The following is an 899,065-nucleotide window of genomic DNA, read 5'->3' on the forward strand; positions in this document are numbered from 1 at the left end:
CCACCGCTGACCGGCGGCAGCAACGCGACCTCGTCCCCGTCCTCGGCCAGCAGTGCGGTCTTCTCGGCTAGCACGCGGCCCTTGCAGGCGACATTGACGCGCTCTTGCCTCAGCTGCTCGGCCACCTCGTTCCCGACGACGGCCAGCAGCCCGTTCCAGTCAAGCGGGCCGGCAACCTCGGCGGCCTGCTTTCCGGCGAGGTCCTGCAACGGTCCGAGGAAGAGGATGCGGACGCTCACGCTGCCGCTTCGAGATATTGGCCGGTCACGCCCGGCGCGCTGGCAAGATAGGCCTCCAGCGCGTCGACATTGCCGCCCTCGCCCGAAACCACATTGATCCGGCGCGGAGCGTGCTTGCGCGCCAGCATCGCGGCCGCCGCGCTGCGCCATTCGCCATGTTCGTAGGACGCGGGCTCCAGCACCACGAGCACGTCCTGCCCGCCAGCCAATGCGCGCTCTATCGGGTCGAGCCAGTTCTGGTGGAAGAGCCCCGCTGCGGCGAGCGGTTCCTCCGGCATGCCGTCGACCTCGATCCGCTTCATCCCCGCCGTTCCCGGTGGAGCGTGATGCCGATCTTCTCGCCCGCTTCGGCAATCGCCAGCTTGACGATCTTCACCGTCACCGCCTCGACCCGATTGTCCTGCAGGAACAGCGTTTCGCATACATGGTCGGCGACCGCCTCGATCAGCTTGAAATGCACGCCTTCGGGCAGCGCCTCGGACGCGGCGAACTTCAAATCCATGTAGTTCTTCGAATGGTCGAGCGAGGTATCGGGCCCGTAATGTGCCAGCGGCTTCATCCGCGCGGTGATGGTGAAGCGCAGCGGCTGCGGCTTGCCCGTCTCTTCGGAATAGATGCCCGTCAGTACGTCATGTTCGAAGTCGGCGACTTCGAGGATCAGCGAATCGTTCATCTGCGTTCCCTAGCGCGGATTGGACCAGCGCGCGAAGATCGCGGTGGGAAGGTGGCGGTCACGCTCGCCCGTCTCGCGCACGGCAAGGTCGCCGTGCTCGATCTTGCCGGGCAGGCCTTCGAACACCTCGTCGAGCAGGCCGGCCAGCGCGAGGCTGCTCATGCGCACGGCATAGACCGTCAGGAAGAGGAAACGGCTGTTTGCGTCCAGCAGCTGGCGGCAATCGGCGATGAGGCCGGGCAGGCTCTCTTCCAGCCGCCAGGTTTCGTTCTTCGGCCCGCGCCCGAACTTGGGCGGGTCGAGGATGATGCCGTCATAGCGGTTGGCACGTCGCACCTCGCGCGCGGCGAACTTGCTGGCATCGTCGACCAGCCAGCGGATCGGGCGGTCTTCCATGCCCGACAGCGCGGCATTCTCGCGCGCCTGGGCGACCGACTTCTTGCTCGCATCGACATGGGTCACGCGGCCGTGGCGGGACAGCGCCAGCGAGCCGACGCCGGTGTAGCCGAACAGATTGAGCGTTTCGGCGTCCTCGCGCCCGGCCAGTTGCTCGCGCATCCAGTCCCACACCGGCGCCATGTCGGGGAAGAACTGGAGGTGGCGGAAAGGCGTGGGCTGGGCGGTGAAGCGCACCTCGTCATAGCCCAGCGTCCAACCGTCTTCGGGCAGCTCGCGTTCGAGGTGCCAACGTCCGCCGCCATCCTCGTCCGCGCCGGGAATGAATTCGCCATGCGCGTTCCACTCGGCCATGCGCGGCGACCACATCGCCTGCGGTTCGGGGCGGATGAAGCTGTAGTCGCCGAAGGCCTCGAGCTTGCGGCCATGGCCGCTGTCGAGCAGGCGATAGGCATCCCAGCCCTCGCCCACCATCAGCACCGGATCGCGAACCAGCTCGGCCATCAGGCGGCGTTCTCGAGGATGTGGGTGCGCACGGCGTCATAGGTGCCGGGAAGCTCGACGTAGTGCTCCTCGCGCGAGAACAAATCGCCCACGCGCACCGGCAGGTTCGGGCGCAGGCCCGTGGCGCGCTCGACCGCGTCGGGGAACTTGGCCGGATGCGCGGTGGCAAGCGTCACGACCGGCACGTCCGCAGCAATACCGGCCGCGCGCGCGGCGTGGAGGCCGATGGCGGTATGCGGGTCGAGCATCTCGCCGCACTCCTCGAAGGCCCAGCGCATGGCCTGCGCCATGTCGGCTGCATCGGCGCGGGCGCTGGTAAAGAGCGCTGCCGCCCCTTCGCGCTGCGCATTGGTGAGACGCATGGCCTTCTCGGCCTCGAAACCGCGCATCTGCTCCGCCATGGCAGCACCGTCGCGCCCGCCCACGTCGAACAGCAGGCGCTCGAAATTGGAGCTGACCTGGATGTCCATGCTGGGCGCAGCGGTCGGGGTGACGCTGCCGGTCGAATAGTCACCATCGCTCAGCGCGCGGTGGAGGATGTCGTTCACATTGGTGGCGACGATCAGCTGCTCGATCGGCAGGCCCATGCGCGCTGCGACGTGCCCTGCGAAGACGTCGCCGAAATTGCCGGTCGGCACGCTGAAGGCGATCTTGCGCTCCGGCCCGCCAAGCTGGAGCGCGGCGGCGAAGTAATAGACCACCTGCGCCATCAGCCGCGCCCAGTTGATCGAATTGACCGCCCCGATCCGGTGCTTCGATGTGACATCGGCATCGGCGAAGATCCGCTTCACCATCGCTTGCGCATCGTCGAAGCTGCCCTCGATGGCGAGGTTGTGGACATTGGGCGCGCGCACCGTGGTCATCTGGCGGCGCTGCACATCGCTCACCCGGCCCTTGGGGTGGAGCATGAAGATCTCGACATTTTCCAGCCCCGCCACCGCATCGATGGCCGCGCTGCCGGTATCGCCGCTGGTCGCCCCGACAATCGTCAGGCTGCCCTCTTCGCGCGAAAGGAATTCCTCGAACAGCAATCCGAGCAATTGCAGCGCCACATCCTTGAATGCCAGCGTCGGGCCATGGAAGAGTTCGAGCACCCAGTGCTGTTCATCCAATTGTACCAGCGGTGTAACCGCCTTGTGCGCGAAGCGGCCATAGGCACGCGCGGTAAGTTCGCGGAGGCGTTCCGGCGTCAGGCTACCCTCGACGAAAGGCTCCATCACCCGCGCCGCCAGTTCGGCGTAAGGCAGACCGCGCATCGCAGCGATCTCGTCATGGCTGAACCGCGGCCATTCCTCGGGCACATAGAGCCCGCCATCGGAGGCGAGGCCGGCCAGCGTGACGCCGGCGAAATCGAGCGTCGGTGCGCTGCCGCGGGTAGAGACGTATTTCATCGTGGAAAGGCGGTTAGCGATGCCGCCGCAAACGGGCAAGCAAGCCGGTCTTTAATCGCCCCTAGTCCGCGTGGACCTGCGGCGCAGCGCGAGGAAATAGATCACCAGCGCGGTCAGGGCGAAAAAGAACCACTGCCCGGCATAGGCGAGATGGTTGTTCGGCAGGCTGCGGGGATCGGGACGGGCGAGCGGCTGGAGGCCGGCCAGCCCTTCTTCCGCGACGACCCGACCACCCGGAGCGATCGTTCCGGAAACCTCGCCCCCGCTCCATTCGACCGGCTGGGGATCGCGCGAATAGCCGATGTCGACCGTCACGCTCGTGCCATCGTCGAGCGCACAGGACACGCGCTGGGCCACGCCCTTTTCGCCGGTTGTGCTGGTGCCTGCCACCGTGGTCGCACCCGACACGGAGGCGCAGGCAATGCTGGTGCGGCGGTAGAGCAGTTCCTCCACCATGGCCGGATCGCGCGGGTAATCCACCGTTTCGGTCATCGAGAGCGATTGTTCCGCACGCGCGATCAACGCCTCCTTTTCACCCATGCGCCCCAGCTGCCAGATGCCGAGGGCGATCATCACGGCAACCGCACCGGCGACGATGATGGTGGGGATGACGGGAAGGCGCATGACTATCCTTGCGGTTCAAAAGAAAAGGGCAGCCGCGGCGTGGCCGGGCTGCCCTTTCTCATTGTCCGGCGAACCGGACGATATCAATGGAATTCGGCACCCCAGCCGCCCCAGACGTAGACGACGGCGAAGAGGAACAGCCACACCACGTCGACGAAGTGCCAGTACCACGCAGCCGCTTCGAAGCCGAAGTGCTGGCGCGGGGTGAAGTGGCCCTTGTAGGTGCGCACGAGGCAGACGATCAGGAAGATCGTGCCGACCAGCACGTGGAAGCCGTGGAAGCCGGTCGCCATGTAGAAGGCCGAGCTGTAGGTGTTGCCACCGAAAGCGAAGGGCGCAGCGCCGTATTCGTAGGCCTGGATGCAGGTGAAGACCGCGCCGAGCAGGATGGTCAGCCACAGGCCCTTCTTCAGGCCTTCACGGTCGCCGTGGATCAGCGCGTGGTGCGCCCAGGTGACGGTGGTGCCCGAGCACAGCAGGATCAGCGTGTTGAGCAGCGGCAGCGAGAACGGGTTGATGACCGCCTCGATCGCTGCGGGCGGGAACTGGCCGCCGATCACCTCGGAGATTTCCGAGGGGAACAGGGCGAAATCGAACCAGCTCCAGAACCAGCCGACGAAGAACATCACTTCCGAGGCGATAAACAGGATCATGCCGTAGCGCATGTGCAGCTGCACCACCGGAGTGTGGTCGCCGCGCTGCGCTTCCTTCACGATGTTCGAGAACCAGGCGAAGAAAGTCGCGATCAGACCGGCAATGCCGAGGCCGAGCACGAGGTGCGCGCTGGCCATCTCGTGCATGAACAGCACCATGCCGCTGGTGAAGGTCAGCGCCGAAATCGAGCCGATCAGCGGCCAGATATCGGGTTCGAGGATGTGATATTCGTGATTGACGTTACCAGCCATTGTACTCGTGTCCTGGGTTTCGCTTTGCGGAGGCCCTTAATGCGCCAGACGGCGCTGGTCTAGGGGTCAGTCCGAGGATTCTACCGCGCGGTGGAAAGTGTATGAGAGTGTGATCTGCTCGACACCCTCCATATTGGGATCTTCCAGCGCCGCAGGATCGACGAAATAGAGCACCGGCATCCGGACTTCCTGGCCCGGCTGCAGCGTCTGTTCGGTGAAGCAGAAACACTGGATCTTGTTGAAATATGCACCCGCCTGGACCGGCATGACGTTGAAGGTTGCCGTGCCCGTGATCGGCTCCGTCCCGTTGTTCTTCGCGACATAGATCGCCATGTCGCGCTGCCCGATGGTGACCGTGTCGGTCGGCTGTTCGGGCCGGAAGCTCCAGCCAAGGCCCGGCGCGACCGAGCCGTCGAAGCGGATCGAAATCTGCTTGCCGCCCGCAGCCTTGCCCATGCGTTCGGCGAGATTCGCCTCGCTTTCGGTGGCGCGCTGCGTGGTTCCGCCGAAACCGGTGACCTGGCAGAACAGTTCGTAGAGCGGCACGGCGGCATAACCGAGGCCGAGCATCGCGGCTGCGCCCAGCAGGGCCAGCAGCGCGGTACGGGTCTTGCGTTGCTCCAGCGCGGCGGCAGTCATGGCAATCCTCACATCCTGACGATGGTGATCATGTAGAACAGCAGTGCGGCACCCAGGAGGATCCCGCCGAGCACGAGGTTACGGCTCTTCTGGCGGCGACGGTATTCCTGTTCTTCCTCGGGGGTCATGCGACAATTCCTTGGTAGTGAAGCACCCGGTCGACGACCAGGGCGCCGAACAGGGCAAAGAGATAGGCGATCGAAAACAGGAACAGGCGCTTTTCCGGCCTCATCGTGTCCCCTTCGACCGGGGTGCGGGTTGCAACCGGGATGGCAAGCGCAATGAAGGCCAGCGTCAGTACGAGCGCGGAAACGCCGTAGATCCAGCCCGTCCCGCCGATGTACCAGGGAGCGAGCACCGTCGGCAGCATGAGCAGCGAATAGACCAGCACCTGGCGGCGGGTGGAGCGGTGTCCCTTGACCACCGGCATCATCGGGATGCCGGCCTTGGCGTAATCGGTTTCCACGAACAGGGCGAGCGCCCAGAAATGCGGCGGTGTCCACATGAAGATGATCAGGAACAGCAGCACCGGCATCAGCGTGATGTCGCCCGTCACAGCTACCCAGCCGATCAGCGGCGGGAACGCGCCTGCGCCGCCGCCGATGACGATGTTCTGCGGCGTGCGGGGTTTCAGCCAGATCGTATAGATGACCGAATAGTAGAAGATCGAGAAGGCGAGGATCGCGGCCGACAGCCAGTTGATCGCCAGCCCCATGATCACGATCGAGGCACCCGACAGGAAAAAGCCGAAGTCGCGCGCGTCGGTGCGCGCCATGCGGCCCGACGGCAGCGGGCGGGCACTGGTGCGCTTCATGATCGCGTCGATATCGCTTTCCCACCACTGGTTGAGCGCAGCCGCACCGCCTGCCCCCATCGCGATGCACAGGATCGCGGTGAAGCCGAGAATGGGATGGATGTTACCCGGAGCTGCCAGCAAACCGCACAGGCCGGTGAAGATCACCAGGCGCATGACGCCCGGCTTGGTCAGCGCGAAGAAATCGCGCCACTCCGCGGGCAATTGGGTGGGGACAGTCTGGGTCATGGGAATCGGGTGCGCATATAGGGGCAAAAACCGCGGCAATAAAGGCTTTCAGAGCCTCCCCAGCCAGTCGAGCAGGAGGCGGTTGACCTCTTCGGGCCGTTCCTGCTGCGTCCAGTGGCCTACACCTTCGAGGATGTGGCCTTCGACCTTGGGCGCGAACATCTTCATCAGCGCAACGGGATCGGTGACCGCTCCGAAAAGGTAGGTCGCCGGATCACGGGTGCCGCCGATGAACAGGACCGGTTGTTCGATCCGCATGCCCGTCCAGCCTTGCAGCCATTCGTAATCGCGCTCGTGATTGCGGTAGCGGTTGAGGGGGCCGCGAAAGCCCGAGGCTTTGAACTCGCCTTCGTAGAAGTCCATGTCCTCCTCGGTCAGCCAGCCTACCGGCTGCGGATCGGGCAGGCCTTGCAGGAAGGTCGCGCCATAGGGCTTGTCCCAATAGGCGCCCGGCGGCACGTCGCCGCTGATCGAATACATCATCCGCTGGACCCAGTCGCGCGGATCCTTCTCGGCCTCCGCCTCGGCCACACCCTCTGCCTGGAAATACTCCTGGTAGAAGAACCTGCCTTGCGAAATGAAGTGTTCGTGGAACACCTCGGTGAAGGGGCGGCTGGGCACACCTGCGAAGGGGACGGACAGGCCTGCCACGGCCGAGAAATGCTCCGGCTGCGTCAGCGCGGTGTTCCACACGATCGGCGCGCCCCAGTCGTGACCGACCAGGATTGCCGGGCTGTCGGGCTGGAGCGCGTGCTTCAGACCGACGAGATCGCCCACGATGCGTTCCATCGCATAGGCTTCGACCGGATGCGGCTTGTCCGAGCCGCCATAGCCGCGAACGTCGATCGCGCAGGCCGTGTAGCCTGCGTCGGCGACAGGGCCGATCTGGTGGCGCCAGCTGTACCAGCTTTCGGGAAAGCCGTGGACCATGATAACCAGCGGCCCCTCGCCCTCGACAGCGCAGCGCAGGCTCAGTTCGCCTACCTCGATGGTCCGCATTTCGGGCATGGTCATTCCTCGTCTCGCGCAAAAGAAAACGGCCGGCCCCTCATGGGACCGGCCGCTTTGTCATGTCCAGCTATAGCTACGCTCAGGCCGTTGCAGGCTTGCCGTCGCCAATGTGGTCGTGGTGGTCGTGGTGGTCCTCGATCACCGGCAGTTCGCTGAACTGGTGGAACGGCGGCGGGCTCGACAGGCTCCACTCGAGCGTGGTCGCACCCTCGCCCCAGTAGTTGTCTTCGGCCTTCTTGCCGGCGACGAAGGCATACAGGATGTTCACGAAGAACAGGACCATCGAAGCGGCCATGATCATGTAGCCGAGCGTGCTGATCTCGTTCCAGTAGGTGTATGCATCCGCATAGTCTGGATAGCGACGCGGCATGCCCTGCCAGCCCAGGAAGTGCTGGGGGAAGAAGATCACGTTCACGCCGATGAAGAAGCCCCAGAAGTGGAGGTGCGACAGGAGCTCGGAATGCATCCGGCCGCTCATCTTCGGGAACCAGTAGTAGAAGCCGGCGAACATCGAGAACACCGCACCCATCGACAGAACGTAGTGGAAGTGCGCCACCACGAAGTAGGTGTCGTGCACTACGTCGTCCACGCCGCCGTTGGCGAGGTAGACGCCGGTCACGCCGCCGACGGTGAAGAGGAAGATGAAGCCCAGGGCCCAGACCATGGGCGACTTGAACTCGATCGAGCCGCCCCACATCGTGGCGATCCAGCTGAAGATCTTCACGCCGGTCGGAACCGCGATGACCATGGTGGCCGCGGTGAAGTACATCTTCGTGTTCACGTCGAGGCCGACGGTGTACATGTGGTGGGCCCACACAACGAAGCCGACGACGCCGATCGCGACCATGGCGTAGGCCATGCCGAGGTAGCCGAAGACCGGCTTGCGGCTGAAGGTGGCGACGATCTGCGAGATCATGCCGAAGCCCGGCAGGATCATGATGTAGACTTCGGGGTGGCCGAAGAACCAGAACAGGTGCTGGTAAAGGATCGGGTCACCACCGCCTGCGGGGTCGAAGAAGGTCGTGCCGAAGTTACGGTCCGTCAGCAGCATGGTGATGGCGGCGGCAAGCACCGGCAGGGCCAGCAGCAGGAGGAATGCGGTAACCAGCACCGACCACACGAACAGCGGCATCTTGTGCAGGGTCATGCCCGGCGCGCGCATGTTGAAGATGGTGGTGATGAAGTTGGTCGCACCGAGGATGGAGCCTGCGCCCGCAAGGTGCAGCGAGAAGATCGCGAAGTCCACGGCAGGGCCGGTCGAACCGGTGGTCGACAGCGGCGCATAGACGGTCCAGCCCACGCCGGCGCCCGGCCCGATACCGCCGGGCACGAACAGCGAGAACAGCAGCGAGAAGAAGCCCGCCACGGTCAGCCAGAACGAGATGTTGTTCATACGCGGGAACGCCATGTCCGGCGCACCGATCATCAGCGGGACGAACCAGTTGCCGAAGCCACCGATCATCGCCGGCATGACCATGAAGAAGACCATGATCAGGCCGTGCGCGGTGATAAACACGTTCCACATGTGGAGCGCTGCATCGATGTCGGTCGAACCGCCCATGAGCTGCGCCCAGTACTGGAGGTACTGGATGCCGGGTTCGGCCAGTTCCACGCGCATGATGCCCGAAATCGCGCCACCCACGATACCCGCGATAATCGCGAAGATCAGGTAGAGCGTACCGATGTCCTTGTGGTTGGTGGACATGAACCAGCGCGCGAAGAAGCCGGGCTTGTGGTCGGCATCGTGCGCGTGGTCGTCGTGGTGGGCCTGGAAGCTGTCGGCGGTAGTGGCCATCTTGCTATACTCTCGAATGCGTGTTCGTCGGTCGGACTAGTTCTAAACGTCGATCAGGTGGTCGGGTTCTCGACCGGGAGTTCCCCGGCACCGGCCGCACCTTCGACTGCGCTTTCCGGCTGCTGGACCGGGGCTGCTGCGGGAGCGGCTTCGACACCCTCCTCTTCGGCACCGGCGATCTTGCCGCCCTGCGCCAGGACCCATGCGTTGTACTGATCAAGCGGAAGAGCTTCGACCGCGATTGGCATGTAGGCGTGGCGTGCACCGCACAGTTCGGAGCACTGGCCGTAGTAAACGCCCGGCTTCTCGATGATCAGGATCTTCTCGTTGAGGCGACCCGGCACCGCGTCAAGCTTGAACCACAGGCTCGGCACGGCGAACGAGTGGATCACGTCGGCAGCGGTAATCTGCATGCGGATCGGCACGCCCACCGGAACGACCATGCGGTTGTCGACGGCCAGCTGGTGCGGCTCGCCGCGGGCTTCTGCCTCGGCATCGTCGAGCATGTTCGAGATGATTTCGAAGTCGCCGTTGTCGGGATAGGTATAGCCCCAGTACCACTGGTAGCCGGTCACCTTGACCGTGATCGCATCCTTCGGGATCGGCTCGTACTGCTTGGCAATCAGCGTGATCGAGGGGATCGCGATCGCGAGCAGGATGAGTGCGGGGACGACAGTCCAGATGACTTCGATCAGCGTGTTGTGGCTGGTCTTCGACGGAACCGGGTTCGCCTTACGACGGTAACGGAACACCGTGTAAAGCAGCAGCACGAGAACGAAGACGCTGATGCCAACCATCACCCAGATGAGACCCACGTGGAGGCCATAGGCGAATTCGCCGGTTTCCGAGAACTGCGGCTGGATGTCGAAACCGCGATCCACCGGCATCCCGATTCCCTCGGTCGGCTTCATCGGCGTGTAGGCGGCTGCGCCTTCAGCGACCGCATCGGCATCGGCAACGTCGGCGGCTTCGGCCGGATCGACAGATTCGAGCTGGGTGGTCGCCGTGGTTTCGGCAGCTTCCTGCGCGAGGGCAGGCTGCACGCCGACTACCAGTGCAAAGGCCATTGCAAGGCTGGCGACAATCCGGTGGAAACCGAGAATTTTCATCGTCTTGGCACTCTTTCGTGTCATGTCATCTTCCGGACCACCCCGACGGTCGACCATCCTTAAGGACGCATTCGGCACAGGGGCATGCGACCCTGCAAGCAGGGCCCGGTTGGGCCGCCCTATAGGCAGGACTGGCGCGCTCCTCAAGCGGTTGACCGATAAAAATGTGCATGCCGCTTTGCCTCTTGCGCAATCGGCCGCAAGGCGCTTTGAGCCTTTGCCATATGACCGAAGACGACATCCTCCAGGAATTCCGTGCCAGCGAAGCCTTGCTCGAAGGCCATTTCAAGCTCTCCAGCGGGCGCCATAGCGGGCATTACCTGCAATGCGCACGCGTGCTGATGAACCCCGACCGGGCCGGCCGGCTGGCGCTGGCGCTGGCTCAGAAGATCCCGCGCGAAATCCGCAGCCAGATCGATGTCGTGATCAGCCCGGCCATGGGCGGCATCATCATCGGCCAGGAAATGGGCCGCGCACTGGGCAAGGACGCGATGTTCCTTGAACGCCCCGACGGCGTGTTCCACCTGCGCCGCGGCTTCCGCATCGATGAAGGCGCAAAGGTGCTGATGGTCGAAGACGTCGTCACCACCGGTCTTTCCAGCCGCGAGGCGATCGACGCCGTCGCGCGCGAAGGAGGTGAAGTAATCGCAGAGGTGGCGCTGGTCGACCGCAGCAACGGCACGGCCGATCTCGGCGTTCCGTTCTTCCCGCTTATCGACATCAACTTCCCGACCTATGCCGAGGATGAACTGCCCGCGGAACTCGCAGCCGTGCCGGTGACCAAGCCGGGGAGCCGCGCCGCTTGACCCGCCCCTTGCGCCTCGGGGTCAACATCGACCACGTCGCGACCATCCGCAACGCGCGCGGAGGGGACCATCCCGATCCGGTGCGCGCTGCCGAAATCGTTGCCCGGGTCGGCGGTGACGGCATTACCGCGCATCTGCGCGAAGACCGCCGCCACATCCGCGATGCGGACCTGCGCCGCATCCAGGAAGCGACCGATTTGCCGCTCAACCTGGAAATGGCCGCGACCGAGGAAATGCTCGAAATCGCGCTTTCGCACCGGCCGCACGCCGCCTGCATCGTCCCGGAAAAACGGGAAGAGCGCACGACCGAAGGCGGGCTGGACGCGGCCGGCCAGCACAACACGCTCGCCCCGATCGTGTGGAAACTGAAGGACAACGGCATCCGCGTCTCGCTCTTCATCGAGGCGGACGAACGGCAGCTCGACGCGGCACTCAAGCTCGGCGTCCCCGTGGTCGAGTTCCACACCGGCGAGTATGCCCACGCGCACCTTGCCGGCGACAGCGAGAAAACGGCGCGCGAGTTGAAGCGCATTGCCGACATGGCCGCGCTTGCCGCCAAGAACGGGATCGAGCCGCACGCCGGCCACGGCCTCACTTACGAAAACGTGCAGCCCATCGCCGCCATCCCGCAGATCGCGGAGCTCAACATCGGCCACTACCTTGTCGGTGAGGCGGTGTTCGTCGGGCTGGAACAGGCCGTGCGGCACATGCGCGAGCTGATGGACGAGGCCCGGTGAACGAGTCCGGCCTGACCCGCGCGGAGAAATTCTGGGCGGCGGCTGCCGTCATTCCCTTCCTGCTGAGCATCGCGCTTCTCGGCATCGCGATATCGCGCCAGACCTTCCTTGCCTTCGCCATCGGCTGGCCGATTATCCAGGTCATCGGATACGCCGGCTCGTTCAAGCGTTCGGGAGGGCAGATCGACCACCCGCTGGTGAAGACCCAGGTGTGGCTGCACTGGATGATGATTGCCATGCTGGGCCTTATTCTCATGAGAGTTCTATGATCATCGGAATGGGTTCCGACCTCTGCAATATCGAGCGTATCCAGAATTCGCTCGACCGGTTCGGCGACCGCTTCGAGCAGCGCGTCTTCACCGAAATCGAGATCGCCAAGGCGCGGCGGCGGCCCTTCACCATTGCCGGAACCTACGCCAAGCGGTTCGCCGCCAAGGAGGCCTTTTCCAAGGCCGTGGGCACGGGCTTTCGCCGCGGCGTCTTCATGAAGCATATCGGCGTCGTCAACGCGCCCTCGGGCGCCCCGACGCTGGCGCTCGAAGGCGGCGCTGCGCAAAGGCTTGCCGAAATGGTGCCGCACGGCCATGAGCCGCGCATTCATCTCACCCTCACCGACGATCATCCATGGGCGCAGGCCTTCGTCATCATCGAGGCCTATCCCCTTTGAGTACCGATACCCCCGCCGTGACCGAACCCAAGACCACCGAGAAGACCGACGAGAAAGTCGACTGGCTCGCCGAACTGCGCGGCCTGTTCCTGATGCTGCTGGCAGTCTTCGCCTTTCACAGCTTCGTGGCGAAGCCGTTCTACATCCCGTCGGAATCGATGCTGCCCAACCTGCTGGTCGGGGACCGGCTGGTGGTCAGCAAGTATCCCTATGGCTGGAACTGGTCCTCGGTCAGCTTCCACCTTGCCCCGCGCGGCGACTGGCGTCTGATGGGGTCCACGCCCGAATATGGCGACATCGTGATCCCCGTGCACCCCGAACGGGACGAGGATTACATCAAGCGCGTGGTCGCCCTGCCCGGCGACAAGATCGAGGTCCGCCGCGGACGCATCATCCTCAACGGGAACCCTGTGCCTCAGGCCGTCGAACCCGCGCGCGACCTTCCAGTCGACGCGAACTCTACCTGCTACGGCTTCGGCGACCCGACCTTCCTCGTTACCGACGACAGCGGCAAGGATGTCTGCCGCGTTCCCGTCCTGCGCGAAACGCTGCCCAATGGCGCCAACTATCTCGTGATCGATCACGCCAATACCGAACTCGACAATTTCGACGAGATGACCATTCCCGAAGGCCACGTATTCGTGATGGGCGACAACCGCGACCATTCGTCCGACAGCCGCGAACTGAATTCCTCGCGCGGGCTCCTGGGCCCGGTTCCGCTGGAAAACATCGGCGGCCGTGCCGAATTCATCACCTTCTCGCTCGACGGGACGACCTCGCTCAACCCGGTGACCTGGTTTACGAGCTTGCGCGAAGGGCGCGCGTGGACCACCCTGCGTCCGGCAGTCGCGCAGGAGAATCAGCGGTAAATGTCTGAAAAAGGGCCTTCCTACGAACCCGACCGGACAATCGCAGCGGCCCAAGACCACCCGGGCAAGAGCCCCGCATACATCGGCGATCCACGCCTGCGTTTCGAAGCGGGGCGCGCGCTGGTCTGGGGCCTCGTCATCGGCCTGATCGCGCTGGCGGTCCACATTTCCCAGTCCCTGCTGGTCATTTTCGGAGCCATGGTATTCGGCTGCATGGTCGACGGCGGCGCGCGTCTGCTGGGCAAGTTCTTGCCCATCGGGCGCAGTTGGCGCGTCGCCATCGTGCTCTTGCTTGCCACCGCATTCCTGCTCTGGCTGGGCTATTTCGCAGGCTCGCAGATCTCGCAGCAGGCTGCGCAATTCCCCGCGATCATCAACGAACAGCTGGGCAAGCTGATCGCCTATATGCGCGACCAGGGCTTTGCCATCCACACCGAGAATATCGAGAATTTCGCCAGCAGCATGGCCAGCGGCGTCGGCACCGTCACCAAGGCGATCGGCGGCATCTTCGGCGGGCTGACGACGGTCCTGCTGATCGTTATCATCGGCATCTACTTCGCCATCGACCCGCGCATCTACGAGCGCGGCGTTGCCTGGATGGTGCCTTCGCACCGGCGCGAGGCTTTTTACGATACGCTGAGCTACCAGGCCTATACGCTGCGCCGCCTGCTGGCCGGGCGCCTCGTCGGCATGGTGGCGGAAGGCATATTCACCTGGGCCCTGCTCGCGATCTACGGCGTACCCATGGCTGCCCTGCTGGGCCTGCTGACCGGCCTGCTTGCCTTCATCCCGAATATCGGCGCCATCATCTCGGGCGTGCTGATGGTCCTCGTCGGGTTCTCGGGCGGGGTCGACATGGGACTCTACACGATCTTCGTCTATTTCCTCGTCCAGAACTTCGACGGCTACGTCCTTGTGCCCATGATCGCGAAGAAGACGGTGGACCTGGCACCCGGGCTCGTCCTTTCCGCGCAGCTGATTTTCGGCGTCCTGTTCGGCATCCTCGGCCTCGCGCTGGCCGATCCGATGCTCGCCATGATCAAGGTCGCGCTGGAGCGCCGGTCCGCGCGGCTCGATGCAGAAGGCGAGACAGAACCGCAGGAGGCGACGGCCTGAGATGGCGCGCAAGTTTCTCTACCTCATCGCCATCATCATCACGGTCGTCGTCGTCGGCGCGATCGGCCTTGCGATCTATGGCCGCGAGCTGACCGACATGGCCTTCGTCCCGCGCGGCGAGTTCGTTGAGCAGGAGGCCTTGGCTGCCAACGCCTATGAAGATCCGGCGATGTGGTATTCGCGTCCCGGCATCGGGACCGACGATCCGGCGCGCTACCAGCCAGCCGTGGCAGAGACGCCGCCCGATCCCGCCACCCGCACCCCTTCGCCCGAAGCGCCCGCCGCCGAGCAGAGCGTGGGTAGCCCCGACTATCTCGAGACGGTCGGTTCGCGCCGCGGCGATCCGGCGCGCGCCAGCGAGGTGCCCGGCTTCGCGGTCTTCTTCGTGCCGCCGACCAGCTACACCAAGGGCGCGCTGGGTGACTGGAACGCGCCGCTGGATGATCAGGAAACCGACACGCTGGCCCGCACATTCCTGCGCGGACTGGCCAGCCCTTTCAACCGGGCGGACGAAATCTGGGCGCCCAAGTACCGGCAGGCCTCGGTCGGCGCTTTCCTAAGCGACAAGCCCGATGCCGAAATGGCCATCGACGCGGCCTATGCCGATGTGGCGCAGGCCTTCGATTACTTCCTCGAAAGCGTCGATGACGAGAAACCCATCGTCCTTGCCGGCCACAGCCAGGGTTCGGTGCATGTGCTGCGCCTGCTCCGCGAAAAGCTGGCCGGCACTCCGGCAGAAGCGCGCATCGCCGCCGTCTATGCTCCGGGTTGGCCCATCTCGGTCGAACACGATCTGCCCGCCCTGCCGATTCCCGCCTGCGCGGCTCCGGGACAGGCAGGTTGCCTGATTTCCTTCGCCAGCTTCGCCGATGATGGCGATCCCGGCCAATTGTTGCAGCGCTACAGTGCTCTGCCCGGCCTCGATGGCGAGCCGCGCGGCCCCGAAGACCCGATCCTGTGCGTCAATCCGCTCACCGGCATGACTGGCGGCTCGGCCCCCGCAAGCGACAATCTCGGCACGCTGAAGCCCGACGCGACGATGGGCTCGGCAGAGCTGGTGCCGGGTGCGATCGGGGCCCGCTGCGATGCCTCTGGCATCCTACGGATCGGGGACGCCCCCGATCTCGGCCCGGGTGTTCTGCCGGGCGGCAATTACCACGTGTACGATATCCCGCTGTTCTGGAAGAACCTGCAGGAAGACGTGATCAGGCGGGTCAAGGCGTGGTCGACGGCCCGATCGTAACCGACAACCGGCTCGATTTCGGCGATGCGCTGGCCGATGGCGGCGCGCTGCTGGGGCTCGATGTGGGCACCAAGACGGTGGGCGTCGCCACCTGCGATGCCGGCTGGCGCTACGCAACGGCCGGCAAGACGCTCCAGCGGGGCAAGTTCACGCAGGACAGCGGCAAGCTGCGCGAACTGGTGCGCGAACGCTCGATCAAGGGCGTCGTCATCGGCCTGCCGCGCAACATGGACGGCAGCGAGGGCCCGCGTGCGCAGGCCAGCCGCGCCTATGCCCGAAATATCGCAGCAGCGCTGGACTTGCCCGTGCTGCTGTGGGACGAACGCTGGTCGACCGCGAGTGCGGAGGCAGCGATGATCGGCCAGGACATGAGCCGGTCCAAGCGGGCCGAACGCATCGATGCCCATGCGGCAGCGGTCATCCTGCAGGGCGCCATAGACGCGCTCGCAGGGGGAGGTTTTTGAAAGGGGGAAGGGTCGCAAATGCTGGGATTGTTCGACGTGTTCGACGTCTACGTCGGCGAGGGGGGAATTCGCCGCACCAGAATACAAAGGGCAGCGAGGCTGATCGGCCTCGCCTTCATCGCCTTCCTGTTCATCGTCACATTGCTGGTGCTCTGGTAGCTTCTTCGAGAGCCGCACGCCTGCGCGCGGCCTCTTTCGCCACCATAGCGCTGCCCGCGCCTTCCGCTTCGCGCCACAGCGCGTCGCGTCCGGCCACGCCCAGCAGTCCCGCGCGCGCTTCGTAGCTGGCAAGCCGCATCCGGTCGCTCGGATGCGCGCGGCCGGTCCAATCGGCAAAGTCGAGCGCGTCCTCTCCACCCAGCCCCACCGCGCAGCGCATGAAGCATTCGGTCGAGGTCGGATTGAGGATGCCCGTGACCGCATTGCTGTCGAGGTCGAAGCCGTATTGATCATACCACCCCTGCGCAGGGTCGATATGCATGACGTTGAGCGAGACCGAGAGGCTCTCGGGCGGCAATTGCGCGTGGACGTCGAGGTGGGCGCGATACAGCATCAGCTTGCCCGTCTCCAGCGCGGACCGTTCGACGAACCGCAGCCCCGCATTCTCGCCGCAATATCCCGCCACGGCCTCGTAGTCGTACTCGTAGTAATCGCTAAGATAGCCCGGCCCGAAATAGCCGGCGGTAAGGAAGCTGAAATTGTGGTCGTGCGGGATGCCGTAGACGAAAGTCTTCGCTCCGCTCGCCCGGAAGCACGCCTCGTCCTCGCTGGGCCAGATATTCGCGCGCAGGAAATGGCCGCCGCGATTGGGCGACAGGACAATCGACTGCGGACCATAGCCGCTGTCGCCTCCTCCCTCGCGGTGACGATTCCTGAGCTGGGCAATCAGCAGGTCGCCGAGGAAATCTCTGTCGTTGGCGAGCCTCTTCAAGGCGCTGGCGGCGTTGGCGAGACTGTCCTCGTCGCCGGGCTCGAAGTCGCGGCCCAGCTGGTCGAGGCAGGCCTCAAGGCCATGAGACATCGTGTCTTCGTTTACGATCAAGCGGGGCATGGCAGATCCTCGACATGCGCAAGGGAGGGATAGGTTTCGACAAGCTGGGCGCGCAGCGCGCCTGCCGGAGCCGAGAGCGGATCGGCAGGATCGCGGGCAAGCGCGCCGAGGGTCGAGAAGCCGGCTGCGGTATCGAGCGCAAGGCATTCGCGCAGCGCCTGCCAGCGGATATGCTCGCTTCCTTCACGGGTCATCGCAGCCATGACCGCAGCAGCATCGCTGCGCCCCATCCGGCCCAGCAGGGCGAGCATCATTTCGTGGCGGCTTTCGCTACGCGAACCGCTGGCGCGATGGACGAGGCGGCCATCGTCGAGCGCGTATTCGCGCGCCTCGCACGGCACCGCATCGCTCCGGGCAAGGCGAAGGACGACCAGCCAACCGTGCACCCTGCGAACCGATTTCGTCCGGGCGGGACCGGCGAATTGCAGCACGTCGCCGGCGGCAATGCACCGCGCGCTGCAATCGATCGCCGCTTTCCCGTCCCGCTCCTCCAGCAGTTCGAGCAAGAGGACGTCGGCTGCCCCGGCCAGTATCGCCTCATGCCGCTCCCCGCCCGCAAAGCAGGCCGATGCGGGTGGCTCGGCGCCGGTGTCGGCGTAGGCCAGCAAGGTCAGCGTGGCGCTCCCCGATTGGGCAAGCTGCAGCACGCTCATCCCGTCGGAGTGCTGGTGCCGCAAGGGAACCTGGCCGAGCGGATGCTCGCGAAGCGCTGCCAGCAGGTCGTCGACCAGCGAGCCAAGAAACTCGGTCGCATCGGCACACCCATCGAACAGCGCGCCCAGCGCCGGGCAATCGTCCAGGGCAGCGCCATCGCCATATCGCGCGAGCTCCCCGAGCACCTCGGCCGCAGTGCCGTGGCGCCAGCTATCGCGCGCTGCCTCCAGCGCTTCCTGCGCCTTGCGCTGCGAGGCGGTGTCACCTCGCAGCGCGCGCAATTCCGGACTGATCCGCATTGCGTTGTCCCGGCCCTAGACCAGCGCTTCCGGCGGGACGAGTTCGTAGAGATAGACCATGATGACGACGATCCGGTCGTCCACGCTCGGTCCGCTGCCTGCCGACAGGCTGCCGAACAGGCCGGTTGCTGTCTCGAGGCCAGGCAGGCTGGCGATGTCGATCTTGGGTAGTTCCATTGTTGTGACCCCTTGCGCGCGGGCCGGCAGAATTGCCCTTCCCTCCATTCGCGCCCCCCACGGCTGGAGGTGCGGAGGCAAAGGATCGAATTAAAAGATTGTAATGGGCGGGAACCGGTGGCTATCGCGCGCCCCACCATGAGCGACACGCCGCGTTTCGATCCCAAGGCTGCAACGCCTTTCCTGACCAGCCGGGGCCATTCCGGATGGCTGGGCCTGAAGTATTCCTCCCATGGTGAAGACTGGGTGGAACTGGAGCTCCCGTGGCGTACGGACCTTTTGGGCGAGGAAGGGCAGCACGTGCTGGCTTCCGGCCCGATCCTCAGCCTGATGGACATGGCCAGCGGGCTCGCGATCTGGAAGGCGATGGACCGGTTCGAGCCAATCGCCACGCTGGACCTACGGGTCGATTACGTGCGTCCGGCGCGCGAAGGCGCGGCGGTTTTCGGGCGGTCCCAATGCTACCGCGTAACCCGCAGCGCCGCTTTCGTGCGCGGGCTTGCCCATGACGGGGATGCGGACGATCCGGTGGCGCACATCCAGGCGGTTTTCATGAAGATCGGCGGCAAGGACACGCGGGGGGTCCCCAATGGCCAATGAGCCCGGCGATCTCGGCGTGCTGACGCCCTATGCCCGCTCGCTCGGCATCGAGCTGGCGCATTGGGACGACGGTATGCCCGTGATGCGCGTCGCCTTCGACGAAGCGGTCGAAGGCCGACCCGAGCATTATCATGGCGGGGCCACCGGGGGCCTGCTGGAAACGGCAGGCTATGCCGCGCTACGCGCCGAACTCGCTCGCAGCGGGCGCGAGGCCATGCTCAAGCCGATCAACATCACGGTGCAGTACCTGTCCGCAGGCAAGAGCCGCGAGAGCTTTGCGCGTGGCCGCATCACCAAGCTCGGGCGCCGCAGCGCGAATATCACTGTGGAAGCCTGGCAGGACGACCCCGCCCGGCCCATCGCCACGGCAGTCATGAACGTGCTGATGGCGGATAGCGAAGGCTAGTTCGCCGGTTCAAGCTGGCCCTGGCGCTCCAGTTCGCGCCGGACCGCTTCGTTGCGCTGTTCCTCTGCCCTGCGCCGCGCTTCCTCAATCGCCTCTTCGGAGATCGCGACACCTTCCTCGCCAAGCCGGATATCGACGGGGACGCCATCGATCTCGGTCGAGAACACGGCCTCGCCATCGCGGATGCGCAGGCGCGAATTGCCGTCGCCCAGCGGAATATCGTCGAGATTTGGCACGTCGAGCGGCTCGACCGGGCCACCGGGATCTTCGCTGGCACGGGGTCCCGGCCTGTCGCCGCCCGCACCCGAGCCTAGCGCCTGCGTCATGAAATCGCGCCAGATGCGCGCGGGCAGGCCGCCGCCCGAAATGCCGTTGAGCGGCGAATTGTCATCATTGCCGATCCACACGCCGACTACCAGGTCGCCCGCATAGCCCACGAACAGGGCATCGCGGTTGTCCTGCGTGGTGCCGGTCTTGCCGAAATTCGCGACCGACAGCATCGCCGCAGAGCCGGTACCGCGATTGATCGCCGCGCGCAGCAGCCGCTGCATGTCCTCGTGCACCCTGCTCGGCAAGGTGGACGGGCCATCGACCAGCCATTCGAACCAGCTCTGCTCCGGCGCGGCGAATGCGCGCGGCTCGACCGGATAGGCATTGGCGGCGACGCCCGCATAGGCAGCGGTGAGTTCGAGCAGGGTCATGGTCGAGGTGCCCAGCGCCATGCTGGGATCGCCCTCTGTCAGCGGCGCGGTGATGCCGAAATCGCGCGCTGTCTCGATGACCTTGTCGCTGCCGACCTCGCCCAGCAAGCGGACAGCTGCGACGTTGCTCGACTGGGCAAAGGCATCTTCCAGCGTCAGGCTTTCCGAATAGCGACCGCGCGAATTCTTGGGGCGATAACTGCCTTGCGTAATCTCGGTATTGTCGATCCGGTCGCCCGGTTCCCACCCGTCGCGCAGGGCGGCGAGATAGACGAACAGCTTGAACGTCGACCCTGGCTGGCGCTTGGCCTGCGTCGCGCGGTTGAACGGCGATTTCTCGTAATCCTTGCCGCCGATCATCGCCACGACCTCGCCATTGGGACGCATCGCGACGAGCGCCACCTGCGCCCCGCCTAGCGGAGCGCGCGAGGTCACGCGGCGGGCGATGTTCTGGAGGCGGCTGTCGAGCGTGGTCGTCAGCGTCTGGCGGGAATAGCCGGTTTCCGACAGCTTGCGCGCCTCGGGCAGCGCCCAGTCGGCGAAATAGGTCCCGGTGGGAAGGTCGCTCTTCATACGGACGTCGAGCGCGGGCGGCCGCATGGCGCGCGCCTCGCCCTCGGTGATGTAGCCCGCGGCGACCATCGACTGGACGACCAGCCCCATGCGCTTGGCTGCGCGGTCGTAGTGCTTGGTCGGGGCATAGGCGCTGGGGGCCTGCAGCAGGCCGGCGAGCATGGCTGCCTGGTTGGGCCGCAGATTCTCCGGCTGGCGATAGAAGTAGTGCAGGCTTGCCGCCCGCAAGCCATACACATTGTCGCCGAAATAGGCGTTCGAGAGGTAGCGTTCGAGAATCTCGTCCTTGGTCAGCCAGGCCTCCAGCCAGAAGGCGATCATCGCCTCGCGCGCCTTGCGGGTCAGCGTGCGTTCGGGAGTAAGGAAGGTGAACTTGGCGAGCTGCTGGGTGATCGTGCTGCCGCCGCCGGTGCCGGTAAAGGCAGCGCGGGCGATGCCGCGCGGGTCGATGCCCCAGTGATCGAAGAAGCGCCGGTCCTCGATCGCGAGGAAGGCCTCGACCACGTGCGGCGGCAATTGCGAGACATCGACCGGCTCGTCCGTGATCGCGCCATTGCGGGCAATCGGCGTTCCATCGGCGGCCAGAAGCGTGATTTGCGGCGGCGCAATTGGTTCAAGCGATTTCGACAGCGGCGCCGTGATGGCAAGCCAGCCGACCAGCAGGATGAACAGCCCGATCAGGCCGGCGACTATCCGGACGGCCCACCAGCGTTTCCGGCGGTCGCGCCAGTAATCGCGCTGCCAAGGGCGCAGCCGTTCCTTTTCCTTGCGGGCGACCGCGCTGTCGAGATCGTCCCAGCGCGCTTCCCAGGCATCGTCGTCGAAACCGTCGTGAAGCGAATAGAAACCGCGGTGCCCCTGCACCTCGGGTTCTGCCCGTCGCCTGCGAAAGATGGAATCGAGAACGCCCATTGCCTACTGTGTTATCAGGTCAACACAGCTATTCATAGTGGCTTGAAGATTAACTCTTCCCGACCACGCTTTCGGGCAGGTCTTCGCCGAACACGCGCTGGTAGTATTCGGCCACCAGCATGCGCTCTTCCTCGTCGCATTTGTTGAGGAAGGAAAGGCGGAAGGCAAAACCCACATCCTTGAAGATGGCGTAGTTCTGCGCCCAGGTGATCACCGTGCGCGGGCTCATCACGGTCGAGATATCGCCGTTGATGAAGCCCTGCCGCGACAGGTCGGCGACCTTGATCATGTCGGCGAGGATCTTGGGATCGATGTCGGGGTTCTTCGCCTCGACGATCTTCTGCTCGGTCTCGGCGGGCAGGTAGTTGAGGCCGACCACGATGTTCCAGCGGTCCATCTGTCCCTGGTTGATCGCCTGCGTGCCGTGGTAAAGCCCGCTCGTATCGCCGAGGCCGACCGTGTTGGCAGTGGCGAAGAGGCGGAAGTTCGGGTCAGGGCGGATCACGCGGTTCTGGTCGAGCAGGGTCAGCTTGCCCTGCTGTTCGAGGACGCGCTGGATCACGAACATCACGTCCGGACGGCCTGCGTCATATTCGTCGAACACCAGCGCGACCGGGTGCTGCAGCGCCCAGGGCAGCAGGCCTTCGCGGAATTCGGTCACCTGCAAGCCGTCGCGCAGCACGATGGCATCGCGGCCGACGAGGTCGATACGGCTGATATGCGCATCGAGGTTGATGCGGATGCACGGCCAGTTGAGACGCGCGGCGACCTGTTCGATGTGGGTCGACTTGCCGGTGCCGTGATAGCCCTGCACCATCACGCGGCGGTCGTGCGCGAAGCCGGCGAGGATGGCGAGCGTGGTGTCCGGATCGAACACGTAGCTTTCGTCGAGATCGGGCGTGCGTTCGTCCGGCTTTGAAAAGGCGGGGACTTTCCAGTCGATGTCGATGCCGAACGTCTCGCGGACGTCGACTTCGGTATCGGGTGCGGGAAGGACGGTCCTGGCGGCCGCGTCGAAGGTCTTGTCGGTCATCTCGTTCATCGCATGGGCGAGGTAGGGATTTATCTCGGCCGAGCCAAGCCTATATTGGGTCGCGATGCCGCAAGAACCTCTATCCGAGCGCATTCGCCTGAAACTGGTCGATCGCGTGCGCGGCGTGTTCAACGATATCGAGGGCGGCGAACAGCCGGTGCCGGTGTCGGACGATGCCCTGTTCGACAAGCATTCGCCCATCCGCATGGTCCATGCCGATATCGTGGCGATGATGGTCGGCGGGATCAGGAGCCTGCTGCTGCAGATGCTCCATCCCCATGCGCTTCAGGGCGTGCTCGACCATTCCAACTTCCGCGAGGACATGCACGGGCGCCTGCGCCGCACGGCAAGGTTCATCGCGGTCACGACTTTCGGCCACCGCGACGATGCGCAGGCGGCGATCGAGCGGGTCAACCGCATCCACGCAGCGGTCGGCGGAACCCTGCCCGACGGCACGCGCTACGAAGCGTCCGATCCGCGCACATTGGCCTGGGTCCACGTGGCCGAGGCGACCAGCTTCCTTGCCGCATACCTGCGCCATGTGCGCCCCGACATGCCCGGACACGAACAGGACGAATATTACCGCCAGTTCGCCGTCATCGCCCGCGCGCTGGGGGCCGATCCCGTCCCGATGGACCGGCGCGAGGCGGAGGTGCTGTTCCGCGAGCTGCGCGGCGACTTGCGCGCCTCTCCGCAGGCACGCGAGGTGGCGCAGCTGGTCCTGACGCAAAAGCCCGAAGGCTCGCCGCCCGCAGTCCAGGCCCTGCTCGGCGCGGAGGCGGTCGCCCTGCTGCCCCCCTTTGCCCGCTCGATGCTGGGGCTCGAGCGCCCGGGCCTTGCCGCGATCCCCGCGCGTGCGGCGACCTGGGGCATGGGCAAGACGCTGCGATGGGCCTTCCGGCAGAATTGATGCCGCATTCCAGAATGTTGCTGCTACGCTGCCGGCGAGAGGAGAGTGCCGGTGTATGTGAACGGATTTGTACTCGCCGTCCCAGCTGACAAGAAGGATGCCTATCGCGAGGTCGCCGAGAAGTTCTGGGACATCGCCAAGGACTACGGCGCAAGGTCGCAGGTCGAATGCTGGGAGGTCGACGTGCCCGACGGGCACACCACCGATTTTCGCCGCGCGGTCAAATGCGAAGAAGGCGAGAAGATCGTGTTCTCATGGGTCACCTGGGACGACAAGGAAACCGCCGACGCCAGCCACGACAAGATGATGGCCGACCCGCGCATGGCGGAGAATTTCGGCGCGGCCGACGGCAGCGACATGCCCTTCGACGGCAAGCGCATGATCTACGGCGGGTTCGAACCGCTGGTGTGGAAGGAGGCCTGAGCCATGGCGCAATACACCTTCTTCACCAATCCGATGAGTCGGGGCCAGATCGCGCGCTGGGCGCTGCACGAGGTCGGCGCGGACTATGCCACCGAGCTGGTCGACTGGATGAACAAGCCGGCCGGCCTGACTGAGGCCAATCCGCTCGGCAAGGTGCCGACGCTCGTCCACCATCACGGGGGCGACCATATCCACGTCGTCACCGAAACCGCGGCGATCTGCCACTACCTTGCCGAAATGCACCCCGAGCGGGGCCTGCTTCCCCTGCCCGACGAGAAGGCGGATTACTTCCGCTATTTCTTCTTCGCTGCCGGCCCCGTCGAACAGGCCGTGGTGTCGCGCGCGATGGGCTGGTCGGTCGACGATCCGCAAAAGCAGGGCATGCTCGGCTACGGCAGTTACGAGCGGGCGATGGACACCTTCGACACGCTGCTGACGGGCCGAGATTTCGTCTGCGGCGACCGCTTCACCATGGCCGATGTCTATGTCGGCAGCCAGGTCGACTGGGGGCTCAATTTCGGCTCCATCCCCAAGCGCGCCGTGTTCGAGGATTATGCAGCGCGGCTGCGCGAACGCACGGCCTACAAGGAGGCCAAGGCCATCGACATGGCCCTTATCGAGGAGCAGCAAAATGGGTGAAATTTCCAAATTCACCACTGTCCTGTGGTTCGATGGCGACGCCGAAGAGGCTGCGCGCTTCTATGCCGAGACGTTTCCGGACAGTTCGGTCGGCCACGTCTTCCGCGCGCCGTCCGACTTTCCCGGCGGCAAGAAGGGCGATGCGCTGACGGTCGATTTTACCGTGCTCGGCCGCGCCTTCTCGGGCCTCAACGGCGGCGACATGTTCAAGCCGAACGAAAGCGTCAGCTTCATGGTGTTGACCGAGAACCAGGCCGAGACTGACCGCTACTGGAACGCCATCACCGGCAACGGCGGGAAGGAAAGCGCTTGCGGTTGGTGCAAGGACAAATGGGGCTTCAACTGGCAGATAACGCCGCGCACCCTGCTCGAAGCGAACCAGGCGGGCGGCGACGAAGCCAAACGCGCCTTCGAAGCGATGATGACGATGGGCAAGATCGATGTCGCTGCGATCGATGCGGCCAGAAAAGGCAATTGACGTGAACGAAATCACCGTCACCCGCTTCATCGCGGCCCCGCCGGAAAAGGTCTGGGACGTGATGGCCAACCGGCAGGAAGAATGGTGGTGCCCCCGCCCCTGGTCGATCGAGATGATCGCGCAGGAACGCCGCCCGGGCGGTCGCAGCGCCATGATCATGCGCGGACCCGAGGGCGAGGAAATGCCGCAGGAAGGTATCTTCCTCGCGTGGGAGGAAGGCCGCCGTTTCGTCACCACCGATGCGGTCACCAGCGACTTCCGACCGGCCGGTCCCTTCATGGTCGGGATCTGGGAAATCGAGCCCGAGGGCGGCGGCACGCGCTACACCGCCAGCGCCCGTCACTGGAGCGAGGAAACCATGCGGCAGCATGCCGAGATGGGTTTCGAGGAAGGGTGGAGCGCCTGCGCCGCCCAGCTCGCGGAGCTGTGCGAAGGCGGCTGATCAGGCGATCGCGCGGCTCTTGCGCAGGGTCTGGTAAGCTTCGACCACCTTGCCCAGCCGCGCCTCGTGGGTGCGGTCGCCGCCATTGCGGTCGGGGTGGTAGCGGCGCACCAGTTCGGAATAGCGCCGCCTCAGCCTGGTGCGGTCAACGTCCAGCCCGAGGCCCATCGTGTCGAGCGCCTCTGCCTCTTCCCGGCTAAAGCGTCCGTCCATCGCCATCTCGGCCTGCCTACGCGCACGGCTCTTGATGCCGTTGGCGCGCGCCGAGATCGCTTCCAGCGGGTCGTCGTAATCGGCCCAGCGCGGCATTCCGTCGACGCCGGCAGTGGGACGGAAGCTCGGGCTTTCGGTGCGCCAGCCGCTCGCCGGGGCCTGCGCCTCGAGGATTTCCTCTGCCGTCATGCCTTCGAACCAGTCGTATCCGGCATTGAATTCCCGCACGTGCTCCAGGCACATCCAGCGCCAGCTGCCCGGCCCGTCGAAGCCGTGCCCGGCCGTGCCCGGAGCGCGGAATTCGCCTGCCTCGGTGCAGGCGGGATGATCGCAGGTTCTTCCTTCGGCTTCGTGCCGTCCGTGAAACTTTGTCTGGCGCATTCGTTCTAGGATGGGGAGCGAAACGCTGTATGGGAAGAGGCAGCAAGGAGAAGCGAACGCATGGCAGGACCGGTTCAGCAGGAGATGGAACGGCTTTTGACCGCGGCTTTCGCGCCTACGCGCCTCGAAGTGATCAACGACAGCGCGAAGCACCACGGCCATGCCGGCGACGACGGCAGCGGCGAATCGCATTTCACCGTCGTGATCGAGGCACCCGCCTTTGCCGGAAAGAGCCGCCTCGAGCGCCAGCGCATGGTCAACCGCGCGCTGGGCGACATTCCGGGCGAGCGCGTCCACGCCCTCTCCATCCAGGCATCCGCACCGACACCATAAGGGAACCGAAATGAGCCAGATCGACCTGACGCTTACGCCGACAACCCACGACCTCGGCCAGTTCGAGGTCCGACGGGTTCTCCCGGCCAAGAAGCGGACGATGGTCGGTCCCTTCATCTTCGTCGACCAGTTCGGGCCTGCGCAGCTCGACCTCGGCACGGGCATGGACGTGCGCCCGCATCCGCACATCAATCTCGCCACCGTGACCTGGCTGTTCGAGGGCGCGATCGAGCACCGCGACAGTATCGGCAGCGTCTCGACCATCCGTCCGGGGCAGGTCAACCTGATGACCGCCGGGCGCGGCATCGTGCATTCCGAACGCTCGCCCGCGGCAGAGCGCAAGGCGGGGCCCAAGCTCTACGGCATGCAGACCTGGCTCGCCCTGCCCGACGGGCGCGAGGAAATCGACCCGGCCTTCGAGGCGGTGACCGAACTTCCCATCGTCGAGGACGGGCGCGCCCGGGCCATCGTCATCATGGGCGAGCTGTGGGGCGAACGCGCGCCGACCACCACCTATGCCGACACCATCTATGCCGAGATCATGCTGGAAGCGGGCGGCGCCATCCCGATCGAGGAAGACGCTGACGAACGCGCGCTGATGCTGGTCGGCGGCGAGGCGAGCGTCGACGGGCACGAGCTGGAGCAATACACGCTCAACATCCTCCAGCCCGGCCGCGACATGACGCTGGAAAGCAGGACCGGTGCGCGCGTCATGCTGCTGGGCGGCGAGGCGTTCGAGACCAAGCGTCATGCCTGGTGGAACTTCGTCAGCTCGCGCCGCGAGCGCATCCAGCAAGCCAAGGAAGACTGGCGCAACCACCGCTTCCCGGAAATCCCGGGCGATAGCGACGAGCGCATCGAACTGCCGGAAGGCGAGCCGAAGACCGTTACCTATCCTTGAGGGGGACCACATGAGTTTCGAGGGAAAGACCGCCTGGATCACCGGCGCATCGAGCGGGATCGGGGCCGCGCTGGCGAAGGAATGGGCCGCGCGCGGTGCAGCAATCATCCTGTCGGGCCGCGACGAGGCGCGCCTTGCCGAAGTCGCCGCCAGCCTGCCCACCGAAACGCTCCTCCTGCCCTTCGACGTGCGCGACGAAGCCGCAATGCAGGCCGCGACGGACAAGGCCACCGGCTGGAAGGGCCATGTCGATATCTTCGTTGCCAATGCCGGAATTTCGCAGCGCAGCCCGGCGGTCGACACCGCGATGCAGGTCTACCGCGACATCATCGAGGTCGACCTCACCGCGCAGATCGCCGCGACGCAGGCCTTGCTGCCGCATTTCACCGCGCGCGGCAGCGGGCATTTGATGTTCATCTCCTCCATCGCGGGCAAGGTCGGCGTGCCCATGCGCACGGCCTATTGCGCAGCCAAACACGGCCTCATCGGCTATGCCGACGCGCTGCGCGGCGAATTGTCGCAGAGCGGCGTCGCCGTCCACGTCGTGTGCCCCGGATCGGTCGCGACCGATGTCAGCCGGAACGCACTGACTGCCGACGGCAGCAAGCGCGGACGCAGCGACAAGGTCATCGACAACGGCATCCCCCCGCAAGAGGCCGCCCGCCGTATCATCGACGCAGTCGAAGCGGGCGAGCGCGAGATCATCGTGGCCGAAGGCATGGAGCAGGCGATGGGCGAAAGCCGCCGCACGCCCGATGCCATGTTCGACCAGGTCGCCGCCATGGTGGCCGCGGGCTACATGGAAAAGATGCAGGCGGAAGACTGATGGACTGGCCTCAGACCCGCGTCACGCTCGCCAACGGCATCGAGCTCGACACCGTCGACACCGGCCCGCGCGATGCGCCGGTGCTCATTTTCTTGCACGGCTTTCCCGAAAGCCACCGGACCTGGCGCCACCAGATCGCCCATTTCGAGGACCGCTACCGCTGCATCGCCGCCGACCAGCGGGGTTATCGCGGCTCGTCCAAGCCCGAAGGCGTGGACAGCTACACGCCCGACAAGATCGTGGGCGACGTCTTCCTGCTGGCGGACGCGCTGGGCGTCGACACCTTCACCATCGTCGGCCACGACTGGGGCGGCGCGATCGCCTGGGGCGTGGCGATGGCAGGCCAGATGACCGGCAAGGTCACGCGCGCGGTCGTCGCCAACGCACCGCACCACGCGGTCTTCCAGAAGCTGCTCTACACCTCCCCCGTCCAGCGCGAGGCGAGCCAGTACATGCGCGGTTTCCGCGATCCGGCGAAGGAGGCGCTGGTGCAGGAGAAAGGCCTCTTCGGTATCCTCGAGGATCAGATCCGCTGGGACGCGCCCGACAAGATGGAACCGGCAGAGCGCATGCGCCTGCTGGAGGACTGGCAGGACCGCGACGCGGCCATCGCCATGCTCAACTGGTACCGCGCCAGCCCGATCGACATCCCGCCGCTCGATGCGCCCTATGAAGTGCCCGAAGGCTGGGCGCCCGCGCCCTTCCCGCCGATTACCATCCCGACGCTGGTAATCTGGGCACAGGACGACCTCGCCCTGCCGCCAGAGAATACCGACGAGCTGGACCGGCACGTGTCCGACCTGACGCTGGTGAAGGTGCCCGATTGCGGCCACTTCGTGCCGTGGGAAGCGCCCGATGCGGTCAATTCCGCGATGGAGGAATTCTTCGCGCGTACCGGTTAGCCGCCGAGCCACTCCACCCACGCGCCGTGGGGATGTGCATTGGCGAGATGCACCAGGCTCTCCCCGCCGGGCCAGTAACGCACCTTGAGTTCGTGGGCGAAAGTCTCGCGATTGGTTTCGAGGCTGACATGGGCGAAGGGGTGATCCGCATCCGCACGCGCGCCAGCTTCCTGCATCGCCGCCTCGATCCGCGCCTGTGTCGCATCAGGCAGGTACTGCCACATGATCGAATGGGCGAGCACGCGGGTGACGCCTGCCTCCTGCTCGCGCGCCAGTTCCTGCTCGACCCAGTCGCCTGCATCCATGCGCTCGATGTCTGGCGGCATCTGCCTGGCGAGCGCAATCGCGGCATCGATCCGCGCCATGCGGCCGGTCGCCTCGGGCCAGACGTAGCTCTTGAGGCGCAGCGCCTCGGCCTCGTCGGTCAGGTCGACCGGCGCGATGTCGCTACCGCGCGCATCGGCGAACTCGATGGCAGTGGCAGGCGGCGGATTGCCGCGCCATTCGGGGGCAATCCGCATCCGGCTGGCCGACGGGCCCGTCTCGACCCCGCCGAGATCGTAGTGATAGCGGCCCATCATCGTGTTGATGCCCGCGCTCGCCCCGATTTCGAGGAATTCGAAGCGCGGCGTCGTCCGCCCGTCCGCCAGCCACAACAGTGCCGCGGCAAAGCTGGCCGAGCGGCCCGCCTCGTTGGTCTGCGGCGGCCCGTCGAGCCACGGCATCAGGCGCGCGTCATGCGCCTCCACGATCTCCAGCAGCAGCGCATCGACATCGGCCTGCGAGGCGACGCGTCCGGCATAGACGTCCGCCAGCCGCGGCTCCTCTCCCGTCAGCAGCAAGTTATGGATGCCGCCCGCTATACGCAGCGGCATGGCATCGCGCAGCGACAGTCCCTGCCAGGCGAAAATTCGCCGCGCGGTGGCCGCATCGCTCCCCTCCAGCGCCAGCAGTGCGCGGACCACCATCGCCGTTCCGGGAGCGCCGGCATTCTCGGCATGGCGGGCCTGCCATTCGATGGCTTCCGGCACCGATACGATTTCCATTACCGCGCCGTCAGCCATATGCGTTGCCCTTTCTGCCTCGTGTCACTATCTGCCGCCACGCAATGACCAACAGCCTGACCTTTGCCATTCCCAAGGGGCGCATCCTCGACGAGGCGCTGCCCGTGATGGCGCGTGCCGGGGTGGTGCCCGAGGATGGCTTTCACGACAAGGCCAACCGCTCGCTCACCTTCGCCACGACGCGCGACGACATGCGGCTGATCCGCGTGCGCGCCTTCGACGTAGCGACTTTCGTGGCGCATGGCGCAGCGCAACTGGGCATCGTCGGGTCCGACGTGATCGAGGAGTTCGACTATGCCGAACTCTACGCGCCGGTCGATCTCGACATCGGCCACTGCCATCTCGCCGTGGCGGAGCCGAAGGGCGCGCAAGACACCGGCAGCGCCAGCCACCTGCGCGTTGCGACCAAGTATCCCAACATCACCCGCCGCCATTTCGAGCGGATGGGCATCCAGGCCGAGTGCGTGAAGCTGAACGGGGCGATGGAAATCGCGCCGGAACTGGGACTTGCAGGCCGCATCGTCGACCTCGTCTCGACTGGCACGACGCTGCGCGAGAACGGGCTCGTCGAAACCAGCCGCATCATGGACATTTCCGCGCGCCTGATCGTCAACCGCGCCGCGCTGAAGACCGATCCGCGCGTCGCCGCACTGGTCGAAACCTTCCGCGCCATCAGCGAAGAGCGGAGCGCCGCCTGATGCTGCTGCTGAAGACGAGCGACGAAAGCTTCGAGGCGAAGTTCACCAAGGTCGTGCGCGACCGCCGCGAAAGTGACACGCAGGTCGGCCGCGACGTGTCCGCCATCCTCCACGAGGTGCGCGAACGCGGCGACAAGGCCTTGGTGGAGTACACCACGCGCTTCGACGGCCACAATCTCTCCACCGAGGACGACTGGTCGATCTCGAAGGAAACCTGCGAGGAAGCCTACAAGGCGCTCGACGCGGACCTGCGCGAGGCGCTGGAAACCGCTGCCGAGCGCATCCGCGCCTATCATGAAGGCCAGCTGCCCGAAGACCGCGACTATACCGATGCCATCGGCATGCGGCTCGGCGCGCGCTGGACCGCGGTCGATGCGGCGGGCCTCTACGTCCCCGGCGGGCGCGCGGCTTATCCGTCCTCGCTGCTGATGAACGCCATTCCCGCCAAGGTCGCAGGCGTCGGGCGCCTCGTCGTCACGACCCCCACGCCCAAGGGCGAGGTGAACCCGCTGGTGCTGGCCGCCGCGCATATCGCCGGGGTGGACGAGATCTACCGCGTCGGAGGGGCGCAGGCCGTGGCCGCGCTCGCCTATGGCACGCAGCGCATCAAGCGTGTCGATGTCGTGACCGGCCCCGGCAATGCCTGGGTCGCGGAAGCCAAGCGCCAGCTTTACGGCGTGGTCGGCATCGACATGGTTGCAGGGCCGAGCGAAATCCTCGTGATCGCGGACGGGAAGAACAATCCCGAATGGATTGCCGCCGACCTCCTGAGCCAGGCCGAACACGACCCGACCAGCCAGTCGATCCTGATCACCGACGATGCGCGTTTTGCTGCGCAGGTCGAAGATGCGGTCGACCTTGCCCTGATGAAGCTGCCGACCGCCAAGACGGCACGGGCCAGCTGGGACGCGCATGGCCTGATCGTCGTGGTCGACAGCCTCGATGACGCGATACCGCTCGCCGACCGGCTGGCCGCCGAACACGTCGAGATCGCCGTGGACGATCCCGAGCCGCTGTTCGCGAAGCTGCGTCATGCAGGCAGCGTCTTCCTCGGCCGAAATACGCCCGAAGCCGTCGGCGACTACATTGCCGGGCCCAACCACGTCCTTCCCACCGGCCGCCGCGCGCGTTTTGCGAGCGGGTTGTCGGTACTCGACTTCATGAAGCGCACCAGCTTCATCGGTGCCAGCCAGGGCGCGCTCGAAGCCATCGGGCCCGCCGCCGTGCGCCTTGCCGAGGCGGAAGGCCTCCCAGCGCACGCCCTTTCGATTTCCAAGAGACTGTCATGAGCAACAACCCCCGTTCGCAAGCCCGCAGCGCCGCCCGCCTTGGCGCCGTCCAGGCGCTTTACCAGCAGCAGATGGAAGGCACGGCCACCGCCCGCCTCCTCGACGAATTCCACCAGCATCGCCTCGGCAAGGTGATCGAGGACGAGGAATATGCCGAGGCCGATGTCGAGTTCTTCGACGATATCGTGAAGGGCGTCGATGCCCGCCGCGGCGAGATCGACGATTTGATCGCCGCGCGCCTCGCCTCTGGCTGGACGCTCGCCCGTCTCGACAAGACCATGCTGCAGATCCTGCGCGCCGGCAGCTACGAACTGCTCGCCCGCGCCGACGTGCCCATGGCCGCCGCGATCAGCGAATATGTCGATGTCGCCAAGGCCTTCTTCGACGACCGCGAGGCGAAGTTCGTCAACGGCATCCTCGACGCGGTCGCTAAAGAGATCGGACGCTGAACGAAGGCGCCTTCATCGAGGCGCTGAAGGCGCTGGCCACCTCTCCCGCCGCGCGCGGGCTCGAAGACGATGCCGCCGTGCTGCAACTGGGCAGCGAGACGCTGGTCCTCACCCACGACACCATGGTCGAGGGCGTGCACACGCTCGACGGGCAGGACCCCGCCGACGTGGCGTGGAAGCTGGTCGCGGTGAACCTGTCCGACCTTGCCGCCAAGGGCGCTCAGCCGCTCGGCCTGCTGGTGTCACACATGCTTGGCGATGACGACCACCGTTTCGTCGAAGGGCTTCGTGCCGTCTGCACCGAATACGGCGTGCCCCTGCTAGGCGGCGACACCGTGCGCAACGAAGGCACGCGCGCCTGGGGCTGCACCGCCATCGGCCGGGCGACCCACGTACCCGTCCCCTCGCGCAGCGGCGCACGGGCCGGCGATGCAGTCTATCTGGGCGGCCCGATCGGTCAGGCCCTGCTGGGCTTCGAGGCGCTGCGCGACGGGACCGGCGGGGACGAGAGCGCCTATTGCCGCCCGCGCCCGCAGCTGGAACTCGGGCAGGCGCTCGCCCCCCGCGTAAGGGCCATGATGGACGTGTCGGATGGCCTCCTGCTCGATGCCTCGCGCATCGCGCGGGCGAGCGGAGTGACGCTCCACCTCGACAGCGATTCCATCGCGTCCATGGCGCCCGATGGCAGGCTCGATGAGGCCATGCGCTGGGGTGACGACTACGTCCTGCTCGCCACCGGACCGGAGGGACTTGACGCCCACCATCCGGTCACGCGCATCGGCACGGTGCTGGCGCAGGGCGACGAGCCCTTGCTGCTCGACGGATCGCCGCCCGAAGGCAAACTCGGCTACACGCACTGATATTGCCCGATAGCCGGGCAAAAACCCCGCAAAGCCGCCTTTTCGGGCCTTGTCAGGCAAGGTTTGGCCCTTATACCCCTCGGCAACGTGCTCCGACGTCTCCCATGTCGGGTTGCATAATCAAAAAACGGGAGGGGACATTTTCGTGGACTTAGTTCTCATAGCCATCGTGCTGGGACTGCTTGCCGTCGTGTACGGCATCTTCACCAGCCGCCAGGTGCTCAATTCGGGTGCCGGTAATGAAAAGATGCAGGAAATCGCCGGCGCCATCCAGGAGGGTGCGCAGGCCTATCTGAAGCGCCAGTACACCACCATCGCCTTCGTCGGCGTGGTCGTGGCCGTGCTCGTATTCGTCTTCCTCGGGATGATTCCCGCGGTCGGCTTCGTCATCGGCGCGATCCTGTCGGGCGTCGCGGGCTTCATCGGGATGAACATCTCGGTGCGCTCGAACGTGCGTACCGCAGCCGCGGCGCAGAGCGGATTGCAGCAGGGCCTGACCCTCGCCTTCCGCGCCGGTGCCATCACCGGCCTGCTTGTCGCCGGCCTCGCGCTGCTCGCGATCGCGGTGTTCTTCTGGTACCTGACCGGCCCCGCTGGCCTCGCTGCCAATGACCGCCACGTGATCGACGGCCTCGTCGGCCTTGCCTTCGGCGCTTCGCTGATTTCGATCTTCGCGCGTCTGGGTGGCGGTATCTTCACCAAGGCCGCAGACGTCGGCGCCGACCTCGTCGGCAAGGTCGAGGCAGGTATCCCCGAAGACGATCCGCGCAACCCCGCCGTGATCGCCGACAACGTTGGCGACAACGTGGGCGACTGCGCCGGCATGGCTGCCGACCTGTTCGAAACCTATGTCGTGACCGTCGGCGCCACCATGGTGCTGACCGCGCTGCTGCTGGCCGGCCTCGGCGACCTGCTGATGCCGATGATGGCCCTGCCCCTGCTGATCGGCGGTGCCTGCATCCTGACCAGCATCATCGGGACCTATTTCGTGCGCCTCGGCAACGGGACGAATGTGATGGGCGCGATGTACAAGGGCTTCGGCGTCACCGCCGTCCTGTCGATCCCGCTGATCTACTTCGTGATGCAGTTCGCCCTCGGCGGCGACATGACGAGCGTGATCAACGGCGGCACCGACATGGTTCCGTTCAACGGCATGGACCTGTTCTGGTGCTCGGTCATCGGCCTTGCCATCACGGGTCTCATCATCTGGATCACCGAGTACTACACCGGCACGAACTTCCGTCCGGTCCGCTCGATCGCCAAGGCTTCGGAAACGGGCCACGGCACCAACGTGATCCAGGGCCTTGCCATCAGCCTTGAATCGACCGCGCTGCCGACGATCCTGATCGTTGCCGGCATCATCGTCACCTACCAGCTCGCAGGGCTCATGGGCATCGCCTATGCCGCCACCGCAATGCTGGCGCTGGCGGGCATGGTCGTGGCGCTCGACGCCTATGGCCCCGTCACCGACAATGCCGGCGGCATCGCCGAAATGGCCGGTCTCGACGACAGCGTTCGCGAGAAGACCGACCTGCTCGACGCCGTGGGCAACACCACCAAGGCCGTGACCAAGGGTTATGCCATCGGCTCGGCCGGCCTTGCCGCGCTGGTGCTGTTTGCTGCCTACACCACCGACCTTCGGGAATTCTTCCCGGATGCCGAGGTGAACTTCAGCCTCGAGAACCCCTACGTCATCGTGGGCCTGCTGCTCGGCGCGCTGCTCCCGTACCTGTTCGGTGCGATGGGCATGACCGCCGTGGGCCGTGCAGCGGGCGACGTGGTGGTCGACGTGCGCGACCAGTTCGCCAACAACCCGGGCATCATGACCTACGAATCCAAGCCGGACTATGCCCGGACCGTGGACCTCGTGACCAAGGCCGCGATCAAGGAAATGATCATTCCTTCGATGCTGCCGGTGCTCGCACCGATCGTAGTCTACTACGTGATCACCCTGATCGCGGGCCAGGACAACGGCTTTGCGGCGCTGGGCGCACTGCTGCTCGGCGTGATCGTCGGCGGTCTGTTCGTGGCGCTTTCCATGACCGCCGGTGGCGGCGCATGGGACAATGCCAAGAAGTACATCGAAGACGGCAATCACGGCGGCAAGGGCTCGGAAGCCCACAAGGCTGCCGTGACCGGCGATACCGTGGGCGATCCCTACAAGGATACCGCAGGTCCGGCCGTGAACCCGATGATCAAGATCACCAACATCGTTGCCTTGCTGCTGCTCGCAGCGCTTGCAGCCGGCTGATCTTAACCTCTGAAAACAAAGGGGGCGGCGGCATCCACGGGTGCCGCCGCCCTTTTTCATGGGTCGGTGTTAACCGCTTTTGTGTGTTCCCGTGGTACACATATTCCTGAAGGAAGGGCGCAGCCTGCGACCCTCAACAGGATTGGACGATGAGCCGGCATCCGCTGCCCGTTCAGGATGATCAGCGGCGTGCCAGTGGCGCGTGCCCGCTGGCGGACGGCTTCCATCTGCGGTCCTGGCGCGATCCGGAAGTGGGATTGCTGGCGGACAGCTGGGATGACCTGGCTGCACATGCCAGCACGCCGAACCCCTTCTACGAACGCTGGTATCTCATGCCCTCGCTGACCGCTTTCGACCCCGATGGGCAGACAGGTCTCGGCCTATTCGTAGCCGACGGAAAGCTGCGCGGCCTGATCCCGATCGCGCGCAGCACGTCTTACCACGGGCGGCGATTGCCGCATCTTGCCGGGTGGCTCCATCCCAACATCTTCAGCGGCAACCCGCTCATTGCAACGGGCGAGGAGCAGCGCTTCTGGTCCGCCTGTCTCGACTGGCTCGACGCGGCTGCCGGCGATGCCCTGTTCTTCCACCTACGCAGTGCCTCTGTGGGCGAGCCGCTGGTCGAAGCTCTCGCGCAGGAGTGCCGGAAGCGCGGCCGATCGATGCGCAAGGTCTATGGGGGTGAGCGTGCAGAGCTGCGCAGCCCGCTCGACCCCGCGACATACCTCGCCCGCGCCATGACCGCCAAGGCCCGCAAGGAACTGCGCCGCCAGCGCAAGCGCCTTGCCGAACTGGGCCGGATCGAATGGCGGCAGGATCGCGGCGAGACGGGTCTCGACGACTGGACCGCAGACTTTCTCGCGCTCGAACAGCGGGGCTGGAAAGGCTCGGCCGGCTCCGCGCTGGCCGACGACCAGCGCACGGCGGAGCTTTTCCGGCAGGCGCTTGCCGGTGCCGCTGCCACGGGCCGCCTCGAACGGCTGGCGCTGACCTGCGATGACCGTCCGATCGCCATGCTTGCGACCTTCCTGTCCCCGCCCGGTGCCTTCGCCTTCAAGACCGCCTTCGACGAGGATTTCGCCCGCTTTTCGCCGGGCCTGCAGTTGCAGGTCGAGAATTTGGCCCTGCTCGGGGACGGGGCAATCGACTGGTGCGACAGCTGTGCCGAGCCCGGCCATTCGATGATCGAGCGCATCTGGATGGAGCGCCGCCCCTTCGCCTATTACACCATCCCCATCGGCAGCGGCATCCGGCGCAAGGTCGGCGGGGCGCTCGCCTGGCTGGAAGAGCGCAAGCAGGAGAAACGGGCATGAGCGTGTTCCCGCCCGAGACACTGGCCCGCTTTGCATCGGCCTATCCAGAGCGCCCCCATACGCTGGCCCATGCGCTGGGCGAGGACGAGCGGCTGACGCTGGACGCGCTGGCCACCCTCGCCTCCCGGCTTCCCGCCGCCAGTCTCGAATACAACCGCGGCAATTTGCCCATCGGCGTCGACGGAAAGCCCGCCCCGAACGGGCTCTCGATCGAGGACACGATCCGCCATATCGCCAGCAGCGACAGCTGGGCCGTGCTCAAGAACATCGAACAGGTCCCGGCCTATCGCGACCTGCTGCTCGACCTGCTGGAGGAGCTGCGCCCCGCGATCGAGGCGAAGACGGGCGAGATGCTGACTCCGCAAGGCTTCATCTTCATCTCCAGCCCCGACGCCATGACGCCGTACCATTTCGACCCGGAGCACAATATCCTGCTGCAGCTGGTCGGTTCGAAGACGATGACGCAATTTCCCGCAGGCGATGCGCGCTTCGCCCCCGACACGGTGCACGAGAGCTATCACCTTGGCGGACCGCGCGAACTGCCGTGGTCGAATACGCTGCTGGAGGGCGGCACGCCCTTCGCCATCGGGCCCGGTGAAGCCGTCTACGTGCCGGTCATGGCGCCGCATTTCGTGCGCAACGGGCCAGCCAGTTCGATCTCGCTCTCGATCACCTGGCGCAGCGAATGGAGCTATGCCGAAAGCGCGGCGCGCTGCTTCAACGGGACGCTGCGCCGCTTCGGGTTGAGCCCGCGCCCCCCCGGGCGCTGGCCGCAGGGCAACACCGGCAAGTCGCTTGCATGGAGGGCCCTGCGCCGCCTGCGCAAGACAGGCTGAACGCGCCTGCTTGACGGTTATCGCGCAGCATCCCAAAGCGCCTGCGTGACCGACACCAAGACTCCCGAACAGCTCGTCGCCGGCCTCGTCCGGCTGCTTACCGTGGCCACTGCGGGCCAGGACCGCTTTACCGGCCGACAGCAGCCGGGCGGCATCGGCCGCGTGTTCGGTGGGCAAGTGGTCGCGCAGGCCCTGCAAGCCGCACAGGCAACCGCGCCGGAAGGGATGGAGGCGCATTCGCTCCACGCCTATTTCCTGCGTGGCGGGCGCGAAGGGGTGGACATCGACTACAAGGTCGCGTCCGACTTCGACGGCCGCAGCTTCGCCAACCGGCGGGTCGTCGCACGCCAGCAGGTCGGCGAAGGCGAGGCGTCCGCGATCCTCAACCTCACGGCCAGCTTCCAGAAGCCGGAAGAGGGGCTGGAGCACGCCGACAGCCCCATGCCCGATGTCGCGCCGCCCGAGGACCTCGTCCCCGACACAGAGCTGCGCCGCCGTTTCCTCGAACAGATGGGCGAGGTTTCCGAGGTGCAGCGCACCCTGATGCTGCGCCCCCGCCCGATCGAGATGCGCACCTCCGACAAGCTGCACTGGATGAACGCAGAGCCCAAGCCGCCGGCCGCCCACAGCTGGTTCAGGGCCGTGGCCCCGCTGCCGCCGATCGAGGACGACCCGGCGATCCACCGCGCAGTCATCGCCTATGCCAGCGACTTCACGCTGCTCGGCACCAGCGCCCTGCCCCACGGCCTTTCCTGGGCCCGCGGCGAGCTGAAGGGCGCCAGCCTCGACCACGCCATCTGGTTCCACCGCCCGGCCCGCGCCGACGAATGGCTGCTCTATGCCACCGACAGCCCGTGGAGCGGCGGCGGGCGCGGCTTCAACCGCGGGCGCATCTTCAACCGCGAAGGCCAGCTCGTCGCCAGCGTGGCGCAGGAAGGCGTCATCCGCCGCGCGAAATAGGCCGGCAGCGGCACCTCGCCGCGCCCTTCATTTCGCACCTGCAAAAAACTTGCAGCCAAACGCTGCGCTTTGCGCTATAGGGCTCGCTTTGCAGCGCCCGTGACAGGCACAATGCCGCCCTGCGCTCCCCCCGTTGAAACGAGTATCCATGTCTTTCGAACACCTTCCCGCGCCCATCGGCGATGCTCTCGCCGCGCGCGGATATGCCGCGCTTACCCCCGTCCAGGCCGCCGTCGTCGAGCCGGAAGCGCAGGGCCGCGACCTCATCGTGTCCGCCCAGACCGGCAGCGGCAAGACCGTCGCTTTCGGCCTCGCGCTGGCTGACGCCCTGCTGGCCGAAACCGCGACCCTGCCGCTGGTCGAGCGCCCGCTCGCCCTCGTCGTTGCACCGACGCGCGAACTGGCGCTGCAGGTCAGCCGCGAACTCGGCTGGCTCTATGCCGAAGCCGGCCTGCGCATCGCCACCTGCGTGGGCGGGATGGATGCGAGCAAGGAACGCCGCAACCTGCGCGCGGGCCCGGCCATCGTCGTCGGCACGCCCGGCCGCCTGCGCGACCATCTCGAACGCGGTTCGCTCGACCTCACCGGCCTGCTCGGCGTGGTGCTCGACGAAGCGGACGAGATGCTCGACATGGGCTTCCGCGAAGACCTCGAAGAACTGCTCGACGCAGCGCCCGAAACGCGCCGCACGCTGCTGTTCTCCGCCACCATGCCCAAGCCAATCGAACGGCTGGCCGAACGCTACCAGACCGATGCCCTGCGCCTGACGCTGCGCGGCGAGGATCGCGGCCACGGCGACATCGCCTACCAGTGCATTACCGTCGGCCCGGCCGAGATCGAGAACGCGGTGGTCAACCTGCTGCGCTTCCACGAGGCGGAAACGGCCATCCTGTTCTGCGCCACGCGCGACAATGTGCGCCGCATGCACGCGACCCTGCAGGAACGCGGCTTCGGCGTCGTGGCGCTGTCGGGCGAGCATTCGCAGAGCGAGCGCAACCAGGCGCTGCAGGCCCTGCGCGACCGCCGCGCACGCGTCTGCGTGGCGACCGACGTCGCTGCACGCGGCATCGACCTGCCCACGCTCAGCCTCGTCATCCATGTCGAGATCCCGCGCGATGCGGAAACGCTGCAGCACCGCTCGGGCCGTACCGGCCGCGCCGGCAAGAAGGGCACCGCCGCCATCGTGGTCCCCTACAACCGCCGCCGCCGCGTCGAAGGCATGCTGCGCGGCGCGAATATCGCTGCCGAATGGATGGACGCGCCCACGCCCGAGGCGATCCGCGCCAAGGACAAGACGCGCCTGATGGAACGCCTGACCGAACCGCGCGACGTGTCGGACGATGACCGCGAACTGGCCGCCGACCTCCTCGGCCGGATGCCGCCGGAAGACATCGCCGCCGCGCTCGTCCACTCGCTGCGCGCCAGCTTGCCGGAACCCGAAGAGCTCGCCTCGAACACGCCGGAAGGCCGCGAAAAGGCCAAGCAGGACCGCCACCGCCCCGGCTTCGAGGACGTGGTCTGGTTCAAGATCGGCGTCGGTCGCCGCCAGAATGCAGAGCCGCGCTGGATCCTGCCGCTGCTCTGCCGCCGCGGCCACATCACCCGCAACGAAATCGGCGCGATCCGCATCGGCCAGCACGAAAGCTGGTTCCAGGTGCCCAGCACCATCGCGCCCAAGTTTGCGCAGGCCGTCGCTCGCACTGCCTCTGCCGAGGACGAGCAGGACGCGATCCCGATCGAGGAAGCACCCGAAGGCCCTCGCATCGAAGCGCGCCAGAACCGCAAGTTCGGCAATCGCGACAATGCCGACGGCCCGCGCGTGCGGCCCAAGCCCTTCGGCAAAGGCCCCGGAAAAGGCCCCGGCAAGGGTCCGGGCCACAAACCCGGCGCACCGTTCCGCAAGGGTCCCGGCAAGGGGCCGGCCAAGGGCAAGAAGTTTGCCGGCAAGTTCAAGGGCGGCAAGCCCGCCCGCGACTGACGCTTAACAGGTATTGCCGCTTCCTGCTGCTCAGTGCTTGAGCAGCAGGGGGATCTTCACATCGGTCAGCATTTCGCGCGTTACGCCGCCGAACAGGCGTTCGGCGAGGCGCATGCGGCCATAGGCACCCATCACGATCAGCCCCGCGCCGCGCGTGTCGGCCGCGCTCTGGATGGCATGGGCGACGCCCTTGTCGTCGGGGGCCAGCTGGACCAGTTCGCAGGCGATGCCGTGGCGCGAGAGGTAGTCGGCCCCGCGCAGCGGCGGCAGGTCGAACTCCTTCTTCTCCTTCTTCCCCTCGCCGACCATGACGAGGTAGACGTTGGACATCTTCGCCAGCAGCGGCACGGCCGAACGCAGCGCGTGCGAGGCTTCGGGCGAACCGTCCCAGGCGACGATTGCGGGCTTGTCGAAATCGATCCGCTCGCATTCGTCGGGCAGGACCAGCACCGGGCAATCGGTGCCCAGCGCGACCTCGCCCGCGGTGAAGGACGGCGCCTTGCCGCCGCCGCGCGGCTCACGCTCGCCGATGACGACGAGATCCGCCAGCGCCGAGAACCGCAACAGCGAGAGCGAGACCGGCCCCGCCGTCTCGACGAATTCCCACGGCACGCCTTCATTGGCGAGATCGGCCTCGGTCTTCTCGCGCAGCTTCTTCGCCTCGTCGCGCCAGATCGGGACCATGGCCGCAAAGGCAGCGCCATAGGGATCGATCGTGCCCGCGGCCTCGTAGGGAACGGCATTGAGCAACGTCAGGTGCCCGTCGAACACCCGCGCCAGGTCGAGCGCGAGATCGAGCCGGCGGGCATGGCCCTTGTCGGCATAGGCATTGAACAGGATCGATTTCATGGCGCGTCTCCCAATGCGGTGCATCGTCCCGGAAAGGGGGGATATCCGGGCCTGATGACGCTATTGTAGCATGGAGCGTCGCAGCCTCATTGACCTGCATCAATCTGACGCCGCACCAGACGTACCACGCCATAGGCAGCGAGCGACAACAGCGGAATGCCGAGTGTCGCCACGGTAAGCAGCCGCTCGGGGTCCGCATCGGCCAGAAGGACGGGTAGGCCCGCGTAGAGCGGTGCCAGCAGCGCATTGGCAAGTCCGACGGACAGCAGGAACCGGAGAAACGGAAAGCGGGCGATACCCGCCGCGACCAGCACGACTTCGCCGATCACCGGCACGGGCCGCGTTCCGAACAGGATCAGGCCGGACAGGCTGCCGGCGCGGGCCTCTGCTGCGGCAAGGTCGGCCTCGCCCACCACCCGGCGGGCCAGCGGCCGACCGGCAAGGCGGCCGATGGCGTAGTTGATGCAGCTTGCCAGCATGATGCCGCACCATGTCGCGAAGGCTGCGAGCGGCCACGACAGCGCCGTGCCTGCCAGTGCGCCGATAAGCCCGTGCGGGATCATCGCGACGGCATCGAGGCCCAGTAAACCGACGACGAGGGCAAAGGCAGCCGCAGGGCTGACCGAACCGAGTTCGGCGGCCTGTTCGACGAGGAAGCTCGCCAGCGGCCAGACCAGCAGCATCGGCAGGACGAACAGCACGAAGGCGAGCCCGACCAGCCGCAACCAGCGGCGCAGCGTGCCCGTGCCCCCGTCCCTATCCGCCGGCATGGTAGAAGTCGTAGATCTGCCGCGCGACGCTGTCGGAGATGCCGGGCGCGCGCTTCAGATCGTCTAGCGCGGCGGCACGGACCTTGCCCGCCGTGCCGAAGTGCAACAGCAGCGCGCGCTTGCGCGAAGGGCCGATGCCCGGGATCTCGTCCAGCGGGGACGCGGTAATCGCGCGGCTGCGCTTGGCGCGGTGGGCGCCGATGGCATAGCGGTGGACCTCGTCGCGCAGGGTCTGGAGGTAGAACAGCAGCTGCGAATTGACCGGCAGCGTCTTTTCGCGCCCGTCGGGGAAATGGAACACCTCGCGCCCTTCGCGGCCATGGTGCGGGCCCTTGGCGATGGCGATCAGCGGCACGTTCTCGATCCCCATCTCTTCCAGCGTGTCGCGCACGGAGGACATCTGCCCCTTGCCCCCGTCGATCAGGACGAGGTCGGGCCAGACCGTCTCATGGCTGTTCTTCTTGCCCGCATCGCCGTCGGGGTTCTCTGCAAGGTTGCGGAACCGGCGCGCCATGACTTCGCGCATCATGCCGAAATCGTCATTGGTCTGCGCGGTCTTGATGTTGAACTTGCGGTACTGGCCCTTCTCGAAGCCTTCGGGGCTGGCAACGACCATCGCGCCCAGTGCCTTGTCGCCCTGGATGTGGCTGTTGTCGTAAACCTCGATGCGCTGCGGCACCTCGTCCAGCTCGAGGAATTCGGCGAGTTCGCGCAGGATCTTCGCCTTGGTGCCGCTTTCGGCCAGCCGCCGGTCGAGCGCTTCCACCGCATTGCGCTGCGCCTGCTGCATCAGCTTGCGGCGGTCGCCGCGCTGCGGGATCGAGATGGCGACCACGTGGCCGGCCTTTTCCGCCAGCGCCTCGGCGATCAGTTCCTGCTCGGCCAGTTCGCGGTCGACGAGGATCGTGCGCGGCGGCGGCACTTCTTCGTAGAATTGCAGCAGGACGTCGGCCAGCACCTCCTCGTGATCGAGGTCGCCGGTGTTGCGCGGGAAGAAGGCGCGGTGCCCCCAGTTCTGCCCGCCGCGGATGAAGAAGGCCTGCACGCCGATCTGCCCGCCCTTGGCAGCCAGTGCGAAGACATCGGCATCGCCGACGCCGCTGGCATTGATCGCCTGTGACCCTTGGATAAAGGTCGCCGCGCGCAGCCGGTCGCGCAGGATGGCGGCAGTCTCGAAATCAAGATCTTCTGCCGCCTTCGCCATCTGCTTTTCGATATTGGCCTGTACTGCGCCCGATTTTCCCGACAGGAAGTCCTTCGCTTCCTGCACGAGGGCGTCATAGCCCTTCTCGTCGATCCGCCCGACGCAGGGGGCCGAACACCGCTTGATCTGGTAAAGCAGGCAGGGCCGGTCGCGATTGTTGAAGAAGCTGTCGGTGCAGCTCCTCAGCAGGAACAGTTTCTGCAGCGCGTTCAATGTTTTGTTGACCGATCCGGCGCTGGCGAAGGGGCCGTAGTAATTGCCCTTTGCCCGCCGCGCGCCGCGATGCTTCTGGATGCGCGGGAAGGCATGGTCGGCGCGCAGCAGGATGAAGGGGAAGCTCTTGTCGTCGCGCAGCAGCACGTTGAACGGCGGGCGGTAGCGCTTGATCAGCTGCGCTTCGAGGAGCAGCGCCTCGGCTTCCGAATTGGTGACGACGATTTCCATCGCGCGGCACTGGCTGACCATGCGCTGGAGCCGGTTCGAAAGCCCTTTCACCTGAGTGTAATTGGCCACGCGCGCCTTCAGGCTGCGGGCCTTGCCGACGTACAGCACGTCGCCGCGCGTATCGAGCATGCGGTAGACGCCCGGCCGCGGCTTGAGCGTCTTCACCGTTTCGCGGATCGCCGTGATGCCCGCTTCGAGGTCGGGCTGGGCGCTGGCCACGACCTTGGTCGCGCGTTCCTCGTGGAACCGCTCCTTGCCTCTCGGGTCGTTGGGGGATCCGGCCTTGCTGCGCGACATGGGGCCTTCAGATAGTGCGCCATTGCGGCTTAGGCAAAGGCCTGCTTGTGCAAAGCCGCGTTTCGCGCCATCCCCCCGGCATGAACGGACAGAAAATCGCGCCGCCGCGCACGGTGGGCTTCTGGGGCACTTCACTGTTTCCCCTCAATGGCATGATCGGGGCGGGCATCTTCGCCCTGCCCGCAGTGCTGGTCGCCGCGGTCGGCAATTTCGCGCCGTGGATGATGCTGATCGGCGGGATCCTCTTCCTGCCGCTGGCCCTGTGCTACGCCTGGATGGCGAGCCGGTTCGAACACAGCGGCGGTTCGGTGCTTTATGGCGAGGCGGCGTTCGGGCGCTTCGTCGGCTTCCAGGCCGGCTGGGCGCGCTATGCCAGCGCGATCGTGACCGCCGCAGCCAACATGCACGTCATGGTGGCCTATCTCGCCGCGCTCTTCCCCGGCCTCGACGATCCGGTGATCGCACCGCTGGCGGTGGCGTTGGGCCTTGCGATCATCACCATCATCAACCTCTACGGCATGCGCGCGTCGGTCGGGACGCTGGGCGTGATGACCGCGATAAAGCTGCTGCCGCTGGGCGCGCTTGTCGTGTCCGCATTCTTCGCCGGTGGCGAGCTGGGTGCGGTGACCCTGCCCGAATTCAGCGCGGTGGAAAGTGTCATCCTGCTCACCTTCTACGCCTTCATCGGCTTCGAAGGCGTGGTAGAGGCGGCGGGCGAGTTCAAGGATCCCAAGCGCGACGTGCCGCGCTCGATCATCTTCATGGTCTCGGGCGTGACGCTGATCTACATGGCGGTCATCTGGGCCTTCATCCTGATCGGCCCGGAATTCGCGGGCGAGAACAATGCGCTGGCCGGTTCCGCCGGAGCGTCGATGGGGCAAGCCGGATCGCTCGCCATCGTGATTGCCGCCAGCTTCAGCATCGGTGCCAACAATTTCGCCAGCGGGGTCGCGCAGCCGCGCCTGATGTACGGCATGGCCGAGCGGGGCATGCTGCCGCGCTGGTTCGAATATGTGCACCCGCGCTTCCTCACCCCCTCCAACGCGATCCTGTTCTACGGCGTGCTGGCCGTGCTGTTCGGCCTGTGGGAAGGGTTCGAGGTGCTGGCCGTGGCCGGCACGCTGGTGCGCCTCATCACCTATATCGTGACCAGCCTCGCCCTTCCGGTGCTCGAACATCGCGAGGGGCGGATCGTGCCTTTCCACCTGTTCTGCGTCATCGTCGCGGTGGGCAGTTCGCTGTTCATCGCCTCTCAGGCGCAGGCGCAGTCGTGGATGGTGCTGGGAGGCTTCTTCGCTGCTGGGACGCTGCTCTACTTCATCGCCGCGCGCCAGAAGCCGGAATATCCGCTCGACGAGGCCTGAGTGTCCGAAAGCTACGATGCGATAATCCTCGGCGCGGGCGCGGCCGGGCTGATGTGCGCCGCGCGTGCAGGGCAGCGCGGGCGCCGCGTGCTCGTGCTCGAGAAGGCGGAGAAGCCCGGCAAGAAGATCCTGATTTCGGGCGGCGGCCGGTGCAATTTCACCAATATCGGCGCGGGGCCGGCGAACTACCTGTCCTCCAATCCGCATTTCGCCAAGTCGGCGCTAGCCCGCTACACGCCGCGCGACTTCCTCGAACTGGTCGAAAGCTACGGCATCGCCTGGCACGAGAAGACGCTCGGCCAGCTGTTCTGCGACGGCTCGTCGAAGCAGATCGTCGAGATGCTGCTGGAGGAATGCGCCAAGGGAGGCGTCGATATACGCTGCAATGCCGAAGTCACCGCGGTCGAGCATGACGGGGACCGGTTCGCCGTCATGGCCAGCGGGCAAGTGGCTATCGCGCCGAGCCTCGTCATCGCGACGGGTGGCCCCTCCATTCCGAAAATGGGCGCGACCGGCTTCGCCTATGACCTCGCCCGCCAGTTCGGCCTCAAGGTGGTGGAACCACGCCCTGCCCTCGTCCCGCTGACGCTGGGCGGCGAGGAAGTGCTGTTCCGCGAGATTTCGGGCGTATCCGCGCCGGTCGTCGCCACTGCGGGCAAGGCCAGTTTTCCCGAAGCCGCTCTGTTCACGCATCGCGGCCTGTCCGGCCCGGCGATCCTGCAGGCTTCGTCCTACTGGAAGCCGGGCGAACCGGTGGTCATCGATTTCCTGCCCGACCGGCAGGGCGACTGGCTGCTCGATGCGAAGCGCGATGCGCCGCGCGCGACCCTGCGTTCGCTGTTGCGGGATGCATTGCCGGACCGTCTGGCCGACATCCTTGCAGAAAAGCTGGGGATCGAAACCGAACTCGGCAATGCGAGCGACAAGGCGCTGAGGGCAGCGCAGGAGCGGCTGAAGCGCTGGACTTTCCACCCCAACGGGACCGAAGGCTTCGCCAAGGCAGAAGTGACCGTGGGCGGTATCTCGACTGCCGAACTGTCCTCCAAGACCATGGAAACAAAACGCATTCCCGGCCTCTTCGCGATCGGCGAGGCGGTCGATGTGACGGGCTGGCTGGGCGGCTACAACTTCCAGTGGGCTTGGGCGAGCGGCGTGGCCGCAGCCGAAGCATTGTGACACTCCTGCCCTAGCGGAAAGGATTGACCGAGGCGGCAAGTTGACCGGCCCCTGCATTGTGATAGCTTCCTCTCTTCGCACCCGCAAAAAGCGGGGCGATCGTGGGAGATGCTGTCCTTCGCCCAATTGGCGGAGCGGTAGCGCGGAAAGGACCCTATGCAGCAATTGCAGGGCATGGATGCCAGTTTCGTTGCGCTGGAAACGCGCAATTCGCCGATGCACATCGGCTCGATCCTGATTTACGATCCCAGCACCGCGCCCGGCGGTTTCGTGCGCTTCAAGGATATCCTCGGCTTCATCGAAAGCCGCCTGCAACTGTCCAAGACGATGCGCCAGCGCCTCGTGCGCGTGCCTTTCGACCTCGACTATCCCTACTGGATCGAGGATCCCGATTTCGACCTCGAATATCACGTGCGGCATATTGCCCTGCCCAAGCCGGGCGATTGGCGGCAGCTGTGCATCCAGGCGGCGCGCGTCTTCTCCCGCCCGCTCGACCTCAGCCGCCCGCCGTGGGAATTCACCGTGGTCGAAGGGCTCGACGGGATCGAGGGGCTGGCCAAGGGCAGCTATGCCTACATCACCAAGGTCCATCATGCCGCCATCGACGGGATGAGCGGGATCGACCTGATGGAAGCGACGCATACGCTGCGCCCCGACGAACCGCCGCCGTCCACGCCCGACACATGGAAGCCGGAAAAGCTGCCCAACCCGGTCGAACTGCTCGGTCGCAGCTACATGAATGCGATCACCAACCCGCTGAAGCAGATCGAGGTCGCTGCCAAGGCCGCGCCCGGGCTCGCCAAGGCGCTGAAAGGGCTGGCGGCCAAGGAATTCGACGTCTCGACCGAGATGATCGCGCCCAAGACCCGCTTCAACCGCAAAATCTCGCCCCACCGTGTGGTCGAGGGCATCAGCGTCCCGCTGGCAGAGGTTAAGGCGATCCGCACGCTGGTCGAAGGCGCCAAGGTCAACGACGTGTTCCTCGCCATCATCGGCGGCGCGATGCGGCGCTACCTCGAAGACAAGAAGGAACTGCCTAAGAAGACGCTGACGGCCATGGCGCCGATCTCGGTCCGCTCCAAGGGCGAGAAGGACACCATGGGCAACCAGGTGGCCGCAATGATCGCGCCGCTCGGCACGCATATCGCCGACCCGGTCGAGCGGCTGCAGTTCTGCCATGACCGCACGGTCAATTCCAAGGCCATGACCGACGCCATGGGCGCGCGCAACATGACCGAGATGAGCAAGGCCAGCCCCGCGCTGTTCATGGCGCTCGGCGCGCAGCTTTATAGCCGCCTCAGCCTTGCCAACCGCGGTGTCGGGCCGATCTTCTCGACCGTGGTAACCAATGTCCCCGGACCGCCGATCCCGATCTATTCGGCCGGCGCGAAGATGCAGAGCATGATGGGCCTCCTGTGCCTGACCGATGGCCTGGGCCTTGGCCATGTCGTGCAATCCTATACCGACGAAGCGACGATCGCCTTTACCGCGGACCGGGAAATGATGCCCGACCCCGAATTCTACGTCGAATGCATCCGCGCATCCTACGAGGAACTGCGCGATGCGGCGAAGAACCCCGCCCCGAAGAAGGCGGAAGCGAAGAAGCCCGCCGCCAAGAAGCGGGCGCCGGCCAAAAAGGCCACAGCAACGAAGAAAGCGCCCGCTTCGAAAGCGAAGACGGGCACAAAGGGGGTCGCCAGCCGTAAGAAGGCTGCCCCTAAGGGGAAAGGAACAACCAAATCGTGACCACTGCAACCGCCGCGCAGATCGATGCGCGTCCGCCCAGCCGCCTGCTGACGCTGGCCGAACCCGGCCGCGCGATGAGCGAGCTGGCCAGCTTCTATGCCCTGCGGCCGCTGATGAACGCGCTGCCCCGCGGCGACGGTCACGGCGTGCTGGTACTGCCGGGCTTCATGGCGTCCGACTATTCGACCGCGCCGCTGCGCCGGCTGCTGTGCGATCTCGGTTACGACTGCGCGGGCTGGAACCTGGGCCGCAATGTCCGCGTGGACCAGGCCCGCATTGAGGCGATGATGGCCTGCGTCGACGAAGTACATGACCGGACCGGCCGTCCGATCAGCATCGTCGGCTGGAGCCTTGGCGGCGTTTTCGCCCGGGAACTTGCGAAGCTGTCGCCCGACAAGGTGCGGCTCGTCATCAGCCTCGGCAGCCCGATTTCAGACGATCGCAACCACACCAATGCCCGCCGCCTGTTCGAATACCTGAACGGGCGCGAGCCCGAAGTGATGAGGGGCGGCAATTTCCAGAAACTGGCAGAAGCCCCGCCCGTCCCCACGACCTCGATCCTCACGCGAAGCGACGGCGTGGTGCACTGGCGCGGTTCGGTCCAGCGCTGCGGACGCGAGGATTGCGAGAACATCGAAGTGCTTGCCAGCCATTGCGGTCTCGGGGTGAACCCGGCCGCAGTCTACGCCATTGCCGACCGGCTGGCGCAGGCGGAAGGGGAATGGAAACCCTTCTCCGCCCCGCTCTGGGCCCGACTGCTGTTCCCGCAGCGCGCCCTGCACTGAGGCAGGACGCGCCCGCGAGTCAGAAGGCCTTGCGGATATCCACGCCGAGGTAGCGGCCGACAGGGTCGATCCGCAGCGGGTCGTAAGCGCGCGGCGTATCGCCGTTCTCGTCGGTCACGGTGCGGCGCGCGTCGAACACGTTGTCGGCCAGCACAGACACGCGCAGGCCCTTCATCCAGCCGTCCTCTTTCTTGAAGACTTCGCCGAGGTCGGCAAACAGGCGGATATCGAAGGTCGCCAGGTCCGAGAAGAACAGGTCGCTCGACCCGGGCAGATCACCGCCGAGCAGTTCCGCCTCGCCGATATAGCGACCGGTGAGGCGCAGGCCGTAGCCCTGCCAGAACAGGCCGCCCTCGAGACGCGAGGAGTGCTGCGAAATCGCGCTGCCGCCAAGGACATCGCCCGCCAGCTGGTCGAACAGCGGGCCGTTCTCTGCCAGCAGGACCTCGTTCTCGAGCACGATATTGTGATTGAGGCTGAGGAAATAGCGCGGGCGCGTGTCCGACGGATCGCCGCCGAAGCGGCCGAAGCCGCCACCCCCGCCGCGGCGCGGACCGCCCTGCTGCGGCTGGCCTTCGCCCTGCGCGGCCTGTGCGGAACACATCCTCTCGCGCATCGCCTTGACCTTTTCGGGGTCGATCTCGCCATTCTCGTCCTTCAGGCGGGCGAGAACCTCTTCGGGCAGGCCGTCGAGCTTGGGCGGTTCGGCGCAGATCGCCTCGCGCATGGCAGTAAACTGCTGGCTGCGCTGGTCGGCCTCCGCCCCGCAGAAGCGGGCACGAGCCGCGGCGATCTTTTCCGGGTCCGGATTGCCGTTGGCGTCGAGCAGGCGCGAGCGGAACATTTCCGGGATGGCCGACAGGTCGGGCGTTTCACCTTCGGGCGCCTTGCAGAAGGTCTCGCGCATCGCCTCCATGCGAGCGGGATCGAAGCCCATGCCGGGTCCGCCACCCGGGCCGCCCGGGCGACCCTGCGGCGGACCGCCATTGCCCTGGGCGCCGCGGTCGGGACGTTCGGGCGCCTTGCCGATCTCGCCGCGCGTGTTGAGCCCGAAGGACAGCACCCGGCTGCGGGTCTCGTAGAGCGTCAGCGGACGACGATCGATGGCAAGCAGTTCGCCCGCGGTGCCGCGCGTCACGCGGTCGGGGAAGGCTTCTTCGAATGCCGCGCTGAAGCCCGGTGACGCCGTCACGTCGCGCGAGCGGTTGATGCCGTAATCGGCCTGCAGGCGCGCGTTCTCCCAGAAAGGCAGTTCCCAGTTGGCGCTGAACTTCCAGTCGGCCTGGGTCTCGGCACGAAGGTCCGGATTCCCGCCCGTTACCAGCGTCGCCAGCACCGTGTCGCCAGTCGCGTAGTCGAACACCGGCACGTTGAATTCGTCGATCCGGGGGCTGCCGAGCGAAGTCAGGCTGGGCGCCACTTCACGCCAGATGCGCGTGGCGCTGAAGCCCAGCGTATCGGTCGGCTGCCAGTTGATGCCCGCGCTCCAGTTTGCCAGCGTGCCGAAGTCCGACAGGTCCTCGATGCCCGAGCTCAGGCTCAGGCTGACGCCGCCGATCGCACCCCATGCGCCGCCACGTTCCGCGATGGGAACGGACAGCGTGGTGTTCGCGTCGAACCGGCGGCGGGTCAGTTCGATATCGGTCGCCGAGCGGGTGTCCTCGCTGGCGATCTGGCGCCAGTCGACGCCGGTCTTGAAGGTGACGCTGATATCGCCCGCCGGCAGCGCGATCGGATAGCCGGTCAGCGTAAGGTCGTTGGCGATGGTCCAGGTCCGGCTTTCCGCGACATCGAAGCCGCTGCCGTCGAAGCGGTCGATTTCCGTCGTGGAGAGCGAACGCACCGTGTCGTTGGTGAAGACCGCGTTCCAGTCGCCGATGGGTCGCGAGAGCGTGCCGCCGACCGAGATCGTGTCGACATCGCCGCGACGCTCAAGCGGGATGGTCCCGTCATTCGACAGGCCCGACAGGCTGAGGCTTTCGGAATGGTTGTAAGTGCCGTTGAGGCTCAGCGACAGTCCGCTCTCTACGAAAGCGCGGGCGTAATTGATCGTGCCTTCGCCGCTCATCGTGTCGGCGCGCAGGCTGCGGAACTGTTCCTCGCCCGGGAAACCGCCCTCGACGGTCAGGCCGCGCTCGTCCTCGGTCAGGAGCGTGGTGTCCTCGAAATCGAGGTTGAAGTTGAGGCGCCCCTTCTCGCCGATGCGCAGATAGGTCAGTTCCTGCTCGTTGCGGGTGAACCCGCCGCGGTCGGGCCCTTCGTATTCGACTTCCGCGCTCACGCTCTGGAAATTGGGCTTGAGGATGATGTTCACCACGCGCTGGTCGGCGGAATAGCCGAAGCGCTGCGCCGTCTCCTCGGGGAATACCTCGACCTTCTGCACCGCTTCGGGCGGATAGCTGCGGAATTCGCGGAAGCTGGACACGCGGATACCGTTGATGAGGAACACCGGCTGGCCGCCGCCGCGGCTGCTGCGCGCCCCGCTGCCGGTGGCCGGCTCGATGGCAGCGATCACGTCGGCGATGGAACTGGCACCGAATGCAGCGATGTCCTGCTCGCTGAATTCCGCGATCGGTTTCTCTTCGACGAACAGCTGGCCGCGGATTCGCGTGCCTTCCACGACGATGGTGTCCGAAGCCGAAGGCGGCACGGCCATCTCTTCCATGTCCGGCTGCGGCTGGGCCCGCGGGTCCTGTTCTTCCGCCATGGCGGGAACGCCGCTCAGCGAGAGGGCAAGCGCAAGAGCCGGCAGCGAAGTACGTGCGCGAAGTGTTTTCAAGGGTTTATCCAGTATGCAGTCCAAGCCAACCCCCCTACGGCACCTACCCGAAGAGGGCGGACGCGCAAGCGGCCACCCTGTATCGGTTTGTCGCAGGAGTGCGATGCTTGGCTCAATGCCTAAAGCTTCCCTTTTATCCCGCCTGACGCTATGGGCGCGCGACACAACTCGACGAACTGCATCAGCTAAGGATAGTAATGGCCAAGGAAGAACTTCTCGAAATGCGCGGCAAGGTGGTCGAACTGCTGCCCAACGCCATGTTCCGCGTCGAACTCGAGAACGGCCACGAAGTGCTCGGCCACACCGCCGGCAAGATGCGCAAGAACCGTATTCGCGTGCTCGTCGGTGACGAGGTCCTGTGCGAACTAACGCCCTACGACCTGACCAAGGCTCGCATCACCTACCGCTTCATGCCCGGTCGCGGCGGCCCCGGCCCCCAGTAAGACCGCGTGGGCCAGCCCACTCTCATATTAGCCTCCGCCAGCCCGCGCCGCCGCGAACTGATCGCGCGGCTGGGCGTGACGCCGGATGCCATCGCTCCTGCCGATATCGACGAGACACCTGCCAAGGGCGAACTGCCGCGCGACTATGCCAAGCGCATGGCCCGCGAAAAGGCGGAAGCCGCCGCTTCGCCCGACGGCTTCGTACTTGCCGGCGACACGGTGGTCGCGGCCGGCCGGCGGATCCTGCCCAAGGCCGAGGACGAGGCAACGGCGCGCAAGTGCCTCGAACTGCTGTCCGGTCGCCGTCATCGTGTGCTGTCCGCGATCGCCCTGCGCGCGCCCGACGGAGCGGTTCGCGAGCGGCTGAGCGAGACTATCGTCCAATTCAAGCGCCTCTCCGCCGACGAGATCGACGCCTACATCGCCAGCGGCGAATGGGACGGCAAGGCGGGCGGCTATGCCATCCAGGGCATTGCAGAAGGCCTCATCAGCCGCATCCACGGCAGCCATTCCGGTGTCGTGGGCCTGCCGCTCTACGAAACGCGTGCGCTGCTGAAGGCCGCGGGGTTCCCCATTGCCTGAATGGCTGGTCGAGGACGGGATCGGCGAGACCCGCGCGATCCTCGTCGAAGGCGACCGGGTTCTGGCTGCAAAGCTACGCTGGGAGGGCGAACTTCACGCCGGCCAGCAGGTCACGGCAAAGCTCACCACGAAACGCGGCACCCGCGGGACCGGAACGCTGGCTGATGGCCGCGAAATCCTGCTCGACCGGCTGCCCCAGAGCGCAAGCGAAGGTGCGAGCCTTTCCGCCGTCATCACACGCGGCGCCATCGCCGAGCGCGGTCGGCTGAAGCTGCCAGCCGCGCGGCCGCCAGAAGCGGTCACAGCTACGGCCGATCATGCGTTCTCCACCGGCAAAGAGGTCCATCGTTTCCCCGCCGGCCTGTGGGAAGAAGTCTGGGACGAGGCTTCGCGCGGCGAAATCGACTTCGACGGCGGATCGCTGCTCTTTTCCGTCACACCTGCGATGAGTGTGGTCGACGTCGACGGCGACCTCCCACTTCGGGAACTGGCCTTGCGCGCCGCACGGGCGCTTGGCGGGGCCTTGCCGCGCTTCGACCTCGGCGGTTCCATCGGCATCGACTTCCCCACGCTCGAAGCGAAGACGGACCGCAAGGCGGTGGACAGCCTGCTCAAAGACGTGCTGGCGGACTGGCCGCACGAACGCACGGCGATGAACGGCTTCGGCTTCGTCCAGCTCGTCGCCCGGCTGGAAGGGCCCTCGCTGCTGCACCGCTTCGCCAGCTCGCGCACCGGCATGGCGGCACGCATGGCGCTGCGCCGTGCAGAGCGGGTCGAGGGGGCAGGCGTTACGCTGCTGACCGTGCATCCCGCGCTTAAAGCGAAAATCAGGGATGAATGGATCGCCGAACTGGAGCGCAGGACGGGCCGCCCGCTGCGGATAGAGGCCGATCCCGGCCTTGCCATCGAAGCAGGCGCTGCCCAGATCGTGGGTCATGACTAGAGCCGCCAAACCCTGCCCGATCTGCCGCAAGCCGCGGGTCGAGGAGCATGCACCCTTCTGTTCCAGCCGTTGCCGCGACCGCGACCTCGCGCAGTGGTTCGGCGATGGCTACGCGGTGCCCGGACGGCCTGCACTGCCCGAGGAAATCGCTGCCGAGGTCACGGGCGGCGAAAAGGACTGATTTAGGCCCTTGCCAAGCGCGCCTGCCTTCGCCATAGGCGCGCACTCCAACCGCTGGAGCGGCCCATGCGTGGCCCCGGCGAAAGGGAGCCCGGGTAGCTCAGTTGGTAGAGCATGCGACTGAAAATCGCAGTGTCGGCGGTTCGAATCCGTCCCCGGGCACCACACCTTCCCTATTCCAGCCAGAGCGCCTCGACCGCTTCGCAAACCGCGTCCAGCGCGGCGTAATCCTTCGGTCTGCGTAGTCGCCAGACCGGCACCTGCGCCACGATCTGTGCCGCCAGCGCCCCCTGCTCGGCCCAGCGTCCCATCGCCTCGAGCATTTCGGGCCGGTAGAGCGTCCCGCGCAGCACCTCGCGCAGCGCCGCACTGCCGACGAGGCGGTCCAGTGCAAAACTGTCCGCCCGTTCGAGGACGACGATTCCGCCAAGCGGAACGGCCTGTTCTCCCGCAAGGTGATTGGGCGCAGAACAATGGAACTTGTCGTCGCGCAGGTAATCGCGCTGTATCACGCGTTCCTGCCAGCCGAACCGCTCGATCGCCTCTCCCCACAGCTTGATACGCGCGCTGGACGGGTGGATGGCCCCCGGCTCGACCCGGCTGAGATCGTCGGCCACCAGCGCCGCGCCGCGTGCCAGCAACGCGCCTGCCATGGTGCTCTTGCCTGCCCCGGCCTCGCCGCAGAACAGGAACGCCCGTCCGCCGCGCGCAACCGCGCTGCCGTGCCACATGGCCAGACCGTGCTGGTAGCCGAGCGCGCCCCAAGCGCTGCCGAGCGTAAACAGCCGCAACTCGCGGGGATCGGCGGTCAGTCCCGGGTGCAGGCGCAAGGTGTGTCCGCCCTCGACCTGCCAGCCCCCGATGCCATCGATTGCGAAACGCATCGTGTCCCCCTCAATCGCGGTGCTACCGTCGGAGGGACAATCCGGACATGGTCCGTCGTCGATAACGATCTGCACGTCCGGCGCGTCGAACTCTGCCTGGAAGGCCGCCCATTCCGGCAACTCCAGCTGCGAGGCCACGGCGAGGCCCGAATGGCGATAGCGATAGGTCATGCCCGGACGAAGCTGCCCAAGTGCGTGATATCGCGCAAGCTTCACCTTCGCTTTGCGCCGCGCTATCCCCCCGGTCATGCATGAAACAGCCAGCGCCGCGCTCAACCCCTTCGAAATCGCCGCCCTCCTCGTGGTGGCGAGCGCCCTGCTGGGCTGGTTCAACCACCACTTCGTCCGCCTGCCGCACGTCATTGGACTGACCGTCATGGGGGCGCTTGCCGCGATAACGCTGATGGTCGCCAACGCCTTCATTCCAGGTATCACGCTGGACGACTGGGTGGCCGATACGCTGCGCCAGCTCAACTTCACCGATACGCTGCTGCAGGGAATGCTGAGCTTCCTGCTGTTCGCCGGCGCGCTTCACGTCGACCTTGCCCTATTGAAGGTTGCTTGGCTGCCGGTGCTGCTCCTGTCGACCGTGGGGGTCATCATCTCGACCGTGCTGGTCGGGCTTGCCATGTGGGGCGTGGGGACACTGCTCGTCCTGCCGATCGCGCCGATCTGGTACTTCGTCTTCGGCGCGCTGATTGCCCCCACCGATCCCGTCTCCGTCCTTGGCGTGCTCAAGGAGGAGAACGTCCCGCAATCGCTGCAAAGCGCGGTGGCAGGCGAGAGCCTTTTCAACGACGGCGTGGGTATCGTGGTCTTCATCATCCTGCTCGGCGCGGCGGTGACGGGCGCCGATTTCAGCATTGCGGAAGGCGCGCGGCTGTTCGCGATCGAGGCGGGCGGCGGCGTGCTGGTCGGGCTGGTTGCGGGCTTTGTCGGCTACCGCGCGCTGGCCGGAATGGACGAATACACGCTGGAAGTGCTGATCACGCTTGCCGTCGTCATGGGCAGCTATGCGCTGTGCAGCTATCTCCACATTTCCGGACCGCTGGCGATGGCCGTCGCCGGCCTGCTGATCGGCAACCAGGGCGTTACCTTCGCCATGAGCGATGTGACGCGCGACTATGTGCTCAAGTTCTGGGAGCTGGTGGACGAGCTGCTCAACTCCATCCTCTTCCTGCTGATCGGGCTGGAAATGATCGTGCTGGTCGCGGGCGCCGATGCAGTGGTCTTCGGCCTTGCCGCGATCCCGCTGACGCTGGCCGCGCGCGCGGTCGGCATCTTCGTCTCGACCAAGGCGATCCCGGCAGCACGCCTGCAAGACAAGGGCGCGGGACGCGTGCTGTGGTGGGGCGGTCTTCGCGGCGGTATTTCGATTGCACTGGCCCTGTCGCTACCCGCTGGCGAGACGCGCGACCTGATCCTTGCCGCGACCTTTGCCGCAGTCCTGTTCAGCGTGCTCGTCCAGCGCGCCACGCTCGGGCGCCTGATCGAGAAGCTGAAGGCCGACCACGCCCCCGCAGTAGAGGACGCGCCCGCCCCGACCCGCCACTAGAGCGCGGCCATCCAGAACTGCATCGTATGGGCGACCTCGCCCGCGCTGCCGGGCTCCTTCCAGTCGAAGCTGGTGGTGAGGCCTTCCAATTTCTCGTAACCGCGGGCCCGCCAGAACGGGTCGAGCGGCCTGTGGCCGGGCGGGCGACGGGCGTCGTTCTCGTTCCGAACCACTGCGCAAAAGGTCGCGTGCGTTGCGCCATGGGCGCGCGCTGCGGCTTCGCGGCGGTCGAAGAAGGCATGACCGATGCCCTTGCCGCGATAGGCGGGAAGCAGCACGCTTTCGCCGAAATAAAACAGGCTTGCGGTATCGTGCCCCAGCGCCTCGAACGGGCGGCGGAATTCGGGCTTCTGGCCGCTCATCGGAGAAGCGGTGGCCGCCCCGACGATGCGATCCCCGTCTATGGCCGAGACCAGGACCGAGCCTTCCTCGGCTGCGAATTCCACAAGGTATTCGCGTTCGTAGGCGGCATCGCCATCGTAGAGGTAGGGCCACTCCGCGAACACCGCGATCCGCAGGTCCGCCAATGCGTCCAGCGCTTCTGCCAGTTCCGGACCGGAAAGGGTTCTTATCCCGATCGTCATGTCTCGGGGGCTATCGGGGCCGGGGCGTCCCCGCAATTGCTTTCGCGCGCGCGCTTCTGTATGCGCCAAGCGAACGCCCCGGACCAAGCGGACGCACCCGATTCCGCTGCCGGGGCGACGGTTTTTTGAGCGCGAAGGAAATCGCCCATGTCACGTCGCCGCCAGATCTACGAAGGCAAGGCCAAGATCCTCTACGAAGGTCCGGAACCGGGCACGATCATCCAGTATTTCAAGGATGACGCCACCGCCTTCAACGCCCAGAAGAAGGGCACGATCAACGGCAAGGGCGTTATCAACAACCGCATCAGCGAGTATGTCTTCACGCGCCTGTCGCACATCGGCATCCCGACCCACTTCATCCGCCGCCTCAACATGCGCGAACAGCTGGTCCGCCAGGTGGAAATCATTCCGCTCGAAGTGGTCGTGCGCAATGTCGCCGCCGGCTCGCTCAGCCAGCGCCTCGGCATCGAGGAAGGCGAGCTGCTGCCGCACACGCTGATCGAATATTGCTACAAGGACGACGGCCTCGGCGATCCCAAGGTTTCCGAAGAGGAAATCGCCTGCTTCAACTGGTGCAGCCATGAAGAAATGCAGGACATGTCGTCGATGGCGATCCGCATCAACGACTTCCTGTGCGGCATGTTCAGCGCGATCGACATCCGCCTGATCGACTTCAAGCTGGAATTCGGCCGCATCTGGGACGGCGATTACAGCCGCGTCATCCTCGCCGACGAAATCAGCCCCGACGGCTGCCGCCTGTGGGACATCAACACCGGCGAAAAGCTCGACAAGGACCGCTTCCGCCGCGACCTTGGCGGCGAGAGCGAAGCCTACCAGGAAGTCGCGCGCCGTCTCGGCCTGCTGCAGAACGACGATGCCGGTCCGGGCGAAGTGCTCGACATGAACGCGCATCGCGGCCGCCTGCGCACGCCGCCGAAACCAGCCAAGAAGTAACCAGCTACACCACGTAGCGCAGCGTCATGCCGCTGGGCCCGATAGCGAAGGCGCAATCGGGCATGTGGTCCCCGTCGACTTGGACGGGGGTCACGCAGCGGTCGAAGGCGATGCGGCGGCAGGACCGGATTTCCGCAATGCCAAGCCGCGCGACCGGCAGGCGCAGCATGACCGCCAGGCTGAGAGCGATCGTCCCGAGCCGCGTGGAGCGGGTGAGCGTGATCAGCTCCACAGAATTCGCGGCCAGCGCCGCCTGCGGGCTCACCCTGAACGGACCGGCATAGAGCGCCGCATGGCTGACGATGGCGGCTTCCGCCTCGTATTCGAAGCTCTCCCCGCCCGCCAGTTCGCCGCTGATGGTCATGGTATCGCGCGGCCAGTCACGCATCTGCTGGGCCAGCGCGACGACATAGGCATAGCGCCCGATACGCTTCTTCAGCTTGCCGTCCACCCTCGCGACCGCATGGCTGTCGGGCCCGATGGAGAGGCAGGACACGATCGGCATCTCGCCAAGCGTGTAGAGCGGCGAATGGACCCAGCTGTCGCTCCCGCGGTCCCATGCCGCGCGCAGTTCGGCGGCAAATTTCGCGGGCTTGCGGGCATAGCCGAGCTCACGCGCGACGAGATTGATTGTGCCCGATGGCGCAACGCAGAGCGGCACATCCCCGGCCTTGTCGCCGAGCGCCTGCACCGTGTCACGCAAGGTCCCGTCACCGCCATGGACGCAAATCACTTCCGCGCTGCCCGACAGCTGGGCTCCCTGCGCGGTCGTCGGCATCGGCGTGACGCCGAAGCCCTCGGCCTCCAGTGCTGCCATCAGCGCATCGAGATGCGCCTGGCTGAAGCTGCCCGATACGGGATTGTAGACGAGGTCGAGCGCGGTCATCGGCGCTCGTGTCTAGGGCCGAAGTCGCTGGCCCGCCACGAAAAAGGGCCGGGAAGGTTTCCCCTCCCGGCCCCGTTCGTTTCGTGTGGCGCCGAACTTAGTGCTCGAAGCGCACCGACAGGCCGATCACGCGCGGATCGTTCACGAAGCCGGTGTTGTTGTTGAAGTCGATACCGCCCTTCACATTATCCGCGTCGGTGATGTTGCGGGCGAAGAGAGCGACTTCCAGCGTTCCGTCACGCTTGGCGTAACCGATGCGCAGACCGCCTTCGATCTGGTTGTCGGCAACGTATTCGGCGCTGTCGTAAAGGAAGAAGCTGGTTTCGCCCTGGTAGGTCCAGTCGGTGTAGGCGAAGATTTCGCCAACGCTGCCGACCGGCACGGCATAGCGTGCGGTGACGTCGGCAATCCATTCCGGGGCATTGGGGAACGGGTTGCCGTCCACCAGCGCGCGGTCGGTGCCGCCGATGTTCACGATCGGGTCGAGCACGGTGCACTGGGCGCAGATGCCGACGGCCAGGTTCTCGTCACGGATTTCGGTGTTGTTGTAGCTGGCACCGGCCGTGACGAGGAAATTCGGCGTGATCTGGAAGGCGCTGTCGAGCTCGAAGCCCCAGCCGCGACCGTCCGCCGCATTCACGAGCTGCACGAGGTTGCCGGCACCGCCGACGGCGGAGAACTGCGGGTCCTCGATGTTGTAGAAGTAGGCGGCACCGTTCAGGCGGACGCGGCGGTCGGCCAGTTCGGACTTGAAGCCGACTTCGTAGCTCATGATCTTCTCGCTCGTCGCGATCGACGGCGGCGCGAAGAAGGCCACGTCGCGGCCCTGGATCGTCGGGGCGCGGAAACCGCTGGCGACGCGAGCGAAGACGCTGGCATCGGCGCTCACGTCGACGAATGCGGCGAGATCCCAGCTGATGCGGTCATCCTGGACCGAACGCGGCTGCGGTGCGGCACCGTCGAGGACGACGAAGTCCTTCTGGTCGTCGGTGTAGCGCAGACCGCCGGTCAGCTTGATCGTGTCGGTCACCTGCGAGGAAACCTGGCCGAACACGGCCCAGCTCTCGTTCGTGTGGTTGACGGTGACGGACGGCGGGAAGTCGAAGCCGACCGTGGTCACGTCGAAATCGCTGTCGAAGTAGAAAGCGCCGACCTGCCACTCGAAAGCACCGCCGCCGTTGCTGGCAAGGCGGACTTCCTGGGTGAACTGGTCGAGCTCGATCGAATCGCGCGTGTCCGACGGGAACGGGATGAAGCCCGGGCCCATGACCGGAAGGAAGCTCGCACCGAAGCCGCCGTCGATGTCGCCGCGGCTCGAACCCTCGCTCGAAGCGAAGCTGGTGATCGAGGTAAAGGTGGCGAAATCGGCTTCGTAGTCGACCTTGCCGGTGATGATCTCGGCCTTGTATTCGGCCTGGTTGCCGCCGCCGGCGTCGAAGAAGACGGTGTCGCGGTCGTAATTGTCGTTCAGCTCGTTGTTGCCCGGGCCGAGGATGTTGGCGCGGAACAGCGTCGAGGTGCCGTCTAGATCGCGGATCGAGTAGCTGCCGAGGATCGACAGGCGATCGGTCGGGGTGATCAGCAGCTGGGCGCGCGCTGCGATGTCGGCATAGGCGCCATAGGCGTCTTCCTCACCGGTGAAGCCGTTGTCCACCCAGTCGTCGCGCTGCTGCCACATGCCCGAAAGGCGCAGCGAGGCGAGGCCCGGTGCGATCGGAATGGTGAGGCCGCCGTCGATCGAAACCGAACCGAAGCTGCCGACGCTGGCCGAACCGTTGACGGTGAATTCGTCGCCCGGCTTGACGGTGTCGATCTTGACGATGCCGGCCGGGGTATTGCGGCCGAACAGCGTGCCCTGCGGGCCGCGCAGCACTTCCACGCGCTCGACGTCGAAGATCGGGAAGCTCTTGAGCGTGACGTTTTCAAGGACGACGTCGTCCATGACGACCGAAACCGGCTGCGAGGCAGCAAGGTCGAAGTCGGTGTTGCCGAGGCCGCGGATGTAGAAGCGCGGAGCCGCACGGCCGTTCGAGCTTTCGACGAACAGGCCGGGGACGCGGCCGGCCAGCGCGGTGACGTCGGCGCCGGCGTCGAAGATGGTGCGGGTCGCGTCGGCCGACAGGATGGCTGCCGAAACGGCGACGTCCTGCAGGTTTTCCTCGCGGCGGTTGGCGGTCACGACGATCATGTCGAGCTGGCCGTTGTCGGCTTCTTCGGCACCGGTCACTTCGGTGTCGGAGCTGTCGACGTCCTGGGCCATCGCGGGCTGCGCAAGAGCGAGAGCCAGCGTGCTGGCGGAAAGGAGGCGGAGAGTAAGGGAGCGGTCAATCATGGGGATGATCCTTTTGGCCCGAAGCGTTCCTGCGCGCGGGTTGGTGGGATGGAGTGGGGGAATTGACCCGCGCCCTGTAGCGGAAATGTCGCGCTTTTCGAATCGGAAAGGCGCGGAATTGCGCGGTTCCGGAATGATGTTGCAATGCGGTGACACTCGGTTTTCAGGCTGATGGTGGGTAAGCTGCTGTCCCCGCTCGCCTTTCGCCTGCCGCTTGCCCTTCGCGCGCACTCGCGGCATAGGCGCGCGCAAGCTTCAACCCCAAGCTATCAAAGGCGCCGCCCATGAAAGTCCGTGTCCTCGTCAGCCTCAAGCCCGGCGTGCTCGACCCCCAGGGTCGCGCTGTCCACCACGCCCTTGAAGGGCTTGGCTTTTCCGGCGTCGAAGATGCGCGCGTGGGCCGCACGATCGACCTCGACCTGGCCGATGGCACCAGCGACGAAGCGCTGACCGAGATGTGCGAGAAGCTGCTCGCCAACACGGTGATCGAGAATTACCGCATCGAGAAGCTCGACTGATGGCCTTCCGCTCTGCCGTCATCACCTTTCCCGGTTCCAACTGCGACCGCGACATGGCGGTTGCGATCGAGCAGGTTTCAGGCACCGCCCCGCACCGCGTGTGGCACGGTGACGCCCAATTGCCCGACGGGCTGGACTTCATCGCCCTGCCCGGCGGCTTTTCCTATGGCGATTACCTCCGCTCGGGCGCCATGGCGGCCAACAGCCCGATCATGCGCGAAGTAATCCGTGCAGCCGAGCGCGGCGTGCCGGTCCTCGGCGTATGCAACGGCTTCCAGGTCCTGACCGAAGCACGGCTGCTGCCGGGCGCATTGATGCGCAACGCGGGCCAGAACTTCATCTGCCGCACTGTCGCGCTCAAGGTCGAGAACGCCCAGTCGCTGTTCACCAGCGGCTACGAGGCCGGGCAGGAAATCCGCATCCCGGTCGCCCACCACGACGGCAATTACTTTGCCGATGCGGAAACGCTCGACCGGCTCGAAGGCGAAGGCCGCGTGGCGTTCCGCTATGCCGAGGCGTGCAACGGTTCGCAGCGCGATATCGCGGGCGTTCTCAATGCTGCCGGCAATGTGCTGGGCATGATGCCTCACCCCGAACGCGCGATCGACCCGGCCCATGGCGGCACGGACGGACGCGCCCTGTTCGAAGCGGCAATCCGCTCGCTCGCAGACGCCTGATCAGGCGCTCTTGAGCGCACCGCGGGAGAAGATCTTGCGGGCATCGGCTGCCGGCATCGGACGGCCGAAGTGGTATCCCTGGATCTTGGTGCAGCCGAGGCGGCGGATGAGGTCCGCCTCTTCCTGGTTCTCGACGCCTTCTGCGGTCGTGGTCATGCCGAGACTGTCGGCCATGGCCACCACGGCGCGGATGATCGCGAGGCTTTCCGGGCTGTCCTGCGCCGCGCCCTGAACGAACATGCGGTCGACCTTGATGGTCGTGAATTCGAGCTTCCTGAGGTAGCCGAGCGAGGAATAGCCCGTCCCGAAATCGTCGAGCGCGACCGAACAACCCAGCGCAAGGCACTGTTCCAGCGCCTTTCGCACCACGCCGGCATCGCGCATGAAGATGCTCTCGGTCACCTCGATTTCCAGCCGGTTTGCCGACAGGCCGCTATGCGACAGCGCGCGCACCACTGTGCCAGCGAAATCGGGCTCTAGAAGCTGTTCCGGCGAGACGTTGACGTTCACCTTGACGTGTTCCGGCCAGTTCGTTGCCGCCTCGCGGCAAGCCTCGTTCATCACCCAGGTGCCGATGGGCACGATCAGGCGCGTGTCTTCGGCGATCGGAATGAACTTGGCCGGGCTGACGAAGCCGTGGACCTTGCTGTTCCAGCGCACGAGCGCTTCGAAACTGACGACCTCTTCGGTATTGGCATCCACGACGGGCTGGAAATGCAGCATCATCTCGTCGTTCTCGAGCGCGGTACGCAGCGAGAATTCCAGCTGGCGCTTTTCCTCTGCGGTGGCGTGCAGCGAGGGTTCGTATTCGCAGTGGACACCGCCGCCCTCGTCCTTGGCGCGGTAGAGCGCCAAGTCGGCGTTGCGGATGATCTCCTGCACCTTCGTCCCGTCACGCGGACCGATGGCAGAACCCACGCTGGCCCCAACGTAAAGGACCTGGTTCTCGATATGGTACGGCGCGGACAAGGCCGCGATTACCGTCTTCGCCAGCGTATCGATGCGCTTGCGGTCCGTCGCATCGCGCAACACGATCGCGAATTCATCGCCCCCCAGACGTCCGCAGACCTCGCCTTCGTCCACCAGCGGCTTGAGGCGCCGGGCAACCTCGCCAAGCATCTGGTCCCCGACGAGATGCCCGAGAGAATCGTTGACCGCCTTGAAGCGGTCGAGATCGATCATCAGGAATGCACAGCGGCTACGCCATTGCTGCGAGTATTCCAGTGCCTCGCCCAGTGCCTCGGTGAGCATCAGGCGGTTGGGCAACTGGGTCAGCGTGTCGTAGCGTGCAAGGTAAGCAATCTTCTCGCTGCTCTCGTGCTTCTCGGTCACGTCCGATCCAACACCGCGGAAACCGATGAATGAACCGTTGTCGTTGAGCATGGGGGTGCCTGAAAGCTCCCAGTACCGACGCTCGCCATTGATGACGGCCTTGACGGTGAGGTTGGAGAAGCTTTCCCGGCGCTTAAGCTTCTCGGCCAGTTCGTGAAGGCTCGGCGGAAACTGCCCGGTCTTCCAGCTATCGCCCGAAATGAGCTGGAGGAAGGGCTGCCCTTCGATCTCGGAAATCTGCTTACCGATGGCAAAGGCCAGGCGCGGGCTCACCGAGCGCATCTTGCGGTTCGGATCGACCTGCCACAGCCAGTCGGCCTCGCCTTCCTCGAATTCGCGTAGCAGCATGGAGACGACTTCGCTCTTCTCCTGCATCGCCAATTCGGACAGGCGACCGCCGACGCGCATGCGCGCCATCTCGAATGTTCCGAGCGAACCCAGGAGCATGGTAAGCGCGATCACCCCGGCCAGCAGAAAGGAACTGTGCATCAGGGCGACGATCAGCGGGCCGACCGATGCCGCAGCAAGGAAGGCGATGGTGCTGAGCGGCACGCTGTACCGGCTCGAAGTGCTGCACACCACAAGGAAGCACAGGATAATCCAGATGCTGGAAAGCTGTTCCTGCGCACCCAGCGCGGCCAGCGCTACGACGCCGAGCGACCAGACCGCCCCCTTGTTGGCCGAAGTCATGGCGTGGGCGCGCACGTCGTCCTGATTGAACCGGCGCATTTCCGCGTTGCGCAGGCGCTTGTCGAGGCTGAAGGCATGGATGACCGACAGGCCCAGCGCGCAGCCCCATGCCACGACGAGCAGCGGGTTGACCGTCGGAATGGCAACCGCAGCGACGAGAACGAAGGCAATCGCGTGAAGCACGGCGCGCACTACGGCGCGCTTGCTGACGAGCGAATACTGGTGGCCGTGAAGACGCGACCAGTCGACGCCTTCGACGCTCGCCAGGCCAAGCACCTGGCGGGCGGTCAAGGTCTCCGCATCGACAACCGTATTTGAACTCGTCTGGCTCACCCCCGCACGCTTACAAGCGAAAGGTTATGCGCACGTAAACGCTTCTGGCCTTTACGCTTTTTCCTGCTTGCCCGATCGAAGGGCCTGTAACGGCGCCTAGCCCTTGAAATTGCGGGCAAACGCGCCGACGCAATCTCAGTGAACTCTCGTCCTTACCGGGCCGGAAACCACCGGCCCTGCAGGATCACTCGACCGTTACCGACTTGGCCAGGTTACGCGGCTGGTCGACATCGGTGCCTTTCACGCAGGCCACGTGATAAGCGAGAAGCTGCACCGGCACGGCATAGACCAGCGGCGCGATCAGCGGGTGGACTTTCGGCATCTCGATGGTCGCCATGCAACCTTCGCTGGCCTGTTCGAGCCCTTCGGCATCCGAAATCAGCACGATCTGCCCGCCGCGCGCGCGCACTTCCTCCATGTTGGAGACGGTCTTTTCGAACAGCGGCCCGGAAGGTGCGAGCACGATTACCGGCACTTCGTTGTCGATCAGCGCGATGGGACCATGCTTCATCTCGCCGCTGGCATAGCCTTCGGCGTGGATATAGCTGATTTCTTTCAGCTTCAGCGCGCCTTCCAGCGCCAAAGGGAAGTCGGGGCCGCGGCCCAGGTACAGCACGTCGCGCGCAGGCGCGATGAGATGCGCCATGCTGGCGATGTCGTCGTCGTGGTCGAGCGCGGCGTTTAGGCAGGCGGGCGCTTCGAGCAGGTGGGCGACCACTTCCTGCTCTTCCTCGCGGCTCATCAGCCCTTTCTTGACCGCCATGTGGGCCGCAAGAGCCGCCAGCACGGCAAGCTGGCAGGTGAACGCCTTGGTCGAGGCGACGCCGATCTCGGGCCCGGCATGGGTAGGAAGCAGCAGGTCCGCTTCGCGCGCCATGGAACTGGTCGGCACGTTGACGATGACGCCGATGGTCTGGCCATTCTGCTTGCAGTGCCGGAGCGCCGCCAGCGTATCGGCCGTCTCGCCGCTCTGGGATATGAACAGCGCCAGGCCACCTTCCTCGAGGACGGGTTCACGGTAGCGGAACTCGCTCGCCACATCGATGTCGACCGGAACGCGGGCGAACTGTTCGAACCAGTATTTCGCCACCATGCCCGCATAGAAGGACGTACCGCAGGCTACGATGGTGATGCGGCGCACGCTCGACAGGTCGAAATCGAATTGCGGCAGCGCAACCGAGTTGTCCGAGCGGCGCAGGTAGGAGGCGAGCGTTTGCGCGACCACGGTCGGCTGCTCGAAAATCTCCTTTTGCATGAAGTGGCGGTAATTGCCCTTTTCGACCGCCGCGGCCGATGCGCCCGAAGCGCGCACCTCGCGTTCGACCTCGGTGTTCTCGGCATCGTAGATCGTCGCGCCCTCGCGTGTGACAACCACCCAGTCGCCTTCCTCGAGATAGCTGATCTGCTGCGTCAGCGGTGCGAGCGCCAGCGCGTCGGATCCGAGATAGGTCTCGCCCTCTCCGTAACCGACGACCAGCGGCGAACCGAGCCGCGCACCGATCAGCATGTCGGGATGGTCGCGAAAGGCAATCGCCAGCGAAAATGCACCTCGCAGGCGCGGCAGGATTTCAGCGACGGCTTCCTGCGGCGAGCGGCCTTCTTCCACCAGTTTGGAGATGTGATGCAGGACGACTTCGGTATCGGTATCGCTTTCCAGTTTACGTCCAGCCTCGCGCAGTTCGGCGCGCAACTCCTTGTAATTCTCGATGATCCCGTTGTGGACCAGCGCGACACGATCGGTTGCATGCGGGTGGGCGTTCGTGGCCGTGGGCGCACCGTGCGTTGCCCAACGCGTGTGGGCGATCCCGATTTCGCCCGGCGCCGGGTTACCTGCCAGTTCGGCGATCAGGTTGCCCAGCTTGCCTTGCGCCCGGCGGCGCACCAGCATGCCGTCAGCGATCGTGCAGATACCGGCGCTGTCGTACCCGCGGTATTCCATGCGCTTCAGGCCATCGACCAGCCTATCAGCAACCGGCTGGTTTCCGACGATCCCGATAATTCCGCACATGCAATACGCTCCTCGACTTTGGAATTGAGAACGTCACTTAGCGCTTATTGCCGCGCGATCAATCCGCCGCGGCGAGCGCCTTTCGAAGGCGTACTACACCAGAGCAGCAAGCCGGGCGGCAATGATGGCTGCCTGTCCCACTGGCGACCATTCTCCGCCCACCGGTCGGACGACCGCATCGACCACGTTCGTCAGCGAAACTACACAATGCGAGCGGGATCCCCCATCTCCCGGATTGCTGGATGCGAGGAACCGCCTCTGCGATTGAGGCGCTTGCGAGATTGCGGTGAGCGCCTTTGACAGTACAAGGCGTCTTTACCAACCATTTACCAAAGTCTTTCATGGCACGTTGGAATACGATTATTCGGCGAATGAGGGGGAGCTATCGTGAAATGACCAAAATGATCATTCAGATCCCGTGCCTGAACGAGGCGGACACGATTGGCGACACTATCGCGACATTGCCTTCAAGCATCGAAGGGGTCGACGTGATCGAAATCCTCATAGTCGACGATGGCAGTACGGACGACACAATAGAAAAAGCACGGTCGGCGGGCGCACATCACATCGTGCGTCACCGGCGAAACCGTGGGCTGGCCGCAGCCTTTCAGAGCGGCGTGCGCAAAGCACTTAATGAAGGTGCTGATATAGTCGTTAATACCGATGCAGATGGTCAATACGAAGGAGCGGACATCGGGAAGCTCGCCGCACCGATCATCAATGGGACTGCCGACATTGCGTTGGGCGACCGAGGCGTTTCCGACAATGTCCATTTCGGCGTTTTCAAACGACAATTGCAGCGGCTCGGTACCCTTGTCGTTAGAAAACTATCAAAGGCAGAGATCAACGATGCTGTAAGCGGATTCCGTGCCTTCAGTCGGGAAGCCGCCAAGCGGCTGACCATAACGACTGAATTCAGCTACACGACCGACATGTTAATCCAAGCGGGACGCAAGCGATTGGCAATCACCAGCGTTCCCATTCGCACGCACAAAACAAAACGGCCATCCCGGCTCTTCAAGTCAGTGCCGCGGTTCATAGTCAATCAGATGATCACCATTGCCCGTGCGTATACGACATACAATCCTCTACGAGTCTTCGTCACGGCCGGGTTGCTCCTAAGTTTCATCGGCCTATTGCCGATCTTGCGATTTTTCTGGTTTTTTATGCAAGGTGATGGAAACGGGCATCTACAATCCCTCGTCATCGGGAGCGCTATCTTAGTCGTAGGTGCGTTGTTCTGCATGCTTGGTATACTGGCCGACCTTCTTTCCGCAAATCGCAAGATGATCGAAACGACACTACTAGAGTTGCGGGACCTGCGCGAAGAATTTGCTGCTATTGTCGATTATAGGGATTCCAGTGAAGCGGAAAAAAATAAGGTGAATTCCACGTGAACAGCGCTGCTATAAAAGCACGCTCATCAACAGTGCATGAAGGATTGACCCGATGGTCTCACAGATTCAGTTCTGAGGCTTTCTGGCCCGGTCTCGGTCTGGTGTTGGTTCTTTGTTTGCATCTGCAACTCGCTCTGACCAGGTCGGTGAACTGGGACGAGTTCTTTTACTTGCATCAAGTCCACATATTTTCCCGCGGTGAGGCATTGCAGCCCCTGCAAACCATCCACGTCCGTCTTTTTTCATGGCTTGTCTCGGACATCCTGTTGGGCGTGGACCAAATCATTCGCGGTCGATTGATCATGCTTGCCGCCGAGTTCGTGACGTGCGCCTCCATTGCTGCGATTGCGTGTCGGTTTGCCGGACTTGCGACTGCGGTAATGTGTGCCTTGGCCTACGCATCGGTCGGTATAGTGATGCAGCACGCCTACGCGTTTCGCACAGACCCTCTTTCTATAGCGCTAGGTATGGGCGCTTTGGCCCTGATGGTTAGGGGCACACTAAGATGGCAACGGATCTTGGCCTGCGCCTTGCTTCTGGGAATGGCCTTTATGGTCACTATAAAGCTCGTGCTTCTCGTGCCGGTGTTTGCGTCGGTAGCATACCTGCGCTGGACGGACTTCGGCTTCTCGCGTTCGGGGGCAGTTCGTATTTTGGCTATTCCACTCTTGGGAATGGCTATCGCGGGCCTACTGTATTCTGTTCATGCCTATGACCTTTCGACCAATTCGGATGTCGGCGAGATGGTCGACAACTCCGGCAATGCGATGTTTTTCTTGGGCTGGCCTGAAAAATGGGGTTACGGTCTGCTCGCGATATCGAGCGGGTTTCCCTTTTTCGCAGCGCTGATTGTACTCTTTATTACTTTGCCAAGATCGAGCGGATGGAGCTGGGCAGAAAAGGTAGCGCTTGCAGGACTATGTCTCCCCCTTTCGCTGGTTTTCTTTTACGTGAACACCTACCCTTATTTCTATACCTTCATGCTAGCCCCTGTGGCCGCTAGCCTTGCAGGTTCCATGCAGATTTTCATCAGGAGATACGGCGCAAAAAGCGTGGTCTTGGCGTTCACGCTGAATGCGGTTGCCATGTGGGCAATTGATGGAGAAAGTCGCCTCCAAGAACAGCGCACCATCCAGACGGCGGTCGCCGAAATTTTCGAGGAACCGGTCAATTACTTCGATTTCCCCGGCTTCTTTCCCGAGCACCGTAAGGCCAACTTTTTCATGACGACTTGGGGCTTCAAGGACTACTGGAGGTCCGGAGAACCTCAGATGGCCAACACGATGGCAGAGGAGGTAGTGCCGATGCTAGCCGCTGTTGGTCCGCAGAACGGCGCACGGTTTTACGGTCTTATGGTCGATGGCGAGGATAACGGGGTATTCCATGCCGAAGATGTCATCGCACTGACGGAAAGCTACCGCCAGTTCTGGGGCCCGATCTTCCTCGCCGGAACAGAATTGGGCTCCAACGATAAAACAACGTGGAATGTGCGCGTGCCTGGCCCCTATACAGTCAGAGGCAACATGCTTGTCGATGGCGCGAAGTTGGATACGGGTGACGTGATTTCTTTGGAGCGCGGTCAGGTGACCCTAGTCGAGATCGGCAACAAGCCTGCATCGCTCACATGGGGCGATAATATTGCGAAGCCACCATACGACCCACCGGCTCGGCCCTATTGGACTGGATTTTAGTGACTGGCGAACGGAAAATGATCAACACGGTCCGCGTTTTGATCGCACCGCTGAGTATTTGGAGGGAGCGGAGGAGCCGTCCCGCAATTTGGCTGGCAATGGCGTTGTTCGCTTTTCGGACGTTATATTCGCTAACCCCTCTCGAGATAAACTGGACTTGGTCGGGTTTTGCCGCGATGGGCTTCCTCACGCTGGGTGCTGCTCCTCATGGCTTGGGCGTGTGGTAAGCGCATATCGTTTGGGGCGGCACTCCACGTGAGTTCGCATGCACAAATGGCCGAGGCTTTACCTTTGCCTGGCGCAGACGTGACCCCTAGCTTTCCTCCAGCTGGGATTAGAGCCGGGCGGTTGTTTTGCGCATCGGCGCGGTTGCAGCAATGGGCTGCGTAGCGGAGCCCGTAGGGCGTAGCGAAGCACGCCATGGCTTATCCAGTTCGGCGGCGAACGCCGCCGGGGTTAAGTAGCCAAGAAACTAGTGCGGTCGCTCCCGGTTGTAGTCATCGACTTATGCGGCGATCTCGACCCGGGCATGGACCAGGCTCAGGAACAGTGTCACGCTGAGCACGCGGAACCGGTGACCGGAGGCCATCTGGTCATGCACGAAGACCAGGCTCCAGCGCTGGTTCGGCAGCGCCAGCACCGGAGCAAGTGCTCTCGTGCCCACAGCACGCCTGCGGCTGCATCTCCGCCTGACCGCCTGCCTGTCCTCAGGGTAGAGCCTCTGGGTCTTCTCGCGGTTGATCATGACCCCCTCCCGGCGCAGCAGGATGTGCAGGCGGCGTTAGCCGAAACGGCGACGCTGGTTGGCCGGCTCGCGCAGCTTCTCACGCAGACCGGCATCATCGTCCCAGATGGAACGGTAGCGCACGCTCTTGCGATCTGCATCGATGACACGGCACGCCCGCCGTTCGCTCATCCCGTAGCAGGGCTGGAGATGAGCGACAGCTTCCCGCATGGCGGCGGGCGTCAGAATTTTTTGCCAGAAGATCCTTCAACGCAACATTGTCCAGCATCGTGTCGACCAGCAGTCGCTTGAGCTTCGCGTTCTCGCTCTCAAGCTCCCTCAGCCGACGGGCCTCGGAAACCTCCAGGCCGCCATGCGTCGATTTCCAGTTGTAGATTGTCGCTTCGGATACACCTTGCCGCCGAGCAAAGTCAGCCGTCTTCGTCCCCGCCTCCGCCCCCTTCAGCACGCCAATGATCTGCTCTTCGGTGAACCTCAGTCGCTTCATCGTCTGTCCTTCCTCCAAGCTAGACTCTAATAAAGCTTGGAGGAAAATCAGGGAGCAACTTGACCCCCGTGCTCTTACCTCCCATGCTGCGGCATTCCATTATGGCGCAAGGGATCAGTTTGCTTCTTGGCGGGGGCCAGTCGGCGTATGGAGCAGTATCTGGGAAAGCCATTCATCAGCTCCCTCACCGCCACCGCGTCCCGATAGATTGTGCCAAATTGCATAGGCGATGCAAGCAAGCGGCCCAATAGGTGGAAGAACGTCGATAGCCTCCGTTTGGGGCGAACCACTATGTTCATCTTGCTTTTAAGCGACTTGCCTGCAAGCAACACACATGGGGTCAAGCCCTGTTGAGGCGCAGGCAAAGCACGATCGATTGTACCACTGAGAGACTAATTAGGTTCGGAACACTCAGCGTGACCTTTATCGCGTAGCCCTTGTAAACAGTGGAGCTTGCAGTGAACGTTAAAGGTCCTGAATTCGACCAGATAAGCCGTTGCATCCCTAATGACCATGCTCGTCCAACTCAGGCTTTGGATCTTCTAGAGAAGGCAGGGTGCCTTGATCCAATTCGCTTCCTCGATTTAGGTTGCGGCGAAGGAGGTGCCGTAGACCAAGCACGTGCCTTCTTTCCCAATGTTGATTACACCGGTGTGGACATCGAAAGGTCTCCTGAGGTCGACGCGCGCAGCCGCAAAGATGCTAAATTCAAGACATACGATGGTATGAATCTGCCGTTCGAAACGGAAACCTTCGATATCATTTTTAGTAAGCAGGTTTTCGAGCACATTAGGTATCCTGATCGGGTGGCCGAAGAAGCACATCGCGTTCTAAAAACGGGCGGCAGCTTTATTGGATCGATGTCAAACCTTGAGCCTTACCACTCGTATTCGATCTTCAATTTTACGCCATACGGGGTCTTCCGCCTGCTGGAAGACAATGGCTTTCACATCCAAGTAATGCGCCCAGGCCCCGAGGGATTGGCAGTGATTACTCGTCAACTCACAATGCGCCGCTTGTCAATCGGGGCAGTCTACCCAGTGATTGAAATGGCAGCGCGATTGAAGGGGTGGGACGTGCAAATGCGGAATTATTTGAAGCTGCGCTTTTCTGGACAAATTACTTTTCGAGCAAACAAGTTGTAATCCGGTTTCAACCCGTCGCCGCATGAACGGAGAAAAACTCATGAAGCGATTGGCGCATATTACAGGAACTGCGATCTTCTTGGCCTGCCTTGGCTTCATCGGATATTACGTATTCACCAATTGGCCATCGCGGATCGACATTCGCATTAGCGTATTGTTAGCAGCCGCCTTAGTTTATTTTGCCGCTCATCTGACGAACGTTCTATCGTGGCTGGCAATCGTGCGAGCGCTCGGCTCGCGGCTTTCGCTCAAAGAGGGAGGCCGGATCGTTCTTATTTCCCAAGTCGGCAAGTACCTTCCAGGCAACGTCGCACATCATCTCGGTCGAGCGGCACTGGCCAAACGCATGAACGTTCCTTTGAAAGTGTCCGCCATCTCAACCGGAATTGAATTGTCTTCTGCCATCTTAGCATCAGCATTTGTTGGTGCTGCAGCACTCGTGATTCTACCTGAGATTCCAACCTCAGCGGTCGTCGCTTTCGTTTTGGTCCTTCTTGCAGGGATTGCTATCTATTTCTCGCCTTGGAAACCTGCTCTCTGGTCGCTGCCTTACCTTACTGTGAGTACAGCGCTCAATTGTTTGTCGTTCCAGCTCGTGGAAGGCAGCACTTGGGCTCTGCCTGCATTTGCTTTGGCATGGCTACTCGGTTTTCTAGTGCCCGGCGCACCCGGAGGCCTCGGGGTGCGAGAGGCTGCTTTGGTTGCAATGCTCGGACCCAATATGGCTCCAATCATTATTCACCGCCTTATGACCGTTGTCGTGGACGCTTTGGTTGCGGCCGTGGCTTACCTGACCTTGAAAACGAAGAAGTCTGCCGGGGAGGTCTCGTCGGGGTCGGATACACTAAATGGATAGGGGTTAGCGTCGTGTAACACGAGTTCGGCATCCGTGTTAGTGGCAACCCAATCGGTAAATTTTCTGTTCCGAACATGCGCTGACACTGATCGGTCATCAATGTTGCTTGAATAGATAATCACAAAGCTTTTTGCAGCGTCAAACAGTTGGCGCATGTGGGCCTCAAAAACTTTATCTTCGACCAAGTGATATATCACGTCGAGAGACATCGACAAATCCGCCTGTGATCCGTCGAAGTCCTGCAACAACATGAAGCGTTTGGACGTGTCGCCGGCAAACATTTTCGTCGTATGATCGAGAACCGTCAAAGACACATCGACCCCGATGTACTCTGGGAATTTCAGGAGCTGCAGTTGGGCCCCATCTCCACACCCGAATTCGATGACGCTCTGAATATCATGGCGCTCGACGAAATCGTTGAGAAACTCGGCTTTGTAAGCTGCAAGCCTGCTGTAAGATCCCGGTCCAGAATTCTTACCTTTGCGGTATCGCGATTCCCAATATCGACCGGAGTCAAAATTTTTCCGCCTTTGCTCGACCGTCATTGCCATGATCGCCCTAGCCAAGCTTCTGACGACCGGCGTCTTCTTGATGATTTCCTTGATCATGGGCAGAACTTGGCAGAAACGCATTAACATTCAATCCGCAATGGCGCTTAGCCTGAGAGCATTTAGCTACTCCGATACACTTGCAATACTTCTTCGGCGACACGGGACCAGCTGTAGCGCCGTTGCGCCTCTGCCATTGATGCCGCAATAAATTCGTGGCGTCTCTGATAATCCCACCCTGCAATTTCGCCTAGTTTTGACTCCCACTCTGCCGGTTCTCCTGGTTCCAACAGGAACCCCGTCACACCATCATGAACAGCCTCAACAAGTCCACCCGTTCGCGCTGCTAAGACAACTGCGCCGACCGCTGCTGCTTCCGGAGCAACCAATCCGAACCCCTCGAAATCTCCGTCTATCTCTATATTCGGGACGACAACGCACAAGGCGCGCCGATATTCCGACAACAACTTTTCCTGAGAAAGTGAACCTAGGAATTCGACCCGAGGATGTTTTAACACCTCGCTTTCTTCTTCGTCCCAGATCGTTCCAGCGATCTTAACCGGGATTTCAGTGCGTACATTTTCGACAAACCACCTGCACCCCTTTCTTGGGATTAGGCGACCAGCGTAAAGAATGTGTCCGTCACAGGAAGTCGGCGGATTGGCTGCCCGCAAGTTCGTTGCCAACGGGATGATCCTTTGCGTACACCATCCTGTCTCTGCGGCCGCATCCTTTGTAGCGGTCGAATTGGATATAAGCTTTGCACTTCGAAGCAATGTTGCTCCTGCCTTTAGGTAGGCTCGGTACAGCTTCCCCTTTAAGTGCTTTCGCTGGGCGTACCCCGCATCCGTGCCGTGAACCGAAATAACGATATTTGGCCGGGGTGATCGCAGCAACGTGACCAACGCCAAGGGCCACGAAGCCAGATCTCCGATGTGCAGAGTCCGAGGCGGCTTAGACCGAAGGTAGCGAAAAATGAATCGCGCAGCGAAACCAATCAGTGATGTCGGAGAGGGTGGGGAACCGTCTTCCTTTCCTGGCAAGACAACTTTGCGAAGCGCCGTGTGACTTTCGAGCTCATTTGTGAGTTCGACACAGTATGTTTCCATCCCACCGACAGCAGGTGGCCATTTGCGGGTTACGAATAGATCCATCCTAAGACAAATAGCGGAAACAGAGGCAGCGTAAAAGCGTCTGCTACCCAGCACTTGGCGAAGGCGTTGACTATGCGATTAACTCGGAAGTATGTCTCGCCGTGTAGGCTTCTCGGAGTTCGCTTGTCTTACCGTCAACAAGCTGCGCTAGTTAACCATTTAGAGGAGCACCGATTGATCGCCGCTGACGTGCTCCCCTGATTGTTACCATTCAGAGGTAGAGTCTCGCTCCTTCATGATTGATGTTTGATGGGATGGCAACGTGTCTGGGGGCATGCCCCCAGACACGTTCGCCGGCGATCTCGGCGTGGGTCTTCCCGCCCAGCTTCGAGTGTGGCCTGACTGTATTGTAGTCGTCTCGCCAGGCGGCCAGCACGAACCGCGCGTGGGCCAGCGAGGTGAACAGCGTCTCGTTGAGGCATTCGTCCCGCAGGCGGCCGTTGAAGCTCTCTACGAAGCCGTTCTGCATCGGCTTTCCCGGCGCGGTGTAATGCCACTCGACCCGCCGCTCCTGCGACCAGCACAGGATGGCCGACGAGGTCAGTTCGGTGCCATTGTCGCTGACCACCGTGTGTGGCTTGCCACGGACCCCGATCAGGCTGGTCAGTTCCCGGGCCACCCGAACACCGGAGAGCGACGTATCAGCCGCCAGCGCCAGGCACTCCCGCGAGAAGTCGTCAACCACGCACAGGATGCGGAAGCGCCGACGGCAGATCAGGCTGTCGGAGACGAAGTCGAGCGACCACCGCTGGTTCGGACCATCCGGCAGCTCCATTGGCCTGCGCGTGCCCAGTGCCCGCTTCCGTCCACTACGGCGACGCACGCGCCATCCCTCCTCGCGATAGATGCGTAGCAGCTTCTTGTGGTTGGGTGCGATGCCCTCCCGCGCCAGCAGGTAGCCCAGGCGGCGATATCCGAACTGGTGACGTTCCGCCGCCAACTCGCGCAGCCTTTGCCGCAGCGCCCCGTTATCCGGCCTCGTCGGCTCGTAACGGATCACCCTGCGGCTCACACCGACCAGACTGTACGCCCGACGCTCGCTCAGCCCGTGCTGCTCACGGGCGTGAGTGACGGCTTCCCGCTTCGCGCCGGGCGTTACCATTTTTTGATGCCAGATCCTTCAGCACAACATTGTCGAGCATTGCCTCGGCCAACAGCTTCTTCAGCCGGCTGTTCTCCTGCTCGAGCGTGCGTAGTCGCCGGGCATCGGACACTTCCAGCCCGCCGAACTTCGACTTCCACTTGTAGAACGTGGCGGAACTGATGCCGTGACGGCGGCACACATCCGCCGTCAGCATGCCAGCCTCCTGCTCCTTCAATACCGCGATGATCTGCTCTTCGCTGAACCTGCTTCGCTTCATCGTCTGTCCTTCCTCCAGGCTAGACTCTAACAAAGCTTGGAGGGGAATCAGGGGGTAACATCAGTTGGCGTCGGGAATTCATTGCCAGATTTTTGGTGGCACTGGATCGCCATTTCTTCGCTGAGAAGTCGTCGCGGATCAGACAATGGCGCTCTATGGCAAGCCCCCCCCTTCAGCCTTAGGAAAAAATCAAGGTTTCCAAATTATTCACCAAGCATGCAAAGGCGTGATTTGCCACTTTTCCGGCAGGTTGCGCACGTCACTTCGACTATGAGCTGCGGGGGTTTGGCATGAGTGCATTCGGACGCAAGAACGGGCCGGCAGGTATGGGTTCCGGCGCACGTCCGCAGTTCGGCGTCGCGCGTCCCATGCGCGGCGGTGCGCCTGCTCCGTCGGCCGACGACAAGATCGAAGGCGGTGATCAATTCCCGCCGCTGCCGGAAGACGCCCCTGCCCCCGGCGCAGGTGGCAAGGGTTCGAACGGCGACGCGATGGCCCGCCTTTCGGAACGCATGAATGCGGACCATTCGGGCAATAGCGAAGTCGGCGGCTTCGAAGCCAGCGTCCACAAGATCAAGGAACAGGTGCTCCCGCGCCTGCTCGAACGCGTCGACCCGGAAGCAGCCGCGACCCTTTCCAAGGACGAGCTTTCGGAAGAATTCCGTCCGATCATCATGGAAGTGCTGGCCGAACTGAAGGTCACGCTCAATCGCCGCGAACAGTTCGCGCTCGAGAAGGTGCTGGTCGACGAACTGCTCGGCTTCGGTCCGCTCGAAGAGCTGCTGAACGATCCTGACGTGTCCGATATCATGGTCAACGGTCCCGACCAGACCTACATCGAAAAGAAGGGCAAGCTCGTTCTCGCCCCGATCCGTTTCCGCGACGAAAGCCACCTCTTTCAGATCGCCCAGCGCATCGTGAACCAGGTCGGGCGCCGCGTCGACCAGACCACGCCGCTTGCCGACGCCCGTCTCAAGGACGGCAGCCGTGTGAACGTCATCGTGCCGCCGCTATCGCTGCGCGGCACCGCCATCTCGATCCGTAAGTTTTCCGAGAAGCCGATCACCATCGACATGCTCAAGGACTTCGGTTCGATGAGCGAGAAGATGGCGACCGCACTCAAGATCGCTGGCGCCTGCCGCATGAACATCGTCATTTCGGGCGGTACGGGTTCGGGTAAGACGACCATGCTCAATGCCCTGTCCAAGATGATCGACCCGGGCGAGCGCGTGCTCACCATCGAGGACGCGGCCGAACTTCGCCTGCAGCAGCCGCACTGGCTGCCGCTGGAAACGCGTCCGCCGAACCTCGAAGGCCAGGGTGCCATCACCATCGGCGACCTGGTGAAGAACGCCCTGCGTATGCGTCCTGACCGCATCATCCTGGGCGAAATCCGCGGCGCGGAGTGTTTCGACCTTCTCGCCGCCATGAACACCGGCCACGACGGTTCGATGTGTACGCTTCACGCCAACAGCCCGCGCGAATGCCTCGGCCGTATGGAAAACATGATCCTGATGGGCGACATCAAGATCCCGAAGGAAGCCATTTCGCGCCAGATCGCCGAATCCGTCGACCTGATCGTGCAGGTGAAGCGCCTTCGCGACGGTTCGCGCCGCACCACCAACATCACCGAGGTGATCGGGATGGAAGGCGACGTGATCGTGACGCAGGAACTGTTCAAGTTCGAGTACCTGGACGAAAGCGAGGACGGCAAGATCCTCGGCGAGTTCCGCAGCTCGGGCCTGCGCCCCTATACGCTTGAAAAGGCCCGCCAGTTCGGCTTCGACCAGGCCTATCTGGAAGCCTGCCTCTAAAGCAGCGAGCCTATCCCCGGATCACTCCGGGGATGGATACCACCAGCAGCGCCCCGCCCAGCACGGCGAAGGTCAGGAATAAGCCCGTCCATGGCATCCAGCCGACACGGTCGATGCTGGTGCGTTTCATCCGCCTGCGCTCCATCGCCAGCGCGGCAAGCGCAACGATCAGCGATGCGGCGCCCCATAGCGCGACGATTTCGGCTTCGCTTGCGAAGGTCAGGAAAGCTTTCATGGCGCGCATATGGGCGCGGTTTACCGCCTAGCCAAGGCGCTTGGTGGGAACCCGCTTGTCGAGTAGGGGTTTTCTTACCATTGCGCGGCCAACATGCCCTCGGGAAGGATGACACTATGATCAAGAAACTGCTTCTGGCTTTCGGCATCACCGCGATGTCGCTCACGGCATCGGCCTGCAACACTGTGCGCGGCGTCGGTGCGGACCTTGAATCGGCTGCCAACGCCGTCGACGAAGAAACCTGATTTCTCGCACAGAGAGAGCAAATGGAGGCCCGCCAAATGGCGGGCCTTTTTTTATTGCTTGCGGTAGACAAGCGTAAGGTTGTTCGCCGGCATTTCATGGCGTGCGGTCCGTCCCAGACCGTTCAGCTGGGCCAGTTCATCAAGCGCCTCGACCTCTCGCAAGCCCCATGCGGCATTCCGCGCCTTGAGATCGGCATCGAAGGCGAGGTTCGACGGGGCGGTTCCGACACCTGTCTCGATGAATGGGCCATAAAGAATGAGCGGCTGTCCCTTCGAAAGAAGCTTTCCCGATCCCGCGAACAGTCCTTCGGTGGCCGCATAGGGGCTGATGTGGATCATGTTCACGCAGACAACGGCATCGGCGTGCTGGACCGGCCATTCCGGCACAGTCGCATCGATGGCGATCGCCTGGCGGATGTTTCCCGCTCCGGCTTCCTGCGACCATGCATCGATCGAGGCGAGCGCATCGGTGTCGACATCGCTGGGCTGCCATTCGAGCGCAGGAAAGCGCCGCGCCATGAACACGGCGTGCTCGCCCGAGCCACTGGCGATTTCCAGCACCAGACCGGTTTGCGGCAATTCGCGCGCAAGCACATCGGCGAGCGGTGCCGAATTGCGCGCGGTGGCAGGCGCGTGGCGTTTCAGTTGACCTGCCGTTCGCGACCTTCCCAATAGGGCGCGCGCAAATCCTTGCGCAGGATCTTGCCGCTGGCATTGCGCGGCATCACCTCGATCACATCGACGCTCTTGGGGACCTTGAACCCGGCCAGCCGCTCCCGCGTCCAGGCGATGATATCCTGCGGGTCGACTTCAGTGCCCGGTTTGGGGACCACGCAGGCTTTCACCGCCTCGCCCCAAGTGTCGTCAGGCACGCCGATCACCGCGACCTCGCCCACGCTCGGATGGCCGTAGATCGCGCTTTCGACCTGCGCCGGGTAGACGTTCTCGCCGCCGGAAATAATCATGTCCTTGATGCGGTCCTGGATGAAGACATAGCCGTCCTCGTCCATGTAGGCGGCATCGCCGGTGTGCATCCAGCCGTCCCTAAGCGAACCTGCGGTTGCATCGGGCAGGTTCCAGTAACCGGCCATGTTCGAAGGGCTTTTGCAGACCAGTTCGCCCACTTCGCCGCGCGGCAGTTCCTGCCCGTCCTCGCCGATGACCCTGAGTTCGACCCCGGCCACAGCCTTGCCAGCTGATTTCATCCGCTGGTTGCCCTCGAGCGCGTGATCCTCAGGGGGCAGCGCCGCGATGGTGCCGGTCGTCTCGGTCATGCCGTAGCATTGCAGGAAGCCCGCTTCGGGAATCGTCCTCACCGCCTCGCGCAGCAGGTCGAGCGGGATCGGTGCGGCGCCGTAGAGGACGTATTTGATCGCCGACATGTCGGTATCTTTCGCGCGCGGGTGCTGCACCACCATCTGCAGGGCGGCGGGCACGATGAACAGGCGAGTGATGCCCTGCTCGAATGCATCGAGCACGCCGTCGGGCGTGAACTCGGCCTGCACGATCGAGCGGATGCCCGCCCCCATCGCCATGATGCCGAGGCCCGTCCCGCCGATATGCGCGCAAGGCATGCATACGAGGATCGCCTCGTCCTCGTCGAAATGCGACCACGGCTGGCCTTCCTCCTGGCTCGGCACCCGCAGCGAGAAGAGATTGCGGTTTGTCAGCACCGCGCCCTTCGGATTTCCGGTCGTGCCGGACGTGTAAAGCTGGAGGACTGCGTCGTCCGGCCCGGCCGGTGCGAAATCGACTGCAGGCGCGCCTGCGATTTCGGCAAGGGCCGCTTCCTGTCCGATGACTTCGGGCGGATTGTCGAGCGAGGCGCAGGCCTTCTGTGCCAGCTCTTCGAAGCCCGTGCCGAGAAACAGTATCTTCGCGCCCGTATCGCTGATGATATAGGCGATCTCGGGTCCGGCGAGCCGCCAGCCGATCGGGACCATGACCACGCCGACGCGCGCTGCGGCATAGAACAATTCAAAATAGTGCTTGTCGTTCTTGCCGAGCCAGGCAACGCGATCTCCCCGCCCGACACCGTGCTGCGCCAGCATCGCAACGATCTGGCGGGTACGCGTTTCAAGGTCGCGGAAACTTATCGTCTGCTCGCCCTGCTCCAGGACGATGTTGTCAGGACGCTCCTGCGCCCAGTGACGGATGAACTGGTCGAAGGTCAGCTTCGGTTGCTCTGCCGATTCCTGCATTGGCCTCTCTCTCCTCTGCGCGCATCATGCCACGAGAGGAGACGAGAGCAAGCGCGCTATTGCCAGCGGCCGAGTGCGCGGGCGCGTTTCTCGCGCAGCAGCAGCCACACGACAAGGCCAAGGGGGCCGGCAAGGAAAGTCGCCAGCAGCACCGGTGCTTGCACGATGCGCGAAAATCCCTTCGCGTCGGCATCGCGGGCGATCCACAGGCCGACGAAGAGATCGAACGCGAGATAGTGGATCCAACCGATCGTCACCCCTGCATCGCTGGCGAAGATGGCGCGCACGCCCTCGATGCTTCCGAAATCCATTCCGCCCTCGCCAGCGGGCACAACGCCCGACAGAACACCGATAAGCAGCAGGGCATACGTCGCGCAAAGCAGGCCGACGCCCAGGTACAGTATCGCCGCCAGCAGGGCAGGCCAGCGCGGCAGCAGTATCAGTGCGAGCCACATCACGAGCGCAAGGCCGTTGGCGATCCCGAAAACCGTGTCCCACATGCCTACTCGTCCACCAGTTGCGGCAGGCGTTTCGCTGCCCGGATAATGCCGTCATTGTCGTGCACGAAGCGCCCGCGCGCGGCGCTCTTGGCCAGGGCCAGCGCAGCCTGCGCGACAGTTTCGGCGTGGATCGCGCGATACTGGCGGTACTTGCCGTGCATCAGCATGTTGGCGAGCGGCGCTGCCGCAATGCCCAGCCGTTCCCCCACACGCCGGTCGTTCTCGCGCTTGCCGCGCAGCAGGCCCGGCCGCAGGATATCGAGACGAGGGAAACGGATCTTGGTCAGCTCGCGCTCTGTCTCGCCTTTCACGCGCAGGTAGAAGGTCTTGGACAGCGGATCCGCCCCTGCCGAGCTGACAGCAACGAAACGCTCGACCCCGTGCTCCTTCGCAGCGCGGGCGGTCGCGAGGACGAGATCATGGTCGACCGCACGGAATGCGGCCTCGTCCTGCCCGGCCTTCTTCCAGGTGGTCCCCAATGCGCAAATGACGGCCTTGGGTCGCATGGCTTCGAGCACTTCGCCCCATTTTTCCGGCTCCGCGACGAACAGCTCCATCCGGATACCCCGGGGCAGTTTAGCCTCGCGACGGGCGATCGCGGACAGGCGCACGTCCTCGCGGCCGATGCATTCCTCCATCACCTTGCCGCCGATCAGCCCGGTCGCGCCGATGAGGCAGATACGCGTCGCACCGTCAGACATTGGACAGCCCCTGCGGCGCGCGGCCGTAGATGCGGGTGCACTGGTCGATGGCAAAGCGGTCGGTCATGCCGGCGATGAAATCGGCGATGTGACGGCTCTTGCCCGGTTCGCTTTCCGGCAAGCGATCGAGCCAGTCGTCGGGCATAGTCGTCGGGTCCTGCTGGTAGGCGACGAACAGCCGCGCGATGACATCGCGGGCACGCTCTGCCGTCTGGATCTGCTCGGGATGGTAATAGAGCCGCTGGTACATGAATTTCTTCAGCGCGCGTTCCTCGTTCGCCATGCCGGGCGAGAAACCGGCCAGCTGCTTGCCCGCTTCGCGCACCTGCTCGGCGCTGTCGAGGCCCTTCACGGCCGTGCGCGTCTGTTCGAGCACGTCGTTGACCATCAGCCCGATCTGGCTGCGAACCAGTTCTCGCAGCTGGTGCTCGCGCGAGGCGCCGGGATGCTGCCGCTCGACTCGCCGGAACTGGTCGGCGAGGAAATCCACCTCCATCAGGTCGTCGAGCGAAAGGAAGCCCGCCCTTAAACCGTCGTCGATATCGTGATTGTCATAGGCGATATCGTCGGCAACCGCTGCCACCTGCGCCTCGAGCGAGGGCCACTGGCCGAGTTCCAGCGGGAAGGCCTTGTCGATATCCGCAAGCGCCCAATTGGCCGCGCCGACCGGGCCATTGTGCTTCGCCATGCCCTCCAGCGTTTCCCAGGTCAGGTTGAGGCCGGGATGGTCGGGGTAATTGCATTCCAGCCGCGCCAGCGTGCGGATGCCGTGCGCATTGTGGTCATAGCCGCCTGCATGGGTCATCGCCTCTTCCAGCGCCTTTTCGCCGGCGTGCCCGAAGGGCGGATGACCTATGTCGTGGGCAAGGCACAGCGCCTCGGTCAGGTCTTCGTCCAGCCCCAGTTCGCGGGCGATGACCCGGCCGATCTGGGCGACTTCGATGCTGTGCGTCATGCGCGTGCGATAGTGATCGCCGTCCGGAGCGACGAAGACTTGTGTCTTCGAGCGCAGGCGGCGGAAGGCGATCGAATGGACGATCCGGTCTCGGTCGCGCTGGAATTCGCTGCGCGGACCGCGCGCACCTTCTCGGTTCTCGGGAAATTCGCGCCCACGCGAGGCGGCGGGATCGGCGGCGTAAGGGGCTCTTTGCATCGAGCCGCTGGCTTAGGTCAGGCGATTCACCGCGACAACGTGAACGAAATGGGAACCCTGCCGCTTATCGGCGAAAACCACCGTCTCGGGCCGTCAGGGCTCCGATGTGGCTACCCTCCGGCGAGTATCCAGTCCGCAGCAGTGCGGCAGTGGATGTCGGTGGAATCGAACACCGGCAGCACGTTCGCATCGGTGTCGACCACCAGCTCCAGCTCGGTACAGGCCAGCACGATGGCCTTCGCGCCTTCCTTGTCCTTGTTGGTGATGACGGTCTTGAGCGCACGTTCGGCAGAACGCGTGACGCGGCCGAGCATCAACTCCTTGTAGATGATGCCGTCGACCAGTTCGACATCGCCCGGATCGGGCGGAAGCAGGTCGACGCCGTAGGACACCAGCCGCTGGCGGTAGAAGCCCTCGGTCATGATGAAGCGCGTGCCGAGCAGCGCCGCATTGTCGCAGCCTGCCGCACGCATGGCCTCGCCCACGCTGTCGGCGATGTGCAGGACAGGGATCGAGATGCCTTCCGCCACCCGGTCATAGACCTTGTGCATGGTGTTTGCGGCGATCACGAGGCCTTCGGCACCGGCACTTTCCAGCCGGCGCGCGCTATCGACCAGCAGCGCTGCGATCCGGTCCCAGTCGTCCGCCTGTTTCGCCTCGGCGATGAGCGAATAGTCGAGGCTTTCGATCAGCATCGGTGCGCTGGACATGGGGTGCCCCTTGCGCTGGATTTCGCGGTTGATGCGTTCGTAATAGGCGCGGGTAGAGATCCAGCTCATCCCCCCGATTAGACCCAGCTTGCGCAAGTGCGCTCCCTTCCTGATACCCTGTTGCGCCCCTGCGGGCAGACCCTCTTCAGGAATTGGGAACGGACTGCGCGCTCGGCGGTTCCGAAGCGCTTTCGCTTGCCGCAAGGGCGATGTCCGAAAGCCACACCATCAGGTCCGCCGCGCTGCGCTCCGCCGCCTCTTCCATCGGGATGTGCCCGATGCCGTCATAGGCTACCAAGGTGGAGTTCGGCAGGGCATCGTCATACCAGCCCGCCGCCGCGAAAGGGATGAGTGCATCTTCCTTGCCCCACATCACCAGTGTCGGCACTTCCACCTTGGCCACGTCTGCCTTGTCGAAAACCGTCCAGCCAAGGCCAAAGCGTTTCATCGTCGCATCGCGATTGCCCGGATAGCGCGCCAGTTCCCAGTAGCGGTCGACCGCCTCGGGGCTGACGATTTGCTGGTTCGAAACGCTTTGCGACAGGCTGCGCTCGACGATGGAACGCGGCATGAGCTGGAAGGCGAGGCTGTTGACGACGGGAATGCGCGCCAGCTTGAAGGCCAGATTGCCCCTACCCTCGCGCTGGATGTCCGCGCCGCCCGCATCGACCAGCACCAGTCCGTCGAGACGTTCGGGATGGGCCATGGCGTATCCCATGGCGATGCCGCCGCCCATCGAATTTCCGGCCAGCACGAAGCGTTCGAGACCCAGCGCATCGGCGACATTCCCGACGTCGGCGACGAAGGCGTCATGCGAATAATCGCCATCGGGCGCGGGTCCCGTCAAGCCGTGGCCGCGCTGGTCGAAGCGGATGACGCGGTAATCCTCGCGCAGCATCTCAGCCCAGGGCTGCCAAGTGTAGAGATCGGCGTTCGAGCCGTGCAGCAGCATGATCACAGGCGCATCGCGCGGCCCTTCGTCCCTCAAGTGGACCGTGCGTCCGTCGGCGAGTTCGACAGCCTGAGAAGGCGAGGCACCGTACTTGGCCCACATCTCCTCCGCATCAGTGTCCGGCACCCTGAAGGCGAGGAAAGCGAGACCGCCTGCCAGAAGTAGCAGGCCGATCGCGCGCACGATCCATTTCATTTCGGCATCTCCTCGATCCAGCGGCGCACCGCTTCGGTTCCTTCGCGATCGATACTCGACTTACCGAGCTCGGGCATGGCGACGCCGGGATCATTGCTCAGCATCCGGTGAAGCAGGATCGACTGATCGGGATCGCCTGGCACGACATCGAACAGCAAGCCACCAGCCCCGCGTCCGGCTGCGACCGGGCGCTTCATCACGCCGAGCGCGTGCGGATCGTCCTGTTCCCACCGCAAGTCGAGCCCGCTGTTCGAGGCAGTCGCGCCGGGGCGGTGGCAGTGAGCGCAGTTCACGTCGAGATATGCGCGGGCCACAGCCTCGGCACCGGAAGCGCCGCGCTTTTCCCAGACCACCAGCCGTTCTGCACCAGCCGGAACCTCGCCGAGATTGGCCGCGAGCCATTCGCCGGACAGATTTCGGGCCTTGGGACCTATCGGAATCACCGCATCGTCCAGCCCGTGGCATTCCTTGCACTGGTTCTTGTTCGGGACGCGGTAGCTGATCGCCTCGCCTGCCGGTGTGACGACCGACATGCGCGCTCCTGCAATCGCCAGCGCAGCATCGGTCTGCTCCGCGTTCCAGACATAGGGCAGAGCCACCCAGCCGCTTTCACGGTGGAGCAAGACGCGTGTTTCGATTAGCCGCCGCTCCCGCCCCTCGCCGAAGGCGAAGGTCTTGATCAGCGCAGTGCCGACCGGAAAATCGATCAGGCCATCGCCATTGGCTTCCATCCGCTTGCCTTCGGGCACGTAGACGAAGCGCAGCTTTTCCGCGCCGTCGGAATAGAGCGGGGTATTCAGGCGATAGGGCGTGACGCGTGCCGCCGGGGCCTGTCCTGCCCCGTCCGTGAAGAAGCCGAACTGCGACAACAGGCGCGGCATGCCTTGTACAACTGCATCGTCATTGACTGCGCCGACCGCCGCTACCGGCTGGAAGAAATCGGCGCGTGCCGCAACCGATCCGGCCAGCGCGAGGCTCGCTGCGGCAAGCAGGGCGGTGGCAGACTTCATCCTCCGAGCTGCGCCTCCAGCGCCGCAGGTGCACCGATGCCGCTGCGATCGAACGCGGACGCAGGCGCCGTGACGGCGAGAGGTCCGGGCTGCGCTGCGCCGAGGCCCTTTCCGGCCTCGGTCAGGTTGAGGCTCCACCCTGCGGTCCCTTCAACCGCTGCAAGCGATCCGAGCCCGTCCCACAGGACCGGCGGCAATTCACCGCCGAAGGCCGCGAGCAGCATCTCCGCCCCGTCGAGCTGCGGGTCGTAGCCGCCGCCGTCGTAGCTGTTCGGGCCCACCACCACCTCGCGCGGAAGCGGGTTGTAGCGCGCATCGTCATAGGGCTGGACATAGGCGATCACCATGACCGGCGCAGTCGGATTGCCGGAGAGGATGTTGTTTTCGATCAGCACCTTTTCGTTGGCCATGACCATGATGCCGGTGCCGCGCCGCACGCCGGCGACGATATTGCCGGGGGGCGCGAAATTGGGCGTGTCGTTGGCAACCACCAGGTTGTTCTCGATGATGACGTTGCCGCCGCCCATGACCGGCAGGCTGGGCAGGTCGAACACGAGGATCCCGCCCGTATTACGCGTGGCGACATTGTGCGCGACCAGCGCGTTGCGGCTGTTCTCGATCTCGATCCCGGCGACATTCGCCTCCGCGATCGAGTTGCGCACGGTGATCCGGTCGGACTGACCGACATAGATGCCCGCATCGCTCGCCCCGGTCACCTTGACGCCGTCGACAAGAATGCCCGTGCTTTCGACCGGATAGATGCCGTAGGCGCCATTTTCCGGATGCGGCCCGCGCGTCCAGGTCACGCGGATGCGGTGGTAGACGATATTGTCGGCGCCCTTGGACTTCACCCCGTCGCCCTTGGGGTTTTCCAGCGCGAAATCGCGCAGGGTGACATTGTCGCTGGTGACGAGCAGCCCTTCTCCCGCGCCCTGCTGGCCGGTGAAGTCGAGCACGGTCCCGTCCATTCCTGCGCCGCGCACGGTCACACCTTCGACATCGAGGCTGAGACCGTCGCTCATCGCGTAGCGGCCCGCTTCGAGCACGATCTCGTCGCCCGGCTGCGCCATGATGAGCGCCTCCTGCAGGCGCTCCTGCGCGCCGTCCCCGGGGGTCACGACATGGGTTTCGGCCAGCGCAGGCGCGGCAGTCGCGAGCAAGGCAGCGGCAATCGACAGTCTGAACATGAGTCTCTCCCTTGCAACCCATAGTGCCGCAAGGTCAGGCGATTGCAAGCGATGGGCTTCAGCGGGATGCGGCTTGTGCCCGGGCCAGCCCTTCCATCGACAGCCTGCGCCCGGGCGCGAAGGCCAGCGCCTCGCGATAGGCTTCTGCCGCTTCCTTGTGCCGGCCTGCTGCAGCAAGGCGCTCGGCAAGGATTTCCCAGCCCGGCTTGCCCACCGGTGGCGGGCCATAGACGACAGGCGTCGCGCTTTCCTGCTCGGCTGCGGCACGTAGCATGGCGAGCCCTTCATCCGTGCGGCCTTCGGAAAGGACCAATAGCGCCTCGCCCTGCGCGACCTGGCGCATCATCCACGGCCTGACCCACGTGTCGTAGGGCGATTCTTCCTTGAGCGCGGCATCGATTTCGACCGCCAGCGCTTTCATGCGGTCGAGCGCGGCGGCCACTTCCCGCCGGTCGCCCCCAGCCCGCATAAGGCGCGAATACGCCTGGTCGAAGCGCGTCAGGAGGAAGCCTTCATCCACGCCTTCGAGCGGAGGTGCCCACGTGCCGGTCGCAACGCCGTTCCACATGGCCATGCCGGAATAGCTGGAGGCCGGGCCGTAGCCGAGGCGGCCCTTGGGGCCTCCCGCGATCTGCGCCTCGGCCTGCGCGCGGCATTCGGCGATCAGCGGCCCCGCATCCTTGCCCTGCTGGAGCAGCGCATAGGCCAGCCATTCGTTGTAGTGGCCGCAGGAACTGGGATCGCGGCCCTGCGAGGCCCGCTGGCGGTCGACCACCGCATCTGCGTTCACATTGGCGCGCTCCACCGCCTGCCAGTCGGCCAGCGCATGGAAGATATGGCTCACCATGTGCTGCGCATGGCCCGCATCGGGCGCGACCACCGCGTAACGTTCGGCCATCCGCTTTCCGAGCGGGGCGTGGACCGGATCGTCATAGGAATGGATCAGGTAGTGGAGGATTCCGGGGTGCATCTCGTGCGTCATGAAGCCTTGCTCCAGCACGCCTGCCGCCTCCATGTAGACGGGCAATTGCCTGCCACCATGCGAGCTCGCCAGCACTGCAAGACCGGTGAAGGCGCGCGTGTCGATATCGTCGGGGTGCGCGGCGAGCATGGTCCGCATCTTTGCGAGGTATGCGAGGTCGCGTTCTTCCTTGGTGCCATCGCCGTAAAGGGTTTCGACCGCGTCGAGCCACTGGCGCTCGGTCGCATTCCGGGCCTTGGCAGCGCGCTCCGCCGGGGTGGCGCCCAGCTTTGCCAGTGCGGCAAGCGCAGCATCCCGGTCCTGATCGTCCCACAGCGAATGGTTGTAGGTCATCGCTTCGCCCCAATAGGCCATGACGAAGCCCGGATCAGCGGCCTGTGCGCGCTGGAATTCCTCCGCCGCGTAGCCGTATTCGAAATTGTGCAACAGGGCGAGGCCGCGCAGGAACAGCTGCTTCGCCGCTTCGTTCGCGCTGGTCTCCATGACCATGAATTCGGTCCCGACCTGCGCCAGCGTCGCATTCTCTTCAGCGCCGTGACCGGTATGCGCATTGGCCGTCGCCGCCATCAGCAGCGCGGCTGTCGTGAGTACCAGTTTCTTCATGAGTCCCTCCCCCTCGGCACAGATAATGCCGCGAGCGAGCGGGTTTGGGAAGCAGGGGCTATCCGGCCGAGAAGGAGCAGATCGCCGCCGAGGTGCCGACCACCTCGATCGCCTCGCGGTCGTCCACGCGGCGCAGGCGCTCGAGGAATTCCGCCATGGTCAGCGGAACCTCGCTTTCGCCTTCACGCGCCTGGAGGTTTTCGAGCTTGCGCAGCTGCATCAACGACAGGCGCTCTGCCATGCGCCCGCCCATGCAGGCAGCGACCGGCTGCGGGATGCCCTTGTCGACCAGCACGGCCTCGATCCGGCCGGCGGTCACGCGCTCGACGCCGCCGAACCAGCCCCACAGGCCGATGCCGACCAACGCCAGCACGGCGATTGCGATTACGGTCTTGCGCATTGGCCTAATCGAGAGCCTTCGCGATTTCCTCGACCATCTTCTTGGCGTCGGCCAGCAACATCATGGTCTGGTCCATGTAGAAGACGTCGTTATCGACGCCTGCATAGCCCACGCCGCCCATGCTGCGCTTGATGAAGAAGACCTGCTTGGCTTTGTCCACGTCGAACACGGGCATGCCGTATATCGGCGACGACTTGTCGGTCTTGGCCGCCGGGTTTACCACGTCGTTCGCACCGATGATGAAAGCCACATCGGCCTGCGCGAATTCGCTGTTGATGTCCTCCAGCTCGAAGACTTTGTCGTAGGACACGTTCGCTTCGGCCAGCAGCACGTTCATATGGCCCGGCATGCGTCCGGCGACGGGGTGGATGGCGAACTTCACCTCCACGCCCTTTTCCTCGAGGATATCGGTCATTTCCCGCAGCGCGTGCTGCGCCTGCGCCACCGCCATGCCGTAGCCCGGAATGACAATGACCTTTTCCGCCTGTTCGAGCATGAAGGCTGCGTCTTCCGCGCTGCCCTGTTTGTAGGGACGCTGCTCCTTCGCCTCGCCCCCGCCAGCAGTGGAATCGGCCCCAAAACCGCCCGCGATCACGGAGATGAAACTGCGGTTCATGGCGCGGCACATGATGTAGCTGAGGATCGCACCTGAAGACCCGACCAGCGCGCCGGTGATGATCATCGCCGTATTCCCGAGCGTGAACCCCATCGCCGCCGCCGCCCAGCCCGAATAACTGTTCAGCATCGAAACGACGACCGGCATGTCCGCCCCGCCGATGGGGATGATGAGCAGGAAGCCGATAAGGAAGGCGAGGACCGTCAGCGCAATGATCAGCGGCATGGTATCGGCAGGACCGGACATGGCGAAGAGCGCGGTCAGCACGATGATCGCCGCCAGCGAGCCGAGGTTGATGACGTGCCGCGCAGGCAGGAGGATGGGCGAACCGCTCATTCGGCCCGACAACTTGGCAAAGGCGATGACCGAGCCGGAGAAGGTAATTGCCCCGATGGCGATGCCGAGACCCATCTCGACCTTGGACACCGCGCCAATAGCCATCGCATTCGGCACTCCGCCGACGCTTATGGTGTCCGTCGGGACTAGCAGGCCGAAAGCACCCGGATTGAGATAGGCCGCCCAACCCACCAGCACAGCAGCGAGGCCGACGAGCGAATGGAAGGCCGCGACCAGTTCAGGCATCGCGGTCATGGCGATGCGGCGGGCGATGGTGATGCCGATGATTGCTCCGATGGCGATGGCGATGAGGATTTCGCCGAGGCCGAAAACGCTGATCACCTCGTAGTCACTCAGGCCTGAAGTCGGCACATGCGTCACCAGCGTCGTCACCACCGCGATCAGCATGCCGATCATGCCGAAGCGGTTGCCCGTCCGGCTCGTAGCGGGCGAGGACAGTCCGCGCAGCGCGAGGATGAAGAACACGCCCGACACGAGATAGGCGAGCGCCACCCACGGGTTCACCGCCTCACCGGTGGAGGCAGCAGCCGGGGTCGCAAGCAGCAGGAATGGCGCCGCAAGGAGAAGGCGGTGCATCACTTCTTCTCCTTCTTCTTGTACATGGCGAGCATGCGTGCCGTGACCGCGAACCCGCCGAAGATGTTCACGGATGCCAGCACGATACCGAGCAGCCCCAGCCACTTCGCCCCCGGCACATCCGCCGCCGCCGCCGCAATCAGCGCGCCTACGATAATCACCGAGGAAATCGCATTGGTTACCGCCATAAGCGGCGTGTGCAGCGCAGGCGTGACCGACCAGACCACGTAGTAGCCGACGAAACACGCCAGCACGAAGATTGAGAGGATCGAAATGAAGTCCAAGGTCAGGCGCTCCTCGATTGGAATGGCGCAGCGTGTCGGAGAGCCGAGTTCCGGTGGTGGCTCAATCTCCCAGATGGCGTCAGCGAACCCATTCTAATAGGGCCAGAAAAACACGCCTTGCGGCGAGAAGGTCAAGGCTATCGGTCGCTCGGGTAGCGTAACGGAAACCTGCCGCTCGCGCCGCTCTGCGGACGGATTGTCGACACGCACACCGAGGCCGGGAATACCGCAGTCGAACACCACCGGCCCTTTGCCTGGGCTCGATCCGCCGGGGATCGTGCAATGTTTCATGTAAGGCCCGCTGCCGACGAAAAACTCCATCCTGACCTTGTGGTCGATGGCAGCGGTTACCCACAGCCGACCCTTGATTTGCGGGGCCGCGGCTTCCTCGACGGCATCTGAAATCGCCAGTGGTTCGATCTGGATGGTCGACTGCGAAAAGACCGTGCGCTGATCCTTGCGGAACTTGCCGGTATAGGCGGTATCGAAAGAGCCATCCCCGTCGGTATCGGCAAGGCACACGCTGCCCTTTGACGACGCAGAGGCCCGGTCGCGCGATTTGGCGACAGTGCAGGCTCGCGTCCTCATTCCCCTCACCGCATGGAGCTCCTCGCCTCCGGACAGAAGCTTGGCTCCCGATGGCGCGGAGATGGAGTTCTTCGACCGGTAACTGGTCTTGGGAGAAGCCACGAAGTCCCAGCGAACCTGGTGCGGAAAGTCGTTTTTCTGGGTCGAATTTGCAATCGCTTCCTTGGAGATGACCCAGTCGATTACCATCGTTTCGGCCGCAGCCGGCATGGAGACGAACAGGCCGACGAAAGCTGCCGCACAAGCAAGTTGTCGCAGACCCCTCCCCCGGACCGTCACGCCTGCAACCTCTCGTTCACGACCTTCCCGCCCTGCGTCAGCCTCACGGCGCCGCCGATTTCATCGTCGAGCACGGGTTTGCCCTGCTCCTTGTCCCAGAAGGCGGAGAGGAAGTTGTAGAGGTTTCGCGCGAACAGAGCCGATGCATCCGCGGCGAGGTGGCCTGCGGTGTTCGAATAGCCGACGATCTTTACGCCGTGCTTCTCGACCGCCTGGTCGGGCTTCGATCCTTCCACGTTGCCGCCCTGCGACACCGCGAGGTCGAAGATCACGCTACCCGGCTTCATCGAGGCAATTTGCTCGTCGCTGACCAGCAGCGGAGCGGGACGGCCCGGGATGAGCGCGGTGGTGATGACGATGTCCTGCTTGGCGATGTGTTCGGACACGAGCTTGGCCTGCGCGGCCTTGTATTCGTCGCTCATCTCGGTGGCATAGCCGCCCGAGCCTTCTCCCTCGATACCGGCGACTTCCTCGACGAAGATCGGCTTGGCACCCAGCGACTGGATCTGTTCCTTGGTGGCACTGCGCACGTCTGTGGCGGACACCTGCGCGCCGAGCCGCTTGGCAGTCGCGATCGCCTGCAGGCCGGCAACGCCGACGCCCATGACGAAGACCTTGGCCGCCTGCACCGTGCCGGCGGCGGTCATCATCATCGGGAATGCGCGGCCATATTCGTTGGCGGAGGCGAGCACCGCCTTGTAGCCGGCAAGGTTCGACTGGCTGGAGAGCACGTCCATGCTCTGCGCGCGCGTGATGCGCGGCATGAATTCCATCGACAACGCTTCCAGCCCGGCCTTGGCATAGGCCTCGACCCGGTCGGTGTCGCGATAGGGATCGAAGGTCGCCGCGACCCACGCGCCGGGCTTCGCGCCGGACAGCAGCGCCACGTCGGGCGCCTGTACGCCGAGCACGATGTCCGCGCCCGCGACCACCTGGGCCGCGGGTACGACCTGCGCCCCTGCTTCGCGATAGGCCTCGTCGGTGATGGAGGCGCTTACCCCTGCGCCTTCCTCCACTGCGACTTCGGCCCCCAGTGCGATGAATTTCTTCGCCGTTTCCGGCGTGATGGCGACCCGGCTTTCGCCGTTCGCCCGCTCTGCCAGGACAGCGATGCGGATCAACGCGGCGCTCAGCCCGAAATCAAGATGACGACGATGGCCGTGATGATGACGATCACGGGGACCGCCCACTTCAGCATGCCGATGAAGGAGCCATAGGTCTTGCTATGGGCCTTCATGTCATTCCCGGATTCCATATTCAGTCCCTCGATTAGTTTTATGATTCAATCGTCCTCTAGAGTGCAAGAAAAGCAACGACAAGGGCTTGGACACCCCGTTCCACGCCGAAATTCACGCTTAATCGCCCATTTACTCCTCTTTGCTAAGACAGTGGGGAGCGATGTCGTATAGTACGGCGTGCCACGAGGGAGCGTTACGGGATTATGGCGACACAGGACGGCCGCCTCCTGCTGCTGATCGACGACGAACCGGCACAGAGCCGGCTCGTGACGGCGCTTGCTGCCCGCGAGGGATGGCGCACCATCGTGGTCGAAACCTGCGAGGAAGCGCATGAGGCGCTGACTTCGAAGGAAGGCGCGCAGATCGCCGCAGTCCTGCTCGACCAGTGGGTCCCGGGCGAGGATGCCTGCGATTTCATCCGCAACCTGAAGTCCGCCTGGCCCAACTTGCCGGTCATGATGCTGACCGCCAGCACCTCGCCTCTGCTCGCCGTGGAAGCTATGCGCGCGGGTGCGACCGATTACCTGATCAAGCCGATCGCGCCCGAACGCTTGCTCTCCGCCCTGCGCAGCGCCACCCGCCGCGAAGCGCCGAAGGATGAGCTGCAGCCGATGACGGAAAAGCTGTCGCAGGTCCTTGATTTCGACGCGATGGTCGGCACTGCCGCGCCTTTCCGCACTGCGCTGGCCAAGGCCGCAACCGCTGCGCGCGGCCACGGACATGTCCTCGTCGAGGGCGAGACGGGCACGGGCAAGGAAATGCTCCTGCGCGCGATGCACAATGGTTCGACGCGCGCAAAGGCTCCGATGCGGCTGGTCAATTGCGCCGGCCTGCCGGGCAATTCGCTCGAATCGCTGTTGTTCGGTCACGAGAAGGGCGCCTTCCCGGGCGCATTCGACAAGCAGGTCGGCCTGCTGCAGCATTGCGACGGCGGCACGCTCATGCTCGACGAGATCGACCGCATGGACCTCGCCATCCAGGAACGGCTGGCGGAGACGCTGGAAACCGGCATCGTGCGCCCCACCGGCGCCACCCACGGCTTCCGCATCGACGTGCGGGTCTTCGGGGCGAGCGACCTCGAACTGGACGAGCCGGTCGAGGCCGGCGAATTCTCCGCCGCGTTGCGTGACAAGCTTTCGGCCACCCGCATTTACCTTCCGCCGCTGCGCGAAAGGCTGGGCGATATCCCTGCCCTCACCCGCTATTTCCTTTCGCGCATCGCGGAACAGCCGGGCCTGAAGCACCATTCCATCGCCGACAGCGGCCTCTCGCTGCTCGAAGCCTATGACTGGCCGGGCAACGTTCGCCAGCTGCAGGCTGTCCTTTTCCGTGCCGCGGTCTTCTGCGACGGCGAAGCGCTGACTGCGGAAAGCTTCCCGCAGCTGTCCGAACTGCTCGGCGACAACCCCTTGCGCGGCGAGAGCCGGGCGCGCGGGGTCGGCGTGCTGCTCTACACCAACGACGGCAACCTGCGTCCGCTCGAGGAAATCGAGGCCGATATCATCCGCCTCGCCATCGGCCACTATCGCGGCCGGATGACCGAAGTCGCGCGCCGCCTCGGCATCGGCCGTTCGACGCTTTATCGCAAGCTGAGCGAACTCGGCATCGACAACGCGGCCTGACCTGCCCTACCCTTCGGGGTCATGGGAAAACTCAGCGGATTGAAATGCGTCGTTACCGGCGGCGCGCGAGGTATCGGCAGGGCTGTCTGCGCAGCTCTCGTGGCCGAGGGTGCGCATGTCGTGCTGACCGATATCGACGAGGAAGCCGGTAGGAAAGCTGCCGAAGAACTCGGCTGCGAGTGGCAGCATCTCGATGTTTCCGACGAAGCGGGCTGGCAGGCGCTGGCCGAACACTTCCCTGCCATCGACGTAATGGTCAACAACGCGGGCATCACCGGTTTCGAGGACGGCCCGCCCCGCCCCCACGATCCCGAGCACGCAACGCTAGAGGAATGGCGGCGCGTCAATGCCGTTAACATGGAAGGCACCTTCCTCGGCTGCCGCTATGCCATCGGAGCGATGAAGGCGAAGGGCACCGGCTCGATCATCAACATGTCCTCGCGCTCAGGCGTGGTCGGTATTCCCGGAGCCGCTGCCTATGCCGCATCCAAGGCGGGGATCCGCAATCATTCCAAGTCGGTCGCGCTCTATTGCGCGCAGCAGGGCTGGCAGATCCGCTGCAATTCGGTCCAGCCGGCCGCCGTCATGACCCCCATGTGGGAGGCACTGCTCGGCGACGGGCCCGGCCTGGAAGAGCGCAAGGCCGCCATGGTCAAGGACACGCCGCTGAAACGCTTCGGCACTGTCGAGGAGGTCGCCGCCCTATGCGTCTACCTCGCCTCGCCCGAAAGCGCCTACATGACCGGTGCGGAGCTCACGCTCGACGGCGGGTTGCTCGCCGGAAGCGCTGCATCGCCCGGAGACTAGCCCGGCAGGTCCGAGAAGTCGGTCAGCGCCGCATCGCGCAGGCCGCGCCAGACGTTGCGGGCCTGCACGGTTTCGGCGACGTCGTGCACCCGTACCATCTGCACCCCACAGCGCATGGCTTCCAGCGCCAGCGCGATACTGCCGCCCAACCGTTTATTGGCGGGTGCTTCCTTGCTGAGCGCGCCGATCATCCGCTTGCGGCTCGCCCCGAACAGCAGCGGGTGGCCGAGCGCGTGGAACAGCGGCAGCGCATTCACCAGCGCCAGGTTCTCGCCCAGCGACTTGCCGAAACCGATACCGACATCGAGCAGGATGTTGCGCGCCTCGATCCCCGCATCCAGCGCCGCATCGCGGCGGGTGCGCAAGGCATCGAACACGTCGAAGGCCACACGGTCGTAATCGCCGCCTTCATGGAGGTCCTCGCCAGCAGCGCCCGGCGCATGCATCAGCACGACCGGACAACCGGCACCCGCGACGACCTCGGCGCTGCGCGGATCGTGCGCGAGGCCGGAGACGTCGTTGACGAGGTGCGCTCCCGCTTCCAGCGCAGCTTCCATGACGGCCGCCTTCCGCGTGTCGACACTGACCGCCGCGCCCATGGCAACACAGTCCTCGATCGCAGGGACCACGCGCTCGATCTCGTCGCCTTCCCATAGCACCTTGGCACCCGGCCGCGTGCTTTCGCCGCCGACGTCGATGATGGCCGCTCCCGCTTCCACCATGGCAGCGGCATGTTCGCGCCCTGCTGCCCGGTCGTCGAGATAGCGCCCGCCGTCGCTGAAGCTGTCGGGCGTCACGTTGAGGATCCCCATGACCTGCGGCTGGTCGAGCGCGACGGAGCGCGGACCCAGTTGCAGCGGCGGATGCGCCAGCGTGAGGTTCGCCCATTGCGCTTCCGCATCGGCGCCCACCTCGTCCGGCAGGGCGCCGAGCACCTTTGCCATCGTATCGGGCGCGGCAAGCCAGCGTTCGACGATATCCCCGTCCCGCCGCAGGATGACTGCGAAACGGCTGGCATAGGCCATGGAACCGGCCAGCCGGATGGCATTGCCGTGTTCGCTCTGGGGACCGGGGACAAGGCCGATGGGCCGGATATAGACGTGTTGGGTCATGGTAGGGCCTGCCTAGCAGTCTCCCCACAGGATGGAACACTTGGAACACGGTCCTGGGGAAGAAAAGCGCAGGGACGCGGCCGGTATGTGTGTCCGGGAATTTGAAAGGCAGGCAAGCGGGTGGTCATCGCACCAGCCTACCCGCGCGGGTGACTGTAGGACAGCTGCCGGACGGCTCAGAATGCGCGAACCACGCCGAATTCACCCGACCACCGGTCGAAGCTGTAAACTTCGATCGGGCTCCAGTTCTTTTCGAAGGCAACCCTGACCAGCGGCGAGAAGCCCTGCCACTCGATCTTTCGATTGGTGATGCCGAGGGAAACGCGCGCAAAATCCTCGCGGCGCCGCTCGGGATAGATCGCCAATCTCTCGTCCGCCTCGAGATGCTGGTAGCTGGCCGAAGCGAACAGGGTGGTGCTGCCGAATTCGCGCCATCCGGTCGCCGACAATTGCAGGCTGGCGAGGGAATAGGCGGGGTCCTTGGCGAGCTGGCGCATACCGCCGATGGTAACGCTGACACCCGAACGCGTGCTCAGAGCCCGCTCGTAGCTGGCGAAAGCGGAAAACTCGTCTCCGTCCTGACTATCGTTCAGCCGGTTGTCGGTGCGTGCGTAGCCAAGCCCCGCACGGATTTGCGCGCGGGGCCCGGCAGCGCCTTGCCAGTCGAAATTCGCCGTGAGCGCATCGGCATAGGTTTCGCCGCCGAACCACCTGCGCCGCGCACCGAGCGAGAGGTTGGCCCGGCCGCGCCGGAACGGGAATTCCGGGCCGAGCGAAGCGAAACCCACCATGTCGTCGAACCGGCTCGCGCGGTAGAAGTTGCCCGAGAAACCGGCCCGGGCGAGCAATGAAGTCGCGGACGAAAGCGACAGGCGGTAATAGGCTTCCGTCTTCACCGACAGGCCGATGCCGGACGTCTCCTGTGCATCCTTGTCGAGGTCGAAATCGCCGATCACCGTGCCCAGCGTGTCGGAACGCGTGGCACGATTGACATTGCTGTCGGGGGCGATCGCCAGCTGCCAGGTGGCACCGACAGGCTTCCTGTCCCGTAAGGCGGCAGAAAACCGTTCGACGACGCGCGCAACATTGGGCGGCAATTCTCCCGCCTGCGCCTCGCGCAGGCTGCGTCGGGCCGCCTCGTGATCGCCCAGTTCGGCCTGCACCCGCGCCAATTCCACCCGGGCGCGCTGGGCGGTAGGCTCCTCGTCCAGGATTGCGCGCAGATATAGCCCGGCGCGCATCCAGTCCCTGTGCCGCATCGCCAGCATGGCCAGCCGGAACCGTGCCTCGTTGCGGATCGCCAGTTCGGGATCCCTGGTGAGAGCTTCCAGCATGGTGATCGCGAGATCTTCCTGCTGCGCCAACACCGCCCTCGTCGCCATGGCGAGCAATTCCCTGCTCGTTGCGGCGATCTCGATATCCTCACTGTTTCCCTGCACCGGCTGGTCCGGTGCAGGGGCAGCAGCGAGGGCGAGGACGAGCGCTTCGAGCACCGTCGCCGCTCAGTTCTTCCTGCCGATCCAGATGCCGCCAATCGTGCCGGAAAATTCGCGTCCTTCGATGGTAGTAACATAGGGCGCGCTGAACCGGGCCATCAGTTCGGCCGCTCCCGGTCCGTTGAAGTTGCCCTCGAACCAGGACGGCAGCGTGGTGCCGTCGCGGGCGAACTTGCCCGAGAATACAGTGCTTCCGCTGGCATAGACCGTCTCGACGAAGGTGTAGGTGCCGATCGGATAGCAGTCCCACGGGCACACCCACGGGTTCATCTCGCCCGCCAGCGTTCCCGCGCCGAAGTCGAACCGCAACTCCGCGGTACCTGTGACGTAGTCCACATAGAGGCTGTTGGGATCGTAATTGTAGTTGGCGGTACCTTTGATATCGGCGGAATAGGTTGCAGTGCCCGTCTTCGGGACATCCGAACCGGTGGTGGGAATGCCGTAGGCGAAATAGCCGTAGTTCCCGGTCCTGGCCTTTCCGTTCAAACCTCCGTCATCTTCCCAGTTGCCCCAGGAAGTATAGGTGAGTGTATCCTCGGTGCTGAGCGGGCCCTTCGGCCAGGCAAGGTACACGAACGCATCCTGCCGACCGCTTTCGCCATCAAGGAGCTGGTTGTACGTCCCGTAGATATTCTGCCAGGCCGACCCGTCGATGTAACTGCCGTGGTAGCCGGTGGTGTAGAGGGCACCCCTGTTGTAGCCGGGCAGAGTGATGAAATAGGCCCCGTCCGATGCGCGGTATTCCAGCGAGATATCGGCGCGTTCATGCGGCGATACCTGGATCACCCCGTCGGCGCCGGGCGCATAGTCGTTGACCACGCCCAGCACCGTTAAGGGCTCGCTCGACACCAGACCGATATCCCCCGACGGAGGCGGCGGCGGTCCGGGTGGCGGCGGAGGCGGCGGAGGTGGAGGCGGCGGAGGCGGCGGTGCTGCGATCGGTCCGGGCGCCGAATTGACGCCGTCTCCCCCGCAGGCCCCGAGCAGGCCGATGGCGCAAGCCAGAAATACGATGCGTACAGGTGCGTTTGACATGACCGATCCTTCCTTTCCCGGCTTGAAAGCCGGAATTGCTGGTCGTGAACGCCGCGTCTTGACGGTCCTGCGAAGACGAACCCTGCTCCGCATCACGAAACGAGTCTGCGTAATCATTCCAACAAGATGATGCGCCCGGTTGCGGTGGATTGGCCATGATCGCGACCTGATGATTTGCCGATGATTTCAAGTTTCGGCCCGTCAGCAATGGACGGACCGAAGAGGCGGCAGTAAATCTTGGACCAAGGCCGAAAGGCGTTGCTTCGAGTTGGGAATGGGCAGAGGATTATTCTTCACTGGCGGTTTGTTGCTGGCCATTCCCGGTACGCTTCAGGCGCAGGACGAGACGCGCCGCGACGCGGGTGATCGGGACGAAATCATCGTGACGGGCGAACGCGTTCCGCGTCCCGACCTGGAGACCGCCTCGAGCGTCGCTGTTTTCACCCCCGCCCAGATCGAAGCTACCGCTGCCGACCGGCTCGACCAGATCCTGGCGCTGGTCCCCAACATCCAGCCAGGTTCCGGAGAAGAAGGGCCGGCGATCCGCGGCCAGGACTCGACCGGGCAACTGCGTAACCTTTTCGCTTTCCTCGGCGGAGCGCGACCGCGGGTGACCCTGCAGGTCGATGGCAGGCCGGTGAGCTTCTACGAATTCATCTCCGGCACGCAGTCCGCCTGGGACCTCAAGCAGGTCGAGGTGTTTCGCAGCCCGCAGACCACGACACAGGGGCGCAACTCGATTGCCGGCGCGATCTTCGTCGACACCGCCGATCCGACGCGGGAGTGGGAAAGACGCGCGCGGGTCATGGCCGGCAATATCGGGATGCGGCAGGTTTCGGCCGCTGTGAGCGGACCGATCGCAGGAGAAGAACTGGCGTTCCGCATGTCGGGCGATTTGCATCTGGGCCGCGTAGCAAATGAGATGACCGACGGCATCGATGGCGCGGAGCTGGAACACGACGACTACGGCACCGCCCGGCTCAAGCTGCTCTACCAGCCCGCTTTCCTGCCGCGGACGAGGCTTGAGACGACCATCGCCTACTCGCAGTCCCAGTCACCGCAGTTCGAGGGGGCGAGCCCTGCGTTCAGCGAACGCCGCCTGCCCGTGCCGAACCAAATGATCGGCGTCATGAAAGTGCGCGCCACCTCGCTGACCACGCGCGCGGAATACGAGATCGAGCCGGGGCTGACCTCCTCCCTGACGCTCTCCTATGGCGATGCGCTGCTGCGGCGCTTCGGACTGCCCGGCCTCGGCCGCACGCGGGCGGAAGTGGACGACTTCACGATCGAGCCCACTCTGCTGTGGCAGCGGCCCGGCGAATTCACCCTGCTGCTCGGCGCCAACCGCTCGTCCATCGACCAGCAGCAGACGATCAACATTTCCGGCTTCGGCCTCGGCACCGGCACGTTCGACGACGATCAGGACAGCCTCGGCCTGTTCGGCGAAGCGAGCTGGTACCTCCTCCCCTCGCTGTCGCTCACCGGGGGCCTGCGCTACGAGACGGACCGGCAGGTCAGGGTCGGCGGCATCGGCGGCATCGTGCTCGACTACGACGAGACATTCTCTGCCTGGCTGCCCAAGCTGTCGGTCGCGTGGGAGCCGAGCGAGAACCTCACGCTCGGCCTCGTGGCACAGCGGGCATTCAATCCCGGCGGGACGACGATCAGCCTCGCAAGGCGAGCCGCAGACGATTTCGATGCCGAGAAGTTGTGGAACTACGAGGCGTTTTTCCGGGCAAGGTTCGCAGACGGAAAGGCGACCCTGGCGGCGAACCTGTTCTATGCCGATATCGAGAATGCGCAGCGACCGCAGCTGGTCCCGATCATCCTGCCGAACGGCGTGCCAACGCAAGCGACGGAATTCTCCAATGCCCCGAAAGCGCATAGCTACGGTCTGGAGGCGGAACTGGGCTGGAAGCTGCTGGCCAACCTTTCGGTCAGGACAGGAATCGGGCTCCTGGAGACCGAGGTGGACCGGACCGAGCAGCCCGTTGATCCGACGCTCGGCAAGTCATTCCAGCGCTCGCCCGGCCTCAGCCTGTCGGGTGCGATCGACTGGCGCCCGGTCGAGCCGCTGCAGCTGTCCGCGCAAGTCCGGCACCAGAGCGGCTATTTCAGCGACGATGCAAACACCGAAGCGCTGCGGATCGGTGCGAGCACAATAGTCGACACGCGCGCCTCCTATGATTTCGGGCGGGTGCAACTGGTCGCCTATGCGCGCAACCTGCTGGACCAGTTCACCGTCACCAATCTCTTCAATCCGAATTTCGCCAGCACGGGAAGGCCGCGAGAGATCGGGATCGGGGTGGAAGCAAGCTTCTAGCCGGAAGGGCCGGCAAGGAAGTCCGGCGCGATACCCCGCTTGTCCCAATAGGCGGCAAGACCGATGTCTTCCATCAACGGCATGAAGCGCGGATCCTGCTGCATTGCCCGCATGGACGGCACGAACAGCATGTTGGTCTTGCGGCGGCGCTGGTCGGGCACCACAGGCTGGCCCGGGCGCCATTGCATGGCGGCGATGATGGGCCCGCGTTCGAGGTAATAGGCATCGGCCAGCGCGAATGCATCGTCGATGGCCCCCATGATGTTCAGCAGCATCATCGCGTTGATCACCGCAGACACATTCTGGCCCACACTCATCATCACGCGCTGGGTCGCGGCGGCAATCGCTGCAGCTTGCCGGCTCTGGGCCGCCTCGAGCGCAAGGCGCATGGTATCGAACATGGGCGGTGGAAACGCCGGGCGTGTTGCTTGGTCGGAGACATGAGCCAGCGCGCGGTCGATCCGCCCGGTGTTGGCGAGCACCCAAAGCCTTGCGAACCAGAAACCCGGGTCGCGCGGCCACATGTCGAGGCCGCGCATGGCCGCGCGGTCCGCCTTGGCGATATCCCCCATGAACCAGTGCGCGTAGACCTCCTTGTAGCCCACTGCGGCATCGAAGGGCGCGCGCTTGACCAGATCGAACCGATCTTCGGCGGACTCCTTCATCCGGCCGACCGCGCCCAGGAAGAACAGCCGGGAATCCTGGGTGAAGATGTGATCGGGATGCTTGGCCAGGATTTGGTCGAACCGCTGCTCGGTTGCCAGCCAATCCCCGTAATAGGGGATGGAAATCGCCAGCGCGGCCATGGCATCGGCATTGCCGCTTTCGAGTTGCAGGGCGCGATTGGCCGACCTTTCGACTTCTTCAACGCTGATCGTGGCAGTGTCCAGCGCGTGCTCGTCGACCCGAGCCAAGGCCAGCGAGAGCAGTCCCCAGGCAGGGCCGCTTTCGGGGTACTTTGCCACCGCCTGCCGCAATAGCCCGATCGCGCGGCTCATCGCATCGGGCGAGCCTGCCCGCATCACGATCCGGGCTTCGTCGATCAGCTCCTGCGCCGGGTCGACCGGCCCGCCCCGGGTCCAGAACACGAGCGCCGCGCCAAGGCCGACAGCCGCGCCTCCGGCCACCAGCCAGCGCCTGGATATCCCGCCACTGCCGGCCAGCGGTATCGGATCATCCACGGCGACGGCATCGTCCTCGAGCATCTGCGGACCGTGCTCCGACACCAGCCGGTAGCCTGTCCTCGGAATGGTCTCGATGGTGAAACTGTCGTCGGCCAGGTGACTGGCGATGCGCCGCACGCCGGCGACGGCGCGGTTGAGGCTGTCGTCGCCAACGAATACTCCGCCCCAACAGCGTTCGAACAGCTCGTCGCGGGTCAGCACTTCATTGGCTGCCTGAGCAAGTGCGATCAGCACCTGCATCACCCGCGGCTCGACCTTTTCGCGCCGGTCACCTGCAGCAACAATGCGAATTGAGGGATAGACAGTGACACTGCCGATCCTGAAGTCGGCCTGTTCTGCCAGGCTGGCAGCTGTCAGCAGTGTTTGACGCGACACATCCATCGGCAATTCCGAACTGTCGTACAACTATACAGCGTATCGCCAAATATTCGGGAACGCCACAAAGATAAGGAGAGGGAGCCCGAACGGCAGTTTGCACCTCGACCGACCAGGGCGATCCCGCCGGCCTCCGATGAATGTTTACATGGGCTTGCCAATCCATCGGTGGACGATTGGACTCAGTGAGCACAGGAATGCTATGGTTCGGCATCATCAGCGCAGAATTCCTGCGGATATTGGCGGGTCGCACTTCCCGATAGAGAGTGCGAGGCCAGGACATGAAATACTACATATTTGGCGCGGCCGTATTGGCCGCCTGCGGAGCCGCTGCGCTGGTTGCTGCGCCCCCTGAAGGCAAAGGCGGCGGCAAGGGCGGCGGCGGAGGCGAAGATCCTCCGGCAGAGCCGTTCGTTCCGGCCATCGCCTATTTCGATTCCACCTCTACTGCCAAGCAATTGCGGCTGGCCAACCGTGCGGGGGATCAGGCGTGCATGGTCGTAGAAACGCCGGATGGCGGTCCGAAACTGCGCGGTTTCACCTATCATGCTGCCAGCAAGCAGCTCGCCTATTCGATCAGCGAGACAGGCATTTACGTGACCAGCTGGGGCAGCGATCCATGCAAGGTAGACGCCCCGACGCAAGTCAGGGCTTTGTCCGGCGGCGACCATCCCGAAGTCATGGATTTCTCGCCGGATGGCCGGTACGTCGTCTGGACCGAGCCAATCCACGAATACACCGGGTTCGGCTCTGCCTACCTGATCTACATCTACGACACGCAGGAAGCGACGGTCTTCGAAGTATCCCTGCTCCAGTGGGGCGGCGTACGTGAAGAATGGGGCGTCGACAGGGAATGGTCTGTCGCCGGCATCCGCTTCAGTCCGGATTTCGCGACGTCCAACGAACTGATCTTTGTCGGTGGTCCGCTAGACGGCTCCCAAGGGGCCTATACCAGCCTCTTCCGGTACGACATTTCGGGCAATTCCCCTCCGCTCAAAATTTATGACGGGGCAGGCATGTCCTTCGACCAATTCATCTCGGTCACGAACCCGGAAGGCGCAGGAAGTCACCGCGTGGCTTTCACCGACAATGAGACGAAGATACTGGTTCAGGTGACCCTGGCTGGCGATGAGGTGATACGCTTCGATGCACGTGAACCCGCCTATAGCTGCGACAATACCGAGATAATCTACCAAGCTTTCTTGCGAAAGAACCGCAACAGCTGGTTCATCGCCGATGTCGACGGCACCAATGCCGAGCGGTGGTCGAGCGCAGGACGCTGGTTCGACTGGTTCTGCCCGTGAGGCGCGCCAGCGGGATTGCCGCGCTCGCCATCGCCCTCGCCGGAGGCAGTGCGGCAGAGGCGCAGGATAGTCCCTCCCCGTCTCCACGCGTAGTCCTGTCGGCAGGCGACAGCGGAAAGGTAAAGGTCGGGCCGGAGTTTTCCGGGGCCGGCGAAACCCGCTTTCCGGACCGGTCCGCAGTTGGCGAACAGGGCCTCGTTGTTGCGTGGCGCAATAGCCCGGTTCCGGCGCGAAGCCTCGTCATCGACAGGCCGCCCGCGCCGCTGCTTGCGGACCTTATCGGCAGGCCCGACCGCCAGGCGGCGCTGGACCGGTCTGCACGGCCGGGCGACTGGGTTACTCCGCCTGCCGCCAAGCGCTGACCTTTCCCTCTTCAAGCTGGGCGATACCAGTGGCATCATGCGGTCACCGGGCAGCGACGGCGAAGGCATGCGTTGATTCACGTCAATGAAGCTTTCCGGAGGGGTCCTAGAAAAGCATCGGTGGGAATATTCGCGGGAGAGCAGGATGAACGCTGTTACAGCCATGACCAAACCGACGCATGTCGACGTGCTGATCGTCGGGGCGGGGATTTCCGGGATCGGGTCGGCCTACCACCTGCAGGACCAGTGCCCGGGTAAAAGCTATGCGATCCTCGAGATGAAGGACACGTTCGGCGGCACCTGGGACACGCATAAATATCCCGGCGTGCGCTCGGATAGCGACCTCTACACCTTCGGATACCGCTTCAAGCCGTGGATCGGCGCGCCGATCGCCAGTGCGGAAGAAATCCTCAAGTACATGGGCGAGGTCATCGAGGAGAACGGCATCGGCGAACACATCCGCTACGGCCACCGGATCGACCGGTGCAGTTTTTCGCGCGAAACCGACCTGTGGACCGTCGAGGCGACCCGCCTCTCGGACGGCGAAAGCCTCGTATTCACCTGCAACTTCCTCTGGATGTGCCAGGGCTATTACGACCACAAGACGCCCTACATTCCGCCGGAATGGCAAGATAAGGGACTGGCCGACTTCAAGGGCGATTTCGTCCATGCCCAGCAGTGGGACCCGGATTACGACTACACGGGCAAGCGCGTGCTTGTGATCGGATCGGGCGCAACAGCCGCGACGGTCGTCCCTGCGTTTGCCGAGAAGGCGGAGCATGTCACCATGCTCCAGCGGTCCCCGACCTACTTCTTCTGCAGCGAGAACAAGAACGAACTGGCCGACCGCCTGCGCGAGATCGGCGTCGACGAACCGACCGTCCACCGCGTGGTGCGCCAGCAGATCATGTTCGACCAGGACATGCTGACGAAGCGCTGTCTCGAGGAACCGGATGCGGTCTTCGAGGAGCTTAAGGAACTGGTCCGCGCCTTCACGGGCAAGCCCGATTTCGAGTTCGAACCGCATTTCACGCCGAAATACCGTGTGTGGCAGCAGCGCCTCGCCTTCTGTCCCGAAGGCGATGTCTTCCGATGCGCGGTCGAAGGCAAGCTGACCGTCGTGACCGATACGATCGACCGCTTCACCGAGAAAGGCGTCATGACGTCCTCCGGCGAGGAGATCGAAGCCGACCTGATCGTCGCGGCAACCGGATTCCAGCTGTCGGTGATGGGGGACATTCCGTTCTTCGTCGACGGGAAGCCGGTCGATTGGCACGACACGGTGACCTATCGCGGCATGATGTTCACCGGCGTGCCGAACATGGTCTGGGTCTTCGGCTATTTCCGCGCCAGCTGGACCTTGCGGGTCGATATGCTCGGCGATTTCGTCTGCTCGCTGCTCAACCACATGGACGTGAAAGGCGCGCGCCGCGTCGAGGTCCGGTTCCGGCCCGAGGACGAGGGCATGGAGCTCCTGCCGTGGATCGAGGCGGACAATTTCAATCCCGGCTACCTGATGCGCGGGCTCGACCAGATGCCCCGGCGCGGGGACAAGCCCGAGTGGCGGCACAACCAGGATTATTGGCGCGAGCGCGAGGAGATTCCCGCGATCAGCCTCGATGGTCCCGAGTTCGCCTACTCCAGTGGTGCAGGGGTGGCGGGCGCTGTCGAGGCCGAAGCCATCGGCTAGGCGTCAGCGCGCGGTTGCGTAGCTGCAGGACGGCAGTATCAAGTCTCCACGAGGGCACACATTCGTGCCGCGGGAACGAGGTCCGGTTTGCCTGGCTGGAGAGGAGAGGGAAAATGCATTCTGCCATGCGAGCGATCGGCTCGGCGCTTCTGCTGTGCGCTGCCGGAACTGGCGCGATGACTGCCGTGCACGCACAGCAGGCGGACGCTCCACAGGTCCGCGCGAGGGACCTCGGCGTCCCTTTCGACGGCACTCCCGGCCCCCTCAACGCCATCACCGATGTCGCCGGTATCGAGGTCGGCCATACCACGCTGATTTCCGGCGATGGCGACCTCGTCGTCGGTAAAGGACCGGTCCGCACCGGCGTCACGGCAATCCTGCCGCGCGGGAAGACCTATGACCCCGTGTTCGCAGGCTGGTACGCGCTCAACGGCAACGGCGAGCTGACCGGCACCACCTGGGTCGAGGAATCGGGCTGGCTGGAAGGTCCGGTGATGATCACCAATACCCACAGCGTCGGCACGGTCCGCGATGCGACGATCGAATGGGCGCACAAGCGCCGCTTCTTCGCCCCGCTTGCCGGCGAGCCCGATACCTTCTGGATGCTGCCCGTGGTCGGCGAGACCTATGACGGCGACCTCAGCGACATCAACGGCTTCCACGTAAAGAAGGACCACGTCTTCGCAGCGCTCGACAATGCGGCTGGCGGCCGCGTGGCCGAAGGCAATGTGGGCGGTGGCACCGGCATGATCACCCACGGGTTCAAGGGCGGTATCGGCACCTCATCCCGCGTGGTGAAGGCGGCAGGAGAGGACTACACCGTCGGCGTGCTGGTCCAGTCGAACTACGGGATCAGGGACACCTTCATGGTGGCAGGCGTGCCGGTGGGCCGCGAGATTACCGACCTCACCACGACCTATGGCGATCACAACCAGGAAACCGGGTCGATCATCATCGTCGTCGCCACAAATGCGCCGCTGCTGCCGCACCAATTGAAGCGCGTGGCCCAGCGCGCCACCATGGGTATCGCGCGCAACGGCTCCTTCGCCTCGAACGGTTCGGGCGACATCTTCATCGCCTTTTCCACCGGCAATCCCGGCAAGTGGGGCCGAGAAGGCAGCGCGGAACTGACCAGCCTGTCAAACGACGCGCTGAGCCCGATTTTCCGCGCCACGGTCGAAGCCACCGAGGAAGCGGTGATCAACGCATTGGTCGCCGCGCGCACCATGACCGGGATCAACGGCAACACCGCCCACGCCCTGCCGCACGAGCGGCTGCGTGAGGTGCTGCGCAAATACGGGCGACTGGTGGAAACGGACGCTCCGGCGGCCGAGTAGGCGCTAGTCCTCCACTGCCAGCAAATACAGCTGGCGCGCGGCGTCGATGGGCTTGATCTCGCCGCCGTTCTCGTAATGCCAGAAGGTCCAGCCGTTGCAGCTGGGCGCGCCCTGCAGTTCCTTGCCGAGGCCGTGGATGCTGCCGGTCTGCTTTTCATAGGCGAGCGAGCCGTCGGCGCGCACGGTGGCCACCCAGCGGCGCTTCTTGTCGAATACCTGGGTGCCGGGCGTGATGAAGCCGTTTTCGACCAGCGCGCCGAAGGCGACCTTGGGTGCCGAACGCTTCGACTGCATGGTGGTCAGCGCGCTTTCGTCGAGCGGCAATTCCTTCTCGATCCGCTTCAGCGCGGCATTGCGATAGACACCCTCGCGCTCGCAGCCGATCCACTGACGACCGAGGCGCTTGGCCACCGCCCCGGTCGTGCCGGTGCCGAAGAAGGGGTCGAGCACGACGTCGCCCTTTTCCGTGGTCGAGAGGAGCACGCGGTAGAGCAGGCTTTCGGGCTTCTGCGTCGGGTGAACCTTGGTCCCGCCTTCCTTCAGGCGTTCCGCGCCATTGCAGATCGGCAGCACCCAGTCGCTGCGCATCTGGAGCTCGTCATTTAGCGTCTTCATCGCGCGGTAGTTGAAGTGGTACTTCGCCTTTTCGCCCTGGCTCGCCCAGATCAGCGTTTCATGCGCATTGGTGAAACGCGTGCCCTTGAAATTGGGCATGGGGTTCGACTTGCGCCAGACGATGTCGTTGAGGATCCAGAAGCCCAGGTCCTGCAGGATCGCGCCGACGCGGTAGATATTGTGGTAGCTGCCGATCACCCACAATGCGCCGTCGGGCTTGAGGATGCGTTTCGCCTCGGTCAGCCAGGCAAGGGTGAACTCGTCATAGGCGGCAAAGGTGTCGAACTTGTCCCAGTCGTCGGTCACGGCATCGACATGGCTGCCGTCGGGCCGGGCGAGGTCGCCGCCCAGCTGCAGGTTGTAGGGCGGGTCGGCAAAGACGAGGTCGATCGAGGCGGTCGGGATCGAGCGCATGGCTTCCACGCAGTCCCCGTCGAGGATGCGGCCCACCGGCAGCTCGCCACGCGGCATTTCGAGCGGAAGTTCCGCTTCTTTCTCGATGCGCCGGGCGCGCGATTTCGTGGTCTCGATGACCCCCATGAAGGTTCCCCTGTCCGTAGTTATCCACAGGGTGAGTCCAAACGGAGTCCGCGTCAAGCATCTTCCGGGTTGCATATCCGCGGCAGGCACAAGAGCTGAGGGAGAACGAAAGGAGTCCCCCACAAGATGTTGAGTCTGGCCGGATTCACCGGACTCAAGATGGTGGGGTGTGGCCTCGAAGACTCGACTTTGCCGCGTTTTTTTGGAAACTGTGCCCTCCATTCGACCCGGGTCGCTCAACCGGGAGGAATACATGGCACTCAAGGTAATCGGCGCAGGTGTGGGGCGTACCGCAACCTTCACGATGAAGTTCGCGTTGGAGCACATCGGTTTCGGCCCCTGTTTCCACATGGCGGAACTGTTCGCCGATGCGCGGCGGCAGGTGCCGCTATGGCTCGACGCGATAAACGGTCGACCCGATTGGGACGAAATCTTCAAGGGCTTCCAGTCGACCGTCGATTATCCGTCCGCCTCCTACTGGCGCGAGCTTGCGGACCACTATCCGGATGCCAAGGTCATCCTGACCGTGCGCGATGCGGACAGCTGGTTCGAATCCGTCAGCGAAACGATCTTCTCGGACGAAATGCAGGCCCATCTCGTCGGGACGCCCACAGGCGACATGATGAAGGGCACAATCTTCGACCACTTCCACGGCGGCGACATCCGCGACCGGGCCTTCATGACCAAATGGTTCGAAGACCGGAATGAGCATATCAAGGCAAGCCTGCCGCCCGACCGGCTGCTGGTGTTCCATCCCAAGGAAGGATGGGAGCCGCTGTGCCGGTTCCTCGACGTGCCGGTCCCGCCCGAACCCTTCCCGCGCGTCAACAGCCGCGACGAGATCACGGCGGCGAACGAGCAGGAAGGCGGAATGGCAAAGGACGACGATTCTGCAGAAAGCTTCGGCAAGTCCTATATCGAGACGCTGCGCGCCAAGGCTTTCGCGCAATAGGGGCTAGAGCAGCACCATCTGGCTGACCGGCGCGAAGCTGCGGCGGTGGAGCGGCGTGGGACCGTGGACGCGCAGCGCTTCCATGTGCTGGACCGAACCGTAGCCCTTGTTGCGGTCCCAGCCGTATTCGGGATGCGCCTCTGCCGCCTCGCACATCAGCCGGTCGCGGTATTCCTTGGCGAGGATGGAGGCGGCCGAAATGCAAGGCTCGGAGCCGTCGCCGCCGACGATGGCGCGGGCAGGCCAGCGCCAGTCCGCGCAGCGCCCGTGCGGCGTCTGGTTGCCGTCGATCAGCACTGCCTCGGGCTCGCTCCCCATGGCCTTCACCAGCCGCGAAACGGCCAGCGTCATTGCCAGCATCGTCGCCTGGAAGATGTTGATCCGGTCGATCTCCTCGACATCGACCACGCCCAAACCCCATGCACAGTTATCGAGAATTTGCGGTTCCAGTGCGGAACGACGCGCTGCACTGAGCTTTTTGGAATCGTCGAGGCCTTGCGGACAGGGGTTGCAAAGCACCACCGCGGCAGCGACGACGGGACCAGCCAGTGGCCCGCGACCCGCCTCGTCGACCCCGACGACCAGCGGCGCGCAGCCAAGACCATGTTCGGGAGACGATGAAAACATGAAGCGCCTTACCTTGTTCGCCGCCACCCTACCCGGCGCCCTGCTGCTCGCAAGCTGCGGCAGCGGCTATTCCACCGATGGCGGAACGGAAGCGGCTTCGACGCCCGCACCGACCGACATCGAATTCGCAATCACCGAACACGGCAGCTTCAACGAACCATGGGCTTCGGCCTTCCTGCCCGGCACCGACCGCCTGTTCATCACCGAGAAGTCGGGCACGATGAAGTTCGTCAATACGAAGGACGGCACCGTCGGCACGGTCAGCGGTCTTCCGGATGTCGACTACGGCGGCCAGGGCGGCCTTGGCGATGTCGCCTTCCTGCCGCGCGAGGCGCGCCTGCGTTCTGCCATGCGCACGATCTACCTCAGCTGGGCCGAGGCCGGTGAAGGCGACACCCGTGGGGCGGTCGTCGGGCGCGGCAACATGATCTGCCCGACCACGAAAACCTGCGCGATTTCGGACCTCGAAGTGATCTGGCGCCAGATGCCCAAGGTGACCGGACGCGGGCACTATTCGCACCGCATCGCGGTCAGCCCTGACGGGCAGTATCTCTTCGTGACCAGCGGCGACCGCCAGAAGCAGGAGCCTGCACAGGACACCTCGAACACGCTGGGTTCGGTCGTGCGCCTGAACCTCGACGGCACGCCTGCCGCCGGCAATCCTCTCGCTGCGCAGGGCAGCCCGAGCGACGAGATCTGGTCGTGGGGCCATCGCAACCTGCTCGGCATCGATTTCGATTCCGAGGGCCGTCTCTGGGAAATCGAGCATGGTCCGGCGGGCGGTGACGAGCTGAACCTCGTCAAGAAGGGCCAGAACTACGGCTGGCCGGTCCGATCCAACGGCGACCAGTACAATGGCACCGAAATCCCCGATCACACGGCGGACGACGGGTTCACCAAGTTCGCGATCAACTGGACCCCGGTCATCGCGCCGGGCAACATGACCTTCTACCGCGGCGATCTCTTCCCCGGCCTGAAGGGCGACCTGCTCATCTCCGGCCTCAAGACCGAAGCGCTCGTCCGCGTCGCCATCGACGGCGAAAGCGCCCGCGAAGTCGCCCGCTATCCGATGGGCAAACGCATCCGTTCGGTAATCGAAGGACCCGACGGCGCGCTGTGGGCTCTGGAAGACGGCGAAGGCGGCCGCCTGCTGGAGCTTCGCCCCAAGTAAGGCGAAATTGATCGACTCATGGCGTGCGCGGCCCTAAGCGCCGCGCCGCCATGGCGACCATCGTCCCCCTATCCGCGATCGACCCTGCGCTGGTCGAAGAGCTGCTCGACGCAGCCTTCGGCGATCAGCGTCACGCCCGCACCGCCTACCGCATCCGCGAGGGCATGGAGGCACTCGACGCGCTCAGCTTCGCCGCGCTGGACGAGGATGACTATCTCGCCGGCACGATCCAGCTGTGGCCGGTGGCGCTGACCGACCCGGAAGGTCGCCCCCACCCGATGATCATGGTCGGCCCCGTCGCCGTCATGCCCGGACGGCAGGGCGAAGGTTTCGGCAAGGCCCTGATGGCCGCCAGCCTCGGCGCGGTGGAAAGCGGTTTCGAAACCGGCGCCGCTCCGCTGCCGCAGGTGATGATCGGCGATCCCGACTATTACGACCGCTGGGCTTTCACCGCCCAGCATACGGGCGGCTGGCACTGCCCCGGCCCCTATGAGCAGCACCGCCTGCTGGCCCGCACGAGCAATCCCGCAGTCCTGCCGCGCGAAGGCATGCTCGGGCCCTGGCCCGGTCAGCTCGCGGGATAGGTTGCACCGCAAGCCGCATCGCCCCAAGTAAGGCGGCGATGGTCTATACCCCGCCTCCCGAACTCGCCGGTCTCTCGCTCGCCCAGATTGCGGAGCAGGTCGCGGCACGCAAGCTGCCTCCGGTCGAGCAATGGACGCCCGAACAGGTGGGCGAGAGCCACATGCGCATCCTTGCCGACGGGACCTGGCTGCACGAGGGAAGCCCGATCTCCCGCCCCGCCATGGTGCGCGCCTTCGCCGGCCTGCTACGCCGCGAGGACGACGGCAGCTATTGGCTGGTAACGCCCTTCCAGAAGCTGGCGATCGAAGTGGAAGATGCCTGCTTCATCGCCACCGACGTTTCCGAGACCGAGGGCAATCTCGCCTTTCGCATCAATACCGACGAACTGGTCGTGGCCGGTCCCGACAACGCCATACGCGCCGCGGGCGATCCCGACGCGCCGGCGATCTACCTCCATGTCCGGCGCGGCTGCGAGGCGCGGCTGAACCGTTCGACCTACGAACAGCTTGCGCGCATCGCTCTGGAGCATGGCGACGATTGGACCGTGTCCAGCGGGGGCGAGGCTTTCTCGCTGGTACCTGCATGAGCGTGATGTTCGACCGCCTGACCCATCTGTTCCAGCGGGGCCACGCCGCGCCTTCGCCCGAACTTCTGACCGATGCGCGTTTCGCCGATCTCGATCGAACGGCCGATGCAGCTGTGCTGATCGCTGTGACCGAGCGGGAAGACCCGACTGTCCTGCTCACCCAACGCCCACGCACCATGCGCGACCACCCTGGGCAGGTCGCTTTTCCGGGCGGCAAGCTCGACCACGGCGAAGACCCGGTCGAGGCTGCGCTGCGTGAAGCGTGGGAGGAGCTGGGCATCGAGCGCGACCACGTGCGCATCATCGGCACGACCGACCGCTATCAGACCGGCACCGGCTTCGATATCACTCCGGTGCTTGCCACCGTGCCGCCCGACCTGCCCATCCGCCCCGACCCGCGCGAGGTGGAAAGCTGGTTCGAGGCACCGCTCTCGTTGCTGATGCAGCCCGAAAGCTGGCGCGAGAACGAGGTATTCTGGAAGGGCGCCATGCGCCGCTATTACGAACTCGATCACGAGGGCTACCGCATCTGGGGCGTGACCGCCGCGATCTGCATCAACCTGTCGCGGCGGCTGGCGTGGACGGACTGACCGCTCTAAAGGCACGCGCATGAACCGCCTGCCGCAAACCGCCTGGACCAAGCGCAAGGACCTCGCCGCCCTCGTGGCCGCGCTGGGGCCCGACAACGCGCGCTATGTCGGCGGGGCGGTGCGCGACACGCTGCTCGGCAAGGACATCCACGACATCGACCTTGCGACACCGCTGCTGCCGCACGCGGTGATCGACCGTTGCAAGGAAGCGGGCATCCGCACCGTGCCCACGGGCATCGATCACGGCACGGTGACCGCGATCCTCAAGGGCGGGCCGGTCGAAATCACCACCTTGCGCCACGACGTGTCGACCGACGGCCGCCGGGCTACCGTGGCCTTTGCGACCGAGTGGCAGGAAGATGCGGCGCGCCGTGATTTCACGATCAACGCGCTCTACGCACATCCAGAAACGCTGGAGATCAGCGATTATTTCGGCGGACTTGCCGATCTCGATGAGCGCCACGTCCGCTTCATCGGGGACCCGCACGAACGCATTCGCGAGGATCACCTGCGTATCCTCAGGTATTTCCGCTTCCAGGCGCGCTTCGGAGACGAGCCGAACGCGGAAGCGGTCGCGGCCTGCCAGGAACTGGCGCACACGCTGAAGGGCCTGAGCCGCGAACGCGTGGCGATGGAACTGCTGGGCATTCTCTCCCTGCCGGACCCGCGCGGCGCGGTAGCGCTGATGGCGCAGCTCGGAGTGCTTGCTGTCATCCTGCCCGAGGCGCGCGAGCGCGAGCAGGCGGTCTTCGCTGCGCTTGTCTCACACGAGGCTGCAACCGGCACGCCGGGCGATCCCGTCCGACGCCTTGCGGCCCTGCTGCCGCCAATCCCTTCGGTTGCCGAGGCAGTAGCGGCCCGCCTGCGCCTCTCGCGTGCCCAGCGCGCCCGCCTCGTCTGCGCGGCGGAACGCAAGGACACCGACGCCGGCGCACCGCGCGCGCTCGCATATGCCGAGGGCGTGGAAGGCGCGCGCGACCGGCTGCTGATCGCAGGCGGATCGACAAGCGAACTGGACGGCTGGGAGGTTCCCCAGCTTCCGCTCAAAGGCGGCGAAATCGTCCAAAGCGGCGTCAGTGCCGGACCCGATGTCGCGCGTATCCTGCGAGCGGTGGAAGCCCGATGGATTGCGGAGCAATTCCCGCCCCGCGAGCGTGTCATGCAGTTGCTCGACGAGGAACTGGCCGCCCGCTGACCCGTTGGAAAGGGTGCAGCGCAACACCCCTTTTGCCTGACCGCTTGCGCTTGCCCGACAAGCCCTTCAGCCCAGCTTAAGCTGCACTGCAGCATAAAAACCGGGCTAGCGGTTGCCCAATGGCAGCCATTTTGTCATAGAACGCCCCGCTTCTTGAGGGGGCATGCGGCATTTACGTGCCGGGCTTTCGTCCGCCGCCGCTCACATTTTTCGTCGATCCGCAGCGCGCCGCTTCGCGCCGAGGGGTCGATTAGTTTGAACAAGTCTAGGAGTACATTCATGAAATTCGTCAAGCTGGCTGCCGCTGCTGCCGTCCTTGCCGCCACCCCTGCCCTTGCCAACGAACAGGTCGTTGCCGGCGCTACCGTTACCGGTCCCGAAGGCAATGCCGTCGGCACCATCGTCTCGGTCGAAAACGGCCAGGCCGTGCTCGACACCGGCAAGCACAAGGTTCCGCTGGGCGTGGAAATGTACGGCCAGGGCGAAGCCGGCCCGACCATCACCGTCACCAAGGTCCAGCTCGACGGCATGATCGACGCACAGCTCGCCGAAGCCGCTGCCAAGCGTGACGCCGCCCTCGTCGTCGGTGCCGAAGCCATGGACGCCAAGCACGCACCGCTCGGCACCGTGCTCGAAATCGACGGTGACAACATCGTCCTTGCTCGCGGCGGTGACGAAACCAACAAGGTCACGCTGCTGCGCGAACACTTCGACGCCACCGACCACGGCCTGATGGCCCGCCTGACCAACGCGCAGATCGATGCCGCGATGGCCCAGGCTGCTTCGGCTGCCGGTAGCGCAGGCGAATAAGCCGACACCGGTTCCCTGAGTTCTTCAGGGTCGCATGAGGCCGGGAGCGCAGCCGCGTTCCCGGCCTCTTTTGATTCAGGTGAAGCGGTTGTCGCGCGGGAAGCCTTGCGGCGGCAGGCGCCCGGCCCCGCCACGCGCGACCTTCCACTGCCACATGTCGGTTTCGGTGCGCGTCCGGTCGCCCTTGCCGCCCATCGCCCAGCTCAGCCCTTCGGCCAGCGTGAAAGTGGTCGCATCGCTGAGGCCGCCGTCACGGTAGCCCTGCAGCTTGTTGCCCTGTCCCTTGGCCAGGCGCGGCAGCTCTTCGAGGTGGAAGACCACCAGCTTGCGATTGTCACCCACCACGGCGACATGATCGTGACCTGCAGGAATGGGCCGCGCGACCTTGAGCTTCGCATCGCCCGGCAGGTTCACAACCTGGCGACCCTTGCGGGTTTCGGCGAGCATGCTGTCCGTTGTCGCAGCAAAGCCCTTGCCCGTGCTCGCGGCCAGCAGGACTTCCTGACCTTCGCGGTGGACGATGACCGACACGATCTGCGCGCTCGCCTCGATGTCGAGCGTGTTGCGCACCGGTTCGCCGAAGCCGCGCGCGCCCGGCAGCTTGTCCGCCCCCAGCGTGAAGACGCGGCCATCGTCGCCGACCAGCAGCAGCTTGTCGGTGGTCTGTGCGTGCAGCACGAAGGCAGGCGCATCGCCCTCCTTGTACTTGAACTCTTGGTCCAGCGGCAGGTGACCCTTGGCCCCGCGGATCCAGCCCTTCTGCGAGAGGATGACCGTCACCGGTTCCTTCTCGATCATCGCGTCCATGCTGAATTCGACAGCCGGCGCGGCTTCCTCGATCGTGGTGCGGCGGCGACCCAGCGCGGTGTCCTCGCCATACTCCTTGCGCAAGGCATTGAGATCGCGCTTCAGGCGGGTGCGCTGGCGGGCCGGGCTGCCGAGCAGCTTTTCCAGTTCGTCCTGCTCTTTCAGCAGGTCGTCCTTTTCCTGCCGCAGCTGCATTTCCTCCAGCTTGCGCAAGCTGCGCAGGCGCATGTTGAGAATGGCCTCGGCCTGCCGGTCGGTGAGCTTGAACTCCTCCATCATCACCGCCTTGGGATCGTCCTCGTAGCGGATGATCTCGATCACGCGGTCGAGGTTGAGGAAGGCGATGATGTATCCTTCGACCAGTTCCAGCCGCCGCGCGATCTGGTCGAGCCGGTGCTGGCTGCGGCGCTGGAGGATGTCGATCTGGCTGGCAATCCAGTTGTTCAGCAGCTCCTTCAACCCCATGACCATCGGCGTGCGCGAGGCGTCGAGCACGTTGAGGTTGAGGCCGAAGCGCGTTTCCATGTCGGTGAGCTTGTAGATGCTCTCCTTCAGCAGTTCCGGATCGACATTGCGGCTGCGTGGAACGAGAACAATGCGGATCTGCTCGTCGCTCTCGTCGCGGACGTCTTCGAGGATGGGCAGCTTCTTGTCGGCGATCGCCTGCGCGATCTGCTCGATCAGCTTGCCCTTCTGCACCTGGTAGGGAATTTCGGAGATGACGAGCTGCCACTGGCCGCCGCCGAGGCGTTCGATCCCTGCCTCGCGATCCTCGGCCTTGTCGGCCTCGGCGGCATGGAAGCGGCCGCGCACCCTCAGCGAGCCACGCCCGGTCTCGTAGGCAGCGGCAATCGTTTCCGCACTTTCGGGCACGACCCCGCCCGTGGCGAAGTCCGGCCCCTTGAACAGCTCCATCAGTCGCGCGTGCTCGACATGCGGATTGTCGATCACCTCCAGCGTCGCATCGACGATCTCGGCGACGTTGTGCGAGGGGATATTGGTCGCCATGCCGACCGCGATGCCGCTTGCCCCGTTGGCCAGCAAATTGGGGAACAGGCCAGGGAAGATTTCCGGCTCCTGCTCCTCGCCATTATAGGTCGGGATGAAATCGACCGTGCCTTCGTCGAGGCCTTCCATCAGGCGCAGCGCGGTCTTGGTCAGGCGGGCTTCGGTGTAGCGGTAGGCCGCGGCGTTATCGCCGTCGATATTGCCGAAGTTTCCCTGCCCCTCGACCAGCGGGTAACGCAGCGCGAAATCCTGCGCGAGGCGGACCATCGCATCATAGACCGAGGCATCGCCATGCGGGTGGTACTTACCGATCACGTCGCCGACCACGCGGGCCGATTTCTTGAACGCGCTCGAGGGGTCGAGCTTCAGCTGGCGCATGGCCCACAGCAGGCGGCGGTGGACCGGCTTCAACCCGTCGCGCAGATCGGGCAGCGAGCGCGCGGTAATCGTGCTCAGCGCATAGACGAGGTAGCGCTCTGACAGCGCGGAATCGAAAGGTGCGTCGACGATGGCGTCGAAGGGATCGGCGCCTGAATCGTCCATCTCGGTAATGGCCATGGCACTCGCCCTACCAGAGCCACGGCTCGCCTGTCAGCACGGAACGGCCCGCTGTCCCCACACGTTCGACGGGTAACAGCAATTCAAGGAGTTACCCCATGGCACAGGCCACCAAACGTATCATGATCCTCGCCACCGACGGCTTCGAACAGTCCGAACTGATGAAGCCCAAGGCCAACCTCGAAGACGCCGGTTTCGAAACCACCGTAGTCAGCCTCGAAAAAGGCGAGATCAAGGGCTGGGACAACAAGGACTGGGGTGAGAGCGTCGGTGTCGACAAGACGGTCGAAGAGATCGACAGCTGCGAAGGCTATGACGCGCTGCTGCTCCCCGGCGGCCAGATGAACCCCGACATCCTGCGCATGAACGACAAGGCGATCGACATCGTGAAGATGTTCGCCAGCACCAACAAGCCGATCGCCGCGATCTGCCACGCGCCGTGGCTGCTTGCGGAAGCAGACCTCATCAAGGGCAAGACCGTTACCGCATGGCCCTCGATCCGCACCGACCTGAAGAATGCCGGAGCTAACGTCGTCGATCAGGAAGTGGCGACCGATGGCAACCTCATCACCAGCCGCAAGCCGGAAGACATTCCGGCCTTCAGCAAGGCACTAATCGAGATTCTGGGCGAAACCGTCGAGCAACGCGAGCTCGAGAACGCCTGAACAACATACTGTTTTAAATAGGCAGTCTTCCCCGCCGGAAAGGATTCCGGCGGGGTTTTTGCTGCGTCGGTCCAGATACGCAAATATACAATCTCCACCTCCCTCGAGCCTGTATGAACCTTGCCTAGCGGTCGCTGGTCCTCAAACCCGGGGAGGGGTTAAGATGGCGACAACGGCTCGGGGGGCACCGCTAGCCGGTGCGCAAACCGGCACACCCGACATGCTTCCGACGAAGGCGGACGACCGCATCGTCGCGCTCGATTTCGTGCGGGGGGCGGCGCTTTTCGGCATTCTGCTGATGAACATCACGGCATTCGGCCTGCCCGCTGCCTACAACAACCCGCTGAATGCGGGCGGCGCGGAAGGGGCGAACCTTGGCGTGTGGATGATGAACGCGATGCTGTTCGAAGGTACGCAGCGCGGGCTATTCTCCATGCTGTTCGGGGCAGGGATCATCCTGTTCACCTCGCGGCTGGAAGCCAAGGGACGCACCGACGTCGCCGACATCTACCTCAGGCGGAACATGTGGCTGACCGGCTTCGGCCTGCTCAACGGCTTCATCCTGCTGTGGTCGGGCGACATCCTCTATTACTACGGCCTCACCGCCGTGCTGCTGTTCGTTTTCCGCAATCTCGCCCCGCGCGCCCTGCTGGCGATCGGGGTCGCGGGCCTGCTGTTCAATGCGGGCTGGAACGCGCTCGACAACTCGCTCCTGATGCGCAGCCACGATGCCTATGCGGCAACGCAGATCGAGGGCGCGACACCGACAGCGGAGCAGAAGGCGCTGGCAGGCGAATGGGAAGGCGCGCTGGCCGAGCACACGATCACTCCGGAGAAGCGCGACGCGTTGATCGCCGAGCGCACGGCGGGATACTGGAGCGCGCTCAAGCAGACCGCCGCACTGACCGTCCGGTTCGAAAGCTGGTGGTTCTACCGCGATTTCTTCGACATCTTCAGCATGATGATCATCGGCATGGCGCTGTTCAAGCTGGGGGTCTTCACGCTCGAGAAATCGACAGGTTTCTACCTCGCAATGGTGGCGATCGGCTACGGCATCGGGCTGAGCGTGAATGCCTACGAGACGCGTATGATCGTGGCGGACAACTTCAGCCTGCTGGCCTTCAGCCAGGCGCATATAACCTACGATCTCGGACGATTGGCGATGACTGCCGGGCACCTTGGCCTGCTATTGCTGGTGGTGCGGTCGGGTATCGTGCCCGCCTTCCAGCGCGCGCTGGCAGCGGTGGGACGCATGGCCTTCACCAATTACCTCACCCATTCGGTCGTCTGCGCGATATTCTTCGTAGGCCTTGGCTATTACGGCCAGCTGCAGCGGCACGAGCTCTACTTCGTGGTGATCGCAATCTGGATCGCGCAGCTCATCATCAGCCCCATGTGGCTACGCGCCTATTCGATGGGGCCGATGGAATGGGTCTGGCGGTACCTGACCTATGGCAGCGCACCTGCTTTGCGGAAGACCGCCCCGGCAGTCGCCTAGGCTCGCCGGCCGATCCTGTCAGGCTGCGGCATGCAGGATCGGCTCGCGCATCCAAGGCCGCAAGGCACCCGGCTCGATCCGTTCGAGCAGTTCCAGCCTGCGTGCCTGCCGGATTTCGAGGCTGAGCGTTAGCAGGTTCGAGCGCGTGCGCTTGAAGGCACCGGGCGTCACTCCGAAGAAGGTCTGGAATTCCTTGATCTGGTGCGCCTGGTCGAAGAACCGGAGGAGAATTTCGTCTTCCTCTTCGTCGGCCACGCCGCAAATCCGCGCCGCAAGGTCGAGGATACGGGCGCGGCGGAAGACTTGCTTCGGCGTCATGCCGAAATCGCGCTGCGCCACGCGCTGGACCTGCTTGGGTGAAACCCCGACCCGTTCGGCAAAATCGTCTAGCCGGATGTTTGGGTCGGCGAAGGCCTGCAGTTCGATTGCCTGCGCCAGCGGATCGGGCGGGGCGACGGCCTTGCGGGCGATGAAATCCGCGAACCAGTCCTCGAGGCTTTGCAACCACTCGGCCGGTTCCATGCCCGCGCGATAGAGCCCGGTCACCTCGGCATCGGGGATGCCCGTTTCCTCGATCATCCGGATGCAATCGGCATTGGCCTTCTCGTCGAGACCGAAGAGCGATCGCAGCGCGCCCGGTCGCAGCATAAGACCCGCAACCTTGATGCCGCCGCGATATTCCAGTTTCCACGAGCGGGTGTGCTGGCCGCACAATATGGTCCGGTCGCGAACGGGGACCGGCCCTTCGCGGCTCATCGCTATCCAGTCCACGTCCACGGCGCTGCGCAGGTAGGACGCGTCGTTGCAGAGGTACCCCTCCAGCGTCACGTCTGCGGGCCCTTCGGCCACGGCGACCATGGAGCGGGATACCCAGTCCCTCAGCCGCGGGTCGGGTTCGCGGTTGAAGGCGAGCGGCACGCCTGTGGTGGTCGCCCCCGTGCGCGGCGCAAGACGATCCGCAGGAGAGGCGACCACACCGCGGTTCATCGGCTCATGTCATGGCTTTCGGCGGGGATCGCGACCGACAACCCGTCCATGTCTGCAGTGAGCAAGATCTGGCAAGACAAGCGACTGGTGCGCCGCACGCCGGCGGCGAGGTCGAGCATATCCTCTTCCTCCTCGCTAGCTTCTGGGAGACGGTCGAACCATTCGGCATCGACGACCACATGGCAGGTAGAACAGGCCATCTGCCCCTCGCAGGTCCCTTCCAGCGGCATGCCTACAGCCTGCGCCACGCGAAGGAGGTTATCGCCCGGCTCTGCCTCGGCATCCACGTGACTACCATCGGAGGTGGTGAAACGGACCTTCACAAATCCTGCTCCCGTGCCGCCGAATTGATCGCTTTCGCGGCCTGCTCGATCTCGTCCATCGTCGTGTAGCGGCCGAAGCCCAGCCGGATGGAGCTCTTCGCCTGCGCTTTCGACAGGCCGATCGCCTCGAGCACGTGGCTGGTGCGGCCCGACCCGCTGGCGCAGGCGCTTCCGGCCGAGAACATCACCTCGCGGCAATCGCTCATCAGGCGGTTCACGTCGAGCCCGTCGCGGCGGATATTGAGATTGCCGTGCCAGCGCGCCTCCGCGCTGCCATTGAGTTCCCAACCCTCGAACAGCTCGCGCGCCCGCTTCCATAGCATTTCGACATGGTCCCGGTCCTGCTCGAGCCGGTCCTTCGCTTCTGCCGCCGCAGCGCCCATACCTGCGATCAGCGCGGGGCTGAGCGTGCCCGAGCGCACGCCGAATTCCTGTCCGCCGCCCGTTTGCACTTCGTCGAGGTGGAGCCCCTCGCGTACCCACAAGGCGCCGACGCCCTTGGGGCCGTGGAACTTGTGCGCGCTGATCGCGATCATGTCCGCACCGGTAACCTCGATCTTGCCGTAGGCCTGCACCGCGTCGCACAAATAGAGCGCGTTGTTCTCTTTCGCCTTGCGGTGCCATTCGAGCGTGGGCTGGATCGTGCCGATCTCGTTGTTGACCTGCATGACGCAAACCAGCCGCGTATCGGCGGGCAGGTCCTGTTTCGTATTGCACTGGCCGTCGGCGGCCACGTTGAGGACATGACGCTTGCCCGCGTCCTGCGCGGTATCGAGCACGGCGGCGTGCTCGATGGCGGACACCGAGACCGTGCCGCCCTTCCCGCTGCCCCTTATGGCGAGATTGATCGCTTCCGTCGCGCCGGAGGTGAAGACGACCTTGCCGCCTGCCGGAAACAGCGCCGCGACCTGTTCGCGCGCCAGTTCGATGGCGGCTTTCGCCTGCCGTCCCATGCGGTGCGGGGAATGCGGATTGCCGAAGCCGGTGCCGCCCGGCCCGTCGAGCCAGCGCAACATGGCATCGCGCGCTTCGGGGGTAAGCGGGGTCGTGGCCTGGTAGTCGAGGTAGATCATGCCTTCGCCAACTCAAGCCATACCTCGCTGAAGCGTTCCACTTCCACTGCGGTCGTATTCCAGCCGAAGCTGGCACGGATGGTGCGATCGGCGACCTCGGGTTCGACCTGCATAGCCTGCAGGACGTGGCTGGTCTTCATCGTGCCGCTCGAACAGGCGCTGCCTTGCGAGACCGAGATGCCCGCCATGTCGAACCGCATGACCTGCGCGCTGCCGCTCATCTTCGGCATGGCGATAGCGCGGATGTAGGGCGTCAGGTCGGAGAGCCGGTCCGACAACCACGTCCCCCCAAGATCGCGGCAGTCCTGTGCGAGCTGGTCGAGCGGCGCGAGGATCGCGGGATCGAGATACGGGTCGCCACATGCCTCCAGCGCAGCCGCCATGCCCAGCGCGCCAGGCAGGTTTTCGGTCCCCCGCCGATAGCCGCGCTCCTGCCCGCCTGCAGGCTCTAGCATGGCGTAGTCCCTCACCAGCAGCGCGCCGATCCCGATGGGTCCGCCGAACTTGTGCGCCGAGACGATCGCCATGTCGCAGGGCGGCAGCGGCATCTTGCCCGCGCTCTGCGCACAATCCGCCAGCAGCAATCCGCCGGCCTCGTGGACGAGTCCGGCGACCGCAGCGAGGTCCTGCCGGTTGCCCGTTTCGGAATTGACCTGCTGCACTGCCACCAGCGGGCGTTCGCGTTGCACGGCTTCGGTCAGCAATTCGAGGTCGAGCGCGCCATTGGGTCGGACCGGTAGCCTTTCGGCATCGGGCGCAGCCTTGAGGATCGCATCGTGTTCGACCGCCGAAACCAGCCGCGCGCCTGCCTGTGCGTGGCCCAGCGCCAGCGCCGCCGCCTCGCTCGCGCCCGAGGTGAAGATGACTTCGCCCAGCCAGCCAAGCGCGCGTTTCACCCGCTCGCGCGCATCCTCCAACGCCGCCCTCGCCTTGCGTCCCTCGGCATGCGGGCTGCTGGGATTGGCCCAGAGCGCAAAGCCTTCTTCCAGCGCCGCCCGCGCTTCGGGGCGCAGGGGCGTGGTGGCGGCATGATCGAGGTAGATGCGTTCCGGAATGGGAGGATGCTCGAAATTATTGCGATTTGGACGCGAAACCCTATATAGCGCGCAACCTCGCGCAAGCCCCCAAAAGGCCTCGCGACCCGAAAATTTCCGACAGGGTAAACCTCCCCATGCCGACCGTGATCTTTCCCGGCCCCGAAGGCCGCCTCGAAGGCCGTTTCTCTCCCGCACCGCGTCCGCGCGCGCCCGTGGCGATGATCCTCCACCCGCATCCGCAGGGCGGCGGCACGATGAACGAGCAGATCACGCAGCGTCTCTACAAGACCTTCGTCAACCGCGGCTTCGCCACTCTGCGCTTCAATTTCCGCGGCGTCGGCCGCAGCCAGGGCAGCTTCGACAACGGCATCGGCGAACTGTCCGATGCCGCCGCAGCGCTCGACTGGGTGCAGCAGATCCACCCCGAAGCGCAGGTGACCTGGATCGCCGGCGTCAGCTTCGGTTCGCTCATCGGCATGCAGCTGCTCATGCGTCGCCCGGAAATCCGTGGCTGGATCAGCATCGGCGCACCGGCGAGCATGTACGACTTCTCCTTCCTCGCCCCCTGCCCGGCCAGCGGCATCTTCATCCACGGTGCGCAGGACACGGTCGTCCAGCCCGGCGCGGTGACCAAGCTGGTGGAAAAGCTGCGCACGCAGAAGCACATCACCGTGCACCACGAGGAAATCCCGCGCGCCAACCACTTCTTCGAGAACGAGCAGGAAGAGCTGATGAAGTCGGTCGACAATTATCTCGACTTCCGCCTCGATCCGGCCTGCCCGATCAAGTGACCTGACCAGGCCCGGGCGCGACCCACGTGCGCCCAGGATTGTCTTCCCAATCCTAGTTGCAACGCGCGATTCCGCGCCCTCGACCATGCGCGCTTGCAATTTTTGTGTTATGTTGTAACATTGCTCTCTAGAGTCGCAATGGAGAGGAAAGGCCTATGGCTTACGCAGACAACCGCAAGGCATCGCCCGCCGGCATGGCCGCCGCAATCGGCGTCCAGGCCACAATCGGCTTCGCTGTCATAACAGGCTTGAGCGTTACGGCAGGCATCATCGAGAAGCCGCCGATCATCGAAACCTGGGATATCAAGGACGAACCGCCGCCCCCGGCCCCGCCGCCGCCGGAACCGGACACGCGCACCACGCCCGAGGTCACTTCCTCGCCGCCGCTGACGGTGCCCAAGCCCGATATCAGCCTGAGCGATTCAAAACCGCTCTTCCCGACGACGGACCAGATCCTTCCGCCGGTCCCGATCCCGCAACCGGGCCCGACGAAGCTTGCCCCGCCGGCACCCGTCCCGACCGGCTTCGATCCGGTAGGCGCGAAACCGCGCAACGATCCGGGCGCATGGCTCAGTGACCGCGACTACAAACCCAGCTGGGCGCGCCGCGACCTGACCGGAACGGCGACCTTCAAGCTCGATATCGCCGCGACCGGCAAGGTCTCGGGTTGCCAGGTCATCCGTTCGACCGGGCATTCCGAACTGGACGATGCGACCTGCGTACTGGTCCAGAAGCGTGCGAAATTCGAACCGGCCCGGGGTCTCTCGGGCGAGCCGGTGGCAGGTAGCTATACCGGCTCGGTGCTCTGGCAGCTGCCGGACTGATCCTCCTGCAGGAAAGCAGCGTCAGCGCGTGCCCCGTTCGACCTTGTCGAGCGGGGCTTCGCCGTCAGCGCTGGGCACGGTCCAGATCATGACATTGACCACCGCAATTACCGCCAGCACCACCATGAGTGCCGCGTTCTTCATGTTCCCTGTGCGCTTCCACAGCATGTAGGCCCCGAACAGCAGCAGGGCGGCAGCAAGGACGACGAGCGAGAGGACGGTGTCGAGCATCCCGCCTACCTAGCCGCACCTGCGCGCGAGACAAGCCTGCGAGGAACGCCAACTCCCCGCGACAGTTGATCCGGAAAGGCCCTGCACAATGCAAGGCCATGTTTTTTCAGGAGTCGCACATGGGTATTTTCAGCAGCATCAGGGATGCAATCTTCGGCAAGACGAAAAGCGAGCAGAAGACACTGCCGCCTGTCACGGTCCCCGGTCAGGCCCCGGCCAAGCCCGAACCCAAGCCGATCGTCGACGTCGAGAACAGTCTCGACTCCATGCCCGGCGCGGACCGCCTGAACTGGCGGACAAGCATCGTCGACCTGATGAAGCTCATCGGGGTGGATTCCAGCTACGAGAACCGAAAGGCGCTGGCCCAGGAACTCGGCCGCGCGAACTACAGCGGTTCGGCCGACGACAATGTCTGGTTGCACAAGCGCACCATGCGCGAACTTTCGGCCAATGGCGGGAAGGTACCCGCAGAATTTCTCGATTGATTTGACAGCCATGCGCGCGGGCATCAAACCCGCGCGCATGACCCAGACAAGCTTCGAACTAACCCGTCGCCAGGCTCTTGCCGGACTTGGCGCGACGACCGCCCTTACCCTTGGTGGATGCACGCTTACGCCGCGCCCCGACGGCATCGCGCAGGCCCGCGTCATCGGCGCCGAGCGCCTGCTCGAAGTGGTTGCCTACAACCTCCTCGAACACGAGCCCGAACGCGCCACCGGACTTGGGGTCGACACTGGCCGCTATGCGCATCTGCGCGGCAAGATCGAGGACCAGTCCCCCGGCGGCCAGCAGGCGCTTGCTTCCACGCTGAAGCAGGATCTGGAGCGGGTGCGCGCCTACAGCCGCGAGGGGCTCGACAGCACGACGGTGACCAATCTCGATGTCGTGCAGAGCGCCTATGAACTGGCGACCGACGGCCTAGCCCTGCCCTATGGCGACACGCCTGTCGGCAGCTGGCGCACAGCCCCCTACGTGGTAATCCAGAACGTCGGCGAATATCTCGCCATGCCGCGCTTCATGCAATCGACCCACCAGGTGGCGAATGGCGATGATGCGGATGCATATATCGAACGGCTCGAAGCCTTTCCTGCCTCCCTCGATGGCGAACTCGCCCGCATCCAGAGCGCGCGAGCCATGGGCGTGGTGCCGCCCGACTTCCTGCTCGACAAGGCGATCCGCCAGATGGAGCAGACCCTGGCCAGCGCCGGCAAGGGAGAGCTGTTCGCCGACGATCTGCGCGCCAAGCTGAATGCCAAAGGCATGCCCGAAAGCCACGCGAACCGCGCGCTGACTTTGGAGACGGGCCCGATTGCGGAAGCCCTGTCACGCCAGCTGGAAGAACTGAAGGCCGAACGCCGCGTCGCCACCTCCGCGCCGGGCATCTCGGCACGGCCGCGCGGCGACGAATTCTACGCCTGGGCTCTGCGATCGAGCACGACCACACGGCTCAGCCCCGACGAGGTGCACCGCCAGGGCCTCGAAGAACTCGAGGCGCTGCACGCCCGCATGGACCCGATCCTGCGCAAGATCGGCTACACCGACGGCAGCGTCGGCGCGCGCATGACTGCGCTGTCCGAAGACTCGCGCTACAAGTTTGCCGAAGGCGATGCGGGCCGCGCGCAGATCATGGAATTCATCGCCGAGCGGATCGACTGGATCAAGGCGCAGATGCCGCGCGCCTTCAACACGCTGGTCGATCCGAACCTTGAAGTCGTGCGCATCCCGCCGGCAGAGGAAGTCGGCGCGCCCGGCGCCTATGGCGGGGCGGGCAGCAAGGACGGCAAGATCCCGGGCCGCTTCTGGATCAACCTGAGGTCGACCGACCTGCACCGCAAGTACGACCTTGCGGACCTTACCTATCACGAGACGATCCCGGGCCACGTGTGGGAGGGCGAATATTCCAACCGCCTGCCGCTGATCCGCTCAATCCTCGCCTTCAACCCCTTCAGCGAAGGCTGGGCGCTCTACGGCGAACAGCTGGCGGACGAACTGGGCGCCTACGAAGGTTTCGAAGTCGGCCAGCTCGGCTACCTCCAGTCGCTCGCCTTCCGCGCCTGCCGCATGGTCGTCGACACCGGCCTTCACGCCAAGGGCTGGAGCCGCGAACAGGCCAACCGCTTCTTCGTCGAACGCAACGGCTCCAAGCCCGACGAGGTGCAGAGCGAGGTGGACCGCTATTGCAGCTGGCCGGGCCAGGCGACGGGTTACAAGCTCGGTCACAGCCGCATCGTCGCCCAGCGCGCGCGGGCGCAGGCGGAACTGGGCAGCGCCTACGACCTCAAGGCCTTCAACGACGCAGTGGTGCTTGGCGGCAATGCACCGATGGATGTGATGGAGAAGAATGTCGGCCGTTACATCGCGGCGGCATCGGCCCGATAGCGCAACGAAAAACCCCCGGTCCGCGATTGCTCGCGGCCGGGGGCTCTCCTCTCCAAACTCTATGTAGCGGTCAGGCGGCCGCAGGTGCCGCGTCGCGCACGCCCTGGTCGACATGGGCCGCGAAGGGCTCGAAATTGTCGACGAAGAGCTGCACCAGCTTGTGGGCGGTGCGGTCGTATTCGTCCTTGTCGGCCCAGGTCGAACGCGGGTCGAGGATCTGGCTGTCGACGCCCGGAACCGCGATCGGCACTTCGAAGCCGAAGTTGGGGTCCTTGCGGAATTCCACCTCGTTCAGCGAACCGTCGAGCGCGGCGTTGAGCAGCGCGCGGGTGGCCTTGATCGGCATGCGGTTGCCGGTGCCGTACTTGCCGCCGGTCCAGCCGGTGTTGACCAGCCAGCACTGCGCGCCGCCTTCGGCGATGCGCTTCTTGAGCAGATTGCCATAGACCGAGGGGTGACGCGGCATGAAGGGCGCGCCGAAACAGGTCGAGAAAGTGGCTTCCGGCTCGGTCACGCCGATTTCGGTGCCTGCGACCTTGGCGGTGTAGCCCGACAGGAAGTGGTACATCGCCTGGTCCGGCGTGAGACGCGCGATCGGGGGCAGCACGCCGAAGGCGTCGGCGGTCAGCATGATCACGTTGGACGGCGGCGGCCCCATATTCTCGGCCGAGGTATTCGGGATCGAGGACAGCGGATAGGCACCGCGGGTATTTTCCGCGAGGCTGTTGTCGTCGAGGTCGATTTCGCCGTTTTCGTCCATCACCACGTTTTCGAGGACCGTGCCCTCCATGCGGGTGGTGGCGTAGATTTCGGGTTCCGCTTCAGGGTTGAGGCGGATCATCTTGGCGTAGCAGCCGCCTTCGAAGTTGAAGACCGCCGTGTCCGACCAGCCATGCTCGTCGTCGCCGATCAGCGTGCGGCTGGCGTCGGCCGACAGCGTCGTCTTGCCGGTGCCCGACAGGCCGAAGAAGACCGCGCTCTTGCCATCGGGGCCGATGTTGGCCGAGCAGTGCATCGGCATCACGCCCTTGGGCGGCAGCAGGTAGTTGAGGATGCCGAAGACGCTCTTCTTCATTTCGCCGGCATATTTCGTGCCGCCGATGAGGATCAGCTTCTCTTCGAGGTTGACCGCGATCACCGTCTCGCTGCGGCAGCCGTGGCGCTCGGGATCGGCCTTGAAGCTGGGCAGGTCGATGATCGTGTATTCGGGCACGAAACCGTCGAGTTCCGCTTCGGTCGGGCGCACCAGCAGGGTGCGGATGAACTGGTTGTGCCAGGCGAGCTCGTTGATGACGCGCACGTTGACGCGGTATTCCGGCTGCGAACCGCCGAACAAATCGGCCACGAACAGCTCGCCCTTGTCGGCGACGGCAGCCATGAAGTCAGCCTTGAGCGCGGCGAAATGGGCCGGCTGCATCGAGGCATTGTTGTCCCACCACACCGTATTTTCGGTCTCGGCATTGCGAACGATGAACTTGTCTTTCGCGCTGCGGCCGGTGTGCTTGCCCGTTTCCACCACCAGCGGGCCATGCTTCGCGCGGCGGCCTTCGCCGCGTTCGAGTGCCGCTGCAGTGAGTTCTTCCGACGTCAGGTTCGGATGGATCGTGGCAGAAGTCTCGATGCCCTGCGCGGCAAGCGAGTGGGAAAGCGGAAAGGTCACTGAAATCTCCAGCGCTGGTGAGCGTTTCATGTCCGGGAATCGCTGGCGCATACGAATGCGCCGCCCTTGGACCCGCCTTTAGTCCTGCCTTTCCGCAACGTCAAACCCGCCGAGCCCCATTTTCCCTTGGGACGGGCAGAGCCTGCGTTGTCTTGCCGCGCGAAAAGCGTTACCCGACAGGACGATGGAAAACGAACCTGCCACCGGACCTTCCCCACAGGCCGACGACCGCACCGTTATCGCGCTGGTCGACGACGACAGGAACATCCTGACCACCGTATCGATCGCGCTGCAGGCGGAAGGATTCGCCACCCGTGTCTATTCCGACGGGGAGGCTGCATTGTCGGCCCTCCTTCACAACCCGCCGGACCTTGCGATCTTCGACATCAAGATGCCCAAGATGGACGGCATGGAACTGCTGCGCCGCCTGCGCGAACGGTCCTCGCTGCCGGTCATCTTCCTCACCAGCAAGGACGACGAGCAGGACGAGGAAGCCGGCTTCCAGATGGGCGCCGACGATTACATCGCCAAGCCGTTCTCGCTCCGCCTGCTGCTGGCCCGCATTCGCGCGATCCTGCGCCGCAGCGACGCACGCCGGCCGCTTCCGCTGGAACCGGGCGAAAGCCCTGTCGAGATCATCGAGCGTGGTCGCCTGCGAATGGACCCTGCACGCCATCACGTGACCTGGGACGACAGGCCGGTTTCGCTTACCGTGACCGAGTTCCTCCTGCTCGAGGCGCTCGCGCTACATCCGGGTGTCATCAAGAGCCGCAACCAGCTGATGGACGCGGCCTATCCCGACGATGTCTTCGTCGACGACCGCACGGTGGACAGTCACATCAAGCGCATGCGGCGCAAGTTCCGCAGCGTCGATGGCACATTCTCCGCCATCGAGACGCTTTACGGCGCGGGCTACAGCTTCAGCGATGGCTGAACAGGGTAGCGTCCTCAGGGGCGACCCGAGGCTCGACAAGCTGCGCTGGTCGCGCCGCCTGTCGCTCACCAGCCGCATCCTCTTCGTCAACGTCCTGCCGCTGGTGCTGCTGGGCGGCGGGGTTCTCTATCTCGACAGCTACCGCAAGCAGCTGCTCGACGAGCGATTCAAGCTCGCGCTGGTCGAGGCGCAGATCACGGCAGAAGCGCTTGCAGGTGCAACTGTGCAGCGACAGGAAGCGCTGCTGATCCAGATCGGCAAGGAACAGCGCCTGCGCCTGAGGGTCTACGGACCCGACGGCAACCTCGAATCCGACAGTTTCGCCCTTGCCCCGCCCAGCTTCGATCTTCCCGAACCGGCCGAGGTCGACCAGCGCGAATTCGCGCTGCGCATGGACCGATGGTTCGACCGGATCGTCGGAGCGCCTGCCCTGCCCGACTATATCGAGCCGGGAGAGGACATGGCCTCCGCCTGGCCCGAACTGGTCCGCGCGCGGGAAGAAAGTCTGACGCAGATCGTGCTGCGCGATGCTCCCGACGGCACGCACGTGATCAATGCGGCGGCGCCCGTCGGCCTCGATGGCGATACGCTGCTGCTGACCCGCAACCCGGTGGACATCACCGAAAGCGTTCGCTCCGCGCGCACTTCGGTGGCGTTGATCGTGCTGCTGTTCCTCGCCGTGTCGACCATGCTGTCCTTCTTCCTAGCCCAGACCATTGTGCGGCCCTTGCGCGAGCTAGTGCAGGCGGCGGTCCGCGTGCGGCAGGGCCGCGACCGCGCAGTCGAAGTGCCGCGCCTGCCCGATCGCCGCGACGAGATCGGGATGCTGGCGCGCGCCATCTCGGACATGACCGGCGCACTGCGTCACCGCATCGACGCGGTCGAAAGCTTCGCAGCCGACGTGGCGCACGAGATCAAGAACCCGCTTGCCAGCTTGCGCAGCGCGACCGAATCCCTGAGCAAGGTCGAAGACCCGACCCTGCGTGCCCAATTGCTCGATATCGCGGTGCACGACGTGCGCCGGATCGACCGGCTGGTGACCGAGATTTCCGACGCCAGCCGTATCGATGCCGAACTCTCCCGCGCCGAGTTCGAGCGCGTGGAGCTCGACAGGCTGGTTGCCAATATCGTCGCCAGCCGCGAGGAGCGCGGCGAGAACGAGGGGCGCAAGGTCGCGGTTCTCAAGTCCGACGGGCCGTTCGTCGTAATGGGTGTCGGTATCCGCCTGGAACGCGTCATCGAAAACCTGCTCGATAATGCGGTATCCTTCTCGCCGCCCGAAGGGGTCATCGAAGTGTCGCTGTCGCGCCGCAATGGTTCGGTCGATCTCGCTGTGCTCGATTCCGGTCCGGGCATTCCGGAAGAGAAGCGCGAGAAAGTGTTCCACCGCTTCCATTCCGACCGGCCGGAGGAAGAGGACTTCGGCAACCACTCGGGCCTTGGCCTGGCGATCGGACGCACCATCGCGGAAGCGCATGACGGTTCGCTCCATGCAGAAGCACGCCCCGACGGTGCGCCCGGTGCCTGCATGGTGCTGACCCTTCCGGCAGCCCGGTGAGCACGACAATCGCCAACGTGACCTGCGTTGCCGTGAACGGCCGCGCGATCGTGATCGAAGGTGCGCCGGGAAGCGGCAAAAGCGAACTGGCCCTCGCCCTGATCGACCGCGGCGCCGTTCTGGTCGGCGACGACGGAATGACGGTCGAGGCCAGAGGTGATCAGGCCATCGCTTCCCCTCCGCCTAACATCGCGGGCAAGCTGGAGGTGCGCGGCGTGGGGATAATCGACCTCCCGACCACCTCGGCCCCGATCGCCCTCGTCCTGCGCCTCGTGGAAGACGCGCCACGCTATCCGCTCGAGATTGGGACGAGCGAGATTGCGGGCGTGGTCGTTCCCTGCCTGCCGTTCACCGCCGGCGATGCCATACAGGCCCTTCGTGCCGAATATGCGCTGGAAAAGCACGGCCAGCCTCTTCCGCATGAACGCGGCAGCAATGATATGCTCACACCATGAGCGACTCGTCCCGTCAGCGTATCCTGCTCGTCACCGGCCTGTCCGGCGCGGGCAAGACGACTGCGCTCCAGGTGCTGGAAGATCTCGGTTGGGAGGCGATCGACAACTTTCCGATCCGCTTGCTCTCGGGCCTCGTCGGCACCGACACGGACCAGCCCGCACCGCTGGCCATCGGCTTCGATTCCCGCACCCGCGGCTTTGTCCCGCGCGAGATTATCGACCAGTGCAGGGCGCTGTCGGAACGTCCCGACATCGAACTCGTCACCCTCTACATCGATTGTGCGACCGCCGAGATCGAGCGGCGCTATAACGAGACGCGCCGCCCGCACCCGATGGCGCGCGGTCGCCCGGTTGCAGGCGGCATCGTCGCCGAGCGCGAGCTGCTCGAACCGCTGCGGCGCTGGGCCGATATCGTCATCGACACGACCGGTTTTGCGACCAACCAGCTGCAACAGATCGTGCGCGAACGCTTCGCGGACAGCGAGGCGCGCGACATGACCGTGACCGTCTCCAGCTTCGGGTTTGCCCGCGGAATGCCGCCACTGGCCGACCTCGTCTTCGACATGCGCTTCCTCGACAATCCGCACTGGATCGATGGCTTGCGCGAACAGACCGGGCTCGATCCGGCTGTCGGCGCCCACATCGAGAACGATCCCGCCTTCGCTCCGTCTTTCGAGCGCATCGCCGATACGCTGCGCGACCTCCTCCCGCGCTACGCCGCACAAGGCCGCAGCTACCTGAACATCGCGTTCGGCTGTACCGGCGGGAGACACAGGTCGGTCTACAGTGCGGAACGTGCCGCTCAGGTCTTGCGCGAGGCGGGATTTTCGCCCACGGTCATACACCGAAATCTGGGAAGCCGCCCCGCCGATCCGCTCGAGCGCCGCTGATTCCCTAGCCGGACAATAGTCGACAGACATACCTAAGACCTTCGGAAAGCAGCGCACGGCCAACATCGCATGATCGGCATGATCCTCGTTACACACGGCAAGCTGGCCGAACATTTCATCGACGCGATGGAGCATGTCGTGGGCCGCCAGGAAGGCGTCGCCACCATCTGCATCGGTCCCAATGACGACATGGAACAGCGGCGCAAGGATATCGCCGATGCCATCGAAACCGTGGACGACGGCGATGGCGCGATCATCCTGACCGACCTGTTCGGCGGTACACCCTCGAACCTTGCCATCTCGCTGCTCGACACCGGCCGGATCGAGGTGATTGCAGGTATCAACCTGCCCATGCTCATCCGCCTTGCTGGCGCGCGCAAGTCGATGAACGTCGTCGATGCCGTTCACGCTGCACAGACCGCAGGTCGCAACTACATCACCGTGGCCAGCGAATTTCTCGGCCAGGAAATCGGCAACGCGCGGAAGGCAAGTTGAGCGAGTTCCGCAAGCAGCTCACCGTCGTCAACCAGCGTGGTCTCCACGCGCGGGCGAGCGCGAAATTCGTCGGCGCGGTCGCGGCGGCACCGGAGGGTTGTTCGGTTCGCGTCGCCAAGGGCAGCAACGAAGCTGCCGGCGGCTCCATCCTCGGGCTCATGATGCTCGGCGCGGCCAAGGGCGACACGATCGAGATCATCGTCGCGGGCGAGAATGCCGAAGGTGTGATGGCCGAACTCTCCGCCATGGTGGAGGACGGCTTCGGGGAGCCTTGAGATGCCCGACCATCGCCGGGTGATCACCGGTTTTTCCAACCCTACCGTCAAGGCGCTGCGCGCGCTGCGCGAAAAGAAGCACCGCAAGGCGGCAGGCAAGTTCCTCGCCGAGGGCCTGCGCCTGCTGACCGATGCGCGCGAATGCGGCCATGTGCCTGAGACGCTGGTCTTGGCGAGCACCCGCGATCCGCACCCGTTGCTCGCCGAACTGGAAGCGTCGGTGGAGGCTGCAGGCGGCGAGGTAATCGAAACCTCGCCCGACATTCTTTCCAAGATCACCGGCAAGGACAATCCGCAGGCCGTGGCCGGCGTGTTTGCCGAATTCGACACTTCGCTCGCATCGCTCGACCGCAGCGGTGCGGATATCTGGCTGGTGGCGCAGGCGCTGCGCGATCCGGGCAACCTCGGCACCATGCTGCGCACGGGCGATGCCATCGGCGCAGGCGGACTCATCCTGATCGACGACTGCGCGGACCCGTTCAGCGTGGAGGCGGTGCGGGCCAGCATGGGCGCGGTGTTCACCCAGAAGATCGCCCGGGCGGAATGGCCCGAGTTCGAGGCCTGGCTGCGCACCGGTCCGGGCCAGCTGGTCGCTGCCAGCCTGCGGGACGCGCAGCCCTTTCGCGGGGCGCCCTATGCAGCGCCATGCTTCGTCATGGTGGGCAATGAAAGCCGCGGCCTGCCCGAGGAATACGAGCTGGCCTGCGACCTGCGTGTCACCATGCCGATGAAGGGCCGCGCCGACAGCCTCAACGCGGCGGTCGCAGCGGCAGTGCTCGGCTACGAGGTGCTCGCCGCCCTCGATACCGCTTCCGCTTGATCTTGCGCACAAAACTTGCTGCCTAGTCGTCCGAGAGGCGTCGAGGGAGGAAGCGTGATGGGAAACAGGGGACGGCAGGCCATGGGCACTGCGTTGGCGGCTATTGCGGCGAGCGCTTTGCTTGTCGGTTGCGCGACCGGTCCCGCGATTGAGGACCCTGCCGATCTCATCCTCGTCAATGCCCGGGTCTATACGCTTGCCTGGGGCGATCCGGACGGAGAAGGCAAACCGGCAGCCGACGCCCCCTATCGCGGCGGGGAATGGCATCCCGATGCGGAGGCGGTGGCGATCGATGACGGGCACATCGTGTTTGCAGGCGACGTCCGTAATGCGCTGGCGCTGCGCGGAAGCGATACGCGGGTGGTGGACCTCGAAGGCGCGACTGTGCTGCCCGGCCTCGTCGATTCGCATACCCACGTGGTGGAATTCGGGGCAAAGCTCGACGCCGTCGACCTGACCGACGTTGCGACCGAAGCCCAGGCGGTCGCCCTGGTTGCTGAGCGCGCCAAATCGGTGCCCAAGGGCGAATGGATCTTCGGCGCAGGCTGGGACGAAGGTGCCTGGGCGAACGATTATCCGGACAAGGCCTTGCTGAGCGCGGCCGTTCCCGACCACCCGGTGGTGCTGCGCAGCCTTCACGGGTTCGCATTGTGGGCCAACCAGGCGGCGCTCGATGCCGGCGGCATTACGGCGGCCAGCGCCGTGCCTGAGGGTGGGGAAATGCGTCTTGATGCGGACGGCCGGCCCAATGGCCTGTTCCTCAACCGTGCGACCACCATGCTCGATGGGGCCATCCCGCCCACCCCGCTGGAAACCGCGAAGCGCCAGACGCGCGCAGGGCTGATGCAGATGGCGCGCGACGGCTTCGTGACCGTGCACGAGGCCGGGGCGGACACGCGCTCGATGGAGACTTTCGAGGCGCTGGAAGCCGAGAGCAAGCTGCCGATCAGGGTCTATGCGATGCTCTCGCTGCGCGACGAGCCCCTGATGCGGCGCTGGATTGCGCGCGGGCCGGATGCCGACGCCGACAGCATGCTCGTGACGCGTTCGGTAAAGGCCTATTACGATGGCGCGCTCGGTTCGCGCGGGGCGCGCCTGCTGGAGGATTATTCGGACAAGCCCGGCCACCGCGGGGTGAGCGGCAGCGGCTACGGTTTCGACCGCGCGCTTAACGATGCAGCCATGCGCGCAGGGTTCCAGACCGGCATCCACGCGATCGGCGATGCGGGCAACCGCGAGGCGCTGGACATACTCGAGGCGGAATTCCGCCAGCATCCGGCGACGCAGGCCAATCGCCACCGGATCGAGCACGCGCAGGTTGTGTCACCGCAGGACATGGGGCGCTTCGCCAAACTAGGCGTGATCGCGTCGATGGAGCCGCCGCATGCGGTGGAAGACAAGACCTGGGCCGAAGACCGTCTCGGGCCCGGGCGCATCCTCGGCGCATATGCCTGGCGGACCCTGCGGCGCAGCGGCGCGATGCTGACCTTCAATGCCGACAATCCGGGGTCGGATCACAGCATCTTCTATGGCCTCCACGCGGCCGTCACACGGCGCGACAAGGACAGGCAACCGGAAGGTGGCTGGTACGCGCAAGAGGCTGTGACCATCGAGGAAGCGATCCGCGCCTATACGATCTGGTCCGCCTATGCCGCTTTCCGCGAGAAAGAGACCGGCATTATCGCGCAGGGCCGCTGGGCCGATCTGACGGTGATGGACATCGATCCTTTCGCTCTCGCGAAGGACAGGCCAGGCGATATCCTGAATGGCCGCATCATGATGACCGTCGTGAACGGCGAAGTGGTCTACGAGCGGTAGGGTCTGGGCCTATTCGGCGGCCTCGCCCGTCCCGTCGGTCAGCAGGTCGTCATTATTGTAGCGCGGGGTCGCTTCCACCTTCGGCACTTCCTCGATCTCGCGCTTGCCGATCTCGATACCTTTTTCGGCAAGACGGCGTCCCGAGGACAGGACATTGCGCTCGAAACTGCCGACGAACTTGTTGTAATTGTTGACCGCGGTCTCGAGACCCCCGCCCACGCGCTTCATGTGCTCTGCCGCCACGGCAAGACGGTCATATAGTTCTGCGCCTGCCTTGCCGATCTCCATCGCTTCATTGGCGATCGTGTCCTGCCGCCAGACCTGCGCGACCGTCCGCGCGATGGCGACCAGGTTGGTGGGCGTCGCCAGAAGCACCTTGTTGCGGAAGGCGAAGTCCCACAGTTCGGGATCGTGTTCGAGTGCCGCAGCGACGAAATGTTCGCCGGGCACGAACATCACTACATAGTCAGGCGCGTCGTCGAACTGGCTCTGATAACCCTTTGACCCGAGGGTCTGGACGTGGCCGCGCATCGATTTCGCATGCAGGTCCATATGTCTTGCACGCTCGCCGTCATCATCGGCCTCGAACGCCGCCTGGTAGGCATTGAGCGAGACCTTCGCGTCGATAACCAGCTTCTTCTGGCCCGGCACGTTGACGATTGCATCGGGCCGCAGCCGCCCGCTTTCGGTATCGACCGACTGTTCGAGGATGAAGTCGGTGTGCTCCGACAACCCGCACTGCTCGAGCACGTTCTGCAGCGCCCTTTCCCCCCAGCGGCCGCGCGCCTTGGGAGCATTGGTAAGGCTATTGCCAAGGCGCTGTGCTTCCTTACGCACCTCTTCCTGCGAAAGACGCATACCTTCGATTTGCTGATGCAGCCGCGAGAAGGCATCGGCACGCTGGCGTTCGAGCGAGCCGACCTGCTCTTCGTATTTCTGCAGTCGCTCGGTCACCGGTTGCAGGAGCGAGGCGACCGCTTCCTTGTGCTTGGCCTCTGCCTCGCCAAGCCGCGTGGACGCTTCATTGCTGAACCGTTCCCGTGCCGCTTCGAGCACCTTTGCACCGGTATTCTCGAATTCCTTGAGCAGATTGGCGCGCGATTCTTCCAGCAGCCGCTTTTGCTCCTCAAAGGCAGCTCGCTCAGCCTTCAGCGCGGAGGCTTCTTCGCGCGCGGCGTCGAGCTTCAAGGCCAGATCGTCCGCTCGCGCTGCCCGTTCGGACATGGTCGCCAGTTCCGGCACCATGCGCGCGAGCTTTTCTTCAGCCGCCTTGGCCTCCCCCTCCGCTTTTCCGTGGCGCGCCTTCCAGTCGGCAACGGGGCGCGAGCCGATGAACCAGCCGAGCACACCCCCGATGGCGAGGGCAGCGAAAATCATAATGATAGCAGTCGTGTCCATCCCGCCACCTTATGCGGAACGGAGAGGGAACGCCAGTGGCGTTCGCGCAATTTCAACCGAATTGGAGGCTTACGCCGCTTCGCGCAGTTTCTTCAGCTTCTTCAGCGCCATGTTACGCTTGAGGCGCGAGAGGTGGTCGATGAAGAGGATGCCTTCGAGGTGGTCCATCTCGTGCTGGATGCAGGTGGCCATCAGGCCTTCCATCTCCTCCTCGTGCACGTTCCCGTCGAGGTCCTGATAGCGCACGCGGCAGGTCGCCGGGCGATCGACATCGGCGAAGATGTCGGGGACCGACAGGCAGCCTTCCTGGTAGGTCGTCAGCTCATCCGCCGGATCGAGGATTTCGGGGTTCACAAAAACCCGCGGTTCCTTCTTCGTCGGATAGTGGTGGTGGTGATGGCCGCCGTGGTTGCACTCTTCCGGCTCCGCATCGGTGTCTTCCGGCTGGAGATCTATGACAAGCAGGCGCTTCGGCACGCCGACCTGGATCGCGGCGAGGCCGATGCCGGGCGCGGCATACATGGTTTCGAACATGTCTTCGACAAGCGTCTTCAACTCGTCGTCGAACTCGGTGACGGGTTCGGACACGACCTTGAGCCGGGGATCCGGCACTTCGAGGATTTCACGGATAGCCATGCGGGTTCAGATAGGCGCGGCAAGCGCGGAATTCAATCCGACTCGCGCATGGTCCGGCGAGTGAACAGCTTCTTCGCAGTAGGGCCCCAGGTCAGCCACATTTCCGTAACCAGGATGGGGAGCAACAGCGTCAGCCATTCCTTGGTCGTTTCTTGCAAGTCCTCAGTCGGCATGAAAGCAAGAACGTCGTCCTGCACCTTGTTGATAATGCGTACCCAGACGAACGCTGCGCCGAGCGCGAAGGCTCGGATGGCGAACTTGCGGTGGTTGACAAAGTCACGCCTGCGGGCCGCCTGCCAGGCAACTGCCGCGAAGAAGATCCAGGTGCTAGCCAGCAAAGTCAGCGGGACACGCGAACCGGGCAAATAGAGGGTCGAACCGAGATATACCCCGAGCAAGCCCGCGATAATGCACCCGCCAAGAAAGACCCTGCCAAGCCACCGGTGTACTTGCGGCCGCGACTGGCGCAGGCCCGGCATGAACTGGAGCGGCGCGATCAGCAGGATGGGTGACGCGATGACAGCGTGGCCGACGTACCAAACGATGCGGTTCCAGGTCGTCGAGCCATCCTGCAGATCGGGCGACAGCACGTCTCCGACGGAATCGAGCAGGAAGTACACACTCGTTGCAAGGAACGCGGCCCAGAAGATGTACCAGAGCAGATGGACGGGCGTTACCCGCCGCGAAGCTGTCGCCAATCCCGTCACTCCCCAAGGGTCAAACCCCCGAGCGAGTTTTAGCCGAGAGGTCGCCGCGCGCGCAATGCCTGTGCAAGCGTGCCTTCATCGAGATAGTCGAGTTCGCCGCCAACCGGCAGGCCGTGGGCGAGTTGGGTGATGCGCACGGGGAAATCCTCCAGCCGCTCGGCGAGGTAGTGCGCGGTGGTCTGGCCTTCGAGCGTGGCGTTCATGGCCAGCACGACCTCGTCCACCCCGCCAGCCTCCACGCGGGCGAGCAGGCTGGCGATATTGAGGTCTTCGGGCCGCACGCCGTCGAGCGCGGAAAGCTTGCCGCCGAGCACGTGGTACTTGCCGGTGAAGAGTTTGGCGCGGTCGAGCGCCCAGAGATCGGCCACGTCTTCCACCACGCAGAGCGATTTCGTGTCGCGGCGCGGATCGGCGCAAATGCCGCAGGGGTTGCGGGTGTCGACATTGCCGCAGGTCTCGCACTCGACCAGCGCCTCGCCCACCGTGGCCAGCGCCTCAAGCAAAGCGGGCAGCGCGCTTTCGCGCCGCTTGACCAGCCACAGCACGGCACGCCGCGCGCTGCGCGGGCCGAGGCCGGGCAGGCGCGCCAGAGCGGAGGCCAGTGTCTCGATCTCTTGCGATGCCATGGAGTGACAGATAGGGGCGCGGGCATAGCAGAGAAAGACCACAAGGCCCGTCATGCGCATAATCTTTATGGGTAGCCCGGAATTCGCGGTGCCGACGCTGCAGGCGCTGGTCGATGCCGCGCACGAGGTGGTCTGCGTCTACACCCAGCCGCCGCGCCCGGGTGGCCGCCGCGGCAAGGAACTGACCAAGACCGCAGTGCACCAGCTGGCCGAACGGCTGGGCATCGAGGTGCGCCATCCCGTCTCGCTCAAATCGGCAGAGGAGCAGGAGAAATTCGCGGCGCTCGGTGCCGATGTGGCGGTTGTCGCCGCCTATGGCCTGATCCTGCCGCAAGCGGTGCTCGATGCGCCGAAGCACGGCTGCCTCAATGTCCACGCCTCGATCCTGCCGCACTGGCGCGGGGCGGCACCGATCCACCGTTCGATCATGGCGGGCGACGAGGTGACGGGCGTGACGATCATGCAGATGGAAGCGGGGCTCGATACCGGCCCGATGCTCGCGACGGTTCGCACGCCGGTCGAGGACAAGACCACGGGCGAACTGACCGAGGAACTGGCGGAACTCGGCGCGCAGCTGATGGTCGGCACGCTGATCGACCTCGAGGCGCTTCACCTGGTCGAACAGGACCATGATGCCGCGACTTACGCAAAGAAGATCGACAAGGCGGAAGCGCGGATCGATTTCGCGCGACCGGCCGCAGAAGTGGTCCGGCAGGTCCATGGCCTCTCGCCCTTCCCCGGCGCGTGGTTCGACCTCGACGGGATGCGCGTGAAGCTGCTGCGCGCGGAGGTGGCCGAAGGTTCGGGCAAGCCCGGCGAAGTGCTGGGCGAAAGCCTCACCATCGCCTGCACCGACGGCGCTATCCGCCCGGTCGAATTGCAGAAGGCCGGCAAGCCTCGAATGGACCTCGACACTTTCCTGCGCGGCAATCCGGTCGCGAAAGGCTCGATCCTTTCGTGACCCGCTTTGCCCTCACTCTCGAATTCGACGGCACGCCGTTCTTCGGCCTGCAGCGCCAGCCGCACGGGCCGAGCGTGCAGCAATCGGTCGAGGAGGCGGCACAGCGCATCACGGGCGAGGAAGTGACGCTGGCCAGCGCGGGGCGGACCGATACCGGCGTCCACGCGCTCGCCATGCGCAGCCATATCGACATCGAGAAGGACATCGAGCCCTTCCGCCTCATGGAGGCGCTGAACGCACAGCTGCGACCCGACCCGGTCGCCGTGACGCATTGCGAGGTAGTGCCCGACGACTGGCACGCGCGCTTTTCCTGCATCGGGCGCAGCTATGTCTACCGTATCACCAACCGCCGCGCGCCGCTGACGCTGGAGCGGGACCGCGCCTGGCAAGTGCCCCAGCCACTCGACGCTGCCGCCATGCATGAAGCGGCGCAGGCGCTGGTCGGCCATCACGATTTCACCACTTTCCGTTCGGTGCAGTGCCAGTCGGCCAGTCCGGTGAAAACGCTCGACCGGCTCGATGTGGAGCGCGATGGCGTACACGTGCTGATCCATGCATCGGCGCGCAGTTTCCTGCATCACCAAGTGCGCTCTATGGTCGGCTGCCTGGCGCTGGTCGGGATGGGCCGGTGGGAAGTCGGCCGCGTGAAGCAGGCACTGGAAGCGCGCGACCGGCAGGAACTGGGGCTCAACGCTCCGCCGGACGGGCTTTACTTCGTCGAGGCGATCTACCCCGACGAGACCTGACGTAACGTCACCCTAGCCAAGCCGCGACGAGGGGCCTAGCGATGGCCGCACACGGACGGGACAGGTTTGGGAGACATGACATGACCACCACCGGCAAGCAGCTTTTCACTACCCTTGCGGCAGACGGCACGCTGACCGTCGAAATCGCCGATGCGACCTTCCCCGACCCGACCGGCAACCAGGTCCTCGTGCGCATGGAAGCGGCGCCGATCAACCCGTCCGACCTCGCGATCCTGACCGGCGCGGCGGATTTCGAGAACGCCGACTATTCGCCCGGCAAGGTCGTCGCCAAGATGCCCGAACCCTTCAATTCGGGCCAGAAGGCGCGCCACGGCCAGCGCCTGCCCGCAGGCAATGAAGGTGCAGGCACCGTCATTGCGACGGGCGACAGCGACATGGCCAAGGCGCTGATGGGGCAGCGTGTTGCCTGCGTTCCCGGCAATGCCTTCAGCCAGTACGCAATTGCGGACGCCGCCATGTGCCTGCCGCTGGGCGATCACAGCTCGGAAGCGGGCGCGTCGAGCTTCGTCAATCCGATGACGGCACTGGGCTTCGTCGAGAATGCGAAGATGGATGGCGAGAAGGCGATCCTCCACACGGTGGGCGCATCGAACCTCGGCCAGATGCTCAACCGTATCTGCCTCGAGGACGGAATGGGCCTCGTGAATATCGTGCGCAAGGACGACCAGGCAGAACTGCTCAAGTCGCAGGGCGCCACGCACGTGGTCAATTCCTCCGACGACGACTTCATGGCCAAGCTCAAGGCGGCAATCGACGAAACCGACGCCTTCTATGGCTTCGACCCGATCGGCGGCGGCCAGATGGTCGACACCTGTTTCAAGGCGATGGAACAGGTCGCCGTGTCGAAGATGACCGAATATTCGCGCTACGGTTCGAACCAGGCGAAGCGCATGTTCATTTACGGCCGCCTCGACTTCGGACCGACCATCCTGACGCCTGCCTACGGGTTCGGCTGGACGCTTTCGGGCTGGCTGCTGACCCCGTTCCTGCAGACCGCGGGCATGGAAACGGTCATGCGGATGCGCAAGCGCGTGCTCGACAACCTGACGACCACCTTTGCCAGCAGCTACAAGACGAAGGTCGACCTCGAAGGTATGCTGACGAAGGACGCGATCCTCGACTACCGCCAGATGAAGACGGGCGAGAAGTACCTCGTCACGCCCAACGGCTGAGGCCTAGCGCCCGTCGAACGCCTGCTGGATGGCAGCGGGATCGCTGGTCCCGCTCGCCAGCAGGAGTTGGAGGAGAATCCGCGCCTTCTGCGGGTTCAGCGCGCGGGCGGCGACGAAGCGGTTGGCTTCGTCCTCGCCCTCGCGGTCGACCAGACCTTCGTCGACACGGCTCGACCGGACGACGGCAATGGCGCTGCCTGCCAGCCGAGCAAGTTCGCGCCTTACGGTCTCGGGCATGTTCCCCTCGCCAACCCCGGCTACCACGATGCCGCGCGTGGCCTCGCCCACTATCCGCAGCGCTTCGTCCGCGCGCATGCCGGCATGGACGAACAGGATCGGCACTTCGGGCAGGTCGCCGCACCAGGCGAAGGGCGCTTCGCCGCCCTGCCGCCATGGCGCGCCGAACCATTCGAGCGTCGCCGGGGTGACGAAACCGATGGATTCGCGCGGAAACCCGCGGAAGGCATCGGTGCCGCGCGTCCTCACTTTGCGCACGTCGCGCGCGGCGAAGACACGGTCGCCCATCACCACGAGCACGCCGCGACCCGACGCATCGCTATCGCTGGCAACGCGCACGGCATTGGCGAAATTGCGAAGGCCATCATAGCCGACCGCATCGGCAGGCCGCATTGCGCCCACCACCACGACCGGCTTGGTGGCGGGCAGGGTCAGGTCGAGCAGGAAGGCGGTTTCCTCGAGCGTGTCGGTGCCGTGCGTGACGACGACCCCGTCGCAATCGTCACGACCGAGCGCCTCCAGAATAGCCGCGTGCAGCGGGTTCCAGACCTCGGGGCCGATTTCGGCCGAATCGATATTGGCGATCTGGCGGCCGGACAGTTCCGCCGCGAGCCCCAGCCCACCTACCTTTTCGAGATAGTCCTCGATCCCGATCTCGCCTGCGCGATAGTCCTGCGCGATGGCGGAACCCGCGATCCCGGCGATTGTGCCCCCGGTGGCAAGCACGGTCAGTCTGATGGTCATGGGCGCGAGGGATAGCGCCAAGGCGTCACTCGGTCACGCCTTCATGAACGGGCGAAGAGGCCGAGGGCAGCAAGTTTTGCGATTATAACAAATGACAATGCGGGCTGTCTGCTTTGTGCGTATGAATTCCTGAAAAGAACAGAAAGCTAACATCCGTCAATAGACCGCAAACTTCCGACTTGGTTAATCAGCCCCGCAATGGACGCGATAAGAGGTGACATCAGGTCTTCCCCGTTCCCGCTGACCGGCGATTTCCTCGCCGGGCGCCTGTGGGACCAGCTCGACCGGGACGACCTGCAATATATCGAAGACCTGATCGAGACCGTGCAGGACCACGGCGATGGCGCGCGCCTGCTCGAAAGGGGCACGGTTACCGACCGCAGCACCATGCTGATCGAAGGCTTCGTCTTCCGCACGATCGAGAGCGGCGACCGCCGCTATATCGTCGGCGTGCAGGTGCCCGGCGACTTCGTCGATCTGCACGGCTTTGCGCTGAAGCGGCTGGACCATTCGATCGTCGCTGCCGGACCGGTCAAGGTGGGCACGGTCAGCCATGACAGCCTGCGCAAGGTCATGCACGAAAGGCCCAATGTCGCGCGCGCCATGTGGTTCGGAACGCTTCTCGACGCGGCCATCCATCGCAAGTGGATCCAGATTCTCGAACAGCTCGACGCGCCCAAGCGGATCGCCCATCTCTATGCCGAATTGCAGACCCGGCTCGAAATGGTTGGCCGCGATGCCCCGCGCGCATTGCGTACGCCGTTCACCCAGCTCGACCTTGCCGACATGTGCGGGGTCAGCGCGATCCACGCCAACCGCGCGGTCGGCAAGCTGCGAGATCTCGGCATTGCGGAAATCCGTCGCGGCGACCTGTTCTGCGAAGATTGGGACCGCCTGCGCCGCTATGCGCGCTTCGATCCCGACTATCTCTATGGCGACGGCTCGCTGAAGCTCGACAAGGGATGGTACTGATCGGCGCGCTTGACGCTGCCGCAAAGCGCGCTACATGCCCGCTTCTCCCGCAAGGGGGCGCTTAGCTCAGTTGGTAGAGCATCTCGTTTACACCGAGAGGGTCGGCGGTTCGAGCCCGTCAGCGCCCACCATCCCCCCTCAGGCAAGCCACAGGCGCAGGGCGTAGGCCACGGCCCCCAGCACCGTCACGCTTGCGATCCAGATCAGCACCATCCAGCCCAGCCGCTGCCACAGCGGGCGGGCTTGCGCGTCCTGCGAACCGGACAGCGGGTCGAAGGCCATCAGTGGTAGCCTTCCGTCCCGACCTTGCCGCGAAACACCCAGTAGGCCCAGGCCGTGTAGGCGAGGATCAGCGGCATGGTGATGGCGACGCCCACCAGCATGAAGGCCTGGCTTCTCTGCGGTGCTGCAGCATCCCAGATGGACACGTCGGGCGGCACGACATTGGGCCAGATCGTCAGGCCGAGGCCGGCCATGCCGAGCAGGAACAGCGCGATGCTGAGCCAGAAGGGCAGGCTCTGCCCCTCCCCGCCCAGCGAGCGCAGCAGCAGGACGGCCAGTCCCAGTGTGACCAGCGGCACCCACGCGGTGAGGTAGATTTCAGGGGCGGAGAGCCAGCGCGCCGCATATTCGGGATCGAGCGCGAGGTTGTAGGCGCTGACCGCCCCCATCAGGGCGAGCGTGCCGATCGCCGCGTGCTTGGCCAGTTGGCGCGCATGGGCCTGCGCCTTGCCCTCCAGCTTCCAAATCAGCCAGGTCGCGCCGAGCAGCGCATAACCGACCACGGTCCCGAAGCCGGTCAGCAACGTATAGGGCGTCAACCAGTCCCACCAGCTTCCGGCATAGGCGCGGTCCTGCACCTCTATCCCCTGAAGCAGCGCGCCCAGGATCATGCCCTGCGCCATGGCCGCGACGAAGGATCCGGCGGTGAAGCTGAAGTCCCAAAACCTCTCGTGCGCCTTGTCGCGCCAGCGAAATTCGAACGCGACCCCGCGAAAGACGAGGCCCAGCAACATGGCGATTACAAGCGGGTAAGTCGCAGGCAGGATGATGGCATAGGCCAGCGGGAATGCGGCAAACAGTCCGCCCCCGCCCAGCACCAGCCAGGTCTCGTTCCCGTCCCACACCGGCGCGATGGAATTCATCGCCTGGTCGCGCTCCTGTCCCGGCTCGAAAGTGGGGAACAGCACACCGATGCCGAGGTCGAAACCGTCCATCACGACATAGGCGAAGACCGCGAAGGCGATGATGAACGCCCAGATGACTGTTAGGTCGACATCAACGCCCATCGGTCGCCTCCTCCTTGCCTGCGGGGAGGGCATCCGGGTCGCGGCCCGGGTTCTGCGTTGGCCCCGGGGTTATGCCGGCGGTCCTGACCGGGCCCTTTTCGGTGCGCTTCACGCCCTTCTCGCCGGTGTGCGGGGACTGGCTCATCAGGCGCAATATGTACCACGTACCCACGCCGAAGACCGCGAAGTAGACGATCACGAAGGCGATCAGCGAGGTCGCGACGGCCGGCGCGTCCAGCGGGCTGGCGCTGTCGGCGGTGCGCAGCACGCCGTAGATCGTCCACGGCTGGCGGCCGACCTCGGTCGTTATCCAGCCCGCAATCACCGCGACGAAGCCAGAAGGTCCCATCGCAATCGCAGCGCGGTGTAGCCAGCGCCAGTCGTAAAGCCTGCCGCGCAGCCGGGCGAGCAGGCTCCACGCGCCGATCCCCAGCATCAGGAAACCGATCCCGACCATGACGCGGAAGGCCCAGAACACGGGGAAGACGGGCGGCTGGTCCTCGTCCGCAATCGTGTCGAGCCCGTCGAGCGGGGCGTCGAGTTCGTGCTTGAGGATCAGGCTCGAAAGCTTGGGAATGCCGAAAGCGTAGTCCAGCCGCTGCTCTTCGTCATTGGGTATGCCGAACAGGTATAGCGGGGCCCCGTCCGGGTGGCTTTCGTAATGCCCTTCCATCGCCATGACCTTGGCGGGCTGGTGCTCCAGCGTGTTGAGGCCGTGCATGTCTCCGGCAAAAATCTGCACCGGTGCGACCAGCGCGGCCATCCACATGGCCATCGAGAACATCTTGCGTGCGTGCCGGTTGGCGCTGTCCTTCAGCAGGTGCCACGCCCCCACCCCGCCGACCACGAAAGCGGTCGTGAGGTAGGCGGCAATCACCGTGTGGACGAGGCGGTAGGGGAAGCTGGGGTTGAAGACGATTTCGAACCAGCTTGCCTCGGGCAGGTACTGGCCGTTCGCGCCTTCGATGAAACCAACCGGCGTCTGCATCCAGCTGTTCACCGACAGGATCCAGAATGCCGAGATGAAGGTGCCCACGGCGACCATCAGTGTTGCGGTAAAGTGCAGCCCCTTGCCGACGCGGTTCATGCCGAACAGCATCACCCCGAGGAATCCCGCCTCGAGGAAGAAGGCGGTCAGCACCTCGTAGGCCATGAGCGGCCCGATCACCGGCCCTGCCTTGTCGGAGAATACCGACCAGTTGGTCCCGAACTGGTAGCTCATGACGATGCCCGACACGACGCCCATGGCAAAGGCGATGGCGAATATCTTGAGCCAGTACTTGAACAGGTCCTGGTAGACCTGCTTGCCGGTCTTCAGCCAGAGCCCTTCCAGCACCGCGAGGTAGCTCGCCAGCCCGATCGAGAATGCGGGAAAAATGAAGTGGAAGCTCACCGTGAAGGCGAACTGTATCCGGGCGAGCATCAGCGCATCGGCGTTCTCGAACATGGTCACCCTATACAGTCACGCCGGCGGCGGTGGGATGAAAGCAATGCACCCGATGGTGCGCGCGGTGCATCACGGCCCGGGCGCAATCAGCCCAGCTTGCCCGGCTTCACCAGCCATTCGCGGCCCTTGAGCATCGCCTCCCAATAGATCTTGGGCAGGATATCGGCCTTGAGCGTCCAGGCGCGCCGGGTCGGCTTGCGCCCGTCGAGCATCCAGTCGGGGAAGCTCGGCAGCAGTTTGCCGCCATAGCCGAATTCCGCGAGCACGATCTTGCCGTGCTCCACCGTGAGCGGGCAGCTTCCATAGCCGTCGTAGGCAGCAGGCAGGGACTTATCGAGAATGGCCGCGATCAGGTTCTCCGCCACGATCGGCGCCTGCTTGCGTGCAGCGGCGGCGGTCTTGGCATTGGGCGTATTGGTGCAATCGCCCAGCCCGAAGACGTTGTCGAATTTCGTGTGACGCAAGGTTGCCGGATCGACATCGACCCAGCCGCCCTCTCCTGCGAGCGGGCTGGCCTTGATGAAATCGGGCGCGGTCTGCGGCGGGACGACGTGGATCATGTCGAAATCGACCGTCTTGGTGCCGCCTTCGGTAGCAAAAGTGGCGGTCTTGGCGCTGCCATCGACAGCGGTCAGTCGCTCGTTGAGGTCGAGCGTGATGCCATAGCGTTCGACGTATTCCATCAGGGCGGGGACGTAGTCGGCCACGCCGAACAGTACGCCTCCGGCATTGTGGAAGTGCACGTCCATGTCCTTCAGGCAGCCCCGCCGCTCCCATTCGGAGCAGGACAGGTACATGGCCTTCTGCGGCGCGCCTGCGCATTTGATCGGCATCGGCGGCTGGGTGAACAGCGCCCTGCCCGACCGCGTGCGCTGGACGAGGTCCCAGGTGTAGGGCGCAAGGTCGTAGCGATAGTTCGAGGTAACGCCGTTGCGGCCGAGAGTATCGCTCAAGCCTTCGATGCCGTCCCAGTCGAGCTTCAGCCCAGCTGCTACCACGAGGAAGATGTAGCCGACCCGGCTTCCGTCCTCGAGCACGACCTCGTTCTTGTCCGGCTCGAACGCTGTTGCCGCCTGCGAGATCCACGAGACATAGTCGGGCATGACGGCCGCCATGTCGCGCACGGTCTGCGGCGCCTTGAAGACGCCGCCTCCAACCATGGTCCAGCCGGGCTGGTAGTAGTGCTTGGCCGCAGGTTCGATGATGGCGATGCGCAGGCTCGGCTCGCGCTTGTGCAGCGATGCTGCCGTGGCAATCCCCGAAGAACCGCCGCCCACGATGACGACCTCGAATTCGGCTTTGCTTCCTGCCACCGGCCTTCTCCCTGCTATATTAGATAATCCTTATGTATGGGGCCAAGCCTTTGTGCAAGAGGCAAATCAGGGCCCTGTGACTTCTTCGATCGCTGCCCGTGCCTCTTCGCTCGACCAGTCGTAATCGCCGCGCACGCGCCAGACTTCGACGCCAGATGCATCGTATAGCACAGTCGTGGGGAGCGGAGTGTTATCGTAATGGAAACCCAGCTCGGCGTCGGGGTCCATCCATGCCTCCAGATAGCCGAACTCGTTTTCCGCGAAGAAGGCGGCGACCTTTTCCTGGCCGTTCAGGTCCTGGCTGACCGTAATGACCTGCAACTGCTCGTCATAGTCGGCAGCCAGCTGGTCGAGCAGTGGCATCTCTTTCTTGCAGGGCGCGCACCAGGTGGCCCAGAGATTGAGCAGCACCGGCCTGCCCTGCAGGGCGCCGAGATTGAGTACACGGCCATCGAGATCGCGGACATTGGACGCAGGCATCAGCTCGCCTGCATTGCTGCGGTCGATTTCGCCCGTTGCCTGCGCCGAAGCACCGCTTTCTTGCGCCGGCTCCGGCTCGCTCCTATCGCAGGCGGAAACGGCAAGACCCAAGGTGACGAGCAGCGTGAGCGAAAAGCGGGACAATCAAGGCTCCAATTCGATGTGGGGCGGCAGGTTCGCCGAAGGACCTAGCGCGATCATGCGCGAAATCAACGCCTCCATTCCCTTCGACAAGGCGCTCTGGCGCGAAGATATCTCGGGCAGTCTCGCCCATGTGGCGATGCTGGCGAAGCAGGGCATCGTCAGCGAGGCGGATGCGGATGCCATCACGAAAGGCCTCAACCAGATCGCCGAGGAATACGCCCGCGACGGCGTGCCCGAGAACTGGGACCTCGAAGACATCCACATGACAGTGGAATCGCGCCTGACCGAAATCGTCGGCCCTGCTGCCGGCCGCCTCCACACAGCCCGCAGCCGCAATGACCAGGTGGCGACCGACTTCCGCATGTGGGTGCGCGAGGCGACACGGCGCGCGATCGGCGGGATCGACACGGTACTGGCCGCGCTGGTCGGGCGGGCGGACGAGCACGCCGGCAGCATCATGCCCGGCTTCACCCATCTCCAGACCGCACAGCCGGTCACGCTGGGCCATCATCTGCTCGCCTATTTCGAGATGCTGATGCGCGACCGATCGCGCTTTGCCGATGCGCTGGCCCGGATGGACGAATGCCCCCTCGGCTCGGCGGCGCTTGCAGGAACCGGTTTCGACCTCGACCGCGAAATGACTGCCAAGACGCTTGGCTTTGCACGGCCGACGCGCAACAGCCTCGATGCCGTGTCGGACCGCGATTTCGCGCTCGATTACCTGATGGCGGCCAGCCAGTGCTCGCTCCACCTTTCGCGCCTCGCGGAAGAATTCATTATCTGGGCAAGCCAGCCTTTCGGCTTCGTCAAACTGCCCGATACGCTGTCGACCGGCAGCAGCATCATGCCGCAAAAGCGCAATCCCGACGCCGCCGAACTGGTGCGCGGTCACGCAGGCCGCGTGATCGGGTGCGCGACCAGCCTGATGATCACCATGAAGGGTCTCCCGCTCGCCTATTCGAAGGACATGCAGGACGACAAGCCGCCGGTGTTCGAGGCGGCGGGCCTGCTCGATCTCAGCCTTGCCGCCATGGCCGGTATGGTCGCCGACAGCGGGTTCGACACTGCGCGGATGCGCAAAGCGGCAGAGGCCGGCCATGCGACCGCGACCGATCTTGCCGATTGGCTGGTCCGGCAGGCCGACATACCCTTCCGCGAGGCGCATCACATTACCGGTGCGGCCGTGAAGCTGGCCGACCAGAAGGGCGTTGCGCTCGACGGGCTGACGATCGCGGATCTCAAGGCCATCGACGAGCGGATCGACGAGCGGGTGTTCGATGCGCTCTCGGTCGACGCCTCGGTCGCAGCGCGCGCTTCCTATGGCGGGACCGCGCCGGTCAGGGTAAGGGAACAGGTCGAAGAGGCCCGCAGGCGGCTGGAGAATTTCTGATGCGCACCATTGCCCTCGTCGCTACCCTGCTCCTGCTCGGAGCCTGCGGCCAGAAGGCGCAGTTGAAGCCGCTCGAAGGCAATGCGCTCCCGCCCGCTCCGTTCGGGTCCGAAGTCCGTCCCGATGCAGACGATCTGCTAGAACTGAAGCCGCAGGCCGCCCCCGAACGCAGCGTGGAACTGCGCACCCGTTCGGAAGAGCGCGAGGACGATCCTTTCGACCTGCCTCCCGAATAGGTTGCGCCCCGGCAAGCAAGGCTTGCTCGACTCGGGCGCGCTGCTTGTGCAGAGGCGCTGACCATGGACCATTTCCAGCTTCGTGACGGCGTCCTGCACGCCGAAGACGTGCCGCTTCCGCTCATTGCCGAACAGGTCGGTACGCCCGTCTACGTCTATTCGCGCGCCACGCTCGAACGGCACGCGCGCGTGTTCCGCGATGCGCTGTCCGGTGTCGAGAACCCGCACATCGCCTTCGCGGTCAAATCCAATCCCAACCTCGCTGTCCTGCGCGTGCTCGCCAACATGGGTTACGGCGCCGATGTCGTGTCGGGCGGCGAACTGACGCGCGCGCTCAAGGCGGGGATGAAGCCGGACGACATCGTGTTCTCCGGCGTCGGCAAGACCCACGCCGAACTGCTCCAGGGCCTCGAAGAAGGCATCGGCCAGTTCAACATCGAGAGCGAAGAAGAAGGCTACGAACTCTCCGCCATCGCCGCACGACACGGCAAGCGCGCCGCCTGCGCCTTGCGGGTTAACCCGGACGTCGATGCGCGCACGCACGAGAAGATTTCGACCGGCAAACGCGAGAACAAATTCGGCGTCCCGCTTGACCGGGCAGCCGACATCTATGCCCGCCTGGCGCAGGAAGAAGGCCTCGATATGCGCGGCGTGGCCGTGCACATCGGCAGCCAGCTTGCCGACCTCGAGCCGCTGGAAACAGCATTCGGCAAGGTCGGCGCTCTTATCGCCGAATTGCGCGGCCAGGGTTGCACCGTGACCCATGCCGATCTCGGCGGAGGTCTCGGCGTGCCATACAAGGCGGGAGAGGAACTGCCCTCCCCGGCGGAATATGGCGAGATGGTCGCTCGCGTGACCAAGGGCTGGGGCGTCCAGCTGATGTTCGAACCGGGCCGCGTCATCGCGGGCAATGCCGGGATTCTGCTGACCCGCGTGATCCGTTCCAAGCGCAGCGGCAACGGCCCGCCCTTCGTGGTGGTCGATGCGGCGATGAACGACCTCGCACGCCCGGCGATGTATGGCGCGTGGCACGATTTCGACGCGGTGGAGCCGAGCGGCGACCGGATGACCGCGCATATCGTCGGCCCTATCTGCGAGACGGGCGACACATTCGCCATGGACCGTGAATGCGATGCGCTGGTCGCAGGCGACCTTGCAGTATTCCGCACCGCCGGCGCCTATGGCGCGACCATGGCCTCGTCCTACAATTCGCGCGGCTTCGTGGCCGAAGTGCTGGTCGACGGCGACAAATTCGCTGTCGTGGCCGATCGCATCGCCGCCAGCGCGATCATGGATGCCGAGCGCGTGCCGGAGTGGCTCGCCTGATGCTGCATTCGCTGCCCCTGTTCCACCGGATCGCGGGGCAGCGGGTGGTGGTGGTCGGCAGCGGCGACATGGCCGATGCCAAGGCGAGGCTCGTGGAACGGGCAGGCGGCATTCCTTGCGGGGAGACCGAGGCGCACCACGCCCGCCTCGCATTCGTCGCGCTGGAAGACGAACGCGCGGCCGAGGCAGCAGCCCTGCGGCTGAAGCGGGCGGGTCTGCTCGTGAACGTCGCCGACCGGCCGGACCTGTGCGATTTCACCCTGCCGAGCGTGCTGGAGCGCGGCGACGTGCTCGTGGCGGTCAGTACCGGTGGTGCATCTGCGGGTCTTGCCAAGCACTTGCGGCTGCGGCTCGAGCGCCTGTTGCCCCAGTCGCTGGGACCGCTTGCCGCAGCTCTCTCCACAGCACGCGAGCGCATCCGCGACCGGTTTCCCCGCAGCGACGACAGGCGCCGGGCAATCGACGCTGCGTTGTCGCAAGGCGGCCCGCTTGATCCGATGGTGGAAGGCAGCGATGGCAGGCTCGATGAATGGCTAGGTGGCCGGGAGACCCCGAATTCCCGTGCCGTTCTTGAAATCACGCTGGCGAGCGACGATCCGGAAGACCTCACCCTCCGACAGGCGCGCGCACTGGGGGAAGCCGACACGGTGATGCATGATCCGGGTGTCGCCGAAGCCATTCTCGTGCGGGCTCGTGCCGATGCGGCAAGAATGCTCTTGCCTGCAGATCCACCGCCAGAAGGGCGGACGGTCGTTCTGAGGAAAGGCTAAAGCGCGGCTGCCATGGGCACCGCAGCAGCGGCCCGGGTCTCCGCGAAATAGCGGGCCATCGCGTCCGCCGTGTCATCGGACAGCGCGATGTGGGCCCTGCGGCGATCGAGGGGGTCGGGAATGCGCAGCAAAAGCCCCATCTCCACCATCTGCGAAATCCAGCGCAGGGCGGTGGTCGCGGGGACGCCAGCCGCAATGCAGAGCGAAGTGACCGAAACCCGCTTTCGCTCCGCCCGGGCGGCAGCAAGGTCGAGCAGGATGTCCCAAGCAGGATCGGCAAAGAGTTCGGGATCGAAATACCGCGCCCGTGCCTGCCGGTTGCGGATCACCGCACGGATGACCGAGGCATCGGGCAAGGCCGGACGCGGCGATGCGCCGCCATGGGCGACATGTTCGTCTCCCGCTGCGCGCCACGCATCGGTTGCCGCTTCCAGTCGGAATGCCCCACCGCCTGCCCGCTGCCCGGGCGAAAGCCTTTCGAGCCGCTCGGCCATCTTGCCGACCTGCTCTGTCAACCTGAGCAGCATCAGGCGGTCTTCTTCGGCCAGTTCGCGAAGGCGCAGGTTCGGGACATGGGCGAGCACCCGGCCGATCGCAACGATGCGTTCCGCCCGGCCCGGGTCCACCAGGATTTGCGCGCCCGGCATGGCGAAGCAGCCGAACACGGTGTCGAGCGCGTCCATACCGGTCGAAACGACCAGTTGCGCACCGGACTTGCCCGCGCGCATGTCGAGTCGCGAAAGCAGCGCCATCACGCCGGCATCGGCCGCCACGCAGTCGACCAGCACCAGGTCGCCGAGCGATCCGACAGACCCGCTGGCGTATTCGTCGAGCCCGCAGCATTCCATTACGCGGAAACCGGCCGCCGCCGCATCTTCCCGCATCTGTTCGCGAAGGGCCTCACGGTCGGCAAGAATGGTCACACCCAGCTGGCATCCGGCGCCGTCGCACACCGGTTCGTAGGAAAAGTCCGCCTGCATGGAATCACCTTTCGATGGCCTGATTGGCGAACGTAGTGAGAACAAACAGTGTCCGTGTCAAGAATTTCAGCAATTTGCGGTTTTCGATTGAACCTTTTGGCGTCGCCCTGCGACTAAGGGGTCATGACAGGACGGGCGACAGGACAGGGTGATGCCGGAAGGCTGTATGACGAATTGCTCGTCACGCTGGTCCAGTCCGGCGACCGCGCGGCCGGAGAACGGCTGGCGCGACGCTGGCAGCCCCGTCTTGCCCGGTCGGCGAGGCGCGTTTTGCGGAACGACGAGATGGCGTTGGTGGCAGTGCAGGACACGAGGATTTCGATCCTGCGCGGTATCGGCGGATTGCGCGAGCCGTCACGCTTTGCCCCTTGGGCTTTCGGCATCCTGCGGCGGCGGTGCATCGACCGGATACGCAGCGCGCAAAACAGGCGGAGCTACGAGGCGACAGTCGAGCTGGAGCAGTCCCTTCCGGCGGTTGCCGACGAACGGGTTGCCATCGACCAGGCCTTTGCCGCGCTGTCGCCCGATCAGCGGCTCGCCGCACAACTTCACTTCGTCGAGGGCCTGACCCTCGCCGAGATCGCCGCCGTCCAGGACGTGCCCCTCGGCACGGCCAAGACCCGGCTGTTCCACGCCCGCCAGAAACTGAAGGCGGCTCTTGAAGGAGACGACACATGACCGACATCGACGACCGCATCCGCGGCGCGCTGGACGAGGACGACAGGGCCTTCCTTGCCTCGCTGGACGAAGGGCGGGGAATGTTCAGCCAGATCGGGGATGTCCTCACCGGCCCCTTGGGCGGATGGTCGAAGCTCATCTTCGCCGTCGCTTTTGTGCTCGGGATTGCGCTGGTCTACTTCGCCTACCGCTTCTTCACCGCCACCGCGTTCGAGGATTCGGTATGGTGGGGTATCGTCACTCTGGGCGCGCTGCTGATGCAGGGCTTCATCAAGGAATGGTTCTATTCGCGAATGAACATGCTGAGCGTGCTGCGCGAGGTGAAGCGCCTGCAGGTACAGGTAGCGATGCTCGGCGAAGGCGCCCCTAGGGCCTGATTTCTATCGGCGTGCCGTCGGGGACCAGCGACCACAGCTCTGCAATTTCGCTATTCGACAGCGCGATGCAGCCATCGGTCCAGTCCCCCGGCACGCGCGCGTCGAACGGCAGGCCGTTGGGCTGGCCGTGAAGGAAGATCAGCCCACCCGGCGACCGGCCGCGCGCCTTGGCATATGCGCGGTCGGCTTCGTTGGGATAATCGACGTAAAGGCTGAGGTAGTAGCTCGACTGCTCGTTGCCGTAAGTGATCGTATAGCGGCCTTCGGGCGTCTTCTCGTCGCCTTCGAAGCGCTTGTGACCGACCGGCTGGTCTCCGTATTGCAGGCCGCGATAGGTGCGGATCACCTTTCCGGCCTGATACACCCAGAGCGTGCGGTCCGACTTGTCGACCAGCAGGAAATCGGCCCGCTCCCCATCCTGCGCCTGCTGGGCACGCGCCTCGGGCACCACTTGCGAACAAGCGGCCAGCGACAGAGCGGCAAGAAGAGGCAGGAGACGCATCGCGCGCATCCTGCCACCCGCTGCCTGATCAGTCCATGAAGGGATCGCGCATCAGGATGGTATCGTCGCGTTCCGGGCTCGTGGAGACGAGCGACACCGGCGTTTCGATGAGTTCCTGGATGCGCTGGATGTACTTCACCGCATTGGCCGGCAGGTCCGCGAAGCTGCGCGCCTCGGCGGTCGATTCCTTCCAGCCGTCCATCGTTTCGTAGATCGGCTCGACTTCCGCCTGGTCGGCGGCATGGCTGGGCAGGTAGTCGTAGACATTGCCGCGCAGGCGATAGCCGGTGCAGATCTTCACCTCGTCGAGCCCGTCGAGCACGTCGATCTTGGTGAGCGCGATGCCGGTCACGCCGCTGATCGCGCAGCTCTGGCGTACGATTACCGCGTCGAACCAGCCGACCCGGCGCTGGCGGCCGGTGACAGTGCCGAATTCATGCCCGCGTTCGCCAATGCCCTTGCCGATGTCATCGGTCAGCTCGGTCGGGAACGGGCCGCTGCCGACGCGGGTGGTGTAGGCCTTGACGATGCCCAGCACGTAGCCGGTCGCATTGGGGCCGAGGCCGCTGCCGGCTGCCGCCGTACCGCTGACCGTGTTCGAGCTGGTCACGAAGGGATAGGTGCCGTGATCGATGTCGAGCAGGACGCCCTGCGCACCTTCGAACAGGATTTTCGCGCCCGCCTTGCGGACCTTCTTCAGGCGTTTCCACACCGGCTGGGCGAACTTCAGCACGAAGGGCGCGATTTCGCGCAGGTCGTTCAGCAGGCGCTCGCGGTCGACCGGGGGTTCGTTGAAACCGGCGCGCAGTGCGTCATGGTGCGCGCACAGGCGGTCGAGCTGCGGCTCGAGGCTGTCGAGATGCGCGAGGTCGCACACGCGAATCGCGCGGCGGCCGACCTTGTCCTCGTAGGCCGGGCCGATGCCGCGACCCGTGGTGCCGATCTTGCCCGAGCCGGCAGCGGTTTCGCGCAGGCCGTCGAGATCGCGGTGGATCGGCAGGATCAGCGGGCAATTGTCGGCGACGGCGAGATTGTCGGGATTGATGTCGACACCCTGGCCTTCGATCTTCTCGACTTCGGCCTTGAGTGCCCAGGGGTCCAGCACCACGCCATTGCCGATGATCGACAGCGTACCCGACACGATGCCCGAGGGCAGCAGCGACAGCTTGAAGACGTTCCCGTCGATGACCAGCGTATGGCCGGCATTGTGGCCGCCCTGGAAACGGACGACGGCGTCGGCGCGGCTGGCGAGCCAGTCGACGATCTTGCCCTTGCCCTCATCGCCCCACTGGGCGCCGATCACGGTTACGTTGGCCATATGCGGAAAAACCTGCTCGTCAGGGTGACACAAACGCGTGCGCGCCTAGGCCTTCGAAGGCGCGAGGGCAAGCAAACTGTCGCGACAATCGGCGACAATTCGCGACTGGAAAATTAACACCTTCTGGTGTTCCTTCCCGACTGCGATCCCGGTGAAAAGGAATTTCGCCATGAAGAAGCCAGTCGTTGCCGCCGTCCTTGCCACGGCGCTTGCAAGCGGAAGCGTGATTGCAAATTCCGCAGAGCGTCGCTCACCCCCACCTGTCGAGCTGTCGTTCGGCAGCGAAAAGTTGCAGCGCGTGGATGTCTGGGCGGGCCAATCCAAGAGCGCGCCACTGGTCGTCTTCGTCCATGGCGGCGGGTGGAAGCGAGGCGACAAGTCGATGATGAAGGGTTCGGCCAAGCTTTCCCACTGGCAGGAACAGGGCTATGCGGTCGCTTCCGTGAACTACCGGCTCGTGCCCGCTGCGACTGTCGAACAGCAGGCGCAGGACGTGGCCGATGCAGTCGCCCTGCTCAAGCGCGAGGCCGGCCGCCTCGGCTACGATGCAAGCCGCATCGTCCTCGTCGGACATAGCGCCGGGGCGCATCTCGTTGCCCTGGTCGGCACCGATCCGGCCTATTTGCGCAAGGCGGGCCTCGGGTACAGCGACATCGACGGCATTATCCCGCTGGACGGTGCAGCATACGACGTGCCGGCCCAGATGGACGAGAACGCGCGCCTGATGGGCGACACCTACGAACAAGCCTTCGGAACCGATCCCGAGCGGCAAAAAGCCCTTTCGCCTACCTTCCATGCGGCTGCGCCCAATGCGCCGTCCTTCCTCATCCTGCATGTCCAGCGCCGCGACGGGACGCAGCAATCCCGCGGACTGGCGCGGGCGCTCCAAGGGGCGGGGACGCAAGCGAGCGTGGAAGCGGTCGATGGGCGCGGCCTGCGGGGGCATGCCGAAATCAATCGCAAGCTGGGCGAGCCGGACTATCCCGCGACGGCCTTGGTCGATCGCTACCTGGCCGCCCGTTTCGGCACCTAGCCGCGCAAGGGAAGGACTGCTAACGGGCGCGCCGTGACCGACCACCCGCCCGTCCGCATCGCCGCACTCTACCATTTCACGCGGTTCGACGACCCTGCGTCGCTGCGCGCGCCGCTGCAGGCGCTTTGCGAGGAACAGGGCGTGCGCGGCACGCTGCTCTTGGCGGGCGAAGGGATCAACGGGACCATCGCAGGCAGCGACGAGGGCATCCAGGCGATGCTCGACCATATCCGCGCCCTGCCCGGCTGCGCCGACCTCGAAGTGAAGGAATCGCGGGCGGAGAAGATGCCCTTCTACCGCAGCAAGGTGCGGCTGAAGAAAGAGATCGTGACCATGGGCCAGCCGGACCTCGATCCGGTGGATGGCGTCGGAACCTACGTGGCGCCGGAGGACTGGAACGCGCTGATTTCGGACCCCGACACGATTCTGATCGACACGCGCAACGACTACGAGGTGCAGATCGGCACGTTCGAAGGCGCGATCGACCCTGAAACGAAGAGCTTCCGCGAATTTCCGGAGTGGTTCCGCGCCAAGCGCGCCGAATTCGAGGCAGAAGGCAAGACGCCGCGCATCGCCATGTTCTGCACCGGCGGCATCCGCTGCGAGAAGTCGACCGCCTTCGTGAAGGCCGAGGGACTGGACGAGGTCTATCACCTCAAGGGCGGCATCCTCAAATACCTCGAGGACATCCCCAAAGAAGAGAGCCTGTGGCGCGGCGAATGCTTCGTTTTCGACGAGCGCGTCAGCGTGAAGCACGGCCTCGAGGTGGGCGAGCACAGCCTGTGCCGGGCCTGCCGGATGCCCCTTTCGGAATCGGACAAGGCCCGCGACACCTTTGTCGAAGGCGTGTCCTGCCACCACTGCCATGCCGACCGAACCGACGAGCAGCGCGCCCGCTATGCGGAGCGGCACCGCCAGTCGAAGCTCGCCCGCCAGCGGGGCGAGGCCCATGTCGGGCGCAAGCTGGAGCCGCGCGGTGATGGCTGAGGCCGTCCTCTACAGCTTCCGCCGCTGCCCCTATGCGATGCGGGCGCGCATGGCGCTCAAGATCAGCGACGCAAAATACCAACACCGCGAGGTGGTGCTACGCGACAAGCCTGCGGCCATGCTTGAAGCTTCGCCCAAGGGCACTGTGCCGGTGCTGGTCCTGCCGGATGGATCGGTGTTCGAGGAAAGCCTCGAGATCATGCACTGGGCGCTCGCGCAGGACGACCCCGAAGGCTGGCTGGACCGCAAGGACGACGATCTCGTCGCGGCCAATGACGGGCCGTTCAAGCACGGCCTCGACCGTTACAAGTACCATACGCGCTACGAGGACGTGGATTCCGAAGCGCACCGCGAGCTTTGCATCGCCCACGTCGCCCGGCTGGAGGAGCGGCTGGCGGACCAGCCCTTCCTGTCAGGGCAGGCGCGTGGTTTTACCGATATCGCGATTTTCCCCTTCGTGCGGCAGTTCGCCAATCACGACGCTGGGCGGTTCGAGGTAGAGAACCTGCCCCGCACCCGCGCGTGGCTCGACGGCCTCACCGGATCGGAGCTGTTTGCAGCGATCATGGCCAAGTTCCCGAAGTGGGAGCCTGGCGAGGCCTAAAGCGGGGTCGCCTCGCCGCTGCGCAGGCTGTGCGTGCAGCCCAGCGCCTGCGGCTCTTCCTCGCCCGTCACCGCAGCGACCGTCCGCCAGCCGTCGGAACGAAGGCGGCGAGCTGCTGCACGGTCGTGATCGAGCGGCAGGAATACGGCCTTGCGCATATCGGTAGTTGGCGCGCCCAGCGCTTCGAGGATCGGCTCCATGTAGAGCGAGAAGCCCGTTGCCGCCTCCTCGCTGCCCTTGATGGCATAGGTGCCGCCGCGGCCTAGCGCGCCGCGTGCATTGTCGGCGTGCAGCGTGAAGCCGAACCAGCTCTGGTAGCCGAAGCCGTGGCGTTCAGAAGGATCGAGCGTCAGACGCACGCGATCGCCCAGTGTCGCGGCGACTTCGCGCAGCGCCGAGGTCCGGCTGGCGAGCACACCGCCGGCGTCCAGCGCAGACAGCTTGTCGAGCGCCTGCTCGAACGGACCCGCGGCATAGATCAGCGGCAGGTAAGCTTCGCCGCCTGCCGCTTTCAGTCCGGCTGCATCCTTCATGTCGAGTTCGCGGCGAACCGCTTCGCGCTGTTCGGGAGCGAGCGGGAGCGCCTCCTCGCTCAGCGTATCGACGAGGTCGGGCATGGTGAGATCGACCGACAGGCCGGTGACGCCAGCCGCCTCAAGCGCGTCGAGCGCAACGGCAACTGCCTCGGCCGCGGCCGCGACGCTATCGCTGCCCACGAGTTCCGCGCCCAGTTGCAGGCGCTGACGTGCAGGATCGAGCTGGTCTGCCTTGATCGTCGCGACCTCGCCCGCATAGCACAGGCGCAGCGGGCGCGGCGCTTCGCGCAGCGAGGTGGCCGCGATGCGACCGACCTGCACGGTCATGTCGCTGCGCAGGGCCAGCGTGCGCAGGCTTTCCGGGTCGGTGAAGCGCACCATCCGGCGTGTCGCCACGCCTTCCATCCGGCCTGCCAGCGAATGCTCGAACTCCACCAGCGGCGGGCGCACGCGGTCGTAACCATGGGCGTCCATCGCGCCGAGGATTTCGCGCATGGCGCGCGTTATCGCTGCGGCGCGCGCAGGCAGGGCGTCTTCGAGGCCGACTGGCAGGAGATCGTCTGGATGGGTCATCGCGCCGCCCCCTGCCCTATCGCGTCTCAGAATTCCAGCGGGATAACGGTCTTCACGCCTTCCAGCGCGCAAGCCGCCTTGACCACATCCTGCGGGATCGGCTGGTCGACACTGAGCAGCAGCACCGCTTCCCCGCCCGCTTCGCGGCGGCCGAGGTTGAAGGTGCCGATGTTGATGCCGCTTTCACCCAACAGCGAACCGATACGGCCGATGAAGCCCGGCGCGTCCTGGTTGACGATGTAGAGCATGTGCCCGTCGAGCTCGGCTTCGATGCGCACGCCGAAAATCTCGACGAGACGCGGCGCTTCCGCACCGAACAGCGTGCCTGCAACCGAACGGTCGCCCGCATCGGTTCCGACCGTCACGCGCAGGAGGGTGTTGTACGCGCCTTCCTTCTCGTGCCGGATCGAACGGATATCGAGGCCGCGTTCCTTCGCGAGGAAGGGCGCATTGACCATGTTCACCGTGTCCGAATACTGGCGCATCAGCCCTGCCAGCACCGCGCCTTCGATCGGCTTGCCCGACAGTTCTGCCGCCGCGCCTTCACGCTCGATGCTGATCTTGGTGAGGTTGCCATGCGCAAGCTGCCCGACGAGGCTGCCGAGGTTCTCGGCAAGGCCCATGTAGGGCTTGAGCTTGGGCGCTTCTTCCGCGCTGAGGCTCGGCATGTTGAGAGCGTTGGTGACGCCTCCGTTGACGAGGAAATCGGCCATCTGCTCTGCCACTTGCAGCGCGACATTGACCTGCGCTTCGGTCGTGCTGGCGCCGAGGTGCGGGGTGCAGATGAAGTTGGGCTTGCCGAACAGCGGGCTCTCGTTGGCCGGTTCGGTCTGGAACACGTCGAGCGCCGCACCTGCTACCTGGCCGCTGTCGAGTGCATCGGCGAGCGCGTCTTCGTCGATCAGGCCGCCGCGCGCGCAGTTGACGATGCGCACGCCTTTCTTCGTCTTGGCGAGGTTTTCACGGCTGAGGATGTTGCGCGTCTCGTCGGTCAGCGGCGTGTGCAGCGTAATGAAGTCGGCACGCGCCAGGAGCGTGTCGAGGTCGACCTTCTCGACCCCGATCTCGATGGCGCGTTCGGGCGTGAGGAAGGGGTCGAAAGCGACGACCTTCATCTTCAGGCCAAGCGCGCGGCTGGCGACGATCGAGCCGATGTTGCCGGCACCGATCAGGCCCAGCGTCTTGCCGGTCACCTCAACGCCCATGAAATCGTTCTTCGGCCATTCACCGGCCTGCGTGCGGCGGTCGGCAGCAGGGATCTGGCGGGCCAGCGCCATGATCATCGCGATGGCGTGTTCGGCCGTGGTGATCGAGTTACCGAAGGGCGTGTTCATCACGACCACGCCCTTGCCGCTGGCATAGGGAATATCGACGTTGTCGACGCCGATCCCGGCGCGGCCCACGACCTTGAGATTGGTCGCGGCATCGAGGATTTCGGGCGTGACCTTGGTCGCCGAACGGATGGCGAGGCCATCGTACTGGCCGATCACGGCCTTGAGTTCATCGGGCGTCATGCCCGGCTTCACGTCGACGTCGCAGCCACGCTCTTCGAAAATGCGGGCGGCATTCGGGTCCATCTTGTCGCTGATGAGGACTTTGGGTTTGCTCATGACGGAATATTCCTGTCGTTCTCCCGGCGATCGGCCGGGGCATTGATATTGTGAGGGGAGGCGGCGGCCCTCAGGGGGCCGCCAGCCGGATCAGCCGTTCTTGACCTGCTCGTAGGCCCATTCGATCCACGGCAGGAGACGCTTCAGGTCTTCCTGTTCGACCGTGCCGCCGCACCAGATGCGCAAGCTCGGCGGGGCATCGCGATAGCCGTTGAAGTCGTAACCGACGTCGCGATCTTCGAGCAACTTGACAATCTTCTTCGGAACGCCCGCCTTGTCCTCGTCGGACAGGCTTTCGTACCAGTCGCCCTGGAAGACGAAGCACACGCCGGTGTTGGTCTGCTTGGCAGGGTCCGAGACCATGTTGCGCAGCCACGGGGTCGCCTCGATCCAGTCCTTGACGATCTTGGCGTTGGCATCGGCGCGTTCGAACATGGCCTTGCGGCCGCCGAGCGCCTGCGCCCATTCGAGCGCGTCGATGTAGTCTTCGGTCGCCAGCATCGAGGGCGTGTTGATCGTCTCGCCGCGGAAGATGCCTTCGTTGATCTTGCCGCCCTTCTTGAGACGGAAGAGCTTGGGCAGCGGCCATTCCGGATCATATTCCTCGATCCGGTTTACTGCCTTGGGGCTGAGGATGAGCATGCCGTGCTGGGCTTCCGAGCCCATCACCTTCTGCCAGCTGTAGGTCGTGGCATCGAGCTTGGCCCAGTCCATCTCCATCGCGAAGACGGCGCTGGTGGCGTCGTTGATGGTCACGCCTTCGCGGCCTTCGGCCAGCCAGTCGGTGTTCGGGATCTTGGCGCCCGAGGTGGTGCCGTTCCAGGTGAAGACGACGTCATTGTCCTGCGGGATCGACGCGAGGTCGGGGATTTCGCCGTAATCGGCGTCGAGCGTGGTCAGCTTGGGCAGCTTGAGCTGCTTGACCGCATCCTGGATCCAGACATTGCCGAAGCTTTCCCATGCCGCGACCGTGGCCGGGCGGTCGGGACGCAGCATCGTCCACATGGCGCATTCCAGCGCGCCGGTGTCCGAGGCGGGCATGATGCCGACCAGGTAATCCTCGGGCACGCCGAGCATCTCCTTCGACAGGTCGATGGCATATTTCAGCCGCGACTTGCCGAGGGCGCTGCGATGCGAGCGACCGAGCGATTCGGTTTTGAGGTTGGAAGCCGACCAGCCGAGATGCTTGGCGGTCGGACCCGACGAAAAGAAAGGGCGCTCAGGCTTGAGCGTCGGTTCGGCAGTCATGTATTCTCTCCTTGCAGAGAGCACGCGCGGCGTTGGGACCGCGTGGCCCACTGTCGGCAATAATGTTGCGACGCAGCAAGTCAATGCGAAATAGGAATGCATCGACAGGCTGGTCGCCCTGCCGGATCAACGCCCTCTCGCCAAAAACGGTCCAGCGCCTTATGGGCGCAGGCAATGGACGTGACGGACCTTCGCATCGCCCTGTTCAGCGGGAACTACAATTACACCCGCGACGGCGCGAATCAGGCATTGAACCGGCTGGCGGATTACATCCTGCGGCAGGGGGCGAAGCTGCGCGTATATTCGCCGGTCGTCGAAGCGCCGGATTTCGAGGCGACTGGCGACCTCGTCGACATCCCCAACGTCCGGATGCCGGTGAAGGGGCGCGGCGAATACCGCCTGCCCCTGCGGCTCGGCAGTGCGGTTGAGGAAGACCTTGCCCGTTTCGCGCCCAACACCATGCACCTCTCCTCGCCCGACCCGGCGGCGCACGGGGCGCTGAAATGGGCCCGCAAGCGCGACCTGCCCGTACTGGCGAGCGTGCACACCCGCTTCGAAACCTATCCGCGCTATTACGGCCTTTCCTTCCTCGAACCGGTGGTCGAGGCAGGCCTGCGCCGCTTCTACAACCGCTGCGACGCGCTGGTCGCACCCTCCGACAGTCAGATCGCCGAGCTGAAGGCGCAGCGCATGCACGAGGACATCAGCATTTGGTCGCGCGGGGTCGACCGCGAGATTTTCGATCCCTCCAGCCGCGATATGGAATGGCGCCGCGCCAACGGGCTGGCAGACGATGACGTGGCAATCGTCTTCCTCGGCCGGCTGGTCATGGAAAAAGGGCTCGACGTGTTCGCCGACACGATCGTCGACCTCCGCAAGCGTCAGGTACCGCACAAGGTACTTGTCATCGGTGACGGCCCGGCTCGCGGGTGGTTCGAGAAAACGCTGCCCGGCGGCATTTTCGTCGGCTTCCAGACCGGCAAGGACCTGGGCCGCGCGCTGGCGAGCGGCGACATCTTCTTCAACCCGTCGATCACGGAGACCTTCGGCAACGTCACGCTGGAAGCGATGGCCTGCGGCCTGCCCGTGGTCGCCGCGGGTGCGACCGGCGCGGCGAGCCTCGTCAGCGACGGGGAGACGGGGCGCCTGGTCCCGCCGAGCAAGACCGATGCCTTCGCCAAGGCCTGCGCCGAAGCGCTGGCTGCCTATTGCACGGACGATGCGCTGCGCCTTGCGCATGGCGCGGCAGGCGAGCGTGCGGCCCGTGCCTACAGCTGGGATGCGATCAACCAAGCGGTGATCGATACCTACCTGCGGCTGCACACCGGTCGCGCAGCCGCAGGCCGGTAGGTTTCAGGTCAGGACAGGACGCCCGACGCGGTCATCCTGCGCGAATACCACAGCAGGAAGAGCGTGATCGCGAAGATTACCAGCGTGAAGATCATCGGCGTGGTCGTGTCGGTCATGCCCGGCATCGGGCTGGACCACTGGTGGAGCATTCCCAGCACAAGGCCGATCAGCGAGGCAACGAATGCGTGGAAGGCATGGCGCTTGCGCATGAGCAACAGGACCGAACCTGCCACCGCGCCCCACACGCCAAGGCCCCAGCCGATATTGGCCCACAGCGGCATGGCATTCATGTATTCGATAGCGGCATCGACCGTAACGCCGGTCGGCTCCATCATGCCGGCGAGATATTCGCGGTTCTCGGTCTTCGACATGAAGTAGTCGTAGGCACCGAAGCCATTCCACACCAAGGACAACAGGCCGACCACCCACAGGTGCACCGGCGCTTTCGCAGAAGCGTCCATTTCATTTCCCTCCCATTTGCGACCTCTCCGCCGCGCAGACTAGCGGCGCGGACGGGAGGCGCAAGCAGGAGCGTGTCAGAGCCGCTCGACCTTCTTTGCCAGATCGTCGACCAGATCCACGATTTCGCGGATCATGGCATCGTCGAGTTCGCCGCTCCGGGCCTTGTTCTTGAGAACGGTGGCGAGGTTTCCGACCGCTCTGAACATTTCGGGCGTGGCATAAGCCCGGCGGCGCTCGCCGTGGCCCGAAAGGCGTCCGATCAGCGCCTCGACCTCATCGGCACGGTCTTCCAGTTCCTTTAGGCCCGCTTCGGTCGCCTCGTAGGCCTTCTTCGCATCGTCGCTCGCAACCGGCGCGATGGCGCCTTCGTCCTCGAGAAGTGAAAGCGTGGGGTAAACCGTGCCGGGGCTCGGCGCATAGCTGCCCCCGGTGAGTTCCTCGATGGCCTTGATCAGTTCGTAGCCGTGGCGCGGTTCCTCGCCGAGCAGGTAGAGCAGGACCAACCGCAACTCGCCCGAACCGAACATCCGGCGGCGGCGGCGGCCACCCATGCGAGAACCGAAATCGAACTGCGTCGCCATGTCTTCGAAGGCTGCATTGTGCATGGCGAAATGGGCCGCGGCGTGAGACCACCCATCCAACCCGTGCAGCTTGCGCCACTTGTGACCTTTGAACATCAAACCGTATCCTTACATATCTTCGATAGCACTAAGATATATCTTAGAGGGCGACACACAAGAGGGCGCTGCAATTTGTCTGCCGACGTCCTATGTCAGCCGACGAATGACCGACCTGTTTCCCGATGATCTACCCCCGACGCCTGGAACGGATGCCGTCCGAGAGGACGCGCCGCTGGCCGACCGCTTGCGCCCTGCCTCGCTCGACGAGGTAATCGGGCAGGACCATCTGACCGGTCCCGAAGGCGCAATCGGGCGCATGGTCGCCGCAGGCCGCCTGTCGAGCATGATCCTGTGGGGTCCGCCCGGTACCGGCAAGACCACCATCGCCCGGCTGTTGGCCGACAGCGTGGGCATGCGCTTCGAAAGCGTCAGCGCCGTATTCAGCGGCGTCGCCGACTTGAAGAAGGCCTTCGCCGCCGCCGACAAGGCCGCCGAAGCCGGCCAGCGCACGCTGCTGTTCGTGGACGAAATCCACCGCTTCAACCGCGCGCAGCAGGACGGCTTCCTTCCGTTCGTCGAACGCGGCACGGTGACGCTGGTCGGCGCGACGACGGAAAACCCCAGCTTCGCCCTCAACGCGGCATTGCTCAGCCGTGCGCAGGTCCTGATCCTCCAGCGGCTAGACCATGCCGCGCTCGGCCAGTTGCTCGACCGGGCAGAAGAGCTCGAAGGCCCCCTGCCCCTCACCCCCGAGGCGCGCGACGCGCTGGTGGCGAGTGCCGATGGCGACGGGCGGTTTCTGCTCAACCAGGCCGAAACGCTCTACAATGCGAAGATCGACGACCCTCTCGATCCAGCGGCGCTGGGCAAATTCCTGCAGCGCCGCGTCGCGGTCTACGACAAGGACCGCGAAGGGCACTACAACCTCATTTCCGCGCTCCACAAGGCGGTGCGCGGCAGCGATGTACAGGCGAGCCTCTATTACCTCGCGCGCATGCTGACTGCGGGCGAAGAACCGCGTTTCCTTGCCCGCCGACTGGTGCGCATGGCGGTCGAGGATATCGGCATGGCCGACCCGCAGGCGTTGGTTCAGTGCATGGCGGCGAAGGACGCCTATGAATTCCTCGGCAGCCCCGAGGGCGAGCTCGCGCTGGTGCAGGCCTGCACCTACCTTGCCACCGCGCCCAAATCGAACGCGGTCTACAAGGCGCAGAAGGCCTCGTTCAAATCGGCGCGAGAAACCGGCAGCCTGATGCCGCCGCAGAACATCCTCAATGCGCCGACCAAGCTGATGAAGGATATCGGCTACGGCTCGGGCTACAGCTACGACCACGATGCCGAGGACGGTTTTTCGGGCGACAATTACTGGCCCGAAGAGATGGCGCCGCAGACCTACTACGAACCCGTCGAACGCGGCTTCGAGCGCGAGGTCAGGAAGCGACTCGACTACTGGGACAAACTGCGGCGTGAACGCACCTAGGTTCAGCCGCTTCCTCGCGATCGACTGGTCGGGCGCGAAGGGGCCGCGCCACAAGGGCATCGCCCTCGCCATCGCCGATGCCACTGGCGGTCCGCCCGTCCTCGTCGAGCGGGGTTCAGGCTGGGGCCGCGAGGACGTGCTTGCGGTACTTGCAGAGGACCTGCCCGGCGCTACGCTGGTCGGCGTCGATCTCGGCATTGCCTTGCCGCATGCGGATTGCGGCGCCTTCTTTCCGGGCCTTCGCGAGGACATTCCCGATGCGCCTGCGCTCTGGTCGGTGATCGACGACGTCTGCCGGGCGGAACCGCATCTCGGTGCACAGCCCTTCGTGGAGCACCCCGATTTCCGTCCCTATTTCCGCGACGGGATCGAAACTGGCCGCTTCTTCGGCTGCGATAATGCCGCACATGGTCGCGGACGTTTCCGCGCCACCGAGACGGCGCAGGCGAAGATGGGCTGCAAACCTTATTCCAATTTCAACCTCGTCGGCGCGGCGCAGGTCGGCAAGTCCAGCCTGACGGGAATGCGGATGTTGAACCGCCTGCGTGGGCGCCTGCCCGTCTGGCCCGTCGATCCGCTGCCGGAACACGGCTCTGCGCTGGTGGAGATTTACACCAGCCTCGCCGCTATCGAAGCGGGACGGAGCGCGGGGCGGGCCAAGATGCGCAGCTTCGAGGAACTGAACGCTGGGCTATCGGCGCTCGGCTCGCCGCCGGTGCGCGGAACGGGCCCGATCGACGACCACGCGTCCGATGCCCTTCTGACCGCCGCTTGGCTGCGCAAGATGGCGGGCGATCCTTCACGCTGGCAACCGGGCGACCTCACCAAAGGCATCGCCCGAACAGAAGGCTGGACTTTCGGGGCGCTTTGAACGAAAGGCGCACCCCGTCCTCAAGCAGCGAAGCGACAGGACGACAAGGAACGCCGGCTTAGCTCAGTTGGTAGAGCAGTTGATTTGTAATCATCAGGTCGCGGGTTCGACTCCTGCAGCCGGCACCATCCACCCTTTTAATCGCCCTCTTCCGCCGCCTCGCTCGCGGCGAGGAGATCCATGAAATTTCGTGCCGCCTCGCGGTCCTCCTCGCTCTTGAAGGCGACGTCGAGGTCGGGCGCGGCGCCGAGCATGAACAGCAGCGACCACAGGGCGAAGCGTCGGCCCCGGTCCTTTTCGAGGCCCAGGTCGACGCGGGCACGCTCGATCCCCGCCTCGAGAGCGGCGGGCGTGACTTCCCCGAGGTCGTCGGTGCCGAAATAGCGGCGCATCAGATCGTCGAACTGCATGGCAGGCGGCGTAGATGCGTTTGGCCGTGCCCGCAAAGACATTTGGCGTTCCGACGTGCGCCGATACTCGCCATTACCGACAAAACCGACTAGGGGCGCTCCCATGCATTTCCTCGACCAGGCCAAGATCTATCTGAAGAGCGGCGCGGGCGGCCCCGGTGCCGTCAGCTTCCGCCGCGAGAAGTATATCGAATACGGCGGACCCGACGGCGGCAACGGCGGCAAGGGCGGCGACATCGTGTTCGAAGCCGTGCAGGGCCTGAACACGCTGATCGACTTCCGCTATTCGCAGCACTTCAAGGCCAAGCGCGGCGGCCATGGCATGGGCCGCGACCGCACCGGCGCAGGCGCTGACGACCTTGTGATCCACGTGCCTGTCGGGACGCAGATCCTGTCGGAAGACAAGGAGGAAGTTCTCGCGGATTTCACCGAGGTCGGCCAGCGCGTCGTCTTCCTCGAAGGCGGCATGGGCGGCCGCGGCAATGCCAGTTACAAGAGCTCCACCAACCGCGCCCCGCGCCAGCACCAGCCGGGCGAACAGGGCGAGGAAATGTGGGTCTGGCTGCGGCTGAAGCTGCTCGCCGACGTGGGCCTGCTCGGCCTGCCCAATGCGGGCAAGTCGACCTTCATCAACCAGGTGACCAATACCAAGGCCAAGGTCGGCGCCTATGCCTTCACGACGCTGGTGCCCAAGCTCGGCGTGGTGCGCCACAAGGGCCGCGAATTCGTCCTTGCCGACATTCCGGGCCTGATCGAGGGCGCGGCCGATGGTGCAGGCATCGGCGACCGCTTCCTCGGCCATATCGAGCGCTGCCGCGTGCTCATCCACCTGATCGACATTGCCGGACAGGACCCGGCCGACGCCTACCAGACGGTGAACGCCGAGCTGGAAGCCTATGGCGAAGGCCTGATCAACAAGCCGCAGCTGGTCGCGCTGAACAAGCTCGACCTCGCCGACAGCGAGCTCGGCAAGGCCTTTGCGGACGAATTGCTGGCCGCGGGTGCGGACAAGGTGTTCTCCATTTCCGGCGCCACGGGCGAAGGCATCGACGAATTGCTCGACGCCGTGCTCGGCTATTTACCCGACCGCACTTCGACCGAAACCAAGGCCGCCGAGGTCGAGGACATGGACGCCGACGACGCGGCCGACTGGTCGCCCATCTGACACCCTCATGGCCATCGCGTCCCTCGCCGAGATCCGCAGCACCCGCCGCCTGATCGTCAAGATCGGCTCGGCCTTGCTGGTCGAGCGGGGACAGCCGCGCCGCAGCTGGCTCGCCACGCTGGCAGAAGAACTGGCGCAGCTTCGCGCCGGCGGGACGGAGATCATCGTCGTATCCTCGGGCGCGATCGCGCTGGGCGCGGCCAAGCTCGGCCTCGAAAGGGGCGGCCGGGCAAGCCTTGCCGATGCGCAAGCCGCCGCTTCTGTCGGACAGGTCGAACTTGCTCGCCTCTGGGCCGATGCGCTGGGCGCGCAGGGCCTCCTTGCCGCGCAGATGCTGGTGACGCTGGGCGACCTTGAAGACCGCAGGCGCTATCTCAATGCCGCCGCCACCTTGGGCCGCCTGGTCGAAACGGGCGCCATCCCGGTGGTGAACGAGAACGACAGCGTCGCAACCGAAGAAATCCGGTTCGGAGACAACGACCGGCTCGCTGCGCGCGTGGCGCAGGCAGCAGGTGCGGAAGCGGTCTTGCTGCTGTCCGACGTGGATGGCCTCTACGACCGCAATCCGAAGGAGCCGGATGCCGCGCTCATCCACCGTGTCGAAGGCGTGACGCCCGAAATCATCGAAATGGCGAGCGGGGATTCGGGATCGGGCCTCGGCTCGGGCGGAATGCTTGCCAAGCTGCAGGCCGCGCGGATCGCGGAGCGGGCTGGCATTGCGCTGGCGATCGTCAACGGGACCCACGACAGGCCTATCTCGCGGGCGCTCGACGCCGGTATCGGGACGCTGTTCGTCGCGCAGGGCGATGAAAGCGCGCGGAAGGCCTGGCTTTCGGGCCGCCTCGCGCCTGCGGGCGTGCTGACGGTCGATGCCGGCTGCACAAATGCGCTGGAGCGCGGCGCCAGCCTGCTGGCCGCCGGACTGACCGCGGTGGAAGGCGATTTCCGCCGCGGCGACCTTGTCGCGATTCACGGCGCGAAAGGCGAACGGCTTGGACAGGGCCTTGTCGAATACGATGCCGCCGAATGCCGCGCCATCCTCGGCCTGCGCGAAGACGAACAGGCGGCACGCCTCGGCTACGTGCCGCGCGCAGCCGTCGTCCACCGCGACCACATGGTGCGCGCATGACCATCGCATTGACCGGGGCCACGGGGTTCGTCGGGCAGGCCGTGCTCGACGTGGCGCAGCAGCGCGACATCACCGTGCGCGCGCTCACCCGCAAGCCGCAGCCGCCGCGAAAGGGCGTGGAATGGCTGCCGGGCACCCTTTCGGACGAGGCAGCGCTGGCGGCCCTGTGCGAAGGGACCGAGGCCATCGTGCACGTCGCGGGGCTGACCAACGCACCCGACCCTGCCGCCTTCCATGAGGCCAATGTCGCCGGGACCGAGAGGCTGATCGCCGCCGCCAAGGATGCGCGGGTGAAGCGCTTCGTCTTCGTATCCTCGCTCTCGGCGCGCGAGCCGGCCCTGTCCGCCTATGGCGCATCCAAGGCGGAGGCCGAGGCGCTGGTGGAAGCGAGCGGGCTCGACTGGACGATCATCCGCCCGCCTGGCGTCTATGGCCCGCGCGACGTCGACTATTTCGAGATGTTCCGCACTGCAGCCTGGGGCTTCGTTCCGCTGCCGCCGGGCGGCGCCAGCTCGATCATCCACGTCCATGACCTGGCGCGCCTGCTGCTCGACCTCGTCGACGCCCAGCCCGCGCTGGTCCGCCGCCGCACTTTCGAGCCCGATGACGGGCGCGAGGGCGGCTGGTCGCACAAGGAACTCGCCAAGGCCATCGGCGCGGCGGTGAACCGGCGGGTCTTCGCCCCGCACCTGCCCAAAACCGTGCTGGAACTGGCGGCCAGGGGCGACCGGATGCTGCGCGGCGACAAGGCCCGGCTCACTGCGGACCGGGTCGGCTACATGACCCATCCCAACTGGGTAGCCCGTTCCGACCGCAAGGTACCGCGCGCCGTGTGGGAGCCGGTCATCCCCGGCGAGGAAGGCCTGCGCGAGACTGCCGAGTGGTATCGACGCGAAGGCTGGCTGCGATAGGCTTGGCATAGGCCGCGCACAGGCATAGCGTGCGGCCAGGGATCGCGAGTCGCATTGGCGGGAACGGCCGCCTTAACGATCACGATTTGGGGAAAAAGCATGAAAAGACTTGTACTTGTCGCTGCACTGGCGGCCGTCTCCGCCTGTTCTGAGCCTGCCACCGAAGCAACCGACGAAGCCGCAGTCGAAGAGCCCGCTGCCGAGGAAGCGGCCGCAATGGCTGCCGATGGCGGCCCGCCCTATGGCGATTTCAAGGTGACGACCGCCGAAGGCGAAGTGTGGACCGAAGCGGTCAGCGAAGACGGCACTTACACCTCCACCTCGCCCACCGGCGAAACCGAAACCGGCCGCTGGGTCCAGCGCGGCAACCAGTATTGCACGACCAAGGACGAGGAAGGCGCGACCGAAGTCTGCCACACCGAATCCGTCGATGCGAACGGTGTCTGGACGGCTGTCGACCCGGAAGGAAACACGGTCACGGTCGAGCGCGTAGCCGCCGCCGAATAACACTCGGGCGGGCGTCGCCGAGCGGCGCCCGCCTGTTCCTTTACAGGAAGGGCTCCTCGCCCGGCTTATGGATGCCGCATTCCACCTTGTCCCAGCCCGACCAGCGCCCCGCGCGCGGGTCTTCGCCCGGGGCGACGGCGCGGGTGCAGGGTGAGCAGCCGATAGAGGGAAAGCCGCGTTCGACCAGCGGGTGGCGCGGCAGTTCGTGCACGCTCATGTAGGCGGCGATGTCTTCCGCTTTCCAGTCTATCAGCGGGTTCACCTTGAGACGCCCCTGCGCATCGGAGGTATCGACCTCGAAGCGCGGCAGGTTCGCCCTGGTGGAGGACTGGAACGCTTTGCGCCCGGTAAGGCTGGCATCGAACGGCGCCAGCGCCTTTTCCAGCGGCCGTACCTTGCGCAATTCGCAGCAGCCGTCGGGATCGTAGGACCAGCGAAGCCCCGTCTCGTCGCGGGACTGGAGATCGGCAAGGTCGGGATAGACATCCACCCGGTTAAGCCCGAGCAGGTCGGTAAGCTCGTCGCGATAGGCCAGCGTTTCGGGGAAATGCTTGCCCGTTTCCAGGAAGAGCACCGGGATCGAGCGGTCGATTTCCGACACGAGATGCAGCAGCACGGCGCTTTCCGCGCCGAAGCTGGAGACGATCGCCATGTCGCCCACCAGATTGCCCTCGATGACCGCGCGCAGCCATTCCTCGGTCTCGCTGCCGCGGAACATGCGGTTCAGCCGGACCGCGTCATGGTCCGTGAACCGCGGCCCGGTATCGAGCCGGTCGATAGGCCGCGTCTCGTTCATGCGTGGCGCACGCCCTCGTGTCGCTTGGCCCAGATCGGCTGCCGGGCATCGGCTGCAGGCTGGTAGACTTCGGGCCAGCGATTGAGCGCCGTTTCCAGATCGCCTTCGTCGAGTGCGGCATCGGGTTCGAACGCGTCGAAGCCGCAGCGCCGCATGTAGGCAACCTGGTCGACCAGCACGTCACCCACTGCCCTGAGCTCGCCTTCATATCCTGCTTCGCGCAGAATGCGGGCGGAGGAATAGCCGCGCCCGTCACCGAAGGCGGGGAAGTTCACCTCGACCAGCGACAGGCGTCCAAGGTGCGGGATGAGCGCACGTGCGTCGTCGCCCGGTTCCACGCGAACCGCGCTGGCATCCTGCTGGTCGAGGAAGGAATCGACCGTCACCGCCGCATCGTCGACCTGTTCGTCGTCGCGGAAGCGGATCAGCGTGTCAGTGTCGGAAACGAAATCAGCCATACAGGGCCTCCTTGAACGGGGTCATGCCGATACGGCGATAGGTGTCGAGGAAGCGTTCGCCGTCCTGGCGCTCGCGCAGGTAGACGTCGGCGGCCGTTTCCACCGCGTCGACGATGCCGGCCTCGTCGAAGCCGGGACCGGTGATCTTGGCGAGGCTCACGTCTTCCGCCTCGCTCCCGCCGAGCAGGAGCTGGTAGTTTTCGACGCCCTTCTTGTCGACGCCGAGGATGCCGATGTGGCCTGCATGGTGGTGCCCGCAGGCATTGATGCAGCCGGAAATCTTCAGCTTGAGTTGGCCCAGCGCCTCGGTCTTACCGTTGGCGGCGAAACGTTCGGAAATCTTCTGCGCGACCGGAATCGAACGCGCATTGGCAAGACTGCAATAATCGAGCCCCGGGCAGGCGATGATGTCCTCGATCGTGTCGAGATTGGGACTGCCCAGCCCTGCTGCCTCCAGCGCGGTCCACAGCGCGTGCAGGTCGGCCTTGCGGACATGGGGCAGGACGATGTTCTGCGTGTGCATGACGCGCAGCTCGTCGAAGCTGTAATCCCTGGCGAGATCGGCCATGAGATGCATCTGCTCGGCCGTGGCATCACCCGGAATGCCGCCGACCGGCTTCAGGCTGATCACCGCCGAAACATAGCCCGGTGCCTTGTGCGCGATCGTGTTGCGATCGACCCACAGTGCGAAATCGGGATCGCTCCGGTCGAGTTCGGCGGACAGGCCGTCCTCGAACAGCGGGTCCTCGAAATAGCCGCGGATACGCTCCAGCTCGGCGAAGGGCGGTTCGACGCCCTGCCCGAGCAGATGGGCGAACTCCTCCTCGACCTGGCGCGTATATTCCTCCGCGCCCAGCTCGTGGACGAGGATCTTGATGCGCGCCTTGTACTTGTTGTCGCGCCGTCCGTGGCGGTTGTAGACCCTGAGCGCGGCTTCGGCATAGGTCACCATCCGGTCTAGCGGGACGAAGGCATTGATGCAGGGCGCAATCATCGGCGTGCGGCCCATCCCGCCACCGACGTAGAACGCCGCGCCCAGCTCGTCCGCCTCGTTGCGCACGATCTGGATACCGATGTCGTGCAGCCGCATGGCCGCCCGGTCGGTATCGCTGGCGATGACCGCGATCTTGAACTTGCGCGGCAGGTAGCTGAATTCGGGATGGAAGCTCGACCACTGGCGCAGCAGCTCGGCATAGGGGCGCGGGTCGACGACCTCGTCCGCCGCAGCTCCGGCGAAGTGGTCCGAAGAGATATTGCGGATGCAATTGCCGCTGGTCTGGATGGCATGCATCTCGACGCTGGCGAGATCGGCGAGGATATCGCCCGCATCTTCCAGCTTGATCCAGTTGTACTGGATGTTCTGGCGCGTCGTGAAATGGCCGTAACCGCGGTCGTACTTGTCCGCGATGTCGGCCAGCATGTGCATCTGCCGGCTGTCGAGCGTGCCATAGGGGATGGCGACGCGCAGCATGTAGGCGTGCAATTGCAGGTAAAGGCCGTTCATCAGCCGCAATGGCTTGAACTGGTCTTCGGTCAGCCTGCCTTCGAGGCGGCGACGCGTCTGGTCGCGGAATTCCTCCACGCGGGCATCGACCATGGCCTGGTCGTATTGGTCGTAGCGATACATGTCAGATTACCCAGCTGCCGATATCGGGATCGGCCGGTTTGAGCGTCAGGTCGGGGCGCACGGTTGGGCCGAGCGCACGGACGCGGTCCTTGATGTGCGAAGGGCGCGGACGGCCCTGGTGCAAAGAAGCATCGATGGCATAGGGCGCGTTGACGCGGCGGGCCGCTTCCTCGCGCCGCGCGATCTCGTCCTCGGTGCCGGTCACATCGACCGCATCCTCCACGTGGAGCGACCAGTCATTGCCGGTCCACCAGGTCACGGCTCCGGTCCTGAGGTCGTTTCCGGTCAGCAGCCTCATCGCGCCGCCTCCTGTGCAAGCGTTGAAAGGGCGATGTCGTCGCGCGCGGTCACTTCGCCGATCACGATGAGCGCAGGGCTCACCACAGATTCAGCCTCGACAAGCTCGGGCAGCCCGGCAAGCGGTGCGCGCAGCACGCGCATTTGCGGGCGCGCGCCGTTTTCGATCACCGCAACCGGCATGTCGGGCGCAAGGCCGTCTTCCATCAGTTTCTCGGCGATCATCGGGGCCGTCTTGACTCCCATGTAGATCACGAGCGTGCGGCCCTTGCCGGCGAGGCCTGCCCAGTCCTGGTCCTTCAGCCCCTTGCACTGGCCGGCCACGAAGCTGACGATGGACGAAGCATCCCGGTGGGTAAGCGCAATCTGGGCGGCTGCTGCGGCGCCGTTGGCTGCGCTGATGCCGGGGACGACCTCGACGGGCACGCCGGCGGCGCGTGCAGCCTCCGCTTCCTCGCCGCCGCGACCGAAGATGAACGGATCGCCGCCCTTCAGGCGCACCACGTCGATGCCCGACAGCGCGATGCGCACCAGAAGGGCGTTGATTTCTTCCTGCGGCATGGTGTGACGCGCACGCTGCTTGGCCACGGAGACGAGCTCCGCATCGGGCCGTGCGAGCGCCAGGATGCTGGGATCGACCAGGCCGTCGTGCACGATGACCGCCGCCCGTTCGATCAGGCGGGCGGCGCGCAGCGTCAGGAGGTCGGGATCGCCCGGCCCCGCGCCGACGAGATGGATAGTTCCGGGTTTTGCCATTGCGCCAAGATGATCGGCACCGGCCTCCCGCGCCAAGCAGAATGAATGCGCATCAGGGAAGCGGAAATTTTGAAATCGGAAATGTCCGCCATGAAAGGCGAAATTTCAAAACCGGCGCTGCGCAGGCGAGAAGGCCAGCTATTCCAGCATCTTCTAATATCGCAGGCTGGCTATTCGCCCTTTTCCTTGGCCATGATCGCCAGCAGCTTGTCCAGCTGGTCGCTCGAACGGATGTGCAAGTCGCGCTGCGGGAAGGGAATTTCGATCCCGTTTTCCTTGAACAGCCACCACAGCTTCTTGAGCACGGCGCTGCGCACGTTCCCCACCCCGTCTTCGGGATCCATGATCCAGCAGTGGATGGTGAAATTGACCGAATTGTCGCCGTACTCGTTCATCCACACGGTCGGCGGCGGGGCCTTGAGCACGCGGTCGCAGCTCGCCGCGGCTTCCAGCATGAGCTTTTCGACGAGGTTCATGTCGGCTTCGTAGCTGACCCCGACCGGGACCTGCATCCGCACGTTCTTCGACGAATAGGACCAGTTTTCGACCTGGTTGATCATCAGGTTCTCGTTCGGGATCAGATATTCGCGCTGGTCGCGGGTCGTCACCGAAACCGCACGCACGCCAATCTTGCGGATCTGGCCGAAGCTTTCGTTGCCCGCCATGTCGGTGACTGCGATGACGTCGCCCGGCTTGATCGACTTGTCCATCAGCAGGATGATCCCGGCGATCAGGTTGCCGAAGGTTTTCTGGAGGCCGAAACCGATTGCCAGGCCGAACGCGCCCGAGAACACGGCCAGCGCGGTAAGATCGATGCCGAGCAGGTCGATCCCCATGAAGAACGCCGCCGCCCATATCGCGATGGTGATGATCTTCTCGACCAGCAATTGCTGCGTGTCGTCGAGGCGCTGGACCCTGCGGACCATGCGGCGGGCAACCCTGCTGGCGAACCATGCGAAGGCGATGACGCCGAAAACGATGGACGCGACGATGAGCACGTCGAACACCGACACGCGCATATGGCCGAGGCTGATCGCCAGCCCGTCGAGCGTGTCGACGATCGAGCCGACCGTCTCGCTCTTGCCGCTGACCGCTTCCTTGATGCCTTCCGACGCCGCAACCGCCGTTTCGGGCGGTGCGGGTTCTGCAAGGCTCCACGCCTGTTCGACCGGTGCTGCCGTTTCACTGCTTGCGGGTGGTGTTTCGCCCTGCACGTCTATCCCTTGTCCATCGCGGCAAATGCCTGATCCAGATCGGCAATCAGGTCGCTCGCATCCTCGAGACCGATCGATAGGCGAATGCCGCAGCTTTCGCCAACCCCCCAGCCATCCTTGGGCCAGGGCATGGTGCTGCGGATCGGAGGAATGTCGAAGGGGATCGCAAGGCTTTCGAACCCGCCCCAGCTGTAGCCGATGCCGAAGAGGTTGAGCGAGTCGACGAGACGGCAGCGCGCGGCATCGTCGCGGTCCTTCAGCACGAAGCTGAACAATCCGCACCCGCCAGCAAAATCGCGCTTCCACAGGTCATGGCCGGGTGCGCCCGGCAGCATCGGGCACAGGACATGCGCCACATCGTCGCGGGCATCGAGCCATTGGGCGAGTGCGAGCGCAGTGGCCGTCTCCCGCTCCAGCCGCACGCCCATGGTGCGCAGCCCCCGAAGCGCGAGCGCGGCATCGTCGGGCGAGACAACATGGCCGAGCTGCTGCGCGGTCATGCGCAGCTTGCGATACCACCGCTCGCCGGCACTGGCCGCGCCGAGCATGAGGTCCGAATGGCCGCCGACATGCTTGGTCAGGGCGGTGATCGCGATATCGCAGCCATGCGCGAGTGCGGTGAAGCCGAGCGAAGTGGCCCAGGTGTTGTCCACCAGGCTGACAGCGCCCTTCTCGCGGGCAATCCGGGCAAGCGCCGGCACGTCGCATACCTCCATCGACAGGCTGCCCGGGTTTTCCAGCATGACTGCCTTCGTGTTCTCGCAGAAGGCAGCGGCAAATCCGTCCACGTCGAGCGGGTCGAAGAAGCGGTGCTGCACGCCGTAGCGCTTCAGAATGCCCATCGCGGTATTGCGGGTCGGCTCGTAGGCATTGTCGGCCACCAGCAGCACGTCTCCGGGCTTCAGGACCGCCAACAGCGCGGCAACGATTGCTGCAAGGCCGCTCGGATAGAGCACGGTGCCGGCCGCCCCGGGCTCCAGTTCAGTGAGCGCATCGCTCAGCGCCCATTGAGTGGGCGCGCCTCGGCGGCCATAGAAGAAATGGCCGTCGTCATTCGATTTCTGGCCCTCGCGCAGCGAAGCGCAATCGGCATAGAGATGCGTGCTGGCGCGCCAGACGGGCGGATTGACGACATGGGCCGAGAAACTGCCCGAACGCCCCGTCGTGACCAGCCGCGTGCCCGCGCGAAGGTCCTTGTCCCGATTGCCTGCCATGGTCAGTTTCGCGCCCCGCTTTCCTTCGGTGTGTCGGGGTCTGCGCCCCATTCCATCCAGCTTCCGTCATACAGGACGGCATCGCCCTTGCCTGCCAGTTCGAGCCCGAACAGGAGTACGCAGGCGGTCATGCCGCTGTTGCAGCTGGTAATGACCGGCCTGTCGAGATCGACCCCCGCAGCCTCGAAGCGGGCGCGGATTTCATCTGGCGTGCGATAGGTGCCGTCTTCGTTCAGGAGCGAACCGAAGGGCACGTTGGCCGCGCCCGGGATATGGCCTTCCGACCCGCTCCCTTCCTCGCCGGCGAAACGCGCCGCGTCGCGTGCGTCGACCACCTGTGCCTCTCCGCTGTCGAGATTGGCCAGCACGTCCTCCTTGCCGGCAATGGCGCGCGTTTGCGGAGGTTCGGCGTAGTCGCGCGGCGCGTGGTCAGCGCAGCCTTGTTCCACCTCGCGCCCTTCGGCCAGCCACTTGCCCAGCCCGCCGTCGAGGATCGCCACATCAGGTTCGCCCGCATGGTCGAACAGGAACCACGCGCGTGCCGCACTGCGGATGGCGCTGTCGTCGTACAGGACGATCCGGCTGCCGTGGGCCACGCCCAGTTCGCGCATCCGTTCGGCGAATTGCGCCGTAGTAGGTACGGCCTTGGGCACGCTTGAGCCGGGGTCGATAAAGCTGGCGAGGTCGAGGAAACGCGCGCCGGGAATGTGGCGCTGCGCGAACTCGGCCTGCGCATCGCGCTCGCTGCCGGGCAGGTGCATGGTCGCGTCGAGGATGACGAGATCCTGCGCCCCCAGGCGGGCGGCGAGCCATTCAGTCGAGACGAGCTTATCCATCGAGCCGTGCTAGCGTGGCCGCACGGCAGTGTCGATGTCAGTCGAGAGCTCGGGCCGCGACCGGCGACCAGCTGCGCAGCCCCTTGTCCAGCCGGAAGGGAGCGACACGCCCGCCATCCTCGACGCCCTGGCCGATGACGAAGGTCTTCACCTGCGGCGCATCGCCTGCCCCGTCGACACGGACCCGCAGCAGCGGCACGAGCAGCGCCATCGGGCCCTGGTGGATGATCTTTGCCTGCGCCAGCGAGAGGATCAGCTTGCCCTCGTGCCGCACGCTCTGGCCCGGGGCGATCCGGTCGAAGGCGTGGCGCTGGTCGAGCATGGAGGCAGGCGTTGCCACCTGCTGTTCGGCAGGCAAATCGCCATGGGCCGAGATCAGGTCCGCCGACAGCTTCACGTTGGAAAGCGCGGAGGTCGACCGGTTGATCAGCGTGACGCGGTAATCGAGCGTCGCATTGGCGAAGGAACGCGTCAGCCTGATCGCCTCTGCCCTGATCTGGATGTCCGCCAGGGCGGGCGTGGCAGGAGCATTGACCGTCGGCTTCACGACGACCGGCCGCGCGATCTCGGGCGGTGCCGCGTTCGCAGTCCTGCGGCGCCAGAAGAAGAACAAGCCGCCAAGCAGGACGAGCAGACCCGCGCCGCCGCCGATCCATATCCACGGCAGGCCTGCTTCCTCCGCTACTACGTCACCATCGGCTTCGGCGGGCGGTGCGATAGGCTCGATCCCGGGGAATGGCGTAGAGGCTGCTGGCGTTTCCGGCTGGGCGTTATCTTCGGGCGACGGCGTAATTTCGCCGGGCACCGGTGCTGCCGTGGCTCCCACCGAAGGCGTGGGCGTGGGCCGCACGGCCTGCGCCGGACGCGGAGTGCTGCCGGTGAGGGGCTCGGGCGTGATCCGGGGCGCCGGGGATTGCGTTGCGGTCGGAGCCGGAGTCGGCGTCGTCGAGGGCCTCGCGGTCGGGATCGCTCGCGGGCGGCGCGGCACGCTGGCGCCTTCGGTATCGACCGGACCCTGCACATTGGGGCTGGGCGTCGGCGTCGGCGCTGGCGGAAGCTGGAAATCCTGCACGCCTTGCGAGGCCACGGGCACGGGCATGGCAAGGATGAGCGCGGCGAGAGGGTGGCAGAAACGCTTGGTCATGGGGTCGGTCGGTCTGATCGGGAAGCCGCGCTGAATAGGCCGTGAAGCGACCCTCTCCAAGCCTCGCCTTGCGCAAGCGCGCCATTCGCGGCAGATGCGCGGCATGAGCGACACACCGACCCCCAAGTTCCTGGGCGAAAACAGCCCGCTTCCGGCATCGCCCGAAGGAGCCGAACTCGATTACGTCCCCAACCCGCGCAAGGGGCAGCTTTACCTCGTGCGCTTTGCCGCGCCGGAGTTCACCTCGCTGTGCCCGGTCACCGGCCAGCCGGACTTCGCGCATCTCGTCATCGACTATGCACCGGGTGACACGATCGTCGAATCGAAGAGCCTGAAGCTGTTCCTCGGCTCGTTCCGCAACCACAACGGGTTCCACGAGGACGTGACGGTCGGCATCGGCCAGCGCCTGTTCGAGGAAATGAAGCCCCGCTGGCTGCGCATCGGCGGCTACTGGTACCCGCGCGGCGGCATCCCGATCGACGTCTTCTGGCAGAGCGGCGCGCCGCCCGAAGGACTATGGCTTCCCGATCAGGGCGTCTCGTCCTATCGTGGGCGCGGCTAACGAGTAAGGAGGTTGTCCGAATGATCGCAAAGCTACCCAGACTCGCCCTGTGGCTGGCTGTCCTGCTGACCCTGTGGTTCCTCGCAGCGGTATTCGGACCCAAGTTCGGGATAATCGACTGGCGCTTTGCCCTGGGCACGATGGTCCGCAGCGTCGGACCCATCCTTATCGGCATCACCGCATTGGTGGCACTGGTCGCCCTCGTCGCGATCCTGTGGAAGGGACCGCGCGGCGAATGGTGGAAAGCCGTGATCGCGCTGGCCATTCCCGCTGCGCTGATGGCCGGCCTCAATTCGGTCCGTACGACGGCCGAAAGCGTGCCGCCGATCCATGACGTGTCGACCGATGTCGACGACCCGCCGCAATTCTCGCAGCTGACGCTGGAAAAGCGCGCGCAGGTGCAGGCCAATCCGCTCAACGACTATTCGGTCCCGCTCGGCCAGCTCGACCCCTGGAAGGACGCCGAAGAGCCGGTCGCCTCCAGCACGCATGCGCAGCTTATCCGCGATGGCTATCCCGAGCTGGCGACCATTCCCTATTCCGTCGACCAGAGCGAGGCGATGGTGGTCGTCACGCTCGCGATGGAGGAGATCGGCCTGAAGGACGTCACCAGCGACGTTGTCGGCGGACGGGTGGAAGGCGTCGCGGAAACCTTCCTGTTCGGCTTCAAGGACGATGTCGTGGCCCGCGTTCGCGACGGCGAGATCGACCTGCGTTCGGTCAGCCGGGTCGGCCTGTCCGACCTGGGCTACAACGGCGCGCGCCTCAAGAAGCTGTCGGAAGAGATCAGGGCCCGCCTGGGCGAGTGAACCGCCGGATCCAGCGGCGGTCGAGCCAGTCCTTGAGCCGTCGCAACCAGCGGGTCCGCAAGGCGACTTTGCCATAACTCACGATCGCTTCGCCGCGGCCCGTGTTCAGCAGGTAGAAGTCCATCCCGCGCCCGCGGTAGGTGCCTGACGGCTCGCGTCCTGCGAGTGCTGCGCGCAAATTCTTCGCCAGTACAGGACCGGCGTATACGGCATGGACGCCCGAATGCGGCAGGTCGCGATCCGTGCGGCGGGCAATATCGCCGGCAGCGAAGATTTGCGGATGACCGCAAACCCGCTGGTGAGCGTCGACCTCGATAAAGCCCTCCTCGTCCACCGGCAGACCGCTCTGTCGCGGCCAGTCCGGCGCTCCGCTTCCCACGGCCGCGATGACAAGGTCGATGCGGCCCAGCGGTTCGGCCCCGGCGACGAGTTTGCCGTCACGGAATTGCGCCTCCTCGACGATTGTCCGGATGCCCTGCGATGCAAGCTCCTGTGCGACCGACCGGCGAACAGCCGCCGAATGGTCCGGCAGGAGACCCTTGTCGCCGGTCACCAGGATTACCCGCGCCGCATGCTGCAGCGGCGCATTGGCGGCCCCGAAGGCCAGTTCGATGCCGCCCGCCCCGCCGCCGACCACGACGATCCGCCGCGGCGGCGCGGGCGAATCGCGCATGGCCCGCCAACGCTCGACGAAGGCGTCGATCGGCCGGATATCGAGCAGGCGGGGATCATCACCCAGCAGCCTCGCCGCCTGTCCCGCTCCGCCGGTTGCGATGGAGCACACGTCGAATTCGAGTACGGTCCCATCGGCAAGGGTCGCCCTCCCGGCCTGCGCGTCGAGCGCGACCAGTTCGGCCTTGCGCCATTCGATGCCGGTTTCCTCGACCAGCGGCGCAAGCGGGATCATCGCCTCGCTGGCCCGGTATTCACCGGCCAGCCAGCCGGGCACCATGCCCGAATAATGCATCGCCTCGCGCGGCTCGACGAGGATCACGCGCGCGGATGGCGCGCCCTTCTTGCGGATGTCGTCGATGACCCCGAGATGCGCATGTCCTGCGCCGACCAGAAGGAGGGTCCTGCCATCCATCGGGCGGGTCTAGCGGGGATTTACCGGGCGGGGAACCTGGTGGAGCCGAGCGGGATCGAACCGCTGACCTCGTCATTGCGAACGACGCGCTCTCCCAACTGAGCTACGGCCCCGTTCCAGGCAAGGCGCACGCAATTAGCGAAAAGAAAAGCGCCCGAAAAGGGCAAAATCCTAACTGCGTATCTTCCAGCCGGACTTGAGCACGCGGTACACGAAATAGGCCAGAACGAGGTTGAACAGGCCGAGGCCGAGCGCGCTGGAAATGACCGCTTCGTTGGTGTCGCCGATGTCGCTTTCGCCGAGGAAGCCGAAGCGGAAACCGCTGATGACATAGAAGAACGGGTTGACCCGGCTGACCGCTTGGAAAGCCGGTGCAAGGTTGTCGATGACGTAGAAGGTGCCCGACAGCAGGCTGAGCGGCGCGATCACGAAATTGGTGACCGCTGCGTTGTGGTCGAACTTCTCCGCCCAGATCGACGCCAGCAGGCCGAGAATGGCGAGCATGGCCGCCCCCATCAGTCCGAACCAGGCGACTGACCAGGGATGGGCGAGCGACAGGTCGACGCCCGGATAGAAGGCCATCGCCAGCGCCACGGCCCCGCCCACCATAATCGCGCGCGTGATCGCGGCGGCCACGATGCCGCCCATCAGTTCGCCCACAGACAGGGGCGGCATGAGGAGGTCGATGATGGTCCCCTGGATCTTGCCCGACAGCAGCGAGAAGCTGGAATTGGCAAAGGCGTTCTGCATCATGCCCATGACAATGAGACCCGGCGCGACGAAGGTAGCGAAGTTCACGCCGAGGATTTCGCGGTCCGTGCGGCCCAGTGCCACGGTGAAGATTACGAGGAACAGCAGGGTCGTAACCGCAGGTGCCCAGATCGTCTGCGTCTGGACCTTGAGAAAACGGCGAACCTCCTTAATATAGAGGCTCCATAGACCCACGCGGTTGATCCCGGTGATGACCGGCTGACCGCGTTCGGGGAAACGACCCTTCCTCCCGGCATTCTCTTCGGTGAAAGAGGCATCGCCTTGTGGCATGTCCGGGGACGCGGGTTGGACTTGATCGGCCATGCGCGTGCGCCTAGGGCCAAGCTACCCGGCTGGCAAGCCGTGCCGGGCGCAGTGAAGGAATACGGAACGAGTATGAGCTGGACCGACGAACGGATCGCGACGCTGAAGAAGATGTGGGAAAGCGGGTCGACCGCCAGCCAGATCGCCGACGAGCTTGGCGGCGTCAGCCGTAACGCTGTCATCGGCAAGGCACATCGCCTCGGCCTGAAATCGCGCCCTTCCCCGGTCAAGGCCGGCGAAAAGAAGAAGGCTGCCAAGCCTGCCGCCGCCGCACCCAAGGCCGCGCCCAAGAAGGCCGCGCCGCGTCCGGTTGCAAAGCCGGCCAAGCCTGCCGCGGCGCCGGTTGCGAAGCCTGCCGCCCCGGCGACGAAGGCCGATGCCGTGCCCTCGCAGCCGCTGCCCAACAAGACGCCCGACCTGCCCAAGATCGTGTCGGTCGGCCCCGGCGGCTTCCTGCGCCAGGGTCCGGGCGACCAGCAACCCCCGATCCCGCCGGCACCGCCGCGCCGCCTCGTGCCGGCGAAGCCCGATCCCTCGATCGCCGACAAGACGAGCCTGCTCGACCTGTCGGACAAGGTCTGCCGCTGGCCAATGGGCCATCCGGGCGAGCCGGATTTCCACTTCTGCGGCGATGCCGTGAACCCCGGGTTCCCCTATTGCGTCCAGCATTGCGGCCGGGCCTACCAGGCACAGCTGCCGCGCGGTGCGCGCCGGCCCCCTCCGCCGCTGCCGTTCGGCGGTCCGCGCGTTCGCTAAGCCGGGTTTTCGTCAAAACCTAAACGGGCCATTTCATCGGAAAATGGGATATTTCCGCCATTTTGGGGGAAATATTTCATCCTTGGCAACCATATCGGTTGACCAGCTTGTCACGCTTACCTGCGACAAGAGAACCGGAGCGAGGCCCAACTACGGGCTGTCGATAACGGGACTTGTGCAATGGAATGGGCGAGCGCCGCGTTCGGTGCATTCTTGGGGATAGCGGGGGTCGTCGGGGCAGGTGCCCTGGCGCTCTATCCCCTCGTCCGTCGCAGCTATCTCGTCTGGGGTGCGCTGCGCATGGCCTTTTTCGCGGCCATGGCGCTGGCACTCCTGCTTACCAGCGCACCGCTCCTGCCCGATGTCGGCCTCGACGGGTTGCGGCTGAGTGAAATCGCGCTGTCGCTGGGCGTCGCCTGTACGGGACCGTTCCTGGCGACCTATATCGAAAAGCACATAAACCTCGGCCAGCACCGCCGCCACCTGTGGTACATCCTGCCGCTGGGCCTGTTCGCAGCCGTCGCTACCCCGCTGGGCGAACGCCTGCCGATCTTCCACCAGTTCCACGATTTCGCGCTGCTGCTGGCGACCTTCCTGCTGGCTTCCGGCCTCTGGGCGGCGGTCCGGCGGGGCAGCCGCGTGGCGCAGATCCAGGCGGTCGGCTGGGCACCGTTGATCCTGCTGGGCATCGGTGCCTTCAGCTACGAGTTCTTCGTGCGAGAAGACCTTCCCTACTGGCAGGTGGCCGTGCTCGCGGGCCTGACGCTCGACCTGCTCGTCACCTTTGCCGGCATCATCCGCAATTTCGGGCAAATCATGCTCGAACGCGACCGCGCCGTCGCCAATATCGAGGCGGCCGAGCAGATGATGCATATCGACCCGCTGACCAATATCGCCAACCGCCGCGGGCTGGAGCATCACTTCGTCCACGCCCCCGGCAAGCGCCCGGTCGGCCTTGCGCTGATCGATTGCGACCACTTCAAGCAGATCAACGACAATTTCGGCCATGACATGGGCGACCGCGTCCTTGCTGCCGTGGCGCAGGCGCTGAAAGGGCATGACCTGTTCGAGGCCCGTCTGGGTGGCGAGGAATTCGTCGTCCTGATCTACAGCGACGACTGGCAGAACCTGGCCGAAACCGCACGCCGCCGGATTACCCATGCGGTGCGCATGGCCGTGCCGGAAATGCCCAACGCCGTCACCGCGAGCGCCGGGCTTACGGCCATTGCCGCCAGCGACACGCTGGGCAGCGCTCTGAAGCGGGCCGACCGCGCGCTCTATGCAGCCAAGGAAGGCGGCCGCGACCGCAGCCTCGCGCTTACCGAGTTCCGCCCCGACAAGGCGCCGCTATTCGAGGTCGCCTGACGCCGGATTGCGCTTGCGGGCGAACCAGATGGTGTGGCGCGGCCCCTTGTTGTTGGGCCGGGCGCGCACGATCCGCTCCTCGACAGTAAAGCCTGCTTCCTTCAGCCGGCGGGTGAACTTGTGGTCGGGCGCCGCCGACCATACCGCCAGTATTCCGCCCGGGCGCAGCGCATCGCGCGCCTTGCCGAGGCCGGTGGAGGAATAGAGCCGCTGGTTGCCGTCGCGCACGATGCCGTCGGGGCCATTGTCGACGTCGAGCAGGATCGTATCCCACTTGTCGCAGGTGCCGTCATTGGCATCGTCGATCAGCGCCGCCACGTCGCACAGCACGACCTGTCCCCGCGGGTCGGCCAACGACTCGCCCGTCAGTTCGGCAAGCGGCCCTTCCGCCCATTCGAGGATTTCGGGGACCACTTCGGCGACCACCACCTCTGCCCCCTCGCCTGCCGCAGCCAGCGCCGCCCGGAAGGTGAAGCCCATGCCATATCCGCCGATCAGCACGCGCGGCCTGGCCCTGCCAAGCTCGGCGAGAGTCAGTTCGGCCAGCTGTTCCTCGCTGAACTGCATCCGCGTGCCCATCAGCTCTTCACGCCCCAGCATGATGATGAAATCGCGCCCGTGGCTGATCAGCGTCAGCGTGTCTCCGCCGGGGATCTGGGCGGTGGCAATGGTTTCGCGGGGGAGCATGGGCTGGCTTTCTCGGCAGGCTTGATGGGTACGGCGATGCAGTAGCGCCCCCTGCAAGAGTGCGCCACGCCTTAGTCTGGCCTCCAACCCGCGCAAGCTAGCCGGGGGGCAGGCATCAAAAAAGGGGCCACCGGAAAGCCGGCAGCCCCTTCTTGTCTGGTTCCGTGACGGATCAGTCCTTCAGGAAGTCCGGCACGTGGGCTTCGCCGCCCCCGTTGTCGCCGCCACGGTCGCCGCGATCGCGACGCGGGCCACGGTCACGGTCGCCGCCACGGCCGCCACGACCACCACGGCGGTCGCCGCCACGGTCGCCGCGCGGGCCACGGTCACCGCGCGGTTCGCGCGGCGGACGGGTGTCCTCCAGCTCTTCGCCGGTTTCCTGGTCGACGACGCGCATCGACAGGCGGACCTTGCCGCGGTTGTCGATCTCGAGGACCTTGACCTTAACTTCCTGGCCTTCCGACACGACGTCGGTCGGCTTCTCGACGCGCTCGTTCTTCATTTCGCTGACGTGGACGAGACCGTCCTTGCCGCCCATGAAGTTCACGAAAGCACCGAAGTCGACGATGTTGACGACCTTGCCGTTGTAGATCTTGCCGACTTCGGCTTCCTCGACGATGCCTTCGATCCACGCGCGTGCAGCGGCGATCTCATCGGCGTTCGACGAGCTGATCTTGATCACGCCTTCGTCGTCGATGTCGACCTTGGCGCCGGTTTCGGCGACGATCTCGCGGATCACCTTGCCGCCCGTGCCGATGACGTCGCGGATCTTCGACTTGTCGATCTGCATGGTCTCGATGCGCGGGGCATGGGCCGAAAGCTCGGTACGGGCCGAACCCAGGGCCTTCTGCATCTCGCCGAGGATGTGCTGGCGACCGGCCTTGGCCTGTTCCAGTGCCTTGGCCATGATTTCCTGCGTGATCCCGGCCACCTTGATGTCCATCTGCATGGTGGTGATGCCGTTCTCGGTGCCTGCAACCTTGAAGTCCATGTCGCCGAGGTGATCTTCGTCACCCAGGATGTCCGACAGGACGGCGAACTCGTCGCCTTCGAGGATGAGGCCCATCGCGATGCCCGAAACCGGGCGCTCGATCGGCACGCCGGCGTCCATCATGGACAGGCAGCCGCCGCAAACTGTCGCCATCGAGGACGAGCCGTTCGACTCGGTGATGTCCGACAGGATACGGATGGTGTACGGGAAATCGTCATGCGAGGGCAGGACGGGGTGCAGCGCACGCCACGCCAGCTTGCCATGGCCGATCTCGCGACGGCCCGGCGCGCCGAAGCGGCCTACTTCACCGACCGAGTACGGCGGGAAGTTATAGTGCAGCATGAAGTTAGAGTAGGAGAGACCCTCCAGCCCGTCGATCATCTGCTCGCTGTCCTTGGTGCCCAGCGTGGTGGTGCAGATCGCCTGCGTTTCACCGCGGGTGAACAGGGCCGAACCATGCGCGCGCGGCAGGAAGCCGACCATCGCCTCGATCGGGCGGACCTGGTCGAGCTTGCGACCGTCGATACGCTGGCCGTCCTTGAGGATGGCAGTGCGCACGATGTCCGCTTCCAGCTTCTTGACGAGCTTGGTGGCGACCATGGCGGTCTGGCCGTCGGCTTCGGCGTAATGCGCCTTGGCCTTGGCACGCGCTTCGTTGAGCGCATTGGCACGGGCCGACTTGTCGGTCAGCTTGTAGGCAGCGGCGATATCGTCGCCGATCAGGCTCATGAGTTCCGACTTCATCGCCGACTTGTCGTCCGACTGGTCGATTTCCCACGGGTCCTTGGCAGCCTGTTCGGCCAGGTCGATGATCGCACCGATGACCTTGCGGCTTTCGTCATGCGCGAACATCACGGCGCCGAGCATTTCCTCTTCGGTCAGCTCCTTGGCTTCGGATTCGACCATCATCACAGCGTCCTGGGTCGCAGCGACGACGAGGTCGAGGCGGCCGTCTTCCAGCGCCTTGTCCTGCTTCGGGTTGAGGACGTATTCGCCATCGATGAAGCCGACGCGGCAGGCGCCGATCGGGCCCATGAAGGGCACGCCCGAGATGGTCAGCGCAGCCGAAGCGGCGACCATGGCGACGATGTCGGCCTCGGTCTCGCCGTCGAACGACAGGACCTGGCAAATGACGTTGATTTCGTTGTAGAAACCTTCGGGGAACAGCGGACGGATCGGACGGTCGATCAGGCGGCTGGTCAGCGTTTCCTTTTCGGTCGCGCCGCGCTCACGCTTGAAGAAACCACCCGGGATACGGCCTGCTGCCGAGAATTTTTCCTGGTAGTGGACGGTGAGCGGGAAGAAGTCCTGGCCTTCCTTGACGCTCTTGGCGGCGGTCACGGCGCACAGCACCACGGTTTCGCCATAGGTGGCCAGAACGGCACCGTCAGCCTGACGGGCGATACGGCCGGTTTCCAGAGTGAGGGTCTTTCCGCCCCACTCCACCGATACGGTTTTCGTGTCGAACATTGATATTCCTTCTGAACCCGCGGGGCCACATTGCGCTCGCGGGGCCTACTGTGCCGGGTATTCCGTCCCGGTCCGGTGCGGGGCTGTCTGCGCCCCATTGTCCGCTCCCAGCCGGATTGCTCGGGAGCCGGATAAACGAAGGGCGGCCCGATGAGCCGCCCTCCGGAAACTCTTACTTGCGAAGACCCAGCTTCGCGATCAGCGCATTGTACCGCTCGACGTCTTTCTTCTTGAGATAGGCGAGCAGGTTGCGGCGCTTGTTGACCATCATGAGCAGGCCACGACGCGAATGGTTGTCCTTGTGGTGGTCCTTGAAGTGATCGGTCAGGTTGCGGATACGCTCGGTGAGGATCGCGACCTGTACTTCGGGGCTGCCCGTGTCGTTCGAACCCTGGGCGTTGTCCTTGATGATCTCTTGCTTCTTTTCGGCGGTAACCGACATTTCATTCACTCCGCGACATCCGGCAGGTTGAAACCCCGCACGACCTTGGCCGAGCCACCGGTGAGTTCCATCAGCGCTACGGGAGTATCCTCCAGCTTCGCGAGATAGAGCCCGTCGGTATGGGGCAGTTCCGACAATACCCGGCCCTGGCGGACCGCCTGCGCGCTGTCGGGATCGAGGGATAGAGCCGGGATGTCGTCCAGCCCCGCCTCTAGCGGCAGGAGTAGGTGTTCAAGAGGCGCGCCCTTAGCGATTTCCTCCAGCTTGTCCAGCGAAATCGCCTGTTCCTCGAGGAAAGGGCCCGCCTTGACGCGACGTAAATAGGTGACGTGTCCGCAGCTTCCAAGCGCCTGTGCGATATCCCGTGCAAGGGAGCGGATGTAGGTGCCCTTGGACACGTGTGCGCGCAGCGTTACCTCGCCCTCGCCGGCCCCGGCCAGGTCGAGCGCATGGATGGTCACGCCGCGCAGCTTCATCTCCACCTGCTCGCCGGCCCGGGCGAGGTCGTAAGCGCGCTTGCCGTCGACCTTGATCGCCGAATAGGCGGGCGGTGCCTGCTCAATCGGGCCGGTGAAGCGCGGGAGGATGGCGGACACCTCGGCGGCGGAAGGGATGACCTCGCTCCGCTCGACCACCTCGCCCTCGGTATCGAGCGTGTCGGTCTGTTCGCCGAAGCGGATCGTGAAATCGTAGATCTTGCTCGCATCGAGCATCCGGCCGGCCAGCTTGGTCGCCTCGCCCAACGCGATGGGCAGCACGCCTTCGGCCAGCGGGTCGAGCGTGCCGCCATGACCCACCTTGGTCTTTGCATGGCCACCCTGGCGCAGCACGCGCTTGACCATGCCGACCGCCTGGGTCGAGCCGAGGCCGCGCGGCTTGTCGAGGACGAGCCAGCCGTGCGGTGCAGGCTTGGTGCGTTCCGTCATCAGGCGAGGAAGCGGGCGATGGAATCGGCGACCGAGAAGAACAGTCCGCTCATCCACTCGACCGGCGGCCAGACGGTGTTCTCGATCCAGCGGGCATCGGGAAAGGCCCAGCTGGCCGCAATGATCACGACGAGCAACAGCATGCCGAAGGCCTGCAATTGCTGCCAGTGCCTCGCCCAGCGCCGCGGCAGGAGCCCGCCCAGGATGTGCGACCCGTCGAAGGGCGGGATCGGCAGCAGGTTGAAGAAGGCAAGGAAGGCGTTGATCAGGATGAAGGCACCGAAGGCGGTCATCGCGAATTCGGGAAGCTGCGTGCCCCAGTTCGTCGCCAGGCCCGAGGCAATGCCGACCAGCACCGCTCCGACGAAGGCCAGCAGGATATTGGTCCCCGGCCCTGCGGCCGCGACCGCCATCATGCCATAGCGCGGGTTGTTGAGCCGGTTCGCACTGACCGGCACGGGCTTGGCCCAGCCGAACACCGGCCCGCCGAACAGTGCCAGTGCGCCCGGCACCAGCAGCGTGCCGACGGGATCGACATGCTTGATCGGGTTGAGCGTCAGGCGCCCCATGTCGCGGGCAGTGGTGTCGCCCAGCGCCAGCGCGGTCCAGCCGTGAGCCACCTCGTGGAACACGATTGCGACAACGAGGCACGGGATCAGGATCGCCGCGAGGATGAGAGTATCTGTCATTGCCGGAATGTAGGAAGCCGGAACGCCGGCTTCACCCCTCGCCCGCCAGTGCCTGCGAGAAATGCCTGCGGCACATGGCGACGTAGCGGTCGTTGCCGCCGATTTCGGTCTGCGCGCCTTCACTGACCGCCCTGCCGCTTGCATCGACACGCAGGTTCATGGTCGCCTTGCGCCCGCAGTCGCACACGGCCTTCATCTCGACCAGCGCATCCGCAATGCCGAGTAGCGCGGCGGAGCCGGGAAACAGCTCGCCCTGGAAATCGGTGCGCAGGCCATAGCAAAGCACCGGGATCCCGTGCCTGTCGGCAAGCCTGGCCAGTTGCCACACCTGCTCCTTGGTCAGGAACTGCGCCTCGTCCACCAGTACGCAGGCGAGCGGCGTTTCGGCGTGCTGGGCAAGGACATTGCCAGCGATATCGGTACTGCTCTCGAACCGGTTCGCATCGCTGGAAAGACCGATACGGCTGGAAATTGCGCCGAAACCCGGGCGATCGTCGATCGCCGCGGTCCACAGCGAAACCTTCATCCCTCGCTCGCCATAGTTGAACGCGGTCTGGAGGAGCGTGGAGCTCTTCCCCGCGTTCATGCTGGCATAATAGAAATAAAGCTTGGCCATCGCTGGGTCCTAGCCTGCTGTGCCAAGCCTGTTAAGGAGACCGTCAGACAGGATTGGGGATGACAATCCCGCGCAAGGAAAGGCGAGGCAGGACAAAGATGGTAGAAGCGACGACCGCGACCAGCACGCAGACCGGAATTCTCGGATGGGTGGAAAGGACCGGCAACAAGCTGCCCGACCCCGTCTTCATCTTCTTCTACCTGATCCTTGCCCTTGTCGTCGTATCGATCATCGCTTCGATGGCGGGTGTTTCCGCCCTGCATCCCACTGCGATCGACGAGGCCACGGGCGCAGCGCTGCGCATCGATGCCGTCAGCCTGCTGGCGCCGGAAAATATCCAGCGCCTCTGGGTCGAAATGCCCAAGACCTTTACCCACTTCCACCCGCTCGGATACGTGCTGGTGGTGATGCTGGGCGCAGGCGTAGCCGAGCGGTCCGGCTTCTTCGCGGCAGGCATGTCCAAGGCCGTGGAAAGCGCTCCGAAGGCGCTGCTGACGCCAGTCGTTGCGCTGGTTGCCATGATCGGCAACCACGCGGCCGATGCGGGCTATGTCGTGCTGATCCCGCTTGCAGGCATCCTGTTCGCTGCCGCAGGCCGCCATCCGCTAGCCGGGATCGCTGCCGCATTTGCAGGCGTTTCGGGCGGCTTTTCTGCCAATATCTCCCCCGGCCAGCTGGACGCCTTGCTGTTCGGCATTACCGAGGAAGCGGTCGGCGCGAGCGCGCTCGATCCGACCTGGACCGCGAACATCGCGGGCAACTGGTACTTCATCACTGCCATGACGGTGCTGTTCCTGCCGATCATCTGGTACGTGACCGACAAGGTCATCGAGCCGCGGCTGGGCCCCTGGAAAGGCGGCGCGACCGCCGGCGCGGCCGACACTGCCGATGTCGCCATTCCCGGCGACGAACAGGCGAGCAAGGGCCTGCGCCATGCCGGTCTGGCCGCACTTTTCGTCATCGCCCTTTGGCTTGTGATGGTCTTCGCTCCGGGCACTCCCCTGATCGACGAAGCTGCCTGCGACGCGATCCCGGCCGAGAATTGCTCGATCCACACCCAGCTTGCCCCGCTCTACCAGTCGCTGGTCGCGGCCTTCTTCCTGCTCTTCCTGCTGACCGGCTGGGCCTATGGCCGCGCCGCGGGGACGATCAAGGACCACCGCGACCTGGTGAACATGATGGCCGAGAGCATGAAGGACATGGGCTATTACCTCGTCCTTGCTTTCGCCGCCGCGCATTTCGTGGCCATGTTCGGCTGGTCGAACCTCGGCCTGATCACAGCCGTGCACGGCGCTGCAGGGATCGAGAGCACGGGGCTGCCGCTGCCGCTGGTGCTCGGCCTGATGGTGCTGTTCGCTGCCCTGCTCAATCTCTTCGTCGGCTCGGCCAGCGCGAAATGGGCGCTGCTGGCTCCGATCCTGGTGCCCATGCTCATGCTGCTCGGGATCAGTCCGGAAGGCGCCACCGCAGCTTACCGCGTCGGCGACAGCGCGACCAACATCATCACGCCGCTGATGGTCTATTTCCCGCTGATCCTCGTCTTCGCGCAGCGCTGGCAGAAGGATTTCGGCCTCGGCAGCCTTACCGCGATGATGCTGCCGTACTCGCTATGGCTGCTCGTCTCGGGCACGCTGCTGATCGTCGGTTGGGTCTATCTCGGAATTCCGCTGGGGCCGGACGCACCGGTCGGTTACACGCTGCCCGAAATGGCGGCGCCGGCCATCGCGCAGTGATCGCCGGCTAGTCGCTCAGTCTTCGTCGAGGTCGCGGGCCACGCGCGGGTCGTCGAGCAGGCGCTCGATCCGGTCGGCCTCGTCGAAGCTCTCGTCCGGCTGGAAAGACAGCTTCGGCGCGAACTTGAGGCCGAGGCGCTTGGCCACTTCCTTCTGGAAGAAGGCGGTATTGGTACGCAGCGCCTTCAGCACCTTGTCCTCGTCCTGGCCGAGCAGCGGCTTCACATAGGCCTTCGCATTGCGCAGGTCCGGCGTCATGCGCACTTCGGTCACGGCGATGTTGGAGGCGGACAGCACCTCGTCATGCGCTTCGCCGCGGGCGAGCAGTTCGGACAGGATGTGCCGCACCCGCTCGCCCACCTTGAGCACGCGGACCGACTGCTGTTCGGGAGTGGACTGGTTGCGGGCCATCAGGCGGGTTCTTCCATCTTGGTCAGTATGCGTTTGAGCGAGGTCATGTTGCGCGCGGTGCCCTTGCACCCCAGCCGCCGCTCGAGGAACTTGTTCGACAGGCTCGATACACCTACGCTGTGCACATAGTCGAGGAAGAGCACGCGATTGCCCACGGCCAGCCGTTCGCTGCCCTTGGCGCTGTGCTCCTCGATCAGCGCCTCGACCGCGCCCCTGTCGGGCTGCTGGCTGAGGAAGATCGAATGGACCATCTTGTCCGAACCGTGTTCGGGTCCGGTGCCATGGAAGGGGTTGTCGTGGATGGCTGAGCGGATTTCCGCGGCCGAACGCACCATGGCGCAGGACTTGAAGCCAAACCGCTGCTGCACGACGCTTTCGAGCCGCATTTCCAGCATGGCAGGATCGTGCCCGCCGGACAGGATCACGTTCCCGCTGGCCGCCACGGTCGATACGCCTTCGTAGCCGGCCTCGCCCAGTGCCTCCACCAGGTCGACCATCCTGATCCGGTTACCGCCGACATTGATGCTGCCGAGGAATGCGACGACGCGCCCCATCAGCGCTGTCCGGCAACCGGCCTCGGTGTGGGAATGGCGGTGCTGGTCGACCGGGCGAGCAGCGTGCCCGCCTCGTCGAACAGCTCGCCTTCGAGGAAGATCACGCGGCGGCCGCGGCGCACCACGCGCCCCTTGCCGATGAGCGGGCCCGCCTGGACCGGGCGCAGCAGGGTCATGCTGATTTCGAGGTTCAGCGGGGCTTCTGCGTGGTCGGTCGCCCAGACGTGCGCCCAGCCCATCACCTCGTCGAGGAAGCCTGCCACGAGCCCGCCCTGCACGCTGCCGCGCGGGGTGATGAAACTGGCCGGGGCATTGAAGCGGAGCGTGATTTCCTCACGCTCCGCATCGAAGCTGTCGAAGGCGACGCCCATGAGGTCCGCATGTGCGGCGCCGAGGGCGTGCCGGGTCGGGTCTTCGCTCACAGCGTGCGTTCACGCTCCTCGACCTCGAACACCTCGAGCTGGTCGCCCGGCTTGATGTCGTTGGTGTCGGCAAGGACCACGCCGCATTCGAGACCGGCGCGGACTTCGTCCACGTCGTCCTTGAAGCGCCGCAGCGAGGCGATGGTGGTGGCCGAAACGATGACGTCCTCGCGCGTGAGACGGGCATGGAGGCCCTTGCGGATGACGCCTTCCTCGACCAGCAGGCCGGCGGCCTTGTCGCGCTTGCCCGAACGGAAGACTTCCTTGACGGCTGCACGGCCGACGACGTTCTCGATCCGCTCTGGACCCAGCTCGCCAGCCATCTCCTTCGCGATTTCCTCGGTCAGGTGGTAGATGACGTCGTAGTACTTCATCTCCACGCCGTCGCGCTTCACCAGTTCGCGCGCCTTGGCGTTCGGACGGACGTTGAAGCCGATGATCGGCGCGTTCGAGGCCGAAGCCAGCGTCACGTCGCTTTCGGTGATCGCACCCACGCCTGCATGCAGGACGCGGACCTTGATCTCGTCGTTCGACAGGTTGTGCAGCGCGGTCACGATCGCTTCGACCGAACCCTGCACGTCGGCCTTCACGACGACCGGGAATTCGATCACGTTCGAAGCGAGGTTGTTGAACATGGTGTCGAAGCTGGTCGGGGCGAGCGCGGTGCGCTTTTCGGTCGCCTTTTCCTGGCGATAGGCCGCGACTTCACGGGCACGCTGTTCGTTCTCGACCACGGTCAGGACATCGCCTGCACGCGGCACACCGCCGAGGCCGAGGACCTCGACCGGCATGGAGGGGCCGGCTTCCTTGATCTGCTTGCCCTGGTCGTTGACGATCGCGCGGACGCGGCCGCTTTCGGTACCCACGACGAAGGTATCGCCGCGCTTCAGCGTGCCGCGATTGACCAGCACGGTCGCAACCGGGCCGCGGCCCTTGTCGAGCTGCGCTTCGATGACGGTCGCTTCCGCCATGCGGTCGGGGTTCGCCTTCAGTTCGAGCAGTTCGGCCTGCAGCGCGATCTTTTCGAGCAGATCGTCGAGACCGGTCTTGGCCTTGGCCGAGATTTCCACGTCCTGCACGTCGCCCGACATGGCTTCCACGATGACCTCGTGTTCGAGCAGGCGGCTGCGGATGTTGTTCGGATCGGCTTCCGGCTTGTCCATCTTGTTGATCGCGACGATCATCGGGACGCCGGCGGCCTTGGTGTGATTGATGGCCTCGATCGTCTGCGGCATGATGCCGTCGTCGGCTGCCACGACCAGCACCACGATATCCGTCACGTTGGCGCCGCGCTGGCGCATTTCCGTGAACGCGGCGTGGCCCGGCGTGTCGAGGAAGGTGATCAGGTCGCCGCCCTTGGTCTTCACCTGGTAGCTACCGATGTGCTGCGTGATGCCGCCGGCTTCGCCCTTCACGACATTGGCGCCGCGAAGCGCGTCGAGCAGGCTGGTCTTGCCGTGGTCGACGTGGCCCATGATGGTGACCACCGGCGGACGCGGCTTCAGCGTGTCTTCCGGATCGACGTCCTCTTCGTTCTGGATGTCGACGTCGGCCTCGGACACCTTCTGGATATTGTGGCCGAACTGTTCGACGAGCAGTTCCGCCGTATCCTGGTCGATCGTCTGGTTGACGGTGACCATCATGTCGAGGTTGAAGAGTTCCTTCACCAGGTCGGCGCCCTTCTCGCCCATGCGCTTGGCCAGTTCGCCGACCGTGATCGCTTCGGGCACGACCACGTCGCGGACCTGCTTTTCACGCGGCTTGTTCGAACCGCCACCCTGCAGGCGGCGTTCCTTCTCGCGGGCACGCTTCAGCGCGGCGAGGCTGCGTGCACGGCGGCCTTCGTCGTCGTTGAGGGCCTTGTTGACCGTCAGCTTGCCCGATCGGCGCTTGTCCGGACGTTCTTCGGCGCGAACCGGCTTGTCGTCCTTCTTCTTGCGCTCGGGCTTCTTGATTTCGGGGCGCTTGACCGGCGTGAACTTGCGCGGGGCAGGCGTCGGCGTGCCGTCGTCGGAGGTTTCTTCCGCTTCGGCGGGCTGTTCGGCGGGAGCGGCCTTGGCAGCTTCCTTGGCCTGCTTTTCGGCGGCTTCTTCTGCCTTGCGATTGTCTTCGGCGCGCTTCTTCTCGTCCTCGGCGGCCTTCTTGGCGGCTTCCTCGTCGCGCTTGCGCGCTTCTTCGGCCAGCTTCAGGCGTTCTTCCTCGGCCTCGCGCTGGAGGCGGGCGACGCGTTCCTGCGGCGTTTCGGAAGGCGGCGCGGGCTTCTTGGGCGCAGGCTTCTTCGCGACCGGAGCCGGGGCCGGCGCAGGTGCCGATTCAGGGGCCGCGGGCGGCGGAGGCGGCGGCGCCTCGCCCGGTTTCACGAGCTTGCGGCGGCGCTTCACCTCGACCGCGACCTTGTTGGTGCGGCCGTGGCTGAAGGTCTGCTTGACCTCGCCCGGCTGAGCGCCCTTCAGGGTCAGCGGCTTGCGGGCAGGTTTCTTGTCGTCGTCGCTCATTCTTGCTCGTTTCTCTTCGTCTTATCGTTCGTATCGTCAGCGGCGCGCGCAACCGCGCGCCCATTGTCGGCCGGGATGTCTTGCCCCAGGTAATGCATCAGGCGCTCCAGGGGCCTCAGCACCCTTGCGACCGCAGCATCGTCGGCCAGCGCCATGTGGACGACATTGTCGCGGCCCAATGCCACAGACAATGCGTCACGGTCCAGTGGGAGTTCCCACCCGCGCATGCCCGAGCCTTCGGCTTCTTCGCCGACGCGCCAGGCCTGGTCGAGTTTCTTGCGCCCGTCTTCGCTCGCATCGCTGGCGTGCAGCAGCAGGGCCACGCCCCCGCCGCGCGCCGTTTCGGCGATGCGCTGTGTGCCCAAGATAAGGGCTCCGACGCGCATTTCGAGGCCCAGCCGGTCGAGAAAGACGCGCCGCAACGCATCCTCGATCTTTGCCGGCAGGTCCTGCGGGATTTCCAGCTCGCCCGTCATGAAGGCACGCGACAGCGCGCCCTTGAGCTTGCCGTTGGCCAGCGCCTCCTCGACCATCGTGCGCGAGGCACAGACCCATGCGCCCCGACCCGGTGCCTTTTCATGGGCATCGGGCAGGACGAGGCCGGAGGGCGAGACGGCGAGGCGGACCAGCGACGCGCGCGGTCCGCTCTCCCCTGTCAGGATGCAGCGGCGTTCCGGACGAGACTTGGCGGGCTCCGGTTTACGGGGCCGCAAGTCTTCAGCGATGTCTGGGCTCAGGCGCTCATTGGGTGGAGTCCGCATCGGCGGCCTCCTGCGTGTCGGTTGCCTCGGCCGGGGCCGCAGCGTCCTCTTCGTCTTCGAACCAGTGGGCACGGGCAGCCATGATGATCTCGTTGCCCTGCTCTTCGGTCAGGCCGTATTCGCCCAGCACGCCGCCCTTGTCCTGCTCGCGCATCGGACGGTCGCGGCGCATCGGCGGGCCGTCCGCATTGTTGCGGCGGCGCGGCGCTTCGCGCTTCTTGGCGATGAGTTCGTCGGTGGCGAGATCGGCCAGGTCGTCGAGCGTCTTGATGCCCGCCTTGCCCAGCGTCACCAGCATGGCTTCGCTGAGGTGCGGCAGTTCTGCCAAATCGTCCTCGACGCCCAGCTCGCGGCGCGTTTCGCGGTGCGCGGCTTCCTGGCGATCGAGCGCTTCCTGCGCACGGCTCTGGAGTTCCTCGGCCAGTTCCTCGTCGAAGCCTTCGATGCCGGCGAGTTCTTCCAGCTCGACATAGGCGACTTCCTCGAGGTCGGCGAAGCCTTCGGCGACGAGAAGCTGCGAAAGCGTTTCGTCGACGTCCAGTTCCTCTTCGAACATCTTCGAGCGCTCGGCGAATTCCTTCTGGCGCTTCTCCGAGGCTTCTTCCTCGGTCATGATGTCGATCTGGTTGCCGGTCAGCTGGCTGGCGAGGCGCACGTTCTGGCCGCGGCGGCCGATGGCCAGCGACAGCTGGTCGTCGGGCACGACGACTTCGATGCGGCCGTCTTCTTCATCGAGGACCACGCGGCTGACGGTGGCCGGCTGCAGCGCGTTCACGATGAAGGTCGCGCCGTCTTCCGACCAGGGGATGATGTCGATCTTTTCGCCCTGCAGTTCCTGCACGACGGCCTGGACGCGGCTACCCTTCATGCCGACGCAGGCGCCTACGGGATCGATGCTGCTGTCGTGGCTGATCACGCCGATCTTGGCACGGCTGCCCGGGTCGCGGGCGGCGGCCTTGATCTCGATGATGCCGTCGTAGATTTCGGGGACTTCCTGCGCGAACAGCTTCTTCATGAAGTCGGGGTGCGCGCGGGACAGGAAGATCTGCGGGCCGCGGTTGTTGCGTTCCACCTTGGTGATCAGCGCGCGGACACGCTCGCCGACGCGGGCGGCTTCGCGCGGGATCTGCTGGTCGCGGCGAATGACGCCTTCGGCACGGCCGAGGTTGACGATCACGTGGCCGAATTCGACGGACTTGATCACGCCGGTGATTACTTCGCCGGCGCGGTCCTGGAATTCGTTGAACTGGCGCTCACGCTCGGCATCGCGGACCTTCTGGAAGATCACCTGCTTGGCCGACTGCGCGTCGATACGGCCGAGGTCGACCGGGGGCAGCGGATCGACGATGAAGTCGCCGACCTTGGCATTGGCGTCGAGCTTGGCGGCCTGCTTGAGGTCGACCTGCTTGAAGTAGTCCTCGACCTCTTCGACGACCTCGACAACGCGCCACAAGCGCAGGTCGCCGGTCTGCGGGTCCAGCTTTGCACGGATGTCGTTTTCCGCGCCGTACCGGTTGCGGGCCGACTTCTGGATCGCTTCTTCCATCGCCTCGATGACGATGGACTTGTCGATCATCTTTTCCGAAGCAACCGCGTTCGCGATCGCGAGGAGTTCTGCCTTGTTGGCGGAAATGGCACTGGCCATCAGTCGTCTGCCTTTTCTTCTTCGATGTCTTCGGCACCGCTCGTGTCAAGCGGCTGGGTGGCGGCGATGAGCGCGTCGGTCAGGACGAGCTTCGCGGAATGGATTTCTTCGAGCGGGAGCGAGACTTCGCCCGCCTTGGTATCGACGATCGTCACGCGGCCGTTGTCGAGCCCCTTGAGGTCGCCCTTGTAGGTGCGCTGGCCGTCATAGCCCTTCACCATGGAGATCTTGGCTTCGTGCCCGGCCCAGTTGGCGTAATCCTTGGGACGGGTAAGCGGACGGTCGATGCCGGGCGAGCTGACTTCGAGGTGGTAGGCGCCTTCGATCAGCACCTCGCCCTGTTCTTCCAGCTCGTCGATCCGGTCGGACACGCGGCGCGACAGCGCGGCGCACTGGTCGATCACCAGCTGGCCGGTCGCCGGGTCTTCCGCCATGATCTGCAGGGCCTGCCCGCCATCACCGGCTTCGGACGGCATCATCTTCACGCGCACGAGATCGAAACCCAGCGCCTTGGCTTCGGGTTCGATGACTTCGTTCAAGCGTGCAAGATCGGCCATTCGGTCTCCGGTTACGGTTTCATTGCGACACTGGCGTTGCGGCAAAGGGTTTTCGGCCGGCCCCTTTCGGCGCCAGCCCCACTCTGTCATCGACAATGTCGGGATGAGGGGCAGATAGGCGATGACTCGGCGGATGGCAAGCCTTACTCGCCGGTCATCGCGCGGCAGGCGTCAGGGGCAGCCGATCGCCCAGGGGTTCGCCTTGCAATCAAGCTTTGCCACAGCCTCGACCGTTTCCTTCTGATGCCGTTCGGTTTCGGCGTCGAAGCTCTGCAGCGTCGTGGACAGGATGATGAAAAAGCCGACGACCGCTGCAATGCAGAGGAACCAGCGCACCGGCTTGGCGTCGACGAGCCGCGCATCGCGCTCTTCCCGGGTCTCGGTCAGGTCGCGGTAGGTCTCGTTGAATTCCTGAACCGTGCTGTTCAGCTCGCGCAATTGGGAGAGAAGGGAAAGCATAATGGTGTGGACCCCGGTGGAAGATTGATTTCAGCGTGAAGGCTTATTCGCTGCCCCAGCCGTCATGCGCCAGTTCCTGGGCACGGCGTTCCTCGATGGCAGCCTGCAGGGCCCGCTCGTCCGCACGCTCTGCACGTTCGGCCATCTTGTCGGCGACAACGGGGGCAGCCGAACTGATGCCGAACACTGCGATCGCCACGATCACTGCGCCGAGAAGCAGGATCAGGATGATCAGCTTCTGGATGCTCCCGACAATACTGCCAACCATATCGGCAAACGCCTGCATTCTTCGCCCCCACGTCTGTTTTCATTGGGGAATTTAGGCCAGCTAAACAAAGAATTGGTTAATGGGGCAAGCTGTCTCGCGCCTATTGATTCTGCAATAAACCGCGTTTCTTGATGTCGAGGGATGGGAACTTCGGTCGTGTCTGCCAAATGCTGACGACATTGCGAGGGCGGCAAAAGAAAAAGGGCCCGGCGTGAACCGGGCCCTTCTCGTTTTTCCGACTAGCGGTCGACCTTACTGGACGACGCCGATCACATCGGGGTTGCCGTCCGGATCGCCGTTGACGCGGCCGCCGTTGCCGACAGCGCCCTGCAGCAGGATGCCGGCGAGGTGCGGCGTCGCCATCGAGGTGCCGCTGATGGTGTTGTAGCCGCTGCCGGTCCAGGTCGACTTGATCGACGAACCCGGCTCCGCATAGTCGACCGGCGGGTTGCCGTAGTTCGAGAAGCTCGACCAGTTGTCACCGATCGCGAAGGACGAGACGGTGTAGACGTTCGGGCCGTTGGCACGGGCCGGCGAGTGGTTGTTCGCATCGTCACGCTCGTTACCCGCTGCCAGGGCAAAGCGGACACCGCCGGCGGCGGCTGCGATAACGGCATTGTCGAGCGTGGTGCTGACACCGCCGCCAAGGCTCATGTTGGCAACGTCGCCCGGACGGCCAAACTGCGCCACGTAGTCGATGCCGGCGACAACGCCCGAGGTCGAGCCCGAGCCGCGACGGTCGAGCACGCGGACCGAAACGACCGGTGCACCCGGTGCGACGCCGATGACGCCGTAAGCATTGTCGATGGCTGCGATCGTGCCGGCGACATGCGTGCCGTGGCCGTTCTCGTCATTGGCATCGCCGCGCGAGAGGAAGCTGGCCGAACGCGCGACGTCGACGTTGAGATCGGGATGGTCGAGCTGGATGCCGCTATCGATGACCCATGCGGTGGCGAAAGTGCCGGCACCGCCGCCGTTGACGCGGGCGATGCCCCAGGGCGTTTCCTGCGCAGGCTGCGAACCGCCGCCGCCGCCGGGCTTGCCGCGACCCTGGACGCCGATGGCCGTGACGACCTGGTCCTGCTCGCAATAGGCGATGTTGGCATTCTTGCGCTGCATGTTCTCGACAGCCTGCGGAGCTGCGTTCACGGCAAAACCCTTCACCGCGACCGAATAGACGTGCTTGACCTGGGCACCTTCGGCCTGGGCGGCACGCATGGCTTCGGCCTTCGCATTGCCGCGCGAGACGGTCTTGTCGAAGACGCAGATGTAGCTGTTGGCGATCTTGTCGCCGGCCTGCTGGGCCTGAGCCGGGGCAGCGAGCGCCAGCATGGGAAGAGCCGCGAGAGCGGCCAGAGTCTTGGCTTTCATGTAGTCCCTCCGAAATTCAGCAGCGCGCGACCCGCACTGAACTGATGGGGAAGTTCTAACCGGCAATTTCGACCTGTCGAGTCGAGCGCTGGGCGAAAACAAGACTAATTTTCAATTAAATATACATCTGTTGTGAATTTATCACAATTCAAGAATTTTTTACTCGCGCAGAAAACAGGCCGAGAACTAATGCTCAAAGCCTTGCAAGTAAAAAGCAATAGTAATTGATAACGTTCTCTTATTCGGGCTGCAATTCTCCGGGCAATTCCGTCTCATCTTCATTCGGTGGTCGGTTTTCGAACCGGCGATGCCGAACGATGCGCGGAGTTATGACGATGTAGAGTTCGGTGGTCGTGCTGGTCGACCTTTCGGTGCGGAACACATTGCCGATCAGCGGGATGTCGCCGAGCAGCGGGATCTTCGACTTGGTGGTCAGCACGTTTTCCTGCGTCAGCCCGCCGATCACGAAGGTTTCCCCGTCGCGCACCGAGGCGCTGGTTTCCGCCTCGCGCTGGCTGATGGTGGGATAGCCCTGACTGAAGCCCGTCACGCTGGAGACGACGCCGTATATCTTGGAGGTGATGTAACCGTCCGTGCTGACCCGCGGTGCGATCTGCAGGGTCACGCCGACATTCACGTACTGGACCTGCTGCGACACGCCGTTGACGCCCGACAGCTGGATCGAGGTCAGGATCGGCAAGGCGTCGCCGGTGATGATCTTCGCCGTCGACCCGCTCTGAGCCGCAATCCGCGGGCGCGAAACGATCCGCCCCTCCCCTTTCTGGATCTGGGCATAAATGGCGGCCTGGATCTGGCCCGACGGCAGGATGTCTTCCGGATCGACCCCGAAAGGCAGGAAGCCGCCGGTCGCGATATTGCCGACCGCGATCTGGCCGTTCGAGTTGGTGAAATCGATGCCGAGGTTGCGCGCGCCGGTTTCGGTCAGTTCAACGAATTGTGTTTCGAGAATGACGCTGTCGACGGGCACGTCGATCAGCTCGATCTGGCGCTTCACCCGCTCGATCCGCTCGGGCGTGCCGGTGATCCAGATCGCGTTGAGACGGCGATCGACCGCAAGCCCGCTGCCGACGTTCTGGCCCAGCGGCTTGGCCTCCTGCTCGACCGGACGGCTCTGCCCGATATAGGAGTTGCTCTGGGTGGCACCGGGCGACCCGAAGCCGGGTTCGCGGCGGATAAACACGTCATTGGGAGCGATTTCTGCGCCTTCGGCCAGGAGCCCGACGATTTCCGAGACGTCGGCGTACTTCAGGAACACCAGTTCGTAGGAATCGCCCGGCTGGTAACTGTCGACCGGCCCGCGCTGCAGTTCCTGCTGGGGCACAACGTCCTCGCCTTCGGAGCCGATGGGACGCGTCCCGATCGTCTCTTCATTGCTGACCTGTTCCACGCGGACCTGCACGGCGAGGTTGCCCATCTGCTCCGCGCGAATACGCGCGGGACGCGCGGTGTCGAACCGCATCACGAGGCTGCTTCCCTCGGTCACGAACTGGATCGAGCGTACGAGGCCGCGGTAGCTCTGGCGATTGGGCACGCGCCCCACCTTGAGCGTCGTTGCCATGACGAGTTCGGGACGGGTGGGGTTTTCATCGAGTGTCGCGATACGCGGCTCGGCAGGGGAAAAGCGCAGGAGAAAATCCGAACCGCCCGCGTCTTCCGAGACCAGGCGAACCTCTTCCAGCACCGAGGGCACCACCTGCGCGTGCAGCGGCGCGCCGACGAGCGCCGCAAATGCAGAAGCTGCCATCAGGCAATAAACAAGTAGGGTATGGCGCCCTGCGACCCGGGCCCTCACCAGTGCCATCGATTACGTATTCCCAGTCCCAGCCCCCTGCATACCGCACTCCTTACGCACGGCAACACTCTCGGGAAGAAATCCCCCGTGTCGTGGCAAGATTACGACAGTCCGACAATCGGTTGGCGACGATTTCTTGCACCTGAACCAAAAAGAGACTGCCCCGCCCCGGCATCGACCGGGACAGGGCAGTCACTTGGACCCGGCGCGACCTTCTCAATGGCCGTGGTCATGTTCGCCCTCGTCGGGCGCCCAGGTGACATGGGTGACGAATTTCATGCCGTTGCTTTCCTTCACGAAGACATGCGGCTTGTCGTTGGGCAGATAGGCCACGGGGCGTCCCCAGTTGGTCGGTGTGTTGCCGACATCGGGGAGGCTCATGCGGGTGTTCTTGCCCTTGCCGCCGCCCTTTCCGCCGCCGCCCTTGCCGCCGCCTTTGCCTCCGCCGCCGCCGCCGGTGTCACCCCCGCCACCGGTCGAACCGGTGTAGATGGCCACCAACTGCTCGTAATCGTGGAAGTCGGGATGTTCGTTATCCTGCGGCCAGCTGGTGTATTCCATGCAGGACGTCGTCTCGTCGGTGCTGAAATTCTCGTTCTGGTGGCCAAGGCCGTAGTCGTGGCCGATTTCCTGGCAGGTGACGAGCTGGCGCCAGCTATAGGTGTCGTAGGCTTCGCGGTTGAAGTAATTGTCGTTCAGCTTGGTCGTGCCGGCAACGATCTTGCCGCCCGACAGCGCTATGCTCGCAAGGCCGAGCCAGCCGTTCGCCCCGTAGTCGGCATTGCAGACCTGGATGGTGTTGGTCGTCATCGCGCAGGACGAGTTGTTGCCGTATTCCAGCGGAGCCTCGATCACTTCCGAGGCATTCCAGTCACCAACGGCTTCTTGGACGTAGGAGCGCCACTGGGCGCTGGTGTTGTCGACTACCGCCACGCTCACTGCGGTGCCGTCGAAGTTCCACGCATAGGTACTCCAGGCGTGATGCGCCGAAGCGCCGGTGGCTGCCAGTGTGGCACAGCCGAGTGCGGTGATCGTGCCGAAACGGCGCAGGCGAGTTGTGGTCATGGTGTCCCCCCGATGCATTTGCGTTCGAGCGGGGAGAATGAGCGCCAACGGCTAACCGCGGCATAAGGGGGATGGCTGAGAAAGAAGCCTAACGAAACGGGGCCCGGCGGTAACCCTCCTGCGGTTTTAGCCCTGCTCTTCCATCAGGCCGTGCTTCTTGATGGCATGGCGCAGCTGGTCGTAGCTGAGACCGAGGGCTTTCGCCGTCTGGCGCTGGTTCCATCGATGCTTGCCCAGCGCATGCTCGAGGATCAGGCGCTCGTGCGCATCGACCGCGGAACGCAAATCGTCGACATTGTCGAGCTCCGCAGCAGGCTCTGCGAGAGGAGCCGCAGGCGCGGCATCGGTGCGCGGCTTGACCGGAGTGGGCGAGAGTGGTTTCCACGGGCTGTCGAACGGGTCGAACTGGACGTGGCCGATCGGGTTGCTCCAGTCGTCCCAGCGATAGACCGCGCGTTCCACCACATTGCGTAGTTCACGCACATTGCCCGGCCAGGGATAGTTTTCGAGCTGTTCGCGCACGTGCTCGCTGAAGCCCGGCCAGGCTTCCCAGCCGAGTTCGGCACCCATGCGGCGCCCGAAATAGTCGGCCAGCACACCGATATCCCCTTCGCGTACGCGCAGGGGCGGAAGAGTGATGACCTCGAAACTGAGCCGGTCGAGCAGGTCGGCACGAAACTCGCCGCGCTCGGCCTTGGCGGGCAGGTCTTCGTTGGTGGCGGCGACAATGCGCACGTCGACGCGGATCGGCCGCGACGAACCGATGCGCGTCACCTCGCCATATTCCACGGCGCGCAGCAGGCGTTCTTGTGCGCCCATCGAAAGCGTGCCCAGTTCGTCGAGGAACAGCGTGCCTTTGTCGGCTTCCTCGAACCTGCCCGCGCGCGATCTGGTAGCGCCGGTGAACGCCCCAGCCTCGTGACCGAACAGTTCGGATTCGATCAGGGTCTCGGGCAGCGCGGCGCAGTTCATGGTGACGAGCGGTTCGTCCCAGCGTGTGGACAGGCGATGGAGGCGTTCGGCGATGAGTTCCTTGCCCGTACCGCGTTCGCCGATGACCAGCACCGGACGCCGCATCGGGGCAGCACGGCTGGTCCGCTCGACCGCATCGAGGAAGGCGCCGGACTGGCCGATGAACTGGTTTTCCCGCTCCATAGCCAATAGATAGTGAATTTCACCAAGGGTTGGCAACAGGCGCCAATATGTCGTTCGTCGAATAGCTACGGAAAGGACGGAAATCAGCGAAAAATCGAGTTTGGCACGGCCTTTGCTGAACACAGGACAACGAAGCAATCGATGTCCAGGGAGGACCACAATGTACAGCCGCCAATTCTTCCGCAGCCAGCTCGGACAGGCCGCACTCGCCAGCATTGCTGCGATGACCGCCTTCGTCGTGCTGAGTTCGCAGATCGCGGTGACTGCATCCGTGGCGACCCTGGCGTCCTACGAACAGGTAGAAATCGCGTGACCGACAATTCACCCCTTGGGCCGGAGCGCACAACTCCCGACAGTCCCCGCGCTCCGGCCCGCCCCCGCCACCCCAATGGTGTCCGTCTCGCACGGATCGACCGCGAGGCGCAGCGGGCACGCGAGTGGACCAATCCCGAAGCAGTGAATACGAAGATCAACGAGTTCTTTTCAACCGGAGCACCCTTGATGGGCATTTTCAGCCGAACCCGCGACATCATCGCCGCCAACTTCAACGACATGCTCGACAAGGCGGACGACCCCCAGAAGATGATCCGCATGATCATCCTCGAAATGGAGGAAACCCTGGTCGAAGTTCGCGCCAGCGCCGCGCGCACCATCGCCGACCAGAAGGAGATGCATCGCCACACGGTCAAGCTGGACAGGCTCCAGGCCGACTGGGCCGAGAAGGCGCAGCTGGCCCTGTCGAAGGACCGCGAAGACCTCGCCCGTGCGGCGCTGGTGGAAAAGAAGAAGGCTGCGGACATGTCCGACCAGCTCAAGCAGGAAATCGCGGTGCTCGACGATGCACTGCGCGCCTACGAGCAGGACATCCAGAAGCTGCAGAACCGCCTGCGCGAGGCACGCAGCCGCCAGACCGCCATCGCGGCCCGCCTCGAAAGCGCCGAGAACCGCGTCAAGCTGCGCAGCCTGATGACTGAAGAACGCGTGGACGATGCGCTCAGCCGCTTCGACCAGCTGGAACGCCGCGTCGACTATGCCGAAGGCCGCGCCGATGCGCTGTCGATCGCGGACAACAGCGGCAAGCCCAGCCTCGCCGACGAAATCGCCGCGCTGGAAGGCGCCGATGCGATCGACGACGAACTTGCAGAAATGAAAAAGGCGCTCGGCAAGGGCAGCGCCGACGAACAGGGGAACTAAGACATGGACTTCGAAGACATCCTGGCAATCATGGCGATCTTCGTCTTCCTGCCGTGGATCATCCTCCACTACGTAACCAAGTGGAAGACCGCGGCGACGATCACGACCGATGACGAGGCCCTGCTCGAAGAGCTCTACAACCTCGCCAAGCGTCTCGATGATCGCATGGACACGGTCGAGCGCCTGGTCGCTTCCGACAACCCCGATTTCCGTCCCGCCCGCCTCGTCCACGACAGCGAAAAGGACAACCAGCAGCTGCGCGAACTCGAACAGCTGATCGCCGAAAAGAAAGGAGCATCGCAGTGAACTCGCCCCGCACCACTCTCTACAGGGACAAGCAGAACGCGAAGCTCATGGGCGTGTGTTCGGGCATCGCGGACTACACCGGCGTCAACGTCTTCTGGATCCGTCTCGGTTTCCTGGGCCTGACCTTCATGACCGGCGGCTCGACCATCCCGTTCTACTTCATTGCCGGCATCCTGCTGAACAAGAAGCCCCCGCACCTCTACTCCGAGCCTGCCGAGCAGCGCTACTGGCAGGGCGTGCGCCAGAACCCCAAGCGAACCGCTCGCGAAATCCGTGCCCGGATGAAGGACATCGATCGCCGCCTGGCCGACGTCGAAACCTTCTACGTCAGCAGCAACCCGCGCCTCAACGCGGAAATCGAACGCCTGCGCTGAGCGCCTGGCTTAGGGGAGGGAGTTAGCAATGGAAAACGTCGGGGTATTCATTCCCATCATCGCCCTGATGATCCCGATCGTCGCGATCTGGACCAAGCACCAGCAGAAGCTGGCCGAGATGAACATCCAGTCGACCGCACAGGCCACGGCTGAACAGGCGGCCCAGTACGCCAGCAAGGTCCAGCAGCTCGAAGACCGCGTGAAGGTGCTCGAGCGGATCGTGACCGACAAGGGTTACGACGTCGCCACCCAGATCGAAGCGCTGCGTGACCAGCGCCGCGTCGATGAAACCGGCAGCGGCGTGCCGCTCGACATGACCAAGCGGGAGAACGTGTGATGGAATTCGGAGGACCTACCTTTGTCGTCGCCCTCGTCGCGCTCAGCTATGGTGCCTGGGTCATCAACAACTGGGTCCGCGCCAAGCACGGCTACGCCCTCGAAGACGAATTCGGCGGCAAGACCGAACGGGCCGACAGCGCGGAAGCAAGCAAGCTGCGGACCGAAAACGCGGAACTGCGTGCACTGCTGACCAAGGTCGAAAAGCGGATGCAGGTGCTCGAGCGGATCGTGACCGACAAGAGCTACAGCGTCGGTGCGGAAATCGAGGCTCTGCGCGACAATAGCAGCGCCGATGCCGGTGCGCCGCTCAAAATCACCGAAAGGGAGAATGTCTAATGGATTTCCCGATCACCGAAACCGCAGTGATCGCCGGCGTGGGTATGCTCACGGTAGGCTGGCTGATTACCACCTGGATGCGGATCAAGAACGGCTATCCGCTGGAAAGCAGCTGGGGTAAGCCGATCTACCCGAAGAACGATCAGGCGGTGGAGCGCGTGAAGCTGCTCACGCAGGAGAACGCCGAACTGCGCGCCGAACTTGGCTCGCTCAAGGACCGCCTCGGCAATGTCGAGCGCATCGTGACCGACAGCGGCTATCACCTCACCAGCGAGATCGACCGCCTGCGCGACCGTAAGGAAACCAACTGATGGACGCCAATCTGCTCGTCATTTTCGGCTTCGTACTGGTTATCTCGACCCTCGCTTTCGCGACCGGGATCGTGATCCACCGCAGCCAGGTCCGGCATGAAGAGCGCAAGCTCGAACTGCAGGCCCGCGCGGAAGAGGCGAAGGCGGAACAGGCCCGCTTCACCAAGGGCGACTACGGCACGCTTGAAGAGCGGGTCCGGGTCCTCGAGCGCATCGCGACTGACAGCAACCACGCTCTCGCCTCGCAGATCGACGAACTGCGCGACCTGCAGGCGATCGAGGACCGCACCGCACCGCGCGAGGCAGCACGATGAATTTCTGGACCGCAGTCTTCCTGATCGCCGTCGTCTTCGCGGTCGCCGAGGTCTTCAAGGCCCGGTACCGCTCGGAAAAAGGCATCACCCGCGACTTCATGGGCAACGAGACCTTCGGCAGCCCGCAGGTCGACGAAGCGGCCCAGCGCGAACTGGAAGACCTGCGCGAACGCATCAAGGTGCTCGAACGGATCGCCACCGACGGCAATTCGCTCGACACGACCGAAACGAAAAGGATCGCTGCCGAAATCGAGGCCCTGCGCGACAAGCAGGCTCCGACCGGCAGCAAGGAATAACACGGTCAAGGAGGACATGGGGAAATGTTCGAACCGACTATCGTCGTCGCGGCAGCTTCGCTGATCGGCCTGGTCATCGTGGCGGGAGCCCTGCTCCGCGCGTGGCATGACTGGATGGAGTACAAGCGCCGCGAACTCGAACGCGAGGATGGCCCGCGCGAAGACGAAGGCAGCGCTATGGGCGCCGCCCGGATCGAGCTCGCCGACCTGCGCGAACGCATCAAGAAGCTCGAGGCGATTGCCAGCGGGGTGGACCTGTGAGCGCGACCAACAACGCCGCGCAGGCCGGCATCGGCCTTGGGAGCGCCATCGCGGTCGCCATCTCGTGGAGCCAGCACCAGTCGATCCTCTGGGCCATCCTCCAGGGCTTCTTCGGATGGTTCTACGTCATCTATTATGCATTCACCCGTCCCGGCGGGCTGTCCGGCTGACGCCGATGGACGCAGCGTGTTTCGCTGGCTAGATGCCGCGCCCATGCGCACTCTTTCCGACATTGCCGAAGAATACGACTTTCTCGAAGGCGACGAACGCTATCGCCTGCTGATCGAGCTGGGCCGCGAGCTCGAGCCCATGCCCGACGCGCTCAAGACCGATGCGACGCTGGTTCGCGGGTGTTCCGCCGCAGTCTGGGTCTATCCCACCGGCGACGCGGAGCGGCTGCATTTCCTTGCCGACAGCAATGCGGCCATCACCAAGGGCATCGTGTCGCTCGTCATCGCAGCCGTGCAGGACAAGCCGGCGGCGGAAGTGGCGCAGATGGACGTGACCGCCGCGCTCGAACCCTTCGACCTCAGGAACCAGCTGTCGAGCAACCGCACGCAGGGCGTGCCCAACATGATCGCGCTCGTGAAAGAGCATGCGGCGCGGATAGCTGCGGGGTAGGATGCGCCGGCACATCTACCGCGCATTCGGTTTCCTTGCCGTCGGCCTCGGCGCGATCGGCGCGTTCCTGCCGATCATGCCGACCGTGCCGTTCCTGCTGCTGGCGGTTTATTTCTTCGCCCGTTCCAGCCCGGAACTGGAAAAGAAGATCCTCGACCACCCTCACTGGGGTCCGCAGGTGCTCGACTGGCGCGAGCGGCGCGCCATCAGTCGGCGTGCAAAGACGATGGCGATCGGCGCAATGTCGGCCGGCGCGGTATTCACCTGGTTCACGCTGGGCGCGCCCTGGTACTACATCTCGCTCGCAATCCTCGTGGTCGCCGGAAGCTGGATCGCAACGCGCAACGAATAGGTTCGCGGGAACGCGCGCAGTTTCAGCCCGTTAGAGTGCCACAAGACGGGAGGGTCGACTAAAAGGAACACCCTCAATGGCAATTCTGATTCTCATCGCCACGATCCTGCTTCCCCCGCTCGGCGTGGCAGCCAAGCACGGCCTCGGCGCGACGACGCTGCTCAACCTGGTGCTGACGCTGCTGGGCTTCATTCCGGGCCTCATTCACGGTCTCTACGTGAACTACGCCCGCTAAGAGCGGTCAGGAATTAAGGGAAGCGCCGGGGCCTCAGGCTCCGGCGCTTTCACGTACGACCGCGATACCAGCTTCCTTCTGGGCCTTGAGTTCCGCCTTCAGCCTGGCCGGATCTCGCGCGAAGACGAAGCCGAAGCTGACGCCGCCTTCCTTGCCGATGGTCGCGTGGTGCAGCTTGTGCGCCTGCACCAGCCGCTTGGCGTAGCCCTTCTTCGGGACCCAGCGGAAATAGCGCTGGTGGACGAGCCCGTCGTGCACCAGCGTGTAGATCACGCCGTAGCAGGTGATGCCGAAAGCGATCCACCACAGCTGGTCCGACACGACATAACCGATTGCGAACATCGCGAAGACGATCGTGCCGAAGGTGACCGCATAGAGGTCGTTCTTCTCGAAAGTATTGTCGTGTGGCTCGTGATGGTCGCGGTGCCAGCCCCAGCCCCAGCCGTGCATGATGTATTTGTGCGCCCACCAGGCGAACAGTTCCATGCCGACGATCGACAGGAACACGGTCAGGAGAATGGCAGGCAGGCTCATGCGTTCAACTCTGTTTGCGACATCGCGCGGCGCGCCCGCGGAAGGCCCCACCAGGGGACGTGCGGGGCGCGGTGATGTTCGTGATGATAGCCGAAATGGAAGCAGCTGGCGAGCGAGGCGAGCACGCCGAACCCGTCGCTGCGGGCATTGTGTTCATCAGTAAACCCCGCCCCGTCATGGCGGTGCGGGCGGAAGGTGCCGAAGTAGAACAGCTGCATGGACGAAGCGATGGCGGGCGCACCGTAGAGGAGAACGATCTTCTCGACCGGAATGCCCAGCACCAGCCAGTAGACGGTCACCACGGTGCTGACGAAAAGGATCGAGCGCCAGCCGAAATAGCGCCTGAGGAATGTCGCGTACCACGGCCAGAAGCTGGTCGGGTGCTCGGCGCTGAAGTCGGGGTCACGCTCGGTCCCCGGAGCCTTGTGATGGTCGAAATGGGCATCGCGCATGCGGGCCCAACCGAAGCCTGCATAAAGGAACAGAAGGCTGCCGCCGATTGCCCCGTTGATGCGTTTGTGTCCCGGCACCAGCGAGCCGTGCATCGCGTCATGACTGACGATGAAGAGACCCACCGAGAGCCAGCATTGCACGAGGGCCATCAGGAGCGCGAAAGGCAGGCTGGTCCAGGTGAGCTCGAACACGAACATGGCGTAGGCGTGGATCGCCAGCCAGCTTGCCACGATGCCGAACGCAAGGGTCAGGCCGATAGCGGCCTGCCCGCTGCGCGGGGCTGCCGAAAGCCGGATTTGCTGAGCGCTTGCCATGTCGCGAATATAGGGGCCGCTTAGGGCCAGTGCAAAACGCTATTCTGCGCGAGCCTTGCGTGCCGAGGTGAGGCCGAAGAACTTTTCCGCGACTTCGCTGCTGATGCGGGCCGGACGATGGGTTTCGCTGTCGAGGCAGCACCACATGCTCTTCACTTCGGCCAGCACGTCTTCGCCGCGGCGAATGACCGTGTTGTAGAAGCTGCGCGCACCCTTGATCTTTTCGAGCACGGTTTCGGCGATCACCTCGTCATCGAGGAAAGCGGGCTTGCGATAGGTAATCTCGTGCTTGAGCGCGACCCACGCCTTGCTCGCCACCTCTTCTGCCGGCGCCAGCTTCTGCCAGTGCGCGAGCACGACGTCCTGGACCCAGCTGAGATAGCGGGCGTTGTTGACGTGCCCCATGAAGTCGATGTCCGTGGGGATGACCTTGATCGGGAAGGCGAATGGCTTTGCTGACATGAGTGTTAGTAAAGCAGAGAAAGGTTAAGTTTGGAAGACTCTGGAATTGCCTTTTTGCGCGCGTGACAATCGTGCCGCACATCTTGCCCCGACATGGCCAGCAAACCGCGCACACTCTACGAAAAGATCTGGGACGCCCACGTCGTCGAACGCAGCGACGATGGCACCTGCCTGCTCTATATCGACCGGCATCTCGTTCACGAGGTCACCAGTCCGCAGGCCTTCGAGGCGCTGCGGGTTTCGGGCCGCGCAGTGCGCCGCCCCGACCTGACGCTGGCCGTGCCGGACCACAATTTGCCGACGACCGCGCGTCTCGATGCTGCCGGCAACCGGCTTCCGATTGCCGATCCGCAGAGCGCCGCGCAGCTCGCCGCGCTCGAAACGAATGCGCCGGCTTTCGGGATCGACTATATCGACGCCGTCGCGCCCGAGCAGGGCATCGTCCACGTGGTCGGCCCCGAACAGGGCTTCTCGCTCCCCGGCACGACAATCGTGTGCGGCGACAGCCATACCGCCGCCCATGGCGGGATCGGCGCGCTGGCTTTCGGCATCGGCACGAGCGAGGTCGAGCATGTCCTGGCGACCCAGACGCTGCTTTTGCGCCAGAGCAAGACCATGGAAATCCGCGTCGAGGGCGAACTCGGCCCCGGCGTGACGCCGAAGGACCTCATCCTCCACATCATCGGCGTCATCGGAACCGCCGGCGGCACCGGTCACGTGATCGAATATCGCGGCGATGTGTTCGAACGCATGAGCGTCGAGGGCCGCCTGACCGTGTGCAACATGAGCATCGAAGGCGGCGCGCGGGCCGGCCTCATCGCGCCCGACGACAAGGTCTTCGCCTATCTGGCAGGACGTAAATACGCGCCGCAGGGCGCCGACTGGGACCGCGCAGTCGAATGGTGGCGATCGCTAGCCACGGACGCAGGCGCGCAGTTCGACAAGACCGTGGTGATCGACGCCGCCGATATCGAACCGACCGTCAGCTGGGGCACGAGCCCCGAAGACGTCGTGCCGATCGGCGGCGCGGTGCCGGCTCCGGAAAGCTTCTCCGACCCGTCCAAGCAACAGGCTGCCCGCAAGAGCCTCGATTACATGGGGCTCGAACCCGGCGTGCCGCTGGAAGAGGTCGCCATCGAGAACGTCTTCATAGGTTCGTGCACCAACAGCCGCATCGAGGACCTGCGGGCCGCAGCGGAGGTCCTGAAGGGCCGCCGGAAAGCGCCAGGCGTGCGCTGGGCGATCGCCGTGCCCGGTTCCGGCCTCGTCAAGCGTCAGGCAGAGGAAGAAGGGCTCGACCGGATCTTTACCGAAGCCGGTTTCGAATGGCGCGAACCGGGCTGTTCCGCCTGTCTCGCGATGAATCCCGACAAGGTCCCGCCGGGTGAACGCTGCGCTTCGACCAGCAACCGCAATTTCGTCGGCCGCCAGGGTCCGGGTGCACGCACCCACCTGATGAGCCCCGCCATGGCTGCCGCTGCTGCGGTTACGGGACGGCTTACCGACGTTCGCAAGCTGGTCGGCTCGTAACCCTCTTGCCCTTCCCCGTTCGCCATCCCATGAGGGCAGCATGACCAAGCTACCCAAAGGCAAGGCCGCCATCGCCGGTGCGATCGGTTCGGCCGCAATCGCCGCAGCGCTGCTCTATGCGAACAAGCGCCGCGAAAAGAAAAACCAGCCCAAGCAGCCCGGACCGATCCCTTCGGGCGAGAAACCGGAGACAGATTGATGGACAAGGTGTCGACCATTGCAGGTCGGGCGATCCCGCTGGGGCTCAAAAATGTCGACACCGACGTCATCATTCCCGCGCACTGGTTGAAGACGGTCAGCCGCGAGGGACTTGGCAAGGGCGCGTTCGAAACGATCCGCCAGGCGCCGGGCAATCCTTTCGATGTAGAGGATTTCGCCGGTGCCCCTATCCTGATCGCTGGCGACAATTTCGGCTGCGGGTCCAGCCGCGAACATGCCGCTTGGGCAATGCTCGACCTTGGCATCCGCGCGGTAATCGCTCCGAGCTTTTCGGACATCTACTCGGGCAATGCCTTCAAGAACGGCATCCTGACCGTTGTCCTGCCGCCCGAACAGGTCGATCGCCTGCTCGAAGTGGCCAAGGATCACCCGATCACGGTGGACCTTGAAACCCAGACCGTCACCACGCCCTTCCAGGACCGCTTCGAATTCGAAGTGGACCCGTTCCGCAAGCACTGCCTGCTCGAAGGGCTGGACGAAATCGGCCTCACGCTCGAAAGCGTCGGCGCCATCGAAAATCACGAGAGAAAGCGCGCGGCGGACCTGCCCTGGCTCGACGCGCCGCAGAGGAGAGATGCAGCATGAAAGCAGTCCTGTCGAAAAAGGTCGGCGGCCCCGAAACCCTTGTCGTAGAGGACATTGCAGAGCCCGTGCCCGGCGCGGGCGAGGTGCTGATCAAGGTCGCCGCCTGTGCGATCAATTTCCCCGACACGCTGATCATCCGCGACATGTACCAGTTCAAGCCGCCCCGCCCTTTCAGCCCGGGCGGCGAAATCTCGGGCACGATCGAGGCGCTGGGTGAAGGTGTCGAAGGCTTTGCCGTCGGCGACCGGGTGATCTGCGGCGTCGGTAATGGCGGCCTGCAGGAAAAGGTCGCGGTTTCCGCCGCCCGCCTGTTCCGCGTGCCCGACGGTATCGATCTCGTGCAGGCATCGGCACTGCTCATGACCTACGGTACGACCATTCACGGCCTGAAAGACCGCGGCGACATCAAGGAAGGCGAAACCGTCCTCGTCCTCGGCGCTGCCGGCGGCGTCGGCCTCTCCGCTGTCGAACTGGCCAAGGCCTATGGCTGCCGCGTGGTCGCAGCTGTCTCGACCGAAGAGAAAGGTGAGGTCGCCAGGAAAGCGGGCGCGGACGATGTCGTCGTCTACCCCCGCGCTCCGTTCGACAAGGACCAGTCCAAAGCGCTGGCGCAGGCATTCAAGGATGCGGTCGGCCCGAACGGCGCGGACATCGTCTACGACATCGTCGGCGGCGACTATTCCGAACCGGCGCTGCGCTCCATCGCGTGGGAAGGCCGCTTCCTCGTCATCGGTTTCCCCGCCGGTATCGCCAAGATGCCGCTCAATCTCACCCTGCTGAAGAGCTGCGACATCCGCGGCGTGTTCTGGGGCGCGTTCACCGCGCGCGAGCCCAAGCGCAACAACGCCAATATCGCCGAGCTGTTCGACCTCTGGAAGGCCGGCAAGATCAACCCGCTGGTCAGCGAAACCTATCCGATCGACCGGGCTCACGAAGCCATCGCCAAGCTTGAGAACCGCGGCGCGATCGGAAAGCTAGTGGTGACGATGGACTGATTTTGCCTGTCGGGGGCCTTGCCGCTCGGCGGCAGCACCCCTATTCGGCAAGGCAGCTTCTTCCAAGGGGATAGACATGACCGACTTCAAGGATCGCGAACGCGGCGAGGAAACCAAGTTCGCATTCGACCAGGAAACCGAATTCAAGATCGCGGCGCGCCGCAACCGCCTGCTGGGCGAATGGGCTGCCGGCCTGATGGGCCTGACCGAGGAAGAAACCGACGCCTACAAGAAGGCCGTCGTCCAGGCAGACTTCGAGGAAGCGGGTGACGAGGACGTGATCCGCAAGCTGCTCGGCGATCTGACTGCCGCGGAATGCGATATCAGCGAAGCCGATATCCGCTCCAAGGTCGAGGAATGCGCCGTCGAGGCACGCCGCCAGTTCATGACCGATCAGAAGTAATCCCATGCCGATGAAGTCCGAGGACATCGTCGCGCTGATCGAGGAAGCGCTGCCCGGCGCCGTCGTCGAGATGCGCGACCTTGCCGGCGACAATGATCACTGGGCGGCGAAGGTCATCGCCCCCCAGTTCGTCGGCAAGACCCGCGTCGCCCAGCACAAGCTGGTCTACGATGCACTGGGCGGCAGGATGGGCGGGGAACTCCACGCCTTGCAACTGACGACCCAAATTCCCAACTGACGCTTCAGCAAGATTCATTTCAGACAAAGGCAGGGCAATCATGTCCGATGTAAATTCGCGCATCGCCGATCTGGTCGGCAGCAACGACGTGGTCCTCTTCATGAAGGGCACGCCGCTTTTCCCGCAGTGCGGCTTTTCGAACCGCGCGGTCGCCATCCTCGACCATTGCGGCGTGGCTTATGAAAGCGTCGACGTCCTGCAGGACATGGAAATCCGCCAGGGCATCAAGAGCTTTTCCGACTGGCCGACCATCCCCCAGCTCTACGTGAAGGGCGAATTCGTCGGCGGCAGCGACATCATGATGGAAATGTTCGAAGCTGGCGAACTGCAGCAGATGATGGAAGAAAAGCAGGTCGCCAAAGCCGAAGGCTGACTTTCTTCCGATCCTGAAACGGGTAAGGCCCGCCGGGGGGACGTCCTGGCGGGCCCTTTATTTGGTTCGAGACGCACCGGGAGACCAGGGTGGTCCGTCTCGTGAAGACCAAACGTTCTGACAGACATGATGCAGACCCCGTGCCAAAACCGCGAATGCGGCGGTTCTGGCCGCTCACGATGGTTAACACCCGGATTCACTCTGATCGTTCTGTAAATTTTCCCGACACGGCCGGGAAAGAGGCGCTTGGCAAGCTGCCAGCCGCGCGGCACAACATCTCCCGATGAGCGCACCTGACCAGACTGTCGAACCGATTCCGGCCGCAACGCTGGTCATCTTCCGCAAGGGCCGCACCGGACCCGACCCGCAGATCCTCATGACCGTCCGTTCTCGCAACATGAGCTTTGCCGGCGGCATGGCCGTATTTCCCGGCGGGCGTGTGGACCCGCAGGACCGCGCATTGGCGCGCAAGCTTGCATCGCTTGATGATGAGGACGAGGTCGCCCACCGCATCGCTGCGATCCGCGAAACCCTGGAGGAAACCGGGCTTGCGCTGGGGCTTACGGGCGACATGGATGCAGGCCGCGCAGCCGAAGCGCGCGCCATGCTGCTCCAGCGCGGCGAACTGGCGCCCGTACTTGCCAGTTTCGACCTCGCGCTCGACCTCGATGCACTGACGCCCTTCGCGCGCTGGCTGCCCCTTGGCCTCGCGCACAACCGCATCTTCGACACCATGTTCTACCTTGCCGACCTCGGCACGGGAGCGGTGGAAATCGAAGTCGACGAGACGGAGAACACGCGCCTTTTCTGGGTGAGCGCGCGGGAAGCGCTGGCCATGGCCGATGCAGGCGAAATCTCGCTTATCTTCCCCACCCGCCGCAACCTCGAACGCCTCGCGCAGTTCGCATCCTTCAACGAAGCGCGCGACCATGCCCGCGCGACGCCGGTCAGGACCATCACGCCGGAAATCGTCAAGGAAGCGGACGGTTCGTTCCTCACCATTCCCGACGATCTCGGCTATCCGGTGACCCGGGAACAGCTGAACAGCGCGATGCGGGGCTGAGGCAAGGCTGGCGCGCCCGGCAGGACTCGAACCTGCTGCCTCAAGATTAGAAGTCTCGCGCTCTATCCAGATGAGCTACGGGCGCGCGCGGGGCGAGCCATAACGCGGCTTTGCGATTGCGCCAATCGGCGATAGTCAGCGCGCTATGGAAAAGCAGGACCACCCCGCCCCGGCGCAGGCGCCGCAGTTTCGCTATTACGACCTGGTGATGGCGGCTTTCGTCACCATCCTCCTGCTGTCGAACCTGATCGGTGCATCCAAACCCAGTTACGTCACCCTGCCGGGCCTTGGCGAGTGGTCGTTCGGCGCGGGCGTGCTGTTCTTTCCTGTCAGCTACATCATCGGCGACGTACTGACCGAGGTATATGGATATGCCCGCGCACGGCGCGTGATCTGGACCGGTTTTGCCGCGCTGCTGTTCATGGCCTTCATGGCCTGGGTGGTGGTGCAACTCCCACCGGCAGAGGGCTGGCCGGGGCAGGAAGCCTACGAATTCGTCTTCGGCAACAGCTGGCGCATCGTTCTGGCGTCCATGGTTGCCTTCTGGGCAGGCGAGTTCGCCAACAGCTTCGTCCTTGCGAAGATGAAAGTGTGGACGCAGGGGCGCCATTTGTGGATGCGCACCATCGGCTCGACCGTGGTGGGCCAGGGGCTCGACAGCCTGATCTTCTATCCGCTGGCTTTCTGGGGCCTTGCCGGCTGGCCGCCCGAGCTGCTGTGGCAGGTCATCCTCTCCCAGTGGCTGATCAAAACCGCGTGGGAAGCGATCCTGACGCCGGTGACCTACCTCGTCATCAATTCGCTCAAGCGCGCCGAGGGCACCGAGGTGTTCGATACGGACACCGACTTCTCGCCCTTTGCGACTAGTAGCAACCGCGCATGAAAAAAAGGGGCGGCACAAGGCCGCCCCTTCCCCCTCCCTTTGACAGGGTTATTTAGAACTTCGCACCGATCGCGACGCCGTAACGGCGCGGGTCGAGCGTGAAGATATTGGTGAAGTTACCCGACGAAGCGTCGGTCAGGTAAAGGCCCGTGACCGAGTCCGAATCGAAGATGTTCTGGACGAATGCCCGGACGTACCAGCGCTCGTCGGCCGAGTTGAGCTGGATCTGCGCATTCGCCTGAACGAAGGGTTCGATCCGGTTCACATTGCCGTTGAACACATTGCCGTACTGTTCGCCGGTCAGCGAAAGGTCGAAGCGGGGCACCAGCGTCATGCCGCTGCCGAATTCGGCCGTGTACTGCACGCCCAGCGACGCCTTGTATTCCGGCGCCTGCGGGAGCTTGTTGCCCTTCAGGTTGACCAGCACCCCGGAGTTCAGCACCGAAACCGGGCCGAAGGCGTCGATGAAGGGCTGCAGCGGAGCAAGGGCCGGGTTCACCAGGCCAATCGCCCCGTTGGTCGCAGCTTCGTAGATCGAGCAGATGCCGAATGCACCCGACGAGGCAATACCGCCATCGGCCGGGAATTCGCTGGTGCCCTGAAGCCCGAAATAGGGGTTCAGGAAGTTCACCAGGCCATCGGCCCCTGCACCGGTCAGCGCACAGTGCGAACCATTGCCCAGGTCCTTCATGATGACGGCATCTGGATCGCCGCCGCCCCAATCGCGCGGGTTGGCGAAGAACTGGTCGCCCGCGACCTCGGCATTGAGGTAGCTGAGGTTCATGTTGATGAGCCAGTTCCGGCTCGGCGCCAGGACGGTTTCAAGTTCGAGACCCCAGATCTTGGCATCGATCGTATCGTTGACCGAAGTTCGTGCCACGATGCGGCTGAGCTGCAGCCCGCCGTAGTCGTAGTAGAAGCCGGTCAGGTTCACCTGTGCCGCACCGTCGAGGAAGGTGTTTTTCGAACCGATTTCGAACGCGTTGATCGATTCCGGACCGAAGCTTTCCGGGACAGCGAAGATCGGCGACAGCGGCGGGTTGATACCACCCGACTTGTAGCCGCGCGAATAGGACACATAGAGCGTGTTGTCGGGCGTGATCTCGTAATCGAGCACCGCACGACCCGTCACCTCGCTGAACGACACCTCACGCACCTGGAACGGTTGCGGACCCGGGGTCCCCGGATCGGCATCGTAGCCTGCAGCGAACGGCGAATCGAAAGGATCGCCATCGTTGCTGAAGGGGTTGAGGAAGCTGGCAAGCGTGGTGCGCGCCTCGACGGTCTTCTTGTCGTCATTGTAGCGCAGGCCGCCGGTGAACTTCAGGCGATCGGTGATGTCGAAGTAGATTTCACCGAAGATGCCGAAGCTCTGCAGTTTGAAGTCGGTCGTGTTGTTCCGGTACATCGACGTCGCGAGGTAGGACGGAGACAAACCGTTCGCGAAGGACGAGAATGTCCCGAGCATGGCCGTTGCGTAATCGAGGCCGAAGGCGTTCACGTAATAGCTGTCCTCACCCACCTTGGATTCGGCATAGATGCCGCCGACGAGGAAGTTGAACGGCCCGTCGAAGTCGCTCGACAGGATGGCTTCGCCCGACCACGAGGTCTGTTCCTGGTAGGAACGGTCGAATGCCAGCGGGGCGTCCGAACAGACCGACTGGCCTTCGAAAACGCCCTGGTTCTCTGTGAGGTTGTCCGAAGTACACAGCACGCCGTTCGGCCCATTGGGGATCAGCGCCGCTGCAATCGGAGCGAAGTAGGCGCTGGAGCCCGGGATGAACGCCGGCGAGGCAACACCCGTGGGAATGCCGTTCGCCGCGAAGAAGGCCAGCGTGTTCAGGGCGCCGGCGTAACCGGCACGGTTCTGGACGCCGAGGTTGTAGTCCTGGCGGCTGTCGACCGTGGTTTCCTGGTAGATCCCGGTCAGCGACAGGTTCATCGCGCCGATGGCCTGCTCGAGGTGTGCCTGGATCTGTAGTTCGTCGGCGTAATATTCCGGCGTGAACGGCGTACTTACGACGCGCACGTCGTCCGGTTCATCGAAATTGGCAAAGCCATCGGGTCCGTAGACGCTGCCCAGTGCAAGCGCGGTCGGCAGGTCCTGGATGGCGAAGAGTTCGGCCGAGGTCAGGACCGATGCCAGCGTCGAGTTGGCGTTGGTCTTGTCGAAATCGCGGCGCCCTGCAAGACAGCCGAGCACGCCCGTGGGATCGCGCTGACAGGTCTGCTTCTGGATACGCATGCGATCGTCGTCTTCACGGAAATAGAAGCCCATGAGGTCGAGAGTGGTGGTTGCCGTCGGTTCGAACCGCAGCGAGCCGCGGATCGCATACATCTCGCGGCCGTCGATATTCGAGCCGTCGTAGAGGTTTTCCGTGAAACCATCGCGGTCGAGATAATAGCCGGCCACGCGCACACCGACGGTGTCGCCGATGGGAATGTTGACCATGCCCTTGACGCGCATGCTGTCGAAGCTGCCGTATTCGAATTCGGCAGCGGCGCCGAAGCCGGACAGGTCAGGCTTCGCCGTCACGACGTTGACCACGCCCGACGTCGCGTTACGACCGAACAGCGTGCCCTGCGGGCCGCGAAGGACTTCGATACGCTCGAGATCGAAATACTCGGTTTCGAAGAGGCGGGTGCCGAAGAGCGGCGAACCGTTGACGTGGATTGCCGTTGCAGCATCGCAGGTCACGCCGACGCAAAGGTCGCCGATGCCGCGGATGGTGAAGCTGGAGCTGGTGAAGTTCGATTTCGTGAACGACACGTTCGGCAGCGTCAGCTGGAGGTCGCTCGCATTTTCGATCTGCTGCGCTTCGAGCGCTTCGGCATCGAAGGCGCTGACCGCGATCGGAACTTCCTGCAGGCTCTGTGCCTGACGCTGTGCGGTAACGATGATGACGCGGGTATTGTCGGTGGTTTCTGCAATCCCGGACTCGCTGGAATCGCCGGTGGTATCCTGCGCATAGGCCGGAACGGCGAGCGCGCCCGCACAGATGCCGGCCAGGAGGCCTGCCCTGATTTTCATATTCCCTCTCCTCTTCCCCTGACCGCTCTGATGTCGGCCTAGGGGCAGAAAGCTAACATGAAATCGTATTCAGGCAAGGGATTGCGCAGTAATGTTGCGCTGCAGCAGCGTTTTGCAATGGATATGTTGCGGTAGCGAAACAAGCCTCCGCTCAGGTGACGCTACGGCATGGCGGGTTAGCGGGGATTTCCGCGATTATCGGCCACTTTCGAGCAAATCGTGACTTTCGGCGATTTGCGCGATCCCGCGGCGCCCATCGGTGTCGCGCGACAGCTGCACGACAACATCGATGACGCTTGCGGCATAGGCAATCGTGTCCTGGCGCGTGAGACCGATGCCAGTCTGCATCACCATCAGCGCAAGCTGCTCCAGCGCCCCGCGCAGACTGTTTGCGTGGATGGTCGAGAAGCTGCCGGGATGGCCCGTGTTGATGGCGCGAAGGAAGCTGACGCTCTCCGCTCCGCGCAATTCGCCCAGCACGATCCGGTCGGGTCGCAGGCGCAGTGCCGCCTGGAGCAATTCGTTGGAAGTGACCTTGGCTTCGCCGAGTTCGCCCTTCACCGCCACCAGGCCGACGCCGTTTTCGCCGGGCAGTTTGAGCTCGGGCGTATCTTCCACCAGCACGACGCGTTCGTGGCGCGGGATTTCGCCTAGCATGGCGTTGAGGAAGGTCGTCTTGCCGGTGCTTGTGCCGCCGGAGACGAGGATCGTGCGGCGCTGACGGATCGCTTCGCGCAGGAATGCGACCGGCTCGGCCTGCGGATCGGGCATGGCCCCGCGTTCCGGCCGGGACAGCGGGCCGGTGTCATAGGCATCGAGCGGCAGGTCGAGCCGGCGATGGCGGCGGATCGCCATGGCCCAGTGCTTGCGGGCAGCGGGCGGGCCGCAGAACTGGACACGCGCGCCGCCCGGCAGGGTCGCACCCAGCAGCGGGTGTTCGCGGTTGATGCCCTGGTGGCTGACGCGGGCGACCTGCTCGGCAAGCCGCTGGATCAGCCGGTCGTCGATTTCGGGGCGGCGGAGCTTCTGCATCCCGCCGGCCGAGGCGTCTTCGATCCAGACCTCGCCCGGCCGGTTGACGAGGATTTCGGTTACCGTGTCGCGTTCGAGCCATTCGGCGAAGGGCTTGAGGTAGGCGTCAAGGTAAACGCTGCGTTCGCCGTGCAGGTCGACTGGCGGTGCACCCTCGTCAGCGGCGCCCTGCTGGGCAAAGGGATGGATATCGGCGCTCATCGCCCCAGCCAGCCCTCAGCTGACCCGCGAGAAATCGAGGTCGCGCGCAGTGAAGATGCGGATCGGTTCGCCCATGCGCACGCGTACCGTCGGTCCGCGCTGGCCGTCCTGCTGCGCCGCGGTGGAAGCCGCCGACTGGCCCGCTCCGCCAATGATCACGCCGCCTGCACCACCGCTGGCGATGGTGCCGAGCCCGCCGACCACCGAAAGGAGGAGCGCAGAACCGAAACGCTGGAAGAAACCGGCGCCCGAAACCTTGCCTTCGAGGCCCGTCGTGCCGTCGAAACCGATGGCGGGCGAGGCGAGGTTCACCGAAGCTCCGTCCGGACGGATCAGGCGCGTCCAGATCACATAGGCGCGCTTCTGGCCGTTCTGCATGCCGGACTGGTACTGGCCGATCAGGCGGCTGGACCGCGGCACGAGCACCTTGGTCCCGTCGAAGCTGCGCACGTCCTGGCTGACAACCGCGCGGACATAGCCCGGCACATTGGTATCGATCGCGGTTTCGAGGATCGCGGGAATGAGCGTGCCTTGCGTGACCGTGGTCGAGGGATTGGTCATGGCCTTCGCCTGGGCCGGCGCGCCGCCCACCCCGCCCACGCGGCTGGCGAAATCGGATGCGGAATTGCCCGTGGCGCTGGCTGCGCCCTCGCTCGCTGCCTCCGCCAGCGCTGCAGCAGGGCCGCTCACGACACCGCTACCGGAATCGAAGACCACCGTCGGATTGCTGTAGGGGTTGGGCCCGGGCATCGTCTGCGGAGCGGCCGCGAGCACCGGCGCCGGTGCAGGATCGGCCATTGCTGCCTGTTGCTGCGGCGTGGGCGGCGCGATGGCCGCATCGGTCGCCGGCGCTTCGACCGGTGCAGCCGCGACAGGTGCCTGGACTTGCGGATTGCCCACGCCTTCGGGTTCGGGAAGGCGGGCCGAATTCATGCTCCACAGCGTGATCGCGCCAAGACCGGCCACGATGGCGATACCGGCCACCATGCCGAGCGCATCGGACTTGCCGCCCGGACGGGCAACAGCCGGGAAGGCGTTGCGCTGGGCAAGATCGATGACTTCCGCGTCGGCTTCGTCGCGCGGGTCGACATCGTTGGCGATTCCGGCGCTGCCGGGCTTCTTCTCGGGAAGGCGCATGGCGAGACGCATCAGTTATTCCCCTTCTGGGCCAGCGCCGCATCGGGGCTGCGCGCAGGTGTTGCCGCCCGTTCGGGCCCGGTGTTGACCAATGTGGCGCTTTCCCTGCCAGCCCGCAGGATGATGGTGCGCGGGACGCCGTCGATGACGATGGTTTCTCCGCGAACGGTGTAGTTTACCGGCCCCTCGTCACCCTTGGCGTTGGTCACGAGAATGGCAGGCACATCCTTGCCGGTCGGCCAGCTGAGGAACACCGCCTGTCCGTCGTCGAACGCGCGCTCGGGCAGCAGGGCAGCATCGCCCTCCCCGCTCCAGGCGAAGTTGAGGTCTGCCGGATCGACCGCCGCGAAGGGATCCGCAGGCGCTTGCGATTCGGCAGCGGACTGCGCCAGCTGGGCTTTCCGGGCCTCTTCCTCGGGATCGACCGGATAATCGAAGCGCAGGACATACAGCGGCTTTGCCGTCGGCGAGGCGACGAGATCGAACAGATAGGTGCGCTTGCTGGTGACGACCGTAAGGTTGGTCGTGGCGCGCGCCTCGAGCGGTTTGACGAACAGGATATTGGCGCGCTTGTTGGGCGTGACCTGCCAGGTGGTCGAATTGCCGATGGCGACATTCTCGATCACCTCGTCCTCGCCGAAAACGATGCTGGCCTGCACGTTCACGCGGCCCGGAATGGTGACGACGCTGAACTCGTCATAGGTGACCTCGACGAGGCGGGAGTCCGCAAATGCGGGCGTCGCTGCCAGGGCCAGGGCGAGCGCGGGGAGCACTGCGCGTTTCATCGTGATTTCTCCGTCGAAGAAGCGGGACCGCGCGCGGGCGCGGGCTTGAAGCGGCTGCCGATACCCATCGTCCGGCTTGGCCCTTCACTGGCCGGTTTCGGCTGGCCGGCGGCTGAAGCGGTCGCATAGACCTTGGTGGTGCGCACGGTGCTTGACGATCCACCCGCATCGTTTGCGGCAGGAGCGGTCGCGGTGGCCGAGACATCGATACGGCGTGCCTGCTCGCTCGCCTGGGTGGCGGTCTGTGCTGCGGCAAGCTGCTGGTGGTAGACGGGCGATGCGGCGGGAGCCGGGACGTTGTCGCGTTCCTCGCCGCTATTGGCGAGGCCGAACACGGTCCAGCCTGCCACCATGGCTCCGGCAACCTTGAGCACCAACACCATCAGCGCGACATGGACCGCGCCGATCATGAAGAAGGCCATGCCCGCCTGCGCCGGGACGAACCCGGGATTGGCGGTGAGCGAAGTCAGGATCGGCACGGCGAGTTCGAGCATGATCGAGCCGCCCAGCACCGCGAACAGCGGCGCCAGCGCGCACATCACCACGCCCTTGATCCAGCCGGTGAAGAGGCCGCGCGTGCCGCTGAACAGCGCCATCACTACGAAGACAGGCCCCAGCGCGATCAGGATGCCGAGCGCGATCTTGGTCGTGACCAGCAGGCCCACCGTGCCGAGCATGAAGAGCATGGCCCCAAGCCACATCATCCCGTCGGGCGAGAAGGCGGAGAAGTCGGAATTGCCGCCGCTTGCCTCCTGGATCGCCATGAAGACCACGTCGATCTTCTGGGCGAAGGTATCGGTGGCCGACCCCTGCGTGCCGGTGAGAATTCCGGCGAGGTAGTCGGGGCTCCCGATCGCGAGGTTCCACACCACGCTTTGGTAGGCGACCCAGCTGGTGGCGAAAGTCAGCACCAGCCCCAGCGTCATCATGCGCGGTACAAGGCTGCGCACGCCCAGGTTGGTGCGTCCGGTCAGCAGCAGGAAGCCGAAGATCGCGATATAGAGCGTGAGGATGATGGTCAGCGTCGTGCCGAGCGCTCCGCCCGGCGCGAACAGGCGCCCGAAGGCAAGCGCAGACGCCTCGCCCGCCACGCAGTCCACGCCGCGCAGGGCGGCGGCGACGCCGTTGCCTACCTGCTCGGCGGCCTGCTGGCAGGTCGCGCTCGTCATTCTGCCGCCAATCCGAGATTGAGGTCGTCGTCATCCAGCACATCGTTCGCCCCGCCGGGCCAGGCCTTGCCGGTGAGCGCCGGGAACCAGTCGGCAGGCGCATCGCCCATCGCTTCGCGCAGCAGGTCGAGGCGGCGGACCGAGCTTTCGCGGCCCGAGAGCAGCGTCAGCACTTCGGGTGCGCCGGAGAGGTCAAGGCGGACCACGACGCTGGCATCCGGCTGGCGCACGAGGAAGCAGCGGCTGTGTGCAGGAAGCGTGCGGATAAGCGCGAGCTCGTGGCTCGTTAGACCGAAGCCGTCGCAATAATCCTCTGCCCGCGCGCGGCTGTTGGGCATGAAGACCATGGTCGCGGTCTGTTCGACCAGCGCGGTCGAGATGCGGCTTTCCAGCGCGTCACGCGCGCTTTGCGTGGCGAAGCCGACCAGCGCATTGCGCTTGCGCAGCGTCTTCAGCCAGTCGCGGATACGCGCAGCGAAAACCTCGTCGTCCAGCGCCTTCCAGCCCTCGTCGATGAGGATCATCGTGGGCTTGCCGTCAAGGCGTTCCTCGATCCGGTGGAAGAGGTACATCATGGTCGGCGTGCGCAGCTTGGGATTTTCCAGCAGCGCGGTCATGTCGAAACCCAGCACGCGCGCGGTGAGGTCGAGCTTGTCCTCCCGGTTGTCGAACAGCCAGGCGTTCTCGCCCTCTCCGATCCAGGCCGAGAGACGGTCAGCCAGATCGCCCGGCTGCGGGCGCTTGCTACCGGACAGCAGTTCCTTGAAATGCCGCAGGCGGCGCAGCGAAGCGTCATTGGCATAGGCGGCATCGACCGCATGGGCGATCGTCGCGTCCTCTTCCGGCCCTTCGGCCTTGAGCAGGGCACCCAGCCAGTCGCGCAGGAAAGCCCTGTTGCCGGGTGTATCGGGCAGGGCCAGCGGGTTGAAGCCGGTCGGCTCTCCGCTGCGGATGCTGTCGTAACGCCCGCCGATGCCGCGCACGAACAGTTCCGCACCGCGATCCTTGTCGAACAGGATGGTGCGGGGGCTGAACTTCTGCGCCTGCGCGGCGAGGAAATTCATCACCACGGTCTTGCCCGAGCCGCTCGGCCCGATGACCGAGAAATTGCCGAGGTCGCCGTGGTGGAAATTGAAGAAGAACGGCGTCGCGCTGGTGGTTTCCAAGAGCGTCACCGCATCGCCCCAGTGATTGCCCTGCGCCTGTCCGAGCGCAAAACCGTGGAGCGAACCGAAGCTGGCCATGTTGGCGCTGGAAATCAGCGCGCGGCGCACGAGATAACCCTCGTTGCCGGGGAACTGGCCCCAGAAAGCAGGCTCGAGATTGGTGTCCTCGCGCACCGCGATCGCGCCCGTATCTGCCAGTGCGGCGGCGCAGGCGGCGGTCGCATCGTCGAGACGGCCTAGGTCGCGTTCGCGCACCATGACGGTCAGGTGATGATCGCCGAAACCGACCGCCCCGTTACCCAACGCGTCGCGGGCGGCCATCATGTCGGCGCGTTCCGCCATCGCTTCCTCGTCGGCGGACTTCAGGCGGCGGATCGAAAGGTCCATCCGCTCACGCGCGGTCTGGCGTTCTGCCGGGGCGTAGCTTTCCGATACGACCATCTCGTAGGGCAGGCGCAGCAAGCCATCGAGGAGGCCAGGGCTGGTTGCTTCAGGATAGTCCTTGAGACCGAGGATCGCACCGAAATCGGGCGAGCCGGAGCCGCGCAGTTCCATCGCGTCGAGGCCGAAGCTGACGCGGCGATAGGGCAGCATCAGGCCGATATCGACATCGTCCGAAGGCTTGCGCACCGGGCGCATCTCGCCGTTGTAGAGCGCCGACAGCAATTCGAGCAGTTCCGAATTAACATTGCCCTGCGGACCGACATAATCGCCCAGCGGCACGGCGCCATAGGCCTGCAGCGAAGCCACCAGCCCCTGCGAGGCAGCGCGCAGCGAGCGCAGGTCCTTCAGATCGGGTTCGAGCCCTTCCTTGTTGCGCCGGGCTTTCTTGGAAATCTTCTCGACCCAGCCTGCCTTTCCGCGCGCCGGGCGGCGGATGAGCGTGATGAACTGGTCGTTCACGAACAGCTGGCCGGACCCCAGCCGTTCCTTCCAGCGGGCATCGATGTGGCGGCTGATCGGATCGGGGAACTGCGCGTCGAGTTCCACCGCCACGCGCCGACGGATCACGTGATGATAGAGGACGAAGCGCGCATCGAGAGTCGAGCGCAGCATCACCTCGCGCGTAGCGGCATGGGCGTTCAGCGCCTCGCTGTCCTCGGTCTCGAACAGGAGGCCGGGGACCTGGATTGCGGTCATCACGCTGCCGTCGCGCAGCAGCAGCGTGTTCTCGTCGACGAGGCGCGCATAGGGCAGGCGGTCGCCCGCGCGCGCTTCCTTGGCGCTCCACGAGGCCGGGCCGATCCATTTGTGATCACGCGGCATAGCTGTTGCACCCCCAGCGCTTGTAATTCGGCACGCGCGGGCACTTCGACACCTTGGTGATCCACAGGTCGAAGATGCGCGGTTCGCGCAGGCAGGCGAAATAGCCGACGCCGTGCATGACCAGCGCGGCGAACAGCGCCCAGAAACTGCCGGTGATGAGGAAAACCTCGGTCGTCACCACCCCGTTGATGATGAAATAGTTGAACGTCACGCCCGCGAACATCTGCGGGCGGGTCAGCGCTCTATGGACGGGATGGCGGACGAGCGCGGTCATGTCAGGCCGCGACGCCCTGGATACCGGCGACGATCGATGCGGCGCCGAACAGGATGAAGACGCCGATGATCACGGTCGCGCCGAAGCGCCAGTTGAGGCGGCCGGTCAGCATCATGAAGCCGACGGCAGCTACAGCCATCACGGCAACGGCAGTGGCTACATTGCCGAGCAGCGTGCCCTGCAGCCAGCCGAGCGCATTGACGATCGGGCCGGAGCCGGCCGGATCGGCAGCCTGCGCCATGGCGGCGGTGGGACTGAGAAGCAGGGCCAGTGCGGCCGCGCGGGTAACGATCGATTTCAAGTCGGACTACTCCCGTGAGTGATCGGCCAGGCGACCCATGATCGCGGCCACGTAATTCTGCGTTTCGCGGATGCGCGGAATGCCGTTCGCGCGCTCCACCCGGCCGGGGCCGGCATTGTAGGCGGCAAGTGCCTTTTCGAGGTCGCCGTCGAAGCGGTCGAGCTGTTCGCGAAGGTAGCGCGCCCCACCTTCAAGGTTGGCGAAGGGGTCGCGCGGGTCGACACCGAGGTCGCGCGCGGTACCGGGCATCAACTGCGCAAGGCCCTGCGCCCCGACAGGAGAGACTGCGTTGTGCCGCCAGCGGCTTTCCTGCCACACCACCGCCTCGATGAGCGAGGGCGAGAGGTCGAAGCGGGCAGCAAGTTCATTGACCTTGGCGCGGTAGGCATCGGGAACGCCTGCTGCATGGCGCGCGGTATCGCCGATAATATGGTCCGGAATTTCGAGTTCCGCAGGGACTGCGGAAAGCTCGGTTGATGTCGCGATTTCCGAAAGGTCAGCCGGCTGCGCGGCGCCAGCACCGGATATCCAGCGCGCGCCGTCCGCATCGATCTCCATGACATCTGCCTTCGCCGGGAAGGCAGTGAGCAGCGTACAGGCCAGTCCTGCAGCTATTGCCCAGTGTGTACGAATCATCGTCGAACACCCTCCGTGCGGCCCCTTTGCGGACCTTACATGACATCAGGGTGACAAGAAGCTGAATGCAGGGGAAATCCTCAGCTTTCGCCGTGACCGCATAAGGAAACGGCCCGCCTTCCGTATAGGGAAGCGGGCCGCAAAGGCTCGGTGCATATGCTCTCAGCGGCTGGCGAGCGCCGCGTAATCCTTGAAGTCCTGCCCGTCGACCATGGCCAGCCCCCGCCGTGCAAGAACTCGCGAGTCGACCCACTGGCCGCCCGCGGTCTCGAGCCGGTAGCGATCCCGGAGGGCTCCAGCCTCGGCAAACTTGGCGCGCGCCGCGTCTTCCTGGCCCAGGCGCGCAAGCGCGATGCCGTGATTGATCAGCCTCGCCGGATCGTCATTGGCAAGGTCGCTGTTCTCGATCGCGGCGAGCGCGGCGAGATCATTGCCGGCAACCAGTTCCTCGTAGCCCACATCCATCGAAGGTGCCGGGCTCGCCACGACCTCGATCGGGCCCGACCCCATGACCATCAGCGTAGCGGCAGCGATGAGCGACATATGATTTTTCTCCCAAGTTCTTGGAGAAGAATATGCGGGTTTGTTTCAGCGCCTGCAACAAAACCGTAACATTGTCACAAATCTGCAATGGAGCGTCTGGGCCGTATTACCTGTTGAAACTGCAACAGAACGGTCACGAAGCATCACAAACTGTCACACGCCGCCCCTAGCCGGCGAATCGCGATCACGAATTCGCATTCGAGTTTTCCGATTCACCCGGTTTTTGAGGGGACCGTACCCGTGACCAATTTTCACCGTTCGCTTGTTCTTGGCTGCTCCGCACTGGCGCTGAGCGCCTGCGGGGCCGACGAAATCGTTTCACCCGGCACCGGCGGCAACATCACCATCAACAACCCGACGCCGACTCCCACGCCGACGCCGACGCCCACCCCGACTAGCTCGCTCGTCACTCCGGCCAACGGCTGCCCGACGATCAGCGACCCCCAAGGACTGACCGACAGCGGGACCATCACCGGCCCGACCGGCGAATACCGCGTCTGCACGCTGCCCGCGCGCTTCAACGCCAGCTCGACCCTGCCCTACATCAGGGGCCTGCTCTATCGCATCAACGGCCGCGTCGATGTCGGCACCGACGGCGGTCCGGCTCCCGACACCAGCGACGGCCTGGCGGATACCGATGTCGAGCTGACCATCGAGCCGGGCGTGATCCTCTACGCATCGGGATCGAGCTTCCTCAACGTCAACCGCGGCAACACGATCGAAGCCAACGGCACGGCCGAACGCCCGATCGTCTTCACCAGCCGCGACAACGTCCTCGGCCTCAACGGCGGCAGCTCCTCGGGCCAGTGGGGTGGTGTCGTCCTGTCGGGCCGTGCACCGGTGACTGACTGTATCGCTTCGGGCGCGACCCCGGGCAGCGTGAACTGCGAGCGCCAGGTCGAAGGTGCAGCCGATCCGGCGATCTTCGGCGGCGCGACGCCGGGCGACAGCTCGGGCAGCATGAAGTTCGTCCAGATCCGCTATTCGGGCTTCGTCCTTTCGGGTGACAACGAACTGCAGTCGCTGACCACCGGCGGTATCGGTTCGGGCACGACGCTGGAAAACATCATGAGCTACAACAGCTCGGATGACGGCGTCGAATTCTTCGGCGGGCGCGTCAATGTGAAGCGCCTCGTCGTGGTCGGCGCGGAAGACGACAGCCTCGACACCGACACGGGCGTGAAGGCCAACATGCAGTACGTCATCGCCATCCAGCGCCCCGGCGCCGGCGACACGATCATCGAGGCCGATTCCGACAACGCCTTCAACGATTCTACCCCGCGTCAGGACACCCGCATCTCGAATGCGACCTTCGTCCACCAGAACGCCATCGACCAGGTCGTGCGTATCCGCGGCTTTGCCGACTACCGCATCGCCAACTCGGTCATCTGGTCGCGCAATGACACGCGCTGCCTGCGCATCGACGGCCAGGAAGAACTGACCCGCGCCGCCAATGCCGCCATCGACGAAGCCGGCCCGGTCGCCTTCGACTCGCTGGTCCTCGACTGTGCCACGCCCTTCCGCGACAGCTCGGGCGCGACCGCAGCCGACATCAAGGCGGTGTTCGATGCCGGCACCAACAACAATTCGGCCTTCACCAACACGCTCTCGATGCTGTTCGTGAACGGCGCGAACGAGAATGCCGTGCCGGTCTTCAACGTGACTGCCTGGTCCAGCTTCTTCGAACTGCCGACCAACATCGGCGCCGCTTACCCGGGCAACAACACCTGGGTGAACGGCTGGACCTGCAACTCGGCCACGGTGACCTTCGACAATGCCGTGACCGCCTGCACCAGCCTGCCGGTCTACAACTAATCGCCTTTGCGGGGCGGGAGCGGTGCATCGACGCATCGCTCCCGCCTTCAATCCATTCAGCGGGGGCACGCCTCCCGTAACGACACCGACCTAGTTCAAGGGGGTCATTCCAATGTCCACTGGCAAGCAGCTTGCAGGGCTGCTCCTGCTTACCACCGCCCTCACCTATCCCGCCGCCGCGATCGCGCAGGGCACCGGTGAGGAGGATGAGGTTTCCGACACCCAGCCGGCCGACGAGGCCGCAGCAGTAGAGCAGGTCGAGGAACAGGCCCAGCCCGATATTTCCGTGCCCGGCGGCGCGATCATCGTGACCGGTCGCCGCCAGCGCGACGTCACGCGCTCGTCGAGCCAGGTGATCACCGTGCTCGATACCGAGAGCATCGCCCGCACCGGCGAAGGCGACATTGCAGGCGCATTGGGCCGCGTGACCGGTCTTTCGACCCAGGGCAACGGCCTCGTCTACGTGCGCGGCCTCGGCGACCGCTATTCGCTGGCGCTGCTGAACGGCCTCCCCCTTCCCTCGCCCGAGCCGCTCAGCCGCGTGGTCCCCCTAGACATCTTCCCGACCAACGTGGTCGCATCGAGCCTCGTCCAGAAAACCTATTCGGCCAACTTCCCCGGTGAATTCGGCGGCGGCGTGATCAACCTAACGACCCGCGCCATCCCGACGGAAAGCTTTGTCACGATTTCCGGCTCGATCAGCGGCGACAGCGAGACCACTTTCGGTCCCGGCTACAGCTATTATGGCGGCGCCTACGACTGGACCGGCTTCGACAATGGCCGCCGCGACATTTCCAACTATGCCGCGCTGCAGGGCTTTTTCGACAGCGGCGCGCGCATCGGAGACGACGATGTCGACCTGCGCGGGATCTTGGGCGACCTCAACGACCCGAACCTGATCCTGGTCCAGAAGATCGGCGACCTGCCGGCGAATTTCTCTGCCGGGCTTACGGCGGGCACCGCCGTGGACGTGTTTTCGGACGGCCAGTTCGGCGTCATTGCCACGGCATCGATCAGCAACAAGTGGCGCAACCGCTTCATCACGCGGCAGATCGCCAACAATGCCGAGCTGGAACTCGACAGCGACTTCCGCGAATTCGCGACCGACAACCGGATGCTCGTGAACGGACTGCTCGGTTTCGGGCTGGAAGTCGGGCAGCACCGCTTCCGCCTGACCAACCTTTTCATCCGCGATACGCTGAAGCGCGCGTCTCTGGCGGAAGGGGCCGACCTGCAGGATGACGATGACGAGCTGATCCAGGAAACCGGCTGGTACGAACGCCAGCTGTTCAACACGCAGGCCGTGGCCGAGCTGGAGTTCAACGACCTGTCGATCGACCTGCGCGGTGGCTATGCCCAGACGCAGCGCGAGGCGCCGTTCGAATACCGCTTCGAATATGCCGACAACAAGAACCCGAACGATCCGTTCGCCGGCATCTTCCTCAACACGCTCGACCCGCAGCGCGGCGGCGCACTGGTGGCCTTTTCGGACCTGACCGAGGACCTCTACTACGGCGGCATCGACGTCGGCTACGTGTTCACCGACTGGCTCGCCGCGACTGTCGGCTATGCCTACACGGACACCAGCCGCCTCTCGAGCCGCCGCGAATTCGACATTCGCGCATCGACCACTTTCCCGACGGTCTTCGGTGCCTTCCGGCCCGACAATTTGCTGGGTGACGCGCTGCTCGACCTCGCCTTCGACCGCGCAGCGCAAGCGGCCGCAGGCCTCGAGCCTTACGAGCTCAACATCTTCGAGACGACCCAGACCGACCCGGCCTTCCAGGCGGACCTTACGATCCACGGCGCCTATGCCAAGGCAACGCTGACCCCGATCGACGTGGTCTCGCTCGACATCGGCATACGCTACGAGGATGCGGACCAGTCGGTCCGCGCAGTCGAGGTCTTCGTCGAACCGATCGGATCGACCAGCAGCACCGCACTCGCCAACAGCTACTGGCTGCCGGGCGCGACGCTGACTTGGGAGATCACCGACGACCTGCAGTTCCGCGCCAGCGCGTTCAAGACCATTGCGCGCCCGCAGTTCCGTGAGCTCATTTTCCAGACCTATTTCGATCCGGAAACCAACCGCCAGTTCAACGGCAACCCGCGCCTGGTGGACAGCGAGCTGATCAACGCCGAAGCCCGTCTCGAATATTATTTCGATGCCGGCAGCAGGATCAGCGTCGCGGGCTTCTACAAGGACATCGAGAACCCGATCGAGGTCTTCACCAGCTTCTCGGACAACGACATCATTTCCGGCTTTGCCAATGCGCCCAAGGCCCAGCTGTATGGCGGCGAGCTCGAAATCCAGTGGAACTACGACCTCTACGATCTGGGCGAATGGTTCGACACCAAGCGCTTCGTGGCGATAGCCAACTACACTTACACCCAGTCGGAAATCAGCGTTGGACCGGACGATATCGCGCAGGTCTTCCCCTTCGCGGACCAGCCGGCGACGAACTTCTTCGACGACGGCGTTCCGCTCACCGGCCAGTCCGACCACCTCGTGAATATCCAGCTGGGCCTCGAGGACACGGAAACCCTGAGCCAGTTCACGGTGCTGCTGAAATACGCGAGCGAGCGTGTGACCAGCCGCGGCGCAGGCCCGCTGCCCGACATCATCGAGGAACCGGGCTTCCAGCTCGACCTGGTGGCAAGGCAGGGTTTCGACTTCTTCGGCAGCGAGCTCGAACTCAAGCTGGAGGCGCGCAACCTCACCGGCACCGACCACCAGGAATTCCAGACCAACGGCACGAACCGCGTGGACGTGAACAGCTACACGGTCGGTCGCAGCGTCAGCCTCGGGGCTTCGCTCAAGTTCTGAGCCTCGCTCGCAAGCAAAATGAAAGGGCCGCCCCCACACGGGAGCGGCCCTTTTTTTGTGCCTTCGAAGGTCTCAGTGGCTGTCGTAGACATACCCCATCGAACGCACGGTCCTGATCGGATCTCCTGCACCAACGGCCCGCAGCGCCCGGCGCAGGCGGCCGATCCACACGTCCACCGTCCGCTCGTCGATCGGGGGCTCCTGCTTGCCGAGCCCGTCGATCAGGTCCTGCCGCGACAGGACGCGGTCGGCATTCTCGGCGAAATAGCGCAGGAGGCGGAATTCATTGGGCCGCAGCGATATGGCCTTGCCGGCCCAGCGCGCCTGCAGGGCGCCCATGTCGATCTCAAGCTCGCCCAGCGTGAACGGTCGCCCGGCGATAAGTCCGGTCTTGCCCGTCCCCAGCGCGAGCACGCGGTCGAGCACCGTGGTGCGATCGACCGGACCGACGAGGTAATCGTCGGCGCCCGCGGCCAGCGCGCGCCGCTTGTCCTCGGCATCGCAGCTTTCGAGCACCATGGTGATATGCGCATGGGCCGTGCGCGGGTCTGCGCGCAGTCGGCGGCACATCTCGAGGCCCGAGAGATCGTCCAGCACCCAGTCGACGAAAACGCATATCGGCCCCTCGATCAGCCGCTGCGGACCGGCGGGTGTCAACCGGTCGAAGCGGTAAAGCGCATCGCCGTGATCGAATTCCGGAAAATTGGCCCCATTCTCGTCGGTCATGAGGATCGTAATGACTTCCACCCGCAGCACCCTTCAGCCCCGTTGCAAAGGCTTCGATGGCGCACTGATGTGACTGCGATGTGACCGTGAAAGGTGGGTTGTAACAAAACGGCGCCCGACCCGATCAGGGACGGACGCCGCCGGTTGTTTGCTTGATCGAAGAGCGGGTTAGGCCGCTTCTTCCTTGGTCTTCTTCCCGCCGTGGACCTGGATCGGGTCCTTCTTGCCTTCGACCACGTCTGCATCGATCACGATTTCGGTCACGCCGTCCATGTCGGGCAGGTCGAACATGGTGTCGAGCAGGATGCCTTCGACGATCGAGCGCAGGCCGCGTGCGCCGGTCTTACGCTTGATGGCCTTTTCCGCGATCGTCTTGAGCGCGTCTTCCTGGAAGGTCAGTTCCACGTCCTCGAGCTCGAACAGCTTCTGGTACTGCTTGACCAGTGCGTTCTTCGGCTCGGTCAGGATGGTGACCAGCGCTTCCACGTCGAGATCGCGCAACGTGGCGATCACCGGCAGGCGGCCGACGAACTCGGGGATCAGGCCGAACTTGAGCAGATCTTCCGGTTCACCCTTCTCGAGCAGTTCGCCCACGCGGCGCTTGTCCGGATCGGCGACATGCGCGCCGAAGCCGATCGAGCGCTTCTGCAGGCGGTCGGCGATGATCTTTTCCAGCCCTGCGAACGCGCCGCCGCAGATGAACAGGATGTTCGTCGTGTCGACCTGCAGGAATTCCTGCTGCGGGTGCTTGCGGCCGCCCTGAGGCGGGACGCTGGCCGTGGTGCCTTCCATCAGCTTGAGCAGCGCCTGCTGCACGCCCTCGCCCGACACGTCGCGGGTGATGGAGGGGTTTTCCGCCTTGCGGGTAATCTTGTCGATTTCGTCGATGTAGACGATGCCGTGCTGGGCCTTCTCGACATTGTAGTCGGACGCCTGCAGCAGCTTGAGGATGATGTTCTCTACGTCCTCGCCCACGTAACCGGCTTCGGTCAGCGTTGTGGCGTCGGCCATGGTGAAGGGCACGTCGAACGTGCGTGCCAGCGTCTGGGCCAACAGCGTCTTGCCCGAACCGGTCGGACCGACCAGCAGGATGTTCGACTTGGCGAGTTCGACGCCGTCTGCCTTGCCGCTATGCTTGAGGCGTTTGTAGTGGTTGTGCACCGCGACCGAGAGGACGCGCTTGGCGCGGTCCTGGCCGATCACGTAATCGTTCAGCGTGGCGAAGATTTCCGAAGGGGTCGGGACGTCGCCGTCCTTCTTGCCGGAAATGCCGGCCTTCGTTTCTTCGCGGATGATGTCGTTGCACAGCTCGACGCATTCGTCGCAGATGAACACGGTCGGGCCCGCGATCAGCTTGCGCACTTCGTGCTGCGACTTGCCGCAGAAGCTGCAATACAGCGTGGATTTGCTATCGGTACCGCTCAACTTGGTCATATCCTGCTTTGTCCCGCTGTTTCTCCCGTTTTACGGGGATTCGCCGACATTAGGCCGGTGCGGGATTGGGTCAATATCATAGGTACAGTCATCCCCTTGCCACAAGCTGAAGCGGCAAGGTTGCCCAAATCCTACGACGATTTCGCAACAGTCCGGTTGCGGGACGGTAAAAACCGCCCCGCCACGGTGCTGTCTTACTCGGGCGCGCCGCCCGAGCCCTTGTCTTCGTCCTTGGTCGGCTCTTCACCGCCTTCGGTTTCCGGACGGGCTTCGAAAACCTTGTCCACGATGCCGAACTTCATCGCTTCGTCAGCTTCGAGGAAGGTGTCGCGGTCCATCGCCTTCTCGATCGCGGTGAGGCTCTGGCCGGTATACTTCACGTAGAGGTCGTTCATGCGCTTGCGGATGCGCAGGATTTCGCGAGCCTGGATCTCGATGTCCGACGCCATGCCCCGCGCACCGCCCGAAGGCTGGTGGACCATGATACGGGCGTTGGGCAGCGCGATACGCATGCCGGGCTCGCCCGCCGCCAGCAGGAAGCTGCCCATCGAGGCGGCCTGGCCGATGCAGACGGTCGAAACGCGCGGCTTGATGTACTGCATGGTGTCGTGGATCGCCATGCCGGCCGTCACCACGCCGCCGGGCGAATTGATGTACATGCTGATCGGCTTCGAGGGGTTCTCGCTCTCGAGGAAGAGCAGTTGCGCCACGATCAGCGACGCCATGTTGTCTTCCACCTGGCCGGTCACGAAGACGATGCGTTCGCGCAGCAGGCGGCTGAAGATGTCGAAGGCCCGTTCGCCCCGGCTCGACTGCTCGACCACCGTGGGCACCAGCGCCCCGGTTACGGGGTCGTGGGTGAACTGGCCCTGGGTGCCGTGTGCATCGTTGCCGAACAGGTTGATCATGTAGGTCCTCGTCTGGATTGGTTCGGGCCTATGTCGCGATAGCTGGCAGGATGTTCAAGGCCTTTAACCACCCCGCCAGTCCGCACCTGTGGGTTCCATGTCGTTCGTCGGGCGACAAAGCGCTTCGTCGGCATCGATCCCGTCTTGGTCGAAGGTCGATTCAAGCAATCGGCTACGGTTGTAAACGACAGCCATGGAGAGAACGTCAAAACAGCCATTTCGCAGGACTTTAGCGCTTACGACGACCGCAATCGCGGCATTGATCGCAAGCCCTGCCCTTGCGCGGGACACCGCGCCCGACAGCGCCCCGCCGCCCAGCGAGCCTACCCCTGCCGCCACCGGCGCGCGGGTGTTCGAACCGTCCTATTTCGCCCAGTTCGCGCCGCGCAACGCGCTCGACATGGTCAGCCGCATTCCGGGCTTCACCATTTCGGGCGGCAACGACAACGGTCAGCGCGGGCTCGGCCAGGCGAACCAGAACGTGCTGGTCAACGGCCAGCGGTTTTCCAGCAAGTCCGACAGCCTGCGCGACCAGCTGGCGCGCATTTCCGCCGACGACGTCGTGCGGATCGAGCTGGTCGACGGCAACATGCTCGAAATCCCCGGCCTCACAGGCCTCGTCGCCAACGTGATCTACGAGAATACCGGCGCATCGGGGCAATTCCGCTGGAACACCGGCTTTCGCGCGCACAATACCGAGGCGCAGCTCCATGGCGGCGAAATCTCGCTTTCGGGCACCAGCGGCAAGCTCGACTTCACCGTTGCCCTGTCGAACGACAACAACCGCTTCGGCGCAGATGGTCCGACATGGATCTACGGCCCCGACGGCGCGCTGCTGGAAGAACAGAGCACGAAGTTTTCCGGCGGGTTCGACAATCCCAAGCTCGCCACGAACTTCACCTACCGTTTCAGCGAGGACACCATCGCCAATCTCAACCTGAGTTACGGCGAGGACTTCTTCTTCCGCGACGAGCCGGAAATCGGCACGCCGGTCAGCGGCCCCATGCGCTTTCGCGACGTGGTGGTGCGCGAGAACGGCCCCGAATACGAGATCGGCGGCGACATCGAATTCCCGCTCGGCCCGGGCAAGCTCAAGCTGATCGGGCTGGAGCGGTACGAACGCGATAATTTCTCGAGCGAAGTGGTCGACAGCTTCGATGACGGCTCGCTCCCCACCGGCTCCCGATACGAGCAGACCAACGGCATCGGCGAGCGTATCGGCAGGTTCGAATACGGTTGGTCGATGCTGGGCGCGGACTGGCAATTATCGGGAGAGGCGGCCTTCAACCGGCTCGACCGGGCAGCTTCACTGTTCACGCTGGCACCTGACGGCCGGTTCGAGCCGGTGCCCTTCCCCTTCGGCAACGGCGGAGTGAGCGAGGACCGCTACGAGGGTGCATTGAGCTTTTCCAAGGCGATCACGCCGAAACTGTCGGTGCAGGCTATCGCCTCTGGCGAATTTTCGACCATCGAGCAGACCGGCGTTGCTGCCAATTCGCGCAGCTTCCGGCGGCCCAAGGGCTCGCTCGCCTTCACGTGGAAACCGGAAGACGACTTCGACGTCTCGCTGACCGCCGCGCGCCGGGTGAGCCAGCTATCCTTCGGCGACTTCCTTGCCAGCGTCTCGCTCAACGAGGACAACGAGAACGGCGGCAACAACGAGCTCGTCCCCTACCAGAGCTGGGACCTCGAACTTGAGGTCAACAAGGGGCTGGGCGCATGGGGATCGCTCAAGTTCCAGGCACGCCAGGCCTGGTTTGAAGATTTCATCGACTGGTTCCCGCTGCCCGACGGGCGCGAGGCACGCGGCAACATCGGCGATGCCGACCGCCTGCATCTCGCCCTTTCCGGCACGATCAAGTTCGACCCCGTGGGCCTCGAAGGCGCCCGCTTCGATTTCGAGGCGGTGAAGCGCTGGATGAGCGTGACCGACCCCTTCACCGGAGAGGACCGGCCCTTCTCCTACGATCTGATCGACAGCTTCTCGGGCGATTTCCGCCACGACATTCCGGATACGGACTTCGCCTATGGTGCGGGCATCTTCACGAACAACCAGGCGCCCTATTCGCGGCGCTACGAGATCGGTCGCAACTGGGAAGGGCCGACCTTCGCCAATGTGTTCATCGAACACAAGGACGTGATGGGCCTGACCGTGCGCGCACTCGTCGGTAACGTGCTGGGGGCCCGCAACTACTTTGAACGTACGGTTTTCGACGTGTCGCGGCCCGATGGCGACGTCCTGTTCCGCGAAGTGACCGACCGGCGTATCGGCCCGATCTTCCGCTTTACGGTCAGCGGCGACTTCTAAGCGCGTTTGCAAAGCGGTGGCCCTGTGGCAGGAAGGCGGCATGACGCCTCGCCTGCTCAGCGCCGCCGCGCTTCTCGCCGCCTCCTCCCCGCTTGCCGCGCAGGAGGTTGCCACCCCGCCCGTCGCCGAACGCTCCGCCGCTGACGCCGAAAGTCTTTCGCCAGGCGAAACGGCCGCCCGCTATGCCGGGCGGATCGCGGCAATCGACGATGCAGGCCCGATGCTCAACTCGGTGATCGTCTACGATGCCAACCCGCGAGACGGTGCCGACGCAATCAACGGCGCCAGCCTGCTGGCGGGCCGCACCGTGCTGGTGAAGGACAATATCGAAACGAGCGAATGGGCCACCACGGCTGGCAGCCTCGCCCTGATCGGCAACAAGACCGGACGTGATGCCCCGCTGATCGCCAATCTGCGCCGGAACGGTGGTTTCGTCCTCGGCAAGACCAACCTCTCCGAATGGGCAAATATCCGCGACAATGATTCCACCAGCGGGTGGAGCGCGGTAGGCGGGCTGACCCGCAACCCTCACGCTATCGACCGCAATGCCTGCGGCTCGTCCTCGGGCAGCGGCGCGGCAGTGGCAGCAGGCCTCGCCTGGGCAGCCATCGGGACCGAGACCAACGGGTCGATCACCTGCCCGGCGAGCGTCAACGGCATCGTCGGCTTCAAGCCCAGCGTGGGCCTTGTCAGCCGCACCCATGTCGTGCCGATTTCGAGCACGCAGGACACGGCAGGGCCGATGACGCAGACCGTCGCCGATGCGGCGCTGCTGCTCAGCGCGATTGCGGGCGAAGACAGCGCGGATGCGGCCACCATCGGCGTGCCGCGCCGGGCTGACTATTGGTCGGGCCTCGGCGATTTCAGCCTGCAAGGCGTGCGGATCGGCGTCATGCGCAAGCAGGTCGGCAATCGCGACGATCTGAAGGACGTCTTCGAGACAGCGCTGGGGGATCTCGAACAGGCCGGAGCGATCCTCGTCGACATCGAGTTCGATCCGAATACTGAAATGTACGGCGACAGCTTCACGGTGCTGATGTTCGAACTTCGCGAGGAAATGGGCAAATACCTCGCCAGCCTGCCGGGCGAAAACCTGCCTCGCAGCCTTGCCGAACTCATCACCTTCAACACCTACAATGCGGGCGAGGAAATGCGCTGGTTCGGGCAGGACTTGTTCGAGCTTGCAGAAACGACCACCGACCGCGCCGCTTACGAAAAGGCGCGCGAGAATGCCGTGCGCATCGCGGGCGTCGAGACGCTCGACAAGCTGATGGCGGACAATGACGTGGCCTTCCTAGTCGCTCCCACCCGCGGCCCGACTTGGACGACCGATCTCGTCAATGGCGACAATTTCAATGGCAGCATCGGCTTCGGATCGCCTGCAGCGATTGCGGGCTATCCGCACCTGACCGTGCCGATGGGCCAGATCGAGGCCCTGCCGGTCGGCATCAGCTTCTTCGGCGGCAAGTGGCGCGATTTCGAAGTCCTGCAGCTGGGCGCCGCCTTCGAACGCGTCCGCAGCGCCGAACTGGCAACGCCTTCGCTTCAGCGTTGGAGCCCACCGGCCGAAGCGGACAAGTAAGCGCGAATGGAATTCGATCCGCGCATCTTCCTGTTCGTCCTGTTCGGTCTCGGGCTGACCCTCGCGGTCACGCTGGAGAAGTGGCTGGCAAAATACTGGCTGTCGCTCCCCATCGTCTATGTGGCGGCGGGTTATGTCGTCTTCTCGCTCCCGATCGGATTGCCGCACATCAACCCGACCGTCGACGGCTTCGATGCGGTGGCCCTCGAGTATGTGACGGAGTTCATCGTCATTGCCTCGCTGATGGCGGCGGGCATCGCGATCGATCGCCCGGTCAGCTGGAAGAACTGGGGCCAGATCTGGCCCTTGCTGCTGGTGGCCATGCCGGTGACCATCGCAGCGGTAGCCTGGCTCGGCTGGTGGGCGCTGGGCCTTGCGCCAGCCTCCGCCTTGCTGCTGGGGGCGGCGATGGCCCCGACCGACCCGGTGCTGGCCCGCAGCGTCCAGGTGGGGCCACCGGGCGAGAACAAGCGGCACGACGTACGCTTTTCGCTGACCGTCGAGGCAGGCCTCAACGACGGCCTCGCCTTTCCCTTCACCTACCTTGCGATTGCCGCAGTGGGCATGACCTCGCTCGGCGCCTGGACTCTGGAATGGGCAGCGCTCGACCTCGTCTGGCGAATCGTTGCGGGCGTCGCGATGGGCTGGGCCGTGGGCCGAGCGGGCGCCTGGTACGTGTTCGAGCGCGAGGCCGACGCACAGATCGAAGAGCTGGAGAACGAGGAGGACGGCGGCGTCGACCAGCCGACCTATTCGACCAGCGAAGGGCTGATCGTGCTCGGCACGCTGCTGCTTGCCTATGGGCTTGCGGAGATGGTCGAAGGTTATGGCTTCATCGCCGTCTTTGTCGGGGCAGTCACGGCACGCCAGCGCGAGAATCGCAGCCGCTATCACAAGCTGAGCCACCACTTCATCGACCAGATCGAGCAAATCGTGCTGGTGGCGGTGCTCTTCGGCTTCGGCGCCATGCTGGCAAGCGGGGTGCTGGACGCGCTGACCTGGCCGGCCGCGCTGGTGGGGCTTGCGCTGATCTTCGTCATCCGCCCGATTGCGGGGCTGATGGCAGAGGCGAATTGCGACCTGCCGCTGGTCGGCAAGATGACCGTAGCTTTCCTCGGCGTGCGGGGGATGGGGTCGATCTACTACCTCGCCTACGGGCAGAACCACGCCGATTTCGAAGGGCTGGACCTGCTCTGGGCGCTGGCGAGCTTCATCATCCTCACCTCGATCGTCGTGCACGGCGTACTTGCAGGGCCGCTTATCCGCCATGCGGAGCGTCGCAACGCGCATATCCATGACGGGCAGGAAGACACGATCGATCGCCTCACGCCCGAAAGCAGGAGCTTGAGGGTCCAGCCCGATCCCAAGCTCTAGCGCGGCAGGCAAGCAAAAGGGCGGCCGGATCGCTCCGACCGCCCTCGAATGCTTTTCGCCGAAGGATTACTTCTTGGCGGCAGGCTTCTTGGCAGGAGCCTTCTTGGCAGCGGGCTTCTTGGCCGCGGCCTTCTTGGCGGGAGCCTTCTTCTCGCCTTCGTCCTTCTTGGCAGCTGCCTTCTTCGCCGGAGCCTTCTTGGCCGGCTTGTCGTCGGCCTTCTTGTCTTCGGCCTTCTTGGCAGGAGCCTTCTTCTTGGCCGGAGCCTTCTTCTTGGCAGGCTTGGCCGCTTCGGCGGTTTCTTCCGCTTCGATGGCGGCTTCCAGTTCCTCGCGCGTCACTTCGCGGTCGGTGATTTCGGCCTTGTCGAACAGGAAGTCGACGACCTTGTCTTCGTAGAGCGGGGCGCGCAGCTGGGCGGCGGCCATCGGCTCCGACTGGACGTATTGGATGAAGCGTTCACGGTCTTCGGCGCGGTACTGCTGGGCAGCCTGCTGGATGAGCATGCTCATTTCCTGCGAGGTGACCTGGACGTTGTTGGCCTGGCCGATTTCCGACAGCAGCAGGCCGAGACGCACGCGGCGTTCGGCGATCGAGCGGTAGTCGTCCTTCTCGGCTTCGATTTCCTTCAGCATGGCTTCCGGGTCGTCCGAACGGGCGGCTTCCTGCTGGAGCTGGGTCCAGATCTGGTCGAACTCGGCATCCACCATGCCCTGCGGCACGGCAAAGTCGTGACCGGCAGCCAGCTGATCGAGCAGCGAGCGTTTCATCTGGGTGCGGGTAAGGCCGGCAGTTTCCTGCTCGAGCTGGCCGCGCATCAGTTCCTTGAGCTTGTCGAGACCGTCGAGGCCGAAGTTCTTGGCGAAGGCATCGTCGATTTCCGTCTCGCCTTCGACCTTGACCGCCTGCACGGTCACGTCGAATTCGGCTTCCTTGCCGGCAAGGTGCGCGGCCTGGTAATCTTCGGGGAAGGTGACCGTGATGGTCTTCTTGTCGCCCGTCTTCACGCCGGTCAGCTGGTCTTCGAAGCCGGGGATGAACATGCCCGAGCCGAGCACCAGCGGGGTGTTCTCGGCCTTGCCGCCTTCGAATTCGACGCCGTCGACGCGGCCCACGAAGTCGATGATCAGCTGGTCGCCATCGGCGGCCTTCTTCGACTTGGCGGCATCCTTGTAGCTCTTGTTGTTGGCCGCGAGCATCTTGATCGCGTCCATGACCTGATCGTCGCTGACGGGGACCGTCAGGCGTTCGATGGCAAGACCGTCGACCGAGGGAGCCTCGATCTGGGGGAGCACTTCGAGCTCGACCGTGACCTTGGCATCCTTGCCGTCGGCATAGTCGGCGCCGAGTTCGACCTTGGGCTGCATCGCGGGTCGCAGTTCGTTGTCGGTCATGACCTTGTCGACCGATTCGCGGATCATGTCGTTCACGGCCTGCGCGTGCAGCTGTTCGCCATGCATCTTGCGGACGAGATTCGCCGGGACCTTGCCGGGGCGGAAGCCGGGCATCTTCACCTGCGGGGCGATCTTCTTGATCTCGCTATCGATCCGGCCGTCGATTTCCTTGGCCGAAATGGTGATCGAATAGGCGCGCTTCAGGCCGTCATTGGCGGTTTCTTTGATCTGCATGGGATGAAAACTCGTGACTTTCCAAGTGTCTAAATATGGCGCGAAGGCTAAATACGTCCGCGACGGACTGGTGCGGGCGAAGGGACTCGAACCCCCACATCTTTCGATACTGGTACCTAAAACCAGCGCGTCTACCAGTTCCGCCACGCCCGCTAACCCGAACGAAGCTGCACGTAGGCGACGGGCGCCACGCGTATAGGCGCGTGCCTCTAGTCGGGTCGGGCGAAAAGGGCAAGCGCGGCAGCACGACGGGAACGTCCTGTCCCCGCGAGACGTTTTCAAACTGCTGCCGACCGAGCAAAGGACGCACAATGGCCACACAGCCCGACCCCGACCGGATCGACCCCTCCGCACCGCCGGAGATGCCGCCCCCGCAGCAGCCGAACGAAAGCCCGATGGAAGAGCCGCCCGGTATCGAGCCGCTCCAGCCGGACTATGACGAACCCTCGCCCTCTCCCTTGGAGACCCCGCCCCCGCCGGATTGACCTTGCGGGCAGGCGCAAGCGCGACTAGTGGCGCGACCCATGAGCGACGACACCAAAGCAGACCTTCCGCCCGACCACCTTTCGGTGAACCCCAAGAGCGAACATTTCGACGTCGAAGTGCTGAAGCGCGGCGTGGGAATCCGCTTCAAGGGCCGCGAGCGGACCGACATCGAGGAATATTCGATTTCCGAAGGCTGGGTGCGCGTCCAGGCCGGCAAGACGGTCGACCGCAAGGGCAATCCGCTGACGCTCAAGCTGAGCGGCCCGGTCGAAGCCTGGTACGAAGACCTGGGCGACAATCCGCCGGTCAACAAGGCCGGCTGATCACTCCGCGTAATCGGCGAAAGCCGACAGGAACTCGCGCGAGGTCTTCCTCGGCGCGGGAGCCTGCGCAATCTGTACGGAAGCAGCGGGACGCGGGCTGCGGGCCTTGTCGGAATAGATGAACCCGGCGGTCGGCCAGCGCGTGGTCCCGAGGTCGCCGATCGGCGCATACCAGACCTGCACCTCGCTCCAGTCGTTCGCCGCCGAGACGTCCTGTGCCAGCACGTCCTTCTCGACCTGCCCGCGGCGGCCGTTGATAGGCGACCAGTTCGCATGGTCGAGCAGGACGCGGCGCGAATCGATCACACGGCTGACCGTTGCGACATGGCCCAGTTCCATCGATCGGTGCGGCCTAAAGGCGAGGACTGCGCCGGGGCGCGGCGCGCTGCCGGTTGCATAGCGACCCTGCGCCTGGTCCCACCAGGTATGCGCATCGCCATAAAGCTCGATCCCTGAAACCTCGCGCGCATAGGGCGCGCACTGGATGTAGGCGGTCAGCTCCTCGGACCCGTCGCTGGCATGGGCGGGTGCGTCCGACATGGCGGTCGCAGCGAAAAGACAGGCGGCGGTGGATGCGGCTAGCTTTCTCATGCCTCCGGCATAATCGGACATGGTTAAGACAGGCCTAAGCCGCGCGCACTTGCCAATTTGCCCGCAAGAGGCCACTTGCCGCGACAGAATGAACGCCTCCAAACCTACCGTGATCATCATCGGCCGGCCCAACGTGGGCAAGTCCACCCTGTTCAACAGGCTGGTTGGCAAGAAGCTCGCCCTGGTCGACGACCAGCCCGGCGTCACGCGCGACCGCCGGATGGGCGATGCTGTGATCGCAGGGCTCGAGTTCACCGTGGTCGACACCGCAGGCTGGGAAGACGAGGACGCCGAAACGCTGCCGGGCCGCATGCGCAAGCAGACCGAGGTCAGCCTGGAAGGCGCCGATGCCGCGCTGTTCGTCATCGATGCACGTGCGGGCATCACTCCGCTGGACGAGGAAATTGCCCGCTGGCTGCGCGAGCAGGAAGTGCCGGTCGTGCTCGTCGCCAACAAGGCCGAAGGCAAGGCGGCTGAAGCAGGCATTTACGAAAGCTATTCGCTGGGCCTGGGAGAGCCGGTGGGCATCTCGGCCGAGCACGGCGAAGGCGTGGCCGACCTGTTCGGCGGCTTGTGGCCGCTGATCGGTGCCAAGGCCGAAGAAGCCGAAACGGCTGCCGAGTTCGAGTTCGAGGACGATGAAGAGGCCCTGTCCGGTCCGCTCAAGCTGGCGATCGTCGGGCGTCCCAATGCCGGCAAGTCCACGCTGATCAACCAGCTGCTGGGCGAAGACCGCCTGCTGACCGGGCCCGAGGCCGGGATCACCCGCGATTCCATCGCCGTCGACTGGGAATGGTTCGACCCCAAGGCCAACGCGACACGCCAGATCCGCCTGATCGACACCGCCGGCATGCGCAAGCGCGCCCGCGTGGTCGACAAGCTCGAGAAACTGTCGGTCGCCGATGCCCGCCGCGCGATCGATTTCGCCGAGGTCGTGGTGCTGCTGCTCGATGCGACCAAGGGGCTCGAACACCAGGACCTCAAGATCGCCAGCCAGGTGCTCGAAGAAGGTCGTGCGCTGATGGTCGCGATCAACAAGTGGGATATCGCGGAAAACGCCAGCTCGCTGTTCAACGGCATCCGCGAGGCGCTGAACGAAGGACTGGCACAGGTCCGCGGCGTGCCGCTGTTCGCCGTGTCAGCCAAGACCGGCAAGGGCCTCGACACCATGCTGTCCGCGGCTTTCGAACTGCGCGAGGCGTGGAGCCGCCGCGTACCGACCGCGGCACTCAACCGCTGGTTCGACGACGCGCTGGAAGCGAACCCGCCGCCCGCGCCCAAAGGCAAGCGCATCAAGCTGCGCTACATCACCCAGGCCAGCACCCGTCCGCCGCGCTTCGTCGTGTTCGGCACGCGGCTGGACATGCTGCCCAAGAGCTACGAGCGTTACCTCGTCAACGGCATCCGCCAGAAGCTGGGCTTCGATGCCGTGCCCGTCCGCGTCGTGCTCAAGTCGCCCAAGAACCCCTACAAGAAGGACTGATCGCGATGCCGGTCGACCTGCTCCTCAGCCTGCCGGGGATCGACATCATCGAGCGCACCAGTTCTAGCGTCCGCGTCCAGAACGTGGTGCAGCTTTCGCTGGCACCGGCGTTCCTCCTCGCCGGTATCGGCGCGGTCATGAACGTCATGACCAACCGGCTGATCTGGGTCGCCAACAAGATCGAGCGCATCCTTGCCGCCGACGAGGCGGGCGAGGCAGGCGATTTGGTAAAGGAACTGCCCGCGCTGGAACGCCGCCGCGTGCTGGCCCAGCGCGCGGTGATGCTGAGCACCGCATCGGCTTTCACCATCAGCATCGTCATCATGCTGCTGTTCGTGAGCGCCTTCATCCGCACCCCGCTAGGCACGCTCGTCGCGCTCTCGTGGCTGGTCACGATGGCGCTGCTGATGGCAGGCCTTGCCGCCTTCCTCATGGAAACGCGCACCGCGGCAAGGCGCAATCACGAACGCATGGTCGAGCGCATCGGCGGCGACTGACCGTATTTCCGCCTCCGGTCGGGGACAGGCCGACGCTACGGAAAGGCGACTATCGCTGCGTTATCTGCCGTTAATCGGTGCCGCCCCAGCCTCCCTTTCGAGCAAGGGAGATTTGCCATGCAGAGAATCAGCCTCTCGATCGTCCCCCACGGGGAAGACCACGCGCTGGAATTCGACGCGCTCGACATTGCCGCCGCGCTCATGATTGCCGACATCAATGCAGCCGAGGGCCCGGCAGAACTGCGCGATGGCACGCGGCACATCGCCACCCTGCGCCGCCACGGATCGAGCGGCGCGGCCTTCTGGGAAGTGTCGTGAGCGGGCCGGCCTAGCCGGCGTTTTCCTGCGCGTCGCCGGCGGGCTTGGAGTTGAGCTGGACGTAATTCTGCAGGCCCATGCGTTCGATCATGTCGAACTGGGTCTCGAGGAAGTCGACATGCTCTTCCTCGCTTTCAAGAATGCGCTCGAAAATCTCGCGGCTGACATAGTCGCGCACGCTTTCGCAGTGTTCGATCGCGTCGCGCAGCAGCGGGATCGCCTCGTTTTCCATCGCGAGGTCGGCGCGCAGGATTTCCTCCACCGTCTCGCCGACCTTGAGCTTGTGGATGGCCTGGAAATTGGGGAGCCCGTTCAGGAACAGGATCCGTTCGGCAAGGATGTCGGCGTGCTTCATCTCGTCGATGGATTCGTGCCGCTCGTACTCGGCCAGCTTGCTGACGCCCCAGTCGGCCAGCACGCGGTAGTGCAGCCAGTACTGGTTGATCGCCGTCAATTCGTTGGTCAGCGCCTTGTTGAGGTATTCGATGGTTTTCGGATCGCCTTTCATGGCCCTGTCCCTTTGTCTGGATTGAGGGCCGGACTATGCGTCTACAGGCGCATGCGGGCAAGGCAGGAAACGCAAAAAAACTGGCGGAAATCCGGCAGTTGCGAGCGATTTTCAGTAGCGGTTTGTTACCGGCTGCAGGCCGGTTCGAAGGCCATTTCGCGCTCTTCGAAGATGATCGCATCGGCTTCGTCGAGGCAGGCGCCGCAATTGGGCCGCTTGCCGAGTGCGGCATAGCAGGCTTCCGCATCGCCCGAAACGCGGCGCGCCGTGGCACGCAACTCGGTTTCGCGGATGGCATTGCAGATGCAGGTGTACACGGTCTCGAAGTCCTTGCGATTGATTCGCAAGAGCAGATGTATTGCGAATTAGTCGCAATAGCAAGCCTTCACCGCTTCAACGCGAACATCCGTCCATAGGTCAGGCAGCGCCACAGCCATTCGAGGGGGCCGTAGCGAAAGCGTTCCAGCCACGGTTTGGACCATGCCAGCATCAGCACCCAGGTCGCCAGCACGAAGCCATACAGCTCGATTCGCCCGAAGCGCGCGAACAGGTCGAGCCCCCAGTTGCCGAACACGAACAGCATCACGATCGAGGTGCCGAGGTAGTTGGTGAAGGCCGCGCGCCCCGCGGCTGAGACACGGTCTGCGACCCACCCGCCCGCCTTCGGCGCATGGAGCGCGAGCAGGACGGCAAGGCCCAGCACCATGAACAGGCGCGGGATATGCGACCAGCCGACGAATGCGGCGAGCGTGCCGTAATAGGTGAGCCCTGAATTTTTCGTCGCGATCGCGATCCACAGGTGCAGGGCCGCGCCAATGACAAGGCCCGCCCAGGCCCAGCCACGCAGCTTGCGGCTGTCCCAGCGCCCGTCGAACAGGCCCTTCTGGTAGAGCACCATGCCGAACAGCATCAGTGGCAGCGTCTCGAAGGCGAAGAAGAACAGCGACATCGCCGGCCCAGAAGCGTGCTCGGTGATATTGTGTTCGACATAGTCGAAATAGGTACCGTCCTGCCGGATTACGGTCTCGGCGCGCCCGTCGGCGAGGTCTTCCTCGGCGGCGACCTGCAATTCCTGCTGCATCGGGGCGAATACGGCATTGTCCTGGTGGTCGCCATCTGCGGCAACCTGCATGAAGATCGTCATCATGCCGTAGAGCAATGCGCCCGCGATATAGGCGAGAATGCCGAACACCAGCTTCTTGCGCACGCTCATGCCGATGAAGACGGCCACGGCGATCAATCCGCTGATCGCGTAAAGGAACAGGATGTCCCCGCGCCAGATGAAGTAGAAATGGATCAGCCCGAACAGGCCGAGCCACAGCAGGCGCTTCACCTGCAGCCAGACCGTGCCGCCCTTGGCCCAGACGCGCTCCATGAAGAGGTATAGCCCGGCCCCGAACAACAGGCTGAACAGCCCCCGCATCTTGCCGTCGATCAGGACGAACTGGGCGACCCACAGCCAGCCGTCGGCCGGGCCCGGCTCGGTCGCGAAACCGTCGGGGAACATGTAGGCAGTGAACGGCTGACCCATCGCGAAGATGTTCGCCGCAAGGATGCCCATGACGGCGAGGCCGCGGATGAAGTCGAGGCTGGCAATCCGTCCGCCGGTTTCGGCAATAGGCTGCGGCCGGTCAGGTGTCGTCGCTTCGCTGTCCATGATCCCCCCTTGTCCTAAGCGGGGTTACGCCTCTGCCCGGCGGGGTGACACCCCCGCCAGCCGACCTGCGCACAGCTTTCGACGAAGGCTGCTCAGCGGGTGACGAGGCAATCCTGCCCGCTACGCTTGAGCGAAGCGCAGGCGGACGCGGCCTCGGAGCGGCTGGCATAGCCTGCCGCATAGAGCACGGTCAGCTTGCCCGAAGCCTTCTCGAGCTTCTCCCGCCCGGCGATCTCGGGCCGCGATGCCAGTTGCCGCCACATGCGGTCGGCATTGCCTGCCACGGCGAATGATCCGAGCTGGACCTTCCATTCGCCGGCAGGCTTCGTAGCCGGCGCTTTCGGCGCGGCAGGCTTGGCCGGAGCGGGTGCAGGCGCGGCCAGCGCTGCGACAGTCACCGGGGCCTTGTGGACCTGGACGGGCTTGGGCGCAGGTGAAGGAGCAGGCGCAGGGGCGGCGGGATCTTCCGTTGCCCCCAGAGCGAGGTCGACCGCAGCAAGGTCCCGGGCGCGGCGCGATTCGGTGTCGGCCCTGATCGAGACGGCCAGCGCCTGGGCCTGCTGGCGTTGCTCCAGTGGGATATATTCGTCCATCTGGGCCAGCGCGCTCGCCGCCTGCGGCAGTCCCGTGCTGTTGGCCAGTGTCAGCAGGGCATAGGCGCGCGGCCAGTCCTTGTCGGCAAGGTCGCCGTTGAAATGCGCGATACCGAGTAGGTATTGCGCGCGCGGATCGCCCCGCCCTGCCGCACCCGCGACATAGGGCATGGCCTTTTCGCGCTCCCCCTTCTGGAACAGTAGCAGGCCGTACTGGTCGGCGGCGCGCAGGTGCCCCTGCGCTGCAGCCTGCGCATAGAGCGTCTCGGCCTGCGCATCGTCCGCCGGCACGCCGCGTCCCAGCCGGTAAGCCTGCGCGAGGTTGAACTGTGCATCGGCATCGCCTGCACGCGCCGGTTCGCGCCATTCGCGCACCGCGGCATCGTAATTGCCCGCGCTCCACGCATCGACACCGGCCTTCACGTCGGCCAGCGCCGCACCCGCAGGCAGCAGCACTGCGAGCGCTGCGACAGCTGCGCAAATGCCTGGTTTGTGGAGCTTCATCTGCACGTCCCCGTCCTTTTCCCTGCGCCGGTGGATACCCGCCGAGGCGGTCTGATAGCAACGCCCGGCTTAACAAAGCCTCGACATTGCGGCCTCGCCCCCTCGCAAATGAATGTCCGGCAAAATTAACCCTAAATTAGGGGTAGTCTGCGATTTCCTTCTGTCGAGAGGGCCGCACCTTCGCGGCTCGACGTGGCTACAGGCGCAATCAGGGGGACCAACCTTGCGTGTATTGGCATTGGCATCGCAGAAGGGCGGATCGGGCAAGACCACCCTATCCGGACATCTAGCCGTTCAGGCACAGCGAGCGGGCGCAGGCCCGGTCGTGCTGATCGACATCGACCCGCAAGGCTCGCTTGCCGACTGGTGGAACGAGCGCGAGGCGGAACTTCCCGCCTTCGCCCAGACGACGGTCGCCCGGCTCGCCAACGACCTGGCGGTCCTGCGCCAGCAGGGCTTCAAGCTGGCCGTCATCGATACGCCGCCGGCGATCACCATGGCCATCCAGTCGGTGATTTCGGTTGCCGAGCTGATCGTCGTGCCGACCCGTCCCAGCCCGCACGATCTGCGCGCCGTCGGTGCCACCGTCGACCTGTGCGAACGCGCCGGCAAGCCGCTGATCTTCGTGGTCAACGCAGCCACGCCCAAGGCCAAAATCACTTCGGAAGCCGCCGTCGCGCTGTCGCAGCACGGCACGGTCGCCCCGATCACCCTGCACCACCGCACCGACTTCGCTGCCTCGATGATCGACGGCCGCACGGTCATGGAAGTGGATCCGGAAAGCCGTTCGGCTGCCGAGGTCACCGCGCTGTGGAAGTATATCGCGGACCGCCTCGAAAAGAATTTCCGCCGCACCGTGTTTGCCGCGCCGAACTCGCAGTCGGCCGTGCCAGGTGCCTATCGTCCCGCCGGTGGCTTCGGCCGTCGGGTCGCCCAGTAAGAGCAAAAGAGGAAAGGCGGGGCTAGCCGGATGTCTGACGCCAATTTCGCATCGCTCTCTTCGACCCTGCTGGCGCGCAAGGGTGGCGCCAAGCCTGCCATGCGTCCGCAGTCGACGATTGCCGGGCCAGTGGACGGAGCCGCAGCGGCGGCCAATCTCGAAGACCTGGGCTGGAACGATATGGGTGACGACGCGCCTGTTGCCGAAAGCAAGAGCGCTCAGGTCGTCTCGATCGCACCGCTGGCCGCCAATGAAAGCGGCGGTCCGAACCAGGTACGCGCTTCGCTGGATCGCATCGCGAGCCAGCTGGAAAAGAAGCCGGAAGACAAACAGCCCGTCCAGCGCGCTTCCGCGCTGCGCCAGGGCAAGCGCGCAGCCTTCACGCTGCGCCTCGACCAGAAACGGCACCTCATGCTGCGCCTCGCCTGCACCGTTCGCGGTGCCAGCGCCCAGCAGCTGGTGACCGACGCACTCGACGGCCTCTTGGCCGAAATGCCGGAAATCGCCGCGCTCGCTGCCCAGGTGCAGCGGGACGGTCAGTGAGCACAACCAAGGACGTGGGATCGCCTTTAGGGGGTAAGCAATGACGCAGACCAGGAAACAAATCTTCGTCCGGCTGGCCGTTACCACGGCCCTGGCAACCACAGGCCTCGCAGGCTGCAGCGGCAAGGTCGCACCGACCGCGTCGCATTCGGCCGCCAAGGCTGAACTCGCGCTGCAGAAGGGCAAGGCCAGCAAGGCCGTCCAGCACGCCGAGGCGGCGGTTCTCGCCAGCCCGCGCGATGCCGGCGCCCGCACGCTGCTGGGCAATGCCTATCTCGAATCCGGTCGTTTCCAGTCCGCCGCGCAGAGCTTTGCCGATGCGGTCGCACTGGGCGACAATGGTCCGCGCACCGTCGTCAGCCTCGCCCTCGCCCAGATCGGCGCGGGCGACCAGGCCGGTGCCATCGAAACGCTCGAGCGCTGGGAAGCCGCCATCGATCCGGCCGACTTCGGCCTCGCCATCGCGCTTGCCGGCCAGCCGGAACGCGGCGTCCATGTCCTGAGCAATGCCATTCGCGGCGGTGAAAACACCACCAAGACCCGCCAGAACCTCGCCTATGCCTATGCGCTTTCGGGCCAGTGGCGCGCTTCGCGCCTGATGGTCGCCGAAGACGTGCCCGCCGACCAGGTCGGCGACCGCATGGCCGAATGGGGTGCGCTTGCCAGCCCGCAGATGTCGCGCGTTCGCGTCGCCCACCTGATGGGTGTCGGGATCGAAGCCGACCAGGGCCAGCCGGCCATGCTCGCGCTGTCGAACAATCCGAGCGTCGAAATGCTCGCCGCAGAAACCGTCACCGACGAAGTCGTCGTCGAGGACGAAGCGCCGGCGTTCGCCTTCGCCGGCGAATTGCCGCCGGTCGACGATGCCCCGGTCGCGCTCGACAGCGCGGACGCAGGCCTTGCCGATGCCGGCCTGTCGGTCGCGCAGCCGCGCAAGCAGTTCGTCGCTGCCGAAGTCGCGCAGCCGGTCCCGGCTCCGGCCCCGGGAAAGTGGCGTGTCGCCGATGCCGCTCCGGCACGTGCCGCCGCGCCTGTCGCCGCACCTAGCCTCTCGCTCGCCAAGGGCAATTACAACATCCAGCTCGGCTCGTATTTCTCGATGTCCGATGCACAGGAAGGCTGGCGCAAGTTCCAGAGCATGTACCCACAGCTGAGCGACGCGCAGAAGGTCATCACCAAGGCCCGCGTGAACGGCAAGATCTACTACCGCGTGGCCGCTGCCGGCTTCGCCAAGGATTCTGCCCGCGGCCTGTGTTCCACGGTCAAGGGCAAGGGCGGCGGTTGCATCGCCTATGCCTCCGGAAATCCGCTTCCCGGTCATCTCGGGGATGCGGCAATAAGGGTCGCAGCGCGCTAAGACGCGTAGCCAAAATCCAAGACTGAAAGCCCCTGCCGGAGCGATCCGGGAGGGGCTTTTTCTTGGTCAGCCGCCGATGGCAACGCCGCCCTTCCACAAGGCCGTGACGCGGCCCTGGGTCGGCTGGCCGTCGAAGGGCGTGTTGCCTGCGGTCGCGGCCATCTTCGCGCTCTGGATGACCCACGGGCGGTCGGGATCGACAATCGCGATATCCGCCTCCAGCCCGGCTTCAAGGCGGCCTGCCTCCACGTCAAGCAGCTGGGCAGGCTTGCCTGCGACCAGTTCGAACGCGCGGCCGAGGTCGATCACGTCGTCCAGCACCAGCGACAGGACCATCGCGAGCAGCGTCTCCGCGCCCGCCATGCCCGGTTCGGCATCGGCGAAGGGCAGGCGCTTGTCCTCGGGGCCGCGCGGGTCGTGGCCGCTTGAAATCACGTCGATCGTGCCGTCCGCAATGGCTGCGCGTACCGCCTGCCGGTCCGTCTCGCTGCGCAGCGGGGGCGACAGGCGGGCAAAGGTGCGGAAATCGACAGTCGCGAGGTCCGACAGCATGAAGTGCGCAGGCGTGACCCCGGCGGTGACTGCCTGCCCTTGCGCCTTCGCGCGGCGGACGAGGTCGAGGCCTGCGGCGGTCGTTACCTGGCGGAAATGCAGGCGGGCGCCCGCCATTTCAGCAAGGGCGAGGTCGCGTGCGATGGCGATCGCTTCGGCTTCGGCAGGGGCGCTCGGCAAGCCGCGGCGGGTGGCGTATTCGCCGGCCGTTGCGACGGCGCTGCCGACGAGTGCTGCATCCTCGGCATGGGTGACCACCGTCATGTCGAGCATGGCGGCATACTGGAGCAGGCGCAGCATCGCGCCAGAATCCGCAATCCAGCTGCGCCCCGTCGCCACGCCGCGGGCACCGGCCTCGCGCATCAGGGCGATCTCGGCGATTTCCCGCCCCTCAAGCCCGCGCGTGGCGGCTGCCAGCGGGTGGACCCAGAGGTCGGGCTTCCCGCTCTTGGCGATGTAGGAAACGCGGCTCGGCAGATCGAGCGCAGGCGACTGGTCCGGCATCAGCGCGGCGCGCGTGATCCCGCCAAAGTGGAAGGCGGGCTTGTCGATGGCGAAGACGCCGAGGTCGACAAGGCCCGGGGTAACCAGGCCGCCCCGTGCATCGACAATCTCGTCGCCATCTTCAGCCGTAACGTCGCCGAGTGCGGCGATCCGGCCGTCGACCATGCGCAGCGCGCCTTCGCGCACGCCTGCCGATGTAACCAGCCGGCCGCTGGTAATCGTGATCGGGCGGGTCTGCTTCATGCCGCTTCTCCCCAGCCCTCGACCCCTCGCGAGCGTCGGGTCAGCACCTCGAGACAGGCCATGCGGATGGCCACGCCCATTTCCACCTGCCGCGTGATGATCGAACGGTCGATCATGTCGGCCACGTCGCTGTCGATCTCCACGCCGCGGTTCATCGGACCGGGATGCATGACGAGCGCGTCCTTGCCGGCCTTTTCGAGCCGCGCGGCGGTGAGGCCGTAGAGGTGGTGGTATTCGCGCGCCGAGGGAATGAACTGGCCGCTCATCCGTTCGGTCTGGAGCCGCAGCATCATGACCACGTCCGCCCCGTCGAGCGCGGCGTCGAAATCGTGGAACACCTCGGCTCCCATCGCCTCGATACCGGCCGGCATCAGCGCCGGCGGGGCACAGAGCCGCACCGTTGCGCCCAACGCCTGCAGGCACAGCAGGTTCGACCGGGCCACGCGGCTGTGCAGGATATCGCCGCAGATGGTAATGGTGAGGCCGGTGAAATCGTCCGCCGCGGCGCCGCGTTCGCGCAGCGAATGGCGCAGCGCCAGCGCATCGAGCAGCGCCTGCGTCGGGTGTTCGTGCTGGCCGTCGCCCGCGTTGAGGACAGGGCAGTCGACCTTGTCCGCGATCAGCCCGGTCGCCCCGCTTGACCCGTGGCGGATCACAATCGCATCGGCGCGCATGGCGTTGAGCGTGATCGCCGTGTCGATCAGCGTCTCGCCCTTCTTCACGCTGGAGGTGGCCGCGTGCATGTTGACCACGTCCGCGCCCAGCCGCTTGCCGGCGATCTCGAAGCTCAACAGCGTGCGCGTGCTGTTTTCGAAGAAGGCATTGATGATCGTCAGACCGGCCAGCGTATCGGTATGCTTGGTGCGCTGCCGGTTGAGAGCGACCCATTGTTCCGCCTCGTCGAGGAGGAAGAGGATCTCGTGCCGCTCCAGCTGGCCGATGCCGAGCAGGTCGCGATGCGGAAAGGCCCGCGCACCCGCAGGATAACGGGCGGCGTGAGGCGGTGTTTGCGAAGCTGTCATTAAAGCCACGCCCTTAGTCGAGTGCTATCGCACCCTCAAGCACATTCGGGTGGCATATCCCGCAGGGCTTGCCTAAACCGGTGGAGACACAAGTTTCAGGGGTGAGTTTCCGATGCGATTTGCAGGCAAGGTCTGGCGGCTGCTGGTTGGGATCAAGGATGGCCTGGTCCTCCTGTTCATGCTGCTGTTCTTCGGATTGCTCTTCGCCATCCTGACCACCCGCCCCAGCCCGGCAGAAGTGCGCGAAGGCGCGCTGGTGCTCGAACTCGACGGCGTCATCGTCGAAGAGGCGAGCCGGATCGACCCGCTGCAGGCCCTGCTGGCCGGCGAGGCGCCGACCGGCGAATTCCAGGCCCGAGACGTCGTGCGCGCGCTCGATGCGGCGGCTGGCGACGAACGGATCGATGCCGTCGTCCTCGATCTCGACCGCTTCATGGGCGCAGGGCAGGTCCACCTGCAGGACATCGGCGAAGCGATGGACCGCGTGCGCGCGGCGGAAAAGCCGGTGCTGACCTATGCCACCGCCTATGCTGACGACGGCATCTTCCTCGCCGCGCATGCGAGCGAGGTCTGGCTCAACCCGCTGGGCGGCGCGATTGTTGCCGGACCGGGCGGAAACCGCCTCTATTTCAAGGGCCTGCTCGACAAGCTGCAGGTCAACGCCCGCGTCTACAAGGTCGGCACCTACAAGAGCGCGGTCGAACCCTATACCGAAACCGGCATGTCCGAACCCGCGCGTGAAAACGCCCGCGCGCTCTATGGCGCACTGTGGGAGGAATGGCAGGCCAATGTAAAGAAGGCCCGTCCGGCAGCGGACCTCGATCTCGTCACCAAGACGCCTGCCGAATGGGTGGAAGCGGCACAGGGCGACCTGTCGAAGGCCGCGCTCGACGCAGGGCTCGTCGACAAGCTCGGCAGCCGCGACCAGTTCAATGCGCGGCTGGTCGAACTGGTCGGCAAGGACAAGTGGAGCAAGCTGCCCAACGCCTTCCCCTCGACCGATTACGACGCCTGGCTCGCCGACAATCCGCTGAAGACGGAAGGCAAGCCGATCGGCGTGGTCACCATCGCGGGCGAGATCGTGGACGGTAAGGCCGGCCCCGGCACCGCCGGCGGTACCCGCATCGCCGACCTGCTCGACGAAGCGCTCGAACGCGATTTCGCCGGCCTCGTGGTCCGCGTGGATTCCCCGGGCGGTTCCGTCCTCGCGAGCGAGGAAATCCGCGAGGCGATCATGCGCCACAAGGCGCGCGGCATCCCTGTTGCCGTTTCCATGGCCAATGTCGCGGCCAGCGGCGGCTACTGGGTTTCGACCCCCGCCGACCGCATTTTCGCCGAACCCGACACCATCACCGGTTCGATCGGTATCTTCGCAGTGCTGCCGACCTTCGAGGGCACGGCGCAGAGCATCGGCGTGAACAGCGACGGCGTGCAGACCGGCCCGCTGTCCGGCCAGCCCGACCTCGTGGCAGGCCTGACGCCGGAAGTGGATCGCATCCTTCAGGCCTCGATCGAGGACGGCTATCGCGACTTCCTCGGCCGCGTGTCCGAAGCGCGCGGCATGACCATTGAGGCAGCCGACCGCGTCGGCCAGGGCCGCGTCTGGGACGGCGGCACGGCCCGCCAGCTCAAGCTGGTGGACGAATACGGCGGCATGGAAGAAGCGCTCGCCTGGGTCGCGGCACAGGCCGAACTCGGCGATGGCAAGTGGCACGCCGCCTATCTCGGCAACCCGCCGAGCGCGCGCGACACGCTGCTGCGCCAGATCCTCGACAGCGAAGGCGATGCCGAAGGCCGCGATGTCTTCGCTCTCTTCGCCCGGCAGGAAGCGCGCACGCTGTCTTCCATCGCCAGCGAGGCAAGCCGCCTGCTTTCGGTCCAGGGCGCGCAGGCCTACTGCCTCTCCTGCCCGCAGGCAGAGGCGGTGAAGGCATCGCAGCCCGCCCCCAAGGGCTGGCTGGCGCGGCTGGTTTCGCTCTTCGCCGACTGACCGGCCATCGCGCTTGCAAAGGCGCGATTCGCCGCGTAAAGGCGCGCCCCTGTCCCGTGTCGGACCGGCTTTCCGGCGACACGCAGGGCGGGCGCGTAGCTCAGTGGTAGAGCACACCCTTCACACGGGTGGGGTCGCAAGTTCAATCCTTGCCGCGCCCACCATTTTCCCGACCTGAAACGCTCCAGTACCGGTCCCGACCGGTCGCCTTCGCGCGCCCCGCGTCGGGCGCGCGCTTGCTTTTCGCCGCGTCCGGCCTACCATCTTCGCAAGGGATCGCAGGACCTTGAGGCGGAACACCGCCCGCTTACGCGGAGGGGGACATGGGGGCGATCTCGACCAGGCTGGCGCGCATACCGGCAACGGTATGGCTGATCCTGACACTGTTCACGATCATACTGTTCTATGTCGGCATCAGGACCGGCGGGTTCAACATGCCGCTGGAGAGGATACCGTGGAGCATCCTCGTTCCCTCCACCGCCGCGATCTGCTTTGCGCATTCGCTGCTGATGCTGGGCTGGCACAGGGCCTTCACCCTGTTCGCCATGGCGGTGTCGATATCCTTCGTGTTCGAATATGTCGGTGAAAGCACCGGCCTGATCTTCGGGCCCTATTTTTATACCGATGTGCTGGGCGACAAGGCCTTCGGGCGCATCCCGTACCTGATCCCCCTGGCGTGGTACATGATGTTCTACCCCAGCTACGTCATCACCAATTTGCTGGCGGAAGGCGGGCCGATCTCGCGCCGCGAGGGGTTCGTGCCCGTCGTCTGGCTGTCGATCCTGAGCGCACTGGTGATGACCGCGTGGGACCTCACCATGGACCCGGTGATGAGCTTCAACACCTGCGCCGACACGACCAAGGTCTGCGTCGACAATCTCGACGAGGTGAATGTCGGGCACCCCGCCTGGGTCTGGGAGAAGCCGGGGCCGCATTTCGGCGTCCCGCTGGAAAACTTCCGCGGATGGCTCATTGCCAGCTTCACCGTCTTCTTCACCTATCGTTTGGTCGAGCGCAGGCTGCCGTTGCGCACCTTCGCCGGGATGGACGCGCGCATCATGGTGGTGATCCCGGTCGGCGTCTATTCGGCGATGGCGCTGGTCGACACGTGGCTGGGCTATCCCGAAATCGAGGACGTGCACCTGATCTCGCCCTTCGTGATGGGCATCCCCGCTTTCTTCGCCGCCTTCCACCTCTTCGCCAACCGGACCGACCTGCCCCTGCTTCCGGGCAAGGCGCCGCCCGACGATGGCTGGCACGAAAGCAGCTGGGAGACAGGCGCATGAGCAAGACACGCGTAGCCATCCTGGGCGGCGGCCTGTCCGGCGTGGTCACCGCCTTCTACCTCAGCGCGCCCGAACAGCGCGGGAAGTACGACATTACCATCTACCAGCTCGGCTGGAGGCTGGGCGGCAAGTGCGCCACGGGCCGCAACCAGGACCATGGCGACCGTGTCCAGGAGCACGGGCTGCACGTCTTCATGGGTGCTTACCAGAACGCCTTCCGCATGGTGCAGGAAGCCTATGCCGAAGCGCGCAACCGGCCCTTCGAAAAATGGGAGCACGCCTTCACGCGGCAGGACTGGCTGACGCTGATGGACAAGGAAAACGCCTACGCCTCGCCATGGGTGATGAAAGTGCCGGTGATGCCCGGCACCCCCGGTATCGACCGCGCACCGGACCTGTGGGGCCGCATGGCGCAAGTGCTCGAATGGATCGAAAGCGAGCTGCTCGGCACCCATGGCAAGACCTTCTCCAGCCATCCGGACCTGTCGGCGCTGTCGTGGTGGCGGCGCATCCTGACCCGGCTGCTGCTGGGGGTGGAACATCTCGTCGCGCAGGCCGCCAGCGTGCTGGTCCGCGACGCGCTCGAACTGGTGCAGCTGCTGGTGGAAGACCCGCGCAAGCACGGCTCGCACCATCACGGCCTGCTCGCCGAACTGCTTGCCGGGCTGCGCAGCTGGATCCAGCGCCGCGCGCGGCCGCTGCTCGAAAAGGACGACGAGCTGCGCCATTTCTGGGTCTGCGCGGACCTCGGCCTGTCCAGCCTGATCGGCTCGCTGCGCGACGGGCTGCTGTTCGACCCCGAAGCCAACCTCGAACGGGTGAACAAGCTCGATTACCGCGAATGGCTGCGCTCGCACGGGGCGGACGAGATATCGCTCCAGTCGGCGCTGATCCGCAGCCTTTACGACCTCATCTTTGCCTATCCGCAGGGCGACTGGACCGGTCCGGGCGAGGTCGAGGCTGGCACCATGGTGGTCTCGCTGATGAACACGGCGACCTACCAGGGCTCGATCATCTGGAAGTTCAACAGCGCAACCGGCGACGCCATCGTCCAGCCGATCTACGAAGTGCTGAAACAGCGCGGGGTGAAGGTGGAATTCTTCCACCGCGTCGACCGGCTGGTCCCCTCCGCCGACGGCAGCGAGATTGCCGCGGTGGAGATCGGGCGACAGGTCGAACTGGCAGGGGAAACCTACCATCCGTTGCGAACGATCGAATTCGCCAACCGGCCTGCCATGCATGTCTGGCCGGACCGGCCGCTCTACCGCCAGATCAAGGATGGCGAGAAGCTGGAAGCGTCGGGCGCTGATCTCGAATCGCACTGGACCGACTGGCAGGACCCCCTGCCGCCGTTGGTCCTGAAGAGCGGCGACGATTACGATGCGCTGGTCCTGGCGATCCCGCCGGCGGCCCACGCGACCATCTGCCGCGACCTCATCAGCCAGAAATCGGAATGGCGGCGGTTCAACACCACGATCCGCAGCACTGCCACGCAAAGCCTCCAGACCTGGATGGACAAGACCGAGAAAGGGCTCGGCTGGGACAAGCCCTCGCTGGTCGGGGCTTACGACAAGGTCAATCTCAACACCTGGTGCGACATCAGCGAGGTACTGGCGACAGAAAGCTGGCCGAAGGATTCGGGTGTTTGTTCCGAACAGATCATGTGCGGTCCGCTTCCCTGCAAGGACACGCTGCCGCCAAGCAGCGACCACGAATACCCCGCCCGCCAGCAAGCCATCGTCGACCAGCTCGCCGATGACTTCCTCAATGGCGACGGGTCGTATTTCTGGCACCGCGAATTCGGTCCGGGCGGTCCGGACAAGGGCACTATCATCAGCCGCTACAGCCGGGCGAATATCGATCCGAGCGAGCGTTATACGCTGACGGTGCGCGGATCGACGCGGCACCGCATGACGGCCAGTGGTTCAACCTATTCTAACCTCTATCTGACCGGGGACTGGATCCAGAACGGGCAGAATCTCGGCTCCTTCGAGGCGACCACCATCTCGGGCATGCTCGCCAGCCATGCGATCTCGAAGTTCCCGACCGATATCAGGGGCGTGGACGCAGAAGCGCTGACCCGCGCCGAATACCCGCAAAAGCCTGCCGACGGGCCGGGCCTGTTCGTCAAACACCACGGCATGTCGACCTTCCCGGGGACGATCACGCTGAACAATACGACCATGTGGGCCTTCCTGCTCGATGCGGACTACGACCTCATGGCCGGCTATTGCCGCAGGATGTTCGACGAGCCGAGCGGGGGTGCGGTGAAGGTGCGCCCGATGGGTTCCACCATGATGATGTCCATCGTCGACATCCACACCGGCCGCTTCGTCGACGAACCCCAGATGGGCTGGTCGCCCGAACGCGAGCTCACTTTCTGGATACCCGCGGTCCGCGTGGAGAAGCGCGGCGGCAAGGAAGTGGCCACGCATTTCGACATGGTCATGCCCTATCTCGTGCTCGACAATCCGGTCGCCATCGCCTCGGGCCGCGAGATTTTCGGCTATGCCAAGCAGAAGGGCTGGATCACCCTGCCCGGCGACGAAGGCAACACGGACGCGGCGCTGTCGGTCGACCTCTTCGCCACGAAGTCATTCGGCAAGGACGCACAGCAGGCGCGCCACCGGCTGCTTACCCTGTCGAGCCCCAAGGAAGAGGACAGCAGCATCCTCGGCAAAGTCGGCAGTTTCGGCGAGGCGGCCAAAGCCCTGTTCCATCATCTCGGAGCGCGCAAGGGCGGCTGGCACAACAGCCTCGGCCTAGACCTCGAAATCATCGGCGATGCGCTGCACCGGCGGGTCCCGCAGCTTTTCCTCAAGCAGTTCCGCGACGTCCACGACGGGAACCGCGCCTGCTACCAAGCCATCACCGAAGCTATGGGAGAGGTGACGAAATTCGACGCTTTCCCGAAGCTCGTCACTTTCGACATGGCGCTCGATCACCTCGACAGCTCGCCCGTCGCGTCGGATTTCGGCATCGCGCCCCGCCAGAAGGTGCGCGGCGTGCGCATTGCCTACGACATGACGATACTGCCCGGCACGGTGCTTTGGGAAGGCTAGGACGCGAGCGTGGAAATCGGTCCGGTATGCGGTTAGGGTGCAGCAGGCCTGCGAGGGCAGGCCGGTGGCGGAACGGGGGTTAGGCTTGCACGACCTGTTCATTTCGTACGGACGCGCTGACGAGCCGCTGGCCCGGCAATTCGCCGTGACGCTGGAACAGGAAGGCTTCGCCGTCTGGTGGGACGAAACGCTGCGGTCCGGCGACACCTATGACGAGGTTATCGAGGCGGCATTGCGCCAGGCCCCCGCAGTGGTCGTCCTCTGGTCGGCGACCTCCGTGCAATCGCGCTGGGTCCGCTCGGAAGCCACCATCGGCGATCGCAACGGGGCGCTGGTGCCGGCCATGATTGCGCAATGCGAACGCCCGATCATGTTCGAGCTGACCCAGACCGCCGATCTCACCGGGTGGAACGGGGACCGCGAGGATCCGCGCTGGCGCAGTTTCGTGGGCGATGTACGGCTGGTCGTAGACCGGCGCAGGGAGCAGGCCGGTGCCGCAGCTTCCTCTGCCACGCCCCCCACTGCGCCGCCACCCGTCGCTCCGGCCCTGCCGCCACAGGCGCGCGAAGGCTCGCTTCCTTCCCTTGCTGTGCTGCCGTTCAAGAACCGGTCCGGCATCGAGGACGACGAGGTCTTCGCCATCGGCCTGGTGGAAGACATCATCGACGCCATGTCGCAGGCGGCGGAACTGCGGGTCCTGTCCAGCAGCGCCATCGCGCGGTTCCGGCAAGGCGAGATCGCCGATATCGAGGCGATGGCCCGCAGCCTGGGGGTACGCTACATCCTTGAAGGCAATGTGCGCCGCCGCATGTCGATCCTGCGTGTGACCGCGCAGCTGCTCGATGCGAAAAGCGGCACGATCCTGTGGACCCAGAAGTTCGAGCGACCGCTCGACGAACTGGCCGAGCTCGAAGAGGAACTGGTCACCGAGGTCGCCGCGCACCTCAATTCGCAGGTCAACCGGCTGGAGATGGAACGCGCGCTGAGGAAACCCGACAACCTCACGGCCTGGGAAATGGTGACGCGCGCAGTGGCGAATTACCGGCAGATCACCGCAGAAACGCTGATGCTGGCCTTGCAGGATGCACAGAAGGCGGTGGAAATCGCGCCCACTTACGGGCTTGCCCATGCCATGCTCGCCGATGCCAATGCGACGATCTACATGCACGCGGTACCCGACGACCCCGATACCGTGGCGAAGATCAACGCGGAGATCGGGCAGGCGCTGGCGCTGGATGCGGAGAACCCGCTGGTGCTGGCCCATGTTGCCGAAGCCTACAATTATATCGGACAGCCGCGCGATGCGCTGATCTACGCCCAGCGCGCGCTCGAACGCAGCCCCAATTTCGGGCTCGCCCATTACAACGCCGGAATCGCGCATTCCTTGCTCGGCAACAGCAGGGAGGCGCTCGAGCAGTTCGACCTCGAGATTGCCGGCTCACCGGGGGCACACACGCAGTTCGCAACTTACGTCTGGCGGGGCAGCGTGCACCTGCGCGACGGGAACCATGGGCAGGCCCGCGAGGAATACAATCACGCCCTCCAGCTTAATCACACCAGCGCAGCCGCCTATCTCGGCCTGTTCCTCGTCGACATGCTGGAAGGAAATGTGGAAAACGGGCGGGCGAACCTGGCTCGCATGCGCCAGCACGATCCGCATGTTACGCCCGAAACGCTGGAACTCAGGCTGCGCCGCTGGTTCGGCATGATCGAGCATTGCGACCGGCTTTGCGCCTGGGGGCATGAACACTGGGAGGAAGAGGGCGTGACGGAATAGATGGCCGAAATTCTCGATCTCAAGCCGCGGCTGACCCTGCGTTTCGGCGTCACTGGCCATCGCCCGCCCCGCCTGCCGAAGGACCGGTACGATGCGGTCCGCCACAATTGCGAAGAGATTTTCGAGCATAGCCGCGAGGCGCTGGCCAAAATTTTCGCCAAGCACCGGGCCGTCTTTGCCGACGAAGAACCGCTGATCCGCCTTGTTTCCGCCATGGCCACGGGTGCCGACACGGTCGCAGCAGATGCCGCGTTAAAGCAGGGCCTGACTCTGTCCGCCTGCCTTCCCTTTGCGGCCGCAGATTACGCCCACGATTTCGCTCCCGAGGAATGGGTTCGCGCCAAGGCGCTGATCGATGCCGCGGATTCGACGGTCGAACTGGTCGACCATCGCCCGAACGACACCGCGGCCTATGAATCCATCGGCCGCCTCATCATCGCCCAATCCGATATCCTGATCGCCGTCTGGGACGGGGATGCATCGCGCGGGCGCGGCGGTACGACGGAGGTCGTCGCACAGGCCGTGGCGAGCCACATGCCGGTGATCCATGTCTGGCCGGACGAGATCCATCCGCCGCAACTGCTGTGGAGCGGGTTGCACGATGAAATCCCCGATCGCCCGTCCATCGACGGTGTAGAACGGGTGGAATTCAACAAGGCACTTCCGCATTTGCTCGAGGCGCTCTGCGCTCCGCCAGAAGGGTCCGAGGCCGCGCCCCTGTCGGTATTCTACCAGCCGGCCCCTTCGCGGCGGCAGTTCAGCTTCGCCTGGCCACTGCTGCTGCTGGCCTGCGGCACGAGGAGCCTTGCGAAGACCCGCCTATCGATCCCGACGATCGAGGACATGCGCGCCTATTTCACGCCCATGGTGGAGCCGTTCAAGAACTTCGGCCTGTTCGGCGAACGCCTCAACAACGAGGTGTCGGACCGGTTCGCCCGCGCCGACATGGCCGCCAGCTATTTCGCGTTGCGGTTCCGCAGCAGCTTCGTGACCAATTTCGCGCTTGCCGCCATCGCCGTGCTGCTCGCCCTGTCGGGCCTGTTCTGGCCGGAAGGCAAGGCGGTGCTGATCGCGGCGGAACTGCTCGTCATCCTGCTCATCATCTTCAACACGCGAAGTGCGCGCAAATCGGACTTCCACAAGATGTGGATCGACCGGCGTCACTTGGCCGAACGATTGCGCCTGCTGGCGGTTTCCTCGACCCTCGGGCGGCTCGAATTGCGCGATGTGGAGGACGGTACGACCCATCCCGGCTGGGTCACATGGTACGCCCGCGCCACCGCCCGCGAGCTGGAATTGCCGCCGGGCCAGCTCGACCGGGCCTATCTCGAAAAGGTGCGCGAGATGGCGCTGGAACTGATCCGCGACCAGATCGGCTATCACGAGAACAACGCCCATATGATGGAGCATACCAATCACCGGCTCCACCGGTTCGGTGACGGGCTGTTCGCCGGGACGATCCTGTTCTGCGCGGTGTTCCTGTCGACGATCGTCCTGCCCGGCAAGACCGGCTATCTCTTCGGCATCAGCCTTACGGCCGTGACGACCTTCGCCACGGCCTTCTTCCCCGTGCTGGCGGCAGCCCTTTACGGTATCCGCATGCAGGGCGACTTCGCCGCGACTGCAGAGCGCTCGGCGGCCATCGCCAAGCGGCTTCGCAAATTGCAGGCATCGATGATGCGCGACGATCTAGGTTACAACCGGCTGGTCGACCGGCTGCGGCGGCTGAGCGACATCATGCTGTCGGACGTCCACCAGTGGCAGCAGCAATACGAGACGCGACCCATCAGCCTGCCCGGCTAGCCCAAAGAGAAAGGCCGCCCCGGTCGGAGCCGCCTTTCGATGTCGTCAAAACGCGTTGACCATTAGGCAGCCTTCGCGCGGCTCTTCTTGGCGGGCTTGGCCGGAACTTCGGGTGCCTGCGGCTGCGCTGCCTTCTTCTCGGTCAGCTTCTTCGCCAGATATCCCCCGGCACCCAGCGCGATCATTGCAGGCAGGCTCATCCTGCGCAGCGCAGTCGCTGCAATGACGCCGAGCGCTGCGCCGCCGGCACCGCCGATGCCCACACTGGTCTGTTTAGCAATTTTGTCGCCCACATAGGCGCCGATTACCTTGCCGATCATGTGCAAATCTCCTTCGCCCCATCAACGGTCAGGAGCAGCCCGTGTTCCTGAAACCTACTTGCCGACGCCCTTGGCGAGGAGTGCATTGGCCGCGTTCGCGATTTCAGCCGCATCGGGGTCCCCGTCGCGCGCCCAGATGGCATAGCGCAGCCCGAGAAACACGTTCATTCCCATCAGCGCCCAGGCTTCGATCTCGCCCAGTCCGGGCCGCATGGCACCCGCTGCCCGACCGGCGTCCAGGCGGTCGGCAATACGCTCGGCGATCGTCTCGTAGTGATTCCGGTAGCTGGCGGGATCGACGAATTCCGCTTCGTCGATGATGCGGTAGATTTCCTTGTGCTCGGCCGCGAAGCGCAGGAACCCTTCAAGCGCCGCGCGCTCCACCGCCAGCGGGGCGGTCTCCGTGCCGATGGCATCACGCGCGGCGGTCTTCACCGCTTCGCTCATGTCGACGACCAACGCCCGGAAGATCGCGTCCTTGCTGTCGAAATAGGTGTAGAACGAGCCGAGAGCCACGCCCGCGCGGCGTGTGATCGAACTGATCGAAGCCTCGTGAAAACCGCGCTCACCGAATTCCTTCGCCGCCGCATCCAGCAGCTTGCGCTGGGTGCGCCGCCCCCGGTCGGTGCGCGGTATCTTGGGCTTTTCCGCCGTTTCGATGCTCATCCCATGGCCTCCCCGGACACGTGGCTAGACCCTTGCCACCAAAGGATGCAAGATAAAACTTGAAAGGTGGTTCAGTTTTCAATATCCAACCCTCAGAGAGTTATCGAGGGAGGGAATTTCGATGCGTTTCCATACGTCGCGCCTTGCGGGTGCTTTGCTTGTCAGCACCGCCGCAATCGCTTTCGCAGCGCCTGCTGCCGCGCAGTCGCAGCAGGACACCGTCGCCTCGCAGGATGCAGAAGACGAAGTCATCGTCGTCACCGCCCGCCGCCGCGAGGAACGCCTGATCGACGTGCCGGTCGCGGTCTCCGCCTTCTCGGGCGAAGCGCTGGAGGAACGCGGCGCGCTCGACATCACCGATATCGCGCAGTCGGTCCCCAACGTGACGCTCGAAGCGAGCCGCGCCACCAACTCGACGCTGTCTGCCTTCATCCGCGGCATCGGCCAGCAAGACCCCGTCTCGGGCTTCGAGCAGGGCGTCGGCATCTATCTCGACGACATCTACCTCAACCGCCCGCAGGCTGCCGTTCTCGACATCTACGACGTCGAGCGGATCGAAGTGCTGCGCGGTCCGCAGGGCACGCTCTATGGCCGCAACACCATCGGCGGCGCGGTCAAATATGTGACCAAGCGCCTGCCTCTCGAACCCTCGTTCAAGGCGCGTGCCACCTACGGCACCTACGACCAGGCCGAAGGCGTGGTGACCGCCTCGCTCCCGATGGGCGACCTCGTGCGTGTCGGCGGTTCGGTCGCGCGCCTGTCGCGCGGCGGTTTCGGCGAAAACCTGACCACCGGCCTCGAAAACTACAACAAGGATATCTGGGCCGGCCGCCTCAGCCTCGAAGTGGGCGGTTATGACGAGCCCGGCTTCATCCGTGTCCAGGGCGATTACACCAAGGACAAGTCGAACCCGCGCGGCGGCCACCGCCTGATTCCGGGCCTCGCATCGGGCGCACCTGTGCTCGACAACGTGTTCGACACGCGCGGCGCGCTCAACGATCCCGAACAGGAAGTCGAAAGCTACGGCGTCTCCATGCACGCCGAACTCGAGCTGTCCGACGCGCTGATGTTCCGCTCGATCTCGGCATTCCGCAAGGACGACAGCTACACGCCGATCGATTTCGACGCGCTTCCCGCCGTCGATCTCGACGTGCCGGGCGCCTATCTCAACGAGCAGCTGAGCCAGGAATTCCAGCTGCTTTATGACAATGGTGGCGCACTGACCGGCCTGCTCGGCTTCTACTATCTCGATGCGAAGGCCGACACGCTGTTCGACGTGCGCATCTTCACCACCTTCCCGGGCCTGACCGCTTACACGCAGGCGGAAGTCGACACCGAAACCTATGCAGTATTCGGCGACTTCACCTTCGACCTCAGCGAGCAGCTGAGCATCTCGGTCGGCGGCCGCTACACCTGGGACGAACGCAGTGCCTATATCCTGCGCCAGAACTACCTTGGCGGCGGCTCGCCGATCTTCGGCGGTGCGGGCGTGCCCTTCGGCCGTCCTTCGACCGATTTCGACGGCAGCCGCGAATTCAAGAAGTTCACCCCCCGCGCATCGATCAGCTTCATGCCGACGCCGGATCACAACATCTACGCCAGCTATTCCAAGGGCTTCAAGGGCGGCGGCTTTGACCCGCGCGGCGTGGGTGCCAATGCCCCTGCGGCCACTCCCGGCGCACCGACCGATGAAGAAGTCGCAGCCTTCCTCAGCTTCGCCCCGGAGCAGGTCGACAGCTACGAAGTAGGCTACAAGGGCGACCTCGGCATGCTGAGCATTGCTGCCGCCGCCTTTTATGCCGATTACACCGACGTCCAGATCCCGGGCTCGGTCGCCTGCACCGTGGCCGGCCTGCCGTCCTTCTGCGGCGTCGTCTCGAACGCGGGCAAGGCCACCTTCAAGGGCCTCGAACTGGAAGCGACCGCGCGGTTCGGCGGCGGGTTCAACCTGTCGGGCTCGCTCGGTTACATCGATGCGCAGTATGACGAATACATCACCAATATCGGCAACACGCCGACCGATGTGGCGGATTTCCGTGTCGTCCAGAACACGCCCGAATTCACCGGCAGCCTGACCGCCAGCTACGACACCGACCTTGGCGGCGGCGATCTCTACCTCGGCGCCTCGGTCTCCTATCGCAGCAAGACCACACAGTTCGAAATCCCGAACCCCTATATCGACCAGGACGGCTATGCGCTCGTCGATGCCAGCATCAAGTGGACCGCCCCCGGCGGCAACTGGAGCCTTGGCCTCTACGGCAAGAACCTGCTCGACAAGGAATACAAGACCAGCGGCTACACCTTCGTGGCGGTGAACCCGACCACCGGTGCGATCGTGAACGGTGCGAACGGCTTCCCCGTCCCGACGCTCGGGCCGGAAGGTACGCTCACGGCGTTCTACGGCAATCCGCGCCAGGTCTTTGCGACCCTCACCTTCGAATACTGATCGAAGGAGGTTCGGAAAGGGCGGTGGCCGCGCGACCCGGCCGCCGCCCTTTTTGCTGTCCGGTAGCCATGGCCGCCTGCCCCCTTGCGTTAGGGCCAGCACGATAAGCGAGCGTGCCGGGCGCTTCCGCCCCATTCCCACTGGCAATGTGCGGGGAGAGGCGGCATAGCGCGCGCCATGCACGATATCGCCTTCATCCGCAGCCATCCCGCCGAGTTCGATTCCGCCATGACGCGGCGCGGCGGCGAAGCCGTTTCCGAGCGCATCATCGCTCTCGATGCCACGCGCCGCGAGGCGACCACCCGCGTACAGGAAGCGCAGAGCCGCCGGAACGAGGCGTCCAAGGCGATTGGCCAGGCCATGGGCCAAGGCGACAAGGACAAGGCCGAGGCGCTGAAGGCCGAAGTGGCCGAGATCAAGGCATCGATGCCCGAGTGGGAAGAGGCCGAGCGCGCGGCGACCGCCGAGCTGACGGACCTCCTCGCCCGCCTGCCCAACATTCCTGCCGCCGACGTTCCCGAAGGTGCGGACGAGAACGACAATGTCGAAGTCCACCAGTGGGGCGAAAAGCGCAGCTTCGATTTCGAGCCCAAGGAACACGCCGACCTCGGCCCCGCCCTCGGTATGGATTTCGAGACGGGTGCTGCGCTTTCGGGGGCCCGCTTCACCTTCCTGCGCGGCGACATGGCGCGCCTGCACCGCGCGCTCGCCCAGTTCATGCTCGACAAGCAGACCCGCGAGAACGGCTATACCGAATGCAACCCGCCGGTTCTGGTCAATGACGATGCCATGTACGGCACCGACAAGCTGCCCAAGTTCGCCGATGACAGCTTCAGGACCACCGACGGGCGCTGGCTCATCCCCACCTCGGAAGTCAGCCTGACTGCCTCGGTCGCGGACAAGATCCTGCCCGACCTGTCCTCGCCGATCCGCATGACCGCCCACACGCTGTGCTTCCGCAGCGAGGCGGGCGCAGCAGGACGCGATACGCGCGGTTTCATCCGCCAGCACCAGTTCGAGAAGGTCGAACTGGTCAGCGTTTGTCGCCCCGAAGACAGCGAGGCCGAGCACGAGCGCATGACCAAGTGCGCCGAAGGCATCCTTGAGGCGCTGAACTTGCCCTACCGCCGCGTGCTGCTGTGCGTGGGCGACATGGGCTTCGGCGCGCGTAAGACCTACGACCTCGAAGTGTGGTTGCCCGGTCAGGGCGCCTGGCGCGAGATTTCCTCCTGCTCGAACACTGGCGAATTCCAGGCTCGCCGAATGAACGCGCGCTATCGTCCGGAAGGCGAGAAGAAGACCGTGTTCGTCCACACTCTCAACGGCTCGGGCCTCGCCGTGGGCCGCACGCTGGTCGCGGTGATGGAGAACTACCAGAACGCCGACGGCAGCGTCACCGTGCCCGAGGTGCTTGCCCCCTACATGGGCGGCGTGACCCGGCTGGAGCCTGTAGCGTGAGGATCCTCCTCACCAATGACGACGGCATCCGCGCCCGCGGCCTCGAAGTGCTCGAAGGCATCGCGCGCCAGTTTTCCGACGACATCTGGATTTGCGCGCCGGACGAGGAACAGTCGGGCATGGGCCATGCGCTGACGCTGACCCGCCCGGTACGCCTGCGCAAGCATGGCGAGCGGCGCTTTTCCGTCACCGGCACGCCGACTGATTCGGTCACGATGGGGCTGCGCAAGGTAATGGACGGCCCGCCCGACCTGATCCTGTCGGGCGTCAATCGCGGCGCCAACCTCGGCGACGACATCACTTATTCGGGCACCGTGTCGGCAGCCATCGAAGGCGCGCTGGCCGGCATCCGCTCGATTGCATTGAGCCAGGTCTATGCCCGCGAAGGCATCGGCGAAGCGGTGCAGTTCGATGCAGCGATCGAATGGGGCGCCCGCGTCGTGAAGCCCTTGCTCGACACCCCGCTGCCCAAGCGCACGCTCATCAATGTGAACTTCCCCGCCCGTCCTGCAGGCGAGGTGCGCGGCATCCGCGTCACTCGCCAGGGCTTCCACGACTATTCGCGGGGCACTGTCGTCGAAGGGCGCGATCCGCGCGGCTTCGACTATTTCTGGTTCGGCCTCGAGCCGATCGAGCACACGCTCGACCATGGCACCGATCTGGAAGCCGTCGAGGAAGGCTTCGTCTCGGTCACGCCCCTCCATCTCGACCTGACCCACCACGCCTCGCTCGGCGCGCTGGGCGAACGGTACGAAGGCTAAGGCATTGACCCGGCGGCCCGTGATGCGCAGAGATGGCGGCCGATGAGCGAGAGGAAACAGCCAGCCGCGGGCGGCGGAGACGCAAAGCGCATGCGCGGTCCGCGATTCCAGCCGCTGCGGCGCGCTGTGAGGATACCCGTCTGGGGCGATCTCGGCATCCGCCTCGGCCTGGCCCTCCTTCTGATAACCGCCGTAATCATGATCCACTGGTGGGATCGCGAAGGGCTGGTCGACAATCTCGACGGCGATGTGAGCTTTCTCGACGTCGTCTATTTCACGATGATTTCCATCACCACCACCGGCTTCGGGGACATCGCGCCCATCTCGGACCGGGCAAGGCTGGTGGAAGCGGTCATCGTGACCCCCGTCCGTTTCGCCGTGCTGTTCATCTTCGTGGGCACGGCATACAATTTCATCATCAAGCGCAGCTGGGAGAAATGGCGCATGGCCCGCATCCAGGAGCAATTGTCGAACCACATCGTGGTGCTCGGCTATGGCATCTCCGGCTCCGAAGCAGTTGGCGAACTGATCGAGCGGGGGACCGACCCTTCGTGCATCGTGGTTATCGACCCGAGCGAGGAGCGGCTGGCCGATGCAGAAGCGCTGGGCTGCAACGTCATGGCGGCCGATGCCACCCGCGATACCACCCTCAAGGCCGTGCGGATCAACGAGGCACAGAACGTGCTCGTCTCTGCAGGACGTGACGACACCTCGATCCTGATCGTGCTGACCGTTCGCGCGCTGGCGCCTAACGTCCCGATCAGCGTGGTGGTGCGCGCCGACGACAACGAGCCACTGGCCCGCCAGGCCGGCGCGAACAACGTCATCAACCCCGTCCGCTTCACCGGCCTGCTGCTCGCCGGCTCGGCAAAGGGCGAACACATCGCCGAATATCTCGCCGACCTCGCCTCGGTTTCCGGCCGCGTCCAGCTGGTCGAGCGCGAGATCACCGAAGAGGAATGCGGCTGCGCCATCGGCGAACTTAAGACCGGTGGGCGCGGCCTGCGTGTCTATCGTGACGGCCGTGCCATCGGCTTCTGGGAAGAGGAGTGCCAGAAGCTGCAGAAGGGCGACATCATCGTCGAGATCATCGCTACGCCCAATGGCGAGACGCGGGGTGACGGCCATATCCGCGACGACCGCATCCGCGAGGACGAGGACGCCTGATCAGTCGAGGAGCCAGAAGGTTCCCCCGATCGCCAGGTAGGCGGCCAGCCAGTAGGACCAATCGTACAAGGCTTCGCGCAGGGCCTGCTCGCGGCGGACTGCCGTGATGACCAGCGCTGGCCCGATGAAGGTCAGCGCGAGGCCGCCCGCCATCATGAAATAGAGCCACGGCTTCGCCTGCAGCGTTTCTACGCCGACGCGGGCCAGCATGTGTCCGACCATCGCCGCGCTTGCGAGCAGCAGAAGGGCTGCCAGCAGATGCAATGCAGGCTTCCCGCCGGGCATCGCCTTGCGGCCATAGAAAGCCACGCCGAGCAAGGAGGCAACCGCCCAGCCTGCGCCCACTGCGATCCAGTTTACCGGTCCCATTCGTCCCTCCTAGCGCCGGATGCCGGCTTGGTGTAGAGGGCCGCGCAATCATGAATACCGCAACCACCTCGATACCCGACCAGAAGAAGGTCGGCATGGTCTCCCTCGGCTGCCCCAAGGCACTCGTGGACAGCGAACGCATCCTCACCCGGCTGCGCGCCGATGGCTATGCGATGAGCCCCGATTACGCCGGCGCGGACGTCGTGCTGGTCAACACCTGCGGCTTTCTCGATTCGGCCAAGGAAGAGAGCCTGCAGGCCATCGGCGAGGCAATTGCCGAGAACGGCCGCGTGATCGTGACGGGCTGCATGGGCGAGGAAGCGGACGTGATCCGCGCAGCCCATCCCAGCGTTCTCGCCATTACCGGTGCCCACCAGTACGAACAGGTGGTCGAGGCCGTTCACGAACATGCCCCGCCCAGCCAGGGGCCCTTCGTCGACCTGATCCCCCAGCCGGACGTCAAGCTGACACCGCGCCATTACAGCTATATGAAGATTTCGGAGGGCTGCAACCACTCCTGCGCCTTCTGCATCATCCCGGACCTGCGCGGCAAGCTTGCCAGCCGGCGGGTCGATGCCGTGCTGCGCGAAGCGGAAAAGCTGGTTGCCGCCGGCACGAAGGAACTGCTGGTAATCAGCCAGGACACCTCGGCTTACGGCGTCGACATCCGGCACGAGGAGCGCGACTGGAAGGGGCATCCCGTCCGCGCGCACATGACCGATCTCGCGCGCGAACTGGGCCAGCTCGATATCGGTGGCGGCACCCCGCCCTGGGTGCGCCTCCATTACGTCTATCCCTATCCGCATGTCGATGCGGTCATCCCGCTCATGGCCGAGGGCCTGCTGACGCCCTATCTCGACATCCCGTTCCAGCACGCCAGCCCGTCCGTTCTGCGCGCCATGAAGCGCCCTGCGAACGAGGCAAAGGTGCTCGAGCGCCTGAAATCCTGGCGCACCATTTGCCCGGACATCGCCATCCGCTCCAGCTTCGTGGTCGGCTTCCCCGGGGAAACGGAAGAAGACTTCCAGTACCTGCTGAACTGGCTGGAAGAGGCCCAGCTCGACCGTGTCGGCGCGTTCCGCTTCGAGCCGGTGGAGGGTGCGCAGGCGAACGCCCTGCCCAACCCGGTGCCCGAAGAGGTCAAGGAAGAACGCTATGCCCGCGTCATGGACCTCACCGCGCGGATCAGTGCGGAAAAGCTCGCTGCCAAGGTCGGCAGGACGCTTAGCGTGATCATCGACGAGGTGGGCGAACCGGACGAGGACGGCGATATCGGCGCCACCGGTCGCAGCCAGGCGGATGCGCCTGAAATCGACGGCGCGGTCTATCTGCGCAATGTTCGATCCGATCTGTCGCAGGGCGATATCGTGCAAGTTTATGTCGAAGATTCAGACGAGCACGATCTTTTCGGCGTAATCGCCTGATCTGCACCTGCCGCGAATGGCGCAATGTTAACGTTTCCTCCGGCGAGACGAACGGCTGAATTGCGCCGAAAAACAGCGCGTTCACGGCTCGCAGTTAGGGGCAGGGTAAACCGATCCGCCCGGTTTCGTTAAGCCTACCCTATTAAGTCGAATTAACCATCGCATCCCGCAGTTTTGCACGGCCACCGGGGGAAAGATCGGGCCGCGTTGAAAGTTTCTTAATCCTATTCGCCTCATAGGGGGCGGAATGGACGAGAAAACCGCCCTCGCTTCCACGCCCGGCGCCGGACAGCGGCTGGCCTTCAGGCCCCGCTCGACCGGTACGCTGAAGCGATTGCAACACCTGCTTTGGGCGGGTGCGGTGGCGTTCGCCATGCTGGCAGTCTTCCTGCTGGAACCCGTCACCCAGCTGTCCTGGCTGATCCAGTCCCGCCTTGGCGGTCACCAGCCTTCGGGCGATATCGTCTTCGTCGGAACCTCCTCCAAGGTCGAGGAACCTTCGCAGGTCGGGGAACGCCGCGAACTTACCAAGGCATTGCAGGAACTCGACGCACAGGGTGTCGGCAAGGTTTATGTCGATTTCGTCTTGGCGGAGGGAGCGAACGAGAAGGTCGACGCCGACCTCGCCGGAGCGCTCGACCAGCTCGGCCCCCGGGTGGTCCTTGTCGACCAGATCGAACTTACGTCCGATGGCCTGAAACGGAAGCTGACCAAATCTGACTCGAAATTCCGCACCGACCATGCGCGGGTCGTCTCCGAACGGACCCCTAACTACCTCGGCTACGTGTGGCAGGATTTCTTCGCATACGACCCGGAAGTCAGCGAAGGTCGCAAGTCACTGGCCGCATCGCTGGCTGGCATCGAAACCTTCAAGGAACCGATGTTCCAGATCGACTATGGATTCGATCCTTCGCGCATTCCGGCGCTTGAACTGGACGAGGTGACCGGCAAGGCGACAAGTCCCGTAAGCGATCTTTCAGGCAAGACCGTGCTTATCGGCCCGGCCGCCGATGCGAGCGGATCCGGCCTGAAGGTTCCGGGCCTCATCGGCGCACCGCCAAGCTTTGTATCGATCTACGCCGCAGAAGCTTTGAAGTCCGGCCGTACCGGCTTTGTCGGCGGACTTACCATCCTGGCATTCTTGTGCGGCGCAATGGCGCTGATCATCCTCGCCAATCCGGTGAAGGGCGTACGGCGCGCACTGTACCTCGGTGTCGTCCTGAGTCTTCCAGCCCTGATGGTATTCGGTGCAAACACCGGCGTCCGGGTCGAGATCACCTATGCCTTGGCGCTTCTGCTCGTTTACGCAGCGCTCCGTTCAAGGGCCCGGTGGAGGCTTCGTGTCGCCAGCATCGACAGCGAGACCGGCCTACCCAAGCTCCGCATCCTGGAACAGATCATCGCCAAGACGCAGCCCCAGTCGGGGCATATCGTCGTCGCAAGGCTCCATGGGTTCGAGCATGTCATCAAGACGCTCGGTTCGACAGAGCGCGCTCGCTACGTGCACCGGCTGGTCGATCGCCTCCGGGCTGCCGACAGCGAACTGACGATCTATATCGAAGGCCACTACCTCGCCTGGCAATCTGACGAGGCGGAAACAGAACGCCTCGTCGACCACCTCGAGGGCCTGCGCGCGATCTTCGCAGCCCCCATCCAGGTGGGCGAGGAAAGCGTCGATGTCGGCATTACCTTCGGCCTCGCAGAACTCGGCGCTGTCGGACTCAACGCTGTTCCTGCGGCCGCAGCGGCTGCAGAGGAGACTTCCGAAGCGCACCGCCCGATCAAGATCGCCGAAGTCGGTTCGCGCCATGACGAATTGTGGGACATTTCCCTGCGCGCCCGCATCGATGATGCCATGCAGGCAGGGGAAATCTTCTGCGTCTACCAGCCCAAGATCGACACGGTCGCCGGCACTCTGACCGGTGTCGAGGCGCTGGTGCGCTGGCACGACCCCGAACGCGGCTTCATCCCGCCGATGAAGTTCATCGCCCAGTGCGAAAAGGCCGGGCGTATGGAGCATCTGACACGCTACGTCCTCCAGACGGCCTGCAATGCGGGCCGGTTGCTCCATTTCCGTGGCACCGCGATTTCCATGTCCGTCAACATTTCGGCGACATTGCTCGGCGACATGCGCATCGTGGGTATCGTGCGGAACACGCTGCAGGCGACGGGCTTCGATGCACGCTACCTGATCCTGGAAATCACCGAGACATCGCGCATCGGCGACCTCGAAACGGCGGCGGCCATCCTGACCGAATTGAAGGCACTTGGCCTTCGTATTTCCATCGATGATTTCGGGGTCGGATCGGCCAATTTCGAAACGCTTTTCGAATTGCCTTTCGACGAACTGAAAATCGATCGCCTGTTCGTGGATTCTATTAGTCGGAGCGCGAAGGCCAGGGCCATTACTTCTAGTATGGTCGCCATGGGCAATGCCGCGCGAATCACCGTAGTCGCTGAAGGTGCGGAAGACGCAAAAACCCTTCAAATCCTTAACGAAATCGGCTGCCGTTACGTCCAGGGCTATGCCTTGGCCCGTCCGCTCTCCCTCACTAACCTGTTGGAATACAAGGTTTCTTCGAAAGAGGCCGCTTCGGGAACATAGTTAAGGCTTTACAAACAAGCTTGGTTAATGGATTGCTCACTGTTGAAACCACAACAGGAGGCAAACCATGTGGAATTTCTGGGAATGGCTGCTCGGCAAGCCGCCGCGCGGCTAATCAGCCACAAGAACGAATTTTAAAGGACCCCGTTTCGGGGTCCTTTTTCGTTTCCGGCGGGCGCATTCTACCAGCCCAGAAACTCTCTGCCCGCCCCGCCGTTGGTCCGGCATGGCCATTCAGATAGACAGCAGTTTCGCCTTCTCGCTGGAAACAACCACCGACGTGCTGCTCCAGTTCGAAGCGGCAGCGATCCCCGAACAGTTGCTTGTCATCAGCGAAACCGAGATCACGCCGACGCAAGACCGCGCCAGCGTCCCGGCGCAGGACGATATCGGCAGCCGCATATGGCTGCGCGCGCAGGGCAAGGTCGAGGTAGGGTATCGAGCCACGGTCGAACTGAAGCGCGAAGTGGCAGACTTGGCCGCGCTGGGGGTCCTTCAGCCGCACGACCTCCCGGGAGAGGCGGTCGAATATCTGTTCGACAGCCGATATTGCCCCGCGGACCGGTTCCAGGCCTTCGTGGAAAGCGAGTTTGCGGGCACCGAGGGAGGAGCGCGCGTCGCTGCGATCCGCGACTGGATCGCTACGAAATTTTCCTACGTGCCCGGTGCCTCCGGCCCGCAGACGACGGCGCTGGACAGTTTCGTCGAACGCAGGGGCATTTGCCGTGACTATGCACATACGCTCGTTGCCATGGCCCGGGCTTCCGCGATCCCGGCGCGATACGTCGCCTGCTACGCCCCCGGGGTCGAACCGCAGGATTTCCACGCGGTCGCCGAAGTCTTCCTTGCCGACCCGACCCGCCAAGGTGCCGGGACATGGCAACTCGTCGACGCGACCGGCATGGCGGACCCTGCCGAAACGGTGAAGATCGGGGTCGGCCGCGATGCTGCGGACGTCAGCTTCCTGACCTCTTTCGGACCAAGCGATTTCCTCCGTTCTTCGGTCGCCGTAAGCAGGGTGTGATACGAATAGGAATGCACCTGTCTGGCGCGCCGCTGCGCGCACTGGTAGGCCGCAATCCGAAATGGGGAGAAATGCCGAACATGGACGCTCCATGCACGAAGTAGGGTTCACCGCCGATCGTCTGCTCCTGTTTGGAGCCACGGGCGACCTGTCGCAGCGCATGCTCCTGCCCTCGCTCTGCGCACTCAATTCAGATGGCCTGCTCGATCCTGCCCTGCGCATCGTGTGCACGGCGCGCTCGGACATGAACACGCAGGCGTTTCGCAATTTCGCGCGCGAGGCGCTGGAGAAGTTCCTGCCCAAGCATCGCCGCGGCGGCATGGCGGATTTCCTCAACCGGCTCAGCTACGTGCCCGTCGATGCGACCACGCCCGAAGGGTACGACGAGTTGGCCAAAGCCGTCGGCAATTACACCGGCCTTGCGATCTTCCTGTCGACTGCCCCAAGCCTGTTCGAGACGACCATCAAGGGGCTCGAAGGGGCCGGCCTGACCGAAGGCAATGTGCGCATCGGCCTCGAAAAGCCGCTGGGTGTCGATCTCGAAAGCAGCTGCGAGATCAACGATGCGGTCGCGGCCGCATTCCCGGAGCACCGCATTTTCCGGATCGACCACTATCTGGGCAAGGAAACGGTCCAGAACCTGCTGGCCCTGCGGTTCGCGAACATCCTGCTCGAGCCGGTGTGGAACTCCAACTACATCGAGCACGTGCAGATCACCGTGGCCGAGACGGTCGGCCTGGAATCGCGCGTCGCCTATTACGACGACAGCGGTGCGCTGCGCGACATGGTGCAGAACCACATGCTGCAGCTGCTCGCGCTCGTCGCGATGGAGCCGCCGACCAGCTTCGATGCGACAGCCGTGCGTGACGAGAAGGTCAAGGTGCTGCGCGCCTTGCGCGAAGTCAGCAAGGACGAGGTCGTCACCGGCCAGTATCGCGCCGGTGCCGTCGAAGGCAAAAGCGTGCCCGGCTATGACGAGGAACTCGGCAAGGACAGCGACACCGAAACCTTCGTCGCGGTGAAGGCCCACGTCGACAACTGGCGCTGGCGCGGCGTGCCCTTCTACCTGCGCCACGGCAAGCGACTGCCCGAGCGCGTGACCGAAATCGTTATCCAGTTCCGCTGCATCCCGCATTCGATCTTCGAAAGCCGCGGTGCAACAACACAGCCGAACCGGCTGGTGATCGAGATCCAGCCCAAGGAAAACATCCAGCTCACCATGATGGCAAAGGTCCCTGGCCTGGGCCGCGAAGGCCTGCGCCTGCGGCCGGTCCCGTTGGATATCGCCATGCCCGATGCCTTTTCCGACACGGTGCGCCGGATTGCCTACGAACGCCTGCTGCTCGACCTGATCGAAGGCGACCAGACGCTTTTCGTGCGCCGTGACGAGGTCGAGGCGCAATGGGAGTGGATCGACCAGATCCGCAAGCTGTGGTCCGACCATGAAATGAAGCCCAAGACCTATTCCTCAGGCACCTGGGGGCCGAGCGCGGCAATCGCGCTGGCCGAACGCGACGGGGTTACCTGGCACGATGACTAAGCCGCTCAATGACGTGATCCACAAGGTGACGCAGCGCGTCATCGCCAATTCGAGGGACAGCCGGGCGGCCTATCTCGACCTGACCGACCGCGAAGGCGACCGGCAGGTGAACCGCCATTCGCTGTCCTGTTCGAACCTCGCCCACGCCTTTGCCGGCGCGGAAGAAGACAAGCAGGCCATCAAGGCGGCACGCGGACCCAACCTGGGCATCGTGACTTCCTACAACGACATGCTCTCGGCCCATCAGCCCTATTATCGCTATCCGGAACGGATGAAAATCTGGGCGCGCGAGGTCGGTGCAACCTGCCAGGTTGCGGGTGCGACGCCGGCCATGTGCGACGGTGTGACGCAGGGCCAGGCGGGGATGGAACTGTCGCTCTTCAGCCGCGACACTATCGCTCTTTCGACCATCGTCGCGCTGAGCCACGCCATGTACGACGGGGTCGCCCTGCTCGGCATCTGCGACAAGATCGTCCCCGGCCTTCTCATGGGTGCCCTGCGGTTCGGCCATGTCCCGGCGATCTTCATCCCGTCGGGCCCGATGGGTACGGGCATTTCCAACAAGGAAAAGCAGCGCGTCCGCCAGCTCTACGCAGAAGGCAAGGTCGGCCGCGACGAACTGCTCGAGAGCGAAAGCGCGAGCTACCATTCGCCGGGCACCTGCACCTTCTACGGCACTGCCAACTCCAACCAGATGATGATGGAGATGATGGGCCTGCACGTCCCGGGCGCGGCTTTCGTCCCGCCAGGTGCCAAGCTGCGCCAGGAACTGTCGCGCGCTGCGACCCACCGGCTGGCATCCATCGGCAAGGACGGAGACGACTTCCGCCCCCTCGCCCGCGTGGTCGACGAAAAGGCGATCATCAACGCGGCCATCGGCCTGCTGGCGACCGGCGGTTCGACCAATCATGCGATCCACATTCCCGCCATGGCGCGGGCAGCCGGCATCCGCTTCGACTGGAGCGACCTTGCCGAGCTGTCGACAGCCGTTCCGCTGGTGGCACGCGTCTATCCGAACGGTTCAGGCGATGTGAATCACTTCCACGATGCCGGCGGCATGGGCTACGTGATCGGAACGCTGCTCGACGAAGGCCTCGCCCACGGCGACATCCTCACGGTCTGGAGCGGTGGCTTCGAAGCCTATTCGCGCGAGCCGGGAATGGACGGCGATGCCCTGACCTGGCGCGATCCGGGCCCTTCGGGCGATACCGAAATGCTGCGCCCTGCCTCCGATCCGTTCCAGCCCGATGGCGGCATGCGGCTTGTCGAAGGCAACCTTGGCCGCGCCTGTTTCAAGTCCTCGGCAGTCGAGCGCGAGCGCTGGACGATCGAGGCGCCCTGCCGCGTGTTCGAGGACCAGCACTCGGTCAACGAGGCATTCTCGAAGGGTGAGCTGGACCGCGATGTCGTGGTCGTGGTCCGCTTCCAGGGACCGCGGGCGAACGGCATGCCCGAGCTTCACAAGCTTACCCCCGCGCTCGGCGTTCTGCAGGATCGCGGCTACCGCGTAGCGCTCGTCACCGACGGCCGCATGAGCGGGGCGAGCGGCAAGGTGCCAGCAGCCATCCACTGCACACCCGAAGCGCTGGGCGGCGGGCCGCTCTCGCTCTTGCGTGATGGCGATGTCGTCAAAGTCTGTGCCGAAACCGGCACGCTGTCGACGACGGCAGACCTCGCCGCGCGCGAACCGGCTGCCGAACCGCAGCCCGAAACCGGCATGGGCCGCGAATTCTATGCCATGTTCAGGGCCAATGCCGACGGCGCCGAACAGGGTGCCTCGTCAATGCTAGCCATGGCAGGATTGTAAGTGATGGACCTCGTCAGCGTCGATATCGGCGGCACCCATGCCCGCTTCGCCATCGCCACGATCGCGAATGACGGCTCGATCAGCCTGAGCGAGCCGGAAACCCTGCACACCGAAGACCACGCCAGTTTCCAGACCGCCTGGGAAGATTACCGCGAGCGCATGGGAGGCACACTGCCTCCGCGCGTGTCGATGGCGATTGCTGGTCCGGTCGGCGGCGATGTCATCCGCTTCACCAACAATCCCTGGATCATCCGGCCCGCCCTCGTGAAGGAAAAGCTGGGGGTCGAGGATTACACGATCGTCAATGATTTCGAGGCGGTCGCCCATGCGGTTGCGCGCGCGAGCGAGGACCAGTTCATCCATATGACCGGCCCCGAAGGTCCGCTTCCGCCCACCGGTCGCCTGACCGTTCTGGGGCCCGGGACGGGCCTCGGCGTAGCGCATCTCTACCGCGAACCCGACGGCACCTACCGCGTCTCTGCCACCGAAGGCGGCCACATCGATTTCGCCCCGCTCGACAGTATCGAGGACGCGATCCTTGCCCGATTGCGCAAGCGGCACACCCGCGTTTCGGTCGAGCGCGTGGTGGCGGGGCCTGCCATTTCCGATATCTACCAGACGCTCGCCGCGATGGAGCACAAGGCTGTGCCCGAGATCGACGATATCGAGATCTGGACCAAGGGCATGAGCGGCGAGGACAGCCTTGCTGCAGCCGCGGTGGACCGCTTCTGCCTGTCGCTCGGCAGTGTCGCCGGGGACATGGCCCTCGCGCACGGCGCGAAGGGCGTCGTGATCGCCGGCGGCCTTGGCTACCGACTGCGCGAAACCCTGCTCAAGTCCGGCTTTGCGGAACGCTTCCGCGCCAAGGGCCGCTTCGAGAGCATGATGGCCGGCATTCCGGTCAAACTCATCGTCCACCCGCAGCCCGGCCTTTTCGGCGCGGCTGCCGCATTCGCTTGCGAACACGCAAAGGCCGCCCAGTGACCCATATCGCCGATATCATGCAGACCGCCCCGGTGATCCCGGTCATCGTGGTGGACGAAGTCGAACATGCAGCGCCGCTGGCCCGCGCCCTGGTGGCAGGCGGACTGCGGGTCCTCGAGGTCACGCTGCGCACGCCCGCCGCGCTCGATGCCATCCGCGAAATGCGCAAGGTCGAAGGCGCCATCGTGGGGGCAGGTACCGTGACCAACCGGCAGGAACTGGACGCGGCCATCGAGGCGGGGAGCGAATTCATCGTCTCGCCGGGCCTCACCGACACGCTCGGCAAGGCTGCAATCGACGCGGGCATTCCCTTCCTGCCCGGCATTGCCAATGCAGGCGATATCATGCGCGGGCTCGATCTCGGCCTCACCCACTTCAAGTTCTTTCCTGCCATGGCGGCTGGAGGCCTGCCGGCGCTGAAAGCGCTTGCGGCGCCATTCGGCCAGTGCCGGTTCTGTCCGACCGGCGGCATCACGCTGGAAAACGCGCCCGAATGGCTTGCATTCGATCCCGTCCTGTGCGTCGGCGGGAGCTGGGTCGCACCGCGCGGTCCGGTCGACGAGGCCGCCGTAGAAACCGTGGCGCGCGAAGCGGCCGCGCTGGGCCGGTAAGAAGGGCGCTGCGGGGCGTTCCGATACGGGACTGCCGCCGTCCAGCCTTGGAAATCCGGTCATTGGCCGCCTATACTTGCGGCCATGACAGCGATTCTGAAATGGGTTGGCGGCACGACATTCGTGATCGCACTGGGCATTGCCGCCCTCGCCTATGGCGTCTCGTCGCAGGCGGAGCCCGAAGCCATCGCAGTCCCCGCAGCCGCCTCGATCGAACCGGAAGGCGCGATCCTCGCCAAGCTGGAGGCCGATGCGCGCCGCCCCTTCACCATCCGCCGCATCCTGCCTATCGAAGGGCCGATCAAATACGGCGAATGGCACTGGGACGACGAAGGCGTGCCGGAAGGCCCGCTGCTCATCACGGTAGACCTTCAGGCGCGCACTATCTCGATCTTCCGCGACGGTTATGAAATCGGTGCCGCTGCCGTCATGCTCGGCACGGACGAACATCCCACGCCCACCGGCACTTTCCCGATCCTGACGAAGGAACGGCACAACGTATCAGAGAAATACGGCAATGCGCCCATGCCCTGGACCCTGCGCCTGACCTGGGACGGCATTGCCATCCACGGTGGTTCGGAAGTGGAGAACGGCTATGCCAGCCACGGCTGCGTGGCGATTCCCGATCCGCTGGCAGCCAAGCTGTTCGATATCGCGCAGAAGGGCGACAAGGTCATCATCACCGATGGCAAGCGCATCGGCGTGGGCGACCCGATCATCTAGCCCGTGCGGCGCGGCACCTCGCGCCGGAATACCCAGAGCCGCTCGCCGTCCTGATCGCGCACGAAGGCTTCGATACCCGCGACGTTCGACTTGCGCCCTGCCCTCAGCGCTTCCACCAGCTTCGCGGCTGCGGCCATGTCGATGTGCGCCCCGAAACCGCGGAAGATCGACCTGATCACACCGCCAGCGACCAGCGTTCCGCCGATGCCGCTCCGCAAGGCGCGATAGACCGTCTCCTCCGCCCCGGCATCCACGCATTCGGAATATTCGCGGCCGACCATCCAGTCGATCGTGTCCTCCGCTTCTCCAAGCAGGCGGGCGGATTTCGCCACCCCTTCGAAGTCGATCCAGTCCGCTTCGGACAGGGCCTTGCGAATGCGGATGCGGTCGAACGCCTCGTTCTCGTTCGACGGATCGTCCACGGCGTTCCAGCCTGCCGCCTCGACGATGTCGCGCAGTTCCTTCCGGCGCCAGCCAGGCAGCGGACGGATCAGGCGCAGTGGCATCCCAGGAACGGTGCCGAGCGCGCGGATGGAGGAGAGGCCGAAAACCCCGCTGCCGCGATTGGCGCGCATGATGAAGGTTTCGACCTGGTCGTCCATCTGGTGCGCCGTGGCGAGCCCGTCGAGCCCGCGCTCCTCGCACCATTCGCCCAGCGCGGCATAGCGTGCCGCACGGGCCCGGTCCTGCAGGTTCCCGCCCTCAACGCTCACCGGAATGATGCGGTGTGGCACACCAAGCTCCCGGCAAAGAGCTGCGACGTGTTCGGCCTCGGCTGCACTTTCCGGCCGCAGCCGGTGGTCGACTGTCGCCGCTTCCACGCGGTCGGGCAGCGCAGCATGCGCGAGCAGCAGCAGCGCGAGGCTGTCTCCGCCGCCCGACACGGCGAGGCCGAGCCGGCTCTCCGGCTGGTCGAGGAAGGGCCACAGGGGCTCGAGATCGGCGCGAAACCTGTCAACGAGCCCTTGTGGCAGCTGCATGTCAGCTACAGGTCACCTTGCCGAGATTGCGCTCGTACTGGCCCTGCAGGCGCCCGGCAGCGAGCGCCGGATAGGCCTCGCCGAATTCGGCGAGCGCGATGCAGGCGCGCTTGGTGTCCTTGAGCGCGATCATCGTTTCGGCGAGGTAGAGCAGGCTGTCGCCGGCGCGGGCACCGCCCTTGTCCGACTGATAGTTCTTGAGGAACCACGGTGCCGCTTCATTGGGCTTCTTGTCGTCCAGATAGGCGCGGCCCAGCAGGTTGCGCCCGTATGTGGTGCGCCAATGGCTGGGGTAGCGTTCGACGAAGAGCGTGAGCTGCTGCTGCGCTTCGGGGAAGAAACCCGCTTCCCACAGGCGGAAGCCGTAGGAGTATTCGTCATCCGCCGGATCGTCGGTCTGCGGCTTGGCGATGGCCTGGACCGCGGCGACACGCTCGGGGCTCGGCTGCGAAGCGGTGGGCTGCTGGGCTGCCGGCTGGGCGGCGGGGCGCTGCGTTGCGGCCGGCTGCGTGGCGGGCCGGGCAGCCGGCTGGGCAGCAGCCACCTGTGCAGGGGCCGTGGTGGCAGTGCCGCCGGCCTCGAGCACCTCGATGCGTTCTTCGAGCAGGCGCATGGCATTGCTGCCTACCTCGTATTGCGCGGTCAGGCGCTGCAACTGTGCCTCCAGCGCATCGAGGCGGGTGAGAATATCTGTGACTGCGGTCGTAGAGGTGGTGCTGGCCGTGCTCGGCTGGGCGGCAGGCTGACCGGTGATCTGCGGTTCGAAATAGCGGCCGTCCCCGCCCGGGAAGACCTTGCGCTGGAGCGCGCGGACTTCCGCCTCGAGCTTGCGGATACGTGCCTCGCCGTCGTCCTGTGCGGCGACCGGCATCGCCGTCGACGCCATGGCCAGTGCGATCCCACCGAGACCAAATCCGCGTGCAATGCGCGTGATCTTCACGCCCGTTCTCCTCATGTCGAAAATCAAAGTGAATCTAGCCCTAGCCCCGCGAAACTGTCGAGGGGATGAAGGCGGTTTTCCGCCGCGATCAGGTTGCCGGGGTGGCTGCGGCTGCAGGCGTTGCGGAGGCAGTCGGCGTAGGAGCCGGGGCAGCGGGACGTGCAAGCAGCGCCTCTGCGCTTACCGGCGTGTCGCTAACCACCCTGTCTTCTTCGGACAGCTTGGGCACGGCACGTCCGCCGATCGTGATAGCGAAGGCATAGGGGCGCCCGGTGCGGATCTGCGGTCCTTCCGCATTAGCCGGAACCGTGAAGGTGTCGCCCTTGTCCATCAGGCCTTCGAACAGGCGTTCGCCCTGCGCATCGTAGAAACGCACCCATGTGCCGTCCATTTCGCTGGTGAAGACCACCGCACCGCCGGTCGGTGTCGCCGCGGGGGCAGGGGCTGCCTGCTGCGCGCCCTCATTGGCCGCAACCTGCTCGGCAGGGTCCTGCAGCGGTGCGGGGCCGAGGCCGGGTGCGAAATAGCTGCGGTAGAAGGCATAGATGCCGCCCATCAGCAGGATCGCGGCGAACACGGTGAACCATGCGAGGCCGCGACCGGGGACGCGGGCCGGATCGCCCGGTTCGAACTTGGCCGGGGCATGGCGATTATCGCCGCCGTCCTGTGCCAGTTCCGCGCGCACCTGGTCGAGGATCTCGCGCTCGTCGAGGTCCATCGTGCGCGCATAGGTCCGGCTGAAACCGATCGCGTAGGTGCGCGAAGGCAGGGCCGCGAAATTGCCCGCCTCGATGGCCTGGAGGTGCCTTTGGGGGATGCGCGTTTCTGCGGCGACCTGCTCAAGCCCGAGGCCCTTCGCCTCGCGTGCCTGACGCAGCCGCTCGCCAGCGCTGAGCGCACGCGTGCCTTCTTCTTCGACGATGACGTCTTCTTCTTCCATGCGATTCCCGAACCTTAGTACCCGGCGGGTTTTCCCGCTCCCGTGCGCGGTAGAATGGGAGTGACCCCCTACCTGTCAAGCACAGATAGTATCACAGACCGGACGCAGGGACGAGGTGCACTGCGCAAGCGACGAAATCAGTCGAGTTCGATGTCGTTCGCCTCGGCCCATTCCGTCAGTGCCGCCCGCATGTCTGCCGGCGGATTGAGCAGCAGGCGCTGCATGTGCTTGGTAAGGTCGGGCAGGTAGACCTTGCGCACCAGCTCCTTGATCGGGCCCACGGCTGCCGGCGTGATCGAGAAGCGGGTGTAACCAAGGCCCATCAGCGCGAGCGCTTCGAGCCTGCGGCCGCCCATCTCGCCACATATGCCGAGGCGGACCTTGCTGCCGACCATCGCCTTCGACACGCGGTCGAGGAAGCGCAGGATCGCAGGGCTCAGCCAGTCGTAGCGTTCGGCAAGCTTGGGATTGGCGCGGTCGGCGGCAAACAGGAACTGCGTGAGGTCGTTCGTGCCGACCGATACGAAGGATACCTTGGGCAGCAGCAAGTCCAGCACCTCGGCAAGCGAGGGCACTTCGAGCATGCAGCCATATTCGATGCTGTCGGGCATCTGCCTGCGCCGTTCGCGCAGGAACTCGGCCTGGTCTTCGAATATCTCTTTGGCCGCATCGAATTCCCACGGTTCGGACACCATGGGGAACATGACCGAAAGCTGCCGTCCGGCCGCCGCTTCGAGCAGGGCGCGCGCCTGGACCTTGAGCAGGCCTTCGCGCTCGAGCGAGAGGCGCAGCGCACGCCAGCCCATCGCCGGGTTCTCGTCCCGCTCGGCCGTGTTGTTGTCGAGATACGGTACGGCCTTGTCGCCGCCGATATCGACCGTGCGGAAGATGACCTTCTTGCCGTCCGCCGCATCGAGCACGTCGCGGTAGAGTCGCATCTGCCGTTCGCGCTGGGGCAGGGTCGAGGAGACGAGGAACTGGAACTCGGTGCGGAAGAGGCCGATCCCGTCCGCGCCGGTCAATTGCAGCGCGCTGACATCGTCGCGCAGGCCCGCGTTGATCATCACCGTGATACGCGTGCCATCGCGCGTGAAGGGCTCGACATCGCGCAGTTCGGCATAGGCGGCCTGCTTCTCGCGCGTCTTGGCGAAGCGCGCATCGAAAGCATCCCACATGGGCTGCGAGGGGCGCAGGGTGACCGTGCCCTTGTCCGCATCGACGAGGATTTCGTCGCCTTCGGAGACCTTCGAATTGATCCCGTGCACGCGGCCAAGCACCGGAATGCCCATGGCACGCGCCACGATCACGACATGCGCGGTGAGCGAACCCTCCTCCAGCACCACGCCCTTGAGGCGGCGGCGATCGTATTCGAGCAATTCGGCAGGACCGAGATTGCGCGCAATCAGGATGGTGTCGCGCCTCAGCCCCTGCGACGCCGCCGTGCCCAGCTGCCCCGACACGATCCGCAGCAGGCGGTTCGACAGGTCTTCGAGGTCGTGCATGCGGTCGGCCAGCAGCGGATCGTCGATCTCGCGCATCCGCATGCGGGTACGCTGCTGGACGCGCTCGATCGCCGCTTCGGCCGTGAGACCGCTGTCGATGGCCTCGTTGATGCGGCGGCTCCAGCCTTCGTCATAGGCGAACATCTTGTAGGTCTCGAGGACCTCGACGTGTTCGCCGCCCTTCCCGAATTCCGGCTCTTTCGCCATGGCGTCGATCTGGTCGCGCATCTTGTCGAAGGCGCGGTAGACTCGCTGGCGTTCCGCCTCGACGTCTTCGGCCACGACCTGGTCGATCTCGATGCGCGGCTGGTGGAAGACGGCCGCACCTGCCGCCAGTCCCTTCACCAAGGTCAGCCCTTCGAGGATTTCGGTTTCGGTCGAAGCCTCGCCAAGGTCGAACGCGTTCTCGCCGTCGACCAGTTCCTTGTGGGCGATGAGTTCGGACAGGATCATTGCCGTGGTCTGGAGCGCCTCGATCTCCACGTCCTCGTAGCGGCGCGGCTCCACGTGCTGGACGCACAGCACGCCCACTGCCCGTTCGCGGTAAACGATGGGGACACCGGCGAAGGAATGGTATTTCTCCTCCCCCGTTTCCGGGCGGTAGAGAAAGTCCGGGTGGGCCCGCGCCTCGGCGAGGTTCAGCGTCTCGATGTTCTTGGCAATCGTGCCGGTCAGCCCTTCGCCCACCGCCATGCGCGTGACGTGAACCGCTTCGGGATTGAGGCCGCGGGTGGCGTAAAGTTCCAGCGCCCCTTCGCGCAGGAGGTAGATCGAGCACACCTCGCTCGTCAGCGCATCGGCGATGATATCGACCACGCGGTCAAGCTTGTGCTGGGCATGGGTGCGCCCAGCCATGACTTCGTGCAGGCGCGTGAGAATCTGGCGAGCGGAGGCAACGGCGGACATGGCTCGCTGCTATATCAAAAAGGGACGCCGCGAAAGCGGGACGCGGGGTCTTTGCCCCCGCCCCGCTCGCGATATCATGCGCTTAATGCGCGGCGAGTTCTTCCTTGATCCTGAGCTTCTGCTTCTTGATCTGCTGGATCATCGCGATGTCGGGCGCAGGTCGGGACTGTTCGTCGTGCAGGCGAGCTTCGAGCCCGGCATGCTTGGCCTTCAGTGCGTCGACATGTGATGAGTGCATCGGATGGTCTCCTTCGTAGATTGCGACCCCTCAAAGGCGACTCGTAACGTTGCGGAACGAGCCGCAGACCAATTATCAAATCACATTCTTGCGAATTTACAAAGCGCCCTCTTCGGGCCATGCGACGAAGCGAGATTCGGGGAAGACGACGGTGAACGAACAGGAGCTGCGCAAGAGGCTGGAATTGCTCCGGAGCGAGCATCGCGACCTCGATGTCGCGATCGTGGCGCTGTCCGAAGCGGGCGAGAAAGGCGGCTTCGTCGACCAGCTGCAGATCGCGCGCCTGAAGAAACGCAAGCTGCAGCTGAAGGACCGTATCTCGCTGATCGAGGACAATCTGATCCCCGACATCATCGCGTAAGGCCCCGCGTCTCACCTCGGGACAGGCGCGCGCTGCGCGCTGGCAGGCGGGGATCGATGACTGTAATGCGACATTGGAAGAGAACGATGGATCGCACCGTAACCGAACAGGTCGTCGAGGACCTCTACGCGGAAGCCCTGCTGCTGGCCGACGAGACGCGTGCGGCCTTCGACCTGCGTGACGGCACCGAAGACGGTCCCGAAAATTCCAACGAAACGCGCATCGCCATGTCGATCGAGGGGCTTCGCACCACCACGCGGGTGATGCACGTGCTCGCGTGGCTGCTCAACCAACGTGCGTACCTGGCCGGCGAGATTTCCGCCCGCCAGTTGCAGAAGGCCGGCACGCTGGGCACCGAACGCCCGTCCGACCCGCGTAACATGGCGGTCCTGCCGATCGCAATGCGGGCGCTGATCCGCGATACCGAACGCCTTTACGGCCGCGTGGCGCGCCTCGATGCGGAACAGCGCAGCGTGCGCGCAGCAAACGACGATCCTGTCGGTGACCTGCGCGGTCGCATCGCGCAGGCTTTCAACGCCGGCTGATCAGGCAGCGGACAGCGCGCGGGCGTAACGCGCCAGCCGCGCTTTCCTGACCTCCTCGTCCATATCAGGAGCGAAACAGGCCGCATTGCCGCGCATCGCATCGGCCGCTGCAGGCAGGTCGGGATGAAGCCCCGCGCCAACGGCCGCGCACATGGCTGCTCCAAGCGCGGTCGTTTCGACGAAATCGGGCCGTTCGACTTCGAGGTCGAGAATATTCGCCAAATCCTGCGCCATCCAGTCGTTCGCGCTCATCCCGCCGTCGATCTTCAGCCGCGTCCATGCCGCGCCGTCGGCGGCGAAAGCCTGCGCCAGATCGTGGGTCTGGTGGGCCATCGCCTCCAGCGCCGCACGCGCGATCTGCGCGCGTCCGCTGGCAAAGCTGAGGCCTGAAATGACCCCGCGGGCATCGGGCTTCCAGTGCGGCGCGCCAAGGCCGGCAAGCGCAGGCACGATGACCACCTCGCCGCTGTCCTCGATCGAACGGGCGAGATCCTCGGTCTCCGCCGCACTGCCGATCAGGCCGAGCTGGTCACGCAGGTACTGGACCAGGCTACCCGCCACGAAACACGCGCCCTCCAGCGCATAGGTCCGCTTGCCTTCGCCCTGGCACAGCACGGTTCCCAGCAGGCGATGCTCCGAACGCGGAACCTTCGACCCCTTGTTGGTGAGCACGAAGGCGCCCGTGCCGTAAGTCGCCTTGGTCTCCCCGAAGGACAGGCAGCCCTGCCCGATGGTGGCGGACTGCTGGTCGCCAACGAGGCCGCAGATCGGAATCGTCCTCCCCAGCCATTCGGCACCCGCTTCCGCCAGCGCGCCGTGGGTGTCGACCACGCGCGGGAGCGCTGCACGCGGCACGCCGAAGAGCTCGCACAGTTCCTCGTCGAAATCGGCCCCTTCGAGCGGCAACAGGAGCGTGCGGCTGGCATTGCTCGCATCCGAGATGTGCACCCCGCCGGTCAGCCGGAAGACGAGCCAGCTCTCGATCGTCCCGAAAGCGAGCGACCCGTCTGCCGCGGCAGCCTGTACGCCTGTCTCATTATCGAGCAGCCAGCGCATCTTGGTGCCCGAGAAATAGGGGTCGAGCAGCAGGCCGGTCTTCTCCTGCACCAACGGCTCGTGCCCGGCTTCCTTCAGCGCGGCGCAGAAATCGGCCGTCCGGCGATCCTGCCAGACGATAGCGCGCGCCAGCGGCTCGCCCGTGCCGCGGTCCCACGCCACCACCGTCTCGCGCTGGTTGGTGATGCCGATGGCCGCGATGTCTTCGGCCCGCTCTCCCACCGCCTCGCGCATGCAGGACAGCGTCTTCTGCCAGATCTCTTCTGCATCGTGTTCGACCCAGCCGGGGCGGGGATAATGCTGCGTCAGTTCGGCCTGCGCGACCGAGGCGAGCTTGCCGTCGCGGCCGAAAACCATGGCGCGTGTCGATGTCGTCCCGGCATCGAGGACCAGTATGCACTCGGCCATGAAATCTCCCTTCTCGCTGGCGGGTGGTGACATGAACCGCGACACCGCCCATATGCAACCCCATGGCAGGTCCTCCTCCCAAACCATGGCCCACGGGCGAGGCGCAGCAGCTGGAACCGCTGGTGCGGCGCGTGCTCGCACCCAACCCGTCGCCCTACACCTATACCGGTACGCAGACTTACGTGGTCGGGATCGGCGGCGGCTGCGCGGTCATCGATCCGGGTCCGGACGATCCCGCGCACCTGCTCGCGCTCGATGCGGCGATCGGGGAGGAGCACGTCTGCGCGATCATGTGCACGCACACGCACCGCGACCATTCGCCCGGTGCACGGCCGCTGGCCAAGCGCACCGGCGCGCCCATCGTAGGCTGTGCGCCGCTGGTGCTGGACGACAGCGGACCGCGCGCCGATGCATCCTTCGACCGGGATTACGAGCCCGACCGCGTCCTTGCCGACGGCGAGGCGATGACTGGCCCCGGCTGGACTTTGCGGGCAGTGGCGACGCCCGGCCACGTCTCGAACCACCTGTGTTTCGCCCTCGAAGAAAGCGGCGCGCTGTTCACCGGCGACCACGTCATGGGCTGGTCGACCAGCGTCGTCGTTCCGCCCGATGGCGACATGGCCGATTACATGGCGAGCCTCGAAAAGCTCTACGCGCGCGAGGACCGGGTCTATTATCCCGCCCATGGCGAGGCGATCGACAAGCCGCGCCAGCTGGTACGCGGCATGATCGGCCACCGAAGGCAACGCGAGAACCAGATCCTGAGGCACCTGCGCGACGGGCCGCACGCGGCGGGTGATTTCGTGCCCAAGATGTATCGCGGCCTCGATGAAAGGCTGCACGGCGCGGCGCGCATGTCGGTGACAGCACACCTCCTCGATTTGGAACGTCGGGGGCTGGTGCAACGTTCGGGGGACATATGGCAGACGATCTGAAGCACGCAGAACCGGGCACGGTTACCACTCCGGACCGCTACGGCGACAAGTCGCTGGCGCGGGTGCAGGCGGTTCCGTGGTTCATCGTCATCCTGCTCATCGCCGCCTGCGCATGGCTCGGCTGGCGGGCCTTCTTCTACAAGGAGGAAGGCGATCCCGTGGGCAGCGCCATGCTTGCGTTCGAGAAGCAGAACTCGCTCACCGTTTTCTCGTCGCGCTTCGAAGTCGTCGCCGAAAGCGTCGACAAGCGGGGCGTGCTGGGTGTCGACCTGCTCGAAAGCCGGCAAGCGGCCGTCATCCCGGCAACGGTCGAATACCGGCTCGACCTGTCGAACATGGACCGAGACCGTTTTGAATGGAACGCGGCGAGCGAGACGCTGACGGTGATCCTGCCCGCGCTGAAGATTTCGCGCCCCAATCTCGATGAGGCGGCGCAGACGACCTTCACCGAAGGCACCTATGTCAGCCGCGATGCCAGCAGCGACCTGGCGCGCAACAATTCGCAGCAGGCCGAACGCAAGGCTGCCGCCTTCGCCAAGAACCCGCAGGTGCTGGCGATGGCCCGTAGTGCTGCCAAGGAAGCGGTGCGCCAGAATCTCGCGATCCCGCTTCAGGTTGCCGGCTGGGAGAATATCGAGGTGGTCGTCCGCTTCGACGGGGAAAGCCCGCCCGCCTGATTGACGCCTTCTCCCCCGGCCGATACCCCTAAGACCATAAAAGATAAGGGGTCGCGGAAACTTTGGGGGGAGTAACCGACCATGGCCAGTCTTGCCGCCGGTGATCAGGCGCAGAATTCCGCGCGGGGTAATACCCGCTTCTTCACCATCATGGCGCTCGTCATGTCCTTCGTCATCGTGGCGGGCTTTTCGCTGAATCTGGCGATGGGGCGTTCGAGCTTCGACGTGCCGCTGCCCTACCATGTGCACGGCGTCATCTTCATGTCCTGGATCGGCCTCTACGTCGCCCAGCACCTGAGCGCGTCCTCGGGCAATTGGGCCTTCCACCGCAAGCTGGGCAAGGTCGCCTATGCGCTCATCCCGCTGATGGTTCTGGCCGGCAGCACGATCATGATCGTCGTCGCCCGGCGTAACGGCGGCCCGTTCTTCTTCCATGTGAACGAATTCCTCTGGAGCAACATGATGCTCCTGTGGACCTTCGGCTTCCTCGCCTTCTGGGCGCTGCGCCGGCAGCGATACACGGGATGGCACCGCCGCCTGATGCTGTGCGCCATGGCGATCCTGACCGGCCCGGGCCTTGGCCGCCTGCTGCCCCTGCCGCTGATGATCCCCAATGCCTGGCTGATCACGACGATGGCGACAATGGTCTTCCCGGTCATCGGAATGATCGCCGACAAGCGCAGCGCGGGCCGCGTGCATCCCGCCTACTGGTGGGGCCTCGGCATCTATGTCGGCGTGTTCCTCGTCTCGCTGGCGATTGCCTACAGCAGCTTCGGCATCGGCGTGACCGAAAGCGTGATCGCGGGAACGCCGGGCGCCGACCGGCCGATGGAAGCATTCCTGCCGCCGGGCTTCTCGATGTAGGCGAGGAACCCCCTCGCCTCTGCGCCCGTTCTGTCTATAAGCGCCACAAACGCATCAGACGGGACAGAGAATGACTGCCGAAACCAGCCTGCCGACCGGGGAAGACTTGCTTGCGGAGATCAACCGCCTCCGCAAGGAGAAGAACGCGATCATCCTCGCCCATTACTACCAGACCGCCGATATCCAGGATATCGCGGACTTCGTGGGCGACAGTCTGGAACTGTCGCGCAAGGCGGCGGAAACCGATGCCGACGTGATCGTGTTCTGCGGCGTGAAGTTTATGGCCGATACCGCCAAGATCCTGTCGCCCGAAAAGATCGTCGTCCTGCCCGACATGGATGCCGGCTGCAGCCTCGAAGACAGCTGCCCGCCGGAAAAGTTCAAGGCTTTCCGCGAGGCGCATCCCGATCACATCGCGCTGACCTACATCAACTGCTCGACCGAGGTGAAGGCGCTCAGCGACATTATCGTGACCAGTTCTTCGGCCGAAACGATCATCAGCCAGATCCCCGAAGGTCAGAAGATCATCTTCGGCCCCGACCGGCACCTCGGCGGTTACATGAGCCGCAAGTTCGGCCGCGACATGCTGCTGTGGCCGGGCGTGTGCATCGTGCACGAGGCCTTCAGCGAAACCGAACTGCTCAAACTGAAAGCGCAGTACCCCGATGCGCCGGTGGCCGCACACCCCGAATGCCCGCCGACCATTATCGACCATGCCGATTACGTCGGTTCGACCAGCGGCATCCTGCAGTTAGCCAAGACCTTCGAAGGCGACACGCTGATCGTGGCGACCGAACCGCACATCATCCACCAGATGGAAAAGGCGCTGCCCGAGAAGACTTTCATCGGCGCGCCGGGTGCGGACGGGAATTGCAGCTGCAATATCTGCCCCTACATGGCCCTCAACACCATGGAGAAGATGTACGCCTGCCTGCGCGACCTCGAACCGCGGATCGAGATCGAAGAAGGCCTGCGCCTGAAAGCCAAGCAGAGCCTCGACCGCATGCTCGAAATGGCTAGCGGGACGATCGGCAAGGGCGACCTCGGCAAGGTCTGAGGCACCTACTCTGCGCCCACGCGTTGGGCGCTACATGACGGCTGATATCCGCTTCTTCTGGGCGCGCCTCAACGCCAATTACTGGTTCTACCCCGCGCTCTTCTCGATCGCGGCGGCGTTGCTGGCCTTTTCCATGGTCTGGCTGGACAGGAACGGCTTTGCCGAATTCCTGAACGAGGTCGACTGGATCGTCCCCGCACGGCCCAAGGGCGCGGCGGACATGCTGACCGTGATGGCAGGCAGCATGATCGGGGTCGCTTCGACAGTGTTTTCGATCACCATTGCGGCGGTCGCCTATGCCAGCGGCAATTACGGCCCGCGCCTGCTGACCAATTTCATGGAGGACCGGGGCAACCAGCTGAGCCTTGCGACCTTCATCGGCAGCTTCGTCTATGCACTGATCGTCCTGCGCGCCGTTCGAGCGGAGGACGAGACGCCGGCTGCCCTGGCCGATGCTGCAGCCACGGCCCTGCCCGGCTTCACGCCCCAGCTTTCGCTACTGGTCGCCTACGCCTTGATGGCGCTGTGCGTCGCCGTGCTCGTGTTCTTCCTCAACCATATCCCGTCGAGCATCCGCATCAACAAGGTCCTTCAGGGGATCGGCGAGCGCCTGCTCCACACCATTCGCGACACCTATCCGGTCGAGGACGAGTTCGCCGATGCGGTCGAGCCCAAGGGCGGCGAGCCGATTACGGCGACCGGCACGGGCTATGTCCAGATGATCGACTTCGGCGGGCTGGTGGAAATCGCCCGTGGCTGCGGCTGCACCTTCTCGCTGGTCGTGCGCACCGGCGACTTCGTCCACCGTGACATGCCGCTCATGCTGATCGAAGGGTGCAAGCCGGAGAATATCGAGGACCGCGTGCGCGACTGCTACACACTCGGCGCGACAAGGACGCCCGAACAGGACCCGCAATTCCTGATCGACGAGCTGGTGGAAATCGGCCTTCGCGCCCTGTCGCCCGGGATCAACGATCCTTTCACCGCCATCAATGCCCTGCACTGGCTGGGCGCAGCGACGGCTGAGATCGGGCGCCGCGACCTGCGCAAGGACGTCTGCGGCAAGGATGAGAAGGATTGCCCCGTCATTCCTGCGCCCGACGGCTTCGACCACTATGTGAAGCGCGGCTTCGGCGCGATCCGCAGCGCGGTCGCCACCTCTCCGATTGCAGCGGAAGTCATGCTCGACACGCTCGCCAATGCGGCGATCCCCTTGAGGCACGAGGACCGGCAGGCCGTGCTGAAGTCCGAAGGCGAATTGCTCGCGCAGCAAGTGAGCGTCAGCCTGGTTGGTCCGGACCTCGCCAGGTTCGAGGCACACTATGCCGAGTTCAACCGGACCTTCTGGTAGCGATCAGCGCGGTCGCGGGGCCCTCGCCCCACCGGTCGTGCTGCGCGCAAGCACCAGCGCCGCACCGACCAGCGCCATACCCAGCACGTCCAGCGGAGCCAGCAGCTCGCCGAACACCGCCCAGCCGACACTCGCCCCGACCGCTGGTTGCAGCAGCAACGCCATGCCGATGATGAGCGGCGGGAAGTGGCGCAGCGAATAAACGAGCAGCCCCTGCCCCACCACCTGGCTGGTCAGGGCGAGGACGAAGACAGGCGTCCAGCCTGCCGCGCCCGGCCAGACGGGATCGCCATGTGCCAAGGCCATGAGCAGTAGCAGGGGCGAGGCGGCCAGGCTGACCAGCAGCAGCACGCTCCACGGGCCGAGCGCGCTCCGCGCCCGCTGTGCAGGCAGGAGATAGAAGGCGTAGAACAGGCCCGCAGCAAGGCAGAAGAGGTCGCCCACCAAGTTCGCTTTCGAGATTTCGAGACTGCGCCCGAGCAGGATCGCCGCACCCAGCAAGGCCGCCGCAACCCCTGCATATTCGCGGCCCGAGGGCGCCCGGCGCAGGGCCACCAGCCCCCAGATCATCAGGATCACGCTGCCCGAATTGCCGAACAGGACCGCATTTCCCAGCCGCGTGCGCTCTATCCCGATATGCCAGCTGGCAAGGTCGAGCGCGAAGAAGCAGCCCGCTGCGACGACCAGCAACGCCAGCCGCTTGTCGATCGGGTCGGGCGCTCTTTGCCGCCATGCCAGGAGCGCAATCAGCGGGATCGGCAGGAACAGGCGCCAGAATGCCGAGGCGACCGGACCGGTATCGGCAAGGCGCACCAGCCAGGGGCCGAGGGCGAGCGCTACATTGCCCGCAATCAGCGCGGCAAAGTGCCATGCACCGGGCTGAAAGCCATTCTTGTCGGCGATGGTGCTTGTGTCCCCCATTGCGGCTCCCTAGCTCCCCTTGCACATACAAGTCAGCAAAAAGGGACTTTGCCGCGATGCATGAAAAGCTGTTCGACCCGCTCAAAATCGGCGCCATCGAAGCGAAAAACCGGATCCTCATGGCTCCGCTCACGCGCGGCAGGTCGACCCAGCCCGGCTCGATCCCGAACGAGATGATGGCGACCTACTACCGCCAGCGGGCAAGCGCAGGCCTGATCATTTCGGAAGCCACCGGCATCAGCGTGGAAGGCCTCGGCTGGCCGGCGGCACCCGGCATCTGGAGTGACGAGCAGGTCGAAGGCTGGAAGCTGGTGACGAATGCCGTGCACGAAGAAGGCGGCGCGATCGTCCTCCAGCTGTGGCACATGGGCCGACTGGTCCACCCCGACTTCCTCGGCGGTAACCCGCCTGTCTCGGCCAGCGCCACCTGCGCGCCGGGCCATGCCCATACCTTCGAAGGCCGCAAGGATTACCAACCTGCTCGCGCGCTCGGCAAGGACGAGATCGCGCGCGTGGTGGGCGACTATCGCCATGCCGCCGAAAACGCGAAGCGCGCCGGGTTCGACGGCGTCCAGCTGCACGGCGCGAATGGCTATCTCGTCGACCAGTTCCTGCGCGACAGCAGCAATCTGCGCGACGATGAATACGGCGGCAGCCCGGAAAACCGCACCCGCTTCCTGCGCGAAGTGCTGACCGCGCTTATCGACGTGTGGGGTGCTGACCGCGTCAGCGTGCGCCTGTCGCCCAACGGCGAGACGCAGGGCTGCGACGACAGCGATCCGCCGGCGACCTTCGGCGCAGCCGCCAAGGTGGTCGAGGAACTCGGCCTCGGCTTCCTCGAACTGCGCGAGCCGGGCCCGGACGGCACCTTCGGCGCTACCGACGTGCCCAAGCAGAGCCCGCTGATCCGCCAGATCTATTCCGGACCTCTGGTGCTCAACAGCGACTACACGCCCGAACAGGCTGTCGCCGATATCGAGGCAGGGCGCTGCGATGCTGTCAGCTGGGGCCGGGATTTCATCTCCAACCCCGATTTGCCCGAACGTTTCCGGCAGGGTGCAGAGCTGCAACCCAATGTAAACGTTCCGCAAAGCTGGTACCTTCCGGGGCCGGAAGGTTACATCGATTACCCCATGCTAACCAAAAGCGAGGAAACTGTCGGCGGGTGATTCGCCCATCCCGGCGCGGATCGTCCCCTAGGAGGGTCACACATGCGCTCGTGGATCGTGGTCCCGGCAGACAAGGACAAGGCGCTGGGGCAGGTAGCTGGCTCGGGCGCGGACGCGGTCGTCATCGACCTCGCCCGCGCCGCCAGCGAGGACACCAAGCAACATACCCGGCTGGCCGCGCGTGACTGGCTGGTGTCGCACCGCTCGCAAGTGGTGGCGGCGCGCAGTTTCGCGCGCTGGGTACGCATCGGCCCCGTGTCGAGCCCGCACTGGCGCGCCGATCTGGAGGCCGCGATGGAAGGCGCGCCCGACGGCGTAATCCTGGCCGAATGCATCGGCACCGACGAAGTCCAGCAGTTTGCCGCGGCGCTCTATGAATGCGAAGGCCGTGCAGGCGTGCGCAGCGGCGCGACGAAGATCATTCCCGAACTCGGTGCCAATCCTGCCGCGGCCCTGCACCTCAAACCCTTTGCCGAGGAAATCCATGCCCGCATTGTCGGGCTTGGCTGGGATGCCGCAGCGCTCGCCCGTTCGCTCGGCGCGCGGCGAATGCGCGGACCGGGCGGGCTGTGGACCGATGCGCTGGCCTATGTCCGCGGGCAGGTCCTGCTGGCCGCCCATGCGCAGGGGCTGATGGCGATCGAGGCGGGCTTTCGCGACACGCGCGATGCCGAGGGCGCAAAACGCGCAGCGCTCGCCGCGCGCGGAGACGGGTTCAGCGGCATGATCGCCGTCCATCCCTCGCAAGTGGAAGCGATCAATTCCGCTTTTGCGCCCACATCGGAGGAAATCGCCGAAGCGCGCGAGATCGTCGGCCTGTTCGCGCTCAATCCGGGCGCAGAGGCGCTCCCGTCACGCGGCCGCTATGTCAGGCAGGGCGACCTCGCACGCGCGCGGAAGCTGCTCGGCGAGGATTAGGCCTCCGGCTCCGCCTCTTCGGCGGGTTCGGGCTGAGCCTCCTCTTCGGGCGCTGCATCGGCATCGCCCCCTTCCTCGTCACCCTCTTCACCGGTCGCATCCTCGCTATCGCCGGAAGAGCCCTCGCTGGGTGCCTGCCGCAGCGGAGGGGCCTGCGAGGTGACGGTATCGAGCGGAAGCATGGAATCGTCGATCGTTCCGCCGAGCACTTCGCCCTCGGCACGGTGCGCATCGCCTGCTGCATCCGCTTCGTCGGCCTGCTCCTGGCAGGCGGCAAGGGTCAGCGCCCCGAGTGCGATAATCGTCAGTCGCTTCATGGCAGCGCGCATTCCTTTCCTTCGAGCGCGGCGAGGAAATCGCCTGCCCGCCGCTTCAATGCCTCATCGAAGGCATCAGGCGCAATATCGTGGCCGAGCCGCGCCATGCTGGTGACGCCGAATTCGTCGATCCCGCAGGGCACGATGCCGGTGAAGTGGGTGAGATCGGGGGCAAGGTTCACGGAGAAGCCGTGCATCGTCACCCAGCGACGCACGCGCACGCCGATGGCGCCGATCTTGGCCTCGCGCCCGTCGATGTCGCGCGTCCATATGCCGATCCGACCGTCGCTGCGCCAGCATTCGACGCCGAGGTCGCCGAGCGTGGCGATCACCCAGCCTTCCACCGAGTGGACGAAGCAGCGCACATCGCGTCCCCGCGACTTGAGATCGAGCATCAGGTAGCCGACGCGCTGGCCCGGGCCGTGGTAGGTGTATCTCCCTCCGCGCCCTGCCTCGACCACTTCGAAGCGCGGGTCGAGCAGTTCGGCCCCGTCGGCGCTGGTCCCCGCGGTATAGACCGGCGGGTGCTCGAGCAGCCACACCAGTTCCTGCGCCTCGCCTTCGGACACGGCCTTGTTGCGCGCCTCCATCGCCGCGAGCGCGTCGCGATAGGGCACCTGCCCCTTCTCGGCACGCCATTCGACGGTTTCGGTGAGCATTTCGGACATGGGGAATTGCGTGGCGACGCAAGTCGCGCTTATCAAGAGCGAAAGAGAGGGGTTCGGCGATGAAATTCGATTTCGACAAGGGCTGGAACGAGGCACTGGCGCTCATCAAGGGCAATTTCAGCCTGCTGGCGACGATCGCGGGCGTGCTGATCTTCCTGCCATCGGCCTTCGCCGCGATCATCTTCCCGAGCGCGAGCATCGAATCCTCGCTCGAAGGCTCGACCCAGCCGACCATGGAGCAATTGCAGGGCGCTCTGGTGACGATGTTCAGCGAGTACTGGTGGCTGTTCCTCGGCGTGTTCCTGCTCACCAGTCTCGCCCAGCTGGCCATGCTGGCACTGCTGCGCCGTCGTTCGTCTCCGACCGTGGGCGAGGCACTGGCATCGGGGGCATCGCTGCTGCCGTCCTTCATCGGCGCATACCTGCTGCAGGTCCTCGCCTATCTCGCGCCGATCTTCGTGCTGATCAGCCTGCCCGCCGCGCTCGGCCTCAAACCCGTTGCGCTGCTCGGCGCGCTCTTCGCCATTCCGCTGGTCGTCTACATCAGCATCAAGCTGTCCCTCTCCACGCCCATCATCGGCATTGAGGGAGAACGCAACCCGGTGGCTGCGCTCAAGCGGTCCTGGGCCATGACCAAGGGCAATTCGCTGCGGCTGCTGGCCTTCTTCATCCTGCTGGTGGTCGCGGCCGCCGTGCTGGTGCTGATCCTTGGCTGGATCGTCGGCCTGGTCTTCGCGCTCGGCGGGGAGGAAGCCTCGAGCTTCGGCGCGGCGCTTTCGGCAGGGCTCATCGATGCCCTTGGCGCGGTCTTCGTGGTGAGCATCTTGGCTGCAATCCACGCGCAGCTTTCGCGCCTGTCCGCAGCAGATACGGGTGAAGAGGCCTAGCCCTTCGGTTCCTTCCAGCCCCAGAAAAGCTGGCAGGGAAGCACGTTCAACAGTTCGAAGCCGTTTTCGATACGCTCGAAATGGGGCGCCATGAAATCGCGCGCCTTGGCCGAGAACTGGTAGACGAGGAATGCGCCACCCGGGCGGATGACGCGGTAGGTCGCCGCCGCGATGGCGGGACCGATGCCTGCGGGCAGCGTCGAGAAGGGCAGGCCGGACAGGACGTAGTCGGCATGGTCGTGACCATGTGCCTTCACGATGTCCTCCACATCCGCGGCAGATCCATGCACGGCCGAAAACCGGCTGTCGCGGAAATGCTTGCGCAGGTAGTCGATGTAGAGCGGGTTGGTGTCGATCACGATCAGCGAACCGTCACGCGGCAGGCGGTCGAGCACGGCCTGGCAGAAGGTGCCCACGCCCGGCCCGTATTCGACGAACAGCTTGCATTCGTCCCATTTCACCGGCGCCAGCATTTTCTCGATGGTGAAGCGCGAGGAGGGGATGATAGAGCCGACCATCTTGGGATGTTCGACAAAGCCGCGGAAGAACACGCCCCACTGGCCGAAAAAGCGTGCGGCCTTTTCCTTGAAATTGCGCCGCGGGAGCGCCGGGGCATTGTCGTAACCGGTCAAGACTGACCCCTCTTTCGACGATAAGACAGATACTTCGTCTGGCAGTGCGCCTGCGCCATTGCAAGGGCGCGTGGAGCAGCGTAGCCGCTTATCCCATGGCCGAAGCCGATCCGTCCGACGCCGTGACGTCACCGCTCCCGGTGCGCCAGCCGTCGATTTCGCGCGGGCGCATGACGCTGCTGTTCGCGGTCATGCTGACCACGGCGGCCGGCAATACGGCCATGCAGTCGGTCATGCCGTCCATCGGCACGGCCCTGCAGATCGACGACGTGTGGATCAGCCTCGCCTACAGCTGGTCGGCATTGCTCTGGGTGTTCTGCGCGCCGCTCTGGGCCGAACGGTCCGACCGCCGGGGCCGCAAGGCGATGATGGCGCTGGGACTGGTGGGGTTCATCGCCAGCTTCGCGCTGTGCGGCCTGATGCTCTGGCTCGGCCTTGCCGGATATATCGGCGCGTTCTGGGCGCTGATCCTGTTCGCTGCAGCGCGTAGCCTTTATGGCGGTTTCGGCAGCGCGGCGCCGCCTGCGGTACAGGCCTATGTCGCCAGCCGCACCCCGCGTTCTGAACGCACGCAGGCGCTGTCGCTGATCGCGTCGAGCTTTGGCCTCGGCACAGTCATCGGTCCTGCCCTTGCGCCGCTGATGGTGCTGCCCTTCATCGGGCTGACCGGCCCGTTCCTGATCTTCTCGCTGATGGGCGTGGCCACGCTGATCGCGCTTCGCTGGAAGCTGCCCAATGACGAGCCGCAGTTCCCCGCACGCGGCAAGACCTACGACCCGTCCTATTCGGGCAGCCCCACGGCCGATTTCTCCGCCAATTCCGAAGACGGGGACGAAGACGAGGAAGAAGTCGAGCCGCACAAGCTGCGCTGGTTCGAACCAAGGCTGCGCCCCTGGGTCGTGGTCGGCCTGCTGGGCGGGCACGCACAGGCCATGGTGCTCGGCATTGCAGGCTTCCTCGTGCTCGACCGGCTGGGCCTGCGCGCCACGCCCGCAGAAGGCACCGGTCCTGTCGGCCTCGTGCTGATGGCGGGTGCGATCGCCACATTGCTGGCGCAGTGGGGCTTGATCCCGCGGCTGAACCTGGGCCCGAGAGCAGCGACACTTTCGGGCATTGCGATTGCCGGCTTCGGCGTCGCCATGCTCGGCGTTGCCGGCAATATCCATTCGATCGCACTGGCCTTTGCCGTCGCTTCATTGGGCTTCGGGCTGTTCCGTCCCGGCTCGACCTCCGGCACGTCGCTGGCGGTCACCCGCGCCGAGCAGGGTCAGGCGTCCGGCGTCACGGCCTCGGTCGCAGGTGCCAGTTACATCTACGCACCCGCGCTGGGCGTTTGGCTATACGGCCATTCGGACTGGCTGGGCTTCGGCCTGATCGTGGCCATCTGCGCCATCGTCTTCGTCTACGGCTGGCTCACCCTGCAGATGGACAGCAGGCTGACGCAGGACCGCCGCTAGAGGATTTCGAGGACCGTGTCCTGCGGGCGGCAGAGGCGCACGCCCTTGTCGGTTTCCACCAGCGGACGTTCGATCAGGATCGGGTCTGCCACCATGGCTTCGAGCACAGTGCCGGCATCGGCATCCGGCAGACCGCGTTCCTCGGCATCGGTTCCGCGCAGGCGCAGGCCCTGGTTCGGAGTGATCCCTGCGTCGCGGTAGAGCTGCGCGAGCTTTTCCCTGGTCGGCGGGTCCTTGAGATACTCGACGACCTCGACATCGACCTTTGACAGGTTCTCGAGAATGGCCAGCGTTTTGCGCGAAGTGCCGCACTTCGGGTTGTGCCAGATGGTCGCTTTCATGGTGTCTCCTTCTCCTTGAAGCGCGCTCTAATCGACTGAACCTATCAGTCAAACGCAGTGTTGCGATTTTTTCACCGGCGATTGCGCAATTGAAGGTTGCTAATGCGAATGGCTCGCAATAGCAGGGGCTCACGTTTTGAGAATCAATCGCAAGAACAGAAAGAAGTCCATGAAAGTCTCCACGCTCGCCCTGCTCGCAGCCGGAACCGCCCTCGCCACCCCCGCATTCGCGGCCGAGGAAGTGCAGCCCGACCGCGACTACCTGCCCGCCGACATCGTGGTCAGCGGCGACCGGGACGAAGGCTATGCCAACGAGGACGGATCGACTGCCACCAAGACGCCGACCCCGCTGATCGACGTTCCGCAGGCCGTCAGCTTCATCACCGAAGACCAGCTGGAAGACCAGGCGATCCGCCAGCTCAACGACGCGCTGCGTTATGTTCCGGGCATCAGCATGGAAACCGGCGAAGGCCACCGCGACGAAGTCTTCATCCGCGGCCAGGAAACGACCGCCGATTTCTATATCGACGGGCTGCGCGACGATGCGCAGTACTACCGCCCGCTCTACAACATCGAGCGCGTCGAAGTGCTCAAGGGCGCCAACGCCCTGATCTTCGGCCGCGGTGCCGGCGGCGGCGCGATCAACCGCGTGGCGAAACGCGCCAAGCTGGGCGAGAACTTCATTTCCGGCGAAGCATCGGTCGACACTTTCAGCGCGTTCGACGTCACTGCCGATGTCAACCAGTCGCTGACCGACGGCGTGGCCCTGCGCCTCAATGCCGCTTACGAGGAATTCGACAACGACCGCGATTTCTACGAAGGCCGCTTCATCGGTTTCTCGCCCACGCTGACTGCAGCGCTCGGCCCCGACACCACGCTTGTCGCCAGCTACACCTATGACGACGACAGCCGCGTCACTGACCGCGGCGTCCCGGCGCTCGGTACCGTCCCGCTGCAGGGCTATGACAGCACCTTCTTCGGCGATAGCGACTTCAATCGCGCCGAAGCGCAGGTCCACATCGGCCGCGTCCGGCTGGAACACGACTTCAACGGCGGCCTTACTGCCAATGCCACGGTCCAGTTCGCCGATTACGACAAGGTCTACGCCAATCTCGTGCCTTCCAGCACCGATGGCACCACCGTCTTCCTGAGCGGCTACGAAGACGCCCAGCAGCGCACCAACTGGATCGGCCAGGCCAACCTGGTCTGGGAAGCCGAAATGGGTTCGGACATCGCATCGACCATCCTGTTCGGTGTCGAGGCGAGCAGGCAGGATTCGGCCAACCAGCGCAGCACGGTCGGCTTCACCCGTGCACCGGGCGTGGACGGCCTGGCGCCGAACCAGACCCCGCTGACCGACGTGCTTTTCATCCCGCCCTTCCAGCTGAACCCGGTATCGCGTTCGCGCCAGAGCGACCTCGAAACCCTTTCGGTCTATGTGCAGGAACAGCTCGAAATCGGCGACCATATCGAACTCGTCGGCGGCCTGCGCTGGGATCGCTTCGACCTCAAGACCGAGGACCTCCTGGGCGGACCCGCTGCCGATCGCGTCGACGAGAAGTTCAGCCCGCGCATAGGCCTGATCGTCAAGCCGACGCCCGACCTGTCGCTCTACGCCTCCTATTCGGAAAGTTTCCTGCCGCAGGCGGGCGACCAGTTCTTCATCCTCTCGCAGGGTGATGCCCAGTTCGATCCGGAAAAGTTCACCAATTACGAAATCGGCGCAAAGTGGGCCCCGCTCGACAAGGTGCTGGTCAATGCCGCGATCTTCCGCCTCGAACGCACCAATATCCAGGCCCCCTCGCCGACCGACCCGACGCTGACCGTGCTGGCCGGTGAAAGCCGCGTCGAAGGGTTCGAGATCAGCGCGGTCGGCGAAATCGCCGATTTCTGGAAGGCCAATCTCGGCTACACCTATCTCGACGGCGAATTGCTCAACGAGAACGCGTTCGGCGATGCCGGCCAGCGCCTCCAGCAGCTGCCCAAGCACTCGATCAGCGCGTGGAACCGCTTCGACGTGAACGAACAGCTGGGCTTCGGCCTCGGCGTCATCCACCAGTCGGAACAGTATGCCAGCTTCTCGAACACGGTCGTGCTGCCGAGCTACTGGCGCGTCGATGCGGCCGCCTATTACACGGTCAGCGACCGCCTGAGCTTCCAGCTCAATATCGAGAACCTGTTCGACGAGGATTACTACCCCTCGGCCCACGGCAACAACAACATCCAGCCGGGCGAGCCGCTGAGCGCACGTATCGGCGTCCGCTTCGAGATCTGATCCCGGAGCAGCGCTTGTCAGGAAAATGGCGGCGGCGGGGAAACCTGCCGCCGCTTTTTCATGATTGAATCAATTGCGCGGCTTTGCGGGCGCCTGTCCGGACAGTGCCGGGACTTCGCGGGCCGCATCCTCGCTGCTGATGCCGGGGGCCGGCGCGGCGCTGATGCGCTCCTGCCGCCTTGCGACACGGCCTGCCCGCTGGATGGCGCGGACAAGGCGCGGATAGACGCCGCAGCGGCACAGGTTTGGAACCGCTGCCTTGATATCCTCTTCCGAGGCGGCCGGATTACGGTTGATCAGCGCTGCGGCCGCCATGACGATCCCCGGCGTACAGAAACCGCACTGGATCGCCTGTTCCGCCACCAGCGCCTGCTGGACGGGGTGCGAACGGTCCCCGCTCAGCCCCTCGATCGTAGTGACGAACCGCCCTTCCGCCTCGCCGATGGTGACAAGGCACGAGCGCAGCGCTTCACCGTCGATATGGACCATGCAGGCGCCGCAATCGCCGGTCCCGCAGCCATATTTCGACCCCGTCAGATTGGCGGCATCGCGCAGCGCCCACAGCAGGGGCGTATCGTCGTCCATCAGGAATTCGACCGGACGGTCGTTTACGGTCATGCGGGACATGGTTGGATGCGGCTCAGTTCGCGTAGCTTTCTAGGTAGCCGCACTTGTTGCAGCGGAATTTCGAAATCGCCAGCACGCTTTTGCGGTTGGCTCTCAATCCCCACCAGCGTGTGTCGGGCTTGCCCGGATGCCAGCCCGCCACGTGGTTTTCGCCGTAACCGCGATCGACGCCGAAGCCTTCCTCCATCCGCCCGTCGCATTTCGGGCAGGATTTCGCAGCCGCCATCAGCTCATCCAGCTGTCGTCGATCTTGGAGACTCGCCGCTTCCATGCCTCGAAGTCGAACACGCCCGCGCCGCCCTGGCTCGCCATGACGGCGAGGTCGCGCTGGTGGACGTCGACCACTTCCTGCGAGATCACATTGGCCTCGCCCTGCGACAGGGTTGCGACCTGGATTTCGCAGGCGCGCTGCAGCGCCCACATCTTCACGAACATGCCGGGGATTGTCTTGTCCATCACCACCGGCCCGTGGTTGCGCAGCATCAGGATCGAGTGATCGCCGAGATTCTCTACCAGGCGGTCGCCCTCTTCGGCACGCACGGTCACGCCTTCGAAATCATGGTAGCCGATCTGGCCCTGGAAATTGCAGGCATAGAAATTGGTCGGGACCAGCCCGTTCTTGTGGCTGCACACCGCCATCGTCGCCGTGGTGTGCACATGGCAGATGGCCGTCGCCTTTTCGCCAAGATGCTTGTGGAAGTGGGCGTGCTGGGTGAAGCCTGCCTTGTTCACCATGTACTGCGAGTGGCCGACGTTGTTGCCCTCGACATCGATCTTCACCAGGTTCGAGGCGGTGACTTCGTCATACAGCAGCCCGAACGGGTTGATCAGAAAGGTGTCCTTTTCGCCCGGCACGGCAACCGAAATGTGGTTGTAGATGCTCTCACCCCAGCCGAGGTGGTCGAAGATGCGATAGCACGCCGCCAGGTCCTGCCGGACCTTCCATTCGGCTTCGGTACATTCGAACTTGGGCTTCATCTGGGTTGCCATGGGGACTCTCCTCCGGGTTTCTATTTGCAACCTCTATCGCACGCCCGCGCGTGGAGGGGCAAGCACTCTGGCGCAATTGGGCGCTTCCCATGCGCGCCCTGCCCCGCTAGCGCTGCCAGCCGATGAGCGAGACGGCAAAACTGACGCGGGGCAGCATTGTCGGCCATCTCGTGGGGCAGACCGCACCCATGATCATCGGCGTTGCCGCGATCATGTCGGTCGGCCTGATCGACGCCTATTTCATCGGCCAGCTGGGTTCGCAGGAACTGGCGGCGGTCAGCTTCATCTTCCCGATCACCATCGCGATCTCCAGCCTTGGGGTCGGCGTGATGGTCGGCATCAACTCGGTCATTGCCCGGGCACTTGGCGAAGGCGATGTCGAACGGGCGGAAAGACGCGCCAATTTCGGTGCGGTCTTCGCGCTCGGCACGGGGGTCGTACTGGGACTGGTCCTCTATGCCCTGCTGGACCCGCTGTTCCGCCTGATGCAGGCAAGCGATGCGCTGCTGCCGCTGATCCGCGCCTATATGCAGCCCTATGCGTTGGGTCTCCCGGTCCTGCTGCTGCAAATGGGCCTCAACGGCGTGCTGCGCGGCCAAGGCGAGGCGCGCAAGACCAGTTACGTGTCCATTACCTTTGCAGTGGCGAACTGGATCCTCGACCCGATCCTGATCACTGGCGCTTTCGGATTTGCCGGCTTCGGCATCGCGGGCGCGGCCTATGCCTCGATCATTGGCTTCGGAATCGCGATCCTGATGGCGCTCTACCTCATCAGCAAGGCACAGCTGCCCATCCACCCTTCCTCAATCCGAACCTGCAACATCAAGGATTCGAGCCGCGCGATCCTGAGCGTGGCCGGGCCGGCGGCTTTCGCCAACGCCATCAACCCGATCGGCCTGTCCGTCCTCACCGCCCTGCTGGCCTCGCAAGGGGAAGCCGCGGTTGCAGGCTTTGGCGCAGCGGGTCGGCTTCAGAGCTTCGCCACCGTACCGCTGCTTGCCCTGTCGGGTTCGATCGGCGCCATCGTCGGGCAGAACTGGGGCGCGCGTATGCCCGACCGGTCGCGCGCGGCGATGAAATGGGCGGCAGGCTTCTGCCTCTTCTACGGCCTTGCGACCGCCATCCTCCTGTACCTGACAGGGGGCTGGTTCGCGCAGTTCTTTACCGAGGATCCCGAGGTCGTGGCCGAGTTCGAGAACTACCTTGCCATCTCGGTCTGGGGTTATGCAGGCTTCGGGCTGCTCATTACGGCGAACGGCGCGCTTAACGCCGTCGATCGAGCCGGCCTTGCGCTGACGCAGAGCGCCGCGCGCGTGTTCCTCGTCATGCTGCCCTTCGGCTGGTTGCTCCGCCCGGCATGGGGCGCAGGCGCCATTTACGGTGCAGAACTGGTCGCAAACCTGCTGGGCGGCGGGCTTGCCGCCTTCATCGCGTGGCGGGTGCTGCGCGCAGGGCCGGACCGCAACGGCGGCGAGGTTTCCAGCCAAACCAAACGTTAACCATCTTCGTCCATAGCGAACCCCAGATACAGGGGACCCGCGAAAATCATGGACGAGTTGCTGGCCGATTTCATCGCTGAAACGCGCGAAATGCTGGAGCAGAGCGGCACCGAGCTGGTCGCCTGGGAAGCTGATCCGTCCGACAAGGCGCGCATCGACACGATTTTCCGCTTCGTCCACACGGTCAAGGGCAACTGCGGCTTCTTCGACTTCCCGCAGCTGGAACGGCTCAGTCACGCGGCCGAGGACGCGCTGGCCGAATGCCGCGCCGGTCGCCGCGAACCCGACAGCGCGCTTGTTTCCGCAGTGCTCGCCATCATCGACCGTATCGGCGCCATGACCGATGCCATCGAAGCGGGCGAGGAACTGGGCGGCAAGGAAGACGACGCGCTGATCGCGGCGCTCGATGCGGGCGGCCCGACCGAAATCCAGAGTGACGTCACCGTCCAGCACGAAGTAGTAGACGAGGCGAGCGAAGACGCGCCGGCCAAGGGCCAGCGGCAGTCCGTGCAGCGGTCCATTCGCCTGCCCGTCGACCTGCTCGACGAGGTGATGAAGGGCGTCTCCGACATGGTGCTCGCCCGCAACGACCTTGCGCGCCGCCTGCGCGAAGCGGGCGAACAGCCGACCATCGACGGCCCTTTCGAGCGCCTGTCCGCAATCCTTGCCGATGTGCGCACCTCGATCACGCGGATGCGGATGCAGCGCCTCGAGCACCTGTTCTCCTCGCTCCCGCGCCTCGTTCGTGACCTGTCGAACGAACTCGGCAAGCAGGTCATGGTCGATTTTGAGGGCGGCGAAGTGGAGCTCGACCGCGAGATGATCGAGATGGTCCGCGACCCGCTGACCCACATCATCCGCAATGCCATCGACCACGGGATCGAGAAGCCTGTCGACCGGCTCAAGAAGGGCAAGCGCGAGATCGGCCTGATGCGCTTCGCCGCGCGCCAGTCGGGCAACCAGATCAGCCTGCTCGTGACCGACGACGGCAATGGCATCGACGTCGACCGCCTGACGGAAAAGGCTGTTGCAGCAGGCATCTACAGCCAGTCCGAAATCAAGCAGATGTCGCAGGCGCAAAAGCTCCAGCTCATCTTCGAGCCGGGCCTTTCCACTGCGGCCGAGGTCAGTTCGATCTCCGGCCGGGGCGTCGGCATGGATGTCGTGCGCTCCAACCTCGAACGCGTCGGCGGTTCCATCGCCGTGTCGAGCAAGCCGGGCGAGGGAACCAGCTTCCATCTCCAGCTTCCGCTGACCCTGTCGATCATTGCCGCGCTCACGGTCAGCAGCGACGGTCAGCACTACGCCCTGCCGCGCAGCTATATCGAGGAAATCGTCTTCGGCAGCTCAAGCAGCGTCGAATTCGCCGAGGCTGGCGAGCGCCGCCTGGTGACCTTCCGCGGCCGCCGCGTACCCTGCATCTCGCTTGCCGATGTCCTCGGCACCGAAAGCAACGAGCGCTGCGACTGGGAAAGCAAGACGCTGGTCCTGATCCGCCTTGCCAGCGACGATGTCTTCGCGCTCGCAGTCGACCGGGTCCACGACCACGAGGACGTCGTGGTCAAGCCGATCGCCCCGGCGATCATGGCCACCAGGCTCTATGCCGGCACGACCCTGCTCGACGACGGCAGCCCGATGATGCTGATCGACCTGCCGAGCATTGCGCAGATGCGCGGCCTTGTCGGCGAGTTGCGTTCCAAGCCTGCGGTCATCGAAGAAACGCAGGACAAGGAAGAAAAGGCGGCGACGCCGGTCATGCTTTTCGCCGGGCTCGACGGCCGCAAGCGCGCCGTGCGCCTCGAACTGGTTCGCCGCATCGACACGGTCTACGCCGACGCTTTTGATATCGAAGGCGAACGCGCACAGGCCGTTATCGAAGGCCGTATTTTCCCGCTCGCCGGTATCGAACACGGTGCCCTGCCCGCCGACCGCTGCCGCTTGCTGCGCCTTTCGGACGGGGAAAGCGAAGTGGTTTATGCCGTCTCCGAAGTGCTCGACGCAGCCGAGATGACGGAAGAGATCGTGCCGTCCGCCAACGATCACTCGATCGAAGGCGTCACGCTGATCGGCGGAAAGCCGGTCCCGCTGATCGACGGACATACGCTGTTCCAGCGCCACGGCGTCCCGCAGCGCGGTAATAGCCCGCTGGTCTGCCGCCTGCCGCAGGACAGCGAATGGGCGCGCACCATCCTCGAACCGCTGGTGGTAGCCGCCGGCTATCGCATTGCCGGTGACGCAGAAGAAGAGGCCGATCTCGCCATCGCGCTCGCCGGGGATACCGCCGACGAGACGGCGGGTGCCCGCGAAACGGTGCGCCTCCGCCCCGATCCCGAAGATACCGGCGACGGCTCCATCTATCGCTACGACCGCGACGGCCTGATGGCCGTGCTCAAGCGGGTCCGCACCGGGAGGGCGGCATGAACGAACTGCTTCTGATGTGCACCATCGCCGGTCGCCGCGCAGCGATCCCTGCCCTGCGTGTCCAGTCGGTCCTCGAGATCGATACCATTACTCCGATCCCCGGCACCTGTGCCTATGTGTGCGGCATCACGCCGCTGCGCAGCCAGGCGCTGACCGTGATCGACTGTTCGCTGGCGCTGGGCTTCGACCAGCCCAGCAACTCGCCCGAACGCCGGGCGGCGGTGATCGAGCATGACGGCCACACCTATGCCCTGCTGGTCGATGCGGCCGAAGACGTGGCGCAAGCAACCAGCGATCCCGTCGCCATTCCGGGCGGCTTGGGCGAAGGCTGGCAGCGTGCCGCCATCGGCATGGTGGAGACCGAAAGCGGTCCGGTCGTACTGGTCGACGTAGAAACGATCATTGCGGGTCCACCCGCGCTTGCAGCTTAAGCGATTGGTTACCGCCATTGGTTATGAAGCGGATTGAAACTCAAGGAACTCCCACATGAAGACCTGCCTCATCATCGACGATTCGCGCGTTATCCGTAAGGTGTCCCGGCACATTCTCGAATCGCTCGAATTCTCCGTGGACGAGGCGGAGAACGGCAAGGAAGGCCTGGACAAGTGCCAGGTCCACATGCCCGACGTCATCCTGCTGGACTGGAACATGCCGGTCATGACGGGCATCGAGTTCATCACCCAGCTGCGCAAGCATGAAGGCGGCGACAAGCCCAAGGTCGTCTTCTGCACGACGGAAAACGATGTCGCGCACATCCGCGAGGCGATCAGTGCCGGGGCTGACGAATACGTCATGAAGCCGTTCGATCACGAAACCCTGCAGATCAAGCTCCAGCTTGTCGGCATGGCCTGATCCGGAGCAGCGATATGGTCGCCGCCCTGCGCCAGAATTCCGAAATGAGCTCCCGGGCCGACGAAGCCGACACCCGCGTCAAGGTCATGCTGGTCGACGATTCGCTTACCGTGCGGACCGTCTTCTCGCGCATGCTGGCGAAGGAAGCCGACCTTAGCGTCGTCGCCACCGCCAGCACCGCCGAGCGCGGGCTCGACGAACTGCGGGCACAGGCAGTGGACGTGGTCCTGCTCGACCTCGAAATGCCCGGCATGGGCGGGCTCGAGGCGCTGCCCAAGATCCTCGCCCTCTCGCCTTCGACCAAGGTGCTGGTCATTTCCTCGCTCACTGCCGAAGGGGCGGAGCATACTGTCGAGGCGCTGCGCATGGGCGCGGCCGACACCATGCTCAAGCCGCGTCCCGGCGGGTTCAACGACGATTATCGCGACCAGCTGCTCGGCAAGATCCGCGCGCTCAAGGGCATGGGTGTGGACGAGGTGCGCCGCGCCAGCGTGCGCCCCGCCTCGCGCCGTGCCGGCAAGCGCCCGCAGGTCGTCGCCATCGGCGCATCGACCGGCGGCATCCACGCGCTCAACCTTTTCCTGCGCAAGCTGCCGAAGGATTTCGAGCTCCCGATCCTCATCACCCAGCATCTTCCTGCCAGCTTCATTCCGGTCTTCGCGCGTCAGATGGAAGTCGCCTCGGGCCGCCAGGCGATCCTTGCCGACGAAGGCGTAGAAATCCGCCGCGGCAATCTCGTGATCGCGCCGGGCCATGGCCACATGGTCGTGCACCGCAAGGGCACGCGCTACGTGACCGGCCTCGCCTACCATCCGGTCAAGAGCGGCTGCATGCCCTCGGTCGACCCGATGTTCGAGACGCTGGCCGAAGCCTATGACGGCGAAGTCGCAGGCGTCCTGCTTTCGGGCATGGGCCGCGACGGCACCGACGGGGCCGTGTCCATCGTCAATGCGGGCGGCTCCATCTACGCGCAGGACGCGCACAGCTGCGCCGTCTGGGGTATGCCCCGCGCGGTTACGGAAATGGGACTGACCACTGCCGCCCTTCCTCCCGAAGAGCTGGCCGAAACGGTGCTCGCCAGCGCCGGAGCCCAAGCATGGCGATAGAGGATGCCTCCAACCGCATAATCGCCGACCTGCTGGCCTCGCGCACCGGGCAGCAACTGACCGAAAGCCGCCGGTGGCGCATTTCGACCGCGCTGTCGGGCCTGTTCCGCGAACTGGGTATCCAGAACGTCGACCAACTCGCCTGCATGCTGGAGCGGCCGGGCGAATACCGGCTAGCGACCCGCGTGGTCGAGGCGCTGCTCAACAACGAGACCTATTTCTTCCGCGACCATGCCTATTTCGGAACGCTCGCCAACACGGTCCTGCCCGACCTTGCCCGCAAACGCGCGGACAGCAAAAAGCTGACGATCTGGTCGGCAGGCTGTTCGACCGGTCAGGAAGTGCTTTCGCTCGCCATGACCTTTGCCGAACAGCCGGGCCGCTGGCACGACTGGACGATTGACATCATCGGCACCGATATTTCGGGCAAGGCCATCGAACAGGCCCGCAGCGGCACCTATTCGCAGTTCGAGATCCAGCGGGGCATTTCGGTCGCGCAGATGCTCAATTTCTTCAGCGAGATGAAGGGCGGCTGGCAGGCCAGCGACCGCATTCGCGGGATGGTCCGCTTCGAACAGCAAAACGTCCTCGATTTCCCGCCCATGCCGGGCCGCTTCGACCTCGTCCTGTGCCGCAACGTGCTGCTCTATTTCGCGCCCGAAACGCGCCGATCGGCCTTCGACCGGCTGGCCAGCGCGGTTGCGCCGGACGGGTTTTTGATGCTGGGCGCTGGCGAAACGGTGGTCGGGCAGACAGAGCGGTTCGAACCGTCCTCGCATGGCTCTGCGCTCTACTCGCTGCGCCAGCAGGCGGGCAGCGCGCCGCTCGGCCTGTCGATCAAGCCGCACCAGGCGGTGGTCAACGGCTGATTCCTCGGTCCCAAGCCGAGGGCCGTCCACCCTTTCGAGGGTAAACGGCCGTTTTACCGTTCCTTAGCTAATCCCCCCTAATGACAGGGGAATTACCAGTTTCGCGTTACCATTGGGGGATTTTACGCGTGAGCCTTAACTGTGACACCACCGGTCACGATACGCGCGTTCTCCTGTTCGCACCCCTTGCCGTGCTCGCAATGATCGTATCGGCAACCGCAATTGCGGCGCTGATCGCGCTCAGCCTCAACGTATCGCTCCTGCCGGTCATCATCGTGGCCGGCGCTGCCGCTTTCGGCCTTGCCACCGCGCTCTTCGGACGGCTGGGCATCCGGCACTTGCGCCGGCTCGAACAGCTCAGCAATTCCGACAGCCTGACGCAGCTGCCCAACCGCCGTGCGCTGCATATCGGCATCCAGCAGGAAATCCGCGCCCAGCAGGAAGTGGCGCTGGCGCTGGTCGATCTCGACGGGTTCAAGCTCCTAAACGACCACTATGGCCATTTCGTCGGCGATGCGGCGATCAAGGAAGTCGGGCGCATTTTCGAGCAGGTCTGCGAAGGCAATGCGCAGGTCCACCGCCTCGGAGGCGACGAATATGCCATTCTCATGTCGGGCAGCCTGTCGGGCACGCTCCTCGAAGGCATCTGCCGCCGCGTCATCGAACGCCTGGCGAAGCCGGTTGCGGTCGACGACCGCCGCCTCACGCTGGGCGCCAGCATCGGCCTTGCACGCCGCCTGCCGCACGACAGCATTTCCTCCAGCGAGCTGCTACGCCGCGCCGACGTGGCGATGTATGCCTCGAAGCGCGGCGGCAAGATGCGCTGCACCTGGTTTTCCGAAGCCTTCGACCAGAGCCGCGAACAGCTGAAGGAACTGGACGACGAGCTTCGCATGGCGCTCGCGAACGAGGAATTCCGGCTCAACTACCAGCCGCTGGTCGACAGCCGCACCCGCAAGGTCGTGGCGGTCGAGTGCCTGATGCGCTGGGAGCGTCCCGACGGCAAGCGCGTCGGGCCGAACATCTTCATCCCGGTCGCCGAGGAATCGGGCCTGATCAATCCGATCGGCCTGTGGGTGCTTCGCCAGGCCTGCATGGACGCGCTGGCGTGGGACGACATCACCCTGTCGGTGAACATTTCGGCAGCGCAACTGCGCAACCCCGAGTTCCCGATCCAGCTGGGCCATATCCTCGAGGAAACCGGCTTCGATGCCGAGAGGCTCGAGCTCGAAATCACCGAGACCTGCCTCGTGCTCGACCCGATCGTGGCGGAGCGCAGCCTCGCGGTCATCCGCGGCTTCGGCGTCCGGGTGGCGCTGGACGATTTCGGCACCGGCTATGCCTCGATCGGCTTCCTGCGCCAGTTCCGTTTCGAGAAGCTGAAACTCGACCGCAGCCTCGTCGTACAGGCCGGCGAAGACGATGCCAGCCGCGCCATGATGCTTTCAAGCATTACCGTGGCCCGCGCCATGCAGATGGGCGTGACGGCAGAAGGCGTGGAAACCGAAGAACAGGCCGCCATGGTCCGGGCCGCAGGTTGCGACCAGATCCAGGGCTGGCTCTACTTCAAGGCCATGCCGGCCGATGAAATCGCCCAGCACCTCGGCCACCCGATCGGTGCAGCGCTGCCGGGCGAACGCGAAGCCTCGGCCAAGGTCGCCTAAGGGCGGCATCGCGTTTACCTCGCCGATGCGGCGACGGGTCCCGCGCAAATCCCTGCCAAACCAGCGATTTCAAACCCGGCGTTTACCATATCGAAACGCTGTTCGGTTACCTCGAAGGCATCCTCAGAGGGGTGAACATGAACGCTATCAGCAAATTCGACGCCGAGCTGTCCGAAGAAATCGCCAACGTTTCGCTTTCCGCCGATGCCGAAGACGGCAATTTCAAGCGCTATTGGCTTGCTGACTGGTTCAATGGGCAGACCCTTGCCAACAAGATGAAGCTGGCCGTGCTCGCACCGATGATCGGTACGGGCCTCGTGTCGCTGTTCGCCTATATCGGCTTTGCAGCAGAGGGCGCGCAACCCGTCATGCAGGCGCTGGTCCTGGTGACCGCCGCCATCTGTCTGGTACTCGGCCATCTCGCGACCCGCCGGATGATCCTCGACACCATCAAGCCGCTCAAGGCCGTGGCCGATGGCATGAAGGAACTTGCTGCCGGAGGCCGCGACGTCGAAGTCAGCGGCGTGGGCCGCAATGACGAGATCGGCGATCTTGCCCGGGCTCTCGAAGTCTTCCTGAAATCGGGCCACAAGCTCGACGAACTCTTCGCCGGCCGCAAGGAAAGTTCCGAACGCCGCAAGCGCGAAATCGACCTCCTCGCCCGCTCGTTCGAGCATGAGATCGGCGAAGTGGTGTCGGCCGTCGCCTCGGCTTCCACGCAGCTCAACGAAACTGCCGCTGCGATGGCCAAGGCCGCCGAGCACGCCTCGGGTCAGGCCGCGCAGGTCAGCGGCGCGATGGAACAGGCATCGACCGGCGTAACCGCCGCAGCAGCGGCTTCCGACGAATTCGCCATGTCGATCGGCGAGATCAGCCGCCAGGCCTCGCACTCGGCCGAACTGGCGCGCAAGGCCGCAGACGATGCTGAAGATGCCGACCAGACGATCTCCACCCTCGCTTCCTCCGCGGAACAGGTCGGCCAGATCGTCGAACTGATCCAGTCGATCGCACAGCGCACCAATCTGCTCGCCCTCAACGCCTCGATCGAGGCGGCGCGCGGCGGCGAAGCGGGCCGGGGGTTTGCCGTGGTCGCCAGCGAGGTCAAGGAACTGGCCACGCAGACCAGCCGCGCGACCGAGGAAGTCGCCGAACAGATCCGCGCCATGCAGAATTCCACCGGTGCAAGCGTCAGCGCGCTGCGGTCCATCGGCGAACAGATCAAGCAGCTCGAAACCACTGCCATCTCGATTGCCAGCGCGGTCGACCAGCAGTCGGTCGCAGGGCAGGACCTTGCCCGCAGCATCGACCTTGCCGCGCGCGGCACGGACGAGGTTGCCGGCCATATCGAGATCATGCGCGAAACCAGCCTCGCGGCCGGTGCATCGGCCAGCCAGGTGCTGTCGTCTGCTACCGACCTGCAGGGCCAGGCTTCGAACCTGCGCAGCCGCGTCGACACCTTCCTTGCAAAGGTGCGCGCAGGCTAAGGCTGGCGGGAGCCGGCGTTCACCGGCCCCGCGTCACTCCCACCAGTAGGGCATGCGGCGGGCGTTGCCCGTCGTTACCTCGTTCATGGTGCGCGCGTCGTACAGGCGCCCGCCGAGCATGACCTGCGCGATGTCGTCCGAATTGCGGATGTCCTGCGCAGGATCGGCGGTCAGGATGACGAGATCGGCCAGCTTGCCGACTTCGAGGCTGCCGATGTCCTTGTCCATGCCCAGCGAACGGGCAGGTTCGATCGTGCCGGCGCGCAGCGCCTCGACCGCGCTCATGCCGCCGCGTGCGAAGCTCCACAGCTCCCAATGCGCGCCGATGCCGGCCTGCTGGCCATGCGCCCCGATGCTGACCTTCACGCCGCGCTCGGCAAGCTTCTTGGCTTCGCGCGCGGAATTGTCGTCGACGAAGGCCCACTCCGGCGCCTTGGTACGGCGGGCCGTGGCGGCCAGCAGCATCTTGGGCGGGGTGTGGACCAGCAGCGGGTTGTCGAACACGTCGGTCGCCTGGCGCCAGTAGGGATCACCGGCAAGACCGCCATAGGTCACGACCAGCGTCGGGGTGTAATTGGTGTCCGACTGCCCGAACATCTGCAGCACGTCTTCGTACATCACGTCGAGCGGGATGTTGTGCTCCAGCGTGGAGTTGCCGTCGGCGATGAGGTTCATGTCCATGCCGAACAGCGAGCCGCCTTCGGCCACCACCAGCATGTTTTCCGCCCGGGCAGCGGCGACAACCTGCTGGCGCTGTTCGCGGCGGGGCTGGTTGTAGTTCTTCACCGAGATACCGCCCTGCGCCTTGATACGGCGGACATGGGCCAGCGCATCCTCGTAGCTGTCGACGCGCGCATACACGCCCGGCGATTTCGCGCCGTAGATGATCTCGCCGGTGGAATAGATCCGCGGGCCGAGCAGGTTGCCGGCGCGCTGGCGCTCCGATGCGGAGAAGATCATGCTCGCCGAAGACGAGGGATCGTGGATCGTCGTCGTGCCGAGCGCCAGGTTCTGGATCAGCGACCAGTTCTGCTGCGGGACGAGATCGCCCGATCCTTGCGCGCCGTGCGCGTGCGCATCGACGAGGCCCGGGATGATCGTGCGACCGGCCGCATCGACGACCTTGGCGCCCGCCGGCACGGTCACGTCCGATGCCGAGCCGATGGCGGCAATGCGATCGCCGTCGATCAGGATCGTGCCGTTCTCGATCGTTCCGGCACTGTCACCCGCCATGGTGTGGATGCGGGCACCTGTGATGGCGACCATCCCGCTCGGCTTGTCGGCGCGCACGGTGCGGGCCAGCGAGGTGCCGCTGTCCGGCGGGGTGAAGCTGGGTGCATCTTTGCCCTGCGGCGCGCTCGGCGTCAGCGCCGAAGTACTCGCCCGGTAAAGCACCGGCCCCATCGACCAGTGCAGGGTGGAGCCGTTCTGGGCCCAGCCGATATAGTCCGCCCCGCCCTTGCTGACCTTGGTCACGGGAAGCGAGCTGGATTTTTCGCCCACGGTCACCGCTTGCCCGCCGGGCAGCAGCGGCATGGCGAAGACTTCGTAATTCTGGCGGAAGGCGACATAGTCGCCGCGCGGGCTGACGCGGAAATCGTTGGCCAGTTCGCCCTCGGCGTGGACGCGGCGCGCTTCGCCGTCGAGATCGCTGGAAATCAGCTGCAGCTTGCCGCCAGAGCGGGCGAACATGAACAGCCGGTCGCCATCCGCTCCGAACTGCGGGTCCGATCCGTCACGGGTGACGAGGCGAGCCAGGCCGCCCGACGCGGAGACAGCGTAAACGCCCTCGTTCTCCGAGAAATCGGGCGTGGTCAGGTAGCCCCCACTGCGCTTTTCGAACACGATGGTGCTGCCGTCGGGCGAGAACTGCGGCACGGCATAGTGGCCCGGTTCGCGGGTCACCGCGCGTTCGTCGCGACCGCGGCTGTCGATAGTGACGATCCGCCCGAGCCCGGCATCGGTCCAGCGCACGAAGGCAAGGCGCGAACCGTCGCGCGACCAGGTCGGCCACAGCTCGAGGCTGGCATCGTCGCTGGTAGTCAGGCGGCGCGGTGCGGCGTCGCCGCCGACCGGCTTGGTGTAGAGCTTGCCGAGGCTTTCGAAGACCACGGTGCGACCATCGGGCGACACGGTGGCGAAACGCGGGATTTTTGCAGTGAAGCTATCGGGCGCGACGTCGATCACCGGATGCGGCGCCGAGGCCACAGCCCGCGTATCGTCGATGCGGAAGGGGATTTCGCTGGCACCCGACCCGTCGGCAGCAATGCGCATGATCTTGCCGCCGGCCCAGGCGACGATGCTGGAGCCGTCCGGCGTCCAGTCCATCATCGGGTAGACGCCGTAGACCGCCCATGTCTCCTGCATGTCGAGATCGAGCTGGCCGTAGACCATCCGCTCGCGCCCGCTGGCGATATCCTTGACCCACAGCTGCGACTGGTCCTTGTCGCGCCGCACGAAGGCGATGCTCTTGCCATCGGGCGAAGGCGTGGGGCGCACGGCGCCGCCAAAGCCGCCGATGGCGGTCGTCACTTCGCCGGTGTCGATATCATAGCGCTCGACGCGGAAGATGCCGGCGTTGGAATCCTGCGCATATTCGAAGATCGGGCCCGAGGTGACATTGCGCGTGTAGTAGATCGCGTTGCCATCGGGCGCGTAGACCGGCTCGCCCAGTTCCTTCTGCAGGGCTTCGCTGGCGCGCTTGACCAGCTGGACGCCGCCGCCGCCCGACGCGTGGTAGAGCCACACCTCGCCCGTACCCAGGCTGCGCTGCGTGGTGAAATGCTTCTTCGCCACGATGTACCGCCCATCGGGGGACCAGCTGGGGTGGTTGATCAGGCGGAAGTCTTCCTTGGTGACCTGCTGCTTGTTCGAACCGTCGCGGTTCATGACCCAGATATTGTCGCCGCCGCCGCGATCCGAGGTGAAAGCGATCTTGCTGCCGTCGGGAGAGAATTGCGGGTGAACTTCCCATGCGAGGCCTTCGGCAATGCGCGTGGGCGTGCCGCCGGTAATCGGCATGGTGTAGATATCGCCGAGCAGGGCGAATGCGATGGTGCGCCCGTCGGGCGACACGTCGACGTCGATCCACGTGCCTTCATCGGTCCGGATCGGCACTTCCTTGAGCTGGGCGCCGCGCGGCGCGGTCACGTCCCATTTCTCGTCGCTCTTTTCCTCGCCGGCGATCGGGACGGTTGCCGGTGCGGCCTGCACCTGCTGGCCGGTGCCTTCACGCGGCAGGTCGGCCTGCGAGGCGTCGACTTCCTGCTCCTCGACCGGATTGGGGCTGGGCGTGGGTTCTTCCTGCTGCGCGTGTGCGGCGGACGCGCACAGGACCAGCGCAAGGGCGGAAGCAATGCTCGACTTCATGTATCTCTCCCTGACAGTCGGGAGCGGCTTAGACGTGCCTCAAGCGTGAATGCAAACGCCTGTTCGACGAACGACGGTAATCAGGCGACGCTGGCGCGTTCCACCAGGCGCACGGGAACGCGGCGTTCCGCCTGCTCCTCGCCCCCGGCAAGCGCGGTTTCGACCAGCATGCGGCCTGCTTCGGCGAAGTCCGGCTCCACTGTCGTGAGCGGCGGATTGCTGAATTCGCCCGAGCCGAGGCCGTCGAACCCGACCACTCCGACCGCACCCGGCACGTTCACGTCGCGCAGTGCCAGTTCTTCCAGCGCACCGAGCGCCATGGCGTCGCAGGCGAAGAACAGCCCGTCGAACTTGGTCCCGCTCTCGGTCAGGCGGATAATCGCATTGCGGCCCTGCGAAACGCGGTCCGAACCGATCGACACGAATGCCGGTCGCGCCTCCAGTCCTGCGCTTTCCATTGCCGCTTGGTAGCCTTCGAACCGTTCGCGGAACTGCTTTTGCGAGGAATTGGGATCACCCACGAAAACGATATCCTTCGCCCCGCCCTTCACCAGCCGTTCTACTGCCAGCCGGCCGCCTTCGCGGTTGTCGGAACGCACCCACACCGCATCGTCGAAGGGCGAGCCCCAGAAGGCGATGGCCTTGCTGTCGTCGGCAACCGAACGGAAATAGTCCCATGCAGCCGAATTTGTCGCGGTGCCGATCACGACGACCGCATCGGCCTGCCGCCGCGCGACATAGTGGCCGAACAACTCGTTTTCCTTGGCCTGGAATGAAACCAGCGCCTCGTAGCCGCGCTCGGCCGCCGCGGCGCAGGTGCTGCCCAGCAAGCTATAGTAGAACGGGTTGATCGCGGCAGGCCCCTGCCCGTCGCGGCCGATCACCACGATGGCGATGCTGCCCGTCTCGCCCTTGCGCAGGCCGGCGGCGCGCATGTTGACGTGATAGCCGAGCTCGGCCGCGGCCTGTTCGACCCGGCGCCTGGTAGCCTCGGTGATGGTTTCGGACCCGGACAACGCCCGGCTCACTGTGGACTGGCTTACCCCTGCCCGTTCGGCCACGTCGATCGACGTTACCCTGTGCGGCCTGTTTGTCGTCATGGCTCTCCGCGCGCTCCCTCGGCACTTGCCCCTATAGCTAGCCGATATGCCCGTCCAGTAAAGACACGGGGGATGCTTGCGCTGCCAGTCAAGGCATGAGAATGTTTCGCTCGCACTGAAATAGGGGGCCACCATCGAGACACGTCGTGAAGATCGCCATCTGGTCCATGTCGCGGGCGCATATCGCGCGCGGCAAAGCGGTTCGCGGCAAATCTGGATCAAGGACGTGTCGGAGTATGGTTGCCGTTTCTTCGACAAGTTCTCCGTCCTGCGGGTGGGCACCGAAGTGCTCCTGAAACTCGGCAATATCGGCCCGCTCGATGCGCATGTCCGCTGGCGCGAAGGCAACATCGTCGGCGCAGAGTTCGTGACACCCCTCCATCCCAGCGTGCTGGGCCATATCTCCGAATTCATGTCGGAAGACGCAGGCTGAGGCGGTTGGCGTCGGCAAGGTCCGACGATACGCCGACGTAGAGGACAGGCTGGTGAGTTCGCAGGCCCGCATCCGCAAGGGGATTGCCGCCCATGCCTCGACACTGGTCACGCGGATCGCGGTGCAGTTTGTCACCCTGCCGATTTTTTTCGCCAGCTGGAGTGCGGACCGCGTCGGGACATGGCTCGTGCTTTTCGCCGTCCCTGCTTATGTCGCGATCGCCGCAACCGGCTTTGCGGCAGCAGGTGGCAATAGTGCGCTTGCCGCAATGCAGGCCGGGGACAAGAAACAGGCCGCCACAGATTTCCACGGTTCTTGGATCGTCACCACTATCGCAACGGGCGTACTGGCGGTGCTCTTCTTCATCGGCATGGCGGCAATAGTCCCGCAGATGTCCGGTCTCGACCTTGTATCGGCAAGCGAAGTGACCGCGACGCTGGCCTGGCTGGCGCTCTACATCTTCGCTGTCAGCCAGACGATGATCGCGGAAATCCCCTTCCGCGCGGCGGGCAATTATCCGGAATACATCGCCAGCTTCAACGCAGCCTCGCTGGTCGAGATCGCAGTCATCGCCCTCAGTGTCGTTGCCAGCGACAGCTTCATCACGCTCGCCATGGCGCTTGCACTGTCGCGCTGCGCCGGGGCGTTGCTGTTCTTCCGGTTGGGCAAGAATTACGCGCCAGAACTATTCCGGCGTTCGGGCAAGCCGCTCGGCGAGAGCATCCGGCCACTGGTGAAGCCCTCTCTCGCTTTCATGCTTGCCCCGCTGATTTTCGGCATCAACCTGCAAGGCTTCGTGCTGGTCCTCGGCCTGAGCGTGGGCGCGGCCGCGCTTGCAGGGTTCGTCGCGACCCGCACGCTGACCCGGATCATCGATCTCTACACCAACTTCACTTACGCATCGCAGTTCTACGAAAGCGGACATTTCGAAGGACCGAAAGAGGATATCCAGCGCCGGTTGCTTGCGACCATGACGCTGATTTCGCTGCTGGCCTGCGTGGCGCTATCCGTATTCCTACTCGGTGTGGGACCGGGGCTGCAGGACCTCTATACGCTGGGGCAAACCAGCTTCGATCCGCTGGTAGCTGCAATCCTCCTGGCGGCCGCCACGCTGCGCGCGCTGGCAGCATCTCCTACCGCGATCCTCGCGGCAGCCAACCTGCATTCGCGCTACATGACGGCCTATCTCGCCGGCTCCGCCATCGCCCTTGGCCTTGCGCTGTTGCTCGCAAGGTCGGGCGCTTCCTTGCCATTCGTGATCCTGCCCCTGCTGCTGAGCGAAGCGAGCCAGCTGGTTCCCGCCATGCGCGATGCGATGCGTGTCCTGGCGATCACTCCGGCACAATTCCTGAGAATGCTCGCGTCTCGACAAAGGCTCGGGGATATCCGCGCGCTATTGAACCAATTGCGGAGAAGCCGCTGAGCGCCTTGCCGCAAGGGGCACCGGCGGCGTAGACAAGCGCCCACAGTGTACGACCTGCTGCTCCTTGCCTCGCTGATACTGTTCGCGGCCGTCAGCGCGGCCTATGCCCGGCATCCGGCAGCCAGCCTGATGCACCCGGCGAGTTTCTACCTCGCCTTTCACGGCTTCATCTTCGTCCTGCGCCCGATCGTGGCACGCGTCTACGACTTCAGTTTCGTTTACCGCTTGTACGATTTCCTGCCGTCCGTCGGCGACAAGATCACCGTCATCCTGGCAGCCAATCTCGCGATGATCGTGTTTGTAGCGGCCGCCCTTTACGAAGCACCCATGCCGGTGAAGCCCATCCCGCAAGGCGATTATGGGCGAATGCGTGCACTGCTGGGCAAGCCAATCCTCATTACGGCGATGATCCTTGGCCCGATCGGTATCTATTCGCAGCTGTCGAACTGGCAGCGGCGCGAAGACGAATATGCCTCCATGGTCCGCGATGCAGCGACCGGCATCGCGACCAATACCGACAACATCGGCTGGCTGACCGACGCCTCGATGCTTCTCGCCCCGCTGGCCGTCATGCTCATCTGGCTCGCCCGTTATCGCTGGTGGAGCTGGGGCATCTTCGCGATGTTCCTGGTGCTGCAAGCAGGCGACGGCACGCGGGGACCGATCATCTATGCCGCCGCCGCGATTGCGATCCTGTCGCTGCTGGAATCCCGCCGCCAGTGGTTCGACTGGCGCACCACGGCGCTGGCACTCATCGCCCTGTTCGCTTTCGGCCAGATCGTCGTCGACCGCGGGGCCGGCCTGCGCGAGGCGGTCGGACAGGCAGATTCGGCGAGCGAGGCAGGCGCTGCAGAGCTGGCACCGCTGGAAGGCATGGATTTCGCCAATCTCGAATATTTCGAATACGTCGTTTATGCGGTCCCCCAGCGAACCGGCACTTACGATTATTTCACCAGCAATCTGCAGGTCTTCACCGAACCGGTCCCGCGCGCCTTGTGGAAGGAGAAGCCGGTAGGCGCGCCGGTCCAGTACTTCAGGCTGTGGGACTATGGCCGGCCGATCGGCATCACCTTCTCCCTGCCAGGTGCCGGGTGGATGTCGCTGGGCTATCCCGGCGTCGCGATCCAGGCGCTGTTCTTTGCGCTGCTTTATGCCTTTGCCTATCGCCGATTACTGACGCGCCAGGCCTCTCCCCTAGCCCAGATCGCTTATGCGCTAGTGATCGCAACGGCCTTCAACGTGCTCCGCGACGGCACGCTGCTGACTTTCGTCCGGCAGTTGCCCTTCTACTTCGGGCCGCTGCTGATGGTTATGCTCTTGCTACGCATCCTCGGACCATCGCGTGCTGCCCAGGCGCATGCGTGGGAGGGCCCGGTGAGCGATTTCCTCGCGCAGACGCCCGCTGAACGGCGCCGCAACCTCGCCCGGCAGGCCAGCGATCAACGATAGCGAGGTGCGTATCCGCGGCCCAGCAACCCCGCGAAGCGGCGAAACCGCACCTTCTTTCGCACGTGACGATCGAGACTTTCGCGCAATTCTGCCGGATCGAAAGGCCGTCCCGCCCAGTCGGCAAGGAAATCCTTGTCGGCGGGAAGGTGAAGGATAGCGACGTCGCAGAGATCAAGAAACGCTCTGGGCCGGTGTTGCGTCCGCGCGGTCCAGTATCGGGCAACTACACCCTTCTCGCCTGCATCGGCAAGGAAGCTGCCGCTGTCACGATAACGCTGGAGCGCGGCACCGAGCACCATCTCGTCACCGGCGTGGACCATTTCGGGCCAGCGGGCGGCATAGGCGGGCCAAAGCGCTTCTATGTGTTGCCGGAGCGCGGTGAAGGATACAGCTTCGCCCGACAGGAATTCCCCGCCCCACCATTCGCGCCTGAAGTCCTCGCCGAGCAGCAGGCGCAAGCTGTCGGACAGTTTGGCAGCCTCGCCTTCCGAACCATCGCGGGGACCTAGTCGGTAGCCCTGAAGCCCTTCGTGAAGGCGCGCTCCATCCGGCAGTTCGCGTAGGCAAAGCGTGTCCAGATCGACCAGCGCCATTGCATCCCCAAACGCGCCCGTCCCGAACTTGCCCAGCAGTTCGAGCTTGTAATGCGCCGGCCTGAAGGGAATGCCCGCCGGAAGCTCGAGCGTGAAGGTCTCATTCCGCAGGGCAAGGTCGTCGATGCCCATCCTTGCGCTCCGTTCCGCGACCAGATCGGCCCTGTCCGTGACCAGCGTCCAATCGTAGCCGAAATGCCGGAACGAGCGCGCACTCAGCGCCGCACAGCGCAGGTAAACATCGAGCGGCGATTCGCCCGGCGGCAGGTTCGCCGTGCGTTCGCCTTCCTCGGGCACAATCAGCAATCCATGGAAATGCGGTGCCAAGCGCGGCTGCTCCCCTTGCGTAAAACCGCCCTAATACGCCTGCACGATGAAATCGAGTTTCACATCGCAACCGAGGCTGGCGCACCGCCGAATGTTGGGTTACGCTGCCCGGATGGGAGAGAGACCAATGAGCGATCGCGCGACCGATTTCGACGTCCTGATTGTGGGCGCAGGCATTTCCGGCATCGGGATGGCTGCGCATATGAAGGAAAAGTCGCCCAACCGCAGCTTCGCCATCGTCGAACGCCGCGAAAACCTGGGCGGGACCTGGGACCTGTTCCGCTATCCCGGCATCCGTTCCGACAGCGACATGCACACGCTGGGCTTCGATTTCGAACCGTGGAAGCACGAGAAATCGATCGCCGACGGTCCGGCCATCCTCGAATATCTCGATCGCATCGTGGATGAACGCGATATCCGCCGCCACATCCGCTTTAATCACAAGGTCGTCTCGGCCGACTGGCGCGGCGCCGATGCACGCTGGCACGTTACCGTCGAAGGCGAAAACGGCGAGCGCAAGCACCTCACCGCCAACTGGCTCTATCTCGGATCGGGCTATTACGACTACGACGAGCCCTATGATCCGGGCTTCGATTTCGGCGAGTTCGAAGGACAGGTCATCCATCCGCAGTTCTGGCCCAAAAACCTCGACTATACGGGCAAGAATGTCGTCGTGATCGGATCGGGCGCGACGGCCGTTACCATCGTCCCGTCGATGGCGGACAAGGCGGCCAAGGTCACCATGCTCCAGCGCACGCCGACATGGATGTTCTCGCGCCCGGCCAAGGACGCCTTGGCAAATTTCCTGCGCAAGGTCCTGCCGGAAAAGACCGCCTACAAGATCACTCGCTGGAAGAACATCAAGCTGCAGGATTTCGGCTTCAAGCGCGCGCGCACCAAGCCCGAGAAAATGGGCGAAGGTCTGCACAAGCGGATCCGCAAGTCGATGGGAGCGGATTACGACCTCAAGCACTTCACCCCGCCGTACAAGCCGTGGGAACAGCGCCTGTGCCTCGTGCCGGACGACGATCTGTTCGAAGCACTCAAGAGCGGCAAGGCCGATGTCGTCACCGGCCACATCAAGGCCTTCGAAAAAGGCGGCGTGCGGCTGACCGACGACAGCTTCCTGCCCGCCGACATTATCGTCACGGCCACCGGCCTCAAGCTGGCGGTCGCCGGCAAGATCAAGGTGTCTGTCGAGGGCGAGACCGTCGATTTCGCCCAGCGCTTCTACTACAAGGGCTGCATGTTCTCGAACATCCCGAACCTTGCGGTGGTGTTCGGCTATCTCAATGCCAGCTGGACGCTGCGGGCGGACGTCAATTCCGACTACGTGTGCCGCGTGCTCAACCTCATGGAAGGCATGGGCGTCGACATCGCCGTGCCGAACCTGCCCGAAGATCACGGGCTAGAAGAGGACGACATCTTCGATTTCTCGTCCGGCTACATCCAGCGCGGCAAGTCGATCATGCCGAAGAATGCCGTCGCCTTCCCCTGGCGTCTCAACCAGGAATACATCTCTGATCGCAAGCTCATGCGCGAGCAGCCGGTCGATGACGGCATCCTCACCTTCTACCGCAAGGGCGCCAATGCCCGTCGCACGGACGAGGCACTCGAAGCTGCGGAGTAGCATTTCGCGCGCGGCGCCCCTAACTGTGACCGCATGAACAAGCGCATCTATACCGCCGGTCTCGTCGTCATCGGCGACGAGATCCTGTCCGGACGCACGCACGACAAGAACATCGCGCAGGTCGCCAGCTGGCTGCAAGTCCAGAACATCCGCCTTGCCGAAGTGCGAGTGGTGCCCGACGTGATCGACAAGATCGTGGAGGCGGTGAACGCGCTGCGCGCAGACAACGACTATCTCTTCACCACCGGAGGCATCGGCCCGACGCATGACGACATCACGGTCGATGCCGTGGCGAAAGCGCTGGGCGTGGAGGTGGTCATCCACCCCGAAGCCCGAGCGATCCTCGAACGCTACTATGCAGACAAGGGCGGCCTCAACGAAGGCCGCCTGCGCATGGCCCGCGTGCCCGAAGGCGGGGAACTGATCCCCAACCGCATGTCGGGCGCCCCGGGCATACGGATCGGCAATCTCCACCTCATGGCGGGCGTACCTCACATCACGGCCGGAATGCTCGATGCGCTGACCGGCACGCTCGAAGGCGGCGATCCGCTGCTGAGCGATACGGTCGGCGGCTTCATTCCCGAAAGCGAGGTCGCGACCATGCTCCGCGATGTCGAGAAGGCACACGAAAATTGCCAGATCGGCAGCTACCCCTTCTTCCGCGAAGGCAAGGTCGGGTCGAACTTCGTGGTCCGCTCGACGGACCGCGCCGCGCTCGATGCCTGCATGGCCGCGCTGTGCGACGGGCTGGAGCAACAGGGCTTCGTCTTTACCCACGGGGGAATCTGATCGCGCCTTGCCTCGCCTAGCGCTTGCGCTAGCCTTCGGGTGGAAGGGGTGTCGCGATGGAATGGTTTCTGGCTCTCGTCCTGTTCGCTCTGGCGTTCTACCAGCGCGAGAAGCTGCGCACCTTGCAGTACCGGGTCGAGAGCCTCGAAGGCGCGATCGACCACGTGCTTGCCCTGCTTCGGGAAGGCAAAGGCGCCGATGCAACCGAGGCCGTAGCCCCTCCGGAACCGACGAAGGCGAAAACCGCATCGGTCCCGGTGGTGGTCAAGCCCTCCGGCGAACCGGCCGCCGAGCCAGAAGCCGACCTTCTGCCACAGCCCCTCGCGCCGGAGCCGGAGCCGGAGCAACAGCCTGATGAACCCGCGCGCCGCTTCGCATTCGACTTCGAGGAACTCTTCGGTCGCCGCCTCCCGATCTGGGCGGGCGGCGTCACGCTTGCCGTGGCGGGCGTATTGCTGGTCCGTTACTCGATCGAGGCGGGCCTGCTTACACCCAGCGTGCGGGTGGTCCTCTCTTTCCTCTTCGGACTTGGCATGCTCGGCGGCGCAGAAGCTGCCTATCGCAATGCCGACCGCGTCGGGGACGAACGCGTGTGCCAGGCGCTCGCCGGGGCCGGCCTCGCCACGCTCTATGCAGGCTTCTACCTCGCGGGCAGCCAGTACGACCTAATCGGGCAGACCGTCGCATTCCTCGGCCTTGCCGTCGTGACGGCGGCAGCGATCGGCCTGTCCTATCGCTTCGGCCTGCCAAGCGCCGTGCTGGGCCTGGTCGGCGGTTTCGCAGCGCCCGCCCTTGTCGGCGGGGAGGAAGCGAACCTGCCGCTGCTCGCGCTCTACCTTGCGCTGGTCACGGGCGGGCTGACCCAGACGGGCAATCGCCAGCGGCGCCCATGGCTCGGCCTCGGCGCACTTATCGGCGGCCTCGGCTGGGGCGGGCTGCTGCTGACCACTGGCGGGATGTCGGGTGTCGATATCCTAGCTCTGGGGCTCTACTTCGTTCTCTTGGGAGCCATCCTTCCCGCGCTCCTCGCAACCGAGAAGCTCGAGCGGCCGCTCCGCCTCGCATCGGCCGCGATTGCCAGCCTGCAACTGGCCGTGCTGGTCGACGAAGGCGGATATTCGGCACTTGCCTGGGGACTCTACCTGTTACTCGGCGGTGCGCTGGCGTGGTTCAGCTGGCGCAAGCCCGAGGTCCGCCCTGCCAGCGCCATGGCAGCGACCATCGGGATTTTGTTGCTGGGCTTGTGGCCTGTCCCGCCGGAAGCAGGCTTCGCGGCAGTCGCCGCCGCGCTGGCTGCGATTTTCGCCGGTGTGCCTCTGTTCCACCTTCACACGAGGTCCGACCAGCTGGTCGACCGGCTGAGTGCAGCACTCGTCCCGCTCGCGCTGGGCATCACCATGCTGCTGACCTTCGGGACGCTCGACAGCGACATCCTCCATATCGCGGAGGCGGTGGCGTGCCTCGCGCTTGCCGCCTTGCCGGGAGCCGCCGCCTGGCTGCTCTGGAGCCGCGAGGATGCGGTGAGCCTTGCGGTCAATTTGGCCTCTGCTGCCGTCCTCGCCGCGCTTGCAGGGCTCTGCATGTTGCCGGCCATGGCGTCGCCTTTCCTCTTGGGCGCTATCGGCGCAGGCCTCTGCCTTTTGCTCCGGCGCCGGTTGCAGGAAACCCTGCCGCTCGCCGCGGTCGCGTGGACTGCCGCACTTGCCGCGCTGGCTAGTGTTCCTGCCAGCGACGCAATGATGCGCGAGATGGACGCGCTGGTGACCGGGACCGGTCTTACCAACCTGGCCGGCATGCTGCGCTGGCTGGCTGGTGGTGCACCCTTCGCCTTCCTCGCCAATCTGGAGCGTGACCAACTGCGCCGCGGGATTGCCGAGGCCGTTGCCGCCCTTGCTGCCTTTGCCGCGCTGGCGCAGGTGCTGCCGCCGATCGCCCTCGTCTGGACCGCGACCGCAGGCGTGCTGGCCTTGCGCTGGCGCATCCCGGGGCGCGACATGGCCATGCTCGCGCTGGTCGCCGCCATCGGCCTGTGGGCGTTCCTGCCGCTGGTCGACTGGACCGGAGCGGGGGTGGTTTCGCTTTCCGGGGAGCCTTTCCTCCTCGCCTCGCTGCCATCGCTGCGCAGCACGCTGGGGCACATTCTTCCGCTTGCGGTCGCTCTTGCCGCAGTGCGAGTTTCGGAGCGGGGCTTCCTGAAGTCGCCCGTGGCGCTGGGCTGGGCCGCATTGCCGGTCGGGTTCGTGGTGCTCCACGTACTGTTCAAGCAGGTCTTTGCGATCGAGACCATGACCGGTTTCCGCGCGGCAGGCCTGGCAGAGCGGACCGTATTCGAAGCCCTCCTGCTCGCGCTCGCCTGGGGCGCGGCGAAGGGTTTCGGCCGGGTCGCCGCCGACCGGCGGGTCGCGACGGGCCTCGCGGTCCTTGCTCTGGCGCATTTCGCGGTCTTCACGCTGTTCTGGCACAATCCGCTTTTCGCGCCGCAAGCCGTCGGCCCGGTCCCGCTTGCGAACCTCGCGCTGGCCGCTTTCGCCGTCGCCATAGCGGGGCTGCTGTCGCTGCGCCTGTGGCATCCGCGCTGGCGGGTATGGATCGACGCGCTGGTCATGGCGACCGCGACGCTCGGGGCGATCACCTTGCTGCGGCAGGCCTTTGCCGGGAGCTACCTGCCTCAGCTGCCCATGTCGCAGGCCGAGGACCTGCTACGCTCGCTGGTCGGGATCGTGCTGGCCGTCGCGTTCCTGCTCATCGGCAGCCGCCGGGCAGAACGCAGCTGGCGGGTCGGGTCGCTTGTCCTGATGACCGGCACCGCGATCAAGGTGTTCGTCTTCGATACCGCCGGCCTCGAAGGCCTCGTGCGCATCGCCAGCTTCGTGGCGCTGGGGGCGAGCCTGATTGGCATCGGCTGGTTCTATTCGCGCCAATTGCGCGGCGAGCCGTCACCACAATGAGAAAGGGCCGGAGGTTTCCCCCCGGCCCGTTTCTTGTTTGCGCTACCGCTTCGCTACTTGAGCGCGATTTACGCGCCTTCGACTTCGCCGAGGTCGACCTTGAGGCCCGGGCCCATCGACGAGGTCAGCGTGACCTTGCGGACGTACTTGCCCTTGGCGCCCGAGGGCTTCGACTTGACGATCGCGTCGGTCAGGGCCTTGAAGTTCGCCTTCAGGTCCTCGTCCTTGAACGACAGCTTGCCGATGCCGCTGTGGATGATGCCCTGCTTTTCGACGCGGAATTCGACCTGGCCGCTCTTGGCGTCCTTCACGGCCTGTTCCACGTTCGGGGTCACGGTGCCCAGCTTCGGGTTCGGCATCAGGCCCTTGGGGCCCAGCACCTTACCGAGACGGCCGACGACGCCCATCATGTCCGGCGTGGCGATCACGCGGTCATAGTCGAGGTTGCCGTTCTGCATGTCTTCCATGAGGTCTTCGGCACCGACCTTGTCGGCACCGGCGGCCAGCGCCTTGTCGGCGTTGTCGCCGCGGGCGAAGACAGCGACCTTGACGTCCTTGCCCGTGCCCGAAGGCAGCGAGACCATGCCGCGGACCATCTGGTCGGCGTGGCGCGGATCGACGCCGAGGTTCATGGCGACTTCGACGGTTTCGTCGAACTTGGCCTTGTGCTCGCGCAGCGTGGCGATGGCTTCGTCCACGGTGTAAAGCTTTTCAGCGTCCAGCTTGGCGCGGACCTGCTGGGTCTTCGTCTGCTTTGCCATGTCCTTAGCCCTCCACCACTTCGAGGCCCATCGAACGCGCGGAGCCTTCGATGATCTTCATGGCCTGGTCGATATCGTTCGCGTTGAGGTCGGCCATCTTGGCTTCAGCGATTTCCTTGACGGCGCTGCGCTTGATGGTCCCGGCCGAAACCTTGCCCGGCTCCTTCGAGCCCGACTTCAGCTTGGCAGCCTTCTTCAGGTAGAACGATGCCGGCGGCGTCTTGGTGACGAAGCTGAACGAACGGTCGGCATAGACGGTGATGACCGTCGGGATCGGGGCGCTCTTTTCGAGGTCCTGCGTGGCGGCGTTGAACGCCTTGCAGAATTCCATGATGTTCACGCCGCGCTGACCCAGTGCCGGGCCGATCGGGGGCGACGGGTTGGCAGTGCCCGCGGGCACCTGCAGCTTGATATAGCCTTCGATTTTCTTGGCCATGATGGCCTCCTTTCACACTGTCGGCCGTGCTCTTTCGAACGCGGCCTCATGTTGAGCGGTCGAGCGAAGGCCTGCAGCCTTCTCCCGCACGGGTTTCCTTCGCTGTCGCTTGGGAAGGCGCGCACATAGCGATCTGGGCGCAGATTGCAAGCGCGAAGCGCCCTGTTGGACGCGCGTTGGAAAGCCTCCCCCTGCACCCCGACAGGATGGAACGGATGGAACACGGTCCTGGGGCAAAATTTCTGCCCCACCGCGTGCGGCTCCCTTTTTCGCGTATTGCCTGCCTTTTAGCGCCGCCAGCATTTGACCGCAGCTAGACTTTGGCCGCCAAGTAGGAAAGCAAGTGTCCCCGTGAAGGTTAATTCCGGTTATCGGCGTCAATATTCTTCCATTAAGAATTGAATACTATTAAACGGGGCAGGAATTTAGGGGGGACTGTAATGTTTCGTATCGCCATCCAGGTGCGGGAGCTCATTTCCAGCAACGTGACCAGCGCGCTCGACGGTGCGTCCAATCCGGCCAAGCTGCTCGCCCGGCTCCAACGTGAAATCGAGGAAGCGCTGATCGGCCTTGCGGGCGAAACCACCAAGGCGCGCCGTCAGCAGGAACGGCTCAAGGCGGATCTCGTGCAGGCCAATGCACAGGAAGCCGACTGGGGCGCCAAGGCCCGCGTCGCCATGGATAATGGCCGCGAGGATCTGGCCCGCCAGGCGCTGCACGCCCGCGAAGACAGCCGTGGCAAGATTGCGCAGCTCAAGCAGGACATCGCCCGCCTCGATGCCGACATGACCGAGATGCAGGAGGCGGAAATACAGCTCGAGGCGAAGCGCGACGACGTGCGCAAGCGCCTCGCCGACCAGCTCGCCGCCGATGGCAATGCCTCCGCTTCGGCCCCGCGCGGCGGCTTCGCCAGCCGGACCGAGCGGCGGATGGACCACATCGCCGACCTCGAAAAGCGCACCGCCTTTGCGACCGAAGACGACGCCGTGGGCCGCGGCAATGCCTCGGTCGACCGCGAGATCGAGGAAATGCGCCGCGAACGCCTTGTCGACGATGAACTCGCCGCGATGCGCAGCGCCGCTCCCGCCAAGCCGAAAAAGGCCGGCAAGGGCAGCAAGGCCGCCTGACAGGCTGCGCTCTGCCCCCGGTTTCCGGGGATTGGCAGGCACTTGGGAGTTGAAGCCCCACCGCAACCGGGCGATTGCCGGGTCACAGGCGGGGAGGTCTGACACGCATGGACGATAGCAAGGTCGCATCACTGGGCTGGGGGCGTTTCATCCTCCAGTTCGTCACCGTCACGCTGGTATTCCTGGCCGCATCGGCGCCGGCCGTCATCATGTTCGGCATGACTTCGCCCGGCCTGCTCGGCTCGGTCGCGGGTAGCATGGCCGCTGCGCTGATGCTGTGCTGGTTCTGGCTACGCCGGGATGGTGCGCTGGCCCAAGCATGGGACATGGGCAAGCCCGCGATCGGTTGGGGCCGGACGCTTGCCGTCGGCGCATTGGGGGCAGGCCTCATCATCGCGTGGTTCCAGGTCGGCACGCTGATGACGCGCCAGCTAGGCCTCGGCGCGCCGGAAGTGGCCGCCGTGCTCGACTTCGTGACCGAAAGCCCGGCCAGCCTGCTCCTGTGGATCGTCGTGGTGGCATGGTTCACCGCAGGCCTTGGCGAGGAACTGCTTTATCGCGGGTTCCTGATGGACCGCCTCAACCGCCTGCCCGGCCTTGCCGGCAAGATGTGGCTGGTGATTTTCATCCAGGCCGTGCTGTTCGGCATTTCGCACGGCTACCAGAGCCTTGCGGGCGTATTGATCACCGGCGTCGTCGGCTTCGGCCTCGGTTACCTGCGCGTCCATAGCGGCGGCAATCTGTGGGCCTGCGTGATCGCCCATGCGATGGTCGACACGCTGATGATGGGCACGGCCTACGCCGGAAAGATGGGAATGCTGCCGGTCGCGGGCTGAAGCGCATCGCCAACGAAAAGGGGCGCCCCTCTATCCGAGGAGCGCCCCTTTTTCATGCCGCCATCGGGCGGGCCGTTACTTGACCAGTTCGACCTGTTCGAAGTCGAGTTCCACCGGGGTGGCGCGGCCGAAGATCGAGACCGAAACCTTGACCTTCTGCTTGTCGAAATCGAGTTCTTCGACCAGGCCGTTGAAGCTGGCGAAGGGGCCGTCGAGCACCTTGACCTGGTCGCCGATTTCGTAATCGACATCGACCTGCTTCTTGGGTGCTGCCTTGGCCTCTTCCACGCCGCCGAAATAGCGCGCGGCTTCCTTTTCGGAGATCGCCTGCGGCTTGTTGTTGGTGCCGAGGAAGCCGGTCACCTTGGGCGTGTTCTTGACCAGGTGGTAGATGTCGTCGGTCATGTTCAGCTTGGCGAGCACGTAGCCCGGCATGAACTTGCGTTCGACCTGGACCTTCTTGCCGCGCTTCACTTCGGTCACGGTCTCGGTCGGGACTTCGACTTCTTCGACGCCTTCGGACAGGCCCAGGCGCTCGGCCTCGGCGATGATCGAGTCGCGGACCTTGTTCTCGAAGCCGGAATAGGCGTGGATGATGTACCAGCGTGCCATGTGTTTTCGTTTTCCCGTTAGCGGATCAGGCCAGCGTCATCAGCCAGCGCACGACGGCACCGAACATCGAATCGACGCCGAGGAAGAAGAGCGAGAGAATGACCATCATGATGAAGACGAAGATCGAGATACGGATCGTCTCTTCACGCGTCGGCCAGACGACCTTGCGGCCTTCGGTCTGCACCTGCCGGATGAATTCGGCGGGGGAGGTCTTGCTGTCTTTGTCGGCCATGGCCCGTCACTCTCGCAATAGAACTGCTCTTGCCTTCCGGGATGGGGGTTTCGCCGCCCCGGTTCAAGTCCGGGAGGGGCAGGTTTCCATCGTCGATGTCGGAAGACAGGCAGCCATGTAGGCCGCGCCTTCGAAAAACGCAAGCGGGGGAGAGCGGGGGATTTGCGGGTTTTCAAGCCGGCCATCGCTCTCTAGCGTGCCACGCCTGACATCCAAGGGACGCACAGAGGGGTTACCTGACATGGCAACAAGCCAGGCACCGAGCTTGGGAGAACGGCTGGTAGAGCCGGTCACCAATATTTCCGATTTCATCTGGGTAGGCACGTGGAACGGGGCGGAAGTCATCCCCTTCCCGCCGATGACCATCTTCCTCCTGGGCATGGGCCTGTGGATCATGGTCGGCCTGAAATTCTATCCGATCCTGAAACTGGGCGCAGCGATCAAGGGGCTGTTTGCCGGCCGCAAGAGCGCCGGCGAAGGCGAAATCTCACCCTTCGCGGCGCTGTCGACCGCGCTGTCCGGGCAGGTCGGCACGGGCAATCTCGCCGGTGTCGCCACGGCCATTGCGCTGGGCGGACCCGGCGCCATCTTCTGGATGTGGATCACCGCGCTGTTCGGCATGGCGCTCGCCTTTGCAGAAGGCAGCCTCGCCATTCGCTACCGCGAGCGCACCAGCGACGGCGTGCTGCGCGGCGGCCCGATGACCTACATCATGATGGGCCTGGGCAAGAAATGGACCTGGCTCGCCGTGGTCTTCTGCCTCGGCACGCTGTTCTCGGCACTGGTCACGGGCAATTCGATCCAGGCCAACGCGGTCGCGGACGGCCTCAACGAGCTGTTCGGTATCGAGGAATGGCTCGGCGGGCTGATCGTCGCGATCCTCGTGTTCATCGTCATCATCGGCGGCATCAAGTCGATCGGCAACGTGGCGGAAAAGGTCGTGCCCTTCATGGCTGCGGCTTACATCGTCATGGCGGTGATCGCGCTGATCCTGAACTTCGGGGACCTGGGCGAAACCTTTGCGCTGATCTTCCACGGGGCGTTCAACCCGCAGGCGGCAAGCGGCGGCTTCGTCGGCGCGGCGATGATCATCGCCATCCGTGCGGGTGTCGCGCGCGGCCTGTTCTCCAACGAGGCAGGCCAGGGTTCGACCGCCATCGCCCACGCGGTGGCGCAGACCAACGATCCCGAACAGCAGGGCCGCATGGCGATGCTGGGCACCTTCATCGACACCATCGTGATCTGCACCATGACGGCGCTGGTCATCCTCACCGTGCGCGGCGACTTTACCGCCGGCGGCGAGGCGGTGCTCCATGCATGGCAATCCGACAAGGTCGGTTTCGAGATGACCAGCGGCGCCTTTGCCGCGGCCTTCCCGATGATGCTGGCCGGCGTGCCGATCGGAACGCTGGTCGCCTCGATCGCGCTGATCCTGTTCGTCTTCACCACGCTGTTGACGTGGTCCTACTACGGCGAGCGGGCGATCACCTTCCTCTACGACCGGATGAAGGGGTCCAACCGTGCGGGCGAGAAGAAGCTGCACATCGCATGGCGCGTGCTGTGGTGCGTGGTGATCTTCCTCGGCGCAGCACAGCCGTCCGAACTGGTCTGGCGCCTCGGCGACATTTCCAACGCGGCGATGGCTCTGCCCAACCTGCTGGCGCTCGCACTGCTGAGCGGCGTAGTGTTCAAGCTGGCCAAGGGCATCAAGGATGCCGGCCCCACGCACATGGCCGATACGCCGGAAGAGCCGGAGGAATACTAAGCCTCATCGGCCATACACGGCACAAAAGATCAGGGGCCGGGGGTCTTTCAACCTCCGGCCCCTTCCCTTTTCAGGGTGTCCTAACCGACTGAACCGTTCAGCGAGCCCCGAACAGGCGGGCGAAGAAACCCGGCTCTTCCATCGGGAGGATCTTGCCGTGTTGCCTGTAGCGCAGGGACGCGTCGCTATAGGGCTTCGGCTTCACCCACCGATCGGGGCGGCTGCTATGGAAGGACAAGCTCGACATGGGGTTCCTCCATGAAATACTTTCCCACCGTCCTGCCGCGTAAAACCACCTATGCGGCGATCGGGTTCCCGCGAAAATCGAGGCAGGGCGGGCGCTTGTCCCGTATCGGGACCGTGGACCCTCAGCGTTGTCCCGCGCGCGTCCAGACGAGCCACAGCAGCGCAAGCGAGCACAGCGGCATGAAGTTGACCTCCAGCGGGAGCGCCGCCGCGCGGGTGGCGTAGGGCGAGAACCACAAGGCGACGAGGCCGAGCTTCTCGTAAGGCCTGAAGCCGCGCTCCAGCCCCTGCTCCACCAGCCACAGGGTCGGGAAGATCAGGAAGGGCAGGTCGTAATTGAACAGGTATGGCGATGCGAGCGCGGTTGCCGCCAGCATGGCCGATGCGCTTGCCCGCACGTCTCCGCCCGATTTGCGCCATGCCAGCATGGCCGCCGCCAGAGCGGCAAGGCCGCTCAGGACGCCTGCGACCATCGCCGGCCCCTCGCCCGTCCAGTGGCGGACCTGCGAATAGAGGGTCACCATGCGCAGGAAGAAGTCGTCGCTGCGCTCGCCCATGATGGCGCGGCTGGCTTCCCAGCTGGTGGTATAACCGGCCATCGTGTCTGTGCCGAACACCAGCCACGAAGCGGCCAGGAGGCCGAGCACGCTTGCACCCGCAGCGACAATGGCGCGCCACTGCCCGCCCATCGCCAGCCAGAATGGCGTGAGCACGGCAAGGTGCGGCTTGACCACCAGCGCTCCGATAGCCGCGCCCGACAGCACCGGACGCTGCGCCAGCCAATGCGCGGCCAGCACCAAGAGCGCGCCCGTCAGCAGCCCCGTCTGCGCGTGGCCCGCGGCCAGCAATGCGCCCGGATAGGCGAGGATCAGCGGCCACAGGCGCGGAAAGGCACGGATGCTCGCCCAGGCCCACAGCGCATAGGTCACGGCCACCCACGCAATCCACGCAATCGGGAACGGCAGCGCGCCGAACGGCATCACGGCAAACAGGAAGGGCGGCGGATTGACGAAGACGAACCAGCCTTCGCTTCCCGTGGCGGTCTGCACGCTTTCCTGCACGGCAAGATTGTAGGCCGCCGCCGGATTGCCTGCGGCCGCGACATGGCCCGCGCCCCAGAAGGCAAGGAAATCGGTCCCGGCCGGCTGCATCGCCTTGATATAGCTGTTCGCCAGCAGCGCCAGCGAGGCGATCGCGATCAGCACCGCATAGCCGCGCACGCGCCTTGCGGTCAGCCAGTCCGCCTCGCGAAGATGTGTGAGCACGCGCGCCCTCCCCGGAACTTCGAGGACCCGTCTAGGGCGCGCGGCGCTTTGCTGTCACGCGTGGCGGCTTACTTGCCCCCAGCGGCGATCCATGCGTCGATCTTGGCTTCCAGCACCGACAGCGGGATGTTGCCCGTCGAAAGCACCTGGTCGTGGAAGCGGCGGACGTCGAAATCCTTGCCCAGCGCTTTCTCGGCCTTGGCGCGCAGGGCCTTAATCTTCAGCTCGCCCGTCTTGTAGGCCAGCGCCTGCGCCGGCATCACGATGTAGCGCGCAGTCTCGCTTTCTGCGAAATCGCGCGGCTGGCCGTTGGCGACCATGTATTCAATGGCCTTCTCGCGGCTCCAGCCCTTGGCGTGCATGCCGGTGTCGACGACAAGGCGCACCGCACGCAGCAATTCACCGCCCGCCAGCGCGCCGATCCGGTCGAGCGGGTCGTCATAAAGGCCCAGCTCGTAGCCGAGGCTTTCGGCATAAAGACCCCAGCCCTCGCCATAAGCGGTAAAGCCGTTGTAGCGCATGAAATCGGGCAGTTCCTCGTTCTCGTAGGCCAGCATGGTCTCGAAGTGATGGCCCGGATTGCCTTCGTGCATGTAGAGCGCGACCGAAGTGCCCAGCTTGCGCTCCGCCACGTTGTAGCCGCTGAAATAGAAGGTGCCGGGACGCGAACCGTCGATCTTGCCGGGATAGTAGGAGGCGGCGAGGTTGAAGGCCTCGCGATACTCTTCGTAAGGCTCGATCCGCAGCGGGGTCTTCGGCTGGTTGAGGAACAGGCGATCCATCAGCGGATCGACCTTGCGGCCGACCTCGTACCAGGCTTCCTGCAGGTCGGCCTTGGTGGTGTATGTCACCTGCTTGCGGTCGCCGGCCTCGGCCCGCGCCTTTGCGAGCGCTGCATTGATGCGCGCGACTTCGGCAAGGCCGGTCTGGTGGATTTCCTCTGCCGTCAGCGGCAGCGTGGTCATTTCCTCGATGCGGAAAGCGTAATAGGCATTGCCGTTCGGGTTGTCGGTCGCAGCGATGCTGGTGCGGGCCTTCGGCAGGTATTCATTGGCGAGGAAATCGCGCATCCGCTTCATCGCGACAAACAGCGTGCCCTTCACGGTTTCGCGGTAGGCTGCGGTCAGGCGGTCCTTCTCGGCCTGAGAGAAGCTGGCCGGGAAGGCGCCCAGCGGCGCGTAATAGGGGTTCGAGGCATCGGGCGCGCCCAGCTGCGTGTCGAACTGCTTGATCATGATCTCGACCGTCAGGCTCGGCAGAGTAATGCCCTGCGCCATGCCGGTGCGCATCCGCGCGATCATGTCGTCCACGCCCTTGGCCGCGGACCGGTGGCGGGCGAGGTTATTCTCGTAATCGGCGACCGTGTCGAAGGGCATCAGCGCACCGGGTGCCGACAGGCGCGGATAGAAGACGTGGAAGCCGCGGAAGTGGTCGATCGGCGTTGCCAGGACGGTCGGCAGGATTTCCGCATCGGTTTCGGCGATGCGGCGCTGCATCGTGTATTCGAAGGTGTCGTAGACGATGCGGCCCGTCTCGCTCAGCGCATTGCGGTCGATCAGGCGCAGTGCGGCAAGGTCAGCCTGCGCGGCAGCGCGTTCCTTGGCGTAATAGGCAGGCGAAAAATCGCCCAGCGTGTCCGCATCGGAAAAATCGCCACGGAAGAAGGCCGAGGTGGGATTGCGATCGAGATAGGCCGCCTCACTCCGGTCGAGCAGGGCATCGAGCGCCGCTGCCGCCGTGGCCTGCTTCGCTGCCGCCACCGGTGCTTCGGCATAAGTGCCGACGGTCGAACAGGCGCCAAGTCCGGTTGCCAGAACCAGCGCCATCGCGGTCTTCGCTGCGAAAGTCTTCATCATCGTCTCTCCTCGGTCCCCTTGCGAGCTTACTTGCCGCCGGCTGCAATCCAGCGGTCGATCTTTCCTTCCAGCACAGGCAGCGGCAGGCCGCCAGTGTCGAGCACCTGTGCATGGAAAGCGCGAATGTCGAAATCGTCACCCAACGCGGCTTCTGCCTTGCGGCGCAGTTCCTGGATCTTCAGCGCGCCCACCTTGTAGGCCAAGGCTTGGCTGGGAATGGCGATATAGCGTTCCACCTCGGCCACGACCTCGGTGCGGGTCATGCCCGAATTGTCCAGCATGAAGTCGATCGCCTGATCGCGCGTCCAGCCCTTGGAATGAAGGCCCGTGTCGACCACCAGCCGCATCGCGCGCAGCTGTTCGTCCTGCAGCGTGCCATAGCGGTTCCACGGGTCTTCGAAGAACCCCATCTCGTAGCCCAGCGTCTCGGCATAGAGCGCCCAGCCCTCGACATAGGCCGTGGTCCCGCCGAAGCGCATGAAGGCGGGCAGCGCCTCGTTTTCCTGCGCGAGGCTGATCTGGAAGTGGTGCCCAGGCGCGCCCTCGTGAAGGTAGAGCGTGACATTGCCCGTCGTCAGGCGGCTGGGCAGGTCGTAGGCGTTGAAATAGAAGGTGCCCGGACGCGATCCGTCGGGCGATCCGCCCTGGTAGGAACCGCCGGCTTCGAACTTCTCGCGATATTCCTCGTAAGGCTTGATCTCGAGCGGGGTCTTGGGCGTCAGCGAGAAGTACTGCGGGATCTTCGCATCGACCTGCTTGCCGATATCGTAATAGGTCTGCGTCAGCGCCTCGCGGCTCTTCGGCTGGAACTTGGGATCGGTGCGGACATAGTCGAAGAACTCATTCAGCGTGCCGGCAAAGCCGACCTCCGCCTTCACCTTTTCCAGTTCGCCCTTGATGCGCGCGACTTCGGACAGGCCGAGGTTGTGAAGATAGTCGGGCTCGAGCGGCAGGGTTGTCGTGTCTTCGACCAGGCGGCGATAGAGCGCCTCGCCGCCCTTCATCTGGGACAGGCCCACGGTGCCCCGCGCAGCGGCGTAATATTCATCGCGCAGAAAATCGCGCAGGCGCGCATGAGCGGCGTAGATGTCCGCGATACCGGTGCGATAATCCGCCTCCAGCCGCGCCTTGTCGGCAGCGGAGAAGCTGTCGGGGAAGTTCTTCACCGGCATGAAGAAAGGCGATTCCTCGATATCCATCGCCAGCTGCGTGTCGAGCTGGCTGATGACATTGCCGATGGTCAGCTTCGTTTCCAGCACCCCGCTCGCCATGCCTTCGCGGAAACGCGCGATCGAGCGGTCGGTCAAGGCAACGTAGTCGCGGTGGCGCGACAAATTGTTCTCGTAATCCTCGACCGTTTCGAAGGGCGCCGCGCTCTGCCCGCTGGCGAAGCTGGGATAGAAAGTGTGGAAGCCAGCAAAGTGGTTGACCGGTCGCACGCTGGTGGCAGCGAGGATTTCAGGGGTCAGCCCGGCCAGCACCTCGCGCTGGTTGTAGGCGAAAACGTCATAGGCAAGCTGGTCCGTCGCCGACAGCTTGGAACGGTCGATCTCGGCCAGCTTGGCAAGATTGAGCTGCGCATCTGCACGGGTCGCGTCGTTGAACGCGTCGGTCATGTAATCGCCCAGCCGGTCGGCATAGCGCATGTCGCCGCGGAACAGAGCGGAGATCGGGTTGAGCTTGAGGCTGCGCTCGTCCGCATCCTCGAACAGGCCGAACAGCTTGTCGTGTTCGCTGGCATCGTCAGCTTGCGCAACCGGCATGCTGTCTGCGACCGGCGGGGTCGCCGCGCAGGCGGCAAGCGTGATGGCGGACGCGCAGGCCAGCGCGAGGCGGATCGGTTTCATTGGCTCTATCCCTGTTTTGATGCGCCAGCGCCTATGGCGCAGCGGCAGGCCCCGCAAGCGGCAAAGCGGACAGGCGGCCTACCCGCGTCGATCAATGCCGCTCAATCGAGGCAGAAACGGTCGCCGTGCCGCGCGATACCGAAGCCGCGCGCTTCCACCTCGCGCGCCTCGGCCGACGCCGGATCGCGGATCGGGTTGGTGTGATTGTAATGGATGAAGCGCACCTTGGCGCGCTGGTCGGCTGGCAGGTGCTGGAGCATGTCCATCGTCGCCCTGACGCGCGGATGCGGGATCTCGCTCATGTCGCGCCCGGGCAGTTCGTTGTCGTCCCAGAAGGTTGCATCGATGAAGACATAGCGGCCCGTCTCGACCAGTTCGAACAGGGCGGATCGATCACCGCGCGTGAACTGCTCCCAGCTGTCGATGTCGGGCACGTAATGGAACGCAGTCTTCCCGGCGAAGACCATGAAGCCTGCGGTTTCGGAATATTCGTCGCGGTGAGGCACGGCATAGGGCAGCACGCGCAGGCGCCCCAGGTCGAGCGGGGTAATGCCCCCGTTCGCCAGCAACCTGACCTCGATGTTGCCGAGCTCGACCAGCTGGCTCCACGGGCCGTTCGCACGGAGGAACTGCGCCATGCGCGGCAGGGCATAGACCGGCATGCCTTTCGCGCCAGCCGCCTCGCGCCCTAGCCAGGCGAGTCCCAGATAGTGGCCGATATGCGCATGGGTCAGGAAGATGCCATCCAAACCGAGCCCTTCAACCGGTGGCTCGATACGATCGAGCTCCGCCAGCTGTTCGGTAATCGCGGGCGAGGCGTCGAACAGGTATCGCTTGTTAGAACCGCGATCGATCAGCGCGAGCGAGGAAGGCAGCAGGCGCTCCCCTGCGTCGTCCGCATTGCCGATCTGCGGCGCACCTGCGTCCTGTCCTGCGCCAAGGACGACCAGCTCGCGCTCGCATATGCCGCCTTCTTCCCCAGCAGCCGGGACTGCGAGGCCGAGTGCGGCAGCGAGCGCGAGGGTGGCCCTCATTCGATGATGCGGCCGCGCACCATCACCCAGTCGGTCTGCTCCACCAGCGTCACATCGTCGAGCGGGTTGCCCGGCACCGCGATGATGTCCGCCGAATAGCCCGGCGCGATGCGGCCGATCTGGTTTTCCATGCCCAGCACCTTGGCCGCGCCCGTCGTCGCGCTGGCGAGCACTTCGCGGTCGGACATGCCGCCAGCCCGCATCAGGCCGAGTTCCTTGGCATTGTCGCCATGCTCGAACACGCCGGCATCGGTGCCGAAGGCGATCGTCACGCCCCATTTGCGGGCACGCTCGACAATGCTTTCGGCATAGGCGGCGACAGCGCGGACCTTGTCTTCCACGACCGGGGTGTAGACGCCCTTGCCCAGATTGCCGCGGATGCCCTGGAAGGCCATGAGCGTGGGCACGAGCACGGTGCCGTTCTCGCGCATCGCCTTGGCAGCGGCCTCGTCGATATAGGTACCGTGTTCGATCGAGGTCACGCCTGCGCGGGCCGCGGCTTCGATGCCGCGTGCGCCATGCGCATGGGCCATGACCTTGAGGCCAAGCGAGCGGGCGGTATCGACGATGCTCTTCATCTCGGCATCGGTGAAATGCGCTTCCAGCCCGCGGCCCTGCTGGCTCAGCACGCCGCCGGTTGCGGTGATCTTGATGATGTCGGCCCCGTTCTGGCTGGCGAGCCGGACCTTCTCCGCACATTCGACCGCGCCGGTGCAATTGTAGCCGTCATCGAGCAGCGCGTTCACTTCGGGCAGGAAGCCGCTGGTGTCGCCGTGCCCGCCGACGATGGCGAGCGAAGGTCCGGCAGCGACGATGCGCGGTCCGGCTATTAACCCTTCGGCAGTCGCCCGGCGCAGCGAGAAAGCAGTGTGCTGGGCACTGCCCGCCTCGCGCACGGTGGTGAAGCCGGCCTTGGCGGTGAGGCGCGCGTTCTTGGCCCCGATCACCACGTCCCATTCGGTCGGTTCGGTCGTCGCTTTCCAGAAATCACCGCCCGGATCGCCGGTGAGGTGCGTGTGCAAATCGATCAAGCCGGGAGCCAGCGTCCGCCCTTCGAGGTGGACCATGTTCGCACCGTCGGGCACGCCCTTCCAGCCTTCCTCCACGCTGACGATTACGCCGTCCTTCACGGTGACGGTGGCCTTGCCCATCGGCTTGCTGGCAGCATCGATCACGAGGCCGTCGGCATGGATGATGGTCGTCTCTGCGGCCAGCGGCGAGGTAGCGGCGAGCAGGCTGGCAGTCAGCCCGGCGATCAGTTTGCGCATGGAATCTCCTCTTGTCCCTTGGCCGCCTGATGCCTGCACCGCCCGCCGCCCGCAAGCCCCGGTTTGCCCTCCGGCGCGAGGTCGCTATGAGACCGCCAGACGATTCCCAGAGGAGAGAACCTTGACCCGAATTCGCCGTACCGTCCTTGCCGCAGGCCTGCTGGCCACCGCATCGATCGCCGCGCAGGCGCAGGCCCGTCCGATGACGCCCGAAGACGTCGCCGCGCTCGAAAGCGTAGGCACCGTGGCTGTCTCGCCCGATGGCCGCAGCATCGCCTACACCACTGCCGCCCTCCCCGACGTGACCGAAGGCGAGGAAAACGGTTCGACCGAGCAGCAATTGAAGCTCGCCTATGGTCCGATGAATGCGCGCGACTTCCTGCCCGACAGCATGAACGTCTCGGCCATCCAGTATTCGCCCGATGGCCGCACCATCAGCTTCCTGTGGACCGAAAAGGATGGCGACCGCGCCGTGTGGGGCATCCCGGTCGACGGCGGCGCGCATCGCAAGCTGGCAGCAGTCAAGGATGCGAGCGTGCGCTCCTACGCCTGGGCACCCGACGGTTCGGCCATCTGGATGCTGGCCTCTGCCGAAAAGGACAAGGACCGCGAAAAGGAGTCGAAGGCCGGCTTCAACGCCATCGTCTATGAAGAGGAAGCCCGCCTCAACCGCCTGTTCTCCGCCAAGATCGGCGCTGAAGTGGATGCCGAGCCGAAGGCCGTGACCATCCCCGGCTACGTCAGCGGCTTCAAGGTCGCGCCGGGCGGCAAGACCGCCGTGGTCGACAGCGCACCCACGCCGCAGATCGACGACGAATATACTTCCAAGCGTGCCCATGTGATCGACCTTGCCACCGGCAAGGTGCTGGCAGTGGTCGAAACGCCCGGCAAGCTGGGCGACATCGAGGTTTCGCCCGATGGCAAGCAGCTGTCAATGATCGCCGGCGTCGACATGAACGATCCCGCCGATACGACGCTGCACCTCGTCGACGTGGCAAGCGGTAGCTACCGCGCGCTCAATGCCGGCGCTCCGGAAGCCGCAGTCGATGCCGCATGGCTGGCCGACGGCCGCCTTGCGGCAGTGATCCACAAGGGCGTGCAGTCGGCGCTGCGCATCTACAATGCCGACGGCACCGTCGCCGAAGAGCATGACGGCGGCGAGCTCATTCTCTCCAACGTGGAAACGGGCGGCAACACCATCGCCGTCGAGGCGAGCAGCCCGCAGCACCCGACCGAACTGTTCGTGTGGAACAACGGCGCCTTCGCCCGCTGGACCCAGCACAATCCGTGGCTGTCGGAAATCGACTTCGGCAAGCAGCGCGCCTTCACTTTCACTGCGACCGACGGACAGCAGGTGGAAGGCGTGCTGATCGAGCCGGTTGGCGGCGTTCCCAAGGGCGGCGCCCCGCTGATCCTCAACGTCCACGGCGGCCCCGAAGCGCATGACAGCAACGGCTGGCAGACCGCCTATTCCAAGCCGGGCCAGGTGGCCGCGGGCAAGGGCTATGCCGTCTTCCTGCCTAATTATCGCGGCTCGACCGGCTACGGCACGGCATTCTCCAAGCAGCACCAGGGTCGCTACACCGATCCCGAATTCCGTGACCTCGTCGATGCCAAGCGCGCGCTGGTCGAGGCGGGCATCGCAGATGCCGACCGCGTCGGCGTGACCGGCGGTTCCTACGGCGGCTATGCGACCGCATGGACCAGCACCTATTACAGCGACGAATTCGCTGCCGGTGTCATGTTCGTGGGCATTTCGAACCAGATTTCGAAGTTCGGCACCACCGACATCCCCTACGAGATGTACAATGTGCACAGCCGCGCATGGCCGTGGGACAACTGGCAGAAGATGCTCGAAGTCTCGCCGATCTATCATGTCGACAAGGCCGAAACCCCGCTGCTGATCATGCACGGTGCTGAAGACACCCGCGTCGCGCCGAGCCAGAGCTACGAGCTTTACCGCTCGATCAAGGTGCGCAAGCCGGACACTCCGGTTCGCCTCGTGCTGTACCCGGGCGAAGGTCACGGCAACCAGAAGGCCGCCGCGCGCTACGATTACAATCTGCGCATGATGGAATGGTTCGACACCTACCTGAAGACGGGCGACCGCGACGCGAAACTGCCCGATCCGCGCCCCGACCTCGCCGACGGCACGGTCGGTACGGCCAAAAAGGACGACTGACCGGGCGATTTCTTATGCCCTGTCTGCTAAAGACCCGCCTTCCGGACACTTTCGGGAGGCGGTTTTTTTGCGTGCATTGCTGGCCATGGCCGTTGGCGCATTCTTCCTTGCGATGGCGCTGGGGTTCATCCCGCTGGGCGACGACGAGCCGCCTGCCGTCATGATGTGGATCATCGGCATCATGGGCGGCCTCACCCTGCTTGGCGGTATTTCTCACCTGCGCCTGCGTATGAAGCGACGCGCGGCCTATTCCGGCGGGCGCGAACGCAAGGGGACGGTCAGGCTGTTCTCACCTCTGGGCGAGGATAGCGACACGGCCGTCCTGCTGTTCGCCAACAGCCATTCGGAATGGCTGATGTCGGTCGATCTCGGCAGCCTCAAGACAGTGAAGGACAAGCTTTCCGAAGGCGTGCCGGCCAAGGCTTACCTGGGCGACGACGACCGCATCTACGGCCTCGATATCGGGACTGTGAAGGCCCTGCCGATTTCGCCCGGCGTGCCTTACGAAGGCAAGCTGCGCAGCCGCATGGAATGGGCGGAGCGCAAGAAGGCCGAATGGGCCGACAAGGCTGCCGGGCAATAGGCGCTCAGCCCAGCGCCTGCCATTCGCGGATGAATTCGAACGGGTAGGCCAGCATGATGACGTTGAGCGTCAGATTGTCGCGCACCACCAGCGCCGCGACCACTTCCATGATAATCGCCAGCACCACCGTTACCCGCACGGGCAGCTTGAGGGCGAGGAAGAAGCCCAGGCTCATCCAGCCGATGTCGGCCATGGAATTGATGATGCTGTCGCCCGAATAGCCCCAGTTCACCGTGACCGAACGATAGCGGTCGATGACCATGGGCGTGTTCTCGATGATCTCCCATGCCGCTTCGAGGAAGACGGCGAGCGTGAAGCTGTACCTCGCAGCCTGCTTGCCGCCGATGCCTGCACGCGAGAACAGCAGCCAGCCGAGCGCGTAGAACAGCATCCCGTGGATGATGTGGCTGGGCGTATACCAGTCGGACAGGTGCTGGCTGTTGCCCGAGGCGTTGATGTCCCCGTACCACAGCGCGACATAGCCGCAGGTGCAGATCGGCGGGCGATCCATGGCGAAGAGCACGGCCAGCGTGACGGCCGTTATGACGAGGCCGGCGATGATTGCCGCGCGGTGCGGCCTCAGTGGGTTCGCGGTCATGGAGGCGAGATTGCGCGCACAGCCCCGCCCCGACAAGTGACCTGCGAATTCTATCCGCTAGAAAGTATAGCCGATGCCCAGCGCGACGAAATACTGGTTCGAACTGCCGCGAATGCTGGTGAAGGGCGTGTCTGCCGCATCGCCGAGCAATTTCGAATAGCCGCCCAGCCCGATCAGCGACAATCCGCCGTCGGTCACATCGCCGTTGAGGTCGTAGGCCAGCAGCAAATTCACCCCGACGCTTTCGAACCCGCCTTCCGCCTGGAAACCCGGCAGCACATCGGCCGCGGGAAGCGCAGCATTGGTCACGGGGACCGAATAGTAATAGTCGGCGAAATCGTCATCGACCCAGTTCGTGCTGACGCTGAGCGAGGCGGCCATCGCGCGGCTGAGCGGGGTGAAATAAGTCACGCTCGGCGAGACGGTCATGCCGCCGTGGGCGCCGTTCACGTCCCAGCCGGCATCGACGTTGAAGCTCAGGCTGTCGAAGGGGTTGAGCAGCTTGGGCAGTTTGACCCCGAGGCTTGCCCCCACCTCGATAGCGGTTTCAAGCTCGCCATAGGCCGCTACGATGTCGTCATCGATATCGTCGATATCGGCACGGTCGCGGTTGATGCGCAGCAGCGGCCCGGCGGAAAAGGCAATGCCCTCGTCGGGATCGGGAATGAAATCGAGCGCGAGGCCGGCAGGGCGCGGACTGATCCCTACGCCGCCGAGCGAACCCTGGACGATCGGCAGCACGCTGAGCTGGTAGTCGTCCGACCCCGAATAGCTGGCGTTGTAGGCCACGCCCACGCCCACGCTGAGGTAATCGCCGTCGAATACCGTGGTCGGCGGCCCGGCGGGCGGCGACACGTTCACGTCGGCATCCTGCGCCGCGAGCGGCGACGCCGCAGTGCCCGCAAGCAGGCCGGCGGCCACGAAAACTGCATATTTCATCGGGGATTCCCTCGTCTTGCCCTTCACCCGCCAACGGACAAGCGGCCTGCGCGTTCCGTACCAGCGAATGCAAATTCGCGCAAAGCGATTGCCGCGCTGCCCCTGCACCCGTAAGCGACTTTCCCCATGGGCCGCAGGTTCGACATCGCGATCGTAGGAGGAGGGCTTGCCGGCGGACTTGCCGCGCTTGCGATCCGCCGCGCGCACCCTTCGCTCTCCCTCGCCCTGTTCGAAGCTGGCGGCAGCTTCGGCGGCAACCACCGCTGGAGCTGGTTCGAAAGCGATTTGTCTCAGCAGGGCGAGGCGCTGCTTGCGCCGTTCGGCCGGACCGAGTGGGCCGGCGGCAACGAGGTCCGCTTTCCCGCGCATAGGCGGGTGCTGTCGGCCAATTACCGCTCGCTGGACAGCCGCGATTTCGACCGTACGCTGCGCCGCGAACTGCCGCAGGAAGCCCAGCAGCTCGGCTCGCGGGTGGCGCGCCTCGATGCTTCGGGTATCGAGCTTGCTACCGGAGAGCGCGTGGACGCACGCACCGTCATCGACTGCCGCGATGCCGGTCCCAGCAAGCACCTGACGGGCGGCTGGCAGGTCTTCCTCGGCCAGCACCTGCGAACCGCCAGCCCCCACGGGATCGAGCGTCCCGTGATCATGGATGCGACCGTCCGGCAACACGGCGCCTATCGTTTCGTCTATCTCCTGCCGATGGGGCCCGACGAGATCTTCGTCGAGGACACCTATTACGCCGATAGCGCCACGCTCGATGCGCCGGCCCTGCGCGAACGCATCGCCGCCTATGCCGCTGACAAGGGCTGGGAAGCCACGGTGCTGCACGAGGAAACGGGAGTTCTTCCAGTCATCACCGGCGGCGATTTCGCCGCCTACCGCGCTTCGCTCGAACACCCCGAAGTGGTTCTGGCAGGCGCGCGCGGGGGCTTCGTGCATCCGCTGACCAGCTACACCATCCCGGTGGCGGTCGAGAACGCAATTGCCATCGCCGATGCAGCCGCTTTTCCACGCGACGAGCTTGCCCGCCTGGTCGACCGGCGCGCGCATGAACACTGGCGCCGCACGGGCTTCTATCGCCTGCTCGGCAAGATGCTGTTCGATGCGGCGATTCCCGAGGAACGATATCGGGTGTTCGAGCGCTTCTACCGCTTGGGGGAACCTCTGATCGAACGGTTCTATGCCGCGCGTTCCAGCGCCCTCGACAAATTGCGGATCCTTTCAGGAAAACCGCCGGTACCAATTTCCCGTGCGGTCGCAGCCCTGCTTGGCAAGGGAGCGCCGCTCGTCCAAGAGGATCGACGATGAACGCCGATGTAACGCCTCCCGATATTTCTTCCGCCACCGAGATTCCCCAGACCGGCCGCACTGCCTGCGTGATCGGGTCCGGTTTCGGCGGCCTTGCGCTTGCTATCCGCCTGCAGTCCGCCGGCATCGCGGCTACGGTCGTGGAAGCGCGGGACAAGCCGGGCGGGCGGGCCTATTACTGGGAAAAGGACGGCTTCACCTTCGATGCCGGTCCCACCGTCATCACCGATCCCGACTGCCTGCGCGAACTGTGGGGCCTGACCGGCCACGACATGGCCGAAGATATCGAGATCATGCCGGTCATGCCGTTCTACCGGCTGAACTGGCCCGACGGCACGAATTTCGACTATTCGAATGACGAGGAAGAGCTGTTCGGCGAGATCGCCAAGCTCAACCCCGCCGACGTTGCCGGATACCAGCGGTTCCTCGACTATGCGGCCGGTGTCTACGAGGAAGGCTACGTCAAGCTGGGGCACAAGCCCTTCCTCGATTTCAAGTCGATGCTCAAGGCCGCCCCGGCGCTGGCCAAGAAGCAGGCGTGGCGCAGCGTCTATTCGATGGTCTCGAGCTATGTCGAGAACGAGAAACTGCGCGAAGCGCTGTCGTTCCACACCCTGCTGGTCGGCGGCAACCCGATGAAGACCAGCAGCATCTACGCCCTCATTCACAAGCTGGAAAAGGACGGCGGTGTCTGGTGGGCGAAGGGCGGCACCAACCGCCTCATCGCGGCCATGGTCACCCATTTCGAGCGCATCGGCGGCACTGTCCGCCTGCACGACCCGGTGGTGCAGGTGCACACGCTCGGCAGCAAGGCCAGCGAGGTCGAAACCCATTCCGGTTGGAAGCAGCGTTTCGACGCGGTCGCCAGCAATGCCGACATCATGCACAGCTACAAGGACCTGCTGGCAGGTTCCAAACGGGGCAAGACCTACGCCAAGTCGCTGTCGCGCAAGAGTTTCTCGCCCAGCCTCTTCGTCGTCCATTTCGGCATCGAGGGCACCTGGCCGGGCATTCCGCACCACATGATCCTGTTCGGCCCCCGTTATAAGGGCCTGCTGGAAGACATCTACGATCACGGCGTCCTGCCGCAGGATTTCTCGATCTATCTCCACCACCCCAGCGTGACCGACCCGGGCATGGCGCCCGAAGGCATGAGCACTTTCTACGCGCTCGTGCCGGTCGCACACATGGGCAAGCTGTCGGTGGACTGGCAGGAAATGGGCCCGATCCTGGAAAAGCGCATTCTCGACGAGGTCGAGCGGCGCCTGATCCCGGGCCTCCATGGCCGCATCAAGACCAAGTTCCACTACGCGCCGCGCGATTTCGCGATGGATTTGAATGCCCACATGGGCAGCGCTTTCAGCCTCGAACCGGTGCTGACACAGAGTGCCTTCTTCCGCGGCCACAATCGCGACGACGTGATCGACAATTTCTACCTCGTGGGCGCGGGCACGCACCCGGGCGCCGGTATCCCCGGCGTCGTCGGCAGCGCCAAGGCGACCGCGGGGCTCATGCTTGAGGATTTGCTCGCCTGATGAAACGTCTTGCCGTCTACTGCGGTTCGGCATCGCCCGAAGATCCGCGCTATATCCAGCTTGCCTATGATGTCGGAGCCGGCCTTGCCGAGCGGGGCATCGGCGTCGTCTACGGCGGTGGCCGCCTCGGCCTGATGGGTGCGACGGCGCGCGGCGCGCTCGATGCGGGCGGCGAGGTGATCGGCGTCATCCCCGAGGCGCTCGCCAATTCCGAAGTCGCCAATCACGACTGCACCGAACTCTACACCGTCTCCGGCATGCACGAGCGCAAGCAGCGCTTCACCGACCTCTCGGACGGGTTCGTAACCATCCCCGGCGGGGTCGGCACGATGGACGAATTGTGGGAAGCGATGAGCTGGGCGCAGCTCGGCTATCACGACAATCCGGTCGGCCTGCTCAATGCGTTCGGCTTCTATGACGAGTTGATCGCGTTCAACCGCAAGATGGCCGATGTCGGCTTCGTGCGGCCCGTGCACCAGGGCATCCTCGTGCACGACACGACGCTGGGCGGTTTGCTCGACCAGATGGAAAACTATGTGCCGCACACGCCGATTTTCCAGATGAAGGCCGACGACCTCTGAACAAGCCGCGCCCCCTTACCACCCAGAACCTGCGCCAGACGCCGGCCCGGGCTGGCGGCGGGCGCGAGCGGCACTTCCTGGTCGACAAGGCGCGCGTGGCGATCGAGGAAGGCTCGCACAGTTTCGCCGCCGCTTCCAAGCTGTTCGATCGCGGAACGCGGGAGCGGGCGTGGCTGCTCTATGCCTGGTGCCGCCGCTGCGACGACATCGCAGACAACCAGGACAAGGGCGGGCCGCTGGGCGACCAGGGCGACCTGAAGAACGCGGAAGACCGCGTGCAAGCGATCCGCGTGCTGACGAAGCGCGCGCTCGACGAACAGCCCACGGCCGATTTCGCTTTCGACGCCTTCGGGCTGGTCGCCGACGAGACGGGTCTCACCTGGGAAATGGCCAACGACATGATCGGCGGCTTCGCGCTCGATGCGACCCGCTGGCAGCCCAAGACCGAGGCCGACATGCTGCGCTATTGCTATCACGTGGCAGGTTCCGTCGGCGTGATGATGGCCGTGGTGATGGGCGTGAGCACCGACGACGGCGAAACGCTCGACCGGGCCTGCGATCTCGGGCTGGCCTTCCAGATGGCGAACATCGCGCGCGATATCGTCGAGGATGCCGAAGCGGGGCGCTGCTACCTGCCTGCGACATGGCTGGCCGAAAAGGGCTGGCAGGCAGGCGAACACGCGCATCCGGACAATCGCTTCGTCCTCGCCAGCCTGATGCCGCGCCTGATAACGCTGATGGAAAAGCACGAGGCAGCATCGAAACTCGGCGCGAAGAAGCTGCGGTTCCGCCAGCGATGGGCTGTGCTGGCCGCGGCCAATATCTACGGCGCCATCGGGCGCAAGGTTCTCTCCCGCGGGCAGAAGGCCTGGGACCGCCGCGTGCGCGTGAGCGGGCTCGAAAAGCTCTGGCACGTCGCCACCGCCTTCTTCGAAGCGCTGTGGAACCGGCCCTCCGGTCCTGCCGAACCGATCATCTGGACACGCCACGATTTCCGCCCCGTTGCAGGCTGGTAGCTTGAAGCTGCGCGACGCTACGTCTAGCGAGCGTCCATGATCCAAAAGCTCCTCATCGCCAATCGCGGCGAGATCGCCTGCCGCATCATCCGCACCGCGCGTGAAATGGGCATCGCCACTGTCGCGGTCTATTCGGATGCCGATGCCAAGGCGCTGCATGTCCGCTCCGCAGACGAGGCGGTCCACATCGGCCCCTCGCCCGCTGCCGAAAGCTATCTGGTGGGCGAGAAGATCATCGCCGCCGCGAAGCAGACGGGCGCCGAGGCGATCCATCCGGGCTACGGATTCCTCTCCGAAAACGCAGGTTTCGCGCAGGCCGTGATCGACGCGGGGCTGATCTGGGTCGGACCGAAGCCGGCCAGCATCGAAGCGATGGGCCTGAAGGATGCCGCCAAGGAGCGCATGATTGCAGCGGGCGTGCCGGTGACGCCGGGCTATCTCGGCGAGGACCAGTCGGTCGAACGCCTCAAGAAAGAAGCCAACGGGATCGGTTATCCCGTGCTGATCAAGGCGGTCGCAGGCGGCGGCGGCAAGGGGATGCGCAAGGTCGATGTCGCAGCCGATTTCGAGGCCGCGCTGGAGAGTTGCCGGCGCGAGGCCAAGGCCAGCTTTTCCAACGACGAGGTGCTGCTGGAGAAGTGGATCACCTCGCCGCGCCATATCGAGGTGCAGGTCTTCGGCGATAGCCACGGCAACGTCGTCCACCTGTTCGAACGCGACTGCTCATTGCAGCGCCGCCACCAGAAGGTGATCGAGGAAGCCCCCGCCCCCGGCATGGACGAGGCCACGCGCGAGCAAATCTGCGCCGCCGCCGTGCGCGCCGCCAAGGCGGTCGATTACGAGGGTGCGGGCACGATCGAATTCATCGCCGATGCCAGCGAAGGCCTGCGCGCCGACCGCATTTTCTTCATGGAAATGAATACCCGCCTGCAGGTGGAGCACCCGGTGACCGAGGAGATCACCGGCGTGGACCTGGTGGAATGGCAGCTGCGCGTCGCAAGCGGCGAGCCGATCCCGCTGAAGCAGGAAGACCTCGCCATCGACGGCTGGGCCATCGAGGCGCGGCTCTATGCGGAGGATCCGGCGAAGGGGTTCTTGCCCAGTACCGGTCGGCTCGACCACCTCGAATTCGTCGAGGAAGGGCGCGTGGAAACGGGCGTCGAGGAAGGCGATGCGATCTCGCCCTTCTACGACCCGATGGTGGCCAAGCTGGTCAGTTGGGGCGAAACCCGCGACGAGGCCATCGAAGGTCTCGATGCCATGACCGCGGGCGTCGAAGTCTGGCCCGTGCGCACCAATGCCGGTTTCCTCAACCGCGCGCTCAACGATCCCGATTTCGTCATGGGGAATCTCGACACCGGCTTCATCGGCGAACGGCTCGACAGCCTTCTGCCGACGGGCGAACCGGATGAGGAAGTCTGGCAGACCGCAGCTGCCTTCGCGCTGTTCGACGAGGACGAGGATACCGAAGGCAGCTCGCTTTCCGGATTCCGCCTCAACGCCGAACCTCGCCGCAGCGTCGCACTGGCCAATGGCGGCGAGACCCGCACCCTGTCGGGCGATGGCGCGCTGCCGGAGGCGACCGGCCTCCTCGATGCGGAAAGCGTCATCGTGTTCGACGAGGGCATGGCCTATGACTTCGCGCTGTCGACACGCGGCGGCGGCCATCACCATGCCCACGACGGCGACATCATCGCCCCCATGCCGGGCAAGGTCATCGCGGTCGATGTGGCAGAAGGAGACAGCGTCACCGCCGGCCAGCGCCTGATGGTGCTCGAAGCGATGAAGATGGAGCACGCGCTCACCGCACCGTTCGACGGGACCGTTACCGGCCTGTCGGTCAGCGCCGGCAGCCAAGTACAGGTCGAAGCCGTGCTCGCGGTTGTGGAGCCCGTCGAAGAATAGGGCTTTCCTTTCGGCCCATCCCTTGCAAGCGTGCCTTCCCTGAGGAGAGAGCACGCGCATGGGCTGGGACAAGGAACTGGAAGAACTGCGCCACCGCGAGGCGCTGGCCGAGCAGATGGGCGGCGCGGACAAGGTCGCCCGCCAGCATGGGCGCGGCAAGATGGACGCGCGCGCCCGGCTCGCCGCGCTGTGCGACGAGGGCTCTTTCCGCGAAATCGGCAAGATCGCAGGACGCGGTTCCTATGACGAGGACGGCAATCTCACCGGCGTCCTTCCCGCCCCGTTTCTGTTCGGCAAGGCGCTGGTGAACGGCCGCCCGGTCGTGGCCACGGCCGACGACTTCACCATTCGCGGCGGGGCGGCCGACGCAGGCATCAGCCGCAAGATGGTGCAGGCCGAGAAGATGGCGCACGAGTTGAAGCTGCCCATCATCCGCATGATCGACGGCACCGGCGGCGGCGGCAGCGTCAAGACGCTGGAACAGATCGGCGCGACCTATATCCCCGCCGTTCCCGGCTGGTCGGACGTGGTGAAGAACCTCGACACGGTGCCGGTCGTCGCCCTCGCGCTCGGCCCGACGGCAGGCCTCGGCGCGGCGCGCACGGTCGCCAGCCATTACTCGGTCATGGTCAAGGGCCTCAGCCAGATCTTCGCGGCCGGACCTGCCGTGGTCGACGGGCTGGGCGAAGCCTACAAGGGTTCGACCGACCACCAGCAGGCCAAGGAAGACCTGGGCGGTTCGGAAATCCATACCCGCAACGGCGTGGTCGACGACGAGGTAGGAAGCGAGGCCGAGGCCTTCGCCCGCGCGCGCCATTTCCTGTCCTTCATGCCCGAGCACGTCGGCCAGCTTGCCCGCCGCTCGCTCTGCACCGACCCGGTCCACCGGCGCGAGGATGCGCTGTCCGCCCTTGTCCCGCGCGATCCAAAGGCGGTCTATTCGATGCGCCGTTGCATGGAGATGGTGTTCGACCAGGGCACCGTGTTCGAGATCGGGCGGATGTGGGGCCGAGCCTGCATCACCGCGCTCGCCCGGCTGGACGGCTGGCCAGTCATGGTGCTCGCAAGCGATCCCAGCTACCTTGGCGGTTCGTGGGAAGCCAAGACCAGCGAGAAGGTCGAACGCTTCGTCAAGCTGGCCGACCAGTTCCGCCTGCCGATCGTCCACCTCGTCGACAACCCGGGCTTCATGATCGGGCGCGAGGCGGAAATGGCAGGCACGATCAGGTACGGCGTGCAGGCGATGAACGCGATCTACAAGGCCAGCGTCCCGCTCGCCTCCGTGGTCCTGCGCCGCGCATATGGCATCGCCGGCAGCGCCATGAGCAATGCCGAGACTTACCAGTACCGATACTGCTGGCCTTCGGGAGACTGGGGCAGCCTGCCCATCGCGGGCGGGCTGGAGGTCGCCTACAAGTCGGAGCTCGAAGCCGCGGACGATCCGGTCGCCGAACTGGAAGCGATCCGCGCACGGCTGGACAAGGTCACCAGCCCCTTCCGCAGTGCCGAGCGCTTCAATGTCGAGGACATCATCGACCCGCGCGACACACGGCCCCTGCTGTGCGAATTCGCCTCGCTCGCCTGGCGCAGGCTGGAAGCGGAAAGCTAGGCGTCGTCTTCCATCTTGTCCCCGAACAGCGTGCCGCGTTCGGAAAACAGCACGAAGGCAAGGCTAAGCACCGCCGTCACCAGCAGCGCCAGCGCCAGCGGACGCGCGGTCCCGTCATAGGCAAAGCCGACGAAGGCACCGAGCAGCGCCCCGCTGGTCATGCGCAGGAAGCCCTGCGCGCTCGAGGCCGCGCCCGCGATGTGGCGGAACGGCTGCAAGGCGATCGAGCCGAAATTGGCACCGATGAAGCCCAGCAGGCTCATGTTCGCCGCCATCAGCGGGACGAAGGTCCACAGCGTCTCGTCGGGCTGGTTGGCGAAATAGAGCTGGACCGCGGCAATCGCGATGAAGGCGAACAGCGCGGCATGGCTCACCTTGCGCGCGCCGAAGCGCTCGACGATGCGGCTGTTCGACCAGTTGGCGAGCGCCATGCAGCCTGCGCAGATCGCGAAGATCAGCGGGAAGCGGTCGCCCGCGCCGAAGGCCTCGCCGATCAGCTGCTGGCTCGAATTGATGAAGCCGAACAATCCGCCGAAGACCAGCGCGCTGCCGAGCGTGTAGCCGATGGTCTCGCGCAGGGTCAGTGCGGCCTTCATGTTGCGCGCGATCACCGGGATGCGGATTTCCTGCCGGTCTTCCTCGTGCAGAGTTTCTGGCAGGCGGAAATAGACCCAAGCGCTCATCGCCACGCCTGCCACGGCCATGGATACGAAGATCCAGCGCCAGTCGCCCATCAGCACCAGCACGCCCTGCCCGACACTGGGCGCGACGGCGGGCACGAGCAGGAAGATCACGAAGATCAGGCTCATCATGCGCGCCATCCGGTCACCGCCCACGCGGTCGCGGATGATGGCCGGCGGCAGGGCAATGATGCCCGCCGCAAAGAAACCTTGGGCCGCACGCAGCGCCACCAGCCCGTCGAAACTGGTCACCAGCGCGCAGGCGATCGACAGCACGATGTAGAGGAACAGCGCGACGAACAGCACGGGCCGTCGGCCGTACCGGTCGGCAAATGCCCCCGGCACCAGCGTGCCGATGCCAGCGGCGAGCAGGTAAGCGCCGACCACGAACTGGCGGCGATTGCCCTCCGCACCCAGGTCCCCGGCCAGCACGTCGAGCGCGGGCAGGATTGCGTCGATGCCGAAAGCATTCAGCGCCATCAGCAGCGCCATCATCCAGATGAGTTCGCGCTCGCCTATCGGCGCACGCCTTGCGGCGGCGGCCGGGGGTCGTTCCCCGCTGGCAAGCTGGTCGTTTCGCATTTGCACAAAATGGCGGGTGGCGCACAAGGTTCCGCTTTGCAACCCGTGTCGCTATCTGATGTTGCATGAGCGACACGGAAGGCAGCGATGAGGAGGAGGCCGACGGCCTCAGGAAAATCATCCATGTCGACATGGATGCCTTCTTCGCCAGCGTCGAACAGCGCGACAATCCGGAACTGCGCGGCAAGCCCGTGGCGGTCGGCGGGTCGAGCGGGCGCGGCGTGGTCGCCGCCGCCAGTTACGAAGCGCGCAAATTCGGCGTGCGGAGCGCGATGCCCTCGGTCACGGCCAAGCGCCTGTGCCCCGACCTCATCTTCTGCAAATCGCGCTTCGACGTCTATAGCGAGGTCAGCCAGCAGATCCGCGCGATCTTCCGCCACCATACCGATCTTGTCGAACCGCTGAGCCTCGACGAAGCCTATCTCGACGTGACGGAGGACAAGCTGGGCATCGGCAGCGCGACCCGCATTGCCGAACTGATCCGGCAGGAAATCCGCGCCAAGACGAAGCTGACCGCGAGCGCGGGCGTGTCCTACAACAAGTTTCTCGCCAAGCTCGCCAGCGACCAGAACAAGCCCGACGGCCTGTGCGTGATTCGTCCCGGCGAAGGCGCGGCCTTCGTCCAGTCGCTGCCCGTCCGGCGCTTCCACGGTGTGGGCCCCAAGGGCGCGGAGAAGATGGATCGGCTGGGCATCGAGACCGGTGCCGACCTTGCCGCCAAGGACATCGAGTGGCTGCGCGCCCATTTCGGCAGCTTCGCAGATTACCTCTTCCGTGCGGCGCGGGGTATCGACCTCAGGCCCGTCCGCTCCAGCCGTATCCGCAAGTCGGTCGGAGGCGAGCGCACCTTCAGCCGCGACCTGTCATCGGGCAGCGAATTGCGCGAGACGATGGAGGACATCATCGACATCGTCTGGGGCTATATCGAACGGGCAGAAGCGAAGGGGCGCACGGTCACGCTGAAGATGAAGTACACCGACTTCCAGATTTTCAGCCGCACAAAGACGGTCGACAGGCCGATCGAGAGCAAGGAAGAATTCGCCGCCATCGGCCGCGCATTGCTGGAAGAAGTCCTGCCGCTGCCCATGCCGATCCGGCTGATGGGCCTGACCTTGTCAAAACTGCAGCGCGACGGCGAGGACGAGCCGTCCCGCCCCGACGCGCAGCTCAGCCTGCTCTAGCCTGCGCGCTGGCGCCACAGCTCCAGCCGCGCGCGCGTGCGCGGGCTGAGCGGTTCGGGCAGCGAATGCGTGGGAAAGAAGCGCGCTTCGACGATTTCGCGCCCGTCGGCCTTTGGGACGTCGTTCACCACGCCCGAGAAGATATGCGCCGTGTGCGCTGCGCCCGAAAGTGTTTCGTTGATCGTGCCGATCTGCTTGAGCGCGCTGATCTCGCAGCCGACTTCCTCGCGCAATTCGCGCCGGGCGGCGTCTTCGGGCCTCTCGCCCCGGTCGATGCCGCCGCCGACAAAGTACCAGAAATCGGGACCGTAGCTGTGTCGCACCAGCAGGATCTGCCCTTCGAAGTCGCGCGCGATCACGCTGACACCGTCGCGGCTCACGCCGGTGCGCTGCCGCACGATGGCGCGGATACGATAGGCGATGCGTAGGGCGAACCGGTGGGCCGGAACCGGGATCAGGTGAAGCATGTCACCGGCTGGCTCGCGCCCGACAGGAAACGGGCGACGGGAAGGTCGCTGGCACCGGCAGCGGCTGCATCGAACACGGCGCGCTTGTCCTCGCCGCGGATCACGAAAGCAACCTGCGCGGAATCGAGCAGGGCCGGCAGCGTCAGGCTGATGCGGTCGAAAGGGGCTTCGGGCGGCAGCGGATCGGGGGTCAGGCGCACGATCCGCCGTGCTTCATCGAGCTGCGGATCGGTGTTGGGGAAGAGCGAGGCGATATGCCCGTCCGCCCCCATGCCGAGCCAGGCAAGATCGAAGCGCGGCACGGCTTCCATTTCGGTCAGCGTCACCACTTCGGCACCTGCCGGCTCGAACAGGGCGCGCAGCTTGCCGGTGTTCGAGGCTGCATGGTCTTCCGGCACGATCCGGTCGTCGTTCGGCCAGACAACCAGCCGCGCGAAGTCGAGATCGCTTTCCAGCAGCTTGCCGATGATGGGAAAGGGGGTCGAGCCGCCCGGCACGGTGATGGTCACCGGACCTTCGGTGGACGCCAGCGCCTCCCCAAGACGGGCCGCCAGCCAATCGGCGATCGCGCCGTCGTCCGCATTCTCGATGATCGTTACGTCAGCCATGCCCGTCACATACAGCAAACCCGTCCGCACCCAAGGTGCGAACGGGCCTGAATTGGTATTTTTTCCGAAGGCCTTACTTGGCGGTCTGGTTGAGGAACCAGATGCGCTCCTCCGTCTGGTCGATCCAGTCGTCGACGATGCCGCTGGTGGCATTATCGCCCACCGCTTCGGCTTCTTCCTTCACTTTGGCCAAGCGGTCGTGAAGCTTGCGATTGTCGTCGCGCAGTTCGGCCACCATCGCATCGGCGGTGATGGTGACGTCGTCCTGGTCGGCGATCTTGGTCTCGCTCGCGATCGTTCCGATCGAGGTGAGCGTGTATTCATCGTTCTTGCGCACGCGCTCGCCGATGGCGTCGACCGTCCCGATGAGCTGGGCGGCCTGTTCGTCGAACAGCAGGTGCAGGTCGCGGAAACGCGGCCCGGCGACGTGCCAGTGGAAGTTCTTGGTCTTCATGTAGAGCGCCAGCGTATCGGCCAGCGCGCCGTTCAGAGCGGTCACGAGACCGGCTTTCGAATTGTTGCCGAGTTCGGCCATGATTTTTCCCCTTTGTCGGATTTCTGTCTTGTCCAACCAACGGTCGGGCAAGCGGGGAGTTTCATGGTGTATCTAGGTCGGCTTAATCGCTTCAGACGATTACGATATCAATCCGCGAACGAATAATCCGATTGTTACAGCCATCACTGCGAGCATGAAAGCAAGGCCAAGTCGCAGGCCTCTCAGCGGCAATTTTGCAAGCCTCGGCCCCAAGGCATAGCCGGTCGCCATGGCCGCCATTCCGCCGATTGCGCCTCCCGCCGCGGCCATGTGCGGCAGGGCGAGCGCCGCCCCCAATGCGAAGACGACGAAGCGCGCAGCATCGGTCGCCTGCCGCAAGATCAGCGTGAGCGCAGCCGCGCCGAGCGAGCGGGTCGGCTCCTCCGGCATCCGGCCGCGGATGGGCCATGCCAGTTCGGCTGCAGACAGCAGCAGCGCCAGCGCGACGAACATCTGCGATGCATTGATCGACAGCATTTCGGCAAACCGACCGCCCGCCCATCCGGCCAGCGCGCCGGTCAGCGCCGCGCAGGCTAGCGCGGTAGCGAGGAGACCTGTCGAGGGCCCCAGCTTCGTCCTCAAATGCGCCACCAGCAGTTGGTCGCGCGCGCCCGCCGACAGCACGAAGCTGGCGACAAGGGCGAAGAAAAACGCGCTCATTCCCTGCCCGTCAGGCGGCCCAGGGCCCGGTAATCGCTATCGTGCGGGTCGGCGAATAGGCGTTGACGAAGAACCACTTGCCATCGGGTGAGAAACACCCGCCGGCCAGTTCGGTCTGCAGGTGCAAGCGTCCGAAGTCGTAGGGCTGACCGTCAGGCGTGATACCGCGCAGATGATTGTCGACGACCGGCGTGTACTGGTCCTCGCACACGATCAGATGGCCATTTGGCCCGACCGTCAGGTTGTCGCCGTAATTGAACTGGTGCTGGCTCTCGCTTTCGAAGAACAGCGAGAAGCGGTCCGCGCCCTTCCCGCGTCCCGGGGTCAGGCGGAAGACCTGCCCGAACTTGGCGAACCCGCCGCTGGTCGAGCAGACATAAAGTTCGTTCTCGCCCATGTGGATGCCCTCTCCCCTCGCAATCACGGCAGCGCCCATGCGGGCGGCGCGGGTGCGCAGGTCGTCTTCGGGTGCCTCCACATCATCGAGATCGATCCACCGGACGGCGAAATCGCGGCCCACCGGCATGACCGGCGTATCGAAATTGCGCGTATCGGCGATGCCGTCGACGACCATGGCCTGCAACTTGCCGCCTTCGGCCAGCTTGCCCGCGACTTTCGGGATGAAGCGGTAGAGCACGGAATCCGACCGGTCCTCGGTCAGATAGACGTATCCGGTGACGGGATCGACGCAGGCGGCTTCGTGGTTGAAGCGGCCCATGGCCTTCAGCGGCACGGCATCGACCAGCCCTTCCGCATCGGCGGGCACTTCGAACACCCAGCCATGGTCGCGCCCCAGCTTGTCGGGCGCGATCTGGTCGGGCTTGCTGACGAATTCCTCGCAGGTCAGCCAGCTGCCCCAAGGTGTGATCCCGCCCGCGCAATTGCGAATCGTCCCGGCGAGCGAGCGGTATTCGCGCTTCTTCTCCAAGGTAGAAGCATCGAGCACCAGCGTGGTCGTGCCGCCCGGCAGGACGAACTGGCCCGCTGCCTTGTCATAGCCGGTGGGGATGGTGCCGCCCGACCCGTCGGTGGGGACAAGCTCATGGTTGCGCACCAGCGCGATCTCGCCGTTCGGCAGCGGCAGGCAGCCCATGCCGTCGGCCTTGTCCGGCACCGTACCCCCGTCGTTCATCACGTCGTCAAGGCTCGACAGCAGCCGGTAGGTGAAACCTTGCGGCAGGTCGATGAGGCCCGCCGGATCGGGCACGAACGGGCCGTAGCCCACCGCCTGCGTCGCACCGCGCGTCATGCAGCCGCTGAGCGTGAGCGCTCCGAAAGCGGTGGCAGTGGCGGACAGGAACTGGCGGCGGTGCAACTGGGCGGTCATCGAAAGTCTCTCCATTGGCCGAGTGGCCTCGCCATGCGATAGCAGGGTGACTCGCAAATGACAGCACGAGAGGAGAGGCGGATGAAATTGACCGAAGGCATGGCCGCAGTGGTGACCGGCGGCGCATCGGGACTGGGCAAGGCAAGCGCCAGCGCACTGGCGGACCTGGGCCTCAAGGTGACGATCTTCGACGTCAACGAGGAGGCAGGCCAGGCCCATGCAGAGGCCATCGGCGGCCATTTCGCCTATGTCGACATCACCGACGAACAATCGGTGGTCGACGGTTTCGCCTCGGCCCGCGCGGCGCACGGACAGGAACGCGTGACGGTCCACTGCGCCATGACCAGCCGCCGCGGCAAGACGCTGGGCTGGGACAAGGAGACAGGTGGCTACAAGCGTCTCTCGACCGAAGATTACGCTTTTGGGGCGGAGGGCATCCTCGTCTCGTCCTATCGCATCGCCAGCCACTCCGCGCTGGGCATGGCGAACTCCGAACCGCTGAACGAGGACGGGGAGCGCGGCTGCATCACGCTGACCGCCAGCGTGGCCGCGCAGGACGGCCAGATCGGGCAGGTCATCTACGGCAGCTGCAAGGCGGGCGTGAACGGCCTCGTCCTGCCTATGGCGCGCGACCTCATGGACCTTGGCATCAGGGTGAACTCGGTCATGCCGGGCATTTTCGCGACACCGCTGATGCTGGGCATGAAGGACCGCAACCCGCAGATGTGGGACCAGCTCAATGCCAGCGTCCCCTTTCCCAAGCGGCTCGGCCATCCGGAGGAATTCGCCTCGCTGATCTGCGAGATTGCTCGCAACAGCTACATCAACGGACACCAGTTCCGGCTCGACGGCGCGATCAGGATGCCGCCGAAATAGGGGGCCATCGCTCAACCCGTCGCGCGAAGGCTTGACTGGCATCGCCTTTGCGGGAGAACCTGCGGGCAGAGCCGTTTTCGGGGGAATTTGCCATGCGTTTGCTTCTTGCCTTTGCCGCTTTCACCGCCCTTGCAGCCGCCCAGCCGGCCCTTGCGCAAGGGGAGAAGGTCAGCTCCGTCGTGGAGCTTGCCCAGAAGGCGGAATTGCTGAAGCCGGGCCAATGGGTCTGGGCCCCCGAAATCTCGCCCGAAGGTCCGGTGGTGGTCTATGTCGACCTGACCCGCCAGATTGCCGACATCTACCGCAACGGCGTGCGCATCGGGGTGTCGACCGTCTCCACCGGCAAGCCCGGTCACGAGACGCCGACCGGCGTGTTCGCGATCCTCCAGAAGGACCGCAACCACCACTCCTCGACCTATAACAATGCGCCCATGCCCTTCCAGCAGCGGCTGACCTGGGACGGGGTGGCGCTGCATGCAGGCGGCCTGCCGGGTTATCCGGAAAGCCATGGCTGCGTGCACCTGCCCTACAAGTTTGCCGAGCAGCTGTTCGGCACCACCTCGATGGGCGGCACGGTGATCGTGCAGGGCCGCGCCGGCGCGCCGATCAAATATCCGGCTGGCGGCGTGCTGTCGCCGGCAACCGCTTCGGGGCTGCCCGAAAACTACCGGCCGCTCGCCGCGGACGAAACCTTCCGCTGGGACGACGAGGCGGCAGAGCCGGGTCCGCTTTCGGTGGTCATCTCGACCTCGGACAACAAGATGGTGGTCATGCGTTCGGGCAAGGAAATCGCCCGTTCCCGCATCGAACTGGACGGCGCGCCGAGCGAGACGATCGTGGCGACCCTGTCATTCGATCCCGACGGAACCCCGCACTGGTCGATGGTGCCCCTGCCCGGCCATCACGATGCGACCGGCCACCCGATCGACCCGAGCGTGCTCAACCGCCTGCGCATCCCGCATGGCATGATCACGCGCCTGCGTGCACAGATGACCGCAGGGACGCATGTCCTGCTGACCCATGCCAGCGTCGATGCCAACACGACCGCCGTGCCGCTGACGGTGATGGCCGCCAACGACTGAGAATTCCGGGCTTTCGGAAAGCTGGAGCGGGTGAAGGGAATCGAACCCTCGTCGTCAGCTTGGGAAGCTGCTGCTCTACCATTGAGCTACACCCGCGAGGCGGCGCGGCGCTTGCCACGGATGGCGCAGCGCGGTCAATCGGTTCCGGCAGCAGCGGAAAAAGGGGCCGGCGCGGGTTCACCTTCGCGGTTTAGCCGATAGAAGGGGGCCCATGGCGACCAAGCGTGAATGGGTGAACTGGGCGATCGGGCGGATCGAGGCGGACTTCAACCGTTCGGCCGATACGCACCTGATCCCCCTGCCTGTGCCCGCGCTGCCCGATATCGCCATCTACCTGAAGGACGAATCGAGCCACCCGACCGGCAGCCTCAAGCACCGGCTGGCGCGTTCGCTGTTCCTTTACGGCCTGTGCAACGGCTGGATCTGCGAAGGCACGCCCATCGTCGAGGCATCGAGCGGGTCGACCGCAGTGTCCGAAGCCTATTTCGCGCGGATGCTGGGCCTGCCCTTCATCGCCGTGGTCCCCAAATCGACCGCGCAGGCGAAGATCGACGCCATCGCCTTTCATGGCGGCAAGTGCCACTTCGTCGACAATCCTTGCGAGATGTACGACGCGGCCCAGTCGCTCGCCGACGAGCTTGGCGGCCATTACATCGACCAGTTCACTTTCGCCGAGCGCGCGACCGACTGGCGCAGCAACAACAATATCGCCGAATCGATCTTCGCGCAGATGGCGCGCGAGCCCCATCCGGTGCCGCGCTGGATCGTCTGCGGCGCAGGCACCGGCGGCACCTCGGCCACCATCGGCCGCTTCGCCCGCTACAATCGCCACGACACGCGCGTCTGCGTGGCCGATCCGGAAGGCTCGGTGTTCCATCGCCACTGGGCCGACCGGTCGATCGAGCGCGTCGACCATCCCTCCGGCTGCATCGAGGGCATCGGCCGCCAGCGGGTCGAGCCGAGCTTCCTGCCCGACGTGGTCGACCGCATGGAGGCGGTCAGCGACGAATGCTCCATCGCCGCCGCCCACGAGGTGAGCGAACGGCTGGGAAGGCGCTGCGGCGGATCGACCGGGACCAATGTCTGGGCCTGCGCCAAGATCGCCGCCGACATGGCCGAACGCGGCCTCAAGGGCTCCATCGTGTCCATCCTGTGCGACGACGGCGCGCGCTATGCCGACACGATTTTCGACGCTGGCTGGCTGGCGCAGAAGGGCTTCGACATCACGCCCCAGCGCAAGAAGATAGCCCACTTCTTCGAGACCGGCACATTCGCAGCCGGCTGACCGGATACTCCCCGAGGAGAGCAATACGTGATTACCGACGACCGGATCATCCTGGGCCTGCTGGGCGTGGTGCTGGCATTCGTCTTCGCAACGCGCGACCGGCCGGGCTGGCAGAAGTTCTACACTTTCGTGCCGATCATCCTTGTCTGTTACCTCGTCCCCTCTCTGATGGTGACCTTCGGCCTGATCGACGTCACGGAGAGCAATCTGTGGACCGTGGCGAAGGACTTCTTCCTGCCTGCCGCCCTGTTCCTGATGACGCTGAGCATTGATCTCAAGGGCATTCTCGGCCTCGGCAGCAAGGCGATCATCATGTTCCTGACCGCCACGCTCGGCATCGTGCTGGGCGGTCCGGTCGCGCTGTTCATCGTCGCACAGTTCGACCCCTCGATCATCGGGACGGGCGACAATGCCGCATGGCGCGGGCTTGCCACGCTCGCCGGGAGCTGGATCGGCGGCGGTGCCAACCAGACCGCGATGCTCGAAGTCTACGGCTACAATATCGAGCGCTATTCGGCGCTCATCGCGGTCGACATCATCGTCGCCAATATCTGGATGATCTTCCTTCTCTACGGCGCAGGGGCGAGCGAGAAGGTCGACCGCTGGCTCGGCGCGGACAGCAGCGCGATCGACGCGCTGCGCGACAAGATGGCCGATTACACCAGCTCGGTCGAACGCGTGGCCAAGGCCAACGACTATGTCCTGCTCTTCGGCGTGACACTGGCCGTGGTCGGCCTGTGCCATCTCGCCGGCAATGCGCTGGGCGGCTTCTTCGCCGAATTGCAGGGCGAGGACGCGACGCTGGCGAGCGGGTTCTTCTGGGTCGTGGTCATTGCAACCACGTTCGGCCTTCTCGCCAGCTTCACCCGCGCCCGCGAACTCGAAGGCGTCGGCGCGAGCAAGTTCGGCACGCTGTTCATCTTCCTCCTCGTCGCGATCATCGGCACGAAGATGGACGTGACCCAGCTAGGCGAAGCGCCCGGCTTCATGGCCGTCGGCCTGATCTGGATGGTCTTCCACGTCATCCTGCTGCTGGCCGTGGCAAAGCTCATCAAAGCGCCGTTCTTCTTCGTGGCCGTCGGCAGCAAGGCGAACGTGGGCGGCGCGGCTTCGGCACCGGTCGTGGCAGCGGCGTTCCATCCGGCCCTTGCGCCAGTGGGTGTGCTGCTCGCCGTTCTGGGCTATGCCTTGGGCACATACGGCGCGATCCTGTGCGCGCAGATGATGGCAGCGGTCGGTTAGGCGCAAATCAGGGCGGTTTCATTTGATACCGGTTGATTTCGGAGCCTCGCCTTGCCAAGGCCGCTGGCAAGAAGAGAGAGGATTCCCCCATGCGTCAGGTTGACCATTTCATCGTCGGCGACAGCCCCGCCGCCACCCGCAAGCACCAGATCTGGAACCCCTCAACGGGCGAGGTCCAGGCCGAGGTCGCGCTGGGTGATGCGGCGCTCCTGCAGCAGGCCGTCGATGCGGCGAAGAAGGTCCAGCCCGCCTGGGCGGCAACCAACCCGCAGAAGCGCGCCCGCGTCATGTTCGAATTCAAGCGGCTGGTTGAAGCGAACAAGCAGGAACTCGCCGAACTGCTCTCGAGCGAACACGGCAAGGTGGTGGAAGACGCGCATGGCGACGTGCAGCGCGGTCTGGAGGTCATCGAGTTCGCCTGCGGTATCCCGCAGGCTCTGAAGGGCGAATACACGCAAGGCGCGGGCCCCGGCATCGACGTCTATTCGATGCGCCAGCCGCTCGGCATCGGGGCTGGCATCACCCCGTTCAATTTCCCGGCGATGATCCCGATGTGGATGTTCGGCATGGCGATCGCGGCAGGCAATGCCTTTATCCTCAAGCCGTCCGAACGCGATCCCAGCGTGCCGGTGCGCCTTGCCGAGATGATGCTCGAGGCAGGCGCGCCCGAAGGTCTCTTGCAGGTTGTCCACGGCGACAAGGAAATGGTCGATGCCATCCTCGACCATCCCGACATTCCCGCGATCAGCTTCGTCGGCTCGTCCGACATCGCGCAGTACATCTACTCCCGCGGTGCGGCCAATGCGAAGCGCGTGCAGGCCTTCGGCGGCGCGAAGAACCACGGCATCGTGATGCCCGATGCCGATCTCGACCAAGTGGTGAACGATCTTGCCGGCGCAGCCTTCGGTTCGGCTGGCGAGCGCTGCATGGCGCTGCCCGTCGTAGTGCCGGTGGGCGAGGATACGGCCGACAGGCTGCGCGAAAAGCTAATCCCAGCGATCAACGCGCTGCGGGTCGGTGTCTCCAACGATCCCGATGCGCATTACGGACCGGTCGTCACGCCCGAACACAAGGCGCGCGTCGAAGGCTGGATCGACACGGCCGAAAAGGAAGGCGCCGAAGTCGTAATCGACGGCCGCGGCTTCCGCCTGCAGGGCCACGAGAACGGCTTCTTCGTCGGCCCGACGGTGCTCGACCGCGTCACCACCGACATGGACAGTTACAAGGAAGAAATCTTCGGGCCCGTGCTCCAGATCGTGCGCGCCAGGGACTTCGAGGATGCGGTCCGCCTGCCGAGCGAGCACCAGTACGGCAACGGCGTAGCCATCTTCACCCGCAACGGCCACGCCGCGCGCGAATTCGCGAGCCGCGTGAATGTCGGCATGGTCGGCATCAACGTGCCGATCCCGGTCCCCGTCAGTTACCACAGCTTCGGCGGCTGGAAGCGTTCGGGCTTCGGCGACATCGACCAGTACGGCATGGAAGGTTTGAAGTTCTGGACCAAGGCCAAGAAGGTCACCCAGCGCTGGCCCGACGGCGGCGGCGACGGGTCGAACGCCTTCGTCATCCCGACAATGGGATAACAACCGGCTGCGGGGCGTTGGAAGGAGGCGTTTTCAAGGAGATATCGATGCGCTTCCTGCTCTCCGCCGCCCCGCTGCTGCTGTTGGCGGGCTGCTCGGACCCCGTGCGGGATGCGGACAGGCAGGATGGTGGGGATGCTGCCATGCCGGTCGAACCCGGGGGCGGCCCCGGCGATGGCGCGACGCCGCTTCCGGACGCCCTTGTATCGGACGATATTCCCGAGGCCTTCCGCGGTATCTGGGATTATGCCGAGGGCACCTGCGACCCCGCATCGGACCTGCGCATCGAGATCGCGCCCAAATCGATCGCCTTCTACGAATCGCGGGGCGAGGTCACGCGGGTCGAAATCGACAATCCGGACCGCATCGTCGTCTCGCTCGCGATGGAGGGCGAAGGCGAAAAATGGGAAATGGCGCGCCAGTTTACGCTGAGCGAAAACGCGACCATACTCACCCCGCGTTCAGTGAACGAAGAGCAGTTCGAGCCGATGCCGCTCAAGCGGTGCGATAGCCAAGGAGAATGAGATGCGCCTGATTTTCGCTGCGATGACCGCCCTTCCCCTTGCCGCCTGCGCCACGACGAGCGGCACCGACGACCTGCCCGCCGCCCGCGCCGAAGGTTCGTGCAATGCGGCCGCCGCACAGGGCCACATCGGCCACACCGCCAGCCAGGGCATGGGCGCTGCCATCCTCAAGGACAGCGGCGCGCAATCGCTGCGCTGGGGTCCACCCGAATCGGCATGGACGATGGACTATCGTCCCGACCGGGTGAACGTGCGCTACGACCGCGACATGAAGATCACCGAAGTCACCTGCGGTTGAGCGAGCGGCGGCACGCCTTCACCGGCTCACCCTACGAAGCACAGTTCGGGTTTGCGCGCGCGGTGCGCGTCGGCAACCGCATCATCGTCGCCGGGACCGGACCGGTGGAGGACGATGGCTCCTCGACCCAAGGCGGCGCGGCCGACCAGGCCGCGCGCTGCTGCACGTTGATCCTGCGCGCCATCGAGGAGTTGGGCGGCACGGCAGCGGACGTGGTGCGCACGCGAATGTTCCTGACCGACCCGGCCGACCAGGACGCGGTAGGCGAGGTCCACGCCCGCTTTTTCGGCGCGGCGAGCCCTGCAGCGACGATGGTCGGCGCCGCGTGGCTATGCCGCAGCGAATGGCGCGTCGAGATCGAGGCCGAAGCGGTGCTAGGCGAGGGAACTTCGGGCGGCGCCTAGCCCGTCTTGCAGGTGCTGATGCCGAAGGGCAGGTAAGCCGGGCAGAACGAGACGAGGCTCGTCACCACGAAAATCGCCGCGACCACGTAAGCGATGGTGGCGAAAAGGCCGGTGATCGTTCCGGTTGCTGCAAGCACGACGAGCACGACCGCGGCAATCAGGCGGACGGTCTTGTCGAGCGATCCCATATTCTTGCGCATCACTGGTTCTCCTTAGGGCCAATCCTGGCTGGCAAACCCCTTCGTCGGGGGATGCGCACAGACTAGGCCTAAACCGGGCTGCGACATTGATCTGGCGCAATATCGACCTTCGGGGATTTGGCCCGAAATGCGAGGGCAACAAAGCTAGCTTGTCCAAGAGCGCCAAGCAGCGATTGGAAAGCGGGGCCGCACCGCCCGGCAATCGTTCGCCTGAGAGGAGGCGCGCCCCTTCCCTCCGGCCTCCAGCAGCGCTAGAGCGCGGGCCATGACAGGACAATTCCAGCTCACCGAAGAACAGCTCGCGATCCAGGAGATGGCGCAGCGTTTCACCGCCGACAACATCACCCCGCACGCTGCGGAATGGGACGAGAAATCGCACTTCCCGCGCGACGTGATCCAGCAGAGCGCCGAACTCGGCTTCGGGGCCATCTACGTGTCGGAAGAAAGCGGCGGCATCGGCCTCGGCCGGCTCGAGGCGGCACTGATCATGGAAGCCATGGCCTATGGCTGCCCGGCGACCAGCGCCTACATCTCGATCCACAACATGGCTGCCTGGATGATCGACCAGTTCGGCGGCGCGGAAGTGAAGGCAAAGTATCTTCCCGATCTCGTCACCATGGACAAGATCGCCAGCTACGCGCTTACCGAACCGGGCAGCGGCTCGGACGCCGCAGGCCTCAAGACCAGCGCGCGGCTCGACGGCGACCACTACGTCCTCAACGGCACCAAGCAGTTCATTTCGGGTGGCGGCTTCAACGACGTCTACGTGACGATGGTCCGCACCTCCGATCACAAGACCAAGGGCATCACCTGCCTCGTGATCGACAAGGACACGCCCGGCGTTTCCTTCGGCAAGCCGGAGAAGAAGCTTGGCTGGAATGCCTCGCCCACCGCGCAGGTCATTTTCGAGGATGCGCGCGTACCCGTCGCCAACCGCGTGGGGGACGAGGGCGAGGGCTTCCGCTTTGCCATGATGGGCCTTGACGGCGGCCGCCTGAACATCGGCGCCTGTTCTTTGGGTGGGGCACAGCGCTGTCTCGACGAGGCAGTGGCATACACCAAGGACCGCAAGCAGTTCGACACGCCGATCGCGGACTTCCAGAACACGCAGTTCATGCTCGCCGACATGGCGACCGAGCTGGAAGCCGCCCGCGCCCTGCTCTACCTCGCCGCGGCCAAGGTGACCGACGGCGCGCCGGACAAGAGCAAGTTTTCCGCCATGGCCAAGCGCCTCGCGACCGACAGCGGTTCGAACGTGGTCAACAACGCGCTCCAGCTGTTCGGAGGCTACGGCTACCTGCGCGAATATCCGATCGAGCGCTTCTGGCGCGACCTGCGCGTGCATTCGATCCTGGAAGGCACCAACCAGGTGATGCGCATGATCGTGGGACGGGACCTGCTTCGCCAATGAACGACGATATTAACATCCACCGCCACGGCGCGGTCGGCCACCTTTCGCTGAACCGACCCAAGGCGCTGCACGCGCTGACGCTCGACATGTGCCACGCGATGAGCGCGGCGCTGAGCGAATGGGCGGGCGACGACGCCGTCGAGGCCGTGGTGCTCGACCATGCAGAGGGACGCGGCTTCTGCGCGGGCGGGGACATCAACCTGCTGCGCAATTCTGCGCTGAACGACGGCGGCGCATCGGGCCGCGCCTTCTTCCACGACGAGTACCAGCTCAACCACCAGATGATGACCTATGACAAGCCGATCGTGGCTTTCATGGACGGCATCACCATGGGCGGCGGCGTGGGCATCGCCCTACCGGCCAGGTACCGCGTTGCGACCGAACACACGCGCTTCGCCATGCCGGAGACGGGCATCGGCCTGTTCCCGGACGTTGGCGGCGGCTGGCACCTTTCGCGCCTCGGCGGACGGCTCGGCCAGTTCCTCGCGCTGACCGGCGCACGGCTCGACGGGGCGGAGTGCCTGTGGGCGGGTATCGCCACGCATTACCTCCCGGCCGAGAAGCTGCCAGAGGCGAAAGCCCGCATCATCGAGCACCCGGGCCGCATCGCCGGCATCCTTTCGGAGCTTTCGGTGACGCCCCCGCAGGCCCGGATCGAGGGCAATGCCGACAAGATCGCCAAGCATTTCGCCTCCGACCGCTACGAGGACATCCTCGCCAGCTTGGAGGCCGACGACAGCGACTGGGCGGCCAAGGAACTGGCGACGCTCGGCACGAAAAGCCCGCAAACCTGCAAGGTTGCACTGCGCCAGTTGGCCGAAAGTCAAAATCTCGACAATTTCGCCGACAACATGGTGATGGAGTACCGCATCGCTTCCCGCGTCCTGACTCGCCCCGATTTTGCCGAGGGCGTGCGCGCGGTGATCGTGGACAAGACGAACGACCCCAAATGGGATCCGGCGACGCCCGAGGGCGTGAGCGATGAGCTGATCGACAGCATCTTCGCCCCGCTTCCCGCAGACGAGGAATGGAAACCCCTATGAGTTACGAGACCATCACCGTCGAACAGCGCGAGGCCGTCACGCTGATCACCTTGAACCGCCCGCAGGCGCTCAATGCACTCAACAGCAAGGTGCTCGAAGAACTGATAGAGGCTTTCGCCGCCTATCAGGCCGATGCCAGCCAGCTGTGCGCGGTCCTGACCGGATCGGGCGACAAGGCCTTTGCCGCCGGCGCGGACATCAAGGAAATGAGCGAGAAGGCGGCGGCCGATTTCTACCTCGACGATTTCTTTTCGCCCTGGACGAGCGAGATCGTGAAAAAGACCCGAAAGCCGTGGATCGCCGCGGTCAACGGCTTCGCCCTGGGCGGCGGGTGCGAGCTGGCCATGATGGCCGACTTCATCATTGCGAGCGAGAACGCCAAGTTCGGCCAGCCCGAAATCAAGCTGGGCGTGGCACCCGGCATGGGCGGCAGCCAGCGCCTGACCCGCGCCATCGGCAAGTCGAAGGCCATGGAGATGTGCCTCACCGGCCGCATGATGGGCGCCGAGGAAGCAGAGCGCAGCAACCTAGTCGCGCGCGTCGTGCCGCATGACAGCCTGCTCGACGAAGCCATGAAGACCGCCGCGCAAATCGCTGCCATGCCGCCCATGGCTGCCATCGCGAACAAGGAAATGGTCAACGCCGCCTTCGAGACCAGCCTCGACCAGGGCCTGATCATCGAGCGCCGCATCTTCCAGATCCTCACCGCGAGCGAGGACAAGCAGGAAGGCATGGCCGCCTTCATCGAAAAGCGCGAAGGCAAGTGGAAGGGTAGGTAAGGGACAGAGCCTATGCTCATTTTCCCGCCCTACTTCTTTCTCATCCTTGCGATCATTGGCTTCGTAATCGGTTACGTGCTTGCCTGGTTCACTAACCGGCCGGTGCGCTCTATCGGTGTCGGGGTATTCGGCGTAGTGTTTGTGGGCCTTTTCATCCTGGACTGGACGATCCCGGACCAGCCCGCCGATGCGTTATGGCTGATTGCGATGCTAGGCGCGCTCTATGGGGCTGCGACGGGCCTGCCCGCATTGTTCGGTGCTGCGGTCGGGCGGAATTTGAAGAAGGAAATGCTCAAATGAAAATCGCCTTCATCGGCCTCGGCAACATGGGCGGCGGGATGGCCGCAAACCTCGTCAAGGCGGGGCACGAGGTGAACGCATTCGACCTTTCGGAAGCGGCGCTTGCGGCCGCCAAGGAAAACGGCTGCGCGACTTTCACCGATGCCAGTGAGGCCGTGCAGGGCGTCGACGCAGTGGTCACCATGCTGCCCAATGGCGGGATCGTGAAATCGGTCTACGAAGGCAGCGTGATCGGCAAGGCTCCGGCAGGCGCCGTCCTGCTCGATTGCTCGACCATCGACGTCGCCACCGCAAAGGAAGTCATCGCGAAGGCCGAGGCCGCCGGATACGACATGGTGGACGCGCCGGTTTCCGGCGGCATCGCGGCGGCCAACGGCGGCACGCTGACTTTCATGGTAGGCGGCACCGACAAGGCGTTCCAGCGGGCCAGCGAAGTGCTCGAACCCATGGGCAAGGCCGTCATCCACGCAGGCGATGCAGGTGCGGGCCAGACGGCCAAGATCTGCAACAACATGCTGCTCGCAATCACCATGATCGGCACTGCCGAGGCCATGACCATGGCGAACAAGCTCGGCCTCGACCCGCAGAAGTTCTACGAAATTTCCAGCGTGTCGAGCGGCTACAACTGGTCATTGAATGCTTACACCCCGCTTCCCGGCGTCGGCGTGCAGAGCCCGGCGGACAATGACTACCAGGGCGGCTTTGCAACCGCGCTGATGCTCAAGGACCTGCGGCTCGCGATGGAAGCGGCGGCCAGCGTCGATGCGACGACCGTGCTGGGTTCGCAGGCTGCGGAGATCTACGAGGCGTTTGCGGAACAGAACGGCGCGCTCGATTTCTCGGCGGTAATCAAGACCCTCTGATTTCCTCGATTATCGCCGCGAGCCAGTCTCGCGGCGCTTTCCGGCGTCCGATATCGGCCACGAATTCCTGCCCGCGCGCGACGCTGCGCAGGCGATTGCCGCGCAGCCAGCGATCGGGCCTGTCGTGATAGCTCAGGCCGCCGGGCTTCAGCCATGCCGGCCGCTGCCAGATCGATGGCGGGCCTTCGGGCACCGTAAGCCGCAAGGCATCGCTCGCCCGCGCCGCTACCTGTCCGCGTCCCGAATAGACCGTGTCGTTGCTGCCGTGCATGGCAAGCGCGTGCGGATGGCCGCGTTCGACCAGCCAATCGGGCGCTCCGCCAGCGAGCGGGATGATGTCCTCGATCTCGAGAAAGCCGAAAATCCGGTGGTGCGGATCGCCGCCATTTTCGCGGAACAGACCGAAGAAGAGGAACACGTCCCCGACGCCCACGCCGCGGTTCTCAAGATGGGTTTGTGCCGCCCCGACCTGGCCGAACAGGCAGCGGCCTTCCTCGACGAACATGGGATCATGGTGGCAGGCCTCCTGCGCGCCATACCGGCCGCGGCTGGCCGAATGGGCATGGTCGCCAAGCCCGAGATCGCCATAGGTCGTATTCGAAGCCGCGCCGGCGGGGATCGGCAGGCTGACAGGCGCTCCGCCCACGATAGGCGAAGGTCCGCCACCTGCGGCGCTGTCGAAACCCTTCCTGCTGAAAATGATCCGCATACGCCCCTCGGTGCCCGTCCCCCCACCCGATGACAAGCCGGACAGTGCTGGCTAGAGCAGGCTCATGAGCCTGAACGAGAACCAAAAAGTCACTGCTCTGGTCTTGGCGGGAAAACGGTCCGGAGCGCTCGACCCCTTGGCCGAGGCGGCAGGCGTTGCGCAAAAATGTGTCGTCCCGGTGGCGGGCAAGCCGCTGGTCGAGCATGTGGTCACTGCCCTCGCGGATTGCCCCGAAGTGGGCGACATCCGCGTAGTCGCGCACGAGCCTGACGAAATCGCTGCCATCGATGCGGTCGCCGCTTTGGCCGCGCAAGGCCGTCTCACTTTCCGGACCGGCGCGCACAATCTCGTCGACAGTATCTTTGCAGGCGCGGAAGGAGCCTCGTTCCCGCTTGTCGTCACCACCGCCGACAATTGCCTTTGGCGGGCCGAAGATTATTCCGAATTCATCGCCAAGGCGCTGTCCGCCGGAGCCGACGCCGGTGCCGCCCTCGCCCGCAAGGAAGATGTACAGGCCGCCGATCCGCGCGGGCAGGCGAAATTCTACCAGTTTGCCGATGGCGGCTTTTCGAACTGCAACACCTACTGGGTCGGCAGCGAGAAGGCGTTGAAAGCCGCCGAAGTCATGCGCGGCGGCGGACAGTTCGTGAAGCACCCGATGCGCATCGCGCAGGCCTTCGGCTTCATGAACCTGATCCGCTTTTACCTCGGCAACGGCACGCGCGAGAAGCTGTTCGGCCAGGTCGGCCGCCGCATGGGGTTGAAGATGGAACCGGTCGTCATGTCGAACGGCACTTGCGCCATCGACGTCGACAACCGGCGCACATGGGAAGTCACCGACCGGTTGCTGCGCGAACGCAGCTGACCGGTCAGGCCATGTTCGGGTCGTTCCAGGCGAGCACCGGCTTGCGGGCGGCCTGCGTTTCGTCGAGGCGACGACGCGGCGCGTAGTGCGGCGCGGTCTTCATAGTCTCGTCACCCGCCTTAGCCCGTTCCGCAACGCTGCGCAGCGCCATGATGAACTGGTCGAGCGCCGCCTTGCTCTCGGTCTCGGTCGGCTCCACCAGCATCGCGCCGTGCACCACCAGCGGGAAGTACATGGTCATCGGGTGGTAGCCCTCGTCGATCAGCGCCTTGGCGAGATCGAGCGTCGAGAGGCCCTCTGCGAAACCGTCGTCCGAGAACAGCGCCTCGTGCATGCACGGACCGCTCGGCCCGAAGGGCGCATCGAGTACGTCTTCCAGGCTGCGCAGGATGTAATTGGCGTTGAGGACCGCGTCTTCCGCCACCTGCTTGAGACCGTCCGCGCCGTGGCTGAGGATATAGGTCAGCGCGCGGGTGAACATGCCCATCTGGCCGTGGAAGGCAGTCATGCGGCCGAAGGCCTGCACATGGCCGTAATCGGCGGCGTTCTCTTCCTCGACGAGATGGACCACGCCATCGGTAGTGCGCGCCGTGAAGGGCAGCGGACCGAAGGGCGATAGCGCCTCGGACAGCACCACCGGGCCCGAACCCGGGCCGCCGCCGCCGTGCGGGGTGGAGAAGGTCTTGTGCAAATTGATGTGCATCGCATCGACGCCGAGGTCGCCGGGGCGCACCTTGCCCACGATGGCGTTGAAGTTCGCGCCGTCGCAATAGACGAACCCGCCGGCCGCGTGCACCGCGTCCGAGATCGCCTTCATGTCGCGTTCGAACAGGCCGCAGGTGTTGGGGTTGGTAATCATAACCGCCGCAACATCGGGACCGAGGCGGGCCTTCAGGGCCTCCAGGTCGACGCGCCCTTCCGGGGTCGCGGGGATGTCCTCGACTTCGTAGCCGGCAAAGGCGGCAGTGGCCGGATTGGTGCCGTGGGCGCTTTCGGGCACCAGCACGACCTTGCGCGCATCACCGCGGGCTTCGAGTGCGGCGCGAATGCACAGGATGCCGCACAGTTCGCCATGCGCGCCTGCCTTGGGGCTCATCGCGACGCCGTGCATGCCGGTCAGCTCGATCAGCCAGTGAGCGAGCTCGTTGATGACTTCCAGCGCACCGGGCACGGTCTGCACCGGCTGGAGCGGGTGGACATCGGCGAAGCCGGGCATCCGCGCGACCTTCTCGTTGAGGCGCGGATTGTGCTTCATCGTGCAGCTTCCGAGCGGGAAGAGGCCGAGATCGATCGCATAGTTCTGGCGCGAGAGGCGCGTGTAGTGACGCACGGTTTCCGGCTCGGACAGGCCGGGCAGGCCGATCGCAGCTGCACGCTCCATGCCGCCGAGGCGCGTGGTAGCGCCGGAAGGTTCGGGTAGATCGACGCCGGTCGTCTCGACATGGCCGATTTCGAACAGCAGCGGCTCTTCGAGCATCAGCGCACGGTTGCCGGTCACGGTATCGGGACCGCTCATCGCATTGTGGTCCTGCACGGGAGTGCCGGGCTTCCAGCCGGACTGGTTGGGCGCGTTCATGCCAGCACCTCCTCGAGTGCGGAGGCAAGGGTTTCGACATCCTCCTCCGTGGTGGTTTCGGTGACCGCGACCAGCAGGCCGTCGGCCAGTTCCTCATTGTCCGGATAAAGCCGGCCCAGCGACACGCCGCCGAGAATGCCCCGGTCGGCCAGCTTGCGCACGACCTTGCGCGCGTCCTGACCGAGGCGGACGGTGAATTCGTTGAAGAAGCTGTCGTTGAGCACGCTCACGCCGGGGACCTTGGCCAGCCGGTCGGCGGCGTGGCAGGCGAGGCGGTGGTTTTCCATCGCCAGACGGCGCAGACCCTTCTCGCCGAGCAGCGTCATGTGGACGCTGAAGGCAAGTGCGCAGAGGCCCGAGTTGGTGCAGATGTTGCTCGTCGCCTTCTCGCGGCGGATGTGCTGCTCGCGCGTGGACAGCGTCAGGACGAAGCCGCGCTTGCCCTCGGCGTCGACAGTCTCGCCGCACAGGCGGCCGGGCATCTGGCGCACGTGCTTGGGATCGCGCACCGCAAAGAGACCGAGGTAGGGACCCCCGAACTGGAGGCCCACGCCGATCGACTGGCCTTCGCCCACGACGATATCCGCACCCTGTTCGCCCGGCGACTTGATCGCGCCCAGCGCCACCGGCTCGGTGTTGACGACGATCAGCAGCGCGCCCTTTTCATGCGCGGCATCGGCGATCTGCTGGAGGTCGGGCAGGCGGCCGAGGATGTCGGGATACTGGACCACGACGCAGGAGGTCTGGTCGTCTATCCGCGCAATCAGCCCGTCATTGTCGGGCTGCGCCTGCAGTGCCGGGCGCGCGTGGGCGATCTCGTCCTCGGTGAACTTTGCCATGGTCTTCACGACCTCGGAATAATGCGGGTGCAGCGCGCCCGAGAGCACGACGCGCTTCTTGCGCGTTACGCGCCCCGCCATCGCGACCGCTTCCCAGCACGCGGTCGAACCGTCGTACATCGAGGCGTTGGCGACCGCGCAGCCGTAAAGGCGTGCCACCTGCGTCTGGAATTCGAACAGCATCTGCAGCGTGCCCTGCGCGATTTCCGGCTGGTAGGGCGTGTAGGCAGTAAGGAACTCGCCGCGCTGGATGATGTGGTCGACGCTGGCCGGCACGTGGTGGCGATAGGCCCCCGCCCCGAGGAAGAAGGCCGCATCCGCCGCCGCGAGGTTCTTCTTCGACAGTCGCCGCATGTGCTTTTCGACCGCCATTTCGCTGGCGTGCATCGGCAGGCCTTCGATCGGGCCGGACAGGCGTGCCGCTTCCGGCACGTCGACGAACAGCGCATCCACATCGGGAGCGCCGATCTTTTCCAGCATGGCCGAACGGTCGGCATCGGTAAGCGGCAGGTAACGCATCTTGGAAAAACCCCTAGTGCCCTTTGCGGGCAGTCAGATCAGAGACCGTCGCAGAAGCTCTTGTAGGCAGCCTGGTCCATCAGGCCTTCGAGCTGCGACTTGTCGGAGACGGTCATACGGAAGAACCAGCCGTCCTCTTCGGGCGAGCTGTTTACCAGCGCCGGATCGTCTTCCAGCGCGCCGTTGGCCTCGGTCACTTCTCCGCTGATCGGCGCATAGACGTCGCTCGCGGCCTTGACGCTTTCGACCACGGCGGCGTCCTTGCCCTTTTCGAGCATGGTGCCCACGCTCGGCAGTTCGACGAAGACGATGTCGCCGAGCTGACCCTGTGCGTAATCGGTAATGCCGACCGTGGCGGTGTCGCCTTCGAGGTCGATCCATTCGTGTTCGTCGGTGAAGTAACGGGCCATGTGTCAGTTCCCTCTGTGATAGCGATGGGGGACGAAGGGCATGGGTACGACCTTCGCCGGCAGTCTCTTGTTACGAACCTCGATCTCGACCTCGGTTCCCGGTTCGGTATGGCTTTGCGCCAGATAGCCCATGGCGATGGGCGCGCCGAGCGTGGGCGAGAAGCCGCCGCTGGTAATGCGGCCGATCTGCTTGTCGCCGTCGAACACCAGCGCACCTTCGCGGGCGGGCAGGCGCCCTTCGAGCGAGAGGCCGACGCGCTTTTCGGCCGGACCTTCGTTGAAGACCTTCATCACCGCCTCGTGACCCATCCAGCCACCTTCCTCGCGGCGCTTCTTGGTCAGCGCAAAGACGAGCTCGGCGGATACCGGATCGGTTTCGGTGGTGATGTCATGGCCGTAGAGCGGGAGGCCCGCTTCGAGGCGCAGGGAATCGCGTGCACCAAGGCCGACCGGACGAACCTCGATTTCGGCGCACAGGCGATCGCACAGGCTCTCGGCGAATTCGGCCGGGACCGAGATTTCGAACCCGTCCTCGCCGGTATAGCCGGCGCGCGTGATGCGCAGCGGCCATTCGCCGAAGTCGTGCGTCACGCTTTCCATGAACACCATGTCGTCGATGACGTTGCGCATGACGCGGTTGAGCGCGGTCGCGGCGTTCGGACCCTGCAGGGCGATCAGCGCCTGTTCGTCGAGATGGGTCAGGGTAATTTCGTCAGGCAGGTGCTCGCGCAAATGGGCGATATCATCCCACTTGGTCGCGCCGTTGACAACGAGGTAATAGGCCGGATCGCCCCAGTGCCCTTCGGTGCCGGCTTCCTCGTCGGCCTCGATCCAGGGCGTGGCATTGGTGACCATGAGGTCGTCGATGATGCCGCCGTTCTCGTCGATCAGCAGCGAATAGCGCACCTTGCCCGGCTTCAGCGAGGCGATTGCGCCGGGCAGCAGCTTCTCGAGCTCTTCCGCAACGTTCTCGCCAGTCAGCATGAGCTGGCCCATGTGGCTCACATCGAACAGGCCCGCCTGGGTGCGTGTCCATTCGTGTTCAGCGACGATGCCGTCGAACTGGATCGGCATTTCATAGCCGGCAAAGGGCACCATGCGCGCGCCCTTGCGGTGATGCCACGCGTCCAGCGGCAGCTGCTCGATTTCCTGCACAATGTCGTCGTTATCGTCGCTCAAGACCCGTCCTCAAAGCCAAGCATGGCAGCGCCCGGAGCGGACGCCGTTACAACCCATGCCCCCTCTGTCGGGTGACCTGAGAGACTGGCCTGCAAATGAGCAGGTTTACCCCTTCGGTGGCGCATCGCGACTTGCACGAAGCGCGCTTTCCAGAGTGTCGATGGCAGCGCACGGTCCTGAGGCCTGAGAGTTTCCGGGGCGGTTGCTCCTTCGGCGCTGGCGGGTGTCCCCGGACCAGCTCTCCCATGCGCGCCTGCCGCAGAATCGCTTCCGTGGCCGACGCGAAACGCCCTGCGCGATAAGCGGGGCGCGGTCAATTCCCCAAGGCAGCCGAAGTGCGCCTATTTCCCCGCTCTCGCAGCCTTTTCCATTGCACGGCGGACCAGCCTGACCTCTTCGGGCGCAAAACCGCCTTCGTCGGGCGCGGTGCGGTCGGGCACGGAGGAGGTGAAATAGGCGATGCCGCGTCCTCCGACCGGATCGAACCACAGGCCCGATCGCAGGCCGTAGGCCTCTCCCGCATGGCCGACATAGGCTTTGCCGTCCCCGACAAGCGTGTCGGCACAGGGGGCGGGCCGCATCTGGATTGCCTGGAAGCCCAGTGCATAGGCGCAAAAAAAGTCTTCCTCGTTCGGGGCGACGAGGCCCAGCGAAGTGCCGATCTGGCCCCAGCGGCGCGCCGAGACCACGCGTTCATCGACCGTGACCAGCGCCTGGCCGAGCCGTGCAAGGTCGAGCATCCCGATCCTCACCCCGCCCTGCGGCGAGAAGATCGAGGCATTGGTGCCCGGCACATAACCGTCGAGCGTACAGGGGATGCCCTCGGCGACGGGGAAAGTACAGTTGGGCGGGAGGTCTGCGGCATCGTCGCGCGCTACTTCGCCCGTGCTGCGATAGAGCGTCACGGCCCGCGCAATGGTGTCCGGCTCGCAGCCGATCCAGTTGAGACAGGCATCGATGCCGAGCGGGGCAAAGACCAGCCGGTCGACGAGGCGGTCGTAGCGCTCCCCGCTCGCCGCCTCGAGCACGGTTGCCACCACCGGCGAGCCGAGATTGGCATATTCGAACGGCGCTTCGCCCGGGGATGCTTCGGCATACCATGCGCCGGGTTCGGAAAGCTTCGCCTCGAGGCTTTCGCCGAGCGGGATGACATAGCCCGCACCGTCGCGCAGGCCGGAGCGGTGGGACAGGATCTGCGCGACCGTAACCGGTGCGTCGGGAAAAGCGGGGTTGCGCAGTTTCCAGCCGAGATAGCGTGACACGTCGGCGTAGGGATCGAACTTGCCCTCGTCCGCCAGCTTCATCGCGGCGAGCGCCATGACCAGTTTTGAAATGCTCGCAATCCGCACCGGATCGTTCGCTTGGACCGCCCTGCCGCTGTCGCGGTCTGCCAGCCCCTCCACGATAACCGGCTCCGCGCTCTCGGCATCGAAGAGCACGGCAACCGCCGCGGGCCGTTGCTGAGCCGGCAGGCTGGCGCAGGCCGGCAGCATCATGAGGGCGGCTATGGCAGGAGCGATCCGCATGGTAGGCGACGATTGCCGCACCCTGCGCGCCTGTCAATCAGCCGCGGTTGAGCCAGAGGAGATAGAGTGCCGACAACACGATCCATCCGCCGTCCAGTGTCTTGAGCCGCCGTGCGCCGAGCCACAGCGCGATGGGGCGCGCAAGGAAGCCGCCAAGTGCCGCACCGGGCCCTGCGAGCAGCACGACTTCCCACTGTATGGTGCCCGCATCGATATGCCAGATAGCGCCGCTAATGACGCTGACCGAGGAGATCAGGCAGGCGGCACCCGTGCACAGCAGCACCGGATAATGCCGGATGAAAAGATAGAGCGCGACCAGTTCGCCGATCCCAACGGAGAACAGGGCAGTGAGCACGCCGCCCGGGATAGCCAAGACCAGGAGTACTATCAGGTCGAAGCGCTCGAGCCGGTCTTTTTCGGGCCGGGCGAGATTGACCGTCCACGTGGAGGCGATCAGGGCAATGCCGAGCAGGATGGAAAAACCCTTGTAACCCATCAGCACCGCATGCTGGTCGAACGACGTCAGCCGCTGCGTCAAGAGCATTGCGGGCAGCGACAGGGCCAGGACGGCAAGCGCGACAGTGAAGAAATCGCGGGGCGACACTACCGCGTGCAGCGGCTCCGGCTCGGGCTGGTGATACAGGCGATCGGTCCAGCGCAGCGCGCCCATCGTCATGCCGAAACTCTGGATGCACATGGAGACGCCGACCACCTGCAGCGGCTGCAGGTCCATCACGCTCCATTCGCGCAGCGCGTTGAACACCGGCACGAAGACCACGCCGCCGCCGGTGCCCGAGGTGTTTGCGATAATCGCGCCGATGACACCGATGCCGGGCAGGAACCACAGCCGCCCCATCAACTCCGGATCGAAGGGAACGGAGAGCAACAGCAGGGCATAGGCGACCAGCAGCACGCAGCCGCCGATCACTACCAGCCGCCCCTTGGGCAGCGCGCTCAGTCCAGATTGGGTCGCAGCCATCTCTCGGCCGTCGCAATATCCACGCCGCGGCGGCGCGCATAGTCTTCCAATTGGTCGCGCCCGATGCGGGCAACGCCGAAATACTGGCTTTCTGGATGACCGAAGTAGAAGCCGCTGACTGCCGCCGTCGGATACATGGCGAAATTCTCGGTCAGCGTGATGCCGGTGCGCTCTTCCGCCTCCAGCAGGTCGAACAGGACCGGCTTCAGGCTGTGGTCGGGACAGGCGGGATAGCCCGGCGCCGGACGGATGCCGCGGTATTCCTCCTTGATCAGCGCTTCGTTGGTGAGCTGTTCCTGCGGCGCATAACCCCACAGGTCGGTCCGCACGTGCTGGTGCAGCGCCTCTGCAAAGGCTTCCGCGAACCGGTCGGCCAGCGCCTTCAACAGGATGTCGGAGTAATCGTCCTTGTCCTCGATGAAGCGCTTCGAATGCTCCTCGATACCGTGGATGCCGACGGCAAATCCGCCAAGCCAGTCACCGGCCGGATCGATGAAATCGGCCAGGCACATGTTCGCGCGGTCGCGGCTCTTCTTCACTTGCTGGCGCAGGAAGGGCAGGACGGTATGCGTTTCGCCCTCCGGATCGTGGATGGTCACGTCGTCCCCGTCACGCGCGCAGGGCCAGAAGCCGGCGACGCCGCGTGCGGTCAGCCATTTGCCCTCGATGATCCGGTCGAGCATCGCATTGGCATCGGCGAACAATTGCTGCGCCGTTTCGCCCACCACCTCGTCCTTGAGGATGGCGGGATAGGTGCCGTGCAATTCCCAGGCGCGGAAGAACGGGGTCCAGTCGATGTACTGGCGAAGATGGGCCAGGTCCCAGTCCTCGAACGTGTGCAGCCCCGGCTTCAACGGCGGTGCGGCCTTGTCCGACAGGAAGGCGTCGTAGAAATTGGCCCGCGCTTCTTCGAGGCTCAGCAATACGCTCTGGCCCTTGCCTGCACGCGCATCGCGGACCTTCTCGTATTCGGCGGCGGTCGTGTCCACGAATTCGTCGCGCTGCGTGTCCGAGAGCAGGCGGCTGGCCACGCCGACCGCGCGGCTCGCATCGAGCACGTGGATCACCGGCCCGTCATAGGCAGGATCGATGCGCAGGGCCGTGTGGACCTTGCTGGTCGTCGCACCGCCAATGAGCAGCGGCATGGTCATGCCGGCACGATTCATCTCCTCGGCAACGGTGACCATCTCGTCAAGCGAGGGGGTGATGAGGCCCGACAGGCCGATCATGTCGGCATCGTTCTCGTTCGCTACCGCCAGGATCTGCGACCACGGCACCATCACGCCGAGATCGATCACCTCGTAGCCATTGCACTGCAGGACCACGCCGACGATGTTTTTGCCGATATCGTGGACGTCGCCCTTCACCGTGGCCATGACGATCCGGCCCTTGGCCTTGGCACCTTCCTCCTTCTCCGCTTCGATGAAAGGGATGAGATGGGCGACCGCCTTCTTCATGACGCGGGCGGATTTCACCACCTGCGGGAGGAACATCTTGCCGCTGCCGAATAGGTCGCCGACGACGTTCATGCCGTCCATCAGCGGGCCTTCGATGACCTCGATCGGGCGGTCGAACTGCTGGCGCGCTTCTTCCGTATCGTCGACGACATGGGCGTCGATGCCCTTGACGAGCGCATGTTCCAGCCGGCGGGCGACCGGCCATCCGCGCCATTCCTCCTCGGCCTTCTCGTCGGCCGCGCTCTTGCCGCGATAGCTTTCGGCAAGCGCGATCAGGCGCTCGGTCGCGTCGGGACGACGCATCAGGATCACGTCTTCGCACGCTTCGCGAAGCTCGTTGTCGATCTGGTCGTAGACGTCGAGCTGGCCTGCATTGACGATCGCCATGTCGAGGCCGGCAGGGATCGCATGGTAGAGGAAGACCGAATGCATCGCGCGGCGCACCGTCTCGTTGCCGCGGAAACTGAAGGAGAGGTTCGACAGGCCGCCGCTGGTCCGCGCATGGGGGCAGCGCGCCTTGATCTCGCGCACCGCCTCGATGAAATCGAGACCGTAGCGGTCATGCTCCTCGATACCCGTCGCCACCGCGAAGATATTGGGATCGAAGATGATGTCTTCGGGCGGGAAGCCGATGCCGGTCAGCAAGTCATAGGCGCGCGCGCAGATTTCAACCTTGCGGTCCTTCGTATCGGCCTGCCCCTTCTCGTCGAAGGCCATGACGACCACGGCGGCGCCGTAATCCATGCACAGCCTCGCATGCTCGAGGAAAGCCTCCTCGCCCTCCTTCATGCTGATCGAATTGACGATCGGCTTGCCCGACACGCACTTAAGGCCTGCCTCGATCACTTCCCACTTGGAGCTGTCGATCATCACCGGCACGCGGGCGATATCGGGTTCGGCGGCAATGAGCTTGAGGAAGGTGGTCATCGCCCGCTCGGCATCGAGCAGGCCTTCGTCCATGTTGACGTCGATGACCTGCGCGCCGTTCTCGACCTGCTGGCGCGCGACCTCGACCGCCTTTTCGTAATCGTCGGCAAGGATCAGCTTCTTGAACGCCGCCGAACCGGTGACGTTGGTACGCTCGCCGATATTGACGAAGCGGGCGGTGGTACTGCTCCGGGTCATCAGGCGGCAATCGTGAAAGGTTCGAGGCCCGCAAGGCGCATGCCGGGCGAAATCTCGGGGATTTGGCGAGGGGGCAGCCCCTTCACCGCCTCGGCCATGGCGGCGATATGCGCAGGCGTCGAACCGCAGCATCCGCCCAGCGCATTCAAGCGGCCGTTCTCCGCCCAGACCCGGGTCAGCGCCGCGGTGGTCTCAGGAACCTCGTCATACTCGCCCAGGTCGTTCGGAAGTCCTGCGTTGGGGTAGGCCATCAAATAGGTGTCCGCGATATTCGAAAGGATCTGGACGTGCGGACGCAGCTGTTCCGCACCGAAACTGCAGTTGAGGCCGATGGTCAGCGGTTTCGCGTGGCGCACGGTATACCAGAAGGCCTCCACCGTATGGCCCGAGAGGTTCCGGCCCGACAGGTCGGTCAGAGTGAGCGAGATCATCAGCGGAATATCGCGGCCAAGTTCGCGCTCCAGCTGCTTGATCGCCATGATCGCGGCCTTGCAATTGAGCGTGTCGAACACCGTTTCGACCAGAATGAAATCCGCGCCGCCTTCCAGCAGCGCGCGGCATTGCTCGACATAGACGTCGACGATCTCGTCGAAGGTCACTTCGCGAAAACCCGGGTCCTCGACGTCGGGCGAAAGCGACAACGTCTTGTTGGTCGGGCCAACCGCACCGGCAACGAAGCGGGCGACACCGTCTCCCCGCGCATCGACGGCTTCGCGGATGATCCGCGCCGCAGCGACATTGATGTCATGCACGAGCCCTTCGGCGCCGTAGTCCGCCTGGCTGATCCGGTTGGCGTTGAAGGTATTGGTCGCAAGGATGTGCGCGCCAGCGTCGATATAGCTGTCGCAGATCGCGCGGATGACCTGCGGCTGGGTCAGGTTGACGAGGTCGTTATTGCCCTTCTGGTCATGGGCCAGCCCGGTGCTGCCGGCATAATCTTCCGCTGCCAGCTTCGCGCGCTGGATTTCGGTCCCGTAAGGGCCGTCCTTGATGAGTATGGCTTTCGCGGCGGCAGCCTCGAACTCTTTACGCTTCGACATGTCAGGCCTTCGGGCGCAGGCCGAGCATGTGGCAGATCGCATAGCTCAGCTCGGCGCGGTTGAGGGTGTAGAAGTGGAACTGGCGCACCCCGCCCGCATAGAGGCGGCGGCACAGTTCGGCAGCGATAGTGGCGCTCACCAGCTGGCGCGCCTCGGGGCGGTCGTCGAGACCGTCGAAAAGCCCCTCCATCCAGTGCGGGATAGCCGTGCCGCACAGGCCCGACATACGCTGGACGGCAGCGAAGCTGAGCACCGGCATGATGCCCGGGACGATCTCGCCCTCGATCCCGGCCGCGGCCGCACGGTCGCGGAACTCGAAGAAACACTGCGGATCGAAGAAGAACTGGGTGATGGCCCGCGTCGCGCCGGCATCGAACTTGCGCTTGAGATTGTCGAGATCGGCCTGTCTATCGGGCGAATCCGGATGCACCTCCGGATAGGCGGCCACCGAGATCTCGAAGTCGGCCACCTTCTTGAGGCCCGCGATCAGCTCGGCCGCATTGGCATAGCCACCGGGGTGGGGCGTGTAGGCAGAGCCGCCATCCGGCGGATCGCCGCGCAGGGCGACGATGTGCCGCACGCCTTCTTCCCAGTATTCGCGTGCCACAGCATCGACCTCCTCGCGCGTGGCGTTGACGCAGGTCAGGTGTGCCGCAGCGGGCATCGAGGTTTCGTTGACGATCCGGCGCACCGCGGCATGGGTCCGCTCACGCGTGGAGCCGCCCGCGCCATAGGTCACCGACACGAAGCGCGGACCGAGCGGGGCCAGCGTTTCGACGCTGTGCCATAGAGTTTCGGCCATCGCCTCGGTCTTCGGAGGGAAGAATTCGAAGCTGACTTCGATATCGCCCGGCAGGCCGGAGAAGAGCGGCGTTTCGAGCGCGCGCTGGGCTTCGCGCATCTGGTCGAGCGTCGGGCTCAAGAGGCTTTCCTTCCTGCGGCCGCGCGGCGCTGCGCGACCCAAATCTTTACGGCCAGCTCGCCGTCTGCAAGGGCAATCGGGGTTTCAGGGTCGAACCCTGCATCGGCCAGTAGCCCTGCCATTTGTTCGTCGGAAAAGCCGAGGCGGGCATGCGCGTGGCGCTCGCGCAATTCCTCGCGCTGGTGAGCTGCAAAGTCGACGATGGCGACGCGTCCCCCGTTGCGCGTGACACGGGCGGCCTCGGCCAGGACGGTCGCGGGATTCTGCGCGAAATGCAGCACTTGGTGGAACAGCACGGTATCGAAGCTCGACGGGGCAAAGGGGAGTTGGGCGAAATCGCCCTGCACCAGCTCGACTCGCTCGGTCGGCAGGTGCTGGAGCTTTGCGCGGGCAACGCGCAGCATTGCAAGGCTCTTGTCGAGCGCGACGATATGGTCCGCTCCTCCGGCGAAAAGTTCCGCCATGCGGCCCGTGCCGGTTCCGATATCGAGCAGCCTGCCAAGCCGGTTGTCACCAAGCGCCCCGCGCAATGCCGTCTCCACCTCCGCGTCGGAAGAATGTAGCCGGCGTAGCTCGTCCCAATCATGCGCATGATCGGCGAAATACTGTTCGGCCTGCTCTTCCCGCGCGGCACGGATTTCCGCCAGCTTGCGGCGATCGTCCTCGCACAGGCCTGCGAATTCGGCATCCGATCGTTCGGCAGCTTCCAGCAGTATGCGCACGTCGCTGCACAATGCATCATCGGCGCGCGCACGCAGGAATATCCAGCTTCCTTCGCGGCGGCGCTCTGCAAGGCCGGCATCGCACAGGATGCCGATGTGGCGCGAAACGCGCGGCTGGCTCTGACCCAAGATCTGCGCAACCTCGCCCACAGCGAGCTCCATCGAACCCAGCACCCGCAGGATACGCAGGCGCGTCGGGTCGGCAAGCGCACGAAAGATGGCCTCGGTTCGCATGGAGCAACATATAAAGATATTTTTATATGTGTAAACGTAGCAAAATCGCAGTCGCCGAAAGGTGCCCTGCGTGCGACCGGCAAAGCCTTGGCGCTAACGGGAAATTTACCACCAGCCGCCAGAATTCTCCGCGAACCGTTCGCGGGGGCCCGTTCCCCGTATCCACCCCGTGCTTGCGGAGGGACAAATGGCGAAGCGCTCCCGCTCCCGGCCGATGCCGGCGCGACTGCCCCTCACGGGCAGGCGGGCGGAGGCGCGCGCATGATCCACCTGCTGCCCGACAGCGATTGCGAACGCGTCGTATCCGACCTACTCGCCTACATGACAGTCGAGGAAAAGGCCGGCCAACTCGCCATCGTCCAGGCGCCCGATCCTCAGGACCGGGCCGAAACCGAGGCTTTTGCCCGCGCCATCCGCGATGGCCGCGTCACCGCGGTCGAGGGGATAGGCTCGAAACTTCAGGCGGAAGCCTTCCAGCAGATCGCGATCGAGGAATCCCGGTTGGGCATTCCCTTGCTCTTCCCCGCCGAAACGGCGACCGGCGTAGACACCATCTTTCCCGCACCGCTCGCTGCTGCCGCCAGTTTCGACATGGATGCGATCGCCGCGGCGGAAAGCGTCATTGCGGACGAGGCCAACGCCCGCGGGATCAATTGGGCGCTAGGGCCCGAAGCGGGATACCTCCGGCCTACTACGGGCAGCGCCTATCCTGCTTCGGTAGAACAGGTCCAGCTTGCCGCCCGCATTGCCGCGGCGCGTGTCGCGGGACTGCAGGCGGCGGGCGACACGTCGCGCGAGAGCGTGCTTGCGTGCCTCGACCTTTCCCGCGTCCTTCGCCCCGGGAGCACCGCCGGGCGGCAGGAGATTGCCGATGCTTTGCGGATCGCTGCCCATGTCGCGCAGCAAGGCTATCTCGGTTCGATATCCTTCGGAGGTGCCGACACCAGTCACCGCGGCGCGCTCCAGCGCGCGTTCTCCTTCCTCCATGGCCCGGGTTCCTTCGAGGGCATGGTACTGTCTGAATGGCAGGCCCTGGCCGCGGCTGCACGAAACAGCGAACACGTGGAAATCGGCGATTACATGCCGATCGATGCCATTGTTTCGGCGGTCGAGAAGCGCGAAATTCCCCTCTCGCGGCTGGACGATGCGGCGGCCCGCGTCCTGCGCGCCAAATACGCACTCGGCCTGTTCAGCCTGCCGCTGGGACGCGAGGCGGTGCGCCGCCGGGGATCGCTCCCAACCCCGATACAGAACCGCCAAGCGGCGCTGGACCTCGCCAAGAAGTGCTGCGTGCTCCTGCGCAACGAGCCGACGATGCTGCCGCTTGGCGTCGATTCCGGCGACATTCTTGTCATCGGCAATGCCGCCAACGACCGGTCCCTTCCGGTCGCTGGGCGCGGCGGCCCGGGTGCCAGCGTCATCGACGGGCTGGAACAGCTCGGCATTCCCTACAAGTTCGCGCCCGGCCTCGCCCTGCGGCGCGAGAACGGGGCCGTCGGCCGGCTGGTCGAGGCCGACAGCATGGCCATCGGCATGGCCTGCGAAGCGGCCAAGCGTTCGCGCACGGTCGTAGTGGTGCTGGGCGAATGCGAGAACGGCAGACTGGCGGAAGCAGAGCACCAGCTCCTGTCCTCACTGCGCACGGTCACCGAGCGGATCGTCCTCGTCACGCTCGGCACGCTGCCGCTCGATCCGGTCGTGTCCGGCGGCCCGTTACCGGCCGTGCTCCACGCAGGGCAGCTGGGCACCATGAGCGGCCATGCCATCGCCGAGATCCTGACCGGCGAGGCTGCACCCTGCGGGAAGCTACCCGTGGCCATCCCGGCTAGCGAGCATAATCGCGGACTACCCTTCGGACATGGCCTCAACTATGCCGATTTCGCGTTGACCGACCTCACGCTCGACTTGGCGACCGACCACATCGTCGCCAGTGCCCAGCTGCGCAACATGGGCGAAATTTCAGGCGTTGAAACGGTCCAACTGTTCGTCCGCCGTTATCGTGGCCGCCACCTGCCCAGCCGGATGGACCTGCGCGATTTCGAGCGCGTCACCCTTGCACCAGGAGAACGGCAGACGGTCCGTTTCGAGCTAGCCCGCGAAGAGGTCGGCGAGTTCCGCGAGGACGGCCGACTGGTCGCCGAAGGAGGCACGCTCGACATTCGCATCGGCCTGTCGGCGGGCCGCACGCTCGGCGGGGAGATCGAACTTCCCGAAGCCGTCGCGCGCGCCATGGGCGGGTTCGTCAAGGGCTTGCCCGGCAGTGCCGCAGACAGCCGCCGCCGCGCCTGACCTCAGCCCTTTTCGAGCAGCGCCAGCAGGGCGAAGCTCGCCAGCCAGTGCTCGCCCATGTAATCGCCCGCGACATGGGGCATGGCAGCCTCTAGGTGTTCCTGCGCCCTTGCCTCCAGTAGCTCCTGCGCGGAATGATCGCCCAGCGCGCGTGAAGCTGCACGCAGGTTCCACGCCCGGCTGAGGTTCAACCCGTCGAGATGGGCGATCTTGCCATCGCTGCGGTCCGACACCGTTACGGGCCTGCACTCGCGCTCCACCCAGCCGTTCGACAGGACCAATCCGTCGAGCCACGGCGCGTACTGGAGTTGCGGCATGATGCGGCTCATCAGCAAGGCGACCGACAGGACGGGCGAGAGGAATTCATCGCCGCCCGGCTCCCACCCGGCATAGTCCCGCCGCCGGCCGTATGCGGCCAAGGCCCATTCGTCGATCGTCGCAACCAGAACGCAATCGCGCTCAAGCGCCCACTCGCGCGCCAGCGTGAGCGCGAAGGCGGAATTGTAATGCGAGCCGACGGTGATCGGATAGGTCAGGATGCGCAGGTAGTCTCGAAACAGTCCGGCAAAGGCACGGGCAAGCGGCTCAAGCCTCGCGCCCCAGTCCTTGTCGCTATGCCGCGCAGCCTCGTGGTGGAGATAGAGCAGCCACGCCCAGCCATAGGGCCGTTCGAAAGCGCGCGAGTAGGTCCGGCCCAGATAGGCGAGTTCGACTGCCAGCTTCTCCTCGGTGAAAGTGTTATCCGCCAGCGCGGCAATCTCCGCCGCTTCGGGCATGCCCGGATAGAGCCGGCGCAAGCTGAGCAGGGTCCACCAGCCGTGAACGCAGCTATGCCAGTCGAAACTGCCGAAGAAGACGGGATGCGCCTCACGCGGGGGGCGCACGTCGTGTTCGCCCTCGAACACGTGGTCGTCCTTGTAGGGATAGGGCCGCGCCACGTGGCCCAGTGCAGTGCGCGCGAAATGGCGGGCAATGTCTTCGGTCAGCTCCACAGCAGGAATGCTCCGACATAGATGATCACGACATTGCAGACCCACAGCGGCAATGCGGTGCCGACCTGCTGGCGGATGACGGCGTTCTGGTCCTTCAGTTCGAGCAGCGCGGCAGGCACGATGTTAAAGTTGGCCGCCATCGGTGTCATCAGCGTCCCGCAGAACCCCGCGAGCATGCCGACCGCGCCGATCACCGCCGGATTACCGCCATAGCCTTCGACCAGCAGCGGGATGCCGATGGCTGCAGCCATGACCGGGAAGGCGGCAAAGGCATTGCCCATGATCATCGTGAAGAGCGCCATGCCCAGCGCGAAGACCACAACGGTAAGGAATATGCTGCCATCAGGAATGATCGCGCCCGCGATGCCGCCGATGATGTCGCCCACGCCTGCCAACGCGAATACCGCACCTAGGGCCGCGAGCATTTGCGGCAGGATACCGGCCCATCCGATCGAATCGAGGAGGCGGCGTCCCTCTTCCGCTGCCGCCAGGACCGGCGGCCTCAGCCAGAGCATCGCGGAAGTGAGCGCGATGAGCGTGCCGAGGCTGAAGAGGATCAGCGTTTCGCGGCGTTCGGCCAGTAGGCCGCTCTCGCTGAGCGGCGTGTAATTGTAGAGCAGCGTGCCAGCGACAGCCGTCAGGGGCACGATCAGGGCAGGAAGGAACAGCCGGTTGCCTAGTCTGTCGGAATGCGCCTGCCGCTCTTCCAGCGTCGTCGTGGCCGGGTCGCTGCGCTTGAGCAGGCCGAGCCCCGCAATGCCGACCAGCGCGAGGACGAGCACGCCATTTGCGAAATCGGATAAATGGCTGCCGAACAGGAAACTCGCTGCCAGCAGTCCCCAGAAGGCGGCATTGCCCCATTTCGCATCGCGCAGGGACAAGAGCGACCAGACAAGGAAGAAACCGCCTGTCAGGATATAGAGCCATTCGTAGGTAATCATGCCCCTGCCCTCCCCAGACGCCGGTCGAGCGAACGGATCCGCCAGCCGTGGATGATGAAGGCGCAGATCGCCGTGGGGATGGCCCAGACCGACAATTGCAGCGGGGTAAGCGGATAGCCGTAGCTTTCGAACACCCCCTGGATCAGCAGGATGGAGGCGATCGCGAAGAAGATGTCCTCGCCGAAGAACAGGCCGATATTGTCGGTTGCCGCCGACATGGCCTTGACCTTCTCGCGGTCTTCATCGGCCAGTTCGCCGTGTGATTTCTCCGCCGCGGCTTCCGCCATCGGGGCGACCAGCGGGCGGACCGTCTGCGGGTGGCCGCCAAGACTGGTGAGGCCCAGCGCCGCGGTAATCTGCCGGAACAGGAGGTAGATCGTCAGCAACTTGCCCATGGTTGCGCCGCGAATGCCCTCGATCACTGCGCGGGCGCGTTGCTGCAGCCCGTAGCGTTCGAGCAGGCCGATCACCGGCAGGATAATCCATGTGACCGAGATGTAGCGGTTGTCGTTGAAAGCCTTGCCCAGCGCCTCGATCACCGCGACGAGGTCTAGGCCGGCAAGGACGCCGGTCACCAGCGCCGCCGTGACGACCACCAGCAGCGGATTGAAGCGCAGCGCAAAGCCCGCCACCACGATGGCGATGCCGGCCAGCGGCCAGTAGTTCATTCCCGTTCCTCCCCATATCCGCCCCCGCCGGGCGTCAGAATGACGAAAGCGTCGCCCGGCCGCATCTCTGCATGTCCGGTCGCGCCCAATTCCTCGATGCTGCCATCGGCGCGCTCGACCCAGTTGCGCCCCGGCTGCGCATCGCCGCCGCCGCAAATCCCGCGCGGCGGGATTGCACGCCGGTTGGCGAGCATGTTTGCGCGCATGGGTTCGAAGAAGGTGACGCGCCGCTCCACTCCGTCTCCCCCGCGGTGCGCGCCCGTGCCTCCAGAGCCGCGCCTGATGGCGAAGCGGTCGAGCCGCACCGGCAGGCGCGTTTCCAGGATTTCGGGATCGGTCAGGCGCGAGTTGGTCATGTGGGTCTGCACCGCACTGGTCCCCTCGTGATCGGGCCCTGCGCCCGAGCCGCCGGCGATGGTCTCGTAATATTGGTGTCGCTCGCTTCCGAAGGTGAAATTGTTCATCGTACCCTGCGACGGCGCAAGGCGACCGGTCGCAGCGAACAGGGCGTCGGTCACGACCTGGCTGGTTTCGACATTGCCGGCCACGACCGCCGCGCCCGGCTCGGGGTCGAGCATCGAACCTTCGGGGACGACCAGTTCGACAGGCCGCAGGCAGCCGTCGTTCATGGGAATCGCGTCGTCGATCAACGTACGCAGGACATAGAGCGCCGCTGCGCGCGTGATGGAGCGCGGCGCGTTGAAATTGTCGGGCAACTGCATGCTCGTCCCGGTGAAATCGAACACGGCGCTGCGGCTTTCGCGGTCGATGCGGATAGCCACCCTGACTTCGGCGCCATTGTCCATCGGATAGGCGAAGCTGCCGTCGTCAAGCCGGTCCAGCAGCCGCCGCACACTTTCCTCCGCATTGGCGAGGACGTGGCCCATGTAGGCGGCGACCACCGCTTCGCCCTGGTCCCGAGCCGACTGGACGAGCAGCTCGCTCCCCCGCGTGCAGGCGGCCAGCTGGGCGCGCAAATCCGACAGATTGCGGTCCGGATTGCGCGCCGGATAGCGGGCCGATGCAAGGACTTCGCGCACGGCGTCCTCGCGGAAATACCCCTCGTCCACCATAAGGAGGTTGTCGATCAGGACACCCTCTTCCTCGATCGTGGCGCTTTCGGGCGGCATGGAACCCGGCGCGATGCCGCCAATGTCCGCATGGTGGCCGCGCGCCGCAACGAAGGCATCCGGTTCATCGCCAGTCTCGCCATAGAACACCGGCACGATGACGGTGATGTCGGGCAGATGCGTGCCGCCGCGATAGGGATCGTTGAGGACGTAGGCATCGCCGCGTCGGAAGCCGCGCCCGTCCCGGCGTTTACCGCGCGCCTCGATGACGCGGGCGATGCTGTCGCCCATCGAACCGAGGTGCACGGGGATATGCGGTGCATTGGCGATCAGCGCGCCGCTCGCATCGAACAGCGCGCAGGAGAAATCGAGCCGCTCCTTGATGTTCACCGAAGTCGCGGTCGACTGGAGGACCACGCCCATTTCCTCGGCAATGGCCATGAAGAGGTTGTTGAATATTTCGAGCCGGACAGGATCGACGACTGTTCCGGCGGCACGGTCACGTTCGAGCGCCTCGGTCCGGGTGAGCACCAGGCTTCCTTCCTCGGCTAGCCGCGCTTGCCATCCGCGTTCGACCACGGTTGTCGAGCCGGGGTCGATGACCAGCGCCAGTCCGGCAATTTCCTCGCCCACCTGCATGGCGCTGCGTTCCACCGTCGGCCATGTGCCGCTAGCGTTGCCTCTTGCTTCCTGCGGCTCTGCCTCGACTGCGCCGAGCCCACCCGAGGTGCCGCTGGCCTCCACGCTCAGCGCCTCCACGACAATGGGCGCAGTCTCGTCCGAATAGCCAAAGCGCTGGCGGTGCAGCCGGCGGAAGGCCGCGTCCATTTCCCGCGGCTCGCCGCAGGGTACGGCCAGCATGGAATCGCTGCCCGCAAAGCGCAGCCGCAAGCTCGCATCGATGCGGATATCCGCGACACCCTGCGCAGCAAGAGCATCGCGCGCCTCGGCTTCCAGCGCGGCCAGATCGGCAGAATAATCGTCGCCCAGCGCGCGCACCAGGCTGACCTCGCGGATCGTCTTCACGGGCGCAAGGCCGATGCCATAGGCGGACAGGATTCCGGCAAGCGGATGCACGAGGACGGTCTCGATGCCCAGTTCGTCGGCCACCTTGCAGGCGTGCTGCCCGCCCGCCCCGCCGAAGCAGGCCAGAGCATAGGCAGTCACGTCGTGCCCGCGCGCGACCGATATCTTGCGAATTGCATTGGCCATGGAATCGACCGCGATAGCGAGGAAGCCTTCGGCGATTTCCTCAAGCGGCCTTGCCTGTGGCAGCAATGCCGCCACTTCCTCCAGCCGCCGGCGTGCTGCTTCCGGATCGAGCGGTTCGTCGCCTGCGGGCCCGAAGACGCTCGGGAAGAAGGCCGGATCGAGCCTGCCGAGGAACAGGTTGCAATCGGTCACCGTCAGCGGCCCGCCCTTGCGGTAGCAGGCCGGCCCGGGATCAGCACCTGCGCTTTCCGGTCCGACGCGGAAGCGCGAGCCATCGAAGCGGCAGATCGAGCCGCCCCCGGCAGCCACCGTGTGTATCTGCATCATGGGCGCGGCCACACGCACACCTGCCACGACGCTATCGCCGGTCAGCTCGTACTCGCCCGAATAATGCGCGACATCCGTGCTGGTCCCGCCCATGTCGAAGCCGATGATCCTGTGATGCCCCAAGGGTGCGCTGGCCGCGACCATGCCAACCACGCCGCCGGCCGGACCGGACAGGATCGCGTCCTTGCCGCGAAATGCGCCGACTTCGGCGAGACCGCCGTTCGACTGCATGAAGCGCAGCCTCTCGGCCTCGGGTAGCTCCGCCTGCAGCCCGTCGGTATAGCGCCTGAGCACGGGCGAGAGGTAGGCATCGACCACGGTCGTATCGCCGCGCGGGACGAGCTTGATCAGCGGGCTGACCTCGTGGCTGACGCTGACCTGCGCGAAGCCCATCTCGCGCGCGATGGCAGCGATTTGCGCCTCGTGGTCACGGTATTTCCAGCCGTGTACCAGCACGATGGCAAGGGCATCGAAACCTTCCGTGCGCAGCTGTGCTAGATCGGCACGGACCTGCTCCTTGTCGAGCGGCTTGAGGACTTCGCCATCCACTCCGACGCGTTCGTCCACCTCGACCACGCGTGCAGGCAATTGTTCGGGCAGGACGATGTGGCGCGCGAAGATTTCCGGCCGCGCCTGCGTCCCGATGCGTAGGGTATCGCCGAACCCGCGCGTAATCAGCAGGGCCAGCCGCTCTCCCTTGCGCTCGAGCAGGGCATTGGTCGCAACCGTGGTCCCGACACGCAGTTCGGCAATCGGGCCCGGGCCGTGGCGTGCCATGAGGCGGCGCACTGCCTCGCTCGCCGCATCGGCATAATGGCCGGGGTTTTCGCTCAGCAGCTTGTCGGTCACCAGCCGCCCGTCGGGCGTGGTGGCGACAACGTCGGTAAAGGTCCCCCCGCGATCGATCGCGAAGCGCCATGCGGCTGCTCTCTCGCTCATCGCGCGCACCCTAGGCGCGCGCGCGGCTCATGCAAGACGCGATCGGACCGCCGCGCCGCGACACATCATGCGAAGGGCGCGGCGACACCGATAGTCGGAGTTAATCGGCGGCTTCTGCCGCGCGCGGCTTGACGGTGACGGTGGTGCCTTCGTCGGAAGTCGCAGTAAACGAACCGTCCGCTCCCCGCTCGCCTTCGGTCCAGCAAAGGCCATCCTCACCCGTCGGCGTGAAGCAGGACTTGCCGTCCACGACCGCCCAGGTGCCGGAAATCTGCGAACCGTCGGCAGCGGTCGCGACATAGGTCCCGTCGGCGCTGGTTTCCATCACGGACGCAGTACCGTCTTCCAAGGTCACGTCATAGGTGCCGGGCCCCGTACCATTGGCGGTCGTCATCTCAGGAGCTTCCGCAGCAGCCGGCGTTTCCTCGACAGCCGGTTCTTCTGCCGGTTCGGCAGTGCAGGCGACAAGGGTCAGTGGCAGGATGGCAATGGCAAGATAGCGCATGAGGTCTCTCCCTCCCGAAAGGGCGACCACAGGCGCTCTCTTACCACGCCTTCATCAAATGCGGAAACGCCGTTCCGCTTGGCGGCGGATCAGATATCCGCGTCGCGCTTCACCGTGATGACCTGCGGATAGGTGAATTCCTTGAGGCCATCGATGCCGTATTCCGCGCCGAAGCCGGACTGCTTGTGCCCGCCGAAGGGCGCCAGCGGCGAGATGTGGAGGTATTCGTTCACCCACACAGTGCCGGTTTCGAGCTGCTCGGCGATTTCGACGCCTTTGTCGGCATCCTTGGTCCAGACCGCACCGGCAAGACCGTATTCGGAATTGTTGGCGCGCTCGATCGCTTCCTCGACGCTGGAGAATTTCATCAGCGGCATGACCGGGCCGAACTGTTCCTCGGCCACGATACGCGCGTCCTCCGGCGGATTGTCGAGGATGGTGATCGGCACGTAATAGCCGGTGCCGGAAGGATCGACGTCGCCGCCGGTGAGGAACTGGTAGCCCTGGTCCTTGGCGTCCTGGATCAGCTCGCACACGCGGTCGAACTGCTTCTTGTTCTGGATCGGTCCGACGCCGGTGCCCTGCTGCGAACCGTCGCCCACGACCACGCCCTTGGCATATTCGGCGATCGCCTTGGACAGATCGTCGTAAATGTCCTCGTGGATGTAGATGCGCTTGGCCGCGACGCAGATCTGGCCTGCGTTGGAGAAGCTCGACCAGAACAGCTGTTCGGCGACCTTCTCGACATCGGCGTCGGGCAGGACGATCGACGCATCGTTACCGCCCAGTTCGAGCGTAATGCGCTTCAGGTCGCGGCTGGCGCCTTCCATGATCTTCTTGCCGGTCGCGGTGGAGCCGGTGAAGGTGATCTTGTCGATGTCCGGATGCTCGGTGATCAGCGGGCCGAGCTCGTCGGGACCGGTGATGATGTTCACCGTGCCTGCGGGCACAATGTCCTTGATCAGCTCTGCGATCCGCAGCGTGGTCAGCGGAGTGAAGGGCGAGGGCTTGAGCACGATAGTGCAGCCCGAAACCAGCGCGGGGACGATCTTCTGGATCGCCATCATGACCGGGAAGTTCCACGGCACGATGCCGCCGACCACGCCCACCGGCACGCGGCGGGTACGCGACAGGCGGGTGTCGTCGTCCTGGTTGATCACATCGTCGAGCGTCAGCGTCGACTGGGCGGCGGCAAGGCCGGCAGCACCAAAGATTTCCATCTGCGCCTGCGCGTGCGGCTTGCCCTGTTCCGTGGTCAGCAGGCGGAACAGTTCATCGCCATTGTCCTTGATCGCGGCGGCAATTCCCTGGACCACCTTCTGGCGTTCCTCGGCACTGGTCTTGCGCCAGCTCTTGAAGGCGCGGCGTGCAGCGGCGACGGCGCGGTCGAGTTCGTCCTTCCCGCAGGACGGGACGAGGCCGACGACTTCCTCGTTGGCCGGGTTCACGACCTCGAACGTGTCGGAGGTGGTGACCATCTCCCCGTCGATCAGGTTCGCATAGGTCTTGGTCATGGTTCTCTCTCCTCAAGCCGCAAGAATCGGTTGCTTATCGAGACCCTATATGGCGGACGGTCCCGCGACAATGCGCTATCGCTCGAAGCGGACTTCGCCTGCGATGTAGTCGAACTCGAACAGCGTATCGCCGCGCCTGCGACGGCGTATGCCTTCGGGCAGCGGCTCCGCTTCCAGGCCTGCTGCATTGGCGGCGCGCTGGACCAGCGTGTCTAGGAAACTGCCCTGCGGCCAGGCCGCGGCAATCCAGGCCCGGCCGTGGCGCAGGGCTACGACTTCGCCGCTTGTCGCAACCATCTCGGGCATGGCCTCGCCTTCGTAATGGTCGAGCCAGCCGCGCGCTTCCCAGCCATCGCCTGCCATCGCCAGACGATCGGACAGGCTTTCACTGCGCACCACCCGCCCGCCGATGAACTCGTCCAGCCCTTCATGAAGGAGCGCATCGGGAATGCCGAAGTCGAGGTCCCGCGTGCCGGTCCGCGGTCCGATGACGACCTGCGCCTCGCTCCCCGCCAGCTTGGCGACGAGTTCATCCGGCACGATCGGCAGGCAGTGAACGACGACCAGCGCATAGCCATCGAGCGGAGCCGAAGGCGAGACAATGTCGACGTTCAGTCCCAACCGCCGAAGCGAAGAATAGGCCGCAAACGCCGCCCATAGGGCCGAGCGTCCTTCCCCCTGCGGCTGGATCTGCGTCATCCATTCCGCGTCATAGGCGAACACCAGCGCCGCCTGCTTCGGGGCCTCGCCCGGATCGCCGATCCTCGCGAGGTCGTCCGCCGCTGCTCGCGCTTCTGCGAGTGCGGGGGCAGGTGTCGCATCGGGCCGAAGCAGCCCTGCGTGCATCTGCTCCTGCGCCTTGGGAAACTGCCGCCAGCGGAAATAGCTCACCAGCTCGGCCCCGTGCGCGAAGGCTTCGAGCGTCCACAACCGCACCATGCCGGGCAGCGGCGCGGGATTGTGCCGCGCCCAGTTGACCGGACCCGGTTGCTGTTCGAGCACCGACCACCGTCCGTTCTTCGCGCAGCCGCGATAGAGGTCGTGATGGAAGGCGGCGATGTCGGGATGCCCCTGCCGCGCATATTTCCGCTTCTCTTCCTCGGAAAAGCGGAACATCTCGAGGAAGCCGAGCGGGTAACTGTCCCACCCCAGCACGTCGAGATCGGCGGCAAGGTCGTGATGGTCGTAGCCGGTGTAGAACCCCATCGCATTGTGCGTGATGTCCCGCCCGGGCGACAGCTCGCGCAGGATGTCGACCTGCACGCGGTTGAACCGCACGACCTGGTCGGAAGAAAAGCGCCGGAAAGCGAGCCAGTGCGCGGGATTGGCTTCCGTCACGGTGAGGTTCGGCAGGTCCACCTCGTCGAGTGTCCGGTATTCCATCGACCAGAAGACATTGCCCCATGCCTCGTTCAGCGCCTCGACGGACCCGTAGCGGGCAGCGAGCCAGGTGCGGAAGGCATCGCGCGCGGCGGGCGAGAAGCTCTGCACGGTGTCGTGGCAGCCATATTCATTATCGGTCTGCCAAGCGACGACGCCGGGATGCCGGCCATATCGTTCGGCAACCGCGCGCGTGATCCGCGCCGCTTCTTTGCGGTAGCCCTCGTGACTGAAGCAGTAATGCCGCCGCGAACCGAAGCCGCGCGGCCTGCCATCGCGGTCCAGCGCGACCATGTCGGGCATCCGGTCAACCAGCCATTTGGGCGGCGTCGCCGTGGGCGTGCCCATGATGATGCCGAGCCCTGCTGCATGGAGCGTCTCTACCGCGCGGTCGAGCCAGCCCCAGTCGAAGCGGCCGGGTTCGGGTTCGATCCGGCTCCACGCGAATTCGCCGATCCGCACGCGGGTGAGGCCCGTCTCGCGCATCAGGGCAGCATCCGCCGCCCAACGGGCTTCGGGCCAATGTTCCGGATAGTAGCAAACGCCGAGGTCCATGCGCTTGCGTCTATCGCCGTTTGTCGCGATGGATGCCAGCGGGAAAAGGGAGGGACGCGAACCATGTACGATACGGCCGAATTCGGCAGCCTGGTCCAGGTCGGCGTGTTCGCCGGTCTGACCGCGCTGGTGGGCCTGCTGACCTGGTTGAAGGTTCGCGGCGCGTCGCGCGACGGGTCGGAAAAGGACGTCTATCTCGGCGGCAAGGGCCTGACATGGTTCTTCGTTGCCGGTTCGATCACCCTGACCAACCTGTCGACCGACCAGCTGGTCGGGATGAACGGCAACCAGATGCTGCTGCTCGCATGGTGGGAAATCGCCGGTTTCGTCGGGCTGATGGCCTTGGCCTTCGTTTTCGTGCCTCTCTACTATCGCTACAACTGCACGACCGTGACGGAGCTGCTGGAACGACGCTATGACGGGCGCTCTATCCGGACGCTGATCTCGGCGATCTTCATCCTCGGAAACCTGCTGATCTACCTCCCCGCGGCACTCTATTCGGGCGGGCTGTTCCTGCAGTCGCTGTTCGGCGCGGGGATACCGCTGCTGGCCTTCTCGCTCGGCCTTGCGCTGATCGGCGCTGCCTATACCGTGTTCGGCGGCCTCAGGGCCGTGGCGGTGATGGACACATTTTCCGGCATCGGCATCCTGTTCCTGGCGCTGGTGATCGTGTTCCTCGCGCTGGCCGCGGTCGATTTCGACATCGTCACCGGCGTGCCGGCAGAACGGCTGAGCATGGTGGGCGCGGCGGACAGTCCGATCCCCTTCCACACGCTGTTCACCGGCATGGCCTTCATCCAGATCTTCTACTGGTCGACCAACCAGAACATCACGCAAAAGGCGATGGCCGCCCCCACCGTGCGCGAGGCGCAGAAGGGCGTCTTCGCCGCAGCTGCCGTGCGCATCCTGGTGGTCCCGCCGATCGTGGTCGTACCCGGCGTGGTCGCCTACAAGCTGTTCGGCGATGTCGGCGATGCGGCTTACGGACGGCTTGTCGCGGAAGTCCTGCCGTCATGGCTCTCGGGCGCCTTCGCGGCCATGGTGGCCGCTGCCGTGATCACGACCTTCAGCGCCGTACTGAACTCCACCGTCGCGCTCTATTCGGTCGACTTCCACGAGCGATTCGTGGGCGAAGTGAAGAACCACTGGAAGCTGGGCGCGATCATGAGCGTGCTGGCGACCGCATTGGCCATCGTGATGGTCCCCGTGTTCCAGAACGCGGAAAGCATCATCAACCTGCTCCAGCAGCTCAATGGCCTGTCTTCCATGCCGATCCTGTCGGCCTTCATCGTTGGCCTGCTGTTCCGCAACGTCGCCGCGCGCTCGGCCATCGCCGGAGTCGTGTGGGGCATCGCTCTCTACGGCCTCTTCACCTTCAACGAGGGCTTCGCGGCGAGCGTGGGCATCCACTACATCGACTTCATGGTCGTAACGCTCTTTACCTCGGTCGCTGCGGCACTCGCGTTCAACCGCTTCGCGCTTGGCCGGCGCGCCGAATGGATCGGCTTTGCCCTTTTCCGCGGCGAGGACAAAGCCGCCGCATGAGCACGGCCGACCTGCTGGCATTGCACGGGGACGAATGGAGCCTCGTCCTCGAACGGAGCGAGCGTGCCGTACCCCTGTGGCGCCATCTGGGCGCAAGGGTAGAGCCGGGCACGCTCCCGAAGCTGGCGGAACTGCGCGGTTCGGCGACCTTTTCGCTCGAAGGCGACCATGCGATGGCCGCGCTGCCGGTGGCAGGCCTCGGCTGGTTCGGGCCGCCGATCCTGTCCTTGCGCGATGGAACGGGCGCCTCGCTGCCGGTTCACTTCGACACATGCGAGGCCAGCAGCACAGCCGGTTCCCTCGTCCTCCAAGCGGCCGATAGCATCAGCGGCATCTGCTTCACCTCGACTTACCGTAACCTTCCCGGTGGCGGGCTGGAAATCGCCCATCATCTCGAGAACCGGTCGCAAGGTGCTGTCACCGTCGACCGGCTGGCGAGCGCGGTCCTGCCCCTTCCCGCATCCGCGCGCGAGATCGTCTCCTGGCGCGGGCGTCACAATGCCGAACTGGTCGAATGCCGCGAACCCATGCCCGCGCATGGCTGGCAGCGCGAGACGCGGCGTGGACTAACCGGCCATGGGGGCCTTTGCGGCGCCTATATCCTGGCCGAAGGAGCAGGCTGGCACACCGGCCTCGTCATGGCGATGCAGCTTGGCTGGTCGGGCGATGCAAGGCTGGCGATAGAGCGCGACGACGAAGGGTTCTGGGTCGCCTCGGCAGAAGCCTCGTTCCAGCCCGGCGAGGCGGTCTTGCAACCGGGCGAAAGTTTCACGGCTCCGCCGCTGCTCGTCGCCATATCGCCCCGCGGCCGCAACGGAGCGATGGCGCAGATGCACGGCGCCGTGCGTGACCGGATCGCGTGGCCGGGCGGCGCGATGCGCCCGCGACCGGTGCATCTCAACAGCTGGGAAGCGGTCTATTTCTCGCATGACGAGGCCCGGATTGTGGCGCTTGCGCAAGCCGCTGCGGAGATCGGGGCCGAACGCTTCATCCTCGACGATGGCTGGTTCAGGGGCCGCGACCACGACCGCGCAGGTCTCGGCGACTGGACTCCCGATGCGCGCAAATATCCGCATGGCATCGCCCCGCTGGCCGACACGGTACGCAGCCTCGGCATGGAATTCGGGCTCTGGGTGGAGCCGGAAATGGTCAATCCCGATAGCGAGCTCTACCGCGCGCATCCCGACTGGCTACTTGCGGAAGACGGGCGCGAGCGGCCGACTGCGCGTAACCAGCTGGTGCTCGACCTGCGGCGCGAAGACGTTCGCGACTACCTGTTCGGCGCACTCGACAAGCTGCTGTCCGGAGCAAGTATTTCGTATCTCAAGTGGGACCACAACCGCGACCATGCCCCATCGGGCGGAGCGGCGCAGACCCGCGGCTCCTACGTCCTGCTGGAACGCCTGCGCGCCGCGCATCCCGAGGTCGAGATCGAAAGCTGCGCGGGCGGCGGCGGCCGGATCGATGCGGGGATCGCCGCCTATACCCACCGCTTCTGGACCAGCGACAATATCGACGCGGTCGCGCGTGTGCCGATGCAGCGCGGCTTCCTCGCCTTCATGCCGCCCGAGGTCATGGGTTCGCATGTCGGCGCCAGTCCGAGCCATGCGACAGGCCGCAGCCAGTCGCTCGATTTCCGCGCCGCCATCGCTTGCCAGGGCCATCTCGGGGTCGAGCTCGACCCCGCTGCCATGGCGGAAGACGAGCGCCGGCGCCTCGCTGGCTGGATCGAGTTCTGGAAGGAATGGCGCGGCGTGATCCACGGCGGCCGGACCCTGCTGGGCGAGGGAGCGGACGGGATCGTCTGGCAGGCGCAGGGCACCACGGAAGAGATGCTGCTGTGGGTCATCCGCCGCGAGCATGGAGAAGATCGCCGCGCCCAGCCGGTCACGCTGCCCTTTGCCTGCGGGGGCGAGTGGGACGTCCAGCTGCTCCGCCACGCCGGACAGCATGGCGTGCTGACTCCGCGGGCGGCCCCTGCCATCAAGGCCATGCGCGAGGCGCCGCACCGCTTCTCCGGCAGCTGGCTGGCGAACGCAGGACTTCCGGTGCCGGCTCTGGCCGCCGAAAGCGCGCTGATCTATCACCTCAAGGCCGTACGATGAGCCATCCCGACCAACCTCACCGCCGCCTCAACCGCCTGACGGGCGAGTGGGTGCTCGTCAGCCCACAGCGCATGAAGCGTCCGTGGCAGGGCGAAACGAAGCCTGCCGCCAACGCAGTCCGCCCGGCGCATGACGCGTCGTGCTACCTGTGCCCCGGCAACGAGCGCGTCGGCGGCGTGCGCAACCCGGATTATGAGGGCGCCTTCGTCTTTCACAACGACTTTCCGGCCCTGCTGGAAGAGCGCGAGGGCAGCCCCCGCACCGGCCTGTTGTGCGAGGAACCGGCGGCGGGCGAGGCGCGGGTCATCTGCTATTCGCCCGACCATTCCGCCACTCTCGCACGCATCGACGACGCAGCGCGGCGCAAGGTAATCGAGGGCTGGTGCGAACTCTCGCGCGACCTCGGCAGCCGGTGGGAGCACGTGCAGATTTTCGAGAACAAGGGCGCGATGATGGGGGCTTCGTCCCCGCACCCGCACGGCCAGGTCTGGGCCGGCGACTTCGTACCCACGCTGGTCGCGCGCGAGGACGCCTGCCAGCAGGAACACCGCGAGACTTACGGGTCGGCCCTGCTCGCAGATGTCCTTGCTGCCGAGGAACAGGAAGGCGAGCGTGTCATCGCGGATAACGCCCACTGGCTCGCAGTCGTGCCCCACTGGGCCGCCTGGCCGTTCGAAACGCTGGTGATTGCGCGCGACGATGTGGCGCGTCTCGAGGATTTGTCGGACAACGCGCGCGATGCGCTTGCCGCACTGCTGGGCAAGCTGCTCGCCGGTTATGACGCGCTGTTCGATACCGATTTTCCCTATTCGATGGGATGGCACGGCGCGCCGCACGGGGCCGGCGATGACTGCCCACACTGGCGGCTCCATGCGCATTTCTACCCGCCGCTGCTGCGCTCTGCCGAAATCCGCAAGCACATGGTCGGCTTCGAACTGATGGCCGAAACACAGCGCGACCTGACGCCCGAAGCCGCGGCGCAGCGCCTGCGAGAGGTGATGAAGTGAGCGAGGAACTGGCCGCCTCGGCGCGGGAGCAATTTGCCTTTGCCTTCGGCCACGCACCGCAGGGTGTCGTGTTCGTCCCCGGAAGGGTCAATCTCATCGGCGAGCATGTCGACTATAATGACGGGTTGGTCCTGCCCATGCCGGTGCGGGAGGGCACGGCGATCGCGTGGCGCTCGGTATCGGGCGGCGAAGTCCACGCGAAGGCCGCCGATTTCGGCACCGAGGACAGCTTCGACCTTTCCGCGCCCGAGAAGCCGGAGGCAACCGACTGGCGCGCCTATGTGCGCGGCATGTGCGCGCTCGCCCCTGTACGACCGGCGTCGGGCTTGCAGCTTCTGATCACCGGCAACCTGGCACGCGGTTCGGGCCTGTCGTCTTCGGCCTCGCTCTGCGTCGCGGTCGGAAAGGCGCTGGCCGAGGCCGCAGGCGATGAGGCCGATCCGGTAGCGCTTGCGCAAGCGGCGCAGCGGACCGAGCACGAATGGGCGGGCGTTGCCTGCGGCATCATGGACCAGATGGCTGTCGCTGCCGGAGAGCCGGGCAAGGCACTGATGCTCGACTGCCGCGACCTGTCGCGCCAGCTGGTCGCCCTTCCGCCAGATTGGGCCGTGGGCATCGTCGATTCCGGTGTCACCCGCGGGCTGGTCGATGGCGAATACAACGCGCGCCGCGCGCAATGCGAAAGCGCCGCGGCCAAGCTCGGGGTGGCGAGCCTGCGCGATGCGGACCGCGCCATGGTGGAGTCCGGCGACCTCGATCCACTCGAGCGCAAGCGCGCCCTTCACGTGGTCGAGGAAATCGCCCGCGTCGGCAGCGCTGCCCGCGCCATTGCCGCGGGCGACCTTCCGGCCATGTGCGCGGTGCTGCGCGAAGGCCATGCCTCATTGCGCGACCTTTTCGAAGTGAGCGTTCCTGCCGTCGATGATCTTGTTCAAGAGATCGACAGGCTTCTCGGCAATGCAGGCGCTGCGCGCATGACCGGCGCCGGGTTCGGCGGATCGATCGTGATCGTCGGCGAGCGCGATGCGATAGGCAGTCTTGCGGCCGCTCTCGCGCGCCCGGTCAGGCTTGCGTTCTAGGCGGTCGCCTCCGCCCTGATACGCATGGACACGCGCCACCGCTCGCCCGCCTGGAGAATGCGCATGCCGTTTTCAGGCACGGGGTTATTGAAGACGTCCGTCGCATGACTGACCGGTTCGACGCAGAAAAAGCCTTCGCCTGCAGGCACATAGACGGTCGTGAAGCCAAGATCCTCGCTAGGGTCGATCACAGCCCGCAAAGCGCGTTCGGGCCATTCGATTTCGAGCGGCCCCTGCCTGCCGGTATAGACGGTGTCGACCTCGCGGCTAGCGACCGGCCTGCCATCCCACCAGTCGGCCGCCTCCTGCCTTTGCCGGAGGTCACGCGGGAGGCAGTCCGGGCCGACCTCCCATTCGCCGCGATGGAGGCCGCGGTAGATCGTTTGTCCGGTGCGCGGGAAATAGGGATGGAAGCCCAGCCCTGCAGGCATCGGGTCGGCTGACAGGTTCTCCAAGTCGAGCGAGGTGAGCAGGCCTTCCTTGTCGAGTACGAAACCGGCGGACGCGCGATAGGGCCAAGGCCATGCCCCTCCCGCATTCTCGTGCACCAGAACTGCCCTATCCTGCGAAAGTTCGGCCACCGACCAGGCGGCGAGCCAGCCGAAGCCGTGGAGGACCGGTTCTCCGACCGCTGCCGGGTGGTTCGGTTCAAGACGTATTTCGCGACCTGCGAATGCGAAGCGCGATCCGGTGATGCGGTTGGAAAACGGTACGAGAGGGAAGCAGCTGCTGTCCAGCACCCCCTCGCCCGCCGCAGGGCGCAAGATGTCCAGCCCATGCCAGGAAAGGCCCGCGATGCTCCCGCCCCGGTACGGAGCGAGTTCGAGCCTGTAGTCCCCAGCCGCGATCCCGATGCAGTCCATGGCGCTCTTATAGAACCGAAACAGCTGGGCGAAAGCGGCAGGAGGCGATCTGACGCCAAACGCCTGTCGCTTGCCAGCGAACAGCAGTTTCGTTCGGTTCTGGAAGAAGGTGACTGGCGGAGAGGGAGGGATTCGAACCCTCGATACGGTTGCCCGTATACCGCATTTCGAGTGCGGCGCATTCGACCACTCTGCCACCTCTCCGCATGTCGGGTGCGCTTATCGGGCCATGGGCCCCGGTCGAAGCGAGCGCGCCCGTTAGCCCACGCCGCGGGCATTGCCAAGCCCTTTCGCGCGCGAAATCGGGGGACGAGAGCCGTACTGCGCTTGTGCCGGGGCATATCGATCCCATATTCTCTCCAGACATGGACAGGACTTTGTTTTTCTCTCCGCAGGCAGGCCGCACGCTCGAGGCGCCCCGCCGTATCCGCACCCGCTTCGCGATCGGTGACGTCGTCCGGCACAAGGTGTTCGATTTCAGGGGCGTGATCTTCGATATCGACCCCGTCTTCGCCAATAGCGAGGAATGGTATTCGGCGATTCCCGAAGACATAAGGCCGGATCGCAACCAGCCCTTCTACCACCTGCTCGCCGAAAGCGACGAGAGCGATTACGTCGCCTACGTCAGCCAGCAGAACCTCATCGGCGATGCGTTGGCGGGGCCCGTCTCGCATCCTGACGTGCACCAGTATTTCCAGCATTTCGAACACGGGCGCTACCGGATGCGCCGCAAGCTCACCCACTAGGACTGCAGCCGTCTTGCGCTGCTTGGGCAACCCCGCTAGAGGCGCGCCCTTGCCCTAGCCGGCATGCGGAGCAGTGGCCGAGTGGTCGAAGGCGCACGCCTGGAAAGTGTGTATACGGTAACCCCGTATCGAGGGTTCGAATCCCTCCTGCTCCGCCATTTACCTTCAACGCCAGCCAACACCAACTCGCATGAACCAACACGGAAGCCAGCATTTCTGCGGGTTTCCGAGCTTCGGAGTTGAGTCGTGCTGCCTCATGTATATTCGTTTAGGTCCGCTCAACTGGTAACTAGCGCGGTAGCTACCGCCTAACCAAAAGGACCAACGAATGCCCCTTATTGACCGCCAGCTTCGCGCCCTACCCGATGGCTTTCATGCCGATGGGGCGAATGCGCTCTATTTCCGCGCCCAAGGCGAATCCCGCTCATGGGTCTACCGCAAGACCCTCCATGGCAAGCGCCAGACGCTCGCTATCGGCAAGTATCCCGTTGTCAGCCTCAAGGAAGCCCGCGCCAAGGCGTTCGCATTGGAGCAGGCGGTAGAGGCCGGACGAGATCCGTTCCTTGAGCGCAAGTTGCAGGGCAGCATTCCGACATTCGAGCAGGCGGCGCGGCTGGTCCATGCCGAGGTGGTGGCTGGCAATTCCAACGGCAAGCACAACGCGCAATGGATTACGACCCTCGAAACCTATGCCTTCCCGACCATCGGCCACAAGCCCGTCAATGCGGTTACGCAGGCCGATGTGAGGCGGGTGCTGGCCCCCATCTGGACCGCCAAGCACTCGACCGCCACGCGGGTTCTGCAACGCATCACGCGGGTCATGGATTACGCCGTCGGCTGCGGATACTGCGAAACCGAATTGCCCGTCCGAGCCATCCGGCGCGGGCTGCCGAAGGTGAAGCGCGATGTGAAGCACCATGCTGCGCTGCCTTGGCCGGAAATGCCTGCCTTCTGGACCGACCTTGCCAAGCGCGAAGGACAAGGCGCTGCCGCCCTGCGCTTCGCTATCCTTACCGCTGCGCGCTCCGGCGAGGTTCGCGGCATGACATGGGGCGAGGTAGATATGGACGCTGCCCTCTGGTCCATTCCCGCCGAACGCATGAAGGCCCGCCGCGACCACAACGTGCCCTTGAACGAGGCGGCGCTGGCAGAACTGCGATTAGCCAAGCTGCATTACCGCAATTTCGTCGCCAACAAGGAGCCGCCCGCCGATGCGCTGGTATTCCCAAGCGCCAAGGCTGGCGGGCCGCTTTCCGACATGACGCTGACGGCCGTGCTGCGCCGGATGAAGCGCGGCGAGCTGACCGCGCATGGCTTCCGGTCGTCGTTCCGCGATTGGGTTTCGGAGGATACGAACTTTCCAAGCGATGTGGCCGAAGCGGCGCTGGCACATACCGTTTCCAACGCTGTTGAGGCTGCATACAGGCGCGGCGATTTGCTGGCCAAGAGGCGGCAGTTGATGGGCGCATGGAACGCCTATCTGGAGGGCAGAGGTTCTCTAGTTATCAACATGACCACCCTCTCGGCGGAGGGCCAAAATCGGGCCTAACTGGCTGGCAAATCGGCGCAATCAGGCAACAGCCAAAACGCTACATCTGGAAGATGAGATTTATTCGGGCGGCTGTTGCTGACCGCTGCGATGTGCATAGAATGGGTGGCCTTGTTACAAACAACGAGGCCTGTATGACGACGCAGAACACTGCTGCTGAAGCCCCTGACAGCCCCCGCCCGCGCTGGGTCAGCCGCGACCAAGCCGCCGCTGCCTTTGGCGTTCACCCCATGACGCTAGACCGCTGGATTAAGGCTGGCGATATGCCTGCCTACAAGATGGGCGGGCGCGTGTTCGTCCCCTCATGGGCGGTCTTTCCCGAAGAGGTCTTACCCCAGCCGGAGGCCGCGCCGAGCGCCACCGCAGCCTAGTTGCCAACCGCTTTCTGAAGGAGGCCACCCATGGCCTTTGATAACGAAGGCGGCGGGCCAACTACGACCCCGCCGCCCCCAAACGCCACGCAAATAGCGCCCGCCGATGATACGGCAAACCCTAGCAGGAAGCTAGAGTTTGACCTGCTCGATGAAGCGTTCGCTGGCGATATGCTGACGGGGGCCGACTTCGCCAAATTGAGCGAGCTAGGCGTAGATGCCATGGCGCTTGCGCGGATAGGCCAGAGCGCGCCCATGCGCGTGATTTACGCCGAGCCAGCGGGCCGTGGCCTATACCGCCCGTCATTTGCCGGAAGCCGCTGCCTGCAAGTTGCGGTCATGGAAGCCGCCGAGGTTTCGCCCTTCGCCGCCGACAGCCCCGATACGGTGGAAATCAACCGCGTGGCGAACCTCATTGCCATCCCGCTTGCCAAGCCGGAACGATACCGTTTGCGCAAGGCCGGAGCCTTCGCGCTTGGCCTGCCGCTGGTCTGGTCCGGACGGCCCGTTGATGTGGTCGAGACGCCGCTGGAATGGCTTCGCGCCGGAGGCAACGCGCTCTGCATTCTGGATTGGACGCCAAGCTGGCGGTTCAGGATGCTCATGGACGCCTCCGAACTCCGCCCCACAACCGAATTTCTGCGCATCCAGTTGCGGTCTGCCCTGACCCGCGACGGCCTGCCGATTGCCAAGGATTGAACCAATGACGAGCGCATACGAGCCGGAATCGGGAGCGACGATTACCACCCTTGCGGACCTCAAGGAACGCGAGGCGCGGGTGGCTGGCGTCGGCAGCCCCACGCCCCTGTTCGCATCCGTGCCCAAGGGCAAGGAATACCCCGCCGACGCGCTTGGCCCCATCATGGGACCAGCCGCCCGTGCCATCGCAGCGTCGGTGCAATGCCCTCTGGCCATGGCGGCAAATGCGGTTCTATCGGCGGCATCGCTGGCAGCCCAACTGCGGGCTAATATCGAAATCCCCATCTTGGGTGGCAAAGCCAACCCGCTGTCGCTGTTCCTGCTGACCGTTGCCGCCAGCGGCGAACGCAAGAGCACGGCAGATGCGGCCTCGTTGGCAGCGGTAGATACCCTCAGCGAAAAGCTGGCCGAGGAGGCCGCGCCGGAAAAGCTGCGCTTCGAGAACCTGACCGCCGCCCGCAATGCGCACGTTGCCCACCTGAAGCGGAACCACTCCGACAACGAGGCCGAACTGGCAAGGCAACTTGAGGCCCTGGGGCCTGCGCCCCAGCCGCCGCTGTTCGCCCGCTTGGTTTCCAAGACCGACCCTACATGGGAAGGCATCTACAACATCTTGAAGATTGGCTACCCGACGCACGGCATCATGGCCGACGATGCTGCGACCTTCCTTGGCGGCTATGCCATGCGGGCCGAAAACAAGTCAGCTACGACCAGCAACCTGTGTCGCATTTGGGACGGCGGCTCGATTGACCGCATTCGCGGCGGCAGCGGCGACGGGGCCGAGGTTCTGCTGAACCGAAGGATGGCCATGCACCTCATGGTGCAGAGCAAGGTCGCCACCGAGTTCATCGTTGACCCCGTTTTCCGCGAGCAGGGTTTGCTTGCCCGCTTCCTTATCACCCAGCCGGAAAGCCTCGTCGGCAGCCGCTTCCACAATGACGCATACCGCGATGCCGTGCGCCAAGGGCAGGACGCCATCAACAAGTTCCATGCGGCCATCTACCAAACCCTATCCGGTCCGGTGGATTGGCGCGACCCGCAGAACCGCAACATGGGGCCGAACTTCCGCCTGCTGCGCCTCACACCCGATGCCGTTGCCGCATTTGAAATGCAGACCAACGCCATCGAAGAACGGATGCGCGAAGGCGGCGATTGCGACGACATACGGCCCTTCGCCGGACGCCTGACCCAACAGGCCATTCGCATCGCTGGCATCATGACCATCATCGAAAACCCGCAAGCCGAGGAGGTTGACGAGGAAACGCTGCTCTCCGCGATGGTCCTTTGCGACTTCTACCTCAGCGAAACGAAGCGGCTCTACAACCTTGCCGAGATCGAGGCCGAACTGAAGCAGGCCGACGCCTTGCTGAAACGCCTGCAACAGCACGCCCGCGAGCGGCGCGAGGTCGCCCTGCCCGAGATCTACCAGAAGAAATACGCGGGACTGAAGAACGCAACCGACGCCCGCCGAGTGGTCGGGGTGCTGGAAAAGCACGGTTGGCTGGTCCCCATCAAGGGAGGGGTCGAGGTCGAGGGAACCCATTACAACGAAGCATGGAGCATCCGTGATGACGTTTGACCCAGCCGAACGCCTCCGCCGCCTGCGCATGGAAAAGGCCAAGCAAGCCGAACTAGGCGACGGCGAGATTAGCCGGATTAGCCAGATTAGCTCGCCTGCGCTTGGCGATAGCGGGAACCACGCGGAAGCTGACTTTAGCCGGATTAGCCAGATTAGCTCGCACCCTGTTGCTGACAGCGGGCCGGAACAGGCTGGCGAGATTAGCCGGATTAGCCAGATTAGCCGCCAACCTATTCCCAAATCGGGCGGATTCGGGGGAGAGAAAGAGACGAATCAGTCTGTCTCTCGAGCTAATGTAGCTAATCCGGCTAATCCGCAGGCCGATGGGAATAGAGAGTCAGAATCGTCTATTCTCGGAGCTAATGTAGCTAATCCGGCTAATCCGGAAGCAGAGGCCCAGACCGAGCCGAAAGCGCCATCCGCTGACGATGAGCGCGTTGCTATCCGCTCCCTCCTCGCGTCGGCATATCTCAACTTCGGCATCATCGTTCAGGTCAGCCATGGACGCATCAAGCTGTCCGCCATGGCCGAACCGCCAGCCGATGTCGTTGACCTGCTGATTGCCGAAAAGCCCGCCATCATCCGCGTGCTTGGTTCTAACGGGCGCAGCCCTGCGAGGCGCGACTGATGGCCCCCGATACCACCCACCAGCGCCAAGGCCGCTGTGCGCCAATGACAGGCCGCACAGCGCCCCGCCGGATGCCCACTGCCCTACCCGCCAGCACCAAGGAGGCGACCCATGCTTGAAGCCCATATTGCAGGCCGCGCCATCCGCGATGCCGAAATCAAGAAGGCTGCCAATGGCGGCTCACAATATGCCGTAGCGTTCATCGCAGTCAGCATGGGGAGCGCCGACGATGTGATTGTTCGCTGCCTTGGCTTTAAGCAAAACGCCGAGGCGGTTGCCTCAATCCGCAAGGGTCAGACGGTTAGCGCGCTAGGCAAGTTGGAACTGTCCATTTGGGATGCCGAAGGCGGCCCGCGAATAGGCGCAACCCTGCTGGCTACGAACATTCTCGCCGCCCGCACTGCCGGAGCGCGGAACAACCCGACCAGCCGAAAAGCCCCGCCCAAACGCGAGGAAGCGCAGCGGACCATGGACCGTGCCTATTCCAACCAGCCCCGCGAAAATGACCCGCCATGGAACCCGTAAGGCCATGCGGGGCCTGCACCAGCGGGAGGGGGGGCGGGGGGGGATCGACCGTTCGTATCGCAAAACGAGGAGCGGCCACCAGACTGCTTTTGAGGAGCAATGCCCTGTTTTTGCCTCCGAACGTTTAGCTGGGCTCCGGCCCGAAGAGGGGGCATTCTCGGCCCATGGCAGGAAAAGTGACCAAATCCGGAACCGTGGCGGCCAAGCGCAAGGCGCTGGAAGCTGCGCAGGAACAACCGCTGGAGCCGCCGGAGGGCGTCAGGCTGACCAAGGCCGAGCGGCGCATCTTCGACCAGTTGGCGGAAGGGACGCTGGCGGAGGAGCGGACGCTTGCTCTAGCGCATCTTCTGGCCCGCTGCGCGCAGATGATGGAACGGGCCAAGGTATTTGAGCAGGCGGCCAAGAAGCAGCCGTTCGTCGTTGCGCAGTCAGGCGTTTATGCTGGCCAGCCCATTCCCAATCCGGCCATCAGCGCGAAGCTGGCGCTGGAACGGCAGATTGGAAGCAGCTTGCGGCAGGCGGGGCTAACGCTTCATGCGGCGGCGCATCGGGCGGCGACCAACAACCCGCATTCCCGCGCTGAGCAGGAGGCCAAGGAGGCGGCCAAGGAAACGGCTCCTTACGCTCACCTCCTCGGCGGCAACGTGAAGCCGATCAAGCGAGCGTAACGCTTAGCTGTAACGGCTAGTATCCCCGCTCCTCCCTACGCTTGGCGATGGCCGCTTCGACATCGGCCCGCCATGCCGCGCTGAGCTTCTCCGCCTCGGAGTCAAGGATGGGCGGGTAGGCTCGCTCGAGGGCATAGAACAGTTCCTTGCGGGTCTCAGGGCTTGGGTTCATTTCGCCAATGACGGTGCCCTTTATTTGTTGCAGGTGCTTCTTTTCCATGCCGCGCCTGAATTCCGCATTGCGGGCTTCCTTGATGCCAGCATCCAGTCTGTCTGCCTGTTTCATGAGATAATCGTGGGCCGCAAAGAAGCCGAGGCGTTCAGCGTTGTCGGCATCAAAGCGAATTTCTTGCTCAAGGCTGGCTCCAATCCATCCCGCGAGGGTGTCAGGGCCAAAGGTTTCCACCGCCCATGCAATGTCATCCGCGAGCTTGTTCAGCTTGCGCTTCTCCGGCCCCTTGCGGAGGTCGGCTGCAATGCGCAGCGTAACGCCTGTGGGCGTGACAGGGGCAGGCGTGGGCCGCTGGACAGGCGGGGCGGGCGCAGGGGCGGGCGCTGGCTTAGGCTTGGGAGGCGCGCTGGCCTTGGGCTTGGCCTTTCCGCCCTGCCGATAGAGGGCCACGCGACAGGCGGGCGAGCAGGTCTTGGCGTCGGAACGCAGGGCGGTAAATGTTACACCGCAGTTGTTACAGATAAGTTCGGGCATTGGCATCCTGTTGACGTTAAGCGTTACAGCTAAGCGTTACAGCTAAGCGTTACAGATTACCCGTAACAATGCGGGGTGCAACTCTTATGTTGCAGGACGATACGGGCCGATTTCGCCTAGCCGACTGGCCCGATGCGGGCGTAGCCACAGCGGAAATGGACTGACCAATTAGAATTGCCCACAAAAGCGGTCATTCCGCTAACGACCCGATAGCTGATATTAGAGAACGGACATTTTTCTACTTTGCACCGAGACTTCGGAGGGTCTTTTGCAACCCCTCCACCACTAGCGCAAGCCGCGCATAGTCCAATGTATCCGGCAGATCGGATTCCTTATGATAGTGCGGGTTCCTGAAGATTGCAGTGTCCGTGACCATGATGGCGGGAATGCCCTGCTGAGAATAGCTCCAATGGTCTGACCAGTCGATGCCTTGCATCAGAGTGGGGGCAGTGCCCCCGACCGAAGGGATGGTGGCGTGGGTCCGGAACTCACCAATCACTGTTTGCAGGAAATCTCTGGAAGTAAGGTCACCGACAAACGCGATGAAGTTCCCGGTACTAGGATACCGGAGCGAAAGCGGGAATGGATAGTGCTGGCTGCCGGCTTCGGTCGAGAAATAGCCCATCGTTTCAAGCGATATCATACCGATCACCCGCTCGGGATTGTGGATCGAGCGGGCATGAACGAGGCTGCCCATTGCGTTGGTTTTGAAATAGGGCGGCTCTTCATTGGCGTAGAACACTAGCTTGACTTCAAGCTCTGCCTTTCCGTCGAGCGGCTTTAGTTCGCGCGCCAATTCGAGAAGTGCGGCCACGCCACTAGCATTGTCATCTGCGCCAGGTGATGCCCCAGCAGTGTCATAATGCGCGCCGACGATGAGGATTGGTGCGTCATCGGTTTTTGCTGCCAATCGGACTAAAAGGTTATCGGCAGGAGTAAGCACTTCCTGCTTCTCTATGGCATAGCCATATCCTTCAAGTTCGCCCTCAATATAGGCGAGGCTTCGCTTGATCGTGCTGGTGCTTTGAAGGTTGCGCGAAGTGACCGCGAGTTCGCGAACATGGGTTTCGAGACGATTTTCGAGTTCGATATCCTCAGGCGCTTGTGCCCCGCCCAAATAGGACTCTCCCGGAGTGCTGGTGGCCCACATGAATAAGCCGAACAGTAATACGATAATGATCATTATGATCGCAAAGAGAATACGGCGATTTTTCCTGCCGGTTTGCTCTGATGCAGCGATATAGTTCATTGTGATCCCATAATTGCTTTTGACGCGGAGAAATTGCAATCGTCCAATTGCGCACTCTGTTGAGTGCCACGCTAAGGCAAATGTTCATCAATGCGTGCAAAAAATGCTTGAACGTTCCGGCGTCCGCTTCCCACCCCATCTGACGACAGGTTCATCGAGTTGGCGATTTGCCATGAGCGGACTGGCAGCTAACGACCCGATTGCTAACGTTCCAACGTTCACATAGTACTGCTGTATGAAGATCTCAGATCGCCTCAAGCCTCATTTTTTCACCATAGCAGTTGCGACCGGATTGGCTTTGGCATGGGTTCTGAGCCCACTCGACTGGTTCGATGGTTTCGTGTTGTTTTTGCTCGGGTCTGTCGCAGGCGACTGGAACCGCCAGCTAAATCCAGTTGTCGATGGAACTGAGGGGCCCGTATTTCCTTGGGATGAGATGAATGCTGGCGACAAACTGGCCTATTTCCTTCCAGCTTTGGCGATCACAGTCTTTGGACTAATTTTCCTTGCGATGGCTATTCAGTTTTCACGGGTCGCCATAGACTGGACCAGCATCGGCGTTGCCATTTTCGTTGTCGTGCTGGGGCTCGGTCACGGCTACTGGAAGTGGCTTCATCGCTATCGCTCGGTTGATGGCAGCTAACCACCCATCTGACGACGGTTTCACCGAGTTGGCATAGTGTCAGGAGCGGAAGTTCGGCTAATGACCCGATTGCGGACATTTGGGTCATGAACCAAAAGCAGTTGGTCTAAGGAGCGCGACTTTGAAACCTCGTATAACGATCAGTCTCAGCGAAACCGGAGAGTTGCTGATTTTCCTCAACGAGGAGGGAAAGAGCGATCTGATGCGCGAACTTCAACGCCTCGACTTGCACTACGAGCACTTCCATCTTGGTGTGGAGGATTTGGGGGGGCTTGACCTTAGCGATGTTCCCTATGACCCCAAGGACCAGATCGTGCGGTATGCGAAGGTTCTGTTCCGACCGGACGAGTGGGATCGCGAATACTACCCGCATGTTATGGAGAAGAACTAGCGTCCGGTAACCACCCAGTTCGTGACTGATTTTCCGAGCTAGAGATATGCCATAAGCGGGCCGGCTGGTACTACCCGATTGCGGCCATCCCATGGAAGTGTGATGGCTAAGAAGCGAGTAGAGCGACAGGAGTGAACCGCGCGATGGTGGAACGAATTAATCGAGCAAGGCACATAATATTCCCCATTATCGCCGTAACAGGGTTGATTGCGTTGCGGGAAAGCACCGGCTTCAGCAGTTGGGTATTATTAATCCCAGTTTTGCTTACTACCTTTCTCCTCATCTCCGTGTGGGATCGGCTTACCGGTCGCCGCGACGGCTGAACTTCTTTCCGCTTCCCACCCCAAAAGTCGCCATTCAGGGCAAGCAGGAAGCCACCCAATACCGGACATGGCGGCGATAGCTTGAACAGCTTCCAACCAACCCCGCCTAGCCAATCGGCCCGATGCGCGCATGGCCACGGCGGCGGCATTGCAGGCATCGCATACGGACTTCTAGCTGCGCAATCTGCATCGGAAGCGAGCGGTTGAAGCACTGGTCGCGCAGGGCGGAGGCCTTGAGAATGACCACGCGGCCACAGGCGCATTCCACTTGGAGGTTTAGGCCCGCCTTCACGTAGTCGGCCACGGTATCGAGTCGCTTGCTTCCCATGCAACGGCCAATGGAACAGGGCAAGAACACGCGTCAATGGCTTGCCGAAAATTGCGCCGACTCGGATTTGCTAACTGCACGTCCGGATTCGGGTTTGGCGCAACCGTAAGTTTCGGGATTTGCCCGCGAATATATTTTCGCAGATTCATTTTGGGGCTTGTGCGCCGACAAACCCAAGCGTTTCCGGTGCGTCGCTGCGTTGCACCCGACTCATACACCTCGCAGGAATGGCGGTTTTGCGCGCTAAATCTTCATTCACCCTCTTGCGCCCGACTCCGCGCTGACCGACTATGGGTTGGTGAGGCAGCGATGCCGCACGCTGTGCCGGACCTGTGGGGAAAAAGGGGATAAGATTCTGCCTCGCCCTCATCGGACGGTGCTAAAGAGGATTTGGCAACAGTCGTGGGGTTCAAACTCAGGGCTGGGGGGGCACAGAAATCACGCCCTGCGTGCCTCGTGTGCTTTGCGAAGCGGTCAGCGTCCGAATGCGGTCGGCCTAGCGAAGCAGTTGGCCCCTTTCACAAGGGCTAACCAGCGAGGCTGTCGCCCCCCTGCCATCCTTCTACGCTTAGCGCGCACGCAGCTTCAAGCGCATTGTTTGCTTGACACCCCCCAATGCGACGAACTGGTCGCTGGAACTGGCGGTTTTCTGCGCCCCAAGTCTTTAGGAAAACTAGCCTCGGTCTTCTGCGCGACCTCCGGCATCGTGGCGGCATATCCCCCGTGGAGGACTTGCCGTGCGAACACTCAATGCCCACTGCGCCACCGCCATCAGCAAAACGAAGGCGGCCATTACCGCCCTCGATGCGGACTACGCGCAGGCACCAGCCCCCTTCAGCCCCCGTCCCAATGCCAGCGCAGGCGAGCTGCTCCTTGCCGCCAAGGATGCTGACGTTGACCCGCTGGCGATCGTCAACCTCAACCGTGCGCGGCTCAAGCGCAGGCTGAAGGAGGCCCGCGCCGAACTGGTTACGGCGAAGGAGCGGCTGGCCGACCTTGAACTTGCTGTCCGTTGTCTACGCACCAACCGGAAGCCCGATGGCCTGCCGCCCGATCTCGCGGCGGCGGTGCGAACCGTGAAGGCTGCCAGCGCGGCAGGCGTCCTCAATGCCAGCCAAGTTGCCGCGCAGATGGAAGGGCCGCTCAAGGTTGCCCGCAAGCGGCTGGATGCGAACAGGCTTCGGCAACGGGCGCTGGTGGCAACTGCGCTGGTGGCGGCATCGAACCAAAGCGCGCTCTACCTCGGACGCTGGCCCACCTTCAAAGGGCTTGCCTCCAAGAAGGCCGAGCAAACGGAAACCCTCAAGCGCGCCCGCAACAAGCTGAACGCAGCGGCCAAGGCTGCGCTGCGCAACGTGGAGGCATGAGCATGGAACTGGAAACCCGACTGGCCCAGCTTGAAGCAACCGTCATGAGCCTAGCCGATGCAGTTGCCAGCAAGAGCAGCGGCAGCGCGGTTGCAGACCGCGAGGCGCGGCAGGGCTTGGAAGCCATCCGTAACGAGGTTGCCGAGTTACGCTTAGCCAAGGACGCTGGCGAAACCCGCGTCAAGGAACTGGCCGACAGCGCCGCCAATGCTGCCGTCAGCCGCGTCATGCGGGTTCTGCCGAAGCAAGTTGCCGAAATGGTCTTTGAGCCGATTACCGACGACATGACGCAGATGCAGGCCGACCAGAAGCGCCTGTCCGGCACGCTGACAGCCAAGATTGAGGGCGTTGCTGCCGAAGCTGGCGCAAGCGCGCTGGCCGCCAAGAACTCAGCCTCAGCCCAGGCTCAAGCCGCCGCCGATCACCTTGTCGCGGCTGCCTTTCAATTCACCCACGGAGACGCCTGATGGCAGAACGCAGCACCAAAGACTTAGCCGCCGCCCGCATTGACGCAGCCATTGGCAAGAAGGCTGCCGAAGCCGCCGAACGCAGCGCCGCAACCGCGCAGACCGTCAACGTCCTGTTTGCCGAACTGGTGGAAATGGGCGTTTGCAAGCGCGGCGGGCGCAGCCTCGCAACGCTGGCGGCTGGCATTGAGCATGAGGTTGCCGAACGCACCCGCGATGCGGTGAACAAGCTGCTACCCAAGGGCGTCCGCAAGCTGACCGATGCAGACGCGCCGCCGCCGCTGCCGCTGGCAACGCACAAGGCGCTGCTGGGGGCCATTGCTGCCGAAACGATTGCTTACGCCGAGAAGGCCAAGAAGGCTGATGCGAAGCGGCGCAAGGACGAGGCCATCATTGCCAAGCGCGCTGCGCAGACGGGCGAAATGTGATGGCGAAGGCCCCCGCTAAGAAGGCCCCGCCTGCCAAGCCCGCGAAGCTGACGGATGCGCAACTCATCGAGCAGCTGATTGACTTGCCGCCCGTTCGCGCCGCTGCCGTTGTGCTGGCCGTGGCTGCCGCTCACCCGCCTTCGGTAGCGGCTCGCATCGTCATCCCTGCGCTTGGCTGTGTTCGCAGCCACAGGGCCACGCCGCCCGCCTTTGTCCCGCAGGCCGCCGATGGTTCCGCTTAGCCTCCTCGCGCATGAATTGGCGCATGGGATGGGCGCATTCCTTGCCGATGCTGAGTGCTGCGAATTCGCCATCCAGCAAACCAAGGAGGGGGCACGCTGCACAACCCGAATGCCGCCCGTCGCGCTACCCGATCAGTTCAGCGAGGTGGCCGCTGGCCCACTTCTGGATTTGATGCTTGCGGGCAAACTGTCGCCCGCTGCCGATGTGGGGCAGGCAGCAGAAGCCCTGAACGTTTGGATGCGCGGGCTACAGGAAGCCAAGATACCAAGCGCCATGGACAGCGATGCTGCGCGGGCGTTCCGCTTTGGCCGCTGCCTTGACGGAGCCGAGGCGTTCTCGGCCCTGCAATGCGCCCTGACCGCCGCTGTGCTGGCCCATGGCGCTTACAAGCAGCATGGCGCGCATCTTTGGCTTGTCGCGGCCCGCCTCGGCACCCTGCGCCCCGAACAGGCGCTCGCATTCCAAGCCAACGACATCGTGAACTTGCTGGAGCACAAGCGCCCCTTGCCGTTGCGCGAAGTGGTGCTGCGCGATTGGCTGGCCGGAAGCGAGGAGCGGGCGAACGAGGCCATGGCGGTTGAGGCCGAACTGGTCGCCGTCCAACTTGATAGGGGCATCATCAAATGGCGGACCTAACCCGCACCATTCAAATCAACGTCGTTTCGACTGGCGATGCCGAAGCCCGCCGCCTGATTACCTCCATCAACGGTGCAACCCGCGCTTCTGCGCAGTGGGCGCGAGAGCAGCGCCTTCTGCGCGATGCAACGACCCAAACGGACCGCGCCATGGACAGGGCCGCCACCACGGCGCGAACCTACGGACAGGCCATCAATACGGCACAGGCATCATCCGGTCGCTTCAATGCCGGAATGCAGAACCTTGGCTATCAAATCCAAGATTTCAGCGTCCAGATTGCAGGCGGCACCAGCGCCACTCGCGCCTTCACGCAACAGTTCCCGCAAGCCATTTCAGCCGTCCAAGGCATGATTGGCGGAACGGGCAGGCTGGCAACCTTCCTGTCCGGTCCGTGGGGCATTGCGCTTGCAACCGCCTCCGCCGTCATGGTCCCCCTCATTGGCCGCCTGTTTGAAACCGAGGACGCCACCAACAAGGCAGCCAACGCAGGCGAGCGGTTCATTGATGTTTACCGCCGCATGACTGCCGCCGAGCGCGTGCGGGCCGAACTGGAACTAAACCAACTGCGCGACCGCCGCTCCGAGTTGGAGCTTGAAATTGACCGCCGCAGCCGCTCGCCGGAGGGCCAGCAGCGTTCGGGCTTCACGGCAACCCAAAGCGCCCGCGAGAAAGAACTGCTGGGCGTCCGGCAGTCCATCCTTGAGCAGGAAAATGCCATCCGGACGGTGCAGAAGGCCGAGGCTGCGCTCGAAAAGGAGCAGCAGGCCAAGGCGCGGTCCGTTGCCACGACCGAGCGCGCAACGGCGGCCACCAAGAAGGAAGCCGAGGGCCTCAACATCGTTTCCGACATTCTGGAACAGATTGCCGAGCGCCGCGAAACCGTAAACCAACTGAACGCCGCCATTTATGGCCTTGATGCTGCCTATGCGGCGGGTCGCCTGACGCTACTCGAATACATCGCCGCGCAGGAAGCCTTGGACAAGTTGCAGGCCGATGCGGGCGTGCGCCCTGCCGATGGGACGCCTGCAAACAATACAGGCCGCCCCGAATTCAACGCCGACCCGCTACGCCTCAAGGACCAGAACCAACGGATGTATGAGGTTGCCGAGGCGGGCGAGCAATACATGAAAACCCTGCGCTTGCTGACCAAGGAGCAGCAGGATTTCGAGTCCGCTCTGGAACAGACTGCGCTTGGCAGCATGAGCAGCATCAACGATGCCCTTGAGGCCGCCATTACTGGCACGAAATCCTGGGGCGATGCGTTTGAGGATGCCGGACGCCAGATTGTCGCCGCGCTTGTGAGGATTGCGGCCCAGTGGGCGCTGTTGCAGCTTGTGGGCGCGGTATTTGGCAAGAACGACCTGTTCAGCCGCGTAAGCGCCAATCTGTTCGGCAGCGCCAAGGGCAATGCCTTCCAGAACGGCGAGGCCGTCCAAGCCTTTGCCAGCGGGGGCGTCATTACCTCGCCCGTCATGTTCCCCATGGCGCGTGGCTTTGGTTTGGCTGGCGAGGCGGGGCCGGAAGCCATCATGCCGCTGCGCAGGGGCCGCGACGGACGGCTGGGGGTCAGCGGGCCGAACATCACCATCAACAACAATATGCGCGGGGCCGAGGTTTCGGTCAGCGAAACGCTTAGCGGGCTGGAAATTGAGATCAGCGCCGTGAACCGAGCCCGCAAGCACATCGCGGACGACATCAACCGAGGCGGAGGCGAGATAACCAAGGCCCTTGAGAACCGTTACGGGCTGCGCAGGGGAGGCCGCTGATGCTGATAATGACCGAAGCCGCCCACCAAGCCGCCAGCGACCTTGCCTTGGAATTGGCCGCCAGCGGGCGCTACGCCGATACGGGCGAAGCAATGGATGCCATCGAGCGCCACCTTGGCCCTGCCGTTGACCGCGTTGTTTCGGGCGTGAACATCCTGCGCGACGGCTGGCCGGATTTGGAGCGCATCGTCATTGACGCCATCGGCTGCATCCGGCTGGCGCTGCTAAGCGACGGGGCAATGGACCCGACTTCGGTGCATTGATGGCCCGCGATCCGCTCAAGGCAGTTCTTGGCGATACGGCAGGCATGGAGCAGTTCGCGTTAGAGAACCGCCGCTTCCTGAACCAGCTCGTTTGGATGGTCGAAAGCGATTACCGCCGCCTTGCACGGCAGGAGATCGACAAGGCCACCGAAGGACTGGAGGAGCGCAAGGATTACACCGTCATTGTTGACGGCCGCGCTACCGGAAAGGCTGGCATTGCCCGCGCCAAGCTGTTCGACCCGCAAGGCATTCGCGTTGCCGAGGCTGGCGATAACGAGAGCCTGTTCAAAGCATGGGAGTTCGGCTGGCGGTCCCTGAACAACGAGCAGTTCAACCGCACCCCCATGACCCCGCGCCGCCTGCGCCAGCAACAGCAGGCAGGGACGTTCAAGGGCGGGTTGCGCTTTGCCATTGATGGCCGCGAATACATGGCCAGCACAGGCCGCGCTGACTTCGAGGGTGCTGCCGTGGTTGAGATCTGGTCCGTTGCCCGCCACGCCGCCCCGTTGCAGGCCATTTACGAAAACCGGATGTTCATTGGCGCGGCGGTTCGCATCAATCAGATGGCAGGCGTTTCGGCAGCCGTTATCTTTCGTAAAGCCAATGACTACGGGCAAGTCAGGGTCGGCGGTTACAGGCCCCTTGCCGTGCCTGTTCTGACCATCACCAGCGCCAATCTGGCGGGCGCATTTGGCCGTGGTAGCGACAGGCAGGCGGCAGCGAAGCGGCGGCAGCGGAATGCCGCGAGAAAGGCGAGATTGAGGCTTTAGACCTCCTCGAGCTTCCGGCGATTGAGCGGTAAATGGGAAGCCCCTCAAATCCAACGGAGGTGCGTTTACCCATGTTTGAAGACCTACATGACCCCAGCCGTGGCTGGCCTGCCGTAGATATGAAAATCCTCGCCAATGGCGACCTGCATATCCGTGAAAGATGGCCGGACGGTTCGGAGGAAACCATCATCTTTAAGGCCCCGCCTGAGCCGGAATACGACGAAGCGGCCTAAGCCAACCGCCCTACCCCTCGCGCCTCGTCTAAAATGAGGCGCGGGGAAACATCGTAGCCAAACTCCGCCAGCCAATCTGCCACATCCTGCGCCAGCGGCAGCGCATGGCCATGCGTGGGTGCCTTCACCAACTCCTCAGCCTTGGCCAGCAGCACGGCAATCACGAAATCCAGTTCGGGGAAATGCTCCGTCGTGGCCCCGCCGACGGTGCGGTTTATGATGCTATTCGCCATCTTGCGCCCGCTTGATGACCCTTGCCAGCAATTCCGCCGCCTGCCGTTGCCCTGCCGTCTTGTGGACGATGGGGCGTGTATAGCTTCGCTTGGCTTTGGGTTGCTGGCCTTCCGGCATCCTTTACCCCACCTCAAGTTTGGCTGCGGTTCGCGGTTGCGGGGGGCTACGAGACCGGACGGCGGCAAGGGTCAAGCCTCCGGTCCGTGCCCCCCGCAGGAGCAGACCTAAACGAGGTGGCGTGAACCACCGAGCGGAAGTTCTCGATATGCGCAGGATGGGGGAGCGGGCGGCAGCGTCTAGCGTTGGCAAAGGACGGGGAACCAAGTTCAGCGCCAGCCCGCGTTACGCAGACTAAAGGAACGGGTGCACACATCCGAGTGGCGCGATGGAATTATGCGCTCCGTAGTTACCACTGCGCTGACGGTAACTGACGCGGTAACTAGCTTCCCGTCAGCCCATCATTCCAGCAATGAAGTCAGAGCGATGGCGCGCTAGTATGGCGGACTCCTGCTCCGCCACTTTCCCCCTGAATTCATCGGCTAAAGCCGACCCGCTTCTCCCGAACCGCGCTGCGCCGCGGCTTGCCCGCCCGGGTTTGCCGTGTTTAATGTCGCGCCAGTGATCGGGTGATGCAGCGGGGGTGCGCCGGGTGCGAAAACTAATCTGGGCGATCCTGTTCGTCTTTGCCGCTTCGGCGCTCGGCACTCCGGCGCTGCTTGCGCAGGACGACCCGCCCGCCGCACAGGAACCCGCAGCACCATCGACGCCGGCCCGAGATATCGAGGATATCTCCGCCGAGCAGATCGAGGCGGACCCGGTCGGGATCGCGACCGAAATCCTTTCGACACCGCCGGGCGAATACAGCCTTTCACGCCTTGCCAAATTGCGCCAGCTCCGCGCCGCCCTCGGCGAACGGCGGGAAGAGGCGCGCGAGATAGCCGATGCCGGCACGCTGGATTCGCGTATCATCGAAGCCCAGATCGAAACGCTCGGCCCTGCCCCTGCAGAGGGCGAAACCGAACCGGCCGCCACCTCGAAACGGCGCGAAATCCTCTATCAGCGACTATCCGAAGAACTCGCCCCGCTGCTCGTCCTGCGCGAACACCAGGTGCGCGCTGCGACGCTGATCACCGAAATCGACGAGCGGATCTCCTCGATCCAGGAAGACCGCCTGCTGAATTACAATGGCACGCCTATCAATCCCGCCATCTGGGTCAGCGCGCTGGGCGCGACTGGCTCGACCCTCGGCGAGTATCTCGGCAAGCCGAGCATGGGGATGCTCGCTATCGCGCTTGTGCTGATGTTCATCCTCCCGACCGGCATCCTCTGGCTAGGCAAGCGGTGGATGGCTGCGGTGCGCGCAAGAGCGCGGAACACATCGAGCAGTGCCCGCAGCCTCGTGATCCTGCTGATGAACGACATCGCAGGATTGATCGTTGCCCTGTTCATTGCCGGGTCGATCGCATGCGGCCTTGCTGCACTGCTTTGGGGTGCGGTGTCGCAGGAAATGCTGCTGCAGGTATCCGTCATGGCATTAGTCGGCATCAAGATGGTGGCCATCGCGCGCTGGCTTGGCCGCAGCGTCTTCCGCTCGCCGATCGAGAGCCTGCGGATCGTGCATCTGTCGGATGCCGATGCGCGCCAGGCTTCGCGTCTCACCGGCCTGATCGGGGTCACCGTAGGGCTGGAGGCATGGCTGGAGGTGGTCGAGAACGACGGCATCGTGGTGCTGGCCGTATCGAACCTCCTGTCGGCCCTGCTGGTGTTGTGGGGAAGCTGGCTGGTATTCCGGCTGGCAAGGGTGATTGCGCGGCGCGAACGCAAGCCGCCCGAACCCGATCCGCTGGCAGACCAGACTTCCACCGAGGTCGAAGTGCACGAGGCGATCGACTTCGCCGGCCCGCTGAGCCGCGTCGTGAGGGTAGTCGCGCTGGTCGCTGCAGCCGCGGCTGTCGTGGGTTTCGTCTATCTTGCGCGGGAGATATTCTTCGACATCGTCGGGACGCTTGCCGTGATCGCGATTGCCTATCTCATCCAGCGGACCCTGCGCTTGATCCTGGTGGTGCTGGCCGAAGGGCCGCTGCGCCGGTTCCGCGGCATCATCCATGTCCTGCCGGTCTTCACGGGCTTTCTCATTGCACTGGCTTCCGTCCCGCTCCTGGCGATGATCTGGGGGTACAACGGGCAGGAGATCGTCGACGGTATCATTGCCCTGCGAAACGGCGTCTCGCTGGGAGACATCACCATTTCCGCCGGCGATGTCTTCGCCTTCGCGCTCGTTTTCTTCCTCGGCTTCGTGGTCACCCGGTGGCTCCAGCGCATCCTGCGCCTGTCGATCCTGCCGCAATTCGCGCTCGACCTCGGCGCGCGCTCGGCAATCGTCACCATCGTCGGCTATGTCGGCGTGGTGCTGGCAGCCCTTATCGCCATCACCTCCACCGGCCTCGACCTCTCGAGCCTCGCCTTCGTTGCGGGCGCGCTGTCGGTCGGCCTCGGCTTCGGCCTCCAGTCGGTGGTGGAGAATTTCGTCAGCGGCATCATCCTGCTGCTGGAAAGGCCTGTTCGCGAGGGCGACTGGGTAGAGGTCGGACCCTATTCGGGCATCGTGCGCAAGATTTCGGTTCGCTCCACACGGATCGAGACATTCGACAATCACCAGATCATCGTACCGAACTCGCAACTCATCACCGAGACCGTCAAGAACCTCAGCTTTGCCGGGGATGCCGCTCGCATTATCGTGCCCATTGGGGTCGCTTACGACACCGATCTGGACCAGGCTCGCAATGCGTTGCTCGAAGTGGCTGCAGCCAACATGCTGGTGCTCGACGATCCTGCGCCAGCCGTGGCGGTCGAGGATTTCGGCGACAATTCGATCAACCTCAAGTTGCTGGCCTTCGTCCGCGACGTGACGACCGGAGCGGGGGTCAAGTCGGACCTGAGCTTTGCCGTCGCGAAACGGTTTGCGCAGGATGGCATCGAAATCCCCTTCCCGCAGCGTGTCGTGACGCTGCGCGACGAACGCGCCGCGCCTGCCGCTGGCTAGCTGCCTGAACGCTCAGATCTCGAAATTGAGGCGGTAGCCCGGCCGGTAGAAGAGCGTGATGTCGGTAACCGACCGGTCGCCGAACCAGGTCGTGCGGTCCATCGTGAACAGCGCTTCGCCGGCAGCCGTCCCGAACAGTTCGGCAAGGCGTTCGTCGCCCACGCTGGCGGACAGGGCGACTTCCCCGCGGGAAAAGGGCACCGTGCGCACGAGCCATTCGTTCGCGCTCGTTGCGGCAAGGTCGGCATCGGCGAATTCGGGCACGGTTTCCAGGTTCACCCAGCGCCGTTCGAAAGCAAAGGCCTTGCCGTCGGCCAGGTGAAGGCTCTCGAGAAAGGCACAGCGCTGGTCGGGGCCAAGCCGCATTCTATCGCGCAAGGCGGCAGGCGGCTTGCGCTGTTCGCGCCGCAGGACGCGGTGGGCGTATTCCTGCCCCGCCCCCTCCACCTGCTCGCGCAGGATCGGTATGCTGACCTGCGCCTGCCTTGCCGGGAGCGGGCGCACGCGGGTCCCGCCCTTGCGCTTGCGCTCGACGATGCCTTCTTCGGCAAGGGCCTGCAGGGCGCGGTTCACCGTGGTGCGCGAACAGCCGTATTCCTCGGCGAATTCGACCTCGCCCGGGATCAGTTCGCCCAGCTTCCATTCGCCGGCCACGATCCGGTCCCTGATCGCCTCGCGAATGCCGGAATGGGTCGCGCTGTTCACAGGGCCTGCCTCAAGCGGGTCATGGTCCGGTGGAAGCGCTCGCGGACGCGCCCTGCGCCGATATGTTGCCCGCCTGTGACGATGTGACGCCCTGCGGACCACACGTCGCTGACCGCGCGTTCCTCCGCCCCGAATATCCAGCTGTCGAGGCGCGTGTCCGCGTCCGCCCAGTCGAGGAAGGGAATGTCGTCGCGCAGCGCCACCAGATCGGCCAGCCGGCCCGCCTCGATTGCGCCCGCCGGCCGCCCGATCGCCTGCGCCCCGCCACTTGCAGCGCGTTCCAGCAGGTTGCGCCCATTCGAACGCACCTCGTCGCTCGCCAGCACGGTCCGCTGGCGGTGGAGCAGGCGCTGCGAGACTTCCAGCATCCGCAGTTCCTCGGTCACCGAAAGGCGAATGTTCGAATCCGAGCCCAGTCCGAACCGTCCGCCGTGCTGAAGATAGTCGCGGGCCGGGAAGATGCCGTCGCCAAGGTTCGCCTCGGTCGTCGGGCAAAGTCCGGCAACCGCGCCCGAGGCGGCAAGGTCGCGCACCTCGCCATCGTCGACATGGGTCGCGTGGATCAGGCACCAACGCTCGTCGACCGGCATCGAATCGAGCAGCCAGCGAACCGGCCGCGCGCCGAGGAACTGTTCAACCTCCTCGACCTCCTTCACCTGCTCAGCGGCATGAATGTGGACCGGCCCCGTGGGACAGAGCGCAAGGCAGGAATCAAGTCCTTCGCGGTCGACCGCCCGCAGCGAATGTGGCGCAACGCCGAGACGGAAATCGGACGGCATGCCCGTCGCCGCATCGGCGATCCTCGCATAGAGCGCCTCGAATTGCGCAATGTCGCAGCCGAAGCGGGACTGGCCCTGGTTGAGAGGCCGCCGGTCCAGCCCCCCATGCGTATAGAGAACCGGCAGATGCGTCAGGCCGATGCCGGTCTCGTTTGCAGCGGCAAAGATGCCGAGCGAAGTTTGCGCAGGATCGTCGTACCGCGCGCCTCCGGGACGATGGTGGACATAATGGAATTCCGCCGAGGCGGTGTAGCCCGCCTCCGCCATCTCCACCTGCACCAGCGCTGCGATTGCCTCGATATCTTCCGGACTGAGCACCTCGAGGAAGCGGTACATGACCTGCCGCCAGGTCCAGAAATCGTCCGTCCCGCTAGGGCCGCGCCGCTCTGCCAGCCCCGCCATCGCGCGCTGGAAACTGTGCGTGTGGAGATTGGCGAGGCCGGGCACCAGCGTGCCCACGGCAGACGCCGCATCGAAGCCTTCCTGCGAAACGCCCGTAATGCGCCCCGCATCGTCCCAGCTCACCACACCGTCCGCCACCCAGCCGGATGGGGTGAGAATCTGCCGCGCTGACAATCTGCCGGTCATCGCACCTTGCGCCTTTTCGCTATTATGTGCATACATAATCACGAAGGGAAGGTATTGGCAAGGCCATGAGCGAGCGAGTCTATTCGGGCTGCACGGCAGTGACCATGGCCGGGGATGCGCCCTACGGCCTGATCGAGGACGCAGCGATCGTCACCACCGCGGGACGGATCGTGTGGGTCGGCCGCAACCGGGACTTGCCGGGCTGGTGCGCGCATATTCCGAACATCGGCCTCGGAGGTGCGCTGGTCACTCCCGCACTTATCGATTGCCACACGCATCTCGTGTTCGGCGGCGACCGGTCGAAGGAATTCGCCATGCGCCTGTCGGGCGCGACCTATGAGGAAATCGCCCGGGCAGGTGGCGGGATCCGTTCGACGGTCGGCGCCACGCGCACCGCCAGCGATGACGAATTGCTTGCAGGCGCGCTTCGCCGGGTGGACGACCTGCTGGCCGACGGGGTTGCGGTCATTGAAGTGAAATCGGGCTACGGCCTGACGATCGAGGACGAAATGCGCATGCTGCAGGTGGCGCGCCGCATCGAACAGCATCGCCCGGTCCGTATCCGCACCACCTGGCTCGCCGCGCATGCCCTGCCCGCCGAATATGCCGACCGGGCCGACGACTATGTCGCAGACGTCGCGATCGAAGGGCTGAAGCGCGCGCACCAAGAAGGGCTGGTCGATGCGGTCGACGGCTTTTGCGAAGGCATCGGCTTCACGCCCCACCAGATGCGCCGCGTGTTCGAAGCGGCAAGCGAGCTGGGCTTGCCGGTCAAGCTGCATGCCGAACAGCTGAGCGACCTTAAAGGCGCGGTCCTGGCTGCCGAATTCGGCGCGCTTTCCGCTGACCACCTCGAATATCTCGCGCCCGAGGATGCACACCACCTCGCCCGCAGCGGCACGGTCGCCGTCCTGCTGCCGGGGGCATACTTCGCGCTGCGCGAAACGAAACTGCCGCCTGTCGAGGCGCTGCGCGAACACGGCGTGCGCATGGCGGTCGCAACCGACGCCAACCCCGGCAGTTCGCCGCTGTCCTCGCTGCGCCTCGCGATGGGCATGGCCTGCACGCAGTTCCGCCTGACGCCGGAAGAGGCGCTGGCCGGTGCCACGCGCAATGCCGCCGCCGCGCTCGGCCTCGAAAAGGATTACGGGACGATCGAGCTCGGCAAGCGCACCGAGCTTGCAGTGTGGGATGCCCCCGGCCCCGACTTCCTTAGCTACTGGCTCGGCGGCGATCTCCTGCGCGGCCGGATCATCCACGGAGAATTCCATGAGCGTTGAACTCGTGCCCGGTGCGGTCAGCCTGGCCGAACTCGAACACCTGTTCCGCACCGGATCGGCCTTCCATGTCTCGGGCGAGGCGATGGCCGATGTCGCGGGTGCGGTCGAACGGCTTGAGAAGGCCGTCGCGAGCGGCGGCGCGCTGTACGGGGTGAACACCGGCTTCGGCAAACTGGCCAGCGTGCGCATCGCCGATGGTGACCTCGCCACGCTCCAGCGCAATATCGTGCTCTCGCACAGCGCCGGCTTCGGCAAGCCGCTGTCGCCCGAGATTGTCCGCCTCGTCATCGCGCTGAAGTGCATCTCGCTCGGCCGCGGCGCTTCGGCGGTGAGGCCGGTGGTGATCGAGCGTCTGCAGCAGATGGTCGCCTGGGATGTCATTCCGGTGGTCCCCGAAAAGGGTTCGGTCGGCGCATCGGGCGATCTTGCCCCGCTCGCCCATATCGCCGCCGTGCTGATCGGAGAGGGCGAGGCCTTCTACAAGGGCGAGCGCATGGCCGCAGGCAAGGCGATGCAGCTGGCCGGCTTCGAGCCGGTGGAACTGCAAGCCAAGGAAGGCCTCGCGCTGCTCAACGGCACGCAGGTTTCGACCGCGCTCGCGCTGGCGGGGCTGTTCGATGCCTGGCGCCTCTCGGTCAATTCGCTGGTGACGACCGCGCTGTCGGTCGATGCCGCGATGGGCTCCTCGGCACCCTTCCGCGACGAGATCCATACGCTGCGCGGTCACCGCGGTCAGGTCGACGCAGCGCGGATCGTGCGCGGCCTGCTCGAAGGATCGGAAATCCGCGAGAGCCATCTCGAAGACGATTTGCGCGTGCAGGATCCCTATTGCCTGCGCTGTGCCCCGCAGGTCGTCGGGGCCTGCCTCGACCAGCTGCGCCATTGTGCGCAGGTCCTGACGACCGAAGCCAATGCGGTGACCGACAACCCGCTGGTCCTGTCTTGCGGCGAGGTGGTTTCGGGCGGCAATTTCCACGCCGAACCCGTTGGCCTTGCCGCCGATGCCATCGCGCTCGCCATTTCGGAAGTCGGCAGCATCGCGCAGCGGCGCGTCGCCCTGCTGGTCGATCCTTCGCTCAGCTTCGGCCTGCCTGCCTTCCTCTCCGCCGATCCCGGCCTCCAGTCCGGCCTGATGATCGCGGAGGTTACCTCGGCCGCGATCATGAGCGAGAACCGCGCGCTGGCCAACCCGCGCACGGTGGATTCGACGCCGACCTCGGCCAACCAGGAAGACCATGTCTCCATGGCCTGCCATGCCGGGCGCCGCCTGCTCGAAATGAACGAGAACCTCGCCGCCATCCTCGGCATCGAGGCACTGTCGGCCGTGCAGGGCATCGAGTATCGCGCCCCGCTGCGCACCAGCAGCGCGCTGCAGGCCGTCATCGCCCGCGTGCGCGACGCTTCGCCGACCCTCGACAGCGATCGGCAGGTCGACGGCGACATCGCGGCGGCGGCACTCTTGCTCGCCTCCGGCCCGCTCGCGCCCGAGGTCGAGGGGGCCTCGATCGGCGAGGCGCTGGCGTGACACCGGTCACACTTGTCAGGGGCACTTCGCCCATAGTTCTCGCCCAGCCCCATTCGGGCACCTGGCTGCCGGACGAGGTAACAGAGGCGCTCGAACCGTCAGCACGCGCGCTGGTCGATACCGACTGGCGCATCCCGGAACTCTACGAGGGGCTGCTGCCTGATGCGACAGTCGTGCGCGCCGAGTTCAACCGCTACGTGATCGACGCGAACCGGCCGCCGGACGATACCTCGCTCTACCCGGGTCAGAACACCACGGGTCTTGTCCCGTTGCATGATTTCGATGGCCTCCCGATCTGGCGCTGTGCGCCCGACGAGGCAGAGACGGCGCGCAGGCTCGCCCTCTACCATGCCCCCTATCACGAGGCGCTGCGCGGAGAGCTGGAGCGAGTGAAAGCGCAGCACGGCTTCGCCGTCCTCTATGACTGCCATTCGATCCGGTCCGAGGCACCCTACCTGTTCGACGGAATACTGCCCGACCTCAACATCGGCACGAATTCCGGCGCGGCCTGCTCGGCTGCAATTGAACGTGCGGTCGAGCGCGCCTGCAAGGAGACGGATGGCTTCACATCGGTCCTCAACGGCCGGTTCAAGGGTGGGTGGACGACGCGCCATTATGGCCAGCCGGACATGGGCGTGCACGCGGTCCAGATGGAGATCGCGCAAAGCGCCTATCTGGAAACCGAAGCCCCGCCCTTTGCCCTTTCGCATGAAAAATCGGCGCGCCTACGCGCGGTCCTCGCCCGCGTATTCGCTGCCATCGAAGACAGTTTTGGAGAGATTGCATGAGCCACCAGATCAGGAACGCGCGGGACGTGAAGAGCCCGACCGGCCCCGAACTGACCTGCGGAAGCTGGCAGACCGAGGCGCCGTTCCGCATGATCCAGAACAACCTCGACCGCACCGTCGCGGAGAACCCCGACGAGCTGGTCGTCTATGGCGGCATCGGCAAGGCGGCGCGCACGTGGAGCGATTTCGACCGCATTCTCGACAGCCTCAAGACGCTGTCCGACGACGAGACGCTGCTGGTCCAGTCGGGCCGTCCCGTCGGCGTATTCCGCACCCATTCCGATGCGCCGCGCGTGCTGATCGCCAACTCGAACATCGTCCCCCACTGGGCAAACTGGGAGCATTTCAGCGAGCTCGATAGGAAGGGCCTGATGATGTACGGCCAGATGACGGCCGGGTCATGGATCTACATCGGCACGCAGGGCATCGTCCAAGGCACATACGAGACCTTCGTCGAGGCTGGCCGCAAACATTACGGCGGCGATCTCACGGGCAAGTGGATCCTGACCGGCGGGCTTGGCGGCATGGGCGGTGCCCAGCCGCTCGCCGCGGTCATGGCCGGGGCCTGCTGCCTAGCGGTCGAATGCAATCCCGAGAGCATCGATTTCCGCCTGCGCACGAGATACGTCGACGAGAAAGCCGAGACGCTGGACGAGGCACTGGCGCTGATCGAACGCTGGATCGCGGCAGGCGAGGCGAAATCGGTCGGCCTGCTGGGCAATGCCGCCGAAATCTTCCCCGAACTGGTCCGCCGCGGCGTGCGGCCCGATATCGTCACCGACCAGACCTCCGCCCACGATCCGGTCAACGGCTATCTGCCCGAAGGCTGGACCATGGCCGAATGGCGCGAAAAGCGCGAAAGCGACCCCAAGGCGGTCGAGAAGGCCGCACGCGCATCCATGCGCAAGCAGGTCGAGGCCATGCTCGCCTTCTGGGACGCAGGCGTGCCGACGCTCGACTATGGCAACAACATCCGCCAGGTCGCGCTGGAAGAGGGGCTGGAGAACGCCTTCGCCTTCCCCGGCTTCGTGCCCGCCTACATCCGCCCGCTGTTCTGCCGCGGCGTGGGCCCGTTCCGCTGGGCCGCGCTGTCGGGCGATCCGGAGGACATCTACAAGACGGATGCCAAGGTAAAGGAGCTGCTGCCCGACAACCATCACCTCCATAACTGGCTCGACATGGCGCGCGAGCGGATCGCCTTCCAGGGCCTGCCCGCGCGCATCTGCTGGGTCGGCCTCGGCGACCGCCACCGGCTCGGCATGGCGTTCAACGAGATGGTGGCGAACGGCGAGTTGAAAGCCCCTGTCGTGATCGGGCGCGACCACCTCGATTCCGGGTCCGTCGCCAGCCCCAACCGCGAGACCGAGGCGATGAAGGACGGCTCGGACGCGGTCAGCGACTGGCCGCTGCTCAATGCCCTGCTCAACACCGCCTCGGGCGCGACCTGGGTCAGCCTCCACCATGGCGGCGGCGTGGGCATGGGCTTCTCGCAGCACGCGGGCATGGTCATCGTCGCCGACGGGACCGAGGACGCGGCCCGCAGGCTGGAACGCGTGCTGTGGAACGACCCGGCAACCGGCGTCATGCGCCATGCCGATGCGGGCTATGACGAGGCCCTCGACTGCGCCCGCGAGAAGGGGCTGCGCCTGCCCGGCATCCTGGGCAACTAGTCTCTGGCATAAGCCTTCCCGGCAGTGTTAGGGACACTGCCGGGAGAGATGCCGATGAGCGATACCGATACCGCCTCCGAATGGGTCCGCATGCCGGCCAATGCTGCGCAGGGCACCATCTGCACTGCCGCGCAATATGAAGAACACTACGCCCGCAGCCTGTCCGATCCGGACGGTTTCTGGGCCGAGCAGGCAGGGCGGCTCGACTGGGTTCGAGCGCCGACGGCGATCGCCGACTGGAGCTTCGATCCGGTCGCGATCAAGTGGTTCGAGGACGGCGTGCTCAACATCTGCCACAATGCCGTCGACCGCCACGTCGAGGCAGGACGCGGCGACACGGTCGCGCTGATCTTCGAGCCCGACGATCCGGCAGGCGAAGTGCGCCGCATCACTTACGGCCAGCTCAAGGCCGAAGTCGTGCGCATGGCCAATACGCTCAAGAAGCTCGGCGTTGCCAAGGGGGACCGGGTGACCATCTACATGCCGATGGTGCCCGAAGGCGCATTCGCCATGCTCGCCTGCGCGCGCATCGGGGCGATCCACTCGGTCATCTTCGGCGGGTTCTCGCCCGAAGCCATCGCCGGACGGGTAGAGGATTGCCGCAGCGACTGGATCGTCACCGCCGACGAGGGATTGCGCGGTGGCAAGCGCATCCCGCTCAAAGCCAATGTCGACGCCGCGCTGGAAAAGGTGCCGGCAAAGGGCGTGCTGGTCCTCAGGCACACCGGCGGCGATGTCGCCATGCGCGAAGGCCGCGACCACTGGTATCACGAGTTCTCGCAAGACGTGTCCGGGGATTGCCCCTGCGAGACCATGAAAGCAGAAGACCCGCTGTTCATTCTCTACACCTCGGGCTCGACCGGTAAGCCCAAGGGCGTGCTCCACACGACTGGCGGCTATGCCGTCTGGACCGAGACGACCTTCAGCTATGTCTTCGATTACCGCCCGGGCGAAGTCTACTGGTGCACCGCCGACATCGGCTGGGTCACCGGCCACAGCTACATCGTCTACGGCCCGCTGCTGAACGGGGCCACGGCCTTGATGTTCGAAGGCGTGCCCAACTGGCCCGGCCACGACCGCTTCTGGGCCGTGTGCGAGAAGCACAAGGTCAACATCTTCTACACCGCCCCCACCGCCATCCGCGCACTGATGCGCGAAGGCGACGGGCACGTGACGAAGCATGACCTCTCCAGTCTGCGCCTGCTCGGCAGCGTGGGCGAGCCGATCAACCCGGAAGCCTGGCGCTGGTATTCCGATACGGTCGGCAAGGGCGCGGTGCCGGTCATCGACACCTGGTGGCAGACGGAAACCGGCGGCGTGATGATCACCACCCTGCCCGGCGCGCACGACATGAAGCCGGGCAGCGCGGGCAAGCCTTTCTTCGGCATCTGCCCGCAGCTGGTCGACAACGAGGGCGGCGTGCTGGAGGGCGCGACCAGCGGCAATCTGTGCATCACGCGCAGCTGGCCGGGGCAGGCGCGCACTGTCTATGGCGACCACGACCGCTTCGTGCAGACCTATTTCAGCACCTACAAGGGCAAGTATTTCACCGGCGACGGATGCCGCCGTGATGCCGACGATTACTACTGGATCACGGGCCGCGTGGACGATGTGATCAACGTCTCGGGCCACCGCATGGGGACCGCCGAAGTGGAAAGCGCACTGGTGCTCCACCCCAAGGTCAGCGAGGCGGCGGTCGTCGGCTATCCGCACGACATCAAGGGACAGGGTATCTATTGCTATGTCACGCTAATGGAAGGCGAGGAGCCCTCGGACGAGCTGGCAGCCGAACTGCGCCAGTGGGTGCGCAAGGAAATCGGCCCGATCGCAACGCCCGACCACCTGCATTTCACCCCTGCCCTGCCCAAGACGCGCAGCGGCAAGATCATGCGGCGCATCCTGAGGAAGATCGCGGAGAACGATTTCGGCGCACTCGGCGACACCTCGACGCTGGCCGATCCTTCCGTGGTCGAAAGCCTGATCGAGGGGCGGCAGGACCGGTAGGATTTTTGCGACGAGTTGAGGGAACCGGGCAAATCCTCCCTCGTTTCGGAAATACCACCCCCCAAGTCGTGGCGGTGCGCGGAATAGCATTCCCTGCGACCTCCACTACAGAGCCCCTTTCCGCCCGGCAAAACGCGCGGAAAGGGGCTTTTTGTTTGGGCCGACAGGTGGCACGCTGGCGCGCATGACCAAGCACCTGATTTCGCTCGCCGCGATGCTCGCCCTTGCCGCCCCTCTCGCCGCGCAGGAGGAACCGCAGGGCGCGCCTTCGCCGAACGAGATCGTCGCAAAGGCCGATGCAAAGGAATGGATCGCCATCCCCGCCGAAGACCTGCTGGTCATGACCCTCGCCCCTGCCGCCGACGGCTCTGCGCGAAAGGTCGTCATCCAGCTCATGCCCGCGCCCTTCAGCCAGGGCTGGGTCGAGAACATTCGCACTCTCGCCCGCGCGAAATGGTACGACAGTATCGCGGTGAACCGGGTGCAGGACAATTACGTCGTCCAGTGGGGCGATCCCAATTACGACAATCCGGAAAGCGAGGGGGCTGCCAAACCGCTGCCCGATGGGCTGAAGGTGATGGACGAGAGCGCCTATGTTGAGCAGCAGGTGAGCAAGGCCGACATCGACCGGTATGCCATCATGCATCCTCCAGGATCGATGCAGGACAATTACGCGCCGACCACCTATTTCGATCGCGGCTGGCCTCTTGCCAGCGACCTAGAGAACGCCTGGCCCGTCCACTGCTATGGCATGGTAGGCGTTGGCCGGAACTATTCTCCGGATACGGGCTCGGGCGCAGAACTCTACACGGTGATCGGCCACGCACCGCGCCACCTCGACCGCAACATCGCGCTGGTCGGACGCATCGTCGAAGGGATGGAACACCTGTCCTCGCTTCCCCGCGGCACCGGCGCCCTCGGCTTCTACTCAGAAGCGGAGGCTGGCCTGCGCACTCCGATCCTCTCGGTTCGCGTTGCCGCCGACCTGCCTGAAGGCGAGCGTCCCCGCTTCGAGTACCTCGACACGGGCACAGGCCGCTTTGCGGTAGAGAAGCCCGGTCAGGCTTCGCGGGATGACAGCGCCTGGTTCGAGACGAGCTTCGCCCGCTACGCCGAGGCGCGCGCCAATCGCCGTGATCCCTTCTTCATCGTCCCGGCGGGCGGTGCGGACATCTGCAACATCCCCATTCCCATCCGCCGCGCGGGCGAGTGAACGATACCGTCACCTGCACCCTTCCTTTGCGCCAATGGCGCGGGGAGCGGGGCACCTATCACCTCGTGACGATCACCGGCGAAGAGGCCGCAGCCATCGCCATGCACGAACGCCTTTCGCGGCTCGAATTCGGCAGCCGCCGCGGTTTCGGCTCGGTGAAGGTCATGGCCCTGATCGGCGGAACCCGTTGGAAGACTTCGGTGTTTCCCCAGAACCGGAAGTCGGAATGGGTGCTGCTTGTGTCGAAAAAAGTGATGAAGGCCGAAGACCTCGCCGAGGGCGATGAACTCGCTCTTGAATTGGACCTGCTGTGAGCCGGGGCCAGCATCACAAGAAGCTGGCATGGATCACCGCCGGCGGCCTCGGTCTCGCGCTGGTGGCGGCCATCGTCGACTTGTCGCTCCCGCCCGGCGAAACGCTGTGGCACTTGGTCGCCGCGCCCGAGGAAGATGGCGGGTGGAAGTTCGTGGAGATCGACGGAGTAGACGTGCGGAACGACGGCTATTCGCTGGGCATCCGCTGGGGAGAGATCGTCAGTTTCAACGACGGCTGCAATTCTTGCGGCTTTGATGGCGATGAGCCGGCGGGAACCATGGGCCGGAGCATGATGTGCACGCTCCAAATATGCCAACAGCGACCAAATGACGAATTGCTCGCCCGCTTTGCTTACGGCACGCCTGAAATGCAGGTCGAGGGCGAGAGGCTGGTCCTGACCCTGCCGGGCCACCGCGCCGTGCTCGTCCGCATGCCCCGGCTCTAGAGCTTTTCCATCAGTTCGATGCGGTTGCCGAAGGGGTCGGCAATGTCACCGCGGCGATAGCCGTCGAGCTTCTTGCCCGGCTTGAACGGGATGCCTGCCGCCTCCAGCTTGGCGACCATCGCGCCGAGGTTCTCGACCAGCAGCGCGGGGTGCGCGCGGCGGGCGGGGAGGAAGGCATCCTCCACGCCGCAGTGGATGGTAATGCCCTTGCCTTCGAACCAGCAGCCGCCGTTGACAGCGAGGTGTGCGGGCTTGGCGACTTCTTCCAGCCCCATCAGGTCGGCCCAGAATTTGCGCGCATGCGGCTCGCCCCCGTGGGGCATGGCCAGCTGCACATGGTCGATCCCGACGAGCAGGCTCATGCGCGCTCCGCCTGGGCCACGGCATCGCTGGCGCGCAGCGCGCTGAGGATGCGGGTGAGGTGGGCAAGGTCCTGCACTTCCAGATCGACTTCGTAAGTGGTGAAGGGATGGTCGAGCTGGACCTGTTCCAGGCTCTTCACGTTCACGACGTTCTTGGCGAAGATACCGGCCATCTCGGCCAGCGTACCGGGCCGGTCGTAAAGTGTCACCCTGAGGCGCCCGACAGCCCCGCGCGAGCTCTTGCCCCATGACAGGTCGAGCCAGTCGGTATCGATGCCGCTCGCCAGTTCGTGGCAATCGATCGCGTGGACTTCCACCCCCGAACTGGGCTTGCGAACGCCCACGATGCGGTCGCCCGGCACCGGGTGGCAGCATTCCGCCAGCTGGTAGCCGACGCCCGGCGTGAGCCCGCGGATCGAGAGCGATTTGCCGCTACGCAGCCATTCGGCATCGTCGTCCGCCATGCCCTCGGTGCAGCCGGGGACCAGCGCCTCCATCACGTCGCGGTCGGCGATATTGGCGGCACCGATGGCGTAATAGAGGTCGTCCTCTTCCTCCATCTCAAGCCGCTTCAACGCGTCGCGGACCGCCTTCTTGCCGATCTTGGCAGGCACGCGGCTGGCGATTTCGTCGAACAGCTTGGTGCCGATTTCGGCGACTTCGGCGCGTTCCTTGAGGCGGACGGCCCGGCGGATGGCGGCCCGCGCCTTGCCCGTGACCACGAAGCCCAGCCAGCTCATCTGCGGCTCGGCATTCTTGCCCTTCAGGATTTCGACCACGTCGCCATTATGCAATTGCGTGCGCAGGGGCATGTGGCGCCCGTTGATCTTGGCCCCCACCGTCTGCGCCCCGAGATCGGTATGCACCGCAAAGGCGAAGTCGACCGCGGTAGAGCCCTTGGGCAGCTGGAACAGCGCACCCTTGGGCGTGAAGGCGAAGATGCGATCCTGGTAGATCGCCATGCGCGTGTGTTCGAGCAGTTCTTCCGGATCGTGGCTGGCATCCACGATCTCGATCAAGTCGCGCAGCCAGCCTACCTGCCCGTCAGGGCGGTCGCCCTGCTTGTAGGCCCAGTGCGCGGCAAGCCCGAATTCGTTGGTGCGGTGCATCTCGCGCGTGCGGATCTGTACCTCGACGCGCATCGACTTGCCGTAGATGAGCGAGGTGTGGAGGCTGCGGTAACCGTTCGTCTTGGGCGTCGAGATGTAGTCCTTGAAGCGCCCGGGCAGGAACTGCCAGGTGGTGTGCAGCAGGCCCATCGCGCGGTAGCAGTCGTCGACGCTTTCGGTGATGATGCGGAAGGCCATGATGTCGGTGACCTGTTCGAAGGACACGTGGCGTTCGGCCATCTTGCGCCAGATCGAATAGGGGTGCTTCTCGCGGCCCGACACCTCGACCGTCAGGCCGGCTTCGGCCAGCGCATGCTTCATGTCGAGCGCGATGGCATCGACCTGCCCGCCGTCCTGCTGGCGGATCTGGTCGAGGCGCTGGGTGATCGTCTCGAAGGCTTCGGGCTCCAGCTGCTCGAAAGCGAGCATCTGCATTTCGCGCATGTATTCGTACATGCCCACCCGCTCTGCCAACGGGGCGTAGATATCCATCGTCTCGCGCGCGATGCGCTGGCGCTTTTCCGGGTTCTTGATGAAGCCCAGCGTGCGCATGTTGTGCAGCCGGTCGCCCAGCTTCACCAGGAGGACGCGGATGTCCTCGCTCATGGCGAGAAGGAACTTGCGCAGGTTTTCGGCCGCCCGCTCGTTCTCGGGCATCTGTTCGATCTTCGACAGCTTGGTCACGCCGTCGACCAGCCGTGCGACATCGGTCCCGAAATTGAGCTCGATATCCTCGATCGTGGCCAGCGTATCCTCGACCGTGTCGTGGAGCAGCGCGGTCGCGATGGTCTCCTGGTCGAGCTTGAGATCGGTCATCAGGCCCGCGACCTCGACCGGGTGCGAGAAATAGGGGTCGCCGCTGGCACGCGTCTGGGTGCCGTGCTTCTGCACCGTGTAGACATAGGCACGGTTCAGCATCGCCTCGTCGGCGTCCGGGTCGTATTCGAGGACCCTCTCTACGAGTTCGTACTGGCGCAGCATCTCTCAGCCACGATGTGGGCAAATCGTGCTGCAATGCAACGGGAAATGCGCGGAAGGTCTAGAGTTTGTTGGCCAGCGCCGCGAGGAAGGGGGCCGGATCGTCGAGCCTCAGGGCCACGCACCCGACCTGCCGTTCCCGCCCGAGAAGGTTGCGATAGGTGACCGGCCTTGCCAGTTCGAGCACGATATTGGGGTGCGCCAGGATCGCTGCATTGAGCACGCGGCGGTCCTTCGTCTGTGCATCGGTGATGCTGCGCCCGACCGATGCGATTGCAGGCAGCGGGATGCGCAGGTCGATCATCATGCCCGAGCGGACATGGACGGCATCGGCGTCGATCAGCACCGGATAGAGCCGGAAACCCTGCATCAGCGACACCAGGAACAGCGCGCCCCACGCGCCCAGCGCGAGCAGCACCATGCCGGCCGTCCTGCTCCAGTGGCTGACGAGAATGTCGACCACCACGATTTCGATCAGCTGCAGGACGAGGAGCGATGCAATCAGCGGATTGACCACGCGGTGATAGGCAAAGGCCTCGGCGCCTCGGGGGACCTGCGGCTCCGCCCGCCAGCTGAACAGGGCGAGGCGCAGCATGGCCAGCTCGTGTTTTGCAAGCCGGACCTGCAATGGCGGCAGCACCTGCGACAGTGCCGCCTCAAGCGAGCGGGTCTCGCGGAAATGGCGAATGGCCACCACGGTGCTCCACCCGACAAAGGCCAGCACGGTCAGCGCCATGGCGATGATCACGGCGCGCATGTCCATGAGCGCAGAGCGGACCGGTTCGGCAGCCGCCAGCGTCGCCAGGATGCAACCCGCCGCCACAGCTCCCAGCATGGCGCGCAGGCCCGGGCGGTTGTCGGGGGTCTTGGCGAGCAGCGCCAGCGCCAGCGCATCGGCACATAGCCAGAGGAACAGCAACGCCGCGCTGCGCGGATATCGTGCGGCAAGTTCGCTATGAGTGGCTAAGCGTCCGGCAAGAATGGCGAGGGCCGGAATGAGCAGCGGCAGGAGCGGCAAGGCCCTGGCGGCGAGGCGGGACGGCATGGCAACACTCACTGTTATCGGCAGGGAATGCCTAGCCGCCCGCCGGCGAGCGATCAATCGCACGGACCGCACGCCTCGGTGCGGTCCATGCAACCCAGCCTTATGCTTACTCCGTCCAGCCCAGCACCCGGTCCACGCCCGCGCGCGTCGCCGCGTGATAGCTGCCGCGCGTTCCTGCATAGATGCGCTTGGCGATCGGCTGGCCCCATTCGCCTTCGTTCCACAGCACCGTGAAGAGCGGGCGGACGAATTTGGCGCGGCCGACTTCGGCAAGGAACGCTTCGACCTGAGGGACAGCCGGTTCGTAGCGGTTCATCAGCGCCAGTTCGAGCCAGAGGAACAGGATCTCGTTGTTCCCCGTCTTCGACAGGCCCAGCGCCCTGTCGAGCGCGGCGAGCTGCGCGGCAGTGCGATCCTTGGGGAGGTTGTCCACGAAGCGCATCTGCTCTGCTGCGGTCCAGCCGGCATAGGCCGCGGGGATGGCGCCCGACGCCGTGTAAGCGGCAACGGCCGTATCGACCTCGGCAAAGGCAGCCGGGTCGGGCTTGGCGACATTGGCGGGCAGGCCCGGCGCGAAAATCCATTCGCGCAGCATCAGCGCCTCGGCCTCTGCAGGCGATGCGACGAGGTTTTCCATCATGTCGGCGAGGAACATCTCGCTGGTCGCAGGTTGGAAGGCGTGGCCGTCGAACCACTGGCGCAGCCAGGCATCGAACCGCTCCCGGCCCACGATCCGTTCCACCGTGCGCAGGAAGAAAGCGCCCTTGTCATAGGCAATCGCGCTGCCGAGCTCGTATTCGCCATCGGTGCTGAGCGCGGTGCCGGGTTCGTCCGCACCCACTTCGTCGAGCACTTCCTGGATATTGGCGTACATCAGCGCCGCTTCCTGTTCGGCGCGCTTCCTGCCGTAGACTTCCTCGACGATGCGGTTCTCGAAATAGGTCGTCACGCCTTCGTTGAGCCAGCTGTCGCCCCAGGTCGCATTGGTTACCAGATTGCCCGACCAGCTATGCGCCAGCTCGTGCGCGACGAGGCCGTTGTTCGACCGGTCGCCCGCGATGAAAGTGGGGGTGAGGAAGGTCATTACCGGGTTTTCCATCCCGCCGAAGGGGAAGGCTGGCGGCAGCACGATCATGTCGTAGCGGCCCCAGCGATAGGCGCCATAGAGCCGCTCCGCAGCGACCACCATCTCCTCGGTATCGGCCACCTCGGCATGGGCGCGGGGCAGGACCGAAGGTTCGGCCCAGACGCCCGTGCGCGGCCCGATCGGCTTGAAGTCGATATCGCCTGCAGCCAGCGCGATGAGGTAGGGCGGCACCGGCTTGTCCATCACGAAACGAAAAGCGCGGCGCCCGTCGCCGAGGTCTTCGGGCTCGCCCTGGCGCACGCCGCTCATCACCACGTCGAGCGGCTTGGGCGCGGTGATGCGCGCGGCCCAGGTCTGGCGGATGCCGGGACTGTCCTGCGTCGGGATCCAGGTGCGATTGCGGATCGCCTGCCCCTGGCTGAACAGGAAGGGGTGGACTTTGCCCGCGGTCTGTTCGGGGCTCAGCCATTGCAGCGCGCTGGCATCGGCAGGCGCCTTGTAGGCGATGCGGATATTGCGCGCGCCGTTCAGCGCAATCGTCAGCGGCGCGCCCTTGCCGCCGGCCTCGACCGTCTCGCCCACCGAGTAGGAAAGTTCGGCGCCGCGTGTATCGGTGATTTTCTCGATTTCGAGCCCGTAGCTGTCGAGCACCAGCCGCTCTTCGCCCGGAGCCACCAGGAGCCTGAGTTCGGCCACGCCGCCGACCCGCTGCGCGGTGAAGTCGAGGTCGAGATCGAGCTCGACATGGGTGACCCGTGCTTCCTGCGGGCGGGCATAGGTCGAAGTATCGAGCGCTTCGGGAGAGGTCAGGATCGGCGCGACCAGCGGCTCTGCATATCCGCCCGTGTCCGCCGGAATCGACGTGCAGGCAGCGCTGGCAAGCAGCAGGGAAAGCGGGGCGACGAAACGGCGCATGGGCGACTCCGGAAGCGGTTGATCTGGTTGGGACGGGGCGCCGTCTCGCAAATTCATGCTGCGATGGCCAGAGCGGCGATGAAATCGTACCCGCAGGACTCGCCAAATCCTCCGAAATCGGCAATGAGAACGTTATCAGGAACTGGAGAGGTCCCCAATGAAGTCGATCCTGCTGCCGCTTGCCGCCGCTGTCCTTGCCACCATCCCCGCCGCCGCTTCGGCGCAGCAGATGGAGGGGCGTGAGCTCATCTTCGCCGACGAATTCGATGGCGGCACGCTCGACCGCGAGAAGTGGGTGACCGTCGGTCCCGATTTCTGGGTCAACAACGAACAGCAGATGTATGTCGACGACCCGGCCGTGATCAACTTCATGCAGGGAGTCGAAGGCGCGGAGAACGGCGTGCTGATGCTGCGCCCGGTGTTCAATCCGGGCCTCGATCCCAGCAAGGACCGCAACGCGCCCTTCGTGTCGGGCCGGATCGAGAGCAAGGGCAAGTTCGACTTCACCTACGGCCGCGCCGAAGCCCGCATCCGCATGCCCGATGCCGAAGGCACCTGGCCCGCCTTCTGGCTGCTCGGCAACGGCAAGTGGCCCGAAACCGGCGAAATCGACATCATGGAATATGTTGGCGAGAAAGACTGGATCGGCGTCGCGCTTCACGGCCCCGGCTATTCGGGCGAAACCCCGCTGGTGAACAAGTTCTTCTTCCCCGAAGGCATTGATGTCACCGACTGGCACAATTACGCCGTCGAATGGACCGAGGACAAGATCGAGTTCCTCGTCGACGACCATGTCACTTACCGCGTCACCCGCCCGATGGTCGAAAACTACGGCAAATGGCGCTTCGACAATGCCAAATACCTGATTCTCAATTTCGCGATGGGCGGTGCCTATCCGTTCAAGACCAACGGCATCAAAGAACCCTATAACGGCGTGCCGGCGGAAACGGTCGAGAAAGTGAAGACCGGCAAGGTCGCCATGCTGGTCGACTGGGTCCGCGTCTGGGGCCCGAAAAAGTAAGAGCCTAGATCGGGCCCTGGAGGACCAGCCGCCCGCGGTCATCTTCCGCCACGCCGAATATCTCAAGCGCCGGGCAGCGCCCCTCTTCCTCGTGGCCGTCTTCCAGCGAGAAGCGATAGCCGTGCCAGGGGCAGGTCACGCGGCCATCGGCGATCTCGTGACCTGACAGCGGCCCCAGCAGGTGAGGGCAGGTCGCGCGGTGCGCCAGCCAGCGGCCTTCGTGGAAGCGCAGGACCATCTCGCCCCCGCCTGCGGAGACGATGTTGGCGCATTCCTTGTCGAAACCGGACGAGGCGCCCAGCGCGGTACCCGCCTCCGGCCGCACATGGCCACCCGATGACTTGCGCTCGATAGCCGCCTGGCGCCCGCTCATCAGCTGCTCGTCCTCGTCATAGAGCGTAGCATATTGCTGCTGGAGAGCGGCGAGGAGGAACTGGGCCTGCGCCTCGCTTTCCGGCGGCTGGGGGAGGTAGAATCCCACGCGTACCGTGATCCCGTCTTCGGGCACGGCAGTCGCCTGGGTATGGATTTCCACGCCCTGCCCGAAGCCCTCGACCACGCAGGTCGCCCAATAATGCCGCGCCGCGTCGACGAGCAGTTCGATGAACTGGCTGCCCGCAGAGCCCGGTAGCGATGCCTTGCACCGCCAGCCCCAGCTGCCCTGTTCGACCAGCGCGATATCGCCAAACGAGGTTGGATGGACGAAGGGCAGGTGTTCCCAGTCGTAGGCGTTTTCCATCATCCGCTGCAGGTTCACCGGCAGCTTTCGCTCGTAGGTACCGAGGTAGTGGAGTTCATCTAGGCGTGCCCGGTCGATCCGGTCGGACCTGCCGGCAAAGACTGCCCGATCGGCCGCGCTCAGCTCCACACGGCCTCGGGCGGCAGGCTCATGAGGATCGCGTCGATATTGCCGCCAGTCTTGAGGCCGAACAGCGTGCCGCGGTCGTAGACGAGATTGAATTCGGCATAGCGCCCGCGCCATTCGAGCTGGGTCAGCTTCTCCTCGGGCGTGAATTCGCTCTCCATCCGGCGGCGCACCAGCTTGGGGAAGATGTCGAGGAAGGCCTCGCCCACGTCGCGGGTGAAGGCGAAATTGCGCTCGAAAGCGGCTTCGTCCGTACATTCCAGGTGGTCGTAGAAGATTCCGCCTACGCCGCGGTGCACGCCGCGGTGGGGGATGAAGAAATAGTCGTCCGCCCACTTCTTGAACCGCTCGTAATAGGTCGGGTTGTGGGCCGAACAGGCCGCGCGGAAACGGGCGTGGAAGTCGTTCGTGTCCTCTTCGTACGGGAGCGGCGGGTTAAGGTCCGCCCCTCCGCCGAACCAGGCGGCCTGCGTGGTCAAAAAGCGCGTGTTCATGTGCACGGCCGGAACGTGAGGGTTCGCCATGTGCGCGACCAAGCTGATGCCGGTGGCGGTGAAGCCGGGATTTTCGGCGCTCGCCCCGTTGATCGAGGCGGCGAATTCGGGCGCGAAATTGCCGCGCACGGTCGACACGTTGACCCCGACCTTCTCGAACACCTTGCCCTTCATCAGGCCCTGGACACCGCCGCCCGGATCGTCATTGCCCGCTTCCTCGCGCTGCCACGGCGTGTAGGCGAAGGCAGCATCCGAGCCCGCTTCACGTTCGATCGCCTCGAATTCGGCGCAGATGCGGTCGCGCAGGGTTTCGAACCAGGTGCGCGCTGCTTGGGTCTGTTGTGTCCAGTCGGTCATGCGTGGGGCCTTGCCATCCCGATTTCCCTACGGCAATAGCGCCGCATGGTTCCCCTTTCGTTCGCAGGCGAGGAATGGCTCCTGACAGAGGGCCGCGCACTGTACTGGCCGCGCGAACAAGCGCTGCTGGTTGCCGACCTGCATCTCGAGAAAGGCAGCTTTTTCGCCAAGCACGGGCAGATGGTCCCCCCATACGACAGCCGCGAGACGCTGGAGCGCGTCGCCCTCGCCATCCGCGAAACGGGCGCGCGCCGCGTCATCACGCTGGGCGACAATTTTCACGATTCGGACGGATCGGCCCGGCTCGAACCCCACGCCTGCGGCATGCTGGAGGCGCTGACCAAGGCGGTCGACTGGGTCTGGATCACGGGCAATCACGATGATGGGCACGATCCCGACATGGCAGCGCGTTGCGGCGGCACGCTGGCAGAAGAACTCGAAATCGGCGGCGTCATCCTGCGCCACCGCGCGCAGAAGGGCGAGACGCGGCCCGAACTGTCGGGCCACTACCACCCGCGCCTACAGCTCAAGGTCCGCCAGCGCATGATCCGGCGGCCCTGCGCCGTTGTCAGCGCGAACGAGGGCGCGGACGGAAGGCCCAGCGGGCGCATGATCCTGCCTGCTTTCGGGGCCTATACCGGGGGCATGAACGCGGCCGATCCGGCCATCCTGAAGGCCCTCCAGCCCGCCGATCGCATCGATGCGGTGGTCCCTGCGGGAGGCAAGCTGGCGCGTTTCAACCTGTGGCATCGCGCCGCCTGAGTTTCGCCCTAGCGAAAAGGCGCGTTTCTCCCTACATAGCGCCCACACCAAACGGCAGAATCAGGAGATTGCCCCATAGCCCGTCCACCCCGGCGCAGCATGCAAATGCCCGTGAAAAGCGGCCCGCGCTACGATAACATGATCAACGTCCCCAAGGTCCGCGTGATCGATCACGAAGGCGAAAACCTGGGGGTGATGTACACCCGCGAAGCGGTAGAGCAGGCCAACGAACTGGGTCTCAACCTCGTCGAAGTGTCCCCCAATGCGGACCCGCCGGTGTGCAAGTTCCTGGACGTCGGCAAGTATCGCTACGAGGCGCAGAAGAAGGCGAACCTCGCACGCAAGACCCAGAAGACGCAGGAGATCAAAGAGATCAAGATGCGTCCCAACATCGACGATCACGATTACGACGTGAAGATGCGCAACGTGAACAAGTTCATCGAGCATGGCGACAAGGTGAAGGTCACCCTGCGCTTCCGCGGTCGCGAAATGGCGCACCAGCAGCTCGGCATGGACCTGCTCAACCGGGTGCGAGACGACGTCGAGGAAATCGCCAAGGTGGAAAGCTTCCCGCGCCTCGAAGGACGCCAGATGCTGATGGTGCTCGCACCCAAATAAGCGTCTGCCGGCAACGGTTCGACCGGACAAGAGCGGGGCGGTGCCATGGCACCAGCCCCGCTTTTTCATGGGCTTGGCACTTTCTCTCCATTGACGAAGGGCGAAGAGTCGCCCCTCCTATCGACCAAGTGCTTGCCCCAATCGGCAGGCTGCCCTGCCCCTGCCATGAATTCTGAAGTATAAGGGCAGCGATTTTCTTGGGGCTTCGACATCAGGCCCCGTCACGACTTCATCAGGCAGGTATCGCAACATGGGCAAACGACTTCTCGCTTCGGCAGCCATCGCATCGCTTCTTGCGCTGCCCGCAACGCCTGTCCTCGGGCAGGATGCCGCGCCGCTGGCCGCTGCGCAGGCCGCTTCGGTGGACGCCGAATTCGCCCGCTTCGCGCCGCGCCCGTCGAAGAACCTCCAGCTCGATTTCTCGGTCTGGCAGGACGCGCTGCGCTACATGGTCCTGCGCATGGGGCCATCCACGCGCCTCGGTGCGAACACCGTCCTGCCGCTGACGGGCACGCGCTTCGTCTACGGGCACGATTCGCGCATCCGCCTCGAAGGCAACCGCATTCCCTTCTCGATGCTGAGCGAGGAAGCGATCGCCCCGCTGACCGAATACCGCGAGGATCTGCAGCGCATCGCCGGTGAAATCGACATCGCCAGCCTGCCGAAGAACCAGCAGCTCGCCTTCTGGATCAACCTCCACAATGTTGCCGTGATCGAGAAGATCGCGCTGAACTATCCCGTCACCTCGCCCTCGCTCATCCGCCTCGACGGCAGCGACAAGCCGCTCGACGAGACGAAGTTCATCACCATCGCCGGCGTCGCGATGAGCCCGAAGGACATCCGCACCAGGATCGTCTTCCCCCACTGGGACGATCCCAAGGTGATCTACGGCTTCTTCCGCGGCGAACTGGGCGGCCCCACCATCCCGCGCGAAGCCTATACTGCGGCCAATGTCGATGCGCTGCTGGCCGAGAACGGCAACGAATTCGTCAATTCGCTGCGCGGCGTGGAAAGCATGGGCGGCAAGCTGCTGGTCTCCGCAATCTTCGAGGAAGCGGCCCCGTTCTTCTTCCCGCGCATGGACGATGACCTCAAGGCCCACCTCGCAACGCTCGCCGAGGAAGACGTCTCGGCGCTGCTCGCCGAAGGCAAGTCGATCAAGGTCAACACCTATGTCGACACGGTCGCCGACCTTGCCGGGGGCGAGAAGGAGCCGCTGTTCTACGAACTCCAGTCGAACGGCGAATACGCCTCGGCCAAGTTCACGCCTTCGATCCTGCGCCTGCTTGGCGAACGCGCACAGAAATACCGCGTGCTGCAGGAACAGGGCCGCCTCGGCCGCGTGATCCTGCTGCCCAATCCCGGCGAGACGATCGAACCTGCCGAAGAGGCCGGCGAACCCGCCCAGCCCGAGGAATAAGCCCTGCTGCCGCCATGAAAGCGGCATAGGCACCACGTGAAGCCTTGCTCCCTCCCGCCCCTGCCCGTTAGCAGGGCAGCGGGAGAGACGCAGTGAGCGCACAACGCATCGGTCTGGTAATCGGCATCCTTGCCCTGCTGGCAGGCATTTTCGCGCCCTTGCCCGCGGGGATGGAACGCGGGGCAGGTATCGTTGCCGGCCTCGTCGTCCTCATGGCCGCATGGTGGATGACCGAAGCGTTGCCGCTGACGGCGACCGCGCTGATGCCCTTCCTGGTCTTGCCCTTTGCCGGGGTGATGGACGCAAAAACCACGGCATCGGCCTATTATTCGCCCATCCTGTTCCTGCTGCTGGGCGGTGCCTTCATCGCCCTCGCCATCGAGCGCACCGGATTGCACAAGCGCCTGGCGCTCGCGCTGCTGCGCATGGTCGGCGGGCGCGGCGGGCAGGCCGGCGTGCTGCTGGCCTTCATGGCGACGGCGGCGATCCTGTCGATGCTGATCTCCAACACCTCCACCGCGCTGATCATGATGCCCATGGCCGTCGCCGTGCTGGCGGGCGGGGGCATCGGCGATCAGGACACCGAAGGCCTGTCGGGCGCCTTGCCCATGGGCATCGCCTTTGCCGCCAGCATCGGCGGGCTCGGCACGCTGGTCGGATCGCCCACCAATGCGATTGCCGTGGGCCTGCTCGACACGCTGACCGGCACGCGCATCACTTTCGCGCAGTGGGCCTTCTACGGCCTGCCGGTGGTCGTGATCGGGGTGCCGCTGGCCGCCTTCCTCGTCGCGCGGGTCCAGAAGGTCGCGGCGCATCCCTTCGATGCGCGCGCCGCACGCACGGCGATCGACACGCATTCTGCCTGGTCGAGCGCGGAGAAGCGGCTCGTCCCCGTCGTCGCAGTGACCTTCCTCTTGTGGATGGGGCAGATGTGGATCGCACCCTATCTGCCGGACGGATCGCTGACCGACGGCACCATCGCCATCCTGATGAGCCTGACGCTGTTCCTCCTGCCCGACGGCACGGGCAGGCCGCTGCTGACCTGGGACGAGGCGAACCGCGCGCCATGGGGCGTCATCATGATGTTCGGCGGCGGTTTGGCGCTGGCGGCCGGTATGGCGGCGAGCGGCCTTGCCGACTGGTTGGGGCAGGCCCTGTTGCCGCTGGAAGCGTGGCCGCTGGTGCTCGTCGCGATTGCCGTGGTCGCGATGGTCGTGCTGATCACCGAGTTCGCCAGCAACGTCGCCACGGCTAGCGGCATCATCCCGGTCGTCGCCAGCCTCGTCGTGGCTCTCGGTGCCGATCCGGTCCTGCTGGCCATGCCGGCCGCGCTGGCGGCAAGCTGGGGCTTCATGCTGCCGGCCGGAACCGGTCCCAATGCCATCGCCTGGTCGACCGGTCGCATCCGCATCGAACGGATGGTCAAGGCAGGCCTGCTGCTCGACCTGTTCGGCATCGTGATGATCGTAGCCGTGGTGTGGGGCATGAACGCGCTGCTCTGACGGGCGTTTTCCTACCGTCAGTCGGCTTGCTATCGCCGCCCTTATGGCGCCGAAAACTCTCTCCCCCAACGCTTCCGTATCGGCGTCATCGCGGGACCGGGATTTTCTCCTGTGGACTGTGTTCCAAGCGTTCCATCCTGTGGGCTTGGTCGCAGTTGAAACCAACATCGCTCCAACATAAGACATGGCCCACAGCGGCTGTCGACGGAGAGGCGTTCCTGCGGAGGTTAGGAACGGGCGCCCCGGCAGCCTCATCGGCCCCCGCCTTCCTGGGGGCGAAGATACAGGAAGGATGCTCGCGACCATGAGCGACGTCACCAAGATCAACGGCCGCCCCCTGAAACCCAGCACGCTGATGATGGGCCACGGTTACGACCCCGTGCTGTCCGAAGGTAGCCTCAAGCAGCCGCTCTTCCTCACCAGCACTTTCGCCTTCCCCAGCGCTGCCGACGGCAAGCGCCATTTCGAAGGCATCACCGGCAAGCGTCCGGGCGGTGCGGACGGCCTCGTCTATTCGCGCTTCAACGCGCCGAACCAGGAAATCCTCGAAGACCGCCTGTCCATCTGGGACGGCGCGGAAGACGCCCTGTCTTTCTCCAGCGGCATGTCCGCGATCTGCGTCCTGCTGCTGACCTATGCGAGCCAGGGCGACGTGATCGTCCATTCGGGACCGCTCTATGCCGCGACCGAAGGCTTCGTCGCCAAATGGCTGAGCAAGTTCGGCGTGAGCTACATCGACTTCCCCGCAGGCGCGACGCGTGAAGAGATCGACGCCGTGCTCGCACAGGGCAAGGCCAAGGCCGCCGAACAGGGCGGCAAGGTTTGCATGGTCTATCTCGAAAGCCCGGGCAATCCGACCAATGCGCTGGTCGACGTGCAGGCCGTGCGCGCCGCGGTCGACGCAGCGGGGCTGGAATGCCCGATCGCGATCGACAACACCTTCCTCGGTCCGCTGTGGCAGCGCCCGCTCGAACATGGTGCGGACATCGTGGTCTACTCGCTGACCAAATACGTGGGCGGCCATTCCGACCTCGTCGCGGGCAGCGTCGCCGGCGCCAAGAAGTGGATGGACCCGGTGCGCATGCTGCGCAACACGATGGGCGGGATCTGCGACCCGAACACGGCATGGATGCTTTGCCGCAGCCTCGAGACCGTCGAACTGCGCATGCAGCGCGCGGGCGAAAATGCGGAGAAGGTCTGCGCCTTCCTTGCCCAGCATCCCAAGGTCGAAGGCCTCGGCTATCTTGGCATGATCAAGGATGCGCGCCAGCAGGACATCTACGACCGCCATTGCCTCGGCGCCGGTTCGACCTTCTCGCTGCTGCTCAAGGGCGGCGAGGCGGAATGCTTCCGCTTCCTCGACAACCTCAAGATCGCCAAGCTGGCGGTCAGCCTCGGCGGGACCGAAACGCTCGCCAGCCACCCGGCCTCGATGACGCACCTGTCAGTGCCGGACGAGCGCAAGGCGGCGCTGGGCATCGGCGACAACCTCATCCGCATCTCGATCGGGATCGAGGACGCGGACGACCTCATCGCAGACTTCGAACAGGCGCTGGAACAGGTCTGAAGTGACGACAAGGATCGGCTTCCTCGCCTGCGCCGACACGCTGCCGCCGCCCGAAGGCGTGGCGGACGAACGGCGCGGGGACGCTTTCGAGCACGACCTCGAAACCGCGGCCCTGCGCCCGGCATTCGCTGCTGCGGGGCTGGAGCTGGTGGAGATCGACTGGCGCGCACCGCTGGGCGAATTCGAGGGGATGGCCTTGGTCCTGCTCGGCACGGCCTGGGACTATCAGGACCATCCGGACGAGTTCCTCGACAAGCTGGAAGCCCTGGCCGATATGGGTATTGCAGTCTGCAATCCGCCGGATGTCGTGCGGTGGAATGCGGACAAGCGCTATCTTCGCGAGCTGGACGAGCGCGGGGTGACCACAGTGCCCACGCTCTGGCTCGACGATCTCGACAATGCGGGCGTGCTGGAGGCGATGGACGGCTTCGGCTGCGACCGCATCGTGGTCAAGCGGCAGGTCGGCGCAGGTGGTCTCGGGCAGCACAGCTTCTCGCGCGCGCAGTTGCCCGAAGACGGCTGGCGCATGGGTCGCCCGTGCATGGTCCAGCCGTTCCTGCCAAGCGTCGTCGAAGAGGGCGAGTACACCTTCCTCTTCGTCGATGGGGCTTTCAGCCACGGCGTGCTGAAGCGGGCGGCGGAGGGAGAATACCGCATCCAGTCGCTCTATGGCGGCTATGAATGCGATTTCGAGCCCGATGCCGCCGACCTCGCAAAGGCGCAGTCGGTGGTCGCCTCGTTGCCGATCGACCGGCCGCTCTATTGCCGCATCGACATGGCGCGGCTGCCCTCGGGGGATCTTGCGGTGATGGAGGCCGAGATGATCGAGCCCTACCTCTATCCGCAGCAGGGGCCGGAACTGGGAAAGCGGATGGCCGAGGCCATTCTCAAAAGACTGGGTTAGTTAGGCCTCACGTCCAGCGCGGCCAGGATTTGCGGCGTCAAGGACCGGGTGAACTGCACGCCCGCCTCCGCGCCCTGAACCCAGACGACCTGTCCCGCAAAGGCAAGGCGATCGTCGATCTCGAAGATGAGCATGGCACCCGGTTCCGCAGAGGCATCGAACAGTTCGACGCGGCAACCGGTCCCTGAAACATCGCACAGGATTGCCTGCGCCCGCTGCCTCGCGACAAGGCAGTCGAGCACGACGTTCGTGGCGTGACGCGGAATGAGGCGCTGCTGTATCGTCATGGTCCGTTCCGGGACTCTTTGTAGCAGCCACAGGGCAAAAATTCGTAAACGCGACCTTTACTATGAGGGGCCGCGAAAACAGTGATTTAGAAAGGCATCAGCCCTTCCATTCGCGTCTTTCCTCGGCAGATTTTAGGATTTCGTAGGCAAGCGAATACTGCTGGAACTGGGCCGCTGCATCCTTGTCGCCCGGCTTGACGTCGGGGTGCACTTCCTTGGCCCGGGCGCGAAATGCCTTCTTCACGGTCGCGAAGTCGGCATCGGCCTCCAAGTCGAGCACTTCGAGCGCGCGCATTTCGTCTGCGCTGCGCGATCCGTCGCCGCTGCCTGCCCAGCCGTAGTGCTGCGCTTCGGCATAGCCGGCATTCTCGGTACGCTCTGCCTTGGCGCGGGCCTCCTTATCGGCCTTGTCGAGGCCTTCGAAATAATCCCAGCCGCGATTGTACTCGGCGGCATGGGCCTGGCAGAACATCCAGCGCTCGGGACTGTTGGGCGCCTTGGGTGCGGGACAGTCGCCGACTTCCTCGCAACCATGCCGGTCGCACAGGCGAACAGGCGCGGCTTCGCGGCTGGCGTCGTACCCGCGCCAGCGGGGAAATCCCCAATCGTTGGAGCGCCGCGCCTTAGGCACGGTAGATCGTTCCGGAAGTCGTTTGTCGGGCTGGCATGGTCGTCAATCTAAGAGCACTGGCGAACTTGGCAAGGATATGGGAACCAGTTTCAATTCGAAATGTTGCATTGCAACGATTGTTTCACGTTTCCAGCCTAGGGGCCATGTCATGAGCAAGCAGCTTACGCTTTCTGCCATCGCCGCCGCACTGACCATGGGCCTTTTCGCCCTGTCGGCGGGCGCGGGCTATTTCGATATTCCGGCCGGCAGCCAGCTTGCCGGTCATGCGCCGCTGTTCGACCTGAACGCGCGTTTCTGAGCGAAACGGGCCCCGGCCTGGCCGGGACCCATTCCTTCATGATCAGTTGATCGTAATCGTCGCGGCGCGGCGGTTGAGCGCCCATGCAGATTCGTTCGAACCGAGCGCCACGGGGCGTTCCTTGCCGTAGCTGACGGTGCGGATGCGGTTGGCCGGAATGCCGATGCTGACGAGGTAGTTCTTCGCCGCATTGGCGCGGCGCTCGCCCAGAGCAAGGTTATACTCGCGCGTTCCGCGTTCGTCGGCATGGCCTTCGATCGTGAAATTGATCTGCGGATATTGGCTGAAATACTGCGCCTGCGTCTGCAACTTGGCGCTATCCTCGGCGTCGATATTGTAGCGGTCGGTCTCGAAATAAACGACCGTGTTCGACTGGCCGACGGCAGCGATGAAGTGCTGCATCGAGCCCACCGCCGGTCCGGTTGAGGTCGGCGTCGGAGTCGGCGTCGCGACATCTTCCGGCGGCGGCGGAAGCTCTTCCGGAGCCTTCTTCGAGCACGCGGCCAAGGCCAGCGCGGAGGTCAGCACAGCGACAGTAGCGAAACGGGTATTCATAGGCTGTCCCCTTGTAAAACAGCGGTTTTCAATCGGCTTGCCCCCGATCGGTTTTTCGTCCCCACGAAACTCTCAATGCACTTACGGCAGGATCGGTCCCCATGCCGGGTCCGATGCGTCGACCGGCGTTGGCAGGCGGCGCTCGTTCTCGCCGGTGAGGTCAACCTGCCACAGCGAGGTCTTGCCGGTATTCCGCTCGGTGCGGAAGAACTGGATGATGCGGCCATTGGGCGCCCAGGTCGGCGCCTCGTCCTGCCAGCCGCTGGTCAGCTTGCGGAAGCCGCGACCACTGGGGTTCATGACCGCCACGTTGAAGTCGCCAGCAATGTGGGTGAAGGCGATCTGGTCGCCGCGCGGGCTCCATTCGGGCGTCGCGGACCGGCCACCGAAGAACGACAGGCGGCGCTGGTTCGAACCGTCGGCATTCATGATGTAGATCTGCTGGCTTCCCGACCGGTCGCTTTCGAACACGATCTGCCGGCCATCGGGCGAGAAGGAGCCGCCGATATCGATGCCGGGCGCATCGGTCAGCCGCTCGCTGCGCCCGCCCTGCGCGGAGACGCGGTAGATGTCGGTATTTCCGCCGACTGCCATCGAATAGAGGATGTAGCGACCGTCGGGGCTCCAGCGGGGTGCGAAGGTCGGGTTCTCGCTCTGCGTCACCAGCGTCTGGCGGCCGGTGCCGATATCGTAGACATAAATGCGCGGGTTGCCGTCCACATAGCTGAGATAGACCAGCTGCTTGTAATCGGGCGAATAGCGCGGCGTCAGCGCGGTCGAACGGCCGGTCGTGATGAAGCGGTGGTTCGCCCCGTCGCTGTCCATGATGGCGAGCCGCTTGACTCGGTTATCCTTGGGGCCGGTTTCAGCAATGTAAGCGATGCGGCTGTCGAAGAACGGGCTTTCACCGGTCAGGCGCGAATAGATGAGGTCGGCGCACTTGTGTGCGGCGCGCCGCCAGTCGGCAGGCGAGACCACCCAGCCTTCTGCGACGAGGCGGCTCTGCAGTGCCATGTCGTAGAGATAGCAGCCCACGGTCAGCCGGTCGTCGCTGCGCGCACGGACGTATCCGTGGACCAGCATCTCGGCCCCGCGGTTTGACCAGGTCGCCCAGGCCGGTGCGTTGATATTGGCAAAGCTCGGCTTGGGCAGCGCATCGGGACCGGTCGGTTTGAACAGGCCATTGTTGCGCAGGTCCGCGGTAATCACACGGGCCAGTTCGACGCCAAGCGCCGCGGTGCCCTGCGCATTGGCAGGGGTGGCGACATTGCGGTCGGTCGCGAAGGCGGGGATGGCGATGCCGAGATCGTCGAGATTGCCCTCGAAGCTGACCGACCCGGTCAGGCCGCCCTCTTCCTCGATCGTTTCCACGTCCTGGCCTTCGGGGATCGGTTCCCCAAGATCCTGGTTCTGCGCGGCGAGCGGTGCGGCCACGAAGGCGAAGGTTGCAGCTATCAGGTACTTCATTGGGCAAGTCTCCAGTCGAAGCCGAAGGGTCCAACCACCTTCCAGGCTTCATAGTACTGTTCTGGCAAGTCGAACGGGGCAGCCAGTTGCACCGCGCGGATGGCCTGTTCGCCATGGCGTCCCGCTTGTGCGCGGTTGGTGTCGTTCACGCCGGTCTGGCGAACGACCTCGGGCCGGCCGGCAAGGCTGCCATCGGGATTGAGGCGGAACCGCAGGAAAGTGGTGATTTCCTCCACCTCCGGGCCGCTAGGCGGTTTCCAATGCGGCTTGATCTTGCGCGAGATGGCCTGGACCAGCGATGCCTTCGCGCTCGCGCCGATCTGCGAGGCGGGGACGCGGGTCTCGTTGGTCGTCGTGCTGTCGCCTGCACCGGCAAGAAAATTATCGCCGATGCGCGAGCCGCCGCCCCGCTCTGCCGGTCGCGGCTGCGCCTGCTGGCGCGGCTGCTCGCGGCGGGGCTGCTGGCGTGTCTCGCGTGCAGGGGCGGGAACGGGCGATTGAACTCTCGGCGTCGGGCGATCGACTTGCGGCGTCGACGGTGCGGGCAGGATTTCGGGTGCAGGGGCCGGGACATCGGCCAGTTCGGGCGCGATCGCGGCGCGGCTTTCCGGCACCGGATCTGGCGCGGTCGCCTCCATCCCGACGTCTTCGGCCAGGCTCACCGTCATGCGCTCGGTGCGCGGCGGGGCCTTGTCGCCTTCGAAAAAGGCCTGAATCACCAGCGCGGCGAGCACCAGCAGGTGCAGCGCGACCGCGACGATCAGCCCGGTACGCTCCTCTGCCCTGATTGCGGTTCTCTCCATGACCTTCTGGCTATTCCTCGTCGGATGAACCGGAATTGACCGGGGGGGCCGACTGGCCGCCATTCGTCACCAGCGAGATGCGATTGAGACCGGCCCGGTTGAGCTCGCCCATCACCGCCATCACGCGGCCGTAGTCGAGCGCGCGGTCAGCGCGAAGGGTAATGTCCGGCCCCTCGCCCGTGCGCGGCAGGTTCTCGAGCGACTGCGGCAATCCCCCGACAGGCACCTGCTGGTCGTCGATGTAGACATAGCCTTCCGCATCGATGCTGATCGACACCTGCTGCGCTTCCTGCGGCAGGGCATTGGCCCTGCTGTCGGGCAACTGGATCGGCACGCCTGCGGTCAGCAGCGGGGCCGTGACCATGAAGATGATCAGCAGCACCAGCATCACGTCGACGAAGGGCGTGACGTTGATTTCGGACATGGGCCGCCGCCCGCCGCGCCCGCGACGGCGGCGCGTGCCTTTGGCAGAGGCGAGGTTCATCGCCATTTCAGCGCTGCTCCAGCTGGCGGCTGAAAGTTGCGTGCAGCCGGTCGGCGAAGCGGTGGAGGCCGGCCTCGAACCGTTCGACCGAGTGGCTGAACCGGTTATAGGCGATCACCGCGGGAATGGCGGCGAACAGGCCGATGGCGGTAGCGAAGAGCGCTTCCGAAATGCCGGGTGCCACAACGGCGAGCGAGGAGCTCTCCTGCGCGCCGATCTGGAAGAAGCTGTTCATGATGCCCCAGACCGTGCCGAACAGGCCGACGAAAGGGGCGACCGCACCGACGGTGGCGAGGAAGTTGAGGCGCTCGGCAATGTCGTCGGCCTCCATGGCTACCTGGCTTTCCATGGCCGAGGCAAGGCGGCTGCGCAGACCCTCGCGATCGCGAACCTCGCCCTTGGTCGACTTGCGCCATTCGACGACGGCGGCTTGCGCCACGCGGGCAGACGGAACATCACGGGTGCCGCGTTCGGCCATGAAGCGGTCGAAGTTCTCCGCCTGCCAGAAATCTTCCTCGTACTTGCGGGTACGGGTCTTCAGCTTGCCCATGCGCAGCGAGAAGGAGACGATGATCGTCCACACCCAGATGCTGGCAAGGACGAGGCCGAGCATGACCAGCTGGACGACAATGTCGGCGTCCATGAACAGCTGGACGGGATCGACACGGGTCGGAGCGGTTACGGCGAGGAGGGAAAGTGTCGTCATTATGCCTCTGTCGAGCTGGCGAAGCGCGCGAAGGATGCGCGCCAATCCTCGGGCTGCCGGCGGGGCCGCCCATCAAGTGAAATGAAGCCGACGCGCAAATGTGCCTCGGCCAGCAATTCGTCTCCGCGAAACGCCTTCTGGTGCATCCGGCAGGATGCGGCCTTCAGTTCGGTGCAACGCGTTTCGATCAGCACATCGTCGTCGAGTTTCGCGGGGCGCAGGTACTTGAGATTGATCTCGGACACCGCGTAGGCGCCCTCGCCCGCCTCGATGGCGGCGCGCTGGTCGATCTCCAACCGCCGCAGCAGGTCCGAACGTGCGCGTTCGAACCAGCGCAGGTAATTCGCGTGATAGACGATGCCCGACAGGTCCGTGTCCTCGTAATAGGCGCGCACGGCATAAAGATGCCGGTCCTTGTCGATGATACCGTCGGGGAAGTTGGGCATGTTCATGGCCGCGGTTCCTCTAGCCCAGCGCCGACTCGCGCGGCAAGCACGGGATTTTTACGCCTGCGCGCCCCGTCGCCGACACGTGCTTATCTTGCGATCATCGGCCCCAGGAACTGCCCGCCGAAGATGTGGACGTGGAGATGCGGCACCTCCTGTCCGCCGTGGTGCCCGATATTCGCCATCATCCGGTAGCCCGGCTCCACCAGTCCCTTGTCGCGGGCGACCTTGCCTACCGCGCGCACGAAGCCGGCGATTTCTTCCGCGCTCGCCTTCTCGCTGAAATCGTCCCAGCTGACATAGCGCCCCTTGGGTACGACCAGCGTATGCACCTGCGCCTGCGGATTGATGTCCTCGAAGGCAAAGGCCCATTCGTCTTCGTAGACCTTGGTCGAGGGGATTTCCCCGCGCAGGATTTTCGCGAAGATGTTGTTGTCGTCATAGGGTTGCGTGGGATCGATCGGCAACGTCATTCGCTCCTGCTGGCTTTTTCTTCCAGGCCCGAGACGCCCTCGCGCCGGTCGAGTTCGGCCAGCACCTCGGCCAGCGATACGCCTTTGGCCTGCAGCAGCACGAGAAGGTGCATGAGGAGATCCGCGCTTTCGGCGACCAGGCCGTCACGGTCGTCGCCGACGGCTGCGATCACGGCTTCGACCGCTTCCTCGCCGACCTTCTGGGCGATCTTGGCAAGACCCTTGTGATACAGGCTCGCGACATAACTTTCATCGGGCGAGGCGCCGAGACGCTGGGCGATGGTCTGTTCGAGACGGGCGAGCGTATCCATGTGCTTCTCCTGCACCGATCAGCCGCGCGCAGGCAAGCCCGCCGCGCGCAGGGCAGTGTGCGCTTCGGCGATGGAATATTCGCCGAAATGGAAGATCGAGGCGGCGAGAACGGCGCTGGCATGGCCTTCGGTCACGCCTTCGACGAGATGCTGGAGCGTGCCGACACCCCCGCTGGCGATCACGGGCACCGAAACGCTGTCGGCAATCGCGCGGGTCAGTTCGAGGTCATAGCCCTGCTTGGTCCCGTCGCCGTCCATCGAGGTGACGAGCAGTTCGCCCGCGCCAAGTTCGGCGAGGTGCTGGGCGTGTTCCACCGCGTCGATCCCCGTCGGCTTGCGACCGCCATGGGTGTAGATTTCCCAGCCGCGAAAGCCCTCGCCATGTGTCTTTGCGCGGGCATCGACGCTGGCGACGACGCACTGGCTGCCGAATTTCTCTGCGATCTCGCGCACGAGTTCGGGCCGCGAGACGGCGGCAGAATTGACCGCCACCTTATCGGCGCCGGCGAGTAGCAATGCACGCGCATCCTCGACGCTGCGCACCCCTCCGCCGACCGTCAGCGGCATAAAGCACACCGCCGCGGTACGCCGCACCATGTCAAGCAGCGTGCCGCGCCCTTCGTGGCTGGCCGAAATGTCGAGGAAGCAGAGTTCGTCGGCACCGGCCCGGTCATAGGCCTGCGCCTGTTCGACCGGATCGCCCGCGTCCTTGAGGTCGACGAAATTCACGCCTTTCACCACGCGGCCATCGGCGACGTCGAGACAGGGAATGACGCGGATGCGGACGGTCATGCCCGCGCCGCCACTGCCAGCGCCGCTGCAAGGTCCAGCCGCCCGTCATAAAGCGCACGGCCAGTGATCACGCCTTCGATGCCTTCTTTCGCGTGGAGCGAGAGGACGTGGATGTCGTCGATGCCCTTTACGCCGCCGCTGGCGATCACCGGAATATCGACTTGCCGTGCAAGATCGACCGTCGCATCGAGGTTCACGCCCTTGAGCAGCCCGTCGCGCCCGATGTCGGTGAAGAGCAGCGCGGCAACGCCCGCGTCCTCGAACCGGCGGGCGAGGTCGACCACGGGCACGTCGGACACCTCGGCCCAGCCCTCGGTCGCGACCATGCCGTCCTTCGCATCGACCGCAACGACGATGCCGCCCTCGAATTCGCGCGCCATGTCCTTGACGAATTCGGGGTCCTTCAAGGCGGCCGAGCCCATGACAATGCGCGAGACGCCCGCATCGAACCAGCCCTCGACGTCTTCGCGCCGACGGATGCCGCCGCCCAGCTGCACGTGCCCCGGGAAAGCCGCGACGATGCTCTCCACCGCGTCGCGGTTCTGCGCAGACCCAGCGAAACTGCCGTCGAGATCGACGACATGGAGATGCTGTGCACCCGCGTCGGCAAACAGTTTCGCCTGCGCGGCCGGGTTGTCACCGTAGACCGTCGCGCGGTCCATATCGCCTTCGGCAAGGCGCACGACCTGGCCTGCCTTCAGGTCGATGGCGGGAAAAACGATCATGGCTTCCACTCGAGAAAGCGGGAAAGGAGGCCGAGCCCGTAGGCTTGGCTCTTTTCCGGATGGAATTGCACGCCGAGCAAATTGTCGCGTCCGACGGCTGCGACAAGGCCGCCGCCATGGTCGGTCATGGCCAGCACGTCGCGGCCCTTTTCGGCATGGAAATGGTAGGAATGGAGGAAATAGGCCTCGCCATCCTCGATCACGGGGTGGTCTTCCGCCTGGTGCGTAGGGGCGACATCGTTCCAGCCCATGTGCGGGACCTTCACGCTTTCATCGCGCGGGCGGATGAGACGAACCTCGCCGGGAATCCAGTCGAGCCCGGGGGTTTCGCCATGTTCGAGCCCGCGCGTGGCAAGCAGTTGCATGCCCACGCAAATGCCGAGGAACGGAGCGCCGCCGACGAAGACGCGTTCGTGCATCGCCTCGATTACGCCCTTCTCGGCGCGCAGGCCCGCAGCGCAGGCGCCGAAACTGCCAACGCCGGGCAAAACGATGCGGTCGGCGGCGCGAAGCACGTCGGGATCGGCGGTCACCTTTACCGCTGCCCCGACCTTCCTCAGCGCGTTCTCGACCGAATGCAGGTTCCCCGCGCCGTAATCGACGAGGGCAATGACTTCAGCCACCGAGCTGTCCTTTGGTCGACGGAATGGCCCCGCCCTTGCGCGGATCGATCTCCACTGCGACGCGCATCGCACGGGCGAAGCCCTTGTAGATCGCCTCGCAGATATGGTGGTTATTGGTGCCGTAAAGCAGCTCGACATGCAGCGTCAGACCGCAGGTCTGGGCAACCGAATGGAACCAGTGCTCGATCAGCTCGGTGTCCCATTCGCCCAGCTTTTCCTGGCTGAACCCGGCCTTCCACACGAGGTATGGGCGGCCCGAAATATCGAGCGCCACGCGCGCCAGCGTCTCGTCCATCGGCGAATAGGCGCTGCCGTAGCGGGCGATCCCACCCTTGTCGCCGAGCGCCTGTGCCAGAGCCTGGCCTAGCGCGAGCGCACTGTCTTCGGTCGTGTGGTGCTGGTCGACATGCAGGTCCCCATCGACCTTCATGGTCACGTCGATAAGGGAATGCTTGGCGAACTGTTCGACCATATGGTCGAGGAAGCCGATCCCCGTTGCGACGTCGTAGGTGCCGGTCCCGTCGAGATCGACCTCGACCAGGATTTTCGTTTCGGCGGTGTTTCTCTCGATACGGCCTGTACGCATGGCCCGCGCTATAGGCGAGCGGGCGCTAGGCGCAAGAAAATGCGGCTATTCGCACGGTAAAGTCAGGCTTAAAGCGCTTGACCCGCACGCCGCGCGGTTCCACCTAGTGCGCCATGAGCGACGATACGCCCGACAGCCTGATCCCCTACGACACGATCGTGCAGGAAGCGCTGCGTGCCGTGGTCGGCCGCGTGCTGGGCGAAATCGAGGCAAGCGGCAGCGAACTGCCGGGCGCGCATCATTTCTACATCACGTTCAAGACCCATGCCCCGGGCGTTTCCATCCCCGCAAATCTGCGCGAGCGGTTTCCGGACGAGATGACGATCGTCCTGCAGAACAAGTTCTGGGACCTGAATGTGCGCGAAGACGGCTTCAGCGTCGGCCTGTCGTTCAACCAGATCCCTGCCCAGCTCGACATTCCCTATTCGGCGATCACCCAGTTCGTCGATCCTGCGGTCGACTTCGGACTGCAGTTCCAGGCTACCGTCGCCGACATGGCGCCCGCCGCAACCGATCCGGCCGGCAATGACGAGGAACAGGCAGACCCTGCACCCGTTGAAGGGGCGGAAGACGGCTCGAACGTCGTCACGGTCGATTTCGGCCGCAAGAAGTAAACGGCGCGGTTCCAAACCAGCGCCGCAAACGGGGCAGGACACGGGCGTGGCACGTAAGAACAAGCCGACTCACTTGACCGACCGGGCGGCAGACGCGCTCGAACAGGCGACCGATCCTAATCCCGGCGTCCCGGACCCCGTGCCCGGACCCAGCACCAATCCCGCCACCAACCTGCTGATCAACGAGATCATGCTGCGAAGCGTGGGGCGCATTTCGCGCCAGACGGTCGAAAAGATGCTGCTCGGCCGCCAGTATGGCAAGCAATTCGCCAAGGATGCGGTCGAGAACCGCTCCATCGTCCACACGCTGGCCGCTTATGGCGTGACCAAGGTCGCGACCCGCTCGGTGCCGGGCGCGCTGGCGGTCGGCGCTGGCCTCGCGCTCAAGGTCCTGTTCGACCGCAGCCAGTCGCGCCGCACGGCTCGTCGCAAGGGCGATCGCACGCTGCGCAAGCAGACCAAGGGCGACGCTTGAGTGTGAACTGAAGCAAGCGCGGGGTTGATTCGCACCCGCCCCATGCGCCAACAGCGCGCATGGCCGAATCCTCCTCTTCGCAAGCCGCACTCGCCCGCCGCGGGCTGATGTTCATCCTGTCCTCGCCCAGCGGGGCGGGCAAGACGACCATATCGCGCATGCTGCTGGAGGCCGATGACGAGATCAAGCTATCGGTCAGCGTCACCACCCGTCCGCCGCGTCCGGGCGAGATCGATGGCGTGCATTACTACTTCGTCGACGATGCCGAATTCGACCGCATGGTCGAGGAAGACGACTTCTACGAATGGGCGCATGTCTTCGGCCATCGCTATGGCACGCCCAAGGGCCGCATCCGCGCAGCGTTGAAGGACGGGCAGGATTTCCTGTTCGACATCGACTGGCAGGGCACTCAGCAGCTTTACCAGAAAGACCAGCAGGACGTGGTCCGGGTGTTCATCCTGCCGCCCAGCATCGCCGAACTGCGCCGCCGCCTTGAAGCGCGCGCGCAGGACGAAAAGGACGTGATCGATGCCCGCATGGAACGCGCCCGTGCGGAAATCAGCCACTGGGACGCCTACGACTATGTCGTGATCAACGAGGACGTGAACCTGTGCTTCGGCAAGGTGCGCGAAATCCTCGACGCCGAACGCATGAAGCGCCAGCGCCAGACGGGTCTCATCCCCTTTGTACGCGAATTGATGAGCTGAACGGGGTGGGCCGCACCCGCCCGATCGCCGATCAGACGCCGACGTCGCTCAGGACGGCAGCGCGTAGTTCCGCGATGCCCATGCCCTTCTCGCTCGAAGTGACGTGGATCTGCGGATAGGCGGCGATGTGCTTCCTTGCCTCGGCCTCGGTTGCGGCAACGACCTTTTCGAGATCGCTGGCTTTCACCTTGTCCGCCTTGGTCAGCACGATGCGGTAGCCGACGGCAGCTTCGTCCAGCATCTTCATCATGTCGCGGTCGACATCCTTGAGGCCGTGCCGGCTGTCGACGAGGACAAGGTTGCGCACCAGCACCTGGCGCCCGCGAAGATAGGTCTTCACGAGGTTCTTCCACTTCTCGACGACCTTCACCGGAGCCTTGGCAAAGCCATAGCCCGGCATGTCGACAAGGCGGAACAGCGTCGGCTCGCCAACCTCGAAGAAGTTTAGCTCCTGCGTGCGGCCGGGCGTCACCGAAGCACGTGCGATGGCCTTGCGGCCAGTCAGCGCGTTCAACAGCGAGCTCTTGCCCACGTTGGAACGGCCCGCGAAGGCGATTTCGGGGACGGTCGGTTCGGGCAGGAACTTGAGCTGCGGGGCCGAGAGGAGGAACTCCACCCGGCCCGAAAACAGCTTGTTGGCCCGCCGTTCCAGCTGTGCCAGTTCGGCGGCTTCTTCTTCGGTCATCCCTTGGCCTTTGCCGCCTCGGCCGCCTTTTCGGCCTTCTCCTTCTCGGCAGCCGCCTTCAATTGCGGATGCTTGGAATAGAGATACTTCTGCTGCGCCAGCGTCAGGATGTTCGAGGTTACCCAGTAGAGCAGCAGGCCGGCCGCGAAAGGTGCCATGATGAACATGAGGACCCACGGCATGATCGCGAAGACCTGCTGCTGGACGGGGTCCATCGCCGACGGGTTCAGCTTGAAGGTCAGCCACATGGTGACGCCCAGCAGTACTGCCAGCACGCCGATGGCGAGGAAGCTGGGCGGCGTGAACGGCAGCAAGCCGAACAGGTTCAGGATGGTCGCCGGATCGGGCGCGGAAAGATCCTCGATCCAGAGGAAGTTGCGGTGACGCATCTCGATGGCGAGATACAGCACCTTGTAGAGCGCGAAGAAGATCGGGATCTGCAGGATCAGCGGCAGGCAGCCTGCCAGCGGATTGACCTTTTCCTCGCGGAACAGCTTCTGCATTTCCTGCTGCTGCTGGAGGCGGTCGTCCTTGTACTTCTCTTGGATCGCCTTCATCCGCGGCTGGATCGCCTTCATCGATGCCATCGAAGAAAACTGCTTCTGCGCGATGGGGAACATCACGCCGCGAACGATGATGGTGAGGCAGATGATCGCCACGCCGAAATTGCCGACGAGATCGAACAGCGTCTTGAGCAACCACAGCAGCGGCTTTTCGAACCAGCGGAACCAGCCCCAGTCGATCGCCAGACCGAACTGCGCAAGGCCGGCATCCTGGTAGGCGTCGAGGATCGTGGAATCCTTGGCACCGGCGTAAAGCCGCGAAGTTGTCGTGTACTTGCGGCCGGCCGGCACGGTCACCGGGTCGTAGATCATGTCGGCGCGGTAGGCATTGCCGCCGAGCGCGCGGAAGGTCGCATCCGGGGCCGAACCGTCCTGCGGGACGAGCGCGGACAGCCAGTAGATGTCGGTGAAGCCGAGCCATTCGGCACGTCCCTGCGGACTGACCGGACCGTCATCGTCGAGATCGCCGTAGTCCGTGTCGTAATTCGCGCTGTCGCCGAACACGCCGATGGGGCCGGAATGCGCGATGAAGAAGTCTGCGCTCGCCGTGTCCGAAGTACGGCTGACGAGGCCGAACGGCTGGACCACTGCGGGGACGGCAGAGCGGTTGGCAATGCTCTGCTCGACGGTGACCATGTAGTTCTCGTCGATGGCATAGCGCAGCTGAAGTTCCAGACCGTTGCCGGCGTCGTGCGTCAGCGTGACGGGCTTGTCGACCGACAGCAGATCGCCATCGGCCTGCCACACTGTTGCATCGGGCAGCTTCTGGCCGTTCACGATAAAGCCCAGCTGGGCGAAATGCTGGGCAGGCGTGCCGCGCGGCGAGAACAGGCGAACCGGGCCGCTGTCCTTGTCGGTCGTCTCGGCGTAATCCTTGAGCACCACGTCGTCGATCACGGCGCCGGTCAGGTTGATCGAACCTGCTACCTTGGGCGAATCGATGCGCACCCGGTCGGGCGATGCCAGCGCGGTTTCGAGGTCCGCCGCTTCCTGCTTCAGCGCAGCAGGATCGGTCAGTCCGCCGGTCCGCGAATGCTGAACCTCTGCGCCCTCACCCGATGGGACGGCGGTTTCGGCAGCGACCACCGGCTCGTCCGGCTGCGGGTAGAAATAGTTCATCGCAGCGTCCCAGCCCAGCAAGAGGGCCATCGACAGCACGACGACGAGAATGATGTTGCGCGAATTTTCCAAGGTCGATCCCGGTTCAGGTTTCGGTTCAGATGGGAATGGTGTGTTAGATCGTCAAGACAGCTACGGAACGGGGTCGTGTCCGCAGCCCCCCCACGGTTGGCAGCGCAATAGCCGCTTCAGCGCCAGCCATCCACCCTTGATCGCCCCATATTTTCCCAGCGCCTCGATGGCATACTGGCTGCACGAGGGAGAATAGCGGCAGGTCGGCGGCAGGATGCGGCTGGGGCCCAGCTGCCAGGCGCGGGCAATCAGGATCAGGACATGCTTCATGCGCGCGGGCTCCGCGGTCGGCGGGGGCCGCGCGGGCGGTCGCCCTTGCCGTCCCTTGCCCGCTCCAGCGCGGCGGCAAGTTCCTCGGCCAGCATCGCAAAGTCACGCTCGACCCCGCCTTCGCGGCCGATCAGGATATGGTCGTGGTCGGGCAGGCCGAATTCGGGAAGGCCTGCCCAGAGCAGTTCGCGGAAGCGGCGCTTCATCCGGTTGCGCACGACGGCGTTGCCGATCTTCTTCGTCACGGTGATGCCGTAGCGCTTCCCCAGCCCCGCGTTCGGGCGCGTCAGCAGCACGAAGCCGGGCCGTGCATTGCGCAGCCCCTTGTTGGCGGCGAGGAAGTCGCTGCGTTTGCGGATGACGGATAGGCCGTGCGGCATGGTAGGCAGATACGCAAAACGGGCCCCCGATGGGAGCCCGTTTGATTATCGCGATCATGGCCGCGCACAGGGCGCGGCGGATCAGGCGATTAGGCGCAGAGGTTCTTGCGGCCGCGAGCGCGACGGGCGCGAAGCACCTTGCGGCCACCCGGGGTCGCCTTGCGCGCGAAGAAACCGTGGCGACGGGCGCGCACGAGGTTCGAGGGCTGGAAAGTCCGCTTCATCGGATAGTCCTTCAAAAATTCGTTGTCTGTCGGGCGAATCGCGCCAACAAAAAGGGCCGCCGCTGCCGGCGACCGCATTGGTGGAGGGGCGCTTAGGCGAAACGCTGTGGTCGGTCAAGCCCTCCGCGCAGCGTCAATATGCGGCATAGGCAATCTGCGGTGCACGCTCGCCAATGCCGGCTCCGCCGCCCACCCAGCGCCGCATTTCGCGCGCATCGAGCCAGCGGGCAGAGCGGTGCGGGACGGAGTTGGTGAAGCGGTAGAATGCACGCGCATCACGCTCGCTCATGCCCATTTCACGGTAATAGGTGAGGTAGCGGCGGTTTTCCGGCGCATCCTCTTCGTAATCCTGCGCTTCGTGGCCATGTTCATCCATCCAGCTGTGCACGGCAAACTCCGCCCCGTCGGCGATATCGCGGGCCGTACCTGCGAGGAATAGCTCGACCGCACCCGAACGCACCGATCCGCGACGCGGAACATATGTGGCGAGCCCGGCTGCACGAATCATCCGGCCGAGTTTCATGTTGGCCAGATCATCGCTCGTGCCCGGGCATTCGACCATGTCGAGCTGCGCAAGGTTGGGGTGGCGGCGCATCATGACGCGAAACCAGCGCGGGCTGTCCGCATCGGTTTCGCCGACCAGCGCCACGCGCCCTTCGTCGAGCACGCGGAAAGGACCGTACTGGGCAATCCCGGCGCTGTAATTTCGCAAGCTGCGGTCGATGCCGGGGAAGCGGGCGCGTAAGGCGGAATAGGTCGGCTGCTGCACCGGTCGCGGGACGAACTGCGGTGCAGCGGGGACCGGCGCGTAGACGATCGTCTGCACCGTGACCGATACCGGCGCGCGCGGCGCTTCGATCGCGGGGATCGGGCGACCCGCATGGACCTGCTGCACGACCGGCTGGCTGACGAAGGCAATAGGGAGCTTCACGAGGCCCATCGACTGCGCCGCCACCGGGGAGGCAATTCCGGTGGCCAGTGTGGCAAGCAGGAGAAGGACCGCGCGAAGCATGCAGCCGCACTGCGCCCGCCCCTCTTACCGGCTTGCCAAAGGGCATGGTCAACGCGGCGTTAACGCCATGTCTTTCCCGAACATTTTGCCTGCCAAGTCTCGACAACAAAAGGGTTTTTCGTCACTGCCTCCGGACGAATACAGAGACGGGGGTTAAGGGTGGTCGCACTGGTCCGGACGGTGGCCTATCTCGGGCTGGAAGCGCGCGCGGTGGAGGTTCAATGCTCGCTTGCGCCGGGCCTTCCGAACTTCAACATCGTCGGGCTGGCGGACAAGGCCGTGGGCGAAAGCAAGGAACGGGTGCGCGCCGCCCTGTCATCCATGGGACTGGCTCTGCCGCCCAAGCGGATCACGATCAACCTGTCGCCTGCGGACCTTCCCAAGGAGGGGTCGCATTACGACCTGCCGATCGCACTGGCAGTGCTCGCCGCGATGGCCGTGACCGATGCCGAGCAGCTGGAGGACTGGATCGTGGTGGGCGAGCTGGCGCTCGACGCACGAGTAGCGCCTTCGCCGGGCGTGCTCCTCGCCGCGATGCATGCCAGCGAGACGGGCAAGGGCCTGATCTGCCCCGCGGCGCAAGGTTCGGAAGCCAAGTGGGCAAGCCAGGTACCGGTCCTCGCCGCGCCCGACCTTGCCAGCCTGCTCAATCATCTCAAGGGAACAGGGCAGCTCGCCGAACCCGAGCGCGGACTGGTCGACGAACCGGTCCATTGCGCCGACCTCAGGCAGGTAAAGGGGCAGGAAACAGCCAAGCGCGCGCTCGAGATAGCGGCGGCGGGCGGCCACAACCTCCTGATAATCGGGCCACCCGGTGCCGGCAAGTCGCTCCTTGCAAGCTGCCTGCCCGGAATCCTGCCGCCACTCACCCCGCCCGAGGCGCTCGAGGTGAGCATGGTGCAATCGGTCGCCGGCCTGCTCGAAGACGGTCGCATCAGCCGCGCACGACCCTTCAGGGCTCCGCACCACTCCGCCAGCATGGCTGCGCTCACAGGCGGGGGACTGCGTGTGAAGCCGGGCGAGGTAAGCCTGGCGCACCTTGGCGTCCTGTTCCTCGACGAACTGCCCGAATTCCAGCGGGCGGTGCTCGATTCGCTACGGCAGCCGCTTGAAACGAACACGGTGGATGTGGCGCGCGCGAACGCACACGTGACCTTCCCCGCCAACGTCCAACTGATCGCCGCGATGAACCCGTGCCGCTGTGGCCACCTCGGCGACCCCGCGCTCGCCTGCAGCCGCGCGCCGAAATGTGCTGCCGATTACCAGAGCAAGGTTTCAGGTCCGATGCTCGACCGGATCGACCTCCACGTGGAAGTCGATCCGGTCAGCGCGGCCGATCTCGCGCTTCCTCCACCTGCCGAAGGAAGCGCCGAGGTCGCCGCCCGTGTTGCGGCCGCCCGGGCCCGCCAGAGCGCACGCGAGGCCGAAAGCGGGGTGCGCACCAATTCGGAACTGCAGGGCGATGCGCTCGAACGCTTCGCCGGCCCGGACGAGGCGGGCCGCCAGTTGCTGATGCAGGCGGCCAGCGCGATGCGGCTGTCCGCCCGCAGCTATACGCGAATGCTGCGCGTCGCGCGCACGATCGCCGACCTGGCCGGGTCAGAACAGGTCGGCCGCATCCACATAGCAGAGGCGCTCAGCTACCGCAGGCAGCCGCCACGCGCCTGATTTGGCAGAGTTCATCAGCCCTAGTTGCTTTCGCCCATGTCGAGGTTGAGCTTGACCGTTTCGTGCTCCACGTCGCCTTCGAATTTTTTGAGGAAATCCTCGATCGGGATCGCCTGCGCCTTGTCGACCATGGGGTTCGACTTGGCCATTTCGACGGCGCGCAATTCGTCCGGCGTCATGCGGACATGGACGTAAGGCATCCAGACCTCGCCGAATTCGGCTTGCTGGTACCAGACGTCGAGCACGTCGTAGGAAGCCCACGAGCCGTTCGGTTCGCGCAGGCGGATGCCTTCGCCGATGCGCGGCACGGCAACCGTCTTGATGCGGAAGACGGTCTGGTGGGTTTCGTTCTGAACTTCGATTTCAATCACAATACGGCCCGGCTCCGGCGGGACTTGAGGCCCGACTTCGCGATTCTCTTCGCATCAACCTGTTGAGATGGTTTTAACGATGACGTCACGGTGCCAGTCGCGCCATGACGTCACTTTTGCGCATAAGGCGTATTCTTGAGCAGGTGCCGGTTGTAGTCTGGCGCGCCGTCGTCCCACCAGACCGGTCCACGCTCGCCGAGGCCCAGCTTGGCGGCATGCACTTCACTGCGAGCACGTTTCTCGGCCTCGCCGTCGTCTGAACGGCACGCTGCCGCCACGGCGCGTCGAGCCGCCATCAGCCGGTCTACCAGCGCCTGGCGTTCATTATCCGGCAGGTTCGGATTGGCCGCCCGCCACAGGCGGCCGCGTACGATGATGTAGCGGCCGTCAGGCGTGCGTTCGACCGCTTCGCTCAGGCGGCGTCCTTGGCCTTGCGAGCGGAAGCGATGTCGACGACCGAGCCATTCTTCATGATGGCATGCGGCTCTGCCTTGGTTCCGTCGGCGCGGATGCCGAGGTTCTTGCGTTCGACAAGAGCCAGGTCCGCTGGGCCCAGAAGGCGCCCGTCGTGGCTGAGGATGGAAGTCGGCCCGATGGGCAGGCGATCACGCTCGTCCACCAGCACCGGGTTCTCGACCACTTCGGCGCCGTATTTCTGGCCCCACTGGCGCAGCGCCACCATGGCCGGCAGCAGGTCGAAGCCCTTGTCGGTAAGGCGGTATTCGATCTTGCGGCGGTCATCCGGGCAAGGATCGCGCTTGAGGATGCCATGCTCGACCAGCTTGGCCAGCCGGTTCGAGAGGATGTTGCGGGCAATGCCCAGTTCGCTGAGGAATTCCTCGAAATGGTGCAGGCCGTTGAAGCTGGCCCGCAGGATCATGAAACTCCAGCGTTCGCCCATGACTTCCAGTGCCTGCGGCAAGCCGCATTCGGTGAGTTCGCGCAGTGGTTCGCGGATGTCGCCCATAAAATCAGTCCTTCCCGTGAAACCTATTTAGCGCAGTTTTCGCCAAAGCCAAATATTTCCAAAAAAAATGGGTTGCATCCCGAAACCTATCGGCATAGGTAGCGATTCGCAACCAGTTGCAAATGAAAACCTAGATTGCAATTTTCGCAAGGCCAGTTGAGAAAATTGCAATGAAATATCGGAGTTTGACCATGACCCTCTCCCTGAACCGCACCGCTCACCTGGGCGTTCTCGCAACCGCTTTCGCCTATACCACGCTGACCTTCGGCGCGCTCGTCACCCCGACGGTTGCCGAAGCCAAGTCGTCGAACGGCCCGTTCTACACCGCCGAACTCGCGCAGCCTGCTGCCGAGCGCACCGTGATTGCAGGCGGCGTCGCATGGACCTGCGCCGACACGACCTGCGTCGGCACCAAGGGCACCTCGCGTCCGCTGCGCGTGTGCCGCGAACTGAACCGTGACCTCGGCGAAGTGGTTTCCTTCACCGCCAAGGGCGAAGCGCTGGAAGCCGACAAGCTGGCGAAGTGCAACGGCTAAGGCCGTCCACCAGACCCCCCACCCCCTCTCCATCAGGGTGGAACTCCAAGGCCCCGGCGGAAACGCTGGGGCCTTTTTCAGATCAGCCCGCGTGCGGAGAGGTCGTGTTCGAGTCCGGCGGCATCAGTGAAGTGATGGACCTGCCAGCCGCAGCCTTGCGCGGCTTCGATGTTCGCCTCGTTATCGTCGATGAACAGCATTGCGGCCGCGCGCAGTGCGAATCGTTCTTCCGCCAGCGCGAAGATCGCAGGGTCGGGCTTGGCGAGGCATTCCTCGCCGGAGACGACGATATCGCGGAAGCGGTCGAAAATCGGTGCGGTCGGGCGGAAGCCGGCCCAGAACTCGGCGCCGAAATTGGTGATCGCGAACAGCGGAACGCCCCGTGCATCAAGCCTTTCGACCAGTGCATGGCTACCTTCGACCGGGCCGGGGATCGTTTCGTTGAACCGCGTCGCATAGGCGCGAATCTCATCCGCGAAATCGGGATAGAGCGCGATGCGTTCGGGCACCATTTCCCCGAGCGGCCGGCCACGATCGTGCTGGAAATGCCATTCTTCGGTCACGACCTCGTCGAGCAGCGTGCGCAGCCGCGCCTCGTCGTCGACGATCTTCTCGAACAGCGAGGCGATCTGCCACTGGTAGAGCACGCGCCCCACGTCGAACACGACGGCTTCCACGCTGGCTGCCATTATCGCCCCTTCCCGAATGCGAACGGCCCGCACTCCCTCGGGAGCCGGGCCGGTCGGAAAACCAGTCGCGACGCCAACGGCGCCGCACGCCAGATGCTTAGCCCTGGCGAGCCTTGAAGCGACGGTTGGTCTTGTTGATGACGTAGGTCCGCCCGCGACGACGGATCACGCGGCAATCGCGGTGCCGGCTCTTGAGCGACTTGAGGCTGTTGCGGATCTTCATGGTATATCTCGTCTAGCAAATAAATACGCGCCGGAGTTGGAGCCCCGACGCGCCAAATTCAAGCGCGCCCGTTAGCGACGGGGGTGATTCCCGTCAAGCATCTCCGCGAATTTCGCTGAGTTTGCGCTCCCACTGAACCGCGTGGCCGATGATCTGGTCGAGATCGGCGTATTTGGGCTGCCAAGGCAGAGTAGCCGTGATGCGCGACGGATCGGATACCAGCTCGCCCGGGTCCCCCGCACGGCGCGGCTCCATCCGCCGCTCGATCCGCGAATTGGTCACCCGGTCGACGGCATCCAGCACCTCGAGGACCGAGAAGCCGCGCCCGTAACCACAGTTCATGGTCAGCGAACGGGCTGGCTGGTCGATCAGCGCCTCGAGCGCGAGAACGTGGGCCGCCGCAAGGTCGCTGACATGGATGTAATCGCGCACCCCGGTGCCGTCGGGGGTGTCGAAATCGGTGCCGAAGACCGAGACCCCGTCGCGCTTGCCCGTCGCCGCCTCGCAGGCGACTTTGATCAGATGGGTCGCGCCGGCCGTCGACTGGCCGGTCCGCGCCTGCGGATCGGCGCCTGCAACATTGAAGTAGCGCAAGGCGCAAAAGTTGAACCCGTGCGCGGCGGTGGCGTCGGCCAGCATCTGTTCTGTCATCAGTTTCGACCAGCCATACGGATTGATGGGCTGCCTGGGGCTGTCTTCGGATACCGGGGATGCCTCCGGCGTGCCGTAGGTCGCGGCGGTCGAGGAGAAAATGAAGTGCTCCACCCCGCCCTTGACCGCTGCCTCGATCAGGGCGCGGCTCTTCACCGTGTTGTTGTCGTAATATTTGAGCGGGTTCTCTACCGATTCTGGCACCACGACCGAGCCGGCAAAATGCATGATCGCCTTAATGCTCTGCTCGGCGATGATTTGTGCCACCAGATCGCCGTCGGCAATATCGCCTTCATAAAGCGGGACATCGTCGGGCACGGCGAATTTGAACCCGGTCGACAGGTTGTCGATGACTGCCACCGGCCAGCCGGAATCGCGCAAGGCCAGCACTGCGTGACTTCCGATGTAGCCGGCGCCGCCGGTCACAAGGACGGGAATTTTCTTTATGCTATCCATGTGCCCGCGCCTAGCAGATCGCGTGGGCGGCGCAATCGGTGCGGCCGGAAACTCCCGTCCGGAGCCTTTGCCGCCTGTCGCGCGTTCTTCTTTCTTTAACGCCCAACGTCGAAAGAGCCCCCAAAATGAACCGGATCGCCCTGACATTCGCTGCCCTCGGCACATTTGCACTCTCAGCCTGCGCCACCGCGCCGGGCCCCGTGCAGGTCACGCGATTCGTCGCACCGGAAGCGGGTGCCCGCCTCGGCGAAGGCACGATCTTCCTAGAAGGATCCGGCGCGCAGGACACGGACAGCCTCGCCCTGATGCCATACAAGTCCGCCGTCGCTGCCCAGCTTCGAGCCTTGGGCTACACCGAGACCGACCGAGCTTCCGCCCGCCAGATCGCAACGGTTACGCTCGAACGATACGTGCAGAGCGCGGAAGGCAGGCGCTCGCCGGTTACTGTCGGCGTCGGCGGGCGGACCGGGAGTTATGGCTCCGGCGTCGGTGTCGGCATCGGCATCAACCTGGGCGGCGGCGAGCGCGACAAGCTGGGTAGCGAACTGTCCGTCACCATCCGCGACGCCGCATCGCAAGCCAACTTGTGGGAAGGCCGCGCCGACCTGCGCGTTCCCGACAATTCGCCCCTTGCGCAAGCGCAAGCAAACGCACAGACCCTCGCCGCCGCGCTGTTCAGCGATTTTCCCGGCAACAATGGCGAAACGATAGAAGTAGAGGTTCCCAAGTGAGCGATATCCGGATCGATGCCGAGTTCGACAGCGGCAATATCGAAGTGCTGTCGATCGATGGCGCCAGTGCGAAGCTGGCGATCCCGCTCGATACCAAGAGCGAGTTCAAGCAGTGGTTCCATTTCCGCGTGACCGGCGCGGCAGGGCGCGAGCTTGTGCTGAAGATCCGCGACCTCGAAACCAGCGCCTATCCGGGCGGCTGGCCGGGCTACGATGCCTGCGTTTCGGAAGACCGCGATTACTGGGGCCGCGCCGCCTCTTCCTATGACAAGGACGAGGACGGCGGCACGCTGACGATCCGCTACACGCCCGCAAGCGACGTGGTGTGGTTCGCTTACTTTGCGCCCTATTCGATGGAGCGTCACCACGACCTCGTCGCAGAAGCCGCATCGAGCGAAGGCGTGGACTACCGCTGCCTCGGCACCACGCTCGACGGCCAGCCGATCGACTGCCTCGAAATGGGAGAAGGCGAATTCAAGGTCTGGCTCTACGCCCGCCAGCACCCGGGCGAAACGCAGGCCGAATGGTGGATGGAAGGCGCGCTCGAGGTGCTGACCGATCCTGCCGACAGCGTCGGGCGTCTGCTGCGCCAGCGGTGCCGCCTCCATGTCGTGCCCAACTGCAATCCCGACGGATCGCGCCGCGGAAACTTGCGCGTCAACGCCGCGGGCATCAACCTCAACCGCGAATGGGCGGAACCGACGGCCGAAAAGAGCCCCGAGGTTCTCGCCATCCGCAATCGGATGGACGAAACGGGCGTCGACTTCGCGATGGACGTCCACGGCGACGAGGCGATCCCTGTCGCCTTCATCGCCGGCTTCGAAGGCATCCCGAGCTGGAAGGACGAGCAGGGCGAAGGCTATTACAACTTCGAGAAGATCCTCGACCGCCGCACGCCCGATTTCCAGACCGAGCAGGGCTATGTGAAGTCCAAGCCGGGCCAGGCGAACCTCACCATGAGCACCAACCAGGTGGCCGAGCGTTTCGGCGCGGTCGCGATGACGCTGGAGATGCCCTACAAGGACAATCCCGCAAGCCCCGAGCCCGAGCAAGGCTGGTCGCCGGAACGCTGCAAGATGCTGGCCCGTGATTGCCTTGCCAGCCTGCTCGAATGGCTGGAAGCGCGGGACAAGTAGGTCAGGCGACGATCGGTTCGAGCAGCCGGATCGTCCGCGCCCCGGCATCGATTTCCACTTTCGCACCGTGCGGCAGCGCCAGCTGCCCGCGGTGGTGGCCGATGTTCGATCCGACGAAGGTCGGAATGCCGAGCGGGGCGAGGTGCTGGTCGAGCACTTCGTCCAGCGTGAAACCGGCATAGTCGGGCTCGTCGCTCGCGCAGCTGCGGCACCGGCCGAATACGACTCCCGACACCCGCCCCAGCACCCCTGCCAGCTGCAATTGCTGGAGCATCCGGTCGATCCGGTATTCCGCCTCGTTCACGTCCTCGAGGAACAGGATCGCACCGTCGAAATCGGGCACCCAGGGCGTACCCATCAAAGTCGAAAGCACGGTGAGATTGCCGCCGAGCAGCCTCCCCTTTGCCGTGCCCTCCCTGATAGTCCGTCCCTGCGGACCTTGGGCTAGTTCGGGCTCCTCATCGGCACCGCCCAGCACAGGGGTCGCGCCGGCGAAGGCGAGGCGCCACAGGCTTTCCCAACTGCTGCGCGGCCAAGGGCTGGCCGCATTGGGCGAGTGGAGGGTGGGAAATCCCGCCTTCTGCGCGATGGCGAGGTGCAGCGCGGTATTGTCGCTATAGCCCACGAACAGCTTGGGATTGCGCCGGATCATCTCCCAGTCGAGCAGGGGCAGGAGCCTTGCCCCGCCCCAGCCGCCCCGAACGGCGAAGATGGCCTTCACCGTATCGTCCGCGAACGCTGCGTTGATGTCGGCCGCTCGCTGCACATCGGTCCCGGCGAGATAGCCTGACCTCGCGGCCACATTGGCACCCGTCCTGGGGACGAGACCCATGCCCCGCAGAGTAAATTCGGAATTGGCGATTTCGCGTTCAGAGGCCGCGCTTGCCGGGGCGACCAGTGCCACGGTGTCGCCCTGCCTGAGGCGCGGCGCGATACGGCGCGACTTTGCCAGTGCGGGGAAAGGTGCCGCCAGCGCCCCCAATGCGGCTACCATGCCGCCCAGTGCGGCACGGCGCGTGGTCACACGAGGCTCGCCGGGCCGAATGCTTCGGGTAGCAGGGCAGCCAGAGTGGTGCGCCGCACTTCATCAGGTCCCACGCACAGGATTGCGGGGTCAGTACCGCCCAGTTGCGCCAGTTCGTTAAGTACTTGGCGACAGCGGCCGCACGGCGTGATCGGCATCTCGCCCGGCCCGGTCACTGCGACCGCTACTAGGCCTCCGCGCGCACCGTCGGCCATGGCCTTGGAAACCGCCACCGTCTCCGCACACAGCGCAAGACCATAGCTGGCGTTCTCGATATTGGTGCCCGTCACCACGCTGCCATCGGCGAACAGCAAGGCGGCCCCCACGGCGAAATTGGAATAGGGCGAATAGGAGTTCGCGGCGGCCCCTCGGGCAGCGGCGATCAGGTCGTCGTCACTCATGCCTACCGCTTAGCGTGATCAGGGCTGGACGACCAGCCAGCGCAGCGGCGTGTCCGCGGCCTCGCTGGTATGGGCGGCATTGGCCGTCCAGATGGTCCAGGGACGCCCTGCATAGTCGGGCTCGTCCAGGTCGCCTTCCAGCCACAGCGCCCGCTCCAGGCGTGCCGCCGGACGATAGCGCTCCTCGAAACTCTCGCTGGGTGCGAGAATGACGGGGGCTCCCGTATGCGCCTCGATCTGGTTGACGAGCGTCAGGAGCTCGCTCTGCACGGCGGCATCGGACACGCGTTCGGAACAGTCGTCCGCCGTGCGCGCCAGGCGGATGACGGGCGGCAAAAGCTGCGTATCGCGGGGCACGATGGTCACGAAATTGGCGCTTTGCCCGTCGGCTGTGACGCAGGGGTCGAATTCATGGGTCGCGCCGACCTGAAGCCCCGCCTCGCGCGCGGCGGCGAGGTGGTCGGAGAAGGCCGCGTCCTTGTCGCGCGCGCCCTTGCTGGCCTCGAGGTAGACGAAGCTTGCGCCCAGCCCCTTGAGCACGGTGAAATCGACGTTCTCGTCTTCTTCGCCCACCAGCGCACCTTGGTCGGGGTAGGCCTCTTCGTCGGGTCGCCAGTTGCGATCCTCGTTCCACTTCCATGTGGCCGCGGCTGCGCCAGCCACCATGAGAAGCAGGACCAGCTTGAATGCCCAGCCGCGGGAGGCCTTTTTCTTGCGCCGCGCCATCGTGATCAGCCCTTGATGTGCAGGACGCAGATGAGGGTGAAGAGCCGGCGCGCGGTGGCGAAATCGGTTTCCACCTTGCCTTCGAGCCTTTCGAGCAGGAGTTCCGCTGCACGGTTGTGGACACCGCGCCGGGCCATGTCGATCGTCTCGATCTCCATCGCGGTCGCCTTGCGGATCGCCTGGTAATAGCTGTCGCAAATGGCGAAATATTCGCGGATCGGACGGCGGAAGCGCGCAAGGCCGAGCAGCAGCTCTTCCACCATTACGCCATCCGTATTGGCCACGGTCATCAGCAGGCGCCCGTCGCGCACCGCCAGCTTGAGGTGGTAGGGGCCCGTCGCCCCGCGCTCGACCGCGCGCAGCGGCTTGAACGTATTGTCCTCGATCAGGTCGAAGATGGCGATCCGGCGTTCCTGCTCAATATCCGCATTGCGCCAGATGATCGTCTCTTCGTCGAGATCGATCTGCGCGATGCGATAATCGGTGGAGGTGCTGGCGGATTCGGTCATGACTTGCAGGCCCGCTTTCGCAACTGCGACACATCGGGGCAAGGCCTCTTCGTTATTCCCGCTATCCACAAGGGCAGGCGTCGTCTTGCGGTCACACTGCGCTTGTGGCGAATCCGCCTCTCGCCCATGGTGCCGCGCATGGCCGACACCGATCTCCTTTTCCGTCCCGATGATTCGACTCCCGCTCCCGAAAAGCAGGGGCAGGTGCTGCCCAGCAACATCGAGGCGGAGGCCGCGTTCCTCGGCGCGGTGCTGATCGACAACCAGGTCGTGCAGGAGCTCAACACGCCGCTGCAGCCGCACCATTTCTACGAGCCGGTGCACCAGCGCATCTACGAGCGCATCCACAAGCTGCTCGACCGCAATTCGATCGCCACGCCGGTTACCCTGAAGCCCTATTTCGAGAGCGACGAGGCGCTCAAGCAGCTGGGCGGCGTCACCTATCTCGCCAGGCTTACGCAGGACGGACAGGGCCTGCTCGCCACCGGCAAGCTGGCCGAACAAATCTACGACCTCGCGCTGCTGCGCGAACTGGTCCATGTCGGCCGCAACCTCGTCGAAGGCGCGCTGGACACCTCGGACGAAGTCGCGCCGATGGACCGCATCAGCCAGGCCGAAGCCGATCTCTACAAGGTCGCCGAAGGCGCGACCTCGGGCAGCGAGGCGCAGGATTTCCGCACCGCTGCGCTGGGCGCGCTCAAGATGGTCGAGGCGGCGATCAATTCGGGCGGCCGCTTTTCCGGCAAGACGACGGGCCTCGACACGGTCAACGACAAGACCAGCGGCCTGCACAATTCCGACCTCATCATCCTCGCCGGACGTCCGGGCATGGGCAAGACCTCGCTTGCGACGAACATCGCGTTCAATGCCGCGCGGCGCCTGATGGACGACGAGAAGCTGGGCATCGCCCGCAGCGAATCGCCGGGTGCCGCGACGGCCTTCTTCAGCCTCGAAATGAGCGCCGACCAGCTGGCCACGCGTATCCTTGCCGAAACCGCCGAGATCTCCAGCGAGAAGCTGCGCTCGGGCAAACTGAGCCGCGAGGAGTTCCAGCGCCTGTCCTTTGCCAGCCAGGAACTCAACGAGCTGCCGCTCTACATCGACGACACGCCCGGCCTCACCATCGGCGCGCTGCGCACCCGCGCCCGCCGACTAAAGCGCCGGCACGACATCGGGCTGGTCATCGTCGACTATTTGCAGCTGCTGCAGGGATCGGGCCGCGCGAACGACAACCGCGTGAACGAAATTTCGGAGATCAGCCGCGGCTTGAAGACGCTGGCCAAGGAACTCAACGTTCCCGTCATCGCGCTTTCGCAGCTGAGCCGTGCGGTTGAACAGCGCGAGGACAAGCGCCCCCAGCTTTCGGACCTCCGCGAATCCGGCTCGATCGAGCAGGACGCGGACATGGTCTGGTTCATTTTTCGCGCCGAATATTACCACAACGCGCTGAAGCCCGACACGCCGGATGAAACCAGCAGCGAAGACGTGCGCCAGAAATATGCCGACTGGGAAGCGCGGCATCTCGAGCTGGTGAACCGCGCGACGCTGATCGTCGCCAAGCAGCGTCACGGTTCGACCGGCAACGTGCCGCTGCTGTTCCAGAGCGAGTTCACCAAGTTCACCTCGCCCGAACTGCGCGGTGGCTACGACAACTACGAATAGCGGCTAGATGCCGAGGTTGAGGCGCCGGGTCACGGTGTAGTCGATCACCGACACAAGCACCCAGCCTGCCGACCAGCGGATGCGGTTCCAGATAGTGGCACGCTTGCGGTGCAGCTCGGGCGTGATGCGCTCCGATGCGGCATAGTGCGTTTCAAGGAACGCGCGCATCCTGTCCGCCAGCGCCCTGTCTTCGATCCGCAGCATGATCTCCAGATTGAGATAGAGGCTGCGCATGTCGAAATTGGCGCTTCCCAGATAGACCGCATCGTCGAGCACGATAAGTTTCGTGTGCAGCTTGCAGGGCGTAAATTCCCAGATCTTCGCCCCGCGCTTCAGCAGGTAATTGTAGAGCGACCGCGTTGCGCCGAGAGTGGCGCCGTTATCGCTCTTCGCGGCCATCAGCAGGCGCGTTTGCCCTTTTCGCGCCACCCGAGCGATGCGGCGCAGCAGCGTGTAGGGTGGCGAGAAATAGGCCATGAAGATGTCGAGCTTCTCGCCTTCGACCAGGTCGCGGGTGACGGATCGCGCCCAGGTAGACAGGCCTCGGGTCGGTCCGCCGACCAGCCAGCGCGCCTCTCCGTCCTCCGACTTCCAGGACCAGTCACGCACCGTGTGCCGGATCGCCCGGAAATGGGCGTGCTCGTTCTCGGTCCAGCCGCGCAGCTTGGCAAACCACCGCGACAGCCCTTCCACCGCGTCGCCTTCGAGCAGGATGGCGAGGTCGTTCCAGCCATTGGCCTCGGGCGGCGCGAAATAGTCGTCCTCGATATTGAAGCCGCCGAACATGGCGCGCTCGCCGTCGGCGATGACCATCTTCTGGTGGTTGCGGATGAGATAGCGGAAGCCGAGGCGCGGACTGAAATAATGATAGCGGCCGCCCGCCTCGCTCAGCGGTTTCAGGAACTCGTCCTTGGCCGAAGCACCGAACCGGTCGATGATCAGCGTGACGTCGACCCCGCGCGAGGCGGCTTCGCAAAGCGCATCGCGCAGGCTGGTCGAGACCTCGTCCTCGGCAAAGATGTAGAAGCAGACGTCGAGCGTTTCGCGCGCCGAAGCCACGAGTTCGAGCAGCGCGTCGCGGCGATCCTTGCCGGCGGGGAAAAAGGTCAGCGACTGGCCCTGCGCCTCGGCCGAGAAGGGCGGCGGGTCGGTATATCCGCTTGCGGCGGGCACTGTCGCTTGCTCGGCCATGCAGCGCCAGCCTTAGCGCGGGTCGCGCGCGGCGCAAATTCTTGACCTTTCGCCCCCGGCAGCCTATCTGGCCCGCTTTCCCGGAATCACTTGATTTACATCGGAGTGCCCAATGGCGCGCGTTACCGTCGAAGACTGCGTAGACAAGATCCCCAACCGTTTCGATCTCGTGCTGCTCGCTGCCCAGCGTGCGCGTGAAATTTCCGGCGGTGCGGAACTGACCATCGATCGCGATCGCGACAAGAACCCGGTCGTTGCCCTGCGCGAGATCGCCGAACAGACGATCAAGCCCAAGGATCTCCAGGAAGCCGCCGTCACTAATCTGCAGAAGATCCTGCCGGATGACGATGACGAAATGGATGAAATCGGCTCGCTCAGCCAGTCGGCAGAAGCCCTGCGCATCACTGCCTCGGCTCCGACCCGTTCGACCTCCATCGGCGCCGACTACGACGGCTAACCGACTGAAAAACGGCGGAAACCGGTTGAAAGGCCGCCCTTCGGGGCGGCCTTTTGCGTTGCAGGCCCTGACGCGCCACAATAAGGCACCTGTGATAGGAGGGCCTATGAGCGAGATCGGGGAAGCGCTGGGGACGGCCGTGGAAGGCGGGCTCTTCGCGCGCATGGTCGGCGGCAAAAAGGGTAACGGCCCCAAGGAAGGCCAACCGCTCGAGAAAGGCCATTTCGCCGAGGACGCCTGCCTCAATTGCGGCACCGCGCTGGTCGGGGCGCATTGCCATAGCTGCGGGCAGCAGGCGCACCTCCATCGGACCATCGGCGCTTTCCTTCACGACCTGCTGCACGGCGCGCTGCACTTCGACGGCAAGACGTGGCGCACCCTGCCGATGCTGATGTTCAAGCCCGGCGAACTCACCCGCCGCTACATCGAAGGTGAACGCGCGCGGTTCGTTTCGCCCATGGGCCTGTTCCTTTTCTCGATCTTCCTGATGTTCGCGGTCTTCCAACTCGCCGGCATCAGCACGCCCACGAATATTCAGGGCGATACCGGCGCCCAGATGCGCGAACTTGCGGCGTCGGAAATCGCCAAGGTGGAAGAACGGCAGGCGTCGCTGGAACAGGATCTCGAGCAGCCCGACCTCGACCCGGCGGAACGGCAGCGCATCCAGCAACAACTGGTGGAGACGAAGGAGCAGCTCGATGCCATCCACCTCGCGGAAGAGCAGGTCCCGTTCCTGAAGAACGCTGCACGAGCGGATAGCGACAAGACTGCCGCCAGTGGTCCGTCCGTCGCTGCGAACCCGGACGGTTCGACCGACGTCATGCTGGATGAGGACGAAGACCTCAGGATGAACGTCGGCGTCTCCGACATCGAGTGGATCGACAATGCGCTCGACAAGTGGCGCACCAACCCGGGTCTCATGCTCTACAAGCTGCAGACGAATTTCTACAAGTTCAGCTGGCTGCTGATCCCGCTGTCGGTGCCCTTCGTATGGCTGCTGTTCGCATGGAAATGGCGCTTCGGCGCCTACGATCATGCGATCTTCGTGACGTATTCGCTCAGCTTCATGACCTTGCTCACGCTCACGGTCACATTGCTGGGACTGGCCGGAGCCCCGCAGGCCCTGATAATCGCAGGCAGCCTGCTGATCCCGCCGATCCACATCTACAAGCACCTACGCGGAGCTTACGGCCTGTCACGGTTCAGCGCCTTCTGGCGGCTCTCCGTGCTCTCGCTCTTCATCATGGTGGTACTGCTGATCTTCTTGCAGCTCCTACTACTGCTCGGAGCACTCTGACGCCAGCAGCTTGCGGAGCCGTCATGGCCTGCGCCGCCATGCCGAACAGGAATTAGCTACCCCGCAAAAAACGCCCTCCCGTCAGGTGACGGAAGGGCGCTATCGGTCTGAATGTTAACGGGTCCTGTCAGGCGCCCTGGGGTGCAGTGCCGCCGCCGAACTTCTTGCCGGCCTTGGGGATCGCGCTGCCGGCGACCGGAGCGACCTTGACCGGACCGCTCGGCTGGTCGGGACGGTCGATCTTGCCGTCCTTCATCAGCTGGTCGATTTCCTCGCCCGTGAGCGTCTCGTATTCGAGCAGGGCTTGGGCCAGCAAGTGGAGCTTGTCTTCCTGAGTGGTGAGCACTTCCTGCGCGCGCTTCAGGCCGCCTTCGACGAGCTCCTTAATCTCTGCGTCGATCAGCTTGTTGGTCTCCGCGCCGGCCATCGTCCGCTGGGTCGACCCCATACCGAGATAGCCTTCCTGGCTCGCTTCGTACTGCAAGGGGCCGAGCTTGTCGCTCATACCCCACTTGGTGACCATGTTGCGTGCAAGGTCGGTGGCATACTGGATGTCTCCGCTCGCTCCGCTCGAAACCTTGTCATGGCCGAAGATGATCTCTTCCGCCACCCGGCCGCCCATGGCGACGGCGAGGTTCGCGTGCATCTTGTCGCGGTGGTACGAGTAATTGTCGCGCTCCGGCAGGCGCATGACCATGCCCAGCGCACGGCCGCGCGGAATGATGGTCGCCTTGTGGATGGGATCGGATGCCGGCTCGTTGATGGAGACGAGCGCGTGGCCGGCCTCGTGATAGGCGGTCATCTTCTTCTCGTCTTCGGTCATGACCATGGAGCGGCGTTCCGCGCCCATCATGACCTTGTCCTTGGCATCCTCGAATTCCTGCATCGCGACGAGACGCTTGTTGCGGCGTGCGGCCAGCAGGGCGGCCTCGTTGCACAGGTTCGCAAGATCGGCGCCCGAGAAGCCCGGAGTACCGCGCGCGATGGTGCGCGGGTTCACGTCGGGTGCGAGCGGAAGCTTGCGCATGTGCACGGCAAGGATCTTCTCGCGGCCGTCGATATCGGGGACCGGCACCACGACCTGGCGGTCGAAACGGCCTGGACGCAGCAGCGCTGGGTCGAGCACGTCGGGACGGTTGGTCGCCGCGATGATGATGATGCCTTCGTTGGCCTCGAAGCCGTCCATTTCGACCAGCAGCTGGTTCAGCGTCTGCTCGCGCTCGTCGTTTGAATTGCCAAGCCCGTGGCCACGGCTGCGACCGACAGCGTCGATTTCGTCGATGAAGACGATGCAGGGCGCGTTCTTCTTGGCCTGCTCGAACATGTCGCGCACGCGGCTTGCGCCGACGCCGACGAACATTTCGACGAAGTCAGAGCCCGAAATGGTGAAGAAGGGCACGCCCGCCTCGCCCGCGATGGCGCGGGCCAGCAGGGTCTTACCGGTGCCGGGCGAGCCGACCAGCAGCGCGCCCTTCGGAATCTGGCCGCCCAGTTTGGAGAATCGGCTCGGGTCTTTGAGAAACTCAACGATCTCTTCCAGCTCCTCGCGCGCCTCGTCGATGCCGGCCACGTCATCGAAAGTGACACGGCCCTGCTTTTCGGTGAGCATCTTGGCCTTCGACTTGCCGAAGCCCATCGCGCCGCCAGCGCCGCCCCCCTTCTGCACCTGGCGCAGGGCGAAGATCGCGATGCCGAGGATCAGGACGAAGGGCAGCATCTGGATCAGCGCGTAAAGGAGGATGTTCTGGCTGCCGGAATCGCGGCCCGAATATTGGACCCCGTTTTCGTCGAGCAGCTTGGGCAGTGAAGTATCGCTCGCGACCGGGATGGTGCTGAAAGCTTCGCCTTCCTTGGTCACACCGACGATCTGTTCTTCGGAAATCTCGACCGACTTCACGTCGCCCGCGGCCACCCGCTCCTTGAAGTCGGAATAGAGCAGGGGCGTACCGCTGCCGCCGCTCGAATTGCCGAACATGGAGACGACCAGCAACAGGCCGAGGAACACGCCGCCCCAGACGAAAAGGCTCTTGATCCACGGATTGGGGCCGTTGCCCTCCGGATCGGGCTGCTGGTCCTGATTCTGATCGCGCATTGGCGGCATTCCTTTCAACGTATCCCGGAATGTAGGATGGCGCTGGTGAATGGCAAGTTTAGACCATCTGCCGGGCAGCGCCTAATTTCGATTACACTCTTCGACTGCGTAGGCCCTGCAAAAGACCTCCACCGCGCCGTCGATCCGCTGGCGATCGCGCACCGGATCGGCCGGGAAGCCGAACCTTCGTTCTAGGTCGCCCATGCCCTTGCACATGGATGCGAACTGTTCGACCGCGAGGTCGATATCCTCGATTTCTACCTCGCCCGCCTCTTTCATCACGCCGAGCAGGCCGGAAAATGCCGCCTTCATCCGGTGCGGGCCGGCAGCAAGAAAGGCCGCGCCGATGGCCGGTTCGTGCTCAGTTTCCGCGGCGATCCGCCGCTCGAACTGGACCATTTCGGGCCGCGAAAGGAAGGCCATCATCGCCTCGCCGATAGCGGTCAGGCGCTGGCGCAGCGTGCCCGATGGCGAGGGCTGCACCGCAAAGGCTGACCGCATACGTTCACATTCGGCCTCTACCGCTGCAGTGAACAGGCCGCGTTTGTCGCCAAACTGGTTGTAGATGGTGACCTTGGACACGTCGGCTTCGGCAGCCACGTGCTCGATCGCGGTCGCGGCATAGCCATGTTCGAAAAAGGCGCGCGTCGCGGCTGCGAGAATCGCCTCGCGCTTGGCCGTGCTGACCGGCCGGCCTGCCTTCTTCGATTTCGCAGTTGACAAAATGAACGGTCCCGTTCAGTTGAACGCCTGCGTTCACTAATGGACGAGTCGCAGCGGAAAGGCAAGAAAGCGCCGTGATCTGGATTGCCATCCGCATGCTGACCGGGGACGCACAGAAGTTCTACGGACTGGTCTTCGGGATTGCCTTCTCGACCCTGCTCATCACCCAGCAACTGACCATTTTCGTCAATCTGATCGAGCGCGGGGCGAGCGGTGTCTACAATGTTTCGAGCGCAGACGTTTGGGTCATGGACCCCGTCAGCCGCACGACGGACGTTGCCTATGCGATGCCTTCGACCGCCCTCGACAAGGTGCGTGGCGTGCCCGGCGTCGAATGGGCCGTGCCCCATCTCAGGGCACAGGCAAGCGTTCGCACGAAAGATGGCGACCTTGAAGGCGTGGCGGTCATCGGCGTCGACGATGCGACGCTGATCGGGCTTCCCAAGGCAATGGTCGAAGGTTCGCCCGACGTTCTCTCGCAGCCCGACAGCGTCATTATCGACGACGTTGGCACCACGCGCATGTTCCCCGACCAGTCGCCGATCGGCGAGCGGCTCGAACTCAACGACCAGCGCGCGGTGGTGCGGGGGATTGCCGATGCGATCCCCAGCTTTACCAGCACGGTCGTGCTCTACACCAAATACAGCAGGGCGCTGAATTTCGTACCCGGCACGCGCAACCGCCTGTCCTTCGTGCTCGTCGGCGCAGAAGACCCCGCGCAGGCCAAGGCCCTGTCCGAACGGATCGAGCGAGAGACCGGCCTCAAGGCCCAGACCCGCGACGAATTCGCGCGCGACGGGGTGCAGTTCATCATCGAAAACACCGGCATTCCGCTGAACTTCGGGATTACGGTGGCACTCGGTTTTATCGTCGGCGTCGCGATTGTCGGCCTCACCTTCAGCCTGTTCATCCGCGACAACATCAAGCAGTTCGGCGCGCTCAAGGCGATCGGCGTCACGAACCGGAAGATCCGGCGGATGGTCATAGCCCAGGCAGGGCTTGTCGGGATTACCGGCTACGGCCTCGGGGTCCTCGGCACGATTGCCTTCATCTGGAGCTTTTCCGCCAATCCGACCTTCAAGGGTTTTTACATCCCCTGGCAGATCCCGCTCATCAGCCTTGCGGCAGTCGCGCTCATCCTCGCGCTGACCGGCTGGCTGGCGCTGCGCAACGTGCTCAAGACCGAACCTGCGGCGGTGTTCCGCTGATGGGACGCATGCTCGACACCAGCGCCATCGGTGGCTGCAAGCCGGACTCCGCGATCTGCACGCGCGGCGTCACGCGCGATTTCACCGCCGGCCAGCAGACCATCACCGTATTGCACGGGATCGACCTCGACATTCGTGCGGGCGAAATGACGTTCCTCGTGGGCGAGAGCGGATCGGGCAAGACGACGCTCATTTCGATCATGTGCGGCATTCTCTGGCCGACCCTTGGCGAAGTGAAGGTGTTCGGCACCGACATCTACGATCTCGACGATACGGCGCTGGTCGAATTCCGCCTCAACAACATCGGCTTCATCTTCCAGCAGTACAATCTGATCCCGTCGATCGACGCTGCCAGCAATGCCGCCGTCCCCCTCATCGCGCAGGGCATGGACCGGCACGAAGCGCGCGAGCGGGCGGTAGAGATGATGGCCAAGCTCAACATCCGCGATCAGGCCGACAAGCTGCCCAGCCAGCTGTCGGGCGGCCAGCAGCAGCGCGTCGCAATCGCCCGCGCGCTGGTCCATGAACCGCGCCTCGTGGTCTGCGACGAGCCGACCGCAGCGCTCGATGCGGCATCCGGCCGTCGCGTGATGGACCTCCTGCGCGAAGTGGCCGTGGCCGAAGACCGCGCCTGCATCATCGTCACCCACGACAACCGCGTTTTCGACCTCGCCGACCGTATCCTCATGCTCGAGGACGGCAAGATCATCCATGACGGCAGCGAAATGCCCGAGGACCACTGACATGGCTTTCAATCTCCGCAATCTCAGCTTTTCGAGGCAGATCCTCCCGGTCATCGCGATTGTCGCCCTGTTGCTGGCGGCTATCTTCATCGTAAGCGGTCTTCCCGACCGGACATTGAGTGAGCCGGAACGCGATCCGCCCCGTGCCCCCGAAGAGCTTGCCGATGCCCCCCGCGTCGCCGGGTCGGGCGTGGTCGAGCCGTCGAGCGAACTCATCCAGATCGGTTCTGCACTGTCGGGCCTCATTACCGGCCTTTATGTCCAGCCGGGTGACCGGGTCACCCAGGGCCAGCTGCTGTTTACCGTCGACGACCGTGCCGCGCGCGCTGGGCTGCGCGAAGCGGAAGCAGCGATCGGCGAAGCACGGGCGGCAATCGCAGAGGCGCAGACCGCGCGCAGCACGGCCCTGCGCCAGCTCGATCTCTATCGCGGCGTCGACGATCCTGCCGCCGTCAGCCGTTCGGAAGTCATCCGCGCGGAAGGCGAAGCAAGCGCTGCAGGCGAACGGCTCTCGCTTGCCCGTGCCCGCCTCGAAGCTGCGCAGGCGCGCGCAGCCAGCGCCCGCACCGAAATCGGCCGGCTGAGCATCCGAGCGCCGATTGCGGGCGAAATCCTGGCGGTGAACATCCGCAAGGGCGAATATGTCTCGACCATGGGCGGCGGTGGCTCCCAGCCCTTCATCGAGATGGGTCAGACCCAGCCGCTGTTCGTGCGGATCGACATCGACGAAGAGCAGGCCGCACGATTGAAGCTGGGCGCTCCTGCCACCGTCAGCCCGCGCGGCGCGTCCGATCGCCAGGTCCAGGCACGCTTCGTGCGCGCCGAGCCGCTGGTTGTTCCCAAGCGCTCGCTCACCAACTCCGCTGCAGAGCGCGTCGATGTGCGCGTGTTGCAGGTCCTCTATGCCCTGCCCGACGCAAACAGCGAGGAGGAACGCCTGTTCCGCGTGGGACAGCAGGTCGATGCCTATATCCCGGCGGTGAAGGCACGATGAGGCGCGCGTTCCTGATCGCGGCCTCCACCCTTGCGCTGGGCGCCTGTGCGGGCGGTCCGCCGCCCGAAGTGACAACGCCCGAGCCGGTCCTGCCTGCGCAATATCTTTACGCACCCGATACGGCGACGGACACTGCACTCGCCGCGTTGCTGCCTGCTAGTGATCCCGCATTCGACACGCTGGCTGCACAGGCGCTCGCCGGCTCCCCGACGCTTGGTGAGGCGCTTGCCCGGATAGAGCAGGCACGCGCAGGCGCGGACCGTGCTGGTGCCGAACGCTTGCCCAGTGTCGGTGCCAATGCGAGTGTCGAAGGCAGGCGCAGCAATCCTGCGCAGTTCGGCGGCAACTTGCCCGCCGCCATTTCCTTCGACACCGAACAGATCGCCTATGCCGCGAATGTCACGGCCCGATGGGATCTCGACCTGTTCGGCCGCCTGCGCGCACAGGAACGCGCGGCCCTGGCCCGCATCGATGCAGCCGACGCCTCCGCCCGCGGCGTGCGCAATGCGCTGTTGGCCGAGATCGCGGCGAGCGTGATCGACTGGCGCACGCTGGACGCCCGCAAGGCAGCGATCGAGGAAGACCTCGCCGCAGCGACCGAATTGGCAAGGCTGGCAGGCGTGCGCGAGCGCGCGGGCCTTGCGCCCGGTTTCGACCGGGTACGGGCCGAAAGCGCCGCAAACGCCTCGGGCAGTCGCTTGGCGGCGGTCGAGAGCGAGCGTGCCCGGATCATCGGGCGACTGGTCACGCTGACCGCCCAGGGCGGCGCGCAAGTACGCGCGGCACTCACCGCAAATGCGCCGGACGTCGGTCTGGCGAATGCACCGGCAAGCCTGCCGAGCGAATTGCTCGCCAATCGCCCCGACGTGCTGGCCGCAGCAGCCAATCTGGCAGCGGAAGACGCCGAACTGGCGGCAACCGCCCGCCGCCGCTTCCCGACTTTCGACCTGTCGGGCGTCATCGGCCTGCTGGCCTTCAGCCCGGGCGACCTGTTCGACGAGGATTCCATCGTTGGCTCGCTAGCTGCCGGCATTGCCGGTCCGCTGATGGATTTCGGTCGCATCGAGGCCGAGATCAATGGCGCGGCGGCGGAAAAGCGGGCCGCCTTCGAGGCGTATCGCGAGGCGGTCTATACCGCGCTGGGCGATACGGAGGCGGCGTACGGGCTCGTCGCTGCTGCGGATCTCGAGGCCTCGGCCGCAGCGCAGGAGGCCGCCAGCCTGTCGCGCGCGGCAGCGCTTGCCGAAACCCGCCAGCGCGCCGGTCTCGCTGATTTCCTGACCGTGCTCGAAGCCCGGCGTGCCGCCGATGCGAGCGGCGAGCGGGCAGCGGCTGCAGCCGGCCGTGCGGCACGGGCGCGGGTCATCCTTTGGCAGGCGCTCGGCGGCGACACTCAGCCGATCACGCGGTCGACCAGCCAGTAAGCCCCGGTGATACCGATGGCGTAGGAGGCGAGCCGCAAGGCGGTTGCCTCGACGCCCGGACGCATTCGCCGGACAGCCCACAGCAGGCCCATTACGAGCGCGATCACGAGTAGCTGTCCTGCTTCGACGCCGAGGTTGAAGCTCACCAGCGCTGCCGGCACCTCGCCTTCGGGCAGGCCGATTTCGCGCAACGCCCCGGCAAAGCCGAAGCCATGGAGCAATCCGAACAGGAACGCGACAAGCCAGGGCAGGCGGCGGGTCAGCGTCTCGCGCGTGCCGCGCGCGATCTCCACGGCGAGGAATACGATCGACAGCGCGATCAGGGCCTCGACCAAGCGCTGGGGCAGCCCGGCGAAGCCGAGCGTGGTTGCTGCCAGCGTGAGCGAATGCGCCACGGTGAACGCCGTGGCCGCCTTCACGACCGCCCAGCCTCGGCCGACGAGCAGGACCAGCGCAATCACGAAGAGCAGGTGATCCCAGCCGGCCAGTATGTGTTCGACGCCGATCACGAAGTAGCTGCGCCACACCTGCGTACTCGACGGGACAGGCGAGATTTGCGCCAACGGCTTGGCAGCGGTCAGCCGGTGCACCTGCACGGGACGGTCCAGCGGTGCGACCCGCAGGACAGCGTCCGACTGGCCGACCAGCGCCGGCCAGCCCATCGCCTTGCCTGCCACCGGCCCATCGCAGCGAACGGCCGCGCGTCCGGTCACGGCAACGGCAGCTTTGTCGAGCACCGGCTCGCCATCGAACCCGCAGCTTTCAGGCAATTGCGGCCGTGCCCGACTGGGCGCGTTGGGTCTCGACAGGGGCTCACGCCAGCCGATGTTCCAGCGCGTCTCGTCAACCTGTTCGAACTGGATGGATATGGGCCGAAGCTCGTCGGCCAGCGCCGGCGACGAAAGGAACACGGCCAGCAGGATCGCCAGCACGCGGATCATTCGATTTCCACGCTATAGGCTTCGCGCAGCAGCCGGAAGGCTTCGGCTCGCCGGTTTGCCAACGTTCCGTTCCGCCAGTCGGCCTCGACCTTGTCGCGCACGCTCTCGAAGGGCTGCGTTGCGACACCGCTACGCTTCGTCAGGCGCACGAGATGCCAGCCGAAGCCCGAAGGCAACGGTCCTTGCCACTCGTCCGACACCGGCAATTGGGAAATCTCGCCGACAAATTGCGTACCGAATACGCGCGACACCTCGTCGATTGTGACGCCGTCCATCCCGCCGGGAAGGCTGATCGCCATTCCGCTTGGTTCTTGGTCGCCCGACGCACCGAGCGCGGCAGTCTGGTTGTCGAAGTAGAGCTGTTCGAACGTGACCTCGCCGCCGCCGCCGAACCGGTCCGCATTGGCGGAATGCCATTGGCGCAGCACCTCTTCCGAAGGGCTGGAGGTTTCGACCTCGGCACCCGCCAGCTCGTCCATCTTGGCAGCCAGGCGCCGACGGACTGCCGGGTCGCCCTGGTCGAGGCCGAGGCGCAGCGCCTCGCGGTAGAGAATTTCTTCGCGCACCCAGCGATCGACCTGGGCCGCAAGCTCGGCATCAGTCGGCGGCCTGCCCATGGTCCGTTCGAACCCGAGGGCGAGCGCGGCCTGTTCCTCGCGCGAAAGCACGATCGTGCGATCGGCAGGATCGACCGGCTCGCCCCGGAGCGCGATCAGCCCCCAGATGACCGCTCCGGCGATCAGGAAATGCGCGAGCGGGTCGCGCAAGGCCTTGCGGATCATTTCATGATCGGCGGTGCATCGCCGGGTGTCTTTCGAGGCCGAAGCCAGACGGGCGAGGAATAGGCGCGTTCCTGCGTGACGCTGGCCTCGACCACCTCCGAAGGCAGCTTCAGGCCAAAGCGCTTGGCATCGAAGAGCACCCAGTTCGGCGTAGGGATCTCGAGCACGCGGACGTAATAGAAGGCCCGCTGACCCGCACGGTAGTCGGGATCGGTCCAGGTGGCCCGCAATTCTGCCGCACCGATGGAGTTCGCATAGCTCGCCTGTGCACGGTCAACCGTATCGCCGACCGGCGGCAGGGCATCGGCACTGGCGCCTTCGCGACCGCTCCAGGCGATATTATAGACCTTCTCGCGCTGGGTACCGTCGGCATCGAGCCAGCCCTTCACGATCTGGACCCGGTCGAGGTTTGCCCCGTCCGGATCCTTGAGCGCGCTCACGAGGAACACGGGCGCTTTGCCCGCATCGACAAGGTCGCCGCCCATGGGCACGCCGCGCGTGTATCCCGCGCGGACCCAGTCGCCTTCCCAGTCGCTTTCGCTGAAATCGAAGCCTGCAAAGAGCCGCACAACCATGCGCGAACCCGTGGTCGCATAGACTTCGCGCCGCATGAAGGCATCGAAGATTTCCGCACGCGTGTTTCCGCGCGCCCAGGCGGCCGCATAGCCGCTGGCGAGGTAGTGCCAGCCGAAACGCCCCTGCCGTGTGCCGAGGTTCTGCGGCAGCATGGCGCGATCGCTTTTCGGCTCGTTACCCGTATGCTTGCCGAAAAAGTTGTCCTCGTCGGCAGTCGCTAGCGCCGTGTGGCTGTCGGTCGAACCGATCAGGCCGAAGGCGTAGGGATTTGCACCCAGCCGTTGCTCCAGCGTCAAGCCGCGCAAGAGGGCGGAACGCACGTAACTTCCCGCGAACATGTCCGGCGTCGTCTTGGCGGTAAGCGGCAGATTGCCAAGGTCCCATCCGGCATCGCCGAAACCGGCGAACTCGTCGTTCGGCGAGAGGAAGGAATGGGTCTCGCTGTCACCCTTGATCTGCGTCACCTCGACGACCGGTTCGCGGGCCGCTCTCCGGCGTGCGTATTCTGCGCTCATCGGGCCGCCATCAGGGCCAATCAGTTCGAACATCATGCCGTTCGACAGGTTCGAATTGTGCGGTATGGCGAGGACCTTGCCCGAGGTCTTCTCCTCGTAAGCCTCCATGTAATCCCACAGGCCGCTCACGTCGCCATCTAGGCCGGGATAGGGCACGACCTCGCCCGTCTTGGCGCTCCCGTCGCGGAACATGACCACGCGGTGCAGATTGTTGCCGCCCGGCATGAGCGTCCATTCGAAGCCCGCAAAGGCCGTGAACGTGCCCGGATCGTTGTACCGGTCGAGCAGCGCAAGGTGCCGGTTCCACAGGTCGCGGGTCGCCTTTGCCTGCCGTTCCGGATCGCGCAGCGCCTCGGGAATCTCGTCATTCGCGGCTGCCGTGATGAGCTCTGCCACGGCCCGGGTCGATTGATCAGGGCTCTCGTGCATCATGTCGCGCCAGCGCCGCAGCGTGGGATCGCGCACCATCATTCGCGGTGCATCGTAAAGGCGGCGGGTTGCGCCCATCGCGTCCGAGTGGTCGGCAATGACGAGGAAATCGAGCGGCCGGTCGAGCCGCGCCGCGGTCCCGGTGGTGGCGATCACCTCCTCGCCGCGCGCGAATTTCAGCGCATCTTCCGCGCCCAGCCTGACGCCGAAACCGAAAGCATCGACCGACACGTCCGTATGCAAATGGGTATCGCCCCAATAGGGCCGGTCGGGGAACTCGGCGAGTTCGATAGTGTCCGTCCCGTCGCCGCTCTTCGCCTCGTCTGCGCCGCCCGTACCGGGCATGCCGCAGGATGCGAGCAGGAAGGGCGCAGCAAGCAACCCGAAGCGTTTCATCATCCCATTATCCCCTCTCCGCCGGCGAATGTGCCGGAGCGCAGGGGATCAGGTCAAGCAGGTATGCTGTTTGAAACCCATTCGAGCCGCGCCATGCCCCCGTCACCACCCTCTTCCGAGGTGGAATAATAGTAGGTGCCGCCGCCCAGCGCAGCGACGGCGAGCAGCATGGACAGCAGCATGATGGCCCCGTCGCGGACGGTCAGCGCGAGCCCGATGGCGGCGATCGCCAGCATCGGCCCACTGCTGGCAAAGGGCAGGAATTCGAGCGGCGGTACGGTCAGGCAGAGCAAAATCACGACCGCAGCCGCAATCCGCACCCAGATGCCCTTGGTCAGCGCTTCGAGGCGGCCGTGGCTGTGTTCGTCAAGCCAGTGGGCAATACCGCGCAGCTTGCCGATGCCCTTGTGCAGCTTGCGGCTTTCGATTGCGCGGTCCTGCAGCCATTGCGGCATCCAGATGTGGTCCTTGCCGAACAGCAATTGCACCGCGACCAGGCCGATCACCACGGCAAGGAACGTCGGCACGCCCGGAATACCGCCGACCGGCGTGATCTCCAGCAGTGCGGGCAGCATGATGAAGGGCCCGAAGCTGCGCCCGCCGAAATCGTCGAGCACATCGCCGATACGGACCTTGCCGCCCTTGGCGGCAAGGTCGTCGAGTTCGCCCAGTACGTCCTCGACGCCTTCGGGTTCGTGATCGCTCATGCGCCTCTCCTCAAGCGGTCAGAACGCACGAACTGCCAAAAAGGCTACGCGGCGCCGGCAGGTGCCTTCTTGAGCAGCGCCGAACGTTCGCACCGGCAGACCACCTCGCCGCGCTGGTTCACAGCTTCGTGGAGGAAGGTCACGATGCCGGTGTCGGGCCGCGACTTGCTTTCGCGAAGGCCCACGACCTCGCTCGTCGCATGGAGCGTGTCCCCGATGAAGACCGGCTTGGGCATGACCAGCTTGTCGTAACCGAGGTTCGCCACCAGCGTGCCCAGCGTCGTGTCGCCCACCGAGAGGCCCACCATCAGCGAGAAGGTATAGGTCCCGTTGACGAGGATCTGCCCGAACTCGCTTTCCTTGGCCGCTTCCACGTCGAGGTGGAGCGGCTGCGGATTGTGGGTCATCACGGTGAAGAAGAGGTTGTCCGCTTCGGTCACCGTGCGCCGGATCTCGTGGGTCAGCTTGTCGCCGACCTGCCATTCATCGAAATAGCGGCCCGCCATTACGTATCGAAGCCCATGACGGCCTTGACCTCGAGGAAGTCGTGGAAGCCCCACTCGCCCCATTCGCGGCCGTTGCCGGACTTCTTGTAGCCGCCGAACGCCGCGTTCATGTCGTAGCCGCCGTTGATAGCTACGCGGCCTGCGCGAATGCGCTTGGCCAGGCTTTTCGCGGTCTCGATATCCTCGCCCATGATGTGGCTGGCGAGCCCGTATTCGGTGTCGTTCGAGATGCGGATCGCATCGTCGTAATCCTCGTAGCCGAGGATGCAGAGCACCGGCCCGAAGATTTCCTCGCGCGCGATGGTCATGTCGTTGGTGACATCGGCAAAGACGGTCGGCTTGACGTAATGGCCGGTCTCCAGGCCCTCGGGCTTGCCCGGACCGCCGGCGACCAGCGTCGCGCCTTCCTCGATACCCTTTTCGATAAGGCCCTGGATCTTGTCCCACTGGGCTTTCGACACGACGGGGCCGATGGTGGCATTGCCCTTGGGATCGCCGGGGATCACGCCCTCGGCGGCTTCCTTCGCGGCGACCTTGGCCTCTTCCATCCGCTTGTGCGGTACGAGCATGCGGCTGGGCGCAGTGCAGGTCTGGCCCGAATTGCCCATCATGGCCGTGGTGCCGCGCATGACCGACTTGGTGAAGGCGCTGTCGTCGAGGATGATGTTCGGGCTCTTGCCGCCCAGTTCCTGTGCCACGCGCTTGACCGTGTCGGCCGCATTCTTGGCGATCAGGACGCCTGCGCGGGTCGAGCCGGTGAAGCTGACCATGTCGATGTCGGGGTGGCCCGAAATCGCCTCGCCCACGCCCGGTCCGTCGCCGTTGACGAGGTTGAAGACACCCGCCGGCACGCCTGCCGCATCCAGGATCTCGGCAAAGATATAGGCGTCGAAGGGCGCAATCTCGCTGGGCTTGAGCACCATGGTGCAGCCCGTCGCCAGTGCCGGGAAGACCTTGCAGGCGATCTGGTTCAGCGGCCAGTTCCACGGGGTGATCATGCCGACCACGCCGATCGGCTCCCACACGTGCAGCGTCGGGCCGTCCTGCCGTTCGAACTCGAACTTCTCGAGCACCTCGATGGCGGTCTGGCAGTGGCCGGCAAGAAGGCCCGTGTGCGGACCGTTCGCAAGACTCATTGGCGCGCCCATTTCCTCGCTTACAGCAAGTGCGAGATCATCCTTGCGATTGGCGATCTCGGCCTGGATTGCGCGCAGCAGCTGGAGGCGTTCTTCCTTGCTCGCCTGGCTGAACGTCTCGAACGCACGGCGCGCGGCCTTGACCGCCTTGTCGACGTCGGCAGCACTGCCGAAGCTGATGTGACCGATGGTCTCTTCGGTGGCGGGATTCTCGACCGGCTGAGTATTGGCGGTGACCGGGTCGACCCACTGGCCGTCGATGTAGAACTTGGTGCAATCGCGCATGGAAACTCTCTCCTTATGCGCGCTCCACTAGCCCCCTTCGCTCCAGCGCGCCACCACCTCTTCGCCGTCCTGCGCACTGTCCCGGATCGTACCCGGCGTGCGGTCGAAACGCGGGGCGGGCGCGGTGTGCCAGCGCCCGCCGTGCTCGACGAAAGCGCCGCGCGCCTTCATGTGCGGATGGTCTTTCGCCTCGTCCAGCGGGACGACTGGGGCGAAGCAGGCGTCGGTGCCTTCGAGCAGGACGATCCATTCTGCCTGCGTCTTGGTCTTGAACATGGCCGCAAGGCGGTCGGTGTAGTCGTCCCAATTGGCGGGGTTCATCTGGCCTTCGCGCAATTCCTCGGGCGCATCGGCACGCTGGAGCAGTTCGGCATAGAACTGCGGCTCGATCGCACCGACGCTGACTTCCTTGCCGTCGGCACATTCGTAGCAGCGATAGAAATGCGCCGCCCCGCCGAGCAGGCCCGCCCCGCGTTCGGTCGTGCGCAGGGCGCTGTGCGGCTGGCCGAAGAAGAAGCTCATCAGGCTGGTCACGCCATCGACGATTGCCGCGTCGACGACCTGCCCCTTGCCGCTGCGCTCACGTTCGTAGAGCGCGGCAAGGATGCCCATGGCACAGTACATCGAACCGCCGCCGAAATCGCCGACGAGGTTCTGCGGCGGGATCGGCAATTCACCCTTCGCACCGATGGAATCGAGCGCGCCGGTGATCGCGATATAGTTGAGGTCGTGACCGGCGGCCTGCGCCAGCGGCCCGTCCTGCCCCCAGCCGGTCATGCGGGCATAGACGAGCCGCGGGTTGGCTTCGAGCAGGACATCAGGACCCAGCCCCAGCCGCTCCATCACACCGGGCCGGAAGCCTTCGATCAGCACGTCGGCATGGGCCAGCGCCGCACGGACGAAATTCTGCCCTTCCTCGCTCTTGAGGTCGACCGCTGCGCGGTGGCGGGCGCGTTCGACCACGGGGTTCATGGGCTGGTGGCCGGGCCGTTCGATCCGCACGACTTCCGCGCCCAGGTCGGCAAGCATCATCGCCACGTGGGGGCCGGGTCCGATGCCCTGGAATTCGACGACCCTGAGGCCGGTAAGCGGTCCGTTGGCGGCGTGTTCGCCCATGATTCTCTCCTCGTTTCCGGCTGGGAAACAAGGCGAAACGGTTCGCAATTGCAACGCTTTTCGATGCGGTCAGCCGCCGGTGACGCTCATGTGCCTGTGCGTGGCAGGTTCGGGTCGGGCGATATCGAACAGGTGCCGCTGCGGCTTTCCCGCCAGCAAGAGGTCAAGTGCATCGTCGAGCGCGCCTGCGCCCGACGACCGCATGATATCGCGCAGCTCGACCTTCTGGTCGTGGCCGAGGCAACCGAAGACGGTCCCGGTAGCCGCGATGCGGATGCGATTGCACCCCGCGCAGAAATTGTCGCTCAAGGGGGTGATGAACCCGATCTTCCGACCGGTTTCGGCCACATCGACATAGCGCGAGGGGCCGCCCGTCCGGTGGAGCGAGGGGGTCAGCGTCAGCTCTCTCTCCAGCAGCTCGCGCGCTTCGGAGAGCGGCAGGTAGGTGTCGCCGCGCTCCCCCTCGACATGGCCCAGCGGCATCGTCTCGATCAGCGAGAGGTCGCAACCGCGCGCGCCGCACCATCGTGCCATGGTGACGATCTCGCCATCGTTGACACCGCGCAGGGCGACCATGTTGACCTTCACCGCCATTCCCGCAGCAAGGGCGGCATCGATGCCCGCGACCACTTTCGCAACGTCGCCGCCGCGGGTGATGCGCGCGAAGGCATCGGGATCGAGCGTGTCGAGGCTGACGTTTACGCGGGCGATCCCGGCGGCGCGCAATTCCTGCGCCATCGCGGGTAGGCGCGTCCCATTGGTCGTCAGCGTCAGTTCCTCGAGGCCGCTGTCGAGCAATCGTCCAAGCATCCGCGCGAGATCCGTAAACCCCTTGCGGACCAGCGGTTCGCCGCCGGTCAGCCTGATGCGTTTCACGCCGCGCGCCACCAGATGCGCGGCAAGCTGCGAGATTTCTTCCAGCGTCAGCAGGTCGCGGCGCGGGAGAAACTCCATCTCTTCGGCCATACAATAGGTGCAACGAAGGTTGCAGCGGTCCGTGACCGATAGCCGGACGTAATCGATCCGGCGGCCGAAGCTGTCGACCATGGAGGAGGCTGCGCTCATGCCGGCAACGATAAGGCCAGTTCGCCGGAAGTCGAGGCGGGACTTGAGGGGGACCCCGCCTTGATGCACAAGTCGTGGCGATGGGAGATTCTTCGATAGAGCTGGCTGAAGGGCTGGCCCGCGCGATCGCTCGCGCCGGCCTTCCCCGCCCCGGCACACAAGAACGCCTTACAGGCGGCGCAACGATGGAAAGCTGGCGCTTCTCGGCCGGAGGCGAGGATTTCGTCCTGCGCCGTGCGCCCAGCCTCGAATTCATGAAGGATCGCCCCTTCGGCCATGCGACCGAGGCGGCGGTAATCGAGGCTGCCCGCGGTGCCGGAGTTACCGCCCCCGAAGTGGTCTGCGTGCTGGAAGAGGCCGACGGCATCGGCAGCGGTTTCGTCATGCGCACGCTTCCCGGAACGCCCGACCCGCGCGCCATCCAGGCGATGGACGGGCAGGACGCGCTGCTGGCCGAATGCGCTTCGCAGCTTGCCCGGATTCATTCGCTCGGTGCCGGGGACCTGCCTGCCGATGTGCCGGTGATGGATTACCGCGAGGCGATCGCCCGCCTGAGCGACCAGTTCGAGGAAGCGGGTTCTGACCGCCCGATCATCGCGCTGGGCCTGCGCTGGCTGGAGGACAATTGCCCCGATCCGGTCGAGCCCGTGCTCAATCACGGCGATTTCCGGCTTGGCAATCTGCTGGCCAAGGATGGCGGGCTGACCGGCGTGCTCGACTGGGAGCTCGCCCACCTCGGCGACTGGCACGAGGATCTCGCCTTCGGCTGCATGGCGGTCTGGCGCTTTGCCCGGTACGACCGCCCCGGCCTCGGCCTCGGCAGCATGGAGCATTATCTCGAGGCCTACGAAGCGAATGGCGGCCGGCAGGTAGACCGCGCCCGGTTCCGCTTCTGGACGATCTACCGCACCGTCTGGTGGGCCATCGGCTGCCTGCGCATGGCCTCCTACTGGCGCAGCGGCGAGGACCGGATGCTTGAACGCACCGTCATCTCGCGCCGGACCAGCGAGCAGGAGGTCGACCTGCTCCTGCTGCTCGAACAGGACGCGCCGGAAGAAGAACGCGCCCGCCCGGTCATGCTGCCCGAAATGGCAGAGGAAACCGGCGAGGCGAGCGACGGCGAAATCGCCACAGCGATCTCCGAATGGCTCGGCACGATCAAGGACCGGATGGAAGGGCACGACCGCTTCCAGCTGGCCGTGGCCCGCAATGCGCTGGGCATGATCGCGCGCAGCCAGGCAGCCCGCATCGGCATCGGCGACCCGGCACTTTCGGGCGCCTTACTGGACGGCGAGGTCGATTTGTCATCGCCAGGGCTGCTCGCAGAACTGAGAAGCGCCGCGCTTGCCAAGCTGGCCGCCGACGTGCCCAAATATCCCGCGCTGGCGGTTGCCCGCAAACTCTGGACCGGAGCAGATTGATGGACTTCACGATCCCGCAGGACCTCGAAGACTATTACGCCGAACTCGTCGCCTTCATCGAAGCCGAGATCGAGCCGCTGGTCGCGAAGGATGACAACATCCGCTTCTTCGACCACCGCCGCGAATGGGCGCGGACCGATTTCGAGGAAGGCGGCCTGCCGCGCCACGAATGGGAAGACCTGCTGCGGCAGGCGCGCAAGGTTGCCGACAAGGCCGGGCACTGGCGCTTCTCCGCGCCGAAGAAATACGGCGGCAAGGACGGGTCGAACCTGTGGATGGCAGTCATCCGCGACCGTTTCGCCCAGCGCGGCCTCGGCCTGCACAACGACCTCCAGAACGAACATTCGATCGTCGGCAATTTCCCTTTCGTCGCCATGTTCGAGACCTTCGGGACCGAGGAACAGAAGCAGGAATTCATCCTCGGCGGTTTCGAAGGCACGCGCCGCGTCGCCTTCGGCCTGACCGAACCGCATCACGGCTCCGACGCCACGCACATGGAAACCCGCGCGGTCCGCGAAACGCGGGGCGGCGTCGAAGGCTGGCGCATCGACGGCGAGAAGATGTGGATCACCGGCATGCACGTCGCCACCCACTGCGCGCTCTTCGCCCGCACCGACGGCGAGGACGGCTCGGCCCGCGGTATCACCTGCTTCCTCGTCCCCAACCCGACAGAGGGCCTGGAAATCGAGGAGTGGCTGTGGACCTTCAACATGCCCACCGACCACCCGCGCCTGTCGTTGAACAATGTCTGGGTGCCGGACAGCGCGATCCTGGGGCAGGAAGGCCGCGGCCTCGCGCTGGCGCAGAGCTTCGTCCACCAGAACCGCATCCGGCAGGCCGCTTCCTCGCTCGGCGCGGCGCAGTATTGTGTCGAAGAGAGCGTGAAATACGCCCGCGAGCGCAAGCCCTTCGGCGAGGAACTGGCGCGCAACCAGGCGATCCAGTTCCCACTGGTCGAACTGGCGACCCAGTGCGAAATGCTGCGCCTGCTGATCTACAAGACCGCGTGGGAGATGGACAACATGCCCCACGAGGAGATCGAGCGGACCATCTCCGACAAGGTGTCGATGTGCAATTACTGGGCGAACCGTCTCGTGTGCCAGGCTGCCGACTGCGCCATGCAGGTGCACGGCGGGATCGGCTATTCACGGCACAAGCCCTTCGAACACATCTATCGCCACCACCGCCGCTACCGCATCACGGAAGGCGCGGAGGAGATCCAGATGCGGAAGGTGGCGGCCTACCTGTTCGGCTATCTCGGGCCGAGGCGTAAGGGCTAGAGCCGCTCCTTTACCCGCGCGAAGGCGGCCAGCGTCTCGTCGACGTCGGCTTCGCTCAGTGCAGAGGACATCTGCGTGCGGATGCGCGCCTTGCCCTTGGGCACCACGGGGTAGGAGAAGGCGGTCACGTAGACGCCCTCGACCATGGCTTCGGCCGCGAAACGCTGCGCGATCTCGGCATCGTAGAACATGATCGGGATGATCGGGTGTTCGCCCGGGATGAGGTCGAAGCCGAGCTTTTCCAGCCCTTCGCGGAAGCGGGCCGTATTGCGCCGCAGCCGTTCGAGCGCCGCACCTTCGCGCACCAGTTCCATCGCCTTGAGGCTGCCGGCGACGACTGGCGGAGCCACGGTGTTCGAGAACAGGTAGGGCCGCGAGCGCTGGCGCAGCAGCGCGACGATTTCCTTCTTCGCGGAAGTGTAGCCGCCGCTCGCCCCGCCCAGCGCCTTGCCGAGCGTGCCGGTGGTGATGTCCACCCGGTCCATGCAGCCGCGGTACTCATGCGTGCCGCGGCCGGTTTCGCCAAGGAAGCCGGTGGCGTGGCAGTCGTCGAAATGCACCAGCGCGCCGTATTTTTCAGCGAGGTCGCAGATCCTGTCGAGCTGGGCGATGTGCCCGTCCATCGAGAACACGCCGTCGGTGGTGATCAGCTTGAAGCGCGCACCGGCCTCGTCGGCCGCCTTCAGCTGCGCTTCGAGATCGGCCATGTCGTTGTTCTTGTACCGATAGCGCATTGCCTTCGACAGGCGAATGCCGTCGATGATGCTGGCATGGTTGAGCTCGTCCGAAATGACTGCGTCTTCGGGGCCGAGCAGGGTTTCGAACAGGCCGCCATTGGCATCGAAGCAGGACGGGTAGAGGATCGTGTCCTCCATCCCGAGGAAGTCGGACAGCTCCGCTTCCAGCTGCTTGTGGATGTCCTGCGTACCGCAGATGAAGCGCACCGAGGCCATGCCGAAGCCGCGCTCGTCGAGGCCTTCGCGCGCGGCCGCCATGATCTGGGGATTGTTGGCAAGGCCGAGGTAGTTGTTGGCGCACAGATTGATCAGCTCGCGCCCGTTCACTTCCACCCGCGCCGACTGCTGCGAGGCGATGAACCGCTCGTTCTTGGTCAGGTTCTGCGCTTCGATGGAATCGAGTTCGGCCTGCAGATGGGCCTGGAATTCACCGTACATGTTGCGTTCCTATTCCCAGTTCAGCACGACCTTGCAGGCTTCGCCCGAAAGCATCGCCTCGAAGCCCTGCTCGAAATCGTCCGCCGGAAGGCGGTGGGTGATGATGGGCGAAAGGTCGAGCCCGCTCTGCACGAAGACCTGCATCTTGTACCATGTCTCGAAAATCTCGCGGCCGTAGACGCCCTTCAGCGTAAGCATGTTGAAGATGACCTTGTGCCAGTCGATCCGCACGTCGCCGGCGGGCAGGCCGAGAATGGCGATCTTGCCGCCATGCGCCATGTTGTCGACCATGGAGGCAAAGCCCGGCTCGCTGCCCGACATCTCGAGGCCCACGTCGAAGCCTTCGGTCATGCCGAGTTCGGCCTGCACGTCTTCCAGTTTCTCGCGGGTCACGTTGACGGTGCGCGTTGCGCCCATACGCTTGGCAAGCGCCAGGCGCTCGTCGTTGAGGTCGGTCACGACCACGTGGCGCGCGCCCGCATGGCGGCAGACCGCTGCGGCCATAATGCCGATCGGGCCGGCACCGACGACAAGCACGTCCTCGCCCAGCACGTCGAACTGCAGCGCGGTGTGCACCGCATTGCCATAGGGGTCGAACAGCGAGGCGACGTCGAGGTCGATCTTGGGATCGTGGACCCACACATTGGCCGCCGGAAGCGAGAGATATTCGGCAAAGGCACCCGCGCGGTTCACGCCGATGCCCTGCGCATGGGCGCACATGTGGCGGCGGCCCGCCATGCAGTTGCGGCAGCGGCCGCACACCACGTGGCCTTCGCCCGACACGATCTGGCCGACCTGGAAGTCACCGGCATTGTCGCCCACGTCGACGATCTCGCCGACGAATTCATGGCCGACGATCATGGGCACCGGAATGGTCTTCTGCGCCCAATCGTCCCATTTCCAGATGTGCATGTCGGTGCCGCAAATGGCGGTGCGTCGCACTTTGATGAGGACGTCGTTGATGCCCATTTCGGGCTTGGGGCTGTCCTGCATCCACAGGCCGGGTTCGGCCTTGGCCTTGACCAGTGACTTCATCGAATTCTCTCTCCTGGCACGGCCGCGTCAGGAATCGCTCGCGACCGGCTGCGAGCCCTCTAGGCCCGCTGCACGGTGCAACGCAAACTCAACCGGACCGCGGATTGGAAACGAACATTCCGTCCGCGTTTCTTGAATTTTTCGAAAAGTAGTGGTGCCAGAAGAGGACTCCCATTACGCACCCCAAGAACCGCAGAAATCCGCCATTCTGTGCACTCTCGATCAGCGTCGTGTGTACCGATTGTGTGTACGAGTTTCAATACTCTAGCTAAATTCGAGTCCTCGTTAGGGACTCAAATCGACGACAATTTCCGATAGGGAAATTAGCCTCCAAAAATATGCATCTCTGGCGAGCAACTCTCAGTCTAAATCGTTCCATCATTGGCTCAAAACAATCGAACCGGCGGTGGTTCGCTAGGTGTCGTTCAATTCAGGCTTGTGGGGCCAGTGCGAGATCTTGCTGTGTACCTGAGCGAAAGCTGGTATTGGGAATAAATCATCAAGAGAAGGGTGCTCCCTCACCAACCTGCCCGCCCGGGTAAGGTGGTATTGCGAACGCAGATGTGGCCAAGTCGGCAAATGATCGGGCTAATATCGGAACCGCATGTGGGCCAACCCTTCAGTACTTTGAAGGAGCGCGTCCAATGCTGAGATCCGAGAAATGGACCTATCCCCTTGCCTCTGCCGCAAGAGACTTACGCCTTGCAGCCGTTCGCAGATGCATGGAAGAACTTCCTCCACCCCATAACTACGCCACCCATTGCAGACGAAAGATACTCGTCGATCGCCTCGAGCTCGAGCTATCTGAGTTTGATTTCCGCTACCGTCAGGTCTGGCAGAAACCTGCTAGTTTAGATCAGCTAATATGTATGGGAACGTTATTACTTGAGAGTACTGGCGGTACGGCTCCAAGAGAGGTCATGCCTTTAAACGAAGATCTCCTAATAAACAGGCATAGCTTGCCACTACTCGTACGCTGGATGGAGGAGCGTCTACGCAACAATGCAGAAGCGAGATCAGATTGAATGATTAAAGTGCCAAATGGGAATTGGACATCGACGCCCCAAAATCCCCAGATTTCATGCACTTTCTGCCGCTCGCGAATCTAGCAATAAGAAAGCATGGAGATAAACGTTGAAGAAGCCTCATGTACCCATGTCTCCTTCTGAGCTGCCACAACAGCGCCTAGTGCCGGTGGTGGAACTCGAAGAGCGTCCGGTGGCCTTTGATGCGGTGGTGGGCTTCGATGTGAAGCCCCCGGGCGTCGCTCTTCCGAAAGGCCCCTCAAATGCTGAGTATCTGGGGCAAGTGGAATGGGCGTGGTCACCTAGGCACGTTAGGCTCGATGCGTATTATCTGAGCCGGGGCCGCAAAGACTGGATGCTCTGGATCTACCACGAGGACGAATTCGACTCTTGGGTTTGGTTGCCCGTTGGGTATGTGCCCAAGAAGCAAGCCAGCGACAGGCAGGCTGCAATTCATCTCTTGCTCGATTTTTGGAGGCTTGACCGGGAGGAAAGCGATCTTGATTGCTATCACTGGATTAATGAGGGAGGCCTGCTGACGGTAGCTGACCTTGATGCGATCGCCCGCCAGGTCTGGCCTGAGAAATTCGACTTCGACACAAACGGTAAACCATGACGACAACACCGGAGGCGACCTCCAGCAGCACCGCTATATCCACTCCACCGCCGTCGCCCATCCAGTACTCGGGAACCACTACCCCAGAGACCCCAGAGATGGCGACAGATGCTTTGTCGAGCTTGGGGTCACTTGAGATAGCGCTGCTGGCCGCTGCGATTGGCGCACTAATTGCTGGTGGTTTCGTATACAATCAGACGCACCAAATGCGGAAATTGGACGCGGCCAATAAGGCCCGAAAGCTTCGCGCGGTCCGAGCGGTCCTTCCACTATCTCTCAGCAATCTTTCGGAATGGTCGGCCGACTGTATCCATGAGCTCTTACAGATCTATCATCGGGTCGACGGTGGAGGAGCTGCTGTCCCCCTTCAGGCCCTAGAAGTTGTGCCCTCGCTGCCTTCGGAGGTTCTTCCCCAGCTCGAGCAATTCGCCGAATTCGGTAATGAGGGGGCTGCCAAATCCGTGGCGAACCTGTTGGGGAACATTCAGGTCTTCACAGCCCGGATGCGAAGCCGGGGAGGAAGGCATCGAACAAACGTGCTCACCCTCCATGAAGTCAATAGCCATCTCATCACTGCCGCAGGGATCGCTGCTCACGTTGATGCACTTTACAGCTACAGTCGACGCGAGAGTGAGGATACTCCGCCCCACGGGGAGTGGGAAGGTGTCCGATCCACTTTGAGGCGCCAAGGAGCCGGAGAAGACTTGGAAACGCCCTTATTCGACGCGATTTCTAGACGGGAAGCTTCGGGCAGGAAACCAACTCACATTGGCGCCGAGTAGGATCGGAGGGGGCTTGGGGCAGATTGAAACACGCCATTGCTCCAGAACTTGTGCCTTTTAGTTAACCCGTCAGCATGGCCTAAAACATCGGTCGCATGCCGCTTGCCGCTCAGAAAGCTGAGCCATACTCTTTCGAGCAATCTCGCGAAGTGTTAAGGATCCCACCTGTCTGAGCGATGTGCAGTGAAGCCATCGATTGTGAAGTCGTATCTTCATCAATCCTGACGGTACCATCAAGCTTGGCCAAAGGGACCCATTGGGACCCAAAGGAGCTAAACCCGCAAGCTCCAGAAGACTTCTGGACGTCCGCAGGGTATACCCTAAAGATACGTCACCTTGAGACACTATCGGTGTCTCATTAGCATTGACGTGAACATTCCGGACATTCAGAGCCAATGGTCCAGACGCTATTGGAACAGTTTCATCATGGCCACAACTATAGGCTACGCACGGGCGAGCTCCGACGATCAAGACTGCACAGTCCAGGAGGAGAAGCTCAAAGCTGCCGGCTGCACTATTGTCCGTTCTGAAAAGAAGAGCGGAGCCTCCAGGCAAGGTCGCGAGCAGTTGGATACGATCTTGGAATTCTTGCACGAGGGCGACACCCTGATGGTGACCCGGATCGATCGTCTCGCGCGTTCCGTCAGGGATCTGGAGGACATCGTAGGAACGATCAGGAAAAAGGGAGCCAACCTTCAGGCGTCAGAGCAGCCAATAGATACCGCCACTCCAGCGGGCGTCGCCTTCCTCCAGATGCTCGGCGTATTTGCGCAGTTCGAAACCGCTCTACGTCGGGAGCGCCAGATGGAGGGTATCGCAAAGGCTAAAGCTAAGGGTGTATACAAAGGCCGAAAACCCTCAGTCCCTGTGGAAGAAGTTAGGCGACTGAGGCGTGAGGGCCTAAATCCCACGGAGATCAGCAGGCAGCTAAAAATTGGCAGAGCTTCTGTCTATCGAGCTCTCGGCAGCTAAACTCTCTCCAAAGAATAATCGGGCGGATTAGAAGCCTGAAGTCGACTGTGCTGGCCGAATTCTGGCGAAAATGGCAAAGAGGCATAGTGGCGTTGAGCGCGCCCCACGGACCGTTAGATCGTTGGCTAAGCCGGGACTCTTTCGTCTAGCTCAGTCTTGGCTCGGGGCCTGCTGCCAGGCCCAGCGTCTCCCGAAAGTACCGGGTAAACGCCCCCGTGAGGGCACTTTTGGCCAACCTAATATTCGGCTTGGCAACTATGAGGGCATCATGGACCGGTAGGAAACCGACCTTATGGTCGATCATCAATTCCTCCATGGCCAGCCGAAGGATCTCCGCCTCATGAAATTGGAGGTCTAGCGGGCCTATGCCCAAGCTTGGGAGGCCAGCCAAGAATGGATATCGACCAAGGCCTGCCCTCCTAGCTAGATTATGCTTCGAGCCACCCGCTGCTGGGTCGGAGGTACCCAGAGCGATGAGTAGCCATGCCTTCATCCTTTCCCGATCGACCTTAGGGCCGGAGAAGCCATGGGGCGTTCCAGAGTCTCTGACCGACCCCGCTCCCGGTGCAAGGTCGTAGACCTCATATGGGTCGCGCGAATTATCGAAAGGCATCCCCAATAGACCATGAAGGATCGTGAGGTGCGAAGCGCTGATATCGACCTCCTCAACCTCCTGCTCATCGATGCGAATAACGCGTTTCCGAGTCTCGGCGGATCCCTCCATCCGCTCATAGGGGTCGGCCTCCGGCATAGAATAGTATCGTCCGTGCCACTGCCAATTGAAATCGGGGCGGTCGCCATTGTTGAAGACCCGTCGCAACCCAGAAAATGCGATGCCTTCGATCCGCCCAGGCGCCCTTAAGTGCTCATTGAGACGCTGAAGGTCAGCCACGATCTTTGCCGCCATTGGCTCAGTCAGATTGACCGCAAGACGCCTAGGTTCCGAACTCTTCGACTTCTTCTCCCCCCTCTTCTCCAGGAGGTCAGTCGCTCCTGGGGCGGCCGGACGACCCATATCGAAATGCTTGTGCCACTCCGTAAGAGCGATGCCTTGGCTCTCCGCTAGTTCCACGAGCTTCGCAGTGGGTCGAAAACTAGTTCGAGCCGCTTTCGTCTGCTTCCCTCCAAACAGTGAAAATGTGCGGATATACCCGGGCAGCTCTTCAATCAATTCGGCTTCACCAAGAGCATCCCTCATCGTCTTGAAGGCTTGCGGCCCACCTGGGCGTCCCGATTGGGCGTTAGTGTTGGTTGCTAACTTGCACCAAACATCAACGGATGCGGCCGCGAGCAAATCTGCCAGGAAAGCGCCTGTAATCGCGCGGTACTTAAGGATCGAAGAGGGCCTGAGTTGCCCCTGCATTGCCTTGTAGGGTGAGATCACCTCATCCACGATCAGACCAACCAACCGGGTACCCTCCGGTGACCTGGGGCTACCCGTGAGCATCATGGAGCGGCTGTAGGTTCGAGCATCACGCCTTTGTGCCTCTTCCATAATGGGAAGCGGTGTCGATAAGTGCATTGAGATAGGGGCTTTCAGATCATAAGGTTTCGTGGGTCGGCGCAAGTCGTCATGAAGGGTAGGCGGAAGTTCCCACCACCCCTGCCACAAGCAGGCCTCAAAAGGCCTTAAGGTAACCTATAGCCATAGTGGTATGAAAACTCTCTCGATTGAACCCGCTAGACCGTCGCTCTGCGAATGGGCAGAGACTTTCGTCCCCGCATGAGCTGTGGGTGTCGTTTTGAAACCATTCACTAGCCTGACGGGTCTCAGAAAATTTCCCTACCGATACATTCAAGCCTGATAAACACGACCGATGTCCGCAAAGAATCCTTATCGCCTATCATTCTCGACCGGAGGCCTATTTGCACCAGCCTCAGTAGAGCTTGCTTCCATTTATGAGGATCTTGGCGATTGGGAAGCGGTGAAGAAAATTGCTGGAGAGAGAGGTCTGACTGGCTTTCAGGCAAAATCATCTTCCACCAGAACAATCCGAGAGCTGGTAACTCGCCTCTCGTTCCTCAACGACGACGAGCGATCGCTCCTCCTGTCCGGGAGTAGTGTTGAGCAGAGCGCCCTACTGTGGCTGGCACTTTGCCGGACCTATCCTTTTATCCGAGAATTTTCGATCGAAGTCCTGGGCGAGCGCCTTGCTCATTTCCGAACCGACCTCAACTACGAACACTTCGACGCCTACGTGGCATCAAAATCTCAGTGGAACGAGGATCTGGATGACCTCTCCGAAACTACCTTGAAAAAGCTTCGGCAGATCTTGTTTCGCTACATGCGCGAAGCAGGGGTTCTAGTCGAAGGTGACCGGATTGCCGCCTATCTTCTTCCAAGCTCGGTTCGCGCCCTTTTGGAGCAGCAGGACCCAACCGAGTTGCGCTTTTTCCCTGGCGTGACCTAAGGAGCATAAATGGCATTGCGCACAGACACATACGAACCACGTGAGCTCCTAGATCACCTTTGCAAAGTGATATCTTCCCAGCGCTTTTTGAATATGGAGAGCCTCAACAACGAAGTGCCTTTCTTCATATGTCCTTATGACATCGCTCGTCAGAAGGACATCGACGAGGTCTACGTGAGGCTCCTGAAGCATCTCGAAGGCTCAAACTTAAGTGTTTTGGAGATAAACCTCTATAATACCTGCATCGATATTCTTCGCGCTAGGAACATTTGGAGCCAAGTACTCGATGCAGAGGAGCTGAGTGCAAAATCTGAATTATTGGAGCTACTACAAGGGGTCCTCGACCCTCAAGATCATCTAGTGCCCGCCATCTCCGAACGGATCACTTCCACCAATCCGGATGTGATGTTCATTACAGGTGTCGGGGAAGTATTCCCGTTTATTCGCTCGCATAACGTGCTCAACAATCTTCAGAGCGTCGCAAAGGGGTTTCCTACAGTCATGTTCTTTCCGGGTCGCTACACGCACGAAATTGCCAGCGGCGCATCCCTTGACCTCTTTGGTCGCCTTCATGACGACAAATACTATCGCGCATTCAACATCCTGCACGTCGAGGCATGACGCATTATGGCACTAAAACTAAAAGAAATTTTTGATAAGCCTGTCGATCGCAGAATTGAGGGGGTCATCAAGGCGGATGATGACGCCAGCTTACTTAATGAGCTTGAGGAATATGTCATCACCGATGAGGTGGAGAAGCACCTCAATATCTTCCTCGACGCCTATTTGAACGCAGAAAACTCAAATGGCGTATGGATTTCCGGATTCTTTGGTTCGGGCAAATCGCATCTACTGAAGATGCTTGCGTTGCTCCTCGAAAATCACGAGGTCGATGGGGTAAACGCCCTCGCGGTGTTCAGCGAGAAGGTAAAGCAGAACCAATTTCTTAAGGCTGATATTGAACGCGCCGCATCGATCCCTTCGATGAGCATTCTTTTCAATATCGACCAGAAGGCCGATGTGATCTCAAAGGCACAGGTCGATGCTCTCCTCGCTGTATTTCAGAAGGTCTTTGACGAAGCCTGCGGCTATTATGGGAAGCAGGGGCACGTTGCTCAGTTTGAGCGCCACCTCGATGAGAACGGAAACTTTGCGGCCTTCAAGACCGCATACGAGGAAATTGCCCTAAAGCCGTGGGAGCGAGGTCGCGAACAACACATTCTAGAAGAAAAATCGATTGCGGCTGCTTACGCGAAAGCGACTGGGGGAGATCCGTCCGAAGCTGCTGGCGTACTCAAAAAGTATCGCGAGACCTATAAGGTATCAATCGAGGATTTCGCCGACCAGATTAACAAGTTCGTGGAGCGCCAGCCCAAGGGGTTTCGGCTTAATTTCTTCGTTGATGAGGTAGGGCAATACATCGCCGATAACACCAAGCTGATGACCAATCTGCAAACTATTGCAGAGTCATTGGCGACGCGCTGCAAGGGCAAAGCGTGGATTATTGTTACCGCACAGCAGGAGATGGGCGGCATTGTCGGAGACATGTCGAAGCAACAGGATTTGGATTACTCAAAGATCCAGGCCCGCTTTGCCACGCGCATGCCATTGACCAGTGCGAATGTAGCCGAGGTAATCCAAAAACGATTGCTAAAAAAAGCCGAGGAGGCCGAGGGGGCTGTCGGCGAGCTCTATGATGCCCATGAAAACGACATGCGGACATTGTTCGGCTTCTCGACGGGCGTGCAATTTAAGACCTATCGAGATCGCGATCACTTCATCGCAAGTTACCCATTCCTCCCGTACCAATATGATCTTTTCCAGGAAGCCATAAGAGAGCTATCAAACCATAACGCCTTTGAGGGACGGCACGCGTCAGTTGGCGAACGCTCTATGTTGGGCGTCTTCCAGCAGGTCGTGAGGCAAATCAAAGATTACGAACTTGGTGCCGTTGCGCCGTTCGATTTGATGTTTGAGGGAATTCGTTCTGCGCTGAAAGCGGGCGTTCAATCTTCGATTTTGCTGGCAGAGCGAAACATCGAGAATGAACTTGCACAACGCATCCTCAAAGCCCTCTTCCTTGTTAAGTATGTTAAGCAGTTCAAACCAACACTCGAGAACATTGCCGTGCTCGTCCGAGAGCGTTTCGACGGCGATGCGGTCAAGTTGACCCGTGACGTAGAGGCGGCGCTCAACCTACTCGAACAACAAACCTACATTCAGCGTAACGGTTCGGTCTACGAGTTCCTCACGGACGAAGAGAAGGATGTCGAGGAAGAGATCAAGAACACCGAGGTCGACAACTCTGAGATCTCCGCCGCACTCGACCAGATGCTTTTCGGGATCGGTCTGAGGACTAACAAGATCCACCACGAGATCGCTGGCGCAGACTACCCTTACGCAAAACATGTAGACGATCAGTTGTCGGGCCGGGACTACGAGCTGAAGATCAATATGATCACCCCCTTTCATCCGGAAGGCGGCCAGGTTGAGCGCTTTCGAATGCAGACCATGAACCGGAACGAGCTCTGCGTTATCTTGCCCGAGGAGGAACGCTTCCTAAGAGACCTGATCCAGCTAAAGAAAACTGAAAAGTACGTCCGACAGGCCTCTACGACTAACCTACAGCCAACTCTCCAGCGGATCATTAGCGAGAGGAGGGAGCAGATTGAACAACGCGGTCGCGCGTTAGAGCTAAGCGCCAAGAGGCTTCTTGCCGACGCGAGGCTGTTCGTGAGGGGTCAGGAACTCGATATCCCCGGCGAAGACGGAGCCGGTAGGATTGTCCGTGGTTTCGGCAGTCTAATCGATAAGGTCTACACTAGCCTCGGCCAGCTTCGCGGGATCTCCTATACCGAGAGCCATATTTCTGAGGCTCTGTCGAAAGCGGATGATGGCCTTTTCGGTGCTGACGGATCTCCGTTGCCCGAGCCTGAGCAAAGCGTTCTCAATCACCTGCAGATGAATAAGAGTCGTGCCCTTCGATCCACAGTGAAATCTGTGACGGAAGAATTCGAGAAGGCTCCCTACGGCTGGCCTCGAATGGCTATCCTCGCTCAGCTTGCCGCTCTCTACGCAAGGGGGCGCATCGAAGCCAAAAAGGACGGGAGCAGCCTCTCCTCGAGCGAATTCGGCAAGGCTCTCCGGAACACGCACGAATTCTCGAACATCGTTCTCGAGCCGCAGGTCGAATTCACCCAAGGGCAGGTCACGGCACTAAAAACTTTCTACAAGGAGTTCTTCGATACATTGCCCCGAGCTGCCGAGGCAAAGGCATTGGCAGAAGAAACGCTTGCTGACCTCAAAAGGGAAGCGGACGAGCTCAGGACACTTGCGCAGAGCTCCAGCCGCTATCCATTCTCGAGCAAGTTGGAGCCGGTTGCCCAACAGTTGTCCGAATTGGCGAGCTTGGGAGTGAACGGGCTTTTCGCCGAACTCGCCACGAGGCAGGACAAAGTCTTGGACGCCAAGGAGGACGTCTCGGGGCCAATCAAGCAGTTCCTCAAAGGAGACCAAGGAAAGATCTGGGATCAAGGACACGACTTCCTGCAAAAGCAGGGGACGAACATTGCCTATCTTCCAGGTGTTTCGACCGAGCCAATCCAGTCAATTTTGGACGATCCCGAATGTTATCGCGGGGACAAGATGCGTCGCCTCCGAGGCGAGATCGATGCACTCAAAGCAAAGGTCGATGAAGCGCTCGATGCCGCACGGCAATCCGCGCGAGCAGACCTCGATGCTTTGAAAACATATCTGACAACGGGTGAAGGATACGCGGCCGCTGCAACAGAGATCGACATCGCGTTTACCAGCGCTGAGGCAGGCCTACGCGATGCCGACACCATCCCCTTGGTCGAGCGTACCGTGGATCTGTTCAAGCGTAACGAGTACCCTGCCCTGCTCGCAAAGGCAGAAGGTACCGAAGACAGGGTCAAACAGTCTGCAGCGGACGGCTTTGACAACACCGGTGCAGAGGGGAGTGGGCAATCGGGCGCGAAGCCATTGACCCCGATTTCTTCGCTGAGGCCCGCGCACTCTAAACCCGTCCTGTCATCAGAAGAGGACGTCGAACAATACCTGCAGGAGCTGCGTGAAAAGCTTCTTGCGGAAATCCAATCTGGCAAGCGGATCTCGCTCTAATGGACACCTCTATCCTGAAGAAGTTCGCACCGCAGGCTCGCAAGCTGCTGATCGATCAAGTGTCGGTGAAGCTGCGGTCAGTTTTGGCATCTGACAGTGCGGCCCGCCGCGAGCAGCCGAAAGCTGTAACTGAGCTCGAAAAGCAGCTTGCTGCGTTGGGCGAAGAAGAGCTGATTGAGAAGGTTGCCTACACTTGGTTCAACCGGCTGAGCGCCTTGCGTTTCATGGATGCAAACGGTCTCAACACTATCCGGGCGGTCACACCGGCCGAGGGCCAATCGCAGCCGGAGATCCTGGCGGAAGCCATGGCCGAGCATATCGACCCGGCCATTGTGCCAAAGGATGTGGCAGACCGCGTTCGGGCACTGCTGAGTGGCGCCGCCACCAGCTCAGACCCGCAGGCGGAAGCCTATCAGCTGCTGCTCGTGGCTGTTTGCAACGCCTGGCACAGCACCATGCCGTTCATGTTCGAACGGATTGCGGACTATACCGAGCTGCTGATGCCGACAGGACTGCTTGCCCCGGACTCCATCATGGTCCGGCTGCGCGAGGTGATGAACGACGAGGCTTGCCAGGATGTCGAGATTATTGGCTGGCTCTACCAGTTCTACATCTCCGAGAAGAAGGACGAGGTCTTCGCGGGGCTGAAGAAAAATAAGAAGATTACGGCGGAGAACATCCCTGCTGCCACTCAGCTGTTCACGCCGCACTGGATCGTGCGGTACCTGGTGGAGAATTCGCTTGGGCGCCTGTGGATGCTCAACCACCCGAATTCCAGGCTGGTTGAGCGGATGGACTACTACATTGCGCCAGAGGAGCCAGAAACCGACTTCCTCAGGACATCCTCGCCTGAAGAAATTCGCATCTGTGATCCAGCCTGCGGCTCAGGCCACATGCTCACCTACGCCTTCGATCTACTTTACGCGATCTATGAAGAACAGGGCTATGAGCCCAGCGAGATCCCGGCCAAGATCATTACGCACAACCTGACCGGCATCGAGATCGATGATCGCGCAGGAGCGCTGGCGGCCTTTGCGCTTGCTATGAAGACTGCAGCCAGACTTGGGCGACGCCGATTCATGCGAATGGAGGCAAAGCCTGACATTGTGGTGATGCAGGACGTGGCGTTCACGCCTGCTGAGATGCAAGATGTGGCGGCTGTGGTGGGCGAAGACCTGTTTACGGACGAACTCCAAGAAACGCTGGGACAATTCACAGACGCGAAAAACTTCGGCTCGCTGATCGTGCCAAAACTTCGCGACCCGGCGGAGGCACTACGCGTAGTAGAAGCTCGGGATTTTGCTGATGACTTGTTGCTGAGAGAACTTCAAAAACGAGTTTTAGCTGTTCTGCTAATGTCCGAGGCGCTTCGGTCGACGTATCACGTAGTGGTGGCCAACCCCCCATACATGGGCGCTCAGAACTTTGATGCGGTATTGAAAACATTCGCTAGCGAAAATTTCACAGAGAGTAGAGCCGATCTTTTCTCAATGTTTATGGAGCGCGGCCTAAATCTCTTAAAAGCAAAATGTTATGCCTCGTTCGTCACTATGCAGACATGGATGTTTATATCATCATTTGAAGATCTTCGCTATAAAGTGACGACAGATTATCAAATCAGAGGCTTGATCCAGATTGGATTTAATAGTTTTCCGGAAATGAATTCGAAGGTCGCTCAGGCCGCAGCATTCATAATTCAGAGAAGTGCCGAGCGAGTCAAGGGGGCTTTCTTCGACCTCAACGACGCCCCACAATCCGCAAACAAAAGGGTCGTGCTCGAAGAAAAGATCGAAGCTAGGGATTGGTTTGCAGTTGAGCCATCTGGCTTCTCTAAAATGCCCGAAAACCCCATTGCCTACTGGGCCACCGAAAAGGAGATTAAGGCGTTTGAGAATGGCTATGCCCTCAACACGGAAGCAAACCCTAGAGTTGGCCTTTCGACATCAGATACGGCGAGATTTGTTCGACCATGGCATGAGCTGAATTTCGCAACTATTGGATTGGGATTTTCTAATAAGGAAGACGCTTCTGCGAGTTCCAAAAAATGGTTTCCGCTTAACAAAGGTGGTGAATTTCGTCGCTGGTATGGCAATAATGACTTTGTTCTAAACTATATGAACGATGGAGCTGAGTTAAAACATTGGCTCATCAACAATCCAAACGACCCAACAACTACCAGCTGGGCTCGATATATACGGAGTCCGGAATTTTACTTCCGAGAGTCTGCAACTTGGTCGAAAATCAGCAGCTCAAAATTCTCTGTTCGATATTCTCCAGAAGGATTCATTTTTTCTGACGCTAGCAATGGGATATTTCCTGAGCCCGGGCGCCTCAATTTTTATTTGGGCCTTCTTAATTCTAGCGTCTCTCACAGTCTTCTGAAGATCCTCTCTCCTACTTTAAACTTCAAGTCGGGAGATATTGGCCGCATTCCCGTACTTTCGGTTCCAAAATTTTCTGACAATGTAGTTCTAAACTTAGTCAAGCTCGCCAAATTTGATTGGGACGAATCCGAAACGTCGTGGGATTTCGAGAGACACCCCTTGCTGTCGGAAGAGAATGGAAGTCGCTCTTTGGAGATGACTTATTCTGACCTTCGTGCTGATTGGGGGTCAAGGACAAATGAAGTGAAAATGCTGGAGGAAGAGAACAATCGCATTTTCATAGACGCCTACGGCCTTCAAGACGAGCTGAACCCGGATGTGCCGCTTGCGGAAATCACCCTCAATTGCAATCCAACTAGTCGCTATAGCCCAAAACTCAACAGAGAGGAGCATGAGAGGCGGCTTCTTTCGGACACCATGGCTGAGTTCCTTAGCTATAGCGTGGGCTGCATGTTCGGCCGCTACAGCCTGGAAGAGCGAGGCCTGATCCTCGCTAATCACGGTGAGACACTCCAGGATTATCTCGCCCGCGTGCCCTCACCATCATTTATGCCGGACGAGGACAATGTGATCCCGATCCTCGATCGCGATTGGTTCGCGGACGACATCACAGGACGCTTCCGCACATTCCTACGCACGACTTTCGGTGAGGATCATTTCACCGAAAACCTCCGATTCATCGAGAGCGCGCTCGGCAAGGATATCCGGAAATACTTCCTCCGAGATTTCTACAACGATCACGTCAAACGCTACAAGAAGCACCCGATCTACTGGCTGTTCTCCAGCCCCAAAGGTAGCTTCAATGCGCTGATCTACATGCACCGCTATCGCCCTGACACGATCAGCGTGGTGCTGAATGACTATCTGCGCGAATATATCCGGAAGCTCGAAGCCCATCGCGAACAGCAAGAGCGGATCCAGGCGGACCCTTCATCAGCAGCGTCCGCGAAGACAAAGGCGGCCAGAGAGATCGAGGAAGCCAGCAAGGTACTGGCTGAGCTCGAGGCATATGAGAAGGATGTACTCTATCCACTGGCGACACAGCGCGTGGGGATCGATCTCGATGATGGCGTGAAAGCGAACTATCCGAAGTTCGGCGCTGCGCTGAAGCGGATCCCGGGGCTCTCGGAATAGCCCGATGAAAGACAAGCTCGAGTATGCGTTGAAGGCGAAATTTTCAGGCGGTGAGCGCCAGATCGTCTTCTGGTACGACACCGCCGAGGAGTTCGCCGACGATTTCGCCGCCCTCGATTTACCGGGCGTCGAAAAGGTGGAGGTGCAAAACAACGAATTTGCTTTGAAGCACCGCATGCTTCGGGAGCAGCCGGAGCAGCATTTCCTGGTCTACGCTCGTGGCTCCCAACCGGAAGACATCGACAACTGGCTGTTGGACGTTCTCTTGTCCCACTCTCAGTTCCGAACCGACAAGGTCCAGATGTGGCTGGACGAGCTCGGATTGCCCGGACCTTTTGCTGGTCTTCTGGAGGAACACCAAGCATTCTTCGGAGCGAATGCTCGTTACGAAGAACTTAAACGCCTGATCGAGCCAAGCGACAGTCGCACACGCGTCCGAATGAAGATGGTTGCCGTATGCCTTGGCGTCCACCCGGATATCGACGCTATCGTTGAAGCATTGCTTGGTGGATTGGCCAAGGGTGAGGAGAACTTGGCTCGGACGATGGGGCTGCTCGAACGTTGCCGCCTCGCTGAATTCCTGTGGGAGCAGTTCGCCGAACGGTTTGGCTACCGCGCGGAAACTCCGAGCATCGGTGATTTCGCTATCGCTCTATTTAGAGCCTCGTACGCAGCGGATCTCGGCGCAGAAGCTGAACTCACATCCGATGCACACATCTGCTTCAAACGCTGGAAAAATGGTCGCACTACTGCAGCCGATTTCGAAATTCTATCCGCCGAATTTGCCGAGGCTCTGAACGTCGAAGAGGATCTCGAACGGCGAGATTTTCGCGACCTTATGCGGCTTGATCAGTACGAGGCAATCGACCGCAAAATCATTCGGGCGTTAGTCCACGAGGTCGCCGAACAGACGGTTTCTCATGCAGAGGTCGAGCGCTGGGTCCGCGAGCGAAAAGGTCTCCATTGGTTCGCCACGTTTGAACCAATTTATGAAGCCATCCTGGCTGCAGCTCGGTTCCTTTACGAGCTTGCCCACACGTCACTGGAGGTGAAGGGCTTTGATCAAGGGATAGACCTTTACGCAACGCGCTGGTTCCGATTGGACCAATTGTACCGAGAATTCATCAAGAATGCCGACCAGTCGAAACAGGCCACGAGCTTGCTTTCAGAGCTCACCGAACAGGTCGAAAACCGCTATTCTAATCAATTCCTCTTGACCTTGAATGACAACTGGCAGGCTCAGGTTGACGCAGCCGATACTTGGAATTCCGCAGCCGTTACGATGCAGACGGATTTCTACAGGTCGAAGGTCCGTCCCGTTCGCCATAATGGGCAAAAAGTGTGCGTAATCATTTCTGATGCTCTACGCTACGAAGTCGGCGAAGAGCTTCAGCGAAGGATACGCTCGTTAGACCGCTTTACGGCGGAGCTCGAACCAGGCCTCAGCGCATTGCCAAGCTACACCCAATTGGGAATGGCAGCTCTTCTCCCCCACCGCGAGCTTAAGATAGAAGACAAGGCGACAGTTCTTGTCGACGGTCAATCGGCTTCAGGCCTCCAGAACCGTGAGAAAATCCTGACTGCCGGTGCGAGCGGAGAACGGTGCAAGGCTCTCAAGTTTGAAGAGCTAATGGAGCTGGTGAAAGATGACGCTCGAGAACTGATCCGCGAGCATGACGTCATCTATGTCTACCACGATCGGATCGATGCGATGGGAGACAAGCCGGGGACCGAACGCCAAGTTTTCGAAGCCGTCGAAGACACCTTCAAGGATCTCGAAAGCGCGGTCCGCAAACTCATGTCAGCAAATGCAAGTAAGATCCTGATCACAGCTGACCACGGGTTTCTCTTCCAGGCACGCAAGATTGACGAAAGTGATTACGCTTCCGCTGGGGTTACCGGCAAAGACGTTGTCTTTGTTAACCGCAGGTATGCCCTGGGGCGAGGGCTTGAACCTAGCGCCAGCGTAAAGACCTTCACGTCGGCCGCTGCTGGACTTTCCGGTGACCTTGAGGTGCAAATTCCGAAGTCGATCAATCGCCTCAGAAAAAGCGGATCGGGCGCCAGGTTCGTACACGGCGGCGCGAGCCTCCAAGAAATTGTCATCCCGATCCTGACCGTTAGTAAGTCTCGCGCAAGTGATGTGGAGTTGGTCGAGGTTGAGATTTTGGCTGGCGACAGCCGCCTCATCACGACCAGCCAACTCGGCGTGAAACTGTATCAGAGCGAACCCGTCGACGATAAAATCCAATCCCGGGAACTCAAAATCGGGATCTACTCGCTAGATGGGGACTTGCTTTCCGACGAGCAAACGCTGGTTTTTGACAGCACATCGATCGACCCAAGAGATCGAGAGCGCTCGATCCGCCTACTTCTCACCCGGAAAGCTGATGATCACAACAACCAAGAAGTGATCTTAAAGCTCTCTGAGCGTCACAAGAACACGAGCGCCTTCAAGGACTACCGAACCGTTCGGTATACGCTGCGCCGCCGACAAACCGATTTCGACTTCTAGGGGACTGCAATGACGCCGCTCGACAAGAAAATTAACGAGCATTTTGCCGGGTTGGTCGTGCGCAAGGATCTCGTGAAGGCCGTCAAAGGCAACGCGATCGTACCTTCGTATGTCCTTGAGTATCTACTGGGACAGTACTGCGCGACAAGCGATGAGGCCTCAATCCAATCGGGCATCGAAACCGTCAAAGAGATCCTCGCAAAGCACTACGTCCACCGCAACGAAGCAGGCCTGGTGCGCTCAAACATCAGGGAAAAAGGGCGCTACAAAGTCATCGACAAAGTAAGCGTGGCCCTGAACGATAAGAAGGACGTTTACGAGGCAACGTTTGCCAACCTCGGGATCAAAGAGGTTCTAGTCGACACGTCGACAGTCAAAGCTCACCCCAAGATGCTGGTGAGCGGGGTTTGGTGCATTGCAGACGTCGAGTACGAGTATTCGGAAGACAAGAGCGTCTCCCCTTGGGTCCTAGGGTCCCTGAAGCCCATTCAGCTATCCAACTTTGATTTTGATGCGTATCTCGCGGCTCGCCAGCAGTTCACATCGGACGAGTGGATCGATCTGCTCATTCAAAGCATTGGGTTTGATCCGGAGATGCTCGGACGGCGGAGCAAGTTCATCCAGCTCGTGCGCTTGATCCCGTTCGTGGAACGGAACTACAATCTCATCGAGCTTGGCCCCAAGGGCACCGGTAAGTCACATATCTTCTCCGAGTTTTCGCCGCACGGTATTCTGATCTCGGGCGGGGAAGTTACCGTTCCAAAACTCTTTGTGAACAACGCGACGGGCAAAATCGGGCTGGTTGGATATTGGGACGTTGTAGCTTTCGACGAATTCGCTGGTCGCCAAAAAAGGGTCGATAAGGCCTTGGTCGACATCATGAAGAACTACATGGCCAACAAGAGCTTTTCACGCGGAGTGGAAACGCTTGGTGCCGAGGCATCGATGGTATTCGTTGGCAATACCAAACACACCGTACCCTACATGCTGAAGCACACCGACCTCTTCGATGAACTTCCTGAAAAGTATTACGATTCAGCGTTTATCGATCGACTTCACGCGTATATTCCCGGCTGGGAGGTGGACGTAATCCGAGGAGAAATGTTCTCCGGTGGATACGGATTTGTGGTCGACTACATAGCTGAAATCCTTCGCCACTTACGTGCCCAGGATTTTTCCGACCAATATAAGGCGCTCTTCACGCTCTCTTCCGACATCTCGACCCGCGATCGCGATGCCGTTCACAAGACCTTTTCAGGATTGATGAAGATCCTGTTCCCGGCTGGCGGAGCTACCGATGAGGAACTCGAGGAAGTACTTCGTTTTGCGATGGAGTGCCGCAAGCGCGTCAAAGATCAGCTCATGCGTATCGACGCGACCTACCCCAAGGTCGATTTCAGAATAACAAAGTCTGATGGCACTAAGCTCAACGTCCGGACGCTGGAAGAGGAAGAGTATCCAAACTTCTACTACCGTACCGCTGAAGGTGACCAAGAGGGCCAATCTGGCGAAAGCGGCAACGGATCGAAGGAAGAGGCCTCCGAGCCGGGTGATAGCTCGGCAGACTCATCTCAGCCGCACGAGAAGCCAGCAAGCGATAGGCCAAAGGAAGGTCATAGAGAGGTTCAGGAGAACCAAAAAGGCATAACCTTTGCCAACCTGTTCGGCCAGCACTTGATGGGCGCTACCGAGGTAACCGTCCATGACCCTTACATCAGAATGTTCCATCAATTGCGCAACTTTTCCGAATTTCTCGAACTGCTGATTGGACAGAAGAAACCCGAAGATGAAATCTCTGTCCGCCTGCGTACGGGCAAAGACGAAATGGCGCCGGAGCGTCAGGAGGAGAACCTGACGAAGATGGCGGACTATGTCCGTGGCCATGGTATCCACCTCGAGTGGGAGTTTGATGACCTCCTCCATGACCGAAGTATCGAGACGGATACCGGGTGGAAAATTATCCTGGGTCGTGGCCTCGACATTTTCCAGCGCTATGACAGCCGCGACGCATTCAATCCTGCCAACCGCATGCAGGAGACGCGAGGGTGCAAAGGTTTTGGCATCACCTTTGTGCGTCAGGAAGTTTAGGGGAACAAGGCAACCTCGCGAAGGGAGGCCACGCTAGCGCTTAGAGCGGTACTGAGCAGCTCGCCTCACTTTGCGGTTTCTTCCTTTGGGCTTTTGAGCCCTCTTTGGCACACTCTTTTTACGGCGCTCATCCAGCGCCTTCATCATGCTAGTCATGAACCACTTGTCGTACTTCCAGCCCCAAATTCTCTCGGGCGACATGTACTCGTCCAGAAATTCCAGAGACGTCCAAAATTTCTCATCCCACGGCTGGATGTAAATCAAGCCTCCCCTTTCCGGGGTCCGAAGCACGTCGCTGAGTACCCTTAGGGGCTGATCAGTCTCGAGCAGCGTGAGATACAGAACGTTCCAACCATCCTCGCGCTTACTTTTTTCATAGATCGCGGGGATCCATCCTGCGTCGCGCCAAGGGGTGTACTCCGGCGCAGGAGGTTTAACTCGGACGCGAGGGCCGGATGGCGCAGGATTGTCGGTGCAAGGGTGCTTTGGCCAGGGCGGTCCTAGATCGTCGAAGAAAACCCGGCTTCCCTTGTCGTTCCAGTAGAAGAATACCTGATCGCCGCAGACAGGACATTTCGCGTTGGGTACCGTCAGGCTGCTCATGCCAAAGCGGACTGGCTCCTTGGGCTTTGTAGGAGTACGCCGAGTGATGCCCCTACGTTTGAGGCACCACCCACAGCTGCAATCAGGATAATGATTGTGTCCGGGCATCCTACTCCGTGGGCTAACCGGAAAGAACTTCGTTAGAGTAAATCTGACGGCATTTAGATGTCGACCTGAAACCGCGGTATCAGCTCAATCTCACGAGACAGGACATCGACAAAATCCCCAATGTGCTCATAGTCTCCATGAACGTCGGAAGCAGAGTGGCCTGTCAGCGCTCGGGTTACTGCGGGATCGAAGCGATAGCGAATAGCCTGACTGCTAAAGTAGTGCCGCCATGCGTGGTTCGGCATAACTCCATCAATGCCAAGTGAGCGGACCCAGGTGGCGAGCTTCGAACCCAGCCTGTTCGCCTGGCGGTTGATAGCATTGTCGCTCCGCCGCTTCGTCGGGTCATAGAAGAGAGGCCCCTCGCTACGTCTCTCGACAAATTCGAGAAAGCCCTGGTCGAGCAGATGGCTGTGCAGCGGTACAAGGCGCGGCTCCTTGTTCTTTACCGTGCCAGCCTCTGGTGTGATCCGCATGACCCATATACCATCTTTTTCGAAGATGTCCTGCCTTCGCAGCTGGGTGATTTCGTTCACCCGGGCCCCAGAGTAGGCCATCAGCCACGGGCACCAGCGCTTGGCGTTTCGCAAATCCTCTTTTTCCCGAGAGCTTGATGTAACCAAAGATGCCCGAAGGATTGTGAGTGCTTCTTCGTTTGTAAATCCTTTGCTTCGCGTACGAGGCTTCTTGGGCAGCTTGACCTTAGCAACTTCAAGCATGGGATTGCTTGGGATAATCCCGTCACCCTTGGCCCAAGCAAGAACAGCTGACACTGCGCCGAGGTAGCTCCCGTTGATCGTTTTTGCGGAAAGCCGCTTGCCTTTGTAGGTCTCATGGTCTCGCAAGTGATTTCGCCATGCGACCATGTCGTCGTGGCTGATTGCGAGAATGTTATCCGTATTGAGGAACGCGATGAGATGCTCGATATACCGGCGCCACTGTGCGACCGTTTTCATGCTCCTGCCTGGGACCGCAGCATAGCGTTCATAGAGATCCAAAATGCTCATCGCCTCACCAGCCGGACGAGGAGCCGAAGCTGGTCGTGCGGCTATCTTAGGTGTGCGCACGAGATCGCCCTGAAGCCTCTGGAGGGTGCCCTCGCTCGCCTCAATCTGGGCGTCGTGAACAGCAGAGCAAAGCTCGGCGAATGAGGCCGAGGTGCGATCGACGCGATAGCCCTCCGCTTCCGCTAGGCTCTCCGCCTCATCGCCCCACATCGCAATCATGCCCGTGATGTCGCCGATCGCTCTCATCTCTTTCCAATCAGAGAGATCTTCGGATGTTACCTTTGTGAGATTTTCGGCGCGGAGCCTCTTTCGATCAGCAGGCTCAGGTAGCAGCCGGATCTCGGCGTCGATCTCCAATCCCTCATTGGCGACATGAGAAGCCAGGTAGGCGATTGTTTCAGCATCGAGTGGGTCATAGGTACCGCTCGCTCGCTTTTGAGCCCTGAGGACAATCTCTTCCCACTGTCGGTCAATCTGATTGTACCTTTCGGTTGCCCCCGGTTCGCGCATGTCTTTGGCGCCGAGCGAAACTTTAAGTTCCGTGCGGCCACGACCGGTTGGGCTCCGGCTGGGAAGGTGGGGAATCAGATCTGTCGGGAAACGCCTGCGGTAGCTCAAGATACCGCTTTTCTTGTCACGCTGCAGGTGCATCAACACCACTTCCATAGCTCTACCCTGTGTACGAGTTTGTGTACGACCAGAGCGTTGAGAAATGGCTGATAAGCGGGAAATTATTCCCAATCAAACACTTAGAGTGTGTGTGGTGCCCAGAAGAGGACTCGAACCTCCACGCCCTTGCGAGCGCCGCCACCTGAAGACGGTGCGTCTACCAATTCCGCCATCTGGGCACACTTTGCGGGGCCGGTCATCTGCGCCGGTCCGCGGGTAGGAGCGCGCCACTAGCGAAGGGGGGCGATTCTTGTCAACTGCAATCGCGTCGCGGCGAAAGGCAGGAACGCTTGCAGGAGCGCAAGGGTTACGGCTAGGGGCGCAGCGACAGTTCCAGACCAGGAAAGACAGGCAATTTCGATGGCGAAAGACAGCGCGTTGAACGGCAAGCTCGTGGTGCTCATGGGCGGCAGCGGATTCATCGGCAATTACGTGGCACAGGCCCTGCTCGAACGCGGTGCGCGCCTGCGGATCGCCAGCCGCAATCCGGAAAAGGCCTTCAAGCTGAAGCCGCTCGCCAATCTCGGCCAGATGCAGTTCGCCCGCTGCGATGCAACGAACCGTGCCAGCGTGGAACGGTGCATCGAAGGCGCGGATGCGGTGGTCAACCTCGTCGGCTCGTTCGAGGGCAATCTGCGCAGGCTCATGGGCGAAGCGCCCGGCTGGATGGCCGAAGCTGCGAAAAAGGCCGGTGCCATGTCCTTCGTGCACGTCAGCGCCATCGCTGCCGAGCCGGACGAGGATACGAGCAACGAATACGCCTCGGCAAAGTGCCTGGGCGAAAAGCGCGTGCGCGAGGCATTCCCCGAAGCGACCATCCTGCGGCCCTCGATCCTGTTCGGGAAGGACGACAATTTCCTCAACATGTTTGCCGGCCTGATCTCTACCTTGCCGGTCCTGCCGGTGTTCGGGCCTGACAAGAAGCTGCAGATCGTCTATGTCGACGATGTTGCCGAGGCGGTCGCCCGTTCCTTGGAGGATCCCGCGCAGTTCGGCGGCAAGACTTTCGAACTCGGCGGCCCCGAGGAAGTGACCATGCTCGAAATCAACGAGCGCATTGCCGAGGCGCAGCGCCGCAAGCGCACGTTCCTGCCCATGCCCGACGCACTGTCGGCCACTTTCGCTGCCCTGCCCGGCACGCCGATGAGCCGCGACCAGTGGGACCTGTTGGCGCAGGGCAACACCGTCTCGGGCGAGCATCCGGGCTTCGAGAGGCTCGGCATCGAACCCAAGCCGGTGGGCCTGTTCCTCGACAAGTGGATGACCCGCTACCGCAAGCACGGCCGCTTCGCCGAGCGGCTCAGCGCCTGAGGTAGCGGTTACCCGTCAGAGCGCCGCCCGGTAGAGGGCGAGCTTGTCGGCATAGGCGCGTTCGGCGGCCTCGGGCGCATAGGCGGGGCTGTCGGGCACGCACCAGCCGTGATCCCCGGCATAGACGTCGACCTTGGCGGTGGCCCCTGCCTCGCGCATCGCCATGCGCAAAACGTCCTTCTGGTCGGGCGCTTCGGCATCGTCGTCCTGCGCGATCGCGATGAGGTAATGCGCATCGCCGCGCAGCATCTTGTGCGGACTGGTATCGGCATCGCGGACAAGCCCGCCGCCGTGGAAACTGGCGGCTGCGCGGATGCGCTGGTCGGCAGCAACGCTCCACACCGTGAAGGGTCCACCCATGCAATAGCCTTCGGTCCCGATGCTGCGGCTGCTGTCGACCGGCGCCTGCCCGAAGAGCCATGAGGCTGCGGCTTTCGCATCCGATCCGACTGCCGCCGAATCGAGCCGCTGGCGCCACGGGCGCACTTTCTGGAAGCCGTTGTCCGCGGCAAAGCTGGCGAAGTCGGCATATTGCTGCCCTGCGACATCGCGGTAGTAGGGGTTGATGACGAGGACGGCATAACCCTCCCCTGCGAGCCGGCGGGCCATCTGCCGCTTCGATTCCCTCAGCCCCGCGACGTCCGGCCAGAAGATCACGCCGGGATAGCTGCTTTCGCCGGGATGGACGAAGAAGCCGTCCATCACCCCGTCGGGCGTGCGGAAACTGACCGTGCTTTCCACGAGAGCCGGAGCATCGGCAGCGCTTTCCGTTGCGCCATCCATCGAAGTGCAGGCTGCTGCTGCGGTAGCGAGGGCGCCTGCCCCGAAGGTGCGGCGGTTCAAGGATTGGCGGGCCCACCGGGCCAGCTGGTTCTCATCGCACATGCGTGCATTCTCCCATTGCCCGTCCGCGGCGCACCCTAGCGAAGCTTCGATTATGGACAAGGGGGCGGATGCACGGCAGGATTGCTTCCGGAGTAAGCGGGCACGAGTCCCGCCTCGGGGAGAGAAAAATGCTGAAACACGGAATCGCGGCGCTCGCCGCGCTGCTGCTCGTCGGATGCAACTCGGGCGAGAGCGAGGGTGGCATCGATGAAATGCGCCTCATCAACGCAGGCGATGACAGCGCCAATTGGATAACCCACGGGCGCACCTATTCCGAACAGCGATACTCCCCGCTCGACGCGGTGAACCGCGAGACCGTCGCGAACCTCGGCCTTGCTTGGTATGCCGACATGGACACCGCGCGTGGCCAGGAAGCGACGCCGCTGGTGATGGACGGCAAGCTTTACGTCACCACCGCCTGGAGCAAGGTCTTCGCCTTCGACGCCGCCACCGGCGAGCCGCTGTGGAGCTACGATCCCCAGGTGCCCGGCGAAACCGGCGTCAAGGTCTGCTGCGACGTGGTGAATCGCGGCCTTGCGGCCTGGGGCGACAAGCTGTTCCTCGGCACGCTCGACGGCAGGCTCGTGGCGCTCGACCGCGAAACCGGGAAGGTCCTGTGGGAGAAGGTCACGGTCGACCAGTCCAAGGCCTATTCGATCACCGGCGCGCCGCGCGTGATCGACGGCAAGGTCCTGATCGGCAATGGCGGCGCCGAATTCGGCGTGCGCGGCTACATCGCCGCCTATGATGCCGACGACGGGTCGGAGCTGTGGCGCTTCTACACCGTCCCGGGCGGCGAAGGAGAAGACCAGCCCGAATATTTGCAGAAAGCTGCCGAAACCTGGACGCAGGGCACCGGCGAGATCGGCGGCGGCGGCACCGTGTGGGATTCGATGGCCTACGATCCGGAGCTCGACCTGCTCTATTTCGGCGTCGGCAACGGTAGCCCATGGAACCGCGCCTATCGCAGCCCCGGCGCAGACGGGAAGGGTGAAGGCGACAACCTCTACCTGTCCAGCATCGTCGCGATCCGTCCCGATACGGGCGAATATGTCTGGCATTACCAGACGACGCCGGGAGAAACCTGGGACTACACCGCCACGCAGCACATCATCCTCGCCGACATGAATATCGGCGGGAAGGACCGCAAGGTCCTGATGCAGGCGCCCAAGAACGGTTTCTTCTATGTCCTCGACCGCGAAACCGGCGAGTTCATCAGCGGCAAGCCCTATATCCCGCTGAACTGGGCGACAGGCATCGATGAGAACGGCCGCCCGATCGAGAACCCGGAAACGCGCATCGACCGCACGGGCAAGCCGGCGCTGGTGATGCCCGGCCCGCTGGGCGGCCACAACTGGCACCCGATGGCCTATCACCCCGGCGAAAACCTGGTCTACATCCCCGCTTTCGAAGCCGCGATGCTCTACGCACCCGAAGCCAACTGGAAGCCCGACATGAAACGCGGCTTCAACGTCGGTTTCGACATCGGCGCAGGCGACCTGCCGCCCGATCTCGGCTTCCGGCGCGAAGTGGGCAGCACAATCAAGGGCAAGCTGGTCGCCTGGGATCCGGTGAAGCAGGAACCGCGATGGACCGTCGAACATCCGGGCGCGTGGAACGGCGGGCTGCTGGCAACCGGCGGCGGCCTCGTCTTCCAGGGCACGCAGGAAAGCACCTTCAACGCCTATGACGCGGCAAGCGGCGACAAGCTGTGGAGCTTCGATGCCCAGACCGGCGTCGTCGCCCCGCCGATGACCTACATGGTCGGCGGCGAGCAATATGTCGCCGTGCTGGCAGGCTGGGGCGGCGCGCTCGCCATTACCGCGGACGGCGGGATCATCGCCAAGGACAAGCCAGTGCGCAACGTCAGCCGCCTGCTGGTGTTCAAGCTGGGCGGCAGCGCGCAGCTTCCTGCTGCGAGCGAATTCGCCGCGACCCCGCTCGACCCGCCGCCGAGCAAGGCGAGTGCTGCGGTCATCGAGGAAGGGCGCAAGTCCTACGCCCGTTACTGCGCGGTTTGCCATGCGCCGGGTGCGGTCGGCTCCACCGTCCTGCCCGACCTTCGCCGCTCGGGCGCGCTGGAAAATCCGGCCGTCTGGCTGCAGATCGTCCATGACGGAGCGCTCAAGGACAATGGCATGGTGAGCTTCAAGGATTCGCTCACGAAGGAGCAGATGGAAGCCATCCGCCAGTACGTCATCAAACGCGCCAACGAGGACAAGGCGATGGAGGCGCAGGTAGCCAAGGGCCGCGTCGCGCGGCGCTGACATGACCGACCCGGTCGATATCCGTGGCTGGCAGCGATTGTCGGCGCGGATATCGACCTCGGGCAAGCTCGGGCCGGATGACCCCGCGCGCCTCGCCGCCCTCGGCGTGGGCCACGTCATCAATCTGGCGCTGGACGATCATCCTGAAGCTCTTGCGGACGAGGCTGCGCTGATGGCGGCCGAAGGCATCGCCTACACGCATATACCGATACCGTTCGACCGCCCGGAAGCCGGCCACTTCGAGGCATTCAAGCAGGCGCTCGCAGCGGCACAAGGGCCGGTCCACGTCCATTGCATCATGAACTGGCGCGTCTCGGCCTTCTTCTACCTGCTCCACCGCGAACAGGGCATGGATGAGAGCGAGGCGCGCGCGCTGATGGCACAGCAGTGGGATCCGCTGGCCAGCGACGATCCGCGGACACGGCCCTGGCGGGACCTGCTCAGCCCTTGAAGACCACCGTGCGCTTGCCGTTGAGGAGCACCCGCTCCTCGAGGTGAAGTCGCACTGCTTCGGCGAGTACCCGGCTCTCTATCTCGCGCCCTTTGCGGACCAGTTCGTCCGGACTGTCGGCATGGCTGATCGGTTCGGCCGCCTGGTGGATGATCGGCCCTTCGTCGAGATCGGCGGTCACGTAATGTGCGCTCGCCCCGATCATCTTCACCCCGCGCTCGTAGGCCTGGTGATAGGGCTTCGCACCCTTGAAGCCGGGCAGGAAGGAATGGTGGATGTTGATGCAGCAGCCGGCGAAATGCGCCGCCTGCTCGTCCGACAGGATCTGCATGTAGCGCGCCAGCACCACCAGTTCCGCACCGGCCTGTTCGGCAATGGCGCGCACCTGCGCTTCCTGCTCGGCCTTCGTGTCGCGCGTGATCGGCAGATGGTGGAACGGGATATCGCCAAGGTGCGTGTGTTCGATCGCCTCGCGCGGGTGGTTCGACACGATCGCCACCGGATCCATCGGCAATTCGCCGATGCGCCAGCGATAGAGCAGGTCGGCAAGGCAGTGGTCGAACTTGCTGACCATGATGAGGACACGGCGCGGGCGGTCGCGCAGGGCGAGCTTCCACTGCATTCCCAGTTCTTCGGCGAGCGGGGTGAAGTCTTCCCGGATCCTCTCCCGCGAGGTTTGTCCCGGATCGAACTCCACGCGCATGAAGAAAGCATCGGACTGGCGGTCGTTGAACTGCTGCGCTTCGAGGATGTTGCCGCCCCGCTCGAACAGGAAAGAGGCGACGCGCGCGGTGATGCCGGGACGGTCGGCGCAGGACAGGGTCAGGACAAGGGGCTGTGACATGGCGCCTTGGTCGGGCGCGGGCGGCGCCAAGGCAAGCGCTATTGGCTTTAGGGGCGCACAGGCGGGGTTCTTGCCCCTGCAGCCTGCCGGGCAAACGAAAAAGCGGCCCGGGGATAGTACCCGGGCCGCTTTCCCTGGACGGATCGTCCGTCTGGTCGGAGTTTACCAGCCGAAGATCACACCGACGCGGCCGCCAACCTTGCCGTCCTTGTTCAGGCCACCGCCGATACCGGCAGTGATGGCAATGTTGTTGCTGACGCGGATACCCGCGTTGGCGGCGATGGCATTGGCGCCTTCATAGAAGCCGCCGGCCACCGAGAGATTGAACTTGGTGTCGGGCAGGAAGCCCATGCCACCAAGGGCAATCGCCGTAGCGGTCGAGCTCGAAATGCGGTCATCGAGCTGGTCGATACGGGTTTCGATCGCGCCGACGCGGCCACCCAGGTCGGTGATCTGTGCCATCATCGCATTGTCTGCAGCGATGCGGGCGTTTTCTTCTGCCGTGATACGCTCGAGCAGCTGCGCGTCGGCAGCGGCGCGGGTTTCGGCTTCAGCGACGATCGCAGCCGAGTTGGCCGTGATACGCTCGTCATGCTCGACGAGGGTAGCTTCTGCCACCACGATACGGGCGGTGTTGCTGGCGATGTTGGCTTCGTTGGTCGTGATGCGACCTTCGTGGTCGACGAGCGTTGCTTCGTTCGCCGTGATGCGGGTTTCGTGATCGACGAGGGTCGCTTCGTTGGCGGTGATGCGGACTTCGTGGTCAGCGAGCGTCGTTTCGTTGGCGGTGATACGGCCTTCGTGGTCGACGAGGGCTGCGATCACTTCGACTTCCGAATTGGTTTCGTCGGCGCGCGGATCGCCGAGGAGAGCCTGCGAAGCGGCTGCGATGGCAGCGTTTTCGTTTTCGGCAGCTGCAACCAGCACTTCCTGGGCACGGATGTAGGTGTTGGTCGCATCGTCGAGAGCGTTGAACTGCTGCTGTTCGACCGTTGCGGCAACCGTGGCTGCTTCGGCATCGCCGGTCAGCGTGGTCAGGCCCGCAGCGTCAGCCGTGTAGCCGGCGTCGGTGATCGCATCGACGAACTCGTCATTCGAAGCGAGCGAGGTGTCGAGTGCGGTCAGCGCGTCCGACAGGTCGTCGGCAGCGGCAACGCGTGCGTCGACTGCGTCGTTGAACGCGGTCTGGGCAGCGGTGAGGTCAGCCGAAGCGGCGTTTGCAGCGGCGAGCGCGTCAGCGCGAGCTTCTTCCGCGTCAGCAAGGGCCAGCTGGGCATCGGCACGATCGGCCAGCGCATCGTTCAGAGCAGCCAGGTTCTCCGGCGTCTGGTCGGCGTCGTAAGCGGCCTGGGCAGCGTCGACAGCGTCCTGCGCGTCCGAAATCGCGACCTGCGCATCGGTGACACCCTGGTTGGCGTCGGTCAGGTCATCTGCAGCAGCGTCGAAAGCGACCTGCGCATCGGTAAGGTCGCTACCGGCAGCGGCTTCGGCATCCTGCGCACCGGCGAGAGCTGCTTCGGCGGTGTCGACATCGGCGAATGCTTCACGGTTTTCGTCGGTCAGCGCCGCTTCGACAGCCGACTGAGCGTCGGTCAGGGTGGTGGCGTTTTCGTTGGCGGCGTCGAGTTCGGCCTGGGCGGCTTCGACTTCGGCTTCGCTCGGAGCGGTCTGTTCGATCTTGGTGTCGAGGTTGTCGTATGCGCCGTCCGCAATGCCGGAGTAGGCAAAGTCGTTCGACTGGAAGTCGCTGTCGCCGGGCTCGTAGCAGGACACGCTGCCAGAGGCCGAACGGAAGCAGGTCTCAGCAGACTGGGCCGAAGCCGGGACTGCGACGATCAGCGCGCCCCCTGCGACGCTGGTCATCAGGCCTGCGCAGATGGCGCGGCCCGCATTATTCATAGTACGCATAAGTAAAACCCCTCAAAAGGTAACATGTCATTTGTTAAAAACTAGGCGACCCTAGGGCCCAGTTGGAGAGGGGCTACGCGATTTGATTTACTATTGATATTTGTTTTGAGGTCCTATATTAGATATACAAGATGCACTTGATGCCGGATTATTCATAAAATAACCGGTAAGCGCTATTGGTCTCTACGCCTTCAAGTCGTCGACCGAGAGTAAACTGGGGATATGATTTATACTGCGCCGTAATTTGCGCAGTTATTGTTTTGGTCGGGGCAAGTGAAGAAGATTTTATCGCAATTCGCCGCCGCCTTCGGGCAGGCGGGCATACAGGTATTCACCGTGGAGGGGCGGATCATCATCCACCTTATTTCGCACGGTGAATCGAGGATTAAGGAATTACTTCTGGCGTCCGGCTCTTCCTACCGCGGGTTCTACCTCGCGTTGGAACGGCTGAAGGCCAAGGGTATCGTCACCTCGGAACTCGACCCGCACGACCGGCGCGCGCGCCGGATCAAGCTCACCCAGCACGACGCGACGCGCAAGCTGGACGAGCTCGCCTGACGGCCTTTCCCTTACAAGTCAGCGGCGGCTGAGCGCTTCCTCGCTCTGCGCCATGAGCTTGGCGATGATGTCCGCCACCGGCTCTTCTTCCTTGAGCATGCCGACCGACTGACCGGCCATCAGGCTGCCGTTCTCCACATCGCCGTCGATGACCGCGCGCCGCAGGGCGCCGGCCCAGTAATGCTCGATCTGCAGTTGGGCCTCGTCCATCGCCACTTCCTCGCGGTCGAGCCTTCCGGCGACTTCGATCTGCTTGGCGGTGAATTCTTCCGTGCCCTTGTTCTTCAGCGCGCGCACCGGGATCACCGGCAGGCGCGGATCCACCTGGACGCTGGCCACGGCATCGCGGGCACTGGCGCGGAAGAAGGCTTTCTTGAAGTTCTCGTGTGCGATGCTTTCCTTCGCCGCGGCAAAGCGCGTGCCCAGCTGCACACCGGCTGCCCCCATTTCGAGGTAGCCGGCAATCGCCTGACCGCGGCCGATGCCGCCCGCCACGAAGATGAGGTGTTCCTCCGCCAGTTCGGGCAGCATTTCCTGCGCCAGCACGCTGGTCGAGACAGGACCGATATGGCCGCCTGCCTCCATCCCTTCGATGACGAGCGCGTCCGCGCCCGAACGCAGCAGCTTCTTGGCGAGCGCCAGCGTCGGCGCAAAGCAGATGACCTTGGCCGGGTTGGCCCCGCCCTTGATCGCCTCGACGCTGCCCTTGGGCGGGATGCCGCCCGCCAGCACCACGTGGCTGACGCCCGCACGGTCGCACACGTCGATCAGCTCGAACAGCTGCGGATGCATGGTGATGAGGTTCACGCCAAAGGGCTTGTCCGTCAGCTTCTGCGTTTCGGCAATCTCGGTCTCGAGCAGTTCGGGCGTCATCGCGCCGCAGGCGATCACGCCGAAGCCACCGGCATTGGAAATGGCCGACACGAGGTTGCGTTCGGATACCCAGCTCATCGCACCGCACAGGATGGCGGTTTCGCTGCCGAGGAATTCAGCGCCGCGCTGCATCAGGCGCGCTGTCTTGGGATAAGTCGTCATACGGGGCCGCTTACGGCGGGCCGGACCTTACGGCAAGCGGCTACAGCCAGCCTGCATCCCTGAGATCGTTTGCACGGTTGCGAGATACCGGCGCCTCGATCCCGTTGGACAGCAGCAGGCGGAGATTGCGATCCTCGCGCCTGACATCCTCCACCGCGTCGCGGGCGACCCACCAGCTGCGATGGACCTGCATGCCCTCGATGGCGGTCAGTTCGGCGATGGCATCGCCAAGGCGCATAAGCACAAGCTCGCTGCCCAGCGCGGTGTGGGCGCGGACGTAATGGTCTTCCATCTCCAGCGCGAGGAGCTGCGTGCCGAGCTGCGGCGGCAGACGGTCGAGAAAGCGCGGAACGTCCAGCGCATTCGGCGATGGTGCCGTATCCGCAAGGGGAGCGGGATTGCCGCCGTCCCGGTCGGTCAGCACGAAAAAGCCGGTAATCCCGCCGCCTATCACGAACACATAGAGGTAGAGTTCGAAAAACCGTTCGAGCGAGGGCCACGGAACCGGGCCACCGATGTGGTTCATGATCCACACCACTGCCGTCATGGGGAAGGTCGCCAGCATGGCGCCCGCCAACCACAAACCAGCGGTCGGCAATTCAAGCCAGGCATGCAGCCGCGAAACAAGCAGGCTGACAGGCGAATAGATCGCATATCCGATCCAGGCAAAGGCCACCCAGCTGACCAGCCGCATTGCAAGCGGGAGTTCGAAACTGCCGAACGGTCCGATCAGGGCCAGGATAACCCCGATCACGGTCATGATCGCCAAATCGACCACGATCTTGCGAACGATGTGCTTACCGCCTGCTTGCGTCGATCCCGTCATCCGCGACAAACTAGCGCCCATTCACGCATCGTAAAGTGGCAAGCACGCGGAATTACGCGCATTTCGCGAAGTCAATGTGCGGTCGGCGAAGGGCGCGTTGAACGCGAACGGCAAGCTGCCAGCAAGGGGGCAGACGACATCGAAAGGACCCCTGAATGACCTCGCTTGCAATCCCGGCCGACAAGAACAAGGCAACGCCCGCTGCGGGCTTCGACATCGGAACGCGCACGAGGATCGGCGTCATGCTGGTCGCCGCTGCCCTGACTTCGTTCGCGCTCATTGCCCTGTTTCGCGGACTGACCGGACTGGCGCCGGCTCATCCCAACATCCGCGAACTGGCCATCGTCATCCATGTCAGCACGGTGGTGCCGGCCATTCCCGTGGGAGGTTACCTCCTGCTTTCAAGAAAGGGCGGCGCGCGGCACAAGCAGTTCGGCAAGATCTGGATCGCGTTGATGGTCACCACCGCCCTGTCCGCGATCTTCATCCGGACCGGTGGCAGTTTCAGCTTCATCCATATCTTCGTGCCACTGACCCTGTGGTCGAGCTACAAGGTGATCGCCAGCGCGCGCCGCCGCGATTTCAGAACCCACCGCAACGAGATCCTCGGCCTATATCTCGGTGCGCTGACGATCCCGGGCGTGGTCGCCTTCGCGCTCCCGGGCCGGCTCATGAATGTCTGGCTTTTCTGGTAAGTCAGTCGCCGTAGACGATCCGGACCCGGTGAGCGGCGTCGCGCGCCTTGCTGCGCGCCTCGTCGGTATCGCCTCCGGTCGCCAGTGCAACGCCCATGCGGCGGTATGGCCGGCTGGTCGGCTTGGCGAAAATGCGGATGTCGGCACCCTGCGCCATGGCATCGGCGAGCCCTTCGTAGCCAAGCTGCTCGCTGTCTCGATCGGCGAGGATGACGGCAGAGGCCGAAGGGCGTGCCAGCATCCGGTCGGGGATCGGCAGACCAAGTACTGCGCGCGCATGAAGATCGAATTCAGTGAGGTTCTGGCTGACCAGCGTGACCATCCCCGTGTCGTGCGGCCGCGGCGAGAGTTCGGAGAAGATGACCTCCTCGCCCCTGACGAAGAACTCCACTCCGAACAAGCCGAAACCGCCCAGATCGTCGACCACCTTGCGCGCCATGTCTTGCGCCTTGGCGATGGCACCATCCGACATGGGGGTCGGCTGCCAGCTTTCCTGGTAATCGCCGCGTTCTTGCCGGTGGCCGATGGGCGGACAGAAGGTGACGCCACCTGCGTGCCGGACGGTCAGCAGGGTGATCTCGTAATCGAAATCGACGAACTGCTCGACGATCACGCGTTGGCGGTCGCCACGCATATTGGCGCAGGCATAATCCCACGCGCCTTCTAGCTCGTCCTCGCCGCGGGCTGTGCTCTGGCCCTTGCCCGAAGACGACATGACCGGCTTGATCACGCAGGGAAAGCCGGTGTGCGCGGCGGCTGCGCGCACTTCGTCGAGGTTCTTGGCGTAGCGGTATTTCGACGTCACGAGGCCGAGTTCGTTAGCCGCAAGGTCGCGGATGGCATCGCGGTTCATGGTCAGCTGGGCTGCCCGGGCCGAAGGGACGACGGTAAAACCTTCGTTTTCCAGTTCGGCCAGCACCTCGGTGCGGATCGCCTCGATCTCTGGGACGATGTAGTCGGGCCGGTGCTTCTCGGCCACTTCGCGCAGCCGCTCGCCATCGAGCATGGAGAAGACCTCGCGCGCATCGGCAAGCTGCATGGCCGGCGCATCGTCATAGGCATCGCAGGCGATGACATAGGCACCGAGCCGCTTGGCAGAGATGACAAATTCGCGCCCCAGCTCGCCCGAACCGAGAAGCAGAATCCTAGCCGTGTGTGCCATTCGGGGCCTCCTGTTGCGATGCGCGAAGCGCGCGGCCTTCCATGCGCCAGATTGCGACCTGCTTGCCAGCCTCGAATGCGCTTTCCTCGATAACGGCGTCGGGCGGGCGCAGCGAGAATGGGGGCAGGGTCAAGTTGAGTGGCCGATAGCGGAAGGATGCCGGTTGCTCCACATTGGTGGTGCACTCGGGATAATGCGTCACCAGCAGGAAACGCCGTGCCGCCTGTTCCAGATGCCCCAGCGCCTTGGCAGCATCTTCGAGCGGGAGATGGTTGAGGCATTCGCGGCACAGCACGAGTTCGGCGCTCGGCAGTTCGTCTTCTACAAGGTCGACCACCTCGAAGCCGGTCTTGTCGCTACCGTAACGCCGGCGGTTCTCGTCGATCAGCTCGGGCACAATATCGACGCCGGTATAATGGCCCACAAAGCCCAGCGCCGGCTGCCAGTTGTAATCCCCGCACGGCGCATCGAGGATCGAACGGACACCTTCGTGCTCGATCAGGGCAACCAGCCCGCGTCTCAGTTCGCCGGTCGCAGAAAGGGTGCTGCCGAAGCCCGACGCGGTTTCGGGGTTCTGCCAGATCCGCTCCTCGTAGATGGCCGAAAAACGCTGCGCCCGCGTCGCGTGGCGACGAAGAAACAGGTGTTCCTTGAACGAGAACCAGAGGCTGCGCGCCTGCCGGATCATCGTGTCGATCAGGCGGCTTCGTCCGCCGCGTCGAGGCCGTAGGCGGTGTGGAGCACGCGCACGGCGAGTTCCGTCTCGTCCTCGTCGATCATCACGCTGACCTTAATTTCCGAGGTGGTGATCGCCTGGATGTTGATGCCGCGGTCGGCCAGCGCCTGGAACATGGTCGCGGCAACACCGGCGTGGCTCTTCATGCCCACGCCGACGACACTGATCTTGGCGATCTTGCTGTCGGTGATGAGGCGGTTGTAGCCGATCTCGTCACGCTTGTCCTCGAGCAGTGCCTGCGCGCGGGCAAGGTCTGCCTGGGGCACGGTGAAGGTGACGTCGGTCTCGCCCTTGTCGCGGCCCACGTTCTGGATGATCATGTCGACGTTGATGCCGGCCTTGGCCAGCGGGTCGAAGATATGGGCCACCGCGCCGGGCTTGTCGGGCACGCGGGTGAGGATCACCTTGGCCTCGTTCTTGTCGTGCGCGATGCCGGTCACGTGCTGGCGTTCCATTTCGCCCTTCTCCACCAGTTCGTTCATTTCCTCTTCCGACACGATCATCGTGCCCGGAAGCTCGTCTGCAGGGATGGCGTCGTCGCCCACGAAGCTGGAAAGGACCTGCACACGCACGCCTTCCTTCATCGCGAGGCCGACGGAGCGCGTCTGGAGCACCTTGGCCCCCACGCTCGCCAGTTCGAGCATTTCTTCGTAGGTCACCGCCTTCAGCTTCCTCGCCTTGGCGACAATGCGGGGGTCGGTGGTATAGACGCCGTCGACGTCGGTATAGATGTCGCAGCGATCCGCCTTGACCGCCGCTGCCACCGCCACCGCCGAGGTGTCCGATCCGCCGCGACCCAGCGTGGTCACGCGGCCGGTTTCAGCAAGGCCCTGGAAGCCGGGAATGACGGCAATCTCGCCGCGCTCCATCGAGGCGATGACCTCGTCCGCGTCGATACCGTCGATGCGCGCCTTGGCATGCGCTTCGATCGTGCGGATCGGCAGCTGCCAGCCGAGCCAGCTGCGCGCCTTGCAGCCGAGCGACTGCAGCGTGAGCGCGAGCAGGCCGCTCGTCACCTGTTCGCCGCTGGCGACGACCACGTCGTATTCGGCGGGGTCGTACAGCGCGTTCGCCTCGCGGCAGAAATTCACCAGACGGTCGGTCTCGCCCGCCATCGCGCTGACGACCACCGCGACCTGGTTGCCGCCCGCCGCCTGCTTGCGCACGAGGTTCGCCACGCGCCGGATGCGTTCGGTCCCCGCCATGGAGGTGCCGCCGAATTTCATCACGATACGGGCCAAGCCGATAGTCTCCGTGCTGGAATGCTCGAGAACAGGCTGCTAGCCACCCCTCATGAGCGATGCAACAACCGTCACGCCAAGCAATACTTCAGGCGGCCAAACGATCCGGCCCGAAGAGGCTGCCCATTTCGGCAAGCTGGCGAAGGACTGGTGGGACCCGAAGGGGTCTTCCGCCATGCTTCACAAGCTCAATCCAGTGCGCCTCGGCTTCCTGCGCGAGGCGATCGACATCCACTGGGCAGGCGACGTGCGCAACACCCGCCCCCTCGACGGCAAGAGCGCGCTCGACGTCGGCTGCGGCGCGGGCCTCCTGTGCGAGCCGCTGGCGCGCATGGGGGCGGCAGTGACCGGCGTCGATGCCGCGCCCGAGAACGTGGCCGCCGCTGCGATCCATGCAGAGGGCGTGGGCCTCGACATCCGTTACATCGCCGGGGAGATTGGCGCGCAGGACCTGGGGACCTTCGATCTCGTCACCTCGATGGAGGTGGTGGAACACGTCGCCGACAAGCGCGCCTTCCTCGCCCAGCTTGCCGAGCGGCTCGCACCCGGCGGGCTGATGGTGCTCTCCACCCCCAACCGCACCCCGCAATCGCGCCTCCTCATGATCGGGGCAGCGGAGGGCGTCGGGTTGATCCCGAAGGGCACCCACCACTGGGACGATTTCGTCACGCCCGAGGAGCTTGCCGATCTGCTCGAGAGCGTCGGTCTCCACATGGGCGAAGCGCGCGGCATCGCGTTTTCGCCGATGAAGGGCCTGCACCTGTCCGGCGACCTTTCGCTCAATTACATCGTCACCGCCCGCGCGGCCTAGTCGTTGGCCTGGTCCTCCTCGGGCACGTCGTCCCAAGGGCGGTAATAGAGTTCTGCGCATTCCCCGGCGAGCACGCCGCCAACCAGTTCGAGATCGTCCTTGTAGGCATCTGCCACGAAGTCGAGCGTCGAGAGATGCCGGTCCTCGAAGTACATTTCGTGCACCTCCTCGCGGCCTGCGCCGTAGACGATGCGGCTCACTCCCGCCCAGATGCTGGCAAAAGTGCACATGCCGCAGGGCTGGAGCGTGGAATAGAGCGTCGCGCCCTCGATCCGCATGTCGCCATGCGCCTTGCCGGCCGCGCGCAGGGTGACCACTTCGGCATGGGCCGTGGCATCGCAGCATTCGGCAGTCCGATTGACCCCGCGGGCAATTTCCTTGCCATCGAGCACCAGGATTGCGGCGATCGGCGTATCGGCGGGATCGGTGCCTTTTTCCGCCACCGCATGATCGTGCGCGGCGCGCATCCAGTCCTCGTCGCTCTTCATGATGAAGGCCCGCCAACCAAAGGCGTTAACCGGCTATTGAGGATATCTGCGTAGGCTAACCCGGTCATGCTCAAGAAGCTTCTCCTGTGCTCCGCGATCGCCCTGGGCCTGCTTTACGGGTCCGGCAGCAATCTGGGCGCCGTCAAACGGCAGATCACCAGCGCCGCCAACGACAATGCGCGGGCCGTGACGCAGGGCAGCAATGGCAATTGGGGCAACGAGAGCGGTTACTGAAGCGCAGCTGCCCAATCGGCTTGCGAAAAGCCAACCAGCAGCCCGCCATCGTGTTCCACGACGGGTCGCTTGATCATGCTGGGATGCTCCACCATCAGCGCGATCGCGCGGTCCCGGTCGATGCCGTCCTTCTGCTCGTCGGGCAGCTTGCGGAACGTCGTGCCGCGCCGGTTCAGCAGCACTTCCCACCCCGCCGCATCGACCCATTGCGCCAGCCGGTCAGGATCGGCCCCTTCCTTCTTGTAGTCATGGAAGACGTGGTCGATGCCCGCCTCCTCCAGCCACTTGCGGGCCTTCTTGACGGTGTCGCAATTGGGAATGCCGAAGAGCTGGATGGTCATAAGCCCCTTCCTACAGGGTGGAACACTTGGAACACGGTCCAGAGAGAAAATGCCCCGGACTACGGAAACCGCCCGTTTCCCGCCGTTCCGGGCCGTTCATGGGCGATTGCGAGGCCTGCCTAACGCGAGGTCGGCGTGTAGGAAAGGTGCGCGTCCGCGATCGCCACGGCGAGCGCATCGGCGGCATCGGCCCCGGCGATCTGCGCGCCGGGCAGCAACACCTTGAGCATGGCCTGGACCTGCGCCTTGTCCGCGCCGCCCGTGCCGACGACCGCCTTCTTGACCAGCCGCGCGGCGTGTTCGTTGACGGTGAGGCCTGCCGCCCCGCAGGCCGCCAGCACGCAGCCGCGGGCCTGCGCCAGCTTGAGCGTTGATTGCGGGTTCTTGTTGACGAAGACTTCTTCCGCCGCCGCACGGTCGGGCCGGTATTCGGCGATCACCGCGCCCAAAGCCGCCTGCAGAGCTGCGAGCCTTTCGGCCATCGGCGCCTTCGCATCGGTCGGCACCTGCCCGTTGGCGATGTGCGAAATGCGGCTGCCCTCGGCCCGGATCAGGCCCCAGCCGGTGCAGGAGAGCGAAGGGTCGAGGCCGAGGATCAGCACCGTGCCGGGCTCAACCGCCGAGCTTCTCCATGATCTCGTCCGAGATCTCGTAATTGCCCCAGACGGTCTGCACGTCGTCATCGTCATCGAGCGCGTCGACCAGCTTCAGCAGCGTGCCCGCGCTGCCTTCGTCCATGTCGACGGTGATGTTCGGCTTCCACGCAAGCTTCACGTTCTCGGCCTCGCCCAGCGCCTTTTCGAGGTCCGTTGCGACCTGGTGGAGATCGTCGGCGGCGGTCCAGATGGTGTGGCCGTCCTCGCTGCTTTCCACATCCTGCGCCCCGGCTTCGATGGCGGCTTCGAGGACCTTTTCCTCGTCGCCCGCACTCGCCGGGTATTCGATCAGGCCGAGCCGTTCGAACCCGTGCTGCACGCTGCCTTCGGTGCCGAGGTTGCCGCCGTTCTTGCTGAAGGCGGTGCGCACGGCAGTGGCGGTGCGGTTGCGGTTGTCGGTCAGCGCCTCGACGATCAGGGCAACGCCTGCCGGGCCATAGCCTTCGTAACGCACTTCCTCGTAGTTCTCGCCGTCACTGGCCGATGCCTTGTCGATCGCGCGCTGGATATTGTCCTTCGGCATCGACTGGGCCTTGGCGGCGTTCACTGCCAGGCGCAGGCGCGGGTTCATGTCCGGGTCGGGCATGCCCATTTTCGCTGCCACGGTGATTTCGCGGCTGAGCTTCGAAAACAGGTTGGAGCGCTTCTTGTCCTGCGCACCCTTGCGATGCATGATGTTCTTGAATTTGGAATGGCCGGCCATGGCTGACGATCTGCCTTGCTTGGGAATGGGTTGAATCGCCGGGTCCCTTAGCCCTTGTCGCACCGCGCCGACAAGCCTTGCGGACGGACACATCATTTGTGAATTCGCCTATTCAATGCCGGTTCATGGCCAAAGCTGTACAAGTCATGACATTCGCTGGCAGATTGTCTTGGGGAAAGGGCAGGCTGCACCATGAAAACCAAATCGTGTAAGCTCATCGCCAAGACGCGAAAGGACCGAGCCATGACTACCCGCAAGCAGGGTTTGGGGCGCACACTCAAGCTGGCCTCCGTACCCGTAATCCTCGCAAGCCTCGCCGCCTGCGCCACGCCGTTCAAGGCCGACGTGACCCGCTTCGAAACGCAACTTCCCGCCCCCACGGGCGAAAGCTTCTTCGTGGTGGCGGACGATCCGGCACTGGCCGGCGGTCTCGAATTTTCCATGTACGCCGACCAGGTCGAAGCGCAGATGGAGCGTCTCGGCTATGTCCAGGCGGCTTCGGCCGATGCGGCCTCGCTGCTGGTCCGGTTCGACTACGGCGTCGACAAGGGCCGCGAGCGCGTGCGCACGACCGGCTTTGCCGACCCGTTCTACGACCCGTGGTACGGCTATCGCGGCTATTATGGCTCGCGCTATTATCGCACCCACCCGGGCTTTTACCGTCCGCGCTATTTCGGTAGCCGCTGGGGATTCGGCTTCTACGACCCGTGGTTCGGCAGCCCCGAAGTTCGCAGCTACACGGTCTATACCAGCGGCATCGACATGAAGATCGACCGCGCCGCCACGGGCGAGCGGCTGTTCGAAGGCAAGGCGCAGGCCCTGTCGACCTCGAACCGCCTGCAGTATCTGGTGCCGAACTTGGTCGAGGCCATGTTCACCGACTTCCCCGGCAATTCGGGCGAAACGGTGCGCATCTCGATCAAGCCGGAAAAGTGATGCTCCGCCGCTCCATGTGAGCGGACCGGTATCGCCTCCTTGAGGGGAGGCACACGAAGGGCGGCCATGGATCGGGCCGCCCTTTTCGTATCCGCCTCAGCTGCGCGCCGCGATCCGGTGGGCGGCGGCGATAGAGGCGGTGAACAAGACGGCTTCGAACAGGATGGCCCCCGTGCCGAGCGCGGGCGAACCCAGCCCGTCGAGCAGCAGGCGCGAATCGGGAAATCGGCCCTGCAGTTCGTAAAGGCTTCCGGCGAAGAGGCGTCCCCCGGCAATCGCGATGAGCGCACCTGCCGCAAGGCCGGCGGCGAGCGTGCCTGCCGATCTGGCGACAACGCTGGCCCGTGACCGCACGAGTGCCGCGCCCGTACCGGCGGCCAGCCCCAGCACCAATCCTTCGAACAGCCCCGTGACCTGGCCCAGCGACTGGCCGGTCAGCAAGGCCACCCCGTCGAGGCTGAGCACCTTGCCGAAACCGCCGACAACGAGGCCGCCCAGCCCCGCGCCAGCGACCAGCCAGAGCGGTTTTTCAGGCCGCAGCATACGCACGGCTGCCATGCCCAGCCCGATGCCCGCCCCGCCCAGCACGCCGAGGCAGGCTGCCAGAAGTGCGAGGAGCAGCGCCGCCTGCCCGCTCCCGCTCGCCGCGATGCCGTAGACGAGGCCGCCGACCATGCCCGCAGCCCCGCCGCCCAGCGTCGTCGCCCCGGCGAGGCGGCCGGCATCGCTGCGCGCCGGGGTGGGCGCGGGTCGCCGATGCGACGCTTCGCCGTTATCGACCTCGCACAGGAAGCGGTAGCCGTGCTTGGGCACCGTCTGGATGAAGCGCGGGGCCGATGCCTCGTCCTCCAGCGCGCGGCGCAGCGTGCGCACGCATTGCGTCAGCGCCTCGTCGGTCACGGGAATGCCCTGCCACACCTCGTCCATGAAGCGGTCCTTGGTGACGAGCGCGCCGCGCGCCTCGACCAGCAGGACCAGCGCATTGAAATAGCGGCTGCCCAATTCCACCGGCTCGCCCGCGCGCGCCAGCCGGCGGTTCGCCAGGTCGAGCGTGAAGGCGTCGAACCGCAGGATGTCGCTTCTGTCTCCCATCGCCAGACGCTTAGGCGATGAGGCGGGCATGATGAAGGGTTTCAGTGATTGCTCACGAATTGCTCATGCCGCTCATCCCCGTTTCGGGCAGGCCGAAGTCATTGTTACACAAGGACCAACGACCATGACCCAAGACAGGATTTCGAGCCGCGGCTGGCTGAACGGCTGGCGCATTGCCGGATGGGGCGCGCTGCTGGCGCTGCTCGCCCTGCCCGCCATCGCGATGCAGTTCACCGCCGAGGTCCAGTGGACGCCGATGGACTTCGTGTTCGCAGGCGTTCTGCTCACCGCGCTCGGCACGGGTTTTGAACTGGCGGTCCGGTTCGGCGGGGCGGGTGCCAAGGGGATCGGCATGGCGATTGCCTCGCTCGCAGGCTTCCTCACTGTCTGGGCCAATGCCGCAGTGGGCTTCATCGGGCACGAGGGCGAGCCGGTGAATGCAGGCTTCACCCTGCTGGTGGTCGCCGGCGCGCTTGCCGGCCTTGCCGTGTGGTTCCGCCCTTCTGTGATGCGCTGGATCATGGCCGCGATTGCGCTGGGCCAACCGCTGCTGGGCGTGGCCGCGCTATGGATGATGCCGGGCCACGCGGTCGAATGGGGCATCCTGGTGATTTTCGCAGGCCTGTGGGGCGCAGCGGCGCTGTGCTTCCACCGCGCGCACCTGCGCACGGCGGGATAGCTGTCAGGCGAGTTTCGCGTGTCCGCCGGTGGAGCCGAAACCGCCGACGCCGCGGCTGGTATCGTCGAGTTCCTCGACCTCGTCCCAGGCAGCCTGCACCACCGGGGCGAGCACCAGCTGCGCGATGCGATCACCGCGCGCGATAGCGAAATTGTCCGGCCCGTGGTTGATCAGGATGACCTTCAGCTCGCCGCGATAGTCGCTGTCGATCGTGCCCGGCGTATTGGGCACGGTTATGCCGTGCTTGAGCGCGAGGCCCGAGCGCGGGCGGACCTGGATTTCGAAGCCTTCGGGGATCGCCATGGCAAGGCCGGTCGCGACCGCGTGGCGCTGGCCGGGCTTGAGCGTCACCGCTTCGGCAGAGAGCACGTCCATGCCCGCTGCCCCGCCGGTTGCGTAATGCGGAAGGTCGAGGCCATGCCCGTGGGGCAGGCGCTTCACCTTCACGCCGACCGGATCACTCATGCTCGTCCTCTTCCGCGGTCTCGACCAGCGCTTCGGCGGCGCGGCGCACCAGTTCGCGGGCAACGTCGTCCTTGGCCATTTCGGGCAGGCTCTCGACGCCCTTGTTGGTAACGATGTGGACCTGGTTCAGATCGCCGCCCATCACGCTTTCGCCCACGGCGCCCGAGACGTTGTTGGCGATGATCCAGTCCGCGCCCTTGCGCTTGCGCTTGGTCTTGGCGTTCTCGACCACGTTTTCCGTCTCGGCGGCAAAGCCGATGAGCAGGTGCGGACGCTTGCGGCCTGCAGCCACGGCGGCGAGGATATCGGGGTTTTCGGCAAGGATGAGCGCCGGCGGGGCGGACCCGCGCTTCTTCATCTTCTCGTTGGCGACGTGCTTGCTCTTCCAGTCGGCCACGGCGGCAACCATGAAGGCGGCATCTGCGGGCAGCGCATTGCGCACTTCCTCGGCCATGTCTTCTGCCGTCTCGACATCGATACGGTCGACGCCCGGAGGGGTTGGCAAATGCACCGGGCCCGCGATCAGCGTGACGCGCGCGCCTGCGGCGGCGGCCATGGCGGCAATCGCGAAGCCCTGCTTCCCGCTGGAACGGTTGGCGATGTAGCGGACCGGATCGATCGGTTCGCGCGTCGGGCCTGCAGTGACCAGCACGTGCTTGCCGTAAAGCGGGCGGTGTTCGGGATCGGGATCGAATTCGGGCTGGCCGGCGAGCGGGGAGTCGTCGAAATCGACCTCCTGCGTCTGCACGTCGTCCGCGACCGGCTGCGGCATGGCGCGCGCATCCTTGCGCGCGACCGTGTGATTGAGCGCTTCGGGATCGATCGGCGGTGCGGCTGCGGCCCCACCCTTCTTGGCGAGCAGCGGCCCGGCAAGGTCGGGATTGATCTCGGTATTCTCGACCAGCGCCTCGGCATCGAGCATTTCGGGTTCGGGCAGGTCTTCGAGCTCTTCGTATTCCTGCTCGATTTCCGCGTGCGTGCGCTTGGCGGTGGACCGCGGAATGATCATCGACAACAGGCCGCCAAGCCCGCCGCCGGTCTTCTCCAGCTCTTCCTCTTCTTCCGGCTCGAGCGCCTCCACCTCGGGCTCGGCTTCCGCTTTCTTCTTCTTGGAAGCGGGCGGGGCGAGCTGCGGCGCGGGCGCGGCCAGTTCGGGCAGGTCGATGTCGATTTCGAGCTCGGCAGCGATCTTCTGCAGGATGGCGACCGGTTCGGGCAGGCGGCCGGGGCCGAATTCGCCGCAGGCCATCGGGCCTTCGTCCGGGTCCATCACGCGCACGCCTGCCTGGCGCAGCCAGTCGGCATTGCGCTGGGTGGCGGAATGCTCCCACATCTTCACGTTCATCGCGGGCACGGTCAGCACCGGCTTGTCGGTCGCGAGGATCAGCGTGGTGGCAAGGTCGTCGGCAATGCCTGCCGCCATCTTGGCGAGCAGGTCCGCCGTGGCGGGACACACGACCACAAGGTCGGCATCGCGCGAAAGCTGGATATGGCCCATCTCGACCTCGTCCTTGAGATCGAAGAGCGAGGTGTAGACCTTCTTGCCCGACAGCGCGGCGAGCGCCATCGGCGTGACGAACTGCTGGCCGCCTTCGGTCAGCACGCAGGTCACCTCGCCGCCCGCCTTGCGGATCAGGCGCACGAGTTCGCACGACTTGTAGGCCGCGATACCGCCGCCGATGACGAGCAGGATCCGGGGCCCGCTCACGCGCCCTTCCCCGTCACGATGGTCCTGCGCGGCGTCCGCGCTGATCGGCTGGTGCATTCCCATTGCGTCATCGTTGCGCTTGCTAGCGCCCCCTGTCCGTCATTGCCAGCACGCAAAACGCGCGCGATTGCCCGAATACCCATGGCACCCTATGGTTTAAAAAAAGGAAACGGAGGGGTTTCGCAGATGAATTTCATTCTCGCATCGCTGATAGCGCTGGCCGCATTGCTCGACCTAGTGCTGGGCGTCAGCTTTCTCGTCGACCCGGCGCTGGCCGGCGTCGACTTCGGCCTGACCGCAACAGGCGCGATGGGATTGTCCGCCATGCGCGGCGATTTCACCGCTTTCTTCCTCGTCTCGGCCATCTTCATGGGCTGGGGCGCATGGAAGCGGCGCGGCGACGTGCTGCTGCCGGCACTGATGCTGTTTGCCATCGCCTTTACCGGCCGGCTGGTGAATCTTTTTGTGGTCGGGACGTATGACGGCTGGTGGCAGCCGATGACGGTCGAGGCGCTCCACGTTGCAGTGCTGGCTTTCGCCATGCTGCAGTGGCGGGGCAATCCGGCCTAGCCGATCCAGCCCTGCGCGGCGGCCAGCCAGCCGGCCAGCCCGGCGCCTGCCGCCACCACGAGGTAACCCAGCAGTCCGCGGCTGCGTTCGCGGCGCGCGCGCCGTTCCCACATCAGCTCGACCTCGGGCAGCGGGGGCGGTTCGGGCGCGCCGCCCTTGGGCGGGTAGCGTTCCTCTATCCGGCGCACGAGTTCGGGAATGCGCAGCAGCGTTTCCGTATCGGTCCTGATACGGTCGGCAATCGCCGCTTCCGGCCCAAGCTCGTCGCGGATCCAGCTGCGCACGTAAGGCGCGCTGGTGTCCCACATGTTGATCTGCGGGTTGAGCTGGGTGGCGATCCCTTCGACCATCACCATGGTCTTCTGCAGCAGCAGCAAGTGCGGCTGCGTCTGCATGTCGAAATCGCGGGTGATGGCGAACAACCCGTCGAGCATCTGGCCGACCGACAATTCGCTGACCGGCTTGCCGCGCATGGGTTCGCCCACCGCTCTAAGTGCCGTCGCGAACTCGTCGACATTGTGATAGCTCGGCACGTATTGCGCCTCGAAATGGATCTCGGCGACGCGTTTGTAATTGCCCGTGGTCAGGCCGTAGAGGATTTCCGCCAGCCACATCCGCGCCTGCCGGTCGATGCGGCCCATGATCCCGAAATCGATCGCCGCGATGGTCCCGTCCGATTTCACGAACAGGTTCCCCTGGTGCATGTCGGCATGGAAGAAACCGGCGGCAATCGCCTGCTTCAGGAAGGCAAGGACGAGGCGGCTGGCCAGTTCCTCGGTATTATGACCGGCGGCCTTCAGCGCCTCGACATTGCTGATCTTGATGCCGTCGATCCAGTCGACCGTCATCACGCGGCCATTGGTGCGGTCCCAGTCGATGCCCGGGATCTCGTAGCCTTCGGTGCCGACCATGTGTTCGGCCAGTTCCGACGCACTCGCCGCCTCGCGCCGCAGGTCGAGTTCGCGATTGGTCCAGCGCTTGAAATTGGCGATGACGAGACGCGGGCGCAGGCGCGCGGCCTCGCCGCCCATCGCCTCGACATGGGCGGCGGCCCATTCGTAGGTGTCGATGTCCTTGGCGAACTGTTCGCGCACGCCCGGGCGCAGCACCTTGACCGCGACCTGGCGGCCTTCGGTCGTGACCGCGCGGTGGACCTGCGCGATCGAGGCCGCACCCACGGGCACGGGGTCGAATTCGGAATAGAGGCTTTCGAGCGGCTGCTCGAAGCTTGCCTCGATGCTCGCCTTGATCTTGTCGAAGCCGACCGGCGGCAGGTCGTCCTGCAGTTTCAGTAGGTTGCGCGCGGCATCCTCGCCCACGAGATCGGGACGTGTCGCGAGCGTCTGGCCGAGCTTGATCGCAGCCGGGCCGATGTCGCGGAAGGCGCCTGCGTAGTCCGGCTCTCTCGGCTGGATCGTCCCCAGCCGCGCAATCCGCGCCAGTCGCTTGACCGGCGGCGGCGTGTTGGGATCGCGCTCGATCCCGCGCAGCGCGCCGTGCTTCGCCAGCGTACGGCCCCATTTGAGGAGCCGGAGAATATGCGTTGCGGGGCGTGCCACCCTTAGACTTTCCACCCCGAATGGATCGCGACGAGACCGCCCATGATCGGCTCGACCCGCGTGTTCACGAAGCCCGCGTCACGGATCATGCCTTCGAAAGCGGGCATGTCGGGGAAGCGGCGGATCGATTCGATGAGGTAGCGGTAGCTGTCCTCGTCGCCCGCAATGGCCTTGCCGATCTGCGGCACCAGCTTGTGCGAATAGAGGTCGTAGGCTTCCTTGAAGCCGGGCCATTCGACGGTCGAGAATTCGAGGCAGTAGAAACGCCCGCCGTATTTCAGCACGCGGTGCGCCTCTTTCAGCGCCTTGTCGATGTGGGTGACGTTCCGGATGCCGAAGGCGATGGTGTAGGCATCGAAGATCCGGCTGGAGAAGGTCAGCTCCTCGGCGTTCTGGCGGCTCCAGACGAGGCCGTCGATCCCGCGCTCCATCGCGCGTTCGATGCCGACGTCGAGCATGTCCTGGTTGATGTCGGACACGGTCACGCTGGCGCCCTTTGCGGCCATGCGGAAGGCGATGTCGCCCGTGCCGCCCGCCATGTCGAGGATCGCCTCGCCCGGCTGCGGCTTCACGCGCTTGACGAAGCGGTCCTTCCACAACCGGTGCATGCCCGCGCTCATCGCGTCGTTCATGATGTCGTATTTGGCGGCGACATTGGAAAAGACCTCGCCCACGCGGCCGGTCTTCTCGCTTGCGTCGATGTCTTCGTAGCCGAAGGAAACGGTGTCGTTCATGGGGGCGTGCCTTAGGGGGAATTGAGCGGAGCGCAAAGGGTGTTAGAGGGGTTTTCATGCCCGAGTTACCTGAAGTCGAAACAACGGTGCGCGGCCTTGCGCGGTTCCTCGAGGGCGAGACGATCACCCGCGTGGTGGTCAACCGCCCCGACATGCGCCGCCCCTTCCCCGCCGATCTGGTGCAGGCGCTGACCGGCGCAAGCGTGACGAATCTCTCGCGCCGGGCGAAATACGGCCTCGTCCATACCAGCCGCGACCATGCGATGGTGTTCCACCTCGGCATGAGCGGGCGCTGGCGCATCGATCCGGGCGAGGACGACAAGCACGACCATCTCGTTCTCGAGACGGCAGGCCACCGCTTCGCGCTGAACGATCCGCGTCGCTTCGGCTCGGTCGACCTCATGACCAATAGCGAACTGGTAACGTGGAAGCCCTTCGCCGCGCTGGGGCCGGAGCCGCTGGGCGACGCGCTCACCGCCGAACACCTGCGCGAGGAAACGCGCGGGCGAAAACAGGCGATCAAGCTGCTGCTATTGGACCAGCGGATCGTGGCAGGCCTCGGCAATATCTACGTCTGCGAGGCGCTGTGGCGCAGCGGCATCCATCCGGGGAAGGCCGGCGGCAAGGTGACCATGCCGCAGCTGAGGCGCCTCGTCCCTGCCATTCGCGAAGTGCTCGAACAATCGATCCGCGACGGCGGCAGCACCTTGCGCGATTTCGCCCAGCCCGACGGCAACCTCGGCTATTTCGCCACCCGATTCCACGTCTACGGCCGCGAGGGCGAGCCCTGCCACCACGAGGACGGCGGCGCGATCCGCCGCATCGTGCAAGGCGGGCGCAGCACTTGGTTCTGCCCCGTCTGCCAGAAGTGACCTAGAGGTCGAGCGCCGCGTATTCGCGGGGCGGGGGCAGGCCTTCCATCTTCTCGCTCAGCAGCGGGCGGAAGCTCGGGCGGCTCTTCATGACCATGTACCAGTCGTGCGCCTGGTCGTGGCCCTTCCAGTCGATCGCCCCGAGGTAGTCGACCACCGACAATTGCGCCGCGCAGGCGAGGTCGGCGAGGCTGAGCGTGGGTCCTGCGAGCCATTGCCGCGTGTCGACCAGCCAGTCGATATAGTCGAGGTGGCCGTGCAGCAGCTTGCCCATCTCGCGCAGCACGCGCCCGTCGGGCGACTGGCGCAGGACGAGACGCTTCTTCATCTTCTCGTGCAGCGCGGGCGCGGTGACGTCGCCGTAGAGGTTTTCGTCGAACAGGCTCACCAGCCGGCGGATTTCCGCGCGCTGGAGGGCATTGCCCGAGATCATCGGATTGCGATCGACCGTTTCCTCGAAGAATTCGCAGATCGCCTGGCTGTCGCTCAGCGCGACGCGGCGGCCCGGGTCATGGAGGACCGGCGTGCGCCCGGCGGGATTGAGGTGCCACAAGGCATCGCGCGCCTCCCACGGGTTTTCCCGCACGAGTTCGTAAGCGATCGACTTTTCGCCCATCAGCAAACGCAGCTTGCGGCTGAAGGGACACAGGGGGAATTGGTGGAGCTGCCACATGCTTCACCGCCTATGCGACAGCAGCGCGCGCCCGTCCACCGGGCAGGCGCATTTTGGCGGAAATTTACCCGTGGATCAGCGCTGCTTCGGCATCGACTGTTCGAAGCGCCTGGCCATGGCGCGCAGTTCGGGGGCCATCGCCTCCATCGCGCCGGCCAGCGCGCCCATGGCTTCCATGGCGCGGGGCAGGTTCTTCTCGATTTCCGCCGGAACGCGCGAGGAGCCGGGCGCGAGCGAGCGGATCGTCGTGCCCTTGTCCATCGCCGGGGCTTCCTCGCCCGCGATATCGGCCAGTGCCTCGGTCAGCGGGGCGATCGGCAGGTCGAGCAGCACTTCGCCCATGGCGCGCGCCATCATCGCCAGTTCCTGCTGGCGCACGGGGTCCGACAGCTTGTCCGACATCTGTTCGAGCGAGGTACCTTCCGCCTCTTCGGGCGTCAGCAGCTGCGCATCCTGCGCCAGCGCGGGCAGCGGCGCGGCAAGGGCGGCGAAACCGGTCAGGGCAAGCGGGAAGGAGCGCATCTGGAACCTCTGTCTTGAGCGAGGGGCAATCCTATCCCCGAACGCCGCTGAGCGAAAGCTGAACGCGAGCCCTTAAAGGCCCGAGGCGTCGAGCATCAGCAGGCAGGCGGGCATGACCGCGTGGAGCGAGGCGGGATCACTGCCCAGCGCCGCGCCTTCCGCCATCACCAGCGCGCGCATCGCCTCGCGGTCGGCGCCGGTCTCGTCCATCAGCCGCGCGGTCGAGCGCACGAAGAATTCCAGCCCGCGTTCTTTCAGGTCCGGATAGCGGGCCATGGCCTCGTCCCCTTCGGCCTGTCCGCGCGCGACGATGGCGAAGGCGGCCCCGCAACGCACCGAGGCCTGCTGGGCGGCGTCGAGCTGCGGCGGTGCAGGCGCATCCTGCGCGGCAAGCGGGGTGGCAAGGCCGAGGGTGGCGAGAAGGGCGAGCTTGTTCATGCCTGCCGCCCTACCCGCTTGCCGATGAACCGCAAGCAACTTGGCTTGCAGCGGGTGCGCCCCGCTCCTACCCACGCGGGCAAAGAGGAGATTCGATCCATGAAAACCCGTGCCGCCGTCGCCTTCGAAGCCAAGCAGCCGCTCGAAATCGTCGAGCTCGACCTCGAAGGCCCCAAGGCAGGCGAGGTGCTGGTGGAAATCATGGCGACCGGTATCTGCCACACCGATGCCTACACGCTCGACGGGCTGGACAGCGAGGGGATCTTCCCCAGCGTGCTGGGCCACGAAGGCTGCGGCGTGGTGCGCGAAGTCGGCGCAGGCGTCACCTCGGTGAAACCGGGCGACCACGTGATCCCGCTCTACACGCCGGAATGCCGCCAGTGCAAAATGTGCCTGTCGGGCAAGACGAACCTGTGCAGCGCGATCCGCGAAACGCAGGGCAAGGGCCTGATGCCCGACGGCACGACGCGCTTTTCCTACAACGGCAAGCCGATCTACCACTACATGGGCTGTTCGACCTTTTCCAACTTCACCGTCCTGCCAGAAATCGCGGTTGCCAAGATCCGCGAGGACGCGCCCTTCGACACCACCTGCTACATCGGCTGCGGCGTCACGACGGGCGTGGGCGCAGTGGTCAACACGGCGCAGGTCAAGCCGGGCGACAATGTCGTGGTCTTCGGCCTGGGCGGGATCGGTTTGAACGTCATCCAGGGCGCCAAGATGGCCGGCGCCGACCGCATCGTGGGCGTCGACATCAACAATTCGAAAGAAGAATGGGGCCGCAAGTTCGGCATGACCGACTTCGTCAATCCGAAAGACGTCGGCAGTGTCGTCGAAACGCTGGTCAACATGCTCGACGGCGGGGCGGACTACAGCTTCGACTGCACCGGCAATACCGCGGTCATGCGCGATGCGCTGGAATGCTGCCACAAGGGCTGGGGCACCAGCATCATCATTGGTGTGGCGGAAGCGGGCAAGACGATCGAGACGCGCCCCTTCCAGCTGGTCACCGGCCGCAATTGGCGCGGCACCGCGTTCGGCGGAGCCAAGGGCCGCACCGACGTGCCCAAGATCGTCGACTGGTACATGAACGGCAAGATCGCGATCGACCCGATGATCACCCACCGCCTGAGCCTGGAAGAGATCAACAAGGGCTTCGACCTGATGCACGCGGGCGAAAGCATCCGTGCGGTCGTGGTCTATTGATGCCCGCCAAGGTCAATCTCGACGACAAGTTCGGCCAGTTCACCGAGCAGTGGGCGCCCCGCATCGCGGCGCGCTTCAACGGCAACGAAGTGCGCTTGTGCAAGGTCGAGGGCGAGTATCACTGGCACAGCCATCCCGACACGGACGAGCTGTTCCTGGTGATCGAGGGCGCGCTGGAAATCGACTTTCGCGACCGGACCGAAACGCTCGGCCCCGGCGAGATGATCGTCGTTCCGCGCGGCACCGAACACCGCCCGCGCGCACCGCATGGCGAGGCGAAGCTCTTCGTCATGGACACCGAGGGCACACCCAATTCGGGCGATCATGCCACGGCAAAGGTCGCGGTCGACATCTGAGCGCTTGCGCGCCCTGCCGCCGCGCTTAAGGTGGCGAATCGAAACCTAAGGGAGAGAGCCCATGTACAGTCACATGATGGTCGGATCGAACGACATCGACCGGTCGAAGAAGTTCTACGATGCGATCTTCAAGGCCATCGGCGGCCGCGAAGGCATCGTCGATGAAAAGGGTCGCCTGATCTACCTGCACAATGGCGGCGCGTTCCTCGTGACCAAGCCGATCGACGGCGAACCGGCCACGGCCGGCAACGGCTGCACCGTCGGCATCGCCATGACCCCCGAACAGGCCGATGCCTGGCACGCGGCCGGCGTCGCGGCAGGCGGCACCGCGATCGAAGACCCGCCGGGCGTTCGCGGCGAAGGCACGCCCAATGCCATGTATCTCGCCTACCTGCGCGATCCGGACGGCAACAAGCTGTGCGCGCTGCACCGGATGGGTTCGTAAGCTTTGCCCCAAGCCAGTGAAGCGGGATTGCGGGCAGACCTCGCGGCGCTCGCAATCCCCTTCGCCGAGCACGAGCACGAAGCGGTCTTTACCGTCGAGCAGAGCCGCCATGTCGATGCCGAGATACCCGGCGCGCATACCAAGAACCTGTTCCTTAAAGACGCCAAAGGCGCGTTCTGGCTGGTCACCGTGCCGGCCGAGGCGCGCGTCGACCTGAAGGCGCTGCCCGGTGCCATCGGCTGCAAGCGGGTGAGCTTCGGCAAGGCGGAGGACATGGAACGGCTGATCGGCATTGCGCCCGGCTCGGTCACCCCGCTCGCCATGATCAATGCAGAACCGGGCAGCGTGACCTGCGTGATCGAGGCAGGGCTGGCCGCCGCACCCCGCATCAATGTCCACCCGCTTCGCAACACCGCGACGCTGGGGCTGTCCGGCGCTGACGTCTTGCGGCTGATCGGACATTGGGGCCATGCGCCGCGCGTCGCCGAAATCCCGGTGCAGGAGTCCGCATGACGCTCGAATATTTATCGCAGAACCGGGCCTTCGACGGCGACCAGTTCGTGCTGTCCCACCATTCCGAGGCGACCGGCACGGAGATGACCTTCTCGGTCTATGTCCCGCCGCACCTGCCCGGCGTGAAGCTGCCGGTGCTGTGGTATCTTTCCGGCCTCACCTGCACCCATGCGAACGTGACCGAGAAGGGCGAGTATCGCCGTGCGTGTGCAGAACACGGCATCGTCTTCGTGGCCCCGGACACCTCTCCGCGCGGGGAGGACGTGCCCGATGCGCCGGACGAATACGACTTCGGCAAGGGCGCGGGCTTCTATGTCGATGCGACGCAAGACCCCTGGAGCCGCCATTACCGCATGCGCAGCTATATCGAGATCGAGCTGCCGCAGGTGGTCGCGGGCGAGTTCCCGGTCGACCTGTCGCGCCAGGCGATCACCGGCCATTCGATGGGCGGGCACGGCGCGCTCACCATCGGCCTGCGTGATCCGGCGCGGTTCCGGTCGATCAGCGCCTTCAGCCCGATCGTCTCGCCCGGCAGGGTGCCGTGGGGCGAAAAGGCGCTGTCACGCTATCTGGGCGACGACCGCGAGGCCTGGCGCGCCTATGACGCGGTCGCGCTGATCGAGGACGGCGCGCGGCACGACCATATCCTGGTGGACCAGGGCACGGCGGACCAGTTCCTGGAAGAACAGCTGAAGACGGGCGCGCTCTCGCTCGCCTGCGCCAAGGCCGGCATGTCGCCGGAGATCAGGATGCAGGAGGGCTACGACCACTCCTACTACTTCATCTCCAGCTTCATGGCCGACCACATCGCCTGGCACGCGGCGCGGCTGGGCTGAGGCTTCCTAGAAGGAATATTTCGCCGACAGCTGCAGTTTCTGCAGATTGCCCGAGGTGCCGTTTTCGAGCGTGCGTTCGGCGTACATGTACTCCAGCCCAATATCGACCGGCCGCACGGGCGAGTAGATGATGTTGGCGAACACGTTCCAGCTCTCGTCGGTCACTGCGCCGGTGGTCAGCAGGACCGGATTGTCGGCCTTGAAATAGGACCCTGCCACGCTGGAGCGCAGCTTGTCCGACCACAGGTGGCGGTAGGCGGCAAAGCCCGAGTAGGTGAAGATCGGGTCGAGGTCGCCATCGAGGTCGAGCGCGGCATCGTTGACGATGTTGAGCCCGATATAGCGGCCAAGGCCGTCGCCGACCGTGCCCATGAAGCGCAGATCGTCCCGCTCGCCCAGCGCCAGCTTGCCCGACACGCTGAGGCCGTAGCCGATCGCGCTGTCCCCGTCGGAGCCGAGGTCGTCGTCGGAAATACGCAAGTTGCGCAAGATTCCCGCGGCAGTCACGCTGCCCCAGTCGCCCGAGAGGTTATAGCGCGCGACGAAGTCGGGAAGCGTGTCGTCCCCGCCCAGCACGCGCCCGCCCGCCGGCGTGGTAACGGTCGTCTCGGGCTGTTCGGCAGCGAGCATCAGGCCCCCGCTGGTGTAGCGGATCATCGGCTGGCGCACGAAGACCGTGCCCGGCGTCGTGCCGATGAAGTCGAGGCTGTCGGGCAGCGCGCCCACGTTCTGGAAGGTCGACCAGGCCTGTCCGAACAGCCAGTTGTCGTAAGTGATGAACGCCTGCCGCAGGCGCGGTTCGTAGCTGTTCGAAATCCGCTCGTCCCCGCCCGGCGTGACCATGAAGTCGAGCTCGATCTGCGAATTGAGCGTGTGTTCCGCGCCGACGTCGGTCGCGGTCTTGAAGATCAGGCGCGACTGGCGGGCGTTGTAATCGGTGTCCCAGCCGGACCCGTCCCCGCTCACGGGGATCGCCCCGGGAATGAGGAAATCGCGCACGATATTGCCGCTGTCGACCTGCCCGCCGCTGGTGCGCTGCGAGATCGCGTCGAACTTGACGTAGCCGGCATAGGAAATCGTGGTGTTACCCACGCGGAAGCCCTTGTCTTCCTGCTTCTTGGGCTCGTCGATCTGGGCGGCGAGTTCGGCCTGGCGCGCCTGCAGCGCCTTCGTTTCGGCCAGCGCCTGCTGCGTGGCGGCGACGGCTTCGGCCTGCTGGCTATCCATCTGCCCCTTTTGCGCATCGAGCCGTTCGACCAGTTGCATCACCAGCGCTTCCAGTCGGTCGAGCCGCTGCTCGACATCCGCATCCTGCGCCGCTGCCGGTGCAGCTGCCATGCACGTGCCCGCCAGCAGGCCTGCACGCAGTACGGTCCTCAATCCCCTCATCGCCATCGCAGCCTCCCTCGCTGTCATCTCAGGCAAGTATGGGCTGCAAGACGCCGCGAAGGGTATGAGCGGATGGTCGTAAGACCTTCGTCTGAAAGCGCGAGGGGGCCTTGTGCTGCTATCACGAAGGTGAAGGGAGACGACCCATGCTCAATGCCGTCCAGCGCCTCGATACGGCCCGCGAAACCAACTGCACGCCGGAAATGTACGAGCAGCTCTACCGCCGATCGGTAGAGGATCCGGACGGCTTCTGGCTCGAACAGGCCAAGCGCCTCGACTGGGCCGCGCCCCCGACCAGGGGCGGCGATTGGTCCTATGACCCGGTCGGTATCGAGTGGTTTGCCGACGGCACGCTCAACCTGTGCCACAATGCCGTCGACCGCCATGTCGAGGCGGGCCGCGGCGATGCCACCGCGCTGATCTTCGAGCCGGACGATCCGGCCACCCCGGGCCGCAGCCTGACCTATGCGGAGCTTCGCGGCGAGGTCGTGCGCATGGCGAATGCGCTCAAGGCGATGGGCGTCAAGCGCGGCGACCGCGTGACCATCTACATGCCGATGATCGTCGAAGGCGTGCTCGCCATGCTGGCCTGCGCCCGCCTCGGCGCGATCCATTCGGTGGTCTTCGGAGGCTTCTCTCCCGAGGCGCTGGCCGGCCGCATCGAAGGCTGTGCCAGCCGCTTCGTCGTCACCGCCGATGAAGGCCTGCGCGGATCGAAGCGCGTGCCGCTGAAGGCCAATGTCGATGCCGCGCTGGCCGAACCCGATCACGACACGCCGATCGACGGCATGCTGGTCGTGCGCCACACTGGCACCGAGGTCGCCATGACCGAGGGACGCGACCACTGGTACCACGATCTCGCCAGCGACGAGGAATGCCCGTGCGAGCCGATGGGCGCGGAGGACCCGCTGTTCATCCTCTACACCTCCGGTTCGACCGGCAAGCCCAAGGGCGTGGTGCACACTACCGGCGGCTACGGCGTGTGGACGGCGACCACCTTCAGCTATGTCTTCGATTATCGCCCGGGCGAGGTGTTCTGGTGCACCGCCGATATCGGGTGGATCACGGGCCACAGCTACATCGCCTACGGCCCGCTGCTGAACGGGGCGACGCAGGTGGTGTTCGAGGGCGTGCCCAACTACCCCGACCATGGCCGGTTCTGGGACGTGGTGGACAAGCACCAGGTCAACATCCTCTACACCGCCCCCACCGCGATCCGCGCACTGATGCGAGAAGGCGACGCCTACGTGACCAGCCGAAATCGTTCGTCGCTCCGCCTGCTCGGCACGGTGGGCGAGCCGATCAATCCCGAAGCCTGGCGCTGGTATTTCGACGTGGTCGGCGAAAAGCGCTGCCCGATCGTCGACACCTGGTGGCAGACCGAAACCGGCGGCGTGATGATCACGACGCTTCCCAATGCGCACGACATGAAGCCGGGCAGCGCGGGCAGGCCCTTCTTCGGCATCTGCCCCGAGCTGGTCGACAATGACGGCGGCGTGCTGGAGGGCGCGACAGAAGGCAACCTGTGCATCACGCACAGCTGGCCGGGGCAGGCGCGCACTGTCTACGGCGACCACGAACGCTTCGAGCAGACCTATTTCAGCACCTACAAGGGCAAGTACTTCACCGGCGACGGCTGCAAGCGCGACGAGGACGGGTACTACTGGATCACCGGGCGCGTGGACGATGTCATCAACGTCTCCGGCCACCGCATGGGCACGGCCGAAGTCGAAAGCGCGCTGGTCAGCCATGCCAAGGTGAGCGAGGCCGCGGTCGTCGGCTACCCGCACGACATCAAGGGCCAGGGCATCTATTGCTACGTCACGCTCAATGCGGGCGAGGAAGGCTCCGACGCCCTCTACGCCGAACTGCGCGGCCATGTGCGCAAGGAGATCGGCCCGATCGCCTCGCCCGACCACATCCAGTTCACCGACGGCCTGCCAAAGACGCGCAGCGGCAAGATCATGCGGCGTATCCTGAGGAAGATCGCGGAGAACGATTACGGCTCGCTCGGGGATACCTCGACGCTGGCCGATCCCAGCCTGGTTGATCGTTTGATCGAAGGACGGCAGAACCGCTGACAGGCATGGCACAGCGCATCATCATCGCCGACGACCACCCGCTCTTCCGCACGGCTCTGGGCCATGCGGTGGGCCGGGTGTGGCCCGAGGCCGAAATCGTCGAGACTTCGTCGGCCAGGGGCGCGCGCGAGGCGGTGGAGGCGGGGGCCGAAGCCCTGTTGCTCGACCTCCATATGGAGGATTCGAACGGGCTGTCGGCGCTGATGGACTTCCGCCAGGATTTCCCTGCGCTGCCGGTCGTGATCGTTTCGGCGAGCGAAGAAGCGCGGGTCTATGCCGCCGCCAGCCAGCTGGGCGCGGCCGCTTTCATTCCCAAGTCCGCCAGCCTCGAGACCATGCGCGAGGCGCTGGCCTGCGTGCGCGAGGGCGAGAACTGGTTTCCCGAAACCGGCAGCGGACCGGACGAGGATTTGGCCAAGATCGCCAGCCTCACTCCCGCGCAGCGCCGCATCCTCGGCCAGCTGAGCGAAGGCCTGCTGAACAAGCAGATCGCCTATGAACTCGATATCAGCGAAGCGACCGTGAAGGCGCATATCACTGCGATCTTCCGCAAGCTGGGCGTGGTCAACCGGACGCAGGCCGTGCTGCTGGCAGGCAAGCTGGATGTCGATCAGGCGGTGGCGGACCCCGCGGCCGGCTGATCGCCGCCGGTTCCCCGCGCCACGCAATCCGAAATCAGTGCGCGCAGGGCTGCGGGCGATGACGGCTTGAGCAGTCGCTGGGCACCCATGCGCGATGCCGCCCGCTCGGTTTCCTCGCCCGCCTCCGCGGTCAGCAGGATGGCCGGCGGGCGCTTGCCCCAGGCGGCGCACAGCGCCTCGTAGACCCCGTCGCCGCGCTCGTCCTCGTCGAGGCGGAAGTCCATGATCGCCACGTCGGGCGGCGTTCCGGCCACCTCCAGCGCCTGCGACAGGCCATGCGCGCAGGTCACGGCCAGGCCCCATTTGCCCAGCAGCGCCGCCGTGGCGCTGAGCGCGGCGGCATCATTGTCGACCACGAGGATGCGCGCGCCCGCCAGCGAGGATGCCGCACGCCGCCGCTCCGGCTGCACCCGCGCGCCCCAGCGCAGCACCGGCAGGCGCACCGCGAACCGGCTGCCGCGCCCGACGAAGGAGCGCGTCTCCACCTCGACGCCGAGCAGGGCGGTGATGCGCCGGACGATGGCAAGGCCGAGCCCGAGACCTTCGCGGTCCTGCGTCCTGCCGCGCTGGAATTCGCCGAACATCCGCTCGATATCCTCGTCCGCGATGCCTGCGCCGGTGTCGTAGACGCACAGGTCCACATCGCCTCCCGCGCGCCGCACGCCGAGCAGCACTCCGCCCCTGTCGGTATACCGGATGGCATTACTGAGGAGGTTGCGCACCACGCTGCCGAGCAGGGCGCGGTCGGTGTCGATCCACACGCTGGTGGGCACGCGTTTCAGCGCCAGCCCCTTGCTTTCCGCCTGCACCGAAAACTCGCGCATCATCTCGTCGAAAATTTCGTCGAGCGCGACCGGTTCGGGGCGCGGTTCGATACCGCCGCCATCGAGTTTCGAAATGTCGAGCAGCGTGCGGATCAGCCGGTCGGCCGAGGTAATCGACCCGTCGAGATCGCGCACCAGCCGTTCGAGCTGGTCGCGCCCGCGAACTTCCTCGCCCAGCGCGGAGGCGAACAGTCGCGCGGCATTGAGCGGCTGGATCAGATCGTGGCTGGCCGCGGCAAGGAACCGCGTTTTCGAGCGCGTGGCCGCTTCGAGCGCGTTGTTCGCCTCGCTCAGCTGCTGCGTGCGTTCTGCGACCTTCTGTTCGAGCGCCTGTTCAGCCCGTCGGTCCGCAGTGACGTCGCTGTAGCTGGTCACGTAGCCGCCGCCCGGTGCGGGGTTGCCGACGATGCGCATGATGCGCCCGTCGTGCTGCTCGCGCTCCATCCGGTGGGTACGCCCGGCGCGCATGTGTTCGAGCCGGCGGGCGACCTGCTCCTCGATTTCGGCATGCGGAACGCCGCCCTGGCGCAGGTTGAAGCGGATAAGATCGGCGATCGGCGTGCCCACGCTGGCAAGCTGGTCGGGCAGTGCGAACATTTCCTGGTAGCGGCTGTTCCACGCCACGAGGTTCATGTCGCTGTCCACCAGCGCCACGCCCTGGTCGATGTTCTCGATGGCCAGTTGCAGCAGGTCGCCGCTGAAGGTCAGGCGGCGGCTGGTCTCGTCGAACATGGCCACGACCTGTTCGAGCGGGACGGCATCGCCCTGCGCCCAGCTGGCGGTGAGCATGCGCGCGGACGATGTACCGACCACGCCCGCGATCAGCCTTTCCGCCATGGCAAGCGCCTGCTCGTCGGCCGGATCGCTGTCGCGGTAGCCTGCGCCCAGCGCCTCTGCCGCGCGCCGCTGGCCGATGAACTGGGCCAGCAGCAGGCGGATGTCGGCAATGCGCTTGGCGGTGACGAAACCGGGCCGTGCGCCGGGCGGTGCGGTACCGACGAAAGCCGCCGCCTGCGCGGCATCGACCAGCGTCTCGCGTCCGAAGGCAGAGCCAGCCCAGTAGGCCGCGACATTGAAACCGAGGCTCAGCAGCACGCCCGACACCAGCGTATCGGGATGGATGGCGAAGACCGGTGGCTGGTTCGTCGCCGCGGGCAGGATCAGCAGGACCAGCCAGCAGGCGAACCCGGCCAAGAGGCCGCTGGTCATGCCGGTCTTGTTGCCGTGGCGCGTCATCATGCCGAGCACGAGGCCAGGCGCGAACTGCGCCATGGCTGCAAAGGCCAGCGTTCCGAGACCGGCCAGCTCTGCCGCCGCCCCGAAGCCGAGATAGAAGAGATAGGCGAAGAACAGCAGGCCGCCGATGACGAGACGGCGCACCATCAGCAGGCGCAGCGCGAGGCGCGTTCGGTCGCCCCCGCCACGCAATTCGCGCCGGAACACCACCGGCAGAACGAGGTCGTTGGTGATCATCGTCGAAAGCGCCACGCTGGCGACCACGATCATGCCGGTCGATGCCGCGAACCCGCCAATGAAGACAAGCAGGGCCAGCAGCTCGCTGCCCGAGGACAGCGGCAGGGCCATCACGATCATGTCGCCCGGCGTCTGCGCCGGAAGCGCGGACAGGCCCGCCAGCACGATCGGCACGATTACGAGCGATGTGACCGCCAGATAGGCCGGGAAGACCCAGCGCATCGCCGCGCTGGCGCGGTCGGTCTGCGCCTCGACGAAGGTCATGTGGAACTGGCGCGGCAGGCACAGCGCCGCGCAGGCCGCAATCAGGGTGAGTACGGCAAAGCGCGCATCGAACTGCTGCGCGGAAAAGGGCGAGACCGCTTCTCCCGCACCGTCTGGCTGTCCGGCAAGCAGCACCATCGCGAACGCCGCCAGCGCCAGCAGCGCGAACAGCTTCACTGCCGATTCCACCGCGATGGTGAGGACCAGCCCGGCATTGTCGCCGGCGCGGTCGGCCCTGCGCGAACCGAACAGGATCGCGAACAGCGCCATGCTGCCTGCAACCAGCAGGACCAGTTCGTCGGGTGAGACGCTGGCTTCCAGTTCTGGATCGAGCGCGAGCAGCGATGTGCCGACCGATTGCAGCTGCAGCGCCATGTAGGGGAGCGAGCCGACGGTCGCGAAGATCGTTACCAGCGCGGCGACCAGCGCGCTCTTGCCGTAGCGTGCCGACAGGAAGTCGGCGATCGAGGTGGAATGCTGCGCCTTGGCCTGCGCAAGGATGCGCCGCACCAGAGGATAGCCGAGCGAGAAGACCAGCACCGGCCCAAGGTAGATCGGCAGGTAATGCCAGCCCGAACTTGCCGCCGAACCGACCCCGCCGAAGAAGGTCCAGCTGGTACAATAGACCGCAAGGCTCAGGCCGTAGATCCAGTCGCGCCGGCTGGCGGAGACAGGGCGGCCGGTCTCGGCCAGCCGGTCCTGCCGCGATGCCAGCCAGAACAGCAGTGCCAGGTATAGCGTCGCCGTAACGATCGCCGTGCCGAACAGCATGGACCTCTCCCTTCCCCCGCGTGCAGCCTATCGAAACTGCCGTATCATGCAAGAAAGGGCGGCGCCGCGCGGCACCGCCCTTCCTCTGCGACTGTCCCGAAGGGCGTCAGTGTGCGTGGGCATCACCCGCGCCGCGGGGCACGCGGATCGAATCCACCAGCTTGCGGATTTCGACCGGCGGGCTGGCGGTCATCTTCGACACCGCGATGGCGACGGCGAAGTTCAGCACCATTCCGACCACGCCGATCCCTTCGGGCGAGATGCCGAAGAGCCAGTTGTCCGCCACGTTCGCTGCCGGGTTCGCCAGCTTGAAGTAGAAGATGTAGCCGAAGGTGAAGGCGAGGCCCGTAACCATGCCCGCAATCGCCCCTTCCTTGTTCATGCGCTTCGAGAAGATGCCCATGAAGATGGCGGGGAACAGGCTGGCTGCGGCAAGGCCGAAGGCGAATGCCACCACCTGTGCCACCCAGCCCGGCGGGTAGATGCCGAGATAGCCTGCCACCACGATCGCTGCCGTTGCCGCAAGGCGCGCCGCCAGCAATTCGCCCTTCTCCGATATGTCGGGCTTGAAGGTCGACTTGAGCAAATCGTGGCTGACCGAGCTGGAAATCACCAGCAACAGGCCGGCAGCGGTCGACAATGCTGCGGCAAGCCCGCCGGCCGCGACCAGCGCAATCACCCAGCCCGGCAGATTGCCGATTTCCGGGTTGGCGAGGACCATGATGTCACGGTCGAGGTAGACCTCGTTCTCGCTGTCCGCGACCGGTGCGTTGGTGACGAGACGCTCACCCGAAGGACCGGTGCCTTCAGCGAAGGTCGGAGCGCCTTCAAACGCGTCGCCGCTGCGCACCTGCATCACCCCGTCGCCGTTCTTGTCCTGGAAGGCGATGAGATCGTTGCGCTCCCAGTTCTTGAACCAGCCCGGTGCTTCCGAATAGCTCGTCTCGTTGACCGTATCGATGAAGTTGAGGCGGGCAAAGGCGCCCACGGCAGGTGCGGTCGTGTAGAGCAGGGCGATGAAGATCAGCGCCCAGCCGGCCGACTTGCGGGCATCGGATGCCTTGGGAACGGTGAAGAAGCGCACGATCACATGCGGCAGTCCCGCAGTCCCGACCATCAGGGCCAGCGTGATGCAGAACACATCGATCATGCTCTTTGACCCGTCGGTATATTCCCCGAATCCCAGGTCGGTGAGCACCAGGTTGAGTTTCTGCAGCACGTACAGCCCGGACCCGTCGTTGACCTGGCTGCCCAGGCCGAACTGCGGGATCGGATTGCCCGTGATCATGAAGCTCAGGAAGAAGGCCGGCACCATGTAGGCGAAGATCAGCACGCAATATTGCGCGACCTGCGTATAGGTGATGCCCTTCATCCCGCCGAGCACGGCATAGACGAAAACGATGCCCATGCCGATGATCACGCCCATGGTGATGTCGACGTCGAGGAAGCGCGAGAACACGATCCCCACGCCGCGCATCTGTCCGGCGATATAAGTGAAGCTGATGAAGATCAGGCAGATCACCGCGACCACGCGCGCGGTCTTGGAATAGTACCGCGTGCCGATGAAATCGGGCACGGTGAACTGGCCGAACTTGCGCAGGTAAGGCGCCAGCAGGAGCGCCAGCATGACGTATCCGCCGGTCCAGCCCATCAGGTAGACCGAACCGTCATAACCGAGGAAGGCGATCAGGCCCGCCATCGAGATGAAGCTTGCCGCGCTCATCCAGTCGGCAGCCGTGGCCATGCCGTTGACGACCGGGTTCACCCCGCCGCCGGCGACGTAGAACTCCTTCGTCGAACCTGCCCTGCTCCACAGGGCGATGCCGATGTAGAGTGCGAAGCTGGCGCCGACGAAGAGGTAGATCAGAGTTTGCGTGTCCATGTTCCCCTCCCTCAGTCGTCGAGATCGTACTTGCGCTCGAGCTTCCGCATCTTGACGACGTAGTAGAAAATCAGCGCGATGAAGATGTAGATCGAGCCCTGCTGGGCGAACCAGAAGCCGAGCGGGTATCCGCCGATCATGAACTGGTCGAGGAACTCGCGGAACAGGATGCCTGCCCCGAAGGAACAGGCGAACCAGATCGCCATGAGCGTGACCAGCAGGCGGACATTGTCACGCCAGTAGGCGCCCTCTGCCTCGCTGGTCTGGTGGGTATCGGTATCGTCTGACATGGCCTCCCCCTCGTATTCTTTTGGCGTCGTCTTGTGGTGTCTGCCACCCGCAGAAACGGGAGCATCAAGGGAAGGCTATGGGAGCGTGGCCCCCGCGACGAGAGCGACATAAGTCTAATAGGGCCTCAACCCCGCAGAACCGAGCCCAACCGCGCGTCCGCAGGCAGCCTGCGCGCCTGGGCCAGCAGCAGTTCCGCCGCCGCCAGCGCGTCCGACAGCGCATCGTGCTGGTCGTAGGCGGGAAGGTTGTAGCGCGCCCGCACCGCGGCGAGGCGATAGGCTTCGCTGCCCACCAGGTTGGGGTGCAGCCTGCGCTCCAGTTCCAGCGTGCAGATGGCGCGCACCGGCAGCGCCTCGCCGAAGCAGGCGCGCGTCGTGCGCTCGATGACCTCAACCTCGATCGCGGCGCCATGAGCGACGAGCACGCGGCCCGACAGCGCCGAAACGAGCGGTTCGAGGACCTGCCGCAGCGGCTGGCCTTCGCGTGCGCGTTCCTCGCCGATGCCGTGCACGGTGACAGCGCCATCGTCGAGGCGCCGCGCGCTGCGGATGTCGAGCGACATGGCACCGTCCAGCGCGATCCCGCCGGTATCGAAGGCAAGCCATCCCGCCTGCAGGACGTGCGCATCGCGCGCGAGCCCGTCGAGCTCGAAATCGAGCGCCAGCAGCGCCGCCTCGCGCAGCGGCAGCTCGAGAGCGGGCCAATTAGCCCCGGCATAAGCGCGAAGCAGCTCCTGCCCGCTCTTCCCGAGCGCTGCGAGCCGGCGCCGGAAGCGCCAGTCGGCTATGCGCTCAAGCAATCCCGCCTGCCAGGTTGCGCTTCAGCGAATCCAGCCCGCCGCTGATGACCGAGAACGCATCCTTCAGGTAATCCCGCTCGAGCGGGGAGAGGGCCGCAGGGGCAATCGCATTGTCGGGCGCGGTGCCCGCACGGACCTGCGCGGCCTGGTGTGAGATACGCAACTCGCTCACCAGCAGGAAGGCGTCCTTCAGGCTTTCGGCATCGCCGCGCGCCATGCGTCCGGCGGCAGCCAGGGCCTCCAGCCGCTCGATCGTGCCGACCGCGGGCAGCCCCTCCGCCAGCGCGAAGGTGCGGGCGATGTCGATCACCGGCAGGATGGCCTGTGCCTTGGCATCGAAGACCTTCTTCCCGTCCTCTGACTTTTCCAGCACGAGGTTGCGGAAGAAGCCCAGCGGCACCTTGCTGCGCTGCGCATCGCGGGCAAGGAAGCTGAGGAACAGGCCCGAACCGCGTGCCTTGTCGACGACGTCCTCGTGCAGGGCCTGCGCCATGGCCGCATCGCCGTAGACTGCGCGCATGTCGAAATAGATCGTTGCGCGCAGGATGCGGTCCTCATCCGGATTGGCGATCCAGCGGCCGTAACGCTCGCTCCATTCGCTGCGGGTGAGGCGCTGTTCGGCGTTCTTCGCCATGATGCCGCCCTTGCAATAGACGAAGCCGCATTCGTCGAGCAGGTCGGATATTCGCGCGCCGAGCGCCGCGAAATATTCGCGCCCGCTTTCGTCCACGCGGTCGTCCATGACGATGCCGTTGTCCTGGTCCGAGCCGACCAGCTGCTCCCCCCGCGCGAGCGAGCCGAAGACCAGCAGCGCATAGGGAACCGGCGGCGGTCCCAGTTCCGCCTCGGCAAGCTCGGCCGCGCGCCGGTGGACCGCTTCGCCCAGCGCGGAGGTGAACCGCATCGTGTGTTCGGCATGGAAGCCGCCCGCATCCATCCGCGCAAAGCCTTCGGGTATCTGGCGCGCCGCTGCGACCAGCGCCTGCGGGCCGGCGGCCTTCGCCACCAGCATGCCGGTATCGATGGCGCTGTCGCCGAGATAGGCGAGGATGTCTGTCGCGCTGAGGATGGCGACCAGTTCCCCTGCCGAACCCAGCACGGGAATATGGCGGAATCCGCCAGCCGCCATCAGCGCCATCGCCTCTGCCGCAGTGGCGTGGCGCGGCAAGGTGCGCGGCGCAGCGGTCATGACCTCGCGGATCGGCCTGTCGAAATCGGTCCGCGCGGCGACCACGCGCTTGCGCAAATCCTTGTCGGTGAAGATGCCGACCAGCCGGCCGTCCTCGCAGATCGCCAGCGTGCTCACGTCCCGCTCGCTCATCAACGTGGCGGCATCGGCAATGCTGAGGCCGGGTTCGCAGGACACCGGCTGCTTGTGCACCAGCAGCTGCTCGATGGTCGCGTGCTGGAGCGTGCTCGGCCGTTTGAGCCGCAGGTCGCGCACGGCGCTGCGGATGCGTTCCGTCTCGCTTTCATTGAAATAGTCGCGCACGGCGTCGCATTCGCTGCGCAGGCGGTGGAACTCCTCGCCCGGCAGGCAATAGACCAGCGTGTCTTCCAGCGCCGTGGTGGTGTTGCGCACCTCTCCCCCGCGCAGGAGCGACGGGAAGGCGAAGCTGCCGCCGCGCCCGAGCCGCATGGTCAGTTCCTCCCCCGCGAGGCGCAGTTCGACCGATCCGGAGCGAACGATGAACAGCAGGTCGTTGTGCGAACCCGCCTCGAGGATCGTGTCCCCGGCCCGGAAATAGCGCACCGTCACCCGCCGCGCGATTGCGGCGATGCGGTCCGCGTCCAGCCTGCCGAAGGGCGACAAATCGCCCAGGAAGGACCGGATCTCGCTCAGCTCGCTGGCCATGCGCGAAGCCTAGCACCATTGGTGCCGCTTCGTCGCATCGACTTTAGTCCAAGTGGCACAGGGGCGCGAAGACCCCGGCCGCTCAGCCGTGCTTGGCGATGAAATCCTCGACCACCGGGGCGATCTTCGTGCGCCACCTGCTGCCGTTGAAGATGCCGTAATGCCCGGCGCCTTCGGCCATGTAATAACGCTTCTTCGATGCCTTGAGATTGGGTGTGAGGTCGAGCGCAGCCTTGGTCTGGCCGAGGCCGGAGATGTCGTCGCGCTCGCCCTCGATCGCCAGCAGCGCGGTCTGCGTGATGTCGCCGAGGTCGATCAGCTTGCCGCGGTGCATGAAAGTACCATTCGGGATCGCATGGTCCTGGAACACCTCTTTCACCGTCTGGAGGTAGAATTCCGCGGTCATGTCGCAGACGCTGCGGTATTCGTCGTAGAAATCCTTGGTCGCTTGCGCGCTCGCCTCGTCGCCCACGGTGAGGTGTTTGAACATCTCGTAGTGGCTCATCATGTGATTACCGAGGTTCATGCTCATGAAGCCGGCGAGCTGCATGAAACCGGGGTACACGTCGCGCCCGGCACCGCGATACTGCATCGGCACGGTGGCGATGACATTGTGGCGGAACCACTCGATCGGGCGTTCCATGGCAAGGTCGTTGACGCTGGTCGGCGAACAGCGCGTGTCGATCGGACCGCCCATCATGGTCAGCGTCTTCGGCGTGCAGGGGTGCTTGTCGCGGTTCATGATCGCCGTCGCGGCGAACACGGGGACCGAGGGCTGGCACACGGCCATGGCGTGCGCGCCCGGACCGATATGGTCGAGGAACTCGATGACGTAATCCATGTAATCGTCGAGGTCGAAATGCCCCTCGTGCAGCGGCACGTTGCGCGCATCGGCCCAGTCGGTGACGTAGACGACGTAGTTTTCGAGCATCCGCTCGACCGTGCCGCGCAGCAGCGTGGCGTAGTGTCCGCTCATCGGAGCGACGATGAGGAGACGCGGAGCGTCTTCGGGCAGGTTCTCGCGGTGGAAGCGTTTCAGGTCGCCGAACGGCTTGTTGAGCACGGTCGCCTCGACGACCGGCCAGTGCTTGCCGCCCGCTTCCACGCTGTCGATGCCCCAGGCCGGCTTGCCATAGGTGGCGGTGGCATGGGCGAAGACTTCCAGCGCGCTCGCGGCGACGGGCCCCATCCCCATATAGCCGAAGGGCATGGCGGGATTGGACAGCATCTCCGCCCCGATCGAGGCCCAGGCGCTGGCGCTCGACAGCCAGCTGCGCTGCAATTCATAGGCGTGATAAAGCATCGGCGTCCCCTGCTGCCCGCGCTGTTGTGTTATCGCTGCGGGCACTCCTTGAAAAAAGGCAGTCTGCCGAGCGATCGATCGTTGTGCAATGCACAAAACGTGCAAAAGTGCCCGAATTGCGCCTCGCCTGTGGATTTTGCGCCGCAGCGAGCCTAGTTGACCGGCATGGACGAGACGGGTTCGAACGAAAAGAAGCGCCGCAAGCTGTTCCGCCGCGACAAGGATGCGGAACCGCGCAGCCTCAAGCCGCTGCGCATGGTGTTCGAGGAAGCGCGCAAATATCCCGGCCACGTGGCGATGGCGCTGGTTGCGCTGGTCGTAACCGCGGCCGCCACCCTCGCCATTCCGGCAGGCTTCAAGCTGGTGGTCGACCGCGGCTTTGCCGGCGATGGCGGCGATATAGGCCGCTGGTTCCAGTACCTGCTGCTGATCGTCGGCGTGCTCGCCATGGGCACGGCCGCGCGGTTCTATTTCGTCAGCTGGCTGGGCGAACGCGTGGTCGCCGACGTGCGCATGCGCGTGCAGGCCAACCTCCTGCGCCTGGCGCCGGGCTTCTACGAAGAGAACAGCCCCAAGGAAATCTCCAGCCGCATGACCAGCGACACCGCGCTGATCGAGCAGGTCGTGGGCACCACGATTTCCGTCGCGCTGCGCAATTTCCTCGTCGCAGTGGGCGGCACGATCTACCTTTTCACGCTGGTCCCCAGCCTGACGCTGGGCCTGTTCCTGATCATCCCTGCGATAACCATCCCCATCACCGTCTTCGGACGCCGCCTGCGCACGGTCAGCCGTACCAGCCAGGACCGCGTGGCCGACATCGGCGCGATGGTGACCGAAGTGCTGTCGGCGATGAAGATCGTCCAGGGCTTCAACCAGGAAGCGCGCGAGCACGAACGTTTCGGCGCCGCGGTCGAGCGCACCTTTTCGGTCGCCAAGCGCCGCATCCTCATCCGCGCGGTGCTGACGGCCTGCATCATCCTGTTCATCTTCGGCGGGATCACAGTGCTGGTCTGGCGCGGCGCGGAAGCCGCCAACGCCGGCACGATCAGCTACGGCACGATCTTCGCCTTCGTGCTGACGGCCGGCCTCGTCGCCGGAGCCTTCGGTGCCCTGACGGAAGTCTACGGCGATCTCCTGCGCGCCTCGGGCGCGGCCAGCCGCCTGACCGAGCTGCTGGAGGAAAAACCGACCATCGCTCCGCCCGCGCGCCCCGAAGCCCTGCCCGAGCCGCCGCGCGGCAGCCTGTCGTTCCGCAACGTGACTTTCCGCTATCCTACGCGACTGGAAACCCCGGCGCTCGCCGATTTCAGCCTCGAGATCGAGCCGGGCGAGACGGTCGCCATCGTCGGCCCTTCGGGCGGCGGCAAGTCGACCATCTTCCAGCTGGCAGAGCGGTTCTATGACCCGCAGGCCGGCAGCGTGCGCATCGACGGCATCCCGCTGACCAGCGCCGATCCGGCCGAAATCCGCCGCCGCATCGCTTTCGTGCCGCAGGAAGGCGTACTGTTTTCTGCCAGCGCGCGCGACAATCTGCGCTACGGCAATTGGGATGCGTCGGAAGAGGACATCTGGACCGCTGCGCGCGCCGCCAATGCCGCCGAATTCCTCGAAAAGCTCCCCCAGGGCCTCGACACCTATCTCGGCGAGAACGGTACGCAGCTGTCGGGCGGCCAGCGCCAGCGTGTCGCGATTGCCCGTGCGCTGCTGCGCGATGCTCCGATCCTGCTGCTGGACGAGGCGACGAGCGCGCTCGATGCCGAGAGCGAGCGGCTGGTGCAGGACGCGCTCGAACGGCTGATGGAAGACCGCACCACGCTGGTCATCGCTCACCGCCTCGCCACCGTGCGCGCCGCCGACCGGATCGTGGTGATGGAGGAGGGGCGCATCGTCGAGCAGGGCACGCACGACCAGCTGGCATCCGCAGGCGGCCTCTATGCCCGCCTCGCATCGCTGCAGTTCACGCTCGAAAGCGCCTGACAAACCGCCCTTTCAGGGACGAAAATCGACCAATCCCCTTGCGGGCACGACGAAAGGCGACCGCGCCGCGCGCCTGCTGCTAGCAAGGCTGCGCACGGCCCTACGCGCGCGGGGGAGCACGCGAGGCCGGGACGAAAGGACAACACACATGACCAGGACTATTCTCGCTGCCGGCGCATCCGCGCTTGCGTTGATGATGGCGGTGCCCGCCGCCGCCGAGGAGGCAGAAGCCCCGACCATGGATTTCGGCACCTGGGGTGTCGGCACCGACCTGATCGACAAGACCGTCGATCCGGGCGACGATTTCAACGCCTACGTCAACGGCAAGTGGGTCGCGGAAAACGAAATTCCCGCCGACCGCCAGCGTTATGGCGCCTTCGACATGCTGCGCGAAGGTTCGGTCCGCGACGTGCAGAAGCTGGTCAACGACCTCGTCGCTTCGAACCCGGCTCCGGGCACGCAGGCCCGCCGCATCGTCGATGCCTACAATTCCTTCATGAACGTGGAAGCGATCGATGCCAGCGGCATCGCGCCCGCCCAGCCCTATCTCGACGCGATTGCCGGCGCCAAGGACCTGGAGGCGCTGGTGCGCCTGTTCGGCCAGCCGGAATATCCCTCGCTGGTGAGCGCGGGCGTGACCATCGATGCCCGCAACCCGACCCAGTATGCGGTTGGGCTCAACTTCAACGGCACCGGCCTTCCCGACCGCGACTATTACCTCGTGGATTCGGAAAGCAACCTGAAGATCCGCGCCGCTTACAAGGAATTGCTGTCAACCCTGCTGGGCAAGGCCGGATACACCGATCCGGTGGCTGCGGCAGAAGCGGTCTATGCCTTCGAGCACAAGGTCGCCGAACTCGAATGGGCCCGCCAGGTCCTGCGCATGCCGACGCTCACCTATAACGAGCTCAGCCCGGCCGACGTCTCCGCAATGGCGGGCGACTTCCCGATCGACGCGCTGCTCGAATCCGCACAGCTCGGCGGGCAGGAGCGTTACCTCGTGCGCCAGATCCCGCCGACCGCGGAGGAAATCGAGCAGCTCGGCCTGACGCCCGAACAGCTTTCGATGATCGGCGGCGGCCTGCCGGCGATGATGAAGCTGCTGCAGGAAACCCCGCTTGCCACGCTCAAGGCATATATGGCCAAGAGCTTCCTGTCCTCGAGCGCCTCGGTCCTCTCGACCGAACTCGACGATGCAGTGTTCGATTTCTACGGCCGCACCATCAACGGCCAGGAAAAGCAGCAGGACCGCTGGAAGCGCGCGATCAGCGCGGTCGAGGGTGCGCTGGGCGAACAGCTGGGCAAGCTCTACGTCGAACGCCACTTCCCGCCCGAGAGCAAGGCCGCGATGGACGAGCTCGTGGCGAACCTGTCGCGTTCGATGGGCATGGCGCTCGACAAGAACGACTGGATGACGCCCGACACGATCACCCAGGCGCGCGAGAAGCTGAACGGCTTCGTCCCGATGATCGGCTATCCCGACGAGTTCGAAACCTATGACGGCCTCGAGATCGATCCTGCAGACCCGCTGGGCAACCGCCTCAACACGATCCGTTGGGCCGTCGAGGATTCGCGCGCGCGCCTCGGCACCGAAGTCGACCCGAGCGAATGGGGCATGACCCCGCAGACGGTGAATGCCTATTATTCGCCGCTGACCAACCGCATCGTCTTCCCGGCCGCGATCCTGCAGCCGCCCTTCTTCAATGCCAGCGCCGACCCGGCCGTGAACTACGGCGGTATCGGTGCGGTGATCGGTCACGAGATCGGCCATGGCTATGACGACCAGGGTTCGCAGTACGATGCCAAGGGCACGCTCAGGAACTGGTGGCAGGACAACGACCGCAAGGGCTTCGAGCAGTACACCGCCCGCATGGCGGAATTCATCGAGGCCTATTGCCCGGTCGACAGCCCCGAAGGCCCGGTCTGCCTGCGCGGCCGCCAGTCGATGGGCGAAACGCTGGGCGACGTGGTCGGCCTGCAGATGGCTTACCGCGCCTACAAGCTGTCGCTGAACGGAGCCGAAGCGCCGGTGATCGACGGGCTGACCGGCGACCAGCGCTTCTTCCTCGGCTTCGCGCAGATCTGGCGCGGGATGGAGCGCGAGGAATCCCTGCGTAACCGCGTGATGACCGCCAACCACCCGCCGGGCGAATTCCGCCTGAACAACGCCGTGCGCCACATCGATGCATGGTACGACGCGTTCGACGTGGGTCCGGACGATGCGCTCTACCTGCCCCCGGAACAGCGCATCTCCATCTGGTAAGCGCATTCCGGCGCAGAAATGCATTGGGGCGGAGCAGGTCGCTTGACTTGCTCCGCCCTTTGTCCATGGGGCTGAAGCCATGACCTTCTTCCAAGAACTGCTGATCGCGCTGGTGCAGGGGATCACTGAATTCCTCCCGATTTCGTCGTCGGGGCACCTGATCCTCATTCCCAAGCTGACCGATTTCCCCGACCAGGGGCCGCTGATCGATGTCGCGGTCCATGTCGGCTCGCTGCTCGCGATTATCCTTTACTTCCGCAAGGACGTGATGGGCCTGGCGCGGGGCGGCTTCGCCAGCGTGGGAATCGGCAAAGACGATCCGCAGCGCCGCCTGTTCTGGTTCGTCGCCATCGGCACGATCCCGGCGGTCGCGCTGGGCCTGTTTCTGAAGATGGGCGACTATCTCGAAGGCTTCCGCTCGACCCAGCTCGTGGCGACCAACCTGATCGTCTTCGGTATCCTGCTCGGCATCGCCGACCGCTTCGGGCGCGAGACCAAGGCATACGAGGACATGAGCCTGCGCGATGCGATCCTCGTCGGTTTTGCTCAGGCGATGGCGCTGATCCCTGGCACCAGCCGTTCCGGCGCGACCATGACTGCAGCGCGCGCGCTGGGTTATTCGCGCGTCGAATCCGCCCGCTTCTCGTTCCTGCTGGCCATTCCTGCCGTCGCCGGAGCGGGCCTGTTGGCAGCGCTCGACCTGGCCGAGGCGACAGCGCAGATGCAGCAGGATGCGCTGGTGGCCGGAACGCTCACCTTCTTCACCGCGCTTGCGACGATGATCTTCCTCATGAATTTCCTGAAGAAAGCATCGATGATGGTCTTCGTCCTCTACCGCGTTGCGCTGGGCGCGGCCTTGCTGATCTTCCTCTAGGCCCCGCCACCTTTTCAGCCTTCTTTTCGTCACAATCGCGGAACCATTCGTGGCAATGCGGTTTTACTGGTCACGAAGTAACCGCAAGGACTGACCGATGGGTCTGATCATTCTGGTCGTAACCGGTGCCCTCCTGGGCTGGCTGGGAACGATCGCACTGAAAATCGAAGATGGCCGTGCCATTCTCCGCAACGTGCTCGCCGGCATTGCCGGTTCGCTCGTGGTGGGGATCGCGACCTCTGGCGGCGTGTTCCTCGGAGCGATCCGTGGAAGCACCCTGCTGTGGGCCGTGTTGGGCGCCATCGTCGCGATCGGGCTCTACAACTTCGTCCGTCAGCGGGCTGTCCGCTGACAGGCGGTCCCACCCACACCTGACTACCAGTAGGGGGCCGTCATCCCGGCTGCTCCCGATTTTAAAAGGGGAAGACTGAAATGAAGTTCAACAAAGCTGCCATCGTCGCTTCGGCTGCCGCACTGAGCCTCGGCCTCGCTGCTTGCGACGGCCCGACCGAAGAAGGCATGGAAGATGCCGCCGAACAGGCTGAATCGGAACTGGACGCACAGGCTGAAGCCATGGAAGACGCCGGCGCTCCCGAAGCACAGGTCGAAGCCGTCGAAGACCAGGCCGATGCCGTCGAAGACGCAGGCGAAGCTGCTGCCGACACCACCGGCGAAGCCATGGACAACGCAGCCGGCGAATAAGCTGAAGCTGCGGCGTTACGCCACAATAGCGGCCCGGGAGCAATCCCGGGCCGTTTTGCTTTAGGGAATGGCCTAGACCGGCTTCGCGCCGCTGCCGCGCCCGCCGCGCAGCGTGTATTCCAGCGTGCCTTCGTTCACCACGTAATCGACGTCGATCACTGCCGTATTGGCGTAGGTGAAGCCCGGGCCGAGATGGCGGTAGAGCTTGTCGAAATCGCGCTCCACTGTCTGGCGGTACAGGTCCTCGAAGCTCTCGATCACGAAATAGGTCGGCTGCAGGTCGCTGATCACGTAATCGGTGCGCATGACGCGGTCGACGTTGAGCATGATGCGGTTGGGGCTCTTCGCCTCGGTCGCATAGACGACTTCGGTCGGGCCGGAGAGGATGCCCGCGCCGTATGCCTTGATGCCGTCCTTTTCCTGGATCAGGCCGAATTCGACCGTGTACCAGTAGAGCGAGCCCAGCGCCTTCAAGCGGTTGTAGCGCATCGCCTTCCAACCGGCGCGGCCGTATTCCTGCATGTAATCGGCATAGACCGGGTCGGTCAGCATCGGCACGTGGCCGAACACGTCGTGGAAGACGTCCGGCTCCTGGATGTAGTCGAAGGTCTCGCGCGTGCGGATGAAATTGCCAGCCGGGAAACGGCGGTTGGCAAGGTGCCAGAAGAACACGTGATCGGGGATCAGCATCGGCACCGGCACGACCGTCCACCCGGTCAGCGCATCCAAGTCTTCCGAGAGCCTACCGAATTCGGGCACGCCCCCGCGGTTGAGATTGAGCTTTTCGAGGCCCGCCATGAACGCGCTCGCCGCGCGGCCGGGCAGCACTTCCATCTGGCGGGCGAACAGGTCGTTCCAGATCGCATCGTCTTCGGACGAATACTGCGTCTGCGCCGGTTCAAGCCAGTCGTCGCCCACGTGGGCGGGCTTTTTCAGCGGTGCGGTAAAGACATCTGCCGGAAGGTCGGGCAAACGGCTGAAGTCATGTTCGGGTTCTGCTAGAGTCGCCATAGTTGCCATTGATACTACCTTTGGCGGCCCGATACAAACCGCAGGCGGGGGGATGCCTTTGAAAAAGGACGAATACGAAGACGCGATCGAGCCGATGCAGGCCGAACTGGTCGGCATGGCACGCTGGGCGCGCACGACCGGGCAGCGCATCGTGGTGATTTTCGAGGGGCGCGATACGGCTGGCAAGGGCGGCGCGATCAAGGCGGTGCGCGAACAGCTGAACCCGCGCCAGTGCCGGGTAGTGGCCCTGTCGAAACCGACCGAGGCCGAACTGACGCAGTGGTATTTCCAGCGCTATGTCGCTCACCTGCCGAGCGCGGGCGAAATCGTCCTGTTCGACCGCAGCTGGTACAACCGTGCCGGGGTCGAGAAGGTCATGGGCTATGCCGACGAGGAGCAGGTTGAGGATTTCCTCCGCCAGGTCCCGACGTTCGAAAGGATGCTGGTCGATGACGGCATCCTGCTGTTCAAATACTGGCTCGGGACCGACCAGGCGCAGCAGGAAGAACGCCTGCGCGAACGGCTTGAAGACCCGCTGAAGCGCTGGAAGCTGTCGCCCGTCGACCTCGCCGCGCGCGACAAATACGATGCCTATACGCAGGCTCGCGAGGCCATGTTGGCAGCGACAAACACCGAATGGGCGCCGTGGACGCTGGTCGATTTCAACGACCAGAAGCGCGGACGGCTGACGCTGGTACGCGACCTGCTCGACCGCTTGCCGGATACGAAGGTTGAAGCGCCCGCGATCGAGTTTCCCGACCTAGGCCACGAACCTGCGGTGGAGACCTATGCGCAGATCCAGCCGCTGCCCGGCTACCCGGTCACCTAGGCGAGCGTCGCACTCGCCTTCACGACCTGCCGGCCATCGGCGGCAAAGGCGCCCATCTCGATATCCTCGCCCGTGCCGCGCAGGACAAGGTGCAGCGGCTCGCCGCAGATCGCCGGGCTGACCCCGCGGAAGGTGAAGCTCGCCAGGCGATTCTCGCCGAAATGCGCGCCGGCGAGCTGGAGCAGCAGGCTGGTGCTGAGCGGACCGTGGACCACGAGGCCGCGATACCGCTCCACCCGCTGCGCATAAGGCGCGTCATAGTGGATCCGGTGCGTGTTGAAGGTCAGCGCCGAATAGCGAAACAGCAGCCGTTCGTCGGGCAGGACTTCGCGGTGCGCGTCCCAGCCCGCCGGATCGAAGCTGCCCCCGTCCGTTTCTGGGGGCGAAAGCGGGGCGTCGGGAGCCAGCCCTTCGAGATAGACGATGCTCTGCCGCTCGCTCACCGCCAGCACGCCGTCGGCGCGGGTTTCGTGATCGACCTCGACGAAAACCATCTCGCCGCGGCTGCCCGACTTGGGCGTGACCGAGGCGACCCTGCTGGTCCGCTCGATGGCGGCACCGATGGTCACGGGCGCATGGAAGCGCATCGCGCTCGATGCCCACATCCTGCGCGGCAGGGGCACGGGCGGCAGGAAGCTCGTCATGTCGTCATCGCGGACCGGGTGCCCGTCGGGCGCCAGATCGCCCGTGCGCGCGTCGGGCGCGCAGAGGCACAGATGGATGCCCTGCGGCATGGCCGTATCCGGCGGCGCAGCGCGGTCGAAGGTCGCGCACCATTGCGCCGCCAGCCGGGGCCCCAGCACGTCGCGGGCGCGCATTTCGCGCCCGACCCATTCCTGCCAGTCCGGCATCAGGCGGCCCGCTCGAACACGGCGGCCATGCCCTGCCCGCCGCCGATGCACATGGTTTCCAGCCCGTAGCGCACCTCGCGGCGCTGCATCTCGTGCGCCATGTCGGCGAGGATGCGGATGCCGGTCGCGCCGATCGGGTGGCCGAGCGAGATGCCCGAGCCGTTGACATTGACGATGTCGCGGCGACTGTCGTCCTCGGCAAAGCCCCAGCCCTTCAGCACCGCGAGCGCCTGCGGGGCGAATGCCTCGTTGAGTTCGATGAGGCCGATATCGTCCCAGCCAAGACCGTTTCGCGCGAACAGCCGTTCGACCGCCGGAACCGGACCGATGCCCATGCGGCTGGGATCGCAGCCTGCCGCGCTCCACGAATGGAACCACAGGATCGGCTCGAGCCCTAGTTCCTCGACCTTGTCTTCCGCCACCACGAGGCAAGCGGCGGCGGCATCGTTCTGCTGGCTGGCATTGCCCGCCGTCACGACCGCGTCGGGATCGCGCTTGATATCGATCGGACGCAGCGCCGACAGCGTTTCCATGCTGGCGTCCTCGCGGAAGCCCTCGTCCCTCGCGAAGACGACGGGATCGCCCCTGCGGGCGGGGATTTCGACCGGCACGAGCTGTTCATCGAACTTGCCCTCGGCCCATGCCTTCGCCGCATTCATGTGGCTGCGCACGGCAAACTCGTCCGATGCCTCGCGCGAAATGCCATAGTCCTTCGCGAGGTTTTCGGCCGTCTCGATCATGCCGGTGATGATGCCGAAGCGCTCGATCGGCTGGCTCATCAGGCGCCCGCGCGTGAGACGGTCCCACAGAACCATGTCGCCGAGGCGCGCGCCGTGGCGGGCCTTGGTCGTGTAATGCTCGACATTGCTCATGCTCTCGACGCCGCCGGCCAGCACGCAATCCGCCATGCCGGTCTGGACCATCATCGCTGCCGTCGCGACTGCCTGCAGGCCGGAGCCGCAGCGCCGGTCGAGCTGCATGCCGGGCACTTCGATGGGCAGTCCTGCGGCGAGCCAGCTCCAGCGCCCGATGGCGGGGGCCTCGCCGCTGCCGTAACCCTGGCTGAAGACGACGTCGTCGACGCGCGCGGGATCGACGCCGGATCGGTCGACCAGCGCCTTGATGATGACTGCGCCCAGTGCACCCGCCTCCAGCGGGGCGAGGCTGCCGAGATACTTGCCCACGGGCGTGCGCAAGGGCTTGCAGATGGCGACGCGGCGAAGCTGGGTCATGGTCTAGTCCCTCGAGAAATCAGGCATCGGAAAGGCGGGCGATATCGCGGTCGATCAGGTCGCCGATCGCGCCGGAGGACAGGCCGAGCCGTTCGGCAAGCACCTGTTCGGTATGCTGCCCCAGATAAGGTGCGGGAGCAGGCGGCGCAGCCTCGCGGCCCGGGATGTTCGCAAAGCTGCGGGTGGCGGGATATTCGAAGCCCGAAGGGTTGGCGCTGGTGCGCGTAAAGAGCGGGTTCTGGTCCACCAGAACGGCGTCGTTCGCCGCCTCGTGCATGGTGCGGTAGCGTTCGAACGTGCAGCCCTGCGCGCCCATGCGAGCAGCGAGGTCGTCCCACGACAGCGCATCGGCGCGGGACTGGAACAGGTCGAACAGGGCATGTCGATGCTCGAACCGCGGGCGGTCGCCATCGGCGAAACGCACTCCGCATTCCTGCTCCAGCGCGGCGATCTCCGCCTCCACTCCGAAGGCGGTGACGAGGCCGTCCCACTGCTTGGGCGTCAGCGCGGCGACCATGAAGCGCGTGCCGTCCTTGCTGCGAAAATCGCGTCCGAATGCGCCCCAGATCGCATTGCCGAGCCGTTCGCGGTCCGCCCCGCGATAGAGCATTTCGGCCATCGCCCCGCTGTTGGCGACCGTGCCAATGGCCACGTCTCCCAGCGGCACGCGCAATTCGCTGCCCTCGCCCGTCTGGTCGCGGTGGCGGATCGCGGCGATCATGGCGAAGGCGCAATAGGCGCCGGTGATGAAGTCCCAGGCGGGCAGCACCTGGTTGACCGGAGGGGCGGTGGCCGGGTCCCAGTCTTCCGGCCCGCACATCAGCGGGTAGCCGCTTGCCGCATTGACTGTGAAATCCATCGCCTGCCGTCCGTCGTGCCAGCCCATGATGCGCAGGCTGACGAGGTCGTCGCGTTTCGCCGCCACGGCTTCGTGCGACAGGAAGCTCTTCTCCGGCAGATTGGTGATGAGATTGCCGGTCTTCGCTGCCAGTTCGACCAGCAGTTCGCGCCCTTCCGCGCTGCGCAGGTCTAGCGCGACCGACTTCTTCGCCCGGTTGAGGTTCTCCCAGCTTAAGCTGCGCCCCTCTTTTGTGAGCATGTAGCGGTCGTAGTCGAGCCCGCCTTCCTTGTGGTCGACACGGATCACCTCGGCACCCATCTGCGCGCAGTAGAGGCCGGCCGTGGGCGAGGCGACGAAGCTCGACGTCTCGATGATCGAGAGATCGCTGAGGAGCTTGTACACCCCTTACAGGCCCGCAGCGTAATCGCGCAGCATGTGCTTGGCGATCTGCAGCTGGAGGATCTGCGTCGTGCCCTCGTAGATGCGGTAGATGCGCGCATCGCGGAAGAACCGCTCTGCATCGTATTCGGCAAGGTAGCCCGCACCGCCGTAGAGCTGCACAACGCGGTCGACCACGCGGCCGCACATTTCGCTGGCGAAGACCTTGAAGGCCGCGGCCTGCTTGATTGCGTTCTCGCCGCGATCAACGCGGGCGGTCACGTCCGCCATCATCGCCTCGGCAGCGTAGATTTCGGTCCAGCTTTCCGCGAGCATCTGCTGGATCAGCTGGAAGTTGGCAATCGGTTCGCCGAAGGCCTGCCGCTCGTTGGCATAGCGGATCGCGCTGTCGAGCGCGCGGCGCGCATAGCCCGTGCTGGCCGCGCCCACGGAAATGCGGCCATTGTCGAGGCTCATCATGGCAAAGCGGAAACCCTGCCCCGTCTCTCCGCCCAGCAGCGCCTCGCCCGGCACGTGCACGTCGTCGAGCATGACGTCGGAGATATGGCTGCCCGACTGGCCCATCTTCTTGTCCGGGCTGCCGGTCGAAATGCCCGGCGTGTCCATCGGCACGATGAAGGCCGACACATGCGCGTTCTTGGGCAGCGCCTCCTTCTCGGTGCGCGCCATAATCAGCGCGACGTCGGCGTGGGGGGCGTTGGTGATGTAGCGCTTGGTGCCGTTGAGGATCCAGCCATTGCCGTCCGGATCGGGCCTGGCGAAGGTCTGCATCGCGGCGCTGTCGCTGCCGGAGCCCGGTTCGGTCAGGCCGAAACAGGCAATCGAGCCGCTGGCGATCTTCGGCCACCACTCGGCCTTCTGTGCGTCGGTACCGCCGTTCTTGATCGCGGAATTGAACATGCCGACATTGATCGAGAAGATCGAGCGGTAGGCCGGCGCGGCATAGGCCATGGTCTGCACCACTCGCGCATATTGCGTCACGTTCAGCCCTGCGCCGCCGTATTCCTCGGGCACGGTCAGGCCGAACAGGCCCATTTCCTTCATTTCGGCGAGGATATCGTCGGGGACCTTGTCGGTCTCGATCACTTCCGCCTCGGCCGGGATCAGCCGTTCGCGGACATATCGTTCAAGCTGGTCGAGGAACTGGTCGAAAACGTCGGAATCCATGCCCGGGTTGACGGTCGACATGGGGCTCACTCCTCTTCCGGTAATTCTGTTTCGTTTTTCTCGGGTGCGACCTCGGTTTCCAGCCGCTGCTCGTCGAGCATGCTGGCGGCATCTTCGAGCGCCTGCGCCTCTTCGACGCTGACAGGCTCGGGCCCTTCGTCACCGGCATCGCCGCAGGCGGCAAGCAGCAGGAGGGCGGGTGCGCAGGGGATCGCGAGTCGGGTCATGGCGGCGAACCTATCGCCGCGCCGCGCCTGCGCAAAATCCCCTACGGCAAGGGAGCGGGCGGGCCCTGCGAACAGGTCCGCCCGCCAGTCCATTACTGGCCTTCCTCGGCCATGGCATCCATCGCCGCTTCGGCAGTGGCGGCGGCATTGTCGCCGGCTTCCTCGATCGAGGCGGCTTCGGCGGCTTCCGCTGCGGCAGCGGTTTCCGAAACGTCGTTGGCCGATGCGTCGGCGACCGGCTCTTCCGTCACTTCTTCGAGCGCTTCGTCGGCAGCGATTTCGACGGTGTCGGCTTCGGCTTCCGTCGATGCGTCGTCGGCGCTGCCGCAGGCGGCAAGGGCGAGCGAGGCGGTGGCGGCGGCAAGAATGCGGAACTTCATCTGTATCTCCTATCGAACGCGCACGTCGGCGCGGGCGGAGGGTGGTTAATATGCCCTGCGCCCAAGGTCCAAGGGGAAAATGCATCTCCGCCGGTTGCGCCGCGCGAAGCGTGCCGCAAGAGGGGTGGCATGTCCCCGCTTGCGACCTCCGAACTCGAACGCGCCCGCACGGCCCTGCGCGCGACTTTCGGCTTCGACGGGTTCCGCGGCCGGCAGGAAGACGTGGTGGAGCGGGTGCTGCATGGGCAGTCCACCCTGGCGGTCATGCCGACAGGCGCGGGCAAGTCGCTCACCTACCAGCTTCCGGCAGTCATGCTCGAAGGGACCTGCGTGGTCATCAGCCCGCTGATCGCGCTCATGCACGACCAATTGCGCGGCGCACGGGCCAACGGCATCCGCGCCGCCACGCTGACCAGCGCCGATGCCGACTGGCGCGAGACGCAGGACGCCTTCCGCGCGGGCGAGCTCGACCTGCTCTACGTCGCGCCCGAACGGGCGAGCCAGCAGGGTTTCCGCGACTTCCTGACCGCGGCGCCGATCGCCCTGTTTGCCGTGGACGAGGCGCATTGCGTTTCGGAATGGGGTCACGACTTCCGCCCCGACTACCGCATGCTGCGCCCGCTGATGGACCAGTTCCCGCAGGTCGCGCGCCTGGCCCTGACCGCCACGGCGGACAGCCAGACTCGCCGCGACGTCATGGCGCAGCTCGGCATTCCCGATGACGGGCTGGTGCTGGCAGGGTTCGACCGGCCGAACATCAGTTATGCGATCCGCCCGCGCGACAACCCGGTGCGCCAGATCGCCGACCTCATGGCAAGCCAGCCGGGTCCGGGCATCGTCTACGCGCAGACGCGCCGCAAGGTGGAGGAGCTTGCCGAAAAGCTGGCCGCCGCGACAGGCCGCAGCGTGCTGCCCTATCACGCGGGCCTGCCGGCGGAGACGCGCGCGGCGAACCAGGCCGCCTTCGTCGCCAGCGAGGACATGGTGATCGTGGCGACCATCGCCTTCGGCATGGGCATCGACAAGCCCGACGTGCGCTTCGTCGCCCATGTCGGCGTGCCCAAGTCGATTGAGGGCTATTACCAGGAAACGGGCCGCGCGGGGCGCGACGGCGATCCTTCGCTGGCGACCATGTTCTGGGGCGCGGGCGATTTCGCCACGGCGCGCCAGCGGCTGGCCGAAGTGGCCGAAGACCGCCGCAACGCCGAACGCGCCAGGCTCGACGCGCTGGCCGGACTGGTCGAAACACCGCAGTGCCGCAGGGCCGTGCTGCTGCGCCATTTCGGGGAAGATCCGCCGGAGACTTGCGGCAATTGCGACAATTGCATCGACCCGCCTGCCGTGACCGATGCCACCGAGCTGGCGCGCAAGCTGCTGTCGGCGGTCTACCGCACCGGGCAGAGCTTCGGCATGGGCCATCTCCAAAAGGTGCTGGTCGGCGCGGAAGACGAGCGCGTGCGGCAGCGCGGACATGACCGCCTGAGCGTCTTCGGGATTGTCGAGGGCGAGGAGGCGCGCCTGCTCCAGCCGCTCGGCCGCGCGCTGCAGGCTCGCGGCGACCTCGTCCCGACCGAACACGGCGGGCTGGCGCTGGGCGGTGCCGCGCGCGAGATCCTGAAGGGCGAACGCGGGGTGGAAATCGTCGTGCCGCCGCGCCGTTCGCGTTCGCGCCGGGGCGATGCGGCAGCGAACCCCGTGGGCGACCCGCTGTTCGAGGCGCTGCGCGATTTGCGCCGCGAACTGGCGCAGGAAGCGCAGGTCCCGCCCTATGTGATCTTCCACGATTCGACCCTGCGCGAAATGGCGGCATCGCGCCCGTCCAGCCTTGCCGAACTCGGCCGGCTCGGCGGCGTGGGCGCGAAGAAGCTCGATGCCTATGGCGAGCGATTCCTGAGGGAAATCGCGAATCATTGACGACCCACATCTTTTGATATAATCATGATATCATAATTATATCGGAGGAGTGTGAGATGTCCGTCGAACTAACAGGGATGAAGACGAGCCGCGAAAGCGTGGCCACGAGTTACAACGGCTATGTGATGCTGCTGGTGCTGGTTGCACTGATTGCATTGCTGGCATTCGTATTGCCGGGCATGGCGCCCGAAAGCGGAGCATCGAAGGGCGCGAAGATCCTCTTCGTGGGCTCGCTGGTGTTCTCGGTTACGGCGGTGCTGGTCATTTCGGCCGGCTTCTTCATGATCCAGCCGAACCAGGCCGTGGTGATCACGCTGTTCGGCGAATACAAGGGATCGGAGCGGACCGAGGGGCTGCGCTGGATCTGGCCGTGGATGGGGCGCAACAAGATTTCCGCCCGCGCGCACAACGTCCATTCGGAACGCGTGAAGATCAACGACCTGCGCGGCAACCCGATCGAGATCGCCTGCAACGTCGTCTGGCGCGTGCGCGACACCGCGCAGGCCAGCTTCGACGTCGACGATTACAAGGAGTTCGTGAACATCCAGATCGAGGCGGGCCTCCGCACGGTCGGTTCGCGCCACCCCTACGACGATTTCGAAGGCGAGGAAGTGACGCTGCGCGGCGGCGCGGAAACCGTGAACCGCGAGCTGCTGGAAGAGCTGAACGACCGGCTCAAGGTCGCCGGTGTCGTGGTCGACGAGGCGGGCCTTACCCACCTCGCCTATGCCAGCGAGATCGCCAGCGCGATGCTCAAGCGCCAGCAGGCCGACGCGGTGATCGCGGCACGTTCCAAGATCGTGCTCGGCGCGGTGGGCATGGTCGAGGATGCGCTGACCAAACTGGCACAGGACGATATCGTCCACCTCGACGACGAACGCCGGGCCGCCATGGTCTCGAACCTGCTCGTCGTGCTGTGCGGCGAGAAGGACGCCCATCCGGTCGTGAACGCCGGCTCGATCTACTGATCGGCGCCTGACGGAGAGGCCTCGTGGCCAGAGCACCAGCAAAGAAAGCCTTCGCCTTGCGTCTCGATCCGGCAGTCCATGCCGCGATCGAGCGCCTGGCGGCGGACGAGCTCAGGAGCGCCAACGCGCAGATCGAGATGCTGCTGCGCGAAGCGTTGGAAAAGCGCGGGATCAGGGTGAAAGCCAGTCCGCAGCCCCAGCGCGGACGTCCCGCAAGAGAGGAACAGGAATGACCGTCAGCATGAAGACAGCCATCGCAGCAGCCGTGCTCGCAACGGGCACCGCGCCCGCTGCAGCACAGGTCGCGATCGAAGCGCCGGGGCCGGAAGGATCGCTCATCGGGACCTTCGTCGCTCCGGCCGAAGGCAAGCCGGTGGTGTTGGTCATCCCCGGATCGGGGCCGACCGACCGGGACGGCAATAACCCGATGGGCGTGACGGCGGCCCCCTACAAGCTGCTGGCCGAGGGTCTTGCCGAACGCGGCATCGGCACCCTGCGCGCCGACAAGCGCGGTCTGTTTGCCAGCAAGGCGGCGGTGGCCGATGCGAATGCGGTCACCATCTCCGACTATGTCGACGATGTGCTCGCCTGGTCCACGCTCGCCCGCGCGGTCACGGGGCGCGAATGCGTCTGGCTGCTCGGCCACAGCGAGGGCGGGCTGGTCGCGCTCGCAGCGCAGGAGCGGCTCGAGAATATCTGCGGGGTCGTTCTGGTCGCAGCACCTGCCCGCAGTTTCGGCACTCTCCTGCGCGAACAGCTGACGGCCAATCCCGCCAACGCTCCGATCCTTGCCGATGCGCTGTCGGCGATCGATGCGCTGGAAGCCGGCGAAAGGGTCGACGTGTCGGGCATGCATCCCGCGCTGCAAGGACTGTTCGCGCCGCAGGTGCAGGGCTTTCTGATCGATGCCATGCGCTACGATCCGGCGGCCATGGCTGCGAAGAGCAGCTTGCCTATACTCATCGTCCAAGGCGGCAAGGATATCCAGGTGCCGCAAACCGACGGAGAGCTGTTCCGCACATCGCAGCCCTCTGCGCGGTATGCCCTGCTTCCCGATATGAACCACGTGCTCAAGGACGTACCGGGCGACGACCGCGCGGCAAACCTAGCTGCCTATGGCGATCCTTCCCTGCCGCTCGCGCAAGGGCTGGTCGATGCCATTGCCGGCTTCGTCGAAGGAGGCGAATGATGAGCGAAGACGACGGAGCCTGGTTCGCTGCGAAGAGCCATGGTTATGGCTCGGGCCTTCCCGTCGCCTGGCAGGGCTGGGTCGTGCTTGTCGGCTATGTCGCGATCATGCTTGCAGCGGGCCTGCTCATCGAATGGGACGCTGAATTCGGAGCGCCTGTCGGTATCGCGATCTTCTTCATTGCGACCGTGGCTCTCACATTCATTGCCAAGGCGAAGACACGCGGCGGATGGAAATGGCGCTGGGGCAAGAAGGATTGATCCCGAAGCCTGCGGAGAGCACCCTTTCCGCGATGTTAACCATTATCCCCTATGCAAAAGCGATGGTTTCGCCCTTCGCCCTTGCCGCCGAACGCCTGCCGCGCTGGATCGTCGGCGGCGTCGCGGCCTTTGCGGTCGCGGCGATCCCGCTTGCCGCGGTCATGGCGCAGCCTGCTTCTTCAAGCTTTACGATCGCGGGAACAGGCCAGGGCTTCTCCAGCCTGCAAGCTGCAGTCGATGCCATCGGCCAGGGCAGCGGCACGGTCCTCATCGGAGCCGGCATCCACGAACAATGCGCCGTCCAGCGGGCTGGCCGCATCGAATACCGCGCGCAGGAACCCGGCCGGACGGTGCTCAACGGCACGATCTGCGAAGGCAAGGCCGCGCTGGTCCTGCGCGGTGAAGCGGCGCGTATCACGGGCCTCACCTTCACCAACATGCGAGTGCCCGAGAAGAACGGTGCAGGCATCCGGCTTGAAAACGGCACGCTGGACGTGAGCCAGACCTGGTTCCGCGACAGCGAACAAGGCATCCTGACCGTCAACGGCAAGCAGAGCCGCATCACCATCGACAAGTCGACCTTCACCCGTCTCGGCACCTGCGAAGGGCGCGGTGGATGTGCGCACTCCATCTACATCGGCGACTACGGCGAACTGGTCGTCACCCGTAGCCGGTTCGAGGAAGGGCGCGGCGGCCATTATGTGAAGTCGCGCGCCTCGCGGAACACTATTTCCGACAACAGCTTCGACGATACCGGCGGTCGCGTCACCAATTACATGATCGACCTGCCTTCCGGTGGTGCGGGGTCGATCACCGGCAACTGGTTCGTGCAGGGCAAGGACAAGGAAAACTGGTCGACTCTGATCGCCGTCGGCGCAGAGGGCGCGAAATATTCCTCCGACGGCCTCGTGATCGAGGGCAACGATGCCCGCCTTGCGCCCGGCATCACTCGTCAGCCCGTATTCGTGGCGGACTGGACGGGCGACCGGCTGGCTATCGGCAGGAATGCGCTCGGCCCCAATCTCAAGCCGTTCGAAACCCGCTGAGGAACGCCTAAGCCCCTACACCCGTTCTTGGGTCGAGGAGCTAGGACAATGGCAGGCGGATGGGCGCGCGACGGCGCGGTTCAGGACCAGATCGACGACACGGTGAGCGACGCGGTGAGCGCTGCGCGCGCGCGAATGCCGCGCGGGGAAAGCGCCGAATATTGCGACGAATGCGGCGAGGAAATCCCGGAGAAACGCCGCGAGGCCCTGCCGGGCGTGCGGACGTGCGTGGCTTGCCAGTCGGCACGCGATGCTTCGGTCCGCCATTCGGCGATAAACCGTCGCGGTAGCAAGGACAGCCAGTTGCGCTGAGGCGCGATTGCGTTCACGGCGCTCCTCCATGTCCTCCCCCTTCATCTGGCTCCAGCATATCCTCCCGCATCACGCGGTCTCGCGTTCGGCAGGGGCGCTCGCCTCGAGCGAAGTGCCCTGGCTGAAAGACCTGATGATCCGCCGCTTCATCGACGCGTATGACGTCGACATGGGAGAGGCGGCGCGCGGCATCGATGAATACCGCAGCTTCAACGACTTCTTCACCCGCGAATTGAAGCCGGGTGCCCGCCCGCTGGCGGATGCGGAAAAGTTCGTCCTGTCTCCCGCCGACGGCACGATCAGTCAGATCGGACGCGTGGAAGAGGGGCGCATCTTCCAGGCCAAGGGCAGGCACTTTACCGCAGCACAGCTCCTCGGCGGCGATGCGGAGGCGGCAGCGCGCTTCGAAGGTGGCGCCTTTGCCACCATCTATCTCAGCCCGCGCGACTATCACCGCGTGCACATGCCCACAGCCGGAACGCTGGCCTCCGCAACCTATGTTCCCGGTGAACTGTTTTCGGTGAACCAGGTCACGGCAGAGAATGTCGACGGCCTGTTTGCCCGCAACGAGCGGCTTGCCTGCCTGTTCAACGGGCCCGGCGGCAGCTTCGCAAGCGTCATGGTCGGCGCGATGATTGTCGCAGGCATCGAGACGGTCTGGTCGGGGCTGGACGAAACTCATTCGCCCCGGCTCAAGCGCCGCGATTTCGGAGCGGGCGAGCTTGCGTTCGCCGCCGGAGACGAAATGGGCCGCTTTATCCTCGGCTCGACCGTGGTGCTGCTGTTCGAACCCGGCAAGGTCGAATGGCTGGCGGAATTCGAGCCCGGCGACGCCGTCCGCATGGGACAGGCGCTGGGCCGGCGCCTCTAGCCGAAAGCGGGCATGTAGCGCACGACGCCGGTCGGCGCGGGACCATCCAGTACCAGACGCTGGAAGTATTCCGGCGGCGGCCCCGGATATCGCAGCTGCGGGTCGTGCTCGAAACCGAAGCGGCCATAATAGTCCGGACTGCCAAGCAGGACGATGCCTTTCGCCCCCTTGGCCCGCATGTCCGCGATCCCGCGCCGGACCAGCGCCGAACCGATGCCCTGCCCGTAAAGTTCAGACCACACGCTGACCGGGCCGAGGTCGTACCAGTCTCGCGTCCCGTCGGAGATCGCGACCGGCGAGAAAGCGATGTGGCCGACTATCCGCGTTCCGTCTTCGGCAACCAGCGACAGGCTCAGGTCGCCATCATTCCGCAGCGCATCGACCAGCTCCTGCTCATCTCCCTCGCTGAACGGCATGTCGCGAAAGGCAGCTTCGGTGAGTTCGTGGATGACCGCCTCGTCACCGGCGCGCTCCGGCCGGATGGTGATCGCGCTCACGGCAGCAAATGGCCCGCCCGGTCGCGCTTGGTCGCAAGGTAGCGGGCGTTGTGCGGGTTGTCCGGCAGGGCGTGGGGCACACGCTCGGCAATGCTGACCCCGTGAGCGGCGAGCGCATCGACCTTGGCCGGATTGTTCGTCATCAGCCGGATATCGCGCACGCCGAGCAGATCGAGCATGCGCGCAGCGGTGGGAAAATCGCGCGCCTCGTCGGGCAGGCCAAGCCGGGTGTTCGCGTCGACCGTGTCGAAGCCCTGGTCCTGCAGGCGGTAAGCGCGCAGCTTGTTGATCAACCCGATGCCGCGCCCTTCCTGGCGCATGTAGAGAAGGACTCCCCAGCCGCCCTCGCCCGCTTCATGGGCCATCGCGTGGAGCGCGGCGTCGAGCTGCGGGCCGCAGTCGCATTTCAGGCTGCCGAGCACGTCACCGGTCAGGCATTCGGAATGCAGCCGCACCAGCGGCGGACGGTCCGACCGCTCCTTGCCGATGACCAGCGCCACGTGTTCGCGCGTATCGTCCGGACTGCGGAATGCGACGATCTTCGCTTCGGGAGCAGCCTCTACCGGCAAGTGCGCACGCGAGGCGATCCGCAGTGCCTGCGCGTCCGAGAATTCCGCAAGGTCGGCCGCTTCGAGCGCAACCGGCTCTCCCGCCCCGACCGGATCGACCAGGAAGGCGGGCAGGATTCCGGCAATGCGCGCCAGTTCGAGCGCCGCGCGGGCCTGTTCTTCCCATGCAATCGGCAGGGCCTTGAACGGGCCTTTCATCGGGGCATTGAGATCGAGCGCGGGGTCCGCAACCGCCAATGCGTGCGACAGGTCGAAACCTTCCGCCCCGCGCAGCAGCACGGGCTGGCGCGGAACTGCCGCTTCGCGCTGGTTCGCCAGCTTCAGCGTTGCCGCCCGGCTCGCGGAAATCAGCATGGTCTCGCCCGACACTTCGCCAAACGCCGTCTCCACAGGCTGGAGCAGCGGCGCCCCGGCGATCGCCAGTGGCCAGCCGTGGCGGAGCGCGTCCACCGCCTGCGCCGCGCGGCGGGAAGGCGAGGCTGCGTTCAGAACGTGAACTCCGTCACCAGCGGAACGTGGTCCGATGGCTTTTCCCAGCCGCGCGCGTCCTCGTGCACGGCATGGGCCGTGGCCTGCTTCGCCAGCTCGGGACTGGCCCACATGTGGTCGAGCCGCCGGCCGCGATCGTTCGCTTGCCAGTCCTTCGCGCGGTAGCTCCACCAGCTGTAATAGCGTTCAGGGGCGGGAATGTGCTCGCGCCCGATATCGGCCCAGCCGTGCGCGTCCATGAAGCGCTGCAGGGCCTCCACCTCGATCGGCGTGTGGCTGACCACCTTGAGCAGCTGCTTGTGGTTCCACACGTCGCTTTCGAGCGGGGCGATGTTGAAATCGCCCACGATCAGCGTCGGGCGATCGACCTTGTCCGCCCAGCGGGTCATGCGCTCGAGGAAGTCGAGCTTCTGGCCGAACTTGGGATTGATCTCGCGGTCGGGCTCGTCGCCGCCGGCAGGCACGTAGACGTTCTCGACGATCATGCCCTGATGCTTCGAATCGGTCAGCTCCACGCCGACATGGCGCGCCTCGCCATTGTCCTGCCAATCGTGCTTGGAAAAATCGCGGAACGGCACTTTGCCGACCGTGGCGACACCGTGATAGCCCTTCTGCCCGTGGATCGCGAAATGCTCGTAACCGAGCGCGCGGAAGGCTTCGAAAGGAAACTGGTGCTCCTGGCACTTGATTTCCTGCAGGCAGAGGATGTCGGGCGCCTGTTCCTTAAGGAAGCGCTCGACGATCGGCATGCGGAGGCGGACGGAATTGATGTTCCAGGAAGCGACTGAGACCATGCGGGCGGAGATAGGGCCGCAAAGGCGACCGGTCCACCCTGCCGCGCACAACAAAAAACCCTCGAGCCGGGGGCAAATGGCTCGAGGGTTCCTTGTGAGCGTTCGTCACGCTTGGAACGAAGCGATTTTGAGGGGTGGCAATCAACAGGGGGGAAATTGCCTTCCGTCGCTTCGTAGACTCATAAATAGGCGCCCCCGGCTTGCTGCTCAATGAACATTGCGCAGCGGAAAATCGCATCAGGCGAACGGTTCGTCGCCAGAGCGTTTACCCCGGGCGACGGGACGATTTGCGCGGGTCGCGGAAGCTGAACGCGCTGTCGGCTACCGACACGCCGTAGCGATGGTTGCGCAGGCGCACGGTGGTGCGATGATTCTGCGAATCGAGCGCTACCCAATGGGTCAGCCTGAGGCCGCCGGGCGAGGCTGCGTCGCGGGAGAAAATCAGCGTGATCGCGCCGAATTCGGGCCGCTTGGGATCGCGCACCTCGATGCTGATGACATCGCTGTGGCCGGTCGGGATCAGCTTGCCGTACTGCTTCACGTCGCGGCTGGGATCGAGCAGCGCGCCGAGCGGCGAATTCTTGATCGGCCAACGCTGGACCTGGTTCACCTCATAGTCGACCATGTACATCGACTTGCCGTTCGAGACGACGAGCAGGGGCACCGACTTTTCGTATTCGAAGCGGATCTTGCCGGGGCGCTTCAGCGTCATGACGCCCGAGACCGACTGGCCATTGCGGTCGGTCTGGACGAAATCGGCCTTCATCGTGCTGATGCCGCGCAGGGCCTCGACCGCACGGTCGAGATCGCCGGCGGCCGCTTCGACAGGAGTCGGCGCAGCGACGAAGGATGCAGGAATCGCCGCGGCCACCGCGAGTGCGATGGCCGATGCGAAAGGCTTGGTCTTGAAGATGGTCAAGGTGTTCATGCTCCGGGATTTAGCGTCGGAGCATTGAACTGTCACTGAACTCGATGCGTTCCCGCCGTTCAGCTAGCCCGGGCATCCGCCCGCGGCCGATTACTTGATCTTGGCTTCCTTGAACTCGACGTGCTTGCGCGCGACGGGATCGTACTTGCGGAAGGTGAACTTTTCCGTGTGGTTACGGGGGTTCTTCTTGGTCACGTAATAGAAGCCCGTGTCGGCGGTCGAGACGAGCTTGATCTTGACGGTTGCGGGCTTCGCCATGGCGTGTTCCTAAAGATCTAAAGATGGGCCGTTTCAGGGCCGAAAAAATAAGGGCGGCGCGAGCTGCACCGCCGTCCGGCGCGCCCATTGGGCGATTCACGGGCGAAAGTCAAGCGTGCAGCGCCGTGCCGCTAGAGCTGCACCTTGCCCCTGTTCGCCTTCACCTCGCTGCGGGCTTTCTTCGCCTTCAGCCGCTTGACCTTGCCGACACGGTTGACGCGGCTCTTGGCCCGTTTGCGCGGCGGCGTCAGCGCTTCGGTGAGCATTGCGGTCAGCCGTGCGCGGGCCGCCTCGCGGTTGCGTTCCTGCGTGCGGTGCTCGTTGGCGGTCAGCACGATCTCGCCATCCTGCGTGAACCGGCTGCCGGCTAGCTCCTTCAGCCGGTCGAAGGCGTCGGGTGGCAGGCCCAGCTGGAAGACGTCGACCCGCAGCTGCACTGCCGTGGCGACCTTGTTGACGTTCTGGCCGCCCGGGCCGGAAGAAGCGATGAACTTCTCCTCGGCAATTTCCATCGCCTTCTCGACGATCCTACCCATCCGAAAATCCGAGTGCGGCGAAATCGCGCGGCAAGGGCGCGGCCGCCTCGATGGGGTCCTTCTTGTCCCGCGGCACGACCAGCCCTGCGGCATGGAGCATGGTGCGCGGTGCGCCCTTGCCATCGCCATAGACCGGATCGCCCAGCAGCGGCAGGCCGAGGCCGGCCTGACAGTGGATGCGGATCTGGTGGGTGCGTCCCGTCTCCGGGCGGAACTCGACCAGCGCGCGGCCATCCTTCTCGGCGAGCAGCTTCCAGTGGGTGACCGAAGGCTTGCCCTTCTTCGCCGCGATCATCCGCCAGCCCTTTTCGGCGCTGCTGATCTTGGACAGCGACAGTTCGATCGTCCCTTCCGCGTCCGACGGCACGCCCGCGAGGATGCCGAGATAGCGCTTCTCGACCAGCCGGTCCTCGAAGGCCTTGGCGAAGCGTTTGAGCGCCTTGGGATTGCGGGCCAGCAGCAGGCAGCCGCTGGTATCGGTGTCGATCCGGTGGACCGGCACGGGGTCGCGCTGGAAGCCGAGGCGCAGCTGCGCGAAATGGTCCTCGAGGCTGCGGCCACCCTTGCGCGGGCGTTCGATCGGCAGTCCGCCGGGCTTGTCGATGACAAGGGCTTCGCCGTCTTCGAACAGGATGGAAATGTCGGTCATCTAGTCTTTCAGTCGTGCGCGCATCATGCCGCGCAGGGAATTGCCGAGGAAGAACCCTGCTTCCAGGTCGGCGATGGTGAGGTCGGCTTCCTTCGCCTCCCCCGTTTCGAGCAGGTGTTGGCGAAGGATGCCCGGAAGCAGGCCGCTTTCGGCACGCGGCGTCAGCAATACGCCATCGCGCTCGACGAAGATATTGGTGACGCAGCCTTCGGTCACAAGCCCGTCCTCGCGCACGAAGATCGCTTCCTGTGCCCCGTTGGCACGAGCCACGCCCTGCGCGTCCTCGTAAAAGCCGCGGTCGCTGGTCTTGTGCCGCAGGCGCCAGTCGCCCGGATCGACCGGCAGCGGCAGCAGCACGCACCCGGCAGGTTCGCTCCAGGCCGGCGGCATATCCTCCACCGCGAGCGACAGGGCTCCCGAGCGGGCGGCCATCAGCCGTATCCGGCTCGCCTTCTCGACCACGAAACACAGGGCATGGAGCTGGTTGCGCGCTTCGTGGCGATCGAAGGCAAAGCCGAGCTCTGCTGCGCTGTTCTTCATGCGCAGCAGGTGCTCTTCCAGAAAGGCGATGCCTTCTTCCGGAGTGAAGCGCATGGTTTCGAGCAGGTCGAATTGGGCTGCCTTGTGGGCAGGCGAGGACGCGCGAGCGAAGGCTCCCTTGAGCACGGCTTCGCGCCATTCGCTGCGCGCATCGCTGTCGGCCACGATTGCCCCGCCGACGCCGAGCACGGCCTTGCCGCGACTGTTCTCGATCTCGGTCAGGCGCAGCGTGCGGATGGCCACGTTGAAAGCCGCGTCTCCGTCTGCGCCGATCCGTCCGATCGCCCCGCAATAGGGCCCGCGCGGATCGCGCTCGACCTCTTGGATCAGCTCCATCGCGCGGATCTTGGGTGCGCCGGTGATTGAGCCGCAGGGGAACAGCGCCCGCACGAGGTCGATGGCGCCGGCATCCTCGTTCAGCCGGGCGCGCACGACGCTGACCATCTGGTGCACCGTCGGATAGCTTTCGACGGCGAAGGGTTCGTCCACCCGCACGCTGCCGGCCTCGGCCACGCGGGCGAGGTCGTTGCGCATCAGGTCGACGATCATCAGGTTTTCGGCCTTGTCCTTGACGGAAGCCGCCAGTTCCGCGGCCTGCGCGGCGTCCTGCACCGGGTCTGCCGAGCGCGGACGGGTGCCCTTCATCGGCTTGGCCTTGGCTTCGCGCCCTTTCAGCGAGACGAAGAGTTCGGGGCTGAGGCTGAGCAGCCAATGCGACCCGTCGAAAATCACGCCGCCATAGCCCGCCTGCGCCGCCGGTCGCAGCGCGGCATAGAGCCCCATGGGATCGCCGGTGAAATTGCCCCCCAGCGGGAAGGTCAGGTTCGCCTGGTAGATATCGCCTGCGCGGATGGCTTCCTGCAGCCGCTCGAAGGCGGCGGCATACCCGCCCGGCGAAAGCTGCGGTTCGAGCGGACCGACGCTTCCGGTCCCTTCCGCCCTTTGCTGCAGCCTACCTTCCACCTCCCCCGCCGGGATCCGCTCCGGCTCGTCGAACAGGCCGAGCCAGACCAGCGGCCCCGCACCGCCGGACTTTTCCGCGGCAAGGCCCACCAGCCGATCCTCCAGCGCAAGCCCCGCTTCGTAGGCAATATAGCCGGCCAGTTCCCCGCCTTCGCGGCGTGCGGCATCGGCTGCTGCCAGCGCTCCGGCGACCTCGTCAGGGCGCGAGGCAACGAACAGCTGGCGCGGTCCGGAATAGAGCAGCGCGTCGGCTGCACCATGATCGCGTGCATCGTCGAGAAGTACGAAAGGTTCGCGGCCCGCCATGGGCCAAGCCTTTACCGCAGCCGCCGCTCATGTCGAGGGATTGCTTGACCTTGCCGCTCCCCCTGCGCCACACCGAAGGCGACAGTTGACGAGAGGGACAGAGGGTCGATGGACGATATTTTCCTGGGTCTGGGCGCAAATGGCGAGAACCAGTTCCTGCGGCTGGCGCAGGCCAACCGCCACGGCCTGATTGCGGGTGCGACGGGCACCGGCAAAACGGTCACGCTGCAAGGTCTTGCGGAAAGCTTCTCCGCGCGCGGCGTCCCGGTCTTCGTGGCCGACGTGAAGGGCGACCTCTCCGGCATCTCCATGGCCGGTTCGCCCCAGTTCAAGCACGCCGACAAGCTGGAAGGCCGCGCGAAGGAACTGGGCATGGACGACTATGCCTATGCCGACAATGCCGCCGTCTTCTGGGACCTTTACGGCGAGAAGGGCTTCCCGATCCGCACCACGGTGTCGGAGATGGGGCCGCTGCTGCTTGCCCGGCTGCTCGACCTCAACGAGACGCAGGAAGGCGTCCTCAACATCATCTTCCGCTATGCCGACGATAATGGCCTGCTGCTGCTCGACCTCGGCGATCTGCAGTCGATGCTGGCTTTCGCGAGCGAGAATGCGAGCGAGATGTCGGGCAAGTACGGCAATGTCGCACGCGCCACGGTCGGTGCGATCCAGCGGCAGCTGCTGAGCTTCGAATCGCAAGGGGCCGACCGCTTCTTCGGTGAGCCGGCGCTGGAGATCGACGATTTCCTCAAGGTCGACGACCAGGGGCGCGGCGTCATCAACGTGCTCGCCGCCGACACGCTGATGCGCAGCCCCAAGCTCTACGCGACCTTCCTGCTGTGGCTGCTGGCCGAATTGTTCGAAACCCTGCCCGAGGTGGGCGATCCGGAGAAGCCCAAGCTGGTCTTCTTCTTCGACGAGGCGCACCTGCTGTTCGACGGCGCACCCGAAGCGCTGGAGGACAAGGTCGAACAGGTCGTGCGCCTGATCCGGTCCAAGGGCGTGGGTGTCTATTTCGTCACCCAGAACCCGATCGACATTCCCGAGAAGATCGCCGGCCAGCTGGGCAATCGCGTGCAGCACGCGCTGCGCGCTTTCACTCCGCGCGACCAGCGGGCAATCAAGGCGGCCGCCGAAACCTTCCGCATCAATCCCGACCTCGATGTCGCCGAGGCGATCACCCAGCTGAAGGTGGGTGAGGCGCTGGTGTCCACGCTCGACGAGGACGGCGCGCCTTCCATCGTCCAGCGCACGCTGATCAAGCCGCCCCATTCGCGCCTTGGCCCGGTGACCGAGAAGGAGCGGGCGATCATCAATTCGGTGAGCGACATCGACGGGAAATACGACGAAGCGGTCGACCGCGAGAGCGCCGAGGAAGTGCTGGCCGCAAAGGCCGCCGATGCCTCCGCCACCGCCGCCGAAGTCGAAGAGCAGGGCCGCGAGGAAGTTGCCAAGCGCAGCCGCAAGACGACGTCCATGTGGGGCAAGGCCGGCAAGGCCGCTGCCACTGCTGCGGCAGGCTCGCTCACCTCGATCGCGGTAGCGACAGTGCTGGGCAAGAAGTCGAGCGCCGACCCGGTGCGCACCGGCCTCAATGCCTTCGTGCGCAATATCGTCGGCGGGCTGATGCGCTAGGGCGGCAGGCGGATTTCCGCTCTCAATCCGCCTTCCGGGCGGTTTGCCAGCACCAGGGTGCCTCCGTGCTGTTCGGCCACCGCGCGCGCCAGCGTGAGCCCGAGGCCGGCACCTCCGGTAGAGCGGTTGCGACTGGCCTCGCCGCGGGCGAAGGGTTCGAGCATGTCGGCAATGCGGTCGGGCGGAATGCCCGGCCCTTCGTCATCGACGCACAGAACTATGCCGCCCTCGCCGCGCAGCACTGCCACGCGGGCGGATCCTGCATAGCGCAGCGCGTTGGTGACGAGGTTCCGGAGCCCCCGCTTGAGCCATGTGACATGGACCGGAGCGACCAGCCGCTCCCCCTCGACCAGAGTGACCGGCTCGCCCATGTCCTCGAATTCCTCGACCACGGAGGCGGCCAGCGCAGAAAGGTCGGTGCGCTCCGCGTCCCCGTTCGCCCTGCCGACGCGCGCCAGCGAAAGGATGTCGTCGAGCGTGCGGGTAATGTCCTCGATGCTTTCCGCCATGCGTTCGCGCGCGGTTGCATCCTCCACTCCTTCGACTCGCACCCGCAAGGCGGCGAGCGGCGTCTTGAGGTCGTGCCCTATGGCACCCAGCATCACGTCCTTTTCATCGAGCATGGCGCCGATCCGCGCTTCCATCGCGTTGTGGGCGGTGATCAGGCGGCTGACGTCATCCGGGCCCGTCGGTTCGAGCGCCTCCGCAGCCACGCCCGAAGTGCCGAACCGTGCTGTGCGCTCGGCCAGTGCATTGAGCGGGCGGGTTATCCTGCGCAGCACCAGATAAAGGATGCCAACCAGCAAAACGAACATGATGATGCTCTGCATGACCAGCGTGCGGACCGGGGCGCGGTCGCGCTGCGGGACAGGCAGGCGCGCGACCTGCCATGTGTCGCTGCCCTGCTGGCGCAGTCCGACGACCAGGAGGTCCGAGGGCATGTCGCCCTGCAGCCGGCGCAGGCGCGGCCGCTCGCGCATGAGTTGAAGCACCCGCTCGTCTTCACGCATCGGGCGGATGGTCATCTCGACCCGGTCGACCGGAATGCCCTGTGTCTCGAGCAGGTCTGCCAGTATTTCTTCGCGTTCGGCCATGCGCGTTTCGCCGGGCCTCAAGGGGCTGGCGGCGCTTTCGGTGTAGCGCAAGCGGCGCGGCAGGCGTGTGCGACCGTCGCCGCGGGGGCGTAGAGGGCGTGCCATCTCGCGATCAATGGCACGAAAGTCCCGCCCGCCTTCGCTACGCTGCGATCCGGCTAGCAGTTGGAAAGCGGCGGCATGCATCAGCGCAAGTTCGCGGCGCTGTTCGGACGCCCGGTAGAGCAGCGTCGCCGAAATCGCCTGAGCGGCGAGCAGGGCAACGGCGAGCGCCAGCATCACCTGGCCCAGCAGGCTGCGCGGCATCAGGCGCATCAGCCCTTCCCGCCAGGAATGCGCACGACATCGGCCGCGAGCCGGTAGCCGCCGCCGCGCACGGTCTGGATGAGCTGCGGGTCGCGGCTGTCCGCCTCGATCTTGCGGCGCAGGCGGGAGACCTGGTTGTCGACCGCGCGGTCGAACAATTGCGCCTCGCGTCCCTGCACCATGTCGAGCAGGCGGTCGCGGTCGAGGACCTGGCGGGGATGGTCGCAGAACGCGCGCAGCATGCGGAATTCGGCGGTCGAGATGGGCACCAGCGTCCCTTCAGGATCGGTCAGGCGGCGCTTCAGCGGATCGAGCTGCCAGCCCTCGAAGGAATAGAGCATTTCCTCGTCGGCCTGGTCGGGCGCGCGGTCGGCGCGGCGCAGGACCGAGCGGATGCGGGCGACCAGTTCGCGCGGTTCGAAGGGCTTGGTGACATAGTCGTCGGCACCGATTTCGAGACCGATGATCCGGTCCATCGCCTCGCCCTTGGCGGTCAGCAGGATAACCGGCAGGCCGCGACTTTCGACGAGGTGGCGGCACAGGGACAAGCCGTCCTCGCCCGGCATCATGATGTCGAGCAGGACAAGATCGGGCGTCTCGCGCGTCAGCAGGCTGCGCGCGGCAGCAGCGCTTTCGGCTTCCTGCACCACGAACCCCTGGCCGGTCAGATATTCGGCCAGGGGTTCGCGCAGGGTGCGCTCGTCATCGACGAGCAGGAGCTTGGTGGGCGCAGTTTCGGTCATGTCTCGTCACTGCGCCTACCGTGCGGGCAGAGGTTGGAGCAAGCGCCTTACTGGCCGCGGCGTTCCATGCGGCGCTCCTTGCGCGCCTCGTGCATGGCCTTGCGTTCCTCGGCGGTGATGACACCGTTGCCGTCCGCATCCGCCTTGGCGAAGTGCGCCTTGAGGGCTGCATCGAATTCGGCGCGGGTCACACTCTTGTCGCCATTGGCATCGGCCGTGCGCAGCATCTGCATGTCGCCGCCACGTCCGCCGCGGCGACCCTTGCGCGCTTCCTTGCCGCGTTCGCCGCGGGCCTCGTGCATGGCTTTCAGCTCTTCCTGCGAAAGGCCGCCCGACTTGTCGGTGTCCATGCGAGCAAAATGTTCGGCCATGCGGGCTTCGCGCTGGGGTGCGCGGGCTTCACGGCGCTGTTCGCGGCGTTCCTTGCGCGCTTCATGCATGGCCTTGAGTTCGGCCTGCGAGAGTTCGCCATCGCCATTGGCATCCGCCTTGGCGAACATTTCCTGGCGATGTCCGGCACGGTCCTGCGCATTGATGGCGCCGTCGCCATTGGCATCCATCCGAGCAAAGGCCTTGTCGGCATGGGCGGTCATTTCGGCGCGGGTGACATTGCCGTCGCCATTGGCATCGGGATTGGGCCGCTGGCCGTGATGGTTGGCGAGCGCGGCGGTGCCGGTCAGGGCAAGGGCGGCTGCCGAAAGCGAAAGGGCGATCTTCTTCATGGTTCAATCTCCTGAAAACGGGAGAGCTGCGACGCGCCGGGGTCTGGGGGGAGGGTCTGTAGGACAGCGCCGCAGCTCATGCCCCCTTGTCTAGGCGCGCCATGTCGCAGCTTTATGCCGCAAACAGGACGAATTGTATCGCTTTGTCGCAGCCGCGCCGCTGCGTTCACTCAGGCGCAAGATCCCGCCCGGCTCAGGCCACCTTGTCCATGAGGAAGGCGTTGAGCTTGTTGCCATCCGGATCGCGGAAATAGGCAGCGTAAAACACCATGCCGTTCTCGTCCGGCTCGCCGCGCGGACCGGGCGCGCCTTCGTCGGACCCGCCATGGCTGAGCGCGATGTCGTAGAGCCGCTGGACCTGGTCGCGGTCCTTCGCTTCAAGCGCCACCATCGTGCCGTTGCCGACGCTGGCCGCTTCGCCGTCGAACGGCTTGGTGGCAGCGATGCCGGCCCCGCCGTCCCATTTGCCCCAGGCAATGAAGGTGTCGAAATCCATCATCCGCCCGACGCCCATTTCGGCGGCGATGGCGTCATAGAACTTCGCCGCTCGCGCGAGGTCATTGGTTCCCAGTGTAACGTAACCGATCATCAGCCTGCTCCTTCGAAAACGACTCGCGACCGGCGGAACATTACGGGAACATTTGACGTGCTACAAGGGGCGGCATTCCCGTTCGAGCCAGGCGAGGTCCTCGCCTTCGAGCTGCGGCGCGAGAATGTCGCGGGTCTTGGCATGATAGGCGTTCCACCATGCGATCTCGCGCTCGGTCAGCAGCGACCTGTCCACCAGCCTGCGGTCGAGCGGCACGTGGGTCAGCGTCTCGAACGTGAGGTACCTGCCTTCGCTACCCTCGATCTGAGCATCGACCACCAGCACGAGGTTCTCGATACGGATGCCGTAGGCGCCCGGCTTGTAGTAGCCCGGCTCGTTCGACAGGATCATGCCTTCGCGCAGCGGGGTCTCGGTCCCGGGGAATGCGCCGCCCGGCTTGGAAATGCGCTGCGGGCCCTCATGGACCGACAGGTAGCTGCCAACGCCATGGCCGGTGCCGTGGCCGTAATCCATGCCCGCCTGCCACAAGTGCATGCGCGCCAGCACGTCCAGCGCACCGCCCGGCGTTCCGTCGGGGAAGCGGGCGAGATCGAGTTCGATATGGCCCTTGAGCACGCGGGTGTTGCGGTCGATCATTTCCGCCGTCGGCTCGCCCGGGCCGACCCACACGGTACGGGTGATGTCGGTCGTGCCGTCGGGATACTGGCCGCCCGAATCGCACAGGTAGATGCTGGACGGCGGGATCGGGATATTGCTGTCCTCGTCCACCTTGTAATGCGGCAGGGCGGCATGTCCGGCGGCGGCACTGATGGTGTCGAAGCTGGTATCCTTCATGTCGGGGCTGAGGCCGCGCAATTCGCGCAGCTTGGCCGCCGCACCCAGTTCGTCGATTTCGCCCGAAGGCGCGTTCTCTTCGATCCAGCGCAGGTACTTGACCATGGCCGCGCCGTCGCGCGCCTGCGCATCGCGGTGGCCCTGACGTTCGGCCTCGTTCTTGATCGCCTTGGGCAGGACTGTCGGATCATCGTCGCGCACGATTTTCGCCCCGCCCGCCTGGAGCGCGTGGAAGATACCGGCGACGGCATGCTTGGGATCGACCGCCACGGTCTTGCCCGCGAGTTCTGCCAGCGCAGGCTCGAACTGGTCACGGTCGCGAATGCGCACGGCATTGCCGAGGTGCTGCGAGAGTTCCGGCGTTACCTTGTCCGGCGCGATGAACAGTTCGGCCGTGCCGTCGGCATGGGCCAGGACATAGGACAGCGCGACCGGCGTGTTGTCGACGTCGGTGCCGCGCATGTTGAGCAGCCAGGCCACCGAATCGAGCGCGCTGATCACGGTCGCGTCGTATCCTTCGCGCTTCAGCCAGTCGGCGATCTCGGCGCGCTTGTCGGCGCTGGAGCGGCCGGCGAAGCGGTCGTCGTGCGGGACGGCAGCCGCCTTGCTCGGCTCGGGCCGGTCGCCCCAGACCGCGTCGATCGGATTGCCGTCGACCGCGACCAGTTCGATGCCCTTCTTGGCGAACAGCTTTTCAGCCTCTTCCGCCCAGCCGATGCCGTGCAGCCATGCGTCATAGCCGATCTTCGCGCCCTGCGGCGCGTTGGCGGCGATCCACCTGGCCGGGCTCGTCGCAGGCACGTCCTCGTAATCGTAGAGCTTGCCGTCGACCTGTTCGCGCACCTGTACGGTGTAGCGACCGTCGGTGAACATGGCGGCCCGGTCCTTCAGCACGACCGCGCTGCCCGCGCTGCCGCCGAAGCCGGTCAGCCAGTGCAGGCGCTGGGCATAGGAGCCGACATATTCGCTCATGTGCTCGTCGGAAATCGGCACGACGAAACCGTGGAGGCCCCGCTTTTCGAGTTCGGTCCTCAGCGCATCGAGACGCGCTTCGTGGGTCTGCATAAGCATGGCGGCGATCCTTCCAGTATTCGTTCGTCGGGCGCCCTCCCGCATCGGTGGAGAGCGCGCTTGCGGCGGGGCGTCCCGCCGCATAGTCACTTTGCCAACTTAGCCACTCGCGGCACGGCTTTCCACCTTTGTGCCGCTCCGGGGAGAAATGATTCATGTCTTTGAAGCGAATGGCCGCGTGCCTATCTGCTGCCTCACTTCTCGCCGGCACTCCGATTGCCGCGCAAACATTCGAAGGGACTTCCGTGACTGCACCGACCTCGCCGCCCACTGCAGAGAAGCGCGACCATTCCTATACCCACCACGGGATCACGATTTCCGACCCCTATCACTGGCTCAAGGACCAGGGTTATCCGGTCGTCGATGACGAGGACATCCTCGCCTATGTGAAGGCGGAAAACGCCTGGTTCGAGACGCGGATGGAACCGCAGAAGGCGCTCGTCGACGAACTCTACGAAGAGATGAAGGCGCGCATCAAGGAAGACGATTCCACGGTGCCACAGAAGGACGGCGACTGGCTCTACTGGACCGAGTTCGAGGAAGGCGCGGAATACCGCAAGTGGTACCGCAAGCCGGTGGCCGGCGGCGACAAGGTGCTGATCCTCGACGAGAACCAGCTTGCCGAAGGGCTCGACTATTTCCGCCTCGGTGCTTTCTCCGTGTCGAAGAACGGGCGCTATCTCGCCTATTCGACCGACACCAACGGATCCGAACGCTTCACCATCGTGATCAAGGACCTCGAGACGGGCGAGATGCTGGCGGACGAGATCCCCGGCACGCGCTCCGGCCCGACCTGGGTCATGGGCGACAAGGGTATCGTCTACGGCAAGAGCACCGAACAGTGGCGCACCCATGATGCGACGCTGCACGTGCTCGGCACACCGGTGTCCGAAGACGTCGAACTCTACCGCGAGACGCAGGAAGAGGGCTTCAGCGTCGCTACCGGCCTGACCGCGCAGGAAGACTGGCTGGTCATCGCCACCGGCGACAACGAGACGAGCGAGATCCGCCTGGTCCGCGCCGACGATCCGACCGGCGAGCAGATCCTCGTCGCCCCGCGCAAGCGTGGCCGCGAGTATGACGTCGATGTGCGCGACGGCGTGCTCTACGTGCACACCAACGACGACCACGTGAACTTCCGCCTCGCCACGGCCAGCCTCGACAAGCCCGGCGAATGGAAGACGCTCATCCCGGGCTCGGACGAATTCTACCTGTCCGGTTTCGAGCTGTTCAAGGACTTCTACGTCACCGAAGGACGCCTGCGCGGTCTCGACCAGATCCAGCTGCGTTCCTACGAGAACCCGAACCTCGTGAAGCCGGTCGCCTTTACCGAGGCGAGCTTTTCGACCGGCCTGTCGAACAATCCGGAATACGATACCGACAAGTTGCGCCTCGCCTACGAAAGCATGGTCACGCCGGATTCGGTGTTCGACTACCACGTGAAAACGGGCGAACTCGAACTCCTCAAGCAGCAGGAAATCCCGAGCGGCTACGACCCCTCGCTCTACAAGGTCGAGCGGATCGAGGTGAAGGCACGCGACGGCACGATGGTGCCGGTGAGCATCGTCAGCCTGAAGGATCGCCCGATGGGCGGCGCGCTGCACCTCTATGCCTACGGCGCCTACGGCTTCGCCTATCCGCCGAACTTCTCGACCACGCGTCTCAGCCTGGTCGATCGCGGCTTCGCCTTTGCCATCGCGCATGTCCGCGGCGGCGACGATCTGGGCCGCAACTGGTACCTGCAGGGCAAGCTCAACGAGCGGACCAACACGTTCAACGATTTCGTCGATGTGGCGAAGGGCCTGATCGACAGGGGCTATACGCAGAAAGGCAGGATTTCCGCCAGCGGCGGTTCGGCCGGCGGCGAGCTGATGGGCGTCGTGCTCAACACCGATCCCGACCTGTGGGGCGCAGTGGTGGCGCATGTGCCTTTCGTCGACGTGCTCAACACCATGCTCGACAAGGACCTGCCGCTGACGCCGGGCGAATGGCCCGAATGGGGCAACCCGATCGAGAGCAAGCAGGCCTTCGCCTACATCCTCAGCTACTCGCCTTACGACCAGGTCATGGCGCAGGACTATCCGCCGCTGCTGGTCACCGCCGGCCTCAACGATCCGCGCGTCACCTATTGGGAACCCGCCAAGTGGGTCGCCAAGCTGCGCGAATACAAGACCGACGACAACGAGCTGCTCCTGAAGACCAACATGGGCGCAGGCCACGGCGGCAAGTCGGGCCGCTTCGCCTCGATCTACGAGGTTGCGGAGGAATACGCCTTTATCCTGTGGCAGCTCGGGATGACAAAATGAGGCTGGCGAGGGGGGCGCTCGCCCTCCTCCTTGCTGCTTTCGCAGCGCCGCTGGCGGCCGAGGATCGCGCCGGCGAGCCGACCCTGCGCGTCGAGGTCAGTCATTCCGGCGACGACTGGCGCGCCACCTTCACGTTCCCCGAGGGCGCGAAGGACTGGGCTTTCGTGCGGTCCAACCGGGCGCGCGATCTCGATGCGAGCTGGCGCCTCGCCAGCTGGAAGGTCCTGACCCCCGGAGTCGAGCTGGTGCGCGAAGGAGAGCGCGACGTGCTGCGCGCGACCGGCGACACGATGCCGGACAGCGTGACGGTTGCCTTCGAGCCTTTCAGTCAGGATTTGTTCGCCGACTACGATCCCGCGATGGTCTTCAGCGACGGGACCGTAGCGCTTTTCACCGGCCACTTCCTTGCCAAGCCGTGGGATGGCGAGGCGGGATTTGCAGCCTCGCAGGAACCCGCGGCGGAGTTCGCATTCGAGAACGGCTCGGGCGACCTCACCTACAAGGGGCGCGCATTCTCGTCGGTCACCACACGCGACAGCGATACCTATGTCATTTTCGGGTCGCCTGACTTCGTCGCCACCGAACATTTCACGGGCCTGCTCGATCCGGCCATTCCCTCATGGATGCTGGGAGAACTCGGCAGCTTCCTGCCCCAGGCGCTCGACGGGTTGAACGAACGGCTGGGCTCGCCTGCGCTGGGCGGCAAGCCCATGGTCATCGCGACATGGGCCGGGCCGACGCCGGGCCGGATCAGCCGTGGCGGCAGCGTTTTGCCTGGGATCGTGACCCTGCGCTTTGAAGGCGATGGCATGCTCGAGAAGCTGCCGGACGAAATCCAGCCGGTCCGCTGGTTCCTCTCGCACGAGACGGCGCATTTCTGGCTCGGGCAGACGGTCAGGCATCCCGACCAGACAGCGGCCTGGATTAGCGAAGGCGGCGCTTCGCTACTCGCCTACCGCCTGATCCAGTCGATCGACCCCGCCTATGAGCCGGGCTTTGATGTCGCGCGCGAGTGGAAGGACTGCATCGAGCTTTCAGCCAAGGGACCGCTCGACGAGGCCGACAGCCGCCGCGACTACCGCGCCAGCTACGCCTGCGGCACCGTGCTTGGCATGATCGCCGAAGGGGCGGCACAGCAGAACGGGTCGCGCGACTTCTTCGATTTCTGGCGCTCGCTGATCGAGGAGAACCGTCGCGACAGGGGCGGTGACGGGATCGTCTCGGTAAGCGACTGGCTCGCCCAGCTGACCCGCGAGAGCAAGGACCCGGATCTTGCCGCACGCGTCCGTCGCTTCATCCACGACGGGTCCGCAGAGCCGCAGGCAGACCTGTGCGCCATGCTGGCGCGCGTGGGCCGCCGCGCACCGGGATGCACCGCATGACGAAACTGTTCTCGAAAGTTTTCACCGCCCGGCCCGAGCACATCGACGAGCTCGGCCACGTCAACAATGCCGTCTGGGTCCAGTGGATACAGGACCTTGCGACCAGCCACTGGGAAAGTGCCGCGCGCGAGGAAGACCGCGCCGCCTGTTTCTGGGTCGTGACCCGGCACGAGATCGATTACCGCGGCAATGTCGACGAAGGCCAGACCGTCACCGGCCGGACCTGGATCGAGGGCGAACCGCGCGGGGCGACATCCGTTCGCCGCGTCGAGTTTCGCAACGAGGCGGGCAAGGTCATCGTCTCGGCATCGACCACATGGGCGATGCTCGACCGGGAAACCCAGCGCCTCGTCAGGGTGCGCAGCGAAGTGCTGGCACCCTTCCGGGACTGATCAGCCGACGAGCTCGCTGGTCGGCCGATAGGTGTAGCCGAGTTCGCGCGCGACGGCTTCGTAAGTCACTTCGCCGGCGTGCACGTTGAGGCCTTCTGCCAGGTGCGGGTCGGTGCGCAGGGCTTCCTTCCAGCCGAGATCGGCAATGCGCAGCGCGTGCGGCAGAGTCACGTTGTTCAGCGCATAGGTGCTGGTACGCGCGACGGCGCCGGGCATGTTGGCGACGCAATAGTGCACGATGTCGTCCACCACATAGGTCGGCTCCGCATGGGTCGTGGGCCGGCTGGTTTCGAAGCAGCCGCCCTGGTCGATCGCGACGTCGACGAGCACTGCGCCCTTCTGCATGTCGCCCAGCATCTCGCGGGTGACCAGCTTGGGTGCGGCAGCGCCCGGGATCAGGACTGCACCGATGACGAGGTCCGCACCGCACACCGCATCATGCAGGTTCGCGACATTGGAGAAGCGCGTCTTGGCGCGGCTTTCGAAATGCGTACCGACACGCTCCAGCACTTCGGGATCGCGGTCGAGGATGGTGACATCGGCACCGAGGCCCGCGGCCATTTGCGCGGCATTGAAGCCGACCACGCCGCCGCCGATGACGACGACCTTGCCCGGCATCACGCCCGGAACGCCGCCCAGCAACACGCCGCGCCCGCCATGCGCCTTTTCGAGCGCGGTGGCGCCGGCCTGCACGCTCATGCGGCCTGCGACCTGGCTCATGGGCTTGAGCAGCGGGAGCGTCCGGTTGGGGCCCGTCACCGTTTCATAGGCGATCGCGGTCACACCGCTCGCCACGAGTTCCTTGGTCTGCTCCGGATCGGGCGCAAGGTGAAGATAGGTGTAGAGGATCTGGTCTTCGCGCAGCTTGGCCCGTTCGACCGCCTGCGGTTCCTTGACCTTCACCACCATTTCACACTCGGCGAAAATGGGGTCCGGCCCGTCGACGATCTTCGCGCCCGCGGCCTGGTACTGCGCATCGGTCGCATCGATGCCGAGTCCGGCGCCGGTCTCGATCCACACCTCGTGGCCGCGTGCGGTCAGCTCGCGCGCGCTTTCGGGCGTCAGGCCGACGCGATATTCGTGGTTCTTGATTTCCTTGGGGCAGCCGATGCGCATTGCCTGGGTCTCCTTCTCGGAACCAGCCGTTACGCCCGCGCCGCCCCACCCGCAAGCACGGGCGGGGCGCGCGAAATCTTATTGCGGAAGCGCCTGCCAGCGCACTTCGATACGGCTGGCGGAGCCGCCATCTGTTTGCGTTAGTGTCACGCCCTTTGCCCGCAATGCCGTAGCGACCGAATCGAAGGCCTCGCCCCTACCGGCCAGCACGACACCAAGGTCGCGGCGGTCTGCAGCCCAGGCGATGACGTCCATGGCAACCTTGCCTGCCTCGTCCGGCTGGCCGTCGATCAGCGTAATGGCGGGAAGCGGCAGCATCGGCGGGTGCAGTTCGATGGTCCAGCCCGGCATGCCCGCATCGACACGGCCTTCCAGCATGCGCCAGCCGTCCAGCGTCAGTCCGGGGAGTTGCGATGCCTCGACCACTGCGCGGCGGTTGTCGCGGTCGACAGTGACCTCGGTCTTGGGGACGCCTGCGACCATGGCGAGCTCGCCGACCATTTCGGAGATTTGCCGTTCGGTCGCCGCAGCCTGCTGTTCCGCGCGCGCCTTGACCAGTTCGGCCTGCTCGGCCGCGCCCGGGTCCGCGCCCACGCGCAGCTGTTCGATGACGACTGTGACGGGCCGTTCGAACCGGCGCTCGAGCCGGCGCTTGATCTCTTCGTTCGCGCCGGTGTTGAACTGGGGCGTGAAGACCGTGGCGCTGATCTGCAGCGGCTCGGCATCCCAGTCGATAACGGTGTCGCTGACCCGTGCCTTGGCCGGGAAGCTGTCGGAAATCGTGTCGATCACCACGCGCTGCGAGGTTGCCTCGAAGGCGATGTCGCGCAGAGAAAAGCCGAGCGGGATCGCCAGCGCGATGAAGACCACGAAGATTCCCACGTTCTGAAACCAGCCCTGCCGCGCCGACAGATCGGTCCGGAAACCGTAAAGGCGCGCCATGATCGTTGCCGACAGGGCAATCGTCAGGAAGTTGGTGATGTAGAGCGCCAGCGCCCCGCCAAAGACGGTCCAGTTGGCCGTGGCCAGGCCGTAACCGACGGCGGCGAGCGGCGGCATCAAGGCCGTGGCGATGGCGACGCCGACAATAGTGCCCTCGCGCCCGCGAATGAGCGCATAGGAGCCTGCCAGCGAGGAGAACAGGGCCACCAGCAGGTCGAACAGGTTCGGCTGCGTACGCGCCGCAATCTCGGGCGTTACCGTCTGCAGGGGCGACACAAGCACGATCAGTGCGGTGAAGAGGACCGCCGCGATCGTCCCGATGGCGAGCGCGCGGATACTGATCTTGAGCCACTTGATCTTGCCCGAGGCCAGCGCGAAGCCCGCACCGATGATCGGGCTCATCAGCGGTGACAGCAGCATGGCGCCGATAACGACTGCAGGCGAAGACAACAGCATGCCGAGGATGGCGATGCCCGCCGACATCATGATCATGAAGATATAGCGCGGACTGGTATCGCTCTCGCCGGCGACCTTGGCGATAACGGCGGTATGGTCGACGCCCTCGATAACGCTGTCGAACCACCACCGGCGCAGCGGGACCAGCGCCCGGCCGAGCGGGCTGTGCACCCAGCCCGGAGTAGGGCGACGCGGGGTTTCTTCTGCTTCAGGCGTGACGATACGGGCCATCGGGGCTCCCTAGATGGGATTGCCGTCCTGGTCGCGATAAATCTCGCGCCGGCCGACATGGTTTGCGGGCCCTACCAGCCCTTCGCTTTCCATCCGCTCGATCCATTTGGCAGCGGTGTTGTAGCCGACTCCCATCTGGCGCTGCAGCCACGAGCCGCTCGCCTTCTGGTTCTCGACCACGATCTGGCAGGCCTGGCGGTACTTGCGCTCTTCCGGATTGTCGGAAGCGGTGAAATCGTCCTCGAAGTTGAATCCGCCGTCTTCCGGCTCTTCGGTAACGGCATCGACATAGTCGGGCTTGCCCTGCGCGCGCCAGTGATCGGCCACGCGCTCGACCTCCTCGTCGGCGACGAAGGGGCCATGGACGCGGATCATCGCGCCGGTGTTCGGCTTGTAGAGCATGTCGCCCTTGCCCAGCAGCTGCTCCGCGCCCTGTTCGCCAAGGATCGTGCGGCTGTCGATGCGGCTGGTGACCTTGAAGCTGATGCGCGTCGGCAGGTTCGCCTTGATTACGCCGGTGATGACGTCGACCGAGGGGCGCTGCGTCGCCATGATCAGGTGGATGCCCGCGGCACGCGATTTCTGCGACAGGCGCTGGATCAGCACCTCGATCTCCTTGCCGACGGTGACCATGAGGTCGGCCAGCTCGTCGACGATCAGCACGATCAGGGGCAGCGGCTGGTAATCGAGCTGTTCTTCCTCGTAGAGTTCCTCGCCCGTTTCCGCATCGAAGCCCGTCTGCACGCGGCGGCCCAGCGGCTTGCCCTTGGCAGCGGCCGTCTTCACCTTTTCGTTGAAGCCCGCGATGTTGCGCGAATTCACGCTGCTCATCATGCGGTAGCGCCGCTCCATTTCCTCGACTGCCCATTTGAGCGCGCGGACCGACTTTGCCGGCTCGGTCACGACGGGCGAGAGGAGGTGCGGGATATCGTCGTAGGTCTTGAGCTCCAGGACCTTGGGATCGATCAGGATCAGGCGGCACTCGTCGGGTGTGAAGCGGTAGAGCAGCGACAGCAGGATCGCGTTGAGCCCCACCGATTTGCCCGACCCCGTGGTACCTGCGACCAGCAGGTGCGGCATGGCTGCAAGGTCGGCGATGATCGGTTCGCCCGCGATGTCCTTGCCCAGGATCATCGGCAGTGAGCCCTTGCTGTCGACGAAGGCGGCCGAGGTCGCCAGTTCCTTGTAGCTGACCATCTGGCGGTCGGCGTTGGGCAGTTCGATGCCGATTACGGTCTTGCCCGGAATGGGGGAGACGCGCGCGCTGATCGCGCTCATGTTGCGGGCGATATCTTCGGCAAGCCCGACCACGCGGCTGGCCTTGATGCCGGGTGCCGGCTCCAGCTCGTACATGGTGACGACCGGACCGGCGCGCACCGCGGTGATCTCGCCCTTTACATTGAAGTCGTCGAGCACGTTTTCGAGCAGGCGCGCATTGCGCTCCAGCGCGATCTTGTCGAGCTTCTGCGCCGAATGCGGCGGCGCATCGTCGAGCAAATCGTGGCTGGGCAGCTGGTAATTGGCGAACATGTCGCGCTGCTTCGCCTTGGCCGGTTGCGAGCGTGCAGGAGCAGGCTTCGGATCGGCGATTTCGGGCGCGCGGCGGCGTTCCTGCGGCACGTCCTCGTCCGCATCGTCGTCGTCCTCGTCCACCTTGGGCCGGGCGCGGCGCGCCTTCTTCGGGACCAGCGGCAGGTCGATATCGGACAGTTCGACGCGCCGGTCGAAGAAGCGCGGCAGGGTGAAGAATTGCGCCCAGTCGAGCGCGAAGACCTTCGTTACCAGCGCCAGTCCGGCACCCAGCGACACGACACCGAGCGCGCCCGTAATCCAGCCGCTGAAATCGCCGCCGAAGCGGGTCGCCACTGCATCGATACCGCCTGCGCCCAGCAGGCCGGCAAGCCCGCCCGCGCCAGCCGGAAAGGGCCCGGGGCTGGTGTCGAACAACAAAGCGACGACCGTTCCCAGCAGAGCCATTGCCAAGAGCAGCAGGGCAAAGGGCCCCCACCATTTGCCCGGCGTTTCCTGCTCGTCGGCATTCTCGACACCCGTCCAGAGGCGGCGGGCCGAGATCCACAGCAGCGGCAGCAGAAGCAAGGCCGGAAGACCGAAATAGAAATAGGCGCGCTCTGCTATCCAGGCGCCGCTCGCCCCCATCCAGTTGGCGACCTGCGTACCGGCTGCCGCGGTCGAGGCGCTGGGATCGGTTTGCGTATAGCTGGCCAGCGACAGGGCGAGGAACACCAGCATGAACAGCAGGAAGGCGGCGCCCGCCATGTGCATGGCACGGCGCAGCGAACGGCGGAAAGCCGCCCGCCAATCGGGTTTGGCGCCTGCGCGCGATGCCATTGTCTTTCCCCTGGTCCGTCGTGAATTTGCAGTATGAATCGGGCGGGAGTCGCCCGTCAAGCGACCTTCGTCGAGGCGAGTCCGTCAATCGCGCCCCAACGTGGCCAATCGAGTTCCCTTGCGCGCGCCTCGTCCATCCCGCCGAGCGCGATCACCGGCACCGGCGATTGCTGTGCGAGCACGCGAAAACCGAACACGCCGAGCGTTTCGCCGCCCGGGTGCGAGGCCGAGGGGAAGACGGGCGAGAGAAAGATGCCCGAGGCACCTAGCGCGAGGGCCTGCTGCATCTCCTCGCTGTCGTGCGCGGTCGCGAGCCACAACTTGCCCGGCGGCGGGTCGCCCGGGAGGTGCTCCGGCGAGCCGTATAGGCCGTCCGCATCCCACGCGGCGACCGTTTCCCAGTCTGCCCGCGAGAGGATCACGAGGTGTCGCCTCACCCGCGCCTTGGCGCAGAGCGTGACGTAACGCGCGCGGCGGGCGGCGGGATCGAGGTGGTAATGCCTGAAGACGAAGCCCGACCCCTGCGGCAATCTCTCGAGCGCCTGCTCCAGCCCGGCATCGTTGCGCACATCCGAAAGGAGCCAAAGCAGTGGGAGGGACTGGCGCTCGTGCATGGGGACGCTATAGCGCCTCGCCATGGAAAAGGCAGAGACTCCGCTTCAAGAGGTCCGGGCGAAAATCGCCAAGGCCTGCAACATTGCCCGCCGCGATCCGGGCGAGGTGACGCTCGTCGCGGTGAGCAAGACCCATCCCGCTGAAGCGATCGAACCCTTGCTGATCGAAGGCCAGCGCCATTTTGGCGAGAACCGGGTGCAGGAAGCGCAGGGCAAGTGGTCCGCGCTGAAAGAGCGGTTCCCTGCAACCGTGCTGCATCTCGTCGGCCAATTGCAGTCGAACAAGGCAGAGGATGCTGTCGAGCTGTTCGACGTCATCCATTCGCTCGACCGCTCCAGCCTCGTGAAAGCGCTGGCCAAGGCGAAAGAGAAGGCAGGACGCTGTCCCGAATGCTTCATCCAGGTCGACGTGGGCGAGGAAGACCAGAAGGGCGGCTGCGCGATAGCCGACCTGCCGGCACTGGTTGCCGAAGCACGGGAGGCAGGCATTCCGCTTGCGGGCCTCATGTGCATCCCTCCGGCAGATATCGAGCCTGCGCCCTTCTTTGCATTGCTCGACAAGCTTGCGCACGACAACGGCCTGCCCGGCCGGTCAATGGGGATGAGCGGCGATTTCGAAACCGCCATCATGCTCGGCGCGACCCATGTGCGCGTTGGCACCGCGCTGTTCGGCGCGCGCGGCTGACCGTCAATCCATAGCCTGCCAAAGGGAAAGGGCGCCGCCTTCCGGCAGCGCCCTTCCTTTTCTTGCCGTGACCGGCGCCGAGTTTAGAACTTGGCCTTGACCGTGACACCGTAGGTGCGCGGCTCGGCGAGGAACGCCGAGTAGGTCTGCTGCGGTGCGACGAACGGGGTGTTGAACGCGACCTGCGTGTAGTCGACGTCGAACATGTTCTGCACCCAGCCCTCGATCGAGAAGCGGTCGGCGATATTGGTCAGGCCGATGCGGCCGTTGACCAGGATATAGCCGTCCTGTTCCTTGCCGTAGAGCAGGTCGGAACCGGTGTTGTAGTCGCTGGTCATGCGGGCATTGATGAAGAACAGGCCCTCCATGCCGCTGTCGCCGATCGGCGGGGTCCAGGTCAGCGAGCTGGTGCCAACCCATGCCGGTGCGTTCGACATGTTGTCGCCGGGCAGCAGGCGCAGCGCCGGATCGAGCGGAGCGCCCGCATCGCTACCAACCACATCGTCGGCAAAGCGCGTGTCGGCGTGGGTGATGCCCATGGTCATGGTGAGGTCGCGGATCGGGCTGAGCGAGGCTTCGAATTCGAAGCCCTGCGAAACCACACCCGGGCTCACATCGTCCGCAGCGCAGGCACCGGTGGCAGCGCTCGCGTCGCGATCACCGCCACTCAGGCTGGTGGAGCAGCCATTGATGTTCTGCACCAGGTAGACCGAGCCGTTGAAGGTGTTCAGCTGGAAGTTGCTGAACTCCTGGCGGAACGCGGCAAGGCTGACGCCCCAGCGACGACCCGAGTACTTCATGCCGATTTCATAGGCATCGACGGTTTCTTCGTCGAACTGCAGCGAGGCGGGGCTAATGTTGGCGACACGGAAGGTCACCGGGTTGCCCAGCGCCGAGCGGTCGAGGTTGAAGCCGCCGGCCTTGTAGCCGCGCGAGTACGAACCGTAGACCAGCAGGTCGTCGACCGGCTTCCAGCTCAGGATGGCCGTACCCGTCAGCTTGTCCTCGTCACGCGAGTCCGAAAGGGACACGCCGTCGAGTTCGGCAGTCGAGTTGCCCTGGCAGGACAGTGCGATGAGACCGCCTGCAAGGCCGGCGAGCGGCGTCGTCAGGAAGCTCGACAGCAGCGCGCGGTTCTGCGGGCAGATCACGTTGTCGTTGCTGAAGGTCGCGTCGAAGTCCTTGGTTTCGCTGGTGTAGCGAAGGCCCAGGGTCAGATCGAGGGTATCGGTGATGTGGAAGATGTTGTGCGTGAAGACGGCGAAGTTCTCGCTCGTCTGGTTGTACACATCCCCCGTACCGCCGAGGTCGTTGACGTTCGACAGGTTGGTGATGCCGGCCAGGATCGCCGGGGTGGCTGCGCCGAAGGCACCGGCACCGCCGTTTGCAGCCTGCAGCGCACCGCGGCCGAAGGCACCAAGGCAGTCCTGTGCCGCCGGGTTGACCAGCGCCGGGTTGATGGCGAGCGCGATACGGCAGCTCACGAAAGTGCCGTAGTCATTGCCGAAGCGCAGATTGTCGCGCGTCTGCAGGTCTTCGTTCGCGTAGTAGGCGCCGACCAGCCAGTCGAGCTTGTCGTTGAAGGCGGTGCCGTTGAGGCGGAATTCCTGCGTGAAGGTCGCGAACTCGCGCGCACCGGCATTGTCGCCCGGAGCGCGGTAGAGAATGTCGACCGTCGTGTAGTCGGTGTCCGAAGCCTGCGTGTTCGAATATTCGCGGTAAGCGGTGATCGAAGTCAGGTTCACATTGCCGAGCGACCAGTTGAGTTCGCCCGAGATACCGTAATCCTCGGTCTCGCCGTCATAGCTGCGACCGGCGGTCGGGTAGATATTGCGGTCGAAGGTCGACTGCGACAGGGCGCGCGGATCCTGGCCGAGGCCGAGCAGTACGTTGACGATCGGGTTGCTCGTGCTGGTCAGCGCAGGCGATGCTCCGACCGGCTTCGCGAACGGGTCGAGGCCCGGCGAAACACGTGCGAACTGGGCGAAATCGGGCTGCACGAAGGTCGCAGCACAGCAAGCTTCGTCCTTCTTGGAATAGTCGCCGATCAGGCGGAAGCTGACGTCGTCGTTCGGCTCGAACAGAACCTGCGCGCGAACGAGGTAACGGTCGCGGTTGTTGACGTCGGTGTCGTTGGTGACGTCGGTGTAGAAGCCGTCACGCTGGAACCAGACACCGTCGATACGGGCTGCAACGCTGTCCGACAGCGGGGCGTTGACACCGCCTTCGAAACGCAGCGCGTTGTAGTTGCCGAAGCTGGCGCTGGCATGACCTTCGAACGCGAAGCTGGGCGGCGCGGTGAAGATGTTGAGCATGCCGGCCGAGGAGTTACGGCCGCCGAGCGTGCCCTGCGGGCCGCGCAGGATTTCGATGCGGTCGAGCGGGCCGAGTTCCGACAGGGCGTTACCCGAACGCGAACGGTAGACGCCGTCGACGAACACGGCGACCGAGCTTTCGAGGCCCGGGTTGTCGCCCACGGTGCCGATACCGCGGATACGCGCCGAACCGTTGGCTTCGTTACCGGTCGAGGAAACGAGCAGCGACGGGGCGACCTGGTTCAGTTCGCGGATGTCGGTGGTGCCGGAGTTTTCCAGCGTTTCGGCCGAAACTGCCGAAATTGCCACGGGGACGTCTGCCAGTTCCTGGGCACGGCCCTGGGCGGTAACGATGATTACCGGCGTATCCGCTTCGACATCACCGCTGTCCGCAGCGTCGGCGGATTGGGCAAAAGCCGTCTGCGGGGCAAGTGCAAGACCTGCACCCATGAAAGCAAGCGTGCGCAACGAAACTGATGTTTTCCTCATGGGAAGACCTCTCCTCTGTGTTTCTCTCGAAATTTTGGATGGCGAATAGGTATGCAAAACGCAACTATCAAACGTCAAACGGCTGTCAGGCGTCTTCCAACCGTGCCTGCATTGCATCACTTGCCGCTTCGACGAGGCGCGCCTCGATAGTGTTCAAACGCTCCCCTTCCACCAGCTTGCCGCCTGTAAGATCAGTGACATAGAAGGTATCTGCGGCCCGTTCGCCATAATTGGTGATGTGTGCGGAATGCACCACCAGGCGGTTTTCGAACAACACCCTTGCAAGCCGGTTGAGCAGCGCCGGCCGGTCGCGGGCATTGACCTCGATCACGGTGAAGCGGTTGGACGCCTTGTGGTCGAACAGGACACGCGGGCTCACATCGAAGGCGCGCGAGCGACTGTGTGGCAGGGGACGCTGGGCAAGTTTCGGGGCCAGATCAATCCGGTTCGCCAGCGCATCGGCGATGGTCGTCTCGATCCTTTTCAGCTGCGAAGCTTCCCGGAACGGCGCGCCGTGCGGGTCCTGGACGAGAAAGTTGTCGAGCGCCCAGCCGTTCCGCGTCGTATGGATGCGGGCATCGATGATGTTCCCGCCGGCCAGGTGGATGCCGCCGGCAATGCGGTAGAACAGCCCCGGATGGTCTGCGGCGATGACCGTGACGAGCGTTGCGCCGCGCGCCTCGTAATATTCGCAGTGGACCGACAGGGGGCGCTCGATCTCGCGCGCTGCCGCGTAGTGAACCAGGTTCAGGGCGATGATATCGACGGGCTCTGCAATCCAGTAGGAATCGTCGAAAGTCGCCGAAAGCTCCTCGATCAGGCCCGCCTTGTCGCCCAGCATTTCGGCAGCCTGCGCCTTCTTCGCGGCAACCTTTTCCTTGCGGCCATGGCGCATGTGACCAAGACGCAAACGCTCCGACGCCGTATCGTAAAGCTCGCCCAGCAGCTGCCCCTTCCAGCTGTTCCACGTGCCCGGCCCGACCGCGCGAATATCGACGGCAGTGAGGATGGCGAGATGGCGCAAGCGCTCCGTGCTCTGGACCTGGCCGACGAAATCCTCGATCGTCTTGGGGTCCGTGAGATCGCGCTTTTGCGCGACATGGCTCATCAGCAGGTGATTGAGCACCAGCCACGCGACTAGCTCGGTCTCATTCTCGTTAAGGCCGAAGCGCGGACACAGCTCGCGCGCCACTTCTGCGCCGAGGATGGAATGGTCCCCCTTGCGGCCCTTGGCGATGTCGTGAAGCAGCGCAGCGACATAGGCGACCCTGCGCGAATTGACCTTGTGGATGAGGCGGGTTGCGCGCGGATGGTCCGCTTTCAGCTCGCCCTTCTCGATCTGGCTCAGCAGGCCGATGGCGCGAATGGTGTGCTCGTCCACCGTGTAGTGGTGGTACATGTCGAACTGCATCTGCGCGTTGACCTTGCCGAAATCGGGCACGAAGCGGCCGAACACGCCGGCCTCGTTCATCCAGCGCAGGACCGTTTCGGGATCGTTCCGGCCGCTCAGCAGGTCGAGAAAGAGGGCGTTGGCGCGCGGGTCTTCGCGCACGGCATTGTCGATCAGCTTCGCATCGCGCGACGCCTGTCGCATGGTTTCGGGGTGGATTTCGAGGTTTTCAGCCTCGGCGACCTGGAAGATCTCGACCAGCCGGACCGGGTCCTTGCGGAAGTAATCGTCCGAGGGTGCCGCGATACGCCCGCCGAAGACGCGATAGCCCTTGAGGACGCGCGGCTTCTGCCGGAACGTCGCGAAAAAGCCGCTGCGCGCGGCGCGTTGGGCCAGATCGTCCTCGATATGGGCGAGGAAGACGCCGGTCAGGCTGCCCACCCGCTTCGCCTGCAGGAAATAGAACTGCATGAACCGTTCGACCGCGCTCTTGCCCGGGCGATCGGCGAAATTCATCCGCTCCGCCACGCGCCGCTGAAGATCGAAGGTGAGCCGGTCGTCCGCGCGGCCGGTCAGGATATGCATGTGGCAGCGCACGGCAAGCAGGAACCGCTCCGCCCGGCGGAAAGTGCGGTATTCATTGTCGGTCATCAGGCCGACATCGACCAGTTCCGACGCACTGCGCACACGGTGGAGGAACTTGCCGATCCAGTAGAGCGTCTGGAGATCGCGCAAGCCCCCCTTGCCGTCCTTGACGTTGGGTTCGACGACATAGCGGCTGTCGCCCATACGGCGGTGGCGCGCGTTGCGTTCTTCCAGCTTCTGGCTGAGGAAGGCGCGTTCGTTCCCCTTAACCACCTCGGCGGTGAAGCGGCGCTCGCCCTCTTCATAAAGGTCGCGGTCGCCCCAGACATAGCGCCCTTCGAGCAGCGCGGTCCGGATGGTGAGATCGTCTTTTGCAAGGCGGATCGCCTCGTCCAGCGTGCGGGTCGAATGGCCGACCTTGAGGCCGAGGTCCCACAACAGGTAGAGCATCGCCTCCACCACCTGTTCGCACCAGGCGTTGCGCCGCTCGCCCACCAGGAAGGCGATATCGACGTCGGAATGGGGTGCCATTTCGGCGCGGCCGTATCCGCCCACCGCCATGATCGCCAGCCGCTCGCCCGAAGAGCGGTTCGGCGCAGGATAAACGAAGCGCGTCACATATTCGTGGATCACGCGGACCAGCTGGTCGACGAGGAAGGAGTACCCGCCCGCGATGGCATGACCCGCAGACGGGCGCGCCGTCAGCCGAGCTTCCATTTCGGCCCGCCCGGCATCCAGCGCTTCCTTCAGCGCGGCAACGACTTCGCCGCGCGCCTTTGCGCCCCGCTCGCCGGCCAGCGCCTCGATCCGCGAGGCAAGCGCCCGTCGGTCGATGATTGCGCGCTGGTCCGGGATCCGGGGCTCGCCCAAGCCTAGAGGAGCTCCTTGGCGAAGGTCGCCTTGACCGTGCGCTTGTCCACCTTCTGCGTGCCTAGACGCGGGAGGTGGTCGGCCGAACGGAACACGTGCGCGGGGATCTTGAAGGCCGCGATGTGCTCGGCAAGGAATTCGCGCAAATCGTCGGGCGTCAAATCCTTGCCCGGGTGGGTCATGTAGACCGCCGCCGGGATTTCACCGAAGCGTTCGTCCGGCACGCCGAAGACGCTGCATTCGGCCACTGCTTCATGCGCGTAGATGGCTTCTTCCACCTCGATGCAGGAGATGTTCTCGCCGCCGCGGATGATGATGTCCTTCTTGCGGTCGACGATGAAGAGGTAACCGTCCTCGTCGACGTAGCCGAGGTCGCCGGTGCGGAAATAGGCATCGTCGGTATAGGCCGACTTGGTCGCGTCCTCGTTCTTCCAGTAGCCGAGGAAATTGCACACCGAGCGGATGCAGACCTCGCCCACTGCGCCCGACGCCAGCTTGTTCCCATCATCGTCGAGGATGGCGAGATCGACCAGCGGCTTTGATGCCATGCCGGTCGAACCGGGCTTGGCGATGTAGTTCTCGTTGAGATTGCCGCAGCCCACCGCATTGGTTTCGGTGAGGCCGTAGCCTAGCAGGGGGAAGCCTTCGGGGAAGGCGTCCTTGATCTTCTTCACGTGTTCGGGCGGCCGCGGCGAGCCGCCGGCAGCAAAGCTCTTGCAGCTCGACAGGTCGAACTGGTCGCGCTCGGGATGGGTGGCCATTTCATAGCTCATCAGCGGGACGCCGACGAAATAGGTGACCTTTTCCTCGTCGAGCAGGCGAAGCGCTTCGCGCGCGTCCCACTTGGGCATGAGAACCAGCTTGCGCCCTAGGGCGAAGCTCTGGAGGAACAGCGGGATTTCGCCGGTGACGTGGAACAGCGGCACGGCGACCAGCGCGGACGGCTGGACAGTCGGGGCTTCCCCGCGCTCGGTCAGGATCTGCAGGATCATGGCGGTCTGCGCGACATAGTTCATCGTGCCCGACACGACGCCGAGGTGATCCGAATAGGCGCCCTTGGGATGGCCGGTCGAACCCGAGGTGTAGAGGATGGTGGCAAGATCGGACGGGCCGAGTTCGCCGAGCATCTTCATCGCCGTGTCGCCATCCGCCCAGATCTCGGACAGGCCCGTAGCAGGCTCTCCGTGTCCGAAGATGACGACCTTGGCCTTGATATCCGCATCTTCCATGCGCGCGGCGCGCGGCGCGTCGGCAAGGATCAGCGAACAACCGCACAGGTCGATGCCGTAGGCGAGTTCCTCGCCCGTCCACCAGCCGTTGAGCAGCGTGGCGCAGCCGCCGGCCATGAGCGTGCCCATGTAGGCGATCATCCAGTTGGCGGAGTTGCGGGCAGCGATGCCGACCCGGTCGCCCTTCTTGACGCCGTGGAAAGTGGCGAGGCCGTGAGCGACCTTGGTCGCGGCGGCGTAGACTTCACCGAAGGTCAGGCGAAGGTCGCCATCGACCAGGAAGAGAACGTCCTTCTTCTCGTTGCAGAAGTGCGCGAAGTAATGCGCGAGGCTGGGCGGCGCATTGACGAATGCGGGCATTTCGACGCCGCGGCGTTCGACCATCTTCAGTTCGAACATCTGACCCGGGGCGGTCACGGCGGCGGTAAAACGATGGATATCCTTGTCGAGTTCGGTCGGCATGGTCGTTCGGTTTCCTCTCTCCATTTCACGCGCAAGGCGACAAATCGCTTCCCATCGCCCGATGGACGATGAAGTTGCGACGCAGGCTTTCCCCAAAACCCCTGCTATGCCAAAAGCCGCCCCGCAACGGGTCGCGCACGCGGCTTTCGACACGTCTCTAAGGGGATAAAACCTTGCTGTCACTATTGGCTGCAACTGCAGCTTCTGCCGAACCGATCCAGTGGGCGGAACTGGGCCTCAGGCCCTACCTGTTCGACATCGGCGGTTTCCAGCTGCGCTACTATTCGCTCGCCTACCTGCTCGGCATCCTGCTGGGGTACTGGCACCTGTCGAAGATGGTGAAGGCGCCCGGAAGCCCGATGGCACAGCGCCATGCGGACGATTTGTTCTTCTACTGCACGCTCGGCGTGATCCTGGGCGGAAGGCTCGGCTACGCGGCCTTCTACAAGCCCGGACTGTTCACCGGCTTCACCGCGGGCGAGTTCGTGAGCTGGGACCTGCTGCGCCTTTGGGACGGCGGGATGAGCTTCCACGGCGGGGTCATCGGCGTGCTGGTGGCAATCAGCTGGGTGGCGCTTCGCGGCGGTCTCAACTGGCTGCGGGTGTGCGACTATATCTCGGTCAACGTGCCGCTCGCCTACATGCTCGGCCGCATCGCCAATTTCATCAATGGCGAGCTTTACGGCCGCCCGGTGGAAGGCGACATTGCCTGGGCCATGGTTTTTCCGGGCGGCGGCGACGTCGCACGCCACCCCTCGCAGCTCTACCAGGCGGGCCTTGAAGGACTACTGCTCGGCATCCTCCTCATCGCGCTGTTCTGGAAGACCCGGGCGCGCTACCGCCCCGGCCTGCTGGTCGGCCTGTTCACCATCGGCATGGGCATCGGTCGCTTCGTCAGCGAGTTCTTCCGCGAACCCGATGCGCACCTTGCCTATGTGGTGGCGGAAACCGGCCTGTCGCGCGGCCAGTGGCTCAGCCTGCCCATGATCGCGGTCGGCGTGATCGTCATGATCTACGCCTTCACCCGCCAGCCGATCGGCAAGGCCAAGCCCGCCGCGCCGCAATCGGCATGAGCGCAGCCGGCGGCGAAACGCCGCTCGCGCAAAGCTTCAGACGGCTGATAGAGCGGCACGGGCCGATGCCCGTGTCGCGCTACATGGGCGAAAGCAACGCGCGCTATTACACCAGCCGCGATCCCCTGGGCGCGGGTGGCGATTTCACCACTGCGCCCGAAATCAGCCAGATGTTCGGCGAGATGGTGGGCCTGTGGTGCACCGACCTGTGGCTGCGGGCAGACCGCTCCGAGATCGCCTGGGTGGAGCTGGGCCCGGGACGCGGCACGCTCGCGCGCGATGCGCTGCGCGCCATGGTCAGCCAGGGCCTCCAGCCCGAAATCCACCTCGTGGAAGGCTCCTCGGCACTGCGCGAGAAGCAGGCCGATGCGCTGGTCGCCGCCCGCTTCCACGACACGGTCGACACGCTGCCGGACGACCGGCCGCTGGTCGTGGTCGCCAATGAATTCATCGACGCGCTTCCGATCCGGCAGCTGGTCAACACGCCCGATGGCTGGCGCGAGCGGATGGTCGCGCTGGACGATGACCGCTTCGTTTTCGCTGCCGGCCCCAATCCCATGGACGAGGCCGTTCCGCAGGACCGCCGCGATGCACCGGTGGGCACCGTCATCGAGACCTGTCCCGCAGCAGCCGCTCTGATTGGCGCGCTTGGCGAGCGGCTGCGCGACCAGGGCGGCGCAGCGCTGTTCATCGACTACGGCCATCTGGAGCCCCGCAACGGGGAAACTCTGCAGGCGCTACGCGCGCACGAGAAGGTCGGCGTGTTCGACCATCCGGGTGAAATGGACCTCACTGCCCATGTCGATTTCGCGATTTTGGCAGATATCGCACGCGGTGCAGGCCTGCAGGTGGCGAGCGCCACGCAGGGCGAGTGGTTGCTCGCCATGGGAATGGGTCTTCGCGCACAGGCGCTTGCCCGGCGCAGCCCCGATCACGCGCAGGCCGTCTCGCAGGCCTTCCACCGCCTGACTTCGGCGGACGAGATGGGCGAATTGTTCAAGGTAATGGCCTTTTCCGCACCCGGCTGGCCGCAAGTCTCTGGCTTCGGCTGAGGTTCATGCACATTCCGACAAAATAAGGTGTAACCGGCAATCGCATTCGCGCGGATGGAGAATCGCATGAGGAAAACGACCCTGGCACTCGCCGCGCTGCTTTGCGCAACTCCGCTGCTCGCGGCCCAGCCGATCGAGGGTCGCTGGATCACCGCCGAAAAGGACGCGGTGATCACCATTGGCGAGTGTGGCAGTTCGACCTGCGGACGGATCACCAAGTTCCTCGTCGCTCCGCCGCAGGGCCTCGACCAACGCGACGTGAACAATGCCGATGCGAAGCTGCGCCAGCGCAAGCTGCTCGGCATGCCGGTCCTCACCGGTTTCAGCGAAGACGCCGAACTGTGGCGCGGCCAGATCTACGATCCCAAGAGCGGCAAGACCTATCGCTCGGTAATCAGGCGCAAGGACGCAAACAGGCTGGAAGTGAAAGGCTGCATCGGGCCTTTCTGCCAGACGCAGGTCTGGACCCGCGCCCGCTGAGCTAGAGGCCGGCCTTTTCGGCCAGCCGCCGGGCGGCCTCGTCGAAGCCGAGCTTGTCCTGTTCGCGGTCGACCGAGAAATTCGCCTCGCGCATCATCTGCACGTCGATCGCGTCGATCAGCGGCTCAAGCGCAGCCACCATTGCCGTGTCGCGTGCCGCCTGCGGGCTCAGCATGAGGACGGCATCGTAATTCGGGAAGGCTCCGCGCGGATCGTCGAGTATCACCAAATTGTCCGCCGCTATGCGCCCGTCTGACGTGTAGGCCGCAATCACCTGCGCCTCGCCCGAAGAGAGCGCGCTGTACATGAAGGTCGGCGCGAAATTGCGCTCCTCCCTGAAGCGCAGGCCGTAGGCATCGCGCACGGCGAACCATTCGGGACGCTCGAAGAATTCCGGATCGCCCCCGACGGTCAGTTGCGGTGCCGTGTCGACGAGATCCTCGATGCTCTCGAGCCCAGCCATCCGGGCGGTCTCGGCGTTTACGGCGAAGCCATACGCGTTTTCGAAGCCGAGCCGCCCGAGCACGCGCATCCCGCTCGTCGCTTCTTCCCAGCGAGCTATCTCGCGATACATCTGCTCGCGCGGCGGGTTGTCCTTGCGCTTCATTTGGTTGGTCCAGATGGTGCCCGTATAATCGACATAGATGTCGATCTCGCCGCTGGCGGCCGCGCTGTGGGCCACTGCCGAACCCAGCCCGTCGCGGTATTCGACGGCGAAGCCTTCCGCTTCGAGCCGCTGGCCGATCAGGCGGGCGAGGATGTATTGTTCGGAAAAACCTTTGGCGCCGATCACGATGCGCCCTTCGTCTCTCTCGCTCCCGAACTGCGCCACCAGCGCCGCGGCAACGCCCAGCGCCACGGCCAGCATCCCGCCGAGCCAGAGACCGCGCCGCCGTTCGCGAAAACCGCGCTCAATCGTGCCCAGCAGCGTGTCCGCAAGGAGGGCGAGGCCGGCGCTGGCAAGGCACCCGGCAAGGACGAGGATCCAGTTCTGCGTCTGCAGGCCGGCAAAGATCGGGTCGCCCAGGCTCTTCTGCCCGATGGTGGTTCCCAGCGTGGCTGCACCGATGGTCCAGACGGCTGCCGTCCTGATCCCGGCCATGACATAAGGCGCGGCCAGCGGTGCCTCCACCAGGCGCAGGCGTTGCCAGAAACTCATGCCCACGCCTTCCGCCGCCTCGATCACGCCGGGATCGAGATTGGCCTGCGCGGTCACCGCATTGCGCAGGATCGGCAGCAGGGCATAAAGCGCCAGCGCGAGCAGCGCGGGCAGGAAGCCCAATGTCGGTAGCCCTTCCCCGAAAACCGCGCGAAGGCTCAGCAGGATAGGGAAGAACAGCGCCAGCAGGGCGAGCGCCGGAATTGTCTGGACGAGGCTGGCAAAGGCCAGCGACGCGCGCGAAACGGCGGGGGCACGGCTGGCCCAGACCGCCAACGGCAGCGCCACGGCTATGCCCAGCGCGATGGCCGCGGCCGACAGGATGACATGGGCGGCAAGCTGGTCGCCAAGCCCTGTGATCGCGTCGAGCAGGGCGTTCACTGCGACAGCTCCGCCAAGCGCTGCGCCTGGTGACGCGGCACCGCGACAAGCGCCTGCGCCGCCTCACCGCCTTTACCCGCAACGAGGGCAGACGGGGTCTCGTCCGCCACGATGCGGCCCGCCTCCATGACCAGCACGCGGTCGGCCAGCAGCAGGGCTTCGGTCATGTCGTGCGTGACCATGACAGTGGTCAGCCCGAGGCGGCGGTGGAGGTCGAGCACCCGTTCGCCCAGCGCGTCGCGCGTGACGGGATCGAGCGCCCCGAAAGGTTCGTCCATCAGCAGGATCGACGGCTCGCTCGCCAGGGCCCGGGCGACGCCGACGCGCTGGCGCTGCCCGCCGCTGAGTTCGTCGGGCATGCGCGTGGACAGGCCGGGGTCGAGGTCGACGAGTTCGAGCAATGCTGAAATCTGCAGCCGATTGATCGGTTCACCCGCGATACGAGGACCGATCCCGATGTTTTCCGCCACCGTCATGTGAGGGAAGAGCCCAACCGACTGGAAGACATAGCCGATGCTGCGGCGCAGGCGCGCAAGCGGCACCGAGGCGACTTCTCGCCCTTGCAGGACTACGTGCCCGGCATCGGGGTCGACCAGCCGGTTGACGGTCTTCAGCAATGTCGACTTGCCCGAACCCGAGGCACCGACCAGCGCGACGAACTGGCCTGAGGGGATTGCGAGGGTGACGGATTCGACCGCCCGCACATTGCCGAATTGCTTACGGACACCCTCGAAGGAAAGAGCCGTCTCGCCGGATTCGCTCACTGTGCGGCTTCGGCGGTTTCTGCGTCCTGCGGCGCTTCGTAGGCGACCTTTTCGAGCTGGACCCGGCGACCACCACCCGAAGTTACGATCAACTTCCCATCGTCGAGCTTGCCGGTTTCCCAGCACCTCTCGCTGACATTGTCACCTTCGGGCTGGAAACAGAGGAGGACCTGTCCTTCCTCGTCACCCGGAGCCGCTTCCAGCGACCAGCCGCCTTCCTGCCAGGGATCGCCGTTACGCAGGTCGCGGTAGCGCCCTTCAGCATCCAGATAGGTGACATAGCGGGCACCGTCCTCGGCAGAGACGCGCCAGGCCGTGCCGACGAATTCCTTCAGCTCCCTCGCCTCTTCGGCCGCTTCGGTAGAGGCCGCGACATCGGCCGGACCGTCTGCAGCTCCATCCTCTTCGGCCGCGCAGGCGGACAGAGCAAGGGCGGCGGAAAGGAGGACGGCAGAGCTGACGAGTGATTTCATGGTTTCCGGCATAACCCCTGTACCCGCCGCTGGCGACCCCTGCCCCTATCCGGCGATGGATGCCGACGGGATCTTGAGCTCGACTCTCAGGCCGTCGTCTTCGAATTCGCGGGTGAACTGGCCCGACAGCTGGCCTTCGACAGCCATGCGCAGGAGGCGCGATCCGAACCCTTCGCTCGCCTGCTCGGCCTGCGAAAAACCGTCGGACCGTTCGCGCCACGAGAGGCACACCGTGCCTTCCCCATCGCAATCGGCATTGACCCCGACCATGACCTTGCCGCCATCACGCGACAGGGCGCCGTACTTGGCGGCATTGGTCGCCAGTTCATGGATGATAAGCGCCAGCGGGGTCGCCGCGCGCGGGCCGATGGCAACGTCGCCGCCGGAAATCTCGATCCGCCCTTCACCGCCATCCTGGTAAGGTGCGAGCAGCGCATCGAGCAGCCCGACCAGATGCTCTTTCCGGCTCGGCGATGCCGGCTGGACGTAGTCGTGCGCCTTGCCGAGCGCGCGAATGGTCGTCGACAGGGCTTCGGCGTAATCCGCCACGGTTTCCTTGCCGCGCGAGTGGAGGGTCACGAGGCCGGAGACCACTGCGAAGATGTTCTTGATCCGGTGCGACAGCTCTTTCGCCAGGAGGTCGCGCATTTCGGAAGTGCGGTGCGCCTCGTCGATGTCGATGACGGTCCCGAACCAGCGGCGTCCGCCCGGCTCCCCATCCACCGGCATGGCGCGGCTCAGCACCCAGCGATAGCTGCCGTCTGCCTGCCGCAGCCGCCACTCGTCGTTGAACAGCCGCTCCTCGCTGAAAGCCTTGTCCCAGCTGGAGCGGCTGCGGGCATAGTCATCGGGGTGGATGAAGTCCGCCCAGTCGTCCGCCGTGCGCGGCGGTTCGCGGCCCGTGACCTCTTTCCAGCGCGCGCTGAACATGTCGAAATTGCCCGCGTGATCGACCGACCAGGCAATCCCCGGTACCGAATCGAGCATATGCTGCAATTCGCGCTGCCGCGCCTCCAGCGCCGCGATGGCAGCGCGGTCCTGCCGCTGGATCAGCAGGCGCTGCATGACACTTGCCGCCAGCACTTCCAGCCCTTCGCGCTGCAGCTCGCTCAGCCCTTCGCGCGGCACCGTGTCGATGATGCAGAGCGAGCCGAGCGGCGCACCCTCGCTCGAGATGAGCGGGGCACCGGCATAGAACCGGATGTGCGGCGCACCCGTGACCAGCGGGTTACTGCTGAAGCGCGGATCCAGCATCGCGTCGGGCACGATCATCGTCGCATCGCCGAGCATTGCATGGGCGCAGAAACTGGTCGGCCGCGGAGTTTCCCCCACCTCCAGCCCCTGCTTTGCGAGGAACCGCTGGCGCTCCTCCTCTACCAGCGAAACGAGCGCGATCGGCGCTTCGCATAGCGAGGCGGCGAACTGGACGATGCGCGACAATTCCGGTGCGCCTTCAAGCGCATCGAGGCCATAGGACGCCATGATGGCAAGCCGGTCCTCTTCCCCGCACACGGCAGAGTTCGGGCTGGCGCCGCTGGGCCAGGGAAGGCGGGGTCGATAAGCCATTGTATCCGTGACGTTCTAAATAAAGCCATCCGGGGCAGAGTCCAGTTCGGTAACTCGGGCGCAGCTTGCCCCACCAAGCGGTTTGCCCGACCGCCATTCCTTCGCTATCGCGCGCGGCAAGAGAATGCCCCAACAGAGGGCAAGCAGGAGACACCATGCGCGCCACCCCCGATTTCGATTTCCAGCTCGGCGACAATGCGGACATGATCCGCGAAAGCGTTTCGCGCTTCGCCGACGAACAGATCGCCCCGCTCGCCGCCAAGGTCGACCGCGAGGACTGGTTTCCCAAGGCGGAACTTTGGCCCGCCATGGGCGAACTGGGCCTCCACGGCATCACCGTTCCCGAAGCGGACGGCGGTCTTGGCCTCGGCTACCTCGAACACGTGATCGCGGTCGAGGAAGTCAGCCGCGCCAGTGCCTCGGTCGGCCTGTCCTACGGTGCGCATTCCAACCTCTGCGTCAACCAGATCGCGCGCTGGGCGAATGACGACCAGAAGGCGAAATACCTGCCCAAGCTGATTAGCGGCGAACACGTCGGCAGCCTTGCCATGAGCGAGGCGGGCGCCGGTTCGGACGTCGTGTCGATGAAGGCCCGTGCCGACAAGGTCGATGGCGGCTATGTCCTCAACGGGACCAAGTTCTGGATCACCAACGCCCCCTATGCGGACGTGCTGGTAGTCTATGCCAAGACCTCGCCCGAAGCGGCCAGCCGCGGCATCACGACCTTCCTGATCGAGAAGGATTTCGAAGGGTTCTCGATCGGTCAGAAGATCGAGAAGGTCGGCATGCGCGGCTCGCCCACGGCAGAGCTGGTGTTCGACGATTGCTTCGTTCCGGAAGAAAACGTCATGGGCCCCGAAAACGGCGGCGTCGGCGTGCTGATGAGCGGCCTCGACTACGAACGCGTCGTGCTCGCAGGTTTGCAGCTCGGCGTGATGCAGGCCTGCCTCGACACGGTCATTCCCTATCTTCGCGAACGCCAGCAGTTCGGCAAGCCCATCGGTTCCTTCCAGCTCATGCAGGCCAAGGTCGCCGACATGTATGTCGCGCTGCAGTCCGCGCGCGCCTACACCTATGCTGTCGCCAAAGCCTGCGATGCCGGACAGACCACCCGCTTCGATGCGGCAGGCACGATCCTGCTGGCTTCGGAAAACGCCTTCCGCGTGGCGGCCGAGAGTGTCCAGGCGCTGGGCGGCGCGGGCTACACGCTCGACTGGCCGGTGGAGCGCTACATGCGCGATGCCAAGCTGCTCGACATCGGTGCCGGCACCAATGAAATCCGCCGCATGCTGATCGGCCGCGAACTGATCGGCGCCGCCGGATGAGCGGGGACGAGGACTACGTCTACGACGAGGATAGCGGCGAATGGATGCCGGCATCCGAACTGGCGGCAAAGCAGGCGGCGGCCGAGACGGTCGAGGTGCGCGATGCGGTCGGCAACTTGCTGGCCGATGGCGACCAGGTGACGCTCATCAAGGACCTCGAGGTCAAGGGCGCGGGCCAGACGCTGAAGCAGGGCACGCTGATCAAAGCGATCCGCCTCACCGGCGATCCGCAGGAGATCGACTGCAAATATCCCGGCATCAAGGGCCTCGTCCTGCGTGCCGAATTCGTGAAGAAACGGTAAGGCCACAGGCATGACAGCACCCGCTCTCACCACGAAGCTGGACCGCGAGGCGCCCGACGCCAAGGCGCGGTTCGATCACAACAAGGCGCTGGCCGGGGAACTGCGCAAGCATGTCGCCGAAGCCGCGCTCGGCGGGCCGGAGAAGCACCGCGAACGGCATGTCAGCCGCGGCAAGCTGCTGCCCCGCGAAAGGGTGGAACGCCTGCTCGATCCGGGCGCACCTTTCCTCGAGATCGGCCAGCTGGCGGCCAACGGGCTTTACGGCGACGAGATCAGCGGCGCCGGGCTGATCGCCGGGATCGGGCGCGTGTCTGGCCGGCAGGTGATGATCGTGTGCAACGATGCCACCGTCAAAGGCGGCACCTACTATCCGATGACGGTCAAGAAGCACTTGCGCGCCCAGGAAATCGCGCAGGAAAACCGCCTGCCCTGCATCTACCTCGTCGACAGCGGCGGCGCGAATTTGCCGCATCAGGCCGAGGTCTTCCCCGACCGCGACCACTTCGGGCGCATCTTCTTCAACCAGGCGAACATGAGCGCGATGGGTATCCCGCAGATCGCCTGCGTCATGGGCAGCTGCACGGCGGGCGGTGCCTATGTTCCGGCCATGTCGGACGAGACGGTGATCGTGCGCGAACAGGGCACGATCTTCCTTGCCGGACCGCCGCTGGTCAAGGCCGCCACCGGCGAGGAAATCAGCGCCGAGGACCTTGGCGGCGGCGACCTCCACGCGCGCAAATCGGGCGTGGTCGACCACCTAGCCGAAAACGACGAGCACGCGCTCACCATCGTGCGCGACATCGTCAGCCACCTCGGCGACAATTACGCCGCCGCAACGGGGGTACAATTAATTGAACCGCGCCCGCCCAGGTTCGACGCGGAAGATCTGTACGCGATCGTGCCCGAAGACGTGCGCGCGCCATACGATGTGAAGGAAATTATCGCCCGCCTCGTCGACGGGTCCGAGTTCCACGAATTCAAGGCACATTACGGCAGCACGCTGGTCTGCGGCTTCGCCCATATCTGGGGGATGCCGGTGGCGATCCTCGCCAACAATGGCGTGCTGTTTTCCGAAAGCGCGCAGAAGGGCGCGCATTTCATCGAGCTTGCCTGCCAACGGCGTATCCCGCTGCTGTTCCTCCAGAACATTTCCGGCTTCATGGTCGGCGGCAAGTACGAGGCGGAAGGCATCGCCAAGCACGGGGCCAAGCTGGTCACCGCCGTCGCCACCGCGACCGTGCCCAAGGTGACCGTCGTCATCGGCGGCAGCTTCGGCGCCGGCAATTACGGCATGTGCGGGCGCGCCTACCAGCCGCGCTTCCTGTTCACCTGGCCCAATGCACGCATTTCCGTGATGGGCGGCGAGCAGGCAGCAAGCGTGCTGGCGACCGTCCACCGCGACGCCGACAGCTGGACTCCGGAACAGGCCGAGGAATTCAAGGCCCCGATCCGCCAGAAGTACGAGGACGAGGGCAATCCCTATTACGCCACCGCCCGCCTGTGGGACGACGGAGTGATCGATCCGGTCCAGACCCGCGACGTGCTGGGCCTCGCCTTTGCCGCCACGCTGGAGGCACCGATTCCGGAAAAGCCGCAGTTCGGCGTGTTCCGGATGTAGCCGGCGGGAATCCTCGCATCCCTCTCGCATTCCGCTACGTAACTGCTAGGGCTCGCAGGCAGGAGAGAGAATGTCGCAAGCCAATTTCCGGAAGCCTTCGCTTCTGAGCCGCATCGTGCGGCGCATCATCATGGTGCTCTACCGCTGGAAGGGCTGGAAGCTGGACGGGCACCTGCCCGACCTGCCGAAATTCGTCATCGCCGGGGCGCCGCATACCTCGAACTGGGATTTCGTCTTCTTCATCGGGGCGACCGCGGAAGAAGGCGTGCAGCCCAATTTCATGGGCAAGCACACGCTGTTCCAGGGCATGATGAGGAACTTCATGTTCGACATGGGCGGCATCCCCATCGACCGCACCAAGCGCAGCAATGTGGTCGAGCAGGTCGCCGCCGAGTTTGAGCAACGCGACCACCTCGCGCTGGTCATCGCGGCAGAGGGTACGCGCAGTTCCAACGGCGAATGGAAATCCGGTTTCTACAACATCGCCCGCGCTGCGAACGTCCCGATCGTTCCGGCCTGGGTGTGCAACAAACGCCGCATACTCGGCTTCGGACCGGCCATCGTTCCCACCGCCGATTACGGCGAGACGCTGCTTGAAATCGCGCGCTTCATGCGCTCGAAACTGCCGGATTACGAACGTTACAAGGTTCTGGAGGCCCAGGCGCTGGGCCTGATCGAGGAGGCGAAAACCGCATGATCGACGCCCTGCTTGCCAATGCCGCGATCCTCGTCGGCGTAGTGCTCATCCTGTGGGTGATTTCCGTCCAGATCGACGATGTGTCCTTCATCGATTCCTTCTGGGGTGCGGGCATGGCCCTGATGGCCTTTGCCAGCTGGATGCAGCTTGCCCAGCCGGGCGCCCTTGCCAACCTGCTGTTGGCGATGACGGCAGCCTGGGGCCTCAGGCTCGGCATCTATTTGCTGCGCCGCTGGCGCGCGGAAGGCGAGGACAAGCGCTATGAACGCATGCTGCGCAAGGACCGCGAGAAAGGCCGTTTCGCCATCGCCGCGCTGACGAAGATCTGGCTCGGGCAGGCCGTGCTGCTGTTCCTCGTCTCCTCCCCTGCCCAGCTGGGTATCCTCAGCAGCGCCGAACCCGCCCCGATCACCGGCTTCGCCTGGGCCGGCATCGCCCTCTATCTGACCGGCATCTTCTTCGAATGGGTTGGGGACTGGCAACTGGCGAAGTTCAAGGCCGATCCGGCCAACAAGGGCCAGGTGATGGACCGCGGACTGTGGCGCTATACGCGCCACCCGAACTATTTCGGCGATGCCTGTGCCTGGTGGGGCATCTGGCTGGTCGCGGCGAGCATCGCCTGGGAAGTGGCAGCGCTGACTGTCGCCGGACCGCTGTTCCTGACCTTCACGCTGGTGAAGTGGTCAGGCGCGGCGCTGCTGGAAAAGGGCATGAAGCATTCGCGCCCGGGATACGAGGAATACAAACGCCGCACATCGGCCTTCATTCCGTGGCCGCCGCGCTCCGCCGCCTGAAAAACCGCCTTTTTCGCGCCAATGCTCTGGCAACGGCGGCCAGCGGGCACTATCCTCTATCCCGATGACCGACCAACCGGCCCGCCGCGCATGAACACGCCCGACCTCAGGCAGGAACGGGCGCGCCTTGCCGCCTATGCCATGGACCTTACCGGTCGCCGCGGGGGCGAGGTCACGCCGGAAATCCTTGCCGCAGAGGTCGGCGTATCGCGGGCGCGCATCGAGGCGATCTTCCCCGAGGAATCGGACCTGTTCGATGCCGTGGTCGAACTGTGGTTCGAACCCCATGTCGCGATCATGGAAGAAGTGCTGGCAAGCGACCTGCCGCCCAACCGCAAGTTCTACGAATTCTACGTCCGCCGTTTCCGCCGCAACCGTGCGGAATTCCGGCGCGATCCGTCCGCCTTCGCCGTGTTGTGCGAACTGGGTGCGCGGCGGTTCGAACGCGTGCGCAGCTTCGTCGATCTTGCCGACCATTATTTGTGCGAACTGATCGCCGAAGCGCAGGCCGACGGGTACTTCGCCGGCCTGGAGATCGACCGTGCGCTGACCCTCATCAACCAGATGACGGTGGCCTATACCATGCCCGACCTGCTGCAGACGGTCGACGAGCGGCTGACCGAGGACAAGCTCGCCGCCATCGTCGACACGCTCTTTGCCGGCCTTTCCGCGGCCGACGGCGGTGCCTCTGGCGTGAGTGGCCTGCGCCCGGCGTGAGCGGGAACGCGCGAAGTCGCCGAATCCTTTTCATCGGCCTGAACTATGCGCCCGAGCCGATCGGCATCGGGCCTTATAGCGCAGGGCTGATGGAGGCGCTGGCGGAGCGCGGGCACACGATCCACGCGGTGGTCGGCCAGCCCTATTACCCCGAATGGAAGATGCACGAATTCTTCCGCGGACGGTGGAAGAACACGACCGAGAACGGCGTTACCATTACGCGCTGCCCGCATTACATCCCGGCCAATCCGACCGGATCGCGGCGGCTGGCGCATCACCTCAGCTTTGCCAGCAGCGCTTATCCCGCCGCCCGGCTGGCGCGGCGCGACCTGCGCCCCGATCTCGTGATGACGGTCGCGCCTTCGCTGGTCGCAGCGCCGGTGGCGGCGCGCATGGCGCGCCGTGCGGGCGTGCCCTACTGGCTCCACGTCCAGGATTTCGAGGTCGGCGCGGCACAGGCAACCGGCCTGCTCGGCAAGGGCCGCGTGGCCGATGCCGCTCTGCGGTTCGAGGAACGCGCGCTTGCCGCCGCCGACATCGTGTCCACGATCAGCGGACCGATGAGGCGCTTGCTCGCGGCCAAGGGCGTGGCCCCTGAAAAGATCGTCGAGCTGCGCAACTGGGCGAACCATTCTGCCCCTGCGGGCGAGCGGGATTACCGGGCTGAATGGGGAATGGAGGGCAAATTCGTCGCACTCTATTCGGGCAATATCGCCAACAAGCAGGGGCTGGACACGGTGGTGGAGGCGGCGCGCCTGCTCGCCCACCGCAAGGATATCGCCGTGCTTGTCTGCGGCGACGGTCCCACGCGCGGCCGGCTCGAAAAGCTGGGCGAAGGGATCGATACGCTGCACTTCAAGGCCCTGCAGCCGAGCGGGGACGTCGGCGACCTGCTGCATATGGCGGATGTGCACCTGCTGCCCCAGCTGGTCGAGGCGGCGGACCTCGTGCTTCCTTCCAAGCTCGGCAACATGCTCGCCTCGGGACGGCCCATATTGGCGACCGTGCCCAAGGGGACGGGAATCGCGGACGAGATCGAAGGGTCCGGCGTCATCGTTCCGCCGGGCGATCCCGCCGCCCTCGCATGGGCGATCGAACGGCTGGCCGGCGATCCGGCTTCTTGCAAGGTCATGGGCGCCAGTGCGCGGCGCGCCGGCGTGGAGCGCTGGTCGAAAGGCCAAGTGGTCGACGGGTTCGAAGCCGCGATGGACGACCTGCTGGGCTGAAGCGCCTTACGGAGCGTGGGGCTCCTCGCACGGGCCCTTTCGAAAAAACCGTTTTCCTACACCCAATTGTCTGATTAACCGATTTGGCTCGTTTAAACAAGACGAGGTACCAGATTTATGAGCGATTCCCTTCCCCTCCAGGCCCCCGGCGGTTTTGCACCCCTTGGCGCTGTCGGGATCGACGACGGCACAGGCCATCTCGCAACGGTCAGCCGGGCAAGCCCGCTTCCGGTCACGACCGTGGCCGGCAGCACCAGCGATCCGCTGGAAGGGGCGATAACCGCCACGGGCCTTGCCGGTCCCTTTCACCCTTCCAGCCTCGACCCGGTCTATTGCACCCTGGCAGGGGAATTCACCGGCACGGTCAGGGTCATGCGCTCGCTCGACGGGGGCGAAACGCTCCATCCCTTGACGGCCGGGGGCCTGCGCTGGGCAGAATTTGCCGGTCCGGCCTGCGAACCGGTTTGGATCGAAAGCGAACAGGGCGCCTCGCTCTGGCTCGATTGCACGCTTTCCTCGGGAACGCTGGAATACAGGCTGTCGCAATGAGCCTGCTGGCCCTTTCCTCGCTCGCTCTCGGCGTCGAGGCGGCGCAGGCGCGGCCATGTCTCTTCGCGGAGCTTGCCCGAAGGTCGCCCGGCCAGGATACCTGGCTGCTGGTTACCAGCGGGCACGGCGCATTCGGCGTCGGCGCAGGCACCTATGTCTGCGATGCGAAATGCACGCTCGACCTGCTCGCCGCACATCCGCGTTTCGTCGTCAGCACCGCCAACGGGCGCATCTTCCGCCTCCTGCCCGAAAGCGGCGCCATCACGCCCGAACAGGGCGGCGCGGCCGGAGACGGCACGGCAAACGACCAGCCGGCGATCCAGGCGGCGATCGACTATGCCGAGGAAATCGGGGCGCAGGAGGTGCGCTTTCCTGCGCCTCGCTACCGGATCGACTGCCCGCTGCGCACCTCTCCTGCAGGCCAGAGCCTTGCCAGCGACGGGCACCCCTTGGTGATCCGCAAGTCGCTCGTTCTCAAGGGCATGGCGGCAGGGCGGACTGTGCTCGATTTCCGCACGCTCGACGGCGCAGCGGCGGAAACCGACTGGCAGCTCGTCCCCACCTCTGCGTCCGACCCGACGCTCGCCGTATGGCGCGGCGGGGGGATTTTCGTGAGCGGCGATACCGTCGATCCCGGCAAGGGGCAGCGCAGCATCGCCCGGCTCGAACTCGACCGGCTGGTCTTTCGCGGCAACCGGCAGCACACGGGCAATCATGCCTGGCCCGCCGATCCTGTGACAGGCGACGGGTGGGACATCACCGACAAGGCGCTATGGGTGCAGGATTGCCATGTTGGCGAGATCGTCTGCCGCGACACCGACATGATCGGCTGGGAGGGCGAGATCTTCTACCTCGGCGGTGCGATCGATGCGGTGGAGCGGGTGGAACTGTCCCGCTCCCGCTTCGCCACCACCAATGGCAGCGCCTTCAATCCCGGCTGCAATGCCGAAATCCTCGCCACCGACTTGTACTTTCGGCGATGCTTTCCAGGCGCAGGAGGAGACCGGCAAGAGCCGCGCGATCTACCGCAATTGCGTGTGGCACGACTGTGACCACACGACGATCGGCAGCGGTTCGACCGCCGCATTCCTTTACCACTGGGTCTGGCCCTCGCGCGACGAGACCCTGCCGCCCCCGCTCACCCTGCTCGACAATTGCGAGTTTCGCGACGTCGGCTGGCTGCGGGTGCTCAGCTGGGTTTCGGGATCGATCCGCACGGTGGACACGCCGGTCGGCCTGCCGGGCAGCGAAGGCCAGGCGATCAGGGACGTGGACCTCGAGATCGACGCGCTGCTCGACCGCAAGACCAACCTCCACGCGCTCGGCCTCTATGGGCTGGACACGCTGGAAGAGCAGGTGCCGGGCGCGCCTGCCGGCGTGTTCAGGCGCCCGCCCGCCAATGTCTCTTTGCGCATCACGCACCGCCGCACCAGCGCCGCGCGCGAGGCAGGGCGCGAATGGCTCGGCGTCAACTGGAGCGGGTTCGTCGACGCCTCCTGCTCCATCCACGCACAGGGCGAATATGCGAGCGGCCGCGTGCCGAACGGCGGGGTCGCGCCCGTCTCCATGCCGCTCGTCACCTTCGGCCCCGGCTCGCCCAGCACCAGCTACTGGGCGCGCGGCTGGTACGCCGTGCCCGCGTTCTCCGGCCCTGGCGAGATAAAGGTCACCGCGCCGCTGATGGCGGTCACGCTTGCCGACGCGATCATCGCCGACATGACCCTGTCGCGCCTGCCGTCCGGCGGGAGCAGCTTCGGTTATGCCGAGGGGCAAAGCGTGCGCATCAGCAAGGTCGGTGCGGCAGGCAGCTTCCGCTTCGGCAAGGGGGCGTCCGCCTCCTTCGCGGTCACCGAGACGCGCAGCCTCGTGAACGAATGCGACTGGATCGAGTTCACCTACAATCGCGAGCGCCAGCGATGGGAGGAAAGCGGCTTTTGCTCCGACGCGTGAGGCGGGCGAGGCGACACGGGAGGGGATTAAACGCCCCTCCCGCTTGCCCGAGCGGCGCGGGTGGGGAATCACACACCCATGGCGATTCTTTCCGACAAGTGGATCCGCGACAAGGCGCTCAACGAAGGCATGATCGAGCCTTTCGTCGAAGCGCAGCGCCGCGAAGGCTGCATTTCCTACGGGCTGTCGAGCTATGGCTACGACGCGCGCGTCGCGCCCGAGTTCAAGATCTTCACCAATGTCGACAGCGCGGTGGTCGATCCCAAGGATTTCGCCAGCAACAGCTTCGTCGACCGCGACACCGACGTCTGCGTGATTCCGCCCAACAGCTTTGCCTTGGCGCGCACGGTCGAATATTTCCGCATTCCCGAGGACGTGCTGGTCATCTGCCTCGGCAAGAGCACCTATGCGCGCTGCGGCATCATCGTGAACGTCACCCCGCTGGAGCCGGGCTGGGAAGGCCATGTGACGCTGGAATTTTCCAACACCACGCCGCTACCAGCCAAGATCTACGCCAACGAGGGTGCCTGCCAGTTCCTGTTCCTCAAGGGCAACGAACGGCCTGAAGTCACCTATGCCGACCGCGCGGGCAAATACATGGGCCAGCGCGGGGTCACGCTGCCGCGCCTCTGACAAGGCAGCCCTGACGCTACGTCTTTGACTCTCTCCCGCGCCGCGCGCATTCAGGCGGACAAAGGAGAGAACCATGGCTGACACCGAATTCGACATCATCGTCTATGGCGCCACCGGCTATACCGGCCGCCTCGTGGCCGAACATTTCGTGCGCGAATACGGCGGCAAGGACGGCGGGCCGAAATGGGCCATGGCCGGCCGCAGCATGGACAAGCTGGAAGCGGTGCGCGACGAGATCGGTGCCCCCGGGTCGACCCCGCTGGTGGTCGCCGATGCCGACGATCCGGCAAGCCTGGAGGCCATGTGCAACCGCACCAAGGTCGTGCTGACCACGGTCGGCCCCTACCAGCTCTATGGCGACGCGCTGGTCGCAGCCTGCGTCAGGACCGGCACCGACTATGCCGACCTTTGCGGCGAGCCGGTGTGGATGCGCCAGAAGATCGACGAGCACATGGAGGCCGCCAAGGCAAGCGGCGCGCGGATCTGCTTCTCCTCCGGCTTTGATTCCATCCCCTTCGACCTCGGCGTGCTGATGGCGCAGAAGGTTGCCAAGGAACGGTTCGGCAAGCCCGCCCCGCGCATCAAGGGCCGCGTGCGCGGCATGGCGGGCGGCGCTTCGGGCGGCACGGTCGCCAGCCTGACCGAGACGATGAAGGCGGTCGCGCGCAATCCCAAGCTGATCTCGATCCTCAAGAGCAGCTTTGGCCTGACGCCGGGTTTCGAAGGGCCGGACCAGCCGTCCGGCCTCGTGCCGCGCTACGAGGAGAAGCTCGGCAAATGGGCCGCGCCCTTCGTCATGGCGCCGATCAACACCAAGAACGTCCACCGGACGAACTTCCTGCTCGGCCACCCCTATGGCGAGGACTTCCGCTATGACGAGATGGTGCTGACCAGCCCCGGCGATGCCGGCAAGGCCGCCGCAAGCGCGCTCGCCGACATGATGAAGAACCCCTTCGGCGCCAAGCCGCCCAAGCCGGGCGAAGGCCCGACGCCGGAAGAGCGCGAGAACGGGTTCTACGACGTGCTTTTCATCGCCGAGATGCCCGACGGCGAGACGCTGCACTATGCGGTCAAGGGCAAGTACGATCCGGGCTATGGCTCGACCAGCCGCATGCTCGGCGAAACCGGCATGGCGCTGCTCGACTGCAAGGCCGAAGGCGGGGTCGGTACGCCCGGCTCGTTCCTCGGCGAAGCGCTGGTCGAGCGGCTGCGCGAGCACGCCGCCCTGACCTTTGCCGTCGAGGATTGAGCGGGATCAGTAGCTGAAGCGCAAGCTCGCCGAGATATTGCGCCCGGGCAGGGGCACGAAATCCTTGGTGAAGCTTGCGTGACGGCGGCCGCTGACGTCGAAGATATTCTCTGCCTTCAGGATCACGCTGACCGACGGCTCGGTGCGCAGCGGACGCCAGGTGGCGACCGCGTTGACGAAGGTGAAGTCCTCGGTCTCGGTTTCGAACGGCGCGACTTCGCGCTGCGCGCCATACCATTCCACCTCGCCGCGAAGCTCGAAATCGCCGCTCGTCGCCTCGAGCGCACCCATCAGACTGACCGGCGGGATGCGCGGGACCGGCGTGCCGTCGGACAGTTCGGCCTCGACATATTCGCCGCGCAGGTCGGCGGCGAGAGCGAGCGAGCCCGTGTCGAGGAAGCGCCAGATCAGTTCGCCTTCGAGGCCCTGGTAAGTCGCATCCTGCTGGAGATAGACGAAGACCGGCAGATCGTCCTCTTCCGCGCCGGTTTCGGACAGGTAGATGTAATCGTCGAACCAGTTCTTGAACGCGGCGAGGCTGAATTCGAAATCGCCCATGGTGCCGCGTGCGAAAAGTTCGGCGCCCCATGCGCGTTCGACGCCCAGGTCGGGATCGCCGATCTCGAACGCCTGCGTTGCGATGTGGGGACCGTTGGAGAATAGCTCTTCCGCGCTCGGAGCGCGGGCCACGCGTGACAAATTGATGCCGGCGCGGAAGGCCTGCGGGCCGTCATAGGCAAGGCCGATCGCGCCGGAGAAGGTGTCGAAATTGCGCTCCAGCCCGAGGAAGGTGGAATCGACCGTGGTGGTCTCGAACCGCGCCGCACCTTCGAGCTGGACCGGCCCGTCGCCATATTCCTGCAGGGCGAACAAGGCGAGCTGCTCGGTCCGGTTCGGAGCGACATAGGCTTCCTCGCCCTCGGCGAAGAAGTCGCGGAAATAGTACTGCGTGCCGATGGAACCGCGCCAGCGACCGTTGGGGTTCTGCACCAGCTCGGCGCGGGCCTCGATACCCTGCACGTCGAAGGTCGTGCCGACTTCGGCACCTTCGAACTCGGTGTGCGTGTAATCGGAATAGCCGGCGCGGATCTTCAGCTTCTCGAACAGGCCTTCGCCAAGGTAGATGTCGCCGCGCATGTCGGCGCGGTACTGGCGCAGGCCGATGTTGACGGTTTCCGGACCTTCTTCCCCGGCCTCGGCTTCGCCGCCTTCTTCCTCCCCCTCGTGGTGGCCTGCACCGGGGCGGATCGGGATGCCGTAGAAGGTGTCGTAAATGCCAAAGGACACGCCGAGGCTCGACTGGTCGCGGAAGAAGGCAAGGCCGCCATTGGCCGTCCAGGTTTCCGTGCCGCTGTTGAACAGCTTGCCTTCTGCGAGCGCGAGTTCGCGCAATTCCTCGGCTTCACCCAGATTGCCCTCTTCGTCTTCCTCGTCGGCATCGGCGAGCAAATCGGCGCGCAGTTCGGGGGCCAGCAGGAAGCCGGGAACGCTGAGGTCGTCAGTCGTGCGATAGGAGCCGTCGGCATGGGCGACGAAGCCGCCACCCAGCGGCACGTCGAAGGACGCGCCGCCTTCACGCAGGTCGCTGGCCGTATCGGCGCGCACGATGGCATCGACATGGAACGCCTCGTTCGGGATGCGGCGCGGGATGCGCTTGTCGATCACGTTGACCGCGCCGCCGATTGCCTGACTGCCGTAGAGCAGGACCGCGGGGCCGCGCAGGACCTCGATGCTCTCCGCCGTCAGCGGGTCGATCGAGACGGCATGGTCTGCGGAAGTGTTGGACACGTCGATCGCGCCGATGCCGTCGACCAGCACCTTGACGCGCTCGCCCGAAAAGCCGCGCAGCACGGGGCGCGAGGCACCGGGAGCAAAGCCGCTGGCGGAAACGCCGGGCACGCTGTTGAGCACTTCGCCCAGCTGGCCGTCGAGATTGGCGTCGAGCGCCGCGCCTTCGACGACGCTGGTCCCGGCGAGCAGGTCGAACTGGCGCAGGCCTTCGGCAGTGACCACGATGGTCCCGCGCGAATCCATGCGGCGGTCGTGGAGATCGTCCTCAACCTGCTCCTGCGTCACCTGGTCATCGGCAGGCGGCGCGGACGCGTCCTGGGCCAGCGCAGGCTGGGCCACGGCAATTGCGATAAGGGACAGGGAGGCGGCGAGGGGGCGTTTGCTCTGATACAACATATCGCGCCAGATAAAGCGCGATCCGCACGTTTCAAGCACAATCCGCCAAATGTGCACGCGGCACGACGAACGACTTGCGTGTCGCCCGGATACATATCGATGTCGGGAAAATGGAGCGGGCGAGGCGATTCGAACGCCCGACCCCAACCTTGGCAAGGTTGTGCTCTACCCCTGAGCTACGCCCGCTCACTGGCGCTCTACCGAACCGCAAGGCCCGGTGGGGAGGCGCGCAACTAGCAACGCCTCTTGAGTCCCGCAAGAGAAAAAATGCAGCTTTTTTGGCCCTGCCCGGCCCGCCCTTGTACAGGCGCTGCAGGTCCTTCACATTCGGCCAAGAAGGCCCACATGGGGCGAAACGAATTCATCCAGGAAAGGCGGTTTCAGTGGCGAGCATGGGATTGAGCATCGACGAGCAGAAGGCAGTCGAGCGGTTCAAGAAGGACGTCGTCGAACCGTCGATGACGAAGCTCGTCATCCTCGATTTCTATGCCGACTGGTGCGGGCCCTGCAAGGCGCTGGCCCCGCTGCTGGAAAAGGTTTCGGCCGACTACGCCGACAAGGGCGTGGTGCTGGTGAAGGTCGATGTCGACAAGGAACAGTTCATTGCAGCGCAGTTCCAGGTCCAGTCGATCCCGACCGTCTATGCCATGTTCCAGGGCCAGCCGGTCGCCGACCTGACCAATGCGCGCAGCGAATCGCAGCTGAAGCAAACGCTCGACCAGATCCTCGCCCAGCTTCCCGTCCAGGCGGGCGGTGACGAGGCGGCGCAGGCCGCGCAGCAGATCGACCAGTTCGTTGCCATGGGCGAGCAGGTGCTGGCCGATGGCGACGCGCCGCGCGCCGCGGGTATCTTCGCGCAGGTCACCGAAATGGCACCCGACAGCGCAGCTGCACATGCCGGGCTTGTCCGCGCGCTGGTGCAGGCCGAACAGGTCGAGGAAGCCCGCAAGGTCCTCGAGGCCGTCCGCGCCAATCCCGCCCTCGCCTCCGACCCGCTGGTCGAGAATGCCGCCGCCGCGCTGGAACTCGCCGGCAACAAGGTCGATGACGGCGAACTCGCCGCCCTGCGCGACAAGGCCGCAGCCGATCCTGCCGACATGGATGCGCGCATGGCCTATGCCGAGGCCGCCTTCGCCGCCGGCCAGCGCGATGCGGCCGCGGGCGAACTGCTCGCCATGGTCGAAGCCGACCGCGAATGGAACGAAGGCGCCGCCCGCGCCAAGTTGATCGACATCTTCAATGCCGTCGGCCTCGAAGACCCATGGGTTGTCGACACGCGCCGCAAGCTGTCGCGCCTGCTGTTCGGATGATCCGTTGACGAAGCGTCTCTCCATCTTCCCCCTGCCCGGCGCGATCCTGTTCCCGGGGCTGCAGCTGCCGCTGCACATCTTCGAGCCGCGCTACCGTGAACTGGTCGGCAGCGCGCTGGCGAAAGACCGGCTGATCGCGATGATCCAGCCGCAGCGCGGGGGCGAGAACGCGCCGCTCTACGAGGTCGGCTGCGTCGGCCGCATCGGCGATGTCGAGGCGCTGGAAGACGGGCGCTACAATATCGTGCTCGAAGGCGAGGCGCGTTTCCGCATGCTGCGCGAACTCGACGTAACGACCGCCTTCCGCCAGATCGAGGCCGAGCTGATCGACGATCCGGAGGACGAGGTCCTCTCCAGCGTCGAGCGCGCCGCCTTCGAATTCGAGGCCAAGCGCTTTGCCGCCATGCAGGGGTATTCGGTCGACTGGGATTCGGTCGAGCGGCTGGACGACGAGACGCTGATCAACGGCGTCGCCCAGATCATCCCGTTCGATTCTGCCGCCAAGCAGGCCCTGCTCGAGGCCCCCGACCTGTCGGAGCGGTGCGAGCTGATGATCCAGCTTATGCAGTTCTTCGCCCTGCGCGACGACGGCGACGAGATCGTGACGTTGCAGTAATCGTTTTTCGCTCGCACCTCCGTGCGAGCGTCCTCGGGGCTATTCCTTCGCTTCGCTACGGGCCCCTGCGGGCGGCCGGTCGGCCTTTGACTGCCGTGACCAGGAACAGAAATGTTGCTTGGCGAGGACGAACCCGCGGAGGCGGGTTCGAAAAACTAAATCCCGAAACTGCCCTTGAGGCCGTCGATCACGTATTGCGCGGCCAGCGCGGCCAGCAGCACGCCCAGCAGGCGGGTGATCACTGCCTCCACCCGGTCGCCGAACAGGCGCATCAGGGGTCCGGCGGCAATCAGCGCGAGCATAGTGAGCAGCAGCACGCTGGCCAGCGCGCCGAGCACGACCAGCGACTGCTCCAGCCCTTGCGCCTCGTTCATCAGCAGCATGATCGCCGCGATCGCGCCGGGGCCGGCCAGCATGGGCATGGCCATGGGGAAGACCGAGACGTCCTCCACCTCGGGCGTGGCGGCGACCTTTTCGGCACGCTCCTCGCGCCGCTGGGTGCGCTTTTCGAAGACCATTTCGAAGGCGATCCAGAACAGCATCAGCCCGCCCGCGATGCGGAAGCTGTCGAGTTCGATATGGAGCGCGCCAAGCAGATCCTGCCCGAACAGCGCGAAAATGAGCAGGATCCCGCCCGCGATGATCGTCGCGCGGATCGCCATCATCCGGGCCTGCGCCGCGCTCGCACCCTTGGTCAGGCCGGCATAGATCGGCGCGCAGCCGGGCGGATCGATCACCACGAAAAGCGTGATGAAGGCGGAGATGAAGAGCTGGGTCATTCGGCCGTTCCTGCGCCAAGGGTGACGTTGACGACCTGCTCCCAACCGGTCTCCTTCGCCAGCCAGACGACATAGCGCCGCTCGCCAGCGACGCCGGTATGGAAGCCCCAGGCCAGCGAACCGTCACGCGATGCGCGCAAGAGAATGGCCGAATCCGGTTCGCCCACATCGACCGGGCGGCGGCAGGCAGCCACTTCGCTTCCGATCATGTCCGGCGCTTGCGGCGCGGCGTCCTGCGGGATGCCGAAATCGAAGACGTAGAGATATTCGCCGTCCCGCTGGCGCTGCCAGACGGTGTTGAAGGTCCCGACCTTGCCATCGGGATCGCGGAAAGCCCCTTGCGTGACGGCGATCGAACCGTCGCAGCTCGACCACACGCGGTGCGGTTCCCACGCGACTGCCTGCGGCGGGTCCTGCTGCTGCTTGAGCCAGGGCTTGGCCTCGATCGCGCCGTTCTGTCCGAACAGCAGCGCACCTTCTGCCGCATATTCGGCAAAGGCGGTCCACTGCCCCTTTTCCCGCGCGGCACGGGCGAAGGCGAGTTCCGTGGCGATGACCTTGGACGGGCTGGCCGTGGGCGTCAGCAGACGGGCATAGCGATCACGCGGTCCCGGCGCGGTGGAGCAGGCGGTGAGAGCCAGCGCGCTCGCGGCGAGTAAGGCAAGGCGCAGCGTCACAGCGCGGCCGGCACTTCCAGCCCTGCATTGCGATAGGCTGCGACCAGCGTGTTCCTCAGCAGCACCGCGATGGTCATCGGGCCGACGCCGCCGGGTACGGGCGTGATGGCCGAGGCAACGTTCTGCGCGCCGGCATAGTCGACATCGCCAACGAGGCGTCCCTTCTCCTCGCCCTCGGCAGGAGGCAGGCGGTTGATGCCAACGTCGATCACGGTCGCGCCGTCCTTCAGCCATTCGGCCTTGACCATTTCCGCGCGGCCCACGGCAGCGACGACGATGTCCGCGCGCTTGACCACTGCGGGCAGGTCCTTGGTGCGGCTGTGCGCGATGGTGACGGTCGCATTGGCGTCGAGCAGGAGCTGCGCCATCGGCTTGCCGACGATGTTCGAGCGGCCGATCACCACCGCCTCGAGGCCGGAGAGATCGCCCAGCCGGTCGGTCAACAGCATCATGCAGCCCAGCGGCGTGCAGGGCACGAAGCCGCGCTGGCCCACGGCAAGGCGGCCCGCATTGGTGACGTGGAAACCGTCGACGTCCTTGTCCGGGCTGATGCTCGCAATGACGGCCTGTTCGTCGAGATGACCGGGCAGCGGCAGCTGGACGAGGATCCCGTCGACCGCATCGTCATTGTTGAGCTGGTCGACCAGCGCCAGCAGCTCCGCCTCCGACGTATCGGCAGGCAGGCGATGCTCGAAGCTTTCCATGCCCGCAGCCACGGTCGCCTTGTGCTTGGAGCCGACATAGACCTGGCTCGCCGGGTCCTCGCCCACCAGCACCACGGCAAGGCCCGCCTTGCGGCCCGCCTTGTGTTCGAACTGCCCTGCAAGCGCGCCGACGCGCTCCCGCAGGAGGGCGGCAAAGGCTTTTCCGTCGATCCGTTCAGCGGTCATAGCGAGTAGATGATGTTCCCGAGCACGATAAGGATGATGTTGAGCGCGATGATCAGCACCAGCGGTGAAAAGTCGATCATGCCGGTCTGCGGCAGCAGGTTGCGGATCGGCCTCAGCACCGGGTCCAGCAGGCGGTTGATGCCGTCGTAGAAGCTCATCAGGAATTCGTTGCGCCCGACCACGTTGAAGGCGAACAGCAGGCCGATAATGAACTGGATGATGATCAGCATCACGAACACGTTCGTGAGCATCTCGAGGATCTGGTAGAGAGTGATAAGCACTAGGGTGAACCCCGTTTCTGTCTGAGCAATCCCGTGTCGAAGCGTCCTACACGTGGCGGACGCGGCGCGCCAAGCCCTATCGGGCGCTTATGAGCGTACCTGCGCCCCGCTGGGTGAAGAATTCGAGCAGCATGGCGTGGGGAATACGCCCGTCGAGCACGACTGCGGCCTCGCATCCCGCCTCGACTGCCGCGACGCATGTTTCCAGCTTGGGAATCATGCCCCCGCTGATCGTGCCGTCGCCGCGCAGCGCGGCGATGTCGGCCGGCGTCAGATCGGTCAGCAGCGCGCCGTCCTTGCCCAGCACGCCGGGCACGTCGGTCAGCAGCAGCAGCCTGGCCGCGCCCAGCGCCGCAGCCAGCGCGCCGGCCATGGTGTCGGCGTTGATATTGTAGGTGTGGCCGTCCTCGCCCGCCGCGATCGGGGCGACGATCGGGATCATGCCCGCCGCCGTCGCGGTTTCGATGATCGTGGTGTCGACCGCGCAGGGTTCGCCCACGAAGCCGAGGTCGAGCGCGCGCTCGATATTGCTTTCCGGGTCCTTCGTCGTGCGTTCGACCTTGCGCGCGGTCACGAGGCCGCCGTCCTTGCCGGAAATGCCCACCGCCTTGCCGCCGGCGCGCGCGATGGAGGAAACCAGCGCCTTGTTGATCGCGCCGGACAGGACCATCTCGGCCACTTCGGCGGTCGCCTTGTCGGTGACGCGCAGCCCGTCGATGAACTGGGTCTCCACGCCCAGCTTTTCCAGCATCCGGCCGATCTGCGGGCCGCCGCCGTGGACCACAACCGGGTTGATGCCGACCGCCTTCAGCAGCACGACGTCCTCGGCGAATTCGCGCGCGGCGTCCTCGTCGCCCATGGCGTTGCCGCCGTATTTCACCACGAAGCTCTTGCCGGCATAGCGCTGGAAGTAGGGCAGCGCCTCGATCAGCGTCTGGGCCTTGGTGCTCGCCTCGTGCATGGGCTGGGTTTCGCTCGCGTTCATGGCGGGTGGCCTTAGCTTTTGCGCAGCGAGCGGGGAAGGGGAAAGCGCCCTGGCCGCTTGCCGCCGGCCTGCGGCACTGCCATCACGCCCGGCATGACCATGCACCGCACGCTCGCCCTTGCCGCCCTCCTCCCGCTGGCCGCCTGTGCCAGCACGCCCGATGCGCCGCCGCTGCCCGAGACGCAGGAACGGTTCTGGCAGGCACTCTCCAGCCATTGCGGCGAGGCTTACGAGGGCGCGCTCGCCAGCAGCGACGCGCGCGATGCGGACTGGGCGGGCAAGCGCATGGTGGCCCACTGGGCGGATTGCTCCGACAGCCGCGTCGCCATCGCCTTCCATGTCGAGGACGCGGAGGCACCGGGTGGCTGGAACCGCTCGCGCACCTGGCTGGTGACGCGAACGGGAGATGGCCTCAGGCTCAAGCACGACCACCGGCACGAGGACGGCAGCGAGGACGCGGTCACGCAATATGGCGGCGACACACTGTCGGCGGGCACGGCGCGGGTGCAGGATTTCCCCGTCGATGCCTTTTCGATCGCCCTGTTCGAGCGCGAAGGGCTGTCCGCCTCGCTCACCAATGTCTGGCGGCTCGAGGTCGACCCCGCCAATGCACAGGCCCCGCGCTTCACCTACCAGCTGACCCGCCGCAACGATCCCACCCGCCTGTTCCGCGTCGAGTTCGACGCATCGTCTCCGATTACTCCGCCCCCACCCGCTTGGGGGTGGTAAGGAGCAGCGTGCCTACGTGAAACGGCCCGCATCCCCTGGGGGACACGGGCCGGGACAGGGGTGCGATCACGGCGGCAAACAAGCAGACCGCACCCGGGAATTGCGCCGCCTCGTCAGGCGAAGCTGAGATAGAGCAGCGTTCCCGCCAGCAGGATCACGTGCACGCATGCGAGCGCGTGGAGCTGGTTGGAGAAGGGCTGCTTGCGCTCCTTGTGATGGAAAGCCGCGCGCGCGGCATAGGCACCGGGCGTCCCGCCGATCATCGCCCAGCCGAGCAGGCTGGTTTCGGGAACGCGCCACCCGCCGCTTTCGGCCATGGCCTTGTCCACCGCGAAGGCGAGGAAGGCGCACAGATTGATCGCAATCAGGTAATAAACGAAATACTCGAGGGCAACGAACTGGGCTGACATGACGTGGCTCCACAAAGCAGACGTACAGACAGCGACACCGCGTGTTCTTTATGGCGCGCAGTAATACTGCACCGCAACACGGGTGTATTGTTCAAAGGCGACATCGTTTTTTAGCCTCAGGCGCCAGCCACGCCCTCAGGCCCCGCTTCCCGAAGGAAGGGAGGCCGAGGGCGGGCGCCAGCCGCGCTTATTCGGCCGGGGCTTCCTCTTCCGCCTCGGCGGTCGGGGTCATCGGCGTGTCGGGCGTGTCGACCGGGACCGCGTCGGGATCCTCCTGCGTGACGATCAGCTCGCCGCCGCCGGCATCCTCGACATCGGTGGCGTAGGTCTTTTCCTCCGCTTCCTGCGCGCAGGCGGCCAGCAGCAGGGCTGCGGCCACGGGTGCGGCGAGGCGGAGCGGGCTTGCGGGGTCGAACTTCATGGTCGTGCTTCCTTGTGTCAGGCGGCGCTGCGGGCCTTGGTGACGATGGCGGTGATCTCGTCGAGCAGGCTGAGGCGCTGCTTCTTGAGGGCCTCGGTCCGCTCGTCGCTGGCCGCTTCGGTTTCCGCCTCGATCCGGTGCACCTGGCGGTTTACCTCGTGATAATCGTCGGCGAGGCGCGCGAACCGCCCGTCCTGCGTCTTCAGCTGCGTGATCAGTTCACGGTCGCGGGCGAAGATCTTGGTCAGTTCGTTGGGCGTGTGCTGCGACATGCGGATACCTTTCCCTAATGGTTGCAGGGAATCGGGTAATACGGGGAAGTCACGGCATCTTTGAGGCAGGTCAATTTGCTCAGTAGTCTTCGCAAGCGGTCCCGTCCCCGTCGCCGTCCATGTTCGATCGATAACCCGGCTCGCCGCGATGTAGCGGGGCCTTGCCCGCCGCGCGCACCTCGTTGCAGCCGGAGTAGGTGACCGAGCGTTCCACGGCATGGCGGGCTGCGCGTTCTTCCGGCGTTTCCATCATGGCGGGCATGATGAAGAATACGGTCACGAGGGCAATGCCCTGCACTAGCGCAACGCTCAGCAGGCCCTGGTTGAAACTGCGCTTGCGGGTCTTGTGGCGAAAGGCGCTGCGCCCCGCCAGCGCGCCGGGCAGTCCGCCGAGGAAGGCCACGAAGAGCAGCGTGTCTTCCCTGATCCGCCAGCCGCCGTTTTCCGCGCGGGCCTTGTCGATACCGAACAGGGCGAAAGCGAGGAAGTTGACAGCGATCAGGTAATAGGTCGCGATCTCGATCGGGTTGAAAGGCAAGGGCATAGGCGCGGTCCGGACAGGGGCGGCATCAGCGCCGCATCCTCGCCATGCCATTCATATGCTTAAGGAAATCGTACCGCCAGGCAGGCTTTACTATGCCTTTTGACATACACGGAAAAGTAACCCGCCGCCCGATACTCTTGTCCGCGAATGGACTTTGGGGGGTTACGACATGGCTACGAAGATGGACGACCGGAACGGTCAAGAGCGGCGCACGGGCGACTGGCGCGTGCAGCAGCTTCCCTTCGACGGGCCCGATCGCCGCAAGGGCGAACGGCGCGGGGCGGAGGAGCGCCGGCGGCGCTACTGAGCCGCTCGCACGGCTGAACGGATTACGGGCCGGCGCGGGATTGAACCCCTGCGCCGGCCCGCTATCGTTCGGGGGCAATGGCACGGCCGATCCGCTTCCGAACGACACGCCGCAGGCAGATGGGCAGGCGGCCATTCAGGCGCAGCCTGTGGTGGCTGGTGCTGCTGCTGGCGCTGGCGGCGACGCTTTATGTCAACGGCGGCAGGCTTGGCCCGCCCGAACGGCTGGACGAGGTTACGTACCGCTTCGGCCTGTGCGGACAGCGCGGGGGCAGCGCCTGCGTGATCGACGGCGACACGGTGGCCATCGGCCAGCGCCGTGTGCGCCTGACCGGCTTCGACGCGCCCGAAATGGACGGCGCCTGCAATGCCGAGCGGGCGCAGGCCCGTCTGGCCCGCACGGCCCTCCACGCTTGGCTCGCCCAAGGCCCCTTCACCTGGACGGGCGGCACCGACCCTCCCCGCGACCGCTATGGCCGCGAACTGCGCGCGGCCTCCCGCGGCGAGGAGACGCTGGCGGAGCATATGATCGTCGCCAGGCTGGCTGAGGGTAACGGCTGGGATGAGGGCCGGGATTGGTGCGATTAGGGTAGAGGTAATGACGCCGCAAAGAACGTCATGCATAGTCCTGTCATGAAAGCCGTTATCGCCGCCATCAGCTACTTCGCGACGATATTTGCGCTCGGCTTTCTGCTGGGTACCGTCCGCACATTGTGGGGCGCCGGGGCGCTAGGCGAAACAACCTTCATTCTGTTCGAAGTGCCGATCCTGCTCATAGCGAGCTGGTGGTCGGCCCGGAGCCTATGCGTCCGGCATTCGATCAACTCTTTCGCGAGCGCTGCCGTAATGGGCGTCTGCGCATCCACTTTTCTGATGCTGGCCGAACTCGTACTGGCCACCAGCCTGTCGGGACAGAGCGTAGGCGAATGGTTCGCAAGCCTCTGGAAACTGCCGCAGCTCTTGGGAACGGTTGGTCAAATCCTATTCGGAGCAATGCCCCTGTTGGTGGCAGCCAAGTCCGGCGAATGAAGGATATTCGCGTTGGTCTGCGAAGCGGAATCCGCGCCTGCTGATCTAAGCCAAAAAACTGCGGGTGGGACTTTCACCCCGCCCGCAAAGATCTGTCGCTTTTCTCGCGGCTAAGGTGAGTCCTAAACGAACCGCCTCTTCGCAATCACTCCGCCGCCACAGCCCCCGCATCGTCGCCGAACAGGCCCGGGCCGTCGCTTTCGGCTTCTTCCTCGTTCGCGGCCTTGGCGCTCTGGCGCTTGTCGAAGCTGGCCCAGACGTCGTTCCAGTTGCCGCGGGTCGCACCCTTGGAATATTCGGTCGCGCGGGTTTCGAAGAAGTTGGCGTGCTCCACACCGTTGAGGAGCGGGGCGAGCCAGGGCAGCGGGTGGTCGTCGACCATGTAGATCGGCTGCATGCCCAGCTGGCCCAGGCGCCAGTCGGCGATGTAGCGGATGTACTTCTTGATGTCCTTCGCCGTCATGCCCGACACCGGGCCCATTTCGAAGGCGAGATCGATGAAGTTGTCTTCGAGGCGCACCGTCTTCTGGCAGATGTCGACGATGTCTTCCTTGACCGCCTTGGTCAGGCAGTCCCGCTCGCGCACGAACTCGTGGAACATGCGGATGATGCCTTCGCAGTGCAGCGATTCGTCGCGCACCGACCAGCTGACGATCTGGCCCATGCCCTTCATCTTGTTGAAGCGCGGGAAGTTCATCAGCATGGCGAAGCTGGCGAACAGCTGCATGCCTTCGGTAAACGCGCCGAACATCGCCAGCGTGCGCGCGATGTCTTCATCGTTGTCGACGCCGAACTGCTGCATGTAGTTGTGCTTGTCGGCCATTTCCTCGTATTCGAGGAAGGCGGAGTATTCGCTTTCCGGCATGCCGATCGTGTCGAGCAAATGGCTGTAGGCCGCGATGTGCACCGTCTCCATGTTGGAGAATGCGGTGAGCATCATCTTGATCTCGGTCGGCTTGAACACGCGGCCGTACTTGTCGTGATAGCAATCCTGCACTTCCACGTCGGCCTGCGTGAAGAAGCGGAAGATCTGCGTGAGCAAGTTACGCTCGTGCTCGGTCAGCTTCTGCGCCCAGTCGCGGCAGTCTTCGCCGAGCGGAACTTCTTCCGGCATCCAGTGGATCTGCTGCTGCCGCTTCCAGAACTCGTAAGCCCAGGGGTATTCGAAGGGCTTGTAGGTCTTGCGGGCTTCGAGCAACGACATCTTGTGGATCTCCGGTTTGGCGCGTGAACGACTCATATAGGGAATCACAGCCCGGAATCGAAGGCAAGAGTGAATGATTCGGCGGGGATAAGCGCGGGAAAAAATTCCTAGCGCGGCACTATTTGCCGGAACGCGATGCGCAGATGCGACGTTGGGATAGCAATCGGCCACCGAGCCGGTTCGGGGCTAAGCGGACCAGGTCCGGTTTCCCCTTTTGCGGGCTACGGCTCCGCATCCCCGACGCCCCGCCTCGCAAGAGGTCGGGGCGTCAACTTTTCCAGCCCCCTGCGACCCGATCCAACGAGCCGTGCATGAGCCTCGGCGAAGCGTGGACCGCTTGGCCCTTGCGTCCGTTGATAAGGTGTAACCCACACAGACAAAAGGGAATTTTATGTTCGAGAAGCTCCGCATCAAGGAACACATGGAAGTCGCCAATTCGGAAGGCCTGCACGTCGGCACTGTCGACGAGGTCGATGGCGACGCGATCAAGCTGACCAAGTCGGACAGCGCCGACGACATCCACCACTTCCTCAAGCTGGATGACGTCGAGAAGATCGACGACAACCGCATCTACCTGAAGGAAGGCGCGCGTATCCCCGCAGGCCTTGGCAACAAGGCGGTCATGGAACGCGCCTGACTCTCAATCTCGCGCCCAAGCGCAAACACGCCAGACCCCCGCCAGCCCACCGGCCGGCGGGGGTCTTGTCATATGCGGCCAAGCGTCTTCGCGATCGCGGCGTCGATATCGGCAAAGGCCTGGTCGCGCGTATAGCCGCGTGCCGTTTCCGCCGGCAGGTCGGGCACACGCCCGCCGCCAGCATCCTTGGCCGCGATCCATGCGCGCAGCTGGTCGGCGATGCGCGCGGCATCCTGCGTGGCGAGGCCGAACCCGCCTTCGCGCACGATGGCCGCGGCCTCCCCGCTTTCCAGCCCCGTCGCCAGGATCGGGCGGCGCGCGCCGATGTATTCGAACAGCTTGCCGGGGATCACCCCGTCTTCCGCCGGGTCGGGCCACCGGCACATCAGCAGCACGTCGGCCTGCCGCTCCACCTTGAGGATTTCGCTGCGCGGCAGGAACTCGCGCATCTCGACGCAGTCCGCCACGCCGTATTCCGCGATCCGCTGGTCGAGGAAGCCGTATTCGTCGTGATAGAACACCGCGCGCACGCGGCTTCGGTCCTCGCCCAGCATGGCGATCGCCTCGAACAGGGCCTTCGGGTCGCGCCGCTCGGCATAGATGAGGCCGGCGTGGATGATGGTCAGCCTCTCCGGATCGAGCGGCGCGGGCACGTCTTCCAGCCCGGCGAAATCCGCCCCGTCCCAGCCGTTGCGCGCCAGCGTCACCGTCTTGCCCGTCTGCGCCGCAAGCTCGCCGGCCGCCGTTTCGGTGACGGCGACAAACGCGTCGGCGTGGCGCTGCACCTGCCGGCCCAACCGGTTGTAGAGCGTGGTCAGCACCGGCTGGCGGTCGATATAGGGATTGTCGGCCCACAGGTCGCGCTGCTCGCACACCCATGGCAGGCCGCTTTCGGCGGCGATCTTCTGCGCGGCGATATGCGCGGAATGCGGCGGGCCGGAGGAATAGACGAGGTCGAACCCCTTCGCGAGGCACAGGCCGCGCGCCGTATCGACCGCGCGGCGGGTCCAGTGCGGGTGGAAGCGGTCGGGCATCTGGCGCGAGAGCCACAACCAACGGCGCAGGCGGCTTGGGCGACTGACGGGCTTGTCCGGCATGGCGGAAGGCGCAGGCGCTCCTTCGGCTGCAGGAAGCTTTTCGACCGGGAGCATGATCGCGGTGAGGTGTTCGTGGTCGAGGCCGGAATGGATGCCGTTTGCCCCGCCGATGCGCGCTCCGATCACGGTGACTTCGTGGCCCTGTTCGACCCAGTGCCGCGCCAGCGCGCCCGTGCGCGCGGCCCCTGCCTGCGCATAGGGCGGAAAATTGGGCGAGATGAAGAGGATGCGCAGCGAACCCATGGGCGACCTAGGTGCCGTGGGCAGCGCGAAAGGGCAAGGCGCTAAGCGCCGCGCGGGCGCTCTAGCCGTCCCGCCCGGCCCGCATCGCGCGGAACCTGCGGCCGAGCCATGTGAGGGTCAGCGCCGGAAAGGAGGCTAGGAACCCGAGGAACAGCCAGCCGCGCGAACCCGCTTCGAGCGAGCAGAGGACCAGCCCGCCAAAGCGCGCCTTGCCATAGACCCTGCCGTGACACTGCGAATCGACCCCGGCCGCATCCTGCAGCACCGGGATCAGCGCGAGCCACGCGGCGAACAGCGCCAGGCCGAAAAGCAGGACGGGCCAGCTCACCTTCATGGTGGGCCGGCCCGTCCCGTTCGTCCCGTCCAAGGGATTGTTTACTGGCAGGCGAGGCACTCCTCGTAATCGGTCTGCTCGCCCGCGCTCAGTTCGTACTTGGCGGCATCGGCGGTGTTGTCCGCTTCCACCCCGCCAGCGAAACCGGCGCGCTGCACGCTCTTCGAGCGCAGGTAGTAGAGCGACTTGATGCCCTTCTCCCATGCCTGGAAGTGCAGCATCATCAGGTCCCACTTGTCGACGTCGGCCGGGATGAACAGGTTCAGCGACTGGGCCTGGTCGATATAGGGCGCGCGGTCGGCGGCGAATTCGAGCAGCCAGCGCTGGTCGATTTCGAAGCTGGTCTTGAAGGTCGCCTTTTCTTCCGGCGTCAGGAAGTCGAGGTGCTGGACGCTGCCGCCCTTCTCGAGGATCGAGTTCCAGATCGCGGTCGAGTTCTTGCTCTTCTTGTCGAGCAGCTTTTCGAGGTACGGGTTCTTCACCACGAAGCTGCCCGAAAGCGTCTTGTGGGTGTAGATGTTCGCCGGGATCGGCTCGATGCAGGCGCTCGTGCCGCCGCAGATGATCGAGATCGACGCGGTCGGTGCGATCGCCATCTTGCAGCTGAAGCGTTCCATCGCGCCCATTTCTTCCGCGTCCGGGCAAGCGCCGCGTTCCTGTGCGAGCACCATCGAAGCCTCGGAGGCCTTCGACTGGATGTGCTTGAACATCTTCAGGTTCCAGACCTTGGCCATCGGGCTTTCGAAGCCGATACCCTTCTGCTGGAGGAAGGAGTGGAAGCCCATCACGCCGAGGCCGACCGAGCGTTCGCGCATGGCGGAATACTTGGCGCGGGCCATCTCGTCGGGCGCACGGTCGATGTAGTTCTGAAGGACGTTGTCGAGGAAGCGCATGACGTCCTCGATGAACTGCTTGTCGGTGCACCATTCGTCCCACTTCTCGATGTTGAGCGAGGACAGGCAGCACACCGCGGTGCGGTCGTTGCCGAGGTGGTCGATGCCGGTCGGCAGGGTGATTTCGGCGCACAGGTTCGAGGTCGAGACCTTGAGGCCGAGTTCGCGGTGATGCTTGGGCATCATCCGGTTCACCGTGTCGGAGAAGACGATGTAGGGCTCGCCCGTCGCAAGGCGGGTTTCGACGAGCTTCTGGAACAGGCCGCGCGCGTCGACCGTCTTGCGGACCGAACCGTCCTTCGGGCTGACGAGGTCGAATTCCTCGCCGTTGCGGACCGCTTCCATGAAGGCGTCGGTGACCAGCACGCCGTGGTGCAGGTTCAGCGCCTTGCGATTGAAGTCGCCCGAGGGTTTGCGGATTTCGAGGAACTCCTCGATTTCCGGGTGGGTGATGTCGATGTAGCAGGCAGCCGAACCGCGGCGCAGGCTACCCTGTGAGATCGCCAGTGTCAGGCTGTCCATCACGCGCACGAAGGGAATGATGCCGCTGGTCTTGCCGTTCAAACCGACCGGCTCGCCGATGCCGCGCACATTGCCCCAATAGGTGCCGATGCCGCCGCCCTTGGACGCGAGCCAGACGTTCTCGTTCCAGGTGTTCACGATACCGTCGAGGCTGTCGCTGACCGAGTTGAGGTAGCAGGAAATCGGCAGGCCGCGGGTCGTGCCGCCGTTCGACAGCACAGGCGTTGCGGGCATGAACCACAGCTTGGAGATGTAGTCGTAGAGGCGCTGGGCGTGATCGCCATCGTCAGCAAAGGCATCGGCGACGCGCGCGAACAGGTCCTGGTAGCTTTCGCCGGGCAGGAGGTAGCGGTCTTCGAGCGTTTCCTTGCCGAAAGCGGTGAGCAGGTCGTCGCGCGAGGCATCCGTCTTCACGTCGAAGCGGCGGTCGAGCACCTTCTTGCTGTCTTCCTTTTCGGAAGCGGCCTTGGCGACTTCGGCCATTGCGCCGGCCATGGCTGCGCCGGCCGCTTCGGCGACCAGTGCTTCGCTGCCCTTGTCTTCGTTTTCCATTGCGACAGCCTTCTGCGCCTTTGCGCTGTTCTTGACGGGCGCGGTGTCATCGACGGTGTCCTGAGTGTCCAGATCCAGTCCCATCGCCACTTCGTCCCCGCTCTTGAAATCCATTGTGTGCCCCACCGTCCGTTGTCATCCGGCAGGCTGTTCGCCCCGCCTGCGATTTCGTGTTTCAACCGAGTCGGCAAGCGCAATGCCTGCCTAGCAATTTCGCAGGTCTCCGGGGCGAAAACTTATCCCCTTTTTCCCCACAGGCCCGGCGTGATTGCGGCACCCGCCCGATATGGGACCGGATGCCGTATTTCGCTAGGTCTTGTGGGTACCCCCCGGTGACCGACCACTAGATAGTGAATCAGAGCCGAGTCCGGCGCAAGAGGGTGAATGAAGATTTAATGCGTCAATTCGCCGCTTTGGCGTGGTGTATGATTGTGGTGCAACGCAGCGACGCGTGGACCAAGCTGGGGTTTGTGCGCGCGCAAGCCCCAAAATGAATCTGCGAAAAAATTTTTGCGGGCAAAGCCGGCTTTCCGGGATTGCGCAGGATGCGAATCCGGGCGCGCAATTTTCGAATCCGGCGCATCGCCTGGGCATCGAAAAAGGGCCCCGTCCGAAGACGGAGCCCTTTCGTTAGGCAGACCCGGCGCGGGGCGGCACCCCGCAGACAGATACCGCCCCAACGCCGAGACGGCCCCTGGCCCTTGGGGGAAGGGTCAGGAACTCGGACGCGGCGCGAAGCTGAGGGCAAGCACCGCCCGTTCGGCGGGATCGGCCGAGGCGAGGCGTGCTGCCTCCGATTCGGCCAGCTTGCGGCTGAGGCGTTCCATGTGGCCCTTGCTGTAGGCCACGATGACATTGGCCTGGATCACGGGATCGTCGCCTGCGCTGGACGGCAGGGGCGTGAGCGAATCGAGCCGCTCCACTGCCTTGCCGACTTCACGATCGAGGCGCTTGCTTCCCGAGGACTCGTAGGTCGTGATGTCGACAGGCGTTCCGTCCTCGCCGGCGCGGAAGCGGATTTTGACGATCCCGGCCGGCTCCCAGCGCGGGTCGAACCGCATCCGGCGCAGCTGGGTATCGAGATCGCTCGACACTTCTTCGACGAAGCTTTGGTCGCTGCGGGGGGACACGATGATGTCCTGGTCGGCATCCTTCGATGAAAGAGGCACGGCCAGCATCGATGCTGCCGCCGCAGTGGCTAGTATGAAATAGGTTGGCTTAAACATTGTGATCATCCTTTCGCTAAGGCGGGATGATCGGCCGCAGAGAGTATCACACGAGGTGCGACTGGTGGTATTTGTGTATGCGATGACGGTCTATGGTCGATCCGACCCGGCACTGGTCTGCGGAAACTGTCCGGGCAGTGGGGAAGCTACGCCGATTTGGACAAATGTCAAAAATGCGACCGGAAAATCCGCCATTCCCGCCAAATTCGCAATCTTCTTGCGCAATCCGGCAAAACCGGCACATCTACGTGGCGTTTTGAAACCTTAACGGCATATCTTGTCCCCGAAGCGCGCAACCTAATTCTCAGCCCTTCGCCCGCCAAGCGGCGGGTGATTCTGGACAGATGCGACAAGCCAGCTAGGAAACCGTGATGGGAGAGACAGAACCGGCCGCTCGACTCGCTGAACCTTTCGGCGATTTTTCCGCGATCATTTCGGACTGGGCGCAGCGCCAGCCGAATGCGCCTGCCCTCCGCGACGGGGCGGACAACCTGTCCTGGGGCGCCCTTGGGGACCAGGTCGAACGGATTGCCGCGCGCCTGCTCGAGACCGGGCTGGAACGCGGGCAGTCGGTCGCCATCCTCGGCATCTCGTCGATTCCCTATGCCCTCGTCTTCCTTGCCGCGATCAGGGCGGGCGGCGTTGCGGCACCGCTGACCACCAGCGCCAGTCCCGAGCAGCTTGCCGCCATGGCGCGCGATTCGGGCGCGCAGCATATCTTTGTCACGCGCGCGAAGCTGGAAGACATGGGCGAAGGCGCCTTTCCGGGCATGGAGCGCGTAATCCTCGACGAGGAGCTCGCCGGCTGGATGGCTCCTGCCGGCACCACTGCGCGAAGGCATGTCCCCGAGCCAGGCGACCCGTTCAACATCATCTATTCCTCGGGCACGACCGGCACGCCCAAGGGCATCGTCCATTCGCACCAGATGCGCTGGCGCCAGTTCGCCGCGACCGCGGCCAGTTGGCTCGAGGCGGGCCTGCCGGTGCGCACGCTGGCATCGACGCCGCTTTATTCGAACACCACCATGGTCGCCTTCCTGCCTGCCTTGCTGGCTGGCGGAACGGTGCGCGTGATGGGCAAGTTCGACACGATCGGCTGGCTCGGCCATGCAGCGGCCGACGCCGCGACCATCACCATGCTGGTGCCCGTTCAATACCAGCGCCTGATGGACGAGCCGCGGTTCGATGAATTCGACCTGTCGGCCCTGCAGCTCAAATACTGCACCTCGGCCCCCTTCTCGGCAGAGCTGAAACGCGAGGTGCTGGCGCGGATGCCGGGCGCGCTGATCGAGATCTATTCGATGACCGAAGGCGGGGTCGTGTGCCTCTTGGAAGCGCACAAGTTTCCCGACAAGCTTCACACCGTGGGTCGTCCCGCCCCCGGCAGCGAGCTGAAGGTGCTGGACGACGAGGACCGCGAAGTCCCGCCCGGAACGCCCGGCAATCTCGTCGGCCGCAGCCACACCATGATGAGCGGCTACAAGAACCGCCCCGACCAGACGCGCGACGGCTACTGGAGCGATCCCGCCACGGGCGAGACCTGGCAGCGCATGGGCGATATCGGCCGCGTCGATGCAGAGGGCTTCGTCGAACTGGTGGGCCGCGCCAAGGACATGATCATCTCGGGCGGGTTCAACATCTTCCCGGTCGACCTCGAGAACGAACTGCTCAAGGAAACTGGCGTGCGTGAAGCTGCGGTCATCGGCATGCCTTCGCGCCGCTGGGGCGAAACGCCGGTCGGCTTCGTGACCCTGTCGCAGGATGCCGAAGGGCTTGATGCAATCCGCGAGGCGGTGAACGCCCGGCTAGGCAAGACGCAGCGCCTCGCCCAGCTGCACGCGATCGACGACATGCCGCGCAGCCACATCGGAAAGCTGCTCAAGACGGAACTGCGCCAGATCGCCGAAACGCTCGGCGCACCCGACTGACAGCCCATGCCATTGCGTGAAATGCGGCAGCCGCGTTCCACACGCGGCGCCGAAGTGCTTGTGCGTTGATGTGCGGCAGCCGCGTTCGAGACGCGGCGCCGACACGGGGGGAGGGGGGAGAGGAGGTGTGGGCGGCCGCGTCTCTACTCGCTGCCATATCGCCTCGCGCCGGACGGCATTGCGCTAGGAGTCGCATCGGCACTTGGCCGGCTCGTCCCGAGCGAGGAAGGCGACGACAGGAAACTCGGGGGGAGGATCTGCCGCCATCTCTGTTCCGCTAACGCTCGGGGCAGTGCCCTCGGCGCCGGATGTGAGGGTTGTAATAATCTTGCTGACTGACGAACAAAAGTGAGAAAAGGTCAGGGTGTGTTGCGTTTTGCGCAAGTGCCAAATCGCCGCCTTCCTAGGGCGACAAGCCACCCGCATTTGCATCCCGCGCAAGACTGCGACAAAATCGCGAAAAAATAGAGGGGGTTGCCGAGTCGAATCCGGGGTCGCATCCGGAGAGCACACTTGGCCGAACGTCACTACAAGGCATTCATGAGCTATTCGCACCGCGACCGGCAGGTGGCGAACTGGCTCCATCGCGCGCTCGAAACCTATCGCCTGCCCCCGCACATGATTGCCGCCGGCAAGGCCGAACGCCTGCGCCCGATCTTCAAGGATCGCGACGAACTGCCGGCATCCGACAGTCTCGGCGACGCGATCGAGACCGCCATCCGCTCGAGCGACGCGCTGATCGTCCTATGTTCGCCGGCAGCTGCCGCATCGCCCTGGATCGCGCGCGAGGTAGATCTCTACAAGCGCATCCATGGCGACCGCGGCGTGATGCCCGTGGTGGTCGAGGGCGAGCCGCCGGGCAATTTCCCGGCCCCGCTGCTGGTCCACTATGAAAACGGCGAGCCGACCGATCGCGAGGCAGAGCCCATCGCCGCCGACATGCGGCCCGAGGCCGACGGGAAGAAGCTGGCCAAGCTCAAGCTCGTCGCCGGGCTGGCGGGTGTCGACCTCGACCACCTGGTCCAGCGCGATGCGGCGCGCCGCCAGCGCAAGCTGGTCATGGTGGCAGGGGCATCGGCCCTCGGCATGATCGGAACCACCGCCCTGTCCGCCTATGCCATCGACCAGCGCAACGAGGCACGCGAGCAAAGGGCGGAAGCCGACGGGCTGATCGAATACATGCTGACCGACCTGCGCAAGCAGCTGGAGCCGGTCGGCCGGCTGGAACTGCTCGACGGCGTGGGCAAGCGCGCGATGGACTATTACGCCCGCCAGAAGCTGGCCGACCTGTCCGCCACCGAACTCGGCCGCCGCGCACGCGCCACCATGCTCGTGGCCGAGGTCCAGAACCTGCGCGGCAACAATGCCGAGGCCCTGCCAGCCTTCCGCCAGGCTGCGCGTACCACGGCCGAACTGCTCGAACGCAAGCCTGACGATCCGGAGCGCATGTTCAACCACGGGCAGAGCCTGTTCTGGGTCGGCTACATCGCCTGGCAGCACGGCCGGCTGGGCGAAGCGCGCAAGGCGATGGAAGAATACGCCGACATCTCCCACCGGCTCGCGGCAAAAGACCGCTCCAACCTCGCCTGGCAGATGGAGGAGGCCTATTCGCTATCGAACCTCGGCACGATGGCGAAAGAGGCGGGCGAGTTGGCAAGCGCGCTCGACTATTTCCGCCGCAATGTCGAGCTGACCGAAATCGTCTCGGTCAAGGAAGGGCGGCCCGTCGCCCGCGAAATCGAAATCGCGGGCGGACTGTCATGGGTCGCCTCCACCTTGCAGTCGCTCGGCCGGATGGGGGAGGCGCTGGATGCACGGCGAAAGGAACTTGCGATCCTCGACAAGGTCGTGGCCGATGATCCCAGCAATATCGAGGCGCGCAAGGGCCGGATCTTCTCGCTGGCCAACATCGGGCAGCTCGAGGCCTTCCAAGGCGACCGCGCGGCGGCACGCAAATCGCTCGATGCCGCAATTGAGGACTTCGACAGGGTGCTCGCCGCCGACCGGGACAATACGCTGGTGAAGGAACTGGGCCGCGCTGCCCTGCGCGACCGCGCCCTGCTGGCATGGTCCGACGGAGACGATGCCCTAGCCAGCAGGCAATTCGACCGGCTGGAATCCATCCAGGCCGACCTGATCGCGCGGGACCGGAAGAATTACGAATGGACGGTCAGCGCTCCGGCCGTCCTCGACCTGCAGCGCGCCCTTACCGATCGCAGCACTTTGTCCGCAGCGGCGCTGCACGAGATTGCCGATAAGTGGGACGACGCGCTCGAACCCAAAGATCCGGACCGCCAGTTTGTCCGCATCGCCAGCCGGATGGTGCATGCCGCAGCCTACCGGAAGGAAGGCGATACCGCCCGCGCCCGCAAGGCCTATGCAGCGGCGCTCGCCGTACCGGAAACCAAGGGCGAACGGGTCGACTTCCGTTCCATCGCGCTGCGTGCGGTCGCGGCTGAGAAGACCGGCCAGCGCCAGCTGGCAGCGCGGCTTCGCGCCCGCCTGGAGAAGCTGGGCATCAAGCCGCTTATCGACGACCGGCTTTGAGGCGGGACATTTCGACGAACCAGCAGGAGAGAGGACCAGACGATGAGCAAGGACATCTCGATCGACGTGACGATCAGCAACGTGCGCAAGCGCACCGGGCAACCCTATACCGACCAGTACGAGTGCGATTTCCACTTCGCTTCATCTGCCAGCGAAGTGACGGGCAATGGCGACATCGACCTGTCCTGCGTCACGCAAGACGCCAAGCTGGCCTTCAATCTCAAGACCACCAGTTTCGAGATGAACAACCAGACCTACCAGTGCGCCTTTCCAGCCAGCGTGAACGAGGCCTTCTGGATCGCGCGGCAGGGCGGGCCGCCTCCGGGCAAGGGCAACGCGCCGCCGATGGCGGGCGGAGGCAAGCTGGGCAAACAGTTTGCCGTGGGCAATGGCTCCAACCAGACCAAGGCCATCCTCGAGGACGACAACGACGACGGCAATTCATGGAAATATTGCCTGGTGATGGAGTTCGCCCTGGGCAAGGCGCCCAAGGACATCATCATCGATCCCGTCATCATCAACCGGCAACCGGATCTGTAAATTCGACTGCAGGCAAGGGCGGGCGCGCTGGACTTGCGCGCGCGTCCTGCCTAACCGCTTGCGCCATGGACGACGCGCACCTTCCCGATTCCATCCTTATCGTCGATTTCGGCAGCCAGGTTACCCAGCTCATCGCACGCCGCGTGCGCGAAGCGGGTGTCTATTCCGAGATCGCGCCCTTCACGCAGGCCGAAGAGGCATTCCACCGGCTGAAGCCCAAGGGCATCATCCTGTCGGGCTCTCCCGCCGGCGTACCCGAGGATGGCAGCCCCCGCGCGCCCGAGATGCTGTTTGAGGCTGGTATCCCGATCCTCGGCATCTGCTACGGCCAGCAGGTCATGAGCCACCAATTGGGCGGCGAAGTTCGTCCCGGCCATGAAACGGGCGAAGGCGGCGAATTCGGCCGCGCCTATCTCACCGTCACCAGGGACTGCGCCCTGTTCGACGGGCTGTGGCAGGTCGGCGAGCGCCACCAGGTCTGGATGAGCCACGGCGACAAGGTCACCAAGTTCGCCCCCGGCTTCGAGATCGTCGCCATTTCCGACGGCGCGCCCTTCGCAGTGATCGCCGATGAAGGACGCAAGTTCTACGGCACCCAGTTCCACCCCGAGGTCGTCCATACGCCCGACGGTGGCAGGCTGATCGCCAATTTCGTGCGTCATGTTTGCGGCCTTGCCGGTGACTGGACCATGGCCGCCTATCGCGAAACCAAGGTGCGCGAAATCCGCGAGCAGGTCGGCGACGGCAAGGTGATCTGCGGCCTGTCGGGCGGCGTCGACAGCTCGGTCGCGGCAATCCTCATCCACGAGGCGATCGGCGAACAGCTGACCTGCGTCTTCGTCGACCATGGCCTGCTGCGATTGAACGAACGCGAACAGGTCGAAACGATGTTCCGCGACCATTACAACATCCCGCTGGTCGTCGTGGACGCCGAAGAGATGTTCATGGAAGGCCTTGCCGGCGTCACCGACCCGGAAGCCAAGCGCAAGTTCATCGGCAAGACCTTTATCGACGTGTTCGAGGCAGAGGCCAAGAAGGTCGGCGGCGCGGACTTCCTTGCGCAGGGCACGCTCTATCCGGACGTCATCGAAAGCGTCAGCTTCACCGGCGGGCCGAGCGTGACGATCAAGAGCCACCACAATGTCGGCGGCCTGCCCGAACGCATGAACATGAAGCTGGTCGAACCCTTGCGCGAACTGTTCAAGGACGAAGTGCGCGAACTGGGCCGAGAACTGGGCCTGCCCGACATGTTCGTCGGCCGTCATCCCTTCCCCGGACCGGGCCTTGCGATCCGCATCCCGGGCGAGGTCACCAAGGAACGCTGCGACATCCTGCGCAAGGCCGACGCGATCTATCTCGACGAGATCCGCAAGGCCGGTCTTTACGACGCGATCTGGCAGGCCTTTGCCGTGCTGCTGCCGGTCAAGACCGTGGGCGTGATGGGCGATTATCGCACCTATGACAGCGTCTGCGGCCTGCGTGCGGTGACCAGCACCGACGGCATGACCGCCGATGTCTACCCCTTCGACGCCGCTTTCCTGACGGGCTGTGCGACGCGCATCGTGAACGAGGTGCAGGGCATCAACCGCGTGGTCTATGACTACACCTCGAAGCCGCCCGGCACGATCGAGTGGGAGTGACTTGCAGCTAGATCTCGGACCGGACCCCCGCACCGAAACGCTGCGCCGGTTGCAGGCGCTGCTCGTCCAGCGGTTCGGACGGATCGAGCGCGCGGCAGCCGAATGGCGCAGGCCCGAATGGGTGCTGGTCCAGGGCGTGATCGGCGCGCGCACCAAGTCCGAGGTGTCGAACGCAGCGACGGATCGGCTGCTGGCGCGCTACGGTTCGTGGGAAGCAGTCGCCGATGCGCCGCTGAAGGAACTGCAGGCTGAGCTGGCGACGCAAACCTACCCCAATATCGCGGCAGAACGGCTCAAGGCGAGCCTAACCGCGCTTGTGGCCCTGCGCGGGGCCGTGGACCTCTCGCACCTCGCCGACATGGATACGCTTGCGGCCATGCGCTGGCTCGAACAGCTGCCCGGCATCGGGCGCAAGATCGCGGCAGGCGTAATGAACGCCTCCACGCTGGACCGCCGCGCGATCGTGCTCGACGGACATCACACGCGGGTTCTCCAGCGGATGGGCCTCGTGCCGGCCAAGGCCACGACCGACCGCGCCTTCGATGCGATCATGCCCGTCATACCGGACGAATGGAGCGCCGCCGATTATGACGAGCATCACCTGCTGATGAAGAAGCTGGGCCAGACCTGGTGCCGGCCTTCCTCGCCCGAATGCGGGACCTGCCCCGCCCTCGCTTTGTGCGACACAGGAACCAAGCGCACCGCCGCCCGCTAGGAAGGCGATGCTGACACGCGAAGAGGTCGAAGAAGTCTATCGCCGCCTGGCTGCGGCAATGCCCGGTCGCACTCGCGGCGCGAAAGGGCCCAAGGGGCAACCCGACGCTTTCCGATCCTGCATTTCCTGCATGCTGTCCGCGCAGTCGCTCGACCGCAATACCGCCAAGGCCTGCCGCGCGCTCTTCGCCCTGGCGACCACGCCCGAAGAGATGCTGGCGCTGGACGACGCAGAGATCGCGGCCGCGATCAGGCCTTGCGGGCTCTACAACATGAAGACGCGCAACATCCGTGCGTTCTGCTCGGCCCTGTTGGAGCGGCACGGCGGCGTAGTGCCCGACACGCGCGAAGGGCTGCTTGCGCTACCCGGAATCGGGCGCAAATGCGCCGACATCGTGCTGAGCTTCACTTTCGGAAAGGACGTCATCGCGGTCGACACGCATGTCCACCGCGTATGCAACCGCATCGGCCTGACCGAAGCGAAGACGGCGGACAGGACCGCGCAGCAGCTCGAGGACCGCTCGCCCGCCTGGTCGCTGCGCGATGGGCATTTCTGGCTAATCCAGTTCGGCAAGCGCGTCTGCACTGCCCGCGCACCCAGGTGCGGACAGTGCCCGGTTAGCGACTTGTGCGAATATTACGCGCTGCCTTCCGGCTGAACGTCAGCCTTCGCCTTCCTTGTCGGCAAGGCGGTAGGGGACGAAATCATCGAGGAAGATGAAGCCGGTGTACATGTCCGAGAAACGGTCGCGCGTGGTGATCTGGTCGCTGCGGCACAGCTGCGAACCGCTGAACTTCCGGATTACCATGTAGTCGCTGTCGTCGATCGCGTCGGGCGTCTTGGTGTAGTTCACCCAGATCGTGTTGCCCGACTTGTAGACCAGCGCGGTCTCGTCGATGCGCGTAAGGGGACGCGAGCCGATCATGGTAATGCAGCTTTCCGGCTTACCCGCGACGCGGCCTTCGAGCATCTTGGCGAGCTTGGCCTCGCCCTTGGTCATCTCGGCCTGTTCTTCGGCGTGAGCGACGGGAGCGGCCAGCAGGCCGAGGGCAGCGGAAGCAAGAGCAAGGCGTCTGATCATCGCGATTCTCCTTGAAGGATATAACCTTGTATCATGGCCAAAATGAACCGGCGATGAGTCGAGCCCTGGAAGCGCTCAGCCAGTGCCGCCTACGGTGATCCCGTCGATCAGCAGGCTGGGCTGGCCGACGCCGGCAGGCACGCTCTGCCCGCCCTTGCCGCACATTCCCACGCCCTGGTCGAGCGCCATGTCGTTGCCGATGCCCTTGACGCGCGTCAGCACGCTGGGCCCGTCGCCGATCAGCGTCGCGCCCTTGATCGGGGCGACGACCTTGCCCTTTTCGACCTTGTAGGCTTCCGTGCAGGCGAAGACGAACTTGCCGCTGGTGATGTCGACCTGGCCGCCGCCGAAGCTGGTGGCGTAGATACCGTCGTCGACGCGAGACAGCAGCTCTTCCGGATCGTCCTGGCCGCCCTGCATGAAGGTATTGGTCATCCGCACCATCGGCGCGTGCTGGTAGCTTTCGCGGCGCCCGTTGCCGGTCGGCTCGGCACCCATCAGCCGCGCATTGAGGCGGTCCTGCATGTAGCCCTTGAGGATGCCGTCCTCGATCAACACCGTTTCACGCGTCGGCGTGCCCTCGTCGTCGATGGTGAGCGAGCCGCGCCGGTCGGCGAGCGAACCGTCATCGATGACCGTCACGCCGGGCGAGGCAACGCGTTCGCCGATGCGGCCCGAAAAGGCGCTGGTACCCTTGCGGTTGAAATCGCCCTCGAGCCCGTGGCCGACCGCCTCGTGCAGCAGCACGCCGCACCAGCCGGGGCCGAGCAGGACGGTCTTCTCGCCCGCCGGGGCAGCAATGCTTTCGAGGTTCACCAGTGCCTGTCGCACTGCCTCGTCGATGGCGTACATCCACGCGCCCTCGTCGAACAGGCGGTCGTAGAGATGGCGTCCGCCGAAACCGTAGGCGCCCGTTTCGCGCCGCCCGTCCTGTTCGGCGACGACCGACACGTTGAGCCGCACCAGCGGGCGGATGTCGCGCGCGACATGGCCGTCGGGACGCACGATCTCGACCACGCTCCAGCTGGCGGCGAGGCTGGCGGACACCTGCGCCACGCGCGGGTCCTTGGCACGGGCGACCGCATCGATCTTTTCCAGCAGCGCGACCTTCTCGGCAAAGGGCACGAGGTCGAGCGGGCAGGCATCGGTGTAGAGGTGGCGGTTGGTCCGCTCGGGCGGGGCAGCCAGCGGGCTCTTTGTTGCGTCGAGCAGCTTGAGCGTTTCGCCCGCGCGCGCGATGGCCGCCGCGCTGATCTCGTTGGCGTGGGCAAAGCCGGTCATCTCGCCCGACACGCCGCGCAGCCCGAAGCCCGAATCGCGGCTGTAGTCGGCGGTCTTCAGCCGGCCGTCGTCGAAGCCGAAGGCCTCGGACGCGATGAACTGGAGGTACAGTTCCCCGTCATCGCAGGACGAGAGCAGCTGGCGCGTCAGGCGCTGCGCCTCTGCCGGGTCCAGTTTCGTGCCGTATAGGAGTGCGTGCGGGTCGTTGGCTTGCGTCATGCCAGCCAATGTAGGGACCTCGCGCGCGATAAGCGAGAGGGCTTACCGGTGGCCCGGATCGCCGCCTTCGGAAATGTCCATCAGCGCGGACTGGTCCACGCCGTCCGCCGGACCGCCTTCGAGGACGAAGCGGCGGTCGCAATAGCCGCAGTCGACATAGCCGTGCTCGTCGATCTCGAGGTAGACCTTGGGATGGCCGAGCGCGATCGGCTTGTAGTTTTCACCGCTGCGGATGTCGGTTGCACCGTCGCACCACACGCGGCGCGTGGTGACCTTGGACACTTCGGGAGGAGGCAGGCTCATGAGAGGGGCCGATAATAGGTTTGACGGAGGCGCTCAAGAGCCTAGGTCACGCTGCATGACCACGCCTCCTGCGATCCGCATCGACAACCTCGTCAAGGAATACGCCCCACCCGGTCCCGGAGAGCCGCCCAAGCTGGCGCTGAAGGGTGTCAGTTTCGACGTGCCGCAGGGCGGCGTCTTCGGCCTGCTCGGCCCCAATGGCGCGGGCAAGTCGACGCTGATCAACATCCTTGCAGGCCTTGTGCGCAAGACTTCCGGAAGCGCGGAAATCTGGGGTTTCGACATCGACGACAACCCCCGCAATGCCAAGCGTTCAATCGGCATCGTGCCGCAGGAAATCGTCTTCGATCCCTTCTTCACCCCGTTCGAGGTGCTGGAAAACCAGGGCGGTTTTTACGGCATCGGCAAGAAAGACCGGCGCAGCGAGGAACTGCTTGCCGCCGTCCACCTTGCCGACAAGCGCGATGCCTATGCCCGGACGCTGTCGGGCGGGATGAAGCGCCGCCTGCTGATTGCCAAGGCCATGGTGCACTCGCCGCCGATTCTCGTGCTCGACGAGCCGACTGCGGGCGTCGACGTCGAACTGCGCCGCCAGCTGTGGGAACTGGTGCAGGAACTGAACGACGAAGGCGTGACGGTCGTGCTGACCACGCACTACCTCGAGGAAGCGGAGCAGCTGTGCGACCGCATCGCGATCATCAACCACGGCGAGCTCATCGCCAACAAGCCGACCCGCGAACTGGTGGGCATGGCGCGCGAGAAGATCGTCTCGGTCACGGTCGACAAGGACCTCGGCGGGCCGATCATGGAAGAAGCCTTCCTGCGCGCCGACGTGGTCGAACCGCGCCGGCTCGACATTACCTACGACCGCGACAAGGCGAGCGCGGGGCAGGTGCTCGCGCTCGTCCAGTCGCATGGCTACGGTATCGAGGACGTGACCACCCGCGAGGCGGACCTCGAGGATGTCTTCGTCCAGCTTACCGGGTCTGGCTGATCCTCAGACGAAGTTGCGCGGGCCAAGGCCTGCGTCCTTCACCCGGATCACGCCCCAGACGTGCGGTTCGATCTCTTCCATCGGTGTCTTGCAGCATTTGCATTTGCCGACATGCATGCCGCCCGACTTGCGCATGTTGGCATGATCGACGGCGTGGCGCCCGAAGGCGCAGGCAAGCAGACCCATTTTCATTTTTTTGCGACCCTCCAAAGTCCCGGGACCCCTGTTAACGCTCGCATAAAGCGCAAATCCGCGGTGTTAAGCGGGGAATCGGTGAGGCGTTCTGTGCTTGCCGCATGGCGATTGCATGGGCATGACACCGCCCCATGAAACACGACGTCCTCGTCATCGGATCAGGGGCGGCCGGCCTCACCGCCGCGCTCGAACTCGCCCAGCACAAGAAGGTGTTGGTGCTGGCCAAGGGCAAGCTGACCAGCGGCTCGACCGCCTGGGCGCAGGGCGGCATCGCGGCCGTGCTGGACGCTGGCGACACGTTCGAAAACCACATCCACGACACGATGGTGGCCGGCGCCGGCCTCAACGATCTCGAGACGGTCGAATTCGTCATCGAACGTGCCCCTGCGGCGATCGACCGGTTGTGCGAACTGGGCGTGCCCTTCAACCGCGAGGAAGGCGATCTCCACCTCACCCGTGAAGGCGGACACTCGCACCGTCGCATCGTCCATGTGAACGATGCGACCGGCTGGGCCGTGCAGGCCGCCCTGCTCAAGGCGGCGGAGGAAAACCCCAATATCACCCTGCTGCCTAACCAGAGCTGCATCGACCTCATCACCGGCCGCAACCAGAAGGACTATTCGGGATCGGGCCGCGTCTGGGGCGCCTATGCGCTCGACGAGGAGAGCGGCAAGGTCGTCGCCCACCTAGCGAAGGCGACCGTGCTGGCCGCGGGCGGAGCAGGCCGCGTCTACCTCTTCTCGACCGCTCCGCGCGGCGCGACCGGAGACGGCATCGCGATGGCGTGGCGGGCGGGTGCGCGCGTCTCCAACATGGAGATGATGCAGTTCCACCCGACCTGTCTCTACAATCTCGAGGTCAAGAACTTCCTCATCACCGAAGCGGTGCGCGGAGAGGGCGGGCGCCTGTACAACCCGGTTACGGGCGAACGCTACATGGAGAAATACGACGCGGAGCGCATGGAGCTGGCCCCGCGCGATATCGTGGCGCGCGCGAACGACGACCAGATCAAGCGCTACGGCCTCGACTATGTCCACCTCGACATCAGCCACCAGCCGCCCGAATTCGTGAAGGAGCATTTCCCCACGATCCACGAAAAGCTGCTCGGCCTCGGCATCGACATGACGAAGCAGCCGATCCCGGTTGTCCCCGCCCAGCATTACACCTGCGGCGGGGTGAAGGTGGACCTCGATGCGCGCACCGACCTGCCGGGCCTGTGGGCAGCGGGCGAATGCACCGAGAGCGGACTGCACGGGGCGAACCGCCTCGCGTCGAACTCGCTGCTCGAATGCTTCGTCTTCGGCGAGGCGGCGGCCAAGGACATCCTGCGCTGCTGGGACCAGCTCGACGAACCGCCGGAAATCCTGCCGTGGGACGAAAGCCGCGTCACCGATTCCGACGAGGAAGTGGTCATCAAGCAGAACTGGACCGAAATCCGCCGATTCATGTGGAACTATGTCGGTATCGTGCGCACTACCAAGCGCCTCGAACGCGCCGCGCACCGCATCCGCCTGCTGCGCGAGGAGGTGGAGGATTATTACGGCCACTTCCGCGTAACCACCGACCTCATCGAACTGCGCAACCTGCTGGAATGCGCAGGGCTCATCGTGAACAGCGCCCTCAAGCGGCACGAGAGCCGCGGGCTGCATTTCATTCTCGATTATCCGGAAACTGACCCCGTCGCGCGCGACACGGTGCTGGTGCCCTAGACAGTCCTTAAAGGCTGCTGCTGGCCCTTGCGCCCAGGGGTGGCAACCGGCGACCGAAGCGGTCGAAATCCGCATCGTCGGTCACGGTGATGCCGTCGGCGAAACGGAAATAGTCGAGCGTCGCCATGCTGATGGGAACGGTGAACTTCACTCCGGCAAGGCTGTCCTCGATCCAGCAGACTGTGCCGGTCGCCGTCATGCCTGCCGGAAGCTGCAGTTCGACCTCGTCCCCGCGAGCGATGCTTTCGCCAAGGCCGCGCAGGCGGCAACCGGCGAGCGACAGATCCAGGATCTGCGCTTCACCGCGACATTCGGCCGACGAATATTCGATTGTGGAAGACGCTTCGTAGCGCTCTGCGCCCCGTCGTTCCATTCAAGCAACCCCCCGAAATTCAGCGTCCTGCATAGCAAAATGTCGATTTTCGTCTTGTAAGTATGCGACAAGCTCGTTCGCACGCTTCGGGACCCGCGTTCAGCCGCACATAGGCGACAATAGACAAGCGGGCCGGAATGCGGTCATGTGCAGCAAGAGGATTGCATCAGCAAAGGAGAGCGCAGGCGTGCCCATCACCAAGGCCAACGGGATCGACATCCATTACGAAGAGCATGGCAACAGCAATGATCCCGCCATGCTGCTCATAATGGGCTTCGGCGCGCAGCTGACCCTGTGGCCGGATGAACTGGTCGAGGCGCTGGCAGGGCACGGTTACCGCGTCATCCGTTACGACAATCGCGATATTGGCCTCAGCCACAAGTTCGACGGCGTGAAAGCGCCCGGCCTCGTCAAGATGACGCTGATGGGCAAGCTCGGCCTTACTCCGCGCGTCCCCTATACGCTGGCCGACATGGCGGCCGACGGCGTGGGCCTGCTCGACGCGCTGGAGATCGAGCGCGCGCATATCGTCGGGGCCAGCATGGGCGGCATGATCGCCCAGCACGTCGCGCACAAATATCCCGACCGCTGCCTCAGCTTCACGCAGGTCTTCTCCACCACCGGCCATGCCAAGCTGCCGCCGGCGCGCAAGGAAGCGCTGCAGGCGCTGGTGACACGGCCGAAGAGCACCGAGGAAGAAGCACTGGTCGCGCACGGCATCATGCTGGCGCGCACCATCGGCTCGCCCGGGTATCCCTCGCCCGAAGAACGGCTGCGCGAACGCACGCTCGCCAGCGTCAGGCGCAGCTTCTACCCCGAAGGCCCGACCCGGCACCTGTCCGCCATCGTTGCCGACGGCGACCGCAGCACGATGCTGCGCGACGTGCGGGTGCCGACGCTGGTGCTTCACGGCGAGGACGATCCGCTGGTCCCGTGCGAAGGCGGGCGCCATACGGCAGAGTGCATTCCCGACGCGAAACTGAAGACGATCCCGGGCTGGGGCCATGACCTCCCGCTCGACCTCGTCGACGAACTCGCCGCCGAAATAGCCGGTCACGCACGCGAAAGCGTCGCCGCCTAACCGTCCGCTCCGCCCAGCGCGGCGGTCAGCATTCGATGACATTCACGGCCAGCCCGCCCTGGCTAGTTTCCTTGTACTTGCTCGACATGTCGATGCCGGTCTGACGCATGGTCTCGATCACCTGGTCGAGGCTGACGCAGCTTTCAGCGCCGGTGCGGTGGAGAGCAAGGCGCGCTGCGTTCACTGCCTTCACAGCGCCGATGGCATTGCGCTCGATACAGGGGACCTGCACCAGCCCGCCGACGGGATCGCAGGTCAGGCCGAGATTGTGTTCCATCCCGATTTCCGCCGCGCTCGCGACCTGCGCAGGCGATGCGCCCCACAGCGCGGCAAGGCCGCCCGCTGCCATGGAGCAAGCGACGCCTACCTCGCCCTGGCAGCCCATTTCCGCGCCCGAAATGCTGGCGCGCTGCTTGTAGAGCAGGCCGATGGCCCCTGCGGTCAGCAGGAAGGTGCGGCGGCTGTCGCGGCAAGGGCTCTCGTCAGAGGTCACGCAGTAGAAGCGGATGACCGCGGGGATGATCCCGGCCGCGCCATTGGTCGGCGCGGTGACGACCCGGCCGCCTGCCGCGTTTTCCTCGTTCACCGCCATGGCGAAGCAGTTGAGCCAGTCGAACAATTGCTCGCGCTCGTTGGACTGGGGATTGGCGGACAGCTTGTCCCACAGGTCCGGTGCGCGGCGTTCCACCTTGAGGCCGCCGGGCAGGATGCCGCGCTGGGCAAGGCCGCGGTCGATGCACTGGTCCATCGCCTGGGCAATCAGGTCGATCCCCGCCAGCGTCTTGTCGCGCGGGCGGAAGGCATCCTCGTTGGCCAGCACCAGCTCGGCGATCGAGAGACCTTGCTGATCGCAGCGGGCCAGCAATTCCTCGGCCGAGCCGAAATCGTGCGGCACGCTGGTGCCGGTTTCCACGCGGTCGTTGCGGGGCTTGCGCTTGAGCTGCGCTTCGGAAGCGACGAAACCGCCGCCGGTCGAATAATAGGTCCGCTCCAGCAGGACCGAGCCCGCCGCATCGCGCGCCACCAACTTCATGCCGTTGGGATGGAGGTCGGGAATGATGTGACCGGCCAGATCGATATCCTTTGCCGGATCGAAGGCGATGGCGTGCCTGCCGCACAGCATGAGGCGTCCCTCGGCGCGGATCTGCGCCAGCGTCGCTGCCGCCTCGTCCGGACAGGTCCGATCGGGCACGAAACCCGCAAGGCCGAGCACGCTTGCATCGACGGTGCCATGCCCGACCCCCGTCAGCGCCAGCGAGCCCTGCAGTTCGACCGCGATCCGCGCGACCTCCTCCAGCTTGCCGCGCTTGGCCAGCGCGCGCACGAAGAGCGCACCGATCCGCATCGGACCCACGGTGTGCGAGGAGGACGGACCGATGCCGATCCGGAAAATATCGAGCACAGAAAGCATCTTCGCGCCCTGCGCTGCCGCTGCCGTAGCGTCAAGCGGCGATGCCGGTCAGTCCGGATTCGCCAGCGCCTTCACGAGGTCGAACAGGAAATCGCGTCCGACGTAGAGCGAGCGCGCGCTGATCCGCTCGTTCAGCCCGTGGACCCCGTTGCCGTCCGGATCGCCCCATCCACCGGGCACGCCGTAGCTCGGGATGCCGGTCGCGGTCAGGAAGGTGGAATCGGTATAGCCGTTGGACATGACCGGCACGAGCGGGACGCCCGGGAAATACCGTTCAACCAGTTCGCGCGAGGGTCCGAGGATGCGCTCGTCCATCGGCGGCTGCGGCGGGGCGGGCCTGCGCGGTTCGAGGATGGTGATCTTCAGCCCCTCCTCGCCCGCGATCCGCGCCAGTTCCTCGCCGACCGCCTCGATCGTGTTGCCGGGGAAGATGCGGCAGTTGACGTTCGCCTGCGCCCTTTGCGCCAGCGCGTTGCGGGCGTGGCCTGCGTCCAGCATGGTCGCAACGCAGGTTGTGCGCAGGTTCGAATGGAGGAAGGGATCGGCGTTGACCACCGCTTCCGCCTCGGCATTCGTCGGGTCGTTGGCCAGAGCGACCATGGCATCGCCGATCGCATCCCCGCGTCCGGCCCCCGCAAGGCGGAAATAGGTGCGGTTCGTCTCGTTGAATTCGAGCGGGAAGCGGTGCGCGCCGATCCTCACCAGCGCATGGGCCAGCTGGGTGATGGCATTGTCCGGCCGCGGGACCGAGCTGTGGCCGCCCGGATTGGTGAATTCGAGCACGTAATTGGCGAAGATCTTCTCGCCCACCTGGATGGTCTGCTCGACGACATTGCCGTTCTCGTCCGCCGTGCCGCCGCCGCCTTCGTTGATGGCGAATTCGGCGTCGATCAACTCGCGCCGGTTGTTAACCAGCCATTCCACGCCGTTGAAAGCGCCGTTCGTCTCCTCGCCGCAGGTCAGCGCGATCTTGACCGCGCGCTGGGGCTTGTAGCCCGATTTCTGGAAGCGGATCAGCGTGTCGACCAGCGCGGCTGCCATGGCCTTGTCGTCGGACACGCCGCGCGCGTAGAGATAGCCGTCCTCCTCGAACAGGGTGAAGGGATCGCGCTGCCAATCCTCGCGCTTGGCCTCGACCACGTCGATATGGGCAATGGCGAGCAGCGGCTTGAGCGTATCGGACGTGCCGGGATAAACTACCACCAGCCCGCCTTCGCGCGGCGCTTCGGCGGTGGCGAACAGGGTCAGGCGGTCTTCGGGAAAGCCTGCCTTGCGCAGCCGGTCCGCCATGCGCTCCGCCGCCAGCGTGCAGCTGCCGTTGCTGAGCGAGGTGTCGGTTTCCACCAGCTCTTCGAACAGGTCGCGGAATTCCTTCTGGTCGGGCCGCAGCCCGCCTGCATCCTGCGCCGCTGCGGGCATGGGCGCCGCCAGTGCCGCAAGACCCGCGCCAACCCCTGCAAGGACCATCCCGCGCATCGTCATTCTCCCCCTGTTTCGCCCCGCATCCTAGCGCAATTGCCTGTGGAAGAAAGACAGGCCCGCACCTTTCGGTTTTTGCCCCTCGCGCCTATATAATGGGCATGGACGAGAACACTTCGAACGGCACGCCCCAGCAGGGCGAAAAGGCCCGCAATTCCAACGAATATGGCGCGGATTCCATCAAGGTCCTCAAGGGCCTCGATGCAGTGCGCAAACGCCCCGGCATGTACATCGGCGACACCGATGACGGATCGGGCCTGCACCACATGGTTTTCGAGGTGTCCGACAACGCCATCGACGAAGCTCTGGCAGGCCACTGCGACCTCGTGCTGATCGAACTCAACCCCGATGGCTCGGTCAGCGTGGAAGACAACGGCCGCGGTATCCCGGTCGACATGCACAAGGAAGAAGGCGTCTCGGCGGCAGAGGTCATCATGACCCAGCTGCACGCGGGTGGTAAGTTCGAGAACACCTCGGACGACAATGCCTACAAGGTGTCGGGCGGCCTCCACGGCGTGGGCGTTTCGGTCGTCAACGCGCTGTCGGAATGGCTCGAACTGACCATCTGGCGCGACGGCAAGGAGCACTGGATGCGCTTCGAACACGGCGATGCCGTGGAAAGTCTGCGCATCGTGGGCGACGCGCCGCCGGTGGATTCGAACGGGGACGACAACGGCCTCAAGAAGGGTACGCGCGTCACCTTCAAGGCCTCGGAAGAGACCTTCAAGAACGTCGTCGAGTTCGATTTCGACAAGCTGGAACACCGCTACCGCGAACTCGCCTTCCTCAATTCGGGCGTGCGCATCCTGCTGCGCGACAAGCGCCACGAGGAAGTGCAGCAGCACGATTTGTTCTACGAAGGCGGCATCGCGGCCTTCGTGAAATGGCTCGATCGCAACAAGCAGGCGCTGGTGTCGGACCCCATCGCGGTGAGCGCGGAAAAGGACGGCATCGGCATCGACGTCGCTCTCGAATGGAACGACAGCTATTACGAGAACGTCCTGTGCTTCACCAACAACATCCCGCAGCGTGACGGCGGCACCCACCTTGCCGCCTTCCGCGCGGCGCTGACGCGCACGCTGAACAATTACGCGACCTCTTCGGGCCTCATGAAGAAGGAAAAGGTGAGCCTGTCGGGCGAGGACATGCGCGAAGGCCTGACCGCCATCGTGTCAGTCAAGCTGCCCGATCCCAAGTTCTCCAGCCAGACCAAGGACAAGCTGGTTTCCTCCGAAGTGCGCCAGCCGCTCGAAAGCCTGATGGGCGAGAAGATGGGCGAATGGCTGGAGGAAAACCCGAACGAGGCGAAGGCCATCGTCCAGAAGGTCATCGACGCCGCTGCCGCACGCGAAGCCGCACGCCGTGCCCGCGAGATGAGCCGCAAGGGCGCGATGAGCGTCGCCTCGCTGCCGGGCAAGCTGGCCGACTGCCAGGACCGCAATCCCGAGAATTGCGAACTCTTCCTGGTCGAGGGTGATTCTGCAGGCGGCAGCGCCAAGCAGGGCCGCGACCGCAAAACGCAGGCGATCCTGCCGCTGAAGGGCAAGATCCTGAACGTCGAACGCGCGCGCTTCGACCGGATCATCTCGTCGAAGGAAGTCGGCACGCTGATCCAGGCGATGGGCACGGGCCTGCGCGACGAGTTCAACCTCGAAAAGCTGCGCTACCACAAGATCGTCATCATGACCGACGCAGACGTCGACGGCGCGCATATCCGCACGCTGCTGCTGACGTTCTTCCACCGCCAGATGCCGGAAATCGTGAAGGCCGGGCACCTCTTCATCGCGCAGCCGCCGCTCTACAAGGTGACGCGCGGCAAGAGCGAGGTCTACCTGAAGGACCAGGCCGCCTACGACCGCTACCTGATCGACCAGGGGCTGGCGGGCCACTATCTCGAGACGCGCGAAGGTACGATCCCTGCAACCGGCATGCACCAGCTCGTCGAACACGGCCTGCGCATGCGCAATCTGTTCGCCTTCGTGCCGCGCAAGTACAAGCCGGAGCTGATCGAGGCGATGGCACTGACCGGCGCGCTCGACCCCGCCGGCAACCGCGCCGAAGCGCTGACCCGTGCGGCAGCGCACCTGCAGATGGGCGATCCGGAAGCGAAGTGGTCGGCCGAGATCGGCAGCGACGGCATCGTGCGCTTCAGCCGCCTGTGGCGCGGCGTCACCGACGTTCACGAGATCGAGCCGGCCTTCCTCGAAAGCGCCGAGGCCCGCAAACTGCACCGCGTGGCGGGCGAGCATGCCGAAGTCTACGCCGCGCCCATCCGCCTGGTGAAGGGCGAGAGCGACGATGCGGACGCCGTCGACGCCGAGAGCGGCGATGATGGCGACAATGACGCACCCGCCTTTGCCGGCAGCGATGCGATCACCCTGCCCACCCAGCTGCTCGACACGGTCATGGCCGCCGGGCGCAAGGGCCAGAAGATCCAGCGCTACAAGGGCCTTGGCGAAATGAACGCCGAGCAGCTTTGGGAGACCACGCTCGACCCCGACAACCGCGCGCTGCTGCAGGTCAAGGTCGAGGATGCCGACGTGACCGACGAAATCTTCACCCGCCTGATGGGCGACGTGGTCGAACCGCGCCGCGAATTCATCCAGGCGAACGCGCTCAACGTCGCCAATCTCGACGTCTAGAACGGTCGCAGGGGGCGGAATGGAACAGCGGGGCAAGGGTTCGATCGAGGAGGGCGGCTTCCTGCTGTTCCTCGCGCTGGTCACGCTGGCGCTGCTCGTCATCGTCCTGCCGTTCTTCCAGCCGCTGTTGTGGGCAGCGCTGGCGGCGATCATGTTCCAGCCGCTGCTGCGCTGGTTCCTCGCCCGCCTGCCGGGGCGTGACACGCTGGCGACGCTGCTGACGCTCGGCGTCATCTTCGTGGCGGTGATCCTGCCGACCTTCTGGATCGGCAGCGCCGTGGTGGACGAGGCCGCCGGGCTGGTCGTCGCCTTCCAGGAGGGCCAGATCGACGTCAGCATGTGGTTCGACCAGGTGTTTGCGGCCCTGCCCGCCAATATCCAGGCCTCGCTCGAAGCCTCGGGCTGGGGCAATCTCGGCGCGCTGCAGCAGCGTGCGCAGGAATTTGCGCAGGCCAGTCTCGGCCTCATCGCGCAGCAGGCGCTGGCCATCGGCGGCAGCGTGTTCGGCTTCGTGCTGGCCCTTGCCATCGGGCTTTACGTGACCTTCTTCCTGCTGCGCGACGGGCGCGCGATCGGAGAGAGCGTGTTGAACGCACTCCCCTTCGAACGCGGCATTGCCGACCGGCTGGCAGCACGGTTCCTCGGCATCGTGCGCGCCACGATCAAGGGTTCGGTCGTCGTGGGCCTCGTGCAGGGCGCGCTCGGCGCCATCACCTTCTCGATCGTCGGCATTCCGTCCGTACTGCTGCTGGGCGTGATCATGGCGATCGCTTCGCTGCTGCCGGCAGTCGGCCCGGCCATCGTCTGGGTGCCGGCTGCGATCTACCTGCTGGCGACAGGCGCGATCTGGCAGGGCATCGTCGTGATCGTGTCGGGTGTGGCGCTGATCGGCATGATCGACAACGTCCTGCGCCCGATTCTCGTAGGCCGCGACACCGGCATTCCCGACTGGCTGATCCTTGTCACCACGCTGGGCGGAATCGCACTGTTCGGATTGTCGGGCATCGTCATCGGACCACTGGTGGCAGGCCTGTTCCTGGCCGGCTGGGGCATATTGTCGGAACAGCGCGCACAGGCCGCAGCGGCCTAATCGATTTCCTTTGCCCGAAGCATCGGGTTCATCTTGGTGATGTGGTTGAGCCACGCCTTGGGCTTGCGCAGCATGTCTTCCGGATAGGCGACCTTGAGGCCGAGGATCCGGCCGATCTCGCCCACGAAATGGATGCAGTTGCGCGTGTCGAGATCGTAGAACTTGCCCGGCGCATCGCGCCATTCGGACACCAGCTTGCGCACCTTCCAGTACTGGCCATCATCCATGGTCAGGGTGAAATGGCGGTTGGTCTTGGTGAGCCACTTCTCCTTTTCGGTCATGATGATGTGTTCGACCGGCCCGCGCAGCACGGCAATCGACGCGCGCTTGGCGGAAAAGCCGTAGTTTTCCTTGATCGCGGTGCCATCTTCCAGCGTCCCTTCCATCGATATGAAAGTGTGCGGATAGCGCCCCGCGATCACCGACCCGTTGAAGGAATGGAAGGTGATCTGGACCTCCGCCGCGGCGAGCGAGGACCAGGCGAGCGCGAGCAGGACGAGGAAATGCCGGAGGGTGCGAACCATGGGGGCGGTTTATGCCAGCCCACCATGGTTTCGCAATGGCTTGTCTCGCTCAGCTCGCCAGCAGGGTGGCGTTGCCGCCTGCCGCGGTCGTGTCGATGCAGACCACCCGTTCGGTCGCGAAACGGGCGACATAGTGCGGGCCGCCCGCCTTGGGGCCGGTGCCCGAGAGCCCTTCCCCGCCGAAGGGCTGGCTTTCCACCACCGCGCCGATCTGGTTGCGGTTGACGTAGAAATTGCCGACCCGCGCCCGCGCTTCGACGAAGGCGCGCGTATCGTCGTTGCGGCTGTGGAGGCCGAGGGTGAGGCCATAGCCGGTGGCGTTGATTTCTTCGACCACGCGCCCGAGGTCCGCGGCCTTGTAGCGCACGACATGCAGCACGGGCCCGAAGTTCTCGCGCTTCAGGTCGAGGATCGAATCCATCTCGATGATGGTCGGCGCGACATAGCAACCGGCACTCGCCCCATTGTGCAGGCGACGGCGCCAGACCTGCCGCCCGGCCTTCTTGCGGCGGGCGACATGGCGTTCGAGTGCGGCCTTCGCATCGGGATCGATAACCGGGCCGACATCGGTCGCCAGCTCTTCCGGATCGCCCACGGTCAGCGCCTCGAACGCGCCGCGGATCATGTGCAGCATGGAATCGTAGACCTCGTCCTGGATGTGCAGGACGCGCAGCGCCGAACAGCGCTGGCCCGCGCTCTGGAAGGCAGAGGCAACGACATCGCGCGTGACCTGTTCGGGCAGCGCGGTGGAATCTACGATCATCGCGTTCTGCCCGCCGGTCTCGGCGATGAAGGTCGCGATCGGCCCGTCGCGCGAGGCAAGGCTGCGGTTGATGGCCTGGGCGGTCTGGGTCGAGCCGGTGAAGGCCACGCCTGCAATGCGCGGGTCGGAGGTGATCATCTCGCCCACATCGCCTGCGCCCGGCAGGATCTGGAAGGCTTCTTCCGGAATGCCCGCCTCGTGGCACAGCCTGACGGCCAGCGCCGCGATCAGCGGGGTCTGTTCGGCGGGCTTGGCAACCACGGTGTTACCGGCAGCAAGCGCCGCTGCGGCCGGGCCGATGAAGATGGCGAGCGGGAAGTTCCACGGGCTGATCGTGGCGAAGACGCCGCGCCCGGCCATGGTCAAGCGGTTTTCCTCGCCCGTCGGGCCGGGCAGCGGGATCGGGGCCGAGAACAGGCGGCGCGCCTCGACCGCGTAATAGCGCAGGAAGTCGACCGCTTCGCGCAGTTCGAGCACCGCATCCTGCAAGGTCTTGCCGGCTTCGCGCTGGCACAGCGAGAGAAACTCCTCGGTATGCGCCTCGAACAGGTCAGCGGCCTCTTCCAGTAGCAGGGCACGCTTCTCGCCGCCCAGCGCGTTCCAGCCCGGCTGGATGTCGAGCGCGCGGGTGATCGCTTCCTCGACCTCGAAGTCGAGCGAATCCCGCCTCGTGCCGACTTCGGCAGTCAGGTCGTGCGGCTTGTTGATCGGAGCGACCTCGCCCTCGGCACCCGACACGAAGGTCGGCTCGGCATGCCAGTGGCGCGTCGACAGAGCATCGAGCCGGTCGAGCAGCGATTCGCGCACGAGCGGGTCCGACAAATCGACCCCGGCCGAGTTCTTGCGGTTGGGGAAGATGTCCTTCGGCAGCGCGATGGCCGGATTGCGATAGGGCTTCAGCGCCTTGAGGTCGGCGCACGGATCGGTGACGAGGTCGGCCACCGGCACTTCGGCATCAGCCATGCGGTTGACGAAGCTGCTGTTCGCCCCGTTCTCCAGCAGGCGCCTCACCAGATAGGCGAGCAGGTCCTTGTGCGTGCCGGTCGGCGCATAGATGCGCACGGTGGTGCGCGCATTGCCCTCGACCTGTGCGAGCGCATCGTAGACATCCTCGCCCATGCCGTGGAGGCGCTGGAATTCGAACGGCTTGCTGCCGGCCAGCGCCTTGATCGCGCCCACCGTATAGGCGTTGTGCGTGGCGAAGGCGGGATAGATCACGTCGCTTGCCGAAAACAGCGTGTCCGCGCAGGCGAGGTAGCTCACGTCGGTCGCCAGCTTGCGCGTGAAGACGGGAAAATCGGTGAAGCCGCCGACGTGGCTCACCTTGATCTCGGTGTCCCAGTAAGCGCCCTTCACCAGGCGGACGAAGAATTTCCGGTCGTATTTGCGCGCGAGGCGGGCGACCCATTCGCACATCGGCACACCGCGCTTCTGGTAGGCCTGGATAGCGAGGCCGAAGCCTTCGTAGCGGCTGCCGTCGGCGCGCACGAACAGCGCATCGTCCTGCGCAAGCGCTTCTATGATATCCATCGACAGCTCCAGCCGGTCGGCCTCCTCGGCATCGATGGTGAAATGGATGTTCGCATCGCGCGCCTTGGCGATCAGGGGGCGCAGCATGGGCACGAGATCCGCCACCGCCTTCTCGCCGTGGAAGAAGGTGTATTTCGGATGCAGTGCCGACAGCTTGACCGAGATGCCGGGGGACGTCCGGGGATCGCCCGTGCCTTCGCGCGCAAGCCGGTCGATCGCGCGCTCGTAGCTGGCGCGGTAGCCTTCGGCATCGTCGAAAGTCATCGCGCCTTCGCCGAGCATGTCGAAACTGTGGGTCAGCCCCTTGGCGCGTTCGGGTGCGGCACGCTTGAGCGATTCGTCGATCGTGCGGCCGTAGACGAACTGGCCGCCGAGGATGCGCATGGCCTGCAAGGTCGCCTTGCGGATGACCGGTTCGCCCAGCCGCGTGACGGCGTTCTTGAGCGTGCGGCGCATGCCTTTCTGCGCTTCTTCGGGGCGTTCCAGCACCTCGCCGGTCAGCATGAGCGAGAAGGTCGCCGCATTGACGAAGGTGGAAGAGCTTTCGCCGAGATGTTCGGACCAGTCGATATCGCCGATCTTGTCGCGGATCAGCGCATCGGCGGTGGCCGCATCGGGCACGCGCAGCAGCGCTTCGGCAAGGCACATCAGCGCCACGCCTTCTTCGGTGGCAAGGCCGTATTGCTGGAGGAAAGCGTCGATCCCGCTCGCCTTGCGACGCCGCGCACCCTCGATCAGCTTTGCCGCCAGGGCAGCCGCCTCGCCATGCTTCTCGCTCGCCCGTCCGGCCTGGCCCAGACGCTCTGCCACGCAGGCGTTTTCTTCCGCGCGATAGGCCTCGCGCAGCGACTGGCGGGAGATGGGGGAAAGGCGGGCAGGATCGTGCAAGGCCATGCGACTCCGTTGGGCTTGGGTGGACGTGCGCCCCTTGGACCCGCGCGCAGGCGCTTTCAAGCTTTGTGAACCGTGCCTGCGGGCCTCAGGCCTGCGCGAACCATTCCGCTACGGCAGGGGCGCTTTCGGCAGGCAGGTGCAGGCCCAGCTTGCTGCGGCGCCACAGCACGTCTTCCGCGCTGCGGGCGTATTCGAAATCGCGCAGGTAGCGCAGTTCCGCAGCGTAGAGATCGCCGCCGAAATGCTCGCCCAGTTCGCCCAGCGAGGTGGCGGACCCGATCACGCGGTCGACGCGCGTCCCGTAGGCGCGGGCAAGGCGCAGAAGCATTTCGGGCGGGAGCCAGGGATAGCGATCGCTCGCGTTCCACAGATAGCGGGCGAAGTCGGCACGCTCCATGTCGCCGCCGGGCAGGGGGGCGTCTTGCGTCCACGGGCCGGACGGCAGCGGGAGGTGCCGCCTGAGCTTTGCCAGCGCGTGTTCGGCGAGCTTGCGATAGGTGGTGATCTTGCCGCCATAGACCGACAGGATCGGCGCCCCGCCATCGGTTTCCAGCTCGAAGACGTAATCGCGCGTGACGGTCGAATTGCTCTTCGAATTGTCCTCGTAGAGCGGGCGGACACCGGCATAGGTGTGGACGATGTCTTCCTCGGTGATCCCACTCTTGAGATACTGCGTCGCCGCCTCGCGCAGGTAGGCCTTTTCTTCCTCGCTGATTTCCACACGGTCCAGATAGCCTTCGTAGAGCATGTCGGTCGTGCCGATCAGCGTGAAATCGCGCTCGTAGGGAATGGCGAAGACGATCCGCCCGTCGGCCTGCTGGAAGATGTAGGCATGGTCGCCCGGATAGGCGCGCGGCACGATGATGTGGCTGCCCTTCACCAGCCGCAGATGAGCAGGCGTCCCGCTGCCGAGAGCGCGCTTCGCCACGCGGTCGACGAAGGGGCCGGCGGCATTGACGACGGCCCGCGCCTCGACCCTGCGCTCCCCGTTTTCGTCCACGAGCGTGGCCGCCCAGTGATCGGCGTGCCGCTCGAGCGCGGTGCATTCGGTGCGCGTCCAGACCTTCGCGCCGCGTTCCTGCGCGTCCATCGCCGTCAGCACGACGAGGCGCGAATCCTCCACCCAGCAGTCCGAATATTCGAACCCTGCGACCAGATGTTCCTGCAGGATCGAGCGGTGCGGGGCCTTGCGCAAATCGATCCGGTGCGAGCCGGGCAGCGTCTTGCGCCCGCCCAGCCGGTCATAGAGGAACAGGCCGGCGCGCAGCATCCACTTGGGCCGCATGCCGGGCTCGTGCGGCAGGACGAAGCGCAGCGGCCAAATGATGTGCGGCGCATTGGCGAGCAGTACCTCGCGCTCGCGCAGGCTTTCGGCGACGAGGCGGAATTCGTAATGTTCGAGATAGCGCAGGCCGCCATGCACCAGCTTGGTGCTGGCCGACGAGGTGTGGGAAGCGAGATCGTCCTTCTCCACCAGCGCCACCGACAGGCCGCGGCCGGCGGCATCGCGCGCGATGCCTGCGCCGTTGATCCCGCCGCCGATGACGAGGAGGTCGAAGCGCTCGCTCATCGGGCGCGGAACAGGCGGCCCGCGACTGCGTCGAGCTTGGCCATCAATTCCTTGTCGTGGTGGGCAGGTGCGGTGATCACCGCATCGTCGAGCGTGCGGTCGATGGGGGAGGGATTGCGCTTTTTCGGCAGGCCCTTGCAGAACGCGACCAGCGCCTTCTTCGCCAGTTCGGAATTCTTCTGCATCTGGGCAACGATCTCCGCCACGTCGACCGTCGCCTCGTTATCGCGCCAGCTGTCCCAGTCGGTCACCATGGCGAGCAGGGCATAGGGCAGCTCCGCCTCGCGGGCGAGCTTGGCCTCGGGCATGCCGGTCATGCCGATGACTTCGGCGCCCCAGTGGCGGTAGAGCTTGCTTTCGGCGCGGGTCGAAAATTGGGGGCCTTCCATGGCGAGATAGGTCGCGCCCTGCGTCACGTCGCCGCCGGCCTTCTCGACCGCCTTGGCGATATGCTTCGACAAGCGCGGGCAGACCGGGTCGCCGAAGGGCACATGGGCGACGAAGCCGTTGTCGAAGAAGGTGGACGGGCGGCCCTTGGTATTGTCGATGAACTGGTCGACCGTGACGAAGCGGCCCGGCGGCAGGTCTTCCGCCAGCGATCCGACCGCACTGATGGCGAGGAGATCGGTGCAGCCTGCGCGCTTCAATGCATCGATATTGGCGCGCGCCTCGATCTTCGAGGGGATGATCGGGTGCCCGCGCCCGTGCCGCGGCAGGAAGCGCACCCGCACATGGCCGATCGTGCCGCACAGAATCTGGTCGGACGGCTCGCCCCAGGGCGAGTTCACCTCGATCCACTGCGCATCCTCGAGCTCGTCGATTGCATAAAGGCCCGATCCGCCGATGATGCCGATGGTCCAGTCGCTCATGATAAAATCCCGTTTCCTGCCCCAGAGGCCACGCATCGCCCGCAAGCCGTGACAGGAAGGTTGGCGCTTGCGGTTAACGTGCCGGAATGGGTGGAGAATGACGCGGCAGGTGTAAAGGGCGAAGCACCCGCTTGGCACATCTGCGCGAACGCAAACCTATTCATGCCGCCATTTGCCGCCTTCGCTTGACTCGGGAACCGCTTTGCCGCGCATTCGTGAGTTCGAAGACGACAGGAGAATTCGCGTTTGACTGACCTTGCCCCGCTATCCTTCGACCGGCTGGCCGACCGCCTGCGCGAATTGCACGCGCGCACGCAGGAAACGCCGCTGTTCAACCCGGTCTTCCAGCTGGCGCACGATATCTCGCGCACGCTGGAAGCGGGCGACGTGTCGCTGGAGGACGTGGCGCAGCTGGTGGGCGAGCTCGAAGCGGAATCGCTGGGCGCACGGGCCGAACGGCTGCGCTGCCTCGTCACGCCCGACGCTGCGACAAGCAGGCTCGACGGCTTTTGCAGCGACGCCGGCAGTTTCGAGGATTTCGCGGCGCACTGGGCCAATCCGCAGTTGCACGTCGTCTTTACCGCGCACCCGACCTTCCTGCTCTCGCCCGGCCAGACCCGCGCGGTGGCGCAGGCGGCAAGCACGGGCGGGTCCATCGAGGCAGCGGACGGGACGCGGACCGCGATCACGCTCGACTATGAACATGGCGAGGCGATGCAGGCGCTCGCCCATGCGCAGGATGCGCGCGACCGGCTCGTGTCCTCGCTGCTCGCCTGCGCAGCGAAGAAGTGGCCCGACCGCTGGCGCGAACTTGCGCCGCTCCCGTTCCGCTTCGCCAGCTGGGTCGGCTACGACATGGACGGGCGCACCGACATCAAGTGGTACACTTCGATCCGCTTCCGCCTTGCCGAAAAGGCCGAGCGGCTCGGCCGCTATGCCGACAGCCTTGCCGCCATCGATGCAGGCCACGGCCTGGTCGGCAAGCTGCGCGCAGCCCAAGCGCATACTGAGCGCAGCGCAGCGGATTTCGCCGGCGATCTCGGCAAGCCAGCGGACCTGTCTGCCGCCGCCAACCGCCTGACCGCGGGCGACCCCGACAAGCTGCTGAGCCTTGCGCCGGTCATCGCGCAGCTCGAGGACGAAGCCGCAGGGGCGGACGGCGACAAGGCCGTCGCATTGAAGACACTGGCCGCCGCGATGCGCGCCGATGGCCTCGGCATGGGGAATATCCATTTCCGCGTGAACGCCAAACAGCTCCACAACGCCATCCGCACGCGGATCGAGAATGGCGAGGAACTGGATATCGGCAGCCAGGGCGCACTGGGTGCGCTGCGCGACCTGCTGGCGGAGGCAAAGCCGCTGTCCGCCAATTTCGCCTCGCTCGCGATCGAAAGTTCGACCGCGGTGCGGCAGTTCCTCGCCATGGCGCAAATCCTCAAGCACGTGGACGCCGATGCGCCGATCCGCATGCTGGTCGCCGAATGCGAACAACCCGCTACCGTGCTGTCGGCGCTCTATTTCGCGCGGCTGTTCGGGATCGAGGACAAGGTCGATGTCTCGCCCCTGTTCGAGACGGAAAGCGCGCTGGAACATGGCGGCCGCTTCCTCGACGCGCTGCTCGCGGAGGAGGACTACCGCGCCTACGCCAGGAAGCGCGGGCGCGTGGCCATCCAGACCGGCTTTTCCGATGCCGGCCGGTTCGTCGGGCAGATCCCGGCCAGCCTTGCGATCGAGCGCCTGCAGGGCCGCCTTGCCGAAGCGATGGCCGCGAACGGGCTGACCGATGTCGCCGCGCTGGTGTTCAACACGCATGGCGAAGGCATGGGCCGCGGCGCGCATCCCGCGAGCTTCAAGGATCGGCTCGAATGGCCGCTCAGCCCCTGGGCGCGGCGGCGCTTTGCCCGCGCCGGCATCCGCATCGAACCCGAGGCGAGCTTCCAGGGGGGCGACGGCTACCTGTTCTTCTCGACGCCGGAGCTGGCGCTGGCGACCTTGTCCGAGATTGCCGAGCGGGCACCTGCCACCGCCGACCTCGAAGCTCCGGCGGATGCTTTCTACCGCCGGACCGATCTCAGCCTCGATTTCTACCGCGCGATCAAGGACCACCAGCAGGAACACCTCGAAAGCCGGACCTACAGCCGCGCGATCACGGCCTTCGGCCTTGGCCTGCTCAACACGACCGGCAGCCGCGTTTCGCGCCGCCAGAGCGACATCAATGCCGACCGCGAGATGAGCCTGCGCCAGATCCGCGCCATCCCGCACAACGCGATCCTCCAGCAACTGGGCTATCCGGTGAATATCATCGCCGGCGTCGGCAGCGCGGCGGAAAGCAATTACGAGGACATTGCCGAACTGCTGCGCGAAAGCCCGCGCGGGCGGCAGATCATGCGACTGGTGCGCGCCTCCAACGCGCTGGCCAGCATCAAGACGGTCGCCGCCTATGGCGAGCTGTTCAATTCCGCATACTGGGCCAGTCGCCCCTATCGCGGTACCGAAGACCACCTCGCCCGCGCCTGCGAAACGCTGGCGGAGTATCTCATCCAGGACGACCGCAACGGCGTCTTCCGCCGCCTCGCCTCGCGCCTGAGGGTCGATGCGCTGAAACTGCACCGCCTGTTCGACCTCGTGCCCGACGAGGAGCCGCATCCCGAACGCGAAGGCGTGCGCCGGACCATCGGCGTGCTGCAATCGCTGCGCCTTGCGTTGATGCAGCACATGTTCCTGAAAGTGGTGTCGGTGCCGGTCTTCAGCCGCTCCAACGACATCAGCCGGACCGACGTGCTGGAGATGGTGTTCACCCTGCGGGTGGACGAGGCCCTCGCCCAGCTACGCCGCGCCTATCCCACCAGCTTTCCGCAAAAGAGCGACTTCGCGATGGACGAGGGCGGGGAGTACCCGCGCGGCGCGGGCGAAGGCTACGATGCTATCCGCACGAATTACATCGACCCGATCGAGCAGGCGCACGGCCTCTCGCTGCGCATCTCGACCGCCATCGCGAACCTGTTCGGCGCGCACGGCTGATAGTCAGGCAAGGCCCCAGCGTTCAAGCGCGGGGGAGATGAACACCTCCGCGTCGGTGCCGAGCAATTCTGTGCGCGCAGCCCGATAGGCGGCAACACCGGGTCCGTACTGCGCAGCGATTGCGCTTGCATCCATCTGCGCATCCTTGCCCCAGTGCATGGAGAAAGGGATGCCCGCCTTGCCGAGCAGGTACTGGAGGCGTTGCGCCGCTACGTGGGCATCGGTTCCGAGCGGGAAATTCTTGGGCAGGCCGTCGATGTTGATGATGGCATTGTCCTCGAACCGCAGGAAACCCATCGCCGCCGGGCTCTTCTTCGCAAAGCGCACGGTGTAGACGAAGTCCTTGCTGAAATGGCGGATGTTCTCTTCGGTCCCCGCAGCCATCTCGCGCGCGATTCTCAAGGCCTCAGGCAGGCGGTCCAGCGGCACGGCGAAGGCCGCGTTGTAGACGTCGACTCGCAGGCCGAAAAGCCGGTGCGGCTTCCATTCGGCGGTCAGCTGGGACAGCGTGCGCGGCACGTCTCGCTCGTCGCAGGCGTGCTCCTTGAAATCCTCGAACAGCATGCCCGGCACATCGATCAGATCGCGCAGCTTGGCCTCGATCATGAAGGGCGCAAGCGGGTTCTCGCTCGCTTCCTTCAATCCCTTGGCCGCGCGCTCGCCCAGCGCCTCGAAGCCGGTGCGGCTGACCGGTTCCGCATCGAGTGCGGGCTTGGCCTCGGCATCGATCCTGAGCCAGATCGTCTCGAGCACCTCGTGTCCGTCCTTGGCGAAGGGATCGAAGGTGAGCTCGTAATAATGCGGCACGCGGCCTTCCGCGATATCGCCCATGGCTTCGGCAAAGCGCCCCTGTGCCACCAGCGCGCCCCAGTCGGCGGGCAGGCGGCGGGCGCGCTTGACGAGGCCGCAGTAGAATTCGTCCACCGCCTCGATGAGATAGGCGGAGACGAAACCCATGCCTCCGAGATGGACCTGCGCTGCAGCGAAGTGCGCCGGATCGCCGAGGCTGGCGAACTGCGCCACCCATTCGTCGCGCAATACCGGCCGCGCAGGATCCGCCAGCCACACCGCCTCGCCCTTGCCCGTCGAAAGCAGGACGGCGCGCACATGACCCTCGCAGCCCGTCTCGCCCAGCGTCGAGCCGTGCGATCCGGTGCCGACCAGCCCGGCGATGCTCTGCCCCTTGTGCGAGCCGGCCGTGCGCAGCGACAGGTCGCGGCCGGGCTTGCCGAGCCAGTCCATCAAGCGGAAAATCTTGGTTCCGCCGGTGACGATGACATAGCGCTGCCGCCCTTCGACCCCGTCGCGGAAAGCGCTGTCGGGAACCGGCCAGATGCCATGATCCTCGTCGGTTTCGACATGGCTGGAAAAGCCGTGGAAGACCTTGCTCTGCGACCAGCCGGAGCCGGTCACGCACAATTCGCGGTCGCGCTCCGCCTCGTAGGCGATGAGGTCGCCCATCACCGCGCGCCGCTGGCGCAAGGCGCTGACCAATTCCTGCTCGCCGTTCTGGTGGACCTCCACGGTGCGGCGCATGAAAGTGGCGATCGAGCGGTGCTCGTTCAGCCACGGTCCGCCGCCCTTGCGTTCGATGCGCATCGCCTGCCCCCTCCCGATGTCGGCCCTCTCCAATAGAGTTGTAACCCGCGGGCCTATTGGTAAAAACCGACCGCGCGGGCCAGCCAAGGGGGGATGTGCCGATGCTGGAAAACCTTGTCTACCTCGTCATCGGCTTCTGCCTGCCCTTCGTCATCTTCTTCGTCGGCCGCAAGCTGCTGAACTGGGGCGCGCACGATGTGCCCTGCTCGCACTTCCACGACCACGTCCACGATGCCGCCCCCAGCCGCTTCGTGCGCGATATCCAGCGCGATGCACCCGTCTCGCACGATCACCTGTTCGACGAGAACGATCATGAACCCGATCCGCTGGGCCGCGAGCTGGAAAAGCTGGTCGAGGAATGCGCACTGCACGGCCATTCGGCCGGCGAGCTGAAGCTGGCGCACGATCCGGCCAAGCCCGAGAAAGCACATGGCGAAAAAGTCCTGATGCTGTCGGGCGGCGGACAGTGGGGTGCCTATGGAGCAGGCCTGTTCCGCACACTGCACGATGCCAGCGGCAACGACCTCGCCATGCGCGGGGTGCGTATCATCACGGGCATTTCGACCGGATCGCTACAGACCCTGCTGCTGATGGTGGCGCTCGACGAAAAGGCCCGGCCCGAGACGCGCCGCTACGCGATGGAACGGCTCGAATGGGGCTATTCGCCGAAGAAGGAGAGCGAGGTCGTGCTCAACACCGGCCTCAAGATGCTCCCCTTTCGCGGCGCCCAGGCCGGGACTGCGCCGCTGCGCCGCCGGATCCGCGACGCGATCTACGAGAATGGCGACGGCACGCTGCTCGATGCGCTGCGCCAGTCGAGCATCGCGGGCTATATCGGCTTCGTCGAGGCGAATTGCGGCCAGTTCCACTATGTCGACGTGCGCGGCCTCGTCCGCGACGAGCCGGACAACGAGAAAGCCGTCGATGCCCTGTGCGCGGCGGCGATGGCCTCGTCCGCCATGCCGGTGTTCCACCAGCAGCTGCGCGTCACCAGGTCGAGCAAGGGATCGCGCGTGCTGTACGATGGCGGCGTGCGCCGCTCGGTCTTCTTCGAACGCTCGATGGAGCGGATGCACGATCATGTGTGCAAGCACGCCGGCCTGCCCGAAGACCATCATCCGGCAGGTGCGGACCGCGCCGCAGTGACACCCGCCTTCTTCGTGGTGCGCAACGGGCCGACCGTGCGCATCGCCGACCCCGATCTCGACAGCAAGGATGACCCCATCCTCAACGGCAAGCGCGGTTACGACCTGCTCGTCAACGAAAGCGAGGTCGGCGCGATCGCGGGCCTGCGCCTGCTCAACCCCTATGGCGACATCTACGTCACCACGGCCGACCAGTGGGACAGCTTCGAATGCACCTGCCCCGAGGCGGACTGCAAGAAGGAGGGGGAGATGTTCAAGCCCGGCTTCATGGCCTGCCTGCGCGATCTGGGCCGGCACAAGGCGCAGCGCACCGGCGGCCCGTGGTGGCCGCTCAGCCCGATCGACGCACGCTAGGAACGGCGCGCAGATTCTGCGCCTGGGTGCGAAACCAAATGGCGATTGGCGAATTCCTCCTCTCAAGAAGGGAAAATTTCACTCGTGTCGCCATGTAGCAAGGTCCTGATCGTCGATGACGAGGCATTGATCGCCTTCGATTTCGAGATGACTCTGGAATCGGCGGGCTATGACGTGATGGGCCCCGCGACCTCGCTCGACGAGGCGTTTTCCATGGTCGGCAACGAAATGCCGCGCGCAGCCATTCTCGACATCGACGTGAACCAGCACCCGGTCTGGCCGCTGGCCCGCCAGCTGCGCAGCAACGGCACCTATATCGTCTTCGTCAGCGCGAATTTGCACCACGAGGAACTGAGCAGCGAATTCGAGCAGGAAAAACGGCTCGACAAGCCGGTGAGCGGCAAGGATTTGCTTGCCGCTCTGCGCCCCGCCTTCGCCTGAAGCCGCTTAGCTGTCGATCGGGAAGGTCAGGCTGCGCCGGTAGCCGGTCGCCACCGCTTCGCCCGTGATCGTGCCCGATAGCTGGCGGGTCGTAACCTCGAGCAGGCGGGTGCCGAAACCGGCTCCTGCACCGTCATCAGTGACCGAGCAGCATTCCTCCCAGTCGATCCGCAGGTCGTTGCCGACCTTGTCCCAGCGAACGTCAAGCGATCCGTCGTGGTCACGCAGCCCGCCGTGTTTCGTCGCATTGGTCGCCCACTCGTGCAAGATCAGTGCGATCGATGTCAGCTTCGCGGTCGACACTTCGACCTCCGGGCCATCGAAGGTGATTTTCTGCCGGGCATGCGAAGGGGCAAGGACCGTATCGAGCAATTCGCGCAGGGTGACCGAAGATCCATCCGTATGCCGCGAGGTTAGCGAGTGCGAGCGGCCGAGCGCATGGATCCGGTCGCGCAGGTCCTCTGCAAAGCTGTCGAGATCGCTCGCCTCACGGCGCGAGATTGACACCATGGCCGCGATGATCGCGAACAGGTTCTTCACGCGGTGGTTCATCTCGCGCAGCAGGATTTCGCGCTGGGCCAGTGTCTCGCGTTCGCTGGTGATGTCGTAGGTGACGCCAATGAACTTGGCCCCATCGCTGCTCATGATACGGCGGCCGAGGCCGTGCAGGTAGCGCGTGCCACCGTTCTTGAGCGGCAGCGAGAATACCTCGTCGTAATCGCTTTCCCCGTCCATCGCGCGGCGCAGCGCGTTGTTGACCTGGTCGCGGTCTTCGGGCGGCAGGCGGGCAAGGATGGGCTCCATCGTATTGCCCTCGTCCTCGTCGAGATCGAGCAGCTCGCGCTCGGTCTTGTCGAGGACCGTCTTGTCCGAAGCGGGCTCGTATTCCCAGATGCCGATCTTGGCGACTTCCAGCGCCAAGCGCAGGCGTTCCCGCTCCTCGCGCAGATCGAGCTCCATCGAAAGGGCTTCGGTCACATCGGTGAAGACGACAGTCGCTCCGTCGATCGTGCCGTCCATCTGTCGATAGGGAATGACCCGGGCGATGTATTCGCGCGACTTTTCTTTCGTGGTGGCACGATATTCGTCTGTCAGCCCCTGTTCTGCCGCAGCGCGGGTGAGCGCGACGAAATTGTCTTCGGCCAGACTGTTGGGCAACTGATCGAGAGGGCGACCCAGATCGCGTTCGTCGATCCCGAATATCGCCTTCACTGCATCGGTGAAGCTGCGCAGGTTGAGTTTCTCGTCCACCACCAGGACCATCAGCTGCGTGGAATCGACGAAGTTCTTGAGGTCGGCATTGGCGACGGTGACCTGGTCGACCTTGGTCTTGAGTTCGTCATTGACCGTCGTCAGCTCCTCGTTGGTGGACTGGAGCTCCTCGTTCATCGACATCATTTCTTCGTTGGAGCTCTTCAGCTCCTCGTTGGTCGTTTCGAGCTCCTCGACCGTCGAGCGCAGGCGATGGCGCGTGGCTTGCAGCTCTTCCTCAAGGAACTGCAGCTGGCCGTCGCCGACCTCGAATTCGTCCAGCTCCTCGTCCGTGAACGGCTCCAGCGCGCCGGTCTCGCGGATGACGATCAGGTAGCCGCCCGGCGCCACCGGTTCCACCAGCACCGATGCGGTAATCCGCCCGAATTCGGTACTGATCGCAAGGTCCCGCTTGATGATCCGGCCTTGCCCCTCCGACACCTGGCGCAGCATCGGGCCGATGATCTCGCGCAGGCCCGGCCGGGCGAGCGTGGGAACGTGCACCGTGCGTTCGAGCCGGTCGGGGAATTCGAGATAGCGTCCGGCCGCTCCCCATTTCTGCAGCAGCGTGCCTTCGCCATCGACCAGGAAGGTTACCGGCGCATAGCGTTCGGCGATGCGCCGCAGCGCCGCCACTTCGGCCGAGCCCGACTGGATCGCGGTGCCACCTGCCATGCTGCTTTCGCGGCGGCGGACATAGGTCGGGGACTGGCCCCGCCCCATCTGCAAATTGTAGTTGCTCTTGACGTTCCTGCGCCGGAACAGCCGCGCTCCTTGGTTGAGCGTTTCGAACAGGTCCTCGAACCGGCCGATACCTTCCGATGTCCCGAGGAAGAGGTAGCCGCTGTCGCGCAGGGAAAAATGGAACAGCGGCAGGACGTGGCGCTGCAGGTCTTCGTCGAAATAGATGAGGAGGTTGCGGCAGGAAATGAGGTCCACCTTGGAGAAGGGCGGATCGCTCACGACGTTGTGCAGGCTGAAGCGGACCAGGTCGCGGATTTGCGGAGTGACGGAAAAGGTGTCCGTTCCGCCGATGACATAGCGGTGCTGGTACTCGCTTGGAATATCGACCAGCGCGGACACCGGATAAGTCGCATTGCGCGCGATATCGAGCATCTTGTCGTCGATATCGGTGGCGAAGATCTGCAGGTAGGGGCGCTTCTCGTACCGTCGCATCGCTTCGGCAAAGAGCATGGCGATGGAATAGGCTTCTTCGCCGCTGGAACAGCCCGGCACCCAGACACGCAGTTCCTGCCCGTCGCGCGACTTGCGCACCAGTTCGGAAATCACGCTTTCGTTGAGCGACTGGAAATCGTCCGCGTCCCGGAAGAACTGCGTGACGTTTATAAGCAGGTCCTGGAACAGCGCCTGGCATTCGTCGGCATCGCTGCGCATCCGCGCCACATATTCGCCCGCGTCCTCGATCGAGAGGACCTGCATCCGGCGTGCCACGCGTCGCACCAGCGTCGAGCGCTTGTAGCGCGAAAAGTCATGCCCGACGGTCTCGCGCAGCACCTCGCACAATTCGTCCAGCCGGTCGGCGACCTCGCGAGCCTCGTCCCGCAATCCGTCGTCAGGGGTGCGGGAAAAGAACTCCCCCACCGCTTCGATGATTGCCGAGGGAGGGGCAACGATATCGACAAGGCCGGTCCCGATGGCCGACACCGGCATCCCGTCGTAGCGGGCCGTCACGGGATCCTGAGCCACTGCCAGCCCGCCGTTTTCCTTGATCGCGCGCAAGCCCCGACTGCCGTCGGCACCGGTCCCCGACAGGATGACGCAGGCGGCCTTGTGCTGCCGGTCCTGGGCGAGGCTGTCGAAGAAATCGTCGATCGGCCGGCGCTGGCCGCGCGGGTCGGCAAATTCGGTCAGTTCAAGCGTATTGTCGTGGATCGCCAGCCCGTGCGCGGGCGGAATCACGTAAATATGATCGGGTTCGAGCGCCTCGCCGCCTTCCGCCTGCGTCACTTTCATCTGTGTATAGCGCTCGATCAACTGCGCCATCAACGATTCATGCGTCGGATCGAGATGCTGGACGACGACGAAGGACATTCCGGTGCTCTCGGTTTGCCCGGCAAACAGTTCACGCAAAGCTTCGAGACCGCCGGCAGATGCGCCGATGGCCACGACCGGGGGCAGACTGTCCTTCTCTTCGCTCATCAGTCCCCCTTCAGCCCCGACACCCGCAATTTCGCGATGATCGAGTGGCTGGATGCCAGCTGCTCGTAAGTACCGAGCATGACGATCCCCATCTCGCCGGCAATCGAACCGAGCTGGCGAATATCCTGTTTCAGTGCCGTTTCGTAGATCTGCAGGGCTTCTTCGCCGTGCCTTCTGATTTCGAACTGCGACCCGAATATGTAAGCGATTTCATTATTGTATTGCAACTTGGTCATGTAGACGAGGTTGAGGAAGGGCGAACCGTCGGCCCTGACATTGGGCACGAGGAACTTGCCGTCCTCTATCCTGTCATTGGCGATGAAATCGCGCATGCGTTGGCGAACCGGACCGGCTCCGCCTGCCGGTTGCAGGAACCGGCAATTGCGTCCCAGGCACATCTCCGGTCCGTATTGGGTCACCTGGCAGAAGGCTTCGTTGACTCCGATGAGCGGCGCGTCGGGCAGGCGCACGTCGGCCAGCGTCAGCGGCACCTTGCTGCGCTGCATCAGGTCACCGAACCCGGGCGCGGGTTCGCTGTCTTCCTTCCACCAGTACATAGAGCGACTCGCTCCCTCCCCCATGGCCTTCCGGCCAACCTCGAAGAGTATGCAAAGCACCGCAATTTCACAAGAAATCTCGCCGATGCCTCCGCGCTCTGCGAAAAAATCGCCGGCCGATGGATTAAGCGCGCGCCGGCATCCGTTTCCCTTTCAAGCGACCGGCATGGCCGGGCGCGCCAAAAGGAGAAACGACACATGACCAAGCTTGCCACCCTGCCGCTGTTCGCCCTCGGCCTCGCTACTGCCGCGACCGCCGCCGTGCCGATGCTGCACGAGGAACAGGTCGCCCGCGCCGAGGAAGCGCTGATCATCACCACGCCGATCGCCGGGATCGAGAACAGCCTGTGGTTCGATTACCGCATCGACATCACCGAGGCGCAGAAGGAGCTCACCAGCGATCTGCGCCGCGCCAGCGACATCGAGGACCGCCGCGATGCGTGGGAGGAATACGCCCACGAACTGAAGCACGAGCGGATCGACTATATCGAAGAAATGGCCGAGCGCGGGTACCGCATGGGCCAAGTCATCTTCGTCGACTGACCGAATGAAACGTCCCGGGCCGCGCCAGTCCCTCGGCGCGGCCACCCCCCGAAGGAAGGACCGGAAGACCCGCCGGTCCTTCCTTTTTTCGTGCGTGGAATGTGGCCGGGCGAAAGCCTGCCAGCCAGTAGCTTAGCGCCAGCCCTGCTCGCGGGCGGCTTGCTCGCCCTGTGCATCGAGCGCCGGACCCGCTGCCATCTCCTGTGCCAGGGCCAGGATCTCGGCATCGCCCGCACCGGCCATACGGTAATCGGTCGAGGCGCCTTCGCTGCCCTCGCCAAGTGCCTCCAGCTTCCAACCGGCCTCGTCGCGGCAGGCAATACCGCCGCCCGCGCTGCCACTGAACGCGCGGCAATAGCGGCCTTCCTCGCTACGGAACGACAGGAGCACGCGGGTCTCGTCTCCCGGCGACTGGTCGGCGACCAGCCGGTCGTCGAGCACGCCTGCAAGCTGGGTGTCGGCATAGGCCGGACCTTCGCCGCCCTGGCCCGGCAGGAAGACCGCAAGCGCCAGCGATGCGGCCAGCGCCGGTCCGGCGATCCAGCCCCAGTGCGGCAAGCGCCGCTTGCTCTCGCGCCGCTCGCGGGCCGCGGCAAAATCGACCACCTCGGCCGGTTGCGGCCGGGACAGCATGGCGGCCAGCCGGTCGGGCACGGGCTGGTCGAGGACCGGCGAATAATGGCCGGACAGCATGCTCTTAAGCGATTTGTGCCGCTCCACCTGCTGCGCCAGTCCGGGATCCGCCGCGATTGCGGCGGCGATCTGCGCCTCCCGCTCGCCCGACAGTTCGCCATCGGCAAACGCGGCGATGTCTTCAGGGGTTATCGTCACGATGCTTCTCCGAGCATTGCCATCAACGCGTCGCGGCCGCGCACAAGGCGGGAATTGAGAGTGCCGACCGGGCAGCCGACAATTTCGGCCGCCTCCTTGTAGGCATAGCCTTCGACCATCACGAGCAGCACGGCCTCGCGCTGGTCTTCCGGCAGTTTCTGCATGGCGCGATCGACGTTGGACAGTTCGACCGCGGCTTCCTGCGCACCGTCGCCGCCGACACCCACACCGGCCTCCTCGGCCACGAAGGTCTGCAGGCTGCGCGTCGTCTTGCGGCCCTCGTCGATCCAGATATTGCGCATGATCCGATACATCCAGCTGTCGAGCCGCGTGCCTTCTTCCCAGCGGGACCGGTTGGCCAGCGCGCGCTCGATGGTCATCTGGCAGAGATCGTCACCGTCGGACGGATTGCCGGACAGCCCGATTGCGAAACGGCGCAACCGGGGCAACAGGGCCAGCAAGTCTTTCTCGAACGATGTGTTCAGCGTCTCTGCCTTCCAGGGATTAAACGGACGAGCGCGTGCGTTTCATCCATGCTTAATGCGTTTTAGTCGAAGAACGAGAGTACGATGCGAGTTTTTTCCCTGCTTTGCGCCGCACTGGCGCTGGTTACCGCGCCGCTTGCCGCACAGGTCGCGCTGCCGCGTGTCCAGCTGCCGCAGGTGGGACCGGTGGTGGGCGAGACGCTCGACACGCTCGACGAAACGCGCGCCGGAGTGCAGCGCACGGTGGAACGTCTCGCCCGCGACCGCCTGCGCACGATAGACCGGCTGGTGCGCCGCAACGCCGATGCGATCGAGTACGATGCGGCAGGCGCACCCGCGCGGCGCGGCGAGCTGCTGGTGATGGACGTTTCCGCCGACACCTTGGCCCCTGCGCTGGAGGCAGGCTTCACCCTCCTCTCGCGCGAAGAGGTCGAGGGGCTGGATATCTCGCTCATGCGGCTCGGCGTGCCCGAGGGGATGGACCTTGCAGAAGCGCAAGCGGCGCTGGCCCTGCTACTGCCGCAGGCGCAGGTGAGCGCGGACAATCTCCACTTCCAGTCGGGCACCGCCAATGGCGCGGTGCTGGCCATCTCGGCGCAAGGTAGCGCGGGCAGCGCAGCGCCGGTGGGCATGATCGACGGCGCGCCCGGGCCTGCGGTAAAGGTCACGGAGACGCGCGGCTTTGCCGCTGGTGCGCCCTTCCCGAGCCACCACGGCAGCTCGGTCGCATCGCTGCTCGCCCATGCAGGCGCGGGCACCATCCGTGTGGCGGACGTGTACGGAACCGACAAGGCGGGCGGCAATGCGCTCGCCATGGCGAAGGGGCTGGGCTGGCTGGTCGCGCGCGGCAGCAAGGTCGTGACGATCAGCCTCGTGGGGCCGCGCAACGCGGTGCTCGAACGGGCGATCGGCGCGGCCCAGCGCAAGGGCGTGGTGGTGGTCGCGGCGGTCGGAAATGACGGCCCAGCCGCCCCGCCTGCCTATCCGGCATCCTATGACGGCGTGGTTGCCGTGACGGCGGTCGACGGCAAGCGCCGCGCGCTGATCGAGGCGGGCCGCGCGCTCCATCTCGACTATGCTGCGCCGGGCGCGGACATCTATGGCCGCAATGCCAAGGGCAGGCGCATCGGCCTGCGCGGTACGTCCTTTGCCACGCCGCTGGTCGCTGCCCGCCTGGCGCGGGCCTTGGCGCAGGGCCGCAACTGGCGCGCCGCACTCGATGCAGAGGCCGTGGACCTCGGGCGCAAGGGCCATGACGACACCTATGGCAGGGGCCTTGTCTGCGGCGGCTGCACCGGACGCTGAAATTTTTTTCGCGCTTTTATGGATTAAGCGCCGCAGCCCACCCGTTTTCCTTTCGAGCGGATGCACCGACCCCCTTCGCATCCGCAGATCGAAAGGAACTGACGATGAAGAACCTCATGCTTGCCGCTTCGGCACTCACCCTGTTTGCAGCCCCTGCCCATGCCCAGCTGCTGGGCGGCGGCGGCCTGTCGGGCGTCACTGGATCGCTCAATGGCACGGTCAATTCGACCCTGCGCGCACCGACCGAAACGCTGCGTTCGACCACCCGCGGCACGCTGCGCGGCGATGCCGCCACGCGCGGCAACCAGAATGTCGACCGCAAGAACGGCAGCGTCGCGATCGACCGCAGCGTCGACACCAGCCTCGATGCCACCACCAGCCAGCTGCTCGGCACGCCGGCAGGCGAGGCTTCGGGCAATGCTTCGGGCTCTGCCAATGCCTCGGGCTCGGGCAGCGCCAATGCGCAGCTGATCGGCACTGATGCCGTGACCGGCGCAGTCCAGGGCACCGCCGCCCGGGCGCGTGAGACTGCCTCGAGCGTCCGCAATATCGCCACCCCCGCCGTGGGTTCGGCCCGCGACCGCCTGTCGGGAGCAACGGCACAGGCCGGCAGCCTCGCCGGTTCGGCAAGCGGCGCGGCGCAGGGCGCGGGCATGATCGATAACGGCGTGCTGGCCCTTGCCGGTAGCGGCGCAGCGCAGGGCGAAGGCGCCTTCGCTGTCGCGCCGGGCATGCCGGTCCAGCTGCCTTCGGGCGAACAGCTCGGCACCGTGCGCGACATCGTCGCCACGCGCAGCGGCGAGATCCGCCAGCTGGTCGTCGACACCAAGGACGGCCTGACCACCCTTCCCGCCGGCAGCCTAACGGCCAGCGGCACCGCGCTCATCGCGGGCCAGGCCAGCGGCTCGGCATCCAACGAGGCTCCCGCCGAGGCGAGCGGCACCGAATAAGCCGCCGTCACGGTGAAACGAAGGCCGGGTTGCCCATGCGGGTGGCCCGGCCTTTTCGCATGGCCCGCGCATGCGCAGGCTGCGGTATCGTCGATTTGCAGGGAAAGGGACTGATGGTGCGGTCGAGAAGACTCGAACTTCCACGGGCGTTAGCCCACAACGACCTCAACGTTGCGCGTCTACCAGTTCCGCCACGACCGCACACAGTCTGAAATCGGTAGCGAATCCCTCGAGGGGGAAACAGGTGCTACCGCCGGTAGGAGCGCGCCCCTAGCAGCGCCTTTGGACTGCCGCAAGCACCTTTGTCGCGAGGGTCAGAGCGGAGCCCAGCCCACGTCGGCATAGACCGCGTTGCGCGGGACCTGCGTGCTCGCCTCGTCGATGGTGATCGTCTCGCCCGGCGCCAGCGTGGGCTGCGGCGGCTGGACGATCCAGGTGAAGACCTGCTGTTCGCGCTCGTTGAGCATGACGATCTGGATCGGCGGCAGGCGGCGGCTTTCGCGCGCCTTGTTTTCCACCTCGATCCGGGCGGAGAAGAGGTAGGTCTTGTTCTCCAGCTCGCGCCAGCTCTGCGACTCCTGCGGGAAGCGCAGTTCGAGGTCGGGCTGCGCCTGGCCGAAAGCGGGTTTGTCGACCGGCCACCAGGACGGCGTGCCGAACTGGGTGATCGCCACCACTGCGCCCAGCGCCAGCACGGCGAAGGTCGCTGCCGCCCAGGTCCACAGCTTCATCATGTTGCGGCGCGGGCGAAACGGCGGCGCATGGTCGAAGCTGGAGACGAAATCGTCCTCGTCCTCGTAGGCGCGGCTCACCGGCGGCGGGGCCGGCTGTTCCTCGTCATAGGAAGGGGGCGTCGTCGCGTCGAAATCGGGCGCTTCGTCCTCTGTCGCATTCTCGACCGGCGGAGCTTCCGCCGTGGCGACGTCGGCCTCGTCTTCACCGAAACTGAAGCCTGGGCGCGCGGCCGCGCTTTCTTCACGCTGCACCGGAGCGGGAGGTGGCGGCGGAGGAGGAGGAGGCGGTGGGGGCGGCGGCGGAGCTGCCGCTTCGCTGGCCACGACGCCTTCGACTTCGGCCCCGTCCTGGAACCAGGAATGCTTGCACTTGGCGCAGCGCACCGTGCGGCCGTCCACGCCGATTGCGCTATCGGGAACGACATAGCGCGTGCTGCAGGCAGGACAGGCAATAATCATGGTGGACAAAAGCCTTACGCATTGCCGCGAATCGCGACAAGCTGCGCATCTGTGCGTGAAAGCCCCAAGCGGCTTTTTTCCACATCGAAGGACGGTTATAGGCCCCAATCGGACGATGGCGGCTCCTATTCATCCCTTTTTCGCGGCGATTGCAGGCCGATGAGCGTGCAGGAAAGCGCAATCGTGCAGTTCGACAACGTCGGATTGCGCTACGGGACCGAGCGCGAGGTCCTTTCGAATATTTCCTTCACCCTGTTCTCGGGCCGGTTTTACTTCCTCACCGGGGCCAGCGGCGCGGGCAAGACTTCGCTGCTGAAGCTGCTTTACCTCGCCCAGCGCCCTTCGCGCGGGGGCATGCGGATGTTCGGAACCGATGTCATCACCATGCCGCGCGACCAGCTGCCCAAGTTCCGCCGCCGGATGGGCGTGGTTTTCCAGGACTTCCGCCTCGTCGACCACCTGTCCGCCTTCGACAATATCGCCCTGCCGCTGCGCGTTTCGGGCGTGCGCGAGAGCGATCTCGAAGGACCGGTGAACGACATGCTCGAATGGGTCGGGCTGGGCCACCGCGCCGATGCGCGCCCCGCCACGCTGTCGGGCGGCGAGCAGCAGCGCGTCGCGATCGCCCGCGCGGTCATCGCCCGGCCGGAAATCCTCGTAGCCGACGAACCGACCGGCAACGTCGACCCGGAAATGGCGCTGAAGCTCATCCGCCTGTTCGAAGCGCTCAATCGCCTCGGCACGACGGTGGTGGTCGCCACCCATGACGTGCAGCTGATCCGCAAAGTGCCGGAAAGCCTGATCATGCGGCTCGACAAGGGCACGCTGTCCGATCCCACGGGCGCGCTGCGTTATCCGCCCAAGCGCACCTCGGGCACGGGAATGCCGGAATGAAGCGCCCCCCGACCCTTGGCCGGGCTGTCGACCGGGGCCTTGCGCCGTTCCGCGGCAGGCGCGCCGCGCACCTGTTGCCGCGTACCCGACTGGGCGGACCGGTGCCCTGGGTCATCGCCATCATGACCGCGCTCACCGTGCTGGCGGTGGGCGGGGCGCTGGCCCTCTCCAACCTAGCAGCCAGCGCGCGGGGCGAGCTTGCCGGCAGCGCGACCGTGCAGATCCTCGAAGCCGATCCGGACCTGCGGGCAGAGCAGACGGAACGCGTCGCCGCGCTGCTGCGGCAGGACGCCTCGGTCGAGGCGGTCCGGATCGTGCCCGAGAGCGAGATTGCCGCCCTGCTCGAACCCTGGCTCGGCACGGGCGAGGCGGTCGAGGCGGTGCCCTTGCCTGCACTGATCGACCTGCAATTGGCTGCAGGGGCAGGCGAGGCACAGATCGAAGCGCTGGAAGGGCGCATCGCCGCCGCGGCGCCGTCCGCCCGGATCGATGCGCAGGAGGCCTGGCTTGCTCCCGTCCTCGAAGCTTTGAATTCGCTGCGCTACATGGCCTTCGCACTCATCGCCCTGCTCGCCTTTACCGGCGCCGCCGCAGTCTGGCTGGCGGCGCGCAACGCGCTCGACGGCAATCGCGACACGATCGAGATCGTCCACCTCTTGGGCGGCAGCGACGAGCAGGTGGCGCGGGTTTTCCAGCGTTCGATCCTGTTCGATGCACTGGCGGGCGGCGTGCTCGGCCTGGCGCTGGGCACGGGCGCAATCCTGCTGGTCGCGACCCGTTTCGCCGCGCTCGATTCCGGGATGGTGGCAGGCGGGACACTGTTGCCGACCGATTGGGCGATAGTTGCACTGGTCCCGCTTTTCGCGGTCGGAATTGCCGTCTACACCGCGCGCATGACCGTCCTGTCCTCCTTGCGGAAAATGCTGTGATCCTGCGTTTCGTTGCCGGCCTGGTGCTGATCTACGCATTCGGCTTCCTCGCCTTTGCCGTGACGCTGCCCGGCCCTTCGGCGGAAACGAAGACCGATGCGGTGATCGTGCTGACCGGCGGCCCGGGGCGCATCGCCCGCGGGCTGGAAGTGGTCGCCACCGGCGAAGCGAAGGAGATGTTCGTCTCCGGCGTCGATCCGGAAGTGAAGCCGGGCGAATTCGCGGCCGAATTCGACGTGCCGCGCCGCACGATGAACTGCTGCGTGACGCTGGGCTACCTTGCGGTCGACACGCGCAGCAATGCCGGCGAAGTCGCCCAGTGGATGAAGGAGAAGGAGTTCACCTCCGCCCGCCTCGTCACGACCGACTGGCACATGGCCCGCGCCTCTTCCGAAGTGACCGAAACCCTGCCGGAGGAAATCAGGCTGGTGAAGGACGCGGTCGTCTCTCACCCCGACCTGGCGACGCTGTTCCTCGAATACAACAAGCTGCTGGCGTCGGAGATCTCGCAGGGACTGCCGGTCTGACGCGATGATCCTGCTGCGCAATATCGCGTTCTATTTCGCTTTCTATATCGGCTCGATCTTCGTGACCGCATCGGCGCTGGCGTGCCTGCCGTTCTCGCGACCCGCCTTCCGCAGAAGGGTCGAGAACTGGAGCGAATGGCAGCGCTGGTGCGTGCGCCACCTACTGGGCATCGAACTGGTGATGGAAGGCGCGCCGCTGGACGAGCCGGTGCTCTACGCAGTCAAGCACGAGAGTTTCTTCGAGGCGATCGACGCCCCCGCGCTGTTCGACAGTCCGGCGGTCTTCGCCAAGCAGGAACTGCTCGGCATTCCGGGCTGGGGCAAGGCGGCCGCGGCATACGGCCTGATCTTCGTCCAGCGCGACCAGGGCGCCAAGGCGCTGATGGCGATGATTCGCCTCGCCAAGTCGCGTTCGGCAGAAGGGCGACCTTTGGTCATCTTCCCAGAAGGCACCCGCGTGCCGCATGGCGAGCGGCGGGCGCTGCAATCCGGTTTCGCGGGTCTCTACAAGATGCTCGGCCTTCCGGTCGTGCCGGTCGCGGTCGACAGCGGGCCGCTCTACCACCGCCCGCTGAAAGCGCGGGGACGCATCACCTACCGCTTCGGCGAGCCCATTCCCGCCGGCCTGCCGCGGGAGGAGATCGAGCGGCGCGTGCTCGACGAAATCAACGCTCTGAACAGCTGATCAGTGGTCCTTGCGGCCGAAGTCGGGCCGCGCGTCGTCTTGCCCTTCCTCGATGATCGAGCGGCGGATCGTGCGCGTGCGCTCGAACAAATCGTGCAGCGTATCGCCGTCGCCATTGCGGATCGCCCGCTGCAGCGCGGTGAGGTCCTCGTTGAAGCGTCCCAGCACTTCGAGCACCGCGTCGCGGTTGGTCAGGAACACGTCGCGCCACATGACCGGGTTCGACGCGGCGATGCGCGTGAAATCGCGGAAACCGCCGGCGGAATACTTGATCACCTCGCCGCGGGTCACGTCCTCGAGGTCGGAGGCGGTGCCCACGATGGTATAGGCGATGAGGTGGGGGATGTGGCTGGTCACGGCGAGGACGAGGTCGTGATGTTCGGCATCCATGATCTCGACCTTGGCACCCAAGCCTTCCCAGAAAGCAGACAAATCGGCCACGGCGGCCTCGGGTGCGTCGGCGCCGGGTGTCAGGATACACCAGCGGTGGCGGAAAAGCTCGGCAAAGCCTGCATCCGGCCCGCTGCGCTCGGTCCCGGCGACGGGGTGCGCGGGGATGATTGTCGCATCAGGCAATGCGCGGGCGAACGCCTTGGCGACGCTGCCCTTCGACGAGCCGACGTCGCTGACGATCACGCCGGGTTTGAGCGACGCGGCGATGCCGCTCGCGGCCTCCTCCATCGCGCCGACGGGCACGCAGAGGATGACGAGGTCGGCATCCGCCACCGCTTCGCCCGCAGTATCGCAGACCTTGCCGACAAGGCCGCGTTCGTCAGCGCGGCGGCGCACTTCGGGGTCGGCGTCCCAGCCGGTGGTTTCAACCTCGCGGAGCATCTCGCCGGTGGCGAGACCGATGGAACCGCCGATAAGGCCGAGGCCGATGATGGCGACGCGCCGGATCGTCACGAGACGGCCCTCGCCGCATCGCGCAGGATGCGCGCGATATCGTCCATCTGCTCGCGCGTGCCCACGGTGATGCGCAGCGCGTGCGGCAGGCCCTGGCCAGGCAGGTGACGCACGGCGTAACCGCCTTCCGCCAGCGCGCCGAGCGCCATTTCGGCTGTCAGCGCACCCTCGAACAGCACCAGCACGAAGTTCGCCTTGCTCGGCACCGCGCGCAGACCGTGATTGCCGAGCGCGGCGATCGCCTCGGCGAACCGGTCGCGCTCCTCGCCATTGGCCTTGCGCGACAGTTCCACGAAGCCCTGGTCGCCCAGCGCCGCGATGGCCGCGCGCTGGCCGCTGGTCGTCACGTTGAAGGGGCCGCGGATCCGGTTGAGCGTATCGATCAGATGCGGCGCGCCGGTCGCCCAGCCGATCCGCTCGCCCGCAAGGCCGTAGATCTTGGAGAAGGTGCGCGTGACCAGCACGTTGTCATGCGCTGCGGCAAGCGCCATGCCGCCATCGTCCTCTGCCTCGTCCAGGTATTCGCCATAGGCCTGGTCGACCACCAGCAGGACATTGGCGGGCAAGCCCGCGTGCAGCCGCTCGATCTCGGCGTGCGGCAGATAGGTGCCGGTCGGATTGTTCGGGTTGGCGAGGAATACGACCCGCGTGCGCTCCGTCACCGCATCCAGCAATGCGTCCACGTCGGTCGCATAATCGGCATCGGGCGCCTCGACCGGCGTCGCGCCGCAGCGGCGCGCGGCGATTTCGTAGACCACGAAGGAAAAGCGGGCATAGAGCACCTCGTCCCCCGGTCCTGCGAAGCCTTGCGCGGCAAGATTGAGCAGCTCGTCCGAACCGGTGCCGCACACGATCCGCGCGGCATCGAGCCCGTGCAGCTGCGCAATCGCCTCGCGCAGTGCGGTCGCATCGGGATCGGGATAGCGCGCCGGATCGCCGCCCTTGCCGAGCGCGGCCAGCGCCTGCGCGCTGCACCCCAGCGGATTCTCGTTGGCGGACAGCTTGGTCAGCTCGCGCCCGTCGCTGCCCTTGGACTTGCCGGGCACATAGGCATGGATCGCCTCGATCCAGAGCTTCATCGTCGGGCGGGCGGAACTATCGTTGGACTGGGTCATCGCGGCTTCGCCGCATGAAAGAAAAACGCCCCTTCGACAAGCACCTGCCTTGGCTGTAGAGGCCAAGGAATGTCCGGGGCGTCCCAAGTTTTGCAATTGACCGATCCCCTGCCGCTCGACGGCGGGAGCGAGCTGGCACAGGCCGAGATCGCTTACGAGACCTATGGCACGCTGGCGGACGACCGCTCGAACGCCATCCTGATCTGCCATGCGCTGACCGGCGACCAGTATGTCGCCAGCACCCACCCTGTCACCGGCAAGCCGGGCTGGTGGGAACGCATGGTCGGACCGGGCAAGCCGATCGACACCGACCGCTATTTCGTCGTCTGCGCCAATGTCATCGGCAGCTGCATGGGCTCGAGCGGCCCGGCGAGCCTCGCCTCCGACGGCAAGCCCTATGCCATGCGCTTCCCGGTGATCACCATTCGCGACATGGTCCGCGGGCTGGTCGCCCTGCTCGATGCACTGGGGATAGAGCGGCTGCACGCCGTAGTCGGCGGGTCGATGGGCGGGATGCAGGCATTGAGCCTCGCCGCCAACTGGCCCGAGCGCGCGACCCGCGTGCTCGTCATCGCCTCGACCAGCCGGCATTCGGCCCAGAACATCGCCTTCCACGAGCTCGGCAGGCAGGCGGTGATGGCAGACCCGAACTGGTGCGGGGGCGACTATTACGCTGCCGACGCACAGCCCGATTCCGGCCTCGCCGTGGCACGCATGGCGGCGCACATCACCTATCTGTCGGAAGAGGCGCTGACCGAGAAGTTCGGCCGCAACCTCCAGGACCGCGAGACCAAGAGCTTCGGTTTCGACGCCGATTTCCAGGTCGAAAGCTACCTGCGCTACCAGGGCAGCGGCTTTACCCGCCGCTTCGATGCGAACAGCTATCTCTACATCACCCGCGCGATGGATTATTTCGACCTCGCCGAAGAGCACGGCGGCAAGCTTGCCGACGCATTTGCGGGCACGACGGCGCGCTTCTGCCTCGTCAGCTTCGATTCCGACTGGCTCTACCCGACGAGCGAAAGCCGCCATGTGGTCCATGCGCTCAATGCGGCAGGCGCCGCGGTCAGCTTCGTCGAACTGAGCGCCCCCCACGGCCACGACAGCTTCCTGCTCGACGTGCCCGCGCTCGACCGCGTGGTGAAGGGGTTCCTCGAATGAGCGTGCTGCGCCCCGACCTTGCCGCCATTGCCGAGGCGATTGCGCCGGGCACCCGCGTGCTCGACATCGGCTGCGGCGACGGCACGCTGCTGGGCGAACTGCGCGCGACCAAGCAGGTCGATGCGCGCGGGATCGAGATCGACCCGGCCTGCGTGGAGCGCTGCGTGGCGCAGGGCCTCTCGGTGGTGCAGGGCGATGCCGACAGCGCGCTGGCCGACTATCCCGACAAGGGGTTCGACTACGCCGTGCTCAGCCAGACGCTGCAGACCGCGCGGCGGCCCGACCTGATGCTCGACCAGCTGCTGCGGGTCGGCAAGCAGGCCTTCGTGTCCTTCCCGAACTTCGCCCACTGGCGCACCCGCGCCGCGCTGATGTTCGGCGGGCGAATGCCGGTGACGCGCAGCATCCCTGTCAGCTGGTACGAGACGCAAAACATCCACCACGTAACCGTGAAGGACTTTCGCGAACTGGCGCGCGAAAAAGGCGCGCGGATCGAGCGGGAATGGTTCTTCGCCGGAGAAAAGCCGGTCGCGGGCGCATCCAATCTGCGCGCCGAATTCGCGGTCTTCCTGCTCAGCCGCTAGGCGGCGGAGGGGCCTTGGCGCCGCCGTTGAAGAAGCTGCGGATGATCCGCCGCGCCGTCAGGATCAGCCAGACCGTCAGCCCCAACAGCACCAGCGCGATGCCGCCTGCCACGTAAGGATATTCGTAGGCGAGGTAGAGCAGGCCCGCGGTCGCCACGTCCTCGACGCTGGAGACAGCGATATTGCTGACCGGCTCGGGGCTGGCGTTGACCACCCCGCGCGCGCCCGCCTTGCCCGCATGGGCGGTCAGCGCCGCGCCGCCGCCGAGCAGGAAGGCGACGACCTGCGTAGCCGGGTCCGCCGGATCGATGATCGCCAGCGCCAGCAGCGCGCCGCCGATCGGCCGCACGAAGGTGTGGACCGCGTCCCACGCACTATCGAGCCACATGACCTTGTCGGCAAAGAATTCGGCCAGCGCCGCCACGGCCGCGATGCCCATGATCCAGGGGTTCGCCAGAATGTCGAGGCTCTGGAGGTGTTCGGGCAGTGGTATCGCGCCCAGCCGCATGGCGAGACCGGTGGCGAAAATGCTCAGGTACAGCCGCCAGCCCGCCAGCAGGCTGACACTTCCGGCAATGCCGATGATTTCCATAATGCCCATAAGAAAGCATCCTCCGACCGCTTTGGCCGGAGGATGCGCTTTTACAGGGGCTTAAACAAGCCGGTGTTGGATCAGAAGATCTCGAACAGGCCGGCTGCGCCCATGCCGCCGCCCACGCACATGGTGACGACGCCGTACTTGGCACCGCGGCGCTTGCCTTCGATCAGCGTGTGACCGACGCAGCGCGCGCCGGTCATGCCGTAGGGGTGGCCGATCGAGATCGAGCCGCCGTTGACGTTGAGCTTGTCGTTGTCGATGCCCAGCTTGTCGCGGCAGTAGAGCACCTGCACGGCGAAGGCCTCGTTCAGTTCCCACAGGCCGATGTCGTCGACCTTGAGGTCGAAGCGCTTGAGCAGCTTCGGGATCGCGAAGACCGGGCCGATGCCCATTTCGTCAGGCTCGGTACCGGCAACCGCCATGCCGACATAGCGACCGAGCGGCTGGAGGCCGCGCTGTTCCGCGACCTTGGCTTCCATCAGCACGCTGGCCGAGGAACCGTCCGACAGCTGCGAGGCATTACCCGCAGTGATCGAGGTACCCGGGCCCATGACCGGCTGCAGCGACTGCAGCCCTTCGAGCGTGGTCGAGGGGCGGTTGCCCTCGTCCTTGGCGATGGTGACTTCCTGGTCGGAAATCTCGCCGGTTTCCTTGTTCTGCACCTTCATGGTGGTGGTGACGGGAACGATTTCGTCGTCGAACTTGCCGGCTTCCTGCGCGGCCGCGGTGCGCTGCTGCGACTGAAGTGCGTATTCGTCCTGCGCTTCGCGGCTGATGCCGTAACGCTGGGCGACCGTTTCGGCGGTCTGCAGCATCGGCATGTAGATCGCGCCGTGCATCGCCATCAGTTCGGGATCGGGCATGACCCGCATTTCCTTCGTCTGGACGAGGCTGATCGATTCCTGGCCGCCGGCTGCAACGATATCCATGCGATCGGTGATGATCTGCTTGGCCGCGGTGGCGATGGTCATCAGGCCCGAGGAGCACTGGCGGTCGATGGTCATGCCCGACACGCCGATCGGGCAGCCGGCACGCAGCGCGACCTGGCGGCCGAGGTTGCCGGCCTGCGCGCCCTGCTGGAGCGCGGCGCCCCACAGAACGTCGTCGACTTCGCCGGCATCAATGCCGGCACGCTCGATCGCGGGCTTCAGCGAATAGGAACCGAGGGTCGCGCCCTTGGTGTCGTTGAAGCCGCCCTTGTAGGCCCGGCCGATGGCGGTGCGGGCGGTGGATACGATGACTGCGTCACGCATGGTCATTCCTTAGATAATATTGGTCAGGGAAACGGGTACGGTTTCCCCCGGGGAGGAGGCGCTCCGGGTCGCGGACCGGAGCGCAATTCTGTTCTCAGACGAAATACATGGTCATCCATTCGCAGATCAGGGCCGGCTTGTCCTCGCCCTCGATCTCGATGGTGATTTCCATGGTCTGCTGCCACTGGCCGGGACGCTTCTCGCTCATTTCGAGCAGCTTCCAGTGGCCGCGGATACGCTTGCCCGAACGCACGGGCGCGATGAAGCGCGTCTTGTTGCCGCCGTAGTTGACGGCCATCTTGATCCCGTCGACCCGCGGCACGTCGCTGTTCGCGGTGAGGAAGGGGATCATCGACAGGGTGAGGAAGCCGTGGGCGATGGTGCCGCCGAACGGCGTCATCTTGGCCATCTCTTCGTTGATGTGGATGAACTGGTGGTCGCCGGTCGCGTCCGCGAACTGGTTGATGCGCTCCTGGCTCATCTCGACCCATTCGCTGGTGCCGACCTGTTCACCGATCTTGGCTGCGATTTCCTGGGGGCTCATGCGCGTCTCTCCTCGATTGCCGTAAACGGGGCGCGGGAAGCCGTGTGCGCCCGCGCGAACGGGCGGTGTCATGGCCTATGCGGAAGGCTCGTGCAACCGCGCTTGCGGTGCCCCTACGGAATGGCGGGATCGGGCGCGGCGGCCCGGGCATCGGCGCGCCGGTTGGCTGCCTTGACCTCCTTGAAGGCCGCCTTGTCGAGCGCCGACTCGCGCCGTTTCACGTGGTCGGCCAGCGCGATCTGGAGGCCGACGATCATCAGCACGACCGGCTGGTAGGCGATCCCCTGGAAGGTCGCCCCGACGAGATAGATGATATTGGCGAACTGCAGCGCGCTGGCGAGCGGGCCCTGCCACCCCTCGATCCGCCCGGTCCGACCGGTATAGCGGCGGCGAATGCGCTCCATCTGGACGAGGCCGGTGACGTGCAGCAGCGTCCACAGGATGAGGCCCGGCCAGCCCTGTTCGCCCAGCATCTCGAACCACGAGGAATGGAATGCTCGTCCGCTTTCGGTCACGTCCTGGTAGGTGACGCGGACCGTGTTCCCGTCCACCTCCTTGACCGGCATCTTGTAGGTGAAGCTGTTGCCGCGATAAACGTCGAAGCCCCCGCCGAGCGGATTGCGCTCCACATAGTCGAGCGTCCACGACCACACCTGCATGCGGGTCGAGGCGGATTGTTCCGACTGCGCTTCCTTGATGGTCGACATGCGCTCGGTGAAGGAGGACGGCAGGAAGGGCAGCGCAGCAATGCCGATGGCAGCCGCCGCCCCGATATAGAGGAACCGTCGCTTCACATCGCGCAGCAGCATCAGGCCGAGCGCGGCGATGCACAGCAGGCCCGTGCGCGCCTCGGTTCCGATGGGGATAAGCAGGCAGGCGAAGATGAGCGCGGCGCCGAACAGCTTCACACGCCAGTCGGGCTTGAAGATCGTGCCGTGCCGCATGAACCACAGGATGATCGGGATGAGCGCGATCGCCACGGTCGAGAGGGTCGAGCTTTCGTAGATGTTCGAATTGTCGTTCACGAACAGGTAGAGATTGCCGTAGCCGCCCCCGCCGCCCACGGTCTTGAGGCCGGCAGAGATGATAATCGCAGCGGCCGTCAGCACGGTGATCAGCATCGCCGCCTCGATCCGCAGCTTGGTCGTCAGCGTCAGCGGGAGGAAGATGGCGAAGACCAGCGCCTTCCACACCCAGGCCCATTTTTCTGCCCCGGCTTCGGGGAAATCGGCCCATTGCAGGGTGATGAAGCACCACACGAGCAGCGCGGCCAGCAGGCCCTGCCGCATCGACAGGCGGAAGCCGTCCTTCTTTTCCGCCACCGCCCAGCCGCCGAAGGCGAGCAGGAAGGCGATCAGCGATACGGGCAGCAATTGCGCCAGCGACCAGCCGATCTTCTGCGGGGCAAGGATGTCGATGTAGAGATAGGCCAGCACCCAGATGAAGGGTTTGCGCAGGCCCAGCAGGAACATCCCGATGACAACGAGGAACAGCGCAAGGTCAAGCATCGCGCGCCTCCGCCCGGGCACGGGCGCGCCGCTTTTCGCGCAGGGATGGTCCGTCGCGTTCGACCTTCTCCTCCTCGACCTCGAGCAGGTCCTCGGTGTCGAGATCGGCGCGGCCCAGCAGTCGGATCAGCGCGATGGCGATCAGCACATGGGTCAGCAGAAGGGCGAAATTGTCGATCAAGCGCGCGTGACTTTCCAATGCGCCGCAGGTGCGGCGTGCATGACCCTCATAGCGAAACGCGGTTGACGCGCCGTTAAGCCTGTTGTGACACAGGAGACGCGCAATGACACGGGTCCTTCACATCCTCGACCACTCGCTGCCCCTGCATTCGGGCTATACCTTCCGCACGCGCGCCATCCTGAAGAGCCTCGAGGCGAGCGGGATCGAAGTGGCGGGCGTGACCGGGCAGCGGCACACGGCAGGCGGCGAGAACACCGAAGAGCTTGCGGAAGAGGTGGAGGGCCTGACCTTCTACCGCACACCGGGAACGCCCTCCGGCCCGCCGGTTGCGCGCGAAATGCGCGAAGTGGCGGCACTGCGCCGCCGGATAGAGGACGTTGCGCGCGACTGGCGTCCTGACGTCATCCATGCGCATTCGCCCGCACTGTGCGGCATGGCCGGGCTGAAAGCCGCCCGCGCACTGGGCCTGCCCTTCGTTTATGAAATCCGCGCCTTCTGGGAAGATGCTGCGGTCGGGAACGGCACCGGCACGCAAGGCTCGGCCAAGTACCGCCTCACCCGCGCGCTCGAAAACCGCGTGGTGAAGCGCGCCGACGCGGTCTTCACGATCTGCGAAGGGCTGCGCAGCGACCTCGTCGCGCGCGGCCACGATGCGGGCAAGATCGCGATCTCGCCCAATGGCGTCGACCTGTCGCTGTTCGGCGATCCGCCGCCGCGCGACGAGGCATTGGCGAGCGAACTCGGGATGGGCGAGGGGCCGGTCATCGGCTTCATCGGCAGTTTCTACGATTACGAGGGGCTCGACGACCTGATCGCCGCCATGCCCGCCCTGCGCGAACGGCATCCCACGGCCAGCCTGCTGCTGGTCGGCGGCGGCCCGATGGAAGAGGCCCTGAGAGCGCAGGCCGCAGCCTCCCCCGCAGCAGGGGCCATCCGCTTCACCGGCCGCGTGCCGCATTCCGAAGTGGAGCGGTACTACTCGCTGATCGACGTGCTTGCCTATCCTCGCAAGAAATCGCGCCTCACCGACCTCGTGACGCCATTGAAGCCGCTCGAAGCTATGGCCCAGCGGCGGATCGTGGCGGCAAGCGATGTCGGCGGACACCGCGAACTGATCGAGGACGGTGGGACCGGCCTGCTCTTCCCGCCCGACGATCCGCAGGCGATGGCGGCGTCGCTGGCCCGCTTCATCGACGCGCGCGCCGGCTGGGACGCCATGCGCGATGCCGGCCGCGCCCATGTCGCGGACAAACATGACTGGGCACGCAATGTCTCCCGTTATCGCGACGTTTACGCCAAGCTGCTACAAGCGCAGGGGCAAGGACGATGAGCCTGCAAGGATTTGAGGCCCGATGAGCTACGTGGACAATGACAGCACGCTGACCACGAAGGCCTGGTTCAGGCCTGCCGTGGGCTTGTGGTTCGGGATGCTCGTGGGCGCAGGCACGCTTGGCGTGCTCTACGTAACGCCCGCCGATACCCGCGACGCCCTGTTCCAGAGCGCTGGGCTGACCGGCCTGCACCGCTTTTTCGAGCCGCCCGTGGGCATGGCGGGCTTTGCCGCCGTCGCCGTGGCGGCAGGCGTCGTCGGCTTTCTCTTCGGCCTCGTCATCGCCTCCCGCCTCGCGCGGCGCGCCGCCGTGGTTGAGCAGGTCGAGATCGCGCCGGAGACCGTGGAAGCGGAAGCCCCCGTGGCCGAAGACCAGTCGCGCCGCCGCGTATTCTCCGCCCGCGAGGATATCGGCGAGGAAGGCATTGCCGTGACCGAAACCGCCGAAGCGCTTGCCGCGCCCGAAATCGAGGCGGAATTCGAGGAAATCGAAGAGGTCGAGGCTCCGGCAGAAGAACCGGCACCAGCGCGCCCTGCTGCGCCCGCAGCGCGCGAATCGCTGGCCGATCTCTCGCTCGACCAGCTGACCTCGCGGCTTGCCGCCGCACTGGAGGCGCGCAAGGCCGCGCCCGCCACGCCGCTTGCCGAGGAGGACCCCGACCAGGTCATCTCCTTCCTGCGCCGGGAGGCCGCCCGCGCGGCGCCGCCTGCCGGACCGGGCAGCGAAGACCCGCAGGCCGCGCTGCGCAGCGCGCTCGACAAGCTGGGACGCGTCGGCAAGCCCGACTGACCCCGCCTGTCGCTTGTGCGGCTGCACAGGCGGATACGAATTCTTCCATGCTGCAATGCGGCAAAACGCGCCAAAACTTGGGCCGCGTGAAATTTTGCTACCGTCCCGTGCCATTGCAAAATCGCTTTCGTGCCTGCAAAGGGACCATTCGCGAAATTTTGGCAGTGCGGCCATGCGGCACTGCGGCATTTTCGACCCGTCTTTGCTGGCCCTCCGGGCACGCAAACGAGGCGGGTCCGACTGGAGGACGCCTCGGCACATGCAGGACCTGCATACTTCTTACCCGGCCCGTCAGGGGCTCTATGATTCGCGCAACGAGCACGATGCCTGCGGCGTCGGCATGGTCGCGCATATCAAGGGCAAGAAGAGCCACGCGATCGTCGAGCAGGCGCTCACCATCCTCGCCAATCTCGACCACCGCGGCGCGGTCGGCGCGGACCCGCTGCTGGGCGACGGCGCGGGCATCCTGATCCAGACCCCCGACCCGCTGATCCGCAAGTGGGCGAAGGCCGAAGGCCACGACCTGCCGGACGAGGGCGATTATGCCATCGCCATGTGCTTCCTGCCGCAGCAGGACGAGGCGCGCGAGTTCGTCGAAGGCCAGCTCGAACGCTTCGCCGCCAAGGAAGGCCAGCGCGTCATCGGCTGGCGCGACGTGCCCACCACGCTCGACGGGCTGGGCAAGGCAGTGGTCGATTCCATGCCTGTCATCCGCCAGTGCATCATCGCGCGAGGGCCGAACTGCGCCGACCGCGACGCTTTCGAGCGCAAGCTGGTGGTCATCCGCAAGCAGACGCTGAACCCGCTTGCCGCGCTCGAACAGAAGCATGGCATCCCGGGCCTCAGCAAGGCCTATATCCCGAGCTTCTCCAGCCGCACCGTGGTCTACAAGGGCCTGCTGCTGGCGAACCAGGTGGGCAGTTTCTACGACGATCTGCGCGATCCCGACTGCGTGTCGGCACTCGGCCTCGTGCACCAGCGTTTCAGCACCAACACCTTCCCCAGCTGGCGGCTCGCCCACCCCTATCGCTTCATGGCGCACAACGGGGAAATCAACACGGTTCGCGGCAATGTGAACTGGATGGAAGCGCGCCGCCGCACGATGGAAAGCGAACTGCTGGGCGCCGACCTCGACAAGATGTGGCCGCTGATCCCGCACGGGCAATCGGACACTGCCTGCCTCGACAACGCGCTCGAGCTGCTGCTGACGGGCGGTTACGGCCTCGCCCATGCGATGATGATGCTCATGCCCGAAGCCTGGGCGAAGAACGAGCTGATGGATCCCGCCCGGCGCGCCTTCTACGAATACCATGCCGCGCTGATGGAGCCGTGGGACGGCCCTGCCGCCGTGTGCTTCACCGATGGCCGCCAGATCGGCGCCTGCCTCGACCGCAACGGCCTGCGCCCTGCGCGTTGGTGCACGACCAAGGACGACCTCGTGGTGCTCGCTTCCGAAAGCGGCGTGCTGCCGTTCAAGGAAGAGGAAATCACCCGCAAGTGGCGCCTCCAGCCGGGCAAGATGCTGCTGATCGACCTCGAGGAAGGCCGCATCGTCGAGGACGAGGAACTGAAGGCCGGCCTCGCTGCCGACCAGCCCTACGAGGCATGGCTCGAAAAGGCGCAGTACAAGCTCGAAGACCTCGACCATATCGAGCCCGATCTGTCGGAAATCCCGCAGTCGGACATCGCCCTGCTCAACCGCCAGCAGGCCTTCGGCTACACGCAGGAAGACATCAGCCGCTTCCTCGAACCCATGGCCTCCATGGGCGAGGACCCGATCGGTTCGATGGGCACCGACACGCCGATTGCCGTGCTGAGCGAAAAGAGCCGCCTGCTCTACGACTATTTCAAGCAGAACTTCGCGCAGGTCACCAACCCGCCGATCGACCCGATCCGCGAGGAACTGGTGATGAGCCTGTTGTCGATGATCGGCCCGCGCCCGAACCTGCTCGGCCGCGACGGGGGCACGCACAAGCGCCTCGAGGTCAAGCAGCCGATCCTCACCAATACCGAACTGGCCAAGATCCGTTCGGTCGAAGTGGCGCTGGACGGGGCGTTCCGCACCGCGACCATCGACATCACCTGGGATGCCAGCACCGGCGCCGACGGGCTTGCCATGGCGCTGAAGGAAATGTGCTGGGCGGCGACCGAGGCCGTGCTCGGCGATGCCAACATCCTGATCCTGTCGGACCGCGAACAGGGCCCGGGCCGGATCGCCATGCCGGCCCTGCTCGCAACGGCAGCCGTCCATCACCAGCTGGTGCGCCAGGGCCTGCGCATGCAGACCGGCCTCGTCATCGAGACGGGCGAGGCGCGCGAAGTGCACCATTTCTGCGCGCTGGCCGGTTACGGCGCGGAAGGCATCAACCCCTATCTCGCTTTCGAGACGCTGGAAGACCTGCGCGCGCGCAAGTTCCCCGACCTCACGCCCGACGAGGTGCAGAAGAACTTCGTCAAGGCGGTCGGCAAGGGCATCCTTAAGGTCATGTCCAAGATGGGCATCTCGACCTACCAGTCCTATTGCGGGGCGCAGATCTTCGATGCGGTCGGCCTGTCGAGCGACTTCGTCGACACCTATTTCACCGGCACGGCGACCACCATCGAGGGCATCGGCCTTGCCGAAGTCGCGGAAGAGGCGGTGCGCCGCCACGCACAGGCCTTCGGCGACAGCCCGCTGTACAAGGGCATGCTCGATGTGGGGGGCATCTACCAGTACCGCATCCGCGGCGAGGACCACGCCTGGACGCCGCAGAACATCGCCAGCCTGCAACACGCGGTGCGCGGCAACGACCCCAAGAACTACGAGGAATTCGCTGCCTCGATCAACGAGCAGTCCGAACGCCTGCTGACGATCCGCGGGCTGATGGAACTGAAGAAGGCCGAGCGTCCGCTCGACCTGTCCGAAGTCGAACCGGCGGTCGATATCGTCAAGCGCTTCAGCACCGGCGCGATGAGCTTCGGCTCAATCAGCCACGAGGCGCACTCGACCCTCGCCATCGCCATGAACCGCCTCGGCGGCCGTTCGAACACGGGCGAGGGCGGCGAGGAGCCGGAGCGTTTCCTGCCGCTGCCCAATGGCGATTCGATGCGCAGCCGGATCAAGCAGGTCGCGAGCGGACGCTTCGGCGTGACGACCGAATATCTCGTCAATTCGGACGATATCCAGATCAAGATGGCGCAGGGCGCAAAGCCCGGCGAAGGCGGCCAGCTGCCCGGCCACAAGGTCGACAAGCGCATCGGCAAGGTGCGCCATTCGACGCCGGGCGTGGGCCTCATCTCGCCGCCGCCGCATCACGACATCTATTCGATCGAGGATCTCGCGCAGCTGATCCACGACCTTAAGAACGTGAAGCCCGAAGCGCGCATCTCGGTGAAGCTGGTGTCCGAAGTCGGCGTCGGCACGGTGGCCGCGGGTGTCTCCAAGTCCAAGGCCGACCATATTACCATCTCGGGCTATGAAGGCGGGACCGGCGCATCGCCGCTGACCAGCCTCACCCATGCCGGATCCCCGTGGGAAATCGGGCTTGCCGAAACGCAGCAGACGCTGCTGCTCAACGATCTGCGCAGCCGCATCGCGGTGCAGGTCGACGGCGGCCTGCGCACGGGCCGCGACGTCGCTATCGGCGCGCTGCTGGGCGCGGACGAGTTCGGCTTTGCCACCGCCCCGCTGATCGCGGCGGGCTGCATCATGATGCGCAAGTGCCACCTCAACACCTGTCCCGTCGGCGTGGCGACGCAGGACCCGGTGCTGCGCAAGCGCTTCACCGGCACGCCCGAGCACGTCATCAATTACTTCTTCTTCGTCGCCGAGGAACTGCGCGCGATCATGGCCGAAATGGGCTTCCGCACGGTCGAGGAAATGGTCGGCCGCGTGGACCGCATCGACATGCGCCGCGTGCGCCGCCACTGGAAGGCGCATGGCGTCGACCTGTCACGCATCCTCCACGCGGTCCCGCTGGAAGAAGGCAAGGCGCTGCACCACACCGAAGTGCAGGACCACGCGCTGGGCTCGGCCATGGACGTCGAGCTGATCGAGGCCTGCAGGCCCGCCATCGAAAGCGGTCAGGCGGTCCAGATCAGCCGCACCATCCGCAACGTGAACCGCACCGTGGGCACCATGTTGTCGGGCCGGATCGCGGAAGCCTATGGCCATTCGGGCCTGCCGCAGGACACGATCCGCATCGACCTTGCCGGTGTGGCCGGACAGAGCTTCGGCGCCTGGCTCGCCCATGGCGTGACGCTGAGCCTGACCGGCGATGCCAACGACTATGTCGGCAAGGGCCTGTCGGGCGGTCGCATCGCCGTACGCCCGCCGCAGGGCACCGGCCGCGAGCCGACCGAGAACATCATCGTCGGCAACACCGTCCTTTACGGCGCGATCGCGGGCGAGGCCTATTTCGCCGGCGTCGCGGGCGAACGCTTCGCGGTGCGCAACTCGGGCGCGGTCGCGGTAGTCGAAGGCACGGGCGACCATGCCTGCGAATACATGACCGGAGGCGTGGTCTGCGTGCTCGGCAAGACCGGCCGGAATTTCGCTGCCGGGATGAGCGGCGGCATCGCCTATGTCTACGATCCCGACGGCTCGTTCGAGAAGCTGGTGAACCACGCGCAGGTCGACCTGCTCGACGTGAAGCCGGGTGACGGCGAGGGCGCGGAAAAGAGCTGGGGCCACCCGCAGCAGCGCGCCCAGACGGTCGACAACCCCGGCATGGGCGACCCGCTCTACCACGATGCCGAGCGCCTGAAGGTGCTGGTCGAACGCCACTACCTCCACACCGGCTCGGCGCGCGCCAAGGCGCTGCTGGCCGACTGGGCAGGCGAACTGAAGAACTTCCGCAAGGTGATGCCGCGCGACTACGCCCGGGCGCTGAAGGCGCTCGAGGACGAACGCGAGGCTGCGGCAATGGAGGCTGCAGAATAATGGGCAAGGAAACCGGCTTCCTCGAATACGAACGCGAGGATCGCACCTACCTGCCGCCGGAAGAGCGGCTGAAGAACTACAAGGAATTCGTCGTCCCGCACGACCGCGAGGCGCTGCGCAAGCAGGCCGCGCGCTGCATGAACTGCGGCATTCCCTATTGTCACAACGGCTGTCCGGTGAACAACATCATCCCGGACTGGAACCACCTCGTCTACGAGGACGACTGGAAGAACGCGCTCGAGGTCCTGCACTCGACCAACAACTTCCCCGAGTTCACCGGCCGCATCTGCCCCGCACCGTGCGAGGCGGCCTGCACGCTCAACATCGTCGACAGCCCGGTCACCATCAAGTCGATCGAATGCGCCATCGTCGATCGCGGGTGGCAGGAAGGCTGGATCAAGCCGCAGGTCCCCGAAAGGCAGACCGGCAAGGCCGTCGCCGTGATCGGTTCGGGCCCCGCAGGCCTCGCGGCCGCGCAGCAGCTGGCCCGCGCCGGCCATGCCGTGACCGTGTTCGAGAAGTCCGACCGCATCGGCGGCCTGCTTCGCTACGGCATTCCCGACTTCAAGATGGAAAAGCACCTCATCAACCGCCGCGCGGTGCAGATGGAAGCCGAAGGCGTGCAGTTCCGTACTTCCTCCGAAGTCGGCGTGGAAGTCAGCTTCGAGGCGCTGAAAGAGAATTTCGACGCGGTGGTGCTGGCAGGCGGCGCGGAAGAAGCACGCCAGCTGGACATCCCGGGTGCGGAACTGCCCGGCGTTCGCCTCGCGATGGAATTCCTGACCCAGCAGAACAAGCGCAATGCGGGCGACGACGAAGTGCGCGCCGCCCCGCGCGGCAGCCTGACCGCGACCGGCAAGCACGTCATCGTGATCGGCGGCGGCGACACCGGCAGCGACTGCGTCGGCACGTCCAACCGGCAGGGCGCGGCCAGCGTGACCCAGCTGGAAATCATGCCCAAGCCGCCGGAAAAGGAAGACAAGGCGCTGACCTGGCCCGACTGGCCGCTCAAGCTGCGCACCTCATCCAGCCACGAGGAAGGCGTCGACCGCGACTGGGCCGTGCTGACCAAGCGCGTGGTCGAGGAAAACGGCGATGTCGCCGGGCTCGAATGCGTGCGCGTCGAATGGAAGGACGGGCGCATGCAGGAAGTGGAAGGCAGCAGCTTCACGCTGAGGGCCGACCTGATCCTGCTGGCCATGGGCTTCACCGGACCCAAGCGCCGCGGCCTGCTCGACCGGGCGGGCGTGGAACTGGATGCGCGCGGCAACGTCAAGGCGGACACCAACCGCTATGCCACCAGCGAACCGCACGTCTTTGCCTGCGGCGACATGCGCCGCGGCCAGAGCCTGGTCGTCTGGGCCATCCGCGAAGGCCGCCAGGCGGCGCGCGCAGTTGACGAGGCGCTGATGGGCAAGAGCGAGCTGCCGCGCTAGGCGGCCCGCTTCACCCGCCGTCGAAGATCAGCTGGTCGCCTTCGCGCGGCGGGACGCAGAATTCGGGCGGCAGCGCTTCGAACGGCTCTTCCGTGAGGTCGATATCCGACAGGCCGTCGATCTTGAAATGGCCGAGCGAAGGCAGCTCGTCCGAGCGCCGCGCCTTGGCCGGATTGAGCGCGCCGAGATAGAGCGCATTGTTGCGCAGGATGATCTGGTGCGGAGCCAGCGTGAGTTCGCTTGAATTGTAACGCGCGCGGATCATGCGGCGCGAGGCGATGGCGGCGGCGATCAGCGCGCGCCCGTCGTTCTCGGGAAGATCGTGTTGCATTGCACCATAATGGCACGCAGCCGACTGAACGCGAAATTGACAGACGAGCTTGTCACAATCGCCGAGCGGCGTTGTGAGCCTTGTTCAACGCAACAATAAAGAAGGTAAAGCGTTTTCCTACAATTACTTAACCGTTGCAGACCCGCGACATGCAGCAGGTCCCACCTCCAACTCTGAATAGCTATGCAGAGCCTTGCGGGACGCCTGAAGATATTTCCGCCTGGACCGTGTTCCAAGCGTTCCATCCTGTAGGTCCGCCCACGGCAGGTCCTACGCGCGTCCTACAAGGCCCAGTCGATGGCCCCGCGCCCCTTCGCCTCGAGGAAGCTGTTGGACCGGCTGAACGGCCGCGATCCGAAGAAGCCGCGATGGGCCGACAGCGGGCTGGGGTGCGGGCTCTCGATCAGATGGTGGCGGCCGCTGCGCAGGCCTTCGATCCGCTTGGCCTTGGCCTGTGCGTGGCTGCCCCACAGGATGAACACCGAAGGCTCCTCGCGCGCGGCCACCGCCGCCACGCAGGCGTCGGTCACCGCGTCCCAGCCGCGCCCGGCATGGCTGCCCGCCTGTCCCGCCTCGACCGTGAGCGTGTTGTTGAGCAGCAGCACGCCCTGCCGCCCCCACTTGCTGAGATCGCCATGCGCCGGGCGCGGGACGCCGAGATCGGCCTCCAGCTCCTTGTAGATGTTCACAAGGCTCGGCGGCACGCGCACGCCTTCGGGCACGGCGAAGCACAGGCCCATCGCCTGGCCCGGCCCGTGATAGGGATCCTGCCCGAGGATCACGACCCTCACCTCCTCGAGCGCGGTAAGCTCCAGCGCCTTCAGCCGGCACCCGCGCGGAGGATAGACGGTCTTGCCCGCATCCTCTTCCGCCCGCAGCCAGCCGCCCAGCTGGCGCGCCTCGGCCGTTGCCAGCACGGGATCGAGGACCGGTTTCCAGCTGTCGGGGACGCTCTCGCTCATGCGCGCCACCCTGCCGCGAGTGCACGGCGCCGACCAGTCCGCCCTTCCCTACAATCCCCAATCGGCCTAAGGCGCGGGGCATGGCAGTGCATTTCCACGAAGAAGACCTCCCCGAAGGCGTCCTCGCCGACGGGCCGATCGCAGTCGATACCGAGACGATGGGCCTCGTCACCATTCGCGACCGTTTGTGCGTCGTCCAGATCAGCGACGGGAAGGGCGACGAGCATCTCGTGCGCTTCGGTCCCGAAAGCACCTATGATGCGCCCAACCTGAAGGCCGTGCTCGGCGATCCCGAACGGCTCAAGCTGTTCCACTTCGCCCGCTTCGACCTGGCGGCGATCGAGTACTATCTCGGCGTCACCGCGGCGCCCTGCTATTGCACCAAGATCGCCAGCAAGATGGTGCGCACCTTCACCGACCGCCACGGCCTCAAGAACCTCGTCGAGGAACTGCTGGGCGAAAGCATGTCGAAGGTCCAGCAGAGCAGCGACTGGGGCGGCCCGGTCCTCAACGACGCGCAGCGCGAATACGCCGCCAGCGACGTGCGTTTCCTCCACCGCCTCAAGGAAGAGCTCGACCGCAGGCTGGAACGCGAAGGCCGCACGGAACTGGCGCAGGCCTGTTTCGATTTCCTTCCTGCACGCGCCCATCTCGATATCCTCGGCTGGGACGACCACGACATCTTCAGCCACGCGTCAGCCTAGGAAGGGCAATCCGCACCCATGGTGTTCCGCAAGCGCAGGATCGAAACGCAGGAGGCGCAGCAGCTCCGCTCGCGCCGTCAGCACTTCGCCGCGCCCGGCGGGAGCCATGACAAGCTGGTCCACTTCCTTGTCCGCGCCCTGCCGATGGGCGTCGGCGTGATTGCCGCACTGATGCTGATCACCCCGCTCAGCCCGCGCGGCGAGATCAGCTTCCTGCTCGACCGCAACGACGTGGCCGTGATCCAGGAACGCCTGCGCGTCGACAATGCGCTTTACCGCGGACAGGACGCGCAAGGCCGCCCGTTCTCGCTTACCGCCGACGAGGCCGTCCAGCGGTCGAGCGCGGAAGGGATCGTGCGCATGAGCGATATCGTCGCCCGCCTGCTGATGGCCGATGGACCTGCGCGGATCAGCGCTGAGGGCGGGCAATACGACATCGACGAGCAGCGCATCGACGTGGCCGGCACCATGCGTATGGAGGCCGCCGACGGCTATAGCATGCGCGCCACCGGCGTATCGGTCGACCTCGCGACCAAGCAGGTCACCGGCGCAGGCGGCGTCGAAGGGGCGGTGCCTGCAGGCACGTTCCGCGCCGACCGGCTCGAAGCCGACCTTGCCGAGCGAACAGTAACCCTCGTGGGCAATGCGCGCCTGCGCATGGAACCCGGAAAGCTGAGAATGCCATGATCAAGCACCACCTGCCCGCCATGACCAAGTCGCTGGTCGCCGGTTTCGCGCTGACCTGCGCGGCGCTTGGCGGCATCCAGCTGAACGCCCAGGCGATCGCCAGCCACAATTCGAACGCGCCCGTCTCCTTCGACGCAGGCCGGATCGAACTGCAGGACCGGCAGGATCGCGTCGTGCTGTCGGGCAATGTGCGGATCACGCAGGCAGGCCTCACGCTCAATGCGGCGCGCACGGTGATCGACTATTCGGACCAGGGCACGCTCGAAATCCAGCGCATCCTTGCGACCGGCGGCGTGACCGTGGCGCGCGGCAACGAGCGGGCGAGCGGCGACACGGCGGTCTACGATTTCAACCGCCGCATCATCACCATGGCCGGCAACGTGCGCCTCAATCGCGGCAGCGACACGCTGAACGGCGGGCGTCTCGTAATCGATCTCGCCAGTGGTGTGTCGAGCGTCGACGGACGCGCGAGCGGATCGTCCTCGGTCACCGGCCAGACGGGCCAGTCCGGCGGACGCGTGACCGGCACCTTCTCCGTCCCGCAGGACTGATGCAGCCGCGCCTGCTCGCGCTGGCCGGCTGCCGCGCGGGCGAACTGGGCGCGCTTTCGCCGACCGAATGGCGGGCGCTGGATGCGCTGGCCGAAGCGCACCGGCTGGGGCCTCATCTCCACGGACGGCTGTCGCGCGGCGAGATGCCGGTCGAGGTGCCGCAGGACATCGCCGAGGGCTGGCGGGAGGCGCACCGGGCAAACGCCATTACCGTGCTCGCGCAGCGTCGGGCCCTGGCGCAAGCGGCAACGCTGCTCGGAGGTCTCGGTATTGAGGCGGTCGCGCTGAAAGGATCGGCGCTTGCGTGGAGCATGTGGCCGTCCCCCGCCGAAAGGGTCATGCGCGACATCGACCTGCTCGTCCCGCAGGACCGCGCGGTGGAAGCCTACGAAGCCCTGCGCGATGCAGGCTGGCAGGGACCGGCAGCGACGCAGGAACTGCTCGACCGGCTGGCGCGCGAGGAAACGCACCTGCCGCTCCTCGTCTCGCCCGATGGCGTGCCATGCGAACTGCACGCCCATACCTGGGCGAGCGCACCGCTCGCCGCCCTCGCCATGCCGCGCTGCGACGATGCCGCGCTGCTTGAGCGTTCGGTATTCGACGAGGTGCTCGGAATGCGGGTGCCCGCAGCCGAAGACATGCTGGCGCATCTCGTCGTGCACTGCGCCTGCTCGCACCTGTTCAATGTCGGCCCCCTCGCACTGGCGGACATCGACCATCTCACCCGCAAGCGCGCCATCGACTGGCCGCGGTTCTGGGAAGCGGCGCAGCAGGACGGGTATGAGCGCGCCGCTGCGCTCGTGCTGGCGCTCACCGACCGCTGGTTCGAACCGGGGCTCGTGGATGCGAGCGGATGCCCGGTGGCGGTCCCGGCAGAGGAAGTCGAGCGGGCCGAAGCGCTGCTGGTCCAGCAACCCGCCGCCCGCAAGGACATCAACGCCATTGCCGGACTGGCGCTGGGCGGCAGGGCGGACCGGATGGTGCAGCACCCGCTCGACGAGGCGATAGGAAGTGCGGGCGGATTTGCCCGTGCCGGCCAGCTGGCCCGGCGCGGCCTGTCAGTGGCCGGTAGCCTCCTCGACGGACCGACGCGCCGCGATGGCCTAGCCACCGCGGCCATGGCGCGCTGGCTGCGGGGAGACTAGCGGCGGGTCGCGATCTGCGCGATGCTGGTGAGGCCCTGCGCGAGCAGCAGTTCCGAGCTTTGGCTGTTCGTCAGCAGGTCGCGGTGCAGTCGCGTCAGGCCGTGCGTCAGCCGGTCGAGTTTCGGACCGCGCCAGCGCTGGAGCTGTTCGGCAATGTCGCGCTCTTCCTTCCAGAAGATGCCGAGGCGGGCCTTCTGGCCCTTGTCGAGATCCTGGTAGCGCCGGTTGCCCAGCGCCGCCGAAATCCGCGCCAGCTGCGCCGCGCGACGCTCAAAGGCCAGCAGCGTGCCGACCGGGTTGAGGCCGATCTGCTTCATCCGGGCGATCTCGGGTCCGACGCGGTTGGCCTGACCGCCCAGCACGGCGTTGACGAGGCTGGCGAAGCCGTCCTCCTCGCTCGCCGCGCCGATCGCGTCGAGGTGCTCCATCGTCGCCGGCTTGGGCGACTGCGGCGAGGCATCGAGATAGGTCGCGAGCTTGGTCACCTCGCTCTGCGCCAGCCGGACGTCGAGATTGGCCGCGCGAGCAATTCGCTCGGCCACCGCACCGTCGAGCCGGATGCCCGACGCATCGCCCATGCCGCGAACGGCCTGCGTTACCGAACGCAGGTCCGGCGGGTAGAAAATGGCGACGACCGCGTCCTTGCGCTTTTCGAGCAGCTTGGCCGTGCGCGACTTGTCGGTGGCCGACGTCGCCACCACGATCACCGGACAGGCCTCGCCCGCGCCGGCTTCGCCGGTCTGGATCAGCGTCTGGAGCGCGTCATGCGCCTCGTCGCCGGCCACGCGGCACCAGATGTGACGCTTGTCGCCGAACAGCGAGGTGGAACGCGCCTCGTCGCCCAGCCGGGCGGGATCGGCCTTGAGGTCGGCGCCGGAAATTTCAACCCGCTCACCCGGCTCGGCCAGCATGGTCACGAGATCGCTGGCAGCAGCGCTCGCCCCGGCCTCGTCTTGGCCGCAGAAGAAGAAGATGGCGCAATCCTGCGCGATGCCGCGTGCCTTGGCGGAAAATTCGTTGCCCCTGATCTTCACTGCTGGCGCAGCGTCAGCGCCACGCGGGTGACGATCCTGTCGGCGATTTCGCGGGCGAGGTTTTCGAGCGCGGTCTGTTCGGCAGCGATGGTCGCATACTCGCTCGACACCACGTCGATACCGGCATCGGCGCCTTCGGTCGCATCGAGGAGGATCTCGCCCGTGCTGGCATCGACCAGCTGGTAGCGGGCGCGCAGTGTGCGGCGTTCGCGGCTGACGGTATCGTCGGCAAGGATGCCAAGCGCTTCGAGATTGTCGTCGAGCCTGACGTCGAGCCGGTAGCGCGGCGTGCTGTCGCCGGCCGCGCCGAAACGGTCGTTCAGTTCGCCCCGTACCAGCCAGCCTGCCCGGCCCGCGATCGGCGGAACGTCGACGGCGGCAAGACCGCGCGCGACCTCGCCGCTGCCGCCGCCCACATACATGGGCGCCAGGCCGCAGGCGGACAGCGCGAGGCAGGCGAAAGTGGCGGCGAGAATGCGCATCAGGTGACGATATTCACCAATCTGTCGGGCACGACAATGACCTTGCGTACTTCTGCCCCGTCGATCGAACGCTGCACCTTTTCGGACGCCAGCGCCATGGCCTCGAGGTCTTCCTTAGACGCCCCCTTTGGAGCGGTCAGCGTGTCGCGCAGCTTGCCCATGTGCTGGACGGCGATCGTAACTTCGTCCTCCACCAGCAGGGCGGGATCGACGGCCGGCCATGCGGCATCGGCGACCATGCCGCCTTCGCCCAGCGCAGCCCACGCCTCTTCGGCGAGGTGCGGCATCATCGGGGCGACAAGCTGGACCAGCGTGCGGATCGCCTGGCTGCGGCTGGCGGAGGCTTTCGCCTTCTCGACTGCGCCGGTCAGTTCGTAGATGCGCGCGACGGCCTTGTTGAAGCCCAGCGCCTCGATGTCCTGCGCCACGGCGGCGATGGTCTGGTGCGTCTTGCGATCAAGCGCCTTGTCCTCGCCCTCGGCTTGCGGCTCATAGGCCGAGAACAGGCGCCACAGGCGGTGGACGAAGCGCGAGCAACCCTCGATCCCCGCTTCCGACCACGGCAGGTCGCGTTCGGGCGGGCTGTCGGACAGCATGAACCAGCGGACCGCATCGGCGCCGTAGGTGTCGATGATCGTGTCGGGGTCGACGACGTTCTTCTTCGACTTCGACATCTTGATGACGCGGCCGATCTCGACCTCGCTGCCGTCGTCCTTGAGCAGAGCGCGGTCGGCTTCGCGGCTGATCTCGTCGGGCGCGAAATAGACGGTCTTGCCGCCGTCCTTGCGGCTGTACGTCTCGTGCGTGACCATGCCCTGCGTGAACAGCGAGGCAAAGGGTTCCTTCACCTCGATCTGGCCCATGTGGGCAAGCGCGCGCATCCAGAAACGGGCGTACAATAGATGCAAGATCGCATGTTCGATCCCGCCGATGTACTGTTCGACCGGCATCCACTTGGCGACCTCTTCGGGATCGAAGGGTCGGTCAGCCGGCTGGCTGGCGAAGCGCAGGAAATACCATGAACTGTCGACGAAAGTGTCGAGCGTATCGGTCTCCCGCTCTGCCTTAGCGCCGCACTTGGGGCAATCGACATGCTTCCAGGTCGGGTGACGCAGCAGCGGGTTGCCGGGCGTCTGGAAATCGACGTCTTCCGGCAGGGTGATCGGCAGGCTGTCCTTGGGCGCGGGGACCACGCCGCAGGTGCCGCAATGGATGAAGGGGATCGGCGTCCCCCAGTAACGCTGGCGGCTGACGCCCCAGTCGCGCAGGCGCCAGACGGTCTTGCCCGTACCGCGACCCTCGGCCTCGATGCGGGCAATGATTTCGCGCTTCGCATCCTCGACATTCATGCCGTCGAGGAAGTCGGAGTTCACCAGTACGCCCTCGCCCGCTTCGGCCTCGCCCGCGAAGGGCTTGCCGGCATCCTCGGCGCTCGCCGCGACGACGCGCGGGATCGGCAGGCCGTACTTGGTCGCGAATTCGAAGTCGCGCTGGTCATGGCCCGGCACGGCCATGATCGCACCGGTGCCGTAATCCATCAGCACGAAGTTCGCGATGTAGACCGGCAGGTCCGCGCCGGTGAACGGGTGCCTGGCCGTGATGCCCGTGTCGAAGCCCAGCTTTTCGGCGGTTTCGAGTTCGGCAGCGGTGGTCCCGCCCTTCTTGCATTCGGCGATGAAGGCGCGCGCCGCGTCGCTGTCGATACCCTGCGCGACCGGATGGTCGGCGGCGACCGCAACGAAGCTTGCCCCGAAGATCGTGTCAGGGCGGGTCGTGTAGACCGGCAGCTTCTCGCCGTTCGACAGGTCGAAGCTGAATTCGAGGCCCTTGGACTTGCCGATCCAGTTTTCCTGCATCAGCCGGACCTTGTCGGGCCAGTTCTCGAGGCTGCCGAGGCCTTCGAGCAGTTCTTCGGCGAAGTCGGTGATCTTGAGGAACCACTGGTTCAGCTTGCGCTTCTCGACGTCCGCGCCCGAACGCCAGCCCTTGCCGTCGATCACCTGTTCGTTGGCGAGCACGGTCATGTCGACCGGGTCCCAGTTGACCTCGCTTTCCTTGCGGTAGACGAGGCCCGCTTCGTACAGGTCGATGAAGAGCGCCTGTTCGTGGCCGTAATAGTCCGGCTCGCAGGTCGCCAGCTCGCGGCTCCAGTCGAGCGCGAAGCCGAGGCGCTTCAATTGTGCCTTCATGTGTTCGATATTCGCGCGGGTCCAGCCGCCCGGGTGGACGCCCTTTTCCATCGCGGCGTTTTCCGCTGGCATGCCGAAGGCGTCCCAGCCCATCGGGTGCAGGACCTCGTGCCCGGTCGCCTTCTTGTAGCGCGCCAGCACGTCACCCATGGTGTAGTTGCGCACGTGGCCGATGTGGATGCGCCCCGATGGATAGGGGAACATCTCCAGGACATAGCTCTTCGGCTTGTCGGAGTTGCTGTCGGCGCGGAAGGTCTGCGCGTCCTCCCACGCTGCTTGCCAGCGCGGGTCTGCGGACGTCGGATCGAAACGGGTATCGCTCATGCCCGAAGCCCTTAGGCAATTCGGGCGTAAATGGAACCCGTCAGAATCAGTTGGCGATCGCCTGGCGGCGCAGTTCGCGGGCCTTGGTGAGGATGATGTCCTCCAGGCGCTGGACCGTGGCGGCCTGCACCGGTGCATCGACCCAGTTGCCGGCCTGGTTGACCTGGCGGCTGGCGGCGACGCGCAGGGCATCGGCGCGCAAGTCGCGGTCGAGGATAGTGACGGTCATCTTGACGCGTTCGCCCGGATTGCTCGGGTTGGCGTACCAGTCGGTGACGATCACGCCGCCGGCGCTGTCGGCCTGGAGCAGCGGGGCGAAGCTGACGGTCTCGAGCGAGGCGCGCCAGAGATAGGAGTTCACGCCGATGGTCGAAACCTGCGAGGCAGCCAGGTCCGCGCGCGGGCGTTCACCGCCGCCGCAAGCGGCCAGCGCCAGGGTGGCGACCGCAAGGCCGGCGATGGCGGCGGGGCGACGGAAGCTGCGCGTGATGGTCATGAACGATCCTTGAGAGAAACTGTGTTGGTCGGCTCTATAAAGCCTGAGCGCTTGCGGGCAAGCACCGGCTTGGCCGCATAGGCACCGCCAGGCCGTGAATATGTGCTGAATTGTGCGGCTATTTGTGGAGAGGGGGCAACACCTTTACCCCATTGCCGGCCCATGCTGTGGAAAAGCTTGGCAAGGCGCGCCTGCGAGTCCTAGTCTCTTGGGTTCACAGGCGAGTCGCACGCACGATCCGCCGTTCGGGAACGGTTAAGTCGCAGTCTGCTTCAATAGCAGGCTGACCTTGACGAAGAGGATAGAGTTCCAATGGCCGACAGGCATGACAGCAAAGGCAAGAACCGGCTCGCTCCGGTCGTGCTGACGGCTGCCGTCCTTGCGCTGGCCATTCCCGGCGCCGGCCTCGCGGTCGTCTCCGGCTCGCCCGAAGCTGCTCCCGAATCGATGGAATTCGTGCCCTTCACGCCGGCCGGCGTCGATCCGGAACTGGCCGCGCGTGTCGCGGCGGTGATCGGGGAAGACGCGCTGCGTTTCACCCCGGCCAGCAAGCCGCGCAACCTTCGCGAACGCACCGTCAATTTCGCCGTCCGCGTGGACAAGAACCTCGCTTCGTCGATTTCGGGCCGCTCGCCGCGCGATACGATCGCCAGCGTGGTCGCCGCCGACGGTGCCTCGCCGCTTGCGGCGACGCGCTACAATCTCGGCGTTGCGCGCGGCTACCAGAGCTTCACGCAGCCGACCCGCTCGGCCGCGACGGTCCCGAACGGCATTCGCGATATCGCCATGCCCGACCTGTCGACCTATCGCGGCGATACGCAGGATGCGCCGAGCCGGTTCCAGTCGCGCATCGCGCTTGAACAGCAGGGCCGCGCAGGTGCATCGCCGCGCACCCTCGAAGGCGCCGGCTCGCAGCAACTCGACCTCGGCGGCTCCTACAGCCTCAGCCGCAATCTCGACGTGACGGCAGGCGTCCGCCTGTCGCAGGATCGCGACCGTCTCGCCCCGCTGACCAATGGCGTGGAAGACGACCAGGCCGTCTACGTGGGCACGCAGATCCGCTTCTGACGCGCGCCTTCGCAGGCACTTTCCCGAACGAATACGATTGAACGGCTCCGACCAAAGGCGGATTGCCTTTACCTCGTCACATCCGCACGCCTATGCCTTGAGCGAACGCTACGGAAAGCTTGGGAGAATCGACAATGGGACGAGTTGCCATCGTAACCGGGGGCACGCGCGGCATCGGGCGCGCAATCTGCGAACGCCTGCGTGACGAACGCGGCTGCACGGTCGTCGCCAACTATGCCGGCAATGACGATGCCGCACGTCGCTTCACCGAGGAAACGGGCATCCCGACGGTCAAGTTCGACGTGGGCGATTACGAAGCCGTGCAGGAAGCCTGCAAGAAGGTCGAGGAAGAACACGGCCCGATCGATATCGTGGTCAACAACGCCGGCATCACGCGTGACGGCACGCTGCTCAAGATGAGCTACGAGGACTGGGACGCCGTCATGCGCACCAATCTGGGCGGCTGCTTCAACATGGCCAAGGCCACCTTCGCCGGGATGAAGGAGCGCGGCTGGGGCCGGATCATCAACATCGGTTCGATCAACGGGCAGGCCGGCCAGTACGGCCAGGTCAACTATGCCGCCGCCAAGAGCGGCATCCACGGCTTCACCAAGGCGCTGGCACAGGAAGGCGCGCGCTTCGGCATCACCGTGAATGCAATCGCTCCGGGCTACATCGACACCGACATGGTCGCCGCAGTGCCCGAACCGGTGCTGGAAAAGATCGTCGCCAAGATCCCGGTCGGCCGCCTCGGCAAGGCCAGCGAGATCGCCCGCGGGGTCAGCTTCCTGGCATCGGAACATGCCGAATTCGTCACCGGCTCGACCATGAGCATCAACGGCGGCCAGCACATGTACTGATCCGCGGGCGAGTGTACTGCTACTCGATCTCGTAGTCCTTCACGATGAAACCCGTTCCGTCGCGCACAAGGGTGATCTTTTCGTAGGTCCCTTGCAGGCGTTCGAAATCGGTGAGGAAGCGGACGATCCATTGGTCGCGGCCGTTACTTTCCATGATGTCGATCCGGTGCGTATCGCGGCTCAGGGCCTTGCCGAATTGCTGCCGCCTTTCGGCAAGCGCATTCCATGCGGCGAAATTCGGGTCGGTCCGATTGGAAGTGGCCGTCAGGTCGAATTCGTCCTTGTCTGCCACCTCCAGCATGACGAGGGCAGCGCGCTCGGCTGATTCCAGCCTTTCACGCATCGCCGGGCCCACGGCCTTCCCGGGGCTTTCTTCGGCTACAGCGGCTGGAGGAACAATGGGCGGAGCATCTGGCGTCGGTGTCTGAAGGGCGAGCATGGCGGCTAGGATGATGGACATTAGGGCAACTCCGATCAGTATGGTTCGATTTTGCCTCGGACGGTCATCGCCCGAAACTGCCCCAGCATCGGCGGATGCCTCTATCGACGCATCCCCCAAATGCTTGTGTCCCAGCATTTCGGCCATGCCGCCCTCGTCTTCCAGCAGCAGCCGCGCGGCCTCCTTGCTGCTGGTGACTTCCAGCTTGCGCCGCGCACCGCGCAGGCGCTCGTTGATCGTGTGGACGGAAAGGTCGAGTTCGCGTGCGCTGGACTTTGCGTCGTGGCCGCGCAGGATGAGGCGCAGGGCCTCCTTTTCCTTGTCGGTCAGGGCGTCGAGGGTGCGCGTCATCACGCACTTACTAGGCGAGGCACCGCTGCAGGCTACCCCAAAAAATTCGTGCGGCCGCGGGCACAGTCGTTATATCAGTGACTTATGGAGACGCCTTACCACCCGCCCAAGAAGTACTCCGTCCGCATCGAAGGGCATCGGACTTCCGTCAGCCTGGAGCCGGTGTTCTGGGACCTCTTGCGCCGGGCCGCGGCGCGCAGGGGCCTTGCCGTGAACACGCTGGTCGCCAGCATCGATGCCGAGCGGATCCGCAGTGACACGCCTCCAGGGCTTGCAGGTGCGATACGCGTCTGGCTGGCCACGCACGAATTGCAGCCGGCAAGCATAGGGGGCGACAGGATCGCTCCTGCCGCCCCCGAAGACTGAGGTCCGTCGGGACCTAGTATTTCGCCGTGGCGTCGCTCGCCGGAAAAGTCTCGTCGAGAGCTTCGTCGGTCTTGCTCATGCGGTCGCCGACCGTTGCGGTCGATTCTGCGCCTGCGTTGCGGAACGCGCCTGCCGGTTCACCGGCTGCAAAGGCCACGCCGCCGCGTTCCTTCTGGTTCTTCTCGTAATATTTGTACCCGGCATAACCGAGCGCGCCGAGTGCTGCGAGCTTGAGGATCATGATGCCTTCCTTTCCAATGGGTTCGTCGAAAGCTCAACGAACCGCATTCGGGAAAGGTCCGGCCCAGCCACTCAGTCGTCGCCGACCCGTTCGATATCAGCGCCGACAAGCTGGAGCTTCTCTTCCAGCCGCTCGTAACCGCGGTCGAGGTGGTAGAGACGGCGTACCGTCGTCTCGCCTTCGGCGGCAAGGCCGGCGATGACCAGGCTCATGGACGCGCGCAAATCGGTCGCCATGACTTCGGCGCCGGTCAGTTCGACCGGGCCGCGCACGACGGCGGTCCGCCCGCTCGTCTCGATATTCGCACCCATGCGCGCCAATTCGGGCACGTGCATGAAGCGGTTCTCGAAGATGGTTTCCTTCAACACGCTGGTGCCTTCCGCCTTGCACAGCAGGCTCATCAGCTGGGCCTGCATGTCGGTCGCAAGGCCGGGGAACGGCGCGGTGGTCAGATTGTGCGCCTTGAGCGGTCCGTTGGCAGCGACGTGGACGCCGCCCTTCACCTGCTCGACCTCGACGCCGATGTTGCGCAGCGCGTGGATGGTCGAGGCCATGTCGTCGAAATTCGCGCCTTCCAGCAGCACTTCGCCACCGGTGATGGCCGCCGCGCAGGCATAGGAGCCGGCCTCGATACGGTCGGGCATGACGCGGTAGGTCGCGCCGTGCAGGCGCTTCACGCCGTGAATGGTGAGTTCGGACGTGCCGATCCCTTCCATCTCCGCGCCCATCGCGACGAGCAGGTTGCACAGGTCGACGATTTCCGGCTCGCGCGCGGCATTGATGAGCTTGCTCGTGCCCTTCGCAAGGACCGCGGCCATGACCGCGTTTTCCGTCGCACCGACCGAGACCACGGGGAAGTCGTATTCGCCGCCGGGCAGGCCGCCGTCGGGCGCGATGGCGCGGACATAGCCCTGTGCCAGTTCGATATGGGCGCCGAAGGCTTCGAGTGCCTTCAAGTGGAGGTCGATCGGGCGGTTGCCGATAGCGCAGCCGCCGGGCAGCGACACGGTCGCCTCGCCCATGCGCGCCAGCATCGGGCCGAGCACGAGGATCGATGCGCGCATCTTGCGCACGAGGTCATACGGCGCGACCGTCGAGGTGATGCGCGGCGCTTCCATGGTCATCACGCGGCCGAAATCTTCCGGACGGTGGCCGGCGATCGTGTGCGCCACGCCGAACTGGCCCATCAGGTGCTGGAACCCGTCGATATCGGCAAGTCGCGGCAAATTGCGCAAGGTCACCGGCTCGTCGGTGAGCAGGGCACAGGGGATGAGCGTCAGGGCGGCATTCTTCGCGCCCGAGATCGGGATCGTGCCGGAGAGGCGGTTGCCGCCGCGAATGAGAAGTTTGTCCATGGGTCCGATGCCTTTAATGCCATGTGGCGCACAGGCAAGCGTCATGCACCTGTCACCCCGCCTGCCTACTACACGCATCTCCGCCAATTGTTGACCTGCCAGAGAGGCAGCCGTAACTCCCGCCGCCATGACCACGCACAAGCCGATCAAGAAAGCCGTCTTCCCCGTTGCGGGTCTCGGCACGCGCTTCCTGCCCGCCACCAAGGCGATCCCGAAGGAACTGCTTCCGATCGTAGACCGCCCGCTGATCCAGTATGCAGTGGACGAGGCGCGCGAGGCGGGGATCGAGCAGATCATTTTCGTGACCGGCCGCGGCAAGACCGCGATCGTCGAACATTTCGACGTGGCCTACGAACTGGAATCGACCATGTCCGAACGCGGCAAGGACATGAGCGTGCTCGACCCGACCCGCGCCACGCCCGGCGACATCATCACCGTGCGCCAGCAGGTCCCGCTCGGCCTCGGCCATGCGATCTGGTGCGCCCGCGCCATCGTCGGTGACGAACCCTTCGCCATCCTGCTGCCCGACGAACTCATGATCGGCGAACCCGGCTGCATGAAGCAGATGGTCGAGGCCTATAACGAGGTGGGCGGCAATCTCATCTCGGTGCTCGAAGTGCCGGAAGACGAGGTTTCGAGCTACGGCGTGATCGCGACGGGTGCGCAGGTCTCCGACACGCTGACCGAAGTCACCGGCCTGGTCGAGAAACCGAAGCGAGAGGATGCGCCCTCCAACAAGATCATCTCGGGCCGCTACATCCTGCAGCCCGAAGTCATGCGCGTGCTGGAAGACCAGGAAAAAGGCGCGGGCGGGGAAATCCAGCTGACCGACGCCATGGCCCGCATGATCGGCAACCAGCCGTTCCACGCGGTGACCTTCGCCGGCAACCGTTACGACTGCGGCAGCAAGACCGGCTTCGTCGAGGCGACGCTGGCGCTGGCCCTCGAGCGCGAGGACATGGGCGCCGAAGTGCGCGCCATTGCCGAACGCCTGCTCGCACGCTGAAATAGCCGATGCATGAAGAAAGGGCCGGTCCGCCGCATTGGCGAACCGGCCCTTTTCTAGTGGAGCCCTGATAGCGTCAGCAGCCGGTATCGGCCGATGCGCAATTCTCGTCGCGGGTGGCCTTGAACTCGTCACCCTCGTTCCAGTTCGGCCAGCTCGTGCTCATGCCGAGCATGCGGCCGATGCGGTACATCAGCTGCAAATCGGCCATCACGCCCGACCAGTCCCAGTTCGGATCGTATTCGTCCTTGGGGCCGTGGTAGCGGTTCTCGCGATAGTCGAGCGCGAGAGCCGCGCCGGCTTCCTTGCCGCCGTCGACCAGGTCCTCGCCGCCGTCGATATAGAGCATCGGCACGCCGCGCTTGGCGAAGGCGAAGTGGTCGGAGCGGTAGTAGTAACCGGCTTCCGGGTTCGGGTTGGGCGTGGCGACGCGCCCGTCGGCGGTCAGCGCCGCTTCGAGGAACTGGTCGAGCTGCGACTTGCCCGGACCGACCACGGTCACGTCCTTGCTGGGACCTGCAATGAGGAAGGCATCCATGTTGATGCCGCCCACCGTCTTGTCGAGCGGGAAGACCGGGTTCGCCGCGTAATAGTCGGCGCCCAGCAGGCCCGATTCCTCTGCCGTAACGGCAAGGAACACCAGCGTGCGGCGGGCAGGGCCGATCTTGGCATGCGCTTCGGCCAGCGCGACGAGTGCTGCAGTGCCGGTCGCATTGTCGACTGCGCCGTTGCAGATATCGTCGCCGTCAGGCGCGGGCGTGCAGCGGCCGAGGTGGTCCCAGTGGGCAGTGTGGATCACGTATTCCTCGGGCGCTTCACTGCCGGGCAGGATACCGATGACGTTCTGCGATTCAAACTTGCGGATGTCGTTTGCAAAGCTTGTCGAGGCCTTGAGGCCCAGCGGGACGGCCTTGAATCCCTTCTTCTTGGCATTGGCGAACAGCTTGGCCGGGTCCTGGCCGGCAGTCTTGAGGATTTCCTTGCCGATCTCGTTCTGGACCCAGCCGTTCATCTGCGTGAGCGGCGGAGCGTCCGCGCCGCGCTGGGCATAGGCCTGCGGGCCCGACCAGCTGCTTTCGACGACATTCCAGCCGTAGGATGCAGGTTCGGTGTCATGGATGATGATCGCGCCTGCTGCACCCTGCCTTGCGGCTTCTTCGTACTTGTAGGTCCAGCGGCCGTAATAGGTCATGGCCTTGCCGTTGAACGGCCCGTCGAGGCCTTCCGTGCCGAAGTCGGGATCGTTCACGAGGATGACCGCGGTCTTGCCGGTCATGTCCACGCCGGCATAGTCGTTCCAGCCCTTTTCGGGGGCGTTGATGCCGTAACCGACGAAGACCAGCTCGCTGTCGGCCAGCGTCGTTTTCGCATCTTCGCGATAGGTCACGCCGACCCAGTCCTTGCTGTATTCGAACGCCTTGTCGAAGCCCTTGCCCGAGATTGTCAGCGGTGCGTAATCCTTGCCGGTAATCTCGACCAGCGGGACCTTCTGGACCCACGAGCCATTGTTGCCCGGCTGCAGGCCGGCGGCCTTGAACCGTTCGGTCAGCAGGGCCACGGTCTTCTCCTCGCCGATCGATCCGGGCATGCGGCCTTCGAATTCGTCGGAGGACAGCGCCTCGGTCACTTCCTTCATCGTCGCTTCGGAAATGTCCGCCGCGGCGATGTCGGGGATGTCGAGGCCGGTCGTGCCGGGCTCGTCGCCGCCGGCGTTACACGCGGCAAGCAGCAGGGCTGCGGCAGCGGTCAGGCTAGTGCGTATCATGGGGGGCAACCTCTCTTGATCGTTTGCGCCGCGCTTGTTGCAGCACATGGGCCGCAAGGGCAAGCTTGCGCACACCGGCGCGCGCAGGCACACCGCGCGCCATGGCTGACGACTGGTCCGGAGCACTGGCAAGGGCGCGCGCCCACGCACCGTACCTCGCGCGCGGGCTGGAACTGCGGCCCGACCTTGCCGAACTGCTCGAACAGGGACGCGGGGGCGATGCGCTGGCTCTGGCCAAGGCCGCAGGCGAGGGGATCGCCGATGCGGGCCTGGCGCTGCGGCGCGAGAAACGGGCGCTGGCGACGGCGCTGGCGATCGGCGATCTCGCTGGGGCCTTCGATCTCGACAAGGTGATGCGCGAACTCTCGCTCTTCGCCGACAGGGCCATGCACCGCGCGCTGGAGGCGGCCATCGACCGTCGGGTCGAGGGCGCGCCGGTGGACGGGATGATTGCGCTCGCGCTGGGAAAGCACGGTTCGGGCGAACTCAATTATTCCTCCGACATCGATCCCATCCTGATTTACGATCCGGAACGCCTCGCGCGGCGCGAGCGCGACGAGCCGGGCGAAGCGGCCCAGCGCTATGCGCGCGAGATGGTCCGCCTGCTGGCCGACGTGACGAGCGAGGGTTACGTCTTCCGCGTCGATCTGCGGCTGCGGCCCGCATCGGAGGTCAGCCCGCTCGCCATCCCGCTCGAAGGAGCGATCACCCATTACGAAAGCTCGGCCATCGCGTGGGAGCGGGCAGCCTTCATCCGCGCCCGGTCGTGCGCGGGCGACATCGCTGCGGGCGAGCGCTTTCTCGACCATATCCGGCCCTTCGTCTGGCGACGCAGCCTCGATTTCGGGGCCATCGACGCGATCCGCCAGCTGACCCGCCGCATTCGCGAACAGCAGCGTGGCCCCACTGCCCCTGCGCCGGGCTACAACGTCAAGCTGGGCCGCGGCGGCATTCGCGAGATCGAGTTCTTCGCCCAGACCCACCAGCTCATCCACGGCGGGCGCAACCGCGAACTGCGCTGCAAGCGGACCCGCGACGCGCTCGATGCGCTGGCGGCTGCAGGCCATATCGCGGCCGAGGACGCGGCCATCCTCGGCGCTTCCTATGACGGGCTGCGCCGTATCGAGCACCGCCTGCAGATGGTGGCCGACCGCCAGACCCACTCGCTCCCCGAAGGCGAGGCGCTCGACAATGCAGCGCGGCTGGACGGGTTTGCCGGCGGGGCCGAATGGCTCGAACACATCGCCTCGCTCACCGCACCAGTTGCGGCACGCTACGATGCGCTGCTGGCGGAGGACGAGCGATCCGTCCCTGCCGACAGCCCCCACCTGGCACCGGTGACCCCAACTAAGGAACTCGACCCCGAACTGGCGGAGCGGGTGAAGGCGTGGACCGATGGCCGCTATCCGCCACTGCGCAGCCCCGCGGCGCTATCCGCCTTCGAGGCGATCCGCGCGCCCTTGCTCGATTCGCTGGCGGCTGCCGACGAACCGGACCGCGCCGTCGCCCGCTGGGAAACGCTGCTTTCGCGGCTGAGCAGCGCGGTGAACCTGTTCCGCTTGCTCGAAGCTCGACCCGGCCTGTTCCAGCTGCTTGCCGACTGCCTCACGCTCGCCCCGCCGCTGGCCGATGCGATTGCCTTGCGCCCTGAACTGGTCGACGCCCTGATCGACCGCAGCGCGCTCGACCTGCCGGGCAGCCGCGAAGAACTGGCCGAAGCGATGATGCGCGGCGAACGCGGCGACACCTATGAAGACCGGCTCGACCGGATCCGCATCGTTACGGGCGAGACGCGCTTCGCGCTCGGCGTGCAGCTGATCGAGACAGCGCACGACCCGCTCGATATCGCGCAGGCCCTCTCGCGCACGGCGGAAGCGGCACTGGATATCGCGCAGCAGGCGGCGAGCGAGGAATTCGCGGCCCGCCACGGACGCATCAAGGGAAGCGAACTGGTCGTGCTGGGGCTCGGAAGGCTTGGCGGCGGAATGCTGACCCATGCCTCCGACCTCGACGTGGTCTACCTCTTTACCGGATCGCACGAGGGCGAATCCGATGGCGAGCGACCGCTCGGCGCCACGCTCTATTTCAACCGCCTCGCCCAGCGGGTGAGCGCCGCCCTGTCGGTGCCGACAGCCGAAGGCGCGCTCTACGAGGTCGACACGCGGCTGCGTCCCCAGGGCGCGCAAGGCCCGCTCGCGGTGAGCCTCGATAGCTTCCTGCGCTACCAGGCCGAAGACGCCTGGACCTGGGAGCACATGGCGCTGACCCGCTCGCGTGCGCTGACCGGCAGCGATGAGGCGCGCGCGCAGATCGAGGAGGGGCTGCGCGAAGTGCTCTGCCGCAGGCGCGATCCGGACACGCTGAAGGAAGACCTGCTCAAGATGCGCAGCGAAATGGCGGCGCACAAGCCGCCGCGCGGGCCGCTCGACGCCAAGCTGCTGCGCGGCGGGCTGGTCGACCTCGAATTCGTCGTCCATTTCCTGCAATTGCGCGACGGCATTGCGCTTACCCCGCGCCTCGATGACGCCATTGCGCAGCTGGCGGCGCGCGACCTGCTGCCTCCAAGTCTTGGCGATGCGCACGACTTGATGACGCGGCTGCTGGTGGGTACGCGCCTGCTCGCCCCCGACCTCGCCATCCCGGCAGGCCCGCAGGGCGCGATCCTTGCGCGGATCTGCCGCTGCGAGGATTTCGCGGCGCTGCGCCAGGCGTTCGACGATGCGCGGGCGGCAGTGGCACAGGCATGGACCGCCCATATGGGCGAGAGACTGGAGATGGACGAATGAGCACTTACGACGTCGGCGACGCCTTTCCCGATTTCAGCATGGAAACGCCCGATGGCGGCACGGTGACCAAGGGCGACCTGTCCGGCGCAAAGGCAGTCGTCTTCTTCTATCCGAAGGACAATACGCCGGGCTGCACCACAGAGGCCAAGGACTTCAGCGCGCTCAAGGGCGAATTCGACAAGGCGGGCGTCCGCCTGCTTGGCGTCAGCAAGGATTCGCCCAAGAAGCACCAGAATTTCATCGCCAAGCACGGTCTCACGGTCGACCTTGCGACCGATGCGGAGGAGGGCGGCCTGTCGGACGAACTCGGCGTGTGGACGGAAAAGCAGATGTACGGGAAGACCTTCCTCGGCATGGTCCGCTCCACCTATCTGCTGGCAGGTGACGGCACGATCCTGCGCATCTGGCCCAAGGTGAAGGTCAAGGGCCACGCAGAGGAAGTGCTCGAAGCGGCAAGGGGCGCATGACGTCACGGCGGCAATCGATTGCGGCTGCCATCCGTGCCGCGCTGCTGACCGGGGACAAGACGGGCAAGGTCTTCGCTGCAAGGCAGGTGGCGCGCGACTGGCGGCTGGGCAGGCTCGATCCGGTCTTCGACTGCCCTATTCCCGATCGCCCCGCCTGGCCGGGCGATCTGGTGCTGGCCGCCCCGGGACAGATGCCCAAGCGCGGCAAGGGCGGGTCCGAGCGCGGGCGAATCGCCCTGTGGCACGCGCTGGCCCATATCGAGTTCGTCGCCATCGACCTCGCGCTCGACATGGCCGGGCGGTTCGGCGAATCGATGGGCGAGGAGTTTGTCTCCGACTTCCTTGCGGTCGCAGCGGACGAGGCGATGCATTTCGCCCTGCTGGAGCGCAAGCTCGCGACGCTCGGTTCCTATTACGGGGCATTGCCCGCGCATGACGGCTTGTGGAGCGCCGCGCAGGACACGGCGCATGACGTCGCCGCGCGGCTCGCGATCGTGCCCATGGTGCTAGAAGCGCGCGGCCTCGATGTCACGCCCGCGACGATCGAGCGCGTGCGCTCGCAAGGGGACAAGAACGGGGCGCGAATCCTCAAACGAATCCTTGACGACGAAATCCGCCACGTCGCCTACGGCGCCAAGCACTTTCGGACAGTATGCGAGGCGCGCGGAGAGAACCCGCCAGAATCATGGCAGAAACTCGTCCAGACGCATTTTTCGGGAGGGCTTAAGCCACCATTCAACGACTCGGCGCGTTCGACAGCCGGTCTGTCGCGGGACTTCTACGCGCCTATTGCTTAGTTAACTTTTCCGCCGATAACCCAAACTCACGAGATGCCGGGGGGTTCCGGCGGAACTGAAAAACACGATCGGCAAGGGCACGGGACGCCCACCGGTCGAAAGCAAAACGGCCACGCAAAGGGGCCGACAGGACGGGTTAGCAATGATTTCCAAGCGCAGCACGATTGCAGTGACGATGCTTGCCGCAGGCATGAGCATCGCAGCCGCTCCGGCTCACGCGGAAACCAATGCGGCAGCAGCCGCGGTCGGCGCCATCGACGTGTCGAAGGTTACTGCCGAAAACGCAGGCGAAGCGGACGAACAGTTCACCGAACTTTTCGCCAAGTGGGAAAATCCGGGCCAGGCCTCGCTCCTGACTGCCGGTCCGAAGGTTTCGGTCCCCTCGCGCATGCCGCTCGAAAATACCCGCCTGACCAGCGATTACGGCATGCGCACGCATCCGGTTCTCGGTCGCCGCATGGGCCACAAGGGCGTCGACCTTGCCGCCCCGACCGGCACGCCGATCTATGCCACTGCCGACGGCGTGGTCTCGAAGGCAGAGAAATTCTCCAGCTACGGCAACTTCGTCTCGATCGAGCACGGCGCCCGCATCCAGACCCGCTACGCCCACATGTCGCGCATCGCAGTTGCCGACGGCGCCCGCGTCAAGAAGGGCGACATCATCGGTTACGTCGGTTCGACCGGCCGTTCGACCGGTCCGCACCTGCACTATGAAGTCCGCATCGACGGCAACGCCGTCAACCCGGTTCCCTACATGGTCGAATCGTCTGCCCAGCAGGCCTTTGCGCTTGCCATCGGCGAAGGCGGCCAGGGCGGCGCAGACGAAAATTGAGGCGATAACGCCAGGGGCTTCGCGCCCTTCGGGTTCGCAGGAAGAGGCGCCGGTTCATTCCGGCGCCTTTTTTCTTGCCCGTGCGCGCCATGCAGGTAGGTTTCCTTCCGCAACCGGATGAGTCCGCCAACAGGACCGACGGCGAGGAGAGAGAAACAGGCATGCATCCTATCACGCACGCGCAGGCGCGACCCGACCATCCCGCGATCATCATGGCCGGTTCCGGCAAGACGGTCAGCTATGGCGAGATGGAAGCCTACGCCAACCGCTTCGCCCAGCTGATGCGGGCGCGCGGGCTCAATCGCGGCGATCACGTCGCGATCCTGATGGAAAACAATGCCGACTACCTCCAGCTGGTCTGGGGCGCCCAGCGCTGCGGCATCATGATGGTGCCGATCTCCACCCGCCTGACTGCACCCGAGATCTGCTACATCCTCGATGATGCGGGCGCGAAGCTGCTGATCACCACCCATGCCTTCGACGATGTGATGCAGGATATCCGGCGCGAGTGCGCGGGCGTTCCTGTCCTGCTGGTCGGCGGCTCGGGCGAGGAGAGCCTCGAAGATGCGCTTGCCGCCCAGCCGGCAGAGCCGATCGCGGACCCGCTGCCGGGCCAGTACATGCTCTATTCCAGCGGGACGACCGGCCGGCCCAAGGGCATCCGCCCCGCTCCGCCGGACGATGACGACGTGCTGGCCGTGACGCCGCTGGTGGGCCTCGCCGTCATGGGCGTGGGCTGGCCGACCGACGGGAGCATGATCTACCTCTCGCCCGCCCCGCTCTACCATGCGGCCCCGCTCGGCTGGTGCACCACCGCACATCGGCTCGGCGCGACGATCGTGGTGATGGAGAAGTTCGATCCGGAAACCGCGCTGGCTGCGATCGAGAAATACAAGGTCACCGACAGCCAGTGGGTCCCGACCCATTTCGTGCGCATGCTCAAGCTCGACCCCTCGATCCGCACGAAATACGATCTGTCGAGCCACCAGCGCGCCATCCACGCGGCCGCCCCCTGCCCCGTGCCGGTCAAGCGCGAGATGATCGAGTGGTGGGGCCCGATCATCGTGGAATATTACGCCGGCTCCGAAGGCATCGGCATGACGCTGATCAAGAGCGAAGAATGGCTCGCCCACCCCGGCTCGGTCGGCCGCGCGATCCACGGAGTGCTGCACGTCTGCGATGCGGACGGGAACGAGGTGCCGGCCGGCACCGACGGCCTGCTTTATTTCGAGAACGACAAGATCCCGACCTATCACAACGATCCGGAGAAGACCCGCGACGCCATGCACCCCAAGGGCTGGATGACGCTGGGCGATATCGGCCACGTCGACGGGGACGGCTTCCTCTACCTTACCGACCGCAAGAGCCACATGATCATCTCGGGCGGGGTGAACATCTACCCGCAGGAGATCGAGAACCTGCTGGTCACGCATGAGAAGGTGATGGATGCCGCCGTTATCGGTGCGCCTTGCCCGGACTTCGGAGAGAAGGTCGTGGCCGTGGTGCAGCCGATGGACATGGGTGAAGCGGGCGAAGCGCTGGAAGCGGAGCTGCGCGATTTCCTCAGCCCCCAGCTGGCCAAGATAAAGATGCCCAAGCTGTTCGACTTCCGCGCCCAGCTGCCGCGCGAGGCCAATGGCAAGCTCTACAAGCGCGAACTGCGCGACGAATACCAGAAGAAGGCCGAAGCAGAGACGGAGCAGGCGTGATGGCAACCATGGACCGGCCGACACTCGACCGCGAGACCGCTCGCGAGGTCGTGGACCCAGCAAGCTACGCCGCATGGGACCCGCTGCTCGACACCTTCGACCGGCTGCGCGAGGAGAACCCCGTCGCCTGGATCGAGCCGGGCGAGGAATATGCCCACCCGCCCTTCTGGCTGGTCACGCGCTATGACGACGTGATGCGCATGTCGAAGGACAATGCGACCTTCCTCAACAATCCGCACACGGTCGTCTTCAGCCTGACCGAAGGTATCGAATTCGCCAAGGCGATGACCGGTGGCAGCGAGCATCTCGTCGCCAGCCTCGTCACCTTCGACGGGCCGATCCACATGAAGTACCGCAAGCTGACGCAGGAATGGTTCATGCCCAAGAACCTGCGCTCGGTTGAAGACGAGATTCGCGAGATCGCCAGCGCCGCGGTCGACCGCCTGCTGGCCGAGGGCGAGGAGGTCGATTTCGTCAAGGCAGTCAGCGCGCCCTATCCGCTGCACGTGGTGATGCAGATCATGGGTGTGCCCGAGGAAGACGAGCCGCGCATGCTGATGCTTACCCAGCAGCTGTTCGGCGGGCAGGACGACGATCTCAACCAGTCCGGCATCAAGAACCTGCCGCCCGAGGCGATCACCCAGCTGGTCGCGGGCGCAGTGGCCGATTTCGAAGCCTATTTCGCCAAGCTGACGGCGGAACGGCGCGCCAATCCCACCGGCGACGTCGCCAGCACCATCGCCAATGCGGTGATCGACGGCGAGCCGCTCAACGACCGCGACATGATGGGCTACTACATCATTCTCGCCGCGGCCGGGCACGATACGACCAGCGCCAGCACGGCAGGTGCGATGCTCGCCCTGGCGCAGGACCCGCAGCAATGGGAGAAGGTTAAGGCCGACCGCTCGCTTTTGGGCGGGATCGTCGAGGAAGCGATCCGCTGGACCACGCCGGTGCAGCACTTCATGCGCACCGCTGCCGAGGATACCGAGGTCGGCGGACAGCAGATTGCCAAGGGCGACTGGCTGATGATGAACTACGTCGCTGCCAATCACGACCCTGCGGTGTTCGACAACCCGCGCAAGTTCGATGCCGCCCGCAGCCCCAACCGCCACCTCGCCTTCGGGGCAGGCGCGCACCAGTGCCTCGGCCTGCACCTTGCGAGGCTGGAAATGCGCATCCTGTTCGAAACGCTGCTCGACCGGATCGACAGCGTCGAACTGGCGGGCGAGCCGAAACGGGCGAAATCGACCTTCGTCGGCGGGCTCAAGACGCTGCCGCTCCGCCTGAAGGCAAGCTGAAGTCACAAACTTCCGAATTGAAGACAAACGCCCGCGATTGCGGGAGAAATCGTACTATCGATTTCCGATTTTCCTACCCAAACACCCCCCGTTCTGCTAACTGATTGGTATGGATAAAACAGTAGGACGATGGGCTTTCGGCTCCGGCTGAGAGCGCGGCGCACTGCGCATTTTAGGGGGAGGGGATTATGACATTGCTGGAACCGCACAACCTGCCGTTTGCAGGTGCGCTGGCGATCATGCTCGTCCTCGCGATCTTCCAGCTGTTCGGGCTAACCGACATGGCCGGGGATGCCGATCTTGGCGCGGGTGCCGATGGTGACGGCCTGATCGAAACCGGCGCGTTGGACGGACTGTTCGCACTGCTCGGCATCGGCCGCCTGCCGGTCACCTTGTGGTTCGCGCTGTTCCTGTTCGTCTTCGCGGCGATCGGGCTGAGCGGGCAAGAATTGGCGGAAAGCCTGACCGGTGCCCCGCTCCATGCGTGGCTGGCCGCGCTGCTGGCGGGCGGCGCTGCGCTTCCGGTGACGGGCGCGCTTGCACGGCCGCTGGGAGCGATCATGCCCAAGGACCATACCACCGCGGTCAACCTCGCCAGCCTGCTGGGCCGGCGCGCGACGATCACGGACGGCGTGGCCCGCAGCGGATCGCCCGCCCGCGCCAAGGTGCGGGACGTGCACGGCCAGGTGCATCACCTGATGGTCGAGCCGCACGAGGAATCGTCCGAACTCCACGCCGGCGACGAGGTTCTGCTCGTCCGCCGCGAGGGAAATCAATTCTACGCGACCGCGCTCGCCGAGCGTCGCTTGTCGCCAACAGTCAACTGAGAAGGAGGAGCAATGGAAACCCTATTTGGAACTTCGATGGTGGTGACGGTCGGGGGCTTTATCCTTGCCCTCATCTTCATCACCTTCCTGCTGAAGATGTACCGTCGTGCATCGAAGGAAATCGCGTTCGTGCGCACTGGCGTCGGCGGCGAGAAGGTCGTCATGAACGGCGGCGCGCTCGTCTTCCCGATCTTCCACGAGACCATGCCGGTCAACATGAACACGCTGGTGCTGTCGGTGGTGCGCCGCGACAGCGAGGCGCTGATCACGCTCGACCGCCTGCGGATCGACGTGAAGGCGGAATTCTACGTCCGCGTGAAGCCCGATGCCGAAGCGATCGCGATGGCGGCGCAGACGCTGGGCCAGCGCACGATGCAGCCCGAGCTCCTGAAGGACCTCGTCGAAGGCAAGTTCGTCGACGCGCTGCGCAGCGTGGCTGCGGGCATGACGATGAACGAGCTGCACGAACAGCGTGCCGACTTCGTCCAGAAGGTGCAGCAGGTCTCGTCCAACGACCTGGCCATGAACGGCCTGGAGCTCGAATCGGTCTCGCTGACCGGTCTCGACCAGACCAGCATCGAGCACTTCAACGCCAACAACGCCTTCGACGCCGAAGGTCTCACCAAGCTGACCGAGCAGATCGAGGCGCGCAAGAAACTGCGCAACGACATCGAGCAGGACACGCGCGTGCAGATGGAGACGAAGAACCTCGAAGCCGACCAGAAGAGCTTCCAGATCAAGCGTGACCAGGAATACGCCCGGCTCGAGCAGGAGCGCGAGGTCGAGGTGCGGCGCGCCGCGCAGTCCTCGGAAATCGCCCGCGAACAGGCCGAGCGGACCCGTGAGGCAGACGCTGCACGGATCGAGGCCAAGAAGCAGGTCGACGCGCAGCAGATCGAGGCCGACCGTCTCGTCGAGGAAGCCCGCATCGACCAGCAGCGGGCACTCGAAATCGCTCGCCAGGAGCAGCAGATCGCGGTCCAGAACAAGAGCCGCGAGGAAAGCCAGGCCAAGGCCGAGGCCGACGAGGCCCGTGCCAAGGCGGTCGCTGCCGAAGAACAGGTCGCAACCAGCCGCGAGACCGAAATCGCCGAGCGCCAGAAGCGCATCGAGCTGATCGAGGCCTCGAAGCAGGCAGAGCGTGACGCGATCAAGATCCGTGTCGATGCCGAAGCCGAGAAGGATGCGGCCTCCAACCGCGCCGAAGCCATCCGCCGCGAAGCGGAAGGCGAGGCCGAGGCAGAGAAGCTGCGAGCCGAAGCTGCTCGCGTGCGCTTCGAAGTCGAGGCGGCCGGCCAGCGGGCGATCAACGAGGCGGCGAACATCCTGTCGTCCGACCAGATCAGCCTGCAGACCAAGATGGCACTGCTCAAGGTCCTGCCGGAACTGGTCCGCGAAAGCGCCAAGCCGATGGAAGCGATCGAGAGCATCAAGATTGTCCAGGTCGACGGGCTCACCAATGGCGGCGGCAAATCGTCGGGCGGTGCGGTTTCTGCCGGCGGCTCGGGCAACCTTGCCACGGACGCGGTCAGCGCGGCGCTCGCCTACCGGGCGCAGGCGCCGGTCCTCGACGGGCTGATGAAGGAACTCGGCCTCGACGGCTCGAGCCTCAACAGCCTGGTCAAGGGCCCGGCCGAGCAGACCGCGGGCTTTGTGGTCGAGGACAAGGCCGAAAAGGCCCCGAAGGACGAGGCTTCGGCAAAGCCCGAGAAAAAGGCACTGCCTGCCAACGGCAAGCCGAAGGGCGACAGCGAAAGCAAGCCTGCCGACGCCTGAGCTTCGGCCTGACAACAACGCAAAGGGGCGCTTCGGCGCCCCTTTCATTTTGCGCACGGCACCAAACGGGGTACTGAGTCCCCATGCTTCGCAGCGTCATCGCTCTCGCACTCGCCTTGTGGACCGCGCCCCTGCTGGCTGCACCCCCTCCGGCAGCCGATCCGCTATCGGTCGAAATCCAGCTGGACGACATCGAACGTTTCGTGGCGCTGTTCGAGCGGACCGGCGGGGCACCCACTGCAGAGCAGTTGCAGCGCGAGTATCTCGACCCGGGCAGCTATGGCGTGGAAGTGTTCACGCCCAACCGGATCGTCAGCGCGGAACGGCTGGCAGCAGCGATCGCAGCCGACCCGCAGGCCTACCGGAATGCCATCGACGAATGCCTGCCGCAAGTCCGTCTGGCCAATCGGGACCTGCGCTCCATTTACCTCGGACTGCGCGGCACCTTTCCCGATGCCTCGCTCCCGCAGGTCTATGTCCTCTTCGGAGCCGGCAATTCCGGCGGAACGGCTGCAAGCGGCGCGCAGGTGCTAGGATTGGAGGTGCTCTGCAGGATGGCAGCCTCGCCCGAAGACCTGCGGCGCACGCTGCGGCATTTCTTCGCCCATGAAACCGTTCATGCGCTGCAGAACGATGCCGGGCGCGCAGCTGGCAGGGATTTCCTGTTGCAGAACATCCTGGCCGAAGGGGCGGCCGATTTCCTCGCGCGCATGGTGACGGGCGAGGAACCCGACGCCTCCCGCGCCGACTGGGCGGCTCCGAAGGAGCAGGAGCTCGTCGCCACGCTCGCAAGCGACATCGATGTCGTGGCCAGTGCGACCGAGGAAACGCGGCCACAGGCAGAGGCCGCCATGTACCGCTGGGTGCGCAATTACGGCGCCGCTCCGGAAGGCTGGCCGAGCGAGCTGGGCTACTGGATGGGCATGCGTATCTGGGAAGCCTATTGGTCGCATGCCGATGACAAGCAGGCTGCGCTCCGCCGAATGCTGACGATCGAGAACCCGCGCGAAATCCTTGCACTGGCCCGCTCCGGCACCTGACGCCCTCGCGCACCGCCGCGCTTTTTGTTTGCGCGCCCGACGCATCCCGGCCTAACCGCGCGGCCATGACCGACGCATCTTCTTGGATCATGCCGCCCGAATGGGCTGCGCAGGACTGGCTCTGGATCGGCTTCCCGCACGATGCGGATGAGTGGCCCGAAGTGCTCCCCCGCGCGCAGGAGCAGATCGCCGCCTTCGCCAGCGCAGTGGCCGAAAGCGGTCAGGAAGTCCGCCTGCTGGTGCGCGACGATGCCAACGAGGCGCGGGCGCGGTCGCTCGTGACCGGAGGCGTCAAGCTGGAGCGGCGCGCCTATGGCGATGTCTGGCTGCGCGATACCGGGCCGCTGGTGGTCGCCAATGCAGCCGGCGAGCGGGCAGCGCGGCGTTTCGGTTTCAACGGCTGGGGCGGCAAGTACCTGATGGATGGCGACCAGACCATCGGCGCCGAGCTGGCCCGCGACGAAGGCCTGCCGCTCGATACGGCGGACTGGATCCTTGAAGGGGGTGCGGTGGACGGCGACGGCACCGGCCTCGTCGCAACGACCGAGCAATGCCTGCTCAACCCCAATCGCAACCCCCATCTGTCCCGCGAAGAACTCGAACACCGGCTCGCCCGCGACCTCGGCTTCACCCGGGTGCTGTGGCTGGGCGACGGGCTGATCAACGACCACACCGACGGCCATGTCGACAATCTCGCGCGCTTCGTTGCGCCCAATACGCTGGTGATCCCGCGTGCAACCGGCACTGGCGACCCCAACGCGGAAATCTATTCCGATGCGAAGCGGCGGGCAGAGGCGGCAGGCGTGGAGGTACGCGAAATCCCCTCGCCCGGTCTCGTGACCAGCGGCGACCATGTGGAGCCGGCAAGCTACGTCAATTTCGCCATCACCAGCCACCTCGTGGTCGTGCCGACATTCGGCAGTCCGCATGACGAGGAAGGCGTCGCGGCCATCGCCGACCTGTTCCCCGACCGGGCCACCATCGGCCTGCCGGGCGATGCCGTGCTGGCAGGCGGCGGCGGTTTCCACTGCGCCAGCCAGCAGATGCCCTCCGCAGGCTGGAAGCCTTAACACTTCGTTAGGGTTTGCAGGCGAGAATGGTCGCATGGCCAAGGCTATCGCTCTTGCACGCACGCATGTCCCGTCGATCCCGGCGGCCGAAATGGTGCGCATGGCTGTCGTGAGCGGCTGCGGGCTCGCACTGGTCCTCGCCGGACCGGCCCTGCCCTTCTTAACGACCTAGGCGAACGCCTTCCACAAGGCGCCCATGGCGGCTGCACCCAGCACCACGCCCACGCAAACCCGCCACGTCCGGTCCTCGATCCTGCCCGACGCCCGGTTGCCGAGCCAGTTGCCGAGGAGCACCGCCGGGAACAGCACGACCGCGAACAGCGCCAGCTTCCAGTCGAGCACGCCGATTGCACTGCCGCTGACAAGGCCCGTGGTCGAAGCGCAGGTGAAGATCAGCAGCATGGATGCCTTGGCCGTCTCGCGCGGAATGTCGCGCCCCACGTAATAGGGCACGACCGGCGGCCCCGGCATCCCGGCATACCCCGTCATCAATCCGCTCAGCACTCCGACACCGGCCGTGGTGGCGGGGTGATGGTCCAGCGCGCCGCGACGCGGCAACAGCACGGCGACGAAGGCGGACAGCGCGATAAACGCAATGACCACGCGGGCGAGCGCGGGCGTGGTGATGCTGAGCAGGTAGAGGCCCACCGGTGTCGTCACCGCGACCAGCGCGATAATCGCCCAGGCCGATTTCTCCGCCTCGCGCACCAGCCGGCGAATCTCGGAAAGCCCGATGAAGACCGAGAGGAAATTGGTCAGCAGGACGGCATGGACAGGTGACAGTGCCAGCGCGAGGATCGGCACGATCAGGATCGCCATGCCGAAGCCTGTCAGGCCGCGCACGAAGGCGGAGCCGAATGCGGCCAGGAGCGCGGCGGTAATCGCCGCCGGTCCGTAGCCCGCGAGCAGCTCCATCCGTTCCGCTCAGCCTTCGCGCAGGTCCGGCGGCGTCGCGTCGTCCTTCAGCATCGCAATCGCCTCGTCGAGGCTCATCACCTTCTGGTGCTGCTGGCCGAGAGTACGCACCGCGACAGTGCCCTCTTCTGCCTCGCGCATGCCGACGACCAGCAGGTGCGGCACCTTGGCATGGCTGTGTTCGCGCACCTTGTAGTTGATCTTCTCGTTGCGCAGGTCGCTCTCGACACGGATGCCCGCTGCCTTGAGCTTCTCGACCGCTTCCTTCGCATAGCCGTCCGCATCGGACACGATGGTCGCGACGACGGCCTGCACCGGCGCAAGCCAGGTCGGCAGGCGTCCGGCAAAGTGTTCGATCAGAATGCCGATGAAGCGTTCGTAGGACCCGAAGATCGCGCGGTGGAGCATGACCGGACGGTGCTTCTCGCCGTCTTCGCCGACATAGGTCGCATCGAGGCGGTCGGGCAGCACGCGGTCGCCCTGGATCGTGCCGACCTGCCAGGTGCGGCCGATGGCATCGGTGAGATGCCATTCGAGCTTGGGCGCGTAGAAGGCGCCTTCGCCGGGCAGTTCTTCCCAGCCGTATTCCTCGTTCGCCATGCCGGCTTCGGCCACGGCGTCGCGCAGTTCCTGTTCCGCCTTGTCCCAGTCCGCCTCGCTACCGAAGCGCTTTTCGGGGCGCAGGGCGAGCTTGACGTGATAGCTGAAGCCGAAGTCGCGATAGACTTCGTCGGCCAGCTTGCAGAAGGCGCGAACCTCTTCGACGACCTGGCTCTCGGTGCAGAAGATATGCGCATCGTCCTGCGTGAACTGGCGCACGCGCATCAGGCCGTGGAGCGCGCCGTGCGGTTCGTTGCGGTGGCAGCAGCCCATTTCGCCCAGCCGGATCGGCAGGTCACGATAGGAAGTGATGCCCTGCTTGAACACCAGCACGTGGGCCGGGCAGTTCATCGGCTTGATCGCCATCCATTCGGCATCGTCGGCGACCTTGGGCGAGGCAGCGGTTTCGCCGTCATCACCCACTTCGGGCACGATGTCGGGGACCGCGAACATGTTCTCGGCATATTTCCCCCAGTGCCCGGACTGGGTCCACTGGCGCACGTCCATCAGCTGCGGCGTCTTGATCTCGCGGTAGCCCGCACCGTCCATCTTACGGCGCATGTAAGCTTCGAGCTCGCGCCAGATGCGGTAGCCCTTGGGATGCCAGAACACGCTGCCATGCGCCTCTTCCTGGAGGTGGAAGAGATCCATCTCCCGGCCGAGCTTGCGGTGGTCGCGCTTGGCGGCTTCCTCGAGGCGCGTCAGGTGCGCATTGAGCTGCTTCTTGTTGAGCCAGCCGGTGCCGTAGATGCGCGTGAGCTGCGCGTTCTTCTGGTCGCCGCGCCAATAGGCCCCTGCAACACGCATCAGCTTGAAGGCATCGGGATCGAGCTTGCCGGTCGAGGCAAGGTGCGGGCCGCGGCACATGTCGAGCCAGTCCTCGCCGCTACGATAGACCGTCAGCTCCTCGCCCTCGGGCAGTTCCTTGGCCCATTCGGCCTTGAAGACTTCGCCTTCGGCTTCCCACTTTTCGATGAGCTGCTGGCGGCTCCAGACTTCGCGCGTGAGCGGCTTGTCGGCCTTGATGATCTCGCGCATCTTTTCTTCGATTGCGGGCAGGTCGTCCATCGAGAACGGCTCGCGCGTGGCGGGTGCCTTCACATCGTAATAGAAGCCGTCGTCGGTCGCCGGGCCGAAAGTGATCTGCGTGCCCGGGAAGAGCGACTGGACCGCTTCGGCAAGGACGTGCGCGAAATCGTGCCGTGCGAGTTCGAGCGCGTCTTCCTCGTCGCGGGCAGTCACCAGCGCCAGCTCGGCATCGCCTTCGAAGGGGCGGTTGATGTCGCGCAGCTCGCCGTCGACGCGCGCGGCGATGGCGGCCTTGGCAAGGCCGGGGCCGATCGCGGCAGCGACATCGGCAGGCGTGGAGCCTTCCGGCATCTCGCGTACCGAACCGTCGGGCAGGCTGATCTTGAGCAGTTCCGTCATGTCACTCGTATTTCCGTCTCGTTAGGGCGCGCCCTGCCACAACGGAGCGCGCACCGGAAGGGCGGTGTCGCTGGTTTATCGCGATTTCGGGAAGCTGACACCCTGCCGCCCGAAACCGGGCGGCGGGAAGCCGCGGATCAGACCGCGACCGACCGCCCCCGGAATCCCGAGGTGGTGGTAGTGGTCGTCGTGAGGCGCGTGTGCGTCATGCCGGACGAGATAGCGCCGAGAGGTTAAGAACTCAACCGGCCTGCAAGGCCCGCTGGCCTGCAAGCGCCGTCACCCGGTGAGTGCCGACGACACCGGCGCCCTTGTCGCGCACGCCTGCAAGGAAGCGGAATTCGCTGGTGGCGCTCGACGGGGTCAGCTCCACGGCCATGTAGCCGCGACGCGATGCGTCCATCCATTTGAGCTCGGGATTGCGCTCGACCAGCGCGCCGGCAATGTCGGCAGGCTTCAGCTGCGGCAGGAAATTCTCGAACCCGGGAGACGTGACCGACTGGCCGCCGAATTCCACGCCGACCCGCTCGCTGCCATGCGTCAGGTCGAAGGCCCAGGCATTGTGCGTGTCGCCTGCAAGGCTGACGAGGTTCGCCCCGGCCGCCAGCGATGCTTCGTAAAGACGGTCGCGCGCGGCGGGATAGCCGTCCCAGGCGTCCATGTTGATCGGCAGGCCTGCGCGCGATGCGAGCGCCCCGGCGACCACCCTGCGTTGCACGAAGTCGGGCAGGCCGGATGGAAGGTTGTCGGTCAGCGAGGTTGCCGAGGAGGACTTGCCGAGCAGCACCTGCTGGACCAGCACCTGCCAGGCCTTGCCGCCCTTGGCCGAACGCATGAGCCCGTCGGCAAGCCAGTCCTGCTGCTCCGCCCCAAGCACCTCGCGCGCGGGATCGCGGTAGCGCTCCTCGCGAAAGGCAGTGAGCGCGGCGATGCCCTGTTCGGGCGATGTCGTCCCGCGCAGCAGCATGCCGTAATCGAACTGCTGCGAGCGCGCGGTCAGGCGGGTTTCCAGCCGGAACAGCGTGGCAAGATCGCCGACCTCGTACGCCGCCCACGGCTCGTCCGACACCGGCATCCATTCGCGATAGGCGCGCATGGCTGCAGCCTTGCGCACGCTCCATTCGCCCTCGGTCTCGCTTTGGTGGTTCTGGGCACCGCCTTCCCAGCTGTCATTGGTGCTTTCGTGGTCGTCCCAACCGGAAATCATCGGGTAGACCTGATGCAGGCGGCGCAGGTCCGGATCGCTGCGATACTGGGCGTATCGCGCGCGGTAATCGTTCAGCAGGACGATCTCGGACTGCGGGTCGAGCGGCGCACGGACGGCCAGCCATTCGGCTTCCGAGGGGTAGGTGCCCTGTCCGTATTCGTAGAAATAGTCGCCGAGGTGCAGCGCGCAGTCGAACTCGTTGGCATCGGCTGCGTGGGCATAGGCATTGAACCAGCCGAAGCCGATGTTCGAGCAGGAAAACACCGCCATGCGCCAGCGCGCCGTCGGCCCTTCGGGAAGGGTGCGCGTGCGGCCAGTATCGGACACCGAGCCGTCGGGGGCGATGAAGCGGTAATAGTACCACTTGCCCGACCGCAGCCCGTCGGCCCAGGCCTTGGCGCAGCAATCCGTGTCGGGGCTGGCAATCGCGCTGCCTTCCGCCACCGGATCGGCGAAATCCTGTGTCTCGGCGACCTGGAATTCGAGCGCCACGACCTCGTCGGCAACATAGCGCGTCCACAGGATGACCTTGTCGACGCCCGGTTCCCCGCTCGCCACGCCGTGGGTGAACCCGCGCGCGCCCGATGCCGCCGACAGCGGAGCCGCCAGAAGGCCCGCCCCCAGCGCGCCGCCCTTCAGCAACGTGCGCCGGTCGAGCGGCGCTATCGGGGCGGATGCAGGCGGTTCGGTCTTGAACATGTGGCGTCTCTCCTCGTCGCCCCAATGCCTGCGCTGCGCGACAGGCTCGTGACAAGCCCAAATCGCGTGGACGGAAAGCACCCGCTCCATTTTGGAAAGTATACTTGACAATGAGCAACTCGCATGACAAACACGTTTTACACAAATTCAAGGAGGCTTGACGATGTCCCGCATGATTGTTGCCATCGGCCTTTCGGCCACCACGATACTCCTGGCGATCGGAGCCACGCAGGGCCTGGTCCCTGCGGCGCTGGCCGAGACGGCCGTGATCACCCTCCCCGCCCTGGCGGTGGTCACGTTGCGCCCGGCCAAGGCCTGCAACCCGCTGAAGGCGTTCCGGGCGTGAGCGCGCAGGAAACCGCACGCAGCGGACGCTCGCCCGGCTTCTGGGCCGGCCTCTATCTCGCCGTCGTCGCGATGATCGGTGCACTCAAGATCGCCGATGCCATCAATGGGCCGACCGGCTTTATCCTGATGGCCGCGTCCTGCGGTTTGCTGATCCCGATGGTCCGCGCGCAGAACCGCGGCGATTGCAGCAGCGCTGCCACGCTGGCCTACAACAAGCGCGTGATCGCCAGCAGCTTCGGCTATGTCCTGGGCCTCGGCATCGCGATAACCGTGTGGCGCAATTACGAGCTGTCCGCGCCGGCGGTGTTCGCGATATCGCTCCTGCCGGTGCTGCCGACCTTCGGCATCGTCTGGGCCATGGCGCGCTACCTTTCCGACGAGACCGACGAATACCTGCGCCACCGGACGACCATGGCATCGATCCACGGCCTCGGCCTGGTGCTGTCGGTCGGCATCCTGTGGGGCTTCCTCGAGATGTTTGAACTGGTGCCGCACGTCTGGGCCTGGTGGGTCCTGCCCGCCTGGGCGATCGGAACCGGCCTGTCCAACCTGTGGCAGAAGGTGCGGGGAGAATGAAGAACCGCCTCAAGGTCCTCCGCGCCGAGCGCAACTGGAGCCAGCAGGACCTCGCCGAGCGGCTGGAAGTCAGTCGCCAGTCCGTCAATGCCATCGAGACGGGCCGTTACGACCCCTCGCTGCCGCTCGCATTCCGCATTGCAGATGTTTTCGAGACACAAATCGAAGAGATATTCCTGCGCGACTGAGCGGCGCGCTTGACTTGCAACCCCTCGCCCTGAAGAACCGCCGGTGGATGGTAGTCCATTCGGATTTATAGGGCGGGGGGTCGCTACAACTTCTATGGAACAGGGACATATCGAGGCGGACAGCGCCTTCGGTTTCGACGGCAATTGGCAGGATTTCGCGAAGATCGCTTTGCCCAACTTGCTGCTGACCATCGTTACGCTGGGTATCTACCGCTTCTGGGCGACCACGCGTGAACGCAAGTATCTCTGGTCGCACAGCCGCTTCGTCGACGAACGACTGGAATGGACCGGGACGGGGAAGGAACTGTTCATCGGCTTTGCCCTGGTGCTTGGCCTGTTCGTGCTGCCGGTCTTCCTGCTCAACCTGGTCGCCCAGTCGCTGATTGCGCGCGGATATGAAGTCGCCGGTGCCATCCTCGGTATCCTGCCGCTGCTGCTGCTCTTCTACCTGACCGGCCTCGCGCGCTTCCGGGCGCTGCGCTACCGCCTGTCGCGCACCCGCTGGCGCGGCATTCGCGGCGGCAGCAACGACCCGGGCTTCAAATACGGCCTGTCCTACATGTGGAAGACCTTCGTCGGTTACCTGCCTGCAGGCCTGCTCATCCCCTGGTCGATGACCAGCCTGTGGAACGAGCGCATGGGCAAGATGAGCTTCGGCCCGCACCACTTCGAATCCAGTGCCGACAGCGGCAATGTCTTCGGGCGTTTCCTGCTGTTCTACCTGTCGCCCTTCGTGTTCTTCATCGGCGCGATCGTGGCCGGCGCCACCGGTGCCTTTGCCGGCTATGGCCTCGGCGGCGAAAGCGGCGCTGCGATGGGCGGTGTCGCGATGATCGTGGCGCTCGTGCTGTTCTTCTATATCGGCCTCGGCCTGATCGCGGTGGCCTTTTATGCCAAGTTCTACCGCGAGGTCGTCGGCTCGACGAGCTGGGGCGACCTGCGCTTCAATTTCGAGGCGTCGACCATGGACTGGGTCAAGCTGCTGATCGGCGACGCGCTGCTGGTGGTCCTTACGCTGGGCATAGGTTTCATCTTCCTCAGCTATCGCCACTGGAAGTTCTTCATGACCCACATGGAAGCCGGCGGCGAAATCCTGCTCGACGACCTGACCCAGTCGACCACCGCCACCGCGAAACATGGCGAGGGGCTGCTCGACGCCTTCGACATCGGCGCGATCTGATGCACGACGAGGCGTTCCAGCTGGCGGCCCAGTGGTACGACGGCCAGAACGCCGTCCGCCACGAAGGCGAAGCGGTGTGGGACGGGGGCGACAGCCTCCGTCTCGCCGCGCCGACCAGCCGCATGGAAGTGCCGCTATCCGACCTCGCATGGGGCGAGGAGCGCGGCGGGCAGAAAGTCTACCAGCGCACGAGCGAGCCCGATTTCCGGCTTATCCTGCCTGCCGAGCTTCCCGCCGGCCTTGCCGCGCGCTTGCCGGCCAAGGCGACGTATGGCGCCTGGGTCGACAATCTCGGTCTTGGCAAGGCGACTGCCATATTCGCCGCGGTCAGTGTTGCAGCCGTGGCGCTGTTCATGACCGCGCCCGACTGGCTGGGCCCGCGCGTACCGGTCAGCTGGGAACGCAAGCTGGGCGATGCCATGATCGGCGACTTCGGCGGACGGCTGTGCAGCACGCCCGCAGGCGATGCGGCCATGGCGAAGCTGCTTGATTCGGTCGATCCGGCCAAGGAACAGGTCCGCGCCGGTGTCGCCAATATCGGCATGGTCAATGCCGTCGCCGTACCCGGCGGGCGTGTCCTCCTGTTCGACGGGCTGGTCCAGCAGGCCGAAACGCCCGAGGAACTGGCCGGCGTGCTCGGCCACGAAGTCGGCCATGTGCGCGAACGCCACGTGATGACGGCGCTGCTGCGCCAGTTCGGCCTGTCGATCCTGCTTTCGGGCGCGAATTCGGGCGTGGGCGACACGATCTTCGGCCTCGCCTCCATGGGCTATTCGCGCGATGCGGAGCGCGAGGCGGACGAATTTTCGCGTGCCCGCATGGCGGAAAGCGACATCTCTCCCCTCGGCGCTGCAGAATTCTTCGAACGGCTCGGCGGAGACGAGGAAGAGAGCGAGGGCAGCAATATCACCGGCTGGATCGCCAGCCACCCGGGTCCCGGCGAACGCGCCCGCGCCTATCGCGCGGCGGCCAAGGGGAAGAGCTTCAAGCCGGTGCTGACCGACAAGGAATTCCAGGCCATCAAGTCGATGTGCCGCGAGGACCCCGATGTCGAGGAGTTCGAATTCTTCTAGGCTTGCATTGGCGGTCGCTGGCAGCGACAGCATGAGGCCATGAGCGACAAGCAGTTCCACACGATGCCCGACGGGCGGCGCATCGCCTTCCGCCATACGCCCGGCAGTGGCCCGACGCTTGTGTTCCTGCCCGGCTACATGTCCGACATGGAAGGCGGCAAGGCCACCGCCCTGTTCGACTGGGCGCAGGCGCAAGGCCGCGCCTGCCTGCTGCTCGACTATTCCGGCTGCGGCGCGAGCGAGGGCGATTTCGCCGACGGCACGCTCTCGCGCTGGACGCAGGAAGTGGTCGCGCTGGTCGAGGCGCGGGCCGAAAGCGAGGTGGTCCTGATCGGCTCCTCCATGGGCGGCTGGCTGATGCTGCTTGCAGGGCTCGCACTGGGCGAAAGGCTCGCAGGGCTCGTCGGTATTGCTGCCGCACCCGACTTCACCGAATGGGGATATTCCGAGGCGGACAAACAGGCCCTGTCCGCGGGGCAGACGGTCCATGAAGACAATCCCTACGGACCCGAGCCGACCCCGATGCATGCAGGCTTCTGGACCGACGGGCAGGCGCAGCGCCAGCTGAGCGGCCCGATCGCGCTCGATGTCCCGGCAAGGCTCCTGCACGGCCAGTGCGATGCCGACGTACCGTGGAAGGTCAGCATGGAGCTGGCCGGCGCCCTGCGTTCGGATGCGGTTCAACTGACCTTTATCAAGGATGGCGACCACCGCCTCTCGCGCCCGCAGGACATCGCCTTGCTGCTGCGCACCGTGGGCGGATTGCTAGACGATCTGGAACGCCAATGACCCTTCTCACCGCCCCGCTCGCCATCCTGCTGATGCAGGTCGGACCCAATCCTACCGCCGGCGGGATGCCGGGTATTCCCGATGAGCTCGCCGATCGCCCTCCGCGCGAGGAATCGGTCGACGAGGTGAAGCGCGCGCGGCTCGGCTCTTGCCTCAGGCAAGCATCGTCGACGCCGAACGAAGCGCTCGATTATGCGCAGCGCTGGCGCGAAACGGCTGTCGACGAGCTGGAAATGGCGCAGTCGGCCCATTGCCTCGGGCTGGCACTGGTCAGGCTCGGCCGGACTGCGGAAGCGCGCGAGATTTTCGAGCTCGCGAGCGCGGAAGCTCCTGCCGACAATCTCGCCTATGCCGCGCGGCTGACCGCCATGGCCGGCAATGCCGCGCTGGCCGGCGAAGACCTGGAAGGGGCGCTGGTGCTGCTCGACCGTGCAGGCGGGCAGGCGCAGGCTGCAGGTGACGGCCCGCTTGCGGCCGACCTCAGGGTGGACCTCGCCCGCGTGCTGGTCCGGCTCGACCGCGCTGACGATGCCGCATCGGCGCTGGCCGAAGCGCGCGAGGCCGATGGCGACGATCCGCAGGCCTGGCTGCTCTCGGCCACACTGTCGCGCCGCATGTCCCGCCTTGGCGAGGCGCAGCAGCAGATCGAGCGCGCAGCCCTTCTCGCTCCTCGCGATCCCATGGTCGGACTGGAAGCGGGCGTTATCGCCGCGCTTTCGGGGCGCGAGGCCGATGCGCGCGCCAGTTTCCAGTCGGTGCTCGAAGTCGCCCCCGACAGCCCGCAGGCCGAGCAAGCGCGCAGCTATCTCGAACAGCTGGAGCCGCAGGAATGACCGCCTATTCCGTGCTCGACCTCGTGCCGGTCCGTGAAGGCGGCACGCTGACGGAAGCCTTCGCCGCTGCCCGCGACCTGGCGCAGGCAGCCGAGCGCTTGGGCTGCAAGCGCTACTGGGTGGCCGAGCACCACGCGATGGAAGGCATTGCCGGCGGTGCCACCTCGGTCGTGCTCGCCCATATCGGCAATGCCACCAGCACCATCCGCATCGGTTCGGGCGGGATCATGCTGCCCAATCACACGCCGTTCCAGATTGCCGAGCAGTTCGGCACGCTCGATGCGCTATTTCCCGGGCGGATCGACCTGGGGCTTGGCCGTGCACCGGGTGCCGGCCCCGAACTCCAGCGCGCGCTGCGCAAGGACCTCCACCGCGCTGCCGAAATGTTCCCGCAGGACGTGGTCGAGCTGCAGGCCTTCATGGCTGGCAATACGACGATCCACCCCACCCCCGGGATCGGTGCGCGGCCCGAATTCTGGATGCTCGGCTCGAGCCTGTTCGGCGCGCAGCTCGCTGCAAGGCTCGGCATGCCTTATGCTTTCGCCAGCCATTTCGCGCCGGACCATCTGGATGCAGCGCTGGAAATCTACCGCCGCGACTTCCAGCCGTCAGAAGCCTGCGCGCAGCCCCATGTGATGGCCGCGATGAACCTGTTCTGTGCCGAAACGGAGGAGAAGGCGGAGACTCTGGCAACCTCGCAATTGCAGGCTTTCGTGGCCCTGCGCACGGGGCAGCCTTCCAAGCTCAAGCCGCCCGTGAAAGGCTATCGCGCACAGTTGCCGCCCACGGCGCAGGCCATGCTCGCCCATATCGGCCAGGCCAGCGCGATCGGCACACCCGACCAATGCGCCGCCAGCATCGCCGCCTTTGTGAAGCGCACCGGCGCAGACGAGATTATCTTCGCCGGCCCGACCTTCGATCCGGCGGAGCGCATCGCCTCGCTCGAACGGGCGCTTGCCGCACTCGCCTGAAAGCCCCCCGGTGCGACGCTACGGAATCGGCGCGCATACGTTTGCGAATTTCCTTGAGGCCAGCCTTGCGGCGGCTCTCCAACAGGCCTAATCGCCCTCCATCGGGTATTGCCCGACGACTCACAAATTACACGGCTGCGAAATGATCGTACGCCCGCATGCGAGAGGCCCCCATGGGTTCGAAAAAGGCCGACAAGGCGAGCAGCAGCACCACCATGACTCCCCACGCCAAGGCAATCGCGCAGCACATGCGCGACTCGCTGCTTCCGGGAGACACGCCGTTCGACCAGGCGCATTTCGACGAGGCGGCAGCCTTCCTCGCCGAAACCGCCGACAAGCGCCGCCCGGGCGAACCGGCCATCGCGATCCAGTCGATCAGCGAAGATCGCCGCTTCACGCGCATCGCCATCGTCAATGACGACATGCCGTTCCTGGTCGATTCCACGGCTGCCGCAATCGCTGCCATGGGCCTTGCCATCGACCGCCTGATCCACCCGGTCGTGCCGGTCGAGCGCAAGTCCGACGGCACGCTCGCCCGCGTTGACGAAGGCGAGCCGGAAGACGCCTTCTGGGAATCGATGATCTACCTCGAGGCTCCGCGCGTCGATGCCAAGCGCCGCCAGGCGATCGAGGAAACGCTCAACGAAACGCTGGCCGACGTGCGCGCTGCGGTTGCCGACTGGCCTCAGCTCCAGGCCGCTATGGCGACCGATGCAAAGCGGATCGAGGACGAGGAAGGCGCAGCCCTGCTCGAATGGCTGAATTCGGGCATGCTGACCCAGCTCGGCCATGTCGTGCGCCGCCGCGACGGCACGCAGGAAGGCGGGCTGGGCATTTGCCGCAAGGGCGCCAGCAACCTGCTGGTGGACGCCAGTTACGAGCGCGCCTTCGCCTGGTTCGAAAGCAAGGGCGAGGCCCGCACCCCGCTCATCATCAAGGCGAACCACGCATCGCGCGTACATCGCCATGTGCCGCTCGACCTGTTCCTCGTGCCGGTGCGCGAAGGCAAGAAGGTCGTCGCACTGTCGGTCCATGCAGGCGTCTGGACCAGTGCCGCACTTGCCTCGCCGCCGCGCAATGTGCCGATCCTGCGCCAGCGGCTCGAACAGATCCGCGAAGACCTGAATTTCGACGAGACCGGCCACGCCGGCAAGGCGCTGGTCCATGCGCTGACCGCCCTGCCGCACGATCTGGTCATCGGTTTTTCCGAAGCCGACACCGCGCGCATCGCCACCACGATGATGAGCCTCGTCGATCGCCCGCGCCCGCGCCTTGCGCTGGTCGAGGCGCCGCTGGCCCGGCACCTCTTCGCCTTCGTGTGGATGCCGCGCGACATGCTGGCAACGCAGGTCCGCCTGCAGATCCTCGCCCTGCTCGAAGAAGGCGCCAAGGCGCGCCTGCTCGACTGGAGCCTCGAGGTCGAAGGCGGCAACCTTGCCATGCTGCGCTTCGTGCTCGACATCCGCGACGGCTCTAAATCGCCGGACGAACAGGCGTTGGAACAGCAGCTGCAGACCCTGCTGCGCGGCTGGAGCGAAGCGGTGGAAACCGAATTGCTCGCCTTCGAGGAAAAGGGCCGCGCCGCCGCGCTTGCCATGCGCTTTGCCGAGGCTTTCCCGACCGCCTACCGCGCCCGGTTCGGCCCGCGCGAAGCGGCTGAGGACATCTCGCGCCTGCGCGCGCTCGGCCATCATGCCGACGAGGAAGAGGATGCACCCCACCGCGGCGCGCGCCTCTACCTGTGCGACCGCGAGGACGAGCGCTGCCTGCGCCTCAAGCTCTACCAAGCGGAAGGCAGCCTGCCGCTGTCGGATGCGGTCCCCGCGCTCGAGAACTTCGGCTTCCATGTCCGTTCCGAAATGCCGACCGTGCTCGAGGACGGACGCCTCGGCACTATCCACGACTTCGCGCTGCAGCTTGCCCCGGGCATCGATGCCGAAGGGTTGGTCGAACGTGCCGGCGATATCGAGGAAGCAATCGGCGCCGTCCTGAACGGCCATGCCGAGGACGACGTGTTCAACCGCCTCGTGGTCGAGGCTGGCCTCGGTGCGCAAGAAACCGACTGGCTGCGCGCCTTCTACCGCTACCTGCGCCAGGCGGGCATGGGCTTCACAATCTATACAGTGGTGGACGCGCTGGCGAAGGCCGCGGACATCACGCGCGGCCTCATCGCCCTGTTCACCGCCCGGCACGACCCGGCATTCCAGGGGAACCGTGAAGACGCGATCAAGGATGCGCGCGACACGATCAAGCGCGCCCTGTCCAAGGTCAAGGCAATCAACGACGACCGACTGCTGCGCCTTTACAATGCGCTGATCGACGCGATCCTGCGCACCAATGCCTTTGCTCCCGCTGCGGCCGAAGCGCTGGCCTTCAAGATCGACAGCTCGGTCGTCCCCGGCCTGCCGAAGCCTGTTCCGTGGCGCGAGATCTGGGTCTATTCGCGCCGCGTGGAAGGCATCCACCTGCGCTCGGGTCCGGTGGCTCGCGGCGGCCTGCGCTGGTCCGACCGGCGCGACGACTTCCGCACCGAAATCCTCGGCCTGATGAAAGCCCAGCGGGTCAAGAACGCGGTCATCGTCCCGGCAGGGGCAAAGGGCGGCTTTTATCCCAAGCAGCTGCCCGATCCGTCGATCGACCGTGACGGCTGGGCCGCGGAAGGCAAGGGCAGCTACCAGGCCTTCATCCGCACGCTGCTGTCGGTCACCGACAACATCGTCGACGACAAGGTCGTGCACCCCCAGAGCGTGGTGATCACCGATGGCGAGGACCCCTATTTCGTGGTCGCCGCCGACAAGGGCACGGCCAGCTTCTCCGACGTCGCCAATGCGATTGCGGAAAGCCGCGATTTCTGGCTCGACGACGCTTTCGCGAGCGGTGGCTCCAAGGGCTACGACCACAAGGCCATGGGCATCACTGCCAAGGGTGCGTGGGTCAGCGTGCAGCGCCACTTCCTCGAAATGGGCATCGACGTGCAGAGCGAGCCGGTTCAGGTGGTGGGCTGTGGCGACATGTCGGGGGACGTGTTCGGCAACGGCATGCTGCTGTCCACGGCGATCAAGCTGGTGGCCGCATTCGATCACCGCCACATCTTCCTCGATCCTGATCCCGATCCGGCCAGGAGCTGGAAGGAGCGCAAGCGCATGTTCGACCTCCCCCGCTCGAGCTGGGAGGATTACGACGCCAGCCTCATCTCCAAGGGCGGCGGCGTCTATTCGCGCGGCGCGAAGTCGATCAAGCTGTCCAAGGCGATGCAGAAGGTGCTGGGCATCGAGCAGTCGGAAATCGAGCCCGAGGCACTGATTTCCGCGATCCTCAAGGCGCCGGTCGACCTCGTCTGGTTCGGCGGCATCGGCACCTACATCAAGGCCGGGACGGAAAATAACGTCCAGGTCGGCGACCCGGCGAACGACGTGCTGCGCGTCGATGCGAAGGAAGTGCGTGCCAAGGTCATCGGCGAAGGTGCGAACCTCGGCGTCACGCAGGCAGGCCGCATCGAGTATGCCCTGAACGGCGGGCGCTGCAACACCGACTTCATCGACAATTCCGCGGGCGTCGATTGCTCGGACAACGAGGTGAATATCAAGATCGCGCTGGCCGCTGCCAAGCGCGCGGGCCGCCTGTCCGAACCCAAGCGCGTCGCACTGCTCGAATCGATGACCGACGAGGTGTCGGCCATCGTGCTCGAGGACAACCGGCTGCAGGCCCTCGCCCTGTCGATTGCCGAAATGGGCGGGGCGCGCGCCATGGCGTCGCAGCTTCACCTGATCGAGACGCTGGAAGACGGCGGCAATCTCGACCGCCGGACCGAAGGGCTCGCCGACAACCAGACGTTGCAGCGCCGTGCTGCAGACGGCACCGGACTGACCCGTCCCGAACTCGCTGTCTTGCTCTCCAGTGCCAAGCTGGTCCTGCAGGACGCGATCGAAGCAAGCGACCTGCCCGACGATCCGATCCTGCACGACCTGTTGATGCGCAGCTTCCCGGAGCCGATGCGCGGCAAGTTCCGCAAGCAGATCGAGAACCATCGCCTGCGCCGCGAAATCATCGCGACCAAGCTCGCCAATGCGATGGTCAACCGCCTAGGCATCATCCATCCGTTCGAACTGGCGGAAGAAGAAGGCGTCGAACTGTCCGAAGTGGCAGGGGCCTTCGTTGCCGCCGCACACCTGTTCGACCTGCGTTCGATCTGGGCGGAACTCGACACGGCCAAGATGGAAGAATCGGCGCGCCTGCTGCTGTTCGACCGCCTTGCCGCTGCAGTTGGCAACCTCATGTCCGACGTGCTGCGCACCGGTGCCGGCCGCGTCCAGCCCGCCCGCATGGTGGAAGAGCTGGGCAAGAACGTGGCCTTGCTGGTCAAGTCGACGGACGAGCTGCTCGGCAGCGAGCTCAAGACCCAGTCGCGCAGCCTGCACGAAACCTTCACCAAGGCCGGTGCGCCCGATGCGATCGCGTCGCACATCACGCACATCTTCGACCTCGACGGTTCGGTGGGCCTCGCCAAGCTGGCCGCGGACACGGGCATCGATCCGCTGCCGCTGACCCACGGCTTCTCCGATATCGGGGCCAACCTGGGGATCGACTGGGCGCAGGGCACGGCTGCCCTGATGAACCCGTCGGACGTCTGGGAACGCCTGCTGGTGTCGGGCATCGCGCGCGATTTCCAGCAGATGCGCCTCGAGTTGCTGCGCCGTCTCTCGCGCCGCAAGGACGCGAAGGACGACATGCGCGGCGTGGTTGACGCATGGGTTGCGGACCACCACGCAGCGGTGCGCCAGTTCCGCTCGATGGTCGACCGGGCGCAGTCGCAGACGCCCGTTGCGCCGGCCATGCTCGCCCAGATCGCCAGCATGGCGCGCAACCTGCTGGCGCGCTGAGCGGACGCGGGAAAGCTTGACCGGGCTGGCGTTTGCGGCCAGCCCTGCGCGTCATGGAGCATTTCGACGTCGTCATCGTGGGATCGGGTCACGGCGGAGCGCAGGCGGCAATCGCCTTGCGCCAGGCTGGGCACGAGGACAGCATCCTCATCGCCAGCCGCGACCGCAACCCGCCCTATGAACGCCCGCCGCTGTCGAAGGATTATCTCGCCGGCGAAAAGCCCTTCGAGAAAATCCTCATCCGGCCGGAAAAGTTCTGGGCCGAGCGCAATGTCACGCTCCGGCTCGGCGCCAACGCCAACGAGGTCGATCCGCTGGCCCACACGCTGGCACTGTCGGACGACACCAAGGTCACCTATCGCAAGCTGATCTGGGCAGCCGGCGGCGACGCGCGGCGCCTGTCATGCCCGGGCGCCGATCTCGGCGGCATGCACACGATCCGCAACCGGCGCGACACCGATGCGCTCAAGAACGAGATCGAGGCAGGAGCCAGGCGCGCCGTCATCGTGGGCGCGGGCTACATCGGGCTCGAGGCGGCCGCCGTGCTGCGTAAGATGGACTGCGCAGTGACAGTGGTCGAAATGCAGGACCGGGTACTGGCCCGTGTCGCAGGCCCGGAACTTTCTACCTTTTATGCCGAAGAGCACCGCAGCCACGGTGTCGATCTGAGGCTCGAAACCGGGGTCGAGCGGATCGAGGGCGAGAACGGCCGCGTGACGGGGGTGACCCTGTCCACCGGCGAGACCATCCCTTGCGAGATCGTGATCGTCGGCATCGGGATCGTGCCTTCGGTCGGCCCCCTGATTGCAGCGGGCGCTGCCGGTAGCAACGGGGTCGACGTCGACAGCTTCTGCCGCACCTCGCTCGACGATGTCTACGCGATCGGCGACTGCGCGGCCCATGCCAACCCCTACGCCGGCAATGCGGTGATCCGGCTGGAATCGGTCCAGAATGCCAACGACATGGCGAGCGTGGCAGCCAAATCGATCATGGGCGACAAGCAGGATTATGACGCCGTGCCGTGGTTCTGGTCGAACCAGTACGACCTGCGCCTGCAGACCGTCGGCCTTTCGCTGGGCCACGATGCCTGCGTGCTGCGCGGCGATCCGGCTGAACGCAAGTTCTCGGTGATCTACCTCAAGGAAGGCTGCGTCTTCGCGCTCGACTGCGTGAACAACACGCGCGACTACGCGCAAGGCCGCAAGCTGGTCGAGACGCGGGCCGAGATCGACCCTGCGCTGCTCGCCGACACCACCGTTGCGCTCAAGGAAATGATCTGAGCCGTGCCGCCGCCCAGTCGGCGGCTTCGGCGACCACCGGATCGGGATCGGCGCGCAAGCGCTCGACCTGAGGCAGCAGGCCGGCGTTCCCGCTGTTCCCGGCCGCGTAAAGGCAGTTGCGCACGAAACGGTCGCGCCCGATCCGCTTGATCGGCGAGCCGGAGAAGAACTGGCGGAACCCAGCATCGTCGAATTCCAGGAACCGCACGAGATCGGGCGCGACCAGTTCGTCGCGCGGTGCCAGTTTCAAATGGCGATGGGCCGTATCGGCGAACTTGTTCCACGGACACACCGCAAGGCAATCGTCGCAGCCGTAAATCCGGTTACCCAACGCGGCACGAAACTCCTCGTCGACCGGCCCCTTGTGTTCGATAGTGAGGTACGAAATGCACCGCCTCGCATCGAGCCGGTAGGGCGCGGGGAAGGCATCGGTCGGGCAGGCTTCCTGGCAGGCGTGGCACGAACCGCAGCGGTCCCGGCCGGGGGCATCGGGCGCGAATTCCAGCGTCGAATATATCGCGCCGAGGAACAGCCAGCTGCCATGCTCGCGGCTGACCATGTTGGTATGCTTGCCCTGCCAGCCGATCCCGGCCGCCTCGCCCAGCGGTTTTTCCATCACCGGGGCAGTATCGACGAACACCTTGAGCTCGCTGTCGGGGGCGCGTGCGATCAGCCAGCGGGCGAGTGCCTTCAGCGCCTTCTTGACCACATCGTGATAGTCGCGCCCTTGGGCATAGACGGAAATTCGCGCCTTCTCGGGGTCACCTTCCAGCGCGAGCGGATCGACGTCCGGCGCATAGCTCATGCCAAGGGCGATGACGCTCCGCGCGTCCGGCCAGAGTCCCTGCGGCGAGGCGCGTTCGGCCTTGCGCGTCTCCATCCACTCCATCGATCCGTGGCGGCCTTCGCCCAGCCATTGGTCGAGCCGCTCGGCGCGCACAGGATCGGTGGCGGCCGCCGTGAAGCCGCAGGCCGCAAAGCCCAGCGCGCGGGCCTCGGCCCTCAATTCCTCCTGCAGGACCTCCAGAGACGTGGTCTTAACCAAACTTGCTGTTGCTCCCGTTCACTTCGCGCGGTTAACTCGCGGTCATGCTTACCGAGCCCGACACCGTCCCGCGAGCCCACGACACCAGCTCGCCCCCACTTGCAATCGAGGCGCGCGGTCTCGTCAAGCGGTTCGACCGGACGCTAGCGGTGGACGGGGTCGACATATCCGTCCCCGAGGGCGCGATCTACGGCATTCTGGGTCCGAACGGCGCGGGCAAGACAACCACGCTGCGGATGCTGCTCGGCATCATCGATCCCGACGAAGGCGTACGGCGCGTCTTCGGGCACGAGCGCCCGCACGAAATCGCCCGCTGGATCGGCTACCTTCCTGAAGAGCGCGGCCTGTACCCGTCGATGAAGTGCGACGAGGCGATCGGCTTCATGGGCGCCCTGCGCGGCCTGCCCGTGGAAGAGGGCCGCCGGCGCGGGCGCGAATTGCTCGAAGGTCACGGGCTCGGCCACGCAGTCGACAAGCAGATCCGCCAGCTTTCGAAAGGCATGGCGCAGACGGTCCAGCTGCTCGGCACGCTGGTCCACAAGCCGAGGCTGGTGGTGCTAGACGAACCTTTCAGCGGTCTCGATGCCATCAACCAGGGCAAGCTCGAAGGCTTGATCCGCGAAATGGCGGAGGCAGGGACCACCGTTATCTTCTCGACCCACGTCATCCACCATGCAGAACGCCTGTGCGACGACGTGGCGATCATCGCCGGGGGCAAGGTGCCCTATGCAGGTTCGGTCGACGTCGCGCGCGATCGCATCCCCGCACAGGTCAGGCTGGAGACAGCGAATGGCGAGGGCGAATGGCGCAGCGCGCTGCCCGACAACGTCCGCCACGACAAGAAGGCCCACGGGGGGCATTTCTGGTACTTCCCGGTCCCCGACAGCGGCATCGAGGTGCTGCTCAAGCGGCTGATCGATGGCGGTGCGGGCATATTGTCGCTTTCGATCGAGCGGGCCGGCCTGCACGACGCTTTCGTCGAAATCGCCGGCGAGGCCGCGGCACGCGCGCTCGACGAGGATGCAGCAGGGGAGATCGCATAATGGCCGATGCAAGCCGTCTTCCGCTGTGGCGCGCAGCCATGGTCATCGCTCGCCGCGATTTCCGCGCGATCCTGTTTTCCAAGGCCTTCCTGTTCTTCCTGCTCGGCCCGATCTTCTTCGGGGCGATCAGCGTGATGGCCGGCACGCTAGGTGCCAAGGCGGCGGAAAGCGCCGACCCTCCACGCCTTGCCGTAGTCCTGAGCGAGGAGGAAGGCGCTGCCTTCGCCGCCGCTCATGCACGGCTGGAAGATGCAGTCTCGCTGCCGGAATTCGCAGTGGTCGGGGCGGACGAACCGCGCGAGGCCGACCGCCTGCTGTCGGATACTTCACGCAATTTCGGCGCGGTACTGACCGGCACGCTCGAAGCGCCCGAACTGTCGGGCACGCAGGAACGGATCGACCGCTGGCGCGGGCAGGTGGCCTTGCTCGCCGCCGAAGCGCGTGGCGGCCCGTCCGCCGAACTGCCGGAGGTCGCACTGAAGCCCACGGCCACCAGCGTCGCCACCATTCGCAGCGCCCAGACGGCCACTGCGACCGGGGCCATCACGCTGCTGTTCCTCCTGACCATGCTGCTTGCCGGCATGGTGCTGTCGAACCTGGTCGAGGAGAAGGCGAACAAGATTATCGAAATCCTCGCCGCCGCCATCCCGATGGACGCCGTGTTCTACGGCAAGCTGTTCGCCATGCTCGGCGTCAGCTTCGTGGGCATCGCGGTCTGGGGCGGCATCGCCGGCACGATCCTGTGGCTCGGCAGTTCTGCGCTCGGACCTGTTCCGACGCCTGCGGTGGGATGGCCGCTGTTCGTGGTGCTTTTCGTGACCTATTTCGCCACCGCTTACCTGCTGATCGGCTCGGTCTTCCTCACCATCGGTTCGATGGCGCCGACCGTGCGCGACGTGCAGACGCTCTCGATGCCGGCAACCATCCTCCAGCTCGCGGTCTTCTTCCTGGCGACCTACGCGCTGAGCGATGCGGGCTCGCCGGTCGAACTCTTCGCCGTGATCTTCCCCGTGTCTTCACCCTACGCGATGGTGGCGCGCGCGGCGCAGTCACCCGTGCTGTGGACGCATCTTGCCGCGATCGGCTGGCAGTTGCTGTGGGTCGGCATTTTCGTGAAGGTCGGCTCGGGCCTGTTCCGCAAGCTGGTCATGAAGTCGGGCGCCGGCGGAAAGACGAAAAAGGCGTGGTTCGGCATCGGGCGAACGGCCAAGGGCTGACTTCGTCGCATCGGTGCAATCCGTCGGCCGTGGCGGTGATTAGGTTCCTTTTTGCAACTCGCTATTGACACGAGTGTCAGTTGAGGCAGGATTGCCGGCGAGAGGACAGGCGTCACGAGAGTCGCCGCCGCAAGGAGAGAGACATGGCCACCGCTGCAATAGCCCGCCCCGAAGTGCGCTCGAGCCCCACGGCCTACGAGGCGCTGAAGAAGCATTTCGAGGAACATCCCGAGGAGCGCTTCGAGCATCCGCACAAGTGGGACGTGAGCCGCAGCGATATCTACGCCGAGAACACCTGGCATCCGATCTTCCGCGAAATGCGCGCGGCAGGTCCGCTCCATTACATTCCCGAAAGCCCCTTCGGCCCCTATTGGGCCGTGGTCAGCCACAAGGCCATCCAGCATATCGAGGCGCTGCCCGATGTCTTCTCGTCCAGCTGGGAGCATGGCGGGATCACGATTCTCAACCGGCTAACCGAGGAAGAGCTTGCCGAGGCCGGTGAGGACAGCCGCGAACTGCCGATGTTCATTGCCATGGACCGTCCACAGCACACCGGCCAGCGGCGCACGGTCGCGCCCAAGTTCACGCCCAGCGGCATGGCCGAGATGGAAGGCGAGATCCGCCAGCGCACCGGCGAACTGCTCGCTTCGCTCCCGCGCGGCGAAGTGTTCGACTGGGTCGACAAGGTCTCTATCGAACTCACCACCGGCATGCTGGCCATCCTGTTCGGTTTCCCGTGGGAAGACCGCCGCCTGCTGACCTTCTGGTCCGACTGGTCGGGCGACACCGAGCTCGCCTCGGTTCGCGCGCTCGACAAGGTGCGCTGGGAAATCCTCAAGGAGATGGGCGCCTATTTCCAGACGCTGTGGGTGGAACGCACCCACGACAAAGAACCGGGCGACGATCTCATCTCGATGATGATCCATTCCGAGGCGATGAACCAGATGCGCCCCGAGGAATTCATGGGCAACCTCGTGCTGCTCATCGTGGGCGGCAACGACACCACGCGCAATTCCATGAGCGGGATCATCTACCAGCTCGACAAGAACCCCGACCAGCGCAAGCTGTTCGAACAGCAGCCGGAACTCATTCCCAATGCAGTGCAGGAAATCCTGCGCATGCAGACCCCGCTCGCCCATATGCGCCGGACCTGCACCGAAGATACCGAGGTCTTCGGCCAGACCATCAAGAAGGGCGACAAGGTCGTGCTGTGGTACCTGTCGGCAAACCGCGACGAGGAAGTGTTCGACAACCCGGACAAGCTCGACATCACGCGCGAGAATGCCCGCCGCCACATCGCCTTCGGCTACGGCATCCACCGCTGCGTCGGCGCCCGCCTCGCCGAACTGCAGCTGCGCGTGCTGCTGGAGGAACTGCACAAGCGCCGGATGCGTGTGCATCTGGCGGGCGACATCGAACGCGTCCGCGCTAACTTCGTCCACGGCTTCCGCAAGCTCGAGGTCGAGATCACAGAGTTCTGATTCCCAGGGATCAAGTGAAACCTTTCGCTTTGCACGGACGTACCTATGGGTATGGATCGCTCTCGCGAACACGACATTTCACGCCGCAACCTCCTTGCGGGGCTCGCCCTCGGGGCGTCGCTTCCGATCATTACAGCCTGCGGCGCCTCTCCAGCCGAAGCGAAGAACTTCCCCATCGCGCTCACCGAGGCGCAATGGCGCGGCAAGCTGACGAAGAGCGAATTCTACATCCTGCGCGAGGCCGGAACCGAGCGCCCCTATTCCTCGCCCCTCAACAAGGAGAAGCGCGCAGGGACGTACGTCTGCGCGGGCTGCGGGAATGCGATCTACAGTTCGAAGGCCAAGTATGATTCGGGGACCGGCTGGCCGAGCTTCTACGCCGCCATAGACCGCGGTGCGGTGGGTACCAGCACGGATTACAAGATCGGCTATCCCCGTACCGAAGTGCACTGCGCGGATTGCGGCGGACACCTCGGGCACATCTTCAACGATGGTCCGCAGCCCACCGGCAAGCGGCATTGTATCAACGGTCTGGCGCTGGACTTCCGTCCGGCCTGACGCGCCAGACTTTCAGCTTGCCCGTCCCGAGGTCCACTTCCTCCAGCCATGCAGGCGGGGCACCCATAGTCAGACGCGCAACCAGGCTTTCGCTCGTACCCGCCTGAAGCCAGCGATAGGTTTCCGGCATTTCCGGGCACAGGACGACGTAACGTGCGCCGCTCTGCCGCACCAGCGCCTCGGCCCCGTCGATCGGCAGGACGAAAGCGCTCAGCACTTCTCGCATCGCCTCGTTGGCCCGGTGATGGCCGGTGGCGGCGACCGAATGACGAGTGTTAACTAGGATTGCCGGACCGACATCGAATTGCGCGAAGAGGATCGAGGGAGGCAGGCCCTCGAGGCCGGGCGCGGCGGTGGAATAATTGCAGCTGTCGGCTGCAAGACCGGCAGTCTCCTCAACGGGTGCCTCGGCGCCCGGGAGGAGCGATTGCACTTGATTGGCGATACCTGCGGCCATAGCCCCGGGCATCAGGACCAGTAAAATCCCTGCGAAAGCGCCCACCCGGCGAATGGTGGTTTCTCCCTGCCTGAAGCGCTCGAACAGGTGGGCCGCCGCCCAGCCCAAGGGCACGGCAGCAACCACTCCGGCGAAGGAGAAAGACCGGTTCGTGGCCAGACCGGCCGCGATCGCCATGACCAGCAGGAGCGCGTATTCGACCCACCAATGCCGCAGCCATTCTCGGCTTCTAAGGCACAACGCGATCGTCGCTCCCAAGGCGACAAGGGCCTGCGCGAGACGGGCGAGAATTTCGTCCGGCTCGATGCGCCAGATCGGCATCCCTTCCCTGACGCTGCTGTACCAGACCTCGTGGACCATCGGGTCCAGCACTCCGAAGGGCGCTGCAAGGCATTGAGCTCCGGTGAATGCGATGACTGTCACACCAAGGCTGGCAAGACCCGCGAAGAGAGCGACGAGCACAAACATCGGCATCGGCCCCATACGCGCGATGGCATTGGTCCCCAGCGCGCAGGTCGCGAAGAACGCGATGTGCGGTAACGAAACGGCATCGCAATAAACGAGACCGGCGATCGAGGGCCCATGTCCCAAGACGAACAGGAGGACGAGGGCCGCAGCCAAGGCGTTCATGTAGGCGACCAGCCAGGGGCTCTTGCGCGAGGCGCTTGCCCAGCGAAGCCCCAGTACGGCGCCAAAGGCACCCGCCATCGGCAGGAGTTCCAGCGAGATCGTCACCCCGACGGCCATAGCCAGGCCGGCCACGGCCCCACCCCTGTGAGACTGACGCCACGAAATCGCCCAGAGCGCGATCGCGACCAGGAGTATCTGCCAGCCGTGATGATCAATCCTTAGCGGCTGTAACTGGGACAGGAGACCTGGCCAGAAAATCGCCGCGAGGCATGCCATGAGCGCGGCTTTCCTGTCGAAGAGACGCCAGGCAAGACGCGCCACGACCTGCAGCAGCGCAAACAGGATGAGCAGCGGCACGGCGACAGCCGTTGCCAGTTCGGCATTCGCTTGCCCCATGAGCGGGGTCAGCAACAGTATCACTAGCGCGATTGGCACGTCCACGAGACGAGACCAGTGCATGAGCACGCCGTCGGGCGGATCGATGCGATACTGATGCAAATCCCACCAGCCCTGCCCGTCCAGAAGGTCGCGCACCTGGACCAGGCGCAAGACATCATCCGGACCTGGAAAATCCGACTTGCCTATGTTCGACCAGGAAAACACGACCAGCGCGGCCGACAGCATCGCCCACAAGAGAAGGACGGTCAGGGTCGGGCGCGCGTCCTCGCGCAGCCGGCGATCGATCGTCACGGCCAGCCCGCCGGTGCGAAGACCACCATCTTGCGCAGCATATAGGTGACGGTGAAGCTCGCGATCACTGCGGCCAGCTTTGCCGCCCTCGGGTCGAAGCCGAGATATTCGCCCAGCGCGACGATACCCGTCGTCAACGCGAGTCCGACCAGGGCCGAGCCGATAAAAAGCAGCTTCTGCCGTCCGCGCCCTGCACCCTTCGAAGCCACGCCGTCCTGGAAGACCGCGCGACTGGACAATATCCAATGCACTACAATCCCGGCCGAATAGCCTGCCGCTGCCGACAGCGGAGCGGTCAGGCCCATGGCGAGAAGCGCGAGGAAACTGCCCATGTCGACTGCAAGCGCACCGACACTCGCCAACACATAGCGAACCAAGCGCACGTCGCGCAGCCGGATCAAAGCTTGGATCAAGGCCCTCTCCCGGGTTCCATCAGGCGCACAGGCGCCCGTCGCCCATGTGCCCATCATGCCAAGACATGATAAACAAAGCGCAAATCACGGCAAGCCTGCAGGCCGCGAAAGGTGCCCCGTCATCGCTGCCGGAAGACCCACAGCAGGCGGATCAGGAATACGCAGACGAAGCTGCCGGCCATCGCCACGAGCTTGCCGAGACGAGGGTCCCTGCCGGCGTCTTCGAACAGCCCGACAGCACCGGCGGTTATCGCCAGGCCCGCGAGCGCGGAAGCGGCAAACAGGACCTGCTGCCCGCCACGCTCCCAGCAGGCCCCGGCCAGTCGATCCGGAAAAACGAACCGGCTCGAGATGAACCAGTGCAGAACCATGCCCAGCACATAGCTGGCGACAGCCGCCACGACTGGCGCCACCACCCCCGCCGCGAAGAGTGCAAGGAATGTCCCGAAATCGACCAAGGTGCCCGCCGTGCTCGCCACCATGTAGCGGGCCAGCCGCCAGCGCATCAGCGCGCGGACATATTTGGCCGCCACGGCCTCAGGCAGACTTGCGGACGCGCTCCGGCACGTCGCGCAAGGACGAAAGGGCGGCTGCCTGGTCGTTGCTCAACTTGCGATTCGGCAGGCCGGATTCGGCCCCCTCGTCGCCTGACTCGTGATATTCTGCGTCCTCGTTGACACACCATGTGTCGTAGAGGCGCCGACCCGCGAGGATGTTCTCGACCGTGAGCATGGCCGTCATCATGGCGTGGTCCTGGTTGTTGTAGCGATGCATCCCGTTCCGCCCCACGAGGTGGAGCGTGGGGTGCTTGGCTTCCAGTTCGCGGCGCATGGCATCCACATTGGCAGCATAATCCTCGTCATAGACAGGATAGGCCTTTTCCTGGCGCACGACCGCGCCGCTCTTGACCTTGCGACGATCGACGAGACCGAGGATTTCCATTTCGTCGGTGGCCAGCGAGACGAGGTCGTCGTCGTCCATGGACCACAGGCCGTCGCCTTCGAAGCAAAAATATTCCAGGCCCACGCAGGCCATGTCGGGATCGGGGATCATTTCCGGAGACCAGCTACGGAAGTTCTGCACGCGGCCGACCTTCACCTTGCTGTCGTGGATGTAGATCCAGTTGTCCGGGAACAGGTCCTCGCCTTCGACCATCAGCGCCACGGTGAGGAAGTCGCGATATTTGAGGTCGTTCGCCTGGACCGTACTTTCGGGCAGCGGGTGCAGGCGCTTGGCAAGCTCGCGCATGGGCGCCGAGCTGATCGCATGGTCTGCCTCAATCACGATCTCGCATTCAGCCCCGCTTGCGCTGAGGCGCCAGCCGCCCTTGCCATCGCTGGCAAGCTGGCCAAGTGCATGGCCCATCAGCACCTGCCCGCGTCCACTGGCCAGAACCTTGTCGCGAGCGGCATCCCACATCATGCCCGGACCGAGCCGCGGGTAGCGGAAGGTCTCGAGCAGGGTCTTGGTAGCCATGCCGTCATTGGGTTTCTTGTTGAGACCGAGGCTGCGCTTCAACCCGTCCACCACCGCACTCCAGAGCGACAGGCCCTTGATGCGCTGCGCCGCCCAGTCTGCGCTCATCTCGTCGCAGGGCATGCCCCACACCTTCTCGGTGTAGGTCTTGAAGAAGATTGAATAGAGTTTCTGACCGAATTGGTTGGTGGTCCAGTCTTCGAAGCTCTTCACTTCGGAAATCGGGAACAGCTTGTAGCGCAGGTAGCTCGCCATGCAGACGGTCGAGCGCAGGATGCCGAGGTTCCACAGCGCCTCAAAGGCGCGCAGCGGGTAGCTGTAGAACTTGCCCTCGTAATAGATGCGGCTCATGCGGGGGCGCTGGATGAAATCCTCTTCTCCGAGAATCTCGTTCCACATGTCGACGACTTGCGCACTCTTCGAAAAGAAGCGATGCCCGCCGATGTCGAAGCGATAACCCTCATGCTCGACGGTTCGACTGATCCCGCCGACGTAGACTGGGTCTTTTTCGATAACGACGACGCTTTTGCCCTGCTTTGTCAGCAAGTAAGCCGCTGTAAGGCCTGCCGGTCCCGCTCCGATAATGGCGACGTCGACCTTCAGCGCGTTGACACTCGTATTCATTGGAACCCCCGGCATCTTCTTTGCCAGAAGTGAACGAAAACGGTTAGCGTAAAGTTAATTCACCGGCGGCGAGCCGTATTTATCGAGCCCTACCCGCGGTCGAGCATCATAGGGCACTGCACGGCCGCCGCCATGATGGCGAATTCGCGCAAAGAGAAGGTGTTCTCGAACACGAGGCCGTAATTGCAGTCCCGGCGCCAGCGCACCTTGGCGCGGGTGTCGTTGAACCCTTCGCCCTCGACCTTGAGGATCTGGTCGATCGCGAACACGGCGTCGCATTCGACGCGCGCGCCCTGCTGCGAGATGTTGAGCGTCACCGCTTCAGCCGACTGCGTCAGCGAGGACAGCTTGAGCGGTATGGCGATGTTGAGGCGCAACTGGCGCTTGGGGTAATTCCACGTCTCGTGGACCAGCCGTTCGACCACCACGGGCGTCTTGAAGCGGTAGCTACCCTCGGTCCCGTTGGCGCGCACCTGCACGATTTCGTAGCTTTCGCCGTTCTGCAACTCGAGCGCCAGCGTGGGGTCGGTCGGCAGGGCATGGAAGGCGCGGATCGAGATGCCAGTCGAGGACACGTCGCGCACGACGCAGAGGAATTCCCCCTGTCCGCAGACGAGCTTGGCGGACCGGATCAGCGATGTGTAGCGCGGCGCACCGCGCTGTTCGCTGTCGACATAGGTCAGGTTGTTGTCGCTGCCGATTGCGGCCGAATAGTCCATGCGTTTCAAAACTCCCAAGAACCCGGCGTTCCCCGTGCCGGTAAATGTCTTGGCCTTGCGCCCCTTTGAACGGCCCTATTAGCCGCCTAGGTATTAACACCGCGATAAAGGGCATTGCCTCTCAGGCAACGCCGCGCGGCACAGACGTTCGGGAGTTGTTGGTGCGGGTGGTGGGACTCGAACCCACACGTCCAGAGGACAGGGGATTTTAAGTCCCCGGCGTCTACCATTCCGCCACACCCGCGCAGCAGAAGGGCGTGCTAGAGGGATGCGGGCCGCGCCGCAATCGCCAAGCAGCGTGAAGGGACTATTGCTCGTTCAGGCGCTCGCGCATGTCCTTGCCCGGCTTGAAATAGGGCACGCGCTTGGCGGGCACCTCTACCGTTTCGCCGGTACGCGGATTGCGGCCCTGGCGCGCCTGGCGCTCGCGGGTCGAAAAGGCTCCGAAGCCGCGCAGTTCGATGCGGCCGCCTTCGGCAAGGCGCTGGGCCAGTTCCTCGAAGAAGATATCGACGACCTGCTCGACCTCTTCCGGTCGCAGGTCGGGATTTTCTTCCGCAAGGGCTGCGAGCAATTCGGATCGAATCATGTTCAGGCTCCCTCGAGCGTGCGCGCGGCGGCGCTTTCCCCTGTTGTTTTATGCGACCCCTGCCACACCAGACCCCCTGCGCAGCGGGAAAACCCTGCCAGAAGGACTCAGATATGGCAATTGTTAATACCCGCCCGAGGGTTAGGACGGCATTTCCGGATCAGGTGCGCTCGATCAGCTCTTCCGGGGCAATGCCCAGCCGCTTCATCCGCCCGCGTATTTCCGGCCATTCCTGCTTGAGGAAGGTTTCGCGCTCCCGCTTGCGCAGCGTCTCGGCTGCGCCGCGCGCGACATACATGCCGACCCCGCGTTGCACTTCGACGAGGCCGTCCGCCTGGAATTGCTGGTAGGCCTTGGCCACCGTCAGCGGATTGGCGCCTTGTTCCGCAGCCAGCGCGCGCACGGAGGGAAGCATTTCTTCCTCGCGGTAGCGGCCGTCGATGATGGCTGCGGCGATCATGTCGCGCAGCTTGAGATAGACGGGCTTGCTCTGGTTGCTCATGGCGGGTCCCCGGTTGTCGTATAGTGCATCAGTGCCATAATACAGCGCGGCGCGCAAGGTTCCCGAAACGCGGTTTCATTCATGCAGGCGCAAGCTGGTCGCGTTTGTAACTAAGGCTTCACATAGCCGCAGATGCCGCTAGGGTGCGCGCATCTTCGGGGAGGAGGCCTGTCCGGCCTCCGCGTATACTTACGAGAGGGCTTGCCAAACATGGCCACAACGCAACCGGTTCACGGGGACTCGGCAGGGACTATCCTGGGCCACCCCAAGGGACTGTTCGTCCTGTTCTTCGCCGAAATGTGGGAGCGTTTTTCCTACTACGGCATGCGCGCGCTGCTCATTTTCTACCTGACCAAGCACTGGCTGTTTTCGGACAGCGACGCGGGCGTCATCTACGGCGCCTATACCGCGCTGGTCTACATCACGCCGGTCTTGGGCGGCTACCTCGCCGACAAGTGGCTCGGCCAGCGTAAGGCGGTGCTCTATGGCGCGATCCTGCTGACCTTCGGACACTTCCTAATGGGCTTCGAGGGGACGGGCGGCCAAGATCCGGCAAGCCTCAATATCTTCTGGCTCGCCCTTGCCTTCATCATCGTCGGCTCGGGCTTCCTCAAGGCCAATATTTCGGTGATCGTGGGTCAGCTTTACGCCCGCACCGACGTGCGCCGCGACGGTGCCTACACCATCTTCTACATGGGCATTAACCTCGGCGCCGCACTGGGTTCGCTGCTGTGCGGCTATCTCGGCGAGACCTATGGCTGGGCCTATGGCTTCGGCGCCGCAGGCATCGGCATGCTGCTTGGCCTGATCGTGTTCGTCGTATTCAAGCCGCTTCTCCTGGGACGCGGCGAGCCGAGCGATCCGGCCAAGCTGGCTGCGCCGGTTATGGGGATCAAGCTCGAATGGCTGCTCTATGCCATCGGCCTGGTAGCGGTCGTCACCTGCTGGTGGCTGGTGCAGAACCAATCGGTGGTCGGCACGCTTCTTGGCGTGGGTGGCACGATCCTGATCCTCTACGTGCTCGGCGAGGCAACCTTCCGGTTCGTCCACGGTTCCTATGCTGCCGCACCGACCGTGCCGGTCGCCGTGTTTGCGCTTGGCGGTGTGCTCTCCATCATTGCCTTTGTGGGCATGTTCCTGGGTTCGATCGATGAAACCAACGCCCGCAACCTTGCGCTCGGCGGGTTCGGCCTGTCGCTGCTCGTGGTGATCTGGCAATCCTTCCTTAACCGGAACGAAGACCGCGACCGCATCTTTGCAGCGATGTTCCTTATCCTCGGATCGATCCTGTTCTGGGCGCTCTTCGAGCAGGCCGGCTCCTCGCTGAACCTGTTCACGGATCGCTATGTCGATCGCGAGTTCCTTGGCATCAATTGGCCGGCCTCGACCTTCCAGTCGATCAACGCGATCTACATCGTGTTGCTGGCTCCGGTCTTTGCATGGCTGTGGACTTCGCTGGGTCGCCGAGGGCTGGAACCTTCGACTCCGGCCAAGTTCGGCTTTGCGCTTATGCAGCTGGGCGCCGGCTTCCTCGTGCTTGTCGCGGGATCGGCAATGGGCGGCAACATGACGCCGGTCATCTTCATCTTCCTGATCTACCTGCTGCACACGACCGGCGAGCTTTGCCTGTCGCCGGTGGGCCTTTCGGCGATGAACCGCCTGGCTCCGGCGCACATGGCGTCGCTGATCATGGGTACCTGGTTCTTCGCTTCGGCCACCGGCAACTTCGTCGCCGGCCTGATCGCCGCCGCTACCGGTTCGGAAGCGGCGTCGGGCGAAGGTGCTGCGAAGCAGGTGGTGCTCGATGTTTACAGCCAGATCGGCTGGGTCGCGGTAGGGGTCGGCGTTGCGGTCCTCGTCATCAGCCCGCTGATCAAGAAGCTGATGCACCTGGACACGCTCAAGGACGACGGCCTCGAAGGCCAGGCCGAATTCCCGGCCGAACCGCAGGCTGCAGGCGTCCACCCCGAGACCAAGTCGCAGGGCTAAGCCAACACAAACGAAAGGGCGCGGAGCGATCCGCGCCCTTTTTCTTTGCAACATCGCCGCATCGCGGCATGAGGGGCACATGAGGAAATCGATCAAGACCATCGCCGCAGGCACGCTGGCCATCGCGCTCGCCGCCTGTTCGACCACCGGGCAGTCCGACACCAAGAGCGCCAGCAGCGCCCCGGCAAAGGCGGAAGCGCCCTTCCCTTCGACCTACACGCCCTATCCGGGCACGCCGACCGCGCTCGTCAATGCGACGATATACGACGGCAAGGGCGGCAGGATCGACAAGGGCACGGTCTTCTTCAGTGGCGGCAAGATCGTCTCGATCGGCGGCCCCGACACGCCTGTCCCTGCCGACATCGCGGTGTTCGACGGGACCGGCAAGTTCGTGACGCCGGGCATCATCGATATCCACTCGCACCTCGGCGACTATCCCACCCCTTCGGTCCAGGCGCATTCGGACGGTAACGAGGCGACCAGCCCGACCACGCCCGAAGTCTGGGCGGAACATTCGGTCTGGCCGCAGGATCCGGGCTTCACCCGCGCGCTCGCCAATGGCGGCGTGACCTCGCTGCAGATCCTGCCCGGCTCGGCCAATCTGATGGGCGGGCGTTCCGCCACGCTCAAGAACGTGCCCGCGCGCACGGTGCAGGGGATGAAATTCCCCGATGCGCCCTACGGCTTCAAGATGGCCTGTGGCGAGAACCCGAAGCGCGTCTATGGCGGTCGCGGCCGGATGCCCTCGACGCGCATGGGTAATTTCGCGGTCAACCGGCAAACCTGGCTTGATGCCAAGGCCTATGACGGCAAGAAGCGCGACCTCGCCAAGGAAACGCTGAAGGGCGTGCTGGACGGCGAAATCCTGGTCCACAACCACTGCTACCGCGCCGACGAGATGGCTCTCGTCCTCGATATGGCGAAGGAGATGGGCTACAAGGTCAGCGCCTTCCACCATGCGGTCGAAGCCTACAAGATCGGCGACCTGCTGCGCGAAAACGACGTGTGCAGCGCGATCTGGGCCGACTGGTACGGCTTCAAGATGGAAAGCTACGACGGCATTCTCGAAAACGCCGCCTTCCTCCAGCGTGAGGACGCCTGCGTCGTGATCCACTCCGACGATGCCAACGGCATCCAGCGCCTCAACCAGGAAGCAGCCAAGGCGCAGGCCGCCGGCAAACGCGTGGGCATCGACATCTCCGATGCGCAGGTCATCCGCTGGATCACGCTGAACCCCGCCAAGGCGATGGGGATCGACGGCATGACCGGCAGTCTCGAGGCCGGCAAGATGGCCGACGTCGTGCTGTGGAACGGCGACCCGCTGTCGGTCTATTCGCGGCCCGAGAAGGTCTGGATCGACGGGGCGCTGATGTTCGATGCCATGGATCGCAAGCGCCGACCGGTGAGCGATTTCGAGCTCGGCCAGCCCGGTGAAGGAGACGTGAAATGAAGCGCGCTCTGACCCTCGCGGCGAGCGTGCTCGCCCTTGCCGCCGCCCCTGCCGCCGCGCAGGATTTCGTCATCACCAACGCCACTCTCGCCACCGGCGACGGGAGCGAGCCGATCGAACGCGGCGTGGTCGTCGTCGACGATGGCAAGGTCGCCTATGCCGGACCGCAGGCAGGCGCCGGCGCTTTCGAAACGGACACGGTTTACGACGTGGCGGGGGCCTGGGTGACGCCCGGGCTCGTCGCTACCGTCACCACGCTCGGCCTCGCCGATGTGTCGGGCGTGAGCGAATCGAACGACGTACGTCCGGGCAGTTCGCCATTCAATGCGGCGCTCGATGTCGCACCGGCGATCAACCCCTCCTCGCAGCACATCCTCGTGCACCGGGCTGCGGGCATCACGCGCGCGGCTACCGTCACCTCGCCGGCAGGCTCGATCTTCGGCGGACAGGGCGCGATCATCGACCTCGGCGCCGACGGCCAGCCCGTAACGCGGGCCAAGGCCTTCCAGGTCGTCGCCTTCGGTGAAGGCGGTGCGCGCCTTGCAGGGGGCAGCCGCGTTGCGACCTATGTCGCTTTCGCCAATGCCCTGCGCGAAGCACAGGATTTCGCACGCGGCCGGTGGGACGCGGAAAGCGCCATGCTGACCCGCGCCGATGCCGAGGCCCTGGGCCCGGTAGTGGCCGGCGAGCAGGCGCTTTACGTGTCCGTCGAACGCGCCTCGGATATCCGCAGCGTGCTGGGCCTCAAGCGCGATTTCCCGCGCCTCGACCTGGTCCTCGTCGGCGCCAGCGAAGGCTGGCTCGTCGCCCGCGAGATCGCGGCCGCAGGCGTGCCCGTCATTGCAGACGGCCTCGACGATTTGCCCAACAGCTTCGAGGAACTGGCCAGCACCCAGTCCAATGTCGGGCGCCTCGCCAAGGCCGGGGTCAAGGTGGCGATCAACGCCGCCACGATGGAAAACCCGCGCAACCTCAACCAGTACGCCGGCAACCTCGTCGCGCTGGCCCGCGTTCCGGGCGCGGACGGCCTCAGCTGGGGTCAGGCCTTTGCCGCGATCAGCTCGGTGCCGGCCTCGATTAGCGGGCTCTCCGGCAAGGCGGGTGTGTTGGCTAAGGGGTCCATGGGCGACGTGGTGATCTGGGACGGTGACCCGCTGGAAGTCGGCTCCGTGCCGACCAAGGTCTTCATCGACGGGGTCGAGCAGCCGCTCGACAACCACCAGACGCGCCTGCGCGACCGTTATCGCGAACTCGACGAGAGCCGCTTGCCGGAGGCATTCGACTGGTGAGCCTGCCCAAGGAAATGCGCACTACCCTGCTTGCGCTGGGCGGCGCCTTCGTGGCCGTGGCGGGTTTCGCCGCGACCGCGCAGGATGCACCGCCCGACAGGTCGCAGGACATCGCCTGGATGAACGCGCAGCAGGCCTATCTCGCCGCGCTCAAGCCGGAAGACGGCTGGCGCTACATGGAAGGCGGCCTCTACTGGCGGTACCTCGAATATGCCGGCAGCACCGAAAAGCCGCGCGTGATCGACCGGGTGACAGTGCACTACGCCGGCACCTTCATCGATGGCGGAACCTTCGATTCGAGCTACGATCGCGGAGAGCCAGTGACCTTCCCGCTCGGCCGCCTGATCAAGGCATGGCAGATGGCCATTCCCGAAATGGGCGTGGGCGACACGATCGAGATCGCGGCGCCGGCGGACCTCGCATACGGGGCGCAAGGCAAGGGGCCGATACCCGGCGGTGCGACGCTGGTGTTCAAGGTGAAACTGCTGGGCATCGAAAAGCAATGATTGCCAGATAGGTTTTTATTTGCTACTTAGTTTCGTGCTATCTCGGGGGAGAGTGCCATGGAACCGCTGACCAATCTCGTTGCCGCGTCGATCGCTTTCGTCGGCTCGCATTTCGCCTTGTCGCATCCGCTGCGCGCGCCGCTGGTCGCAAGGTTGGGCGAGAACGGCTTTCGCGGCCTCTACTCGCTTGTCTCTCTGGCGACCTTCGTCTGGATGGTGCTCGCCTATCGCGATGCCGGGCCCGGAGGCGCTGCCTTGTGGAACGGGATGGGTGATGCGACCTGGGGCATCGCCAGCATTGTGATGCTGGTCGCATCGGTCCTGCTTGCCGGGTCCTTCGTGAAGAACCCCGCGCTTCCCGATCCGCGCGCAGCGGCTCACGCCGCCGCCGGGGTGCACGGCGTATTCCATGTCACGCGCCATCCCATGATGTGGAGCTTTGCGCTGTGGGCGCTGGTGCACATCATGCTCAGCCCCACCCCGCGCCAACTGGTCCTCTCCGGATCGCTCGGCTTCCTTGCGCTCGTCGGGGCGCATATGCAGGACCGCAAGAAGGAAGTGCTGATGGGCGATGCCTGGGCCGGGTGGGAAGCGCAGACCAGCTACTGGCCGCGCCTGTCGGGTTTCGCCAGGGCCGGGGGCGTAGCGTGGGCTGGCGGCGTCGCCATCTGGCTCGCGGCGACCTATGGGCACATCCACGCGATCGGCATTCCCGCAGGCGTCTGGCGCTGGTTCTAGCGCCCTCGCCCGCGCGACCTATTCACCGGTGAACTTGGGCGCGCGCTTTTCGATCAGCGCGTCGACGCCTTCCATGTGGTCGCGGGTGGTATGCATCAGCGCCTGTGCGTTAGCCGCCATTTCCAGCGCGGCGTCGTAGCTCGTCGAGCGCCCCTGCCGCATGAGGTTCTTGGCTTGCCGCAGGGCGTGAGGCGGCATGGCCGCGACCTTTCCGGCGAGCGCCATGGCCTCGTCCATCAGCGCGTCATGGTCGACGACCCGGCTGACAAGGCCCCAGTCGAGCGCGGTGGGCGCATCGATCACGTCTCCGGTATAGAACAGCTCCGCCGCGCGCGCCTCGCCGATGATGCGCGGCAGGATCCATGTGCCGCCATCACCGGGGATGATGCCGAGCTTGAGAAAGGTGACACCGAACCTCGCCTTCTCGCTCGCGATGCGAATGTCGGCGAGGCAAGCAAGGTCGCATCCCAGTCCGATGGCTGGGCCGTTGACCGCCGCAATCAGCGGCACGCGCAGCGAATAGAGCGCGCGCAGGATCTTGTGGATGTTGTTCCGGTAGCCATCGGCAATCTCGGGCGCGGTCCCGCCGAAATTGCCGGTCTTGTCCTTCATCGCCTTGATGTCACCGCCCGCACTGAAGGCGCGCCCGGCACCGGTCAGGATGACGCAGCGCACGTCCATATCTGCATTGATCGCATCGCAGGCCGCCGCAAAGGCATCCCCGTCACCTGCCGCACCGAGCGGGTTCATGCTGTCCGGCCGGTTGAGCGTCAGAGTGGTGACGTGGCCAACAGTATTAGCACTCAGGGTACTCATTGTTGCGACCACCATCGTTCAGTCTTTGTAGCAAACGAGAAACCTATGATTCGGCTGTCCGAGGAGTATTGCTCCAACCACTTTGGCGACATCTTCCAAGCCGAGACTTTCTGGCCAGGTGGATTGATTTCCTTCAAAACCGAAGAGGGCAGGATGAAGCAAGAGATCGCATCAGCCTCATCGACAACGATAGCGAAGTACGGATCGCACAAGAACGATTCGCAAGCTGCGTTGAGCTTTTCAAAATTGCCATTTGAGATAGATAAAAAGCTACCCTCAGTCCCAGGGTTACGCGAACGTGATTTTACCGAGATTCCCATCGGTCGATCGGTCGCGGGGCGACGTGCGATCAGATCGATCCCTGTGTGATCGATACGGGCACACTCGAAACCGTGTTTCGAAAGCCAATATAGAATCAGGTGCTCCGCGAACTCGCCAGTGATTTTCGAATGGCGGGAACTCTTCTGAATCGAGGGCATTATGCCCGCGCTTCTTCGACGCCTGCCGAATTGTGGCGCAGGGCCTTGAGCGCGGTGTCGACGATATGCGGCGCATTGAGGCCCGCCTCGTCATACTGCTTCACCGGATCGTCCTGGTCCTGGAAGACGTCGGGCAGGCGCATGGTGCGCACCTTCAGCCCTGCATCGGTCAGGCCGGCATCGCTGGCAAAGGTCAGGACATGCGCGCCGAGGCCGCCGACGGCCCCTTCCTCGATGGTCACGACGACGTCGTGGCTGCGCATCAGCTTCTCGATCAGCTCGGTGTCGAGCGGCTTGGCAAAGCGCATATCGGCAACGGTGGTCGACAGGCCCTTGGCTTCCAGCTGGTCGGCAGCCTTCTTCGCCTCTTCGAGACGCGCGCCGAGCGAGAGGATGGCGACCTTGGTGCCTTCTCGCACGATGCGGCCCTTGCCGATTTCCAGCTTCTGCAGCTGCGCGGGAATTTCCACGCCGGTGCCTGACCCTCGCGGATAACGAAAGGCGATCGGCCCGTCGTCATATTCGGCGGCCGTATAGGTCATGTGCGCCAGCTCCGCCTCGTCGGCGGCGGCCATCACGACCATGTTCGGCAGCGTGGCGAGATAGGCGATGTCGAAGGCGCCGGCGTGGGTGCAGCCGTCCGCCCCGACCAGGCCCGCGCGGTCGATGGCGAAGCGCACGGGCAGGTTCTGGATGGCAACGTCGTGCACGACCTGGTCGTAGGCGCGCTGGAGGAAGGTCGAATAGATCGCCGCGAAGGGCCGCATGCCCTGTGCCGCGAGGCCCGCAGCGAAGGTTACGCCGTGCTGTTCGGCAATGCCGACGTCAAACGCCTTGTCCGGATGCGCCTTGGCGAACTTGTCGACGCCCGTACCGCTCGGCATGGCGGCAGTGATCGCGCAGATGCGCGGGTCGGTGTCGGCGATCTTGGCCAGCGTCTCGCCAAAGACGTTCTGGTAGGCGGGCGGGCCGCCCGACGACTTCTTTTGCTCGCCCGTGACGACATCGAACTTGGCGACGCCGTGGTATTTGTCGGCGCTGTTCTCGGCCGGGGCGTAGCCCTTGCCCTTCTGCGTGACGACATGGATCAGGACCGGGCCCTGCTCGCTGTCGCGTACGTTTTCCAGCACCGGGATGAGGTGGTCGAGATTGTGCCCGTCGATCGGGCCGACGTAGTAGAAGCCCAGTTCCTCGAACAACGTACCGCCGGTCACCATGCCGCGGGCGTATTCCTCTGCCTTTTCCAGCCCGTCATGGACTTTGCGGCTGAGCTTCTTCGAAAGGCGCGAGGCAAGGCTGCGCAGGCCGAGATACTCGCTGCTCGACACGGTGCGGGCAAGATAGGCCGACAGGCCGCCAACGGGCGGGGCGATCGACATGTCGTTATCGTTGAGGATGACGATCAGGCGGTTTCCGGCCGCCTCGGCATTGTTCATCGCCTCGTAGGCCATGCCCGCGCTCATCGCGCCGTCGCCGATGACCGCAATGCCGCGTCCCGGCTTGCCCAGCATCTTGTTCGCCATGGCAAAGCCCAGCGCCGCGCTGATCGAAGTCGAGGAGTGCGCTGCGCCGAAGGGGTCGTATTCGCTTTCGGCGCGCTTGGTGAAGCCGGACAGGCCGCCACCCTGGCGCAGCGTGCGGATGCGGTCGCGCCGGCCGGTGAGGATCTTGTGCGGGTAGCACTGGTGCCCAACGTCCCACACCAGCTTGTCTTCCGGCGTGTTGAACACATAGTGGATCGCAGTAGTCAGTTCGACCACGCCGAGGCCCGAACCGAGGTGCCCGCCGGTGGTCCCGACGGCATCGATCATTTCGGCACGCAATTCGTCCGAAAGCTGGCGGAGCTGCGATTTGTCGAGTTTGCGGAGGTCGGCCGGATAATCGACCGTATCCAGCAGCGGCGTATGAGGGCGCGTCGTCATGGAAGCGGCCTTACACGCGGCAATCGAAACTGTCGATGAACGCTTTATCGCTCATATTACACAACTCGTCGTCATGCGGCACAATCGTCGCATAGGCCGCGAAGTTCCACCACGGGCCGCACGTCGGTAAAGCCTGCATCCTTGCCCGCTTCGCGCAAGGCGCCGGTCACCCGGTCGTCATCGATATGCATGGCCTTCCCGCAATCGTCGCAGATCAGGAAGATGCAATCGTGCCGGCATCCCGGGTGCGTGTTGACAAGATAGGCGTTGGCGCTCTCGATCCGGTTGGCAAGATTGGTCCGCACGAACAGGTCGAGGATCCGGTAGACGCTGTTGGGCGCAACCCGCTTGCCGCGCGCAGCCGACAGATTGTCCGCAATGTCGTAGGCGCTGGCGGGCTTTTCGTGCCGGGCGAGTTCCTCGAACACCGATTGGCGCATGCCCGTCCACTGCTCGCCGGCGTCGGTCAGCGTGTGGCGGGCGGCGTCGATCAGGGCGTCGCCGGAATGTTCCTTGTGAGCGTGTACGTGCTTGGCCATGCGTGAGAGGTAAGCGCCCCACTGCCCCTGCGCAAGCTAGTTGCGGCGGAACTCCGACCGGTACTGAGCGGGGTAGAGCCGCTTGAGGGCAGCGACCTTCGGCGCGTCCCAGCGCAGGATATAGGGATGGCGCGGATTCTTCGCAGCGAAGTCCTGGTGATAGGTCTCGGCCGGATAGAATGCCTGCGCGCGCACGATGTCGGTGACGATCGGGCGCGACCATTTCCCGCTCGCCTTCATCTGGGCGAGGTAAGCCTTGGCCACGGCCAGCTGTTCGGCAGACACGGGCGCCAGTTCGGCATTGTAATGCGCGCCGCGATCGGGGCCCTGCCGGTCCTTCAGAGTTGGATCGGCAATGACCGAGAAGAAGATGCGCAGCAGTTCGTCATAGCGGATGACCGACGGGTCGTAGGTGACCTTTACCGCTTCGACATGGTCGGTGACGCCCGACGAAACCAGCTTGTAATCGGCCTGCCGCGCAGTCCCGCCGTGGTATCCGGAAACGGCGCTGGTGACGCCCTTGGTATGGCTGAAGACAGCTTCGACGCCCCAGAAACAGCCGCCTGCGAAAATGGCGGTCTTGAGGCCCTTGCTCTCTTTCGCGATTCGCTTGGCGGCGGGGGCCTCAACCACGCTTTCGGCGGCGAGGGCGGGCTCCTGGCAGGCCGAAACCGCGAGAAGCGCGATTGCAGCGAGACCGGAAGCGAAGCTGCGCATCAGAACAGGGCGGGGATCGCCGCGATCAGCGCGTGGCCGTTGGAGGCAGCAACCAGGGCGGCGCCGGCAAGAAAGCCGATGCCGAAGTTGCGATAGAGGTCGGAGCTGAAGAGGTTCATGGGAGGTCTTTCGGTACGCTTGCCCATCTGGTTACAGGCGTACCGATTGCAACACGGTTAATGCGATGGTTGTAATTCGTTCAGGCGATCAGCCGGGTGATCAGTGCCTGAAATGGCGCATCCCCGTGAAGACCATCGCGAGGCCCTGCTCGTCGGCGGCAGCGATCACTTCCTGGTCGCGGATCGAACCGCCCGGCTGGATGATTGCGGTTGCGCCTGCCTCGGCCGCAGCCAGAAGCCCGTCGGCGAAGGGGAAGAACGCGTCCGAAGCAACCGCGCTGCCGACGGTGCGGCTTTGGTCCCAGCCATACTTCTCGGCCGCTTCGGCAGCCTTCATTGCTGCAATGCGCGAGCTGTCGCGGCGGTTCATCTGGCCCGCGCCTATGCCGGCAGTCGCACCGTCCTTCGCATAGACGATGGCGTTCGACTTGACGTGGCGCGCCACGGTCCAGGCGAACAGGCAGTCCTTCAGCTCCTGCTCCGTCGGCGCCCGCTGGGTCACCACCTTGAGATCGGCCTCGGTGATCGCGCCGTTGTCGCGCGTCTGGACCAGCAGGCCGCCGGTGATCGGCTTGACCAACAGGCCGCCGCGGCGCGGATCGGGCAGGTCGCCGGTGACGAGCAGGCGCAGGTTCTTCTTCTTGGCGAAAGCGGCCTTGGCCTCCTCGCTCACCGAAGGAGCAATGACGACCTCGGTAAAGATCTCGCAGATTGCTTCGGCTGTCGGGCCGTCGAGCTCGGTGTTCACCGCGACGATGCCGCCGAACGCCGACACGCTGTCACAGGCAAGCGCCTCGTTCCACGCATCGAGCAGGCTCGAGGCCTGCGCCACGCCGCAGGGGTTGGCGTGCTTGACGATCACCACCGCCGGCTCGCCGCCCGCGAATTCGGCGCAGAGTTCCAGCGCGGCATCGGCATCGTTGTAATTGTTGTAGGACAGTTCCTTGCCCTGCAGCTGCTCAGCCTGCGCGATCCCGCGGCCATGCGGGCCGGAAGGCGTATAGAGCGCCGCCTTCTGGTGCGGGTTCTCGCCATAACGCAGTTCGACCGGAGCCTTGCCGTTGACGGCGAGGAAGTCGGGGAACAGCTGCTGCTGGTCGCCAAAGGCGAACCACTGGCTGATCATGCTGTCGTAGGCGGCCGTGGCGGCAAAGGCCTTGGCCGCGCACTTGCGGCGGAACTCCAGCGTGGTGGCACCGGTCTCCTCCAGTTCGGAGACGAGCGTGCCGTAATCGGCAGGATCGGTGACGATGGTGACGAACTGGTGGTTCTTGGCCGCAGAACGGACCATCGAAGGGCCGCCGATATCGATGTTCTCGATGATCTCGTCACGCTCCGCACCGCGCATCACGGTCGCCTCGAACGGGTAGAGATTGACCACCACGAGATCGATTGCGCCGATCGCGTGTTCTTCCATGGCGGCGGCGTGTTCGGGATTGTCGCGCACGGCCAGGAGGCCGCCGTGAACCATGGGATGCAGCGTCTTCACGCGGCCGTCCATCATCTCGGGGAAGCCGGTGAGGTCGGATACATCACGCACGTCGAGACCCGCTTCGCGCAGCGCCTTGGCAGTGCCGCCGGTCGACACCAGTTCCACGCCGCGCGCGGCCAGCGCCTTGCCCAGATCCACCAATCCGCTCTTGTCGGACACCGACAGCAGTGCCCGCTTGATCGCCACTTCGCTCACGTGAAAATTACCCCATTCGTTTGAGCAGCCAGGGGAAACGTCCCCCGCTGCGGGCAGTCAGTCCTTCGACCACGATTTGCTGCGTTCCGTGCGGCCGGCCCTGGCCATCGACCCAGAGCGAATCCTCGACGCTGCATGCGGCCTCGCCGGTATCCCCTCCGAGGCGGAATTGCCAGTAGCTTGCATCGGGCATGGCGAGATGGACGCCGCGCCCGTCCTCGGTCACGCGCGCCTCGATGCCGCGCCCCAGGTGGAAGCGCATGGCGAAGCCGATCTTGCCGCGCTTGCCCTTGCGCCCCGAAGGTTCGAGCACGTCTTCGCCGCGCAGCTCCGTGCCTTCGTCGGACAACATGAGAATGCGGCGATGGATGAGGCCGAAGCGCGCGGCATAGCCGTTGTGCGCCGCTTCCAGCCGCGTAGCGTTCTTGGCGCCCTGCGCAATGGTATCGCGGGTGCAATCGACCTCTTCCACACCCTTGCCGATCTGGCCGTGAAGCAGGATGGCGGTCGAATTCGCATCATCGAGCACCAGCGTCGAATGGGCCGAGGTGCCGCGCAGGCCCTGTTCGATCCGCGAAGGAACCAGCGCGCCGGCCAGCTCCGCGCCGCCGCAATTGACGATGATGCGCTGGGGCCCATGCGAATATTCGAAGGCCAGCGTGGAGGCGCAAGCATGGCGCGCATGCTTGGGTTTCGGCGGAGGCGCGGCGTCGAAAACGAGCAGCGCATCGCGAGCGCGGATACGCTGGTAGCCCCACTGCTTGGCCTCCACCATCGGGCGGGCGCGAACGCCGCTGGCAGTGACGATCGCGTCGAGCGCATCCTCGCTCATCGCTGCTGAACCCTGCCAGCTACCGAGGCCCCGATCGCCCATGCGGAGCGACAGCAGCGCGGGCACCAGCAGGCCGAGCATGGTGTCGAGCGCGGCAGGATGGGTACGTCCGGCCGCCGCATAACAGGCGCGCACTTCGACCAGCAGCGCTACGGCCTCAGCCTGCGCGCTGGGCGAGCGCGACAGGACGCCCCCATCCTCGCCGACCATTTCGCCGAGCGTCTTGAGCAGGCCTGCTTCGCCATAGAGCCGCCGCGCCCAGCCGTCGGGCATCAACAGTCCGGCAGCAACAATGCCGGACCAGCCGGCGGCCTGCGCCAGCCGGTCGTCGACGCCGGTGACATTCCGGTCGAGCCAGCGCGCAGTGGTTTCGAGCGCATCGAGATACTTGGGCTTCAGCCGCTCGCCATCGCCGATTAGCAGGATCGGTGCATGGACGATCCAGTTGAGAAGGCGCAGGCCAGCCAGTTCCACGGTCCATGCCGGCCCCTTGCCGACCTGCGGATTGGCTTGCAGCCACGAGGCGAAGAGGTCGCCAGCAGTGCCGACGCATTGCGTGCGCGGTGCACTGGCCGCCAGGTCGCGCATCCAGGTGAAGCCGTGCACCGCGCGCACGAAAGGCGGAGCGAGTTTCGGCGGCGACCCGAAATCGAGTTTGCCGAGCGGCAGCTTCATCCCGCCTGCCATGAAGTGCCCGGCCCTTAGCGCGACACCGGCAGAACGGTTGCCTGCCAGCGGGCTTTCGACCGTGCCCAGCAGGCGCGGCTTCGCCGGTTTGCGCAGCGGCGAGGACAGCACCTGCCCCGGAATCCCGATGCGATAGGCCCAGCGCATGGCTGTATGGAGCGGACCCGTGCGCGGAGGCTGGAAATCGGCGAGCACCAGCGCGCGCGCCGATTCGATCTCAGCTTCCGGTTCGGTGACAGCTGGAGAGGTCACCAGCGGCTCTTCGGCAGAACCGAGAGGCAGCGCGACCTGGTCGTCGTCCGGCGCATCTTCGCGAACGGCGCTGAGCAGGTCGGCGTGGCCCTCCATCATCCCAACCCCTTCAAGGCGGCGATATTCGACGCGTATTTGTCCGGCCCGCCGCGGAAGGTCGCAGACCCTGCAACAAGGACGTCGGCGCCCGCGTCGACGCAGAGCGGTGCGGTGACAGGGTCGACGCCGCCGTCGACTTCCAGCCGGATATCCTTGCCCAGCGCATCGATGCGCTTCCTGATGGCCTCGATCTTGCGCAGCTGCGAATGGATGAAGCTTTGCCCGCCGAAACCCGGATTGACGCTCATCACGAGGACGAGGTCGACGTCCTCGAGCAGGTAGTCGAGCGCCTCGACCGCAGTACCGGGATTGAGCACCACGCCCGCCTTCTTGCCGAGGCCGCGAATGGCCTGCAGCGTGCGGTGGATGTGCGGACCGGCTTCGGGATGCACGGTGATGATATCCGCCCCCGCTTCGGCGAAGGCTTCGAGATAGGGGGCGATCGGCGCAATCATGAGATGCACGTCGAACGGCTTGTCCGAATGCGGGCGCAGCGCCTTCACGACGGCCGGGCCGATTGTGATGTTGGGCACGTAATGCCCGTCCATCACGTCGATATGGATCCAGTCCGCCCCGGCAGCATCAACGGCGCGCACTTCTTCGCCGAGCCGGGCGAAATCGGCCGAAAGGATGGAAGGAGAAATCAGCGGGGCTGCCATGTTCGCTTGTCCGGTCTGTCGCGAGTTGAGCCTGTCTACTCGCCTACGCGCGCGGGGGACGCCGCCACAAGGCGCGCACCCCGCCTTTTCCACCGCATAGGGACTTGGAAGCCGCGGCCGGGCGGATTAGGCAGAGGCCATGGCCGCATTGCACAAGCTCACCGGAAATTTCGCCGCGACCGATGTCGACGGGGAACTTCTGATCGTCGATCTCGACGGGGGCGAGTTGTTCTCGCTCAGCGGCACGGCCCGCTCGGTGTGGGACTCCATCGACGGCCGGCGCGACGAGTCGCAGATTGCCGAGCACCTTTCTGCCGCCTTCGACGTCGATGCTGCCACTCTTGAAGCCGATATCGCCGTTTTCGTGGAAGAACTGAGGGCTGCGGCACTCATCGGCCCGGCCAAGTAATCGCGGAATTTTTGACTTGGCACCGGCCCATGATATGTTCGCATGCGAAAGGTCGATCTTCGATGAAACAGCAGAATTCGCCCAAGCCGGCCTGGACCAAGCCCGAACTGGTGCGCCTCGGCACGATCCGCGATATTGCCGGGCCGCCCGGCGGCGTCAGGCAGTCGTCGGCCATCGGGCACTCCTGACAGCGCGGCAGCGCTTCCGCTTCCCATGATAGCCGCTCTCCGCAAATGGAGTGGCGAACCTTCCCCGCGCCTTGAAGATGCCCGAAAGGCGCTGGCCCGATACGTCTCCGGCGCTGCGTCCGTGCGCGATGAGCAGGGACTTGCCCTGCTGGCGGGGCCACGCGACTTTCTGGGATGTTCGGAAGGCGTCCAAGCCGCTCTTACGGGCTGGATCGACAATGCCGACGAAATCGCGGAACTGCTGCACTTGGAAGCGGTCAACCCTGCCGCCCTCTACGCCGCTGCCCTGGCCGCTTGGGGTGAAGACGCCGACCGCCGCATCATCGGAAATTATGCCGCGATCGCTGGATGGGGCGATGGGCGCCTGCGGCTCGCACGCTCGCCGTGGAGCGCACCACCGCTCTATTATCGTCACGCGGACGGGGAGAGCATTGCATCGCCGCTCATGCGCGTGCTTTTCGCCGCCGGCACCCCGCGCGAGCCCGATTACGAGCGGATGGTCGACGAACTGGCCTTCGACTGGCGCTGTATCGAGGAGACTGCTTGGCACAAGGGCGTGTTGAGAGTCCCGTTGGGCGCGACTGTCACTCTCTCGGAAGGAGAGAAAATTCTCGACCGCTGGTACACGCCGCCCGTGCCTTCGGGCGGCGCCTCTTATGACGAGGGCCATGCAGTCGAGAGAGCGAGGGAACTGCTCGACGAGGCGGCTCGCAAGGCTCTTGCCTGGGCGGCGAAACCTGCAGTCACCCTGTCGGCGGGGCTCGATTCCCCGCTCGTTACCGCCTCGCTGCTCGAAAGCCTTCCAGAAGGCCGCAGGCTTCCGGCGATTACCTTCGTCCCGGACCGGGGTTGGGACGGCCGCGACGAGCCCGGCACGTTGGGCGACGAAAGCACCCTTGCCGGGGAATTCGCAGCACAGCAGCCACGGCTCGACTGGCACAGGGCGAGCGACGATGTCGGCCCCTTCGACCGCCGCGCGCGCGAGGTCTTTGCGGCGAGCGAGGTGTTTGCACAGGGACTTGGCAATGTCGGCATGATGCACTGCGTCTACGAGAAAGCGCGCGAACTGGGCTGCGACACAATGCTGACCGCCGACATGGGCAATGCGACGCTGAGCGATGCGGGCCGCTACGGTTACTGCGAGTATGCGCGAAAAGGCCGCTGGGGCGAGCTGGTCGGGCTGTTGCGCAACCGGCCGGGCGATACGAGGCCGTTGTGGCGCAAGCTGCTCGCCCTCTCGGTCCTGCCGCATCTCCCGGCGGCACCGCGCAAGCTGGCACGTCGCCTGGTGCACCCGGCGAGGAGCGACATGACCGCGCTGCTTTCGCCGCTTTCGCCCGGTGCGCGCGCTTCGCAGGCCTCCCGCGCAAAGTCGCGCGGCACTTCGGGAGAATGGGAGGACTTCACGCACGACCGCAGCCGGGCAGATGCGGTCGCGCGCGAGTTTGCGAATGCGGACAGCTCCGCCTTCGACGTCGACCTCGCCTTCGAGCAGCTTTACGGCATCAGGAAGCGCGACGTGATGGCGTACCGCCCGCTCGTCGAATTCTGCTTCTCCCTTCCGCTGGAGGCCTTTGCCCGCGACGGCGTGGAGCGCCGCCTGGCGCGTCTCGTCGGGAAAGGACGCATTCCCGAGGCGATCCGCACCAATCGGCTCCACGGCCAGCACAATGTCGACTGGCATGCACGCATGACGCCGGTCCGCGCAGAGATGATCGAGACGCTCGAGGCGGCGCGCGACCACCCGTTCCTCGGCGAAGCGCTCGATATCGACCGCCTTGTCGGCCTGATCGAGGATTGGCCGCCCGCAACGGACTTCAGCTGGGAGCAGGAGTGGTCGCGTCTCGCCGCCCTGCCGCGAGCGATCCTTGCGGCGCGCTATCTCGGACACGTCGAAAACCGCAACGACTTCTAGCGCAGGCTTTGATCTGCGGGCCGGCTGACGCATAGACCCTGCTCATGGGATCACGGCAAGCGCTGCGCGAGGTAATCGCCGCTGGAGGGCAAAGGCGCTTTGCAGCCGTGGTCGCCCTGTCGCTGCTGGCAGCTTTCACCGAGGGCGCAGGCTTCGTCCTGCTCGTGCCCCTGCTCGCTGCACTGGGCGGCGCCGACATGCCGCTCGGCCTTGCTCTGCCGCGCTGGCCGATCGAGGCCCTGCTTGGCGTGTTCGTAATCCTTGTCGCGGTCAGGGCCGCAGTGGAAATCCTGCGCAGGCTGGCCGTGCAGGACTTGCGCATCGCTGTGGTGGACGGCTTGCGGATTCGCGCGGTCGATGCCGTCCTCGGCGCGGGGTGGCACTGGTCCTCGAGTCTTGCTGAGGGCGAGGCGGAGGCGCTGCTGATTTCCGACATCGAGCGTTGCAGCTATGCGGTCGAGCTGTGCGGCACTCTCGTGCGCCTCGCCGCCTCGCTCGGCGCGCTTGGCCTTGCCGCACTGGTCATCTCTCCGCTCGCCGCGCTTGCAGGATTTGGCCTCGGCGCACTCGCCCTCATGTTGCTGTCGCCGATGCGTCGTCGCGCCCGCGAGCTAGGTGAGCTCCTGTCCTCCCGGCACGACGAACTTCATGCAAGGCTGGGCGAAAGCCTGCGCGGCCTGCGGGTGATCAAGAGTTTCGGAAGGGAGAGGGCGCAGTCCCGGCGGATCGCCGGCGCGCTCGGCGAGCTGCGCGCGGTGGAGCGCGGATATGTCCTGTCGAGCGCGCTTGCTCATGCGATGCTGCAACTGTTTGGCGCGGTCCTCGCCGCACTGGGCGTCTGGGCGGCACTCCAAGTTTTCGCCATGCCGCTTGCCGTGGTCCTCGCACTGGCCGCGCTGTTCGTCCGGGCCTTGCCGCTGGTGGGCGAGCTTCAGGCCAGCGCACAAGGCTGGGCCCATGCTGCGCCAGCGCTCGACCGCGCGCTCGCCATGACGGAACGCGGGCTGCAACACGCCGAAGCACTCGGCGCAGAGCAAGCGCCCCGGCTCGGGCGGGTCCTTGCCCTGCAAGGCGTCGGCTATGCCTATCGCGAAGGCCAAAGCGCGCTCGAGCATATCGACCTCGAAATCGCGGCGGGAACGATGGTCGCGCTCTGCGGGCCGTCGGGTGCGGGCAAAAGCACGCTCGCAGACCTGTGCGCCGGTCTCACCGGCCCCGATGCCGGAGCGATTGCAGTCGACGGCGTAGCGCTCACCGAGGCCAACCGCATCGCTTGGCGCAGGCGCGTGGCATATGTGCAGCAGGAGCCGGTGCTCTTTTCGGGCAGTGTGAAGGACAACCTCCTGTTCGTGGAACCGGAAGCTGACGAGGCGCAAATGATGCAAGCGCTGGAGGCCGCCCACGCCGGCTTCGTGCACTCCCTGCCGGACGGTCTCGACTGCGACCTCGGCAATGCAGGCCGAGCCTTGTCCGGAGGCGAAAAGCAGCGCATCGCGCTGGCCCGCGCCCTGATGCGCAAGCCCGACCTCATCATTCTCGACGAGGCGACCAGCGCGCTCGATGCCGACAGCGAGGAGGCGATTGCGGCGGCGCTACGGGAATTGGCCGGCAAGACCACCGTGATCGCCATTGCGCATCGCGGTCTGTTGCGCGACATGGCCGACCGGATCGTCACGCTCGAAAATGGCCGGCTAACAATTGGCTGAACGCGCGGCAGTATCGCAATTCAGGCGCAATTCAGCGCAATTTGCTAGAAGCATCGCGAAAGATTGTGGCGAGATGCCTTTGCGCCTCGTCCACGTTACGAAGCAATTCACGGGGCCGAACATGACCGTCCGATCCATCGCCATTGCCGGCAGCACCGTTGCGCTGGGCGCGCTTGCGCTCTCTGCACCCGCGCTTGCCCAGACCCGCTACGGCCAGGAAATCCCGCACGACCCGGCGCGTTGCCAGGCCGGCAAGCCGGGTGTCTGGGTGTCGATCACCGGCATCAAGGAAAGCCGCGGGACGCTGCGTATCCAGTCCTATCGCGCGACCGAGCGTGACTGGCTGGAAAAGGGCCGCTGGCTCACCCGCATGGAAGCGCCGGCGACGGCTGGCACCATGCGCTTCTGCATGCCGATTGCGGAGCCGGGCAGCTATGGCATCGCCGTGCGCCACGATCTCAACGGCAATGGCAAGACCGACATCTTCGGTGACGGCGGAGCGATGTCGAACAACCCTAGCATCAACCTCTTCAACCTCGGCAAGCCGAACTACAGGAAGGTGGCCTTCAACGTCGGCAATTCGGTCGAATCGATTTCGATCCGGATGCGTTACCGCTGAGCTTTTGCCGCTCGACGGCGCGCCCGCCACAACTCCCATGCCGCGCCCGGCATGGCGAGCAGCGGGTGTTTTTCGCGAAATGGCGTGACTTCCAATTCGATACCCGTGTGACGGTGCAGCTTCCAGGCACCATAGCGCGCGGCACCTTCGAACGTCGTGGTCGCCTTCGCCAGGCGCAGAATGTTGAGCGGTTTGCCCAGCCGTTCGCGCTCTCGCCATGCGCTCAGGATATCCCGGCGGATCGCTTCGTCCAGCTTCGGGGCCAAAAGATCGCCTTCCTGCGAAAAAGCGATGCCTTGGGCCTCCCATGCGAGCGGGAGCAAACCATCGAAATGGTCCCGGTTCACCGACAGGATCGAATCCTCGCGCCCCGGCTTTTCAACCCGGAATTCCGCCCGATAGGTCGCCTGGAACAGCGCGCGCCAATACGCCTCGGCCTCGCCCTTTGACGGGCCGAGCGCGGCCGCGAAGCGCGCTGCCGATTTCGCTGCTGCCGCGATTGCCTCGTGGACCGATTGCCGTGCGGCGTCATCCACCGTCCAGATGAGCGCGCTCGGCTGGACGAACCGCGTCCAGATCGTCGTGTCGCGGCTTTGCCCGCTGGCCGCCTTCATAAACTGGGTCAGCGACATGGTGGCGATCTTGGCGCGCAGCGTTTCGCCGCCATATTCCCACTCGCGGTAGCTCACCTTCGGCCAGACGCGTTCGACTTGGGCGCCTGGCAGCAGGACGTAGAAATCGAGCACGCCCTCGAGCGATCCTGTCCTCAGGTTCGAGCCGTAGAACAGTACGGCGCTGGCGCCCGCTTCCTCGCCGAGCATCCGTGCATAGGCCGCGACCTCGGGCCGCACCCCAGCGCCAAGCGATGCTGCAATCCGCTGGTCGAGCGCCGCGCTCACGCCGTCACGAATTCCATTTCCGGGCCCTGTCCCACGAGATAGCTACCGGCCGGGAAATGCTCGCCGTCGAGGATGAACGGTTCCTCGACGTCGAAAGAGAAGGCTTCGGCAGAGATGTGGTGCAGGCCCGCGCCCGCCAGCCATCGCGGATGCCAGCCGGCGAGGATGGCGGGGAGAACCGCGAAAATCCTGCGGCGCGGCCGGTCGAGCACCGCGAGGCGGATAGGCGCCTGCCGCTTGCCGAACAGCTGGATATTGCCGGGGAGCCGCTCGAAAGTCGAGGCGAGCATAATGTGGCGGCGATCGGGCGCACCGTGGCGCGAATGCGGCATCGGTTCCCCCGACGGCTCGAACGCCAGTTCCATCCGCGTGCCGCGGCGCCAGCGGTTGTCATTGCCGGAAAAGAGCACCTGCATGACGCCCCAGGCCGCGGTCGCGCCGACGGCCAGCGAATTAAAGAACCCCATGCGGTGCGCTTCCTGGCCCGCTTCGATGCCGAGCGTGAATGCGCCCGCTCCGAGCACGAAGCCCAGCATGGGCGATGCGCCGGTCTCGTCCGCACCGACAACCGTCAGCGCCTTCCTGCGAGCGCGCTTGCCCGACCGATAAGCCGCTACCGCTTCGGCAAGCCCCCATTGCGCAGGCAAGTCGAGATCGATCTTCAGGGCATTGGTCTTGCCCTGCGGCACGATTGCCAGAACCGGCCAATTCGACCCGAAGACCGGCTGACCGAGAGTGAGCACATCGCGGATCGTGCCGTCGCCGCCGCTGATGACGAGCAGGTCGACGCCGCTGCGCGCAAGGTCCGCAAGCTCTGCCGCCAGCTCTTCCTTGGTGCAGGGCTGCACCAGCCGCACATCGGCGCCCGCGACCGTCTCGGCCGGGCTGCCCTGGTTGCGGTGCGAGCGCGGATTGTGGATCATGGCGATGCGCGGCGCAGGCGCGGCCTGCGGCTCGATCCCGGACGGAATCTCGCCGGTCGCATCATGCATAGGCCGGTAATCGTGAATGACGCGCTCCATTGCGGTTCGCCCGTGGAAGGTTCCAGATAGTGTAGGGATGCCGCCGCGACAATGCGAGCGCCGCGCGAACGCACGTCACTGGCGCACCCGACAGGATTCGAACCTGTGGCCTCTGCCTTCGGAGGGCAGCGCTCTATCCAGCTGAGCTACGGGTGCCTGGCCATGACGCGCTAGGCGAGCGGCGCGCTTAGCAAGCGCGCTGGAAGCGGGCCAGTGAAATTTCCGCGCGGCGGGCCGGCGGTATTAGGAATTTGGCAAGCGGGGCGGCGTTAACCTTGCTCCCATGAACGCGCTGACCCACGAATTCGACCTGTCGCATGCCATCATGCTGCCGCTTGCAGGCGAAGACCTGCGCCGCGAACAGGACCGCGAAACGCTCGCCGAACAGTGGAGCGCGGTGCACGATGCCGCTGCGGCCATCGGCGTGCTCGCGCAGCTGGGTCGCCCGGAGGAGGGCCCCGAGGTCACCGGCTTGCCGGAACGAGCAGAGGCGCTGGCCGGCTTCGAATACGAGTTGGTCCGGCGCGGGGTAGACGACCTTGCCGCCATCATGCAGCCCGGCCTGCGGGCACTCCTTGCGCTGAGTGCGGGTGGCCAGGACACCACCGTTGCCGCCCTGACGCTGTGGCGCGAATTCCACGTATCGCGCGATGCGATCGTGGCGCTCGTCCCGCACGGATGACGCCAGCGGTGGCTTGACCGCGTTCACATTCTGTTCCATCCACGCGGCATGAGTGATTCATCCGCGATCGACCGCAGCGACACCGCGCAATCGGGCGAAACCGCTGTCGAAGTGGCGCGGGGCATTATGCGCCTGTTTGCCCGCAACGATGTCTGGCTGATGCCGGAGATCCCGCTGCGCAACGGGCGCCGCGCCGATCTCATGGGCCTCGATCCCAAGGGGCGGGTCGTCATCGTGGAAATCAAGGTCCAGCGCGGCGATCTGCTAGGCGATGGCAAGTGGCCCGACTATCTCGATTTCTGCGACCGTTTCTACTGGGGCGTGCCGCCGCATCTCGACCGCTCGCCGCTCGAAGGGGACGGCTATCGCCCCGATTGCTGCGGCATCGTCGTGGCTGATGGCTATGACGGGGAAATCGTGCGCCCGGCCCCGCTCCACCCGCTCGCGGCAGCGCGCCGCAAGGTGGAGGTCGGACGCCTCGCCCGCGCCGCCATGCGCCGCATGACCGTGGCCGCCGATCCACACTGCAGCCCCTGGGGCACGGCGGAATGAAGTAGCGTCTGTGCAGCGGCATCTTCCTGCGGCATAAGTGCAGGCGGGATCATGTGGGACGCAATCGCAATATCGGCCGTGGCCATGACGGGCATCATCGCCCTGCGCTATTTCGCGTCCAGCGGCGCCTTCGCGCTCGCCACCAATATCAAGCGGCCCGGCTATCACGCCAAGCTGGGCGACCAGATCAGGCGGGAGATCGGCTGGTCGCTCGCCTCTGCAGCGATCTACGGCATTCCTGCAGGCGTGGTCGCCTGGGGCTGGCAGGAACGCGGCTGGACGCTGATCTATACCGAATGGGACGCGATGCCGCTGTGGTACTTGCCGCTGGCGCCTCTCGCCTACCTCGTGCTGCACGATGCCTGGTTCTACTGGACGCACCGGCTGATGCACCGCCCCTCGCTGTTCCGCACGATGCATGCCGTGCACCATGCCAGCCGCCCGCCGACTGCCTGGGCGGCGATGAGCTTCCATCCGTGGGAAGCGCTGACCGGCGCGGTGGTCATCCCGGCGCTGGTGTTCTTCATACCCATCCACATCACGATGCTGGGCCTCGTGCTGACCATCATGACGGTGATGGGCGTGACCAATCACATGGGCTGGGAGATGTTTCCCCGCCGCCTCGTTCATTCGCGGTTGGGAAGCTGGCTGATAACCGCCAGCCACCACCAGCGGCACCACGAGGAATACCGCTGCAATTACGGCCTGTATTTCCGGTTCTGGGACCGGCTTTGCGGGACCGACCGGGGACTGAGCGAACGCATATGACCAACCGCATTCTCATCCTGCCGATCGCGGCGCTGGCGCTGGGCGCCGGGGCTCCGCCGCCTGCCGCGCACGGGTCGAAGATCACGGTGACCGTGACCGATGTGCGCAATGGCAAGGGCCTGCTGCGCGCCTGCCTGGTCAGCTCGGAAAGCGATTTTCCCGAGTGCAAGAAGGCCGCAGGGCTCCACGCCACCAGCGTCGATGCGCATCAGGGCCAAGTGACTTTCGCCTTCGAGCAGGTGAAGCCGGGCAACTACGCAATCGCCCTGCTCCATGACGAGAATGCCAACGGCAAGGCCGACCGCGCGCTCGGCATGATCCCCAAGGAGGGCTTCGGCTTCTCGCGCGATGCGCCTGTGCGCATGGGGCCGCCGAAGTTCAGCGAAGCCGCCTTCGACATGGCCGACAAGGACAAGGCCATAACGATCAGGATGCGTTACCTCCTGTAACCGCCTGCAGGGTGAGGCCTGCGTTAACCTTAACCCTATTTTTACTACGCCTGCCCCATACCCCTTCCCGAATACCGCAACTCGCATTCGGGGGCTTTTGAGTGATGGACAGGCTTGGCGGCGCATTTGGCGCGCATGACGCACAGGACCATCTCGACGATGAGTTCGTCGACGAGGCCGATGCCGACCTCGATCCGCCGCCTTCCCCGGTAGGCCAGGACGAGCGCCGCATGCAGGTGCGCGCCTACAACCACTGGGCCAGCCTGCTGGGCGATGCCGCTTTCCCGAACATCGAGGATCTCGAGCCCGAACTGCTCGACGATTTCGGTCCCTATTCGGTGCTGCTCGACTTCTCGACCGGGATCGAAAATCCCGCCGTGCGCTTCGTGGGGGGCGAACTGCGCAAGGAATGCGACGTCGAAGGGCCGCTGGAACATCTCGACGATGTCCCGCCGCGTTCGCTGCTGAGCCGCATCACCGACCATTACATGCAGATCCTCGCCAACCAGGCGCCGATCGGCTTCGAGGCGGAATTCGTGAACCAGCGCGGTTCGACCGTGCTCTATCGCGGTATCCTGCTGCCCTATTCCAGCGATGATGAGACGATCGATTTCATCTTCGGCGTCATCAACTGGAAGGAACTGGCCGACGCCAAGACCGCCGACGAGCTGCTGCTGCAGATCGACCAGGCCCTTGCCGGTGAAACGGTCGAGATCGAGGCGGTCGAGGAAGTCGACGACATGCTGGAATTGACCCAGCCGCTCGAAGATCTTTCCGCCGAAGCCAGCGATGACTGGGATAACGGGGAAGACGAGGACGATACCGTGCTCGACCTCGGCAGTGATGCAGTCATCGAGGACGACGAGGAGCACGAAATCCCTGCCCCGGCCTTCGGCCAGGTCGAGGATGGCGTCGCAGCCTCCGTCCCTGCCCGACGCGAACGCGGTGTCGATGCGCTCGGCAATCCGCTCGGCAGCCTTGCCGCCGAATCGCATGACGAGGAAGGCGCCGGCGAGGATGATTTCGACACCGGCATCAAGACCGCCGCAGATTATGGCCTGCCCGACTGGGACGAGGAAGATTACGAGGACGACGACGTCGACGATCTCGTCGACCCGCTGGCAGACGACGATGCTGGCAGCAGCCTGATGTCGCTGGTCAGCCGCGGCGACCGCCAGAAGAAGACGGTCGACCTCTCGGCCCTCGCTTCTCCGGCAGCACCGGCGATCCCGCAGGCCTACGAGCCGGAAGAGCCGGTCGAAGACTATTCGAATTACGGCGCCTACGAAGCGGACGAGGAATACGAAGACTTCGAGGACGCTGGCGAGGTTTCGGAAGTCGCTGCCACAGACGTTGAAGCGGCGAACGAACCAGCCGCCGAACCGGTCGCCGCGGAAGAACTCGCACCGATCGTCGCCGAAGCGGTCGAGGATGCGGAAATCATCGCTTCTGCCGAAGAGCAGGCGCCCGAGGGTCTCTACGACTGCCTCGCCGCCGCCCGCGAGCTTGCACAGGCCGCGCAAAACACCGAAGACCGCAGCCGCAAGGCGCTCTACGCCGCAGTCGGCCTGGCCTACGACTTCAGCCTCGAAGCGCAGGACGCGCCCGAAGACTTCCAGGAAATCATCGCCGACAACGGCCTGACCATGCAGGACCGCGCGCCGATGACGCCGGTGGTGAAGCTGGTCTTCGGCGCCGATTACGACAAGACGCGCCTCACCGAATATGCCGCCGTCCTGACCCATGCGCACCGCGTGGGCGTGGAGCGCGGCAGGCTGGTCGAATTCCTCCGCGCTGCCGAAGGCGGCCTCAAGGGTGTCGTCCAGGCCGAACGCCGTGCCCGCAAGGAAGAGCAGGGCAAGCCGGTCGAGGACGATGGCACCGGCATCCGTCCGGCGCTGGCGAAGAAGCTGCGCAAGCTCGAGACTGCCGAACTGTCGGACGTCGCACTCGACGGTCCGGAATTCGCTCTGGTCATGGTGCGCCGCACCGAGGACGGCGAGCTGGTCGTGGTCGGCGAACTGGCGGAGGATCGCGTGCTGCTCGAAAAGGCCGCGCGCAAGCTGCTCGCCAAGTAAACACCTGCGGAATAACCGCTTGAGATACATGGGCCGCACGCGCTAGCGCTGCGGCCCATGCCGTTCCTGCCCACCGCGCCCGTCCGCATCCAGCCCTATTTCGGCTACCGCAACGAAGAGCGGCTGTTCATCACCGCGCGCGCGCTGCGTTCCCGGGAAAGCCGTTTCGTGAAATCGGGCAAGTGGCGCGCCATGCGCACGATGATGGGCCAGTTCGCCAGCCACGAGGTCGAGGGTCTGCCGGTCGAACTGGAAATTGCCCCGCCCGGCGGCGAGAGCAGGCGCCACCAGGGCCTCACCGACAAGGAAGGCTTCGTCCATTTCGACATAAGGCTGGAAGGCGACTGGCCCTATGCCGACCTTCCGGAATGGGAAACGGTCAGCCTCCACTGGTCGAACGGTGAGGGGGAGCACTGCATCGACGGCCACGTCCTTGCCCCCGGCCGCACCACCGCGCTCGGCGTCATCTCCGACATCGACGACACCATCATCGAGACCGGCATCACCGGCAATTTCCGTGCGGTCATGCGCAACTGGCGGCGCGTGTTGATGGAGATGCCGGAAGAACGCATCCTCGTCCCCGGCGCGGACCTTTTCTACAATGCGCTGGGAGGCGCAGAGGATTTCCGTGCAGGCGCGGGCCATGCAGGCGACCACCAGCGCGCCACCCTGCGACCCTTCTTCTACGTCTCGTCCAGCCCGTGGAACCTGTTTTCCTATCTGGTGGCCTACATGAAAGGACGCGGCCTGCCGCTCGGCCCGATCATGCTGCGCGATTGGGGCCTCAACCGCGAAACCTTCGGCTCGGCGAGCCACGGGGCCCACAAGCGCGCGGCGATCGACGGCATTCTCGCCACCTATCCGGACATGAAATTCGCGCTGATCGGCGATGATTCGCAGGGCGACCTCACTGCGTTTGCCGATGTCGCCGCGCACACCCCCCACCGCGTGCGCGCCGTGTTCATCCGCAAGGTGGGCGAGGCCATGACCCCCGAGGAACTGGCTGCCGAACAATCGCTGAAGGCAGCGGGCATTCCGCTGTGGATGGGCGAAGGCTATGAAGAGGGGCGCAAATTCCTTGCCTCCATCGGGCTTCTCGAAGACACGGAAGCCAAGAACATCGTCAAGTCGGTGGGCAAGGCCCGGACGGAGAGCGCGTGAGGATTGTCATGCTCGTGATCGCAACGCTGGTCGGCATCGGCCTCATCGCAGGCGGAGCGGTGCTGGTCGCCATCAACCGCAACGGCCCGGCCGTGCTCGATACGGTCGACCGCATTGCCGGCAAGGAGCGCGGGGTCACGCTCGCGCACCGCGCCAGCCTCGGCCCCGATGCGCGCCAGAAGCTGCTGGTCTACCGTGCTGCTTCCGGCAACGGCCCTCAGCCGGTCTTCGTCTTCGTGCACGGCGGCAGCTGGGCGAACGGCGATCCCGACGATTATGGCTTCATCGCCCGCAACATCGCGCCCGAGGGATATGTCGTGGTGCTGGGCGGCTACCGCCTCGGCGAAAGCGGCCGCTACCCCGCCATGCTCGAAGACACGGCGAGCGTGCTGGCCTGGGTCACGCAGAACATCGGCGAATTCGGCGGCGACCCGCAGCGTATCGTCATCGCAGGCCATTCGGCAGGCGCGTACAACGTCGCGCAGGTCGCGCTGGAAGAGCGCTGGATGGTCGAGGCCGGCGTCTTGGCAGAGGGCGCGGTGAAGGGCGTCGTGGGGCTCGCAGGCCCTTATGATTTCTATCCCTATGACAGCGATTCCACGCGTGCGACCTTCGGCACGGTCGGGGTTGGGGCGGAAAGCCAGCCGGTCAATCATGCCAAGGGGGAAGCCCCGCCCTTCCTGCTCGTCCACGGCGAGGAGGATACGCTGGTCAAGCCGCGCAACACCCGCGCGCTGGCCGCGGCGCTGGAAGCACGCGGGGCGCGGGTCGACACGCTCTACCTGCCGGGCAAGACGCATAACGACCCGCTGCTTGCGCTCGCCAATCCCTGGCGCCGAGACCCGCGCGTGTTCGATACGGTGAAGGCTTTCCTCAAGGACACCACCGCACTTTCAGTTCCGGTTCAGGCCGGGAAGCCCTAGAAGGGCAGCCGATGCGCCTGCTTTCCCATGTTCTCGCCTTCATCGCGATGGCCGTGCTGGTCGTGCAGCCGGCGGCTGCGCAATCGGTCCTGCGCGATGCGGAGACCGAGGCCTTCCTCAACGATATCTCGAACCCGCTGGTCGAAGCCGCAGGCCTTGCGCCCGGCAATGTCGAAATCGTCCTTATCAACGATCCCAGCATCAACGCATTCGTGGCAGGCGGGCAGGCCGTCTATATCCATAGCGGGCTGATCGACGCTGCCGACACGGCCAACGAGGTGCAGGGCGTGATCGCGCACGAGCTGGGCCACATCACCGGCGGGCACATCGTGCGCATCGGCGAAGGCTATCGCAAGGCGCAGGGCTTTTCGCTGCTGTCGATGATCGCGGGTATCGGTGCGGCGCTGGCAGGTGCGGGCGATGCCGCCATGGGCCTGATGATGGCCGGCCAGTCTGCCGCGCTGAGCTCGATCCTTGCCTTCACCCGCACACAGGAAGCCAGCGCCGACGCGGCGGGCGCGGAATACCTCTCCAAGGCCGGCATCTCGGGTCGCGGATCGCTCACCTTCTTCGGCAAGCTCCTCAACCAGGAAGTGCGGCGCGGCTACAGCCAGGACGAAGAGGCTGGCTTCTGGCGCACCCACCCCCTGTCGGGCGACCGCATCAACAACCTGCGCGAAACCTACGAAAAGGATCCCGCCTGGGACCGCCCGAGCGATCCGGCGATCGAGGCGCGCTTCCAGCGCATCAAGGCGAAGCTCGCCGGCTATGTCGACAAGCCGGAAAACACGCTGCGCGACTATCCGGAAGAGGACCAGTCGACCCCCGCCCTCGTTGCCCGCGCCTATGCCTATCACAAGCAGGCCAGGATGGACCTGGCGCTGGAGGCGGCCGATACGCTGATCGAGCGCGCGCCGAGCGATCCCTATTTCCTCGAACTGAAGGGGCAGGTGCTGCTCGAATCGGGGCGTCCGGGCGAAGCGATCGACCCGCTGCGCAAGGCGACGCAGTACAGCCGCTCGCAGCCGTTGATCGCGTCGCTACTCGGCCACGCGCTCATCGCGACCGAGGACAAGGATAATTACGAGGAAGCCGAAAGGGTGCTGCGCGCCGCCGTCGCACGCGACCGCTACAATCCTTTCGCCTGGTACCAGCTCGGCGTGGTCTACGCAGCGCGCGGCGATATCCCGCGCGCGCGCCTCGCCAGCGCGGAACAGCAGGTCATGAACCGCCAGTACGCGCTTGCCATGCGCAGCGCGCAGGCAGCGGAAGCAGGCCTGCCCGTCGGCTCGCCCGATTGGCTGCGCGCGCAGGACATCGGCATGCAGGCACGGGCGCTAATCGAACAGGAATGCGAGGCCCGCGGCGACAGGTCTTGCGGCGGTCGCAGGTAGTATCGGAACAGGGAAGGTGGGCATGAAACAGCATCTGGCAACGGCAGCGATCGCGTTGGTCGGCGGCTTTGCGGGCGCAGCGATCTGGTCGCTTTCCGGCCTCGGCCATTCGCAGACGCGCGACTATCTCGTTTCCAATCCGGGTATCCTGCCCGAAATGGCCGACGCCTGGCAGGCCGAGCAATCGCGCGAACAGCTGGCACAGGTTGCCGACGAAGTGCGCAAGCCCTTCCCCGGCGCGGTGCTCGGCAATCCCGACGGCACGCGCACGCTGGTCAAGTTCACCGACTATGCCTGCGGCTACTGCCGCATCAGCGTGGCCGACGTGGACCGGCTGATCGCGGAAAACCCCGACGTGCGCGTGGTCATTCGCGAATTCCCGATCTTTCAGGGCAGCGACGTTCCGGCGCGCATGGCCCTGGCCGCAGCCAAGCAGGGCAAGTACAAGGCCTTCCACCACGCCATGTTCGAGCTCGGCAGCCCGACAGCGGAAAACGTCATGCTGGCGGCGCAGCAGGCCGGGCTAGACCTTGATGCGGCGCGCGAATACGGCGCTTCGGAGGAAGTGACGGCGGAACTCGCGCGCAACCAGGAACTGGCCCGCAGCCTCGGTTTCACGGGGACGCCCAGCTGGGTCGCGGGCGACAAGGTCATGGAAGGTGCGATCGGCTTCGACAGGCTCGAAGCCGCGCTTGGCAGCTAGCCTATTCTTCCAGCGCCTTGGCGTACATCGACGCCAGCGGCTTCGCCATCACGCGGCGTACCATCGGTTCGAAGAACTCCAGCGGCTCGCTCTCGTAATCGGGATCGAAGGCGGCCTGGTCGTATTTCTCGCAGAATTCCGCGCAGGCCGCATAGTGCGGGCTCTCGGCGAACTTGTCGCGGATATTCCGGTCCATGCCGAGGTGGTGGAAATAGTAATAGCCCTGGAAGGCGCCGTGGTTCTGGCAGATCCAGTGGATTTCCTCGGTCACGAAGGGCTTGATGATCGCCGCGGCCACTTCGGGGTGGTTGTAGCTCCCCAGCGTATCGCCGATGTCGTGCAGCAGCGCCATGACCACATATTGCTCGTCACGGCCGTCGCGGTGCGCGCGAGTCGCGGTCTGGAGCGAGTGTTCGAGGCGGCACACCGGAAAGCCCCCGAAATCGCCATCCAGCAAGCGCAGGTGTTCGAGCACGCGATCGGGCAAGTCCTTGGCAAAGGCCATGTATTCCGCGCCGATGATAGCCCAGTCTTCCTGGGTACCTTCCTTCATTTCGCGGAACTTGGCGCGTTCCTCGATCGAATGGGTCAGGTTCTCGGGCTTGTTCATCGCATCTCTCTCTACCAGCGTCCCTCTGCCAAGCATCCTAGCGTCTGGCGCAGCGCGCGGCAATTGGGCTAGGGGGGTTGGACATGGCCGTATTGCCTTTCCGACCAACGCCGTTCTTCGAGAACAAGAACCAGGCGTTCTGGAACCTCCAGCTGATGGGCTGGGGCGGGTCGGCGCTGCTGCGCGCGATGTCGGCTTTCGCCAACGGCCAGGAACTGCAGTTCTTCTTCGTGATCCTGATCGCGACGATCACCGGCTTTTCGATCAGCCTGATCCTGTCGGTCATCTACAACCATCTGATCAAGCAGAAGCCGCTGCTCACCTGGGGCGGAACGGCGGTAGTACTGACGGTGGCGGTTGGCCTTTACGCCTTCATCGACAGCTGGGTGCTCGACCTCACCCGCCCGACCAGCGAGACGGGTTTCGTCCGCCTGTTCATCGGCATCTACTTCTTCGACCTGACGCTGCTCGGCGCATGGTCGGCGCTCTATTACGCGATCAATTTCTTCCTCCAAGTGGAAGAACAGTCGGACCGGCTGGAACGGCTCGAAGCGCAGGCGACCAGCGCGCAGCTTGCCATGCTGCGCTACCAGCTGAACCCGCATTTCCTGTTCAACACGCTCAATTCGATCAGCACGCTGGTGCTGCTCAAGCAGACCGAGCCGGCCAATGCGATGCTGACCCGCCTGTCCTCCTTCCTGCGGCACACGCTGGTCACCCAGCCGGGCGGCAAGGTCACGGTGGCGCAGGAGGTGGAGACGCTGCAGCTCTATCTCAGCATCGAACGGATGCGTTTCGAGGACCGGCTGCGCACCGATTTCCGCGTCGAGGAACGGGCCGCCAAGGCACAGATCCCCTCCATGCTGCTGCAACCCCTGATCGAGAACGCGATCAAGTACGGCGTCAGCCCGCTCGAAGAAGGCGCGCAGATTTCGCTGCTCGCACAGATCGTCGGCCCGCGCCTGCGCATCACGGTCTCTGATACCGGTCCCGGCGTGGATGTGAGCGGCGTCGCGGACGATCTTCCGGCGGTGATGGCCACACATAAGCGGCGCGATTCGACCGGTGTCGGCCTCGCCAATATCCGCGACCGACTGGCGCAGGCCTATGGCGATGACCACCGTTTCGAAATCCGCTCGCCCGAAAGCGGCGGTTTCACCGTGCTGATCGAGATTCCGCACGAACTCGCCGACGAGGAGGAGCCGCTTGCCGCAGGACGGGCGACAGGCACGGCGAAACCAGCCACGGCCTTGTCCGTTAATCCTCCGGATGCCCCCCAGAAGGTAAGTACCAAGCCATGACCATTCGCACGATCCTCGTCGACGACGAGAAGCTCGCCATCCAAGGCCTCCAGCTGCGCCTCGAACCCTTCGACGACGTCGAGGTGATCGAGACCTGCCAGAACGGACGCGAGGCGATCCGCGCGATCAAGACGCTGAAGCCCGACCTCGTTTTCCTCGACATCCAGATGCCCGGCTTCGACGGCTTTTCCGTCGTGCAGGGCGTGATGGAAATCGAACCGCCGCTGTTCGTTTTCGTCACCGCGTTCCAGGAACACGCCATCCGCGCTTTCGAGGCCAATGCGGTCAACTATCTGATGAAGCCGGTCGACGAGGACAAGCTGGCCGACACGATCGAACGCGTGCGCCAGCGCCTCGCCGAAAAGAAGAGCAGCGACGAGGCCGACCGCCTGCGCGGCGTATTGTCCGAAGTCGCGCCCGAAGCGGTCGACGAGATCGACGCCGACGATTCCGAAGCGGCAGGCCGTTATGAAAAGCTCATCAACGTGAAGGACCGCGGCCAGATCTTCCGCGTCGAAGTCGACACGATCGAGCATATCGAGGCTGCCGGCGACTACATGTGCATCTACACCGGCGACAATTCGCTGATCCTGCGCGAGACGATGAAAGACCTCGAGCGCCGCCTCGACCCGCGCAAGTTCCAGCGCGTGCACCGCTCGACCATCGTCAATCTCGACCAGGTCCGTCAGGTCAAACCGCACACCAATGGCGAATGCTTCCTCGTGCTGGATAGCGGCGCGGAAGTGAAGGTGTCGCGCAGCTACCGCGACGTCGTGGCGCGCTTCGTTCACTAATGTTTTGCGAAGCCGCCTCCGCGGCTTCGTCCTCGGCGCAGTTCCTCCCTTCGGTCGGGCGCCTGCGGGCGCGCGGTCGCGCTTGCCGGGCCTCCATTGGCCCGGTTAAAGGCTCCACATGACCCATTTCGATTTGCCCGGCTTCGATCTCGACCGGTTCGTGCGCGAAACGCTGGCGGAAGACCTTGGCGAAGGGCTTCCCGGCGGCGGGAGGGACGTCACCAGCGAGAGCGTCATCCCGGCCGAAGCGCGCTTCTCGGGCGTGATGGATACGCGCGATGCAATCCGCGTCGCGGGGCTCACCGTGGCCGAGGCGTTCTTCCGCGCACTCGACCCTGAAATGACGGTCGAGATACTGGTCGAGGATGGGGCGAGCGTTCCTGCAGGGACCGACCTGATGCGGCTCGAGGGCAATGCCCGCGCCATGCTGACGGCAGAACGCAGCGCCCTCAACACGGTCCAGCACCTTTCGGGCATCGCCACCATGGTCGCGCAGTACGTGGCCGCAATGGACAATCCCGATTGCACCCTGCTCGACACGCGCAAGACCATTCCCGGCCTGCGCCACCTCGAAAAATACGCGGTCCGCATGGGCGGCGGGGCGAACCACCGCATGGGCCTGTGGGATGCCGCCATGATCAAGGACAACCACGTCCTTGTCGCAGGCTCTGTCGGAGAGGCGGTGCGCCGCGCCGTCGACGCAGGGGTGAAGGACATCATCTGCGAGGTCGATCGGATCGACCAGATCGAACCCGCGCTGGCCGCCGGTGCAACCCGCCTGCTGCTCGACAACATGGAGCCTGACACCCTGCGCGAAGCATTGGCGCTGGTGGCAGGCCGCGTCCCCACCGAAGCGAGCGGCGGGATCAATCTCGACACGATCAAGGCCAAGGCCGCAACCGGCGTAGACTACGTCTCGGTCGGCCGGCTGACGCAGAGCGCGCCTGCCGCTGATATCGGTCTGGACTTTACCCCGCTGTAAATTCAGGGCATCTCTCTCCCACCACGGGGAGGGACCACGATGAAACCTGCATCGATCAAGAAATTCGACATGCTCTATCTCGGCTCGATCGTCGTCGGGCTCATCGGCTTCGCGTTCAATTATGGCGACCTGGTCGAAACCACCAATGCCGAACTGGCCGCCGCCGGTGTCGAAGGCATGGGCGGAGGCATCATGATCGGCAGCCTCATCTTTGGCATCGTCATCAATCTGGCGCTGTGGTTCCTCATCTCGGGTCTGCGTATCGAGTTCGTGAAATGGATCCTGGTGCTCTTTGCCGCCTGGGCGATCTTCTCGCTTGCGACGACCTTCGGCCTGCTGTCGGGATTGAACCTCGTGTTCACGCTGGTCGGCAACCTGATGACGCTGGCTGCAATCTATTTCCTGTTCCAGCCCGACGCGAAGGCGTGGTTCGCCGAGAAGCGTGGCGGCAACTGACCGCGGGCTTTGCGTAGCGCTCGCCGCCGTCACGCTGGCGAGCGGCGGGGCCGCGCAGGCGCAGGCTTACCAGTGCCGTATCCCTGGAGAGGTCCGGATTCCCGCTGTGCAGGCGGATTCGGCCCCGCGCGACCTGCCCGTGACGGGCTATACGCTGGCGCTCAGCTGGAGCCCGGAATTCTGCCGCTTCCGAGAAGACGAACGGCGCCACGCGCGCCAGTGCTCGGGCAGGGACGGGCGGTTCGGCTTCACCGTGCACGGGCTGTGGCCCGATAGCGGCCGCAGCTGGCCGCAATGGTGTGCCGGTACGAAACCCACCGCTTCCGCTGTCCGGCAGAACCTCTGCATCAGCCCCGATGCCGCGCTCATGGCCCGCCAGTGGGCCAAGCACGGCAGCTGCATGACGAGGCGGCCCGAAACCTATTTCAAGGTCACGCGCATCCTCTATTCCGGCCTGCGCTGGCCCGATTTCGTGCGCATCAGCCGCGAGGATAACCTGACCGCAGGCACGATCCGCACCCGCTTCGCCGATGCGAACGAGGGTTGGCCGAAAGAGGCGGTGGGCGTCCATCTCGACCGCAAGGGTTGGTTGGAGGAACTGCGCCTTTGCTACGACAAGCGCTTCATGCCGAAGCCTTGCGACAAGGAGCGGTTCGGCGCCAAGGATGGCGAGCCGGCGAAGATCTGGCGGGGGCTATAGGCGGAGCGTCGATGCCGGATAAGGGCTGGCGAGCAGCCTAGCTTCCGCGTCCACGACCGGAAATATCAGGTAACCTCGCCCGGCGGCTGAAGAACCTGCATGGGCTTTCCCGCAATCGCTGTCCGGGCCTTGGCTGCCGCCCACAAGACCGGGTGCGGTTCTGCCGCGAACGCGCTCGGTGTCGTATCCATGAACCGGCGGAAGTCGCGAATGAAATGGGGCTGGTCGACATATTGGGAATCGAGTGTGTCGATCCACGAAAGAGAGGGGTCGAGCATGAATTGGCTGAGGCTCCGCAGGAAACGCTGGCGGCGCAACAGCAGGCTGGGGCTGAACCCGAAGGCCGATAATGACAGTCTTTCGAGCGCACGCACGCCAATGCCCGCCCGTGCGGCGAAGTCTTTTACCGACGCCACCTTGGGATCGAGCAGGGCGCAATGGACGTTGAATATCGCGTCTTCCCTGGTTCCCGGCTGAGCCAGCATCCTGAGCAGATATTTGTCAATTTGCGCGGTTACCTCGGAAAAATCCGGCGCGCCTCTCTCGCAAGAGAGCAGTGCTGCGAACTTGGCGAGAGGGCTGTCGCGGTCGAGGATCTCCCAGTGATCTGCGAAATCGCATGCGCGGATTCCCACGAATCTGGCCCAACCGAGCGGCAGGAGGCTGATCGTCCAATAGCGGCCCGGTTCAAGCGAAAAGCGTGTCGCGTGGCTGGTAGGCCCAATCGCGCAAATCGGATTGCAGGCCCTCAGGGGACCGATGCCGGTGCAGGCAGCCATATCTCCCCCAACCGTCATGCGAATGTTGGGCCATTCGGGATAGACCTGATCAAAGACCGTGGGCGTCTTCTTGTCCACAAGGGTCAAGGAATAGGTGGAGACGTAAGGGCGCAATCGCTCGGCGGGCAAAGCGTAGCGAACGGTGACGCCCTGATTTCCGCTGTTCGACCTATCGAAGATTGCGGGATTCCCTGTCTGCGGCCCTCTTGTTGTGAACGTTTACATGAGAGGAAGCCCTAGCGGCAATAGATGATTACCCGGCGATCCAGCTGGCGGGTTCGCGGTGCAATATCGAGCCCTAAATTGCCTTCATGCAGTCGATGAAGTGGTTCAACGCGGGCTCCAGGGCGGCGTTATCGTGAATTGCGGCACTGATCGCGAAGCGGAAATCGGCGGGAAGGGGAATGGCCGAGAGCTCTCCTCGAGCTACGAGGCCATCGGCGAGGCTCCCTGGAAGCACGCTCAACAGGTCGCTCTGTTTCACAAGCTCTATACAGGCTGTCTGGTTCGCAAGGCGGTACCGGGGCGCAGCTTCATTCTTCAGGAAAGTGCGCAACTTCGCCGGCAGGAAATCTTCGAACGTCCGGCTCACCGGCAGTGCCCAGTCATAATGAAGCAGAAGATCGCCTAGCGAGCTGTTTCGTAAATCAGAGGAAAATTCAGGGCGATAGACAATGAGATAAGGTTCATCGACCACCTTGGTCAGCCGCATCTGGTTCTTGTGAGGCATCACGGCGAAGCTGGTGTCATGATAAACAAGGATATCGGTCCGGCGCTGGAGCAGCTCGTCTGCTGCCAAATGCGCCTGCATCGTCGCAACGTTGATCCTGGCCTCAGGATACCGGCGCGCGAACTTCAGAATGGCAGGGTGGATGTATCCTTCGATCGCACCCGCCCCGCTCAAGATATTTATCTCGATTTGTTCCGTCGCAACGGACCTCCGCACGCTCGCCGCGAAGGCCAGGAGCTCGACTGCTTGCGGATAGAGTTTCTTGGCGGCTTCCGTGGGAATCACGCTGCGGGTGGTCCGGTTGAATAGCTGGGCCTCCCAGCCATCCTCCAGCGCCTTGATGCTCTTCGTTATCGCAGAATGCGTCAGCCTCAATTCCCTGGCTGCAGCCGAAAAGCTCGATAGCCGGTAAACGGCTTCAAAATGCCGCAGGAGACGCATCTCATCCATATGTTCGCGCAGGTAACAAGTGTAGGCATTTTATTCAATATTATTCCAGGGCCCCTCCGAGTATGGCCGCGTGGAAGGGTTTCCAACCGAGCCTTTCGGGTACGCACCCAGGTCGCCGGGCTACGGATCTCCTAGCCCGGCGACCTTACACCCGTCACAGCAGGGCAAGACTGCAGCACTTGGCCCGGCTCATCATTCCCTCTCAATGCTCTCCCGGCAAACAGCACGGGCAAGCAGCACACCCCGCCCGTCCTAATTCGTTGACATATCATGCTTTTTCCGTGTAGTGTTCTACATACATAGAACACCAAAGCAGGGTAATACGATGGCATATTGGCATGGTCTGATTACGGGCGCCGCACTGGTCGGCATGGCAATCTCGCTCGTCGCGGCAGCGCGCCCCGACACGATGAAGACGCTCGACGTCGAGCGGATCAACATTCGCGAGCCCGACGGGACATTGCGGATGGTCATTTCCGGCCGTGACCGTTTCCCCGGCGCGTTTCACAAAGGGCAGGAAATCGACCGTCCCGACCGCCGCTTTCCCGCCGGCATGCTGTTCCTCAACGACGAAGGGACCGAGAACGGCGGGTTGATCTGGGCGGGCAAGTCCGAAGGCGGCAAGACCAATGCCGGGGCCAGCCTGACCTTCGACCGCTATGAAAACGACCAGACGCTTCAACTGCTCCAGACCGACAATGGCGAGCGCGACATGGCCGCGGCCATCATCTCGGACCGCCCCGGCGAATCGATGTTCGAGAGCAAGGACGGCAAGGCAGCGGTGCGCGAAGGAAGTGCCGGCGGCGCGCCGCGCCTGTTCCTCGGCAAGTCGCGCGACCGCGCGTCGGTGCTGATGTTGCAGGACGGCTCGGGCGTGCCCCGCATGATGCTGCGCGTCGAAAAGGACGGGGCCAGCGCCATCGACTTCCTCGACGAAAAGGGCGCAGTCATCCGCTCGATCGGGCCCGACGCTTGATCCGCTATTTCGGGAGCGGCGCGCGGCGCGAGGCTTAGCGCCGCTGCCTGAAGAACCCGCGCAGCATTTCCGCCGCGCGTGCCTCGCCCATGCCGGAATAGACCTCAGGCTTGTGCAGGCATTGCTCCTGCTCGAACACCCGTGCGCCGTGTTCGACCGCGCCGCCTTTGGGGTCGCTGGCGGCGTAATAGAGCTTGGCGATGCGGGCATGGACGATGGCGCCGGCGCACATGGCGCATGGCTCCAGAGTTACCCAGAGCTCGCAATCCGTGAGCCGTTCGTCCCCCAGCACCTCTGCCGCGCGGCGGATCGCCAGGATTTCGGCATGGGCGGTCGGATCGTGCGTTTCGCGCGGGGCATTGTGTGCCTCGGCGATGATCGCCCCGCCGCGCGTCACGACCGCGCCGACCGGCACCTCGCCCACACCGGCAGAGGCCTCCGCCAGTTCGAGCGCGCGCTGCATGGGTTGCGGGAGGGTCCACGAGGTCATAATGCGGCCTCGCTAGCCCCCGGCTTCGCCTCGCGCAACGTGCTTGACGATTCGGCTACCCGCCGCTATGCGCGCCGCTTTCCGGGATTAATGAGCCCCCGCCCCGCTCACCGCGGCCAAGGGAACTCGCCCAGCCATTCGAACGAGAGACGTATCATGTCGCGCATTTGCGAACTCACCGGCAAGGGCCGCCAGGTCGGCCACAATGTGAGCCACGCCAACAACAAGACCAAGAAGGTCTTCCTGCCGAACCTGCAGAACGTCACGCTGATGAGCGAGAAGCTGGACCGCAGCTTCAAGTTCCGCGTTTCGACCCAGGGCCTGCGCTCGGTCGAGCACAACGGCGGTCTCGACAACTGGTTGCTCAAGACCAATGACGAGAAGCTGTCGGCGCGCGCACTCAAGGTGAAGCGCGAACTGAAGAAGGCTGCCGTCGAAGCCGCCTGAGGCTTCGCGCACTTCTCCTTTACGACTCAAGCAAGGGCGCGCGGGTTTACCTGCGCGCCTTTTGTCGTGTCCGGGTCCGATAATTCTCCCAGACGAGCTTGAGCAGCAGTGTCTGCTGGTAGCTATTGAAATTGTCGTCGGAGATCAGCCAGATGGCGAGGCTCTCGTCCGCCTCCTCCATCACCGCCAGCCCTTCGAAATTGTCGCTCGGCAGTGGCTCCTCAATGCGCGCCAGTTCCCGCATGGGCATCACACCGCCCTCCACGATACCGGAAGGATCGGCGACGGCCAGCATGGCCGGGAAACTCGGCGGGAAGCCCCAATCGACCCCGCGCAGGAGGAACAGCAAGCGTCCGTCGGGCAGGAGAGCCGCATCGGACGGCCGGTAGTCCTCAGGGGCTTCGACGAGGAAGCGCACAGGCGCTGCAGGGCCGCCCACCCCGCTAGGAAACAGCACGGCATCGTGCCGTCCCTTTGCAACGGCCGTTTCTGCGACGACCAGCAGCCTGCCATCGGGAAAGCGGACAAGCGATTCGGGGCCGGCATTGGCGGGCCAGTCGGCCATCTCGGGCGGGCTGAAACTTTGCACCGGTCGAAGCGGGCGGACGATCCGCACGACCGAGTTCGACCTTTCAAAGCCTGCCCAAAGCTCGTTGGTGACCGGATCCCGCGAAAGCGATTCGAGATCGACATCGCGCTTTTCCTGCGGGCGCGCCCACGAAATTGCACCGAGACGCGGTTCCTCCATCCCCAGGTCGGGGCGTTTAAGGACCATGACGCGTGCAGCATCGCTGCCGACGAGCAGGCTGTCGTCGATCCAGTCGACCATTGCCGACCATCCGCCGAACAGGTCGTTATCGCTTTCCAGCAGCCAGCCGGCCTCCAGTTGCAGTTCCCCGACCGCCTGCGGCTGCAACGCGAGGGGGCTTATGGTGACTGGCGAGGTGAAGTCGTGCGGCGGGACCGCCGAGCGCACGAAAGTGCCCGGCGCAAGGCAGATCGCCACGGTGGCGGCAAGAAGCAGGCGGACAGGACGCAAGGCGGGTCAGGACATTGGCGGCAGGAACAGCAGCGGGTCGAGCCGGGCATCGCGCCACTTGAGGCTCCAGTGCAAATGCGGACCCGTTGCGCGGCCCGATGCACCGATGCGGCCGAGCGGCTGGCCCTGCTCGACCTTGTCGCCTTCCTTCACGAACAGTTCGGATGAATGGAGGAAGGCGCTGTTCAGCCCCTGGCCGTGATCGATGATCAGCAGATTGCCTTCGAGGCTGAAGCCGCGCACCGCCAGCACCACCGTCCCGGCAGCAGGCGCGACATAGGTCGTGCCATCGCCGCCCGCGATATCGAGGCCGGAATGATAGCTGCCGGGCTGGCCTTGGTAGATCCGCTGCGACCCGAAGCGCCCAGAAATGCGGCCCTTTGCCGGCCAGATGAATTCCTGTCGCCAGCCCTCGCTTTGCGTATCCTTCTCGCGCGCTGCCCAGATCGCTTCAAGTTCTGGCCTGCGACGCTCCATGAAGGCTTCGGACGAACTGCGGGGCCGAAGCGGCACGTTGACGCGCTCGATGTTCCAGTCGCGGGGCTTTACCGAGAGATCGCGCGCGACGACCTGCCCGTCCTGCCTCGTTGCGCTGAGGCGGAGCGATCCGTCCTGGTCGCGGTCGAAGGCGGCGAAGAAATTGCCGCTCTCGTCGAAGGCAAGCGGGGTCGAACCCAGTGCCGCAGCCACCGTGCCTGCGGGCAGGCGGCCGCGGATCCAGCCGCCCTGCTCCAGCTCGCCGCGAATGGCGAAATCGGCGGCCACGGGCTGCGCGAGCGGCGCCGCACCGGAGGGCTGCGCGGGCGCAGGTTCGGCCTGCGCGGCAGGGGCTATTGCAAGGAGAGTGAGAAGCGGTGCGACCCTTGCGAGGTTCACGGCTTCAGCCGCTCGGTCGCCAGCTGCGGCGTTGCGTAGGCTTCCTGGTATTCGACCGACCAGTAGCGCAGTTCCTCCAACGCGATCGGCACGCCCGATGCCGCGCAGAAGACGTGCTGACCCGCGCGCAGGACGCGGAAACCGTTGGGGCCGTACTGCAGCTTTGCCTCGCCCGAAGACGGGCCGGAATTCTTGTTCATCAACATGGACGCCATCCTAGCATTTCGCGCTTAACCGAACAAATCATCCTGTTCAGGCGTCGTTCCCTTGGCGCGGGGCTTGGGCGCAGGCTTGCGCGGCGGCGGCGAAGGAGCACTCTCGCCCGGCACGACGGCGAGGTCGCCGTCCCGGAACTTTAGCGTGAGCGCGGCTTCGGCTGCCGCTGCATCGCGGCTCGTCACGGTCTGTCCGCCTGCACCCGTCACGCGGACATAACCGCGTTCGAGCGGGCGGTCGGGGTGCAATTGCTCGGCCAAGCGCGCGATTGCGGCAAGCTTTTCGCGCCGCTCGGCCAGCGGGCGCTCGACCAGCGAGGGCACGAGCCGGATGTTGCCGAGCGCCTTGCGGCCATCGCGCAGGTTACGCTCCAGCATAGCCGGTGAAAGGCGCAGCTGTGCCAGCCGCTCGCGCCCGCGCGCCGCCCGGTCGGTGAGGCCGCGCCGCAACCGTTCGGTCATCTCGTCGAGCGCCAGCGCGCTCGGTTGCAGGATCGCCTCGGGCCCCGGCAGCCGCTGCACGCGCGCTTCCAGCCGTTCGCGCCCCAGCTGCACCGGTCGCAGGATCGCCCGCTGGTTGCGCGCTGCGAAATCGCGCAAGGTCGCGGCCAGTTCCGCGCGCACCGGCACGGCAATCTCTGCCGCCGCAGTCGGCGTCGGCGCGCGCCGGTCGGCCGCGAAATCGGCCAGCGTGGTATCGGTTTCGTGCCCGACCGCGCTGATCGTGGGGATCGAGCAATCCGCAATCGCGCGGACCACGACTTCCTCGTTGAAGCTCCACAAATCTTCGATCGAGCCGCCGCCGCGCGCCACGATGACGAGGTCGGGGCGGTCGGGATGGCCCTCTGGCATTCCGGAAAAGCCGCGCACCGCGCCCGCAACCTGTTCGGCCGCGCCCTGCCCCTGCACCAGCACCGGCCACACGATCACCCGGCTGGGGAAACGGTCGGCCAAGCGGTGGAGGATGTCGCGAATCACCGCGCCGGTGGGCGAAGTGACCACGCCGATCGTGCGCGGCAGGAAGGGGAGCGGACGCTTGCGTGCCTCGTCGAACAGCCCTTCTGCCGCCAGCCGCGCCTTGGATTTCTCGAGCAGGGCCAGCAGCGCGCCTTCGCCTGCCAGTTCCATCCGCTCGATCACGATCTGGTACTTGGAGCGCCCGGGATAGGTCGTCAGCTTGCCGCTGGCGACGACCTCCAGCCCGTCTTCGGGGCGGAAGGGCAGCCGGTCGACCTGACCGCGCCACATCACCCCGTCGAGCACCGCCTTCTCGTCCTTGAGCGCGCAGTAGAGATGCCCGCTGGCCGCACGCTTCACGCCCGACAGTTCGCCGCGCAGGCGCACGAAGCCGAAGCGGTCCTCCACCGTGCGCTTCAGCAGGTTGGAGATTTCGCTGATGGAGAGCGGGGCGGCATTGTCGCCTGCGCGCCCCTTCGCTACCAAGCCTTCATCTTCGGAATCTGACGGGAAATCGGCGGGCATGAATATCCTTTTGCTGGGCAGCGGCGGCCGCGAACATGCGCTTGCGTGGAAACTGGCGCAATCGCCGGCCTGCGACAAGCTGTGGGCGAGCCCGGGCAATCCCGGAATGGCCGAATGTGCCGAGTGTATCGACCTCGATGCTACCGACCATGCAGCACTGGAACGCTTCTGCCGCGACAATGGCATCGGGCTGGTCGTGATCGGCCCGGAAGCGCCGCTGGTGGACGGCCTTGCCGACAGCCTGCGCGCCGCCGGCATCCCCGCATTCGGCCCGTCGAAGGCCGCCGCACAGCTCGAAGGGTCGAAGGCCTTCACCAAGGAGCTGTGCGAGCGGGCCAATATCCCCACTGCACGTTTCGTGCGCTGCACCTCGCTCGAAGCGGCCTGGGGCGCGCTCAAGAAATTCGACGCGCCCTTCGTGCTCAAGGCCGACGGGCTTGCAGCAGGCAAGGGCGTGGTCATCGCTGAAACGCGCGAGGACGCGCAGAACGCGCTGTCCGACATGTTCGAAGGCAAGTTCGGCAGCGCGGGCAGCGAAGTCGTGATCGAGCAGTTCCTCACCGGCGAGGAGGCGAGCTTCTTCGCGCTCACCGATGGCGAGACGATCGTCCCCTTCGGCAGCGCCCAGGACCACAAGCGCGTGGGTGAAGGGGATACCGGCCCCAATACCGGCGGCATGGGCGCCTATTCGCCCGCCCCCGTCCTCACCCAGGCGCTGCAGGACCAGGTGATGCGCGAAATCGTCGGGCCGACCGTGCAGACCATGCGCGAGGAAGGGCATCCCTATTCGGGTGTGCTCTACGCCGGCCTCATGCTGACGAAGGACGGGCCGCAGCTGATCGAATACAACGTCCGGTTCGGCGATCCGGAATGCCAGGTGCTGATGATGAGGCTGGAAAGCGACCTCGTCGAAATCATGCTCGCCTGCGCCGAAGGCCGGCTGGGCGAGATCGCGACGCCGAAGCTGTCGGACGATTTCGCCCTCACCGTGGTCATGGCCGCAGAAGGCTATCCCGACACGCCGAAAAAGGGCGGGGCGATCCTTATTGGCGAGGCGGAAGCAGGCGGGGCCAAGGTCTTCCACGCAGGTACGAAGCTGGACAGCGGCCAACTGGTCGCCAACGGCGGGCGCGTGCTCAACGTGACGGCCCGCGGCGCCAGCGCGACCGAGGCGCAGCGCAACGCCTATGCCGCAGTCGACGCGGTCGATTTCCCGGAAGGCTTCTGCCGCCGCGACATCGGCCAGCGCGAGGTCAGGCGCGAACGCGGCTAGCCGTTCGGTTCGACGATATTGTTGAGCAGCACTTGCTGCACCACGCCGCGCAGGAAGGTGCAGCCGGGGCCCACGGGCGAATTCACCAGCAGCGCCATCTCCATGTTGTCGGGCATGAGCAGCAGCAAGCTCTGCTCCTGGCGCTGTCCGGCGGGGCAGTCGGCCTGTTCGCTCCAGATGCCGTTCTTGTGATAGACCGAACCCCAGTTGGTCGCCCAGCGCCCGTCGAGCCCGTAGCGGCTCGAAATGGCCGATGCCGCCTTGGCCTTGGACACGATCTTGTCGGTGTACCGGAAAGTCCCCGCGACATCGAGGATCTCGTCTACCGAGAGATGCCAGCCGCCCGAACCGGCACGCCATGACAGGTCACCCGTGTTCCAGCCGCTGCCACCATTGAAGGCATAGGCGAGGGCGATGTCGGCATTCTTGCCGAAGCCCGCATTGGTCACGCCTGCCGGGGCGAAGACGTTTTTCTCGACATAATCGTCGTAGGCCGCGATCGTGGTCGCATTCCAGATGGCATCGTTCATGCCGGTGTTGCCGAGATTGAGATTGCGACCGACATAGCCGCCAAGCGTTGCGATCAGGATGCGCTGCAAGCCGAAATTCGTGTTCTCGTAGGTGAAACTGGTCGGCAGGTTCGGCGTAACGCCCGCCGCGATCATCTGACGCATGGTCCCGAAATCGGTGGAGCCCGAGTTCGCCAGCCCCGAGGAATGCGTCATCAGCATCTCGAAAGTGATGTCGTCGGCATTCGGTCCGAGATTCCAGTAGGCTGGCAGCCACTGCGCGATCGGCGTGGCCGGATCGATGTTCCGGCGGTCGAGCAGGTCGAACATCGCCACGGCCGTGATAAATTTCGACACGCTGGCGATATTCATGCGCCGGTCGGGATTCCATCCGCGCTGGCCGTCGCTCGGACGCCGGGCCCAATTCCACTGGAGAGTGTAGATGGTTTGCCCATTGCGCCGCATGCGCATGGTGTAGCCCTGCACGCTGCCGCTGAGAGCCTGGTGCAGGTCCTCGCCGAAGCCGTTCACGTCGAGCGTGGGACGGGGCGGGGCGGCGAGCTGGGTTCCGCCAGCGGGCGCAGGGCGGGCCGTCCCGGGCTTGATCGTCGCGCGCGCCGGGGGCACGATGCTTTCGGGCGAAGGTTCCACCCGCGAAGTCGCGGCCATGCGCGCTAGAGTGGCGAGCTGCGCCTTTCCGACCGCATCTCCGGCGTTCTCACGCGCTTCGCGCCGTTCCCTGCTCGCTGCATCGGCAGGGGCCCGTTCGACCCGTGCCGCGACCTCCAAGACCTGGTCCACCGAAATTCCCTTGAGCTCGGCTGCCAGCTTCGACCGGGCCGCGCCATCGCGCAACTGGACCTGAAGACTCGGAGGATCGACCTGGGTCATCGTTGCCGCGCGTGCTGGTTGTGCACGCTGGGGCGCGCGTTCCTGCGCGGTTACCGAACTTGCCACCAGGCTGCCCAGGCAAGTCGCCAGAGCGAGGCCTCGGACTGACGCGGTTCGAAGCATACTTCCCTCCTCCACTTTCGCGGACCCGGCGCAAGACTACACCAATCGGGCTCGGATGGCGATTAAGGGCGCCGGGATGGTGAAATGGAGATGTTTTTCCTTGTCAGGGAAGGAAGAGCAGAGGCACAATCCGAGCATGACACGAACCGGATCGCCGCTGCGCTTCGCCCTTCCCGCCATCGCCCTTGCCGGGCTCGCCGCCTGCCAAACGGCCTACGGGGAGGAGGAAACCGCGATCGCCATGCCGACCGATGTCGCGCACGACAATCCGCTGGCCTTTGCACAAGGTGCGTGCGGCGGATGCCATGCGGTGGAAAAGCCGTGGCTGTCGCCCAATCCGGCCTCGCCCACCTTTGCCGATATCGCCAACCGGGAAGGCGTGACCGAGGATACGCTGCAGGCCTATCTCACCGATGCGCACAATTACCCGATGGTGATGGATTTCGACCTCGACCCCGAGCAGGCCAAGGAACTGGCGCACTACATCCTGACCTTGCGCGACCCGGAATACCGCAAGCCGGTATCCTGAGCGCCGGTCAGCCGAGTTTTTCGGCAACCAGCGCCTTCAGGTCCTTTTCGCTGCGTGCACCGATGTGGCTGATGATCTCGGCTGCGCAGATGGCGCCCATGCGCAGGCACCGCTTGAGGCTTTCGCCGCGCGCATGACCCGTCAGGAAGCCGGCAGCGAAGAGATCGCCCGCACCGGTCGTGTCGACCACCTTGTCGATCGGCTCCGCCTCGATATCGACGCGCTCGCCATAGGCGATGCCGACCGCGCCCCTGGCGCTGCGCGTGGCGACGAGGACGGGCACCTTGCCCGCAATCTTGGCGAGACCGGCTTCGAAGTCGGCTTCGCCGGTTAGCGTCGCAAGCTCGTGCTCGTTGACGAAGAGGATGTCGATCAGCCCCTCGTCGATCATCTGGCGGAAATCGTCGCCGTGGCGGTCGATCACGAAGCTTTCCGACGCGGTGAAGGCGACCTTGCGGCCAGCGGCGCGGGCGACTTCCATGGCCCGGCGCATGGCGCTGCGCGGCTCTTCCGGATCCCAGAGATAGCCTTCGAGATAGAGAATGCCGGCGCTGGCGATCAACTCGTCGTCAAGCGCGGCGGGCGGCAGGAACTGGCTGGCGCCGAGGAAGGTGTTCATCGTGCGCTCGCCATCGGGCGTCACGAAGATGAGGCAGCGCGCGGTCGGCGGGTCGCCGGCGCGGGGCGCGGTGTCGAAATCAATGCCGACGGCGCGGATGTCATGGCTGAAGATCTCGCCCAGCTGGTCGGCCGCCACCTGGCCAATGAAGGCGCACTGTGCGCCCAGCGAGGACATGCCGGCCAGCGTATTGGCCGCGGAACCGCCCGAAATCTCGGTCGCGCGGCCCATGGCGTCGTAGAGTTCCTTCGCCCGCTCGGTGTCGACCAGGGTCATCCCGCCCTTGGCAAGGCCCAGCTCCTCGATCAGATCGTCTGCACAGGGTGCCATCACATCGACAATGGCATTGCCGATGGCGAGGACGTCGTAACGGGGCTGGGACATGGGTACTCCGGGAAGGTCTGGTAACGAGTTGTCGGGCGCGGTTAGCGGTTCGTCGGGCCTAGGCCAAGGGCAACATTGACTTGCCGCGGCGGCGCGCGCATTCCCCGCCCCCTGTCATGGTTTCGCTACCCCGCGCCCTTGCCCTGTCGCTGAGCCAGTTGGGCGATCCCGCCATTGTGGAAGTGCTCGTCAAAAGCGTGCTCGTCACGCTGGCGATCTTTGCCGTGCTCGGCATCGGTCTGTGGGCTGCTCTCGATTCGGCGATCGAGACCTGGCTCGCCGCCAACATGCCCGAAGATTACAGCGATACTCTCGCCGCCGTCGCTGCGCTGACCATCGGCCTTGTCGCCGGCTGGCTGCTGTTCCGCATCGTGGCGCTGTTCGTCCTCCAGTTCTACGCCGACGAGATCGTGCGAGCGGTGGAGGCGCGGCACTATCCGCACGCCGCCAAGGTCGCCGGCCTGCCGTTCCGCGAGGAACTGGGCAACAGCCTGCGCTCAGCCTTTCGCGCGGTGCTGGTGAACCTCGTCGCCCTGCCCTTTGCTATCGCGCTGCTCGTAACCGGCATCGGCACCGCAGTCCTGTTCTGGGCGGTCAACGGCTGGCTGCTGGGCCGCGAATTGCAGGACATGGTCTGGCTGCGCCACCGCAGCGACAAGGCGGAAATCGCCCCGATGAGCGCGGGCCGGCGCTTCCTTCTCGGCGGGACTGTCGCGGGCATCATGCTGGTGCCGTTCGCCAACCTGATCGCCCCCGTGCTCGGCGCGGCGAGCGCAACCCACATGGTCCACCGCGCAAGAGGCGCCCATGCGTAACATCGCCCTCGTCGTGATTGCCTCCGCGGCCCTGTCAGCCTGCGTGAGTTCCTCGCCGCCGACCTACTGGCCGCCTCAGCAGCAGCGCCCGGCAGCCACGACCCCGCCGCCGCAGACGCAAGTTCGCCCGGCGCCCTCGACCGGTGGATTCAAGGCGCCGCAGGTGATGAACCTGCCCGGCCTCGAAGGCGTGATCGGCAAGAACGCGACGGCGCTTGCCAACCTGTTCGGCCCGCCGCGCCTCTCGGTGCGCGAAGGCGATGCCTACAAGCTGCAGTTCACCGGCGAGGCCTGCGTGCTCGACGTCTATCTCTACCCGCTCGCCCCCGGAGCGGAGCCGAGCGCGACCTATGTCGCCGCGCGCCGTGCCAGCGATGCGCTGGACGTGGACCGGGCCGCCTGCGTGCGCGCCCTGCGTCGCTAACCTGGTCTTAAGCAAACCGTCCTAGGTTCTCCCGCGCCTGTAATTGTGGGGTAGGACGAGCATGAGCGTGCATTTTTCGGATCTGGCCAAGCGTGTCTCGGCCAATGGCGAGGTTTCGGCGGAGGAAGTCCTTTCGCTGCGACGCGAAGCATGGCCGGACGGGCGCATCTGCCAGAACGAAGCCGAAGCGATCTTCGCGATCAATGCGCAGCTTGGCGAGCGCGGCCCCGAATGGACCGATTTCTTCGTCGAGGCTCTGGGCGAATACGTGGTCAACCAGCGCGCGCCGCGCGGCTATGTCGACCAGGAAAATGCCGACTGGCTGGTGAGCCAGATCGATGCCGACGGGCACCTGTGCTCGATGGCTGAACTGGAACTGCTGCTGCGCGTCTTCGAACGCGCGCACAATGTCCCCGTCTCGCTCAAGGATTTCGCGATCGCCAAGGTCGAACACGCCGTGCTGCACGGCACCGGCCCGACCCGCTGCGGCGGCGAGCTGGAAGCAGGCAACGTCAATGCAACCGAGGCCGCCCTGCTGCGCCGCGCAATCTTCGCGCCTGCCAGCGAACGGCCTGCAGCCGTCGGCCGCAAGGAAGCCGAAATGCTCTTCCGCCTGAAGGACGCGACGCTGGACGGCGACAATGCGCCAGAATGGAAGCAGCTGTTCGTGCAGGGCGTGGCGAATTACCTGCAGGGCCATGCCCATGCCAATGCGCAGATCAGCCGCGAGCGTGCGGAGGAACTGCAGGCCTTCATGCACGACACCTCGCACGGCGTCGGCTCGTTCCTGGGCCGGATGGCGAAGGCTTCGCCCAATGCGTTCGGCAAGGTGTTCGGCCGCAAGGCGAGCGGCGTCTCCTCCGCAGAAGCCGCCGCCGATGCGCACGCTGTGACGGATGGCGAGAAGGAATGGCTCGACGCGCAGATCGCCGCCGACGGACGGGTAGACGAATTCGAGGAAGCGCTGCTCGCCTTCCTCGCGGAAGGCTAGGTCAGTCGAAAACCAGCGGGGCTTCGGCGCCGCCCTGCTTGGGCAGCGGGCCCTTGGGAGGAATAGCGGGAACGGAAATACCCGATTCGGGCGGTTTTCTGCGCCAGCGCTTTGCGATGCGCTCCATGAGCCGGCGTTCCGGCCCGTGCAGGGAGGCAATAAGCCTGGCTATTTCACGCTCTTCCATGCCTGCCTTTATACCATGAAGCTCTCGCCGCAGCCACAAGCGCCCTTGGCGTTGGGATTTTCGAACACGAAACCGGCGGAGAAATCGTCCTCCACCCAGTCCATCGTGCTGCCGACGAGGTAGAGCACGCTCGCCCCGTCGATGTAGAAGACACCGCCGGGCGTTTCGATCTTCTCGTCGAACTTGGCTTCCTCGGTCACGTAGTCGACCGAATAGGCAAGGCCCGAACACCCGCGGCGCGGGGTCGACAGCTTCACGCCTATGGCCCCTTCGGGTGCCTTCGACATGAGCTCGGCGATGCGCGCTTGCGCACGCTCGGTCAGGATGACGGCCGCCTTGGGCGCGGGACGGGTAGCCTGATCGCCCATCACAGCATCCCCAGTTCGAGACGCGCCTCGTCGGTCATCTTGTCCGGTCCCCACGGCGGGTCCCAGACGAGGTTGACCTCGGCATCGCGCACGCCCGGCACGCTGGCGGCGCGCAGTTCGACTTCGCCCGGCATGGTTTCGGCCACGGGGCAGTGCGGCGTGGTCAGCGTCATGGTGACGACCACGTCGGCCTCGTCGGACACCTCGACGCCGTAGATCAGGCCGAGGTCGTAGATGTTCACCGGGATTTCCGGGTCGTAGATTTCCTTCAGCGCGTCGATGACCGCCTCGTAAAGCGCGCCGCCGGGCGATCCGGCAGGCACGTTCTCCGGCTTCTTCTGCAGGAAGCCTTCGAGATAGTCGCGCTTGCGCTCCAGCTTGGCGCCGGCCGTCTCGTCGGGATCGACCGCGTCGGACACGCGCGCACGCGGCGGCTTGCCGACTACCGTGTCGGCAGGCGAGGGAGCGGCAATGAAATCATTCTCGTCAGAGGGCTTGTTCATCCGAAGATCCTCCGGGTCCTTTCGATGCCGCGCATCAGGGCGGCGATGTCGTTTTCGTCACTGTAGAGGCCGAAGCTGGCGCGGGCCGTGGCCGGGACGCCCAGATGCTCCATCAGCGGCTGCGCGCAGTGGTGGCCTGCGCGGATCGCCACGTTTTCCTCGTCCAATATGGTGCCGAGATCGTGCGGATGCACCCCTTCGAGCGCGAAGCTGACGATGCCGGCGCTTTCCTCCGGCCCGAACAGCGTTACGGCATTGGTGCGGCGCAGTTCCTCGCGCAGCTGCGCGGCCAGCGCTGCCTCGTGCGCGAACAGCGCGTCGGGCCCGATCGCATCGACGTAATCGATGGCTGCGTGGAGCGCGACGGCCTCGGTAATCATCGGCGTGCCCGCTTCGAACCGCTGCGGGGGCGGGGCATAGGTCGTACCCTCGAAGCTCACCTTCTCGATCATCGCGCCGCCGCCCTGGTAGGGGGGCATGGCATCGAGAATGTCCTCGCGCGCCCAGAGCACGCCGATACCGGTCGGCCCGTAGAGCTTGTGGCCGGAGAAGGCGTAGAAGTCGCAATCGAGCGCGGCCATGTCGAGCGTCATGCGCGGCGCGGCCTGGCACCCGTCGAGCAGGATCTTCGCGCCGACCGAATGGGCAAGGTCTGCCGCCGCGCGCGCGTCGAGCACGCTGCCGAGCACGTTGGAGACATGGGCCAGCGACACCAGCCTCGTGCGCGGGGTCAGCATGGCCTCGAGCGCGCCGAGGTCGATCCGGTGATCCTCGGTCAGCGGGCACACGTCGATGACCGCACCGGTGCGTTCGGCGACCATTTGCCAGGGCACGATGTTCGAATGGTGTTCAAGCGTGGACAACACGATGCGGTCGCCTGCCGTCAGGCGCGTCATGCCCCAGCTCGATGCGACGAGGTTGATCGCCTCGGTCGCGCCGCGCACGAAGACGATCTCGTTTTCGGAAGCAGCGCCGATGAACTGCGCAACGCGCCTGCGGGCGGCCTCGTAGGCCAGCGTCATCTGCGCGCTGCGGCCATAGACGCCGCGGTGCACGGTTGCGTAATCGCGACCCAGCGCGCGGCTCATCGCGTCGATCACCGCCTGCGGTTTCTGCGCCGTCGCCGCCGTGTCGAGATAATGCCACGGCGCGCCGTCGCCGGTCAGCAGGCCGGGAAAATCCGTCTTGCGGGAAAGGGTCGCCACCTCGCTCACAGGTGCTTGTCCAGCTTGTCCAGCGCGACCTGCAGCAGGCGCTCATGCTCGCCCTCGTCGTCCAGCGCCACCAGCGCATCGCCGATGAAGGCCTGCACCAGCAGGCGGCGCGAGAGTTCGGGCGAAAGGCCGCGCGCAGCCATATAGAAGCGCGCGTTCTCGTCCATCTGACCGACGCTGGCACCGTGGGCGCACTTCACGTCGTCGGCAAAGATTTCCAGCTGCGGCACGGCATTCACGCTCGCGCCCTTCTCCAGGAGCAGACCCTTGAAGCTTTGCGCGGCGTCGGTCTTCTGCGCGTGGCGCACGACCTCGATATTGCCGAGAAAATTGCCCGTGCCCTGACCCCAGTGGACGCTGCGCACCACCTGGTTGCTGGTGGCGTGCGGCTGCGCATGCACCACGCGGGTGACGAATTCGCGCACCGTGTCGCGCCCGCCGACGGTGATCCCGCCCATTTCGAAATGCGCGCCTTCGGCCAGCGTCACTTCGACTTCCACGCGGCCGAGATGCGCGCTGGCGATCACGCCGAACAGTTCATACCGCGCCCCCTTGCCGATCGAGACGCGCAGGCGCGTCAGGCGCGTGCCGTCGGCATTGCCGTTCTCGTCCTCGATCACCAGCGTTTCGCGAACGGTCTCGCCCGGCGCGACATCGACCGCGCGCCAGTTGCCAAGGTCGACACCTGCGAGCGCATCCGTATCGGAATAGCGCCAGGCCTCGTCCCTGCGGGTAGGTAGGATTGCGGCCTCGCTCATGCCGGCTCTGCCATCACCGCGTCATAGCCTTCGTTCTCGAGGCGCAGAGCAAGCTCGGGCCCGCCGGTCTTCACGATGCGGCCCTTGCTGAGGATCGACACGCGGTCCGGTTTCACCACGTCGAGCAGGCGCTGGTAGTGGGTGATCAGCAGCACCGCCTTGTCGGGCGCGCGCATGATGGCGTTGATGCCCTCGCCCACCACGCGCAGCGCGTCGATGTCGAGGCCGCTGTCGGTTTCGTCGAGGACGGCGAATGCGGGATCGAGAATGCCCATCTGGACCATCTCGGCACGCTTCTTCTCGCCGCCCGAAAAGCCGACGTTCACATTGCGCTTGAGCATGTCCATGTCGAGGCCGAGCAGGCCGGCCTTGTCCTTGGCAAGCCTGAGGAATTCGCCGCCCGAAAGGGCTTCCTCGCCGCGTGCCTTGCGCTGCGCATTCAGCGCCTCGCGCAGGAACTGGACGTTCGACACGCCGGGGATCTCGACCGGATACTGGAAGCCAAGGAAGAGGCCCGCAGCCGCACGCTCGTGCGGTTCGAGACCCAGCAAATCCTGCCCGCGAAACGTAACGCTGCCGCCGGTTACTTCATAGCCGGGGCGTCCGCCCAGAACGTAGGACAGGGTCGACTTGCCCGCGCCGTTGGGGCCCATGATCGCATGGACCTCGCCGGCCGCCACTTTGAGGCTCAGGCCGTTGAGGATGGTCTTGCCGTCGATCTCGGCAGTGAGGTTTTCAATCTTGAGCATTGTCTTTCCTGCTGTGACGCGGACGCGGGGTGCTGCTGCGCTGGTGTTCGCGCCGCGCAGCCTGCTTGTCGGCAATGCGGCTGCGCATGCCGAGCGTGATGCGCTGGAGCACCTCGTCCATGTTTTCGAGAATGTCTTTCGCGGCGATGCGCATCACGCGGATGCCGACCGCCTCGAGGCTCTTGTCGCGGCGTTTGGCCAGCGTTTCGTCCTGCCCCTCTTCGTCGATCATGATCGCCATGCCGAGGTTGTGGCAGTTGAAATCGACGATCGCGCTGCCAACCACGGCGTGGCGCTTGAAGGTGTAGCGGCCCATGTCGGCCTTGGCGAAACGCTCTGCCAGCGCCTTGTGCGCCTCCGAGGAATGGCGGCGCATCTCGCGCGCCTGTTCGTGCAGCGCATCGAGGCGCTTTTCCGAAATCTCCCACCCGCGGCCCTTTTTCTTGAGGGCCGGAGCGGCATCGTCGGTCTCCGCGGGATCGCGAAGCTGGAGGGTCTTGCGGTCGGTCATCCAACGCTTCCTTCAAGCGAGATCGCCAGCAGCTTCTGCGCTTCCACGGCGAATTCCATCGGCAGTTCCTTGAGCACGTCCTTGGCGAAGCCGTTGACGATCAGCGCCACCGCCTCTTCCTCGTCCAGCCCGCGCTGCATGGCGTAGAACAGCTGGTCGTCGGAAATCTTGCTGGTGGTCGCCTCGTGCTCGATCTGCGCGCTCGGGTTCTTCACCTCGATGTAGGGCACGGTGTGCGCGCCGCACTGGTCGCCCAGCAGCAGGCTGTCGCACTGGGTGAAATTGCGCACGCCGTCGGCATTGGCCGCCACCGCGACCCGGCCACGATAGGTGTTGTTCGACTTGCCCGCCGAAATGCCCTTGGAGATGATGGTTGAACGACTTCCACGGCCGTTGTGGATCATCTTCGTGCCGGTATCGGCCTGCTGGTAATTGTTCGTCACCGCGACCGAGTAGAATTCGCCCACGCTGTCTTCGCCATTGAGCACACAGCTGGGATATTTCCATGTCACCGCGCTGCCGGTCTCGACCTGCGTCCAGCTGATCTTGGACCGCGCGCCTTGGCACAGGCCACGCTTGGTGACGAAATTGTAGATCCCGCCCTTGCCGTTCTCGTCGCCCGGATACCAGTTCTGGACGGTCGAGTACTTGATCTCCGCATCTTCCAGCGCGACCAGTTCGACCACGGCTGCGTGGAGCTGGTTTTCATCGCGCATCGGCGCGGTGCAGCCTTCCAGGTAGCTGACGTAGCTGCCCTTTTCGGCGATGATCAGCGTGCGTTCGAACTGGCCGGTGTTCTCTGCATTGATGCGGAAATAGGTCGACAGTTCCATCGGGCAGCGAACGCCCTCGGGAATGTAGACGAAGGTGCCGTCCGAAAAGACCGCGCAATTGAGCGTCGCGAAGAAGTTGTCCTTCTGCGGCACCACCTTGCCGAGCCACTTCTTCACCAGCTCCGGATATTCGCGGATCGCCTCGCTGATCGAGAGGAAGATGACGCCCGCCTTCTTCAGCTCCTCGCGGAAGGTGGTGGCGACCGACACGCTGTCGAACACGGCATCGACCGCGACCTTGCGCGCGCCTTCGACCCCGGCGAGCACTTCCTGCTCCGCCACGGGAATGCCGAGCTTGTCGTAGACCGCCTTGATCTCGGGATCGAGCTCGTCAAGGCTGGCGAGCTTTTCCTTCTTCTTGGGCGCGGCGTAGTAATAGGCGTCCTGGTAATCGATCGCCGGATATCCGAGCTTGGCCCAGTCGGGCTCTTCCATGGTCTGCCATAGGCGGAAGGCCTTGAGGCGCCATTCGAGCATCCATTCCGGCTCGTTCTTCTTGGCCGAAATGAAGCGCACCGTGTCTTCGGTGAGGCCCTTTTCGGCGAATTCGGTCTCGATGTCCGCCGACCAGCCGTGTTCGTACTCGGCCGCCTTGGCAGCAGCTTCCCTCGCCTCGCGGTCCTGGATGTCTACGTCTTCGCTCACGCGATTTCCTTTTCCTGCGCCAGCTGAACCAGGCTGATATTCGCCAGGGCGCCGCGCAAAGCTTCGTTCACCAACGGCCAGTGGGGCCGCACGCGGCATTCGTGATCGACCGAGCAATCTGTTCCTTCGACACAGGCCGTCAGCGCGATCGGGCCCTCGACCGCCTCGACGATATCTGCGAGGCTGATCGCGGCTGCCGGACGGGCCAGCTGCAGTCCACCGCCGGCCCCGCGCACCGAGCGCAGCAGGCCTGCGCCGACCAGCTTGCTGACCAGCTTCTGCACCGTCGGGGCAGGCAGGCCGGTTTCAGCCGCAAGGTCGGACGCACTGACCCTGCCCCCGCCGCAATGGCGGGCTGCCTGGCTCATCGTGACGACAGCGTAATCTGCAAGGTTCGAAAGGCGCATGGTCTAAATCGGACGAATCCGCTCCGATTAGCCACGTATGAGCGCAAACCCGCGGTTTCAACGGATTTCCGCTTGTTGCGAGTCGTTAGCAGTTAGCCCCTAGACGGGCTTGCGGCCCAGTTGCCGGTCCTCGCTTCCGCCGAACAGGTCGACCGAGGAATAACCGTCGGGACCGAGCATGTCGCGAACCGGGGTCCCGTCGTTCTTTTCGATGCGCCGCGGGGTTTTCCCGGTGAAGGCGCGTATCTCCTTGATCATATGCGCCTGGTCGTAAAACGCGTCGCGGATCTCGGCCTCGATCTCGAGCGGGAGTTCGGGCAGCGAGAGCAAGGTCGCCGCGCGCACCGCGCGATAGCGCCGGATCAGGCGGACGGGTGGCTGGCCGAAGAAACGCGTCACCAGCCGCTGCACTTGCCGTTCGGAATAGGGCAGCTTGTCCTGCAGCACCTCGATCTCGGGCTTGAAGGAGGAGGACAGCCATTCCAGCGTCGTGTCGATAACCTGGACGTGGCGCACCGACAGCTCGCTCAGCCCGTCGCGCACGACCGCTGCCATTGCGTCCAGTGCCCCGCGTTCGTCGATCTCTCCGCTCCGCAGGGCATCTGGCAGGGCGGCGAGGCGCGCCAGCAGGTCGGGCGACATGGCCGTCGCCGGATCGAGGAATGCATCGTGGTTCTCGTTGACCGGCAGCCCAGTGAACGCCGCCCAGCCGCGAAAATTGAGCGACACGCCGAGCATCAGCATCGGGCCATAGATCTTGAACGGGCGCGCTTTTACCAGCGGACCCATCAGCGTGACTTCGGAAGTCCGGCCCACCACGCCCTTGTCGAAGGGCATGTCAGCATACCCGCTCGGCACGACGGCCAGCTGTCCCGAATAGGCAGGCAGCCAGTCTTCGTATCCGGCCTCCGAGGCGCGGAAAATATACAGCGAATTGCAATAAGGCCTGAGGTCAGCCGGCGCTTCGATGAACTCGAAGCTGAAGGGCAGCCCGCCTTGTTCTTCGATCTTGCCCAATTAGGTCCCCGCGCCCGCGTTTCCTCACGAAACACCCGATTCTGTAGACCGCGGGACTGCAAGTGGCAATTCTGCTGTCACATTTGCCTTGGCGAGACGGGGTCCGCGAAGAGCCCCTACTTCGTGCGCCATGGAAAAAAAGGGCGGCTCGTGAAGAGCCGCCCTCTATAGTTGAGAACTCGTTGCAAAGCTGCTCCGAGCCCTTCGGGTCGCAGGGGTTAGATAAGACGAGTCGGGCAAATTTTGATTGTATGCATGCGACACAGCCGCCCCTTCCCCTTCATTTTGGCGGAAATTTACAAAGGGAAGCAGGCCCCGCTCGACACCGAAACCGTGCTGGGCCATATCGCCGCGCCATGCTGTTCGACCTTGCCCGGCCCGCCCTCTTCGCCCTCGACCCGGAGCGCGCTCACCGCCTTACGGTAGCCGCCCTGAAGGTCTCGCCGGTGCGTGCGGCAGGCAAGGCAGGTACGCTGGCCACAAGCGTCTCGGGTATCGACTTTCCCAACCCGTTGGGCATGGCGGCAGGATTCGACAAAGATGCCGAAGTACCCGACCAACTGCTTGGGCTCGGCTTCGGATTCGCCGAAGTCGGCTCGATTACCCCGCGCCCGCAGGCCGGCAATCCCAAGCCTCGCCTCTTCCGCCTCGTGAAAGACCGCGCGGTCATCAACCGGATGGGGTTCAACAATGGCGGGGCACAGGCGGCTCTTGCCCGGCTCGAGGCCCGCAAGGGACGCCCCGGCGTGCTCGGCATCAATATCGGCGCGAACAAGGACAGCGAGGACCGGATCGCCGATTACGCCGAAATGACGCGGCTGATGGCACCTCATGCAACCTATCTGGCCGTCAATATCTCCAGCCCGAACACGCCGGGCCTGCGCGCACTGCAGGACGAGGGTGCGCTTGTCTCCTTGCTCGATGCGGTGCTCGACGCACGCGGGAAGGACGGTCCGCCCGTATTCCTCAAGGTCGCACCCGATCTGGAGCCGGCGGATATCGATGCGATTTCCCGTATCGCTCTCGACAAGGAACTGGGGGCCCTGATCGTCTCGAACACCACCATTTCGCGCCCCGCGCTCCGTTCGAGCCATGCTGACGAGACAGGCGGCCTGTCGGGCGCACCCTTGCGCAATCTGGCCCAGCAAAGGGTGGCGGACTTCCGCAAGGCAACCGGCGGCCAGCTTCCGCTTGTCGGCGTCGGCGGGATTGCCACGGCCGAAGACGCCTGGGCGCGCATCCGGGCAGGTGCCAGCCTGGTCCAGCTTTACAGCGCCATGGTCTATGAAGGACCGGGCCTGCCCCGGCGCATCCTGCGCGGTCTTGAACGCCTTATGCGCCGCGACGGATTTTCCTCGATTGCGGAGGCGGTCGGAACCGCATAGCGTCCCGCGCCATGACGAGGATTGCCACCGTTTCGCTTGTCGCGCTCGCCCTTGCCGGCTGCGCGACCCTTCCTGCCACCCAGCCCGCCGCATCGGCGCAGGCAAGCGTCGGTGCGGTCAGCGCCGCCGATCCGCGCGCGCAGGAGGCGGGCGAGGAAATCCTGCGCAAGGGTGGCAGCGCCACCGATGCGGCCATTGCCGTGATGCTCGCGCTTACCGTGGTCGAACCGCAAAGCTCGGGCATCGGCGGGGGCGGCTTCCTGGTGCGCGGCGAGGCCGATGGCGACGTGACCACTTTCGACGGGCGCGAGACCGCACCGGCAGGCGCGACGCCCGACTGGTTCCTCGCCGGGGACGGTAGCGTACCGCCTTTCATCGAATCGGTCCGCAGCGGGCTGAGCGTCGGCGTGCCGGGCAACATCGCGCTGGCTGCCAAGGCGCATGGCGAACACGGCCGCCTTGCCTGGGCGGAACTGTTCAAGCCGTCCATCCGGCTGGCGCGCGAAGGCTTCCGGATCAATCCGCGGATGCACGATGCGCTGGGCCGCTCGCGCACGACGGCAGCCCATTCGGCCGCAGCGCAGGCGATGTACTACAATGCATCGGGCGAGCCGCTCCCTGCCGGTACGTTGGTGCGCAACGAGGAACTGGCGCGCACTTTTGAAAAGATCGCCGCGGGCGGTGCCGAAGCATTCTACAAGGGTGAACACGCTCTTGCGATCGCGACCACTGTCGCCGCCGACACGCCCAAGCCGGGCGCGATGACCTATTCGGATGTGACGGGATACGAAGCCAAGGTACGGGGCGCGGTGTGCAGCAGCTACCGCGCCTATCGCATATGCTCCATGGGCCCACCGACTTCAGGCGGTATCGCCGTACAGCAAATCCTCGGCCAGCTCGAACGGTTCGACCTGCGCGCGCTGGGGGCGGACAACCCGGTAACCTGGCACCTCTTCGTGGAGGCCCAGCGCCTCGCCTATGCCGACCGCGAGCTCTATCTCGCCGACAGCGATTTCGTCAGCGTGCCCGTCGCGGGCCTGCTGGAGAAGAGCTATCTGGCGCAGCGCAGCGCGCTTATCTCGCCCGACCGGTCGATCGAAGTGGCCGAGGCAGGAAGGCCGCGCGGCGCGCCCATCGCACTGGCAGACGGCGACGAGCCGGAAGAACACGGCACCTCGCACCTCGCCGTGGTCGATGGCGAAGGCACGATGGTGTCCTACACCTCCACCATCGAAAGCGCCTTCGGCTCGGGGCTGATGGTGGGTGGCTACTACCTCAACAACGAGCTGACCGATTTCAGCCGCAGCCCGCAGGTGAACGGACGTCTGGTCGCCAACCGCGTGGAAGGCGGCAAGCGCCCGCGCAGTTCGATGTCGCCTACCGTGGTCTACGATCCGCAGGGCAATGCCTTCATGGTCGTGGGTGCCGCCGGCGGCAGCACCATCCCGATCACCACGACGCGCGCCATCATCGGCGCCATCGATTTCGGGCTGGATGCGGAAGAAGCGCTCGGCCTGCCGTTCCTCATGGCGTTCGGCGAGCGCGTGCTGCTGGAAGAGGGAACCTGGCTGGAAGAGAAGGCCGACGCTTTCCGCGCGCTGGGCCATACGCAGCTGATGATCCGGCCTGCGCCGATCAAGGGCGGGGCGCTGGTGAAGCGCGACGGCCGCTGGCAGAGCGCGCGCGACCCGCGCCTCGAAGGCCAGCTCGATATGCCCTGAGGCGGCGGCCCATCCATCTTGCCGCCAGCGCTGGAGGGGCCTAAGCCCCTGCCAACGTTGCAACAGACGACGAAGTTTTTCGCGAGGAGCCTGCCTGTGCTGTCGGACATCGATTCCGCCAACAATCTGGTCGAACTATTCCTGAAGCGCGCCGACGAGAAGTCCGGCCAGCCGTTCTTCGGCTGGAAGGAAGGCGGCAGCTGGCAGACGATGACCTGGGGCGAGGCGGCCGACCGCGTCTGCCTGCTGGCCGAAAGCCTGCGCGGCCTCGGCCTCGTCGATGGGGACCGGGTGTGCCTCGTGTCCGAAAACCGGCCGGAATGGTGCATCGCCGACCTCGCCATCATGGCGGCGGGCTGCATCACCGTGCCGGCCTATGTCACCAATACCGAACGCGACCACGTGCACATCCTCGACAATTCGGGCTCGCGCGCGGTCATCGTTTCCGACGAAAAATTGCTCAAGCCGCTCCACGGGGCGCTGCAGGCCTCCGGTATCGCCGAGCACGTAATCGGCATTGAGGACTTGCACCGCCAGCAGTCGGGCAGCTTCACCTTCCACGACTGGGACAAGCTGACCACGGGCGATGCTGAGGCAGCGCGCAAGGCAGTAGACGAACGGATCGCCAAGATCGGGCGCGGCGATACCGCCTGCATCATCTACACCAGCGGCACCGGCGGCGCTCCGCGCGGCGTGCTGCAGCACCACGGCGCGATCCTGTGCAACGTCGCAGGGGCCGCCGAAATCCTGATCGAGGATTTCGGGATTGCCGACGACGAACGCTTCCTGTCGTTCCTCCCGCTGAGCCACGCCTACGAGCATACCGGTGGGCAATTCCTGCCGATCAGCGTGGGTGCGCAGATCTATTATTCAGAAGGCCTCGAAAAGCTCGCCAGCAATATCGAGGAAACCCGCCCGACCATCATGGTCGTCGTGCCGCGCCTGTTCGAAGTGCTGCGCACGCGCATCATGAAGCAGGTCCAGAAGCAGGGCGGCCTGGCAGAAAAGCTGATGAACACCGCGCTCGAAGTCGGTGCCCGCCGCGCCGAGGGCAAGCGCCAGTTCGGCGACGGCCTGAAGGACGCAATGGTCGGCCGGCTGCTGAAGCCCAAGATCCGCCAGCGTTTCGGCGGCCGCATCAAGGCGATGGTGTCGGGCGGCGCGCCGCTCAACCCCGATGTCGGCGTCTTCTTCGAATCGATGGGCCTGACCATGCTGCAGGGCTACGGCCAGACCGAAGCCGGTCCGGTGATTTCCTGCAACCGACCTGCCGCAGGCATCGCCATGCACTCGGTCGGTCCGGCCATGCGCGGGGTCGAGATCAGGATTGCCGAGGACGGCGAGATCCTGTGCCGCGGCGAGCTGGTGATGCACGGCTACTGGCAGAACGATGCGGAAACCGCGCGCACGATCAAGGACGGCTGGCTGCACACGGGCGACATCGGCCATCTCGACGAGAAGAACCGCATCGTCATCACCGACCGCAAGAAGGACATGATCGTCAACGACAAGGGCGACAATGTCGCCCCGCAGAAGATCGAGGGCATGCTGACGCTGCAGCCCGAAATCGGCCAGGCGATGGTGGCGGGTGACAAGCGGCCCTACATCGTCGGGCTGATCGTGCCCGATGCGGAATGGGCGGTCGAATGGGCACGCGCCCATGGCAAGAAGTTCGACCTCAAGGCGTTGCAAGACGATCCGGAATTCCGCACCGCCGTGCGCGGCGCGGTCGACCGGGTGAACAAGGATCTCTCGGTCATCGAAAAGGTCCGCCAGTTCGCCTTCGCGGACGAGGCCTTTACGATCGAGAACGAGGAAATGACCCCCTCGATGAAAATCCGCCGCCACAAGATCCGCGAACGCTACGCGGACCGGCTGGACGGGCTTTATCGCAGCTAATCCGACATGACCGCCCGAAAGCTCGCCAGTGAGTTTCTAGGCACGCTGCTGCTCGTCGCCACGGTCGTTGGGTCGGGCATCATGGCAGAGACCTTGTCGGGCGATAATGCCGGCGTGGCCCTGCTCGCCAATGCGATTGCGACCGGCGCGATCCTCTATGTCCTGATCACCATGCTGGGGCCCGAATCGGGCGCGCATTTCAATCCGGTCGTCACCCTCGTTTTCCTGCTGCGGCGCGACATGTCCGTTCTGCTCGCACTCGCCTTCATCGCAGCGCAGGTGGTAGGGGGGCTGGGGGGCTCGGTAGTGGCGCATGCAATGTTCGATCTCGACCTTGTCCAATCTTCCGGTCGCGTGCGGAGTGGATCGGCTCAATGGCTGTCCGAAGGGGTCGCGACCTTCGCGCTGGTGTTTACAATCATCGGCACCCTGCGGGCGCGCCCCGAGGTCGTGCCCACTGCGGTCGCGCTGGTCATCACCGCAGGCTACTGGTTCACTGCGTCCACATCGTTTGCAAATCCGGCAGTCACGATCGCACGCGCAATCACCGACACGTTCTCGGGCATCTCACCGCCCGACGTCCCGGCATTCGTGGCGAGCCAGATCGTGGGGGGAGTTGTCGCCTGGGTCGTCGCCGAACGGATTTTCGGCTGGCGGGCTACGAGTGGTGAAGAGGCGAGTCTTGCCCCGTAAGCCTCAGGCCGCCACTTCCTCGATGAACTCCGGATAGAAGCTGGGCGCGCGGTCGGACCAGCCGGGTGCGGTCGCGGCGGCTTCGCTCAATGACTGGAGCAGCATCTTGCGGCGTTCTGGGCGGATCTGCGGCAGGGCGGCAGCGGCGCAGAAGGCGCTCGGCAGCCAGGGGCGAACGTCCGCCCCGAGCAGGCGTTCATAGAGGAACCGGAAGGCGGAAAAGCAGTCGATCCGCTCCTGTGCGAGGTCGAAGGCAGCGACGCGCGTCAGCTTGCCGACGAAGCCCTCGATCCGCTCGAAGCTGGAGTCCACGGGGATCGAACCGCGCAGGACCTTGAGTTCCTGGTACGTGACGTACTGGCTGCGGATGGCGGCGTTCTCGCCCGCACTCCGGCCCCAGATACGGAACGCGTCGCAGCGGCCGAGGCCGATATCGAGGCTGCGGCGGATATAGCGCTGCTCTGCTGCGGTGAAGCTGGCAAACTCGCGCATTTCCGCAATGGTCATCGCGGCGGTATTCGTAACGGCCATGATCGGCACTCCCCTGTTACAAGGGAAGTGTCGCGCAATATGGTTAACGCGAGGTAAGCATGATCCGCGAGCCTAGAGTTCGACGACGTCCTGCCATTCCTCATGGCGCTGCGCCTGCGCCTTGAAAAACGGACAAAGGGGGATGATCTTCTCCCCCTTTGCCCTGGCATCGGCCACCACATGGGCGGCAAGTTTCGCGCCGACGCCTTGCCCTCGCATGCTGTCTGGCACGCCGGTGTGATCGACGATGATCCGCGTCGGGCTGACCCGCGAGAAAGTGATCTCGGCTTCGTCACCGCCACCTTCGGGCCGGTAGACATATCGCCCCTTGCTGCCTGTTTCTTCGAATTTGATGTCGAGATCGGCCAAGGGGAATTCCTTTCGTGGGCTAGATGAGTCCGGCGAGCGGGCTCGACGGGTCGGCATATTTGCGCGTCGCCATGCGCCCGGCGAGATAGGCGTCGCGGCCGGCCTCGACCGCCAGTTTCATCGCGCGGGCCATGCGGATGGGGTCCTTCGCCTCGGCAATGGCGGTATTCATCAGTACGCCGTCGCAGCCCAGTTCCATCGCCACCGCGGCATCGGAAGCCGTGCCGACACCGGCATCGACTAGCACCGGCACGTTCGCGCCTTCCTTGATGAGGCGGATGGTCACGCGGTTCTGGATGCCGAGGCCCGAGCCGATCGGCGCGCCCAGCGGCATGACCGCGACGGCACCTGCATCTTCGAGCTGCTTGGCCGCAATCGGATCGTCGACACAGTAGACCATCGGAAGGAAGCCCTCCTTGGCCAGCGTCTCGGTCGCGACCAGCGTTTCGCGCATGTCGGGATAAAGCGTCTTCGCCTCGCCCAGCACCTCCAGCTTGACCAGGTCCCAGCCACCCGCCTCGCGCGCGAGGCGCAGCGTACGGATCGCTTCGTCGGCCGTGAAACAGCCCGCCGTGTTCGGCAGGTAGGTGATCTTCTTCGGGTCGATATAATCGGTCAGCATCGGCGCCTTGGGATCGCTGACATTGACCCGGCGAACGGCGACCGTGACGATTTCCGCACCCGAGGCCTCGAGCGCGGCGGCGTTCTGTTCGAAATCCTTGTACTTGCCCGTGCCGACGATCAGGCGGCTGCGGAAAGTACGGCCCGCGACGGTCCAGCTGTCGTCCGATGCAGCGCCTTCGCCCCCGCCGACGAAATGGACGATTTCCAGCACGTCGCCGTCGGACAGCGCATGGCGTTCCAGCTCGCTGCGGGGCGCGATGGTGCCATTGTGTTCGACCGCAACCTTGGCAGGGTCGAGCTCCAGCTCGCGCACGAGATCGGCGATGGTGGAAGCGGCGGTGCGGCGGGTATCGCCATTTACGGTCAGCGCAATCATGCGCCCCGACTTAGTCTCCGCAGCGCTCCTTGCAAGCGGCGGAATGGCAATGGCGCATATTGAGGATGTGGCCGAGCGAGACGAGCGCAACCCCGATGATCGTCAGCACCGCTTCCTTGACCCCGTGCGGCACGGCCAGCGCGCCGCCCATGAAGGTGAGGCCGGTCATGGCAATGACGAAGGGCGCGGCCATGCGGTGGCGCAGGGCGCCCCAGCCGATCGCCACCGCCGCAACCAGCGTCGCGACGACCAGTCCGTAACGGTGGATGTCGGGCGACAGGAAGAACTCTCCGCCCACGCCCAGGCCGGACACCAGCACGATCGAGGCGAGGCAATGAATCGCGCACAGGCCCGAGAGGCCGATCCCGACGCGGTCGAGTCGACGCCGAATCGGAGAGATGGCGCGTTGCAACATGACATGCGAGATATGTGATAGTATCTCTTGTTACAAGGGCGGTGAGTGCATTTTACGACGAATGCCACGTTGCAGTGACCGGAATGCCGCTTGCTCGATTCGCACTTGCACTTGGCGCGCGGCGCGGCAAACAGGCGCACCATGGTTGCCAGCCCCGACAAAATCCGCCCCATCGCGCTCGCCAATTGGCTGTTTGCCGTGGCCGTGATGGTTATCGTCATGGTTGCCGTCGGCGGGATCACCCGCCTGACCGAAAGCGGCCTTTCGATCACCGAATGGAAACCCATTACCGGCGCGATACCTCCGCTGAGCGAAGCGGCCTGGCAGGCCGAGTTCGATCTGTACAAGGCAACCGGCGAATACAAGAACGTGACCGGCCCGGCCGGCATGGACCTGGCCGCCTTCAAGTTCATCTACTTCTGGGAGTGGTTCCACCGCCTGTGGGGACGGCTGATCGGCCTCGCCTTTGCGCTGCCCCTCGCGTGGTTCTGGGTGCGCGGTGCTATTCCGCAGGGGTACAAGCTGCGCCTCGTCGGCCTGCTCGCACTGGGCGGGCTGCAGGGCGTGTTCGGCTGGTTCATGGTCAAGAGCGGCCTCAATGAGACCATGACCGACGTGAGTCATTTCATGCTCTCGCTGCATTTCATGACTGCGATGATCACGCTGGCGGCACTCGTCTGGACCGCGCTCGACTTCCGCCGCCTTGCTGCCGGACACACTGGGAAGGCGCGCTGGACGGCGACGGCAAGTTGGGTGGGCGCGCTGCTCTTCATCCAGCTGGTGCTGGCGGCGTGGGTGGCCGGCCTCAACGCTGGCCTTGCAAGCGACAGCTGGCCGCTGATGCAGGGCCGCTTGATCCCCGAATTCGACGCTTCACGCGGTCTGTTCTACGCAATGACTCACGACCCATATCTCGTCCACTGGCTACACCGCTGGTGGGCGTGGGTTGTCGTGGCGGCCCTGATCGTGATGGCGCGGAAGGTCAAACCGATCGAGCGTCGCGCTTCGGTCGCGATCCATTCGGCCTTCGGAACGCAAATCCTGCTCGGCATCGCCACGGTCATGACGGGCGTCGCGCTTTGGCTTGCGGTGGCGCACCAAGTCGTGGGCGCACTGCTCGTCGCCAGCTTCACCTGGGCCGCCCATCTGCTCGGCAGGAAAGCGTGACCGCGCTCGTCTACTGCCCCTTCCCGGACGCAGAGACGGCACAGCGGATCGGGGGCCAATTGCTAGACGAAGGCCTTATCGGTTGCGTCAATATAGGTAGCTCCATCACCTCCATGTTCATATGGGATGGAGAGCGTGGGAGCGCGAAAGAGATTCCCGCCCTGCTCAAGACGGACGTTTCGCTTCTCGATCAGGCGATTGCGCGACTGGAAACCTTGCACCCCTACGAAAGCCCGGCGATACTGGGCTGGCCTTGTCAGTCGGGCGCGGCGACGCGCAGCTGGCTGGGCGAACTGGCTACGGGGGGTCGCAATGCCGGGAAGTGATCGCAGGTCGGTGGTGCGCGCGCTGGGCGCGCTGGCAGTCCTGCCCATGCTTCCGGCGCCGCTCGCCGCCAAGGCCCGGGCAAGGCCCGCATTCCCGAGCGCTGCTCTCGTTCTCGAGCGCACGCTCGACCGGTACCTTGCGGACAATGCTCTGATCCGCGTGACCCGCAGCTGGTCCTGCACGTTCAGGGCGCTGGGCGCGGGTGCAGTGGTGGATGCCTCGCAAATCTCCGCCAAAGTTGAGGCGCCGCCATCGCTCGCAGGTTTCGCGCGCATGGAAGAGGCCCGCGATGCCAGCGCGATCTTCCCGTTGCAGCTCGACCGCTCCGGCCTGATCGTCGGTTGGGACGAGGAGACAGGTCCCGACATCAGCGCGGCTGTCGCGCGCGCAATGGATGTCATCGAAGCGGCAGTGGCCAACCCCGGGGAGCGACAGGAAGCGCGATCCTTTATCTCTTCTATCGGCAATGCCGCGTCCGGGATCGTGAGCCAGGTGCCGCGCGATCTGTTCTTTCCCGCGACCGGCCAAAGCGTCGAAACACAGCCCGTGGCGCTTGCGGGCGGATTGCAGGGCTCTTTCGAAGTCGCCATCGCAGCGAGCGCCGATCCGCAGACCGGCCTGCTGCGGCAGAGCGAGCGGCGCGTGACCACCCGTATCGGGGACAGCAGACGGGAGACGCGCGAAGCCTGGCGCATCGTCCCGGCAAGCTAGGCGTATTATTTTACCCCACCGCAGACCCGCGGATTTGCTTGACGAATCGCACTTTGGCCGCCATTTGGCGCGCGCTCAGCGGCCCCGTCTGCACGGATCCGCAAGGTAAGTTCGTACTGTCAGGCAGTACGGTGAACTCGAGAAAACGGACACAAAGCCATGAAGGCTCTCACCAAGGCCACCCGGTCGATCAAACCGGCAGAGGTCGAAAAGAACTGGCACATCGTCGACGCCGAAGGGCTCGTCGTCGGTCGCCTCGCGGCAATCGTCGCCAACATCCTGCGCGGCAAGCACAAGCCGAGCTTCACGCCGCACGTCGATTGCGGCGACCATGTCATTGTCATTAATGCTGACAAGGTGGTGTTCACCGGCAAGAAGATGAACGACAAAGTCTATTACAAGCACACCGGTCACCCGGGCGGCATCAAGGAAACGACTCCGGCGAAGGTCCTCGAAGGCCGCTTCCCCGAGCGCGTCCTGGAAAAGGCCGTGCAGCGCATGATCCCGCGCGGCCCGCTCGGCCGTGCGCAGATGAAGGCGCTCCACCTCTATGCCGGCACCGAACACCCGCATGACGGCCAGAAGCCGCAGGTGCTCGACGTTGCCTCGATGAACCGCAAGAACAAGGCTGCTGCATAATGGCCGACGAACAGAAGAACGAAACCGTCTCGGATCTCGCCGATCTGAAGAACATCGCCGGCGATGCCCCCGAGGGTGACGCTGCCGAGATCGCTGCCAAGGCCGACGTTCCCCTGCGCGAGCAGGAACTCGATGCCCAGGGCCGCGCCTATGCGACCGGTCGCCGCAAGGACGCCACCGCACGCGTCTGGCTGAAGCCGGGCACGGGCAAGGTCATCGTCAACGGCCGCGACCAGGAAGTGTATTTCGCACGTCCGACGCTGCGTCTCGTCATCGACCAGCCGTTCGCCATCACCGAGCGCCAGGGCCAGTACGACGTCGTCGCCACCGTCAAGGGCGGCGGTCTTTCGGGCCAGGCCGGTGCGGTCAAGCACGGCATCTCGCAGGCTCTCGCCAAGTACGAGCCGGCCCTGCGTTCGACGGTCAAGGCCGCCGGCTTCCTCACCCGCGACAGCCGCGTGGTCGAGCGTAAGAAGTACGGCCGTGCCAAGGCACGTCGCAGCTTCCAGTTCTCGAAGCGCTAATCCGCTTCCAGACGATCTTTACCGATCACCGAGGAAAGGCGGCTCCGCGAGGGGCCGCCTTTTTCTTTGCGCCGCCTCAGCGCTGCAGCATCATGATGCCCCAGGCGAGCGCGCTGCCCGCGAAGAACAGCGGCCAGCTCCACCAGAGCTCGTATTCGAACATCTCGGCGCGGTAGATCGACAGGAACCCGCCGCGCGAGCCCTGCGAGCCGATCACCAGCGACACGACGTAAGTCAGGATGCCGCCGAGCGGCACGGCCTTGAAGAATTCCATCGCGACTTTCCCCTTATTCGGGGCCCAGCCTCGCACGCGACGGTAAAAACGGAGTTAATCGCGCGTACGCGCTCAATGGACGGGCGGATCGACGCGCGGGACCTGGCGGACGGGCGCAACCGGTTCGCCCGGTTCGCGCGGAGGCATGGCATTTTCCGGAACGTCGTCGATCTGCATGTCGCAGGTTTCCACGTCCTGCAGGTTGCGTACTGTCACATGGAGCGTCTCGCCGTCCCACTGGATGTCGTTGAAGCTGGGCGGCGTCGAGCGCGTGCGCTGCGACAGCGTGCCTGCGCCGATCATGCGCACCGGGCCTTCGCTGGTCTCCTCCATGATGTCAAAGGCATCGTGGACATGGCCGGACAGTACCGCGACGACGGGGCGCTTCGCCAGTTCGCGCAGCGCCTTGTCGCCATTCTTGGTGAGAGCAGTGCCCTGCGTCCCCACTTCGCGCAGCGGGTGGTGCACGGCAACCAGCGCGCGCTCCCCATCCGGCAAGGCATCGATCGCGGCGAGGCATTTCTCCAGCGCGGCATCGGTGACCCAGCCCTTAGACCAGTTGAGGCGCGGCTGTGCGCGAACCGCGGTTTTCAGGGGAACGATGGCAAGGCAACCGAGGTCGATTTCCTTCTCGACCTTCTCGCTCATTCCGCGGAACCGGCGGTACGGATCGACGAACCGCTCGATCGGGTTGAAATAGGGCATGTCGTGATTGCCGACTTCGACCGTCACTGGCGCGTCCAGCGAGTTGATCCAAGATGTCGCCGCAGCAAACTCGCGGTGGCGTGCGCGCATGGTGAGGTCGCCGGTAATGGCCACGGCATCCGGCCGCTTCTCGGCAATTTCCTGCTGCACCCAGTCGAGCGCGCGATTGTCCTCGAGCCCGAAATGGATGTCCGAAAGGTGGAAGATGCGCCGCGCGTCAGTAGCCATGGTGGGTCGCTAGCAGATCGACCTCGCATGCAGCCACAGTGAATATCGCACCCGATTCCACTTCGCCCGGCTCGCCATCGACGAGGACCGGCAAGGCACTGCCATCGGCAGAGACGAAGCGCGCCTCGTCCAGCAGCCCCAGTCTCTCGTGCGGCCCTTCGCGAAACCGGCGCCGCAGGAGGGCAAAGCCCTGCTGGACATATTCGCCTGCCTCGTCCGCATAAAAGGCATCGACCTGCATCCCGCGATGCGACGGAGTGATCTCGATCAGCGGATAGCCATCATTCCGGCCGCGCTCCGGTTCCGCGCACCGGACCATGATGCCGCCTGCAGTTTCGCCGACCGCCTCACCGGTGCCTTTCAGGATTGCGGGAATGTCGAGATCGCGCATCGCTTCGCGGACATGGGCCCAGCTCGTGCCCGGCCCGACGAGCAAGCCGGCCAGTGCGTCGCCTGCGTTGCAGCGTGCGACCGGCAGGCGGACCGTGATGGCAACACCCGAGGCAACGCGCTCGATGATGTCCCCTGCCTGAGCATCATCGCCGTGGAGGCGCTTGCACAGCAGGTTCATTGTCCCGCCGGGCAGCACCAGGATCTGGCCGCTCCAGCCATAGAGGCCCGTGATCGCGGCATTGAGCGTACCGTCGCCGGTAAAGACGGCCAGCAGGCCCACGCCCGCAGCGTCCAGTTCGCCTGCCGTCGGCATATCCTCGTCCGGGAAGCAGATCCGGCGGGCGACGGTCAGGCCGTGGGCGGAAAAGGTGTCTTCCACTGCCTTCACAGCGGATTCGCTGAAGCTGCCGCTGTGCGAATTGACCAGCAGCCAGAGGGGAGAGTTCGCTGTCATACCTGCCAAGCGCCCGTCGGCAGGGGCGGTTCCCGCGCGTCAGATGCGCCCGGTCAGGACCAGCCAGGCCGTGCCGAAATTGAGCAGGCTGTAAACGGCATAGGCGGTCGCAGCACCGGGCCACCCGTTCGCGGCAAGGAGCATGGCAACCAGCAACACCAGGAACTCGAAAATGAGCGACAATCGTCCGCCGGCGCTGCGGTAGAACGAGGGCAGCGCGTCCAGCATCGGGTGGCCGCTGTTCAGCACTGCCTTGTGCACCGCGAAGTTCGCGACTCCGAGAAAGAAGAGCAGGATTACCGGCATGGCCCTGAAAACATAGGCTTGCCGTTCGCAGATTGCGAATCGCGTTTCGTCGGTTGCCGCCAGCACATCGTCCAAATCGCCTCGCCGCCGGTCGAAGGTCGCGTGCGATTACAGTTGTAGCTGGGTAATACGGTTCTCAGCGGCGGACCTCACGTACCCCAGTCCCCCTAGAACACCGGGGTCCGCCGCAACCCGGAGAAGACCCATGAAGACCCCCATTATCATGATCGCCATGCTCTCGCTTTCCGCCCCCGCTCTTGCGGGCGGCGACATGCCGGTGAAGACGAGCACCGAGGTTGCCTACCAGGACCTCAACCTCGCCACGGCACAGGGCCAGAAGAAACTTTCCGACCGGATCGACATCGCGGCGCGGCGCGTCTGCAAGCTCGACAATTCGATCACCGGCACGCGCATTCGCGACCGTGATGCAGAGCGCTGCTACGTCGCCGCCAAGGAGCGCGCCAACCAACAGTTCGCTGCTGTCGTAGAACAGCACGCCAAGGGCGGCTGATACCCCCAGCCCGTCAAACTTCTGGACCCCGGCCGGAATGCAGTCCCCCGGTCGGGGTCCTCCCTTTTCCAGCGCTGTACTGATTTGAAGCGGACCCGGGCGAGGCAGCCTCAGCGCCCGGCCATCGCCTTGACCTTGGGCAAATAGGTGCGCCCGATACGCAGCGCCTCGCCATCGTCCATCTCGACCGACCATACGCCCAGCCCGTCATGGCGCAGGCCCTTGATGTGTTCCTTGCGCAGGATGGTGGAGCGGTGGATGCGGATGAACTTCGCCGGGTCGAGACGCTTTTCGAGGCCCGCAATGGTCTGCAGCAGCAGGTAGGAGCGATCGCCCACGTGGAGGCGGACATAGTCGCGCTCCGCATCGATGCGGCTGACCTCGTCGGTCTCGATCCGGATCAGCTCGCTGCGGTGCGGGATCCACAGTTCCTCGAGCCACTTGCTCTCGGTGCGGCCGCCTTCCGAGCGGCGCGAGAGCGCGCGCTGGATGGCCCGCTCCAGCCGGTCGGGCTTGACCGGCTTGAGGACGTAATCGACCGCGTCGAGATCGAAAGCCTCGACCGCGTAATTGTCATGCGCGGTCACGAAGACCACGGCGGGCCGCTCTTCCTGGCCCGCCAGTTCGCGGGCGACCGACAGGCCGTCCACTTCGGGCATGGTCATGTCGAGCAGGATGAGGTCGGGGCCCAGTGCCTCGATCAGGCGAAGGGCCTGCGCCCCATCGCTCGCCGTGCCGACCACGTGAAGGTCGTCCATCTTGGAACAGATTACCTGCATCCGTTCGACCGCGAGCGGCTCGTCATCGACGATCAGCGTGCGCAGCCGGTCTCCGTTCTCGTCAGCCATGTTTCACCATCGGAAGCCTGAGTTCGGTTTCGTATCCGTCGAGCGCGGGGCCGGAACTGATTGACGCCTCGTTGCCGAAGCGTGCCTCCAGTCGGTCACGCACATTGGCAAGCCCGATGCCGAAACCGCCCTTGTGACCCGGGGGCACGCCGGGGCCATCGTCGCTGACCCTCAGCACCAGCCGCCCGTATTCCTCGCGCGCGACAATGCTGATGGTCACGGGCCGATTGCTGGCGGAGACGCCGTATTTGACCGAGTTTTCGACCAGCGGCTGCAGGATCATGCCCGGCACCTTGAGGTTGGCAAGCTCGTGCGGCAAGTCGACCCTCACCCGCAGGCGGTCGGGGAAACGGACGGATTCGATTTCCAGATAGTGCTCCTGCAGGTCGATCTCGTCCTCGAGGCTCACATCGCCGGTGGAATCATCGGCCAGCGAGTGGCGATAGAAACGCGAGATCGACTGGATCATCTGTTCCGCCCGGTCTTCCTTGCCGGTCATCACCAGCGCGGAGAGCGAGTTGAGCGTATTGAACAGGAAATGCGGGTTCACCTGGTAGCGAAGCGAGCGCAGCTCGGCCGCCTTGGCCGCCGTGCGGAACCGTTCGCCGCGACGCTCGGCAACTTGCGCGCGAACGCCGGCAAGCAGGGCGAGGTAAAGCGCCGACCACGCGAGCAGCAGGAAATAGCGGTCGAGGCCCATCTCGATCAGCTGCAGCCAGCGATCTTCGGCCCGGTCGTCCGGCAGGACGACCTGTGCCGTGCCGGTGGTCGGCGTTGCCGTTCCCAGCGGTCCGCCTATCTGCGGTTCGACCGGCGTGGGGCCCTCGATGATGAGATTGCCATTGTCGTCGCGCCGCAGCGAAATGCCGCGTTCCTCGGCGATCTTGGCTTCGTAGCGTTCCTGGATGGGGGCGAAGAACCACTGCTGCGATTGCGCGATCAGCAGCGCGGCAGGCATCGCGAAAACCAGCGATACACTTATCTGTGCGGCGAGCGAGCGATTGTCGAACAGCCGCACGATCAGCCACAGGACAAAGGTCACGCCCATGGCCGCGACCGTAACGGCGACGCGCCGCCAGATCAGGTCGAATTCGAAGTCGAGGCCGATCAGCCAGCCACGGGCGGTGATCAGCAGGAAATAGGCGCACCACAGGCCGACGATCGACACGGAAACCGTGCGGACCGGGACGTTGACTGTTTCCGGGTTCATCTGTCGTTCAGCGTTCAAAACGGGTTTTATCTGCCCGTTCCAAGGCCCGCTGGGAAGTCCGGCGGTCGGACTACCCACGCGGTTTGTCGAAGATCAACGTCATTCGGCGGGTTCGAGATCGCCTTCCGCAATCCGGCGCCGCCATTCGGCAGGCGCCAGCGTGTGGACATTGTTGCCCGCACTGTCGACGGCAACCGTGACCGGCATGTCCTGCACCTCGAATTCGTAGATGGCTTCCATCCCGAGATCCTCGAAGGCGAGCACCCTCGCGCCCTTGATCGCGCGGCTGACGAGATAGGCAGCGCCGCCCGTCGCCATCAGGTATGCGACCTTGAAGCGGCTGATCACCTCCACCGCATTGTGCCCGCGTTCCGCCTTGCCGATCATGGCAAGCAGGCCGAGGTCGAGCATCATTTCCGTGAACTTGTCCATCCGCGTGGCGGTGGTGGGGCCGGCTGGGCCGACCACTTCGCCCATCACCGGATCGACCGGGCCGACGTAATAAATCGCGCGGCCGCGGAAATCGACGGGCAGTTCCTCGCCCGCATCGAGCATGTCCTTGATACGCTTGTGCGCCGCATCGCGCCCGGTCAGCATCTTGCCCGACAGCAGCAAGCGGTCGCCGTGCTTCCAGCTCGACACCTCTTCAGGTGTGAGTGCGTCGAGGTTGACCCGCCGCGCTGCCACATCGGGCTTCCAGGTCACCTGCGGATATTCGTCGAGCTTCGGCGGCTCGAGATAGGCGGGGCCCGATCCGTCGAGCGTGAAATGCGCATGACGGGTCGCCGCACAGTTCGGGATCATCGCCACCGGCTTGCCTGCGGCGTGGCACGGCGCGTCCATGATCTTCACGTCGAGCACGGTCGAAAGGCCTCCAAGGCCCTGCGCCCCGATACCCTGCGCATTGACCGCATCGAAGATGTCGATCCGCAATTGCTCGAGATCGGTCTGCGCGCCGCGCTGCTTCAGCTGGCCCATGTCGATCGGGTCCATGAGGCTGAGCTTGGCGAGCTTCATGCAGTGCTCTGCCGTACCGCCGATACCGATGCCGAGCATGCCGGGAGGGCACCAGCCGGCGCCCATGGAGGGCAGCTGTTCGACGACCCAGTCGACGATGTTGTCCGAGGGGTTCATCATCTTGAACTTGGACTTGTTCTCGCTGCCGCCGCCCTTCGCCGCGACATCGACGCTGACGGTGTTGCCTGGGACCATCTCGACCGAAAGGACGCTCGGCGTGTTGTCGCGCGTGTTGCGGCGAGTGAATGCCGGGTCGGCCAGGATCGAGGCACGCAGCTTGTTGTCCGGGTGGTTGTAAGCCCGGCGCACGCCTTCATCGACGACTTCCTGCAGGCTCCGCTTGCTTTCAAGGCGGCAGTCCATGCCCCACTTCACAAAGACGTTGACGATGCCGGTGTCCTGGCAGATCGGCCGGTGGCCTTCGGCGCACATCCGGCTGTTGGTCAGGATCTGGGCGATCGCATCCTTCGCTGCGAGGCCCTTCTCGGCCTCGTGGGCTTCGCCAAGGGCCCGGATGTAGTCCATCGGATGGTAATAGGAGATGTACTGGAGAGCGTCGGCAACGCTCTCGATCAGGTCCTCTTCCGTGATGGTCGTCATGTCGCTCATCGCCGCGCATTCCCATGTTGCAGATTTGCGCTCCCCGATAGGCGCGGAACAGGCCATCGGTCAAAGCGCTTGGAAGCAACGGGTCTTGCGCCTAAGGCAACGGGAGCTTGCAAAGCCGTGTTATCGATGTAATACAGCCCCCGGATTATCATGACTACTCAAACTCAGACCCGCCCCGACTATGCCGCCGCCCGCAAGGCGATGATCGACAGCCAGCTGCGCACCAGCGGCGTGAACGAAGCCTTCGTTCTCGAACGCATGGGCACTGTCGCGCGCGAAGATTTCGTGCCGGATAGCGCCAAGGGCACCGCCTACATGGACCGGGCCATCCGCCTCGCTGATGGCGGCTTCCTGCCGGCGCCGCTGTTCCACGGCGCGATGCTGGCCGAAGCCCGCCCGACGAGCGAGGACAAGGTGCTCGTGGTCGATGCCGGCAGCGGCTACCTGCCCGCGCTGGTAAAGCCGCTGGTCGCTTCGCTCGACGTGACCAGCCCCGACAAGGCCGCAAACGCCAAGAAGAAGGGCGAGTACACGCTCGTGCTCGTCGACGGGGCTATCGAACACGTCCCCGCCGGCCTCGCCAAGCTGGTGGCCGACAATGGCCGCATCGTGACCGGCCTGGTCGAACGCGGCGTCACGCGCCTCGCCACCGGTCGCAAGGCAGGCAAGGCGCTGGGCCTGCTGCCGCTCGCAGAGATGGGCATTCCGCGCCTCGGCGCATTCGACAAACCGGCAAGCTGGAGTTTCTGAATGGCATTGGGAGGGTTTCGGGCAGGACTGGCTATTTCGGCGAGCATCGCCGCAATCGCTTTTCCGCAGGGGGCGGCGCATGCCGACACGCTGCAGGAAGCGCTGACTGACGCCTATCTCAACAATCCCACGCTCGAAGCCGCGCGCGCCCAGTTGCGCGCCGCCGACGAGAACGTCCCGATCGAGAAATCGGCGGGCCTTCCCTCGGTCGACGGCACGGCGACCGTGACCGAATTCCTCAAGCAGAACTCCACCAGCTTCTTCGCGCCTGCGCGAGCACTGGTCGCAGGCGTCGACCTCGGCGTTCCGATCTATTCGGGCGGTGCGGTGAAGAATTCCATCCGCGCCGCCGAAGAGCGCGTGCAGGCCGGCAGGGCCGATCTGCGCGCGACCGAAAGCGCCATCTTCTCGCGCGTCGTTGCCGCCTACATGGACGTGCTGCGCGGGCAGGCGCTCGTTGCGCTTTCGTCCAACCAGGTCGATGTGCTGTCGGTCAATGTCCAGGCAACCAGCGACCGCTTCGAAATCGGTGACCTGACCCGCACCGACGTTGCCCAGTCGCAGGCACGCCTGGCCGTGGCGCAGGGCGATTTCAGGACCTCGCAGGCAAACCTGATCGCTGCGCGCGAGAACTATATCGCGCTGGTCGGCGATGCGCCGAACGACCTTGCCCCTCCGCCGCCCCTGCCGGGCCTTCCCGGCGATGTGGAGACTGCGGTAGATGTGGCACTGGAACACAATCCCGACCTGATCGCCGCGCAGGAACGTGCCGCGGCGGCAGGCTACGACATCAATGTCGCCGGATCGGGCCGCCTGCCGCGCGTCTCGATCTTCGCGGGCTACGACTACCAGAACTTCCTCGGCAGCATTCCCGACGGATTCGAGGATCCGCAGGATCCGACCAGCCCGCGCATTCCCAGCGACCAGACCGCGACCGCCGCGTCGGCCGGTGTCTCGCTGCGCCTGCCGATCTTCCAGGGCGGGCGAACGGCTGCGCTCCAGCGCCAGGCACAGGCCCGCGCCTCGGCTGCGCTCGAAACCGTGATTGCGACCGAGCGGGACGTGATTGCGCAGGTCCGTTCCGCCTGGTCGAGCTGGCAGGCCTCGCTCGCCATCATCGAAAGCTCGCAGAGCGCGGTTGCCGCTGCCGAACTGAGCCTCGAAGGCGTGCGCGCGGAAAACTCCATCGGCAATCGCACCATCCTCGACGTACTCAACGCCGAACAGGAATTGCTGCAAAGCCGCGTCCAGCTCGTGACTGCACGCCGCAACGCCTATGTGGCGGGCTTCTCGCTGCTGGCCGCAATGGGCCGTGCCGAGGCACGCGATCTTGGCCTCGGCGACGAGGGCGTGCTCTACGATCCGGTCGCCAATTACGACCGCGTACGCGGCAATATCTGGGACTGGAGCCGCGATCCGGATCCGGTCACCAAGTCGCCGCGCACGGTGGAAGTGCCCGCACCGACTGCACAAATTCCCGAATCTGCTGACTCTGGCGAATAGGCTGGGCTATAGCGAGCGTCCCGATTCGGGATTCCAGTGAGGTTGCAGGGGTAGGCATGGGACAGCAGGGCGAACCATCGGTCGAAGAAATCCTCGACTCGATCAAGAAGGTCATTGCGCGCGACAGCGAACAGCGCGGCGAAATGATCGCCGACCGCCGCAAGCGCCGCGGCCTCGTGACCGAAGCGGCCGAACCTGCCGATGCCGAAGAAGCGGAAGAAGTACTCGAACTGGGTGCAGACCTGGGCGAGGAACTGGTGGTCGAGGCTGACGACGTCGAAGCCTCTGCCGCAGCCGTTTCGGACGATGACGACGATGAGGAAGATGCCCTGACCCGCGGCGACACGCGCGAAGCCATGCGCCAGAACTTCGCCGCGCTCGCCATGCTCGCCCAGCCGGGCAAGCAGCCGCAGATCGTGCGCCAGGGCGAAACCTCGCTCGAAGGTCTGACCCGCGAATTGCTGCGCCCGATGCTGGCCGAATGGCTCGACAAGAACCTGCCCGGCATGGTCGAAGAGCTGGTCAAGGCCGAGATCGCGCGCATCGCCGGCAAGAAGAGCTAACCCCCCTACCCTTGCCAGAATTGTCGCGCTACACCGCGCGGCCATGACAGCACGCATCCGGGCCGCATTCCCGCTCGCCAGCGCCTTTGCGCTTCTCGCCACCCCGCTCGCCGCGCAGGACGCGCGCGCGCCGATGAGCGCCGAAGACCTCGTCACCATGCCGCGTCTCGGCAGTCCCACGGTCAATCCGGAAGGGACGCTCGCGGTCTATTCGGTCACGACGACCGATCCGGAAGGCTACAAGCGTTCGGGCAAGCTCTACCTGCGTTCGCTTGCCGACGTGGACAGCGCGCCTATCGAGCTCGACCTCGAAGGATCTTCGGCGAGTTTTGGCAACGACGGCTGGCTCTACTACATGGCCGATGGTGCCGGCGACGATGCCACGACGCAGGTCTGGCGCGCCCGCATCGGTTCCGACGGCTCGGTATCGAACGCGGCACAGGTCACCGCCCTCCCCCGCGCGGTCAATGGCTACAGCGTCGCGCGCGACGGCAGCCGGATCGCCATCTGGACCGACATCGCACGCAGTTGCACGCGTATCGATTGCGATGACAGCGCGAAGAAATACCTGCCCGGCCCCGGCGACGGTCGTCTCTACGAAGGCGATGGCGGGTTCTACCGCCACTGGGACAGCTGGGAGACACCGGGTACGCTCAGCCGCGTATTCGCTTTCCCGCTCGAAAACGGCATCGCCACCGGCACGGGCACGCCCGTGGACGGGCCGCTCGGCGTAGGCGGGCCGAATGGCGACACGCCGACCATGCCCTTCGGCGGCGGCGAGGATGTTGCTTGGGCGGCCGATGGCAAGGGCGTGTTCTTCACCGCGCGCGAAGCCGATGCGAAGGAGCCCTATTCGACCAATCTCGACATCTGGTTCTCCGACCTGTCGGGCAATGCGCCGGTCAATCTGACCAAGGCCAACGAGGCGCTCGACGCGCTGCCGACCCCTTCGCCCGATGGCCAGTACCTCGCCTATGTCGCCATGGAACGGCCCACTTACGAGGCGGACCGGCAGGTCATCATGCTGCGCGACCTCAAGACCGGCGTCACCACGCCGCTGACCGCGAGTTTCGACCGAAGCTTCGGCAGCATCGCCTGGACCCCGGATTCGCGCTGGATCGTGGCGAGTGCGCAGGACGTCCTCGATACGCCGGCCTTCCGCATCGATCCGCGGACCGGCGCGGTCGAACGGCTCGACCTGATGGCCGGTAACGAGGCCCACATCGGCAATATCGTCCCGCTGCATGGCGGCGACCTGCTGTTCACCCGCGATTCGATCGGCGCGCCGGCCGAGCTGTACCTGTCGCGCGACTGGGCGCAGGCCAAGCCGCTGACGCAGGTCGCCTCGCAGGTCGTCGGCAAGCTCGCGCCGGTCGTGGTCGAACGTTTCAGCTTCAAGGGCGCGAACGGCAACACCGTCTGGGGCCAGATCACCAAGCTCGACGGGTATGACGGCAAGATGCCCGCTATCCTTTACGTCCATGGCGGCCCACAGGGCTCGTTCAACGACGGTTGGTCGAGCCGCTGGAACCCGCGTGTTGTCGCCAGCCAGGGCTATGCGGTCATCTCGGTCGATTTCCATGGCTCCACCGGATACGGTCAGGCCTTCACCGACGCGATCCGCAACGACTGGGGCGGTAAGCCGCTCGAAGACCTCCAGCTTGGCCTTGCCGCCGCGCTCGAGCGGGACAAGCAGATCGACGGCACCCGCGCCTGCGCCATGGGGGCAAGTTACGGCGGCTACATGATGAACTGGATTGCCGGGAAATGGCCCGACCGGTTCGACTGCCTGGTGCAGCACGACGGCCTCTTCGACATGCGCAGCTTCTATTACACCACCGAGGAACTGTGGTTTCCCAAGTGGGAATTCGGCGGAAACTATGCGGAGAACAGCGAGGAATACGAGCGTTGGAACCCGGTCAACCACGTCGACAAGTGGCAGACCCCGATGCTGGTGATCGCGGGCGAAAAGGACTTCCGTGTGCCCTACACGCAGGGCCTTGCCAGCTTCACGGCCCTGCAGGAGCGCAACATCCCGAGCCAGCTGCTGGTCTTCCCTTCGGAAAACCACTGGGTGCTGGGCGCCAAGAATTCGCTGCAGTGGCACAACACCGTGTTCGCCTGGCTTGACCGCTGGCTGAAGCCGGACGGCGCGGGTGAGTAAGCTAGAGAAGGCGCAAAGGGCCTTTGCGAAGATCGGCGCTTCAGGGCTGGAGCGCCAGATCTTCCTTTGCGCGGTCAGCGAGAAGCAGAAATGCTGCTCGCGCGACGAGGGCAAGGCGGCCTGGAACTATCTCAAGAAGCGGCTGAAGGAGCTGGGTCTCGCCGGGCCTGGCGGCAAGGTCCAGCGGACCAAGGCCGACTGCCTCCAAGTCTGCGCCAAGGGGCCGATCGCCGTCGTCTGGCCCGATAACGTCTGGTATCATTCGTGCGATGAAGAGGTGCTGGAAGCGATCATCCAGCGTCATCTGATCGGCGGGGTCCCGGTCGAGGAATACCGTCTGCGCGAACCGGACGGCGCCGACTAGTCCTTGTCGCGCCAGCTGTCGCCGGTCGGGTCCTCGACGCTTTCGTCGTGGCCGGTGCCCGACGACAGGAACATCAGCCCCATCAGCGCGCCGGTCAGCAGCATGGTGAAACCGATGCCGAGCGCGATGGCGATGTAATAATGCACCGATGCCGCGCTGCCCTGCTTGTAGAGCAGGGCCATCGCGATGGCGACGATACCGACAGTCAGCAGGAACAGGAAGCGCATCAGCCGCCGGAACCGCGCCCAGGCGAAGGCTGCCTGCTGGGGATCGTCGAGCGGCGATTTCTTGGTCATGCCCCCTCAATGGCGATGAGAAGCACGCGCTTCAACGGTTTCGCGCCGCCGGACTCGCCAATTGCGCCGGAAAATGTCATTCTTGCCGCACAGGCAACACAGGAGAGGCGCATGAACATCGGCAATCTCATCGAGGGGCGGGCGAGTTCCGACATCATCTCGGTGGAGGTCGGACAGTCCGTCCGCGAAGCCGTGCGTATCCTTGCCAGTAAGCGTATCGGCGCCCTGCCCGTGCTCGAACAGGGCCGTGTCGCCGGCATCTTTTCCGAGCGCGACGTGATTCACCGCCTCGCCGACGAGGGCGAGGCCTGTCTCGATCGAAGGGTCGGCGAAGTTATGACTTCGCCTGCCATCACGGTCGACCGGATGACGACCATCGACGATGCGCTGGGCCTGATGACCCGCCGGCGCATCCGCCACTTGCCCGTCATCGAGACCGAGATGATGTGCGGGTTCATCTCCATCGGCGACTTGGTGAAGTTCCGATACGACGAGGTGCAGCACGAAGCCGAGGCCATGCGGGAATATATCACGCACGGTTGAGCAGCGGCCCGACACTCCCTACATCGCGCCCATGGCCGAAACGCTCACCCTGACCCCGTCCGCTGCGAAGCGCGTCGCCGCGATTGCCGCCAAGCAGGCAAAGCCTGCAATCCTGCGCCTTTCGGTCGAGGGCGGGGGCTGTTCCGGTTTCCAGTACAAGTTCGACCTCGCCGAAGGTGCGGAAGCCGACGACAGCGTCAGCGAAACCGACGGCGTGCGCCTGGTGGTCGACCCGGTGAGCCTCGACCTTGTCGCCGGCAGCACAGTCGATTTCGTCGAATCGCTCGGCGGGGCGGCCTTCAAGGTCGAAAACCCGCAGGCAGCGGCCGGCTGCGGCTGCGGATCGAGCTTCGGGATTTAGGTTAGACCCGGCGCGGCGTTTCGGGCATCACGCGGCCCATGCGTATTGCCAGCTTCAACATCAACGGGATCAAGGCCCGCCTTCCGCGTCTCAAGGAATGGCTCGAGGAAACGCGTCCCACCGTCGCCTGCCTGCAGGAAATCAAGACGATGGACGACGGCTTCCCCGCCGCCGAGTTCGAGGAAATCGGTTACAAAGCGATCTGGCACGGGCAGAAAAGCTTCAACGGCGTCGCCATCCTCGCCGATGGCGTGGAGCCGGTCGAAATCCAGCGCGGCCTCGGCATCGACGGCCCGAACGATGGCGAGGGAGAACAGGCACGCTACCTCGAGGCCGAGGTCAACGGCGTGCGCATCTGCAACCTCTACCTTCCCAACGGCAATCCGCACCCCGGGTCAAAGTTCGACTACAAGCTCGCCTGGATGGGCAAGCTGCGGGAACGCATGAAGGCGATCTGGGACGAGGAAGTGCCCGCCGTGGTGCTGGGCGATTACAACGTCATTCCCGAAGACAAGGACGTCTGGTCGCCCAAGGCCATGGCATCCGACGCGCTGATGCAGCCCGAATCGCGCGATGCCTACAAGCGCCTGCTCGGCGATGGCTGGACCGATGCGATCGATACGCTCAATCCGCGCGGCGGCGTGTGGACCTATTGGGACTACCAGGCCGGTGCCTGGCAGCGCGATCACGGGTTCCGGATCGACCACATCCTGCTTTCGCCCGAGCTAGCCGATCGCATGACCGCTGCCGGTGTCGACAAGGAATATCGCGGCCGCGAGAAAGCCAGCGACCATACGCCCGTCTGGGTCGAACTTCGCAGCTGAGCGACCTCGCTATGGAAAAGGGCCGCCTCGCAGCACGGCGAGACGGCCCCAATCTGATCTCGGCTACCGGACTTAACGGTAGAAGATGTGCGTATTGATCGTCGCGCGGGCGACCTTGCGCTTCGCCCAGCTCGGACGGACGTAATTCGCGTGGAAGTAGAGCGAATCGTCTGCAGCGCTGTCCCACAGGCCCTGATGCGCGATGCGGGCGATCGCCTTGGCCCGCTTCCAAGCAGCGGAGTGCTGCTTGATGCTGGGCATCCGGCCACCGCGCACGAAGCTGAACTGCGAACGCTGGTAGACCACGCCGCAATAGCTCGACGGGAACTGGCGCGATTCGCTGCGGTTGATGATCACCTGCGCAACGGCAAGCTGGCCTTCGAGCGGCTCGCCGCGCGATTCGAAATAGATCGCGCCGGCAAGGCAGCGCATTTCTTCCGACAGCTGGCCGGCTGCGGGCATGGAGGCGACGAGGTCGTGCAGGCTGGCGGCCTGCATTGCGTCGTCGGAAATCTCGTCGGTGGATTCCGGTTCTTCCGGAATGTCCTGGACCACTTCGCCTTCGACGAAAACCGGGACAACCTCGTCGGTGAGGGCGGTTTCGGAGACAGTGGTATTACGGTCCGCTTCTGCAGCGAGGACCGTGGCGCCGGTTTCTTCAGCCCCGGCAAGGCTCGCAATAAGCGTCGCGGCAGTCGCCGCGGCGGCAAAAAAACTCTTTCGCATTATTCCGAATGACTAAGCGGTGAGCTCGCTGTCGCAGGCCGGGATCCACAGCGCGTTTCTGGCGCCATTTGGTCGGATCCGATTGCGGTCCTGCCGCTTGCTCCCCGTCTGCGTGCTAGCCTGCCGACCCCATTGCCGTTGCAAGCCGCCTACGCATCGAAGCTGGGCGGCCAAATAGTCTCATTTGAAACCGTGTCAAGTTAACGGGCCCACTCTGCGACCAAGCGTTCCATTTCAGGGCCATCCAGTTCGAGAATCCAAAGATCGGGGTCACGGGCCATGCGGCGGGCCAGATAATCCTCGAAATCTTCTTTGTTTTCCGTATCTTGCTGCTTGGTACACTCGAAGATTCGGTCGCCATCGAGCCGCGGCAGGCGCTCCCAAAGCATTGTATTATTGCCACTATTGGTGGTTAATATCGCCAGGGTTCCCGCATCGCGTTCGCCCGAGCGGAGGACCGTTGCAAAGCCGCCCTGCTGCTGCGCTGCCCGGATCAGGCCCGTCACTTCGAGGTGGGTAGGGAGGCGCGCGCCCTCCATGCCGGTCCTCAACCCGAATATCCGGCAAGGCTGGAGAGCGGGATGCGCGACTTCATGAACGTGCCGGTTCCGCGCCCGATTTCGTCGCCTTCTTCGTCCACCAGGCGCGATTCGGCCACAAACACGCGGCGGCGCCCGCTGACCCAGCGCCCCTCGGCCACGACCTTGCCGGTTCGCACCGGCTTGGTGAAGTGGAGGTTGAAGGATGTCGTCAGCAGGAAACGGTCGGTCACCAGGGTGTTCGCTGCATAGAAGGCCGCATCATCGAGCATCTTGAAATAGATGGTCCCGTGTGCGGCACCGGCCGCGTGATAGGCGGCTTCGGTCACGTCGAATACGATCCTTGCGCGGCCTTCGCCCGTCACCTCGAGCTGCGAGGCGAAGAGCGAGTTCACCGGGGCGGAAGCGTAGAGCCGCTCGAGCGCACGCCAGTGCCGCTCGGCCCCGCTGGTAGCCGCCTGGTTCATCATTCCTTCCTTCTTTACCGGGGCTCGACCCAGCCGATCGAGCCGTCGGGGCGGCGATAGACCATGTTGTGCGCTTCGGTAGCCCCGTTCTTGAACAGGATGGCGTTGGTGTTCTGCAAATCGAGCATCATCACGGCATCGGCAACCGAACATTCCGGGATGATCGCGCTGGTTTCCGCGATGATCGGCGGACTGTCGGCCGTGATTTCCTCTTCGGTATCCGGTTCGGGCGCGGCGAAGATGGTGTAGGCAGCCTCTTCCTCGCGCATGGCGTGCTGCGCCTGTTCGTGGCGATCCTGGATGCGCCGCTTGTAGCGCCGCAGCTGCTTCTCGATCTTGCCGGCGGCCTGTTCGAAAGCCTGGTGAACGTCATGCGCCTCGGCATGGCCCTTGAGGATCAGGCCCTGCATCACATGCGTCACGATATCGGAGGTGAAAGACCCGCCGGGGCCCTTGCCCAGAGTGATATGCGAGGAGATCGCGCGGTTGAAATACTTGTCGACGATGCCTTGCATGCGGTCTTCGACATGGCTCTGCAGGGCAGCGCCGGTGTCGATCTGGTGGCCTGAGACGCGAACATCCATATGGTATCTCCTCTATCGCACCCTGCCGATCCCCGGTCCGGCTGTGTCGGCCGGGTGGGTACCTGAACCTATCCCCAGAGCGGGTTTTCGATCCCGGACATGAATTTCCTGTGCCGCGCGAGTTCTTCCTCGCTCGGCGCGTGGGGCCGCGGCTCGCGCCGGGGGCGGTCGGGTGCCTGGCGCACCGCAATGACTTCGCGTTCGACCCGGACCACCCGTTCGGCGGCCAGTTCGAGACCGATCTGCCTGCCACCCTTCAGCTCGACATAGACCTGCGCCAGAAGTTCCGCGTCGAGCAGCGCGCCGTGCTTCACGCGGTGGCTGCGGTCGATCCCGTAGCGCGTACACAGCGCATCCAGCGAAAGCTTGGCCCCCGGGTGGCGCTTCTTGGCGATGGCGACGGTGTCGACCATGCGGCTGGTGCACACCGCTTCGCGTTCGCACAGCGCCAGTTCGGCATTGAGGAAGGCGAAGTCGAACCCGGCGTTATGCGCGACCAGCGGCGCATCGCCGATGAAGTCGAGCAATTCGTGCGCAATGTCGCGGAACAGCGGCTTGTCCGACAGGAACGATGCCGAAAGACCGTGCACGGCTTCCGCGCCGGCGGGCATGTCGCGTTCCGGATTGTAATAGGTGTGATAGGTCGCGCCGGTGGGCACGAGATTGAGCAATTCGATGCAGCCTATTTCGACCATCCGGTCGCCGGTCCTTGGATCCAGCCCGGTGGTTTCGGTGTCGAAGACGATCTCGCGCATTGGCCCGACTATCGGACTCGCGCTGGCGGATTACAAGAGGTTTAGCCGCGCTTTTCTTGGCGCAGCTTTTCGATGAGGGCGCGCACCGCCGCCTCGGTTTGCGCAAGGCTCGTACCAGTGTCGATCACGTGGTCGGCACGCTCGCGCTTCTCGATATCGGGCACCTGGATCGAGAGGATATGGGCGAATTTCTCGGGCGTCATGCCGGGACGCGCCAGCACGCGCTGGCGCTGCACTTCGGCCGGAGCCGACACGACGACGACCGCGTCGACGGCCTGCGATCCGCCCTTTTCGAACAGGAGCGGGATGTCGAACACCACCATGTCCTGCCCGGCGTGCTCGATCAGGAATGCCCCGCGTTTTTCGGCGACGGCAGGATGCACGATCGCCTCGAGCCGGGCGAGGGCTTGCGGATCGGCGAAAACCTGCTGTCCCAGCCGGTCGCGCAACACGCCTTCTGCACCGGTGCTGCCGGGAAATTCGCGTTCGATCGCATCGACCAGTTCACCGCCCGGGCCCTGCATGGCGCGCACCTCCCTGTCGGCGTCGAAAACCGGCACGCCGGCGCCCTCGAACATGGCGGCGACGGTGGACTTGCCCATGCCGATGGAGCCGGTAAGCCCGACGATGAGGGGGCGGGTCATGCCATCAGCCTTTGGCGCAATTCGGCATCGTGTCCGCGCGGGGGCTCCACACCGAAGAAATGGGTGAATGCAGCCGCGGCTTGCCCGATCAGCATGGCGAGACCGTCGATGGTCTCGAAACCTGCCGACCGCGCCTGCTGCAAGAATTCGGTTTCGACCGGATCGGTCACGATATCGTAGGCGACGGAACCGGGGGGCGCATGGCTCCAGTCGAATTCGAGCGGCGGCTGGCCGCGCATGCCGAGCGGGGATGCGTTGATGACCAGGTCGCAGCAGCCCTCCCGGTCGTCGAATGCGAAATCGGTGGGTTTGGCGAAATGGTCGAGCGGCGCGACATGATGCTCCCCGCCCGGATCGAGTTCGCCGAGCAATGCCTCCGCTTTGCCCGCATCGCGCCCGGCAAGAACGAGGGTGAAGCCTTCGCCCGCCAGTCCCGCAACGATGGCCCGCGCTGCGCCGCCGGTGCCGAGGATCCGCGCCATGCGGAAGTAATGCGTGGCCTTGAGGCGTTCGCGCAGCGGCTCGAGAAAGCCTGCGACATCGGTGTTGCGACCGACCAGTGCGCCGTCGGGTGCCCTGACAATGGTATTCACCGCACCGACACGGCGGGCAAGCGGCTCGAGCCGGTCAAGCAGCGAAATGACCGCCTGCTTGTGCGGCATGGTGACATTGCAGCCGCGCCAGTCCGGATCGCCGCGCCGTTCTTCCAGATAGGCGGCGAGATCGTCGGCGATCACGTGGTGCGCACGATATTCCGCATCGAGGCCGAGCTTGTCGATCCAGAACCCGTGGATCGCGGGCGATTTCGACTGGGCAATCGGATCGCCGATGACTTCCGCATAAATCGTCACGAGGGCAGGGCGCCTTCCTCGCGCAGCGCGTCCAATACCTGCAGCAAAGGCATGCCAAGCACGGTGAACTGGTCGCCCATGATGCTGTCGAACAATTGGACGCCGGGACCCTCGATCCGGAACACGCCGACGCAGTAGGAAACCTCGGGCCATTCGGCATCGAGATAGGCCTCGATGAATTCCTCGGAGAGTTGGCGGACCTTCAGCCGGGCGAAGTCCGATCCCATCCACACGATGCGCCCGTCTCGCGCCAGCGCGGCGGCGCTGTGCAGCGTCATGGCCTTGCCAGAAAAGAAGCGCAGGTGTTCTGCCGCCTGTTCGCGCGTCGCCGGCTTGTCGAACCGCCGCCCCTCGACCTCAACCAGAGAATCGCTGCCGAGAACGAGGCCCTTCGCCTCCACCGCAGTTGCCTTCGCCGCAGCCAGCGCCTGCGCGATTTCGGCCGGTTCCGCGTCTTCCATTTCCGCCTCGAGTGCGCGCTCGTCCACGTCGCCAGCACGCGCCTCGAAAGCGACGCCTGCCGCTTCGAGCATCGCCTTGCGCGAGGCAGAGTTCGAGGCGAGGATGATGCCTTCGCCTGCAATCGCGCTCATATTGCCTTGCCTCCTTCGAATTCGCCTGCCGCCTTGTGGCTGCGTTCGCTGCACAGACGGATGATTGCAGCTGCGGTTTCCTCGATCGAGCGGCGCGTCACGTCGATTACCGGCCAGCCATTGTCGGCGAACATGCGGCGGGCGAAGGCAACTTCCGACTTCACCCGTTCGTTGTCGATATAGGCGGTCTGTGACTGCTCGTTGAGCGTCAGCAGGCGATTGCGGCGGATCTGGACCAGCCGTTCGGGCGCGGTGGTCAGGCCCACGACGAGCGGCTTCTTCAGTTCGAACAGCTTGGGCGGCGGCGGGCTTTCCACCACCAGCGGGATATTGGCCACCTTGTAGCCGCGGTTGGCGAGGTAGATGCTGGTCGGCGTCTTGGAACTGCGCGACACACCGGCAAGGATGATGTCGGCCTCTTCCCAGTTCTCCCAGCCGATCCCGTCGTCATGGGCGATAGTGAATTGGATCGCCTCGACCCGTTCGAAATAGGCCTTGTCCATCTGGTGCTGGCGGCCGGGCCGACCGTGCGCCTCCTGGCCCAGCGCCTTTTCCAGCGCTTCGGTCACGCGGTCGAGGATCGGCACGGCGGGCAGGCCGTTCTGGGTGCACACTTCCTCCAGCCGCGCGCGGGCTTCGGGATTGACGAGAGTGAACAGGACGAGGCCCGGATTGGCCTTGAGTTCGGGCACGATGCGGTCGAGATGCTGACGCGAGCGCACCATCGGCCAGAAATGCCTGACGACATCCGCATCGTCGAACTGGGCGAGCGCGGCCTTGGCCAGCATTTCCAGCGTTTCACCGGTGGAATCGGACAGCAGGTGGAGGTGGATGCGGTCGGTTATGGTTGCGACTTTCGGCCTGTGGAGAAGCGCCGGATAAACCACGGGACAGGTCTGCCGACAAGTTCGGGGATGAATTCCCTCCCCGCTACGAGTCCTGTTCGGGGGCGATTCCCGCACAGCAAATCCGATTTATGCGCAGGCTGGGGACAGCAGGGATAAGTTTGACTCGACTCAAGCCATCTGCCGAGTCGCAATCCGCCCCTCGCCCTTTCCCTTGCTGGAGAAATCAGGCAGGGGGCCGCTATGCCCATTATCCACAGGGCCAACAGACTCCTTCAACTCTTATAATAATCATTTTTATTGGATTGGACTCTCTCTCGATGCCCGGCCTCCTGCTCGACACTCTGAACGGCAAGCGCGCGGACAAGGTGCCGCTCTGGCTCATGCGCCAGGCTGGTCGGTACCTTCCCGAATATCGCGAACTGCGCGCCGAGAAGGGCGGCTTCCTCGCCATGGCATATGACAGCGAGGCGGCGTGCGAGATTACCTTGCAGCCGATCGACCGGTTCGGTTTCGACGGGGCGATCCTGTTCTCCGATATCCTGATCGTGCCGCACGCCATGGGCCAGCACCTGGAATTCCTCGCCGGCGAAGGTCCCAAGCTCTCGCCGCCGCTGGTCGATGCCGCGCTCGAAGGGCTGGCGGCCAACCATTCGCGCTACGAGCCGATCTACCAGACCGTGCGCCTGTGCCGTCAGCGGCTGCCCGAAGGCGTTACCATGCTGGGCTTTGCCGGCAGTCCCTGGACCGTCGCCACCTACATGGTCGCAGGCGAGGGCAGCCGCGACCAGCACGATGCCCGCGCGCTCGCCTATCGCGATCCGGGCAAGCTCCAGGCAATCATCGATGCCATCGTCGGCGACACGGTCGAATATCTTTCCGGCCAGATCGAGGCGGGTGCCGAAGCGGTGCAATTGTTCGATTCCTGGGCCGGGAGCCTTGCGCCCGACGAGTTCGAACGCTGGGTCATCGCGCCCAATGCCGCGATCGTCGCTGCACTGGCACAGCGCCATCCCGATACGCCGGTGATCGGCTTCCCCAAGGGTTCGGGCGAAAAGCTGCCCGCCTATGCCCGCGAGACGGGCGTGAAGGCGGTCGGTGTGGACGAAACGCTCGATCCGCTGTGGGTCGCACGCGAATTGCCCGCCGGAATGGCCGTACAGGGCAATCTGGACCCGCTTTTACTGCTTTCGGGTAGTCCGGCCCTCGAAGGGCGCATCAAGGCAATCCTGGAGGCTTTTTCGGACCGGCCCCATGTCTTCAACCTCGGCCACGGGATCGACCGGCGCACGCCGATCGAAAACGTCGAGCGGCTGATTGCCACCGTGCGCGGCTGGCAGGGGTGACGAAGCGCCGCGCAATGACTAGATCGAACCCATGCAGGACGTTCTTGCGATGACCTATCTCTGGCTCAAGTCCGGGCACATCATCTTCATGGTCTTCTGGATGGCAGGCCTGTTCATGCTGCCGCGCCAGATGATCTATTGCCACGACGCCGCGGCCGGATCGGAAGAAGAGGCGCTGTGGGCCAAACGCATGGGCCTGCTGCGCAAGATCATTCTCACCCCCAGCCTTATAGTCGTCTGGGTGCTGGGTCTGCTGCTGGCCATGCAGAGCGGCGCGTTCAGCCAGGGCTGGTTCCATGCCAAACTGCTGCTCGTAATCGTGCTGACCGGCTATCACGGCATGATGGTTGCCCGGTCCAAGGCGATGGCCCGCGGAGAACGTCCGCTGACCGAGAAGCAGCTGCGCGTCTATGGCGAGGTGCCGGGCATCCTGCTTGCCTTCATCGTCGTGCTGGTGGTCGTCCGCCCGTTCTGAGCGGGGATCCGGCAACCGCGTTTGCCGATTGACGGCGCGCGGGCGCAGTCCTATTTCACACCCATCACCGGCAAATGGCACCGCATGACTGACGGCGCCGGGTCCGCTTTCCCCAAGCCCATACCGACCCGCCGGCCATTTCCAGATTTATCGAGTAAAATTTATGCATCTCAAAGACTTGAAAGCGAAAACGCCCGCAGACCTCGTGGCAATGGCCGAGGAACTGGGCGTCGAAGGCGCATCGACCATGCGCCGGCAGGACCTGATGTTCTGCATCCTTCGTGAGCTCGCCGAAGACGAGGAGTACGAAGAAAAGATCATGGGTATCGGCACCATCGAGGTGCTGCAGGACGGCTTCGGCTTCCTGCGCAGCCCCGAGGCGAACTACCTTGCCGGTCCCGACGATATCTACGTCTCGCCCAACCAGGTCCGCAAATGGGGCCTGCGCACGGGCGATACCGTCGAAGGCGAAATCCGAGCCCCCAAGGAGGGCGAGCGCTATTTCGCCCTGACCAAGCTCTACCAGGTCAATTTCGACGATCCGGATGCGGTGCGTCACCGCACCAATTTCGACAACCTCACGCCGCTCTATCCCGAAGAGAAGCTGACGCTCGACACGCTTGATCCCACGGTCAAGGACAAGTCGGCCCGCGTGATCGACATCATCTCGCCGCAGGGCAAGGGCCAGCGCGCGCTGATCGTCGCCCCGCCGCGCACGGGTAAAACCGTGCTGCTGCAGAACATCGCCAAGGCGATCACCGACAACCACCCGGAAGTCTTCCTGCTGGTCCTGCTCGTCGACGAGCGTCCGGAAGAAGTCACCGACATGCAGCGCAGCGTGAAGGGCGAGGTCATTTCCTCGACCTTCGACGAACCGGCCAATCGCCACGTGCAGGTTGCCGAAATGGTCATCGAAAAGGCCAAGCGCCTCGTCGAGCACAAGCACGACGTCGTCATCCTGCTCGACTCGATCACCCGCCTCGGCCGCGCCTACAACACCGTAGTGCCCAGCTCGGGCAAGGTGCTGACCGGCGGTGTCGACGCCAATGCACTGCAGCGCCCGAAGCGCTTCTTCGGTGCAGCGCGCAACATCGAGGAAGGCGGTTCGCTGTCCATCATCGCCACCGCGCTGATCGACACCGGCAGCCGCATGGACGAAGTCATCTTCGAAGAATTCAAGGGCACCGGTAACTCGGAAATCGTCTTGGACCGCAAGGTCGCGGACAAGCGCATCTTCCCGGCGCTGGATGTCGGCAAGTCCGGCACCCGCAAGGAAGAGCTGCTGGTCGAGAAGGACAAGCTGTCGAAGATGTGGGTCCTGCGCCGTATCCTCATGCAGATGGGCACGGTCGACGCGATGGAATTCCTGCTCGACAAGATGAAGGATTCCAAGACCAACGAGGACTTCTTCGCCAATATGAACCAGTAAGGAAAAGGGGCGCCCGGCAGGAAATCCCTTCCGGGTGGGGGGCTAGTGAAGAGGATTGTCTATCGCAGCACCATCGCTGCAGCAGTCGACAGCACCGAGGTGTTCAACATCATCGACACCTCCAACCGCCGCAATCCTGCGCGCGGGATCACCGGCTTCCTGCTGCACGATGGCGAACGGTTCCTCCAGTTCCTCGAAGGGCCGCCGCTGGAAGTCGAAGGGCTGCTCGCCGAGATCGAGCGTGATCCCCGCCATACCGACCTGGTCATCGTCTACGACGAAGGGGCGCAGGAACCCTGGTTTCCCGACTGGGCGATGAAGCGGCTGATCAACTTCACCGGCCCGCCCGCCATCGACCAGCTGCGCGAGGAACTGGCCGGAAAACCGGATGGTGACCGGGTGTTAGGGCTGGTCGAGGATTTCCTGCGCGCTTGAGCCGCAGGTGCCGTTTCAGCCGGCTTTCTGCCTTTCGAGCTGGGCAGCCATCATTTCCCAGACCTTGTTCACTGCCTTGAGCGGTCGGACCATGACCTTGAAATCGGCAATCATGCCGTCCTCGTCGAAGCGGATGAGGTCGATACCGTTGACCTTGATGCCGTCCATCTCGGTGGTGAATTCAAGCATGGCATTCTCTCCGTCCACCAGTTCGCGGACATAGGTGAAGCTGTCGTTGCCGAGCGTCTGTCCCGCGGCAGAAAGATAGGCGACGACGATCTCGCGCCCTTCCTGGGGGGTGTGGACGACCGGCGAATGGAACACGGCATCGGGCCGCATGATCGCTGCGAGCTCGGCCGGGTCGGACCCGTTCTCGATAACCTTGTGCCAGCGCGCGAGGCCTTGTTCCGCACTCATCAATGTCTCCTGAAACTGTTGGCCCGCGCCGCTTCCCAGTGGCGGGCGAGGGGAGTCGAGGACGGCTTGTCCAGCAATACGCCGGGTTCCGCGAAGTAGTAGATCTTGTCGAAGGCGTCCGAGCGTGCGCCGTTGATGCGCTCGCGCATGTCCATCGGCTGCATCTGCCATGGATTGTCGAGGCCCATGGCGATGGTGATTTCCTTCAGAGCATGCAGCGTCTGGCGCTGGAAACGGGCGACGCGCGGCGCCTTGTCCTCGACTACCAGGCCGCGCTGGCGCCAGGCGTCCTGCGTGGCAATCCCGGTCGGGCAGGTACCCTTGTGGCAGTTCATCGACTGGACGCAGCCGAGCGAGAACATGAAAGGCCGGGCGGCATTGCACCAGTCTGCACCCAGGGCGAAGCTCTTGGCCATCTGGGCGCCCGAATGGATCTTGCCGGAGGTCGCAATCTTGACCTTGTCGCGGAATTCCGTGCCGACGAGCATGTTGCGCACGAAAATCTGCCCTTCGCGCAGCGGCATGCCAACCGAATTGCTCAGTTCGAGCGGGGCGGCACCGGTACCGCCTTCGGCCCCGTCCACCGTGATGAAATCGGGGTGCAGTCCGGTCTCGATCATCGCCTTGCCTATGGCGAAAATCTCGTGCGGCTGGCCGACGCACAGCTTGATGCCGGTGGGCTTCCCACCCGACAGGTCGCGCAGGCGAGTCACGAATTCCAGCAATTCGATCGGCGTATCGAATTCGGGATGGGCTGCCGGCGAGGTTACAGTCTCGCCGACAGGCACGCCGCGCGCCTCGGCGATTTCGGGCGTGACCTTTATACCGGGCAACACACCGCCATGGCCGGGCTTGGCGCCCTGGCTCAGCTTCAATTCGATCATCTTGACCTGATCGCTTGCGGCATTGTCGCGGAACTGCTCGGGATCGAAGCGGCCGTCCTTTGCGCGGGCGCCGAAATAGCCGCTGCCCAGTTCCCAGATGAGATCGCCGCCCGGTTCGCGGTGGTACTTGCTGATCGATCCTTCGCCGGTGTTGTGCGCGAAATTGCCGAGTTTTGCCCCTGCATTGAGAGCCTCGATCGCTTTCGCAGACAGCGAACCGAAGCTCATCGCCGAGATATTGAGCAGCGAGGAGGAATAGGGCTTCGCGCAGGTCTTCTCTCCCACAGTGACCCGCCATTCCTCGGGTGTATCGCGCGACGGGGCAATGGAGTGGCCGACCCACTCGTATTCGTCTGAATAGACGTCGAGTTCGGTGCCCATCGGATGCGAATCGAGATCGCCCTTGGCCCGCGCATAGACCAGGGCGCGCGCCTGGTGGCTGAAGGGGCGTCCCTCCAGATCGTCTTCCACGATGTAGGACTGCGCAAAGGGGCGCAGGTCTTCCATTACCCACCTGATGCGGGCGACGAGCGGGTAATTTCTCCTAAGTGTATGTTTTTCCTGTGCAAAATCCCATATTGCGAGGAGTAGGCCAGGCAGGAGGATCCATAAGGTCCAGCGTGCCGGTTCGAATATCCAGGCCGCGCCGACCAGCACGTAGAGGGCGACCGGGATGATGTAGCGGAAGGGAAGCCTTTCCACGACCCGTGCCCGTCTCAGCCGAGGTGCTGCGCAAAGAAGGCGCTGGTGCGCGAATCGGCCAACTGGGCCGCCTCTTCGCTGCGGCGCTTGCCGAATTCGGTCGCGAAACCGTGATCGAGGCCTTCGTAATCGTGCAGCGTGACCTTGGGATGATCGCCGAGGCCGTCATGCATGGCTTTCTGCGTCGCCTTGTCGACGAAGCCGTCTTCGGTCGGGATGTGGAGCATCAGGGGATTGGCGATGGCGTGCTTTTCGCGCAGCAGATTGTCGATCCCGACCGCATAATAGCCGACCGAGGCATCGCTGTCGGTGCGCGCCGCGGTCATGTAGGCAAGCCGTCCGCCGAGGCAGTAGCCGACCGCGCCGACCTTGGCGCAGCCTTGCGAGCGGGCGTAGCGGATGGCCGCCTCGATATCGCGGACGCCGTGGTCCTGGTCGAATTTGCCGAACAAATCCAGAGCCTTGCCCATTTCCGCCTCAATATCGGGATCGAGCTCGATACCGTCTTCGAACTGCCAGAACAGGTCGGGGGCCACGGCGAGGTAGCCATCTTCGGCCAGCTTGTCGCACTTGCGGCGGATGCCGGCATTCACGCCGAAGATTTCCTGGATGACCACGATGGCGGCACGCGGAGTGCCTTGCGGGCGCGCGACATAGGCGTTGAAGCTGTTCTCGCCGTCCAGTGTGGAAATGCTGACCAACTCGCTCATTGCGTATTCTCTCCCTTGATCGATTGCAGGCCTAGCGCTTGCGGTGCGGGGCTGGCAAACCCAGATAGTGTCAGACACCAGAAGTGCGCTCCAGCACTCAACGGAGGAAACGCGATGAAGGTCCATATCGAAATCGACTGCACGCCGGAGGAGGCGCGGACCTTCATGGGCCTGCCCGACGTGGGGAAGGCGAACGCTGTCTATGTCGACATGATGTCGAAGGCGATGAAGGGCGTGTCCAACACTGACCAGCTGCAGGAATATGCCAAGCAGCTCGCTCCCATGGGCCAGGCCGGCTTCAAGCTGTTCCAGAGTTTCATGGAAGGCGCCAATGCCGCGCGCACTTCCTCCAAGGCGGACAAGCCGTCCGACGACTGAGTCCAGCGCCGCCAGTGACCGACACCATATTCGCGCTCTCCAGCGGGTCGCCGCCCGCCGCCATCGGCGTGATCCGCATCAGCGGGCCGTCTGCGGCGAAGGCTCTCGAGAGGCTGGCTGGGGGCCTTCCTGCGGCGCGCACCGCCTCATTGCGCGTGCTGAAGGACGGTGAGGGCGGAGTGCTCGACAGGGCGCTGGTCCTGTTCTTCGATGGTCCACGCACCGCGACAGGCGAAGATCTGGCCGAAATACACTGTCACGGGGGCAGGGCAGTCGTTGCCGCGATCGAGCGCGCGCTTGGCACGATGGAGGGCTTGCGCCGCGCGGAACCGGGCGAGTTCACGAGGCGCGCCTTTGCCAATGGGGTGGTCGATCTGGCGGAGGCCGAAGGTCTTGCCGATCTCCTGTCGGCGGAAACCGAATTGCAGCGCCGTGCAGCGGAGGCGTCGGCTGGAGGGCAGCTTTCCCGACAGGTCGAAGCCTGGCGCGATCGCCTGCTTGGCCTCTCCGCCCAGGTCGAGGCCGCGCTCGATTTCTCGGACGAGGACGATGTGGAGGCGCTTCCGCCCGAATTCACCGATGCGGCGGCATCGCTGGCAGCCGATTGGCGCGCAGCCCTCGATGCCCCCCGTGCAGAGCGCCTGCGCGACGGCATCAGGGTGGTTTTTGCCGGCCCGCCCAATGCTGGCAAATCTTCGCTTTTCAACGCCTTGCTCGACGAAGGGGCCGCTATCGTCTCCGAGGAAGCCGGAACGACCCGCGACGTTATCGAGCGTCCGGTCGCCTTTGGAGGGGTGCCGTTCATCCTCGTCGATACGGCTGGACTGCGGGAAAGTGGTGCCGGCTCCATCGAAAGTATCGGCATAGACCGCGCAAGGCGTGAACTCGATCGCTCGGATATCATCCTGTGGCTGGGCGATGAGGGGCAGGGACCGGCCGGGTCGCTCGAGATTTCACCCAAGAGTGATATTGAAGGGGCGGCCAAGTCGAACGCTGCGCATTACGTATCGGCGCAGACGGGCGAGGGCGTCGAGGCACTGATTGCAGACCTGGTGCAGCGCGCTCGCCAGTTGCTACCCAAACCCGGCCTCGCGGCATACAACCAGAGACAGGCGGAATCGCTTTCGGATGCGTATGACGCAATCGAAGGTATTTCGGCGGGGGAGGACCTGCTCCTGATCGGCGAGAGATTGCGAATTGCGCGGCGTGCGCTCGACGGTTTGCTCGGTCGGCATTCGACAGAAGATGTACTCGACGCCCTGTTCGGCCGCTTCTGCATCGGGAAGTAGTGTTTCACGTGGAACATCTTCGGCTTTGACGCTTGGCGCAAAGGCAATTATCGGCCCAACCATGCAGTCCTTCGAAGTCATCGTTATCGGCGGCGGCCATGCCGGCGTCGAGGCCGCCTGTGCCTCGGCGCGCATGGGTGCGCGCACCGCGCTGGTGAGCTTCGACCTGTCCAAGATAGGCGCGATGAGCTGCAACCCCGCGATTGGCGGTCTGGGCAAGGGCCACCTCGTCCGCGAGGTCGATGCGCTGGACGGGGTGATCGGCCGCGCTGCCGATGCGGCGGCAATCCATTATCGGATGCTCAACCGCTCGAAGGGAAGCGCCGTTTGGGGGCCGCGTATCCAGGCCGACCGCCGACTTTTCCATGCGGCGGTGCAGGACATCGTGGCGCGGCAGGATAACCTCACCCTTGTCGAAGGCGAGGCTGCTGCCTTGAAGCTTTCGAATGGCCGCGTCACCGGTCTCGAACTTGCCGACGGGTCTGCGCTGGAAAGTGCTGCGGTTATTCTCTGCACCGGGACTTTCCTGGGAGGCACGCTGTTTCGCGGCGAGGAACGGTTCGAAGGCGGACGGATCGGCGAGAACGCTGCCCATCGCCTTGCCGCCCAATTGCGCGATGCTGCCTTGCCGATGGCTCGCCTCAAGACCGGCACCCCGCCACGTCTCGACGGGCGCACCATCGACTGGGCGCGCCTGGAAGAGCAGCCCTCCGATGGCGAGATGTGGACGATGTCGTCCCTTTCGGAGGGGAGGGTCAATCCGCAGGTGTTCTGTGCGATCACGCGCACCAATGAACGGGCACACGACCTCATCCGGGCCAATCTCGACCGTTCGCCCCTGTTTTCCGGTGCCATCGGTGCGGCGGGGCCGCGCTATTGCCCTTCCATCGAGGACAAGATCCACCGATTCGGCGACAGGGACGGCCACCAGGTCTTCCTGGAACCGGAAGGGCTATCGACGCATCTTGTCTATCCCAATGGCATCAGCACATCGCTTCCGACGGATGTGCAGCTCGGCATGCTTCGTGCCATGGAGGGCCTCGAGCGGGTGGAGATGGAGGTTCCGGGCTATGCGGTCGAGTACGACCATATCGACCCGCGCGCCCTCCGCTCCACGCTGGAGGTTCGGGACATTCCCGGCCTTTACTGTGCGGGGCAGATCAACGGAACCACGGGATACGAAGAAGCCGCCGCTCAGGGACTGGTGGCCGGTATGGAGGCGGCAGCTGCCGTTCTTGGATGTGAGAGTGCCAAGCTGGACCGGTCAAATTCCTACATCGCGGTGATGGTCGACGATCTCACGCTTCAGGGCGTCACCGAACCCTATCGCATGCTCACCGCGCGCGCGGAGTACCGCTTGCGGCTACGCGCCGCCAACGCAGACACGCGCCTCACCCCTCTCGGGCTTGCAGCAGGGCTTATCGGGGAGGAGCGCCGTGAGTGGTTTGCCCGCCGTAGCGAGCGCCAGCAGGTCATCCAGAATTTGTTCGATGCCCCGATATCTGCGCGTGCGCTGACGGATGAAGGCAGCACGGTGCGTCTCGACATGGGAACCCGCCCCGCAGCCGAATGGCTTCGCGGCGGACACGTTTCAATCAGAACCCTCGCCGATCTTGTCGAGGGCCTGGATCCGGCCGATCCGCTCGCCATAGAGATGGCGGAAGATGCCTTCTACGCGCCCTATCTGGAGCGGCAGGATGCGGAGCTGCGCGAACTGCGGGCGGGTGAAAACCTGCGCATTCCTGACAGCTTCGCCTATGCCGCGATCCCGGGGCTTTCCAACGAAATGGTCGAGCGACTGTCAGCGGCCCAGCCCGCCTCCCTCGCCGCAGCGGGCCGCGTGCCCGGCGTTACTCCATCTGCGCTTGCAGCGTTGCTTGTGCATGTGAAGCGGGCGCAGGGGGTTGCGGCATGATCGGCGATGAAGGCAGCGCGCGCCAGTATGTCGCCCGGTTCGCCGATGCAGCTGCGCTCGAACGCCTGGAACGGCTCGGCAGCGCACTTGCGCAGGAAAACAAGCGCCAGAACCTGGTGGCCAAGGCCTCGCTTGATAGCATGTGGTCGCGGCACTTTGCCGATTCGGCGCAGCTTCTCGACCATGTTCCACGTGAAACATCGGGACCGTGGCTGGACCTCGGGACGGGGGCGGGCCTTCCGGGGCTCGTCATCGCAGCTCTCCGCCCTGAGATGGAGGTTGTGCTCGTCGAATCGCGCAAACTGCGAGTTGCCTGGCTCGAGCGGATGAGGGACGAACTTGATTTGGCAAACTGTCATATCGAGGGCAGCCGGTTGGAACTGGTCGAAAGTTTTCCGGCAGGCGTGATTTCAGCACGAGCCTTCGCTCCGTTGCCGAAACTCCTCCGGTTATCCGCACGCTTCTCCACAGAGCGGACGCATTGGGTGTTGCCCAAGGGGCGGTCGGCAGCGCAGGAAGTGCAGGAACTTCCAAAAACGCTCCGAAACATGTTCCACGTGGAACAATCTGTTACGGATAGCGAGGCCGGAATGGTCGTTGGCAGGGGCAAAGTGAGGGAAAAACAATGATTACCGTCGCAATTGCCAACCAGAAGGGCGGAGTGGGCAAAACCACGACCGCCATCAATATCGCAACTGCGATGGCCGCCACCGGCTGGAAAACCCTGCTCATCGACCTCGATCCGCAAGGAAACGCTTCGACTGGGATGGGGATTGAAGGCTCGGCGCGCGAATACACCAGTTATGACCTTCTTCTCGAAGAAGCATCGCTGGCCCAGTGCGCCCAGCCGACGGAAATTCCAGGGCTGGATATCGTGCCGGCAACCCAGGACCTGTCCGGCGCCGAGGTTGAACTCGTCTCGGTGGAAGATCGCACCGCGCGCCTTTCCAAGGCTCTGGGCCAGGCCGGGAAGGGTGGATTCGCCGGATACGACATCTGTTTCATCGATTGCCCGCCTTCGCTGGGCCTGCTGACGCTGAATGCCTTGGGCGCGGCGGACACACTGCTCGTGCCCCTGCAATGCGAGTTTTTCGCCCTGGAAGGCCTTAGCCAGCTCTTGCAAACGGTGGAGCGGGTGCAGCAGCGCTTCAATCCCGATCTCGGCATTGTCGGCGTTGCGTTGACGATGTTCGACCGCCGTAACCGCCTGACCGACCAGGTGGCCGACGATGTTCGCGATTGCCTCGGCAATCTGGTTTTCGAAAACGTCATTCCGCGCAATGTTCGCCTGTCGGAAGCGCCGAGCCACGGGATGCCCGCGCTCGTCTATGACCACAATTGTCCCGGCAGCCGCGCCTACATCGGATTGGCGCGCGAGCTGATCGGGCGCCTGCCGGAAAGAAGGAAGGCCGCATGAGCCAAGCTATCGACCGCAAGAAGAAACTCGGCCGTGGCCTCGGCGCGCTTCTGGGCGAGGTCCAGCGCGAAGAGCCGCTAATCAATTCCTCGAGCGAAAGCAGTGATTTAACCGGTTCGACGCCTGCTCAAGCCACATCCGGGCTCGCCAGCATTCCGGTTGCGGATATCGAACCCCTACCCGGGCAGCCGCGTACCCATTTCGACAGCGATGCGCTGGACGAGCTTGCGGCCTCGATCGCCCAGCGCGGCGTTATCCAGCCGATTATCGTCACGCCGCGAAGCGGGGGGCGCTATCGCCTCGTTGCCGGCGAACGTCGCTGGCGTGCAGCGCAGCGCGCAAGGCTCCACCAGATACCCGCCATCGTCCGCGAACTCGATCAGCGCGAAGTTCTGGCGCTGGCGCTGATCGAAAACCTCCAGCGCGAAGATCTCAACCCGCTGGAAGAAGCGCGGGCATATCAGAAGCTTGCTGATGACGAGGGGATGACCCAGGCGGAAATCGCCGGCCTTGTCGACAAGTCGCGCAGCCACGTCGCCAATCTCCAGCGCCTGCTGGCGCTTCCCGAGGACGTCCTTGCCCTCCTTGCGAACGGCAGGCTTTCCATGGGCCATGCCCGCGCGCTGATCGGCAACGAGGGCGCATCGGAACTCGCCTCGCGCGCGGTGAAGGAAGGTCTTTCGGTCCGCGAAGTCGAGAAGATGGCGCGCAAGGGCGGGGCTTCTGCCAAACCGCGCAAGTCGCGTCCCAGCGTGCCCGAAGCCGAGACCGATGCCGATATCGCGGCGGTGCAGGGGCATCTGGAGGAATTTCTCGGACTGCCGGTGCAGATCAGGACCGACGGCACGCCGAATACCGGTACGGTGACCATTCGCTACCGCACGCTCGACCAGCTGGACCTTATCTGCCAGCGCCTGACCGGCGGCGATATCTGAGCCAGGGCGGACGCTGTGACGTCCGTTCCGCCCTATTCCTTGGTTTCGACCTCGACCTCGACTTCGCGATAAACCGCCTTTTGGGGTACGGTCACCGTGACGGGCACGAGCATGTATTCCTGTCCGTAATAGGCAGGGGCTCCGCGCAGCTCGCCCGACTGTGCGCTGGCCATGTAATCGTCGAGATAGGCCTCGCATTCGCCATAGGCCTCGGCCGAAGGTTGCGCATCGCCCTCCACTGCATCGCCGATAGCTGCGCCGGCCAGCCCGCCTGCGACCACTCCGGCGACGGTGCCGAGCGTGCGATTTCCGCGACCCGCGATGCGGTTGCCGAGGACGCCGCCCAATGCAGCGCCTGCCAGCGCACCGATAACTTCGCCGCGCTTGTCGTCTTCATAGGTCGAGAGCCGGTCGCGGCACTCGGCAAGCCAGGCGGCGCGATCGAACTGGACGATGCGTCCACCTGGCGGAACCGGGAAGGCGCCGGCACCGCCAGATGGAACATAAGTCATTGAGCGTACGGTATTTGCAGGCATGGAGTGGAACCGGTGGACGGTCCCGTCCTGCTGCACCCAGTCGGCGCCTGCCTGCGCCGGATCGCGGCGGATGATGATCCGCTCGATAACGACCGGTTCGCCCTGGGGGGTGACGGCTTCGGCGGGCAGCATGACCCGCTCCTCGATCTCGATGACTCTTTCGGCCGGCTTGGCTTCCTGTGCGAGGGCAGGAGCGCCGGAAATGGCTGCAAGGCCGGCAAGGGCAAGGGCGGTACGGTTCATGACGGGCGCTCCACGCGGGGATTGGCGATTTCAGGCGAAACTATCACCCGCACGCAAGACCGGCAAAAAAGCTGCACCTGCGTCCCCTTTCGGGGCAGAATCAGATCCGGTTGGCGAGGATTTCCGCCAAGCGCTCGATTCCCGCGCGGTCATCCTGGTCGAAGCGGGCCTTCGACGGGCTATCGAGATCGATGACGGCGATAACCTCGCCGCCACGCATGACCGGTACGACGAGTTCCGAATTCGTGATCGCATCGCAGGCAATGTGTCCGGGGAAGGCGTGGACATCCTCGACCAGCTGCGTTTCGCCGTTTTGTGCCGCGGCCCCGCATACGCCGCTGCCCAGCGGGATGCGGATGCAGGCCGGGCGGCCCACGAAGGGGCCGAGTACCAGCTCACCGTCCACCATGCGGTAGAAACCCGCCCAGTTGAGGTCGGGCAGGAAATCCCACAGCAGGGCAGCGATATTGGCCATGTTCGCCACTACGTCGGCCTCGCTCGACGTCAACGCGTCGGCGGCATCGACCAGCTGGCGATAGGCTTCGGGCTTGGGGCAATCCGGGGCGGGGCGGAAATCGAACATACCGAGCGATCTAGGCGAAAGAGCCGCGCTTGCAAGGGGCGTTGCGAGCGCGGCGGGCCTGTCGTATCGCCTGCATCATGAGCATTCTCAAGAAGCTGGGCATCGCCCTTCTCGTCATCGTCGCGATCCTTGCCATCGCGTTCTATTTCCTCTCGCGCGGGGATACGGCCGATATTCCGTTCGACGAGGTGGTCGGCACCGATCCGCGTCTTGACGAACCCGATGCGGAAACATTCCCGACAGTCGCCATCGCCGAGCCGGTGGGCTGGGCAGAGGGCGAAGCGCCGGATGCTGCAGAAGGTCTGGCCGTAAACCGCTTCGCCGAGGGGCTGGAGCACCCGCGCACGGTGCAGGCGCTGCCCAATGGCGATATCCTCGTGTCGCTAACCCGCGCTCCGGCCAAGGACGAGGGCGGGATTACCGCATGGATTGCGGACTTGCTGATGAGCCGCGCCGGTGCCGGCGGCGAATCGCCCAACCAGGTCGTCCTGCTGCGCGATGGCGACGGCGACGGTGTTGCCGAAACGCGCAAGGTGCTGCTCGACGGGCTCGATTCGCCTTCGGGCCTCGCATGGGGCGACGGCACGCTCTACGTCGCCAATCACGACGAGGTCCTGGCCTATCCTTATAATCTGGGTGCTGACGGCGTGTCCGGCGACCCGCGCAAGATAACCGATCTGGCGCCGGCCGGCGGGCACTGGATGCGCAACCTTGCGCTCCACCCCGAAGGCGACCGCCTCTACATCGCAGTCGGTTCCGATACGAACATCGCCGACAAGGGCATGGAGGCCGAAGAAGGCCGCGCGCTGATCTGGGAAGTGAACCTCGAGACCGGCAGGCGCCGCGTCTTTGCAGGCGGCCTCCGCAATGCCAACGGCCTCGATTTCAGCCCGTGGTCCGGCGAACTCTGGACCACCGTGAACGAGCGCGACATGCTCGGCTCCGACCTCGTGCCCGACTACCTCACCAATGTACCCGTCGGCGCCCAGTACGGCTGGCCCTGGGTCTATTTCGGCGACAATTTCGACCGCCGGGTGAAATACCCCTATCCGAGCTACATCAACTACGTGCGCACCCCCGAATATTCACTCGGACCGCACGTGGCTGCGCTGGGCCTCGTATTCAGCCGCGAAGGGGCTGCGCTGGGCGACAAGTTCTCGAGCGGCGCTTTCATCGCGCGCCACGGTTCGTGGAACCGCAAGCCGCCTTCGGGCTATGACGTGGTCTATGTCGCCTTCGACGATCGCGGCAATCCGACCGGACAACCAGTCGAGGTCCTTGGCGGCTTCCTGACCGGTGACGGCACGACGCGCGGGCGGCCGACCTGGGTCGAATGGGCTGGCGACGGCTCGCTCCTCGTCAGCGACGATACCGCCGGCATCATCTGGCGTGTCAGCGCGCCCGGCGCGAAGCCGCAGGCTGCGATCGAGCGGGTTACCGGCCGCCGCTTGCCGCCCCAGCGCGAACTCCGCGGGCAGGAGGCGACATTCGGGCGCGACGATTATGCGCGGCAGGTGACCGCCGACTAAAGTTGCGCCGCGCGACTTGCGTCAGCCGAGCAGGGCTTCGGTGTCGATCGCGTAGAGCGCTTCGGCGCCTGCCATGGCCGACGTTCGCAGGCCCGCAGCCTCCGGCACGATCCGGTCGAGGAAGAAACGCACGCTTGCAGGCTTCGTGACGGCAAGCGACGGCGCAGCGCCCGCTTCCACCGCGCGAAGCTGGCGCACCAGCTGCCAGCCTGCGACCGACACGGCGAGCATGGTGGTGAAGGGAACGCTGCCGGCCAGACGGTCGTCGAGGCTGGCTTCATCGCTCATCCAAGCGGCGACGGCAGCGCAATCCTTGGCGAGGGCTGCCAGCGCCGGTTCGTCGGCGCAATCGCGCGCGATGTCCTCTGTCAGCGATACCAGCGACTGTCCGCCGTCGAGTCCAAGCTTGCGGGTGACGAGATCGGCGGCCTGGATGCCGTTGGTACCCTCGTAGATCGGGGCGATGCGCGAATCGCGCCAGTGCTGGGCCGCGCCGGTTTCCTCGACGAAGCCCATGCCGCCGTGGACCTGGATCCCGAGGCTCGCGACCTCGGTTCCGATATCGGTGCCCCATGCCTTGATCAGCGGGGTCAGGACCTCGCCGCGCGCCCTGGCGGCTTCATCGCCCAGCACACCGCGATCGACTTGTCCGGCGGTGTAATAGAGCAACGCGCGCGCACCTTCGGTCAGTGCCTTCATGCGCAGGAGCATGCGGCGCACGTCGGGATGTTCGACGATGGCCACGGGGTTCTTGTCGGGCGAGCCTGCGCGGGCCGACTGCACGCGGTCCCGCGCATAGCCGAGCGCCTGCTGCGTCGCGCGCTCCCCGATCTGGACGCCCTGGTTGCCGACATTGATGCGCGCGTTGTTCATCATCGTGAACATGGCCGCGAGGCCGCGGTTGGGCGCGCCGACCAGTTCACCGATGCACTCGTCATTGTCGCCATAGCTCATGACGCAGGTGGGCGAGGCGTTGATGCCGAGCTTGTGTTCGAGGCTGACGCAGCGCACATCGTTGCGTGGACCGAGCGAACCATCTGAATTCACGTGATATTTCGGCACGACAAAAAGCGAGATGCCGCGGCTGCCCTCGGGCGCGTCGGGCAGGCGCGCAAGGACGAGGTGGATGATGTTCTTCGACAGCTCGTGCTCGCCCCAGGTGATGTAGATCTTCTGGCCCTTGATCCGGTACTTGCCCGAATGCTCGCCTTCTTCGATCGGCATGGCGGTCGCGCGCAGCGCGCCGACATCGCTGCCGGCCTGCGGTTCGGTCAGGTTCATCGTGCCCGACCATTCGCCGCTCACCAGCTTCGGCAGGTACTTGTGCTGCAGGTCCTCCGAACCGTGATGCTCCAGCGCCTCGATCGCGCCCACGCTGAGCATCGGGAGCAGGTTGAACGCCATGTTCGCCGTGCCGAGGTTCTCGAGCACGTTGCAGGCAAGCGTGAAGGGCAGGCCCTGTCCGCCGAATTCCGCAGGCGAGGCAATCGCGTTCCAGCCCTGCTCGACATAGGCTTCGTAGGCTTCGGCATAGCCCTCGGGCAGACGCACGACGCCGTTCTCCAGCTTCGCTCCTTCCAGATCGCCCACGCGGTTGAGCGGCGCGAACTCGCCGGCGGCAAACTGGCCCACGCCCTCGACGATGGCCTCGACCATGTCGGGCTCGGCAGCGGCGAATTTTTCCGTTCTCGCCAGTTCCTCGATCCCGGCATTGACGCGGATGGCGAGCAGCTGGTCCTGGGTGGCTGGAGTGTAAGTCACGGGTGCATTCCTCTTGGCTTTCTGCAGCGTCAGATATAGCGCGCGGGCATGGGCGGCAAATACGCTACGGAAACGCTTCAGGCCGACGAAGGTGGCATCGCCCGCGCGGCTGCGATTCTGCGCGAGGGCGGCCTTGTCGCCGTTCCGACAGAGACGGTTTATGGTCTTGCTGCACGGGCCGACTGCGACGCGGCGGTGGCGCGGATCTACGAGGCGAAAGGGCGCCCCAGCTTCAATCCACTGATCGTCCATGTCTCGACTATCGAACAGGCAAGGAGGCTGGCGCACTTCAGCGCCGTGGCGGAGGCCTTGGCAGAAGAGCACTGGCCCGGGCCCATGACACTTGTGCTTCCGCGCCGCGAGGATGCGGGACTTGCGGCGGCAGTCAGCGCCCGCCTCCCTACGATTGCGCTGCGCATGCCCGATCACCCTGTCATGCGCGGGGTGTTGCAGCAGGCCGGGGCGCCGATTGCCGCACCTTCGGCCAACCGCAGCGGCTTCATCAGCCCGACCAGCGCGGCCCATGTGCTTGCGTCGCTCGACGGGCGGATCGATGCGGTGCTCGATGGAGGCGAATGTCGTGCCGGACTCGAATCGACCATCGTGGCAGTGCGCGAGGACGGCGTTCTTGAAGAACTGCGACCCGGCCCGGTCAAAGTCGCGCCGCGCGACTCTTCCGCGGACGGCGGCGGTATCGAGGCGCCGGGCCAACTGGCGAGTCATTATGCACCCGGCAAGCCCGTTCGTCTGGAGGCTGTGGACGCACAGCCGGACGAATTCCTGATCGGTTTCGGCGCAATTGCGGGCGATTGCACGCTTTCGGCAAATGGCGACCTGATCGAGGCGGCGTCACGCCTTTATGCCTGTCTTCACGAAGGCGCACGGTCGTATAAGCCGCGCATCGCGGTTGCAGCGGTTCCCCACGATGGGGTGGGCATTGCCATCAACGACCGCCTGAGAAGGGCGGCGACGCCTTCGGACTAATCGTCTTCGGGCTCGACCGGGATGGTGGGCAGGATCTGCTGCATCTGGGCATAGGTGTCGCGCGCATTGCTGCAGGACCGCTGTTTGCCCTTTTCGCATTCGTCGAGCTGCTTCTCGTACTGGCGTTCGAGCTTGGCCAGCTGCTCCTCGCGCCTACGGATTTCCCGGCCGCGCTTCTCGTCCGCCTCCGACTGGCTGGTCGTGGCAAGGTCCACGCCCTTGCTGACGACTCGGACCGGCGCAGTCGCGACGTCGACGAGCGTGCCGACGCAGGCGCTGGTTCCCATGGCGGCGAAGGGGAGCACAAAAAAGGCCAGGCGGCGCATCGAAATTCCTTTCACTGCGCCGCCTAGCCGAATTTCCCTTATCAGGCGATGAATTAGGCTTCCGGAGCCTCCGGTGCTTCCGGAGCTGCCGGCGGTTCGGGTGCCTCGGCCTTGGCCTTGGTGGTGCCGCCCTTGCAGGTCAGCTTGCCCGATCCGACCGACGATACGGTGCAGGTCGCATTGCCGTTCACGGTCACACTGCCTGCGCCGACAATGCTGGCATCGACCGTGCCGTCGGAATCGAATTCCGCATCGCCCGATCCGACCACCGAGATATCGGCGGAGCCGGCCTTGAGGCCGCCCATCTTGCTGCTGCCAGAGCCGGCCACGGTCAGGTCGAGCTTGTCCGTACTGCCGGTCGCCTCGAAATCGCCCGAGCCGGCGATAGTCACGTCGAGGCTGCTGACGTCCATTTTCGCGACCTTGACCGAACCCGATCCGGCTACCGTGACGTCTGCGTTCTCGTCCATGCGATCGGCCTCGATCGTGCCCGAACCGGCCAGGACCATGGCCTTGAGGCTGGGCATGGTGACCCGCACGGTGGCGCGGCCGAGATCCTTGCCGCTGTCCTTGGCGCGCGAGATCGCCAGCGCGTCCTTTTCGATGTGGAAACGCATGGCGTCCACGGCCGCCTGGTCGCCGGTTACGTCGATGTCGAGTGCTGCGCCGTGAGTGACAATCACGTTGTCGGGGGCGGCAAGGACGATTTCGGTCGGCGCGGCTCCGCTCGTGTCGAGTTCCGCCAGCGGCACGCCTTCGCCATCGCCGATCTGGATGTTGACCCCGTCGCAACCTGCAACGAGTGCGCCCGCCGCCAGTGCTGCGAACGGAGCGAGTCCCTTGAGAATCCTGGTAATCATCATGCGGCCTTCCCTCTGCCTGTCCCGCTAGTCCGTATTGGCGATATAATACAGCGAGAGGGTGGGTTCAACCCATACGAAAAGGGCCGCCCCTTGCGGAGCGGCCCCTTCGTCGAAGCAGCAATGGCCTTGGCCGATCAGGCCTCTTCGGTGTTCTCGTAATATTGCGGCGCATGTTCGCGCAGCACGTCGAGGATCTTCTCGAGCGCGGTCGCTTCGTCGGTCTTCTCCATCGCCGCGAGTTCGCGGGCGAGACGGCTCGACGCCGCTTCGAAGATCTGGCGTTCCGAATAGCTCTGTTCCGGCTGGTCGTCCGGGCGGAACAGGTCGCGGGTCACTTCGGCGATCAGGACGATTTCGCCCGAATTGATCTTCGCTTCATATTCCTGGGCCCGGCGCGACCACATGGTGCGCTTGACCTTGGGCTTGCCCTTCAGGGTTTCCATCGCTTCCTTGAGCGTCTTGTCCGACGACAGCTTGCGCATGCCGATCGATTCGACCTTGTTGACCGGAACGCGCAGCGTCATGCGTTCCTTCTCGAAGCGGAGCACGTAGAGGTCGAGCTGCATGCCGGCGATTTCTTCGCTTTGCAGTTCGATGACACGGCCAACGCCGTGCTTGGGATAGACAACGTAGTCGCCAACGTCGAAGGCATCAGCCTTGCTCGCCATGTATCAATCCTTTCTCGGGGTGGAAGGCTTGGCCAAGCGGCAAAAAAGACCTGTCCGCACCCGGGGGGAGGCATGCGGCATAACGGTCAACTTGCGGATTGGTTGCTCTTCCGGCCCTTTCGATTCTCACATCTGGCCGGGAGCACACCGGCGCAGTTGTTGCATTATATAGCACAGCTTGTGGATTATTGCGAGTCTTTGACGCTTTCGGGCCCGGGCAATCGAATCTTCCGATGGCGCACGAGCCATCGCAGCCGGCCGCGGGAAGCCGGCTTCTAAAGTCAGCAGGGAATGCAGCTGCGCCGGAAGGCGGCGGCGGCGATCAGTCGCCTTCGCCGGGTTCGGTGCTGAAGTACTTGTCGAACTTGTCCTCTTCACCCTTGTGATCGTCGGCGTCCGCCGGCGGTTCCTTCTTCTGGGTGATGTTCGGCCATTCGGCGGAATACTTGGTGTTCAGCTCGAGCCACTTCTCGAGATTGTCCTCGGTATCGGGGAGGATCGCCTCGGCCGGGCATTCGGGTTCGCACACGCCACAGTCGATGCATTCCGACGGGTTGATGACGAGCATGTTCTCGCCCTCGTAGAAACAGTCGACGGGACAGACCTCGACGCAATCGGTGTATTTGCATTTGATGCAGGCGTCGGTGACGACGTAGGTCATGGTGCGATAATTCCCTGTCTCGCTATGGCTAAGGTGCTGCTATTCCGCTTTGCCCGCCCGGGTCAAGTTCGCGATAGCAGGCCGCTGCTTCGCGCGGCGGACCGCGGCGCGTCGGCAACTCCACAACCTCGATCAGGCGCACCGCGTTCCCCAGCGGGAGAGTGAGCACATCACCGATGGCAATGTCCCGGCTGGCGCGGGTCACGCGCTCGCCATTACGGCGGATGTGTCCCTCTTCGACCAGCCTTTGAGCCGCGCTTCGTGTGCGCACGAAGCGCAGGAAGCACAGCAGGCGGTCGATCCGCACTCTCAGCCGTGTTTCATGAGGTCGGCAAGGCCGGCAAAAGCACTGCCTTCGCGCGGTTTCGCCGGTGCGGGCGCGGGGCGCCGGTTCTGCTTGCGCCGTGCCGCGGGGCGCCATTCCCACTGGTCGGGACGCGGCGGCCCGAAGGCGCCTTCGGCCAGGGGGCGGGCGCGCTGGACGCGAAAGCCTGCCTGGCCCAGCAGGCGCTCGGCATTCTTTTCCTCCAGCCCGATCGAGATGGGCAGGGCAAGGTCGAGCACGAAGCGCCGCTTGCCGCCAGCCTTGGTCCGCGCATCATGCGCGGCGCGGAAAATCTTTTCCGCCAGGTCCAGCCGGATCGCCTGCGTCCCGGCATGGCGATAGCCCGAGGGCAGCTTCTTCTCATCCGGGATGACCGGCAGCATCGCGTCCTGAAGCGGACGCCGGTCGATGCCGAGTGCTGCGAGCAGCTGGCGCGGGGCGGGCTTGAGCAGCAGCGGCGAATAGATGTCGAGCGCGCCGAAGGTCACGCCGATCTTGCGCAGGAAGGGGCGCATTTCCTTCGGCAGGTGTTCGAGCCCTGCCTGCTCGCGCGTAACGAAGCCGTGCCCGGCGATGAGGTTGAGCAGCAGCGCGCGCGCCTGCGACCCGGCATCGGGATTGGTCGCGGCAACATGCATCCGGTGCAGCGGTTCGAGCGGTTCGAGCTTGCTGTCCAGCCAGGTGCCGAGCGCGGCCATCAGCGCCTTGCGCGATGCCTCGGGCAAGGTCGCGAGTTCGCGGGCAGGCTCGAGCTCCGGCTTCAACTGTCCGTCTCGCGGATTGAGCTTGGCCAGCATGTGGCCCTTCCACCGGATCGCCCCGCGCGACAATTCCACGTCCGCCATATCGGAGGCGGCGAGCGCTTCGGCGCGTTTGCCCAGAATGCGCGGCAGGGCCTTCTCCGCTGCGGCCAGCAACATCTTGCGGTCGGCATGGTTGGCGGCCTGGTCGACGACGAAGCGGAACCCGTCCACATGGCCGAGCGCTTCGTCCTCGACGCGCAGTACGCCTTCTGCGTCCAGCGCGATGGGGAGCAGCCCCGCGTCCTGTCCCAGCGATTTCATCAGGATTGCCGTCCTCCGGTTCACGAATCTTTCGGTCAGCCGCGCATGGAGCGCGTCCGACAGTTTTGCTTCCACGCCTCTTGCCCGTGACGCCATTTCGTCACGCGCCAGCACCCAGTCGGGACGCTGGCAGATATAGGCCCAGCTGCGAATCGCGGCGATCCGCCCCTGGAGCGTATCGATGTCGCCGCTCGTATTGTCGAGTTCCGAGATCCGCGCGGCAACGTAGTCCGCGCCGATATAGCCCTCCTGCAGATCCTGCCACAGCCGTGCGACGAAGCGGGCATGCACGTCGGGCCCGCGCTGGCGGAAATCGGGCAGCGAACAGGCCTCCCAGAAGCGCCTCACCTTGCCGTGCCCGCGGATCGTGGCGGCAAAGGGCTCCTCGGCCAGCCGTTTCAGCGTGGCGAGGTCGATCGCTTCGGGCGCAAGCCGCAAGGCCTCGTGCGATGGAGACGTCTCGAGATCGGCGATAAGCGCCGCGAGCGAATCGAACCGCGGCTCCGCCTCTCGCCAGAACAGCTTGGTGATCGGGGCGAAACGGTGCTCCTCGATCGCGTAGATCTCTTCCTCGGTGAATTCGGGCGAGGGGCCGAACTTGCCGCCCGCCCCGGCAAGCGTGCCGAAAGTGCCGTCGCGCTGGTGGCGCCCGGCGCGCCCGGCGATCTGCGCCATCTCTGCGGGATGCAGCCGCCGCATGCGCACCCCGTCGAACTTGGTGAGGCCGGCAAAGGCGACATGGTTCACGTCGAGGTTGAGGCCCATGCCGATGGCGTCGGTGGCGACGATGTAGTCCACCTCACCATTCTGGAACAATTCGACCTGCTTGTTGCGTGTTTCCGGTGAAAGCGCACCCATGACCACCGCGGCGCCGCCGCGAAAGCGGCGCAGCATCTCGGCAACCGCGTAGACCGCTTCGGAACTGAACGCGACGACGGCGCTGCGCGGCGGCAGGCGCGAAAGCTTGCGCGGGCCGATATGGGTAAGCGTGGAAAAGCGCGGCCTGGCGGAGATTTCCGCCTTGGGCACCAGCGCCCGGACCATCGGCTCCAACGTGGCCGCGCCGAGGATCATCGTTTCCTCGCGCCCGCGCGCATTGAGCAGGCGGTCTGTGAAAACGTGCCCCCGCTCGCGGTCGGCGGACAATTGCGCCTCGTCCAGCGCGACGAAGGCCCGCTCGCCCGCATCGCGCGGCATCGCTTCGACCGTGCAGCACAGATAGCGTGCGCCGGGCGGCTCGATCCGCTGTTCGCCAGTGATGAGCGCGACCGATTTCTCGCCCTTTATCGCCACGACCCTGTCGTAGACCTCGCGCGCGAGCAGGCGCAGCGGGAAACCGATCGCACCGCTCGAATGCGCGCACATGCGCTCGATGGCGAGGTGGGTCTTGCCGGTATTGGTGGGCCCGAGGACCGCCTTGATCGGGGCGTCGTTCACACCCGACTAGGTGGCAGCGCCCCCCGCCATGCGCAACTGCCCGTCGCCCGATACGCGCAATTGACCGCATTCCCGACGAAAAGACGTCGCGGTTAAGGCGATCTTTACCTTGATTCCGCCATGGATTAGGTCGCTTTACGAATGCACGGGCTGGGCGCTGATACGCGCTCGCGACGGAGGGTTTCAGGTGTACGAGTCCGACAAGGACGAGGAACCGCAATCGGTATCGATGCTTGCTGGCGGCTCCGCAGGGGCGGCCGCAATCGCCATGCCCGGCGCGCAGGCGACGTCTTCCGCCTCCCGTTTTTCGCTCGGCACGCTGCGCGACCAGCTGTTCGCGCGGATCGAGACGCTCGATATTGCACCGGATCTCGGCGCCGACATCGGCTCCAAGCGCTGGTTCCGCGGCCTTGGCACATTCGTCGGCCTGTCGGTGGTCGCGCTGGCTTTCTGGCCCGACTTCGCTCCGCTCGAGGCGGCATCGCCGCTGCCCGACGACAAGCCGGTTCTCGACGAATACCACAGTCAGGCGATCCTGCCACTGGCGCTGGGCGCCGATACCGGTCGCCGCATGGGCCCGAGCAACCTCGTGCGACCGCTGGCCGAAGCGCCCGAGCGGCCGCAGCTGCAGATGCTCGCCACGCTATCCTCGCCCGACAGTTTCGAGCGCACGCTGCTGCGCGCAGGGGTAGGCCGTGACGAGGCGCGCCAAGTGCTGTCCATGGTACAGGGTGCCATCCCGCTCGGCGAGCTCGAACCGGGTACGCAGATCGACATCACCTTGGGCCGCCGGCCTGCACCGGGCGTATCGCGCCCGCTCGAAGACCTCACGTTCCGCGCGCGGTTCGACCTCGAACTGTCGGTCTCGCGCCTCGATCCGGGAGCGGAACTGACGCTGGCGAAGAAGGCCATCCGCGTCGACGACACGCCGCTGCGCATCCGCGGCACGGTGGGCGACAGCCTCTACCGCTCCGCCCGCGCGGCCGGTGCACCGTCGAGCGCGATCCAGGCCTATCTCAAGGCTCTGTCGCAGCAGGTGAATCTCGAACGCGACGTGCGCGCCACCGACAGCTTCGACATCATCGTCTCGCATCGCCGAGCCGCCACGGGCGAGCGGCAGGCGGGCCAGTTGATCTTCGCAGGGCTCGAACGCGGCTCGCGCACGCCGATCCAGCTGATGCGCTGGGGCAAGGACGGCCAGTTCTACGAAGCTTCGGGCGTGGGCGAGGAGCGCGGCGGCCTCGTCGCGCCGGTGCCCGGGCGGATGTCCTCCAGCTTCGGCATGCGGCGTCACCCGATCCTCGGCTATCGGCGCATGCATTCGGGAGTCGACTTCAAGGCCGGCCACGGCACGCCGATCGTCGCCGTGACCGACGGGCAGGTGACCGGTGCGGGCCGTATGGGCGGCTGCGGCAATGCGGTGCGCCTGCGCCATGCAGGCGGGATCGACACGCGTTACTGCCACATGAGCCGCATCGCGGTGAACCGCGGGCAATCGGTGCGCCGGGGACAGGTCATCGGCTATGTCGGCTCGACCGGCTTGTCGACCGGCGCGCACCTCCACTACGAAATGTACCGCAGCGGCCGCGCGGTGAACCCGGCCTCGGTCAAGTTCGTGACCCGCGCCCAGCTGTCGGGAGCCGAGCTGCAGCGCTTCCGCGAAACGCTGCGCCGGATCAAGACGGTGGAGGCAGGCGCCGCGCTCGAAGACCTCGCGCCCACGGCCGAGGAAATCGCCAGCGAAACGCCCTTGCGCGAAATCGACAAGCTCGACGCGCCCAAGACGGTCGGCTGACATTGCGCCGTCGCCGCGATTGCGGCAGACGGTGCGCATCATGACCAACGCTTCCTATCCCGCCACGCGGATGCGCCGCACGCGCGCCCACGACTGGAGCCGCAGGATGCACCGCGAAACGGTGCTGACCCCGGCCGATCTCATCTGGCCGCTCTTCGTCACCGAAGGCACGGGGGTGGAAGAGCCCGTCGCCAGCCTGCCGGGCGTCTCGCGCTGGTCGATCGACGGTATCGCCAGGCGCGCGCGGGAAGCGGCCGATCTCGGCATTCCCTGCATCGCGCTGTTCCCGAACACGCCGCAGGGCAAGCGTAGCGACGACGGGGCCGAAGCGCTCAACCCGGATAATCTCATGTGCCGTGCGATCAAGGCGGTGCGCGATGCCTGCGGCGGGGATATCGGTATCCTCACCGATGTCGCGCTCGACCCCTATACCAGCCACGGGCAGGACGGGCTGATCGATGCGAATGGCTATGTCCTCAACGACGAAACTGTCGCGGTGCTGGTCGACCAGGCGGTCACGCAGGCCGAAGCCGGGGCCGACATCGTCGCGCCGTCCGACATGATGGACGGCCGCGTGAAGGCGATCCGCATGGCGCTGGAAATGAACGGGCATCCCAACGTCCAGATCATGAGCTACGCGGCTAAATACGCCTCGGCTTTCTACGGCCCGTTCCGTGACGCCGTGGGGTCCGGCGGCCTGCTGAAGGGCGACAAGAAGAGCTACCAGATGGATCCGGCGAACGGCGACGAGGCCCTGCGAGAAATCGCGCTCGACATCGCCGAAGGTGCTGACAGCATCATGGTCAAGCCGGGCCTTGCCTATCTCGACGTGATCTGGCGCGCCAAACAGCAGTTCGGCGTGCCCGTCTTTGCCTACCAGGTCAGCGGTGAATACGCGCTGATCGAAGCAGGCGCGGCAGCCGGTGTCGGTGATCGCGAGGCGCTGCTCATGGAAAAGCTGGTCGCCTTCAAGCGCGCGGGCTGTTCGGGCGTGCTGACCTACCATGCACCGCTGGCAGCCCGACTGCTGAATGGCTGAGTTCCGGCACGAGACCGACCGGCTGGTCCTGCGCGACTGGCGCGATGAGGACTGGGGGCCGTTCTGGGCCGCCACCAACACGCCTGCAGTCATGCGCTGGTTGGGCGGCGTTGCCGACGATGCCAAGCGGCAGGGCGCACAGGACCGCCTGCTGTCCTACACCCGCGACCACGGTCACACCTTCTGGGTGGTCGAGCGCAAGGACGATGGCGCAATCCTGGGCTTTTGCGGGCTCAAGCGCTGCAACCAGCAGGGCGGTCCGATCGGCATGATGGAAGTTGGCTGGCGCCTGCGCGAAGATGCCTGGGGCAAGGGCTATGCGAAGGAAGCGGCCAAGGCCTCGCTCGACCTCGCCTTCGAGCGCTTCGGCGCGGACGAGGTCGTTGCGCTCACAGTCATGGGCAACGAGGGCAGCTGGGGGCTGATGAAACGGCTCGGCATGCGCCGGCGCGAGGATCTCGATTTCGCGAACGCCGATTTCGACAAGGATAACCCTGTCATCATCGTCTATTCCATCGCGCGCGGCGATTGGCATGGCTGACATCATCGCCGAAACCGACCGCCTGATCCTGCGCACCATCGAAGAAAGCGATGCGGCCGAGCAATACCGCCTGCTCAACACGCCGGCCGTCATGGCCCGGCTGGGCGGCCCCAAGGAACTGCACGAGATCGAGGCGAAGCACGCCAAGGCCATGCAGTGGTACGCCACGCGCGGCTTCAGCTTCCTGATGCTGGTCGAGAAAGACACTGGCGAGCTGGTCGGCCATGCCGGCATCAAGCTGGTCGACAACCCGCTGGCGAAGAACCAGGGCGATCACGAGATCGGCTGGCTTATCCGCGAGGACCGCTGGCGGCGGGGCTATGCCGAAGAGGCGGTGCGCGCCATCGTCGACTGGGCCCTCGGGCGCGTGGGTGCACCGCATGTCGTCGCGCTGACGAGCGACCTCAACGTGGCCAGCTGGAAGCTGATGGAAAAGCTCGGCATGGTTCGCCGCGAGGATCTCGATTTCGAGGACCCGAACTTTCCGCCAGAGGACCGCAAGACCATCCTTTACAGCATGACAAGAGACCAATGGGAGAAGGCCCAGTGACCAGGCCCGGCGTCAATATCGTACCGATCCACGGCAAGGTGCCGAACATCCACGAGAGCGCGTTCATCGCACCCGGCTGCACCATCATCGGGGACGTGACGATCGGGGCGGAAAGCTCGATCTGGTACAATTGCGTGCTGCGCGCCGATGTGAGCCGCATCGTCATTGGTGAGCGGACCAATGTGCAGGACGGCAGCGTACTCCATTGCGATCCGCCGCGCCCGGGCGACCCCGATGGCTCGCCGCTCATCATCGGCGACGACGTCCTGATCGGGCACATGGCAATGGTCCACGGCTGCCGGATCGAGGACCGCGGCTTCGTCGGCCTCGGCGCGATTGCCATGAACAAGGCCGTCATCGGCAGCGACGCCATGCTGGCAGCAGGCGCCATGCTCACAGAAGGCAAGGTCATGGGCGCGCGCGAGCTGTGGGGCGGTCGCCCGGCGCGCAAGATGCGCGATCTCGACGACATGGCCGTGGCCGGCATGCGCATGGGCACGGCCCATTATGCGGAGAACGCGAAGCACCACGCTGCCGCCGTCGATGAAGCGCTCAAAGGCTGACCTTCCAGAAGCCGGCGAATTGCTCGCCCTGCTCGATGACCGCCAGCGTATCGCCGTCCGGGTCACGCCCGGCGCACGGAGCGAGGCGGTCACTATCGAGGAGGGCCGCGTGCTCGTGAAAGTGCGCGCCAAGCCGCAGGACGGTGCGGCGAACGAGGCCGTTATCCGCCTCCTCGCCCACGCACTCGGCATCGCGCCGTCGCGCATCGCGATGTTGCGCGGCGCGACTTCGCGCGAGAAGCTCTTTCGGGTCGAGGCCTAGCCCGCAGGCCGCGCATAGCGCGCGAGGAAGCCGACGAAATCGATCTTGCCCAGATCCACGCCTTCCTTGCGCAGGATGGCGTAGGCGGTTGCGGCGTGGAAGTAGAAGTTGGGCATCGTCCAGTCGCGCAAATACTCATGCGCGGCCATCACGAAGCGCATGCCGTTGGGCAGGGTCATGTCGATTTCCGCGTCATGCGCCGCGGCTTCGCGTTCACCGGCAGAACCCACATGCTCGCGTGCCCTGGCCAGCATGGCGCGGACCTCGTCGAAGCTGGCAAGGGCTGTCTCTTCGTGCGGAATGTCCATGCCCCACACCCGGCCGAGCGCCATGTAGACCTGGTTCACCGCGATGCGGAATTGCGATTCCAGCGGGAGCATGTCCTCGGCGAGCCGGCCCTCGACCAATCGCTCGTCGGACACTCCCGCCTTCTGGGCCTTGGCCGCGAGATGGTCGAGCGTGCCGAGGATGTTGCCGAAAGTGGCGATTGCGGCGGACGAATAGGACATGGTTCTCTCCCGTGAGGCCCATACCAGCTAGGTCGGCGCCGACCCCATATCAATAGGGTTGGCCCGTTCGATCAGAAAGGCCGCACCGAAGAGAATGACGGCCAGAGCGCACAACAGCGGCGGCGCAATGACCTGATTGTGGGCGTACACCCAACCTCCTCCAAAAGCACCTATCGCCAGGGCAAGCCACAGCAGACCGTATCCGCGCATGCTTGGTGCGGTCCGGCCCGTCAGCCTTGCCGCAATCCCTTGTCCGAAGCGCACGAGCGCGCCCGTCATATATGTAACGCCGACCGTGACCTCGCCATCCTTGGAAAAGACGTTGTTGGCGAGGCCCATCGCGCAGGCCGCCGGAACGAGGAAGCCGAGGGTGTAACCACCTGAATGGGCCAAAGCGCCTAGGCCCAGCAGTGCGGACACGCCCATCAAGAGCAAGCGTTTGCGACACGCAGGCCATCGCCCGGCGACAATTGCGCCCATGATCACGCCCCCGATGAAACTGCCGATGATCGTCAGCGGCAAGAGGACCGTACCCGCGGCTGTGGCGAAGTCCACGCCCAGCCTTGTCGTATTGCCCGACATGAACGATGCAAAATAGCCACCCGTGGCGAGGAACCCTGTCGCGTCGACCGCACCAGCAAGGAAGGCGAGGCCGATGGCCAGCTTCTGGCGGGCGGGGTCGTAGCGATGCACGGCAACAGCTTGCCCTGAATCGCCCCGAAATCAATCCCTGATCAACAACCGCAGCGCCTCGATCCGGTCCGCTTCGTGCGGCGGCTTGTCCCAGCGGATGCGGCGGATGCGCGGGAAGCGCATGGCGAGCCCGGACTTGTGGCGCCTGCTCTCGTGCACGCTGTCGAAAGCGACCTCGAACACCAGGCTCCGGTCGGTCTCGCGCACCGGGCCGAAGCGGTTGACCGTGTTCTGGCGCACGTGGCGGTCGAGCTTCTTCAGCTCCTCGTCGGTGAAGCCCGAATAGGCCTTGCCCACCGGCAGCAGGTCCGCGCCCTGGTCGGGATCGCCGTCCCAGCAGCCGAAGGTGTAGTCGGAATAGAAGCTCGACCGCTTGCCGCTGCCGCGCTGGGCATACATCAGCACGCAATCGACCAGCAGCGGGTCGCGCTTCCACTTGTACCAGTATCCCACGCGCCGCCCGGCGATATAAGGACTGTCCTTGCGCTTGAGCATCAGCCCCTCGATCGCATCGTCGCGGCTGCCTTCGCGGATCTGCGCGAGGTGCTCGAAGTCGCGCGCCTCGACCACGCTGCTGATATCGAAATGGCTGTCCGGCAGGCGCGCCATCAGCGCCTCGAGCCGGGAGCGCCGCGCGGTCCATGCGCGTTCGCGCAAGTCATCGCCTTCGACGATCAGCGCGTCATAGAGGCGCACGAAAGCCGGGTATTCGGTGAGCATCTTCTTCGAGACTGTCTTGCGGCCGAGCCGTTGCTGCAGCGCATTGAAGCTGGCCGCCCCGCCTTCTTCACCGCCCTGCACGCTGCCGCGCACGAGCAGTTCGCCGTCGAGCACCGCGTTGAAGGGCAGCACGTCGAGCAATTCGGGGAAGGTCGCGGAAATATCGTCGCCCGAGCGCGAGTAGAGCCGCGTCTCGCCGCCTGCGCGCACCAGCTGCACGCGGATGCCGTCCCATTTCCACTCTGCCGCATAGTCTGCAAGGTCGACCACCGTGTCCTCGAGCGGGTGGGCCAGCATGAAAGGGCGGAAGGTCGGCAGGTTCTCTGTATCCGGCGGGGGTTTGCCGTGCGCAGCCCAGTCGAACAGTTCCGCATAGGGCGGCTGGAGCCCGTGCCAGTACTCCTCCACCTCGTCGACCGACACGTCGAAAGCCTGCGCGAAGGCGGTCTTGGCGAGCCGACTCGATACGCCGATGCGCATCCCGCCGGTCGCCAGCTTCAGCAGCGCATAACGGCCCGAGGCATCGAGCCGGTCGAGCAGCCTGGGAAGCTCCGTCACCACGCTTTTGCGCGTCATGGCCGAAAGCAGCTCGACCGTTTCGCTGACACTTGGCGGAGAGGGCGGATCGGCGGGGGCGGGCCACAGCAGGCTCGCCGTTTCCGCCGTATCGCCGACAAAGTCGCGGCTCAGTGTCCACAACACCGGATCGACCCGCTCCTGCATCAGATTGCGGATCGTCGAGCTTTTGACGGCCGGAAAATCGAGCCCGTCGGACAGCGCTGCCAGCGCCCAGCCGCGGTCGGGATCGGGCGTCGCGCGCAAGTACTCGGCAATCAGCCGCAGCTTTTCGTTGCGCGAGCGCGTGTAGACCAGCGCATCGACCAGGGCGGCGAATTCTTCCACGCCTAGTCGTCCTCGTCCTCGTAACCGGCCAGCGCCAGCGCGCGGGCGCGGCGCTGGTGGAGCTGGCACCAGCGCAGCAGTGCGTCCTCGCGGCCGTGGGTGATCCAGTTTTCCTGTGCGGCGACTTCCTCGATCGTGCGGGTCAGCTCGCCCCAGTCGGCGTGATCGGAGATGACCAGCGGCAGCTCGACATTGCGCTGCCGGGCGCGCTGGCGCACGCGCATCCACCCGCTCGCCATGGCAGTGATGGGATCGGGCAGGCGGCGGCTCCACCGGTCGTTGAGGGCGCTGGGCGGGCACACGACGACGGCGCCGCGCATGTCGTCCTTGGAATAGTCCGCAACGAGCCGGAGTTCGCCGAGGTCCACGCCGTGTTCTTCGTAGAGGCGGCACATCTTCTCCATTGCACCGTGGAGGTAAATCGGGTCGCGGTGCCCTGCGCGCCGCAGTTCGGCGATCACGCGCTGTGCCTTGCCCAGCGCATAGGCGCCGACCAGCACGCAGCGGTCGGGATGCGCGGCGAGCCGTTCGAGCAGCTTGGCCATCTCCTCTTCGATCGGCGGGTGGGTGAACAGCGGCAGGCCGAAGGTCGCCTCGGTGATGAAGATGTCGCACTTCGTCACCTCGAAGGGCGCACAGGTGGGATCGGCGCGGCGCTTGTAGTCGCCCGTCACCACCACGCGCTCGCCCGCGTGCTCGAGCAGGATCTGCGCGCTGCCCAAGACGTGGCCTGCGGGCACATAGGTCGCATCGACACCGCCGGGCAGGCGGATCGTCTCGCCATAGGCGACCGGGGTCGCGCCGGCAGAAGTCGCGTAGCGCAACTTCATGATCGCCAGCGTCTCTGGCGTGGCGACCGTCTGGTCGTGCCCGCCGCGCGCATGGTCGGCATGGCCGTGCGTCACCAGGGCCTTGTCGACCGCGCGCGAGGGATCGACCCAGCAGTCTGCGGGGACGATGTGGATGCCGTGCGGCTCGGGTCGGATCCAGGAAAAGGAGGCGGCCATCCCCGCACCAACGGCAGGGAGGCGCGCCGGTTTCCTTATTTGTCCCTGTACTTGTCGAACCAGGCGATGACTGCCGCGCCCTTGGCCGCCTGCTGGCTCGGGCTCATGGTCAGATCGCTGTGGCTTGCGCCGGGCATCACGACCAGCGCAGTGTCGACACCCAGCACCTTCAGCGCGCCGTAGAACTGCTCTGCCTCGCTTCGCGGGGTGCGATAGTCCTCCTCGCCCACCAGCATCAGCGTCGGGGTCTTGATGTTGGCCGCATTCGCAAGCGGCGAACGGCGCCAGTAGTCCTCGGGCCGCTCCCACGGCTGGCCCTTCATCCAGTACTTGCCGAAGAAGGCGTAGCCGTCGCTCATCAGGGCCATGTTGGTCCAGTTGATGACCGGCTTGTAGGAGGCGGCCGCGGCGAAGCGGTCGGTCTTGCCGACGATCCACGCGGTCAGGATGCCGCCGCCCGATCCGCCGGTGACGAAGAGGTTGCCTGCATCGGCATAGCCCGCGGCCACCGCTGCATCGACTGCCGCCATCAGCTCGTCATGGTTGGAGATCGGGTAA

Annotated in this window: 892 protein-coding genes, 15 tRNA genes, 2 pseudogenes and 2 riboswitches (2 of these 911 only partly in view); of the genes and pseudogenes, 462 read left to right on the forward strand and 447 right to left on the reverse strand. The window is 64.8% G+C overall.

Annotated elements, in window-relative coordinates; translation table 11 throughout:
* From LC083_RS02315 to coxB, 12 genes are all read right to left on the reverse strand, one after another.
* Window positions 1–239, reverse strand: the 5' portion of a protein-coding gene (locus LC083_RS02315) for a MoaD/ThiS family protein (RefSeq protein ID WP_160607638.1). The gene continues 4 nt to the left of window position 1, outside the view; the window shows 239 of its 243 coding nt (coding positions 1–239); its start codon is at window positions 237–239; its stop codon lies beyond the left edge, outside the window.
* On the reverse strand, window positions 236–541 hold the full coding sequence (locus tag LC083_RS02320) for a Rossmann fold domain-containing protein (RefSeq protein WP_226699022.1): 306 nt from the start codon (window positions 539–541) through the stop codon (window positions 236–238). Before LC083_RS02320 ends, LC083_RS02315 begins: the two co-directional genes overlap by 4 nt.
* A complete protein-coding gene (locus LC083_RS02325; RefSeq protein WP_226699023.1) occupies window positions 538–912 on the reverse strand; it encodes a dihydroneopterin aldolase in 375 nt (124 codons plus the stop codon). Before LC083_RS02325 ends, LC083_RS02320 begins: the two co-directional genes overlap by 4 nt.
* A gap of 9 nt (window positions 913–921) precedes the next feature.
* Complete coding sequence (locus LC083_RS02330) at window positions 922–1,812, reverse strand: class I SAM-dependent methyltransferase (protein WP_226699024.1); 891 nt, start codon at window positions 1,810–1,812, stop codon at window positions 922–924.
* The gene (thrC, locus tag LC083_RS02335; RefSeq protein WP_226699025.1) at window positions 1,812–3,203 is read right to left on the reverse strand and encodes a threonine synthase; all 1,392 of its coding nucleotides are present in this window, start codon (window positions 3,201–3,203) and stop codon (window positions 1,812–1,814) included. Before thrC ends, LC083_RS02330 begins: the two co-directional genes overlap by 1 nt.
* Before the next feature lie 51 nt (window positions 3,204–3,254).
* The gene (locus tag LC083_RS02340; RefSeq protein WP_264187045.1) at window positions 3,255–3,827 is read right to left on the reverse strand and encodes an SURF1 family protein; all 573 of its coding nucleotides are present in this window, start codon (window positions 3,825–3,827) and stop codon (window positions 3,255–3,257) included.
* 83 nt (window positions 3,828–3,910) lie between these two features.
* Window positions 3,911–4,732 carry a cytochrome c oxidase subunit 3 gene (locus tag LC083_RS02345; protein ID WP_226699026.1) on the reverse strand — a complete coding sequence of 274 codons (822 nt, stop codon included), beginning with the start codon at window positions 4,730–4,732 and terminating at the stop codon, window positions 3,911–3,913.
* A 66-nt stretch (window positions 4,733–4,798) separates the two neighbouring features.
* Complete coding sequence (locus tag LC083_RS02350) at window positions 4,799–5,371, reverse strand: cytochrome c oxidase assembly protein (protein ID WP_226699027.1); 573 nt, start codon at window positions 5,369–5,371, stop codon at window positions 4,799–4,801.
* A gap of 124 nt (window positions 5,372–5,495) precedes the next feature.
* A complete protein-coding gene (locus LC083_RS02355; RefSeq protein ID WP_226699028.1) occupies window positions 5,496–6,413 on the reverse strand; it encodes a heme o synthase in 918 nt (305 codons plus the stop codon).
* A 48-nt stretch (window positions 6,414–6,461) separates the two neighbouring features.
* Window positions 6,462–7,421: an alpha/beta fold hydrolase gene (locus LC083_RS02360; RefSeq protein WP_226699029.1), complete on the reverse strand. Its 960-nt coding sequence runs from the start codon at window positions 7,419–7,421 to the stop codon at window positions 6,462–6,464.
* 82 nt (window positions 7,422–7,503) lie between these two features.
* On the reverse strand, window positions 7,504–9,219 hold the full coding sequence (gene ctaD / locus LC083_RS02365; protein WP_226699030.1) for a cytochrome c oxidase subunit I: 1,716 nt from the start codon (window positions 9,217–9,219) through the stop codon (window positions 7,504–7,506).
* A gap of 53 nt (window positions 9,220–9,272) precedes the next feature.
* Window positions 9,273–10,352: a cytochrome c oxidase subunit II gene (gene coxB, locus LC083_RS02370; protein WP_226699031.1), complete on the reverse strand. Its 1,080-nt coding sequence runs from the start codon at window positions 10,350–10,352 to the stop codon at window positions 9,273–9,275.
* A 200-nt stretch (window positions 10,353–10,552) separates the two neighbouring features.
* Between coxB and pyrE the strand changes: the two genes are divergently transcribed.
* Genes pyrE through LC083_RS02415 form a run of 9 tightly spaced genes read left to right on the forward strand, consistent with a single transcriptional unit; the run spans window position 10,553 to window position 16,389 of the window.
* Complete coding sequence (gene pyrE / locus LC083_RS02375; protein WP_226699032.1) at window positions 10,553–11,134, forward strand: orotate phosphoribosyltransferase; 582 nt, start codon at window positions 10,553–10,555, stop codon at window positions 11,132–11,134.
* A complete protein-coding gene (locus LC083_RS02380) occupies window positions 11,131–11,871 on the forward strand; it encodes a pyridoxine 5'-phosphate synthase (protein ID WP_226699033.1) in 741 nt (246 codons plus the stop codon). Before pyrE ends, LC083_RS02380 begins: the two co-directional genes overlap by 4 nt.
* On the forward strand, window positions 11,868–12,140 hold the full coding sequence (locus tag LC083_RS02385; protein WP_226699034.1) for a hypothetical protein: 273 nt from the start codon (window positions 11,868–11,870) through the stop codon (window positions 12,138–12,140). Before LC083_RS02380 ends, LC083_RS02385 begins: the two co-directional genes overlap by 4 nt.
* Window positions 12,137–12,538: a holo-ACP synthase gene (gene acpS, locus LC083_RS02390; RefSeq protein WP_224830898.1), complete on the forward strand. Its 402-nt coding sequence runs from the start codon at window positions 12,137–12,139 to the stop codon at window positions 12,536–12,538. Before LC083_RS02385 ends, acpS begins: the two co-directional genes overlap by 4 nt.
* The gene (gene lepB / locus LC083_RS02395; RefSeq protein ID WP_226699035.1) at window positions 12,535–13,407 is read left to right on the forward strand and encodes a signal peptidase I; all 873 of its coding nucleotides are present in this window, start codon (window positions 12,535–12,537) and stop codon (window positions 13,405–13,407) included. Before acpS ends, lepB begins: the two co-directional genes overlap by 4 nt.
* A complete protein-coding gene (locus LC083_RS02400; RefSeq protein WP_226699036.1) occupies window positions 13,408–14,523 on the forward strand; it encodes an AI-2E family transporter in 1,116 nt (371 codons plus the stop codon).
* 1 nt (window position 14,524) lies between these two features.
* Window positions 14,525–15,766 carry a DUF3089 domain-containing protein gene (locus tag LC083_RS02405; protein ID WP_226699037.1) on the forward strand — a complete coding sequence of 414 codons (1,242 nt, stop codon included), beginning with the start codon at window positions 14,525–14,527 and terminating at the stop codon, window positions 15,764–15,766.
* Window positions 15,745–16,230 (forward strand): Holliday junction resolvase RuvX, encoded by a 486-nt coding sequence (gene ruvX, locus LC083_RS02410; RefSeq protein WP_226699038.1) that lies wholly within the window; start codon window positions 15,745–15,747, stop codon window positions 16,228–16,230. Before LC083_RS02405 ends, ruvX begins: the two co-directional genes overlap by 22 nt.
* 18 nt (window positions 16,231–16,248) lie before the next feature.
* Entirely contained in the window at window positions 16,249–16,389 is a 141-nt protein-coding gene (locus LC083_RS02415) for a hypothetical protein (RefSeq protein ID WP_226699039.1), read from the forward strand.
* On the opposite strand, the gene LC083_RS02420 is transcribed toward LC083_RS02415, so the two are convergent.
* From LC083_RS02420 to LC083_RS02430, 3 genes are read right to left on the reverse strand one after another with little or no spacing between them, the layout of a single operon-like run.
* Complete coding sequence (locus LC083_RS02420) at window positions 16,367–17,281, reverse strand: transposase (protein WP_226699040.1); 915 nt, start codon at window positions 17,279–17,281, stop codon at window positions 16,367–16,369. The genes LC083_RS02415 and LC083_RS02420 overlap by 23 nt on opposite strands.
* Entirely contained in the window at window positions 17,269–18,234 is a 966-nt protein-coding gene (locus LC083_RS02425) for a hypothetical protein (RefSeq protein WP_226699041.1), read from the reverse strand. Before LC083_RS02425 ends, LC083_RS02420 begins: the two co-directional genes overlap by 13 nt.
* Before the next feature lie 15 nt (window positions 18,235–18,249).
* Window positions 18,250–18,411, reverse strand: coding sequence for a hypothetical protein (locus tag LC083_RS02430; protein WP_170290007.1), 162 nt, complete (start codon window positions 18,409–18,411; stop codon window positions 18,250–18,252).
* A gap of 138 nt (window positions 18,412–18,549) precedes the next feature.
* On the opposite strand from LC083_RS02430, the gene LC083_RS02435 reads away from it, so the two are divergent.
* Complete coding sequence (locus tag LC083_RS02435) at window positions 18,550–19,011, forward strand: PaaI family thioesterase (RefSeq protein ID WP_222554210.1); 462 nt, start codon at window positions 18,550–18,552, stop codon at window positions 19,009–19,011.
* On the forward strand, window positions 19,001–19,417 hold the full coding sequence (locus LC083_RS02440; protein ID WP_222554006.1) for a PaaI family thioesterase: 417 nt from the start codon (window positions 19,001–19,003) through the stop codon (window positions 19,415–19,417). Before LC083_RS02435 ends, LC083_RS02440 begins: the two co-directional genes overlap by 11 nt.
* Here LC083_RS02440 and LC083_RS02445 read toward each other — a convergent pair.
* Entirely contained in the window at window positions 19,414–21,603 is a 2,190-nt protein-coding gene (locus LC083_RS02445) for a transglycosylase domain-containing protein (RefSeq protein ID WP_226699042.1), read from the reverse strand. The two genes, LC083_RS02440 and LC083_RS02445, sit on opposite strands and share 4 nt — an antisense overlap.
* Window positions 21,604–21,652: 49 nt before the next feature.
* A complete protein-coding gene (gene cobS, locus LC083_RS02450; RefSeq protein ID WP_222554004.1) occupies window positions 21,653–22,645 on the reverse strand; it encodes a cobaltochelatase subunit CobS in 993 nt (330 codons plus the stop codon).
* Window positions 22,646–22,700: 55 nt separating this feature from the next.
* Between cobS and LC083_RS02455 the strand changes: the two genes are divergently transcribed.
* Genes LC083_RS02455 through LC083_RS02475 form a run of 5 tightly spaced genes read left to right on the forward strand, consistent with a single transcriptional unit; the run spans window position 22,701 to window position 25,528 of the window.
* Window positions 22,701–23,546: an oxygenase MpaB family protein gene (locus LC083_RS02455; RefSeq protein ID WP_226699043.1), complete on the forward strand. Its 846-nt coding sequence runs from the start codon at window positions 22,701–22,703 to the stop codon at window positions 23,544–23,546.
* Window positions 23,547–23,603: 57 nt separating this feature from the next.
* Window positions 23,604–23,969 carry a DUF1428 domain-containing protein gene (locus LC083_RS02460; protein WP_319003410.1) on the forward strand — a complete coding sequence of 122 codons (366 nt, stop codon included), beginning with the start codon at window positions 23,604–23,606 and terminating at the stop codon, window positions 23,967–23,969.
* Between the two features lie 3 nt (window positions 23,970–23,972).
* Complete coding sequence (locus LC083_RS02465; protein WP_226699045.1) at window positions 23,973–24,608, forward strand: glutathione S-transferase family protein; 636 nt, start codon at window positions 23,973–23,975, stop codon at window positions 24,606–24,608.
* A complete protein-coding gene (locus LC083_RS02470) occupies window positions 24,601–25,086 on the forward strand; it encodes a VOC family protein (RefSeq protein ID WP_226699046.1) in 486 nt (161 codons plus the stop codon). Before LC083_RS02465 ends, LC083_RS02470 begins: the two co-directional genes overlap by 8 nt.
* A 1-nt stretch (window position 25,087) precedes the next feature.
* Window positions 25,088–25,528, forward strand: coding sequence for an SRPBCC family protein (locus LC083_RS02475; protein ID WP_226699047.1), 441 nt, complete (start codon window positions 25,088–25,090; stop codon window positions 25,526–25,528).
* Here the strand turns inward: LC083_RS02475 and LC083_RS02480 are convergent, their stop codons facing one another.
* The gene (locus LC083_RS02480; RefSeq protein WP_222553997.1) at window positions 25,529–26,122 is read right to left on the reverse strand and encodes a DnaJ domain-containing protein; all 594 of its coding nucleotides are present in this window, start codon (window positions 26,120–26,122) and stop codon (window positions 25,529–25,531) included.
* A gap of 60 nt (window positions 26,123–26,182) precedes the next feature.
* Here LC083_RS02480 and LC083_RS02485 point away from each other — a divergent pair, with 60 nt between their 5' ends.
* Genes LC083_RS02485 through LC083_RS02500 form a run of 4 tightly spaced genes read left to right on the forward strand, consistent with a single transcriptional unit; the run spans window position 26,183 to window position 29,084 of the window.
* Window positions 26,183–26,455, forward strand: coding sequence for a BolA family protein (locus LC083_RS02485; protein WP_226699048.1), 273 nt, complete (start codon window positions 26,183–26,185; stop codon window positions 26,453–26,455).
* A gap of 10 nt (window positions 26,456–26,465) precedes the next feature.
* On the forward strand, window positions 26,466–27,356 hold the full coding sequence (locus tag LC083_RS02490) for a pirin family protein (protein ID WP_226699049.1): 891 nt from the start codon (window positions 26,466–26,468) through the stop codon (window positions 27,354–27,356).
* 10 nt (window positions 27,357–27,366) lie between these two features.
* Window positions 27,367–28,182, forward strand: a complete 816-nt coding sequence (locus LC083_RS02495) for an SDR family NAD(P)-dependent oxidoreductase (protein ID WP_226699050.1) — start codon at window positions 27,367–27,369, stop codon at window positions 28,180–28,182.
* Window positions 28,182–29,084: an alpha/beta fold hydrolase gene (locus LC083_RS02500; RefSeq protein ID WP_226699051.1), complete on the forward strand. Its 903-nt coding sequence runs from the start codon at window positions 28,182–28,184 to the stop codon at window positions 29,082–29,084. The genes LC083_RS02495 and LC083_RS02500 overlap by 1 nt, the downstream gene beginning before the upstream one ends.
* Here LC083_RS02500 and LC083_RS02505 read toward each other — a convergent pair.
* Window positions 29,081–30,148 carry a DUF2332 domain-containing protein gene (locus LC083_RS02505; protein WP_226699052.1) on the reverse strand — a complete coding sequence of 356 codons (1,068 nt, stop codon included), beginning with the start codon at window positions 30,146–30,148 and terminating at the stop codon, window positions 29,081–29,083. The two genes, LC083_RS02500 and LC083_RS02505, sit on opposite strands and share 4 nt — an antisense overlap.
* 44 nt (window positions 30,149–30,192) lie before the next feature.
* Between LC083_RS02505 and hisG the strand changes: the two genes are divergently transcribed.
* From hisG to LC083_RS02550, 9 genes are all read left to right on the forward strand, one after another.
* A complete protein-coding gene (gene hisG / locus LC083_RS02510; RefSeq protein ID WP_226699053.1) occupies window positions 30,193–30,846 on the forward strand; it encodes an ATP phosphoribosyltransferase in 654 nt (217 codons plus the stop codon).
* Complete coding sequence (gene hisD, locus LC083_RS02515) at window positions 30,846–32,135, forward strand: histidinol dehydrogenase (RefSeq protein ID WP_226699054.1); 1,290 nt, start codon at window positions 30,846–30,848, stop codon at window positions 32,133–32,135. Before hisG ends, hisD begins: the two co-directional genes overlap by 1 nt.
* Window positions 32,132–32,584 carry a transcription antitermination factor NusB gene (gene nusB / locus LC083_RS02520; protein ID WP_160607695.1) on the forward strand — a complete coding sequence of 151 codons (453 nt, stop codon included), beginning with the start codon at window positions 32,132–32,134 and terminating at the stop codon, window positions 32,582–32,584. The genes hisD and nusB overlap by 4 nt, the downstream gene beginning before the upstream one ends.
* Window positions 32,585–32,607: 23 nt before the next feature.
* Window positions 32,608–33,444, forward strand: coding sequence for a thiamine-phosphate kinase (gene thiL / locus LC083_RS02525; RefSeq protein WP_226700002.1), 837 nt, complete (start codon window positions 32,608–32,610; stop codon window positions 33,442–33,444).
* A 145-nt stretch (window positions 33,445–33,589) separates the two neighbouring features.
* Window positions 33,590–35,695, forward strand: a complete 2,106-nt coding sequence (locus LC083_RS02530) for a sodium-translocating pyrophosphatase (RefSeq protein WP_226699055.1) — start codon at window positions 33,590–33,592, stop codon at window positions 35,693–35,695.
* A gap of 149 nt (window positions 35,696–35,844) precedes the next feature.
* Window positions 35,845–37,008, forward strand: coding sequence for a GNAT family N-acetyltransferase (locus LC083_RS02535; protein WP_226699056.1), 1,164 nt, complete (start codon window positions 35,845–35,847; stop codon window positions 37,006–37,008).
* Window positions 37,005–37,844: a cupin-like domain-containing protein gene (locus LC083_RS02540; RefSeq protein ID WP_226699057.1), complete on the forward strand. Its 840-nt coding sequence runs from the start codon at window positions 37,005–37,007 to the stop codon at window positions 37,842–37,844. The genes LC083_RS02535 and LC083_RS02540 overlap by 4 nt, the downstream gene beginning before the upstream one ends.
* A gap of 45 nt (window positions 37,845–37,889) precedes the next feature.
* Entirely contained in the window at window positions 37,890–38,804 is a 915-nt protein-coding gene (locus tag LC083_RS02545; protein ID WP_226699058.1) for an acyl-CoA thioesterase, read from the forward strand.
* Between the two features lie 148 nt (window positions 38,805–38,952).
* Window positions 38,953–40,782: a DEAD/DEAH box helicase gene (locus tag LC083_RS02550; protein ID WP_226699059.1), complete on the forward strand. Its 1,830-nt coding sequence runs from the start codon at window positions 38,953–38,955 to the stop codon at window positions 40,780–40,782.
* A 30-nt stretch (window positions 40,783–40,812) separates the two neighbouring features.
* Here LC083_RS02550 and LC083_RS02555 read toward each other — a convergent pair whose 3' ends face one another.
* The 3 genes from LC083_RS02555 to uvrC all read right to left on the reverse strand — a co-directional run bounded on the left by LC083_RS02555 (window position 40,813) and on the right by uvrC (window position 44,346).
* A complete protein-coding gene (locus LC083_RS02555; protein ID WP_224830923.1) occupies window positions 40,813–41,631 on the reverse strand; it encodes a universal stress protein in 819 nt (272 codons plus the stop codon).
* Window positions 41,632–41,717: 86 nt separating this feature from the next.
* On the reverse strand, window positions 41,718–42,401 hold the full coding sequence (locus tag LC083_RS02560) for a VTT domain-containing protein (RefSeq protein WP_226699060.1): 684 nt from the start codon (window positions 42,399–42,401) through the stop codon (window positions 41,718–41,720).
* Window positions 42,388–44,346 (reverse strand): excinuclease ABC subunit UvrC, encoded by a 1,959-nt coding sequence (uvrC, locus tag LC083_RS02565; RefSeq protein ID WP_226699061.1) that lies wholly within the window; start codon window positions 44,344–44,346, stop codon window positions 42,388–42,390. Before uvrC ends, LC083_RS02560 begins: the two co-directional genes overlap by 14 nt.
* An 80-nt stretch (window positions 44,347–44,426) precedes the next feature.
* Between uvrC and LC083_RS02570 the strand changes: the two genes are divergently transcribed.
* From LC083_RS02570 to LC083_RS02585, 4 genes are all read left to right on the forward strand, one after another.
* Window positions 44,427–45,710: an APC family permease gene (locus LC083_RS02570; protein ID WP_226699062.1), complete on the forward strand. Its 1,284-nt coding sequence runs from the start codon at window positions 44,427–44,429 to the stop codon at window positions 45,708–45,710.
* A complete protein-coding gene (locus LC083_RS02575; RefSeq protein WP_226699063.1) occupies window positions 45,711–46,886 on the forward strand; it encodes an NAD(P)/FAD-dependent oxidoreductase in 1,176 nt (391 codons plus the stop codon). It abuts the gene before it with no gap.
* Between the two features lie 156 nt (window positions 46,887–47,042).
* Window positions 47,043–48,632, forward strand: coding sequence for a WS/DGAT/MGAT family O-acyltransferase (locus LC083_RS02580; protein ID WP_226699064.1), 1,590 nt, complete (start codon window positions 47,043–47,045; stop codon window positions 48,630–48,632).
* On the forward strand, window positions 48,629–49,417 hold the full coding sequence (locus LC083_RS02585) for an esterase/lipase family protein (protein ID WP_226699065.1): 789 nt from the start codon (window positions 48,629–48,631) through the stop codon (window positions 49,415–49,417). The genes LC083_RS02580 and LC083_RS02585 overlap by 4 nt, the downstream gene beginning before the upstream one ends.
* A gap of 19 nt (window positions 49,418–49,436) precedes the next feature.
* Here LC083_RS02585 and LC083_RS02590 read toward each other — a convergent pair whose 3' ends face one another.
* On the reverse strand, window positions 49,437–52,196 hold the full coding sequence (locus LC083_RS02590) for a TonB-dependent receptor plug domain-containing protein (RefSeq protein WP_226699066.1): 2,760 nt from the start codon (window positions 52,194–52,196) through the stop codon (window positions 49,437–49,439).
* A gap of 197 nt (window positions 52,197–52,393) precedes the next feature.
* On the opposite strand from LC083_RS02590, the gene infA reads away from it, so the two are divergent.
* The 5 genes from infA (at window position 52,394) to LC083_RS02615 (ending at window position 54,509) form a co-directional block, all read left to right on the forward strand.
* Window positions 52,394–52,639: a translation initiation factor IF-1 gene (infA, locus tag LC083_RS02595; protein ID WP_047806247.1), complete on the forward strand. Its 246-nt coding sequence runs from the start codon at window positions 52,394–52,396 to the stop codon at window positions 52,637–52,639.
* A 6-nt stretch (window positions 52,640–52,645) separates the two neighbouring features.
* Window positions 52,646–53,221, forward strand: a complete 576-nt coding sequence (locus tag LC083_RS02600) for a Maf family protein (RefSeq protein WP_226699067.1) — start codon at window positions 52,646–52,648, stop codon at window positions 53,219–53,221.
* Window positions 53,214–54,164 carry a ribonuclease gene (locus LC083_RS02605; RefSeq protein ID WP_226699068.1) on the forward strand — a complete coding sequence of 317 codons (951 nt, stop codon included), beginning with the start codon at window positions 53,214–53,216 and terminating at the stop codon, window positions 54,162–54,164. Before LC083_RS02600 ends, LC083_RS02605 begins: the two co-directional genes overlap by 8 nt.
* Window positions 54,157–54,345, forward strand: a complete 189-nt coding sequence (gene yacG / locus LC083_RS02610; RefSeq protein ID WP_160607721.1) for a DNA gyrase inhibitor YacG — start codon at window positions 54,157–54,159, stop codon at window positions 54,343–54,345. Before LC083_RS02605 ends, yacG begins: the two co-directional genes overlap by 8 nt.
* Before the next feature lie 88 nt (window positions 54,346–54,433).
* A tRNA-Phe gene (locus LC083_RS02615) sits at window positions 54,434–54,509 on the forward strand.
* Window positions 54,510–54,517: 8 nt separating this feature from the next.
* Here the strand turns inward: LC083_RS02615 and LC083_RS02620 are convergent.
* Window positions 54,518–55,399: a hypothetical protein gene (locus tag LC083_RS02620; protein WP_226699069.1), complete on the reverse strand. Its 882-nt coding sequence runs from the start codon at window positions 55,397–55,399 to the stop codon at window positions 54,518–54,520.
* A 76-nt stretch (window positions 55,400–55,475) separates the two neighbouring features.
* Between LC083_RS02620 and LC083_RS02625 the strand changes: the two genes are divergently transcribed.
* Window positions 55,476–56,783 carry a cation:proton antiporter gene (locus LC083_RS02625; protein WP_226699070.1) on the forward strand — a complete coding sequence of 436 codons (1,308 nt, stop codon included), beginning with the start codon at window positions 55,476–55,478 and terminating at the stop codon, window positions 56,781–56,783.
* Here LC083_RS02625 and LC083_RS02630 read toward each other — a convergent pair.
* Window positions 56,780–57,367, reverse strand: coding sequence for a GNAT family N-acetyltransferase (locus LC083_RS02630; protein WP_226699071.1), 588 nt, complete (start codon window positions 57,365–57,367; stop codon window positions 56,780–56,782). The two genes, LC083_RS02625 and LC083_RS02630, sit on opposite strands and share 4 nt — an antisense overlap.
* A 147-nt stretch (window positions 57,368–57,514) precedes the next feature.
* On the opposite strand from LC083_RS02630, the gene purC reads away from it, so the two are divergent.
* Window positions 57,515–58,321, forward strand: a complete 807-nt coding sequence (purC, locus tag LC083_RS02635) for a phosphoribosylaminoimidazolesuccinocarboxamide synthase (protein ID WP_160607729.1) — start codon at window positions 57,515–57,517, stop codon at window positions 58,319–58,321.
* A gap of 4 nt (window positions 58,322–58,325) precedes the next feature.
* On the opposite strand, the gene LC083_RS02640 is transcribed toward purC, so the two are convergent.
* Together LC083_RS02640 and LC083_RS02645 are read right to left on the reverse strand one after the other, a co-directional pair.
* On the reverse strand, window positions 58,326–59,207 hold the full coding sequence (locus tag LC083_RS02640; RefSeq protein ID WP_226699072.1) for a diacylglycerol/lipid kinase family protein: 882 nt from the start codon (window positions 59,205–59,207) through the stop codon (window positions 58,326–58,328).
* 97 nt (window positions 59,208–59,304) lie between these two features.
* A complete protein-coding gene (locus LC083_RS02645) occupies window positions 59,305–61,539 on the reverse strand; it encodes a TonB-dependent receptor (RefSeq protein ID WP_226699073.1) in 2,235 nt (744 codons plus the stop codon).
* Window positions 61,540–61,823: 284 nt separating this feature from the next.
* On the opposite strand from LC083_RS02645, the gene purS reads away from it, so the two are divergent.
* Together purS and purQ are read left to right on the forward strand one after the other, a co-directional pair.
* On the forward strand, window positions 61,824–62,057 hold the full coding sequence (gene purS / locus LC083_RS02650) for a phosphoribosylformylglycinamidine synthase subunit PurS (protein WP_160607733.1): 234 nt from the start codon (window positions 61,824–61,826) through the stop codon (window positions 62,055–62,057).
* Complete coding sequence (gene purQ / locus LC083_RS02655) at window positions 62,057–62,734, forward strand: phosphoribosylformylglycinamidine synthase subunit PurQ (RefSeq protein WP_226699074.1); 678 nt, start codon at window positions 62,057–62,059, stop codon at window positions 62,732–62,734. Before purS ends, purQ begins: the two co-directional genes overlap by 1 nt.
* On the opposite strand, the gene LC083_RS02660 is transcribed toward purQ, so the two are convergent.
* Together LC083_RS02660 and glmS are read right to left on the reverse strand one after the other, a co-directional pair.
* On the reverse strand, window positions 62,735–65,089 hold the full coding sequence (locus tag LC083_RS02660) for a putative bifunctional diguanylate cyclase/phosphodiesterase (RefSeq protein WP_226699075.1): 2,355 nt from the start codon (window positions 65,087–65,089) through the stop codon (window positions 62,735–62,737).
* 184 nt (window positions 65,090–65,273) lie between these two features.
* Complete coding sequence (gene glmS, locus LC083_RS02665) at window positions 65,274–67,097, reverse strand: glutamine--fructose-6-phosphate transaminase (isomerizing) (protein WP_226699076.1); 1,824 nt, start codon at window positions 67,095–67,097, stop codon at window positions 65,274–65,276.
* Between the two features lie 392 nt (window positions 67,098–67,489).
* Here glmS and LC083_RS02670 point away from each other — a divergent pair, with 392 nt between their 5' ends.
* Window positions 67,490–68,494, forward strand: a complete 1,005-nt coding sequence (locus LC083_RS02670) for a glycosyltransferase family 2 protein (protein ID WP_226699077.1) — start codon at window positions 67,490–67,492, stop codon at window positions 68,492–68,494.
* Window positions 68,491–70,185, forward strand: a complete 1,695-nt coding sequence (locus LC083_RS02675; protein WP_226699078.1) for a hypothetical protein — start codon at window positions 68,491–68,493, stop codon at window positions 70,183–70,185. Before LC083_RS02670 ends, LC083_RS02675 begins: the two co-directional genes overlap by 4 nt.
* 334 nt (window positions 70,186–70,519) lie before the next feature.
* Here the strand turns inward: LC083_RS02675 and LC083_RS02680 are convergent.
* Window positions 70,520–71,417 (reverse strand): annotated as a pseudogene (locus LC083_RS02680) (transposase).
* 458 nt (window positions 71,418–71,875) lie between these two features.
* On the opposite strand from LC083_RS02680, the gene LC083_RS02685 reads away from it, so the two are divergent.
* On the forward strand, window positions 71,876–72,562 hold the full coding sequence (locus LC083_RS02685; RefSeq protein WP_226699079.1) for a class I SAM-dependent methyltransferase: 687 nt from the start codon (window positions 71,876–71,878) through the stop codon (window positions 72,560–72,562).
* A gap of 22 nt (window positions 72,563–72,584) precedes the next feature.
* Complete coding sequence (locus LC083_RS02690) at window positions 72,585–73,418, forward strand: lysylphosphatidylglycerol synthase domain-containing protein (RefSeq protein ID WP_226699080.1); 834 nt, start codon at window positions 72,585–72,587, stop codon at window positions 73,416–73,418.
* Here the strand turns inward: LC083_RS02690 and LC083_RS02695 are convergent.
* The 4 genes and pseudogenes from LC083_RS02695 to LC083_RS02705 form a co-directional block, all read right to left on the reverse strand.
* Window positions 73,349–74,026, reverse strand: a complete 678-nt coding sequence (locus LC083_RS02695; RefSeq protein WP_226699081.1) for a class I SAM-dependent methyltransferase — start codon at window positions 74,024–74,026, stop codon at window positions 73,349–73,351. The two genes, LC083_RS02690 and LC083_RS02695, sit on opposite strands and share 70 nt — an antisense overlap.
* Before the next feature lie 62 nt (window positions 74,027–74,088).
* Complete coding sequence (locus LC083_RS02700) at window positions 74,089–74,652, reverse strand: glycosyltransferase (protein ID WP_226699082.1); 564 nt, start codon at window positions 74,650–74,652, stop codon at window positions 74,089–74,091.
* Window positions 74,653–74,688: 36 nt separating this feature from the next.
* Window positions 74,689–75,120, reverse strand: a pseudogene (locus LC083_RS14085) (glycosyltransferase family 4 protein); the annotation flags it as partial.
* Between the two features lie 211 nt (window positions 75,121–75,331).
* Window positions 75,332–76,481, reverse strand: a protein-coding gene (locus LC083_RS02705; RefSeq protein WP_226699083.1) for an IS3 family transposase whose coding sequence is annotated in 2 segments (ribosomal slippage) — window positions 75,332–76,226 and window positions 76,225–76,481 — 1,152 coding nt in all. Because the reading frame shifts where the segments join, the coding sequence is not laid out codon by codon here.
* Window positions 76,482–76,771: 290 nt separating this feature from the next.
* Between LC083_RS02705 and LC083_RS02710 the strand changes: the two genes are divergently transcribed.
* Window positions 76,772–78,295, forward strand: a complete 1,524-nt coding sequence (locus LC083_RS02710) for a CpaF family protein (protein ID WP_160607750.1) — start codon at window positions 76,772–76,774, stop codon at window positions 78,293–78,295.
* 10 nt (window positions 78,296–78,305) lie between these two features.
* Here LC083_RS02710 and LC083_RS02715 read toward each other — a convergent pair whose 3' ends face one another.
* Window positions 78,306–78,530 (reverse strand): hypothetical protein, encoded by a 225-nt coding sequence (locus tag LC083_RS02715; protein ID WP_226699084.1) that lies wholly within the window; start codon window positions 78,528–78,530, stop codon window positions 78,306–78,308.
* Between the two features lie 116 nt (window positions 78,531–78,646).
* Here LC083_RS02715 and LC083_RS13960 point away from each other — a divergent pair, with 116 nt between their 5' ends.
* The gene (locus LC083_RS13960; RefSeq protein ID WP_264187058.1) at window positions 78,647–78,775 is read left to right on the forward strand and encodes a hypothetical protein; all 129 of its coding nucleotides are present in this window, start codon (window positions 78,647–78,649) and stop codon (window positions 78,773–78,775) included.
* A 51-nt stretch (window positions 78,776–78,826) separates the two neighbouring features.
* Here the strand turns inward: LC083_RS13960 and LC083_RS02720 are convergent, their stop codons facing one another.
* From LC083_RS02720 to LC083_RS02795, 16 genes are all read right to left on the reverse strand, one after another.
* Window positions 78,827–79,447 carry a DUF938 domain-containing protein gene (locus tag LC083_RS02720; RefSeq protein ID WP_226699085.1) on the reverse strand — a complete coding sequence of 207 codons (621 nt, stop codon included), beginning with the start codon at window positions 79,445–79,447 and terminating at the stop codon, window positions 78,827–78,829.
* The gene (locus LC083_RS02725; protein WP_226699086.1) at window positions 79,417–80,976 is read right to left on the reverse strand and encodes a fatty acid--CoA ligase; all 1,560 of its coding nucleotides are present in this window, start codon (window positions 80,974–80,976) and stop codon (window positions 79,417–79,419) included. Before LC083_RS02725 ends, LC083_RS02720 begins: the two co-directional genes overlap by 31 nt.
* 56 nt (window positions 80,977–81,032) lie before the next feature.
* On the reverse strand, window positions 81,033–81,476 hold the full coding sequence (locus LC083_RS02730; RefSeq protein ID WP_226699087.1) for an ABA4-like family protein: 444 nt from the start codon (window positions 81,474–81,476) through the stop codon (window positions 81,033–81,035).
* A gap of 2 nt (window positions 81,477–81,478) precedes the next feature.
* Window positions 81,479–82,177 carry an NAD(P)H-binding protein gene (locus LC083_RS02735; RefSeq protein ID WP_226699088.1) on the reverse strand — a complete coding sequence of 233 codons (699 nt, stop codon included), beginning with the start codon at window positions 82,175–82,177 and terminating at the stop codon, window positions 81,479–81,481.
* Window positions 82,170–83,330, reverse strand: coding sequence for a deoxyguanosinetriphosphate triphosphohydrolase (locus tag LC083_RS02740; RefSeq protein ID WP_226699089.1), 1,161 nt, complete (start codon window positions 83,328–83,330; stop codon window positions 82,170–82,172). Before LC083_RS02740 ends, LC083_RS02735 begins: the two co-directional genes overlap by 8 nt.
* Window positions 83,331–83,440: 110 nt before the next feature.
* Window positions 83,441–84,136, reverse strand: a complete 696-nt coding sequence (locus tag LC083_RS02745) for an aspartate/glutamate racemase family protein (protein WP_160607763.1) — start codon at window positions 84,134–84,136, stop codon at window positions 83,441–83,443.
* Window positions 84,137–84,185: 49 nt separating this feature from the next.
* A complete protein-coding gene (locus LC083_RS02750) occupies window positions 84,186–85,187 on the reverse strand; it encodes an alpha/beta fold hydrolase (protein WP_226699090.1) in 1,002 nt (333 codons plus the stop codon).
* Complete coding sequence (locus LC083_RS02755) at window positions 85,184–86,197, reverse strand: SO2930 family diheme c-type cytochrome (RefSeq protein WP_226699091.1); 1,014 nt, start codon at window positions 86,195–86,197, stop codon at window positions 85,184–85,186. Before LC083_RS02755 ends, LC083_RS02750 begins: the two co-directional genes overlap by 4 nt.
* Window positions 86,194–87,384, reverse strand: coding sequence for a parallel beta-helix domain-containing protein (locus LC083_RS02760; RefSeq protein WP_226699092.1), 1,191 nt, complete (start codon window positions 87,382–87,384; stop codon window positions 86,194–86,196). Before LC083_RS02760 ends, LC083_RS02755 begins: the two co-directional genes overlap by 4 nt.
* A gap of 58 nt (window positions 87,385–87,442) precedes the next feature.
* Window positions 87,443–88,969: a hypothetical protein gene (locus LC083_RS02765; RefSeq protein WP_226699093.1), complete on the reverse strand. Its 1,527-nt coding sequence runs from the start codon at window positions 88,967–88,969 to the stop codon at window positions 87,443–87,445.
* A 58-nt stretch (window positions 88,970–89,027) separates the two neighbouring features.
* Window positions 89,028–89,369 (reverse strand): hypothetical protein, encoded by a 342-nt coding sequence (locus LC083_RS02770; RefSeq protein WP_226699094.1) that lies wholly within the window; start codon window positions 89,367–89,369, stop codon window positions 89,028–89,030.
* A gap of 4 nt (window positions 89,370–89,373) precedes the next feature.
* Window positions 89,374–90,918 (reverse strand): NAD(P)(+) transhydrogenase (Re/Si-specific) subunit beta, encoded by a 1,545-nt coding sequence (locus tag LC083_RS02775; RefSeq protein WP_226699095.1) that lies wholly within the window; start codon window positions 90,916–90,918, stop codon window positions 89,374–89,376.
* Window positions 90,918–91,202 (reverse strand): NAD(P) transhydrogenase subunit alpha, encoded by a 285-nt coding sequence (locus tag LC083_RS02780; protein ID WP_006833497.1) that lies wholly within the window; start codon window positions 91,200–91,202, stop codon window positions 90,918–90,920. The genes LC083_RS02775 and LC083_RS02780 overlap by 1 nt, the downstream gene beginning before the upstream one ends.
* 93 nt (window positions 91,203–91,295) lie before the next feature.
* Complete coding sequence (locus LC083_RS02785; RefSeq protein ID WP_226699096.1) at window positions 91,296–92,000, reverse strand: hypothetical protein; 705 nt, start codon at window positions 91,998–92,000, stop codon at window positions 91,296–91,298.
* 65 nt (window positions 92,001–92,065) lie between these two features.
* Window positions 92,066–93,187 carry an NAD(P) transhydrogenase subunit alpha gene (locus LC083_RS02790; RefSeq protein WP_226700003.1) on the reverse strand — a complete coding sequence of 374 codons (1,122 nt, stop codon included), beginning with the start codon at window positions 93,185–93,187 and terminating at the stop codon, window positions 92,066–92,068.
* 11 nt (window positions 93,188–93,198) lie between these two features.
* Window positions 93,199–93,306 carry an aa3-type cytochrome c oxidase subunit IV gene (locus tag LC083_RS02795; protein WP_234033908.1) on the reverse strand — a complete coding sequence of 36 codons (108 nt, stop codon included), beginning with the start codon at window positions 93,304–93,306 and terminating at the stop codon, window positions 93,199–93,201.
* A 204-nt stretch (window positions 93,307–93,510) separates the two neighbouring features.
* Here LC083_RS02795 and LC083_RS02800 point away from each other — a divergent pair, with 204 nt between their 5' ends.
* Window positions 93,511–94,929, forward strand: a complete 1,419-nt coding sequence (locus LC083_RS02800; RefSeq protein ID WP_226699097.1) for a sigma-54-dependent transcriptional regulator — start codon at window positions 93,511–93,513, stop codon at window positions 94,927–94,929.
* Window positions 94,930–94,950: 21 nt separating this feature from the next.
* Window positions 94,951–95,736: an SDR family oxidoreductase gene (locus tag LC083_RS02805; RefSeq protein ID WP_226699098.1), complete on the forward strand. Its 786-nt coding sequence runs from the start codon at window positions 94,951–94,953 to the stop codon at window positions 95,734–95,736.
* Here LC083_RS02805 and folP read toward each other — a convergent pair.
* The 3 genes from folP to LC083_RS02820 all read right to left on the reverse strand — a co-directional run bounded on the left by folP (window position 95,733) and on the right by LC083_RS02820 (window position 99,193).
* Window positions 95,733–96,848 carry a dihydropteroate synthase gene (gene folP / locus LC083_RS02810; protein WP_226699099.1) on the reverse strand — a complete coding sequence of 372 codons (1,116 nt, stop codon included), beginning with the start codon at window positions 96,846–96,848 and terminating at the stop codon, window positions 95,733–95,735. The genes LC083_RS02805 and folP overlap by 4 nt on opposite strands.
* Before the next feature lie 176 nt (window positions 96,849–97,024).
* Window positions 97,025–98,341, reverse strand: a complete 1,317-nt coding sequence (locus tag LC083_RS02815) for a surface lipoprotein assembly modifier (protein ID WP_226699100.1) — start codon at window positions 98,339–98,341, stop codon at window positions 97,025–97,027.
* 9 nt (window positions 98,342–98,350) lie between these two features.
* Window positions 98,351–99,193 (reverse strand): transferrin-binding protein-like solute binding protein, encoded by an 843-nt coding sequence (locus LC083_RS02820; RefSeq protein ID WP_226699101.1) that lies wholly within the window; start codon window positions 99,191–99,193, stop codon window positions 98,351–98,353.
* A gap of 460 nt (window positions 99,194–99,653) precedes the next feature.
* On the opposite strand from LC083_RS02820, the gene LC083_RS02825 reads away from it, so the two are divergent.
* A complete protein-coding gene (locus LC083_RS02825; protein WP_226699102.1) occupies window positions 99,654–101,702 on the forward strand; it encodes a TonB-dependent receptor in 2,049 nt (682 codons plus the stop codon).
* On the opposite strand, the gene LC083_RS02830 is transcribed toward LC083_RS02825, so the two are convergent.
* On the reverse strand, window positions 101,699–103,291 hold the full coding sequence (locus LC083_RS02830; protein WP_226699103.1) for a winged helix-turn-helix domain-containing protein: 1,593 nt from the start codon (window positions 103,289–103,291) through the stop codon (window positions 101,699–101,701). The two genes, LC083_RS02825 and LC083_RS02830, sit on opposite strands and share 4 nt — an antisense overlap.
* Before the next feature lie 251 nt (window positions 103,292–103,542).
* On the opposite strand from LC083_RS02830, the gene LC083_RS02835 reads away from it, so the two are divergent.
* The 4 genes from LC083_RS02835 (at window position 103,543) to LC083_RS02850 (ending at window position 107,954) form a co-directional block, all read left to right on the forward strand.
* Entirely contained in the window at window positions 103,543–104,565 is a 1,023-nt protein-coding gene (locus LC083_RS02835; protein ID WP_226699104.1) for a hypothetical protein, read from the forward strand.
* On the forward strand, window positions 104,562–104,927 hold the full coding sequence (locus LC083_RS02840; protein WP_226699105.1) for a hypothetical protein: 366 nt from the start codon (window positions 104,562–104,564) through the stop codon (window positions 104,925–104,927). The genes LC083_RS02835 and LC083_RS02840 overlap by 4 nt, the downstream gene beginning before the upstream one ends.
* A 145-nt stretch (window positions 104,928–105,072) precedes the next feature.
* Window positions 105,073–106,617, forward strand: a complete 1,545-nt coding sequence (locus LC083_RS02845; protein WP_226699106.1) for a flavin-containing monooxygenase — start codon at window positions 105,073–105,075, stop codon at window positions 106,615–106,617.
* Window positions 106,618–106,742: 125 nt separating this feature from the next.
* Complete coding sequence (locus tag LC083_RS02850) at window positions 106,743–107,954, forward strand: P1 family peptidase (RefSeq protein ID WP_226699107.1); 1,212 nt, start codon at window positions 106,743–106,745, stop codon at window positions 107,952–107,954.
* 3 nt (window positions 107,955–107,957) lie between these two features.
* On the opposite strand, the gene LC083_RS02855 is transcribed toward LC083_RS02850, so the two are convergent.
* Complete coding sequence (locus LC083_RS02855; RefSeq protein ID WP_319003412.1) at window positions 107,958–109,109, reverse strand: site-specific DNA-methyltransferase; 1,152 nt, start codon at window positions 109,107–109,109, stop codon at window positions 107,958–107,960.
* 253 nt (window positions 109,110–109,362) lie between these two features.
* Here LC083_RS02855 and LC083_RS02860 point away from each other — a divergent pair, with 253 nt between their 5' ends.
* Entirely contained in the window at window positions 109,363–110,061 is a 699-nt protein-coding gene (locus tag LC083_RS02860) for a sulfotransferase family protein (RefSeq protein WP_226699108.1), read from the forward strand.
* A 3-nt stretch (window positions 110,062–110,064) separates the two neighbouring features.
* On the opposite strand, the gene LC083_RS02865 is transcribed toward LC083_RS02860, so the two are convergent.
* A complete protein-coding gene (locus tag LC083_RS02865) occupies window positions 110,065–110,688 on the reverse strand; it encodes a ribonuclease HII (RefSeq protein WP_226699109.1) in 624 nt (207 codons plus the stop codon).
* Here LC083_RS02865 and LC083_RS02870 point away from each other — a divergent pair.
* The 6 genes from LC083_RS02870 (at window position 110,687) to LC083_RS02895 (ending at window position 115,625) form a co-directional block, all read left to right on the forward strand.
* A complete protein-coding gene (locus LC083_RS02870) occupies window positions 110,687–111,859 on the forward strand; it encodes a PQQ-dependent sugar dehydrogenase (protein ID WP_226699110.1) in 1,173 nt (390 codons plus the stop codon). The two genes, LC083_RS02865 and LC083_RS02870, sit on opposite strands and share 2 nt — an antisense overlap.
* A gap of 50 nt (window positions 111,860–111,909) precedes the next feature.
* Window positions 111,910–112,443, forward strand: coding sequence for a GNAT family N-acetyltransferase (locus LC083_RS02875; protein ID WP_226700005.1), 534 nt, complete (start codon window positions 111,910–111,912; stop codon window positions 112,441–112,443).
* Between the two features lie 38 nt (window positions 112,444–112,481).
* Entirely contained in the window at window positions 112,482–113,030 is a 549-nt protein-coding gene (locus LC083_RS02880; RefSeq protein ID WP_226699111.1) for a DUF1285 domain-containing protein, read from the forward strand.
* Window positions 113,027–113,620, forward strand: a complete 594-nt coding sequence (locus LC083_RS02885) for a CoA pyrophosphatase (protein ID WP_226699112.1) — start codon at window positions 113,027–113,029, stop codon at window positions 113,618–113,620. The genes LC083_RS02880 and LC083_RS02885 overlap by 4 nt, the downstream gene beginning before the upstream one ends.
* A 19-nt stretch (window positions 113,621–113,639) precedes the next feature.
* Complete coding sequence (locus tag LC083_RS02890) at window positions 113,640–114,815, forward strand: CCA tRNA nucleotidyltransferase (RefSeq protein WP_226699113.1); 1,176 nt, start codon at window positions 113,640–113,642, stop codon at window positions 114,813–114,815.
* 279 nt (window positions 114,816–115,094) lie between these two features.
* Window positions 115,095–115,625, forward strand: coding sequence for a hypothetical protein (locus LC083_RS02895; RefSeq protein ID WP_226699114.1), 531 nt, complete (start codon window positions 115,095–115,097; stop codon window positions 115,623–115,625).
* 75 nt (window positions 115,626–115,700) lie between these two features.
* On the opposite strand, the gene parC is transcribed toward LC083_RS02895, so the two are convergent.
* Complete coding sequence (parC, locus tag LC083_RS02900) at window positions 115,701–117,998, reverse strand: DNA topoisomerase IV subunit A (RefSeq protein WP_226699115.1); 2,298 nt, start codon at window positions 117,996–117,998, stop codon at window positions 115,701–115,703.
* Between the two features lie 98 nt (window positions 117,999–118,096).
* Between parC and LC083_RS02905 the strand changes: the two genes are divergently transcribed.
* Window positions 118,097–118,663: a type 1 glutamine amidotransferase domain-containing protein gene (locus LC083_RS02905; protein ID WP_226699116.1), complete on the forward strand. Its 567-nt coding sequence runs from the start codon at window positions 118,097–118,099 to the stop codon at window positions 118,661–118,663.
* Between the two features lie 163 nt (window positions 118,664–118,826).
* Window positions 118,827–120,161, forward strand: a complete 1,335-nt coding sequence (locus tag LC083_RS02910) for a DUF418 domain-containing protein (RefSeq protein ID WP_226699117.1) — start codon at window positions 118,827–118,829, stop codon at window positions 120,159–120,161.
* An 18-nt stretch (window positions 120,162–120,179) separates the two neighbouring features.
* Here LC083_RS02910 and LC083_RS02915 read toward each other — a convergent pair whose 3' ends face one another.
* From LC083_RS02915 to LC083_RS02930, 4 genes are read right to left on the reverse strand one after another with little or no spacing between them, the layout of a single operon-like run.
* A complete protein-coding gene (locus tag LC083_RS02915) occupies window positions 120,180–121,148 on the reverse strand; it encodes a helix-turn-helix domain-containing protein (RefSeq protein ID WP_226699118.1) in 969 nt (322 codons plus the stop codon).
* Window positions 121,145–121,471: a 2Fe-2S iron-sulfur cluster-binding protein gene (locus LC083_RS02920; protein WP_226699119.1), complete on the reverse strand. Its 327-nt coding sequence runs from the start codon at window positions 121,469–121,471 to the stop codon at window positions 121,145–121,147. Before LC083_RS02920 ends, LC083_RS02915 begins: the two co-directional genes overlap by 4 nt.
* Window positions 121,468–122,544 carry a cysteine desulfurase family protein gene (locus LC083_RS02925; RefSeq protein ID WP_226699120.1) on the reverse strand — a complete coding sequence of 359 codons (1,077 nt, stop codon included), beginning with the start codon at window positions 122,542–122,544 and terminating at the stop codon, window positions 121,468–121,470. Before LC083_RS02925 ends, LC083_RS02920 begins: the two co-directional genes overlap by 4 nt.
* Window positions 122,541–123,599, reverse strand: coding sequence for a cysteine desulfurase family protein (locus LC083_RS02930; protein ID WP_226700006.1), 1,059 nt, complete (start codon window positions 123,597–123,599; stop codon window positions 122,541–122,543). Before LC083_RS02930 ends, LC083_RS02925 begins: the two co-directional genes overlap by 4 nt.
* Before the next feature lie 116 nt (window positions 123,600–123,715).
* On the opposite strand from LC083_RS02930, the gene LC083_RS02935 reads away from it, so the two are divergent.
* Together LC083_RS02935 and LC083_RS02940 are read left to right on the forward strand one after the other, a co-directional pair.
* A complete protein-coding gene (locus LC083_RS02935) occupies window positions 123,716–124,372 on the forward strand; it encodes an alpha/beta hydrolase (protein ID WP_160607825.1) in 657 nt (218 codons plus the stop codon).
* A gap of 155 nt (window positions 124,373–124,527) precedes the next feature.
* On the forward strand, window positions 124,528–125,196 hold the full coding sequence (locus tag LC083_RS02940; RefSeq protein WP_226699121.1) for an energy transducer TonB: 669 nt from the start codon (window positions 124,528–124,530) through the stop codon (window positions 125,194–125,196).
* Between the two features lie 21 nt (window positions 125,197–125,217).
* Here the strand turns inward: LC083_RS02940 and LC083_RS02945 are convergent, their stop codons facing one another.
* Window positions 125,218–125,427 (reverse strand): hypothetical protein, encoded by a 210-nt coding sequence (locus LC083_RS02945; protein WP_226699122.1) that lies wholly within the window; start codon window positions 125,425–125,427, stop codon window positions 125,218–125,220.
* 119 nt (window positions 125,428–125,546) lie between these two features.
* On the opposite strand from LC083_RS02945, the gene LC083_RS02950 reads away from it, so the two are divergent.
* The gene (locus LC083_RS02950) at window positions 125,547–125,912 is read left to right on the forward strand and encodes a DUF3597 domain-containing protein (RefSeq protein WP_226699123.1); all 366 of its coding nucleotides are present in this window, start codon (window positions 125,547–125,549) and stop codon (window positions 125,910–125,912) included.
* Between the two features lie 37 nt (window positions 125,913–125,949).
* Window positions 125,950–127,806, forward strand: coding sequence for a DUF885 domain-containing protein (locus LC083_RS02955; protein WP_226699124.1), 1,857 nt, complete (start codon window positions 125,950–125,952; stop codon window positions 127,804–127,806).
* 70 nt (window positions 127,807–127,876) lie between these two features.
* Here LC083_RS02955 and LC083_RS02960 read toward each other — a convergent pair whose 3' ends face one another.
* Window positions 127,877–129,496 (reverse strand): phosphoenolpyruvate carboxykinase, encoded by a 1,620-nt coding sequence (locus tag LC083_RS02960; RefSeq protein WP_226699125.1) that lies wholly within the window; start codon window positions 129,494–129,496, stop codon window positions 127,877–127,879.
* Between the two features lie 154 nt (window positions 129,497–129,650).
* Here LC083_RS02960 and LC083_RS02965 point away from each other — a divergent pair, with 154 nt between their 5' ends.
* The 8 genes from LC083_RS02965 (at window position 129,651) to LC083_RS03000 (ending at window position 136,711) form a co-directional block, all read left to right on the forward strand.
* Complete coding sequence (locus LC083_RS02965) at window positions 129,651–130,400, forward strand: response regulator transcription factor (RefSeq protein WP_160607839.1); 750 nt, start codon at window positions 129,651–129,653, stop codon at window positions 130,398–130,400.
* Window positions 130,393–131,958 carry a sensor histidine kinase gene (locus LC083_RS02970; RefSeq protein ID WP_226699126.1) on the forward strand — a complete coding sequence of 522 codons (1,566 nt, stop codon included), beginning with the start codon at window positions 130,393–130,395 and terminating at the stop codon, window positions 131,956–131,958. The genes LC083_RS02965 and LC083_RS02970 overlap by 8 nt, the downstream gene beginning before the upstream one ends.
* Window positions 131,955–132,413 (forward strand): HPr kinase/phosphorylase, encoded by a 459-nt coding sequence (locus LC083_RS02975; protein ID WP_226699127.1) that lies wholly within the window; start codon window positions 131,955–131,957, stop codon window positions 132,411–132,413. Before LC083_RS02970 ends, LC083_RS02975 begins: the two co-directional genes overlap by 4 nt.
* Window positions 132,410–133,303, forward strand: a complete 894-nt coding sequence (gene rapZ / locus LC083_RS02980; protein ID WP_226699128.1) for an RNase adapter RapZ — start codon at window positions 132,410–132,412, stop codon at window positions 133,301–133,303. Before LC083_RS02975 ends, rapZ begins: the two co-directional genes overlap by 4 nt.
* A 69-nt stretch (window positions 133,304–133,372) precedes the next feature.
* A complete protein-coding gene (locus LC083_RS02985) occupies window positions 133,373–133,798 on the forward strand; it encodes a PTS sugar transporter subunit IIA (RefSeq protein ID WP_160607845.1) in 426 nt (141 codons plus the stop codon).
* Entirely contained in the window at window positions 133,795–134,073 is a 279-nt protein-coding gene (locus LC083_RS02990) for an HPr family phosphocarrier protein (protein ID WP_226699129.1), read from the forward strand. The genes LC083_RS02985 and LC083_RS02990 overlap by 4 nt, the downstream gene beginning before the upstream one ends.
* A 1-nt stretch (window position 134,074) precedes the next feature.
* Window positions 134,075–134,893 carry a TrmH family RNA methyltransferase gene (locus LC083_RS02995; RefSeq protein WP_226699130.1) on the forward strand — a complete coding sequence of 273 codons (819 nt, stop codon included), beginning with the start codon at window positions 134,075–134,077 and terminating at the stop codon, window positions 134,891–134,893.
* Between the two features lie 57 nt (window positions 134,894–134,950).
* Entirely contained in the window at window positions 134,951–136,711 is a 1,761-nt protein-coding gene (locus LC083_RS03000; protein WP_226699131.1) for an amidohydrolase, read from the forward strand.
* A gap of 9 nt (window positions 136,712–136,720) precedes the next feature.
* Here the strand turns inward: LC083_RS03000 and rmuC are convergent, their stop codons facing one another.
* The 4 genes from rmuC to recR all read right to left on the reverse strand — a co-directional run bounded on the left by rmuC (window position 136,721) and on the right by recR (window position 140,078).
* Window positions 136,721–138,109, reverse strand: coding sequence for a DNA recombination protein RmuC (gene rmuC / locus LC083_RS03005; RefSeq protein ID WP_226699132.1), 1,389 nt, complete (start codon window positions 138,107–138,109; stop codon window positions 136,721–136,723).
* A 69-nt stretch (window positions 138,110–138,178) separates the two neighbouring features.
* Window positions 138,179–138,745: a peptide deformylase gene (locus LC083_RS03010; RefSeq protein WP_226699133.1), complete on the reverse strand. Its 567-nt coding sequence runs from the start codon at window positions 138,743–138,745 to the stop codon at window positions 138,179–138,181.
* Between the two features lie 32 nt (window positions 138,746–138,777).
* On the reverse strand, window positions 138,778–139,443 hold the full coding sequence (locus tag LC083_RS03015; protein WP_226699134.1) for a DUF2306 domain-containing protein: 666 nt from the start codon (window positions 139,441–139,443) through the stop codon (window positions 138,778–138,780).
* 38 nt (window positions 139,444–139,481) lie between these two features.
* Window positions 139,482–140,078 (reverse strand): recombination mediator RecR, encoded by a 597-nt coding sequence (recR, locus tag LC083_RS03020; protein ID WP_226699135.1) that lies wholly within the window; start codon window positions 140,076–140,078, stop codon window positions 139,482–139,484.
* 52 nt (window positions 140,079–140,130) lie between these two features.
* Between recR and fmt the strand changes: the two genes are divergently transcribed.
* The 3 genes from fmt (at window position 140,131) to LC083_RS03035 (ending at window position 142,978) form a co-directional block, all read left to right on the forward strand.
* On the forward strand, window positions 140,131–141,039 hold the full coding sequence (gene fmt / locus LC083_RS03025) for a methionyl-tRNA formyltransferase (RefSeq protein ID WP_226699136.1): 909 nt from the start codon (window positions 140,131–140,133) through the stop codon (window positions 141,037–141,039).
* Window positions 141,036–141,785 (forward strand): tRNA pseudouridine(38-40) synthase TruA, encoded by a 750-nt coding sequence (gene truA / locus LC083_RS03030; protein ID WP_226699137.1) that lies wholly within the window; start codon window positions 141,036–141,038, stop codon window positions 141,783–141,785. The genes fmt and truA overlap by 4 nt, the downstream gene beginning before the upstream one ends.
* Window positions 141,786–141,865: 80 nt before the next feature.
* Window positions 141,866–142,978 carry a zinc-binding dehydrogenase gene (locus LC083_RS03035; protein ID WP_226699138.1) on the forward strand — a complete coding sequence of 371 codons (1,113 nt, stop codon included), beginning with the start codon at window positions 141,866–141,868 and terminating at the stop codon, window positions 142,976–142,978.
* 3 nt (window positions 142,979–142,981) lie between these two features.
* On the opposite strand, the gene LC083_RS03040 is transcribed toward LC083_RS03035, so the two are convergent.
* On the reverse strand, window positions 142,982–143,959 hold the full coding sequence (locus LC083_RS03040; protein WP_226699139.1) for an asparaginase: 978 nt from the start codon (window positions 143,957–143,959) through the stop codon (window positions 142,982–142,984).
* Between the two features lie 198 nt (window positions 143,960–144,157).
* Between LC083_RS03040 and LC083_RS03045 the strand changes: the two genes are divergently transcribed.
* Window positions 144,158–144,931, forward strand: coding sequence for a Crp/Fnr family transcriptional regulator (locus LC083_RS03045; protein ID WP_226699140.1), 774 nt, complete (start codon window positions 144,158–144,160; stop codon window positions 144,929–144,931).
* A 55-nt stretch (window positions 144,932–144,986) separates the two neighbouring features.
* Window positions 144,987–145,062: transfer RNA gene (locus LC083_RS03050), tRNA-Val, on the forward strand.
* 7 nt (window positions 145,063–145,069) lie between these two features.
* Here the strand turns inward: LC083_RS03050 and LC083_RS03055 are convergent.
* The 5 genes from LC083_RS03055 to LC083_RS03075 form a co-directional block, all read right to left on the reverse strand.
* A complete protein-coding gene (locus LC083_RS03055) occupies window positions 145,070–145,213 on the reverse strand; it encodes a DUF2474 domain-containing protein (RefSeq protein ID WP_226699141.1) in 144 nt (47 codons plus the stop codon).
* A complete protein-coding gene (cydB, locus tag LC083_RS03060) occupies window positions 145,213–146,220 on the reverse strand; it encodes a cytochrome d ubiquinol oxidase subunit II (RefSeq protein ID WP_226699142.1) in 1,008 nt (335 codons plus the stop codon). The genes LC083_RS03055 and cydB overlap by 1 nt, the downstream gene beginning before the upstream one ends.
* Window positions 146,210–147,667: a cytochrome ubiquinol oxidase subunit I gene (locus LC083_RS03065; RefSeq protein ID WP_226700007.1), complete on the reverse strand. Its 1,458-nt coding sequence runs from the start codon at window positions 147,665–147,667 to the stop codon at window positions 146,210–146,212. Before LC083_RS03065 ends, cydB begins: the two co-directional genes overlap by 11 nt.
* A gap of 86 nt (window positions 147,668–147,753) precedes the next feature.
* Window positions 147,754–148,980 (reverse strand): FAD/NAD(P)-binding oxidoreductase, encoded by a 1,227-nt coding sequence (locus LC083_RS03070; RefSeq protein ID WP_226699143.1) that lies wholly within the window; start codon window positions 148,978–148,980, stop codon window positions 147,754–147,756.
* A 66-nt stretch (window positions 148,981–149,046) separates the two neighbouring features.
* Window positions 149,047–149,604 (reverse strand): TlpA disulfide reductase family protein, encoded by a 558-nt coding sequence (locus LC083_RS03075; RefSeq protein WP_226699144.1) that lies wholly within the window; start codon window positions 149,602–149,604, stop codon window positions 149,047–149,049.
* A gap of 55 nt (window positions 149,605–149,659) precedes the next feature.
* Between LC083_RS03075 and argH the strand changes: the two genes are divergently transcribed.
* From argH to LC083_RS03095, 4 genes are all read left to right on the forward strand, one after another.
* Window positions 149,660–150,994, forward strand: coding sequence for an argininosuccinate lyase (gene argH / locus LC083_RS03080; RefSeq protein WP_264187067.1), 1,335 nt, complete (start codon window positions 149,660–149,662; stop codon window positions 150,992–150,994).
* Window positions 150,994–151,230: a hypothetical protein gene (locus LC083_RS03085; RefSeq protein WP_226699146.1), complete on the forward strand. Its 237-nt coding sequence runs from the start codon at window positions 150,994–150,996 to the stop codon at window positions 151,228–151,230. The genes argH and LC083_RS03085 overlap by 1 nt, the downstream gene beginning before the upstream one ends.
* 63 nt (window positions 151,231–151,293) lie before the next feature.
* Window positions 151,294–152,556, forward strand: coding sequence for a diaminopimelate decarboxylase (gene lysA, locus LC083_RS03090; protein ID WP_226699147.1), 1,263 nt, complete (start codon window positions 151,294–151,296; stop codon window positions 152,554–152,556).
* Window positions 152,556–153,326: a bifunctional precorrin-2 dehydrogenase/sirohydrochlorin ferrochelatase gene (locus tag LC083_RS03095; protein ID WP_226699148.1), complete on the forward strand. Its 771-nt coding sequence runs from the start codon at window positions 152,556–152,558 to the stop codon at window positions 153,324–153,326. Before lysA ends, LC083_RS03095 begins: the two co-directional genes overlap by 1 nt.
* Here the strand turns inward: LC083_RS03095 and LC083_RS03100 are convergent.
* Window positions 153,323–154,306, reverse strand: coding sequence for a MarR family transcriptional regulator (locus LC083_RS03100; RefSeq protein WP_226699149.1), 984 nt, complete (start codon window positions 154,304–154,306; stop codon window positions 153,323–153,325). The two genes, LC083_RS03095 and LC083_RS03100, sit on opposite strands and share 4 nt — an antisense overlap.
* A 123-nt stretch (window positions 154,307–154,429) precedes the next feature.
* Between LC083_RS03100 and LC083_RS03105 the strand changes: the two genes are divergently transcribed.
* Together LC083_RS03105 and LC083_RS03110 are read left to right on the forward strand one after the other, a co-directional pair.
* Window positions 154,430–154,984 carry an RNA polymerase sigma factor gene (locus tag LC083_RS03105; RefSeq protein WP_226699150.1) on the forward strand — a complete coding sequence of 185 codons (555 nt, stop codon included), beginning with the start codon at window positions 154,430–154,432 and terminating at the stop codon, window positions 154,982–154,984.
* Window positions 154,981–155,361, forward strand: a complete 381-nt coding sequence (locus LC083_RS03110) for a DUF6768 family protein (RefSeq protein ID WP_226699151.1) — start codon at window positions 154,981–154,983, stop codon at window positions 155,359–155,361. The genes LC083_RS03105 and LC083_RS03110 overlap by 4 nt, the downstream gene beginning before the upstream one ends.
* Here LC083_RS03110 and LC083_RS03115 read toward each other — a convergent pair.
* A complete protein-coding gene (locus LC083_RS03115) occupies window positions 155,351–155,863 on the reverse strand; it encodes a L,D-transpeptidase family protein (protein ID WP_226699152.1) in 513 nt (170 codons plus the stop codon). The genes LC083_RS03110 and LC083_RS03115 overlap by 11 nt on opposite strands.
* Before the next feature lie 28 nt (window positions 155,864–155,891).
* Window positions 155,892–157,181: an adenylosuccinate synthase gene (locus LC083_RS03120; RefSeq protein ID WP_226699153.1), complete on the reverse strand. Its 1,290-nt coding sequence runs from the start codon at window positions 157,179–157,181 to the stop codon at window positions 155,892–155,894.
* Window positions 157,182–157,350: 169 nt separating this feature from the next.
* Between LC083_RS03120 and LC083_RS03125 the strand changes: the two genes are divergently transcribed.
* Genes LC083_RS03125 through LC083_RS03135 form a run of 3 tightly spaced genes read left to right on the forward strand, consistent with a single transcriptional unit; the run spans window position 157,351 to window position 159,805 of the window.
* Window positions 157,351–158,214: an alpha/beta hydrolase gene (locus LC083_RS03125; protein WP_226699154.1), complete on the forward strand. Its 864-nt coding sequence runs from the start codon at window positions 157,351–157,353 to the stop codon at window positions 158,212–158,214.
* A 33-nt stretch (window positions 158,215–158,247) separates the two neighbouring features.
* A complete protein-coding gene (locus tag LC083_RS03130; protein WP_226699155.1) occupies window positions 158,248–159,201 on the forward strand; it encodes a rhodanese-related sulfurtransferase in 954 nt (317 codons plus the stop codon).
* A complete protein-coding gene (locus LC083_RS03135) occupies window positions 159,194–159,805 on the forward strand; it encodes a glutathione S-transferase (protein WP_226699156.1) in 612 nt (203 codons plus the stop codon). The genes LC083_RS03130 and LC083_RS03135 overlap by 8 nt, the downstream gene beginning before the upstream one ends.
* Here LC083_RS03135 and LC083_RS03140 read toward each other — a convergent pair.
* From LC083_RS03140 to LC083_RS03150, 3 genes are all read right to left on the reverse strand, one after another.
* Complete coding sequence (locus LC083_RS03140; RefSeq protein WP_226699157.1) at window positions 159,802–160,914, reverse strand: ATP phosphoribosyltransferase regulatory subunit; 1,113 nt, start codon at window positions 160,912–160,914, stop codon at window positions 159,802–159,804. The two genes, LC083_RS03135 and LC083_RS03140, sit on opposite strands and share 4 nt — an antisense overlap.
* Window positions 160,915–160,940: 26 nt before the next feature.
* Window positions 160,941–162,524: a phosphoglycerate dehydrogenase gene (gene serA / locus LC083_RS03145; protein ID WP_222553898.1), complete on the reverse strand. Its 1,584-nt coding sequence runs from the start codon at window positions 162,522–162,524 to the stop codon at window positions 160,941–160,943.
* Window positions 162,525–162,614: 90 nt separating this feature from the next.
* A complete protein-coding gene (locus LC083_RS03150) occupies window positions 162,615–163,772 on the reverse strand; it encodes a phosphoserine transaminase (protein WP_222553897.1) in 1,158 nt (385 codons plus the stop codon).
* Between the two features lie 174 nt (window positions 163,773–163,946).
* On the opposite strand from LC083_RS03150, the gene LC083_RS03155 reads away from it, so the two are divergent.
* On the forward strand, window positions 163,947–165,122 hold the full coding sequence (locus tag LC083_RS03155; protein ID WP_226699158.1) for a glycosyltransferase family 4 protein: 1,176 nt from the start codon (window positions 163,947–163,949) through the stop codon (window positions 165,120–165,122).
* 8 nt (window positions 165,123–165,130) lie between these two features.
* Here LC083_RS03155 and LC083_RS03160 read toward each other — a convergent pair whose 3' ends face one another.
* Both LC083_RS03160 and LC083_RS03165 read right to left on the reverse strand, forming a co-directional pair.
* On the reverse strand, window positions 165,131–165,583 hold the full coding sequence (locus LC083_RS03160; RefSeq protein ID WP_226699159.1) for a hypothetical protein: 453 nt from the start codon (window positions 165,581–165,583) through the stop codon (window positions 165,131–165,133).
* A gap of 75 nt (window positions 165,584–165,658) precedes the next feature.
* Window positions 165,659–166,261 carry a PadR family transcriptional regulator gene (locus LC083_RS03165; protein ID WP_226699160.1) on the reverse strand — a complete coding sequence of 201 codons (603 nt, stop codon included), beginning with the start codon at window positions 166,259–166,261 and terminating at the stop codon, window positions 165,659–165,661.
* Between the two features lie 106 nt (window positions 166,262–166,367).
* On the opposite strand from LC083_RS03165, the gene LC083_RS03170 reads away from it, so the two are divergent.
* The 3 genes from LC083_RS03170 (at window position 166,368) to LC083_RS03180 (ending at window position 168,683) form a co-directional block, all read left to right on the forward strand.
* Window positions 166,368–167,684, forward strand: coding sequence for a replication-associated recombination protein A (locus tag LC083_RS03170; RefSeq protein ID WP_226699161.1), 1,317 nt, complete (start codon window positions 166,368–166,370; stop codon window positions 167,682–167,684).
* Window positions 167,671–168,555: a hypothetical protein gene (locus tag LC083_RS03175; RefSeq protein WP_226699162.1), complete on the forward strand. Its 885-nt coding sequence runs from the start codon at window positions 167,671–167,673 to the stop codon at window positions 168,553–168,555. Before LC083_RS03170 ends, LC083_RS03175 begins: the two co-directional genes overlap by 14 nt.
* 52 nt (window positions 168,556–168,607) lie before the next feature.
* Window positions 168,608–168,683, forward strand: a tRNA-Thr gene (locus tag LC083_RS03180).
* A gap of 9 nt (window positions 168,684–168,692) precedes the next feature.
* Here LC083_RS03180 and LC083_RS03185 read toward each other — a convergent pair.
* Entirely contained in the window at window positions 168,693–168,965 is a 273-nt protein-coding gene (locus LC083_RS03185; protein ID WP_224831017.1) for a hypothetical protein, read from the reverse strand.
* Window positions 168,966–169,068: 103 nt separating this feature from the next.
* Here LC083_RS03185 and obgE point away from each other — a divergent pair, with 103 nt between their 5' ends.
* From obgE to LC083_RS03205, 4 genes are all read left to right on the forward strand, one after another.
* Window positions 169,069–170,130, forward strand: a complete 1,062-nt coding sequence (gene obgE, locus LC083_RS03190) for a GTPase ObgE (protein WP_226699163.1) — start codon at window positions 169,069–169,071, stop codon at window positions 170,128–170,130.
* Window positions 170,131–170,137: 7 nt separating this feature from the next.
* Complete coding sequence (proB, locus tag LC083_RS03195) at window positions 170,138–171,259, forward strand: glutamate 5-kinase (RefSeq protein WP_226699164.1); 1,122 nt, start codon at window positions 170,138–170,140, stop codon at window positions 171,257–171,259.
* The gene (locus LC083_RS03200; RefSeq protein WP_226699165.1) at window positions 171,256–172,170 is read left to right on the forward strand and encodes an NAD-dependent epimerase/dehydratase family protein; all 915 of its coding nucleotides are present in this window, start codon (window positions 171,256–171,258) and stop codon (window positions 172,168–172,170) included. The genes proB and LC083_RS03200 overlap by 4 nt, the downstream gene beginning before the upstream one ends.
* A gap of 99 nt (window positions 172,171–172,269) precedes the next feature.
* Entirely contained in the window at window positions 172,270–172,677 is a 408-nt protein-coding gene (locus LC083_RS03205) for a hypothetical protein (RefSeq protein WP_160607921.1), read from the forward strand.
* Between the two features lie 40 nt (window positions 172,678–172,717).
* On the opposite strand, the gene LC083_RS03210 is transcribed toward LC083_RS03205, so the two are convergent.
* The 9 genes from LC083_RS03210 to LC083_RS03250 form a co-directional block, all read right to left on the reverse strand.
* Window positions 172,718–173,473, reverse strand: a complete 756-nt coding sequence (locus LC083_RS03210) for a phosphoadenylyl-sulfate reductase (RefSeq protein WP_226699166.1) — start codon at window positions 173,471–173,473, stop codon at window positions 172,718–172,720.
* Window positions 173,470–173,931, reverse strand: coding sequence for a DUF934 domain-containing protein (locus tag LC083_RS03215; protein ID WP_226699167.1), 462 nt, complete (start codon window positions 173,929–173,931; stop codon window positions 173,470–173,472). Before LC083_RS03215 ends, LC083_RS03210 begins: the two co-directional genes overlap by 4 nt.
* A complete protein-coding gene (locus tag LC083_RS03220; protein WP_226699168.1) occupies window positions 173,924–175,558 on the reverse strand; it encodes a nitrite/sulfite reductase in 1,635 nt (544 codons plus the stop codon). Before LC083_RS03220 ends, LC083_RS03215 begins: the two co-directional genes overlap by 8 nt.
* Window position 175,559: 1 nt before the next feature.
* Window positions 175,560–175,856 carry a DUF2849 domain-containing protein gene (locus tag LC083_RS03225; RefSeq protein WP_160607929.1) on the reverse strand — a complete coding sequence of 99 codons (297 nt, stop codon included), beginning with the start codon at window positions 175,854–175,856 and terminating at the stop codon, window positions 175,560–175,562.
* On the reverse strand, window positions 175,853–176,611 hold the full coding sequence (cobA, locus tag LC083_RS03230) for a uroporphyrinogen-III C-methyltransferase (protein WP_226699169.1): 759 nt from the start codon (window positions 176,609–176,611) through the stop codon (window positions 175,853–175,855). Before cobA ends, LC083_RS03225 begins: the two co-directional genes overlap by 4 nt.
* 170 nt (window positions 176,612–176,781) lie before the next feature.
* Window positions 176,782–177,825 (reverse strand): mechanosensitive ion channel family protein, encoded by a 1,044-nt coding sequence (locus LC083_RS03235; protein ID WP_160607933.1) that lies wholly within the window; start codon window positions 177,823–177,825, stop codon window positions 176,782–176,784.
* 2 nt (window positions 177,826–177,827) lie between these two features.
* Window positions 177,828–179,039, reverse strand: coding sequence for a cystathionine beta-lyase (metC, locus tag LC083_RS03240; protein WP_226699170.1), 1,212 nt, complete (start codon window positions 179,037–179,039; stop codon window positions 177,828–177,830).
* Window positions 179,040–179,041: 2 nt separating this feature from the next.
* Window positions 179,042–179,875, reverse strand: a complete 834-nt coding sequence (locus LC083_RS03245; RefSeq protein WP_226699171.1) for a sulfurtransferase — start codon at window positions 179,873–179,875, stop codon at window positions 179,042–179,044.
* A gap of 37 nt (window positions 179,876–179,912) precedes the next feature.
* Entirely contained in the window at window positions 179,913–181,019 is a 1,107-nt protein-coding gene (locus LC083_RS03250; RefSeq protein ID WP_226699172.1) for a hypothetical protein, read from the reverse strand.
* Between the two features lie 103 nt (window positions 181,020–181,122).
* Here LC083_RS03250 and queF point away from each other — a divergent pair, with 103 nt between their 5' ends.
* Together queF and LC083_RS03260 are read left to right on the forward strand one after the other, a co-directional pair.
* A complete protein-coding gene (gene queF, locus LC083_RS03255) occupies window positions 181,123–181,581 on the forward strand; it encodes a preQ(1) synthase (RefSeq protein WP_226699173.1) in 459 nt (152 codons plus the stop codon).
* A 20-nt stretch (window positions 181,582–181,601) separates the two neighbouring features.
* Complete coding sequence (locus LC083_RS03260; protein ID WP_226699174.1) at window positions 181,602–182,390, forward strand: DUF1499 domain-containing protein; 789 nt, start codon at window positions 181,602–181,604, stop codon at window positions 182,388–182,390.
* Here LC083_RS03260 and LC083_RS03265 read toward each other — a convergent pair.
* The 3 genes from LC083_RS03265 to LC083_RS03275 form a co-directional block, all read right to left on the reverse strand.
* A complete protein-coding gene (locus LC083_RS03265; protein ID WP_226699175.1) occupies window positions 182,368–183,477 on the reverse strand; it encodes an NAD(P)/FAD-dependent oxidoreductase in 1,110 nt (369 codons plus the stop codon). The two genes, LC083_RS03260 and LC083_RS03265, sit on opposite strands and share 23 nt — an antisense overlap.
* Window positions 183,478–183,514: 37 nt before the next feature.
* Window positions 183,515–183,590: transfer RNA gene (locus tag LC083_RS03270), tRNA-Ala, on the reverse strand.
* Window positions 183,591–183,648: 58 nt separating this feature from the next.
* A complete protein-coding gene (locus LC083_RS03275; protein ID WP_413469439.1) occupies window positions 183,649–184,551 on the reverse strand; it encodes an ABC transporter permease in 903 nt (300 codons plus the stop codon).
* A 72-nt stretch (window positions 184,552–184,623) separates the two neighbouring features.
* On the opposite strand from LC083_RS03275, the gene LC083_RS03280 reads away from it, so the two are divergent.
* Both LC083_RS03280 and LC083_RS03285 read left to right on the forward strand, forming a co-directional pair.
* Window positions 184,624–185,307, forward strand: coding sequence for a GcrA family cell cycle regulator (locus LC083_RS03280; protein WP_160607948.1), 684 nt, complete (start codon window positions 184,624–184,626; stop codon window positions 185,305–185,307).
* A 180-nt stretch (window positions 185,308–185,487) separates the two neighbouring features.
* Window positions 185,488–186,672 (forward strand): sensor domain-containing diguanylate cyclase, encoded by a 1,185-nt coding sequence (locus LC083_RS03285; protein ID WP_226699176.1) that lies wholly within the window; start codon window positions 185,488–185,490, stop codon window positions 186,670–186,672.
* Here LC083_RS03285 and LC083_RS03290 read toward each other — a convergent pair.
* The 6 genes from LC083_RS03290 to LC083_RS03315 form a co-directional block, all read right to left on the reverse strand.
* Window positions 186,655–187,359 carry a spermidine synthase gene (locus tag LC083_RS03290; protein WP_226699177.1) on the reverse strand — a complete coding sequence of 235 codons (705 nt, stop codon included), beginning with the start codon at window positions 187,357–187,359 and terminating at the stop codon, window positions 186,655–186,657. The genes LC083_RS03285 and LC083_RS03290 overlap by 18 nt on opposite strands.
* 172 nt (window positions 187,360–187,531) lie before the next feature.
* Entirely contained in the window at window positions 187,532–189,820 is a 2,289-nt protein-coding gene (pnp, locus tag LC083_RS03295) for a polyribonucleotide nucleotidyltransferase (protein WP_226699178.1), read from the reverse strand.
* Window positions 189,821–189,992: 172 nt separating this feature from the next.
* Complete coding sequence (rpsO, locus tag LC083_RS03300; protein WP_224831036.1) at window positions 189,993–190,262, reverse strand: 30S ribosomal protein S15; 270 nt, start codon at window positions 190,260–190,262, stop codon at window positions 189,993–189,995.
* A gap of 5 nt (window positions 190,263–190,267) precedes the next feature.
* Window positions 190,268–191,188: a tRNA pseudouridine(55) synthase TruB gene (gene truB / locus LC083_RS03305; RefSeq protein WP_226699179.1), complete on the reverse strand. Its 921-nt coding sequence runs from the start codon at window positions 191,186–191,188 to the stop codon at window positions 190,268–190,270.
* A complete protein-coding gene (locus LC083_RS03310; protein WP_226699180.1) occupies window positions 191,188–191,877 on the reverse strand; it encodes a site-2 protease family protein in 690 nt (229 codons plus the stop codon). The genes truB and LC083_RS03310 overlap by 1 nt, the downstream gene beginning before the upstream one ends.
* A 31-nt stretch (window positions 191,878–191,908) precedes the next feature.
* Window positions 191,909–192,493, reverse strand: coding sequence for a thymidine kinase (locus LC083_RS03315; RefSeq protein WP_226699181.1), 585 nt, complete (start codon window positions 192,491–192,493; stop codon window positions 191,909–191,911).
* A 98-nt stretch (window positions 192,494–192,591) separates the two neighbouring features.
* Here LC083_RS03315 and LC083_RS03320 point away from each other — a divergent pair, with 98 nt between their 5' ends.
* Complete coding sequence (locus LC083_RS03320; RefSeq protein WP_226699182.1) at window positions 192,592–194,226, forward strand: AbgT family transporter; 1,635 nt, start codon at window positions 192,592–192,594, stop codon at window positions 194,224–194,226.
* Window positions 194,227–194,241: 15 nt separating this feature from the next.
* On the opposite strand, the gene rbfA is transcribed toward LC083_RS03320, so the two are convergent.
* The 13 genes from rbfA to pspF form a co-directional block, all read right to left on the reverse strand.
* Window positions 194,242–194,637: a 30S ribosome-binding factor RbfA gene (rbfA, locus tag LC083_RS03325; protein ID WP_222553867.1), complete on the reverse strand. Its 396-nt coding sequence runs from the start codon at window positions 194,635–194,637 to the stop codon at window positions 194,242–194,244.
* Window positions 194,637–195,191, reverse strand: coding sequence for a DUF1697 domain-containing protein (locus tag LC083_RS03330; RefSeq protein WP_226699183.1), 555 nt, complete (start codon window positions 195,189–195,191; stop codon window positions 194,637–194,639). Before LC083_RS03330 ends, rbfA begins: the two co-directional genes overlap by 1 nt.
* Window positions 195,191–195,613, reverse strand: a complete 423-nt coding sequence (locus LC083_RS03335; protein WP_318245564.1) for a PaaI family thioesterase — start codon at window positions 195,611–195,613, stop codon at window positions 195,191–195,193. Before LC083_RS03335 ends, LC083_RS03330 begins: the two co-directional genes overlap by 1 nt.
* The gene (gene infB, locus LC083_RS03340; protein WP_226699184.1) at window positions 195,610–198,108 is read right to left on the reverse strand and encodes a translation initiation factor IF-2; all 2,499 of its coding nucleotides are present in this window, start codon (window positions 198,106–198,108) and stop codon (window positions 195,610–195,612) included. Before infB ends, LC083_RS03335 begins: the two co-directional genes overlap by 4 nt.
* On the reverse strand, window positions 198,105–198,869 hold the full coding sequence (locus tag LC083_RS03345) for a DUF448 domain-containing protein (RefSeq protein ID WP_226699185.1): 765 nt from the start codon (window positions 198,867–198,869) through the stop codon (window positions 198,105–198,107). Before LC083_RS03345 ends, infB begins: the two co-directional genes overlap by 4 nt.
* Window positions 198,850–200,514 (reverse strand): transcription termination factor NusA, encoded by a 1,665-nt coding sequence (gene nusA / locus LC083_RS03350; RefSeq protein ID WP_160607972.1) that lies wholly within the window; start codon window positions 200,512–200,514, stop codon window positions 198,850–198,852. The genes LC083_RS03345 and nusA overlap by 20 nt, the downstream gene beginning before the upstream one ends.
* A complete protein-coding gene (gene rimP / locus LC083_RS03355; RefSeq protein WP_226699186.1) occupies window positions 200,514–201,071 on the reverse strand; it encodes a ribosome maturation protein RimP in 558 nt (185 codons plus the stop codon). The genes nusA and rimP overlap by 1 nt, the downstream gene beginning before the upstream one ends.
* A 171-nt stretch (window positions 201,072–201,242) precedes the next feature.
* A complete protein-coding gene (locus LC083_RS03360) occupies window positions 201,243–201,509 on the reverse strand; it encodes a hypothetical protein (protein WP_226699187.1) in 267 nt (88 codons plus the stop codon).
* A gap of 64 nt (window positions 201,510–201,573) precedes the next feature.
* The gene (locus LC083_RS03365) at window positions 201,574–201,798 is read right to left on the reverse strand and encodes a hypothetical protein (protein WP_226699188.1); all 225 of its coding nucleotides are present in this window, start codon (window positions 201,796–201,798) and stop codon (window positions 201,574–201,576) included.
* Window positions 201,799–202,050: 252 nt separating this feature from the next.
* Complete coding sequence (locus LC083_RS03370; RefSeq protein ID WP_226699189.1) at window positions 202,051–203,169, reverse strand: S8 family serine peptidase; 1,119 nt, start codon at window positions 203,167–203,169, stop codon at window positions 202,051–202,053.
* Between the two features lie 238 nt (window positions 203,170–203,407).
* Window positions 203,408–204,934 carry a type II secretion system protein GspD gene (locus LC083_RS03375; RefSeq protein WP_226699190.1) on the reverse strand — a complete coding sequence of 509 codons (1,527 nt, stop codon included), beginning with the start codon at window positions 204,932–204,934 and terminating at the stop codon, window positions 203,408–203,410.
* A gap of 264 nt (window positions 204,935–205,198) precedes the next feature.
* A complete protein-coding gene (locus LC083_RS03380; RefSeq protein WP_226699191.1) occupies window positions 205,199–206,047 on the reverse strand; it encodes a hypothetical protein in 849 nt (282 codons plus the stop codon).
* A gap of 126 nt (window positions 206,048–206,173) precedes the next feature.
* The gene (gene pspF, locus LC083_RS03385; RefSeq protein ID WP_226699192.1) at window positions 206,174–207,202 is read right to left on the reverse strand and encodes a phage shock protein operon transcriptional activator; all 1,029 of its coding nucleotides are present in this window, start codon (window positions 207,200–207,202) and stop codon (window positions 206,174–206,176) included.
* 160 nt (window positions 207,203–207,362) lie between these two features.
* On the opposite strand from pspF, the gene LC083_RS03390 reads away from it, so the two are divergent.
* From LC083_RS03390 to LC083_RS03455, 14 genes are all read left to right on the forward strand, one after another.
* The gene (locus tag LC083_RS03390; protein ID WP_226699193.1) at window positions 207,363–207,515 is read left to right on the forward strand and encodes a hypothetical protein; all 153 of its coding nucleotides are present in this window, start codon (window positions 207,363–207,365) and stop codon (window positions 207,513–207,515) included.
* A gap of 95 nt (window positions 207,516–207,610) precedes the next feature.
* Window positions 207,611–208,396: a phage shock protein PspA gene (gene pspA / locus LC083_RS03395; protein WP_226700009.1), complete on the forward strand. Its 786-nt coding sequence runs from the start codon at window positions 207,611–207,613 to the stop codon at window positions 208,394–208,396.
* Window positions 208,397–208,399: 3 nt separating this feature from the next.
* A complete protein-coding gene (gene pspB, locus LC083_RS03400) occupies window positions 208,400–208,702 on the forward strand; it encodes an envelope stress response membrane protein PspB (RefSeq protein WP_160607982.1) in 303 nt (100 codons plus the stop codon).
* Entirely contained in the window at window positions 208,699–209,076 is a 378-nt protein-coding gene (gene pspC / locus LC083_RS03405; protein WP_160607984.1) for an envelope stress response membrane protein PspC, read from the forward strand. Before pspB ends, pspC begins: the two co-directional genes overlap by 4 nt.
* A gap of 28 nt (window positions 209,077–209,104) precedes the next feature.
* Entirely contained in the window at window positions 209,105–209,413 is a 309-nt protein-coding gene (locus LC083_RS03410; RefSeq protein ID WP_222553858.1) for a hypothetical protein, read from the forward strand.
* Window positions 209,413–209,751 carry a hypothetical protein gene (locus tag LC083_RS03415; protein ID WP_226699194.1) on the forward strand — a complete coding sequence of 113 codons (339 nt, stop codon included), beginning with the start codon at window positions 209,413–209,415 and terminating at the stop codon, window positions 209,749–209,751. The genes LC083_RS03410 and LC083_RS03415 overlap by 1 nt, the downstream gene beginning before the upstream one ends.
* Window positions 209,751–210,062, forward strand: coding sequence for a hypothetical protein (locus tag LC083_RS03420; RefSeq protein ID WP_226699195.1), 312 nt, complete (start codon window positions 209,751–209,753; stop codon window positions 210,060–210,062). The genes LC083_RS03415 and LC083_RS03420 overlap by 1 nt, the downstream gene beginning before the upstream one ends.
* The gene (locus tag LC083_RS03425) at window positions 210,062–210,376 is read left to right on the forward strand and encodes a hypothetical protein (RefSeq protein ID WP_226699196.1); all 315 of its coding nucleotides are present in this window, start codon (window positions 210,062–210,064) and stop codon (window positions 210,374–210,376) included. The genes LC083_RS03420 and LC083_RS03425 overlap by 1 nt, the downstream gene beginning before the upstream one ends.
* Entirely contained in the window at window positions 210,373–210,672 is a 300-nt protein-coding gene (locus LC083_RS03430; protein ID WP_226699197.1) for a hypothetical protein, read from the forward strand. The genes LC083_RS03425 and LC083_RS03430 overlap by 4 nt, the downstream gene beginning before the upstream one ends.
* A 24-nt stretch (window positions 210,673–210,696) precedes the next feature.
* Entirely contained in the window at window positions 210,697–210,933 is a 237-nt protein-coding gene (locus LC083_RS03435) for a hypothetical protein (protein ID WP_226699198.1), read from the forward strand.
* The gene (locus tag LC083_RS03440; protein WP_170290010.1) at window positions 210,930–211,103 is read left to right on the forward strand and encodes a hypothetical protein; all 174 of its coding nucleotides are present in this window, start codon (window positions 210,930–210,932) and stop codon (window positions 211,101–211,103) included. Before LC083_RS03435 ends, LC083_RS03440 begins: the two co-directional genes overlap by 4 nt.
* Before the next feature lie 43 nt (window positions 211,104–211,146).
* Entirely contained in the window at window positions 211,147–211,554 is a 408-nt protein-coding gene (locus LC083_RS03445) for a SufE family protein (protein WP_222554193.1), read from the forward strand.
* Between the two features lies 1 nt (window position 211,555).
* Window positions 211,556–211,906, forward strand: coding sequence for a YbaN family protein (locus tag LC083_RS03450; protein ID WP_226699199.1), 351 nt, complete (start codon window positions 211,556–211,558; stop codon window positions 211,904–211,906).
* Between the two features lie 76 nt (window positions 211,907–211,982).
* Window positions 211,983–212,141, forward strand: coding sequence for a YqaE/Pmp3 family membrane protein (locus tag LC083_RS03455; RefSeq protein ID WP_219954491.1), 159 nt, complete (start codon window positions 211,983–211,985; stop codon window positions 212,139–212,141).
* 33 nt (window positions 212,142–212,174) lie between these two features.
* On the opposite strand, the gene LC083_RS03460 is transcribed toward LC083_RS03455, so the two are convergent.
* The 3 genes from LC083_RS03460 to LC083_RS03470 are packed head-to-tail and all read right to left on the reverse strand — an operon-like array spanning window position 212,175 to window position 213,904.
* The gene (locus LC083_RS03460) at window positions 212,175–212,675 is read right to left on the reverse strand and encodes a sterol desaturase family protein (RefSeq protein WP_226699200.1); all 501 of its coding nucleotides are present in this window, start codon (window positions 212,673–212,675) and stop codon (window positions 212,175–212,177) included.
* Complete coding sequence (locus LC083_RS03465) at window positions 212,672–213,442, reverse strand: fatty acid desaturase (protein ID WP_226699201.1); 771 nt, start codon at window positions 213,440–213,442, stop codon at window positions 212,672–212,674. Before LC083_RS03465 ends, LC083_RS03460 begins: the two co-directional genes overlap by 4 nt.
* 39 nt (window positions 213,443–213,481) lie before the next feature.
* On the reverse strand, window positions 213,482–213,904 hold the full coding sequence (locus LC083_RS03470; protein ID WP_160608007.1) for an acyl-CoA thioesterase: 423 nt from the start codon (window positions 213,902–213,904) through the stop codon (window positions 213,482–213,484).
* A gap of 93 nt (window positions 213,905–213,997) precedes the next feature.
* Between LC083_RS03470 and leuC the strand changes: the two genes are divergently transcribed.
* The 8 genes from leuC (at window position 213,998) to LC083_RS03510 (ending at window position 219,310) form a co-directional block, all read left to right on the forward strand.
* On the forward strand, window positions 213,998–215,434 hold the full coding sequence (gene leuC, locus LC083_RS03475; RefSeq protein WP_226699202.1) for a 3-isopropylmalate dehydratase large subunit: 1,437 nt from the start codon (window positions 213,998–214,000) through the stop codon (window positions 215,432–215,434).
* A gap of 40 nt (window positions 215,435–215,474) precedes the next feature.
* Window positions 215,475–215,633 (forward strand): isopropylmalate isomerase, encoded by a 159-nt coding sequence (locus LC083_RS03480; protein ID WP_160608011.1) that lies wholly within the window; start codon window positions 215,475–215,477, stop codon window positions 215,631–215,633.
* Window positions 215,633–216,238 carry a 3-isopropylmalate dehydratase small subunit gene (gene leuD / locus LC083_RS03485; protein WP_226699203.1) on the forward strand — a complete coding sequence of 202 codons (606 nt, stop codon included), beginning with the start codon at window positions 215,633–215,635 and terminating at the stop codon, window positions 216,236–216,238. The genes LC083_RS03480 and leuD overlap by 1 nt, the downstream gene beginning before the upstream one ends.
* On the forward strand, window positions 216,235–217,233 hold the full coding sequence (locus tag LC083_RS03490; RefSeq protein ID WP_226699204.1) for an NADPH:quinone oxidoreductase family protein: 999 nt from the start codon (window positions 216,235–216,237) through the stop codon (window positions 217,231–217,233). The genes leuD and LC083_RS03490 overlap by 4 nt, the downstream gene beginning before the upstream one ends.
* Before the next feature lie 76 nt (window positions 217,234–217,309).
* A complete protein-coding gene (locus LC083_RS03495; RefSeq protein ID WP_226699205.1) occupies window positions 217,310–217,636 on the forward strand; it encodes a DUF1476 domain-containing protein in 327 nt (108 codons plus the stop codon).
* A gap of 4 nt (window positions 217,637–217,640) precedes the next feature.
* The gene (locus LC083_RS03500) at window positions 217,641–217,874 is read left to right on the forward strand and encodes a BolA family protein (protein WP_226699206.1); all 234 of its coding nucleotides are present in this window, start codon (window positions 217,641–217,643) and stop codon (window positions 217,872–217,874) included.
* A gap of 40 nt (window positions 217,875–217,914) precedes the next feature.
* Complete coding sequence (grxD, locus tag LC083_RS03505; protein ID WP_222553844.1) at window positions 217,915–218,247, forward strand: Grx4 family monothiol glutaredoxin; 333 nt, start codon at window positions 217,915–217,917, stop codon at window positions 218,245–218,247.
* A gap of 283 nt (window positions 218,248–218,530) precedes the next feature.
* Complete coding sequence (locus LC083_RS03510; protein WP_226699207.1) at window positions 218,531–219,310, forward strand: NUDIX hydrolase; 780 nt, start codon at window positions 218,531–218,533, stop codon at window positions 219,308–219,310.
* An 8-nt stretch (window positions 219,311–219,318) separates the two neighbouring features.
* Here the strand turns inward: LC083_RS03510 and LC083_RS03515 are convergent.
* Window positions 219,319–219,395, reverse strand: a tRNA-Arg gene (locus LC083_RS03515).
* A gap of 60 nt (window positions 219,396–219,455) precedes the next feature.
* On the opposite strand from LC083_RS03515, the gene LC083_RS03520 reads away from it, so the two are divergent.
* The gene (locus LC083_RS03520; RefSeq protein ID WP_226699208.1) at window positions 219,456–220,193 is read left to right on the forward strand and encodes a queuosine precursor transporter; all 738 of its coding nucleotides are present in this window, start codon (window positions 219,456–219,458) and stop codon (window positions 220,191–220,193) included.
* A 52-nt stretch (window positions 220,194–220,245) separates the two neighbouring features.
* On the opposite strand, the gene LC083_RS03525 is transcribed toward LC083_RS03520, so the two are convergent.
* The 10 genes from LC083_RS03525 to LC083_RS03570 form a co-directional block, all read right to left on the reverse strand.
* On the reverse strand, window positions 220,246–223,224 hold the full coding sequence (locus tag LC083_RS03525; RefSeq protein WP_226699209.1) for a TonB-dependent receptor: 2,979 nt from the start codon (window positions 223,222–223,224) through the stop codon (window positions 220,246–220,248).
* Between the two features lie 195 nt (window positions 223,225–223,419).
* Window positions 223,420–224,457 (reverse strand): P-type DNA transfer ATPase VirB11, encoded by a 1,038-nt coding sequence (virB11, locus tag LC083_RS03530; protein ID WP_226699210.1) that lies wholly within the window; start codon window positions 224,455–224,457, stop codon window positions 223,420–223,422.
* 15 nt (window positions 224,458–224,472) lie between these two features.
* Complete coding sequence (locus LC083_RS03535; RefSeq protein ID WP_226699211.1) at window positions 224,473–225,606, reverse strand: TrbI/VirB10 family protein; 1,134 nt, start codon at window positions 225,604–225,606, stop codon at window positions 224,473–224,475.
* Complete coding sequence (locus LC083_RS03540) at window positions 225,606–226,379, reverse strand: TrbG/VirB9 family P-type conjugative transfer protein (protein WP_226699212.1); 774 nt, start codon at window positions 226,377–226,379, stop codon at window positions 225,606–225,608. Before LC083_RS03540 ends, LC083_RS03535 begins: the two co-directional genes overlap by 1 nt.
* A complete protein-coding gene (locus LC083_RS03545) occupies window positions 226,376–227,548 on the reverse strand; it encodes a type IV secretion system protein (protein ID WP_226699213.1) in 1,173 nt (390 codons plus the stop codon). Before LC083_RS03545 ends, LC083_RS03540 begins: the two co-directional genes overlap by 4 nt.
* Window positions 227,545–229,980, reverse strand: a complete 2,436-nt coding sequence (locus LC083_RS03550) for a VirB4 family type IV secretion/conjugal transfer ATPase (protein ID WP_226699214.1) — start codon at window positions 229,978–229,980, stop codon at window positions 227,545–227,547. The genes LC083_RS03545 and LC083_RS03550 overlap by 4 nt, the downstream gene beginning before the upstream one ends.
* A complete protein-coding gene (locus tag LC083_RS03555; RefSeq protein WP_222553837.1) occupies window positions 229,970–230,254 on the reverse strand; it encodes a type IV secretion system protein VirB3 in 285 nt (94 codons plus the stop codon). Before LC083_RS03555 ends, LC083_RS03550 begins: the two co-directional genes overlap by 11 nt.
* A 1-nt stretch (window position 230,255) precedes the next feature.
* Complete coding sequence (locus LC083_RS03560) at window positions 230,256–230,546, reverse strand: TrbC/VirB2 family protein (RefSeq protein WP_407692164.1); 291 nt, start codon at window positions 230,544–230,546, stop codon at window positions 230,256–230,258.
* Between the two features lie 15 nt (window positions 230,547–230,561).
* Window positions 230,562–231,191, reverse strand: a complete 630-nt coding sequence (locus LC083_RS03565) for a lytic transglycosylase domain-containing protein (protein ID WP_226699215.1) — start codon at window positions 231,189–231,191, stop codon at window positions 230,562–230,564.
* A 162-nt stretch (window positions 231,192–231,353) separates the two neighbouring features.
* Window positions 231,354–231,734 (reverse strand): hypothetical protein, encoded by a 381-nt coding sequence (locus tag LC083_RS03570; protein WP_226699216.1) that lies wholly within the window; start codon window positions 231,732–231,734, stop codon window positions 231,354–231,356.
* A 240-nt stretch (window positions 231,735–231,974) separates the two neighbouring features.
* On the opposite strand from LC083_RS03570, the gene LC083_RS03575 reads away from it, so the two are divergent.
* Together LC083_RS03575 and LC083_RS03580 are read left to right on the forward strand one after the other, a co-directional pair.
* On the forward strand, window positions 231,975–233,549 hold the full coding sequence (locus LC083_RS03575) for a hypothetical protein (RefSeq protein WP_226699217.1): 1,575 nt from the start codon (window positions 231,975–231,977) through the stop codon (window positions 233,547–233,549).
* A gap of 112 nt (window positions 233,550–233,661) precedes the next feature.
* Window positions 233,662–236,376 carry a TonB-dependent receptor domain-containing protein gene (locus LC083_RS03580; protein WP_226699218.1) on the forward strand — a complete coding sequence of 905 codons (2,715 nt, stop codon included), beginning with the start codon at window positions 233,662–233,664 and terminating at the stop codon, window positions 236,374–236,376.
* A 72-nt stretch (window positions 236,377–236,448) separates the two neighbouring features.
* Here LC083_RS03580 and LC083_RS03585 read toward each other — a convergent pair whose 3' ends face one another.
* From LC083_RS03585 to LC083_RS03595, 3 genes are all read right to left on the reverse strand, one after another.
* Window positions 236,449–237,123, reverse strand: a complete 675-nt coding sequence (locus LC083_RS03585) for a response regulator transcription factor (protein ID WP_226699219.1) — start codon at window positions 237,121–237,123, stop codon at window positions 236,449–236,451.
* A gap of 147 nt (window positions 237,124–237,270) precedes the next feature.
* The gene (gene clpX, locus LC083_RS03590) at window positions 237,271–238,536 is read right to left on the reverse strand and encodes an ATP-dependent Clp protease ATP-binding subunit ClpX (protein ID WP_160608057.1); all 1,266 of its coding nucleotides are present in this window, start codon (window positions 238,534–238,536) and stop codon (window positions 237,271–237,273) included.
* A 194-nt stretch (window positions 238,537–238,730) separates the two neighbouring features.
* Window positions 238,731–239,444: an ATP-dependent Clp protease proteolytic subunit gene (locus LC083_RS03595; RefSeq protein WP_160608059.1), complete on the reverse strand. Its 714-nt coding sequence runs from the start codon at window positions 239,442–239,444 to the stop codon at window positions 238,731–238,733.
* Window positions 239,445–239,703: 259 nt separating this feature from the next.
* On the opposite strand from LC083_RS03595, the gene LC083_RS03600 reads away from it, so the two are divergent.
* From LC083_RS03600 to LC083_RS03610, 3 genes are read left to right on the forward strand one after another with little or no spacing between them, the layout of a single operon-like run.
* Window positions 239,704–241,752 carry a TonB-dependent receptor plug domain-containing protein gene (locus tag LC083_RS03600; RefSeq protein ID WP_226699220.1) on the forward strand — a complete coding sequence of 683 codons (2,049 nt, stop codon included), beginning with the start codon at window positions 239,704–239,706 and terminating at the stop codon, window positions 241,750–241,752.
* Between the two features lie 40 nt (window positions 241,753–241,792).
* Complete coding sequence (locus tag LC083_RS03605; protein WP_226699221.1) at window positions 241,793–243,334, forward strand: amidase; 1,542 nt, start codon at window positions 241,793–241,795, stop codon at window positions 243,332–243,334.
* A gap of 6 nt (window positions 243,335–243,340) precedes the next feature.
* Complete coding sequence (locus tag LC083_RS03610; protein ID WP_226699222.1) at window positions 243,341–244,708, forward strand: cation:proton antiporter; 1,368 nt, start codon at window positions 243,341–243,343, stop codon at window positions 244,706–244,708.
* Window positions 244,709–244,774: 66 nt separating this feature from the next.
* Here LC083_RS03610 and tig read toward each other — a convergent pair whose 3' ends face one another.
* Both tig and LC083_RS03620 read right to left on the reverse strand, forming a co-directional pair.
* Window positions 244,775–246,334 (reverse strand): trigger factor, encoded by a 1,560-nt coding sequence (gene tig / locus LC083_RS03615; RefSeq protein WP_226699223.1) that lies wholly within the window; start codon window positions 246,332–246,334, stop codon window positions 244,775–244,777.
* Window positions 246,335–246,402: 68 nt separating this feature from the next.
* Window positions 246,403–246,487, reverse strand: a tRNA-Leu gene (locus tag LC083_RS03620).
* 158 nt (window positions 246,488–246,645) lie between these two features.
* On the opposite strand from LC083_RS03620, the gene LC083_RS03625 reads away from it, so the two are divergent.
* The gene (locus LC083_RS03625) at window positions 246,646–246,819 is read left to right on the forward strand and encodes a hypothetical protein (RefSeq protein ID WP_170290011.1); all 174 of its coding nucleotides are present in this window, start codon (window positions 246,646–246,648) and stop codon (window positions 246,817–246,819) included.
* A 39-nt stretch (window positions 246,820–246,858) separates the two neighbouring features.
* Entirely contained in the window at window positions 246,859–247,143 is a 285-nt protein-coding gene (locus tag LC083_RS03630; protein WP_222553829.1) for a DUF3297 family protein, read from the forward strand.
* On the opposite strand, the gene LC083_RS03635 is transcribed toward LC083_RS03630, so the two are convergent.
* Entirely contained in the window at window positions 247,144–247,734 is a 591-nt protein-coding gene (locus tag LC083_RS03635; protein WP_413469440.1) for a CHAP domain-containing protein, read from the reverse strand. It abuts the gene before it with no gap.
* A gap of 88 nt (window positions 247,735–247,822) precedes the next feature.
* On the opposite strand from LC083_RS03635, the gene der reads away from it, so the two are divergent.
* The 3 genes from der to LC083_RS03650 all read left to right on the forward strand — a co-directional run bounded on the left by der (window position 247,823) and on the right by LC083_RS03650 (window position 250,032).
* Window positions 247,823–249,217 (forward strand): ribosome biogenesis GTPase Der, encoded by a 1,395-nt coding sequence (der, locus tag LC083_RS03640; RefSeq protein WP_226699224.1) that lies wholly within the window; start codon window positions 247,823–247,825, stop codon window positions 249,215–249,217.
* Window positions 249,218–249,222: 5 nt separating this feature from the next.
* Entirely contained in the window at window positions 249,223–249,714 is a 492-nt protein-coding gene (locus LC083_RS03645) for a DUF2721 domain-containing protein (protein ID WP_160608075.1), read from the forward strand.
* 117 nt (window positions 249,715–249,831) lie between these two features.
* Entirely contained in the window at window positions 249,832–250,032 is a 201-nt protein-coding gene (locus tag LC083_RS03650; protein ID WP_226699225.1) for a hypothetical protein, read from the forward strand.
* Between the two features lie 10 nt (window positions 250,033–250,042).
* Here the strand turns inward: LC083_RS03650 and bfr are convergent, their stop codons facing one another.
* The 4 genes from bfr to LC083_RS03670 form a co-directional block, all read right to left on the reverse strand.
* Window positions 250,043–250,540: a bacterioferritin gene (gene bfr / locus LC083_RS03655; protein WP_160608079.1), complete on the reverse strand. Its 498-nt coding sequence runs from the start codon at window positions 250,538–250,540 to the stop codon at window positions 250,043–250,045.
* A gap of 125 nt (window positions 250,541–250,665) precedes the next feature.
* Complete coding sequence (locus LC083_RS03660; RefSeq protein WP_226700011.1) at window positions 250,666–250,857, reverse strand: bacterioferritin-associated ferredoxin; 192 nt, start codon at window positions 250,855–250,857, stop codon at window positions 250,666–250,668.
* Window positions 250,858–250,925: 68 nt separating this feature from the next.
* On the reverse strand, window positions 250,926–252,197 hold the full coding sequence (locus tag LC083_RS03665; RefSeq protein ID WP_226699226.1) for a DUF418 domain-containing protein: 1,272 nt from the start codon (window positions 252,195–252,197) through the stop codon (window positions 250,926–250,928).
* A gap of 92 nt (window positions 252,198–252,289) precedes the next feature.
* Window positions 252,290–253,294 (reverse strand): SPOR domain-containing protein, encoded by a 1,005-nt coding sequence (locus LC083_RS03670; RefSeq protein WP_226700012.1) that lies wholly within the window; start codon window positions 253,292–253,294, stop codon window positions 252,290–252,292.
* A gap of 223 nt (window positions 253,295–253,517) precedes the next feature.
* Between LC083_RS03670 and LC083_RS03675 the strand changes: the two genes are divergently transcribed.
* The 3 genes from LC083_RS03675 to LC083_RS03685 are packed head-to-tail and all read left to right on the forward strand — an operon-like array spanning window position 253,518 to window position 256,134.
* Entirely contained in the window at window positions 253,518–254,234 is a 717-nt protein-coding gene (locus tag LC083_RS03675) for a ParA family protein (protein ID WP_160608081.1), read from the forward strand.
* A gap of 30 nt (window positions 254,235–254,264) precedes the next feature.
* Complete coding sequence (locus LC083_RS03680) at window positions 254,265–254,777, forward strand: hypothetical protein (protein WP_160608083.1); 513 nt, start codon at window positions 254,265–254,267, stop codon at window positions 254,775–254,777.
* Between the two features lie 40 nt (window positions 254,778–254,817).
* A complete protein-coding gene (locus LC083_RS03685; protein ID WP_226699227.1) occupies window positions 254,818–256,134 on the forward strand; it encodes an SPOR domain-containing protein in 1,317 nt (438 codons plus the stop codon).
* Between the two features lie 66 nt (window positions 256,135–256,200).
* On the opposite strand, the gene LC083_RS03690 is transcribed toward LC083_RS03685, so the two are convergent.
* Window positions 256,201–257,433: a dihydroorotase gene (locus LC083_RS03690; RefSeq protein WP_226699228.1), complete on the reverse strand. Its 1,233-nt coding sequence runs from the start codon at window positions 257,431–257,433 to the stop codon at window positions 256,201–256,203.
* Window positions 257,430–258,455: an aspartate carbamoyltransferase catalytic subunit gene (locus LC083_RS03695; protein WP_226699229.1), complete on the reverse strand. Its 1,026-nt coding sequence runs from the start codon at window positions 258,453–258,455 to the stop codon at window positions 257,430–257,432. Before LC083_RS03695 ends, LC083_RS03690 begins: the two co-directional genes overlap by 4 nt.
* 112 nt (window positions 258,456–258,567) lie before the next feature.
* On the opposite strand from LC083_RS03695, the gene sppA reads away from it, so the two are divergent.
* The 6 genes from sppA (at window position 258,568) to LC083_RS03725 (ending at window position 268,373) form a co-directional block, all read left to right on the forward strand.
* Entirely contained in the window at window positions 258,568–260,445 is a 1,878-nt protein-coding gene (gene sppA / locus LC083_RS03700) for a signal peptide peptidase SppA (protein WP_226699230.1), read from the forward strand.
* 89 nt (window positions 260,446–260,534) lie between these two features.
* Window positions 260,535–260,609, forward strand: a tRNA-Val gene (locus LC083_RS03705).
* Between the two features lie 159 nt (window positions 260,610–260,768).
* Window positions 260,769–261,731 carry a carotenoid biosynthesis protein gene (locus LC083_RS03710; RefSeq protein ID WP_226699231.1) on the forward strand — a complete coding sequence of 321 codons (963 nt, stop codon included), beginning with the start codon at window positions 260,769–260,771 and terminating at the stop codon, window positions 261,729–261,731.
* Entirely contained in the window at window positions 261,728–264,793 is a 3,066-nt protein-coding gene (locus LC083_RS03715; RefSeq protein WP_226699232.1) for an NAD(P)-binding protein, read from the forward strand. The genes LC083_RS03710 and LC083_RS03715 overlap by 4 nt, the downstream gene beginning before the upstream one ends.
* 85 nt (window positions 264,794–264,878) lie before the next feature.
* Complete coding sequence (locus LC083_RS03720) at window positions 264,879–266,570, forward strand: TIR domain-containing protein (protein ID WP_226699233.1); 1,692 nt, start codon at window positions 264,879–264,881, stop codon at window positions 266,568–266,570.
* Window positions 266,571–268,373: a hypothetical protein gene (locus LC083_RS03725; RefSeq protein WP_226699234.1), complete on the forward strand. Its 1,803-nt coding sequence runs from the start codon at window positions 266,571–266,573 to the stop codon at window positions 268,371–268,373. It begins immediately after the preceding gene.
* Between the two features lie 62 nt (window positions 268,374–268,435).
* Here the strand turns inward: LC083_RS03725 and LC083_RS03730 are convergent, their stop codons facing one another.
* On the reverse strand, window positions 268,436–268,693 hold the full coding sequence (locus LC083_RS03730; protein WP_226699235.1) for a hypothetical protein: 258 nt from the start codon (window positions 268,691–268,693) through the stop codon (window positions 268,436–268,438).
* A 54-nt stretch (window positions 268,694–268,747) separates the two neighbouring features.
* Window positions 268,748–269,359: a TetR/AcrR family transcriptional regulator gene (locus tag LC083_RS03735; protein WP_226699236.1), complete on the reverse strand. Its 612-nt coding sequence runs from the start codon at window positions 269,357–269,359 to the stop codon at window positions 268,748–268,750.
* Between the two features lie 121 nt (window positions 269,360–269,480).
* On the opposite strand from LC083_RS03735, the gene LC083_RS03740 reads away from it, so the two are divergent.
* The 4 genes from LC083_RS03740 (at window position 269,481) to LC083_RS03755 (ending at window position 275,191) form a co-directional block, all read left to right on the forward strand.
* Entirely contained in the window at window positions 269,481–271,805 is a 2,325-nt protein-coding gene (locus LC083_RS03740; protein WP_226699237.1) for a TonB-dependent receptor, read from the forward strand.
* 177 nt (window positions 271,806–271,982) lie between these two features.
* Entirely contained in the window at window positions 271,983–273,263 is a 1,281-nt protein-coding gene (gene serS, locus LC083_RS03745; RefSeq protein WP_226699238.1) for a serine--tRNA ligase, read from the forward strand.
* Window positions 273,260–274,024 (forward strand): 5'/3'-nucleotidase SurE, encoded by a 765-nt coding sequence (gene surE / locus LC083_RS03750; RefSeq protein WP_224831095.1) that lies wholly within the window; start codon window positions 273,260–273,262, stop codon window positions 274,022–274,024. Before serS ends, surE begins: the two co-directional genes overlap by 4 nt.
* A gap of 42 nt (window positions 274,025–274,066) precedes the next feature.
* Window positions 274,067–275,191: a potassium channel family protein gene (locus LC083_RS03755; protein WP_319003413.1), complete on the forward strand. Its 1,125-nt coding sequence runs from the start codon at window positions 274,067–274,069 to the stop codon at window positions 275,189–275,191.
* Here the strand turns inward: LC083_RS03755 and LC083_RS03760 are convergent, their stop codons facing one another.
* Complete coding sequence (locus LC083_RS03760; protein WP_226699239.1) at window positions 275,192–275,560, reverse strand: DUF1761 domain-containing protein; 369 nt, start codon at window positions 275,558–275,560, stop codon at window positions 275,192–275,194.
* A gap of 50 nt (window positions 275,561–275,610) precedes the next feature.
* Between LC083_RS03760 and rimO the strand changes: the two genes are divergently transcribed.
* From rimO to LC083_RS03800, 8 genes are all read left to right on the forward strand, one after another.
* The gene (rimO, locus tag LC083_RS03765) at window positions 275,611–276,984 is read left to right on the forward strand and encodes a 30S ribosomal protein S12 methylthiotransferase RimO (RefSeq protein ID WP_226699240.1); all 1,374 of its coding nucleotides are present in this window, start codon (window positions 275,611–275,613) and stop codon (window positions 276,982–276,984) included.
* A gap of 247 nt (window positions 276,985–277,231) precedes the next feature.
* Window positions 277,232–279,589, forward strand: coding sequence for an EAL domain-containing protein (locus LC083_RS03770; protein WP_226699241.1), 2,358 nt, complete (start codon window positions 277,232–277,234; stop codon window positions 279,587–279,589).
* Between the two features lie 226 nt (window positions 279,590–279,815).
* A complete protein-coding gene (locus tag LC083_RS03775; RefSeq protein WP_226699242.1) occupies window positions 279,816–280,613 on the forward strand; it encodes a transglutaminase-like domain-containing protein in 798 nt (265 codons plus the stop codon).
* 91 nt (window positions 280,614–280,704) lie between these two features.
* Window positions 280,705–282,153, forward strand: coding sequence for a glucose-6-phosphate dehydrogenase (zwf, locus tag LC083_RS03780; protein ID WP_226699243.1), 1,449 nt, complete (start codon window positions 280,705–280,707; stop codon window positions 282,151–282,153).
* Entirely contained in the window at window positions 282,146–283,960 is a 1,815-nt protein-coding gene (edd, locus tag LC083_RS03785) for a phosphogluconate dehydratase (protein ID WP_226699244.1), read from the forward strand. The genes zwf and edd overlap by 8 nt, the downstream gene beginning before the upstream one ends.
* Before the next feature lie 3 nt (window positions 283,961–283,963).
* A complete protein-coding gene (glk, locus tag LC083_RS03790; protein WP_226699245.1) occupies window positions 283,964–284,944 on the forward strand; it encodes a glucokinase in 981 nt (326 codons plus the stop codon).
* The gene (gene eda, locus LC083_RS03795) at window positions 284,941–285,555 is read left to right on the forward strand and encodes a bifunctional 4-hydroxy-2-oxoglutarate aldolase/2-dehydro-3-deoxy-phosphogluconate aldolase (RefSeq protein ID WP_224831103.1); all 615 of its coding nucleotides are present in this window, start codon (window positions 284,941–284,943) and stop codon (window positions 285,553–285,555) included. Before glk ends, eda begins: the two co-directional genes overlap by 4 nt.
* An 84-nt stretch (window positions 285,556–285,639) precedes the next feature.
* Window positions 285,640–286,278 (forward strand): L,D-transpeptidase family protein, encoded by a 639-nt coding sequence (locus tag LC083_RS03800; protein ID WP_226699246.1) that lies wholly within the window; start codon window positions 285,640–285,642, stop codon window positions 286,276–286,278.
* Here the strand turns inward: LC083_RS03800 and tilS are convergent.
* The 5 genes from tilS to LC083_RS03825 form a co-directional block, all read right to left on the reverse strand.
* Complete coding sequence (gene tilS, locus LC083_RS03805; RefSeq protein ID WP_226699247.1) at window positions 286,275–287,258, reverse strand: tRNA lysidine(34) synthetase TilS; 984 nt, start codon at window positions 287,256–287,258, stop codon at window positions 286,275–286,277. The genes LC083_RS03800 and tilS overlap by 4 nt on opposite strands.
* A 1-nt stretch (window position 287,259) precedes the next feature.
* Complete coding sequence (locus LC083_RS03810; protein WP_413469441.1) at window positions 287,260–288,213, reverse strand: tetratricopeptide repeat protein; 954 nt, start codon at window positions 288,211–288,213, stop codon at window positions 287,260–287,262.
* Between the two features lie 73 nt (window positions 288,214–288,286).
* A complete protein-coding gene (locus LC083_RS03815; protein WP_226699248.1) occupies window positions 288,287–289,138 on the reverse strand; it encodes a helix-turn-helix domain-containing protein in 852 nt (283 codons plus the stop codon).
* A gap of 137 nt (window positions 289,139–289,275) precedes the next feature.
* On the reverse strand, window positions 289,276–291,546 hold the full coding sequence (gene ptsP, locus LC083_RS03820) for a phosphoenolpyruvate--protein phosphotransferase (protein WP_226699249.1): 2,271 nt from the start codon (window positions 291,544–291,546) through the stop codon (window positions 289,276–289,278).
* Between the two features lie 82 nt (window positions 291,547–291,628).
* Complete coding sequence (locus LC083_RS03825; RefSeq protein ID WP_160608133.1) at window positions 291,629–291,784, reverse strand: YdcH family protein; 156 nt, start codon at window positions 291,782–291,784, stop codon at window positions 291,629–291,631.
* A gap of 151 nt (window positions 291,785–291,935) precedes the next feature.
* Between LC083_RS03825 and LC083_RS03830 the strand changes: the two genes are divergently transcribed.
* On the forward strand, window positions 291,936–292,145 hold the full coding sequence (locus tag LC083_RS03830; RefSeq protein WP_160608134.1) for a YdcH family protein: 210 nt from the start codon (window positions 291,936–291,938) through the stop codon (window positions 292,143–292,145).
* 86 nt (window positions 292,146–292,231) lie between these two features.
* Window positions 292,232–292,690 (forward strand): DUF1465 family protein, encoded by a 459-nt coding sequence (locus tag LC083_RS03835; protein WP_222553798.1) that lies wholly within the window; start codon window positions 292,232–292,234, stop codon window positions 292,688–292,690.
* Here LC083_RS03835 and glpK read toward each other — a convergent pair whose 3' ends face one another.
* Window positions 292,691–294,154, reverse strand: coding sequence for a glycerol kinase GlpK (gene glpK, locus LC083_RS03840; RefSeq protein ID WP_226699250.1), 1,464 nt, complete (start codon window positions 294,152–294,154; stop codon window positions 292,691–292,693).
* Between the two features lie 62 nt (window positions 294,155–294,216).
* Here glpK and LC083_RS03845 point away from each other — a divergent pair, with 62 nt between their 5' ends.
* From LC083_RS03845 to LC083_RS03865, 5 genes are all read left to right on the forward strand, one after another.
* Window positions 294,217–295,089, forward strand: coding sequence for an MBL fold metallo-hydrolase (locus LC083_RS03845; protein ID WP_226699251.1), 873 nt, complete (start codon window positions 294,217–294,219; stop codon window positions 295,087–295,089).
* Window positions 295,074–295,766 carry a DUF4230 domain-containing protein gene (locus LC083_RS03850; protein WP_226699252.1) on the forward strand — a complete coding sequence of 231 codons (693 nt, stop codon included), beginning with the start codon at window positions 295,074–295,076 and terminating at the stop codon, window positions 295,764–295,766. The genes LC083_RS03845 and LC083_RS03850 overlap by 16 nt, the downstream gene beginning before the upstream one ends.
* Before the next feature lie 81 nt (window positions 295,767–295,847).
* Entirely contained in the window at window positions 295,848–296,630 is a 783-nt protein-coding gene (locus LC083_RS03855; RefSeq protein WP_226699253.1) for a hypothetical protein, read from the forward strand.
* A gap of 70 nt (window positions 296,631–296,700) precedes the next feature.
* On the forward strand, window positions 296,701–297,687 hold the full coding sequence (nadA, locus tag LC083_RS03860) for a quinolinate synthase NadA (RefSeq protein ID WP_226699254.1): 987 nt from the start codon (window positions 296,701–296,703) through the stop codon (window positions 297,685–297,687).
* Window positions 297,688–297,721: 34 nt separating this feature from the next.
* Window positions 297,722–299,038, forward strand: coding sequence for a DUF2254 domain-containing protein (locus LC083_RS03865; protein ID WP_226699255.1), 1,317 nt, complete (start codon window positions 297,722–297,724; stop codon window positions 299,036–299,038).
* 3 nt (window positions 299,039–299,041) lie between these two features.
* Here LC083_RS03865 and LC083_RS03870 read toward each other — a convergent pair whose 3' ends face one another.
* Window positions 299,042–299,959, reverse strand: coding sequence for a DMT family transporter (locus LC083_RS03870; protein WP_226699256.1), 918 nt, complete (start codon window positions 299,957–299,959; stop codon window positions 299,042–299,044).
* Between the two features lie 56 nt (window positions 299,960–300,015).
* Between LC083_RS03870 and LC083_RS03875 the strand changes: the two genes are divergently transcribed.
* Both LC083_RS03875 and LC083_RS03880 read left to right on the forward strand, forming a co-directional pair.
* Window positions 300,016–301,128 (forward strand): alkene reductase, encoded by a 1,113-nt coding sequence (locus LC083_RS03875; protein WP_226699257.1) that lies wholly within the window; start codon window positions 300,016–300,018, stop codon window positions 301,126–301,128.
* A gap of 42 nt (window positions 301,129–301,170) precedes the next feature.
* Window positions 301,171–302,046 carry an HpcH/HpaI aldolase/citrate lyase family protein gene (locus tag LC083_RS03880; protein ID WP_226699258.1) on the forward strand — a complete coding sequence of 292 codons (876 nt, stop codon included), beginning with the start codon at window positions 301,171–301,173 and terminating at the stop codon, window positions 302,044–302,046.
* Here the strand turns inward: LC083_RS03880 and LC083_RS03885 are convergent.
* Window positions 302,043–302,363: a hypothetical protein gene (locus LC083_RS03885; protein ID WP_226699259.1), complete on the reverse strand. Its 321-nt coding sequence runs from the start codon at window positions 302,361–302,363 to the stop codon at window positions 302,043–302,045. The two genes, LC083_RS03880 and LC083_RS03885, sit on opposite strands and share 4 nt — an antisense overlap.
* Window positions 302,360–303,031 (reverse strand): lipoyl(octanoyl) transferase LipB, encoded by a 672-nt coding sequence (gene lipB, locus LC083_RS03890; protein WP_226699260.1) that lies wholly within the window; start codon window positions 303,029–303,031, stop codon window positions 302,360–302,362. Before lipB ends, LC083_RS03885 begins: the two co-directional genes overlap by 4 nt.
* Before the next feature lie 59 nt (window positions 303,032–303,090).
* On the opposite strand from lipB, the gene LC083_RS03895 reads away from it, so the two are divergent.
* A complete protein-coding gene (locus LC083_RS03895) occupies window positions 303,091–303,918 on the forward strand; it encodes a glycerophosphoryl diester phosphodiesterase membrane domain-containing protein (protein ID WP_226699261.1) in 828 nt (275 codons plus the stop codon).
* Here the strand turns inward: LC083_RS03895 and LC083_RS03900 are convergent.
* On the reverse strand, window positions 303,915–304,550 hold the full coding sequence (locus tag LC083_RS03900) for a class I SAM-dependent methyltransferase (protein ID WP_226699262.1): 636 nt from the start codon (window positions 304,548–304,550) through the stop codon (window positions 303,915–303,917). The two genes, LC083_RS03895 and LC083_RS03900, sit on opposite strands and share 4 nt — an antisense overlap.
* 95 nt (window positions 304,551–304,645) lie before the next feature.
* Here LC083_RS03900 and LC083_RS03905 point away from each other — a divergent pair, with 95 nt between their 5' ends.
* The gene (locus tag LC083_RS03905; protein ID WP_226699263.1) at window positions 304,646–306,007 is read left to right on the forward strand and encodes an MFS transporter; all 1,362 of its coding nucleotides are present in this window, start codon (window positions 304,646–304,648) and stop codon (window positions 306,005–306,007) included.
* On the opposite strand, the gene LC083_RS03910 is transcribed toward LC083_RS03905, so the two are convergent.
* Complete coding sequence (locus LC083_RS03910; protein ID WP_226699264.1) at window positions 306,004–306,348, reverse strand: arsenate reductase family protein; 345 nt, start codon at window positions 306,346–306,348, stop codon at window positions 306,004–306,006. The two genes, LC083_RS03905 and LC083_RS03910, sit on opposite strands and share 4 nt — an antisense overlap.
* 169 nt (window positions 306,349–306,517) lie before the next feature.
* Between LC083_RS03910 and LC083_RS03915 the strand changes: the two genes are divergently transcribed.
* Entirely contained in the window at window positions 306,518–308,623 is a 2,106-nt protein-coding gene (locus tag LC083_RS03915) for a TonB-dependent receptor (RefSeq protein ID WP_226699265.1), read from the forward strand.
* Between the two features lie 69 nt (window positions 308,624–308,692).
* Here LC083_RS03915 and LC083_RS03920 read toward each other — a convergent pair whose 3' ends face one another.
* Genes LC083_RS03920 through LC083_RS03930 form a run of 3 tightly spaced genes read right to left on the reverse strand, consistent with a single transcriptional unit; the run spans window position 308,693 to window position 310,240 of the window.
* Window positions 308,693–309,250 (reverse strand): (2Fe-2S)-binding protein, encoded by a 558-nt coding sequence (locus LC083_RS03920; protein ID WP_224831124.1) that lies wholly within the window; start codon window positions 309,248–309,250, stop codon window positions 308,693–308,695.
* 13 nt (window positions 309,251–309,263) lie between these two features.
* Window positions 309,264–309,476, reverse strand: coding sequence for a hypothetical protein (locus tag LC083_RS03925; protein WP_226699266.1), 213 nt, complete (start codon window positions 309,474–309,476; stop codon window positions 309,264–309,266).
* Window positions 309,476–310,240: a class II aldolase/adducin family protein gene (locus LC083_RS03930; protein WP_160608154.1), complete on the reverse strand. Its 765-nt coding sequence runs from the start codon at window positions 310,238–310,240 to the stop codon at window positions 309,476–309,478. Before LC083_RS03930 ends, LC083_RS03925 begins: the two co-directional genes overlap by 1 nt.
* A 122-nt stretch (window positions 310,241–310,362) precedes the next feature.
* Here LC083_RS03930 and LC083_RS03935 point away from each other — a divergent pair, with 122 nt between their 5' ends.
* From LC083_RS03935 to LC083_RS03970, 8 genes are all read left to right on the forward strand, one after another.
* Entirely contained in the window at window positions 310,363–311,739 is a 1,377-nt protein-coding gene (locus LC083_RS03935) for an MATE family efflux transporter (protein WP_226699267.1), read from the forward strand.
* Between the two features lie 48 nt (window positions 311,740–311,787).
* Window positions 311,788–314,160, forward strand: a complete 2,373-nt coding sequence (locus LC083_RS03940; protein WP_226699268.1) for a chemotaxis protein CheA — start codon at window positions 311,788–311,790, stop codon at window positions 314,158–314,160.
* Complete coding sequence (locus LC083_RS03945) at window positions 314,157–314,591, forward strand: chemotaxis protein CheW (RefSeq protein ID WP_226699269.1); 435 nt, start codon at window positions 314,157–314,159, stop codon at window positions 314,589–314,591. The genes LC083_RS03940 and LC083_RS03945 overlap by 4 nt, the downstream gene beginning before the upstream one ends.
* Before the next feature lie 55 nt (window positions 314,592–314,646).
* On the forward strand, window positions 314,647–315,012 hold the full coding sequence (locus tag LC083_RS03950; RefSeq protein WP_226699270.1) for a response regulator: 366 nt from the start codon (window positions 314,647–314,649) through the stop codon (window positions 315,010–315,012).
* 14 nt (window positions 315,013–315,026) lie between these two features.
* Entirely contained in the window at window positions 315,027–316,118 is a 1,092-nt protein-coding gene (cheB, locus tag LC083_RS03955) for a chemotaxis-specific protein-glutamate methyltransferase CheB (RefSeq protein WP_226699271.1), read from the forward strand.
* A complete protein-coding gene (locus LC083_RS03960) occupies window positions 316,109–316,987 on the forward strand; it encodes a CheR family methyltransferase (RefSeq protein ID WP_226699272.1) in 879 nt (292 codons plus the stop codon). The genes cheB and LC083_RS03960 overlap by 10 nt, the downstream gene beginning before the upstream one ends.
* 128 nt (window positions 316,988–317,115) lie before the next feature.
* The gene (locus LC083_RS03965; RefSeq protein WP_226699273.1) at window positions 317,116–318,651 is read left to right on the forward strand and encodes a putative bifunctional diguanylate cyclase/phosphodiesterase; all 1,536 of its coding nucleotides are present in this window, start codon (window positions 317,116–317,118) and stop codon (window positions 318,649–318,651) included.
* A gap of 137 nt (window positions 318,652–318,788) precedes the next feature.
* Window positions 318,789–320,135: a methyl-accepting chemotaxis protein gene (locus tag LC083_RS03970; protein WP_226699274.1), complete on the forward strand. Its 1,347-nt coding sequence runs from the start codon at window positions 318,789–318,791 to the stop codon at window positions 320,133–320,135.
* A gap of 33 nt (window positions 320,136–320,168) precedes the next feature.
* Here the strand turns inward: LC083_RS03970 and LC083_RS03975 are convergent, their stop codons facing one another.
* Both LC083_RS03975 and LC083_RS03980 read right to left on the reverse strand, forming a co-directional pair.
* Window positions 320,169–323,504, reverse strand: coding sequence for an amidohydrolase family protein (locus LC083_RS03975; RefSeq protein WP_226699275.1), 3,336 nt, complete (start codon window positions 323,502–323,504; stop codon window positions 320,169–320,171).
* An 80-nt stretch (window positions 323,505–323,584) separates the two neighbouring features.
* Complete coding sequence (locus LC083_RS03980) at window positions 323,585–324,604, reverse strand: LacI family DNA-binding transcriptional regulator (RefSeq protein ID WP_226699276.1); 1,020 nt, start codon at window positions 324,602–324,604, stop codon at window positions 323,585–323,587.
* A gap of 133 nt (window positions 324,605–324,737) precedes the next feature.
* Here LC083_RS03980 and LC083_RS03985 point away from each other — a divergent pair, with 133 nt between their 5' ends.
* Genes LC083_RS03985 through LC083_RS03995 form a run of 3 tightly spaced genes read left to right on the forward strand, consistent with a single transcriptional unit; the run spans window position 324,738 to window position 327,909 of the window.
* The gene (locus LC083_RS03985; protein ID WP_226700014.1) at window positions 324,738–325,037 is read left to right on the forward strand and encodes a PilZ domain-containing protein; all 300 of its coding nucleotides are present in this window, start codon (window positions 324,738–324,740) and stop codon (window positions 325,035–325,037) included.
* A 52-nt stretch (window positions 325,038–325,089) separates the two neighbouring features.
* A complete protein-coding gene (locus LC083_RS03990) occupies window positions 325,090–326,460 on the forward strand; it encodes a hypothetical protein (RefSeq protein ID WP_226699277.1) in 1,371 nt (456 codons plus the stop codon).
* Between the two features lie 45 nt (window positions 326,461–326,505).
* Window positions 326,506–327,909 carry an O-antigen polymerase gene (locus tag LC083_RS03995; RefSeq protein ID WP_226699278.1) on the forward strand — a complete coding sequence of 468 codons (1,404 nt, stop codon included), beginning with the start codon at window positions 326,506–326,508 and terminating at the stop codon, window positions 327,907–327,909.
* Here LC083_RS03995 and LC083_RS04000 read toward each other — a convergent pair.
* A complete protein-coding gene (locus LC083_RS04000) occupies window positions 327,900–328,829 on the reverse strand; it encodes a hypothetical protein (RefSeq protein ID WP_226699279.1) in 930 nt (309 codons plus the stop codon). The genes LC083_RS03995 and LC083_RS04000 overlap by 10 nt on opposite strands.
* 127 nt (window positions 328,830–328,956) lie before the next feature.
* Between LC083_RS04000 and LC083_RS04005 the strand changes: the two genes are divergently transcribed.
* Genes LC083_RS04005 through LC083_RS04015 form a run of 3 tightly spaced genes read left to right on the forward strand, consistent with a single transcriptional unit; the run spans window position 328,957 to window position 334,196 of the window.
* Window positions 328,957–330,459, forward strand: a complete 1,503-nt coding sequence (locus LC083_RS04005; RefSeq protein WP_226699280.1) for a flavin-containing monooxygenase — start codon at window positions 328,957–328,959, stop codon at window positions 330,457–330,459.
* 33 nt (window positions 330,460–330,492) lie between these two features.
* Entirely contained in the window at window positions 330,493–331,248 is a 756-nt protein-coding gene (locus LC083_RS04010) for a competence/damage-inducible protein A (RefSeq protein WP_226699281.1), read from the forward strand.
* 56 nt (window positions 331,249–331,304) lie between these two features.
* Window positions 331,305–334,196, forward strand: coding sequence for a DUF2339 domain-containing protein (locus LC083_RS04015; RefSeq protein WP_226699282.1), 2,892 nt, complete (start codon window positions 331,305–331,307; stop codon window positions 334,194–334,196).
* Window positions 334,197–334,264: 68 nt separating this feature from the next.
* On the opposite strand, the gene rplA is transcribed toward LC083_RS04015, so the two are convergent.
* Both rplA and rplK read right to left on the reverse strand, forming a co-directional pair.
* Complete coding sequence (rplA, locus tag LC083_RS04020) at window positions 334,265–334,957, reverse strand: 50S ribosomal protein L1 (RefSeq protein ID WP_160608170.1); 693 nt, start codon at window positions 334,955–334,957, stop codon at window positions 334,265–334,267.
* 4 nt (window positions 334,958–334,961) lie between these two features.
* Window positions 334,962–335,393, reverse strand: a complete 432-nt coding sequence (gene rplK / locus LC083_RS04025; protein WP_160608171.1) for a 50S ribosomal protein L11 — start codon at window positions 335,391–335,393, stop codon at window positions 334,962–334,964.
* A 440-nt stretch (window positions 335,394–335,833) separates the two neighbouring features.
* Between rplK and LC083_RS04030 the strand changes: the two genes are divergently transcribed.
* Both LC083_RS04030 and LC083_RS04035 read left to right on the forward strand, forming a co-directional pair.
* Complete coding sequence (locus LC083_RS04030; protein ID WP_226699283.1) at window positions 335,834–336,520, forward strand: PspA/IM30 family protein; 687 nt, start codon at window positions 335,834–335,836, stop codon at window positions 336,518–336,520.
* A gap of 107 nt (window positions 336,521–336,627) precedes the next feature.
* Window positions 336,628–337,356 (forward strand): CPBP family intramembrane glutamic endopeptidase, encoded by a 729-nt coding sequence (locus LC083_RS04035; protein WP_226699284.1) that lies wholly within the window; start codon window positions 336,628–336,630, stop codon window positions 337,354–337,356.
* Between the two features lie 75 nt (window positions 337,357–337,431).
* On the opposite strand, the gene nusG is transcribed toward LC083_RS04035, so the two are convergent.
* A complete protein-coding gene (gene nusG / locus LC083_RS04040; protein WP_160608174.1) occupies window positions 337,432–337,968 on the reverse strand; it encodes a transcription termination/antitermination protein NusG in 537 nt (178 codons plus the stop codon).
* A gap of 25 nt (window positions 337,969–337,993) precedes the next feature.
* On the reverse strand, window positions 337,994–338,200 hold the full coding sequence (gene secE / locus LC083_RS04045; protein WP_226699285.1) for a preprotein translocase subunit SecE: 207 nt from the start codon (window positions 338,198–338,200) through the stop codon (window positions 337,994–337,996).
* Between the two features lie 241 nt (window positions 338,201–338,441).
* On the opposite strand from secE, the gene LC083_RS04050 reads away from it, so the two are divergent.
* A complete protein-coding gene (locus LC083_RS04050; protein WP_226699286.1) occupies window positions 338,442–339,965 on the forward strand; it encodes an alanine/glycine:cation symporter family protein in 1,524 nt (507 codons plus the stop codon).
* Window positions 339,966–340,062: 97 nt separating this feature from the next.
* On the opposite strand, the gene LC083_RS04055 is transcribed toward LC083_RS04050, so the two are convergent.
* From LC083_RS04055 to LC083_RS04080, 6 genes are all read right to left on the reverse strand, one after another.
* On the reverse strand, window positions 340,063–340,212 hold the full coding sequence (locus LC083_RS04055) for a hypothetical protein (protein WP_170290012.1): 150 nt from the start codon (window positions 340,210–340,212) through the stop codon (window positions 340,063–340,065).
* Window positions 340,213–340,333: 121 nt separating this feature from the next.
* Window positions 340,334–341,476, reverse strand: a complete 1,143-nt coding sequence (locus LC083_RS04060) for a glycosyltransferase family 87 protein (RefSeq protein ID WP_226699287.1) — start codon at window positions 341,474–341,476, stop codon at window positions 340,334–340,336.
* A gap of 68 nt (window positions 341,477–341,544) precedes the next feature.
* Window positions 341,545–343,329, reverse strand: a complete 1,785-nt coding sequence (locus tag LC083_RS04065) for a DUF885 domain-containing protein (protein ID WP_226699288.1) — start codon at window positions 343,327–343,329, stop codon at window positions 341,545–341,547.
* A gap of 29 nt (window positions 343,330–343,358) precedes the next feature.
* The gene (locus LC083_RS04070) at window positions 343,359–345,179 is read right to left on the reverse strand and encodes a DUF885 domain-containing protein (protein ID WP_226699289.1); all 1,821 of its coding nucleotides are present in this window, start codon (window positions 345,177–345,179) and stop codon (window positions 343,359–343,361) included.
* A 101-nt stretch (window positions 345,180–345,280) separates the two neighbouring features.
* A complete protein-coding gene (locus LC083_RS04075; protein WP_226699290.1) occupies window positions 345,281–346,213 on the reverse strand; it encodes an MBL fold metallo-hydrolase in 933 nt (310 codons plus the stop codon).
* Complete coding sequence (locus LC083_RS04080) at window positions 346,210–347,481, reverse strand: metal-dependent hydrolase family protein (protein ID WP_226699291.1); 1,272 nt, start codon at window positions 347,479–347,481, stop codon at window positions 346,210–346,212. The genes LC083_RS04075 and LC083_RS04080 overlap by 4 nt, the downstream gene beginning before the upstream one ends.
* Before the next feature lie 121 nt (window positions 347,482–347,602).
* On the opposite strand from LC083_RS04080, the gene LC083_RS04085 reads away from it, so the two are divergent.
* Complete coding sequence (locus tag LC083_RS04085) at window positions 347,603–349,663, forward strand: S9 family peptidase (RefSeq protein ID WP_226699292.1); 2,061 nt, start codon at window positions 347,603–347,605, stop codon at window positions 349,661–349,663.
* An 85-nt stretch (window positions 349,664–349,748) separates the two neighbouring features.
* Window positions 349,749–350,246: a hypothetical protein gene (locus tag LC083_RS04090; protein ID WP_226699293.1), complete on the forward strand. Its 498-nt coding sequence runs from the start codon at window positions 349,749–349,751 to the stop codon at window positions 350,244–350,246.
* 4 nt (window positions 350,247–350,250) lie between these two features.
* Here the strand turns inward: LC083_RS04090 and LC083_RS04095 are convergent, their stop codons facing one another.
* Complete coding sequence (locus LC083_RS04095; RefSeq protein WP_226699294.1) at window positions 350,251–350,844, reverse strand: DUF2585 family protein; 594 nt, start codon at window positions 350,842–350,844, stop codon at window positions 350,251–350,253.
* Window positions 350,845–350,901: 57 nt separating this feature from the next.
* Window positions 350,902–351,783, reverse strand: a complete 882-nt coding sequence (locus tag LC083_RS04100; protein ID WP_226699295.1) for a MipA/OmpV family protein — start codon at window positions 351,781–351,783, stop codon at window positions 350,902–350,904.
* Between the two features lie 126 nt (window positions 351,784–351,909).
* Here LC083_RS04100 and crtY point away from each other — a divergent pair, with 126 nt between their 5' ends.
* From crtY to LC083_RS04130, 6 genes are all read left to right on the forward strand, one after another.
* On the forward strand, window positions 351,910–353,094 hold the full coding sequence (gene crtY / locus LC083_RS04105) for a lycopene beta-cyclase CrtY (protein WP_226699296.1): 1,185 nt from the start codon (window positions 351,910–351,912) through the stop codon (window positions 353,092–353,094).
* Window positions 353,091–354,629, forward strand: a complete 1,539-nt coding sequence (locus tag LC083_RS04110; RefSeq protein WP_226699297.1) for a phytoene desaturase — start codon at window positions 353,091–353,093, stop codon at window positions 354,627–354,629. The genes crtY and LC083_RS04110 overlap by 4 nt, the downstream gene beginning before the upstream one ends.
* The gene (locus tag LC083_RS04115) at window positions 354,629–355,210 is read left to right on the forward strand and encodes a TIGR00730 family Rossman fold protein (RefSeq protein WP_226699298.1); all 582 of its coding nucleotides are present in this window, start codon (window positions 354,629–354,631) and stop codon (window positions 355,208–355,210) included. The genes LC083_RS04110 and LC083_RS04115 overlap by 1 nt, the downstream gene beginning before the upstream one ends.
* A gap of 95 nt (window positions 355,211–355,305) precedes the next feature.
* Window positions 355,306–356,226, forward strand: coding sequence for a phytoene/squalene synthase family protein (locus tag LC083_RS04120; RefSeq protein WP_226699299.1), 921 nt, complete (start codon window positions 355,306–355,308; stop codon window positions 356,224–356,226).
* 36 nt (window positions 356,227–356,262) lie between these two features.
* Entirely contained in the window at window positions 356,263–358,131 is a 1,869-nt protein-coding gene (locus LC083_RS04125; RefSeq protein ID WP_226699300.1) for an acetyl/propionyl/methylcrotonyl-CoA carboxylase subunit alpha, read from the forward strand.
* Between the two features lie 58 nt (window positions 358,132–358,189).
* Window positions 358,190–359,740, forward strand: coding sequence for an acyl-CoA carboxylase subunit beta (locus tag LC083_RS04130; RefSeq protein WP_226699301.1), 1,551 nt, complete (start codon window positions 358,190–358,192; stop codon window positions 359,738–359,740).
* Here the strand turns inward: LC083_RS04130 and LC083_RS04135 are convergent.
* Window positions 359,737–361,002, reverse strand: coding sequence for a multidrug effflux MFS transporter (locus tag LC083_RS04135; RefSeq protein ID WP_226700015.1), 1,266 nt, complete (start codon window positions 361,000–361,002; stop codon window positions 359,737–359,739). The genes LC083_RS04130 and LC083_RS04135 overlap by 4 nt on opposite strands.
* 65 nt (window positions 361,003–361,067) lie before the next feature.
* On the opposite strand from LC083_RS04135, the gene dinB reads away from it, so the two are divergent.
* Complete coding sequence (gene dinB / locus LC083_RS04140; protein ID WP_226699302.1) at window positions 361,068–362,183, forward strand: DNA polymerase IV; 1,116 nt, start codon at window positions 361,068–361,070, stop codon at window positions 362,181–362,183.
* Here the strand turns inward: dinB and LC083_RS04145 are convergent.
* From LC083_RS04145 to LC083_RS04165, 5 genes are all read right to left on the reverse strand, one after another.
* Window positions 362,180–362,650 carry an NUDIX domain-containing protein gene (locus LC083_RS04145; protein WP_226699303.1) on the reverse strand — a complete coding sequence of 157 codons (471 nt, stop codon included), beginning with the start codon at window positions 362,648–362,650 and terminating at the stop codon, window positions 362,180–362,182. The two genes, dinB and LC083_RS04145, sit on opposite strands and share 4 nt — an antisense overlap.
* A complete protein-coding gene (locus tag LC083_RS04150; RefSeq protein WP_226699304.1) occupies window positions 362,638–363,258 on the reverse strand; it encodes a 6-phosphogluconolactonase in 621 nt (206 codons plus the stop codon). Before LC083_RS04150 ends, LC083_RS04145 begins: the two co-directional genes overlap by 13 nt.
* A 73-nt stretch (window positions 363,259–363,331) precedes the next feature.
* Complete coding sequence (locus LC083_RS04155) at window positions 363,332–363,793, reverse strand: Dps family protein (RefSeq protein WP_224831164.1); 462 nt, start codon at window positions 363,791–363,793, stop codon at window positions 363,332–363,334.
* Between the two features lie 99 nt (window positions 363,794–363,892).
* On the reverse strand, window positions 363,893–364,453 hold the full coding sequence (locus tag LC083_RS04160) for a hypothetical protein (protein WP_226699305.1): 561 nt from the start codon (window positions 364,451–364,453) through the stop codon (window positions 363,893–363,895).
* 10 nt (window positions 364,454–364,463) lie between these two features.
* Window positions 364,464–365,780 (reverse strand): alkaline phosphatase PhoX, encoded by a 1,317-nt coding sequence (locus LC083_RS04165; RefSeq protein ID WP_226699306.1) that lies wholly within the window; start codon window positions 365,778–365,780, stop codon window positions 364,464–364,466.
* A gap of 81 nt (window positions 365,781–365,861) precedes the next feature.
* On the opposite strand from LC083_RS04165, the gene LC083_RS04170 reads away from it, so the two are divergent.
* Both LC083_RS04170 and LC083_RS04175 read left to right on the forward strand, forming a co-directional pair.
* Window positions 365,862–366,656 carry an SDR family oxidoreductase gene (locus LC083_RS04170; protein ID WP_160608197.1) on the forward strand — a complete coding sequence of 265 codons (795 nt, stop codon included), beginning with the start codon at window positions 365,862–365,864 and terminating at the stop codon, window positions 366,654–366,656.
* 92 nt (window positions 366,657–366,748) lie between these two features.
* A complete protein-coding gene (locus tag LC083_RS04175; protein ID WP_226699307.1) occupies window positions 366,749–367,738 on the forward strand; it encodes a L,D-transpeptidase family protein in 990 nt (329 codons plus the stop codon).
* 22 nt (window positions 367,739–367,760) lie between these two features.
* Here the strand turns inward: LC083_RS04175 and LC083_RS04180 are convergent.
* Window positions 367,761–367,834, reverse strand: a tRNA-Gly gene (locus LC083_RS04180).
* Between the two features lie 115 nt (window positions 367,835–367,949).
* On the opposite strand from LC083_RS04180, the gene LC083_RS04185 reads away from it, so the two are divergent.
* The 6 genes from LC083_RS04185 (at window position 367,950) to LC083_RS04210 (ending at window position 373,074) form a co-directional block, all read left to right on the forward strand.
* Window positions 367,950–369,023: a PLP-dependent cysteine synthase family protein gene (locus LC083_RS04185; protein ID WP_226699308.1), complete on the forward strand. Its 1,074-nt coding sequence runs from the start codon at window positions 367,950–367,952 to the stop codon at window positions 369,021–369,023.
* Between the two features lie 27 nt (window positions 369,024–369,050).
* On the forward strand, window positions 369,051–370,265 hold the full coding sequence (locus LC083_RS04190; RefSeq protein WP_226699309.1) for a DUF819 domain-containing protein: 1,215 nt from the start codon (window positions 369,051–369,053) through the stop codon (window positions 370,263–370,265).
* A gap of 89 nt (window positions 370,266–370,354) precedes the next feature.
* A complete protein-coding gene (locus tag LC083_RS04195; RefSeq protein WP_226699310.1) occupies window positions 370,355–371,848 on the forward strand; it encodes a CoA-acylating methylmalonate-semialdehyde dehydrogenase in 1,494 nt (497 codons plus the stop codon).
* A 47-nt stretch (window positions 371,849–371,895) separates the two neighbouring features.
* On the forward strand, window positions 371,896–372,372 hold the full coding sequence (locus LC083_RS04200) for a hypothetical protein (protein WP_226699311.1): 477 nt from the start codon (window positions 371,896–371,898) through the stop codon (window positions 372,370–372,372).
* A 1-nt stretch (window position 372,373) separates the two neighbouring features.
* Window positions 372,374–372,670, forward strand: coding sequence for an I78 family peptidase inhibitor (locus LC083_RS04205; RefSeq protein ID WP_226699312.1), 297 nt, complete (start codon window positions 372,374–372,376; stop codon window positions 372,668–372,670).
* Window positions 372,667–373,074, forward strand: coding sequence for a RidA family protein (locus LC083_RS04210; RefSeq protein WP_226699313.1), 408 nt, complete (start codon window positions 372,667–372,669; stop codon window positions 373,072–373,074). Before LC083_RS04205 ends, LC083_RS04210 begins: the two co-directional genes overlap by 4 nt.
* Here the strand turns inward: LC083_RS04210 and LC083_RS04215 are convergent.
* Complete coding sequence (locus tag LC083_RS04215; protein WP_226699314.1) at window positions 373,071–373,274, reverse strand: DUF2892 domain-containing protein; 204 nt, start codon at window positions 373,272–373,274, stop codon at window positions 373,071–373,073. The two genes, LC083_RS04210 and LC083_RS04215, sit on opposite strands and share 4 nt — an antisense overlap.
* Window positions 373,275–373,539: 265 nt before the next feature.
* Here LC083_RS04215 and LC083_RS04220 point away from each other — a divergent pair, with 265 nt between their 5' ends.
* Genes LC083_RS04220 through mmsB form a run of 5 tightly spaced genes read left to right on the forward strand, consistent with a single transcriptional unit; the run spans window position 373,540 to window position 377,670 of the window.
* Window positions 373,540–374,685 carry an acyl-CoA dehydrogenase family protein gene (locus tag LC083_RS04220; RefSeq protein WP_222553733.1) on the forward strand — a complete coding sequence of 382 codons (1,146 nt, stop codon included), beginning with the start codon at window positions 373,540–373,542 and terminating at the stop codon, window positions 374,683–374,685.
* A complete protein-coding gene (locus tag LC083_RS04225) occupies window positions 374,682–375,728 on the forward strand; it encodes an enoyl-CoA hydratase/isomerase family protein (protein WP_226699315.1) in 1,047 nt (348 codons plus the stop codon). The genes LC083_RS04220 and LC083_RS04225 overlap by 4 nt, the downstream gene beginning before the upstream one ends.
* On the forward strand, window positions 375,725–376,507 hold the full coding sequence (locus LC083_RS04230; protein ID WP_226699316.1) for an enoyl-CoA hydratase-related protein: 783 nt from the start codon (window positions 375,725–375,727) through the stop codon (window positions 376,505–376,507). The genes LC083_RS04225 and LC083_RS04230 overlap by 4 nt, the downstream gene beginning before the upstream one ends.
* A 12-nt stretch (window positions 376,508–376,519) precedes the next feature.
* A complete protein-coding gene (locus LC083_RS04235) occupies window positions 376,520–376,807 on the forward strand; it encodes a hypothetical protein (RefSeq protein WP_226699317.1) in 288 nt (95 codons plus the stop codon).
* Window positions 376,804–377,670, forward strand: a complete 867-nt coding sequence (gene mmsB, locus LC083_RS04240; protein WP_226699318.1) for a 3-hydroxyisobutyrate dehydrogenase — start codon at window positions 376,804–376,806, stop codon at window positions 377,668–377,670. Before LC083_RS04235 ends, mmsB begins: the two co-directional genes overlap by 4 nt.
* Here mmsB and LC083_RS04245 read toward each other — a convergent pair.
* Window positions 377,657–378,379, reverse strand: coding sequence for a hypothetical protein (locus tag LC083_RS04245; protein WP_226699319.1), 723 nt, complete (start codon window positions 378,377–378,379; stop codon window positions 377,657–377,659). The genes mmsB and LC083_RS04245 overlap by 14 nt on opposite strands.
* A 64-nt stretch (window positions 378,380–378,443) precedes the next feature.
* Here LC083_RS04245 and LC083_RS04250 point away from each other — a divergent pair, with 64 nt between their 5' ends.
* Window positions 378,444–379,244: an NTP transferase domain-containing protein gene (locus tag LC083_RS04250; RefSeq protein ID WP_226699320.1), complete on the forward strand. Its 801-nt coding sequence runs from the start codon at window positions 378,444–378,446 to the stop codon at window positions 379,242–379,244.
* A 4-nt stretch (window positions 379,245–379,248) separates the two neighbouring features.
* Here LC083_RS04250 and gcvPB read toward each other — a convergent pair whose 3' ends face one another.
* The 10 genes from gcvPB to LC083_RS04300 form a co-directional block, all read right to left on the reverse strand.
* Window positions 379,249–380,820, reverse strand: a complete 1,572-nt coding sequence (gcvPB, locus tag LC083_RS04255) for an aminomethyl-transferring glycine dehydrogenase subunit GcvPB (protein WP_226699321.1) — start codon at window positions 380,818–380,820, stop codon at window positions 379,249–379,251.
* On the reverse strand, window positions 380,817–382,178 hold the full coding sequence (gene gcvPA / locus LC083_RS04260; RefSeq protein WP_226699322.1) for an aminomethyl-transferring glycine dehydrogenase subunit GcvPA: 1,362 nt from the start codon (window positions 382,176–382,178) through the stop codon (window positions 380,817–380,819). The genes gcvPB and gcvPA overlap by 4 nt, the downstream gene beginning before the upstream one ends.
* A gap of 38 nt (window positions 382,179–382,216) precedes the next feature.
* Complete coding sequence (gcvH, locus tag LC083_RS04265) at window positions 382,217–382,588, reverse strand: glycine cleavage system protein GcvH (RefSeq protein WP_160608214.1); 372 nt, start codon at window positions 382,586–382,588, stop codon at window positions 382,217–382,219.
* A gap of 3 nt (window positions 382,589–382,591) precedes the next feature.
* The gene (gene gcvT / locus LC083_RS04270) at window positions 382,592–383,767 is read right to left on the reverse strand and encodes a glycine cleavage system aminomethyltransferase GcvT (protein ID WP_226699323.1); all 1,176 of its coding nucleotides are present in this window, start codon (window positions 383,765–383,767) and stop codon (window positions 382,592–382,594) included.
* Between the two features lie 161 nt (window positions 383,768–383,928).
* A riboswitch (glycine riboswitch) is annotated at window positions 383,929–384,023 on the reverse strand.
* An 85-nt stretch (window positions 384,024–384,108) separates the two neighbouring features.
* Window positions 384,109–385,293: a serine hydrolase domain-containing protein gene (locus LC083_RS04275; protein WP_226699324.1), complete on the reverse strand. Its 1,185-nt coding sequence runs from the start codon at window positions 385,291–385,293 to the stop codon at window positions 384,109–384,111.
* A gap of 37 nt (window positions 385,294–385,330) precedes the next feature.
* Window positions 385,331–386,272, reverse strand: coding sequence for a sulfite exporter TauE/SafE family protein (locus LC083_RS04280; protein WP_226699325.1), 942 nt, complete (start codon window positions 386,270–386,272; stop codon window positions 385,331–385,333).
* Window positions 386,248–388,854, reverse strand: a complete 2,607-nt coding sequence (gene metH, locus LC083_RS04285; RefSeq protein ID WP_226699326.1) for a methionine synthase — start codon at window positions 388,852–388,854, stop codon at window positions 386,248–386,250. The genes LC083_RS04280 and metH overlap by 25 nt, the downstream gene beginning before the upstream one ends.
* Entirely contained in the window at window positions 388,854–389,894 is a 1,041-nt protein-coding gene (locus LC083_RS04290) for a homocysteine S-methyltransferase family protein (protein WP_226699327.1), read from the reverse strand. Before LC083_RS04290 ends, metH begins: the two co-directional genes overlap by 1 nt.
* A gap of 1 nt (window position 389,895) precedes the next feature.
* A complete protein-coding gene (gene metF, locus LC083_RS04295) occupies window positions 389,896–390,795 on the reverse strand; it encodes a methylenetetrahydrofolate reductase [NAD(P)H] (RefSeq protein ID WP_413469448.1) in 900 nt (299 codons plus the stop codon).
* 17 nt (window positions 390,796–390,812) lie between these two features.
* Window positions 390,813–391,772, reverse strand: coding sequence for an ArsR/SmtB family transcription factor (locus tag LC083_RS04300; protein WP_226699329.1), 960 nt, complete (start codon window positions 391,770–391,772; stop codon window positions 390,813–390,815).
* 261 nt (window positions 391,773–392,033) lie between these two features.
* Between LC083_RS04300 and LC083_RS04305 the strand changes: the two genes are divergently transcribed.
* Window positions 392,034–394,061 (forward strand): glycoside hydrolase family 3 C-terminal domain-containing protein, encoded by a 2,028-nt coding sequence (locus LC083_RS04305; protein WP_226699330.1) that lies wholly within the window; start codon window positions 392,034–392,036, stop codon window positions 394,059–394,061.
* A 2-nt stretch (window positions 394,062–394,063) separates the two neighbouring features.
* Here LC083_RS04305 and LC083_RS04310 read toward each other — a convergent pair whose 3' ends face one another.
* From LC083_RS04310 to LC083_RS04340, 7 genes are all read right to left on the reverse strand, one after another.
* The gene (locus LC083_RS04310; RefSeq protein ID WP_226699331.1) at window positions 394,064–395,053 is read right to left on the reverse strand and encodes a DUF2891 domain-containing protein; all 990 of its coding nucleotides are present in this window, start codon (window positions 395,051–395,053) and stop codon (window positions 394,064–394,066) included.
* Window positions 395,044–395,994 (reverse strand): DUF979 domain-containing protein, encoded by a 951-nt coding sequence (locus LC083_RS04315; RefSeq protein WP_226699332.1) that lies wholly within the window; start codon window positions 395,992–395,994, stop codon window positions 395,044–395,046. Before LC083_RS04315 ends, LC083_RS04310 begins: the two co-directional genes overlap by 10 nt.
* Window positions 395,991–396,662, reverse strand: a complete 672-nt coding sequence (locus LC083_RS04320; RefSeq protein ID WP_226699333.1) for a DUF969 domain-containing protein — start codon at window positions 396,660–396,662, stop codon at window positions 395,991–395,993. The genes LC083_RS04315 and LC083_RS04320 overlap by 4 nt, the downstream gene beginning before the upstream one ends.
* A complete protein-coding gene (locus tag LC083_RS04325) occupies window positions 396,659–400,210 on the reverse strand; it encodes a hydantoinase B/oxoprolinase family protein (RefSeq protein WP_226699334.1) in 3,552 nt (1,183 codons plus the stop codon). The genes LC083_RS04320 and LC083_RS04325 overlap by 4 nt, the downstream gene beginning before the upstream one ends.
* A 100-nt stretch (window positions 400,211–400,310) precedes the next feature.
* Window positions 400,311–400,715 (reverse strand): hypothetical protein, encoded by a 405-nt coding sequence (locus LC083_RS04330; RefSeq protein WP_226699335.1) that lies wholly within the window; start codon window positions 400,713–400,715, stop codon window positions 400,311–400,313.
* Window positions 400,716–400,804: 89 nt separating this feature from the next.
* Window positions 400,805–402,229: an aldehyde dehydrogenase family protein gene (locus LC083_RS04335; protein WP_160608227.1), complete on the reverse strand. Its 1,425-nt coding sequence runs from the start codon at window positions 402,227–402,229 to the stop codon at window positions 400,805–400,807.
* 75 nt (window positions 402,230–402,304) lie between these two features.
* Window positions 402,305–404,164: a beta-galactosidase gene (locus tag LC083_RS04340; protein WP_226699336.1), complete on the reverse strand. Its 1,860-nt coding sequence runs from the start codon at window positions 404,162–404,164 to the stop codon at window positions 402,305–402,307.
* Window positions 404,165–404,227: 63 nt separating this feature from the next.
* On the opposite strand from LC083_RS04340, the gene LC083_RS04345 reads away from it, so the two are divergent.
* From LC083_RS04345 to galK, 4 genes are read left to right on the forward strand one after another with little or no spacing between them, the layout of a single operon-like run.
* Window positions 404,228–405,709 (forward strand): sodium:solute symporter family transporter, encoded by a 1,482-nt coding sequence (locus tag LC083_RS04345; RefSeq protein ID WP_226699337.1) that lies wholly within the window; start codon window positions 404,228–404,230, stop codon window positions 405,707–405,709.
* Window positions 405,706–407,814, forward strand: a complete 2,109-nt coding sequence (locus LC083_RS04350) for an alpha-galactosidase (protein ID WP_226699338.1) — start codon at window positions 405,706–405,708, stop codon at window positions 407,812–407,814. The genes LC083_RS04345 and LC083_RS04350 overlap by 4 nt, the downstream gene beginning before the upstream one ends.
* Window positions 407,811–408,821, forward strand: coding sequence for a UDP-glucose--hexose-1-phosphate uridylyltransferase (locus LC083_RS04355; protein WP_226699339.1), 1,011 nt, complete (start codon window positions 407,811–407,813; stop codon window positions 408,819–408,821). The genes LC083_RS04350 and LC083_RS04355 overlap by 4 nt, the downstream gene beginning before the upstream one ends.
* Window positions 408,818–409,900, forward strand: a complete 1,083-nt coding sequence (galK, locus tag LC083_RS04360; RefSeq protein WP_226699340.1) for a galactokinase — start codon at window positions 408,818–408,820, stop codon at window positions 409,898–409,900. The genes LC083_RS04355 and galK overlap by 4 nt, the downstream gene beginning before the upstream one ends.
* Here the strand turns inward: galK and LC083_RS04365 are convergent.
* Together LC083_RS04365 and LC083_RS04370 are read right to left on the reverse strand one after the other, a co-directional pair.
* Window positions 409,897–410,763, reverse strand: coding sequence for an aldose 1-epimerase (locus tag LC083_RS04365; protein ID WP_226699341.1), 867 nt, complete (start codon window positions 410,761–410,763; stop codon window positions 409,897–409,899). The two genes, galK and LC083_RS04365, sit on opposite strands and share 4 nt — an antisense overlap.
* Before the next feature lie 114 nt (window positions 410,764–410,877).
* Window positions 410,878–410,967 (reverse strand) — tRNA-Ser (locus LC083_RS04370).
* 161 nt (window positions 410,968–411,128) lie between these two features.
* Here LC083_RS04370 and hspQ point away from each other — a divergent pair.
* The 9 genes from hspQ to LC083_RS04415 all read left to right on the forward strand — a co-directional run bounded on the left by hspQ (window position 411,129) and on the right by LC083_RS04415 (window position 417,528).
* Window positions 411,129–411,509, forward strand: coding sequence for a heat shock protein HspQ (gene hspQ / locus LC083_RS04375; protein WP_160608228.1), 381 nt, complete (start codon window positions 411,129–411,131; stop codon window positions 411,507–411,509).
* 67 nt (window positions 411,510–411,576) lie between these two features.
* Window positions 411,577–411,667 (forward strand) — tRNA-Ser (locus LC083_RS04380).
* A 170-nt stretch (window positions 411,668–411,837) separates the two neighbouring features.
* Window positions 411,838–413,058, forward strand: a complete 1,221-nt coding sequence (locus LC083_RS04385) for a tyrosine-type recombinase/integrase (protein WP_226699342.1) — start codon at window positions 411,838–411,840, stop codon at window positions 413,056–413,058.
* A gap of 134 nt (window positions 413,059–413,192) precedes the next feature.
* Window positions 413,193–413,429: a helix-turn-helix domain-containing protein gene (locus LC083_RS04390; protein ID WP_226699343.1), complete on the forward strand. Its 237-nt coding sequence runs from the start codon at window positions 413,193–413,195 to the stop codon at window positions 413,427–413,429.
* A gap of 222 nt (window positions 413,430–413,651) precedes the next feature.
* The gene (locus tag LC083_RS04395; RefSeq protein WP_226699344.1) at window positions 413,652–414,128 is read left to right on the forward strand and encodes a hypothetical protein; all 477 of its coding nucleotides are present in this window, start codon (window positions 413,652–413,654) and stop codon (window positions 414,126–414,128) included.
* Between the two features lie 4 nt (window positions 414,129–414,132).
* The gene (locus tag LC083_RS04400) at window positions 414,133–415,707 is read left to right on the forward strand and encodes a DUF3987 domain-containing protein (protein WP_226699345.1); all 1,575 of its coding nucleotides are present in this window, start codon (window positions 414,133–414,135) and stop codon (window positions 415,705–415,707) included.
* A 28-nt stretch (window positions 415,708–415,735) separates the two neighbouring features.
* Window positions 415,736–416,335, forward strand: a complete 600-nt coding sequence (locus LC083_RS04405) for a hypothetical protein (RefSeq protein ID WP_226699346.1) — start codon at window positions 415,736–415,738, stop codon at window positions 416,333–416,335.
* 111 nt (window positions 416,336–416,446) lie between these two features.
* Window positions 416,447–416,860, forward strand: a complete 414-nt coding sequence (locus LC083_RS04410) for a hypothetical protein (RefSeq protein ID WP_226699347.1) — start codon at window positions 416,447–416,449, stop codon at window positions 416,858–416,860.
* Window positions 416,861–417,024: 164 nt separating this feature from the next.
* Complete coding sequence (locus tag LC083_RS04415) at window positions 417,025–417,528, forward strand: hypothetical protein (RefSeq protein WP_226699348.1); 504 nt, start codon at window positions 417,025–417,027, stop codon at window positions 417,526–417,528.
* A gap of 16 nt (window positions 417,529–417,544) precedes the next feature.
* Here the strand turns inward: LC083_RS04415 and LC083_RS04420 are convergent, their stop codons facing one another.
* Entirely contained in the window at window positions 417,545–418,234 is a 690-nt protein-coding gene (locus LC083_RS04420) for a hypothetical protein (RefSeq protein ID WP_226699349.1), read from the reverse strand.
* A gap of 238 nt (window positions 418,235–418,472) precedes the next feature.
* Window positions 418,473–419,483 carry a M28 family peptidase gene (locus LC083_RS04425; RefSeq protein WP_226699350.1) on the reverse strand — a complete coding sequence of 337 codons (1,011 nt, stop codon included), beginning with the start codon at window positions 419,481–419,483 and terminating at the stop codon, window positions 418,473–418,475.
* 235 nt (window positions 419,484–419,718) lie between these two features.
* Between LC083_RS04425 and LC083_RS04430 the strand changes: the two genes are divergently transcribed.
* A complete protein-coding gene (locus LC083_RS04430; protein WP_226699351.1) occupies window positions 419,719–420,126 on the forward strand; it encodes a hypothetical protein in 408 nt (135 codons plus the stop codon).
* Window positions 420,127–420,247: 121 nt separating this feature from the next.
* Window positions 420,248–420,517: a hypothetical protein gene (locus LC083_RS04435; protein ID WP_226699352.1), complete on the forward strand. Its 270-nt coding sequence runs from the start codon at window positions 420,248–420,250 to the stop codon at window positions 420,515–420,517.
* Between the two features lie 429 nt (window positions 420,518–420,946).
* Here LC083_RS04435 and LC083_RS04440 read toward each other — a convergent pair whose 3' ends face one another.
* Window positions 420,947–421,168: a hypothetical protein gene (locus LC083_RS04440; RefSeq protein ID WP_226699353.1), complete on the reverse strand. Its 222-nt coding sequence runs from the start codon at window positions 421,166–421,168 to the stop codon at window positions 420,947–420,949.
* A gap of 737 nt (window positions 421,169–421,905) precedes the next feature.
* Here LC083_RS04440 and LC083_RS04445 point away from each other — a divergent pair.
* The 9 genes from LC083_RS04445 (at window position 421,906) to LC083_RS04485 (ending at window position 427,341) form a co-directional block, all read left to right on the forward strand.
* The gene (locus LC083_RS04445) at window positions 421,906–422,535 is read left to right on the forward strand and encodes a hypothetical protein (RefSeq protein WP_226699354.1); all 630 of its coding nucleotides are present in this window, start codon (window positions 421,906–421,908) and stop codon (window positions 422,533–422,535) included.
* A 2-nt stretch (window positions 422,536–422,537) separates the two neighbouring features.
* A complete protein-coding gene (locus tag LC083_RS04450; protein ID WP_226699355.1) occupies window positions 422,538–423,002 on the forward strand; it encodes a hypothetical protein in 465 nt (154 codons plus the stop codon).
* Window positions 423,002–423,430 (forward strand): hypothetical protein, encoded by a 429-nt coding sequence (locus LC083_RS04455; RefSeq protein ID WP_226699356.1) that lies wholly within the window; start codon window positions 423,002–423,004, stop codon window positions 423,428–423,430. The genes LC083_RS04450 and LC083_RS04455 overlap by 1 nt, the downstream gene beginning before the upstream one ends.
* The gene (locus tag LC083_RS04460; RefSeq protein ID WP_226699357.1) at window positions 423,430–423,672 is read left to right on the forward strand and encodes a hypothetical protein; all 243 of its coding nucleotides are present in this window, start codon (window positions 423,430–423,432) and stop codon (window positions 423,670–423,672) included. Before LC083_RS04455 ends, LC083_RS04460 begins: the two co-directional genes overlap by 1 nt.
* Window positions 423,659–424,309 (forward strand): hypothetical protein, encoded by a 651-nt coding sequence (locus tag LC083_RS04465; RefSeq protein ID WP_226699358.1) that lies wholly within the window; start codon window positions 423,659–423,661, stop codon window positions 424,307–424,309. The genes LC083_RS04460 and LC083_RS04465 overlap by 14 nt, the downstream gene beginning before the upstream one ends.
* Complete coding sequence (locus tag LC083_RS04470) at window positions 424,297–426,075, forward strand: phage tail tape measure protein (RefSeq protein ID WP_226699359.1); 1,779 nt, start codon at window positions 424,297–424,299, stop codon at window positions 426,073–426,075. The genes LC083_RS04465 and LC083_RS04470 overlap by 13 nt, the downstream gene beginning before the upstream one ends.
* Entirely contained in the window at window positions 426,075–426,338 is a 264-nt protein-coding gene (locus LC083_RS04475; protein ID WP_226699360.1) for a hypothetical protein, read from the forward strand. Before LC083_RS04470 ends, LC083_RS04475 begins: the two co-directional genes overlap by 1 nt.
* A complete protein-coding gene (locus LC083_RS04480; RefSeq protein ID WP_226699361.1) occupies window positions 426,338–427,108 on the forward strand; it encodes a hypothetical protein in 771 nt (256 codons plus the stop codon). The genes LC083_RS04475 and LC083_RS04480 overlap by 1 nt, the downstream gene beginning before the upstream one ends.
* A 71-nt stretch (window positions 427,109–427,179) precedes the next feature.
* Window positions 427,180–427,341 (forward strand): hypothetical protein, encoded by a 162-nt coding sequence (locus LC083_RS04485; RefSeq protein WP_226699362.1) that lies wholly within the window; start codon window positions 427,180–427,182, stop codon window positions 427,339–427,341.
* On the opposite strand, the gene LC083_RS04490 is transcribed toward LC083_RS04485, so the two are convergent.
* On the reverse strand, window positions 427,338–427,574 hold the full coding sequence (locus LC083_RS04490; protein ID WP_226699363.1) for a hypothetical protein: 237 nt from the start codon (window positions 427,572–427,574) through the stop codon (window positions 427,338–427,340). The two genes, LC083_RS04485 and LC083_RS04490, sit on opposite strands and share 4 nt — an antisense overlap.
* Before the next feature lie 650 nt (window positions 427,575–428,224).
* Here LC083_RS04490 and LC083_RS14040 point away from each other — a divergent pair.
* The gene (locus LC083_RS14040) at window positions 428,225–430,618 is read left to right on the forward strand and encodes a mechanosensitive ion channel family protein (protein ID WP_226699364.1); all 2,394 of its coding nucleotides are present in this window, start codon (window positions 428,225–428,227) and stop codon (window positions 430,616–430,618) included.
* 12 nt (window positions 430,619–430,630) lie between these two features.
* On the opposite strand, the gene LC083_RS14045 is transcribed toward LC083_RS14040, so the two are convergent.
* Both LC083_RS14045 and LC083_RS04505 read right to left on the reverse strand, forming a co-directional pair.
* Window positions 430,631–431,323 (reverse strand): GntR family transcriptional regulator, encoded by a 693-nt coding sequence (locus tag LC083_RS14045; RefSeq protein WP_226699365.1) that lies wholly within the window; start codon window positions 431,321–431,323, stop codon window positions 430,631–430,633.
* Window positions 431,320–432,690 (reverse strand): formimidoylglutamate deiminase, encoded by a 1,371-nt coding sequence (locus LC083_RS04505; protein WP_226699366.1) that lies wholly within the window; start codon window positions 432,688–432,690, stop codon window positions 431,320–431,322. Before LC083_RS04505 ends, LC083_RS14045 begins: the two co-directional genes overlap by 4 nt.
* A gap of 65 nt (window positions 432,691–432,755) precedes the next feature.
* On the opposite strand from LC083_RS04505, the gene hutI reads away from it, so the two are divergent.
* The 8 genes from hutI to LC083_RS04545 all read left to right on the forward strand — a co-directional run bounded on the left by hutI (window position 432,756) and on the right by LC083_RS04545 (window position 441,930).
* Window positions 432,756–433,970: an imidazolonepropionase gene (gene hutI, locus LC083_RS04510; protein WP_226699367.1), complete on the forward strand. Its 1,215-nt coding sequence runs from the start codon at window positions 432,756–432,758 to the stop codon at window positions 433,968–433,970.
* Window positions 433,960–435,495 carry a histidine ammonia-lyase gene (gene hutH, locus LC083_RS04515; protein ID WP_226699368.1) on the forward strand — a complete coding sequence of 512 codons (1,536 nt, stop codon included), beginning with the start codon at window positions 433,960–433,962 and terminating at the stop codon, window positions 435,493–435,495. The genes hutI and hutH overlap by 11 nt, the downstream gene beginning before the upstream one ends.
* The gene (gene hutG, locus LC083_RS04520; RefSeq protein ID WP_226699369.1) at window positions 435,492–436,283 is read left to right on the forward strand and encodes an N-formylglutamate deformylase; all 792 of its coding nucleotides are present in this window, start codon (window positions 435,492–435,494) and stop codon (window positions 436,281–436,283) included. Before hutH ends, hutG begins: the two co-directional genes overlap by 4 nt.
* Window positions 436,280–437,953 (forward strand): urocanate hydratase, encoded by a 1,674-nt coding sequence (hutU, locus tag LC083_RS04525; RefSeq protein ID WP_226699370.1) that lies wholly within the window; start codon window positions 436,280–436,282, stop codon window positions 437,951–437,953. Before hutG ends, hutU begins: the two co-directional genes overlap by 4 nt.
* A 54-nt stretch (window positions 437,954–438,007) precedes the next feature.
* Window positions 438,008–439,957, forward strand: coding sequence for an acetate--CoA ligase (gene acs / locus LC083_RS04530; protein ID WP_226699371.1), 1,950 nt, complete (start codon window positions 438,008–438,010; stop codon window positions 439,955–439,957).
* Window positions 439,958–440,141: 184 nt separating this feature from the next.
* Entirely contained in the window at window positions 440,142–441,170 is a 1,029-nt protein-coding gene (locus LC083_RS04535) for a peptidylprolyl isomerase (RefSeq protein WP_226699372.1), read from the forward strand.
* Complete coding sequence (locus LC083_RS04540; protein ID WP_226699373.1) at window positions 441,167–441,484, forward strand: DUF1905 domain-containing protein; 318 nt, start codon at window positions 441,167–441,169, stop codon at window positions 441,482–441,484. Before LC083_RS04535 ends, LC083_RS04540 begins: the two co-directional genes overlap by 4 nt.
* A complete protein-coding gene (locus LC083_RS04545; protein ID WP_226699374.1) occupies window positions 441,481–441,930 on the forward strand; it encodes an META domain-containing protein in 450 nt (149 codons plus the stop codon). Before LC083_RS04540 ends, LC083_RS04545 begins: the two co-directional genes overlap by 4 nt.
* Here the strand turns inward: LC083_RS04545 and LC083_RS04550 are convergent.
* From LC083_RS04550 to LC083_RS04565, 4 genes are all read right to left on the reverse strand, one after another.
* Window positions 441,927–442,292: a VOC family protein gene (locus tag LC083_RS04550; protein WP_160608239.1), complete on the reverse strand. Its 366-nt coding sequence runs from the start codon at window positions 442,290–442,292 to the stop codon at window positions 441,927–441,929. The genes LC083_RS04545 and LC083_RS04550 overlap by 4 nt on opposite strands.
* Window positions 442,289–444,382: a RelA/SpoT family protein gene (locus tag LC083_RS04555; protein WP_226699375.1), complete on the reverse strand. Its 2,094-nt coding sequence runs from the start codon at window positions 444,380–444,382 to the stop codon at window positions 442,289–442,291. The genes LC083_RS04550 and LC083_RS04555 overlap by 4 nt, the downstream gene beginning before the upstream one ends.
* Before the next feature lie 58 nt (window positions 444,383–444,440).
* Window positions 444,441–445,424, reverse strand: a complete 984-nt coding sequence (locus tag LC083_RS04560) for a hypothetical protein (RefSeq protein WP_226699376.1) — start codon at window positions 445,422–445,424, stop codon at window positions 444,441–444,443.
* Window positions 445,425–445,530: 106 nt separating this feature from the next.
* Window positions 445,531–447,426 carry a M1 family metallopeptidase gene (locus LC083_RS04565; RefSeq protein ID WP_226699377.1) on the reverse strand — a complete coding sequence of 632 codons (1,896 nt, stop codon included), beginning with the start codon at window positions 447,424–447,426 and terminating at the stop codon, window positions 445,531–445,533.
* A 157-nt stretch (window positions 447,427–447,583) separates the two neighbouring features.
* Here LC083_RS04565 and LC083_RS04570 point away from each other — a divergent pair, with 157 nt between their 5' ends.
* Entirely contained in the window at window positions 447,584–448,447 is an 864-nt protein-coding gene (locus LC083_RS04570) for a family 16 glycosylhydrolase (protein WP_222555115.1), read from the forward strand.
* A gap of 4 nt (window positions 448,448–448,451) precedes the next feature.
* Here the strand turns inward: LC083_RS04570 and LC083_RS04575 are convergent, their stop codons facing one another.
* Entirely contained in the window at window positions 448,452–449,315 is an 864-nt protein-coding gene (locus tag LC083_RS04575) for a Rieske 2Fe-2S domain-containing protein (protein ID WP_226699378.1), read from the reverse strand.
* Window positions 449,306–450,163, reverse strand: a complete 858-nt coding sequence (gene hemF / locus LC083_RS04580) for an oxygen-dependent coproporphyrinogen oxidase (protein ID WP_222555117.1) — start codon at window positions 450,161–450,163, stop codon at window positions 449,306–449,308. The genes LC083_RS04575 and hemF overlap by 10 nt, the downstream gene beginning before the upstream one ends.
* A gap of 45 nt (window positions 450,164–450,208) precedes the next feature.
* Between hemF and pdeM the strand changes: the two genes are divergently transcribed.
* From pdeM to LC083_RS04610, 6 genes are all read left to right on the forward strand, one after another.
* A complete protein-coding gene (gene pdeM / locus LC083_RS04585) occupies window positions 450,209–450,925 on the forward strand; it encodes a ligase-associated DNA damage response endonuclease PdeM (protein WP_226699379.1) in 717 nt (238 codons plus the stop codon).
* Window positions 450,926–451,024: 99 nt separating this feature from the next.
* Window positions 451,025–451,543: a translation initiation factor IF-3 gene (infC, locus tag LC083_RS04590; RefSeq protein WP_160608246.1), complete on the forward strand. Its 519-nt coding sequence runs from the start codon at window positions 451,025–451,027 to the stop codon at window positions 451,541–451,543.
* 250 nt (window positions 451,544–451,793) lie between these two features.
* Window positions 451,794–452,963 (forward strand): DUF547 domain-containing protein, encoded by a 1,170-nt coding sequence (locus LC083_RS04595; RefSeq protein ID WP_226699380.1) that lies wholly within the window; start codon window positions 451,794–451,796, stop codon window positions 452,961–452,963.
* Between the two features lie 92 nt (window positions 452,964–453,055).
* Window positions 453,056–454,465, forward strand: a complete 1,410-nt coding sequence (locus LC083_RS04600) for an SLC13 family permease (protein ID WP_226699381.1) — start codon at window positions 453,056–453,058, stop codon at window positions 454,463–454,465.
* Window positions 454,466–454,769: 304 nt separating this feature from the next.
* Window positions 454,770–456,032: a cystathionine gamma-synthase family protein gene (locus tag LC083_RS04605; RefSeq protein WP_264187085.1), complete on the forward strand. Its 1,263-nt coding sequence runs from the start codon at window positions 454,770–454,772 to the stop codon at window positions 456,030–456,032.
* 1 nt (window position 456,033) lies between these two features.
* On the forward strand, window positions 456,034–456,936 hold the full coding sequence (locus LC083_RS04610; RefSeq protein ID WP_226699383.1) for an ATP-grasp domain-containing protein: 903 nt from the start codon (window positions 456,034–456,036) through the stop codon (window positions 456,934–456,936).
* On the opposite strand, the gene LC083_RS04615 is transcribed toward LC083_RS04610, so the two are convergent.
* Window positions 456,933–457,223, reverse strand: coding sequence for a PilZ domain-containing protein (locus LC083_RS04615; protein ID WP_226699384.1), 291 nt, complete (start codon window positions 457,221–457,223; stop codon window positions 456,933–456,935). The genes LC083_RS04610 and LC083_RS04615 overlap by 4 nt on opposite strands.
* Before the next feature lie 97 nt (window positions 457,224–457,320).
* Complete coding sequence (locus LC083_RS04620; protein ID WP_226699385.1) at window positions 457,321–457,854, reverse strand: J domain-containing protein; 534 nt, start codon at window positions 457,852–457,854, stop codon at window positions 457,321–457,323.
* A 148-nt stretch (window positions 457,855–458,002) separates the two neighbouring features.
* Here LC083_RS04620 and LC083_RS04625 point away from each other — a divergent pair, with 148 nt between their 5' ends.
* Window positions 458,003–458,152, forward strand: coding sequence for a hypothetical protein (locus tag LC083_RS04625; protein ID WP_226699386.1), 150 nt, complete (start codon window positions 458,003–458,005; stop codon window positions 458,150–458,152).
* Between the two features lie 42 nt (window positions 458,153–458,194).
* Here the strand turns inward: LC083_RS04625 and pal are convergent, their stop codons facing one another.
* From pal to hisB, 12 genes are all read right to left on the reverse strand, one after another.
* A complete protein-coding gene (gene pal, locus LC083_RS04630) occupies window positions 458,195–458,707 on the reverse strand; it encodes a peptidoglycan-associated lipoprotein Pal (protein WP_160608253.1) in 513 nt (170 codons plus the stop codon).
* Between the two features lie 81 nt (window positions 458,708–458,788).
* On the reverse strand, window positions 458,789–460,174 hold the full coding sequence (gene tolB / locus LC083_RS04635; protein WP_226699387.1) for a Tol-Pal system beta propeller repeat protein TolB: 1,386 nt from the start codon (window positions 460,172–460,174) through the stop codon (window positions 458,789–458,791).
* Window positions 460,171–460,977: an energy transducer TonB gene (locus tag LC083_RS04640; RefSeq protein WP_222555126.1), complete on the reverse strand. Its 807-nt coding sequence runs from the start codon at window positions 460,975–460,977 to the stop codon at window positions 460,171–460,173. The genes tolB and LC083_RS04640 overlap by 4 nt, the downstream gene beginning before the upstream one ends.
* Before the next feature lie 10 nt (window positions 460,978–460,987).
* A complete protein-coding gene (locus LC083_RS04645) occupies window positions 460,988–461,467 on the reverse strand; it encodes an ExbD/TolR family protein (RefSeq protein ID WP_226699388.1) in 480 nt (159 codons plus the stop codon).
* A gap of 1 nt (window position 461,468) precedes the next feature.
* Window positions 461,469–462,167, reverse strand: a complete 699-nt coding sequence (tolQ, locus tag LC083_RS04650) for a protein TolQ (protein ID WP_160608257.1) — start codon at window positions 462,165–462,167, stop codon at window positions 461,469–461,471.
* Entirely contained in the window at window positions 462,167–462,619 is a 453-nt protein-coding gene (locus LC083_RS04655) for a YbgC/FadM family acyl-CoA thioesterase (RefSeq protein WP_226699389.1), read from the reverse strand. The genes tolQ and LC083_RS04655 overlap by 1 nt, the downstream gene beginning before the upstream one ends.
* A gap of 83 nt (window positions 462,620–462,702) precedes the next feature.
* Complete coding sequence (locus LC083_RS04660; RefSeq protein WP_226700016.1) at window positions 462,703–463,080, reverse strand: histidine triad nucleotide-binding protein; 378 nt, start codon at window positions 463,078–463,080, stop codon at window positions 462,703–462,705.
* Between the two features lie 2 nt (window positions 463,081–463,082).
* Window positions 463,083–463,397, reverse strand: a complete 315-nt coding sequence (locus tag LC083_RS04665; protein WP_226699390.1) for a phosphoribosyl-ATP diphosphatase — start codon at window positions 463,395–463,397, stop codon at window positions 463,083–463,085.
* Window positions 463,398–463,415: 18 nt separating this feature from the next.
* Window positions 463,416–464,189, reverse strand: a complete 774-nt coding sequence (hisF, locus tag LC083_RS04670; RefSeq protein ID WP_226699391.1) for an imidazole glycerol phosphate synthase subunit HisF — start codon at window positions 464,187–464,189, stop codon at window positions 463,416–463,418.
* The gene (gene hisA, locus LC083_RS04675) at window positions 464,186–464,914 is read right to left on the reverse strand and encodes a 1-(5-phosphoribosyl)-5-[(5-phosphoribosylamino)methylideneamino]imidazole-4-carboxamide isomerase (RefSeq protein WP_226699392.1); all 729 of its coding nucleotides are present in this window, start codon (window positions 464,912–464,914) and stop codon (window positions 464,186–464,188) included. Before hisA ends, hisF begins: the two co-directional genes overlap by 4 nt.
* A complete protein-coding gene (gene hisH, locus LC083_RS04680) occupies window positions 464,911–465,537 on the reverse strand; it encodes an imidazole glycerol phosphate synthase subunit HisH (protein ID WP_226699393.1) in 627 nt (208 codons plus the stop codon). Before hisH ends, hisA begins: the two co-directional genes overlap by 4 nt.
* Window positions 465,530–466,123: an imidazoleglycerol-phosphate dehydratase HisB gene (gene hisB / locus LC083_RS04685; RefSeq protein WP_226699394.1), complete on the reverse strand. Its 594-nt coding sequence runs from the start codon at window positions 466,121–466,123 to the stop codon at window positions 465,530–465,532. Before hisB ends, hisH begins: the two co-directional genes overlap by 8 nt.
* Before the next feature lie 113 nt (window positions 466,124–466,236).
* Here hisB and LC083_RS04690 point away from each other — a divergent pair, with 113 nt between their 5' ends.
* Genes LC083_RS04690 through gmk form a run of 3 tightly spaced genes read left to right on the forward strand, consistent with a single transcriptional unit; the run spans window position 466,237 to window position 467,919 of the window.
* Window positions 466,237–466,737, forward strand: coding sequence for an SspB family protein (locus LC083_RS04690; protein WP_224831236.1), 501 nt, complete (start codon window positions 466,237–466,239; stop codon window positions 466,735–466,737).
* A 46-nt stretch (window positions 466,738–466,783) separates the two neighbouring features.
* Complete coding sequence (locus tag LC083_RS04695; RefSeq protein ID WP_226699395.1) at window positions 466,784–467,212, forward strand: hypothetical protein; 429 nt, start codon at window positions 466,784–466,786, stop codon at window positions 467,210–467,212.
* A gap of 59 nt (window positions 467,213–467,271) precedes the next feature.
* Complete coding sequence (gmk, locus tag LC083_RS04700; protein ID WP_160608266.1) at window positions 467,272–467,919, forward strand: guanylate kinase; 648 nt, start codon at window positions 467,272–467,274, stop codon at window positions 467,917–467,919.
* 31 nt (window positions 467,920–467,950) lie between these two features.
* On the opposite strand, the gene yihA is transcribed toward gmk, so the two are convergent.
* The 6 genes from yihA to LC083_RS04730 all read right to left on the reverse strand — a co-directional run bounded on the left by yihA (window position 467,951) and on the right by LC083_RS04730 (window position 472,244).
* Window positions 467,951–468,604, reverse strand: coding sequence for a ribosome biogenesis GTP-binding protein YihA/YsxC (gene yihA / locus LC083_RS04705; RefSeq protein WP_222555137.1), 654 nt, complete (start codon window positions 468,602–468,604; stop codon window positions 467,951–467,953).
* The gene (yidC, locus tag LC083_RS04710) at window positions 468,601–470,358 is read right to left on the reverse strand and encodes a membrane protein insertase YidC (protein WP_226699396.1); all 1,758 of its coding nucleotides are present in this window, start codon (window positions 470,356–470,358) and stop codon (window positions 468,601–468,603) included. Before yidC ends, yihA begins: the two co-directional genes overlap by 4 nt.
* 60 nt (window positions 470,359–470,418) lie before the next feature.
* Window positions 470,419–470,628 (reverse strand): membrane protein insertion efficiency factor YidD, encoded by a 210-nt coding sequence (gene yidD / locus LC083_RS04715; RefSeq protein WP_160608269.1) that lies wholly within the window; start codon window positions 470,626–470,628, stop codon window positions 470,419–470,421.
* On the reverse strand, window positions 470,625–471,008 hold the full coding sequence (gene rnpA / locus LC083_RS04720) for a ribonuclease P protein component (RefSeq protein ID WP_226699397.1): 384 nt from the start codon (window positions 471,006–471,008) through the stop codon (window positions 470,625–470,627). The genes yidD and rnpA overlap by 4 nt, the downstream gene beginning before the upstream one ends.
* A gap of 89 nt (window positions 471,009–471,097) precedes the next feature.
* Entirely contained in the window at window positions 471,098–471,232 is a 135-nt protein-coding gene (gene rpmH / locus LC083_RS04725; RefSeq protein ID WP_006833929.1) for a 50S ribosomal protein L34, read from the reverse strand.
* A 133-nt stretch (window positions 471,233–471,365) separates the two neighbouring features.
* Window positions 471,366–472,244, reverse strand: coding sequence for an alpha/beta hydrolase (locus LC083_RS04730; RefSeq protein WP_226699398.1), 879 nt, complete (start codon window positions 472,242–472,244; stop codon window positions 471,366–471,368).
* Between the two features lie 159 nt (window positions 472,245–472,403).
* Here LC083_RS04730 and LC083_RS04735 point away from each other — a divergent pair, with 159 nt between their 5' ends.
* Window positions 472,404–473,912, forward strand: a complete 1,509-nt coding sequence (locus LC083_RS04735; protein ID WP_226699399.1) for a YifB family Mg chelatase-like AAA ATPase — start codon at window positions 472,404–472,406, stop codon at window positions 473,910–473,912.
* Window positions 473,913–473,932: 20 nt separating this feature from the next.
* Here LC083_RS04735 and LC083_RS04740 read toward each other — a convergent pair whose 3' ends face one another.
* A complete protein-coding gene (locus LC083_RS04740; protein ID WP_226699400.1) occupies window positions 473,933–474,283 on the reverse strand; it encodes a hypothetical protein in 351 nt (116 codons plus the stop codon).
* 412 nt (window positions 474,284–474,695) lie between these two features.
* Window positions 474,696–475,250, reverse strand: coding sequence for a winged helix-turn-helix transcriptional regulator (locus tag LC083_RS04750; RefSeq protein WP_160608274.1), 555 nt, complete (start codon window positions 475,248–475,250; stop codon window positions 474,696–474,698).
* 191 nt (window positions 475,251–475,441) lie between these two features.
* Here LC083_RS04750 and LC083_RS04755 point away from each other — a divergent pair, with 191 nt between their 5' ends.
* The gene (locus LC083_RS04755; protein ID WP_226699401.1) at window positions 475,442–475,786 is read left to right on the forward strand and encodes a CC_3452 family protein; all 345 of its coding nucleotides are present in this window, start codon (window positions 475,442–475,444) and stop codon (window positions 475,784–475,786) included.
* Window positions 475,787–475,863: 77 nt separating this feature from the next.
* On the opposite strand, the gene LC083_RS04760 is transcribed toward LC083_RS04755, so the two are convergent.
* The 3 genes from LC083_RS04760 to galE all read right to left on the reverse strand — a co-directional run bounded on the left by LC083_RS04760 (window position 475,864) and on the right by galE (window position 477,805).
* Window positions 475,864–476,475, reverse strand: a complete 612-nt coding sequence (locus tag LC083_RS04760; protein ID WP_226699402.1) for an HAD family hydrolase — start codon at window positions 476,473–476,475, stop codon at window positions 475,864–475,866.
* Window positions 476,476–476,572: 97 nt separating this feature from the next.
* On the reverse strand, window positions 476,573–476,698 hold the full coding sequence (ykgO, locus tag LC083_RS04765) for a type B 50S ribosomal protein L36 (RefSeq protein ID WP_006833921.1): 126 nt from the start codon (window positions 476,696–476,698) through the stop codon (window positions 476,573–476,575).
* Window positions 476,699–476,791: 93 nt separating this feature from the next.
* The gene (gene galE, locus LC083_RS04770) at window positions 476,792–477,805 is read right to left on the reverse strand and encodes a UDP-glucose 4-epimerase GalE (protein ID WP_226699403.1); all 1,014 of its coding nucleotides are present in this window, start codon (window positions 477,803–477,805) and stop codon (window positions 476,792–476,794) included.
* Window positions 477,806–477,930: 125 nt separating this feature from the next.
* Here galE and LC083_RS04775 point away from each other — a divergent pair, with 125 nt between their 5' ends.
* Window positions 477,931–478,536, forward strand: coding sequence for a DUF4136 domain-containing protein (locus LC083_RS04775; protein ID WP_226699404.1), 606 nt, complete (start codon window positions 477,931–477,933; stop codon window positions 478,534–478,536).
* Window positions 478,533–479,672 carry a M14-type cytosolic carboxypeptidase gene (locus LC083_RS04780; RefSeq protein WP_226699405.1) on the forward strand — a complete coding sequence of 380 codons (1,140 nt, stop codon included), beginning with the start codon at window positions 478,533–478,535 and terminating at the stop codon, window positions 479,670–479,672. Before LC083_RS04775 ends, LC083_RS04780 begins: the two co-directional genes overlap by 4 nt.
* Before the next feature lies 1 nt (window position 479,673).
* Here LC083_RS04780 and LC083_RS04785 read toward each other — a convergent pair whose 3' ends face one another.
* The 4 genes from LC083_RS04785 to LC083_RS04800 are packed head-to-tail and all read right to left on the reverse strand — an operon-like array spanning window position 479,674 to window position 482,332.
* A complete protein-coding gene (locus LC083_RS04785) occupies window positions 479,674–480,696 on the reverse strand; it encodes a S66 peptidase family protein (protein ID WP_226699406.1) in 1,023 nt (340 codons plus the stop codon).
* Entirely contained in the window at window positions 480,693–481,097 is a 405-nt protein-coding gene (locus LC083_RS04790) for a cytidine deaminase (protein ID WP_226699407.1), read from the reverse strand. The genes LC083_RS04785 and LC083_RS04790 overlap by 4 nt, the downstream gene beginning before the upstream one ends.
* Window positions 481,098–481,115: 18 nt before the next feature.
* Window positions 481,116–481,823, reverse strand: a complete 708-nt coding sequence (locus tag LC083_RS04795) for a glycoside hydrolase family 25 protein (protein ID WP_226699408.1) — start codon at window positions 481,821–481,823, stop codon at window positions 481,116–481,118.
* Between the two features lie 5 nt (window positions 481,824–481,828).
* Window positions 481,829–482,332: a UPF0262 family protein gene (locus tag LC083_RS04800; protein ID WP_160608282.1), complete on the reverse strand. Its 504-nt coding sequence runs from the start codon at window positions 482,330–482,332 to the stop codon at window positions 481,829–481,831.
* 138 nt (window positions 482,333–482,470) lie between these two features.
* On the opposite strand from LC083_RS04800, the gene LC083_RS04805 reads away from it, so the two are divergent.
* Window positions 482,471–483,994, forward strand: a complete 1,524-nt coding sequence (locus LC083_RS04805) for a replicative DNA helicase (protein ID WP_226699409.1) — start codon at window positions 482,471–482,473, stop codon at window positions 483,992–483,994.
* A 3-nt stretch (window positions 483,995–483,997) separates the two neighbouring features.
* Here LC083_RS04805 and LC083_RS04810 read toward each other — a convergent pair whose 3' ends face one another.
* Entirely contained in the window at window positions 483,998–485,185 is a 1,188-nt protein-coding gene (locus LC083_RS04810) for a phospholipase D-like domain-containing protein (RefSeq protein ID WP_226699410.1), read from the reverse strand.
* A 112-nt stretch (window positions 485,186–485,297) separates the two neighbouring features.
* Here LC083_RS04810 and rpoZ point away from each other — a divergent pair, with 112 nt between their 5' ends.
* Window positions 485,298–485,642, forward strand: coding sequence for a DNA-directed RNA polymerase subunit omega (gene rpoZ, locus LC083_RS04815; protein ID WP_160608284.1), 345 nt, complete (start codon window positions 485,298–485,300; stop codon window positions 485,640–485,642).
* 106 nt (window positions 485,643–485,748) lie between these two features.
* The gene (locus LC083_RS04820) at window positions 485,749–486,939 is read left to right on the forward strand and encodes a DUF3667 domain-containing protein (RefSeq protein ID WP_226699411.1); all 1,191 of its coding nucleotides are present in this window, start codon (window positions 485,749–485,751) and stop codon (window positions 486,937–486,939) included.
* Between the two features lie 127 nt (window positions 486,940–487,066).
* Here the strand turns inward: LC083_RS04820 and ftsH are convergent, their stop codons facing one another.
* The gene (gene ftsH, locus LC083_RS04825) at window positions 487,067–489,031 is read right to left on the reverse strand and encodes an ATP-dependent zinc metalloprotease FtsH (protein ID WP_226699412.1); all 1,965 of its coding nucleotides are present in this window, start codon (window positions 489,029–489,031) and stop codon (window positions 487,067–487,069) included.
* 81 nt (window positions 489,032–489,112) lie between these two features.
* The gene (locus tag LC083_RS04830; protein ID WP_226699413.1) at window positions 489,113–489,754 is read right to left on the reverse strand and encodes a TetR/AcrR family transcriptional regulator; all 642 of its coding nucleotides are present in this window, start codon (window positions 489,752–489,754) and stop codon (window positions 489,113–489,115) included.
* Between the two features lie 74 nt (window positions 489,755–489,828).
* On the opposite strand from LC083_RS04830, the gene LC083_RS04835 reads away from it, so the two are divergent.
* From LC083_RS04835 to LC083_RS04850, 4 genes are read left to right on the forward strand one after another with little or no spacing between them, the layout of a single operon-like run.
* Entirely contained in the window at window positions 489,829–490,962 is a 1,134-nt protein-coding gene (locus LC083_RS04835; protein WP_160608289.1) for an ABC transporter permease, read from the forward strand.
* A complete protein-coding gene (locus LC083_RS04840) occupies window positions 490,962–491,705 on the forward strand; it encodes an ABC transporter ATP-binding protein (RefSeq protein WP_226699414.1) in 744 nt (247 codons plus the stop codon). Before LC083_RS04835 ends, LC083_RS04840 begins: the two co-directional genes overlap by 1 nt.
* Window position 491,706: 1 nt before the next feature.
* On the forward strand, window positions 491,707–492,699 hold the full coding sequence (locus LC083_RS04845) for an efflux RND transporter periplasmic adaptor subunit (RefSeq protein ID WP_226699415.1): 993 nt from the start codon (window positions 491,707–491,709) through the stop codon (window positions 492,697–492,699).
* Entirely contained in the window at window positions 492,696–494,123 is a 1,428-nt protein-coding gene (locus LC083_RS04850; protein WP_226699416.1) for an efflux transporter outer membrane subunit, read from the forward strand. The genes LC083_RS04845 and LC083_RS04850 overlap by 4 nt, the downstream gene beginning before the upstream one ends.
* Here the strand turns inward: LC083_RS04850 and LC083_RS04855 are convergent.
* The 8 genes from LC083_RS04855 to moaA form a co-directional block, all read right to left on the reverse strand.
* On the reverse strand, window positions 494,093–495,064 hold the full coding sequence (locus LC083_RS04855) for a HupE/UreJ family protein (protein WP_226699417.1): 972 nt from the start codon (window positions 495,062–495,064) through the stop codon (window positions 494,093–494,095). The two genes, LC083_RS04850 and LC083_RS04855, sit on opposite strands and share 31 nt — an antisense overlap.
* Window positions 495,061–495,846, reverse strand: a complete 786-nt coding sequence (locus tag LC083_RS04860) for a peptidyl-prolyl cis-trans isomerase (protein WP_226699418.1) — start codon at window positions 495,844–495,846, stop codon at window positions 495,061–495,063. Before LC083_RS04860 ends, LC083_RS04855 begins: the two co-directional genes overlap by 4 nt.
* Window positions 495,843–497,765: a DUF3604 domain-containing protein gene (locus LC083_RS04865; RefSeq protein WP_226699419.1), complete on the reverse strand. Its 1,923-nt coding sequence runs from the start codon at window positions 497,763–497,765 to the stop codon at window positions 495,843–495,845. The genes LC083_RS04860 and LC083_RS04865 overlap by 4 nt, the downstream gene beginning before the upstream one ends.
* A gap of 50 nt (window positions 497,766–497,815) precedes the next feature.
* A complete protein-coding gene (locus LC083_RS04870) occupies window positions 497,816–498,469 on the reverse strand; it encodes an exopolysaccharide biosynthesis protein (RefSeq protein ID WP_226699420.1) in 654 nt (217 codons plus the stop codon).
* Window positions 498,470–498,513: 44 nt separating this feature from the next.
* Window positions 498,514–498,975 carry a MaoC family dehydratase gene (locus LC083_RS04875; protein WP_222555159.1) on the reverse strand — a complete coding sequence of 154 codons (462 nt, stop codon included), beginning with the start codon at window positions 498,973–498,975 and terminating at the stop codon, window positions 498,514–498,516.
* Window positions 498,975–500,396 carry an aldehyde dehydrogenase family protein gene (locus LC083_RS04880; protein ID WP_226699421.1) on the reverse strand — a complete coding sequence of 474 codons (1,422 nt, stop codon included), beginning with the start codon at window positions 500,394–500,396 and terminating at the stop codon, window positions 498,975–498,977. Before LC083_RS04880 ends, LC083_RS04875 begins: the two co-directional genes overlap by 1 nt.
* Before the next feature lie 27 nt (window positions 500,397–500,423).
* Window positions 500,424–501,512, reverse strand: a complete 1,089-nt coding sequence (locus tag LC083_RS04885; protein WP_226699422.1) for a CaiB/BaiF CoA transferase family protein — start codon at window positions 501,510–501,512, stop codon at window positions 500,424–500,426.
* Window positions 501,513–501,581: 69 nt separating this feature from the next.
* Window positions 501,582–502,577 (reverse strand): GTP 3',8-cyclase MoaA, encoded by a 996-nt coding sequence (gene moaA, locus LC083_RS04890; RefSeq protein WP_226699423.1) that lies wholly within the window; start codon window positions 502,575–502,577, stop codon window positions 501,582–501,584.
* 80 nt (window positions 502,578–502,657) lie between these two features.
* Here moaA and LC083_RS04895 point away from each other — a divergent pair, with 80 nt between their 5' ends.
* Both LC083_RS04895 and LC083_RS04900 read left to right on the forward strand, forming a co-directional pair.
* Complete coding sequence (locus tag LC083_RS04895; RefSeq protein WP_226699424.1) at window positions 502,658–503,998, forward strand: phosphotransferase; 1,341 nt, start codon at window positions 502,658–502,660, stop codon at window positions 503,996–503,998.
* Window positions 503,998–505,278 carry an acyl-CoA dehydrogenase family protein gene (locus LC083_RS04900; RefSeq protein ID WP_226699425.1) on the forward strand — a complete coding sequence of 427 codons (1,281 nt, stop codon included), beginning with the start codon at window positions 503,998–504,000 and terminating at the stop codon, window positions 505,276–505,278. The genes LC083_RS04895 and LC083_RS04900 overlap by 1 nt, the downstream gene beginning before the upstream one ends.
* Here the strand turns inward: LC083_RS04900 and LC083_RS04905 are convergent.
* Window positions 505,275–506,453: a glycine C-acetyltransferase gene (locus tag LC083_RS04905; RefSeq protein WP_226699426.1), complete on the reverse strand. Its 1,179-nt coding sequence runs from the start codon at window positions 506,451–506,453 to the stop codon at window positions 505,275–505,277. The two genes, LC083_RS04900 and LC083_RS04905, sit on opposite strands and share 4 nt — an antisense overlap.
* 9 nt (window positions 506,454–506,462) lie before the next feature.
* Complete coding sequence (gene tdh, locus LC083_RS04910; RefSeq protein ID WP_226699427.1) at window positions 506,463–507,488, reverse strand: L-threonine 3-dehydrogenase; 1,026 nt, start codon at window positions 507,486–507,488, stop codon at window positions 506,463–506,465.
* A gap of 491 nt (window positions 507,489–507,979) precedes the next feature.
* Window positions 507,980–508,081: riboswitch (SAM-I-IV-variant riboswitch) on the forward strand.
* A gap of 541 nt (window positions 508,082–508,622) precedes the next feature.
* Between tdh and LC083_RS04915 the strand changes: the two genes are divergently transcribed.
* Both LC083_RS04915 and LC083_RS04920 read left to right on the forward strand, forming a co-directional pair.
* Window positions 508,623–509,129, forward strand: coding sequence for a hypothetical protein (locus LC083_RS04915; protein WP_226699428.1), 507 nt, complete (start codon window positions 508,623–508,625; stop codon window positions 509,127–509,129).
* A 1,208-nt stretch (window positions 509,130–510,337) separates the two neighbouring features.
* On the forward strand, window positions 510,338–510,883 hold the full coding sequence (locus LC083_RS04920; protein ID WP_226699429.1) for a recombinase family protein: 546 nt from the start codon (window positions 510,338–510,340) through the stop codon (window positions 510,881–510,883).
* Window positions 510,884–511,028: 145 nt separating this feature from the next.
* Here the strand turns inward: LC083_RS04920 and LC083_RS04925 are convergent, their stop codons facing one another.
* A complete protein-coding gene (locus tag LC083_RS04925; RefSeq protein WP_226699430.1) occupies window positions 511,029–512,291 on the reverse strand; it encodes a hypothetical protein in 1,263 nt (420 codons plus the stop codon).
* A gap of 409 nt (window positions 512,292–512,700) precedes the next feature.
* Here LC083_RS04925 and LC083_RS04930 point away from each other — a divergent pair, with 409 nt between their 5' ends.
* The 6 genes from LC083_RS04930 (at window position 512,701) to brxL (ending at window position 525,555) form a co-directional block, all read left to right on the forward strand.
* The gene (locus tag LC083_RS04930) at window positions 512,701–513,294 is read left to right on the forward strand and encodes a DUF1819 family protein (RefSeq protein WP_226699431.1); all 594 of its coding nucleotides are present in this window, start codon (window positions 512,701–512,703) and stop codon (window positions 513,292–513,294) included.
* A gap of 93 nt (window positions 513,295–513,387) precedes the next feature.
* Window positions 513,388–513,915, forward strand: a complete 528-nt coding sequence (locus LC083_RS04935) for a DUF1788 domain-containing protein (protein WP_226699432.1) — start codon at window positions 513,388–513,390, stop codon at window positions 513,913–513,915.
* Window positions 513,916–513,921: 6 nt separating this feature from the next.
* A complete protein-coding gene (gene brxC / locus LC083_RS04940) occupies window positions 513,922–517,434 on the forward strand; it encodes a BREX system P-loop protein BrxC (protein ID WP_226699433.1) in 3,513 nt (1,170 codons plus the stop codon).
* Window positions 517,434–520,952 carry a BREX-1 system adenine-specific DNA-methyltransferase PglX gene (gene pglX, locus LC083_RS04945; protein WP_226699434.1) on the forward strand — a complete coding sequence of 1,173 codons (3,519 nt, stop codon included), beginning with the start codon at window positions 517,434–517,436 and terminating at the stop codon, window positions 520,950–520,952. The genes brxC and pglX overlap by 1 nt, the downstream gene beginning before the upstream one ends.
* A gap of 4 nt (window positions 520,953–520,956) precedes the next feature.
* Window positions 520,957–523,467 carry a BREX-1 system phosphatase PglZ type A gene (gene pglZ / locus LC083_RS04950; RefSeq protein WP_226699435.1) on the forward strand — a complete coding sequence of 837 codons (2,511 nt, stop codon included), beginning with the start codon at window positions 520,957–520,959 and terminating at the stop codon, window positions 523,465–523,467.
* Between the two features lie 9 nt (window positions 523,468–523,476).
* Window positions 523,477–525,555 carry a BREX system Lon protease-like protein BrxL gene (gene brxL / locus LC083_RS04955; RefSeq protein WP_226699436.1) on the forward strand — a complete coding sequence of 693 codons (2,079 nt, stop codon included), beginning with the start codon at window positions 523,477–523,479 and terminating at the stop codon, window positions 525,553–525,555.
* 33 nt (window positions 525,556–525,588) lie between these two features.
* Here the strand turns inward: brxL and LC083_RS04960 are convergent, their stop codons facing one another.
* The 3 genes from LC083_RS04960 to LC083_RS04970 form a co-directional block, all read right to left on the reverse strand.
* On the reverse strand, window positions 525,589–526,158 hold the full coding sequence (locus LC083_RS04960) for a hypothetical protein (protein WP_226699437.1): 570 nt from the start codon (window positions 526,156–526,158) through the stop codon (window positions 525,589–525,591).
* 161 nt (window positions 526,159–526,319) lie between these two features.
* Window positions 526,320–527,939, reverse strand: coding sequence for a tyrosine-type recombinase/integrase (locus tag LC083_RS04965; protein ID WP_226699438.1), 1,620 nt, complete (start codon window positions 527,937–527,939; stop codon window positions 526,320–526,322).
* Window positions 527,940–528,034: 95 nt separating this feature from the next.
* Window positions 528,035–528,121, reverse strand: a tRNA-Leu gene (locus LC083_RS04970).
* Window positions 528,122–528,302: 181 nt separating this feature from the next.
* Between LC083_RS04970 and LC083_RS04975 the strand changes: the two genes are divergently transcribed.
* Entirely contained in the window at window positions 528,303–529,253 is a 951-nt protein-coding gene (locus LC083_RS04975; protein WP_226699439.1) for a complex I NDUFA9 subunit family protein, read from the forward strand.
* Window positions 529,254–529,268: 15 nt separating this feature from the next.
* Here LC083_RS04975 and LC083_RS04980 read toward each other — a convergent pair whose 3' ends face one another.
* Complete coding sequence (locus tag LC083_RS04980) at window positions 529,269–530,096, reverse strand: dienelactone hydrolase family protein (RefSeq protein WP_319003414.1); 828 nt, start codon at window positions 530,094–530,096, stop codon at window positions 529,269–529,271.
* A gap of 170 nt (window positions 530,097–530,266) precedes the next feature.
* On the opposite strand from LC083_RS04980, the gene LC083_RS04985 reads away from it, so the two are divergent.
* Window positions 530,267–532,405 (forward strand): PQQ-dependent dehydrogenase, methanol/ethanol family, encoded by a 2,139-nt coding sequence (locus LC083_RS04985; RefSeq protein ID WP_413469442.1) that lies wholly within the window; start codon window positions 530,267–530,269, stop codon window positions 532,403–532,405.
* Window position 532,406: 1 nt separating this feature from the next.
* A complete protein-coding gene (locus LC083_RS04990) occupies window positions 532,407–532,856 on the forward strand; it encodes a beta-lactamase hydrolase domain-containing protein (protein ID WP_226699441.1) in 450 nt (149 codons plus the stop codon).
* On the opposite strand, the gene purU is transcribed toward LC083_RS04990, so the two are convergent.
* The gene (gene purU, locus LC083_RS04995) at window positions 532,846–533,700 is read right to left on the reverse strand and encodes a formyltetrahydrofolate deformylase (protein ID WP_226699442.1); all 855 of its coding nucleotides are present in this window, start codon (window positions 533,698–533,700) and stop codon (window positions 532,846–532,848) included. The two genes, LC083_RS04990 and purU, sit on opposite strands and share 11 nt — an antisense overlap.
* 162 nt (window positions 533,701–533,862) lie before the next feature.
* Window positions 533,863–535,608: a YadA-like family protein gene (locus LC083_RS05000; protein ID WP_226699443.1), complete on the reverse strand. Its 1,746-nt coding sequence runs from the start codon at window positions 535,606–535,608 to the stop codon at window positions 533,863–533,865.
* A gap of 273 nt (window positions 535,609–535,881) precedes the next feature.
* Between LC083_RS05000 and LC083_RS05005 the strand changes: the two genes are divergently transcribed.
* Complete coding sequence (locus LC083_RS05005) at window positions 535,882–536,166, forward strand: MarR family winged helix-turn-helix transcriptional regulator (protein ID WP_224831297.1); 285 nt, start codon at window positions 535,882–535,884, stop codon at window positions 536,164–536,166.
* Between the two features lie 18 nt (window positions 536,167–536,184).
* Here LC083_RS05005 and LC083_RS05010 read toward each other — a convergent pair whose 3' ends face one another.
* Complete coding sequence (locus LC083_RS05010; RefSeq protein WP_160608311.1) at window positions 536,185–537,201, reverse strand: NAD(P)H-dependent flavin oxidoreductase; 1,017 nt, start codon at window positions 537,199–537,201, stop codon at window positions 536,185–536,187.
* A gap of 40 nt (window positions 537,202–537,241) precedes the next feature.
* Entirely contained in the window at window positions 537,242–538,027 is a 786-nt protein-coding gene (locus LC083_RS05015) for a LytR/AlgR family response regulator transcription factor (RefSeq protein ID WP_226699444.1), read from the reverse strand.
* 155 nt (window positions 538,028–538,182) lie between these two features.
* Between LC083_RS05015 and LC083_RS05020 the strand changes: the two genes are divergently transcribed.
* Window positions 538,183–538,722: a DUF2306 domain-containing protein gene (locus LC083_RS05020; protein WP_226699445.1), complete on the forward strand. Its 540-nt coding sequence runs from the start codon at window positions 538,183–538,185 to the stop codon at window positions 538,720–538,722.
* Between the two features lies 1 nt (window position 538,723).
* Here LC083_RS05020 and purT read toward each other — a convergent pair whose 3' ends face one another.
* The 3 genes from purT to LC083_RS05035 are packed head-to-tail and all read right to left on the reverse strand — an operon-like array spanning window position 538,724 to window position 541,861.
* Window positions 538,724–539,884, reverse strand: coding sequence for a formate-dependent phosphoribosylglycinamide formyltransferase (gene purT / locus LC083_RS05025; RefSeq protein ID WP_226699446.1), 1,161 nt, complete (start codon window positions 539,882–539,884; stop codon window positions 538,724–538,726).
* Complete coding sequence (locus LC083_RS05030; protein ID WP_226699447.1) at window positions 539,868–540,572, reverse strand: methyltransferase domain-containing protein; 705 nt, start codon at window positions 540,570–540,572, stop codon at window positions 539,868–539,870. The genes purT and LC083_RS05030 overlap by 17 nt, the downstream gene beginning before the upstream one ends.
* Before the next feature lie 8 nt (window positions 540,573–540,580).
* Window positions 540,581–541,861, reverse strand: coding sequence for an aspartate kinase (locus LC083_RS05035; protein ID WP_226699448.1), 1,281 nt, complete (start codon window positions 541,859–541,861; stop codon window positions 540,581–540,583).
* A gap of 52 nt (window positions 541,862–541,913) precedes the next feature.
* On the opposite strand from LC083_RS05035, the gene ubiG reads away from it, so the two are divergent.
* Window positions 541,914–542,672 (forward strand): bifunctional 2-polyprenyl-6-hydroxyphenol methylase/3-demethylubiquinol 3-O-methyltransferase UbiG, encoded by a 759-nt coding sequence (ubiG, locus tag LC083_RS05040; protein WP_226699449.1) that lies wholly within the window; start codon window positions 541,914–541,916, stop codon window positions 542,670–542,672.
* Here ubiG and LC083_RS05045 read toward each other — a convergent pair.
* The gene (locus tag LC083_RS05045; RefSeq protein WP_226699450.1) at window positions 542,669–543,160 is read right to left on the reverse strand and encodes a nucleoside deaminase; all 492 of its coding nucleotides are present in this window, start codon (window positions 543,158–543,160) and stop codon (window positions 542,669–542,671) included. The two genes, ubiG and LC083_RS05045, sit on opposite strands and share 4 nt — an antisense overlap.
* A 66-nt stretch (window positions 543,161–543,226) precedes the next feature.
* On the opposite strand from LC083_RS05045, the gene LC083_RS05050 reads away from it, so the two are divergent.
* On the forward strand, window positions 543,227–543,394 hold the full coding sequence (locus tag LC083_RS05050) for a hypothetical protein (RefSeq protein ID WP_226699451.1): 168 nt from the start codon (window positions 543,227–543,229) through the stop codon (window positions 543,392–543,394).
* On the opposite strand, the gene LC083_RS05055 is transcribed toward LC083_RS05050, so the two are convergent.
* From LC083_RS05055 to LC083_RS05065, 3 genes are all read right to left on the reverse strand, one after another.
* Window positions 543,388–543,735 (reverse strand): ArsC family reductase, encoded by a 348-nt coding sequence (locus LC083_RS05055; RefSeq protein ID WP_226699452.1) that lies wholly within the window; start codon window positions 543,733–543,735, stop codon window positions 543,388–543,390. The genes LC083_RS05050 and LC083_RS05055 overlap by 7 nt on opposite strands.
* A gap of 119 nt (window positions 543,736–543,854) precedes the next feature.
* A complete protein-coding gene (ruvC, locus tag LC083_RS05060) occupies window positions 543,855–544,337 on the reverse strand; it encodes a crossover junction endodeoxyribonuclease RuvC (RefSeq protein WP_226699453.1) in 483 nt (160 codons plus the stop codon).
* A 10-nt stretch (window positions 544,338–544,347) separates the two neighbouring features.
* Complete coding sequence (locus LC083_RS05065) at window positions 544,348–545,094, reverse strand: YebC/PmpR family DNA-binding transcriptional regulator (protein WP_226699454.1); 747 nt, start codon at window positions 545,092–545,094, stop codon at window positions 544,348–544,350.
* A gap of 243 nt (window positions 545,095–545,337) precedes the next feature.
* Here LC083_RS05065 and LC083_RS05070 point away from each other — a divergent pair, with 243 nt between their 5' ends.
* Complete coding sequence (locus LC083_RS05070) at window positions 545,338–546,030, forward strand: DUF4136 domain-containing protein (RefSeq protein WP_226699455.1); 693 nt, start codon at window positions 545,338–545,340, stop codon at window positions 546,028–546,030.
* Between the two features lie 96 nt (window positions 546,031–546,126).
* Here the strand turns inward: LC083_RS05070 and LC083_RS05075 are convergent, their stop codons facing one another.
* Window positions 546,127–547,122, reverse strand: a complete 996-nt coding sequence (locus LC083_RS05075; RefSeq protein WP_226699456.1) for a winged helix-turn-helix domain-containing protein — start codon at window positions 547,120–547,122, stop codon at window positions 546,127–546,129.
* 124 nt (window positions 547,123–547,246) lie between these two features.
* Between LC083_RS05075 and LC083_RS05080 the strand changes: the two genes are divergently transcribed.
* Window positions 547,247–547,801, forward strand: a complete 555-nt coding sequence (locus LC083_RS05080; RefSeq protein ID WP_226699457.1) for a hypothetical protein — start codon at window positions 547,247–547,249, stop codon at window positions 547,799–547,801.
* Between the two features lie 3 nt (window positions 547,802–547,804).
* Here LC083_RS05080 and dut read toward each other — a convergent pair whose 3' ends face one another.
* Window positions 547,805–548,266, reverse strand: coding sequence for a dUTP diphosphatase (gene dut, locus LC083_RS05085; RefSeq protein WP_226699458.1), 462 nt, complete (start codon window positions 548,264–548,266; stop codon window positions 547,805–547,807).
* Window positions 548,259–550,031 (reverse strand): bifunctional phosphopantothenoylcysteine decarboxylase/phosphopantothenate synthase, encoded by a 1,773-nt coding sequence (locus LC083_RS05090; RefSeq protein ID WP_226700019.1) that lies wholly within the window; start codon window positions 550,029–550,031, stop codon window positions 548,259–548,261. The genes dut and LC083_RS05090 overlap by 8 nt, the downstream gene beginning before the upstream one ends.
* 129 nt (window positions 550,032–550,160) lie before the next feature.
* On the opposite strand from LC083_RS05090, the gene LC083_RS05095 reads away from it, so the two are divergent.
* Window positions 550,161–550,544, forward strand: a complete 384-nt coding sequence (locus LC083_RS05095) for a hypothetical protein (protein ID WP_226699459.1) — start codon at window positions 550,161–550,163, stop codon at window positions 550,542–550,544.
* On the opposite strand, the gene ubiB is transcribed toward LC083_RS05095, so the two are convergent.
* Window positions 550,541–552,103, reverse strand: coding sequence for a 2-polyprenylphenol 6-hydroxylase (gene ubiB, locus LC083_RS05100; RefSeq protein WP_226699460.1), 1,563 nt, complete (start codon window positions 552,101–552,103; stop codon window positions 550,541–550,543). The two genes, LC083_RS05095 and ubiB, sit on opposite strands and share 4 nt — an antisense overlap.
* A gap of 2 nt (window positions 552,104–552,105) precedes the next feature.
* On the reverse strand, window positions 552,106–552,837 hold the full coding sequence (locus LC083_RS05105) for a class I SAM-dependent methyltransferase (protein WP_160608329.1): 732 nt from the start codon (window positions 552,835–552,837) through the stop codon (window positions 552,106–552,108).
* A 56-nt stretch (window positions 552,838–552,893) separates the two neighbouring features.
* Here LC083_RS05105 and mutM point away from each other — a divergent pair, with 56 nt between their 5' ends.
* Window positions 552,894–553,709, forward strand: a complete 816-nt coding sequence (gene mutM / locus LC083_RS05110; RefSeq protein ID WP_226699461.1) for a bifunctional DNA-formamidopyrimidine glycosylase/DNA-(apurinic or apyrimidinic site) lyase — start codon at window positions 552,894–552,896, stop codon at window positions 553,707–553,709.
* 1 nt (window position 553,710) lies between these two features.
* On the opposite strand, the gene LC083_RS05115 is transcribed toward mutM, so the two are convergent.
* The 3 genes from LC083_RS05115 to LC083_RS05125 form a co-directional block, all read right to left on the reverse strand.
* Window positions 553,711–554,382, reverse strand: coding sequence for a glutathione S-transferase family protein (locus LC083_RS05115; RefSeq protein WP_160608332.1), 672 nt, complete (start codon window positions 554,380–554,382; stop codon window positions 553,711–553,713).
* 75 nt (window positions 554,383–554,457) lie between these two features.
* Window positions 554,458–554,904 (reverse strand): hypothetical protein, encoded by a 447-nt coding sequence (locus LC083_RS05120; RefSeq protein WP_226699462.1) that lies wholly within the window; start codon window positions 554,902–554,904, stop codon window positions 554,458–554,460.
* A gap of 72 nt (window positions 554,905–554,976) precedes the next feature.
* On the reverse strand, window positions 554,977–555,342 hold the full coding sequence (locus tag LC083_RS05125; RefSeq protein ID WP_226699463.1) for a hypothetical protein: 366 nt from the start codon (window positions 555,340–555,342) through the stop codon (window positions 554,977–554,979).
* Window positions 555,343–555,441: 99 nt separating this feature from the next.
* On the opposite strand from LC083_RS05125, the gene LC083_RS05130 reads away from it, so the two are divergent.
* From LC083_RS05130 to fghA, 5 genes are all read left to right on the forward strand, one after another.
* Entirely contained in the window at window positions 555,442–556,548 is a 1,107-nt protein-coding gene (locus tag LC083_RS05130) for an S-(hydroxymethyl)glutathione dehydrogenase/class III alcohol dehydrogenase (protein ID WP_226699464.1), read from the forward strand.
* A complete protein-coding gene (locus tag LC083_RS05135) occupies window positions 556,548–556,904 on the forward strand; it encodes a cupin domain-containing protein (protein WP_224831319.1) in 357 nt (118 codons plus the stop codon). Before LC083_RS05130 ends, LC083_RS05135 begins: the two co-directional genes overlap by 1 nt.
* Window positions 556,905–556,965: 61 nt before the next feature.
* On the forward strand, window positions 556,966–557,349 hold the full coding sequence (locus LC083_RS05140) for a VOC family protein (protein ID WP_226699465.1): 384 nt from the start codon (window positions 556,966–556,968) through the stop codon (window positions 557,347–557,349).
* 27 nt (window positions 557,350–557,376) lie between these two features.
* A complete protein-coding gene (locus LC083_RS05145) occupies window positions 557,377–557,862 on the forward strand; it encodes a prolyl-tRNA synthetase associated domain-containing protein (RefSeq protein WP_226699466.1) in 486 nt (161 codons plus the stop codon).
* A complete protein-coding gene (gene fghA, locus LC083_RS05150; RefSeq protein ID WP_226699467.1) occupies window positions 557,859–558,698 on the forward strand; it encodes an S-formylglutathione hydrolase in 840 nt (279 codons plus the stop codon). Before LC083_RS05145 ends, fghA begins: the two co-directional genes overlap by 4 nt.
* 6 nt (window positions 558,699–558,704) lie before the next feature.
* On the opposite strand, the gene LC083_RS05155 is transcribed toward fghA, so the two are convergent.
* Complete coding sequence (locus LC083_RS05155; protein WP_226699468.1) at window positions 558,705–560,087, reverse strand: DcaP family trimeric outer membrane transporter; 1,383 nt, start codon at window positions 560,085–560,087, stop codon at window positions 558,705–558,707.
* A gap of 146 nt (window positions 560,088–560,233) precedes the next feature.
* Here LC083_RS05155 and acs (LC083_RS05160) point away from each other — a divergent pair, with 146 nt between their 5' ends.
* The gene (gene acs, locus LC083_RS05160; protein ID WP_226699469.1) at window positions 560,234–562,168 is read left to right on the forward strand and encodes an acetate--CoA ligase; all 1,935 of its coding nucleotides are present in this window, start codon (window positions 560,234–560,236) and stop codon (window positions 562,166–562,168) included.
* Window positions 562,169–562,173: 5 nt separating this feature from the next.
* Window positions 562,174–562,809, forward strand: a complete 636-nt coding sequence (locus LC083_RS05165; protein ID WP_226699470.1) for a response regulator transcription factor — start codon at window positions 562,174–562,176, stop codon at window positions 562,807–562,809.
* On the opposite strand, the gene LC083_RS05170 is transcribed toward LC083_RS05165, so the two are convergent.
* The 6 genes from LC083_RS05170 to LC083_RS05195 all read right to left on the reverse strand — a co-directional run bounded on the left by LC083_RS05170 (window position 562,779) and on the right by LC083_RS05195 (window position 572,271).
* On the reverse strand, window positions 562,779–566,141 hold the full coding sequence (locus tag LC083_RS05170) for a PAS-domain containing protein (protein ID WP_226699471.1): 3,363 nt from the start codon (window positions 566,139–566,141) through the stop codon (window positions 562,779–562,781). The two genes, LC083_RS05165 and LC083_RS05170, sit on opposite strands and share 31 nt — an antisense overlap.
* A gap of 106 nt (window positions 566,142–566,247) precedes the next feature.
* Window positions 566,248–568,023, reverse strand: a complete 1,776-nt coding sequence (locus LC083_RS05175; protein WP_226699472.1) for a sodium:solute symporter family protein — start codon at window positions 568,021–568,023, stop codon at window positions 566,248–566,250.
* Between the two features lie 11 nt (window positions 568,024–568,034).
* Window positions 568,035–568,313 carry a DUF4212 domain-containing protein gene (locus LC083_RS05180; RefSeq protein WP_222555197.1) on the reverse strand — a complete coding sequence of 93 codons (279 nt, stop codon included), beginning with the start codon at window positions 568,311–568,313 and terminating at the stop codon, window positions 568,035–568,037.
* Window positions 568,314–568,438: 125 nt separating this feature from the next.
* Window positions 568,439–569,113 (reverse strand): exonuclease domain-containing protein, encoded by a 675-nt coding sequence (locus LC083_RS05185; RefSeq protein ID WP_226699473.1) that lies wholly within the window; start codon window positions 569,111–569,113, stop codon window positions 568,439–568,441.
* Window positions 569,106–570,968 carry a putative nucleotidyltransferase substrate binding domain-containing protein gene (locus LC083_RS05190; protein WP_226699474.1) on the reverse strand — a complete coding sequence of 621 codons (1,863 nt, stop codon included), beginning with the start codon at window positions 570,966–570,968 and terminating at the stop codon, window positions 569,106–569,108. Before LC083_RS05190 ends, LC083_RS05185 begins: the two co-directional genes overlap by 8 nt.
* 82 nt (window positions 570,969–571,050) lie before the next feature.
* The gene (locus LC083_RS05195) at window positions 571,051–572,271 is read right to left on the reverse strand and encodes a polyhydroxyalkanoate depolymerase (RefSeq protein ID WP_226699475.1); all 1,221 of its coding nucleotides are present in this window, start codon (window positions 572,269–572,271) and stop codon (window positions 571,051–571,053) included.
* A 165-nt stretch (window positions 572,272–572,436) separates the two neighbouring features.
* Here LC083_RS05195 and LC083_RS05200 point away from each other — a divergent pair, with 165 nt between their 5' ends.
* From LC083_RS05200 to LC083_RS05220, 5 genes are all read left to right on the forward strand, one after another.
* The gene (locus LC083_RS05200; protein ID WP_226699476.1) at window positions 572,437–574,248 is read left to right on the forward strand and encodes an ABC transporter transmembrane domain-containing protein; all 1,812 of its coding nucleotides are present in this window, start codon (window positions 572,437–572,439) and stop codon (window positions 574,246–574,248) included.
* A gap of 148 nt (window positions 574,249–574,396) precedes the next feature.
* Complete coding sequence (locus LC083_RS05205) at window positions 574,397–576,511, forward strand: M13 family metallopeptidase (protein WP_226699477.1); 2,115 nt, start codon at window positions 574,397–574,399, stop codon at window positions 576,509–576,511.
* 79 nt (window positions 576,512–576,590) lie between these two features.
* A complete protein-coding gene (locus tag LC083_RS05210) occupies window positions 576,591–577,385 on the forward strand; it encodes an undecaprenyl-diphosphate phosphatase (RefSeq protein ID WP_226699478.1) in 795 nt (264 codons plus the stop codon).
* A 97-nt stretch (window positions 577,386–577,482) separates the two neighbouring features.
* On the forward strand, window positions 577,483–577,737 hold the full coding sequence (locus LC083_RS05215; protein ID WP_160608351.1) for a hypothetical protein: 255 nt from the start codon (window positions 577,483–577,485) through the stop codon (window positions 577,735–577,737).
* 80 nt (window positions 577,738–577,817) lie between these two features.
* Window positions 577,818–578,087: a hypothetical protein gene (locus tag LC083_RS05220; RefSeq protein ID WP_226699479.1), complete on the forward strand. Its 270-nt coding sequence runs from the start codon at window positions 577,818–577,820 to the stop codon at window positions 578,085–578,087.
* A gap of 72 nt (window positions 578,088–578,159) precedes the next feature.
* Here the strand turns inward: LC083_RS05220 and phhA are convergent, their stop codons facing one another.
* Window positions 578,160–579,098, reverse strand: a complete 939-nt coding sequence (gene phhA, locus LC083_RS05225) for a phenylalanine 4-monooxygenase (RefSeq protein ID WP_226699480.1) — start codon at window positions 579,096–579,098, stop codon at window positions 578,160–578,162.
* Between the two features lie 52 nt (window positions 579,099–579,150).
* On the opposite strand from phhA, the gene ppk2 reads away from it, so the two are divergent.
* The gene (ppk2, locus tag LC083_RS05230; protein WP_224831335.1) at window positions 579,151–579,927 is read left to right on the forward strand and encodes a polyphosphate kinase 2; all 777 of its coding nucleotides are present in this window, start codon (window positions 579,151–579,153) and stop codon (window positions 579,925–579,927) included.
* Here ppk2 and LC083_RS05235 read toward each other — a convergent pair.
* The 6 genes from LC083_RS05235 to LC083_RS05260 all read right to left on the reverse strand — a co-directional run bounded on the left by LC083_RS05235 (window position 579,924) and on the right by LC083_RS05260 (window position 585,024).
* The gene (locus LC083_RS05235; RefSeq protein WP_226699481.1) at window positions 579,924–580,778 is read right to left on the reverse strand and encodes a MaoC family dehydratase N-terminal domain-containing protein; all 855 of its coding nucleotides are present in this window, start codon (window positions 580,776–580,778) and stop codon (window positions 579,924–579,926) included. The two genes, ppk2 and LC083_RS05235, sit on opposite strands and share 4 nt — an antisense overlap.
* Entirely contained in the window at window positions 580,778–582,010 is a 1,233-nt protein-coding gene (locus tag LC083_RS05240; RefSeq protein ID WP_226699482.1) for an acetyl-CoA C-acetyltransferase, read from the reverse strand. Before LC083_RS05240 ends, LC083_RS05235 begins: the two co-directional genes overlap by 1 nt.
* A gap of 19 nt (window positions 582,011–582,029) precedes the next feature.
* Window positions 582,030–583,253, reverse strand: a complete 1,224-nt coding sequence (locus tag LC083_RS05245) for a CoA transferase (RefSeq protein WP_226699483.1) — start codon at window positions 583,251–583,253, stop codon at window positions 582,030–582,032.
* Between the two features lie 3 nt (window positions 583,254–583,256).
* Window positions 583,257–584,438, reverse strand: a complete 1,182-nt coding sequence (locus tag LC083_RS05250; protein WP_226699484.1) for an acyl-CoA dehydrogenase family protein — start codon at window positions 584,436–584,438, stop codon at window positions 583,257–583,259.
* Window positions 584,439–584,443: 5 nt separating this feature from the next.
* Window positions 584,444–584,644, reverse strand: coding sequence for a hypothetical protein (locus LC083_RS05255; protein ID WP_224831340.1), 201 nt, complete (start codon window positions 584,642–584,644; stop codon window positions 584,444–584,446).
* A gap of 92 nt (window positions 584,645–584,736) precedes the next feature.
* On the reverse strand, window positions 584,737–585,024 hold the full coding sequence (locus tag LC083_RS05260) for a hypothetical protein (protein ID WP_160608359.1): 288 nt from the start codon (window positions 585,022–585,024) through the stop codon (window positions 584,737–584,739).
* Window positions 585,025–585,153: 129 nt separating this feature from the next.
* Here LC083_RS05260 and recQ point away from each other — a divergent pair, with 129 nt between their 5' ends.
* Genes recQ through asd form a run of 8 tightly spaced genes read left to right on the forward strand, consistent with a single transcriptional unit; the run spans window position 585,154 to window position 591,584 of the window.
* Window positions 585,154–586,938, forward strand: coding sequence for a DNA helicase RecQ (gene recQ / locus LC083_RS05265; RefSeq protein ID WP_226699485.1), 1,785 nt, complete (start codon window positions 585,154–585,156; stop codon window positions 586,936–586,938).
* 56 nt (window positions 586,939–586,994) lie between these two features.
* Entirely contained in the window at window positions 586,995–587,906 is a 912-nt protein-coding gene (locus tag LC083_RS05270) for an SPFH domain-containing protein (protein ID WP_226699486.1), read from the forward strand.
* A 23-nt stretch (window positions 587,907–587,929) separates the two neighbouring features.
* Window positions 587,930–588,139, forward strand: a complete 210-nt coding sequence (locus tag LC083_RS05275) for a toxin-antitoxin system HicB family antitoxin (RefSeq protein WP_226699487.1) — start codon at window positions 587,930–587,932, stop codon at window positions 588,137–588,139.
* A gap of 8 nt (window positions 588,140–588,147) precedes the next feature.
* On the forward strand, window positions 588,148–589,095 hold the full coding sequence (locus LC083_RS05280) for an alpha/beta hydrolase (protein WP_226699488.1): 948 nt from the start codon (window positions 588,148–588,150) through the stop codon (window positions 589,093–589,095).
* Window positions 589,095–589,355: a hypothetical protein gene (locus LC083_RS05285; protein WP_226699489.1), complete on the forward strand. Its 261-nt coding sequence runs from the start codon at window positions 589,095–589,097 to the stop codon at window positions 589,353–589,355. Before LC083_RS05280 ends, LC083_RS05285 begins: the two co-directional genes overlap by 1 nt.
* Window positions 589,356–589,387: 32 nt before the next feature.
* Window positions 589,388–590,401: a right-handed parallel beta-helix repeat-containing protein gene (locus LC083_RS05290; RefSeq protein ID WP_319003415.1), complete on the forward strand. Its 1,014-nt coding sequence runs from the start codon at window positions 589,388–589,390 to the stop codon at window positions 590,399–590,401.
* 48 nt (window positions 590,402–590,449) lie between these two features.
* Window positions 590,450–590,713, forward strand: coding sequence for a DksA/TraR family C4-type zinc finger protein (locus LC083_RS05295; protein WP_226699490.1), 264 nt, complete (start codon window positions 590,450–590,452; stop codon window positions 590,711–590,713).
* A 28-nt stretch (window positions 590,714–590,741) separates the two neighbouring features.
* A complete protein-coding gene (gene asd, locus LC083_RS05300) occupies window positions 590,742–591,584 on the forward strand; it encodes an archaetidylserine decarboxylase (RefSeq protein ID WP_226699491.1) in 843 nt (280 codons plus the stop codon).
* Here asd and LC083_RS05305 read toward each other — a convergent pair.
* The 8 genes from LC083_RS05305 to pabB form a co-directional block, all read right to left on the reverse strand.
* Complete coding sequence (locus LC083_RS05305; RefSeq protein ID WP_226699492.1) at window positions 591,581–592,081, reverse strand: GNAT family N-acetyltransferase; 501 nt, start codon at window positions 592,079–592,081, stop codon at window positions 591,581–591,583. The two genes, asd and LC083_RS05305, sit on opposite strands and share 4 nt — an antisense overlap.
* On the reverse strand, window positions 592,078–593,100 hold the full coding sequence (gene ribA, locus LC083_RS05310; RefSeq protein WP_226699493.1) for a GTP cyclohydrolase II: 1,023 nt from the start codon (window positions 593,098–593,100) through the stop codon (window positions 592,078–592,080). The genes LC083_RS05305 and ribA overlap by 4 nt, the downstream gene beginning before the upstream one ends.
* A gap of 35 nt (window positions 593,101–593,135) precedes the next feature.
* Window positions 593,136–593,933 (reverse strand): exodeoxyribonuclease III, encoded by a 798-nt coding sequence (gene xth, locus LC083_RS05315; RefSeq protein WP_226699494.1) that lies wholly within the window; start codon window positions 593,931–593,933, stop codon window positions 593,136–593,138.
* Between the two features lie 265 nt (window positions 593,934–594,198).
* Window positions 594,199–594,861 (reverse strand): LolA family protein, encoded by a 663-nt coding sequence (locus tag LC083_RS05320; RefSeq protein ID WP_226699495.1) that lies wholly within the window; start codon window positions 594,859–594,861, stop codon window positions 594,199–594,201.
* A gap of 90 nt (window positions 594,862–594,951) precedes the next feature.
* Window positions 594,952–595,119 (reverse strand): 50S ribosomal protein L33, encoded by a 168-nt coding sequence (gene rpmG, locus LC083_RS05325; RefSeq protein WP_050601641.1) that lies wholly within the window; start codon window positions 595,117–595,119, stop codon window positions 594,952–594,954.
* 131 nt (window positions 595,120–595,250) lie between these two features.
* Window positions 595,251–595,655, reverse strand: coding sequence for an alternative ribosome rescue aminoacyl-tRNA hydrolase ArfB (gene arfB, locus LC083_RS05330; RefSeq protein ID WP_226699496.1), 405 nt, complete (start codon window positions 595,653–595,655; stop codon window positions 595,251–595,253).
* A complete protein-coding gene (locus tag LC083_RS05335; RefSeq protein ID WP_226699497.1) occupies window positions 595,648–596,304 on the reverse strand; it encodes an RluA family pseudouridine synthase in 657 nt (218 codons plus the stop codon). The genes arfB and LC083_RS05335 overlap by 8 nt, the downstream gene beginning before the upstream one ends.
* Window positions 596,305–598,113, reverse strand: a complete 1,809-nt coding sequence (gene pabB / locus LC083_RS05340) for an aminodeoxychorismate synthase component I (protein WP_226699498.1) — start codon at window positions 598,111–598,113, stop codon at window positions 596,305–596,307. It lies immediately after the preceding gene.
* 108 nt (window positions 598,114–598,221) lie between these two features.
* Between pabB and LC083_RS05345 the strand changes: the two genes are divergently transcribed.
* Complete coding sequence (locus LC083_RS05345; protein ID WP_226699499.1) at window positions 598,222–599,748, forward strand: helicase HerA-like domain-containing protein; 1,527 nt, start codon at window positions 598,222–598,224, stop codon at window positions 599,746–599,748.
* Here LC083_RS05345 and LC083_RS05350 read toward each other — a convergent pair.
* From LC083_RS05350 to LC083_RS05370, 5 genes are all read right to left on the reverse strand, one after another.
* Window positions 599,745–601,157 carry a sensor histidine kinase gene (locus tag LC083_RS05350; RefSeq protein ID WP_226699500.1) on the reverse strand — a complete coding sequence of 471 codons (1,413 nt, stop codon included), beginning with the start codon at window positions 601,155–601,157 and terminating at the stop codon, window positions 599,745–599,747. The genes LC083_RS05345 and LC083_RS05350 overlap by 4 nt on opposite strands.
* Complete coding sequence (locus LC083_RS05355) at window positions 601,157–601,891, reverse strand: response regulator (RefSeq protein WP_226699501.1); 735 nt, start codon at window positions 601,889–601,891, stop codon at window positions 601,157–601,159. The genes LC083_RS05350 and LC083_RS05355 overlap by 1 nt, the downstream gene beginning before the upstream one ends.
* A 47-nt stretch (window positions 601,892–601,938) precedes the next feature.
* Window positions 601,939–602,613, reverse strand: coding sequence for a hypothetical protein (locus LC083_RS05360; protein ID WP_226699502.1), 675 nt, complete (start codon window positions 602,611–602,613; stop codon window positions 601,939–601,941).
* A 193-nt stretch (window positions 602,614–602,806) separates the two neighbouring features.
* On the reverse strand, window positions 602,807–603,202 hold the full coding sequence (locus LC083_RS05365) for a VOC family protein (protein ID WP_222555226.1): 396 nt from the start codon (window positions 603,200–603,202) through the stop codon (window positions 602,807–602,809).
* Between the two features lie 60 nt (window positions 603,203–603,262).
* Window positions 603,263–605,068, reverse strand: a complete 1,806-nt coding sequence (locus LC083_RS05370; RefSeq protein ID WP_226699503.1) for an aminopeptidase P family protein — start codon at window positions 605,066–605,068, stop codon at window positions 603,263–603,265.
* A gap of 155 nt (window positions 605,069–605,223) precedes the next feature.
* Between LC083_RS05370 and LC083_RS05375 the strand changes: the two genes are divergently transcribed.
* From LC083_RS05375 to LC083_RS05385, 3 genes are read left to right on the forward strand one after another with little or no spacing between them, the layout of a single operon-like run.
* Window positions 605,224–607,374 (forward strand): S9 family peptidase, encoded by a 2,151-nt coding sequence (locus LC083_RS05375; RefSeq protein WP_413469443.1) that lies wholly within the window; start codon window positions 605,224–605,226, stop codon window positions 607,372–607,374.
* Complete coding sequence (locus LC083_RS05380) at window positions 607,371–608,756, forward strand: hypothetical protein (RefSeq protein WP_226699504.1); 1,386 nt, start codon at window positions 607,371–607,373, stop codon at window positions 608,754–608,756. Before LC083_RS05375 ends, LC083_RS05380 begins: the two co-directional genes overlap by 4 nt.
* Entirely contained in the window at window positions 608,753–609,148 is a 396-nt protein-coding gene (locus LC083_RS05385) for an acyl-CoA thioesterase (protein ID WP_226699505.1), read from the forward strand. Before LC083_RS05380 ends, LC083_RS05385 begins: the two co-directional genes overlap by 4 nt.
* Here LC083_RS05385 and ald read toward each other — a convergent pair whose 3' ends face one another.
* The 4 genes from ald to LC083_RS05405 form a co-directional block, all read right to left on the reverse strand.
* A complete protein-coding gene (gene ald / locus LC083_RS05390; protein WP_222555231.1) occupies window positions 609,149–610,264 on the reverse strand; it encodes an alanine dehydrogenase in 1,116 nt (371 codons plus the stop codon).
* A gap of 78 nt (window positions 610,265–610,342) precedes the next feature.
* Window positions 610,343–611,893, reverse strand: coding sequence for a DUF389 domain-containing protein (locus tag LC083_RS05395; protein WP_226699506.1), 1,551 nt, complete (start codon window positions 611,891–611,893; stop codon window positions 610,343–610,345).
* A 9-nt stretch (window positions 611,894–611,902) separates the two neighbouring features.
* Window positions 611,903–614,242, reverse strand: coding sequence for an FtsK/SpoIIIE family DNA translocase (locus LC083_RS05400; RefSeq protein ID WP_226699507.1), 2,340 nt, complete (start codon window positions 614,240–614,242; stop codon window positions 611,903–611,905).
* A 56-nt stretch (window positions 614,243–614,298) separates the two neighbouring features.
* A complete protein-coding gene (locus tag LC083_RS05405) occupies window positions 614,299–614,880 on the reverse strand; it encodes a thiamine phosphate synthase (protein ID WP_226699508.1) in 582 nt (193 codons plus the stop codon).
* On the opposite strand from LC083_RS05405, the gene LC083_RS05410 reads away from it, so the two are divergent.
* Complete coding sequence (locus LC083_RS05410; protein WP_226699509.1) at window positions 614,879–615,541, forward strand: YggS family pyridoxal phosphate-dependent enzyme; 663 nt, start codon at window positions 614,879–614,881, stop codon at window positions 615,539–615,541. The genes LC083_RS05405 and LC083_RS05410 overlap by 2 nt on opposite strands.
* 83 nt (window positions 615,542–615,624) lie before the next feature.
* Here LC083_RS05410 and LC083_RS05415 read toward each other — a convergent pair whose 3' ends face one another.
* From LC083_RS05415 to LC083_RS05425, 3 genes are all read right to left on the reverse strand, one after another.
* Window positions 615,625–618,345 carry a TonB-dependent receptor gene (locus tag LC083_RS05415; protein WP_226699510.1) on the reverse strand — a complete coding sequence of 907 codons (2,721 nt, stop codon included), beginning with the start codon at window positions 618,343–618,345 and terminating at the stop codon, window positions 615,625–615,627.
* 85 nt (window positions 618,346–618,430) lie between these two features.
* Window positions 618,431–621,190, reverse strand: coding sequence for a [protein-PII] uridylyltransferase (locus tag LC083_RS05420; RefSeq protein ID WP_226699511.1), 2,760 nt, complete (start codon window positions 621,188–621,190; stop codon window positions 618,431–618,433).
* Window positions 621,191–621,192: 2 nt separating this feature from the next.
* Entirely contained in the window at window positions 621,193–622,881 is a 1,689-nt protein-coding gene (locus LC083_RS05425) for a class I adenylate-forming enzyme family protein (RefSeq protein ID WP_226699512.1), read from the reverse strand.
* Window positions 622,882–623,054: 173 nt separating this feature from the next.
* On the opposite strand from LC083_RS05425, the gene lgt reads away from it, so the two are divergent.
* The 3 genes from lgt to LC083_RS05440 all read left to right on the forward strand — a co-directional run bounded on the left by lgt (window position 623,055) and on the right by LC083_RS05440 (window position 625,486).
* Window positions 623,055–623,954, forward strand: a complete 900-nt coding sequence (gene lgt / locus LC083_RS05430) for a prolipoprotein diacylglyceryl transferase (RefSeq protein ID WP_226699513.1) — start codon at window positions 623,055–623,057, stop codon at window positions 623,952–623,954.
* Entirely contained in the window at window positions 623,951–625,006 is a 1,056-nt protein-coding gene (locus LC083_RS05435; protein WP_226699514.1) for a class I SAM-dependent methyltransferase, read from the forward strand. Before lgt ends, LC083_RS05435 begins: the two co-directional genes overlap by 4 nt.
* A 66-nt stretch (window positions 625,007–625,072) precedes the next feature.
* Window positions 625,073–625,486, forward strand: coding sequence for a DUF2147 domain-containing protein (locus LC083_RS05440; protein WP_226699515.1), 414 nt, complete (start codon window positions 625,073–625,075; stop codon window positions 625,484–625,486).
* Between the two features lies 1 nt (window position 625,487).
* On the opposite strand, the gene LC083_RS05445 is transcribed toward LC083_RS05440, so the two are convergent.
* The 4 genes from LC083_RS05445 to LC083_RS05460 are packed head-to-tail and all read right to left on the reverse strand — an operon-like array spanning window position 625,488 to window position 629,829.
* Window positions 625,488–627,026, reverse strand: a complete 1,539-nt coding sequence (locus LC083_RS05445; protein ID WP_226699516.1) for an ABC transporter permease/substrate-binding protein — start codon at window positions 627,024–627,026, stop codon at window positions 625,488–625,490.
* The gene (locus LC083_RS05450; protein WP_226699517.1) at window positions 627,023–627,790 is read right to left on the reverse strand and encodes an ATP-binding cassette domain-containing protein; all 768 of its coding nucleotides are present in this window, start codon (window positions 627,788–627,790) and stop codon (window positions 627,023–627,025) included. Before LC083_RS05450 ends, LC083_RS05445 begins: the two co-directional genes overlap by 4 nt.
* Window positions 627,787–628,263, reverse strand: a complete 477-nt coding sequence (locus tag LC083_RS05455) for a hypothetical protein (protein WP_226699518.1) — start codon at window positions 628,261–628,263, stop codon at window positions 627,787–627,789. Before LC083_RS05455 ends, LC083_RS05450 begins: the two co-directional genes overlap by 4 nt.
* Window positions 628,264–628,308: 45 nt before the next feature.
* Complete coding sequence (locus tag LC083_RS05460; RefSeq protein WP_226699519.1) at window positions 628,309–629,829, reverse strand: sensor histidine kinase; 1,521 nt, start codon at window positions 629,827–629,829, stop codon at window positions 628,309–628,311.
* A gap of 155 nt (window positions 629,830–629,984) precedes the next feature.
* Here LC083_RS05460 and LC083_RS05465 point away from each other — a divergent pair, with 155 nt between their 5' ends.
* The 12 genes from LC083_RS05465 to LC083_RS05520 all read left to right on the forward strand — a co-directional run bounded on the left by LC083_RS05465 (window position 629,985) and on the right by LC083_RS05520 (window position 640,889).
* Window positions 629,985–631,154 (forward strand): isovaleryl-CoA dehydrogenase, encoded by a 1,170-nt coding sequence (locus LC083_RS05465; RefSeq protein ID WP_226699520.1) that lies wholly within the window; start codon window positions 629,985–629,987, stop codon window positions 631,152–631,154.
* A complete protein-coding gene (locus LC083_RS05470; protein ID WP_224831379.1) occupies window positions 631,151–631,456 on the forward strand; it encodes an alkylphosphonate utilization protein in 306 nt (101 codons plus the stop codon). Before LC083_RS05465 ends, LC083_RS05470 begins: the two co-directional genes overlap by 4 nt.
* Before the next feature lie 10 nt (window positions 631,457–631,466).
* Window positions 631,467–633,074, forward strand: a complete 1,608-nt coding sequence (locus LC083_RS05475; protein ID WP_226699521.1) for a carboxyl transferase domain-containing protein — start codon at window positions 631,467–631,469, stop codon at window positions 633,072–633,074.
* Window positions 633,075–633,144: 70 nt separating this feature from the next.
* Window positions 633,145–633,771 carry a 1-acyl-sn-glycerol-3-phosphate acyltransferase gene (locus LC083_RS05480; RefSeq protein ID WP_226699522.1) on the forward strand — a complete coding sequence of 209 codons (627 nt, stop codon included), beginning with the start codon at window positions 633,145–633,147 and terminating at the stop codon, window positions 633,769–633,771.
* Window positions 633,768–634,565, forward strand: coding sequence for a DUF1295 domain-containing protein (locus tag LC083_RS05485; protein WP_226699523.1), 798 nt, complete (start codon window positions 633,768–633,770; stop codon window positions 634,563–634,565). The genes LC083_RS05480 and LC083_RS05485 overlap by 4 nt, the downstream gene beginning before the upstream one ends.
* A gap of 90 nt (window positions 634,566–634,655) precedes the next feature.
* Window positions 634,656–635,282 carry a hypothetical protein gene (locus LC083_RS05490; RefSeq protein ID WP_226699524.1) on the forward strand — a complete coding sequence of 209 codons (627 nt, stop codon included), beginning with the start codon at window positions 634,656–634,658 and terminating at the stop codon, window positions 635,280–635,282.
* Window positions 635,279–636,508 (forward strand): WcaI family glycosyltransferase, encoded by a 1,230-nt coding sequence (locus LC083_RS05495; protein ID WP_226699525.1) that lies wholly within the window; start codon window positions 635,279–635,281, stop codon window positions 636,506–636,508. Before LC083_RS05490 ends, LC083_RS05495 begins: the two co-directional genes overlap by 4 nt.
* Window positions 636,509–636,625: 117 nt before the next feature.
* Window positions 636,626–637,057 carry a hypothetical protein gene (locus LC083_RS05500; RefSeq protein WP_226699526.1) on the forward strand — a complete coding sequence of 144 codons (432 nt, stop codon included), beginning with the start codon at window positions 636,626–636,628 and terminating at the stop codon, window positions 637,055–637,057.
* The gene (locus LC083_RS05505) at window positions 637,054–638,109 is read left to right on the forward strand and encodes a glycoside hydrolase family 55 protein (protein ID WP_226699527.1); all 1,056 of its coding nucleotides are present in this window, start codon (window positions 637,054–637,056) and stop codon (window positions 638,107–638,109) included. The genes LC083_RS05500 and LC083_RS05505 overlap by 4 nt, the downstream gene beginning before the upstream one ends.
* Window positions 638,093–639,007 carry a hypothetical protein gene (locus LC083_RS05510; RefSeq protein ID WP_226699528.1) on the forward strand — a complete coding sequence of 305 codons (915 nt, stop codon included), beginning with the start codon at window positions 638,093–638,095 and terminating at the stop codon, window positions 639,005–639,007. Before LC083_RS05505 ends, LC083_RS05510 begins: the two co-directional genes overlap by 17 nt.
* Before the next feature lie 78 nt (window positions 639,008–639,085).
* The gene (dcd, locus tag LC083_RS05515) at window positions 639,086–639,640 is read left to right on the forward strand and encodes a dCTP deaminase (protein WP_160608403.1); all 555 of its coding nucleotides are present in this window, start codon (window positions 639,086–639,088) and stop codon (window positions 639,638–639,640) included.
* 73 nt (window positions 639,641–639,713) lie between these two features.
* On the forward strand, window positions 639,714–640,889 hold the full coding sequence (locus LC083_RS05520; protein ID WP_226699529.1) for a saccharopine dehydrogenase family protein: 1,176 nt from the start codon (window positions 639,714–639,716) through the stop codon (window positions 640,887–640,889).
* A 6-nt stretch (window positions 640,890–640,895) separates the two neighbouring features.
* Here the strand turns inward: LC083_RS05520 and LC083_RS05525 are convergent, their stop codons facing one another.
* Window positions 640,896–643,076, reverse strand: a complete 2,181-nt coding sequence (locus LC083_RS05525; protein WP_226699530.1) for a TonB-dependent receptor — start codon at window positions 643,074–643,076, stop codon at window positions 640,896–640,898.
* Between the two features lie 111 nt (window positions 643,077–643,187).
* Window positions 643,188–643,262: transfer RNA gene (locus tag LC083_RS05530), tRNA-Gly, on the reverse strand.
* A gap of 206 nt (window positions 643,263–643,468) precedes the next feature.
* On the opposite strand from LC083_RS05530, the gene LC083_RS05535 reads away from it, so the two are divergent.
* Complete coding sequence (locus LC083_RS05535) at window positions 643,469–644,386, forward strand: tetratricopeptide repeat protein (RefSeq protein WP_226699531.1); 918 nt, start codon at window positions 643,469–643,471, stop codon at window positions 644,384–644,386.
* Window positions 644,387–644,390: 4 nt separating this feature from the next.
* The gene (locus LC083_RS05540) at window positions 644,391–645,002 is read left to right on the forward strand and encodes an LON peptidase substrate-binding domain-containing protein (RefSeq protein WP_160608406.1); all 612 of its coding nucleotides are present in this window, start codon (window positions 644,391–644,393) and stop codon (window positions 645,000–645,002) included.
* A 155-nt stretch (window positions 645,003–645,157) separates the two neighbouring features.
* Here the strand turns inward: LC083_RS05540 and LC083_RS05545 are convergent, their stop codons facing one another.
* From LC083_RS05545 to argB, 5 genes are all read right to left on the reverse strand, one after another.
* Entirely contained in the window at window positions 645,158–645,781 is a 624-nt protein-coding gene (locus LC083_RS05545; protein ID WP_226699532.1) for a MarC family protein, read from the reverse strand.
* A complete protein-coding gene (locus tag LC083_RS05550; RefSeq protein WP_226699533.1) occupies window positions 645,778–646,458 on the reverse strand; it encodes a hypothetical protein in 681 nt (226 codons plus the stop codon). Before LC083_RS05550 ends, LC083_RS05545 begins: the two co-directional genes overlap by 4 nt.
* Entirely contained in the window at window positions 646,455–647,348 is an 894-nt protein-coding gene (gene folD / locus LC083_RS05555) for a bifunctional methylenetetrahydrofolate dehydrogenase/methenyltetrahydrofolate cyclohydrolase FolD (protein ID WP_222555261.1), read from the reverse strand. Before folD ends, LC083_RS05550 begins: the two co-directional genes overlap by 4 nt.
* Window positions 647,345–647,629: a YggT family protein gene (locus LC083_RS05560; RefSeq protein WP_224831389.1), complete on the reverse strand. Its 285-nt coding sequence runs from the start codon at window positions 647,627–647,629 to the stop codon at window positions 647,345–647,347. Before LC083_RS05560 ends, folD begins: the two co-directional genes overlap by 4 nt.
* A gap of 76 nt (window positions 647,630–647,705) precedes the next feature.
* A complete protein-coding gene (gene argB / locus LC083_RS05565) occupies window positions 647,706–648,614 on the reverse strand; it encodes an acetylglutamate kinase (protein WP_226699534.1) in 909 nt (302 codons plus the stop codon).
* A 93-nt stretch (window positions 648,615–648,707) separates the two neighbouring features.
* Between argB and LC083_RS05570 the strand changes: the two genes are divergently transcribed.
* Window positions 648,708–649,343: a hypothetical protein gene (locus LC083_RS05570; RefSeq protein ID WP_226699535.1), complete on the forward strand. Its 636-nt coding sequence runs from the start codon at window positions 648,708–648,710 to the stop codon at window positions 649,341–649,343.
* A 113-nt stretch (window positions 649,344–649,456) separates the two neighbouring features.
* Here LC083_RS05570 and LC083_RS05575 read toward each other — a convergent pair whose 3' ends face one another.
* From LC083_RS05575 to LC083_RS05590, 4 genes are all read right to left on the reverse strand, one after another.
* Entirely contained in the window at window positions 649,457–649,753 is a 297-nt protein-coding gene (locus tag LC083_RS05575) for a DUF1294 domain-containing protein (RefSeq protein ID WP_222555263.1), read from the reverse strand.
* A gap of 187 nt (window positions 649,754–649,940) precedes the next feature.
* Entirely contained in the window at window positions 649,941–650,174 is a 234-nt protein-coding gene (locus tag LC083_RS05580) for a hypothetical protein (protein ID WP_226699536.1), read from the reverse strand.
* A 17-nt stretch (window positions 650,175–650,191) separates the two neighbouring features.
* Entirely contained in the window at window positions 650,192–650,446 is a 255-nt protein-coding gene (locus LC083_RS05585; RefSeq protein ID WP_224831393.1) for a YdcH family protein, read from the reverse strand.
* A 79-nt stretch (window positions 650,447–650,525) separates the two neighbouring features.
* Window positions 650,526–650,990 carry a DUF1294 domain-containing protein gene (locus LC083_RS05590; protein ID WP_226699537.1) on the reverse strand — a complete coding sequence of 155 codons (465 nt, stop codon included), beginning with the start codon at window positions 650,988–650,990 and terminating at the stop codon, window positions 650,526–650,528.
* Window positions 650,991–651,159: 169 nt separating this feature from the next.
* On the opposite strand from LC083_RS05590, the gene LC083_RS05595 reads away from it, so the two are divergent.
* The 3 genes from LC083_RS05595 to LC083_RS05605 all read left to right on the forward strand — a co-directional run bounded on the left by LC083_RS05595 (window position 651,160) and on the right by LC083_RS05605 (window position 652,325).
* Window positions 651,160–651,297 carry a hypothetical protein gene (locus tag LC083_RS05595; protein ID WP_226699538.1) on the forward strand — a complete coding sequence of 46 codons (138 nt, stop codon included), beginning with the start codon at window positions 651,160–651,162 and terminating at the stop codon, window positions 651,295–651,297.
* Between the two features lie 77 nt (window positions 651,298–651,374).
* Window positions 651,375–651,884: a thermonuclease family protein gene (locus tag LC083_RS05600; protein ID WP_226699539.1), complete on the forward strand. Its 510-nt coding sequence runs from the start codon at window positions 651,375–651,377 to the stop codon at window positions 651,882–651,884.
* 45 nt (window positions 651,885–651,929) lie between these two features.
* Complete coding sequence (locus LC083_RS05605; RefSeq protein WP_226699540.1) at window positions 651,930–652,325, forward strand: hypothetical protein; 396 nt, start codon at window positions 651,930–651,932, stop codon at window positions 652,323–652,325.
* 145 nt (window positions 652,326–652,470) lie between these two features.
* Here LC083_RS05605 and LC083_RS05610 read toward each other — a convergent pair whose 3' ends face one another.
* The gene (locus tag LC083_RS05610; RefSeq protein WP_160609180.1) at window positions 652,471–653,529 is read right to left on the reverse strand and encodes a ribonucleotide-diphosphate reductase subunit beta; all 1,059 of its coding nucleotides are present in this window, start codon (window positions 653,527–653,529) and stop codon (window positions 652,471–652,473) included.
* Window positions 653,530–653,920: 391 nt separating this feature from the next.
* On the opposite strand from LC083_RS05610, the gene LC083_RS05615 reads away from it, so the two are divergent.
* The gene (locus LC083_RS05615; RefSeq protein WP_222555267.1) at window positions 653,921–654,166 is read left to right on the forward strand and encodes a DUF2171 domain-containing protein; all 246 of its coding nucleotides are present in this window, start codon (window positions 653,921–653,923) and stop codon (window positions 654,164–654,166) included.
* A gap of 68 nt (window positions 654,167–654,234) precedes the next feature.
* Here the strand turns inward: LC083_RS05615 and LC083_RS05620 are convergent, their stop codons facing one another.
* The 4 genes from LC083_RS05620 to LC083_RS05635 all read right to left on the reverse strand — a co-directional run bounded on the left by LC083_RS05620 (window position 654,235) and on the right by LC083_RS05635 (window position 659,033).
* Window positions 654,235–655,506, reverse strand: coding sequence for a glycosyltransferase (locus LC083_RS05620; protein WP_226699541.1), 1,272 nt, complete (start codon window positions 655,504–655,506; stop codon window positions 654,235–654,237).
* A 61-nt stretch (window positions 655,507–655,567) separates the two neighbouring features.
* Window positions 655,568–655,840, reverse strand: coding sequence for a hypothetical protein (locus tag LC083_RS05625; RefSeq protein WP_226699542.1), 273 nt, complete (start codon window positions 655,838–655,840; stop codon window positions 655,568–655,570).
* A gap of 41 nt (window positions 655,841–655,881) precedes the next feature.
* Window positions 655,882–657,921: a ribonucleoside-diphosphate reductase subunit alpha gene (locus LC083_RS05630; RefSeq protein ID WP_226699543.1), complete on the reverse strand. Its 2,040-nt coding sequence runs from the start codon at window positions 657,919–657,921 to the stop codon at window positions 655,882–655,884.
* Window positions 657,922–658,520: 599 nt separating this feature from the next.
* Complete coding sequence (locus LC083_RS05635; protein WP_226699544.1) at window positions 658,521–659,033, reverse strand: energy transducer TonB; 513 nt, start codon at window positions 659,031–659,033, stop codon at window positions 658,521–658,523.
* A gap of 371 nt (window positions 659,034–659,404) precedes the next feature.
* Between LC083_RS05635 and LC083_RS05640 the strand changes: the two genes are divergently transcribed.
* The 6 genes from LC083_RS05640 to LC083_RS05665 all read left to right on the forward strand — a co-directional run bounded on the left by LC083_RS05640 (window position 659,405) and on the right by LC083_RS05665 (window position 667,061).
* A complete protein-coding gene (locus LC083_RS05640; protein ID WP_226699545.1) occupies window positions 659,405–660,961 on the forward strand; it encodes a class I adenylate-forming enzyme family protein in 1,557 nt (518 codons plus the stop codon).
* 513 nt (window positions 660,962–661,474) lie between these two features.
* Window positions 661,475–663,508: a toll/interleukin-1 receptor domain-containing protein gene (locus tag LC083_RS05645; RefSeq protein ID WP_226699546.1), complete on the forward strand. Its 2,034-nt coding sequence runs from the start codon at window positions 661,475–661,477 to the stop codon at window positions 663,506–663,508.
* Between the two features lie 42 nt (window positions 663,509–663,550).
* Window positions 663,551–664,048, forward strand: a complete 498-nt coding sequence (locus LC083_RS05650) for a hypothetical protein (protein WP_226699547.1) — start codon at window positions 663,551–663,553, stop codon at window positions 664,046–664,048.
* A gap of 65 nt (window positions 664,049–664,113) precedes the next feature.
* The gene (gene guaA, locus LC083_RS05655) at window positions 664,114–665,688 is read left to right on the forward strand and encodes a glutamine-hydrolyzing GMP synthase (protein WP_226699548.1); all 1,575 of its coding nucleotides are present in this window, start codon (window positions 664,114–664,116) and stop codon (window positions 665,686–665,688) included.
* 1 nt (window position 665,689) lies between these two features.
* Window positions 665,690–666,403 (forward strand): endonuclease III domain-containing protein, encoded by a 714-nt coding sequence (locus LC083_RS05660; RefSeq protein WP_226699549.1) that lies wholly within the window; start codon window positions 665,690–665,692, stop codon window positions 666,401–666,403.
* A 7-nt stretch (window positions 666,404–666,410) separates the two neighbouring features.
* Window positions 666,411–667,061, forward strand: coding sequence for an endonuclease III domain-containing protein (locus tag LC083_RS05665; protein WP_226699550.1), 651 nt, complete (start codon window positions 666,411–666,413; stop codon window positions 667,059–667,061).
* Between the two features lie 3 nt (window positions 667,062–667,064).
* Here the strand turns inward: LC083_RS05665 and LC083_RS05670 are convergent, their stop codons facing one another.
* The 3 genes from LC083_RS05670 to LC083_RS05680 form a co-directional block, all read right to left on the reverse strand.
* The gene (locus LC083_RS05670; RefSeq protein WP_160608429.1) at window positions 667,065–667,484 is read right to left on the reverse strand and encodes a hypothetical protein; all 420 of its coding nucleotides are present in this window, start codon (window positions 667,482–667,484) and stop codon (window positions 667,065–667,067) included.
* Between the two features lie 75 nt (window positions 667,485–667,559).
* Window positions 667,560–668,984, reverse strand: coding sequence for a metalloprotease TldD (tldD, locus tag LC083_RS05675; RefSeq protein ID WP_226699551.1), 1,425 nt, complete (start codon window positions 668,982–668,984; stop codon window positions 667,560–667,562).
* 42 nt (window positions 668,985–669,026) lie between these two features.
* Window positions 669,027–669,287: a zinc-finger domain-containing protein gene (locus tag LC083_RS05680; protein ID WP_100259931.1), complete on the reverse strand. Its 261-nt coding sequence runs from the start codon at window positions 669,285–669,287 to the stop codon at window positions 669,027–669,029.
* A 55-nt stretch (window positions 669,288–669,342) separates the two neighbouring features.
* On the opposite strand from LC083_RS05680, the gene LC083_RS05685 reads away from it, so the two are divergent.
* The gene (locus LC083_RS05685; RefSeq protein WP_224831412.1) at window positions 669,343–670,281 is read left to right on the forward strand and encodes an ABC transporter ATP-binding protein; all 939 of its coding nucleotides are present in this window, start codon (window positions 669,343–669,345) and stop codon (window positions 670,279–670,281) included.
* A gap of 3 nt (window positions 670,282–670,284) precedes the next feature.
* On the opposite strand, the gene LC083_RS05690 is transcribed toward LC083_RS05685, so the two are convergent.
* Window positions 670,285–670,473 carry a hypothetical protein gene (locus LC083_RS05690; RefSeq protein WP_160608432.1) on the reverse strand — a complete coding sequence of 63 codons (189 nt, stop codon included), beginning with the start codon at window positions 670,471–670,473 and terminating at the stop codon, window positions 670,285–670,287.
* A 134-nt stretch (window positions 670,474–670,607) separates the two neighbouring features.
* Between LC083_RS05690 and nadB the strand changes: the two genes are divergently transcribed.
* Window positions 670,608–672,185 carry an L-aspartate oxidase gene (gene nadB / locus LC083_RS05695; RefSeq protein WP_226699552.1) on the forward strand — a complete coding sequence of 526 codons (1,578 nt, stop codon included), beginning with the start codon at window positions 670,608–670,610 and terminating at the stop codon, window positions 672,183–672,185.
* Window positions 672,186–672,192: 7 nt separating this feature from the next.
* Here nadB and LC083_RS05700 read toward each other — a convergent pair whose 3' ends face one another.
* The gene (locus LC083_RS05700) at window positions 672,193–672,558 is read right to left on the reverse strand and encodes a PilZ domain-containing protein (RefSeq protein WP_226699553.1); all 366 of its coding nucleotides are present in this window, start codon (window positions 672,556–672,558) and stop codon (window positions 672,193–672,195) included.
* Between the two features lie 187 nt (window positions 672,559–672,745).
* Here LC083_RS05700 and LC083_RS05705 point away from each other — a divergent pair, with 187 nt between their 5' ends.
* Window positions 672,746–673,639: an alpha/beta fold hydrolase gene (locus tag LC083_RS05705; protein ID WP_226699554.1), complete on the forward strand. Its 894-nt coding sequence runs from the start codon at window positions 672,746–672,748 to the stop codon at window positions 673,637–673,639.
* 25 nt (window positions 673,640–673,664) lie between these two features.
* On the opposite strand, the gene LC083_RS05710 is transcribed toward LC083_RS05705, so the two are convergent.
* Together LC083_RS05710 and LC083_RS05715 are read right to left on the reverse strand one after the other, a co-directional pair.
* A complete protein-coding gene (locus LC083_RS05710) occupies window positions 673,665–675,050 on the reverse strand; it encodes an L-serine ammonia-lyase (RefSeq protein ID WP_226699555.1) in 1,386 nt (461 codons plus the stop codon).
* A 48-nt stretch (window positions 675,051–675,098) separates the two neighbouring features.
* Entirely contained in the window at window positions 675,099–676,526 is a 1,428-nt protein-coding gene (locus LC083_RS05715; RefSeq protein WP_226700022.1) for a M20/M25/M40 family metallo-hydrolase, read from the reverse strand.
* Window positions 676,527–676,630: 104 nt separating this feature from the next.
* Here LC083_RS05715 and gyrB point away from each other — a divergent pair, with 104 nt between their 5' ends.
* A complete protein-coding gene (gyrB, locus tag LC083_RS05720; protein ID WP_226699556.1) occupies window positions 676,631–679,171 on the forward strand; it encodes a DNA topoisomerase (ATP-hydrolyzing) subunit B in 2,541 nt (846 codons plus the stop codon).
* Window positions 679,172–679,190: 19 nt separating this feature from the next.
* A complete protein-coding gene (locus LC083_RS05725) occupies window positions 679,191–680,261 on the forward strand; it encodes an AI-2E family transporter (protein ID WP_226699557.1) in 1,071 nt (356 codons plus the stop codon).
* Here the strand turns inward: LC083_RS05725 and LC083_RS05730 are convergent.
* The 4 genes from LC083_RS05730 to mtnP all read right to left on the reverse strand — a co-directional run bounded on the left by LC083_RS05730 (window position 680,258) and on the right by mtnP (window position 686,411).
* Window positions 680,258–680,785: a hypothetical protein gene (locus LC083_RS05730; RefSeq protein WP_226699558.1), complete on the reverse strand. Its 528-nt coding sequence runs from the start codon at window positions 680,783–680,785 to the stop codon at window positions 680,258–680,260. The two genes, LC083_RS05725 and LC083_RS05730, sit on opposite strands and share 4 nt — an antisense overlap.
* Window positions 680,786–680,834: 49 nt before the next feature.
* Entirely contained in the window at window positions 680,835–683,972 is a 3,138-nt protein-coding gene (putA, locus tag LC083_RS05735) for a bifunctional proline dehydrogenase/L-glutamate gamma-semialdehyde dehydrogenase PutA (protein WP_226699559.1), read from the reverse strand.
* Window positions 683,973–684,057: 85 nt separating this feature from the next.
* The gene (gene glpD / locus LC083_RS05740; protein ID WP_226699560.1) at window positions 684,058–685,542 is read right to left on the reverse strand and encodes a glycerol-3-phosphate dehydrogenase; all 1,485 of its coding nucleotides are present in this window, start codon (window positions 685,540–685,542) and stop codon (window positions 684,058–684,060) included.
* Window positions 685,539–686,411: an S-methyl-5'-thioadenosine phosphorylase gene (gene mtnP / locus LC083_RS05745; protein WP_160608442.1), complete on the reverse strand. Its 873-nt coding sequence runs from the start codon at window positions 686,409–686,411 to the stop codon at window positions 685,539–685,541. Before mtnP ends, glpD begins: the two co-directional genes overlap by 4 nt.
* Window positions 686,412–686,657: 246 nt before the next feature.
* On the opposite strand from mtnP, the gene LC083_RS05750 reads away from it, so the two are divergent.
* Entirely contained in the window at window positions 686,658–689,432 is a 2,775-nt protein-coding gene (locus tag LC083_RS05750) for a phosphoenolpyruvate carboxylase (protein ID WP_226699561.1), read from the forward strand.
* 3 nt (window positions 689,433–689,435) lie between these two features.
* On the opposite strand, the gene LC083_RS05755 is transcribed toward LC083_RS05750, so the two are convergent.
* Complete coding sequence (locus LC083_RS05755; protein ID WP_226699562.1) at window positions 689,436–691,031, reverse strand: hypothetical protein; 1,596 nt, start codon at window positions 691,029–691,031, stop codon at window positions 689,436–689,438.
* 101 nt (window positions 691,032–691,132) lie between these two features.
* Between LC083_RS05755 and LC083_RS05760 the strand changes: the two genes are divergently transcribed.
* A complete protein-coding gene (locus LC083_RS05760; RefSeq protein ID WP_226699563.1) occupies window positions 691,133–692,530 on the forward strand; it encodes a patatin-like phospholipase family protein in 1,398 nt (465 codons plus the stop codon).
* A gap of 84 nt (window positions 692,531–692,614) precedes the next feature.
* On the forward strand, window positions 692,615–692,971 hold the full coding sequence (locus LC083_RS05765; protein ID WP_226699564.1) for a response regulator: 357 nt from the start codon (window positions 692,615–692,617) through the stop codon (window positions 692,969–692,971).
* A gap of 6 nt (window positions 692,972–692,977) precedes the next feature.
* Here the strand turns inward: LC083_RS05765 and LC083_RS05770 are convergent, their stop codons facing one another.
* The gene (locus tag LC083_RS05770; RefSeq protein WP_226699565.1) at window positions 692,978–696,382 is read right to left on the reverse strand and encodes a CheR family methyltransferase; all 3,405 of its coding nucleotides are present in this window, start codon (window positions 696,380–696,382) and stop codon (window positions 692,978–692,980) included.
* On the reverse strand, window positions 696,382–696,939 hold the full coding sequence (locus LC083_RS05775) for a PAS domain-containing protein (protein ID WP_226699566.1): 558 nt from the start codon (window positions 696,937–696,939) through the stop codon (window positions 696,382–696,384). The genes LC083_RS05770 and LC083_RS05775 overlap by 1 nt, the downstream gene beginning before the upstream one ends.
* 198 nt (window positions 696,940–697,137) lie before the next feature.
* Between LC083_RS05775 and LC083_RS05780 the strand changes: the two genes are divergently transcribed.
* Window positions 697,138–697,482, forward strand: a complete 345-nt coding sequence (locus tag LC083_RS05780) for a hypothetical protein (protein ID WP_226699567.1) — start codon at window positions 697,138–697,140, stop codon at window positions 697,480–697,482.
* A gap of 132 nt (window positions 697,483–697,614) precedes the next feature.
* On the opposite strand, the gene LC083_RS05785 is transcribed toward LC083_RS05780, so the two are convergent.
* Both LC083_RS05785 and LC083_RS05790 read right to left on the reverse strand, forming a co-directional pair.
* On the reverse strand, window positions 697,615–698,313 hold the full coding sequence (locus LC083_RS05785; protein ID WP_226699568.1) for an anti-sigma factor: 699 nt from the start codon (window positions 698,311–698,313) through the stop codon (window positions 697,615–697,617).
* Window positions 698,310–698,753 (reverse strand): RNA polymerase sigma factor, encoded by a 444-nt coding sequence (locus LC083_RS05790; protein ID WP_263611758.1) that lies wholly within the window; start codon window positions 698,751–698,753, stop codon window positions 698,310–698,312. Before LC083_RS05790 ends, LC083_RS05785 begins: the two co-directional genes overlap by 4 nt.
* Window positions 698,754–698,882: 129 nt before the next feature.
* Between LC083_RS05790 and LC083_RS05795 the strand changes: the two genes are divergently transcribed.
* The gene (locus tag LC083_RS05795) at window positions 698,883–700,103 is read left to right on the forward strand and encodes a S8 family serine peptidase (RefSeq protein ID WP_226699569.1); all 1,221 of its coding nucleotides are present in this window, start codon (window positions 698,883–698,885) and stop codon (window positions 700,101–700,103) included.
* A gap of 104 nt (window positions 700,104–700,207) precedes the next feature.
* Window positions 700,208–701,053 carry a hypothetical protein gene (locus tag LC083_RS05800; protein WP_226699570.1) on the forward strand — a complete coding sequence of 282 codons (846 nt, stop codon included), beginning with the start codon at window positions 700,208–700,210 and terminating at the stop codon, window positions 701,051–701,053.
* Between the two features lie 114 nt (window positions 701,054–701,167).
* On the opposite strand, the gene LC083_RS05805 is transcribed toward LC083_RS05800, so the two are convergent.
* Window positions 701,168–701,254: transfer RNA gene (locus LC083_RS05805), tRNA-Leu, on the reverse strand.
* Between the two features lie 113 nt (window positions 701,255–701,367).
* Window positions 701,368–702,246, reverse strand: a complete 879-nt coding sequence (locus LC083_RS05810; RefSeq protein WP_226699571.1) for a zinc-ribbon domain-containing protein — start codon at window positions 702,244–702,246, stop codon at window positions 701,368–701,370.
* A gap of 159 nt (window positions 702,247–702,405) precedes the next feature.
* Between LC083_RS05810 and ftsE the strand changes: the two genes are divergently transcribed.
* The 4 genes from ftsE to LC083_RS05830 are packed head-to-tail and all read left to right on the forward strand — an operon-like array spanning window position 702,406 to window position 705,281.
* The gene (ftsE, locus tag LC083_RS05815) at window positions 702,406–703,140 is read left to right on the forward strand and encodes a cell division ATP-binding protein FtsE (protein WP_160608454.1); all 735 of its coding nucleotides are present in this window, start codon (window positions 702,406–702,408) and stop codon (window positions 703,138–703,140) included.
* Window positions 703,137–704,069 carry a cell division protein FtsX gene (locus LC083_RS05820; RefSeq protein ID WP_226699572.1) on the forward strand — a complete coding sequence of 311 codons (933 nt, stop codon included), beginning with the start codon at window positions 703,137–703,139 and terminating at the stop codon, window positions 704,067–704,069. Before ftsE ends, LC083_RS05820 begins: the two co-directional genes overlap by 4 nt.
* Window positions 704,066–704,596 carry a YdcF family protein gene (locus LC083_RS05825; protein WP_160608456.1) on the forward strand — a complete coding sequence of 177 codons (531 nt, stop codon included), beginning with the start codon at window positions 704,066–704,068 and terminating at the stop codon, window positions 704,594–704,596. The genes LC083_RS05820 and LC083_RS05825 overlap by 4 nt, the downstream gene beginning before the upstream one ends.
* A 4-nt stretch (window positions 704,597–704,600) precedes the next feature.
* The gene (locus LC083_RS05830) at window positions 704,601–705,281 is read left to right on the forward strand and encodes a lysophospholipid acyltransferase family protein (RefSeq protein WP_226699573.1); all 681 of its coding nucleotides are present in this window, start codon (window positions 704,601–704,603) and stop codon (window positions 705,279–705,281) included.
* Here LC083_RS05830 and LC083_RS05835 read toward each other — a convergent pair whose 3' ends face one another.
* Both LC083_RS05835 and hisC read right to left on the reverse strand, forming a co-directional pair.
* Window positions 705,282–706,187 (reverse strand): prephenate/arogenate dehydrogenase family protein, encoded by a 906-nt coding sequence (locus LC083_RS05835; protein WP_226699574.1) that lies wholly within the window; start codon window positions 706,185–706,187, stop codon window positions 705,282–705,284. It lies immediately after the preceding gene.
* Window positions 706,184–707,302 (reverse strand): histidinol-phosphate transaminase, encoded by a 1,119-nt coding sequence (gene hisC, locus LC083_RS05840; protein ID WP_226699575.1) that lies wholly within the window; start codon window positions 707,300–707,302, stop codon window positions 706,184–706,186. Before hisC ends, LC083_RS05835 begins: the two co-directional genes overlap by 4 nt.
* 69 nt (window positions 707,303–707,371) lie before the next feature.
* Between hisC and metX the strand changes: the two genes are divergently transcribed.
* Together metX and metW are read left to right on the forward strand one after the other, a co-directional pair.
* Window positions 707,372–708,463 carry a homoserine O-acetyltransferase MetX gene (metX, locus tag LC083_RS05845; RefSeq protein WP_226699576.1) on the forward strand — a complete coding sequence of 364 codons (1,092 nt, stop codon included), beginning with the start codon at window positions 707,372–707,374 and terminating at the stop codon, window positions 708,461–708,463.
* Window positions 708,460–709,047 (forward strand): methionine biosynthesis protein MetW, encoded by a 588-nt coding sequence (gene metW / locus LC083_RS05850; protein WP_222555304.1) that lies wholly within the window; start codon window positions 708,460–708,462, stop codon window positions 709,045–709,047. Before metX ends, metW begins: the two co-directional genes overlap by 4 nt.
* Here metW and LC083_RS05855 read toward each other — a convergent pair.
* From LC083_RS05855 to LC083_RS05875, 5 genes are all read right to left on the reverse strand, one after another.
* Complete coding sequence (locus LC083_RS05855) at window positions 709,037–709,648, reverse strand: DUF4126 domain-containing protein (RefSeq protein WP_224831440.1); 612 nt, start codon at window positions 709,646–709,648, stop codon at window positions 709,037–709,039. The genes metW and LC083_RS05855 overlap by 11 nt on opposite strands.
* A gap of 71 nt (window positions 709,649–709,719) precedes the next feature.
* Window positions 709,720–710,898, reverse strand: coding sequence for an acetyl-CoA C-acyltransferase (locus LC083_RS05860; protein WP_222555305.1), 1,179 nt, complete (start codon window positions 710,896–710,898; stop codon window positions 709,720–709,722).
* A gap of 94 nt (window positions 710,899–710,992) precedes the next feature.
* Window positions 710,993–711,442: a MaoC family dehydratase gene (locus LC083_RS05865; protein WP_160608464.1), complete on the reverse strand. Its 450-nt coding sequence runs from the start codon at window positions 711,440–711,442 to the stop codon at window positions 710,993–710,995.
* 113 nt (window positions 711,443–711,555) lie between these two features.
* Window positions 711,556–712,950, reverse strand: a complete 1,395-nt coding sequence (locus LC083_RS05870; protein WP_226699577.1) for a DUF5935 domain-containing protein — start codon at window positions 712,948–712,950, stop codon at window positions 711,556–711,558.
* On the reverse strand, window positions 712,943–713,131 hold the full coding sequence (locus tag LC083_RS05875; RefSeq protein ID WP_224831443.1) for a hypothetical protein: 189 nt from the start codon (window positions 713,129–713,131) through the stop codon (window positions 712,943–712,945). Before LC083_RS05875 ends, LC083_RS05870 begins: the two co-directional genes overlap by 8 nt.
* A gap of 103 nt (window positions 713,132–713,234) precedes the next feature.
* Between LC083_RS05875 and LC083_RS05880 the strand changes: the two genes are divergently transcribed.
* The 4 genes from LC083_RS05880 (at window position 713,235) to LC083_RS05895 (ending at window position 721,608) form a co-directional block, all read left to right on the forward strand.
* Window positions 713,235–714,461: a TIGR04063 family PEP-CTERM/XrtA system glycosyltransferase gene (locus LC083_RS05880; protein WP_226699578.1), complete on the forward strand. Its 1,227-nt coding sequence runs from the start codon at window positions 713,235–713,237 to the stop codon at window positions 714,459–714,461.
* A gap of 22 nt (window positions 714,462–714,483) precedes the next feature.
* Window positions 714,484–715,251, forward strand: coding sequence for a hypothetical protein (locus LC083_RS05885; protein ID WP_226699579.1), 768 nt, complete (start codon window positions 714,484–714,486; stop codon window positions 715,249–715,251).
* Window positions 715,252–715,510: 259 nt separating this feature from the next.
* Window positions 715,511–720,172, forward strand: coding sequence for a glutamate synthase large subunit (gltB, locus tag LC083_RS05890; protein ID WP_226699580.1), 4,662 nt, complete (start codon window positions 715,511–715,513; stop codon window positions 720,170–720,172).
* Window positions 720,172–721,608: a glutamate synthase subunit beta gene (locus LC083_RS05895; RefSeq protein ID WP_226699581.1), complete on the forward strand. Its 1,437-nt coding sequence runs from the start codon at window positions 720,172–720,174 to the stop codon at window positions 721,606–721,608. The genes gltB and LC083_RS05895 overlap by 1 nt, the downstream gene beginning before the upstream one ends.
* A 10-nt stretch (window positions 721,609–721,618) precedes the next feature.
* Here LC083_RS05895 and LC083_RS05900 read toward each other — a convergent pair whose 3' ends face one another.
* The gene (locus tag LC083_RS05900) at window positions 721,619–721,939 is read right to left on the reverse strand and encodes a WYL domain-containing protein (protein ID WP_226699582.1); all 321 of its coding nucleotides are present in this window, start codon (window positions 721,937–721,939) and stop codon (window positions 721,619–721,621) included.
* A gap of 281 nt (window positions 721,940–722,220) precedes the next feature.
* Window positions 722,221–722,901 carry a uracil-DNA glycosylase gene (locus LC083_RS05905; RefSeq protein ID WP_226699583.1) on the reverse strand — a complete coding sequence of 227 codons (681 nt, stop codon included), beginning with the start codon at window positions 722,899–722,901 and terminating at the stop codon, window positions 722,221–722,223.
* A gap of 80 nt (window positions 722,902–722,981) precedes the next feature.
* Here LC083_RS05905 and LC083_RS05910 point away from each other — a divergent pair, with 80 nt between their 5' ends.
* Genes LC083_RS05910 through LC083_RS05925 form a run of 4 tightly spaced genes read left to right on the forward strand, consistent with a single transcriptional unit; the run spans window position 722,982 to window position 725,988 of the window.
* Window positions 722,982–723,605, forward strand: coding sequence for a ribonuclease D (locus LC083_RS05910; RefSeq protein ID WP_160608472.1), 624 nt, complete (start codon window positions 722,982–722,984; stop codon window positions 723,603–723,605).
* A gap of 18 nt (window positions 723,606–723,623) precedes the next feature.
* Window positions 723,624–724,292: an LPS export ABC transporter periplasmic protein LptC gene (gene lptC / locus LC083_RS05915; RefSeq protein WP_226699584.1), complete on the forward strand. Its 669-nt coding sequence runs from the start codon at window positions 723,624–723,626 to the stop codon at window positions 724,290–724,292.
* The gene (locus LC083_RS05920) at window positions 724,289–724,843 is read left to right on the forward strand and encodes an LptA/OstA family protein (RefSeq protein WP_222555314.1); all 555 of its coding nucleotides are present in this window, start codon (window positions 724,289–724,291) and stop codon (window positions 724,841–724,843) included. The genes lptC and LC083_RS05920 overlap by 4 nt, the downstream gene beginning before the upstream one ends.
* A complete protein-coding gene (locus LC083_RS05925) occupies window positions 724,843–725,988 on the forward strand; it encodes a nucleotidyltransferase family protein (RefSeq protein ID WP_226699585.1) in 1,146 nt (381 codons plus the stop codon). The genes LC083_RS05920 and LC083_RS05925 overlap by 1 nt, the downstream gene beginning before the upstream one ends.
* Here the strand turns inward: LC083_RS05925 and holA are convergent.
* The 4 genes from holA to LC083_RS05945 are packed head-to-tail and all read right to left on the reverse strand — an operon-like array spanning window position 725,985 to window position 730,513.
* Window positions 725,985–727,022: a DNA polymerase III subunit delta gene (gene holA / locus LC083_RS05930; RefSeq protein WP_226699586.1), complete on the reverse strand. Its 1,038-nt coding sequence runs from the start codon at window positions 727,020–727,022 to the stop codon at window positions 725,985–725,987. The genes LC083_RS05925 and holA overlap by 4 nt on opposite strands.
* Window positions 727,019–727,504, reverse strand: coding sequence for an LPS assembly lipoprotein LptE (lptE, locus tag LC083_RS05935; RefSeq protein ID WP_226699587.1), 486 nt, complete (start codon window positions 727,502–727,504; stop codon window positions 727,019–727,021). The genes holA and lptE overlap by 4 nt, the downstream gene beginning before the upstream one ends.
* Window positions 727,504–730,017: a leucine--tRNA ligase gene (gene leuS, locus LC083_RS05940; protein WP_226699588.1), complete on the reverse strand. Its 2,514-nt coding sequence runs from the start codon at window positions 730,015–730,017 to the stop codon at window positions 727,504–727,506. Before leuS ends, lptE begins: the two co-directional genes overlap by 1 nt.
* A 46-nt stretch (window positions 730,018–730,063) precedes the next feature.
* Entirely contained in the window at window positions 730,064–730,513 is a 450-nt protein-coding gene (locus tag LC083_RS05945; protein WP_160608479.1) for a DUF3576 domain-containing protein, read from the reverse strand.
* A gap of 312 nt (window positions 730,514–730,825) precedes the next feature.
* On the opposite strand from LC083_RS05945, the gene LC083_RS05950 reads away from it, so the two are divergent.
* On the forward strand, window positions 730,826–731,581 hold the full coding sequence (locus tag LC083_RS05950) for a hypothetical protein (RefSeq protein WP_226699589.1): 756 nt from the start codon (window positions 730,826–730,828) through the stop codon (window positions 731,579–731,581).
* Between the two features lie 134 nt (window positions 731,582–731,715).
* The gene (gene phbB / locus LC083_RS05955; protein ID WP_160608481.1) at window positions 731,716–732,441 is read left to right on the forward strand and encodes an acetoacetyl-CoA reductase; all 726 of its coding nucleotides are present in this window, start codon (window positions 731,716–731,718) and stop codon (window positions 732,439–732,441) included.
* Between the two features lie 19 nt (window positions 732,442–732,460).
* Here the strand turns inward: phbB and LC083_RS05960 are convergent, their stop codons facing one another.
* Window positions 732,461–733,231, reverse strand: coding sequence for a LuxR C-terminal-related transcriptional regulator (locus LC083_RS05960; RefSeq protein WP_226699590.1), 771 nt, complete (start codon window positions 733,229–733,231; stop codon window positions 732,461–732,463).
* Window positions 733,232–733,315: 84 nt separating this feature from the next.
* Here LC083_RS05960 and LC083_RS05965 point away from each other — a divergent pair, with 84 nt between their 5' ends.
* Window positions 733,316–733,597, forward strand: a complete 282-nt coding sequence (locus LC083_RS05965; RefSeq protein ID WP_226699591.1) for a ribbon-helix-helix domain-containing protein — start codon at window positions 733,316–733,318, stop codon at window positions 733,595–733,597.
* Between the two features lie 13 nt (window positions 733,598–733,610).
* Here LC083_RS05965 and LC083_RS05970 read toward each other — a convergent pair whose 3' ends face one another.
* Window positions 733,611–733,838, reverse strand: coding sequence for a hypothetical protein (locus tag LC083_RS05970; protein ID WP_226699592.1), 228 nt, complete (start codon window positions 733,836–733,838; stop codon window positions 733,611–733,613).
* Window positions 733,839–733,909: 71 nt separating this feature from the next.
* Entirely contained in the window at window positions 733,910–735,193 is a 1,284-nt protein-coding gene (gene murA, locus LC083_RS05975; RefSeq protein ID WP_160608484.1) for a UDP-N-acetylglucosamine 1-carboxyvinyltransferase, read from the reverse strand.
* 127 nt (window positions 735,194–735,320) lie between these two features.
* On the opposite strand from murA, the gene galU reads away from it, so the two are divergent.
* Window positions 735,321–736,199, forward strand: a complete 879-nt coding sequence (galU, locus tag LC083_RS05980) for a UTP--glucose-1-phosphate uridylyltransferase GalU (protein WP_226699593.1) — start codon at window positions 735,321–735,323, stop codon at window positions 736,197–736,199.
* 76 nt (window positions 736,200–736,275) lie between these two features.
* On the opposite strand, the gene LC083_RS05985 is transcribed toward galU, so the two are convergent.
* Entirely contained in the window at window positions 736,276–737,964 is a 1,689-nt protein-coding gene (locus tag LC083_RS05985) for a M28 family metallopeptidase (protein ID WP_226699594.1), read from the reverse strand.
* 101 nt (window positions 737,965–738,065) lie between these two features.
* Here LC083_RS05985 and glnE point away from each other — a divergent pair, with 101 nt between their 5' ends.
* The 11 genes from glnE (at window position 738,066) to LC083_RS06040 (ending at window position 750,741) form a co-directional block, all read left to right on the forward strand.
* Entirely contained in the window at window positions 738,066–740,750 is a 2,685-nt protein-coding gene (gene glnE, locus LC083_RS05990; protein WP_226699595.1) for a bifunctional [glutamate--ammonia ligase]-adenylyl-L-tyrosine phosphorylase/[glutamate--ammonia-ligase] adenylyltransferase, read from the forward strand.
* Window positions 740,747–741,217, forward strand: coding sequence for a peroxiredoxin (locus LC083_RS05995; protein WP_226699596.1), 471 nt, complete (start codon window positions 740,747–740,749; stop codon window positions 741,215–741,217). The genes glnE and LC083_RS05995 overlap by 4 nt, the downstream gene beginning before the upstream one ends.
* On the forward strand, window positions 741,214–742,014 hold the full coding sequence (locus LC083_RS06000) for a ferritin-like domain-containing protein (protein ID WP_226699597.1): 801 nt from the start codon (window positions 741,214–741,216) through the stop codon (window positions 742,012–742,014). The genes LC083_RS05995 and LC083_RS06000 overlap by 4 nt, the downstream gene beginning before the upstream one ends.
* A gap of 142 nt (window positions 742,015–742,156) precedes the next feature.
* Entirely contained in the window at window positions 742,157–742,846 is a 690-nt protein-coding gene (locus LC083_RS06005; RefSeq protein ID WP_226699598.1) for a M23 family metallopeptidase, read from the forward strand.
* A 161-nt stretch (window positions 742,847–743,007) separates the two neighbouring features.
* Complete coding sequence (locus LC083_RS06010) at window positions 743,008–744,555, forward strand: acyl-CoA synthetase (RefSeq protein WP_226699599.1); 1,548 nt, start codon at window positions 743,008–743,010, stop codon at window positions 744,553–744,555.
* Window positions 744,555–745,856: a cytochrome P450 gene (locus LC083_RS06015; RefSeq protein ID WP_226699600.1), complete on the forward strand. Its 1,302-nt coding sequence runs from the start codon at window positions 744,555–744,557 to the stop codon at window positions 745,854–745,856. Before LC083_RS06010 ends, LC083_RS06015 begins: the two co-directional genes overlap by 1 nt.
* 188 nt (window positions 745,857–746,044) lie before the next feature.
* Window positions 746,045–746,683: an OB-fold-containig protein gene (locus LC083_RS06020; protein ID WP_226699601.1), complete on the forward strand. Its 639-nt coding sequence runs from the start codon at window positions 746,045–746,047 to the stop codon at window positions 746,681–746,683.
* Between the two features lie 12 nt (window positions 746,684–746,695).
* Window positions 746,696–748,459 carry a flotillin family protein gene (locus tag LC083_RS06025; RefSeq protein ID WP_226699602.1) on the forward strand — a complete coding sequence of 588 codons (1,764 nt, stop codon included), beginning with the start codon at window positions 746,696–746,698 and terminating at the stop codon, window positions 748,457–748,459.
* 83 nt (window positions 748,460–748,542) lie between these two features.
* The gene (locus tag LC083_RS06030; protein ID WP_226699603.1) at window positions 748,543–749,499 is read left to right on the forward strand and encodes a hypothetical protein; all 957 of its coding nucleotides are present in this window, start codon (window positions 748,543–748,545) and stop codon (window positions 749,497–749,499) included.
* Between the two features lie 65 nt (window positions 749,500–749,564).
* Window positions 749,565–750,569, forward strand: a complete 1,005-nt coding sequence (locus tag LC083_RS06035) for an agmatine deiminase family protein (protein ID WP_226699604.1) — start codon at window positions 749,565–749,567, stop codon at window positions 750,567–750,569.
* Between the two features lie 34 nt (window positions 750,570–750,603).
* Complete coding sequence (locus LC083_RS06040) at window positions 750,604–750,741, forward strand: hypothetical protein (protein WP_226699605.1); 138 nt, start codon at window positions 750,604–750,606, stop codon at window positions 750,739–750,741.
* Here LC083_RS06040 and LC083_RS06045 read toward each other — a convergent pair.
* The 3 genes from LC083_RS06045 to LC083_RS06055 form a co-directional block, all read right to left on the reverse strand.
* Window positions 750,738–751,484 (reverse strand): sulfite exporter TauE/SafE family protein, encoded by a 747-nt coding sequence (locus LC083_RS06045; RefSeq protein ID WP_226699606.1) that lies wholly within the window; start codon window positions 751,482–751,484, stop codon window positions 750,738–750,740. The genes LC083_RS06040 and LC083_RS06045 overlap by 4 nt on opposite strands.
* Before the next feature lie 9 nt (window positions 751,485–751,493).
* Window positions 751,494–753,512, reverse strand: a complete 2,019-nt coding sequence (thrS, locus tag LC083_RS06050) for a threonine--tRNA ligase (protein ID WP_226699607.1) — start codon at window positions 753,510–753,512, stop codon at window positions 751,494–751,496.
* Between the two features lie 241 nt (window positions 753,513–753,753).
* Complete coding sequence (locus LC083_RS06055; protein WP_226699608.1) at window positions 753,754–755,418, reverse strand: alkaline phosphatase D family protein; 1,665 nt, start codon at window positions 755,416–755,418, stop codon at window positions 753,754–753,756.
* A 163-nt stretch (window positions 755,419–755,581) separates the two neighbouring features.
* On the opposite strand from LC083_RS06055, the gene LC083_RS06060 reads away from it, so the two are divergent.
* The 10 genes from LC083_RS06060 to LC083_RS06105 all read left to right on the forward strand — a co-directional run bounded on the left by LC083_RS06060 (window position 755,582) and on the right by LC083_RS06105 (window position 767,536).
* Window positions 755,582–755,764, forward strand: a complete 183-nt coding sequence (locus LC083_RS06060; protein ID WP_226699609.1) for a hypothetical protein — start codon at window positions 755,582–755,584, stop codon at window positions 755,762–755,764.
* A complete protein-coding gene (locus tag LC083_RS06065) occupies window positions 755,761–756,342 on the forward strand; it encodes a hypothetical protein (protein WP_226699610.1) in 582 nt (193 codons plus the stop codon). The genes LC083_RS06060 and LC083_RS06065 overlap by 4 nt, the downstream gene beginning before the upstream one ends.
* A complete protein-coding gene (locus tag LC083_RS06070; RefSeq protein WP_160608498.1) occupies window positions 756,339–756,530 on the forward strand; it encodes a helix-turn-helix transcriptional regulator in 192 nt (63 codons plus the stop codon). The genes LC083_RS06065 and LC083_RS06070 overlap by 4 nt, the downstream gene beginning before the upstream one ends.
* A gap of 94 nt (window positions 756,531–756,624) precedes the next feature.
* Window positions 756,625–757,710, forward strand: a complete 1,086-nt coding sequence (locus LC083_RS06075; RefSeq protein ID WP_226699611.1) for a YjgN family protein — start codon at window positions 756,625–756,627, stop codon at window positions 757,708–757,710.
* Window positions 757,710–758,783 (forward strand): M48 family metallopeptidase, encoded by a 1,074-nt coding sequence (locus LC083_RS06080; RefSeq protein WP_226699612.1) that lies wholly within the window; start codon window positions 757,710–757,712, stop codon window positions 758,781–758,783. Before LC083_RS06075 ends, LC083_RS06080 begins: the two co-directional genes overlap by 1 nt.
* A gap of 39 nt (window positions 758,784–758,822) precedes the next feature.
* Window positions 758,823–759,572, forward strand: coding sequence for an alpha/beta fold hydrolase (locus tag LC083_RS06085; protein ID WP_226699613.1), 750 nt, complete (start codon window positions 758,823–758,825; stop codon window positions 759,570–759,572).
* Window positions 759,569–760,405 (forward strand): tetratricopeptide repeat protein, encoded by an 837-nt coding sequence (locus LC083_RS06090; protein WP_226699614.1) that lies wholly within the window; start codon window positions 759,569–759,571, stop codon window positions 760,403–760,405. Before LC083_RS06085 ends, LC083_RS06090 begins: the two co-directional genes overlap by 4 nt.
* On the forward strand, window positions 760,402–761,376 hold the full coding sequence (locus LC083_RS06095; protein ID WP_226699615.1) for an LLM class flavin-dependent oxidoreductase: 975 nt from the start codon (window positions 760,402–760,404) through the stop codon (window positions 761,374–761,376). Before LC083_RS06090 ends, LC083_RS06095 begins: the two co-directional genes overlap by 4 nt.
* Window positions 761,377–761,549: 173 nt before the next feature.
* Window positions 761,550–766,256: an NAD-glutamate dehydrogenase gene (locus LC083_RS06100; RefSeq protein ID WP_226699616.1), complete on the forward strand. Its 4,707-nt coding sequence runs from the start codon at window positions 761,550–761,552 to the stop codon at window positions 766,254–766,256.
* Between the two features lie 53 nt (window positions 766,257–766,309).
* The gene (locus LC083_RS06105; protein WP_226699617.1) at window positions 766,310–767,536 is read left to right on the forward strand and encodes an NAD(P)/FAD-dependent oxidoreductase; all 1,227 of its coding nucleotides are present in this window, start codon (window positions 766,310–766,312) and stop codon (window positions 767,534–767,536) included.
* Here the strand turns inward: LC083_RS06105 and queG are convergent.
* Window positions 767,520–768,581 carry a tRNA epoxyqueuosine(34) reductase QueG gene (gene queG / locus LC083_RS06110; protein ID WP_226699618.1) on the reverse strand — a complete coding sequence of 354 codons (1,062 nt, stop codon included), beginning with the start codon at window positions 768,579–768,581 and terminating at the stop codon, window positions 767,520–767,522. The genes LC083_RS06105 and queG overlap by 17 nt on opposite strands.
* Before the next feature lie 44 nt (window positions 768,582–768,625).
* On the opposite strand from queG, the gene LC083_RS06115 reads away from it, so the two are divergent.
* The 4 genes from LC083_RS06115 (at window position 768,626) to msrB (ending at window position 772,880) form a co-directional block, all read left to right on the forward strand.
* Window positions 768,626–769,624, forward strand: coding sequence for an ABC transporter ATP-binding protein (locus LC083_RS06115; protein ID WP_226699619.1), 999 nt, complete (start codon window positions 768,626–768,628; stop codon window positions 769,622–769,624).
* A complete protein-coding gene (locus LC083_RS06120; RefSeq protein ID WP_226699620.1) occupies window positions 769,624–770,841 on the forward strand; it encodes an ABC transporter permease in 1,218 nt (405 codons plus the stop codon). The genes LC083_RS06115 and LC083_RS06120 overlap by 1 nt, the downstream gene beginning before the upstream one ends.
* A 143-nt stretch (window positions 770,842–770,984) precedes the next feature.
* A complete protein-coding gene (locus LC083_RS06125) occupies window positions 770,985–772,322 on the forward strand; it encodes a cytochrome P450 (protein ID WP_226699621.1) in 1,338 nt (445 codons plus the stop codon).
* 51 nt (window positions 772,323–772,373) lie between these two features.
* Window positions 772,374–772,880 (forward strand): peptide-methionine (R)-S-oxide reductase MsrB, encoded by a 507-nt coding sequence (gene msrB, locus LC083_RS06130; protein ID WP_226699622.1) that lies wholly within the window; start codon window positions 772,374–772,376, stop codon window positions 772,878–772,880.
* On the opposite strand, the gene LC083_RS06135 is transcribed toward msrB, so the two are convergent.
* The 8 genes from LC083_RS06135 to LC083_RS06170 all read right to left on the reverse strand — a co-directional run bounded on the left by LC083_RS06135 (window position 772,846) and on the right by LC083_RS06170 (window position 778,980).
* Window positions 772,846–774,657: a hypothetical protein gene (locus LC083_RS06135; protein ID WP_226699623.1), complete on the reverse strand. Its 1,812-nt coding sequence runs from the start codon at window positions 774,655–774,657 to the stop codon at window positions 772,846–772,848. The two genes, msrB and LC083_RS06135, sit on opposite strands and share 35 nt — an antisense overlap.
* Window positions 774,654–775,070: a GtrA family protein gene (locus LC083_RS06140; RefSeq protein WP_226699624.1), complete on the reverse strand. Its 417-nt coding sequence runs from the start codon at window positions 775,068–775,070 to the stop codon at window positions 774,654–774,656. The genes LC083_RS06135 and LC083_RS06140 overlap by 4 nt, the downstream gene beginning before the upstream one ends.
* A gap of 119 nt (window positions 775,071–775,189) precedes the next feature.
* Window positions 775,190–775,603, reverse strand: coding sequence for a GtrA family protein (locus LC083_RS06145; protein WP_226699625.1), 414 nt, complete (start codon window positions 775,601–775,603; stop codon window positions 775,190–775,192).
* A gap of 4 nt (window positions 775,604–775,607) precedes the next feature.
* Window positions 775,608–777,170: an NAD(P)/FAD-dependent oxidoreductase gene (locus tag LC083_RS06150; RefSeq protein WP_226699626.1), complete on the reverse strand. Its 1,563-nt coding sequence runs from the start codon at window positions 777,168–777,170 to the stop codon at window positions 775,608–775,610.
* 89 nt (window positions 777,171–777,259) lie between these two features.
* Window positions 777,260–777,889, reverse strand: coding sequence for a PilZ domain-containing protein (locus tag LC083_RS06155; protein WP_160608513.1), 630 nt, complete (start codon window positions 777,887–777,889; stop codon window positions 777,260–777,262).
* A 159-nt stretch (window positions 777,890–778,048) separates the two neighbouring features.
* Window positions 778,049–778,133, reverse strand: a tRNA-Leu gene (locus tag LC083_RS06160).
* A gap of 63 nt (window positions 778,134–778,196) precedes the next feature.
* A complete protein-coding gene (locus LC083_RS06165; protein WP_160608514.1) occupies window positions 778,197–778,478 on the reverse strand; it encodes an integration host factor subunit beta in 282 nt (93 codons plus the stop codon).
* Between the two features lie 160 nt (window positions 778,479–778,638).
* Window positions 778,639–778,980, reverse strand: a complete 342-nt coding sequence (locus tag LC083_RS06170) for a GntR family transcriptional regulator (protein WP_226699627.1) — start codon at window positions 778,978–778,980, stop codon at window positions 778,639–778,641.
* A 210-nt stretch (window positions 778,981–779,190) separates the two neighbouring features.
* On the opposite strand from LC083_RS06170, the gene LC083_RS06175 reads away from it, so the two are divergent.
* The 5 genes from LC083_RS06175 (at window position 779,191) to LC083_RS06195 (ending at window position 784,952) form a co-directional block, all read left to right on the forward strand.
* Window positions 779,191–780,969 (forward strand): peptide MFS transporter, encoded by a 1,779-nt coding sequence (locus tag LC083_RS06175; RefSeq protein WP_160608516.1) that lies wholly within the window; start codon window positions 779,191–779,193, stop codon window positions 780,967–780,969.
* Window positions 780,970–781,048: 79 nt separating this feature from the next.
* Window positions 781,049–782,419: an amidohydrolase gene (locus tag LC083_RS06180; RefSeq protein WP_226699628.1), complete on the forward strand. Its 1,371-nt coding sequence runs from the start codon at window positions 781,049–781,051 to the stop codon at window positions 782,417–782,419.
* Entirely contained in the window at window positions 782,416–783,708 is a 1,293-nt protein-coding gene (locus LC083_RS06185) for an amidohydrolase family protein (protein WP_226699629.1), read from the forward strand. The genes LC083_RS06180 and LC083_RS06185 overlap by 4 nt, the downstream gene beginning before the upstream one ends.
* The gene (locus LC083_RS06190; RefSeq protein ID WP_226699630.1) at window positions 783,705–784,214 is read left to right on the forward strand and encodes an FKBP-type peptidyl-prolyl cis-trans isomerase; all 510 of its coding nucleotides are present in this window, start codon (window positions 783,705–783,707) and stop codon (window positions 784,212–784,214) included. The genes LC083_RS06185 and LC083_RS06190 overlap by 4 nt, the downstream gene beginning before the upstream one ends.
* Before the next feature lie 57 nt (window positions 784,215–784,271).
* A complete protein-coding gene (locus tag LC083_RS06195; protein ID WP_226699631.1) occupies window positions 784,272–784,952 on the forward strand; it encodes an NnrU family protein in 681 nt (226 codons plus the stop codon).
* 18 nt (window positions 784,953–784,970) lie between these two features.
* On the opposite strand, the gene LC083_RS06200 is transcribed toward LC083_RS06195, so the two are convergent.
* Window positions 784,971–785,768, reverse strand: a complete 798-nt coding sequence (locus tag LC083_RS06200; protein WP_226699632.1) for a crotonase/enoyl-CoA hydratase family protein — start codon at window positions 785,766–785,768, stop codon at window positions 784,971–784,973.
* A gap of 45 nt (window positions 785,769–785,813) precedes the next feature.
* Here LC083_RS06200 and LC083_RS06205 point away from each other — a divergent pair, with 45 nt between their 5' ends.
* Window positions 785,814–786,137 (forward strand): hypothetical protein, encoded by a 324-nt coding sequence (locus LC083_RS06205; RefSeq protein ID WP_226699633.1) that lies wholly within the window; start codon window positions 785,814–785,816, stop codon window positions 786,135–786,137.
* A 109-nt stretch (window positions 786,138–786,246) separates the two neighbouring features.
* Here LC083_RS06205 and dxs read toward each other — a convergent pair whose 3' ends face one another.
* The 6 genes from dxs to rpe form a co-directional block, all read right to left on the reverse strand.
* Window positions 786,247–788,169, reverse strand: a complete 1,923-nt coding sequence (dxs, locus tag LC083_RS06210; protein WP_226699634.1) for a 1-deoxy-D-xylulose-5-phosphate synthase — start codon at window positions 788,167–788,169, stop codon at window positions 786,247–786,249.
* A gap of 71 nt (window positions 788,170–788,240) precedes the next feature.
* Window positions 788,241–788,708, reverse strand: a complete 468-nt coding sequence (locus LC083_RS06215) for a Fur family transcriptional regulator (protein WP_160608523.1) — start codon at window positions 788,706–788,708, stop codon at window positions 788,241–788,243.
* A 36-nt stretch (window positions 788,709–788,744) separates the two neighbouring features.
* Entirely contained in the window at window positions 788,745–789,425 is a 681-nt protein-coding gene (msrA, locus tag LC083_RS06220) for a peptide-methionine (S)-S-oxide reductase MsrA (protein ID WP_226699635.1), read from the reverse strand.
* 219 nt (window positions 789,426–789,644) lie between these two features.
* The gene (gene purH / locus LC083_RS06225) at window positions 789,645–791,231 is read right to left on the reverse strand and encodes a bifunctional phosphoribosylaminoimidazolecarboxamide formyltransferase/IMP cyclohydrolase (RefSeq protein WP_226699636.1); all 1,587 of its coding nucleotides are present in this window, start codon (window positions 791,229–791,231) and stop codon (window positions 789,645–789,647) included.
* 7 nt (window positions 791,232–791,238) lie between these two features.
* The gene (locus LC083_RS06230; protein ID WP_226699637.1) at window positions 791,239–793,101 is read right to left on the reverse strand and encodes a heparinase II/III family protein; all 1,863 of its coding nucleotides are present in this window, start codon (window positions 793,099–793,101) and stop codon (window positions 791,239–791,241) included.
* On the reverse strand, window positions 793,098–793,760 hold the full coding sequence (rpe, locus tag LC083_RS06235) for a ribulose-phosphate 3-epimerase (RefSeq protein ID WP_226699638.1): 663 nt from the start codon (window positions 793,758–793,760) through the stop codon (window positions 793,098–793,100). Before rpe ends, LC083_RS06230 begins: the two co-directional genes overlap by 4 nt.
* 139 nt (window positions 793,761–793,899) lie before the next feature.
* Between rpe and LC083_RS06240 the strand changes: the two genes are divergently transcribed.
* The 5 genes from LC083_RS06240 (at window position 793,900) to LC083_RS06255 (ending at window position 798,597) form a co-directional block, all read left to right on the forward strand.
* Window positions 793,900–794,169, forward strand: coding sequence for a PqqD family protein (locus tag LC083_RS06240; RefSeq protein WP_226699639.1), 270 nt, complete (start codon window positions 793,900–793,902; stop codon window positions 794,167–794,169).
* Between the two features lie 62 nt (window positions 794,170–794,231).
* Entirely contained in the window at window positions 794,232–794,357 is a 126-nt protein-coding gene (locus LC083_RS13980) for a hypothetical protein (protein WP_264187099.1), read from the forward strand.
* Between the two features lie 25 nt (window positions 794,358–794,382).
* A complete protein-coding gene (locus LC083_RS06245; protein WP_226699640.1) occupies window positions 794,383–796,272 on the forward strand; it encodes an asparagine synthase-related protein in 1,890 nt (629 codons plus the stop codon).
* Between the two features lie 44 nt (window positions 796,273–796,316).
* Entirely contained in the window at window positions 796,317–797,978 is a 1,662-nt protein-coding gene (locus LC083_RS06250) for an ABC transporter ATP-binding protein (protein WP_226699641.1), read from the forward strand.
* A 121-nt stretch (window positions 797,979–798,099) separates the two neighbouring features.
* The gene (locus LC083_RS06255; RefSeq protein WP_226699642.1) at window positions 798,100–798,597 is read left to right on the forward strand and encodes a DUF2141 domain-containing protein; all 498 of its coding nucleotides are present in this window, start codon (window positions 798,100–798,102) and stop codon (window positions 798,595–798,597) included.
* Here LC083_RS06255 and LC083_RS06260 read toward each other — a convergent pair.
* The 3 genes from LC083_RS06260 to LC083_RS06270 form a co-directional block, all read right to left on the reverse strand.
* Window positions 798,588–799,496 (reverse strand): hypothetical protein, encoded by a 909-nt coding sequence (locus LC083_RS06260; RefSeq protein ID WP_226699643.1) that lies wholly within the window; start codon window positions 799,494–799,496, stop codon window positions 798,588–798,590. The two genes, LC083_RS06255 and LC083_RS06260, sit on opposite strands and share 10 nt — an antisense overlap.
* Entirely contained in the window at window positions 799,493–800,518 is a 1,026-nt protein-coding gene (locus LC083_RS06265) for a diacylglycerol/lipid kinase family protein (RefSeq protein ID WP_226699644.1), read from the reverse strand. Before LC083_RS06265 ends, LC083_RS06260 begins: the two co-directional genes overlap by 4 nt.
* Before the next feature lie 79 nt (window positions 800,519–800,597).
* A tRNA-Arg gene (locus tag LC083_RS06270) sits at window positions 800,598–800,674 on the reverse strand.
* Window positions 800,675–800,801: 127 nt separating this feature from the next.
* Between LC083_RS06270 and LC083_RS06275 the strand changes: the two genes are divergently transcribed.
* The 9 genes from LC083_RS06275 (at window position 800,802) to LC083_RS06315 (ending at window position 809,228) form a co-directional block, all read left to right on the forward strand.
* On the forward strand, window positions 800,802–801,200 hold the full coding sequence (locus LC083_RS06275; protein ID WP_226699645.1) for a hypothetical protein: 399 nt from the start codon (window positions 800,802–800,804) through the stop codon (window positions 801,198–801,200).
* 48 nt (window positions 801,201–801,248) lie between these two features.
* Complete coding sequence (locus LC083_RS06280) at window positions 801,249–801,752, forward strand: MmcB family DNA repair protein (protein ID WP_226699646.1); 504 nt, start codon at window positions 801,249–801,251, stop codon at window positions 801,750–801,752.
* 51 nt (window positions 801,753–801,803) lie between these two features.
* Entirely contained in the window at window positions 801,804–802,520 is a 717-nt protein-coding gene (locus LC083_RS06285) for a sterol desaturase family protein (RefSeq protein WP_226699647.1), read from the forward strand.
* Window positions 802,517–802,969, forward strand: coding sequence for a DUF2141 domain-containing protein (locus LC083_RS06290; protein WP_226699648.1), 453 nt, complete (start codon window positions 802,517–802,519; stop codon window positions 802,967–802,969). Before LC083_RS06285 ends, LC083_RS06290 begins: the two co-directional genes overlap by 4 nt.
* Window positions 802,970–803,073: 104 nt before the next feature.
* A complete protein-coding gene (locus tag LC083_RS14090; RefSeq protein ID WP_413469449.1) occupies window positions 803,074–805,047 on the forward strand; it encodes a hypothetical protein in 1,974 nt (657 codons plus the stop codon).
* A 57-nt stretch (window positions 805,048–805,104) separates the two neighbouring features.
* Window positions 805,105–806,208, forward strand: coding sequence for an App1 family protein (locus LC083_RS06300; RefSeq protein WP_226699649.1), 1,104 nt, complete (start codon window positions 805,105–805,107; stop codon window positions 806,206–806,208).
* On the forward strand, window positions 806,205–807,131 hold the full coding sequence (locus LC083_RS06305) for an alpha/beta hydrolase (protein ID WP_226699650.1): 927 nt from the start codon (window positions 806,205–806,207) through the stop codon (window positions 807,129–807,131). The genes LC083_RS06300 and LC083_RS06305 overlap by 4 nt, the downstream gene beginning before the upstream one ends.
* Window positions 807,132–807,142: 11 nt before the next feature.
* The gene (locus tag LC083_RS06310) at window positions 807,143–808,525 is read left to right on the forward strand and encodes a M48 family metalloprotease (protein ID WP_226699651.1); all 1,383 of its coding nucleotides are present in this window, start codon (window positions 807,143–807,145) and stop codon (window positions 808,523–808,525) included.
* 22 nt (window positions 808,526–808,547) lie between these two features.
* Entirely contained in the window at window positions 808,548–809,228 is a 681-nt protein-coding gene (locus LC083_RS06315; protein WP_226699652.1) for a DsbA family protein, read from the forward strand.
* A gap of 1 nt (window position 809,229) precedes the next feature.
* On the opposite strand, the gene LC083_RS06320 is transcribed toward LC083_RS06315, so the two are convergent.
* The gene (locus tag LC083_RS06320) at window positions 809,230–809,838 is read right to left on the reverse strand and encodes an HD domain-containing protein (protein WP_160609189.1); all 609 of its coding nucleotides are present in this window, start codon (window positions 809,836–809,838) and stop codon (window positions 809,230–809,232) included.
* A gap of 83 nt (window positions 809,839–809,921) precedes the next feature.
* On the opposite strand from LC083_RS06320, the gene LC083_RS06325 reads away from it, so the two are divergent.
* From LC083_RS06325 to LC083_RS06345, 5 genes are all read left to right on the forward strand, one after another.
* Entirely contained in the window at window positions 809,922–811,139 is a 1,218-nt protein-coding gene (locus LC083_RS06325; protein ID WP_226699653.1) for a sensor histidine kinase, read from the forward strand.
* Window positions 811,136–811,933 carry a LytR/AlgR family response regulator transcription factor gene (locus LC083_RS06330; RefSeq protein ID WP_160608543.1) on the forward strand — a complete coding sequence of 266 codons (798 nt, stop codon included), beginning with the start codon at window positions 811,136–811,138 and terminating at the stop codon, window positions 811,931–811,933. The genes LC083_RS06325 and LC083_RS06330 overlap by 4 nt, the downstream gene beginning before the upstream one ends.
* 118 nt (window positions 811,934–812,051) lie before the next feature.
* Window positions 812,052–812,915, forward strand: coding sequence for a carboxylating nicotinate-nucleotide diphosphorylase (nadC, locus tag LC083_RS06335; protein WP_226699654.1), 864 nt, complete (start codon window positions 812,052–812,054; stop codon window positions 812,913–812,915).
* 39 nt (window positions 812,916–812,954) lie between these two features.
* Entirely contained in the window at window positions 812,955–813,371 is a 417-nt protein-coding gene (locus tag LC083_RS06340; RefSeq protein WP_226699655.1) for a hypothetical protein, read from the forward strand.
* Window positions 813,358–814,071: a ribonuclease T2 family protein gene (locus LC083_RS06345; protein WP_226699656.1), complete on the forward strand. Its 714-nt coding sequence runs from the start codon at window positions 813,358–813,360 to the stop codon at window positions 814,069–814,071. The genes LC083_RS06340 and LC083_RS06345 overlap by 14 nt, the downstream gene beginning before the upstream one ends.
* A gap of 65 nt (window positions 814,072–814,136) precedes the next feature.
* Here LC083_RS06345 and LC083_RS14050 read toward each other — a convergent pair whose 3' ends face one another.
* Entirely contained in the window at window positions 814,137–814,928 is a 792-nt protein-coding gene (locus tag LC083_RS14050) for a helix-turn-helix domain-containing protein (RefSeq protein WP_226699657.1), read from the reverse strand.
* A 220-nt stretch (window positions 814,929–815,148) separates the two neighbouring features.
* Window positions 815,149–816,030 carry a LysR family transcriptional regulator gene (locus tag LC083_RS06355; protein ID WP_226699658.1) on the reverse strand — a complete coding sequence of 294 codons (882 nt, stop codon included), beginning with the start codon at window positions 816,028–816,030 and terminating at the stop codon, window positions 815,149–815,151.
* A gap of 325 nt (window positions 816,031–816,355) precedes the next feature.
* Between LC083_RS06355 and LC083_RS06360 the strand changes: the two genes are divergently transcribed.
* The gene (locus LC083_RS06360; protein WP_226699659.1) at window positions 816,356–817,006 is read left to right on the forward strand and encodes a hypothetical protein; all 651 of its coding nucleotides are present in this window, start codon (window positions 816,356–816,358) and stop codon (window positions 817,004–817,006) included.
* Window positions 817,007–817,040: 34 nt separating this feature from the next.
* Here the strand turns inward: LC083_RS06360 and LC083_RS06365 are convergent, their stop codons facing one another.
* On the reverse strand, window positions 817,041–817,496 hold the full coding sequence (locus tag LC083_RS06365; protein ID WP_226699660.1) for a nucleoside deaminase: 456 nt from the start codon (window positions 817,494–817,496) through the stop codon (window positions 817,041–817,043).
* A gap of 156 nt (window positions 817,497–817,652) precedes the next feature.
* Between LC083_RS06365 and rpmB the strand changes: the two genes are divergently transcribed.
* Window positions 817,653–817,943, forward strand: coding sequence for a 50S ribosomal protein L28 (rpmB, locus tag LC083_RS06370; protein WP_160608551.1), 291 nt, complete (start codon window positions 817,653–817,655; stop codon window positions 817,941–817,943).
* 46 nt (window positions 817,944–817,989) lie between these two features.
* On the opposite strand, the gene LC083_RS06375 is transcribed toward rpmB, so the two are convergent.
* From LC083_RS06375 to xseA, 4 genes are read right to left on the reverse strand one after another with little or no spacing between them, the layout of a single operon-like run.
* Window positions 817,990–818,982 (reverse strand): esterase-like activity of phytase family protein, encoded by a 993-nt coding sequence (locus tag LC083_RS06375; protein WP_226699661.1) that lies wholly within the window; start codon window positions 818,980–818,982, stop codon window positions 817,990–817,992.
* 6 nt (window positions 818,983–818,988) lie between these two features.
* Entirely contained in the window at window positions 818,989–819,858 is an 870-nt protein-coding gene (locus LC083_RS06380) for a M23 family metallopeptidase (protein WP_226699662.1), read from the reverse strand.
* Window positions 819,855–820,064: a DUF2093 domain-containing protein gene (locus LC083_RS06385; RefSeq protein ID WP_160608554.1), complete on the reverse strand. Its 210-nt coding sequence runs from the start codon at window positions 820,062–820,064 to the stop codon at window positions 819,855–819,857. The genes LC083_RS06380 and LC083_RS06385 overlap by 4 nt, the downstream gene beginning before the upstream one ends.
* A gap of 24 nt (window positions 820,065–820,088) precedes the next feature.
* The gene (gene xseA, locus LC083_RS06390) at window positions 820,089–821,555 is read right to left on the reverse strand and encodes an exodeoxyribonuclease VII large subunit (RefSeq protein ID WP_226699663.1); all 1,467 of its coding nucleotides are present in this window, start codon (window positions 821,553–821,555) and stop codon (window positions 820,089–820,091) included.
* Between xseA and purD the strand changes: the two genes are divergently transcribed.
* On the forward strand, window positions 821,554–822,828 hold the full coding sequence (gene purD, locus LC083_RS06395) for a phosphoribosylamine--glycine ligase (RefSeq protein WP_226699664.1): 1,275 nt from the start codon (window positions 821,554–821,556) through the stop codon (window positions 822,826–822,828). The genes xseA and purD overlap by 2 nt on opposite strands.
* On the opposite strand, the gene LC083_RS06400 is transcribed toward purD, so the two are convergent.
* Complete coding sequence (locus tag LC083_RS06400; protein ID WP_226699665.1) at window positions 822,825–824,228, reverse strand: serine hydrolase domain-containing protein; 1,404 nt, start codon at window positions 824,226–824,228, stop codon at window positions 822,825–822,827. The genes purD and LC083_RS06400 overlap by 4 nt on opposite strands.
* 259 nt (window positions 824,229–824,487) lie before the next feature.
* Between LC083_RS06400 and LC083_RS06405 the strand changes: the two genes are divergently transcribed.
* Window positions 824,488–824,880, forward strand: a complete 393-nt coding sequence (locus LC083_RS06405) for a cytochrome c (protein ID WP_160608557.1) — start codon at window positions 824,488–824,490, stop codon at window positions 824,878–824,880.
* A gap of 7 nt (window positions 824,881–824,887) precedes the next feature.
* Here the strand turns inward: LC083_RS06405 and LC083_RS06410 are convergent, their stop codons facing one another.
* The gene (locus tag LC083_RS06410) at window positions 824,888–825,883 is read right to left on the reverse strand and encodes an adenosine kinase (protein WP_226699666.1); all 996 of its coding nucleotides are present in this window, start codon (window positions 825,881–825,883) and stop codon (window positions 824,888–824,890) included.
* Between the two features lie 116 nt (window positions 825,884–825,999).
* Here LC083_RS06410 and LC083_RS06415 point away from each other — a divergent pair, with 116 nt between their 5' ends.
* The 3 genes from LC083_RS06415 (at window position 826,000) to LC083_RS06425 (ending at window position 828,113) form a co-directional block, all read left to right on the forward strand.
* Window positions 826,000–826,698, forward strand: coding sequence for an EI24 domain-containing protein (locus LC083_RS06415; RefSeq protein ID WP_226699667.1), 699 nt, complete (start codon window positions 826,000–826,002; stop codon window positions 826,696–826,698).
* A complete protein-coding gene (locus tag LC083_RS06420) occupies window positions 826,691–827,122 on the forward strand; it encodes a hypothetical protein (RefSeq protein WP_226699668.1) in 432 nt (143 codons plus the stop codon). Before LC083_RS06415 ends, LC083_RS06420 begins: the two co-directional genes overlap by 8 nt.
* Before the next feature lie 61 nt (window positions 827,123–827,183).
* Window positions 827,184–828,113 (forward strand): hypothetical protein, encoded by a 930-nt coding sequence (locus LC083_RS06425; protein WP_226699669.1) that lies wholly within the window; start codon window positions 827,184–827,186, stop codon window positions 828,111–828,113.
* A gap of 1 nt (window position 828,114) precedes the next feature.
* Here LC083_RS06425 and LC083_RS06430 read toward each other — a convergent pair whose 3' ends face one another.
* The 10 genes from LC083_RS06430 to LC083_RS06475 all read right to left on the reverse strand — a co-directional run bounded on the left by LC083_RS06430 (window position 828,115) and on the right by LC083_RS06475 (window position 835,305).
* Window positions 828,115–828,300 (reverse strand): hypothetical protein, encoded by a 186-nt coding sequence (locus LC083_RS06430; protein WP_160608562.1) that lies wholly within the window; start codon window positions 828,298–828,300, stop codon window positions 828,115–828,117.
* Window positions 828,301–828,308: 8 nt separating this feature from the next.
* A complete protein-coding gene (locus tag LC083_RS06435) occupies window positions 828,309–828,668 on the reverse strand; it encodes a HesB/IscA family protein (protein WP_226699670.1) in 360 nt (119 codons plus the stop codon).
* Window positions 828,668–829,171, reverse strand: coding sequence for an SUF system Fe-S cluster assembly protein (locus LC083_RS06440; RefSeq protein WP_222554740.1), 504 nt, complete (start codon window positions 829,169–829,171; stop codon window positions 828,668–828,670). The genes LC083_RS06435 and LC083_RS06440 overlap by 1 nt, the downstream gene beginning before the upstream one ends.
* Complete coding sequence (locus LC083_RS06445; RefSeq protein ID WP_226699671.1) at window positions 829,168–830,385, reverse strand: aminotransferase class V-fold PLP-dependent enzyme; 1,218 nt, start codon at window positions 830,383–830,385, stop codon at window positions 829,168–829,170. The genes LC083_RS06440 and LC083_RS06445 overlap by 4 nt, the downstream gene beginning before the upstream one ends.
* Entirely contained in the window at window positions 830,382–831,143 is a 762-nt protein-coding gene (locus LC083_RS06450) for a SufD family Fe-S cluster assembly protein (RefSeq protein ID WP_226699672.1), read from the reverse strand. Before LC083_RS06450 ends, LC083_RS06445 begins: the two co-directional genes overlap by 4 nt.
* A complete protein-coding gene (gene sufC, locus LC083_RS06455) occupies window positions 831,140–831,892 on the reverse strand; it encodes a Fe-S cluster assembly ATPase SufC (RefSeq protein ID WP_226699673.1) in 753 nt (250 codons plus the stop codon). Before sufC ends, LC083_RS06450 begins: the two co-directional genes overlap by 4 nt.
* Window positions 831,879–832,403: an endonuclease domain-containing protein gene (locus LC083_RS06460; RefSeq protein ID WP_226699674.1), complete on the reverse strand. Its 525-nt coding sequence runs from the start codon at window positions 832,401–832,403 to the stop codon at window positions 831,879–831,881. The genes sufC and LC083_RS06460 overlap by 14 nt, the downstream gene beginning before the upstream one ends.
* Complete coding sequence (gene sufB, locus LC083_RS06465) at window positions 832,400–833,881, reverse strand: Fe-S cluster assembly protein SufB (RefSeq protein ID WP_160608569.1); 1,482 nt, start codon at window positions 833,879–833,881, stop codon at window positions 832,400–832,402. The genes LC083_RS06460 and sufB overlap by 4 nt, the downstream gene beginning before the upstream one ends.
* Window positions 833,878–834,288 (reverse strand): SUF system Fe-S cluster assembly regulator, encoded by a 411-nt coding sequence (locus LC083_RS06470; protein ID WP_226699675.1) that lies wholly within the window; start codon window positions 834,286–834,288, stop codon window positions 833,878–833,880. The genes sufB and LC083_RS06470 overlap by 4 nt, the downstream gene beginning before the upstream one ends.
* A gap of 99 nt (window positions 834,289–834,387) precedes the next feature.
* Complete coding sequence (locus tag LC083_RS06475) at window positions 834,388–835,305, reverse strand: helix-turn-helix domain-containing protein (RefSeq protein WP_226699676.1); 918 nt, start codon at window positions 835,303–835,305, stop codon at window positions 834,388–834,390.
* Between the two features lie 356 nt (window positions 835,306–835,661).
* On the opposite strand from LC083_RS06475, the gene LC083_RS06480 reads away from it, so the two are divergent.
* From LC083_RS06480 to LC083_RS06495, 4 genes are all read left to right on the forward strand, one after another.
* A complete protein-coding gene (locus LC083_RS06480; protein WP_226699677.1) occupies window positions 835,662–836,690 on the forward strand; it encodes a quinone-dependent dihydroorotate dehydrogenase in 1,029 nt (342 codons plus the stop codon).
* An 11-nt stretch (window positions 836,691–836,701) separates the two neighbouring features.
* Window positions 836,702–838,411 carry a gamma-glutamyltransferase gene (gene ggt / locus LC083_RS06485; RefSeq protein ID WP_226699678.1) on the forward strand — a complete coding sequence of 570 codons (1,710 nt, stop codon included), beginning with the start codon at window positions 836,702–836,704 and terminating at the stop codon, window positions 838,409–838,411.
* A gap of 96 nt (window positions 838,412–838,507) precedes the next feature.
* Window positions 838,508–840,310: an AMP-dependent synthetase/ligase gene (locus LC083_RS06490; RefSeq protein ID WP_413469444.1), complete on the forward strand. Its 1,803-nt coding sequence runs from the start codon at window positions 838,508–838,510 to the stop codon at window positions 840,308–840,310.
* Between the two features lie 6 nt (window positions 840,311–840,316).
* Complete coding sequence (locus tag LC083_RS06495) at window positions 840,317–841,003, forward strand: aquaporin (protein WP_226699679.1); 687 nt, start codon at window positions 840,317–840,319, stop codon at window positions 841,001–841,003.
* 3 nt (window positions 841,004–841,006) lie between these two features.
* On the opposite strand, the gene LC083_RS06500 is transcribed toward LC083_RS06495, so the two are convergent.
* The 4 genes from LC083_RS06500 to LC083_RS06520 form a co-directional block, all read right to left on the reverse strand.
* Window positions 841,007–841,534, reverse strand: coding sequence for a hypothetical protein (locus tag LC083_RS06500; protein WP_160608575.1), 528 nt, complete (start codon window positions 841,532–841,534; stop codon window positions 841,007–841,009).
* A gap of 72 nt (window positions 841,535–841,606) precedes the next feature.
* Window positions 841,607–841,903, reverse strand: coding sequence for a GNAT family N-acetyltransferase (locus tag LC083_RS06505; protein WP_226699680.1), 297 nt, complete (start codon window positions 841,901–841,903; stop codon window positions 841,607–841,609).
* Window positions 841,904–841,922: 19 nt separating this feature from the next.
* Window positions 841,923–842,903, reverse strand: coding sequence for a sulfur carrier protein ThiS (gene thiS, locus LC083_RS06510; protein WP_319003416.1), 981 nt, complete (start codon window positions 842,901–842,903; stop codon window positions 841,923–841,925).
* 10 nt (window positions 842,904–842,913) lie between these two features.
* Window positions 842,914–843,318: a MerC domain-containing protein gene (locus LC083_RS06520; protein ID WP_160608578.1), complete on the reverse strand. Its 405-nt coding sequence runs from the start codon at window positions 843,316–843,318 to the stop codon at window positions 842,914–842,916.
* Window positions 843,319–843,459: 141 nt separating this feature from the next.
* On the opposite strand from LC083_RS06520, the gene LC083_RS06525 reads away from it, so the two are divergent.
* The 5 genes from LC083_RS06525 to rpsI all read left to right on the forward strand — a co-directional run bounded on the left by LC083_RS06525 (window position 843,460) and on the right by rpsI (window position 846,686).
* Window positions 843,460–844,485 carry a COX15/CtaA family protein gene (locus LC083_RS06525; protein ID WP_226699681.1) on the forward strand — a complete coding sequence of 342 codons (1,026 nt, stop codon included), beginning with the start codon at window positions 843,460–843,462 and terminating at the stop codon, window positions 844,483–844,485.
* Window positions 844,482–844,811 (forward strand): divalent-cation tolerance protein CutA, encoded by a 330-nt coding sequence (gene cutA, locus LC083_RS06530; RefSeq protein WP_226699682.1) that lies wholly within the window; start codon window positions 844,482–844,484, stop codon window positions 844,809–844,811. Before LC083_RS06525 ends, cutA begins: the two co-directional genes overlap by 4 nt.
* Entirely contained in the window at window positions 844,798–845,523 is a 726-nt protein-coding gene (locus tag LC083_RS06535; RefSeq protein ID WP_226699683.1) for a hypothetical protein, read from the forward strand. The genes cutA and LC083_RS06535 overlap by 14 nt, the downstream gene beginning before the upstream one ends.
* Window positions 845,524–845,682: 159 nt before the next feature.
* Window positions 845,683–846,162, forward strand: coding sequence for a 50S ribosomal protein L13 (rplM, locus tag LC083_RS06540; protein ID WP_160608583.1), 480 nt, complete (start codon window positions 845,683–845,685; stop codon window positions 846,160–846,162).
* Window positions 846,162–846,686, forward strand: coding sequence for a 30S ribosomal protein S9 (gene rpsI, locus LC083_RS06545; protein WP_160608584.1), 525 nt, complete (start codon window positions 846,162–846,164; stop codon window positions 846,684–846,686). The genes rplM and rpsI overlap by 1 nt, the downstream gene beginning before the upstream one ends.
* Window positions 846,687–846,762: 76 nt before the next feature.
* Here the strand turns inward: rpsI and LC083_RS06550 are convergent, their stop codons facing one another.
* From LC083_RS06550 to LC083_RS06565, 4 genes are all read right to left on the reverse strand, one after another.
* The gene (locus tag LC083_RS06550) at window positions 846,763–846,960 is read right to left on the reverse strand and encodes a hypothetical protein (RefSeq protein WP_160608585.1); all 198 of its coding nucleotides are present in this window, start codon (window positions 846,958–846,960) and stop codon (window positions 846,763–846,765) included.
* A 72-nt stretch (window positions 846,961–847,032) separates the two neighbouring features.
* Window positions 847,033–847,893 carry a metallophosphoesterase family protein gene (locus LC083_RS06555; protein ID WP_226699684.1) on the reverse strand — a complete coding sequence of 287 codons (861 nt, stop codon included), beginning with the start codon at window positions 847,891–847,893 and terminating at the stop codon, window positions 847,033–847,035.
* A complete protein-coding gene (locus LC083_RS06560) occupies window positions 847,883–848,740 on the reverse strand; it encodes a diacylglycerol kinase family protein (RefSeq protein ID WP_226699685.1) in 858 nt (285 codons plus the stop codon). The genes LC083_RS06555 and LC083_RS06560 overlap by 11 nt, the downstream gene beginning before the upstream one ends.
* A 39-nt stretch (window positions 848,741–848,779) precedes the next feature.
* Complete coding sequence (locus LC083_RS06565) at window positions 848,780–849,046, reverse strand: hypothetical protein (RefSeq protein WP_226699686.1); 267 nt, start codon at window positions 849,044–849,046, stop codon at window positions 848,780–848,782.
* A gap of 205 nt (window positions 849,047–849,251) precedes the next feature.
* On the opposite strand from LC083_RS06565, the gene LC083_RS06570 reads away from it, so the two are divergent.
* A complete protein-coding gene (locus LC083_RS06570; RefSeq protein WP_160608588.1) occupies window positions 849,252–849,557 on the forward strand; it encodes a UrcA family protein in 306 nt (101 codons plus the stop codon).
* A 110-nt stretch (window positions 849,558–849,667) separates the two neighbouring features.
* On the opposite strand, the gene LC083_RS06575 is transcribed toward LC083_RS06570, so the two are convergent.
* The 3 genes from LC083_RS06575 to LC083_RS06585 all read right to left on the reverse strand — a co-directional run bounded on the left by LC083_RS06575 (window position 849,668) and on the right by LC083_RS06585 (window position 853,232).
* Window positions 849,668–850,405: a LytR/AlgR family response regulator transcription factor gene (locus LC083_RS06575; RefSeq protein WP_160608589.1), complete on the reverse strand. Its 738-nt coding sequence runs from the start codon at window positions 850,403–850,405 to the stop codon at window positions 849,668–849,670.
* Window positions 850,398–851,615, reverse strand: a complete 1,218-nt coding sequence (locus tag LC083_RS06580) for a sensor histidine kinase (RefSeq protein WP_226699687.1) — start codon at window positions 851,613–851,615, stop codon at window positions 850,398–850,400. Before LC083_RS06580 ends, LC083_RS06575 begins: the two co-directional genes overlap by 8 nt.
* A gap of 99 nt (window positions 851,616–851,714) precedes the next feature.
* Window positions 851,715–853,232 (reverse strand): fumarate hydratase, encoded by a 1,518-nt coding sequence (locus LC083_RS06585; RefSeq protein ID WP_226700025.1) that lies wholly within the window; start codon window positions 853,230–853,232, stop codon window positions 851,715–851,717.
* A gap of 159 nt (window positions 853,233–853,391) precedes the next feature.
* Between LC083_RS06585 and LC083_RS06590 the strand changes: the two genes are divergently transcribed.
* From LC083_RS06590 to LC083_RS06610, 5 genes are read left to right on the forward strand one after another with little or no spacing between them, the layout of a single operon-like run.
* Window positions 853,392–853,991, forward strand: a complete 600-nt coding sequence (locus LC083_RS06590; protein WP_226699688.1) for a protein-L-isoaspartate O-methyltransferase family protein — start codon at window positions 853,392–853,394, stop codon at window positions 853,989–853,991.
* Window positions 853,992–855,494, forward strand: a complete 1,503-nt coding sequence (locus LC083_RS06595) for a TolC family outer membrane protein (protein ID WP_226699689.1) — start codon at window positions 853,992–853,994, stop codon at window positions 855,492–855,494.
* Window positions 855,495–855,550: 56 nt separating this feature from the next.
* Window positions 855,551–856,057 (forward strand): DUF2497 domain-containing protein, encoded by a 507-nt coding sequence (locus LC083_RS06600; protein ID WP_222554760.1) that lies wholly within the window; start codon window positions 855,551–855,553, stop codon window positions 856,055–856,057.
* A gap of 43 nt (window positions 856,058–856,100) precedes the next feature.
* A complete protein-coding gene (locus LC083_RS06605; protein WP_226699690.1) occupies window positions 856,101–858,221 on the forward strand; it encodes an alpha/beta hydrolase family protein in 2,121 nt (706 codons plus the stop codon).
* Window positions 858,214–858,585 (forward strand): (2Fe-2S) ferredoxin domain-containing protein, encoded by a 372-nt coding sequence (locus LC083_RS06610; RefSeq protein ID WP_226699691.1) that lies wholly within the window; start codon window positions 858,214–858,216, stop codon window positions 858,583–858,585. Before LC083_RS06605 ends, LC083_RS06610 begins: the two co-directional genes overlap by 8 nt.
* Here LC083_RS06610 and LC083_RS06615 read toward each other — a convergent pair.
* A complete protein-coding gene (locus LC083_RS06615) occupies window positions 858,582–858,881 on the reverse strand; it encodes a hypothetical protein (RefSeq protein WP_226699692.1) in 300 nt (99 codons plus the stop codon). The genes LC083_RS06610 and LC083_RS06615 overlap by 4 nt on opposite strands.
* 111 nt (window positions 858,882–858,992) lie before the next feature.
* Between LC083_RS06615 and LC083_RS06620 the strand changes: the two genes are divergently transcribed.
* The 3 genes from LC083_RS06620 to xth (LC083_RS06630) are packed head-to-tail and all read left to right on the forward strand — an operon-like array spanning window position 858,993 to window position 860,609.
* Complete coding sequence (locus tag LC083_RS06620) at window positions 858,993–859,424, forward strand: CBS domain-containing protein (RefSeq protein ID WP_160608598.1); 432 nt, start codon at window positions 858,993–858,995, stop codon at window positions 859,422–859,424.
* 31 nt (window positions 859,425–859,455) lie between these two features.
* Window positions 859,456–859,785: a HesB/IscA family protein gene (locus tag LC083_RS06625; protein WP_226699693.1), complete on the forward strand. Its 330-nt coding sequence runs from the start codon at window positions 859,456–859,458 to the stop codon at window positions 859,783–859,785.
* 38 nt (window positions 859,786–859,823) lie between these two features.
* Complete coding sequence (gene xth, locus LC083_RS06630) at window positions 859,824–860,609, forward strand: exodeoxyribonuclease III (RefSeq protein WP_226699694.1); 786 nt, start codon at window positions 859,824–859,826, stop codon at window positions 860,607–860,609.
* Between the two features lie 72 nt (window positions 860,610–860,681).
* Here xth (LC083_RS06630) and LC083_RS06635 read toward each other — a convergent pair whose 3' ends face one another.
* From LC083_RS06635 to LC083_RS06675, 9 genes are all read right to left on the reverse strand, one after another.
* Window positions 860,682–861,335 carry a cell wall hydrolase gene (locus tag LC083_RS06635; RefSeq protein ID WP_226699695.1) on the reverse strand — a complete coding sequence of 218 codons (654 nt, stop codon included), beginning with the start codon at window positions 861,333–861,335 and terminating at the stop codon, window positions 860,682–860,684.
* 200 nt (window positions 861,336–861,535) lie between these two features.
* Complete coding sequence (locus LC083_RS06640) at window positions 861,536–861,874, reverse strand: DUF1491 family protein (RefSeq protein ID WP_226699696.1); 339 nt, start codon at window positions 861,872–861,874, stop codon at window positions 861,536–861,538.
* Between the two features lie 8 nt (window positions 861,875–861,882).
* A complete protein-coding gene (locus LC083_RS06645; RefSeq protein WP_226699697.1) occupies window positions 861,883–862,341 on the reverse strand; it encodes a PaaI family thioesterase in 459 nt (152 codons plus the stop codon).
* Between the two features lie 14 nt (window positions 862,342–862,355).
* A complete protein-coding gene (gene hpf, locus LC083_RS06650) occupies window positions 862,356–862,925 on the reverse strand; it encodes a ribosome hibernation-promoting factor, HPF/YfiA family (RefSeq protein ID WP_160608604.1) in 570 nt (189 codons plus the stop codon).
* A gap of 68 nt (window positions 862,926–862,993) precedes the next feature.
* Window positions 862,994–863,680 (reverse strand): DNA polymerase III subunit epsilon, encoded by a 687-nt coding sequence (gene dnaQ / locus LC083_RS06655; RefSeq protein WP_222554765.1) that lies wholly within the window; start codon window positions 863,678–863,680, stop codon window positions 862,994–862,996.
* 41 nt (window positions 863,681–863,721) lie between these two features.
* Entirely contained in the window at window positions 863,722–864,324 is a 603-nt protein-coding gene (coaE, locus tag LC083_RS06660) for a dephospho-CoA kinase (RefSeq protein WP_226699698.1), read from the reverse strand.
* On the reverse strand, window positions 864,321–865,175 hold the full coding sequence (locus LC083_RS06665) for a shikimate dehydrogenase family protein (protein WP_226699699.1): 855 nt from the start codon (window positions 865,173–865,175) through the stop codon (window positions 864,321–864,323). Before LC083_RS06665 ends, coaE begins: the two co-directional genes overlap by 4 nt.
* Entirely contained in the window at window positions 865,172–865,768 is a 597-nt protein-coding gene (locus LC083_RS06670; protein ID WP_226699700.1) for a Maf family protein, read from the reverse strand. Before LC083_RS06670 ends, LC083_RS06665 begins: the two co-directional genes overlap by 4 nt.
* Window positions 865,765–866,655 (reverse strand): pyruvate, water dikinase regulatory protein, encoded by an 891-nt coding sequence (locus LC083_RS06675; RefSeq protein WP_222554768.1) that lies wholly within the window; start codon window positions 866,653–866,655, stop codon window positions 865,765–865,767. The genes LC083_RS06670 and LC083_RS06675 overlap by 4 nt, the downstream gene beginning before the upstream one ends.
* A 278-nt stretch (window positions 866,656–866,933) precedes the next feature.
* Here LC083_RS06675 and hemE point away from each other — a divergent pair, with 278 nt between their 5' ends.
* The 4 genes from hemE to LC083_RS06695 all read left to right on the forward strand — a co-directional run bounded on the left by hemE (window position 866,934) and on the right by LC083_RS06695 (window position 870,298).
* Window positions 866,934–867,959 carry a uroporphyrinogen decarboxylase gene (gene hemE, locus LC083_RS06680; RefSeq protein ID WP_226699701.1) on the forward strand — a complete coding sequence of 342 codons (1,026 nt, stop codon included), beginning with the start codon at window positions 866,934–866,936 and terminating at the stop codon, window positions 867,957–867,959.
* Window positions 867,960–867,990: 31 nt separating this feature from the next.
* On the forward strand, window positions 867,991–868,434 hold the full coding sequence (locus tag LC083_RS06685) for a CopD family protein (protein WP_226699702.1): 444 nt from the start codon (window positions 867,991–867,993) through the stop codon (window positions 868,432–868,434).
* A gap of 163 nt (window positions 868,435–868,597) precedes the next feature.
* Entirely contained in the window at window positions 868,598–869,863 is a 1,266-nt protein-coding gene (rho, locus tag LC083_RS06690) for a transcription termination factor Rho (protein WP_160608611.1), read from the forward strand.
* Between the two features lie 45 nt (window positions 869,864–869,908).
* Complete coding sequence (locus LC083_RS06695) at window positions 869,909–870,298, forward strand: BLUF domain-containing protein (protein ID WP_226699703.1); 390 nt, start codon at window positions 869,909–869,911, stop codon at window positions 870,296–870,298.
* Between the two features lie 15 nt (window positions 870,299–870,313).
* Here LC083_RS06695 and LC083_RS06700 read toward each other — a convergent pair whose 3' ends face one another.
* From LC083_RS06700 to LC083_RS06710, 3 genes are read right to left on the reverse strand one after another with little or no spacing between them, the layout of a single operon-like run.
* On the reverse strand, window positions 870,314–870,715 hold the full coding sequence (locus LC083_RS06700; protein WP_226699704.1) for a nuclear transport factor 2 family protein: 402 nt from the start codon (window positions 870,713–870,715) through the stop codon (window positions 870,314–870,316).
* Complete coding sequence (locus LC083_RS06705; RefSeq protein WP_226699705.1) at window positions 870,715–872,301, reverse strand: FMN-binding glutamate synthase family protein; 1,587 nt, start codon at window positions 872,299–872,301, stop codon at window positions 870,715–870,717. The genes LC083_RS06700 and LC083_RS06705 overlap by 1 nt, the downstream gene beginning before the upstream one ends.
* 14 nt (window positions 872,302–872,315) lie before the next feature.
* On the reverse strand, window positions 872,316–873,011 hold the full coding sequence (locus LC083_RS06710; protein WP_226699706.1) for a dienelactone hydrolase family protein: 696 nt from the start codon (window positions 873,009–873,011) through the stop codon (window positions 872,316–872,318).
* A 114-nt stretch (window positions 873,012–873,125) separates the two neighbouring features.
* On the opposite strand from LC083_RS06710, the gene LC083_RS06715 reads away from it, so the two are divergent.
* From LC083_RS06715 to LC083_RS06740, 6 genes are all read left to right on the forward strand, one after another.
* On the forward strand, window positions 873,126–873,389 hold the full coding sequence (locus LC083_RS06715; RefSeq protein ID WP_160608615.1) for a DUF6489 family protein: 264 nt from the start codon (window positions 873,126–873,128) through the stop codon (window positions 873,387–873,389).
* Between the two features lie 14 nt (window positions 873,390–873,403).
* Entirely contained in the window at window positions 873,404–874,678 is a 1,275-nt protein-coding gene (gene mnmE / locus LC083_RS06720; protein WP_226699707.1) for a tRNA uridine-5-carboxymethylaminomethyl(34) synthesis GTPase MnmE, read from the forward strand.
* 61 nt (window positions 874,679–874,739) lie between these two features.
* Window positions 874,740–876,593, forward strand: a complete 1,854-nt coding sequence (gene mnmG, locus LC083_RS06725) for a tRNA uridine-5-carboxymethylaminomethyl(34) synthesis enzyme MnmG (RefSeq protein WP_226699708.1) — start codon at window positions 874,740–874,742, stop codon at window positions 876,591–876,593.
* Window positions 876,590–877,222: a 16S rRNA (guanine(527)-N(7))-methyltransferase RsmG gene (gene rsmG, locus LC083_RS06730; protein ID WP_226699709.1), complete on the forward strand. Its 633-nt coding sequence runs from the start codon at window positions 876,590–876,592 to the stop codon at window positions 877,220–877,222. The genes mnmG and rsmG overlap by 4 nt, the downstream gene beginning before the upstream one ends.
* A complete protein-coding gene (locus LC083_RS06735) occupies window positions 877,219–878,010 on the forward strand; it encodes a ParA family protein (protein ID WP_226699710.1) in 792 nt (263 codons plus the stop codon). The genes rsmG and LC083_RS06735 overlap by 4 nt, the downstream gene beginning before the upstream one ends.
* On the forward strand, window positions 878,007–878,945 hold the full coding sequence (locus tag LC083_RS06740; protein ID WP_226699711.1) for a ParB/RepB/Spo0J family partition protein: 939 nt from the start codon (window positions 878,007–878,009) through the stop codon (window positions 878,943–878,945). The genes LC083_RS06735 and LC083_RS06740 overlap by 4 nt, the downstream gene beginning before the upstream one ends.
* A 32-nt stretch (window positions 878,946–878,977) precedes the next feature.
* On the opposite strand, the gene LC083_RS14055 is transcribed toward LC083_RS06740, so the two are convergent.
* Together LC083_RS14055 and LC083_RS06750 are read right to left on the reverse strand one after the other, a co-directional pair.
* Window positions 878,978–879,724, reverse strand: coding sequence for a glycine zipper 2TM domain-containing protein (locus LC083_RS14055; RefSeq protein ID WP_319003417.1), 747 nt, complete (start codon window positions 879,722–879,724; stop codon window positions 878,978–878,980).
* Window positions 879,725–879,824: 100 nt separating this feature from the next.
* Complete coding sequence (locus LC083_RS06750; protein WP_226699712.1) at window positions 879,825–880,307, reverse strand: GAF domain-containing protein; 483 nt, start codon at window positions 880,305–880,307, stop codon at window positions 879,825–879,827.
* Between the two features lie 77 nt (window positions 880,308–880,384).
* Between LC083_RS06750 and LC083_RS06755 the strand changes: the two genes are divergently transcribed.
* Window positions 880,385–881,836, forward strand: coding sequence for a PQQ-dependent sugar dehydrogenase (locus LC083_RS06755; RefSeq protein ID WP_226699713.1), 1,452 nt, complete (start codon window positions 880,385–880,387; stop codon window positions 881,834–881,836).
* A 21-nt stretch (window positions 881,837–881,857) separates the two neighbouring features.
* Here the strand turns inward: LC083_RS06755 and LC083_RS06760 are convergent, their stop codons facing one another.
* Window positions 881,858–883,597 carry an acyl-CoA dehydrogenase gene (locus LC083_RS06760; protein WP_226699714.1) on the reverse strand — a complete coding sequence of 580 codons (1,740 nt, stop codon included), beginning with the start codon at window positions 883,595–883,597 and terminating at the stop codon, window positions 881,858–881,860.
* Window positions 883,598–883,645: 48 nt separating this feature from the next.
* Here LC083_RS06760 and LC083_RS06765 point away from each other — a divergent pair, with 48 nt between their 5' ends.
* On the forward strand, window positions 883,646–884,581 hold the full coding sequence (locus LC083_RS06765) for an L-threonylcarbamoyladenylate synthase (protein WP_226699715.1): 936 nt from the start codon (window positions 883,646–883,648) through the stop codon (window positions 884,579–884,581).
* On the opposite strand, the gene LC083_RS06770 is transcribed toward LC083_RS06765, so the two are convergent.
* The 6 genes from LC083_RS06770 to LC083_RS06795 form a co-directional block, all read right to left on the reverse strand.
* Window positions 884,578–884,907, reverse strand: coding sequence for a hypothetical protein (locus LC083_RS06770; protein WP_226699716.1), 330 nt, complete (start codon window positions 884,905–884,907; stop codon window positions 884,578–884,580). The genes LC083_RS06765 and LC083_RS06770 overlap by 4 nt on opposite strands.
* Window positions 884,908–884,960: 53 nt before the next feature.
* Window positions 884,961–885,770, reverse strand: coding sequence for a head GIN domain-containing protein (locus LC083_RS06775; protein ID WP_226699717.1), 810 nt, complete (start codon window positions 885,768–885,770; stop codon window positions 884,961–884,963).
* Window positions 885,771–885,904: 134 nt separating this feature from the next.
* On the reverse strand, window positions 885,905–886,438 hold the full coding sequence (locus LC083_RS06780) for a CarD family transcriptional regulator (RefSeq protein WP_006832856.1): 534 nt from the start codon (window positions 886,436–886,438) through the stop codon (window positions 885,905–885,907).
* A 322-nt stretch (window positions 886,439–886,760) separates the two neighbouring features.
* Window positions 886,761–887,099, reverse strand: coding sequence for a ferredoxin FdxA (gene fdxA, locus LC083_RS06785; RefSeq protein ID WP_160608625.1), 339 nt, complete (start codon window positions 887,097–887,099; stop codon window positions 886,761–886,763).
* A 28-nt stretch (window positions 887,100–887,127) separates the two neighbouring features.
* The gene (locus LC083_RS06790) at window positions 887,128–887,406 is read right to left on the reverse strand and encodes an RNA-binding S4 domain-containing protein (protein ID WP_222554784.1); all 279 of its coding nucleotides are present in this window, start codon (window positions 887,404–887,406) and stop codon (window positions 887,128–887,130) included.
* A gap of 2 nt (window positions 887,407–887,408) precedes the next feature.
* Window positions 887,409–889,925 (reverse strand): helicase-related protein, encoded by a 2,517-nt coding sequence (locus LC083_RS06795; RefSeq protein WP_226699718.1) that lies wholly within the window; start codon window positions 889,923–889,925, stop codon window positions 887,409–887,411.
* Window positions 889,926–890,154: 229 nt separating this feature from the next.
* On the opposite strand from LC083_RS06795, the gene LC083_RS06800 reads away from it, so the two are divergent.
* From LC083_RS06800 to LC083_RS06825, 6 genes are read left to right on the forward strand one after another with little or no spacing between them, the layout of a single operon-like run.
* Window positions 890,155–891,720 (forward strand): peptidoglycan DD-metalloendopeptidase family protein, encoded by a 1,566-nt coding sequence (locus LC083_RS06800; RefSeq protein WP_413469450.1) that lies wholly within the window; start codon window positions 890,155–890,157, stop codon window positions 891,718–891,720.
* Between the two features lie 40 nt (window positions 891,721–891,760).
* Window positions 891,761–892,759: a porphobilinogen synthase gene (gene hemB, locus LC083_RS06805; RefSeq protein WP_226699719.1), complete on the forward strand. Its 999-nt coding sequence runs from the start codon at window positions 891,761–891,763 to the stop codon at window positions 892,757–892,759.
* The gene (locus LC083_RS06810; protein WP_226699720.1) at window positions 892,752–893,300 is read left to right on the forward strand and encodes a GNAT family N-acetyltransferase; all 549 of its coding nucleotides are present in this window, start codon (window positions 892,752–892,754) and stop codon (window positions 893,298–893,300) included. The genes hemB and LC083_RS06810 overlap by 8 nt, the downstream gene beginning before the upstream one ends.
* The gene (locus LC083_RS06815) at window positions 893,293–893,850 is read left to right on the forward strand and encodes a GNAT family N-acetyltransferase (RefSeq protein ID WP_226699721.1); all 558 of its coding nucleotides are present in this window, start codon (window positions 893,293–893,295) and stop codon (window positions 893,848–893,850) included. Before LC083_RS06810 ends, LC083_RS06815 begins: the two co-directional genes overlap by 8 nt.
* Window positions 893,847–894,413 carry a gamma carbonic anhydrase family protein gene (locus LC083_RS06820; protein WP_226699722.1) on the forward strand — a complete coding sequence of 189 codons (567 nt, stop codon included), beginning with the start codon at window positions 893,847–893,849 and terminating at the stop codon, window positions 894,411–894,413. Before LC083_RS06815 ends, LC083_RS06820 begins: the two co-directional genes overlap by 4 nt.
* Window positions 894,394–894,675, forward strand: coding sequence for a DUF167 domain-containing protein (locus LC083_RS06825; protein WP_226699723.1), 282 nt, complete (start codon window positions 894,394–894,396; stop codon window positions 894,673–894,675). The genes LC083_RS06820 and LC083_RS06825 overlap by 20 nt, the downstream gene beginning before the upstream one ends.
* Here LC083_RS06825 and LC083_RS06830 read toward each other — a convergent pair.
* The 5 genes in view from LC083_RS06830 to LC083_RS06850 are tightly spaced (at most 35 nt apart) and all read right to left on the reverse strand, a layout consistent with a single transcriptional unit that may run on beyond the window.
* Complete coding sequence (locus LC083_RS06830) at window positions 894,672–895,184, reverse strand: DUF1993 domain-containing protein (protein WP_226699724.1); 513 nt, start codon at window positions 895,182–895,184, stop codon at window positions 894,672–894,674. The two genes, LC083_RS06825 and LC083_RS06830, sit on opposite strands and share 4 nt — an antisense overlap.
* Window positions 895,185–895,211: 27 nt before the next feature.
* A complete protein-coding gene (locus LC083_RS06835; protein ID WP_226699725.1) occupies window positions 895,212–895,877 on the reverse strand; it encodes a YoaK family protein in 666 nt (221 codons plus the stop codon).
* A 30-nt stretch (window positions 895,878–895,907) separates the two neighbouring features.
* Window positions 895,908–897,500: a cisplatin damage response ATP-dependent DNA ligase gene (locus tag LC083_RS06840; protein ID WP_226699726.1), complete on the reverse strand. Its 1,593-nt coding sequence runs from the start codon at window positions 897,498–897,500 to the stop codon at window positions 895,908–895,910.
* Between the two features lie 2 nt (window positions 897,501–897,502).
* Window positions 897,503–898,507 (reverse strand): ligase-associated DNA damage response exonuclease, encoded by a 1,005-nt coding sequence (locus tag LC083_RS06845; RefSeq protein ID WP_226699727.1) that lies wholly within the window; start codon window positions 898,505–898,507, stop codon window positions 897,503–897,505.
* Window positions 898,508–898,542: 35 nt separating this feature from the next.
* Window positions 898,543–899,065: the 3' end of an alpha/beta hydrolase family protein gene (locus LC083_RS06850; protein ID WP_226699728.1), read on the reverse strand. 1,505 nt of this gene lie beyond the right edge of the window; the window shows 523 of its 2,028 coding nt (coding positions 1,506–2,028); the start codon falls outside the window, past its right edge — the gene reads right to left on this strand; its stop codon occupies window positions 898,543–898,545.

It is taken from the genome of Qipengyuania gaetbuli (assembly GCF_020524765.1).
Taxonomy (GTDB): domain Bacteria; phylum Pseudomonadota; class Alphaproteobacteria; order Sphingomonadales; family Sphingomonadaceae; genus Qipengyuania; species Qipengyuania gaetbuli_A.

Excerpts from the sequence above, each read along its gene's own strand:
- LC083_RS03135 (WP_226699156.1), top strand. The coding sequence starts at position 159,194 with ATGGCTGAGGCCGTCCTCTACAGCTTCCGCCGCTGCCCCTATGCGATG.
- LC083_RS03160 (WP_226699159.1), bottom strand. The coding sequence starts at position 165,583 with ATGGACGCTTCTGCGAAAGCGCCGGTGCACCTGTGGGTGGTCGGCCTG.
- LC083_RS02420 (WP_226699040.1), bottom strand. The coding sequence starts at position 17,281 with ATGCCCCGCTTGATCGTAAACGAAGACACGATGTCTCATGGCCTTGAG.
- LC083_RS06460 (WP_226699674.1), bottom strand. The coding sequence starts at position 832,403 with ATGACCGACCGCAAGACCCTCCAGCTTCGCGATCCCGCGGAGACCGAC.
- lysA (WP_226699147.1), top strand. The coding sequence starts at position 151,294 with ATGGACCATTTCCAGCTTCGTGACGGCGTCCTGCACGCCGAAGACGTG.
- LC083_RS04430 (WP_226699351.1), top strand. The coding sequence starts at position 419,719 with ATGAAGATCTCAGATCGCCTCAAGCCTCATTTTTTCACCATAGCAGTT.
- xseA (WP_226699663.1), bottom strand. The coding sequence starts at position 821,555 with ATGCCCGCCGATTTCCCGTCAGATTCCGAAGATGAAGGCTTGGTAGCG.
- pglX (WP_226699434.1), top strand. The coding sequence starts at position 517,434 with ATGGACACCTCTATCCTGAAGAAGTTCGCACCGCAGGCTCGCAAGCTG.
- LC083_RS03345 (WP_226699185.1), bottom strand. The coding sequence starts at position 198,869 with ATGCGGACTCCACCCAATGAGCGCCTGAGCCCAGACATCGCTGAAGAC.
- LC083_RS03430 (WP_226699197.1), top strand. The coding sequence starts at position 210,373 with ATGAATTTCTGGACCGCAGTCTTCCTGATCGCCGTCGTCTTCGCGGTC.
- rapZ (WP_226699128.1), top strand. The coding sequence starts at position 132,410 with ATGAGCGACTCGTCCCGTCAGCGTATCCTGCTCGTCACCGGCCTGTCC.
- LC083_RS05105 (WP_160608329.1), bottom strand. The coding sequence starts at position 552,837 with ATGAACGACACCGTTTCCTTCGGCTACGAAGACATCGACGCAAGCGAG.
- LC083_RS05280 (WP_226699488.1), top strand. The coding sequence starts at position 588,148 with ATGAAGACAGCCATCGCAGCAGCCGTGCTCGCAACGGGCACCGCGCCC.
- LC083_RS03095 (WP_226699148.1), top strand. The coding sequence starts at position 152,556 with ATGCTGCATTCGCTGCCCCTGTTCCACCGGATCGCGGGGCAGCGGGTG.
- LC083_RS03565 (WP_226699215.1), bottom strand. The coding sequence starts at position 231,191 with ATGATTCGTACACACTGGGCAATAGCTGCAGGACTGGCCTGTACGCTG.
- LC083_RS03550 (WP_226699214.1), bottom strand. The coding sequence starts at position 229,980 with ATGCCGCGTGATCACAAATGGATCGGCCCGGCCTCGTGGAGCGCCAAG.
- yacG (WP_160607721.1), top strand. The coding sequence starts at position 54,157 with ATGACTAGAGCCGCCAAACCCTGCCCGATCTGCCGCAAGCCGCGGGTC.
- LC083_RS03935 (WP_226699267.1), top strand. The coding sequence starts at position 310,363 with ATGAGCGAGACGGCAAAACTGACGCGGGGCAGCATTGTCGGCCATCTC.
- rbfA (WP_222553867.1), bottom strand. The coding sequence starts at position 194,637 with ATGGCCCGCAACCAGTCCACTCCCGAACAGCAGTCGGTCCGCGTGCTC.
- LC083_RS06285 (WP_226699647.1), top strand. The coding sequence starts at position 801,804 with ATGTGGGACGCAATCGCAATATCGGCCGTGGCCATGACGGGCATCATC.
- LC083_RS03625 (WP_170290011.1), top strand. The coding sequence starts at position 246,646 with ATGGCCACACAGCCCGACCCCGACCGGATCGACCCCTCCGCACCGCCG.
- LC083_RS04975 (WP_226699439.1), top strand. The coding sequence starts at position 528,303 with ATGGCGAAAGACAGCGCGTTGAACGGCAAGCTCGTGGTGCTCATGGGC.
- rpmH (WP_006833929.1), bottom strand. The coding sequence starts at position 471,232 with ATGAAGCGGACTTTCCAGCCCTCGAACCTCGTGCGCGCCCGTCGCCAC.
- LC083_RS04895 (WP_226699424.1), top strand. The coding sequence starts at position 502,658 with ATGGGAGATTCTTCGATAGAGCTGGCTGAAGGGCTGGCCCGCGCGATC.
- LC083_RS06040 (WP_226699605.1), top strand. The coding sequence starts at position 750,604 with ATGGCCAAGGCTATCGCTCTTGCACGCACGCATGTCCCGTCGATCCCG.
- leuS (WP_226699588.1), bottom strand. The coding sequence starts at position 730,017 with ATGAGCGATACCCGTTTCGATCCGACGTCCGCAGACCCGCGCTGGCAA.
- glpK (WP_226699250.1), bottom strand. The coding sequence starts at position 294,154 with ATGGCCGAGTGCATACTGGTCCTCGATGCCGGGACGACATCGACACGC.
- LC083_RS04755 (WP_226699401.1), top strand. The coding sequence starts at position 475,442 with ATGACCCTCTCCCTGAACCGCACCGCTCACCTGGGCGTTCTCGCAACC.
- LC083_RS05190 (WP_226699474.1), bottom strand. The coding sequence starts at position 570,968 with ATGGCCAGCGAGCTGAGCGAGATCCGGTCCTTCCTGGGCGATTTGTCG.
- LC083_RS02765 (WP_226699093.1), bottom strand. The coding sequence starts at position 88,969 with ATGAAGAAACTGGTACTCACGACAGCCGCGCTGCTGATGGCGGCGACG.
- rho (WP_160608611.1), top strand. The coding sequence starts at position 868,598 with ATGCATCTCAAAGACTTGAAAGCGAAAACGCCCGCAGACCTCGTGGCA.
- rpmB (WP_160608551.1), top strand. The coding sequence starts at position 817,653 with ATGTCGCGCATTTGCGAACTCACCGGCAAGGGCCGCCAGGTCGGCCAC.
- LC083_RS02800 (WP_226699097.1), top strand. The coding sequence starts at position 93,511 with ATGGCGACACAGGACGGCCGCCTCCTGCTGCTGATCGACGACGAACCG.
- LC083_RS03460 (WP_226699200.1), bottom strand. The coding sequence starts at position 212,675 with ATGAGCCTGCCTGCCATTCTCCTGACCGTGTTCCTGTCGATCGTCGGC.
- LC083_RS06115 (WP_226699619.1), top strand. The coding sequence starts at position 768,626 with ATGCTTACCGAGCCCGACACCGTCCCGCGAGCCCACGACACCAGCTCG.
- moaA (WP_226699423.1), bottom strand. The coding sequence starts at position 502,577 with ATGAGCGCAGCCTCCTCCATGGTCGACAGCTTCGGCCGCCGGATCGAT.
- LC083_RS05775 (WP_226699566.1), bottom strand. The coding sequence starts at position 696,939 with ATGTACTGGTGGAAGGAAGACAGCGAACCCGCGCCCGGGTTCGGTGAC.
- LC083_RS04475 (WP_226699360.1), top strand. The coding sequence starts at position 426,075 with ATGCTGATAATGACCGAAGCCGCCCACCAAGCCGCCAGCGACCTTGCC.
- LC083_RS03465 (WP_226699201.1), bottom strand. The coding sequence starts at position 213,442 with ATGGCAAGCGCTCAGCAAATCCGGCTTTCGGCAGCCCCGCGCAGCGGG.
- LC083_RS05360 (WP_226699502.1), bottom strand. The coding sequence starts at position 602,613 with ATGAAGAAGATCGCCCTTTCGCTTTCGGCAGCCGCCCTTGCCCTGACC.
- LC083_RS03630 (WP_222553829.1), top strand. The coding sequence starts at position 246,859 with ATGAGCGACGACACCAAAGCAGACCTTCCGCCCGACCACCTTTCGGTG.
- coaE (WP_226699698.1), bottom strand. The coding sequence starts at position 864,324 with ATGACCCGCCCCCTCATCGTCGGGCTTACCGGCTCCATCGGCATGGGC.
- LC083_RS04075 (WP_226699290.1), bottom strand. The coding sequence starts at position 346,213 with ATGAGGGCCACCCTCGCGCTCGCTGCCGCACTCGGCCTCGCAGTCCCG.
- LC083_RS02540 (WP_226699057.1), top strand. The coding sequence starts at position 37,005 with ATGAGCGTGTTCCCGCCCGAGACACTGGCCCGCTTTGCATCGGCCTAT.
- LC083_RS03645 (WP_160608075.1), top strand. The coding sequence starts at position 249,223 with ATGCCGGTCGACCTGCTCCTCAGCCTGCCGGGGATCGACATCATCGAG.
- LC083_RS06615 (WP_226699692.1), bottom strand. The coding sequence starts at position 858,881 with ATGACCAAGAAATCGCCGCTCGACGATCCCCAGCAGGCAGCCTTCGCC.
- LC083_RS02755 (WP_226699091.1), bottom strand. The coding sequence starts at position 86,197 with ATGAAGTCTGCCACCGCCCTGCTTGCCGCAGCGAGCCTCGCGCTGGCC.
- LC083_RS02560 (WP_226699060.1), bottom strand. The coding sequence starts at position 42,401 with ATGCCGGCGGATAGGGACGGGGGCACGGGCACGCTGCGCCGCTGGTTG.
- glnE (WP_226699595.1), top strand. The coding sequence starts at position 738,066 with ATGGCTGACGACTGGTCCGGAGCACTGGCAAGGGCGCGCGCCCACGCA.
- LC083_RS04300 (WP_226699329.1), bottom strand. The coding sequence starts at position 391,772 with ATGCGAACCGAGGCCATCTTTCGTGCGCTTGCCGACCCGACGCGCCTG.
- rsmG (WP_226699709.1), top strand. The coding sequence starts at position 876,590 with ATGATCGGCGATGAAGGCAGCGCGCGCCAGTATGTCGCCCGGTTCGCC.
- LC083_RS06845 (WP_226699727.1), bottom strand. The coding sequence starts at position 898,507 with ATGGCCGCCTCCTTTTCCTGGATCCGACCCGAGCCGCACGGCATCCAC.
- LC083_RS03870 (WP_226699256.1), bottom strand. The coding sequence starts at position 299,959 with ATGGGGGACACAAGCACCATCGCCGACAAGAATGGCTTTCAGCCCGGT.
- LC083_RS05055 (WP_226699452.1), bottom strand. The coding sequence starts at position 543,735 with ATGACCATCCAGCTCTTCGGCATTCCCAATTGCGACACCGTCAAGAAG.
- purD (WP_226699664.1), top strand. The coding sequence starts at position 821,554 with ATGAATATCCTTTTGCTGGGCAGCGGCGGCCGCGAACATGCGCTTGCG.
- LC083_RS03730 (WP_226699235.1), bottom strand. The coding sequence starts at position 268,693 with ATGATCGGCAAGGTAATCGGCGCCTATGTGGGCGACAAAATTGCTAAA.
- rpsO (WP_224831036.1), bottom strand. The coding sequence starts at position 190,262 with ATGTCGGTTACCGCCGAAAAGAAGCAAGAGATCATCAAGGACAACGCC.
- LC083_RS02855 (WP_319003412.1), bottom strand. The coding sequence starts at position 109,109 with ATGGGGGTCATCGAGACCACGAAATCGCGCGCCCGGCGCATCGAGAAA.
- thrC (WP_226699025.1), bottom strand. The coding sequence starts at position 3,203 with ATGAAATACGTCTCTACCCGCGGCAGCGCACCGACGCTCGATTTCGCC.
- LC083_RS05900 (WP_226699582.1), bottom strand. The coding sequence starts at position 721,939 with ATGCAACACGATCTTCCCGAGAACGACGGGCGCGCGCTGATCGCCGCC.
- LC083_RS03525 (WP_226699209.1), bottom strand. The coding sequence starts at position 223,224 with ATGAAAATCAGGGCAGGCCTCCTGGCCGGCATCTGTGCGGGCGCGCTC.
- LC083_RS03435 (WP_226699198.1), top strand. The coding sequence starts at position 210,697 with ATGTTCGAACCGACTATCGTCGTCGCGGCAGCTTCGCTGATCGGCCTG.
- LC083_RS06300 (WP_226699649.1), top strand. The coding sequence starts at position 805,105 with ATGCCGTTCCTGCCCACCGCGCCCGTCCGCATCCAGCCCTATTTCGGC.
- LC083_RS02875 (WP_226700005.1), top strand. The coding sequence starts at position 111,910 with ATGGCGACCATCGTCCCCCTATCCGCGATCGACCCTGCGCTGGTCGAA.
- LC083_RS03320 (WP_226699182.1), top strand. The coding sequence starts at position 192,592 with ATGGTAGAAGCGACGACCGCGACCAGCACGCAGACCGGAATTCTCGGA.
- LC083_RS05465 (WP_226699520.1), top strand. The coding sequence starts at position 629,985 with ATGCGCGCCACCCCCGATTTCGATTTCCAGCTCGGCGACAATGCGGAC.
- LC083_RS03605 (WP_226699221.1), top strand. The coding sequence starts at position 241,793 with ATGACGCCTCGCCTGCTCAGCGCCGCCGCGCTTCTCGCCGCCTCCTCC.
- LC083_RS02330 (WP_226699024.1), bottom strand. The coding sequence starts at position 1,812 with ATGGCCGAGCTGGTTCGCGATCCGGTGCTGATGGTGGGCGAGGGCTGG.
- LC083_RS03760 (WP_226699239.1), bottom strand. The coding sequence starts at position 275,560 with ATGGGACCGGTAAACTGGATCGCAGTGGGCGCAGGCTGGGCGGTTGCC.
- coxB (WP_226699031.1), bottom strand. The coding sequence starts at position 10,352 with ATGACACGAAAGAGTGCCAAGACGATGAAAATTCTCGGTTTCCACCGG.
- LC083_RS06670 (WP_226699700.1), bottom strand. The coding sequence starts at position 865,768 with ATGAGCGCGATTGCAGGCGAAGGCATCATCCTCGCCTCGAACTCTGCC.
- LC083_RS05435 (WP_226699514.1), top strand. The coding sequence starts at position 623,951 with ATGAGCGCAGCCGGCGGCGAAACGCCGCTCGCGCAAAGCTTCAGACGG.
- LC083_RS03865 (WP_226699255.1), top strand. The coding sequence starts at position 297,722 with ATGACGGCTGATATCCGCTTCTTCTGGGCGCGCCTCAACGCCAATTAC.
- nusG (WP_160608174.1), bottom strand. The coding sequence starts at position 337,968 with ATGGCACGCTGGTACATCATCCACGCCTATTCCGGCTTCGAGAACAAG.
- LC083_RS04880 (WP_226699421.1), bottom strand. The coding sequence starts at position 500,396 with ATGCGCGATTGCACCAAGTTCTACATCGACGGCCAGTGGGTCGACCCG.
- LC083_RS06020 (WP_226699601.1), top strand. The coding sequence starts at position 746,045 with ATGACATTGCTGGAACCGCACAACCTGCCGTTTGCAGGTGCGCTGGCG.
- truB (WP_226699179.1), bottom strand. The coding sequence starts at position 191,188 with ATGACGGAACGCACCAAGCCTGCACCGCACGGCTGGCTCGTCCTCGAC.
- hisF (WP_226699391.1), bottom strand. The coding sequence starts at position 464,189 with ATGACCGTCCGCATCCGCGTCATTCCCTGTCTCGACGTCGCCGATGGC.
- LC083_RS03540 (WP_226699212.1), bottom strand. The coding sequence starts at position 226,379 with ATGAAACGCGCAGTGCTCCCCGCGCTCGCCCTGGCCCTGGCAGCGACG.
- LC083_RS06310 (WP_226699651.1), top strand. The coding sequence starts at position 807,143 with ATGCGCCTGCTTTCCCATGTTCTCGCCTTCATCGCGATGGCCGTGCTG.
- LC083_RS04170 (WP_160608197.1), top strand. The coding sequence starts at position 365,862 with ATGAAATTGACCGAAGGCATGGCCGCAGTGGTGACCGGCGGCGCATCG.
- LC083_RS05605 (WP_226699540.1), top strand. The coding sequence starts at position 651,930 with ATGAAAGCCGTTATCGCCGCCATCAGCTACTTCGCGACGATATTTGCG.
- LC083_RS02890 (WP_226699113.1), top strand. The coding sequence starts at position 113,640 with ATGAACCGCCTGCCGCAAACCGCCTGGACCAAGCGCAAGGACCTCGCC.
- LC083_RS05220 (WP_226699479.1), top strand. The coding sequence starts at position 577,818 with ATGAAGTTCAACAAAGCTGCCATCGTCGCTTCGGCTGCCGCACTGAGC.
- LC083_RS05770 (WP_226699565.1), bottom strand. The coding sequence starts at position 696,382 with ATGAGCGAAGAGAAGGACAGTCTGCCCCCGGTCGTGGCCATCGGCGCA.
- LC083_RS04215 (WP_226699314.1), bottom strand. The coding sequence starts at position 373,274 with ATGCGCAAGAATATGGGATCGCTCGACAAGACCGTCCGCCTGATTGCC.
- LC083_RS03975 (WP_226699275.1), bottom strand. The coding sequence starts at position 323,504 with ATGAAGTCGAGCATTGCTTCCGCCCTTGCGCTGGTCCTGTGCGCGTCC.
- LC083_RS02485 (WP_226699048.1), top strand. The coding sequence starts at position 26,183 with ATGGCAGGACCGGTTCAGCAGGAGATGGAACGGCTTTTGACCGCGGCT.
- LC083_RS06740 (WP_226699711.1), top strand. The coding sequence starts at position 878,007 with ATGAGCCAAGCTATCGACCGCAAGAAGAAACTCGGCCGTGGCCTCGGC.
- LC083_RS04245 (WP_226699319.1), bottom strand. The coding sequence starts at position 378,379 with ATGCGGATCATTTTCAGCAGGAAGGGTTTCGACAGCGCCGCAGGTGGC.
- LC083_RS06075 (WP_226699611.1), top strand. The coding sequence starts at position 756,625 with ATGGAACAGGGACATATCGAGGCGGACAGCGCCTTCGGTTTCGACGGC.
- LC083_RS03115 (WP_226699152.1), bottom strand. The coding sequence starts at position 155,863 with ATGCGTCTCCTGCCTCTTCTTGCCGCTCTGTCGCTGGCCGCTTGTTCG.
- LC083_RS02505 (WP_226699052.1), bottom strand. The coding sequence starts at position 30,148 with ATGGCTGACGGCGCGGTAATGGAAATCGTATCGGTGCCGGAAGCCATC.
- LC083_RS06590 (WP_226699688.1), top strand. The coding sequence starts at position 853,392 with ATGACTACTCAAACTCAGACCCGCCCCGACTATGCCGCCGCCCGCAAG.
- LC083_RS02895 (WP_226699114.1), top strand. The coding sequence starts at position 115,095 with ATGAAATTCGTCAAGCTGGCTGCCGCTGCTGCCGTCCTTGCCGCCACC.
- LC083_RS05590 (WP_226699537.1), bottom strand. The coding sequence starts at position 650,990 with ATGCCCTTGCCTTTCAACCCGATCGAGATCGCGACCTATTACCTGATC.
- LC083_RS06080 (WP_226699612.1), top strand. The coding sequence starts at position 757,710 with ATGCACGACGAGGCGTTCCAGCTGGCGGCCCAGTGGTACGACGGCCAG.
- LC083_RS03755 (WP_319003413.1), top strand. The coding sequence starts at position 274,067 with ATGAGCGAGAGGAAACAGCCAGCCGCGGGCGGCGGAGACGCAAAGCGC.
- LC083_RS04640 (WP_222555126.1), bottom strand. The coding sequence starts at position 460,977 with ATGGAGAGAACCGCAATCAGGGCAGAGGAGCGTACCGGGCTGATCGTC.
- LC083_RS04820 (WP_226699411.1), top strand. The coding sequence starts at position 485,749 with ATGAGCGAGATCGGGGAAGCGCTGGGGACGGCCGTGGAAGGCGGGCTC.
- LC083_RS06100 (WP_226699616.1), top strand. The coding sequence starts at position 761,550 with ATGGGTTCGAAAAAGGCCGACAAGGCGAGCAGCAGCACCACCATGACT.
- LC083_RS02645 (WP_226699073.1), bottom strand. The coding sequence starts at position 61,539 with ATGATTGACCGCTCCCTTACTCTCCGCCTCCTTTCCGCCAGCACGCTG.
- LC083_RS05045 (WP_226699450.1), bottom strand. The coding sequence starts at position 543,160 with ATGAAGAGCGACGAGGACTGGATGCGCGCCGCGCACGATCATGCGGTG.
- LC083_RS03915 (WP_226699265.1), top strand. The coding sequence starts at position 306,518 with ATGAAAGTCTCCACGCTCGCCCTGCTCGCAGCCGGAACCGCCCTCGCC.
- LC083_RS05585 (WP_224831393.1), bottom strand. The coding sequence starts at position 650,446 with ATGTCGCAGCACACGCCCAACGAACTGACCAAGATCTTCGCCCGCGAC.
- LC083_RS06735 (WP_226699710.1), top strand. The coding sequence starts at position 877,219 with ATGATTACCGTCGCAATTGCCAACCAGAAGGGCGGAGTGGGCAAAACC.
- LC083_RS04280 (WP_226699325.1), bottom strand. The coding sequence starts at position 386,272 with ATGGCTGCGACCCAATCTGGACTGAGCGCGCTGCCCAAGGGGCGGCTG.
- leuC (WP_226699202.1), top strand. The coding sequence starts at position 213,998 with ATGGCCAGCAAACCGCGCACACTCTACGAAAAGATCTGGGACGCCCAC.
- ppk2 (WP_224831335.1), top strand. The coding sequence starts at position 579,151 with ATGCCTTTGAAAAAGGACGAATACGAAGACGCGATCGAGCCGATGCAG.
- LC083_RS04330 (WP_226699335.1), bottom strand. The coding sequence starts at position 400,715 with ATGCGCTATCTTGCCATTGCCATCCTGCCACTGACCCTTGTCGCCTGC.
- LC083_RS05095 (WP_226699459.1), top strand. The coding sequence starts at position 550,161 with ATGAATTTCATTCTCGCATCGCTGATAGCGCTGGCCGCATTGCTCGAC.
- pdeM (WP_226699379.1), top strand. The coding sequence starts at position 450,209 with ATGGTTCCCCTTTCGTTCGCAGGCGAGGAATGGCTCCTGACAGAGGGC.
- pyrE (WP_226699032.1), top strand. The coding sequence starts at position 10,553 with ATGACCGAAGACGACATCCTCCAGGAATTCCGTGCCAGCGAAGCCTTG.
- LC083_RS03685 (WP_226699227.1), top strand. The coding sequence starts at position 254,818 with ATGACGCAGACCAGGAAACAAATCTTCGTCCGGCTGGCCGTTACCACG.
- LC083_RS04460 (WP_226699357.1), top strand. The coding sequence starts at position 423,430 with ATGGCGAAGGCCCCCGCTAAGAAGGCCCCGCCTGCCAAGCCCGCGAAG.
- yidD (WP_160608269.1), bottom strand. The coding sequence starts at position 470,628 with ATGAAGCATGTCCTGATCCTGATTGCCCGCGCCTGGCAGCTGGGCCCC.
- brxL (WP_226699436.1), top strand. The coding sequence starts at position 523,477 with ATGACGCCGCTCGACAAGAAAATTAACGAGCATTTTGCCGGGTTGGTC.
- LC083_RS04220 (WP_222553733.1), top strand. The coding sequence starts at position 373,540 with ATGACAGGACAATTCCAGCTCACCGAAGAACAGCTCGCGATCCAGGAG.
- LC083_RS04195 (WP_226699310.1), top strand. The coding sequence starts at position 370,355 with ATGCGTCAGGTTGACCATTTCATCGTCGGCGACAGCCCCGCCGCCACC.
- LC083_RS06620 (WP_160608598.1), top strand. The coding sequence starts at position 858,993 with ATGAACATCGGCAATCTCATCGAGGGGCGGGCGAGTTCCGACATCATC.
- secE (WP_226699285.1), bottom strand. The coding sequence starts at position 338,200 with ATGGCCGACAAAGACAGCAAGACCTCCCCCGCCGAATTCATCCGGCAG.
- LC083_RS03880 (WP_226699258.1), top strand. The coding sequence starts at position 301,171 with ATGCGCTCGTGGATCGTGGTCCCGGCAGACAAGGACAAGGCGCTGGGG.
- LC083_RS02970 (WP_226699126.1), top strand. The coding sequence starts at position 130,393 with ATGGCTGAACAGGGTAGCGTCCTCAGGGGCGACCCGAGGCTCGACAAG.
- LC083_RS06365 (WP_226699660.1), bottom strand. The coding sequence starts at position 817,496 with ATGACCTCGTGGACCCTCCCGCAACCCATGCAGCGCGCGCTCGAACTG.
- LC083_RS06405 (WP_160608557.1), top strand. The coding sequence starts at position 824,488 with ATGACACGAACCGGATCGCCGCTGCGCTTCGCCCTTCCCGCCATCGCC.
- LC083_RS03055 (WP_226699141.1), bottom strand. The coding sequence starts at position 145,213 with ATGGCCTTCGACCCGCTGTCCGGTTCGCAGGACGCGCAAGCCCGCCCG.
- LC083_RS03885 (WP_226699259.1), bottom strand. The coding sequence starts at position 302,363 with ATGAAGCGACTGACGATTATCGCACTCGGGGCGCTGACCCTTGCCGCC.
- LC083_RS03490 (WP_226699204.1), top strand. The coding sequence starts at position 216,235 with ATGAAAGCAGTCCTGTCGAAAAAGGTCGGCGGCCCCGAAACCCTTGTC.
- hemF (WP_222555117.1), bottom strand. The coding sequence starts at position 450,163 with ATGACCGACTGGACACAACAGACCCAAGCAGCGCGCACCTGGTTCGAA.
- LC083_RS05680 (WP_100259931.1), bottom strand. The coding sequence starts at position 669,287 with ATGAGCCTGCCTCCTCCCGAAGTGTCCAAGGTCACCACGCGCCGCGTG.
- LC083_RS02435 (WP_222554210.1), top strand. The coding sequence starts at position 18,550 with ATGAGCGACACGCCGCGTTTCGATCCCAAGGCTGCAACGCCTTTCCTG.
- glpD (WP_226699560.1), bottom strand. The coding sequence starts at position 685,542 with ATGAGCGAGCGCTTCGACCTCCTCGTCATCGGCGGCGGGATCAACGGC.
- LC083_RS05350 (WP_226699500.1), bottom strand. The coding sequence starts at position 601,157 with ATGCGCCTGATGCCGCGCAGCCTGCTGGGCCAGGTGATGCTGGCGCTC.
- parC (WP_226699115.1), bottom strand. The coding sequence starts at position 117,998 with ATGGCCATTACCGAGATGGACGATTCAGGCGCCGATCCCTTCGACGCC.
- LC083_RS06090 (WP_226699614.1), top strand. The coding sequence starts at position 759,569 with ATGACCCTTCTCACCGCCCCGCTCGCCATCCTGCTGATGCAGGTCGGA.
- LC083_RS05415 (WP_226699510.1), bottom strand. The coding sequence starts at position 618,345 with ATGAGGAAAACATCAGTTTCGTTGCGCACGCTTGCTTTCATGGGTGCA.
- LC083_RS05710 (WP_226699555.1), bottom strand. The coding sequence starts at position 675,050 with ATGCTTTCTGTGCTCGATATTTTCCGGATCGGCATCGGTCCGTCCTCC.
- LC083_RS02880 (WP_226699111.1), top strand. The coding sequence starts at position 112,482 with ATGGTCTATACCCCGCCTCCCGAACTCGCCGGTCTCTCGCTCGCCCAG.
- LC083_RS04810 (WP_226699410.1), bottom strand. The coding sequence starts at position 485,185 with ATGGCCGAGCAAGCGACAGTGCCCGCCGCAAGCGGATATACCGACCCG.
- LC083_RS05800 (WP_226699570.1), top strand. The coding sequence starts at position 700,208 with ATGAAGAACCTCATGCTTGCCGCTTCGGCACTCACCCTGTTTGCAGCC.
- LC083_RS06150 (WP_226699626.1), bottom strand. The coding sequence starts at position 777,170 with ATGAATACGAGTGTCAACGCGCTGAAGGTCGACGTCGCCATTATCGGA.
- LC083_RS04320 (WP_226699333.1), bottom strand. The coding sequence starts at position 396,662 with ATGAACTACTGGCCGCTGGCCGGCATCGCCATCGTGGTGGCGGGCTTT.
- LC083_RS04960 (WP_226699437.1), bottom strand. The coding sequence starts at position 526,158 with ATGAGCAGCCTGACGGTACCCAACGCGAAATGTCCTGTCTGCGGCGAT.
- LC083_RS04405 (WP_226699346.1), top strand. The coding sequence starts at position 415,736 with ATGGAAAAGGCCAAGCAAGCCGAACTAGGCGACGGCGAGATTAGCCGG.
- mnmG (WP_226699708.1), top strand. The coding sequence starts at position 874,740 with ATGCAGTCCTTCGAAGTCATCGTTATCGGCGGCGGCCATGCCGGCGTC.
- LC083_RS05870 (WP_226699577.1), bottom strand. The coding sequence starts at position 712,950 with ATGCTTGACCTTGCGCTGTTCCTCGTTGTCATCGGGATGTTCCTGCTG.
- der (WP_226699224.1), top strand. The coding sequence starts at position 247,823 with ATGAACGCCTCCAAACCTACCGTGATCATCATCGGCCGGCCCAACGTG.
- LC083_RS02490 (WP_226699049.1), top strand. The coding sequence starts at position 26,466 with ATGAGCCAGATCGACCTGACGCTTACGCCGACAACCCACGACCTCGGC.
- LC083_RS03775 (WP_226699242.1), top strand. The coding sequence starts at position 279,816 with ATGGCCATTCAGATAGACAGCAGTTTCGCCTTCTCGCTGGAAACAACC.
- putA (WP_226699559.1), bottom strand. The coding sequence starts at position 683,972 with ATGGCCTTGCACGATCCTGCCCGCCTTTCCCCCATCTCCCGCCAGTCG.
- LC083_RS05485 (WP_226699523.1), top strand. The coding sequence starts at position 633,768 with ATGATCGACGCCCTGCTTGCCAATGCCGCGATCCTCGTCGGCGTAGTG.
- LC083_RS04485 (WP_226699362.1), top strand. The coding sequence starts at position 427,180 with ATGTTTGAAGACCTACATGACCCCAGCCGTGGCTGGCCTGCCGTAGAT.
- LC083_RS02535 (WP_226699056.1), top strand. The coding sequence starts at position 35,845 with ATGAGCCGGCATCCGCTGCCCGTTCAGGATGATCAGCGGCGTGCCAGT.
- LC083_RS06265 (WP_226699644.1), bottom strand. The coding sequence starts at position 800,518 with ATGGAGCGCGTCATTCACGATTACCGGCCTATGCATGATGCGACCGGC.
- LC083_RS03455 (WP_219954491.1), top strand. The coding sequence starts at position 211,983 with ATGGCAATTCTGATTCTCATCGCCACGATCCTGCTTCCCCCGCTCGGC.
- LC083_RS05335 (WP_226699497.1), bottom strand. The coding sequence starts at position 596,304 with ATGACCGACATTTCCATCCTGTTCGAAGACGGCGAAGCCCTTGTCATC.
- LC083_RS05380 (WP_226699504.1), top strand. The coding sequence starts at position 607,371 with ATGAGGCTGGCGAGGGGGGCGCTCGCCCTCCTCCTTGCTGCTTTCGCA.
- LC083_RS02625 (WP_226699070.1), top strand. The coding sequence starts at position 55,476 with ATGCATGAAACAGCCAGCGCCGCGCTCAACCCCTTCGAAATCGCCGCC.
- LC083_RS06010 (WP_226699599.1), top strand. The coding sequence starts at position 743,008 with ATGCATCCTATCACGCACGCGCAGGCGCGACCCGACCATCCCGCGATC.
- LC083_RS05425 (WP_226699512.1), bottom strand. The coding sequence starts at position 622,881 with ATGCCGACCGAACTCGACAAGGATATCCATCGTTTTACCGCCGCCGTG.
- recR (WP_226699135.1), bottom strand. The coding sequence starts at position 140,078 with ATGGCATCGCAAGAGATCGAGACACTGGCCTCCGCTCTGGCGCGCCTG.
- LC083_RS02440 (WP_222554006.1), top strand. The coding sequence starts at position 19,001 with ATGGCCAATGAGCCCGGCGATCTCGGCGTGCTGACGCCCTATGCCCGC.
- LC083_RS06585 (WP_226700025.1), bottom strand. The coding sequence starts at position 853,232 with ATGACGACCATCACGGAAGAGGACCTGATCGAGAGCGTTGCCGACGCT.
- acs (WP_226699469.1), top strand. The coding sequence starts at position 560,234 with ATGCTCAATGCCGTCCAGCGCCTCGATACGGCCCGCGAAACCAACTGC.
- hisA (WP_226699392.1), bottom strand. The coding sequence starts at position 464,914 with ATGATCGTTTTTCCCGCCATCGACCTGAAGGCAGGCCAGGTCGTGCGC.
- crtY (WP_226699296.1), top strand. The coding sequence starts at position 351,910 with ATGGGCCGCAGGTTCGACATCGCGATCGTAGGAGGAGGGCTTGCCGGC.
- LC083_RS04775 (WP_226699404.1), top strand. The coding sequence starts at position 477,931 with ATGAACCGGATCGCCCTGACATTCGCTGCCCTCGGCACATTTGCACTC.
- LC083_RS02360 (WP_226699029.1), bottom strand. The coding sequence starts at position 7,421 with ATGCCCGAAATGCGGACCATCGAGGTAGGCGAACTGAGCCTGCGCTGC.
- LC083_RS04805 (WP_226699409.1), top strand. The coding sequence starts at position 482,471 with ATGGCCGACACCGATCTCCTTTTCCGTCCCGATGATTCGACTCCCGCT.
- LC083_RS05125 (WP_226699463.1), bottom strand. The coding sequence starts at position 555,342 with ATGAACAAGCTCGCCCTTCTCGCCACCCTCGGCCTTGCCACCCCGCTT.
- hisG (WP_226699053.1), top strand. The coding sequence starts at position 30,193 with ATGACCAACAGCCTGACCTTTGCCATTCCCAAGGGGCGCATCCTCGAC.
- LC083_RS05925 (WP_226699585.1), top strand. The coding sequence starts at position 724,843 with ATGCAGCCGCGCCTGCTCGCGCTGGCCGGCTGCCGCGCGGGCGAACTG.
- LC083_RS04315 (WP_226699332.1), bottom strand. The coding sequence starts at position 395,994 with ATGATTACCTACGAATGGCTCTATATCCTGACAGGCGGTTTCTTCCTT.
- LC083_RS03445 (WP_222554193.1), top strand. The coding sequence starts at position 211,147 with ATGCGCACTCTTTCCGACATTGCCGAAGAATACGACTTTCTCGAAGGC.
- LC083_RS06580 (WP_226699687.1), bottom strand. The coding sequence starts at position 851,615 with ATGAACCCGGAAACAGTCAACGTCCCGGTCCGCACGGTTTCCGTGTCG.
- LC083_RS03200 (WP_226699165.1), top strand. The coding sequence starts at position 171,256 with ATGACCATCGCATTGACCGGGGCCACGGGGTTCGTCGGGCAGGCCGTG.
- LC083_RS04920 (WP_226699429.1), top strand. The coding sequence starts at position 510,338 with ATGGCCACAACTATAGGCTACGCACGGGCGAGCTCCGACGATCAAGAC.
- gcvH (WP_160608214.1), bottom strand. The coding sequence starts at position 382,588 with ATGGCCCGTTACTTCACCGACGAACACGAATGGATCGACCTCGAAGGC.
- LC083_RS02825 (WP_226699102.1), top strand. The coding sequence starts at position 99,654 with ATGGGCAGAGGATTATTCTTCACTGGCGGTTTGTTGCTGGCCATTCCC.
- LC083_RS05205 (WP_226699477.1), top strand. The coding sequence starts at position 574,397 with ATGACCAGGACTATTCTCGCTGCCGGCGCATCCGCGCTTGCGTTGATG.
- LC083_RS06555 (WP_226699684.1), bottom strand. The coding sequence starts at position 847,893 with ATGGCTACTGACGCGCGGCGCATCTTCCACCTTTCGGACATCCATTTC.
- LC083_RS05820 (WP_226699572.1), top strand. The coding sequence starts at position 703,137 with ATGAAGCGCCCCCCGACCCTTGGCCGGGCTGTCGACCGGGGCCTTGCG.
- LC083_RS04355 (WP_226699339.1), top strand. The coding sequence starts at position 407,811 with ATGAGCCATCCCGACCAACCTCACCGCCGCCTCAACCGCCTGACGGGC.
- LC083_RS06180 (WP_226699628.1), top strand. The coding sequence starts at position 781,049 with ATGAGGAAATCGATCAAGACCATCGCCGCAGGCACGCTGGCCATCGCG.
- LC083_RS04125 (WP_226699300.1), top strand. The coding sequence starts at position 356,263 with ATGATCCAAAAGCTCCTCATCGCCAATCGCGGCGAGATCGCCTGCCGC.
- LC083_RS04625 (WP_226699386.1), top strand. The coding sequence starts at position 458,003 with ATGAGCAAGCAGCTTACGCTTTCTGCCATCGCCGCCGCACTGACCATG.
- LC083_RS05395 (WP_226699506.1), bottom strand. The coding sequence starts at position 611,893 with ATGGCCCGTATCGTCACGCCTGAAGCAGAAGAAACCCCGCGTCGCCCT.
- serS (WP_226699238.1), top strand. The coding sequence starts at position 271,983 with ATGCACGATATCGCCTTCATCCGCAGCCATCCCGCCGAGTTCGATTCC.
- LC083_RS05690 (WP_160608432.1), bottom strand. The coding sequence starts at position 670,473 with ATGAAAATGGGTCTGCTTGCCTGCGCCTTCGGGCGCCACGCCGTCGAT.
- LC083_RS03330 (WP_226699183.1), bottom strand. The coding sequence starts at position 195,191 with ATGGGGCGCGTCGTCGCATTCCTCGGCAGCATCAATGTCGGCGGTAAC.
- gyrB (WP_226699556.1), top strand. The coding sequence starts at position 676,631 with ATGGACGAGAACACTTCGAACGGCACGCCCCAGCAGGGCGAAAAGGCC.
- cobS (WP_222554004.1), bottom strand. The coding sequence starts at position 22,645 with ATGAACGAGATGACCGACAAGACCTTCGACGCGGCCGCCAGGACCGTC.
- LC083_RS05010 (WP_160608311.1), bottom strand. The coding sequence starts at position 537,201 with ATGACGACTTATCCCAAGACAGCGCGCCTGATGCAGCGCGGCGCTGAA.
- LC083_RS02995 (WP_226699130.1), top strand. The coding sequence starts at position 134,075 with ATGCCCGACCATCGCCGGGTGATCACCGGTTTTTCCAACCCTACCGTC.
- LC083_RS06525 (WP_226699681.1), top strand. The coding sequence starts at position 843,460 with ATGGTTGCCAGCCCCGACAAAATCCGCCCCATCGCGCTCGCCAATTGG.
- edd (WP_226699244.1), top strand. The coding sequence starts at position 282,146 with ATGACTAAGCCGCTCAATGACGTGATCCACAAGGTGACGCAGCGCGTC.
- galU (WP_226699593.1), top strand. The coding sequence starts at position 735,321 with ATGACCACGCACAAGCCGATCAAGAAAGCCGTCTTCCCCGTTGCGGGT.
- zwf (WP_226699243.1), top strand. The coding sequence starts at position 280,705 with ATGCACGAAGTAGGGTTCACCGCCGATCGTCTGCTCCTGTTTGGAGCC.
- LC083_RS04090 (WP_226699293.1), top strand. The coding sequence starts at position 349,749 with ATGGCCGTTGGCGCATTCTTCCTTGCGATGGCGCTGGGGTTCATCCCG.
- LC083_RS04275 (WP_226699324.1), bottom strand. The coding sequence starts at position 385,293 with ATGCGGATCGCTCCTGCCATAGCCGCCCTCATGATGCTGCCGGCCTGC.
- LC083_RS04160 (WP_226699305.1), bottom strand. The coding sequence starts at position 364,453 with ATGAGCGCGTTTTTCTTCGCCCTTGTCGCCAGCTTCGTGCTGTCGGCG.
- dnaQ (WP_222554765.1), bottom strand. The coding sequence starts at position 863,680 with ATGCGCGAGATCGTCTTCGACACCGAAACCACCGGGCTGGATCCAAGG.
- LC083_RS05180 (WP_222555197.1), bottom strand. The coding sequence starts at position 568,313 with ATGTCAGACGATACCGATACCCACCAGACCAGCGAGGCAGAGGGCGCC.
- LC083_RS03370 (WP_226699189.1), bottom strand. The coding sequence starts at position 203,169 with ATGAAAGCCAAGACTCTGGCCGCTCTCGCGGCTCTTCCCATGCTGGCG.
- LC083_RS03110 (WP_226699151.1), top strand. The coding sequence starts at position 154,981 with ATGACCGACATCGACGACCGCATCCGCGGCGCGCTGGACGAGGACGAC.
- LC083_RS02580 (WP_226699064.1), top strand. The coding sequence starts at position 47,043 with ATGCAGCAATTGCAGGGCATGGATGCCAGTTTCGTTGCGCTGGAAACG.
- LC083_RS06175 (WP_160608516.1), top strand. The coding sequence starts at position 779,191 with ATGGCCACAACGCAACCGGTTCACGGGGACTCGGCAGGGACTATCCTG.
- LC083_RS04790 (WP_226699407.1), bottom strand. The coding sequence starts at position 481,097 with ATGAGTGACGACGACCTGATCGCCGCTGCCCGAGGGGCCGCCGCGAAC.
- LC083_RS05755 (WP_226699562.1), bottom strand. The coding sequence starts at position 691,031 with ATGCGCATCGAACGCAAGGGCGGCGGACCGTGGCTGAACGAGCACCGC.
- LC083_RS05965 (WP_226699591.1), top strand. The coding sequence starts at position 733,316 with ATGGAGACGCCTTACCACCCGCCCAAGAAGTACTCCGTCCGCATCGAA.
- LC083_RS03425 (WP_226699196.1), top strand. The coding sequence starts at position 210,062 with ATGGACGCCAATCTGCTCGTCATTTTCGGCTTCGTACTGGTTATCTCG.
- LC083_RS06750 (WP_226699712.1), bottom strand. The coding sequence starts at position 880,307 with ATGTTCGATTTCCGCCCCGCCCCGGATTGCCCCAAGCCCGAAGCCTAT.
- mutM (WP_226699461.1), top strand. The coding sequence starts at position 552,894 with ATGCCCGAGTTACCTGAAGTCGAAACAACGGTGCGCGGCCTTGCGCGG.
- LC083_RS02555 (WP_224830923.1), bottom strand. The coding sequence starts at position 41,631 with ATGAAATCGATCCTGTTCAATGCCTATGCCGACAAGGGCCATGCCCGC.
- acpS (WP_224830898.1), top strand. The coding sequence starts at position 12,137 with ATGATCATCGGAATGGGTTCCGACCTCTGCAATATCGAGCGTATCCAG.
- LC083_RS05810 (WP_226699571.1), bottom strand. The coding sequence starts at position 702,246 with ATGATTATTGCCTGTCCTGCCTGCAGCACGCGCTATGTCGTTCCCGAT.
- LC083_RS03250 (WP_226699172.1), bottom strand. The coding sequence starts at position 181,019 with ATGACCAAGCGTTTCTGCCACCCTCTCGCCGCGCTCATCCTTGCCATG.
- LC083_RS02795 (WP_234033908.1), bottom strand. The coding sequence starts at position 93,306 with ATGAAGGCCCATAGCAAGACCTATGGCTCCTTCATCGGCATGCTGAAG.
- LC083_RS05090 (WP_226700019.1), bottom strand. The coding sequence starts at position 550,031 with ATGCACCAGCCGATCAGCGCGGACGCCGCGCAGGACCATCGTGACGGG.
- LC083_RS05725 (WP_226699557.1), top strand. The coding sequence starts at position 679,191 with ATGGAACAGCGGGGCAAGGGTTCGATCGAGGAGGGCGGCTTCCTGCTG.
- LC083_RS03045 (WP_226699140.1), top strand. The coding sequence starts at position 144,158 with ATGGACGCGATAAGAGGTGACATCAGGTCTTCCCCGTTCCCGCTGACC.
- LC083_RS05170 (WP_226699471.1), bottom strand. The coding sequence starts at position 566,141 with ATGCTGTTCGGCACGGCGATCGTTACGGCGACGCTATACCTGGCACTG.
- LC083_RS05195 (WP_226699475.1), bottom strand. The coding sequence starts at position 572,271 with ATGCTTTATCACGCCTATGAATTGCAGCGCAGCTGGCTGTCGAGCGCC.
- LC083_RS04990 (WP_226699441.1), top strand. The coding sequence starts at position 532,407 with ATGACCGACCCGGTCGATATCCGTGGCTGGCAGCGATTGTCGGCGCGG.
- LC083_RS03470 (WP_160608007.1), bottom strand. The coding sequence starts at position 213,904 with ATGTCAGCAAAGCCATTCGCCTTCCCGATCAAGGTCATCCCCACGGAC.
- LC083_RS02455 (WP_226699043.1), top strand. The coding sequence starts at position 22,701 with ATGCCGCAAGAACCTCTATCCGAGCGCATTCGCCTGAAACTGGTCGAT.
- LC083_RS06410 (WP_226699666.1), bottom strand. The coding sequence starts at position 825,883 with ATGTCCCAGCCCCGTTACGACGTCCTCGCCATCGGCAATGCCATTGTC.
- LC083_RS05200 (WP_226699476.1), top strand. The coding sequence starts at position 572,437 with ATGGACGAGACGGGTTCGAACGAAAAGAAGCGCCGCAAGCTGTTCCGC.
- LC083_RS06070 (WP_160608498.1), top strand. The coding sequence starts at position 756,339 with ATGAAGAACCGCCTCAAGGTCCTCCGCGCCGAGCGCAACTGGAGCCAG.
- LC083_RS06015 (WP_226699600.1), top strand. The coding sequence starts at position 744,555 with ATGGCAACCATGGACCGGCCGACACTCGACCGCGAGACCGCTCGCGAG.
- LC083_RS04795 (WP_226699408.1), bottom strand. The coding sequence starts at position 481,823 with ATGGCGCGGCGCAAGAAAAAGGCCTCCCGCGGCTGGGCATTCAAGCTG.
- LC083_RS03380 (WP_226699191.1), bottom strand. The coding sequence starts at position 206,047 with ATGACCACAACTCGCCTGCGCCGTTTCGGCACGATCACCGCACTCGGC.
- LC083_RS03715 (WP_226699232.1), top strand. The coding sequence starts at position 261,728 with ATGAGCAAGACACGCGTAGCCATCCTGGGCGGCGGCCTGTCCGGCGTG.
- LC083_RS05780 (WP_226699567.1), top strand. The coding sequence starts at position 697,138 with ATGACCAAGCTTGCCACCCTGCCGCTGTTCGCCCTCGGCCTCGCTACT.
- dut (WP_226699458.1), bottom strand. The coding sequence starts at position 548,266 with ATGAGTGATCCGGTCGGCGTGAAGGTGAAGCGCCTGCCCCACGGGCAT.
- LC083_RS05400 (WP_226699507.1), bottom strand. The coding sequence starts at position 614,242 with ATGGCATCGCGCGCAGGCGCCAAACCCGATTGGCGGGCGGCTTTCCGC.
- LC083_RS02925 (WP_226699120.1), bottom strand. The coding sequence starts at position 122,544 with ATGATCTACCTCGACTACCAGGCCACGACCCCGCTTACCCCCGAAGCG.
- LC083_RS04615 (WP_226699384.1), bottom strand. The coding sequence starts at position 457,223 with ATGACGATACAGCAGCGCCTCATTCCGCGTCACGCCACGAACGTCGTG.
- LC083_RS04860 (WP_226699418.1), bottom strand. The coding sequence starts at position 495,846 with ATGATCCGCAAGGCCTTGCGCGACCCGCTCGCGCATTTCCTGATCGCC.
- LC083_RS02620 (WP_226699069.1), bottom strand. The coding sequence starts at position 55,399 with ATGACCTATCGCTATCGCCATTCGGGCCTCGCCGTGGCCTCGCAGCTG.
- LC083_RS05730 (WP_226699558.1), bottom strand. The coding sequence starts at position 680,785 with ATGGTTCGCACCCTCCGGCATTTCCTCGTCCTGCTCGCGCTCGCCTGG.
- LC083_RS02785 (WP_226699096.1), bottom strand. The coding sequence starts at position 92,000 with ATGCCGGCTGCGGCCGAAACGATGGTAATCGACTGGGTCATCTCCAAG.
- LC083_RS06030 (WP_226699603.1), top strand. The coding sequence starts at position 748,543 with ATGCTTCGCAGCGTCATCGCTCTCGCACTCGCCTTGTGGACCGCGCCC.
- LC083_RS04440 (WP_226699353.1), bottom strand. The coding sequence starts at position 421,168 with ATGGGAAGCAAGCGACTCGATACCGTGGCCGACTACGTGAAGGCGGGC.
- LC083_RS04470 (WP_226699359.1), top strand. The coding sequence starts at position 424,297 with ATGGCGGACCTAACCCGCACCATTCAAATCAACGTCGTTTCGACTGGC.
- LC083_RS04840 (WP_226699414.1), top strand. The coding sequence starts at position 490,962 with ATGGGACGCATGCTCGACACCAGCGCCATCGGTGGCTGCAAGCCGGAC.
- LC083_RS03800 (WP_226699246.1), top strand. The coding sequence starts at position 285,640 with ATGACAGCGATTCTGAAATGGGTTGGCGGCACGACATTCGTGATCGCA.
- LC083_RS06280 (WP_226699646.1), top strand. The coding sequence starts at position 801,249 with ATGAGTGATTCATCCGCGATCGACCGCAGCGACACCGCGCAATCGGGC.
- murA (WP_160608484.1), bottom strand. The coding sequence starts at position 735,193 with ATGGACAAACTTCTCATTCGCGGCGGCAACCGCCTCTCCGGCACGATC.
- LC083_RS05080 (WP_226699457.1), top strand. The coding sequence starts at position 547,247 with ATGACCCAAGACAGGATTTCGAGCCGCGGCTGGCTGAACGGCTGGCGC.
- LC083_RS02405 (WP_226699037.1), top strand. The coding sequence starts at position 14,525 with ATGGCGCGCAAGTTTCTCTACCTCATCGCCATCATCATCACGGTCGTC.
- LC083_RS02940 (WP_226699121.1), top strand. The coding sequence starts at position 124,528 with ATGGCTTACGCAGACAACCGCAAGGCATCGCCCGCCGGCATGGCCGCC.
- LC083_RS02355 (WP_226699028.1), bottom strand. The coding sequence starts at position 6,413 with ATGACCCAGACTGTCCCCACCCAATTGCCCGCGGAGTGGCGCGATTTC.
- LC083_RS03120 (WP_226699153.1), bottom strand. The coding sequence starts at position 157,181 with ATGGCCAACGTAACCGTGATCGGCGCCCAGTGGGGCGATGAGGGCAAG.
- LC083_RS06765 (WP_226699715.1), top strand. The coding sequence starts at position 883,646 with ATGGGCGGCAAATACGCTACGGAAACGCTTCAGGCCGACGAAGGTGGC.
- leuD (WP_226699203.1), top strand. The coding sequence starts at position 215,633 with ATGGACAAGGTGTCGACCATTGCAGGTCGGGCGATCCCGCTGGGGCTC.
- LC083_RS04555 (WP_226699375.1), bottom strand. The coding sequence starts at position 444,382 with ATGCTGCGCCAGTACGAACTCGTAGAGAGGGTCCTCGAATACGACCCG.
- LC083_RS04340 (WP_226699336.1), bottom strand. The coding sequence starts at position 404,164 with ATGGACCTCGGCGTTTGCTACTATCCGGAACATTGGCCCGAAGCCCGT.
- LC083_RS05480 (WP_226699522.1), top strand. The coding sequence starts at position 633,145 with ATGTCGCAAGCCAATTTCCGGAAGCCTTCGCTTCTGAGCCGCATCGTG.
- infB (WP_226699184.1), bottom strand. The coding sequence starts at position 198,108 with ATGAGCGACGACGACAAGAAACCTGCCCGCAAGCCGCTGACCCTGAAG.
- LC083_RS05635 (WP_226699544.1), bottom strand. The coding sequence starts at position 659,033 with ATGTTTAAGCCAACCTATTTCATACTAGCCACTGCGGCGGCAGCATCG.
- hisB (WP_226699394.1), bottom strand. The coding sequence starts at position 466,123 with ATGCGTACAGGCCGTATCGAGAGAAACACCGCCGAAACGAAAATCCTG.
- xth (WP_226699694.1), top strand. The coding sequence starts at position 859,824 with ATGCGTATTGCCAGCTTCAACATCAACGGGATCAAGGCCCGCCTTCCG.
- LC083_RS02750 (WP_226699090.1), bottom strand. The coding sequence starts at position 85,187 with ATGAAATGGATCGTGCGCGCGATCGGCCTGCTACTTCTGGCAGGCGGT.
- LC083_RS03940 (WP_226699268.1), top strand. The coding sequence starts at position 311,788 with ATGGACGAGTTGCTGGCCGATTTCATCGCTGAAACGCGCGAAATGCTG.
- LC083_RS04420 (WP_226699349.1), bottom strand. The coding sequence starts at position 418,234 with ATGCCCGAACTTATCTGTAACAACTGCGGTGTAACATTTACCGCCCTG.
- argB (WP_226699534.1), bottom strand. The coding sequence starts at position 648,614 with ATGAACGCGAGCGAAACCCAGCCCATGCACGAGGCGAGCACCAAGGCC.
- LC083_RS03170 (WP_226699161.1), top strand. The coding sequence starts at position 166,368 with ATGACCGACCTGTTTCCCGATGATCTACCCCCGACGCCTGGAACGGAT.
- LC083_RS06595 (WP_226699689.1), top strand. The coding sequence starts at position 853,992 with ATGGCATTGGGAGGGTTTCGGGCAGGACTGGCTATTTCGGCGAGCATC.
- LC083_RS02690 (WP_226699080.1), top strand. The coding sequence starts at position 72,585 with ATGAACGGAGAAAAACTCATGAAGCGATTGGCGCATATTACAGGAACT.
- LC083_RS03925 (WP_226699266.1), bottom strand. The coding sequence starts at position 309,476 with ATGGCGGCTGCGAAATCCTGCCCGAAATGCGACGGGCGGATGGAGGAA.
- LC083_RS04345 (WP_226699337.1), top strand. The coding sequence starts at position 404,228 with ATGTACGATACGGCCGAATTCGGCAGCCTGGTCCAGGTCGGCGTGTTC.
- LC083_RS06565 (WP_226699686.1), bottom strand. The coding sequence starts at position 849,046 with ATGCCGGTAATCCTGCTCTTCTTTCTCGGAGTCGCGAACTTCGCGGTG.
- LC083_RS05460 (WP_226699519.1), bottom strand. The coding sequence starts at position 629,829 with ATGGCTTATCGACCCCGCCTTCCCTGGCCCAGCGGCGCCAGCCCGAAC.
- LC083_RS04155 (WP_224831164.1), bottom strand. The coding sequence starts at position 363,793 with ATGGCCGAACTCGGCAACAATTCGAAAGCCGGTCTCGTGACCGCTCTG.
- LC083_RS06185 (WP_226699629.1), top strand. The coding sequence starts at position 782,416 with ATGAAGCGCGCTCTGACCCTCGCGGCGAGCGTGCTCGCCCTTGCCGCC.
- phhA (WP_226699480.1), bottom strand. The coding sequence starts at position 579,098 with ATGGCGACTCTAGCAGAACCCGAACATGACTTCAGCCGTTTGCCCGAC.
- rpmG (WP_050601641.1), bottom strand. The coding sequence starts at position 595,119 with ATGGCGAAGCCCGCAACCGTCAAGATCAAGCTCGTCTCGACCGCCGAC.
- fghA (WP_226699467.1), top strand. The coding sequence starts at position 557,859 with ATGACGCTCGAATATTTATCGCAGAACCGGGCCTTCGACGGCGACCAG.
- LC083_RS03500 (WP_226699206.1), top strand. The coding sequence starts at position 217,641 with ATGCCGATGAAGTCCGAGGACATCGTCGCGCTGATCGAGGAAGCGCTG.
- LC083_RS03010 (WP_226699133.1), bottom strand. The coding sequence starts at position 138,745 with ATGGCTATCCGTGAAATCCTCGAAGTGCCGGATCCCCGGCTCAAGGTC.
- ald (WP_222555231.1), bottom strand. The coding sequence starts at position 610,264 with ATGCGCATCGGCTGCCCCAAGGAAATCAAGAACCACGAATATCGCGTC.
- LC083_RS03635 (WP_413469440.1), bottom strand. The coding sequence starts at position 247,734 with ATGAGAAAGCTAGCCGCATCCACCGCCGCCTGTCTTTTCGCTGCGACC.
- metW (WP_222555304.1), top strand. The coding sequence starts at position 708,460 with ATGAGCGTGCTGCGCCCCGACCTTGCCGCCATTGCCGAGGCGATTGCG.
- LC083_RS05255 (WP_224831340.1), bottom strand. The coding sequence starts at position 584,644 with ATGACCCGACTCGCGATCCCCTGCGCACCCGCCCTCCTGCTGCTTGCC.
- LC083_RS06355 (WP_226699658.1), bottom strand. The coding sequence starts at position 816,030 with ATGGATGAGATGCGTCTCCTGCGGCATTTTGAAGCCGTTTACCGGCTA.
- LC083_RS03220 (WP_226699168.1), bottom strand. The coding sequence starts at position 175,558 with ATGTATCGCTACGACCAATACGACCAGGCCATGGTCGATGCCCGCGTG.
- hemB (WP_226699719.1), top strand. The coding sequence starts at position 891,761 with ATGACCAACGCTTCCTATCCCGCCACGCGGATGCGCCGCACGCGCGCC.
- rnpA (WP_226699397.1), bottom strand. The coding sequence starts at position 471,008 with ATGCCGCACGGCCTATCCGTCATCCGCAAACGCAGCGACTTCCTCGCC.
- LC083_RS05580 (WP_226699536.1), bottom strand. The coding sequence starts at position 650,174 with ATGAAGTTCGACCCCGCAAGCCCGCTCCGCCTCGCCGCACCCGTGGCC.
- cheB (WP_226699271.1), top strand. The coding sequence starts at position 315,027 with ATGGTCGCCGCCCTGCGCCAGAATTCCGAAATGAGCTCCCGGGCCGAC.
- LC083_RS02775 (WP_226699095.1), bottom strand. The coding sequence starts at position 90,918 with ATGCACCGCCTTCTCCTTGCGGCGCCATTCCTGCTGCTTGCGACCCCG.
- LC083_RS02425 (WP_226699041.1), bottom strand. The coding sequence starts at position 18,234 with ATGCGGATCAGTCCGGAATTGCGCGCGCTGCGAGGTGACACCGCCTCG.
- pal (WP_160608253.1), bottom strand. The coding sequence starts at position 458,707 with ATGAATACCCGTTTCGCTACTGTCGCTGTGCTGACCTCCGCGCTGGCC.
- queF (WP_226699173.1), top strand. The coding sequence starts at position 181,123 with ATGAGCGACACACCGACCCCCAAGTTCCTGGGCGAAAACAGCCCGCTT.
- LC083_RS05375 (WP_413469443.1), top strand. The coding sequence starts at position 605,224 with ATGTCTTTGAAGCGAATGGCCGCGTGCCTATCTGCTGCCTCACTTCTC.
- LC083_RS05345 (WP_226699499.1), top strand. The coding sequence starts at position 598,222 with ATGGACGATATTTTCCTGGGTCTGGGCGCAAATGGCGAGAACCAGTTC.
- LC083_RS04885 (WP_226699422.1), bottom strand. The coding sequence starts at position 501,512 with ATGGGCGAACACGCCGCCAACGGACCGCTTACCGGCCTCAGGGTCGTC.
- LC083_RS03450 (WP_226699199.1), top strand. The coding sequence starts at position 211,556 with ATGCGCCGGCACATCTACCGCGCATTCGGTTTCCTTGCCGTCGGCCTC.
- LC083_RS06060 (WP_226699609.1), top strand. The coding sequence starts at position 755,582 with ATGTCCCGCATGATTGTTGCCATCGGCCTTTCGGCCACCACGATACTC.
- LC083_RS05520 (WP_226699529.1), top strand. The coding sequence starts at position 639,714 with ATGGCTGACACCGAATTCGACATCATCGTCTATGGCGCCACCGGCTAT.
- recQ (WP_226699485.1), top strand. The coding sequence starts at position 585,154 with ATGTCCCCGCTTGCGACCTCCGAACTCGAACGCGCCCGCACGGCCCTG.
- LC083_RS06215 (WP_160608523.1), bottom strand. The coding sequence starts at position 788,708 with ATGGCCAAGCACGTACACGCTCACAAGGAACATTCCGGCGACGCCCTG.
- LC083_RS04135 (WP_226700015.1), bottom strand. The coding sequence starts at position 361,002 with ATGCGAAACGACCAGCTTGCCAGCGGGGAACGACCCCCGGCCGCCGCC.
- LC083_RS05630 (WP_226699543.1), bottom strand. The coding sequence starts at position 657,921 with ATGGATTTCAAGAGCGGGGACGAAGTGGCGATGGGACTGGATCTGGAC.
- LC083_RS06320 (WP_160609189.1), bottom strand. The coding sequence starts at position 809,838 with ATGAACAAGCCCGAGAACCTGACCCATTCGATCGAGGAACGCGCCAAG.
- cydB (WP_226699142.1), bottom strand. The coding sequence starts at position 146,220 with ATGGGCGTTGATGTCGACCTAACAGTCATCTGGGCGTTCATCATCGCC.
- LC083_RS02850 (WP_226699107.1), top strand. The coding sequence starts at position 106,743 with ATGCGAGCGATCGGCTCGGCGCTTCTGCTGTGCGCTGCCGGAACTGGC.
- ubiG (WP_226699449.1), top strand. The coding sequence starts at position 541,914 with ATGAGCGATGCAACAACCGTCACGCCAAGCAATACTTCAGGCGGCCAA.
- rmuC (WP_226699132.1), bottom strand. The coding sequence starts at position 138,109 with ATGGACACGACTGCTATCATTATGATTTTCGCTGCCCTCGCCATCGGG.
- LC083_RS06645 (WP_226699697.1), bottom strand. The coding sequence starts at position 862,341 with ATGAACCAGGCGGCTACCAGCGGGGCCGAGCGGCACTGGCGTGCGCTC.
- LC083_RS06035 (WP_226699604.1), top strand. The coding sequence starts at position 749,565 with ATGACCGACGCATCTTCTTGGATCATGCCGCCCGAATGGGCTGCGCAG.
- LC083_RS02715 (WP_226699084.1), bottom strand. The coding sequence starts at position 78,530 with ATGAAAGCTTTCCTGACCTTCGCAAGCGAAGCCGAAATCGTCGCGCTA.
- tldD (WP_226699551.1), bottom strand. The coding sequence starts at position 668,984 with ATGACGCAAGCCAACGACCCGCACGCACTCCTATACGGCACGAAACTG.
- LC083_RS04400 (WP_226699345.1), top strand. The coding sequence starts at position 414,133 with ATGACGAGCGCATACGAGCCGGAATCGGGAGCGACGATTACCACCCTT.
- LC083_RS05545 (WP_226699532.1), bottom strand. The coding sequence starts at position 645,781 with ATGACCCAGCTCTTCATCTCCGCCTTCATCACGCTTTTCGTGGTGATC.
- LC083_RS03185 (WP_224831017.1), bottom strand. The coding sequence starts at position 168,965 with ATGCAGTTCGACGATCTGATGCGCCGCTATTTCGGCACCGACGACCTC.
- rpoZ (WP_160608284.1), top strand. The coding sequence starts at position 485,298 with ATGGCGCGCGTTACCGTCGAAGACTGCGTAGACAAGATCCCCAACCGT.
- LC083_RS05685 (WP_224831412.1), top strand. The coding sequence starts at position 669,343 with ATGACCACGCCTCCTGCGATCCGCATCGACAACCTCGTCAAGGAATAC.
- LC083_RS06095 (WP_226699615.1), top strand. The coding sequence starts at position 760,402 with ATGACCGCCTATTCCGTGCTCGACCTCGTGCCGGTCCGTGAAGGCGGC.
- LC083_RS04595 (WP_226699380.1), top strand. The coding sequence starts at position 451,794 with ATGGGCAAACGACTTCTCGCTTCGGCAGCCATCGCATCGCTTCTTGCG.
- LC083_RS04030 (WP_226699283.1), top strand. The coding sequence starts at position 335,834 with ATGTTTCGTATCGCCATCCAGGTGCGGGAGCTCATTTCCAGCAACGTG.
- LC083_RS03000 (WP_226699131.1), top strand. The coding sequence starts at position 134,951 with ATGGGAAACAGGGGACGGCAGGCCATGGGCACTGCGTTGGCGGCTATT.
- LC083_RS05130 (WP_226699464.1), top strand. The coding sequence starts at position 555,442 with ATGAAAACCCGTGCCGCCGTCGCCTTCGAAGCCAAGCAGCCGCTCGAA.
- tolB (WP_226699387.1), bottom strand. The coding sequence starts at position 460,174 with ATGAAGTACCTGATAGCTGCAACCTTCGCCTTCGTGGCCGCACCGCTC.
- LC083_RS05715 (WP_226700022.1), bottom strand. The coding sequence starts at position 676,526 with ATGCGCGGGATGGTCCTTGCAGGGGTTGGCGCGGGTCTTGCGGCACTG.
- LC083_RS02470 (WP_226699046.1), top strand. The coding sequence starts at position 24,601 with ATGGGTGAAATTTCCAAATTCACCACTGTCCTGTGGTTCGATGGCGAC.
- LC083_RS05155 (WP_226699468.1), bottom strand. The coding sequence starts at position 560,087 with ATGAGGGGATTGAGGACCGTACTGCGTGCAGGCCTGCTGGCGGGCACG.
- ftsH (WP_226699412.1), bottom strand. The coding sequence starts at position 489,031 with ATGCGCGATCAGAATCAGGACCAGCAGCCCGATCCGGAGGGCAACGGC.
- LC083_RS03650 (WP_226699225.1), top strand. The coding sequence starts at position 249,832 with ATGCAGAGAATCAGCCTCTCGATCGTCCCCCACGGGGAAGACCACGCG.
- LC083_RS06640 (WP_226699696.1), bottom strand. The coding sequence starts at position 861,874 with ATGGAGGGCGCGCGCCTCCCTACCCACCTCGAAGTGACGGGCCTGATC.
- LC083_RS04550 (WP_160608239.1), bottom strand. The coding sequence starts at position 442,292 with ATGAGCCTGCTCGTCGGGATCGACCATGTGCAGCTGGCCATGCCCCAC.
- purQ (WP_226699074.1), top strand. The coding sequence starts at position 62,057 with ATGGCCTTCCGCTCTGCCGTCATCACCTTTCCCGGTTCCAACTGCGAC.
- LC083_RS02445 (WP_226699042.1), bottom strand. The coding sequence starts at position 21,603 with ATGGGCGTTCTCGATTCCATCTTTCGCAGGCGACGGGCAGAACCCGAG.
- LC083_RS03040 (WP_226699139.1), bottom strand. The coding sequence starts at position 143,959 with ATGACCATCAGACTGACCGTGCTTGCCACCGGGGGCACAATCGCCGGG.
- LC083_RS03290 (WP_226699177.1), bottom strand. The coding sequence starts at position 187,359 with ATGCTCCCCCGCGAAACCATTGCCACCGCCCAGATCCCCGGCGGAGAC.
- LC083_RS05795 (WP_226699569.1), top strand. The coding sequence starts at position 698,883 with ATGCGAGTTTTTTCCCTGCTTTGCGCCGCACTGGCGCTGGTTACCGCG.
- LC083_RS03315 (WP_226699181.1), bottom strand. The coding sequence starts at position 192,493 with ATGGCCAAGCTTTATTTCTATTATGCCAGCATGAACGCGGGGAAGAGC.
- LC083_RS04875 (WP_222555159.1), bottom strand. The coding sequence starts at position 498,975 with ATGGCGGGCCGCTATTTCGATGAATGGCAGGTCGGCGACAAGCTGACC.
- LC083_RS06825 (WP_226699723.1), top strand. The coding sequence starts at position 894,394 with ATGAAGCGCTCAAAGGCTGACCTTCCAGAAGCCGGCGAATTGCTCGCC.
- LC083_RS05490 (WP_226699524.1), top strand. The coding sequence starts at position 634,656 with ATGAACACGCCCGACCTCAGGCAGGAACGGGCGCGCCTTGCCGCCTAT.
- LC083_RS05000 (WP_226699443.1), bottom strand. The coding sequence starts at position 535,608 with ATGCGTACTATGAATAATGCGGGCCGCGCCATCTGCGCAGGCCTGATG.
- LC083_RS04605 (WP_264187085.1), top strand. The coding sequence starts at position 454,770 with ATGAGCGACGTCACCAAGATCAACGGCCGCCCCCTGAAACCCAGCACG.
- ykgO (WP_006833921.1), bottom strand. The coding sequence starts at position 476,698 with ATGAAGATCCGCAACAGCCTCAAGTCGCTCAAGAGCCGGCACCGCGAT.
- LC083_RS06570 (WP_160608588.1), top strand. The coding sequence starts at position 849,252 with ATGAAGACCCCCATTATCATGATCGCCATGCTCTCGCTTTCCGCCCCC.
- LC083_RS03725 (WP_226699234.1), top strand. The coding sequence starts at position 266,571 with ATGGCCGAAATTCTCGATCTCAAGCCGCGGCTGACCCTGCGTTTCGGC.
- LC083_RS05355 (WP_226699501.1), bottom strand. The coding sequence starts at position 601,891 with ATGACCGAAACTGCGCCCACCAAGCTCCTGCTCGTCGATGACGAGCGC.
- LC083_RS03930 (WP_160608154.1), bottom strand. The coding sequence starts at position 310,240 with ATGGCAACCCAGATGAAGCCCAAGTTCGAATGTACCGAAGCCGAATGG.
- clpX (WP_160608057.1), bottom strand. The coding sequence starts at position 238,536 with ATGACCAAGTTGAGCGGTACCGATAGCAAATCCACGCTGTATTGCAGC.
- nusA (WP_160607972.1), bottom strand. The coding sequence starts at position 200,514 with ATGGCCAGTGCCATTTCCGCCAACAAGGCAGAACTCCTCGCGATCGCG.
- LC083_RS03910 (WP_226699264.1), bottom strand. The coding sequence starts at position 306,348 with ATGAAAGCGACCATCTGGCACAACCCGAAGTGCGGCACTTCGCGCAAA.
- LC083_RS04865 (WP_226699419.1), bottom strand. The coding sequence starts at position 497,765 with ATGATGAAACGCTTCGGGTTGCTTGCTGCGCCCTTCCTGCTCGCATCC.
- LC083_RS04415 (WP_226699348.1), top strand. The coding sequence starts at position 417,025 with ATGGCAGGAAAAGTGACCAAATCCGGAACCGTGGCGGCCAAGCGCAAG.
- LC083_RS03065 (WP_226700007.1), bottom strand. The coding sequence starts at position 147,667 with ATGTTCGAGAACGCCGATGCGCTGATGCTCGCCCGGATACAGTTCGCC.
- LC083_RS05910 (WP_160608472.1), top strand. The coding sequence starts at position 722,982 with ATGGCAGTGCATTTCCACGAAGAAGACCTCCCCGAAGGCGTCCTCGCC.
- LC083_RS02835 (WP_226699104.1), top strand. The coding sequence starts at position 103,543 with ATGAAATACTACATATTTGGCGCGGCCGTATTGGCCGCCTGCGGAGCC.
- LC083_RS05070 (WP_226699455.1), top strand. The coding sequence starts at position 545,338 with ATGACTACCCGCAAGCAGGGTTTGGGGCGCACACTCAAGCTGGCCTCC.
- LC083_RS02845 (WP_226699106.1), top strand. The coding sequence starts at position 105,073 with ATGAACGCTGTTACAGCCATGACCAAACCGACGCATGTCGACGTGCTG.
- LC083_RS05030 (WP_226699447.1), bottom strand. The coding sequence starts at position 540,572 with ATGATCCGGCAGGCGCGCAGCCTCTGGTTCTCGTTCAAGGAACACCTG.
- LC083_RS03980 (WP_226699276.1), bottom strand. The coding sequence starts at position 324,604 with ATGACGACAAACAGGCCGCACAGGGTAACGTCGATCGACGTGGCCGAA.
- LC083_RS03770 (WP_226699241.1), top strand. The coding sequence starts at position 277,232 with ATGGACGAGAAAACCGCCCTCGCTTCCACGCCCGGCGCCGGACAGCGG.
- LC083_RS03735 (WP_226699236.1), bottom strand. The coding sequence starts at position 269,359 with ATGAGCATCGAAACGGCGGAAAAGCCCAAGATACCGCGCACCGACCGG.
- rplM (WP_160608583.1), top strand. The coding sequence starts at position 845,683 with ATGAAGGCTCTCACCAAGGCCACCCGGTCGATCAAACCGGCAGAGGTC.
- LC083_RS05570 (WP_226699535.1), top strand. The coding sequence starts at position 648,708 with ATGACCATGCACCGCACGCTCGCCCTTGCCGCCCTCCTCCCGCTGGCC.
- LC083_RS06430 (WP_160608562.1), bottom strand. The coding sequence starts at position 828,300 with ATGGAAGAGCGTGAAATAGCCAGGCTTATTGCCTCCCTGCACGGGCCG.
- LC083_RS03595 (WP_160608059.1), bottom strand. The coding sequence starts at position 239,444 with ATGATCAACCTGTTCGGCAACGATGCACACGGCACCCAGGGCCAGTTC.
- LC083_RS05385 (WP_226699505.1), top strand. The coding sequence starts at position 608,753 with ATGACGAAACTGTTCTCGAAAGTTTTCACCGCCCGGCCCGAGCACATC.
- LC083_RS03085 (WP_226699146.1), top strand. The coding sequence starts at position 150,994 with ATGCGCACCATTGCCCTCGTCGCTACCCTGCTCCTGCTCGGAGCCTGC.
- LC083_RS04065 (WP_226699288.1), bottom strand. The coding sequence starts at position 343,329 with ATGAAGACTTTCGCAGCGAAGACCGCGATGGCGCTGGTTCTGGCAACC.
- LC083_RS06120 (WP_226699620.1), top strand. The coding sequence starts at position 769,624 with ATGGCCGATGCAAGCCGTCTTCCGCTGTGGCGCGCAGCCATGGTCATC.
- mmsB (WP_226699318.1), top strand. The coding sequence starts at position 376,804 with ATGAAAATCGCCTTCATCGGCCTCGGCAACATGGGCGGCGGGATGGCC.
- LC083_RS04565 (WP_226699377.1), bottom strand. The coding sequence starts at position 447,426 with ATGCGCCGTTTCGTCGCCCCGCTTTCCCTGCTGCTTGCCAGCGCTGCC.
- LC083_RS03280 (WP_160607948.1), top strand. The coding sequence starts at position 184,624 with ATGAGCTGGACCGACGAACGGATCGCGACGCTGAAGAAGATGTGGGAA.
- fdxA (WP_160608625.1), bottom strand. The coding sequence starts at position 887,099 with ATGACCTACGTCGTCACCGACGCCTGCATCAAATGCAAATACACCGAT.
- LC083_RS02805 (WP_226699098.1), top strand. The coding sequence starts at position 94,951 with ATGGGAAAACTCAGCGGATTGAAATGCGTCGTTACCGGCGGCGCGCGA.
- LC083_RS06195 (WP_226699631.1), top strand. The coding sequence starts at position 784,272 with ATGGAACCGCTGACCAATCTCGTTGCCGCGTCGATCGCTTTCGTCGGC.
- tilS (WP_226699247.1), bottom strand. The coding sequence starts at position 287,258 with ATGCAGCTGCCACAAGGGCTCGTTGACAGGTTTCGCGCCGATCTCGAG.
- LC083_RS04665 (WP_226699390.1), bottom strand. The coding sequence starts at position 463,397 with ATGGATACGCTCGCCCGTCTCGAACAGACCATCGCCCAGCGTCTCGGC.
- bfr (WP_160608079.1), bottom strand. The coding sequence starts at position 250,540 with ATGAAAGGCGATCCGAAAACCATCGAATACCTCAACAAGGCGCTGACC.
- LC083_RS05050 (WP_226699451.1), top strand. The coding sequence starts at position 543,227 with ATGCTCAAGAAGCTTCTCCTGTGCTCCGCGATCGCCCTGGGCCTGCTT.
- LC083_RS05960 (WP_226699590.1), bottom strand. The coding sequence starts at position 733,231 with ATGACGCGCACCCTCGACGCCCTGACCGACAAGGAAAAGGAGGCCCTG.
- LC083_RS04455 (WP_226699356.1), top strand. The coding sequence starts at position 423,002 with ATGGCAGAACGCAGCACCAAAGACTTAGCCGCCGCCCGCATTGACGCA.
- LC083_RS02345 (WP_226699026.1), bottom strand. The coding sequence starts at position 4,732 with ATGGCTGGTAACGTCAATCACGAATATCACATCCTCGAACCCGATATC.
- LC083_RS03165 (WP_226699160.1), bottom strand. The coding sequence starts at position 166,261 with ATGTTCAAAGGTCACAAGTGGCGCAAGCTGCACGGGTTGGATGGGTGG.
- LC083_RS05015 (WP_226699444.1), bottom strand. The coding sequence starts at position 538,027 with ATGACGGGATCGACGCAAGCAGGCGGTAAGCACATCGTTCGCAAGATC.
- LC083_RS06775 (WP_226699717.1), bottom strand. The coding sequence starts at position 885,770 with ATGATGATTACCAGGATTCTCAAGGGACTCGCTCCGTTCGCAGCACTG.
- LC083_RS04035 (WP_226699284.1), top strand. The coding sequence starts at position 336,628 with ATGGACGATAGCAAGGTCGCATCACTGGGCTGGGGGCGTTTCATCCTC.
- LC083_RS05880 (WP_226699578.1), top strand. The coding sequence starts at position 713,235 with ATGACACGGGTCCTTCACATCCTCGACCACTCGCTGCCCCTGCATTCG.
- LC083_RS05615 (WP_222555267.1), top strand. The coding sequence starts at position 653,921 with ATGTTCGAGAAGCTCCGCATCAAGGAACACATGGAAGTCGCCAATTCG.
- LC083_RS03895 (WP_226699261.1), top strand. The coding sequence starts at position 303,091 with ATGAAATTCGATTTCGACAAGGGCTGGAACGAGGCACTGGCGCTCATC.
- LC083_RS03420 (WP_226699195.1), top strand. The coding sequence starts at position 209,751 with ATGGATTTCCCGATCACCGAAACCGCAGTGATCGCCGGCGTGGGTATG.
- LC083_RS02935 (WP_160607825.1), top strand. The coding sequence starts at position 123,716 with ATGCCGACCGTGATCTTTCCCGGCCCCGAAGGCCGCCTCGAAGGCCGT.
- LC083_RS03845 (WP_226699251.1), top strand. The coding sequence starts at position 294,217 with ATGGCAGGTCCTCCTCCCAAACCATGGCCCACGGGCGAGGCGCAGCAG.
- LC083_RS02860 (WP_226699108.1), top strand. The coding sequence starts at position 109,363 with ATGGCACTCAAGGTAATCGGCGCAGGTGTGGGGCGTACCGCAACCTTC.
- LC083_RS06425 (WP_226699669.1), top strand. The coding sequence starts at position 827,184 with ATGAGCGTGCATTTTTCGGATCTGGCCAAGCGTGTCTCGGCCAATGGC.
- hisC (WP_226699575.1), bottom strand. The coding sequence starts at position 707,302 with ATGACCCAGTCCAACGATAGTTCCGCCCGCCCGACGATGAAGCTCTGG.
- folP (WP_226699099.1), bottom strand. The coding sequence starts at position 96,848 with ATGACCCAACACGTCTATATCCGGCCCATCGGCCTTGTCCCCGGTCCC.
- LC083_RS05370 (WP_226699503.1), bottom strand. The coding sequence starts at position 605,068 with ATGCTTATGCAGACCCACGAAGCGCGTCTCGATGCGCTGAGGACCGAA.
- LC083_RS04905 (WP_226699426.1), bottom strand. The coding sequence starts at position 506,453 with ATGTACGGTGAATTCCAGGCCCATCTGCAGGCCGAACTCGATTCCATC.
- LC083_RS02670 (WP_226699077.1), top strand. The coding sequence starts at position 67,490 with ATGACCAAAATGATCATTCAGATCCCGTGCCTGAACGAGGCGGACACG.
- rpe (WP_226699638.1), bottom strand. The coding sequence starts at position 793,760 with ATGGCAGCCCCGCTGATTTCTCCTTCCATCCTTTCGGCCGATTTCGCC.
- LC083_RS05830 (WP_226699573.1), top strand. The coding sequence starts at position 704,601 with ATGATCCTGCTGCGCAATATCGCGTTCTATTTCGCTTTCTATATCGGC.
- LC083_RS04235 (WP_226699317.1), top strand. The coding sequence starts at position 376,520 with ATGCTCATTTTCCCGCCCTACTTCTTTCTCATCCTTGCGATCATTGGC.
- LC083_RS02500 (WP_226699051.1), top strand. The coding sequence starts at position 28,182 with ATGGACTGGCCTCAGACCCGCGTCACGCTCGCCAACGGCATCGAGCTC.
- LC083_RS06435 (WP_226699670.1), bottom strand. The coding sequence starts at position 828,668 with ATGGGCGATCAGGCTACCCGTCCCGCGCCCAAGGCGGCCGTCATCCTG.
- LC083_RS03945 (WP_226699269.1), top strand. The coding sequence starts at position 314,157 with ATGAACGAACTGCTTCTGATGTGCACCATCGCCGGTCGCCGCGCAGCG.
- LC083_RS06780 (WP_006832856.1), bottom strand. The coding sequence starts at position 886,438 with ATGGCGAGCAAGGCTGATGCCTTCGACGTTGGCGACTACGTTGTCTAT.
- LC083_RS03035 (WP_226699138.1), top strand. The coding sequence starts at position 141,866 with ATGACCACCACCGGCAAGCAGCTTTTCACTACCCTTGCGGCAGACGGC.
- LC083_RS02495 (WP_226699050.1), top strand. The coding sequence starts at position 27,367 with ATGAGTTTCGAGGGAAAGACCGCCTGGATCACCGGCGCATCGAGCGGG.
- LC083_RS05075 (WP_226699456.1), bottom strand. The coding sequence starts at position 547,122 with ATGGGAGACAGAAGCGACATCCTGCGGTTCGACGCCTTCACGCTCGAC.
- brxC (WP_226699433.1), top strand. The coding sequence starts at position 513,922 with ATGGCACTAAAACTAAAAGAAATTTTTGATAAGCCTGTCGATCGCAGA.
- LC083_RS04185 (WP_226699308.1), top strand. The coding sequence starts at position 367,950 with ATGGCGACCAAGCGTGAATGGGTGAACTGGGCGATCGGGCGGATCGAG.
- LC083_RS03680 (WP_160608083.1), top strand. The coding sequence starts at position 254,265 with ATGTCTGACGCCAATTTCGCATCGCTCTCTTCGACCCTGCTGGCGCGC.
- LC083_RS06230 (WP_226699637.1), bottom strand. The coding sequence starts at position 793,101 with ATGATGGAGGGCCACGCCGACCTGCTCAGCGCCGTTCGCGAAGATGCG.
- LC083_RS03245 (WP_226699171.1), bottom strand. The coding sequence starts at position 179,875 with ATGGATAAGCTCGTCTCGACTGAATGGCTCGCCGCCCGCCTGGGGGCG.
- pabB (WP_226699498.1), bottom strand. The coding sequence starts at position 598,113 with ATGGCGGGCCGCGAACCTTTCGTACTTCTCGACGATGCACGCGATCAT.
- LC083_RS02865 (WP_226699109.1), bottom strand. The coding sequence starts at position 110,688 with ATGTTTTCATCGTCTCCCGAACATGGTCTTGGCTGCGCGCCGCTGGTC.
- LC083_RS04335 (WP_160608227.1), bottom strand. The coding sequence starts at position 402,229 with ATGACCAAGACCTATGCGAACCTGATCGACGGGGAGATGGTCACCACC.
- LC083_RS05440 (WP_226699515.1), top strand. The coding sequence starts at position 625,073 with ATGAGGAAAACGACCCTGGCACTCGCCGCGCTGCTTTGCGCAACTCCG.
- LC083_RS02915 (WP_226699118.1), bottom strand. The coding sequence starts at position 121,148 with ATGAACCGCGGTGTGGTCGCCTCTCCTGCGGATCGTCTTGCGCCGCGC.
- LC083_RS05855 (WP_224831440.1), bottom strand. The coding sequence starts at position 709,648 with ATGGGCATTATGGAAATCATCGGCATTGCCGGAAGTGTCAGCCTGCTG.
- LC083_RS06700 (WP_226699704.1), bottom strand. The coding sequence starts at position 870,715 with ATGAGTGCGGAACAAGGCCTCGCGCGCTGGCACAAGGTTATCGAGAAC.
- LC083_RS04850 (WP_226699416.1), top strand. The coding sequence starts at position 492,696 with ATGAGGCGCGCGTTCCTGATCGCGGCCTCCACCCTTGCGCTGGGCGCC.
- LC083_RS06500 (WP_160608575.1), bottom strand. The coding sequence starts at position 841,534 with ATGGCCGTTACGAATACCGCCGCGATGACCATTGCGGAAATGCGCGAG.
- LC083_RS06710 (WP_226699706.1), bottom strand. The coding sequence starts at position 873,011 with ATGAGCGAGTTGGTCAGCATTTCCACACTGGACGGCGAGAACAGCTTC.
- LC083_RS04150 (WP_226699304.1), bottom strand. The coding sequence starts at position 363,258 with ATGGCTGACGTAACGATCATCGAGAATGCGGACGACGGCGCGATCGCC.
- LC083_RS05650 (WP_226699547.1), top strand. The coding sequence starts at position 663,551 with ATGAGCAAGGACATCTCGATCGACGTGACGATCAGCAACGTGCGCAAG.
- LC083_RS03815 (WP_226699248.1), bottom strand. The coding sequence starts at position 289,138 with ATGGAAGAAGAAGACGTCATCGTCGAAGAAGAAGGCACGCGTGCGCTC.
- lptE (WP_226699587.1), bottom strand. The coding sequence starts at position 727,504 with ATGCGCATTCTCGCCGCCACTTTCGCCTGCCTCGCGCTGTCCGCCTGC.
- LC083_RS03570 (WP_226699216.1), bottom strand. The coding sequence starts at position 231,734 with ATGTCGCTCATCGCTGCCGCTACGCTGATGGTCATGGGGTCGGGCCCG.
- hspQ (WP_160608228.1), top strand. The coding sequence starts at position 411,129 with ATGGACAGGACTTTGTTTTTCTCTCCGCAGGCAGGCCGCACGCTCGAG.
- LC083_RS03960 (WP_226699272.1), top strand. The coding sequence starts at position 316,109 with ATGGCGATAGAGGATGCCTCCAACCGCATAATCGCCGACCTGCTGGCC.
- LC083_RS03670 (WP_226700012.1), bottom strand. The coding sequence starts at position 253,294 with ATGAAGCTCCACAAACCAGGCATTTGCGCAGCTGTCGCAGCGCTCGCA.
- proB (WP_226699164.1), top strand. The coding sequence starts at position 170,138 with ATGGCCATCGCGTCCCTCGCCGAGATCCGCAGCACCCGCCGCCTGATC.
- LC083_RS04760 (WP_226699402.1), bottom strand. The coding sequence starts at position 476,475 with ATGGCAGCCAGCGTGGAAGCCGTCGTGTTCGACGTGGGGCGCGTGCTC.
- LC083_RS04050 (WP_226699286.1), top strand. The coding sequence starts at position 338,442 with ATGGCAACAAGCCAGGCACCGAGCTTGGGAGAACGGCTGGTAGAGCCG.
- LC083_RS06560 (WP_226699685.1), bottom strand. The coding sequence starts at position 848,740 with ATGACAGCGAACTCTCCCCTCTGGCTGCTGGTCAATTCGCACAGCGGC.
- LC083_RS03710 (WP_226699231.1), top strand. The coding sequence starts at position 260,769 with ATGGGGGCGATCTCGACCAGGCTGGCGCGCATACCGGCAACGGTATGG.
- folD (WP_222555261.1), bottom strand. The coding sequence starts at position 647,348 with ATGACCGCTGAACGGATCGACGGAAAAGCCTTTGCCGCCCTCCTGCGG.
- rimO (WP_226699240.1), top strand. The coding sequence starts at position 275,611 with ATGAATACCGCAACCACCTCGATACCCGACCAGAAGAAGGTCGGCATG.
- pnp (WP_226699178.1), bottom strand. The coding sequence starts at position 189,820 with ATGTTCGACACGAAAACCGTATCGGTGGAGTGGGGCGGAAAGACCCTC.
- LC083_RS05475 (WP_226699521.1), top strand. The coding sequence starts at position 631,467 with ATGACAGCACCCGCTCTCACCACGAAGCTGGACCGCGAGGCGCCCGAC.
- LC083_RS03535 (WP_226699211.1), bottom strand. The coding sequence starts at position 225,606 with ATGCGTCTCGCCATGCGCCTTCCCGAGAAGAAGCCCGGCAGCGCCGGA.
- dinB (WP_226699302.1), top strand. The coding sequence starts at position 361,068 with ATGAGCGACACGGAAGGCAGCGATGAGGAGGAGGCCGACGGCCTCAGG.
- LC083_RS06205 (WP_226699633.1), top strand. The coding sequence starts at position 785,814 with ATGATTCGGCTGTCCGAGGAGTATTGCTCCAACCACTTTGGCGACATC.
- LC083_RS02870 (WP_226699110.1), top strand. The coding sequence starts at position 110,687 with ATGAAGCGCCTTACCTTGTTCGCCGCCACCCTACCCGGCGCCCTGCTG.
- LC083_RS05500 (WP_226699526.1), top strand. The coding sequence starts at position 636,626 with ATGAGCGATTCCCTTCCCCTCCAGGCCCCCGGCGGTTTTGCACCCCTT.
- LC083_RS06450 (WP_226699672.1), bottom strand. The coding sequence starts at position 831,143 with ATGAGCGAGGCCGCAATCCTACCTACCCGCAGGGACGAGGCCTGGCGC.
- LC083_RS06800 (WP_413469450.1), top strand. The coding sequence starts at position 890,155 with ATGCTTGCTGGCGGCTCCGCAGGGGCGGCCGCAATCGCCATGCCCGGC.
- LC083_RS04175 (WP_226699307.1), top strand. The coding sequence starts at position 366,749 with ATGCGTTTGCTTCTTGCCTTTGCCGCTTTCACCGCCCTTGCAGCCGCC.
- LC083_RS05575 (WP_222555263.1), bottom strand. The coding sequence starts at position 649,753 with ATGTCAGCCCAGTTCGTTGCCCTCGAGTATTTCGTTTATTACCTGATT.
- rplA (WP_160608170.1), bottom strand. The coding sequence starts at position 334,957 with ATGGCAAAGCAGACGAAGACCCAGCAGGTCCGCGCCAAGCTGGACGCT.
- LC083_RS02640 (WP_226699072.1), bottom strand. The coding sequence starts at position 59,207 with ATGACCGCGCTCGACCTCGTCTACAATCCCGTATCGGGCAGCTTCAGC.
- LC083_RS02725 (WP_226699086.1), bottom strand. The coding sequence starts at position 80,976 with ATGCAGGAATCGGCAGAGCAACCGAAGCTGACCTTCGACCAGTTCATC.
- LC083_RS02570 (WP_226699062.1), top strand. The coding sequence starts at position 44,427 with ATGAACGGACAGAAAATCGCGCCGCCGCGCACGGTGGGCTTCTGGGGC.
- LC083_RS02740 (WP_226699089.1), bottom strand. The coding sequence starts at position 83,330 with ATGCAAAGAGCCCCTTACGCCGCCGATCCCGCCGCCTCGCGTGGGCGC.
- sufC (WP_226699673.1), bottom strand. The coding sequence starts at position 831,892 with ATGCTCAAGATTGAAAACCTCACTGCCGAGATCGACGGCAAGACCATC.
- LC083_RS05470 (WP_224831379.1), top strand. The coding sequence starts at position 631,151 with ATGAGCGGGGACGAGGACTACGTCTACGACGAGGATAGCGGCGAATGG.
- nadC (WP_226699654.1), top strand. The coding sequence starts at position 812,052 with ATGACCCATTTCGATTTGCCCGGCTTCGATCTCGACCGGTTCGTGCGC.
- LC083_RS05985 (WP_226699594.1), bottom strand. The coding sequence starts at position 737,964 with ATGATACGCACTAGCCTGACCGCTGCCGCAGCCCTGCTGCTTGCCGCG.
- acs (WP_226699371.1), top strand. The coding sequence starts at position 438,008 with ATGAGCGATACCGATACCGCCTCCGAATGGGTCCGCATGCCGGCCAAT.
- infA (WP_047806247.1), top strand. The coding sequence starts at position 52,394 with ATGGCCAAGGAAGAACTTCTCGAAATGCGCGGCAAGGTGGTCGAACTG.
- LC083_RS03265 (WP_226699175.1), bottom strand. The coding sequence starts at position 183,477 with ATGGATGGCAGGACCCTCCTTCTGGTCGGCGCAGGACATGCGCATCTC.
- LC083_RS05210 (WP_226699478.1), top strand. The coding sequence starts at position 576,591 with ATGACCTTCTTCCAAGAACTGCTGATCGCGCTGGTGCAGGGGATCACT.
- LC083_RS05135 (WP_224831319.1), top strand. The coding sequence starts at position 556,548 with ATGCCCGCCAAGGTCAATCTCGACGACAAGTTCGGCCAGTTCACCGAG.
- LC083_RS03835 (WP_222553798.1), top strand. The coding sequence starts at position 292,232 with ATGGATCGCACCGTAACCGAACAGGTCGTCGAGGACCTCTACGCGGAA.
- tolQ (WP_160608257.1), bottom strand. The coding sequence starts at position 462,167 with ATGACGACACTTTCCCTCCTCGCCGTAACCGCTCCGACCCGTGTCGAT.
- LC083_RS05665 (WP_226699550.1), top strand. The coding sequence starts at position 666,411 with ATGCTGACACGCGAAGAGGTCGAAGAAGTCTATCGCCGCCTGGCTGCG.
- LC083_RS05290 (WP_319003415.1), top strand. The coding sequence starts at position 589,388 with ATGTTAACCATTATCCCCTATGCAAAAGCGATGGTTTCGCCCTTCGCC.
- LC083_RS05115 (WP_160608332.1), bottom strand. The coding sequence starts at position 554,382 with ATGTGGCAGCTCCACCAATTCCCCCTGTGTCCCTTCAGCCGCAAGCTG.
- LC083_RS05625 (WP_226699542.1), bottom strand. The coding sequence starts at position 655,840 with ATGAAGGTGAGCTGGCCCGTCCTGCTTTTCGGCCTGGCGCTGTTCGCC.
- LC083_RS04730 (WP_226699398.1), bottom strand. The coding sequence starts at position 472,244 with ATGCTTCGCGCGGTCCTTCTCCTGCTTGCCACACTGGCCACCGGAATT.
- LC083_RS05215 (WP_160608351.1), top strand. The coding sequence starts at position 577,483 with ATGGGTCTGATCATTCTGGTCGTAACCGGTGCCCTCCTGGGCTGGCTG.
- LC083_RS04365 (WP_226699341.1), bottom strand. The coding sequence starts at position 410,763 with ATGGACTGCATCGGGATCGCGGCTGGGGACTACAGGCTCGAACTCGCT.
- LC083_RS05995 (WP_226699596.1), top strand. The coding sequence starts at position 740,747 with ATGAGCACTTACGACGTCGGCGACGCCTTTCCCGATTTCAGCATGGAA.
- LC083_RS06810 (WP_226699720.1), top strand. The coding sequence starts at position 892,752 with ATGGCTGAGTTCCGGCACGAGACCGACCGGCTGGTCCTGCGCGACTGG.
- LC083_RS04930 (WP_226699431.1), top strand. The coding sequence starts at position 512,701 with ATGTCCGCAAAGAATCCTTATCGCCTATCATTCTCGACCGGAGGCCTA.
- LC083_RS03740 (WP_226699237.1), top strand. The coding sequence starts at position 269,481 with ATGCGTTTCCATACGTCGCGCCTTGCGGGTGCTTTGCTTGTCAGCACC.
- LC083_RS03375 (WP_226699190.1), bottom strand. The coding sequence starts at position 204,934 with ATGGCAGCTTCTGCATTTGCGGCGCTCGTCGGCGCGCCGCTGCACGCG.
- LC083_RS02320 (WP_226699022.1), bottom strand. The coding sequence starts at position 541 with ATGAAGCGGATCGAGGTCGACGGCATGCCGGAGGAACCGCTCGCCGCA.
- LC083_RS04900 (WP_226699425.1), top strand. The coding sequence starts at position 503,998 with ATGGACTTCACGATCCCGCAGGACCTCGAAGACTATTACGCCGAACTC.
- cobA (WP_226699169.1), bottom strand. The coding sequence starts at position 176,611 with ATGGCAAAACCCGGAACTATCCATCTCGTCGGCGCGGGGCCGGGCGAT.
- galE (WP_226699403.1), bottom strand. The coding sequence starts at position 477,805 with ATGGATAGCATAAAGAAAATTCCCGTCCTTGTGACCGGCGGCGCCGGC.
- purS (WP_160607733.1), top strand. The coding sequence starts at position 61,824 with ATGAAAGTCCGTGTCCTCGTCAGCCTCAAGCCCGGCGTGCTCGACCCC.
- LC083_RS06155 (WP_160608513.1), bottom strand. The coding sequence starts at position 777,889 with ATGGACTATTCGGCCGCAATCGGCAGCGACAACAACCTGACCTATGTC.
- LC083_RS05410 (WP_226699509.1), top strand. The coding sequence starts at position 614,879 with ATGGAAAAGGCAGAGACTCCGCTTCAAGAGGTCCGGGCGAAAATCGCC.
- infC (WP_160608246.1), top strand. The coding sequence starts at position 451,025 with ATGCAAATGCCCGTGAAAAGCGGCCCGCGCTACGATAACATGATCAAC.
- LC083_RS05945 (WP_160608479.1), bottom strand. The coding sequence starts at position 730,513 with ATGACCATCACGCGCAGCTTCCGTCGCCCCGCCGCCATCGCCGGCCTT.
- LC083_RS04100 (WP_226699295.1), bottom strand. The coding sequence starts at position 351,783 with ATGAAATATGCAGTTTTCGTGGCCGCCGGCCTGCTTGCGGGCACTGCG.
- LC083_RS03495 (WP_226699205.1), top strand. The coding sequence starts at position 217,310 with ATGACCGACTTCAAGGATCGCGAACGCGGCGAGGAAACCAAGTTCGCA.
- LC083_RS02905 (WP_226699116.1), top strand. The coding sequence starts at position 118,097 with ATGGCACAGGCCACCAAACGTATCATGATCCTCGCCACCGACGGCTTC.
- LC083_RS03100 (WP_226699149.1), bottom strand. The coding sequence starts at position 154,306 with ATGCAGGCGGACTTTTCCTACGAACCGGTGTGCGACGGCGCCGGATGC.
- LC083_RS03125 (WP_226699154.1), top strand. The coding sequence starts at position 157,351 with ATGAAGAAGCCAGTCGTTGCCGCCGTCCTTGCCACGGCGCTTGCAAGC.
- LC083_RS13960 (WP_264187058.1), top strand. The coding sequence starts at position 78,647 with ATGATCAAGAAACTGCTTCTGGCTTTCGGCATCACCGCGATGTCGCTC.
- LC083_RS06480 (WP_226699677.1), top strand. The coding sequence starts at position 835,662 with ATGCTGTTCGACCTTGCCCGGCCCGCCCTCTTCGCCCTCGACCCGGAG.
- LC083_RS06685 (WP_226699702.1), top strand. The coding sequence starts at position 867,991 with ATGCAGGACGTTCTTGCGATGACCTATCTCTGGCTCAAGTCCGGGCAC.
- uvrC (WP_226699061.1), bottom strand. The coding sequence starts at position 44,346 with ATGTCGCGCAGCAAGGCCGGATCCCCCAACGACCCGAGAGGCAAGGAG.
- LC083_RS04800 (WP_160608282.1), bottom strand. The coding sequence starts at position 482,332 with ATGACCGAATCCGCCAGCACCTCCACCGATTATCGCATCGCGCAGATC.
- LC083_RS05670 (WP_160608429.1), bottom strand. The coding sequence starts at position 667,484 with ATGATCAGACGCCTTGCTCTTGCTTCCGCTGCCCTCGGCCTGCTGGCC.
- LC083_RS03950 (WP_226699270.1), top strand. The coding sequence starts at position 314,647 with ATGAAGACCTGCCTCATCATCGACGATTCGCGCGTTATCCGTAAGGTG.
- LC083_RS05640 (WP_226699545.1), top strand. The coding sequence starts at position 659,405 with ATGGGAGAGACAGAACCGGCCGCTCGACTCGCTGAACCTTTCGGCGAT.
- LC083_RS05620 (WP_226699541.1), bottom strand. The coding sequence starts at position 655,506 with ATGGGTTCGCTGCGCATCCTCTTCATCTCGCCCAATTTTCCGCCCTAT.
- LC083_RS02400 (WP_226699036.1), top strand. The coding sequence starts at position 13,408 with ATGTCTGAAAAAGGGCCTTCCTACGAACCCGACCGGACAATCGCAGCG.
- rplK (WP_160608171.1), bottom strand. The coding sequence starts at position 335,393 with ATGGCCAAGAAAATCGAAGGCTATATCAAGCTGCAGGTGCCCGCGGGC.
- LC083_RS03825 (WP_160608133.1), bottom strand. The coding sequence starts at position 291,784 with ATGCACTCATCACATGTCGACGCACTGAAGGCCAAGCATGCCGGGCTC.
- LC083_RS04535 (WP_226699372.1), top strand. The coding sequence starts at position 440,142 with ATGACCAAGCACCTGATTTCGCTCGCCGCGATGCTCGCCCTTGCCGCC.
- arfB (WP_226699496.1), bottom strand. The coding sequence starts at position 595,655 with ATGGGTAGGATCGTCGAGAAGGCGATGGAAATTGCCGAGGAGAAGTTC.
- serA (WP_222553898.1), bottom strand. The coding sequence starts at position 162,524 with ATGAGCAAACCCAAAGTCCTCATCAGCGACAAGATGGACCCGAATGCC.
- LC083_RS06005 (WP_226699598.1), top strand. The coding sequence starts at position 742,157 with ATGATTTCCAAGCGCAGCACGATTGCAGTGACGATGCTTGCCGCAGGC.
- LC083_RS04425 (WP_226699350.1), bottom strand. The coding sequence starts at position 419,483 with ATGAACTATATCGCTGCATCAGAGCAAACCGGCAGGAAAAATCGCCGT.
- LC083_RS05405 (WP_226699508.1), bottom strand. The coding sequence starts at position 614,880 with ATGGCGAGGCGCTATAGCGTCCCCATGCACGAGCGCCAGTCCCTCCCA.
- LC083_RS06470 (WP_226699675.1), bottom strand. The coding sequence starts at position 834,288 with ATGCGCCTTTCGAACCTTGCAGATTACGCTGTCGTCACGATGAGCCAG.
- LC083_RS05320 (WP_226699495.1), bottom strand. The coding sequence starts at position 594,861 with ATGAACACCTTGACCATCTTCAAGACCAAGCCTTTCGCATCGGCCATC.
- LC083_RS02945 (WP_226699122.1), bottom strand. The coding sequence starts at position 125,427 with ATGCTCGACACCGTCCTCTCGCTCGTCGTCCTTGCTGCCGCCCTGCTG.
- LC083_RS03905 (WP_226699263.1), top strand. The coding sequence starts at position 304,646 with ATGGCCGAAGCCGATCCGTCCGACGCCGTGACGTCACCGCTCCCGGTG.
- LC083_RS04130 (WP_226699301.1), top strand. The coding sequence starts at position 358,190 with ATGGGCTGGGACAAGGAACTGGAAGAACTGCGCCACCGCGAGGCGCTG.
- LC083_RS04410 (WP_226699347.1), top strand. The coding sequence starts at position 416,447 with ATGCTTGAAGCCCATATTGCAGGCCGCGCCATCCGCGATGCCGAAATC.
- LC083_RS02465 (WP_226699045.1), top strand. The coding sequence starts at position 23,973 with ATGGCGCAATACACCTTCTTCACCAATCCGATGAGTCGGGGCCAGATC.
- LC083_RS03150 (WP_222553897.1), bottom strand. The coding sequence starts at position 163,772 with ATGACTGCCGAACCGACGCTCAAGCCTGAGCGCCCTTTCTTTTCGTCG.
- LC083_RS03555 (WP_222553837.1), bottom strand. The coding sequence starts at position 230,254 with ATGACCGCGCTCGTCCGCCATCCCGTCCATAGAGCGCTGACCCGCCCG.
- LC083_RS03210 (WP_226699166.1), bottom strand. The coding sequence starts at position 173,473 with ATGAACGAGACGCGGCCTATCGACCGGCTCGATACCGGGCCGCGGTTC.
- LC083_RS06755 (WP_226699713.1), top strand. The coding sequence starts at position 880,385 with ATGAGCATTCTCAAGAAGCTGGGCATCGCCCTTCTCGTCATCGTCGCG.
- LC083_RS02550 (WP_226699059.1), top strand. The coding sequence starts at position 38,953 with ATGTCTTTCGAACACCTTCCCGCGCCCATCGGCGATGCTCTCGCCGCG.
- LC083_RS02760 (WP_226699092.1), bottom strand. The coding sequence starts at position 87,384 with ATGTTCAGACTGTCGATTGCCGCTGCCTTGCTCGCGACTGCCGCGCCT.
- LC083_RS05065 (WP_226699454.1), bottom strand. The coding sequence starts at position 545,094 with ATGGCCGGCCATTCCAAATTCAAGAACATCATGCATCGCAAGGGTGCG.
- LC083_RS06495 (WP_226699679.1), top strand. The coding sequence starts at position 840,317 with ATGACCGCCCGAAAGCTCGCCAGTGAGTTTCTAGGCACGCTGCTGCTC.
- yihA (WP_222555137.1), bottom strand. The coding sequence starts at position 468,604 with ATGACCGAAGAAGAAGCCGCCGAACTGGCACAGCTGGAACGGCGGGCC.
- LC083_RS02985 (WP_160607845.1), top strand. The coding sequence starts at position 133,373 with ATGATCGGCATGATCCTCGTTACACACGGCAAGCTGGCCGAACATTTC.
- LC083_RS03610 (WP_226699222.1), top strand. The coding sequence starts at position 243,341 with ATGGAATTCGATCCGCGCATCTTCCTGTTCGTCCTGTTCGGTCTCGGG.
- LC083_RS03205 (WP_160607921.1), top strand. The coding sequence starts at position 172,270 with ATGAAAAGACTTGTACTTGTCGCTGCACTGGCGGCCGTCTCCGCCTGT.
- gltB (WP_226699580.1), top strand. The coding sequence starts at position 715,511 with ATGCAGGACCTGCATACTTCTTACCCGGCCCGTCAGGGGCTCTATGAT.
- LC083_RS04110 (WP_226699297.1), top strand. The coding sequence starts at position 353,091 with ATGAACGCCGATGTAACGCCTCCCGATATTTCTTCCGCCACCGAGATT.
- thrS (WP_226699607.1), bottom strand. The coding sequence starts at position 753,512 with ATGACGGAACTGCTCAAGATCAGCCTGCCCGACGGTTCGGTACGCGAG.
- LC083_RS05295 (WP_226699490.1), top strand. The coding sequence starts at position 590,450 with ATGGCAGGCGGATGGGCGCGCGACGGCGCGGTTCAGGACCAGATCGAC.
- metH (WP_226699326.1), bottom strand. The coding sequence starts at position 388,854 with ATGACCCGGAGCAGTACCACCGCCCGCTTCGTCAATATCGGCGAGCGT.
- LC083_RS03665 (WP_226699226.1), bottom strand. The coding sequence starts at position 252,197 with ATGGACAGCGAAGCGACGACACCTGACCGGCCGCAGCCTATTGCCGAA.
- LC083_RS03390 (WP_226699193.1), top strand. The coding sequence starts at position 207,363 with ATGTACAGCCGCCAATTCTTCCGCAGCCAGCTCGGACAGGCCGCACTC.
- LC083_RS04845 (WP_226699415.1), top strand. The coding sequence starts at position 491,707 with ATGGCTTTCAATCTCCGCAATCTCAGCTTTTCGAGGCAGATCCTCCCG.
- guaA (WP_226699548.1), top strand. The coding sequence starts at position 664,114 with ATGGACGACGCGCACCTTCCCGATTCCATCCTTATCGTCGATTTCGGC.
- LC083_RS02730 (WP_226699087.1), bottom strand. The coding sequence starts at position 81,476 with ATGTGGGACACGGTTTTCGGGATCGCCAACGGCCTTGCGCTCGTGATG.
- LC083_RS04645 (WP_226699388.1), bottom strand. The coding sequence starts at position 461,467 with ATGGCGATGAACCTCGCCTCTGCCAAAGGCACGCGCCGCCGTCGCGGG.
- LC083_RS06440 (WP_222554740.1), bottom strand. The coding sequence starts at position 829,171 with ATGAACAAGCCCTCTGACGAGAATGATTTCATTGCCGCTCCCTCGCCT.
- LC083_RS05970 (WP_226699592.1), bottom strand. The coding sequence starts at position 733,838 with ATGATCCTCAAGCTCGCAGCACTCGGCGCGCTCGGTTATGCCGGGTAC.
- LC083_RS03690 (WP_226699228.1), bottom strand. The coding sequence starts at position 257,433 with ATGAAGCAGACCCGCCCGATCACGATTACCAGCGGCCGGCTGGTTACA.
- rimP (WP_226699186.1), bottom strand. The coding sequence starts at position 201,071 with ATGGCCGATCTTGCACGCTTGAACGAAGTCATCGAACCCGAAGCCAAG.
- LC083_RS05120 (WP_226699462.1), bottom strand. The coding sequence starts at position 554,904 with ATGCGCTCCTTCCCGCTTGCCCTGACCGGTTTCGCCGCCCTTGCCGCG.
- ptsP (WP_226699249.1), bottom strand. The coding sequence starts at position 291,546 with ATGTCCGCCGTTGCCTCCGCTCGCCAGATTCTCACGCGCCTGCACGAA.
- LC083_RS05140 (WP_226699465.1), top strand. The coding sequence starts at position 556,966 with ATGTACAGTCACATGATGGTCGGATCGAACGACATCGACCGGTCGAAG.
- LC083_RS03810 (WP_413469441.1), bottom strand. The coding sequence starts at position 288,213 with ATGAGGAGAACGGGCGTGAAGATCACGCGCATTGCACGCGGATTTGGT.
- LC083_RS02695 (WP_226699081.1), bottom strand. The coding sequence starts at position 74,026 with ATGATCAAGGAAATCATCAAGAAGACGCCGGTCGTCAGAAGCTTGGCT.
- grxD (WP_222553844.1), top strand. The coding sequence starts at position 217,915 with ATGTCCGATGTAAATTCGCGCATCGCCGATCTGGTCGGCAGCAACGAC.
- LC083_RS05860 (WP_222555305.1), bottom strand. The coding sequence starts at position 710,898 with ATGCGTGACGCAGTCATCGTATCCACCGCCCGCACCGCCATCGGCCGG.
- LC083_RS03215 (WP_226699167.1), bottom strand. The coding sequence starts at position 173,931 with ATGGCTGATTTCGTTTCCGACACTGACACGCTGATCCGCTTCCGCGAC.
- LC083_RS04230 (WP_226699316.1), top strand. The coding sequence starts at position 375,725 with ATGAGTTACGAGACCATCACCGTCGAACAGCGCGAGGCCGTCACGCTG.
- LC083_RS03970 (WP_226699274.1), top strand. The coding sequence starts at position 318,789 with ATGAACGCTATCAGCAAATTCGACGCCGAGCTGTCCGAAGAAATCGCC.
- LC083_RS03415 (WP_226699194.1), top strand. The coding sequence starts at position 209,413 with ATGGAATTCGGAGGACCTACCTTTGTCGTCGCCCTCGTCGCGCTCAGC.
- LC083_RS04200 (WP_226699311.1), top strand. The coding sequence starts at position 371,896 with ATGCGCTTCCTGCTCTCCGCCGCCCCGCTGCTGCTGTTGGCGGGCTGC.
- LC083_RS04505 (WP_226699366.1), bottom strand. The coding sequence starts at position 432,690 with ATGACCGGCAGATTGTCAGCGCGGCAGATTCTCACCCCATCCGGCTGG.
- obgE (WP_226699163.1), top strand. The coding sequence starts at position 169,069 with ATGCATTTCCTCGACCAGGCCAAGATCTATCTGAAGAGCGGCGCGGGC.
- LC083_RS13980 (WP_264187099.1), top strand. The coding sequence starts at position 794,232 with ATGAAACAGCAGAATTCGCCCAAGCCGGCCTGGACCAAGCCCGAACTG.
- LC083_RS05285 (WP_226699489.1), top strand. The coding sequence starts at position 589,095 with ATGAGCGAAGACGACGGAGCCTGGTTCGCTGCGAAGAGCCATGGTTAT.
- LC083_RS04325 (WP_226699334.1), bottom strand. The coding sequence starts at position 400,210 with ATGAGCGAGAGAGCAGCCGCATGGCGCTTCGCGATCGATCGCGGGGGG.
- LC083_RS05250 (WP_226699484.1), bottom strand. The coding sequence starts at position 584,438 with ATGTCGACCGTCAACCCGGGCATGGATTCCGACGTTTTCGACCAGTTC.
- LC083_RS05455 (WP_226699518.1), bottom strand. The coding sequence starts at position 628,263 with ATGAAATCACTCGTCAGCTCTGCCGTCCTCCTTTCCGCCGCCCTTGCT.
- xth (WP_226699494.1), bottom strand. The coding sequence starts at position 593,933 with ATGGTCTCAGTCGCTTCCTGGAACATCAATTCCGTCCGCCTCCGCATG.
- LC083_RS02350 (WP_226699027.1), bottom strand. The coding sequence starts at position 5,371 with ATGACTGCCGCCGCGCTGGAGCAACGCAAGACCCGTACCGCGCTGCTG.
- LC083_RS05865 (WP_160608464.1), bottom strand. The coding sequence starts at position 711,442 with ATGAGCCCCCAGGAAATCGCAGCCAAGATCGGTGAACAGGTCGGCACC.
- purC (WP_160607729.1), top strand. The coding sequence starts at position 57,515 with ATGTCACGTCGCCGCCAGATCTACGAAGGCAAGGCCAAGATCCTCTAC.
- LC083_RS05885 (WP_226699579.1), top strand. The coding sequence starts at position 714,484 with ATGAGCTACGTGGACAATGACAGCACGCTGACCACGAAGGCCTGGTTC.
- LC083_RS05895 (WP_226699581.1), top strand. The coding sequence starts at position 720,172 with ATGGGCAAGGAAACCGGCTTCCTCGAATACGAACGCGAGGATCGCACC.
- LC083_RS06000 (WP_226699597.1), top strand. The coding sequence starts at position 741,214 with ATGACGTCACGGCGGCAATCGATTGCGGCTGCCATCCGTGCCGCGCTG.
- LC083_RS02340 (WP_264187045.1), bottom strand. The coding sequence starts at position 3,827 with ATGCGCCTTCCCGTCATCCCCACCATCATCGTCGCCGGTGCGGTTGCC.
- LC083_RS02710 (WP_160607750.1), top strand. The coding sequence starts at position 76,772 with ATGAGTGCATTCGGACGCAAGAACGGGCCGGCAGGTATGGGTTCCGGC.
- LC083_RS06535 (WP_226699683.1), top strand. The coding sequence starts at position 844,798 with ATGCCGGGAAGTGATCGCAGGTCGGTGGTGCGCGCGCTGGGCGCGCTG.
- LC083_RS03225 (WP_160607929.1), bottom strand. The coding sequence starts at position 175,856 with ATGAGGCTGCTGACCGGAAACGACCTCAGGACCGGAGCCGTGACCTGG.
- LC083_RS06240 (WP_226699639.1), top strand. The coding sequence starts at position 793,900 with ATGGCCGCATTGCACAAGCTCACCGGAAATTTCGCCGCGACCGATGTC.
- lptC (WP_226699584.1), top strand. The coding sequence starts at position 723,624 with ATGGTGTTCCGCAAGCGCAGGATCGAAACGCAGGAGGCGCAGCAGCTC.
- LC083_RS14090 (WP_413469449.1), top strand. The coding sequence starts at position 803,074 with ATGGACAGGCTTGGCGGCGCATTTGGCGCGCATGACGCACAGGACCAT.
- LC083_RS04985 (WP_413469442.1), top strand. The coding sequence starts at position 530,267 with ATGCTGAAACACGGAATCGCGGCGCTCGCCGCGCTGCTGCTCGTCGGA.
- glk (WP_226699245.1), top strand. The coding sequence starts at position 283,964 with ATGGACCTCGTCAGCGTCGATATCGGCGGCACCCATGCCCGCTTCGCC.
- LC083_RS03285 (WP_226699176.1), top strand. The coding sequence starts at position 185,488 with ATGGAATGGGCGAGCGCCGCGTTCGGTGCATTCTTGGGGATAGCGGGG.
- metC (WP_226699170.1), bottom strand. The coding sequence starts at position 179,039 with ATGGCAGGCAATCGGGACAAGGACCTTCGCGCGGGCACGCGGCTGGTC.
- LC083_RS03545 (WP_226699213.1), bottom strand. The coding sequence starts at position 227,548 with ATGACGAGCGCGACCTGCCAGCAGGCCGCCGAGCAGGTAGGCAACGGC.
- LC083_RS03855 (WP_226699253.1), top strand. The coding sequence starts at position 295,848 with ATGGCCAGTCTTGCCGCCGGTGATCAGGCGCAGAATTCCGCGCGGGGT.
- LC083_RS06635 (WP_226699695.1), bottom strand. The coding sequence starts at position 861,335 with ATGCGAAAGAGTTTTTTTGCCGCCGCGGCGACTGCCGCGACGCTTATT.
- pglZ (WP_226699435.1), top strand. The coding sequence starts at position 520,957 with ATGAAAGACAAGCTCGAGTATGCGTTGAAGGCGAAATTTTCAGGCGGT.
- LC083_RS03875 (WP_226699257.1), top strand. The coding sequence starts at position 300,016 with ATGCATGAAAAGCTGTTCGACCCGCTCAAAATCGGCGCCATCGAAGCG.
- LC083_RS04115 (WP_226699298.1), top strand. The coding sequence starts at position 354,629 with ATGAAACGTCTTGCCGTCTACTGCGGTTCGGCATCGCCCGAAGATCCG.
- LC083_RS02430 (WP_170290007.1), bottom strand. The coding sequence starts at position 18,411 with ATGGAACTACCCAAGATCGACATCGCCAGCCTGCCTGGCCTCGAGACA.
- LC083_RS03510 (WP_226699207.1), top strand. The coding sequence starts at position 218,531 with ATGAGCGCACCTGACCAGACTGTCGAACCGATTCCGGCCGCAACGCTG.
- LC083_RS06715 (WP_160608615.1), top strand. The coding sequence starts at position 873,126 with ATGAAGGTCCATATCGAAATCGACTGCACGCCGGAGGAGGCGCGGACC.
- LC083_RS05610 (WP_160609180.1), bottom strand. The coding sequence starts at position 653,529 with ATGTCGTTGCTCGAAGCCCGCAAGACCTACAAGCCCTTCGAATACCCC.
- LC083_RS03695 (WP_226699229.1), bottom strand. The coding sequence starts at position 258,455 with ATGACAGCTTCGCAAACACCGCCTCACGCCGCCCGTTATCCTGCGGGT.
- hutI (WP_226699367.1), top strand. The coding sequence starts at position 432,756 with ATGAGCGAGCGAGTCTATTCGGGCTGCACGGCAGTGACCATGGCCGGG.
- LC083_RS04690 (WP_224831236.1), top strand. The coding sequence starts at position 466,237 with ATGAGCGACGATACGCCCGACAGCCTGATCCCCTACGACACGATCGTG.
- virB11 (WP_226699210.1), bottom strand. The coding sequence starts at position 224,457 with ATGAGCGCCGATATCCATCCCTTTGCCCAGCAGGGCGCCGCTGACGAG.
- LC083_RS06770 (WP_226699716.1), bottom strand. The coding sequence starts at position 884,907 with ATGCGCCGCCTGGCCTTTTTTGTGCTCCCCTTCGCCGCCATGGGAACC.
- LC083_RS06520 (WP_160608578.1), bottom strand. The coding sequence starts at position 843,318 with ATGTTGCAACGCGCCATCTCTCCGATTCGGCGTCGACTCGACCGCGTC.
- LC083_RS04390 (WP_226699343.1), top strand. The coding sequence starts at position 413,193 with ATGACGACGCAGAACACTGCTGCTGAAGCCCCTGACAGCCCCCGCCCG.
- LC083_RS05600 (WP_226699539.1), top strand. The coding sequence starts at position 651,375 with ATGGCACGGCCGATCCGCTTCCGAACGACACGCCGCAGGCAGATGGGC.
- argH (WP_264187067.1), top strand. The coding sequence starts at position 149,660 with ATGCGCGAAATCAACGCCTCCATTCCCTTCGACAAGGCGCTCTGGCGC.
- LC083_RS06290 (WP_226699648.1), top strand. The coding sequence starts at position 802,517 with ATGACCAACCGCATTCTCATCCTGCCGATCGCGGCGCTGGCGCTGGGC.
- LC083_RS05700 (WP_226699553.1), bottom strand. The coding sequence starts at position 672,558 with ATGGAACGACGGGGCGCAGAGCGCTACGAAGCGTCTTCCACAATCGAA.
- purU (WP_226699442.1), bottom strand. The coding sequence starts at position 533,700 with ATGTCACAGCCCCTTGTCCTGACCCTGTCCTGCGCCGACCGTCCCGGC.
- dcd (WP_160608403.1), top strand. The coding sequence starts at position 639,086 with ATGGCGATTCTTTCCGACAAGTGGATCCGCGACAAGGCGCTCAACGAA.
- LC083_RS06055 (WP_226699608.1), bottom strand. The coding sequence starts at position 755,418 with ATGTTCAAGACCGAACCGCCTGCATCCGCCCCGATAGCGCCGCTCGAC.
- nusB (WP_160607695.1), top strand. The coding sequence starts at position 32,132 with ATGAGCAACAACCCCCGTTCGCAAGCCCGCAGCGCCGCCCGCCTTGGC.
- LC083_RS02910 (WP_226699117.1), top strand. The coding sequence starts at position 118,827 with ATGGCGACAACGGCTCGGGGGGCACCGCTAGCCGGTGCGCAAACCGGC.
- LC083_RS03275 (WP_413469439.1), bottom strand. The coding sequence starts at position 184,551 with ATGGCCGATCAAGTCCAACCCGCGTCCCCGGACATGCCACAAGGCGAT.
- LC083_RS04145 (WP_226699303.1), bottom strand. The coding sequence starts at position 362,650 with ATGCTTCACCTGATCCCGGTTCCGGCCCACCGGTTCGCCCTACGCATC.
- ftsE (WP_160608454.1), top strand. The coding sequence starts at position 702,406 with ATGAGCGTGCAGGAAAGCGCAATCGTGCAGTTCGACAACGTCGGATTG.
- LC083_RS06330 (WP_160608543.1), top strand. The coding sequence starts at position 811,136 with ATGACCATTCGCACGATCCTCGTCGACGACGAGAAGCTCGCCATCCAA.
- LC083_RS03310 (WP_226699180.1), bottom strand. The coding sequence starts at position 191,877 with ATGACAGATACTCTCATCCTCGCGGCGATCCTGATCCCGTGCCTCGTT.
- fmt (WP_226699136.1), top strand. The coding sequence starts at position 140,131 with ATGCGCATAATCTTTATGGGTAGCCCGGAATTCGCGGTGCCGACGCTG.
- LC083_RS04305 (WP_226699330.1), top strand. The coding sequence starts at position 392,034 with ATGATCCACCTGCTGCCCGACAGCGATTGCGAACGCGTCGTATCCGAC.
- LC083_RS03410 (WP_222553858.1), top strand. The coding sequence starts at position 209,105 with ATGGAAAACGTCGGGGTATTCATTCCCATCATCGCCCTGATGATCCCG.
- glmS (WP_226699076.1), bottom strand. The coding sequence starts at position 67,097 with ATGTGCGGAATTATCGGGATCGTCGGAAACCAGCCGGTTGCTGATAGG.
- LC083_RS05270 (WP_226699486.1), top strand. The coding sequence starts at position 586,995 with ATGTCCGTCGAACTAACAGGGATGAAGACGAGCCGCGAAAGCGTGGCC.
- LC083_RS04450 (WP_226699355.1), top strand. The coding sequence starts at position 422,538 with ATGGAACTGGAAACCCGACTGGCCCAGCTTGAAGCAACCGTCATGAGC.
- LC083_RS05760 (WP_226699563.1), top strand. The coding sequence starts at position 691,133 with ATGCTGGAAAACCTTGTCTACCTCGTCATCGGCTTCTGCCTGCCCTTC.
- LC083_RS06045 (WP_226699606.1), bottom strand. The coding sequence starts at position 751,484 with ATGGAGCTGCTCGCGGGCTACGGACCGGCGGCGATTACCGCCGCGCTC.
- LC083_RS05165 (WP_226699470.1), top strand. The coding sequence starts at position 562,174 with ATGGCACAGCGCATCATCATCGCCGACGACCACCCGCTCTTCCGCACG.
- LC083_RS02770 (WP_226699094.1), bottom strand. The coding sequence starts at position 89,369 with ATGCGCAAGACCGTAATCGCAATCGCCGTGCTGGCGTTGGTCGGCATC.
- ggt (WP_226699678.1), top strand. The coding sequence starts at position 836,702 with ATGACGAGGATTGCCACCGTTTCGCTTGTCGCGCTCGCCCTTGCCGGC.
- metF (WP_413469448.1), bottom strand. The coding sequence starts at position 390,795 with ATGCGCGAAGCCCAGCGCGCGCTCGAAACGCCGCTCTTCTCCGGCCTG.
- LC083_RS06200 (WP_226699632.1), bottom strand. The coding sequence starts at position 785,768 with ATGAGTACCCTGAGTGCTAATACTGTTGGCCACGTCACCACTCTGACG.
- LC083_RS06250 (WP_226699641.1), top strand. The coding sequence starts at position 796,317 with ATGGGATCACGGCAAGCGCTGCGCGAGGTAATCGCCGCTGGAGGGCAA.
- gmk (WP_160608266.1), top strand. The coding sequence starts at position 467,272 with ATGGCCGAATCCTCCTCTTCGCAAGCCGCACTCGCCCGCCGCGGGCTG.
- ctaD (WP_226699030.1), bottom strand. The coding sequence starts at position 9,219 with ATGGCCACTACCGCCGACAGCTTCCAGGCCCACCACGACGACCACGCG.
- LC083_RS04005 (WP_226699280.1), top strand. The coding sequence starts at position 328,957 with ATGAGCGATCGCGCGACCGATTTCGACGTCCTGATTGTGGGCGCAGGC.
- LC083_RS04225 (WP_226699315.1), top strand. The coding sequence starts at position 374,682 with ATGAACGACGATATTAACATCCACCGCCACGGCGCGGTCGGCCACCTT.
- metX (WP_226699576.1), top strand. The coding sequence starts at position 707,372 with ATGTCCGGGGCGTCCCAAGTTTTGCAATTGACCGATCCCCTGCCGCTC.
- LC083_RS04395 (WP_226699344.1), top strand. The coding sequence starts at position 413,652 with ATGGCGCTTGCGCGGATAGGCCAGAGCGCGCCCATGCGCGTGATTTAC.
- LC083_RS05595 (WP_226699538.1), top strand. The coding sequence starts at position 651,160 with ATGGCTACGAAGATGGACGACCGGAACGGTCAAGAGCGGCGCACGGGC.
- pspB (WP_160607982.1), top strand. The coding sequence starts at position 208,400 with ATGGACTTCGAAGACATCCTGGCAATCATGGCGATCTTCGTCTTCCTG.
- hpf (WP_160608604.1), bottom strand. The coding sequence starts at position 862,925 with ATGGATGTTCGCGTCTCAGGCCACCAGATCGACACCGGCGCTGCCCTG.
- LC083_RS05525 (WP_226699530.1), bottom strand. The coding sequence starts at position 643,076 with ATGTTGTATCAGAGCAAACGCCCCCTCGCCGCCTCCCTGTCCCTTATC.
- LC083_RS04015 (WP_226699282.1), top strand. The coding sequence starts at position 331,305 with ATGGAATGGTTTCTGGCTCTCGTCCTGTTCGCTCTGGCGTTCTACCAG.
- LC083_RS05020 (WP_226699445.1), top strand. The coding sequence starts at position 538,183 with ATGACCTCGCTTGCAATCCCGGCCGACAAGAACAAGGCAACGCCCGCT.
- purT (WP_226699446.1), bottom strand. The coding sequence starts at position 539,884 with ATGGCACACACGGCTAGGATTCTGCTTCTCGGTTCGGGCGAGCTGGGG.
- LC083_RS04080 (WP_226699291.1), bottom strand. The coding sequence starts at position 347,481 with ATGCGCAAACTGATCGCCGGGCTGACTGCCAGCCTGCTCGCCGCTACC.
- LC083_RS02950 (WP_226699123.1), top strand. The coding sequence starts at position 125,547 with ATGGGTATTTTCAGCAGCATCAGGGATGCAATCTTCGGCAAGACGAAA.
- tig (WP_226699223.1), bottom strand. The coding sequence starts at position 246,334 with ATGCAGATCAAAGAAACCGCCAATGACGGCCTGAAGCGCGCCTATTCG.
- nadB (WP_226699552.1), top strand. The coding sequence starts at position 670,608 with ATGAAACACGACGTCCTCGTCATCGGATCAGGGGCGGCCGGCCTCACC.
- LC083_RS02885 (WP_226699112.1), top strand. The coding sequence starts at position 113,027 with ATGAGCGTGATGTTCGACCGCCTGACCCATCTGTTCCAGCGGGGCCAC.
- LC083_RS06170 (WP_226699627.1), bottom strand. The coding sequence starts at position 778,980 with ATGAGCAACCAGAGCAAGCCCGTCTATCTCAAGCTGCGCGACATGATC.
- LC083_RS03850 (WP_226699252.1), top strand. The coding sequence starts at position 295,074 with ATGGCAGACGATCTGAAGCACGCAGAACCGGGCACGGTTACCACTCCG.
- LC083_RS04290 (WP_226699327.1), bottom strand. The coding sequence starts at position 389,894 with ATGTCGAAGCGTAAAGAGTTCGAGGCTGCCGCCGCGAAAGCCATACTC.
- sppA (WP_226699230.1), top strand. The coding sequence starts at position 258,568 with ATGCGATTTGCAGGCAAGGTCTGGCGGCTGCTGGTTGGGATCAAGGAT.
- LC083_RS06415 (WP_226699667.1), top strand. The coding sequence starts at position 826,000 with ATGGTTTCGCTACCCCGCGCCCTTGCCCTGTCGCTGAGCCAGTTGGGC.
- LC083_RS04165 (WP_226699306.1), bottom strand. The coding sequence starts at position 365,780 with ATGACCGCCCAGTTGCACCGCCGCCAGTTCCTGTCCGCCACTGCCACC.
- LC083_RS02415 (WP_226699039.1), top strand. The coding sequence starts at position 16,249 with ATGCTGGGATTGTTCGACGTGTTCGACGTCTACGTCGGCGAGGGGGGA.
- LC083_RS04490 (WP_226699363.1), bottom strand. The coding sequence starts at position 427,574 with ATGGCGAATAGCATCATAAACCGCACCGTCGGCGGGGCCACGACGGAG.
- LC083_RS04010 (WP_226699281.1), top strand. The coding sequence starts at position 330,493 with ATGAACAAGCGCATCTATACCGCCGGTCTCGTCGTCATCGGCGACGAG.
- phbB (WP_160608481.1), top strand. The coding sequence starts at position 731,716 with ATGGGACGAGTTGCCATCGTAACCGGGGGCACGCGCGGCATCGGGCGC.
- LC083_RS05950 (WP_226699589.1), top strand. The coding sequence starts at position 730,826 with ATGGCCGACAGGCATGACAGCAAAGGCAAGAACCGGCTCGCTCCGGTC.
- msrB (WP_226699622.1), top strand. The coding sequence starts at position 772,374 with ATGGATCGCTCTCGCGAACACGACATTTCACGCCGCAACCTCCTTGCG.
- hemE (WP_226699701.1), top strand. The coding sequence starts at position 866,934 with ATGCCCGGCCTCCTGCTCGACACTCTGAACGGCAAGCGCGCGGACAAG.
- LC083_RS03140 (WP_226699157.1), bottom strand. The coding sequence starts at position 160,914 with ATGACCCATCCAGACGATCTCCTGCCAGTCGGCCTCGAAGACGCCCTG.
- LC083_RS02325 (WP_226699023.1), bottom strand. The coding sequence starts at position 912 with ATGAACGATTCGCTGATCCTCGAAGTCGCCGACTTCGAACATGACGTA.
- mtnP (WP_160608442.1), bottom strand. The coding sequence starts at position 686,411 with ATGAGCGACTGGACCATCGGCATCATCGGCGGATCGGGCCTTTATGCA.
- hutH (WP_226699368.1), top strand. The coding sequence starts at position 433,960 with ATGAGCGTTGAACTCGTGCCCGGTGCGGTCAGCCTGGCCGAACTCGAA.
- LC083_RS02965 (WP_160607839.1), top strand. The coding sequence starts at position 129,651 with ATGGAAAACGAACCTGCCACCGGACCTTCCCCACAGGCCGACGACCGC.
- LC083_RS04965 (WP_226699438.1), bottom strand. The coding sequence starts at position 527,939 with ATGGAAGTGGTGTTGATGCACCTGCAGCGTGACAAGAAAAGCGGTATC.
- LC083_RS04250 (WP_226699320.1), top strand. The coding sequence starts at position 378,444 with ATGAGCCTGAACGAGAACCAAAAAGTCACTGCTCTGGTCTTGGCGGGA.
- LC083_RS05505 (WP_226699527.1), top strand. The coding sequence starts at position 637,054 with ATGAGCCTGCTGGCCCTTTCCTCGCTCGCTCTCGGCGTCGAGGCGGCG.
- dxs (WP_226699634.1), bottom strand. The coding sequence starts at position 788,169 with ATGACGACGCGCCCTCATACGCCGCTGCTGGATACGGTCGATTATCCG.
- LC083_RS04935 (WP_226699432.1), top strand. The coding sequence starts at position 513,388 with ATGGAGAGCCTCAACAACGAAGTGCCTTTCTTCATATGTCCTTATGAC.
- pspF (WP_226699192.1), bottom strand. The coding sequence starts at position 207,202 with ATGGAGCGGGAAAACCAGTTCATCGGCCAGTCCGGCGCCTTCCTCGAT.
- LC083_RS05920 (WP_222555314.1), top strand. The coding sequence starts at position 724,289 with ATGATCAAGCACCACCTGCCCGCCATGACCAAGTCGCTGGTCGCCGGT.
- LC083_RS03105 (WP_226699150.1), top strand. The coding sequence starts at position 154,430 with ATGACAGGACGGGCGACAGGACAGGGTGATGCCGGAAGGCTGTATGAC.
- LC083_RS02955 (WP_226699124.1), top strand. The coding sequence starts at position 125,950 with ATGACCCAGACAAGCTTCGAACTAACCCGTCGCCAGGCTCTTGCCGGA.
- LC083_RS03520 (WP_226699208.1), top strand. The coding sequence starts at position 219,456 with ATGGAAAAGCAGGACCACCCCGCCCCGGCGCAGGCGCCGCAGTTTCGC.
- LC083_RS06255 (WP_226699642.1), top strand. The coding sequence starts at position 798,100 with ATGACCGTCCGATCCATCGCCATTGCCGGCAGCACCGTTGCGCTGGGC.
- gcvPB (WP_226699321.1), bottom strand. The coding sequence starts at position 380,820 with ATGAACGCGCCCAACCAGTCCGGCTGGAAGCCCGGCACTCCCGTGCAG.
- LC083_RS06550 (WP_160608585.1), bottom strand. The coding sequence starts at position 846,960 with ATGGAATTCTTCAAGGCCGTGCCGCTCGGCGGCATCCTGACTTACGTC.
- LC083_RS04095 (WP_226699294.1), bottom strand. The coding sequence starts at position 350,844 with ATGACCGCGAACCCACTGAGGCCGCACCGCGCGGCAATCATCGCCGGC.
- LC083_RS05260 (WP_160608359.1), bottom strand. The coding sequence starts at position 585,024 with ATGAAGTTCCGCATTCTTGCCGCCGCCACCGCCTCGCTCGCCCTTGCC.
- LC083_RS02480 (WP_222553997.1), bottom strand. The coding sequence starts at position 26,122 with ATGCGCCAGACAAAGTTTCACGGACGGCACGAAGCCGAAGGAAGAACC.
- LC083_RS06400 (WP_226699665.1), bottom strand. The coding sequence starts at position 824,228 with ATGACCCAGGTCGATCCTCCGAGTCTTCAGGTCCAGTTGCGCGATGGC.
- LC083_RS06575 (WP_160608589.1), bottom strand. The coding sequence starts at position 850,405 with ATGGCTGACGAGAACGGAGACCGGCTGCGCACGCTGATCGTCGATGAC.
- LC083_RS06125 (WP_226699621.1), top strand. The coding sequence starts at position 770,985 with ATGGCCACCGCTGCAATAGCCCGCCCCGAAGTGCGCTCGAGCCCCACG.
- LC083_RS04205 (WP_226699312.1), top strand. The coding sequence starts at position 372,374 with ATGCGCCTGATTTTCGCTGCGATGACCGCCCTTCCCCTTGCCGCCTGC.
- LC083_RS03260 (WP_226699174.1), top strand. The coding sequence starts at position 181,602 with ATGATCGCAAAGCTACCCAGACTCGCCCTGTGGCTGGCTGTCCTGCTG.
- LC083_RS04465 (WP_226699358.1), top strand. The coding sequence starts at position 423,659 with ATGGTTCCGCTTAGCCTCCTCGCGCATGAATTGGCGCATGGGATGGGC.
- LC083_RS04350 (WP_226699338.1), top strand. The coding sequence starts at position 405,706 with ATGAGCACGGCCGACCTGCTGGCATTGCACGGGGACGAATGGAGCCTC.
- rpsI (WP_160608584.1), top strand. The coding sequence starts at position 846,162 with ATGGCCGACGAACAGAAGAACGAAACCGTCTCGGATCTCGCCGATCTG.
- LC083_RS06600 (WP_222554760.1), top strand. The coding sequence starts at position 855,551 with ATGGGACAGCAGGGCGAACCATCGGTCGAAGAAATCCTCGACTCGATC.
- LC083_RS04870 (WP_226699420.1), bottom strand. The coding sequence starts at position 498,469 with ATGAGCGATCACGAACCCGAAGGCGTCGAGGACGTACTGGGCGAACTC.
- LC083_RS03580 (WP_226699218.1), top strand. The coding sequence starts at position 233,662 with ATGTCCACTGGCAAGCAGCTTGCAGGGCTGCTCCTGCTTACCACCGCC.
- LC083_RS06275 (WP_226699645.1), top strand. The coding sequence starts at position 800,802 with ATGAACGCGCTGACCCACGAATTCGACCTGTCGCATGCCATCATGCTG.
- LC083_RS06315 (WP_226699652.1), top strand. The coding sequence starts at position 808,548 with ATGAAACAGCATCTGGCAACGGCAGCGATCGCGTTGGTCGGCGGCTTT.
- LC083_RS06105 (WP_226699617.1), top strand. The coding sequence starts at position 766,310 with ATGGAGCATTTCGACGTCGTCATCGTGGGATCGGGTCACGGCGGAGCG.
- LC083_RS06385 (WP_160608554.1), bottom strand. The coding sequence starts at position 820,064 with ATGTTGATGAACAAGAATTCCGGCCCGTCTTCGGGCGAGGCAAAGCTG.
- LC083_RS04570 (WP_222555115.1), top strand. The coding sequence starts at position 447,584 with ATGAAGTCGATCCTGCTGCCGCTTGCCGCCGCTGTCCTTGCCACCATC.
- LC083_RS04655 (WP_226699389.1), bottom strand. The coding sequence starts at position 462,619 with ATGAACATGCCCAACTTCCCCGACGGTATCATCGACAAGGACCGGCAT.
- LC083_RS04480 (WP_226699361.1), top strand. The coding sequence starts at position 426,338 with ATGGCCCGCGATCCGCTCAAGGCAGTTCTTGGCGATACGGCAGGCATG.
- LC083_RS02735 (WP_226699088.1), bottom strand. The coding sequence starts at position 82,177 with ATGTCTGACGGTGCGACGCGTATCTGCCTCATCGGCGCGACCGGGCTG.
- LC083_RS04385 (WP_226699342.1), top strand. The coding sequence starts at position 411,838 with ATGCCCCTTATTGACCGCCAGCTTCGCGCCCTACCCGATGGCTTTCAT.
- hutU (WP_226699370.1), top strand. The coding sequence starts at position 436,280 with ATGAGCCACCAGATCAGGAACGCGCGGGACGTGAAGAGCCCGACCGGC.
- LC083_RS03155 (WP_226699158.1), top strand. The coding sequence starts at position 163,947 with ATGGACGTGACGGACCTTCGCATCGCCCTGTTCAGCGGGAACTACAAT.
- LC083_RS14055 (WP_319003417.1), bottom strand. The coding sequence starts at position 879,724 with ATGAACCGTACCGCCCTTGCCCTTGCCGGCCTTGCAGCCATTTCCGGC.
- LC083_RS05240 (WP_226699482.1), bottom strand. The coding sequence starts at position 582,010 with ATGACCCAGCTTCGCCGCGTCGCCATCTGCAAGCCCTTGCGCACGCCC.
- LC083_RS06325 (WP_226699653.1), top strand. The coding sequence starts at position 809,922 with ATGGCCGTATTGCCTTTCCGACCAACGCCGTTCTTCGAGAACAAGAAC.
- LC083_RS06165 (WP_160608514.1), bottom strand. The coding sequence starts at position 778,478 with ATGATTCGATCCGAATTGCTCGCAGCCCTTGCGGAAGAAAATCCCGAC.
- LC083_RS06830 (WP_226699724.1), bottom strand. The coding sequence starts at position 895,184 with ATGTCCTATTCGTCCGCCGCAATCGCCACTTTCGGCAACATCCTCGGC.
- LC083_RS04750 (WP_160608274.1), bottom strand. The coding sequence starts at position 475,250 with ATGGGCGACATCCGCGAACCACTGCGCGAACTCACCGAATGCGGCTTG.
- lipB (WP_226699260.1), bottom strand. The coding sequence starts at position 303,031 with ATGTCCGAAATGCTCACCGAAACCGTCGAATGGCGTGCCGAGAAGGGG.
- LC083_RS04055 (WP_170290012.1), bottom strand. The coding sequence starts at position 340,212 with ATGTCGAGCTTGTCCTTCCATAGCAGCCGCCCCGATCGGTGGGTGAAG.
- tdh (WP_226699427.1), bottom strand. The coding sequence starts at position 507,488 with ATGAAGTCACTGGTCAAGGCCAAGGCCGAACCCGGCCTGTGGATGCAG.
- LC083_RS02960 (WP_226699125.1), bottom strand. The coding sequence starts at position 129,496 with ATGAAACGCTCACCAGCGCTGGAGATTTCAGTGACCTTTCCGCTTTCC.
- LC083_RS06815 (WP_226699721.1), top strand. The coding sequence starts at position 893,293 with ATGGCTGACATCATCGCCGAAACCGACCGCCTGATCCTGCGCACCATC.
- msrA (WP_226699635.1), bottom strand. The coding sequence starts at position 789,425 with ATGCGCAGCTTCGCTTCCGGTCTCGCTGCAATCGCGCTTCTCGCGGTT.
- LC083_RS06605 (WP_226699690.1), top strand. The coding sequence starts at position 856,101 with ATGACAGCACGCATCCGGGCCGCATTCCCGCTCGCCAGCGCCTTTGCG.
- LC083_RS06085 (WP_226699613.1), top strand. The coding sequence starts at position 758,823 with ATGAGCGACAAGCAGTTCCACACGATGCCCGACGGGCGGCGCATCGCC.
- LC083_RS06625 (WP_226699693.1), top strand. The coding sequence starts at position 859,456 with ATGGCCGAAACGCTCACCCTGACCCCGTCCGCTGCGAAGCGCGTCGCC.
- LC083_RS06360 (WP_226699659.1), top strand. The coding sequence starts at position 816,356 with ATGGCATATTGGCATGGTCTGATTACGGGCGCCGCACTGGTCGGCATG.
- LC083_RS06420 (WP_226699668.1), top strand. The coding sequence starts at position 826,691 with ATGCGTAACATCGCCCTCGTCGTGATTGCCTCCGCGGCCCTGTCAGCC.
- LC083_RS05535 (WP_226699531.1), top strand. The coding sequence starts at position 643,469 with ATGGGATTGAGCATCGACGAGCAGAAGGCAGTCGAGCGGTTCAAGAAG.
- LC083_RS05905 (WP_226699583.1), bottom strand. The coding sequence starts at position 722,901 with ATGAGCGAGAGCGTCCCCGACAGCTGGAAACCGGTCCTCGATCCCGTG.
- LC083_RS06025 (WP_226699602.1), top strand. The coding sequence starts at position 746,696 with ATGGAAACCCTATTTGGAACTTCGATGGTGGTGACGGTCGGGGGCTTT.
- LC083_RS03920 (WP_224831124.1), bottom strand. The coding sequence starts at position 309,250 with ATGTCCCGCATGACCGTAAACGACCGTCCGGTCGAATTCCTGATGGAC.
- hisD (WP_226699054.1), top strand. The coding sequence starts at position 30,846 with ATGCTGCTGCTGAAGACGAGCGACGAAAGCTTCGAGGCGAAGTTCACC.
- LC083_RS05365 (WP_222555226.1), bottom strand. The coding sequence starts at position 603,202 with ATGATCGGTTACGTTACACTGGGAACCAATGACCTCGCGCGAGCGGCG.
- LC083_RS02630 (WP_226699071.1), bottom strand. The coding sequence starts at position 57,367 with ATGACGATCGGGATAAGAACCCTTTCCGGTCCGGAACTGGCAGAAGCG.
- LC083_RS04070 (WP_226699289.1), bottom strand. The coding sequence starts at position 345,179 with ATGAAACCGATCCGCCTCGCGCTGGCCTGCGCGTCCGCCATCACGCTT.
- LC083_RS06340 (WP_226699655.1), top strand. The coding sequence starts at position 812,955 with ATGAAACCTGCATCGATCAAGAAATTCGACATGCTCTATCTCGGCTCG.
- LC083_RS04560 (WP_226699376.1), bottom strand. The coding sequence starts at position 445,424 with ATGCCGTCCCGCCTCGCCGCCAGGGCCTTGCCGCTCCTGCCGCTGCTC.
- asd (WP_226699491.1), top strand. The coding sequence starts at position 590,742 with ATGTCCTCCCCCTTCATCTGGCTCCAGCATATCCTCCCGCATCACGCG.
- nadA (WP_226699254.1), top strand. The coding sequence starts at position 296,701 with ATGACTGCCGAAACCAGCCTGCCGACCGGGGAAGACTTGCTTGCGGAG.
- LC083_RS03365 (WP_226699188.1), bottom strand. The coding sequence starts at position 201,798 with ATGGTTGGCAGTATTGTCGGGAGCATCCAGAAGCTGATCATCCTGATC.
- LC083_RS04855 (WP_226699417.1), bottom strand. The coding sequence starts at position 495,064 with ATGATCCGCGTGCTGGCGATCCTGCTGGCCGTGTTCCTTTCGTCGCCG.
- LC083_RS05235 (WP_226699481.1), bottom strand. The coding sequence starts at position 580,778 with ATGCCGGACTGGCAGGAATGGGTCGGGCGCGAAATGCGCGCCCGCGAC.
- LC083_RS06245 (WP_226699640.1), top strand. The coding sequence starts at position 794,383 with ATGATAGCCGCTCTCCGCAAATGGAGTGGCGAACCTTCCCCGCGCCTT.
- LC083_RS05175 (WP_226699472.1), bottom strand. The coding sequence starts at position 568,023 with ATGGACACGCAAACTCTGATCTACCTCTTCGTCGGCGCCAGCTTCGCA.
- thiS (WP_319003416.1), bottom strand. The coding sequence starts at position 842,903 with ATGATTGCGCTGACCGTAAATGGCGATACCCGCCGCACCGCCGCTTCC.
- gcvPA (WP_226699322.1), bottom strand. The coding sequence starts at position 382,178 with ATGCGTTACCTGCCGCTTACCGATGCCGACCGTTCGGCCATGCTGGAA.
- LC083_RS03480 (WP_160608011.1), top strand. The coding sequence starts at position 215,475 with ATGACCAAGCTACCCAAAGGCAAGGCCGCCATCGCCGGTGCGATCGGT.